Origin of the sequence: Leucothrix mucor DSM 2157 (assembly GCF_000419525.1) — a bacterium.
In the GTDB taxonomy this organism is placed as follows: domain Bacteria; phylum Pseudomonadota; class Gammaproteobacteria; order Thiotrichales; family Thiotrichaceae; genus Leucothrix; species Leucothrix mucor.
Window position 1 is genome coordinate 400,642 of record NZ_ATTE01000001.1, and the last position, 922,746, is coordinate 1,323,387.

Below are 922,746 nucleotides of genomic sequence, written 5' to 3' on the forward strand. Positions count from 1 at the left end.
GTGCCTTTGTTTTTCAGCGATTCATTGATATAGCTGCGTAGAATTGGGTGTGGGCCAATTTCGACAAATACGTTGTAACCATCGTCGATCAAGTGTTCAATGGCTTTGCCAAATAGCACAGGGTGTCGAATGTTTTTCCACCAATACTCTGCTCCCAGCTCAGTACCTGAAAGTGGGGCGCCGGTAACGGTAGAAATAAAGCTTGATGACTCTTTCAGAGGCGTCAGCGATTTTAGATTGGTTTTGACTGAGTCTTCAATCGGGTTCATTTTACGGCTATGGAAAGCATAGTTCAGGTCGAGCAGTCGGTAAAACTTTCCTTGTGAGCTGAGTAATGCGCCAAGCCTTTCTATATCATCAAGGTCGCCTGCGATGGTTAAGGCATTAGGGCTGTTTTCACCTGCAACTTCAATGGAGTCAACACCATCAATTTGTGTCAGAAGTTCAGTAAGTAACTCTCTGCTAACCCCAATGGCGGCCATGCGGCCTTGTCCTGCAGTTAGCGCTTGGGCTTGGCTACGGAAGTAAATGACGTGCGTTGCCTGTTCTAAGCTTAATGCGCCAGATGCCCAAGCCGCGGCGACTTCACCAACACTGTGTCCAAGGACAGCCTCAGGTTCAATGCCGTAAGTCTCAAGCACCGAAGCAATTGCTACTTGAATGGCAAACAGTAGCGGTTGTGCAACTTCAGTTCGCTCAAGTGATGAGTTTTCCTCGTCTTGCATCAGCGCTTCTGTGAGTGAATAGTCTGGTGCTATTGAGTTTAGTATCTGGTCGACGCTATTAAAAGCATTCTTGAATATAGCGTTATCTTGATATAGGGACTGGCCCATGCCTTGCCACTGACATCCGTTACCGGTAAACACAAATGCCAGCTTTGCATTGTTGAGATGCTCGCCGGTGGTGATGTGTTCGGATCGTCCCGAATCAGCGAAGTTCCGAAGGCTATCGATTGCTGCCTCACCAGCAAGGCCTGAAAGAGCTAGTGCATTTGAAAACTTCGACCGCTTAAATCTGGCTGAATATGCAATATCATAAAAGCGACTACTTCCTATTGCTTGTAGTTGATTAGCATAGCGAGCGGCTAGCGCCTTAAGTGCCTCGGGCGTACGGGAAGAAAGTATTAACGAAGCACTTATTTCTGGTGCTTCTGCAGTCTGGGAAGCGCTTGTAGGAGTCTTGTATTCTTCCAGCAAAATGTGGGCATTCGCCCCACCAAAGCCAAACGAATTAATCCCAATATAGTGAGGTTTAATTTGTTGGTTTAGAGGAGTATTTTCCGTTACTACCTTTAGGTTAAGTCGCTGTAAATCGATATTCGGATTGGGCGCTTTGAAGTGTAAGGATGAGGGAATCGTCTTGTTTTTTAGTGATAGCGTTGCCTTTAGAAACCCAGCCATGCCAGAGGCCGTTTCGAGGTGACCTAGGTTCGTTTTCGCTGAACCAATAAGTAATGGCTTCTCTGTATCGCGTAGTTTGCCTAGGGCATTACCCAGAGCGGTTGCTTCAAGAGGGTCCCCAACCGGAGTGCCGGTACCATGAGCTTCTACATAACTTAAGTCATCGGCAGTTACTCCAGTTCCACGGTAGACACGCTCTAATAGAGCGCTTTGCGTCTCCATGCCTGGTACTGTAATACCTGACGTATTACCGTCACAATTGACACCAGAGTTTACAATCACCGCATGGATGCGGTCACCATCTGCTTCCGCTTGGGCTAGTGGCTTTAGCAGTAGCATTCCCGCGCCTTCTGAGCGCACATAGCCATCGCCTGATGCATCAAATGCACGGCATCGACCTGTAGGAGAAAGCATCGAAGCCTTTGAAAAACCGACAAAAGGGAATGGATGAACTAACATGTTAATGCCGCCACATAGGGCGACCGGAGCCTCATCCAACCACAGCGACTTGCACGCTTCATGAATTGCAACCAATGAGGAAGAGCAGGCTGTATCAACCGAAACAGAAGGACCGCGAAGGTCAAAAGTGTAGGAAATACGGTTTGAGGCCACGCTCGCTGTATTGCCGGTCATGGTGTAAGCATCAAGCGAGGCTAAGTCGTCAGTTCTTCTGTGAGCATAGTCATTGCTGGCAATACCGACATAGACGGCACATTCGGAGCCTTTGATGCGCTCAGCGGGAACACCGGCATTTTCTAAAGTTTCCCACGCTAGCTCTAATAGCAGTCGCTGTTGTGGGTCCATTTGGTCGGCTTCTCTTGGTGAAATGCCGAAGAATGCTGGGTCAAACAAATCAATGTTATCTAAAACACCTGCCGCAAACGTGTAGCTTTTACCGGGCTCGTTCTTGTCAGGGTGAGAGTAAAAGTCGGTTCCCCAGCGGTCACTACTTACCTCAGTAACCACATCCTTGCCTTCACTCAATACGTGCCAGTAATCTTCGGGAGACTTTATGTTGCCTGGAAGTCGGCAAGCCATGCCGATAATCGCAATTCTTTTATCTTTGTTGTTCAAAGTGTTACCTACTGGTTAAGCGTCGCGGGTCTATTTTGATGCGCATTGAATATGAATTATAGTTATCCTAGGGCATATTTTACGGCAAATTGATCCTACCTTATGATGAAAGTAGGATAAAGTGTCCTGTTGATGCGGGGATTGGGTAATCGTGCAAGTTTATCGCGCGCAGTATCGCCACAGTTTATCGGTTAATCGCTGAGTGAACAATATTATTGGCTTGATACATTGACTCAGCATCTACGTTTTTCATTTGAATGATGGTGAAATGACTGCCTTGATTAAGTTTAGAAAACAATCAATTTTTTGAACTAAGGCGTTATCTTGTAGGGTTTTTGAGGGTGTGTGGTTTGTTTTTCGAAGGTGTAGCTCATCTGTCAGCCTTTCTGGTGTCGTAAACGAGCGTGATGTCCAGTCAAAGTAGCGTGGATACACAATGAGTGTTCCCGCCACCAATGCATCTAGAGTAAGTTGTCTATTACGTCTAGGGATTGTATGCTCATCTTGAGTTAGGCCCCAGCCAGCATAAAACGGTAAGCCATAGCAGTATACCGGTAGCTCTCGCATTAGTGCTTCAAAGCCCACCAAGGATGTCAACGTATGAACTTCATCAGCTTGCTTTAAGCAGTCTGTAATGCTTGTGTTGTAGACTATCTGGTCGCAATAAGATTCTATTGCGTTCCAACTCAGTTCACCTTTGCGGTTTTTACTGACTACGTCTGGGTGAGGCTTGTAAGCAATGTAAGCGTCGGGGTTGCGCTGCCGGACAAGTTTGATAAGGCCTAGGTTCTCCTTTATATCCTTGCAACCCAGTTTAATAGATGCATCATCTGCGACTTGTCCCGGAATGAGTATGACGGTTTTTCCTTCGGGGCAATGGAATAAGTTCTCTGACTGTCTTGTGCCGACATTATATTTACTTATTTCTAAGGCAGTAATCTGAGTTCTAAGGTTTTTAGCACGCGTAATTAATGCTTCATCAAACTGGTGGTAGAGCAGAATGTGTTCTAAATCTGATGGTTGGTTAGGGTCAAAGTATATCCCCCGTGAGTCAAATACTAGTGAGGAAGGCGGCGCGTAATTCGATCCCAAATTAATTGAGCGGAGAAAGCCATCTTCAATCTTAATGAGTTTGGCTGAGGTTTTGTCGACTATTTTCTTTGCAGCAGCTTCATGTCGTGAAGACCAGATCAATATTCTGCTACTTTCATCACAGCCAAGCTTCTGAGCTTGTGCTTCATTTCTAATAAAGTGGATTTCATTATCTGGACTTTTTAGATAGTAAGGTACAAACCGTTTTTTCCAGAGCGGAAAGCCAAAGCAAAAAAGTTTTCCGGTATTCTTCTGATAATGCTTGTATTGAAGTTTTACGTAGTTTAGTACTGCTTCCAGCTCACAAGGCCTTTGCGAGATTGGGTCTAAGTAGCGCGAATATTGAATATGAGTTGCATGAAATAGTGTTAGTAGGTCAGGGCGTGCTGAGCGTCGCTGAAAAACAGGAAGGTCTGTAGGTAGTCTGTCATCGGTCAATCCCCAGCCTGCATAAAATGGGGCGCCAAAGCACACGACTGGCTTATTCAGTAGTAGGGCTTCAAAGCCAGTTTGTGAGGATACAACATACACTTTCTTGACCTGCTTCATTAGCACTAAAGAGTTAATGTTGTCGCTGAGTAAGTGAACATTAGAGGGCAAGGGAGTATTGAGTGTTAAGCAACCTTTTCGTTTTCCTGCCATGACATCAGGATGTGTTTTGATCAGGATGTCTGAGTCTGGGTTTTCTGAAATTGCTGCAGCCAGCATTTGCTCAAAGTTATCTTTGCTTGCTAAGGCGTATGGTATTGAAGTGTCACCATCTACTTGGTCGATAACTAATATTGGAAGTGTGTAGCGCTGCAGTGACTCTGGTAATTGCAGTTTTGCATTGTTGTATTTGGTGATGTGATGGTCTGTAATCAGTTTTAGGCAAGTACGTGCCCGTGAGTATTGTTGCTCGCTAAGTGAGCTTGCGTTAATTAACTGCTCAAGGTCCGAGGTCTGAGTAGCATCATAAAATAAGCCTGTTTTATCGATAACTAAGGACCAAGAGCTGGCACCAAGTCGTCCTTGGCTCATGGAGTGTATGAAGCCATCTTCAACCGAAGCATATTGGATGTAATTTTGTTCCGCATACAGTTTAGCTTTCTGAGTATTCTTTTTTCGTCCCCAGCCTACAATAATATCAAGGGAACTAGCCTTTTCTTTATTAGGGACTAAAATTACATCGTTAGTTTGGAGGTGTTTTTTGATATAAGTGTTTCTAGCAAGGCCTCGGGTAAATACACCGAGGGTCATTGTTTGAGTAGTTGTAATTTTTCCTTGACGCTTGAGATCTTTGATAACTGTGCTTTCATCCTGCCAAGCATGTCGTTTAGATGCCTTATACTGGGGTGATATAATATGGTATTGCTTACTACGAGTATTGTTTTTTCCAAAGCCATAAAGTTGAATATTTTTCCCCGGCAGGCCTAAAGAAATCAGATAATTAGTCCAGAGTAGCCCTGCACTTGGTGGAGCTTTTAGTTGTTGAACTAGATTGCTCCAGCATTTTATCGGAATTGTGATGATGCGCTTTTGTTGCTTTAAGTAGTCATGGCAGCCCGACCAATTGCGAAGAGTAAAGCGAACATCTCCGCCTGAAATGATGATCCACCGGACTGACTCTGGGAGTACTAGCTGTTCATTAAGAACTTCTGGCGACGTTATCCAAATATCAATGCGTTGGCCCGTGTCTGGGGCGTGGGATGCATGTCTGGGATAACGATTGAAGCGGCAAACTATGTCTTGCTGGTCTATTTTTTTACCAAGATTGGAGTTGCGGAGGCATGCAGAGTTTCCGACGACTGCGACTATTTTTTGGTATATGAAATCAGTTAACTCCTCCCTCCACTGAGCTTGCATGTCATTTATCTCTAAAAGTTCTTTTGAGCAAGTTGGTTGAGTGCGGTTGGGGGAGGTCTTGTTTTTATTGATTACCAAACCTGTTCTTTGATGAAGCGATTCGGATATTAAAGTCTCAATTGCGTATCTTTGACTTTCAACTTGAGTCTTTATTAGCGCTGTTTGCAGTGCAGTGAGAAGTGTCTCATCAATGCTTCCGTTTATATCTCGATATAGTCTAGCGTGTGCTAAACAATAGGTAGGACAGTCTAGTATTTCATATGCTTTTCTGAAAAACGAAAGTGTAGTTTTATCGTAAGCCCCACGGCTCCGACGGAGTTGTGCTGCCCAATAGTAGACCCGAGCGATTGCTTGCATAAAACTCTCCTGAAGAATGACCATAAGTTTTGCTTGTTGATTATATGTTTTTTTAACTTCTTTGCTAAGAGTGAAATACTTCCTTCCAGACTTGTTAAGTGATGATGAAAGGTAGAGGAGCAGGACTGGAAGTCGTTAATGAAAAACTTGAGGTAAAGTATTGAAATACTAACCTTTGGTAAAAGTGGCCAAGCAACTTCTAATAGAAGTTGAATATTATAAGTTCGTAAATATCCATCGCTCTATGGAGTTCGGTTTATGGGAGAGTAACGCTGTACGATGTGCAGAACAGATTTGCCATGTGTTTGCTGTTAGTAATATGCCCGAACTCGTTTTTTATACGAAGGCTGCTTTGTAAATAAAATTTTGGGTCCAAAAATGACTCTAGATGTTGCAACCACTGTTGCTGATCTATTGCAATACTCGCAGCAGTACCACAAAACCGTATGGCATCTGACAGTGGGGAGCTTATAGTAGGAGTATTATAGGAGCCGGCTTCAATAATCTTAATGGCTGATTTGCATTGATTAAATGGCGTTGGCTCGAGGGGGAGCAAATTAACCCATGAGTTACTTGCAGCCTGTATGTAGTTAGTGAAGGGAAGCTTGGGAAGGTGTCGGATCTGTGTAGACTTAAGCTCAAGTAATCGTGAAGTGAGAGGACCAATAATCAGTAGTTGCACGTCGCTGTTTTTGTTTAAAAAATAGGCAATAATGTCTTCTATTTGCCAAAAATCCCTGTCGTGAGAACGAGTCCCTGGAAAGTAAGTTAAAACTTTACGCTTATTTGCGTTAGGTTGGACTGCTTTGTATGGCCAATCATAGTGCATATAATTTTGTAAGACGCAGATTTTGACATCAGGGAATGTAGCACGAACAAACCTCCCCAGCTCACTGGTCGACACTGTCACATTTCGGATGTGCTGCAGGGCCTCAAAATGAGACAGAAGCCGCCGTTTAATATTTCTTCTGGGCTGTACGTTGTTTAGTACAGCTGGGCTGAACTCTAAGTAGGTTGGGTCGAAAATTAGGTCATCAAAATCTGCGATTACGGTAATGCCCTGATTATCAAGTTGGCGCACAATGCGTCGAAACCGGCTTGAGTATCTTGGTCTATGAAATACGACATGGCTTAGGTCTGCGGTAGCAGTGAATGACTCGATGTGCTCCAGCCTGCTTTTGATTCCTTGTGCCCTTAGCGCATAGGCTAGGTTGTCACAGCGGTAGCGAAAAGATGGGTCGTCCAAAAAAAACTCTGGCTTAGCGCTAAATGACACAAAAGAAATAGTCATGTGTTAATCAAATGTATCTGCTTCATTTAATAACTCACCGAGTCGGTCCTTGTCTGATAGTATTGGTTGCTCGCCCCCAACTAAGGGCCAGTCAATCGCAATAGCTGGGTCGTTCCATGCAAGGCTTCTTTCGTATTCTGGAGAATAGTAGTCGGTACACTTGTAAACGAACTCCGCAGATTCACTTGTTACGTAAAAGCCATGTGCAAAGCCTGCCGGTACCCATAACATTCGTCTGTTATCTTCGGAGAGTTCATACCCCACCCACTGGCCAAAAGTAGAAGAGCTTCTTCTGAGGTCAACGGCGACATCAAACACTGAGCCCTGTGTAACACGAACCAGTTTTCCTTGAGGGTGTTTTATTTGATAGTGTAAGCCTCTCAGAATACCTTGGCTCGATTTGCTGTGATTATCTTGCACAAAAGTAACTTCTGCGACTGACTCAGTGAAGCTTTTGTGCTGCCAAGTTTCCATAAAGAACCCCCTATGATCCCCATAAACAGAGGGCTCTAAGAGTACGACGTCGGGGATGGAGGTTTGAATATATTTCATAATTATTTCATATTGATAAGGTGGTTTTCGAATAGTAGAGGATATTTGCCTTCTGGTTGCTGTTTATTTAACAGTCAGGTGCGGGAAGTAAGCTCCGGTGTAGTTATATGATTGTACCATTGGACTTTTGATGTCCATGGTGCCATGCAGCAAGAATTGGGCTAAACTACCTCCCTATCGAATACTATTATAAGGAAGTGATTATGCGCAAAGGAATTATTTTGGCCGGCGGATCAGGTACAAGACTTCATCCATCAACCTTAGCGGTTTCTAAGCAGCTATTGCCAGTCTTTGATAAGCCCATGATTTATTATCCATTAACCACGCTCATGCTGGCTGGGATCAAAGATATCCTGATTATTTCAACTCCTCAAGACACGCCTAGGTTTAAGAGTCTTCTGGGTGATGGAAGTCAGTGGGGAATAAACCTAGAGTATGTCATACAACAGTCACCAGATGGTTTGGCGCAGGCTTTTATTCTGGGCGAGTCCTTTATTGGCTCTGATGACTGTGCGCTAGTGCTAGGCGACAATATTTTTTATGGTCATGATTTCCACGAGTTGCTCGAGCATGCCTCTGATAAAGAGAGTGGTGCTTCAGTCTTTGCCTACCATGTTCATGATCCGGAGCGATACGGTATCGTGGAATTTTCCGGGGACGGTGATGTTTTGAGTCTGGAGGAAAAACCCCAAGAACCAAAATCAAGCTATGCTGTTACGGGTTTATACTTTTATGATAACCGAGTTGTTGAAATGGCTAAGAGTCTGAAGCCATCACCACGTGGTGAACTTGAAATAACGGACATAAATAAGCTTTATCTTGAGCAAGGAGATTTGTCTGTGGAAGTAATGGGTCGAGGCTATGCGTGGTTAGATACAGGGACTCATGAGTCATTGCTAGAGGCTAGTTTGTATATTTCTGTTCTTGAAAAGCGACAAGGGTTAAAAATAGCCTGTCCGGAAGAGGTGGCTTATCGATCGGGGTGGATTGATGCGTCTGCTCTGGAGTCCTTAGCTGCACCCTTGGCTAAAAGCGGTTACGGTGCTTATTTGCTTAGCTTGTTAAAACAAAAGGTTCATTAAGTCAGGCTTCAATTTAGAGTTTTATACGCTGATCGTAATGGTTAGTAATGCACATGGTAAATGGAAGTGCATTACTTGATAAAAGGTTGAATAGAAGATGAGTATTAAGCAGCACGATATGGATGATAGTAATTTTCTACCTGCCACAGTATTGCCTAAGTTAAGTGGTGAAGCTGTTGTGCAAAAAACTGCTATCGTGGTTCATTTCTATTATCAGGATTTGTGGCCTGAAGTGCGAGATAGATTGCTCCATCTCGATGTCGACTTTGATTTATTTATAACTGTTCCCTTTGAGCTCAAAGAGTTGGCGATCGAGTCGGTTCTCACGGTATTTCCTTCCGCAAAAATAAGACCTTTTAAAAACCTTGGAATGGATGTGCTGCCGTTTCTAGGGGTTATTCCTGAATTAATCAGTAAAGGTTATGAGTCTGTTTGTAAGGTGCATGCTAAGAAAGGGCATGATGCTAATGCTGCAATCTGGCGACGCTCCATGTTAGACAGTTTGATAGGCACTCATCATAATTTTACTCAAGTTGTCTCTGCTTTTGCAGCAGACACTGAACTACAATTTGCGGGTCCAGGGAGTTTTTATCAGTCAGCCAAGCTGATGATGTATGGTAATCGTACTAATTTGGAGAAAATATTTGAACGAATATATGGATATCCACTTCCGAGTGAGGATTGGGGGTTCTTTATAGGAACAATGTTTTGGGTTCGTCCAGCCCTGCTCTCTAGATTGGCCTATTATGCGAAAGGGTTGGTTGAGGAAATAGAGGACGACGTGCGAAAGGATGGGCAGGTTGCCCACGCCTTAGAGCGTATGTTTGGATTAATCCCCGTCATCAATAACGCTAAAGTAGGATTGCTTTATCCCTCTATTAAGGATGATACAGGTGTTACGACAGGTATCATAAAGGTTAGATCGCAGCAAGATATTGGATATATTTACTCACCATCGTTACTTTTAAGAAATCTGCTCGCCTTAACTCATAATAAGATCCAGCTAAAAAACGAAGATCGATTTGATGCCCAAAGTTATGATCGTAAAAATCCTGCCCTAGAGGAGGGGGGCGTAGATAGGCTTCAGCACTATCTAATACAGGGGCAGTTTGGTGACTTAGCCAGAGAGGAGTTTGTCGGGGGAGAAGTGGCGTTGTTCCGGTTAGCTACCAATGAGCAGCTCCTGAGTAGTCAGATGATAGATTGGCATCGTTTAACAATATTGAAACGGCCAGCTTCGACGTGTTCTGTGATAATTGTTTTTGATGGCAGTAAGGAAAGGCTTAATAAAAGTATTTGTTCACTCGTGAACATGCAGTCAGGTTACTTAAGTCAAGTAATTGTGGTCGCTGATGATCTCGCGATGGTAGAAGATATTTACAAAGACGTTGTAGGAGCGGCAGATGTGGCGCTCACTTTGACAATGGTTAGCGGTACCGGTCTTAATAACGCTGCGCTGGATAAAAACTTGGGCTTTAATCAGTGTGTCAGTGAATACGTTTTCTTTTTGCAGTCAGGAGTTGCTGTAATGCCTGGCTGGTCTGAGGGGTTACTAAGATCACTTTCCAGTCCGCATATCAGTTCTGTACAGGCTCGTATTAGCTCTGATTGTGATGTTGTCTCTGCTTCTCAATATCAAAGGCTTGGATGTGCTATACCAACCGTAACAGGTGCTTGTATTGGCTTTAAGTCAACAGTATTTGCAATGAGTCGTGGCTTCGATGCTGCTTTGCCGGAGCGATTAGCTGAAGTCGACTTGGGCTTGCGCCTGAATATCTATGAGGCAGATAAGACAAGTTGGTATGCTAGTGCAGTTGAGGTCTTACCTGGTGATGCCCTCCCAGTCAGGGAAGATGGGCTTTATTATGCAAAGAATACCGACCATTCTATGTTTCGAAATCGTTGGTCTGCTGTCATTGACTCTATTGCTGATAGCTTTAGATGTTTTGGTCCGCTAGCCTTTGAAATGAAACCAGTCGGTAGCTTGAAGAGGGGGGCTAGTAGCAAGCAGGGGGCTTGGCTTGCCTTAGAGGCAGATCCGTGCTTTCAGTTAATTCTAGCGCCGAAGATAAGTATGAAGCCGGGCTGGTATAGAGTTACTCTTAATCTTCAGTCGACGTTTCGAAGAGATACTGCAAAATTTTACTTTGATGTGGGGCGAGGCTTAAATGAGGTTGATACTTGGGTCACTCCCTATGTAAGAGGGGAGTCGCTCCAGCGTATTTTTTATCTTAATGAGGCTGCATTCTATACTCGCTTTGATCCTCAAGAAGGTGGGGGTGAGTTCAGTGTTAATAATTTTACTATTTCCTCAGTGGATGATGGGGCGGCGATTAATGAAATCGTTAGTCGAATCAGTGCTCAGCACCCTCGACTTGGTGGTTTCAGATCTAGGGATATTCACCGTATTGCAAAGAAGACTGCATCTGGCAACGCCAGTAACCTGCTGGATGAGCTTTTCGAGCTTTACGGAGAAACATTCTTGTTGCCAGTGACGGATTCTGCTTACGAAAATTGGATCGATACGGTTGAGTTTCCTTCGCTGCCATCGCCTGAGGACGCTAGAAGGATTGTTGCGGAGTGGGATCAAAAACCACTAATCTCAATAATAATGCCTACCTATAATACTGAAGCGCAGTATCTCAGGTTGTGTATTGACTCAGTTCTAAAGCAGTCATATTCAAATTGGGAGTTATGCATTGCGGATGATGCTTCTTCAAATTCTGAAGTGAGGCAGGTGCTTAGTGAGTATCAGAAAAACGATGATAGAGTTAAAGTTGTTTATAGGTCTGAAAATGGACATATATCGCAAGCTAGTAATAGCGCGTTAGAGTTAGCAGCTGGTGATTTCATTGCTTTGCTGGATCATGATGATGAGCTTGCAGAACATGCTCTCTTTTTTATGGTTGAGGCCATCAATGAAAACCCTAATGCAAAAATATTCTATAGTGATGAGGATAAAATAAGTGCGACAGGAGAGCGTGAAGAGCCACACTTTAAGAGTGACTGGAATCCTGATTTGTTTTTCTCTCAAAACTATGTTTCTCATCTTGGGCTTTATGATCATAGTCTAATAAGAAAAATCGATGGTTTCCGTGAAGGGGTGGAAGGTAGTCAAGATCAGGACTTGCTTCTGAGGTGTCTACCGTATGTATCGTTCGAAGAAGTAGTTCACGTGCCGAGGGTTTTGTATCACTGGAGAGTGGTTGAGGGTTCGACGGCAATGTCTGCCGATCAAAAGGACTACACAACAGATGCAGGCATCACGGCACTGAGTAACTACTTTAACAAAAACGGGCCAGAGGGGACGCACGTAAGAATGGGTAAGTTTCCTAATACCTATAAAGTGGATTATCCAATTCCTAAGCCCGAGCCACTTGTTAGTTTGTTAATTCCAACTAGGGATCGCTTGTCGCTGGTTGAAGTTGCAGTAAGAAGTATTCTTGAGAAAAGTACCTACACAAACTACGAAATTTTAATACTGGACAACGGGAGTGTTGAAAAGAAGACTCTCGACTTTTTTGCTAAAATAAAATCAGAAGATAGGCGGGTAAAAGTACTGAGATATGATCACCCATTTAATTATTCAGCTATAAACAACTTTGGTGTGCAGCATGCTAAGGGTACTATTATTGGTCTAGTAAACAATGATGTCGATGTGATTTCAGAAAACTGGTTGAGTGAGATGGTTAGTCAGTGCTGCAGGAAAGAAATAGGTTGTGTCGGTGCAAAGCTTTATTACAGTAATGAGACCTTGCAGCATGGTGGGGTAATCGTTGGGCTAGGCGGCGTTGCGGGTCATAGCCATAAGCAGTTTAGTCGGGACGCACCCGGATATTTTCGCCGGTTAATGCTGGTTCAAAGCTTATCTGCAGTGACTGCTGCGTGCCTGCTGGTTCGTAAAGAGGTTTATGAACAAGTTGGCGGTTTAGATGAGGAGAACCTTGAAATTGCATTTAATGATGTTGATTTTTGCTTGAAAGTCAGGGCTGCTGGATACAGAAATCTCTGGACTCCTTATGCTGAGCTATACCACTATGAATCTATCAGTCGTGGGACAGAGGATACGCCGGAAAAACAAGCAAGATTTTCTGGTGAAGTGAGCTATATGCAAACTAAATGGGGTAAGACACTGGCTCTCGATCCTTACTATAGCCCTAACTTGACGTTAGATCGTGAGGATTTTTCAATAACCACTCGTCCACAGCCACCCTATACAATTGTTTACTAAGGAAGACTCTAAGCAATGACTTTAGAAAATAAGCCATACGATGTTGTCCTGCATATCGGTGGACCAAAAACTGGAAGTTCCGCACTTCAGAATTTCTTCCTGAAAAATCGGGAGTCGCTTGCTAGAGCCGGATATTATTATCCTGAACATGGTTCTGACGCTAATGGTATTTCCGGAGGGCACTCTCGTTTAGGAATAAGTTTGCTTAATAAGCAGGAAGCTCTTGCTGAGCAGGTCTTCAATGAATACATTGACGAAGCAAACAGTCAAGGTCAAACGCTGTTACTATCAGCTGAGTCATTTTATAGCCTTCCTGCAGTAGTAAGGTCACTCACAAATGGTCTTAGGTGTCGGGTGATATGTTTCTTTAGGGATCCGGCAGAGTATGTTGTTTCAATTTATAATCAGTCAGTTAAACGGCATTATAATACTATCAAGCTAGAGACATTTTGTAAGCGTATTTTGAGTACCGAACAGCATCAAGCTTCGGGTCTGCTGATCTATACTTGGGCAGAGCATTTCGGGCTGGAGAATATTTCGCTTATTGAGTACCAGAAGCCGAAGTCTGCTGATGCAAGTTTAGAAAAGATATTCTTATCCGAGCTTGGCATTGACTCACGGCAGCAGGCTAAATTTGAGTATAACACGAAGCCTATTAACAGAGCTTATAACGAGTCGGTTCTTGAGTTTAAGCGGCGATTGAACTGCGTCATCGACAAAGATTCAAAGCCTCAGAACAATAAAATAGATCATGTCCTTCAATCTATCTCAGATAATCAATCAGCTGATAGAATAGAAAATGTTGCTACACAGGTGTTGAAAGATACTTATGTGTTGCTGGATGCTAAATTCAAAGATTCCAACGAGAAAATTCGAAATGACTTTTTCCAAGGTAAGAAGCTTTCAGTAGTTGATGAGCTGGTAATTGATCAAGAAAAATCATTGTTTAGTTTACTTCACTTTGCCGAATACCTAGAAACTATAAAGGCATTAGATAAAGAGCTAGATGCCTATATTCGCCAGTGTATCGAGAAAAAGCTAGGCACCGAGGATGTCGATTACTACGTGCTAAGTCTGGCTGAGGCGTATGGGATTGATGTCAGTAAGGTGGCTATGAATCCTATAAAAGCTACTGCACAGCAAAGCGGTTTTAATAATATGCTGGTAAAGCAGGTGCTAGATAATAGTCGTGATGTTGGTGTATTGCTAAAAGTCATTGCAATAGTGCTTGAGCGTCAGGGGAAGTTTAAGCAAGCATTCAATGTTATAAAAAAAGTGTCACGAACGAGCGAAACTGAGGGTGTTCCTGAGGTTTTAAATCGGATAAAAAGAAAACTAAACAAAGAATCATAAGAATAATGGATAGGAAGGTCGTTATGAAAAGCTATGAAGAACGTTATGATGTCATCTTACATATTGGTGCTCCAAAAACTGGTAGCTCTGCATTACAGCATTTTTTGTTTCTAAATAGAGAATTGTTGCTTGAAAAAGGTATTTACTACCCAAGGCACGGGTTTGATGTTAACGGGATTTCAGGAGGGCATTCAGGGATCGGCGCAAGTCTGATTGAAGGAGATGTTTCAAAGTCTCAAAGTATATTGGACCGATATGTTAGTGAGTCTCGAAAAAAAGGGCTTACGTTGCTGGTTTCTGCGGAGTCATTATTTGGTTATCCTAAGCAGGTGAAAAAATTGTGTAGTGGTCTAAATGTTGGGGTTATTTCATTTTACAGAGACCCTTTAGAGTCAATTATCTCGGGTTACAATCAATCGGTTAAACGGCACTATAATACCAGTACACTGGATAGCTACTGCCTGAAAATATTAGGCGTGGGTAGTCGAGGGGCTTCAGGAATGATGCTGTACGACTGGTCGGAGAGTTTTGGAAGAGATAATTTGATGGTGCTTGAGTATAAAAAGCCCGTAAATGCTGACTCCGTTCTGGAGAGGCAGCTTTTGGCACAGCTTGGAGTGTCAGAGTCGGAGTTTGCCGATTTTGAGTACAATAAAAAGCCTATAAATCGTGGTTATGAGCCAGTCGCGCTAGAGTTTAAGCGTCTGTTGAACGTGATTTTGAATCCTCATCATAAGCCTGATAACCAAAAAATAGATTATTTATTGCAAGAAGTCTCCGACAGTCACTCTAATGAAATACAAAATAATGCTTCCTACCTCAGTGAGGTTACTTATCAGGCGCTAACTGAGGAATTTGGGTGCATTGCTAATAAGATACGTCACGACTTTATGTCGGGAGGGGTAGCATCCAAAAATGAAGTGATATTTCAGCCTTTGGAAGCGGTAGATCAAGCCAATCTGCTGATGTACGCCAGTGCAATTATGAGCAAAGATAGCTCTAGTCACACCTATATCCTTAGATGCTTAGAGGTATCCAAGGATCTTTCTCAGGATGTTAATGTCCTTAAGGTGATTTATTCAACACTAAAATAGCGCGGATTTATGGTTTTTGGTAGATCATAGGGCTATTAGATAGTTCAACAATATCACCTTTAACACGTACTCCAATAGTGTCTCCCTGATTAATGGCTAGCCCTGTAAGGTCTAGTCTGTAAGCATAGCATCCGTCACCATGGTGGTTTTGTTTAAGGTCTTCTCTGAAGGCATCAGCCAACACTGATTTAGTTACGACATTATTAACCAACAGCTCTACTGTAACTCTCTCCGGGCTGAATGCAGACTTTGCCCATCCTACTACTGCATCATCGGTAAGTTTATCAATAAATCCTATGTTTCTATTCTTGCGCGTACTATCCAAGTAAGCAGTTCTATTTGGAGTAATAAATTGGATAGCATCATTTCTCTGCTGGGGGCTGCCAGTGCCTACAAAGTCGGCTATTGTAGTAACGGCTTCTTCTTTATTTTGTAGGACCTTCTCATTGGATAGCATAAGGCAGGGAGAATTCAGTGACTTTAAAATTTCTAGTAGCTTCAAGTGGTCCTGAATTACGTTGCCCATGTTGTGTAGTACGTCCTCCTCCATAGAGATTCGATTTCGATTGGCTATCGAAAAAATATCTTTAAAAATGGCAATGTAGTAAGGGTTTCTCAGTTTTCCTTTCGTTTGATCGAAGTACTTCAATAACCCTGGGCGTTTCCATGCCCATATCGTGTGTTTGTCGTTATATTCGGAAATAATCGCTTCCGCTTCCGTCAAGTTTCCACTTTCGAAGGCATTACTGAGATCAATGTCTTCGAAAGTGGCATCGTCGTGACGGCGGCCTACTGAAACTCCAAGTTTGTGGAGCGTGCCTGCGATCATAGACGTGCCACTCCTTGCGCAACCAAGCACTACAATCGTTTTTGGCTCATCTGATGGATTCTTCGGATTAACGATGTAGAAGCCTTTGTTGCGCATCTTATCTTGAATGGTTTTATCTCTTGTTTCGGGCATTAGTATGCGCTCTCACTGTTAGTTATCTTAATGTGGTTTCTACTTGCCAGTTGACTCAAGTTGAGCCTGAACTTTGTGTAGTTGAAGAATCAATAGCTCATTTTCAATCTCCAGCACTTCAATTCGCTCCCTCATCTTGTAGTCATAAATTTGACTGCTATCAGGTAAGCGTGCTGAAGATGGAAATACTTGTCTGGGGCGCTCGCCACGTTCTTTGCTGCGCAAGTAATGTAACAGTGGGTCAAGCCCGAGCTCTGCAACATCCGTGTTCGTCTCAAGGTAGCGTCGAGCTGAGAAGCTAGGGCCAGGGTCACGCTTAAGGCGTGCTCCAATTGTCATGAAATGTGCGAAGGGCTCAAGGCCTGAGCCTGAGGCATCTGGGTAAGTTGCCAAATACCATTCAGCATCAAAGAGGCCTGAGTTAATAATTAGGGTTTCAGTGTCGAGTGGTTTGCTTGTCATTATACCGTTTCCTTTACCGTATCATCACTTTGTGAAGGGGGGGAAGGTGGCAGCGGTAAGCGCCCCTCTTTAACACCATTGTTAATAAAGTGAATAAGTGGGTTGGCGGTAGATTGCTGAACATCAATGTACTTACTAACATACCAGTAGGTATCGAAGAGTGGGCTAGGGTTTCTATACTCCTGAGCACCTTGAAGAATAAAGTGCTCCAAAGGGTCCATTCCAGATTTTCCAACATCATCGTACTGATTGAGATACCAAATTTCATCGAAGTATTCAGACTTTTTGATAGCGTTTCGGTAGTCGTTAAGGCGGCTTTTCGCAAGCTCACGAGCAAACGCTTTAGAGCGATTATGAAGTATGGTGTTGCGTTGTTTAAGCTCTTTGAAATCACTTTCGGATTTAAGTAAGCTGCGCGTTAGAATCGCAACTTCATCAAATCGTTCGGTGATATCTTTTTCAAGACCAACGACCAGCTGGGTGAGGGACTGGTTTTCTGCTTTCAGGCCCTGTACTTGTTTTATGAGTTCGTCCTGAGCTGCCGGTTCTTCTGGCATTGCGGGTCTCCGTTAGATTATAGTTGCACTGATATAAGTATCGATAAATTAGATTTAGGTAGCTAGCATTAACATTACCTTAGTAATGAGGTTATTATAGCTATGTGAAACATCAATTGTACAGCAAGGAGCGATTCGTGATTCCAATTGTATTATCAGGCGGTTCAGGTACACGTCTATGGCCTTTTTCTCGAAAAGGGTTTCCCAAACAGTTTTTATCGTTTATTGGAGAGGACACTCTACTTCAAAGTACGCTCTTGAGGCTACCTGTTGGTTTAGAGCCTATTATAGTGTGTAATGAGCAGCATCGTTTTATAGTTGCTGAGCAATTATTGGAAAAGAATATTAAACACAAAGGGATTTTGCTTGAGCCTGTGGGTAGGAATACTGCCCCAGCAGTTGCAATTGCCGCAATGCATGCTATGGAGACGTCTCCTGATGAATTACTTTTAGTTTTAGCGGCAGATCACGCTATTGAAAATGAAGGGGCATTCCATAAGGCGCTCGACTCTGCAGTAAAGTCTGCTGAAGCAGGCAATCTCGTGACTTTCGGAGTTACCGCTACTAGTCCACATACAGGATTCGGTTATATCAAAGCAGGAAACCCTCTCGATGGTGGGTATCATGTTGATGGATTTGTGGAAAAACCAGATATTGAAACAGCTAATGATTATATCGATAGCGGCCAATATTACTGGAATAGTGGTATGTTTGTTTTTCGAGCAAGTGTTTACCTTGATGAACTGAAACGTCACAGACCTGACGTTTATGAAGCTTGTGAAAATGCTTTTGATTCTAAATCAGCAGATTTAGATTTTATCAGGTTGTCGACTACTGCGTTTGAGCTATGCCCTGACGTATCAATAGACTATGCGGTGATGGAGCGCACTGATAAAGCCGTTGTCGTACCTTTAGATGCTGGCTGGAATGATATAGGTTCTTGGAGTGCTATTTGGGATATTTCAGAGAAAGACGCGGAAGATAACGTCTGCCATGGTGACATAATTGTACAGGACTCAAAGCGCAACTTGCTTTTTTCCGAGGAACGTTTAGTGACGGTTGTTGGGGTTGATGACTTAGTGGTTGTTGAAACTAAGGATGCGGTTTTAGTGGCAAACAAAGAAAGTGTTCAAGATGTCAAGAAAATAGTTTCTCAGCTTAAAGATAGTCAAAGACCTGAAGCTGAATGGCATAGAGTAGTTTATCGACCTTGGGGTTGCTATGACTCCATTGATTCTGATGAACGATTTCAGGTAAAACGGATAACTGTCAAACCAGGAGCAACGCTATCGCTACAGAAGCACCACCATCGTGCAGAGCATTGGATTGTAGTTAGTGGTACGGCAGAGGTTACTTGCGACGACAAGGTTTTCTTGCTTACTGAAAACCAATCAACTTATATTCCTTTAGGCTCCATGCATCGATTGTCTAATCCAGGAAAGTTGCCACTACAGTTGATTGAAGTTCAGTCTGGTAGCTACCTTGGTGAGGATGATATTGTTCGCTTTGAGGATGTTTACGGGCGGTAGCCTGATTTGTGTGGACGGGCTTTTACTCTCGCTAGGACCTTAATTCGTAGTCTATTTGTGTAGTTGGGCTGATCAAATTTGCATAGGAAATATTAGTAGTGGTATCTAAAGATAGATTAGACATAGATTTTTATAAACTATTTTACAATGACTTAGCTATTATGAGTGATTCAGCGCTTAAAGAGCACTGGGTTAATCAAGGCGAAAAAGAGGGGAGATACCCATCGCTTTATGAGCTACTATCGAGTATTAATGTGGATGAAGAGAAGTTTTTTTCTTCAGTGTCTCTTAATTTCTATCTTGGGCTTTATCCAATGCTCGCCGCTAAGGGGATAGATAATAGTTTGCAAGCTGGTTATCATTTCTTTAAGCATGGAATATTTGAAGGGAAGCATGGAAGTCTGGAAAGTTGGGTGAAAGAACATGTGGCCACATTTCCATTTATTACTGAGGATCAATTTAGTAAGGCAGTTGAATGTGTATGTAATATTAACAAGGAGTCTTTGCAAGACTTCCTCTCGAATATAGTTTGTAAAGAACCGGAGCCGTTAGGTATTAGTAATGATGAAAGTGATAACTATGATTTTTACCGCTGGTTGGGCGAGGCGTATCTAAAACAAGGTCTGAAAGATGCAGGGAGAAGGTCATTACTTGTATCGCTATACTATAAGCGTGGAGTACGTACCTTAGAGTTACTTGCAAACACTTATTATGACGATGAGCAATATAAACTAGCTATTGAGTATTATTCTGCGGCCTTGAATTTAAATAAGTGTCTCTATTGGTCATATCTAAACTCAGCTCGTGCATATTTAAAGCTAGGTCGGCCACTTTTGGCGGCACGAGTATTAAGTTCGGGTATCACCGATGGCCATTTATCAAAACTTGGTAGTGAGCTTGACTTAGCTGTGGATGCTTACTGGCATCAGGAGCAAGCAAAAAATAATTTACTGGCTGTTGAGGGTAGCCGCAGTGATTTAATTAGTAATAATAAGAAATTAAGTTCTAGAATTTATGAAATGTACTTATCCACAATGGGCGGAGAGAGAGGTTTAGAGAAAAATCTTAATATGAGTAAGGTTTTGATCATAGGAGATTATCATGTTAGTCAATGCATAAGATATCGTATTAATCAAAAAATAGAACAATTTGAAAAAGCTGGGATCGAAGTCGGAGCTATTAACTGGCTGGACTTGGCCGAAAAAGGCAATGAGCTCTATAAGTACGATATAGTTATCTTCTATAGGACTCCTGCAGTACCTCATGTACTCAAAGCTATGTCAGCAATCAATGCGTCTGGAAAATTGAGTATATTTGAAATAGACGACTTGATTTTTGACGAGAGTTACCCGCCTCCTCTAGACAGTTATGGGGGGTATGTAGGTTTAGATGAGTACACCAACCTTACAAAAGGGATGGGGTTATTTAACTCTGCAGCCAGTTTTTGTCGACTAGGTATTGCATCCACGATTCCGCTTAAAGATAAGTTAAAGAAAATAGTTTTTGGAAAAGAATGTATAGTTCACAGAAATGGGTATGACTCATTAAATGAATTTCGGCTAACGAATAAAGCAGATAAAGAGTTTGTAGATATTTTCTATGGAACTGGTACAAAAGCTCATAATTCTGATTTTACCGTTCTTTTGTTACCAACATTAACGAAAATTCTTTCGGAGTTTTCAAATGTCAGGCTGATTGTAGTTGGTTATCTATCTCTTCCTAGGGGGGTTTTGGATAAATTCGGTAATCAAATCAGGCTAGTGGAGCCTGTAAAGGAAGTCCAGTTATATTGGAGTTATCTAGAGTACGCAGATATTAATATTGCGGTGCTTGAAGAAGATGATATTAACGATTGCAAAAGCGAGTTGAAGTGGTTTGAAGCAGCTTGTTATGGTATACCTTCAATAGTTAGTGGTACTAAAAACTATTTAGATGTAATTGATAATGGAGTTGACGGATTTATTGCTAGAACTCCCGATGAGTGGTATACGTCTCTGAAGACGTTGATTGAGAGCAAGGACTTACGTAGAACAGTTGGTCTGGCGTCGATGGTGCGTACTAAAGAGCTTTACGCCATTGAAATTCTGGGGCAAAAGCTTGTAAATAATTTATCTAAATACATTGATAATATAACGCCAAAGCAACAGGCGGATAAAAAAACTAAGATCGCGATTGTTAATGTCTTCTTTCGGCCACAGTCAATTGGTGGAGCAACTAGAGTTGTTGAGGATAATTTTGATGTCATGCGGTCGAAATATGCTGAAGAATATGATGTGTGCGTATTCTCTGCAGATAAAGATTTTATGAAGTCGCACCAAGTAGTTGTCAACAACATTGAGGGAAGTAGGGTATATCGAGTCTCAACACTGTGGCGTGAAAATATGGATTGGCACCCAAAGGATAACAAAATGTATAGAGTCTTTACCAATTTTCTCGATTTGGAGAAGCCAGATGTAATACATTTCCACTGCGTTCAGCGCTTAACTGCTTCTGTAGTCGAAGCTGCGAGGGATGCACAGGTACCGTATATTGTTACCGTTCATGATGCTTGGTGGATATCAGACCACCAATTTCTTGTAGACCAAAACGGTCAGGTTTACCCAAGCGGGCATCCTAGTCCTTATGAGCAAGCCATGCTACCTAGTAATGTGAGCAGACAAGAGTCCTTAGGTCGGAAGAGATATCTAAAATCCTTGCTCAGGGGGGCAAAGTCAGTGCTGACAGTGTCGAAGTCTTTTGCTGAAGTTTATGAGGCAAATGGGATTGATAATGTCATTGTTACGAAAAACGGTTTGTCATCTGCGGTTGATTGGAAGCAAAAGCAGACTAAATATACTAAGAAGGTCGTATGTGGGCATATTGGTGGTATGAGTACTCACAAAGGCTATGATCTTCTTGAGGCTGCCGTTATTAAACTCCAGCCTGAAAATATTGAGTTGCTAGTGGTCGATCATTCGAAAGAAGCTGAGTATGTGAGTATTGACTATTGGGGGGATGTAAAGGTAGTGTCTCTAGGGCGTCAGGACCAAGATAAAATAGTCGACCTGTATGGAAAAATCGACGTATTATTTGCTCCCTCTATTTGGCCCGAAAGTTTCGGGTTGGTTACGCGTGAAGCCGCAGCCTGCGGTTGTTGGGTTGTTGCTAGTAATATGGGAGGAATTGGTGAAGATGTGGTTGAAGGTAAGAGCGGACATGTTATAGAGGCAACTGAAGCCGGTTTGGTTGATGTACTTGAAAAAATCAATCATAAGCCTGAGTTATACAAAAAGCTATCCAGCTCTACAGGACTTAGGTTGGTGGACGAGCAAGTAAAAGAAATTACAGAGATTTTACAGGAAATCGTATGACTAAATTTGTCATTGGAATAGGTTCGCAGAGAGCAGGATCGACGCTATTACATAAGGTGTTGGATGAGTGCACTGATGTTTTTATGCATCCAATTAAAGAGTTGCACTATTACGACACACTCTACGGTGTTCGTGGGGCTGATATTTTAGTTGACTTTTCTCGTAGACAATTAGATAGAGAGTTAGATCGCCTAATCGAAGCAAAAGGATATGGCTACATTGATAAAAAATATAAATGTTTTTTACGAGCTAATAGGATTCTCTCTTCTAAGTTAATATCGAGCGTTGACTATTTCGATCTTTATAGGCCATGTGTCGCTGATAATGAGTACTTGGGGGAGATTACACCTGAGTACATGATACTTCCTGAGGATGGCGTCTCAAAGCTTGCTGATGACTTAGGCAGCGATACCAAGATTATTCTCATATCGAGGGATCCAACTGAACGCTTTATATCTGCATTTAAATTATTAAAAAACTACAATAATCCAAACTATGACGCGACAAATTTTGCTAGGGATTTAGAATCTACTATAAGCGATATGCCTCAATGGATAAGGCAGCAAGAAGAGTTAAATGATTATGAAGCAGCTTTGAATAGATATCAAAAATATTTTAGTTCAGTACTGTTCTTGTCGTTTGAAAAAATGATATCAGATGTAGATCTCTTTATTGTGCAGTTAGAAAATTTTCTCTCCAGTACTGTGGATAAAGAAAAGCTTGTTGATATTTTAGGGAAAAAAGTCAATATGATAGGAGAGACTGGTAATATTTCTGATGAAACAAGAGCGCAATTAGATATTAGGTTTGAAGCTAGTAAGAAATATTTAGATGAGGTCTTTTATAAATAATGAGCCAGGTTAAACAGATTGAGAATCTATTTTTGTCAGTTGGTGCAATGAAGGCCGGCACTACATGGGTATACGACAAGCTGCAGCACCATCCACAAATAAATTTTAGCCGTGAAAAGGAGGTGCACTATTTTGCTCATGTCAATCATATTTCTAAGTCGCTGGATGACGTAAAATTAAAGCGAAGGGCTAAGGCTTCAATACTAAAGGCGGGAAAATTATTCAAGGCACGCGAGATTGATTTAGCTGAGTTCCGTAGTACTGTTGATTGGTATCTGAATTACTCCGTGGATCATGTGGATGATAATTGGTACCTTAACCTATTTGGGGATCATTTGACTGCTGATAGCGACTGTTACTGTGCTGATTTTTCCAATCTAACCTGTTTTTTAGATGATAAGGGCTGGGAGCATATACATAAGCTAGCGAAAAATATAAGATCGATTTATATTCTTCGGGATCCTATTTCTAGATTATGGTCACATTATAAGTTTCATTTACAATTTATCGGCCATGAAAATCAAGATAATCCCGATAAGAATCATAAACTATTTCGTTCGTTGATAAGTAAACCTTGGTTTATTCGTAACTCTCTTTATATGGATAATATAACTAGGGTTCGGAATCATTTAGGTGAAGATAAATTGAAGGTTTTTTATCTCGAAGATATATCAGGCAATCCCTCTGTCTTTTTTAAAGAAATTCATTCGTTTCTTGAGATATCGGACTTTGATTACTCATTTATGGATATAGAGGAACGAAAGAATACCTCAATATCGAAAAAAATCCCAGATGAATGGTATGATGAAATTAAGTCAGCTCTTCAGGATGAAATTATGCAGCTGAAAGCTGCTGGACTGTTTCATGAGTCTTGGCGTTTTTAATGTTATTTTTTCTGCGCTACTATATTCCGTAATATTGCTGCTACGAGCAATACTTAAAGTGAATGGAGATTAAGTTTTTAAACTTAACCCCTCATGAGTTTAACTAGGTAGTCAAAGCATATTCAAACTATAAGGTATTTTTTGTGAATCCATCTAAAACCTATACTTGCGCAATTTTTCAAATGGAGGCTGTCCATGAGGAAGTAATTCCTTCTATAATTAAGCCTTTAAATGCCCTTGGTATTAAGCCAGTACTTTATATCAATGAAAAGTGCTTTATAAAGCGAGGTGACATATTCAGTGAAATGCCTGAGTTAAATTTTGAATGTCATTATATTGAACTAACTTCTAAAAAACATTGGTCTGATCTTGCAAATAAAGTAAAAGAATCAGGGTACTCCTTTCTCATGATGACTACTTACCAGCGTGATGCAAGAGCGGCTTGGTTAGATCAGTTTGATCTACCTGTTGTTGGCATGGTTCATAATACAAAGTTATTTCTTGACTCTACTGTATGTAGGAATGTGTTGGCTTCAGGTAAATCTAGATTACTTTGTCTTGCTCCTCATGTTGCAGCTAAATTGTGTAGTAGTATGCCTGAAATAGGTATGGAGAGTATCGGGGTTGTAGAGTCGGTTTATTGGGGGGGGGGGACAACTCTTAATATTGAGACTTCAAGAGGAGTTCCTCATATTGCGATTCCAGGTGGGGTAAATTTTAGTACACGTGAATTTGAAGGACTTATTGATGTTTTGGCGAATGATAAAGAATTAGCTAGCAAGTTGTGTATCGATATTCTAGGAGGTGGTAAAGATAGAGCAGAATTAGAAGATTTAGTTAAAAGTAATGATTTATCTGAGAGTTTTGAGTTTGCTCCAATTGGTCCGAGTGGCCAAGTACTATATAATGATTATATTTCAAAGTTACTATCTGCAGACTTTCTTCACCCGCTTCTTCCAATCTCTTATGCTCCTTACCGAGAGTCGAAAATAACTTCGGCTATTCCTACAGCCGTTGCTTTTGCATTGCCTATACTTTTAGATAGGTGGACTTCTTGGGTGTATCGCATTCCTTCCATAACTGTTGGCTCTGGTTTGAAAGAGAGCTTGATCTATGTCTCTAAAATGGAAAGAAAAGAGGTGGCTTCTCTTAGGGAAAAGCTAAAAGATTACCAAAAAGTTACTCTTGAAAGAAATGAGTCAGAATTAAGACGTATCCTCGGCGAGTTTATTTTTAAGATCTAACACTGGGTGCTACTGTTAAAAGTCGAATCGGTGATCTAAGCATAGACTTCCTGGATTTTTTAACTAGTTAAAACTGATAGACTACATGGACATCACGCAATTTAAAGTAAATATCTGTAGAGGCATAGTTATTTTGGCCACCTGATTAGAGGCATTATGATATGCCTTATACGCAAACAGGTAACACTATGACAAAACGAACCAGACCGACCTATAGTCCCGAGTTTTGACTTGAAGCGGCTCAGCTTGGTAAGTGATGAAATGGTCTCCTCCCCTTAATCGGCATCTATGTGCCAGAATTGGAAGGTACAAATCTTACCAATACAAATGAGGAGAAGACCACATGAGTAATATTAGCGTCATTGGAATGGATTTATCAAAACAGGTTTTTCATATTGTTGGCCTAAATACTCGGCATAAAGTTGTTATCAAGAAAATGCTCAAACGGAAGCAGCTGATTACTTGGTTCTCCAATCTGCAACCCTGTCAAGTGAGTATGGAAGCCTGCGCTAGCGCTCATTACTGGGGAAGAACACTGAAAAAAATGGGATTTGAGGTGTCACTGCTGCCTGCGCAACACGTCAAAGCATTTGTTCAGGGAAATAAGAACGACTACAACGATGCACTGGCCATTGCTGAGGCAACGAGTCGCCCAAAAATTCACAATGTGCCGCTAAAAACAGTGGGACAGCAAGACCAACAAGCGATTCAGCGCATGAGAAAACAAGCAGTTCAGAGCCGAACAGCACTTTGCAACCAAACTCATGGTTTAGTTGGGGAGTACGGACTGGTTATACCTAAGGGGGTTACTGCATTACGCAAAGCTATTCCTGATTTATTGGAAGACGCTGAAAATGGATTGACCGACTTATTCCGACAGCTCCTCAAGCAGCGCCTTAATCAGTTGATTGAGTTAGAAGCGCATATTCAGTTCTATACTGACCTGCTAGTGAATCAAGCTGAACGCTGTGAGGAAATCAAACGCTTACAAAGCATTCCGGGGTTTGGCCCTATTGTTGCCAGCGCCTATTACAGTTATGTGGGTAGCGGTGAAGTATTCCGTAACGGGCGGGGTGTATCCGCTTCGTTAGGCTTAGTTCCTCGTCAGCACAGTACCGGCGGTAAAAACGTCCTGTTGGGCATTAGTAAGCGAGGTGATCAGGAACTGAGGGGGTTATTGGTTCATGGTGCCCGTGCTTTTGCCAGAGTGGCGAATAAGAAAAATGACCGCTTGAGCAGTTGGGTCTGTCAACTTATTGAGAAGCGGGGGATGAATAAGGCCACCGTTGCACTCGCGAACAAGTTAGCCCGCATTGCATGGGCGGTGACAACCAATAAAGAGGCTTATATTGCTTATCCGCGCTAGCGCATTGAAGGACGACAAGGTACGCTTTTATAATTTAAGGAAGAGTGTGTAGCTTTCTTCTACCCGTTGCAAAGGAACACTAATTGTTGATGACATAACTGGTTAAACCGGCCTGGCAGAAACCTGATGTGAACAGAGGCTAAAAAAGCCGTGTAAGCGATAAGGATGCTAGGCGCGACTGCTTCATCAAGGCCCCGTGTTATAGACGCGATAAACAGGCCGGATATACGAACGCAAACCTATCTATCAATCAATGAGTATTGTTGTTTGCAAAACTGGAGGAGACCATATACGTTCACGCCCTAAACAGTGGCTTGCAGCGCTTTATCCAACGGTAATTGGCTAATCGGGTTACCCCGAAGTCCTTCGTTGCAGAGGTTTCTCAGATAATCTGAGGTGCGTATACCCAAGCACCGTGTCGTTCCAATAATACTCAAAATCATTGGTCGAAACTGGTCTCCCTGAGAGGACTGACTGGCAAAAGAGAGCTTTCGCCAAATCACATACGGTCGGATAGCACGTTCAGCCAGATTGTTAGTCAATGGAATCGACAAGTCTTTCAGAAATGTCCAGCACATCGCTTCATCTTTCAATAGGTGCCTACATTGGTTGCGGGTTCGGTCCGCAAGCTTGAGTTCAGTGCCTTGCGACAGAGTCGTGTAGAAGCTTTCTCGAAGGCGTTGAAAGCGACGTTGATATCGCTCACGATCATCAAGATTATCCAATTGTCGGTGCCGCATTCTGATCACTGCACCACTGATTAATAGTAAACGCCTCCCAATCTCTCCGGCTAATCCGTTGCGTTCGCTGATCTTGGTGAAATGGCGAATAAGATGCGCCCAGCATAATTGACGTCGCTCAACCGGCACATCGTTGTATCCACTGTAATGATCCGTCACCAGGTATCCTGTAAACTCACCCAGCAGTTCATTGGCAGCGGTTTTGCCGCGTGAGTAATGCACCATAAAAAAGCAAAGTGACTGCGTGGCTAGCGTCCAAAGCCAACGTTGTTCAGTCCCTCGGTAGTGACGGGTCTCATCCGCATGTGCAATCAGGCTCTGTCTCACCTTGTTAGCAATTTGCCGATAAGGCACCCCTAACCAGGCATTGGCTTTTCCCTGTGCCTGACTAATCGCACCAATACTGAAATCCAGATGCCAACACTCAGACAAATACGCTTGTATCTGACGAATGGATAAATGAAATTGCCCACTCAGTTGAACAATGGTACTGACTAAACCCCCATCCATTTGCCCGCTGGGGACCCAATCCGGCAAGGTGGTCGTCAGCTCGCGCTGACAATTTGCACACTGTCCTGTAAAGAGCTGATGCTCTGTTACGCGATAACGCACTTCGGGCAAATCAAACACCTGATGACGATACGTGGGCTGAGCGTTTGGCGTCACAACGCCCCCACATTGGCAGCGTGAATGAGGAAAGTAGCGATGGATGGTATCGACCTGATCTTCCGGTAGCAGAGTACGCTCGTGTTTTTTATGCCCCGGTTGTGCTCCTTTGCTTCGGGATGACTTAGGCCGTTTCTTGCGCTGATGACGTTGTTCCGGAGAATCCGTTGAGGGGGCTTTAGAACTGTTACGAGAACTTGAGCCGTGCTGTGATTGCAAAGACTCAACGGCTGCTTTTAAGGCCGCTACTTCTGTTTGCAGAGCTTGATTGATCGCCACCAACTCACGAATGAGCTGTCTGGCCTCATCCAGCGAGGTAACGCTGTCTGCAATCTCACTGAGCTCCATTAAGTAATCATCCACAGTCAGTTGAATGACTGAAAATCTATCACAATCAGGCGTAGAGCGCTAGATTAGGCGTGAACGCGTACTCCAAAGGGGCACCACTGGGTGAAGTGACACAAGATAACGCGAATAAAATTGCAGGCGAGATGAAGCAGCGTCCCAGAAAATTACTAGGTTTTAAAACACCCGAAGAGGCTTATCATGAAATGGCAAAATCCTCTTGACTTCGGGAGGTGCGCTTGTGACTAAAATCCGCGTGACTTTATACCTGCTAGCTGCCCTTGTTCATGTATGCCTGATCTTTAGTATGTAACTTGTCTTAAACCTGACACTCCTTCGCTGAGTTTTTTATACCTAAATACTAAGTCAGCTGAGTCTGGCTTTATTAGCTTTATTTTTTCTTTTTCATACCAAAGAACCCCGTCCTCCAAGCGCTCATGGAACTCACAATCCAACCCAATTGATAAAGAAAAGTCTTTCCATTTGAATGGAACATTTACTTCAGATGATGACCAGTATGCGAAAGGAATATTATAAACTGCCGCTACGATCGCACCATGCAGGGATGATGTAAAAACAAAACTTGAATTCGCAATCTGATCTATTAGTCTTTCTACTGACTCATGATTTTTTTCTATGACCGTAGGCAAAACTGAGTCACACCCTGTCAACTTTAGTAACTCATCATCAGTCCTGGTTTCATTAAAGTGAGTGACTAGCAGGACTCCGCTTCTTCCTTCTGGGCTCTCTTTTGGCTCGTATAGCATAGGAAGCATAAAGGCACTATCACCGATAGGAGTATCATCAGGTAGTCCTAATAGGGCTCTAGAAAGGGGGCCTCTCACAGAGCAAAAATAGCACTTTTGAAGAAAGTCAGGTTTTATTTTGCTTCCTCTTGCACCGCACCCAAAGTACACGATCTTTTCATACCCCTCGGATAAGTCATTATCAATAACAACATTGGCTATAACGCTACCAACATTTCTTAGTAACAACTTGGAGTTTTTTTGTCCGTATTCAACTTCTGAGAAGAAACTTGCCATGTACTCCCCCAAGTAATCACCAAAATTTTGCACCGGACTAGACTGTTTCCACCACTTTAAATCATACATATATTAAAATCCAATAAAACTAACAAAAAATCAAATACTATCATAATCTTACAGTCTTTAACAGCGCCATAAGAAACCACTCAAAAGCTTATCTATATGAATTTAAAACATGCAAAACTTTAATTGATATATATATTTTCTTAGTAGACTCAATGACAGCACGTACGGTAAAGATGAGTACCTAAATAATAATTATCAATAATTCATTTCCGGTCCGAGCTCACATTATTCTGATCAAGTTCAGGTCGTTCTCTTGCCAAACACTATTCCCATGGGTAAATGGGGACGAAACTGATCAGCTGGATTCAGCCTTATTGGTTTCAAACATACAACGCTTACACTGACAACTCACTTTCAGCACGGGGGGGCAAGCTACTCGCTCAGAGGCGGAATTGGCTGTTCCCGCTTTATCCGCAGGTCGGTCAAGCTGTGCGGGATTTTACCCGGAGCCTATTATAAAGATAAAGCAGGGATTACCACAGTAAAAGACAGCGTTAGCTATGGACTCTATCGATTGCTGCTCGTTGTTTTTTTATGGTACATTATTTACGCGGCAAAGCCGCAGCGAGTACCTCAATAGCACAGAGCAATATCATCGTCGATTCCTGCGGCTACGAAAAAGCTTTCACGCCACGCCAGTTTGGGGAGATCTGGTCAGTGCTCAGTTGCCCTTGTGTAAAGCCGGCTGCCGACCGCTAGTTAGGGCGTGAACGCGTACAATGAATAGTGCCTCGGTCAGTTTATTCATGACTAATTATGACACAAATACAATCCCGTGAATGGTTACAGTTGTTAGTTCCATGAAATTCACAGCAGGTTAAGATTATAGAGTTCGTCATTATTAATGCTTTATAGGTAAATAGTTAAGGATGGATTCAGTCACGCATGACTACCGTGTTTACACTTATATACTAGAGTAAGTGCTTTTTCTAATCTGAATCAACTCAGTGATTCGATTCAGGCAGTTATATGTGAACATGTCTTATTAGTTTTCCGATATCAATTGTGACTTCTTCAATGTCAAATGCTTGTTTTTAATGCATATGAGGCGATTTTATGGTAGTTTATTACAAAAAATTTACTATGTGGAGTTGTGGCGTGAATTCAAAGCTTATGTTATTAACGGTTTGCTCAATCCTTGTTGGTTGTGTGGGTCAGGAGGGAGAGCCCCTTAGTAGTAAGGAGTTGCCTGTATCTCAGTCGACTTTAACGGAGGACAGCTTATTAAACGCCTCCAAAAGTATCGCGGCTACTCAAGAGCTGTCCGAAGTGGTTGTCAACGATGACCTTCCTGAAGATGAAGCCGTTGCATCTGTGCATTCGCTGGCGTCGGCCCCATTGGTTGGCCTTAAATCTTCTGTTGGTGCTTACGATGTAGGTGGTTATGCCTGTAACGTGGTGAGTACTCCGGGCGAAGCTTATACTTGGTCAATCAAGTTATATAACCTAAACGATTCTCTGCAAACTGAACGCGTCATTTTTGGTGTGAACAACAACAGGAATATCCAGTCGGTAGCCTGTACGCCAGATGGCTCCCACGCCTTATTTTCTATCAGAGAGTTTGCCAGAGGAGACTATGAAGTCTACTCGATTGACTTACTTACAAATGAGGTCACTCAGCTAACCGATAATGACACCGATGATGTGGATGTCAGTATGAGTGTTGATGGATTGGTGATGGCTTGGCAAGAGCGCCTGGCAGATGGTCGCCAAGGCATTACCATGCGAACCTATAACGCGGATAAAACAGCGTTCACTCAAAAAGGTATCGCGAGTGCAGTGCCATTTGTACAGCCTTCACTGAGTCCGAATGGAGAGTGGTTGGCCCTCGTGCAATTACGACCTAGTCGATTTTTAGCGTTACGTTATGATGTTAAAAATGGTGGGTTTTCTGAGATCCGAGCCATTGCCCGTCGCAAAAAATTATATCATCCGTCTATCTCCGATGATGGAAACATCTTTAGCTGGGTTGAAAACGCAAAGCAGAATCGCTTCTTTATTAAAGACATCTCAGGAGATGTACTGACTGAATATTTCAACCATGAAGCAGGCACTGAACACCCATTCTTGTCATTTGATGGGCAATGGATTTCATACAGTATTAATTCTGATGCGGGCGCAAAGACTTACCTAACAAATATTTCAACAGGGGAAACATCGACCATTGGTACTGAGCTTGCATCGCCTGGTCGTTACCTTGCAACGTCATGGATGGGAACCATTATTATCCCTCAGGTGTTGTCGCTCGAAGTGGCAACCAATACGATGCTTGAAAGTGGCAGCGCAATGCTAGCAACAGTGACTCGTTCAGGGCCACTTGTAGAGCCACTTGTAGTTAACTTATCCAGCTCAGATAGCAGTGAATTGAAAGTCCCTGCCTCTGTAACATTCAATATAGGCGAGACATCGAAGAGTTTTTATTTGACTCCGGTTGATGACGATGATATCGACGGTACGCAGCCAGTCACTATTTCTGCATCTGCAGTTGGGGCTGATACAGTATTGGTAGAGATGAGTGTTGAGGATGATGGCGAAATTTTAGATGAGCTTTCTATAAAACTTAATCGATCTTCAATTTCTGAAACAGACGGAAGTGCAATTGCGACGGTTACTCGTTCTGGTCCGACAGATAGTGCCTTGATTGTTACTCTCTCGAGTTCAAACTCAAGCGATGCGACTGTTCCAAAGTCAGTTACTATCCCAGCAGGGGCGGCTAGTGCGACCTTTAAAGTCACGGCTATTCAAGACTTGGCGAACGACGGAAATCAAACGGTTGTTATTGAGGCGAGTGCAAGTGGTCTAACAACGGGTGTTGTGTCATTGCTCGTTAAAGATGTTCCGGTTGATGAAGTTGAGGAGACGCAGGTTTCTTTAGATGCAAATGGAAATGTGAGTGTCTTTGATATTGGTGATACTTCAACGGCTGAAGACTTTAATATTACGGTACAGACAGTTGATGGTGCTGAGTTTTTGCAGATCCAGGGTCTTAATGGCCACAATATGCAAATTAACCAAGTGGGCGATACTGCTGCGTATATTAACTCCCGAGTTCAGACAGTCGTTAGAATTCCTCTAGGCGCAGTAAACAGCCTAAAGATCGATACTAAGGGTGGCGCTGATGTCATCAATATGCGTGCAAGCTTATCCCTGAGTGGTGGTGTATCGCTGATTGCGGATACGATTAATCTGCTAGCCGCTGAGATTAGTACTGAAACGGGTAATCTTTCTTTACAGGCAGATAAAGAAATCATACTTTCTAGCAGTACGCTGAGCTCTAAGAGTGGAAAGATTGACTTAGCTGCGAATATGAATGGTGATGCGTGCCTTAGCACTAGTGGTAACAGTGTTGGTGTGAACTTGCTGAATGGTTCTGCTATCAAGAGTGTGGCTGGTGATATTTCGGTTAAAGGTTGCGGTGGAGTAGACGGAAGTAAGAATATTGGTGTTTTGCTTAGCGACTCGGGTGGTCAAATTCAGTCGTCTGGTTCAGGTAATATTACGATTGTAGGTCATGCTGGAAGTGGCGAATCGAATAATACTGGGGTACTTGTTCAGGGGGCTCAAAGTTTTATTCTTTCTGAGTCTGGTAGCCTCGATATTCAAGGTTTCGGAAGTCTCGAAAGCTCTGGCGACTTTAACCAAGGGGTGTCCTTAACTGATGGTGCTAGCATTGCTTCAAATGCTAATACGGATCAGGTAAAAGATAACAGAGTATCTATCAATGTTGTTGGTGTCGGCGGTAAGAGTACTAATAACTCAAACCATGGTATTTCCATTAGCAAGCTTAGTGGTGTTCATAGTGAATCGGCTGACTTAATGATTAATGGTGTAACGGCTGGCAAAAATATTGATTCAAATGATAGCTCGGGCGTGTATTTGAACTCTGACGGTGTGTTGAGTGCTAAAAGTGGCTCGATGACGGTTGAAGCAGACATCATTAAAGTATTGGCAACTAAAATCTCTACAGGTGATGGTGATCTGAAAGTACTTGCTAGTCGAAATGTCGTATTGTCTGGTGGTGGATTAGTCACTGAAGGTGGAGATCTGACGGTAAGTGCTAATGCTAGTATGAGCATGACTTCGGTCGACTTATCCGGCTCGAGCTGTACGGACGTTGAAGGTAACTTCATTGGTGTCGATTTGGTTAGTGCTTCTTATCTCTCATCTGACGGTGGAGATATTAGGGTCGTTGGTTGTGGTGGTATATCGGGTGATAATAACGTTGGTGTTCGCTTGGGTAGTACTGGAGGAAAGATTGTCTCTTCCGGCGCAGGAAGTGTTTCAATTGCTGGTCTTGCGGGTACCGGAGGAGAGCTGAATGTGGGCTTGTTGGTTCAGGGAGACCAGAGCTTGGTTCAGGCAGCTGCGGGTAGCATTGATGTCTACGGAGCAGGAAGTAGTCTGAGCACGGGAGACTTTAACCCTGGCGTTGCGATTCAAAACGGAGGAAGTATTGTATCTAGTGCTTCTGAGCAGCAAGTTGCGACGAATAGTGTTTATGCTAGAGTTTCTGGTGTGGGTGGTATTAGTCACAATGACGATAATCACGGTGTAATCATCAATGGTGATGGTAGTCGCATACACACTGAAGCTGCTAACTTACAGGTTAAGGGTTTCACTCGCGGGTTGAACTTTGGTTCTGCGACAAGTGTGGGTATGGATGTCAATAATAGTGGAGAGGTCAGCTCAACACAGGGCGATATCACTATTGAAGGTGGTACAGTCAATATTTTGGCAACTAACATCTCTGCGCCTACAAGTGATTTGACTATTCTGGCAACACGCAACCTATTGCTATCGGATGCTAATTTGTCAACTGATACAGGCCGTATACATCTCGCCGCTAATATTAATACAGGAGGAACGCCGGAGGATGTTACTGACGATGTTTGCCTAGGCACTAAAGGTAACTTTGTTGGTGTTGAAATGCTTGCTGGTTCATCAATCAAGTCTGATGATGGTTCTATCTTTGTAAGCGGCTGCGGTGGTACATCAGGAAATGCGAATATTGGTCTGCGCCTTGCTATTACGGGTGGCGCAATTGCTGCAACAGGTAATGGTTCAGTTTGGGCTAAAGGTATCGCTGGCACTGGAACCAATAATAATATTGGTGTAACCGTTAAAGGTGCTGATAGTGCTATAACTTCGGCGAAAGGTAGTCTAACCGTGATGGGTTATGGTAGCTCGAGTAGTACAGGAGAGTTTAACCCTGGGCTGGCGGTACAAGAGCTGGGTACTATTGCATCAACAGGAAATAACATCGTAAACCTGATCGGGGTGGGTGGCAGCAGCCCTAAAACGGATAACCACGGAATCATTGTTAGTGGTTTAGGCAGTAAAGTCGCTATTAGTAACGCGATGTTGAATATTTCAGCGAGCGGTGGTGGATCTGAATCTAACCCCGGCAGTAATGTTGGTTTTTATGTAAATGGTGGCGCGACGGTTCAGTCCACAGGCACCGGAAACATTACAATTAGTGCTAATGGTGGATTAGGGTTAGATAATAACGATGGTGTTCGAATTGGTGGTGAAACTGATGACGGCGACAGCGCAGAGATTATCTCAAGCCTTGGTAATATCACCATTCGCGGAACGGCTAGCGGCCAAACCAAGGGTGATGGTAATAAGGGTGTGCGGGTCAATGCTGGTGGTAAGGTGACTGCACTGTCCGATGCTAATATTAATATTTATGGTATGGCTGGTGCAGGAGGTTCTACAAACCAAGGTATTCAGGTAGCTGGAGATATTAAAGCAGAGAAATATGCCCAAATTAGTGCTGTGAACGGACACATCGTATTGACGGGTGATGCTAATGATAGTGGAACCGGCGACGGAAACACGGGTGTTAATATCATGAACTACGGTTTTGTTGAAACAAGTGGTGCTGGTTCTATTACAGTTACAGGAAGTGGCGGTTTTGGCGGACTAAACCATTATGGTGTTGGTCTTTATAATGGTGGTGAAATACGCACCACAGGTACTGGACAGATTGATATAGATGGTACGGGTGGTACTGGTAATTTGGGTAACTCAGGCCTACGCTTGGCAGGTCAGCTACCTGAGGAAAATCCAAATAACCTACCGTTGCTATACGCTAAAATTTCTTCTGCACACGGTGATATTAATATCAAGGCTCAGGCAGGGCCTGGTGATGGTGGGGCTGCTCCGACTACGTCTCCATGGGATAAGGAAGATCATGGTATGCAGGGGGTTTATTTAACTCATGGTGGTTGGATTGAAGCATTAGGCACTGCTTCTATTAATATCGTCGCTACCGGTGGTGATGGTTATAACGAAACCAATGGCGTGTTTATTGAGGGGGAAGATAACTTTGGCTCTGAGGAAGGGCATGAGAAAGGGCTAGAGAGTTTCATTACCTCTGTCGATGGAGACATCAATATCGAAGGTTACGGTAGTACAAAAAATGCTGTAGGTAATAGTCTCGGAGTCGCTTTGTTGTTTGCTCAAATCAATGCAACGGGTTCTGGAAATATTAAGATCAAGGGTGTTGGCGGAAGTGGTAATAAAAGGCCAACTCATGGTATCCAGATTAATCAGATTGGCTCTCAAATCAGTGCTTTCAACGGTAGTATCGACTTAGTCGGGATTGGCGGGGTAGGTATAGCCAATGGTAACGTTGGTGTGAAGTTAGTTGATGGTGGACGTGTCGTTGTTTTGGGTACTAACCCTGATGCATCAATTAATATCGATGGTGTTGGTGGGGCTGTTGGCCGTAGTGCAAACCATGGTGTCCAAGTCAGTAACGGAACGAGTAGTACTGACCTAACGAGCATAGAGGGCATTAATGGTAACGTTACTGTTGTTGGTGTTGCAGGAGGTAATGGTCTAGGCGATAGCAACTTTGGTGTAAGCCTTTCAGGAACGACGGCGGGTGGTGGTGGTCAAATCATCTCACATGGCTCTGCGAAGCTTTATGTTGTTGGAACCGGTGGAAGTGGGGTTAATAGCAACGGTGGTGTGCAGATAGCATCAGGTGAAAGTAAGATCAGTTCTACCGCCGGAAACATTGAGGTTGTTGGTGTTGCTAGTAATGATAGTGTCGGTGAAGCTAATGCAGGAGTACTTATTCAAACCGGAGGCAAGATAGAGTCCAATGGCAGTGCGAGCATCTTTGTTAGAGGTACCGGTGGTTTGGGTGCAATTAATGAAGGCGTTGTGATTATGGATGAAGGTGCTGCAATAGCATCTACTGAAGGTGAGGTGATTATTACTGCAATCGGGGGTGATCAGGCGGAGGATATTCGCTTTTATGATCCAACCCAAGATGCTGTAAATTATATCGGTGGCCCTGAAGCATCGGGTAATATTACTCTAAATATCGATACGATTAACTCGGTTCTAGGAAGCATTCAGTCCAAAGGTCAGCTGTTGATCAAGCCAAGAACGGAAGGTTTGACGATTGGTTTGGCTGCGGGCGCTGAAGACGGCATTTTGAACTTTGGTGCTTCTGAGTTGACCAGTCTGGTTAATGGCTTTTCAAAAATTACCATTGGTACTGAAAGCTCTGGCCAGATTACATTGGGAGCACTTGTTTCCAATGACCCAATGGTGTTGAAGGGAAGTAATATTCAAGGTTTAACTACATCTCCGGTACATATCGATATGCAAGATGATACGACTATGATCCTATCTGGCCAGGTATCTCCAAATCGTGATGAGTCAGGTCGTTCTGTTGGTCAGTTAGTGGTTAATGGACGACTGAAGCTTGAAAAGACGGCTAACCTGTTAATGAAGTTTAGAGGACTAAATCCGGGTAATGCCTATGATCAGATAATTGTGAATGGTTTTATCAGTTTGAATTCTGCTAACTTGGATGTTACTTTCTTTGGTGGATTTACTCCTCAGCCGGGTGATACCTTTGTGATTGTCAGTAATGATGGTACTGAGCCTGTAGCTGGAATATTTGCAGGACTTCCTGAAGGAAGTACTTTAACGGTATCAGGTATTCCGCTGACTATTAGCTATGTTGGTGGTGATGGAAACGATGTTCAGTTAAGTTATTGATCTGTTGATGTGTAAGGAATAAAAAAGCCTGTCATGAAAATGACAGGCTTTTTTATATCAGTAAATTGTAGAGTTACTTCTTTAAGCTTTAGCAGGTTGCGCTAAGTCGATAATCTTTGAAAGGATTGATTCAAACTCAGACTCATCCATTGCATAGTCAGTGGTATCCGTAGTCTGCGTCGGAAAATTAAGTTCTAGGTTGTTTAAATATTTCTGACTAAACAGCTTATTCTGCTCGCTATATCTTGCACGAATGTTGTCTGATAGGATTGTGGGGAGTATATACTTACCACTGTTATCAGCATCACTCAGCTCTCCTAGTATGCGATAAAGCTGTCTGTCATTGATCTTTAAGGATAACGAACCCTCTGAAACTTGTTTGTTCAGAAGTAGCTTAAAGGCTAGGTATCGTCGACTAAGGCTGGGGTTAGATAACCCAGTGTCTAAGTCGACTGCTTCAGTGTTAAGTATCTTTTTACAGAAATCAGAAACAATATCGTTCTGATAAAGCTGGCTTCTTTCGAAGACTCTGCACTCGAAATTAGGAAAAAACTCAGACCAACTATCTGAGAATTTCATGTAATCTCCATCAAATGCCTGATTATAAAATCTCTTGACGTCATCGTAGAAAAAATTTGCGTGCGCGCGCTGATTGTAGGCCGAGCAATAATAGCTAACTTGATCTCTGAAGTAGCAGATCACTCGCACATTAAACATTTTGGGATTGAAAACTTGTCGAATTACTTTTGGGTCGCAATTCTGAAAAGATTCGGAGCTAAATATTAGCGTTTTATTTCTATGTTTAAATCTCCGAACAATTTTCCGACGATAGTTATGCGTTAAGTCAGTAACTTCTTTGTCTGTTAATTTATCCGTAATGCTTTTTTTAAGCCTCTCACCAATCAAATGATGAGCATTAACCCGGTAAAACATACGAGGGTAAATATAGTTATCAGACATAAGTTTCTTTGAGCTTTTATCCAGATACACCTGAAGTGATGATGTACCTGTTTTATGTCTACCGATATGTAATATTACGTCAATCATTCACGTGCCTTGATTAATTAAATGACGGATAAATTCACTAATGAATTGCCTACCCGTTTCTCAAACTCTCTTACTGCTTCCTCATATAGCATTAGATCTGGCTGTAAGGCCTCAAGTAGCTGCACATAGGTTGGTATTGATAGGTTGTCTTTAACGTAAGCGAGCTTCTCACTAGTATTCATAGCTGTATTAAGGGAAAAGTTTTCATGAACACTACCCGTAAGGTCGTCATCGCTACTGGCTAGTTGTTCAAAGTGCGGTGTAAGCTGGTGCTTAATCAGCTTAAGTGACAGATCAAAATGGCTAACTAAACCAAAAGAGTAGGCATTGTTTCGTAATGCGCTAATGGCAGAGTCTACGACGTCTTTTGTAACTGAGGTTCTTAGCTTTCCGTCCATGAGGCGATTATCGCAAATGGTCGCAGTTTGGAGATTAATGACTGCGCTAATGGATGGGTTTCGAAGGCTCGAACGTGCATATTGCTCCATAGTCATATCTGGAGGGAATCGCTTTTGAACGTCCCGTTCGAAATGAAAGCAAGATTGTATGCGCTCAATCGGATGTCTAATAAAGAAAACTGGGAAAATCATCCGTGAAAAGTTAACAGGTAGAGGCATTCTGATCTGATGAGATGCTAAGCAAGATATGTTTTCATTTCTGTTTAGTATCTGATCAAGCTCATCACAATTTATCATTGCGCCTGGGTTGTCTTTGTCAAAAGTCATAAACTGATCCCCGAAACTGTCACGGAGGATTTTGTCTAGAGAGGAACCTGCATTTTTGAATATATGCAGATGAACGAGTGTTTTTTTAAGTTGTTGTTCCATGCAGTTTATTCTCTTTCTAAGCCAATAAGATTTAAGCCACGACTAAAATGTCGCCAAGCTTCTTCAGTTGATAAGGTATGACGTGCAAACGCCGTATAGTTATGGGAGCAGTCTAGCCACTGCTCATCAGACAGCGCTAGCATTTCCAATACTTGTTGGGCGAATGCTTCCGGAGTGTCTGCGGTTGGTAGCAGGTCATTAATTCCGGGGATCCCTTCAGCGGCGATGCTGGTGGCCACTAGGGGGATGCCTTTTTGTAATGCCTCCAAGGTCTTGCCTTTAACGCCGGCGCCATATTGTAAGGGGGCGACAACGAGTCTGGCGAGACGGTACTCCTCGTGCAGGTCATCTTCTGAAATACCACCCAGTAGCGTGACCGATTCATCCGCCATCGCATAGAGTGACTCTGATGGGTTGGCCCCCACTAAGCGGAAACTTGCCTGAGGTGCGGCCTTTATAACGAAGGGCCACACCTCACTTAAAAACCACGTAACTGCATCATGATTCGGGGCGTGTTGCATGCCACCGACGAACACGATGCGCTGGCCTTCGGGTGCACGCTTACGGTCCGGACAGCCTGTTTCGTTACAATACAAGGGCAGGTAGCTCACCGTTTCAATGTTATGTTCCTGTTGCAAGTAATCCGCTTCGAACTGACTTGGAGTATAACTGAAGGCTGCCTGTCGGAAAATATCAATTTCTTCCTGCTCTCTGGCTTTGACCTGTTTGGCCTTCTCGGTATCTTGTTGACGCAGGGCTTCACGGTAAGCGCGGAGATTATGCAGATCATGGCAGAAATACAAGACCGGAATTGACGCTTCCTGACAGGCTTTGGCATGCATCTGATAAATGTGAGGACGATTAATCAGCACCGCATCTAAGTAGTCTTTATGAGCAGTCAGCCAGGCACTCCAGTTTTGCTCAAAATAATAGATCCCGGGGTAGTAGGTTTCAACGCCCAGCTGTTGCAACTGAGTCGCAAACTGAATTTGCCGCTCATGATCAATAAAGCAAGCGAAGTATTTAACGACATAGCCTTTTGATAGCAGTAGCTTGATGTAGGTCAGGGTGTGGCGGGCACCGGCATGACGGTCATATTCCGGCAAATAGTAATCCAGCACCGCAATAATCTTTTTACCGACACTCCGTTCTCTGGCAAAGAGTAATTGACTGCCATCAACATGCTTGGTTTCCAGCGTAGTTTGCCACTTGTCACGAAACTTTTGTTGATTAATCACCTGATGATGTTTGATGCCACTGCCAAGGTCGGTACCGTGAGACTTGCCTTCAAAATGAACCACTAAAGAGGCCGGTTGTAGATAGACCTCCCTGTTGTGATCTCGAGCCTCAAAACACAGGTCGGTATCTTCATAGTAAGCCGGTACAAAGCGCTCATCAAAGCCGCCCAACGTAAGCCAAAAGTCATGGCGAACGGCAATGGCTGCCCCTGAAATATAATCGGATGGTTTTAGGTAGCTATACTCAGGCAGGGCCGGGTTTTGGTCACGACCATAATTAAGGCCACCGGCATTCTGCCAAACCACTCCACCCGCCTCCTGCAAAGAGCCATCAGGATACAACAGCTTCGAACCAACAACGGCTGCATTCGGGTGTGTTTCGAAGGTGTCTATTAACGAAGATAACCAGCCAGGTTGAACTTGAGTGTCGTTATTGAGCAGGACCAGAAACGTTCCCTGCGCCGTCTTTGCAGCATGATTACAGTTACCCAGAAAGCCCAGATTCTTTGGTGTACGGACCACAATAAGGTGTGGATAATGATCTGCCGCCGCTAAGGTCTCATCCGTTGAACCATCGTCCGCTAAAATAATCTCATAAGGCGTTTGCTCAGGGTCTGTAAAGTCCGCAATCGCGTTCAGACAAGCACGGGTATGCGCCCATTGGTTATACACCGGAATAATAATCGAGACTATTGGCTTCGCCGTCACGGACCAGTCGCGATGCTCAGGCATCGTCGGCGCAATCAATGGACTGAAAAACTCCATGGGTGAAGCAGGGCGGACCGCTTGATAAGTTTGCTGTTGGTGATGCGCAACGTAAAAGAATAAGCGCTCAATCACATGGGCCAGAGTGCCATTTTTCTGACTATCCTCTGCTGGGAAATCAGCCCAGTCCAAATTAGCCTCAAACAACGGCCTCAAGGCCGAGGAGCGGAACCACATCATTGAGCCCGCCGGGAACTCAAGGGGAAACGCCTCCAGTGTCGTTGCCGGAACCCCCAGACGATCCAACAGAGCCTCACCCTCCGGACGCATATTCTCCCAATGCAAATGATTGCGCAAGGTAGGTAAAGGTGGCGGGTAAATAATGCCCAGCTCAGGATTTTGTTCAAACTGATTCAGAATGGCACTCACATACAGCGGGCTATCGAGCAAGTGCGACAAGCAATAGCTAAACCAGCCATCCGTCTCACTGCCATACGGGCTCTTCTTAGAATGTAAATGCAACACATAATCATGCGCCAGACACTCTTTCGCAAAGCCCACCACCATCGGTGCAATATCACGTCCCTGATTCGGCATCACCCTAACATCTAATGTGCCCAGATTTGGTAACGAGGCTAAGCCTTCGACAATCCGTTGCTGCTGAGGCTCCGAGGGCGTCGAGATCAAAAGATCAAAGTGGAATGGAATATTAGACAGCCAGTGTTGAAACTCGGGCAACATATCGTCATAGAAGATATGCGCCATGACCGCAATAGAGAATGTTTGTGCTGGCAGCGAAGCATAGTGCTGGCCGGTAGGGAGTGCCGGACATATTCTAAGACCATCAGGAGAGGCTCTTAGATTGTTTTGTCTTCCGATAAAAATATAGTGAAGTAGCGGGTTGATGTACGAAAGCCCTTCATTGCGAAGTTGTGAAAGATAAAAATAGCTGAAAAATGATTGAGAAGGATTTCTCCCCTCTCTTGCTCCATTGCCTACATAGTGAGCTATGGGATCAATGTTTGCTTTAGCAACATCTTGATAGGTATCAAGGTACCAATCTACATCAAATAATCCCGATTCTTTTAAGAGCTTGATACTTAATCGCTCATCGGCTTTAGAGACATCGAAGCTGACAGGTAGAAAAATTCTTCCTTCGTTAATTCCGTGCTCAAGGTAATGGACTAAAGGGTTTAGGCCTGAGAGTCTAACGTCTGGATAAAGTAGATAGTAAGCTCTGGTCGAGAAAGCTGAGCTCGGGTCATTTTCGTTTATTAACCCATATTTGAGAAAGTGTTCGTAGGGAGCATCGATGAGGTTATTTTTAGTACTGTATTTTTTTTGATACCAATCAGCATCAAATAAGCCACTATCCAGTATCAGATTTTTATCATCACTTGTGTCTGGTTTGTTGCTAAGTGATGGAGGTGGAGCCTGTTCGTAAGATTTTTTTGAAAATCGTTTTCTTATACGCTGGATAAACTTCATGCTTGCTGTCATGTCCTTGTTTAGTAAAACTTAATGTAATATTTTTGATTTTAATCTGATTGGTAGGGGTTTATTGAAAAATCTTCCAAAATTCTAGTTAGGTTCTGGTTGTAAGCAGGATCTTTCTGCAAAAAATACCACCATTTATGTTTAATGTAACGCACTTCTTTGTTAGTAATCCTTTTAACTTTGGCGTTTACAGCTGTTCCTCGTGATTGAGATTCATGGTGGTATAGTAGGGCATGTGGTGTCCATATGTTGCGATAGCCAAGTTCTTTTATTTTTAGACAGAAGTCAACATCATTCATACTGATTGCTAAACGTTCCGTCAGCCCCCCGGCTTGGAGGTAGGTGTCTTTTCTAACCATCAAGCATGCAGCAGTCATGGCTGAGAAATTTTGAACTTGATTTAATCGATTAAAGTAGCCATTTGATTTCATATTTTGCCCACGATGTGCGTGCCCTGCGACTCCATTAATACCTAGGATTATTCCTGCATGTTGTATTGTATGGTCTGCATAAATCAACTTGGCTCCGACACAGCCGACATTAGGGTGTATTGCATATCGGAGAAGCTCATTTAACCAAGTGTTAGAGATTACTTCAGTATCATTATTAAGCAATAAGATAATATCACCTTTTGCTTTCTTTACTGCATAGTTGTTCATTGCTGAAAAATTAAACGGTCTTTTGTAGCTTATTACGGATATATTAGGTAATTGATCAATGCTTGATAGAAAATCTAGTGTTCTTTTTTCTTTGCTATCATTATTAACTATAATAATTTCGTAATTTTTATAGGTTGATTTTTGAATAATAGACTGTATGCATCTGTCAAGTAGCTCTACTTTATCTCTTGTAGGTATAATGATGCTTATTTTATAATTTTTTTCAGTATATGGATAAATCACATCGCTGAAATTTATTCTACTAATGTCTTCTTTTTGTTGGTCAGGCTTATGGAATAGTATTTTAGGGATATGGACTATATCAGCTCCGTCAAGTTGGCTTGTTATCTTGTAAAGCACTTGGTAAGCAGTGAGTTTCTGAAGCTCGCTATCTGAAATCGCGCTTCTGAAAAAGTCGGACCTTATAATATAACTATTACCAATATAGTTCGATGAATAAAACAGGTCTGGGTTCCAGTCGGGCTTGAAGTGTGGTGAATGACGGAAGCCTGATGAGTTCAAATAGTCATTATCTGAATATATGAGTTTGGCATTAGGGTTAGCCGAAATCATATCTGACAATACAATAAGTGCATCTTCTGCGAGAGTGGAGCCGTTCTCAATAATTATTATATAGTCAATATTTTTTGTGTTATTAAAAAGGTTGGGAAAAGTTTCTCTTTGAGTTGCATGTGAGTAAACACTGTACGCTATTATGGTGTTTGAATTATTTTTAGGTGGTTCTTGAATATCAAATTTATTGCGTGAGAAAGAGAAGCCTGTTGGTGTTAGGTGTTTGTTTTTTTTCTGTTCATTATTGCTTATCCATAGTGAATAAAGTTCAGTCTCATTGAAGTTCGGTGGGTCAACTATTTCATTATATTTTTTGTATAGAATAGCAGATATGGACTGTTTTTCTTTTATGGATGTTAAATATACTTTACCAAAAGTAATGAGTGCTTTCCTGTTGAAATAAAGAGGGTGGTTGTTTATAAGCTTTTTTAGGGTACGAGTGAGGGCAAAAAAGAAACTAACCTGAAATATAGATAAACTATCCACGTTGAAATTCTTTTCTTCACTCACTAGCGATATCTTTTGTGGATTTCCTGAGCTTAAAAAAAGTCGTTTTCTAGTGCGTTGATTATAGAATGACAAGCTAATATCTTGTTCGTTATGAAGACCTTTATTTAGTATTAAGTTAACGATTTTTTTGTTGTTATTAGTAGATGATGCTACTAGTTCAAGCATATACCAGTTGTTTTTTTTAATGCTCTGTTTATTTTTAGTTATAAAAAAATCTACACTTATTTTTCCTAGATCATTGTGTTTAGTTTTTTCTTTAAACTCTATCTCCTTACGGAAAAATTTCTTTATTTGTGAGGTGGCTGAGTTCAAAGTTAATGTATTCTTTAGGGTTATAAGTTAGCTTCTAAACCAACAAGGCTCAAGCCACGAGTAAAGTGTCGCCAAGCTTCTTCAGTTGATAAGGTATGACGTGCAAACGCCGTATAGTTATGGGAGCAGTCTAGCCACTGCTCATCAGACAGCGCTAGCATTTCCAATACTTGTTGGGCGAATGCTTCCGGAGTGTCTGCGGTTGGTAGCAGGTCATTAATTCCGGGGATCCCTTCAGCGGCGATGCTGGTGGCCACTAGGGGGATGCCTTTTTGTAATGCCTCCAAGGTCTTGCCTTTAACGCCGGCGCCATATTGTAAGGGGGCGACAACGAGTCTGGCGAGACGGTACTCCTCGTGCAGGTCATCTTCTGAAATACCACCCAGTAGCGTGACCGATTCATCCGCCATCGCATAGAGTGACTCTGATGGGTTGGCCCCCACTAAGCGGAAACTTGCCTGAGGTGCGGCCTTTATAACGAAGGGCCATACCTCACTTAAAAACCATGTAACCGCATCATGATTCGGGGCGTGATGCATGCCACCGACGAACACGATGCGCTGGCCTTCGGGTGCACGCTTACGGTCCGGACAGCCTGTTTCGTTACAATACAAGGGCAGGTAGCTCACCGTTTCAATGTTATGTTCCTGTTGCAAGTAATCCGCTTCGAACTGACTTGGAGTATAACTGAAGGCTGCCTGTCGGAAAATATCAATTTCTTCCTGCTCTCTGGCTTTGACCTGTTTGGCCTTCTCGGTATCTTGTTGACGCAGGGCTTCACGGTAAGCGCGGAGATTATGCAGATCATGGCAGAAATACAAGACCGGAATTGACGCTTCCTGACAGGCTTTGGCATGCATCTGATAAATGTGAGGACGATTAATCAGCACCGCATCTAAGTAGTCTTTATGAGCAGTCAGCCAGGCACTCCAGTTTTGCTCAAAATAATAGATCCCGGGGTAGTAGGTTTCAACGCCCAGCTGTTGCAACTGAGTCGCAAACTGAATTTGCCGCTCATGATCAATAAAGCAAGCGAAGTATTTAACGACATAGCCTTTTGATAGCAGTAGCTTGATGTAGGTCAGGGTGTGGCGGGCACCGGCATGACGGTCATATTCTGGCAAATAGTAATCCAGCACCGCAATAATCTTTTTACCGACACTCCGTTCTCTGGCAAAGAGTAATTGACTGCCATCAACATGCTTGGTTTCCAGCGTAGTTTGCCACTTGTCACGAAACTTTTGTTGATTAATCACCTGATGATGTTTGATGCCACTGCCAAGGTCGGTACCGTGAGACTTGCCTTCAAAATGAACCACTAAAGAGGCCGGTTGTAGATAGACCTCCCTGTTGTGATCTCGAGCCTCAAAACACAGGTCGGTATCTTCATAGTAAGCCGGTACAAAGCGCTCATCAAAGCCGCCCAACGTAAGCCAAAAGTCATGGCGAACGGCAATGGCTGCCCCTGAAATATAATCGGATGGTTTTAGGTAGCTATACTCAGGCAGGGCCGGGTTTTGGTCACGACCATAATTAAGGCCACCGGCATTCTGCCAAACCACTCCACCCGCCTCCTGCAAAGAGCCATCAGGATACAACAGCTTCGAACCAACAACGGCTGCATTCGGGTGTGGTTTCGAAGGTGTCTATTAACGAAGATAACCAGCCAGGTTGAACTTGAGTGTCGTTATTGAGCAGGACCAGAAACGTTCCCTGCGCCGTCTTTGCAGCATGATTACAGTTACCCAGAAAGCCCAGATTCTTTGGTGTACGGACCACAATAAGGTGTGGATAATGATCTGCCGCCGCTAAGGTCTCATCCGTTGAACCATCGTCCGCTAAAATAATCTCATAAGGCGTTTGCTCAGGGTCTGTAAAGTCCGCAATCGCGTTCAGACAAGCACGGGTATGCGCCCATTGGTTATACACCGGAATAATAATCGAGACTATTGGCCTTCGCCGTCACGGACCAGTCGCGATGCTCAGGCATCGTCGGCGCAATCAATGGACTGAAAAACTCCATGGGTGAAGCAGGGCGGACCGCTTGATAAGTTTGCTGTTGGTGATGCGCAACGTAAAAGAATAAGCGCTCAATCACATGGGCCAGAGTGCCATTTTTCTGACTATCCTCTGCTGGGAAATCAGCCCAGTCCAAATTAGCCTCAAACAACGGCCTCAAGGCCGAGGAGCGGAACCACATCCATTGAGCCCGCCGGGAACTCAAGGGGAAACGCCTCCAGTGTCGTTGCCCGGAACCCCAGACGATCCCAGAGTCTCCCAATTGCAAGCATGATTGCGCAAAGGTAGGTAAAGGTGGCGGGTAAATAATGCCCAGCTCAGGATTTTTGTTCAAACTGATTCAGAATGGCCTCACATACAGCGGGCTATCGAGCAAGTGCGACAAGCAATAGCTAAACCAGCCATCCGTCTCACTGCCATACGGGCTCTTCTTAGAATGTAAATGCATCACATAATCATGCGCCAGACACTCTTTTCGCAAAGCCCACCACCATCGGTGCAATATTCACGTCCCTGATTCGGCATCACCCTAACATCTAATGTGCCCCAGGATTTGTGGGTACGGTGGCGAGCTAAGGCTTCGACAATCCAGTTGGTGGTGGAGCTTCCGAGGGGCGTCCCGAGATCAAAAGATCCAAAGTGGAATGGAATATTTAGACAAGCCAGTGTTGAAACTCGGGCAACATATCGTCATAGAAGATATGCGCCATGACCGCAATAGAGAATGTTTGTGCTGGCAGCGAAGCATAGTGCTGGCCGGTAGGGAGTGCCGGACATATTCTAAGAGCCGATTGAAGGTTTTTGTTGTTGCTTAAAAAAGCAGGAGCAACGATACCGTCGTATGTTTGATAGAGGTAGGCATCAGGATCTACTGCTTGTTGATCAGCCTGAAGATCTATCATTTGACGTACAGTTTTAGTCTCAAGCTGGAAAAAGTCAGGATGATTCGCCTTTATCTTTTTCAATACCCGCTTATGCGCAAATTTACGACTAACTCTGAATATTCTTAATTTCTCTATTTTCAGTAACTTAGAAGAAGTGTCAATTTCCAGCTGAACAGTAGTAGGGTTTATTAAAACTTTAAAAAAACGTTTCTTTAATACGCCATCTGTATAGCGAAGAAGTATTACCTGAGCTTTGTTATTAGAGTCTCTTAAGATAACCCTCATTATGCCTTGCCGAGCCTCAGCTTGCTTTATAACAAGTTCTATCATGTACCATGACGTTGTGCACAGCTGAGACGATGCGCCCAAAAGACTCAGCTCAGGCAAAGGATGAATGATCTGATACTCATAATCTGAATTATCTAATTTTAAAATGCCCTTAAGTATTTTCTTTGAAAATAACACATACAGTCTAAAAGGCATTCTCATAATTAAAGTATGCCAACAGCACTACTTGCAGCAGCAATCTGGAAGATAATCGTGATTATATCCTTAGCGTATTGCATTGATTTAGTATCAACCCTAGGAAAAATAAGTAACTCATCCCCTGGAGCCAGAACAGCGCCTTGATCAATGATTATTTGTCCATTAGGCTTTCTAATGATAATGCGACGTGCGTCTGCTCTCTCGGTAAATCCGCCGGCTCTAGCGACATAGTCTCTAGTTGTGGCATTACTAGCAAAGACAAGCGCTTGGGGTATGTTAACTTCACCACTGATGGTTATAACGTCACTACGAAACGGAATAACAATTACATCACCATCTTCCAAGCGAATATTGGCAATTTGGCCATTCTCGCTGACAACAACTCGACCATCAGGAACTATATTCCGTGCATTTTTTATGAACTCACTTACTAGAGCCGCTTCCTGTTGTCTTATACTTGCTTCTCCATCTGATTTGGCTGGTGATGTTAAGACGCTTCTCTCCAGCCGATTAATTGACTGTTGTAAGTTGATTTTTTGTTTCTCAGCAACACTCTTGCGACGAATAAATATGTTATTAATATCTGCTTCATCAGGAGAGATGGCTATGTAGTCAAGGACTTCTTTTAAGCGAGATCCTTTCTTCGCAGCTAGGTAAGAGTTGCCTAGGTAGCTACCTTCTACGGAAATATCAATCGTGCCACTTTGAGCGTCTGACACAAAGCGTACAGTGTCTCCGTCACGTAGGGCGGTATTAGCGAATTTACCAATGGGTAAATAAACAGAAAGTGGTCTTTGATTTCTTGTTCCGCTAAGTGCGATGTTTGTTACGCTAGAGTTCGGCCGAGCAATGTTTATTAGGTCGCGACCTGAACCTTCTTGTCTTGAAAATTCGAATCGGTAGTTTCCTCGCACATCGCCTTCTACATTCACGGTGCTACTTTGTGGAGCAACTAAAATAGTATCACCGTTTTGAAAACGAATATTTGGTAGTTGGCCCCATCGTAAAAACGCATATAAATCAACGGTTCCAATGGTCTGATTCCGCCTTAAGATTCTTATGTTTCGATAGCTTCCCCGATTTGGGTCAATGCCTCCTGCCTGGTGTAAATAGGCAAGAACACTATCTGTTTGTATACCTGCATATTGGCCTGGGCTAAGAACGGGGCCCGTCACAAATACACTTACAGGTGTCGCAGTTAAGAGATTGACGTAAACATCAACGCCCTGGGTATAGACACCTTGTAGCTTTCCTTTTACAAGCGATGAGAGATCTTTTGCTGGGCTTCCGGCTACTTTTACGGCGCCTATTTCGGGAAGAAAGAGATTTCCTTGTGCATCAATCACCGACGTTTCATCAGCTTGCACAGCTCCCCAGATATGGAGTGAGACTTTATCACCGGGAACAAGTATGTAGTCAGGGTCAAGGGCATTAGATCCCTGTGCTGCAAATTTTCCGGTAAAAAGACTGGCACCAAAAGGGCGGTTAAGGCCTCTAAGGCTCTCCGTGTCTGGTATTCCTTCATCGAATGCTTCAGGTGTTAAACTGTTTTGTGGGTCTGCCGCTTGTATGCTTAAGCACAGGGAAGATAATACAACTCCAGAAATGACTTTCTGGAGTAGCTTTGGTAGGTTTTTATAGTTCACGATGTTTGCCTCATGCCTAACTAAGGTGCTCACGCACTGAAGAAATTATTAAGGATAGCACTCCCCATATCATGAAGCTTGCTAGGAAGAATGATACCGCTGAGAGAATACGGTGGGGCTTTAGCGCCTCATCTGGAAGGTGAGGAGGAACAATACGTTCCAAGTAGCGCTGCTTTTGTTTGGATTCAATTTCCGCCTGCTTTAATGCACTTAGCGCGGTAACATAAAGTTGCTCTGCAAAAGTAAGCTCTGAAGTGAGCCTAGCCGTGTTTTGTACTGCTGAGGCGACTGTTTTTCCAGCGCCAGCATCAGGGTTTGTCCAGCGACTTTGCTGCACTAGGATTTGGTTTTTAATAGAGTTGATGTCATTGATCAAGGCTCTAACCTTGAGAGAGTCTTGGCGCATATAGGCGCTTATTTTTCTATATTCAGCTTCCGCAGTAGCTAGTTTTTGTTTCAACTCCGCAACAATACCTTGCTCAGTTTGGGCATTTTGTTCCACACTGATAACCTTTTCACTTTCGCTGAAAAGTGTGATCTGATTTCTGAGATTGTCCAGTGTGAGCTTGGCATCTTTGGCCTCTTTTTGTGCAAACTCTAACGCGTCGTCCCTAGCATTGTCAGACATTGTATTAATGAAGGTTTCACTGATTTCTAAGATTTCGTTTGAAATTTTCTGGGCCATTTCTGCTTCAAATGCGGTTACCTCAAGTATGCTGATACCTGAAGCTCCATCGAATGAGATATTGACGATCGTATTCTCCCAGTAATCTAGAAGGTCTTCATTGGTTGCATCCTCTGGCAATCTGGCCCACCAATCATGAGTAGTGCTTGAGTACTCTTTACGTAAACTGATTCTCTGGTTAATCAGGCGTAAGAAGTCGTGAGAGTTTATATAGTTTTGAACTGTTAGGGAGTCTGTTCCAGATGAGGCCATCCCAGTAAGCCCCGTTACCATCCCTAATACATCAACATTGCTTTGGCTGCTTCCTTGTATAATATAGCGGGACTCAGAAACATATTGATCACTAGCATACTTATAAAAGTAGGTTGAAACTAATGCACTAGGTATTAGAACAAAGAAAAAAAATGTAAATTTATTAAAGGACATTCTAAATGGTGCCTGTGTTGTTGCGATGAAAGCGTCGGTACTTTAGAAGGCCTGCTTCAATATCATCAAAGAGGATCGCAGCCCCTTTGTGAATTACCATTGCTCTATCAGTATAGTTTCGTACAAGCTTCACAGAGTTAGATGTCAAAATGAGTGAGGCATCCTTTGTCTTTTCTGTGAATGCATCCATGCATTTTTTTTGGAACTCAGGAGAGTTCCCCGTTGGGATTGGGTTGATAACTAAATAGGTATCGAACCTCATTGCAATACTTAGTGCAAAGGCAATATTTTTACCAAACCCATCCTGATATGTTTTAGTTGGAAGCTTGAGTGCCTTATCCGCTTCCAGAAAGTCTTTTATGAAAGCGATGATAGTTTTAGGTTGCTGTCCGTAGAGCTTGCAAATAAAGCGAATATTCTCCTCGCCAGTCAGATCACCATGAAAGCTACCAGTGTCACCGATTGGAGGAGAAAATGAACCGCGTCTTATAATCTTCCCTGTTGTTGGTAATTCAGAGCCTGAAATAAGTTTTAGCACTGTTGGAACACCAGCACTTTTTACTCCTAGTAAACTAACTCGATCACCTTCATTGAAGATAAAAGAGGCATTCAGAAGAACATGTTTTTTCTTATGAGTGCCTGGTATTGGCTTTAGCTTGGTGACATTGTCAAAGGATATAATCATTCGCGGGCTTTTTCCTCGGTGAGTCTCTGCATAGCTAAACCTATAAACAATGCTGTGAGGGTAAAGCCAAGGAGGTATTTTAAGTCGACCAGACTACTTTCCCATGTACGGTAGAATGCACTGCGTGACCACTCGGTGATGTGTAATACAGGGTTATAATAAAGAATAGCCATGACTTCAGGCGGAAAGCGCTCTGACGCGACAAAAAACACTCCCGACATAATAAATAAAGGGCGCGTGAGTAGACCCCAAAACTTTGGATATAAGCTGAATCGTGCGGCAAGTGCTGAATTAATAAGCCCTATTGCAAAACCAAGAGTAATCGACACAATTATCATTAGGAGGATGTCAAGCAATGAGTCGTAGGAGTAATCCCAGTAGCCAAGCAGCCCAACACCAGTGAAAATAACGACTCCAGCAATCAAAAGTATCGAGGATTCTATTAAGAGGTTTGCAATAATTGTATCGAAGGGGGTTATAAAGGGGTGAGTCATCAGGCCTTTACTTGTTCCTTGATTATTCATCACTCTGGTTGCCATCATTATGCAAAAATTGTAAGGAATGATAGCTGTTGCTAAAAACAGTACAATACTGCCGCCTAGAGGGTTATTCCTCCCAATTACAGTGAACAGTAATGAAATAAAAAGAATCTGTGATAGCGGCTGACCGATAGCCGACAGGAAACCCATCTTATTATTACCGAGCTTTATCAGCGTCTCTCGATAAACGATGGCTTGAATAACTCGAACCTGTATGCTTAGCGCATTTAAAAATAGAGCCATTACTAGGGAGTTTGAACGACTAATATCGGTGCTGCTTCTTGCCATTTTCCATCGACAAAGCAAGCAGCCCTCGGGGTATCTAAAGACAGAGTTTGACACCTGTTGCCATTAGCTGAGTAATAGCTAAAACGACCCATAGAGCCGTTATTACCACTTGAGGTAAGCTGCAATCTACTCGCCACTGCTGTAGCCAGTGGAGCTCTTCTTGGCGCGATGAAACTGTACTTCATGGGCTTTGATGTTGTGAGTGGGTCGGCTGGTTTGAAGAAGCGCGCCTTAATAGCACTACAGCCATTGAGTGATATCACTGCTATAAGGCTGAATAGGATTTTTCTTTTATTCATAGGGGATTTCTGTTGGTAAAAGAGGTCTATCCGAATATAGCGTACCAGCTCCTTGCGGCATAGGGTTTTTGGTTTGCTACTAACGGATACAACAAATCTGTGGATAAACGGTAAAGTGATTGACTGTGGTATGTCAAGTTACTTAGGTTGCGAACAAATTTAGTCTCACTATTTTTCATTCGATAGCAGAGCATCTCAATCAGCCTTCTGCTAAAATTGCCTTCTTTATTCAAGTACCAGCTCAACAGGAGTTATTAATGTCATCTCGTAGTGTACTAGCCAATGCAATTCGTGTCCTTAGTATGGACGCTGTTCAACAAGCAAAATCCGGTCATCCGGGGGCGCCAATGGGTATGGCTGATATAGCCGAAGTACTCTACAACGACTTCATGAAACACAACCCGCAAAACCCAGCATGGCCAGACCGCGACCGTTTCGTGATGTCTAACGGTCATGCTTCAATGCTACCATACTCGGTGCTGCACCTAACGGGTTATGATTTGCCAATGTCGGAAATCCGTAACTTCCGCCAATTACACTCCAAAACACCGGGTCATCCAGAGTACGGTTACGCACCAGGCATCGAAACGACAACCGGACCACTGGGTCAAGGCCTCAGCAATGCGGTTGGTATGGCACTGGCTGAAAAAGTTATGGCGGCACAGTTCAATCGTGATAGTCACGCAATCGTAGATCATTTCACATACGTATTCTTGGGCGATGGTTGCCTTATGGAAGGTATTTCCCACGAAGTATGTTCACTAGCTGGCACATTAAAACTGGGCAAACTAATCTGCTACTACGATGACAACGGCATTTCTATCGACGGCGACGTTGTAGGCTGGTTCGCTGATGATACCCCTAAACGCTTCGAGTCTTACGGTTGGCAGGTTATTGCGAATGTTGATGGTCACGATGCGGATGCGATCAAAGCCGCAACCGAGCAGGCTCAGGCAGAAACTAACAAGCCAACACTAATCTGCTGCAAAACAGTGATTGGTAAAGGTGCTCCAAACAAGCAAGGCGGCCACAATGTACACGGCGAGCCATTAGGAGCAGACGAAATCGCAGCCACTCGCGAAGCAATGGGCTGGACACTACCTCCGTTCGAAATTCCTGATGATGTGTATGCCGGTTGGGATGCAAAAGAGCAGGGCGCTGCCGCAGAAGCTGAGTGGAATACTCGTTTCGATGCCTACAAAGCTGCATACCCTACAGAAGCCGCTGAGTTCTCACGCCGGATGGCGGGTGACTTGCCAGAGAACTGGGAGCAAGCCGCTAACGACGCAGTTAAATCCATTGCAGAGCAAGCGTTAACTCAAGCAACCCGTGCCTCGTCAAAGACTGCACTGAATGCATTTGGTCCGTTGTTGCCAGAGTTCTTGGGTGGTTCTGCCGACCTAACGCCATCTAACAACACCTTCTTCAGTGGTAGCAAATACATCAACTCAAACCATGGAACAGATAAAGATTTCACTGGAAACTACCTGTCCTACGGTGTGCGTGAGTTTGGTATGAGCGCCATTATGAATGGTGTAACACTGCATGGCGGATTGATGCCTTACGGCGCAACCTTCCTGATGTTCTCAGAATATGCACGTAATGCACTGCGCATGGCTGCACTAATGAAAATCCGTAGCATCTTTGTTTACACGCACGATTCGATCGGTTTGGGTGAAGATGGCCCAACCCACCAAGCGGTTGAGCAAATTCCAACGCTACGGATGATTCCAAATATGAATGTATGGCGTGCCTGTGATGCGGTTGAGTCAGCTGTATCCTGGAAGTCTGCGATCGAAAAGAAAGACCAACCGTCTTGTCTGATTTTCTCACGTCAAAGTCTGCCTCATGTTGAGCGCGATGCTGCGACTCTGGCGAACGTTAGCAAAGGTGGTTACATTATTAAAGATTGCGCTGGCACACCTGACGTAATTGTTATTGCTACCGGTTCAGAAGTTCAGCTTGCTTTGGAAGCAGCCGAGCAATCACCAAAGAATGTACGTGTAGTCTCCATGCCATCAACCATTGAGTTTGATCGTCAGGATGCAGCTTATAAAGAGTCTGTATTACCAGCAGCAGTCACTGCACGTGTGGCAGTCGAAGCAGCGATCATGGACGGTTGGTATAAATATGTCGGCATCAATGGCGCAATGGTCGGCATGACAGGCTTCGGCGAGTCGGCACCAGCACCAGAGTTGTTCGAGTACTTCGGTATCACGACTAAAGCCGTTCTGGAAGCCATTGAGCAAGTGACAGCCTAAGCGTCATTCTCGTGTCATGTTTAACGTTTACACTCTTAGTGTTAAAGAGGATTGATTAATGACTATTGTCAATATGACAGATCTGGAATTATCCGGAAAACGGGTGCTGATTCGTCAGGACCTGAATGTGCCGTTCAAAGACGGCAAAGTAACCTCTGCTGCGCGTATCGAGGCATCATTGCCAAGTTTACGCACGGCATTGGATGCTGGCGCTAAAGTAATGGTGATGTCTCACTTAGGGCGTCCGACCGAAGGGCAATATGAGGAGCAATACTCCTTACAGCCCGTTGCGGACTATTTAAGCGAAGCGCTAGGCAAGCCCGTAAAGCTGATTACAGACTATCTGGAAAATGCCCCTGTGCTAGAAGATGGCGAGCTGGCCTTACTGGAAAACGTACGTTTCAACAAGGGCGAAAAGTCTAACGACGAAACACTGTCTCGCCAGTACGCAAGCTTATGCGATATCTATGTCATGGATGCATTCGGTACTGCACATCGCGCGCAAGCCTCTACTTATGGCGCAGGTGAGTTTGCCCCAGTCGCGGCCGCAGGCCCATTGTTAGCCGGTGAGTTAGCGGCACTAAAGCAGGCGCTGGATAACCCAGCCCGTCCAATGGTGGCGCTGGTTGGTGGCTCAAAAGTCTCTACCAAGCTGACTGTGTTAGAATCGCTGTCTAAAGTGGTTGACCAGTTGATCGTCGGCGGTGGCATTGCCAATACCTTCATTGCCGCAGCGGGTCATAACGTTGGTAAATCACTTTATGAATCAGATTTAGTCGATACCTGCAAAGCTTTAACCAAAGCGGCTATTGCCAATGGTGGTAGCATTCCAGTACCGGTTGACGTGGTCTGCGGTAAGGAATTTTCAGAAACGGCTGAAGCAACACTCAAGCCAGTCTCTGAGATTGCAGATGACGATATGGTCTTTGATATCGGACCACGGTCGGCTGAAGAATTAGCAGAGATCATCCGCAATGCCGGAACGATTGTTTGGAACGGCCCGGTTGGCGTATTTGAATTCGACCAATTTGGCGAAGGCACCAAAGCCATTGCGATGGCGATTGCCAAATCAAAAGGCTTTTCGGTTGCAGGTGGTGGCGACACCTTGGCTGCTGTTGATAAATATGGCATCAGTGATAAGGTTTCCTACATCTCCACAGGTGGTGGCTCATTTCTGGAATTCTTAGAAGGTAAAAAACTTCCCGTCGTTTCCATGTTGGAAGCGCGAGCAAAAGGATAAAATAGACGCTATGAGACGAACGAAAATAGTAGCCACACTTGGACCCGCTACGGATACACCTGAGAGTATCGAAAAACTAATCGCTGCCGGTGTCAACGTAGTTCGATTAAACTTTTCTCACGGCTCGCCTGAAGAGCATGCGCATCGTGCGAAAATGGTACGCGATGCTGCTGCAAAGCTTGGGCGTACCGTTGGAATTTTAGGCGATTTACAAGGCCCTAAAATCCGTATTGACCGCTTTAAAGAGGGTAAGATTGAGCTGGCCACGGGCGATCAGTTCTTTCTTGACTCCGATATGGGTGTGAACGACGGCGACCAAAATGCGGTAGGTCTGACTTACAAAACACTGCCACAAGAAGTGCATGCTGGCGATGAGTTGTTGCTGGATGATGGCCGTATAGTGTTTTTGGTTAAAGGCGTCGTTGGTAACCGCATCGAGTGTGAAGTGGTTAATGGCGGCATCTTGTCTAACAACAAAGGCATTAACCGTCGTAACGGTGGTTTATCTGCAGATGCGTTGACTGAGAAAGACATTCAGGACATCAAAACTGCCGCAGCCATCGAAGTAGACTTTTTGGCTGTTTCCTTCCCACGCTCCGCAGAAGACATGCACTACGCACGTCGCTTGATGAATGAAGCGGGTGGAAATGCGGCCATGGTGTCTAAGCTGGAGCGCGCTGAAGTGATTCATCAGCCAGTGCTGGATGAGATCATTATCGCCTCTGACGTGGTGATGGTTGCTCGTGGTGATTTGGGTGTAGAAATTGGGGATGCGCACTTGCCGCTGACTCAAAAGAACATCATTAACCGCTGCCGCACATTGAATCGTATTGTTATCACTGCCACGCAGATGATGGAAACAATGATCGATAACCCGATCCCAACCCGTGCTGAAGTATTCGATGTTGCTAATGCGGTAATCGACGGTACAGATGCGGTGATGCTATCTGGTGAAACAGCCGTTGGTAAGCATCCGTATAAAGTCGTTGAGATCATGTCGGAGATTTGTGAGCAGGCAGAGCGTTCACGCGACTCTAATGTCTCTAAGCACCGTATGGACCTGCATTTTGAGCGTGTGGACGAAGGGATTGCGATGGCGACCATGTATGCTGCGAATCACATGAATATCAAAGCGATTGGTGCATTAACCGAGTCGGGCTCAACCGCACGTTGGATGTCACGCATTAGTTCAGGCATTCCAATCTTTGCACTAACGACTCACGAGAAGACTTGTCGTTTGGTTAGTCTGTATCGCGGTGTCTATCCCGTTATCCTGAAAGAGCCATTGACTGACCCACTAGTGGCCAACCGCGTGGTGGTTGATCACTTGTTGGCAGAAAAAGTGGTTGCTGAAGGCGATAACGTGATTGTGACTAAAGGTGATCTGATGGGGCGTGATGGTGGAACGAACCAGATGAAGATTATCCAGGTAGGCAACCATAAGCTTGCCTAAGTTAGAGTAATGCCGTAATTGGCAAGTCGTAAAAAAGAAACCGGCCGGTATTGAGTGAAATCAGTACCGGCCTGCTTCGTTTGGGGCAGGGAGGAATGATTAGTTAATCAGACCCATGCTCTCCAACTTCAGAAGTACTTGATGTGCGCAGTTGTCCACATCAACATTCTCAGTCTCAATCACTAGCTCAGGGTTAACCGGAACATCATAAGGATCAGAGATCCCTGTGAACTCCTTGATCTTGCCTTCGCGAGCCAGCTTGTACAGGCCTTTACGGTCACGGCGCTCACACTCTTCGATAGTCGTCGCAACGTGAACTTCAAGGAATGCACCAAACGTCTCGATATCTTCACGAACAGCACGACGAGTGGTTGCATAAGGCGCGATAGGCGCACAGATCGCAATACCGCCGTTCTTAGTGATCTCAGATGCAACATAACCAATGCGGCGAATGTTCAGGTCGCGATGCTCTTTAGAGAAGCCTAGTTCAGATGATAGGTTTTTACGAACCAAATCACCATCCAGTAATGTCACCGGACGACCACCCATCTCCATCAGTTTGACCATCAATGCGTTAGCAATAGTGGATTTTCCTGAGCCAGAGAAGCCAGTAAAGAACACAGTGAAGCCTTGCTTAGCGCGAGGTGGCTTAGAGCGACGCAGCTCTTGTACTACTGTTGGGAATGAGAACCACTCAGGAATCTCTAGGCCTTCAGCCAGACGGCGACGCAGTTCAGTACCAGAAATATTCAGTACGGTGGTGCCTTCTTCAACTTCATCAGCGGCTTCATACTGAGCGCGCTCTTGCACATAAACCATGTGCTTGAAGTCAATCATTTCGATGCCCATCTCTTCCTGATGCTTGCGGAACAGATCTTGCGCATCGTAAGGACCGTAGAAATCTTCGCCTTGAGAGTTATTGCCCGGGCCTGCGTGGTCACGACCAACAATTAGGTGAGTACAGCCATAGTTCTTGCGAATCAAACCGTGCCAAACTGCTTCTCTTGGGCCAGCCATACGCATCGCCAGGTTTAGCAGGCTCAACGTAGTGGTCGCGGATGGGTACTGATCCAAAACCGCTTCGTAGCAACGAACACGAGTAAAGTGATCGATATCGCCAGGCTTAGTCATACCCACAACTGGGTGAATCAACAAGTTAGCCTGAGCTTCTTTAGCGGCACGGAATGTCAGCTCTTGGTGTGCACGGTGCAGAGGGTTACGGGTTTGGAACGCAACCACACGACGCCAGCCCAGTTTGCGGAAATAAGCACGCAGCTCGTTTGGCGTGTCACGACGACCGCGGAAGTCATAATGAATAGGCTGCTGGATACCGGTAATAGCACCACCTAAGTAAACCGGGCCAGCCGTGTTGTGCAGGTAGTTTACTGCAGGGTGAGCGCTGTCATCTGCGCCAAATACCTTTTCAGCCTCAAGGGACTTATCTGGCGTCCAGCTATCAGAGATCGACAGAACAGCCAGAATTACGCCTTCCTGGTCGCGTAGAGCAATGTCCTGACCGGTTTCGATAGAATCTGCAAACTTTTGCGAAACATCTAACGTGATCGGCATAGGCCATAGTGAGCCATCGGCTAAGCGCATGTTTTCAACAACAGAGTCATGATCTTTTTGTGTCAAAAATCCTTTCAGAGGATTAAAGGCACCATTCATTAATAACTCAAGGTCACAAATTTGACGAGGAGTCAGATCCCATGATGGCAGGTCTGCAGCTTCCAGTTTAAGTTTTTGTGCACTTTCAGGGGAGACATACAGTTCCGTAATTGGTTGGTGGGACATTTGAGACAATCCTTTTTAAAAAAACATACCAATACACTAAATGCCCAACTTCAACAAAAGTTGAAATTGGGCTGATAAAACCATTACGACTGGCTTGGTTTACCAAATAACCAAGCAATAACCTTGTCAGCTGCTTGTTCCGGAGTTTGGTTTGTTGTATCCAAACGAATTTCCGGGTTGTTTGGAGCTTCGTAAGGGCTATCAATACCAGTGAAGTTTTTCAACTCTCCCGCACGTGCTTTTTTGTACAAGCCCTTCACATCACGCTTTTCAGCTACTTCTAGTGGCGTCTCAATGTAAATTTCAACGAACTCCGACTCAGGTAGCATCTCACGTACCATTCTGCGCTCACTACGGAAAGGTGAGATAAATGCAGTCAGCACGATAAGACCAGCATCTACCATTAGTTTAGACACCTCACCAATGCGTCGAATATTTTCAACACGATCAGCTTCGGTAAAACCTAGATCCTTATTAAGACCGTGACGCACATTGTCTCCGTCAAGCAAGAACGTATGTCTATTCATAAGGTTTAGTTTTATCTCAACCTCATTAGCAATAGTAGACTTTCCTGATCCAGATAGACCTGTAAACCACAGCACGACCGGCTTTTGGTTCTTCAGGTTAGCGTGCGCAGTACGGTCAATTTCGGTCGCCTGCCAATGAACATTGTCACTACGGCGTAAAGCGAAATTAAGCATACCAGCTGCAACAGTCGCGTTAGTCATCTTATCGATTAAGATAAAGCCACCTAGCTCATGTCCACCGCGCGCAATGTCATTGTAAGACTCAAACACCACACGCTTGTCAGTCGTTAATGAACAAACACCGATATCATTCAGTTGCAGTGTTTTTGCCGCGAGGTGCTCAATAGAGTTAACATCAACACGATACTTAGGGTGCTGAACAGTCGCATTAACCGATTGAGTACCGATCTTCATCACATAGCTGCGACCCGGTAGCATCTCGTGCTCATCCATCCAAACCAAAGTAGCTTCGAAGCTGTCAGCAGCCTCTGCAGGATCAGCTGCCGCACAAATAACATCACCGCGTGAGCAATCAATCTCATCGTTAAACGTCAGCGTAACAGATGCGCCAGCTGAAGCCTGTTCCAAGTCCCCATCCATCGTAACAATGCTTTTGATGGTTGATGTTTTACCAGAAGGCAATACTCTAATTTCGTCACCAGGCTTAACAATACCCGACGCAATTTGTCCAGAAAAGCCACGGAAATCAAGATTAGGACGGTTAACCCATTGCACAGGAAAACGTAACGGGCCGCTTTGTCTTGTATCTTCACCAACATCAACGGTTTCCAAGTGACTCATCAGTGTTTGGCCGCTATACCACGGCGTATTTTCACTGACTGAGGCAATATTATCGCCTTTAAAGCCGGAGATAGGCATAGCCGTAAACTCAGCAATACCAATAGAGTCAGCAAATACACGATAGTCTGAAACAATCTTGTCATAAGTCGCTTGGTCGTAGTCAACCAAATCCATCTTATTGACTGCCAACACAATGTTCTTGATACCCAGCAAGTTCACTAAATAACTATGGCGGCGAGTTTGCGTCAAGATGCCTTTACGTGCATCAATAAGAATCACTGCTAGCTGTGAGTCAGATGCACCAGTCACCATGTTACGCGTGTATTGCTCGTGGCCCGGTGTGTCAGCGACGATGAACTTACGCTTTTCAGTGGCAAAGAAGCGGTAGGCAACATCAATCGTGATACCTTGTTCACGTTCTGCTGCAAGACCATCAACTAATAGAGCAAAGTCAATATCTTGTCCCTGAGTACCACCCGCTTTTGATTCATCTTCTAGTGCAGCAAGCTGATCTTCAAAGATCATTTTGGAATCATAAAGCAGACGACCAATCAGTGTTGATTTACCGTCGTCAACAGAGCCGCAGGTAATAAAACGCAGCATCGTCTTTTCAAGGTGTGTATTAAGGTACTCTTCAACGTTCTCGGCGATGAGCGCGTCTGGGCGATAAGCATTATCACTCATTAGAAATATCCCTCTTGTTTTTTCTTTTCCATTGTCGCAGATGCATCTTTATCAATCGCTCGACCTTGACGCTCAGATGTTGTCGTCAGTAGCATTTCTTGAATGACTTCTGGCAATGTTTTAGCTGTTGACTCAACAGCACCTGTCAGCGGGTAACAACCCAAGGTACGGAATCGGATAGAGCGCTCAACAGGTACTTCGCCTGGCTCAAGTTGGAAGCGATCATCGTCAACCATTACTAACATGCCATCGCGCTCAACTGTCGGACGCATCTCTGAAAGGTATAGAGGAACGATCTCAATGTTTTCAAGGTAGATGTACTGCCAAATATCCAACTCAGTCCAGTTAGATAGTGGGAATACACGAATAGACTCACCTTTGTTTTTGCGAGTATTGTATAAGCTCCAAAGCTCTGGACGCTGGTTTTTAGGATCCCATCCGTGGTTCTTGCTACGGAAAGAAAAGATACGCTCTTTAGCGCGACTCTTTTCCTCATCACGGCGAGCACCACCAAAAGCAAGATCAAAGCCGTGCTTGTCTAGTGCTTGCTTAAGACCTTCTGTTTTCCACATATCTGTGTGCAGACTACCGTGATCAAATGGGTTGATGCCCTTATCTACCGCTTCTTGGTTTTTATGAACCAGTAGCTCCATGCCTGCATCTTTAGCTGCCTTGTCGCGCAGCTTATACATCTCTTGAAACTTCCAGGTAGTGTCAACGTGTAACAACGGGAAAGGTGGAGGAGAAGGGAAAAATGCCTTTTTCGCTAAGTGCAGCATAACAGCGCTGTCTTTACCTACCGAGTAGAGCATGACTGGGTTTTCCGCTTCTGCGGCAGCTTCCCGAAGAATTTGAATGCTCTCGTATTCCAGCTGTTTTAGATGGGTATGTTTCTTCATATTCACGGTTCTATTCTGTAGTTAGTTAACATTGGAGTCACTTTTATTCTGAGTAGGTCAGACTATAAATGAGACTTTGAATCTAATAAAGTAATTTGTATCTCTTAAAAAATAGCTTCGCCATTAGTTGCGGTCTTAACCGCGTGAATCTGATCAAGGATAGGGGGGGTGCTAATCCAGTCCCCAATGTTGTTTCGCACCCCTAAAGTTAAACTCTATCTGGAATCTCAGATGGTAATAATCCACTAAGGCTTCTCAGTTCAATTCGCTATCAGTAGCGAACAGAATGATGTGCTATGCAAATAGTAATTAACCTAAGAGTGTCTAGTAAAGGGCTCTTATTTTACAGTGATGTGGTTCTTGACGGTTCATCGTTGTTTTTCAGGTTTAGGTGTTTTTGTTCTACTAAGCATAGCTAGAAGATATTTTTACTTAAAAATCAGAGTGATAATTGAATTTTAAGTCTTAATGTTTCTGACTCAAAATTGTTTTTTATAAATAGCCGTTTCTAGGTTTAGTATTGACGTTGCCATTATGTATTTAATGTTCTTTATATGCGCTCTCAATGTGGTGGCTAGTATGCGTATTCCAATAGCACAGAGTTGGCCTAATTATATTTTATATTAGCAGCAATGTCATAAGTGTCATGCATGGCTTGAGTCGGTGGGCTCATCGCGCTTTTCTACTGAATTTCCTTAACCATCACCTTAGAGTTTCTCTGAGCATTATAAAGCGACTTCCGTGACCCAGGCAGTGCATCAATCGTTTCCAGCTTAAACCCCCGCTCCCTAAACCAGTCTATCGACTGCGTCGTCAAAATAATCAAACTCTTAACGCCTAATGTCTTAGCTCGTTCCGTAATATGACTAACTAAGTCCACGCCACGCTTCCCCGTCCGATAATCCTCATGCACCGCTAAACACGCCAACTCCGCCGCATCAGTCTCCTCAATCAAATACAACGCTGCACAGCCGATAATCTTCCCATCCCGCTCAATAACACTAAAATTCCCAATCTCCAGCTCCAGTTGTTCCCGCGAGCGCTTCTTTAGTGTGCCAACCGCTTCCAATGGCCGAATCAGGTCCAATATCCCCCCAACATCGTCAATCACCGCATCACGTGGCTCGTCATACAAGCCGCTACTAAACATGCTGCCAATACCGTCGCGCGTATAAAGCTCTAGTAATAAGCCACCGCGAATATCCATATCCACGACATGCGCACGTTCAACCCCTGCTTGTAGCGCATTGCTAATTTCCTGAAAGATCCGGTCTTCATACGTCGTTTTCAAAGCACTCAATTGTTTCATGTTGAGCTGCCTTGGAAGGAGAGGTAAGTCGTCGTTGTCATGCACAAAAATCAGCTTGTCGGCATTTAGCTTGCTAGCAGTGACGTTAGCGACTTCTTCAAACAGTACATTGTAAATTTGCCCGGTCGGCGAGTAGCCCAGTGGCGACAGCAGAATAATATTATCTTGTGAAATCAAAGATTCCAGTAGCTTGTGATTGACCTTGCGCACTTTGCCGGTATGCATATGGTCGATGCCATCAATTACGCCTAGTGGTCTGGCAGTGATGAAGTTACCGGAGATCACACCAAGGCTATTATTAACAATCGGTGGACGATTAAGTGCACGGTTTAGGTGGTTCTCAATTTCCAGGCGTGCCGCGCCGATGGCGGCTTTGGAATCTTCCAACGCATCGGTATCGGTAATCCGTAAGCCGTTGTGAAAGGGTGTACTGCGGTTGCGGGAGCTGAGCTGTGCATCGATTTGCGGGCGTGCGCCATGCACCAGAATAATTCTTGCGCCCAGTGTTGAGAGAATCGCGACATCACTTAGCAGCTCACCAATCGCAGGATGCAGCAATACTTCGCCGGAGAGCGCGATAACAAAGGTCTTGCCTCGGTGCATGTGGATGTAAGGCGCGGCTTCACGAAAAAAATCAACAAGGTTTTGTTCGTGCTGAAGGTCGGCGTCGGTTGTAGTCGCTGGCTGTTCTGGAGTGTCGGGCATGGGTAGTCGCATCTGAAAGTGGGTGGGGTGGTGTCCTTAAAAGCCATCAAATGCGCTGGGAAACCATTGTGGCGCATTATCGCCTTCAATCGCGATCACGTCAAAACGCATACAGCTTTTCGGATAATATTTCTGTTGATAGAAAAGTGCCGTGCGGATTGTTTTGCGTTGTTTGCTGCGAGTAACACTAGCGGCTGCTCCACCGTATTGTGCATTTTTACGGTAACGCACCTCGACAAATATCAAGCCAGTTTTATCTTGCATAATAAGATCGATTTCGCCCATGCGACAAAGGAAGTTTTGCTCGACTAACTGCAGTCCTTTACTTTGCAGAAACTCGCAGGCAATTTGCTCCTCCTGTTCCCCCTTAAGCTGTCGGCTAGTCGCCGCAGCTGAGGCTTTTGGTGTATAGTGCCGTTCGTTCATGGCATGCTTTCCTATTGTTATTATTAGCGGGAATTTTAGCACGGCCTTTTATTATTCAGCACTTTTACGGGAAACACGGTATGCAGATTGAGTCAGGCACCTTATACGTGGTGGCGACGCCGATTGGTAATCTGGGTGATATTACACATCGCGCATTGGAAGTGCTGGCAGGGGTCGATCGGATTTGCGCTGAGGATACCCGTAATAGTAAGAAGCTGCTGACGCACTTTGGTATTCAAAAGCCGCTGGTGGCATTGCATGATCACAATGAACGGGATCGTTTGCAGCAGTTAACGGAGTTTTTGCAATCGGGCGAGAGTTTGGCCTTGATTAGTGATGCCGGTACGCCTCTGATCAGTGACCCTGGTTATCATTTAGTTCAGCATTTGCGTGAAGCCGGTTTAAAGGTCGTGCCGCTACCGGGCGCTTGCGCGATTATTGCTGCTTTGTCGGTTGCAGGCTTACCAACGGATCGTTTTGTGTTTGAGGGCTTTTTGCCGGCTAAGTCCAGTGGGCGTAAGCAGGTCTTTAAGGATCGTACCCAGCAAACGTGTACCCAAGTCTATTATGAGTCGAGCCATCGTATTGAGGCTTCGGTGGCTGATTTGTGCGAAGTGATTGAAGCTGATCGGCGCGTGGTGTTGGCGCGTGAGTTGACTAAGTTGTTTGAAGAGTTGTTCTCTGGTACGGCTGCGGAGTTGCTCGCGTGGCTACAAGCAGACTCAAATCATCAACGTGGAGAGTTTGTATTGATGGTGCAGGGCGCGCTCCCCACCAGCGCGACACAAGGTATGGCATTGGAGCCTTTGCTGAAGCTATTAATGGATGAGTTGTCAGTTAAACAAAGTGCGGGATTGGCGGCTAAGATCACTGGTGAGAATAAAAATCACTGTTATAAGCTCGCAATGAGCTTGCGTGATCTATGAATCAGGATAGAAGTTTGTTACAGTGCGCGATCGAGTTGGCCAGGCAGTCGCGCAATTCAGGTTTCGACCTGCGTTGGGAGGAAAGTCCGGGCTCCATAGGGTAGGACGCCAGATAACTTCTGGGCAGTGTGAGCTGACGGCAAGTGCAGCAGAGAGAAGACCGCCACGTAAGTGGTAAGGGTGAAAGGGTGCGGTAAGAGCGCACCGCACAGCTGGTAACAGTTTGTGGCAAGGTAAACCCCGTCCGGAGCAAGACCAAATAGGGATACGATGGTGCGACCCGTACTGTATCCGGGTAGGTTGCTTGAGATATGCGGTGACGTATATACAGATGAATGACTGTCCAAGACAGAACCCGGCTTATCGGCCAACTCGAATCCTTTCATATTTGTTTGCTTAGTAAGCAGACGCAATATTTTTACACATATTTCCTGCACTTAGCGGGTTTTCATGATGTTCTTTCTTAAGTCTTTTCGACACCCATCTGTATTTCAGCAATAAACTCAGAATTATTCAGGTTTTTCTACTCGCAGTTCATCTAAGTATTTGTCTTTTCTATAAGTTTTTAGCAAAACTGTGTTGACCTATGGGTCTTCCGTAGCTATATTGGCGAAAAGTGGGGTGAAGTGGGGAATTGTGGTATTTTCCGAAAAAGTCACTCGCTCTGAATCGGAAAAAAACACATGTTTCGTGGAATATCCAATCTCAATGTTGATGTTAAGGGCCGTATCGCGGTTCCTTCACGTTACCGTGAGTCGATTCGGGAAAAAGCATCTGGTCAAATGATTGTAACGGCGGACCACACCGATTATTGCTTACTGGTTTATGCCATGGATGAGTGGCTTGAAGTTGAAAATACGCTTCGGAAGCTCCCAAACATGAAGCCTAGTGTAAGGAATCTACAACGTTTAGTGCTAGGGCACGCCGAAGAGGTGGACTTAGATTCACAGGGTCGGATTCGCATACCTGCTCCGTTACGGGAATACGCCAATATTGATAAGGCAACGGTATTGGTGGGGCAGATGAATAAGTTTGAATTATGGGATGAAGAGACTTGGTTGGCAAAACGGAAACTCTGGATTGCTGAGGCACAAGCTTCTCTCGAAACCGATGACGCACTAGATGGTATTTCATTTTAAATCAGGAAGCAGGCTACATGGCTGAAGAGTATCAACATGTAACAGTGTTGCTAGACGCTGCCGTAGAGGCATTGTCGGTTAATCCTGACGGGCTTTATATCGATGGCACATTTGGCCGTGGCGGTCATGCGCGCAAGATATTGGACCGTCTGGGGGATAACGGACGCCTGATCGTGGTCGATAAAGACCCGCAAGCGATTGCCATTGCCCGTCAACTGGCAGCAGATGATAGCAGGGTGTATGTCTTTCACGGCAGTTTTGCCGACTACCGGCAGGCACTGGAGAATTCCGGCTTCGGCAACAAGGTCGCGGGCATGTTATTAGACTTGGGTGTTTCCTCCCCACAGATCGATGATGCCGCCCGTGGTTTTAGCTTTCAGCGCAATGGCGACTTAGATATGCGAATGAATCCGGAGCAGGGTTTGTCTGCGGCGGACTGGTTAGCTGTTGCTGAGCCTGCTGAAATCGCTGCCGTGCTTTGGAAGTACGGTGAAGAGCGCTTTGCACGCCGGATTGTCGATAAGATTACCGAGCGCCGCGAAACTAAGCCACTGACTACAACATTAGAGCTGGCTAACTTAATTAGCGAAGCGGTTCCTCGTAAATTTCATGGACGCAAGCATCCTGCGACTAAAAGTTTTCAGGCGATCCGGATTTTCATCAACCAAGAGTTGGGTGATTTGGAGCGTTGTATTGCAGAAGCCGTGGATGACCTGGCGATCGATGGTCGCTTGGTAGTGATTAGTTTCCACTCCTTGGAAGACCGGATGGTAAAGCGTTTCTTTAAATTGAAATCCACACCGCCATCGATTCCACGTGGTATGCCGATTTTAGACTCAAGCATTGCTCCACCGTTTCGTACGATCGGAAAAGCACTGAAGCCGGATGAGGATGAAGTGGCGGGAAATGTGCGTTCACGTAGTTCAGTCATGCGAATTTTGGAGCGTTGGGCATGAAGCATTGGCGATTAATTTTATTAGTCTCGCTATATGTCGGTGTCGTGTTCACTGCGATTCAAGTGGTTGTTCAGCGTAACTACACGCGCGGTTTGTTTGTTGAGGCACAAAAAGTAGAGAAACAACGCAATATTTTGACGGCGGAATGGAGTCGTTTGAAATTGCAGCAAGGTACCGATTTAAACGAAGTTCGTGTTGAAGCACAGGCACGGCGGGAACTCGGAATGCATATTCCACGGGCTGTTGATATTAGGGTTATTAAAGAGTGAGTCGCAGAGCTAAACAATCCACTGTAATTCCACCGGTTTATCGGGGGCGACGCCTAACATTATTATTGGTGTTGCTGGCTGGTATGGTGGTGTTATTGCTGCGTGCCGGGTATCTGGAAGTCTTCCAGCAAACTTGGCTGCAAGAGCAGGCGGATAAACGTCAAATGCGTACGATGACCATTCCGCCATACCGCGGCATGATCTTAGATCGCAATGACGAGGCGCTGGCAATCAGTTCTCCCGTTGAGTCGGTGTGGAGTAATCCCCGTAAGTTTTTTGCAACGCGCGATTCATTGACTAAGAAAGCGGCTAGCGATGACAGAGCCGTAGCGGATGAAGCTCGCAATGCGTTGGACGAGCTAGACGTTAATATGGTCAAGCTTGAAGTCATTCTTGGCATGTCTGACGGTGAGTTGAGCAAGCTGCTGGATGACAATAAGCGTCGGAGCTTTGTGTACTTGGTGCGTCAAACGTCACCAGAGCAGGCGCAGGAAATTCAGGATTTAAATATTCCCGGCATTGGTTCCAATGACGAGTATCGTCGTTTCTATCCTATGGCGGAAGCCGTTGCTCATGTGGTTGGCTTTACCAATATTGATGATAGTGGTGTAGAAGGCATTGAGCGCTCAATGAACACTGAGCTAGCTGGTCGCGCAGGTAAAAAGCGCGTTATTCAGGATGGCGCCTCACGTTTAATTGAAGACGTTGAGCAGATTGATCGCATGGTGCCCGGTAAAGATGTGAATTTGAGCATTGATCGCCGGATTCAATATCAAGCTTATAAAGTGCTTAAAGAGCAAGTGACTCAGTTAAGCGCTAAAGCGGGCTCCGTTGTAGTGCTTGATGCGCATACCGGTGAGGTGTTAGCGATGGCCAATATGCCGGGCTTTAATCCAAATGCACGTAGCTCATTGCAGCCTGAAAATTACCGAAATCGTGCGGTAATGGATGCCTTTGAGCCAGGCTCAACTATTAAGCCTTTGACTATTGCAGCTGCTTTGGAAGCACGCGTTCTTGGACCTGATGTGCTGATTGATACAGCGCCTGGCTATCTGATGTTGGGTAAAACCAAAGTCAGCGACCCGCGTGATTATGGCGATTTGACCTTGGATATGGTGTTGGCCAAGTCCAGCAACGTAGGCGCCAGTAAAGTCGCTTTGTTGATGGATGCTAAAGAGCAGTGGAAATTTTTAAACCGGATTGGTTTTGGTTTGCGTCCAGACTCGGGTGCTCCAAGCGAGACAGATGGTTTGCTCAGTTATTACGATAGCTGGGGCAGTGTAGATAGAGCCTCACATGGTTATGGCTATGGTGTGTCGGTGAGTTTATTGCAGTTGGCACAGGCTTATACCATGTTCGCCAATGGTGGCATTATGTATCCGGCAAAACTGCTAAAGCTTGAAGGTGCTCCAGTTGGTCGTCAGATTATGCGCCCTGAAAATGCACGTGCGGTTTTGCGTATGTTGAAGGCGGTAGTTGCTGATGACGCAACCGGTAAGCGCGCAATGATTGATGGCTATACAGTGGCGGGTAAAACTGGTACAGCGTACAAGTTTTTGAATAAGCGTTATGACACACGTCGCCGCATTGTGAGCTTTATTGGTTTGGCTCCTGCCAGCAATCCACGGTTGATCGTGGCAGTGATGTTGGATGAGCCTCAGGTTGAGCGTGCAACCGGTGGCCGTTTGGTGGCTCCGATGTTCACCAAAATTATGTCTAACAGCTTACGCGTTCTGGATATTCCACCGGATGATTTACCTGCGCAAGCCGGATCTGGCGGCACTAAAAAGGGAGGTGCTTAATGACGATGTTATTAAGTGCATTGCTTGATGGTGTTTCCGGTGTACGCGATGCAGCTCCACAGTTGTCTGTTTCAGCAATGACTTTGGATAGTCGCGCAGTGAGCGAAGGTGCTGTATTTGTCGCATTGAGCGGTACACGTGAGCATGGCTTAGCCTATGCGCAGCAAGCGGTTGAGTGTGGCGCTGCGGCAGTGATTTGGGATTATGATGCGAATATTGAGGTTCCTGAATTAGCGGTTCCTCTAATTGCAATTGAAGATTTACCAGCAAGCCTAGGCGGAATTGCAGCCCGTCTTTATAACCACTCCGGTCATGACCTGCAGATTGTCGGGATTACAGGAACCGACGGAAAAACTTCTGTAAGCCACTTTCTGGCGCAGGCAATGAATGCTAGCGGCGGCTCGTGTGCAGTGATCGGTACACTCGGAATAGGTAACCCCAGCGCGCTGGAAAAGGCGACACACACTACGCCCGACGTGATCACCGTTCATCAGAATCTCCAACGTCTCAGTACGCGAGGGAGTCGCTGTGTGGCGATGGAGGTTTCTTCACATGCTTTAGATCAGCAGCGAGTAGCTGGCGTAGCATTTGATGTAGCGATATTGACTAACCTGACCCGTGATCACCTCGATTATCATGGAACGGTTGAGGCATATGCCGCTGCAAAAGCGAAATTATTTATTGAGCATGTGCCAAAGGTAGCCGTGCTTAATTTGAACGATGAATTTGGTCAGAAGCTGTTTGATACATTGGTTACTCTGCCAACGCAAACCATTGCTTATGCCATTGGCGAACTAGCAGATTATCCGGCAGATACGTTAATCGCGACCGAGCCGCATTATGACCATCAGGGTTTAAAGGCAACCATTCACTGGCAAGGGCAGGCATTGAAACTGTCAGTGGGTGTATTGGGTGACTTCAACCTCAGTAACTTACTGGCTGCCACGGGCGGACTGCTGGGGCTAGGTTACAGCGCAAGTGATGCGGTTGCGGCCCTGTCGCAAGTGACTACCGTTGCTGGCCGCATTGAGAAAATTACCATTGCAGCGTCTCAGCCGTTTTTATCGGTTGTGGATTATGCGCATACACCGGGCGCATTGTCGTCGGTGTTATCGGCGCTGCGGGTACATTGCCGTGGTCGCCTGATTTGCGTATTTGGATGCGGTGGTGACCGCGATGCAGGCAAGCGTCCTTTAATGGCAGCTGTTGCTGAAGCGAAAGCAGATGTGGTAATTGCCACGGATGACAATCCACGCAATGAAGACCCAAAGCTGATTATGCAGGATATTGTTGCAGGCTTTGAAAAGCCAGAAGCTGTGACGATTGAACATGATCGCGCTGCTGCAATTCGCTTGGCTATTCAACAAGCTAAAGCCGGTGATGTGGTGCTGGTTGCCGGTAAAGGCCATGAGCAAGAGCAATTAATTCAAGGTGTGGCACAGCACTTTGATGATCGCGAGCAGATTCGATTGGCGCTGACTGCCTTAATACAGGAGATGGCGTCATGACTTGGATGCTTTCTGATATCGCCAAAATGACTAATGGCGTGTTGCACGGTAACGATTTAAGTATCGACTCTGTCGCTACAGACTCTAGAAGCGTTACGGCGGACCAGTTATTTATCGCAATCAAAGGCGAGCGTTTTGATGCGCACGACTTTGTCGCTGATTTAGCTGGTAAAGCCGGTGCGGCACTGGTTCATCAGTATGTTGAGTGTGACCTGCCACAGGTTGTGGTGAGCGATACCCGTCAAGCGCTTGCGGATTTTGCAGCAGCATGGCGTCAGCAGTTTACTAAGCCAGTGATTGGCTTAACTGGCAGTAATGGCAAGACCACGGTTAAAGAGATGCTAAGTGCGATTTTATCGGTCAGGGGGTCGGTATTGGCAACGCTAGGTAATCTCAATAATGACTTAGGCATGCCATTAACCCTATTGCGATTACGCGAAGAACATGATTTCGCGGTAATCGAAATGGGCGCAAACCATTTTCATGAAATTGCGTTTTTGACTGCGATTTCAAAGCCGGATGTGGCGATTCTGAATAATGCAGGTGCCGCGCATCTGGAAGGTTTTGGCAGTATTGAAGGGGTTTCCCGTGCCAAAGCAGAGATTTTTCAAGGCCTGAGCGATGATGGCATTGCCATTATTAATGCAGACGATACTTACGCAGATTATTGGTATGGCTGTAATACATCGCGTCAGGTCATTAGTTTCGGCACTCAAAATGCCGCCACCGTACAAGGAAAGGCTACTCCAACAGGGATGTTGGTTCTTAATTATCAGCAGGAGCCAGTTGAAATAACGCTGAAACTGCTGGGCGAACACAACGCTCGAAATGCCTTGGCCGCTGCGGCTGCCGCACTAGCGATTGGCACGACCTTAGCGCAAATCAAGCAGGGTTTGGAGTCATTGCAACCGGTCAAAGGACGCTTAGCACCATTAGCAGGACAGCAAGACACGCTGTTGATTGATGATACCTACAATGCTAACCCATCATCAGCTAAAGCAGCGATTGATGTATTAGCGGGTTTTAGCGCTGGCGAACAGGTGTTTGTGTTAGGTGATATGGGTGAGCTTGGTGAGAATGTTGCCGAGCTTCATCAGGAAGTGGGCGCACATGCCCGTGAGCGGGACATCGACCAACTGTATTGCCTGGGTGCGCAGAGCGTACACGCAGCCAATGCCTTTGGCGCAGCGGCGAAGCACTTTGATGAGCTTGAACCGCTGTTGGATTCGTTAAAAGCAACAATGAAAAATAATATGACAATCTTAGTGAAAGGATCTCGCAGTATGCGTATGGAACGGGTGATTGAGGCCTTAAAAGCCACCGATTCAGTTAACGGGGGACGTAACTGATGCTGGTTGGTTTTTTTGAATGGTTGGCTAACCATTACAGTTTTTTTGGTGTTTTTAAATACCTGACATTACGCGGTATTTTGGCAGTTTTGACCGCGCTGGGTTTATGTCTGGCGATGGGGCCATTAATGATTCGTCGGTTAACGCTGATGAAGATTGGTCAAAGTGTGCGTGACGATGGTCCGCAAACACATTTAGTTAAAGCGGGCACCCCAACCATGGGTGGCGCGCTGATTTTATTGTCGATCGGTATCTCTACGTTACTGTGGGGCGATCTGCGCAATTACTACGTTTGGGTGACCCTGTTCGTTACTTTGGGCTCGGGTGTGGTTGGTGGTTTAGATGACTACCTAAAGCTTAAGTACCGTAACAGCAAAGGCTTGGCGGCACGTTGGAAGTATTCAGGCCTGTCATTTGTTGCGCTGATTGGCGTCATGGTGCTGTATATGAAGGCCGGCTCTGCCACTGAAACGACCTTGTTTATTCCGGTCTTCAAAGATTTGTTCTTTGAGATGGGGTGGATCTTCATTCCTTGGGCCTACTTAGTGATTGTTGGCTCCAGTAATGCGGTCAATCTGACAGATGGCTTGGATGGTTTGGCAATTATGCCGACGATTTTGGTTGCAGCGGGTTTAGGCGTATTTGCTTACTTGAGCGGTAACAGTGTATTTGCGGCATATTTGGGAATTCCATATGTGCCAGGTGTGGGTGAGATGGTTGTGTTCTGCGCCACGATTTTCGGGGCTGGCTTAGGCTTCTTGTGGTTTAACACTTACCCAGCACAAGTATTTATGGGCGATGTAGGCGCGCTGGCACTCGGTGCTGGTCTTGGCATCGTTGCAGTCATTGTCCGTCAGGAAATCGTATTGGCGATTATGGGCGGTGTGTTTGTGATGGAAGCGGTGTCCGTAATTTTGCAGGTTGGCTCATTTAAAATGACCGGCAAGCGTATTTTCCGGATGGCACCGATTCATCACCATTTTGAATTGAAGGGCTGGGCAGAGCCGAAAGTAATTGTCCGTTTTTGGATTATTACTATCGTTCTGGTTTTGGTTGGTTTAGCAACAATTAAGGTACGTTAAATCATGCAGCAAGCAACGCAGGTAAATTGGCATACACTCATTGTCGGTCTGGGAAAGACAGGCTTATCAGTGGCTCGCTATTTATCGGCTCAGGGCATCGACTTTGCTGTTATGGATTCTCGTGAAACGCCTCCATCTGCTGATGTCTTGGCTAAGGACTTTCCGGACGTACCGAGCTACTACGGTAAGTTCGATGCAGACATTATGTGTCAGGCGAAGCTGTTGGTGATCAATCCAGGTATTGCATTAGCAACGCCTGAGATTGAAAAAGCCCGTTCCTTAGGCATTGAAGTCGTTGGCGATGTGGAGTTGTTCGCGCGTGAAGCCGAGGCGCCAATCTTGGCAGTCACTGGCTCTAATGGCAAAACCACGGTAGCCAGTTTGCTGGATTGCATGGCAAAAGCGGCAGGAATACGGGTAGCGACCGGTGGAAATATTGGCTTACCCGCATTGGCTTTACTTGAGCAGAAAAATGTTGAGTTGTATGTGTTGGAGTTATCCAGTTTTCAACTAGAGACCACCAGTAATCTACATTGCCGTGCGGCCTGCATTTTGAATATCACTGAAGATCACCTGAATCGCTATGCGAACAGAATTGAGCTTTACGCAGCGGCTAAAGCAAGAATTTATGATCATTGCGATATTAAAGTAGTTAACCGTGATGATGAACGCGTGATGGCAATGGCTAAAGGTGGCGGTGTCGTTAGCTTTGGTTTTGATGCGCCAGAGCAGGGCCAATATGGCTTGATTAGCGAAGGTGATCAGCTGTTTTTAGCACGTGGCCGTGAAAAGTTATTAAAGAGCGCTGATGTTAAATTGCCGGGTCGTCATAACTTAGTGAACGCATTAGCCGCTCTGGCATTAGCCAATGCTGCGGGTATTCCGCTCAAGCCTTGTTTAGAAGTGCTAAAGACGTTTGAAGGCTTAGAACATCGCACGCAATGGGTTGGTGAGAACAATGGAATCCATTGGTACAACGACTCCAAGGGTACCAATGTCGGCGCAACTGTTGCGGCGCTCCATGGCCTGAATGGCAAAACAGTGTTGTTAGCTGGCGGGCAAGGTAAAGCGGCAGACTTCACACCACTAGCCGATGCGGTACAAAAGTATGCGCGGGCGGTAGTGTTGTTTGGTGAAGATGCTGAGCTGATTGCCTTAAGCATAAAAGGCGACATCCCTATCGTGTTTGCGACCGATATGTTGGATGCCGTAGAGCAAGCTAAGTTGTTGGCGCAGATTGGTGACAATGTATTGTTATCTCCGGCCTGTGCCAGTTTTGATATGTTTGATAGTTATGAGCATCGCGGCAGAGTGTTTGTCGAGGCGGTTAAACAGGTGGTGTTATGTTAACGCGCGTTCTTGCCGATTTTTTTCCTGAGTGGGAGCGCTATGTTGATCGTGCATTGCTGATCAATATTATGTTGTTGATGGCGTTTGGCACAGTGGTAATGACCTCTGCCTCAGTCGCAATTTCTGAAAAGAATTATGGTACGGCTTATTTCTATCTGAATCGTCAGGTGATGTTTTTGCTGATCGGCTCGGTGGTAGCTTATGTTACCTACCGAATTCGCATGTCATTTTGGCAGGGCATGGGGCCATTAATTCTGATCCCGATTTTGCTGATGCTGGTTGCTGTATTGGTCTTAGGCCGTGAGGTTAATGGTAGTACCCGTTGGTTGGGTGTGGGGCCAATGTCCATTCAGGTCTCTGAAATGGCGAAGGTCAGTGTGATTTTGTACATGGCGGGTTACTTAGTTCGTCATGGTAAGGCTCTGGCAGAATCAGCAGCCATCAAGCCATTGTTTTTACCGTTGATTGTGATTGTTTTAGTCGATGTTTTACTGATCCTGCAGCCTGACTTTGGAAGTCTGATCATGATCACGGCAACTGGCTTATCGATGCTGTTTTTAGGTGGCGTCAAATTGCATCGTTTACTGCTGTTGTTTGTGCTGGCAGTGGGTGGCATGGTCGGCATCATTATGATGGGTGGTTATCGTCTGGCGCGTGTCATTGCGTTTATGAACCCATGGGAGCATGCGCAGGATAAAGGCTACCAGACCGTACACTCGTTGATGGGTATCGGTGATGGCGGTTGGTACGGTGTTGGTTTAGGCGGCAGCGTACAAAAATTATTTTATCTACCAGAAGCGCATAATGACTATGTGTTTGCGGTGCTGGCAGAAGAGTTTGGATTTATCGGTATCGTGTTCATTCTGGCCTTGTTTGGCTGGTTTGTGCAGCGTGCATTCGTGATTGGCTTTAATGCAGATAAGGCGAAATTGCACTATGGCGCTTATGTGGCGTATGGCATTGGTTTCTGGATTGGTTTTCAGGTGCTGTTCCATATCGGTGTGAATCTTGCAGTGTTGCCACCAAAAGGTTTGACGCTGCCATTCGTAAGCTATGGTGGTAGTAGTTTGTTAAGCACCATGATTGCCATTGCTCTGTTAATGCGAGTGCATCGCGATACTCAAATTGCTTTGTTCGGCTTGTCAGATAAAGAGCTGGAGCGTGAAAAGCAGCGAAAGCAAACCGTTTCAAATCGTCGGGTTCCGGAAAAGCCGGCTCGTAAATTAAATAAGCGCCGTTCAGGAGGGTTGCTTCGTGGAAAATAAGCGTCCAGTTCTGATTACTGCTGGCGGTACCGGTGGCCATGTTTACCCTGGCCTTGCCGTGGCGCGTGCGCTGCAGGCGCAGAATATTCCAGTGGTCTGGATGGGCACGCCAAAAGGCTTTGAAGCACGTGTGATTCCTGAAGCAGGCATCGAGATGGCATTGCTGGAAGTGACTGGCTTACGCGGTAAAGGCATTACTACTTTGTTGCTGGCACCGTTTCGTTTGGTGAAAGCCTTGTACCAATCCGTTCGCATTATGCAAAAGCATAAGCCAGCTGCGGTATTGGGTATGGGTGGATTTGTAGCAGGTCCTGGTGGTTTGGTTGCCTCCTTGATGGGCATTCCCGTCATTATCCATGAGCAGAATGCAATTCCAGGTTTAACCAATCGTTTACTGAGCAAGTTTAGCCGCAAAGTATTAGAAGGCTTTCCGGGAACATTTCATCAGGCAGGCAATAAAGCTGTGCCAGTGGGAAATCCGGTGCGTCAAGATATTAGCAGTTTGCCAGCTCCAACTGAGCGCATGAAGCGGGATGACTCGCAGCTGCATTTGCTGATTATTGGTGGCAGCTTAGGTGCTCAGGCACTGAATGAAACTGTGCCACAAGCATTGGCGGAACTCGCACCAGAAATGCGCCCAGTAGTTCGCCATCAAGCTGGTAAAAATAAGGATGAATCAACCCGCGAGCAATATGCTAAGTCTGGGGTTGAGGCGACCGTCTCCCCGTTTATTGAAGACATGGGCGAAGCGTATGGCTGGGCTGATTTAGTGATTTGTCGCTCAGGGGCACTAACAGTGACCGAGCTGGCGGCAGCCGGTCTGGCGTCAATTTTGGTGCCTTATCCTTATGCAGTGGATGACCATCAAACCGCTAACGGTTTGTATCTATCAGAAAATGGCGCGGCAATTTTGGTTTCACAGTCTGATTTGACGGTTTCGTATCTGGCGCAGCATCTGCAGTCGTTGACTCAGGAGCCAGAGCGCTTATTACAGATGGGTGAAAAAGCCCGTGAATTGGCTCGTCCGAATGCGACCGAAGCAGTCGCTGCGATTGTAGCCGAAATGGCGAACTATACGTTTAACACAGAGGTTGTAGCATGAAGCCAGCAAACGAATTGGCCCGCAGACGCATCAAACAAATTCACTTTGTCGGCATCGGTGGTGCGGGCATGGGCGGTATCGCCGAAGTTATTTCTCATCTGGGTTACCGGGTGACAGGCTCTGACATTGCACAAAGCCCGATGACCGACCGCTTAAAAGATTTAGGCGTAAAAGTGTTTATTGGGCACGCGGCTGAGAATATCGAAGGCGCAAACGTGGTGGTGATTTCATCAGCGGTGAACGATAGCAACCCTGAAGTTGCAGCGGCTAAGATGAACGGCATTCCGGTAGTACCTCGTGCTGAAATGCTGGCTGAGATCATGCGCTTCAGTAACGGCATTGCCGTGGCTGGTACTCACGGTAAAACCACGACGACCAGTTTGGTAACTAGCTTATTAGCGGAGGGCGGATTAGATCCAACCTTCGTGATTGGCGGCAAGCTTAATAGTACGGCGAGTAACTCACGCTTAGGAACTGGTGAATATCTGGTTGCCGAAGCGGATGAGAGTGATGCGTCATTCTTGTTACTAAAGCCGATGATTTCGATTGTTACCAATATCGATGCGGATCACTTGTCGACCTACGGTGGTGACTTTGAAAAGCTGAAAGCCACGTTCGTTGAGTTTTTACATCACCTGCCATTCTACGGCATTGCCGTGATGTGTATTGATGACGAGCATGTCTGCGAGATTCTGCCAGAAGTGACGCGTACCGTTGTGAGCTACGGTATCCACTACGATGCCGATGTGCGTGCAGTTGATCTACGCTACGACGGCATGCAGAGCTACTTTAAGGTTGAGCGTAAAGGCTACACAACATTAGATATCGTGTTGAATATGCCGGGCGAGCACAATGTACAAAACGCACTGGCAGCGATTGCTGTTGCGACTGAGATTGGTGTCAGCGATGAAGCTATCCAGAGTGGCTTGCTACGTTTCCAAGGAGTGGGGCGTCGCTTTAACTGTTATGGCGATCTTGAGACTAAAAACGGCAAAGTGATGTTGGTTGATGATTATGGTCATCACCCAACTGAAATGGCTGCGACCATGAATGCGGTACGCACGGCATGGCCAAATCGTCGTATGGTGGTGCTGTTCCAACCGCATCGTTACACGCGTACTCGTGATTTGTTTGAAGATTTTGCAACGGTACTGTCTGAACCGGATGTATTGCTGCTAATGGATATCTATGCGGCTAGCGAAGATCCGATTCCGGGAGCCGATGGACGCTCGCTGTCTCGTGCGATTCGTAATCGCGGCAAGGTTGATCCGATCTTTATCGCGGACAATGCTGAGATTTTAGAAAACCTAAGCCACCAGCTTCAGGGTGGCGATGTATTACTGACTTTGGGTGCCGGTAGTGTCGGTACGATTTCTGCGGGTTTGCCTGAGCAACTAACCGCTTGGAGTAAAGCATAATGAAAGCCAGATTCGGTAAAGTCGCGGTTTTGATGGGTGGCTGGGGGGCTGAGCGCGAAGTATCACTAAACAGTGGTGCCGCCGTGTTAGCTGGCTTACAAGCTAAAGGTGTAGATGCTCATGGCATTGATGCTGATCGCAATGTCGTTGAGACGTTGAAAGCAGAAGGCTTTGATCGCGTATTCAATATTTTACACGGTCGTGGCGGTGAAGATGGTGTGCTGCAAGGCGCATTAGAATTGATTCAGATGCCGTATACTGGCTGTGGGGTTATGTCTTCAGCCATCAGCATGAATAAGCTGATGACTAAACGGTTTTGGCTAGGCTGCGGATTAAAAACACCTGCATTTATGATCTTGCAGGATGATACAGACTTTGATGCCGTGGTTGCTGAGTTAGGCTTGCCGCTCATTGTAAAGCCGGCCGATGAAGGTTCTAGCGTTGGGATGAGCAAGGTAACGAGTGCTGAGCAGTTGCCACTCGCGTATCAGGAAGCCCGCAAACATGATTCTGCTGTGTTTGTAGAGCAATGGGTGACTGGCAAAGAATATACGATTGCCATTGTCGGTGGTCAGGTATTGCCGGTGATTCGCGTTGAAACCGATAGCGCGTTTTACGATTACGAAGCGAAATACAAGTCAGATGATACTCGTTATTTCTGCCCTTGCGGTTTAGATCCGGAAGCCGAAGCGGAAATGCAGGCACTAGCAAAACAAGCTTTTGATGTATTGGGCACTTCTGGCTGGGGTCGGATTGATCTCATGCAGGATGAACAGGGACAGGCTTGGTTAATTGAGTTGAATACCGTTCCGGGCATGACGAGTCACTCATTAGTGCCAAAAGCAGCGAAGGCGGCGGGCATTAGTTTTGAAGACTTAGTGGTCAAAATTTTGGAGACATCAGAGTAAGCATATGGCAACTCAGGCGACAAAAAAGAAACGGCCACAGGCAACCCGAAAGCGAGGCGCTAAGCAGCCGCTATCGTCTCGTTTTAAGCCAGGCGTTTCGTTAAACCTGAATTGGGGGCGCGTTTCGGCAGTTTTATTCATGTTAGCGCCTTTATTACTGATAACTGCTGCATATATCTGGATTAATCGGCCGGAAAATCTTACGATTCGCGCAATCGAAGTCACTGGCGAATTGAAGTACCTGAAGCAGGAAGATTTGCAGCCAATTATTCAGCCGTTTGTATCCACCAATTTGTTTTTGCTGGATGCCAAGTCGCTGGAAACTGAGCTGGAATTTAGCCCTTGGGTGTACTCCGCTTCGATGACAAAACTGTGGCCAGACAAGCTACGGATAAAGATTCATGAAGAGCGGCCGATCGCGTTTTGGGGCGCAGATAGCATGCTAAATGAGTTCGGCGAGATCATTGATGCCGAACTACCTGAGAAAATAGGCCAGTTACCTGTTCTTTATAGTCCGGAAGACAAGGGGCGCGGTATGGTAGAGAACTACCTGAGAGTGCAACAGTGGACCCGGGAGTTTCCAACGCCGATAGCAGAGTTCCGCGAGGATGCGCGTGGCTCATGGCAGCTGAAACTTGAGAACGGATTGATTGTGAACATAGGGCGTGAAAAGCAGGAAAAGCGTTTGCGTCGTTTTGTCGTTGGATATCAACGTGAGTTAGCGGATCAGATCGATAAGATTCACACCGTGGACTTACGTTATACCAACGGTTTTGCAGTGAAATGGAAAAGTGACTGGCAATTGAAGCAGGAAGCCAGCAAGAAAAAGGGGTAGTACACCGCATGTCACGTAACGATGGAACAAATATGGTTGTCGCTTTGGATATTGGTACATCCAAAGTGGTCGCGCTGATTGGCGAAGTGTCTGCCAGCGGAGAGATTGAGATTGTCGGCATCGGCAAAACACCGGCACGCGGAATGAAAAAAGGCGTGGTGGTGAATATCGAGTCCACGATTGAATCAATCAACCGTGCGGTGGATGAAGCTGAGCTAATGGCTGGCGTGAACATCAACTCTGTGTTTGCCGGGATTGCAGGAAGCCACATTAGCAGCCTGAATTCACACGGTATCGTAGCGATTCGTGATAAAGAAGTGACTGATGCGGATTTAGAGCGCGTAATGGATGCGGCCCGTGCTGTTGCCATTCCAGCCGATCAGCGGATTTTGCATGTGCTGCCGCAAGAATATGTCATCGATGATCAGGATGGTATCCGTGATCCGGTGGGCATGGCTGGTGTGCGTTTAGAAGCCCGTGTGCATTTGGTGACTGGCGCTCAAAGTGCGGCACAAAATATTATTAAATGCGTTGAGCGTTGTGGTTTAGACGTAGACGATTTGATTCTGGAGCAAGTGGCATCAAGCTATGCGGTTCTGGAAGATGATGAGAAAGAATTAGGTGTGTGTCTGGTCGATATCGGCGGCGGCACCAGTGACATTGCGGTATTCCTGAATGGTGCGATTCAGCATACGGCGGTTATCCCGATTGCGGGAGATCAGGTCACCAATGATATTGCGGTTGCTGTGCGTACACCGACACAGTTCGCAGAGCAGTTAAAGATTCAGCACGGCAGCGCATTGCGTCAGCTGATTACTGAAGAAGAGATTATTGAGGTGCCGGGAGTCGGTGAGCGTGAGCCACGCACATTATCAACCCAAACTCTGGCATCTGTGATTGAACCCCGTTATGAGGAGCTGTTTTCATTGATTCTCGCGGAGCTACGTCGCAGCGGTTATGCCGAGCGTCTTGGTGGCGGTATCGTATTGACTGGTGGTTCATCAAAAATTCTGGGAGCAGTGGAGCTAGCGGAAGAGATTTTCCACATGCCAGTGCGCCTTGGATCACCCCGACGGGTGGGCGGCTTGAAAGGGGAAGTTGACAATCCAATTCATTCAACAGGTGTTGGATTGCTAATCTACGGCGCAAAACAAATGGCGGCCGGGACCGGGAGGGCTTATGTCTCGGGTACCTCTGTTAGTGTTTGGGAACGAATGAAAAATTGGTTTCAGGGAAATCTCTGATTTTTCTTGCGTTGCAATAAACCCGAATTCGATAGTTCGGGATTAATAAATTAGTCACATTGAATTGTTAGTACAAAGGATTATAAAAGGAGAATAGCATGTTTCAGATTATGGATGCAGATGGTCAAAGTGCGGTAATTAAAGTCGTTGGAGTCGGCGGCGGTGGCGGAAACGCTGTCCAGAACATGGTTGACTCCGGTATTGAAGGTGTTGAGTTTATCTGTGCCAATACAGATGCTCAGGCTCTGGAAGGCTCAGGTGTAGAGACTCTGATCCAGTTAGGACACTCACTGACTAAAGGTTTGGGTGCAGGCGCAAATCCTGATATCGGCCGTGAAGCGGCTCTGGAAGATCGCGAGCGCATTAAAGAGCTAATCGCGGGTACTGACATGCTATTCATCACTGCGGGTATGGGTGGTGGAACCGGTACTGGTGCAGCACCGGTTGTTGCTGAGCTGGCACGTGAGCTGGGTATTTTGACCGTTGCGGTTGTGACTAAGCCGTTCCCATTTGAAGGCCCACGCCGCATGAAAATGGCTGAAGCCGGAATCGCGGAACTGTCTAAGAGTGTTGACTCACTGATTACCATTCCAAATGGTAAGCTGCTGACGTCTCTAGGTAAAAACATCACGTTACTGGATGCGTTCAAAGCAGCGAATAACGTATTGTTAGGCGCGGTACAGGGTATTGCAGAACTGATTACCCGTCCTGGTCTGATCAACGTGGATTTCGCGGACGTTCGCACTGTAATGAATGGCATGGGCTTATCCATGATGGGTACTGGTTCTGCCAGCGGTGAAGAGCGTGCCACTAAGGCAGCTAAAGCGGCGATCTCTAGCCCATTGCTGGATGATATCGATCTGAATGGCGCGCGCGGTATTCTGGTTAACATCACAGCTGGCTTGGATATGGGTATCCATGAGTTTGAAGAAGTGGGTAGCGCAATCCGTGAGTTTGCTTCCGATGAAGCGACTGTGGTAGTTGGTACGGTTATTGATCCTGAGATGACTGATGAGATCCGCGTAACGATCGTGGTAACTGGTCTTGATGGTGCAAACCCAGCAACGACTAGCGATGCTCCAGCACGCCCTGCAACCACTCGCTTACGTCCTGTTCAAATCGAGCAGACACAGCGTAAAGTCGCTGGTAGCGATGTAAACCCTAGCGCCGACACTAGCAAAACTGCTAAGTCAGGCAGTGACAAGAACTACCTGGATATCCCAGCGTTCTTGCGCAATCAGGCTGACTAGTTTAATTAGCGCCTGAAGAAAAAATATCTATTCTCTGTTTCCGCTGTCGACTGGTTCGGCAGCGGTCCTTTTTCGGAGTGTTTATGCCAAGCTTTGAAGTGAGTACACAGTGGGTGGTTATTCTTGGGCTGGTGTCGCTGGCGACCTTTGTGTTGACCTTGCTACTAGTGCCATTGATTGTGATACGTATTCCGGAAGATTACTTCAGGGATAGTTATCGGCATAAAAGCCAGTGGTCGGAGTATCATCCGGTCTTACGGTTTTGCTTACTGATATTAAAGAATATGTTGGGAGTGATACTGCTAATTATGGGAATACTGATGCTGGTATTGCCGGGGCAGGGGATTCTGACGATTCTATTTGGTATTGCTTTAATGAATTTTCCCGGAAAATTCAAATTGGAGCGACGACTGATTTCTTATTCTAAGGTCCTAAGTTCGATAAACTGGATCAGAAAGAAAGCCAATCGTGCCCCAATTCAAGTTGATTAATCCAATGGGTAGTCATCTTCGAATACATCTTTAAGCTTTCTCTCTAAAGCTTTACGTTCAAGGTAGTCTTCAATATTACGGCGTAGCACATGCGGCTTCTGTGGCTCTGCGTGCTCTTTAGATTCGCCTTCGATTAGGTGAATGTTATTCTTATGCGCGACAAACATATCATCTAAGATTTTTTTGGTATTCATCATATTGTGGTACTCACTTGTTAGGAGATTATTATTTTTGTTGTGCCCTAACGCTTTAGCTGTTTGGCTTAAAGCGCTTCTTACTGGTGAATACGACCGATTATCAGGAATAGCAGCTGAATCATAACTGACTCAGCCTTACCGTTGGTCGGAAAAACTTAATGGTCTAGCGATTCAATCAATGCAGAAGCATCGTCGTGACTGAAGGTTTCCTGATCGGTATTTCTCAATGTGCCACCTAATTCTTCCGCCACCATTTGCGTCGTAGAGATCAAAATCTCAATGGCGTCAATGTCATCAATTGGGCTAGGCAGCTGCATCATGATAGATAGGCCGGGTGTCTCAGAGCCCTTTAAATCCGCTGGACTTAAGGTCCAAGGCTTGATGCCATTAGCAACGGTGAACAGGTTCGCGGGTACCCCATTATCTTCAACCGGATAGTGATATAAATCCATATCGCCAAAGCGCAATTGATACTGTGGCAACACTTCGCTGATCTTATCGCCAGACAGTGTTTTACCTTCCTCTGCCGCAATAAATAATACGACCTGACGGGGCGTAACAGCCTGCTTACGCGGTCTTGCGAGGATAGTTTCCTCAACCACAACCGGCGTTGAGCCATCGGTCGCTGGCAGATCCTGCATCACTGATGAAGTCGTCTTCCCAAAATCATCATTGATCTTAGGCACTACGCCATCACTTTGTTTTGGAAACTTATTCTGTGAAATACGTCCCATAATATACAAGGCGATCATCACGATGATCCCCGCGACGGTGATCAGAATACTAACTATGTCCATTGTGTTTTCCTTGGCAAAAACAATTGCTTACGGCTACTCATCTATCATCCGTGCCGCTTCATTTACATCGACCGCTACCATACGCGACACACCCGGTTCACGCATGGTAACCCCAACCAAATTCTCCGCCATTTCCATGGTAGATTTATTATGAGTTATAAAGATGAATTGTACCCGTTTCGACATGTGTCTTACCAGCTCGCAGAAACGCCCGACGTTCGCTTCATCCAGTGGCGCGTCCACCTCATCCAGCATACAAAACGGTGCAGGGTTTAATTCAAAGATCGCAAAGACCATCGCCACTGCCGTTAAGGCCTTCTCACCACCCGACATAAGTTGGATACTGCTCAAACGCTTTCCCGGTGGGCGAGCCATGATTGAGATGCCGGTAGTTAACAGGTCATCGCCAGTCATTTCCAGGTGTGCTTCACCGCCGCCAAACAAGCGTGGGAACATCTCCTGAATGCGCACATTCACCTTCTCAAAGGTTTCTTTGAAGCGACCGCGGGTATCCCTATCAATTTTACGAATGGCGCTCTCTAGCGTCGCCATAGCCTCTGCCAGGTCGGCATGTTGCTCGTCCAGATAGGTCTTTCGCTCATTTTGCGATTCATATTCTTCAATCGCGGCCAGATTGATCGCTCCTAAGCGCTGAATTTTCTGGCGAATATCCTGTAATTGTTCCTGATGCGATGAAATCTGAGCGCTTAGATCCATTTCATGCTGCAGCATTTGAGGATCAAATTCGGTTTCGGCCAACTGTTCCAGCAAGGTTTCTTCACGAACATTGACTGTTTGCCAGTGCAGCCTTAGTTTTTCGATTTTTTCGCGTTGAGTCTGAACAATGGCTTCAGCTTGCGCACGTGCTTGTTCATGCTCACGAATTTTCTGATCAATATCGGACAGCGCTTTGCGAGCATCCGTCAATGCAACTTCACTGACCTTACGTTGCTCAAGCGCTTGCTCTAATTGTTCTTGCAGGCTTGCGATCAGTGCATCATCCAACTGGGTATCAGTATGGCTTAGCTTACGTGCTTGCAACGACTCAATCTGGTAGTGAACTCGTTCGATCTGCGACTGACTGTTTTGGCAACCACTGCGTTGCGTTTCAATCTGAATTTGTAGCGCTTGGTATTGGTCGCGGTTCAGCTGAAATTGCTGACGGGCATCACTTAAAGCTTGTTCTAGTGGATGTTGCTGTTCTCTTAATAGCTCAAGATTTTCAGTGAGTTGCTCGATACTTGCTTGTGCCAGTGCCAGCGACTCTTCTGATTCTAATAATTGCGCGGTGTCAGCTTCTTGCTGCTGATTAAGTTCGGTCGTTTCTTCCGTTAAGCGCGCGGCAAATTGTGCCTGCTGTACTTGCTGCTGCTCCAGGCCGCGAGCACGCGCATTCACTTCACTTTCTTCGCGATGCAATTGCTGCTGTTGCTGTTGCTGTAACTTTAGCTGGCTTTGGGACTGCTCGGCCAGCTCCTGAAGTGCTTCAAGCGCCATTTCAGTGTGCTTGAGCTGTTGCTCATCTTTTGCGATGCTGGCTTGCAGCTCTTCAATGCTTTTCTGGCGAGCAATCACACCTTCTTGTTCGCGCTCAGAGCCCGGTAGGCGCACCCAGTTTGTTCCGTAGCAGCTGCCATCCGCAGTGATTAGGCGTTCACCTGCCTTGAGGTTGGATTGGCGGCTGAGCGCATCCTGATGATCTGTAGCGCAGTAAACTAATGCCAGCAGCGGCTTGAGTTGAGTAGGGGAGAGAACCTGCTGCGCCAAGCTATCTTTTGAATAGGTATGATTATCTGAGTTGGCATTGCCTGCCAGTAAAAGCTCTATTGCATGTGCCGGTGCTGTACTAATCAGGTGTTCGAGCCGCTGATCTGCGGGGAGTTGCAAAGCTTCCAGTGTTGGGCCTAATAAGCTTTCAACGGCATTTTCCCAGCCGGCATTGACTTTAATTTCTTCAGCCAGTCGTGGCAGTTGATCAAGATGGTGTTCTGTCAGCCATTGATTCAAGGCTGTTTTATCTTTACCTAAGCCCGCCTGCTGCAAGGTTTCCAGCGAGCTTAAACGCCCACGGGCGCTTTGTAATGAGCCGCGTAATTCATTCAGTTGTTGCTGTTCTTCTCGCTGCTCTTCTTGCTGTTTTTGCAGGGTGGCTTGCGTCGTACTGAGCGTGGCTTCGGTTTCTTCCAGCTTAGCGGCCAGTTGTAACTGATGCTCACGGACTAGCTCAATCTTTTCAGCTTGTTCGCTCTGATCACCTTGCTCGGCATGCTGCTGTTCAAGGCGCAGTAAGCGTTGCTGGTTACGGCTAATTTGTTGCTGTAATTGCTGAATTCGGCTGCTTTCAACACTGCTCTGGCGTGTTGGCTCAGCAAGTTGTTGCTGTCCAAGGGTCCATTGTTGTTTCCACTCATTGAGGGCTTGTTCAGCGACATCCAGCGCTTCTTGCTGAGTTTCTTGCATGGCCAGCATTTCTTCGGCCTTTGGCTCCAGCAATTCCAGCTCTGTTTGTGCTTGTAACAGCCGCTCCTCGTCATGTTGCAAGTGCATGCGGGCGTTTAACAGCTCTTGTTCGAGTTGCTCACGCTGCTGCTTGTCGCGTTGGACGATTTCGTGCTGATGACGAATTTGCTGTTCCAGCTGAGAAACCTGAGCACCGGATTCATACACACCAGCCTGTACCTGATTAAATTCGGCATTGGCTTCGGTTTGGCGGCTGCGATGAGCTTCCAGCTGTGTTTCAATCGAGCGTTGCTGTTTCAGGTGATCCTGATGCTTTTCCGCTTCGGTATTAATTTGTTCTTGCTGAGCTTGCAGCTCTTTTTGCACGGCTTGCAGTTGCAGATACAACAGTTCAGCGGCTAAGCGACGCTCAGTTTGTTTAAAGTCTTTAAAGCGTTCAGCGGCGCTGGCTTGACGTTTCAGGGTGCCGAGCTGTTTATCAATCTCTTCGCGCAGGTCATTCAGACGATCCAGATTGTCGCGGGTGCCACGAATGCGGGTCTCGGTTTCTTTACGGCGCTCTTTATATTTTGAAATACCGGCCGCTTCTTCGATATAAACGCGCAGCTCTTCAGGCTTAGCTTCGATCAGGCGGGAAATCATGCCCTGTTCGATAATGGCGTAACTGCGAGGACCTAAGCCGGTACCTAGGAAGATATCGGTAATGTCACGACGACGGCAGCGTGTACCATTTAGAAAGTATTTGGATTGTCCGTCGCGGCTCAGTAAGCGCTTGATAGCAATTTCAGAGAACTGGGAATATTCACCGCCTAGCGTGCCATCACTATTATCAAATACTAGTTCGATACTGGCTTGGCCGACTTTTTTGCGAGTGGAGGAGCCGTTGAATATGACGTCTTCCATCGAGGCGCCACGCAGGTTTTTAGCGGATGATTCGCCCATTACCCAGCGCACAGCGTCGATCGTATTGGATTTTCCGCAACCATTCGGGCCGACAATCGCGGTCAGATTGCTCCGCATTTCAATGGTCGTTGGGTCTACGAAAGATTTAAATCCAGACAGTTTGATCTTGCTAAGACGCATAAGAAAAAGGGATCGACCATTGTTGTGATTATCGTGGGGGGCCAATAATAAGTAAGGTGCAGCGTATTTGCACGAAAAAATTAAAAAACGGCATTCAACCCATGCGCTAGATACACTATCATACGCCATTCATTTCTAACGATGTAGCCAACCATGCTGATTATCCCCGGTGGCCGAGCCTTTTCCGACTTTATCCAAGCTAAGCTGTTGAAAAACTTACAGCGTGAAGTGCCAGAGGTACGAGCAGTCCATGCCCGTTATCAGCACTTTGCCGATCTTAGCCGTACTTTAACCGAACAAGAAGCTGAACGCCTTGAACACGTGTTGCGCTATGGTGAGGAGCAGGATACTGCTCAACCCGCTGGCGAGTTGTTTTTAGTGGCGCCACGCCAAGGCACTATCTCGCCTTGGTCGAGTAAAGCGACTGATATTTTGCACAACTGCGATCTAACAGCGGTGATTCGGGTAGAGCGTGCGACCGCGTACTACGTTGAATACAGTGCTTCTGTTTCTGCTGAGCAGAAAACACTGATCGCTGCACAATTGCATGATCGCATGATGGAGACGGTATTGCCGGATCTGGACAGCGTTGAAGGTTTGTTCAGCCATGCAGAACCTGCACCCTTGCGTTATGTTGAATTGGGCGCTAACCCAGTCGGCGCATTGCAGGAAGCTAATATTGAGTTGGGTCTTGCCTTATCTGCTGATGAGATTGAGTATCTGGCGGATAACTACGCGGCGCTTAAGCGTAATCCAACCGATGTTGAATTGATGATGTTTGCGCAGGCCAACTCTGAGCATTGTCGTCATAAAATCTTCAATGCCGATTGGGTGATTGATGATCAGCCGCAGACGCAAACACTGTTCGGCATGATTCGCAATACCTATAAGCATTCACCGGAAGGCGTATTAACCGCTTACAGCGATAACTCCTCAGTGATTGAAGGACCAGCGGCGAGTCGTTTCTTCCCGTCCAGCGATGGTCATGCTTACGAGCACCACAATGAAGCGGTGCACATGCTGATGAAGGTGGAAACTCATAACCACCCAACGGCCATTTCGCCATTCCCCGGTGCCGCGACTGGCTCTGGTGGTGAGATTCGTGATGAGGGCGCAACCGGTAACGGTTCGAAGCCTAAAGCGGGTCTCTGTGGTTTCTCAGTCTCTAACTTACGCATTCCTGGCCATGAAATGCCTTGGGAGCGCGACTTTGGTCGCCCTGAGCGGATTGATTCTGCGTTGAATATTATGCTGGATGGGCCAATTGGCGCGGCGGCATTTAACAATGAATTCGGACGTCCGAATTTGTGCGGCTACTTCCGTACTTTTGAAGCCGAAGTACCGGGCCCGAAAGGTCAGGAGCTTCGCGGCTACCATAAGCCCATTATGCTGGCAGGTGGTTTGGGTAATATTCGCCCTGACAATATTAAGAAAAAAGATCTACCAGAAGGCACGCCGATTGTGGTGCTAGGTGGGCCTGCAATGTTGATTGGTTTGGGTGGTGGTGCAGCCTCATCCATGGCCAGCGGTACCAGTGCTGAAAGTCTGGACTTTGCTTCGGTACAACGTGGCAATCCTGAGATGGAGCGTCGTTGTCAGGAAGTGATCGATCGCTGTGTGGCGTTAGGCCAAGACAGCCCAATCCTGTCGATTCACGACGTGGGTGCTGGTGGTATTTCCAATGCGATTCCGGAAATCATCAATGATGCCGGGCGAGGTGGACGTTTCGAGCTACGCGCAGTACCCAATGCGGAATCTGGCATGGCACCAATGGAAATTTGGTGTAACGAGGCTCAAGAGCGCTATGTGCTAGCGATTTCTGAAGAGCGTTTAGCCGAGTTTGAAGCGATTTGTGAGCGTGAGCGCGCGGTATATGCCGTGGTTGGAACTGCCACTGAAGATCGCCACTTGTTAGTACAAGATGCGCAGTTCGACAATAACCCTGTCGATATGCCAATGAATGTGCTGTTGGGTAAGCCGCCTAAAATGCTGCGCAATGTGCATCATAAAACCTTCAGCAAGCCAGAGCTTGAGCTGGATGGCATTGTATTGAGTGAAGCGATTGAGCGGGTATTGCGCTTGCCAACTGTCGCTTCAAAATCCTTCCTGATTACCATTGGCGATCGCAGCATCACCGGTATGGTGAACCGCGATCAGATGGTGGGTCCTTGGCAAGTACCGGTTGCTGATGTGGCGGTCACTGTGACAGATTACAAAGGCTACACCGGTGAAGCGATGGCAATCGGTGAGCGTACACCGCTGGCATTGGTTAATCCTGCTGCATCGGGCCGTATGGCGATCGGTGAGGCACTAACTAACTTGGCCGCCGCGAATATCGGCAAGTTATCCGATATCGTGTTATCCGCTAACTGGATGGCTGCTGCAGGTCATGACGGCGAAGATGCCGCATTGTTCGATACCGTAAAAGCGGTTGGTGAAGAGATTTGTCCGCAACTGGGCATTTGTATTCCAGTGGGTAAAGATTCGCTATCGATGAAGACAGTATGGCAACAGGGCGACGAGTCTCGCGAAATGACCTCACCATTGTCATTAATCGTGACGGGCTTTGGTGTGGTTCAGGATGTACGCAATACTCTAACGCCACAGTTACGTACCGATAAGGGTGATACTGACCTGATCGTAATTGACCTGGGTAAGCGCGAAAACCGTTTGGCAGCTTCTGCATTGGCGCAGGTTTATTCTCAGGTTGGAAAACACGCACCTGACTTTAAAGACACACATCAAATGATTTGTTTCTTTGAGACGATTCAGCGACTGAATGAAGAAGGTTTGTTATTGGCATATCACGACCGTTCAGATGGTGGTTTGCTGGCCACTTTATGCGAGATGGCATTCGCAGGCCGCACCGGTATCAATGTTGTACTGGATGATCTGGCGACTTCACCAATCGAAGCGCTGTTCAATGAAGAGCTGGGTGCCGTTATTCAGGTTAAGCATGAAGATACTGAAGAAGTGTTGGCTGCGTTCCGTGAAGCTGATCTTGGCAAACACACGCATGTTATTGGTTGCTTAACAGATGACGATGCGGTTGAGTTTAGCTGGGCAAAGGCTTCGATCTACCGCGAAAGCCGTACCACCTTGCAGACGTTCTGGAGCGATGTGAGCTACCAGATGCAGTCACTGCGTGATAATACAGAATGCGCTGATCAAGAGCTGGAGCAAATCGCTGATCCTGCGAATACAGGCTTGTTTGCTGAGCTTAGCTACGACCTTGATGAAGATATTGCCGCGCCTTATATCAAGAGTGGCGAGCGCCCATCGGTGGCGATTCTGCGCGAGCAGGGTGTAAACGGCCAGATTGAAATGGCAGCGGCGTTTGACCGTGCCGGTTTCCGCAGTGTCGATGTACACATGACGGATATTTTGAGTGGTCGTGTATCGCTGAGTGAGTTCAAAGGCTTAGTAGCTTGTGGCGGCTTCTCTTACGGTGACGTGCTAGGTGCTGGTGGCGGTTGGGCAAAGACTATTTTGTTCAATGAGCAAGCCAGTGCGACCTTCAGTGAGTTCTTTGCACGTGAGGATACTTTTGCATTAGGCGTATGTAACGGTTGTCAGATGCTGTCTCAATTGAAGCATATGATTCCGGGCGCATCGCATTGGCCATCATTCTACCGCAACTATTCTGAGCAGTTTGAAGCACGCTTAGCGATGGTTGAGGTGATGGAGTCTCCATCCATTCTGTTTAAGGATATGGTTGGCTCTAAGATGCCGATTGCCGTGGCGCATGGTGAAGGGCGTGCAGTCTTTGATGCAGGCGTTTCCCCATCAGGTTTGATCTCTGATCAGCGTGTCAGCTTGCGTTATGTTGATGCAGCAGGTCAGCCAACTGAGCACTATCCCGAGAACCCGAACGGCTCAGTGGATGGCATTACCGGTCTATGTAGTGAAGATGGTCGTGTGACGATTATGATGCCGCATCCTGAGCGAGTATTCCGCACAGTGACGAACTCATGGCATCCGGATGATTGGGATGAAGATGGAGCGTGGCTGCGGATGTTCCGCAATGCGCGTCGCTGGGTAGGCTGATAGAGCCGAAGGTGAGCAAGCCGGTTGATCGTGATTGATCAACCGGCTTTTTTTATACTAGTCAGTAAATAGATTCAACTTCTTGAAAACCATAGTAATTGGGCAGAATCCAGTAAAGGCTGACTGCATTACTAATGCGCCCACTAATACCATCAACCAGATAAAGCCGGAACTGATCATTGTCAGGATTGCTGACAGTAAAATTAGCGCTCCGGATGTCAGTCTTACTGCGTCACTCATATTCAGATTGTCTAGCATGACAAAGTCTCCTTGGTGAATCGTTTTCCATCATTAAGCCCGAAGGCTTCGAAATAAGGTCAGGTATCTTGTATCACAAATCGGGGATTGCGTGAAGCGGATTGCGGGATGACTAGAACTCAGGCTTTGGTTTACGGCTGATTAAACTACGTACGGCTTCTTGTGGTGAGAGCCCTTTATACAAAACTTGATGCACAGCATCGCAGATCGGCATTTCAACATTGGCGCGCTGCGCTAACAGGTGAATGCTTTGGGATGTTTTGGCACCTTCTACCGCTTGGCCAATGGACTTGATTGCCTCATCCAATGTTTTTCCAGCGCCTAAAGCAAGCCCTAATTGGCGATTGCGTGATTGGTTATCTGTACAGGTTAGGATTAAATCCCCCATGCCTGAGAGGCCCATCAGGGTTTCAGCATTTGCGCCTAGCGCTTGGCCTAAGCGAAGTATTTCAGCTAGTCCACGCGTAATGATCGCAGTGCGGGCATTGGCACCAAAGCCTAAGCCATCCGCAATACCTGCGGCAATTGCCAGTACATTTTTAACGGCACCGCCGAGCTCTACCCCGACAATATCGCGACTGGTATACACACGGTAATTTTCAGACTGAAAAGCAGCTGTGACTTGCTTGCCTAGTTGGTCACTACTGGCGGCAACAGTCATAGCCGTTGGTAGGCTGCGAGCTACTTCGGCGGCAAAGGTTGGCCCCGAAACTAGTCCGTATTGGGTGACTTGCGGTAGTATTTCTTCCACCAGTTCATGCAATAGCTTGCCACTGGTAAGCTCTAAACCTTTAGTTGCCCACAGTACTTTATGCTCAGCCGTTAACAGTGGCGCGAGCTGCTCCAGCAGTTGCCGAAAGCCATGGCTTGGTACCACAATCAGTTGATATAAGCTGTGTTGAGCTAAAGTGTTGAGGTCGCTGTGACAATGAAGTGTATCGGGGAAGGGGATATTGGGAAGATAGTCGGTATTTTCCCGCTGTTGTTCGTAGTGAGCGAGACGTTCCGCCCGATGACCCCAGAGATAAACCTCAAGGCCATTTCTGGCTAATTGCAGTGCCAGAGCGGTTCCCCAGGAGCCCGCTCCGTACACTGAAAAGCTGTCAGGTCGTAATGACATTAGGCCTGAGCTACACCGCCGTTTTCTTTAGCGGTTGCTTCTTCTGCCATACGCTGAGCATACAAGGCATCGAAGTTAATCGGTGACAGGTGCATCTCAGGGAAGCTACCTTTAGAGATCAGGCTAGCAATCGCTTCACGCGCATATGGGAACAGGTTGCCTGGGCAGTAGCTGGCCAATAAATGGTTCAGCTGATCAGCAGGGTAGCCAGTGATTTTGAATACACCCGCTTGAGTCACTTCGACCAAGAATGCTGTTTCATCATTACTCTTAACGGTAATGGTGAGCATCAACTCGACTTCGTAATGACCTTCAGACAGCGGTGTTACCTGCGTGTTTAACTGCAGGTTAGTGTTTGGCTCCCACTCTTTGGTGAAAATAGCCGGGCTGTTTGGCGCTTCAAACGACACATCTTTCAAATAAATGCGTTCAATAACAAACTGTGGTTCAGCTGTTTCTGTCGTAGTAGCGGCGGCTTGTTCTTCTGCCATGATAATTCCCTGTTATTGTTTGGATTCTAATAGTGGATCAAGCTTACCAAGACGGTCTAAATGTGCGATGTCATCGAAGCCACCGACAGACTGATCATTGATAAAAATTTGTGGCACTGTGTCACGGCCGCTTAGCGAGGCCATTGTTTTCCACAGTGCTGCATCGGCGCCCACGTCGATGTCTTCAAATTCTACGCCTTTACTGCTCAGCAAGCGACGTGCTCGCATGCAATAAGGGCAGAAACGGGTGCTGTACATAACGACTTTTGCGCTCATAACTTTAGTCCTGAGTTTATCGTTTAGCCAATGGTAAGCCGGCTGTTTCCCAGGCAACAATGCCGCCGCTCATATTATTAACATTCGCGAAACCGGCTTTAGTCAGTGTTTGACATGCGCCACCTGAACGGTTTCCAGTGCGGCAATACACTAGCACTGGAGAGTTTTTGTATTTTTCCAGCTCATTCAGTCGGGTGCTTAAGTTACCCAGTGGAATGTGCTTAGCGCCTTTAATCATACCATCCTGAATTTCGCGATCTTCACGGACATCCAGAACCAATGTTTTATCATCATTCATCAGTTTAACCGCGGTATTGACGGGTACCACCTGATATTTACGTGTCATACGACCGTATTCTGTCCAGATAATCAGCGCGAGTACCGCAAAAAAACCCAGAAACAATAAAGGGTTTGCGCGGGCAAATTCGATATATTCTTGCATTTTATAACCATGTGATGAATTGACAGGGCGTTAAGATACCGTTTGCGCGGCGCTTGGTAAAGTCTCACGCAAAGCTTATCGTACAAAACTGTCAGAGATTTATAATTAGGTGGTAATTTTAAGAGGAATTTAGCTGGCTAGCGAGGCTTGCAGAACACTTCTTGCATCATTTCAATCAATTTTAAGGTGCGCGAATCAGCAACGCGATAGAAGACTTTATTCGCTTCCTTGCGTGATCCGAGTACCCCTTTGTCGCGCAGGATGGCTAAGTGTTGAGAAATATTGCTTTGCGAGGTGCCAACCGACTCGACGATGTCTTGAACATTGACTTCATTGGTACCTAGTACGCACAAAATTTTCAGGCGTAGTGGGTGGGAAATGGCTTTCAGAGAGCGGGATGCTTGTTCAATGTCTTGTTCGCGACTAAGTAGGTCTTTGCTGTTAAAGGCGGGGGCGTTGCTGGTGCTTAAAGTTCCGCTAGTCATGTGTGATTACTCTGCTCATTGTCAGGGTGTTTAGTTAATTAGTATAAGCTGATACTTTAATGTAGTTTATATGTAAAGTCACTTGAATATCAAACAGCTAAAGTTATAAGCTAAAGCGATTAGAAAAATTATTTTTCAGGTAACTGCTTTGATCTATCGTCTATTTATCCTCAGCGCGCTGTGCTGCGGACTCAGTTTGTCGTCTGCTTATGCAGAAACCCAGCAACAAAAAATCAAGAATGAAATTTCAAAGGCGAGTAGCAGTTTAAATAAAGCTAAAGCTTATTCCTCCTCGTTACAGAAAGAATTGAGTAAGAACCAAGCTGAAATCAATCGTCTGTCACGCAAAGAGTATGAAACTGAGCAAAGCATTTCACGCATTACTCAGCAGCTGATCGAGTCGAATAAGAAAAAACAGGATTTGTCAGTACGCATCAAAGATGAAAAAGAGGCTTTGGCTAAGCAGCTGTTAGCGATGTACAGCTCGGGCGAAGAATCTCATTTACGCCTGTTACTTAAAGAAGATGACCCTTCAGACATCAGCCGCACCACTAAATACTTTGAATACCTTAATCGCAGTCGGGTTAAGCGGATTGAAAGAGTGCGAAAAACACTGAAAGAAGCCGAAGCGCTAGAAGCCTCGATTACTAAGGATCGTCAAGATTTGAAGCAGCTGCAGACAAGTTTAGCGCAGGATAAAAAGCAGTTAAGTGCTGAGCTGAGAAAAAATGAGGTGGCACTGGGGCGTGCTAAATCAGAAGTCGTTGATAAAAGTAAGGACTTGGCAAACCTGAAAAAGCAGGAAGCAGCACTGCAAGCAGTATTTGAAAAATTGGTTAGAGAGCAGCAAGCTAAGGCTCGTAAGGAAGAGGCGCGAATAGCTGCAAATAAGGCAGCCGCAGCGGCTAAGAGTCAGGCTTCAAGCTCAGCAGCTCAGCCTAGGCAAACGGTTGCCGCAAAGCCAGCTCCCAAACCTGCACCACCGGTGGCTGATTTGAAATTTGTTGCCAATCGACCCTTTTCTTCCCTGCGGGGACGCTTGCCTTGGCCGGTGCAGGGTACTTTGTATAAAAAGTACGGTAGTAAGCGAAACGACAAGCAAACTTGGAAAGGGGTGTTGATTAAAGCACCGGGCGGACAGCGAGTACACGCTGTTGCACGCGGGAAAGTGGAATACGCTGGCCCGCTTCGGGGTTATGGCTATGTGGTTATTTTGCAGCACGATAATAGTTACCGTACTCTCTACGCTTATAATCGTGCGGTGTATCGCAAAACCGGCGATATTGTTAAGGGCGGGGATGTGATTGGCGCAGTGGGGAATTCCGGAGAGCATAGCGAAAATGCTTTGTACTTTGAAATCCGCAAAGGGGCAACGACTAAAAACCCTTCCAGATGGTGTAAATAAAACCTTATGTGTCGCAAAGTTATTTTTGTTAGGAATTTTTCCGTGCTTTTCTGAATAAACGAAGTGCAAAGTTCCAGCTAAATGCTTAAACTCGGTGAGTCGCAACGAGCTTGACAATAATAACGAGCGAGATTCAAACATCCATCATGCATTAGCGGATGTTTCCACTGGAGAATATATGCAATTCAAGATCAATAAAAAACTAACTACAGGCCTGCTAATTGGCGCAGTAGTTGGCGGGGTAAGTACAGCTAGTTTGAACGTATTCGCGTTCAAAGATAACTCCACAGCAGTTCCTCTTGAGCAGTTAAGAAAATTTACTGAAGTATTCATGCGGATTAAGCGTGACTACGTCGAAGAAGTCGATGACAAGAAGCTGATGAGTGATGCAATCAGCGGTATGTTAACCGGACTTGATCCTCATTCCGCCTACCTTGATGAAGATGCATTCACTGAATTGCAGGTTGGAACCTCCGGTGAGTTTGGTGGCTTAGGTATCGAAGTGGGAATGGAAAATGGCTTTGTGAAAGTCATCTCACCAATCGATGATACGCCAGCAGAAAAAGCAGGCATCCAAGCGGGTGACTTGATTATTCGCCTTGATGATAAGCCGGTTAAAGGTTTGACCTTAAGCGATGCGGTTAAAATCATGCGCGGTAAGCCTGGCGAGCCGATCAATCTAATGATTGTTCGCGAAGGCAAAGATAAGCCGTTCACGATTAAAGTTGTGCGCGACATTATTAAAGTAAAAAGCGTCAAGCAGCGCATGCTGGAAGATGGCTTTGGTTACTTACGAATTTCAAGCTTCCAGTCTAAAACCACTAAGGGTGTTGCCGAAGGTATTGCCAAACTGGTTGAAGAGAATGGTGGCGAGCTGAAAGGTTTGGTTCTGGATTTACGAAACAACCCAGGTGGCGTGTTAAACGGCGCTGTTGGGGTGAGTGATCTGTTCCTTGAGTCTGGCAAGATTGTTTACACCGAAGGCCGTGTTGAAGACGCAGTAATGCGCTACGACGCTGAAGCCGGTGATATATTAGATGGCGCGCCATTGGTTGTGTTAGTGAACCAAGGTTCTGCGTCGGCTTCTGAGATCGTCGCAGGGGCGTTGCAAGATCATAAGCGTGCTTTGGTCGTCGGTGTGAAGACCTTCGGTAAAGGCTCTGTGCAAACGGTATTGCCATTGGATCAAAGCTCAGCGGTTAAGTTGACTACTGCGCGTTACTTCACGCCTGCAGGTCGCTCGATTCAGGCGACGGGTATTGAGCCGGATATTAAAGTAGAGCCACTGAAGCTGACTAATGGTAAGGATAAGACGGAAGAAGAGTTCCAGCCGTTATCTGAAGCGGATTTAGCGGGTCACTTATCTAATCCAACCGGCGAAGAAGAGAAGCCTTCTAAGTCTGCGCAGGATATTGCCAGTGAAGCGACTAAAGATGAAGAGAAGGACAGTAAAGAAGCGAATGATGCCAAGAATAAAAACTTGGTAGAGACTGACTTCCAGCTGTTTGAAGCTCAGAATGTACTGAAAAGTATGGTGCTAATTAAGCAGCTGAAATAATAAGCTGGTTTGATAAGCATAAAAAATCCCGGCAAATGACCGGGATTTTTTATGTCTGTAATTTGTGGCTTTGTTAAGGCTGTAAGCGCTGCAAATCCCAGTGATCTTCTTTTAGGCGATATTCAAAGCGATCGTGCAGACGGTTTTCACGACCCTGCCAGAACTCAATGGTCTCAGGTGATACACGGTAACCACCCCAAAACTCGGGCAGTGGAATCTCTTTGCCACTAAATTGAGTGCTCACATCAGTGAGCTTCTGCATCAGCTGCTCACGGGAGTCGATCGGGTGACTTTGATGTGAAGCCCATGCACCCAGTTGGCTGCCTTCCGGACGTGAATGAAAATATTCTGCAGACTCGCTCTCTGAAATCTTTTTAGCCGTTCCGCAAATCTCAATCTGACGCTCTACTTGTAACCATGGGAATAACAATGAGACTTGGTTGTTTTCAGCAATATCCCGCGCTTTAGCACTGGAGTAGTTGGTGAAAAACACAAAGCCATTACTGTCAAATTCCTTAAGTAATACAATGCGTGAGCTCGGTTTTCCACTGGCCGATACAGTACACAGTGTCATGGCATTGGCATCTGGATAGTCCGACTTTAGTGCTTGTGTAAACCAGCGATCAAACTGACGGAGCGGGTCTGGGTCCAGATCTGCTGCATACAAACCGCTTTGCGTGTATTCGCGCCGATAATCTGCAATATTCATGCTGTTTCATCCATTAAAGACTCCCAGCGAGCATACTTTGCTTCAAGGTCTGCTTGCAAGGATTGATACTTGTCCGTAATTTTTTTGGCTGAATCCTGATCTCGCTTGAAGAATTCTGCGGATGCCATTTCAGCTTCAATCGTAGTGATCTTGGTTTCTAAGTCTTCAATTTCCTGCGGTAATTGCTCTAATTCCCGCTGTACTTTATAGCTTAGCTTTTTAGCTGGCTTGCTCGCAGCTGCTGAATTGTCTGCAGGCTTTGAGTTTTTCGCTTTGTTCGCTTGAAGCTTAGACTCTTGCGCAGCACGTTCTTTTTGCTGTGCAGTACAGTCATCATAGCTACCCACATATTCACGAACCACACCATTGCCTTCAAAGATCAGGCAGCTGCTGACCAGATTATTGATAAAGGTACGGTCGTGGCTCACGATTAAGACGGTGCCATCGTAATTCAGCAGTAAATCTTCCAATAGCTCCAGTGTTTCCACATCCAGATCATTGGTCGGCTCATCGAGTACCAAAATATTAGCGGGCTTAATGAACAGCTTCGCGAGTAGCAGACGGTTACGCTCACCACCGGATAATGAATTAACCGGCGAGTTAGCACGCTGTGGCGTAAACAGGAAATCCTGCAAATAGCTGATAACGTGCTTGCTCTTGCCATTAATCGTGACGTTATCCGCGCCGCGATCTAAGTTGTCTTTTACTGAGCGGTCTTCATCTAGCTGATCACGTAACTGGTCAAAGTAGGCGACTTGCAAGTTGCTACCAAGATCGACAGTACCGGAGTCCGGCGCTAATTTGCCTAGCATAATGCGCAGCAGGGTGGTTTTACCGACACCATTAGGTCCGATTAAACCAATACGGTCGCCACGCTGCACCAGAATAGAGAAATCATCAACGAGTTGGCGGTCGCCGATGCTGTAGTTGACGTGTTTGATTTCGACAACCTTTTTACCGGACTTCTCGCCACTATCCATTTCCAGCTTGGCTTTGCCTTGCACATGGCGAATTGCTGCATGCTCTTTACGCATGGCTTCCAGTGCGCGGACACGGCCTTCGTTACGGGTACGACGGGCTTTGATGCCTTGGCGAATCCAGACTTCTTCTTGAGCCAGCTTCTTTTCAAAGCGTGCATTTTCAGCGCTTTCTGCTTCTAATTGCTCGGCTTTACGGCGTAGGAAGTTTTCATAATCACCCGGCCAGCTAGTGGCTTGTCCGCGATCAATCTCTACGATACGAGTCGCCAGACGGCGTAGGAAGCTACGGTCATGGGTAATGAAGACTAAAGTGGCTTTATAGCTCAGCAGGAACTCTTCCATCCATTGGATAACTTCGATATCTAAATGGTTGGTAGGCTCATCCAGTAGTAAAATATCCGGGCTCTGAACCAGTGCGCGAGCAAGCAATACACGACGCTTCACACCACCGGAGAGTTGAGTAAACTCGCTGGTCGGGTCAAGCTTGAGTAGGGAAATTGTGCTATCAATGGTATTGCCATACTGCCAGCCATCACAAGCTTCCAGCTTTTGTTGTACGGCTTCCAGTTTGTCCATCCAGCGAGGATCGTTAAAATCCGCATGCTCGTTTAGATGGTTGAATTCCTGTAATAGGTCACCGACTTCCGATAAGCCACCGGCGACCACGTCATACACGGTGCCAGCCATAGACTGGGGCACTTCCTGCTCCAGCTGAGTGATGACCGTGCCTTGCTCCAGAATACGCTCACCAGAATCAGGCTGATGAATGCCATTGATTACCTTGAGCAAGCTAGACTTACCGGCACCGTTACGGCCGATTAAGCAGATGCGTTCATTCGGCTCAATGCTGAGGTTGACGCCATCGAGCAGGGCGGGGCCACCAAAACTGAGTTGGATATTTTGTAAACGTAGTAGAGCCATATTTTATTAGCTGTGACGAAGGGTTGTTCCGCTGATTGCATCGCGGATTTCGGTGGGGTTTAGTTGGCCGCTAGTTGGGCCATCCAATACCGCATCAGGTTGATTTGCATGTTGCTGAAACTGTTCTAACACGGCCTGCGCTGTATAACAAGGCGCTTCGCCGGTGAGGTTGGCGCTGGTGGAGATGAGCGCACTACCGAGCTGGTCGCAAAGCTCACGAACCAAAGGGTGGCGAGTGACGCGTATTGCTAAGGTGTCATGATCGCCACGCAGAAGCATTGATGTCTCAGCTTTGGCAGGAAATACCCAAGTGATATTGCCAGCTTGCATTTGCTCTGCGCTGGGATTTATATCATCTGCAAGATAGCGTGAGACCTGACCAAAGTGCGAGGCAATAAGGATCAGGCCTTTTTCGACAGGGCGGCGCTTAATTTCAAGCAGTCGCTGGATCGCGTCGAGATTAGCGGGATCGCAACCCAAGCCGAAGACTGCTTCGGTTGGGTAAGCGATCACGCCGCCAGCGGTGACCTGTTGCGCAATTAATGAAATATCGTGAGTAATTAACATACTAAGTGCATATTAGTTAGTGTCTGAATCACTCGCATCACTGCTTGGCGTGGGTGTAGCCGCTTTGGTTGCGGTTGCCTTCTTAGCCGCTGGCTTTTTTGCTGGCGCTTTTTTTGCCGCAGCAGTCGTCGTGGCTTTTTTAGCAGGTGCTTTCTTGGCCGTTGTTGTTTTCTTTGCGGTAGGCTTCTTCGCAGCAGGTTTTTTGGCTGGTGCTTTTTTCTTAGCGGGAGCCTTCTTCGCTGCGGTTTCAGCTTTATCTGTCGTCTTTTTAGCAGCGGCTTTCTTACCACGGCCTTTACGCTCTGGTGCTTCCGCCAACATGCGAACACAGTCTTCCAGCGTTAATGTTTTGGCATCAACATCTTTCGGAACACGCGCATTTTTGTTTTTGTCGGTGACATAAGGTCCCCAGCGGCCATTCAATATCTGAATGCCTTCATCTGGGAAGTCCTGAATCAACTTTTCAGCATCAGCCTTTTTCTTCTGGGCGATCAGCTCAAGCGCATCTTCACGAGTGACGGTGTAAGGGTCATTGTTGTCTTTTGCCAGTGAGACAAATTTTGAACCGTACTTCACATAAGGTCCGAAGCGACCAAAGTTGGTGCTAATTTTCTCACCTTCGTCGGTTTCACCCAAATCGCGCGGTAGCTTAAACAGCTCCATCGCATCTTCATAGGTGACGCTATCCATTTTCTGGCCGGGGCGCAGACTGGCAAATAGCGGCTTTTCTTCATCATCGCGATGACCGATCTGGACAAAGGGACCGAAGCGTCCCATACGTACAGAAACTGGCTTGCCGCTTGCCTCATCGGTACCCAAAATACGGGCCTGCATGACTTCTTCGCGAGTAACAGACTCGTCTTTGTCGACGACTAGCTCATGGAACGGATTCCAGAAAGCTTCCAGAACGGGAATCCATTCTTTCTCGCCACGGGAAATCTCATCCAGCTCATTTTCCAAGTTCGCAGTAAAGTTGTAATCCACGTACTGAGTGAAATGTTGTGTCAGGAAACGATTAACGATTTTACCGATATCTGTCGGGTAAAAACGTCTGTTTTCCAGTTCCACATATTCGCGAGACTGCAGAGTTGAAATGATGCTGGCATAAGTCGATGGGCGACCGATGTCGAACTCTTCCAAAGTCTTAACCAAGCTGGCTTCCGAGAAGCGCGGTGGTGGCTCTGTGAAATGCTGATCTGCTTGTACCGCATGCAAGTTAAGCTTATCGCCTTCTTCCATGATTGGTAAAATCTTGTCGTTGCTGGAAGCTGCTGCACTCTCATTTTCACTATCTGACTTGCTGTCATCGCCTTCCTGATACACCGACATAAAGCCAGGGTCACGAACGGCAGAACCGGTTGCACGGAAGAAGTTTCCTTCGCTGCAAGATAGGTCAGCTGACACAGTATCCAGTGTGGCATGAATCATCTGACAAGCCACGGTGCGCTTCCAGATAAGGTCATACAGGCGGAACTGCTCATCAGTAAGATGCTTTTTAATTTCGTCCGGTACGTTACCAGCCGAAGTAGGGCGAATAGCCTCATGCGCTTCCTGAGCATTTTTGGACTTAGTTTTAAATGTCCGTACTTCAGGGTTAACCGCATTTTTACCGTAGCGTTGCTCAATCAAGTTGCGCAAGTCATTCACGGCATCATCAGCCAGTGCCACAGAGTCGGTACGCATATAGGAGATCAGACCAACAGCGCCATCGCCTAAGTCAATTCCTTCATACAGCTGCTGTGCAACACTCATGGTGCGACGAGTTGTAAAGCGCAGCTTTCTGGAAGCTTCTTGTTGTAGTGTAGAGGTAGTAAACGGCGCGGATGGATGACGCTTGCGCTGCTTTTTCTCTAATCGGGTAACGGTTAGCGTGCCAGGAGAAGTTGTTTCACCCTCGGCATTAACCACTAAGCCTGATTCATTAGACAGTGTTTGCTTGGCAGCATTGGCCAGCTCTGTCGTATTGATATCAAATTGTTTTAAGGCTTTACCATCTAAAGTATGTAAACGAGCATTGAATGGCTGTTCATCTTTATCGACGCTGGCATCGAGTGTCCAGTACTCCTGAGGAATGAACTTCTCGATCTCTTCCTCGCGCTCAACAATCATGCGTAGGGCAGGACTTTGTACGCGGCCAGCCGATAGGCTTGGCTTAATCTTCTTCCAGAGTAATGGAGATAGATTGAAACCTACTAAGTAGTCCAGTGCACGACGAGCCTGCTGTGCATCAACCATTGGCATGGCGAGCGAGCGAGGATTAGCAACGGCTTCCTGAACGGCTTTTTTGGTGATTTCGTAGAAGACTACTCGCGACACTTCTTTGTCTGTTAGTAGTTCTTTCTCTCTCAGGTACTCATAAAGGTGCCATGAAATAGCCTCACCCTCTCTATCGGGATCGGTTGCGAGATAGAGGTTCTTAGCGCCTTTTAATGACTTTACGATGCGATCGACATGCTTTTTATTGCGATCGATCAATTCATAGTGCATGGCGAAATTATTGTCGGTGTCAATGGCACCGCTTTTTGGAATAAGGTCACGCACATGGCCGTATGAAGCCAATACCTCAAAGTCCTTACCCAGGTACTTTTCAATAGTTTTGGCTTTTGCGGGAGATTCTACAATGACGAGATTTAGACTCATATTTCTGTCAGTCATGGTTATAAATTTGTGGCAACCATACACTGTATCCAGAAGCTGAGTAAAGTGATTGCATTAGGAATTTGCCAGCAGGGACTGTTTGAAAGTCCTGCAGCTAATGCAAAATCAGGTTGTGCTTTTAGTGGTAACTCAGTGGCTTGTCGCCCATTGCTACACTATCCATCCAAATATAAGACGCCTCAGAATCTGGCTGATTAAGCAGCAGCATTAGGATAACCCATTTCAACTTGTTTAAGTCGAGATCAACATCTTTAAGCTCTAGAATTCGATCGATCGCCCGCTCACGCATTTCATGAGTCAGTACTTTAGACTGCTCCAGAAACATCAGGTAGCTTTGGCATTCAAAGTTTAGCCAGCGAGATTCATAGCGGGAAAACACACGCAAGCTACCAGGGCTTGGCTCGCGAATATAGACTTCGCTTTTATCCGCCAGGCTCTCCAGCCAGTCAAACGCTTTGCTTATGTCGTTATTCGGGAATCCTGCTTCTTGCAGATAATGATGGAGAGCAGCTTTATTATGGGTCACGTTGTCTACTTCAGAATAATTTTCAAACAGGTAAAAAAGCACGTCCAGTGTATTTTCTTTGGTGTTCATAGTTGGGTAATTTTTCCATCCGCTGTGTTAAGCAAGGGTGAAAATTACGACCAAAAGAACACTAGCTACTCACGAATGCGCGTGTAACTACCCCGTCCATTGGCTGCAATTAAGCCCTGCAATTCCATGACTAAAAGCATGGATGAAAGTGCAGCAGGGGTCAATCCCGTTTGTACGACTAATTGGTCTATTGATACCGGATCATAGCCCATTGCGTCCAGTAGTCGGGTGTTATCGTCATTTTGGGTGGTTTCGACCACTTCGGGTGCAACTTTTTCAGGCGTGCTTTCTGTGCTTAACAGCTGGCTTAGGTCAATTTGTGCGGCGAGATCTTCCATCACGTCATGTGCTGTTTCAACCAACTTCGCGCCTTGGCGAATCAGTCGGTGGCAGCCACGGGCTAAGGGATTATGAATCGAACCCGGGATGGCAAACACCATGCGCCCCTGTTCATTAGCGTAATCAGCCGTAATTAAGGAACCGCTACGCTGGGCTGCTTCAACCACTAAAGAGCCGAGGCTTAAGCCGCTAATAATACGATTACGTCGCGGGAAGTTATTGGCATGTGGCGCGGTGCCAATAGGGTTCTCGCTGACCAAGGCACCCGTTTCGGCTATTTGATGGGCCAACTCACGGTGTTTGGCGGGATAAACCCGGTCCAATCCGGTGGCAGTGACTGCAATGGTGGCGCCGTTATCTGCCAAAGCGCCACGATGCGCCTCACCATCAATACCCATGGCCAAGCCACTGGTCACACAGAGACCCGTGTTGGCAAAGTATCGGGCAAATTCAAAGGCGTTATTCTTGCCGCCGGGAGTAGGGCTACGGCTGCCAACAATAGCAATCTGCGGATCACTCAATAGTGAAACATTGCCATGTACATATAATAGAGGTGGCGCAGCACTAATCTGCTTTAGCAATGCAGGGTATTGCGGGTCATTAATCGTAATCAGGTGATGGTTGTCTTTTTCCAGCCATAGGAGGTCTGGTTTGGATTTATCCTGATCGATCGACCGAATGGAGTCTGCTTGTTTGTCGCTTAGGCCAGCTTGTTTCAAATGATTGCTGTTAGCGGCGAGCACGGCTTCCGGATCGCCAAAGTGGCTGAGAAGTTTATGAAAGGCTTGGCAGCCAATGCCCGGAGCCCGCCAAAGCGAGATCCAGGCTGATAGCGATTGAGATGTCATCGAAGCATTTGGCCTGTAGGTCAAGGGTTACCTATTTTATACCCATTTTTCACAGCGTGTTGAGACTTTGTAATCAGCGCATAACTTAGGCGATCACTCACACTGTAAACCACGGCATGAGCAATTTTCTCAGGCGGTAGCGTCAACTTATCACCGGCGGCAACATAGCCTTTGTTCTCTTGCGGATGTGGATCGGCAATAGAACGGCCCGGTTGATAAACACCAACAACATAGCCAGGCTTGATTCCGTCACGTTTACCCTTATTAATAGTAATAATCATACTGGTGCCGCTAATGTGGGTGGCGTCGTATAGGCTCATTACGGTACCGCGGACCTTATGTCTGGGGATTTCGATTCGGGTATTAAGAATGCTGTCGTGATTGCTGATATTAAACAAGCGATCACCCACGCGAACTCCGCGCTTCATATCCATCAAGCGAGCCGTAGAAATAGGGCCGGCTTTTTCTATTTGAGCTTGAGCGCCATAGCTGACTTCATAGCCAAGGTGTTCACCGGTCTCTGGGTCACTCATTGGCTTGCCTTTGGAGAATACCGCGTATCGCTCTAAGGCTTGTCCGTTCAGGTTCTTAATGTAGATATTGGAATCAACATCCATTAGTAAATGTTCACTCTGACCATCAACAATATACGGTGCATTTTTGATGGTTGCCTCATCCAATACCCGAGGCCAAGACAAGAAAGGCGCGAGGGTTGAAATAGGCTCACCGGTGCCGTCGGTCCGTTCGATACGGATAGTCGGCGACATTCTGTCACTAATAGTGACGGTATCAGGACCGCGAACTGCTTTCGGGCCGCGATATATGTATAATACGTCGCCCGGATAAATAAGGTGTGGATTGTTGATGCGTTGGTTTTTGTCCCAAATTTCCGGCCAAAACCAAGGGTCTTTGAGGAATTTGTTGGCGATTCCCCAGAGTGTATCGCCTTTGCGAACTTTGTAGCGCAATGGTGCATCGCCTTTCAGTGTTCCTTTGGTTCGGGTCACTGTGCGCTTAACTTTAGGGTTTTGGGAATTGATTTCGGCGGCGCTTGGCGGCATGCCATAGGCGTCGTCATACTGTCCGTTATCGGAGCTAGCGCTGACTCGGGACGGTGAAGAAAGATTTTTTTTAATTGTGTCTTTGTCGCAGCCTCCTAGTAAAATGGAGCTCAGCACGATAACAGAGGTGAAAACCTGTCGTGAGATGGTGAAAGACATAATTTGCCCTCTCGTTCTTATTCGTTATTATGTTCGGGCTATAGTATCTTAGGGGATATTAAGCACGCATGAATTTCAGACTTACGGTAATTTAAATGGCAGTTTTAAAAGTATTAAGCTATCCCGATGCCCGACTACGCACAAAGGCTGTGCCTGTCGATGTGGTTGATGATGAGGTGCGCGGCATCATGGATGATATGCTCGAAACCATGTATGACGCACCAGGGATTGGCTTGGCTGCAACGCAGGTTAATGTGCATCGGCAAATTGTAGTCATCGACCTCTCTGAGGATAAAGATGAACCGTTGTATTTGGTTAACCCTAAAATCATTGCTAAATCGGGCAAAGAAGTGTCTGAAGAAGGCTGCTTATCTGTGCCTGAGTATTACGCGGAAGTTGAGCGTGCCAGTGAGGTTACGATCAGTGCATTGGGGCGCGATGGTAAGCCGTTTGAGTTGGAGGCAGAAGGCTTATTAGCTGTTTGCATTCAGCATGAAATGGATCACTTGCAGGGTAAATTATTTGTGGATTATTTGTCGCCATTAAAGCAGCAGCGAGTTCGCAAAAAGCTGGAAAAGATGGCTAAACAGGGTGCGTTATGAGTGACCGCTTGCGGCTGATCTACGCTGGAACTCCTGATTTTGCAGTGCCGGCTTTACGCGCTTTGTTAGACTCTGAGCATGAAGTCGTGGCTGTCTATACGCAGCCAGATCGCCCGGCAGGTCGTGGGCGTAAGTTGCAACCCGGCCCGGTTAAACAGGTTGCAATGGATGCGGGTATACCTGTTGAGCAGCCCCTGAATTTTAAAGAAGCAGAGGCACGTGAGCAGCTAGCAGCTTACAATGCCGACGTCATGATCGTTGCTGCTTATGGTTTGATCCTGCCACAGTCAGTATTGGATACGCCACGCTTTGGTTGCTTAAATATACATGGCTCACTATTGCCTCGTTGGCGTGGTGCTGCACCAATTCATCGCGCCATTCAAGCGGGTGATCAAGAGACTGGTGTCACGATTATGCAAATGGCCGCTGGTTTAGATACTGGCGATATGTTGTATAAAACCTTCCGCCCGATTGGTCCACAAGATACGTCGGAAACTATACACGATGGTTTAGCGGCAGATGGTGCTGAAGCGTTGCTGGTAGTATTAAATCAATTGCAAGCTGGCGAATTAAAGCCAGAAGTGCAGGACGAGTCATTGACTTGTTATGCCAGCAAGCTAACTAAGGCTGAGGCAGAGATCGATTGGTCGCAATCTGCGGTAGAAATTGATCGTACCATCCGCGCATTTAATCCGTGGCCAATGGCCTATACGCAGAAAAATGGTAAGCCATTGCGTTTGTTGATGTCATCGGTGGCTGAGGGTGAAACAGTCACTGCAGCACCGGGTACTGTATTATCAGAAGATAAAACAGGTATCAGAATTGCCACGGGTGAGGGAGTATTGCTCCTCACGCGCTTACAACTTCCCGGCGGAAAAGCATTGTCGGTTACTGAATTTCTAAATGGCCGCAGTTTGGCCGGAGAGCATTTCCCCTCATGAGTCAGAAAAACCCACGCGCAATAGCGGCTTTAATGCTGGAAAAAGTGATTTACGGCGGTACGTCTTTAAGTCAATTGCTGACAGAAGACAGTGCCAGTGATCCGATGGTTCGCGACCTGTGCTTCGGTACTCTGCGTTGGCATGAGCGGCTCACCGCTATCTTAGATATCTTGCTAACCAAATCATTAAAGTCAAAAGATAAAGACGTTGAGTGTTTATTGCGAGTTGGTCTGTATCAGGTGTTATATCAAAGTGCGCCAGAATATGCAGCGGTTAATGAAACCGTTGCAGCCGTCAAAGGCTTGAGAAAGCCATGGGCGGTGAAGTTTGTTAATGGTGTACTAAGAACATTCTTGCGTCGTAAAGAGTCTGTTCTTCACCAGATTGAAGAGATTGAAACTGCGCATTATGCCTTTCCTCAATGGCTGTTAGATTCTGTGCGCGAGGCTTGGCCTGAGCAGTGGGAGTCGGTATTAAAGCAAAGCAATGAACGTGCGCCGATGACTTTGCGAGTGAACTTATCGCAGAATACTCGGGATGAATATCAGGCGATGCTACAGGCTGAAGATATTCAAAGTACAGTCCATCCCCTAGTTCCATCGGCATTGATTTTAGAAAAACCAATGTCGGTGTTTGAGCTGCCGGGCTTCAATGAAGGCTTTGTCTCGGTGCAAGATGCCGCCGCTCAGCTAGCGGCGTTTTTATTGGAGTGTGAGCCGGGCATGCGAGTGCTGGATGCTTGTGCAGCGCCGGGTGGTAAAACCGGGCATATGCTTGAGCACACCGCCAATATCAAAGTGGTTGCAGTTGAAAACACCGAAATGCGTTTGTTGCGCATTGGTGAAAATCTGGAACGTTTAGGCTTAGAGGCTGAGATTGTACTGGCGGATGCCGGAGAGCCTGGTGAGTGGACAAAGCCTGGCTTTGATCGAATCCTGCTTGATGCACCATGCTCCGCAACTGGCGTAATTCGTCGCCATCCGGATATTAAGGTGTTACGTTGGCAAGAAGATATTGCCGAGTTACACATTCAGCAGCACAAACTTCTAAACACCATGTGGGATTTGCTGAATTCTGGCGGGCGCATCGTTTATGCGACCTGCTCAATTCTTCCTTCTGAGAATGAGGCAGTGGTTGCCGCGTTCTGTGAGTCACATCCGGATGCGCAAGTGCAGCCTATTGTTGACGTAGAATGGGGGATCGCACAGCAGTACGGACGTCAGGTTTTACCCGGTGTCGATGCCATGGATGGCTTTTATTACGCAGTCATCCAGAAAAAATAGTAGGAAGCCATGAACATCAAAAACACATTGAAACACTTTTTATTGGTGTTTTTGCTGCTTATGCCATTTGCCTCGAAATCAGAGGAGGATGGCATTTTCTTTACACGCTATGCCTTACATAGCGTGGATGCCGCGAATAATGTGTATTTGGTCAGCGCGCAGTTGGATTATCGTTTATCTAAATACTTAGAGCAGGCGCTATTGAATGGCGTGCCAATTAAAGTCAGTATTGTACTTGGTCTTGGAAAACAGCGTAGTTGGTGGTGGAATGAGGCCGATAGCCTTAGCACCATTAGCTATCAGGTAAAGTACCACGCCTTAAGCCAGCATTTTCTACTGACGCGCTATGACACCAATGAAAATTGGAACTTCCGCTCGCTCTCAGCGACCCTTCGCAAAATGGGTAGTATCGTCAATTACAAGCTCCCTCCACTTCCTGAAACAGTAAAAGAGGGTGGCTACTACATTTATATGGGTGCCCAAATGTCGCCAGCGACACTGCGCCTTCCGCTGCGTATTCAGTCGTTATTTAGCGATGATTACAGTCTAAGTAGTGAGGTCGTCTCATGGCCATTACCGTAAGAATCTTACTGTTTCAGGTTGCACCGGTGGCGATGATCGCCATACTACTAGGTGTCTCGCTCACTATCTTAAATATTTCAACACAAGACCCAGATGCCGAAGGTGATATGATTTCTTGGCTGGCGCCATTGAATATCGCCATATTAGGAATGCTGAGTTTTTTGGTGTTGTTCAACCTGTATCAGGCGATTACTCGTTTGCGAACGCAGCAGGCCGGATCGCGCTTTACTTTACGCTTGATGTTGGCTTTTTCGGTGTTGACCATTCTCCCTGTGTCGATCGTCACTTATTTCTCTATGAATTTTTTGGGTGACCGGATTGATAGTTGGTTTAATTTCAAAATTGAAGGCGCATTAGATGACTCGCTGGATCTGGCCCGTAATGCCCTTGATGTTCGGATGCGTCAGCATTTATATGATATCGAAAAGGTTGCCCGGGAGATAACCGTTAGCGACCCAATCGACTTTGATAATATTGTCGATGCTCGTATGCAGATGCTGGGTGCCTATGAGATGGTGCTGCTAGGTAAGAATAAACGGGTGTTGGTTTATAGTGGTGATAGCTCAGAAATCGGCACCATTTTCCCGCATTTTCCAGCTGATGAGATCACGCGTACACTCTCACGTCGTGGTTATATGTATCGGATGGAATATACCGATAACAGTAGTCTATACTCGAGGGTAGCGATCACTTTGAAGACAGGGCCGACGGCTGAAGCCATGATTCTGACTGCCTTGTTCCCATTCTCTGATCGAGAGCGACTATTGTCCAGTAATGTGCAAGAAGCTTACGACCAATACCAGAATATTAACTATCAGCGCAATCTGATTAAGAAGAGCTTTCGGCTGACCTTGTTTTTGATTATGGCCTTGTCAGTTTTGTTCTCGATTTGGGCCGCTTTTTTGTACTCGCGCAAGCTAACCAATCCGGTTAGGAAGCTATTGGAAGGTACCTTGGCGGTGGCCTCTGGAAACTTGCAGAAAAAACTGCCTGTTTCGGATAAAGACGACTTTAGCTTACTGGCCCGCTCCTTTAATACCATGACGACGCGACTGTCGGATGCACGTCATGAAAGTGAGCAAAGCCAGCAGCAAGTACAGCGCCAACATGACTATCTGAATGTGGTGCTGGATCACCTGACGTCTGGTGTCATCACCATTGATGATCAAGGAATCATTCAACGTATTAACCGGGCGGCAGAGCATGTGTTGCAGGTGCCATTAGCAGACTTTATCAATCGCAGCTTATCGGGTGTTGGTATTCAGCATGAGGGCTTGCAGCCTTTATTAGAAGCGATTCGTCCGCACTTGGAGCGCGAAGAGAAAGAATGGCAATGTGAAGTGAGCTTGCTATTGCCTGCTGGTCGTCAGATGCTGGTCTGTCGTGGTGCTGCATTGCCCCCTTCGGCGGATGGCTCAAAAGGATATGTGCTGGTATTGGATGATATTACCGAAGTGGTACAGGCTGAGCATGAGGCGGCTTGGAGTGAGGTTGCACGCCGTTTGGCACATGAAATTAAAAACCCGCTCACGCCAATTCGATTGTCAGCGGAGCGTTTGCAGCATCGTCTGCAACCTGAGCTGAGTGAAGACTCTGCTGACTTGTTAAAACGCATGAGTCGCACCATTGTTAACCAGGTAGATAACCTTAAAGCGATGGTGGATGCCTTTAGTGAATATGCACGAGCGCCGGCATTGAAGTTACAGTCCGTTGATCTGAATGCTTTGGTGACTGATGTTGCCGAGCTGTACAAGGTCAATGATCAGGTGATCAGTGTGCATGTTGAGCTGAGTCAAACGCCGGTGTTGTACCTTGACTCTGGGCGTATTCGCCAGCTGGTGGTGAATTTGCTGAAAAATGCATTTGAAGCCATTGATGTGGATAGTGAGGTTCGTGAGGTGCGAGTGTCTGTTCGTAGCAATACCTCGCGGGCGGGCCATCCGGAAGTTGAGCTCAGCGTTAGCGATAGTGGTCGGGGAATTCCGGCAGAGATTTTACCAAGCTTGTTTGATCCTTATGTTAGCAGTAAAAAGAAAGGCTCAGGCTTAGGCTTATCGATTGTGAAAAAAATAGTAGAGGAGCACTCAGGACGAGTGTTGGCTCGCAATAATGATGATCATGGTGCCACGTTAAGTGTGTATTTTCCGGTAGAGACTGGGCCGGAATTAACCATCAGTAAACCCATTGAGGTTAAGAATGTCACTTAAAATGACTGAAAAACATCGTATTTTAGTAGTAGATGATGAGCCTGATATTCGTCAATTAGTCAGTGAAATACTGGAAGATGAAGGCTATCAGGTAGTGGTTGCAGAAACCGCTGAACAAGCGCGTGAGCAGGTGCGAGTGAGTCGCCCTGAGCTGATCCTGTTGGATATCTGGATGCCGGGTGAGGACGGGATTTCCTTGCTCAAAAGCTGGTACGAAAGTGGCGTATTGCGTTGCCCAGTTATCATGATGTCAGGACATGGCACAATCGAGACGGCGGTAGAAGCTACTCGGTTGGGTGCTTATGACTTTATTGAAAAGCCGCTTACTATGGCAAAGTTATTGCTGTCGGTTGAGCATGGCTTGCGCTCTAGTTTATTGGAGCAGGAAAACCGTGGATTAAAGCGTCAGGTACTCGCGCCGTCTGAGCCGATTGGTTCCAGTTCAACCATGCGTGAATTACGCCTACAAGCCGAGCGCATCGCTCAGTATAAAGATGTTGTCGTTATTTTGTATGGTGAGTCAGGCGTCGGCAAAGAAGTTTTCTCGCGTTATATTCATGGTAAAAGTGAGCGTGCAAATAGCCCATTCGTGAAAGCCATTGTTTCCGCGCACAACCAGGAAAACTTCCTGAGTATGCTGTTTGGTAGTGAGCAGGATGGGCAGATTACACCCGGCTTAATGGATGAAGCACAAGGCGGTACTTTGTATCTTTGCGATATTCCTACCTTGGATGAAGCCTCACAGGAAGCACTGCTGCTGACCTTGCGCGATAAGCAATATACTCGTGTTGGTGGGCGTACTAAGGTCGACTTTAGTGCAACCTTAATCGTCTCTGCGCAGCATGATTTGCGCGATGATGTTGATGCTGGCGTATTTTCAGAAGAGCTATTCTTTCGGGTCAATGTAGTGCCATTGTTGATTCCGCCTCTCCGCGAGCACCCTGAAGATGTAACGGAGTTGTTGAATTTCTATGTGGATCGTCTGATTGCATTAGATGGTTTGCCATACCGACATTTCTCAGTGTCTGCACAGAATTACCTGCGTAACTATCGTTGGCTAGGCAATATCCGCGAGCTGCGCAATTTAGTGCAGCGCCTGTTGATTTTGGGGACTGATACTGAAATCAATCAGGAGGAAGTGGAAGAGGTACTGGGTCGCAGTATTCCGATCTTTAGTCAGGGTATTGAGCAATTGCCTATTAGCTTATTCGAGTTGCCATTGCGCCAAGCGCGTGAGCAATTTGAGCACGACTATTTAAGCTATCAGCTAGAGCAATGTAGCGGTAACGTTAGTCAACTGGCTGAACGAGTTCAGATGGAAAGAACGCATTTGTACCGTAAAATGCGCTCGTTAAATATTGATCCAAAGCAGTTCGGCAAATAAGCCCGATGAATATTGCCATTGTCGGAGCAGGACAGGTAGGAAGCTCGCTGGCTGCTAGTTTGGCGACTGAAGATAATGACGTGGTGGTGATTGATAATGATCCCGAGCGTCTGCGTCAGCTGCGTGAAAAGTTGGATATCGATACTTATCAGGGCAGCGCTTCGCACCCTGATGTGTTGGAGAATGCCAATGTCATGAATGCGGATATGTTGATTGCAGTGACCAGCAGTGACGAGGTGAACATGATCGCCTGTCAGGTCGCGTATCGCTTATTCCGCACTCCTACCAAAATTGCCCGAGTGCGCTCGCTGAGTTACTTGGAGCATCAAGAATTATTTTCCAAAGATGCCATTCCAATTGATGTGCTGATTAGCCCCGAGCGGCTAATTACCGAGCATGTCTATCGGCTAATTGCTAACCCAGGTGCCTTACAGGTTCTGGATTTTGCTGATGGACAAGTGCAGTTAGTGGCGCTTAAGGCCAAGTACGGCGGCAAACTTATCGATCATCAGATTCGTGAATTTGCCACGCATATGCCGGATGTAGATGTCCGCGTGATCGCTATTTTCCGTCATGGGAAAGCGATTCTTCCGGATGGTGATACCGTGATTGAGGTTGATGATGAAGTCTTTGTTATCGCCAGTAATCAGCATATCCGCGTGGTTATGAGTGAGCTGAGTATTGCTGAAAAGCCGTACAAGCGCATCATGATTGCCGGTGGTGGTAATGTGGGTGGCAACTTAGCGAGCATTCTGGAAGGCGAGCGCTACCAAGTAAAAATTATTGAAAAAAAGGCGGATGTCGCCGGTTACTTAGCTGAAAAGTTAGATAAAACGCTGGTGCTGGAAGGTGATGCGGCAGACGAGCACTTATTGCAGGAAGAAGATATCGGCAATATGGATGTGTTCTGTGCAGTAACCAATGATGATGAAGCCAATATTTTATCGGCTATGTTGGCAAAGCGATTGGGTGCACGTAAGGTAATGGCACTAGTTAATCGCCCTAGTTATGTAGATTTGGTGGAGAGCGGCATTATTGACTTGGCGATTTCTCCTCAGCAAATTACTTTGAGTGGCTTGTTAGCGCATGTGCGGCAGGGTGATATTGTCTCGGTTAATGCCTTACGCAAAGGTGCTGCTGAAGTACTTGAGGTGGTTGCCCATGGCGACAAGAAAACCTCGCGTGTAGTAGGGCGCACCTTAAAGCAGCTAAAGCTCCCGCCAGGTTCGACTGTATGCGCCGTAGTTAAAAAGAGTGGCGTTGTACTCTCTAATAATTCAGTGGTGATTGAAGCTGATGACCATGTAATTCTGTTCCTCTCAGACAAGCGATATATTCCTGCTATTGAGAAAATGTTCCAAGTCGGCATGGGTTTTATCTAAGCCATGCAGTATTGCGTTATTCAGCGAATTCTTGGTCTGCTATTGATGCTATTCAGCTTTACCCAGCTGGTTCCCGCATTGGTGGGGTGGGCTTATGATGGCTTGGATATCTTCCCGTTTCTGAAGTCTTTTTCAGTGCTGCTAATTGGCGGCGCGATGATCTGGTATCCGGTGCGCAAGCATAGCGATGAGATGCGGCTGCGTGATGGGTTTCTAGTCGTCATTTTATTCTGGACGGTATTGGGTGTATCAGGCTCGTTACCGCTACTAATGTCGGACCACCTAAAAATCAGCGTGCCGGATGCTATTTTTGAATCAATGTCCGCACTGACTACGACCGGTGCGACGGTGATTACCAAGCTGGATACATTGCCACATTCGATATTGTTCTACCGTCAGCAGTTACAGTGGCTGGGGGGCATGGGGATCATCGTATTGGCTGTCGCTATTCTCCCGATCTTAGGAATCGGGGGCAGTCAGCTCTATCGCGCTGAAATTCCGGGCCCTGTAAAAGACTCCAAGCTAACGCCAAGAATTAAAGAAACCGCCAAGCTATTATGGCTAATCTATTTTGGATTCACAGTAGCGTGTGCGCTCGCGTACAAGCTAGCTGGAATGAGTTGGTTTGATGCAGTCGGGCACAGTTTTTCTACTGTGGCGATTGGTGGGTTTTCTACTCACGATGCTAGTATGGGCTATTTTAATAGTCACTGGGTTGATACCGTTGCCATCGTGTTTATGCTGCTGTCCAGTGCGAATTTTAGTCTGCATTATTTGGTGTGGCGTAAGCGTAGCCCAGGCCTGTACCTTGAGAACTCAGAGTTTCGCTTCTACATGTATTGCGTGGCGGCAATTACCATTATTTGTGTGATTTATTTGCAGCTTGGGCATCACTACGGTTCTAGTAGTGAGACGATCTTTAAGTCCTTGTTTCAGGTTGTTTCGATGCTGACCACCACCGGTTTCACTACAACAGAGTATGTCTATTGGCCGCTATTTTTGCCGGTATTACTGATTTTTTCCAGCTTTATGGGAGGTTGTGCGGGCTCAACGGCGGGTGGTATTAAAGTGGTGCGCGTATTGCTGCTATTTAAGCAAGGCATGCGCGAGACGGCACGATTAATCCACCCCAGTGCCAGAATTTCGGTAAAGCTCAACCGCAAGCCAGTACCTGATAATGTGATGCAGGCAGTGTGGGGCTTCTTCTCAGTTTATATTGGTTTATTTGTCTTGATGATGTTGCTGTTGATGGCTAGCGGTCTGGATCAGGTGACGGCATTTTCGGCAGTGGCGGCCAGTTTAAATAACTTGGGCCCGGGTTTGGGGTCGGTTGCGGAAAACTATGCCGGTGTAAATGATTTCTCTAAGTGGGTGTTGTGCTTTGCGATGCTGCTCGGGCGTCTTGAAATATTCACATTATTGGTAGTACTAACCCCTGCATTTTGGCGTCAATAGCCGGTTTTTTGTGAGGCTAATAAGCCATTGATCAGCGTTTTTTGACCGAGCTTGCTGATATCTGAATGGGGCATTGCCGCTGGTCGATTGGCTTCGCGGCGTTCGTGGATATGGGGCTATAATGCCCAGTACAACCATGGACGTTTATAATAATGAAAATAAATAAACAACGCGCAGCAGGTTTTACCCTGATTGAAGCGCTTATCACTATCAGTGTCGCTGCCATTTTAGCCACACTTGCGGTTCCAAGCTTTACCCAAATGCTTGAGAATAATCGCGTCTCAGCGGCATCAAACGAATTCTTAACCACTATGATGTATGCGCGAAGTGAAGCCGTTAAGCGCAGCATCGCGGTGACTATTTGTACTAGTACTAATGGCTCAAGCTGCTCCACGGCACTAGATGACTACTCAAAAGGTTGGTTGGTATTTACTGACTGCAATGAGGATGGTCAGCTGACAACTGCGGCAACGGCCTGTGATCTAGATGGCGATGGAACGAATGATCCTGATTTACTGTTGCGGGTAAATGGGCCAACCCTTCAGGTATCGGTTACTTCAGGGCAGGCTCCAGACTCATTTACCTATTTATTTTCAGGTCGCTCACAAAGTGCTTCGTTTAGTATTGGGCCTGATGCATCAACCACGACCAAGACCATTTCAGTGGCAACCACTGGCCGTGTTCGACTGCAATAAAGCTTAGGCTTAGCGCAGCGCCTTTGGCAGTGTGAATGAAACGGTTTCAATCACGCCTTGAGTGTCTGGCAGTACATTGGCACCCATTTGGCTAAGTCTGTCAGTCACTTGCTGTACCAATACTTCCGGTGCTGAAGCGCCTGCAGTCAGGCCAATATTGATTTTGCCATCAAGCCACTCTGGTTTGATGTCTTCCGCGCCATCAATCAGGTAGGCGGGTACGCCACGTTTTTCGGCAATTTCGCGCAAGCGGTTTGAGTTAGAGCTATTCGGCGAGCCAACCACGAATACCAAGTCACATTTATCGACCAGATTTTTTAAAGCATCCTGACGGTTCTGTGTGGCATAGCAAATATCATCTTTCTTAGGTGCATGAATGCTAGGGAAGCGCTTGCGTAATGCTTCGATAATTACATTGGTATCATCGACGGATAAAGTCGTCTGTGTCACAAAGCCAATTTGATCCGGATTTTTGATATCCAGCGCCATGACTTCTTCTTCAGAGTCCACACGGTAAATAGCGCCACCGTAAGAGGTGTCGTATTGCCCCATTGTGCCTTCAACTTCCGGGTGGCCACGATGGCCAATCAAAATTGTTTCACGACCTTCGCGGCTGTAGCGCACCACTTCCATATGTACTTTAGTGACCAGCGGGCAAGTTGCATCAAACACTTGCAGGCCACGTGCTTTGGCTTCGTCCTGAACTTTGCGCGACACCCCATGAGCACTGAATATTACTGTCGCATCATCGGGGACTTCATCCAGTTCATTAACAAAGATCGCGCCTTTGTTTTTTAGATTATCGACCACGAAACGATTATGCACGACTTCATGGCGAACATAGATAGGCGCGCCCAATAGGTCGATGGCACGGTTTACAATATCAATAGCGCGGTCTACGCCGGCACAAAAACCCCGAGGGTTTGCGAGAGTCACTTGCATAATCAGATACTGGATATGTGAAAAGGAGAATTGTAGCAGCTCTTTAGCGCAAAAGATAAATCCCGAAACGGTTGTGTTTACTCTGTTGATAGGCGGTGACTTGGTTTAGTAATGGCGTCAATTCAGGTATAGTCTGCGGCATTAATTTTTGCGGATGTCTAACGAGCATGAAAGTATTATTAGTAGGTAATGGCGGGCGCGAGCATGCGCTAGCGTGGAAATTGGCCCAGTCACCAAAAGTTGATCAGGTTTTTGTTGCACCAGGTAATGCCGGAACAGCCTTAGAAGCCGGTATGGAAAACCTAGCGATTGCCGTTGATGATATCGATGGCTTACTGGCGTTTGCCAAAGAGCAGGGTGTTGAGCTCACGGTTGTTGGCCCTGAAGCGCCATTAGTTGCAGGCATTGTTGATCGATTTACTGAAGCGGGTTTGCGTTGTTTCGGTCCAACTAAAGCAGCTGCGCAACTGGAAGGCTCTAAAGCCTTTACTAAAGACTTCCTGGCTCGTCACAATATTCCAACCGCAGCCTACGGTAATTTCACTGATATTGATGAAGCGGTTGCTTACGTTAAACAAGTTGGCGCGCCGATTGTAGTGAAAGCAGATGGCTTAGCAGCCGGTAAGGGCGTGATCATTGCTCATACTGAGCAGGAAGCAATTGACGCTATTCAGGATATGTTAGCGGGCAATGCCTTTGGTGATGCCGGACATCGCGTGGTGGTTGAAGAGTTCTTGGTGGGTGAAGAAGCCAGCTTTATAGTGATTGCGGATGGCACAAACAGCTTACCAATGGCAAGCTCGCAAGATCATAAAGCGCGTGATAATGGCGACTTAGGTCCAAATACAGGTGGCATGGGGGCTTATTCTCCAGCACCAGTTGTGACACCTGAAGTTCACGATCTCATCATGAGGCAAGTGATCGAGCCAACGATTAGCGGCATGGCGGCCGAGGGTAATTCATTCACTGGCTTTTTGTATGCAGGTGTAATGGTGTCTCCGGAAGGCGAAATCAAAGTATTAGAGTTTAATGTGCGCTTTGGTGATCCTGAAACTCAGCCGATTATGATGCGCCTACGTTCAGATCTGGTTGATTTATTAGATGCCGCATTGGATGGTAAGTTGGATACAGCTAGCAGCGACTGGGACCCTCGCGCAGCATTGGGTGTTGTTCTGGCGGCTGGTGGTTATCCGATGGATTACGCTAAAGGTAAAGTCATTGCTGGTTTGCCTACTGAATCGAATGATAACGCTAAAGTATTTCATGCTGGAACCACTCTGTCGGGTGATGACGTCGTGACTTCTGGCGGTCGCGTGTTATGTGCAGTCGGCTTGGGCGATACAGTGACTGAGGCGCAGCAAAATGCATATGTATTGACTCATCAAATTAGCTGGGAAAATGTCTACTACCGTGATGATATCGGCTATCGTGCGGTTGCACGGGAAGCTAAGGCATAAGTTGGATGTTTAAGTATTGTCCGGCACATTGCTCAATCAGTGCCGGGCGATGCGAACATAGATCGCATGCATCATAATTAAAATTGCCGCAACGCTAATGCCATAGACGTGTGATTCAGTCACTACGCGCGCACCAATCAAAGCCGCATTGTCTTGTAATAGCCCAAACCAGTGATCACCTAAGACTTTACCAATCACTATCACGCTGACACCATAAGCGATGAGTCGATCATCTTTCTGGTAGGCGCCATAAGCTCCAATTAGGAATAATCCGTAGATAGCTCCGGATAAACCTGCATACCAATGAATCCTGGGGTCAAATAAATGCAGGCATAAGCCCACAAAAAATGTCAGGATAATTAAACTAATGGTAAAGGTTCTGACACGTATCGTGTTGTAGAATAGTAAGGCGAAGAGCCACAGACTGCTAATATTGAGTAAGTAGTGTGGCCAGTTCGTATGTACAAATTGACCACTTAATACCTTCCACCAAGCGCCATCATTGACCGCTTTTCGGACATATAATAAGTCCGGCTGCCAAAGCTGCAATACAGCACTCAATAATGATAAAAATGCGATCGCTATGGGGAGTTTGGATTTTATACGGTAGGCAAAGTGTGGTAGTTTTAGCACAATAGAATTTTATAAATTTTAAACAATAACAGGTTTCTAAATAAATGCGGACAGGAAATATGCGCAGGCCGTCTAAGCAAAAGGGTTTTACACTGCTAGAGATTATCGTTGTGGTGACCATCATTGCAATCATTGGGGCCATTGTCGCACCGAATATCATCAATAAATTCTCCGGTGTTCAGGTTGACGTTGCTAAGACGGAAATCAAGCGAATTAAGCAAGTATTGGGCTTCTATAAACTCAATAACTTTAATTTGCCGAGCACTGAGCAAGGTTTGGATGCCTTAGTAACAAAGCCAAGTGGAAGCCCGGAGCCAAGCAGTCGCTGGGAAAAGCAACTGGATAGCGTGCCGGTCGATCCATGGGGTAATCAATACCAATACCTGAACCCTGGCACTCATGATGACTTTGATATCTTCTCTTACGGTCCAGACGGGCGTAAAAGTGATGATGATATCGGTAGCTGGCAAATTGATAAGTAATCAAGGGACGCATAGTGCATCAATCGGCACGACCTAAAGCCGCTGCGGCGGGATATACGCTGATTGAAGTGATGGTGGTGATTGCAATCATGGCATTGCTCACCTCCATCGTCATCCCATACCTGCCCGTTGATAAAACAAAACAACTCTTAGCGACTGCCGACCGGTTTAAGTTGCAAATCTCTTACGCACAAAGTCAGTCCATCCTGCAATCTCAGGATATGGGCTTAATGTTGACCGAAGACGGTTATCAGTTTGTGCAGCGTACCCCTGAAGCTTGGCAGCCTGTTGATGATGAAGGCATACCGCCCACTAAGTTAGACGATTTCCTCGCTCAGCAACTGTTTATTGAAGATGTTGAATACCTTTCAGAAGAGCCTTTAGATGATGAGTCAGTCGCGCCTGCTGTGCTGTTCTTTTCCAGCGGAGAAACAACACCATTTGAGTACCGTCTGAGTTTATCTGAGGAAGCCTATGTTCGTTTGAAGTTTGACGCGCTGGGTGATGTGGAAGAGTTTATCAATGAATAGTCACGCACTGTCTCGCAAGTCTCCTATAAAAAATCGTGGATTTACGCTGATTGAAGTGTTGGTGGCGTTGTTGATTGTTGCTGTTGCGCTTAGTGCTGCGGCTAAGGTGATGTTAGGTGCTGCTCATAACGGTGCTCAGCGTGCTGACCGAACTGCTGCGCAGTGGGTTGCCCTGAATCAAATGTCGATTTTGAAGTTACGTCGTCAGTGGCCAGTGAATTCGGAAAGTGGTACCGAAGAGATGATGCACCGTAGCTGGGTATGGCGGCAGCGAGCGGAGTCAACCACTGATGAAAATGTCGTTCGCGTGACGATTGATGTACATCTTGAAGGCGAAGATGAAGATGATTTGTCGGCGTCAATCGTCGGGTTTGTGGCTAAGTTATGATAAATAAACGGGCCAACTCCGGATTTACGCTGATCGAACTGTTGGTATCGATTGCTATTTTCAGCTTGATGACGGTTGTCGCTTACGCCGGTATTGCAGCGGTCATGAATAATGATCAGACCTCGTTTGAGCATGAAACAGCGCTCAAACGCTTGCAACGTACCTTCGTATTTATTGAGAAAGATCTGCGCCAAATAAGCCCACGCCAACGCAATCCCGGAATATCGGATTTATTGCCCGCGTTGCGATCCGGTGAAGGTGAGGATGTAGGCTTACTCGAGTTTAGCCGCGCCGGTCATTCCAATCCGACAGAATTGACACGCAGTAGTTTACAGCGGGTTCGCTACGTTTTTGTCGACGAGGAGTTGCAGCGTTGGAGTTGGAACCTAGTCGATCACAGTGATATTGAGCCATCGAAAATGGTATTGCTGAAAGATGTGACTGCTGCTAGTGTGGCATTCTTCTCGGAAGAGGGAGAAACGGTTGATGAGTGGACATCTGATGCATTGCCGTTAGGAATTGAAATCCGATTGACCACTGAACGTTGGGGTGAGCTCAGAAGAGTGTTGCCTATCTATTACTAAACGCCATTTGTGAGCGGTTAGTTGTTGTTAAAATTGCGTAACTGAAATATTTAAAGTATCGCAGGCGACAATTGTCCGTGGTTTTGTCTATAATGGCGGCAGGACGAAATAGGATGAACCAAACCATTAGTCACAGGCGACTCATTCCCTGAATTTTGGTGGCTTCGGCGGAAACGATTAATTTCGTTCGATGCCGAGTGTGAGTCTGGAGGTTGAATTGAATCTTCGGCATTCATCTAAAGAATAAGACATAAGTTCATGGCCGTGCCCAGTTCGCGGTGCAGACTAAATTTAACTTTTAGCATGAAGGAAACGTTATGAAATCGATGCAGAAAGGTGTTCTCTCAGTTGCGGCCGCGACTGTTTTCGCTTCTGGCGCAATCTTACTTACCGACTCAGATTCTGATAAAGATATTAAGCCAGTGGCCCAGACTACGACTGAAGCTGTCACCGAAACTGCAGAGAGTGCTAAGGCGGAAGATACGGCTTCTCAGGTTGTAACTGAGGCGACGACAGACGTTGCTGAGACAACGGATGCCGCGACTAGCGAAGTTGCCGATGCGACTGACGCAGTTGAGACTGAAGCTGAAGAGGTTACTGCAGCAGTTGAAACAGCAACCGCTGAAATGGAGCCAGAAGTTCCTGCACTCGAAACGGCCGCTGTTGCGGCAGCAGCCACTGCGGTTGCAGTCGTTGCTTCTACTGACGAAGCGACTGCTGAGGTTTCAGAAACTGTTACTGAGACGGTTTCCGATGCCGGTGATGCGACTGAAGCAGTGACCGAAACGGTTGATGCTGCTGTGGCCGAAGTTGCCGCTACTACAGAAGAAGCGACAACAGAGGTTGCTGAGGCAGCATCTGAAGTAACTGAGACTGTTGCGGATGCCACTGATACGGCTGTAGAAGCTGTTGCTGAGACCGCTGATACAATAACTGAGGCTGTTACTGAAGCCGTTGCCACTGCTGAAGAAGCGGTGACAGAAGAAGTTGCTTCTACAGAAGAGGTCGTTACCGAAGAAGTCGCTGCAGTTGCTGCCGACGAAGAAATGGCTAGCGAAGAAGTCGTTGCTGAAGCAGCAGGTGATTTGCCAGCTCCACCTCCAGGTCCTTTCCAAGATGTTGCTAAAGCTGATACTGCTGAAGAAGTCGTTGTTGCAGAAGCAGTAGTAGACGCTCCTGTTGAAGCCGAAGCTGCAGTCAGTGAAGAAGCGCCGACTGAAGTAGTAGAAGAGGCTGTCGTTGCTGAAGCGCCTGCTGCAGAAGAAGTTGCAACTGCTGAAGTTGTTGAGACTCCTGTTGTGGCCGAGGCCACAGTGAGTGAAGAAGCTCCAGCTGAAGAAGTCGTTGCAGAAGCTCAGGTAGAAGCTCAGGTAGAAGCAGAGGCTCCTGCAGTAACAGAAGAAGTTGTCGCTGCGGTTGTAGCAGCTGCCGTTGTTGCCGAAGAAGTTGCGACAGTAGAAACTCCTGCTGAAACCGAAGAGGCATCTGCCGTAGCTGAGGCTGCAGTTAGTGAAGAAGCACCGGCTGAAGTAGCAGAAGAGGCCGTCGTTGCTGAAGCACCTTTAGCAGAAGAAGTTGCAACTGCTGAAGTTGCCGAAACGCCTGTTGTGGCCGAGGCTGCAGTCAGTGAGGAAGCAGTTGAAGAGGCTGTTGTTGCTGAAGCATCTGTAGCAGAAGAAGCTCCAGCTGAAGAAGTTGTCGCAGAAGCGGCTGAAGAAGTTGTCGCAGAAGCGGCTGAAGAAGCAGCGCCTGTTGAGGTTGTAGAAGAAGCTACAGCTGAGGCAGAAGTTGTAGTTGCCGAAGTCGATGGCACTGAAGAGGTTATTGTTGCTGTCGTTGAAGAAGTTCCTGCGGTTGAGGCTGAAGAAGCCCCAGCAGCAACTGAGGAAGTGGCAGTAGAAGCAGCGCCGGCAGAAGAAGTTGTAGCTGTGGTAGTTGAAGAGGCTCCAGCGGTTGTCGCAGAAGTTGTGGTACCTGAAGTTGAGGCTGAGGTAGCAGCACCTGAAGTGGCTAAAGTTGAAGAAGTTGCTCCGGTACAAGCACTCGTAGCTCCGGCACCAGTAGTGGCTTCTGCTGAGCAACAAGCCGCTGATGCAAAAATCAAAATGTACGAGCAGCAAATTCGTCAGATGGAAGCTCAATATCGTCAAGCGATGATGCAACAGCAGCGCATGATGATGAATTACTTTAATCAAATGTTGGTACAGCAAAACGCGCAACCACAAGCGACAATGGGTAAAGTGACCAAAGTGCAGCGTGTAATTATTGTACCTGTACCTGCTTATTCCTATGGAATGGGTGGTGGCGCGGCAATGATGGGTGGATATCCACATATGCCAATGATGAACTTGAATGTTCAGGGAATGATGGGTGCAAATCCAGTTCTGATGCCAGAAGATGTTAAGCCAGCGAACCAGTAATTAGGTAGAAAGAGAATAAGGAGAATATTGATGGAAATGTTACGTTGGTTAGCCACTAATAAGGTTGTTCAAACGACTTGGGGCTTAGGTATTTTAACAATGGTGATGTCTTCCGTATTTGGCGGAGGAAACAGTGATGCGAAGCACGAGCCTGTTAAGGCAGAAGCTGTAGCTGTTGAGCAGGTTGCTGAAGTTAAGGCAGTGCCTGAAGTTACAGTGGTTCAGGCTTTGGTTGCTACCGAAGTTGCCGCTACTGAAGAAGTTACAGAAGCTGATGCTGTAGAAGAAGTTGAAGTTGTTGAGACCGAAGTGGTTGAAGCTGTTGTGGAGTCATCCGAGGCCGCTGCGACTGAAGTGGCTGAAGCTGTTGTTGAGACTACAGAAGAAGCTGCAGAGGCAAGCACTGAAACAGCAGAAGCTGCTGTTGAGATGAGCGCTGAAACTACAGAGGCCACTGTTGAAGCGGCCGAAGCAGAAGTTGTCGCAGAGGCAGCAGTTGAGCCTGCGGAAGCGGAGGCAGTAACTGAAGAAGTTGCTACAGAAGCAGAAGTGGCGGCAGTAACGGAAGAAGTTGTCACTGAAGCAGAAGCTGCAGTAACCGAAGAAGTTGCTACTGAAACAGAAGTAGCTTTAGTAGCTGATGCTGACGGCTTTGCCGATAAGTCTACCGCAGACCTGCTAGTCATGGCGCGTGAAGCTTATTGGAACAATGGCCTTGAAGAGTCCGCTGAAATCTACAAAGCACTGATCGAACGTGAGCCTACTGTGATTGAGCATAAGGGCGAGCTGGGTAATGTGTTCTGGCGTCAAGGCTACCCTAAGCAAGCAGCTGAGCTGTATGCTGAGATTGCTGCGCCAATGATCGAAAAAGGTAACGGTGAGCGTGTGTCTAACATGGTTGGTTTTATTGGTTTGTTCTTCCCAGAGAAGGCGACTGAAATCCGCACATTGCTAGACGCTCAATAAGCGCAAAAGCCCTATAAAAGGCCGGACTTCTTAATAACAGGAGTCCGGCCTTTTTGCATTAATGGTTTGGCTAATTTAGTGCCATATTGGATACATAATTAGAGATTAACGTTCGATTACGGTTACATCTGTTTAATTCGGCTTATGGCTATATTGTCGTATACTATGCCATCGTCGACGAGTGGCTATGTGCGGAGTTTGCATATTTTTTGCGCTATAATAGCCAGTATCCTCCCTCAATCATTTAAATAAGGTTTGTCTGATGACTCCTGCTCAACGCATGCAGCAACGGCTGGAAAGCCTGCAAACGCACTTGAAACAAGAAAATCCGGTGTTGGTAGCGGTAGTGGATCGCTACAAAAAGCTGGATGCGATCTCTCATAAGATCGGCTTATTAACGCCGGGCGAGTCTTATGCGACCCGTATTTCTTGGTGGCCATTAATTTCCATACTGGGAACGTTTTCGGCGGGTAAATCCAGCTTCATTAACAGCTACCTTGGTCACAAACTGCAAAATACCGGTAACCAAGCGGTGGATGATCGCTTTACGGTGATCTCATACAGCAGTGATGAAGTCAGCCGCACCTTGCCAGGAATTGCCTTAGATGGTGATCCACGCTTCCCGTTTTATCAGATCAGTGAGCAAATTGAGTTGGTAACCGAAGGCGAAGGCTCAAAAATCGATAACTACCTGCAGATGAAGGTAGTGCCGAGTGAAGCCTTGCGCGGCAAGATCTTAATTGACTCCCCGGGCTTCGATGCCGATGAGCAGCGTAAATCGACACTGAAACTCACCGATCATATTATTGATTTGTCGGATCTGGTATTGGTGTTCTTTGATGCGCGTCACCCAGAGCCTGGTGCGATGCAAGACACGTTGGAGCACTTGGTTAAAGGTGCTCAGCGTCGTAATGACAGCAGTAAATTCCTGTTTATTCTGAATCAGGTCGATACCTCTGCCAAAGAAGACAACTTAGAAGCGATTGTAGCCTCATGGCACAAAGCCTTGGTTCAATGTGGTTTAAGCACTGGTCGTTTTTATGTGATGTTTAATACGGACATTGCGGTTCCGGTTGAAGATGAAGGTGTATGGAAGCGTTACCTGTCGAAGCGTGAAGTAGATTACGCTGAAATCACGCAGCGCATGGAAGCCATCAATGTTGAACGTGTGTACCGGATTATCGGTAACCTAGAGTCATTATCTAACCAAGTCGAGCAACAAGCGGTGCCGCAATTACAGGTAGCTCGTGCCCGCTGGCGCAAGCGTGTGCTGTTGCTGGATGCTGTGGTAATGGGTGCCTTTGCTTTAGGTATCGGTGCAATTGCTTGGACAACTGGCTGGCTGCCTCAGTGGTTGAGTAACCCAATGTTATTGGTTTCTGACTGGTTTAGCCTTGGTTTGCTGGCTGCATTTGTTGCGCTGCTTGTGTTTATCCATTTTGGTTTACGTCGCTGGGCGGCTAAAGGCATCGCTAAGAGCTTGAGTCAGGAAGAAACCTATGGTGACTTGTCGAATGCATTTATGAAAAGTACGCGTGCTATGACCAGTATATTCCGGACAAACCCTGTGGGTTGGAGTGGTCGTGTGAGTGGCAAGCTGTCGGGTATTCGCAACGATGTTGATCAGTTTGTTCAGCGTTTAAATGATAATTTCAGTAGCCCTTCGGGCAAGAATAAGAGCTAAGGGTAGAGTTATGAGTCAGTCAGAAACATTATTTGATCGTGCGCTGAAAGTTATTCCCGGCGGTGTGAATTCTCCGGTACGAGCGTTTAAAGGAGTGGGTGGAACGCCGCTGTTTATTGCTCGTGCAGAACAAGCGTATTTGTTTGATGCTGATGGTAAGCGCTACATTGATTACGTGGGCTCTTGGGGACCAATGATTGCGGGTCATTCAAACCCTGAGATCATTGCAGCAGTACAAGAAGCGATTGGTCGCGGGCTAAGCTACGGCGCGCCAACGGCAATTGAAGTGGATATGGCCGAGCGCATTGGCGAAATCATGCCATCCATCGAAATGGTTAGAATGGTGAACTCAGGTACTGAGGCCACTATGTCAGCGATTCGCTTGGCGCGTGGCTATACTGGTCGCGATAATATCGTCAAGTTTGAGGGTGGTTATCACGGGCATGGCGATTCACTATTGGTTAAAGCAGGTTCTGGCGCACTGACTTTTGGTGAGCCAAACTCTCCGGGTGTACCGGCGGATCTGGCTAAGCACACGCTAACACTGGATTACAATAATTCCGATCAGGTACGTGAGTTGTTTGCTGCGCAAGGTGATTCCATTGCCTGCATTATCGTAGAGCCAGTGTCTGGCAATATGAACTGCATACCGCCAGTACCGGGCTTCTTGGAAACCCTACGTGAAGTTTGTGATGAGCACGGCGCATTGCTGATTTTTGATGAAGTCATGACTGGCTTCCGTGTGGCATTTGGCGGTGCTCAGGAGGTTTACAACATCAAACCAGATCTGACGACACTGGGGAAAATCATCGGCGGTGGAATGCCGGTCGGTGCGTTTGGTGGTCGTCTTGATGTAATGGAGCGATTGGCGCCCACGGGTCCAATTTATCAAGCGGGTACTCTCTCAGGCAACCCAATTGCGATGACAGCTGGCTTAAAAACCTTAGAAATTATCAGTCGTGATGGCTTCTATGAGGATCTGGAACGCAAATCTGCACGTATGGTAGAAGGTATGCTTGAGGTTGCTAAGGCGAATGACATCGCATTGTCAAGTAATCGAGTGGGTGCGATGTTTGGTTTGTTCTTCACTGAGGAGCCAAAAGTGACCAATTATCAGCAGGTCACTGCTTGTAATATTGATCGCTTTAATCGCTTCTTCCATGGCATGTTAGATCACGGTGTGAACTTGGCACCCTCTGCTTATGAAGCAGGGTTTGTCTCAGCAGCACACACTGATCAAGACATTGATGAGACACTCGAGGCAGCGAACAAAGTGTTTGCTAGCTTATGAGGAAGGTTACCGTTTAGCCATAAAACTAGTCAATAACTTGACTTTAAATGGGAACTATCCTAAAAATTAGCACTCTCAGTATTTGAGTGCTAATAACGCACGATTTTTGGAGATTATACATATGGCAAAGTCACTGGCATTAAGTCACACCGGAATATCTGTTTCAGCAGGTAGTTTGGAGAGCTATGTCCAGTCGGTACATGAGTTGCCGGTTCTGAGCGTAGAAGAAGAAAAGGGATATGCTGTTCGCCTAGTTGAACAGGGAGATCTTGAAGCTGCGCGCAAGCTGGTCATGCACAATCTTCGATTTGTAATTAAGGTTGCTCGTGGCTATAGCGGTTATGGTTTACCGCTTGCGGATCTAATTCAGGAAGGAAATGTCGGCTTGATGAAAGCAGTCAAACGTTTCGATCCTGATGTAAATGTCCGTTTAGTGTCATTCGCAGTTCACTGGATTCGAGCTGAAATCCATGAATTCATTTTGCGTAACTGGAAAGTCGTTAAAGTGGCGACCACCAAAGCGCAGCGTAAATTATTCTTTAACCTTCGCAGCAGCAAAAAGCGTCTGGGATGGTTGAATTCGGCTGAAGTCAATGACATCGCAACAGACTTGGGTGTGACGAGTAAAGACGTCATGGAAATGGAAAAACGCATGAGTGGTCAGGACATCTCATTTGATTTGTCACCTGGTCAGGAAGATGACGATAACGCTTATACGCCAAGTCAATATTTGCTGTCGACTGAGTCTCAAGACCCTGCAGAAATGCTGGAAGCCCAAGATTGGGAAGAACATACGCAAAATCGTTTTAACACAGCATTGGCTGAGTTGGATGATCGGAGTAAAGATATTCTGAGTAGCCGTTGGTTGGGAGAAACTAAATCAACCTTGCAGGACTTGGCTGATAAGTATGGTGTATCTGCTGAGCGGATTCGTCAGCTTGAATTTGCTGCGATTAATAAATTGAAGTCTGGAGTTCAGGTTGCTGCGATGTAAATGCAGTCAATGAACAACAAAAAAGGCCGCACTGAGTGCGGCCTTTTTTGTTTGGTATTATTGGTCAGGCTAATTAGCCGAATAACACAACCGAGAAAAAGCTCAGCCATGAAACTGCAATTAACAGAACGACTAGTAGCATTGGTAGGCCGAAATCGAAATCAAACATGGAGAGTCTCCCAGAAAATATAGGTGTAATGTTAGTGTATTGCCTGATCAAGTTCAAGTTGGATCATCAGGTTTTCAAATACAGTAACTACTTGCATTTCAAGTTCTGAAAGATCAATATCGTCGACATGAGCAAAAGAGCAAAGAAAACCAGCTATGAGGCCTCCGTGGCTGAACTAGAAGCGGTCGTCGCCCGGATGGAGCAGGGGGATATGCCACTTGAGGACGCGCTTCAGGCGTTTGAAGAGGGCGTGCGCCTGAGTCGGGAGTGTCAGCAATTGTTAAAAGCCGCAGAGCAGCGGGTCACTCTGTTGACCGCCGACGGTGAGGAAGATTTTTTAGCGGATGACTAGTGTACAATTGTCAGAGTCCTACCGATTACGGTTGGAGCAGTTACTGGCGGATGCTTTATCGATAGAGGATGTTTCACCCTCGCGTTTGCATGAAGCAATGCGCTATTCGGCGCTAGCCGGAGGTAAACGTATTCGGCCAACCTTGGTGTATGCTAGTGGTGAAGCCTTGGGTGTTCCCATTGCCGCATTAGATCGGATTGCCGTGGCGGTAGAATGTATTCATGCTTATTCTTTGGTTCATGATGACCTGCCGGCAATGGATGATGATGACCTGCGCCGTGGAATTCCGACCGCCCATAAGGCCTTTGATGAAGCCACCGCGATTTTATCGGGTGATGCGCTACAAGCTTTTGCTTTTGAATGGCTGAGTGAGCCTATCGAGGGCATTAGTGCACAAAGCCAACTACGCTTAATTCAGGGTTTATCGGCAGCTGCAGGCTCTCGTGGTATGGTAGGTGGGCAAGCCATTGACTTGGCAAGTGTTGGCCAACAGCTGACTGAAAAGCAGTTGGAAGTCATGCATGCTCATAAGACGGGAGCTTTGATAGACGCCTGTATATTGCTGCCAAGTTATTGCAGTGAGTTGGTCACGGAGCAACAGCGAGACTCACTGACTCGGTACGCAACCGCCATTGGTTTGGCGTTTCAGGTTCAGGACGACATCTTGGATGTGGAAAGCGATACCGCGACGCTAGGTAAGCAGCAAGGAGCGGATATTGCGGCGAATAAGCCGACCTATCCTTCAATTTTAGGAATGGATGGGGCAAAACAAAAGTTGCGGGAATTACACCAGGAAGCGTTTAACGCACTGGATATGTTTGGTTCCGAAGCAGATTTACTGCGCGACATTGCCCGATTCATCGTACAACGTATTAAGTAATTAGCCTATGTTCGATCAGATCATCAATCCCAGTGACTTACGTAAACTGGATAAAGAACAACTGCCTCAGTTGTGTGACGAACTGCGCGAGTTTCTGCTGCAATCAGTAGCAGGTTCTGGTGGTCATTTTTCAGCGGGATTGGGTACGGTTGAACTGACCGTTGCATTACACTATGTGTTCAATACACCGGAAGATCGCCTAGTCTGGGATGTTGGGCATCAGGCCTATCCACACAAAGCACTGACCGGACGTCGTGATCGGCTATCCAGCATCCGCAAGCAAGGTGGCTTGTCCGGATTTCCAAAACGTTCAGAAAGTGAATACGACACCTTTGGTGTTGGGCATTCCAGTACGTCAATTAGTGCAGCTTTGGGCATGGCACTTGCCGCCAAGCAGCAAGGCATTGACCGACAGACGATTGCCGTCATCGGTGATGGGGCATTAACTGCCGGCATGGCTTACGAGGCACTCAATCATGCGGGTGATTTAGATGCGCGCATGTTGGTGGTTCTCAATGACAATGATATGTCGATCTCGCCAAATGTTGGTGGCTTAAGTAAGTACTTGGCTCGTTTGTTGTCAGGCGGCCTATATTCCAGTATTCGAGAGCAAGGGAAGAAGATTCTTTCCGGCACACCAAGCATGAAGAAGTTGGCGCGTCGTGCCGAAGAGCATACCAAAGGCATGTTAATGCCAGGCACTATGTTTGAAGAAATGGGCTTTGTGTATTACGGGCCGGTCGATGGCCATGATGTGCTTGAGCTGGTTTTGATGTTCGAGAATATCCGCGATATTGATGAGCCACGCTTTATTCATGTGGTTACCAAAAAAGGTAAGGGCTACGAGCCCGCTGAAAATGATCCCTGTACTTATCATGGCGTGTCAGCTTTCGACTTAAATACTGGCTTGGTTAAAAGCGCCAAACCTTCCACGCCTACTTATACGCAGGTGTTTGGCCGCTGGTTATGTGACATCGCCGAAAAGGATGATCGGGTTGTCGGAATAACGCCAGCAATGCGCGAAGGTTCTGGCTTGGTTGAGTTCTCAGAACGCTTCCCTGATCGCTATTTTGATGTGGCAATTGCTGAGCAGCATGCGGTGACGCTAGCCGCAGGTATGGCATGCGATGGTACTAAGCCGATTGTTGCGATTTACTCTACCTTTTTGCAGCGCGCTTATGATCAGTTGATTCATGATGTGGCGATTCAGAATTTACCTGTTGTGTTTGCCATTGATCGCGCTGGTTTAGTTGGGGCGGATGGTGCAACCCATGCCGGTAATTACGACCTGTCATACTTGCGATGCATTCCAAATATGATCGTTATGGCTCCGGTCGATGAAAACGAATGTCGCCAGATGCTGTATACCGCTTACCTTGAAAATGGCCCAACCGCTGTGCGTTACCCCCGAGGCAAAGGCGCTGGCGTGGAGCCATCTGCCGAAATGATTGCTTTGCCAATTGGAAAAGCACAATCGCTGCGTCAAGGAAGCCGAATTGCAATCATGCTGTTTGGATCATTACTAACAATGGCGACCGATGCCGCTGATAAATTAGATGCCACACTCATTAATATGCGCTTCGTGAAACCGATGGATGAAGCCATGATCCAGGAGATGGCAAGCACACATGACTTGATTGTAACGTTAGAAGACAATGCAATTCAGGGTGGTGCCGGCAGTGGATTGTCAGAAGTGCTGTCTCGCTTGTGTCTTTCAGTTCCTGTTTTTCATCTTGGAATCCCCGATGTTTATGTTGAGCATGCAGAACGAGAAGCACAGTTGGCTGAAATAGGACTTTCTGCAGAAAGTATTGTAGAGCAAATTTGTGAATTTGCAGACGGCCGGTTTGCACCTCAACCATTTGCCAAAGTCGCTACTTTATAGACAAGACATTGATTTTACTGCATGATAATCCGCACTCGGTGCCCAGATTCAGCGTGGGTTAGGAATTTCTTCAATAAACTGGTCCAAATTGATATCAACCATACTAATAACAAAGGTTTGATACTGGGGGCAAAAAATTATGCTGGTACAAAGAACATTAGAGCGTACTGTTAGCACGGTAGGCATAGGATTACACTCGGGACAAAAAGTCGGTTTGACTTTGCGTCCGGCCGCACCAAATACAGGTATTGTATTTAGACGCGTAGACTTGGATGAGCCAGTTGATATTGTTAGCACACCGGAAGCGGTTGGTGAAACAGTATTGAGTACAACACTGGTGCAGGATGGCGTTAAAGTCGCGACCATTGAGCACTTAATGTCGGCTCTGGCTGGTTTAGGAATTGATAACGTTTATATCGACCTGACCGCATCCGAAGTTCCAATCATGGACGGTAGCGCCGCTCCATTTATCTATTTGATTCAGTCAGCGGGGATAGAGTCTCAGCGCGCACCAAAGCAATTTGTGCGAATCAAGCAGCCAGTTCGTTTTGAGAATAACGCTGGTTGGGCTGAGTTAACTCCTTACGATGGATTTAAAGTCTCTTTTGAAATCGACTTTAATCATCCGGCGGTAAAGTCTACACAACAAACGCTGGCACTCGATTTATCCAAGTCTTCCTATAGCCGTGAAATCAGCCGCGCGAGAACCTTTGGCTTTATGCGTGATGTTGAAATGCTGCGCTCTAAGAACATGGGCTTGGGGGGCAGTCTTGGAAATGCGGTCGTATTAGACGAATATCGAGTGCTAAATAAAGACGGCTTGCGCTACCAAGATGAGTTTGTGAAACACAAAATGTTAGATGCTATTGGTGACTTGTATACTTTAGGTCATAGCATTATTGGTGCTTATCACGGCTATAAATCAGGTCACGCAATCAACAATCTATTATTGCATGCGTTAATTGCTCAACCAGATGCTTGGGAGCTGACAACGCTTGAAGCTGAGGAAGAATCCTCGGTGAGTTATGCCGGTGAATTAGGCTACGCTTAATTGACTAACGGGCTTGTGGCGTTGCAATGCGCTGCAAGCTTGCCTTAAGATCTTCATCATCCAACCCCTCCGCCATGCTCATCAGTATGGACGACACTTCCTTAGATAACTCCTTACGCGGCTTTGGCACAACCACTGGCGTCATTTGCGGGGGCACTAGCTTAATCTTTACTTCCTTAAACTGGCTCAAAAACGTGTGATTGATGTGCTTCAACACTTCTTTTTGTTGATAACGCAGTTGATTGGCGAGAATAGAGCTTTCAACCACTACAGTCACAATTTGCTGACGCGCCACCACATATAACTTGAACTGTTTCGGATCAATTCTCAAATATTGCTGCACGCACTGTGACAGCCGATCAAAGTTTTTGATGCTTTCGTATAGGTAGGTGTTTGGGAGGTGGTTAGCTTGCTTCATGCTAACGAGTGTAACCGATTTCGGGTTGGTAGCGCTATGTGCTGTAGTCAGGGTTTAAGGTGATATTTCAATTTCATAATTCCAAAAGTAAGCGTCTGGTTATGCTCGACGTTAACGTGTGGTGGCACTTTTTATTGCCAGTCTGCTGTATGGCGCTGTTGATTGTTACTTTGTCCGTCGTTATGGAAAATAGCTCACTGACATCGAATGATCGCTTCGCGCAAAGCGTATCCAAAGGTGGTGCTAGCTCTGACTTATCAAAGGTACGGAAAAGATTGGCCTACCTTGAGGGCGAGACTGCGCGACTGGAAGCGTTTGCTGAGCGCATGATTCAGTTGGCGAAACTGGATAAAACAGTCTTTTCATTTAACAAGCCACCGGCTAGAGGTGGTTTAGCGCTAAGCGCGGGTAGTGGCCGAAATCCGATTTCGGAGTTGTCCGACCTGAATCAAGAGGTTCAGGCGTTGGAAGTTCACCTGCTGCATCAAAGTCATCAATTGGAGCGCATGCAGTTAGTGCTTAAATCCAGAGTGCTCAATGAGTCCGGTCACTTTGCACAATGGCCCGTTCAAAAAGGTTATGTATCCTCACGGTTTGGGCGGCGCAAAGACCCGTTTAGTGGGCTTAGCCGATATCACGGCGGCCTAGACATTGCTGCACCGAAAGGCACGCCTGTCATGAGTATTGCAGCCGGTAAAGTGGTATTTAGTGGGCGAAAAGGTGGCTACGGGCGAGTGGTTGAATTGGAGCATGCTGATGGCGTCATGAGTCGCTATGCACATTTGAATGCTTCAGACGTTAAGCTTGGTCAGCAAGTGGCTCGTGGCGATATCATTGCCAAAGTGGGAAGTACCGGCCGCTCTACCGGGCCTCACTTGCACCTTGAAGTGATCAAAGATAATCGCCGGATTAATCCGGAGCTTTTTCTGACCGGTCGGTCATTCCTGTATTAATTAAAAACAATAAACGTCTACAGGTTGCGTTAAGCGTGAATTTATCCGACGAACTGTACTATAATCTGCGGGGATTATTCAGTGCGGGTAGCTGGGGCCAGGGCGCACAACAAATATTAGCAGCCTTGCATTCCATAGGGATGACCCCACATCTACTTACTTAAAGCACTATTCATTATTAAGTTGTTCATATCCTGGGCATGAACGTCTTTAGCTCGCTTGCGTGCAGGAACAGATAATACCGGTATCACCGGGGAGAAAATAAATATCATGATAGGATCAGTTGCCAGAAAGCTCTTCGGTAGTCGCAACGATAGATTGGTCAAGGGTTACGCCAAGCTCGTTAGTCAGGTAAATGCGCTCGAGGAGCGTTTCAGCAAGCTGAGCGATGCAGAATTACAAAATAAGACGGTTGAGTTTCGTGAGCGCCTAGCTAAAGGCGACGCACTGGATTCATTGATTCCGGAAGCGTTTGCCACAGTGCGTGAAGCGGGTAAGCGCGTAATGGGTATGCGCCATTACGATGTACAGCTAATCGGAGGTATGGTGCTGAATGATGGCCGTATCGCGGAAATGCGCACGGGTGAAGGTAAAACACTGGTAGCAACACTAACGGTTTACCTGAATGCCTTACCAGGTGAGGGTGTTCACGTTATTACTGTGAATGACTACCTAGCGAGTCGTGATGCTGAGTGGATGTCGAAACTATATGGTTTCTTAGGCATGACCACCGGTATTATTGTTAGCGGTTTGGATCAGTCTGAGCGCCAAGCGGCTTATGCTTGTGATATCACTTACGGTACTAATAACGAGTTCGGCTTCGATTATTTACGCGACAATATGGCGTTCAATAAAGAAGAGCGCGTTCAACGTCCGCTAAGCTATGCGGTAGTGGATGAGGTTGACTCAATCCTTATCGATGAAGCGCGTACTCCACTGATCATTTCCGGACCCTCCAGTGAGTCGGCGAACCTTTACGGTGCCATTGATAAAGTTGTTCCTAATCTAGTGCCACAGGCTCCGGATGATGAAGAAGGACCTGGTGATTACTTAGTTGATGAGAAGTCGAAGCAAGTATTCCTGACGGATGCGGGTAATGAGCGTGCTGAAGAGCTATTACGTGAAGCAGGCGTTTTGCCAGAAGATGAAGGTCTGTTCGACAGCGCTAGCATCTCGGTACTACACCATCTGAATGCGGGTTTGCGTGCACATACGCTGTTCCAGTTAAACGTTGACTACATTATCAGCAATGGCGAAATCGTTATTGTCGATGAGTTCACTGGCCGTACCATGCCGGGGCGTCGTTGGTCAGAAGGTCTGCATCAAGCAATCGAAGCGAAAGAAGGCGTTGAGATCAAGCCTGAAAACCAGACGATGGCATCGATTACTTTCCAGAATTACTTCCGTTTGTACAAGAAGCTGTCAGGTATGACCGGTACAGCGGACACAGAAGCCTTCGAATTACAACAGATTTACGGCCTTGAAGTGGTAGTTATTCCAACCAACAAGCCAACAGCTCGTAAAGATGAAAACGATCTGGTCTACATGTCGCAAGAAGAAAAATACAATGCGATTGTAGAAGAAATCCATGATGCTCAGAAGCGCCAGCAACCAGTGTTAGTGGGTACGGCGTCTATCGATAGCTCTGAAGTGTTGGCTGCTTTATTGACTAAAGCCGGTATCCCTCACGAAGTATTGAATGCGAAGCAGCATGAGCGCGAAGCACATATCATTGAAAATGCGGGTCTGCCTGGCGCGGTAACCATCGCAACCAATATGGCTGGTCGTGGTACAGATATCGTGCTGGGTGGCTCGTTAGAAGCTGAGCTTAAATTAGTTGGTGATGATCCGGCAGCGATTGCAGCAGCGAAAGCAGATTGGCAGAAGCGCCATGACACGGTCGTTGCAGCCGGTGGTTTGCACATTATCGGTACTGAGCGCCATGAATCGCGTCGTGTAGATAATCAGTTACGTGGTCGTGCTGGTCGTCAGGGTGATCCGGGTTCCTCACGTTTCTTCTTGTCTCTGGAAGATAGCTTGATGCGTATCTTTGCCTCTGAGCGCGTGAAAAGCATTATGCAGCGCTTGGGTATGGAAAAAGGTCAGGCGATTGAAGCTAAGATTGTTTCCAAGTCGATCGAGAACGCACAGCGTAAAGTTGAAGGGCACAACTTCGATATTCGTAAAAACCTGCTGGAATACGATGATGTTGCCAATGACCAACGTAAAGTGGTTTATCAGCAGCGTTCTGAGTTGCTGGAAGGTGAAGATGTTCAGGAGTCTATTGAGTCTATTCGCTTTGATGTGCTTGATTCGGTTATTAGCCGTTTCGTTCCACCTCAAAGCTTGGATGAGCAATGGGATATTCCGGGTCTGACTGCAACGCTGAAAGAAGAGTTCGATCTGGATTTAGAAATTCAGACATGGTTGGATAAAGATGATTCACTGCATGAAGAGCCACTACGTGAACGCATTCAGGAAGCAGCTGAGAAGGTTCTGAAGCAGAAAGAAGACCTGATTGGCAGTGAAAACATGCGCAAGCTAGAACGTGATGTCATGCTGCACGTATTGGATGAAGAGTGGAAGGAGCATTTGGCAGCGATGGATTATCTACGTCAGAGTGTTGGCCTACGTGGCTATGCTCAAAAAAATCCAAAGCAGGAATACAAGCGCGAAGCCTTCGAAATGTTCCAAGATTTGCTGGATCGTATCAAGCTGAAAGTCATCGGCTTTTTGATGAAAATTCAGATTACACAAGATGCAGGTCAGCAAGTTGCACCACCTGAGCCAGAAGCAGCGCCAATGGAATATTCCCATGCAGAAGCGTCTAGCGCTTTAGGCGGCCCTGAGTCAGAAAGTGATGTGGATTTGAGCGGCTCTAAAGTCGGTCGTAACGATCCTTGCCCATGTGGTTCTGGTAAGAAATTTAAACAATGTCATGGACGCCTGAAATAAGCGATCATCAAAAAGGATTTTAAATATGGCTGTTAACTATACACCGGTTAGCGATGTGCTACCGATCGCGGGCATTCGTTTGGCAACTCAGCAAGCGGGCATTCGTTATAAAAATCGTGAAGATTTGTTAGTCATGGAGATTGCCGAAGGCAGCTCTGTGGCAGGCGTATTTACACAAAATCTTTTTTGCGCAGCGCCAGTGCTGCTTTGCCGCGAGTTTTTGGCAAAGCAAACGCCGCGTTATGTGGTCGTAAACTCCGGTAATGCCAATGCAGGTACTGGCCAGCAGGGCTTAGATAATGCACGTAAAGTGTGTGCAGGCTTGGCAGAAATCACTGGTGTGAATGTTGAGCAAGTATTGCCATTCTCTACCGGCGTTATTGGTCAGCAATTACCAGTACAGCCGTTTTTGGATACTTTCCCTAAGGCGCTAGCTGCTTTGGACGAGAAGAGCTGGTTTGCAGCGGCGAAAGCCATTATGACCACGGATACTCTGCCGAAAGCGATCAGCAAGCAGCTAACCATTGATGGCAAGCTAGTGACGCTGACGGGTATTGCCAAGGGTGCAGGCATGATCGAGCCTAATATGGCGACCATGCTGTCTTACATTGCAACCGACGCTAAGGTTGAGCAATCTTTGCTGCAATCCATGTTGAAGCAATCCGTTGGCCTGTCATTTAACTCAATTACCGTTGATGGTGATACGTCTACCAATGACGCGTTATTGCTGATGGCAACCGGTCACTCTGGTGCAGTGGTTAATGAAGCCAATATGGGCGAACTTCAGCAAGCGTTGAATGATGTGTGTCAGTTTCTGGCTCAGGCGATTATCCGCGATGCAGAGGGCGCAACTAAGTTTGTAACTCTGCAGGTTGAATCGGCTCCTGACATGGAAACGGCGCGAGCCATTGCCTTTACTGTAGCTCGCTCGCCGTTAGTGAAGACTGCATTGTTTGCGAGTGACCCGAACTGGGGTCGTATTGTTGCGGCGATTGGTCGTAGCCCAATTAAGCGCTTAGCCGTTGAGAAACTGTCTTTATGGTTGGGCGACACTCAGTTATTGGAAGGCGGTCAGCCAGTGGATAGCTATACAGAAGCCAAAGGTCAGATCGAAATGGATAAAGAAGAAATCACCATCCGCATCGTACTGAATGATGGTGATGCATCAACTGCGGTTTGGACTTCGGATTTGTCTCATGATTATGTGACGATTAATGCGGAGTACCGTAGCTAATGGGGCGTTCAGTAGTAGGATTAATGATTTCGGGATTGTTGATGATGTTGGTATCAGTATCATCTGCACAGGCTGCCGCACCAAATTGTGCGGAAGTGCGTGCCAAGTACCAATGCCCAATGGAAAAGAAAAAGGTCACGCTAAGCTTTGATGATGGCGTGGCGGATGTCACGCCTAAAGTACTGGATGTGTTGAAGCGCGAGAATATCCAAGGGACTTTCTTTGTGCTTGGAAATAAGGTGGATTGCCGTTTATACACCAATGACTGCAAGACCAATCCTGATAGTGCTCAGTGCCAGTCTTTTCAGTTATGTCAGCAGCGTAGGCAAACTCTGGGACGTATCAAAAGCGAAGGCCATATGATTGGTTCGCACAGCTACCAGCATGACCGTCACTCCACAATACCACTGGCAAAGGCTGAGTCTTATATCAAGCGCTCACGTGAAGTGTTAGCGCCATTTTTCACCACGGAGCCTGCGATCTTTCGTCTGCCGCATGGTGATGGTTGGTTCAACCAAAAAGATAAGCCTGAGGTAATGGCTGCGCTTAAAGAGAATGGCTTTGAGCATATCGGCTGGGAAATGACGGCTTACGATTGGAATAAAGATTACCAGAAAGGCGACAAGATTCTGGATAACGTAATGACTCAAATGTGCGGTGGAAAAGGGCGCCAAGGCGTGATTTTATTCCACGATGGCGACTTTGAAAACGAGCATGTTGGCCGTACGTTTACCGCTGATAATCTTGCACGTTGGATTCCTAGCATGCGTTGCGCTGCGGACTTCGTTCCGTTGACACACTTCAAAAAGACGCTGCAGGTAAAATAAGTGGACGACAATCTGGAGATTAAGCCGATCGAGGTGGTTGCGGCGGTGATTCGCGATGCCGACGGAAAAATTCTGATTGCCAAGCGCAGCTCTGATAAGCATCAGGGCGATAAATGGGAGTTTCCAGGGGGCAAGGTTGAACAGGGCGAATCCCGCCGTTCAGCGCTATCTCGTGAACTCAATGAAGAGTTGGGGATCGAGATTGGTCGTAGCTCTCGCCTGATTAGCATTTATCATGAGTACGTGGATAAATCCATTTATCTGGATGTGTACGAAGTGACGCAATGGTTTGGTGAGGCAAGCGGGAAAGAGGGGCAACCGATTGAATGGGTGTCGCCGGATAATCTTAAGCTGTTTGAGTTTCCGGAAGCAAATGCGCCAATTATCGAAGCGGTCAGTTTGCCAAAGCTAATTAAGGTGCTAAAGCCCCAAGCCGATTTTGATGCATTCAAGCTGCAAGTTATTAATAGCTTGAAAACGGGCTATCGTTTATTGATGTACTCGCCAGCGAGTGAAGCGACTCACAAAGAGTCTGAACATCTGAGTTGGCTGCTGGATACAGTCGCTGAACATTCTGCGGAAGTGCTTTTGCAATCTCCGCCAGCCTTGGTTCGTTCTGACTACAATCTTCATTTTAGTGCTAAAGAGTTACTTCATCTAACTGAGAAGCCAGTGGCAAAACGAGTGTCTGCAAGCTGTCACAGCCCTGGTGAGTTATTTAAGGCGCAGCGTTTAGGTTTGGATTTTGTCATAATTGAGCCGGTATTAACGCGCTCGCTGGAGACTGGTATTGATGCACTAGGCTGGCCAAAGTTTCAAAGCTTAGCAAACCGAATCAATATTCCGGCTTATGGAGCGGGTGGCTTGAGTGGTAAGGATTTGGAGCTAGCCAGAGAGTATGGTGCTCAGGGGGTTGTCAGTAACAGTCTGCCAGAGTCTTAAGCAGAGTCGTTTGAACCTGCTAAAAATAAGAAAGGAGCCTGAGTTATCTCAAGGCTCCTTTTTTGTGGATTATTCTGCGGCAGAATAACCGGTCATGCCAACTGTGTTGTAGCCACTGTCCACATAAGTAATTTCAGCACTGATACCGGATGCAAGATCCGAACATAAGAAGGCTGCAACATTACCCACTTCATCAACTGTCACGTTACGACGCATTGGTGCATTTTCAGCGACGTGATCCAACATTTTACGGAAATCACCGATGCCCGCTGCCGCTAAAGTGCGGATAGGGCCGGCAGAAATACCGTTAACACGGATACCGTCTTTACCAAGATCAAACGCCATGTAACGAATAGCGGCTTCCAAACTGGCTTTTGCCATGCCCATGACATTGTAATTCGGCATGCTGGAGACTGCGCCAAGGTAGCTTAAAGAAAGCATGGCTGCTTCGCGGTTAGCCATCATTGGTTTAGCGTACTTAGCCATTGCTAGGAAGCTGTAGGCACTCACGTCGTGGGCAATTGCTGAGCCTTCACGAGTGGTGTTTTCAACGATGCTGCCGGCTAGCTGCTCTTTAGGCGCAAATGCAATCGCATGCACCAGAATATCCAGATAATCCCAGTGAGCCTTTAATGCAGTAAAGGTAGACTCAATATCCGCATCGGTAGAAACATCACAGGGGATCACGATATCGGAGCCGAATTCAGCCGCGAACTTTTCTACGCGTGGTTTGAGCTTTTCATTTTGATAGGTGAAAGCCAGTTCAGCGCCTTCGCGATGCATGGCTTTAGCGATACCGTATGCAATCGAGCGATTGCTCGCAATTCCGGTAACCAGTGCCCGTTTACCTGCTAGAAACCCCATTTTTATTCCTCAGATGAATGATATCCGGTAATGATAAGGCCTCCACAGGGGCTTTACAACAAGCCTGTGCAGGGCAGGTTCCAATAGGTAACTTTGAAACCTGCCAAAGTGACTTATTCCAGAACGAATGTGATTTTCATGCGAACTTGATAACCTACAATTTTGCCATCTTTCACGCTGACTTCCTGATCTGCAACCCAAGCACTTGTTACGTTTTTCAGTGATTCATTAGCACGTTGGATGCCAGTTTCAATGGCGTCTTCGAAACTCTTGTTTGAGCTAGATGTAATTTCAGTGACTTTTGCGATAGACATTTTGTAAACTCCTATTGTAGTTATTGTTAGGGGCGAGAACTATAACATCGGTTCAAACTAGCAGTGCAACCGAAGCCTGATGGTTGGTATGCTATTTAATCAGGTGGCCTAGAGAATGGTCGTGCCGCCGTTATGGTCTAGTTGTACGCTGGAAATGTTTTGGGCTAACAGGTTAACTCGTCCCGTTGAGCGCTCCTGACGGTCAAGACTGAGTTCAAAGTTGTAACTGCGCGCTAATTGCACACGGCCGTTTTTATCCCGGCTAACGCTCAAACGCTTCAGCGACACCGTTTGATCAAGCAATTGTGCTTGTATGGCTTGGCAAGCCCCTGAGGCTGCTTGGGTAGCGGTTTCTTTAGCTTTGGTAGAATCAAACCAAAACCAAGCAATACCTGCTAATACTAGAATCACCAACAAACTACTCATTACTTAATCTACTCAATATGTGGACAGGTCGTCACGCTAACAAATAAAACAGGACTTCACTATGTTGCCAGACATTAAACTACTAGAAACAATTATTCGTGATGTGGCGCGCCAAGAGATATTGCCACGCTTTAACCAGATTGGCTATGAGCTTAAGTCTGATGGCAGTTTGATCACTGAGGCAGACCTGAGTGCCGATCGTGAGATTCGTAAGCAATTGACGGAGCATTATCCGCACATTGCGTATATGAGTGAGGAGATGCCAGAGCATGAGCAGACTGCGTTGTTAAATGATGAGCCTGAGATTTGGTGTTTAGATCCTTTAGATGGCACCAGTAACTTTGCCGCTGGGGTTCCGCTGTTTGCTACATCCTTATGCTTGATCCGTGAAGGCCAGGTGGTATTGGCACTTACTTATGATGTTAACCGCGATGAAATGTTTACAGCAATTAAAGGTGAGGGGGCTTATTTAAATGGTAAGCGCCTACAATGCCATGTTGAGACTAAGGAATTGAGCGCTTGCGTTGCTTTGGCGGATTATAAACGATTACCCACCGCGCTAGCATTGGACTTGATTGAGTTTTCACCGTTTCGCTCGCAACGCAATTTAGGCTCTAGTGTATTGGAGTGGGCATGGATTGCCGCGAGTCGTGGGCAAATTTATCTGCATGGCGGGATTAAACTGTGGGATTGTGCCGCAGGTTCGCTGATCTTGTCAGAGGCTGGAGGCCATTCTTGTACATTAGAAGGAGGGATCGTTTTTGAGCTCAATGTGGGTATGCGTTCAGTGGTGGCCTCGCCAGACAAGGAGCTGTTTGATAAGTGGTTTAGCTACTTACATGTTAAGTTGAATTAACATACAAATCATCAGGTTACTGTTTCTGGTAATACCCGACTAAAAGGGTTACCTATTTATCATTATTCAGATTCGATACAGCTAGGGCCCTTTATGATTCGGGTCATGCTTGCTCGAAGAACGAAGAAGAGTGGGTGCTTTAGACTGATAGATGAAGAAGTTTGGTAGGTAGTAGATACGTTCTTTGGGCTCAGTCACTCATTTAAAAATAAATATAACGTTGGGGTTAGATATGATGAAGAAAGTAGCATTACTGTGCGGGTTGGCGGCAATCTCTGCAGCTATCACGGTATCAGTTGTAGCAAAAGATAAGCCTACACTGGTTAGTAGCATGCAAGCCTACTTGGTGAAAACTAACGCACAAGGCAAAGAGTATCGCCAACCGGCTAAGCAAACTGAGCCTGGTCAGGTTATCGAATATAATCTGTCTTATGTCAATCAGATGCGTAAGCCACTGCAAGGTTTAGTTGTTAGCGGACCAATTCCAGCAAACACAAGCTACGTTGCAAATAGCGCAAATACTGCGATTGCTTCTGATCTGCTGGTGAGTATTGATGGTGGGGCGACTTTCGAGAGAGAGCCAGTTCGTCGTCAAATGAAAATGCCAAATGGTCAAATGAAGACGGTTACTATCCCTGCTGAAAAATATACCAATGTACGTTGGAATGTGAAGCAGCCAATTGGACCAAATGGTAACCAGCTTTATGCATACCGTGTAAAAGTTAAGTAAGACCATCAACTTGGGTCATTCGTGCAAGACGCTAATTATAAAAATAAGTTGAGCTTGAGTGAGTGTTCCAGGGGTTAGTGGTTTGATCTATGTGTCTGCCTGAATAGCCCCAAAAGTTTCTTAAAAATTATAATCGATAAAGAGAAAATCAATGAGAAAAAATAATCAACAGAAACCTCTTGCCCGTTGGATTGCTGCATCACTGGCAGCAGGCGCAATGGCTGGATTTGGCGCGCAGGCAGTGGCTGCCACCGCAGCTGGCACGATCATCAAAAACCTTGCGACGGTTACCTATGAAGATGCAAATGGTAATAAGTACTCAGCACAATCCAACGAAGCCTTCGTAACAGTAGCAGAGGTTTATAGCGCTACGGTTGAGAACGATAAAGCGCTAGCAGCAGCTCCGGGACAGACAGTATATTTTCCACATGTTCTGACTAATACTGGTAACTCAGCGGACACTTACACCATTAATACAGATACTGTTGTCGCTGGCGTTGTTGTTTATAACGACCTGAACAGTAATGGTCAGCCTGATCCTGGTGAGCCATCAATCCCTGCGGGCGGCACCATCACTATTCCGGCCGGTGAGCAAGTTAATCTTGTGGTTGCAATGCCAATTCCTGTAACTGCAGTTAGTGGCGACGTGCTTACTGCTGATCTGGATGTGACAACTGCAAATGGTGATGTAGTTGATGTTACCACTCCAACTGATGCAACGGGAACTGTTACTGATTCTGCGACTGTTACTACTGATCCTGTTCTAGTTTTGGGTAAACAATCAGTTCATAACCCAGCAACCAATGAAATTACTTATACACTGACCGTTAAGAATAACGGTGGTAGTGCAGCAACTAACGTTAATATTCTGGATGCTTTGCCAACAGTTGATACCGATGGTGCTGGCACTCTTGCGCAGATGACTTTTGTACAAGTTGATGAAACAAACGGTTTAGTAAACACTGGCGACTCAGTTGGTACTCATGATGCAGCCTATGATGAAGCCGGTACTGACCTAAACGATAATGGTGTCGCGACAGATACGCTTGCTGCGATTGTTGCTACAGACGTTTCGCTTCCACCAAACACTACAGTCTCTGTTACGTATACTGTTAAATATACTGCAGGCTGGGTTGCAGGTGCTGATATTGATAACACCTTTGTCGCTACTCATGACAATCCTGATACAACACCAGGCGCTCCTGCAACTTTAGAAGTTTCGTCTAATACAACTCATGACGTGTTACCACAGTATTATGCTGTTGACGCAAACGATGATGGACGCGGAACTGGAACTGCTAGTACTGGCATTGATGCTAATAATGGTGTTGATGACAGCGTTGCCACTACTGATGATACACAGTATGTCGCTTCTGTCCCAACAGGTGCGGAAGTGCTTTATACTCATGTCATTTCCAACGAAGGTAATGGTGATGATGTCTTCAATCTTGAAGTTACTAATACAGACTTCCCTAGCGGCACTGTGTTTACGTTCTGGGACGCAACCGGCACAGTACAGGTAACTGATACTGACAATGACGGTATTCCGGATACTGGTGTTTTGGCTATTGGCGGAAAAGAAACCATATTAATCAAAGCTAAGCTTCCTTCAGGCGTAGCAGATGCAGATCCAGTTACTCCTCCAGCTGGTGGATACAACGCGATTTTGACAGCTACCTCTGCTAATGAGGGTAAAGATGCGATTGCTGCCGATGACAACGATGTTACAAACCTCAAGTTAGGCTCTATCACTGCAGCAGCCGTTGATATTGCGAACACTGTTGCTGATCAAGGCGCAGATCTTGCGGCTGGATTTAACGATGATGGTTCTGTGAATGCTCAGGAAGATGGTCCAGCAGTGATAGCTGATGCTGTTGTTGGTGGTACTGTTGTCTACGACTTAAAACTAGCTAATGAGTCAGGTAGCTCGGATTCTTATCTGTTATCAGCTGAGAATATTCCAGCGGGATGGAGTGTTGTTTACAAAGACAAGCTAACAGGTAATGTTATTACTACAACGCCTTTAATTCCTGGTGCGGAGGATTATGAATATCAAGCAGTTGTTACTATCTCAGCTGATCCTGCATTAGCGAAAAGCGATTCTGATCAAAAGGGTCAAGTGATTGGTGATGATGCTGTTGATGGTTATGATGACATAAATAATGGCAGTCAAGTTCTGACTGGTGGTGATGGCGATAAAGATTACTTCATTGACTTTATTGCGGCGTCAACTGGAACTCCTGGCCTTGAAGATACTGTCCGTAATGCGATTGATGTTGCCCCTATGCGTGAAGTGGTAATCACTCCAAATGGTCAGAACCAGATTCAACCAGGTGGTACGGTAGATTATACTCACCTGTTAGAAAATAATGGTAACCTCACCGAGAAAGTAGAGTTAGCAGTGGCTAATAGCGAAACCGATAGTGGTTGGACAACGGTTATTAACATTGATACAGATGGTGATGGAATTCCGGATGCAGCCTCAAATACTTTGATTGGTCAAACCATTCAAGCGCCGAACCCTGATGGCACACCAACATTTGTAGATATTCTGGTAACGGATACTGACGGCGATGGAGTTATTGAACTATTACTACCAGCCGGTGTAGATGTAGCAATGAGCACAACCGTTAATGCACCATCTAACGCGCCATTGGGCACAGTTGATCTCTCAACCATTACAGTTGCAGATGCAACTATCGACACTCCAACAGGCTTGGGTGCTACTCTGGATACCGCTGAGGATCAAACCAATGTAATTCTTGGTCAAGTTCGTCTGGAAAAAACGGCTGCAATCGATGAAGATTGTGATGGCAGCTTAGAGACTGGTTTCTCTACTAATCAAACAACGACGGTTGAACCAGGTGATTGTGTTACATGGCAGTTGCATGCAACTAATGAAGGTAACGCAACAGTTAGTAACGTTGTCATGTCGGATGCCGCACCTGCGTTTACCGACCTGATTCCTACATACTTCGTTGGTGGTGTACCAGGAACTGTAAGTGCTCTTAAGTTCTGTCACGGTAATGGCTGTGCTCCAGATGCTACAACCGCTACAAATGCAACAATGGATGTAGGCACTGGTGTTGTGCAGTTTATACCAAACGGAGGTCAGTTAGTCTCCGGTGAAACTGCAACTGGTCAGTTCACGGTTAGAGTTCAGTAACAAGTAAGATGACTTCCTCTCGCCTCTTTAGGTGAGAGGATTTCTGAATATTTCTGCAGAGCCGGGAATATTCAGAAATTCAGGAAGATACTGTCCATACGTTTATTTTAAAAATAATAATTAATCGATGGTGATGCAGTAGCCTTGGTAGCTTGTTAATAAGCTACCCACCCCCTCTGTGAAAACATTTCCCTGAGCAATAAATATAATAATAAGTGGTAGCAATAATGAGAAAATCTGAAGGTTTAGGGATTAAAGTTATCAGCTTGATAATGTTGTACTTGGTACTCAGCTCTTCTTTGGCATTTGCCAAAACAAAGGCAGGAGTTACCATTACCAATCAGGCGGAAATTAGCTGGTTTGACACTGAAGATGGTTTGGTTAAACATGCTTTCTCTAATGTTTCTACTGTTGTGGTTGCACAGCAGTTTTCTCTGTTGCTCGAAAGCGATAATATTCGTCATTCAGCTGCAGGTAAGACTGTTACCTTACCTCATCGCTTAACAAATACGGGTAATGTGGCTTCTTCCTACGAACTGCGTATCCGTGATAATACTGATGACTCCGGTAGCTTGGGTAGCCTTCGTTTATTTAAAGATAACAATGGAAATGGTGCAGCTGACCCAGGTGAGGTTGAGTGGCCGGCTGTTGCGTGCCTGCCAAGCGAAGAGGGTGTTAGTTGTTATGAGATACCAAGACTTGAGCCTGACGCGGTTGTTGAATTTGTAGCGACAGGTATTACCCCGAACAATGGCCAAGATGGCAATACATATGGCCTAAATGTTAGGGTGTTTCCTACCCAGTATGATCAGATAGTGCAGGGTGTTGATAAAGTCGATACGACAAAAGATCGTGTTGAATCAGTGCAGTTTAGTGCGGCTATCAATGAAAATGCTTTGCCTGAGGATTGGGTCAATGATGACTTGGTTGATCTGATCACTGGGGCAGTGTTAACCATTAATAAATCATCCACTCCAATCTGTGGTGTGCCAGTAAAAGCTGAGCAACCAATCAGGTACTACATCAACTTTAGTAACATCGGAAGTGCCGCGCCACAAACCCGAGAGTTTAGTATTGATGGTGAGTCAATCACTGGTGTAATGCTGGAAGATGTATTGCCACCTAATGTTTCACTCGATAAAGCAACAATCCCAGTCAACGCGCCTAACCAGAGTATCACGACGGTTCAGTTGAAAGCCGACGAAGATACTAACCGTTGGATTCGTTTTTCAACTTGGGATGGTGTTGAAGTCATTTCTAAAGTTGGTCTATATATACCGGCGGCACAAATAGAGCCGAATGAAAGTGGTCAGTTACAGTTCGAAGTGACTATTAATCCTAATGTGACCGCATCTACGGTCTACAACCAAGCCCACTTTGATCTTGATGAGGGTGGCGTTGCAGAGTTTTCTAGTAACCGGGTGTGTGCCACGATTGAGCCTGGTAATACTCGTTCAGATCAAGGCGGACAGCCTGACGTCACTAACATAGCCAAAATTCGCTTTTTGACCCCGACGCTGGATATCAAGCGCGACATTACCCAAAGTGGTGGTGAGCCTGACTTCTATAGTGATAGTGATTTTGAAGATGCTTCAATTTATCGTTTAGATAGCGATAGCTACGATGTGATACGTGATGGCGTATATATTGAGCTAAGTTCAAGTGGTTTCAATGATGATATAGATACTGCTGAGTTGATCGTAGTAACTGTATCATCAGGCACTGGCGATAAACTGCAAGTTAGCTTATTAGAGACTGGCCCTAATACTGGTATTTTCCGCAGTTTGCACCCTATTCGTTTAAGTGCGACAGAGGCAGCTAACAATCGCTTTTGCCCCAGCAGTGCAACGACTCCACAATTTAGTGCAGCTGATTCTGGCTGTGTATTAAATGGTGCTGCTGATAGCAATCTGACTGTAACGGCTGATGATCCTGGCGTTGGACGAGTTCTGGAAGATGCCGCTTTGATTGATCCGTTAGGAGTCGTCTTTGACTCGGCTTACGGAAATCCTGTTGAGGGTGCAACCGTTTGGATTCGTAATGCTGATGGAAGTATTGCAACAGATCCTTTAACTGATGCTCCTTATGAAGCACAAGTTACTGGAGATGACGGTAAGTACCAGTTCCCATATTTGGTGCCAGGGCAGTACTACTTAGATGTTAACCCACCCGCGCAATACTCATTTCCAAGTGTTGTAGCTAGCGGTAACTTTATTCAGTACACCGTCAATGAGTATTCCTACGGTAAAGATGGTTACGAGCAAGTTTTAAATAGCGGTATTTTCGACCTTGCATCACTTCTGGTTGTTGATATCCCGTTAGATCCTGAAATGAATACTGACTTGTCTGTGTATAAGACAGCTTCTCTTGCAGAAGTAAGCATTGGTGGATCGATTGCTTACACGGTAAAGATTAAGAATCATTCTGGAAATACCTTATATAACATTAAAGTACGCGATAGCTTGCCTCGTGGTTTTAACTATGTTGATGGCACTGCTGAGCTTGATGGTGTGAAGATCGATGATCCGGCTGGTGCGCCACGTCCGAACTTAGTGTTCTCTAACTTGCCATTTGTCAGCGGTGAAGCTGATGGAGTGCTGGATTCTATTGAACACACATTAACGTATCGAGTTCGTACTACAGCGGGTGCGGTCAGTAGTGATGGTATCAATGTAGTACAGGCTGATGGTCGTACTGAAACCAGCTTTCCGATCGAGTCGAATGAGTCACGTGCAAAAGTACTGATTCAGCGTGATGGTGTACTGGCTGATAACGGCATTGTGTTTGGTAAAGTGTATGTCGATGCTGACTGCAACAATGTCCAAAACGGTGGAGAGTGGCCAATCGCTGGCGTTAAGTTGTACATGGAAGATGGCACCTGGGTCATTACTGATGCCAATGGCCAGTACAGCCTGTACGGAATTGAGCCAGGTAACCACGTCATTAAGATGGATCCGTTTACGCTACCTAAGGGTATTCAGTTTAAACCGACAGACAATCGCCAGATGGCTGACCCAGAGAGTCGCTTGGTTGATCTGACTTCAGGTGAGTTCCACCGTGCAGACTTTGCCGCGATTTGCCCTAAAGAAAATAAGCAAGAAATCCATGCAGAAATTATGGCGCGTAATGCCGGTCAGACTGACTGGATGCTGCAAAATGCACAGAAATATGATCCGGATAAAGTACAAACAAATGACGACTTACGTCAAAAAAGTGATAGCAGCGGTGACATCTCGAGTGGTGTGGTTGGTGAAAGTCAGCTTACTCAGCAGTCTGCGGGCCGTAACAACACTAAGCCGACAGTTACGACAGGCTATTCTGTTCAACTGAGTCAGTTCAATACAGAGGAAGCCGCTGAGAAAGCGCTTGAGCAGTTGCCAGAAGTGACGGCTAAAGAGTCCTTTGTTTATCAGATGGGTGATTTCTTCACAGTACGCTTTGGTTTTGAGCTGGACAAGAAAGCGATGACCGCACGTCAGCGTCAGCAAAAGTTTGTTGATTCAGAGATTGTTGCAACCATTTACGAACGCTTGAGTGATGAAGTTGCTGATCAGCTGGAAACGCCTCGTGGTTTAGAAACGATGCCACTGGCTAAAAAGGTTGTTAAAACACTAACTAAGGCGCAAGCCAAAGCAGGAACATGGTTGTGGCCAACAGACAATGTGAGCCTAGATGGTCGTTTCATGGTCTCAGTGCGTAAAGGTTTAACGCCGACTCTAATGGTTAACGGCAAGCCAATGCCACAGTCACAACTGGGTGAGCAAATCGAGAATATCCGTGAGTCAGCTCAGGTTGTTGCTTGGTATGGTATCCAGCTGCAACCAGGAAAGAACAAGCTAGAAGTTGTTGCTAAAGATATGTTTGGTAACACGCGAGTACTGGCTGAGGGCGAGTTTACCCGTCCAACATCCGCAGCAAAGTTGTATATCGAAACTGATAGCGACCAGTTGCCAGCAGATGGTGGTCGCTCTTACTTACCGATCACCATTAAGTTGCTGGATGGCAATGGCTATCTGGCACGTGGCGTGAACTTCGTCACGATCGAAGCAAGTGATGGTACTTGGGTTGAGCGTGATGTACAGGATCAGTCGCAAGGGCGTCAGGTACGTGTGGTCAATGGTTTACGGACCGTGAACCTGCGTAGCTCAGAGCGTAGTGGCAAGATTCGGGTACGAATTTCTGATGGCTCAATGCGCGATGAAATGGAAGTGACTCAGATTGCACCGTTGCGCCCATTAATTGCAGTTGGTGTGGTTGAAGTAGGCGGTCATATCTTTAAGCGCGGAGAGAGTTCTCCTGACTTATTGAATGAGAATGAGCTCAATGCACGAGCAGCTTTCTTCCTGAAAGGTCGTGTTGGCGAAGATATGCACCTGACGATGTCAGTTGATACGGATAAAGAGAGCGATGCGACCTTGTTCCGTGATATCGACCCGAATAAATCTTACCCGATTCATGGTGATAGCTCACAACGTGGCTATGAAGCACAAAGCCGTAGCCCGGTTTACGCCAAGCTGGAAAAAGATAACGATAGCATTATGTGGGGTGACTTCATCACTGATGGTAGTACCTTCAATGAAGATGTAACACGTGTACAGCGCAGCTTGACGGGTGCCAACCTGATTACCAAAGGTGGTCCGAACGAATGGCAGTTCTTTGTTTCTGAATTGGATGAGAACAACATTGTTGAGCGTATTCGCGGTCGCGGTGTGGCACTGAACTACCAGTTAGCGAATGCACCAATCGTCACTAACAGCGACACCTTGGAGATCATTACAGTCTCTCGTGATAACCCTGGTGTTGTGGTGAGTACAAAGCAACTAAGCCGCTTTGGTGACTACACCTTGGATGATGTAACGGGTGAGTTGAGCTTTAATGAGGTGGTTCCAACGGTTGATGATGAGTTAAACCCAGTTTATATCCAAGCAACCTACGATGTAGAGAGCGATGGCGAAAACTACACAATCGCTGGGGCACGAGTCACTCATGAGGTTAAGCCAGGTTTCAAAGTTGGTTTGAGCTATACAGTTGATCAAAATGAAAGTGATGGTTTTGAAATTTACGGCGCGACTTTGCAGTACAAAGACGATGATGGTCTGAGTGCTCAGGGAAGTATCGCACAGCTAAGCCCACGTGAGTCTGGTTCAGAGAGTGGTATAGGTGGACGTTTACACTTGTCGAAAGACTGGAATGATAAATCAACCACATCGATTACTCTAGGTCGTGCAACCACCGGCTTTGATCATCTTGGTGCTGGTATCTCTGCAGGCCGTGAAGAGCTACGGATCAAGCATGAGCAATCGGTTTATGACGGTATAAAGGCACAGATTGAGGCGATTCACAGTAAGGACCTGGAGACTGGTGCTAAAGAACAGAGTGTTGGTTTAACTGCAGATGTCAAAGTAGAAGACTGGACATTAAAGGGCGGTTTCCGTCATATCGAACATGATAACGAGCTTGAGAGCGAGAGCTTCCAGACCTTTATCGTGGGTGCTAAGCATGCGCTGGATATTCTTGGTCGTACCGGAAGCCTTGAGGCTGAGTATGAGCAAGCAATTGGTGGAAGTGATCGTCAGCGGATCGCCTTAACTGCCGACCTGCAAGTGCACGAGAAGGTGAAGTTGTATGCACGTGGCGAGCGGATTAATAGCCTGTCAGGTGTCAGTGGCTTGTCTTCTTCAAGCGACACGCAGGATACGATTGCTATTGGTGTGAAGTCTAATATCTTGCCATCCACTGAGTTGTTCTCAGAGTACCGTGTTCGTGGCGGTATTGATGGACGCGATATGGAAACAGCATCGGGTGTTCGTGGTACTTACGAGTTAACCAAAGGCTTGTCTTTCTCACCACACTTGGAATTGGTTAATAACATTGAAGGTGGTGATAGCGATTCAATCTCAACATCAGTTGCCTTTAAAGACACGCGTAGCCCAAATCAGGTGTCATCCATTCGATTTGAAACGCGTCATGATGATAACCGTGATTACTATGGTGTGCAGGCGGACTATGCCCGACGTTTAGATCAGGACTGGAGTGTGCTGCTGAAAAACACACTACGCTTTGATGCGCCAGATGATGATGAAGACTTTGTTCAAAACACGCTGACTTTGGGTCTGGCTTACCGCCCAAGACGTGAAAATAAGCATCATGGATTATTCTTCTACCAGAATAAGGAGACTCGCGGTGATGACAATGGAGATTGCAGTACGCATATCTTATCAACTCATCAAAACTATGAGTTTAACCAAGATGTGCTGATCTCGGCGCGTGCAGGTGCTAAGCACGAAGATTGTGAGGGTAATGACAGTAACGCAGCACTACTAGATGGCCGTATTACCTGGGACATTAACCGACGTTTCGATGTCGATGTTCGCGGTGGTGTATTAGGAACTGATGGCTTTAATGAGAAGAACTACTCATTTGGTGCGGGTGTTAACTACCTGGTTAAAGAAAACCTACGCCTTGGTATTGGCTATAACTTGAACGGCTTCAATGATGACGATTTAGATCCCGAAAACTATAACGACAAAGGGTTCTACATGGGGCTGCAATATAAATTTGATGAGAAAAGCCTGAACTGGCTGACCGGAGAATAATAATGAAATATAAAAAGTTGGTTCAGCGAATCGTACCAGTTATTAGCATAATCAGTCTCTTTGGTGCGTTGGGAGGCTGTGCAACTACTGATGATCTCTATGCACAGTACGATGCTGTTTGTGAACTGCCAAAACCAGAGCAGGTTGAGCGCATCAAGATTGTTAAGGAAGTGGTTGAGAAAGAACGCATTGTAGAAAAAGAGCGCATTGTCGAGAAAATTAAAGTGGTTGAGAAAATCAAGCCAGTTGAAACGATCAAGTATGTGGATCGTGTCAAAGTGGTTGAGAAGCCAACCACTGTTTATAAGACACGCTTGGTTCAACAGCCGATGCCTGGTGTTGTTTGGGAGCCTGCGGTTTACTTCGGTTACGACCTTGCCTCATTAACGGCTAGCGAAACAGCCCGACTGGATCGTGACTTACTGGCACTGAACAAACATTCAACGCTTAAGATCAGTATTCAGGCATTTACCGATAGTAAAGGATCGGCTAAATACAACCGGGACCTTGCGCTGCGTCGTCAGGCGACTGTCCTAGAGTACTTGTTAAGCAAAGGTTTGCAGCGTGAGCGTATCCTAATGTCGCCTTTGGGTGAGGAATTACCAATTCTTGGTGAGTCGGTTCAGGAGCGTACTATCAACCGACGTGTTGAGTTGATGTTGCTAGATGCCAATGGTCGTCCGCTAAGTTTAGCGATTCAGCCGAAGTCGACAGCATTTGTAGCACCAACACCGGTTAAGTAAGTGCTTAAAGCTTGCGCAGTGTCGTTATAACGGCACTGCGTATTCGACGAATATGGGGATATTCGCAAACTGCGATATAAAAACAGGCTTGTACAATAATGATTAAAAATAAAAAAAGTCATCATCTAATTAATTATGTAATGGTTTTTCTGATGCTTGTGTCAGGCTCGGTCGCTGCAAAAGCGCCAGCTGCAGGTACCATTATCAAAAACCAGGCGACGGCAACGTATAAAGATTCCGCCGGTATACAACAAACAGCGACGTCTAACTTAGTTGAAACGGTGATCCAGCAGGTTAGTGCGTTTGAGCTGACTCAGGATCTTCAATCCCGATTTGGAATTGCTGGACAACAAACGACATTCCCACACGTGTTGACTAACACGGGTAATGGTGAAGATAGCTTTGTTTTAAGTGTTGCGAACCTTGGCGCTGATAACTTTGACTTCACCGATATCACCATATATGCTGACCAAAATCAGGATGGTATCGCGGATAATCTGACGCCGATTACGAATACAGGAACACTGGCTGCTGATGAGGCATTTTACTTTGTCGTTAAGGCAACCGCGCCATTGGCTCAAACGGAGGCTCACACAGCTAAACTCACTGTAACGGGTACTAGCGAATTTCCAGGTGGTGTAACGAAGACCAATACCGACACGGTTGTCATAACGGATAAAGCCGTTATCGAAGTGACTAAAAGCATGAGTGCTGAGAGTGGTTATGCGGATACCGACACTTATACTGTAACGCTGACTTATAACAACCCAAGCACGACTGAGGCGAAAAATGTAACGCTGATTGATGAATTGCCGGATGGCTTGGTTTATGTTGCAGGTAGTGGTGAATGGAGTGTTACTGGAGCAGGTACGCCGCTAACGGATGATGGGGTTGACTCACAGGGTACAACACAAACGGTTTCTTATTGTGCCTATGATTCAGCCTGTCCAGCAGGTGCGAGTCAGGTGACTGCGGTTGTCGCATCAGTGGTTCCAGGCGATAGCGGAACGATTAGTTTCCAAGTCAAAATTGCTGCCGGGCAGAATGCTTCTGTCTTATTAAACACGGGTCAATTCTCTTACAACAACAGTGACATCGATATTCCCGAGCAGAACACCAACCAAGTTCCATTACAAGTACTCGCTCAATCTTTGGTCATTGCTAATGCTTCAGCGACTGATAGTGCATCAGCAGATGATATTGTAGACGTTGCATCGGCTGGCTTAGGCGCGACAGTTGCATTTGAGAATGTGATTTGGAACTTAGGTAACAGCATTGATACATTTGATATTTCGATGGATGAAACTTATGTAGATGGTATGAGCTTTCCTGAAGGGACAACATTTGCCTTATATCATAGTGATGGTTTTACCCCATTGCTGGATACTGACAACTCCAGTGTTGTGGATACCGGTCCTTTGGATCCGAATACCAACTTTGTTGTGGTACTAAAAGCGACTTTGCCGATGACGGCAAGTACCGGAGATAATAGTGGTAACGGCTACAGCATCACTAAAACGGCTACATCAGCACTTGATCCTAACGTTAGTGACTCGGTCACTGACCGCTTGGGTACCATTGTAGGTAGTAGTGTAAATCTAACTAACGTAGCGCCTTTAAATGGTGATGGTGCTAAAGGTGAAGGGATTGGTCCTGAGACAGATGCACAGAGCAAGCTGATTATTGCGCCAGGTGGCTCAGGTGTATTTGTTTTATATGTAAATAATACGAGTACTATTGCTGATAGCTTTGACCTGACCTTTAGTAGCACAGTAACGCCAGCCTATGCGCCAGGCACCGTACCTGCTAACTGGAGAGTCGCATTCCATGCCGATGCTGGCGCTGGAAACTGCTCTACATTAGGCCCTGTTATCAGCAACACCGCTACGATTGCGGGTGGTGGTAACAAACTAGTCTGTGCAAAAATCACTTTGCCAACAGATACTGCTTTCAGCAATACCGAGGTTAGTATTTACTTCCGGGCGTTATCTGCTTTAACAGACGCTCAGGATATTAAGCATGACAGTGTGTACATGACTGCGGATCATCAGTTGGTTTTAGAGCCAAATCATCGTTCACAGGTAGAGCCGGGCAATAGTGTGATTTACACGCATCAACTCAATAATCCGGGTAATACCGCTTTTACTGGTATCACTTTTAATAGTGTCGACTCACTAGAGACGGAAGGCTGGACTTCAGTACTGTATGAAGATACTAATGATAATGGAAAGCTGGATGCAGACGATAAGCCAGTTGGTACTTATAGCCTTGATCCAAGCAAAAGCATGCTGATATTTGCAAAAGTCTTTGCTCCAGCTAATACGCCGTATAACACAACGAATATTACTGATATCTCTGCTTCTGGCACTACCGATGCAGGTAGCTCAGTTGTTGTGCCGGTAAGCGTTCAGGACATGACGATTGTTGCCAAAAGCAACATGAAAATTGTGAAACTGCAGGCACCAGATATCAATTGTGACGGTGCTGTTGATCCGGGAAAAAGTTATGGTCTTGATGCCTTTGGGGCTCAGCCTGGAACTTGCGTGTTATACCAGTTGACGGCGACCAATGCGAGTGCGGAAGCTTCTCACAACGTTCGGATAAACGACTCAATACCTGAATTTACTGGTCACTCCAAGGCTGGTAATTTACCTAGCATGTCTATACCTAGTGGAACTATTATTCAAGAACCAAGTGAAGGTGGTTCAGGTCTGATTATTGGTAACGCTGGGGTTGTAGAGTCTGGTGAGTCGGTAACACTGGTGTTTGGGGTTCGTATTGATTAATTAAAATTCAGATGTCAATACCGCACACGGCGCTGATAAGTTCAGCGCCGTGTGTATTTTGGCTACTGCAGATTATTTACTCAGCTGCAGCTGGCTCTTTCGCATCACTACCCATCTTTGAGTGATCCATTTTCATATCATCAGCCATCTTAGATCCGTCCATTTTGGAGTGATCCATTTTGTCATGGTCCATTGATGAGTGTTCCATCATTTTGGTAATATCGACTATGTTATATTCCACTTCAAGCTCTCCGGCCTTCTCGAAAATAACGGTGCCCTTACGCTGTTCTTCTGGCTTTAACTGTTCCATTAGGCCAATAAACATTAGGTGATAGCCACCTGGCTTCAGTTCAACCGTTTCGCCAGCCGGAATCTCCAAGCCGCCATCAACCTGACTCATCTTCATTACGCCGTCGTCCATTGACATCTGGTGAACTTCTACCAGTTGAGAGAATGCGACTTTGCCACCGATTAACTTATCGGCCTCTTTACCATTATTGGTGATAGTCATGAACCCACCTGCGACAGGTGCCATTGGTGCTGTGGCGCGGGCATAAGGGTCCTTAATAACCAGATCGCCGACGGTATAATCCGCTGAAAATGCGTTACTACTCAATAAACAAGCGCTCAGAAGTGCAGTGGTAATTAAGCCTTTCATTAAAATCATTCTCCGTATCGTTTTAAAAACAGTTAAGTACAGCGAGTTAGGGCTGTAGAGCAATAGATATGACCGCAGCCAGACTAAATCTATCCCCAGATACTCCAGAGCATGCGAATTGAGGTCAGGCCTAAGAATAAAGCGAACACCTTTTTTAGGCGTACCGGATTCATATGATGGGCCAATTTCGCACCATAAGGAGCTGTCAGTACGGTAATTGGGAAAATCAAGCAAGCCGCAATAATGCTGACATAACCAAGGCTAAATGGTGGGCGGTTTTCAACACCTAAGCCAGCCCAGATAAATCCAATAGTTGCCGGTAGGGCAATTACCAAGCCAAATGAAGAGGCCGTACCGACGGCTTTGCGCATATCATAATTAAACAATGCCATGGTCGGTACCGTTAAAGTACCACCGCCAATTCCCATTAATGCTGACAGGGTGCCGATCATAGCCCCAATGGCTCGTTGCACGCTCAGTGAATCGGGTAGTTTTGGAGCAATATTAATGGTATGAGGGCGGAACATATTGACACTAACTAGCAAGGCAACCACCCCAAATACCAGCCGTAACACATCACCATCGACGTATTTCGAGGCAATGCCACCGGTTAGCGCACCCATGGCAATTGCAGGCCCCCAAGACTTAACTAACGTCCAATCTACATTTTGGCGCTTATGGTGTGCGCGCATTGATGAGAGGGAGGTCGGGATGATAATGGCTAAGGAGGTCCCGACGGCAATGTGCATCGAGACATCAGATGGGAAGTTAAGCAAGCCAAGAATCCAGAATAAAACGGGCACTATCACAATGCCGCCGCCAACTCCCAGTAGCCCTGCCATGATTCCAGCAATAATGCCGGTAGCGAACAGGCTGAATAGTAAAATTGGCCAAATGTCGGCGATGATCTCAAATCCTGTCATTAGAGGTTCCGAGGTAGAGGGTTAGGTGAAGTCTTTCAGGTTAATAGCCGGATCTATCGCTGCCGATTTGGGTATCGAGTTGCCTGCGGCAAGAATTTTGCGAGCCATGGTATAAGCAATAGGGTCATTCATGGCATCAACGGCTAGCAATTGCTCATCTTTGTAGTACCAAATAGACTGCGAACCTTCACGCTTTCCGGGTCGGGTAACGGTGTCGGTATAGCCAAGGTTGAGGCCGGCAATTTGTAGCTTTATAGTATACTGATCTGACCAGAACCAAGGGGTTGGCTGATAAGATACTGGTTGACCGAGTATATTGAGTGCCGCATTTTCAGCTTGGTCGACTGCATTTTGAACTGACTCTAAACGAATCCGCTGGTCGTGATAGTCAAAACTGGCACAATCCCCGGCAGCATAAATATCCGGATCGCTTGTGCGGCTTTGCAAGTCGACTGCAATACCATTCTCAATGACTAAGCCAGCGTCTTTTGCTAACTGGCTATTTGGTGACACGCCGATACCGGTAATCACAAAGTCCACAGCCAATTCGCTGCCATCATTAAAAATGGCCTTACTCACACGACCATCTGACTCTTGTAGTGATGCAAGGCCGGTACTTTCCATAATGGTAACGCCGTGCTGTTGGTGTAGTGCACGGAAATAATCAGACGTCGCTGGGGAAGCAACGCGTTGCAAAATGCGCTCAGCGAGTTCCACAACGGTGACCTCTAAGCCTAAACCCGCTGCCACAGCTGCGGCTTCCAGCCCGATATAGCCACCACCGACAATCAATAGTTTACGGCCTGCCTTAAACTCAGAAGCCATTTGGTCAATATCATGCAGGCTTCGTAGTGTGTAAACGCCGGGTAAGTGGCCTCCAATGACAGCAGGTAGACGAAAGGGTGTAGAGCCGGTCGTAATCATCAGTTTGCTATAATTCAGTACAGTCCCATCATCAAGCGTGACTGCTTTGGCTTCACGATCAATTTGGGAAACGCGAACACCTGTTTTCAGCGTTATATGATTTTCCTCGTACCAACTTTGTGGCCTCAGGGCTAAGCGCTCAACGGCCATATCGCCCAACAGGTATTTTTTGGAAAGCGGAGGTCGTTGATAGGGGAGGTGTTGCTCATCTCCAATCAGAGTAATCGCGCCCTGATAATCTTCCGAACGCAGTTTTGCGATGAACGAGGCGGCGGCTTGTCCTGCGCCGATAACGATAATGGGGTCTGACATCTTAACTTCCTCTGTGTAGCAGCGGTTGGCTTGCTTTGCGGCAACCATATCAGTATTTGAGGATTTAACGGAAGGCTGTTTTGTGAGTTTTATGATGATTATTGTGTATGCGGCATTTTAGCCAAAACATAGGGGAGGGTTGAAGAGCCGCTCCTTACTTCAGATAATACACACGGCTTAATCCGGCAAGATTTTGATACGTCGGTTGAACGTATTGTTTTTGCCGCATAATTTTACAGATTTTCCGATTGTCAGTTTAACGGTACCGTAATCTGGAGGGGGGCTTGTCTCTGTCCTACATCGGCTTAAGATTGTCCAATATGAATCGTTACTGAATGATGTCAGGTATGCGGACCCTGATGGTAGTAACGTAGGACAATTAAGCCGTGAAGGAGAACGATTTGGGCTTTCATCTGGACAATCACTCGGGCGACAAAGTAGCGTATATCGCCCCTGATCCGAACTTTATCTCGGCAATTACCGCCATTACACGGGGATTCCCTTGGGCGCGGCTTGAGACTTTTTTCGAATCACGTTCACTGATTAAAGCAACGGCGGTTGATCAGGTCTTTCTAATGCGCATTTTGGCATTACAGGAAATACTCTGTTTGGATGATGAGTCAATATTGCTTTGGGTTAAACATCAAATGTACTTGTTTGCATTTATGTCTCCCGGATATAAGCCAAAGTTGCCATCTATTGCATTACTTCGAGAGTTTCGCGGACAGCTGGATGAGGCTAATATTCTGGAGCCGTTTCGGGTACGTTGCCAAAAACTCATTGTGCGTTACAGTGAGACAGTGCCAGATGCTTCCCGAGTTGAAATGGCTCCCTCAGTACCCAGTAGTGCGGAATGGCGTATCAAGTTGAAAGATAAAGACTTGCTGGCTTCAACGGATGAAAACGCCCTTAATCTGCGTATGGATGATAAATGGGTTATTTGTCCGGAATGTCATAGCCCTAAGTTAAACCGTTATATGCCACCTCACTGGGATTCATGCAAAGTGGAGCCTTGGGCGCGTTGTCGCCATTGTGGGCATAAGTTCAAAGTCTGATACCGCTATCGTTATAGCGGTGGTTCTGTCAAAATCGATGGTCAGGATTGTTACACTATGCAATCGCTAATCCGGAGAGAGGGATATGAATCAATCGACACAGCCCCTAAAAGCCAAAGTAGCCTTAATTACTGGGAGTGCCCGGCGTATTGGGGCTGAAATTGCCCGTACATTGCATACGGCTGGTGCTTGCGTAGTTATTCATTACTCGACATCTGTAACCGCTGCTGAAGACCTTATTAGCGAGCTCAATGCCATCCGTCCCGGGTCATGTTTGGGCTACCAAGCCGAGTTGGGAAGTGTGGAATCATTGCGCAATATGATTTCAGAAGTGATTCTATTAACCGGAGGTTTGGATATTTTGGTTAATAATGCCTCTAGTTTCCACCCGACACCGATGGGTAGTATCACTGAGAAAGACTGGGAACAGTTATTTGATAGTAATTTGAAAGGTCCGTTGTTTTTATCACAAGCTGCGGCCCCTTATTTGAAGGCCAGCAAGGGCTGTATTATCAATATGGTGGACATCCATGCGCAGCGCCCGCTAGCTAAGCACAGTGTGTATTGTGCTGCGAAAGCCGGATTGGTGATGTTGACGCAATCTTTAGCACAGGAGCTAGGGCCAGAAGTGCGAGTCAATGCCGTTGCACCGGGCATTATTATTTGGCCAGAAACGGACCAAAATAAAGCGACACAACAAGACTTGATTTCGCGAACGGCATTGAAGCGGGAAGGGATGCCAGTCGAAATCGCACAAACGGTTTTGTTTCTGGCACAAAGTGCGACATACATAACGGGGCAAGTAATTGCAGTGGATGGCGGGCGAACACTTAATCAATAAAATTAATGCTTGCCATTAGTGCTTTTTCGCGCCCTGTGTCGGGCTTGTCTTAGTGTCAGTGTTTTTTTGATGTTACACTACGTCAATGAGAAAATTATCAGACATCCTGCAATGATGGGATGCATACAATAACTATAGTGAAGCCGAATGAAATGTGAATTAAAGAGCTACATCGGGGGACTTAAGGGTCTAACATTAAGTCTGGCAGTGCTATTTGGGGCTAGTTCACCGGTAAGCGCTGATAGTTTTAACCTGAATTTACGCGACAGTGATCTGCAAACCTTGGTCCAGATGGTTTCAACTGTCACTGGCCGAAACTTTGTGATTGATAAACAAGTTCGCGGGCAAAAAGTGACCATTATTACTGGTCGTGAGATTGATGAGGACGAACTTTACGATTTGTTTTTGTCTGTTCTACAGATGCATGCCTTAGCCGCAATCGAAACCGGCAATATCACCAAGATTATTCCTGCTAATAAGTCAAAATACCAGCCGGTACCTGTTATCGATGAGCCGACGGGCATTCCTGAGATTGACAAAAAATACGTAGCGCCAGAACAAGACGCGTTGATTACCAAGGTAATTAAAGTGGAGCATGTTCCGGTTGCCCAGTTGGTACCTATTTTGCGGCCGATGGTTTCACCAACAGGTCACTTACAAGGCTATACGCCAAGTAACAGTATCTTGGTCACAGACCCCGCTTCCAATGTTGATAAGATCGCCATGTTGATTCGTCGCATGGATCGTCCGGATGAAGATGAGATGGATGTCGTAACCTTGCGTTATGCGTCAGCCTCTGAGTTAGTGACGACTATTAATGGCTTGCAGGGCGCAGCCGCACAAAAGGGCGTGCAGATAAAGTATAAAGTGTCTCCAGACACCCGCACCAACAGTATTTTGGTGAGTGGTAGTAAGTCCGGACGCGATAGCGTTAAAGATATTATTCGTCGCTTAGATCGTCCGAAAGTTAAGACGGCTGAAGTTGAAACCAAAGTGGTCTACTTAAAGTATGCTCTGGCTGAAGATTTATCTAAAGTGCTCTCCGCGACCACGACTAATCTGGTCAGCAGCGAAGCGACAGCTAAAGGCGGAGCAGGCACGCAAAAAGCGGATGTCTTGATCTCTGCGGATGCGTCGACCAACTCCTTGATTATTAGAGCAGAGCCTGAGATACAGAAAAATCTGTTGGATGTGGTTCGTCGCTTAGATGTGCGTCGTGCACAGGTAATGGTTGAGGCTGTGATCGCAGAGGTGTCTGAGGACCTATCTAAAGCCTTGGGTGTACAGCTAGGCCTATACAATAGTGGCGACAGCACAACACCTTTAATCTCAACCAATTATCCAAGTAGCTCTTTTTCGGTTGCTAGCGTGCTTTCTGGTACCTTGCCGGCGGGTGTAGGTATGTTGTTAGGCATTGGTGGTGGAGAAGCGGGTAGTACCCAATTTGGCGTTTTGATGAATGCTTTATCCGGAGACTCAGCTACGAATATTTTGTCGACACCAACATTGGTGACGATGGATAATGTCGAAGCAAGCATGGTGATCGGTCAAAACGTACCGTTTCTTACCGGAAGCTCGACGACGACTGACAGTGTAACTACTCCATTCCAGACGATTGAGCGTCAGGATATTGGTATCACTTTGAAAATTAAGCCGCAAATTAATGCGGGTAACAGCATGATGCTGAAAATTGACCAAGAAGTTTCCAGCTTGGCAGCCAGTAATGCGAGTGCGTCGGATTTGATTACGAACAAGCGCTCATTCTCTACTCAGGTTATGGTGGAAGATGGTCAGTTGCTAGTGTTAGGCGGCTTGATGGAAGATACCTATCGAGATACTTTGCATAAGGTTCCTATCTTAGGGGACTTGCCAATTATCGGTAAAGCATTCCGTAATACGACGACCACCAAAGCCAAGCAAAACCTGATGGTCTTTATTCATCCGGTGATTATGCGGACAGGTATGAGTGGTGATTTCTACACTCAGCAAAAGTACAGTAAGCTGATTGGTGCTCAGGGCGAAAGTAATGTGAATAGCCGCGGACTTCTAAGCCAAGGCGGCGCAGTATTCCCTAATAATCCGAATGAGTTGCTAACTAATAGCGATGGCTACTCTACGGGGCAGATTCAGGGCCGCGCGTATTCGACAGGTAAAACACAACGTCAGATTGACCTGGAGCGTCATGCTCGCAGCTCTCAACAGCAGGCGAACCCTCAAGTCCAGCGCTATACTGGGAACGCTAACACTGCTGTTCGTCCATCGCAGCCATTGACTGTTGCTCAGCGTCAGCAAATTGCCAAGCGCAATGAACAGATTCAACGTCAGAAAAATGAGCAACAACGTCAAGCTGCCAGACAAGCAGAGCAAAATGCCGTGGAAGCAAATCGACAGCGTCGACTGCAGGCTCAGGCACGTGAAAAGCAACGTTTGTTATTGCTGCAGCAACGTCAAGCTGCGCAGAACGGAAACTAAATTGCCCCATGAGTCTTAATATGGATCAGCCTGAAGTAATTGAGTTAGAAGCACCGACTTTAGTGGACTTTCCGTACATGTTCGCTAAGCGAAATGGTGTGGTATTGGAGCTGGATGAGTCTGGACAGCGAGTCGCCTACTTTCGCTCTAAGCTAACGCCGGCTGTGGCTAATGAAGTCTGCCGTTTTCTTGGTGAGAAGATTCCATTTCGACCGTTAGAAGTTGATGCCTTTGAAAGCATGGTCGCCCGTCATTATGATCGCAGTGGGGCAGGTGCACGCGCGATGATGGATGATTTGGGCGATGAATTCGATTTGAATGATATCGCTGAGTCATTACCCGAGCCGGAAGACTTGCTGGAAGCGGAAGATGATGCGCCGATTATTCGTTTAATCAATGCCTTATTAAGTCAGGCAATCAAAGAAGGCGCTTCGGATATTCATATCGAAACCTTCGAAAACCGTATGCTGGTTAGGATGCGGGTCGACGGTACTTTACGTGAAGTCTTGGAGCCACCCAGAGCGATTGCACCATTAATTGTGTCGCGCTTGAAGGTAATGGCAAAGTTAGATATTGCTGAAAAGCGGGTCCCTCAAGATGGTCGTATTTCATTGCGGCTAGCTGGCCGACCCGTTGATGTTCGTGTTTCAACACTACCGTCTGGTTACAATGAGCGCATCGTATTGCGTTTACTGGATAAGCAGGCAGGGCGTCTAAACCTGAAACATTTGGGAATGGATGCTGAAACTGAAAAGCGCCTCAAAGTCTTAATCCAAAAGCCGCATGGCATTATTCTGGTTACCGGTCCAACAGGTTCGGGTAAAACCACAACGCTGTATGCCGCGCTGACTGACTTGAATGAAACCTCCCGTAATATCCTGACTGTCGAAGACCCTATTGAATACTACCTAGATGGAATCGGGCAGACCCAAGTAAACAGCAAAGTGGATATGAGCTTTGCGCGAGGCTTACGTGCTATTTTGCGTCAAGATCCGGATGTCGTGATGGTTGGTGAGATTCGTGATGTGGAAACTGCCGAAATTGCGGTTCAGGCTTCACTGACGGGGCACTTAGTATTTTCTACCCTACATACCAATACCGCTGTCGGTGCCGTCACCCGACTACGTGATATGGGTGTAGAGCCTTATTTGTTATCCTCCAGTTTAATTGGTGTTATCGCTCAGCGATTGGTGCGCTTGCTATGTGAGAATTGTAAAGTTCCTCATCAGTCGACTGCGCAGGAAGCTGCAATTCTTGGGGTGTCCCTCGATGATGCGCCAGTGATCTACCATGGCGGTGCTTGCCAGAAGTGTAATCAATCCGGATATGTTGGTCGAAACGGTATTTATGAGCTTATTGAAGTGAGTGATGAGGCGCGCAATCTGATCCATGAAGGTGCCAGTGAAATTGCGCTGGAGCGTTTAGCACGCAAAACCAGCCCGAGTATTCGCCATGATGGTGCCCGACTGATATTAGCGGGTAAAACCTCTATGGAAGAGGTGCTGCGTGTGACTCGTGAGGAGCTGAAAGAGTAAATGCCTGCATTTGAATATAAAGCCCTGAATGCCAAGGGTCATGAAGAAACTGGTATTTTAGAGGCAGATAATGCGCGGCAAGTTCGGCAAGTGCTTCGCGAAGGTAGCCTGACTCCGCTGAGCGTTGAGCTGGTTGAAAAAAGTGAAAAGAATGATGGCGATGTGCTTAAAGTACGGCGTAGTGGAAAAGTAAAGCCTGCGGACATCGCATTAATTACCCGGCAGTTAGCCACCTTAGTGTCATCTGGTTCGCCACTTGAAGAAGCGCTGGGCATGACCTCCCGTCAAAATGAGCGCCGAAATTTACGGCACGTAATGTCGGCAGTTCGTTCGCGTGTGATGGAGGGGCATAGCCTTGCAGCGGCACTTAAGACATTCCCATCAGTATTCAACAGCATGTATACGGCGACGGTAGCTGCAGGTGAGCAGTCCGGCCATCTGGGTGCGGTGCTTGATCGCTTGGCTGATTACACCGAATCCCGACAAGAAATTCAGCAGAAGATGAGCTCTGCTTTAGTCTATCCCGTCATTCTGACGTTCTTATCGATTGCTATCGTGTCTGGCTTATTAGTATTTATCGTCCCGAAAATCGTGCGCGTTTTTGAGAGCATGAACAAGGATGTACCGCCAATGACTCAGCTGATGATCAATATCAGTGACTTTTTGACCGCCTATGGTTTGTATCTATTGGTAGCTCTGGTTATTGGTTATTACTTGCTTCAGCAGCTATTAAAACTTCCAAAATGGAAATTTCGTTGGCATCAAATAATGCTACGCCTACCATTAGTTAGAAAATTAGTGCGTAGCGCAAACACCGGTCGCTTTGCCAGAACCTTGAGTATTCTGGCTTCCAGTGGCGTACCTATCCTCGATGCCATGTCTATTTCCTCCCGAGTCGTTCAGAACTTACCGATGCGTAAAGCGGTAGAAGATGCTGCAATCAAAGTACGGGAAGGAATGCCGATCAATAAGGCGCTTGAGCAGTCAGGGTATTTTCCACCGATGACGGTGTATTTGATTGCCAGTGGTGAAAATAGCGGAAAGTTAGATGAGATGTTGGAGCGTTCGGCGGTTCAGCAAGAGCGGGAAACCGATACCTTGATTGGCTCGATGCTAAGTTTGTTTGAGCCAATTTTGATCTTGGTGATGGGTGGAATGGTGTTGTTGATTGTAATGTCTATACTATTACCCATCCTCAATTTGAACCAGTTAGGCTAATTAACATACTTACTCGTATCTTTAAAATATTAGAATCAATCCCTTACGGAGTAAACCATGAAGTCTTTTTTAGCTAGCCTGTGCATTTTGTTGTCCCTGATGGGGGCTGCGCAACCGTTGATGGCGAAAGATGCCAGTACGAGCACTGGAGCGGGAAAAGTTGATACCAAAAATGCCGTCGTCAATCTTAATAAAGCGGACGCAAATACCCTGCAGTATTATTTAAAAGGCATTGGTGCAGTACGCTCGAAAGCCATTATTGATCACCGTAACAAGAATGGCGCATTTAAAAGTGTCGATGACTTGTTACAGGTAACAGGTATTGGTAAAGCAACACTGAGCGGTATCAAATCTAATTTGTCTTTATCTCGTGGTGAGTTCACTGCGCCTAAAGTGGCTGCATCGGCTAGCAGTACGAAGAAAACTACATCCAGCGCTAGCAAAACAAGCAGCACAGATAAAGCGTCTGAGAAAGCGACTGCTAGTAAAGGCCTGAAGGATTCATCGTCAAGCACGACGGCTACGGACACAAAGTCAGCTAAATCTTCCAAAGATGATAGCAAGGCTGATACTAAGTCAGCGAAAACAGACAGCAAAGCGACTAAGACTAGTAGTAAAGAGACTAAGAGCTCAACAACGTCATCATCAAGCAAGGATAAGAAGGCGGCTAAATCTAAGAGCAAGAGTTCTGATAAGTCAAAATCTACAAAGAGCAGCGCGAAATCTAAAAAAGACAGCACGAAGAAAAAAGTGCTGGCAGCTGATAAAAAGTCATAAACAACGAATGAGTTAAATTTGACCGGCTTATTTGTCGGAAAAATGTAACTGACTAGCCAGATATTATTCCCGATATCTGGCTTTTTTGTGCCTGCCGTACTAGTCTAGAATAGTGATTCCCCAATTAAAAAAAGTAGACACTGTTTATGAAAATTCTAGTAACGGGTGGCGCGGGTTATATCGGTTCACACACATGTGTTGAGTTGGTCGAGGCCGGATACACACCGATTGTGTTTGATAACCTGTCAAACAGTTCCACCGTGGCATTAGATCGCGTTAAAACCATTACCGGTAAAACTATCGATTTCGTTGAAGGCGACATTCGTGACCCTAAAGCGCTAAAAAAAGTGATGACGGATCATGACATTGAAGCCGTTATCCACTTTGCTGGCTTAAAAGCGGTCGGTGAGTCTGTGGCTAAGCCACTGATGTATTACGATAACAATGTTGCCGGCAGTGTTACTTTGTTAGAAACAATGGAAGCCTGTGGTGTTAAAAAAGTCATTTTTAGCTCTTCAGCAACAGTTTATGGCGATCCTGCCTCAGTGCCCATTCTAGAAGACTTTCCAATTAGCGCGACTAATCCATACGGCCAGTCCAAGCTGATGGTCGAGAATATTATGCGGGATTTGTATAAGTCCGATAACAGCTGGAATATTTCCCTGCTGCGCTACTTCAATCCGGTTGGCGCACATGAAAGCGGTTTAATCGGCGAAGACCCAAGTGATATTCCAAACAACTTGATGCCTTATATTTCAGGTGTTGCAGTGGGCCGCTACGAGAAGCTGTCTGTGTTCGGTAGTGACTATGAGACGCCGGATGGTACCGGTGTGCGTGATTACATTCATGTGGTCGACTTGGCTAAAGGCCACGTTAAAGCCTTACAAGCTTTTGAAAACCCTGAAGTGGATAATCTATTTACCGTAAACTTGGGAACAGGTATCGGTTTCTCAGTACTGGAAATGATTAATGCATTTGCGGCGGCTTCAGAGAAAGAAGTGGCTTACCAGATTGTAGATCGTCGTCCTGGCGATATCGCTTGTTGCTATGCTGATCCTGCTTTGGCTGAGCGCCTATTAGGGTGGCGTGCTGAGAAGGACATTAAAGCAATGTGTGAAGATACTTGGCGCTGGCAGCAGAATAATCCTCAGGGATACCGCTAAGCCAAAAGTACCGTCAGGCAATCTGTCTGGCGGTGCTGATCAGCCCTTAAACAATAAATTAATGATAAAAATAACAAAATAAATTAGGACGGTCTTTTTATGAAACATGCATTAATCTTATGCCTGCCCGCTATTCTGCTGTTGAGTGGATGTAGCGTGTTGGGTGGTAAAGACGATAAGAAAACCACTAACGCTCAGGACGTGAGCACTATTCGGGCCTTAAATCAAGACTTCCAAACGGCTTCTTACAGGCCTGATGAGGACAGCTTTGATGTGCCGAGTGTGTCGGGACGTCGCGCTGATAAGAGTCCGGCAGCGGCCTATGCTGCACTATCAAATGCTCAAAGCACGATGATTAGTGAGCAGGATAAGTTAGATGTGACGGTCTTTAAAGTCGATGAGCTTTCCGCGCGCGACTTAACGGTTGAAACTAACGGTGCTATTTCTCTGCCGTTGCTAGGCAGTGTGGTGGTGCGTGGTTTAAGTATTACTCAGGCTGAGCAGAAAATCGCGGGCTTATTACGTCAAACCTATATGCAAGATCCTAAAGTCACCGTGACTCGTAAAGAGCAAGCATTTAAGCGAGTGACTGTTGAAGGTGCGGTTAGAACCCCGGGTGTTTTCCCAATCACTGGTCGTATGACATTCTTGCAAGCCATTGCTTTATCGCAAGGATTGACAGACTTGGCCAATGATAAAAGTGTGGTAGTGTTCCGTAACGGCCGTCAGTACGGCGTTAATCTGGACTTGATTCGTAAAGGTGAGGCACCGGATCCGATTCTTCAAAATGATGACCGTATCGTGGTCTTGAAGTCGGATAACAAGGTGCTGGAGCAGAAGGTTATTAACTACTTGCCTGCGTTATTATCACCATTTTCGTTGCTGGCTCAATAAGCAGTATTTGATATCAGGCAAGCCATTGTGAATCCATGGCTTGCCTGAATCATTGATTACTCAACGTTGATATGCACTTCGTGACGTCGAATCAATGGCACGGCCCAAGGGCTGTCATAAATCACTGAACGAGCAGCTGAGCTAGGCTTCAGGTTTTTCTGCCTGGCCCATGTTTCCAGCGCTTCTGCCTTACGCGTGATTAAGTTCTCACTGCGGTAGCCTTGAAAGTTAATGACAGCTACTTTCAAACGCGGCAGAACTTTAAAGGTAATGCTATCGTCCATTGGCTTTGGCAATGTTGCCAGCGAGTAAGCTTCGGGCAGTGCTACTGAAGTCAGCCACACACCATTCACATTCTCTTCATAGTACGGCAGTGTCAGCTCAATGCGTGGCGCTTTAGCACCATCTGCAACCGTGATCGGCGGATTGACCGAAATAGTCTGTTTAGCCTGATTATTACCAGAGACATAAGCCGTCAGCTTATTATAGCCGGCCCGGGTTGCCATTAGATAAGGGCCTTCGGTCGCGGCCTGAGCAATAATGAGTGGCTCATACATTCTGACTTCGAAATTATTTTCAATCTCTAAGGTTGCGTATAGCGCTTCTTCACCGGGACGTTGTCCCAGCAGGCTGCAGCCGGATAGAAAAATAGCGGTGAGTAAAGCGGTAGCAAGTGGCTTCATGTTGAATATCCAAATCGATAAAGGTGAGCGGAATTAGATTTCCTCTGTCTGGCTGTGGCGTTGCTGATAAGTCGCAAGCCCGCGCAGAAATTGGCGAAGTGTATTATCGTTACACTCACGGTAGTGCTTATGGTTTTCTTTACGAAACAATGAGCTGAGTTTGTGGCGGGAGAACTGAATGTTAGCCAGTCCAAAGATGTTTAACATCTCATCTTCGTAAAGCTCCATGGCAATTCTTAATTTCTTCAGAATTTTATTGTTCGTCAACGTCTCATCAGCAGCAACCGGTAGTGGGTCACCTCCACGACGATGAACAATCAAACCATTCAAAAAATGTAATAAAGCCTTATCAGAGATTATTTCTCCAATATCATCAGACTCTTTTCTCGAAAAACTCTCAATTGCATCTTCAGAACACTCGGACTGACCTGCGGTAAAAACGGCAGCAGTCGTTGGAGTGTCAAGTTCAAGTGCGTAACGAATTCTGCGAAAGGCTTCGTTATTGTGCATATAGCGTTCCAGATAATAATTTCAGGTGCAGATGCTACCACACAACCGGAGCCGCTTAACCGAGCGAATGCAGAGATTTTCAGGAATTTACACTCGTTGCTGGCAGATTAACAATTTCACAACCATAGAGGATGCTATAAACTTGTCATATCTGGGGTAATAACAGCTAAGGTAGCCGTGTGACACAAATACTCTCAATTATGCTGGGCGGAGCTTTGGGGGCGGTGTCCCGCTATGGCGTATCACATTTTATCTATGTGATCTGCGGCCGAGGCTTTCCTTATGGAACGCTGGTTGTTAATGTACTGGGTTCGCTGCTAATGGGCTACTTAAGCGTATACCTAATGGCAAAAACGAATATTGACCCCGCATTAAAAATGGCAGTATTAGTGGGCTTTTTAGGCGCATTTACGACCTTCTCCACCTTCTCCATGGATACTTTAATCTTAATTGAGGCCGGTGAAGTAGGGCGGGCACTGCTCAATATGTTCATTAGTGTCAGCTTTAGTCTGGCAGCAGTTTGGCTCGGGGTAGTACTTGCCCGTTCAATGAAATTCTGAAAATTACGGTTTAAATAGACAAACATGTTAGATATCAAACTATTAAGAAATAATGTGGATGACATTGCCGCGCAATTACTGCGCCGTGGTTTCGTTTTGGATGTGGCACAGTTCAATGAGCTGGAAGCGCAGCGTAAATCCTTGCAAACCGTAACTCAGGATCTGCAAAATGAGCGTAACACACGCTCCAAGGCGATTGGTAAGGCACGTGCTAGTGGCCAGGATATTCAGCCTTTGCTGGATGAAGTGGCACACCTTGGTGATGACCTCAAAGCTAAAGAGCAGGAGCTAAACGAGCTGCTAGCTACCATCGATGGCATTGTCACGGCTATTCCGAACCTGTTGCACGAGTCTGTACCCGCTGGTAAAGATGAAAGCGAAAATGTGGAAGTCTCTGTCTGGGGCGAGCCAACAGCCTTCGATTTTGAACCGTTAGATCACGTCGCTTTAGGTGAGCGTCATCAATGGATGGATTTTGCGGCAGCGACTAAGCTAACTGGCTCTCGTTTTATGGTGTTGCATCAGCAGATGGCACGCCTACACCGTGCCCTGATTCAGTTTATGTTGGATACACACACCGCTGAGCACGGTTATCAGGAAGTGTACGTTCCTTATATTGTGAATAAAGATAGCTTGTTTGGAACAGGGCAGTTACCTAAATTTGCGGAAGATCTGTTTAAGCTGGAAGGTGAGCAGGACTACTACCTGATCCCAACCTCTGAAGTGCCGGTCACGAACTTACTAAGAGATGAGATTATTGATGAGTCTATGTTGCCTTTACAGTTTACGGCGCATACTCCTTGTTTCCGCTCTGAGGCAGGTTCTTACGGACGTGACACACGTGGCTTAATTCGTCAGCATCAGTTCGAAAAAGTAGAAATGTTACATTTCGTGAAGCCAGATGACTCTTGGGATGCTTTAGAGCGTCTGCGCGGCCATGCAGAAGCCATTTTGCAGAAACTAAAATTACCGTATCGCGTGGTTTCATTATGTAGTGGTGATACAGGGTTCTCTGCCGCAAAAACTTACGACATGGAAGTCTGGTTACCCGGTCAGCAGGCTTATCGTGAGATTTCTTCTTGCTCAAATACGATGGATTTCCAGGCGCGCCGTATGCAGGCTCGCTACCGAAATGCTGAGACGGGTAAGCCAGAATTACTGCATACCTTGAATGGCTCTGGTTTGGCAGTAGGGCGTACACTGGTTGCGGTAGTAGAAAACTATCAACAAGCAGACGGCAGCATTCGAGTACCTGAAGTACTGAAGCCATATATGGGTGGCTTAGACTTATTGAGCTAAACAATTAAGCAATTTACACCGTGAGATGGAGCAATCTCTCACGGTGTTGGCTTAATATACAAGTATTTACTAATTTATAATAAAAACAAGTACTTAAAAAGTATTCACTGTCCCCACTGGTCGGATAGTGCTTGTTACTGATTGATCACTTTGCGGCCAGTGTTTATAGTGTTACTAATCATAAAAATAACAGTGGGAAGTTAAATAGCTTTCCGAGAGGTGTAACAATGACCCCGCAGCGTAATATCGCAAGTCAGAAAGGGTTTTCTTTAATTGAGGTAATGATCTCAGTATTAGTGATGTCTGTAGGGCTTCTAGGTTTAGGAGGACTGCAAATGGTGTCACTAAAAAGCAGTAATAATGCTCATTTTCGAACCGTAGCCAGTTTGGCTGCTACAGAACTAGCAGATCGTATGCGATCAAACCCGATGGCCATCGCGGCTGACCAGTACTCTGCATCTATGGACGTAAAAAGCTGCGAGACGGTCCCTGCAAAGCAGTGTGTAACTGGCATTAGCTGTAGTCCTGAAGAATCGGCAACCTATGATTTATATCGAGTGAATTGCGGTATAACTCAGGACACTTTTCAAACTGGCGGTATTCAATACGATTTACCTGAAGCTTTTCTTTCAGTGGGTTGTGGAGCCGTCACCTGTGATACGGGCCTTGAGCATACTATCTTGGTTCGCTGGAATGAGACCGATGACGGTGATAGTGATGATGCGGTACAGGTGCGCAGCTACGAATTGAACTTCATTCCCTAAAAAAATAATTAAAAAGGCTGGAGCAAGCTTGTTATGCACAACCAGATAAAAATAAAAAAAATGCAGGGTTTATCTCTCATTGAGCTAATGATCTCAATGGTGATTTCTTTGTTTCTGATTGGAGGATTGACCAGTGTCTATATTAGTACTCGTGCCTCAGACAAAATACGGGTTGAAGTCAGTGAGATGGAAGAAAATGCCCGAACAGCGTTGTTGGCGATTCGGAATATTGTAAGCCATGCGGGTTATCCCTCTATCTACAATCACACCATCGATGAGCCGTTTTACGCGGAAGCAGACAATATTCCTAACCCCGACTGTAGAACGGGTGGGGCGAAAGAGTCGTTGATTGCCTATAAGCCAATTCTAAAGAAGAAAACAGAGAACTCAAAAGGCGGTAAGCGCGATACTCTATTAACGGTATTTATGGCTGACAACCCGGATATGGTTGGCGCACCTCCGGGGTTACTAACGCAAGACTGTATGGCTTCGACTATTACTGCGCAGTGCAGCTCTGACCCGATGGGCGGTATGTACAATCCTACTGAAGCAAAAATTTATAACTACTTATACATAACTACTAATAGCGGACGACGTGCCTTGACGTGTATGGGGTCACTGGGTGGTGCGCAACCCATTGCTGAAAATATTGAGAATATGCAGTTTTTATATGGTGTGTCAGTTGGAAATGACATGGTCTATAAAAATGCAACTCAGGTTACCGCCGATGGTGACTGGGGTAGCGTGATTAACGTACAGGCAGGGATTCTGGTACGTTCGGAACGTGAAGTGTTAGACACGGATGAAAAGAAAGTCTTCTTATTGTTGGATCAGAAGATAACAACAGCCAAGGATCGCAGAATCTACAAGGCGTATACTACAACAGTTGTATTGCCTAATCGCATAACAAAAGAGCTTTAAGCTATGAATAATACTAAAAAATACAGTACTCAAGCAGGTATGACGCTGGTCACATCATTGATGATGTTGTTGGTCATGACAATTTTAGGTGTCACCGCGATTCGTCTATCCTCCGTTGACTTATTGATCGCTAATAACTACCAGCATCAGCTAGCGGTTTATCAGGCTGCAAAATCGGCCAATAGCGCCAATTCAAATCTCTATAATTTATATACTTGGATTACTGTGAAGCAGGATCCTGCGGATATTAGTGAGAAGGAAGTGGTTTCAAAGACAGGCGTAGCCGACCTGGATATTCAATACCCTTGCCGTGGTCGGGGTGATTTGGCGAGTAGCATTGGTCCTAATGCACCACCTTGTAATTTATATATGTTTAGTGTTGATTCTCGTATCAAAGGAACCGGAGCAAAGGACACTCACTACCAAGGAGCTGGTAAGGAAGTTCCGAATACTACAAAGTCAAGCACGCTTAAATAACGAGTCTGCTTTAAGCCCCACTCAATAAAAAAATTATAATACCGGGTACTGAATACCATGAATAAACTTACTCACAGCCTGACTGTGCGAACAATGTTGGCGGTCACCATTTTAGGTGCCAGCCATTTGTCGCAAGCCGATGATACTGAAATTTACTTTTCTGAAAACCTAACCAATGTTCGTCAAAACGTCATGTTCGTCATTGACGGCTCTGGTTCGATGAATACCACTATAGAGAAATGGGGTAGCGAAACACGTCTGGATGTTATGAAAAATGCACTGACATCCGTACTGCAAGCTGCACCTGATAATCTGAATGTTGGTCTAATGAACTTTGGTGAATTGGGTGAGCATTTAGGTGGTCATGGCGTTAAGTTTCCGGTCAGTCCTATTGATGATGAGGCATTGCCCATTGTTACATCAAAGTTTGATAGCAGTGAGTGGTGGCGCAGCAGCATCCCAGAGCCTTCCTCTACCATTACAGTGCGTGATTACCTTTCAGACATTACCGACTGGTACTGGAAAGATAACTGGTATGACAATAAGTACAATGGAAAGAGTGTCAAAGAAATGACTCGAACCGGTGCTACACCACTGGTTGATGCCTTGTATGAGGCAGGCCTGTATTTTCGTGGTGATAAGGTAACTTTTGGCTTAGGCCCTGCAAGTTATGATAATCGCTGGTCGGCACATCCTTCGACCTACGATCAGGATATTATTCAAACATCCTGCACTAATACCGAGACTCAAACTGTTGATGGACAAATTGACTTTGATGATGAGGAGTATCCGTGGTTGCAATGTGCTAATAGTGACAATACTTCAGTGTCCTATGCTAATTGTAAAGCGACTGAGTCTTGCACAACAACACAGGGTAATTTAACTTCCTCTAAAGTTTGTGGCTTTGACTATGATCAGTCTTTTTGGGATGGCTATAATGCAAATTTTGCGAAATATTGGTATAAATGGCCATATGCCTATCAGTCTAACAATAGTAGACGAAACCCGCGTTATTGTTACACAAGCTATGAAGAAGAAAGCGCAACCACTTGTAGCTACAATGTTTGTACAGCTACCGGGCCGTCAATTAAGCCAAACTATGTCAGCCCAATAACTCAAGAGTGCCAAAGTAACTATATCGTATTGCTTTCAGATGGCGAGCCAACCAGTTATCTTGATGATTACTATGACTATAATGAAACTTATAAAGGTCTGAAGGCTGGTACACACCCTACGATGACTGATAAGTCAGATGCCAGCGATACCTTTACGCATAATGATTGTGAAACAAGTAGCAGTAAATTTCCTAGTGGCTTCCATGATGGTGTGTGTGGCCCTGAAATAGCGCGTTTCCTTGCGAATACAGATAACAGTGATCTACCAGGTACTCAGTCAGTTAGAACATATACGGTTGGTTTGGGCTTGAGTGGAGATCCATCTGCGGAAAACTATCTGAAAAGTTTGGTGACCACCGATGATGACCCGTCAACTCCTGAAGTAGAAGGTTATTTCTCGGTAGAGAACGAAGAGCAGATTGCGGCTGCATTTAGCAATATCTTGACAGAGATCAGCTCAACAACTACATCATTTGCATCCCCGGGTTATACCGTTAATGCGAGAACGGGTCTTGAGAATGAAGATGTTATCTACATTCCAGTATTTGATAAGCAGCTCGCGCCACGTTGGAACGGTAACCTTAAAAAGTTCTCCCTTAAAAAGGATGTTGATGGTTCTAATAGCACAATTGTTGGTAAGACAGGTAAGGTTGCTGTATCTGAACTCGGCGTGTTCTATGACAATGCAATTGACTTGTACTCATCTTCAACGACTGGAGATGGAAATAATGTAAGCAAAGGTGGTTTGGCCAATCTGATCAATCCTAATACTCGAAAGGCGCTAACCAATATTGCCTGTACTAAGCTGCCGTGTATTTTGGATACGGTAAGTAATAGATTGTTGCCTGAAAACACCACACTATTGAATTTAGACCTAACCTCGGTATTTGGCATTTTGGACCTGTCTTTCTTAACAGACTTAACAGGTTTGTTGTCAGGTCAAAGTCAGTCTGAGGCAAGAATCGAGAAGACAAAAGGTCTGGTCAATTTTATTCGTGGAAGAACTTGGAATGAGACAACAGAGAGCTATGACCTGAATCCTCGTATGGGTGATATGTTGCACTCTGAGCCAGTAATCGTAACCTACGATAAAGACTACAAAGCATCCGCTTCAGAAGACAAATCTTACAATAAGCAGGTAATCTTTGCAGGAACCAATGAAGGTTATTTGCATGCATTTGATACAGTTTCGGGGCAAGAGTTGTTTGCCTTCATGCCTGAGTCACTGATCAAAAACATCAATGTACAATATGAAAACACAGGCTCGGGAAATCACGCCTACGGTATCGATGGAATTATCACTACGTGGACCAGTGATAAAAACAAAGATGGTGTGATTAGTGCGCAAGATGGCGACCATGTTTACCTGTACTTTGGTTTACGTCGTGGTGGTCGTGAATACTACGCAATGGATGTAACTGATCCGACTGATCCTAAATTATTGTGGGAGTTGAACTCCTCAACCAATAAGTTCGAAAATCTTGGTCAGTCCTGGTCTACACCTTATGTCACTCAAATCAGAGTGAGTGATACTGAGCTACGCGAAGTTGTGATATTCACGGGTGGTTATGATGAAAACCAGGATATTCAGGACATTGATCAGCGAGCCACGAGCGATAGCATGGGTAATGATGTGTTCATCGTTGATGCTCATACCGGTGCTTATATTTGGTCAGTGCAGGGCGGTACAACCGGTAGTGCGCCATTAAGTGGAGCGTCTGAGTTGACTCACAGTATCCCGGGCGGTGCTAGATTGCTGGATATGAACCGTGATGGTGCTATCGATCGCATGTACTTTGCAGATACTGGCGGTAAAGTATGGCGTCTGGAGTTGCCAATGGGTCCTGATTACGGACTGAGTGGTGCGAAGCTCATTGAGTTTGCCGATCTGGCGAGCGGAACGGGTGAGGATGCCCGCATGTTTTATAATGAGCCAGATGTGGCTTTGCTAAAACATAAAGGTCAAAACTGGTTAACCGTTTCATTGGGTAGTGGTTATCGTTCTCATCCTGCAGATGGCACGGTATCGGACAAGTTCTTTGTACTGTTGGATGCGGCAGTCAATACGCCACTAACGAAAAACCTTGCAGGTGACGAAGACTTCACGGCGATTGAAGTGAAGGATATGGTTGAGGTGAGTACCTCTGGCAGCGCTGTTAATCAGGGTGCAATGACTGATCAAACCATCTTTGATGTTGAGAATAAGTCAGGTTGGTATTTGGTGTTACCGGAAGATGGTGAGAAGGTCTTATCCACGAGTGTTACTTTGGAAGGTAAAGTGATGTTTACCACCTTGGTGCCAGGGTTAGGCGTAGATATGACTGATATCGATGTCTGTACCGCTCCGGCGACACAGGGACGCCTGTACTCATTGAATATTCTGACCGCCGAAGCGGGTAGTGATTTGAATGATGATGAGGATATAACAGATGCAGATCTCTTTACGTTGGTTTCCTCGAATGAGATTCCGGGTACGCCTCAGCTGGTATTTAACTCGCCATACTGTGCAGATGGAGAGTGTAAGCACCTTGTAGATATCCGGGTTGGTAAGAAAAACTCAGCGGTAACCAACTACAATTCTGACTTTCTGGAAAGTGTGTTCTGGACGAACCCAACCAAGTAACGACAATAATAAAAAGAGTACTTAGCGATGAAAAGTTCCCGATTCCATCTGACCTCAGCGGCGGCTGCATTAGGTGTATTAATAGCTGTCTCTAGTCAAATGGCTATCGGGGACGATACTGAGATTTTCTTCTCTGAGAGTATTAGTACGGTCAATCCTAACGTTATGTTTGTGATTGACGTCTCTGGCTCAATGGATGAAGAAGTGTCAGGCTCAGGTGGTTTAAGTCGTTTGGAAGTGATGCAAAGTGCCTTAAGGACGGTACTTAAAACAGCACCTGAAAACCTGAATGTTGGTTTGATGAATTATGGTGAAGTGGCTCATCGCAATGAAGGCCACGGCATCAAGTTTCCGGCAAAGGATATCACTGGAGAAGCTTTGCCGATTGTTGGCGAAAAATTTCCGGCTGATGAGTGGGGTAATCAACCTTGGTGGCAAAGCAGCATTCCAGAGCCTGCCGCGACTCTGACGGTGCGTGATTACTTATCGCAGATAACGGACTGGTACTGGAAAGATGGTTGGTACTCTGTAGCTTATGGTGGCAGTACGGCAGTTGAACTGGAGCATGTTGGAAATACTCCCATTGTTGAAGCACTGTATGAGGCAGCCCTGTATTTTCGTGGTGAAAAAGTTACGTATGGCTTAGGTGACTCAGGGAACTGGAATCGCTGGTCCGCTCACCCGTCCACTTATGAAGGTGATCCGATAACGTGGAATGGTGATATTTGTAAATCCACCTACACCGCAAGTCAAAGCACACCGATTGATTTCGCTAATAATGAATATCCTTGGTATCGATGTCCTGCTGATCCCAATAACTTAGGGCCAGACGGGACTTATGCAAACTGTAAATCACTTGAAAACTGCACGACAACCACTACAGAGGTCTGTGTAGAGTCAGTACCCAGTGTTTGCTCAGAATGGAGTACTGATGAGGGTGGTAAGAGTTATTGCTCTGGTACTTGGTCTGGTGGCGGCTGTAAAGATGGTATTACTAAGTCGGTTACCGAAACCAGTTGTAGTTATGAAATTTGCGGTGGTGGAAATTCGACTGAACCAAATTATGTGAGTCCCATAACTGAGTCTTGCCAAAGTAACTTTATTGTCCTGTTATCCGATGGTAAGCCCCAATATTCATACTCTTACGATAGCGCCGGAAACCGTGACGGAACAAATTCACCTGGGCCGACGTATTGGGGCTTCAAAGATGGCAGGTTTACACCAATGGTTGATCAAGCGGATAGTTCCAATACCTTCGGTTCTGATAATTGCGATGCTAATCCCACGCCGAGTGGATTCCGTAGTGGTGCTTGTGGGCCTGAGCTAACCAGCTTTCTGGCTAACAGTGATCACAACAGTGACTTGGTTGGTCCGCAGACGATTGATACCTATGCGATCGGTTTTGGTCTGGATGGTGAGCCTGCAGCACAAGAATACCTGAAAAGTTTGGTTTCAACCGATGACCCTTCAACAGAGGCTGTGGAAGGCTATTTTTCTGCTGAAGATGAAGTTCAGTTATCGCAAGCTTTTAGCAGCATTCTGGCTAAAATCGGCTCTACTACAACGTCGTTCGCATCGCCTTCTTACAGCGTTAATACCAAAACGGGTATTCAGAACGAGGAGTTTGTGTATATTCCGGTGTTCGATAAAGCGTTGACGCCGCGTTGGAATGGTAACCTTAAAAAGTTTAAATTAGTCAGCGATGGCACTAAGACGTCTATCGTCGGCAAGAATAACAAAGCTGCGGTATCTGACCTTGGTGTGTTTGAGGAAGATGCTAAAGACTTATGGTCGGCAACTTCAGAGGCTGATGGTCGTGATGTAACGGCTGGTGGTGTCGCCAATCTAATCAACCCAAATACCCGTAAAGCGGTGAGTGACCTTAAGTGTACGACGTACCCTTGTGCATTGATGGTGGCGGATAACCGCATTAACCCTGCAAATGCCTTTGATACGGGTGGCTTAATCACGAATGATGTCATGGGATTGCCGGATACTACGACGGTTGAAACACGTCAGGCAATGGTTAACTTCATTCTGGGTCGTAAGTTAAATACTGAAACCGGTGAGTATGAGTTGTTTCCACATATGGGAGATATGCTGCACTTTGAGCCATTGGTGATGACCTACGATAAGAACTATCGTGAAAATGCAAGCGAAGCGATTGAATACAATAAGCAGGTCATTTATGCCGCAACTAATGAAGGCTACCTACACGCCTTTGATACCACTTCTGGTAAAGAGCTGTTTGCCTTTATGCCATCATCGTTGATGAGAAATATTCAAACGCAATATTACAACACGGATACTGGGAGCCACAGTTATGGTGTGGACGGTATTTTAACCAGCTGGTTTGACGATAAGAATAAAGATGGCGTAGTGGATAGCGCCAGCGGTGACCGTGTTTATTTATACTTCGGCCTACGTCGAGGTGGGCGCGAGTATTATGCACTGGATGTCACAAATCCCAAGGAGCCTAAAGTGCTTTGGAAGGTGAGTGCAAATGTGGTTAGTGCCATAGAAAATGATAAAAAGTGTAAAGAGCATCCGGGTCTACACCTTGGCGAACTGATCAGTAATGGACTTCACTTGGGTAAGTACAAAGATGCCGCCTGCGATCCAAATATACATGCCGGAGAAGGTGACTTTGCAAACCTGGGGCAAAGTTGGTCAACGCCTTATCTAACCAAAATACGCACGAGTGGTTCCACGTTTAAAGAGGTCGTGATTTTCAGCGGTGGCTATGACATCAATCAGGATATTCAAGATCTGGATGATCGCGCAGCTGCTGACAGTATGGGAAATGATGTTTTCATTGTTGATGCACTAACCGGGCAGCGAATTTGGTCGCTGCAAAGCAGTGCGCTTGGTGGTGCTGCGTCCAACGGAACAAGTTCTGTGTCGCACAGTATTCCGGGTGGCTTACGTATCCTGGATATGAATCAGGATGGTGCGGTTGACCGTGTATATTTCACGGATACTGCCGCTCAGGTTTGGCGCTTGGAGTTTCCAGTTGGCCCAAGTTATGACTTGAAAGGTGCACGTTTAATCAAGCTAGCCGACCTTGGTGGTAGTGGCAGTAACTCGCGAATGTTCTTTAATGAGCCGGATGTTGCTTTGCTCAAGCATAAAGGGAAGCCGTGGTTGGCGATATCGGTTGGTTCTGGATACCGTGCGCATCCTGCAGATGAAACAGTAGCTGATGCTTTCTATGTGTTACTCGATGCCGCAGTCAATACACCATTGGAGTCTAGTGCCTTTGGTGATGGTGCATTTGCAACGCTTACCGAGTCTGACCTGGTGCAAGTGAGCGCTACGGCAGGCCAATCGGCTTCGGCGATCAATCAGGGTGATCTAACGGGGCAAACCATTTTTGATGTTGAAAATAAAGCGGGCTGGTTTCTCAAGCTTCCCAATGTGGGCGAGAAAGTATTGTCTACCAGTATTACCGCACAGGGTAAGGTGATGTTTACCACCTTAGTACCCAATGCGGGTGCTTCTGAAGCGGTAGTAGATTTGTGTACTTCACCACTGACACAAGGCCGTTTCTATTCGCTTGACCTGCTAACCGCAACTGCAGGGGATGATTTAAATAATGATGGTGTGGTCGGTGATGCTGATCTGTTCACGGTGATATCGGCGAATGAAATACCAGGCTCACCGCAGCAAATATTTAATGAGCCGTTTTGCAGTGATGAAAGTAGGCGCTGTACTCAGAGTATTGATGTGCGGGTTGGTAAGGCCAATAATCCGGCAGTGAGTTATGATGCATCATTCCTTGAAAATGTATTTTGGAAAAATCCTCCTAAAAATTAACATTAGGGATTGCGAAACCTAAAAACAGAGGGTAAGATCTGTCTCCTCTTTAGGCGCGTAGCTCAGTTGGTTAGAGCACTACCTTGACATGGTAGGGGTCGGTGGTTCGAATCCACTCGCGCCTACCAGATTTGATAAAGTCACTTCATAATCGTTTGTTAGTGACTACAGATCTGGTAAATGTCTAATATCCATATTACTTCCTATCTGTTTTTTTCTGTTATCCCATTTGTTTGTGGGGTAGAATACTTAGTGTATTTTATATGCAAAAAATGTCTTTTTCAGACTAATATTCAACAATAAAAATGATTAGGAGGCACCGTGAAGGGCGTTATTTTCACAGAATTTCTTGAAATGGTTGAGGATAAATTTTCTCCCGAAATTGCAGACAGAATGATTGAGGCATCCAACCTTTCAACGGGAGGCGCTTATACATCTGTCGGTACCTATCCACACAGTGAACTGGTGGAGATGGTCGGGCATTTGAGTGAAGAATCAGAGATCGATGTTGTCCCATTAATCAAAGTCTTTGGTCAGCACTTGTTTGGTCGATTTGTAGAGTTGTATCCCGAATTTTTTGGTAACGTTGACTCTTGCTTTGGCTTTCTGGCACTAATCGAAGATCATGTGCATGTCGAAGTCCGTAAATTGTACCCGGATGCCGAGTTACCAACCTTTGGTACTGAGCAGCCTGAGCCTTTAGTGCTGGAAATGACTTACCAGTCTACACGTCCATTTGCTCCGGTAGCTGAAGGTCTGATCCGTGGCTGTATTGAGCACTTTCAGGAAGACATCACATTAACGTCTGAAAATTTATCAGGTGTGGAAAACACGCATGTGCGGTTCAGGCTTGAAAAAACAGCGGCTTAACGGTGAGTGACGAATTAGAGCTATACAAACGACGTCTTCAACGTGAGCGAGCTGCCAGAAAGCAGGCGGAGTCTTTGTTGGAGCGTAAAAGCCGCGAGCTTTACGACAGCAACAATAGCTTACAAACGCTTGCAGAGTCTTTAGAAGAGCAAATCCTTCAGCGTACCAGTGAGCTTAAGCAAGCGCGTGATGTGGCATTGGCTGCCAGTGAGTCTAAAACGACGTTTCTGAGCACCATGAGCCACGAAATACGCACGCCCATGAACGGCATTATCGGTATGTCGTATTTGTTGCTTGATACTGAACTGACTCCCGAGCAGCGGCGTCAGGCTTCGGTGATTCTATCCTCATCGCAGTCCTTGCTACGTATCATCAATGACATCCTCGATTTATCGAAGCTTGAAGCTGGCAAGTTTGAAATTCTCAATGAGACGTTCGTGCTAAGCGACTTGCTGGACGATATTTTCGGTTCTATGGCAATTACAGCGGCGAATAAGCAACTTGAATTGTTATGCCAAACCGACTGCAGCGTTCCGCAAAAGTTGACCGGTGACCCGCTGCGGTTACGACAGATCTTAGTTAATCTATTGGGCAACGCACTTAAGTTTACGAGCAGCGGTTACGTCATGCTGCGTGCATTTCGCATTGCCAAAGATAATGACTCAGTTAGCATTCGTTTTGAAATTAGCGATACCGGGACTGGCTTGGATCAGGTTGCACAAGAGGGCTTGTTTACGCCGTTCTCTCAGGGCAAGTATGACCGGACCAATCCTCAGGGTACGGGTTTAGGTTTATCGATCTCTAAGCGACTGGCTTTGTTGATGAAAGGTGATATTGGCTTAGAGAGTACCTTGGACAAAGGAAGTACCTTCTGGGTTGAAATTCCATTTGGGCATACTGATGATCGCTCAGATTGTAAAACGCTAGTAGGGCGCTCGTTTGCCCTGCATGAAAACAATGCTCTAATTCTTGATATTGTGAAGCGGCAGTTTGCAGCCCTTGGAGCGAATTTAACGGTTGTGAGTTCAGTCGATGAGCTGGTTGAGCTGCATGCGTTAAAGCATGAGAATAAAATCGACCGCTTTATTGTTGATCTGGAGCACCTGAAAGACAATGATCAGTCACAATTGCTGAGCCATTTAAAGCAGTCTGATCTACCTGATTCCTGGTTATTTGTGCGAAGCATTAATGAATCAAGTTCTGCATTAACTCGCGAGATTCAGCATCAATCGATACCGAGCATGACTAAGCCGCTAAGTCAGATTAAGTTCTCACGGCACTTAGAAGCGGTGGTGGATAATGACAAGCAGCGGGATGAAGGTTCTTTGCCGCTACCTACTTCCGCTACGGATAAGCCATGGCCGCAAAAGCTGAAAAGCGTGCCACGTATTTTGTTGGTTGAGGATAATACGGTCAATCAAATGGTTGCCATGGCCATGCTGAAAAAGATGGGCTTAAAAATCGAACTGGCTAAAGATGGGATTGAAGCAGTTGAGGCATCTCAGGCCAAAGATTATGACTTTATTCTGATGGATATTCAGATGCCGCGAATGGGTGGTATCGAAGCGATGAAGCTGATTCGTGCGCAATTGGCCGAGGCAGGTCGCAAGCCCATTCCTATTGTGGCGCTGACAGCTAATGCCATGCAAGGTGCTTCAGAGGAGTATCGGGGAGAGGGGATGGATGATTACCTGACCAAGCCGATCAACCCGAAAGCGTTGGAAGCTATGTTAATGAAGTGGCTGCTACCGATACTTCAATAATCAATGACTCCTGCTTAGCGAACAACTAAGTACTCAACGAAGCTTATCAGCAAACGCTTAAAATAGATTATTGCCTCAAAGCCTAAATAAAAAAAGGGACAACATGTTTTGCATGTTGTCCCTTTTTTATTGGCAGTGCGAACTGATTAGCGGCTGGCTAATTCAGTCTGCTTTGGTTTTAGTAGCGGGCCAAGTTGCTTATACGCCAGAGTCTCAAGGATGATTCCGTTAGTATTGGCAGTCAGCGCCTTGTTTGGCTTGCCCGTTTTTTCATACAATCCAGAATACCAGCCTTTATCAGGATCATACAGCTTGCTGGCCACATCGATTAGCTTGCGGGTGTAATCTGTTTCATATAGTGCGTGCCATCCAAAAGCCGCTTTAGTACTCAGGCTCTTAAAGTCACTGGCATCATCACCGGATTCGGTAATCGTGTTCCAGGCTTTACCACCCGTAAATACCGTGTTGTAGACAAAGTAGGGCGCTACATCGATGTTATCTTCACTGACAGCAGTTAGGATGCCAGTATCTTCGTAGCGAGCCTGCTGAACCGAATACACGCGATTTGAGAACTGCTGAGAGATCTGATCAAAGCCATATTCAATGCCATCCAAAATATAAGGCTCACTTACCACATAGTTGTGTGCGGTGAACTCCTCAGGGCGGCGGCTATCGGTGGCAATGTTGATGCCATAGATATCGATGAATTTTAACCAGGATTGATAATCAATCGCTTCCGCCACGTCATAACCCATTAGTTGCATGGATTTAGCCGCATACTCTTCATAGCCTAAGCGTCCTTCTTGCAGGATTTGAGTCTTTTTACCCTCACGAAGTGCGCCATACAGGTTGCCTTTGTTGACCATGGCTGCCAAGTCCCAGCGAGCCAAAACTTTCTGAACTTCAGGGGTGAACTCCGGATAGTGCCAAACTAATGCATTGATCGGTACCATCACTCGGCCGATATCAATTGCCGACCAGCCAATACCTTGAACGGTCTCACGGTTGGTATAGTCGACCATTTTCAGGCTAATGGTGTTGTAAGACTTATTCGGTAATTTTCCTTCAAACAACGGCAGTGCTTCCAAGCTCGCAAGCAGATTGCCCATGCGATGTTTGAAGTTCTCTTCTGTAATGATCTTCAGTCGATGTGCTGAAATCAGCCCCATCATGTAAGACGAGGTATCCCAGAGCGTCGACGCGTTGTACTGATCAACCGAGTTCACCATGCCAGTATCGGCAATGGTATTATTTTCAAAGTACTTCCACGCAATTTTAGCCCACTCCATTTCCTCGGAGGAAAGGCTGCGCGAAGCAGATAGTGGGATGCTGATTTCATTTTTGATGTTGGCACGTGCAGCCACACGGTTTTCAAAGTCGATATTTTCCATGGTGATGACAATACCGAAAGCGGTCGTTAATGCCAGCATAAAAATAATATGACTGCGGGCCCGGATCAGGTTAGTTTTGAAACTCATGCGGGTTCCTCATTAAGTGAATGTTTACTAAAGTCCGGAGTGTCCGTGTCATTAGTTGCGGTCTCTGCCGCATTTTGTTCAGGATCTGGCTTCCAAGTGGCTGCGAATAAAATGCCACTTAATGCCAAAATATTGTTAAGTCCCCAGAAGGTATTAAGTAGTACGCCATCCACCGAGAAGCCAATATGGCCCATCGAGAGTTGCCACCAAGCGTAGCCAATACCAATCGCTGTTAGCACCATAATGCTCAGCTGTGGAATAATCAGATGAAGGAAAGTACCTTCCTGCCGATCTTTAGGGGTCACTGGAAAGCTAATCTTTTCGCCTTTCAGTACTGTCCAGATAGCGCGTAAATTGTTCGGGAAGAAAGCCAAATAAGAAGCTTTGGATTGGTAGCCCGCTAACCCCCAACAGCCCACCATAAAGGCCAATTCGGTCATTAACAAAAATGGTAAAATATGCGCATAAAAGTCCATGGAGTAAGCTTGTACCGGCGCGATCGCCGTAAACAAGTAAATCAATGGTGCGCATAGGAAAATCGCATTCCAGATACCGCCGATGTATGACCAGATTGTGGTGGCATACATTAGTCGCTGTGGCAGGCTCATGCCTTCACGAAACACCGGATTATCATTCTTGGCAATATCCAGTGTGCCACCCGCATACTTAAAGCGTTGAATCGTCCAGCTCAGTAAATCTTGAGGGGAGAGCATTTTCGACTCAACCTCAGGATGCATCACTGATTTCCAGTTACGCTCAGAGTCGCCATGCAATACGATAGAGGTGTAGATATCTTCAGATACATGAAAACGGTACGGTGTAAATTCGTTATCTTGTAGTACCTGATGCTTCAGTCCAGACTCGGTAATAGCATCCAGCGTTGTTTCACCAGTTAGTTTACGAATCTTCAGGCTGTTGCTGATCACTTCTTTATCAATGGATTCAGCGTAGGCCTTAAGCGCGGCTTCCATAACGGCTTCACGGCGGTGAATAGAGCCTGCGCCGCAGCAGAAAGAGGCATTACACCAGTTGCGGCGACGTTGAATCACGTCATAAAACATTTTAGGGTCATTCACGAAGGGATCTGCGCCGATGCGCACTTCACCAATCAGCTTCTCAATACCGGCACCTAACAGGCGGCCAGGGGTAGAGAGGTGTTTACCAAGTGTCGCTTCCAGTGTTTTACCTTCTGGCAAGTCAAAGAACCACTGAGGGGTTTGCACCCAGGCCACACTAGGGTCACGAAAGTAACCTAAGGTGTGTTCTAAAATAGTTGGGAAAGGGCGGGTGTCAGCATCACAGATAACAATGAAGTCGCCACTGGTTTGCTCCATGGCATTACGTAAGTTACCCGCTTTGTACCCCATGTTATTGTCACGAGTGATGTAGTTAACGCCTTCTTCTTCACTCACCTGCTGCATGGTTGCCCGCTTACCGTCATCCAACACGTGAATGCTGATATCGATATGGCTTGGGTATTGAACGCGCTTGGCATCCTGAATACTTAAGCGTACCAGTTCAGGGTCTTCATCATAAGTAGGGAAGTAAACATCGACCTTAATCGGGCGATCTTGCTGTGGTTCGTAGTCGACCACTTCACTTAAATGAGCGGGCGGTTCTTGCTTCGGTGTGTCTTTCACTTTCCACAAATTGAAGGTGAAAAAACACAAGCCAATGTAAGCCCCTGTTTCTGCAACCACCAAGGGAATCGCGTACCAGAGCGCTTCCACATTAAGGGAAGAGGTCCAGCGCCAATAGATATACCAAAGCCCTAGCGTTAGGTTGATAACCGCTAAGTACTGCCAGAGCAGCTCTCTGGTTGGAGAGTGCAGTAATGGCGGTTCGGGAACCCGGTTTTCGAATTTTTCAAAATAAAAACCCATGGTGAGCATCCTTTATAATTATTATTCTGCTTAACACATACCCAGGGTGATGAGATGTTACAGTTAAATTGTCGTCTGCTTTTTTAGGATCAATTGATTGTGATCAGTATGACGATAGTACTCAATGCTATCAGACAGTGCCTGAATCAGGCATAAACCCCAGCCGCCTTCTGGCATATCATTTATATCTGGAAGCTCTGAGCCCTCCGCGATGGCAGAGCCAGGCGCAGGAATGCCGGTGTCAGCAATCGAGATCACCGTGCTGCCGTCCTCTAGAGTCAATACAATGTTGATTGCATGGCCCGGTTTTTCCAGATACGCATGCTCAACGACATTGTTTAATGCCTCAACCAGTATTAATTCCAGCTGACCTTGCAGGTCGACTGAGATCTCATATTCAGTACAATAGTTATACAATAGTTCTGAGGCCTTACGGACCTCCGAGAAGCTACTATCAATAGTTAGTGTGAACATTATTTTTCAAAAATGCGGCAATTTAACTCACCGCACTTTCAGGTCCCCCACAGCTGTTTGGTGTTATAGATAAGATGCTGTTTCACTCAGCTGAAGTGTTGTTTAGCGCTTTCAAGGTTATCTGACAGAGTAAAAATACGATCCATACGCGTCAGCTTGAATAGTTCCAGTACTGCGCCGGATGCGCCAAGTACTACCATCTTGCCAGTGCCGCCAACTTGTTTCAGTACTGCTACCATTGCGCCCAGACTGCTACTGTCCATAAAGCTTAAGCGGCTGATATCAAGAATCAGTTGATTGTTTCCTGACTGGATAATCGCTTCCATTGCCGCCTTAAAATCGGGTGCAACTGAGGCATCCAAGCGTGTCTCGTCAAGCGTCGCAGTGGTCAGGCCATTGTCTTGTTGTAAATTGATGTTCATGGTGTAGCCTCATTTATTGTTGTTTATTTCGTCGAACTCGAAAATCAGAAAGCTGACGTCGTCAGGTAGTTTATTTAGTTGATCGTTACCGAGCCATTCAGTGGCAATGGTCTCTGTAATTTGTTTTGCGCTTTGCTCTTTAATCGCTTCAAAGTGCGAGGTCAGGTTGTCGCCCTCCAATACTTCATTGTTCAAGAGCGATGTATTCTCGCTAATGCCATCGGAGTACAGGATAAATTTATCGCCAGGTTCCATTTGCAGCACTTGGGTCTCGTAATCGGCACCTTCGAACAAGCCAACCGGAAAGCCGTTTATTTCAATCGGTGCAACGGTATTCTCTTTGTGCTTAATCCAGTAAGGGTGAGGGTGACCTGCTTGCACGTAATAGATTTTGTTTTCTTGCAGATCGACGATTCCAAAAATCATAGTCAGATAGTGATCATGTTTTTGTTCAAGCAGTCGTGCATTCAAGTTGTGTGCGAATAGGGCGGGTATTTCCTGTAAGCGATCCCGTGTAACAGCGCCACCGTACAGTCCACGTTTTAAGCCCAGTGATACCTGAAGCGACATGGATAACATGGCCGCCGAAATTCCGTGACCGGAAATATCAACGCTATAAAACACCAAACAGTCCGTCTGAGTTTGGTAATAGTCGAACGTATCACCCCCAATAAACACGGCAGGCTTGAAAAACCACTCTGTTTTTACGGACTTTAAACGAAGCGGATCGGGCAACGAACTGACCTGAGTGGCGGCGGCATCTTCAAGGTCTTTCTGGATGCGATCATGGGCCTCTCTCAGTGCAGCATTTTTTTCTGCAATGTCATTTTCCAGCGTAACAACCCGTTGCGCACCCAGTAAGCGAATGCGGATTTCTTCCAGATTAACCGGCTTGGAAGCAAAGCCGTCAGCGCCTGAGTTAATGGCGTCTAAGATGTTCTTTTTGCCACTCAGACCGGTTAACAGAATGATGTATATATAATGAGAGAAGTTGGCGGCACGAATTCGCTCGCACAGACCAATACCATCAAGGCGCGGCATTTGCCAGTCACTGATTACGGCTTCGAATCGACCTTCCTGGAGTTTCTCCCAGGCGTCTTCCCCATCGATTGCCTCAGTTACTGTGTGGCCAAGTTTTTTTACCATATGGCATATGATCATGCGCATTTCTTTGGCGTCATCTACGATTAGAATATTCATGCGGCATTAAGGTAAGTCATTGTTTTAATAATTTTTATTATTCACTTGTGTGACGAAAAATAAGTGTGACATAATGAAATCCTGCTGTAAAACAGAATTAACAAAAATTAGACAAGCTGTATTTTTTACAGACATATTCTTATCTATTCATGTCTTGTGCAGATTGGTTTAACGATAATAATAAGAAAAATAAGCGGGTAAATAATCATGCTCTACCGATCAATCAGCGTTGCGGTCATCGTGCTGTTGTCGTGGCTGACTTACATGTCAGTGCAGTCTTCTCAGAATCTCAGTCGTCAAATTCAGGGTGTTGCTGGTTTGTATCAGCAATCTTCCGAGCAGGTTGATGGCATCGTTGAGACTCAAGTGGTCATTACTGATCAGATTAAAGCAATCGAAGCATTCATTGCGAAACAAGACCAGTCGGCAAAAGAGAAAAAACAAATTCAGGCTAAGTTATCGAAAGAGCAGCAGCTGACAGAGTTATATAAAACTTATGCTGTAGTCTTGAGAGCCGATGCACTGCGCGGCGCAAAAAAATTCCCAGAAGCGGCAGCATTACTTAAAGGCACCAAGAAAGCCATTTGGAAAGCCGGTGACACCTATAAGGAACACCAAAAAAGTATGCGCGGCCTAATGCAGAAAGTTGATGCACTGGTTAACGCCTGGAACGCAAAAGACGGTAGCAAAACTGCATTTGATATCCATGAAACTATAAACAAAGTCCTGCAAGATAAAGGTAAGTAAAGATGAGTGAGCAAAATAATAATAACAACGAGAATCGCCGCAAACTTAAACGTTATCTGCCTCTTCTGCTAGGCACAGCTCTGGGAGTGGGTGTCATTGCCTGGAGTACGTCTAAGGTTGAAAACACAACGGGCGATCGTGATCCATCAGAGCTATTCGCTTCAAAATCTGCAGAAGATGAAGCAGGGATGTGTGCAGCGACTAAAGCCGTTAAGCATGCCTGCTTTAGTGCTAAGAGCTGTTTGAGCGAAGAAGATATGAAGACGGCGCGGATTGCCTGGAAGTATTACGAGAATAACTACCAGCCCAAAACAGGTCTGGTTAATGCGGCAAACAAATACCCTTCAACCACGATGTGGGATACCGGTTCTGCAATGGCAGCGACGATTGCCGCTCAGGATTTTGGGATTATCACTCAGAAAGAGTTTGATGATCGCATTGTGGCGTTGATCAAGACGTTGAGCACCATGAAGCTGTTCAATAATGAAGCTCCAAACAAGGTGTACAACACTATGTCTGGCGCAATGGTGGATTACCGAAACCAACCGACTGAGGACGGTATCGGTGTCTCTACATTGGATTTGGCGCGTTTGGTCTCTTGGATGAATACCCTAATCTGCAAATATCCCAAGTTTACCAATCACGCGAATCAGGTGTTATCACGCTGGAAATATGAGCGTTTGATTAAAAATGGCCAGATGTATGGCTTGGCACGCGATGCAGTGACTAAAAAGATCCGTGTCTTGCAGGAAGGCCGACTAGGTTATGAGCAGTATGCTGGTAAAGTATTCCAAGAAGTAGGTTTTGATCAAAGCGTTGCGGCAGATTACAACAATGACTTCCGCAGTGGTATGGATATCTATGATGTACCCATTGCTTATGATAGCCGTGACCCTCGTGTATTAGGTGCTTACAACTATGTGGTCACCGAGTCCTATGGTCTGGATGCAATGGAGCATGGTTACGATGATGTAAACATTCCACTGGTTAGAAATATTTTCGATGTTCAAAAAGAGCGTTGGAAGCGTACCGGTATTGTAAGCGCGATCTCGGAGGACAACGTTGACCAAAAGCCGTACTTTGTCTACAACACGATCTTTACTGCAGGTCTGCCATGGAATACCACAACCGACCGTGGTGTGCAGTATGACAACCTGAAGAGCGTATCCACTAAAGCGGCAATGACCATGATTGCGCTTTATCCAGATGATGAATACAGCAAGGTATTGAAAGAGCACGTTGAGAGCGCTTATCACCCTGATAAAGGCTGGTACTCCGGTGTTTACGAGAATGGTGGTGGTTACAATAAAGCGATTACTGCTAATACTAACGGCATCGTTTTGAGTACTTTGCTCTATAAAAAATACGGGTCATTGTTTGATATTTGCAACGCTTGCGATCGCAAACTTAAGCTCGACGAAAAAATCTTTGAGCTTCAACAGAAATAAATCATGAGCTCTGCACACACTCATTATTGGCTTAAGCACTCCGGACAGCAGTTAACCCTGCTGTTCGCGTGTATCTGTGCCTCAATGGGTGCGTCAGCTCAAGAGATTACAGTACCGATTCTTAAGCAAAGCAAGATACTGCAATGCGCCAGAACTGAAGCTAAGGCTAAAGTGGCTTTGGATGGCTTGTGGGAAATTCAACGAGATGAAGAAGGTATTCCGGATGAGTTACTGCTTAAAGGTCAGAAGCGAGTGCTGCATGCGGCTAGCTTAGACATTGTGCTGGATGCTTTGCTGAGTACGGCGACTAAGTTTCCTGCATTGCGTAACCAAGCTGAGCGGACCATGTTGCAATGGAACTACTGCCAGACATTTCGTGGTGGTAGTTTTTACGATATTGAAGTGGATGAGACTGGTCGACAGTCTTTTATGGTAGCAGGGGAGTCACCTCTGGGTTGGAGCAGTTTTAAACGTCTTGGCTTTTTTGGTGATAGTGAGTCTCGTTTTATTCCTGAGCTCATCAGCTCTGATGAGCAAAGCTCACGCCAGGATTTTCAGCATTTATTCCACCGAATTTATCGGGAGCAATGCTTTCCGCATCCGGATACTTCGCAGTTGTTTGAAAGTGAGTTGTTGGATACCAGTAGCAAAATTACAGCGGAGCCAGCCGGCAAAAATGAAGAGTATCCACATTATTGGGAAACTGATTGTGTGTATCCCCGTGAAGCGCCTGAGTTAGAGACTAAGGTCGAGATAGTTCCTGTACCTGTGTTGGTGCCTGAATTGCGTTCTGCCTTAGAGCTTTTACCGGTTCCTGTTCTGGTTCCTAATATTCGCAGTCAGGTAGAGATCTTACCGGTACCTGTTTTAGTACCAGGGCTTCGCAGTGAAGTAGAAATTCTTCCCGTACCGGTTGATATTCCAACGCTGGATACACAGCTGGATATCGTTCCTGTACCGGTTGAAGTCCCTTTATTGGAAACGCAGTTAGACATTGTTCCAGTAGCGATCGATATCCCTTTATTGGAAGCGACATTAGAAATTATTCCGGTGCCAGTTGAAGTGCCTGTTTTGGCTTCTCAAGTAGAAACTCTACCGGTTCCAGTTGATATCTTATTACCGAAAACGCTTGTTGAGATTGAAGAGCAATCGGTGGATATTCCAGTGTTGGCGAGTAAGGTGACGTTCGACCCTCGGCCCGCGCCTGAAAAGATTTTCAAACGTCCGGCAGCGCCAGTGGTTAAAAACGTCGGTGGTAATGGCGGTGGTTATTATGCCGGTGGTACTGGTGGAGTAGCGCCTGTCGTTACTAATTATGCACCAGTAGCTCCTCAGGTGGTTAGGCAGCCCGTTCGGGTTGCTCAACCCGTACAGCAAGTGGGTCAAGCTCAACCCGTTGTGCAAGTCGCTCAGCCAGTAATCGCTGCACGGCCTTCTTATGTGGTTGATAGCAATGCGCCATTGCTGGAGCGTTTACTGGGTCAGATCGGCAATGGGAATGTGCTGATCATTGATAAAATTCAACTGACGGTGAATGAGTACAAAGGTAACGTTCAAACGGCTATCTCAAGCTCAGATGTGGGTACGACCCAGAATGTTGAGGCGGTTGGTGCGTCAGTGGTTAAAGAGCTGGTTAAGTCACTGCCTAACTATAATGTTTCATTGGCTTCTACTTCTACGCCGGCACAGGCTCCACAGCCTGCACCAAAGCCAGCTCCGGTCATTGCTAAGGTTGCACCGGCGGTAAAAGTGCAAAAGCGTCCGGCACCAAAAAAGTATGTTGCTAAGACTGTGTCGGTGCCTTATTTGCAGCCGATGCTGGTTGTTGGTCAGCCATGGCAGCCAGCGCCGAAGCCAGTAGTTATTAGCTCTTCAAAGAAGCCACAGAAAAAATCCGTTAAAGTGCCTTCACTGGCAAGTAAAGCGAAGGTGAATCCTTCAGCCAAGAAGTCAGTTAAAAAGCAGACAAAGAAACAATATAAAGCCCCTGCGAAAAAGCAGACGCAGCCAAAGTCATCCAGTCTTTTTGTTTACAAACCTTATGACTGGAAGAAAAAGTCAGAAGGGCAGAGTGTTGAAGAGTTACTCCAGGAATATGCGGAGTACGAAGCCAAGCGAAAAGCCGCTCTGGCAGCTAAAAAAAAAATAGATAAGGCAAATGAAGAAAGACGGACGCCTGTTTGGGAAGAGATTGAAGAAAGGAAGCCACAGCCACGTGTTGAGACTCATTCCAAAGTTGAAACAAGTAAGCAACAGCCGGTTGAAGTTTCGTTAACCAAGGGCATGGCAATGCCTGAAGAGAAAGTGAGTTTTGATTTCTCAGGCGGCCGTAATGATGATGACGTTAAAGCATCAGATGTCATTCCATTAACCTTGACTGATGATGCGCCATTGCCGTATCTGATCGAAGAGCATTTTGAGCCGGGTAGTGCGACTAAAAAAACAAGCAAAAAAGCAACGGCTAAAAAGAAAGAGAAAAAGCCCATTGGATTGGCTGGAAACCTGTATCTGAAAAAGTCGCTGGGTAGCGGCAATATGGGGATCGGTGGTTCTATCAATCGCAAGTTGGTTAAAGACAGTTACTGGTTTGCGAGAGTTGGCTGGAGTTATTCGCTGGAGCAAAGTGATGACCCGTTTAGCTACTCTTGGGGTATTGGCTACAGTGATTGGCATGCCGGAACTTTTTCTGCGCAGCTAAACAACTGGGGACCGATCAAGTTAGGCGAGGGCTTAGCGCTTGATAAGGCCGTTGCCAGCTTCGGTTACTCGGTAAAGTCTGAACTACTCAAGAAGTACCGCTTAAGCGCTTCTGGCGCATTGAATATCCCAATTAAGGGTAATAGTTCTGTGGCGGCCAATTTCCGCTGGTCACCGAAGGAAAATTGGTACATCAATGCTTCGGTGAGCCAGCCACTAGAAGGTGGTGGAGAGCCTAAGTGGAGCTATGGTTTTGGTTATAGCGACTGGCGTCCTAATAAGTTTAATCTGCAGTATTCGAACTACGGTCCAAACGAATTGTTTGATACCAACTACAACAAAAACGGTACTTGGTCATTTAGCTATAACTGGAAGTTTTAATTAACGCCCTATTCAGCGTATTTGTGCCAAATTACTTATAATTAATAATAAATAGAAAAAACAGGTAGGCCATTCCCATGAGTGCATCCAGTACTATGCTTGAACAAGAAATGGCGAATAAAGAAGAGGGGACCCAAAGCTGGGTTTACACCGACACAGGAGCAACAAGAGATCTACGATTAGATTTTTTGCGTGGCTTTGTCATACCTTTATTATTTGCCAGTCACTTTGAATATTTTTCAGCATTAATGTTTGTTGGCTGGGAGCGAGCAGGCATTGTCTCGACAGCAGAAATATTTGTGATTCTGGCGGGCGTTGTCGTCGGCATGGTGTTTGGTAAAAAGCTTAAAAAAGATGGCTTGGCTGCTGTGATGCCATCCCTAATGGACCGCTCGGTTAAACTCTATCTGACTAACGTCATGCTGATTTTAATCATAGCTGGCATACGCTACTTACCTGAAATTGATAGCACGATCATTACCACCTTCCACAGTCCATTCAGTGGCAAAACTTTCCCATTATTTCCATCGATGGAGTCAGGCTTTTTCAATCTGATGAGTCAGGCATTACTGCTTAGAATCGGACCGCACCAATTCCAGATCATTGGGATGTACGTGGCGATGTTTGTACTGGTGACACCTTTTATATTCTTTATGATCAGCCGCAAGCGAGTGGCATTATTGCTTGGTATTAGTTGGGTGATTTATCTGATTAACTTTGGTGCTCACGAACCTAACTCTGGCAGTCCAGCGTTTCGTCCAACGGGCGCTCAGTTTGAGTATGCCTTCCCAATCTTAGCTTGGCAGATGATTTATGTGCATGGCGTGGTCGCTGGATATTTCAAAAAAGAGATTCTGGAGTTCTTTAGCACCCAGCAAGGCAAGCTAGTGATGTATGCCTCCTTTGCGCTAACGTTCGCTTTCTTTATTCTGACGTGGAACAATCCTCTGAAAGAGTTTGGTTCAGCGCATTTCTCAATGATTTCACCGGATACCTTTCATTCAATCTATGGTCAGTATTTTCAGAAATATAAGTTAGGGCCTGGCCGTGTGCTCAATGCCTTTGTACTCTTGATAACCATGTATGCGATTCTGACACGCTTCTGGGTGCCAATTAACAAGGCACTGGGTTGGTTCTTCATTCCACTAGGACAAGCATCCTTATACGTGTTCTTTGTACATATCTTCTTTTTGTTGATCTTGGCTAATACGCCATTACCAGCCATGAATGATTTTTGGATTAATACTGCGATTCATGCCGGTTTGCTATTTACCGCTTGGGCCATGGTCAGAACCCGTTTTCTGTTTAAGATTATTCCGAACTAAGTACGACCGAGATGCTGCTGATGATTTCATAGCGTCATTTAGCATCGATATAAAAAAGCCGCGCTCATTATGACGCGGCTTTTTTGTGTTCTAAATTAAAGCATGCTTAGTGGCCGCTGATTTTCGCGTGCAGTGGTTTAGTCTCTTCGAAGGCCTTGATCTGCTCGTCGCTGGCTTTGGCTTGGTGCTTTTCTTTCCACTCTGAAAACGGCATGCCATAGATGGCTTCACGTGCCTGATCATAGTCCATGGTTTCGCCCAGCTCAGTAGCTGCTTCCAGATACCATTTGCTCAGGCAGTTCCGGCAGAATCCGGATAGATTCATCAGGTCAATATTTTGAACATCGCTGCGTTCCTGAAGGTGGGCGACTAAACCACGAAATGCGGCGGCTTCAGCTTTAATGCGGTTCTCGTTATCCATGTAAACACTTCCTGCACAATGAAATCGGCTCAGTATGCCAGAAGTGTTAGGCATAAAAAAAGAGAACCCTTAGGTTCTCCTGGAATATTGTCGTTGCGTTGGCGGCTAAATAGTAGGGAGCTACCAACTTCCCGGAGTAAGGTGTAACGACAATTGATGTAAACATGTGACGGTTAGTTTAATGCATATACGATTTTCCTACCTCACTAGGATTAGGTAGGGCGATTAAATTGCCATTACCTAGCTATAAGAGGTATTTAACCGCAGTGATTAATCATGTACCGTGATGGCTAATTAATTATTATTACATCCAATAGTATGGAGCTTCGTCAATTACGTGCATTGATAACGCTTGTTGAGCATGATTACAATGTCAGCAAAGCCGCTGCACGCTTAAATCTGGTTCAATCCGCCGTCTCCCAGCAGATTAGTAAGCTAGAGGCTGAGCTGGGTACGCCCTTATTTTTGCGCCACGGTAAGCGACTGATTGGTTTGACCGACACCGGCCAAAAGATCATTGAATATGCTTACCGCTCATTGGCAACCATTGAAAATATTTATGAAATTGGTCGTGAGCAAATTAGTACCGGTGAGGGGATGCTCAGAATTGGTGTGACGCATATGCAGGCGCGTTATATTCTGCCATCGGTAATTAAGCAGTTTCGAGTTCAATATCCGGCGATTGAGTTACAAGTACATCAAGGAACGCCAGCACAGTTGGTGGAAAAAGCGATTCATGATGAGGTTGATTTTTCTGTGTGCACTGAAGCCTTAGCGGTGAGTCAGGATTTGTTGACGATCCCTTGTTATCGCTGGAATCGAAGCCTGATTGCACTGGTAGATAATCCGATCTTAAGTCTTGCAAAAATCAATTTAAAGGCGCTCTCAGAAGTGCCATTAGTGACTTATGTTCAAGGCTTTACGGGCTGTACAGCATTTACCGATACTTTTGAACGAGCGGGTGTTTGGCCTAAAATCGTGCTGAGCGCATCAGATACTGATGTAATCAAAACTTATGTGCGGGAGGGCTTAGGTGTTGGAATTATTGCCAGTCCAGCCTATGTGGATGATCAGGACCAAGACTTGATCAGACGTGATTTAAGTGAGCTATTTCCGTGGGGAACCACGCGGATTGCCTATCAAAAAGATAAGTTTATCCGTCGTCATCAACGCTACTTTATCGACTTATTATTAAAGACCGTGCGACAGCCAGATCGCTGGCACGGCCTTATTCCTAGCGAGTAACGACCTAGCCGGTATTACGCATACCTGCCGCTATCGCATTGATCGTTAACAACAAACCATCTAACCATGGCGAGCGCTCATCACCTTCAGGGAAGCTACGGTGACGTTTCATTAACGCAATCTGGATATGGTTTAGTGGGTCCAGATACGGCTCGCGACGCTCCAGTGAATAACGCAGTTTTGGTGCATTCTCCAGTAGGGTATCTTGCTCACAGATATTCAGTACTTCGCTAACCGTCAGCTCATACTCATTGCGAATTTTCGAGAAGATTTTCTGAGATTGTGATTGATCAGCCCACAGCTCTGAGTATTCCTTGGCAGTATTCATACGGGCTTTGGTCAGTGACATTTGCACATTACTAAATAGCGCACGGAAGAATGGCCATTCCTGATACATTTTCTTGAGTGTTTCTTCGCCCTCTGGAATCTGCTCACGGAAGGCGGACAGAGCAGAACCGATGCCGTACCAAGCAGGTAAAGTATGACGTGCTTGCGCCCAACCAAAGACCCACGGAATGGCACGGATTGAAGATTTGGAGCGAATCGCCGTCTTACGATGCGACGGGCGTGAGCCGATATTTAGCTGACCAATTTCCTGAACCGGCGTGTTCTCATAGAAATAATCTTGGAAACCATCCGTGTTATCCGTCAAATCTCGATAGCTGAATTCCCCGGCTGAGGCCAGCTGCGCCATGGTAGTTAAGAACAACTCATGATAAGGGCCATGTTTGCGGACTAAGCAGATGCTGCTCTTTAACAAGCCAGTAATACCTACCCCCAATTCATACACCGCCGTTTCCACGTTGCTGTATTTATTGGAGATGACTTCACCTTGCTCGGTGAATTTGATCTGACCTTTAACCGTATCGGGCGGCTGAGAAATAATCGCTTCGTGAGTTGGTCCGCCTCCACGTCCTACGGTACCGCCACGGCCGTGGAATAATCGGCAGTTCACACCGTATTTTTCGGTCAGTGCAATCACTTCTTTCTGGGCGTTATACAAGCTCCATTGCGAGGCCAAAATGCCGCCATCTTTATTGGAATCAGAATAGCCAAGCATAACTTCCTGTAAGTTGCCTGAGGCTTCCAGCAACGCTTTGTAGGTTGGGTTAACCAGTAACTTATCCAACACAATTGCGATACGTTGTAAGTCATCAATGGTTTCAAATAGTGGTGAAATTTGGATATTCGCGAAATACTTACCGTCCGCATCTTTACCAGCCAAACCGGCCAGACGAGCAAGGAACATCACTTCCATAATGTGGCTGGCATCGTGCGTCATTGAGATTACGTAAGTGCCGAAAATGCTATCGCCGGTTTCTTTGCGCATATCGACCATCACATCAAATACTTTCAGTACTTCGATGGTTTGATCGCTGAGTGACTCAGGGTTTGGCTTTGGTAAGGCTCTGTGCTCAATTAACTGAGAGAGTAGGGCAATACGCGCATCTTCATCCATTGAGGCATAGTCGGTATCAGGACGGAACTGCTGTAATACCTCGATAACGGCATTGGTGTGCTCGGTGGATTCTTGGCGAATATCCAGATCAAACAAACTAAAACCACAGGTCTCGGCTAAGCGAATCAAGTCTTTTAGCTCACGCGCAGCCGTGGCATGGTCATTATGGCTGTGCAGGGAGTCACGGATCAGATACAGATCATTCATGAACTCATCAATGCCTTTATAGCCATGGTGATTTGGATCAACCTGTCCATCACCCAAGCGCGCATTGACCTGCAGTAGGGTTTGCTTCAGACGGTAAGCCATGATTTGTAGCTTGCGGCGGTAAGGCTCGCTCCGCAGGTGATCCGGCTTATCTTTAAATACCGGCTTCAGCAACGTGACCTCATCAGCTTGCATAGACTGAGTGAAGGCGTCAGTCGGCGTGATATAAGCCGTGTCGTGCGACAGGATATTACGCAGGGCACGAGTGCAACGAATGTATTCATTTAAAATGCACTGCATGTGCAAGCGAACGGCTTTGCTGGTTAGGTCAGCAGTTACAAAAGGGTTACCGTCGCGGTCACCACCAATCCATGAACCAAAGCGTAATACCGATGGCACGGTGATTTCACCTGCGCCATAAACCTTACGCATGGCGCGCTCAAAGAAGCGGTACATTTCCGGAATAGCACGGAAAATACTGGTGTCGAAGTAGAACAAACCATAGCGGATTTCATCTTCTACGGTGGGTTTGTCTACACGTACTTCATTGGTACGCCAGAGCAGTTGGATTTGTGCTTTCAAGTGGCGCTTGATGGAGTCGCGCTCTTCTTCAATCAGGTAATCATTGTGTAACTGATCAAGAATCAGGAAGATGCTACGTTGCAATGTCATTGAGGTACGGCGACGGGCTTCAGTCGGGTGCGCCGTAAATACCGGAATGTAGCGCATTTGATCCAGTACAGTCTGTACTTCGCTGGCACTCAGGCCTTGCTGTTTCATATCCTCAACCGCGCCTAAGAACGACCCTTTCCATAAGCTGCGTGAGCCGGTGCGGTACAGTTTGCGGCGTTGTCTGTGTAGGAAATCCTCTTCGACGATGTTCGATACCATGTAGAAAATATTGAAGGCACGAATAACCTGTTCCAACAGATCAATATCTAATGACTCGATGTATTGCATCAATTCGGCACGTTGCTGCTCGTCGTCTTTTATACTGAGCTGAATATAGCCTTTTCGCAGATGTTCAACCGCAGTGAAAAGTTCCTCGCCGGAAATTTCGCAAAGTACTTCACCTAACAAGTCACCAACCATCCGGACTTGGTCTTTGAGTGTGGATACTGCCATCAATGTGTTATCTTGAGCGATTACGTCGGTCATGAGAATTCCTTCGGGATAGAAAGATAATCGGGGTACTACATTAATATTAACGGAAAAAAAGTTGGCGTAAATGAAATCCTTGCAATGTAAGCCGTGTACGTCAATATTTAAGACTTTATGCCTTTAAGATGATCACTTTAGCCACTTTAAATGCACGCTATATCCATACTGCGTTCGGATTACGTTACCTCTATGCAAACCTTGGTGAGCTGCAGGCACAGACGGTGATGCGTGAATTTACGATTCACGAAATGCCGCTCAATATTGCGGAAAAATTGCTAAGCGATCAACCTACAATTATTGGCATCAGTGTGTATATTTGGAACGTGCGTGAAGTCACTGAGTTGGTTGGAGTGCTCAAGCAAATTGCGCCTCAGGTGAAAATCGTGTTGGGCGGGCCGGAAGTGAGCCATCCGCCTGATTTACCTGATGTGGCTGAGTTGGCCGATTATGTGATTACAGGGCCGGGTGAGCTAAGCTTTCGTCAATTGTGTGAGCAACTGCTACAAGGCCAAAAGCCGTTGAACCGGATTATTAGTGGTGTGTCGGTGCCACTTGATCAACTGCAGTTGCCTTATCAGTTCTACTTGGAAGAGGACCTGGCTAATCGCATCACGTATGTAGAAGCCTCGCGTGGGTGCCCGTTTAAGTGCGAGTTCTGTTTGTCGGCTTTAGATAAAACAGCCAAGCCATTTGAGCTGGGAGCCTTTTTGGATGAAATGGATTCCTTGTATCAACGCGGCGCGCGCAATTTTAAGTTTATCGATCGGACGTTTAATCTGAAGGTAAAAACCTCGGTAGCGATTCTGGAATTTTTCTTAGAGCGGATGGACGAGGATTTATACCTTCATTTTGAAGTGATTCCGGATAATCTACCGGATGCTTTAAAAGACATGCTCAAGCGCTTCCCGCCTAATCGTCTGCAATTTGAAATTGGGGTACAAACTTTCGATCCACAAATTCAGGATTTGATTAGTCGCCGTCAGGATAACGACAAAACGATCAAAAATCTGCTGTGGCTACGGGAGCATACTGGCGCGCACTTACATACTGATCTGATCTTCGGTTTACCGGGCGATACACTGGAGAATTTTGGTAAAAGTTTTGATCAGTTAGCCTTGTTGCGACCACAGGAAATCCAGCTGGGCATTTTAAAACGTTTGCGTGGTGCGCCAATTAACCGCCACAGTGAAGACTACCAGCTGCGCTATAACCCGCATCCTCCCTACAATATTCTTAGCACTCGCGATATTGACTTTAGCACCATGCAGCGAGTGAATCGCTTGGCGCGCTACTGGGATATGATTGCCAATTCCGGGCGCTTTACAGTGAGTTTGCCGGTGATTTTAGGGGATCAGCCATTTGTGCGTTTTCTGGCTTTGTCTGATGCGCTCTATATCGCTTCAAACAGTACTTGGAAAATCAATTTACAGCGCTTGTTTGATTTGATTCATGTGGTTTCGACGGATGTCTTGGTGTTGGATAAGGCAGAATTAGAAGCGGCGTTACTAGAAGATTATCAGCGCTCAGGGCAGAAAGGTGAGCCGGCGTTTGTGAAGCAGAAAGCGGTGGTTACTGGTAAAAAAATGGGTAAAGGGACTGCGAATAAACGCCAGCAGTTACACAACCAGTAAATCATTGGCGATTACGGATTACGGATTACGGATTACGGATTACGGATTACGGATTACGGATTACGGATTACGGATTACGGATTACGGATTACGGATTACGGATTACGGATTACGGATTACGGATTACGGAGTGCTGAGGAATATTTTGTGACTTGGCTTGGTGCTGAAAAGCTTGGCCATTGAGATAAAGTCAGGCACAAAAAGGCTCCCATTGATTAGATCAAGTGGGAGCCTTTTTTCAGCTAAGTCTTAAACAGACATGCAGATGTATTTGGTTTCGAGGTATTCATCGATTCCATGGTGTGAGCCTTCACGGCCCAAGCCAGAGGACTTGATACCACCAAATGGTGCTACTTCAGTAGAAATCAGACCGGTGTTTACTCCCACCATGCCGTATTCCAGTGCTTCTGACACCTTCCAAACACGTGACAAGTCACGAGCGTAGAAGTAAGCCGCCAGACCAAATTCAGTATCATTCGCCTGATGAATAACATCATCAACGGTTTTGAAGCGGAATAGTGGTGCTAATGGACCAAATGTTTCTTCACGAGCAACCAGCATGGAGCTATCAACGTTAGTTACAATCGTTGGCTGGAAGAAGGTACCACCCAATTCATGCACATCACCACCGGTTAAGATGGTGGCGCCTTTATCAACCGCATCTTTCAGATGTGTTTTAACTTTAGTGATGGCGGCATCGCTGATCAGTGGTCCGGTAGTAACTCCTTCATCTAATCCGCTACCCACTTTCAGTTTGCCAACTGCAATTGCCAATTTCTCAGCGAACTGATCGTAAACTGCGTCTTGCACATAAATTCGGTTAGCGCAGACACAAGTCTGGCCAGCGTTACGGTATTTTGAAATCATGGCGCCTTCGATGGCTGCATCAATATCAGCGTCATCAAATACAATAAATGGCGCGTTTCCGCCCAGCTCCAAAGACATTTTCTTAACTGTTGGCGCACACTGAGCCATCAACTTGATACCAACACCGGTTGAACCAGTGAAGGACAGTTTACGCACGATTGGGCTGCTGGTTAGTACACCACCGATAGCTACGGCGTCACCTGTTACAATGTTCAGTACGCCAGCTGGAATGCCTGCGCGCTCTGCAAGCTCTGCCAATGCAAAGGCAGAATAAGGCGTTTCAGCCGCAGGTTTGATAACCATTGTGCAGCCAGCAGCTAGTGCCGCGCCGGCTTTACGGGTAATCATTGCCGCAGGGAAGTTCCATGGCGTAATAGCCGCAGTAACACCGATTGGTTGTTTTAATACAAGAATGCGCTTATCCGGCTGGTGGCCAGGAACGGTTTCACCGTATACACGTTTTGCTTCTTCCCCAAACCACTCAATAAAAGAGGCCGCATAAGCAATCTCGCCTTTGGCTTCTGGCAGTGGCTTACCCTGTTCCAAGGTCATGATCATGCCTAGATCATCTTGATTTTCCATCATCAGCTCAAACCAGCGACGCATTTTGTTCGCACGGTCTTTTGCCGTCAGCGCACGCCATGCAGGCAGTGCAGCATTTGCAGCATCAATGGCGCGTTGCGTTTCTTGCTCGCCCATATTCGGGACGGTGCCAAGTACGTCGCCATTCGCAGGGTTAGTCACTTCAATTGTTGAAGCGTTATCTGCGTCAAGCCACTCGCCGTTGATGTAACATTTTTGATGAAGCAGCTTGGAGTCGTTTGGTTGCATTAAAATGTCCTCTGAGATCTTGAATAGAATGGGGTAAACCGGATCGGATTTCCGGTCACGGTAACGGGTGTACTATTAGATCATAAAACCAATTAGATAGTGGTGCCAGTTTGAATTTCTTAATAAAGCCAGTACTGGGCTGAGAGGGGCGTGAGCTGAGAAGCTAAAACGGTATGGGGAGTCTAAAAAAGACTGTGGTTTTGGAGGCAGGAACTAGCGAAGTAGAGGGTGAGTAAAAGTAAAAAGCAAGGCGCAGAAGGGTATCTGGCCTTGCCATATCAGAGATATACAGCTGTTTATTCAACAGAAGATAAGTACTCTGAGATTGCTTCGATTTCTTCAGCAGTCACGGCTGCTACCAAAGGCATCATCGCTGCAGTCATACCACCGGTGCGTACGCCTTCTTTGATCATGGTAGTTTGGGCAATCAAGTACTCTTTATTCTGGCCAGCCAGCTTAGGGTACGTAGGAATAATAGGCGCTTTACCTTCAGCGCCATGACAAGTCACACATAACTTTTCTGTGTATAGCGCTTTTCCGTCAGCGGCCATTGCAGAAGATGCGCCCAAGCTTGCAATAACTGCTGCACTTAATAACAGGCCATTTACAGTGTTCGTCAGTTTCATAAGTATTTCCTTATTAATTATTAAATTCTGTTCGCGCAATGCGCTAGTAGCCAGCTAATCATTGACCTGAAGGGCTACTTAGTCAATATCACTTAGAGAATGAATTATTAAAGGATGGGTGACTTATTGTTAATCACCCATTTACCTTTAGTTGACCTAAGTCATTGACAGAATGGTTTAATTTTAAGGCTGTGACTCATTCAGTAGATTCTCTACCTGAGAGGTGTAGCGCATGGCCAGATCAAACAATAAAGTACCATCTGCTGCCGTGCCGGATGGTCCTGGCGCTGAGTCATAAACAATTGCCTGTGCGCCTGTTTGCTGAATCTTAAAAATGAGATTTTGCAGACGGATTTTGTAGTCTTCCTGAGTCACGTCATTAAAGTAATCATTGACGCTGCTATTAACCCAAACATAATTCGGTAGCTCAGGGCTAACATCTGTTTCAAAGCGTCCTAGAAGATCGCATAAGGTGTTACCACCAACGCCGCTTTGAACAATTTTGGCGTCTGGAAAACGCAGTGCTAAGCGGTCTCTAATCACACCATCAGCAAACCAGCTATCACCTAACAACACATGGGTGCCATCATTTGTAATGCTATTGGCAACACTGCGATACCCATAATCGGCAATGGCTTTGTAACCAAGCTCATTCGGGTGGCTTGGATCAAAGTAAAAGTTCCAGAGGTTTTGGCCTGCCAATACCGGGCTCACTAGAGCCGTCGCTCCGGTAAGTGTAATGGTAGTGGCATCCAGTGATGCTATTTGAGCAACATTGTAGTCTAGGTTTTCACTCAGGTAGGTAATCAGTTGATTAGGTACCAGCGCTGTTGTGGAATCAACTTTTAAGGTTGTAGCACCTGCAGGGGCATCGGCTGTGACGGTTAAGTCAAGAAACCCACCTGTTTCACCTGCCAAGGTCAGGTCGCCATTGGTATCAGCTTGGCTGATCACATAAGCCTGATTTCTCAGAAGTCCATAATGCCTTTTCACCCAAATAAATGGCTCAATGGGTTCGGCAATGGTCTCACAGCTAACCGTCGTAGCGGAGCCATCCGTATCGCCGCCATCCTCGGTTGTTTTTGGGTCATCCTTTGTATCTTCATATGAGTTAGCAGCGGTATCGTGGTAGTCGACTTTGGAGTCGCCAGCGCAGCCATGCAGGAAAAGCAGGCTACACAGTAATATCGGGGTAAGCAGTATCCTTTTCATTCGAGGTCCTTTCAAAATTTTCATTGTTATTGGATGTATGTGTTTTCAAAGGCAGTTTAGGTGGCTTGAGTCTTGGTTGCGTGTGCCAGAGGGAGGAGACGAAGCCTTTTATTGATGAGTGGGCTTGTATTCGATTTATGAAGCTAAACACAAGAATGGACTTCGGCTAACTAATAGCCATTTCGCTGCGTTTTATGTATTATTTGCCCGAAAAAAAACGATTCAAACCGTTAGCGGTTTCCGGTGATAAAAAGGCGTGAATAATTAGGAGCCTTGTGTTGCGCAAGGGGAGAGGGAGTGTATGAAGTCGTTAATTCGTAAGTGTTTAGGTTCGTTACTGCTAGTTAGCATGAGTGTGTGCGCAAATGAATCCAATGATCCGTCCGGAGAATTATTTCTCCTTAGAAAGGCAGGTGATTTGTCTAATTGCGGGCCGATTACTGCATTAATGGCTCGTCAGTATGCTGATCGAAGTTTTGATGTGGAGAGTCTGTCAGGAGAAGTCATTAAGGCCCGTAAACTATTAGCGGATTATCGCCACCGACCTTCTAGCAAAGATAATGAGGGCTGGTGGAGCTTAAAAGATATACAAGTCTATCTGCGTTTTATGGGGGTAAGTAGTCAGCGTGGTGATCTCATTCGTGGTCGAAACTACATCGAACTGAAAAAAGTGATTGATCAGAAAAAAGTAGCCATTATCAATGTAAATATGAATGACTTACCTCGCGGCAATGAGACCGGAAAGCCTTACGGCACCTTCTATGTACCATTTGGCTGGGGGCATTTTATTGCTATTGTCGGTTATCAGGAAAAAAATGGAGAGTTGTATTTTGAGACGCATGACTCTTTTTCACCTCAAGGCAAAAGTCGCCTGTATTTAGCGAAACATCTTGAGAGAGCCATAAAGCGTTATAATCCTTACTACCTTGAGGTCGCGCCTAGTTAATGGCTGTCAGTGTTCGTTCCTCGCATTTCGTCAGTTGGCTGATTAGCTTATTAGAGTTTCCTTATTGTTATGGTACTCTATTAAGCATTAATCAAAATAGCATCCGAGCTTTGAGGGCTCCGGTGTTTAATGAAATCGACTGCAGAATAATAAAAATATTATGGATATAGTGTGCAAACCAACGCAGACAGACGCTCAGGAGTTACATGACCCTGAGCATCAGCAACTCAAAAAGCAGCTCGCCTCTCAGGAACGTGAGATTGAACGACTGCGTAAAGATCTTGATATTGCCGAACAAAAATTAGCACATGGCCTGAGCGCTAAAATGGCGTTTCTGAATAATATGAATCATGAGATTCGTACGCCCATGAATGGCATTATTGGTATGTCAGCGCTATTGGCAGAGTCCGATCTCAGTCCCCGTCAGCATAGCCATAATCAAATAATTTTAGAGTCAGCCAGAGGCTTATTCCGCGTATTAGAAGATACGATGGATCTTGCAGAGCTTGAGGCTAACCAGCTCACACTTAATCCTGAGCGTTTCAACTTTCATGAAATGGCCAGCAAAGTGTTAACTACGATGGCACCGTTAGCCGCTGAGAAAAATATTGAGTTAATCGGTGCAATTGATGAGGATATGCCAGAAACACTAATTTCGGATGCTGGACGGATTAAGCAAATTCTGCAAAATCTGATTAGTATTGCGATCAAGTTCACGGAGAAAGGGCACGTCTACGCTTCGGGTAATGTTTTATCGCGACATGGTGAATTCGTTACCTTGCGATTTGAGGTGATTGATACCGGTGGCGGTTTGACTCATGATCTTATCGATGAGTTATTTTCTTTAAAGCAAAATCAAATTCAGCGGAAGGATTTCGGACACCACGGAACCGGGCTTAGTTTATCCATCAGTCGTCGCTTAGTGGGCCTGTTTAGAGGCAAAATGGGCGCAGAGCCAGATATTGGCCACGGCAGTAAGTTTTGGTTTGAGATACCTGTTTATGGGGCTGAAGGTGTTCGGGAAGTTACGACTAGGGCAGGTCATTGCGCTGTATTTCAGGCCAATCTTCCAAATGATGACTACCTAAGCCATTTATTGACTAGTTTATATGGATCGCTTCAGCAAGCTAGCTCACTGCAAGAGCTTACCCGTTGGGCTGAAGATCCCAAGCAATCATTTAGTAAATTCTTAGTAGATGTTGATGCACTAACTCCTGATGAGCAAAATTATCTGTTTGAATTTGTCGCCAACTCGCCTCTGGATAGCAAGCGTTGGGTAATGCTGTGCAACGAAAATGATGACGTGGCAAACAGGTCGTACGCTAATAAAGTCCATGGCTGGTCTGTGATCGCGCGTCCTTGGTCCCGATTCAAATTACGCATTGCCCTCACGCAAAATACTGCTCATGACTTTGATCCGCTAACGGTTCCAAGCCATCAGCCCTTGGAAAAGGGGCAAACTCAACCCAGACAGAACCCACATATTCTCTTGGTTGAAGATAACCGCGTGAATCAAATGGTTGCGAAAGCCATTTTGAATAAGCTGAATGCCAAAGTGACGATTGCCAATGATGGTATCGAAGCGATTGAGCAATATCTTGAGCATGAGTTTGATTTGGTGCTGATGGATATCAGTATGCCAAGAATGGATGGTGTGGAAGCGACATGTGAACTTAAGAATATGATGAATGCAGGTGCTAAGCGGGTGCCAGTGGTCGCGTTGACGGCTAATGCGATGTCGGATTCTAAAGAAAAATACCTCAGCCTTGGCTTAGATGATTATTTAGCAAAGCCATTTCAGGCCCCACAACTCAAACGCATATTGGATAAGTGGTTACTCCCCAAAAATCGTAATCTCTAAGGTTTAAGTACCGGATAGAAAACCTGATAGTCGATGTTAAAAAAAATTATGGTTCCGTATCGTGAGATGCTATACCATAAATTGAAATAGACATTGATTCACGATCAGGAGTGGTACATGAGTAATCGAATTCAACAGGGTGGCTTGCAAGTTGCAGCCTCATTGCATGCATTAGTTGATCAGCAAATCCTTCCGGGCACCGGTATTGACAGCGCTACTTTCTGGCAGCGTTTCGAAACGATTCTGAATGAGCTGGCACCACAGAACAAAGCACTGCTGGCCAAGCGTGATGCGATTCAGGTGAAACTGGATCAGTGGTATCAGCAAAATCAAGGTCCGATTCAGGACATGGATAGCTACAAATCTTTCCTGCGTGAAATCGAATACTTAGTTGATGAAGGTGCTGATTTTAGTATTGGTACTCAAGGCGTCGATGCTGAAATTGCTACCGTAGCGGGCCCACAATTAGTGGTTCCAGTAAACAATGCACGTTTCGCGCTGAATGCGGCCAATGCGCGCTGGGGCAGCTTGTTTGATGCCTATTATGGTACCGATGCGATTGATGATAGCGAAGGCGCTGAAAAAACAGCGGCTTATAACCCCGTTCGTGGAGAGCGTGTTGTTGCAACGGCTCAGGCCTTTTTGGATGGCGCAATCCCACTAGCTGAAGGCAAGCATGCTGATGTTGCCGCCTACGAGCTAACCGGTGACTCCACTATGTCACTCACCGTTAAACTGCAAGATGGCAGCCAAACTCAATTACAAGACTCTGCAAAATTCATTGGCTTCCAAGGTGATGCGGCTGCACCAACTTTGCTGTTGTTTGTGAACAATGGCCTGCACATCGAAGTGTGTATTGATCGCGACTCAGTGATTGGTCAATCAAACCCTGCTGGTATTAAAGATGTCGTGCTCGAATCTGCAATGAGCACCATTATGGATTGCGAAGATTCGGTCGCTGCAGTTGATGCTGAAGATAAAACCTTGGTTTACAGCAACTGGTTAGGCCTGATGAAAGGCGACCTGAGCGAAACCTTTGAGAAAGGTGGCAAGCAGTTAACTCGTCGCATGAACCCTGACCGCAGCTACACGGCATTGGATGGTAGCGATTTAAGCCTACACGGCCGCAGTCTGCTGTTGGTTCGTAACGTTGGTCATTTGATGACTAATGATGCGGTATTAGATGCTAATGGTGACGAAGTTCCAGAAGGAATGCTGGATGCCATGATCACGACAGCTTGCGCGCTGCATGACTTCAACCACACGGGTGACTTAAGCAATAGCCGCCAAAACAGCATTTACATTGTTAAGCCAAAAATGCACGGCCCTGAAGAAGTGGCATTTGCTAATACGTTGTTCTCTCGCGTTGAAACGGCATTGGGCTTAGCGCCAAACACCATGAAAATTGGTGTAATGGATGAAGAGCGCCGGACTACGGTTAACCTGAAAGCCTGTATCCGTGAAGTAAAAGACCGCATTGTATTCATTAATACTGGATTCCTGGATCGCACCGGTGATGAAATTCACACTAGTATGGAAGCGGGCCCATTCCTGCCAAAAGACAATATCAAGCAACAGCCTTGGATTGCCGCTTATGAAAACTGGAACGTCGATATTGGCTTGGAATGTGGCTTCAGTGGTCATGCGCAAATCGGTAAAGGTATGTGGGCAATGCCGGATGAAATGGCAGGTATGTTGGAAGCCAAAATTGGCCACCCAATGGCCGGTGCTAACTGCGCTTGGGTACCTTCTCCAACGGCTGCCACACTGCACGCCACGCATTATCATCAAGTGAGTGTGTTTGCTCGCCAAGCTGAACTTGCTTCGCGTGAGCGCGCTAATTTGGATGATATTCTGACCGTGCCACAATTAGGCGATATGGCACTGACGCCAGAGCTGATTCAGGCTGAGTTGGATAATAATGCGCAGGGCTTGTTGGGATATGTAGTGCGCTGGATTAATCAAGGTGTTGGTTGTTCCAAAGTGCCAGACATCAACAATGTCGGCTTAATGGAAGATCGCGCGACATTGCGTATTTCCAGTCAGCACATTGCTAACTGGTTGCGTCATGGCATTTTGAATAAAGCACAGGTCATGGAAACGCTGGAGCGTATGGCAGTGGTGGTTGATCAGCAAAACGCAGGCGATGCAGCGTACATTCCAATGACGCCAAATACCGCTGATAGCATTGCTTTCAAAGCCGCTTGCGACCTGATTTTTGATGGCACGGCTCAGCCCAATGGCTACACTGAGCCACGTTTGCATGCACGTCGTCGGGAGTTCAAGCAATCGATAGCTTAAAGCCAAGCGCTAAAAGCAAAGCAGGGGGCTCGGTTCAATCATTGGACCGGGCGTTCAATCTGCTGAGCCAATTAGCCGAGTCGGGAGCTGATCCGGGAATGAGTCTGGCTGAGCTATCAGCCGCCTCAGGCCTTGCTAACTCCACGACCCATCGCCTGTTGGTGAGTATGAAACATTTAGGTTATGTGGAATACGAAGAGTCCAAAGGCTTGTGGAGCGTGGGGATCAAGGCCTTTTCGGTCGGTAATGCCTATTTGCGCAAGCGGGATTTCATTACGCAGGCGCGTCCAATCATGCGCGAATTGGTTGCTGAGACGGGGGAGACCTCAAATCTTGCCGTGATCAAAGGCGATCGCCATGTATTCGTTGGACAGATTGAGTGCAAAGAAGTGATGCGGATGGTGGTGCAAGTTGGTAGCGGTGGTTATTTGCATGCTTCCGGTGTCGGTAAAGCCTTGTTATCTGCAATGCAGGAGGCGGATGTCCGTCAAATTATCGAACGTACCGGCTTAAAGCCCTTATCCGAGAAAACGATTGTCACGATTGATGGTTTATTGGCTGAGCTGGCTAAGATTCGCAAAACACGTTATGCCTTGGATGATGAAGAACAAACGCCAGGGCTGCGTTGCATTGCCAGTAATATCTATGATGAATATGGTGAAGCGATTGCCGCCGTGTCGATATCCGGGCCATCGGTGCGTATTTTAGATACGCGTATTGAAGCGATTGCGAACAGTGTCATTCAAAAAGCGGATGCCATTACGCACACTATTGGTGGAAGGCGTCCTCGTTCCACTGACGGTTAGCCATGGAACGAGGCACAGCTCAGGGGATTTAGTCCTGACGCTGAGTCACTTCCAGCAAGTGGTAACCGAACTGAGTCTTTACCGGACCCTGAACCGTTCCAACGTCAGCGCTGAATACAACCTTGTCAAACTCAGGAACCATCTGGCCTGGGCCAAAAGTACCTAGATCGCCACCGCGTCCGCCTGATGGGCAGCTAGAGTTAGCTTTAGCCACTGCACCAAAATCTGCACCGGCTTCAATTTCTTTTTTCAGTTCAAGGCACTTTTCTTCAGTCGCGACAAGAATGTGTCTGGCGTTTGCACTGGCCATAGTTTAATCCATACTAGTTTATAAAGGAGTGCAAGCTAACTGCTTTTTGAGTCGCTTGCAAGTTCTCCCATTCCCAAGCTTGCTATACGGCATTGATACGATATAGTTAAGCGGATAAATTCTTAACACTAAAACAACCACAGGATAATGCGTATGGCTACGATCACACTTCAAGGCAATCCAATTCATACCAATGGTGAGTTACCCGCTGTTGGCAGCACTGCGCCAGATTTCACATTGACCACTGGCGAGCTGGCTGATGTTAGCTTGGCTGAGTACGCTGGCAAGAAAAAAGTACTGAATATCGTTCCAAGTGTCGATACTGGTATCTGTGCTCTTTCAACTAAGCGTTTTAATGAAGCCGCTGCTGACCATGATGACGCGGTATTTTTGACAATCTCTGCGGATCTTCCATTTGCACAAGGCCGTTTTTGTGGCGCAGAAGGTCTGGAAGCGGTTAAAACCTTATCCATGATGCGTTCACGCAGCTTTGCAGAAGACTACGGTATTCTGATTACCGATGGCCCATTGGCAGGCTTGTCAGGCCGTGCAGTGATGGTGCTGAATGCTGAAAATGAAGTGGTTTACACCGAGCTAGTGCCTGAAATCGCTCAGGAGCCAGACTACGATGCAGCATTAGCCGCATTGTAAGATTCACTATTTACTGAACTGTTAGTCAACGATTTACGCTTGAGTTTTAACAGTAAAAGTATCAAATCTGCCCGCGAAGTTTGCGGGCAGACTTGTATGTGTTGAGTGTGTATCTAGGTGGCAGCAGCCAGTTTATACAGGCACCACATTAAACTCCGGGCCATACGGATATTTCGTAATATCCTCCGCATCCGTCTCGCCAACCACTAAAATATCATGCTCCCGATAACCACCAGCGGCCGCTTGGCCGTTTGGAATGGTGAGCATTGGCTCCATCGAAACCACCATGCCGGGAATTAGCTCGGTATCGATATCTTCACGCAACTCCAAGCCTGCCTCACGTCCGTAATAGTGCGAGAGCACACCAAAGCTATGCCCATAGCCGAAGGAACGGTATTGCAGTAAATCACGTTCAGCAAAGAACTCATTGATCTTGGCGGTGATGCCAGAGCAAGTTGCACCCGGTTTAATCAGGCTAATGCCCAGCTCATGTGCATCGATATTAGCTTGCCAGATTTGCATGCTGGCATCATCCACTTCACCCACAAACAGTGTGCGCTCAAGGGCGGTGTAATAGCCACTAATCATCGGAAACGTGTTTAAGGACAGAATATCGCCACGCTCTAATTTGCGAGCAGTGACTGGGTTGTGTGCGCCATCAGTATTGAGTCCGGACTGAAACCAAACCCAAGTATCGCGGTACTCCGCATCCGGAAAGCGTTTGGCAATTTCCAGCTCCATAGCATCGCGTCCGGCCATGGCGACATCAATTTCACGCGTCCCAATTTTAATCGACTCGCGAATTGCATAGCCGCCAACATCGGCCACGGCTGCACCGTGTTTGATCAGCTCAATTTCAGCAGGGGATTTGTGCATGCGTTGCTGCATGGTGAGGCTGTAGACATCAACCGTGTTGGCTGGCTTGAGGAAGTGCTTTAATTTGTCGAGTTGCAACAACGTGAGATGGTCGCTTTCAAAGCCAATGTTTTTGCCGCTGCCCGTTACCGACAGCACAGCGCGCCAGTAATTATCGCGGGTCCAATCGGTAAACGTAATATTATCGCCAAAGCAACGACGCCAAGGCTGTCCCGCATCAATGCCCGCGCTGATGGTGACATTCGTATCTGCGGTCACTACACAGGCGTATGGCCTGCCAAAAGCGCAATACAAAAAGCCTGAGTAATAGGCGACATTATGCATTGACGTGAGTACAACGGCATCAATACTTTGCTCACGCATAATCTGGCGTAAACCAGCTAAGCGTTGCTCATATTCGGCATTAGAAAAGGGGAGAACGGCTTGCTCACCGTTATGAAATCGTAGAAATTCAGTACGAGTAGATAATGTCATCGCGACCTCTGCATGGGGCCGTGATTGAGACCCCAGAAGATCCCGGCGTTCAGGACGAAATTGGAAATAAATCCGGTCTTTACGTGCTCAGTGCACAGAGTGACGACGCCATCGCCACGCGATAATCATAATGGGATATCGGTGGCTTGGCAATTACAAAAATGATTCGGTTTAAACGAGGCTACTTGTAATACTGCCCGCCCGCATAAATCCAGCCGCTTTCTTTACGGCCTTTAGGGTCATGATGGGTCCAATGCAATACGCCACCTCGGTTATTCCACTCATAACGGCCCTTGATTTTTATTTTATCGCCTTCTCTGACCGGTGCGCGTGGTGCGAGATCAATATTATGAGCCACTAGTAGCGTGATATCCGGAGCTAGTTTAAATAGGAATTTCTGATGCTGGCTACCTTTAGTATCATCCTTCAGGTTCTTGATCACAGTGCCTTCGGCCGTCATCCAAAACTGTGAATTCGTATCTTCTTTAGCTTTACGAATTTTAGTTAGCAGGGCATTCTGATTAGCAATTTCTGGCGCTTGGCCAGATTGCCCGTTTGATGCGCTCTGGCCATTGCCACCTAGGCTGCCAAGATCAAAGCTACCTTGAGTAAAATAGTTATAACCACCAACCGCCGCGGCAATCAGCAGGCCTGCAACTACTCGGCCAAGTTTATTCATCAGAAAGTTGTTGCCTCGCATACTACGCTTTACCTTTTTTTATAAATGTCATTATTTCTTCTTTAGCTTCTTTCATAATCGAGTCGCGATCCAAGCTATCCAGAATCTCTGCAACTGCGAGCTTAGGCCCGCTATCACCCCAAGATTTTCCTTTGGCTAAATAGCGCTCCGCAGCGCGACCGATAATTAGCGTGCTATACCAGGCAATGGCGCCCTGAGTGACCCCGGTTAAAATGGTGGATAAGCCCACCGTGGTAATTTTCAGGGTCGATGACAGTAAATTCACTGCCCAGAATGATCCGTAAAGCACTACCATTTGTGCCGCAATGTTCTTAATAAGTTCACCGGCTTCAGATTTGCTCATTGGTAAGCCGTAAATACGTGATAGATGCACGATCATACTGACATCAATTGCCACTGCAGCCACCAGATCAGCAATGGGTACAGGGTTTAGCGCCACTGCCACGCCTTTGGCTATGCAGTACAAATTGATTACGCGTGCGCCAACTTCCTGACGCACTGCTAGCATACGCTCACCAACCTGTTCACTCAGTTGACCGGCAAACAGAGAAGCATTCAGAGCGGATAAGGTTTTACCTTCGGCCTCAATAATGTCCCACAGCCGCGAGCGCAAATTGATGATATCAACGGGGCGTTGGCGCGTAGACTCATGCTCATTGCCAAACTCATCTTCGCGAATAATGATTTGCTTACCAGGCGAGGCAGCTGAGAACACAATATTTTCTGGCGCAATTATGCCTGATACACGATCGCGGATAATCCCACGCAATTGCATGATTTCGGCTTCGCTGTATTGATCGGATTTATTGACCACCAGAATGATCGGGCGCTTGGCTTCAGCCACTGTTTTCAGGGCTTTTAACTCAACATCGGTTAGGTCGCTATCCACCACAAACAGCAACATATCCGCGCGCTCAGCCACATCATGTGCCAGCGCTTCACGAGCTTCGCCGTCAATCTCGTTAATGCCAGGGGTATCGATCAGATAAACGCCGCCGGCATCGACTTCTTTCCAAGCTTCCATATCCGCTTGCTTGGTTTCACCATGTAGCAGGCTCACGCTAAACACCTCGCGGCCAATCAGCGCATTCAGCACTGATGACTTACCCACACTTACGCGACCGAATACGGCAATGTGGAGCTGTCCGTGCTCTAGCTTATCCAGCATCTGGCGAATCACCTGATAATCCGCCTGCAAGCCATTGCGCACCGACTCCGGCACCCGCTCATCATTGAGCAGTTGAGTTAGGCTCTCTTTGGCTAAGGCCAGATGGTTATCACCTGAGCGCGAGGGCTCGGCAGGATCAGCGGTCGTCGGATTTTCCGACGGATTCTTTTCGTTGTTCGAAAACCAGTCTGGCAAATAATTTTGCACGTGATTCCAGATTTTCACTCAACATCTCCTTAAACGTCAGCGCAGCAGGAGCCGCTCGTAACTGACCACGTTGTTCCAGGGTTTTACTTACAGACTTACCCAATGCATCGAAAATCATGCCATACGCGACAGCATGAACTAAACCACCTGCGACCGTGCCAATGCCCGGAAACGCTTTTAAACCATTGCCTGCCACCGCTAAAATCAGCGGCACACTTTTCTTCATCAAATCCTGACTGAAGTTTAGAAATTTGTCGATATCCAGCTGCTTGACTGGCGCATCATACAGCGCACATAAATCCTGCACCATGCGCGTTCCAAGATAGCCCTGAACCACTAAATCTGCACCGGGGCTGACTGAGGCCATGGCACCAACCACTGCTTTGCGGGTCGAGCTAGTAACAATGTCCTTGGCTTTTCGAGTGCGGAATACGGCTTTTTCTGAGTCCAGCTTTTGCTTTACCAGCACAAAGACCGACGCATCCCGTAAGGAATCCAGCAGCTCACTTTGCTCATCAATCTCCGCTTGCAGCGCTTCGGCTAGCTCATCAATGCGTGCTTTACGAGGTCGAATCAAAGTTTTCTCATTGCCATCCTTATCAATCCGAATGACTTCTTCCTCGCCACCTGATTGCACAAAGACCAAACGTGTCTTGCCCAATTCCCGCTCATCAAAGCGTTGTTTCAATAAGGCGCGCTCTCCGTTGTTATAACGGTCACTTTTATTCAGCGCCACAATCAGCGGTTTGCCAAAACTCATCAGTTCCTGAATATCATCGAACTGGGTACGTGATAAATCTGAATCCGTCACATAAATGACCAGCTGCGCACGAATCGCTTCTTCATTGGCCATTTCATCCAAGGAGCCACTGGCTTCATTGCGGCCCGGTAAATCGGTAAGAATTAGTTGATCCCCAGAGCTGGAAGACCAAGTGTATTGTGTGATGGTTTGCGTTGAACCGCCACGTACATTGATATCGATATGCGCTTCTGGCAGCAGGCTTTTAATAATTGAGCTTTTACCCGTGCTGATATTGCCAAATAACGCGACATAAATAGAGCCGGTATCTTGTCTGGCTTGTAAGTTTTCTAACTCACGGCGCAGCTCAGCGGTATCCATACCATAGGTTTCTGCTTTTTCCAGCTCTTGTAATACCGTTTCTTCAGAGACGTCTTCATGGTCACTCAATGGCAGGCTGGCAGGAGAGCGCAGTAAGCGATAAATCACCCACACCGTCCCGAGCAAAAAGGCAATGATGACACCTAGGTAGCTATAAAAAGCTGCTGGCGGCAGCAATAGCATACGGTCCCAGATATCCAGAACACTGCGGGTCGCAAAAAAGATAAACAGTAAAAACAGCAGCGCGGAGACGGCAACAACGACGGCCATGACGCGCTTAAAGGTGGTTCCGGCTTGTTTCATTGGCATGTTAAAAAACTTATTGTCAGTGGGCGCAGTTTATCACGAGCGATTAAATGCGGTCTGTAATTCTGCTATACGCGGTGATTTTTAGTAACTTGGCCGGTTGTCGGCCTATTTGCTTGCTTTGTCGGTGGTAACGAGGATAAACGGTCGATAAGCGTTAACTTGAGCTCGTTCCACAACCATTGATAAACACGCCGTAGATAAAAAGGATTTTATGAAACGCGTTATTATTTCTAGCTTATTGTCTTTCAGCGTGCCAGTTGAAACTTCCCCCAAACAACAACAGGTTTCAGCGCATCATTGATGTGGCGCAACGCTTTGTTCTGTAGCGATGATCAGGTTAACTTGCATTACATGATTAAAAACAGGATGTTAGCCGTGCCCCGAGGTTAGCAGAGCTTGGTGTTAGTTCACCATCCGCGATAAGCCCTGTTAATACACCACTCATGGATACTGGTTAACTGCTCGTTTGGCCTGATAGCACGACGCAACAATAATTTTATAATGATGTCACCGCTATTGGGCCGGACGAGATTTATCTCAAACCGGCTTACAGTCGTCCACTGCTTTTAATCGAGAGGTAGCTATTAATCAATGCCACGCCTAAGGCTTCTGGCTTCACATCTACCGCAATTACACCTTGGCTGACTAGCCCATCAAAGGCTTGCTTACGTTGTTGTAAATAATGATGGGTGGCACTAATGCGCAAGGCTTCTTTCATATCGGTCGGTGGCGTTTCCAGCACTTCATCCAACATGTTTTCACGCAAACTCGCCATTAGTACTAAATGCCGACGCTGCAATAAGCGCATTGCCGCTTGAAGCTCTGCGCTATCTTCATCGCGGACGTTGCTTAGAATAATCACCAGCGCCCGCTTTTTATGGCGAACCAGTAAGTCACTGGCTGCCTGAACATAGTCCGGCGCTTCATTGCCCGGTTGCAGGTCGTAGGTCGTATTGAGCAAGCGCTGAATGGTGTGATAGCCTTTTTTAGGTGATACCCAGCGATTTGAACCGCCAAAGCTACTCAAGCCGACCGCATCACCTTGTCGTAATGCCACATAAGAGAGCATCAACATGGCATTTAGCGTGTGATCGAAGTGCGATAAATCATTATCCATCGCGCGCATCCGGTGGCCGCAATCCAGTAGGAAAATAATCTCCTGATCACGTTCATCCTGATACTCACGGGAAATCACTTTGCGAATTCTGGAAGTGGCTTTCCAATCAATCTGCCGGATGCTATCGCCATCGCGGTATTCGCGTAGCTGATGAAAACCCTGTCCCTGTCCACGACGTGGCTTTTTGATAATACCCAGCTGACTTAAATGATTATCAGTGGCCAGCAATGCCAATTGCGGAATGGCCGCAAAGTTAGGGTAGACATGAATCTCAGAGGGTAGCAATAGGCGGTAATCCCGCTCCCAAAGCCGCCAGCGCGAGTACAAATGCAACTGTACACCCGGAAAGTAAAACTTGCCGCGCATCTTGGCGGTCACTTGATAGCGCACTTCAACCGAGCCATTAGGCGGCAAACTTAAATGTACAGGTAAGCCTTCGGCCTCTAACTGCAGTGGAAAATGATCGTAGATATCCAGTGTGCAAGGGTACTTCGACACATTGTTCAGATGTAGGCTCACATCGCGAGCGACCCCTAAAGGAATCGAGGTATTAATCTCTCGCTGAGCTTCCGGAATTGCACGTCGATACAGTAAAAACAGATCGAGCAGGGCAACCGCTGCCGAGGCCAGCAGGCTAATCTGCCAAAGCACCGTGAGCGCTGGCCAGAACCCCGCCAGCAGTGCCAATACAGCATTGGCCGCTAACAGTTTAAATAAATTAGTACCGGGAATGGGTAAACTCATCAGTTCGGCTTACTGTCGTGGTGCATCAATACTTTGCATAACCGCGTGCAAAATCTGATCTGTTGAGAAGCCTTCCAGTTCCATTTCCGGAGCCAGCGACACACGATGACGCAGCACCGGTAAGGCGACCGCTTTCACATCATCTGGCGTAATAAAATCACGTTGTTGAATCAGTGCTTCGGCACGTGCTGCGCGAATGAGAGAGATGCTACCGCGAGGGCCTGCGCCAATGCTTAAACCCTGCCAGTCACGTGTCGCGCGTACCAAGCTCACCGCATACTCAATGACTTGCTCATCGGCGCGTACATTGGCGGCCATTTGCTGCAAAGCGAGAATGGTTTCAGGTGAGGCTACGGCATTCACATTGGAAAGATTAAGCTGATCACCGGTTTGTTGATTGGTCACTGAAGAGACCATGCGACTTTCTTCAGCCTGATCTGGATAGTCGATAAACACTTTTAGCAAAAAGCGATCCAGCTGTGCTTCTGGCAGTGGGTAAGTACCTTCCTGTTCTAGCGGGTTCTGAGTAGCCAACGTCATAAACGGTAAGGGCACAGGATAAGAATGCCCCTCGATGGTGACTTGGCGCTCCTGCATGACTTCCAGTAAAGCTGACTGCGTTTTAGCCGGTGCACGGTTAATTTCATCAGCCAGCAATAAGTTGGTAAATACCGGACCACGGCGCAGATTAAATTCATTACTTTTAAGATCAACCATAGTGTGACCAGTGACATCGGCAGGCATGAGGTCCGGCGTGAACTGAATCCGTGAAAACTGTCCGTCAAAAGTCTGCGCCAAGGCACGCACCAGCAAGGTTTTACCCAAGCCCGGCACGCCTTCAATTAAGACATTGCCGCCAGCAATCAGGGCGACCAAGGTTTGATGAATGACGGTTTGCTGGCCGATGACGGCATTGCCAATCTCGGTCTGCATTGCGGTGATGAGTTCGCTAGCTTGTTCTGCGTTCATGCTGGTCATACCTTGGTCCTGATCTGTTCGAGTTGTTTGATTGTCTCAGTAAATTCGTGAGCATTGCGCGTAATATCGCCGCTGAGTAATAGCATAATATGTGACTCGCTGAGCTGAGTGCGTTTGGTCAGTAGCGTGGCTTGTGCTTTATCTGTCATCGCTTGCCAGCCCGGAATCCGTTGCTGCAAACGTTGTTGTAATGCTTGGCGACTACTATCCAATAAAATCTGTTGCTGCTGTTGTTTCCAATAATATTCACCACTGGCATCGATATGTTCTAACAGGTTGCGGCGGTCTTCACTGGCTTTTGGAATCATTGGCCCAAAACGGCGGGATACTCGGAGCACCCAAATTATAAACAATGCAGCCAGCATCAACATAACAGCCCAAAAGTGCCGCCAGATAATCGCTAGCAGATTGGGCATTTCATCTGAATGAATCAGCCACACGCCCGCAGGCTGGCTTAGCGCAGCGTGCTTGCCGTGGATGAGATGCCAGAACAACTCGGCGTGGTCATAATCCTGCAGATTGTAATTGTCGGCAAAGGCGAGATCAGATACCACGGTAATTAAACCGTCGCCTCGCTGCTGACGAATAATAAACAAATCATTCCCTATTTTTATCTGCTCCAAACCTTCTCTGGAATGGTCTTTATCCAGCGCGATGGCTTCGTAATAATTAGAGCCTATTTCCAGTGGGTGATCGACGCCAGCCAATTGGATTTTGACCGACTTCTTCTCGTGAAAGGCGATAGCCTCGCCACTGTGAATGCGCAAGACTTGCTGGATCGGATCATCTGAGGTCAGTAGTTCTTGTTCATTAGAGTCTTGGCTGGCTTGCGTGTCGTTATCATCTGCGTCGACTTCTTCGGTTTGATAATAGTACGACCAATCTGGTACTAGCGTTAAAATCAGGTGTCCGCCATTGCCAACCCAATCAATCAAGCGGCTTTGCTGTTCTTCACTTAAAGTTTCGCGCTTTGACTCGATGACTAATACTGTATTGGTATCCGGCAATTCAGTCAGGCTTTGCAAGCTATCCAGCGAGGTTGAGGGTATGCCCATGCCTTTTAAAAACAGGCGACCGGCATACAGCGGGTTTTTAGCCGCTTCGCCTTGCAGTGGTTGAATAACGGGCTCTTCCACGTATTCATGGGTCTTTAGAAAGCCATAAATCATCAGTGCAATTAGGCTGAGTACGACGATAGCAATCAGTGCCTTGCGAACGCTCTCATTCATGGCTGCACCACCTGCGTCTCCATGTTGTCCGCAAAGTCAGTGGTCCAATGATCCAATAAATACAGCATATCCGCGTCTTGTGGCGACTGATGTGCATAGGCAATACGCACCCAGTGACGAGTGAGTTGCCCGAAAAAGTCCTGCTTGGTCTCGCTGAGTTGTAACTGGCTAAGGCTCAGAATATCGCCTTCGGTATGGCTGTGCTTTAGCTCCAACTGTTCCTGATTAATCAGATGCACTAGTGCTCCACGGTATAGCAAACTCAAGGCATCACGGGCTTTGCCACTTTCCCATAATTGGCGAGCGGCACTGATTAAATCATCCGGTAAAGAGTCACTGCGCACATCCATCCCAAATAATACTTCAGGTGCTGGCGGCGGGGTGCTTTTGGGTTGACGCGTAATCACCGGAATCCAATATTCACGGTAATAATACAGCGCCAAAATAACAGCAAAAATCAACAGCCATAAGCTGAATTCGATAATCTTGGCCAGTATTACCGCCAGCGTGGTTAGCCAAGCGGGACTATCACTGGAATTCACTTCCTCTTCTTCGGTACTGAGCGAACGCCAGCGCTTAACCAGCTTTTCGCGGACCAAATTTTCATTGGTCATGACTTGCTTAACGACTTGCGCAGATTCGCTGGCAGGCTTGCGGGTCTCGAATAGCGTTTCTTCGTAGCTCACAACCTTTGCCGCTGTTTCATCTGCATAAGCAGCCTGCTCAGGCGTTCCAACTAAGGCTAAGGCCAGCACCAATAACACGCTTGCCAAAGGTGCCGCTTTTGCTTTTAAGGCCTCTAAGCGCTGTGCCATTTTTTTGAATTCTAATTCGATATCCCAAGCTTCCAGCTGGGTGCGTCGGTTGAGATACAGTGCAAAGCTAGCAGCCACATAATAGGGCTCTAAAAATACCATCACGACCACAAAGCCGGTGACCGCTAGAATTTCAAAAGAGAAACTGATGCCAGCAAGGTCATTGGTAAACAGATTGAGCAGCAAGTCGTCGGCGTAATAATCCGGAACAAATAGCCACAGCAGCATGAAAAATGAAAAGGTCAAAATCAGCTGAAAGAAGAATATCGCCACGGTGAGCCAAATGGCTTGGCTATGCACATTACCCAGTAATAGCTTTTGGCGCTTGCTGCGAGGGCTTCCACGCAGCCGTTCTAATTGCCAGACTGGTAGATTAAAACCACGGCTAAATGAAAAGCGTCGCCAAGTCAGTTCGCTGAACAATCCCGTCGTGCGCATGAGTCTGGGTAAGTCTCGTAGCGCTTGGCCCCATGTCAGCGTATCGCCAAACATTTGATGGCTGATAATGTGCAAAATCAAACGGTGATAGAGCGGCTTTAGCCACCACAAAGCAACTAAGCTCACCCAGTAATACTCATAGGGAATAAACAGCAGCAGCGCGACAATCATACCCAGCGATAAAATGGCTAGCGGCGTGTAAATAATTAACCACCAAGCGCGCACCATGGCAAAGCCCAGATCAATTGCTTCCCAAGGGTTCCGCGAGCGCACATTAACCGCAATCGTTTCAATCTGCATGATCGCTCCCTCGGCCAGCCAGCCAAAAATACGCAATCACTAAGGCCCAAAGCACGGCAGCCACGCTGTATTTTATGCCCACAGCCATCATAGTGGATGACCAAAAGGCCTCAACAAAGGCGGCCATAATAAACAAGGTCGCTGCGCCATACATAATGCGAATGCCAATACGGCCATTGTCGATGAGCGCACGTGTTCGGGATTTGCGCCCTGGTGCGATTAACGCCATGGCAAGCTTTAGTCCCGCAGCTCCTGAAATGGCAATCGCCGTTAACTCAAACGCACCGTGACCCAGTACAAAGCCCCAAAAGGTATCGATAAAGCCTAAGTGCGTTAAGTGGCCAGCCACCGCGCCAATCATCAAGCCATTAAACAGCAAAAAGAATAGGGTGCCGATGCCATATAGCATGCCGCCTGCAAATACCTGAAAGCCGATGCCGGTATTATTTTTAATGTAAAAGCCAAACATATACAGATCAGAATCGGAGCTGCGTTCGCGCCCGAGTACCGTATTGGCGGGGTTATACATGGACTCCATATCGCGTACGGAGGAGGCGTCTAATACGGTATAAATCAGCTCTGGCTGCCATTGAATTAAGGCAAGCATGGTAAAAAATGGAATATAGAACAAGCCGCTGGCAATCGCGAAAACCTTCCACTCACGGCGCATTAACGCCGGAAACTCGGCGGCAAAAAAGTGCAGGATGGATTTTAAAAAATGACTGCGACTGCTGTACAAACGCTGATGGCCGCGAATCACCATATGGTTTAAACGCTCAACCAGCACCGGACTGTACATGCGGGAATTGGCCAGCGCGTAATGCTGACAAATTTGCCGGTAAGCGGTGGGTAGGTCCAATGGCTCGGGCGCTGCCTGCTTTTTACGGGCACGACGCGATAATGCCTGATAATCCAGACATTGTTCGAAATGTTCCCAGAGGGCTTGGTGGCGCTGTGTAAATTGCTCCTGTCGACTCGAACTCATCGTTTCCCCATTATCCAGCTCCCAACGGCAGCCAGATAATCCGCGGCGGGGGATTTATCGGCGACTAATGGCCCGCTCAATCGGGCCAATTCTTCAGCGCGTTCCTCACTGATAAAAGGACGACGCTGGTAAAAGCGCATCACCGCTTGTTGCTCGGCTAGCTGCAGTGGGAAGTCAGGTGCAATCGGTGTAACGGTTTGTTGGTCGACCACTTGCGATCTCACATCCTGATGCAGTACCACAGTGCCTGCCACCATATCGCCAATACGTTGAAAGCGTTGATTGCTCAGCATGCACAGCAAGCCGAAGCCATAGGCAAAGGGCAGAAAGTCGACAAACCGCAATAAGTTACGAATTAGCGAGGCCACCGGGGTCACCGGGCTGGCATTTTCCATGGCAACAAATAAGCCAAACATGGATTTACCGGGCGTTTTTCCCTGATGGAACAATTCAAAATAAACCGGATAAAACCATTCGATAAAGAATGTCAGGATCAGATAAATCCCCATGCCGGTCTCATCCAGCGTTAGCAGCACGATGTACAGGACGATATTGATACCCACGCGAATCAGCGTATCGGTAAACCATGCATAGAAACGCAGCACGGGGCCCGCGGGTGCTAAGCGCAGCGCAATGCCTTCGGGCGTGTTGATGGAGTATAAGGTATCGATTGTTGTCATATGTCTTATATCAAACCTGTACAAATACGGCTGCTTGCCTGATCCAGCGGGCAATAAGTGGGGCAATTGTTTCAGGATGTTTCGCTAATAACAAGTCAGCAATTTCCTGCACCTCTGGCAGCAGTGCCTGATCGCGTGCTAAATCAGCAATTTTAAACTGCAATTCGCCGGTTTGACGGGTGCCGAAAACTTCACCAGGGCCACGAATTTCCAAATCAATTTGGGCAATTTCAAAGCCATCACTGCTATTGCGCAGCGCATCTAAACGCTTTCGGGCTGTTTTGGATAAGGGCGCTTGATACATAAGCACGCAGCTACTGGCCGCTGCGCCACGACCAACTCGACCGCGTAACTGATGCAATTGAGCCAAGCCTAAGCGTTCGGCATTTTCAATTACCATCAAGCTAGCATTCGGTACATCAACTCCCACTTCAATCACGGTGGTGGCGACCAGAAGAGAGATTTCAGCTGCTTTAAATTGCTGCATCACTAATTGCTTATCGGCGGCGCTCATTCGGCCATGCACTAAGCCAACCGTAACGCCGGGGAGAGACTCCTGAAGTAGCTCAAAGGTTTGCTCGGCATTTTCACATTGCAGCGCTTCAGATTCTTCGATTAGCGTGCAGACCCAATACACTTGCGCACCATCCAGACAAACCGATTGAATACGGCCAATGATTTCATCACGGCGGCCATTGGCGATTACAACGGTTTTGATTGGCGTACGGCCGGGTGGTAATTCATCAATCACCGAATAATCCATATCGGCGTAAGCGGTCATTGCCAGCGTGCGGGGAATCGGGGTGGCGGTCATAATTAATTGGTGTGGATAGCCCAGTTGATCATCACCTTTTTCGCGTAAGGCCAAGCGTTGGCCCACACCGAAGCGGTGTTGTTCATCAATAATAATCAAGCTAAGGCGTGAGAAAGCGACATCATTTTGAAATAGGGCGTGAGTACCGACCACTAAATCGCTCATGCCTAAAGCGGCACGTTCAGACTGGTCGCGACGCTCCTTCACTTTTTGCTTACCGGATAAGCTACCGACCGATAAACCTAGCGGCTCAAACCAATCTGTAAAGCATTTCAAATGTTGTTCGGCCAGAATTTCAGTCGGTGCCATGAGTGCCACCTGATAGCCTGCTTCGATAGCATGCAAGGCAGCCGCCGCAGCAACTAAGGTTTTACCTGAGCCAACATCCCCTTGCACTAGGCGCGACATGGGGTGATTCTGGGTTAAATCCCGTTGAATTTCTTTAATCACCCGCTGCTGCGCTTTGGTTAGCGAAAAGGGTAAGGATTTGAGCAGTGCGCGTAATTGCTTGCCGGCGGGTTTTAAAGCAATACCCGGTCGTTGCAGACTTTGCTGGCGAAACTGCCGCAAACTCAGCTGATGCGCTAATAACTCTTCAAATGCCAGTCGCTTCATGGCTGGGTGATGAGTGCTTAGTATGAGTTGGCTGCTTTGCGCATCGGGCTGGTGCAGGCTGCGAATGGCTTGTGCTAGCTCCGGCATGCGGTGCGATCGTCGCAATGATTCCGGTAGAAAGTCATGCAACTCAGTGAGTCGCTTTAATCCCTCGCCCATAATGCGTCGCAATGTACGTTGCTGTAAGCCTTTAGTGCTGGGGTAAATCGCGGTTAGCGTAGATTCCAGCGGCATGCTCATGCCTGAGCTGATCACCGTATATTCAGGGTGGATCATTTCCATTTGATGGCCGGATTGCCGAATTTCCCCAAAACAACGAATGCGCGTACCGGCACTGAGTACTTTTTGCTGAGCACCACTAAAATAAAAGAAGCGCAGTGTAAGGTAGCCGGTTTTATCGCTAATTCGTGACAACATCATGCGGCGGCCACGCATCACGATATCCGTGTTTTCAACGGTACCCTCGACCAATACATGGCGACCACCTTGCAAGTTACCTATTGATTGTACGCGGGTGCGATCCTGATATTGGCTGGGAAGGTGAAACAGCAAATCCTGAATACTTGAAATATCCAGTTTTTGCAGGTTTTCTGCCACCTTTGGGCCAACGCCTTTGAGGCTAGTGACCGATTCCTGAAGGGGATTTGTTAGTTGCACATTAGTCCAATTTATCAAGGTGGTGGGTTAAGCTTGGAGTATAGCCTGAACGGGGTAGGCTTGCTAATTGGGCCTAACGCAGCGGCTAAAGACTGTTGTAGACTTAGTATGAGATTCAGTCATATTTAATGCGAATTGAGGAGAGGCACCACATGAAAAATACCTATCGGGTCGTTGTGATCGGCAGCAGTTCTCTATCTATTGTCGGCAACTTGACGTCCGAATTGGCTCAGGAGCAGTGCGACTTGGTCGCAACCTCCTCATTCTGTTTGGGCGATAATTTCGTGATTATGATGATCGTCAATACGGATAATTCCGCCACAGAGCTCAGGGAATTGCTTGGGCCTGCCGCTGAACAATACAGCCTACAGCTAATCGTTGATGCGCTTGAAGGCTTCAATTACAAACATGAATCCCCCGATGTGTCGGTGCTGGTACACGGCGCGGACAGAATCGGTGTTTTCTCTTACTGCATGGCGATCTTAAATGATGCCGGTTTGGAAGTATTGAGTATGCATTCTGATTTGCTGGGAAAAGCGGCTCAGGGAGAGGAAGAAGAGTTTTTGAATATCATTAAAGGGCGTGCAAGCTTGGGTGTTGAAGAGCTCAACCGTGCCGCCGATAACCTAAGAAACAATGATATTGATGTGACGATTACTATGGTTGGGCCGGATAGCGAGTAGCAATCGCTTCTGCCCTTATTGAGCATGTCAATAACGGCAGAAGGAATGTTTGGTGCGGGTTTAAATATCTTTCACTAGGCGCAATGCATCATAAATCGCCGCATGGGTATTGCGGCCAGATACCGCGTCGCCAATCCGGAATAGTTGATATTGTCCTTCAGGGTTACGGATTACCGTTTGTTTTTCACCCGCAATCAGTTGCTCATGCGACATTTCACCATGGTTAGAGGAGGCTGCTTTTAAATCAAAATACAGTTCTTCGATTGGCAGAATACCGTGGTTAATCACTACCTGATCAACCAGTCGCTGTTGTGATACGCCGCCGTAATCGCTACCGACTTGTGCCGATAAACCTGTCTCGGTTTTCTCAAGCGACTCTAGTCGATAGGTTACTGTAAAAGTAGTATCCAACTGCTGCAAAGAGCGCATATAGGGCACTAGATTCATCGCCATGACTTCCGGCGCGAACGAGCGGTCGGGCGTCATAATTTCAACTTTAGCACCAGCTTTGGCGATCACTTCAGCGGCTTGCAGGCCAGCATGATCACCAGCATCATCAAACACCAATACGTTTTTACCGGGCTTCACATCGCCGGAAATAATATCCCAGGCAGATACTACCAGCTCGTTACCTTGCGTTAGTACATCGGTATGCGGCAAGCCACCGGTAGCAATAATCACCACATCTGGATTTTCGGCATTGACCTCTTCAGCTTCAGCCCACGTATCAAAGTGGAATTTAATGCCTAAGCGCTCACACTGTGCCATGCGCCATTCGATGATAGAAATCATCTCTTTGCGACGCTCATTTTGTGAGGTTAGGCGTACCTGACCACCTGGTTGGCTAGCGGCTTCAAAGACCACGACTTCATGACCGCGCTCACCCGCCAAGCGTGCCGCTTCCAAACCTCCGGGGCCTGCGCCAACAATCACTACCTTTTTACGTGCTTCAGCTTTAGGAATCTGATGTGGCATGGTTTCTTCACGGCCAGTGGCGGCATTGTGAATGCAGTAGGCTGAGCCACCTTGATAAATGCGGTCCAAACAATAGTTGGCACCCACGCAAGGACGAATCTCATCTTCGCGCTTTTCAATAATCTTGCGCACAATGTGTGGGTCAGCGATATGCGCGCGGGTCATGCCGATCAAGTCCACTTTACCGGAAGCAATGGCATAACGGGCCGTGGCAACATCCGGAATTTTAGCCGCATGGAATACCGGGAAATTAGTCGCCGCGCGAATTTCTCCGGCGAAATCCAAGTGCGGGCTGTTAGCCATACCTTGAATCGGGATGAGATCGGTGAGTCCGGCATCGGTATCGATATGGCCGCGCACTACGTTTAAGAAATCAATCATGCCGCTGTCTTTCAGGCGCTGTGAGATGGTTAAGCCATCTGCTGGGCTAAGTCCTCGGTCCAGCATCTCATCGCCGGTATAGCGAATGCCGACAATAAACTCTGATCCAACGCGCTTGCGAATTTCAGTTAATACATCAAAGGTGAATTTCAGGCGGTTATCCAGCGAGCCGCCATAGGGGTCATCCAATTCATTAGTCAGTGGCGACCAGAATTGATCCATTAAATGGCCATAGGCTTGCAGCTCAATACCATCCATGCCTCCCGCTTTCATGCGCTCAGCCGCATCGGCATAGTCTTTGATAATGCGATCAATATCCCAGTCTTCCATCATCTTTGGAAAGGCGCGATGTGAGGCTTCGCGGTTATGAGATGGGGAGACGACGGGTAGCCAGTTAGATTTATCCCAACGTGTGCGACGGCCCAAATGAGTCAGCTGGATCATGATGGCTGCACCTTGCTCATGAACTGAGTCGGTCAGATCTTTCATCCAAGGCACAACTTCATCTTTGTAGACCAGCAGGTTGTTGAATACTGGCGGGCTATCTTTGGAAACTGCTGCAGAGCCTGCCGTCATGGTCATCGCTATGCCACCTTTGGCGCGCTCAGTGTGATAGGCGCGGTAACGGCTTTTGGGCATGCCATCTTCAGGGTAGGCCGGCTCATGCGAGGTCATGATAATACGATTGCGCAGCGTTAAATGCTTAAGTTGGTAAGGCTGGAGTAGAGGATCGTTGGACATGGGTGATCTCCTTTAAGGGTCAGTATAAGTGTTGGCAATCGCGGTTAGCCGCGGGTGAAACTGATCGTATTTCAAAATGTACAGTAGTGTCAATTAAATTTACTAGGGTGTTTGAGCTAATTGTTATGTGTATAATCCAGCTATTAATTTAGTCATAAGGTTTTTATGAAACAGCAGATTGCCAGTGAGAGTGGCTGGCGTGGTTCGCCGGAAGTATGGCTGGATGCCGCATTTGAGTTATTGATTGAGTCAGGTGTGGAGTCGGTAAAAATAGCGACGCTGGCAAAGCGCCTAAGCTTGTCACGGACTAGTTTTTACTGGTTTTTTAGTGACCGTGAAGCCTTGTTGGATGCTTTAGTGGCGCGCTGGCGTGATAAAAACACGGGCAATTTAGTGAAGCAATGCGAGGCCTATGCTGACTCCGCCGCTGAAGCCGTGTTGAATGTATTTGATTGCTGGATAGATAAAGCCATCTTTGATCATAAGCTTGAATTTGCAATGCGTAGCTGGTCATTACAGTCGGCAGAAATATTGGCGGAAGTGCAGCTGGCAGATCAACAGCGTTTGATTGCGATTACGGAGATGTTTGAGCGATTTGATTATCCGGCAGTGTCAGCCGATGTGCATGCGCGGACCATTTATTTGGTGCAGATTGGTTATGTGTCGATGCAGGCTGAAGAAAGCCTTGAAGTACGCATGAAGCGCATTGCGGAGTATGTGAAAATCTTTACTGGTGCCGTACCGGAACAGAAAGAGCTCGCTCGTTTCTTTTCACGGCACGGTTATCAGCCAGAAGTTTAGCTTATCAATATCTTTTAAGCAGAGGTAGTGTGTTAAACCGCCACTGCACCCTTGATATGGGGATGGCATTGATAATCCACGATCTCAATATCCTCATAAGTGAAATCAAACAAATCCTTAATCTCAGGATTCAGTTTTAATGTCGGCAGTGGGTACGGCTCACGTGATAGCTGTAATTCCACCTGTTCCAGATGATTGCTATACAAATGCGCATCGCCCAATGTATGAATAAATTCACCGGGTTCAAGGTCGCAGACTTGCGCCATCATCATCGTCAGAAGGGCATAAGAGGCGATATTAAATGGCACACCTAAGAAGATATCCGCACTACGCTGATAAAGCTGGCAGGAGAGCTTGCCATCCGCTACATAGAACTGGAATAGGGCATGACAAGGTGGCAATGCCATCTGATTCACAAAGCTCACATTCCAGGCACTGACGATAATGCGTCGAGAGTCTGGTGTGTTTTTGATTTGATCAATGACTTGCTGAATTTGGTCAATTGAGCCGCCATCAGGCGTTGGCCATGAGCGCCATTGCACGCCATAAACAGGACCCAGTTCGCCATTTTCATCAGCCCACTCATCCCAGATCGATACCCCGTTTTCTTTCAGGTATTCGATATTGCTGTCACCACGTAAAAACCACAGTAGCTCATGAATAATCGAGCGCAAGTGCAGTTTTTTGGTGGTGACCATTGGGAAGCCATCCGCCAAGTCATAGCGAGATTGGTGGCCAAATACTGAAACGGTACCCGTGCCAGTGCGGTCGGTACGTACATTGCCGTTATCGCGCACATGGCGCATCAAATCTAAATACTGCTTCATGCTTAGTGGCTCGTTGCGCTGACAGGGTGCTTACGGTAGCCCCACCACATCAGGGCGACGCCAAGTAAGAACATAGGAACGGATAGAATCTGACCTTGAGTCAACCAGCCAAAGGCGATGTAGCCGAGGTGTGCATCTGGCAGCCGGTAAAACTCAACCACAATTCGTGCAATTGAATAACCAATCAGGAATAAGCCGGAGATAGCACCCATTGGGCGTGGTTTACTCGAAAATAGCCACAGAACAACGAATAGCGCTACACCTTCCAGTGCAGCTTGATACAGCTGTGAGGCATGGCGCGGAATGTCATCAACCGTTGGGAATACCATTGCCCAAGGCACATCCGTAGGACGCCCCCATAGCTCGACATTGATGAAGTTACCAATGCGGCCAGCACCTAAACCCAGTGGCACTAATGGCGCTACAAAGTCAGAGACTTTCAGTAGCGGCAAGCCAAATTTTCGGGCCAGTAAAATCGATGCAACAACGACACCAATTAAGCCGCCGTGGAAGCTCATCCCACCTTCCCAGATACGCAATACCATGGCTGGGTTCGCCAGAAAGTCAGCGAATTTGTAGAAGAAGATGTAGCCAAGTCGACCACCGAGCACGACCCCTAAGGCGCCGTAAAACAGAATATCATCTACCTGATCTGGCGTGATGACGCTACCGGGCTTGCGCGCGCGGTATTTGCCAAGCAATAAGAAGGCAACAAAGCCCACGACATACATAAGCCCGTACCAATGCACGCCAAATGTTTCGGTCACATGGATCGCGACCGGATCAAAACCAGGATGAGTTAACATGAATAATTAGTGCCTTAGAAAAACAATTTTTGTAGCTGTGTGCCGGGCTCTTCAGCGCGCATAAATGCCTCGCCAACCAGGAATGCGTTGACGTTGTTATCACGCATTAGCTTCACGTCTTCGACAGTGTGAATACCACTTTCGGTGATCACAATACGATCTTCCGGAATGCTGCTTAACAAATCCAGCGTGGTTTGCAGGGAGGTGTCAAAGGTGCGTAAATCGCGGTTATTAATACCGATCAACTCAGCTGTTAAGCCCAGTGCCGTTTCAAGCTCATCTGCATCGTGTACTTCAACCAATACATCCATGCCTAAGCTAGTGGCGGTATCGTAAAGTGAATGCAGCAGTTCAGTACCCAATGCCGCAACGATTAACAGGATGCAATCAGCTCCCATCGCGCGCGCTTCATACACTTGGTATGGGTCAATAATGAAATCTTTACGAATCACTGGCAGGGAGCAGGCATCACGAGCTTCGATTAGGTAGTCAATGTTGCCCTGAAAAAAGTGCTCATCGGTTAGTACCGATAAACACGCAGCGCCGCCGGCTTCATAGCTCTTGGCAATATCCGCGGGTCTGAAGTCTTCACGAATCAAGCCTTTGCTTGGTGACGCTTTTTTCACTTCAGCGATAACGGCCGGTTGATTGTTTGCCAGTTTTTGGCGTAGTGCCGCTGCAAATGGGCGTACCGCTGGTGCCGTTTCAATCGCTGTCGTCAGCGCTTCTAATGGCACCGCTTGGCGGGCGTTATAAACTTCCTGAACTTTATGAGTAATAATTTTTTTCAGGACATCCGACGTATGTAATAGCTCGTCTTCTAATTGGCTCATGAGTTGGTCTTCTCGCTCAATGCGGTTAATTTCTCAAGGGCTGCGCCAGAAGCAATCACTTCCTGTGCGCGTGTAATTCCAGCTTCTAGGGTATCGCTTAGGCCTGCGGCATAAATTGCAGCACCGGCATTCATTGCAACGATATCGCGGGCAGCACCGGCTTCATTGCTTAGCACGCCACGTAACATTGTCAGGCTTTGCTCGGCATTTTCTACTTTAATGCTATCCAAAGGTTGGCGGCTAAAGCCAAAGTCTTCTGGGGTAATGGTGTATTCGCGAACTTCGCCATCTTTTAGCTCAGCCACATGGGTTGGGCAAGCAATGCTGATTTCATCCAAGCCATCTTCGGCGCTAACCACTAATACATGGTTACTGCCGAGCTGCTTCAGTACTTCCGCCATCGGTCGTACCAGTTTTGGGGTAAATACGCCCAGTAACTGGTTTGGCGCGCCAGCCGGATTAGTCAGCGGGCCAAGAATATTAAAGATCGTGCGCACAGCCATTTCTTTACGTGGGCCAATCGCATGTTTCATCGCGCTGTGGTGCATTGGGGCAAACATAAAGCCAACACCTAGCTCTTCCACACAGGCTTTGACTTGCTCTGGTGAAATACCCAAATTAACCCCTGCCGCTTCCAAGACATCGGCCGCGCCAGACTTACTGGAAACCGAGCGATTACCGTGCTTGGCCACATGGCCACCCGCTGCAGCAACCACAAAGCAGCTCGCGGTAGAGATATTAAAGGTGCTGCTGCCATCGCCACCGGTACCAACAATATCAACCAGATTATCGGCTTGAATATCAACCGGCGTTGCCAGATCACGCATCACCTGAGCGGCGGCAGTGATCTCATCCACACTTTCGCTTTTTAGGCGTAATGCCACCAGAAAACCACCAATCTGAGCATCGGTTGCTTTGCCCGTCATGATTTCCTGCATGACCTGTGTCATTTCTTCAGAAGATAGATCTTTTTGCTCAATTACTTGGGCAATAGCTTGTTGAATATTCATAGGCTTATTGGTGATTATCGGTAAACAGGGAGGTATCTTAGCATGCAATATAGGCGGGAACGAACCCCAACCCTGTGATGAAAGCATTACAAGGTTGGAAGGTTCAGGGTATTAGTCGGCGGGCTTTAAAGTGCGGAAGATTAGCTCAAATGAAGGCTCAGTTTGAGTCAGAGAGTCATTGCTGACCTGATTCACTAAAAACGCCGCAAAGCGCGCAGAATCTTTACGGAAATACTCACGATAGTCGCTGGTTTGAATGCCAGCCACGCTACCGGGAACGGTTTCTACCACCCAATCATAGGTTTTGCCATTTAGATCACGGCTAATGGTCATGAACTCAATTGGCTCAATCACGGCAGGGCTATCTTCTGCCTGCGTATTATCGGTCGCCAGTGGCACGACTCGAGTTTGCTCAGAGTAGCTGTTTACAAACTGCTCTAGCGTTGGGGTGTCATCAATCGGGAAAATCTGAATAGATGACAGAGCATTTTCATCTGGGGACTCAATAAACACGTAACGCACCGCATCCTGAACCACATCTTCAACCACGTTCCAATCTTTTGGATATTCAAACGTTAAGCCGTCTTGTTCGTACTGTTTAGACTCAACGGCAGGCACAGCAATCGCGGCGACTTCAGCTGTTTTCTCTTCTGTTGGCTCCTCGACTCGCTCACAGGCGGTCAGAGTAAACGCTATCAGGCAGCTAAAAAGTAAAGGGCGCATGTTCATACAGTTACCGATTTATCCTTGTCCAGACATAATGGGATAGCAGCGATCATACCAAGCTGCAAATTCAGAGTTATGAGCTTTTGCCATCGCAATAATGCCAAGCTGATCACCGGAGCGTAAAACACCAAACACGCTGCAGTCTACAAAATCAGCCGACTCACCACCGAAGAATGACTTGCCTTGCAGGCCTTCAGTCACCCAATGGTCAATTGCACTTAAAAACTCTGCCTTTGGATCATTAATTTCGTGCTTTAGTTGCAGGCGTTTTGCCACTTTTGGCATTACCACCGAACCGCCTAAGCGCACAATGATCGCTTTGTACCACGGGTATTGTTCGGCATCGATAATCTTGCCGAAATTACGCCATGAGGTCATAAAGTTCGGGTGGATTAGTGGTGTCAGATAATGCACTAAAGTATCGTCAATCCAATCAGTCCACACTTTGCTATCAGCTTGCTGTGGGGCATGCGCGTAGTTGGCATTGATATGCTCAACAATCGCGGCAGATTCCACAATCACCTGATCGCCATCTTTTAACACCGGCACTTTTTTGTGGTCGGTAAAATCAAGCTCTTTCATGCCCATCGGGGTGACTTCAACAATCTCGTAAGGCTGTTTGGCATAGTTGAGCAGGGAGCGCACTTTCCAGCAGAAAGGGCAGGAGTTAAATTGATAGAGAGTTAGCATAAGGGGGAAATCGCTATTCAGTTGACGAAATTAGGGGCGCTCAGAGCTGACGCTGGCGCACCGCCTCGTATAGTACCACACCGGTAGCGACGGAGACATTTAAGCTGGAGACTGAGCCAGCCATTGGAATCGAAATCAGAAAATCGCAAGCTTCCTCGGTCAGGCGGCGTACACCAGCCCCTTCCGCGCCCATCACAATGGCCGATGAGCCTTTAAAATCAATGTCATAAAGGGTTTGGGTGGCTTTGTCGCTGGTACCGGTAATCCACACGCCAGCATCTTTTAACATCTGCAAGGTGCGCGAGAGATTAGTGACCTGAACGAATGGCAATGTTTCAGCCGCGCCCGAAGCCACTTTGCGAGCGGTTGGGGTGAGGCTGGCTGACTTGTCACGCGGTGCGATAACGGCATGCACACCAGCACCTTCTGCAGTACGTAAACACGCGCCCAGATTGTGAGGGTCGGTGACGCCATCCAGCACTAGCAACAGCAATGGGCCTTCGGTATTGGTGATCATATCGAACAGATCATTCTCCGAGGCCGCTTCCTGCGCTTCGTATTCGGCGGCAATGCCTTGATGCTTGCGGCTACCGGTCATGCGGTCCAGTGCTGAGGGCGTTGCGCTAGTCACAACTAACCCCAGTGCTTTGGCCTTTTCGACCAGCTTATCAATACGCGGGTTGCGTTTGTTTTCCGCAACCCACAGCTGTGTCACATTCTCGGCATCATTTTCTAGTGCGCTCTGGATCGGGTGAACGCCGCTTAAAAAAGTTTTCATGATTTGCGTTTCTTACGTTTTGGAGCCTTTTTATCCGCTTTACCAGCAGTTTTGGCTTTGGCATTTTTCGGTTTCTTTGGCTTACGCTCGCCATCATCAGCAGAGACGCCAGCCGCACCCGGCAACATAAAGTCAATCTTACGATCATCCAGATCCACACGCGCAACTTGCACAGTAATCTGATCGCCTAAGCGGAAACTACGGCCTGAGCTTTCACCGGTTAAACGATGTAGTGCTGGGTCAAAACGGTAGTAATCACTTTTCAGTGACGTTACGTGGACCAGACCTTCTACATAGATATCTGTCAGCTCTACAAACAAACCAAAACCAGTCACTGCTGTGATGTAGCCTTTGAACACTTCGCCGACTTTATCTAGCATGTATTCTGCTTTTAGCCACGCCAGTACGTCGCGGGTTGCATCATCAGCACGGCGCTCGGCCATGGAGCAATGCTCGCCCAGCTCTTTCATATCTGCAGGAGAGTAGGTGTAAGTATCTGCCTTATTGCCCTGAATCAAATGACGAATCGCACGGTGTACCAGTAAGTCAGGGTAGCGACGAATTGGAGAGGTAAAGTGCGCGTAATCCTTTTGAGCCAAGCCGAAGTGTCTTGCCGCTTCTGGCTTCTCAGGATTGACAGGCGTGTACATAGCGCGTGACAAGCTGCGCAGCAGTACCGTCTGAATCAGATCGGTATCAGCACGTTGCTGTACGCTGGCCAGCAATCTTGCATAGTCGATTGGCTCTGGCTTTAAACCGCCGCCTAAACTTAAGCCGACGCCGTTTAAGAACTCACGCAGCTTCTCTAAGCTTTCCATGTCTGGCTCGGGATGTACCCGGTGCAGTGCTGGCATTTTGTGCTTTTTCAGATAGCGAGCGGCACAGACATTGGCTGCAATCATGCACTCTTCAATGACCTTATGCGCATCGTTACGCGTCGTTGGTTTGATTGACTGAATCTTACGATCCGCACCGAACTCAATTTTGGTTTCAGTGGTTTCAAAGTCTATCGAACCGCGCTCATCACGTGCATGGCGTAAAGCTTTGTACAAAGAGTACAAGTCTTTTAGATGTGGCAGTAGTTCCGCATACTCTTCGCAAAGCGTCGGATCTTTATCCACCAGCATAGCGGCCACTTTAGTATAAGTCAGGCGCGCAGCAGAGTGCATTACCCCTTCTTTAAACTCGTAGCTTAAGATCTCGCCTTCATCATCAATGATGGCTTCACAAACCATACACAAACGATCTACGTGAGGGTTTAGCGAACACAGGCCATTAGAAATTTCTTCCGGCAGCATTGGAATGACTTGAGCAGGGAAGTAAACCGAGGTTCCGCGATTCCAGGCTTCTTGGTCCAATGCGCTGCCAACGGGTACGTAATGCGAGACATCTGCAATCGCAACAACCAGTTTCCAGTTATTACCTTTGCGTTCGCAATATACCGCGTCATCAAAGTCGCGGGAGTCTTCACCGTCGATGGTGACTAAAGGCATTTGGCGGTAATCAACACGGCCGACTTTATCTTCTTCGGCAGCTTCAGTACCGAGGCGGGCAGTCTCTGCCAGAATGTCGTCATTCCACTCGTGTGGTAGGTCATGAGAGCGCAGTGCGATGTCAATTTCCATGCCTGGCGCCATGTGCTCACCCAGAATCTCAACCACTTTACCAATCGCCAATTGGCGGGTACTTGGCTGCTCAACCAGTGCTGCACTGACGATTTGGCCATGCTTGGCTTTACCGTTGAACTCAGGTGGGATAAGCACATCAGCGGCGATGCGCTTGTTATCTGGTTCAACAAAGCCAATGCCACCGCGTACAAAATAGCGCCCGACAACTTGTTCGGTATTACGCTCGAGTACTTCGATGACTGCGCCTTCGCGGCGTCCTTTTTTATCGGTACCGGTGACGCTACACAGCGCCCGGTCTCCATGCATGAGCTTGCGCATTTGCTTGCCATGCAGGAATAAATCATCACTGCCATCATCCGGGATTAAAAAGCCGAAGCCGTCCGGGTGGCCTGATACACGTCCGGCAATCAGATCAGCTTTGCTGACTGGTAAGTATTGCTTGCGACGATTAAACAAAATCTGGCCGTCACGCTCCATAGCGCGCAGGCGGTATTTTAACGCATCCTTATCATCGGACTCAGTGAGCTCCAGATGGTCGATGAGTTCAGCAAAACCAAGAGGTGCGTTACTGTCTGCTAAAACGCTCAGAATCAGTTCACGGCTGGCGATAGGTCGCTCGTATTTTTGTGCTTCTCGGGCTTTGTGTGGGTCTTTGTATTTCAATGTAGGTATCTTTTCCTTGTTGTTAATGAGTGGCATTCTACTGCATATTATTGATCAGAGTATGAATTATCCTTTACTTCAGGTAATTCGCCAACAGTTTAGCAGCAACTTCAGCGCCATTACTGGCGGGGGGAGGTTTTTTCCAGCGGGTAGCCAGTGCTTTTTCAGCAGCTTTGGCAAAGTCGCCAGCGTTGAATTCGCTAAGTTGGATAATCTGTAGATAGCCTTGTGCTTGGACCCATTTAAACAGCGCAGGTTCCTCAGGCCAACCATTACGGGTAATACAAATTACCGGAACCTGATTCACGGTCGCTTCAACGAGCATGCCGTAACCGGTTTTGGTGAGTACTGCATGGCAGCTACTTAACAGGTCAATGAATGCCATATCAAATATATCCTGCGAGACGATATCGGTTCGGGCAGATTGAATGCCGCTGCCGACAATCCAGTAGACATTGTCCAGTACTGGCCAGTTGCTGGTATCCAAAGTATTCGGAATGCCGCCTAAGTTGACCAATACAAAGCGTGCTTGGGGATTGTTTACAACGTTACGCAAGAGCTCTGATTGGCATTGGCCACGATGTGCAATCGGCGGGATGGCCTGAGTATTGTTTAAACCAGGCATCGGCATAGAGGGTGTCACGGTTAGGAACTGCTCGGCGCTGGCATAGGCTTCACGGATTTGCCGGGTAATTGATTGAGCCTCAGGGTAGTCGCCGCAATAGTGGGAGAATATTTCAGCCCAGTTAAGCGAGCACATGGCTATGGATGGGATGTTGAGTTTGGCTGCGGCAGAGAGTGATAAATAGGGCACATTCGCCAGAATAAAATCGGGTTGTAATTTTTCCAGTTCCTCCATTTCTTGTTCTATAGCCTGTTCATAGTGTTGATGCAGTGCTTGGTAATATTGGTAAGAGGCTTCACGGTCAATTTCAACGGGGTTGTGCATTGTTAGCCCAATATCCAAGGCGTATGAAATACTATTGACAGGCAGGTTTAACCGCTCCTTGATTATCGACTCGGGAAGCTTACTTCGAATGGTAATTCGTAGCGGTAAATCGAGCCGGTGTAATGCATTTAGCACCATAGAGGTTTGTGCAAAATGGCCAAAGCCGTGAGTGGAAAGGTCCACTAATAAATGTTTGGTCTTTTTCATGGCTTTTAATAAATACTCGTTGACAAAAAAAATGGTAAATGTAGAATGCGCGTCTCCGAGATTGATCGGAGTTCTACACCACTTGCCGAAGTGGCGGAATTGGTAGACGCGCTAGCTTCAGGTGCTAGTGAGCTTATGCTCGTGGAGGTTCAAGTCCTCTCTTCGGCACCATGTTTTGAACATGATGTAGATATGAAATTTCAAAACCAGCTTTCGTAGCTGGTTTTTTTTCGCCTGCAATTTATCCATCACTATACCCCCGTATTTTTTGCGAAGCGCTCACGTTTAACCGATTATGGTTTACAATAAACGTCTGTATTTTCTATCGGACTATTGTATGAGCTTTCTATCCTCACTTAAATCCATGTTTGCCGGCTCTGGCGAATCAGCTTCTGCCTCTAAAGCCATGCCTTCAGAAGAATACGAAGGTTTCGAAATCATTCCAGCGCCTATGAAAGAGGGTGGTCAATATCGCCTTAATGGTGTGATCCGTAAAGGTGAGCGTGAGCATCAGATGATTCGTGCCGACGTGTTTACCTCCGCAGATACCTGTGCAGCCGAAATGGTCCGCAAATCCAAAGTACTGATTGATCAGATGGGCGACCGTTTATTTAATTGATCATTTGATAATCCCGACCAGTAGGTGGATACGATGGCTTTAGATAAGGATGCATTAACGCAACATATTCGACAACAGATCCCCTTGGCTGATGGAATGGATTTTTCAATTAGTCAGCTTGATGAGCAGGGGGTCACCGTGCACGCGCCACTGAGCCCGAATATCAATGTGCATGGCACGGGTTTTGCCGGGAGTTTGTATTCACTATCCGCCTTGGCGGCATGGGCTTACACGACACATTTGGTTGAGCAAAACGGAATTGATGCCGACATCGTAATGGCTCAGGCGGAGATTCGCTACCGCCGGCCGGTGGTGACTGATATCGAATGTGTCTGTCATTGTGATGCTGAAGTTGGTACCGCATTTCTTCAGCATTTAAAGCAAAAAGGGCGTGCTCGTTTGTCCTTGGTGGTTGAAATTGGCGCGGACGATGATGTGGTGTTTAGCGCCACGATGGTCGCGATTCAGCGGGCTTAGCCACTAGAATTACTACAGTTAATCTTTCTGGATTAGCCTATGATTAGGCAGTATAGTCGATTAAGCGTTCGACTTTTCTCCATGACCGATAGCCGACTGAGGTAATTTATGACTGCTGAAGTAATAATCTTAAACTCGTCAGGAGTTGCGCTGGCCGCCGATAGCGCGGTGACCATTGGCGGGACTAAAATCTACAACACGGCCATCAAATTGCTGGCCCTCTCCAAGACTGAGCCAGTCGGCATTATGATCTATGGGAATGCCGGTTTGATGGGTGTTCCGTGGGAAATTTTGATCAAGGTTTACCGCACCCAGCTAAAAGATAAAAAGATGGATAAGCTGGAAGACTACGGGGAAGACTTCCTCGATTTTCTGCGAAACCGTTCTGACTTATTCCCCAGCGAGGTAGAGCGCCAGTGGGTCGGTAGCAATGTCTATCGTTACTATAATTTCCTACGCGAAACGCTGGTTAAAAAAGTACAACCAATTATCGAAGCGGGAACGGCCATTGGCGAGCCAGAGGTGGCTAAAGCCTTTGAGGAGTTGATCGACGAAAAGCACAAGATGCTCAGCGAGCAGCCCTATATCAGCGATATGGATAAAGCATTTGAGGCCAAAGCGCGTGAGCACTATGACGAGCTATTTCGCGAGCTGTTGGAATCGACCTTCCAGAACCTCAAACCCAAACGAGGCTATGTCACCAAGCTTTATGATATTGCCATTTACTTGCACACCCGCGTTGCGTTTTCACGCGGTAGCTCGGGATTGGTAATTGCAGGTTATGGCGATACTGAAATTTACCCATCAGTACTGAGTTACGAGCTGGAAGGGATTCTTCGCGGCAAGCTCAAGTATCAGGTGCTGAAGGACAAGTCTAAAAAAATCACCAAATCCAGCGATGCAGCTATCTACCCTTATGCGCAGGAAGATATGGTGAATTTATTCATGAATGGGGTGAATTCACAGATTTTGATGTACCTGCAAACGGCCCTTGGCGGCATGGTAGAGCGTGTGCCTGATTTGATTAAGGATGAGGATTTAAATACAGAATCGCGTTCCGCCGAAGAAATAAAAGATGAGATTGGCTTAAGTTATCGGGCATTGCTGGGTACGTTTTATCAGGACTTTGGTAAGCATATTCGCGACTCGCATATTTCACCGGTCATGAGCATGGTGCGAGTATTGCCTAAAGATGAGCTGGCTGCGATGGCTGAGGCTTTGGTTAATCTAACGGCATTTAAGCGTAAAATGACCAATACGCTGGAGACGGTAGGTGGACCGATTGATGTAGCGGTAATTTCTAAAGGTGATGGTTTGGTTTGGGTGAAGCGCAAGCATTACTTCCCCAGTGAATTGAACGCTAATTTCTATCAGAATTATTTTAGAGGTATCGATGATGACAAATAAATCGACAAAAAAATTCCATTCTGTGGAGCAGCTAAGAGCGGAGCTATTTCCCAATAAGACGGAGTCTCCGGATAAAGCCCATTCAAATCAAAAGCCAGCGGAAGAGGCTGAGATTTTGGCCAATAAGCTGATTGAAGATCTGATGCGCCCATTAAAGAAAAGGGCTTAAGTATGGAAATGCAAATCCTGTATTGGCATTGGATTGTGCTGGGTATTGGCTTGATGGCGATTGAGATTGTTTTGCCATCATTTGTTGCTTTGTGGTTTGGTGCAGCAGCTGTGTTGGTTGGTATTTTAGTGCTGATTATGCCAAGTCTGCCACTGGCCTTGCAAGTGTTGTTCTGGGTACTGTTTGCAGTATTGTTCACTTGGCTCTGGTTTAAATATATGCAGCCACTAGCTAAAGATAGAACCAAGGCGGGCTTGTCGCGCGAAGCGATTGTTGGTGAAACCGGACAAGTATTAAGTGCTCCAACTAGTGATCGTCGTGGCGTATTACGTTTTTCAGCGCCGATTTTAGGTGCAGATGAGTGGCAGTTTATCTGTGATGATGCTGTAAGCCCTGGTGACCGCGTCAGAGTCATTGATATCTCAGGTAACAGTTTGATCGTTAACAAGGTTTGAGGAGTTAGAAAATGTTAGATGCAGGTTTAATTATGGCCTTGGCATTATTGTTTATTGTTGCAATGACGATCGCCAAAGGTGTGAGACTAGTGCCGCAAGGTTATAAATGGGTTGTGCAGCGTTTGGGTAAATACCATTCCACGCTCCAGCCGGGTTTGAATATTGTGATTCCGTTTGTGGATACGGTATCTCATAAGGTAACAACTAAAGATATCGTATTGGATATCCCATCGCAGGAAGTTATCACTCGTGATAATGCTGTGATCGTGGCTAATGCAGTGGCGTATATCAATATCGTCGCGCCTGAAAAAGCAGTATACGGCGTTGAGAACTACGTCGTGGCGATTCAAACGCTAGTGCAAACCTCACTGCGTTCGATTATCGGTGAAATGGATTTAGACTCGGCCTTGTCATCACGTGATCTGATTAAGTCTAAGCTGAAGGGTATGATTTCAGATGATATCTCCGACTGGGGTATTGTGCTGAAAACGGTTGAGATTCAGGATATTAATCCGTCCGGAACCATGCAGCATGCGATGGAAGAACAAGCCGCTGCCGAACGTGCCAGACGTGCCACGGTAACGCGTGCAGAAGGTGAGAAGGCTGCGCAAATATTGGAAGCTGATGGGCGATTAGAGGCATCTCGTCGTGATGCTCAGGCGCAGGTTATCTTGGCTGAGGCGAGCAAGCGGTCGATTGAGATGGTGGCCTCTGCAATTGGTGAAGAGCAATTGCCCGTTATGTACTTGCTGGGTGAAAAATATGTAGGCACCTTGGAAAGGCTAGCCTCATCACCTAATAGCAAGTCGATTGTATTCCCGGCGGATATCCCGTCAGCCATAAAGGGTATGATGGGTAAGTAGGACATTACAGTTTAAGTAAGCTTTAAATAGAAACGGCGGGCAGTCCTGAAATGGATTGCCCGCCGTTTTTGTATTCTAAATGAATGCTAGCGCTTAGCTATCATCGGATTCCTTGGCTTCTTTTTCATCTACCAGTTCATCCAGATATTTGAAGATAAGCCGTGAGGATTTAGGTGGCTTATTGTCTTTAACTTCTTTGTTGGCATTACGAATCAGTTGGCGCAGATACTGCACATCACAATTCTCAAATTCTCCAACTAGCTCGGTGAGCAGGGCGTTGTCACCGCCAATTAGCTTGTCGCGCCATTGCTCTATGCGGTGCAAACGCTCAACCGCTCGTCGCTGTGGCATCGCTAAGCGATCCATCATATCCGTCATTTCATCCGCTTCATCCTGAGTGATTTTCCCAGACATATAACGGATATGACGTTGCAGTGCGCCACGCTCAATGCGCCTGGCCAACTCAAAATCGACCCGCATGGTCTCTGACATCGGAACCAGTGGAAACTGACTTTTTGGCAGATCAATCACGCGCTTGATCACTTCCTGCAGTTTCTTAAGTTCGATTTTGATCAGTGTTTTATTCGGACGTTCAGCGTAAGTGAACTCCTGTGTTTCTTCATCCCAAGGCATTATTCACGTTCATGTTGTTAATACTAGCCCTCAAGTCTAGCACTTTTGGGCGGCGATACCAGCTTAGCGCAGATATAAAAAAGGCGGAGCCATCAGACTCCGCCTTTTTCAATCATTTGCTTAAGATTAACGAGCCCGTAGGTAGTTCATCATTGCGCGGTATTTCGCTGAGTTTGGATTCTCAGGACGTTCCAGCATCGCAAAGTAATTGCGGTTATCAATGTTAGAGATACCGTTGAAGTGCATCATCATGCCAGCACCGCTACGCTTCCAGGCTTGCAGGTACTGCTGGTATGCCTGAATCATGCGAGGGTCACGGTTTGCTTTAGAGAACAGCTCAAAGATCTTCTCGTCGCGGATAACGTGTGCGCCATCAACGCGTAGCAAATGTTGACCACCTTCATACGCCAGCAATTTAACGCCGTATTTTTTGGTCACTGCTACGTTAGGGTCGATACGGTTCTTGACTGCACGAGGAATCGCGCCACCAGGAATGCCATCATTGATCAAGTTACCTTGCAGTATTTCTCTGAACAGATTGTTCATGCCCGCTTGGCCAGAATGCGCCCACTGTGTTAACAGAGCACGGTTTTCAATGCGCGCAATGTAGTCACCAAAGTAAGGTGCGATACCGTAAGCATCGATGCGGCTGGCACAATTACCACCGGCTAATGGGCAGCTTAACGCTTCTTCAGCCATGGCAGGTGCGCCGGCATAAGCAGACAGTACGCAAACAACGCGGTGCTTTTGATTGCCGAATACTTGCTTCCAGATGTCACACATTTCAGCGGTGCGTATGGCGTTCCAGTTCAGTGCTAAGCGAAGGTTACGAGAACCTTGGTTTAGCTTTGAATAAGCCGTTGGCCAGCGCTTTAAACCTTCACGCGTTGCATAATGGGTCGCTGGGTACATGTAGTTCCAGATTTCATTGGAGTTTTCTACATACACTTTCAGACCTGGATTCAGGCGTTGCTTAACCACTTGTGCAAAGCGGTAATAGAATGTGTTGTCAGCCATATGTGGCATGGAGAACCAAGGTGCCGAACGAACAGTGTTCGACAGGTCAACCATTGTCTCAACCGGCATGCCGGCATTGCCACTGTAGAACGCATGGTTTGGTGTAGTGCGTTGTTCCCAACGGCTTACCAGCGTGTCTTTAGTGTTCTGCCAAGGCATGAAGCGAATCGAGTGGAATGGCTTCATGGTGTTGATGTAGTCAGGATTGAACGGCTGACGAGCAACAGTGTTCACAAAGCGCTTAGGAACGACCTTGATGTTGCGAATGTAGTTGCCCGGATTAATGCGGGTAATGTGCAGACGCAGGTTGCGCTTGGTCGATTTAAGGTTGAACTCAATTCGGCCAGGCTGTTGCAGTGTGATATCTATATCACCGTGCGGCTTGATATCGGCATCACCGGTATAAGTAACTACGTATTCGCCTAGCGTGAAGAACTCACCTAAATCCCAGATCGCATTGATCGAGGTATAAATTGGTGCTTCGCCAGCCGTTGGTAAGCGCATTGGCCAACCAAAGCGGTCAACTTTCACTTTCTCCGATTCACCGGTATTAAATGATTGTTTCTTGCTGCAACCAGGGTCTAATGGGCGATCATTCTGCCAGTCGTAGTTACAAGAGGTTATCCAGCCACGGGCCAGCTTAAATTTATCATTTAGTGGGTTAGAGACTGAAATCTGAGCCAGTCCACTCGTGTTGTAACCCAGACGATCGCCAGGATTGGCATTCGCGATCCCTGCGAGGGCCAGTAGTGCCACGCCGAGTCCTAGGTTGCGGAAACTTTTCATCACAAACTCCTTGTTCATCTGTCGCTGATTTCCTTGTTTTTGTATACAGACCTTATCCGTTGTCGTGATGTGGGCACGAGCGTCAAGGTTTGACTTGCGTTAATCGGAATTATTTTCATATGGCCAAGCTTGTCAGCTTGTTGGGGGAGCAAGTTAACAGAGTCGGCCATTCTAAGGTCACTCAACCATTGGTCAATCCCCGAGGATTTAAGTTCACCAATCATCGGTCGGTCACCGGACGCTGCCGAGTATGACATATTTACACACATCATCAAATAATTGCTAAATTACCCTTGCTCTCAAGCCATGCCTTACGGTCGCCCGAACGCTTTTTAGCCAAAAGCATATCCATCGTGGCATCGGCTTGTTCAGGATTATCCAAGGTTAGCTGGATTAAACGACGCGTATCCGGAGCCATTGTGGTCTCTCTAAGCTGGCCCGGATTCATCTCACCCAGACCCTTAAAGCGAGTCACAGAAATTTTGCCTTTGGTTTTCTGTGATTCGATGCGAGCCATGATGGCTTGACGCTCTTCTTCGTCCAATGCGTATTCAATTTGCTTACCGATATCAACGCGGTACAGCGGTGGCATAGCAATATAAATGTGCCCGGCGCTCACTAATGGTCGGAAATGCTTCACAAACAAAGCGCAAATTAGAGTAGCGATGTGCGCACCATCTGAGTCAGCATCAGCCAGAATGCAAATTTTACCGTAGCGCAGGCTTTCCAAGTTATCAGAGCCAGGCTCCACACCGACTGCGACTGAAATATCATGAATTTCCTGAGAGCCCAGTACCTGATCGGAGTCTACTTCCCACGTATTCAGTATTTTACCACGCAGTGGCATAATCGCCTGAAACTCACGGTCGCGCGCTTGCTTGGCAGAGCCTCCCGCTGAGTCTCCCTCTACCAGAAATAGCTCGGTCATGCTCAAATCCTGAGACGAGCAATCCGCTAATTTTCCGGGGAGTGCAGGGCCAGAAGCGACCTTTTTACGAATCACTTTTTTGCTGGCTTTCTGGCGAACCTGTGCGTTGTTGATAATGTGTTCAGCAATCTGATCACCAATATCCGGATGTTGGTTCAGATACAAACTAAAGGCATCTTTGAGCGCAGAGGAAACAAAGCTGGCGGCATTGCGTGAAGACAAGCGCTCTTTGGTTTGACCGGCAAACTGTGGCTCACTCATCTTGTAAGAAAGGATGAAACTAATACGGTCCCAAACATCATCCGGGGCAATTTTGATGCCGCGTGGTAACAAATTCCGGAATTCGCAATACTCACGCAACGCATCCGTTAAGCCGCTACGCAAACCATTAACATGCGTACCATCTTGCGTCGTTGGGATCAGGTTGACGTAACTTTCTTGTGTCAGGTCGCCACCTTCAGGTAGCCAAGCAATTGCCCATTCAGCGGCTTCTTGTTCGGTATTTAACACGCCGGTAAAAGGGTCTTCCGGAATGCTGATAAATTCTTTAATCGAGTCGATCAGGTAGTCTTTCAGACCATCTTCATAAAACCATTCAGTGGTTTCACTTTTGGCTTCTTCGACAAAGGTAATGTGTAGCCCTGGACATAGCACGGCTTTGGCGCGCAAGTTATGCTTAAGGCGAGTTACTGAGAATTTAACGCTGTCGAAATACTGGGCATTGGGCCAGAAGTGTAGGGTAGTGCCAGTATTTTTCTTGCCGACCTTACCGATCACTTCAAGGTCAGTCGCCTTGTTACCGTTTTCAAAGGTCATTTGATATTCAAGACCATCGCGGCGGATACGCACATCCAGTAGTAGCGACAGTGCATTAACGACCGAGACACCTACACCATGCAAACCACCTGAGAACTGGTAGTTTTTATCAGAGAATTTACCACCGGCGTGCAAAGTACACAGGATAACTTCGATACCCGGCAGCTTTTTGTCCGGATGAATATCCACGGGCATGCCACGACCGTTATCCGCAACTGAAAGCGAGCCATCACTATGCAAGGTCACATGGATTTTGTTGGCGTAACCGGAAACCGCTTCATCAACACTGTTATCTATAACTTCCTGAGCAAGGTGGTTGGGGCGTGAGGTGTCAGTATACATTCCAGGCCGCTTTCGCACCGGATCAAGGCCACTTAATACTTCAATTGCTGAGGCGTTATATTCGCTCGTCATAGACTTCCAGAACTGCTTGAAAAACGAAGAAAATAGCGTTTCTGTGAGGTTAGGTAAAGGCTTATCTTGACGGAATCACAAAAAAGGCCCGCAACATAAGCTGCGGGCCTTAGGTCATAAGGTATTTCTACCCTATGGATTGGGGTTAGTTAATGTTGACAGTGATGATGCTGTCTGCGGTGCCGCCGTTACCATCAGAAACCGTAATGTATATGGTATCTGAGATGGTCGCTTCTCTCGGCGTGTATTGCAGTGTTGTTCCGCTAAAGGTGATGACTCCACCGAGAGCATCAGCCACTGCTACATAGACACTGTCCCCATCTGCATCAGATAGGTAGCTTGCAATATCCATCGTTGTTGTTCCGGATGGGCTGGCGGTGAGTGTCGGAATGGCCCCAACTACAGGAGAGCTGTTGTCATTCTTAACATCAATGTCCACCCGCTCAGTTGCTACGTTGCCGTTGCCGTCTGATGCTTCGTAATAAAAAACGTCTGAGCCAATATAGCCGGCGTTTGCTGTGTAGATAACAGTGTCACCACTTATAACCGCTGTACCGTTACTTGGTGGAGTTGTGATTCCAGTAAGCGTCAGAGTATCTCCGTCAGGGTCACTATCATCTGCGAGCACGCGGATAGTCACAGGGAAGTATCCTTGAATTGCCGCGTAGTTCGGGCTCAGCGTCGGCGCTTGGTTAGTGTTTGCTGCGACAGTTACAGTTACCGTTGCTGTTGCAGTTCCACCGTCAGCATCGCACGCAGTGTAAACAAATGAATCAGTACCTGAGAAGCCGTCATATGGTGTATAGCTGATCTGTGTTCCTGAGGTCAAAATATTGACATAACCACCCGTTGGGTTAGAGGCAATACCTGTTACACAGGTAAGCGTTCCATCTGGATCAGAGTCATTGGCTGCAACATTAATCGTAACCGGTGTTTCAAAAGCAGTTTCTGCAGTATCGTCTACAGCGATTGGTGGTACATTCACGGCTGCATTTACATTAACCGTTGCATTGGCTGTCGCGGTATTACCCTCGCCATCACTAACTGTGTAAGTGTAGGTGTCAACGCCAGTGAATCCGGTGGCAGGGGTATATGTAATACTGCCACTTGTGTTTGTAGTTACCGAGCCGCCCTGTGTGGGTGAAGATACTGTTGTGATAGTTAATTTATCGTTCTCAGGGTCACTATCGTTTAGCAATACATCCATTGTGATGGCGGTGTTGAGCGGTGTTGTCACTTCATCATCGATCAGTGTCGGTGCCTTGTTCGTCGCCTCTACAGTGACCATCACGGTTGCAGTTTGAGTGCCGCCGTTACCGTCTGTAATGGTGTAGTCAAAAATGTCTGAGCCAAAGAATCCAGGCTTTGGCGTGTAAACGATGCTGTCGCCACTAATAACTGCCGTACCATTAATTGGACTATTGGTGCTCTCGATACTAATAGAGTCACCGTCTGGGTCACTGTCATTGCTCATCACATCGATTGTGATTGGCGTGTCTTGTGGTGTTGTACGAGAGTCGTTTGTTGCGATCGGTGCGGTATTGACGCTAGTAACATCCACAGTAACTGTTGCTGCGCTAGTTAGGCCATCAGGATCAGTGATTGTGTAAGTAAATGTGTCAGTGCCAACAAAGCCACTATTCGGGGTGTAGACAATGTTAGTGCCACTAATTACCGCAGTTCCACTTTTCGGAGCATCATTGCTTTCGATGCTAATGGTATCGCTATCTGGGTCGCTATCATTGCTCATTACGTCAATAGTGATAGCGGTATCTTCTGGCGTTGAGCGGCTGTCGTCTGCTGCCAGTGGAGCAGTATTAACGTTAGTAACATTGACGGTTACCAGAGCCGTTGCAGTGCTGCCATCGGGGTCGGTAATAGTATAGTTAAAACTATCAGTGCCGGTGTAGCCACTGTTTGGCGTATAGATGATGTTACTACCACTAATTACAGCGGTACCGAACTTCGGTGTATCGTTGCTTTCGATTGTAACGGCATCGCCATCTGGATCGCTATCATTACTCAATACATCAATGGTGACATCCGTATCTTCTGGGGTAGAGCGAGTGTCGCCAGTTGCCACTGGAGCAGAGTTAACGTTGCTCACCGTCACTGTTACCGTGGCAGTTGCTGTGTTGTTGCTTGAGTCTCTAACCGTGTAATCAAACGTTTCAGTACCAACAAAATCGGCTTCAGGTGTATAGATGATATTGTTACCAGAAATTATCGCCGTACCGTGTGCCGGAACGTCAACATCGGCTAGGGTCAGTGTGTCGCCATCCGGATCAGTATCATTGTTTAATGCTGTGATAGTGACGGGTGTGACTTCTGGAGTACTGGCCGTATCATTAACCGGTGTCGGAGCCAAATTCACATCGGTTACAGTAATCGTTACCGTTTCGGTAATCACTTCGCCATTACCATCGCTTACCGTGTAAGTGAAGCTATCGGTGCCAAAGTAATCTTTGGTTGGTGTGTACTGCACTTGAGTGCCAACAATCTGCACAGTTCCGTGCATGGCGCTGCCAACTTCCTGAAGCGTTAAAGTATCGCCGTCCGGGTCGGTGTCATTGGCTAATACATCAACCAATACTGCGGTATTTTCCAGTGTTGTCGCACTGTCTGGCATTGTTGTTGGGGCGTAATTTACTGTATCAGGCACAGTCACATTTACGGTCGAGGTAATCTCATTACCGTTGCGATCTGTAACCGTATAAGTGAATGAGTCTGGTCCGGAGTAACCAGGCGTTGGAATATAACGAACTTTATCGCCAACGACGGTTGCCGTTCCGTGTGCCGGTTGAGATACGCGAACTAGCATTACGCCTTCGCTATCATTTTCCAGCACGCTAATCATATTGTCGCGACTGTTAATGGTAACTTGATCGTCTTTAGTCTGCTGTGCAGAACGAGTACTGTACGTGCTGATCGTTTTGTTGTGCTTAATGGTGTTGTGCAGCGCTCGCTTAATCCAGATTGGTGCAGACGGCACAGACTCTGTTTTCCATACGAAGCGCGACGGAGTGCCCGGAGATGCAGGAATCGCCGGAATAGCAGCGCGGCCAGCTTGTCCCGCACGACCTGGTCTGGCTGGTTGCGCCGGAGTCGCTGGACGTCCTTCTTGTACTAATACATTCTTGTACTCAACTTTGCGGCCATTGGCTTGGCGAATAGAGCGCTCAGTAACATATTCCAAATCGACACGACGGTTCTTAAAGTCTTGGTCGTTGCGATCATATTTTGGACTGCCTTTACCTAAGCCACGTGCGATCAAGTGCTCAGGATTGAAGCCTTGCTCAATCAGGTAAGCGCGAACTGCATTAGCACGTTTCTCCGATAAGCGTTGATCGTATACTGGGTCGCCCATACCACAAGTATTACCGGTGATACGTACAGCGCCTAAGTAACCGTGGCCACGAATCTGCGACACAATTTTATCCAGATTGCGGGTGGCTGATTGGGTTAGAACGGCTGAGTTCAACTTAAAGAATGTTTCATTCTCCAGTTTCATGGTTGTTTTAACGAATTCGTGACCAGCTGTTTTTACTGCACGGCGCTCATATTTTGCAGGGATTGCTGCTTGTGCTGGTCTGGCTGGTTGAGCGGCGATTGCTTGGATAGCCGGAATTGCGGCAACACCAGCGCGGCCAGCACGTGGCGGAGTACCTGGGATTTCAACACGTTGACGACGAACTGATGACGCTGATTGGAAGGCACCATTGCCGCCAAACTCATAGCGATAACCTAAGCGGGCGTTGTAGTCAGTATCACTACTTGCGTTGCCACCACTGTTGTGACTGCCAGAAACATCGACCGTGATGCTGTGAGGGGAATCTTGGAAGAACTGCTCAATACCGGCAGAGATAGTGGCCTGCGCAGGACGATCTTCATCATCAGCGTAATCAGTACCAAACTCATAATCCAAGCCACCACGTACACGGGTGAGGGTGCTATCAAAGAAAGTACCTACTTCAGCGCCAACGCCATAGTCATAGGCACGAGTCGTCACATCGCCATTGACGATATCATCGCCTAAACCTTTGCTGACTTGTGCGGACCAGAACAGGTCCTCGTATTCCTGACCGTAACCGACGCTTACTTTTGCCTGATCATCATCATTGCGGTCATAAGCTCCAAAGACCTTATGTACAGTGTCTGCAGTCTGAGGATTACCATTAGTCCACTGGTGGTTGAGCTTGGCACCGCCACCTTTGAAGCCTTTATCGCCGTTATCATCATCTTTGACTTTATAGCCAAACCACGCTTCCGCGCTGGTGGCACTGCTATCATCTTCATGAACGATTTGATTGATATCGACCTGGCCCTGTAGGTGGCGGTCAACGCTCACGCCAATGCGGGTGTTAGCACCAACATAACCAAGACTTCCGGAGTCCGCCATATTGTCACGGGATTCATCTCCATTTAGCTGTACAGTGGGGCCAGCTTGAAGTTGAGTTGATAAAACAGCGATGGAGCAGAAAACCGGGGCCACCCGGCGTAATCCACGTAACGGTCGATTATTTCTCTTCATTATGTCAATGCTCATTTTTTTTATTATTAATTCGGGGGTATTTATCACTTGGGTGCCATTTAAGGGGAGTGATAAAGAAGGGGCAAGAAAAAAGAGCGTAACAGCGTTAACTTTTTGATAAGTGGAAATATCAAGGTCTGCCAGAAAGGTATAGTGTGCAGTTATTTTACGTTTATTAAGCCTGGCAGTGCCTAGTTAAATTCTCGCTGAATTAGCCAGGCAGCGGCTATTGTTGGCTAACTTTTTTCGCTGGCTTGTGTAGAATGCGCTATCTCTTTGTTTACTAACATCCGGACCTCCGTTTATGAGTCGATTATTCCGTTCAGGAATTGCCATTAGTATTATGACCTTGCTGTCACGGGTGTTAGGCTTGGTACGCGATGCGGTATACGCCAACTACTTTGTAATGGGTAGTGCGATGGATGCCTTTTTGGTCGCCTTCCGCATTCCGAATTTAATGCGTCGCTTGTCTGCTGAAGGTGCTTTCTCGCTGGCTTTTATACCGGTCCTTTCAGAGTATAAAGAGCAACGTAGCCAAGAAGAGCTTAAAGACCTGATTAATCATGTTGCGGGTATGATGGGCTTAATCCTGTTCGTGGTCTCTCTGATTGCCGTGGTAGCCGCACCATTATTAATGATGGTATTCGCGCCGGGCTTTGAAACCAAGCCCGATGCGGAACCTGAACTTGCTGCTTACTTACTTAGAATCACCGCGCCCTACATGCTGTTTATTTCACTAGCGGCATTTTTCAGTAGCATTCTAAATACCTTCGGCAATTTTGCAGTACCGGCCTTTACACCAGTATTACTCAATGTGGTGATGATCGCTGCTGCCATTTGGTGGGCACCACGTTTTGAGCAGCCTGTTGAAGCATTGGCATGGGGCGTTTTTATCGGTGGTCTTGCACAGGCAGCCTTTCAGTTGCCTTATTTGCAAAAGCTTGGCTTGGTGCCACGTTTTAGTTTTAAGCGTGGCCATGAGGGTGTTAAGCGCATTCTGAAGCTGATGGCACCGGCCTTAGTTGGCTCATCTGCCGCTCAGCTTAATATCACCATTAATACCATGATTGCCTCATTGCTAGCTGCCGGAAGTATTAGCTGGCTGTACTTCTCTGATCGCTTTGTGGAGTTCCCGCTTGCATTGATTGGGGTGGCGATTGGTACGGTGATTTTGCCCAAGTTATCGGGTGATCATGCCAATGCACAAGGCGCGGCTTTTTCCAAAACATTAGATTGGGCAATGCGCTTATCGCTGTTGGTGTCGATTCCGGCCACATTGGGCTTGATGGTATTGGCTGTGCCGATTTTAGCGACAGTAATTGATAATGGCGTTAACGGTTGGCACGATGTAGAAATGGCAAGCTTAAGCTTGATGACCTACGCACTCGGTTTGCCCGCCTTTATTATGGTGAAAGTGTTAGCGCCCGGTTTTTATTCCAGACAAGATACCCGAACTCCAGTACGTATCGGATTGATCTCCATTGGCGCAAATATTGTCTGCAATCTGGTGATCGTATTGCCTTGGTATAAGTTGGGATACATTGGCCCACATGCGGGTTTAGCCCTCTCCACCGCAATTTCTGGCTTTGTGAATGCCGGTCTATTATTTAAAGGTTTATACAGTCAGAAAATTGTAGGGCAAACAGAAGGCTGGCCAGTGTTCTTAATTAAGATCGTAGTGGCTTCGGTATTGATGGCTTTGGTCGTGCTCTACATAAATCCGAGTGATAGTTGGTGGCAAGCCTCTGGCGTATTCTTGAAGATTGGGGCGCTGGGTGGCTTAGTATTGAGTGCAATGATTGCGTATTTACTGGCGATTCTGGCCATGGGTATTCGCCCAAAACAGTTACTGAGACTATGAATCGACTACTGGCTTTTGTATTAATTATCTTCCTCACACTGGTCATGCTGTGGGGAAGTAGCAGTTGGTATTTTGCCAAGGTCACGCGTGAGGCTTTTGATGCCTACTTGCAGCAAGCCGAAGCTGTTCCTCAGTTGCTTGATATTGAATTGCTTGATTACAAAGAAACGTTAACTGGCGCTCAAGTACGCTTAACGGTGAATACTCCCGTTGCAGCAATGGCAGGGCAGGTTGGGGAGGTTCATTTAGTGGCGCGCTCGTTAAATGGGCCGGTACTAATCACTGATTCTGGCATTCGCTTTGGGACATCGCGGTGGCAAATTACCGTGGATGAAGCTGAAGATGCGGTAGTGGCTAACACGCTGCGCTCAGTATTTGACGGCGAGTTGCCACAAATTTCTGCCTATTTCGACTTTTTTGATCAGCTACATTTGGATTTCAGTGCACGGCAATTTATCGGTGCAGAATGGCAAGCCAAGGCTATTCACCTGCAAACACAGCTTGGATTATTAAGCGGCGGATATCAGGCCGAGGCCACTGCCAAAAGTGTCAATTGGCGACGGGGTGAGGTGTCGATTAGCGCACCCGACATTCGCTTTGACGTGAATCGTGTCGCACCTCAGCAGGGTCTGGGTGCAGAAGCGAATGCGGCCGTGATCGATTTTCTGTCTGAGAGCCTGAGGTTAAAACTAGCAGGTGCCTCTTCAGGAGTGCCACTAAATCTCCGCAGTCGTAGTTCATTGTGGCTTAATAATGATACATTAAGCGGGGATCTAGATTTAACGGTTAAAAATCCTACACTGAACGACGACCAAGATGGTCTGCTAAGTGTTCAATTCCGCGATTGGCGTACAGAGGGTTTGCTGGCCTATTGGCGATTACAGTCGCAGCGTGCCAGCTTATTGCAGCAGGCTGAATGGGCGCTGGAAGAAGTTGATACTCCCGAGCAACAAGACTTTTTATGGCGTCTGCTTGATAAAGCTGATCGTATTGAACAAAAGCTGGGGCAACATCTTTGGCAGTCGCTACTGGTCGCTGAGCGCAGTAGCTTGGATCTCAATGTTGGATTAAGGCAGGCAGGTTTGGCGATTGCTCAGCTCAATGTGAAAGGGGCCGCTAGAACATTTAATCAACACGCCGGCTTGCAGCTTGAAGGGGATTTTAGGGTAGATCGGCAAACACTTAGCCCTCGTTGGCAGTCGTTAATGATGCGCTGGCAGCGGCGTTTGTGGCTGCGACAATATGAGAATGAATACGAAGCGGATATCAAGTTGCGAGATCAGCAGCTACTAATCAATGCCTTTCGGGTGTCAGCCAGTCAACTAGCGGCTGAACTAAAGCGCATAGTGGCTGACCAATAAAAAATACTTTGGACAATAAAACAGATAAATAATATGGCAAATCAAAGACGAGTGAAAAATTGGCTGGCAGGATTAGTATTTCTGCTGTCAGCGACCGGCATGTCAAATGCAGTTGCAGGCGTTTGGACCGCACAAAACCAGTGGTCGCAAGCGTGGGAAGTTAAGTATCAACAATGGGTCGCACAGAATTTTAAAACGGATTTCTTTATGGATCCGAAGAAGCCGGCTTACTACCAGTTGTCTCACGATTGTGCTGATGCGATTTACTTTATGCGTCTGGCGTTTGCCTATGAGAATAAACTGCCGTTTGCCATTAACAATATTATGCGCAAAGGCGAGTTTCTAGATAACAATATGCGCACTTGGGATGGCCAATCAGAAGTTCAGCGCGTGCGCAGCTTTATGAAATATGTGGCAGATCGCGTGGGGACTCGTTCTTTGCATTTGGATACTTATCCGGTTGCCTTGGCAGACCTGAAAGCAGGGGATGTGTATGTTGAGCCGGGCTCACACTCTTATATTCTGACTGGAATTACGGAGACCGGTGTTACCTCTATTTTGAGTTCAACCACACCCGCATCACCTAAGCACATGGTTCACCTTTACGCTTTTCCATTCTTCATTCCTCAGGACAAAGCTAATATGCGGGATGGTTACCGTCGTTTTAAGTGGCCACAAATGGTGGCTAAGCCGATGCAGCAGCAGCCAGGCTTTAGCGCTGAGCAATACCAGATTGCAGAAAACGTGCAATATAACTATGTCGCATTCACCGATATTGTTGCCCAAAAATTGCGCCGTCGTCCGGAGCCACTCCAAGAAAAAGCAACGCGTGTGCTTTATGGTTTATGCGCTTTTGCTAAAGAGCGAGTGAACTATGTCAACGATGGTTTGAATCACTTGCGTAAGATCCGTTCACAAGGTCGCCAGTGTATGAATCGCACCGAGTATGATTATTACTCCACGCCATCACGTGATAAGCGCCTGAAGATGTATTTTAATGAAGTGGAAAAGATTGCTTATGCCGGTGGTGCATTGAAGCGTAATGAGATTTCTATCGAGTTATTAGCGCGTGCGATTTTCCATCCGGAAATTCCGGGCCACCTGAATGCTGAGCTGAATAAGTTCTGTGGGTTGGCGGCCTATCCAACTAATCAGAATCGTTCCATCAACTTGCGTCAATTATGGGGCAATCTGAAAGCGGGTAGGGTATCATCCGACCCCCACGCAAGTATTGAAAACCGTTGGGGTCTCAGTAGCACTCCATATCGGGCAACCTGCCCGACGTATTAGTAGGAAGTAGTATGGCAAAACGTAGGCCACCGCGCCCACCTCAGACTCCGGTTGAGGCAGTAATTGAATCCCTGAGTCTTGAAGGCAAAGGTATCACACACATTGATGGTAAAGCTGTTTTTGTAGGTGGTGCGCTGCCCGGTGAAAAGGTAGTTTTTACCTATACCGCGATTAACCGTAAGTTCGACGAAGGCTACGTATCTGAGGTGCTTGAGGCATCGCCAGAGCGCGTTGAGCCGGGGTGTCCGCATTTTCAGATCTGTGGTGGCTGTAGTATGCAGCACTTGGACGTTGAAAAGCAGATTCACCATAAGCAGCAGGCGATGCTGGATGCGCTGAAGCATATCGGTAAAGTCATTCCGGAAACGGTGTTTGACCCGATGGTGGGAGATCTGTGGGGATATCGCCGTAAAGCCCGTTTGGGTGTGCGTTATGTGCGCAAAAAAGAAAAGGTACTGGTTGGCTTCCGTGAGCGTGCTGGTCGTTTTCTGGCAGATATTGATGCTTGCCGCGTGTTGCATCCATCCGTTGGTGAAAAGCTGCCGGAGCTGCAGGCTCTGATTGTTCAGATGGATGCTAGAGAGACGATTCCACAAATTGAAGTGGCAGTTGGGGATAATGCTACGGCGCTAGTATTCCGTCATCTGGAGCCATTATCGGACAAAGATCAGCAATTGCTGTTGGAGTTTGCCAAAGTGCACGACTTCCAGATGTACTTGCAGCCTAAAGGTCCTACGACTGTTCACTGCATTTGGCCTGAAAACCCCGAGCTGTTTTACGAGCATCCGGAGTTTGAGACTAAAGTTAAGTTTGGTCCGCAGGATTTCTTCCAAGTTAATAGCAGTATTAATCGCCAGATGGTGCCACGCGCTGTGGAATTGTTGGAGCTGGATGGTACTCAGAAGGTTATGGACTTGTTCTGTGGTCTGGGTAACTTCACATTGCCGATTGCCCGTAATGCAGCCGAAGTGGTTGGGGTTGAGGGTGACTCTGTGATGGTGCAACGTGCTAAGCAAACCGCATTGGATAATGGCATTAGCAATACCAATTACTTTACCTTCGATCTTACGGCGGATGTTAAGCACGAGCCTTGGATGAAGCAGAAGTATGATCGCATTCTGCTAGATCCGCCACGTTCGGGTGCTAAAGAAGTGATTGAGCATTTTGGTAAGCTGGGTGCCAAGCGCATCGTGTATGTCTCCTGTCACCCGGGGACGCTGGCACGTGATGCCGGTGAGTTAGTGCACACACACGGTTATCGCTTGGAAGGCGCTGGTGTAATGGATATGTTCCCGCACACGGCGCATGTTGAGTCGATTGCTGTGTTTGTTCGTGACTAATATTCAGCGTGGGTTTTGATTTTATAGCCTTTAATAGGCTCGGGGCGTTATTGTATAATAACGTAGGTCACAGCAAGCGGGATGCGTTGCTGTGACAGGGGACGCCGATTTGCCATGAAGGACTAAGGCATCGGGTTTGAGCGAGCTTATTATAAAAAAATTAAAGGCCAGATATGTTTGAATATATTACTGCGGGTGGATTCTTAATGATCCCGATCGTGCTGTGCTCTGTAGCGGCAACAGCAATTGTTATTGCGTTATTTCTGAAATTAAGTAAGAAAAAAGTTATGCCAGAAGGCGTAGCGGATATGGCAGGCAAGTTAGCCCTGTCAGGCAAAATGACATCGGCACACATTAATCAGATCCGCGAAGGCTCTTTGATGGGTAGAGTGTTGGCCGCCGGTTTGGACAGTGCGGATCAACCTCGCCACATCATGAAAACCAATATCGAAGAAACCGGTCGCCATGTGATCCATGAAATGGATAAGTACATGACGACACTCGGCACCATTGCGGCAATTGCGCCGTTACTGGGTTTGCTAGGTACGGTTGTTGGTATGATTAGCGTGTTTAGTGTGATCACTAGCCAAGGTGTAGGTAATCCTACAGAATTGGCTGGCGGTATTTCACAGGCACTGATTACAACGGCTGCAGGTATTTCCGTGGCGGTTCCTGCATTGATTTTCCACCGTTTTTTCCGCGCTAAGATCACAGATCTGGCGGTTGAGATGGAAAAATCAGCGATGAAGCTGGTTGAGACTGTCGGTACTGTTGGCGCTAAGCGTCCTGCAGCGGCGGCACAGGCTGCGGCTCATAGCTCTCAAAAAGCGATGGCTGCAGTCAGAGCGGCGCAGCAAAATAAAGCGGCAGGTGGGGTAGCATGAACTTTACCCAACATGTTCCCGATGAGGTGGAGGTTAATCTAACCCCGCTTATCGACGTGGTCTTTTTGTTGCTGATCTTTTTTATGATCACAACCACCTTTGACCGTAATGCTAAGATTAAAATCGAACTGCCGACCACTCAAAGCGCTGCTGTTGAAGTGCAAAATGAGACCATGGAGCTGTTAATTGATGGCCGTGGCACTTATTATCTGGATGGACAGGAAGTGTTGAACAACAAGCCGGAGACATTATTCCAAGCTTTAAGTCAGGCACTTGATAGCCGTGGTTCTAATCCACCGTTGGTGATTAGTGCTGATGCAAATGCTAATTATCAGTCTGTCGTTACTGCAATGGATATTGCCGGACGCTTGGGGATTACTAACTTCTCAATGGCAACCGCTCAGGCAGCCAGAAAGTAGACTGAACAGAACAGGACTTCTCATTGAGTAATACAAATACAGCCCCGACCAAGCCGGGCGGGGTTGAAATTTATAAGCGCCTTGCCGGTTACTCACTGAAGCACTGGCGATATTTGTTACTGGCCCTAGTCGGCCTGATCATCAATGCGCTGACTCAGCCCATGTTTGCTGCTTACCTCCAGCCCTTGCTGGATGGCACTTTCATGGAGAAAGATCCTGAAATTATCGAATGGGCGCCTTATGCGCTACTCCTGATTTTCTTATTACGAGGCGTCTCCGGCTTCCTGTCAGGCTATTTTATGGCTTGGGTAGGGCGCAAAGTGGTGACAGAGCTTCGTGAGCAATTATTCTCCCGACTGATTCATTTGCCCGTTAGCTATTATGACCGGACAAACTCTGGTCAGATGGTGACGCGCTTAATCTATCATGTAGAGCAAGTTGCCTCTGCAGCCACTGGCGGTTTGACGGTGTTGGTGCAAGATACGGCTAGTATTATTGGTTTGTTGGCACTGATGTTTTATTACAGCTGGGAACTCACGCTGGTTGTATTGCTCACAGGCCCTTTAATTGCTCTTATCATTCGTTTTGTTTCTAAGCGCTTCCGCCGTTTCAGTCATCAGATTCAGGAATCTACTGGCGAAGTCACACAGATCAGTAGTGAAGTGATCCAAGCTACTCGCGAAGTGCGTATCTTTGGTGCGACCGACTTTGAAAAAGATCGCTTTGCTGAAGTGAATGAGCGTAATCGCCGTTCCTTTATGAAACGTATTTTAACCGAGCGTCTGAGTATGCCGCTGGTTCACTTTATTGTGGCCGTTGCATTGTCTATCGTTATTATTATCGCAACTCGCGGCGACTTGCTAGAGCGTTTTACGCCCGGTGCTTTCATGTCGTTTATGGCAGCGATGATGCTGCTATTCGATCCACTCAAGCGTTTAACCAGTGTTAGCTCAGTACTGCAAGCTGGTATTGCCGCTGGTGAGAGCATTTTTGAAGTGATTGATGCGGAGGTTGAAAAAGACACTGGTACTCATCAGGCCTCAAGAGTCCGCGGCGAGATGACTTTTGATCGTGTGTCTTTCAGTTATGAAGGTACGGAGTCGATCTTAAGAGATATTAGTTTTAACGTAAAAGCCGGTGAGAAAGTGGCACTGGTTGGAAAGTCCGGAAGTGGTAAAACGACGTTAGTTAATCTGCTGCCACGTTTCTACGACCTTCAAGGCGGTAAAATCCTGTTAGATGACGTATCGCTGCAAGACTATCAGTTAGCGAATTTACGTCAGCAGTTTGCCTATGTAGGCCAAAACATCACACTGTTTAATGATTCGGTTCGTAATAATATTGCTTATGGCGTACTGCGCAATGCAAGTGATGAGCGCATTCTTGCGGCTGCCAAAGCGGCACATGCGCTGGAGTTTATCGAGAAACTACCACAGGGTTTAGATACTGAAATCGGTGAAAACGGCACCTTATTATCTGGTGGTCAAAAACAGCGTTTAGCTATTGCGCGAGCAATTTTGGCGGATACACCTGTGCTGATTTTGGATGAAGCCACTTCGGCTTTGGATACGCAATCTGAGCGCTATATTCAGGATGCACTGAATACCTTGTTAAGTGGTCGCACGACATTCATGATCGCGCATCGCTTAAGCACCATTGAGCAAGCCGATAAAATCTTGGTCATGGATCAGGGACGAATTGTCGAAGCCGGTACTCATAAAGCGTTGCTAGAAAAGAATGGAGTGTATGCCGCACTTCAGCATTTACAGACTGATGGCCAATAACACGCACCCTTCAACTTCCACTAAACCAAGCAATACCAGCCGCTTACAACGTATCTTAGAAAGTATTTGGTACGAGGGCGCGGCGGGCGCTTGGCTGCTCTGGCCGCTAGAAGCTTTATTCCGATTGGCTGCTAAGTGGAACCGCTCTAAGCAATTATCCAAGCAAATTCCCCATCCAGTTCCTATAATTATCGTAGGTAATATCAGTGTTGGTGGGACTGGCAAAACACCGATGGTGATTTATCTGGTTGAGCTGCTGAAATCAGCAGGCTATTCGCCGGGTATTATTACGCGTGGTTACGGTGGCAAAGCGACGCAGTGGCCAGCCGAAGTGACACCTAGCGCCAATCCTGCTTTATATGGCGATGAGCCCGTGCTTATGGCGCGTCGTGCAGATGTTCCGGTTATTGCCGGCCCAGAGCGAAATGAAAGTGTTGATTTAATGCTCCAGACACATTCCGTGGATATTATTATCAGCGATGATGGCTTGCAGCATTATCGACTCAAGCGCGATATTGAAATTGTATTAATTGATGCGGTACGTGGCTTAGGTAATAAGCATTGCTTACCCGCAGGGCCATTGCGTGAACCGGCTTCCCGGCTTGATGAATGTGATTTTGTGGTGATGCATGAAGCAGAGCCACGCGCTGAATTGAGTATGCAATTGGCAACGGGTGATTTATACAACTTGAAAACTGGCGCTCAGCAACCATTATCGATTTACAAGGGAATGACGGTGCATGCGGTGACTGGCATTGGAAATCCACCACGCTTTTTCCGTATGTTGCGAGTTTTTGGTTTGACGGTTATTGAACATGCTTTTCCCGATCATCACCGGTTCAGCTTGGCTGATATAGAATTCGCCGACGAAATTCCAGTGCTGATGACCGAGAAAGATGCGGTTAAATGCAAAGCGTTTGCTACCGAAGCCCATTGGGTGGTTCCAGTGACAGCGACAGTGAGCTCTGTTTTTGGTGAACGGCTGTTGGCCAAACTTAAAGTATTGGAGTCGTAATGTTAATGAATAGCAAGCTATTAGATATACTAGTTTGCCCGGTTACTAAGGGTAAATTAAAATACGATAAAAAGAACCAAGAGCTTATTTCCCGCTCGGCACGGCTTGCCTACCCCATTATTGAGGGTAAGCCGATCATGTTGGAAAGCGAAGCTCGTGTGTTGACTCAGGATGAAATCGACAATAAATGAAAACAATACTCGTAATACCCGCACGCTATAATTCAACCCGTTTACCGGGCAAGCCATTACTCAGTATCGCCGGCAAGCCGATGATCCAGCGCGTGCATGAATGTGCGCAGCAGGCAGGCTTTGATAACATCATTATCGCGACTGATGACGAGCGCATCGCTGAAGTTTGTGCGTCGTTCTCCGCTGATGTGTGCATGACCAATGAAGCCCATGAGACGGGCAGTGATCGCTTGTCTGAAGTGGTGGCTTTACGTGGTTTTGATGATGACGACATTCTGGTGAATTTGCAGGGCGATGAGCCATTGACACCATCGGTCAATTTACATCAGGTTGCGCAGAATCTTGTAGATCACCCTGAAGCAATGATTGCCACCTTGTGTACGCCTATCGTGGATGTGGAAGACTTTACCAACCCTAACGTCGTGAAAGTGGTCACTGATAATGCGGGTATGGCGATGTATTTCTCGCGTGCCTCAATCCCTTACCAGCGTGATCCAAGCCTGGATGTCACCGATTTTGCATTCCGTCATATTGGGATTTACGCGTATCGCGCCAAATACTTACGTGATTTTGTGAAAATGGAAAGTTGTCAGCTAGAGCAGCTTGAAAAATTAGAGCAGCTGCGCGCGATGTGGTACGGCACACGTATTCACGTTGATGTGGCTAAAGAAATTCCGGGCGCGGGTGTTGATACAGCCGAAGATTTGGCTGCTGTAGAGAATGTATTCCTAAAGCGGTTAGCTTCTTAATAAGCCAACCGCTTCAGTATTTAGTCTTGTTGGTCGATAATCACTGGTTGGTCTAATACTTCACCATCCAAAAGCGCCTGATTGTTTTGATACGTCAGGCGTTTTTGTGCAAACCATGTCACTACTTCCGGATAAATCACGTGTTCGATTTTATGAACGCGCTGCTGCAACGCTTCTTCAGTATCATCCGCCAATACCGGCACACGGCCTTGTAAAATCACTGCGCCAGAATCCAACTGAGCCGTTACATAATGCACACTTGCACCGTGATGACTAACACCATCTTCTAGCGCTCGCTGGTGTGTATGCAGGCCTTTGTAGGCTGGCAGTAGAGCAGGGTGGATGTTGATCATGCGGCCAGTGTAGTGCGTGACAAACGCCGTACTCAGAATGCGCATAAAACCTGCCAGCACAATCAGATCAGGCTGATAGGGATCAATCTCCTTAATCATCGCCTGATCAAATTGCTCTCGGGAATCAAACTGCTTGTGATCAATCACCCGCGTTTCAATTCCCGCATCCGCTGCTCGCGTTAAGCCATAAGCATCAGCGCGATTACTGAGTACTAGCTCAATCTTCGCGTCCAATTTATCTTTGGTAATGCGATCCATAATCGCCTGCAGGTTACTACCGCTACCGGAGATTAATACAACAATTGACAGCATTGCTTAGACGTACTCTACATATGGCGTTTCAGTCTCAGCAGAAGCGATACGACCAATCTTCCAGCTAGTGATTTGCTGCAGTTTGAAGCTATTAATCACTTCATCTGCTTGCTCTTCACTGACGACCAATACCATGCCGATACCGCAGTTAAAGGTACGCAGCATTTCCATGTCTTCGATATTGCCGTTTTCCTGCAACCAGTTGAAGATTTCAGGACGTTCCCAGCTGCTTAGGTCGATTTCGGCTTTGCAGTTGCCCGGCAATACGCGAGGTAGGTTTTCAGTTAAACCACCACCGGTAATGTGAGCCAGTGCACGAATATCAAACTGCTTTAATGCTTGTAGCAATGGCTTCACGTAAATAGTGGTCGGAGCCAGTAATACGTCGCCTAAAGTCTCACCTGCTTCACCAAATGGCTGATCCAAGGATGCGCCACTGACTTCAATCACTTTGCGAATTAGCGAGTAGCCATTGGAGTGTGGTCCGCTAGACGCCATTCCAATCAGCACATTGCCATGAGCCACTGAGCTTTGATCAATGATCAATTCACGCTCAACGACGCCAACACTGAAGCCCGCCAGATCAAAATCACCTTCGCGATAGATGCCCGGCATTTCAGCAGTCTCGCCACCAATTAAGGCTGCACCTGCTTGCTCACAACCATCCGCGATGCCTTTGATAACATTTTCCGCATCATCATTATCCAACTTACCGGTGGCATAATAATCAAGGAAGAATAGTGGCTCGGCACCTGTCACGATAATGTCATTCACACACATCGCCACCAGATCAACACCAATGGTGTCGAAGCGCTTCATATCAATGGCCAGCTTCAGCTTAGTGCCGACGCCATCAGTACCAGAGACCAGTACGGGGTCTTTGTAGCGGTTCGGAATCGACATCAAAGCACCGAATCCACCGATATTACCGAGGACTTCAGGACGCTTTGTGCGCTTTGCATGGGGTTTAATGCGATCAATTAATGCATTGCCGGTTTCAATACTAACGCCGGCGTCCTGATACGTCAGGGAAGGTTTTTTGTCGTCCATTGGAGCGAAGATCCTTGCGAACCGTTAAAAACGTGAATTCTATCATGTTTTAATTCAATTACGATGTGCGATGTGCTTTTATTGGCAGCCTCATGGATTGGCTATAGGTTTGAATATGTCGCGCGCACTGGAAATTCTTAACACCACATTTGGTTATCCGCAGTTTCGGCATAATCAGGCGGCGATTATTGATTCAGTGATTGCGGGAGAGGATGCCTTTGTTCTAATGCCAACCGGTGGTGGTAAGTCACTGTGCTATCAGATTCCCGCATTGGTACGTGATGGCGTTGGCATTGTGGTGTCACCATTGATTGCCTTGATGCAAGATCAGGTCGATGCACTCACTCAGTTAGGTGTGCGAGCCGCATTTTTAAACTCGACATTGAGCGCAGAAGAACGCCAGCAAGTGGAATCTGCATTGCGCCGCCAAGAGCTCGATTTTCTGTATGTTGCTCCCGAGCGCTTGTGTAATGACTACACCTTGCAGATGCTTAGCCAATGCACAATTTCCTTATTTGCGGTCGATGAGGCGCATTGTGTCTCGCAATGGGGGCATGATTTCCGGCCGGAGTATCAGCAACTCTCGATGCTTGCCGAGCGCTTTCCGGATATTCCCCGCATTGCATTAACCGCCACAGCAGATCAACGAACCCGTCAGGAAATTATTGCTCAGCTGCAGTTAGAGCAAGCGGGCGTGTTTGTTAATAGTTTTGATCGACCCAATATCCGCTATGAGCTGTCCGATGCACAAAACTCACGTGACCGTTTGTGGCGCTTCATCCAGCAAAATCACCCGAAAGATGCGGGTATTGTTTACTGCCTATCCCGCAAAAAAGTGGAATCCACCGCCGAATGGCTCAGTAATAAAGGCTGTATTGCGCTGCCATATCATGCGGGACTAAGCCCTGAATTACGCCAGCACACCCAAGCGCGCTTTCTGCGTGAAGAAGGTGTGATTATTGTCGCGACCATTGCCTTTGGAATGGGCATTGATAAACCAGATGTGCGCTTTGTCGCACACTTAAGTTTGCCCAAAAACATCGAAGCCTATTATCAGGAAACCGGACGTGCCGGACGCGATGGCACACCCGCCAATGCTTGGATGAGTTATGGCTTGCAGGATGTGATTACCCTGCGCCAAATGATGGAAGAAAGTACCGGCAGTGAAGATCATAAACGCGTTACCCAGCACAAGCTCGAAGCAATGTTGGCCTTGTGTGAGACGGTCAGCTGTCGGCGTCAGGCAATTCTTGGTTACTTTGGCGAGACCATGGATCAGCCTTGTGGTAACTGTGATAACTGCCTGAATCCGCCGGAAACTTGGGATGCGACTGTTGATGCGCAAAAAGCCTTATCAGCGGTTTATCGCTCCGGCCAAAGTTTTGGCGTGGCCTATGTCACGGATATTTTGCTGGGTAAAGAGGATGACCGTATTCAACGCAATGGCCATGACAAGTTAGCTGTATTTGGCTTAGGCAAGGACCACAGTATTCCGTATTGGCGTAGCCTGTTCCGTCAGATGATTGCGCAAGGTCATTTGCACATTAATATGGAACGTTATGGCGCATTACAGCTGACAGAAAAAGCGCGGCCTTTATTGCGTGGCGAAGTCAAACTACAGGCCCGCAAACTGGCGACGCCGGTACTGGCTAAATCGGGTAGTCGCTTAAAAGATCGTGCGATTTTAAGTCCGGAAGCCGAAACCTTATTGAGCGCGCTTAAAGTCTTGCGCATGACATTAGCCAAAGAGCAGGGTGTGCCGCCATACGTTATTTTCCATGACAAGACTTTGGAGGAGATGGCTGAGCGCCGGCCGCAAACCGAAACCGAATTCCGTTATATCAGTGGTGTAGGGGAGTCCAAGCTCGATCGTTACGGGCATGATTTCATCGAGCTGATTTGCAAGCACGCAGACGATAGTCCATCCGTTGCGCCTGACTCGCCGGATGCTACCTTGGCGATGTTAAAGCAGGGAATGAATGTTGAGCAAATTGCCAAACAACGCCAAATGGTTGCCGCAACGATTTATGAAGATTTAGCCGGTGCTATTCGTGCTGGTAAAATCTCAATTGAGCAGGCAACGGATTTAGATGAAGAAGATATTGAAGAAATTCGTGAAGCGGCCAGCAAGTTACCGAACCGTTCTGAGGGTGCTGTCAAAGAGCTTTACAACAATTTAGGCGGCACTTGGAGCTTTGGTATTTTGCGATGTGTACTGGCTGGCATCTAAGCGTAAATAGCGAGCGGCCAAAATAAAAAAAAGGCCACGTTCTATCAAAAACGTGGCCTCTTCACTGCAGGGAACTTGTAATTACTTCACTTTAACCGCTTCGATATATAACGTCAGATCAACGTTCTTAGAGGCAGGGCCTAAGTTGAAGTCAATGCCATAGTCAGCCATTGCGATGCTTGTCGTACCTTTAAAACCAATACGCTCGCCGCCCCATGGATCTTTTCCAGAACCGCTTAGGGTCACATCGATAGTTACTGGCTTAGTCACGCCGTTTACTGTCAAATCACCTTCAAGCACCGCTTTACCTTCAGACGGGTCAAACTTGGTGCTTTTGAAAGTGGCTTCCGGAAACTTGTCAGCATTCAGGAAGTCGCCACCACGTAAGTGCTTATCGCGCTCTGCGTGGTTAGAATCAACGCTTTGCGTTTTAATGATTACGTTAGCGCTAGACTCTTCTGGCTTGTCCGCGTCATAGCTGATGGTGCCTTCAAATTCATTGAAGCGGCCAACAACCCAGCCGTACCCTAAATGACTCACACTGAAGTTGATAGCCGCATGAGCGCCTTCATTATCAATAGTGTAATCGGCAGCAGAAACATTTGCAGCAAATGGAAGCGCAGTGGCTAAAAGAGCCGTCGAAAGTAATTTTTTCATCATTTTTGTTACCAGGGTTTCATCTTAATTAAAGTAGAATCTTTATCAATAACGTGGTGTTTGATCGCCGCGCCAGCATGAGCCGCCGCCAATACAATCAAACCCCAAGCCAAGTAAAAATGTGCAGCACCCGCCAAGTCCGCTGTATCAGTCGACAAGGTTAGTAGTGCAGGTACCTCAAACCAGCCAAAGAACTCAATGCCTTTGCCCTCTGAGGTGGAAATTAAATAACCACTACTCGCAATCAGTAGTATAAGTAAATACAGTAAAACATGCATTTTGGATGCAATTTTTATTTCCCATGCCTTGTGGCTGGCTAATGGCGCGGGTCTTGTATTGCTCAGTCTCCAAATAACACGCAACACTAGTAGCATGATAACAACCAGGCCGATGCTCTTATGCCACCACGGTAGGATATGATATAAGCTGTCGTAATAGCCCAAATCAGTCATGTATAGGCCAACGCCAAACAGTCCAATCAGGAGCGCGGCCATAATCCAGTGCAACGATTTACTCATTACACCATAGGCTGTCTGAGTGTCCTTAATCAATGCGATTGTCCTTTGAGTTTAAAGAGAAATACTATGCGTACATCAGGCTATGATAACCGGATCGTAGAGATAGACAATTAGAAAATATTGCTGGTGAGGTTCGATGAATTCGAATTATAAAATTGATCTGGATAGTTTAAGAGTCATCGAAGCCATTGTTGATCAGGGTAGCTTCAGCGGGGCTGCTTTGGCATTGCACCGCGTACCCTCGACTATATCCTACACGGTTTCCAAACTTGAAAATTCATTTAATGTTAAATTTTTTGAACGCGAAAAACATGGCGTTAAACTAACTGAAGCTGGCCGTGAACTGGTGCGTCACAGTAAGCATATTTTGCAGATTGCGGCGGATGCTGAAAAGTCCATTGAGCGGATTGCAACCGGCTGGGAGTCGGAACTGAGTATTGCCTTGGGCGACCTGATCAACCCCAATGCACTGATGCCGTTATTAGATAATTTATTTAAGCTATCGCCCCAGATGCAAGTACGAGTGAGTACCGAAGTACTCAATGGCATGTGGGATAGTTTGGCGGCTAATCGGGCCGATTTAATTATCGGCGTGGATGACACCATTCCCTCCACCATGTCCGGAATTTCTACCGCAGAGCTTGGGTATTATGAGTTTGTTTTTGCGGTGGCAGCGAACCATCCCTTGGCTACCGCGACTGAACCATTGTCCCATGATGACATCAAACCTTATCGGGTGATTGCGGTATCCGATACCTCACGCAGTATTCCCCATCGTTCCATTGGCTTGCTGGAGGGGCAGTCAGTGCTGAGTGTGCCGACGCATCAGATGAAGCTGGAAGCGCAACGTTTGGGCTTAGGGGTTGGGACGGTGTCCCGAAAAATGGTCCAACCTTATTTGGACGATGGGCAAATGGTTGTGAAAGCCACCGAGCTTTCCGGTGACCGGCCTTATGGCGTTATTTACGCTTGGAAAAATCATCATAAAGGGGAGGGATTGAAGTGGTTGTTGCAACAACTGGCTTCTCCCGAAATTCAACAACAATTATTGGATGTAGGTTAATGAAAAAAACTCTGATTAAACTTCTATCGGGCTTGGTGATTATCGGGCTGAATTCCTTACCCGCCAGTGCTAGTGAGCCATTATCAGGCGTGTTTGTAGCAAAACAGGCTTGCCCTGCGTTTCGCTCGATCCGTAAGCAAACCAATCCGGATCAGGTCATGCTTCGTGTGGGGGAAAGTTACACGGTACGGGCTAAGAACAAAGTCGCAGCGACTCACTATTTAATTGAGATTCCCGGTGTTACGTCACCACAGCGTTGGGTTGAGGTGAGTTGCGGAAGTGTTAATGGCCAGCAAGTTGCTGTACCGGCTGCCCGTAAGCAATCCAATGATTATTTATTAGCACTTAGCTGGCAGCCCGGCTTTTGTGCCACGCATAGTGCGAAAACGGAATGTGCGCGTGCCTCAAATAATGAGTTCTCAGCATCGCACTTGGCACTACATGGCTTATGGCCTCAGCCGCGTAATAATAGTTATTGCGGGGTGAGTGAGACGCATAAAAGTATTGATCGTCGCGGCCGTTGGGACTTATTGCCAGCCTTGCCATTAACGACTGAGACCAAAAAAGAACTAAGCAAAGTAATGCCGGGTTATGCCTCGTATTTACAGCGTCATGAGTGGATTAAACACGGTACTTGCTATCACAATGATGCCAATGTCTATTATATGGACTCATTGCGGGTGACTCGCGAGTTGAATCAAAGTCCGGTATCCAAACTGTTTGCTTCTAAAGTGGGCAGCACAGTTTCCTTAAAAGAAATCCGTTCGGTATTTGCGAAAACTTATGGGGATAAAGCCGCTGCCAGAGTGGGTTTACGTTGTGGTCGTAAAAATCAAGTCACGGAAATTTGGGTAGCCTTGCGAGGTGATATCCGTGGTGGCGCAGCCGTTTCTGAGCTATTGCAAACCGGTGATTCCCCCCAATCAAACTGCCAATCCGGATCGGTGGTTGCCTATTAAAGGCCGTTTATGACTCTGGTCGGGTGGTGGTATTTTTGCACTGCCATCGATCAGGGTTTATATTGATAGAAGCTGAGCGCCCGATTAACCTACGAATCCGGATAAGGCTCCCCCTAGCGCCCAGTCTAGGTTATCGATTGTGTCCAATATTAAGGTAAAGCGTTTTTATGGATTTTTCAAAGCCCTTGAAAATTTACCCCACTGCTATGCATGCTTGCTCATATTTGCCGGGAGAAATTGCGCGTAATGCTGTGATTGACCCTGATTTCGCAATGAATATGAGCGTGTATGATTACATGATTAAATCGGGCTTTCGACGCAGTGGTAATCAGGTTTACCGACCGTATTGTCAGGACTGCAAAGCGTGTGTGACCACGCGTATCGAAGTAGAAAAGTTTACCCCAGACCGTAGCCAGCGCCGTAACTTTAAGCATAATCAGGATTTACGGGTAGGGGTCAATAATGAAGGTTTTAAACCAGAATATGCTGAGCTCTATGAGCGTTATTTAAAGTCCCGCCACGAAGATACCGAAACCGATGGCGTGCAAGATTTCCTCACAGCGACTTGGTGCGATACCTTATTTATTGAGTTTTATGACCAAGCAGAGCTGATTGGCGTTGCCGCTGTTGATAAATTGGCATCCGGCCTGTCAGCGGTGTATACCTTCTTTGATCCTGAGCAGGGTAGTCGGCGCGGTATCGGTGTATTCGCGTTAATTTGGCAAATTCACTACGCTCGTGAGATTGGCTTGCAGTATGTGTATCCGGGGTATTGGATTAAAGACTGTAATAAAATGAATTACAAAACCCGTTACCAGCCGCTAGAAGGCTTGGTGAATGGGACTTGGCAAGCACTGCCAAAAGCATAAAATAAAGCGGGCTTGCCAATTGCTGACAAGCCCGCTTTGCGTTTCAAGGCTAAGGGTATTCGCACCGCTAGTCTGTCGTTTCAGGTTTTAACAGCCCTCCTCAACCCAGCCACTCCAGCAATTATTCAGTGTTTCCTGAAAAGTGAGTGCCGCATCGTATTTGGGGGATTCTTCACGGCTGGCATTCAGCGCTTCCTTAATCCCGAAATAACCCGCACGGTTAAACGATTGTGGTGAGGTGAACAGAATAAACTGCTTGCCGCCAGCGTCCTTCCAGCCTTCGAGCAGTCGTTTATAGCGCTCACCCATCTCTGGGTTGCGGTTCACGTCGACAAATAAGCTATCTAGGTTATAGAGAATGTCATCGGTTAGCAGGCCGCTGCCACCGCCATCCGTGGTGTCGCTGTAATCGACAGTCAGGTGTTGGCCACCTTCATAGGCATACAAATCAATCGCTGGAAATGCATCGTGCAATGAGTCAGCTTGTGCTTTAACCAGTTTAATCGTTGCATCCAAGGAATTGGTGTCGCCACGCGCTTCATTGCTGCTTGCGCCGATATTGTAAATGCCGTCGATGACTTCAAACACATCCTCCTCAGTGGTGGCATCGGCTAGTACTTTAGGCACAACATCAGGATCAGAACAGCTGGCAATATCCACGATAATGTCATTGCCGTCATCATCAACACCAGTTTTGCGCTCTCTATTCCAGCAGCCATGGAAGTAAGGGCCAATAGCGACCGCATCCACTACGCTGGCAGTTCCGTCATGCTTCAGGGCATCTAAAGCAAACGATGGGAATTTATGCTGGCCACCTAAAATACGTTTAATGCGATCTGCACCACCAAACTCATCGGCAAATACGGTGAATATGGCTTTAGCACGTTTACCGATATAGCGAACGCGGTTGGAATAGTCAGCACCGCGTGTGCCGATTTCATCCATCGCGCTAATGACCGGATCATCTGCACCCATGTAGCTGGCGTAATTATGTGCCCAGAAGCCAGAGTTCCAGATTTCATTGCTGTATTCGATATGCGCTTGCAGCGAGTCATCCAACTCATTGGCCAGTTGCTTGGCATATTCTTCGACATAGTTATCATCCGCATTGTGAGGGATGTTTAGCCAAGGGTGAGCTTGCAGCAAATTACTCAGGGCAATGGTGACTTCAAGCGGAACACCAAAGCGCTCGGTAACGATGGTGCGATGTGAACCGCCCCAGCTCGCATCATCCAGAGTGGCGCGTTGGTCCCAGCTACGAGACTGAGTCACACAGCTACGGTATTCACTATCGGTCATGCCAAGGCAGGGATTGATCGAATGGTTTTCCGGCCGACGGGGTGTGGTCTCCATAAAGTTCATCATGCGCAATACCCGAAAATCTTTGTAGAAATTCAGGAAGTCAGGATTGAACAAAATGGCATTACGGTTACTCTCTAAAATATCAGCAAATGCAATGTATGGCGTATCGCAAGCAGCAGCATCAGTTTGGTAAGTAAAGGGATTTCCCTTACAAATACCACCCGTTGGAACGATGCGGATATTACGAACAGGATCAGTCGCATCGGTTTCGGTGATGCTAAGAATTAAGCCTTTTGTCCACTGAATCAGCTCAAGATCACCATCAACGGGGTTAACCACGGTGATATCGATTTGATCGTGACCCGCTTTAATTGTTTCTGTATTGCTGGCCAAGCCACTATAGCTCAGCTTTCCTTTGCCCTCATAAAAGACATGATAGCGGCCTTCTCGTAGGCTGTCGGCATTTGCAAATTGCAAAATTCTTGTGGTGGCGTATTCGCTTAATTTAGTGGTGAGGCCAGGGTAAGTTCCGGGGTCAGTTGTACAGCTCTCTGGAATTTTGATAGGCCACTTGTGCTCATTGTATTCGATGTCTTGGCAGGAGTTTTCTGCAAACGGACGCGCTAAGCGGAACAGGTCAACTGGAGCAGTGGGTTGGATAATGCCATCAGCTTCGGCTTGTGGTGTTTCAAGGTTCATACCTAATAAACGACTGGCTGGCAGGCTGTCGGGTTTGAATAATTCCTGCTCCAGATCATGCAGGCGTAAGCCGCCACTCACGGCGTAGTTGGTGCTGCCCACTGCATTTAATCCCACAATCAAGTCAGCAAGGTTTTGAATAATGGGGTTGGTATTGCCACTGACTAAGGCTTCGATACTAGTTGGCAAATCGGTATTAGCCGCTGTGCCAATATCTAAACCAGCCACGCTAAAGCTGACGGCCTTAGCGCCATCCTGCTCAAAAAAGCCATTTAGATCGGTATTGCCAGACAGTGAGCCAGAGCTATAAGCGACGCCAGAAACCGGACGGCCATTTACCGTCAACAAGGTTTTGGTCAATGGCTCAAGGTCCGCAAGGGTCACTGGCAGCTGCGTATAACTGGAGGTCGGGTCAGCCGAGGCTGCCAGTAACTCAGGTAAGAATTTTAGCTGCGGGTCGGTACTACCACTGACGAGCGACTCAATACTCACTGTGCCATCAGGCGTGAGACTTGCCGCCGTTAAAGTACCAATGGTTTTGGTGCCAATTTTAATCACGATCACACTGCCATTGGTGTATTCGAAGATACCATCCGTGTCCGTGGTGCCGGATGTGTCCTCCACGCCGCCAGTCGCGCTATAGTCTGCACCTGCCGCTGGCTTGCTATTAGCAGTGAGTGTGACCTTGTGATAAGTAATTGCTGGTGTCGATTTCCCACCACCGCCACAGCCTGCGATAAACAGTGCCAGTAGTATGGTAATCAGATGGCGCCCATAATCTCTGTATAACATGAGATTTTCCCCTGAAAGTTATTGTTGTCGTTAATTTAGTTATTTTAATTACACGTATTAGTCGAATGAATAAATATCGCGACTGCCAAAAATAGTGCATTTTGCTGTAATAATACACTGATTTCGAATAAGTCAGACTAAATGATTGATTTTGAGACGGCTTATTCAGCACTGTACTGAATTCAGTCAAGTCAGCGGTAAGTATCAGGGCCGGATTCTGGCTGGCATATGAATCGCAGGGTGTTATTCGCAGGTAATTTCGTTATGATTCGCATTTGTTTTTTATCGCAGGAAACGGGCTAAATGCAGAAGTTTCAGATTGAAGGTGGAGTGGCGCTGGAAGGCGACGTAGTTATTTCTGGTGCAAAGAACGCTGTTTTGCCCTTGCTAGCAGCAACTTTGCTGGCCGAAGGTGATATGACGATACGCAACGTGCCACGCTTGAAAGACGTTAGAACCATGGTGGCGCTAATCGAAGGGATGGGCGTAACGGTCAACACCGATGAAGATAATAATATCTCCACCAATGTAGACACGATTACCAGCCAATGTGCACCGTATGAATTAGTAAGAACCATGCGTGCTTCTATTTTGGTATTAGGCCCATTATTGGCGCGCTACGGCAAAGCGGAAGTCTCGCTGCCAGGTGGTTGTGCTATCGGAAGCCGTCCGGTCGATATTCATTTATCGGGCTTGGAAGCGATGGGCGCACAGATTACTGTTGAAGAAGGTTATATCCGAGCTGAAGCTGGGCGCTTACAAGGCGCTAATATCAGCATGGAAAAGATCACCGTAACCGGTACTGAGAACCTGTTGATGGCCGCCGTATTGGCTGAAGGTACTACGGTACTGAACAATGCCGCGCTAGAGCCTGAAGTGGTTGATCTGGCAAATTGCCTGATCGCGATGGGTGCCAAAATCGAAGGTGCAGGAACGAACACAATCACGGTTGAGGGTGTTGAAACCTTGCAAGCGGTTGATTACTCCGTACTGCCAGATCGCATTGAAACCGGTACTTACTTAGCTGCAGCAGCCATCACTGGTGGCCGTGTACGTTGTTTGAATGCTGCGCCAAAAACACTGACCGCGGTATTGAATAAATTCCGTGATGCGGGTGCCAAGATTGATAAAGGTGACGACTGGGTTGAATTGGACATGCGTGGCCGCAAATTAAAATCAGTAGATATTCATACTGAAGCGCATCCTGGTTTCCCAACCGATATGCAAGCGCAGTTTATGGCGATGAATGCCGTGGCGACCGGTATTGCCGTAGTCGTTGAGAATATCTTCGAAAACCGCATGATGCATGTGGCTGAGTTGATGCGGATGGGTAGTAATATTCGTCTGGAAGGTAACACTGCGATTGTCGCAGGTATGCCGTCTTTGAAAGGTGCACCAGTAATGGCAACGGATTTACGGGCATCGGCTTGTTTGATCCTAGCTGGATTGGCTGCGCAAGGCGTTACCATTGTTGACCGTATTTATCACACCGATCGTGGCTACGAACGGATTGAGGAAAAGCTCACCGCATTGGGTGGCAGAATCAGCCGCAACTGAGCGGATAGGACTACAGCATGACAGATACAATTACTATTGCGCTGTCCAAAGGGCGTATTTTTAAAGAGACCGTGCCGCTGTTAAAAGCGGCTGGCATCGTGCCACTGGATGATCCGGAAACCAGCCGTAAGCTGATTCTGGATACCACTCGTGACGATATCAAGCTGGTCATTATCCGTGCTACCGATGTGCCAACCTATGTTGAGTATGGCGCAGCGGACTTAGGCGTTGTGGGTAAAGACGTGCTGATGGAGCACGGCGGCGAAGGCCTGTATGAGATGCTGGATCTGAAGATTGCCTGCTGCAAGCTGATGACTGCCGGTATTGAAGGCCGCGAGTTGCCAAAGGGTGAGCTTAAAGTTGCAACAAAATTTGTGAACTGTGCACGGCGTTATTTTGCCGAGCAAGGGCGTCAAATTGAGGTGATTAAGCTATACGGTTCAATGGAGCTGGCACCGATTGTGGGTCTGGCTGATTGCATCGTGGATCTGGTGGATACCGGAAATACCTTGATCGCTAATGGCCTGATTCCGCAGGAGCATATCGCTGATATCAGCTCGCGGATGGTAGTCAATAAAGCATCAATGAAAATGAAGCATGCATCGCTTAAGCACATACTGGATAAAGTATCGGAAGCGGTCAATAGAAGCTAAGAGGCTCAATTTATGAAACACAATACAGACGATTTGCGGATTACAGGCGTGGAAGAAGTTTTATCACCGGCGACACTACTGACTGAATTTCCGCTAACGGAAACAGCTTCTAACACCGTTTTTCAGGCACGCGAAGAAGCGCACAAGATTATCAAAGGCGAAGATGATCGCTTGCTCGTGGTGGTTGGCCCTTGCTCAATTCATGACACCAAAGCGGCATTGGAATATGCGGATCGTCTGGCGGTACTGCGTGACGAGCTGAAAGCAGACCTGCAAATCGTTATGCGTGTTTACTTTGAAAAGCCTCGCACCAGCACTGGTTGGAAAGGTCTGATCAATGACCCGGATATTTCTGGTGAGTTCAATATCAATAAAGGCCTGCGCGTGGCGCGTCAATTGTTGTTGGAGCTGTCTGAAAAAGGCATTCCGGCCGCGACTGAGTTTTTGGATCTGATCTCACCTCAGTATCTGGCTGATCTGATCAGCTGGGGTGCGATTGGTGCGCGGACCACTGAAAGTCAGGGTCATCGTGAATTGTCTTCAGGGCTTTCTTGCCCGATCGGTTTCAAGAACGGTACTTACGGAAATGTGGACATTGCGATCAATGCGATTAAAGCAGCCTCTAAGCCACATCATTTCTTGTCGGTGACCAAAGAAGGTCGTTCAGCGATCTTTACGACGGCTGGAAATGAAGATTGCCACGTGATTTTACGTGGTGGTATTCGCCCGAACTATGATTCGGTGAGCATTGAAGATGCGGCAGACGAGTTGCGTAAAAACAATCTGTCGCCATCATTGATGGTTGATTTCAGTCATGCGAACAGCCGTAAGAAGCATCAAAATCAAATTAAAGTAGCGAAGAACATTGCTAACCAAATCGCTAGCGGTAGTTATGATATCAGCGGTGTGATGATTGAGAGTCACTTGGTAGAAGGCAATCAGAAAGGTGAGGGAGTGGACAAGAGTACACTCACTTATGGTCAAAGTATTACCGATGCGTGCATCAATTGGGGAGACACTGAAACAGTGTTACGCCAACTGGCAGCAGCGGTGGAGACACGGCGGAATCAGTAATGGATATAAGACGCTTATCAACTCGTGATGCAGATTTTCAGAGCACGCTAAAGCAACTGCTGGAATGGGATACCGTTTCAGATCAACAAGTCTTTGATACGGTGAACGGCATTCTGCATGACGTTCGTCAGCGTGGTGATGAAGCACTGATCGAATACACCAATCGATTTGATCGCATGCAAGCCACCTCAATGGCTGAGCTGGAAGTTCCGAAGGCGCGTTTATTGCAAGCGCTGGAAAACATTGAACCTACACAGCGTGAAGCGCTGGAGTTAGCGGCTAGCCGTGTGCGTGCTTATGCTGAGCATCAAAAACTGGAATCTTGGCAGTATACCGAGTCAGATGGCACGATTTTAGGCCAGCAGGTGACACCATTAGACCGTGTTGGGTTGTATGTGCCAGGCGGTAAAGCGGCGTACCCATCTTCTGTATTAATGAATGCGATGCCAGCCAAAGTGGCCGGTGTCGCAGAGTTAATCATGGTGGTGCCGACTCCGGATGGCGAGCTGAATGAGCTGGTACTAGCGGCCGCAGCGGTTGCTGGCGTAGATCGTGTGTTTACAGTAGGTGGCGCGCAAGCGGTTGCGGCACTGGCTTATGGCACGGAAACGGTTCCTCCGGTCGATAAGATTGTTGGCCCCGGTAATATCTTTGTAGCGACCGCTAAACGCATGGTATTTGGTACGGTTGGCATTGATATGATCGCTGGCCCATCTGAGATTCTAGTGCTGTGTGATGGCAAAACCGATCCTGATTGGATTGCGATGGATTTGTTCTCACAAGCTGAGCACGATGAAGATGCGCAAGCGATTCTAGTGACTACAGATGCGGCATTTGCCGATAAAGTGGTTGCTAGTATCGAGCGTCAGGTGCTGGAAATGCCACGCGAAGCGATTATTCGTGAGTCATTAAAAAGCCGTGGCATGATTATTGTGGCAGAAGACATGGAAGACGCTCTAAGTGTTGCCAACTATGTTGCACCAGAGCATTTAGAGCTGTCGGTTGATGATGCGATGGAAGTGGCTAAGAAAGTTCGTCATGCCGGCGCTATTTTCTTGGGTCGTTATACGTCTGAGGCACTGGGTGATTATTGCGCAGGTCCAAACCACGTATTGCCTACCTCTCGTACGGCGCGTTTCTCCTCGCCATTGGGTGTGTATGACTTCCAAAAGCGTTCTTCGCTGATCTCCTGCTCGGCAGATGCCGCGTCCCGTTTGGGTAAGACGGCTTCAGTCTTAGCGCGTGGAGAAGGTTTGGTCGCACACGCTCGCTCTGCTGAGTATCGTATAAAGGACTAAATGATGGTTGCACTGAAAACGCTGGTTCAAGCGGCTGATGAGTTATTGGACGTGGGTCGTTTTAAAGACTACGCACCCAATGGATTACAGCTTGAGGGCAAGTCGGAGGTGCAACGCATTGTGTCTGGTGTGACAGCCAGTCAGGCTTTGATCGATGCGGCCATTGCGGCCAATGCAGATGTGTTGTTGGTTCACCACGGCTGGTTTTGGCGTGGTGAAGATCAGCGTATTGTCGGCATGAAAAAGCGTCGGATTAAAGCCTTATTGGATAACGATATTAGCTTATTAGGCTATCATCTACCGCTTGATGCACACCCTGAGCTAGGCAATAACGCACAGCTGGCAAAGCGCCTAGGCTTTATTCGCGATGGTGCGATGAATGCGGAAGGGGTTGGTGATTATGGCCACCTTGAGCAAGCGCTTAGCGTGAATGAACTCGCAGAGCGTATGCAGCAGCAATTGCAGCGTACGCCGACCGTCGTTTCTGGCGGTGATCATCCGATCAAAACGATTGCTTGGTGTACCGGTGGCGCACAGTCTTATATCCAACAGGCGATTGCGTTAGGCGTCGATGCTTTTGTAAGTGGTGAGATTTCTGAGCAAACTACCCATGAAGCACGTGAAAATGGCGTGCATTATTTTGCAGCCGGTCATCACGCTACAGAACGCTATGGCGCACCGGCTTTGGGTGAGTATCTCGCCCAGCAGTTTGGGATTGAACATCAGTTTATTGATATTGATAATCCCGCTTAAGTAGGAGCTTAGTATGTCGCACGAACAGTCGCTATCAGAACACTACCGGCATGGCAGTTTACTGAGTGCTATTGAAGCGGCACTTCCTCAGCTTGGCAAAACTCGCGATACCGTTACCCTCGAAGACCTTGCGCCCGTTGATGAATTTCATATCGGTGGCCGCCTTGCAACGGATCATCTACTAAAGCAACTTCATTTCTCTGACCAAGACCAGTTGCTAGATATCGGCTGTGGCTTAGGTGGGGCTGCTCGTTATGTCGCTTCCCAATATCATACGCAGGTTACTGGCATTGATCTCACGCCCGAATACATTGAAACGGGTAATGTACTTTCCGAGTGGCTAAAGCTTGAAAGTTCGGTGACTCTCAAACAGGGAAGCGCACTGGATATGCCATTTCAGGATAATGCCTTTGATGGGGCTTACCTGCTGCATGTTGGCATGAATATCGAAGATAAAGCAGCTTTGTTCACTGAAATATTTCGTGTATTAAAATCCGGCGCGCGTTTGGGACTCTATGATGTGATGCAGCAAGTAGAGGGTGACTTGCTTTACCCGCTGCCTTGGGCGACAGAGTCTGCTAGTAGTAATCTGGCGACTGCAGAGGCTTACCGGCAAGCGCTTATTGCAGCTGGGTTTACGATTGAGATTGAAAATAATCGCCGTGAATTTGCTTTGTCACTCTTTGAAAAAATGCGGGAGAAAGCAAAGACTGGTAATGGTCCTTCGGCTTTAGGTCTGCACACCTTAATGCCCGATACTAGCGCCCAAAAAGTAAAAAATATGGTTCGCAATATCAGCAATGGCCTGATTAGTCCTGTTGAAATAATTGCTTTGAAACCCTGAGTCTATTTCCGTTTCTAGTGATAGCATGGTTTTTAGTTGAAACGAAAACCTAAAAACTCCTAATCAAGAGGTACTATCATGGATGAAATTCAATTCAGCCAAGCTGAAAAAGAGCAGATGGCACATAAGGTGAAGCGCTACTTTAGCGAAGAACTTGGTCAGGATATTGGTGGCTTTGAAGCGGAATTTCTAATCGATTTTTTTGCTAAAGAAATGGGTAGCTACTTTTACAATCGCGGTGTTTATGATGCTGAAACGGTTGTGACAGAGAAAGTGAGCGAAATCTCAGATCTGTTACTGCAGCTGGAAAAACCAACCTCAAACCCCTCTTAATTTCTAATAATATAAAAGAGACGCAATAAATGAAAATCCGCACGTTTTCGATCGCATTGGCGGCTGTGTTTATGGCAGCGCTTGGTGCTTTGGCTCTGGCTGATCGACTGCCATTGTTCGTTATCGTGACTTACGCAGCGATGAGCCTCGTGACCTTTATTGCGTATTGGCTAGATAAGCGAGCGGCGATAAGCAATACCCGCCGAACTCCTGAAAATACCTTGCATTTATTGGCCTTAGCGTGTGGCTGGCCGGGTGGGCTAGTCGCTCAGCAGTGGTTGCGACATAAAACACTGAAAGTGCCGTTTCGCTATGTGCTTTGGGCGACAGTATTGTTAAATGCTGGCGTGCTGATTTGGTTTATTAGTGCTAATTGGTAAGTGATGTGTTCCAAAGTGGAGCCTATGAGTAATGACCTCATAAACTCCATGTTAGCCATAAGGTGATCTCCATAGGCTCCAGCTTCGCCATGGCAATTCGTGAAGTAGCCGGCTCTAGCGCTCACCCGTCTGTAAGCGCCACAACATGGCATAACTTCCATTACACTTTAATAGTTCATCATGCGTGCCAGACTCGGTAATGCGACCATGCTCCAAGACATGAATGCAATGGGCATGGCGTACAGTCGATAAGCGATGCGCAATAATCAAACTGGTACGTCCAACGATTAAACGGTCCAGCGATCGCTGAATGGCGGCTTCGGTTTCATTATCAACCGCTGAAGTGGCTTCATCGAGTATTAGAATAGGTGGATTCTTTAAAATGGCACGTGCCAGTGCTAGCCGTTGTCGCTGACCACCAGAGAGTTTCATTCCACGTTCGCCGACTTGAGTGTCATAGCCTTCGGGTAACTGGCTAATAAATTCATGGGCTTCGGCGGATTTAGCCGCTTCAATTATAGCTTCGCGCGAGACATCATTGCTGCCATAGGCAATATTTTCGGCTACGGTTGCGTCAGCCAAAAAGGTATCCTGAGCAACATAGCCAATCGCACGGCGCAAATCCTGTAGCTGTATTTCATTAATGGCTTGTCCGTCGAGACAGAGACTGCCTTGTTGTGGGTCATGAAAGCGTAGTAGCAGTTTAATTAAGGTACTTTTACCGCCACCGGTACTGCCAACAAAGGCAATATTTTCACCGGCATTAATGGTCAGGTTGAGATCAGTGATAGCAGACTGTGATTGCCCCGGATAGCTAAAGCTGACGTTGTTAAAAGTAAGTTTGCCTTTCACATCAGCGGCTGATAGCGGTTTACCCTCATATTTAATTTCAATCGGAGTATGTAGCATATCCAATACGCGATCAATGGATGCCATGGAGCGCTGATAGAGATCAGTCATATCCGCTAAGCGGGTCAGAGGCCAAAGCAGTCGTTGAGTCAGAAACACTAGCGCAGAGTAACTGCCCACGCCAAGCTCGCCATTCAATGTCATAAAGCCGCCATAGAGTAGGGTGAAGATAAACCCTACCAAAATGGCCATACGAATAACCGGCGTAATGGCGGATGACCAGACAATGGCTTCTTTATTACGTTTGAGGTATTCATCCGAACCTTGACGCACTTTTTCAGCTTCGAAGTCTTCAGCGGCATAGGCTTTCACAGTGGCAATACCGCTGAGATTATTATTCAGTCGAGTTGCCAGATTACCGGCAGCGGCGCGCATGGCAGCATAACGCGGTGCTAAACGGCCTTGAAACCAGAAGGCACCCAGCAGAATAAATGGGATGGGCATTAGCGCTAAAAACGCCAGTTCACTGGTCAAGGCAAAGAACACACCACTCACCATTAGCGAGCCAACAAACACCTGAATCAGATCATTGGCGCCGCTATTTAAAAAGCGCTCCATCTGGTTGATGTCTTCATTGAGCACTGAGAGCAGGTTACCGCTGCGGTTTCGCTCAAACCAAGCCATATCCAGTTTCTGTACGTGCTGATAGGCATCCATGCGTAAGTCATGTTGCAGATTCTGAGCTAGATTACGCCATTTCAAATTGTACAAATACTGAAACAGGGATTCAGCTGCCCAGACAAAGGCGGTGAGAATCGACAATAAAATAATCTGGTGTTTAGGGTCAGCAATGCCTAGTTTAGACACAAAGGAGTCTTGGCGGTTGACGACCACATCCACCGCAACCCCGATTAGAATTTCCGGCAGCACATCAAAAAACTTATTCAAAATCGAATAAATGGTCGCTTTAATAACATCAAGCCGATATTGGCGTGAGTAATTAAACAGGCGCTTCAGAGGATGAACGGCTTGCATGCTCATCAGGACGTTCCTTTGACAGATAGGTGAGGGAAAGCAGTCTATCACAGGCTTATGGCGCTGTGATTCATCTGTTTTGATTGCCTAGATTGGCATTATCAGTCGATTTCACGGGAGAATTACAGTAAAAACTTGTTATAATGATGGCTCAATATTGAATCAAAGATTCAGGATCACTTCGATGACCGATGAAAAACCTCGTAAAAAGCTCTCCCTAAAGCGCAAGCCCGCTGCGGCTAAAGAAGACGGCGCTCTGTCGACTGAGACCAATAAAAATGGCGATGAAGTTAAGGAATTTGTACGTGGTAAAAAACGCGTATTGAAAATGCAGTCTGCGGCGGCTAAAAAAGCCGAGAAAGACAGCCTGCTATCACCTGCTGAAAGACAGTCTCGCGAACTAAAGCGAATTATGGCTGAGACCTTTTCGGTATGGCGCAGACGACGTCCGCTAGCGATTGGTATTGATGATCAGATAGCGGCTTTTGTTGCTGAAAAGAATATGGACTACAGCAAGCGCGCAATTAAAAAATTGCTGCGTCGTCATGCTAAGCACAAAAGCTATCTGCAAAATGTGGCGCGTGGTGGAGTGCGGTTTGATTTGGATGGCACAGAAGTCGGCAAGATTTCACCGGAAGAGCAAGATTATGCCCGTCGTGCGCTAGAAGAGCCTGAAAAGGAAAAAAAGAGATAAGTTAACGCGCATCAATCTCAAGATAGGGTGAACAGATGAGACCAATGCGCGTTAGTTGTAACGCGTTGCACTGAGCGATCAGTGCTGTGGAGAATGCTTGTCATTAGTCAGGTTTACATTCGCAGCAGGTTTTCCGGATAGAACATACATTTTATAAACGAACCATCCCATACCGCCGAAAATTGCGACTAAAGTAACGATGCTTAGTAAGGCTGTTTGGCTAAATAAAAATTCCATGACGCTCTTCTCCGAATAACTTTTGATTTGATGAGTTAAGTGTAGAGCGCATTCCTTCTGCCTACCTTGACTAAAATCAATTTTCAGCCTTTTTATTAATTTTTTCGCAAATCATTGATGTATTAATCCCTTAATACCTCCTCATTTTCGTTCCATGCTACCGTTAAGTCCTGTGTTTAATCAGGAGGATAGCATCATGAGTAGTAAGAAAATTCTAATGATCACCGGTGACTTCACCGAAGATTATGAGACGATGGTTCCATTCCAAACGTTGTTAGCTGTTGGTCATACTGTGCACGCCGTGTGCCCCGAGAAAAAGGCGGGCGATACGGTTGCCACCTGTATTCACGACTTTGAAGGCGATCAGACCTATACCGAAAAGCGTGGCCATAATTTCGCGCTGAATGCGACTTTCGACGATATCGACCCTGCGGATTATGATGCACTAGTGATTCCGGGTGGACGTGCGCCAGAGTATTTACGCTTGAATGCGCGCGTGCTGGAGATGGTGCGACACTTTTTTGACACCAATAAGCCAGTAGCCGCTGTGTGCCATGGTGCGCAGATTTTAACAGCAGCGGGTGTGTTAAAAGGCCGTGAAGTCTCCGCTTATCCAGCGTGTAAGCCTGAAGTTGAAATGGCTGGCGCCGCCTATTGCGAGATTCCAATCGATTCTGCAGTCACCGACGGCAATTTAGTGAGTGCGCCAGCTTGGCCAGCACATCCTGCTTGGATGCAGCAGTTTATGGCGCTATTATCGAAATAAGTCAGAGGCTTGGAGGCGGTTGTCATGTGTAAATTATTCATTAATGCGAAGTCAGAAATGTGGGCGAGCCACACCCGGTCACTCAGAATCGATGGCATGGTGACGAGTGTGCGTTTGGAAGATTATTTCTGGCGAACCATTGATGAAATCGCAGCCCGCGATGGCATGACAGCCCCACAAATGCTCACACGTTTGTATCATGAATCCATTGATGCCGGACATGACTTGGGAAATTTCACATCCTTTTTGCGAGTGTGTTGTTTGCGCTATATGCACTTACAGTTAGATGGCTATATTCCCCGAGATAAGTCAGTGGCATTAGGGGATTTGAATGCGGAAAAGATTCTGGCGGGCGAGTCCAGAATCTACCATTGAAAATGATATTCAGGATGCTGCTAAAGCACATCCTGACTTAATCTAGTAGAGATTGCTGGCCTGTTTAACACAAGCCAGCAAATCTTAGGATTGTTTCCACTCTGGCGTTTTGCGCCGGAAAAAACAGTCAATACCATGTTGGGCTTCGGGGCTTTCCCAGCGATCAGCCAAGCAAGCCGCGGTATAATCCAACTGGTCTTCATCCGAGTTTCTAGCCAAGTGCTGGCATAGAGCTTTAGCTGCGGCTACAGCGCCCGGTGCGCAGTCCAGATACGGCATTACTTCAGCTTCAACTGTGGCATCAAGCTCATCAACGCTACAGGTTTTAGCGACCAATCCTAGCGTTACAGCGCGTTCGGCATTAAAGATCTGCCCACTCATAAACACCTGTCTGGCAGCGCCTTCACCTAAGCGACGCACAACATAAGGCCCGATGGTGGCGGGAATTAACCCTAAGCGCGTTTCGGTTAGCGCAAAGCGAGCGGTATCCACACTGATCACACTGTCGCAGACGGCCATCATGCCAATGCCACCACCGAAGGCCTGCCCTTGTACCCGAGCAATCAATGGCTTCGGTAGACTATCCAAGTCGCGCAACATAAAGGCTAGCTCTGAGGACTCGGCAATTTTCCCTGCACGGTCTTTTTCAGCCTGCGATTGCATCCAGCTTAAATCGCCGCCAGCGCAAAAGCTTTTACCCAAAGCGCTCAGAATAACTACTCGTACCGCTTCATTTTCGGCTAACCAAGCGCTAGCGCGACGCAGTTCCTGAATCATTTGGGCATTCAGGGCGTTGTGTTTTTGTTCGCGCGCTAAGGTGAGAGTCGCAACCCCTCGCTGGTCAACACTTATCTGCAGGTTGTCAAAGTCCGGAGTGCTTATCATGCCGTTTTACTCAATTGTTTTTTAACGGAGAGAATGTATTCGCTAGCCGCGTGCAGTTTCATCGGGTCGATACCCGTTGTATAGCCAGAGCCTGAGAGTAGGGTGAGCACTGAACTGGTGGATACATTGCCTTTAGCGCCGGGCGCATACGGGCAGCCACCTAAGCCACCAACTGCGGCATCAAAGGTACGAATACCCATTTCTAAGCTGGTCTGAATATTTTCCAACGCTCGGTTGTTGGTATCGTGATAATGACCTGCTAACAAATGAGCTGGGATAACTTTAAGCACGGCTTCCAGCATTGTTGCTACATTCTCAGGTGTGGCTTTACCGATGGTATCGCCCAGTGAGATTTCATAGCAGCCCATTTCCAGCAGTTTCGCCGCGACCATTGCGACAGTTTCCGGAGCAACAGCGCCTTCATAAGGGCATTCCACCACGCAAGAAACGTAGCCTCTCACCGGTATACCATCCGCTTTGGCTTGCTGCATAATCGGTTTGAAGCGCTCTAAACTATCTTCGATACTGCAGTTAATATTTTTCTGGCTAAAGGTTTCCGAAGCCGCGCCAAAGATCGCGACTTCACTGACCTCGGATGCTTTCGCAGCTTCATAGCCTTTTAGATTGGGCGTGAGTGCGGTATAAGCGACTCCAGCTTTGCGATCTATGCCGGCAAGTACTTCAGCGGCATCGGCCATTTGAGGCACCCATTTGGACGACACAAAGCTGGTGGCTTCGATTTTTTGCAGGCCGGAATCGGATAATAAATTGATCAACTCAATCTTATTGGCGGCCGGAATCATTACCGACTCATTTTGCAAGCCGTCGCGCGGCCCCATTTCAAAGATGGTGACATGTTTGTCTGACATGGTTTAAGTTCCGCTTTCAAAGAGAATTAGGACACTACCACCTTCCACCTGATCACCGGCTTCCACTGTAATTTCACGAATCACTGCATCGTAAGGGGCGCACAGAGTATGTTCCATTTTCATGGCTTCCATCACCATGAGTACATCGCCGGCATTGACACTGTCACCCGTTTTGGCGCTCACCAGTTTGATTTGTCCCGGCATCGGTGACGTGATGCGATCACTGCTGCCAGCACTTGCGTCAGCAATGGTTAACGGGTCTGGCAAGTCAATTTGCCAACTGGATGATTGATAGAAAATGGTTAGTGTTTGCGCCGATTGTATCAGCTGCGCTTCAACAATGTGACCATCTAAGTCGAGTCTTACAGTATGTTTTCTTGACGATAGGATATCACCACTTAACGATTCAGTATCAGTTTTGGCACTAAAGTGCTGCCCATCTACCGTTATTGAGACCGAAATGATGTTGTCCTGCCAGTGAATCGTTTGTTGGTGAGTGGAGGCTCCCCATTGACGCCAGTGCGATAAAGTCGCCCAAGGATCATTGGATTCGCTTTTATCAAAGCATCCGGATTTAGCTAATGCAGCGATCGCCAGTACGGTGATATTCGGCGCATCGCTACGAATAAGGTTATCCAAATCGCGTTCGATTAATCCGGTATCCACACGGCCGGCTGCAAAGTCCTCATGCTGAGTCAGGCGATGTAAAAAGCCAATATTGGTGACACAGCCAGCGACCAAACTTTTACTCAAAGCCGAAGCCATGGCATTCAGCGCACTCTGGCGAGTAGGACCGTGCACTGTCAGCTTGGCAATCATTGGGTCATAAAACGGGGTGATCTCATCGCCACTGCGCACGGCAGAATCTACGCGTGCAGTCGCTTCTGGCAACGATAAATAACTGAGCGTGCCGGTGGCAGGAATAAAGCCTTTAGGCACATCTTCAGCATAGATCCGCGCTTCAAAGGCATGACCATTAATCGTGAGCTGATCTTGTGTACACGGTAGGCTTTCACCGCTAGCAACACGTAATTGCCATTCGACTAAATCTTGTCCGGTAATCGCTTCGGTAACAGGATGCTCTACCTGCAAGCGGGTATTCATTTCCATAAAATAGAAACGATCAGCCTGCAAGCCATCGGAGGCATCAACAATAAATTCCACTGTACCCGCACCGACATAGTTTACCGCCTGCGCCGCGCGGACTCCGGCAGAGCCCATTGCTTCGCGCATTTCTGTGGTCATGCCGGGGGCAGGGGCTTCTTCGATGACTTTTTGATGGCGACGCTGCAAGGAGCAGTCCCGCTCAAACAGGTGCACGACATTGCCATGGCTATCCCCAAATACTTGCACTTCGATATGGCGTGGGGAGGTGATGTATTTTTCAATCAGTACATGGCCATCGCCAAAGCTGGATTCGCCTTCGCGACGAGCTGAGTCGAGTAGTGCCAGAAAATCCTCCGCACGTTCAACCAAACGCATGCCTTTTCCACCACCACCAGCACGCGCTTTGATTAATACGGGATAGCCAATTTCAGCGGCTTTTTCAGCAAGTAAGGCAGGGGTTTGGTCATCCGCATGATAGCCGGGAACCACCTTTACGCCGGCTTCAATCATTAGCTTTTTAGCGGCATCTTTTAAGCCCATGGCGCGAATCGCGGAGGCAGATGGGCCAATAAAGATAATTCCCGCTGCTTCACAGGCTTCTACAAATTCAGGGTTTTCCGAGAGAAAGCCGTAACCCGGATGGATCGCTTCAGCGCCGCTGGCTTTGGCGGCTGCAATAATGGCATCGGCTTTGAGGTAACTTTCATTTACTGGCGCAGGGCCTAGGCGATAAGCCTCATCGGCCATGGCAACGTGTTTGGCATTGCGGTCAGCATCGGAGTAAACCGCAATGCAGCGCACGCCTAAGGCTTGTGCAGTCTGCATAACACGGCAGGCAATTTCACCACGATTGGCAATCAGTATGGTCTTAAACAAGGCTGGTTTTCTCCTCTAGTATCGTGGTGTGCATCACATGCGGAACACGCCGAAACGTGTGTCAGCGATCGGTTGATTGAGTGCGGCGGATAACGACAGCGCAATAATATCGCGGGTTTTTCGCGGGTCGATAATGCCATCATCCCAGAGTCGGGCGGAGGCGTAGAGCGGGTGACCTTGTGCTTCAAATTGATCGACGATTGGCTGCTTGAAGCTGGCCTCTTCATCGCTTGACCAGTTGCCGCCATTGCGCTCAATACCATCTCGTTTTACGGTGGCTAATACGCCAGCGGCTTGCTCGCCACCCATTACCGAGATGCGGCTATTGGGCCAAGTCCATAAGAAACGTGGATCGTAAGCACGGCCACACATGCCATAGTTACCGGCACCAAAGCTGCCGCCGACTAATAAAGTCTGTTTTGGCACTTGAGCATTGGCCACTGCCATCACTAGCTTAGCGCCGTCTTTGGCGATACCGCCCGCTTCGTACTTTTGCCCAACCATAAAGCCGGTAATATTTTGCAAGAATACCAACGGAATTTTGCGTTGGCAGCACAGCTCAACAAAGTGCGCGCCTTTTACTGCAGACTCGGAAAACAGCACGCCGTTATTGGCAATAATGCCGACCGGAATGCCTTGTACATGCGCAAAGCCACACAATAACGTCGTGCCATAACGCGCTTTAAACTCATCAAACCGTGAGCCATCCACCGTGCGAGCGATAACTTCACGAATATCGTAAGGTGTGCGCAGACTTGCCGGTACTACACCGAGAATTTCTTCAGGGTCATACAGTGGCGCTTCCGGAGTAGCTAGTTCGATATTATCAACGCATTTTGGGCGATTCAGATTAGCGACTACGCGACGGGCAATTGCCAGCGCGTGAGCATCATCCTGAGCAAAATGATCGGCGACGCCAGAGAGGCGAGTGTGCACATCGGCACCACCCAAATCTTCAGCGCTGACCACTTCACCTGTGGCAGCTTTGACCAATGGAGGTCCCGCTAGAAAGATAGTACCTTGCTCTCGAACGATAATGGTTTCATCCGACATCGCAGGCACATAAGCACCTCCCGCCGTACAGGAGCCCATGACCACGGCAATCTGTGGAATGCCTTTGGCTGACATGGTGGCTTGATTGAAGAAGATGCGCCCGAAATTATCGCGATCAGGGAATACTTCATCTTGGTTCGGCAGGTTAGCACCACCAGAATCCACCAGATAAATACACGGCAGATTGTTTTGCACCGCAATTTCTTGCGCGCGCAAATGCTTTTTAACCGACATCGGGTAGTAAGTGCCGCCTTTAACCGTGGCATCGTTACACACGATCATGCACTCGCGACCAGAGACCCGACCCACGCCACAAATCACGCCAGCGCTGGGTGCTGCGCCATCGTATAAACCGTGTGCGGCAAATAGTCCGACTTCTAAAAACGGCGAATTAGGATCGAGCAGGGTGGCAATACGGTCACGTGGCAACAGTTTTCCACGATCTAAATGGCGTTGACGCGATTTTTCACCACCGCCATTTTGGGCCAGATCAGCGGCCTCTTTCACCACTGACATGGCTTCGAGCATGGCCGCCTGATTGTCTTTAAACGCCTGCGAACGCGTGGAGATGGATGAGCCGAGTACTGACATTAGGCAGTCTCCGCAAACAGTTCCCGACCGATTAGCATGCGGCGGATTTCACTGGTGCCAGCGCCGATTTCATACAGCTTGGCATCGCGCAATAAACGACCCGTTGCATAATCATTAATATAGCCATTACCACCAAGCGTTTGGATGGCTTCGAGTGCTACTTGTGTCGCCTTTTCTGCAGAATACAGAATGCACCCAGCGGCATCTTTACGAGTGGTTTCACCGCGATCACAAGCCGCCGCGACAGCATAGACATAGGCACGGCAGGCATTCATGGTGGTATACATATCCGCCAATTTGCCCTGCATTAACTGGAAAGTACCGATGGCTTGGCCAAACTGTTTACGCTCATGCACATACGGCATCACGATATCCATGCAGGCCATCATAATGCCGGTTGGGCCACCGGACAGTACGACGCGCTCATAATCCAAGCCGGACATTAAAACATTTACGCCACGGCCTAAGCCGCCCAGAATATTTTCTTCGGGCACTTCGCAATCTTCAAACACTAACTCGCACGTATTGGAGCCACGCATGCCGAGTTTATCGAGCTTTTGTGCGGTGCTGAATCCGGGCATGCCTTTTTCAATCAGAAACGCAGTAATGCCGCGAGGGCCAGCGTCCATATCGGTTTTGGCGTAGACCACTAATACATCGGCATTAGGGCCGTTGGTGATCCACATTTTATTGCCATTTAAGATGTAGTGATCACCTTTTTTATCGGCGCGTAACTTCATGGAAACGACATCCGAACCGGAACCGGGCTCAGACATGGCCAGCGAGCCAACGTAGTCACCCGAGATTAGTTTTGGCAGGTATTTTTCTTTTTGGGCCGTGGTGCCGTTTTTGTTGATTTGGTTAACGCATAAGTTTGAATGCGCGCCGAAGGAAAGGCCAATCGAGGCAGATGCACGGCTGATTTCTTCTACTGCCACTACATGTGCTAAATAGCCCATGCCGCTGCCGCCATATTCAGGGTCGGCAGTAATACCTAGTAAACCCAAGTCGCCAAACTCTTTCCAGAGGTGGGCAGGGAAGTCATTACTGCGGTCGGTTTCTTCGGCAATCGGGGCGATTTTGTCCTGAGAAAAACGGTAGGTCATTTCGCGCAATGCTTCGATTTCTTCGCCCAGCGCAAAGTTCATGGCGGTTGTAAACATGATGGCTCCTCAGACAACTATGATTTGATGCAATAATCCTAGAGCATTGCAGTTCGCAATGTCCAAGCATCTGTGTTTGAGAATTGTAAATGCGGTGTAAAAGAGTGGATTCTGGTTAAACGGGGGTGTTAAAGAGTGAAAAGCTGCAGGTGACGGAGGAATTGCTTTGCAGGCTGAGTTCGTCACCCTAAAGCTAAACTTATTGCTGGAAGCCCTTTGATTTTGGAAAGTCCTGAGTCTTTGCGCTTTACCAGACTGGATTTGTTAGCCAAGTATTACGAGATATTGCCGTTTTTTGAATACTCAGACCAATCCGTAACAAGCTTCTGAACGGCTGAATTTGATCGAGCATAACTTACAATGGCGACATCCAAATCGGCCTGCTGATACCGATCTAAAGCGCGGCGAATCGCTCTAAATATCCAATCATTTTCATTCCCAAACGCGCCGCCACCGAGTAATGTCAAATAAACCGTGTTATTACCATTTTTATGGCTATTCAAGATGCCCGCGCATAGCGTTGCTTCGTAGGCAGCTTCTAATACCAATTGTGCAAAGTCGCGCCACAGCTCGCTGGAGTGCTCGGAATAAGCCACCGGTAGTGCTGAGCAATAAACCTGCGTCACTAGCGGTTTATCATCCGAGATTGTCACTTCAGTATTCCACTGTATACCAATTCTTAAACGCTGCCTTAGCGTATCTCTATCGGTTTCGGAAAGCCCCGATAGCTGGGTGTTGATGGCATGCAAACCTTGCTCCGTTGCTAGCACATAGCCATTCACCATTTTCCAATATTGACCAGTATTCCCCAGCGCAGCGCCCAGATCCGACAAGCAATCTAGCTGGCGATGTTCGGTTTGACCCATCTGCCCATCAAGTTCTACACAGTAATTTCGGTAAATCGTGCCTGCACCGGCGGCAATGGCACAGGCAGGCCCTTGCGTATGATCGTATTCATATCTTGTGACTCCTTGCTCAGGAGTATTCTCAGGGGATACCATTTCCAGCAGGTTAAATTGCGAAGCTACTTGAAAGAGTGCATTGGTGTTTTCGGTGTCGGCATGCAGCTTTTGTACATCACCAATGACTTCGCGCACAGTGAGTTTGTTTTGGGGGAGTGATAGGGAGTGCACGCGCTCACGTAATTCACCTAAGCTGGGCGTTTCCAAAAAGCCGTGAGTATATTCCTTACCGTTGACTTTAGAGCGGAGCACGCCATTGTTGATGGATAGGTTGCTTCTGACTTGCTCGGGTGTTTCTTCGCGAAACCCCATTAACGTTTCAAACCACATAGGTTGCTCCTTTTGTTTGGTGAATCACTCTCTCAAGTTTACAGAATAGTCACTTCCGGTCGTATATCAACAGGGTTTTATGGGGTGCTAAGCCCGTTGTTGAACCAAACGACTCAACAGCACCAAACACACCGAAACAATCCCAGCCCCAAGCAACAAATACAAACTAACCCCAGCCCAACCAAGACTACCAATCAACAAAGTCAGCACTGGTGGCCCAATAAAATTACCCAAATTCCCAAACTGCACCAAGCCACCATTCACCAACGGAATATCAGGGTCATTAGCCTCAAGCACATCAGGCAGGGAGCCGATAATTCCGGCAGGCAGTAAGCCCAGCATTAGAAAGATCACCATCGTAATCACAATGCGAGCATTGACATCATCACTCATCAGCAGTAAAGCTAGCGCGGCCAGTGTAATCACGGCAATGGCCACCCGTACAAGCTTCCAAGGTTTGATGCCGCGCTTAAGGGTAAATAGTGCAATCAATGTGCCCACCAAGGCGCAGCCGGGCAGCCAAAAGCCCAGCCGATACTGAGTCTCAGTTACCGCCGATAGCATCTTAGGCAGCAGGCTCACTAATGAAACAAATAATAAAGTGTAGCCAATAAAAGTTAGTGGGATGATCAGCAGTCTTCGATGACTTAACAGCCGCCACTGTGCGCCAAGTAGCGCATTAGCAGCGGGTGGTGTGGTATTGGGCTGGCTAGGTTGCGCGTTTTGCTCAGATATAAACTGCATTATCCCACCCAATGCGAGTGCCAGTAGCAAAGCATGGAGTACTGGAAAACTTTGCCAGCCCGCAAAAGCAATTAGCGTCGGTGCGATGGATGCGACACTCATAAAGGTCAGCGTAAAATAGCAGCTCCAGAACGCCATAATTCTTGCTCTATCTTGCGGTGCGGCGAGCATTAGCATCAGAGTTGGTGCTGTCACTACAATCGCCATGTGTGCGGTACTTTCCACGACGCGTGCAATTAATAAAGGGAAATAGTTGGCACTAATTAATGGCAGTAAGGCGCCAATAATCGCAATCGCTAATCCCGCAATCAGTGAGCGCCTAAGGCCAATGCGCTGGCATAAAGCACCTGCGAATGTCCCAAATAAGGCACCGATAATTCCGATCGTTGAAAGTAGTATCGCTTGTTGGAAACCGCTGAACTCAGCTTGCACTAACAAGTCTTTCAGCATCCACGGCATTTTTGCGTATTGGAAAGCGGCGAGCGCTCCGGCAAGGTATAAGGCAATAATCTGATACCAGTTGGTGGAAGCTTGCATGCTGATGTACCGAGTGGGGATAAAAAGTGGCGGGATGCCGGAAGCCGCCGATGATAACAGCTGAGTTTATACATGAATACCCATTGCCCATAACAGGGAGCTTGGCCTTGTGAGTGGATGCTTTATACTTCGCCAATCAGGATTTTACGAGGTGTGGGTTGATGATTAGAGTGGCTTTAAATGTAAGCGTATTGGTGCTGAGTGCGCAGTTGTTAGTAGGCTGTGTGGCTAATAGCGCGCAGGGTGAAATGCGTCAGTCGATAAGCGCTAAAGCGGGTGCTTCCAATCCATCACTGCCAACGCTCTATGATGTACAGATTCAGGACCCATTGACTAATAAAACGGTTTCGATCGATCAGCTGGCGCAGGCGCTGAAAGATGCCGATGTCGTGTTTATCGGTGAGTACCACGGCAGTCACGGATCGCATTGGCTACAAGCACAATTGCAGGCGGCACTACACAAGCAGCGTCCGGTGCAGGTTTTGTCGATGGAGCAATTTACCCGTGATAAGCAGTCGGTATTGGATCAATATCTAAAAGGTGAGATTGGTGAGGTTGCGCTTATAAAGCAGGGGGAAGCTTGGCCTAATTATAAAGCATCGTATCGACCATTAGTGGAGTTTTCAAAGCAGCACCAGTTGCCAGTGATCGCGGCTAATGCTCCTGCTGATGTGGTTCGCTGTATCGGGCGAGAAGGGCGTGATTATCTTGCAAAGTTGAATAAGGCAGAGCGCCAGCAAATTGCTTCGCAGCCGTTTTTAAATAGTGCGCAATATCAAACTGCATTTCAGGCGGTTATGCATGGACCAGCGCAGCCTGCAAAGTCATCAAGCAAGGCAAGCAGTGCGTTGAGTAATAGCTATCTAGCGCAACTAAGCCGCGATAACACCATGGCTGAATCTATTTTAAATGCTCATCAGCGCTACCCAAAACATCAAATCATTCACGTGAATGGCGCGTTTCATAGTGATAATCACCTTGGTACAGTGGCTTTATTAAAGCAGCGTAGTCCATCACTGAATATCAAAGTGGTCAGCCCGGTTCAAACGCCCGATATCGAGGCTAAATATCAGGGGAAGATTCCCAAAAAGCTGGGCGACTATCTGTATTTTGTTCAACCATTGCCAGAGCAATATGCTAATGAGGCTGAGCGCGATGCGGCATTTAAGAGCATGTTCTCAGGTGCGGCTAGGAAAGCCTGCAAATGATAATTTTAAGGTTTCTTGAAAAGCAGCTAAGCCGCCGCCATTATCTGCAAACACACAGATAAAATACAGGAATTAGCATGGCCAAGTACGCCACTGAATCAGTTATTGATGTAAAGCACTGGAATGATACCTTATTCAGCTTCAAAACCACGCGGGACGATGGCCTGCGGTTTCGCAATGGCGAATTTATTATGATAGGGCTGGAGGATGAGCCGCGTCCGTTGATGCGTGCTTACAGTATTGCCAGTGCCAATTATGATGAGTATCTGGAGTTTTACAGCATTAAAGCCCCGAACGGCGCGCTGACTTCACGGCTGCAGCATTTAAAGCCAGGCGATCATGTGCTGATTGGTAGCAAGCCAACCGGTACTTTGGTGGCAGATGACTTGAAGCCCGGCAAAAACTTGTTTTTGTTTGGAACTGGCACTGGCTTAGCGCCATTTCTAAGTATTATCAAAGACCCCGAGATCTACGAGAAATTTGAGAAAGTCGTGCTGTTCCATGGCGTGCGTTTCTTAAGTGAGTTGGGTTACTACGATTGGCTGTCGGAAGGTTTGAAAAGTCACGAATACTTAGGGGAAGTGATTAGCGAAAAGCTGATTTATTACCCTGCGGTCACCCGTGAGCCATTCCGCAACCAAGGCCGTTTAACTGACTTGATTCACTCCGGAAAGCTATGTGAAGACTTAGGTTTGCCGCAACTTAACCCGGAAACCGATCGCGCGATGGTGTGTGGTAGCCCAGCAATGTTGAAAGACATCTGCGATATGCTGGATGGTTTGGATTTTAAAATCAGCCCTAAAACCGGCGTTCAGGGCGATTATGTGATTGAGCGCTCCTTTGTAGAGCGCTAATCCGGCTTTCTCAGTGCGTGGTCAAACCATGTAAAACATCAACATGGATGCAATGGTCATGGCGATTCCGTATTGCCAGTGCGCACTGAGAATCTCTTGCAAGCTTAGTTGATAGTGGCCGCGGAACATTAATGCCAGCCCCGAAAATGGGCTAACGATGGACGCAATCGACCACGCCGAGAGATAGCATAAACCCAGTAATGTGATTGATGGATCAGTGCTCAGAACTACCGGAGCACTGATCGATATTCCCACCAGTACATGCGCGCCCAACAGGGCGGTGCCAATCAATATCAGTAGCAGTACGCAAGCCACCGTCGCGGTGAATGTCTCGAACGGTAAAAGCGGTGGGTACTGCATGAACAAAGCGCTGCCACCGCTGCCGAGTATGCCCGCGCTGATAAACAGCAAAAACTCCCCGCGTAAATTCCCCAATTTGTGAGCGATATGCTGACGGACACTAGTCAGTGCATTGCGTGGCCCTTGTCGTTTGAGTAGCAACACGCAAGGAATAACCAAAGACGCGATGGAGACTAATAACACCATGGCTACATCTGGCCAGATCAGCCGCGCAATAAATACGCTGGCCAATAAGCTCATCGGTAGCAATAAGGATTCGACACTGATCGGATAGCCTTTAAAGGTTTGCAGATGATTTGGTGATAAGGCCCGAGCTTCCCAAATGGTTAGCGCCAAGCCGAGTAAGGTCAGCGGTATGCTGTAAATCCAAAGCTCCGACAAACTCAATTCTGGAAGGTAGTGCAATACCGTTGCCATCGCCGCAAAGAAAGGAGACCAGTAAGCCGCAACACACACTGCGCGCATCACCATCGTGGTGAGAGTGTGTTCCGGCTTATCGCCTTTTTTCAAGTAATCCGCAACCACGACCGCAGCGCTCATATTGATCACGGCTGATAGGGCATGAGTCCCCAAAAAGGTTTGGATATAGCCTTTAAGGCCGTTATTTTGGTGCTCTGCCTTTGCAGGCGCGATGGGTAGCACTCGCAAAAAGCTCACCGCTGAAAACAGAATCAACAGCGGGATATTGCTATTGAGTGGCTCGTACCACGGAATATCTGCACCGACCATGCTCATCCAGATTAATAAGCCCAAGCCAATGGCCATCATCACGCCACATTGCCAGAGAAGCGCCGGCGATAACCGTGTCGGCAAAATCATGATAGCAATCAATGCCAATAAGCCGGTAAATTGCGGAAGCTGGTGGTTAATTTCTCCCGCTAAAGCAATCAGTACAAAGATGAGAATAAGCCCGCCACCAATGGGTGCGCGGTATTGGGCAATCAGGCTGGGTGAGTGAGTTGAGACTGGCACGGAGGAATCCAATTAGTCATTAGGAGCGGGCCAGTGTAGTGCTTGTTTATGGTTGCGTAAAGCGATCAGAGATTGACATTAATAGACGATCGGTCTATAAATAAAGTCATGACTACAGAATCTGACAATTTAGCCCTTGAAAAACCGCGTCGCGGACGTCCACCCAAGCAAAGCAGCGGGGTGGAAGCCACTCGTGAGCGCTTAATTGAGCGAGGCATTCAGATTTTTACTGAGAAGGGATTTAATAACACGGGCTTGGATGAGATTCTAAAATCTGAGAATGTCCCCAAGGGCTCGTTTTATCACTACTTCAAAAATAAAGCGCAGTATGGCGAGGTGGTGGTTGAAGCTTATGCCGTTTACTTTGGCAAGAAGTTAGCTCGTAATTTTACTAATACTTCGCTAGCGCCATTGCAGCGTTTACAGGCTTTTATCGACGAAGCTTGTCACGGTATTGAAAAGTACTCGTTTAAGCGTGGTTGCTTGGTTGGCAATTTAGGGCAGGAGTTGGGTGCTTTAGATGCAACCTTCCGTACGCAGCTAGAAGGCGTATTTCAGGAATGGCAACAGCAACTGGCCGAGCTATTGGATGAGGCTAAACAGCAAGGTGAGTTAGCCACGCAAGCTAGTACCTCTGAGCTAGCAGAATTTTTCTGGATTGGTTGGGAAGGTGCGATTTTGCGTGCCAAGTTAGTGCAATCTGATCAACCAATTCGTGCATTCGCAAAACAGTTTTTTGTTATTTGTAAGGTTGGGCTGTAAGTCTCGACCTTTTTTTGGATTTTAAATAGACGATCGGTCTAAATGATTCAGCCGATCACAATGGGAGATGGAAATGTTTAAAGCATTAGTGATTGATAAGCAGGATGATGTTCAGACGGTAGCAATTAGCGAGTTGGATGAGTCGCAGTTGCCAGAAGGCGAAGTGCGGGTAAAAGTACAGTACTCCACGCTCAACTATAAAGATGGCTTGGCAATTACCGGCAAAGCGCCAGTTGTACGTAAATTTCCAATGGTGCCAGGTATCGACTTTGCGGGTGAAGTGATTGAAAGCAGCGATGAGCGTTGGAAAGCCGGTGATCAGGTTATCCTGAATGGCTGGGGTGTTGGTGAAAGTCATTGGGGCGGGCTAGCAGGTTGCGCACAAGTGAAAGCGGACTGGTTAGTTGCACTGCCAGAAGGCTTAAGCGCTAAGCAGGCTATGTCAGTTGGAACAGCAGGTTACACGGCGATGTTGTGCGTGATGGCATTGCAGCAGCAAGGCGTGAAACCAGAAGATGGCGAAATATTGGTAACGGGTGCTAACGGCGGCGTTGGCACTATTTCTATTACTTTGCTGGCAACGTTAGGCTACACCGTCGTGGCATCGACTGGCCGCATGGAAGAAGCGGATTACCTGAAATCCTTAGGTGCAAGTGAAGTCATTCACCGTGATACGTTCTCATCAGCAGGTCGTCCATTGGCTAAAGAGCGCTGGGCTGGTGCTGTTGATAGTGTTGGTAGTCATACTTTGGCTAATGTTTGTGCCTCGATGCGTTATGGTGGCGCGGTTGCAGCCTGTGGTTTGGCGCAGGGTATGGATTTGCCAGCGACAGTGGCTCCCTTTATTTTACGTGGCGTTGCACTGATCGGAGTCGATAGTGTGAATGCACCATACGCTAAGCGTGTTGCAGCATGGGAACAGCTAACCAAACTATTGGATCTTGATAAGCTGGCAGCCAATACGCAGGATCTGACTCTGGAAGACTGTGTCGAAGTGGCTAGTGACTTGTTAGCCGGTAAAGTACGTGGTCGTGTTGTGGTTGATTGCACCGCTTTACGCTTCGTTGATAATCTCGCCTAGGTTCGGCTTTAAACACCGGACTTAGGTGCAATCAAAGTCTGTTATCCGAAACGGTCACTTGCTAGACTGCGCCTACTAGTTACCCAAGGACAACTGAGTATGAACGCATTAGCAGGAAAAACCGCACTCGTCACAGGCTCAACCAGCGGTATCGGTTTAGGCATTGCCAAGCGATTGGCTGCACAAGGTGCCAATATTGCTTTAAATGGCTTTGGTGATAAAGATGCCATTGAAGCTGAACGTGCCGAGCTTGAGTCAGCCCATGGCATTACCGCTCGTTACTATGGCGCAGACCTTACCAAAGTCGATGAAATAGAAGCGATGATGACCGCGATTGAGTCTGATATCGGCGTGATTGATATTTTGGTGAATAATGCGGGCATGCAATTTGTTGCGCCTATTGATGAGTTTCCGGTTGAGCGCTGGGATATGATTATTGCGCTTAACTTAAGCGCTGCATTCCACACCACTCGCTTAGTATTGCCGGGTATGAAAAAGAAAAATTGGGGCCGTATTATCAATATTGCTTCTGCCCATGCACTCATCGCTTCCCCCTATAAATCCGCTTATGTTGCTGCCAAGCACGGTATTGCCGGTCTCACTAAAACAGTAGCACTGGAAGTCGCCGAGCAGGGCATTACCGCGAATGCAATTTGTCCGGGTTATGTTTGGACGCCATTGGTTGAGCAGCAAGTTCCGGCAACCGCCAAAGCACGTAATATGACTGAAGAAGAAGTGATTAACGACGTCATGCTTGCGGGCCAGCCTACCAAAGAGTTTGTCACCATTGAGCAAGTTGCAGCTTATGCCGACTTCCTGTGTGGCGATGATGCGCGCGCTATTACTGGTTCGCTGCAGTCTATTGATGGCGGTTGGGTCGCGCGCTAAATATGCGGGCTTATTACTGCGATACCTTTGTGTTGCCCCTGCCTGAGGGGCATCGCTTTCCTATGGATAAATACCGTTTATTGCGGGAGCGGCTGGAGAGCTTGGTTGCTGATGATCCATTGCTTGGAATTGATTTTCACCTGCCACCAGCGGCTACCAATGAGCAGCTGCTAAGCGCTCATGGTGTTGATTACGTTAACAGTGTAATCACCGGAGAGCTGACTCCAAAAGAGCAGCGAGCATTAGGATTTCCTTGGTCTGAAGCTATGGTGGAGCGTTCCCGACGTTCGTCCGGTGCTACGTTGGCAGCTTGTCGTACGGCCTTTGAAGAAGGCATTGCGGTTAATTTGGCGGGTGGTACCCACCACGCTATGGCGCATGAGGCGCAGGGCTTTTGCGTGTTTAATGATAGTGTAATCGCTGCCAGAGGTTTACAAGCGGAAGGTTTGGCAAAGCGCCCAATTGTGATTGATTTGGATGTGCATCAGGGTAATGGCACGGCTTCAGTTCTTGAGCATGATTCGAGTATTTTCACGCTTTCTGTGCATGGCGAGCGCAATTTTCCATTTACCAAAGCGACTAGCGATTTAGATGTCGCCTTGCCGGATGGCACTCAGGATGCAGAATATCTGGATGCTTTAGATTTAGCCTTAGCAGCGGCTAGCCAGCGCTTTACACCAGACTGCGTGATTTACATTGCCGGTGCAGACCCGTTTGAAAAGGATAAATTAGGTAAGTTGAGCTTGAGCAAGCAGGGACTGGCAGCACGCGATGAGCGAGTCTTTGAATATTGCCGGCATAATCAGCTACCGGTTGCCGTGAGCATGGCTGGCGGCTATGCCAGAGAAATTGACGATATCGTCGACATCCATGCCCAGACGGTTTTGCTCGCGGCTAACTACTGGAAGCAATTAGCGCTTCTCTGATTCTATCTCGCTAAAAATCCAATCAACAAAGGTATTCACCGTCGTGAGTTCCTGCTTGTCTTTATCAATGACCAGATAATAGTTGTAGTCGAGCGGCAAACTCAGTTGAAATGGCGCAATCAGCCGGCCTTGAGAGATATCTTTAGAGGCCAGTGCGCCAATGGTGAGCACCACGCCATGTCCTGCAACAGCTGCTTCTAAGGCCAATGACACATGATTAAAGCGTGAGCCGCGAGAGGTATCCATTGCACTAACACCCGCTGCTTCTAGCCAGGTATCCCAATCTTGCTGGCCACCATGCAAGGTATCATCATGAATTAACGTATAATGACGTAGGTTTTCCGGATCATCCAATGGGAATTCTCCATCCAGCAAGGTAGGGCTGCACAATGGTGTCACGGAGACAGAAAACATCTTTTTGACTTCGCAATCCGGGTACGAGCCTTTACCGAAGCGAATTGATACATCCGTGCCATCTCGTCCGTGCTTAGCGCCTTTATAAGACTCCAGATAGTCAGAGCTTGAGATAATTCGCAGATCAATATCCGGAAACATCTCAGTAAACTGATTCATGCGTGGAATAAACCACTTGGAGGCAAAAGAGGGGGCCATGCCCACGGTAAGCTGTCGGCGATTGGTGCGTTGACGGATTTCTGCAACTGCATCGGCTAGTGTTGCAAAGCCAGTGCTGAGTTTTGGATAGCAGTGAAGTGCGACTTCAGTAAGTTCCAGTCCCTGATTACCCCGTATAAATAAGGTAACGTCCAAGTACTCTTCCAGTACTTTAATATGGCGGCTAACAGCGGCAGGCGTGACAAATAGCTCTGCAGCGGCCTTGGTGAGGTTTAAATGACGTGCGGCGACCTCAAATGCTTTAAGTGCATTTAGCGGAGGTAAAGGTGCTCTTGCGGTGTAAGTCATGATTCCTCGCTTAAATAACAATACGGTAATGTTGTGGCTTGATTTATCGCGATTGGCTAACTCAATTTACAAGTCCATGAATTTATGAATTATTTTGCATAAAATCGATAGTCGTTAAAATTAACTGATAATTGCATTGAGTTTTTGTCGATTGAAGGCTGGAGAATCGGGCTCTATTATTCAAAGCGTAAGATGATTTCCTCCTCCTTTGCGAAGAGACCTAGTATTTGAAGCCACTTTAGGTATTAGGTTCTCTTCGACCTCTTTTTCCATTGTATCACCCCCCACCAAACTTTCTTCAAAATATATTTGTCCAATTATGTGTGTTAAGTGTACATTCATTAATGGTCTGCGATACTTGTGTACAACATCAGACCTAAAGCGACACTTTAGTCAGGTTGGTTTTCGGGATAGCAGCTCGGGATCAGCAGAAGAACGACTAAGAAAGAATAGATCAGGTGTTCATGATTCCTCCTCCTCGACCATGGGGTTAGATCGCAAGACTATCCCCCTCTGGTTTTTAAGCAAAGCTTGAGGGCAGTACTGAAAGTTGGTGGTGTTGGGAATTAGATCCAGCTAGAGAGATTAGCTATTATGAAAAGCAGAGATGCTTTAAAAGAATTTGATATTTAAATTGATGCGGTGCAACAATTTGATATAAGATAGAAATGTAAGATGATTTCCTCCTCCTCGACCACGGGGATAATGAGCTAGGCCACTTGACTCATTATCCCCCCCTGGTTTTTTACTTCCTCATCTCCTCATGATTCTGTTCGCAAGGACTAGGCTTAGCCATGTCTGCGATGTGGTAAATTCTATTGGTCTTTTGCTTATGTGGCAATCTTTTAATGGATAGAAATGACTGTAATTAGGATTAAATTCATTTAAAACGAGACACTAAAGCTGGTGTTTATCCATTCTTCTAAATTTTTTATGAAAGATGGTTTAGAATTGTTGCGAGTAGGGTCAAATTATTATAAATTGGTGCGGCGCAGCATTTTTGTTTTTCGCTTATCAAATTCCCTCGCTTATTTCGTCTCCATATCTAAGTCACCTGCATTAGCTGCTTCCAAATAAATGTAATCCACATAGCGATCAATCAAGTGATCTTCAAAATGATCAATCGAACGATTTTTCAAGCCGCTGATAAATCCATTCCAGGCATCTTTCCTGCGTTCAATCAAATTGAGTTGTTTTAGCCGTCCATTGGCATTCAGATAGTGCTCCTGACCGGTATGTCGGTAACCCAACCAAGCCGGTGGAACGCGCGTAACGATATCGTTATTGTTAACCCAGCGAATATGATCCACTTTAACGAAGTTAATGTAGCGCTTGTTGCCAACTCTTGGGCTGCCAAAGGTATAGATTTGTGCAGGGTTAGACTTTATATGTGACAACATGCAGCGTCCGGCACAAATGGTGGCCATCGCTCCGCCGAGTGAGTGTCCGGTAAACCAAAGTGTTTTGTCATTACTCAGTAAGCTGCCTTCCAGCACAGGCCAGATGTCGTCTACCTCACGCTTAAATCCACGATGAACACGTCCGATAGTTTCAGCGACAGCCGTTGCGGCATCTAAATCTGCACGCAAATCATTCCACTCAGAAGGCTCGGTTCCACGACAGGCGATAACATGGTCATACTCATTAATAAAGGAGTAGGCCTGAGAGCCATCAAAGTCGTAATACAAGACCGTATGGAAATTGAGTTGTTCAGCGGCTTTTCTGACTTCATCTTCAGGCAGGTAGGCAATCATCGATAGCTCAGCAAAGAGTAGCGAGCGGGCTAAAGGCTTCAGGCTGGTGATCGATGCGGTGTTTTTAGAGCGGATTAACAGATCATCAACTGTCTGCATCCCTTTTTTTACCGCTGGCGCGACATCCGTTAAAGTGGCTTTGCTCATTGTTATCTGAATGGATACTATAAAAGTCATAAGTCTACAGTATCCGGTATTTTTTAGACTAATTTTTCAGTTCGAACGCGTGCATGTAATAGTTAGCTACTCAGGTGTTCATTAGTAAGTAATTTATTTAAAGAGGCAAGTATGGCTGTGGTCAGTTGTGATGATCCAAAGTTTGGAGCGAGACTAATTCCGGTTGATGAGGCTTTGCAGCGTCTAAGCGAACAAGTTAAGTCAGTTACCGAAGCTGAGTGGGTGAGTGTCTCAGATAGTCTACTTAGAGTATTAGCTGAGCCTGTATTCTCAACAATTAACGTGCCACCACTTGCCAATAGCTCCATGGATGGTTACGCACTTCGGGCTGCAGATTTAATTACTGAGCCGACTAAGTCGTTTAGAGTCAGTCAGCGTATTCCTGCGGGTAGTGTGGGGGAATATTTGGAAGTTCGAACCGTTGCGAGGATTTTTACTGGTGCACCGCTGCCGGATGGTGCGGATGCGGTGGTGATGCAGGAGGTCTGTACGGTCCATGAAGTAGATTCGGAGGTGTCCATTACTATCAGCGGTACCGTCAAAGTCGGTGAGAATGTACGCGATGCTGGCGAAGATATTCGAGAGAACGATGAAATCTTGAGTGTTGGGCATCGCCTTGCTCCGCAAGATTTGGGTTTATTAGCATCTGTTGGTGTTACTAAAGTAAAAGTTTTTAAGAAGTTACGGGTTGCTGTGTTCTTCACTGGCGATGAACTTCGTGAGCCGGGCGAGCCTTTAGGAGTAGGTCAGATTTATAACTCTAATCGCTTTACCTTGGTTGCTATGTTGCAGCGGATGGGTTGTGAGGTAATTAATTTAGGAATTGTGACCGATACATTAGAAGGTACTATCGAGGCATTATCGCAGGCGGCATCGCAAGCTGACTTGGTAATGACTAGCGGTGGCGTATCAGTTGGTGAGGAAGATCATGTTAAAGCGGCCGTTGAATCGCTCGGCCAGTTGGACCTTTGGAGCATTAGCATTAAACCAGGGAAGCCATTAGCATTTGGCCAGATTAATTCTGCAGGACGCAGCGTACCTTTTCTGGGAATGCCAGGAAATCCGGTTTCGGTGTTTGCAACGACATGTATTTTGGGTCGCCCGTTTATTCAGGCAATGCAAGGCATGCCATTTAAGTGCATTCAGGGCTTTAAAGTGCCAGCAGCATTCGATTTGAACTACACCGTAAGGCGTCAGGAATACCTTCGTGTAAGGCTTCAACATGATGATGTGGGTGGTTTAGCACTGCAATCTTTCCCAAATCAAAGTTCAGGAGTACTGACTTCAGCAAGTTGGGGTGACGGGTTTGCGATTGCGCGGGAAGGGTCAGCGGTAAAAAAAGGGGATATATTAGAATATTTGCCGTTTAGCTTTTTCGATCTTTAATAAGTTGATCAAGAGAAAGGAGGCTTAAGGTGTAAAAATATGAAAATAGTCCTGAGTAATTGGCAGGGCTTTTTTTGTGGGGTGTAGAAACAGGTGAGATTCTATTTATTACAGACATGAAAAAGGGAGTCCGAAGACTCCCTAAATCATTGAATAAGTGGCGCACTGGGAGAGATTCGAACTCCCGACCCTCTGGTTCGTAGCCAGATACTCTATCCAACTGAGCTACCAGTGCGTGCTTTCAAGGCGGCGAATAATGAAGGTTTTGAAAGATCATGTCAACAACTAATTTTCAAAAACTTTATTAATCATTTCAAGGAACATTGCAATGGCGGAGAAGGAGGGATTCGAACCCTCGATACGGGATAAACCATATACTCCCTTAGCAGGGGAGCGCCTTCAGCCACTCGGCCACTTCTCCAACTGCAAGATTTCTTGAAGGGCCGTAGAATACTCACAAACTTTATTTTCGTAAAGTCTTTTTTTAATTTTTTTTGATTATTTTAAAAAAACAGTTTTTGAGCGAATTCAGCTGGAAATATTTGATTTATCGTGTCAGTCAGTTTAACCTTCCGCGATTGTGTTAAACGTGGCACTTCAACAGGAGCAGCTAATGCGTAAGACATTGATTGCAGGTAATTGGAAGTTGAATGGCTCTGGTGAGAGTATCACTGAGTTACTTAAAGGTATTGTTGCTGGTTTGCCGGAAACAGAGTCTTTATCCGTTGCAGTATGTCCTCCTTATATATACATACCGATGGTTGCTGATATTTTAAGTGATCAACGCGTTATGGTTGGCTCACAAAATGTAGCTGCCCATGCAAAGGGAGCATATACCGGAGAGATCAGTGCCAGTATGTTGAGTGAATTCGGTTGCCAGTATGGCTTAGTCGGTCACTCGGAGCGTCGTAGTCTATATAATGAGGCGGATGCCGATGTTGCGGTCAAGTTTAAAGTGCTAAGCGACTCGGGTATTATTCCGGTGCTATGTGTTGGTGAAACACTAGAAGAGCGTGATCAGGGTGTGACCGAGTCCGTAGTGTCTCGTCAGATTCAGGCAGTAATTGATCAGCACGGTATTGCTGCGTTTGCAGCGGCCGTGATTGCGTATGAGCCGGTTTGGGCAATTGGTACCGGAAGAACGGCTACGCCAGAGCAGGCACAAGATGTGCATGCGGCTATTAGAGCGCTGCTGGCGACATACGATAAGGCAATCGCGGATACTGTTCAGATTGTTTACGGTGGTAGTATGAATCCCGGTAATGCCGCTGAACTGCTGGCAATGTCGGATATTGATGGCGGCCTGATTGGTGGCGCATCATTGAATGCAGATGACTTCCTGGCGATTTGCCGGGCGGCTTAACTTAGAAAAACTTAATTATTATGCTCTATAACATTTTATTGATCGTGCAGTTAGTTGTCTCCCTTGGAATTATTGGCTTGGTGCTAATGCAGCACGGTAAAGGAGCTGATGCTGGTGCCGCATTTGGCGGAGGCGGCGGAGGTGGCGCTTCCGGGTCTGTATTCGGTTCTCAAGGTTCGGGTAATTTCCTGAGTCGTTCAACAGCTATCTTAGCGACTGTGTTCTTTGTTAACTCTTTGTTACTGGCTTGGTTGGTTGCTCATCCAGAAGGTGGTACTCAAAGTGTTGTAGAATCTGTCGTAACAAGTACTAGTCAAGCACCAGAAAAAGCAGTACCATCTGCGCCTTCTGATGTACCGGTGCCAGCGGCGGCCTCAACGCCAGCAGAAACAGCTTCGGATGTTCCTGTCGCACCAAAAGAGTAAGTTTTTATCAGTGCCGATGTGGTGGAATTGGTAGACACGCCATCTTGAGGGGGTGGTGGCCCTAGGCTGTGCCGGTTCGAGTCCGGCCATCGGCACCAAGTATTATGCAAACCGTTAGTCACACTAATGAGTGTTGTAACAAGAGGCCTGATTTTTATCAGGCCTTTTTTGTATGTTATTCAGGCTGGGTTTTGCTGAATTCTATATCCTCTGCTCCACGACATAATCCTAATAATAGTGTGTACCTCAGAGGGGCCGGTATCGCAATGTTAAGAAGGTTGCCCATTTGTCGGGGATGGATTATGCTTTGTCGGCAATCTATAAAGGGGTGTCGTAGTCGCCTGACTATGAATACAGAAAATAATCACAGGGACCGTCGAGTTCCATTTAAGTGCCCAACTCAGTCACTACATATTAAATGGTAGTATATTTTAGGAGTTCCAAATGCTGAACAAGAGTTATGCCTCAGCGGCTATTCTATCTTTATTAATCCCAATGTCTTACGCAGCTGAGGCAGACCGTGTCGATGCAACTGATACTTTACCTGATGCTAAGCCTGGCGAATGTTATTCAAAGGTTATCGTACCGGCTGTTTTCGAAACAGTATCTGAAGAAGTGCTGGTAAAGCCTGAGACTAATACTGTTGAAATTGTTCCTGCAGTGTTCGATGTTCAAGAAAAAGAAGTACTGGTTAAAGAGGCGTTCACTCGCTTGAAAGCAGTACCTGCAAAATACCGTACTGAAACGGAAGAAGTTGAAGTTTCTCCAGCACGTTCTGAGTGGGTTACCCGTTTAGATCGTCGTGGTATTCCTGCGAGCCCTGCATTATTGGCAGCGGCTGTGACTAATGGTGTTGACCTTGAGTCTGCTAAGCCTAGTCAGTGTTTCAGCGAGTACTATGTTCCTGCTAAGTTTGAAACAACTGAAAAAGAAGTGCTGGTTAAGGAAGAAGCAGAGCAGATCAATATCGCTGATGCTCAGTACGAGCAGACAGAAGAGACTGTAATGGTTAAGGCATCCAGCAAGGATAAAGTCCTGGTGGAAGCTGAGTACGAAGTAATCGAAGAGCAGGTAATGGTAGAGCCAGCTAAGGCCGTTTGGAAAAAAGGAACTGGCCCAATTACTCGTATTGATAACGCAACAGGCGATATCATGTGTCTGGTTCAGATCCCTGCTGTTTATAAGACCATTAAGAAGACTGTCTTGAAGGCGCCTTCAACAGTTGAAGAAGTTGAAGTACCTGCAGAGTCTATCGTTGTACCCGTTAGCCGTTTGGTTAGTGATTCAGCGGCAGATCGTGAAAAACTACCAGCAGAATTCAGTACAGTTAAAGTAACGACTAAAGTTGCTGATGCTGCGTTTATCTGGAGAGATTCCGAAGTATCTGGTGAAGGTACTGCGACGGGTAACAGAATTTGCTTGAAAGAAATTCCAGCAGAGTTCACAACAATTAAGAAGCAAGTGATCGAAGAGCCTGCAACAATTGTTGAAGAGAAAGTACCTGCTGAGTACAAGACTGTTAAAGTTAAGAATGTTTCTGCAGAAGCTGAAGAGCGTCGCACAATCGTTCCAGCGGTTTATAACACCATCGAAAAGCGTGTTAAGAAATCTAGCGAGCGTTTGGAGTGGCAGCGTGTGTTGTGTGAAACAAACATGACTCGTGATACTAACAAGCAAATTCAGCAAGTGCTGAAAGATGCGGGTTACTATAATGGTCCTATCGATGGCAGCATCGGTCGCGGAACATTGCTATCTGTAGAGCGTTACCAGAAAGACAACAATCTTCCAACAGGTGGTCTGACTATTCAGATGCTTGAGAAGATGGGTATCATGTAACACGTCATGTGTTCTTGATATAAAAAAGGCCACTCAGAGATGAGTGGCCTTTTTGTTTGTGTAAATCAATCAGCTTTTCGTACTTAGTGTTCCAAAGGGTCGCCTTTTTCACGAAGCGCATAAAACTCGCTGCGGAATTCTTCAAAGCGGTCCTCATCTAATGATTTGCGAATGCCTTGCATCAGTTCCTGATAGTAGTGCAGGTTGTGGATGGTATTCAGTTGCGCACCTAAAATCTCTTTGCATTTATCCAGATGGCGTAAGTATGAGCGTGAGAAATTCTGACAGGTATAGCAGTTACAGTCTGGATCAATCGGCGCGGTTGATAGCTTGTGCTTTTCGTTGCGGACTTTCAGGGTGCCAAAGCGTGTAAATAGGAAGCCGTTACGTGCATTACGGGTTGGGATAACGCAGTCAAACATATCAACGCCACGTAATACGGATTCAATAATGTCTTCAGGCTTACCAACGCCCATTAAGTAGCGTGGTTTGTCAGTAGGAAGTAATGGTGTTGTTGCTTCCAGTACGGCATTGCGCTCGTCCATTGGCTCACCCACCGATAAGCCACCAATTGCATAGCCATCAAAGCCTATTTCTTTAAGGCCTTCCGCAGAGGTTTGGCGTAGTTCGCCATACATGCCGCCTTGTACGATACCAAAGAGTGCTGACTCATTGCCTGCGTGAGCGATTTTGCTGCGGGCTGCCCAACGTAGTGATAATGACATGGATTGCTCTGCTTCGTCGAAGGTAGCAGGGTAGGGTGTACACTCATCAAAGATCATTACAATGTCTGATCCGAGGTCTCGCTGGATCTGCATTGAGTACTCAGGGGTGAGTAACACCTTGTCGCCATTAACCGGTGAGCGAAAGTGAGCGCCTTCCTCGGTGATCTTGCGCATCTTTGCCAGTGAGAAGACTTGGAATCCACCGGAGTCGGTCAGGATAGGCTTATCCCACTGCATAAAGTCATGGAGGTCGCCGTGCGCACGAATGATTTCAGTGCCGGGTCGTGACATTAAGTGAAAGGTGTTGCCAAGAATAATCTCGGCGCCAGTGTCTTTAACTTGTGCCGGTGTCATGGCTTTTACCGTGCCATAAGTGCCAACTGGCATAAAGGCGGGGGTTTCTACAGTGCCGCGTGGAAATGTCAGGCGGCCGCGACGACTTTGCTTATCAGTTTTAAGCAAGTTGAACTTCAAATGAGACATGAAAAATTCTGTGAGTACTAAATGAGTAATGCATGTTACAGGTATTTCCTTAAAATTCAAAAAGCTATATAGGTTGCGGCGAGGGTGGTAAAAGTTTTGAAGACTTTTTTTAAAAATCCGCTTGACGGAAATAATTAAGGCACGTATTATTCGCGCTTCTTCGGGGTTACAGCGATATGTTGACACTCTGAAGGGACTTGGAAAACGGGGTATAGCGCAGTCTGGTAGCGCGCCTGCTTTGGGTGCAGGATGTCGGGAGTTCGAATCTCTCTACCCCGACCACGTTTTTTTCGAGCATGCGTCCGTAGCTCATCTGGATAGAGCATCGGCCTTCTAAGCCGAGGGTAGCAGGTTCGAGTCCTGCCGGACGCGCCATTGTTCGGTTAGGAAATACTCTTTCAGTGGTGGGTGTAGCTCAGTTGGTAGAGCCCCGGATTGTGATTCCGGTGGTCGTGGGTTCGAGCCCCATCATCCACCCCATTGAGTAGTTAGCTTGAATAAACCATATTCATGATTTATTCTAAAATTTCTCTAAGTGATTATACACAAGCGGCTTATAGCCATGTATAATCCCCGCTCCTAGCTCATTGGCAGTAGCGGTGTAAGTCAAATGCGAAAGTGGCGGAATTGGTAGACGCGCTGGATTTAGGTTCCAGTGTCGCAAGGCGTGAGAGTTCGAGTCTCTCCTTTCGCACCATTTGACTTCTCCAAACCTGTCTCCGGGTAAATTTACGACTAACAGATTATATCTTCTCGCCGCATTGACGCGGTGGTTTATGAGGTTTTGTGCATGCAAGTTTCAGTTGAATCCACTGGTAATATCGAACGTAAACTGACGATTACTATCCCAGCCGACCAAATTGACGGAGAAGTTGAATCCCGTCTGAAATCCTTGCGTGGACGCGTGAAGATAGATGGCTTCCGCCCAGGTAAAGTACCTTTGAGCGTTGTTAGCCAGCAATATGGCGATTCCGTATACCAAGAAGTGCTGGGTGAAACATTCCAACGCACTTTCAGCGAAGCAGTCGCTCAAGAAAACTTGCGTGTTGCTGGTCAGCCTGAAATCGCACCAGAGACTCTGGAGCGTGGTAAAGACCTGACTTACGTTGCAACGGTTGATATCTACCCTGAGTTTGAAATTGCTTCAATGGCTGAGCTGGAAGTTAAGCGCCCAGTGGTTGCTATTAAAGACGAAGATGTTGATCAGATGATCGAAAACCTGCGTCAACAGCAGAAAGAGTGGGAAACCATTGACCGCGCTTGTGAGAATGGCGATACCGTAAACATCGATTTTGAAGGCTCATTGGACGGTGAGTTGTTCGATGGTGGTAGTGCTCAGGACTTTAATGTTGAGCTTGGTGCTGGCCGCATGCTGAAAGACTTTGAAGAAGGTCTGGTTGGTATGTCTAAGGGCGAAGAGAAGACAATCACTGTTGCCTTCCCTGATGAATACCCTGCAGAAAACCTGAAAGGCAAGAGCGCAGAATTCAAGCTGACTGTAAATGACGTGAAGGCAGCTAAGTTGCCTGAAGTTGATGAAGCATTCATTGCTAAGTTTGGTGTTGATGCTGGCGATATGGAATCATTCCGCGCTGAAATCCGTCAAAACATGCAGCGTGAATTGGATAATGCCATTAAGAACCGCGTAAAGCAGTCTGTCATGGAAGGTTTGTCTTCACTGCACGAAATTGACCTGCCTAAGGCATTGGTTAAGCAGGAAGTGACTTACGTTCGCAATGAAATGTCTGAGAACGCAAATGGCGCTGATATGTCTTCATTGCCAGATGAGTTGTTCGAAGAGCAGGCATCACGTCGTGTTAAGTTAGGTCTGATCGTTGGCGAAATCGTTACTAAAAACGAAATGAAGAGCGATGAGACAAAGATTGATGAAATGCTGAATAACTTGGCTTCTACATATGAAGAGCCACAGCAGTTGATCGAGTATTACAAAAACAACCCACAAGCAATGCAGACTATCCAAGCAGCTGTTATGGAAGAGATGATTGTTGATTGGGTTGTGGCTCAAGCCAAAGTAGTTGATGAAGAAATGGCATTCACTGAGCTGATGAATCCTCAGCAGCAACAGGCTGCTGCATAATTATAAAGGAGTCAATGCTATGTCAAATGCATTAGACACAAAAGCCTTGGGTTTAATCCCGATGGTTGTAGAGCAAACGTCAAGAGGTGAGCGTTCATACGACATCTATTCTCGTTTGTTAAAAGAGCGCGTGATTTTTGTTGTGGGTCCTGTTGAGGACCATATGGCAAATTTGATCGTTGCTCAGCTATTATTCCTTGAGTCTGAGAATCCTGAGAAAGATATTCACTTATATATCAATTCTCCAGGTGGCGTAGTAACGGCTGGTATGGCAATTTACGATACCATGCAGTTCATCAAGCCTGATATCAGCACAATCTGTATTGGCCAAGCGGCTAGTATGGGTGCGGTATTGTTGGCTGGCGGCACCAAAGGTAAGCGTTATGTATTGCCACATTCACGGGTGATGATTCATCAGCCGCTGGGTGGTTTTCAGGGACAAGCGACGGATATTGATATCCATGCTCGCGAAATCCTGAAAATTCGTGATGAGTTAAACCGTGTTCTGGCCCACCACACCGGGCAAACATTGGAGACCATTGCGAAAGATACTGATCGTGATAACTTTATGGATGCAGAAACAGCGGTATCTTACGGTCTGGTTGATGAGGTTCTCACTCAACGTTAATCGTATTCAATGCTCTATGCTTCCGAGGCCTGTCGTTTGACAGGCCTTTTTGCCTTTAGCGATGTAATAATTGAAAGTGCTGGGTTAAATAGAGGCAGTTTAAACCCTTGTAACCTTGTATTTAGTTGATTCCGTATCCATATAGGAAGTATATTCATAAATGAAGCATCGAAAGGGCATTGGTATTAAGCTTCCATTTGCCATTAATGTGCTTTGATTGAGCAGCTAATAGAGATTCATATGCTGTCTCTTCGATAAAAGAAAATGAGGAATTCTCTGGAATGAGTAAAGACAAAAAAGACGATCAGGATAATGGGAAACTGCTGTATTGCTCGTTTTGTGGCAAGAGTCAGCATGAAGTTAGAAAACTGATCGCCGGGCCGTCTGTTTTTGTTTGTGATGAGTGTGTTGATTTATGTAACGACATCATCCGTGAAGAAATGCAGGAAAAAGACGATGGCGAGCAGGAAAAACTGCCGACGCCGCGTGAAATTAATAAATTCCTCGATGATTATGTCATTGGACAGGATGCTGCCAAAAAAGTACTGTCGGTCGCGGTGTATAACCACTATAAGCGTCTACAGCACACTGGCGGTAAAGATGGCGTTGAGCTATCGAAAAGTAATATTTTGTTGGTTGGGCCTACCGGTAGCGGTAAGACTTTACTGGCTGAGACATTGGCGCGCATGTTGAATGTGCCGTTTACGATGGCAGATGCTACCACGCTAACTGAAGCGGGTTATGTGGGTGAGGATGTTGAAAACATCATTCAGAAGCTGCTGCAGAAATGCGACTACGATGTAGAGAAGGCCGAGACTGGTATTGTTTACATCGATGAGATCGACAAGATTTCCCGTAAATCAGACAATCCATCGATTACTCGTGATGTGTCTGGTGAAGGTGTACAGCAAGCCCTGCTGAAATTGATCGAAGGTACGGTTGCATCGGTTCCGCCGCAAGGTGGACGTAAGCACCCGCAGCAGGAGTTTTTGCAGGTTGATACCAAAAATATTCTGTTTATCTGTGGTGGTGCATTCTCCGGATTGGATAAAGTCATTCTGGATCGTACAGAGAAAGGCAGTATCGGTTTCTCGGCAAAAGTTAAAGAAGCAGATGGTAAAAAGTCATTTGGTGACGTGATTCAGGCGATTGAAGCAGAAGATTTGGTTCGTTACGGACTGATTCCTGAGTTTGTTGGACGTTTACCGGTTATCGCAACGCTGCTTGAGCTTGATGAAGAGTCATTAGTACGTATTCTGACTGAGCCTAAAAATGCACTGACCAAGCAGTATAAAAAGCTGTTTGATATGGAAGGCAGCGAGCTGGACTTCCGTGATGATGCATTGCACGCGATTGCTCGTAAGGCAATGGAGCGTAAGACTGGTGCTCGTGGATTGCGTAGTATCATGGAACGTATTCTGTTGGAGACAATGTATGACTTGCCTTCAGAAGAGGATGTAACCAAAGTGGTTGTGGATGAGTCGGTTGTCTCGGGGGAGACGAAGCCTTATCTGATTTATGAAAGCCAGGACGCCGAGCCTGAGCGCAGAGTTTCTTCTGCAGATTAATCTGATCCAAATCAAGCCCCGCGCGTCCTGCTCGGGGCTTTTTTATAAGAATAAAAATCCCCTGTCAGTTGAGATTGATGTCTCCTATCCCAATATCCATTAAATGCCCGTCAGGTATGCATTTAGGCAAAAGAGGTTTATATGGCAAGAGCAAAAATGATAAAGAACGTTCCCGTCCTCACACTGCGCGATGTCGTTGTGTATCCACACATGGTTATTCCGTTATTCGTTGGCCGGGAAAAATCGATCCTTGCCCTCGATGAGGCAATGGAAAGTGATAAACAAGTATTGCTAGTTGCCCAACGCAGTGCTGAGGTTGATGACCCAAGCGCCAAAGATATTTACGAAGTCGGTACTTTAGCGACCATCCTTCAATTACTGAAGCTGCCGGATGGCACGTTAAAAGTTTTAGTAGAAGGTGGCGATCGCGCGCTGATTAAGAAAGTGAATGCGGATGACAAGCATTTCACTGCAGACATCGCTGTAATTCCAGTGGATGAAGACTTCGACGAGCGTAAAGTCGAACTGCTATCTCGCATGCTACTTAATCTGTTTGATAAGTACGTCAAACTCAATAAGAAGATTCCACCTGAGATTCTATCTTCGCTAAGTGGTATTGATGAGCCTGCGCGTTTGGCTGATACCGTTGCCGCACATCTGGGCTTGAAAGTTGCAGCCAAGCAAGAAATTCTGGAAACAATCGAAGTTAAAGCACGCTTAGAGCAGCTCATTGAGCTGGTTGAAGGCGAAATTGACTTGTTACAGGTTGAAAAGCGTATCCGTGGTCGCGTTAAGCAGCAGATGGAGCGTAGCCAGCGCGAGTACTATTTGAATGAGCAGATGAAGGCCATTCAAAAAGAACTGGGCGATTTGGACGATGCACCGAATGAAAATGAAGAGCTAACCAATAAGATTCATAAGGCCGGAATGCCTAAAGAAGCGTTGGATAAGACGCTCAATGAAATGAATAAGCTGAAGATGATGTCTCCGATGTCAGCGGAAGCAACGGTTGTCCGTAATTATATCGACTGGATGGTTGGTCTGCCGTGGAAGAAAAAGTCACGGATTGTGTCTGACTTGAGCAAAGCGCAGGAAACTTTAGATATTGATCATTATGGTCTGGAAAAAGTTAAAGAGCGTATCGTTGAATATTTAGCGGTTCAGCAGCGTGTTAAGAAACTGAAAGGTCCGATTATGTGCTTGGTAGGGCCTCCAGGTGTGGGTAAAACTTCACTGGGTCGTTCGATTGCTAAAGCAACAGGCCGTAAATATACCCGCATGGCATTAGGTGGTGTACGTGATGAAGCGGAGATCCGTGGTCATCGCCGTACTTACATCGGTGCACTGCCGGGTAAGATTGTACAGAACCTGACGCGTGTTGGTACCCGAAACCCATTATTCTTGTTAGATGAAATCGACAAGATGGCAATGGATTTCCGTGGTGACCCCGCTTCAGCGATGTTGGAAGTGCTTGATCCTGAGCAAAACCACACCTTTGCGGATCATTATCTGGAAGTGGACTTCGATTTATCTGATGTCATGTTTGTTGCGACCTCAAACAGTATGAATATTCCGGGTCCATTATTGGATCGGATGGAAGTTATTCGTATTCCGGGTTACACCGAAGATGAAAAACTGAATATTGCGCGCAATTATTTAGTGCCTAAGCAAATTAAAGTGAATGGCCTTGAGAAGGGTGAGTTGACGATTAGCGATGCAGCACTGATGGCAATGATTCGTCATTACACGCGTGAAGCGGGTGTGCGTAACCTTGAGCGTGAGATTTCTAAGGTGTGCCGTAAGGTTGTTCGTGAGCATTTGCTGGAGAAAAAAGACAAAACATCGTTGAGTCAGCGAAATATTGAAAAATATTTGGGTGTTCAGCGCTTTGATTTTGGCCGGGCAGATAAAGAAAACCAGATCGGGCAGGTCACTGGACTGGCTTGGACATCGGTTGGTGGTGAGTTATTGACTATCGAAAGTGTGAAATTACCAGGTACTGGCAACATAAAAAGTACCGGAAGTTTGGGTAAGGTCATGCAAGAGTCGATTCAGGCAGCTGAAACGGTAGTGAAGAGCAGGGCGCGTATCTTGGGAATTACACAAAAATTCATCAAGTCGCACAATGTTCATATTCACGTGCCAGAAGGTGCGACACCAAAAGATGGCCCTAGTGCGGGTGTGGGTATGGTTACGGCGATTGTTTCGTCAATGACTAAGATACCGGTTCGTGCAGAAGTAGCAATGACGGGTGAAATTACTTTACGTGGTGAAGTATTGCCGATTGGTGGTTTGAAAGAGAAGCTACTGGCAGCACATCGCGGAGGGATTACCACTGTCATTATTCCTAAAGAGAATGAAAAAGACCTGGCCGATGTTCCTGAGAACGTCACCAAGGGACTCACGATCAAACCGGTTAAATGGATTGATGAAGTGCTTGAGATTGCGCTTGAGAGTGTTCCTAAGTCCATCTCTATGGAAGAGTATGAAGAGGCTTCTGATGAGAAGTTGGAGCAAAAATCCTCTGAGGCTGATGCCGATGAGGAGATTCGCGCTCACTAATGCATAGGCTAATTCTACTTGGTTTTGGGCAGTAAAAACCTGTAGGACAGCGTGAGAGTGGCTAATTTACTGTAGTCACGCTTCGCTGTCCTAAATTTTGTTGAACAATTACTGAGTGGCTGGTATAACTGTGCGGCGTACTTCGGCACGTCTCTTGAGGTAAGGGGATTGGGGCTGGTATATATGAAATGGGTACAACCATCATCACACCATTTAAAAGGATAACAATCTATGAATAAGACAGATTTAGTTGCAGCGATGGCGGAAGCTTCCGGTCTGAGTCGTGCAGATGCGGACAAGGCTTACCAGGCATTCGTTGAGACTGTAACAGCTGCCCTAAATAAAGATGACACTGTGACTCTGATTGGCTTCGGAACCTTCACTGTGCGCGAGCGTGCAGCACGTACTGGCCGTAATCCACGTACTGGCGAAGAGATCCAAATTAAAGCTTCAAAAAATCCTGTATTTAAAGCTGGTAAAGCTTTAAAAGATGCAGTAAACTAGCGCGCTTTCTACTGGAGGGTGATTAGCTCAGTTGGTAGAGCGCTGCCCTTACAAGGCAGATGTCGGGAGTTCAAGTCTCTCATCACCCACCAATTTTTTAGAGTATGGAGCGGTAGTTCAGCTGGTTAGAATGCTTGCCTGTCACGCAGGAGGTCGCGGGTTCGAGTCCCGTCCGCTCCGCCACTTTGAAAGATTTTAGTAGTAGAAAAAAAGTTTAAAAAAACCTTGCAGTATCGAGTGAAACGTATATACTACGCCAACTCAAACCAAGGGTGATTAGCTCAGTTGGTAGAGCGCTGCCCTTACAAGGCAGATGTCGGGAGTTCAAGTCTCTCATCACCCACCACGGAGCGGTAGTTCAGCTGGTTAGAATGCTTGCCTGTCACGCAGGAGGTCGCGGGTTCGAGTCCCGTCCGCTCCGCCATATATAGAAAGAAAAGGATACCTAGTGTGTCCTTTTTTTTCGTCTGCAGTTTGTGCAATGCCTAGCACACAGATTGTTTTTATTGGTATGGCTTCGCTCAATCGGGTATCATCCCCTTCGATAAAAACATTAACGAATAATAGAGATATCATGCTTCAAACAATCAATGATAAAGCGAAGGGATGGGTTGCATACGCAATCGTTATATTCATCAGTATACCGTTCATGCTATTTGGTATTGGCTCCTATCTGGATGGCAATGAGAAGGTCGTTGCTGCGACTGTTAACGGTGAAGATATAGAGATCGCATCGGTTACCACTGCAGCACTGCAGCAGAAGCAACGCCTGACCTCTATTTACGGCTCTCTGCCTCCACAGCTTGATGATAAAACTATCAAAGAGCAGGTGTTGAATGACTTAGTAAACCGTGAGCTGTTAAAGCAATCGGTAGAAGAGTACGGCTACCGCGCCAGCAGCCAGGAAGTTGCTGATATGATTCGTGGCATGCCAAGCTTTCAAAAAGATGGCCAGTTTGACGAGACGACTTACCAGCAATTGCTACAAGCGAATCGCTTGAGTCCTACACTGTTTGAACAGCAGACTCGCGATGACCTTACGTTGCAGCAAATGACTTCTTCAATTGCCGATACAAGCTTTGTACCAAAGCAGCAAGCTGAGCTTTACCAGTCACTGCTTAATCAAGAGCGTAGCGGTAAGGTTTATAGTCTACGAGTAGAGAATTACACGGACCAGGTCACGCCTGATGCAGACAAAGTAAAAGCATTTTACGAAAGCAACCCAGCCTTATTTGAAAGCGCTGAGCGTGTAAAACTGCGTTACTTATTGGTTGATCGCGCTCAGTTAGCTTCTAACTTAGAAGTTGATGATGAGAAGCTGGCAGCTTATTTCGAAGAGAATGCTAATCTTTACCGTCAAGCAGAGCAGCGTAAGATTTCACACATTTTGATTCGTACTGCGGCTGAAGATGATGCAGCGGCTAAAGCACGCGCTGAAGAGCTTCATGCACGTATCATTTCTGGAGAAAAGACGTTTGAAGAGCTTGCTACAACCGACTCTGATGACACGATCGCTGCTGAAAAAGCAGGTGATATGGGGTTCATGCAGCTTAATCAAATGTCTGCTGCTCAGGCAACGGCTGCCGCAGCACTGAAGGTCGGTGAAGTATCTGAGCCTGTGTTAACGGATGCTGGTTACGAAATCATTAAGTTGTTTGATGTGAAGGAAGAAGTTATTCCTGAGTATGAGGCAGTAAAAGCAAAAGTTGATGCGGATTACCGTAACTCACAAGCAGAAAAAGTATTTATTGATCATGTTGAGAAGCTGCAAACATTGAGCTTTGAGAACGACAGCAGTCTAGAGCCAGCGGCAGATGCGCTGGGTGCAGAAGTGACTACTTCTGAGTGGATTACTCGCAGTGGTGGTGCAGGTCTTGGTCAGCAAGCTGCTGTTCGTGAAGCCGCTTTCTCTGATGATGTGATGAACAATCGTCGTAACTCTTCACTGATTGAAATTAGCCCAACTGAAGCAGTTGTGGTCCGTCTTGAAGTTCATGAAGATGCGTCGGTGAAGCCATTTGCTGAAGTTGAGAAGCAAGCGACTGATGCGTATATCGATTCAGAGTCTCGCAAGTTAACTCGTGAAAGTGGTGAAGCACTGTTGGCTGAGCTACAAAAGACGGCTGATTGGAGTGCGTTAGAAGGTATTGCTGAATTAAATCCAGCAGATATCGAAACTTTCGAGCAGCTTAAGCGTAATGATCGCAAGCTATCTCCACAAGTCGTGTCTGAAATATTCAAGCTAAGCCCAGCCGATGCTGAGGGTAAAGTAAGCTTTGCCAGCACCATTTTGCCGAATGGCGATTTTTCTCTGATTGGTTTAGATAAAGTCGTTGATGGCGATACTGAAGTCAGTAACGGCGGCTTAAATAGCTTTAAAGAAGAGTTATCTCGTCGTGAGCAAGATGCTTTGATTAAGGCGATGCGTGAGCAGGCTGAAGTTATTGTGAATGACTCCGCTCTCGAATAAGTTTTAACCGTTATCTATCGGGCCTCTTTGGTGTTAATCCACCACAGGGGCCTTTTTGTATTAAGCAGGAACGTATTATGAAAGTGCATTTGAAAGCCTTGGGCTGTCGTCTTAATGAAGCAGAATTGGAGCAATGGTCACATGCATTTCGTGCTGAAGGGCACTCGATGGTTACCGATCATCAGGATGCTGATGTGGTTGTCGTTAATACCTGTGCAGTTACTGCTGATGCTGGAAAAAAATCGCGCAAACTGATGAATCGCTTATACCGCGAAAATCCGGAATCAAAGCTAGTAGTCAGTGGCTGCTATGCGACTTTGGAAGCGGATAAGGTTGCAGATCATTTGGGTGTTGACTTGGTAGTGCCAAACCCTCAGAAAGATCAGCTGCCGCAAATGGTTATGGACAAATTTGAAGCCAATACCATGCCATTAATTGCGATGGAGCCTGGTGAAAGTAATTTATTTCAACGTGGTCGCCAGCGTGCTTTCATTAAAATTCAGGATGGCTGTCGTTATCGTTGTACTTTTTGCATCGTTACCGTGGCTCGTGGTGATGAGCGTAGTCGTACAATTGCGGATATTTTGGATGAAGTTCAGCGATTGCAGACTCAAGGTATTAATGAGATCGTACTGACCGGTGTGCATGTTGGTGGTTACGGCAGTGATTTAGATACTTCTTTGTTTGATTTGGTTAAAGCCATTTTGAGTGAGACTGATATTCAACGCATTCGTTTTGCATCGGTTGAGCCTTGGGATTTACCCGATGAGTTTTTTGGCTTGTTTGAAGACCCACGCTTGATGCCACATATGCACCTTCCATTACAAAGTGGTTCTGATACTGTTTTACGACGCATGTCACGCCGCTGTAAGACTGACTCATTCCGCCATTTGGTAGAGCAAGCTCGCCAAAGTGTTCCAGGTTTTAATGTCACTAGCGACATCATTGTAGGCTTCCCCGGCGAAACTGAAGCTGAGTGGCAGCAAACTATGGAATATGTGGAATCCGTTGGTTTTGGTCATTTGCATATTTTCTCTTATTCGCCGCGAGAAGGCACCAAAGCTTCACGTCTACCTAATCCGGTTGATGAGTTAATTAAGAAAGAGCGTAGTCTAGAAATGCACGCGTTGGCTGAGCGTCTTAAACAGGATTTCGCCATGCAGCATGTCGGTCAGACAGTTCCAGTGTTATGGGAGCGTCAAAAGTTGCAGGGTACGACGGCGATCTACGCAGGCTACACGCCTAACTTTATGAAAGTTGAAACTTCTGTCACTAACGCGGTCTTACTAGAGAACCGCATCGTTAATACTCAATTGATTGGGTATGACGAGCAAAACCAAACGCTGACAGGTAAGGTAGGATGAAAATAAAGAACTGGGGATGGATATTAGCAAGCTTGCTGTTTGCGGCTGTGCTGAGTGGCTGTAATAGCAAGGAACAAACCCCGGAAGCTGTTGCTGGTGAGTTCTGGCAAGCAGTAATCGATCAGGATATGGAGAAAGCCAAGTCTTTAGCCAGCTGGGATACGGTGGATTACCTCAAATATATTCGGTCAGGGCAATTAAAGCCTGAGCGCTATGAGTTGGGTGAGGTAATGAAGGGCGAGAAAAGTGCCTCGATTGATACTTTCTTATATTCTCAAAAGCTGGGTCAAACCAGCGTTAAGATCCCCGGTAAAACAGTTCTGATTAGTACCGAGCATGGTTGGCGGGTCGATCTTGCCGAGACTATCGGTAGTACGGTACAAGAAACCATGGGAACTGTTTTCGATCAGCTGAATAATCTGATGCAGCAAGGTATTCAAGGTTTAGATAAGCAATTATCCGAATCTCTCAATGAAGTAGAGAAAGCCTTACAGCAAGGCGCAGAAGAGCTACGTAATGAACTCTCCAAGCCACCGTTTAATACTCAGCCATCACAACCCGCCATTCCACCTAATAGCCAGCGGATTTAATTCGCAAGAAGCTGCTTTGTGTCGCAATCGCCTCAGCCGGGACATCCCATGGCTGGGGCGTTTGTGTTTCTATCATTTGGAAGTCATAAGCAAATGCGATGAGCTGGGGCAGTTGCGGTGCATTGTCTTGATGTTTGAATGCAAAAGTTCGATCGTAATAGCCACCACCCATACCGATGCGATTTCCTAATGGATCAATCGCTACTAATGGCATGATCACAGCATCCAGCTTTGTAGCATCTTCCAATATTTCCGTCTGGCTTAAATCCGGCTCCAAAATCCCAAAGCGATTAATGATCATGGCTGAATCAGGTTTGTAGGCCGCAAACGTCAGTTTCGCCTGTTTATCTTCCGGTAAAATAGGCACATAAAAAGTTCTATCGGGATGGTTTTTCGCTAGCTGAGCTTGCAGGGTAGTGGGGTCTGCTTCGCCACGGATCGGCAGGTAAAAAGCAATATGCTGCGCTGATTCCAGACAACCGCTATCCAAAATATTTTGGCAAATCTGTGCTGAGAAACTCGTTTGGTCTTCAACACTTAAGGCAGCCCGCTGCGCACAGACCTGGTGACGAATACGTTGCTGATTTTCCTGCATAGTGATCACTCCGATAAGCTAAGACGCTAGGTTCAAAGTGTGATAATGCGATAGCTGTTTTGCAGATTCCAACAATAAAAACGACCCCATACCAGAGCTGCTGGCAGGGGTCGTATTATTCAAGCATAAGCCTTGAGATTAGCGACTAATTATCAGATCACTTTCAGACGTGCGCCAGCATTGATGCGGCTTGAGCGTAGGCCATTCAAACGCTTCAACTTGTTTACTGTCATACCGTGGCGCATGGCAATCTTATAGATCGTCTCGCCGCGCTTAACCCGATAAGTTCTCGCCTTACTGCGCTTTTTGCTATAACGCTTAGTGCGTTTCTTGCTAGCTTTTGCAACACGAGTTCGTGAAATACTCACTGGTCTTTCAGCAGGCAATTGATGAATAACGTGCGCTAAACGACCCGCTTGGTTGCGAGGCAATAAAATCCGCTTACTAACCCGTGGTGTGGTAACACCTTTCAGGAAGTTAGGGTTTAAGTCAGTCAGGGTATCGGCCTGAAGACCCGCATGCATCGCTGCTTTACGCAGATTTACTGGCTTGTTGACGTGAATCTCGACCAGTTTCGGCATGTTTGGTGTTTTGTTCAAACGGAAACCATAAGACGCAGGGCGAGCAATGATCTCTTTATAGGCCAACAAACGTGGGACATATTCACGAGTCTCGCGTGGTAGCTTGATGCTCCAGTAGTCCGTTTTGCGGCCACGAGCACGATTGTATTTAATGGCGCGTGAAACTCGACCTTCACCGGCATTGTAAGCCGCGAGTGCCAGGAACCAATCACCATTAAATTGGCGGTGCAATTTCTGTAAATAATCCAAAGCAGCACGGGTCGACTCTAGCGTATCCATCCGACCATCAAAGCCTTTGTTTTGCTTAAGTCCGTACATGCGACCTGTTGACGGAATAAACTGCCACATTCCGGCAGCACCGGCGTGAGAGTAAGCCGTATTTACATAGGCGCTTTCTACAAATGGCAATAAAGCCAGTTCAGTTGGCATGCCGCGACGTTTTAATTCAGTCACTACAATGTGCAGATAGCCCGTTGCGCGGTTGGCAATACGCTGCAAACGCTCAGGCTTCTGGCCATAAACGCGTGCAAAATGTTGTACTACGCGGCGATTTCCATGGTTGCCCATGCCGTAACCATTTTTAACGTGGTCCCACATGTCTTCACCAGGTACATCGAACATGTTCGAGCTTGCAACTTGTGGTTGGTTTTTACTTGGCGCTGCGCGTGCAGGAGTCGGGCGCTGAACTTGTTTTGGAGCTGGGGCTTGATAAGCCTGTTGAACCGGATCTGGTGCCATGCCTGCTAATTGCAGCAATACTTGACGGTAAGCCGGATCATCTAAAATTGACTGATTACTCGCAACCCGATAAGTTTGTGGCTGCGCTTTTTTAGGTGCACGATATACTTTACGCGCTGCTTGTGGGGCAGGGTAGCTAAGCGTTTTTGGTCGTGCTGCAGGACGGGCTTGAGGGCGTGCTGCTGGCTGGTTTAATAAAACCTGTGCCGCATAAAGCAGGTCAACATCACCGTTTGATTGCTGATAGGCCGGATGATTATGAGTCGCAGCCTGTGGCTGTGGTGCATAGCTAGTCTGCGGAGCTCGTGAGCGGGTCGCACTTAAGTAGGCAACCTTCTCATGAACAATTGTTGGAGAGCTGGCGGAGGCTTGATCAGGAATAGCTTTGATTCTGCTGGAACCGATACTGCTGCATCCTGTAATCGCGGACATCGAAAGTGCCGCCGCAATCGCGAGCGAGAGATTTCTTGGCTTTCCCATATTTTTTACCCTTTTCATTCGACCAGCAAAGCCTGAATGAATTATTGTTGTTTTTAGCGGTTTGTTCTTGTGGAGCGTGTCATTGCATTATATTTCAAGCAGACTTAGCATAGCCTGAACAAGGCAAGTAATTGTTTAGCCAAACTTTAATAAGCATGGGATGCTGAACATTCACTATTATACACCGTCAGTTTGCGGTAGCATTCTATCTATATAGAGAGAGGTTGATCATGCAAATTCACGACTCTAATCTGCAAATTTGCCAGAAATGGTATAAAACACTGGCCGGCCAACAGGCTCTAGCTCAGTTGGATACCTTGTGCCAAACGTATATGGAAGATGTCTACGGCTACTATGCGGTGGAAATCGGTGCACTGAGTGGGCATACCAACTTTCTGCGACATAGCCGTATCGCGTTTAATGCAACGCTGGGTGAAGACAAACTCGTCAACGACATCATTGCCACTCCGGAGAATATACCGTTAACACCTGATGATATTGATTTGGTATTGGCGACACACGTTCTGGAGACTTGCCAAGACCCGCATAAAGTCCTGCGAGAAATTGATCGTATTCTAAATCCGCATGGCGAGGTGATTATGATTGGTTTTAATCCATGGTCATTGATGCGTTCGGCTGGGGCTTTAAAAAACACGGTTGATCTGCCGGGGCCTGCACGTGTACGTGACTGGTTCTCTTTACTGGGTTTTGAAGTCAAAGATATGCAATACCTTGGCTTTCGTCCGGGCCTTCAAAGTGAAAAACTGTACCGGCGCCTGTCTTGGTTAGAGCCTCTTGGAAAGCTGGCTTGGCCATTATTTAGTAATCTGTATGTGATTCATGCCAAGAAGCAAGTGATTGCAAGACGACCTTATAAAAAGGTTTGGCAGTCGCCAATCTTGCTCACGGGTGGTAAAGTTGCGCTCAATCGCACCGCTCAGCGCGTGCGTAGAGAAAACTATTCCGGCTAAGTAAAAAATTCATTATGACAGATAAAAAAACAGTAGAACTGTTTACGGATGGCGGCTGCCGTGGCAACCCGGGTCCTGGCGGTTGGGGCACCTTATTGCGCTTCGGTAACCATGAAAAAGAGCTTTATGGCTATGAAGCGGAAACAACGAACAACCGCATGGAGTTGATGGCTGCAATTTGTGGTTTAGAGACTTTGTCTGAGCCGTGCAAAGTCACGTTAACCACCGACTCTCAATATGTACGGCAAGGCATTACCAATTGGATTAAAGGCTGGAAAGCAAAAAACTGGAAAACGGCCGCCAATAAACCCGTTAAAAATAAAGACCTTTGGCAGCGTTTAGATGCGGCTAGCGCAATGCACGATATCGAATGGTGCTGGGTGAAAGGGCATAGCGGCCACGCTGAAAACGAACGCGTTGATGAGCTGGCTAATCTGGCCATGGATAAAAAAGCCGGCAGCGAATAGTCAGGTAATCCTTAAACACCTGGCAACAAAATACTTAAAGCAGCCATCATCGGCTGCTGAACTTTCTCAGGAAATACACTGTGCGACAAATTGTACTGGATACTGAAACCACGGGTCTTGAGACGCGTGATGGTCACCGCATCATCGAGATCGGTTGTGTTGAGATGATCGACCGCAAAATGACCGGCAACAACTATCACCAATACTTACAGCCCGATCGCCTGATCGACGAAGAAGCCTTGGCAGTCCACGGGATTACACCCGAATTTTTGTCTGATAAGCCGCGTTTTAACGAAGTGGCCAGAGACTTTCTGGAATACATTCAGGGCGCAGAGCTAATCATTCACAATGCGCCGTTTGATATTGGATTCTTAAATTACGAGCTAAGTTTACTGGGGCCGGACTGGGGCAATATTGAGTCTCGTTGCAAAATTACCGACTCGCTGGTGATGGCGCGTGAAATGTATCCGGGGCAGCGTAACTCACTGGATGCCTTATGTAAGCGTTTGGATATCAATAACTCGCATCGTGAGCTTCACGGCGCACTGCTTGACTCCGAGATTTTGGGTGATGTGTATCTGGGAATGACCGGTGGACAGGTCACCATGACACTGGAAACCAGTAATACTCGCAAGAATACCGAAGAGGAAGATGAGGGCGGCGAAGCCGGTATCCTCAGTGCTGCCTCTCTGAAACTGCGAGTAGTTCGTGCGAATGACGATGAGCTTGCCGCGCATAATGCACGGATGGAAGCCATTGAAAAAGCCGCCGGCAAGCCCGTCTGGCACTAGTTCTTATTTAGATGAATGAGTTCGGTGAGTTTGCGTACGCTGTAAGCAATCACAAATAAAGCGGCGGCGGTATTTAACCACTGTGCATCAGGGTACGGGGTTTTAGCTATCACGGCGTAAATTCCGATAAACAACGTCAAACCATAAAGTGCCATCTGAGTTTTATCGGGAATGATTGCGGGCAGGTAAGTGCAAATTTTCACTGCCGCCCAGCCACCAAACCAGCCTAGTACCGCACCAAAGGCCACATCCGCTGGCCAGTGTGCACCAACGGCAATGCGACTTAGCGCAATGAGTGTCGCTACGACAAACACCAACACGCTTAGATTCCGATGCTGATACCAAGCGCTAATCAAGCCTGCCATTAAAAATACCGTCAAGGTATGGCCAGATGGAAAACTAAAACTTGTCAGAGCAGGGCCAATCTTATTAAACGCCGCTGAAACTAAAACCGCTTCAGGCCGTGGTACTGCAAAAGCATTTTTCAGGCCGTAGTTCAACGCCATGCCAATCAATATCGCAATGAATAAGGCGCGAAGAAAGGTAGGGTGTCGATAGAACAAACTAAAGGTAATCAGTGGCGCAATCAACGGGTCTGATAGTGAAGTAACCACCTGCCAAAAGCTTGCAGGCAGACTGGCAAAGGCGCTGTTCAATGCTAAGAACAGACTTTCATTAAACCCACCCAGCAAAAAAATAAATACAGCATCAATCAAAATAAAGCTGACAATCAATGGGAATTTTGGTGATCTTGTCATCATTAGGCGTGCTTCCAGGCGGCGATAAACAGTAAGACCCAAGCGACGATGAAAAATACACCTCCGATCGGCGTGAACATAACGACCCATTTCGTGCCGCTCAGTACATAGATATACAAGCTGCCGGAAAACAGCAAGATACCCGCAATCATACTGCGGCCACTCCACTGTAATAAGCGAGAAGCTAAACCTTGTTTTGCTAACAGGAATACTAAGATTAAACCCAGTGCATGATAGAATTGATAACGTACCGCGGTTTCGAATCGGTCCAGCATGCGCAGGTCGGTGATGACTTTTTCCAAACCATGCGCTGCAAAGGCACCGAGTAGCACGCCAAGCGCTGCTAAAGCCGCTCCTATCAGCAGAAACTTTTTATATTCAGGCACTGTGATCCCTCATGACCGATAAACGATTATTGTACCGCGTGATACTCAAAGTGCTCACGGCAATTGGCATTATTGCACTCCTATTTGTGTTTTTAAACGCGACCTTCAATAGCCGGGATGCGGTGTTTGCCCCGCCACCACCGCCAGAAACGGTGGAGTTAATGCTGGAAGATACGCTATATGGCAGTATCGTGCCGATTGGTTGGGATAATCAGCGGGTCAGAGTGTTAAAGCGTGACCCTTCTCAGCAGGCCAGCTTACTGAAATTAACTGAACAAGCCCCTGTCTTAAGTAATGATAATGCCTTTGGAAATCAAGCTGCAGCGCTTGATGCGCACCCATGGCGCTCGCTAGATGTCAGTTACTTTGTGTATTTTGATCAGGGGGATTCGGCGCGTTGCCCACTTTACTACAATGGGCAAGGCTACAAGGATACGTGTACCAGCAACCGCTTTGATCAAACAGGGCGCTCACTAAGCGACGGTATTGCGCCAATCTTAATACCGCCTCATTATTTCAAAGCGAAAGATCAGCTAGTGATTGGGCGCTGGGCTGCGAAGTGACGGCAACCTAAATACACATCGTAACGAATGGCCTTGCCGCGAATATCGAAATCCGGCTTGCGCTCATTTAAGGTTGGCGCGCGTAACGGGCGCTTGACCACAATGCGTTCGGTGGCTCGCTGCAGTGCAATGGCTAATAGCTCGCCACTGTCAGGGTCTTCACCTACCACTTCATGAAAGAAGCGCATTTCCTTTTTGACTTGCGCTTGCTTATCGCGCTCCGGAAACATAGGGTCGAGATAAATCAGTTGCGGATAATCTTCTGGCTCCAGCGCTTCCAAGTAATCAACAGAAGCTGATTGCACTAAGCGCATTCGAGCTGAAATCGCTTGTACATCTGTATCACCAGAGGCATCGGCGCGAGCTAGCGCATCGCTTAATAGCAACTGCACAACCGGATTGCGTTCCAGCAAAGTGACATGACAGCCCAGTGTCGCCATGACAAAGGCATCGCTGCCTAAGCCAGCGGTGGCATCAATCACGGTGGCATTCGGGAATTTTTGTAAGCCTAAAGCCTTAGACATATCCTGACCTTTGCCGCCGCCATACAGGCGTCGGTGTCGGGTTTTGCCTTCCACAAAGTCAGCAAAGATGGCTTTAGTATTGGGTTCGCGAGGATTATAAAGCTCCAGCCGGCCAGGGCTTTGATGCAGGACAAACTGCGCATCGGGCTGGGCGTCAAACAGCGGGCAGCGCAATAAGCGCGCCCGTTGTTCAATCTCGCTGGCAGGGCAGTCAGGGTGACCGCTAACTGCCAGAGTGACCGGAATCGACATCAGTAATGTGGTGGCGGCGTTTCTTCTTGCTCGCTCGCCATATCGCCGCCACTGGTGTTGGTCAGTTTGGTTTCAAGCCGTGATAGCTTTACCTGCATCTGCTCAAGCACCAGCCGCTGCTGATGTACAATTCGGCTCAGCGTTTCCACTACGTCATCCTGCTGTGTTAGCAGGATTTCGAGGTTAGTTAGCCGGTTTTCGTGGTCATTACTCATCATTTATTTCGACTTGCGACCTGCACCAATACGTAAACGCAGCGCATTCAACTTAATGAAACCTTCTGCATCCGCTTGGTTGTAAGAGCCTTCGTCATCTTCAAAGGTGGCGATCTTCTCATCAAACAAGCTATCGGTTTCAGAAGCACGGCCAACAGCGCTAACGCTACCTTTGTACAACTTCAGGCGAACCTTACCATTCACGTGCTCTTGTGATGCATCGATCATTTTCTGCATCATTTCACGCTCAGGGCTCCACCAGTAGCCGTTGTAAATCATCTCGGCATACTTTGGCATCAGGCTATCTTTCAGATGAGCGACTTCGCGGTCCAGAGTCAGTGACTCAATGGCGCGATGTGCTTTCATCATAATGGTGCCGCCCGGTGTTTCGTAACAGCCGCGAGACTTCATGCCCACGTAGCGGTTTTCAACGATATCCAAGCGACCAACGCCGTTATCACCACCGATTTTGTTCAGTGTTTCCAGCATAGTTGCCGGAGACAGACGCTCACCATCCAATGCAACCGGGTCGCCGTTCTCGTAAGTCAGCTCGATGTAAGTCGGTACATCCGGAGCGTTCTCAGGAGAGACTGACCAGCGCCACATTTCATCTTCCGCTTCTGCCCAAGGGTCTTCCAGAATGCCGCCTTCATAAGAAATGTGCAGCAAGTTAGCATCCATTGAATAAGGAGACTTAGTCTTGGCCTTTTGGTAATCAATCGGAATGTTGTGCTCTTTTGCGTAGTTCATTAACGACTCACGCGAGCTCAAATCCCACTCACGCCATGGCGCAATCACTTGTACGCCAGGCTTCAGTGCATAAGCACCCAGCTCAAAACGAACCTGATCATTACCTTTACCGGTCGCACCGTGAGAAATCGCATCGGCACCCGTCTCATTCGCAATCTCAATCAGGCGCTTAGCAATCAATGGACGCGCAATTGACGTACCGAGTAAGTATTCACCTTCGTAAATCGCATTAGCGCGGAACATTGGGAATACGTAATCGCGGACAAACTCTTCACGTAAGTCTTCGATGTAAATTTCTTTAATGCCCATCGCCTGTGCTTTAGCGCGGGCTGGCTCAACTTCTTCACCTTGTCCGATATCCGCAGTGAAGGTCACAACTTCACAGGAATAGGTCTCAGAAAGCCATTTGGCAATAATGGAGGTATCCAGTCCGCCGGAATAGGCGAGTACAACTTTGTTTACAGCGTGTGACATATTTATGGGGCCTGAAAGGTTCAAAAGAGGGATATTATACCCCGATTTCTGTAAAATGCGCGCCATGCAAATACAAGAAAATTACGCGTTAACCGCACATAACAGTTTTGGCGTGGCCTGCGTGGCTCGTTACTTCACTGAACTTCGTGATTCTAAGGATTGCGATGCATTAGTCCTATGGCGCACACAAACGCCGGAAACCCCGTTATTACTCATCGGCGGCGGCAGTAATATGCTGTTTCAGGATGATTTTAAGGGGCTTGCCGTGGCGGTACAGCTGCTAGGGCGTCAATGCATTCGTGAAGATGATGAAGCCTTCTATGTACAAGCTTCTGGCGGTGAAAACTGGCATGAGTTTGTGCGTTGGACGATTGATCAGGGTTATGCCGGTTTGGAAAACTTATCGCTGATTCCGGGTACGGTGGGCGCTGCGCCCATGCAAAACATCGGAGCCTATGGCGTTGAACTAGCGGATCGCTTTCATTGTTTACAAGCACTTGACCTACATACGGGTGAGCGCCGAGAGTTTAATCAGGTCGATTGCCAGTTTGGCTACCGCGATAGCTTTTTCAAAAGCCAGCAGCCAGACCGCTGGCTAATTGAGTCGGTGACCTTCCGTTTAGCCAGGCAGCCGCAATGGGTAATTGCCTACGCCGGCGTTGAGGATGTATTAAAGGGCCAAACGCTAACCTCACGGGGTATTAGTGATGCGATTATTGCCTTGCGCCAAAGTAAATTGCCAGACCCCGCTGTGATCGGTAATGCCGGCAGTTTCTTTAAAAACCCAATCATCTCCGTAGAACAGTGGGATGAGTTAAAAGCGGAATACCCCAATTTACCGGGCTATGCCATCGCTAATAATGATTTAGAAAAGAAAACCTCTGCCGCTTGGTTGATCGAGCAATGCAATTGGAAGGGTTATCGTTTGGATGATGCGGGTGTTTATGAGAAGCATGCACTGGTGTTGGTGAATCATGGGTCTGCAAGCGGTAACGAGCTATGGGCGCTGGCGCAGCAGATTATTAGCTCGGTTGAAGCGAAGTTTAGAATTACGCTGGAAGCGGAGCCGCGAGTCATTGTATAGAATTGATTTACAAATTATTAACAAATTACTATACTAATGGCTCAGCACTGTTAGATACACAAGGAGCGAATGAAATCATCGGACACTAAATTACCGCAGAGCGACTCGCTGCTGCTCAGGGATACCACGTTGGCAGACCGTGTGTATGAACAGCTATTGTCTATGATTGTGCAGGGAGAAATCGGCGTGGGCGAAAAGCTTCCGACCGAACACGCACTCAGTGAACGCATGAATGTGTCGAGGCCGATACTGCGTCAGGCATTAAAACAATTACGTGCGGATGATGTGATCGTCTCCCGCCAAGGCTCCGGCTCTTTTGTAAAGCGACGTCCCGATGAGGAAGTGCTCGACTTTGCGCCGGTTGGCTCGATTGCCGATATTCAACGGACTTTTGAGTTTCGCGCGGCTATCGAAGGCGAGGCGGCCTACCTTGCGGCCAAGCGCAGTGCGGATGCTGATATCGGACAAATGCGCGCGGCCTTAGCGGAACTGGATCGCTGCATTAAAGAAAACGAATTGGGCGTGGATGCCGACGAAGTGTTTCATGCGGCCATTTGCCGGGCCTCGGATAATCATTATTTCGCCTCTGCTCGCAGCTCGATGAAATCCAATATCCTGACGGGTATGAATCTGACGCGTAATTTGTCATTGATGAAGCCGCGCGTGCGCTTGGAAACGGTTCAGCAGGAACACCGTGAAATTTTAAATGCCATTGAAGCAGGTGATGCGGTTGCAGCACGTGCGGCAATGCGTCGACATATTGAAAATGCCCGAACTCGGGTATTTGAAGGTGCTGGCTCGTCTGACTAAGTCAACGTTGCACCATTAATAAAGTCTCCAACGTTTGAGGACGTTAACTATGAAGTCATTACTGGGTATTGGCGAGTGCATGATTGAGCTTTCATCTGAGAGTGATAACTTGTGGCGTGAAGGGTTTGCAGGCGATGTATTTAACTCGCTGTGGTATGCCAAAGCACTGGCGACGCCAGATACAAAAATCAGCTTTTTCAGCGCAGTTGGCGATGATCCAACCTCCGACAAAATGTTGAGCTTTATACAAGCCGCTGGCGTTGATGTGGATTCGGTCACACGCATTGCCGGTGCAGTGCCTGGCTTATACAAAATTCATCTGGATGGCGGCGAGCGTAGCTTTAGTTACTGGCGCGATGCTTCAGCGGCCAGAAGAATGCTGCAAAACCCACAAGCTTTATGGGATGCGGTTAGCCAAGCAGACATTGTCTATTTATCCGGAATCACCATGGCAATTTTGCCAGATGCGGATGCCGAGTTGTTAATTAGCAATCTACGCTCAGCCTTAAAGCCGGGTGCGATGGTTGTGTTTGATCAGAACTTGCGTCCGCGTCTTTGGAAAACGGAAGATCGGATGCGCGACATCATTACACGCACTTCGGCAATTTCCGATATCGTGCTACCAAGCTTTGAAGATGAGCAAATTTTCTTTGGCGATGACACTCCGGAAGATACGGCACAGCGTTATCTGGCGCTGGGCGTGAATGAAGTCATCGTTAAAAATGGTGGTGAGCCAACACTTTGGGCACAAGGTAATGAGCGCCGTAGTTTTGCCGTTAACCCAGTCGATGGCGTGGTAGATACCACTGCAGCCGGTGACTCCTTTAATGGTGCCTACTTAGCCGAGTTATTACGTTCGGGTGATATCGAAAAAGCCATCAAAGCAGGGCAGTCCTGTGCGGCCATTGTCATTTGCAATAAAGGTGCCTTGGTACCATTTAGCGTTGTACAGGCGTAAGCTAACTCTTAATTCAAGCGGGACATTATATTATGAAACAAACATGGCGTTGGTTCGGGGCAAATGATCCTATTACCCTGAAGAGTATTCGACAGGCAGGCGCACAGGGTATTGTGAGCGCACTGCATGGCTATGCACCGGGAAGAGTTTGGGCTAAGGAAGATATCCAGCAGCAGAAGCAGGCGATCGAAGCAGCCGGCTTAACGTGGGATGTGTGTGAATCCATCTGGATGAGCGATGAGATCAAACTGAAAGGCGCAGCGGCGCATGAGGAAGTGGCGGCCTGGAAAGAAACACTGGCTAACCTGGGTGAAGCAGGTGTTAAAACAGTGTGTTACAACTTTATGCCCGTGGTGGATTGGACGCGTACAGACCTGAATTATGCGTTGGATGGCCAAGGCATCGCGCTGCGTTTTGATATGGTCGACTTTGTTGCATACGATGTATTCGTGTTAAAGCGCGCCAATGCCGCTGATGATTACGATGCAGAGATGGTTGCGTCAGCTAAGCAGCGTTTGACTGAGAAAACACCAGAAGCCATTGCGCTGCTGGAAAAGAATATTATTGCCGGATTACCGGGCGGTGCAGAGAGCTATGGTAGCGAGCCAATTGCTAACCGTATTGCCAAGTTTGACGACATTAGTAATGACGATATGCGCGATAATTTAGTGTCGTTCTTAAATGAAGTGACGCCAACGGCTGAGCAGTACGGCATGACTTTGGCCATCCATCCGGATGATCCACCGTTCCCACTGTTTGGTTTACCACGCATTGTGTCTACCGAAGCGGACTTGGATTATTTGTTTGATGCAGTCAAAAGCCCTGCCAATGGTTTAACCTTCTGTGTGGGTTCGTTTGGTTCGCGTCAGGATAATGATTTGGTGAATATGGCACGTAAATACGCCGACCGTATTTACTTCACGCACTTAAGAAATGTGAGCCGTGCAACCGATGGTTCATTTTATGAATCAGAGCACTTGAATGGCGACATCAATATGATCGCCTTGATTCAGGTGTTATTGGAAGCTGAAAAAGAAGCATCAGATGGCCGCAAGCGCGCTGAAATATTCATGCGTCCTGATCACGGTCACTTGCTGGACTTTGAAGAAAATGTTCGTTCTAACCCCGGCTATTCGTATTTAGGTCGCCTAAAGGGAATGGCAGAGCTGCGAGGCGTTATTCAAACGCTTGAAGCGCTGCATTAATTCGCTGCATGATTTGCTGGGGTGTGCCGTCAATGTCGATGGCGCAACTCAGCTCATCGGCATCCGGACGTTCGAGTGTCGCAAACTGCGAATCCAGCAAACTTCCCGGCATAAAATGGCCTTGGCGGGCATTAATGCGCTGCTGTAGTAAGGTCTTGCTACCATCCAAAAAGATAAATAGCACCGGCTCTTTAGCCGATTCAGTGATTAATTCCCGATATTGCTTGCGCAAGGCCGAACAAGCGCCGACATAGCGACCTTGCTCCGCAGCTAGCTTTTCCCCAAATAGCCGCAACCACGGATACCTGTCTTCATCGGTGAGTGGCTCGCCACGGCTCATTTTCCCGATATTCTGAGCGCTGTGATAATCATCCGCATCCATAAATGAAGCAGTTAATGATTGAGCCAGAGCATTGGCAATGGTGGATTTTCCACAGGCGGAGACGCCCATCACCACCATTAAGCGGGGCAATCGGGCCAATGTTTCACTCGATAGTGGCGCTGCTGCGGTGTCGGGCGTAGACAAGATTTCAGACATGATCAATAAAGCCGTATTGCGTTAAACCATTAAGTATCGCGCTGATGATTCATCAAGCGAGTGCGGGCACTTTGAATGTGATAACGCATGGCAAGGTCTGCCGCCGTTACATCACCCAATGAAATTGCATCATAAATGGTTCGATGCTCTTCCTGAACCTTTTTTACGCGCTCACGTGAGCCGCCTTTGGTAATATTGAGCGCGACGCGCATACCGGAGCGCATGGCAGTGTGCAGTGTGCCTAAGATCGACATGTAAAAGTCATTGCCAGTCGCGGTGGCAATCGCCATGTGAAAGTCGAAGTCTGCTTTATCCGCGATCTCGCCATTATTCATAGCATCTTCCATCGCGACCAATGCTGCTTCAATGGCTTGTAAATCCTCTTCCGTAGCACGCTGAGCGGCTAGTGCGGCTGCGGCACCTTCCAGTGGTAAGCGCGCTTCAAAGCAGCGCAGTAAACCCGGAATATCAGAAGGGGCGGTAAACTTGATCAAACCCTCTGGCGGGCGAGCTTTTACAAACGAGCCAGCCCCTTGGCGTGAATAAATTAAGCCATCGGCTTGTAAGCGCAGTAAGGCTTCACGAATGACAGGGCGGGATACTTGAAAGGCGCGTGAAATTTCGTTTTCAGAGGGCAATTTAAAGCCTTCTTTTAACTCACCGGAAACAATTTTTTCCAGCAATTGCCCGTAGAGTTGATCTGAGAGTTTTTCGCGTTTATTGATTTGAAAATTTAAATCCATTGCGTCATCCGGGCATAAGGTTTGTCGGGGTAATGAGAATGATATCAAACTGAATCGGGCGTATGCCGATTGATTGTGCGACGGATGAGAATGCAGGAGGCACTAAAGGTGGGTACGGTATTGGTCACTTGATTTCCTTCCTCTGAGAAACGGTTGCGTAAGTGTTTCTGAAAACGTAAGTTAGCCGTAGTCAACTTGTAATACAAGATTACATAAATAGTTTGACCTGTCAAAAGATATTAACTATTGTAATGGCCGAACACAGGAGGGAGCGGATACACGCCTGTCATTGTGACGTTATAGCCAGAAATCATTATTACACTTAGGAGTTAGGCATGAATTTTTCAGGAAAAACAGCAATCGTTACCGGTGGCGGACGTGACATTGGACGCGCTTGTGTAATGCGTTTGGCACAGGCTGGCGCTAATGTCGTAATCAACTACCACAGCAGCAGCGCAGGCGCTGACTCAGCGGTAGAAGAGATTGTGGCCGCAGGTGGTAAAGCCGTTGCAGTGCAAGGCGACATGACCAACCCAGAAGACGTAAGCGCACTGGTATCAAAAGCATTAGAGACTTTCGGCAGCATCGATACATTGATCCACGTAACCGGTGGTTTGGTGGCGCGTAAAACCACTGCTGAAAGCACGTTAGAGCATTGGAATACGGTAATGTCTCTGAACCTAACGTCATTGTATATGATGGTTCAGGCGTGTTTGCCACACATGGGTGAGGGTAGCTCCATTGTGACTTTTGCATCGCAAGCCGGTCGCGATGGTGGTGGTCCGGGCGCTACAGCTTATGCTGCGTCTAAAGGTGCAGTAATGACTTATACCCGTGGTTTGGCGAAAGAGCTTGGCCCTAAAATCCGTGTTAACTCTTTGTGCCCAGGCATGATCGACACTGATTTCCATAACACATTCACGAAAGATGAAGTCCGTGCACACGTTGCCAGCATTACACCATTAAAGCGTGAAGGGACTCCGGAAGATGTTGCCAATCTAGCGGTTTACTTGGCATCTGACGAAGCGGCCTTTATCACAGGAACTAACGTTGATATCAATGGTGGTTTGCTGTTCTCGTAAGACTGTTTTAATAAAGCACTGAGCATAGAGTACAAGCTTATCAATTGATGGCTGTGTGCTTTCAGTGCTCAAAAAGAAGCCCCGTTTCTCGGGGCTTCTTTCGTTTCATCATTTGTTGAGCGTGTCTTCAATTTTTGGCAGTAAGCCTTCTAAAAACATGCTCATTTCCGGAAATTCTAATTCCGCTTCACGCTGCTTAGCACCCCACATTGGTTCAGGGTAGTAGCTGTCTTCTGCAAAGCGTGCCATCACATGCCAATGCACCTGCGGTTTGTAATTACCAAAGGAGGCAATATTGATTTTCTCCGGTTTGAAATACGCCAACATTTCTCGCTCAATTAAGCCCAGTAACTGCCAAATCTGCTGTCGGGTAGTGTCATCACATTCGGTAAACTCTTTACAGCTTTGCTGCGAATAGATCTTCAACCACGGAATTTCACTGCTGTGGACTTTGATATAAATATGGTCGTTCGAGTAAATAACAGACATGAGATTCTCATTGCGCTTTAATTGGCTATTAGATTATCACTAATCGTTATCGACTAAACGCCTTTTCCAGCGGCCGCTGTACATGCGCAAGTGAAAGGGAACGCCTTTAATTAGCTCTTCCAGTAAGGTCAGCCCAAACACCCATACGGCGGGCAACTCCAGATACAACACAAACAATACCGAGAGCGGCACCGTCACTAACCACTGCGTATAGGCATGAATTTTAAAAACATGAGTCGCATCGCCGCCAGCGCGCAGCACATGGCCGCAAATGGTGTTAGATGAACGTATAAAAGGTGTCACCACTAAGATCGGCATAAACTGCCATAAGGTATCAATGGTTTCCTGTTGCAGCTCGGGATAAAGCCATTCAAACATAAAGAACATGCCGAGATAGCAAAAGGATACGATTAGCCCCAGTCCAAACGCAGCGCGCCAGGCACGGCTAATAAAGTGATCTAGATTTTCTCCAATCCCTCTCCCCAGTAACTGGCCGACCAGAATGCCGGTCGCTTGTGCCCAAGCCATGACCATATGGCCCGCCACCTTTATCCAAGGCGATAGCAGCGTGATCGCGGCAAACTCACTAATGCTCAGTCGCGCATAAATCATCAGGCAAACGCTATTAGAGAGAATCATCGTGACAAAGGTCGCAGCGATTGGCAGTGCTTTGCTGAAGTGATTGCGGATATGAGCAAACGAGACTTCACTTAATTGCAGCTGTTTAAAAGGCGAACTAGGCTGACGAACCAGAAAGCCAATGAGAAATAAGGTACGGGATAAGACAGCAATCGCAGTCCCCCAAGCGGCACCGGCCAAGCCCAGCTCCGGAAATCCCCACAAGCCATGAATTAATGCCATACTCGCGGCGACATTAATGGGTAGCTCAAAAATATTGGCGTAGAAGGGGAGTCGGCTATTGCCAGTGGCGTTAAAGAACACCGTGATATTCTGGCAAATCGAAATACCAAAAATCACCACTGAAAAAATACTTAAGTAGGTATAAGCGAGGTCGGCTAACGCTTCCGTTTCCGCAATAAAGCCAACAAAGGCTCGGCCAAAACCCAGAATAAACACAATGCCGGACAGGGCAATCAACCAGTTAATGATTAGGCCTGCATTAAAACCCGTGCGGATGGCGGCGGTGCGTTTGGCACCATAGGCTTGGGCGAGTAATAGCTGTGTGCCGTTTGAAAAAGCGTGTAATAAACCCAAGATAATGCCGGCAATACTGGCCGCCAAGCCCATCGCTGCAAGGGATTGCTCACCAAGCGGCGTGACCATGACGGTATCGATTACTAAAATCAGCTGCAATAAAACGGCATTCATGGCGATTGGCCACGACAAATTAAAGACATCCCGATTAGTCGGGGTGGTAGTGCTCATGATGACTCCGCCAGGCTGTTTTACAGGGGGTTATACAAGTCTTACAACGCTTTGGTACCCAAACGAATGTTTTTGCTTCAAAATAGGGCGTTGTATAACTGATGCAAAATTATAGCATCTAATATGTTAATATATTTTTTAATATACCAGATTGTTTTTGAAAGTTTTATAGGATGAGTAGATGGCTGATTTAAAAGACAATACCGTATCGGAGCTGCTAGACGGCGTATGGCTAGACCCTAAAGAGAGTCTGGTTCAGCAAATCTACACCATTCTGATGGATTGTATCGTCAACATTCGCCTGAAACCTGGCCAAGCGATGTCAGAGAAAGAAATTTCCGACTCCTTAAAAGCCAGCAAAACACCCGTCCGCGAAGCGCTGATTAAGCTGGAAGATACCGGACTGGTGCGGGTTGTCCCTAAAAGTGGTACTTATGTATCGCCGATTAGTCTGGACCGTTACATTGAAGCTTGCTTTATCCGGCTGCAATTGGAAATTGGTGCGGTCAGGCGCGCAGCGGAGCGTAATAATGATTTGCGCGGCGTGCTCAATCTGGAAACCACCATCTCCCGACAAGTGAAAGCGCTGGCTGATGGCGATGATCAATTATTTTTCAAATTCGATGAAGCACTGCATCAGTCATTTTTTGAAATGGCAGGCATTTCCGGTGTTTGGCAAGTGGTTAAAAAATCACAGTCGGATGTGTACCGAATTCGTCATTTAAAGCGTCATTATAATATTCGTCGCGAAATGCAGGTCATTGACGAGCACAAAGCGATTGTGTCGGCTATTCGTGCAGGATCAGCGGATGATGCCGAGGCGGCCTTGATTCAGCATATTGGCTCATTGGAAGCAGAAATTGATAGTTTATCGTCCAATCCTGAATTATTAGACTACATTGAGCTCCTAAATTCCTCGGGTAAGCGTCCCGGTCAGTTGCGTTAAAATCCCCCACTTTTCTTCGATCAAAGACTAGTATCTTAGTTTTTTCACCACTCTTAAGACGCCTACACTCAGAACCTGTCACCCGCGACGGGTTCTGAATCGCTTGTTTTTAATGATTTTTTTAATTGGTATTAAAAACAATCACTAAGTCTTGTGTTAATAAATATTAAATAATAAAAACAATAGCTTAACTATTTATTCCTGCCGTAATTTCCCTGACCAATCCTTAATTATTTGTTAGTTTCTTGTCTTTTATTTGTAATTTAAGTTGTAAACATTTGCTTTTTCAAAAAACTCAATCTAAGATACTAGTTAGTTATTTAAGATATTTACTCGCACATCAGTGTGCGACTACAGAGGAGAGGGAACCGATGCCAGAACTTGAGCAGTCACTGCCAGTTTCGGACTTATTGAAAAATAAGCCGCTTGAAGCCGCAGGCTCATTGGCCTCTCAAGTATTTACCCTCCTCAAAGAATTAATCATTTCGCTGCAACTCCGTCCGGGACAAATGATCTCGGAGAAAGAAGTGGCCGAAGCACTCAATGCCAGCAAAACCCCCGTCCGTGAAGCGATGATTCGCTTACAGGGTATCGGCTTAGTGAAAATCGTTCCTAAAAGTGGCACCTACGTCACTCCCATCCAGGTTAATCGTTATATCGAGGCATGCTTTGCCCGCCAGCAACTTGAAATCGGCGCAGTCAGACGTGCCGCCGTCCAGCAAAACTGGAGCACCAGCCTGAAAATGCAAAGCATTTTGCAAAAGCAGGTACAGGCGCTTGAAGCCGGGCAGGATGAGGAATTTTTCCAGTTAGATCAGGCATTGCACCAAACCTTTTTCGATGCCGCCGGCGTCTCCGGTGTCAGCACGCTGATCCGCGACTCGCAGGCAGAAGTTAACCGCATGCGTTATTTAAAGCGCCTTCACAACATTCGACGTGAAGGCGCTGTGATTGAAGAACACCAGGCTATTGTGGCGGCAATCCGCAGTGGCTCGGCCGATGAAGCTGAGGCAGCAATGATCAGACACATCGGACCACTGGAGCGCGAAGTCGAAACACTGGCCTCACACGCCGGCTTGTTGGACTTTATCGAAGGACTTAATTCAGGGCGATATAAACATCGTGCTTAATGACTAGACCGGTGCTTACAGGCACGGTTGAATTGGAGGAAAGATGTCAGGGGTAAAGCTTGAAAAGATAGTTAAACGTTATGGCGACATTGAAGTCGTACATGGCATTGATCTGGAGGTAGCATCGCAGGAGTTTGTGGTGCTAGTTGGACCGTCCGGATGTGGTAAGTCGACCACCTTGCGTATGATTGCCGGTCTGGAAGAAATCTCCGGCGGTAAGCTCACGATTGATGATCGGGAAGTGAATAATGTCGCTCCGAAAGATCGTGATGTTGCCATGGTATTTCAGAACTACGCGCTATACCCGCATCTCAATGTTGCCGAGAACATGGCCTTTGGTTTGCGCATTCGTAAAGTCCCTAAAGACGAGATCGACCGCCAGGTTAAAGAAGTTGCCGAGATTCTTGGCTTAACTGAATACCTAGAGCGTCGTCCGGCAGATTTATCCGGTGGACAGCGCCAGCGTGTGGCCATGGGCCGCGCCATTGTTCGTCATCCTAAAGTGTTCCTGTTTGATGAGCCACTATCCAATCTGGATGCCAAATTGCGGACGCAAATGCGCGCTGAAATCAAACGCCTGCACAAGCGTTTGGGTGTAACCAGTGTGTACGTAACCCACGATCAGGTTGAAGCGATGACCTTGGCCGATCGCATTGTGGTGATGTGTAACGGTCGCATTGAGCAAATCGGTACACCGATGGAATTGTTCAATCATCCTAAGAATGTATTCGTTGCCAGCTTTATTGGTTCACCGCCAATGAATCAGCTGGAAGCCGTGCTCGAAATCAAAGATGACAAACTGTTTGCCAATATTGGTGATGACAGTCTGCAACTGCCACCGATCAGAGAGCTGAGCCATGATGACAATGGCCGCAAAGTGATTTTGGGTATTCGCCCTGAACACATCATGATCGAAGCCGACGCTGATACCAGCTCTATCTCGGTTGAATTAGATTTGATCGAGACTTTAGGCTCCGAAGCGCTGTTACACACGCAGGTAGAAGGTAAGCCATTTGTGGTGAAAACCGAAACCCATGGCGACATCGCGCACTTAGACAACGTCAATGCCTTCCACTTCAAGCCTGGCATGATCAAGGTCTTCGATTTTGATACCGGAGACGCTTTCGATCATCCGGGTCGGGCATAAGGAGGAATGATTTTATGTCAAACTTTCAAGACAAAGTAGCCTGGTTTCTCCGGCACCTACGGAGGGAGTGGCAGATTTACTTAATGCTCGCACCCACCATCATCTGGTTTATTCTGTTTTTATATAAGCCGATGTACGGCCTGCAGATTGCGTTTAAAGACTACAGTGTATTTCGTGGTATTGAGGGCAGTGCCTGGGTTGGTTTTGAGCATTTCGAAACACTCTTTGGCAATGACCAATTTTTGCGGGCGATTAAGAACACCTTAATCATCAGCTTCCTGAGTCTGATCTTCGGTTTCCCGATTCCGATTTTGCTGGCATTGATGTTTAACGAGGTACTTAACCAGAAGTTCAAGCGTACCGCGCAAACCATCGTGTATCTGCCGCATTTTATATCCACGGTAATTATCGCGGGTATCGTAATAACCGCCTTCTCGCCCTCATCGGGGATCGTGAATTTGCTGCTCAGTAAGTTCGGTGTCGACCCCATCTACTTCTTAACCAAGCCGGAATGGTTCAGGCCAATCTTTATCGGCTCGGGAATTTGGCAAGAAGCAGGTTTTAGTTCGATCGTGTTCCTCGCGGCCATGGCAGGTATTAATCCTTCCTTGTATGAGTCCGCGGTAGTAGATGGCGCGTCACGCTGGCAGATGATGTGGAAGATCACCATTCCCTGTATTTTGCCAACCATTTTGATCATGTTGATCATCCGGATCGGGAACCTGTTAGAGGTCGGCTTTGAGCTTATTATCCTGCTCTACCAACCCGCCACTTACGAGACCGCAGACGTTATCAGTACCTTTATTTACCGACAAGGTTTGGTGGGTGCTCAATACGATCTCGCCGCCGCCGCCGGACTGTTCAACGCTGTAGTTGCCTTTATTCTGGTAATGACTGCGAACACGATCAGTAAACGCTACTCCAGAACGTCATTGTGGTAAGGAGAACGATACGATGAATATGAACATGAATCTCTACTCACGCGGTGACAAGGTCTTCGTCTGGATCAATATGTTTCTGATCACGATGTTTACGATCAGTACCTTGTACCCCTTTATCTACATCGCGTCGGTCTCCTTTAGTAGTGGAGCCGCCGCAACCGCAGGACAAGTATTACTAACGCCGGTCGATATGACACTGGCGGCGTATAAACAAGTGTTATCCGAGCCCATGTTTTGGATCTCGTATAAGAACACCTTTATTTATACGATTGGCGGAACCATCGTCAGCCTGATCATTATTATACCGGGCGCTTATGCGCTATCACGCCCACAGTTGGTAGGCCGTCGTTTCTGGAATATGACGATTGCATTCACCATGTGGTTTAACGCCGGCATGATCCCATTCTTCCTGAATATGCGGGACCTGGGACTGCTTGATAGCTATATCGGTATTATTATCGGCTTTGCCTGTAACGCCTTTAATATCATCCTGCTACGTAACTTTTTCGAGAGCTTACCCAGCTCCTTTGAAGAAGCGGCGCGCATGGATGGCGCTAATGAATTTCAGGTACTGTGGAAGGTGTTTGTCCCACTGTCAAAGCCAGCGATTGCTACCATCACGCTATTTTGTATCGTAGCGCGTTGGAACGGCTTCTTCTGGGCGATGATCTTGCTGCGCGATGAAGACAAGATCCCACTACAGGTGTACCTGCGCCAAACAATTATTCAGCTGACCAATGATGATGATTTCGCCAGCAGCTTGCTGGAAGCAACCTACTCATTTGAAACCGTCAGCGCCGCGATTATGGTGTGCTCCATTATCCCGGTACTCGTGTTTTATCCATTCATCCAGAAATATTTCAACAAAGGAATAATGATGGGTGGGGTGAAAGAATGATCTCGCATAAATCTATCGGAGGAATATCATGCGATTAAAAACTCTTACAGCCGCGATTATGATGACAACGGCAATCTCAGCGGCAACCCCTGCATTTGCAGCCAGCCACAGTGAAATGGTGACTGACAAGCCACTAGAGCTGACCATCCATTTTCATACTAAAAAGTATGTGTATGACGAGAACTGGGACGTGGAAAAAGAAGCCGCCAAGCGTACTGGCGTCAGCCTGAAAAACGTGGCGTCAATGGCGACCACGAACAGTCAGGAAGCGTTTAATCTATTGATTGCCGGTGGCGATCTACCAGACATCGTGGGTGGCTCCAGTCTGAAAGAAAACGTAAACCAGTACGGCCCTGAAGGCGCATTCCTTCCACTGAATGACCTGATTGAAGAGCATGCACCGAACCTGAAAGCGTACTTTGATGCGAATCCGGATGTGCGCTCAGCGATTACGGCTGCCGATGGCAACTTCTATTACATTCCGTATCTGCCAGATGGCAAATATGCCCGTGCTTACTTCATCCGTATGGACTGGCTGGAAAAGTTAGGCCTTGAAGTGCCACAAAACGTGGATGAGCTATACGAAGTACTGGTTGCCTTCCGGGATAAAGACCCGAATGGCAACGGTAAGCAGGATGAAATCCCATTCTTCGATCGTGACTGGGAAGAAATGCTGCGACTGGTCACCTTATGGGATGGCCGTACCTCAGGCTCAGACACCCGTCACGACTTTTATGTAGATGGCAAAACCGTTAAGCATGGCTACGTGGGCGAGGGCTACAAAAACGGGATTCATAATCTGGCTAAGTGGTATAAAGAAAAGCTGATCGACCCTGAAATCTTCACCCGTGGCAGCCGCTCACGTGAGTTTCTATTGTCAGAAAACTTAGGCGGCATGACGCACGACTGGTTTGCATCGACAGCTGGCTACAACGACTCAATGGCCGACAAAGTGCCAGGCTTTAGCTTTAAAGCCTTTGCGCCACCAGCCTCTGTTTCCGGCAAGCGCATTGAAGAAAATCGCCGCACCAAAGTGAAGCCGGAAGGCTGGGCGATCTCTTATACCAACAAGCATCCGGTCGAGACCATTAAGTACTTTGACTTTTTCTTTAGTGAAGAAGGCCGCCGCCTGGCCAACTTCGGTATCGAAGGCAAGCACTACGACATGATCGATGGCAAGCCAATCTTTAAACCAGAAGTGCTGAACGCCGATAAGCCAATCAACGCTCAGCTATGGTCAGTTGGTGCGCAAGTACCGCGTGGCTTCCACATGGATTACAGCTATGAAATGCAGTGGAGCAACAAACACGCACTGGAAGGAATCGCCCTGTACGACGAAGGTGACTATCTGGTTCCTGAGTTCTTTGGTGTTGCACTAAACAAGAAAGAAAAGTCTGTTTATGACAAGTACTGGATGAGCATCCAAAACTACATGTTAGAAAAGCAGCAAGCCTGGATCTTAGGCACACGCGATGTTGACGCCGACTGGGATGACTACATGTCACAAGTTGAAAGAATGGGCTACTCTAAAGTCATGGAAGTGATGCAGTCTGCCTACGACCGTCAGTACAATACTAAATAAACCGATCTCCTCGTTTGGCATGCCTGTCTTCACGTAAGCGGGCATGCCTCTTTTTACTCACAATTTTATAAGGATGAGTTTTTAATGTCTTCAAGCATGAACCCTCACTCGCAGGCTAGTTATCTTGACGAGCCAAAAGCCGGACGGTTGAATATCCAGTATTCTCCTGCGTCGGGTACATCAGTCATTGAAAATCCACCTCGTTTTATGTGGCTGCCCGTGGTGGAAGATGAGGCGCAGTATGTACTGCAAGTCTCTGACAATGCCGATTTCAGCGGCGCGAACACACACTCATTTAGTAACATCGAAGTTAACTTTTTAACGCCGGATGTCACCTTTAAGCCCGGCGAATACAGCTGGCGTTATGCCGTTTGCGATGCCAAAACCGGCAAGCCACAAAGTGCCTGGAGCACGGTGCGCAGTTTTAGTATTCCGGAAACAGCGATTGCTGGGCCGATTCCTAATCGCGCGAAGCGTTACCAGTCAGTTAGTACCGCTCACCCACGCTTATGGCTCAATCCGGAAAGCGTTGCGGCCTTTAGCGAGTCGCTAAAAGAAAACCCCGATTATTGCAGCTGGGAGACCTTTTTTGAGAAGTCAGTCCAGCCATGGCTTGAGCGTCCTGTGATGGATGAGCCAAAGCCATACCCGAACAACACCCGAGTCGCGAACATTTGGCGACAAACCTATATTGATTGTCAGGAGTTGGTCTACGCGATCCGCCATCTGGCCGTCGCAGGGCATGTATTAAAAGATCAGCAGATGCTCGATCAGGCCAAAGCGTGGTTACTCTCCTCAGCCGCATGGGACCCGGATGGCCCAACCTCTCGCGCTTATACCGATGAGTGGGCATTCCGCGTGGCCGTTGCATTAGCCTGGGGCTATGACTGGTTATATGAAGAAATGACACAGGATGAGCGCGATTTAGTGCGTGCCTCCTTGTTAGCCCGTACCCGCCAAGTTGCCGATCACGTCATCAAAAACGCCAACATTCAATTGTTCCCATACGACAGCCACGCGGTACGCTCAGTGTCTGCGGTATTGGTTCCGGCCTGTATTGCAATGTGGGATGAAGAGCCGGAAGCGCGCGAATGGCTGGACTACTCCATTGAGTTCCTCGCCACGGTTTACACGCCATGGGGCGATGAGCAGGGTGGCTGGGCAGAAGGCCCGCACTACTGGATGACGGGAATGGCGTATCTGATTGAAGCGGCCAACTTGCTGAAAAACTATTTCGCAATTGATTTGTATCAGCGTCCGTTTTTCCAGAAAACCGGCGACTTCCCGCTCTACACCAAAGCACCTGACACCCGTCGCGGCACCTTTGGTGATGACTCCACCATGGGTGATTTAGTCTGCCTGAAAGTCGGTTATAACCTGCGCCAATTCGCCGGCGTGACGGGCAATCAGGCTTACCAGTGGTATTACGAAGAAGTAAAGCGTAATGACCCCGGCACTGAAATGGCCTTCTACAACTACGGCTGGTGGGATCTTAACTTTGACGAGCTGATGTATCAGCACGACTACCCCATCATCGAAGAAGCAGCCCCAGCAGATGATGACAAACTGCGCTGGTTTAAAGGCGTCGGTTGGGCCGCCATCCAGCATAAAATGGATGACCCCGATCAGCATATTCACTTTGTAATGAAAGCCAGTAAGTTCGGCTCGATTAGCCACAGTCACGGCGACCAAGGTGCCTTCTGTATGTCGGCCTTTGGTGAAGATTTAGCGATTCAATCTGGCTATTACGTGGCGTTTAGCAGTGATATGCACATGAACTGGCGACGTCAAACGCGTTCTAAAAATGCCATTTTAATTAATGGTAAAGGGCAGTATGCGGACCATGATAAATCCTTAACCATGCGCTCAACTGGTCAGATATTGGCGGCTGAAACGCGTGATGATCATATTTATATTAAAAGTGAAGCCACAGCGGCCTATCAGCACTTTAATCCACAAGTCACTCGGGTGGAGCGTGAAGTTTACTTTGTGCAAAACAACTACTTTGTGATCGTGGACAGTGTGGATGCCGATGAGCCGGTTGAAATTGATTGGCTGCTACACGCTAACAGTGATTTCAGTCTGGGCGAAAGCTCATTCCGTTACAGCGGCGAAAAAGCGGGCTTCTACGGTCAAGTACTTTGGTCGGAAGGTGGCGCGGCAACATTGACTCAAGCCAAAGATTTTGAAGGGATTAATCCTGAAGAATACGCAGGCTTGCCAGTGAGCACGCACTTGAATGCTAAATTTCCAGCGGCAAAGCGCCACCGGATTGCGACTTTGCTAGTGCCGTATAAATTGGATGAGCCAAAGCGGATTTTCCAATTTTTGGATGATCAGGGTTATGACTGCAACTTGTACTTTACGGACTCTGAAGAGCGCTCGTTTAAGTTGGTGATTGAGAAGCTGGCCACTGTGTTCAAATATGGCTAATGGCGCTTAACCGCGACCAGTAGCGATTGGGGGTAGAGCAAGTGAGTGTGATAACTCACTTGCTCTTTTGCTTTCTGAGGACTGCGCTGACGTAACCTTGCACGCTGGCTATTGGCTATTGGCTATTGGCTATTGGCTACTGATTGATGAGCTTGCGCGCTAATTGCATAGCATTGAGCTGGCAATTACAAAATAGGATCAAATAAACGCGCCAAGCGCACCGCCCAACGAAATAGTAAGCCACGCGAATATAAATCGGCACTTGATACCTGCCGGCTATGAGTAAAATCATCTTTCAGCATATCGGATACTTGCGCGGCGAAGTGCTTATCCACCACCAAAGCCGTGACTTCAAAATTTAAGTACAGCGAGCGATTATCCAGATTGGCCGTGCCTACGCTGGCGACCTCGTCATCCACCAAAATCACCTTTTGATGTAGAAAGCCGCGTTGATAACGATAGAGTTTAATGCCCGCGCGCTCGGCCGCTTTTAAAAAGGTAAACGAGGCCAGATACACCACTTTATGGTCCGGCTTTTCGGGCAGCAAAATGCGCACATCCACGCCACGTAAAGCCGCCAGTTGCAACACTTCAAACACGGCATGGCTTGGTACAAAGTAGGGGCTGGTAATCCACAAGCGCCGCTTGGCTCCAATAATCGCTTGATGAAACATCATCGAGCAGGCATCAAACTTATCCGTCGGGCCGGTGGCATGGATTAGCACGGCCTGATCACCCACCGCTTTCGGTTTGTTATTCAGCGTGATGAGCTTGCGCGAAGCCCAATACCAATCCGACTGAAAGCTACATTGCAGCGCTTGCACTGAGGGGCCTTCGAGCTTTAAAAAGGTATCGCGCCAATAGCCCAGCTTGCCAAGGCCAAGGTACTCATCACCCACATTTAAGCCGCCGGTTAGCGCGATATGGCCATCTGCAATCACCATCTTTCGATGATTGCGGAAGTTAAGTTGGAAGCGATTGCGCCAGCCGCGCGTGGTGTTAAACGAGCGTACTGCTACGCCACCGGCGCGCAGCCGTTGTAAATAATAACGGCTCAGCGCATGGCAGCCGATTTCATCATATAGCAGGTAAACCTTCACGCCTTGGGCTGCTTTTGCCAGCAGTGCCGCGTGAAATTTCCGACCCAGCTCATCGTCGTGGATAATGAAAAACTGGATGAGCACATAGTGCTGCGCTTGCTCAATGGTTTCAAACAGCGTATCGAAGGTTTGCTGACCATTGATCAACAATTCCAAACGATTGCCTCGGGTGTAAACCGTATCGTGCAGCTTGGCCAGCAAGCCAAAATTATGCTCCAGCTCAGCGGGCAACGTGGCGCGAAACGACTTGATCGACTGCATCGGGTGATGATGGTCGGCCTGCTCAGTGACTTGGCGCAATACCTCCACATAACCGCGAAAACGATTGCGGCCAAACACCCAATACAGCGGCAGCATGACATAAGGCACCAGCAGCAAACCCATCGCCCAGGCAATCGCCCCTTGCGAAGTTCTCACTTTAACCGCTGCGTGAATCGCCGACCAAATGCCCAGCAGGTGAACGCCGGAAAGTAAGGCCGAAGCGAGCCACAGGCTCAAAACATAACCGCCTTCGCGGGATAACTGAAATGCTTGATCATAAACCGGGAATATTACAAGTAACGTAATAGTGTAGCGGGATTGTGGCTTAGCGGCTAGCGGCTCACCAGTTCTTAGTATGTTGTGACTTGATTAGCAGCTGTATGGTGAAATTGTTGAGACTCAACCTCGGTAAAAAGATAGCGGGATAAAGGTGTAATTATGAAAATACACCCCTAAAATCATAATCTGATATACTGATTGTTACGAGAAATAGTTATGGTCTAAGGTAATGTATCGTCAGCAGCTTGATTTTCTGAAGAAGTGGTTACAAAACAGCAAACGTAAACCTCTGATAATTAGAGGGCGCGGCAAGTGGGTAAGTCCACTTTGGTCGAGCTATTTGCACGTGAGCAATCACTTTCGTTGATGAGTGTAAATCTTGAGCGTTATCCTGAGCTGGAAAGCGTCTTTACCAGTAATGACCCCCAGCAAATACTTAATGCCATTGAAGTACTGCCTAGAATGCCCGAATATCAGGACGCTTCATTATTATTTCTGGATGAGATTCAGGCGACTCCGCAAGCAATTCCTGCCTTGCGTTATTTCTACGAGGATCTGCCCAGTTTACCTTTGATTAGTGCGGGCTCCTTGCTGGAATTTACGTTATCTGACCATAAGTTTTCCATGCCTGTCGGCAGAGTTCAGTACCTACACATGGGGCCAATGGTGTTCTCTGAGTTTCTGGCGGCACTCGGTGAAGATAAATTACATCAAATAATCACTCAATATTCATTGCATGACACCATCCCTGAGGTGGCCCATAAGCGTTTATTACAATTATTGCGTCAGTATTATTTTGTAGGAGGAATGCCGGAAGCAGTGGCCGCTTATGTGGAAAACCGAAGTTTTCAGGCAGTGAGCGAAGTGCATAACTCGATCATTGACACCTACCGTGAAGATTTTCCAAAGTATGGAAATCGACGTGATCTTAATCGTATGTTGAATGTGTTTAACTTTGCTGCACGTAATGCCGGAGTAAAAGTCAAATACAGCAATATTTCTCGAGAAGAGCAAAGTGCCACACTGAAAAAAGATTTGGAGTTGCTATGTATGGCACGAGTAGTTAGCAAGGTGGTACATAGCCATTGCTCAGGGTTACCATTACAAGCAAGTCTGGATGAAAAGACTTACAAGTTATTGTTTTTAGATGTTGGATTAATGAATGCAATATGCGGACTTAATGGTCAGACCCTCTCACAAATGGATGACCACAAACTCATCAATGAAGGCGCGATTGCCGAGCAATTTATTGGTCAGCACTTGCAGGCATTGTTGTCTGAAAGCCCTAACCGAGAGCTAACCTATTGGCTGCGGGAGGGACGCTCCTCCAATGCTGAAGTGGATTATGTGGTTGCCTTATCTGGTGAGATAGTGCCGATTGAAATCAAATCAGGGACCAGCGGTAGCATGAGATCGCTGCATCAATTTATGGGAGAGAAACAATCGCGAATGGCAGTGCGTTTTGATGCGTCTTTACCGTCAGCGACTACTGTAGAGACAACGATCTCGCAGGGTAAGCAGTCTAAAGCGGTTAGTTACCCGCTGTATTCATTGCCATTATATTTGGTTGAAAGGCTACATGAGGTGATTGACGCAGTGGATTAATTGCCTGAGCTTTAGTGGTAGTGTTTCGGTAGCGGCGTGCCGCTAATCGTCATGCCATCTGGCCACAGGGCTTCACCCCAGGCATACCACTGCGGGCGCTGGGGCAGCGGATACATGCGCACATCATCCGCTTTTTGATCAACCAGCACTTCTATTGCGGCGGTTAACTCCTCGCGGTCGGCCTCGTTTAACACGGCAATAAACACCGACTTTTGCATGGCAATGGCTTGGCTTTTGTTTACCCCCCTGAAAACACTGATTGTATACCTGCTAGTTTAGGCAGAAGCGGGTAGACACATCTGTTTTTTACAAGCTTGCGGTGCGCATTACTAGAAAAGGAAGCGGCTTACCCGCTTGAAGAAGTACAGGATGATTTAACCGAGTAGCCCATCGTCTTATAACTTTTTTCTCGCTTTTTAAACATTCGTTCAAGCATAGGTATATTTATATCAACATAGTCGAAAATCGTGACTTCATCCTTACCTTCAGATTCTCGATGAATCCTACCAGCATATTGGGCCAGTGAACCTTTCCAAGCTATAGGCATCGCGAGAAATAGAGTATCGAGCCTTGGTAAATCAAAGCCTTCACCCACATACTTCCCAGTCGCTACGACCACACTTGCGGTGTGTAGGCATTCTTCTACTTTCCTTCGTTCTACAGCTCGCATGGAGCCTTTTAAAATGACAGAGTTCACTCCGTTTTCTATGAGCAGCTTGTGGATTCTCTCTGCATGTGCTCTTCGCTCAGTTAGCACGAGTGGGTGTTTCGATGAGACAACATGCTTAAGTACGTCGTCAATAATCCTTTGGGTGCGATTATCATTTTCTAAAATCCATTGGTAGACATCACTGATTTTGGGTCGCTCGGCTGGATTAACCAATTTTTCAGGAGGTTGGTCGTCTATTTGGGTAACGATAACCTCTTGTTTAAACTGAGCACCATGGTTCGGCTTCATTTTGTGACGAATGGGGCCTACTGTCATAAAGATGATTTTCTGATGTCCATCTTGTCTGTCTGGTGTTGCTGTCAGTCCTAGCACAAACTTAGCCCTAGCTTCATTTAATACCATTTCGAACCGTGGCGCTGAGACATGGTGGCACTCATCAACGATAACCTGGCCATAATTCTGCACTATTGAGTCGACTGTATTGTCTCTTTTATTAATCAAGCTTTGGTAGGTCGCGATATCGATGAGCCCAGTTGGTTTTTTCTTCCCGCCACCAATCACTCCTACCTCAACACCAGGTAAAAAAGTTTGAAGTCTCTCCTGCCACTGGCTCAGCAACTGTCGGCTATGAGTCAAAATAAGTGTGTTCGTTTTTCGTTTAGCAATAATGCCAATGGCTGTTACTGTTTTACCGAAAGCAGTTGGCGCATACAAAATTCCTGTGTCGTGTTTGCTCATTATTTTGACCGCTAAGGATTGATTTTCTCTCAGTTTAACCAGTAACTTCAGCCCCTTTAACTCTATTCCTTCCTGTCGTTTGTCATTGATATCGATGCTTATGTTTTGCTCTTTAAGTAAGTCAATAGCTTCATCAGCGCAACCACGCGGTAATGCTAGGTAACCCTGTTCTATTTTGGCACAAGTGATAAATCTTGGAATACCGTGGGTTGAGAACCTTAACGCTTGGGTTTTAAAAAATACCGGGTTTGAGAAACTGGCTAGCTTTCGTAATTGGGCAATGAGCAATGCCGGAGTTTCACTAAGCTTGAGGTAAAAGTGATTTGCCAACGTTACGGTTATTCGTTTCGGAGGATTTTCAATGAATAACGGTTTTATCTTAGCTGTTTGTTCCCACGGCAGGCTTCTATCGGCAAGATCTTGTTCTTGCGGTTGTATCAGGCTGGGAGATATTTGAGAAAGCAACTTCGATAGTGTTTGTTGAGACACGGTTTTAATTTGCGCCAGATGATCCCACTGATCAGAGTAGGGTAGTAAGGACTGGCCTACGAAGCAGCTATAACCAGATTTACGTGCCTCTTTCTGTAGTGGTAGCGCAATGAGATTTCCAAATCCTCCTTCTGGCATGATGTCTTGACTTGGAAATAAGCGATCGTAGGCGTCGAACGATAGGCTGGGATAAATCTCCATTGCTTTATCAAGTAAGGAGAACCCAAGCAATCGAACCTCTTTAGCCTGGACAGGTTCGGAGAAAAATATCCAGAGGTGAGCTCCATTTCCAGAGCGTGAGACTTCAATGGTGTGCGGAATGTCAAATTGAGAACAGGCTTCTGACATCGCTTTTACAGCATCTTGCCAGCCTGCTTTATCAAAGTCTGCGGCAAGTAGGTAGCAGGAATTATCGGGAAGCAGAGGGTAAAGCCCAACGACTTGCCTTCCCGATAGGTGATCATAAAGTACTTGTTGATTGAGTAATGTATATTTTCGATTAACGCACTCGCTGCACTTTATTCGGGGTTTTTCACAAAGACCCTTTACCCATTCATTGTCACAAGCTACAGAGTATCCACTTCGACCTTTAGTACTTTGCCAACGGGTAGCAAAAATATCTGTTCTACCTTTGAAAAGGCTTTCGAATACAGATATCTTTTGCTGGATTGTTAGTTTTGATTGCGTTTGACTATTTTGCTGTTGAATCAGACTTTGGCGTTTGTGCAACAGCTGCTGCTTCTCAGCTTCCAGCTCAAGAATACGCTGATCAATGATTTTTATTTCATCGACCCAGTCAGCCATTAAATATTGATGAAGTGCTAGTTTGTAGCTGCTTGTATTGCATCAAATAACTCGTCGACGCTTGGATTTCCCAAAAGCGTATGGCGCTCCTCAGTATAATTACCATGTCCTTGCTCATACTGTTGTATGAATCGAATAAAGCCAGTAGAGCCTAATTGCTTATGCAAAGCTTGATAGGCTATTGTCTGGATTTCTCTTTCTGTGGGGTAGCTAATTATGGCGCTCATTATAAAATCTCCTGTACCCAAGCAAGTGGGTTGCTAGCTGTGAGCTTAACATCCGGTAGTTGCTTGATCTTCTTCAATAAACGGTCATCTGTGGTCAAAAACACGTCTGCGTGTGCCTCTGCACATGCTAAATGTAAAGCATCAAACGCTTTAATTCCTGACTGCTCAAAGTATCTGGCACGCTCTCTAAAGGAAGGTTGCAATCTAATATTGAGTTGTGCCGAACTTAATATCAATTCTAGGTATTGACGCTTGTCAGGTGCTGTAATCTTTTGAACTTCATAGCTTAGTACATCACTCGTTAACAGGGCCCACCCATCTTGTTCGCACAGGGACAGAATCGTTTTAACCGCTTCAGCTTCTAAATGAATTCTGGGGTAAGACTGATCATCGAATGGACGATTCAAACAGCAATTATCAAGGTAAATGTTCATTAGTTACTAGTCCGATAGCCCATGCTTCAGATAAATACTAGCATAATAGCCTTTGTCATAATGAATATCTTTATAGCCACAAAAAGCAATCAGGGCGCAATTCTCACTGTCAAAACCAAAATACTGTAATAGTACCGTCTGCGATGCCATAAACCAGAGATCCAGCAATAGCCTTTGCAAGCCTTTGCAAGCCATTGCCTGATCTTTAGTGGTAGTGTTTTGGTAGCGGCGTGCCGCTAATCGTCATGCCATCTGGCCACAGCGCCTCACCCCAGGCATACCACTGCGGGCGCTGGGGCAGCGGATACATGCGCACATCATCCGCTTTTTGATCAATCAGCGCTTCTATTGCCGCAGTTAGCTCCTCGCGGTCGGCCTCGTTTAACACGGCAATAAACACCGACTTTTGCATGGCAATGGCTTGGCTTTTGAGCAAGCGATGCACCCGCTGCAAGCGTCGGGAATCACTAATGTCGTAGGCGATTAGATAGGGCTTTTGTTTAGTTCGGCTCATGTTCAATCTCATAAAAACGGTGCCACAGGCTATCGACCCAAGCGCGCGTTTTGCGCTCCAGTACAGGGCTGTGCTGTTGAAAATAATGAATCAGCTGGTTGCGGCGCTTGCCCGTGGGTAACTGCCCGTTGGCAGCCAGCGCCCAAAGCTCCCACTCCAGCAGTTCAATAAATTGCTGTAATAATCCCCGCGTAGCCGGAGCGGGGCGCAACACCTCGCTATCAAAGCCAAAGTGTTTTAGTAGCACGGTTTGTTGCGCCGCCAGCATAGGCAGTAAACGCTTCAAGCAATCGGCCCAGTAATAAAACTGGTGATCCAGACAAATCAGCTCGTTTAAACGGGCTTTGATAAACGCCGGCTCGTACTGTGAACGCGGCAACCGGAAGCGCTTTTGCAAGTGCAGAATCTGCCGCCGATGCTGTGCCTGAAACCAGTGATCCAGCAAGTACAATTGCGAGCGGGACTCGTGCAGCTCTAATACATGTGACTGCAAAGTTTGCTGGCGGTAGTCGGTGCCAAAACAAATGCCGACATACTCACCGCCGGAGCCTGCAATCACCACCGGAATATTGTTTGAAAGGCAGGCCGCCAGCAGCGTTGAAGAAAGCTCCAGATGGCCATTGATAATGACGCGTGAAATGCGCTGTAGTGGAAACCAGACATCGGCCAGCTGCTGAGAAGTGACACGAATGGCATTGTGCTCCAGCTTAGCCCGCAGCACCTGATTGCCATCCAGATATAAAGGCTTCATGTGGTTTGCTCCTGTGAATATCGCTGATTGTATGTGCGCTAGTGTAGCCAGAGGCAGGGGCATAATTCAGCCTTTACAAGCTTGCGGGAAGTGACAGGCAGCTGATTTGGGTGGATAATGCAAACTCACCGCTGGACTGTTTATTAAATTCACGTAGTTGGTTAAAGAATGTTCAAACCTAACTTTTTGAAAACTGAAAATCCTGACAAGGGCCCTTGCAAGTTATTGAAAGTAAAGGTCGAAAAAGGTGCCCGCGGTGAAAACGATGCCCTGATGAAGAAGGGATTAAGACCGATCTGTTACAGCCTGACTACGTTCTGACAGAGCGTGAAAACGATGCCCTGATGAAGAAGGGATTAAGACATACTTCATTGCTCATCGTTTGTACCACTCATCAGTGAAAACGGTGCCCTGATGAAGAAGGGATTAAACAAAAACACCCACAATCGCACTACAGATACATAATGCGCTTGTGGGTGTTTGTTCTAAGTAAGCTGCTATTTTAAGCGGGCAGATCCTGCTGAAATGCCTCCAGCCTTTTCCGCAAATGCCGAATCTGCCAACGCATGGCCCGCATAATCGGTTTTAACTGCGCCTCATACGCCATATAAAAACGATAGCGTCCGGCTTTGGCGAGCAGGCAGCCGTTCTGATCGGTGGTAAAATCGTCCGCGCGCAATTCCCGCTCATTAAACAAGCGCCAAACAAACTCATCCACATGCGGTCGCCAGGGCTCGATGAGGTCGGCGGCGAGCGAGTCGCGACTGTATTTCGGCTCATGTAAAAAGCCCAACATCGGGTCCAAACCCTGAGCGTAAGCCAGCTGTACGGCGCGCGAATGCAGCAAGGTGTAAGCCAGCGATAAACAGGCATTCACCGGATCGGGTGGCGGGCGACGTTTGCGACCGGTAAAGCTCAGTGACTCGGCAAAAAACAACTGATACGCCCCAAACCCAATCCGCGCCGCATTGCCTTCAATGCCTCGCAAGCGCACCACGTCGACCGGTGTTTGCAGGCTTGCCACCGTATCTGATAATTGATCGATAGCTTTGGTTAGCGGATAGCGTAAATCGGCTCGGGCCTCCAGCTGGCGTTGTAAAAATCGGCGTTGGTTGCGGACTTTAGCCATCAATTTTGAGTTGGGTATTTTTGCGGTCGAGGTAGAGTGTTGTCATGGTTTATCCCACATAAAAGCAATTGCCATCATCTGGCGAGAGGGCGCGCCCGAGTGTAATCACTTGTTGGCGCGGATCGAGTCGGATGCAGATTAAGCTATCCACGGCATCGTCGATGATCATAGATAAGGTGGCTAATAAATCGCCACGCTCAGCATCGGATAGCCAGCACTCATGCACCGACTGCTGCCCGCCGGTTGCAAAGCCGCGTGTGGCCTTGAGCGCGGCCCGTCGCCGTTTTGTCTGGCGAATGTCGTAGGCAATAAGGTAAAGGTTTCGATTTTTCATGGGGTGAGTTTAAGCATAAGGCGCGTGTGGATTCAGCGCTTACAAGCTTGTGGGAAGTGCTACTGACATAATCAGGATAGTAACTGCATCTTTGTGCTAATATTATGCATCTTTATTGATCAAAGTAATCAGTGGCTGGCGTTATGGAAAATGAACTCACCGCAAAGAGCACAGACAAGTATGAGATCTTTGCTTTCAGCTATTGGTATTACCTCGTCTTTCTCCTGCTCTATATTCCGCCCATTATTTTGTATTTTGTTTACTCCGATTCGGTCAGTTTAGCCATGGGTGAGACCGGCGCTACAATTGGCTTTCTGGTAATAATGCTATTGCCGTATTTCATTGCGGGGTATGTCGCCAACCGATTAACTCGCCGTCCCGTTAGAGTGAGCTTCGATGATTGGCAGATTACGGTGGAATATTTTTCACGAAATTTAGAGTATGTGAAGAAAACCGAGAGCTGCCAGCTTAAGTATATTGAGAGTTTTAACGACTACAATTTGACCAGCAATAGTTTCCGTTTGAAGCTTATGAATGGCGATACTTTTTCACTCCATCCAAGCGGGCATCAGAAGAAAGACAGTGATTACGAGCGCTTGGTCAAAGATTTTAAGCAGCACGTCCATACGCTGAACCCACACAATGCTAAAGGAGCAGTGAAGTACGATGATTTTCTGAGTAGCTTTTGGGGAAAGGCGCTTTACCAGATCTGCTTGGTTGCTGTTTGGGGGAGCGTGCCATTATTTATCTATGTCATTTTCATCCGTGATCCGTTTGAGTGGAGCTTGTTAAAGTTGCCTGTTGGGCTATTGTTTGGCGGCCTTGCGTACATTTCAAAGTATTTAAAGTGGGATGATGAAGAGTAAACAAGCTTGTGGGAAGTGACAGATGGTTGGCTTGGGTGGATAATGCAAACTCACCGCTGGACTGTTTGTTAAATTCACGTAGTTGGTTAAATAATGTTCAAACCTAACTTTTTTAAAACTGAAAATCCTGGCAAGGGCCTCTGCAAGTCATTGAAAGGAAAGGCCGAAAAAGGTGCCCGCGGTGAAAACGGTGCCCTGATGAAGAAGGGATTAAGACGATGGTGGCGCTGACCAATCGCTCAATTGATTTGCGTGAAAACGGTGCCCTGATGAAGAAGGGATTAAGACACTTTCCATCGGCTTATCTCGCCGTCGTCTAAACGTGAAAACGGTGCCCTGATGAAGAAGGGATTAAGACCGCTACATGGTGATGCATCAAGAAAGAAAAAGCGTGAAAACGGTGCCCTGATGAAGAAGGGATTAAGACTTTGCAAAGTAGGTGCAGCATTTGATCTGCTTATAGTGAAAACGGTGCCCTGATGAAGAAGGGATTAAGACGGTCTCGCCGGGACCATTGGATGATTCAAGAATGTGAAAACGGTGCCCTGATGAAGAAGGGATTAAGACGCAATTTTGAATTGCACGGTGTAAGAGCCTTTGGTGAAAACGACGCCCTGATGAAGAAGGGATTAAGACCATCTGCAACAAGCGTGTCCAGAATCTGCTTACGGTGAAAACGATGCCCTGATGAAGAAGGGATTAAACTCACTCACCAAACTGTCCGATAACTTGAGCTTTGTCCGATAATGTCCGATAATTAAATTTATGGACAAAAACCTACAATCACTCCTCGAGAAGCTAGCAAAACAGGGCGGTTCAGCCGTTTCAATCGCTGCATTATCGGACAAATCGGACAAATCGGACGTATCCCCGCGTACGATTCGCCGTCGCTTGCACCAGTTAATCGAGCTTGGCTTGGTCGCCTCACACGGTAAAAATCGCGGTGTTCGTTACGCGCTGGCAGCGGTGCAGGCTGCACCGGATAGCCCCCCAACGGCGATTGCCGAGCCCGCCGAAAGCTATGCCAGTTTTGGTTTTAGCGCAGCCAATCAGGCCTTGATTAACCAGATTCAGCAGCCATTGATTTGTCGGCAATATTGCAGTTATCGCCCCGAATGGCTGGCGGCGTATCAGCCAAATCGCAGCTTTTATTTATCCGCCGCACAACGCGACACGCTTCGCCAAGCCGGTCAGCCGCTGGCACAAGGGCTGCCTGCCGGTACTTATGCGCGGCAGATTTTCAATCATCTTTTGATCAACCTGTCGTATAACTCCTCGCGTTTGGAAGGCAATACTTACTCGCTGGCGGATACTGAAAAACTGCTGCTGTCTGGCAAAGCGGCGGATGGCAAGTTGGATATGGAAACCCTGATGCTGATCAATCACAAAGAGGCGATTCGCTTTTTGGTGGATGGCATTAATCGCATGGAAATCAGCATTGATAACATCCGCTCCCTGCATTATTTGCTGGCGGATGGCTTGGTGCAGCCGGAGGATGCGGGGCAGGTGAGAACTGGTGGCGTGCGGATCTCCTCATCGGTGTATCTGCCATGGGAAGGCGAGGCGCGGTTAATGGCGCAGCTTTCGGCGATTGTGGACACTGCCGACGCCATTCACGACCCGTATGAACAGAGCTTTTTTCTGCTGGTGCATCTGGCGTATTTGCAGGCTTTTATTGATGTGAATAAGCGCACCGCGCGGCTAGCGGCTAACTTGCCATTGGTGCGTCATAATTGTGTGCCGGTGTCGTTTAGCGATATTAGTGTCGAGGCTTATGTGTCGTCGATGCTGGTGTGTTATGAACTGAATGAAACCGGGCCATTGGCCGAGCTGTATACCTGGTCGTATTTGCGCAGTTGCGAACATTACACCGCGCGGGCGGACTCCTTGGGGATTGACTTATTGCGGGTGCAATACCGTGCGCCGCGTCGGGCTTTGATTGCCGACATTGTGCGGGAAAATCTACACGGCGAAGCGCAGTTGGCCGCGATTGAGGCCTTTGTGCAAAGCCAGATCGAAGATGCGCATCGGGAAAAGTTCTTAAGCGATCTGCAGTTTGATCTTGATGCACTGGCACCGCATCGCATAGCAGGCATGGGGATTACGCAGGCTGAGTTGGCGCATTGGCAAGCTTGTGGGAAGTGACAGTTGGTGGTTTTGAGTGGATAATGAAAACTCACTGTTGGTGAAGCGATGCCCTGATGTCGAAGGGATTAAGACCGGCAATCGTAAGTGTACATGTTCCAGTAGAACGGTAGAAAGATGCCCTGATGAAGAAGGGATTACCAAACTACTGCTAAAGTAATAACAGATGGAGTCTGTGCCTTTTTTAATCTAAAAAATTAAGATACTATCGGGTTGATATCTCATTTTGAGTAACATCAATGCAGTCACCACTCCTCGATTTACCCTTTTCCGAATACCGATTTCTTTTTCAGGCTGATGAGAAAATCAGTTTTCCTGAATACACGGGCTCCATGTGGCGAGGCGCATTCGGTCATGCCTTAATGGAGCTTGCGTGCTGTGGTTCAAAGCCACACCTTCCATGGTGCCCATACAGCCAGCTATTCGAAGCAGAGCAACATAACTTTGTTGATAACGAGCTAACTCTTACCTATAAAACACTCCCTGTTCCCTATGTATTTAAGGTACAGCGACAGCCAGCTAGAGAGGCCTCAAAAGGTGATTGGTTTTCAGTTGATCTATTGTTAATTGCTCAGGCTAATCAGCATCTGGTATTGGTGATTGATGCCATGCAACGTATAGCTAAAGTCGGGATCGGCAAGGGCAAAGGTCGGGCTCAGCTTAAAGAGGTTGTTCAGCAAAATGCATTTGGAAATCAAAGCTTAATTTATGCAGATGGGCTGCATTTTAAACCCGATTGCTTAACCACGATTCCAGTGGTCACTCCCAGTACTGCGGCACGCATACATATTGAGACACCTCTGAATATTAGAAATGATGAAAAAGAGTTCTCTACCGAGCGTTTTCTCATGGGCGTTGTCCGGCGGATTTCATTGCTACAACGCATTTATGGCAATACGCTGGCAGATGTGGACTATGTCTGGCTAAAGCATCAATCAGCCTTGGTTGAAAGTAAGGCGAGTGTTTGGGTCGATGGGTGGAAAAAGCACTCTTCCCGGCAAGGAGCTTATCAGCCTGTACGTGGCTGGATGGGGGACGTGTTTTTGCAGGGTGAGGCCTTACAGAGCTTTTGGCCATATTTGTATCTTGGGCAATGGGTACATACCGGAAAGATGACAAATATCGGACTAGGGCGGTATCAGTTACAACGTGTAACAGTCAGCTAATCGTACTAAAAATATATACATGGAGGTTGGAGTGCCACAAAATTACTTGTTGCGCGCTGAAGGCGTTAATTTAAGCGCTGTGCTTGAGGATACGAATCAGCTTAGTGTTATCCGGGGGAGTAGTCTCATGCTGAGCGACTCCGTGAAATGCTTATTGCCTCATTTGAGTGCACGGTTTAAAGATATCTTGTTTTCAGAAATATCCCGCGATGCTTCCGCAGTCATTATCAAATTCAGCTCGCTTGAGACAATCGCTACCTTGGTTGTGAAGGAAGCGATTCAATTCTTTTGTGATCAGTATAAAGATTTTACGTATGTAGTTGACTCTATAAGTGCGACGGATGATTTTATTGAGGATCAGCATCGGCTACTGGCAAAGAATCGTCTACGGCAACTACAACAACCAACGCTCGCTGTACCAGAGTGGAATACGACTAATACGACTGTGGCCGTGTGTGAGGTCGATGGTATTCGACCAAGTGGTTCTAATAAAATTACCGGTAGCACGATTACTTCAGATTCTGTTTTCAGGCGCTTTAGCGTTGGTAGAGATAAGCGGTCTGCATTTTACAAAGATGAATTAGGTGATGTGGTTGACTTCGACACCCTGATGTTTACCAGTGATCTGCAAGCATTGGCGAAAAGCCATCAGCATGGAAATCTGAATAATAAAATTGCAGTCATTTATTGGGATGGTAATGGCTTTGGGTCGATGCAATCACGGCTGGTAAAAACAGCAGAAGAAAAAACAGCCTTTGATGATGAGATTACTCAAAAGCATCGTGCTTTTCTGAAACAGCAGATTTTGGACTCACTTAAAAATAAAGATTATCTGACTCATAACGGAGAGCTGCGTTTAGAGACTTTGCTGTGGGGAGGGGATGAGATTTTAATGGTGGTTCCGGCCTGCTGTGGCTTTGATACCTTGTTACGGTTTTATCAAGCGATTGAAAACTGGACGTATCGAGGCGAAAAAATGACTTATTCGTGCGGTCTGGTTTTCTCTCAGGCCAATACGCCAATTTATCGGCTGACTAAATTAGCCAAAGATTTAGCAGAAACGAATAAACAAGACCCACAGTTAAAAACTCATAACCGACTAGATTATCTGGTGCTGGAATCAATGGATTTTCCATCTGAGCCATTGGATGTGCTTCGCCAACGCCAGTACCAACTAGTCGCTGAGAGCCGTCAAAACTTACAACCTCTGGATGCGACAGGTTTGTCAACGCTCGCTCATGCACTGATCGAGTCCGATTTTCCAAAGAGCAAGCTTGTCGAGCTTGTAAAAACGTATGTTGCAGACGGAGAGGAGGCGGCTCAAGTTGTTGAAAACCGGATTGCACATGTTATTGGGGAGGCGCAAATGACAAGAGTGACGCGGCATATTGCACAACTTTTCCAGCAGGATGACCCTTTCTGGAACTGGCTGCACTTGGCTGAGTTATGGGACTACTTGCTACCTTGGGGAGATCGCAATGACTAAGCCAGTAAATGATTATAGGTTTGAAGTCGTTCTGACGCTGCGTTCTCCGGTTATGTCTGCTGGCGTGGATGCGGCTTCCTTAGGTATTGATGCGAGTCCTCTGCTAACTGATAAAGCAGGGCAGCGATATCCCATACTACCAGGTAGTTTGATTAAGGGGAACTTAAAACACAGCTGGAAAAAATTGTGCGAGATCAGCTCATCCGGTTCTTGGATGAGTGATCAGCAAATTCAGTATTGGCTGGGTAGTGAAGCCGATCAAAAAAACAATGCTCCATCCCGCGCAAAACTGAGAGAGTCAGATCAGTGGATTGCTGAGATTCCGGCTATGGCAGGGCAGACGCGTTACCGGATTAAGCTTGAGGAAGAGACCGGTAAGGTGGAGCGTGGTGCACTTCAGCAAATTGAAATTCCTCATCCGGTTGGTAAAGAAGTCAATTATGTCGGCTGGTTTGAATGTACCTGTACCGAAACTGTCGCACAGCAGTTATATGGATACCTTAAGCAGGGATTAGCGTTTGTGCCTTCACTGGGTGCATTCAAAGGTATCGGCTTTGGCGTGATAAAAAAGGTAGAAATTACGCCACCTCAGTTGGTGGAACATCGCCATCAGATCACTGACTGTGGTGGTGATGTATTTGGTATGAGTTTAATGCTGGATCGTCCTCTTTCGCTCAATCATGCACTGAACCAAGTGGGTAATCGCTTTGAGCCAATCGACTTTATTCCGGGTGCTGCAATCAAAGGAGCCATTGCTAGCCGTATCGCTCAATTTGATGATCAATCACGATGGCCAAGCTTGTTGGGCCAACTTGATAAGATTCGATTTACTCACGCTAAAACAGAGTTAAGACGAGAGGTAACGCGCAGGAGTGTTCCTGTGCCTATGAATCTGTACGTTCACAAGCAGCAAGCAGTGGTCAGCGCGGGGCTTATCACACCGGAAGTATCGTTGCCTGAGAGTGGTCATATTGCCTTTCAGCCGGATTGGAAAAGCACAGAATGGAGCGCAGTGAATAATCTGTTTCAAAGCGATTTTGAACAGCCACCGGTTCACACGTTGCGAGTTAGGACAGCTATAAAAGAAGGTGCGGGTATTGCTGATGATGGGCGGCTTTTTTCAAGTGAGGTGATTGAGGCTGATCAGCACCAATGGCTGTGTGATGTCAGCCTCACTGCCGTGCCTGGTATGGAAAGGGATCAAGTCCGGCGAGAGTTAATCGATCTATTGAGCTACGGCATTAATAGCTTGGGCAAACTGGATGCCTGCACTGTTGATATTCGATTGAAGGCTGGGCGTTGGCCAACTACGATTCCTGAGAGTCCTGTTAATAAGACGCGGGTGTGCTTATTGCTCATGAGCGATGCAAGGCTGTTTCCCGATAAGGGTTTAGATCTGAGTGGAACTAACGGTGGGGACGAATTACATCGCTATTATTTTGAGTGTTGGAGTTCTCTCTCTGGCGGATTGTTAGAGCTGGATGAGTTTTATGCCCGTCAGAAACTAGTGGGCGGCGAGTATTATCGCAGACGTTTTAAGCAGTTGGAGAAAGCGTATAACCCATGGTTGGTTACTGCCGCTGGTAGCATTTTCTATTTTCAAACATCTGATGTTGATGCCTGTGCGAAGTTGTTGGAGACGTGGGGACACTCAGGGGTGAGAGTCCTGCCAGAGCTTTCAGATAAGTGGGATGAAAACCCAATGGTACCTGCCAATGGTTACGGTGAAATATCGGTTAATCCTATTTTTGATACTCAGGCAATAGAGGAGGCACTGAACCATGGTTGAGCAAGTGAACTATCAACGACTACGGATACATGCTGATTTAACCTTGATATCGGAACTCCACGTGGGAAGTGGAAAGAGCGCTGAAATTGGCGAACGCACTAGTGATAGAAACGGAGAGACTAGTACAGCGCTGTACGACGCTATTTGTTTGGATGATCAACAGAAACCTTATTTGCCGGGTAGTACTTTGAGGGGTGTTTTACGCGGTTTGGCGCTTTCATGCATTGATGACTCTGATTGGGTAAACCAACTCTTCGGGCAACAGCAAAGCTCTGACAACGCAGGTTGCCGATTGCGTGTGCATGATGCATTTATTCAATCGATGCCTGAGACTAAAAACTACTCCAATAGCCGGATGACTGAGTCTGACAAGCATCTACCTTCCCGTATTGCTCACGGTATTGCGATTGATCCTGTTCGGCAAGTGGTTGATGAGCACAAGCTATTTCAATTTGAAGTGATTCCGGAGGGCACGGTTTTCAGTGTGATCGTTGAAGGGGATGATCTTGACCGAAATACAGTGCTGTTATTGTGCCAACTGTTAAAGCACTGGCAAAAGCAACGTGTTGCGATGGGGCGAAACCATTTAAAAGGCAATGGGCTTGTTGAGTGTCTAACTACCCGCATAGAGGTAGCTGATCAACATAGTATCAATGCTTGGTTGGCAGGGGAGGCAGATGATTTCTATAAAGAGTGGGTTGTTCCTTCTGAAGTAGATTCTTTTGCGCCTCGTTATCAGGCGGCTCTCTCATACCAGTTTGAGAGTATCGGTATGATGTTGGTGAATGACCCAGATAGAGTTAAGAAAAAGAGTGATGATCATACTCCACAGCAGGTTTTTGCTCAGCTGGAAAATGGGCAAGCAGTCGTGCCGGGTAAAGCGATTAAAGGATTGCTTCGATCACATGCCCGTAAAATCATGGCGACGCTGCTGGTTAATAAGGGAGTCTCTTTAAAGGAAGCTAGTAACGTGGCTGATCAGGCTTTGAATAGCGTGTTTGGTTCAAGCGAAGAAGCTTCCATGTTGAGCTTTACAAATGCACTTTCTGCCTCGAAATCACCGCGAGTAAAAAAACAAGCCTTTATCGCAGTTGATCGTTTTACGGGAGGAGTTAAAGAGGGTGCTTTGTTTCATGTAGAGGGGACTTTGAATGAAGCTTTTACAGGCGATATTGTTTTTATAGATAGAACCAAGTCAGGATCTGGAAAGGATGACGTGACTAAAAACTGGTGGAAGGGCCTACTCAGCTATGTAGTTCGAGACATGATGGAAGGTGATGGTTATCTGGGATGGGGGAAGAACCGTGGCTATGGTCGATTTAAGCTTTCTCAATTCACGGTCAATGGCAAGACAATCCAGTGCTGGGAGGAGGTAACAACCCTAGCTCCGGAAGCCGAATTGAAACACTGGCTAGCAGCACTCCAACATTTCATTGAGCAGCAAGTTGAAGCAAATATTAAAGGGAGGAAGATGTCATGACTACTTTTTATCACCCCTATCAGTTCATTCCTGCAACGGGGAAAATCAATAATAAATCGTCTGCAAGAACCAGCTTTCAAGCGGTTAAAGAAGGTCGCTCGCCTGTTCGTCATGACTTATGGTATCCCGGTGGTTTATCTGGTGAGATTGTTTGCAGGTTAAGCACTGTCTCACCCATTTTTGTTGGAGCACAACATGATGGTGTCAGCTCTGAGACAGTCGCGAAGACAGTGCCGCATTTCAAGTTGCCAGTGAATGGGAAGGATTATCCTGCGATACCGGCGAACAGTCTGCGGGGAATGATTTCTCAATGCATTGAAACACTCAGTCAATCTACATTGAGGGTTTTGGAAGATAAGACATTATCAGTGCGCAAGTCGATGCCTAAGAAGGGCGCTGCTCAGGAGGATAATGACTTGCTGTATGGTTTAGGCTTAATCAGAGAAATGCCTGCTACAGAGCACGACGATTCAGGGTTTGGTGTACTGCCTTTGGCCGTAAGCACTGAGCTTGAAATGGGTGATGGAAATGATGGGGCAGCAGGCGTTAGTTGTAACAAGAAGTTGCCATGGATGAGTCTGTTTAACGGGCGTAAATTAGGTGACTGTTTGCCAGTTTATGTCGATGGTTATAATGAAAAAAATGGTCTTACCGATACATTGTATGTTTATAAACCAGAAGCTTATCCCAGTCCTAATCCAGAGACATTTTACTATGCAAAGCTCAGTGACACGCTAAAGCAAGTTCGGGTAGGCGATAAGTTTAACTGGACGAATGAAATGAGGCAGTCTGTTCATCCTGTTGGGAAACGCTTGTTAGCTCAGAAGCATTATGGTTTTTTGTCGGGCACTGAGTATCAGGCCTTGGCTGAAGATCAAAAAAGGCTCTATACCCGTGGTGTAATGCGTGTGCTTGATATGGATAAGTATAAATCTGAGATTCCGTACACTAAAAACAAAGAGTTATTTCTTCCATTTCCTGAGTACTTGGAAGAGGAGACTTCATTACTACCAATCCCTAAAAGCGTTTCAGATACTTTTAATGCGTTAGCTGCTGAATCTGCCGCGCGAGGGAAAGATAAAGATTTGCCAGTGAGACTTAAAGGGTATGACGATGCTGGTTTGGCAGAAAACAGATTGTTTTATTTTGCCTGTGATTGTGAAGTTTTAAAGCCTGACCCTGTAGAAGAGCCTCAAGAGTCAAAAACAGCACCTCCCGGAGGATTGCTAAGTATGATTCAGTCTAGAATTAAGAATCATGAATCTGCTGAGCCCGAAGAGGAGCCAGAAGAGCAAAGAGTTTATACGGTATCCGAGATCAGTATGACAGCGCTCTGGCGTAAGCGTATTCCAGAAAGTTTGTACGCATTTTTCAATAATCATTCTGAGCGTGCGCACCTTACACCTTGGCGTGATGAGGAGCAGCAAGTTAGGCCGCGTGATTTAACACCTGCGGAAACGTTACTAGGCTTTGTGAGTGACGGCACACTAGAAGGGAGCAAAGTTGCTAGTGCGTTGGCTTCCAGAGTTCGGTTCTCAGATGGATTACTGACAAATGCTGATCAAGAGCCTGATTACTACAGGTCGAAGAAAGATTGTGTATTAAAGATTTTAGACTCACCTAAACCGCCATCACCGAGTATGTATTTCAGTGACATAGATGATGAAGGTAGGTTTATCAGTAAAACGGCTTTAACCCCGGAAAAACATAGAGCCAATGGGTTTAAGTATTACCTGCATCATCCAAAGGCTTGCCAACAAAATTCAATTCATACTCCATGGGAAACGGCGAATGCTAAAGATCGCTTGAAGCAAAAAGTTAACATCCGACCTGTAAGGCAGGGAATAGATTTTAGCTTCACTGTTTCATTTGAAAATCTGGATAATGCTGAACTTGAATTACTATTGACTGGCTTGAGTCCGGGTCCAAACACGACTCACCATCTTGGAATGGGTAAGCCTCTTGGCTTAGGTAGTGCCAGTATTGATGTGGCAGGTGTTTATTTTATTGATAGATCTCATCGTTATGAGACGGATAATTTATTTGCACCACGATTCCATAAGGGTTGGGTGAGCTCACAGGACAACCCGGTTAACCAAAGTATCAACGCGAACTTCATTCGACAAACCGCTGAAGTTATTCCTTTGGAAGATGCGCTTGAGAATCAGAAAAACTCAGATCACGATAAGCTGATTGACCGAGTTACTCATCAACTATTAAGTATATTGATGCAGACTGACGCTGTCCCGCATGACTCGGCGATTCATTATCCATTGACTGAGGGTCAGGAAGAAGAATCAGAGGGTTTTAACTGGTTTGTGAAAAATGACAAAGTTACTGAAAAAAAGCAAATGCTAGGTACTGTAACCAGTGATGGAATACCTGTTTTAACGAGACATTCTGATTAAAAGGAATAGAAGATAATGAATGATGGAATAACAGTGCTTGCTAAGCAGAATGAAGCAGAGAGTTTAGAGCTTCTGGCAGCCATGCGGCAAAACTATATTTATCAAAAACGGGTGCTGGCTTTACTGTTTATCCTAAATATTGTTGTGGTGATTGTTCTTGCTGTACTGGCTTCATTGCTAAGTAGTCAGATTTTTAATGAGTGGGTGGCTGTTTATGGTGTGTTTTTAACGTTTATAGATGTGGTCATTCTTACGCCTCGAATGAAGGGTTTTGGTGTGAGGGCAGCCGCCATACAGGAACTTTTTGATTGCTATGTGCTGGGACTATCAAAGCATATTGTTAAGCAGCCGGACTGTGTCGATCGGTATGATATTTCGACAGCGGCAAAGGCTTATAAAGAAGTGCCTGAAGCTCCATTGAGGGGGTGGTATAGTGAGGTAACAGCAGAAATGACAGCTTCTGAAGCGGTTTATAATGCTCAGCTTATGAATGTTTGGTGGGATAAAAAGCAAAAAGAAATCTTCCAAAAGTGGGCGATTATTGTCTTGGTCGTGCTGAGCTTTATTGTGCTACTAACCGCCTATATGCAGGACTTGGGTTTCAGAAGTTTGTTGGCGTATGTGATGCCTCTGATTCTGCCAGCTGTAATCTTTTGGTATAATTTTCATTCTGGCTTGGCTGGTGATATCACCCGGTTGCAGAAGTTAGAAGCATTGGTTAGCGGGAGTAGTGCCAACTCTTATGGTAGTGATAAGGCAAGACAAATTCAGGATGCTATCTACGAACATCGTAGGTCTAACACGCCTGTTTTTGACTGGATCTTTAAGCGGCTTCGTCCTGCATTTGAAAAAGCCTGAAATGATCCAACTTAATGCTGATTCGAGGCTTGTTTAGGGTGAGAGTGAAGGCAAAGTTATGTAGCTGTTTAGGAATAATATTCAGTGAAAACCAGACAAAAAAACACTAAGTGCTATATATCTCTTTTGATATATATGACAGAGGCTTGTAAGTTTCTGAAAGCAGGGGTATTTTGGGAAGTGGCAGGGTCTGGATGGTTACCTGATAAATAAGGTATTAAGACTGAGTCCAGCTGTCCTGTTTCCGTAGACCGCCGTCTGGATGGTTACCTGATGAATAAGATAGTAAGACATCATACAGGCCTCATCCCTTTGTTCTCACGCCCGCAGGGTGAAGTGCGTTTGGAGTTTTCAACGCCACTTCGCATGCGCCTGAAAAACCGCGAAGTGACCGCGGCCAGCTTTGATTTTTATGCCTTGCTGAGTGTGCTAATGCGGCGTATTTCGATATTGCAGCAGTTTCATACCGATCAGCCATTGGACTTGGACTTTAAGGCGTTATCAGCACAGGCGCGAACGGTTGGTCTATTGTGCAATGCGCTGTTCTGGCAGGATTGGACGCGTTACTCCTCACGCCAGAAAACGCCAGTAAAAATGGGCGGGTTAATGGGTGAGGTGGTGTTGGATGGCAAGGCCTTGCAGGATTTCTGGCCGCTGTTATGGCTTGGTCAGTATGTCCATGCAGGCAAAGGCACATCAATGGGCTTGGGTGCTTATCAACTCAGTTGAGTTTAATGAGTTCTCTTTTTGTTTCATAGTTTGCTATATTGATAGCGGGGCTAATGAAACAAAAGGTGATCTATGACTGCCATCAATCCAACAATAAGCAGCAATCAAGCGCTGACACTACACGACAATCCAAGCATTTTGGCGGTGCCGTTATACGCCAGTCGCATTTCTGCGGGCTTTGCATCGCCTGCCGATGATCATTTAGAAAACAAGCTGGATCTCAATCAATTGCTGGTGCCCAGGCCTTCAGCCACCTTTATGCTCAAAGTCGCGGGGGATTCGATGATTGGCGCGGGCATTTACGATGGGGATCTGTTGATTGTCGATCGTTCAGAAACGGCGGTAAATGGCTCCATTGTGATTGCGGTGGTGCATGGGGATTTGACGGTTAAGCGCCTAAAGCAGGATGCCACCGGCTTGTGGCTAATGCCTGAAAACCCAAAATACCAGCCGATTGCCATTGGTGAAAACAGCGACTTTCTGATCTGGGGATGTGTCACGCATGCCATACACAACTTCTGAAACGCCCACGCGCTTTGCGATTGTCGATTGCAATAATTTCTATGCCAGCTGTGAGCGCTTATTTCGGCCGGAGCTGGTTGGCAAGCCGGTGGTGGTGTTATCCAATAATGATGGCTGCATTATCGCCCGTAGCAATGAGGCGAAGGCCTTAGGCATTCCCATGGGTGCGGCTTATTTCAAATCCAAACCGTTGCTTAAACAGCACGATGTCGCGGTCTTTTCATCCAACTATGCCTTATATGGTGACTTGTCGCAGCGGGTGATGGATGTGTTGTCGCGCTTTGCACCGCGCATTGAGGTGTATTCTATTGATGAGGCGTTTCTGGACTTTGAGGGCTTTGATGAGTGGGATTTAAACCGCTATGGCCATGAGATTTGCCGCACGGTTCAGCAGTGGACGGGGATTCCGGTCTCCATTGGCTTTGGCTCTACTAAAACGCTGGCCAAGTTGGCGAATCGGGTTTCGAAAAAGCAGGCGGACTTGAATGGCGTGTTTAACTTTGCCGATGCGCAAGATCAGGACGCGGTGCTCTCTCAAGTCGCGGTCGGGGAGGTTTGGGGAGTAGGCAGGCGCTGGGCGCAGAAGTTAGAGCAGCAGGGAATCTATACGGCCTTGGACCTTAAGCGTTGCGATGCTGGCATGATTAGAAAGCGCTTTAATGTGGTGCTGGCGCGTACGGTGCAGGAGCTACAGAGCGTGTCTTGTATTGAGCTGGAGGAAGTCCGTGCCGATCGCCAACAGGTGTTGTGTTCACGTTCGTTTGGGGTGCGGGTGACTGAGTTTCAGGATATGCGTTCAGCGATCACGCATTTTGTGACCCGAGCCGCTGAAAAGCTACGTGCACAGTCCTTGTTAGCCAGTGCGATTAGTGTGCACCTCAGTACTAGCCCTTTCGATGAGCGCGGTGAGTTTTACAGCAATGCGGCGACCCAGCGATTGACCACTCCCTGCGACGCGACTCACGAATTAACTGCTGTCGCGCAAGAGTTGCTAAAGCGTATTTATGTGTCTGGTCATAGTTATCAGCGGGCAGGAGTGCTGTTAATGAATTTGGTCTCGCCGCGTTTTGCGCAAGCGGATTTATTTGCAGAGACGGCGCAAGCTCAGCACTCGGCGGCACTAATGAAAACGCTGGATGCGATCAATTCTAAAATGGGAAAAGGAGCATTGAGGTTTGCAGGGGAAGGGGTTGACGAGAAAGCCGGTTGGCGTATGAAGCAGCAATTACGTTCACCCCGATATACCACGCAGTATTCGGAGTTAAGGGTTGTTCGGTAGTTTAAAATCAGTAATGAGACAAGGTTGTCATTTTTTGCTTAACGAGCAAGCTCTAATTCAACCTCAGATTTACTCTTATTTGAAGCGGCCAACTCAGCGCATAAGGCTCTGGCGCGAGTCGATGCTTCCGTGCCACTCCAGCGTACAGTACTTTGTTGGTTTTGTTTGGCGGCATACATAGCAACGTCGACTTGCTCCATTAGCATGGCAGGGCAGTAAGCAGCTCCTGAGGCGGGTGCTGCGCCCGCGCTAAGTTTCAGCTGGATGAGTTCATGGCCAATGGGGTAGGGCGTCTCTAGTTGTTTCAGCAGCTTCTGGTGCAAGCGTTCGATGCTGTGCTTATCGGTTGCATCACAAATCCATAAAAACTCATCACCACCGATACGGCCAACGAGGTTGGTGCTGTCTGGGTCTTTAAGTGCAATTTTAAATTGCTTGGCTAGGTGAGCAAGCAGCAGGTCGCCAGCATGGTGGCCGTATGTATCATTCACGCGTTTAAATTTGTTCAAATCAAAAGAGATCAAGCTGAAGTCTTGCTGCTTTTGGCAGTAGTTATTGATCGTATGCATGGTGAAGTCACGGCTGGCGAGGCCAGTGAGCGAGTCATGTTTTAACAGATGTTGGTTGCTCTGGTATTCGTTCCAAAGAATTCTGATCAGGAAGCCAAGATACACAACAAAGCCAGTTACAAAAACACCCAGTACGAACAGGGCGTCCAGTAATTTTCCAGAGGTAAAGTGCGAGTAAGCGGTATCGTCATCCATAATGCTTTTGGAAACAAAGTGGGTGAAGTTAGACGATGAGTCTAAAATATCGTCCAGCCATGAATGCAGGAAAGCCGCGTTGGGCTCATCGCTTTTGATGGTGCTATCAGCTAGCTTGAACAGATCAAATACGGCTTCTACCGCCTCTAAGTCGGTAGTCGTTTCCATCAGGCTTTTGTTGTATAGCAAGACAGGGAAGCGACTCCAGGTCAGGTCGTATTGTTGCCTGAGTGCTTTGAGCGAGGTGTGACCATTCAGAAACGTTTCACCGGCGTAGAGTATATGACCGATTTCTTTGTTGAGCTGTACGATTTGCCACATCACTTCACGCTCAGCGCGTTCGGTGTCGCCATAGGTTTTGATTAAGTTCTGGACGCTTAACGAGATGCACACAAGTAACAATGGAGCCGTGAGAATCATCGAAATGAGCTTTAATCGTTTTATCAGGTATCGCTGTGCCATGGTATAAATTATCCACTCACGAACTTCATGAATGGTGTCTCCAAATCAGATTTATTATTGTTATTTTGTGTGTTGTTATTACGGTGGTTCTTGCTACCCGTTTGGCACCAGTTGATGCCAGACAACTTTTGTTGCTTAGCTTCGTACATCGCGGCGTCAATCTGCTCTAGCAGGCGGTTAAGATTAAAATCATAATCTGCCGCCAAGCCACCCCCGGCACTTAGGTGGAGTTTGATATATTTGCGGTTCATACGATAAGGCTTTTCTAATGACTGCAAAAAGATAGCGTATTGTTTCTCGATATAGCGTCGGTCGGTATTTGGGGAAATCCAAAGAAATTCATCGCCGCCCATACGTCCGACAATATTATCGGCATCGCACAGGGCATTTTCAAATTTTGCCGCTAAGTGAATGAGTACGCTATCACCCACATGGTGACCGAAAGTGTCGTTGATCGCTTTAAACTTGTTCAGGTCGAAAGTCACAACGGTGAAGTCTTGTTTGCTCGCGATATTCTTTTCGAGTGCCTTCATGGTGAACTCGCGACTGGCTAGTCCGGTCAGAGTATCGTGCTGCATGAGGTATTGAATATTTTGATATTCCTGCCAGAGCGTACGGACCAGTAAGGCGATATAACAGAAGAAAAGCAGAATGGTGACGCCGACCCAAAGCAGGGCATTCAGAAGTGCTTCTGAGATGGCATCTGAGTAGTCACTATTATCATCGATAATGTTGTGCATGGTGTTTTTGGTGACATTGTCGGCGGCAATATTCAGCTGAGCCAACCAACTACTTACATAGTCGGGCTCGGGTGTTGGTGAGAGGATTGCTGTTTCGGCAGATCTCACCAGATCAAACATTTGAGTGATGGCCAACACTGGGGCAAGGCCTTCTTGAGCGACAATGTCACTGCCACTATTTGTCTCTTCGTTTTCTAGGTGGACGAGTGCAACCGGAATACGGCTCCATAGCACTTGATACTGAGTCTGGAATTGTTTAACCGTGCGGCTATCTTTGAGGTAAATATTGCCATCGTAGAGGGTTTTACGGGCTTCTTTGCTGATTTGTACCAAGCTCCAAATTGTCCGGCGCTCGGTACGTTCTGTTTTTTCGTAGGTAATGAGCAAGTTATTAATGGCGAGCAAAATGCTAAAGACCAATGTGGGTCCTATTAATATAACTACCAGCAATTTAATTTTGCGTATTAGTGGTACTTGCAGCAGCATTAAGAGAGATTTCCATTACAACAAAGGTCTTCATGGACTGCGATACCGCTCCCTCCCAGAGAGTAGATATTGCTTAAATCCAATGAAGGTATTTATGCTTAAGCATAGCTTTTTTTTCCTTGCTCATAACTTAACCAAGCATGAATTTTGAGCATCGGAGGGATTAACCTCCGACAAGTGGCATGCCTGCGAAATAGCGATGTGTCATAAATAACACTAAATAAGCCACGATCGTTGCCACCACTAAAATGCCTTCGCGGGCGAAGCTGGCGATTTCTGTTGGCTTTTGCCATTGGCCATCACGGCGATTAATAGCGATTTGAGAGATGATTGCCCAGACCGTCATGCCGCCAAATAAAATTAGTGATCGGATATCACCATTTGCGAACAAGTGGCCAACACTCCAGATCAGCACACCGGTAAGCATCGGGTGGCGAATGTATTGCTTAATACGAGATTTGCCCTTGGGGCTACCTGCGCCGAGCAATAAAATCGCAAACAGCATGGCGGTCATATTGAGATGACGGCCCCAAAGCGGAGCCTGATAAACCGGCTCGGGTACAGTTGCTCGCCAGCCGATCACGATTAGCAAGATGCTAAAGGCAATACAGGCTGCAAAGATGCCATCATAAGATTTACCCAGGCGCTCTTTAACGGCATTGCGTCGCTCGCTAAAGAGGCTGGGGTAAAGATGTACCACACTCCACAGTAATACACCGATAATAAGTAATGCCATGTCAGAGCTCCCTTGCTGTACTTAAGGTTTCATGAAGTAAAGGATCATTGAGGTTGCCAATAACACGGCGACCCACATAACCATACTTGCACTTGGCCAGGTGCGGCCAAGAATGCCTTGCGGCCCGTGCACATGAAACAGGTGGTCGTAGCGTCGCTGACCGAAATCGCGGATGGCTTGTAAAGCTGGCCCACCGTGAATTTTATTGTGTGCACTTAACCAACTTATCATACCCGGCACCAATTTTCGGTAAATCCAGTCAAAATCGAGGCTGACGGTCATCATCGGTTTGATCATTGGTAACAACATAAAGAAGGCCAAACCTGCAAATGCGATCAACTGCAGCTGGGTGACAATGTGGTCAGCCGTGTACGGTTTGTAATCAATCGGGTAGGGCAGAATATTGTAAATCAGTGCCGGAAATACGCCGATTAATATACACAGACCCGAGGTCAGCCACATGGCCAGTCGCATATTCCATGGTGGATCAGGCGGGCGCATGCCGGAGTCTTTCTGGAAGAATACAAACCACGGGAATTTAAGGCCCGCATATAAGAAGGTACCGGCAGAAGCGGCGATTAGCAGGAACCAGACTAAGCTTAATCCTTCATAAGCTGCAGCGCTGGTTTCCAGTGATTTGGTGACAAAGCCAGAGGTTAGCGGCACCGCAGAAATGGCCAAGGCACCGATAATGCCGTTAATGGCCGTGACTGGCATGGACTGGAATAAACCGCCTAAATCAGTACATTTGCGCTTGCCCGTCATTAGCAATACGCTGCCGGCAGACATTAGCAGTACGCCTTTGTACAGGATGTGAGCGAAGGCATGCGCGGTTGCGCCATTTAGCGCCAGCTCGCTACCAATCCCGATGGCCGTCACCATAAAGCCAACCTGACTCACGATACTGTAAGCCAGAATGCGGCGAATATCGTTTTCCAGCAGTGCGTAAACAATGCCGTAAAACACCATGTATAGGCCGATATAAATCAGAATGGTTTCACCGGGGAAGCCAACCAGCAATGCAAAGACAGCCGTTTTAGTGGTGAATGAGGATAAGAAGATCATGCCGCTTGGGCTGGCTTCAGGGTAGGCGTCGGCAATCCATGAAGACAATGGCGGCGCACCGGCATTCACTAGGAAGCCAATTAGAATAAGTATGGTGCCAAAGCTATCAGCGCGCATGGCGGTGAATTCAATGCTGCCAGTGGTCGCAACGTGGGCTGCGATTCCGGCCATTAAAATCACACCACCTAAGAGATGGATTAGCAGGTAGCGGATGCTGGCGGAATAGGCGCGTGCATTGGCATTACTGTTAGCCCATAGCACCAGCGTGGAGCCGATTGCCATGATTTCCCAGAAGACAAACAAGCTAATCAGGTCGCCCGAAAATGTGACGCCAATAGCTGAGCCGGCATACACAAAGGCAGCACTCAACTCTAACGGGCGAGCCACTTTTAGCGCATACAGCCCACCGAGCCCTGCCATAATCGCAAATACGGTGGCGAATACCTTACCGACTGGCGTCACATTCAGCAGCTGCACGGTGTGGTCTAAAAAGCCGATATTTAAGCTGGCATCCGGACTAATCGTCCAAATCAATAACAAGACAAGGGCAGGCAAACCGATCACGGCAACCGGACGCAAGCGCTCCGATAACCAAGGTAGCAGCAGGCCGCCGAATATCAGGATCAGGCCGGGTGGCAGCGCCAGACTACTCATCATAATAATCATCCTTGCGTTTTAATACATAGCCTAACAGCTTGGCGACTAGCACCATGACGGCGCAGGTGGCAAAGCCATACCACGGGTAAAAACCAGCACGTCCATCCAGATCAATGCCTTGGGCTTCAAAGCTTTTATGGTGGTGCATAAACAGTTCAGGCAATGAGACGAGTACCAACACAGCGGCTAGGATGTACCAGAGGGTGCGGCGATTCTCTTCGCGGTATAACCAGTGTTTTTGTTTTTCCGGGGTCATGGGCTGATCACTCCGACGGCTTGAGCCAGCGCTAAGGGCACGCTAGGGAACAGGAAGATAGCAATGGTGGCCGTGGCGGTAAGGCATAAGGCAACCACCATCGGCAGCGGCGCTTCTTTGTGGTCACGCTTCTGTACCGGATCTTCGCGCTTGAAGAAAGCGGCATAGATAATGGGCACAAAGTAGGCCGCATTTAACAAGGTGGATGCCATGATCACGCCAACCGCAATGTACTGCTGGGATTGGGCTGCGCCTTGCAATATGTACCACTTTGAGAGAAAGCCTGCGGTCATTGGTAGGGCAATCATGGATAGCGCGCCGATGCTAAAGGCGGTCATGGTCCAAGGCATACGCCAGCCGATGCCATTGAGCTGGCTGATATCTGTTTTCTTGCTGGCGGTGTAAATTGCACCTGCCGCAAAGAACAGGGTAATTTTACCAAAAGCGTGCGCCAGAATATGCAGCGAAGCACCAACCAATGACAGTGGCGCTAACACCATCGCACCCAATACCACATAGGATAATTGGCTAATAGTGGAGTAAGCCAAGCGGCGCTTCAGGTTATCTTGCTGTAGCGCAATCAGTGAAGCCAGTATCACGGTGAATCCTGCGATATACAGCAGCCACTCGATACCGGGTGCAGTCTGTAAAATCTCCAGCCCAAATATATAGGCAACGACTTTTACTACACTAAATACACCCGCTTTTACAACGGCGACTGCATGCAACAGGGCGCTAACCGGCGTTGGTGCCACCATAGCGGCAGGCAGCCAGCGGTGAACGGGCATCACACCCGCTTTACCAATACCGAAGAGGAATAGTGCCGCCAGTATGGTGATTAGCCCACCGCTGAGATGGCCTTCTAAGATACCGCCAGCCCTGAAGTCGGTTGTACCCGTGGCATACCAAACCCAGATAATTGCAGGCAGTAGCAGACCAATCGAGGTGCTGATTAAAATCCCTAAATACACACGTCCGGCATCACGCGCTTTAACATGTCCTGCATGTGTTACCAGTGGATAGGTGGAGAGCGTGAGCGCTTCATAAAATACGAATAAAGTCATCAGGTTACCCGCAAATGCGATTCCCATAACTGAGGAAAGCGCAATGGCAAAAAATACGTAGAAGCGGGTTTGATTGGATTCGTGGTTACCACGCATATAGCCGATTGAGTACAGCGAGTTAATTGGCCATAAGGTGGAAGCCACGCAGGCAAATAGCATCCCTAGTGGTTCAAGCTCAAACTTTAGCTCTAGCCCCGGCATTAGCTCGGTGAGGATCAGCTCCGGACGCTCGCCAGCCAATACATGCGGCAGCAAGCTCATTACGGTAATAAACAGCAGTACCGAGCCGACTAGGGTGACGCCTTCCCGGATATTGGGCCATGGGCCAGCGAGTAAGATTCCACCCATTGTGAATAGCGGAATCACTATCGCCAATAACATCAGACTCTCAGGTGTGAACATCATGGCTTTACCCCGAATAGCATTTCAGCGGCGGAGGTGGCGAGCTCAACACTGTATTCCGATTGGATACCGAAATACAGATTAGCGAAGATCAGCACCCAGGTAGGAATGAGTAAACTTAACGGTGCCTCCTTAACATTGGGCATACCCGCAGCTCGCGGCTGGAAATAAGCATGTTCAATGATGCGCCAAGTGTAAATCACCGCTAGTAAAGAAGAGATTAGGATTACGACGGTGAGTGGCCAGTAACCACGCTCCATGGTTGCCAAAATCAGATACCATTTAGAGATAAAGCCGACAGTGAGCGGTACACCAATTAGGCTTAACGCACCGATTACAAATGCGGCCATGGTGTACGGCATTTGTTTACCGAGCCCGGCGATATGCTCTAAGCGGGTTCCTCCGGCGCGGTAGGCAATTGCCCCCAGTACCAGAAACAGTCCACCTTTCATAAGAGCATGATTAAACAAGTGGAGCAGGGCAGCGGTAAGGCCGGTCACGCTGACCAGTGAAATACCCAGCAGCATATAACCGATTTGAGCAACCGAGGAATAAGCCAGCAGGCGCTTCATGCCATCCTGAAACACGGCAACCATCGAGACGAATAGAATCGCGACCAGCGCTAACGGCATTAACAGCCATTGCACCTGCATGGTTTCAAAGCTGAACTTGACCCCGAAGACGGTGAATAGGAATCGCAGCAGTGCATAGACAGCGACCTTAGTTGCGGTAGCGCCAATAAAGGCTGAGACCACTGAGGGCGCAAAGGCGTATGCGTTCGGTAGCCACAAATGCAGCGGAAACATGGCTAGCTTCAAACCAAAGCCAACCAGAATAAAGGCAAAGGCTACCTGCAGCGTTCGCGAGTCATCAATCGAGGCGATGCGATTGGTCAGATCGGTCATGTTCAGGGTGCCGGTTAAGGCATACAGGTAACCAATCCCGATTAGGATAAAGGTGGCACCGATGGTACCCATAATCAGGTATTGGAAAGAGGCGGCCAGTGCGCGCCGGTCACGTCCAAGACTGATTAAGGTGTAAGTCGATAGCGAAGAGATTTCCAGCAGTACAAACAAATTGAACGCATCGCCGGTAATGGTGATTCCCAGCAGGCCAGCCAAACACAGCAACATGGCGGTGAAGAATAGCCCGTGATGGCTCTTGGCCACTTCCTTTTGAATGCTAGTCCAGCTGTAAGGAAAGATCACCGCAGCGATACCACTCACAATCAGTAGCACATAAGCATTTAGTCGGTCGACCCGGTAGTCAATGCCCCAAGGCGGTTGGAAGCCGCCAAAAGCATAGTGCAATACATCGCCGCCGCTGGTTTGAATCACCAGCAGTATCGAAATGGCTAAACACACCCAGCTGACTAGGGTTGAAAACAACCAAGCTAGGCGGGTATGACTAATTAAATAACAAATTGGTGCAGCCAGTAATGGCAATACGACTTGCAGGGCGGGCAGGTGTCCGGTAAGCGTCATCGGGCGCGGGCCTCATCGTCTATGGTGTCCATTTCCAAAATCTCATCTTCCTGTATGGTGCCGTAGGCTTCTTTGATGCGAATCACTAAGGACAGTGCCAATGAGGTGGTGGCAATACCGACCACAATTGCGGTCAGAATCAATACGTGTGTCAGCGGGTTTGAATAGACGTCAATGCCTTCTGCAGCAATTGGTGCAGTACCTCCGGAGACTTTACCCAAGGAGATGTAAAGCATGAAGACCGAGGTTTGGAAAATGTTGAGTCCGACTATCTTTTTGATCAGATTGTTACTGGCAATCAGAATGTAAAAGCCAGCCATCATCAGAAAGATAACGACCCAGTAGTTGTAGTGACCTAAGAAATTCATGGGTTTTTGTTCCCCCGGCTGATAAAGGCAAAAAACAGCAGCATCATAACGGCAGCCACGGTGAGACCAACGCCAAACTCGATGATTAAAATACCTAAATGTTGACCTGCAACAGCGTCGGAAGCGAGGACGCTATAGTTTAAAAACACGCCGCCTTCCAGCATGGTCCAGATACCCACACCGCCATAGATTAAAACGCCGAGTGCCGCCAAGCGCTTGAGCAACACCGGTGGGACAAGGCGCATGCCATCGTATTGGCTAAAGGTGAGTGAGTACAAAATAATCGCGACCGCAAAGATAACACCGGCCTGAAAACCGCCGCCGGGCCCAAAGTCGCCATGAAATTGCACGTACAGGGCAAACAGGACAATAAATGGCACCATGAATTTCGCCATCACTTGCAGAATCGGGCGTGGAGGTGGTTCGCTGTAATTGGGTGGAATCACCTGTTCGCGAATACCGATGAGCGATAGCACGCCGATCAGCGCGGTGAACACCACAATGACTTCGCCCATAGTGTCATAACCACGGTAGCTGGCGAGTACTGAGGTCACCATATTTGGAATGCCGATCTCGGTCGGTGAGTCGATGATATAACGCGGCGCGACATGATTATGCACTGGCGCCAGTGGATCACCAACGACGGGCATATCCAAGGTGCCATAGATCAGCACAACGCCGGTGATAACGACCACAATAAGCGGCACGATGGCGCTACCTTTGGCGCGTTTTTTCTGCTCTTGACCAGTGATCCCAAGGGTTGCCAGCATCAGTACGGTAGAAATACCAGCACCCACTGCTGCCTCGGTAAAGGCCACGTCGACGGCGTCCAGAATAATAAAGATATTCGCCGATAACAGACTAAATATGCCGGAGAGCATGATAATGGCAAACAGACTGCGGATACGCACCATCGCCACGGTCGTGAACACCAGCATGGTGAGTAGAACAACGTTAATTAACTCATTGATCACGATTTATCCCCTTTAGCTTTAGACGCTGAACGGGAGGTTTTGAGCTCTGGCTTTAAGCCCGTTTCATAGGCTGAGCGGATTAGAGCATGAGTGGCTACCGGGCTGGTAAGCCATAACAGCAGTACCACAAAGACCAGTTTGACCGAGACGATGGTAAAGCCTTCCTGCAGGATTAAGCCGAGCACAATAAAGAAGACGCACAAGGTATCGGTAACACTGGCAGCGTGCAGTCGGCCGTAGAATTCTTTAAAGCGGAAAATACCCACGGCACCACTGATGCCAAGTATTGAGCCCGTCATTAGGAACACCCAGCTGAGCACATCGAGTAGTAAATTCATCGGGCTTAGTCCTCGCTTTGAGCGCTGGCGGGAGGGAAGCGCTCAACAAACTTGAGCACCGCGATAACGCCGATAAAGTTAATCAGGGCATAGACCAAGGCGATATCCAGAAACTCCGGGCGCTCAGTCATAAAGCCATAGGCTGCAATGAACAGTACGGTTTTGGTGCCAAACATATTCACGGCCAGAATCCGGTCATACACGGTTGGGCCAAGAAAGGCGCGGGCCAGTGCGATGCCCATGACGACGAGTATGGCTAAGCAGGTTACAACAAACATCATTTTGAGGGGCCTTCTAATACGTGGATTCGACGACCCATTTCACCCTCTTCAAGGCTTTCCATGGCACTTTCCAGCAATGAGTAGACAAGTACTTCATTGTTGCGTACTTCAATAGCAACGGTGCCGGGGGTCAGGGTAATGGAGTTGGCGTACATGGTGCGGGCAATGCGTGACTCTGGTTGCATTTTCAGCTGTTTGATAATCGGGCTGATGGGGTAACGCTTAGGCATCCAGATGCATTTCAGCACATCAAGATTGGACCAGATCAGTTCTTTAAACAGCCAAGGCCAGAAGGTGAATTGGCGCATTAGGATGGATAAACCTTTATCCTTAAAAGCGTAATCACGCTCCATGCGCATGGCTATCCAAGTCGCTAAGGCAACAGAAGCCGCGCCTAAGCCTAGAATCAGTGGGTTGTCCCAGAGCCCGGAGAGCAGTAACCAGAACAGTGTCAAACTAATAATCAGAAGATAACGGTATGGCATTGTCGCAACGATTCCCCTTACCACAGGCGACTGTGGTTTAACTGTAGGATGAAATGATGGATCAGATTGTAGCTTTCTATGGTAATGGATTGAGGGAAATCACACAATCATTCCCGCAGTACCATGAAGCCCGCAGAGGCTGTTTTGGCGCGGATGTCAGCCCTATTTGAACTGACTCATGCCGGCAGAAATACGCAAAAAAGTGGTGATGATACATATTAATGCGAAGCCGTAGGCGAACACCCCGAACCAGCTCGGAAATAAACACATCAAAGCGAACACAAAAATTGTTTCAGTCGCCTCTGATAAACCGCCCAAATAATAAAAACTCTTATCCGGAAACGCCAAACTGCTTAAATTTCGTTTTGCGGCAATGGTGGCGAAGGCAAGGAAGCTACAGCCAGTGCCAATAAACGCATAAATTAGCACGGCAGCAGGCAAGGCGTTTAGCTCTGGATTGCCCAGTGCAAAGCCCAATGGAATGGCTGAATAAAACAGAAAATCCAGCACGATATCCAAAAAACCACCACGATCAGTAGGCTCAGTGAGGCGCGCTAAGGTGCCGTCAAGGCCATCGAACAAGCGGTTGAGTAAAATGCAAACCAGTGCCAGTAATGGGTGGTTAAAGGCCAGTAACGGGAGCGCCATCATGCCGACCACAAAGCCTGCGACCGTAACTTGATTGGCCCCAATGCCACGGGCTAATAGTGACTTGGCAATGGTTTGCAGCGTACTGCGGGTGGCATCGAGGACGCGTTTATCAAACATTGGCTGGCTCCGGTGAGCTGAGTTCTAGTACGCGCCCACCGGCGGGAACGTCTTCAGCATCGTGGGTGACGAGTAAGGTAGGGATTTTGCGCTCGGTAACCCGGTCGTACACAAACTGCCGGAATTGCTGGCGAAGTTCGGCGTCGAGTTTGGAAAAGGGCTCATCCATTAGCAGCGCCTGAGGCTCGGCTAGCAAAGTACGTAGCAGGCTCACACGGGCGCGTTGGCCGCCGGATAGTGTGGCAGGGTCGCGATCATGGAATGCACCCAACTGGACGCTATCCAGCACCTCCTCAACCGCTGCACGGCGCGCTTTGCGGCCTTTAATGTGCGCGGGTAGGGCATAAGCCAAATTGTCGCCTACGCTGAAGTGCGGGAATAATAAATCTTCCTGAAACAAGATGCCGACCCGACGTTGCTCGGTGGGCAGCTGGTCGATGTTTTTGCCATCCAGCCATGCTTCGCCGCTAATGGTAAACATTGGCTGGCGTGCGCCAATCAACCAGTTAAGCACGGTTGATTTACCCACACCGGATGCGCCCATTAGCGTCATGACTTCACCGGCGGCGATGTCAAAATTCAACGGGCCGATTAGGATTTCGCCTTCATTGCGCCGGATAATGAGTTGTTTAACACTGAGCATATTCATGATCGGATTATTTCAGTCCTTGTCGGTTTCTGGCCTGCCAGTTGGCGAGCATAATGGCGAGTATAAAGGCGCATAATGGCAATGCGGTTTGCAGCAAACTTTGCACAGCCAGCACCCGACGATTACCGCCAGCACTCAGCGCGACCGCTTCGGTGGTTACAGTGGCAAAGCGCCCGCCACCAGAGAATAGCGTCGGTAGATATTGCGCAACGCTCACCGCAAAGCCGACTGCCATCGCTGCCATAATGGGCCGTAATAGCATTGGCCATTTAATGCGTAAGCAGCCTTGCAGATGAGTGTGACCAAGTGCTTGGGCGGTACACAGATAGCGGTTGTCGAAAGTGTGATAGGGGCCAACCAGTACCAAGACCATATAGGGGAAGGTCCACGTCAGATGGCTCCAGATCACGGCAACGGCCGTGCTGTCTAAGTTCAGGTGTAGTAGGATATTGTATTGCGCAGCGGCCAGCGGTAAGGAGGGCAAAATCAGTGGCGCATATAGCCAGCCATGATGCTTACGCGAACCCCATTCCAGCCAAGCTAAAGTCAGTGGCAAAGCAATCATAACGGTTGCTGCGGCAATCCAAAAGGCGGTAAATAGCGGGCCAAAATCAGCTTGCTGCCAGCTCGCTAGACTGAGTTTCCCTGGCCATAGCTTTGGGAAAAACCATCCGCCAGCGACTGACCATAGTCCCAGTATGGCTAGCGATAACCAGCCCGGAATAAAGCTGAGCACGCCATAAATGGCTTTATTTTGCAGCTGCTTGCCGGGTTTACGCAGGCCAGTAGGGTTGCGATAGAGGCGTTTGATTAAAGACCATGCGCCGCGCCCTAATAGAATCAATACACCCAAAATTAGCATTAAGCTAAGTGCCGCTGCGCTACCTTTGGACTGTGTCATGGAGTCTGGATCAGTAAGCCATTGCCAGCACAGTACTGCGAGCGTTGGTGGCGTCGATGGCCCTAAAATCACAGCCATATCCACGACTGATAGGCTATAGGCTAATACGGCTACCAGTGGCCAACCCATACGAGGGAGCACTTGCGGCAGAATCACGCCTAACCAGACCTGTCGGCGGGAATAGCCCATGCTATTGGCAATGGTAATTTGGCGGGAAATGGTCTGTTCGCCCAGCAACGTCGCCAAAATCCATAACAGAAACCACGTTTCCTTGATCGCCATGGTGATGGTTAAACTAATCGCGTAGGGGTCTTTAATGCTGACCCATTGCGGCGGGCTGCCCCAGCTAAAGACATTAGCCAAGGCTCTAGCCAACCAGCCAGACGGCGCAACCAAAAAGGCTACGCCGATCGCAAAAGCAATGTGCGGGAACGCCAAAAATAGCGGCAACTGGCGGGTTGTTTGCGTCCAGCCCTTGCCAGGGTATAGCCACATGGCCAGCAGACTGGCACATAATAGCGCCAAAAAGCTGGAGCCAACCGAGGAGGTTAGGGTGCTCATTAGCGCCGGTGGCAGCTGTGGGTCAGAAACAAAGGCCTGCCAAGTCGCCAACTCAAACGTTGGCCATAGCACCCAGAGCAAACCGGGTACTAGTGGCAATAACGTAAGCGAAACGCCGGCTAATGCAACCAGCGAGCCCGTCGAATAGCGACGTTTAGGCATTAGCGAGCGTTCCAAAGGACGCTGAGCATCTGTGTTTATTGTGTTCCGTATCGCTTCAGCCATTCTGCTTCCAGTGCCTCAACCCAAGTTGCGTGTGGCTCTGGCAGCGTTACAACAACGTCGCTTAAACCGCCAGGGGCGCGTTTATTAAAAATGGCTTGTTGTGCTTCGCTTAACTTGCTGGCATCTAATACCGAGGGGTCGCCCCAGATGCTGATATCGGCTTTACGCACTTGCGCTTCAGGTGACATCAGGAAGTTAGTGACAACTTGCGCGCCTTGCTTGGCCTTGGCGTTAAATGGAATTGCCAGAAAGTGCACATTACCGATGGTGCCTTTATCAAAGCCAAAGCTATAGGTGCTTGGTGGAAGCTGTTCGGTAGCGACTAGGTTTGCGCCTTCATTTGGATTAAATGTCAGTGAGATTTTTATCTCGCCATCGGCTAGCTTCTGGTGCATTTCAGCATTGGTTGCCGGAAAGGCTTTACCTTCGCGCCATGCAACTGGGTGTAGCTTATCCAGATAATCCCATAGCGGTTGGCTGAGCGTGGCGAATTCATTGGCCTCAACGGGCTCTAGCAGTCTGCTTGGGTCTTCGATTAACTCAGACAGCAGCTGTTTTACAAAGGTTGTGCCATGAAAATTAGGTGGCTTCGGGTAGCTGACGCGCCCCGGATTTTTGGTAGCAAAGGCCAGTAATTCTTCAGCAGATTTAGGTGGCGTTTCCACACTGTTTTTATCCGCGATAAAGGTTAACTGTGCCGTACCCCAAGGGGCTTCAAGGCCGTCGGTGGCTTCGGAGAAATCTTGTCTTACAGGTTTGTTGGTATCGACAAATTGCCAGTTAGGCACTGACTCAGCCCATGGTCCGTAAAGCAGGCCGTTGGACTTTAGCGCGCGGAAATTCTCGCCATTCACCCACATCAAATCAACTGAGCCGCCTTCATCACGACCGGCTTTTTTCTCCGTATTAATGCGTTTAACCATTTCGGAAGCATCGGTAATTTTGACATGCTCAACGGTAATGCCGTAGCGTTTTTGAACTTCTTCACTGGCCCACTTCACATAGGCATTCACATTTTCACTGCCGCCCCATGCATTGAAGTAGACAGTTTGACCTTTGGCTTGTTCGGTGATGTTGTCCCAAGATTCGTCGGCGAAAGCGTTGGTGGAGAAGCTACCAACGATGGCCATGATGGCCGCCCCAATTAAACGTTTTTTCATAAGTAGTACCATGATTTCTTCAATAGATTATCGGGATACGCAATCCGACTTTATATTTATTTCAATACGTGAATATTGCCATTTCAGATGCGTAGGCTTTTTAATTATTACTATGATTAGTCGCACATAATTGATGATTATAACTCGATTTAATCGGGTTTTGCCGGAATAATATGCAAAGTCATCGCGCACGATACAATTATTTACGTGTGCTTAACTTGAATAATTGTTGCTAAATCGCGACAATGAGGGGTTTGATTAAGTCCATCGTTTTTATCAGACTTTCATTTAATATTCGCTAGTCCGCAGAGGGTTTCACATGCAACGCAACAGCACTGCCGAAGTGCGGCAACAATTTCAGGATTTTTTCGCCGCAAAGGGCCATGAAATTGTTCCGTCCAGTTCATTGATTCCGGGTAACGACAAGACTTTGTTGTTTACCAATGCGGGAATGGTTCAGTTTAAAGACGTATTCACCGGTGCCGAAACGCGCCCTTACACTCGTGCTGTAACATCCCAGCGCTGTGTACGTGCGGGTGGTAAGCATAATGACCTTGAAAACGTGGGTTACACCGCGCGCCATCATACGTTCTTCGAAATGCTGGGTAACTTCAGCTTTGGCGATTACTTCAAGCGTGAAGCGATTGGCTATGCGTGGGAGTTTTTGACCGAAGTCGTTAAGCTGCCAAAAGAGAAGCTGTGGGTCACGGTGTATGCCGATGATGAGGAAGCTGCCAACATCTGGATTAATGAGATGGGTTTTCCTGCTGATCGCATCAGCCGAATTGGTGATAAGCCGGGCAAGCCATATGAAAGTGATAACTTCTGGGCGATGGGCGACACAGGGCCTTGCGGGCCTTGCTCTGAGATCTTCTATGATCACGGTGAAGAGATCTGGGGTGGCCCTCCGGGGACGCCGGAAGAAGATGGCGACCGCTTTATCGAGATCTGGAACATCGTATTTATGCAATACGAGCGCTCTGCGGATGGCACAATGAATCCACTGCCCAAGCCTTCCATTGATACCGGTATGGGTCTTGAGCGTTTGTGTGCGATTTTACAAGACGGTCACAGCAACTACGATATCGACCTGTTTCAGGCACTGATCAAAACAATTGCAGAAATGACGGGCACTGAGGACTTAAATGAAGCCTCTTTGAAAGTTATTGCTGATCATATTCGCTCCTGTTCGTTCCTGATTTTGGATGGTGTAGTACCATCAAATGAGGGACGTGGTTATGTGTTGCGCCGGATTATTCGCCGCGCAGCCCGTCATGGTCATAAGCTTGGATTTGAAGGCGCGTTCTTCTACCGCTTAGTTGGGCCATTGGTTGAGCAAATGGGCGCAGCATATCCGGATTTGGCCGCGGCTGAATCACAAATCGCTGAGACCCTGAAAAAAGAAGAAATTCGCTTTGGCGAAACGCTGGATAAAGGCATGAAGTTGCTGGATGCGGCGATGGAAGACGTCAGCGATGGCGTACTGCCAGGCGAAGTGATCTTCAAACTGTATGACACTTACGGATTCCCTGTTGACTTAACTAGCGATATTGCGCGTGAGCGTGGCTTGTCGGTGGATGAGGATGGCTTTGAAGTCGCGATGAATGCACAGCGTGAACAAGCACGTGCCGCCGGAAAGTTTGGCGTGGACTATACTGATAAATTAGATGTTGACGGTGAGACTGATTTCACTGGCTACGATAACGTTGAAAGCGACCAAAGCAAAGTGATGTCGATCTTTGTTGATGGCGAAGCCGTTGATGCCATTAGTGCTGATCAAACTGCGCGCATTGTGCTGGATATTACACCGTTTTATGCCGAGTCCGGTGGACAGATTGGAGATAGCGGCCAGCTGGTTGCGGGTGATGCCGTATTTGCCGTGAGCGACACGCAAAAGCAGGGCACTGTATTCCTACATCAGGGAAGCTTGAAGTCTGGCAGCCTGAAAGTGGGTGATTCGGTACAAGCCTTGGTTGATGCTGAGCGTCGTCAGGCGATTGTGTTAAACCACTCTGGCACGCATTTGATGCACAAAGCGTTGCAGCAAGTATTGGGCAATCATGTGGAGCAAAAAGGCTCGCTGGTCACCGCTGAGCGTTTGCGTTTTGACTTCTCTCATCCTGAGGGCGTTAGTGCGGCTCAGATTGCTGAAGTTGAAGCGATTGTGAATCGCGAGATTCGTGCCAATGCGGCAACGGAAGCTGAGCTGACTACCATGGAGCGTGCGCTGGAAAAAGGTGCAATGGCTTTATTTGGTGAGAAGTATGGCGAAGAAGTTCGGGTACTGACTATTGGTTTCTCTACTGAGCTTTGTGGTGGTGTACACGTTAAGCGCACGGGTGATATTGGCTTATTCAAAATTGTGAGCGAAGGTGGTGTTGCCGCTGGCGTACGTCGTATCGAAGCGGTGACGGGGGCGAATGCACTGGCATGGATCGATGCACGTGAAGCGCAATTGTCGCAAATCGCACAAGCGGTTAAATCCAATGTGCAGGATGCGCCTGACAAAGTCATGCAGCTGGTTGACAAGTCTAAGCAATTGGAAAAAGAGCTGGATCAACTAAAGCTACGTTTGGCCTCTCAAGCTGGTAATGATCTGGTTTCACAAGCGGTTGATGTGAATGGTATTAAGGTATTGGCTGCTCACCTTGAGGGTGCTGATCCTAAGTCATTACGCGATACGGTTGATCAGTTGAAAAACAAACTGGGTCGTGCGGCAGTGATTGTGGCGACGGTTCAGGGTGGCAAAGTCAGTTTGGTTGCGGGCGTCACTAAGGCAGAAAGTGAGACGATTAAAGCCGGTGCGTTGTTGTCGCACGTTGCGGCGCAAATTGATGGTAAAGGTGGTGGACGTGCTGATATGGCACAGGGCGGCGGTAATAATCCGGATGCCTTGCCACAGGCTTTAGAATCTGTCGTTAATTGGGTTAAGGAACACGTTTAAATGGCTCTTATTGTTCAAAAGTACGGAGGGACTTCGGTTGGAAGTCCTGAGCGGATCATCGAAGTAGCTAAGCGGGTTATCCGCTGGCGAGAACGTGGTAATGATGTGGTGGTTGTGGTCTCGGCAATGTCGGGCGAAACCAATCGCCTGGTCGGCCTGATTAATGCTTTAAATCCGCAAGGGCCAGCACGCGAGAAAGACGTTGTGCTATCCACGGGTGAGCAGGTCACAATTGGTCTATTGTCATTGGCACTGGACTCTCTAGGTTGCCCGGCAAAATCATACACTGGCCAGCAAGCGCGAGTGATTACGGATAGCGCCTTTAGTAAAGCGCGAATTCGTCAAATTGATGACACCAAAATGCGTGAAGACTTGGCTGAGGGCAAAGTCGTTGTTGTGGCAGGTTTCCAGGGTGTGGATGCTGGTGGCAATATTACGACTCTAGGCCGTGGTGGTTCAGATACGACGGCAGTGGCTTTAGCGGTTGCGCTAAAAGCTGATGAGTGCCAGATCTACACTGATGTGGATGGTGTGTATACCACTGACCCACGCATGGTGCCAAGCGCTCGCCATATACCGATGCTGGCTTTAGAAGAGATGCTGGAAATGGCCAGCCAAGGTTCTAAAGTACTGCAAATTCGGGCGGTTGAGTTCGCTTACAAATATAATATGCCGATTCGGGTGCTATCTAGTTTCGATGAAGGTGATGACGGTAAAAGTACGCTAGTGACGCGTGAGGAAGACATTATGGAAGAAGTATTAGTTCGTGGCGTAGCATTTAACAAAGATGAGTCGCAGTTAACCATTAAAGGCGTGCCGGATAAGCCAGGCGTTGCTTATGAGATTTTAGGTCCGATTTCGGATGCTAACATCGAAGTGGATATGATCCTGCAAAATGTCGGCACTGATGGCACAACGGACTTCACTTTCACCATTCACCGTAATGACTACGCTGAAGCGATGAAGATCCTGCAAGCAACTGGTGAGCGTTTGGGCGCGGCTGAGTGCAGAGGTGATGACAAGATCGCTAAGGTATCGATTGTGGGCGGCGGTATGCGCTCTCATGCGGGTGTTGCGAGCGGTATGTTCAAAGCATTGTCAAAAGAAGGGATCAATATCCGTATGATTTCTACCTCAGAGATTAAGATCTCTGTTGTTGTGGATGAGAAGTACCTTGAGTTGGCGGTAAGAACTTTACACGACACCTTTCAACTGACTGAAAAAGGGGCTTAAGCGCTAACATTAAAGGTTAGTAATTAAGTGTAAGTTCAGCTGAAATGTGAGAATGTTAGCGCGTCCGTATTTATGTTGTTTTAAAGCCACAATTAAAATTATAAGCGAAGTGCCTAATCTGCTTTAACACCGGCCTTGATCCTGAGGCCACTGAATACTGGACGTAGATTAGAGCCGTATTGGCACAGGGTAGTATAACAATTATTAAACGGAGAATTAGGGATGTTGATTCTAACACGGAGAGTGGGCGAGACACTCATGATAGGGGATGATGTGAGTGTGACTGTCCTAGGCGTTAAAGGAAACCAAGTTCGAATTGGTATCGATGCGCCGAAAGATGTAGCAGTACATCGTGAAGAAATCTACGACCGCATTAGAGACGAAGAGTCTGGGGCTGTTAAGTTTGAAGAAGACCCCACACACAGCTGATTACCACTGATTTTTCCAATAACCGGGACGGGGCAATGTTCCGGTTATTGGAAAATAAGACACCCCGTATTATTTTCTGCACGATACCCCTCTCTATATATTCTATGTTCCAAGCTTTGCTGATACCCTCGTTATCCTTAATTTAGGTGTAACGTTGTTTAGTGGCAGCGACACAAGCACTCAAGGAATAAGATATGGCAGCTATTTGGCAGACGATTGCCGATAAACTCACCGCACAAACGCGAATTTCCTCAAAAACACTGATTTCCGCCATTCTGTTTACACTGGCTGGCGCGTATATGGTGACCCAGACGCCCACCATTGCGGTGAGTTGGGTTGTGGTGATTTTGCTATTTACCATCTACCTGTTTGTGTTTGAAGTGGTGGATGTGGATGTAGCTGCTGTACTCATCATGGTGTTACTAGGCTTATCCTCGCTGCTTGGACCGTATATTGGCTTGGATGAGAAAGGTCTGGTTGATAACCAACAACTATTCAATGGCTTCTCCAGTAATGCGGTGATGTCGATTATTGCCGTGATGATCATTGGTGCAGGCTTGGATAAAACCGGTGTGATGAGCAAGGTCGCAACCTTTATTCTGAGAGTCGGTGGCACCAACGAAAATCGAATCATTCCAATCGTTTCAAGCACTGTTGCGTTTATCTCCTCGTTTATGCAAAACGTGGGCGCTGCTGCCTTATTCTTGCCAGTGGTTGCGCGGATATCCTCGCGCTCTGGTTTGCCGATGTCACGCTTGCTAATGCCAATGGGCTTTTGTGCCATTTTGGGCGGCACAGTGACCATGGTTGGCTCTTCACCGCTAATTTTGCTGAACGATCTAATTCATACTTCAAACCAGTCCTTACCCGCTGACAAGCAGATGGATTTGTTTGGTTTGTTCGCCGTAACACCGATTGGTGCGGTGTTGGTATTGACCGGTATTTTCTATTTCGTGGTTGCCGGGCGCTATGTGTTGCCAGTATCAAATCAGGAAACTAGCGGCTCGAAAAGCGGCGGCATGCAGTATTTTCAGGATGTGTACGGCATCAACTACGATGTATTCGAAGTGGTTATCCCGCCAAACTGCGAGCTACTGAATAAGCATTTGGATGATGTGGAAACCGAGTACCGAGTCAGAATTGTTGCGTCAAAACACGGCGGAACAATCAAAATCGGGCCGGGCGCACATGACCGGGATACCGATTTTAAAAGCAATATGGTGATTGGTATCGTTGCCTCGCCAGATGACTTGGATCACTTTGTTGAGAAGTATCACCTGTGGAAACACAAAGAGATCAAGGTGTTTGGTGATGCCTTGTCATCCGCAAAATCGGGTATGGCTGAAGTGGTCATTCCACCACGCTCGCAGTTGGTAGGCAAAAGTGCCCGCGATGTGTGGATGCGTAAGGTGTACGGAATTGCCATGGTTGGTTTGCACCGTGCTGGCGCGACAATGCGCGAAGGTGAAGATATTCGCAGCATTCCCTTGCAGGCAGGTGACACGCTGGTGGTTCATACCACATGGTCCACGCTGGCGCGTTTAGAGCAGGATAGTGACTTCTTAGTGGTATCCACTGAGTTCCCGCATGAAGAGCTAAGACCGCAAAAAGTCGGTTGGGCAGGCTTGTTCTTTAGTATTGCTTTGTTCTTGGTGTTGTTCACTGATATTCGCTTATCGATTGCGCTGCTAACCGGCGCTTTGGGCATGGTGTTGAGCGGCGTATTGCGCATGGATGAGGCTTACCGTGCGGTATCGTGGAAGACAGTGTTTTTGCTCGCCAGTTTGATCCCCTTGGGGATGGCGGTTGAGACTTCGGGTACGGCGGCGTGGATTGCGACGCTGACGCTTAGCGTGGTGGGCGATATGCATCCTATCGTGATTCAAAGCTCGATTATGATATTGGCGACCTTCTTTACCTTGGTGATGTCGAATGTTGGCGCGACGGTGCTATTGGTGCCGCTGGCAATTAATATTGCGCATGGCGTCGGGGCTGATCCTGCTGTGTATGCTTTGACGGTGGCGATTGGAACCTCTAACTCATTCCTAATTCCAACGCATCAGGTGAATGCGCTGATTATGGGACCTGCAGGCTATCGGGTGGTGGACTTTATTCGAGCGGGTAGTGTGATGACGATTCTGTTCCTGATCGTTTCAATGACAATGATGTGGCTGTTGTTCTGACCTAAGGAATTGGCCCTGAGTATGATTCTACTTAGGGCTTTAGTGAGGCAGGATTAACTGTTGGTGCTGGGGTTAACTTTTAGAATATGACATTAGTCCAACAGTGTGGGCTGTTTAAATGGCGATGAGAATCTTAACCCGATTCTCATCGCCTCAAAACTTTACCTGTAATAACTAACTGTCGTACTTCAGGTTTCGTGTCGCAAACATCAGAATCATGATAATAAACATCATCGTTCCGGCACCGGCCAGCAAGGCATAATCTTCCATTTGCAGAATAAAATACAACACGGCATACAAGCTGCTCAGGAAGATCAAAATCAGCATAACCCGTGAGAAACTTTTCAAGATAGCAATCGTATACAGCGTGATCATACTCACCGTCGCCGTGGCGGCATACAGATAGGCCATGCGGAATGGAATCTGCTCAGATAGCGACAGCAAGATAATATAAAATAGACTCAGCGCAATGCCGATTAGCCCATATTGAATCACATGAAAGCGCGTATTCTGAGTGATTTCAAAAATCAAAAAGGTCAGGAATGTCAGGCCAATAAACAGCACGCCATACTTTACCGCACGCTCAATTTTGGCGTAAAGCGACACGGGGCTAAACAGTTTAACGCCTGATTTTAGCGCATAGAGATCATGCTTTTCCTCACCCAATAACCAATTCTGAGGATAGTTGCGAGCGATATTGGGCACTTGCCACTGTGCATCAAAGCCTTTGCTAGTGACAATAGAGCGAACTGGTGGAATATCGCCAATAAAGCTAGGGTGTGGCCATCCGGATTTGATATTGGCCGTGGTGCTTTCTCCAACTGGGGCAAAGCTTAGGCCTTCACTGCCATTCACGCTGAATTTGATCTTAAATTCCGGCAGAATCAAATCCCGCTCCAGATCCTTCATGCTGGCATGAAAACCTTGCGGTAGCAGGTTTGGCAGTAGCGTACCGGGGCGCAGTGGCGCAGTGGTATTGCTATCCCAACGCAGTGGCAGCGTTTCATCAATGGCTTTGGTATCACTCATACCGACGGCTAGCCATGCATCTTTCCAGCGTACTCGCTTTTGCTTGGAGTCGATATCAGGCAGGGCATTCATATCAAAATGCCCACTCATTTCAATGTCAGCCGTGTAGACTAGCGCATCGTAAATGCCGCGCTTGCGGTGCTTTTCCAGTATTTGAGTGTCGATGCGCAAATCTTTGGGTAGCAGCACAATGGTTTTTTCATTGAAAATATCGCGGGTAACCGTACGGGTTTCACCTTTATCATCCGTTACCGTGTCTATACTGATAATATGCTCGGTATAAGGCACGACCAGAATAGGGCCGGCAATCACTTGCTGAGTGCCCCAGGTATCGGCAATGCTGGAGATCGCGGTGCGGTAGTAATAGGTGCGGTCGCTGACCACTTGTTTTGCAAGAAATAAAGGGATTAGCATCGCCGCTGCGATAAAACCGATCAAAATACTGCGAAAACCAAGTGAATAGCGAATCGATTGCAGTTTACCCGCAGGCGTTTCTTTTGTAGATTGTTGGTCCATAAATAGTGTCAGACGCGTTCAACGCAACAAGAGTGATAATCTGGCAGAGCATACAGGATTGAAGGGGTACATTAAAGCTGATGAAAGTATTAGGGATTGAGTCATCCTGTGATGAGACAGGTGTTGCGGTTTACGACACTGAGGCCGGATTATTATCGGAGCGATTATATAGTCAGGTTGCGATGCATGCCGAGTACGGTGGCGTAGTGCCGGAGCTGGCGTCCCGCGATCATATTCGCAAGCTGGTGCCGCTAGTGCGTGAAGCGCTCAGCGATGCAGGCTTGACCCTGAATGATTTGGATGGCATTGCCTATACCTCAGGGCCGGGCTTAATTGGCGCGTTGATGGTCGGTGCATCAGTCGGGCGGACCATGGCTTGGAGTCTGAATATTCCCGCTTTGGCCGTGCATCATATGGAAGGGCATTTATTAGCCCCAATGCTGGAAGATTCAGCACCTGAATTTCCCTTTGTGGCACTGCTGGTCTCTGGCGGTCACACCATGTTGGTTCAGGTGAAAGCTGTCGGCGATTATGTGATTCTGGGTGAGTCGGTGGATGATGCAGTCGGTGAAGCGTTTGATAAGACCGCCAAAATGCTGGGCTTATCCTACCCCGGTGGACCAGAGCTGGCGAAACTCGCCGAGCAGGGTGTACCTGGTGAATATAAATTCCCACGGCCAATGGTGAATCGCCCTGGATTAGATTTTAGTTTCAGCGGATTGAAAACGGCTGCGCTACAAGCGTGGAATCAATCGGCACAGACTCCGGAAGATAAAGCCAATATCGCCCATGCTTTTCAGGAAGCGGTAGTGGATACTTTAGCGATTAAATGCGATCGGGCATTAAAGCAAACAGGCTATCAGCGCATGGTAGTGGCTGGTGGAGTGGGCGCAAATAAGCGCTTGCGCGCAAAATTAGATGAGTTAAGGGCGGAAGTGTTCTTCCCAAGACAAGCATTCTGTACGGATAATGGTGCGATGATTGCTTATGCCGGTGCCTTACGGTTGGCAGCGGGCCAGTTTGAACCCGCTACCATCTCACCAAAACCGCGCTGGTCCTTAGAGACGCTGACCGTCTTGCCCGACGCCGTGTAACATATTGCCATCCGGATCATTGGCATTCGCCGCCGGAATCCAAGGGCTTAGGCACTGACGACTCTTCACGCAAGGGTCGGTCAGTGTTTTCATAAACGCCACCAAGTCATCAATATCTTGCTTACTACTATTAGCGACCGGCTTAATGTCGATACCTGCTTTTAAGCTGCCTTGGCGGCTACGCTCCAGGCTTTTCTGGCGAATACCCGTTTGCTGTAACTGTTTCGGGTCATATTGCTTAAGCGCCTTTTGAGGGTTAAGCATGTGAGCAGTGACTGCTTCCAGTGATGTGTACGCACCGTTATGCCCCCAAGGGCCGGTGACTTCCACATTCAGCAAACTAGGCGTGCGGAAACGGTAGCGATCATCTTCCTTGCCGGAAATAATAAAGCAGCCTTGGTCATCATGACTGGTATCGCCAGCGTGTAACGGCTTACCCTCGCCAATCTGTGGCATGCCTGTATTGTAGAACTCTTCGTTCGTGAAAAAATCACCGCTATGACAGCTGGCACAGTCTGCGCCGCCTTGGCTTTGCGGCTTAAAGAACAGATTAGCCCCACGCTTGGCAGATTCAGAAATCGCCTGTTGATCACCTGCAATATAGGCTTTCCACGGATTATCAATAAACAATTGCGAGCGCTCATAATCAGCAAGCGCTTCAGATACATTCTGCTCCGTAATCAAATCGCCAATCGGCGTGCTCTTATCATTAAAGGCTTTGCGAAATGAGCTTTCCCAGTTTTGCTTTAGGCGATCAGTTAATGAGCGGCGTAAGGTTTGAGTTAAGGCGTCCGACATAAAACCACCACGCATTTCTTCTATGGAGGTGATCGGGAAGCGGGCTTGGGCTTGAACCAGATTTTCGCCACCCAGTGCATCGGCTTTGTTAAAACCGGTATCTGGTGTTTCAATCGAGTATTGATCCAAACGCTTGACGCGTCCATCGTGGAACATGTGCTTTTTCCAAAGCGCCACATTGAAGGTCGTTGGTGCGTTTCGCGGTACATTAATAAAGTCCGCTTCACTGAGTTGTCGGCCTGGGCCCAGCAAATTAACTTGGGTACTGCCAACGCCAACAGGCAACGAAAGATTATCACCGCCACCTAACATCGGATGATGGCAGGTCACGCAGGCCGAGTCCTGCTCGCCACCGAGGCTTTTGCTGTAAAACAACTGCATGCCAAGCTGCGCTTTTGGGGATTTAATATCCGGAATCGTCATGCCACGGCTTGGGTCGCCAGTTAAACCTAGTACCTGAATCAATTGCGTTAGCTCAGCATCCAGTGACGAGTTATCAGTGGATTTTGCAAAGCTCTGGCCACTTGCCATAACTAAGGCTGCCAGTAAAAGATGTACTGAGCGCATCGGAAATCTCATAACCAAACTCATTATTTTATATTGGGGATAATGATATTGGAGTGGTCAACAAAGTGGCAGCCACAGCCGCCTCGACGGGCCAGTTCCAGAGATAAGCTGCAAAAACTTGATGGAAGTCATTTCATTCAATATCAGTTGTTACTAATATTTGCGGTCACTAGTGTTAAGAGGCTGGCTATGTCAAAATGCGCGCCATCGTTGATAAAGCCTGAAATATCGTAATGAGTGAATACCTGCTGATCATTGTTGGCACCGTCTGGGTGAACAATATTGTGCTGTCTCAATTTTTGGGGCTGTGTCCGTTTATGGGCGTTTCGCGTAAGCTGGAAACCGCCATGGGTATGGGGCTGGCGACGACTTTTGTGCTGACCTTATCCTCCATCACCAGCTATTTAGTGAATGATTATTTGCTAGCGCCGTTTGGTCTGGAATACCTGCGAACCATTAGTTTTATACTGGTAATCGCCGCCATCGTCGGCTTTACCGAGCTGGTCGTGCACAAATCAAGCCCGATGCTTTATAACGTATTAGGCATCTATCTGCCGCTAATTACCACTAACTGCGCCGTTCTCGGGGTGGCATTGCTCAATGTGCAGCAAAGTCACGGATTCTTAGAGTCGGCTTTATATGGTTTTGGTGCTTCAATTGGCTTCACCTTAGTATTGGTGCTATTTGCGGCCATGCGCGAGCGAATTGCGGTCTCTGATGTGCCGCAAGCCTTTAAAGGCAACGCCATTGGCATGATCACGGCAGGCTTAATGGCACTGGCGTTTATGGGTTTCACCGGTTTAATCAAGGCGCAGTAATTCACAATGGTTATGGCAATTCTAGTAATGGTGGGTTTGGCAGCGTTTTTTGGCGCACTGCTAGGCTATGCGGCGCTTAAATTTAAAGTTGAAGGCGATCCGATTACCGATCAAATTGATCAGTTACTGCCACAAACGCAGTGCGGTCAATGTGGTTACCCCGGCTGTCGGCCTTATGCCGAAGCCATCGCCAAAGAAGAGGTGGGAATTAATCATTGCCCGCCAGGTGGTGAAGCCACGATTCAGGCATTGGCCGATCTGCTGGATGTAGAAGCCGTTCCGCTAGATGCTGAAATTGGCGAGCATCCTCCCGAGCCATTAGTGGCGATTATCCGCGAAGACACTTGCATCGGTTGCACCTTGTGCATTCAAGCCTGTCCGGTGGATGCGATTGTCGGTGCGGCGAAACAAATGCACACGATTATTGCAGATGAATGTACCGGCTGTGAGCTGTGCTTGCCGCCATGTCCCGTGGATTGCATTGATATGATTCCGGTACCTAAAACGCCGGAAACTTGGGTGTTTCCTGAGCCAAAGGGGCTGCGGAATATTCCGGTAAAAGTGGAGTACAGCGCATGAGCGGCATCGTCCAACAACTTTGGCGCATGAGCGGTGGGGTGCATCCTGAGTTTCATAAAGCGATTTCCACGCATTCGCCAATTGAAACCTCCGCCATTCCAAACGAATTAATTGTGCCATTGCAGCAGCATGTGGGGCATTTGCCTGATTTGCAGGTTAGCGTTGGTGAACCCGTTTATAAAGGGCAGGTGCTGGCGACCTCCAGTCATGCAGGCGTCAGTGCGGCGGTTCATGCGCCAAGCTCTGGCACGGTCAGCAAAATTGATAATCACGCCTTGCCACATCCTTCAGCCTTGCCGGGCTTATGCGTCACGATTAAAACCGATGGCAAAGATGATTGGGGCAGTGAGCGCATGGCTCCGCTGGCCAATTACACTGAGCAGTCGCCGGAAGAGTTACTGGCCCGTATTGATGCGGCAGGCGTAGTGGGCTTAGGCGGCGCAGTATTTCCCTGTGAAGTGAAGCTGGCTTCAGCCGGTCAAAGTCGGGTCGATACGCTCATTATTAATGGGGCAGAGTGCGAGCCATACATCAGCTGCGATGACATGCTAATGCGCGAGCGGGCGGCAGAAGTATTGCAAGGCATCGATATAGTCATGTATTTGCTGAAAGCCAAGCGCTGCCTGATTGGCATTGAAGACAATAAACCGGAAGCCGTTGCGGCGCTCAAGCAAGCACTTGCAGATCAAAGCAACTTAGCCAATGCCACCAATATCGAAGTCATTGCCGTACCAACCATGTACCCCAGCGGTGATGCGCGCCAGCTAACCAAAATTCTGACCGGCCTTGAAATCCCTCGCAATGTGCGCTCTCCTACACTGGGTTCGCTTTGCCACAATGTGGGCACGGTTTACAGTATTTATTGCGCCGTGGTGCGTGGCGAGCCGTTGCTCTCGCGCATTGTGACCGTCACGGGGGATGGCATTCAGCAGCCTAAAAACTTCGATGCCTTGTTGGGTACGCCGTTTAGTTTTTTGGTCGAGCAGGCTGGCGGCTACACCAAGCGCGCTGAACGCCTGATTATGGGCGGCCCGATGATGGGATTCGCATTGCCTAGCGATGAGTTCCCCGTGGTTAAAGCCACCAACTGCATTTTGGTTAGCTCCAAATCCGAGTTGCGGCTAAATCAGCAGCAAGAGGCACCTAGTGAACGCTTGGTGATGCCGTGCATTCGTTGCGGTAAGTGTATGCAAGCCTGTCCAGTGGAATTACTGCCGCAACAGCTGTACTGGCATGCCCGTGCTAAGGATTTTGAAAAAGCCGCCGAGCATAAGTTGGCTGACTGCATTGAGTGTGGTGCTTGCAGCTATGTTTGCCCCAGTCATATACCGCTGGTGGATTATTTCCGCTTTGCTAAAACTGAAATCAAAGCGCAAGAACTGGCGACCCTAAAAGCCAATCAATCCCGCGAACGACACGAGTTTAACGAATACCGCAAAGTGCGCGATAAAGCGGAGCGAGAAGCCAAACGCCAAAAACAAAAAGAAGCCCTGCAACAAAAGAAAGCCGGTGCTGCGGGTGGCGGCGATAATAAGCAGGATGTGATCAAAGCGGCGATGGAACGCGCCAAAGCCAAAAAAGCCGCACTCAAAGCGCAGGCTGAAACACAACAGGATGATTCTGATCATGCAGTTTGATACGCAAACCGCCAGCTTAGTCAACGACGCGCCGGATATCTCCGGCCTGATGAAGCAGGTTTTATACGCGCTGGTGCCGGGCGTACTTACGCTGCTGTACTTCTACGGCTGGGGCGTACTGATTAACGTGTTATTGGCGGTGGCATTCGCGTTATCGCTGGAAGCCTTAGCGCTGTGGGTACGTAAGCGGCCCATTAAAGCCTTTCTCAACGATTACAGTGCGGTGGTTACCGCTTGCTTATTTGCGCTGACTTTGCCGCCACTGGTTAGCTGGTGGATGATATTGGTCGGGCTGTTTTTCGCCATTATCGTCGCTAAGCATTTATACGGCGGCATCGGCTACAACCCCTTTAATCCGGCCATGATTGGTTATGCGGTGTTGATCATTTCATTCCCGCTTCAAATGAGCCAGTGGCCGGGCGCTTCGACGATTACCGGTGAATGGTTAGGGCTGGGCGACTCGCTCTCGATTGTATTCGGGATGATGGATGCCGACTGGGATGCCATTACCCGCGCCACGCCCCTAGATGCGGTACGCACCGGATTAATTACCGGTCGGGAATATCAGGAAATTGTGGCCGATGACAGCTTTGGCTGGCTATCGGGCAGCGCTTGGCAATGGACTTCGCTGGCGTATATGGCAGGTGGTTTATGGCTACTGAAAAAGCAAGTCATCAGCTGGCAAATCCCAAGCGGTGTGCTGGGGGGCTTGGTGGTGGTTTCCTTAGCTATGTGGATGTTTGATTCAACCGTCTTTGCGTCACCGGTATTTCACCTGTTTAGCGGCGCGACGATGTTGGGTGCATTTTTTATCGCGACCGACCCCGTGTCTGCCAGCACGACGCCATTAGGGCAGCTATTTTACGGCGCGAGTATTGGATTCTTTATCTACGTGATCCGTACCTGGGGTGTGTATCCGGACTCGGTCGCCTTCGCCGTATTGATTATGAATATGGCCGTGCCAATGATCGATTATTACACGCAGCCAACCGTCTTCGGGCAATACAGCAAAGGTAAAACTAAGCATGTCCGTTAATAATGTAAAAGCCATGTGGCGCTCAGGCATTACGCTGGGCTTCTTTGCCTTAGTTGGCGTTGTGTTGTTGATTGGCGCGCAGTGGCTCACCAAAGATCAGATCGCCGAAAACGATCGCCAAATGCGCCTGCAACGTTTAAACGAAATTGTGTCTGCTGCGGAGTATGACAATGACTTGCTGAGTACGGCCCAGCAGCTGGATGTGGGCATTAAAGGCCTCGCCAATACCATTAAAGTATTTACCGCAAAGCAGGGTGCTAATAGCGTTGCTCGCATCTATGAAGTCACTAGCTTACAAGGCTATAGCGGCCCGATTAGCCTGCTGATTGGGGTCGATGCGCTGGATAATAGTCTGCGTGGCGTGCGGGTTATCTCGCATAAAGAAACACCGGGCTTAGGCGATAAAATCGAAACCAATAAAGCCGATTGGATTTTGCAATTCTCGGGGAAATCCTTAAGCGATCCCGATGAAAGCCAGTGGAAAGTGCGCAAAGATGGCGGCGAATTTGATCAGTTTACCGGAGCCACCATTACGCCGCGCGCGGTGGTCAATGCGGTACGCGAAACCTTAAAGCTGGCCACCTCACAACCTTTGGAACAAGCGCATGAGTGAGCTGAGTTACAAAAAAATTATTCAGGACGGTTTGTGGCATAACAACGCCGGTCTGGTGCAATTACTGGGTTTATGCCCGCTATTAGCTGTCACCAACAACGCGGTGAATGGCTTAGGGCTAGGGCTGGCAACGCTGGTGACCTTGGTGATTTCCAATGTCTCGGTGTCGTTTAGCCGGCATTGGGTCAGCCGTGAAATCCGCATTCCGTTTTACGTAATGGTAATCGCTGCCAATGTGACGGTGGTGGACTTGCTGATGAATGCCTACCTGCATAATTTGCACAATGTACTGGGCATCTTCATTCCGTTGATTGTAACCAACTGCGCGATCATTGCCCGCGCTGAAGCCTTCGCTTCTAAAAACGCCATGTTGCCATCGTTTGTGGATGGCTTGATGATGGGCTTAGGTTTCTTAGCCGTACTGGTATTGCTGGGCGGAATGCGGGAAGTGATCGGCAGCGGCACCTTATTTGCCGATGCTTCGGTGATGTTTGGCGAGTCCGCACGCGGCTTGACCTTGCAGCTATTTGATAAAGATTATCCCGGCTTCTTGCTGGCAGTATTGCCACCCGGTGCCTTTCTGGGCTTGGGGCTGATTATCGCCATTAAAAACATGATCGATGCGCATTTAGAAAAAGGGCGCGCGGCAAAACGCTTGGAAGAAAAACAAGCGGCAGAAGCGGCGAGCCGCGTGATCGGAGGCGTGCCACAAAGTGAATAAAGAAAAGCGCTATGAAATCTTCCGACGCTGGCGAGAAGCCAATCCGCACCCGACCACTGAGCTGAACTTTGCCAACCCGTTTGAGCTGTTGGTGGCGGTCACCTTATCCGCGCAATCCACTGATAAGGGCGTGAATAAAGCCACCGACAAACTGTTTAAAGTCGCCAATACGCCGCAAGCCATTTTAGATCTCGGGCTGGAAGGCCTGCGCGATTACATCAAAACCATCGGCCTGTATAACAACAAAGCCAAGAATGTGTACGCAACCTGCGAGATTTTGGTGGAGAAGCATGGTGGCGAAGTGCCGGATGATCGTGAAGCGTTGGAAGCCTTACCGGGCGTTGGGCGCAAGACGGCAAATGTAGTGCTGAATACGGCCTTTGGCCATCCTACAATGGCGGTAGACACGCATATATTCCGGCTGGCTAATCGTACGGGGATTGCTAAAGGTAAGAATGTGGTGGAAGTCGAGAAGGGCTTGCTGCGACATATCCCTAAAGAGTTTATGGTCGATGCGCATCATTGGTTGATCTTGCATGGGCGGTATATTTGTGTGGCTAGGAAGCCTAGGTGTGCTGCGTGTTTGATTAGTGATTTGTGTGATTTTAAAGAGAAAGAGCTTTAGAGTATCAGTATCAAGAGTTAACGAGCCTATAGTAACATAGATAAAGCCAAATTTAGGGTTTATAATAATATGCAGCTATTCATTTATTAAGATAGTAAATAAATATTCCATATGAGCAAATGTAAAAATAGTGTTTCTTATTATATTCATAGAATCATCCCAAGAAGCAAGGGTGATCAGCCGAATATTTATGTAGATCAGCAAAATTATTTATCTCGACTTGCGAATTTAAAATCAAAGTATATAGGTGTTGAGCATAGAAAAGAACAGTGGGATTTCTATACTTCTAGTCACTTAAAGGAAATAAATGCAAAGACGTTTTATAGCTTAAAACCTTCGAGTTTATCTGAGTTACCAGAAGGCTCCGTTGTGACAAGAAGCTTTAAATATAGAGATATTAGACTGGAAAATGAATTCCAAGCGATCATATACTCAATTAGCAGTGCGCTCTCGGCACTAACTTATGTGATAACGTCCTTTGTAAAAGGTAGTCAGAGCTTGCATAGCCATACTAAACTAATAAAAATCCTGCTAAAGACGTCAGACAACTCTATCCTTTCTAGGTTAATAATTGAAAGCGGAGAAAGTTGGTATGATGAACTTAAAGTCCGCAGGGATACAGGAACATATTACGTTTCTTTGTTACTAAAGTCTACCTTAGAACATACAATTCTTGATGGTGAAGAGTTTTTCGAAACTAAGAGCATATTAAGTTTAATGAAGTATCCAGTAAAAAAGAATTTTTTGTTATTGGATGATATACCACTTCTTGATGGTTCAGAAATGAAAAGTAAGTCCAGCGTAATTAATGGTAAAGTTGAGCTTGAAGAACAAGTACTAGATATAAATAAACAGGTTGTCTATCAAAGTAACTCACAAAAAATTGATCCAATTGATCCAATTGATCCAATTGAGTTGATTGACGGGATTTCTTATATAAACAATATTTGTTTTGAGCTAGAGTCTTATGTTATAAAGGTATTGGAAGAACTAAATAAAAAAATAATCTAAAAATTATTTTTCGATAAGGCTTTAAAGAAAATAGGTGTGTCACTCTTAAGTTCATAGGGAGACTTTTTTTCAGTTTTTTGTTTTCTCAATTTTAGCCTGCTCAGTTTGAATTATAATGAGATTAATTAATAAGGAGCTAGCTTTGAAGTTATACAGATATAGGTCTGCTAACATTAATACGTTTTCTGAGATTTTAAATCGTTGTGCTTGGCACTCACGGTTAGATAAGTTAAATGACCCTTTCGAAGGTATATATGTCAATCGCTCAAATCTAACCGATATTGATAACCTAATAGAACAACTAAAAGTATGTTGCTTTAGTACAGACCACGAAAACCTCCTGCTTTGGGCTCACTACTCAGATAATCATGAAGGTGTTTGTTTAGAGTATGATTTGACCGACGATGAGTTTAGGGGGCAGTTCTTTAAGGTCAAATATAGTAACCATCAACCAGTTTTAAATGATATTAAGTATTTCCCCAAGGGACACCCCTCAGAAGGTTTTTTACATATCAATATTAATGATAAAAGTGCCAGTGTTTTTTTAACAAAAAGTTTGGACTGGGAGTATGAGCAAGAATGGAGAAAGTTCAGAATATCTGACAACAACGCTGTAGGTGAGATCGCAGAAGTTCCTGGTCGATTAAGTGCCGTGTATTTTGGTCTAAGGGCATCTAAGGCTACAAAGCAAATTATACATAAGCTATTGCCAAAACCTATAGACATTGATTTGTGGGAGTCATCTCTGGAAGCGGGCAGTTACAAACTAACTTTTAGTAAGTACTCGATTGACTAAGGAAAGCAATTAAATAATTTACTACACCAAAATATATAGTGATGCATTAGATAACAATGTATAGATATTGATTGTATTAATGTCATGGGATGGAGTAAAATCTTCGGTCATTATTCTGTGTGATGTTAAAGTTTAGGAAGGAATTAGCGTTTAGAATAGTGAAGTGTCGTATATTCGACTAGTCAGAGATTTATAACCTACAGCATTCAGCGTGCTGCTGTGTGTAGGATGTTTCACTTGAGATTTGAAGTGAATTTAATCATCACACAGTCTGCGCATAAATATCCAGTCTCATTAAGTTTGACAAGCCACGTAAATACCAGCTGACCTCAAAGGGTTAGCCTTTCTGTTAGGTCTTAACTGCTTATTCCAATATGTTCAACATACTCTATATGTTTCTTACTGTAAGCTAGACTTGTTTAATACTAGGCTACAGTAGTTATGCGCACAGTTTCTTTACAGAATCCCGAAATAGCCTGAAATCTGTTCTTGATGGCGTGGTTAATGATGCAAAGCGTTGACCATTTGAAGGTACTTATAAGCCTGAGCCATTGAAGGAAAACTTAACTGGTTTTTAGTAACGTAAGATCGATGATACCAATCGATTGTTCTACGCCGTTAATGACACACATTTGACGATAATTTTCTGTCGTTATCATTACTAGCTTGAAATGCAGTTAGCAATTCAAACTACGAATCAGATATGGTGGGCGAGTTTGATGTCTTCGCTTGTGGTTGTGGTGGCCACAACAAAAAATTGAAGGGCCATTGCAAAACACAAATAAACTACCTTGATTTCATTTGCTGATAAACACTAACCAGCTCCTGCGCTCTTTGTGAAACCTCTTCGGCTGTACTCCCCGGCTTATACAAAGAGCCACCAATACCAAAGCCATCAATACCCGCATCACACCAGTGTTGTAAATTATCGGAGGCGACTCCACCGACTGCAAATAGCTCGATTGTATCGGGCAAAACTGCTCGAATGGCAGACACACCAGAGTAGCCAAGTGCAGAGGCAGGAAAAAGCTTAAGTCCATCAGCTCCCCAGTCCAGAGCCGAAAAGCATTCTGTTGGCGTGAGTACGCCGGGGTACGACTGCATTTCAAGCGCTTTGGTTTCCCTGATAATCGCTTCATTACAATTTGGCGATACGACAAAAGAGCCACCGGCACGCTTTACTTGCGATACATCCGCCAGCTTTACAACGGTTCCGGCACCGATATTTACCTGATCGCCAAACCGGTTAGCCATCACTTCAATCGATTTAAGTGCATTTGGAGAATTTAATGGCACCTCGATCCACGTGATACCACTATCAACCAAAGCGGCTGTGATGCTTTCGGCTTCATTAGGTTTTATACCACGTAATATAGCGATTAATTTTAGGGTCATTTTAATTTCCTTGAGAATCAGAAAGGCTTTGGTACGCTTTAATCAGGCCTGCTAGTGTCATTGCCTTCGGGTCGTAAGTTTTTGAATCAACATCCAACAACGCTAATGCATTGGCATAAAGTGTTGTCAGAAACGGGTCACCTATAATGGCGACCCGTTGTGATTGCCAATAGCGCTTAGAGCCGGAGAGTTCAGCGCCAATCAATAAGCCAGATAAATGAGAGCGGGCCATCTCGGGAGGGAAGTCATTGAGTAAGTAGCGAGCCCTTAATCTGAAGCAATTGGATATCAAGTTTTCAGGGTGCTCTATGCCAGACTTTGCGCCTTCTAAAAATGCATTGTCATTCCAACCGCCTTTAGATGTGCTGTGGCGCAAGATAGACTGTTCAGATAGCAGGGAAAACATTTCTCCCGTCATGCTCGTGGTGAAATGGTCAACCGTTCCATCTTTCAGTGATACCCACTTGCTATGCGTACCAGGCAGGCACACAGCGCTAAAAGCATCTGACTCGATAGCTATCAATCCTGCAATTTGGGTTTCCTCTCCACGCATAACGTCAGCGGGTTCAGCCTGACTAATACCCGGCAAAATATGAACCTTGATGCGTGCATTGTGGGTGTCGACCTGAATGCTATGTTGTATTGAAAAAGGTTCACAAGGAGCTGAACGATAAGGTGCTTCAGCCCACCCCTGACGTGCTCCGACCATCCCGCAGGCTAGCACTGGAATAATGCGAGCTTCCGGCAGCCAGCTTTGGATAAGCTCCATTAAAGCGGGTTCAAATGCATCCGGTGTGAGCACTCCCATGCCGTTGCTTGAGCTGGCTTCATCGATCACCTGATTATCTTCACTCATTGCGTAGGCACGTAAATGTGTCGTACCCCAATCAACTGCAATCCATGTAATCATCAGTTTAAGACCCCTCCAGTGGTTTTAATTAATGCGGAATTTTTTGATAAAATCTCGATCAGGTTCAACACCTAAGCCTGGACCGTCGGGAATGCTTACATACCCTGAATTGGTGGCGACTTGTGCTTGAATATTGAGTGGCTCTAGTAAAAGCTCGTCTCTAAACAGATTGTGTGTGGTATCAAATTCCAACATCGGCTCGCGTGGGAATAAACCTCCCGGCATCGGTGGCATTGCTGCCAGTAGGTGTAGATTTGTGGCGATAGCAACTGCCGAGCCCCAAACGTGATTAACCACTGGGGTAAAATGTGCGTGTGCTAAAGCCAGCACTTTTAGGTACTCCGATATTCCGCCCACCGCGCAGACTTCAGGTTGAGCGATATCGACGCAACGACCTTCTAGTAAATGACGCCAGCCCCAGCGAGTAAACTCAGCTTCACCGCCAGCAATGTTAGTTTTTAGCTTGTTACGTAATTCGCGGTAACCCTCGTAATCTTCAGGTGCGATTGGCTCTTCGAACCAATAAGCATTCAGCTCATCAAGTGCATAACCGACGTGCAGGGCATCACTGGTGGTATAGCAGTGGTTAGCATCGACCATAAAAGGGAAGTCATCACCAACCGCCTCACGGACTGCTTCGGCGAGGCGGATATCATCTTTCACACCAAGTCCGACCTTCATTTTGGTCGCGGCAAATCCCGCGTCTTTAATCGCGGCAGCCTCATCTTTAAAGCGGGCGACATGTGAATTGGTATCTTCCCGACATAGCATCATGCCGTAACCATAAACCGGCACCTTGTCCCTAAAGTGTCCACCAACCAGTTTAGACAGTGGCAGATTGGCTATTTTCCCAAATAGATCCCAGAGCGCTATATCAACGCCAGACAATGCCTGAAGTGGCATACCTTTCTGGCCATGATCGCGTAGTAGGTTATAGACGTGATGCCAGATGGCTTCCCGATCGAGGGGGTCTTTGCCAAGAATCATGGGTTGAATAACTTGCTCGACGATGGTTTTATTTGCAATTGCCACATTGCCCGGACCAAAACATTCACCCCAGCCGGTTAGACCTTCATCGGTTGTTATCTCAACGAGATGCGTTGAACGTTTCGCGTAATATTGTTGGGAATATCCCAGTTCTTTGGGTAAGTCGTATTGCAATATATGGCTTTTAATGGATGTGATTTTCATTAGGATTTATTCAAACCTCGGCTGATGCGTTTCAGGATAAGGTAGTCGTGTAAGGCAAGGGTTGAGCAGTCATGGCCAATGCCCGATTGACCGATTCCACCATGCGGTAAATCGATATCATATTTAACACCGTTGATTTGTATCTCTCCGTACCGCAAGTCTGCAGCCCACTGCTCAGCTAAGTCGAGATTACGGGTAAAGACGTAAGCCGTTAAGCCGCCTTCGCCACAGTCATTGGCCATACGCTTAAGGTCGGTATCGTCGTCAAAGGGGATAATGCTGAGGATAGGGCCAAAGTTCTCTTGTCGGTACAGAGCCATGCTTTCCGTGACATCGGTCAGTACTGTTGGCGCTAAAAAGTGTCCTTGTTTTAGTTCGGTAGGGCGATCTCCTCCGATGAGGCACTTTGCACCTTCTGTTACAGCGCCATCGATGAGCCCTTTGAGCCGAAGCCAGGCACGGCCATCAACCACGGGGCCAGTCAGGATGTCAGCATGTTTGTCCCAGCCGACCTTAGTCGCTGCTGCTCTGGCGACGATCTTGTCGGTGACTTCATCGAGTACTTTACGATGAACAAACACGCGATTGGGAGAAACACAAATCTGCCCCGCATTGCTGAACTTGACGCCGCAGGCAATATCCGCAGCCAAATCCGTATCGGCGTCGGGGAAGATAAGCATCGGTGCATTGCCACCAAGCTCCATGGAGTAGCGCTTAATGGTGCTAGAGCCCGTTCGCATGATGTGCTTGCCGGTATTGGTTGATCCAATCAAGGTGATCAGTGATGGAATAGGTGAGGCAGACAGGTGATCCGCGACATCATAGCCATCAGTAGAAAGAATCTGAACCACGCCCGCTGGTAAACCGATCTGGTGGCAAAGTTCTCCCACCGCATAGGCAGAAATAGGTGTCAATTCGGATGGCCTGATGATGATAGGACAGCCTGCTGCCATTGCCGGGCCAATTTTGAAAGCAAGATTGAGCAGCGGGAAATTCCAGGCAATAAAAGCCAGTGCGACTCCGGTTGATTCATGTACCAAGCGATGCGTGTGCGTACCGGTACGGTCAGGAAGTATCGTGTCTTGGACTCGGGCGATTTCCTCGGCATAAAATGCTAAAGAATTCTTGAGACTGTCGAAATCCTCCTGCGTGCTTGCCCAAGGTTTCCCCATCTCATGGTGGATACAGTCGCGTAGATGCTCTTCGTTTTCGATAACGGCATCGCGTAATTTGCTCATCCACTGTTGCCGCTCTGCAATACTAGTGCGTGACCAGCTTGGCAAAGCATCGCTTGCTGCTTTTAGTGCGCGGTCTGCATCTGCTATCCCAGCTGAGGGAACGGTAGCAACCTTTTCGTCATTGGCTGGGTTGAATACGTCAATCGTGCCCGTACCGTCAACCAACTCTCCGGCGATGTACATTTTCTTAGAAAAACTCATTCTAAGCTGCTCCTATAAAAATCAGATTTTAGTTGTGCGAGTGTCACAAAGGACTTTGGTCAATTGGGTGTGTTTTACCAGTTAGTCACTGAGCCATCTGGCCTGACGAGGTGAGGGCATTCAGCAGGTGTCGGAATGGAAGCGCGCAAAGCATCTTCATCAACCTCAATCCCAAGTCCCGGAGAGTCAGGTACAACATAAACAGCGCCTTCCAGCTCAAGCTGTACCGGGAAAATACTCTTATCATGAAAGCCAAGGTTTTCAACGGGGGACTGCCTTGTCTCCAACCAGGATAGGTTGGGGACCGCAGCAGACATATGTACGCTAGCTGCTGTACAAATAGGACCGAGTGGATTATGGGGCATCAAGTCAATGTAGTGCTGTTCACTCCAGCCGGCTACCTTCATGGCTTCGGTGAAGCCTCCAACATTCGATATATCAAACCGCATGTATTGGGTGAGTCCCTGCTCTATAAACGGAGCAGCCTGCCACTTCGAGGAGAACTCCTCACCAACTGCAAACGGAATATTTGTTAGTTTTCTAAGGGCAGCATAAGCTTCAGGGCTTTCAGATCGAATGGGTTCCTCAAGAAAATCCAGCGTTCCCGCGGGCATCATATTGGAAAAGCTTGCGATCTCAGCAGGCGTGTAACGGTGATGTAGATCGATACCGATACAAAGGTTGTGTCCAAACTCTTCACGCATGGCAATCAGATGTTGGGCGGTACCGGCAAGCGTTGAGCGAGGGTTGAAAACGGTATTATCAAAGCCACTGGGGTAGATACGAACGCAATCCCAACCTGCCTCAATGAGCGTTCTGGTGTCGTTCAGTGTCTGTTCGATGTTGTCAGCCATGAAGCTGGCAAAGGTAGGGATGACATCTCTCTGTTTACCGCCCAAAAGCTGGTAAACCGGCACGCCTAAGCGTTTACCAAGTAGGTCATATAACGCGATGTCGATTGCGGATATCGCGGCGGTAATGACGCGTCCACCTTCAAAGTACTGACTCCGGTAGCACTCTTGCCATATACGGCCGATTTGTCGTGAATCCTGTCCGATAAGAAATGTAGTGAAATGATCGACCATAGCAACCACTGCATTTTCTCTGGTCGAGAGCCCGGACTCTCCCCATCCGACAAGACCGTCTCTGGTTTCAATACGAATCACTAGCTGGTTACGAAGACCGACTTTAGCTGGGATGGCTTCAATAGAAGTGATTTCAGCGGATCGCGATTGCTTCAGCGGCGGTAGCTCCTCTGCTTGAGTTTGGTAAGTTTTAGTATGATTTCCTGACACGGCGACACTCCCAAATTTTAGTATTTTGACGCTGCGGTTGTCACAGCACAGCCATAATAGTACACTATTATTTTAAAATAATGTATGGTTTTATTCTTGATGGAGTTAACCTTAAGAATTTAGCACTTAAAATTTAGCTTAGGAGATTGAGATGAATACCCGCAAAAACATGCTGCTCTTTGTTACGGATCAATGGCGATGGGATACGCTTAATCTTCCGGGCCATCCGGCAAAGCTGCCAAACCTGCACGCTTTTGCCAGTGAAGCGACACAATTCACTAACGCATTTACCACTGTGCCGTTGTGTACTCCAGCACGTGGAAGCCTGTTTACGGGTAAGCTTCCTCACCAACATGGCTCTACAGATAATGTTCAAGGCAAGTCTTTTTACCCTTTTGGAAAACTACACCCTTCTCAGGTCACTTACCTTGAGCGGTTGGCTGCTGAAGGTTATGACGTTGCCTTTATTGGTAAATGGCACCTTGGTGATGGGACGGTAATCGAAAGAGGAATTAGCGATGTGACGCTGAGTGATGGGGGAGAGGTTCCTTTAATGGATACTGCCGATGTTACGTTTGATGGGCCCAGAAAGTCGCCTTATTACGGCACCATTGTCGAAGGTAAAACCTTAGATGATCAACGGGTCGATAAGGCGATTGAAAAACTAGCGGGGCTCGCTGCCTCCGAGCGTCCCTTTTGCCTGGTCGTCTGCTTGCACGGTCCACACTTTCCGCATCATGTGCCCAAGGAGTTTGTGGATCTCTACGATGATCTTCCCGAAGATTATGTGCCGGAGAATTGGTGCGAGCAGTTTTCAGAAAGCGGCAAACCACTTGCGCAAAGTGCCTTTTATTGGCCATGTCAGGACACCTCCCACATGAGCCAACAGGACTGGCGACGCACTGCACAGCATTATTGGGGGTTCTGTTCGCATATTGACAGTATGTTTGGTCGTTTGAGAAACGCTATGACCACTTACGGGCTCGATGATAATACGGTGTTAACTTTCACGGCTGATCATGGAGAAATGCTGGGTTCTCACGGCTGGTTCGATAAGGGGCCATTCTTCTACGAAGAGGTGATGCGTATTCCAATGTTAGTGCGTGATCCTGGCAATAGTCACGGTGAGTCTTGTGAGACTTATGTCAACCTTCGCGATCTCTTTCCAACGGTTATAGAGCGAGCTGGCGGGGTGGATATGCTGGATGATGACGAGTTGGGGCGAAGCTATTGGAAGTCCGACGCAAACTATGCTTTCTATGTTTATGATGCTTACCAAGGGCGACAATTTCGTTTTAGAGGCATACGAGGAGAGCGCTATAAATATGCTTGGAGTCCACACGATATTGAGGAGCTGTATGACCTTGAAGCGGATCCGGGGGAACGTGTAAATCGTGCGGGTGATCCTGAGCTTAGAGCGATACAGAGCGATTTAAAGGCGCGACTTTTCCAATGGATGGAAGCGGAAGGCGATTGGCTGGCTGGCCCTGGTCATCATCAGCCGGTCGGTAGTTATATTGATGGTCGCGACCGCAGCGAGCAACATGTCCACCCAGCCTGATGTTTTGAATTTCCTGCGGCTGTTATGGTTGCAGCCGCACGGAGTTATTAGTGCGATTCAATAGCCGCTGACTATGTTCGGGACGCTCGTGCTTGCTTAATTTTTAGTTGATCTGCAAGGTGACTTCCAGCATCGCCGATATGTTCTCTTAATACTTTAAGCGCGAGCTCCACGTCCTGTGAACGTATAGCCTCTATTAGTTTCCGATGCTCTTTTAAGATTGCTTCCTGTCGTCCAAGTGCAATCGGAATACGGGCACTAATTGAACCAATGATTTCACGATGCTGCTTCCATAGTCCAAACGCAACTTGGTTGTAATGCCGCTCATACATAAATTCGTGGAAGGCATGGTTTAGTTTGGTGTGTTGACGAGCATCTTTAAAGTTTAGTGCCTCGATTTCATCCTGTATCGCTTCGAGGGCATCGATATCTTCAGTGCTTGCCGTTTCGATAAACAAGCGCATCAAGTAGGGCTCTAATTGATAACCAACTTCTGCGACATCGCGCACATAATCCGTGTCTATGGGGCGAACCCGCGCACCTTGGTTTTGCGTGAATAAAACCAGCCCTTCACCACGCAGCTGCTGCAATGCCTCGCGTACCGGATTGGTTGAGGTTTCATATCGTCTGGCCAGTTCGGAAATTTTTAGGCGTACATTGGCTTCGAGAGCATCGGACAAAATGTCATGTCTGATACGCTCGTAGATCGAGCCTGATGGGGAAACGGGATTATTAATATTCATATAGGAATTGTCCTGCTTTTTTGTGCTCCGATCAAGTCTATTATCGTGCACTTGATACTCTATATTGTTAAAATAGCACATTATATAAGGGCGGAGTACAACTTATGAAAAAACCAGTGTGTGTCGATACTGCTAAAGCGGGTTGTGGAGAAGGGCTAGTTTGGGATGTAAGACGTGCTTGTCTTTGGTGGGTCGATATTTCAGGAGAGGTTTTGCACCGATTTGATCCGTCAACGGGACAAGGAACTCGGATTAAAATGCCATACCTGATCAGTGCCGTGGCGCTGCATCATGACGGTCGCTTGATCATCGCAACGGCCGAGGGGCTTGGGATTGTTGATGAGAGCAACGGAGTCATTAAGATCATCATGCATCCCGAACGTTATCTTTCTGGCAACCGTCTGAATGATATCGTTGCAGCTCCAGATGGTAACCTATGGGCAGGAACCATGTCTGAAGGTGCTAAAGCGGCCACTGGAGCCTTGTATCGTATCGGTTTGGGAGGCGTCGATAAGATGATGGAAAATACCACCATTTCAAACGGCATGGACTGGAGCCCTGATGGCACTAAGCTGTATTTCATCGACAGCGTGCCGGGCGTCCTTTATGTCTTTTCCGATAATGAATGGCGGGTTTTATTTCGCTTTGATGAAACAGTTGGTCGGCCTGATGGCTTATGTGTTGATTCTGCGGGAATGCTCTGGGTTGCCATTTGTGATAGGGGGCAGGTTATTGGAATGACGCCTGATGGAAAGATTACCGAGCAGATTGAGCTTCCGTGTGAGATCGTGACCAATTGTGCTTTTGGTGGATCTGATCTTAAAACGCTTTATGTAACAACTGGGACATTCAGTATGAGCGAGGCTGAGAAGCTTGAAAACCCATTGGCAGGTGGTTTGTTTGCGGTGGAAATGGGTGTGGCTGGTAAAGCTGCGTATTTCCTTGAGTGGCCTGCAAGCTGATCATGATTAATTCAAAGTGCAGTGCGGTAGTATTAACCGCACTGCACTTGAGCTAGCGGATACGGAGGCCAGACTCTGTATCAAACAATAATAGTGAAGCAGTGTCGACGCCTACGGTTATATTCTTACCTTCAACCGGGGGGATCTTATTTCGCCATTCCACCACTACCGGCAGCTCCTCCTCAGCTACGGTCGTATAGACATAGGAAACGCCACCCAAGTTTTCAACCACATCAACGGGCAGTTCTGCCTTGATTTCACTGTCAGGGTCAAAGTGCTCAGGGCGGATACCAACCGTCACGGATGAGCCAACAGCGGGGGTAGACGCTATTGCGAACTGAACCTCAATGCCGCTCAAGCCAGGTAAGGTCACACCGACTTTTCCCTCATCCACTCGGCTAACATTGCCTTTAAAAAAGTTCATCCTTGGACTGCCGATAAAGCCTGCGACGAATAGATTATCAGGGTCTTCATACAGCGTTATCGGTGGCCCTACTTGCTCAATGATGCCATCTCGCAGTACGACTATTTTATCTGCCATGGTCATCGCTTCGACCTGATCATGAGTCACATAAATCATGGTAGCTTTGAGCTTTTTGTGTAAGCGCGCAATCTCCACCCGCATTTCCACACGCAGCTCGGCGTCGAGATTTGAGAGTGGTTCGTCGAATAAAAACACCTCTGGCTGGCGTACGATCGCCCGACCGATAGCCACTCGCTGACGCTGTCCGCCCGACAGTGCTTTAGGCTTTCGATCCATTAAGGCATTAAGCTTCAGAATATTGGCGGCAGCGTTAACTTTCTCCTCGATCACTGATTTTTCTGCGCCGCTAATCTTTAGTCCAAAGCTCATATTTTCGCGGACGGTCATGTGGGGGTAGAGCGCATAAGTTTGGAACACCATCGATACCCCGCGCTTAGCGGGGTCAGTGTGGGTCACGTCACGGTCTCCGATGGCTATGCGACCCTCGGTGGTTACTTCAAGGCCTGCGATCATACGTAATAAGGTGGACTTGCCACAGCCGGAAGGTCCGACAAAAACACAGAACTCCCCATCATCAACGGTCAAGTCTACGCCTTTGATGACCTCGATCTGACCGAAGCGCTTAACGACATTGTTGATTACCAGCTTAGCCATTTTGTTTTCTCCTCGTATCATTTACACCCAATAGGTTTGACATTGCCCGGTCTGCCACCAGATCAGCTCCGTTCATTGCACTGGAAGCCGCTGATAGCAGGAAAACTGCGGCATCGCCGATTTCTTCAACAGTGCTAACCTCATTATCGGCTGCCCATGAGCGGAAGTTTGCAGCATTGGCTGGGTCTTTCATGGCCTCAATAACGACTTCTGTTTGAGTCATTCCCGGGCTTAATGAATTCACACGAATTCCATAGGGCGCAAGAGACCAAGCCATGGCTCGTGTCATTGAGACAATAGCCCCCTTTGTTCCGGCGTAGCCTTCATGACCAGGGTTTGTTGCCGAGGCATGGTTTGAGGCAATGTTTACAATCACTCCACTGCCTGCTTCAGCCATGATTCGTCCAGCCACCTGGGAGCCGAAAAGTACTGAGCGTTGGTTGACGTTCCAAAGTGTTTCCATCTGCTTTCTGGTCATTTCAAGAAAGGGGACCTTGATGGTGACGCCGGCATTATTCACCAGTCCGTCAAGCTGACCGAAGTGCTCATGAGCGTCAAGAATGGCTGCTTCAAAGGCATCCAAGTCGCTGACATCAGCCTGAGTAAACCGAGCACCCATCCCCAGCAGTTTCGCTTCACCGACGGCGTTCACATCAATGCCCGTTACATCGGCTCCCGCTGCCCGACATTGTCGGGCGATGCCGAGGCCAATGCCAGCACCAGCACCGGTTACAACAATATGTTTTCCAGTTAGGTTCATTTAACGGCTCCTGCTGTCGCGCCAGCCATAATTTTACGTTGAAAAGCTGCAAACATTAGCAGTAGTGGCAATGAGCCTAGTACTGCGGCTGGGAAGAGCTTGGTTGGATCGATGCCGGTATTGCCGACGAATTTGTAGACTGCGATCATGACAGTGAGCTTGTCCTTATCGGTTAGAAGCAGTAGTGGATAGATGAAGTCGTTCCAGACCATAATCATGATGAACAATGATAGCGTTGCTGTGACCGGAGCCAGAAGGGGTCGAATAACGTGCCAGAAAACCTGTAGGTTAGTACAGCCATCAAGCCGTGCAGCTTCTTCTAGTTCGATCGGAATGGCAGCAATGAAACTGGTGTAAAAGAATACGGCTAAAGGTAGCTTCAATGCAGCAAACGCGAGTATGACGCCGAGGTAGCTATCCAGCAGGCCAATGTCACGAAAGATGACGTAGATCGGAGTGATGGTTACAAAGCCGGGGGTAGCCAGCCCTAGCGCCATGATCATGACTATGGTTCTACTGAGTCTGTTTTGAATCCGTGCTAGCGGATAGGCCGCCATGGCACCTGCAAACACTACAATAACAATGACCGAGACGGTGATGCCAAGCGAGTTCAACACGGAGCGCACATAGCCCATGGATGACAGCGTGGCCATGTAATTTCCCCAATACAAACTTGTGGGCAAACCCAGCGGATCCTGAGCAATCTCTGTTGCGGTCTTGAAGGACATCATGACCATATAGAACAAAGGCAGCAGCATGATCATCACAAGCAGCAGCACGATGCTATGTGCAAAGACTGATTTTCCTTGTCGCCTGATTCGATCCCAATCAGGTGACGGTCTGCGAGAGGCATCTTGAACGGTGGAAGTACTCATGTGTTGTTCTCCCGATTACGTAGTATTTTGTTCTGAACGAAGGCAACCAACAGTACAAGAATCAACATAATGATCGACAATGCCGAGGCAAAACCAAATTTGTACTGACCAAACAGGTTGTCAATAATCTCTAGTGACAACATGCGTGTGGCGCCATCTGGCCCTCCATTGGTGAGAATGAATGGCAGTTCAAAGGTTTGCAGTGTTCCGATGGTCGTTAATACCACGGAAACTGTGATCGAGGGCGCGAGCAGTGGTAACTCGATATCGCGGAATATTTGCCAGGATGAGGCACCCTCCAATTTAGCAGCCTCTCCAATTTCTTCAGAAATTCCTGCAAAACCTGCCAGAAAAATGGCGCAGGTAAAGCCCGTGAACATCCATATTTGAGTGAAGGCAACGGAGTAGAGTGCAAGTGATGGATCGCCTAACCAATTCTGTTCCCAACTACTCAGACCGATATCCCGCAGGGCGGTATTAATCCCGCCATTGATAGGAGAGTAGAGAAATTGCCAAACGTACCCGACGACAACGAATGACATCATGGCAGGGGTGTATAGTGCAGCACGACTGAAATTTCGAATCAGCGGCATGCGGTGTAACACGGCGGCAAAAAACAGTCCGGATATGGTCAGGGACGATACTACTACCACAGTATACCAGAGGGTGATCCAGAGTTCTCTTAGGTAGCGGTCTCTTGAGAAAATTCGTTCATAGTTCCGCCAGCCAACCTCTTTGGCTTCACCAATACCTTGAAAGCTGGTGAAGCTCATGTCGATAGTCAGAAAAATGGGGTGAATGAAAAAGATCCCAAGCACCAAGAGGGCGGGTATTGTAAAAATATATAAGGAAAATCTCGTTTGCATTGTCGGTTTCTCCAAGCAACGATGGATTTGAGAATCAGAACCCGGCGCCAGCACGCCGGGTCTTTAGGTCAGATGCTATCTTCAACCGTTTCGTCCCAACGTATCAGCGTCTTCTCGTTGGGTGCATCCAAGTTGAGCAGGAAACCAGTCAGGCTATTTTCCCATTCGGATTGCAGTGGTTTAGGGAACTCCATGGTTGAGAACGGCCATAATATGAGGCTGTTCTTATCACGTGCTTGCGTGTAGGGCTTAGCAAGATCAGGCATATTGTTTCCAGCATTCTCGTAAGGGCTGTAAGCACCTTCAGCTTTCAGGAATACATTTAAATTTTCCTTATCGGCAAAGAAGTTGATCCACTTAGTGGCTGCCTCAGCGTTCTTGGATTCAGTTGGAATCGCCCAACCTGGTCCAATGAGGTCAAGTGCTAAGCCATCTTCAGTATAAGCCGATGGCATGGGGGCAAACTGGAAGTTCAGACCTTGTACCGCAGAAAATCCACCGATGTTCCAGGCTCCCTGTGGCAAGATTGCGACATTACCTGCGCGGAATTCTTGTGGTGCGGTTGCCCAAGGATCAAGCCCTGCCTGCAGTTTAGGGTCGAAGCAATTAGCCTTTACTAGGTCTCGGACGCTGTCTAGCGATGCGTTGAAGTTCTTATCATCCTCAAATTTACGCTCACCAGAACCGTATTCTGCGGGTGAAATACCCTTTGGGTCGATGCCGTTTGCCCCAACGTATAGCATGGCAGAGAAACCACCGGAGAAAATCATTGGTGAAATATCTTTGGCCGCCAGTGCCTGGCAGGCTGTCTTGAGCTCGTCTAGCGTCACCGGTGCTTTGTCAATGCCCACTTTTGCAAGCAGGTCCATATTGACGAAATTCCCCATACCGATCACTTCTAGTGGGAAGATCACGATCTTGTCATCTTTAGTCATGAGGTCACGTACTGCCGGAACCATCTCTTTATACCAAGAGCTGTCAGTACCAAGGTCGGATAAAAGTCCGGCCCCACCCCAGAGCTCAACCAATGAGCTATCGACCATAGTGACATCAGGTGGGTTTCCACCCTGGAGGCGGGGCGGAATAACCTTATCGACATCTTTACGTGCGACATAGGTCAACTCGACATCAATATCAGGGTTTTCGGCTTCGAATTTTTTAATCAGTTGAGGGAGTCCGGCTGGCTCGGCGTCGTTACCTTTCCAGGCTACGACGTCCAGAACGACTTGAGCTTGCGCCACTGTTGCCAGACTGAGTGAAATAGCGGTTACTACAAAAAGTTTACGTATCATGGGTGATTTCTCCTCTGAAACAGAGGAAATCGTACATTATATTTTTAATGTTGTACACGATTTATTTGTATTGCATACTTGTTCTCAGTTCAACCACAGCAAACGTTTCATTAAAAAGGGACAAACGATGAATATGAAAAAAAAGCCGAATGTCATCCTGATCTCAACCGATCAGCATCGCGGAGACTGCATTGGTCCAGAGGGACGGGGGGTATTTACACCAAATATAGATCGCATTGGTGAAAAGGGCGTTCGATTTACGACGTGTATCACGCCAAACCCGATGTGTCAGCCTGCTCGTGCATCAATCTTGACCGGAAAGCTGCCGTACAGTCATGGCGTACGCGATAATGGGCGTGATTTAGAAGAGGCATTAGGTGAGTCTGGCCTGGGTGGTTCGTTTTCAAAAGCAGGTTATGACACTTATTTTATCGGGAAAGCGCACCTTTCCAGTCAACAGACTTTTGAGCCTTCGGGACGTCCGGAGTGTTATAAGAGTGCGAAGGACTACCCACCAGAATGGCGTGGTAAGTATATGGGTTTTGATGATGTTCAGATCATGCTTCGTCCCCATCATCATACTCAGTGGAGTGAGCCCCCTGAAGCACTCAACTACGAATACTGGCTTAATCAGAATGGCCAAGGCCAAGCGCGTTGGGATCTTGCCAAAGTTCACTTGGATCCCGAGACTGCACATTTTCAAACCTGGCGATCAGCACTGGATGAGGAGTGGCACTCATCCCCTTGGATCGGCAACCGTGCCGTTGAAATGATCGAGAACAAGGGTGAAGAACCCTTAATGGCCTGGCTCTCATTTCCCGATCCGCACCCACCGTTTCTTGCGCCTAAACCTTGGTGTGATATGTATTCTAGAGATGATGTGGCCATTGCTAAGCACTCAGAGTTGGATCTCGATAAACGCCCTTGGTGGCATAAAGCCTTCGTAGAAGATCGTGCTAAACCGATCAAGCAGGGTGCTGAACATAATGCGGGCGGGGTTGATTGGGGTCAGAAGGGGGACTTAAACGAGAGCGCCTTGCGCGACATTACTGCGATTTACTTCGGCATGATTTCTGCTGTCGATCATCAGGTTGGACGAATTCTTGATGCGCTTGAGGCTAAAGGTGAGCTGGACAATACCTATATTATCTTCACCAGCGACCATGGTGAATGGCTTGGTGATCATGGCCTGCTATTGAAAGGACCAATGCTCTATGACGGCTTGTTACGAGTCCCTTGTTTAATTCAGGGGCCGGGCATTCCTGCCGGGCAAGTGATTCAGGACCCGATCAGTACTGTTGATGTGTTAGCGACGGCGGCTGATCTTGCGGGTATTGAGCTGCCAGAGTCTCATGGACAATCGTGGCGTGGGCTTTGGGATGGCTCAGAGATCCGCGACTTCGCGCTTGCGGAGTATGAAGTGGACTCCATTCGCTCGGCGGTCGATATGGACTTGATGACGGTTCGAAGTAAGCGTTATCGGATGTCGGTCGATCTGCGCACGAACACCGGTGAGTTGTATGATATGCAGGAAGACCCTGAAGAAATGATCAACCTGTTCGATGATCCGGGTTATCGATCAATACGGTCTGAGCACATGGATATGATACGTTCCAGGCCTGACGATATGATTCCAGTTTCGCCGCGCGTTGGATGGCACTAAACGGTATTTGCCTTTAGATGGAGGGATTGGTTTCATCCTTTCCTCTCCCCCTAGTGCCTCTACCGTCTGCAACTAGTCGAGCTATTGCAGTAGGTTTCACCGCCCATTGCACACGCTTTTTTGTCATGCTGCTTAGCTAACTTCTCTGTAAAAAGGCTGCCACGACCATGGCTGTAGAGCAGTAATCTCTTACAAAAAAGCTTACTCCCTAGAGACTTTTTAAAAAATACTACATATTATTTAATAAATAATGTACGATATTGAAATTATCGTGCAATATGTAAGATGACTCACATGAACAAAACAGATCGTTCAGTCATTAACTAATGGCAATGATAATTGACGAAATAGGACGGAGGATAAAAGGAAATGAAAAATATGATACATCCAAGTAAAAAATGGATTGTAAGCCTTGCGGTCATTGGTTCCGTAGCCCTAGGTGTGGCATCAGCCTATGCACAGGACTATCAGCAAGCTCCCATGCTAGACCCATTAGTTAAATCCGGCGATTTACCACCCTTGAGTGAGCGCCTACCAAACAATCCACTGGTTTTCGAAACACTTGATTCAATTGGTGAATATGGCGGCACCATGCGTCGTGCGATTCTAGGGGGTGGAGATCAACATAATATCGTGCGTACGATTGGGCATGAAAACCTGGTTCGCTGGAGTGCAGACTGGACAGAAATAAAGCCGAACATTGCTGAAAGTTGGACCGTATCCGAGGATGCAACGACGTTTACCTTTAAATTGCGATCGGGTATGAAATGGTCGGATGGTGCACCGTTTAGTGCTGATGACGTGATGTTCTGGTATGAAGTCTTTTCAGACAAGCGTTTGACCCCATCAAAACACGCAATTTACGTTGGTCCAAATGGCCCGGTAAAAGTATCGAAAATTGATGATCTAACTGTTGAATTTAAATTTGATACACCGAACGGTCTGTTCATTCCTAATATAGCCTACGGCTTTGGTTATTACCCTGTTAACTATCCAAAACATTACCTCAGTCAGTTTCACGAAAAATACAACCCTGATGGGATTCAAAAGCTCGTTGATGCAGAGCCTGCAGCAGCAGACTGGGTGTCATTATTTACTTTGAAAGCTGCTCCGATGCATACCCCATCGTTTTGGCAAAATGTAGATCGGCCAACGCTACATCCCTGGAAGCTACAGAATGCCTATGGTTCTTCAGACCGAGTGGTTGCCGAGCGTAATCCGTACTTCTGGAAGGTCGATGGTGAGGGCAATCAATTGCCGTACTTTGACCGCATTACCTGGGATCAGGTAGAAGATCCGGAGACGATTCTGTTAAAAGCCTTTAATGGTGAAATCGACTACATGAACCGCCACTTGGGTCGCCCTGCGAACCGTGCAGTTCTGACCGATAATATGGAACGTGGAAAGTTTCACTTTTTCGACACCAATGACCTGCCTTCTAATGGGGCGATCCTGATGTTGAACCTAAATAATCCTGATCCAATCAAAAACAAGATTGTTAATAACAAAGACTTCAGGATAGGCCTTAGTCATGCGGTCAATCGACAGGAGATTATCGATCTTATCTATTTCGGTTCAGGCCGTCCTGCCCAGACTGCACCACAACCTGTGTCACCGCTCTATAACAAGCGAATGGCGACTCAATTCACTGAGTACAATCCGAAACTGGCCAATGAATATTTGGATAAAGCGGGCTTAACTGAGCGTGATAGTGAAGGTTTTCGTAAAGACCCTACTGGAAAACGCTTCACACTGGTCTTCTTAACAGCCGATGTTTTTGGTGCTCAATTTCCGGATGTCTTGGAGCTGGTTGCAGAATATGCCCGCAAGGTCGGGTTAGATCTACAGGTTCGCATGAGTGACCGTGCACGTTTACAAGAAATAGCCGCTTCATCACAGCATGATGCCTATATCTGGAATTGTGCGGGTGGTCAGTCAGATGCTTATACCTCTCCTGAGTGTTACCTGCCTTTTGGCTCAGCAGTTTACTGGGCACCTGAGTGGACAAAGTGGGGGAGTGATCCTGAAACCGGTATTGAGCCACCAGAGGCGATCAAAGCCTTGTTTACTCAATACAATTTAGTAAAGGCTGCGCCGACTACCGAGCAGCGTAAGAAAATGATGGAAAAGCTGCTTGAGATGTCTGCCGATCAACTGCTTACGATTGGTCTGGTTCAGAGTGATCCGGCGTTTGGTGTCGCGCGCAACAACGTGATGAATGCCCCTGATCCTTTGCCCATGTCTGGACAGCTTTGGTACCCATCTCCATACGTTAGTCAGATGTACTACAAAGGTGGCAAGTCTTTGCCATAAAAACCCTTTCGGCAGAGGGATAGTGCCTCTGCCGTATTTTGCTTTTAGGTCTAACTAGGAAAGACGATGCTTGGATTTATCTATCGCCGTATTCTCTACATGATCCCGACCGTTATTATGGTTTCGATCGTGACCTTTATAATCATCCAGCTTCCGCCTGGTGATTATTTGGATACACTCGCTGCGGAATTAAGTGACTCAGGAGGCTTGGACTCTGGCACGATGCAGTCGCTTCGCGACCAATACGGTCTCGGTCAACCGATATACGTACAGTACTGGAAGTGGATCACTGGCATTGTGTTTGAAGGTGACTTTGGCCTTTCATTCGAGAAAAATCTTCCTGTGGGTGACTTGATTTGGGACCGCTTAGGCTGGACGTTCGGAATCTCGTTGCTAACACTGTTGTTTATTTGGATTACCGCATTACCTATCGGTATTTATTCGGCGGTACGCAAATATTCCTTTGGTGACTATGCCGCTACTTTTTTTGGCTTTTTGGGGCTTGCCGTTCCCAATTTCTTGCTTGCCTTAGTGATGATGTACGTCACCTTCAAGTATTTCGGTCAGAGTGTTGGTGGCTTGGTCAGCCCTGAATATATCGGTGAACCGTGGACGTTTGATAAGTTCATCGATCTGTTAAAACATATCTGGATGCCTATCGTAGTCGTCGGTACCTCAGGCGCAGCGGCGCTCATTCGTATTATGCGTGCCAATCTGCTAGATGAGCTATATCGCCCCTATGTGGTTACGGCTCGTGCCAAAGGTATGTCGGAATTTCAGTTGCTAATGAGATACCCAGTTCGTGTTGCACTGAATCCGTTTATTTCAACGATTGGTTGGATACTCCCGACACTGGTATCGGGCGAAATTATTGTAGCCGTCGTTATGAACCTTCCCACCACAGGCCCCATGCTGCTGCGCGCGCTACTGGTGCAGGACATGTATTTGGCAGGCTCGCTTATTTTAATTGTGAGCTTACTGACAGTGCTCGGCACACTGATCTCAGACCTGCTTCTAGCCTGGATTGATCCAAGGATTCGTTACCAATGAACCTATCTAACGCAAGTACAAATGGCGCTGCGAATAGCCCGAAAGAGGCCGCGGAAAACGATGTGGCTATGCCCGAATTATTGGGCCCACGGTCTCTGATGTGGCGTAAATTTAAACGACACCGGATTGGCTATATCAGTCTTTGGATTATCGGACTGGTCTATTTGATGGCACTGTTCGGTGAGTTCGTAACCACTAGCAACATTGGCGAAACCAATAGGAAGGCACCTTTTGCCCCTCCAATGGGAATTCATCTTTTTGTAGAAAACGAGACGGGTGAGTCTAGATTCCAACTGCATGCCAAGGGACTGACACTAAAGCTAAACCGTGAAGAAAGACGTCGTACCTTTGTGGAAGACCCCGATAAAATTATTCCGCTTGGTTTTTTCGTAGAGGGATATGAGTACAAATTACTTGGGTTAATTCCCATGAATCGGCACTTATTTGGCCCGGTGAATGCGGAAGATCGTGTGTATTTCTTTGGTGCTGACCGCTTAGGGCGGGATATTTTTAGCCGTATCGTTATGGGGACACGCATCTCCATGTCTATTGGACTTATCGGCGTCATTGTGTCTTTGTTTATCGGCGTTTCTCTGGGTGGTATATCAGGCTTCTATGGGGGCTGGATAGATAATTCCATTCAAAGACTGATTGAGTTTATTCGCTCGATTCCAACAATACCGTTGTGGATGGGATTGGCCGCTGCAATACCTCTAGGGTGGCCGCCGTTACGAACCTACTTTGTAGTCACGCTTATTGTTTCAATGATTGGCTGGACAAGTCTTGCCAGAGAAGTCAGAGGGAAGTTTCTGTCGTTACGCAACGAGGATTATATTATCGCAGCACGGCTGGATGGTCTGACCGACTGGGAAGTAATTTGGAAGCACATGGTGCCGTCCTTTTCGAGTCATATTATTGCCTCACTCACCTTAGCCGTGCCACTGATGATTCTGGCTGAAACCTCCTTATCATTTTTGGGGATTGGCTTACAGCCACCGACAGTTTCTTGGGGAACCTTGCTCAAAGAAGCCCAAAACATCCGAACGATTATTCAAGCGCCGTGGCTGCTAATCGCACCAGGATCAATGATTGTAATGACAGTCCTCGCACTCAACTTTTTAGGAGATGGAATTCGTGATGCAGCAGACCCATCAACACACTGACCCACTGGTCGAGATTCGCAATCTTAAAACGCACTTTTTCACTGATGACGGGGTGGTCAAGGCAGTCGACGGTGTTGATCTTGATGTCTATGCCAACCGTACCTTATGTGTTCTTGGTGAAAGCGGTTGTGGCAAATCCATCATGGCTCGATCGATATTGCGGATTCTGGATTCCCCAGGGAAAATAGTGGACGGCAATATCATCTACCACAACGATCATGGCCAGAGTATTGATCTGGCCACCGTCCAACATGGTTCTAAAGAGCTTCGAAGTATTCGGGGCCAGGATATTGCCATGATATTTCAGGAGCCGATGACGTCGCTTGGCCCTATTCAGAAGGTTGGTAAGCAAATTACCGAGACGATTCTCCTCCACCGAAAAATGTCTAAGGCAGAGGCCAAAGAAACGGCCATTGAAATGCTTGACCGTGTTGGTATTCCAAAGCCGGCAGAACGGTATAACGCTTACCCATTCGAGTTATCTGGCGGTATGCGACAGCGGGTTATGATTGCCATGGCACTATCGTGTCAGCCGCGTTTATTAATCGCAGACGAGCCGACAACAGCACTCGATGTGACTACGCAAGCTCAAATTCTAGATCTCATTGCGGAATTGAAAGATGAGTTTAAGATGGGGGTGATGCTAATTACGCATGACCTTGGTGTGGTTGCGGAAGTGGCCGAGGATGTAGCGGTTATGTATATGGGTAAAGTGGTTGAGAAAGGGGATGTCTACTCCATTTTTGAAAACCCTCAGCACCCATACACGCAGGCTCTTTTGGAGTCTGTACCACGCATAGGTTCTGCCCGGCGAAAACGCCTTCCCGCTATTCGAGGTATGGTTCCTCACCCTCTAGCGCGACCTTCAGGTTGCACCTTTCGGACACGCTGTGACAAATTCATGCCCGGAGTCTGTGATCAAGGTGAGCCACCGATGGTTTCTGTCGGTAACAGTGAGAGCGCCTGCTTTATTCACACGCTGGGGGTAGCACATGGCTAAGACTATTCTTGAAATTCGTGAGCTGGATATGCACTTTTCCATCGGTGGAGGCTTCTTTAAAAAGTCTACTGATGTGGTACGAGCAGTAGATAATATCTCTTTCGATGTTTATCGGGGGGAGACTTTCGGTGTAGTTGGTGAGAGTGGAAGTGGCAAGACGACGCTTGGGCGCTGCATTATGCAGATTCTGAGCCCGACCAGTGGATCCATTCATTTTAAGGCAGCTGATCAGCCCGAAGTGCAGTTGGTTGGTGCGGAACAACATGTTCTTCGCGATATGTGGAAAAAAATACGCATGGTGTTTCAGGACCCACAGTCATCCTTAAACCCTAAGCTTAGGGTAATTGATTTGGTCGGCCAATGCTTACGCAAATCTGAAGGGCTTTCCGGGCAGGAACTCGCCGATAGAGTATCGGTGCTGCTGGAGCAAGTAGGTCTGCGTAAAGAGTTTCTACTTCGATACCCTAATGCATTTTCCGGTGGCCAAAGACAACGGCTTGGTATTGCGCGTGCTCTCGCCACAAATCCTGAATTGATTATTGCTGATGAAGCAGTTTCAGCGCTGGATGTTTCGATACAAGCGCAGACTCTAAACTTACTACAAGACTTACAAGATAAACTGGGATTGACCTATGTCTTCATTACTCACGATTTAGCCGTAGTCGAGCACGTTTGCGACCGTATTGCAGTCATGTATCTCGGCCAAATAGTGGAGCTATCAACAACAGAGGAGCTATTTAGAGCACCTAAGCACCCTTACACCCGGGCGTTACTTGATGCTGTACCCATGCCTGACCCACGGAAACGGCGGGGTAAACGAAAACCCGTTGTTATAAGTGATGGCTCAACATCGAAAAATGCTTGTCATTTTGCTTCGCGTTGCCCTCATGTCACAGCTGTATGCCGGGAAACAAAACCGCCGAAGCGGACTATTAATGGCGCAGACGTGTTGTGTCATTTTGCAGGAGAGATTTGATAGCTGCTGTTGTGAAGTTTATTTAGTGAGTTGTCCCCAATTTGTTGGGGGCGCTTCATGTACGCTTTACAGGGAAGCATTGCTTACAGCGTTGTGTTAGATTCATTGTTGTTGATATTTTTGCGTAATGAGACTGAATAATGGCGCTAGATTTTCACATAGGAAATAATCAAGAAGAAGCATCCTATAACCATTCAGATGCTTCATTTGACTTACAGTCCCATAGACTAATCTTCAACCGCCTAGCTCTAGCTAATGACAAATTTCCCTTATTCAAGAAGCTAGAGAATTACTACGAAGACACAAACTACAGTGCTGAGGAATTAGCCAACCTTATCGATGAAGTACGCCAAATTAAAGAACTGCTCTCTGAGAACAAAGAATTAGCCAGTCAACTAAATGAGCTATTGATTACTTGCGATAAGGCTTTAAAGAGGGGCTTAGTATCTGGGTGTTTTGTGACTGAGCTACGATGACTAATTAGCTTCATCATAAAAACTGCTCACTTGCTCGCGCATTTCTTCTCAGACTAAATAAACCATCGGAAATTAAAAATGAGTATAATAATTTTCAGTCTGCTTATACTGGCCTTAGTGGCGTTTTTCTTCTACAAAGCTAAAAGCTTACTTCCTGCAAGTAAAAATACTTTAAAGAAGGGGAGTCATCCGGCTAAAGTGACTCAGCTCGCTAAAAAAGGCGATGATACCATTCTGATCAGAAGTACGAAGTTTAAGCTGGATGAGTTGCAAAGTGGCTACACTAAGCTTTCTGGATTATTAATTCATAGCTGCTCTGTTGAAACTGTAGATGGGTTGTTTTCCTCGATTTCAGAGGTTAAATCTAAAGAGATAAAGCCTTCTGATCAAGGGCTTCATTATTTACTTGAGTTATTAAATCTGGATATGAAAGGCGAGTGCTTCTATTTCTTTAGCTTGGACTGGAAAGCTGGAGTAGATGATTTGCATCACCACATACAGAAGCGTTTATCCCTAAATGGGATTAATGCTAGCTTACCTAACGTAACAAATTATCCTGACAGTGCCACGGTTAGCCATAAGGATGTCTTTAAGGACTACACTTACGCATTGAACCAGGCTGGGCTGGGCTTAGGGTTTGTTAGAAACCCAACCGATACGTATATTCTGTTTATATACCGCCTTGATGAGTCTGACTCGGTCTACTGGGCGCTAAGCCATGTAGGGTTAAACATAGAGCCCTACAGGGTTGAGTGGGATGACTAAGACCTACCAAGGCGATTAAAGTGGTCGTCAGAGTTCCGGTATTGCCGGCAAATTCGAGGCAACTGTCCGTCTATCTGTGCAGTATCTTTTACCCGATTCTCCAATCAAGCAGTCTGTACTTTCTTCTGCTACCAAGCCTGTATGCCACTGGTGATAAGCACTTCCGATGTTTTCTATAATGGTGTTGCCCGTATCATCAGAAACCGTCGTTTCAGACGTGTCGAATTTCAATACTGAGTTAAAGCTTTTGCCTTGGAGGCTAACTTGGCTTAATGGGCCAACCAGTTCAGTGACCGTCGTTGTGGTGAGGTTTGCGTAACCTAAAAACTCAGGCGCACCGTCAACACATTGATAGGCAGGGGAGTGTATATCCCAAGCGACAGTGAGTTTATCGCCAGGCTGCCAGTATCCATTTGATATATAGCGGGAGAACTCGCCCAAAGAGCTGCGATTCTCAGAGCATGGATCAGCGTAATGTAGTTAAGCGGTAGCGTTCTACCGTCCGGAGGTGTACTAATTCCTCCGGACTAGGTGAGAGGCCAGATGCAGGGCTCTGAACGCCTCCAATATTTAATATTTACGCATCAACGGTGATAACCTGACCGGTAATAAATCCGTCAACAGAGCGCGCAAATGCCTTACCCACCATGCTTCCCGGAACAGGATGAAAGCCTGACATCATCTCACCATACACATCCCATGCTTCTTCAATGACGGTTGGATTAATCGAATTGATGCGGATTCCTCTTGGAAGTTCATAGGCCACGCATTTAACAAAAGTATCAATTGCGCCGCTTGTTGTTGCATCAGCAATGGCCATTGGAATTGCTTTTGAACTAAGGATGCCGGTAATCAGAGAGAATGACCCACGCTCATTGATATATTCCTGACCGATACGAACCAAATTGATCTGCCCCATCATTTTACTGAGTACGGTCGTCATCCATTGACTCTCGGTCATATCGACAAAATCCGCATATTCACACAGGCCCACGGTATTGACGACGGCATCAAACGAGCCGACTGTCTCGAAGAGCTGCCTAATAGAAGACTCACTACCAATGTCTACTTGATGATCGCATCCCTTGCCTGAATAGCTGGCGGTGACCACTTCATGATGTTGCAATCCGCTTAATGCCGCTTGGCCAATTTTTCCTGATGCTCCAATTACAATAACCTTCTTCATACCTACCTCTTTAGTTTAAGTTGCTTTGTTACTTGAGTAGTTATGGTAGTTATCGAGTGATACAATTGGAAACAGTTACACCTTGTAAGAGATACAATTATGAAAGGTATTGATCGGCTGGAAATAAAACAGTTAAGGATATTTCAAGCCTTACTCAGGGAGAGAAATGTCTCTCGGGTTGCTGAGCAGGTTGGCTTAACACAGCAAGCCGTCAGCGGCCAATTGAGTAAGCTAAGAGAGGCTTTTAATGATCGGCTGTTCGTTAGAAAAAGCAACGGGCTGGTACCGACACCTTATGCTGAGAGTTTAAGTGGAAAGGTTGATCAGGTTCTACAAGGTTTCGAGCAACTACTGGAGCCTGATTCATTTGAACCTAAGCTGGTAGAGGGCACCTATGTGATCGCGGCAACGGACTATGCCCAGCAAGTCGTATTACCTGAAGTTATCGCTAAAATTCGGCAACAAGCACCAAACTTAAAAATTATTATTCAAGATTTGGATATTGATAATTTAAGAGATGCACTGACCACTGGCCAAATAAACTTAGTGATAGCCTTTCCAGACTTTGTTCCAGGTAACTTTCCCAGTAAGACGTTGTTTTCTGAGTACCATGTTTGCGTGGCAGCTAAGGGCTCTCCGTTAGCCAACAAGAAATTACGTATCCATGATATAGCGGATTATCCTCAGATTGTTGCCTCACCTTCCAGACCTAATTTTCGGGGGTCTATCGATACTTGGTTCGAAGAGCATGGTTTAAAGCGAAATACTGTAATTTCTGCACCTTGTTTCTCTATCGTTCCCCTTTATCTGGAAACAACGGAAACCATTGCCTTTCTGCCATCTAGGGCACTAAGAGGCGATAACTTAATTACCCTTGATCTATCAGATAGTCCTTTGAGTTTTGAGGTGATTGCGGCTTGGCACCCCCGTTCCAGTAAAGATGCATTACATAACTGGGTTGTTGATTTTTTATAATTGATCAACCGTCTGGTTCTAGCGGATGAAAATTTCAGCATGTTGAATGTTGCCAATATTTAATATCAAGATAAGGCGATTACCTCGTGATTTAAGGCTTTTTATCTTAATGTGCTTACTTTGATGTAACATCTTTGCCAGTAGATAGAATCCAATTTTTGACCAACTCACAGAGACATAAACCTTATGACCCTGCATCCGGCCAACCAATCTCCCGACTCATCTCAGCCCGCCACTGTTGTCGATCTCCGGCAGTTAAGCTTTTCTTACACCATGCAAGACTCCACGCTGGACGTGTTGATCGACGTTGATCTAACGCTGCAGCAAGGCGAAACTGTGGCGATATTAGGTCCGTCGGGCTCTGGTAAAACCTCGCTGTTATTGTTGCTTGCCGGTTTGGAGCAGCCCACTAGCGGCTCGATTCTATTGGATAATAAAGACCTCGCCAGCTTGGATTCGGATGCATTGGCAGATCTTCGCCGCGATAGTCTGGGGGTTGTATTTCAGTCATTCCATCTGGTCCCGAGTTTAACGGCTTTGGGGAATGTTATGTTGCCGCTGGAAATTGCAGAACGTGACAATGCCCGCCAAACCGCAACGGCGATGCTGGAGCGGGTCGGGCTGGCCGAGCGGGCAGGGCATTATCCAACACAGTTATCAGGGGGCGAGCAGCAACGAGTGGCCCTTGCGCGTGCTTTAGTCCACCAGCCACGCTTATTATTGGCCGATGAGCCAACCGGTAACCTCGATGCCAAAACCGGTGAGCGTATTATCGAATTACTGTTTGGCTTAAACCGGGAAAGTGGCTCGACCATGATTTTGGTGACGCATGATGAAGACATCGCAGCGCAGTGCCAGCGGGTGTTTCGTCTACAGCAAGGTAAATTAGTGGAGGATGCCCCCAATGCGCTTCCTGCTTAGTTTAGCTTGGCGTGACTTGCGAGCCAGCGGTCGTTCGCTGTGGATTTTTTGTGCCTGTTTGGTGTTGGGCGTTACTTTAGTCTCAGCCAGTGGCAGCTTGTATCGCTTGGTCAGTGATGGTTTATTGTCGGATACACGCCAGTTATTAGGTGGAGACTTACAGGTAAGTTCCAATCAGCCACGACCACTACCCGATGAGGCGCTGGATTGGATGAGGCAAAACGGCAAGGTCTCGCAACTTATCGAACTGCGTACTATGCTCGGAACGCCACAAGATGATTTTGTGCTGATCGAGCTGCAAAGTGTTGACGATTTGTATCCGCTGTATGGCAGTCTGCAACTCGAACCCGAGGAGCCGTTATCCGAGCTGATCAGTAATCAGGAAGGGCGCTGGGGCGTGGCTATCGACAATTCGCTAGCGGTGCGTTACGACCTAAATGTCGGCGACTCGGTGTCGATCGGTAGCCTGCAAATGGACGTGCGCGCACTCATCAAAAAACAGCCGGATCGTAATCTAACAGCGGATTGGCGCGGTTCTCCGGTACTAATTTCCCCGCAAGCAATCAGCGATGCGCAGTTACTCCAGCCCGGATCACGGGTTGAGTACGATTACCGAGTGGCGACCGAAATGCCAGCGGCAACTTGGAAGACACTTTTCTATCAGCAATTCCCCGATCGCGGTTGGGAAGTGCGAACCTTTGAAGACCGCAGTGAGCGCATTTCTGAAAGACTAGGGCAGATTGCATCAGGTTTATTGGTGATAGGCTTTAGCACGCTATTTATTGGCGGCTTGGGCGTGTTTAGCAGTATTCAATCCTATTTGCAGAGTAAGCTAAAAACTATTGCCACCTTACGCTCGCTAGGTTTGCGTAACCGACGTATTGCAGCGGTTTATTTGCTGCAGGTTGGAATAATGGGCGGCGGCGCAAGTCTCGTAGGCTGCTTGATTGGGGTGTCACTTGCCTTATTAGGCGGCACTGTCGTAGCTGCTGAAATTCCAATCAGTACGACTTTTGCGGCTTTGCCAGCACCATTTCTAAGTGCCTTTATCTTTGGCTTGCTGACGGCATTTTGTTTTGCTTTGCCTGCCATTGGTTCTGCTTTATCCGTGTCACCGGCTAGCCTGTTTCGGGATTCTGCCGGCGGAGCGCTTAATATCCCCCGTAACTGGGCGATAGCCACAGCGGTATGTGCTGGCGGTATTATCAGCTTAATCCTAATCAGTGTACCGTCGCTGCTGTTTGGTGCTGGGTTTATCTTGGTCGTAGCGCTATTGCTAGGGTTATTAGAAATCACCCTACGCTTAATCCGACGCGGTGCGCAGCGTATCGAGGGTATGCAGGGATTACGTACCGGGCTGGCGTTTCGTTTAGCACTGGCGAATTTATACCGCCCAGCCACGCCACTGCGCAGCTCTTTATTATCATTGGGATCAGCGCTGACTTTACTGGTGGTTTGTACCCTGGTAGTGGTTTCTTTACAGCGCACCATCCAAGCAACCATTCCGGAAGAAGCTCCTGCATTGGTGCTCTATGATATTAGCCCCAATCAAGTTGAAGATGTCAAAAAAGCCATACAAGAAACCTCGACTGAAGCACGAGCAGAGTTAGCTCCTTTGGTGCAAGGCCGTATCGTGGCAGTGAATGGCGAGACAGTCGCTAGCTTACTCGCCGATGGCGCAGGTGACTCCGAAAGGGCTGAAGACCTTCGCGATACGCTAAACGACGACCATAAGCTCAGTTATCGAGGCGGTAATGTGGATGGTATTGAGCTAGTTGACGGCAGTTGGTGGGCTGACGATCAGGACCAATCAATCCCAAGCATGTCACTTGAAGATAGAGAGGCTCGGCGCATTGGCGTGAGTGTAGGTGATCGCATTAGCTATGCAGTTGCGGGTAACACGCTGGAATTCAAAATAGCCGCTATCCACCGCCAAAAAGGCGTGCAAACTCGCTTTTGGTTTGAGGGGATTGTCGCTGAAGATGTGCTGGAGGGCTCAGTCGGGCGTTATGTCGGCGCGGCTTGGATGAATGATGACCTAGCCTTGCAAGCACAAAAGCGCATTGCGGCGGTCGCTCCAAATGTGGTGACAGTACGCACAGCGCGCATTCTGGCCAGTGCCCGTGAGTTACTCGGTCAAGCAACTAGTGGCTTGTTGGTGGTTGCGGTGATTAGCTTTCTCGCCAGTTTGTTGGTGTTATTCAGTGTGATTGCCGCGAGTCGGGTGCGTCAAGTTTACGATGCATCTGTATTGCATGCGTTGGGCGTGCGTTTATCCGTGATCCGTAAAAGCCTGTATCTGGAGTTTCTACTGATCGCTTTGGTGACGGCATTGTTTGCCGTCGTGCTCGGCTCAGCGATTGCCATACCGCTGTTAGAGTGGCGAATGAAATTACCTTCATTTGATCTGATTTGGGTGGGCTTAGTTACGGCATTGCTGGTGAGTGTATCGACGCTAGTGATTGGTGCGCAGTATTTAAACCGGCGAATGAATGTGCGGCCGGCCATTTTATTGCGCAATACGGGGTAGGGCGTTAACGCCTTATTGACCAGGCTCTGAAAAGCTACCGGTATCCAAAAAGTTGCCCACTAGATGGGCGATTTTTTGTGAAAAGATCATGCCGGTATGTGACACATCCAGAATGATATGTTCTTTAAGCATTGGGTGTTGAGTTTCGCTAAGCAGCACTGTGCCATCGCTTTTGCCCGGTAAGCCACCAATGACTAAGCCTAAGCCTGCATTGCTACTGCCAGCGATCATGCCAACGTCACGACCAAGTGAGTTCGGTGGTAATGATTGCCCATCCAAGCCATCCGCCATACTGTTTTCCAGTAAGCGATTGACCAACGGCCAGTTCATCAGGCGCTTGGCAATATAGCTACCATTTAAAGGCGTACCCAGCATAACCACGCGGCCACTGGGTAGGTCAGGGTATTGCTGTAGTAACCGCATCGCCATAATGCCACCCAAACTGTGCGCGACAATGTGTAGCTCAGGCAAATTCAGCGAAGCAACTTTCTGGTGCAGAAGGCGGGTATTTTCAGCGATATTTCGTCGTACAGACGCGTAATGCATACTGTGAACGGTAAAGCCCTGATGGCTTAGTTGCCGCTCCAGATAAAGCATCTCCACGGTATTCATTAAAACACCGTGGAGTAGCAAAACGTCCGGTTTAGTCTTCGACACTATAAGGCAGTTCGAGCAGACTAACCGCCGGGCCTTCTGGTGAGTCCAGAAATAGCGGGTTTTCAGTATCAGCAATTTTCAAGACTGCCAGACACTCAATCACATCATCCGGATTCAGCACTGCGTTGAGTACTTTACCGGCTTCGGTGCCATCTGCCGTAACAATACTGGCATTGCAGGCCGGAACCTTGTCAGTCTCGAATTGCAGGTGGAACATGCGGCGCTTGCTCTTGCCTAAATACTTCAGGCGGGCAACCACTTCCTGTCCGGGGTAGCAGCCTTTTTTGAAGTCGACGCCATCAACATAAGTCAGATTCAGCATTTGCGGAATCCAAGCTTCAGTGCTTTCAGCGGTCACCACCGGGCGACCAGCACGAATGTTCATGAAGTCCCACGCTTGGCTACTCACCGGCGCGGCACGCACATTGCACTTCGACCACAGATCACTACAGGAGCTAATATCGCCAAACACTTCAAAGCGCGGGGTTTCACCCGGCAATCTTAAAATGCTCAGGTTACCCAACTGCAGTGTTTCATTGGGTGCGGTCGGCACATAATCCAGAATGCGGGTTAAATCCTGCTCCGCATTCTCACCGGCATAACCAAAGTGCACCAGCATATCGGTGGCATCAGTAATGGTGACCTTCGACATCATCACGTAGCGGCTAAGCTTAGGCAGCACCGTTTCAATCAGATCCTTTGATAAAATCAGAAAGATACTTTCGCCACGCATAAATGCCCGGAAATTCGCAATGACACGGCCTTTGGGATTGCACCATGCAGTGAGCTGATGTGTCTTCGGGTCAATTTTAGTGATGTCATTAGTCAGTTGGTTTTGCAGAAAACTCACTGCATCAGCCCCACTGACTTCCAGCAAACCGCGATCTGACAGGTTCGACAACACAGCACCTTGCGGCGAAATGCGACGTTCCATATTCGGGTTGCCAAAGGAGACTAGGCGGTCGTTTTCAAACTCGGCCCCCTGATCTACAAGAAACGCTTTCCAGGCAGATTTCATAGGCTTATTCCGTTTTCCCAGCTTCAGTAGTGTCCGCTGCTGCATCGGCTGCCGGCGCTTTTACTTCTGGCAGCATGACTTTAATGTCAGCGGTCTCTTTCATTGTTTCCATGTATTCCATCATCTTCTGCTGCGCGATCATACGCTTCAGCTGTGGCTTCAGAGAATCCATTGGTGGCAGTTTAGCCGGACGCATATCTTCCAGCTTAATGACGTGCCAGCCGAAATCAGTCTTCACTGGCTCGGCAGAGACATCGCCTTTCTTCATGCCTTTAACCGCATCGGAGAATGGCTTAACCATCGACGCGGATTTAAACCAACCCAAGTCACCGCCGTTAGAAGCAGAAGGGCCAGTGGATTTAGCGGCTGCAACTTTAGCGAAATCGCCACCGTCGGCCAGCTCTTTAATCACGGCTTTCGCATCGTCTTCAGTTTTCAGCAGAATGTGACGGGCTTTAAATTCGTCATCGGCATCTTTCTTCACACGCTCATCATAAAGCGTCTGGATTTCAGCATCCGGAATATCAAAGCCTTCAACTTTTTCTTTGGTCCAAGTGGTTAGCAAGATATTGCGAGTGAAATCTTCAATGCGTTGCTTTACATCATCGCGCGATAAAATATCGGTTTTTCCTGCTTCTTGCAGGGCCAACTCAGTCGCAATCAAATCATCCAGCGCGGCGCGAGGATCATTTTTAGCCGGATTCTCGGAGCGCTGAACCACACCTAAGTAGTTCGACAGCAAATCCTGAGTAATGTTCTTGCCATTAACGACTGCAACCACCGCGTCTTTAGCGTCTGGTTTTGCTTCCGCGTGAGAATCTGCAAATGCAGCCTGAGAGATTGATAAAGCTAATCCAAGACTAATGCCCGCAACGAGTATTTTTTTATTAATGGTCATGTTTTTCATGGTCCTGATTTTATTAGGGTAATACTTTTTTGAATGGTTTAACGGTAACGCTTTCGTAAACGCCAGCTGGCACATAAGGGTCTGCATCAGCCCATGCTTGTGCCGCTTCCAGCGAGTCAAATTCCGCAACGATCAAACTGCCTGTGAAGCCTGCAGCGCCAGGGTCCTGGCTATCGATGGCTGGGTGTGGGCCTGCTAATACTAAGCGGCCAGCGTCTTTTAATGCCTGTAAACGGTCAAGATGAGCAGGGCGCGCCTGAGCTCTTTTTGAGGTGCTGTCAGCTACATCCTGAGAAATTACCGCGTATAGCATAAATGATCTCCACATTAATCATACAATCATAAAAATTCCTAGTGTAGAATAACTGATTTTCACGCACTTGGCAGTTTAATGAGCGAGTATTTTCTTATTCATCCGGACAATCCACAGCATCGCTTAATCGCGAAAGCCGTCGAAATAGTACACAAGGGTGGTGTAATCGTCTATCCAACGGATTCGAGCTACGCCATAGGCTGTTTATTGGGTAACAAGCGTGGAGCAGAGCGTATTCGCCGTATCCGCCAGCTCGATAAAGACCACAACTTCACCCTGATGTGCCGTGATTTATCTGATATTTCGCAGTATTCTAGAGTAGATAATATTAACTACAGATTACTCAAAGCCCAAACACCTGGGGCATATACCTTTATTTTACCCGCTACGGGCGAGGTGCCGCGCCGCTTGCAAAACCCGCGCCGGCGTACCATTGGCTTGCGAATCCCCGATAATCTCATCGCACAGGCGTTATTAGCGGAACTTGGCGAGCCATTGATGTCTAGTACCCTGATTATGCCAGATGAAGACTTTCCAATGACCGATCCGTATCAAATTCGGTTACAATTAGAACACCATGTCGATTTAATTATTGATGGCGGTTACAGCGGCCACCAGCCAACCACGGTGATAGATCTCACCGATGATGAGCCTGTGTTGCTGCGTGAAGGTAAGGGTGACGTCGACTGGTTAGTCCGTCACTAAGCCATATTTTACGATACCGAACTATTTAAAAAACTAAGAGAGCAATTCCTTGAGTACCAATTCTACGCAAAATGAACGTGTCGTTTCCGGCATGCGTCCTACCGGTCGTTTACACCTTGGGCATTACCACGGTGTTATTAAGAACTGGGTAGAAATGCAGCTGAACTATGAGTGTTTCTTTTTTGTGGCTGACTGGCACGCGCTGACGACCCATTATGAAGACCCAAGTCGGACGCCAGACCATGTAGAAGAAATGGTGATTGACTGGTTGGCCGCGGGTATTAGCCCCAGTTCAGCGACCATCTTCTTGCAATCAATGGTACCGGAGCATGCTGAATTGCACTTGCTGCTGTCGATGATCACTCCGCTAGGCTGGCTTGAGCGGGTGCCAACATACAAAGATCAGCAGGAAAAATTGCGTGAGAAAGATTTGGCGACTTACGGATTTTTGGGCTATCCATTGCTCCAGTCCGCTGACATTCTGATGTACAAAGCGGACTTTGTGCCGGTTGGTGAAGATCAGATTTCGCACATCGAATTAACGCGTGAAGTGGCGCGTCGTTTTAACTACTTATACGGCCGTGAGCCTGATTTTGAAAAGCGTGCTGAAGAAGCTGTGGCCAAAATGGGTAAGAAGAACGCTAAGGCTTATCGCAACTACCGCAAAGCTTATCAAGAGCAGGGCGATTCTGAAGCCTTGACCGTGGCGCAGGCGCTGCTTAACTCTCAGCAAAATATTTCACTGGGTGATAAAGAGCGTTTGTTTGGCTACTTGGAAGGCATTAGTAAGATCATTCTGCCAGAGCCTCAGGCACGCTTGACGCCAGCCTCTAAAATGCCAGGATTAGACGGCCAGAAAATGTCTAAGTCCTACGGCAACACCATTGCGCTACGTGAAGAGCCTGATGATGTGGTTCAGAAGTTGCGTAAAATGCCAACTGATCCAGCGCGTGTTCGCAGAACTGATCCCGGCGATCCGGCGAAATGTCCGGTCTGGCAGTTGCACGAAGTGTATTCTAATGACTCGACCAAAGAGTGGGTTATCGAAGGCTGTAAATCAGCGGGTATTGGTTGCTTGGATTGCAAACAACCAGTGATCGATGGCGTATTAGCGGAGTTAGCTCCAATGCGTGCGCGTGGACTGGAGTTTGAAAAAGATCGCCAGTTAGTTCGCGATATTATTACCGATGGTAGCGAGGCGGCACGCAATGTGGCGCGCGAAACCTTGGACGATGTGGTTGAAGCCATGCGTTTTTCACGCTAATCATTGCGTGAATTTTAATGCCTGAAACCGCAGAGTTAACCGGTGCATTGCCGGTTCAGCAGGAGCTGCCCCTTGCCATTGTGCAAGGTGAAAAAGTCACCGCGTTTCCGGAGGATTTATACATTCCTCCGGATGCGTTGGAAGTTATTCTGGAGAGCTTCGAAGGCCCGCTGGATTTACTCCTCTACCTGATTCGACGTCAAAACCTCAATATTCTCGATATTCCAATTGCTGAAATTACCAAGCAATACATGGCGTATGTTGAGGTAATGCATCATCACAACCTCGATTTGGCGGCAGAATATTTGGTGATGGCGGCGCTGCTGGCTGAGATCAAATCCCGAATGCTATTACCGCAACGCGCCAGTGCTGAAGAGGATGCGGATGATCCGCGTGCTGATTTGGTCAGGCGTTTGCAAGAGTACGAGCGCTTTAAGCAAGCGGCGGAAGATGTCGATAACTTGCCACGCTGCGAACGCGATTTACAAGTTAGCCAAGTGACGCCGATACGCGCTGATAAAACCGTGACGCATCCAGAGATTAGCTTGCAAGAGCTGCTGAATGTATTTAACGAAGTGTTGCAGCGGGTTGATCTTAAAACACATCACCAGATTCGTCGGGAAACAATTTCCGTTCGCGCCAGAATGACGCAGGTCTTGAGTGCCTTAAAAGCAGGACGCTTTGTCTCCTTTGAAACCTTGTTGTTAGACGGTCAGGGGCGATTAGGCGTGGTGGTAACCTTTTTGGCGGTGTTGGAATTGCTCAAAAGCCGGGTGATTGATTTAACCCAAACCGACCCGTTCGGGCCAATCTTTGTGAAGCCGGTTGGCGCATCGGAAGAGAGTGAAAATGGAACAGAAGAAACTACTCTGCATACTTGAAGCAATCCTGATTAGTGCTGAAAAGCCTTTATCGGTTGAACGCCTGATGCAATATTTCCCGCCGGAGCAGGAGATCAATAAAGGCCGCTTACGCGATGCCTTGTCGGAGCTGGCGGGTCGTTGCTATGAGCGGGGCTTTGAACTGCGGCAAGTGGCTGGCGGCTATCGCTTCCAAACGCGCGAAGAATATAAAGAGTGGGTTTCCCGCCATTGGGATGAGCGCCCACCGCGTTATTCCCGTGCCTTGTTGGAAATTTTAGCGCTGATTATGTATCGCCAGCCGATTACTCGTGCCGAGATTGAAGAGGTTCGTGGGGTGGCGGTGAGCTCTAATATCATTCGCACCTTGCAAGAGCGTGATTGGATTAAAGTGATTGGCCATAAAGAAGTACCGGGGCGTCCTGAGATGTTTGGAACCACGCCGGAATTGCTGAATTACTTTAATCTCAGCTCACTGGATGAGTTGCCGGATTTGGCGGCAATCAGGAATCTGGATGAGATTTATCCGGACTTGCCCGCAATGACCAAAGCGAAAATTACACCGGAAGCAGGCACTGAAGATGATGCGGACGCTGAGGCCAAAACAGGCACTACTGACGACGAAGATGCTGACTTATACGCCTGAGCCATGGTGCTCTGATAAGAAATTTATTCAATGTTCATAGAAAACATCAAATAGCGATTTGTAAACTTTGCGGTTAACTTGAAGTCTAATTTTTAGTTGTAATTGGCTTTGAGTCAATAATGACCAATTGGTCAGCGTTTTAAGGAAGAAACGCTGCGACCGATTGTAGGACCACAATTTTGTTTGCAACAGTGACAAGGATGACACTATGAAAACAGTAATGCTGATGACCTTACTCGCAGCCGTTGGAATTAACAGTGCTAGCGCCGACTTGGTCAATACCCGCTTAAATCCGAATGATGTTAAGGACCGCTACTTTATCCCCGTGAACACTGAGGTGATCGCTGGCCGTAACATGCGAGTCAATGGCACCAACTCCTGCCGTATTACACTCACTGGTCGTTGGACTAGCAATAGCGAAAATGCCACGGCGGTGATTATGTTACCGAATGGCGCACGCTTGCTAAATGTCCGCATTATCGAGTCGACCCCGGTGGTGGGGCGCTGTGCTAAGACCTATTCGGCAAGTGCTGAAAATGCGGTACAATGCCAATTGTCCGGCATTGTCCGTAACCAAAAAATAACCCTGCAAGCCCGCTATCATCAGGCGATTCCTAATGATGGGGAGTGCTCGGCTTATCTGGGTGGAGGCCGCTGACACCAATATAATAAAATAGGTGGGTTTATGAGTCTGGAACAAGAACAGCAACGCATCAGTAATTTATCCAACCTGTTATATCAGGCATCCAAACCCCTTCGATTGCTAACGCATATTGGCTGGGATCATTCGATTAAGGATCGCTTTTTTGCGAATAAAGCCAAAGAGCTTCCGGTCGTTAGTTATCCCAAACATGATCCCAGCCAAACCTTAGCAATATTAGAAACGGTGCGCTCCCAGCTCAAACGCGGCACGCGCATTGATAACTGGCTACTGGATACCGCTCAGGATCTGGAAACCACCGCCAAATTGCTGCAGCACTGCGGCACATCTGATTTCTTCAAATACTCCCAAGATCTGTACGGCTCACCCACCAGCACGCTCATTGATGAAAACAATACCTCCTTTGGCTTGGCGACTCAGTTAACGGACTTATTCGGCAGCTTTAACTCCATTGATTTAGGTGTGGCTGAGGCGGCCGATATCAGTGCAGATACTGTGGCTGATCGAATGCGCCGCGCCTCTCGCCAGATGTTTGGTACTGATGCCCCTGAAGTCATGGTTGTAGATAATCTCTCGGCCAATGCTTTAGCGGGTGCCAGCCGCATCCGAATTCGTCGCGGTGCGCGCTTTAGCAGTAACGATATCCAGCAATTAATTCATCACGAAGCCTATATTCATGTGGCAACAGCGCTGAATGGGCGCGAACAAAAGCATTTACGAATCCTCGGAGCTAGTCATCCCGGTACCACCAAAACGCAGGAAGGATTGGCGGTATTCGCCGAGTTTATTACCGGCTCCATGGATATTGACCGCATGCACCGCTTGGCTGATCGGGTTATCGCTATTCAAATGGCAGTGGAGGGCGCGGACTTTCTGCAAGTGTATGATTACTTCCTGCAACGCATCGGTAACGAAGGCCAAGCCTTTGAAAATACCCGTCGCGTATTTCGGGGCGGTACACTCACGGGCGGCGCACCGTTTACCAAAGACATTGTGTATTTAGATGGCTTGCTGCGGGTGCATAATTTCTTGCGCTCAATTGTGGCCAGCAAGCGCACCGATGTTTTACGGATGCTATTTTGCGGCAAGCTGGATATTGAAGACATTCCGGTACTTTGCGAATTGGCGAGTTTAGGCTTGTGCCAACCTGCGCATTATTTACCGCCTTGGGCTTCTGATTTGCGCTTTTTACTGGCCTATCTCACGTACTCCAGCTTCCTCAATAAAATTGACCTCACGCAAGTGAATGCGCATTACCGCAAGCTGCTGCACGATGCGCCGCACGTGACGATTCCCGGAGTGCGCGAGCGCTAATCGCCTTAGCCAAGGTAATCACGCAGACATCGAAAATATTTAGAGTGGCGCGGTGAGTTACAGTTAAAAGCGTTATACAATGGCGGGCTTCGAACCACAGAAATCAGGGTCTTCCATTATGTCATCAGCGAACAACTCCCTCCTCTGGACGCCTTCTCCCGAGACTATTGCCAATACCAATATGCAGCATTTCATCGAGTGGGTGAATCAGCAGTACGGTTTGGCGCTGGAAGATTACGCGGCGCTGCATCAGTGGTCGGTGACGCAGACGGCTGATTTTTGGAATGCGATTTGGGATTTCTGTGGGGTGATTGCCAGCGAGCGTGGTGAGATTACGCTGGAACATGCAACGCCAATGATCGAGGCACAATTTTTCCCACAAGCTCGCCTGAACTTTGCAGAAAACCTATTGCGTCGTAATGATGATAGCGAAGCCGTGGTGTTTCGTGGCGAAGACAAGTTGGAATATCGCCTGAGCTGGGCGGATTTGCATGCGCAGACTTCTTCACTGGCGCAGTGTTTACAAGCCAGTGGTGTAGGTGAGGGCGACCGTGTTGCGGCGATGATTCCAAATATGCCGGAAGCGATTATCGGCATGTTAGCGACTAGCTCGATCGGTGGCGTGTGGGCTTCTTGCTCACCGGAGTTTGGCGCACAAGGATTGCTGGATCGTTTTGGCCAGATTGAGCCAACCGTATTGATCGTTTGTGATGGCTATTACTACAACGGCAAAGTGATTGATGTGCGCGAGAAAGCGGCAGAGTTAGCCGCTGCCATGCCATCAGTTAAACAGGTTATCTATGTGCCTTATGTCAAGCTGGAAGCCTTGCCTGCGATGGGTATTAGCTGGTCAGAGATATTAGAAAAGTATCCTGCCAAGCCGCTTAGTTTTGCGCAGCTGCCATTTAATCACCCGCTGTATATTCTGTTTTCTAGTGGTACGACCGGCAAGCCAAAGTGCATTGTGCATGGCGCGGGTGGCACCTTATTGCAGCACTTAAAAGAGCATAAATTACACAGCGATGCCAAGCCCGGCGATCGCGTTTTCTACTTCACGACCTGTACGTGGATGATGTGGAATTGGTTAGTTTCTGCATTGGCAGCAGAAGCCACGGTATTGCTTTATGATGGCTCGCCCTTTGCGCCTGAAAAAACAGCGGTGCTGGACTATCTTCAAGCTGAAAAAGCGACATTCTTTGGTACTTCAGCTAAGTATATTGATGAGCTGAAAAAATCTGGCCTTAGCCCTAAAGACACGCATGATTTAAGTACGGTTCGCACCATTGCCTCTACCGGCTCGCCGCTAATGCCAGATAGTTTTGATTATGTGTATGACCATATCAAATCTGATGTGTGTTTGGCTTCGATTGCAGGTGGTACGGATATCGTATCGTGCTTTGTATTGGGTAATCCAACAGGGCCGGTTTATCGCGGTGAGATTCAATGTCGTGGTTTGGGTATGGCGGTTGAAGTCTGGGATGACGATGGCAAGCCAGCTGCTGATAATAAAGGCGAGTTAGTGTGCTCCGTGGCATTCCCTTGTATGCCCGTTGGCTTTTGGAATGATGATGACAATTCACGTTATCAAGCAGCGTATTTTGATAAATTTCCGGGCTTTTGGGCACATGGCGATTTAGCTGAAATTACTGAAACCGGCGGCGTGATTATTCATGGCCGTTCAGATGCGACATTAAATCCTGGTGGCGTGCGCATCGGTACTGCTGAGATTTACCGTCAGGTAGAGGTATTTCCTGAAGTTAAAGAGGCAATGGCAATTGGCCAGCAGTTCGATGGTGATGTGCGGGTGATTTTGTTTGTGGTGCTGACTAATGATGGCACTTTGAACGATGACTTTGTGAAAACCCTGAAAACAGCCATCCGCACCGGTGCAAGCCCTCGCCATGTGCCGGCTAAAATTATTCAAGTTGCCGAATTACCGCGGACTGCAAGTGGTAAAATCGTGGAACTGGCGGTGCGCGATGTTGTGCATGGCCGCGAAGTGAAAAACAAAACTGCGCTGGCTAATCCAGAAGCGCTCGATTTATTTAAAGACCTACCGGAGCTACAAGCTTAGATGGAAATTCTACAGTCGCCATTTGGTGATGCGCAACTCATACGCTGGCCTATTCGTAAGCAAGAAACCTTAAGAGCCTGGGACGCCGCAGATGAATATCTGCTGCAACATTTGTCTGAAAAACCGGAGTTGTTTGAAGGCAAATCCCCTCGCATTTTATTGGTGAATGACGCGTTTGGTGCTTTAAGCGTATCCCTGCGCGAGTACCAACCGGTGAGCTGGTCGGACTCCAGCCTGAGCCATTTGGCGGCTGAGGAAAATCTGCGCCAGAATGAAGCAGCGCATCCTTTGCAGGTATTATGCTCGACGGAAGAACCTGAAGGCACCTTTGATATTGTGCTGATTAAGATTCCGAAAACCACGGCATTATTGGATGACCAGCTGGCGCATTTACGCGCACACATTACAGCGGAGACTGTGATTGTTGGTGCGGGTATGGTCAAGCATTTGCAACGCTCTGCCTTCCAGAGCTTTGAAAAATTTATCGGTCCACTGACTACTTCATTGGCTCAGAAAAAGGCGCGTTTGATTTTCTGCCAGCTTGATCCGGCGTTAAAGGCACCTAAATCGCCGTATCCCTCGACTTATACCGATCCTGAAATAGCGATGCCGCTAATCAATCACGCCAATTTGTTCTCTCGTGAGCATTTGGACCTGGGTGCGCGCTTTTTCTTGTCTCAGCTTTCATCTATTCCAGCCGCGCAGCAGATTATCGATCTGGCCTGTGGTAATGGCGTGTTAGGGCTCAAGCTACAACAGCAACAGCCAAACGCACAGCTGCGTTTTTTAGATGAGTCGTATATGGCGATTGCCTCAGCCGAGACGAATTATCTGAAAGCCTTCCCTGAGAATTTGAATGACGCGAGCTTTGAAGTCGCAGATGGTTTGAAAACCACGGCTGAAAAATCGGCGGATTTAATTGTGTGTAATCCACCGTTTCATCAGCAGCATGTGATTGGTGATCAGATCGCGTTGGAGATGTTTCAGGATAGTCGCAATTGTTTGGTTAAAGGCGGCCAGCTTTGGATTGTGGCGAATCGTCATCTGGACTATGTCGACAAGCTTAAGCGCATTTTTGGTAACTGCCGAACGGTGACCTCTAATAAGAAATTCCTGATCTTAAGTGCAGTTCGTCGTTAATTATCTGACAAACTATTAGAAGATCCGGTGCTTTTCGTAGGCTTTGCTATACTGATGGTGTAGAGACTTATCCCAATCAAGTGGTTAATAAATGACAATATTAGGTGTTGACCTGGGTACCACAAACAGTGCCTGCGGTGTCTGGCGAAACGAAAAAGCAGAACTAATCCCCAATGCACTTGGGGATTTTTTAACCCCTTCAGTCGTGTATATCGACCCTGACAATCAGGTGCATGTTGGTAAGGTGGCACAAGAGCGCTCGATTACCGAGCCGCAAGCCACTGCCAGCGTGTTTAAGCGATATATGGGCACCCACAAGTCGCTCACCCTGCGTGGTAAGGATTACACGGCGGTTGAGCTATCTGCGTTTATTTTATCGAGGCTCAAGGAAGACGCTGAAAAATTCCTAGGTGAAACGGTGACTCAGGCAGTGATTAGCGTGCCGGCGTATTTTAACGATACGCAGCGCAAAGCCACCAAGCAAGCTGGTGAAATGGCAGGCTTGACCGTAGAGCGTTTGGTGAATGAGCCGACAGCGGCAGCGATTGCCTATGGCTTGCACGAAAAGCCGGAACACGCGCAGTTTATGGTGCTGGATTTGGGCGGCGGCACCTTCGATGTCTCGATCATGGAATATTTCTCCGGCGTGCTGGAAGTGCATGCCTCCTCCGGTGATAATTTCCTGGGTGGAGAGGACTTTCTGGAAGTGCTGGTTAACCATTACCTAGAGGCTGCCAGTCTTAATCGTAAACAATTAAGCCATAGTGAATTGCAGAAAATTCGCAGCAAACTGGAACAGGTAAAACGCCAGTTTAATACCGTGGAATCCGTCACCATTGAGCCTATTCTGCACTCGCAAACGGATAAGGTCACGGTGAGTCGTGAGCAATTTACTAAGCTTAGCGAGCATTTACTGCACCGAATTCAGCAGCCGATCGAAACCACTTTGCGTGATGCAAATTTACGCCCGTCAGACTTAGATGATGTGATTCTGGTTGGTGGCGCAACCCGTATGCAAAGCCTGCGCTCGGCTGTGGCGAAAATGTTTAGACGTTTGCCGATGGCGAATATTGATCCTGACTTGGTTGTCGCTATGGGCGCTGCCATTCAGGCCGGTTTAAAAGCGCGCGATCAAGCGCTGGATGATGTGGTACTGACCGATGTCTGTCCGTATACCTTGGGCACTGGCGTATTAAATGAAGCGGATACTGCCGGACTTCAGGGCGATTTATTTAGCCCGATTTTGGAGCGTAACTCCGTGGTGCCAGCCAGTCGGGTAGCGAGCTATTTTACCGTTTATGACAAGCAGCAAGAGCTGGAATTTACCATTTACCAAGGTGAAAGCCGGCTTGTAAAAAACAATATTTCACTGGGCTCAATCACCGTAAAAGTCCCCAAAAGTAAGAAGGGCCATGAAGGCGCTGAAGTACGCTTTAGCTATGATATGAATGGCTTGCTGGAAGTGGATATTAAGGTATTAAGCACGGGCGAAACCTATTACAAAATGATTCAAAATGCGCCGGGTGAGCTTTCTGAAAAAGAGCTGGCCGCCTCGCGTGAAAAACTCTCTAAACTAAAATTTCATCCGCGTGAAGAAGAGACCAATCAACTCTTGATTGCACGGGCTGAGCGCTTGTTTGAAAGCCGTCTATCAGAACAGCGGCAGATGATTCAGAGTAGCCTGAAATGGTTTGAAGGCGTGCTGGAAAAGCAAAATGCTCGGGATATTAGCAATGCGCAGGATGAGTTTTGTGTGTTTTTGGATGATCTTGAACAAGACCGATTGTTCTAATGGATTGCTGGAAAATACTCGGCATTGAGCCGAACTCAGATAAGAAAACCATTAAAATCGCTTATGCGAAGCAGTTAAAAACGACCCGGCCAGATGATGATGCTGAGGCGTTTCAACGACTGCATCAGGCTTATAAAACCGCATTGATTTGGGTGCCAGTTGAGTATCGTGATGATGCTGAAAATGACTGGATGATCTCGCCACAAGCTCAACTGCGTGAAGCGTATGAGCGAGATATTGAGCCGCTGCAGGAAGATATTGAGCCGCTGCAGGAAGATATTGAACCGCTGAAGGAAGATAGTCGCTTACTGCAGCAAGATGCTGATTTGGCGGAAAGTGTTACTGCCGTTGAGTCAACGCCCGAAGACAGCATTGATACATCTCATCCAAATCCACAAACAGAGCGGCAGGCGGAATCTCAAATTGCGCCTCGCTCAGAGCTTGCAGATACAGCAACCCAGCCTAAAGCTTTGCCTGATTCTGATTCTGATTCTGATTCTGATTCTGATTCTGAGTTAATTAATGAACGCGCTCAGCTTGCGGCGATGCTTCAATCAGTTATGTCGGATAGGTCGGATGACTCTGAAGACGCGCTAAAGCACTTCCCAAATCCTGCTCCCAGCGCCAATGACTTTAGCCCTGAAGAGCTACAATTGCTCGAAGATATTCGTAATCAAGAGCATCACCTATCAGAAGATTGGGCGGTATTCTGCGAGAAGCTTGAAGAGATCATTGCATCACCTAAGCAAAGTGCGGAGCTTCAAAGCTGGAAGTTCATTGAGGAGCTATCATCATTTCGCGATCTGGAGTTTCGTAAAGCGATCTCTGATAAAGCCTTTGAGGCAGTGGCAGAGGCCAATGATGTTTCCTTACAAAAGAAGCATTTATACATAAAACGACCCGTTTTAAATTACCTGAATGAGCTATTTGGCTGGGATAAAAAGTGGCAGGAATATGAGTATCATTACAGCCGCAGCCAGCTAAACGCGATTTTTCCGTATTTGGAGGAAGCTGAGCGGGTTAATAAGCGCAGTAAAATCAAACGTGAACTGTTTTACTATCGTCGCGGGGCGGCGTTTGCGATTGATATGGTCATCATGTTTCTTCCGCTGTTATTTATTAATCCCTTGGCCGAGCTGCTGGGGATGAAAGACATGGTCGGAGAGATGCTAGTGTGGTGGTTTGCGGCTTATGTTTTGTTGGCGATTCCACTGCAAGAGTCTTCAATTGCACAAGCGACCGTTGGCAAGCGAGTGATGGGGTTGATAGTGATTGACCGACGGGGTGATAGGATTAGTTTTATCCATGCTTTATCACGCAGTATTGTGACGGCTTTTTGCGTGGTGATCTTTAAGCTAGTGGTGTTTATCAATCTGATTCTGGCATGGTGGCGTTCGGAGATCTTGCAGGATCTGTTGACTCGCTCCTATGTTGTGCAAAGGCCTAAGTAGATTGCAGCTATACAATAGTGCAGCTTGGTACGGTTTTTTTGAAATTCTGTAGAATCATTTTTTCGACATTTTTTGTTAGACTCTTGTGTATGAGTTGTCTTGATTTTTGATTTACCTTGTTTTTATAAGTAACTCGTGAAATTTCAAAGCAAAGTTCGGAGTCATCTCGTCTTTTAAGGTCTTTCCCAAGTTCGCTGAAGAGAAAGCTAATCCTGCATGTCCCTTGATTAGCGTTATGGGTATAGCTGTAATTTATTTCCATTTTAAGAATATAGTAATAATCATAGTAGCTGTGATCATTGATTAAAATATATCATTAATTCTGTCACCATCTATTTGAACTCTGCTGACCGTATTTTTCATCCAGGCAATCTGTGGTGTATCTGGAAGCTCAATACCATCTTTATTCAAGCTAACTTCTATAGTGTTAACGTCGCCCAGAACTAGGTTTTTACCAAGACCGCCTGTCAGTCTTTTAAAGAACAAAATTCGCTGACTGTTGGTGAATAGGCCAAACGTAATCTTTGCAGGCTCTGAGTTGCTTACAATGCCGCAGCTTTTTAGCTCTTTTGATAAGTGAGAAATAATTCGGCTGTTAATGATGCCCGTTTCCACTGAGGTATGTTCCGATGAGACATAAAGTTTAAGGTTTTTGCCTGTTTTTTCAACTATTACCTCTCCATGAAATATCAAATCACGTTTAACCAAGTCTTGACTGATATCCCTACGGTGAACTGTGTATTTTATAGTTGCTTTGCTTGGGCTGTTTACAACAAACCTTGGAAAGCTTTTGAAGTCTACATGCTCCATATCCACACATGGATCGAACTTATCCGGGTCAAAGGCTGACTTCAGCGGAGTTGTCCAATCGGAGTCGTTTTTACATAGGTCAAGGCTAGAAAATTTGTTTTTTGGCTTAGATTCGCGGTCAAGTGATTTATCCAGTAGCTTTCTAAATTCAGTGTCAGTGATTAGGGTTGATGAAAGCAAGGGTACAGTGATGCTTTTACTTGAGTTGCCTACATAGATTCCTTTGTCCTTTAGGGCTGAGTTGATCTCTCCATGAGAAATATGTGAACTGTTTAGTAAAGTACGAAGTTCTGAGCCAGTGGGTATGGTGTTACTAATGTCTAGATTATTAGGCATGATGGTTACTCTTGGACAAGGTCTAAAATAGATCTTCTTAGTGAAAAGGGGGTTACCGATTCATTTCTATCTTGAAATGCTAGACGAATTCTAGTTGCATCCTCCATGTCCTTAGTGGGATTGAAATTTGATATGCCTATTTTGATTGTGTCAATTAGGCCTCTTGAGAAGCTTAAACCATAGCCTATAAGCTTTTTATAGGAGTCATCACTGAACGGATCATTAGAGTAAAGGAACATCTCTTTTGTTTTGTCTTTTTGTACTATGGCGACTACTAAGTCTGATGCAATCATTCCTAGAGGTAGGTATGAGCCCTTCGGCTCAGTGTCTACTGAAACAGCAGTTCCTAAGTTTGGATAGTAAAATTCATATTTTCCGGTTGTACTGCACTCTTTATCAAGGTGGTCAATTACTTGTAGAAGAAATGATGCACGAGCATTATCTATTAAATAGATAGGGGTACTGCTCGAGTTGTTCAGTCTCATGTTGGCAAGCGAGGGGCGAAGACTAGTCTCCAATTCATCAATGTGGTTACTCAAAAAAACTAATAAGCCTGAGTGTTTTTTGTATTTTTTGGGGTTTACCTGATCCTCTATGATGGAGAGTTCCTCACTGTACCTTGCACACTCAATAATTTCATGAAGTTCGTCCATATCCTCCTTAACTTTTTTCTTAATTGCATCTTGGGTTGCTGGATAAGGGTTTTTTGTATTCTTGACTGAAACATGAACAAATTCAGTTACTTCATCATGAAAAGGATCGTCATAGACAAAAATCTGGTCTTCTCCGTGGCTTTTTTTCTGGTTGTTGGATTCGTTCAAGTGGGTAGATGTATTGCATCGAATCGACACATTGTGCATTGATAATTTCCAGCCAATTTTATCAAGTAACTTCGATGCTATTTTTTCACCAATTTCGCCTGAGCTTTTAGATCCCTCACCACTCATTTGTCAAATCCCATAATCATTAGATATTCAATTAGCCTTGTATTCTACGATATTTTAATGTTATTTAGGTTGAAATATTTACAAAATAGCCTTCACTCCTTAGTGCAGATCATTATCAAATGAATCATACGAGTCTTGCGATTTTTCCGAATATTTGCATACATTCACAGATCCCAATAAGCTGGCATCGTTAGGGGATCTATTCAGGATAGGTCCTATGAGTGGCGTGCGATTATTTCCTGTTCAATGGCACCAAGTGCTTTGCCTAATAAGTGGGGAAGTGTGCCACCACAGTTAATATCAGGGGCTAGTAACATTCTTGCTGAACTGTAAGGAATGAAAGCTATGACTGTTCGGTTGCTGCTATGGTGCTTTGCCGTGCAGCAATCGCGGTTGCTTTTTGTCGGTAAAAGTCCAAGAAAAAATAAACTATCATTACGCCTAAATACTACGGTGGAAATCTATCTATGTTCCAACATGCAAGCCTGTTAGCCGAGCTGAAAAAATGGTCGCTCACCAAACCTATTCGTAGCTCAGCAGTGTTTGTGTTGTTGGCGGTTATGATCATCGGTGGTTGCACAACAATCAATCGGGAATATAAGGACCGTGAGCCTGCTTGTACAACTGAGCTAAAATGCATAGGCCAGAAAATCTATAAAAACGAAACCGGTGGCAAGCTTGAGAATTTAATCTTCTGGAGTCCAAGCGAGGCCTTTCCATCGCTTGGAATTGGTCACTTTATTTGGTATCCGGCAGCAGAAAAGCAGGGCTTTAAAGAGGCGTTTCCCGATCTAGTTCGCCATCTTCAGGCTAATGGTGCGCAAGTGCCTCTTTGGTTGTCTCGCCAGATTCAAATCGGCTCATTGTGGAATAGCAGAGAGCAGATGGAGCAGGACAGAGGCGGTCGAAGATTCCGGGAATTACAGCAGTTATTGTTGGATACCACCGACTTACAGACGACCTTCTTATTTGAACGCTTGGATAAGGCGCTGCCGACAATGCTCAGCGCAGTCAACCCTGAAAGCCGCGCTTTAATCACTAATCGCTTTAATACCATGAAGGCCAGCTCTGGTGGGCTGTATCCCTTAGTGGACTATGTGAATTTTAAGGGCGAAGGTACGGTAATGGCCGAGCGTTACAATGGCCAAGGCTGGGGCTTGCTGCAAGTGTTGGAAAATATGCAAGCAGTTCCGGCGGGGCAGCAGGCTTTGCAAGAGTTTTCCCGAGCTGCTGATTATGTTTTAAGTCGACGTGTGGAAAATGCAGCACCTGAGAAAAATGAGCAGCGTTGGTTACCCGGCTGGCGGGTGCGTTTGAATACATATCATGTCGCTCCGGATAAGCCTAAGTGGCTATAGCTGGAAGCCCTAAAATAAGCCTAAGTGGTTATTTATAACTGGAAGTCATAAAGACAAACCGCTGCAACATTGAGGGCTGGTATTAGTCAATCAACCCAATGGCCCGATCAATTGCATTCATATCGCAATGGGTTTCCAAGTGCAGCGCCAGTGTATTCAACGCGGCATCAACCTGATCACTCCACTCGCCACTTTCAGCCTCTACACCTAAGCGAGATAAAAAGGCCTGTCGATACACGCCATTATCAAATAGCCCATGCGCATACATTCCGGCAATATTGCCTTGCACATAGCCAATGACATCACCTTGCTGATTACGCAAATAGGGCTTAGTACCCGCGTCGGCAGTGGTTTTGCCATGATGGATTTCATAGCCGGTAACTTGCGCGCCGGATTCAATCAAAGTCGCGCGAGTTTGTTGCGTGGTTTTAATGGCTTCCAGTGTGGTGCTTATGGCCAGTAACCCTAATCCATCACTCGTATAACCACCTTCCAAACCATGCGGATCAAGTAAGGTTTTTCCAAGCATTTGCATGCCGCCACAAACCCCTAAAATCTGAGTACCTTGTGCCGCTAGCTGATGAATTTTTGCAGCAAAGCCTTGTTGCTTTAGAAAGTTTAAGTCATGGCTAACGTGCTTGGAGCCAGGCAGAATAACCGCCGCCACTTGGTTCAAATCACTCACTTCACGCACAAAATTAACCTGTACCGCAGGCTCATTCACTAACGCATCAAACTCATCGAAATTCGACATATAGGGCGTAATAATGATCGCAATTTCAGGTTTGGTATTGTGGCTAACCACCGTTTTATGAGAATAGGCATCCTCATCCGGCAGCGGCAGATTGAGCATGGGCACAATGCCGAGTGTGGGAATCTGCGTTTTCTCTTCCAGCCACTCCATCGCATTGCCTAGTAAGCTGGCGTCGCCACGGAATTTATTCAGGATAAAACCAATCAGCTTAGCGCGCTCATTCTCCGCTAAGCAATGCCAGGTGCCTAATAGGTGGGCAAATGCGCCGCCACGGTCAATATCAGAGGCTAGCAGCACTTTAGCTTGTGCCTGCAGAGCGACGCTCATATTTACAATATCGCCTGCTCGCAGATTAATCTCGGCAGGACTGCCTGCGCCTTCGATAATCAGCAGATCGTAGCGGTCTTGCGTGAGTGCCAAGCTATCTTTAACCGTTTCCCAGAGATGCATTTTTCGCGATTGCCAAGGGATGGCTTGCAGCTTGGGGTTAGACTTGCCCAATACAATCACTTGCGAACGTGAATCGGCTTCCGGCTTTAACAGCACCGGATTCATATGCACATCTGGCGCAATGCGAGCGGCTTGTGCCTGTAACAATTGCGCGCGGCCAATTTCGCCACCCTCTGGCGTCACACCGGCATTATTACTCATATTCTGCGCTTTAAATGGCGCAACGCGAATGCCACGGTTGGCGTACAAACGACAGAAGCCGGCAACCAAATAGGATTTTCCGGCATCTGACGTACAGCCCTGAATCATCAGGGGAGAGAGGATTTTTGAACTAGGCATGCGCAGACAATACTGTGTGATGAGTTAGTGCCTGAGTGTGGGTGTTACTCCCAAATGAGTCAATAGTCAGTGCTCTTCGGTGCAGATCTCATGATGTGAAATGGCTAACAAAGTGCGCAGGGAGAGCAAGCCGACCAAACTACTTAATAAAATCAGCAAGCCACCGGCTATCCACACAAACATGACTTTCTCTGTTTGCTCATACATTGCAAAACTGGCAATCGTAATCGCTGAAATCGGGAAGGAGTATGCCCACCACGCCAGCGAGAAGGGCAGTTTGATAAAGTGACGCAACTGAGTCAGTAGTAACAAGGTTAGAAATAAGCCGCCGTAATACAGAATTCTGGCGAATGAATCCAAACCGCCAGTGAGTTTCAGGTACGCCACAAAGCCAACCGCTGGTGGTGCGATCAAAATAAATAAGGTTGGCAGCAAGCGGGCTGGAATCGGGTCATGAAACAAAATCCGGTAAAACACGATGGTGAGTAAGATCACCCAGAACAGCATGCCGATACTGAAGAAGAACCACGAGATCTCCACATAGCCCAGCGACATGCCCGTAATGGGTACGATCACATTGCCCACGGCCGGAATAAACCACGCGGGGCTCATGTGCTGGATCTGAAACTGGCTTTGATGCATCCAAGTGCTAATCACATAGAGCACCATAATCAAATGCAACAAAGAACCTACCATCCACAATACTTGGGAAATACCAATATTAATGGGGATAAGCGCAATTGATAGTAGCAACAGACTTATTGATATCGTCGGGAAAAAACTTAATTTAACCGGATGCTGTAATTCAGCCATTACTGCCGTTTTATACTTAATGAATTTCTGTGAATACATCACAATTAAAATAACAAATACTAAGCTGGCAATACCTAGCAATATTTCTGATAGATAACCGAGGTGGACGCCCGACACCTGTTGCGCCTTCTCCCATGCAATGGTTGTCCCAGCTAGTCCCATCACCACCGAGAAAAATGAAATCGGCATGTTCTTAAGTGAGGATTGCGCTTCCGACGGGGTGTTCATAGTGATTACTCAATTAGATTAAAGCTGGATGATACCGCGTGCTCCAAATGCGAAAATTGCGACAAATCAAAAACCGGAAAAAATTAGATAAATAATATTTAATCAAAAAATTCTCAACCGTGGACCATGCTTTATCTGTTTTTGGCACTTCTATATTTAATTAATTGGCGTAGACTAATCCAGCTTTACCGCCAAGCAATTACAATAATCATGAACGCCTTGTTGCACTTCCTTTTTCCGTTCGCTTTATGGTTGCCGATTATTAATCGCAATACCTTAAAAGCAGACATCATGGCCGGCATTACTGGTGCCGTTATCGTCCTCCCGCAGGGGGTCGCGTTTGCAACCATCGCAGGCTTACCGCCTGAGTATGGTCTGTATACGGCGATGGTAACGCCGATTATTGCGGCATTGTTTGGCTCATCCTTGCATCTGATTTCAGGGCCGACCACCGCTATCTCGATTGTTATTTTCTCCACTTTGAGTGCCAATGGGGTTGAGCCTGGCTCGCCGTTATACATTCAAAATGCGCTAACCATCACCTTCTTGGCGGGGGTATATCAGCTGGCGTTTGCACTGGCGCGAATGGGTGTACTGGTTAACTTTGTCTCGCACACGGTCGTGGTTGGCTTTACGGCAGGTGCGGCGATTTTGATTGCCAGTAGCCAGATGAAATACGTGCTGGGGCTGGATTTGGCGCGTGGCGAGTCCTTTGTTTATACCTGGTTTGAGATCATTCACAAGCTGCCAGAGAGCAATCCCTATATTTTTGCGGTGAGTATGCTAACGCTGGTGGTGGCAGTATTGCTGAAGTACTTTGTGCCCAGACTGCCGAATATGTTGATTGCGCTGGTGATCGGTTCGCTGGCGGCCATTGCGATTGGCGGCGAGAGTGTGGGCATTAACTTTGTGGCTGAAATTCCGGCGCAATTACCGCCGCTATCATCTCCTGATTTATCACTCAGTAGTCTTAAAACACTAGCTCCACAAGCCTTTGCTGTGGCACTGCTGGGCTTGATTGAGGCGGTATCAATCAGCCGCGCGATTGCTTCAAAATCGCATCAGCGTATTGACGGAAACCAAGAGTTTTTTGGACAAGGTTTATCGAATGTTGTCGGTAGTTTCTTCTCCAGTTATGCAGGTTCCGGCTCTTTCACGCGTTCAGGGCTTAACTACGCTGCGGGCGCTAAAACTCCGCTGTCTGCGATTTTTGCAGCGGTTTTTCTGGCATTGATTATTCTGCTGGTTGCGCCTTTGACGGGTTATTTACCCACCGCTGCGATGGGCGGCATTATCTTGGTGGTGGCTTACAATCTGGTAAATATCGCGACCATTCGCAAGATCTTTGAAACCAGCCGCTCAGAAACCAGCATTTTACTAACGACCTTCTTTGCCACGTTGTTTCTGGAATTGGAGTTCGCGATTTATCTAGGTGTTTTACTCTCACTACTGATCTTCCTCGCCCGTACTTCCATTCCTGATGTAGTCAGCATGGCTCCAGATCGTGACCCAGATACTGGCAAGCGCACACTGGTACGTGACTCGCGTGCCAATCAATTGCAGGAATGCCCACAGCTAAAAGTGTTGCGTATTGACATGTCGGTCTACTTTGGCTCGGCCAATCACATTCAAAACCGTTTCCACTACATCAGTGAAAAGCAGGGCATTAAGCATATTTTGGTCATCGGAACCGGTATCAATTTTATCGATATGACTGGCGCGGAGATGATTGAGCAGGAATCCGACCGCTTACAAGAAAAGGGAGGCGGGCTGTATTTTGCTGAGCTAAAGCCAAAGGTAAATAACTTTATTCATCGTGGCCATTTCGATGAGCATATTGGTGGTCAGTACTTCTTTGATGAGAAAAAGACCGCCATTCAAAAGATTACGACCGTGGCATTGGATCATGAAATTTGTCAGAACTGTCAGTTCCGGGTCTTTGATGAGTGTGAGTTGCCACCACTGAAGGGTGGTACGCCGCCGGTTGAAATTCCGCTGGAAGACTACAATAAGGAAGATTGATTACTGAGGCGACATCCCTCATTGATAAGGTATGAATCAGCGAATTGTTTGACGAATATCAGTACGCGGGCTGCGAGTTTAACCTACACTAAACTCGTTGCCTGTTTAAATGCAGTGGAGATGTAGCATGTCAGAATCAAAACATTTGGTTTGCCCCGCCTGTGGTGCAACCAATCGGGTTCCAAACGCACGGTTATCCCAACAGCCCGTGTGTGGCAAGTGCAAGCAGCCTTTGTTTGCCGCCAAGCCACCAGAGCTTACTGAGCAATCCTTTGCCAAATTTATTGGAAATAATGATCTGCCGGTGGTTGTCGACTTTTGGGCAGACTGGTGTGGCCCGTGTAAAAGCATGGCGCCCGCATTCACCGAAGCGGCCAAGTCCTTACACCCCAATGCGATTCTCGCCAAACTAAATACCGAAACCGCGCAAAGCGTGGCGGGTAATTATGCCATTCGTAGCATACCGACCATGATCATGTTTAAGGGCGGTCGCGAGGTTGCCCGGCAATCCGGTGCCATGTCCTCATCTCAAATTGTCAATTGGGTTAATTCCCACGCTCATTAGTAAGCCTGTCACAGGCTATGGAATCACACGATTAATCGTCAAGGAGTGAAGCAATGTTTCAGTTTATACCCGTCAGAGAAGACAATATTTTCGCAGTCCGAGTATCTGGTCGCCTCACGCATAAGGAATATCAGGAATTTTTGCCAGAGCTGGAAAACCTTATCAAGCGCTATGGCAGTATTTCAGTGCTGATCGAGTTGGATAATTTTGAAGGTGCTGAACTGGTCGCGATGAAAGACGACTTCAATTTCGGCATGGAGAATCAGGAAAAATTTGAAAAGATTGCCGTGGTCGGCGATAAAGCTTGGGAGCGCTGGGCGGTAGCCTTAGGTAAGCCCTTCGTTGAAGCTCAGGTCAAGTACTACGATAAGCGCGATATGAATGAGGCGTGGGATTGGTTGCGCAGTGATCAGTTGCTGGATACGGCCATTGAGCAGGCTGAAACAGAAGGCTATCAGAGTGTTCTGGTGGCGGTCGATTTCTCAAAGAATGCCCGTTTTGCCGCGCACCGAGCCAAAGCCATCGCCGATAAATTTGGTGCGGATTTGCGCTTGCTGCATATCGTCAATGAGGCAGTACTGAACGACTATTACTACCAGCCTATGGGGCTAGGCATTCAGGTGCCCGATGCTAATGAGCTACAAGTCAGTATGATTGAAAGTGGCGAGCAGCAAATGAAGACGCTATTAGATGAGTTAGAGCTGCCGGCAACCCAAGGTGAAGTCATTATGGGTACACCAATGTCTGGTATTGTAAGCTATGCGCAGGCGCAGAACGTGGACTTAATTGTGATTGGAACCCGTAGCCGTCGAGGTATTGGTTCATTTATTGGCTCTACCACTAACTATGTTTCTTCTCACTCTAAGTGTGATGTGTTGGCCGTGCCAATGAATATTGCGGCTGAGTAAATACCGCTTCTTACAACACCCGGAGCTGAGCTTATTTAGCATTTAGGCGTGATCTGAAAAGAGTTATCCGTTTTGATAAAGGCATTAAATCCTGTAATCAAAACAGCAGGGTAGCTCTTTTTTAGTTTCTGCTGCCAACCCAATGATCCAAGTACGCCGCCCATCGATAAGCAGACAGGCGGCAACAGTCGTTAACCCAAGGTTCACGCGCTTACTTCTACTGTACCCACCTGTGAAACATTGAAGAACACCCACCCCCAGGCGTTCTTCGAGCCGCATATCCAGTTAATTCACTTTAGACAAACAAAGCACAAAAATAAGCATCTAAACTCGCTTTGCACCTTGTTGTATGAATGTTATGCGCGTTAATCATTAAATAATAAAGCCCAGCTCTAATGAGGTAAATCGTTGAATATCGATAACAATCCCCCAGTCGTTGCAGACCCGATGCAACTTCCTGAAATGCCATCCCGTCGCGCTTTTTTCGGTGGAAAATCTACCGCTGCGTTAGCTGCAACATCAGCCGTAATTGCCCCTGTAGTATCACAAGCTGCCGTGTCTGAGTCCGAAACTGATGACCTGTTACATGTCATTAGTCGCTTAACGATGGGCGTTACGCCTGAGCTGCAGGATGAAGTCAGTACGATAGGGGTTGATGCCTTTATTGAGCAGCAGCTAGCTCCTTCTTTGCTGGATGACTCGGCAACCGATGAGATGATCAGCCTGTTTCCTACCGTGAACATGACCAGCGCCGAGTTATTAGTCCATAAAAAGCGGAATATCATTCGACGTGATCTGAATGGGGCAACCATTGTGCGTGCGGTTAAGAGTAAGCGGCAACTGCAAGAGGTAATGGTTGATTTTTGGAGTAACCACTTCAATGTGGATGTTGTAAAGAAAAAAACGGCCATGTTTAAAGCCGAGCAGGATAGAGGCTTCCGTGAGCTGGCATTGGGTAACTTCAGTGATCTGCTGATGTACTCGACTAAAAGCCCCGCAATGCTTGAGTACTTAGATAATCGCACCAGTCGTGCCGATCGAAATCGAGTACCTAATGAAAACTACGCCCGTGAATTAATGGAGCTGCATACCTTGGGTGTGGATGGCGGTTACAACGAAGATGATGTCATCGCGGTATCTTACTTACTGAGTGGCTGGAGTATTCAGTATGACCAGTTTGCATTTAATGCGAGCCGCAATCGCTTAGGCCCTTTAGCCGACGGTGGCGATGTAATGGGCTGGGTGCCGTTTGCCGCGGAAGGCTCGATTGAAAATGGTGAGTCGTTTATTAACTTCCTTGCCTATCAACCCGCTACTGCGCAGTTTATTTGTTGGAAGTTATGCCGCCACTTTATCAGCGATGATATTGCCATGACGGATTCCATTGTCCAGCGGGTCGCACAAGTGTTTATGGATAACGGCACTGAGATTGTTCCAACCTTAAGAGCGATTTTTGCATCAGATGCGTTTTACCAGTCCAAAGGGCAGAAGGTTAAGCGTAGCAATGAGCTGCTTTACTCAATCCTGAGATCTGCCAATGTGACATTCGATTTCGACCAGATCGGTCGCATAGGTGCTGTACTTCACCAGAAGCTGACTGACATGGATCACGCACTGTTTGAGTGTGAGCCGCCGACGGGTTACCCGAGCGCAGCAGCAGAGTACCTGAACACTAATATTATGGTGAATCGCTGGAATTTTGGATTTTCCTGTGCCGCCAATAAATTGGGTCAGTCTATTCGCGTTAGCTCAATGAGCTGGGTGAATAACCCCGAGACGATTGAGTCGTTATTGGATCAGCTGGCAATAACCTTGATGGGTCGCAAACTTGATGAGTCTAGTAAACAAGCGCTCTATACACACCTTGGAAAAGGGCCGGAAAGTGCGGTTGCGCGCAGGGACTTGAAACAAATCAAGACGCTGGCTGGTTTAATCTTCTCATCACCTGCTTATCAGATCCGTTAAGGGAGTCACCTATTATGTTTAATTCTAAATTTTCCCGCCGACAGTTTCTGAAAAGTGTTGCCGCCGCATCTGCTTTAACTGGCCTAGGTGGTTTGAGCAATATTGCTTTTGCCTCAAGTGGTCAAGCGAATCACACGGTTATCAATGTGTCGTTACGAGGCGGAATGGATAGCCTGAGCGCCATTGTTCCTTACACAGAACAAGCCTATTTTGATTCGCGCCCAACGATTGCCATTCCGGAGGCTGGACGCACGCCGTTAAATGAACAATTTGCACTGCATACAGCCTTATCACCGCTGCTGCCTTTGTATAATCAGGGTGACTTAGCATTGGTGGTTGCAACCGGTCTTGGCGAAGCATCAAGCACGCGCAGTCACTTTGCCGCACGCCGCCGTATGGCAGCAGGGACTGATAACAAAGCGCAAGCCGATGGCTGGTTAGGTCGATATCTATCTGCGGATACCCATTCCAGCGCAATCTTTCGTGGCGTCGGCATGCCGGGCGTTCAGAAGTCACTGCAAGGCTATGACACGGCATTAGGGTTTTCTAGCCTGAACGCCTTTAACATTGTAAATACAAACAGCCTCAATACGGATCGGGTACCGGAGACATTGAGAAACCTGTATCAAGGTCAGGGTCATCCATTATTGGAAAGTGGCGCTACGCAAACTTTCTCTGCCTTGGATGTTGCCGCATCAAATGCACTGGGAACTACTGTTAAACCGGATGCGTATGGTAATTCAAAGTTTGGAGCGACCATGCATCAACTGGCTGAGATCTTAAAAGCAGATATTGGTCTGGAAGCGGTTAATGTTGACTTGAATGGCTGGGATTTTCATCGTGAGATGGGGGCGTGGAATGATGGTGAGCAAAGCCTGAAATTTGACGAGCTAGCGACCGGCTTAGCCTCATTTTATAACGATATCGCCGGCTTGCAGAGCAAAGTCACTATCGTTGTTATGAGTGAGTTTGGCCGCCGGGTTCAGGAAAACCATAGTGGCGGTGCTGACCACGGTAAAGGCGGAGCCATGATGATTCTTGGTAGCGGCGTTGCCGGTGGGCAAATCTATGGCGAGTGGCCAGGGCTGTCGCCAGAGAATTTAAGTCGTGGCGATTTAGAGATCACCACAGACTACCGTCAAGTACTGACCGAGTTGCTCGATAAGCGTTTAGGGCGTGTTGATTTGCTAAGCAATACATTCCCTGACTATGCAGCTGATGAGTACTTAGGAGTCTTTGCTTAAGCTTCCAGCTGCAGTCTGGCCGCCAGTTGCTTGGCATCAACCCTTTGCTCTGTATTGATAGTGCAGCGCGCTGCAGCTTCATCATCAGCCAAGGGTTGCCACTGAGTCAGCTGGTACTCCAGAATGCTTAAATCAGCATCCGATACTCCTTTGGCTCGGGTTTGAATACGCCGGCGTAGCGTGTCTGCGCTGGCTTCAAACTCTAATATGCTAAAGCGGTATTGGTGTTGGTTAGCTAGTTCCTGAAAAGGTTTACGTTGTTCTTCCTTCAAAAATACCGCATCAATAATCACATCAAAACCCGCAGCTAATACTGTTTCAGCAAGCGTTAGCAAATGCTGATAAGTCGCCTCAGAGGCTGCTGCCGTATACAAACCCGCCTCCGGTAAATCACTCGCCGATTGATCAGCACTCAGTTGATACAAACGCTTACGCTCAACATCAGAACGAATACGAATTGCCCCCAGCTCGGCAGCTAAGGGTTTGCTAATGGTACTTTTCCCCGAAGCCGACAAACCACGGGTAATCATCAAGTGTGGCGTACGTGGTTCGCTGTAGGCGCTGGCCAATTCCAGATAAGCATGCAACTCGCGATCGGTTTCTGCAGTTTCTTGTGCATCTAATCCTGATTGATCATGACGCAGAGCATCCACTTTAGCGCGCACCAATGCCCGATAGGCTAAGTAATAGGGCAACAAGCGCAAGCCTGCATAGTCGCCAGTTTGCTGTAAATACTGATTCAGGCAACGATAGGCCAATGCAGATTGCTGACGGCTTTGTAAATCCATAATCAGAAACGCGATTTCACACATGACATCGGTCCAGCGTAAATCGGCTTCAAACTCCAGACAGTCAAATGCCAGCGGCAGATCATCCATCCAAATCATATTGCGTAAATGCAAATCGCCATGACACTCACGGATAAAGCCTGCTTGTTTGCGCTGAATAAAAGTGTCATTTAAGGCTTGGTTTTGTTGTTCGTTCCAGCGTTCTAGCGTGTTTAAAGTGTCTAGGCTAGCTGAGTCATCAGGATTATTACTGTGTTCAAAGAAATGATGCAGTACTTGAAAATTATCAGCATCTGGCTGGGTAACATGCACCACATCGCCGTAATGCATTGAAGCATCGGCAGGTGGCAATGACTCATGAAAATCCGCCAGCATGGCGCCAATGGCATCCATATTTTCAGGTGTTAGTAGGCCTGCCTCAAGTCGCTCATCCAACTGTGCCGATTGCGGAAAACGGCGCATGCAGATGGCATAGTCAAGAATCTCTAAATCCGGTGGAATGCGAGCATTGCCATGATCTTCCGATGATTCAAGTGGGACCAATTCCGGAGAATTTATAGAGCCACAAATCGCGAACAAGCCAAGGTATAAATGCGCGGCTAACCGGCGATTCAGCCGTAATTCCTCTTCGCAAAACTGTTTGCGTTTAGCCAGCGTACTAAAGTCCAAAAAACCAAAGTCGACCGGTTTTTTAATCTTATAAGCATGCTCATCAGTCAGTAAAACCCAAGAGATATGGGTTTCTACTAGCTTAATAGCATCTGCTTGAATGGCTGGGCAATGTCCCGCAAGCAAGGCATTAACCAGGTCGGAATCAGTACTGGGAGGCTGTGTATTCATACCACTAATTATACGCCGTTTATGGCAAAATCGCAGTGAGAGTCATAAGATTTTCTAAGCCTAAAGGAGGGATTTAAAGGATTGACACCTCGGAGGTGGGTAAGCATCATTAGCCGCATCTTTTTACATACTCTCGCAGGAGAAATCGACCATGAGCAAATTGATAGATGGGAAGGCATTTGCCGACCGTCTCTGTGACACATTGTCCTCAGAAATCGCATCGCTAAAACAAGCGCACCAGTTGTCACCCTGTATCGCGGTTGTGTTAGTGGGTGAAGATCCAGCTAGTGCGACGTATGTTGGCGCTAAAGTGCGACGCTGTGAGCAGCTCGGAATCGATTCACGTTCACACCATTTGCCAGCGACCACCAGTGAAGCGGATTTGTTGGCCTTGATCGAGCAATTAAATACTGATCCTGAAGTACACGGTATTTTAGTGCAGCTGCCAGTGCCTAAGCATATCGACAGCAATTCGGTGATCAATGCGATTAATCCAGATAAAGATGTTGATGGCTTCCACATCAGCAATGCCGGTGCATTAGCGGTTGGCCAGAACAATATGGTGCCTTGTACGCCACTGGGTTCATTGATGTTGCTACAGGATGAGCTGGGTGATTTAAGTGGTCTGAACGCTGTAGTGGTTGGTCGTTCTAATATCGTTGGAAAGCCAATGGCAGCGCTGTTATTGCAGCAAAGCTGCACCGTTACTGTTGCACATTCCCGGACTAAGGATTTGCCAGCGGTTTGCCGTGAAGCGGATATCTTAGTGGCGGCGGTTGGTATTCCTCACTTTATTCAAGGTGACTGGATTAAGCCTGGCGCGACGGTAATTGATGTGGGTATTAACCGCATTCAAGACTCTGAGACAGGTAAGAATCGTTTGGTGGGTGATGTTGATTTCGCTGCGGCGAAAGATGTTGCGGGTGCCATTACACCAGTACCGGGTGGCGTTGGTCCAATGACGATTGCTTGCTTGATGTACAATACAGTACGTGCAGCAAAAAATCAGGCCGGTATTAAAGATTAATGAGTGCAGGGTGGGGAATGGCTGATTGAGTCATTCTCGACTTAGTACTTTTAAGGCTAGTTAGTGCGTTGAATTAATGTATCTGACGGCCACAAAAAAGCGGGCTAGCTGTTAAAGGCTAAGCCCGCTTTTTTATGCAACTGCATTGTTTAGAACAATGCAGCGCTTAACAAAACAAGTTGCGCTTATTCTGCTTTTGCTGCGCTTGGGATAAATAACTGCTTATCGTTGATCTTAAAGTCAGCAATCATTTTTTGGCCAGCATCCGAGACAATCCAATCAATAAATGCTTGTGCACCTTTATTGTTAATGTCTGGGTAGCGTTTAGGGCTGACCGCGATAATGCCATATGGGTTAAACATCACTTCATCGCCTTCCAGCACGACTTTAAGTGGTGATTTAGACTCATAAGCCAACCAAGTGCCACGGTCTGCCATGGTGTAACCGCCCAACTCGCCCGCCATTTGCAGTACTTTGCCCATGCCTTGGCCTGCTTCGCGATACCATTTACCTTCAGGTGTCACTTCCGCCGCTGCCCACAATTGCTTCTCTTTTTTGTGAGTACCGGAGTCATCACCGCGAGAGACAAAGTCCGCTTCTGCTTCAGCCACTTTCTTTAGCGCTTCGGCGGCTGTTTTAACGGTTTTAACGCCTGCTGGGTCGGCTTCTGGACCCACTAAGACAAAGTCGTTATACATCACATCGTAACGCTTATCGCCATAGCCTTCGGCAACAAACTTATCTTCGGCAGCGCGGGCGTGAACTAAAACTACATCCACATCGCCATCCATACCCATTTTCAGAGCTTTACCGGTACCCACTGCAATGACTTGCACTTCGTAGCCTGACTCTTCCTGAAAGCTTGGCAGAATGGCTTTTAGCAAACCGGAATTATCCGTGCTGGTCGTGGTTGCCATCTTTAATATTGGGTTTTCAGGAGCAGGGGTAGCCGCCTGTGCTGTGCCAAATAAAGCAGCAGATAATAACAGTGTAGAGAATAGCTTTTTCACGGTGATTTTTCCTCGGGTTTAGTTACGTAACCGTTTGTCAGCAAAATTGATGCCAGAGGAATAATGTCTAGAAAAAACAGTAAATTAAACCATTGTTAAGTGGGTAAAAAAGCAATTTCGGTCTATAATGACTCATAATTCTGTGAGTCGATGAGACAATTTGTCCATGAAGTCAATATTAGTACTAGATGATGAACCGGGCATTTTGTCCTTTTTACAACGAGGCTTGGGTCATCATTATGGAATGGTCGAAACGGCGGGCGATTTATCGCAAGCTGATGAATTAATTGATCGCTGCCATTTTGATTTAATTATCTCCGATATTCGTCTGCCGGATGGCTCGGGCGTGGAGTGGCTGACCAAAATCCGCGAGCAAGGTCATCAAACCCCCGTTATCTTTATGACGGCTTATGCTGATTTGCAAACGGCCATCGAAGCGCTGCGGGTTGGGGCGGTTGATTTCTTAATGAAGCCATTTCGCTTGGAGCAAATGCAGACGGCGGTTGACCGTTGCTTGCAATACGAGCAACTGCGCCGAGAAAATTATGTATTTCGCCGCCAGTTAGAGCAGGAATTTAATGGCTCAATCATGATCGGCGAGTGCAAAGAAATTCTGAATGTGTGCCAGATTATCAAGCATGTTGCACCGATGCCATCCACCGTGCTGATCGAAGGCGAATCGGGTACTGGTAAAGAGCTAGCCGCACGTGCAGTTCACGAACTCAGTCACCGCAAAGGTAATTTTGTCTCAATTAACTGCGGCGCGATGACGGCTGAATTGTTGGAAAGTGAGCTATTCGGTCATGTCAAAGGCGCTTTTACCGGCGCACATCAGGCACGGGAAGGACTGTTTGCCTTTGCCAATGAAGGCACATTGTTCCTTGATGAGATTGGTGAAATGCCGATGTCGATGCAGGTGCACTTGCTGCGGGTATTAGAAGAGCACAGCATTCGACCGGTCGGCTCTAATGCCGAAATTAAAGTGAATGTACGCGTGCTGGCTGCGACTAATCGTAATTTAGCCGATGAGGTTAAAAAAGGGCATTTCCGCGAAGATTTGTATTACCGCCTGAATGTATTGAGCTTGCGGATGCCACCACTACGTGAACGAATGGGCGACATACAACTACTAGGTAAACACTTTGTTGAGCAACTTTCTATTGAGTTGGGCGTACCCAAACAAGTGATTGATGCCTCCGAAGTGGCGCGCTTAAGCCAATACCGTTGGCCGGGTAATGTACGCGAGCTGAAAAATGTGATTGAGCGTTCTTTGCTATTAGGCGTGTCGCCCAGCCAGTGTATTGCAGGCTTTGTGAGTGTTAGTCAGCCTGAAAGTGTGGTTGAAGAATCTGAGTCTTTGCAGCTGGAAGTCGTGGAAAAGCAGCACATTTTAAAAGTGCTGGATACCGAGGATGGCAACAAATCGGCAGCGGCGCGTATTTTAGGCGTTTCGCGCAAAACCCTAGAGCGTAAGCTAAAGGCTTGGGGCTTGTTTGACTAATGAGCGGCACTTGTTTCACAGCATAAAGGCAGGCAATGGACACACTCTCGCAATTTTTCTCGCAGTACTTAACCGACTTTTCAATGCTGGAATACATTCTGTTGGTTGTTTGTATTTTGCTGATTTTATTCTCTCGCCAAATTCTGGTTCACATTTTTCATATTCAGCTGGATAACGCTGGCAACCTGAGCAAGCTTAAGCTGTTTCGGGCGGGTGCGTTGCTTACGGTGGTCGCGCTACTGCTCAACCACTTTATTTTTATTGGTGGCGACAGCAATATCGCGACCAAGATGCTGGGTATTATTATGGTGGTGTTCTGCGCATTTTGGGGTAGCCAGATTGTGCAGTTCTTCATCCGCCGGCAATATGGCCGGGTGCGTGAAGTCGCTGGTGAAAAAGTCATTTCCGACAGTTACAACAGCCGCTTGCTGAGTGTGGTGGTGACCGCTTTTGTAACTGTGTTTGCCATGATTGGCATTATACAGGTGTTGGGCTTTGATAGCTTACTGGAAGCGGGTGGCGTGCTCGGCGTGATTGGCGTCATGCTGGCATTAACGCAAGGCTCATGGGCACCAGATATTATTAGCGGCCTCATCATTATGAACAGTGATTTCTTGGATGAGGGCGATGTGGTCTCATTAAATAATGGCGAGCTGGTCGCGCAAGTGTTTCGCACCAAACTGTTTCATACCGAGCTGCTAAATCTGGTGAATAACAACCGGATTTTATTAAACAATGCCAATCTGCGCAGCAAGACCATTCAAAACCTCTCTAAGTTTGCCTCAGCCAAGGGCTATCGCGAAAAGCTGAGCTTTAAAATCGGCTATGATGACAAGCCGGCCGATGTGCGAGCTATGTTCCAACGGGCCATGGATGCGGCACTAAAAGACGATGCAATTGGCATTGAAGAGAATCATGATATGGAAGTCCGCGTACTGGAAACTGGCGACTACGCGATAGAGTGGGGCGTGTTTTACTACACCAAAGACATGAAAAAAATGATTCGCACCCGTCAGTTATTCTGCGAACTTATCTTGCAGGAATCACTGGCTTGCGGCATTAGTTTAGCCACGCCAGACTTGTATCAGCGGGTTTCTGACGCACCAGCCATTGCGCCAGCGTTCAAAATTAACGACAATCCGTCCAACTTTTTAGAAAATACCTGATCATGGCCAGTAAAAAACGCGACATCCCGATTTTTGAGCACCCGATTATAGAGACCCATTGTCATCTGGATTACCTTGAAGACTCGGCTTTAGCAGACACGATTGCCGCGGCACAAGCGGTGAATATCGAACGCATTATCACCATTGCCGTCTCGCCGGATAATCTGGAAACGGTCATGGGCATTACCCGCCAGCATGAGCTAGTGTGGGGCACGCAGGGCATTCACCCGCATGATGCCAGTGAATACAGCGATGCAGTCGATGCCCAGATTCGTGAGAATGCGCTAGCGCCAAAAATCGTTGCGATTGGTGAGATTGGTCTGGATTATTACTATGAGCATTCCGATCGCAGCAAACAGCGCGATGCCTTTGAGCGTCAGTTGCAAATTGCTATCGATCTGTCCATGCCGATTGTGGTGCATACCCGCGAAGCGGATGACGATATGCAGGCAATTTTGCAGAACTTTGTCGGCCAGATGCCCAAACGAGGCGTGATCCACAGCTTTACGTCAGGCAAATCGCTGGCCGAGTATTGCTTAGGGGAAGGTTTCCATCTGGGCTTTAATGGCATTAGTACCTTTAAAACTGCTGAGAATGTGCGCGAGATTGTAGAGTTGACGCCGGTTGAAAAGATTTTGTTTGAAACCGATGCGCCATACTTAACACCCGTGCCGTATCGTGGTCGCCCGAATGAACCGAAATATTTACCCTTTATTGCTGAGCACTTGGCGGCAGTAAAAAATATTGAGCTGGAAGCCCTGCTGCCGCAAGTTTGGCAGAACAGTATGTCACTGTTTTTTGAGCAGGATGCTTAAGTCATTACTCTGTTAATTAGGGTTAGTCGTAAAAATAAATAAACAACATGGGTGCAAACTGTACCTTTAAAGTTGGAGAAAATATGAAAATCACTGTCGCTGGAACAGGCTATGTTGGCCTCTCAAATGCCGTACTGTTATCACAGAATCATGAAGTGGTTTGTCTGGACATTGATCCGGCCAAAATCGAGCTACTGAACGCCGGTAAAGCACCGATTGAAGATGTTGAAATCGAAGAGTACCTCACGAGTGGCAACTTAAATTTAACGGCGACGCTGGATAAAAACCAAGCTTATGACGGTGCGAGATTTGTTATTATTGCGACACCAACGGATTATGACCCTGAGACCAATACCTTTAATACAAAGTCGGTCGAATCGGTTATCCGCGATGTGATTAGCATCAATCCAGACGCGGTGATGGTCATTAAGTCGACCGTACCCGTGGGCTATACGCGGCAGCTTCGGGAGAAGATGGATTGTCAGAATATTATCTTCAGCCCTGAGTTCCTGCGGGAAGGTAAGGCGCTTTACGACAACCTGCACCCATCACGCATTATCGTCGGCGAAGACTCTGATCGTGCACGTGAATTTGCGGATTTATTGCTGGAAGGCGCGAAGAAGAAAGCGGTTGAAGTGCTGTTTACCAACTCAACTGAAGCCGAAGCCGTTAAGCTGTTTTCCAATACTTATCTTGCGATGCGCGTTGCCTACTTTAATGAATTAGACACTTATTGCCAGACGCATAATCTCAGTGCCAGACAGGTAATTGAAGGCGTTGGGCTCGACCCTCGCATTGGTAATCACTACAACAACCCGTCTTTTGGATACGGTGGTTACTGCTTGCCGAAAGATACCAAACAATTGCTGGCGAACTACAATCAGGTGCCTAATAACCTGATCAGAGCGATTGTAGATGCCAACCAAACGCGTAAAGACTTTATCGCGGACACGGTACTAAAACGGAATCCGGAAGTGGTTGGTATTTATCGCCTGACGATGAAAACAGGATCGGATAATTTCAGAGCCTCCTCCATCCAGGACGTGATGAAACGCATTCGTGCGGAAGGCGTGGAAGTGGTTATTTATGAGCCGGAGCTGGATGAAGAAGAGTTCAATGGTTTTGCAGTAATTTCAGATTTCGATGCTTTTACTCAGATGTCTGATGTCATCGTGGCAAACCGTATGACCGATGAAATTCGTGAGTTGAAAGATAAGGTTTATACGCGGGATTTGTTTAGCCGGGATTGATAGTCGCAAGGGCGATATCAATTATTGCTACAGCGCTAATGCAATCGGGGGCTGTGAATGCACAAGTCCCCGATTGTTTTTAACTGATCAGTTCAGCTGCTGATTATTCGCTAATCAGCAGCCAGCTGTTGCCAATTACTCTGGCGTCCAGCCACTCACGGCTTTTACTTCTAAGAAGTCTTCCAAGCCCCAAACGCCGCCTTCGCGACCGTTTCCAGACTGCTTGTAACCACCAAATGGTGAGCCGGCAGAACGGCTTTGGCCATTCATTTCGACCATGCCAGAGCGCAAGCGACGTGCAACGCGATTTGCCTTTGCGCCATCTTGGGTTTGCACATAGTTAGTCAAGCCGTAGACCGTGTCATTCGCGATTTTGATAGCTTCTTCTTCAGTATCAAACGGCATCATGATCAGTACTGGGCCAAAGACCTCTTCACTGGCCAGGCGCATTTCCTGAGAGACATCAGCAAACACTGTTGGGCGTACAAAGTAGCCCTTATCCAAACCTTCCGGAAGCCCTAAGCCGCCAGCAATCAAGCGACCGCCTTGATCAATACCGACTTTGATCAGCTCCTGAATCTTATCGAACTGCATTTTGGAAACAACAGGCCCGATATGATGACCTTCTTTAGACGCGATATCGACGGTGCAGGCTTCAGCCACTTCAGCGGCGGTAATCACGGCTTGCTCATAAATCGAGCGCTCAACCAACATGCGGGTTGGCGCGTTGCAAGACTGACCGGTATTCTGCATGCAATGCAATACGCCGCGCTTCACTGCATTCTCATCCGCATCGGCGAAGATAATGTTTGCACCTTTGCCGCCGAGCTCCAAGCTCACGCGCTTAATCGTATCTGCTGCGTTTTTGCTGATTGCCGTACCTGCACGGGTAGAGCCAGTGAAGGAAATCATGTCGACATCTGGGTGGCCAGACAGCTGCGAACCAACGCCCATGCCATCGCCATTCACCAGATTGAACACGCCAGCTGGGAAACCTGCATCGTGCATCATTTCAGCAAACAACATGGAAGACAGCGGGGCGATTTCAGAAGGCTTTAGTACCACGGTACAACCTACGGCAATCGCTGGAATCACCTTTAGCGTGACCTGATTCATTGGCCAGTTCCATGGCGTGATCAGACCGCAAACACCTATTGGCTCGTACAAAATACGATCGTTTGGTGTGTGATCGTTTAATGGACGATCAAACTCAAAATCCTTAAGCGCAGTAATGAAATTACGGATATGCCAGCTACCGGAGCCTGCCTGTGAGCCGCAAGCTAAGGTCATTGGTGCGCCCATTTCTACGGAGATGGCTTCGCCCATTTCAGCCGCGCGCTCATCGTAAATATCGGCTAAACGCTCAACCAATGCTAAACGCTCTGCTTTTGGTGTTTGGCTCCAGCCATCAAACGCGGCGCGTGCTGCAGCGACGGCGGCATCGGTATCGGCTTGATCGCCGATGGAAATCACGGCACTGACGCTTTCATCAGAAGGGTTGATCACGTCCATATCGTGATCCTTAGCAGGCTTTACCCAATGGCCATTAATGTAGAAGTCGCGTTTTTGAAGCATGGTGAATTCCTGTGATTACTCGGTTATCGATGGCAAATATCATAGGACTTCCGCGGGAGGATGGGAAACTATTTTTGTGATCACCTTTTGGTTTTTTGGTAAGAAGAGATGGTTTTGATGACAGAGAAGCGAGACTAGGGGATTGTTTACTCTCCATTAAAGGGTTTTTTAGAGTCGATATGACAAAGTGATTGGCGAGTACATTCAAAGACGCTTCTTTCAATAGGTGTGATACATGGCCAAATAATGAATGAGTTATTTTTTTGCAAATGAGTTAACAGCCGCACTCAGCAAAATAAATACAATGCTAACAACCACAACACCCGGCCACTGATACAGGTCAAATGCCTGCACTCCAGCAACAGAGCCAATCGCACCCCCAATGTAATATCCCAACATATAAATCCCATTGATGCGACTTTGAGCCGCCGGATCGATACTAAACACACGCACCTGATTGGCGACCTGCGCACTAAAAATAGCAAAGTCGATTAAGATAATGCCCACAATGAGTGATGCCAGACTGCCTGAAAACAGCCCTGTGATAGCAAAGCCAACAGCCCCTAGTGCCAGTGCAATCAGCACTAATTTTTTGGAGCCTAAGGTATTAACCCATTTACCCGAGGCCTTTGCCCCAATGACGCCTGCCAGTGCAATCACGCCAAATAATCCGGCTTCCTGCGCGTTGTAATTAAACGGTTCATCGCTAACATAAATAGCGAGTGTTGCCCAAAGTGCGTTAAAAGAGGCAAACCAAAGTGCGCCAGACAGCGTGAATACTTGCAGTGATTTGTGCTGAATAAATAAAGACAGCGTGCTCTTAATCAGCGGCCAGTAGCGTAAGTTAGTTTGTGGCTTATTGGTCGGTAAAAACCTATGAAGCAATGCCCCAAATATTGCAGCAAAAAGCGCCGACATGATAAACACACTGCGCCATCCAAAGTGCTCACCCACAAATCCGCTTAGGGTTCTTGAGAGTAAAATACCAATGGTTAAGCCCATCATGAGCGTACCGAGGGTTGCACCTTTGTTTTCAGGAGATACCAGTGAGGCTGCGAACGGAATTAGTTGTTGCGTGATATTAGCGCTCACCCCGATTAAAAACACGGCAATCAGTAATGCCGGTAAGTTCGGTGCGATTACTGCAAACCCACAGGAAACCACTAACAAGCACGATAAAATACCGATTAAACGACGTCGTGCAATAGAGTCACCCAAAGGAGAAATAAATAGCAGCGCAAAGGCGTAACCAAATTGCGTTAAGGCGGGGATGCTACCGAGCTGCGAGTTTGTTAAATTAAACTCATCGGCTATGAGTGGTAAAATAGGCTGGCTGTAATACAGGTTTGCAGCGGTGGCACCAATTGCGGTGGTCATCAATAACAAAATAAATCGACTTAACGATTGGCTCTGTTCTGGGGTATTCATCTTTTTATCTCAGGTGAAGAAGTCATGAGCGGATGATAGGGTTTAGCCTGATATAACAAAAATGTTAATATATGATCGAATCTATGCGATTAGTGTATAGATGGTGTTTCAGGTTTTAACGTGAGCAGGTAATGTAGGAAAGCGATGGATATCAAAACGCTAAAAAGCTTTATCACGGTGGCTAAGCATAAGAGCTTTTCGGAGGCTGCGCGTGAGTTGCATACCGTACAACCTGCGATCAGCCGTCACATTTCTTCGCTAGAAACTGAGCTGGGAGTGAGTTTGTTTAACCGTAACTCCCGCGATGTTGCCATTACGCCAGCAGGGGAGCAGTTACTCAAAGACGCCACTGCGATTTTAGCGCTCACTGCGCAAGCGAAAACGCAGGTTAAGCGGGCGCATAATGGCCAAGTGGGTACGCTCAATATTGCCTATTTAAGCTCAGCGTGTTTAAGCTTTATGGCGACTTTGGTTCGTGCTTATAAATCGCAGTTTCCGCAGGTGCATGTCACATTGTTTGAAATGACTGCGACCGAGCAGATTGAAGCGCTGAAAAATGAGCGGGTCGATATTGCGTTCTCAAGGCCATTGCCCAGCTCAATAGCCGATGAATTTACTAGCCACTGTATTTATACCGATACGCTGGTTGCCATCGTTAGCCAAAGCCATCAACTCGCCGATCAATCAGTCATTAATTTGGCGCAGTTAAAAGATGAGCTATTCATTATTTTTTAATCGCGATGAGGCACTGGGGCTTTTTGATGAGACGATTTTACTGTGTAAACAGGCGGGATTTTCGCCCAATATCACGAGCCAACCCAGACACATGCAAACATTGGTGACTGAGGTGGCTGCAGATTTAGGCGTCGCGATTGCGCCGTTCTGTGTCAGTAAATTATATAGCGAGGGCTGCCAGTTTATTGTGTTGGATAATGTGAGTACGCAAATCCCGCTGCAGATTCAGTATAAGCAAAATAACAACAGCGCAACGGTCGATGCGTTTGTGAATATCGCACTTAATGCCAAGGCTGATATACAGCACAGCATGGCAATTTGATCATTGGCTGTTGTGTCAAATTGGAGAGACTGAGGCCTTAGCTTTGGTCTCGTATACCAGTCAGTATTTCATTGTAATACGGCATGTTTTTCAAGCGCCTCTTGGTTGTCTCTTCTGCCAGCTGAGTTTGGTAATGGCCAGCCTTGTCCTAAAAGTAGCAGCGGCTTTGCCATGTGCTATGCTTCCTTACTGCTCAGTGGCTCAATTGGCCTGTTGTTTTGATACTCGAAACGACAAGCTTCTCCATCAAATAAGCAATCACCATAGGACGTTTAGACATGAAAAAAACCTCAATTTTTAAAGTCGCCGATCTACAGGATAGAAAGCCGGAACATGCTTTGATTGCCAATGTTGATCTGGTCATTGTGAAGTTTGATGAGGATATCTCGGTACTTTATGGCCGCTGTCTCCACCGTGGCGCGTTAATGTCAGATGGTCATGTTCGCGGTAATAGTTTGATTTGTGGCGTTCATAACTGGGACTATCGAATGGATTCTGGCATTTCAGAATATGATCATTCAGAAGCCTTGCAGAAGTTTACCGCTTGGGTGGAGGGTGAGGAGCTGCTGGTCGATGAAGATGAAATTGCCGCATGGGCAGAAAAGAATCCTCAGCCATACAACCGCAATGCTTATCTCGGCCAATACGCGGACCTTGGGCACGCAACCGAAGAAGAGCCTTTTAATAAACTGATCCAGAAATATTCCAAAGAAGGCTTGTCTAAAACAGGTCATCACGGCGTAGTTGAGTCAATGGGCGTTCCTCGCATCCAACTCCCCGATTGGGATGATATTCAATTAATTACCGCACAATTATACAAGCCACCGCTACTTGATGATCATGAAGTCGGTACTGGTGTGATCATTGGTCCAAATGCTAAAAAACCGTTAAAGCTGGATATTCCATTGTTCGTTTCCGACATGAGCTATGGCGCACTCTCCGAGCCAGCTAAAGTCGCTCTTGCGATGGGGGCGGAGAATGCGGGTACAGGGATTTGCTCTGGCGAAGGCGGTATGTTGCCAGAAGAACAAGCGGCGAATTCACGCTACTTCTATGAGTTAGCCTCCGCTCGTTTCGGCTTTAGCTGGGATAAGCTGGACCATGTACAGGCCTTTCATTTTAAAGGCGGCCAAGGCGCTAAAACAGGCACGGGAGGGCATCTTCCTGGTTCGAAAGTAAAAGGTAAAATTGCTGAAGTTCGTGGTCTGGAGGAAGGGCAAGACGCGATCTCCCCATCGCGTTTCCCTGATTGGGACAGCGTTGAACAAATCAAAGAATTCGCGGATAAGGTGCGTGGGTATACCGGTGGCATTCACATTGGTTACAAGCTTTCTGCGCAAAATATTGAGAAGGACATTGATGCCGCATTAGAGATTGGCGTTGATTACATTATTTTAGATGGTCGTGGCGGTGGTACTGGCGCAGCACCGGTTATTTTCAGAGACAATATCTCAGTTCCAACCATTCCTGCGCTGGCACGGGCACGTAAACACCTTGATGCTGCGGATAAGAATGTAACGTTAGTGATAACCGGTGGCCTCAGAAAGCCTGCCGACTTTATTAAAGCGATGGCATTAGGTACCGATGCGATTGCCGTTTCAAACTCGGCTATGCAAGCCATTGGCTGTATCGCGATGCGGGCCTGTAGCACGAATAACTGTCCGGTTGGAATTGCCACTCAAAAGCCGCACCTTGTTTCACGGATTGTTGTTGAGAAATCCGCGCAGCAGCTGACTAATTTCTTTGATGCATCGGTTGAGTTAATGCAAGTGATGGCGCGTGCTTGTGGGCATGATCATCTATCAAAGTTTTGCCATGATGATCTGACGACATGGAAGAAAGATATGAGTGAGATTTCAGGTGTTCGTTTTGGTGGGGTTGGGTAATTTATTCAAGTGGGGCTACAGATATTGCCAAGCCTATGTAGCAACTATGCGCGGCGTAATCTGGCGTTGACTCCAGCGAGTTTGCGTGATGCCATGCGTGAGACTGTTCATGTGCTTGCTACACGTTATGGGCAGGATAACAACTGAAAACCCTCGCTTTCAAGCGGTGCTTCGAAGAATGTGGTGATGTGCTTAAACACTGCTTCAGTGTTGAACTGTGCTCGCTCCGGTTGTTCCTTGCGGCGTTTGGCAATCTGAGATAAACATTGCTCGTTACTTACGTTTATAAAAACAAGCTCATGTTCACACGCAATCTCATCACAAAGTTGCTTAAACCATTTTCTTTGTCTGACTGTATTCGCGGGGAAGTCCATAACCACGTTGGTGCCTGTTTTTAGGATACTTTGAACATGCGATTTCACTAGCGGCTTGATTATCGCAGAGTACTTTAGGTAATCTTCAAAGGTGTTAATTTGCTTGGGATAGAGTGCTGAAAGCCAATCATCCTCGGATAACAGAACGGCATTTTTCTCAGCTGATAAGGCTTTCGATTTTGTGGACTTTCCTGCGCCCATTTTTCCGCAAAAGAAGGTCAATGTTCCTAAGTTGCTCATGATTTGTTCTCGTGTAATAGCCAACTTCAGAGGGCTAGTTGATTAGGTTACCTGCACAAACTGCTCAATACCAAGACTGAAATACAGCTCAGCCGAGCAATTTGATGATTGGTCATCGGCTGCATGCACTGCGTTCAAATTCGTTTATACTCGCACGCCTGTAACTGCCGTTGCTTGCATCAGCAAGCCTTATGTGTCGGCATCAATTTAATAATTAACATAAGCCATTAACAATGAAAGAAAACATTTCCAACTTCATCAAGGGCCTGGCCATGGGCGCGGCGAACGTAATCCCTGGCGTTTCAGGTGGCACAGTGGCGCTTGTCACCGGTATCTACGAGCGCTTAATCAACGCACTCAAATCCTGTGATCTGACAGCTTTAAAACTGTTATTCGCCAGAGATTTTAAGGGTGCATGGAAGCATGTTGATGGTGCTTTCTTATCGGCAATACTTGGCGGCGTGGCGGTCAGTATTATTAGTTTAGCCAAAGTGCTTGAATACCTGCTAGGAAATTTCGAAGTGCTGACCATGGCATTTTTCTTTGGACTCATCGCGGTGTCTGTCGTTAGTGTTGGTCGCACAGTCAAGCGCTGGGGTGCAGTCTCTTTACTCGCGCTAGTGGTCGGAACGATATTAGCCGCAAGTGTTGCGATGCTGGCACCAGCTGGTGAAAATGCTAACGCTGGCTATCTTTTTGTCTGTGGCGTTGTGGCCATTTGCTCAATGATCTTACCCGGCTTATCCGGTTCCTTCGTGCTGATTATTATGGGTAACTACGCGCTGGTACTGGGTGCGATAGGGCGCTTTGATATGGGTATTTTATTGCCGATGGCATTGGGCTGTGGCTTGGGTCTGCTTGCCTTTGCGCATCTTTTGGGCTGGGTTTATGAGAAGTTTCATGATCAAACCGTTGCATTGATGACTGGGTTTATCCTTGGCTCTCTCGCCATTGTTTGGCCATGGAAGCAGGCATTAACCGAAGTGGTGGTTCGCGAAGGTAAGGCAGACAAAATCATTACGACCGGTTATGAATGGTTTGGTCCCACGCTGAGCGATAACTCAACGCTAATGGCGCTGGGTTTGATGGTCGTTGGTGGCGTGATGGTGTGGGGTATGGAGAAGGTCTCAAAGTAGGTTGCGGATGCCGTGGCTAATATAAAGGCTGTGTGATTTCACTTTGGATGAAATCTAGCCTAATGGTTGTTACACAGTAATACGGCATTTAGTTGGGCCATTGCGCGACCTGAGCTAGAATGGCGGCATCATCGCCGCCATTTTGGTTATAACAATGTCAATAATCACCAAGCTCCGCAAAAATGTCCGCTACAAGCTGCTATTTCTCGTCTTAACGCCCATCGTTTTGGTGATTCCGCTGGCCGTCGGCAGTGCGATTTATTGGGGTCACAATCTCACTTACGAGCAGCTTTACATCAAGGTCAACACCGACCTCAGCGTCTCGAAAAATGTTTTCCAGCGCTTGCAAAGTGATTATCAACGCCAGCTGGAGCGCTTTGCCGAGTCCTATGCCTTTCGCGAAGCGTGGGATAAAGGCAACAAAGCCAGCATTCAGGCGCAGCTTGATGAGCTCAAATCCAGCGGCGACTTTGCCTATCTCTTATTTAACGAAGCTTATCGCTATACCGAAACCGATTCACAGATAAAAGTGAATCTCGGGCGGCCCTCAAAACTGCGCGATCAGGCATTGCTGGGGCAGGCCGGAACCAGTATCGAAGTGTTTTCGCCAGAGGATTTGCAAGCCTTAGATCCTGAGCTGGCCGACAGTATTCATTTGCCTCTACTTGATACGCCATACGCCGCTCCCTCAGAGCGCACTTTTGAAGATCGCGCGATGATCATTCGCATTGCCTATCCGGTCAAAGATACCGACGGCAAAGTACGTGCAGTGCTGGATGCGGGCGTGCTACTCAATGGCAACTTTGGTCTGGTGGATGCCATTCGCGATCTGGTTTACGGGCCGGGTAGTTTGCCTAAAGACAGCCTTGGTACCGTGACGATTTTTCTGGATGATGTGCGCATTTCCACCAATGTGCCGCTGCGCCCCGGTGAGCGTGCGCTGGGTACGCGGGTATCCGAAGTGGTTCGCGACCATGTATTGAGCCGTGGTGATAATTGGATTAACCGTGCTTTTGTGGTGAATGACTGGTATATCTCCGGTTACACCCCGATTTTGGATACCGATGGCCAGCGTATCGGCATCCTTTATGCGGGCTATTTGGAAGCGCCATTTCGCAATGATTTATGGAAAGCTATTTTTGCGCTGATTCTGTTGTTGTTTATTCTGCTTACGCTCTCCATGCTGCTGTCGTTTTACAGCGCTAAATCGATTTTCAAACCCTTGGAGCGCCTGACCGGTGTGATGAATGTGATCCGTAGCGGAAAGCAAGCACGGGTCGGAGCCGTAGCGTCGCAAGATGAGATTGCCGAGCTGGCACGTGAGTTTGATTCGATGCTGGATCTGCTGCAGCAACGTAATCAGGAAGTGCAAAGCTGGGCGGCGGAGCTGGAAAGTAAAGTCGACCGCCGCACCAATGAACTCACCCGTAAAAATGAAGATTTAAGCCGAACCATTCAGGTGCTTAGCCAAACCCGTCGCAAACTCGTAGTCGCTGAAAAGCTGGCCGCATTGGGTGAGCTAACGGCGGGCGTGGCGCATGAAATCAATAATCCTGCTGCGGTGATTCTAGGCAATATGGACATCCTCAGCGCGATACTCGGTGATCAGGCCAAGCCGGTTCAGCATGAAATTGATCTGGTGATTGAACAGATTTACCGGATTCGGGAGATCTTAAATAACCTGCTGCAATACGCTCGCCCCGGGACTTATTCCGCGCAATTAGAATCGGTCGATGCCAATCAGGTGGTGAAGCAAACCTTCCAGCTGGTTGAGCATTTACGCACCCAAAAGCGCTTCGAACTAAAGGCTGACTATAACGCCACACGCCTGATTGAAATTAATCCTCATGAGCTGCAGCAAGTGCTGGTAAACCTGATTCGTAATGCAGTGCATGCGGTAGAGGCGAGCGATGGCTTAATCGAAGTGAGCACCCGCGATTGGCAGGATAAAGGCATCGCGATTGAGGTTAAGGATAATGGCGCGGGCATTCCTGATGAGCAGCTGGATAAGATTTTTAATCCGTTTTTTACCACGAAACAGCAAGCGGAGAATCAGGGGACAGGGCTGGGGCTGTCACTCAGTTATAGCCTGATGCATCGCTATGGCGGGAGTATTAGCGTGTCTTCAAAGCAGGGTGTGGAGACGGTGTTTACCATCTGGCTATTGTGCAAGCCGAAAATGATTGAGGATGAGCAGGAGCTTATCGAGCAGCTGGTGGAGATCGAGCAATCACAAGGTAAATAGGCATTGCAGCTAGTTGGAATTGAGCAGTTGCAGGGTAAATAAGGTCAAGTAGGGATTACTGCTGAACAGGTGATGTTGTTAAGTGATGTAGCGATGGCAAAGAATACGATGCTAAGAAAGTAAGTCCCTGATTGGTAGGCCATCTCGCGTCGGTCTGGTACTCTAGCGCCTCTGAATAATCGGGCTATTAACGGCTCGATTCAACTGCGAGCGGCAAGCGAAACTGATATGGCTATTAAACCAACAATATACAAAGCGAGAATTTCACTCTCTGATCTTGAGCGTGATTATTATGATTCGGTCAGCCTGACCATTGCACAACATCCTTCTGAGACGCTGGAGCGCATGATGGTGCGGGTGCTGGCGTACTGCATCAATGCGCAGGAAGATTTGGAATTCACCAAAGGGCTGGAGGAAGTGGAAGAGCCAGACCTTTGGGTGCGCACTATGGACGAGCAAACGGCGCTGTGGATTGATGTCGGTGAGCCATCGTTTGATCGTATCAAAAAAGCCACCAACCGTGCCCGTGCGGTGAAAGTGTACAGCTTTAATACCAAGTCCGATGTTTGGTGGTCGCAGGGCGAAGCCAAATTCAGCCGCTTAAATGCCTCTTTCTACCGTTTCCCATGGGCCAGTATTGAAGCATTGGCTGCCTTAGTTCAGCGCACCATGGATTTGTCGGTGACCATCACTGGCGATTCAGCCTATATCGCAGCAGATGGCGGCGAGGTAGAAGTGTCGTGGGAAGTACTACAGACTAAATAACTCCGCTTAAAAATTCAAGGATTGAGACCCATGCAAGATTACAAACAAAAGCCTCTAATCGAAAATTTGTACAATCGGGTGACCGGCGATGAAGATGCCCGGGTTTGTAAGGATATCCCTGAGTCGGCCTGTAATGATCAGCCGCGCAATTTCTTCGCCTATCTGATCGCCAATGCGCTGAGTAAGGTGGCGGATGAAATTGCCAGCGCCAAACTCATCATCCCGTGGGTATTTGGGATGCTGAGTGTGCCGGCGATTTTTACCGGATTTCTGGTGCCGATTCGTGAGGGTGGGGTGCTCATTCCGCAGCTGCTGATTGCGGCGCTGGTGCGTAAAATGCCAGTCCGCAAATATGTCTGGTTGCTGGGGGCCTTGCTCTCCGCGCTCAGCTTATTTGGCATGGCCTATGCGGCGGTCGCGTTTGAAGGGACCGCTGCGGGTTTTGCGATTCTCTCAATGTTGGTGGTGTTTAGTTTATCGCGCGGCTTGTGCTCAGTGTCGGCCAAAGATGTGCTGGGTAAAACGGTATCGAAAAGCCGCCGTGGCGCGCTAATGGGTTGGAGTACCAGTATTTCCGGCATTGCGGTGCTATTGCTGGGCTTGTGGATGGGCACTGTTGATCTCGCCAATTCTGGCATGTCGATCTTCGCAGGTTTTCTCATCGCTGGCGGGGTGTTTTGGATTATCGCCACGCTGGTTTTTGCCACCATTATCGAGCAGCCGGGCGCTACCGAAGGCGGTGGCAATGCCATTAGTGTAGCCGTCAAACAGCTCCAATTACTTAAAACCGATATTCCTTTTCGCAAGTTTGTCACGGCTCGTGCTTTGCTGTTATCCGTGGCTTTAGCTCAGCCATTTTATGTGTTGATCGTGCATGACAATGTCGATGGCAATTTGCTGGGCTTAGGTGCGCTGATTATTGCTAATGGTTTGGCCAGTAGTTTATCTGCGCCGTTTTGGGGCTATATGGGCGATAAATCCAGTAAGCGGGTAATGGCAATTGCTACGGTTGGCAGCGGTTTGCTGGGGATTTTTACCTATATCGCGCTGCTGGGTGAGTGGCAATGGGTGATCAATGAGTATGGCTTTGCGATGATTTTCCTCGTGCTGAATGTGATGCATGGCGGTGCGCGCTTGGGCCGTAAAGTGTATTTGGTGGATATGGCCACTGGCGAAAATCGGGCGGCTTATGTGGCGGTATCCAATACGGTGATTGGGTTGTTGATGCTGGTGGGCGGCTTAGTGGGCTTGATTAGTGATTGGTTTGGGCCTGGGTTTACGGTGCTGATGCTGGCGCTGGTTTCTTTGTATGCGGCGTTTTATGTGAAGTATTTGCCGGATGTGAGTGAGCCGTCATAGTGGTGTCGCTCCAAGCTCAGTATTAAATTCTCTTCGCCGACTCGCTACGCTCGTAAGGACTGCGATAATTTAATACTGAGCTTGGGACTCGTTGGGTGGGAGGATCGGTGGTGCTTCTGATTTTGTGTGGGCGGAGGTGCGATTACTCTAGCAGTAGGTAGATGTCTGTTATTTGATCTTGTTCTGGGGCTTCGGAGGATAGGGTGACGTATTGGAAGAAGGCTGGGAAGTCTCTTGGTAGTTCGCCGCTTTCGGGTAGCCATGTGCTGTAGAGGTAGCGAATTTTGTCGTCTAGTTTGCTGTGTGGGCCGATGTGTCGATGTTTGGCGCAGCGTCCGCCGGGGATGGTTTTGTTGATGATGCCGTGGTCGTTTTCGGCGACGATTGCTTGTACTTCACCGCAGATGTCGAAGCGGAATTTGGCGGGGTCGGTGGTGGCTGGGTCATCGTAGGCGATGCCGAAGCTTTTGCTGCTGGCGATGGGGGATAGGCCGGTTGCTTTGCGCCATGCGATGAATTTGTTGACGGAATTGTTCACGAGGTCTGCAGGGCCACGGTGTTCTAGTACGGCGACTTTGGTTGGTTCGAGACGGGTGATTTCTATGTCGATGGTCATGGTTATTCCTTTGTGGGGAAAGTGCTTGTGTTTGGGGCAGGCTCGTTAGTCTGTGCCTTTTTGAATACGGAGTATTGTGCCTTGTTCGGAAGGGTAGGTCTTGGCCGTTATTGTGATTTTTGCGGTTCCAAGCATCGGTCTTAAACTTTCTTCGTCGACTCACCTTGCTCGTAAGGCTTGGGGTAACTTAAGACCGATGCTTTGTGCTGTTTAGGTAGGACGATTGAGTATGCTTAAGGCTGTGGTTTGCCGTTTTGCCATTGACCTGAGTACTGACCCCCTGAGGCTAAAGTGATTGTGCCTTGGCCATGCGGCACACCGTCATTTATCTGGCCGGTATAGACATCACCATTGCTGAATTGAATCGTTCCCTGACCATGTGGCTGGCCATTTTTTAGCGGGCCTTGATAGCGATAGCCGTCGGGTGAGGTAATAGTGACCTGGCCATGAGGCTCGCCTTTTAAGTAGTTTGCCTGAATGACGGTGCCATCTGCTTTTACTGTTCTACCTTGGCCATGGCGTTCGCCCATGTGAAATGTGCCGGTGAAGACGGCTCCACTCTCAAATTCATAGCGACCTTGCCCATGCTTTTTTCCCCTATTAAAGCCGCCAATGTAGCGTTCTTTTTTAGTGATAACGAGCGTGCCTTTTCCATGAAATTGGCCATTTGAAAAGCTTCCGACATACACCATGCCATCATTGGTGGTTAGTTTGCCTTGGCCATGTTTTTCACCGTTATGGAAGCTACCGTTATAGGTATAACTTGTAGTAATCAACTGGCCTTTGCCTTGCATCGTGCCATTGACGAACTGGCCTGAGTATTTAAATTTTCCATCGGCAGATTGTGCCAGCCCGTAGCCGTGAGGGCCGTGCTCGTTGCAGCCGCCTTTGAAGCTTATCTTTTCGCCTTGGATATTGACGTAGCAATTATTGGCTGCCGTTGCTGTGATGGGCTGAAAGTAGGTGAGTGCCGCGATGAGGGACGTTAGCAAGAGTTTGGACATGGTTGGCATGAGCATTTCCTTTAGTAGAAAAGTAATTTTGAATCTATTGTTGGGAGTAAGTCCTGTATGTATGGGATTCCTACATTCTAACGTTAAAGAATTACTAATTTGATAGTAATTTAAGTTTTATGTCTACTTTAAGAGCATTAAAAGCTATTAAATATCCTTTTTATCTCATTACTAATGCCGTTCTTAGTTTTTTAGACGTGAACAATTACTGTAATTACGCTAACTATTTATTCGGTGTGAGTGCGATTAATAACGGTGTTTGTCAATACTCAGAGTCCTGAAGAGGCTTAAGGAATTTATGCTCTCTAGCAATCAATACTTTCATTGCTTCCCCCATTCCCCTTGTAGTAGCATTCGCTCATTCTCAGGGCGGGGTGCAATTCCCCACCGGCGGTAAGTACCCTCGTACAAGCCCGCGAGCGCCAAGGTTTCCTTGGGTCAGCAGATCCGGTTAAATTCCGGAGCCGACGGTCATAGTCCGGATGAAAGAGAATCCTTCCAGCGGTAGCTTGCGTCTGTCATAAGACGTAAGGCTCGTTCCGTTGTGTTGTTCTGCCCTGTTTTTTCACCCCAAGGATCTGAACACATGACGATTAAACACAGTAAAATTGCATTCATCCGCGCGCGCTGGCATTCAGAGATTGTCGATCAGGCATTTGAGGGCTTTAAGGCTCAGGCGGATGAGTTGGGTTTCTCAGCAGAAAACATTGTGGTATTTGATGCGCCAGGTGCGTTTGAGATTCCTTTTCTGGCTAAAGTACTTGCCGAAAATCAAGAATTCGATGCGATTGTAGGCGCTGCGTGGGTAGTCGATGGCGGCATTTACCGTCACGATTTTGTGGCATCTGCGGTGGTTGATGGCTTGATGCAAGTTCAGTTATCGACTGGCGTGCCAGTGTTCTCAGTGTCGCTAACCCCTCACCAATATCAGGAAACCGAGTTTCATAACGAGACTTACATTCGCCATATGTACGCTAAAGGCCAAGAGGCGGCAAAAGCAGTTACCGCCCAGTTGCAGGTGTTAGCGAGTATTCAAGGGGCTTAATTGTGCTGGGCATTTAATGCAAGCGGCAGTTATTCCAATGCCTAGTGCGCCGCTGGCCTATTCCACTAATAGCGAATAGGCCAGCAGCAAGAAAACTCCGTCACGTCAGCGCCTTTAGGCTTAGCTCATCCACTGGCCGCCATCGACGTTGTAGGTCTGCGCGACAATGTAGTCTGCATCGCTGCTGGCAAGGAACACTGCCATCCCCGTTAAGTCTTCGGCCACGCCCATACGGCCATGTGGCACGCCTTTAGCGACTTGCTTTTTCTTCTCGCCTGGCTGTAGGTTTTCATATTTAGCAAAGAAGGCATCCACGATATCCCAATGCTCACCATCGACCACGCCCGGTGAAATCGCATTCACATTAATGCCGTGCTTGATAAGATCCAGACCCAGCGATTGAGTCAGGCTGATAATGGCCGCTTTGGTCGAGCAGTAAACGGCGACTAATGGCTCACCACGACGACCGGCTTGGCTGGCCATATTAATGATTTTGCCGCCTTCGCCGCGCTCAATCATGTGCTTAGCAACGGCTTGGGCAGTGAACAAGGAGCCAGCCACATTCACAGCGTAGAGTTTGTCGAAGTCTTTGCGCTCAATTTCAACCGTTGGAGCGGCGCTAAATAGGGCGGCATTATTGATCAGAATATCGATCTTACCCATGCGCGCGATGGACTCTGTCACGCAGGTATCAATGCTGTCTTGTTTCGTGACGTCTAAGCTCAGCGCGATGCAGTTTTCGCCCAGTTCTTTGGCGGTTTCTTCAGCGCGTTCGATATTCACATCGCCAATAACGACTTTGGCACCTTCAGCAATATAGCGCTCTGCAAAGCTACGGCCAATGCCGCGCGCTGCGCCGGTGATTAATGCAACACGACCTTCTAAGCGTTTATAGTTCATGATAATTTCCTCTGTTTTGGGCGGGTTCAATTTGGGTTTTACAATCGGTATTTAAGCGCGGCTTACTCCGAATTTCGAAGCTGCAACTGTACTGGAAATAGCGGTTTAACAGCTATATTTTTTCGTGCCTGCAGGGCTGTGTTTTGATGTCAATACAGTCAGACGTGACGACTCAATTGCTTGAGGCACGTTCAGTTATAAAGGGTCCCTGGATGCGGTGTAACAGCAAGTCATAAGGACCAAGCTTTCCAACATTAACTTATAGAAATTTTTAAATTATTTTCTTGAAAAGCACTGGATCGACCTTAGATTTGTATTACCGACGCTTCGACTCTCTGAGTGTTTTGTCGGTAAACCAATCATTTAATTCGTATAGCTTCTATTGGAGAATATGTTATGAACACAATCGATTTATCACCACTTTACCGTAACAGCATTGGCTTTGATCGCATGGCAACCCTGTTGGATAATGCGCTAAGAACAGAGTCTGCTAGCCCCGGTTATCCCCCTTATAACATTGAGGTGCTGGAAGAAAACCGCTACGCAATTTCACTTGCGATTGCCGGATTTGCTGAAAGCGATCTTGATATCAGCGTTGAAAAAGGAGTGCTCACCGTTCGCGGTAAGAAGTCTGATGAGGTAGAGCGTAAGTACCTGCATCAAGGCATTGCCAACCGTGCATTTGAGCGTAAATTTAACTTGGCTGACCACATTGAAGTGACCGCAGCGGATCTGTCAAACGGACTGCTGACCATTAGCTTGGTGAAAGAAATTCCGGAAGCCATGAAGCCAAAAAGCATCGCGATTAACTCAGGATCAGCCAAAGCTAACCTTGAGCAGAAAGCGGATGCTACGGTTAGAGCCGCGTAAATGAAAGAAGCCTGAAAGTAGTGCTGGAGTGCTACTTAAGGGTTAGTTGTAACGACGGTGGCGTGGATGGGAAACTGTCCACGCCATTTTTATTTTCTAAACAGCATCTGTTTGGCGGCAATTAACGCGCCAGCCGTAATAAAAGCGCAAGCCAATCCAATCGCCCACGTGTATTCCGCAAAGCCCACCGCAATTAATGCCAGCGATGAAAACAGCGGCGCTAAATACGAAGCTGCGCCCAGCACCTGAATATCGCCATGCTTCATTCCATAATCCCACACGTAAAATGCGAAGCCTACTGGACCGAGCCCTAAGCATAAAACTGCTCCCCATTCCATCGCGTCAGCTGGCCAAACTGTTTGCTCTAACAAGCTATGTGCGATGACGGCGCAGATTGAAGTCGCCAGACAAAAGCCTGTCACTACATCGGTTGAGACCTCGGAAAAACGTCGTAAAATCACCGAATAACTGGACCATATCAGCGCGCAGAGTAAGGCCATCGAATAGCCAAATAAATATTCTGAGCGAAACTCAACCGCACTGCCGCCAGTCACAATCAAACCTGCACCCACTAAGCCTAACGAGCCGCCCACTAAATGATTCCAGCGCAGCCGTTCACCCGGTAACAACGCCGAAAATAAGATAATCAGCAACGGCCATAAGTAGGCGATCAAACCCGCTTCAATGGGTGGTGCATTTTTTAGCGCGGTGAAATAGGCAAAGTGATAACCAAATAGTGCGCCCACGCCAATCACCCATACCTTCACCGGCTGACGTAATGCGCGAATGGCATGCGGGCGGAATATCCAGCTAACTAAACCAATCATGCCACCTAAGGCAAAGGTCATTGCCATGAGTTGAAACGGCGGCACATTGCCACTGGCTGCAGTAAATAAGGCCAGTAACGACCATAGCAAAATAGCGATAAAGCCGATAAGGGTTGAAGCGGAACGGGTCATTGGGTCGGTGCTCGTTGGTTAAAGTGATCAAGTAAATCAGGCAGAGTCATAAAACGCTGCCACAATTGAGGGGGATAACTTTAACTGAAAACGAATGAGTCAATTGTGCTGAAAAGCCGATTTACAGATTCACGACGCCGAAGTTTTAACAGGTCATGAGGCGAAAAGGGATATGAGTCATTGATGAGCCAGTAAACGCTACAAGATTTTAGCGTGCCATCACGCTGCGTGGCGTTTGCCCAAAGTAAGCCGTGAAGCGGCGGCTAAATGCTGATTGATCCTGATAGCCGACTTTCTCCGCAACCAATTGTGCTGGAAAGTCAGTATTCGCCAGCAGTGCACGGGCTTTTTCCATGCGCTTCATTAATAGGTATTGTCCGCAGGTTTTGCCGGTTTGTTTTTTAAATAGCATTTTTAACTGACTTACGCTGAGGTTGGCGTGGCTAGCCAGTTCATCCAGCGAGGGGGATTCAGCAAGGTCTGCCGTTAAGCGCTCGAGTACGCGGGCAATGCGTGGATCAATTCGGGGGAGAAAGTCCTCTGTTTCCAACAGCTGCTTAAACAGCGTCATCATCGAGTCTTCCAGCGCCACATTTAAATGATGTTCCAGTTGAGCTTCGGCAAATTTACAAAAGTGCTGCAGGGCATTGGAAGTGGCAACGAATGGCGTGTTGATGCTGAGAAGGTTGGCCGGAAGCTTGCGAAGGTCTGCGACTAGAAAACGTGCTTGTTCTAGTGCCTTAAAGCTGTGGGTGACGCTGGCTTTAATAATGGCGCAATGACCAATGCCAACCGCATAGCACTTATCTCCTACCGTCATTTCAATAATGCCATGCAGCGGCAACACCAGTTGATGATAGTCGTGCTGATGAGAGTCTAGCGTGGGGTGATAGCGGCGGATTGAGAGTTTATCTGTCATGCCATCAAAAGTACCATAAATGATACTTCATTCCATGATTACATCGAGGGCAAAAACCGCAAGACCTTCTCTCAGTATCAACTGAAAGAAGAGGCAAAAGTTTAAGGCTTAATCATCCAAGCTATGCAAGATGAATTCCAAAAGGTTTCCACCAAGCGCTGGCAAGCACTTTCATACTTGATCAATAAAGGATGAAACATCGCTGGCCAGCGCTCTATGTCTTTCACAAACTTTCCGGTTAGCGTCTGCGGCTCAAAATGCTGCAATACTTCTGTCGACTCCATCACTTCCACATAGGTTTGTGGTACGCAATCCATCTGGCGATAAGCCACGGTGATATAACCTAAATATTGCTCGGTCGGTTTCAGATTTTCAGCGGTGACTCTGGCGCGGTAGTAGTAAAAGGGCAAACCTTGATAATCTCTGGTGATCTTGTCATGCGCCTTTAAAAAGGGCACCCCTTCATAATAATCCATGCGCAGGGCATCGCTTTGCCTGATGAGGTACATCTTGCCATAAACCCGTTCGCCGGGCGCGTGATCCGCCGAGGCAAAGCCGTGATCTTTGTAAAAACCACTTTGGGTAAAGCACAGGGCGGCATCTTCCAATACGTAGTCGAATGACTCGTAAATGGTCATGCAGCGCTCCTGTAAAATATCAGGGCTCAGGTTTGCGCCAAAGGCAAAATAATAGATTTTACGGTCATCTTGCGGGCGTAATAGTCGCAAGAGATTGGCCCATTCAAAACCTAGCTTCCACAAAAGAATACGTAGCAAAATGGCTGTCCTGATTTGGTTAAAAACGGAATCATAGCAGAGGTGTTCGTTGATTGGATAAAACACTCCTTTTGTCAGTCATATCACACCCCTCATGGCGACGGCTCTGAAGCTTCTGAGGGGATTCAACTAGTGTCTTATTATTAATTATTTGTTTTCTAATATTCAATAATAAAGGCATTAAAAAATGAGATTTAAACGACGTTTGATCGGCCTGGCACTGCTTGCGGTGCCTTACGGGCAGGCCATGGCTAGCCCTTGGCCAGAAGCCAATCCTGATAATGTGGCCACGGCCCTGGATCAGCCATTAACCATTGGCGTATTGAGTAACGACGTTGGCACTGGTTTAGAGCTGGTTGCCGTGAATACCATCACCACCGCTGGTGGCAGCGTAGTACTGAATAGCAATAAGCAAACGGTTAACTATCAACCGCCGTCAGGCTTTAAAGGCAATGATGAGTTTTGGTATGACTTTGAAGATGCAGAAGGGCGTGCCAATGCCGCGAAAGTGACTGTGAATGTGGGCGCTGAAACCGACATTGGTGAACGCCCTGAAGCATGGCCGGTGGCGGTGACCGATACTGCGAGCCTTGCCGAAATGGCAGCCATTATGATTCCGGTACTGGATAACGATATTGGTGTCGGTTTAACGCTCAAGTCAGTGAATGAGTGGAGCTTAAATGGCGGCAGAATCAGAATGACAGCTGACCGTAAAACCCTCAGTTATGAACCCCTGATCCCCACCAGCGAATGGCCTGCTACTGATGAGTTTTGGTATGTGTTTGAGGATGCTTGGGGCCGTACCAATTCCGCGAAAGTTACCGTGCTGTTGGGCTATGCTGACAAGCCTGAGGCCTGGCCAGATGCTATTGCTGATTCGGTGACCGTCAATAAAAACACTCCAACTAAAATTAATGTATTGGTGAATGACGTGGGTGAAGGCTTATCGCTTAAATCCGTCAATACCAGCTCAGTGAACTGGGGAACCATTAGCATTAATGGCGATAAAGCCTTGTACACGCCACGCTATGACTTCACCGGAGAAGATGAGTTTTGGTATGTATTCGAAGATGCCTGGGGCCGCACTAACAGCGCTAAGGTGAGCATTATGGTGAAAGCACCGAATGCCGTTTCCCTAAACGATACCGGCGCGCGCACCTGTGGCGACTATGCCTATGACACGGGCGAAGCTCACAATAATGACATCGCAGACTGCACCACACTCACCGATACTGATGGCGACCCAATCCCCGCAATCCAAGATGCGATGACCGGTCGAGATGTCACGCACAATGATGATAGCGATGGCATTGCAGGCTTCAGTTTTACCAAGCTCGATAATGATGGACAGCCATTACCCGCCGAGGCTGAAGACTGGGCATGTGTGAAAGACAATACCACTGGCTATATCTGGGAAAGTAAAAAGGGGAACGGCTTAGGTCGAAGCGCAGCCGGTTTGCACAGTGCTGATGACACCTACTTCTCGATTCAAAGTAACGGCGGGCCGTTTGCCAGCAATGTTTGCTACGGGCATAACGCGGATGACGTTAACACCCACTGCCATACTGATAAATTTGTGGATCGCGTGAATGCAGAAGCCTTGTGCGGTATCACTAATTGGCGCATGCCGATTCTGCCGGAGCTTGAATCATTAGTTAATTATGGCGATAGCGTGTCAGCGATTGATGGCACATTCTTCCCTGAAACAAAGATCGGCCGTTACGACTTGTACCTTAGCTCGACAGGCTCGGCAGAGGATTCACTGGTTCGGCGACGGGTTTCCTTCCATCACGGCGGCATGAGCAATACCCCGTATTACATCGGCAGCTTCGTGCGCTTAGTGAGCGATATCTCCCGTCCGGCACAGCCATAACCGCAAGGAAACAATCATGAATTATTTAACACAATCAGTCGCGGCGTTAGTGCTTGGCCTGAGTGCAAGCGTCAGCTTTGCTCAAACCTGTATCAGTGGCGCGACTCCCATCACGCCCACCAGCCGCTTTAGCCTTGAAGAAGACTTGGTGGTTGACAAACAAACGGGCCTGACCTGGCAGCGATGCGTTGTTGGGCAAAGTTGGAATGCTGCCACCCAAAATTGCGACGGGCTGCCATTGGCTAAAAACTGGAAAAGTGCCATGCAGGATGCACCGGAAGGTTGGCGCGTTCCTAATATTCGGGAGCTTAACAGCATTACTGAGTTTACCTGTGTGCGTCCCACCATCAACCTCACGGTTTTCCCGAATGCGCCCACGGATTTTTTCTGGAGCTCAACGCCGATGGTCAATGTTACTGATCCGGCGCAAGCAGGGATGAGTGCTTGGGGTATGTTTTACCTCAATGGTATTCCCGGTGGTTTAAAAAAGGATTCTGCGATTTATGTGCGGCTTGTGAGAAGTCCTGCAGAATAGGCTAGAACCTCAGCATTCGCTGAAACTATGGCGTGAATGGGAAACTGTTCACGCCATTTTTGTATCTGTACTTGGGCTAACACGCTGCTCGATTAGCGCTGTAAATGGCTTACCTGATTGATGATTCAGCGACTTTATTATCGTGAATAATTACATTTAGTGCATTAATAATACATTTTACGTGTCCTGTTTTTATTGTACCCTGCCTATTACTTAAACAATAAATGGCATTGCAGCATAATGTCTAAGGACAGACTGATGAAAAAAATCATTATCACGATGGTATTTTTAAGCTTTTGGAGCCTGTGGTTTATGCTCGGTCAGGGGCCTTCTGGTGAATGGGTCAGTGATCGGGAGCAGGCTATTGAGCACCTGCAATATAACGGTAGGCACCTCAAATATGTGAATGATGAACTAAAGAAAGATGAGCAAGTTGTGCTAACAGCGATTGGTAGTGATGCCAGTGCATTTAATTATGCGGATGAAGCACTGAAGAAGGAGGAGTCATTCTTATTATCTGCACTTTTGTATAATGGCGAGACTTTTGAGTACCTTGATGAGTCCTTTAAAACGGACAGGGACTTCGTGCTTGAGGCTGTTGATTACAATGGTCTGGTACTTGAGTATTTGTCTGAGCCGTTCAAATCCGATCGGGAAATTGTACTGATTTCCGTTAAAGATGACGGTTTGGCTTTGGAGTATGCACCGGAACCACACAAGTCCGATAAAGAGATCGTACTCGCCGCTATCGGGGATGATGGCCTGGCGCTTGAGTTTGCTCCCGAGTCTTATGCTAAAGATAAGGCTGCGGTCGTGAAAGCGTTGAAAAGTAATGGCCTTGCATTAGGCCTTGTTGATGAGCCTTTTAAGCAGGACCGTGAGCTTGTGCTAATGGCCGTTAACAGCCGAGGGTTAGCATTGGAGCGGGTTGACTCCAAATTTCAAACAGATAAAACCATTGTGATGGCGGCAATCAAGAATGATATCGATGCCACAGAATTTGCGGATACTTCATTATTAAAGGACCGTGCTTTCGTTCTGACAATCGTTGCGCTTAATGGGGATGCCTTGGCTTATGTTGACTCCTCTTTTTATAACGATGAGCAAGTCGTGCTGGCCGCCATTGATAGTAGTGGGGTGGGAGAAGCGCTACGTTATGCGGATGATAAATTTAAAAAAGATAGAAGCGTAGTACTCAGGGCGGTGGCCCAAAGCGGCTATGCTTTGGAGTATGCCGCTCCTCGTTTTCAAAAGGATCGAGAAATTGCGCTGCTAGCTTTAAAAGGGGACTCCTGGGCACCGTATGATTATATATTGGACTTTGTTGATGACGGTTTAAAACAAGATCGGAGCTTCATTCTTGCGGCAGCCGCACAAAACGGCGCAATACTTAAGCATGTTGATGCACAATTTAAGCGAGACAAAGCGATTGTGCTCGCCGCTCTAAAGCAATCTCCGGATGCGATTGAATTCATGGCTGAGTCTCTAAAGCGCGATGCCGATTTTTATCTGCAGCTGCTTGATAATGACGTATTGAGTACTTATGAGTTGCCCGAAGCGCTATACAATGAGCGGCGCATTATTCGCCGAATGGTGAAAGACTCTGATTACTCGTTTACAAATGCGGGTAATGACCTTAAAAAAGATAGAGCATTTGTATTATCACTGATGAAGGAAGATGGCGCGAATATCTTTGATTACATTGATGAGTCTTTAAAGTCCGATCAGGAGCTTGTGCGGCTTGCACTTGAGCATCACGCAAGTGCGCTTGAGTATGCTGATGAGTCGCTTCAAAAAGACCGGTCAGTCGTTCTGCAAGCAGTGGCTCAAAGCGGGATGGCGCTTGAGTTTGCCGATGAGTCGCTTAAAAAAGACCGGTCATTGGTTCTGCAGGCAGTAACTCAATGGGGGATGGCGATTCAGTTTGCGGATGAGTCGTTAAAACGCGACCGGCTCATTGTTTTACGGGCATTGTCTAATCAAGGGACGGCGCTTGAATTCTTAGATGATGACTTTAAGTCTGACCCTACCATCGTGCGGTTAGCGCTTATGAACGACGGCATTGCACTTAAGTCTGCAGCGCCTAACTTTCAACAAGATAGGGCAATCGTAAAGCAAGCTATCGCACGAAATGGTTTTTTGTTTCCATATTTGGATAAGCGCTTTAAGCAGGATAAAGAGATTGCATTGCTCGCGATTGACTTTAAGTGGGAGATGCTTAGAGAGATCGATAAGTCTTTATTAAACGATCGGGATATTATACTGCTTGCCTTGGAAAGGAATGCCAGAGCGCTGAATTTTGCCAGCGAGTCATTAAAAAATGATGAAGCTATAGTACTAGCATCTATGAGTAGCTATGAGTCGGAGTCCGTTATTTTTGACAAAAAATGGACGACTAACCCAGACTTTATGCGTAAGGCCATTAAGCATAACCCCGCTAATTTTGCCTTTGTTGATACAGCCCTCAAAGCTGATCGGAACTTTGTGCAGTCTGCCATTGAACTGGGCGCATCAATTGATGAGGATGTATCTGATGAGCTAAAGCAGGATCGGGAGTTAGTGCTTGCCTCGGTCAAAAATAATGGCTCTTCGCTTGAGTATGCCGACGAGTCATTTATGGAGGATAAAGACATAGTACTTGAAGCCATTCAGCAGACTGGTGAGGCGCTAGAGTATGCCGATGTGTCGTTTAGAAAAGACCGGGAACTGGTACTGATAGCTGCTAAAAATGATGGAAAAGGGCTGGCTTATGCGGACAAAACCATACAGGCAGACCGTGAACTGATGTTAGCGGCAGTTAATCAGTACAGTGGGGCACTTGCTTATGCGGATCAATCGCTTAAGAGCGATCGGGCAATTGTGTTGGCTGCGCTTGCTAATGATTCTTTAAAAAGTTATGAGGCTACCTCTCTGGAGTATGCTGATGCAGCCTTTCGCGCCGATAAAGATATGGTACTAGCGGCCATCCAAACTAAGCCTAACGCGCTAAAGTTTGCAGATCCGGCGCTTCAGGCGGATAAGGCCCTGGTTCTTGCCGCTGTTTCAAGGGATGGGACCACGCTTCAGTATGCCAGCAGCGCATTGAAAAAAGATCCGGAAGTTGTCTTTAGAGCCATTTCAAATTCAGGTGTTGCCTTGGAGTATGCCGATGAAAGCCTGCGCAATAACAAAGACATTGTGCTGCGCGCGGTCACTGATCTAGGAAACTCCCTTGAATATGCCAGCGATGCTTTGAGGGCAGATAAAGACCTCGCGTTGGTGGCTGTTAAAAATGATCCACGTGCTTATCAGTTCATCGGTGATTCACTGCTGGAGGATGAAGATATAAGGCAGGCTTATTTAAAGCGCTTTCACTAACGATTTTTATATTGCTTTGGGGTTGACGTTTTTGCCATTCCAGCCGTTCGGTGACTTGAGTGGCCGTGACTGGCTGGTTAAACAGATACCCCTGAGCATATTTGCAGTTACGGTGAGCTAGAAACTCTAATTGCATGGTGGTCTCGACCCCTTCAGCCACGATTTCAAGGCCAAGTGCGTGCCCCATGGCAATGATGGCAGTTACTAGTTCACGGCTCGCAGCGCTAACGGCAGTATCTTTGATAAAACTCCGATCGATTTTCAAAGTATCAAACGAGTAGCGGCGTAGGTAGCTTAATGAGGAATAGCCGGTTCCAAAGTCATCCATCGCCAAGCGAATGCCGAGATTACTTAAATCTCTGAGGGCGTCATCGATAAAGCTATGGCCGCTCATGAGTACCCCTTCGGTGATTTCCAGCTCCAGGGTGTTTGCCGACACACCACTAATCTGTAAGGCTTCGGTTATAAAATCAATCAGGTTTGGATCGCGGAATTGACGAGGGGAGAGGTTAACCGCGATGCGGAACTCACTGCCATAGATGGCTTGCCAATGGGTCACCATGCGCAGGGATTCTGTCAAAATAAATTGCCCTAGCGGAATGATCAAACCAGTGTGTTCGGCAATTGGAATAAATTCTTCGGGAGAAACGTCACCCAGTAGATGATTATTCCATCTAACCAGCGCCTCCGCCCCGATAATTTTGCCACTTTGAACATCCACCTGAAGTTGATACACCAGTCGGAATTCTTGTCGTTTCAACGCGCCATGTAGTTGTTCTTCCAGCGCCAGCTCACGTGAGACGCCACGGTTCATCGACTCAGTAAAGAAGGTGTAGGTATTACGTCCGGTTTTTTTGGAGCTATACATCGCTGAATCGGCTTTACGCAATAACTCAGAAGTACTGTCGCCATCCTCCGGAAACGCGGAGATACCGACACTGGAGGTCAACATCAGCTCACGGTCATCAACCTTGAAAGGGGTTCTGAATTGCTCAAGTAATTTTTCAACGGTGGGGATTGCATCATCGCTGCAGGTTAACTTTGGAAGAATAACAATAAACTCATCGCCACCTAATCGCGCTACAGTCCCTCCGTCACTCACAACGGTTTGCAATCTTTTTCCTGCTTCAATCAGTAGTTTGTCGCCTGTTTCATGGCCTAAGGTGTCATTAATCTTTTTGAAACCATCCAAATCCAAGAAAAATACGGCTAAAACTTCACGCTGGTTGTAGGCGTCTCTTAAGCCACTTTCTAACAGGTCGAGCGCTAGAAAACGGTTTGGTAAGTTGGTTAAGGCATCATAATGCGCCTTGTGGAATATTTCATTCTCTGCCTGTATGCGGTTGGTGACATCGGTAATGGCAAAGGTCATCACGCTTTCATTATTGGCCAAGGTTAGTTTGGCCACAGCCGCTTCAACGTAAAATTCCTCGCCATTTTTCTTGAGTGCAGTGACTGGTTTGCTGAGCATCCTCTGAAGCGATTTATCGTCTAACTTCTGAACCTCTTTAAAGTGATCCGTATGGTTTTTTCGGGCGTGTTCCGGGGCTAACGTTGTCATTGGCTGGCCAAGTATTTCCAGACTGGAGTAACCATAGATTGCTTCGGCCGCTTTATTAAATAGCACAATTTTACCAGTATCGCTGATGGCAATAATCGCGGCAGGAATGCGATTTAACAGATTATAGTAATGCTCTTTACTGCTAGTCAGCTCGCCGATGGTTTGGTTGAGCCTATCTTGTTGCTCTTCATTTTTTTCCAGGCTGCGTTTGAAGGCATGCACCGCATTGTATAGCTGGTGCATATTGTTATTTTTATTACATTGCTTTGGGAGCTTAACGTTCTTCTCTCCATTTGAAAGCCCAATCAATGAGTGATTGATCAGGTTAATTTCAGCGGACATTTTACGCGAAAAGAATAGGGCAGAAAGGATCATGACCCCCAGTAGTAAGGAGGTGAGAATAGTCAGTGAGGATTTATCATACAGCGAGCTTTCGATTAAGCCAGATTTCTCATTGAGATTTTTGATGTGATAATCAGACAAGGTCATGAAGTAACTATTGAGTTTCCACATCACTTCAACCGCATCATGCATTCGATCTTCTGCTAAGCCAGGCTTTACCGTCGAGAGCTCAATGGCATTAATGGTCTCATCTCGGTAGTACTTAAAATGAACCTTAATCTGCTCAAATACATCGATATTATCAATGGTCTGAGAGCTAGACCCAAGCGTCTTATTGAGCTGCTCTTCCAGTATATGTAGCTCATCCAGAATGACTCTTCCTTCCAGATAAATTCTCTCTTCGTCCGGATCGTCTTCAACGGTGTGCAGTAGTCGTTCAAGCTTTTCATGATTGAGCGATAGCAAAATAACCGTTCGGCTAATTTCACCAATTTGAGGGAGGTTAGACCCATCGATGTCTTTGAGTATATCGCTATGGCTTTGGATGGTTGCATTACTGCTGTAAAAAATAATTAGCGTGAGCACAACACCAACCAACGGTGCGACCAGAAAGCGACTGCGTAATGAAAGAGAGTCAAAAAGATGCATAAATTACTTCTCGCTCAACTGTAGTTCGAGGCTTTCTTTCCACTCATCCGGCTTGATCATTCCTTTAAAAATAAGCTCACCGTCGTGCTTTTTAAAGATGGCAATGACACCTTCCGGCTTTGGCCAGACGCCAAGTCCATCTTTAAGGTTGGCTGTGTGGCCGACAAACACTTGATTGTCTGTGCTCTCCTCTGTATTCAGCATCATGAAATAGAGTTGCTTGCCCAAGCGAGCGGCTTCCTCTTTACTCTTACTGATAGAGAACTGCAGATTAGACTCTACTGTAAATTCGCCAAAGGTTAATTCTGCGGACTCTTTTGTCCGGCAGTAAGGGCTTGATAGCACTTTGCCAATGGGGATCTTAAGGTCATGAATAATGCCGCCAATACTTTTTAGCTTCTCGCGGCCTTGCTTGGTCAGATTTCTTTGATTCTTACAGTTTTTGAACGTCTCCAGATGGTCATCTTTTTGGGTGACATCGGTTTCGCCATGGCGCATATACATAATATGACCGCCAGACTGTAGCGCGCTTATTAGTTCAGGCGTTGATAAAGGCTCTGGTGTGTCTGCCGTTACAAAGAGTATCGGCAGGCAGAAGCAGGTGGCAATGAGTGTTCTTAAGGCAGGATAAAAATATTGTTTCAATTTTTAAGTCCTCTCGCTAAATTTTAATAAATAGATGACGACAGTGGGCGAATGGTTTTTATTGTTATAGGCATGATGTCGCTGTTAATGAAATCTGATATGGGGGTATGAGCTTCATTAGCGGCAACAGTTCGCTTCGCACTGCTTGATCTTAACTGTGTTGCGGTTTGGTGATTATTATATGACTTAGCCATCTGAACGTAGGGTTTATGGGTGGTAAGAACAGACCGTAAACATCAATATGTGGACAGTTTTCAGACGTATAGTAGGAGTTGCTCTTAGTGAAAATCATTGGAGGCTACTTAATTATAATGTTATGATTTGGTCATAACTTAATTTTAGAGTTGGGCTATGGAAGGACTTGATGTTTTACTCAGCATGCATGGTGAGTAGGGAATTAATATGAAAGCAAGAATCGGAATAATGCCTGAAGCGCTGATTCGTATGAGACTGTTGGCTATTGCTAAGGGCGAATATACGCCTAAACCTAATGAGCCAAAAGTTTGGTACACATCATTAAATGCAGTCTCTCAAATTTTGAGACCAGAGAATATTGAACTATTACGCTTAATTGATGCCGAGCGGCCAGAGAGCCTAACCCAGCTGGCTGAGTTAACAGGTAGAGCTAAATCTAATTTATCCACCACTCTTAAAAGCTTAGCTGGAAAAGGCTTCGTTCGCATGGAGCAGGGGAAAGGGAAATCGCTTAAGCCTGTGGCATTGTTTACAGACTTTGAAATTGTGACAAACTCAGAGCTTGAGCATTATTTGTTACAACTTGAGCTAGACAAAGCGGCCTGACATGCCGTTACTTTTATTGAGATGGGTATGAGTTGTTTAAGGCTCATAAATCCAAAGAGAAGCACGCAGCCACAACGACTGCGTGCTCTATTACACTTTGCTATGGCTACAACATCAATGGATCTGTGACGCCTAACACATGAATAGCGAACAGAAGAATCAAACCAGCGGCCACGATATAGTAGATAGTCGGAATAATAGTCAGTCGCAAGGTTTGACCTTCCCGACCCAGCAAGCCCACTGTCGCAGAAGCCGCAACCACATTATGGATCGCGATCATATTACCCGCTGCCGCACCGACAGCTTGCCCTGCTACCATCATGGCACCAGAGACACCAATCAACCCAGCCGTATCGAACTGGAACTGTGACATCATCAGGTTTGACACGGTATTTGAGCCGGCAATGAAAGCGCCAAGTGCACCCACTGTCGGTGCAAACACGGGATAAATATCGCCAACACTACTGGCGACTAACTCCGCCATTGCTCTAGGCATGGATGGCAAATCGCCCATATTTACGCCGGAATTGATCAGGATACGTACCATCGGGATGGTGAATACTAAAACAAAGCCCGCACCGATCAAGGTTTTTGAAGACTCACTAACTGCTGCTGTTAGCTCAGAAAACTTCATACGATGCAGTAGGAAGGTAATCAATACTACCAAGGCCATAATACCGCCGGGCAGATACAGGAATTGAATACTTCCGGAGACGCCGGCCTCGCCCAAAATATCTTTCCAACCCAGCACTAAATTATCGGTGAAGAATGCCTTCACAGTTGGGTTAACACGAGATAGCACTAAAATTGCCGCTAATAAAATATACGGTGTCCACGCCAGACCAATAGCCATTGGCTTTTTCGCCGTTAGGCTATCCAGTTTGATTTCGATGCTACCCATCCAGTCCACCGGCCACTCTTTGGCATCTGCAAAGTCCCATTGTTTTTTAGGCACTAAGAAACCCGCTTTAGCCGCAGGTACAACAATCAACAGGCCAACCAGCGCACCAATCATCGACGGAAATTCAGGGCCCAGAAAGATGCCGGCTAGCGCATAAGGAATAACAAATGCCAGTCCAGCGAAAATAGCAAACGGAGCAATCGCTAAACCTTCCAGCCAAGACTTATTACGCCCAAAAAAGCGAGTCAGCATGACACACATAAACAGAGGCATCAGCACACCGATGACCGCATGGATGATGGCAACTTCTGAGGTGATTAAATGGTAGAAAGCATCCCAACTAGAGCCGTTGGCAACCAGCTGATCAGTTAAGCCAGCTTTATCAAGACCACCAGAAACACCGACTACAATCGGTGTACCGACTGCGCCAAATGAAACAGGCGTCGACTGGATCATCATACCGATCATGACCGCTGCCAAGGCAGGGAAGCCCAGCGCAACTAATAGGGGAGCGGCAACCGCAGCGGGTGTACCAAAGCCGGAAGCACCTTCAATAAAGCAGCCAAATAACCAAGCAACGATGATTGCTTGTATACGTCGGTCTGGGCTGATATTGGAAAAACCACCCCGAATCGCGGTAATCGCGCCAGAGTGTTTTAGGGTATTAAGTAGAAGAATGGCACCAAAAATGATCCAGAGAATCGCGCCAGTCAGTACCAAGCCTTGCAGTGTTGAAGCCAGTACACGGTTGAAAGTCATATCCCAAGCGAATAGACCAATTAGAGCAGTAACAATAAAAACAACCGGCATCGCCCGACGGGCAGGCCAATTTAAGCCAACTAACAAAATAGCAGCCAACACCAACGGTGCAAAGGCCAGCAATGACAACAAGGTTTGATTCATGACATCCTCCTAATGATTATTTGGTAATACCAATTATTTAAATTCGTCGATTGGTATTACCGAAGGAGTCTCTATGAAGCCTCTTTTTTTGTCAACAGAGTAGTGAAGAATTAATATTAATATTCTAAGTAATAGATTGAAGCCTTGTTACCGCTAACTATCAACAGATTAGCACTGATTTTGGGGCTGAGGCTTGCAAACTGTTCTCATCTATTTTAGTATCGCCTAATTGGTAAGACCAAATTTTCGATTGTAAAAAGCATAGGTTGTGAAATAGATTGTCTGACAACCGCTTGCCGTATCAAAACAGAGGAGAAATCATGAGTGTAATTTGTGAACTGGAAGACCTACGCCGACTTTATCACCGTCGGGTTCCTAAGATGTTTCAAGGCTACTGTGAGTCCGGCTCCTGGACACAGCAAACACTGGCTGAGAACACGAGTGATTTTAAAGATATTCGTTTCCGGCAGCGGGTCGCCCGCGACTTAACCCCACGCACGCTGAAAACCACGATGGTAGGCCATGATGTCAATATGCCATTAGCGATTGCTCCGGTTGGTTTATTAGGCATGCAGCATGCGGACGGCGAGATTCATGCCGCCCGGGCTGCTGAAAAATTCGGTGTACCTTTCACGCTTTCCACCATGAGTATTTGCTCGATGGAAGTGGTCGCTGAAGCAACCCAGTCGCCATTCTGGTTTCAGCTGTATGTGCAGCGCGATCGAGACTTCACCAAACAGCTGGTTGAGCGCGCTAAAGCGGTCGAATGCTCTGCCTTAGTGGTCACACTCGATTTACAAATTATTGGTAAGCGCCATGCCGATCATCGCAATGGGATGACGGCACCACCTCGCTTAACGATTCCGAATATCCTCGATATTGCCCGCCGTCCGCGTTGGGCGCTGAATATGCTGAAAACAAAAAATCGTGAGTTCGGCAATATCCAAGGCTGTACTACCGGCGTTGACGATATGGGCGATCTAATGAAATGGACCGCCAACAGCTTTGATCACAAATTAAACTGGGATGACATTAAGCGCTTCCGTGATATGTGGGATGGCCCGTTAATCATTAAGGGCATCATGGAAAGTAGTGATGCTGAAGAATGTGTGAAGCTGGGCGCAGAGGCGATGGTGGTTTCTAACCATGGCGGGCGGCAATTAGATGGCGCACGTTCATCGATTTCGGTACTGCCGGAAATTGTCGAGAAAGTCGGGAATGATATTGAAGTCTGGATGGATGGTGGTATTCGTTCCGGACAAGATATTATCCGCGCACGCGCGCTGGGTGCCAGAGGTGTGATGGTTGGCCGCCCGATGGTTTATGGCTTGGGTGCGATGGGTGAGGCGGGTGTGCAGCGCATGTTGGAAATATTCCATGAAGAAGCTGAGCTGACGATGGCCTTTATCGGGCACCGGGATATTGAATCAGTCTGTGCTGATGATATTGTAATGGGGCGTTAAGCCGCTCTGTAGTCCTGATTTTGTATTAGGCGGAGCATTATAAGCAGGGGTGATGTCAGTCTGCCGAGTAGGAAATACTTGGCGGACTGATTTTCCTTCTGGATAATTAATATTATGTTAAAAGATGGTGCCATCGACTACTCATGTCTAAGGTGCACCGCTTTTGCTGAGAATTTAAATTAATGCTCTCTATCTTCATCAAATCCTTTAAAAACTGGTTTAGTAACGACCCATTTATGCACAGCGCTGCAGCGGCTTATTACGCCATTTTCTCTTTCCCCGGCTTACTGATTATCACTACCGCCGTTGCGGCATTTGCCTTTGACCAGCAGCAGGTGGAAACCGAGGTCATGGGCAAAATCAGTCAGATGTTAGGCGCTGAAACGGCGCAAAATATCGGTGAAATAGTCGAGGAAACGCAACGTGAAAATAGGGATGTCTGGGCTTTCGTGATCGGGCTGTTAACGCTATTTTTTGGCGCGACAGGTTTATTTGCTCAAATACAAACCTCGCTAAATCATATTTTTGAAGTCGAGGTAAAAGAAACGGCCGGTGTTTGGAGCTTTATCAAAACCAGACTCATCTCGTTTGGCATCATTCTGATCTTGGGGCTTTTGTTGTTGATGTCACTATCGTTAACGGCGCTGATTACTTTGTTGAATGATTGGATTTCCTTGAGCTTTTCGGCGGTGTTTTCGGCGCTTATTTTTGTGGTCAATATTCTGATTTCATTTTCTATTGTCACTGTGCTATTTACCTTGATCTACAAGATTTTGCCGGATGCTAAGCTGGCATGGCGCTCTGCATTGATGGGTGGTGTGGTTGCGACTATTTTCTTTAAAATCGGTGAGCAGGTACTGAATTTATACTTTGAGATGGCAGAGCCTGAGTCCAGTTTTGGCGCGGCGGGGTCGTTGGTATTGCTCATGTTGTGGGTCTCTTATTCCTGCATGATTCTGTTTATGGGGGCTGAGTTTTGTAAGGAATACGAGCAGGATAAATACGGCCATGCCATTACGCCGAGCGAGATCGCTGAGCACAGTGAATAGATAGCAAAAAGGCGAAGACCATGCCGATCCTCGCCTTTTTTTAATGGTACTTAAATCAGGCTTACCACTTCATTTCGCCCATGTGTACTTTCGCACCAATATCTAGCGAAAGCGGGGCTTCTGGCGCAGGGTAGGCTGCCATCATTTTCTCGATTAGCTCTGCGCTATTGCTGCTGGATTTCTTGGCTTCATTAAACGTTTTCAGGTAGTCCTGAGTGTGTGTAATGGTTGCGGCAGTCAGCTCAGTGCCGGCTTTCATGTGGCCAGGCACCACGATTTCAGGGTTCAGCGCCAGCATTTCATCCAGTTGTGCAGTCCATGCATTCAGCGACTCATCGGTTTGACTGTCAGCGGTCCAAACGTGCATATCGCCGTAGATGGCAACATTACCCAATATCGCTTTGCTGTCGGCAATCCATAGGTAAGGGCGGTCGGCCAATTCGCCGGTGGTGCCGCGAATGTCGATCGTGTGGCCATCCAGCGTGATTTGGTCTTTGTTATAAGCCGATGGCACGACGGGATTGACCGGTGCATTTGCGCCCATTTTTGGCCCCCAAAATGCAATCTTACCTGCCAGCTTTTTCTCAATTTCTGCTTTCACTGCTGGTGTGGCGATAATCTGTGCTTTTGGAAATAACTCGTGCAACACTTCAGCGCCGAAGTAGTAGTCAGGATCGGCTTGGCTGATAAAAATCGTTTTCAGTTCTTTGCCAGAGTCCATGACTTTTGCGGCAATTCTCAGCGCATCGGCTTTGGTAAATCCAGCATCCACCACCATGGCTTCGGTATCGCCATACACAACGGTGGAGTTCACATTGAAGCTATTGTCATCGGCGTTGTACACATCAAATTTCAGAGTGGATGGCGCGGCAAATGCGGTGTTGGCGGCTAATAATGCGGTCGTAGCTATCAGGCTTAATGTTTTCATTGTCTGTTTCCTTTCAGGGGAGTGATTCGATGGAGTGAATCATAGTGAATTGTTATGCTCAGAAAAATGCCTGATAATGTGCTTCATTGTTTCTTAAATCGTGCAAATAAATGGATAGATTAATCGCCGCTAAAGTGTTTGTGGATGTGGCTTACACGCGAAGTTTCACCAATACTGCTGAACGCTTAGAGGTGTCGCGCCCCATGGTGACGCGCTATATCGAAGCCATGGAGGATTGGTTGCAGACACGCTTGCTACACCGAACTACGCGCAAGATTTCATTAACGACCACAGGCGAGGCTTGCTTAAAACAAGTTGAGATTTGGCTGGAGCAGGCTGAGGACTTGAGTACCTTTGCTAGGCCGAGCGATGAGCTATCCGGCAGTATTCGCCTCGCGGTGAGTATGTCATTCGGCTTTTCGCAATTAATGCCAGCGGTGCATGAGTATATGCAGCGGCATCCCAAGGTGAGCATTGATATTGACTTGCAGGACTCGGTCACGGATTTAGTCGAACAGCGCATCGATCTGGCGATTCGCATTGCCTCGGCTCCAGACCCTTCGCTCATCGGCAAACCCATCGCCGTGTGTGAGTCGGTGCTGGTGGCATCGCCTGATTATTTGGCGGGTAAACCAGCCGTTCGGGTACCGAGTGACCTGGTGGGTCATGACTGCTTGGGCTATAAAAACTTCGGACGCCATGTGTGGCACTTATCTAAAAAAGAGCAGTTTGAATCGGTGGATATTGAATGCCGCTTAACGGCGAATGAGGCGACGGCTTTGCTACATGCCGCCCTGTGTGGTGCGGGGATTTCATTACAGCCAACCTATCTGGTGAATGGCTATATTAAAGCAGGGCAGTTGGAGGCATTACTGCCTGATTGGAAGCCGAATGATATGAAGGTGTACGCCTTGTACTCCTCGCGCAAGCATTTGCTGCCTACCGTGCGGGCTTTAATTGACTTCCTTGAGGATTACTTTCGGCGCAATGCTTGGTAGTTTTGTGCTTCACTCACGGCCAAACAAACAGGCTTCGCCACTTTCCAGCCACAGGGGATATTTAAGCATGGCCCGCGCAAATAAGCGGCTTTGTAAGTGATGATCCAGCCAACGCTGTAAGTTGGTATACGGCTCATCCCGAAACAGTTGCCGATTCACTTTGGAGAACTGACGCACAAAGGGCAGCAGGGCGTAATCCAGCAAACTTGGCGTTGGTCCCATCAAAAATTCATGCTCCGCTAAGCGACTTTCCAAGCGTTGAATAAATGGCTCACAGGCTAATCGGTCAGCCGCTTCAGCCTCATTATGAAATCGCTTGGAGCGTTTGTATTTTTCTAAGCTGGGCTTAAATTCATCATCATTTTCGGTGATGACTTGAAGCATTTCAGCTAAGGCGTCAGGCTGGTCGGAATACAGCAAGTTTTGCGGATCATTCCGTTTGAGCGCCCAGAGCATAATATCCAAACTTTCATCGACGATGGTATCAGCATCGACCACTAACACCGGCACAGTGCCTTTCGGCGAGTCGATTAACATCTCTTCCGGTTTATTGTTCATGGTGATTGCACGAATCATCACCGCCTGCTCAGACAGCAAAATCCCCAATCTCGCACGCATCGCATAAGGGCAATATTGCAGGGAGTACAAGATCGGTAATGCTGTGTCTGGAGCAGTCGTATCTGTCATAAATGAGTGACTCAATAATCCGTTGTTAAGTAGGCCAAACGCATCAGCCGTTAAAGCCCTTGGCTGTACTGCGCGTTAGTCGAGACGGTAATCATTTTGCTTAAGTGCTGCTGTGCCAGCATCGGGTCGCTGTCATCACGTTGGCTAATAAATTGCTCAAAGTATTTAATCAATTGCGCCTTATCCGGCTCCGCTTTTGAGCCTGCACCTATATTGGTGAGGTCAATAAAGAACTCATCAAATAAGCCCGCTAAATCATTCACGATGTCGAAATTTAAGAACTGCTCATCGTTGTAAATACTTGGGTAGCCGCCGCGTTGTTTATCAACCGCAAACGACACGCCTTTCACATTGGTGATGGTGGTCGCCTTTTTGCACTTCAACATGCAGCCATCTTCAATGCTTGGCTTGTTGCAGCCCACGGTTTGCTGGAAGAAGCACTGGCGGCTAGTCATCATCAAAATCGGATGATAGATGCTGTAGAGCAATTTGAAATTATCAGGGCGTGCAATATTGCGAATCTGCAGTTGATTAATCTCATTAGAAATAAAGGCACCGGCGCAGTTTAATTCTTCTTTTAAGGTCAGCAGCGCGTAGGAGTTGGTGGTGTTGAGGAATGGTCCGGCAATCCACTCAATGCCCATTTCATAAGCTTTATAAGCAACCCCGGTGTTATTACTGACAATGCGCTCAGGGCGAACGCGCTCCAGCAAGCGCACAGATTCATCGTAGTCCTTGCCGATTAATACTGCGGGGAACCATGGGATCAAACGCGGATTTTCTAAAAAGATATCGATGTGTTTATCGCAGTCTTTTTTCCAGCTTTCAGGCAGCTTGAAATACACATCGGCTTCGGTGAGATCGCATAAAAGAATGTCTTTTACATCCGCAATCAAAATCGACATGGATGGCGTTGCAGAAGCGGCGGCTTTTACTTCAAGCTTAGGCACTTCGACATTTGGAATCAGCGCCACCGAGTTATTGAGTAGGGTAGCGGCTTCATTTTTCAGTGCGGTTAACTCTTTTAGTGGCAGGCTTAGATCGGCGGCTAAATCAGTGCAATCAAATTCCTCAAGCGCATAGTCACTAGTGGCGAAGTTCTTGAAGCTTTTCTCCAGAACGGCTTGAGTGATCGACAGTTTGTTCGCCACGCTGAGGGTGGATTCGGTGTGCAGGGTGTAAGTTTTATTAGTCTCACCGCTATCCATGCTATCCATGTTATCGCCACCATCGCCAATGGTCATGGTTAAGCATAGAGGCTCATCCAGCTTGCCAGAGAAGCGTAGCGTTAGCGCGAGTTTGGCAATGCTCAGGTATTTGATCTTTTCAGTAAGCTCATCGCCCAACGCATTCTTTTTGGAATACAGGTCTTTTTTGACTTCATCGATGTGCTTAATGGAGGTTGCTGAATGAATCTTAACCGCATGCTGAACACTGTAGTCACGAGGGCTATCAATGAACATATCCTTGGTCAGGTCGCCCTTTAAAAATGAGTTGGTAAAGTCACGGTTAAACACGCGATGCAGGTTGGAGTCATCTGACAATAACTTACCCGTTGCCACAAATTGATCGACCTGCTTGCGCCAGGTATCGGTCACGGTATACACGTAATGTGCGCCCTTAATGCGACCTTCAATTTTCAAGGAATCGACCTTTGCATCCACCAATTCCGGCAGATCAAAGTAGGCGGAGTTGTCTTTTAAATTCAGCGGGAAGCGATGCCCTTCAGCGGTGATCTCATATTCATCACGACAGGCTTGGCTGCAACGTCCGCGATTACCGGAGTTACCCACGCTCACCGAGCTGGAGTAGCATTGACCGGAAAATGCAATACACAGTGCGCCATGTACAAACACTTCGGTCAGCATATTGTGATCATGGGCCAAGGCCGTTAATGATTTTATCTCGGGAAGGTTCAGCTCACGCGATAAGTTCAAACGGGATGCGCCAATTTTGGCCAAGAACAAAATCTGGCCTTCATTGTGCGTGGTCATTTGAGTGGAGGCATGGATGTCGAGTGTCGGGAAGTACTTCTTAACTAAGTTAAAAATCCCCAAATCCTGAACAATGATGCCATCAATACCGGAGTTAACCAGCTTATTTAACAGCTTGATCAGCTGGGGTAACTCCTGCTCTAAGATCACCACGTTTAAGGTTAAGAATACTTCGCAATCGTATTTGTGTGCTAAGCGTAAAACGCCAATCAACTCATCGTAGGAAAGGTTGGAGGCACGGTTGCGCGCGTTGAACGCATCTAAACCGCAGTACACCGCATTCGCGCCGGCAATTACAGCGGCTTTAATGGCTTCAACATCGCCACCGGGCGCTAATAACTCAATCTTTCTACTCATTGTGACAACTCGCTTAATTCAGGGTACTGACTGTGCAGTCTATTTGGAGCTGAAGTTTAGCGGGAAGCTCGCGGTATTGCTATGTGGCAAAGTTATAACTCCGTAATGATGACGCGATGCGGCTAGATTTCTTTAGCAAAATCCTCACAAGCAAAACTTGAGTTGCTTAATTTTACGGCTATCGACAGTTTGCTGCCAATCGTCCTTAGATGGATTCAAATTGCTCAAGCGACCCGTTAAACAACGTATACAGTAAAACTTTTACTGATTACATGGGTTCAGAAATTGCGGGGAGCATGCTCTATTCCTAAGCTTCGTTATCTCAACTAAGGATAGTTAAACATGGATTTAATACGTCAAAATGTCATAAAAGAAATGATCGAAAGCGTCGGCCAAGCGACTTGGAATGAGAACATGTTGTTTGTGGGTGAGCTGGTTGATTTGGTTAAAAATCACAGTATTAAACAGCACCCGATTGTGGCTGATTTGGGGGATAGCCAGTTCACATTGCAGCAGATGCAAACGATGCACATGGAGTATCGTGAAATCGTGCACATCTTCACCGATGCTTTATTAATGGCACAGTTCCAATCGAGCCGTGTTGAAAATGTTATGAAGCCAGGCAGCAAGGCTTATGCTCGATTTTTACTAACACTGAACACACTGGATGAGTTTGGGTTTCATTACAAAATCGGCGAGCCATGCCATTTCCAAGGCACGCCTCAAATGTCTCATTTGATCCTGTTTGAAAACTTGATGACAGATCTGGGGATTACCGATGAAGACAGACAGGTATTTGAACCATCAGCGATGACGATGAAGCTTAAGCAGTGCTTCTTGGCGGCTTATGATGACTATCCATTACTGCTGACCTTACTGGCCATTGCTGAGGAGATTGTGATGATCTTTAGCCCTGTGATGCGCTTAAATACTGGTGCGCTGGGGATTCCGGTTGAGAAGGGCTACTACCAAGTACATGGGGTGTCTGATGATGAGGAGAATAATGCTTGTGATGACTTCCACCAGAATGATCTGTGGTTGATTTTGGCGCAAGGGGCCGGTGGCTTTGATAAGGAATCGTTGAAGGCTAATACCCAAGAGTTTATCGATCTTTGGGAAGATTTTTGGTCGCAGAGCTTTTCGGTGAATGAGATCGCGTCGATGCGTCGTCCAATATCGCAGATTGGTGAAGTGAATCAGGCTGGGGCTGCGGCGCATTGATTTAGGCGTTTTTGGCTTTGAGTGAGTCGTTTTAGTGGCCGGTGAGTTTGTTTAGGGCTCATCGGTTTTTTGGAGTAACTCTTCTACGTCACCGTTTTTAACCTGCTCATAGATGGCTTGCACTGACAGGCTTAGGCCCACTGATTCAAGCTCCACAATATCATCCCAATAGTAATAGGAAGGCTGCCAGCCTTGGCTACGGCGGAATACTTCAACCTCAACGCGCTCTTGTTCAATCAATACATATTCCTGCAAGCTGGGGAGCTTAATGTATTCGAGGCGTTTGATTTGGCGGTCTAATTGATGGGTGCCTTTCGATAAGACTTCAACCAGTAAAACAGGCGAGTCCGTTGAGTAGTCATCGAGAAATTGGTCGTCACACACTACGGTGACATCAGGGTAGCGATAGTGATCTTTGCCAGTTCTGACCAGTAAATCGCTACTAAATGGTCGGCAGCTTGTGCCTCTTAAGTGGATAGCTAGGTTAGTTAGTAAATTTGCAGTGATCTGGTTGTGGTTGATACTTGCGCCAGCCATTGCATACACGAAACCGTCAGCGAACTCATGGCGGATTTCGCTCTGCCGTTCTCCTTCAAGGTAGTCTTCAACGCTGAGCTGATTTTGTTGTTTGACTAAGGGCATGTCAGGCCTCGTGATTGGGTAATATTTATATTAGAGGTCAATCGCGGAAAAATAGCAACTTCGCGACGTATGTCTGAGGGCCTAACTTAGGCATATAAACGAGTCGTTACCCTTGCTCTACGTCAAATCCCACAATATTACGATCTACTTTGCTAAACTCCACGCCGGTTAAATGGATCGGCTGATTTAGACCGCGTATGGCCTTTGAATCGTTTGCCCTTCAAGGGATATCTATCCATAGTTAGATTTATATCCTAGTTGTTAACGAATAAGTACAACGTCACAATCGGTAGATACTTTTGCCCATGCTTTGTCCGCGGTATAAACAGGATGCTGTGCCTCTATACCTAAGGCTAAGCAGGCTCTATCACCCAATGATAAACCAAAGGCTTTGCTGACTAATCTCAGCTCACCGCTGATAAATGCCTGCTCCTCAGAAAGTGCGATGCATTCCATCTCCAGACTATCCATCGTTTCTTGAATAGCTGCTGATGGCATCTTTAGGTCAAATAATTTACTAACTGTCTCTGCATAATTTGCACTAGAAATCACAGCAGCACCAGAGTCCAGAATAGGTGCAACTTTATCGGCACCAGTCTCATCAAATAGATAAGCCAGTACTGCGGAAGTATCCAGCACAATTTTATTCATGTTCAGCAGCCTCATGCCTTTCGGCTATCAGCTCATCAACAACTGATCCGTTAGGTTTTGCAAACTGCTTGATTAAGTCTTTAGCTCTTTTCAGGCGTTGTTTACGTGTTGCAATAACGAGTTCCTGAGTTTCTTCTGACCAGGAAAGTAATACTTGGTCACCGATGCCGATGCCCATTTTCTTTCTCACTTCAGTGGGGATAACGATTCTGCCACCTTGAGAGACTTGTGCAGTTATAGTTGTCATATTATTTCCCATGTCCTTAATTTGACTTAGTGTCACTTTTATAAATAATGACACAAAATCGTTAATTTGGAAAATTAAGATTAAGAAAGCTAATTGCATTGAGATGGTTAGCTCAAATGGATTATGGAATTTTTGTTCATTTTAAGCATCCGAAACCCACTTCTTAACCAACCGCGCATTCCCCCCATGAATCCGCGTAGGCGAGCACATCAGCGCATACCCATACCCCTCCAGCACCTCCAAAAACGGCTGAATCAACAGTCCATTATTCAACTCATTCCGCATCAAATCATCCGCTATAATCAGGCCCTGCCCATCAACCGCTGCTTGCACCCGCACATTCGCATCACTAATCACCCGACGCGGATTTTCAAGCCTGACAGGCTCCGGCGCTCCCACCTCAAACCACTCTTGCCAAGTATCCTGCGACCTATCCTCACACAATAAAGTCATACTCTTAAACGGTTCTTGTTGCAGTTGGATGGCACTCAGCGGCTTTGATGTATCCACCCCATAACGCCTCAACAATTCAGGACTAGCCACCGGAAACAACCCCATCGGAATTTCCCCAAACCGATTACGATCAGCCCGCTGCTTACAGGGCCCCCAACGTATCGCCAGATCCACATCACCCAATTTAAAGTCCGCTGAATTAACCGAGTGTTGTAGTAAAATTGTCACATCAGGATGCTGTTCGTTAAACTGACTGATCCGCGATGACAACCACCGCGCCGCCACATACGTTGTTGCGGCAATGCTCACTCCGGCTTGCTGATTTTCACCACTGAGTTGCGATAGCGTCTTGCTCAGCTCTTGAAAAAACTGCTGCGTGGTTTTCAACAAAGCTTGACCAGCATCGGTCAAATACACCTGCCGCACCGCGCGTTTAAACAAGCTGCATTGGAGGTGCTCTTCCAGCTTACGAATCTGATAACTCACTGCACCTTTGGTAATACACAGTTCATCAGCCGCCAGACTAAAACTCAAATGACGGGCAGCGGCTTCAAAGGCTTTCAGGCTGTCTAGTGGCGGAAGTGGGTGTTTCATAGTGATCAGTTTATAGTTCAGTAATTTTAAACCATAAAGCAGAAAATTAGGTTTGTCACCTCCTGCATTAGGCTTGATGATTGAAACTATAAAATTCAGGAGTTGTTATGGCAGAAGTAATCAAATCACATGCGCGGGTTGTCATCATTGGTGGTGGCATTGCAGGTTGTTCAGCGCTGTATCATTTAACCCGCGAGGGCTGGACGGATGTGGTGTTAGTCGAGCGAGACGAGCTAACATCAGGTTCAACCTGGCATGCAGCTGCGCAAGTTACTCAGTTTGGTGGCAATCAAACCATGTTTGCCTTGAAGCGTCATAGTATTGATCTATATCGCGAATTAGCCAAAGATACCGAATTCCCATTTTCCTACCACATCACCGGCGGCATGCGTACGGCCTACACACAAGATCAAGTCGATATATACAAATACCATATCGGTATGGCGCGTGGCATGGGTATAGAAATGGAGTTTATCGACCCACAAGAAGTGCATAAGCGTCATCCTCTCATGCAGCCCGAAGGCATGTTAGGTGCTTGGTGGGACCCACTGGATGGTTATATCGACCCATCAGGCATTACCTTAGCCATGGCGCGTGCGGCGAAGAAAGCCGGTGCGGAAATCTACCGGTTTAATCCCGTGGAAAACATCACCCGCAAGGCCAATGGTGAGTTCATCGTTCATACCAAAAAGGGCGATATCACCTGTGAAAAGGTGGTGAATGCCAGCGGTTATCGCGTGAATGAAGTGGGTAATATGTTGGGCGTCACGCATCCTGTGACCTCGATGGAGCACATGTATTTCCTCACTGATAGTATGCCTGAGATCGAAGCGCTGGATTATCAAGTGCCAGTCGTGCGTGATCCCTTTGATGATTTTTACAGTCGTCAGGAAAAGAATGGTTTACTGGTCGGCGTGTATGAGCAGGGTTGTAAAACCTTCGGCATGAATGGCATTGATCCGAACTTCACTAAGGATTTGTGCCCGTCTGATTTGGACCGTTGTCTGGAGAATATGGAGGGTATCTTTGAACGGATGCCTGCGTTGCAAACGGTTGGTATTCATTCCGTTATCAATGGCCCCATTACCTACACGATTGACGGTTTGCCGCTGGTTGGACAGATTCCAGACGTTGAAAATGCTTACTGCATTATCGGGCTACGCGCGGGAATCGGTGAAGGTGGCGGGCATGGAAAAATCCTTGCTGAGCTGATCGTGCATGGTGAATCTGAGTGGGATGCCTGGAGTCTTGATCCGCGTCGTTTTACGCAATATGCCAATACTGAACATACCTGCATCAAGGCGATTGAAGATTATCAAAACGAATTCCATTACCACATGCCACATGAGCATCGTCCGGGGGCGCGTTTAGCGCGTACTACACCATTGTATCCTGTGCTGGATAATGAGAATGCGATTTGGGGTGTGGTGAATGGTTGGGAGCGTGCGCTGTGCTTTAAACCGGCTGATCAACCAGATTTTGTTGATGAGCATAGTTTCCGCTTTACCCCAACCAAAGAACTTGTTGCTAATGAAATCAAAGCACTGACGACTAATGTTGGTTTGATGGAAGTCTCTGGTTTTAACCGTTATGAAATTCGTGGCGAAGGTGCCGGTGAGTTCTTAGATTATTTGGTGTGTGGAAAGATACCGACTGTCATTGGCCGTGTGAGTTTGTGTTATTTGCTCAATGAACATGGGCATGTCTTGGCTGAAGCGACGATTGCCAAGCTGGGTGACGAGCATTATTGGTATGGCTCCGCCGCAGCCGCAGAATGGCATGATCGCGATTGGCTGAACCGCTTTAAACCAGCAGGTGTTACGTTAACCGAAATGGCGGCTAGCCATACGATTCTAGTGGTGGCTGGGCCAAAGGCACGCGATTTATTGCAGTCCTTATCGCCTCGTTGCGATTGGTCAAAAGCCGCTTTCCCATGGATGCGTGTGAAGCAAATGACGCTGGCTCATGCCGAAGTGACCGCGATGAGTGTGAGTTTCTCTGGTGAACACGCCTATGAGTTACACATCCCCAATGAGCAGTTGTATTTGGTGTGGAAGCTGCTGAATGAGGCGGGTGAAAAATTCAATTTATCGTACTTTGGTTTATACGCGACCGAGTCGATGCGTATGGAAAAAGGCTATCGTCATTGGAAGGCTGATTTGATTTATGAGCACAACCCAATGGAGTCTACGATAGACCGTTTTGTGAATTTGGATAAGCCTGATTTTGTGGGTAGAGCGGCGTTGCTAAAAGAGATTGAACGCGGCCCTAAGAAGCTATTTGTCTCGCTGATTGTTGATTGTGATATTGCTGCTGCACATGGTGGTGACTCGATTTATAGTGGTGATGATTTGATTGGGTCGGTGACCTCTGGTGGTTATGGGCATCGTGTTGAGAAGAATATTGCAATGGCCTTTGTGAACCCTGAGTTTGTTGAGATTGGGACTAAACTTGAAATTGGTATTTTGGGTGAGCGTTATCCTGCAGTGGTCTGTGAGCCCGGTTTGTATGACCCAACAATGGCGCTGGTGAGAGGCTAGGGTCGGTGATAATACTGAAGAGTCGTTCTCTGGGTCGTTACCCGTATTTCCATACCCGCTTGTTGGAGGGTTAGGTTGATCAGCGGTGCTTGGCCTGAATCGTTCTAGCCTGATTCTCTGGCAAGCGTATGGGCATCAATCCTGCCTGTTAATCCAAGGCTGGCCAGTCAAGGGCCAGCCTTGCCAATGAACGAGGATTAAATCTTATGATTGCAAATAGAGTAATGAGGGAATGTGATGTCTACTAAACCACGCCGCAAACGTAAGATGAGTCCTCGCGAGGCAATGCATGCCAAGCGCGCCAAAGCACCGGAAGTTAATCCCTGTCCCCCAGGGCCTTCTGGTGGTCAGTACAAACCCTTGTCCGATAATGAGATCCAACAAATCTACGACAATGCCTTACGGATTTTGTCAGAAATCGGCATGGGTGAAGTACCGGATGCCTTGATGGAAAAGGCGCTGGAGTGCGGTGCGCATCAAAACGAGCAGGGGAGATTGTGTTATTCCAAAGCGATGATCGAGGATATTCTGGCGGGTGCGTGCCGTAAGTTTACCTACTATGGCCGCAACCCAAAACATGACTTTGAAGTGGGCGGTGATAAAGTCCATTTCGGCACGGGTGGTGCAGCGGTTCAAACCATGGATTTGGATACGCACAACTACCGCTCTGCGACCTTGCGTGATTTGTACGATTTCACACGACTGGCCGACTCGCTGACCAATGTAAGTTGGTTTACTCGTTGCTGCGTGGCGACCGATGTTGAAGGTATCAAAGACTTAGACGTCAACACGGCCTACGCTTTGCTCAAGGGAACCACTAAGCCCGTCGGCACCAGTTTTACTGTTGCTGAAACCGTCGATCCCATTATTGATATGTTCGATATTGCCATGGGTGGCGAGGGTAAGTTTCGTGAGCGCCCATTCTGTAAAGCGCATATTAGCCCTGTGATTTCACCGTTGCGTTATGGTGAGGATGCCTTTGACGTGGCGATGGCTTGCATCAAACGTGGCGTGCCACTGAATAATATTGTCGCTGCACAGTCCGGCGCAACTGCTCCCGCGACACTGGCCGGTATGCTCTCATCAACGCTTGCAGAAACCTTGGCGGCGCTGGTAATGGTGAATGTGTTTGCACCGGGCTACCCGATGATTTTCTCAAACTGGCCGTTGGTGATCGATTTACGTACCGGTTCCTTTTGTGGTGGTGGCGGGGAAATTACCTTGCTTAATGCCGCCTCTGCGCAGATTTCTAATTGGTTAGGCTTACCCTCTGGAGCCGCTGCCAGTATGAGTGACTCCAAAGCGGTGGATGCGCAAATGGGGTTGGAAAAAGCCATGACATCGTTGGGTGTGGGCTTGGCTGGCTGCAATATGGTGTATGAGTCATCAGGAATGACGGCGAGTTTGCTGGGTGCATCATTTGAGGCGATGCTGATTGATGATGAGATGTTATCGCAGGTGTATCGAACGTTGCGCGGGATTGAAGTGACCGAGGAAACCTTGGGCTTTGAGGCAATCAAAGAGGCAGTGTATGGGGAAGGGCATTTTCTCGGCGGGCAACACACAATGGATGCCATGCAGCGGGATTATTTCTGGCCAAGTAAACTGACCGATCGGCAGCAACCTGCGGTCTGGGAAGAGCAGGGGTCTTTGGATATGTGGCAGCGGGCGAATGTGCGGGTTAAGGAGATATTGGAAGAGCACCAGCCGGAGTATTTGAGTCCTGAGGCAGATGTGGAGATTCGCAGGAAATATAAAATTTTATTGGATGTTTAATGTCGTTTTGATAATGACTACCCATAATATTCTTGTGCTTGATCCTATTATTTTGTTTCTTAACAGCTAAGGACTTTAGAGCGCGGTAGCCCGTGCTATTAGCAAGAATCAGTCATTCGGATACATCAGGTGCAAATACGCAGTAAGCGACCCACCAATCTAAGGTATCATTCTCGCTGCCTAAAACTCACCTACCTAAAAAGATACCCAATAAATGACTGATATAACGATAGCCACACACGACGGTAATTTTCATGCTGACGACGTATTCAGCGTAGCCGCTCTCAAAAGCATATTGCCACCGTTTACACTGATTCGCACCCGTGATTTAGAGAAGATCGCCAAGGCTGATATCGTGATCGATGTGGGTGGCGAGTATGACGCCGATGCAGGCCGTTTTGATCACCACCAACGTGGCGGCGCAGGTGCGCGTGACAATGGCATCCCATATTCATCATTTGGTTTGATCTGGAAAAAATACGGTGTAGAGATCTGCGATGGCAATGAAGATCTCGCGAAGTCGGTCGATAGACGCCTGGTCTCGCACATAGATGCACTCGATTGCGGTCATGTCGAAGGGGTTTATGATGGCATCAGCCTTAGCCATGCTATCGGTATGTTCAACCCCACATGGCAAGAAGATAGCCACTTTGATGAGTGTTTTGACGAAGCGGTCGAGTATGCTGGACTGCTACTAAAGCGCTTTATTGCAGCGGCTAATGGCGGCATTAGTGCCAAAGCGATCGTCGCAAAAGCCATTGAAGACGCTGAAGACCCAAGAGTCATTGTCTTAGAGAAATACACGCCATGGAAACGAACCGTTCATGAGCACTCGAAAGCCGCGCTATATGTGGTTTACCCTTCACAAACCGGCCAATGGAGAATCCAAACCGTACCCGTAGAACCAGGTTCGTTTGAAGATAGAAAACCATTACCCCAAGCGTGGGCGGGCTTATCGGATAAAGCACTGCAAGAGGTCACGGGTATTGACGATGTAACCCTTCACGGGGGGCTTACGCTGATATAGCGTGCTGACCTAAGGGTAGCCGTACGGTAATAGCCTCACCACACAGGCCTTGTTCACAGACTTTTCTCAATAGTCCATAAACGCCTAAGCCCAACCGCTTACAGGTTTCAGTCAGAGTCAGAATCACCGGACGGAACTGATCTCCTCTGGCAGACTGACTGAAGAAACTGGTTTTACGCCAGATCACATAAGGACGTATCGCACGTTCTGCTTCATTGTTGGTCATGGGAATCGCGCGATCCTGCAAAAACGTCCAGAGCATCGATTCATCCGCCAGCAGTCGTTTGCACTGATTGGCTGTTTTGCTGGCTTTTTTTAACGGGTCAGCGGGCGCGGTCTCACACCCCAGGCACAGTAGCGTATGGATCGCCTGTTTGAATCGTCGCATTCGTGTGTGGTAGCCAGCATCAGAATAGCCGCCCGATCGCCAACGATTACGACAGTGTACAATCAAGCGGGATAATCGCCAGAGTTGTTTCCCCAGCACCCCGGCCCGTCCCACACGTTCTGATATTTTCCGAAACTTACGGATAATATGCGCCCAGCAAAGCTGGCGCTTTTCGACCGGATAATCGTTGTAGCCGCCATGTTGGTCAGTGACCAGTATACCCTCAAAATTATCCAGTAAACCCTTCGCGGCACCTTTACCCCGAGAATGATGCGTTAGAAAGTAGACGACTTGCGAGGAACACAGCACCCAAAGCCAACGCTGCTCATTATTGCGGTAATGACTGGTTTCATCCGCATGAGCAACGGGTAAATTCCGTACCGCCTGACCCACTTGCTGATACAGCGGCAGCAACCATCCCGTGACCGAGCGGGTGGCCTGGCTCACGGCACCGGTACTGAAGGCGAGTTGCCAGTGATCTTTCAGTAAGCGTTGAATGTTTGACACCGATAAGGCATAAGCGCCATTCATCAGCGTAATCCAGCTGACCAGTCCCGGCCCCATTTGCCCACAGGGAACCGTGTCTGGCAAGCGAGCCACCTGACGCTTGCGGCAACCCGGACAGATTGCCTCATAAAGACAATGTTCAGTGACTTGACTGCGAACCTCAGGCAGGTCAAAGACCTGATGTCGCTGATAAGGCTCCTGAGCGACATCACACACCGCACCACAGGTGCATTGAGTGCCTGGGTAGTAATGAACTTGCTCATCCGTCGCAGACAGCTCTACCCGAACGCGTTGATGACCCTGATGACCCGGCTGGGCTCCTTGCTTGCGAGGACTCTTAGGCTTCTTCTCGCGCTTAGCCCGTTGTTCCGGTGAATCCTGGGACGGTGGTCTGGAGGAGTTTCTGGAAGAACTCCCGCTGCCTGCGATGTCTTCCAGCTCAGCGACACGCTGTTCCAGTTGGGTCACTAAATCCAATAACTGACGATTGAGACGCTGCGACGCCGCCAGATCCGCGGGCAGTTGGTGATTGAAAAGCGCCTCAGTTAGTTTGTTCATTGTTTAATCATAACGAATTGTGGCCTAAATGCAACCCCGTGAAGGGTTACATTGACGATGCGATGTTCTGCCATAACGGTTTATTTATTGCAGGTGCGGAATCGTTTGAAAGCACTATGAAAATGGCGCGAATGGCGCTTGAGTAATAAATGATAGGTATACCAGCATGGCAGTGATCGATGTGGTTCGTCAGTCTTGCGGCAGCGTGAGTGTTTAACGGCATGGTAAAGCGTCCACTGGTGAACAGCGATACCGATGGCAGGATTGTCATCATTGATTTCAACAACGCTGGCTATAGTACGCCTGGTCTCCTCAGCTTAAGCGTGTGTTTGCTTACCTGTTTGGGGACTGTACCGATGAGATACTCAAGCGCTTATTAGCCTTGTTGGAGCCTGTCAAGTTTAGTGTTTACTGCACCGATGATTGGGTGCTTACCGCCGATTATTACCTTGGGAAAAGCATCTTATTAGTAAGCGGTATAACCAAAATATTGAACGTCAGAACCTAAATTTTCGAGTCCATATCAAGCGATTAGCGAGGCTTACAATTTGTTACTCTAAATCGGTTGAACTTCATAACAAGGTGATTGGTGAGTATATTCGAAGGCACTCTTTTCTACTGGCCTGATACATTACCTATTATTGGAACCTTGGCGCACTCAATAATCAAACGGGTAAAAATAAAAAATGCCAGCAAGTACTGGTTACAAGCTTATGATATTTACAATGAATTAGGAAATGAACCTAAGAAAAAATTTGGCAAAGGTTTCATTGATAAGAATTGTAAATCTTGATGGCAAGTCAACCTACCAACAGGCCAGGCAATTAAGCTCGTTTCGCCCGCTTATTTTCTAGCAACCAAGTTGTCCGCTTTTTACGGTCGGGGGCGAGGTGATTTTCTGATGAGGCATGATATTGAAGATATTATTGCGGTACTGGATGGCAGGCTAGGAATTGTGGCGGATATTCAGGGTGCGGATAACAAAGTCAGACACTATCTTTCAGAGCAGTTTACGGCTTTGTTAAACAGTCGTGACTTTGTTGAGGCTATTACTGGGCATTTGCCTGCTGATTCAGCCAGCCAGAAAAGAGTCACGCTGCTGGTTGAGCAAATCAGGTAGTTAAAATAGGAGCATCAAGCTACTCTTGAATCTCCAAATTTCCCTGGTCTTAGAACTTAGGACAGTTTATTAAAGGCAATGTTGAGTTCGTTTATAGCCCGGCAAGTTTCCGTAAAATCGATTCCATCATCTTTAAATTTCAAGTAATCGGTTAGCTCTAAAATCGCCATACTGTTTGCACCGATGAGGCGCTTACCTTTGCCACCAACAATCTTAAACTTTACTCCAATACCGTCATAGATGGGCCTTAGGTTATTTATTAAGTCCTCTCTGAGTTTCTTTTTATCAGTTGTTGAATCTTTGATATGAGTTTTAATAACTAGACGCCCAGTGTGAAATTCCAAAGAGACATTACTTCCCTCTGCGCCATAATTCCTTAACCAAGTTAGTACTAGCCAATAAGGGCTACCAGAGTGATGCGCAGCAAACTTTCCATAACCTAGCTTTTTTCTTAGCGCATGTAGAAAGCCGTACCACGTATCACGGTACCAAGCATCAGGTGCAAGATTAGTATAGCTTTGGTAACGATCGCGACGGGTTAAGATACTGAGGCGAAAATCTTGGTAGAAGTCATTTGCCACAGTCCCATGTGGTTCAACGAAATCTGCAAAGTCATAGATATCAAAAACTTGGTAACCTTCCTTGTCGACATAATCTCTTTCACTCCCCCAAACCAAGTAGCTTTTTACATAATGCTTTTTAATTACCCATTGTGGTGGTTTGTACCTTTTCGCGACTTTGTCAGCATATTTTTGGAGTTGTCCGCTGTGGAATGTTGTTTTGACTTTGTCTTCGATCAGAATCAGGTATTGATCATTTACCTCGGCTAAAATGTCAATGTTGTCTTTTTGTCTCAATATTCTGATTTTATCTATAGAAAAGTTCTCAGAATCAGGTATTTCCAGAAGCTTTTTTACGAATGCCAGCGAGATGATATTAAGTTCAAGATTGTGGGCTTTATTAGACTCCTTCGACCATTCCAGAAACCAACATAAGAAGGCATCTTGTGCAAGCTCACCTGTTGCATAAGAAAAAATATTCGGTTTGATTGAAACGATACTCAAAAGGTTATTCCCCAAATAAAACTAGCCAGCAGCGCAGAATAGCACGTTGTTTGTATAATTTACATTCAATGTGTTCTTAAGATCCTAGCCGTTTCTCAAAAAACATATGAAAGCTACTATTTAAAAATCTGAAAAGTGACCGTATTTGCCTATTGGCTTGATTTGTCATGGAAAATAAGCCGCCGAAACAAGAAAGAGACAAGAGATAAGGTCATGATCGTTTGGTGAGTCGCTTGTAGGTGATTCGTGTCCGATCAGCACCAGATTAATTCGTTAAGTTACTGATTAATTTGCATCTAAAAGGTAATATTATCCCGTCGCTATTTCATAAAGCCTGCCCAAAATGGATTTAAAAACCAAAGAACTATTAACACTCTTTACTATTGACCCCCAAGAATTGTTGAACACCTATGGCCAAGCGACCTTGGTGCGTGGTTTGGACTACTTCAATAAAGAGCGCGTGCAGGATATTGAACAAGCATTACCGACGGCTGATGATGGGGTGGTGATTGTTGGCAGGGTCAGTAATGGTCGTGGAAAAACCTACGTCGTTCGACTGGAGTTATATCCTGGTAAGCGTGGTTTTGGTTTGGCTGCAAGGTCTGATTGCAATTGTCCGGTGGGTGATGAGTGTAAGCATGGTGTGGCACTATTATTTACTTTCCTATCACAGCTAAAAGCGCTTGATTCTGATCCTGAGCAAGAACAAATTAGCGCTGAAAGTCAGCAAGTAGTGCGGTGGCTGGCAGGCATCGAAGGGGCTGAGGATACACTGAATGTTAGCGCGATGACCGATGAAAGGTATCAGCCTGAATTTCATATGATACACCTTATGAGTATTCGCTCATTCCATGGAAAGCCTGTTTTATGGATCGAGTCTGTTAAATCCAGAGTGTTGAAGAAAGGGGGGTTACGGCAAGCCAGCCCAATTGCAATATCATCACCTTAGGGAAAGCGAAATCCTTTATGGGAATAAAATGTTCTGTACGGATGATGAGGTATTGGTTTGTAAGTCGTTATCCGGCAGCAGTTATGGGAGTTACGTCAGTGGTCAATTGCCGAATAGCACGCTAGGGGAATCCTTTCTCAGCTTATTATTAAAAACAGGGCGTTGTTTCTGGGGGGAGGACAGTCATAAATTATCGCACCCATTAACAGAAGGCGTGAGTAGAGACGTTACGATGGAGTGGGTTGAGCATGATGAGCTAATGGTGCCGGAACTGCGGTGCAATGAGCCTTATGACGAACTGTTTCGTCTCAGCCACTATCATTATATTGATCTAAAAAACCATCAGTGCGGACAGTTTACGCATGATGGATTAACGTCGGATCAAATGTCGCATTTGCTGGATGCTCCACCCGTCCCCAAAGTGGTTGCTGAGCAGGTGAGTGAAAAGCTATTGGAGCTATTTCCGACGGCCAATATGCCGCTACCCAAGCCTATAGTGATTGAAGACTTGTTAATTCAGGGTGTTACGCCTAAAGTTTGTCTTTACCTTCATGCAGAACAAATCTCTCAAGCACAAAGAATACACGTGGCCAGTCTGGGGTTTGACTATGGCGAGCTGACCATACAGCCCCCCACTCCAGAAGCGTTTAGTCAGGAGGTAATGTTAATATCAAAGAAGACTCAGGGGCAGCACAAGCGGTTCAAGCTTTACCGGGATCTGGTGGCGGAGCAGAAAGCGTTGGATCGTATGACAGCGTTCGGCTTTACTTCTTTGGGGCCTGAAGTAAAGCCGTTCGGCCCATTAGATATGGTCGTGCTTGCGGAAAATGGACTGTCTGTGGCGATCGAGCTATGGGATCAATTTATTAATGTACTCATTCCATTGCTTCGTGGGCGGGGTTGGAAAATTGAAATCGCCGATGACTTTCAACTGTCTATTGATACGGTTGATGATTGGTTGGGGGATATTGAAGAAAGCGAGGGCGGTGAATGGTTTGAAATGAGCCTTGGCTTTGAGCTAAATGGTGAGCGAGTTAACTTATTACCGCTGCTGATTGATCTGTTGAAGCGCTACCCAGATACCATGACGCTACAGCAAAAGCTGAAAGCAGAGGAGTATCAATTATTCCAGTTGGCCCCAGGGCAATGGATAAAGTTGCCATCACATCGTGTGTTGCACGTGCTCGATGTTTTGGTGGAGTTGTATGACACCGATGCGTTAAACGCGGACGGTAATCTGGAATTCTCCAAGCAGCTTGCTTCTCATTATGGTGAGCTACTGAATGATCCCAATCTGCGCTGGAAAGGTGCGGATGAAATCAAGGCATTGAGCAACAGGCTGAAGCAATTCACGGGGGTTGAATCGACCGATCTGCCGAAGGGCTTGCAGGCGGAGTTGAGAAAGTATCAACATGCGGGGTATGACTGGTTACAATTTCTTCGGCGTTTTCAGTTCAATGGCATTTTGGCTGATGACATGGGCTTGGGGAAAACGATTCAGACGCTAGCGTGTTTGCTCAAGGAAAAAGAAGCGGGGCGTGTGAATGCACCTTGCATGGTGATTGCCCCTACGAGTCTGATGAGTAACTGGCGACGTGAAGTTGAGCGCTTCACACCGGATTTGAGTGTATTGACACTGCAAGGTCATGATCGTCATGAAAAGTTTGATCAGATAGCGGATTACGACTTGGTCTTGACTACCTACCCACTGATTTTACGTGATGCGCATCATTATGAAGATCAACAGTTTTACTACCTGATTTTGGATGAAGCGCAGCTTATAAAAAATGCACGTTCGAAAACCACGGTGAAGATTCGGGAGTTGAAAGCCACTCATCGCTTGTGTTTGAGTGGTACACCGATTGAGAACCACTTGGGTGAGTTGTGGTCAATGTATCATTTCTTGATGCCCGGTTATCTTGGTACCGAAGAGCGCTTTAACCGTTTATTCAGAAAGCCAATCGAGCGTGAGGGCAATGGTGATCGAGGGAAGCAGTTACGTCGACGCGTTCAGCCCTTTATGTTGCGACGTACTAAAGATCTGGTCACACAGGAGCTACCGAAGAAAACAGAGATTATTCGATCGGTGTCTTTGGTGGGTAAGCAGCGCGATCTTTATGAGACCGTTAGGCTGGCTATGGATAAAAAGGTCCGAGACGAGATCAGTAAGAAGGGCTTAGCTAGAAGCCATATCATGATATTGGATGCGTTACTGAAACTGAGGCAAGTGTGCTGTGATCCTAGCTTGGTCAAGCTGGAAAAGGCGACCAAAGTTAAGGAGTCTGCAAAGCTTGGATTGTTGATGAGTATGCTGCCTGAGATGGTGGAGTCTGGGCGTAAAATATTGGTATTTTCTCAGTTTACAAAGATGTTGGCGGTGATTGAGTCAGAGCTGAAAAAGCACAATATTGGATACAGCAAACTCACGGGGCAGACGCGCAAGCGTGAAGAGGCGATTGACCATTTTCAGGAGGGTAATGCCAAAGTGTTTCTGATCAGCTTGAAAGCAGGAGGAGCGGGGTTAAACCTGACGGCTGCTGATGTGGTGATTCATTATGATCCTTGGTGGAATCCTGCCGTGGAGCGGCAAGCAACCGATCGGGCTTATCGTATCGGTCAAGATAAACCTGTTTTTGTCTATAAGTTGCTAACTGAAGATACTGTTGAAGAAAAAATCATCAAGCTACAGGAGAAAAAGCAGGCACTGGCCGATTCGGTGTATGGCGGTAAGCAGCAGGAAGGCGCGGCATTTGGCCAGAATGATCTTATGGAGCTGTTGAAGCCTTTGGAGTGAATAGTGGGCCTTAATTTTAAGTGTATTAGTTCCGACTTCATCTGACACTTCAGCTTGATCTGAGGAGAGTTACCCGTTTTGATAAAGGTGTCGAATCTTTAAATCAAAACGGGTAACTCTCCATGATTCATACTAACAATCCCATCATCAAACACAAAGCCGGTTTATTAAATCTGGCAGAAGCGCTGGGCAATGTATCCAGAGCCTGCAAAGTGATGGGAGTATCGCGAGATACGTTCTATCGTTATCAGGAACTCGTCGAAACCGGCGGCATTGATGCGCTCATTGACAAAACACGGCGCAAAGCGAATGTCAAAAACAGAGTCGATGAGGCAACAGAGCAAGCGGTTATTGCGTCTGCAATAGACCAGCCAGCCTTTGGTCAGCATCGCACGAGCAATGAGCTTCGTAAGCAGGGCATCTTCGTCTCAGGCAGTGGTGTGCGCTCCATTTGGGTCCGTCATAACCTGGAGAACTTTAAAAAACGCCTCAAAGCGCTGGAAGCAAAAGTCGCACAGGAAGGGATTCTTTTAAATGATGCTCAGGTCGCTGCCTTGGAAAAGAAACAGCACGATGATGAGGCCTGTGGTGAGATAGAAACGGCTCATCCCGGCTACCTGGGATCGCAAGATACCTTTTATGTTGGCAACCTCAAGGGCGTTGGTCGTATTTACCAGCAGACGTTCGTGGACACGTATAGCAAAGTCGCCTTTGCAAAGCTGTATACAACGAAAACGCCGATCACGGCGGCCGATATGCTCAATGATAAAGTCTTACCGTTCTTCGAACAGTATGAGTTGCCCATGCTAAGAATACTGACCGACAGAGGGACTGAGTATTGTGGTCGCATCGACCAGCATGACTATCAGTTGTATCTGGCGATCAACGACATCGATCACACCAAAACTAAGGCGATGTCGCCGCAGACCAATGGTATTTGTGAACGCTTCCACAAAACGATTCTGAATGAGTTTTACCAGATCACTTTCAGGAAAAAGCTGTATGATTCGATAGAGGCGCTCCAAAAAGATCTGGACGAATGGATCAGCTACTATAACAATGACCGAACCCATCAGGGTAAAAATTTGCTTAGGGCGAACACCCATAGAGACATTGCTTGATGGAAAAACGATTTGGGTTGAAAAAAACTTAGCTCAAATCTAACCTGACAGACACCGGTAAAAGACGGGTAACTGTCAGATCAAGTCTGAGCGAGCCTGTAAATCTAACTGTGTAAATGCCATTTCGGGTTTACAGGTAATTCGTTAGTCTATCTTCAAATTCAATAATAAATCGATTTAATGCCGATTTCCAATTACGAATCGGCATGCTCCACTTTTTAGAGGCTTCTTGGATGGCTAAATAAACGACTTTCTTTGCGGAGTCGTCATTTGGAAAGCGCTTTCTATGCTTGGTTGATTTTCGAATCACGCTATTCAGCGACTCAATCGCGTTGGTTGTATAAATCGCTTTTCGGATGTCGCTTGGGTAAAGAAACAAGGTATTTAAGTTTGCCCAGTGTGACCGCCATGCACGGCTAATTAAAGGGTATTTTTCATCCCATTTTGTGGCAAAACTTTCCAACTCAAGCAGCCCTTCTTCTTCAGTCGCAGACTGGTAAATTCGTTTCAGATCTGTCGTTACTTCGCGGTAGTCTTTCCAGGGAACAAACTTCAGTGAGTTTCGTACCATGTGGACAATACAGAGCTGTATTTGAGTCTTTGGAAAGACGGTGTTAATGGCGTCAGGAAAGCCTTTCAGCCCGTCCACACACGCGATCAGGACGTCATTCACGCCCCGGTTGTTGAGTTCAGTGAGTACGCCCAGCCAGAACTTAGCCCCTTCATTCTCTGTGATCCAGAGTCCTAACAGTTCTTTATGACCCTCCATAGTCACGCCTAACGCAAGGTACATCGCCTTATTGATCACCTGTTTGTCTTGGCGAATTTTGAGCACGATACAGTCCAAATAGACAATGGGATACACCTCATCCAGTGGTCGTGATTGCCATTCGGTAACCAGGTCTAGAACACCCTCGGTGACTTTAGAAATCAGCGTCGGCGAGACGTCTGTATCGTAAAATTCACTGAGGGTATCAACGATGGTTCGTGTGGTCATTCCTTTTGCATACAAACTCAGAATTTTACTGTCCAAAGCGGGTGTGCGCGTTTGGCGCTTCTTGATAATTTGCGGTTCAAACTCACTTTGACGATCACGGGGTGTGTTAATTTCTAACTCACCCTCATCCGTTTTCACTGTCTTTTTAGTGTAACCATTACGGCTATTCGTGCTGGGCTTTGTATCATGACGATCATAACCAAGGTGGTCATCTAGCTCAGCATCAAGCGCTTTTTCATAGAATGATTGGCGCAGCAGTTTGGTTAATGCAGCAATATCTTCTTCCGAGTTGAGGCCTTGAGCGGCCTCTTTAGCCAGGGCTTTTAATTGTTTCTTATTCATGTGATCTACTCTAACAGGTTAGGATTAGGCAGATACACAGTTCAATTTACAGCCTCGTCTGAGCTAGTACATTTTAAGGTTCCCGCAAACTACATAATCTCCCTCCTAGCCCACTAGAGTTCTAAATAACGAAAAACTCTAAAGCCCTTTTGCTCGGTGACCTTGAGGTAGAGGTGTTCAAGGAAAACTCAATCCGCCTCTTTAATATCCTCATACCATCGCTTCATCAAGAGCGCTCTTTGTTTTGTCACTGGCACCATGAGATCTGAGACGTGTCCGGCCCTTATAGCCGTGTAAATTTCCCCCTCTTTGTCCGCATAGATCTTGTCCATCAGTGCAGAGTTGAAGGCCCGCGCTTCATCTCTACTTTTTATCCAAGCCAGTTGGGCCGTTTTTAACGTGTCCTTCTCTGCAGCATTGAGCACTGAGCGCAAGCGGCCATAGTAATAATTGAGTTCTTCATCCCACTCTTGGTAATACCTGACAAAACACGCAACGGCTCCGGACCCTCCGCCGGAAGCATCAAGGCATAATTGTCGCTGAGCGATTATAGACTCCTCAAACATGGTGGCCTTTTCAAAGCTGCGAAGACTAAGATTATCATCACCGGCAAATAGGTCGCCTGAAAATAATAGAAAAATCACAAAACACATTCGCTTCATTGTAATATCCTTATTTTTATGACTTAAAGTTATTGCATAGTAGCAAGTGATTAACACCTTTAGAACACTTTAGGTCAAGTATTAACGTTCACCTTTTTGGTTGGATGATACTGGTTAGAAACTAAGATTGATAAGTTAGCGGGACAGTAAAGAGGTCTTACGCTATCTAATAGCTGCACGATAATGATCGTCTACAGAGAAGGTTTTATTAGAGGCTTGATACTGCAGTACTGGGCGGTTTGACCTTCTTAACCTCGTACATTTTTTGGTCTGCAATATTGATCAAATCTTCAATATTATCACCATGCTTTGGGTAAATGGCCACACCAATACTCGCGCCGACTTTCAACGCTTTGCCTTCAATATTCATCGGTTGACCAATAATTTTTGCATATTTATTGGCGATACCTTCAACCTTGGTGATATCTTTTTTGTCTAGAATAAGCCCCATGAGATATTCATCACCGCCTAAGCGTGACAAATGGTCACCTCTGCGTATGGCTAACTCAAGACGCTTTGCGATGATTGTCAGGGTTTCATCGCCTGCGTTATGGCCGTATACATCATTGATTTGTTTAAAGCCGTTGAGGTCGATGAATAGAATAACTAAGATCTTTTCTTGAATGCGGGCTTTATCAAGCGACTCATTCAGTAGCTTCATCATGTAGCGACGGTTTGGGAGTTCGGTCAATGCATCATGGTTCGCCAGATATTGGTTGTCATGTGCTTCTGCTGACTTTTGCTCATAGGCAAGCTTTAGCGACTGCTGGAGTAAAAAGTTTTCTTTTAGGTATTGATCACGAACGTACTGGGTTACAAATCCAATAACGGATGCGCACACCAGGAAAAAACAGTTAGATAGAACCGTCGGCAAAAAAGAATTTGGCTCCCCAGCATGTTTATAAAACTCTACATAGACATACAGTCCTATGATCGTAAAAGCACTGAGCGACACCGATAACAGGTTTAAGTAAGCCCATGAAAAAATGGCCATAATGACTAGTATAAGACCTGCAAAATAGATATCGGATGCCTCATCTGTGGGACTGGATATGAGAATCATTAGGTTTATACTGACACCGGCCAAAAAGTAAGGCGTTGCTTGTACAAGGTGATAGTATTTGGAAAATTTGCTGGTAAATGAAAAGACAATAGCAAAACCTAAACTCGCTATAACAAACAGTCTTATGACGAAAGCTTCGTATACAACCGATGGTAGTGCATAAATATCTATCACAATAAAGGCTGAATACAAGAGTAGCGCCAATACAGACATTACCCGCGTAGATCTTATCTTTTCAGGGGTAAGATACGACTGATAATCCTTTTCCATCGAACTGGGGATATGGGTGGTTTTAAGGGTCATTATATTTTTTATTATTGGGTTTTGAGCAGTATAAAACCCATAGGTACATTCTTCAGGAATTTCAGATAAAAGGGGAGCAGTGTTTGCGCCATATTATCTTTGCCCAAGCTAGCTAATTAATGCTCGAATGGCGAAGCGCTCTCGAGGCGCAGTTAAAGGTGGGAAGTTTGGGCTGGTTTAATAAGTGATTACCGTGGCAATTGCTTGATCAGCTCCGCAACTTCCAGAGTCTTGATATCATCATCACCAAAGGTCAGCTTGCTGGCCGCTAAGGCTTTTTCATAATAGTCTTTGGCAATGGCGTATTCTTTTTTCATAACGTGCAGCGCGCCTAATTGCTTAAAAGTGGCAATAGTCCCCGCATGGTTTAATCGTTTGTATTCCACTTGGGCATTTTGCATGCCTTCGAAGAAACCTTCCTCATCGTCTGGCTTTATGTCAACCAGCTTGGTCGATAATGACTGCTCATAATAGTGTTGAGCCTGATCGTATTGCTGCTCTGCTTCAGCGATGGTTCCGAGTTTGAAGTAGGTGTGTGCAAGGCTATACGGGCTAACTTTTTTTAGTTGCTTCTTAATGTCTAATGACTTCAGGTAGTGGGCTTTTTCTTCAGCTTTATTACCAGCAAGCGCGTGTAAGCTTGCCATTGCCTCATACATATTGGCGGTTCCAATGGTGAATTCATTGCTATCGCTGATTCTCTGATCTACCAGTGTTTGATAGATGCTTAGCGCTTTGTTGTGATTACCTTGGACGACGGCTTCTTTGATGGCGAGCTCTTCCTTACTCTTTGACATGTCACCAAAAAAATCGGGATATAAATTACTGACGATGAGTCCGCAAATGACCGTGGCGATAACACCATAAAAGATTATGTTTGATTGGCGGTTTGTCATTTAATCACTACTTCGTTGATATCAGTTGGTGTTCTTCGAGGCTAAATCTTTAGCGAACGGCTTAGTCATACTTTAGGCACAGCATGTGCAAGCACTAAAATAATCGACCAGTATAAATACTTTGCTCTGACTTCACACCTGATAAAAGCGCATCAGCTGTACATCAACATTAGAAAGGTGATGAGGGGGTAAAAGGGGATTTGGGAGGAGCATCAGCCCGAGTACTTAAGTCCTCAGACTGATGCGGAGATATGCATGCGATATAAGATTTTACTGGATTAGTTGGCCCGAGCTCTAGCCATCTCTTGCTGACGCATTCGCTGCTTTTCCCAGTGTGCCTCTCTGGCGCGTTTCTGTTCAATCACTCGTTGACGTTGACGCTCTTGGTTCTGTGCAATTTGCAGCTGGCGTTGTTTAGCATAGGCTTCTTGCAAACGTATCTGTTGAAGCTTTGCTTGTTTGCGAAGTTGAATCTGCTGGCGCTGCTGCTGCGTCGCTTGGTGTTTTGCTTGAGCTGCCGCTTGAGTATTAGCAACTTGTGGTGCAGGTCTTGCAGCTTGCCTTGGTGCCGGAGTTGCTCGTGAAGGCACATCATCTAACCACAGCGCGGCATAAGCTTCCTGAGAAATCTCCATGGTCGTCTGTGGCGGGCTTACCGGAGGTCGCTGGGAAATAACAACGGGAGCAGGGGGCGGAGTACTTGGCCTTGCCGCTACTTGAGGCGCAGCTTGCGGCTTTTTCGCGACCTGAAATGAGTTGTATCCATGCTTTTGCTTTTTAATCAGATTAAAGCGGCTACCGATAAAGCTGATCATTTCACGGTTGTTACGGTTATTGATATGCGGTGCGCAAGCCGAAGCGCTACCCATGTAATTAACGCGGGAGTTGAGCTTCGCTTCCAAGTCCTGGCAGTCAGTTTTACACGTGCCATAACTGGTTAATAAATCTTGAGCGGTCTGTACATCCTGCGTCAGTGCAGCGGCGTGGCTCCACTCGCAGCTAGTATTGTTAGCCTTGGCGGCCACCGAAAACACTAAGCAGGCAGACACGATAAATAGGCGTTTTATCTGATGTTTCATTACGAAACCCCCTTCAGAAAATCAGAATTTTAGAACAAGCTTGGGGATTATACGTTCCCCTTAGCCTTAGATTATGCCATCGGCCTTGAGCTTAGCAATTATATCAGACGAGTAGCCAAGCCCTTCCAGCACAGAGTCGGTGTGTTCGCCAAGCTCTGGCCCTAACCAACGCGTGCCGCCCGGCGTTACACTCATCTTTGGAACCACACCCGGAATATCAATCGGCGAGCCATCGGGCATGGCATGGCGCTCAATCATCTCTCGGGCGCGGTAGTGCGGGTCTTCATAGATATCTTTAGCGGTGTAGATCTTGCTGGCAGGCACTTCGGCTTGCTCCAGCGCATCCAATACGCTGTCGATATCAAACAGCATGGTCCACTCGCTAATGGCCTGATCAATGGCATCGGTATGAATCACGCGGCCATCGTTTTGCTCCATTTCAGGGTTATCTGCCATATCATCACGACCCATTAAGCGCATCAGTCGTTTAAAAATACTGTCGCCATTGGCAGCAATAATCACGTATTCGCCATCCTTGCAGGGATAGGTACTAGAGGGCACGATGCCGGGTAAGCTGGCCCCGCTGCGCTCGCGAATAAAGCCCGCTTGCGCATATTCCGGAATCAAGCTTTCCATCACGCCAAACACTGATTCATATAGCGCTACATCAATAAACTGACCTTGGCCGGGATGACTTTGCAGGTGATGCATTGCCATCAATGCGCCGATCACGCCATACAGAGAGGAGAGGGTGTCACCAATACTAATACCGGTACGCACCGGCGGGCGGTCGGGAAAGCCTGCCAGATAACGCATACCACCAATCGATTCAGCAATCGCCGCAAATCCCGGACGGCTACTGTAAGGGCCGGTCTGGCCATAACCTGAAACACGCACCATAACGAGTGATGGCTTAATCGCGGATAAGGTTTCCCAGCCTAATCCCCATTTTTCCAGCGTGCCGGGGCGGAAATTTTCAATCACGATATCCGCATCTTTCACCAGATCGCGCACTACTTGTTGGCCTTGTTCGCTGCGTAAATTGAGGGTGATGGATTTCTTATTGCGGCTGTGAGCGTACCACCAAAGTGAAGTGTCTTTGTGCAGCTTGCGCCATTTACGCAGCGGGTCGCCAGCCTCAGGGGATTCGATTTTGATAACTTCTGCGCCGAATTGCGCGAGGATGGAGGCAGCATAAGGCCCCGCGATCAGCGCACCAAGTTCGAGAACTTTGATATTGCTGAGGGGGCCGTTTGTGCTTGTCTTGCTGTCTGTCATGGGGAATCTCAACGATTGATCATCCCCAGACAATACCTTGTCAGAACCGGTTTGTCATGCCTCGACTGAGGGCATAGCGAGCCGGTAACTGTGTCACATTAGCTAGCTGTTTTAGGGCTCTCGCCAGCAGCGACTTGATCCGCTGTCGGCTCCAGTTGTTCAACCGGAACCACGACGCCTTGCTCAACTAACTCTTCATACCAAAGGTCATGATGCTCTTTCGCCCAGTTCGCATCACAAGAGCCGGTCTGCATCGCTTCAAAGGCACCTTCCATGGCAATCGTACCCATGTAAATATGGCCTAATGAACCGGCCATAATACCAACCGCTGAGATGCTGTGTACCCAATGCGCAAAGGTAATATTATTGCGGGTGCGTCCATAGCTGGTGAAGTCCAGAATCTGTGTGAAATCCAGTACTAAACCACTGGTAACCACAATGATTCCAACCAGCACGGCGATCCAATACCAGCCCTTTTCACCGGCATTGTAACGACCTGCCGGAGCATGTCCGCCCAGCAGTCCACCGCCTTTAACGATCCACTTGAGATCGACCCATTTCGGGAAGTTTCCCTTCATAAAGGTGAAGGCAAGCACCACTAAAGCAACCGCAAAAGCAGGGCCGGCAAAGTCATGAATGCGCTTCATCAGCAGCGTCAGCGGTCCGCCAATTTCAGGGCCAATGTAGGGAATAATCACAAAGCGCCCAAACATCAGCACGGCACCGGTAATTCCCAGCGCCACAAATAAGATGGCGGTGGTCCAATGCACATAGCGTTGAAAGCGGGTAAAACGTTTAATTTTCTGTGTCGAGCGACCAGCTTTGATTTTAATTTTTCCGCGAACTAAGCGGAACAGTAAAATCGCAATAATCGTGAATCCCAACACTTTAGCCGCCAAGGGGATTAACTCACCCATGCGGAAGTGTCGCCAATCATCCCCGTCTTTATTGACCAGCACGGTGCTGTCAATGCCTTTGACCTGTGAGCGTACATCGCCATGGTCTGCGCCTTCACGGCCGCGCACGGCATTCCAAAGCTCAGCGCCGGGGTCTTGCTGGATTACTGAAGGGCCAGCTGCCTGAGTGATGGCTGGCAGTGTTAGCAACAGCATCAGGCTTAATAAAAGTATTCGCATACGTATCGCGCTCCTCGCCAGTGTGTATCCAAAATACGAAAAGCCCCCTTGTGCATAACACGCAAGGGGGCCATAGCTTGCCGCTTAGTTGCTTGCGTCAGGCTTCCATTGCTGCACGCCATCCACACCGGTTGCCCGTCCACTTAGGGAAGGGTTGGGTTGGAAGTTAGCTTTTTGCTGCAAACGGGTCTGGCTAAAGGCTGCCGCACCGCGATTGATTACGCGATCACGGTACACATCAGCGACCATGTTAGCGTCACCGGCCAGTAGTGCTTTAGTGGCACACATCTCAGCACACAGTGGCAATTTACCTTCTGCGATACGGTTGCTGCCGTACTTAGTGTACTCAGCAGGGCTCATGTCTTCCTCTTCAGGGCCACCGGCGCAGAAAGTACATTTGTCCATCTTACCGCGCGACGAGAAAGCGCCGTCGGTAGGGAACTGCGGTGCGCCAAATGGGCAGGCGTAGAAGCAGTAGCCACAACCAATGCAGGTATCTTTATTGTGTAAAACGATACCTTCGTCGGTGATTTCAAAACAATCAACCGGGCAAACTGCTGCGCAAGGTGCATCGGAACAATGCATGCAGGCAACGGATAAGGAGCGCTCGCCAGGCTCACCATCTTTAATGGTCACCACGCGGCGACGGTTTACACCGACCGGAATCTCGTGCTCATTCTTACAAGCCGTTACACAGGCGTTACATTCAATGCAGCGTTCAGCATCGCAATAAAACTTCATTCTTGCCATGATTTATTCTCCTAAGCTTTGCTAATACGACACAGGCTACACTTGGTTTCCTGCATTTGAGTGACTGAGTCATAACCATAGGTCATGGCCGTATTGACCGCCTCACCCAAGGCATAAGGGTCGGAACCGGCAGGGTATTTGCTGCGCAGGTCTTCACCTTGGAAGTGTCCACCAAAGTGGAATGGAGAGAACGCGACGCCCGCTGCCACACGACGAGTCACCATCGCTTTTACTTTGATCTTGCCGCCTTCCGGACTTTCAATCCACACATCGTCGCCTTCACGAATGCCATTGTTGTTCGCATCACGTGGGTTGATTTCAACGAACATGTCTGGCTGTAGTTCTGCCAGCCAAGGGTTGGAACGGGTCTCATCACCACCCCCTTCATATTCCACCAATCGACCTGAGGTCATAATGATTGGGAAATCTTTCGAGTAGTCTTTACTCTGGATGGAGTTGTAACGAGTCGGCAAACGCCAGAACGATTTACGATCTTCGTAGGTTGGGTATTGCTCAACCAAGTCACGGCGTGAGGTGTAAAGCGGCTCACGGTGAATCGGCACTGGGTCTGGGAAAGTCCATACTTTTACGCGAGCTTTCGCGTTTCCGTAAGGTGCGCAGCCGTGCTTAATCGCAACACGCTGAATACCACCGGACAAGTCAGTCTTCCAGTTAACGCCGGCTACTTTGTCATCAAAGTCAGATGGGAATCCAGCCTGAGAGGCTTCGCCAACTTCTTTGCCTTCATCACTAAGGATGTTAGCAACTTTACCGATTGAACGCTTTTCTTCATTCGTCAGGTCATCCGCCCAACCAAGGCTCACCAGCATCTTGTAGGTGAACTCAGGGTAGCCGTCTTGGATATCTGAGCCAGCGGACCAGGAGTCTTCTGCCAGAATGTTAGTGCCTTCGTATTCCACACCAAAGCGCGCACGGAATGGCATTCCACCTTCAGCGACTGTTTTACTGGTGTCGTACAAGTTACCAGAACCAGGGTGATTCATTTCTGGCGTGCCCCAACAAGGCCATGGCAAACCATAAGTATCGCCATCACAAGCGCCACCTTCGGCTTTTAGTGAATCGTAATCAAACGTACCCCAGTTTTGCTGGTGCTTCTTCAAACGCTCAGGGCTTTGGCCGGTGTAACCAATCGTCCACATACCTTTGTTGAATTCGCGGGTAACGTCTTCGATGACGGGCTCATTGCCTTTTACTTCAATGTTCTTAAACAGCTCTTTTTCAAAGCCTAACTTCTTAGCCAGCAGGTACATGATTTCATGATCTGGCTTAGACTCAAACAGTGGCTCAATGACTTTATCGCGCCATTGGATTGAACGGTTTGAAGCCGTCACCGAACCCGTGGTTTCAAACTGAGTGGTTGCTGGTAATAGATACACACCATCTTTACGATCGTGCATAACCGCCGTCACCGTTGGGTAAGGATCAACCACGACTAATAAGTCCAGTTTCTCCATTGCGGCTTTCATTTCCACACCACGGGTCTGACTGTTTGGTGCGTGACCCCAGAAGAACATGGCTCGCAGCGCGTCTTTTTGCGCCGTGTTTGCTTTGTCTTCTAAGACACCATCAATCCAGCGTGAAACCGGAATACCTTTGGTGAACATGACTGGCTCAGCCTTGTCCGGTAGGTTTCCATCTTCATCCGCGTAGAACTCATTTCCACTCTTATCATAAGCCGTGTTGTCGAAACGGTCTTTGATCCAATCGAAATCCAGATCCCAAACTCTTGCCCAATGCTTCCAAGAGCCTTCAGCCAAGCCATAGTAGCCCGGCAGCGTGTCAGCTAGTACACCAAGGTCAGTTGCACCCTGAACGTTATCGTGGCCACGGAAGATATTGGTACCACCACCAGATACACCCATATTACCGAGTGCCAGCTGGAAGGCGCAGTACGCGCGAGTATTGTTGTTACCAATCGTGTGCTGAGTACCACCCATGCACCAGATAAAGGTACCAGGACGGTTACGTGCCATGGCTTTTGCTGCGCCATACACTTTAGCTTCTGGTACGCCGGTTACGCGCTCAACTTCTTCCGGCGTCCATTTCATGACTTCGGCTTTGACATCTTCCATTCCGTACACGCGCTGGCGGATAAATTCTTTATCTTCCCAGCCGTTTTTGAAGATGTGGTACATCATGCCCCAGATAATGGGCACGTCTGTTCCAGGGCGAATTTGCAGGAAGTGATCCGCATGCGCTGCAGTACGGGTAAAGCGAGGGTCGATCACGATTACAGGAGCATTGTTCTCTTCTTTGGCTTTGAAGATATGCTGCATAGAAACCGGATGCGCTTCAGTTGGGTTAGAGCCGATGAGCAGAATCGCTTTGGAGTGATGAATATCATTGTAGGAGTTGGTCATCGCCCCATAACCCCAGGTATTCGCTACCCCGGCAACCGTGGTGGAGTGACAAATACGCGCCTGATGGTCGACGTTGTTGGTGCCCCACATGGCGGCCATTTTACGGAACAGGTAAGCCTGCTCGTTGTTGTGCTTCGCTGAACCTAGCAGGTAAACCGAATCAGGGCCGGACTCTTCACGAATCTTTAACAGCTTGTCACCGATTTCGGAGATCGCTTCTTCCCAGGATACTTTTTTCCACTTACCATCAACTAGCTTAGTTGGGTATTTCAGGCGGCGCTCACCGTGACCGTGTTCACGCAGCGTTGCACCTTTAGCGCAATGCGCGCCTTGGTTAAACGGGTGATCAAAGGCAGGTTCTTGACCAGTCCATACGCCACTTTTTACTTCAGCGATAACACCACAACCTACCGAGCAGTGAGTACAAATAGTACGTACTTCTTTGGCTGCGCTGCTAGCGCCTGGAGTGGTTGCTGCTTCTGCTTTACGCATCATGCCGGCGCTCAGCCCGGTACCCAAAATGGCACCACCGGCAGCAGTCAGACTAGAGTTGCGTAAAAATTCGCGGCGATTAAGCATCCAGCCACTACCGGGTATTTTGCACTGCGTGTCCGCATTGGCGTCCTGTTTGGCCGCACTTATTTTTTCTAATTTCATCAGATAATTCCTCGTGGTCGGCTTAGCTGGACAGTGTCCGGTAATAGGCTGCAACGTGATCGGTTACCCGGTAGCCTTTACGTGCTGGCTTTTCCTCTTTGGTCACTTCAATGGTTGGCTCTGGTGAAGCAGTCGCGGTACCGGTGGCGACTAAAGTGGCACCGGCTCCGGCGGCCACACTGCCGCGAAGGAATGCTCTGCGTTTGCTGTCGTGTGCTTCTGGTTTACTCATTAGCTTACTCCTGAATGTCCAGCCCAAAATACTGCTGTTCGAAATTGAAAAAGGCTGCGCCAAAGCGCGCCACTGCCTGATAAAACGATGCGGAATCGGCAGCACTCAGGTCGTCGAAAAAACGACCCAGCCATTTCAGCATATGTTGGGAGAAAAATTGTTGCTGCACATCGGTCGAACGACCTTCCTGTATCAACATGCCCATAACTTCACACAGTGCTGCCACGTGATCTTCCGGTTCTTTCACCGAAGGGTCGCGCTGATAGCCCAATGCGCTTAAGTGCTCACGTAACTCACCAAGTGGCTTTTCCATCAGGAAGCCAGTGAGATACCACGAGCCATAAGGCACTACTTCACCGCGCCCCAAGCCGATAAACAAGTCGTGATATTCATCGTCCACCGCGTCCAGATCCGTATGTTCCGCTGCCAGTCCCAGCATCGACATGGCAATGCCTAAGTCGTCGCTTTTCGTGGCCGCATCTTTCAGGGTGGTCGTGTGAGCAAGTAGCTCAGCCGTTGGCACGTTCCTTAGCAATGCGCCAAGCAAGGCATAGGTGCCCGCCCGGTACTGTTGTTCCGGTGCTTGTAGTGCAGTTTCATTAATAATGGGAATGGCCACGCTGTGCTCGGCGTTGGCGTCTTCTTGTTGTGCGTTTGTCAAAGTCATTCATTCTCCTCAACTCTCAAATTACTATGCAATCTGAGTGCCAGTATTTTCAGGAAAAAAGTCAGTAATACGGATGATAAGTCGGTAGATTTTCTCCAATCAATGACGATTTGTCGCAGTCGATGGGTCCGTTATGCCAGGTTGACCCATTGCTTCCTCATCTTGAACCACATCAATCACGCGGCAGTCTTCGCACATTTTCAGTCGATTCTTCGCGCGCTCGGTCTGGAACATGGCATGGCCTTGTAATTTACCCAGCATGTTCAGAATCATGCTTTGGCTAGCGAATGGTTTGCGACAAGTAATGCAGTGGAATGGCTTCTCTTCGTTAAGCAGTACCGGACGATTACGCTTTTCGCGATTGCTGATATACAACGGCTCCAGTGTAATGGCTTTTTCCGGACAACCGGTTTCGCACAAGCCACATTGCACGCAATTGGCCGTGTGTAATTTTAGTACGGGCGAGTCGCTACCGCCGCTCAAGGCTTGAGCAGGGCAGACCGTGGCGCAAGCCATGCATAAGGTGCAGCTGTCTTTATCGACTTTCAGACGACCAAATGGCGCGCCAGAGGGCAGTGGAATTTCATCTTCTGGCTGCGGCGCATACTTATATAAGTGATCCAGTGCCAAAATCCATTGCTGACGTTTATTGTTCAGGCCGCCTTGCGTGGCGGGCGGGAAGTAGGGCATGGACTCGCCGCTATCCAGCAATTCCTGAAAATCATGAGGCTGTGAATCGCTAGCCACGGGAATCAAGCGAACCGCGCTATCCGGATAACCCAAACCTGCTATCTGCGTATTGAGAATGCTCAGCTGATGGCGTAGCGCCTGACGCGAAACCTTTGGCGTGATGGCATCATCCAAAAGCAATATCTGCGAAGCACCAAAACTCAGTGCCACCGACCATAAATCAGCACCGGCACTGGCTAATTCTTCCAGCGCAATCGGCAGAATGTTTTCTGGCAGTGTGTTGATGTCTACTGCCGTATCATTGGCATGGAATAGAATGACTGGCTGCTCACCACCGGCATCCCGATAGCTTTTTAGCAAGCGACGTAACTGATCAACATAATGCGCAGGGGAAGGGTAGTTATAGCGAATCGCGCCAGTCGGGCAGACCGTTGCACAAGTACCGCCACCTTGGCATAACTGCGGCTCAACCTTGATGCGCTCACCAATTGAAATAATAGCCTCGGTTGGGCAGGCGTCGATACACAGCGTGCAACCATCCAGGCCACTGCGACTGTGCGCGCAAATATCGGCGTTGTATTCAAAGAATTTGGGCTTAGCAAAGCGACCTTCCAATCCACTGATATCTTCCAGCGCTTCGGCAAGCTCTGTTTTAGCGGTACTGAAATAACCTGGTGGTGGTACTTCGACCGTGAGTAGTGGCGCTTCGCTTAAATCCAGAATCACATCAGCGCTGAGTACTTCTGGCGCGGCGTCTGGGTTTTGTGGGTCGCTCAGGCTTAGGCTAAATTGGCCGAGCCAACCTTTAAGGCTGATATCGCGACCTTGCTGCAAGGTGACGATGGATTTACCTGCGGCAATATCCACGGCTTCAGTCAGTAGAATAGTGGGGTGCAGGCTATCCGGCAATTGCGTGGCAATCTGCAAGGCTTGCTGGCCACCGACAATTAGCACGCGACCTTGAGAATAGTACTCCACTTGGCTAGTTGGTGCGGAGTTGAAGTCTTGCAGGGTCTGCATGGCTGTGTCGCGGGCGGTGGCTGGCGTCATATTATTACCTTCGTTTGAGAGAGTTTTTTCTAATGCACGGCGAGCTTCAACCCCCGCCATGTGTTTCATATCACTGGTGACCAGATCGCCACGCGGCACGAAGCTGGTGTAGTCATCATCATAATCATCCAGCCCATCGCGCACATTAAATACGCTGGCTTTAAACATTTTGCGCAAGGCTAGTTTACGTATCTCGGCGCTCACGCCTGAGGACATAAAGCCGGTGAAGTCGGAGTTTTCGTCCAAGCTTTCGATGGGAGGCATATCCGCATCGGTGAGTGGCGGGGGTGTGGCTGTTTCACTGGTGCTTGATTCGTCGGGTGATGCTTGGTCGGAGGCTTGTGGGTTAGCTGCAGCGCTCTGATCTGCGGAGTGAGGTGCCTGATCTGCTGTTGGACTACCTTCTTCCGCCGGTGTTGCCGAACCTGCAGTTGTAGCGCCTTGCGACTTCTTATCAATCGGCGAAGTGCTATCAGCATTGTCAGCAGCATTTGTTTTATCTACGGATTGATCTTCCGCGTCATTATCTTCCGGCTTTGCCTCTGTTTTTTTGAGGCGTGCCCAGCGGCTTAAAAAGTTTTCATCATCAGTCTTTTTCATGAGGCTGGTTTCTCGCTGCCATGTTTCCAGTCTTTCAGTTTGCGCTTGAATCGTTTTTCTGGAAAGTAGTTATCAATCATATAACTTTCCATCCACTCATACAGCTCAGCAGGGATTTCAACGGAGTAGGCCTGATCCTCATTTTCCTGATACGCATGGGCTTCATCGAAGCTCATGCTCACTAAAAACGGTTTGGGAATGCCATCTTCCGCCGTGCGCGCAACGATGTAACAGCTGGGATTGGGAGACATCATATTGTGGTAATAGCTCTCGCACTCGTCACGGTGCAGGCTCACAGTCAGATTGGGATACAGATATTGCTCGATATCGCCATCGGTGTGTAGCAAGGTCATTTCAGTGGCTGCTTGCTTGCCGACAATTAAGCCAACAGCGGCCCAGTAAGCGTCTGCCCATCGGCTTACTGAGGGTCGTTTTTCCATAATGACAGAGATCGGAAATTGGGTTTTACTCACCTTACTATCCTCCTGATTGCTGTGTTCTTTGTTCTTGATTTATTCCTGTGCTCAGGAAGCCCTGAGCAAGTAACGTGCCAGCCACTAGTAGCGCGCTATGCGGTGATAACGCTGTTATCAGTATAGGCTTGATGGTTCATTTTGTCCCAACAGAATAAATAAAGTGTGTCATTCTGATCCGTTAGGCCGATTTTCTCGGAGTGATTCTGGTGTCGATTCCAATAGCACCGCTAAAATTCAGTCCGGCACGATAATTGCTGCACAAACTGAAAAAGACGCAGCCATCAGGAGAAGCGAAATGTCGATAGAAGTTCACGAGCCGTACATGAGTGTGCGTCAGGTTGCTGAATATTTGCATCTGAATGAAAAAAAGGTGTACGAGATGCTCAAAGAAGAGCAGATCCCCGCGACCAAAGTGACCGGAAAATGGCTGTTTCCACGCAATCTGGTGGATCGCTGGCTGATCGAGTCGGCACACGGTGGTACCTTAACCGATCGCTTGAATATTGCTGGCAGCGATGATCCCTTATTGTATCGCTTAGTGCTGGCCCACACCCATGAAATCAATTCACGCGGCATGGTGAACTACACGCCAACCGGCACGCGCATGGGCTTGCGCTTATTGCAGTCGCGTCGCATTGACGCCTGTTGCATGCATTGGGGGCCAAGTGAGGAAAGTAGTCTGCGCCATCCGGCCTTACTCAAGCAACATAAGCAATATCGGCAATGGGTGTTGCTACACTTATTCAAACGCGAACAAGGGATTATGGTGCATCCTGAAGTGATGGTGCAGATTACCGATACCGTGCAGTTATTTGAAGGCGAATGGCAATGGGTGCAGCGCCAGTCTGGCTCTGGTTCGCAGCGGTTTTTAATGGAAGTGCTGGGCAAATCCGGCAAAAATATTGATGATCTCAATGCCGTGGTCAATGCGCATTCTGAGCATGAAGCGGCCAGCTTAATTGTTATGCGCCAAGCCGATGCCGCACCGGGGCCACGAGCTGCCGCCACAGAAGCAGGGCTGGGCTTTATTAGCTTGGGCTGGGAGTCGTTTGATGTGGCGATGACACGGGGAATCTGGTTTCGTCATTTATTTCAGGCACTACTTAAACGCTTGCAATCGGATGAAGCACAGCGCATGGCGATGTTGCTGCAAGGCTATGATTTGTCAGCCTGCGGGAAGTTAGTTTGGGGCGATGAATAGTTTTGTGAAGCGGCGCTGAACCCGTTATAATCGCGCGATGAATACTCAAGCTCGCGATATCTTCTCGCACCGTAAATACTGGCCGCACAAGTTTGGCCCTGCCACAGAACTACCCATGACTCGTGAAGAGATGGATATTCTGGGATGGGATTCCTGTGACATCATCATTCTCACCGGCGATGCCTATGTCGATCACCCTAGTTTTGGTATGGCTATTATTGGCCGCCTGCTGGAATCGCAAGGCTTTCGCGTGGGCATTATCGCGCAACCGAATTGGCATAACGTTGACGATTTTCAGCGCTTAGGCAAACCTAACCTGTTCTTCGGGGTTGCCTCGGGCAATATGGATTCGATGGTGAATCACTACACCTCCGACCGTAAACGCCGCTCGGATGATGCCTACACGCCTAATGGTGAAGGCTTTAAACGCCCTGATCGTGCGACGATTGTTTACTCGCAGCGCGCCAAAGAAGCCTATAAAGGTGTGCCGGTTGTTATCGGTGGGATTGAAGCCAGCTTACGCCGTATCGCGCAGTATGATTATTGGTCTGAGAAAGTCCGTCGTTCTATTTTGCCAGACTCCAAAGCCGATTTATTGGTATATGGAAATGCTGAGCGAGCGATTGTTGAAGTTGCGCATCGTTTAGCCGGCGGTGACAAGATTACGGACATTACCGATATTCGCGGCACCGCGTTTATGCGCCAAGGCATTCCGGAAGGCTGGACCGTAATCGACTCCACCAGCATCGACGAGCCGGTCACACTGGAGCATCCTGAAGCCAATCCTTATATCGACACGACCAAGCAAAATGATTGCGAAAAAAGCAATACTGATGCGGTAGCCAAGATCGAAAAGGAAAATGAAGGCGCGGCGCAGGTGGTGTTCTTTGACCATCGCCCAAAAAATATTGATCGCGATACCAGTGTTATTCGTCTGCCATCCTATGATCAGGTAGTCGAAGATAAATACCTTTATGCGCATACCTCGCGCGTGTTCCACTTGGAAACCAATCCGGGTAATGCGCGGGCGTTGATTCAGCGTCACGGTAAGCGTGATGTGTGGCTAAACCCACCGCCGATTCCGTTGAGTATGTCGGAATTCGATAAAGTATTTGAAATGCCGTATACCCGTAAGCCGCACAGCTCGTATGGCGATGCGACCAACCCCGCTTACAATATGATCCGTTTCTCGGTGAATATTATGCGTGGTTGTTTTGGTGGCTGTACGTTCTGCTCGATCACCGAGCATGAAGGGCGGATTATCCAAAGCCGTTCGGAAGATTCCGTTATTCGTGAAGTGGAAACCATCCGCGATACGGTGCCGGGCTTTACGGGTAATATTTCTGACTTGGGTGGCCCGACGGCGAACATGTATCGTCTGGCTTGTAAGAGCCCGAAGATTGAAGCCTCTTGCCGTCGCTTGTCCTGCGTGTTCCCTGGTATTTGTAGCAATCTGAATACCAATCACAAGCCGCTGATTAATCTGTATCGCCGTGCGCGTGCGTTGCCGGGTATTAAGAAGATCTTTATTGCCTCTGGTTTGCGTTATGACTTGGCGGTGGAAGATCCGGAATACGTAAAAGAGTTAGTCACGCATCATGTGGGAGGCTATCTGAAGATCGCTCCAGAGCATACCGAAGCACAGCCGCTGTCTAAAATGATGAAGCCGGGAATTGGCACTTATGATCGCTTTAAGCAGCTGTTTGATAAGTACTCGACTGAAGCGGACAAAGAGCAGTATTTGATTCCGTACTTTATCTCGGCGCATCCGGGAACTACGGATGAAGATATGTTGAATCTGGCGCTGTGGCTGAAGAAAAGTAACTTCCGACCTGATCAGGTACAGGCATTCTTGCCAACACCGATGGCACTGGCCTCGGCGATGTACCACACGGAGTTGAATCCACTTAAGAAAGTTGACCGTAACTCTGAACGTGTAGGCAGTGTGCGTGATTCAGGGCAACGTCGTTTGCATAAAGCCTTGCTGCGCTACCATGCACCAGAAAACTGGCCGATTATTCGCCAAGCACTGAAAAAGATGGGCCGCGCTGAGTTGATCGGAAACGGCAAGCACCATTTAGTACCTGCCTGGGACCCAGCAACGCCACGGGCGAAATCAGATGGCGGAAGCGGTAGCGACTTGCACCACCGGATACGCGGTAAAGCAGGCAAAGGCGCTGCACCCTTTAAGGGAAAAGCAGGGCGCGGCGGTCGCGGTAAAGGCGGCGGTGCACCGGCTGGAAAACGTTAGGTAATTCGCATTCAAACAGCTAAAACCTTATTGCTGGAGTAAATGAAATGGCTTTAATCTCTGCAACGACACAGTTATATCGCAAGTGCTTATTCGCATGTTTGTTGATAGGTAGTGCAGGGATTAGCTTTTTAGAACCGGCCTACGCGATTGTCGCAGGCGGGGTTCGCTCGGAGCCGGTGATCGTCTTTTTTGGTATACCTGCACCGCTGTTGATAGGCTTTATTGTTATCAGTTTGGCGCTGCTGGCAATCTGGCTGATTACCCGTTCGATGATTTTTGCAGTGTTGTTTGCCATCATCGAAATCGGTGGACTTTCGGCAATGGCGAAAAGCGTTGGCTGGGATGTTGTAGAGGCTGATGTGGTTTGCCATATGTATGGGACACTGCCGACGTTTGAGGTAGTTGGTTCGATTTAGTTAGTTTGAATGAGTGATTTAAAAAGCCCCTGCATTGGTTTGTAGGGGCTTTTTTATGCCTGCTATTTTTCAATTAGTGCTCAGCGCTCCAAGTACTCAAACCTCATAGCACCCACCCAGCAAGGCCAATTATTCCATTAAACAAGCGCCTTACGACGTAGGAGTTGAAGCGTTTTCATGGAACAATTGGCCGCCCCCAAAAACCTTATGATTTGCTAACTGTCCTAAAACACTTAAAATATAGCAACACTAAACCCCCGTCTCATTGACAACCAACCGACATCACACAGGAAGTACCCAATCATGAACATCAAACGTGCTTTTGCCGCTGCTAGTATCAGTTTTGCACTCACCGGCGTCGCGCAGGCCGACATTGTGGTCTCGTCCAAGATCGACACCGAAGGCGGCTTGCTTGGCAATGTCATCGCGCTTGCCTTAGAGGATGCCGGCTTACCCGTAGAGCGTCGCTTGCAGCTGGGCGGCACACAGGTTGTGCGTGAAGCTTTGCTGGCTGACCAGATTGACATTTATCCTGAATACACTGGCAATGCGGCGTTCTTCTTTAATGAAGCCGATAGCCCAATCTGGAAAGACGCCAAAGCCGCTTATGAGCGCGCTGCGGAGTTGGACGCTGAGAAAAACAAACTGACATGGCTGCAATCTGCGCCTGCTAATAACACGTGGGCCATTGCCCTGACTGGTAAAGTCGCTGAAGAAAACAAGCTGACCACCATGTCCGAATTTGGTGCTTGGGTTGCGGGCGGTGGTGAAGTGAAGCTGGCCGCATCCACTGAATTTGTTTCCTCGCCAGCGGTACTGCCAGCGATGCAGGAAGCTTATCAGTTTAAGCTAACACCAGACCAAACCGTCGTGCTTTCAGGTGGCGATACGGCGGCAACGATTCAGGCAGCAGCGCGCGGAACTTCCGGCGTGAACGCGGCAATGGCTTATGGTACTGACGGTGGCGTTGGGGCAACGGGCTTAGTGGTGATGGCAGATGACAAGGGTGTGCAGCCGGTTTACGAGCCTGCGCCAGTGGTTCGCGATGCGGTATTAAAAGAATACCCTTCAATTGCTGAAGTGCTGAATCCGATTTTCGCTGAGCTGGATATGGCGACGCTGCAAAAGCTGAATGGCCGCATCCAAGTCGGTGGCGAACCCGCTGAAGCCGTGGCTCGCGATTACCTCACTCAAACTGGCGTGCTGGACTAATCGCGGCGCTAATGCCGGTGCGCGCCGCAGGTCCTCGTGTATCCGCGCCGGGCCTGTTGCTCGCACTGCTTGGATTTGCGGCGCTGCTTGCGCCGTTTATGACGCTGGCAGCCAATCGCATCGTTGCGGGTGAGGGCATCACCGCTTGGCAACTTGCAGGGCCGGAGGTGACATTACCTGGCTTGACTGCGATTGTGGCCGGTTTGGTTCTTGGGATCTTTGCTGCATGGCCGCGTGTGCGGTTGGTGGGTGCAGCCTTGGGGTTGGCTGGTTTGGTTTGGCTGCTTTCCCAGAGCGCGCCGCAGCTATTGGAGGGAGCAGGGAGTTATGCTCGGGTTTCTCCAGGCTTAGGCTTTTGGTGCCTGTTAGCCGTTCTGATTTTGCTGATGGCTGATGCTTTGACTAGCTTGTCACCGGGGCCATTTGCACGGATTGGTTTATTGCTGGCGATGCTGAGTTTGCTCGCCATTGTGCTTGGCTCTGGTCTGCTTTCCGATCTTTCAATCATGCAGGAATATGCCAGTCGCAAAGCCGCTTTTGGTGATGCTGCGCTGCGCCACCTTAGTCTTGCCTTCGGCTCTTTAGCGGCGGCAACTGTTATTGGTATTCCGCTTGGCATTCTCTGTTACCACGGCGAGAGGCTGCGCAAAATAGCACTTCCCGTGCTGAGCTTCCTGCAAACCATTCCATCGCTGGCGATGTTCGGCATTATGATTCCTTTGCTGGGTTGGGTTGCAAATACTTATACGGCGGCCAAGGCGATGGGAATTGCTGGAGTAGGTTTTGCCCCAGCCTTTCTAGCTTTATTGCTCTATTCACTGTTACCCGTTGTGGCGAATATGGTGGCCGGATTACAAAGCGCGCCTGAGAAAGCTCGCGATGCCGCGCGCGGAATGGGAATGACTGTATGGCAGCGGCTGATCCATGTTGAATTGCCGCTGGGTTTGCCGATGATTCTTGCTGGATTGCGCATCGCCTTGGTGCAAAATATCGGGCTGGTGGTGATCGCCGGATTAATTGGTGGTGGCGGCTTTGGCTCCTTTGTGTTTCAAGGGCTCAACCAGACAGCCACCGACCTGATACTACTGGGCGCATTGCCCACCGTAGCGCTGGCTCTAACCGCCGCAATTCTTATGGATGTACTGGTCGAACTGACCAAACCGACATCAAGGAAAGCCTCATGATCGAGATCGACAAGATAAGCAAACTCTATGATGGCAAGCCAGCGGTAGATGCGGTGTCGATGACGGTAGAGACGGCTTCCATTACCGTGATTGTGGGAACGTCTGGCTCAGGTAAAACGACGTTGCTACGGATGATCAATCGCTTAGTCGAGCCAAGCTCCGGCGACGTACGCATTAATGGCGAATCAATCCATGCAGTATCAAAAACGGCTTTGCGGCGGCGCATCGGCTATGCCATTCAAGGGCATGGCTTGTTTCCGCATTACACTGTCGGGCGCAATATCGGGACTGTGCCAACATTGCTAGGCTGGCCTCAGGACAAAATCAATGCACGCGTAGATGAGTTATTAGATCTGTTTTCAATGGAGCCCAGTCAATTTCGTGATCGCTATCCCGCCGAGTTATCGGGTGGTCAGCAACAACGGGTAGGAGTGGCGCGCGCACTTGCTTCGCGACCGGATCTGTTATTGATGGATGAACCCTTCGGCGCACTCGACCCCATCATTCGGGCAAGGGCGCAGGAGGACTTACGACGCATACAACGCGCGCTCGGCTCAACCATTATGCTAGTCACACATGATATGGAAGAAGCCATTCAACTTGGCGATCGGGTAGCGGTAATGGATGCCGGGAAGCTAGTGCAATACGGCACACCCGCCGAAATTATCCAGCAGCCAGCAACCGAATTTGTAGCGAATATGGTGGGCGGCGTAGAGCGACCATTACGGCTTTTATCGTTATATCCAGTCTCTGATATTGTCGAGGAAGGAGCGGCAGACGGTGAGCCGCTGGAGGCAAATACCAGCCTGCGTGATGCGCTGTCAATTTGCTTGTGGACGGGTAGGGAAGCACTGCCTGTGGTAAAAGAAGGCGTACTTTTAGGTCGGGTAACCTTAGATGCTATCCGCGCCTGCGCTGAAGGTCCAAAATGAAGTTGGCGACAATATTTCGGGCAGCGCTGGTTGCACTGCTATTAGCACTGGTACTCAAACCGACGTGGTTTACCTGGGTTTTTGCACCCTTTGCGCCAGTTAATGGCCCGATTATTTATGAACGGGCATCGCTGCTCTCGTTGTCGCTCAGCCATTTGGGCTTGGTAGCGCTGGCTTCCAGCGTGGCAACATTAGTCGCGGTCGCCTTAGCCATTTTAGTCACCCGTCCAGCGGGCGCGGCATTTTTACCCTTATCGCGCACCATTACGAATATGGGGCAAACCTTTCCGCCGGTTGCCGTACTGGCATTGGCTGTACCCGCACTAGGCTTTGGCGCAGGTCCAACTTTAGTGGCACTGTTTCTCTACGGCCTGTTGCCGATCTTCGAAAACGCAATCACCGGATTCTCAACCCTACCACCTGCAACCATGGAAGCCGCCCGAGGGCTCGGCCTAAGCCGCTGGCAACGACTTACCCGAGTCGAACTACCACTCGCCATGCCCGTTATCCTAACCGGCATCCGCCTATCCGTAGTCATCGCACTTGGCACCGCCACCATCGGCTCGACCGTCGCCGCCAGAACCTTAGGTGAAGTCATCATCGCCGGATTACTCACAAATAACACCGCCTACGTACTACAAGGCGGCCTAATCGTAGGCCTCTTCGCCGTACTCATCTACGACAGCCTAGTCCAACTAGAAGCCAAATTAGTCCAAAAATACTCCAACTCAAATCCTCACTCAAAAACATAGAACCACCTAACCACCTAACCACCCGCCATCCACATCACAAGGTCAATGATTCCATTAAACAAGCGCCTTACGACGAAGGAGTCGAAGCGTTTTCATGGAAACATTGGCCGCCCCAATAACTACCGATCAATCACAACCTGATAACTCACAATCCCCTGCTGCCCACCCAGTAACGTCCCACTAAACTGCCACTGAATCCCCGCCCCACTAACCACCGGATTACAACTCAAACTAGTCGGCGTACTCACACAAGCCGCCGAGCCACTGCTCAACTCCGTCATCACCGGCACTGAGTCATTAATCACCAAATCGTTAATCGCCCCACGGCCCGTATTTCGATAATGAATACGATAGCGCAAAGTCTCACCCGGCAGGGCAGTATTCAGTGTTTCCGTTTCAGGTGATCCCTGAGTCAAATTCTGTACCTTCTTCACCAGTTTAAGACGCGATGCACCAACACTATTATCCGCAACCGCCGCTTGTTGCGCAGTGGTTATATCACGCACGGTCAACATTTGACTGCCAGATAAACTATTCCCAGCATCAAACATCGCTGTCAGCGTTTGCAGGTATTGATCACCCGCTGGCGTATTGGCAGGCGCGAACACTTTATTAATCACGCAGACCGGAACACCACCACTCACGGCGATTGGATTACTCAACGCCACACTGACTTCATTATCATTCAAAGTCCCACTACAATCGGCATCGAGATACAGCAAGCTCGACCATGCCGTATTGGTATTGCTTTGGGTAATACTGACATTGCCACTTAATGCGCTGCTAAAGCGGTGCGCATAAAAGGCCACATTGCCTGGCAGTATTTGCCCCTGATGGTCTGGCTCAAAGCGTACCGGACTAATATCACCAAAGTTTTGATTGGCAATTGATTCGCCGGCACTAAGTGTGAAAATAGTCCCAGCATTGAGGCTGGTTGAGCGATAGTTTGCAGGGTCTCTGGCAAATTCCACACCACAGTTTTTCGGGACAGGAGCTGTTTCATTGGCCGCTTCATAGACTTGGTAGGAGCCAGCGTCTAACCCACTAAATCGGTATTCACCGCTACCGGTTGTTTGGGTGCTGACACAGGCGAGCGTATCGGTATTTAGTAGCACGACGGTCACGCTGCCGATTCCCGACTCACCGGAGTCATAGCTCGCGTTGCTATTATCGTCATGATAAACGCGGCCGCTCACGCTCATTTTTCCGCTAATGGTAATCGGATAATCCTCAACTTCACCGTCACGTTTTTCACCGCTAGGCTCTTCATTGCTTAAGCCTTTGCTGGTCAGTCGTAAGCGCAGGTGAGTATTGCCGGACTGGCTATCCAATGGAATATCTGACCATTGCAAGGTGAGGTTAGCGCTATTAGTGCCATTGGCAATTTGCCTAATCGCCGCTTCATCGGGTTCGAAAATGCCGTTTTGGTCGAAGTCGATCCAGCCAATTAATGTAGCCGCCGTGCCGCTTAAATTGGTGACATTGCTTGTTACACGGTATATGCGATCGGTTTCTTTCAGTGGCGAAAAGCTGCTGATACTGTCTTCGTCGTCGGTACCGGAGTTGTCATCGCCATCGCTATCGGGGCTGTATTGGCTGGCGGCTTCCTCATCAATGCTAGCGCCAAGTCGTAAGCTGGGAATGAGTGGGCCAACGTGGTGAGCGATGCCGTAACTGGCAGGCGCATCACCGAAGTCATTGAGAAAATCACAGTCTCTAACGGTCATATTATCAATGTAATAATCATTCCCTGTTTTCTCGTTGTTTACCGATGAAAGCACGATATCGGCACTGCTTGATGCGCCATTGGTAAAGGTAAATGAGTGAAGCTGCCAAGGCAGTGCCGAATTATCAGCGAGCAGCGGGCCAGTGGTGTACAGGATGTTGCCATCAACGGAGACGGTAATCTCATTGGGATTGCCCGCGCGCTCAGAGTTAGCCGCCCAGAAGGAGTATTCGTATTGCGCAAAGGGCGTAAGCCCACTGAGTGTGAGGCTGATCTTCGTGGGATTGCCATCCGGATCAGCAACAAAAAAGCGTCCGGTCATGCCATATACAGGATCAACTACCGGCTCATGTTGTGAGGTATTTCTGGCGATGACTACATTGGAGACATAGGCGAATTGCCCGTGTAGGGGCGCGCCATCTGGGTTGTTGGTACTGCGCGACTGATATTGCCCATAAGTGCTGCCCGTCACCGCGCCAAGGTACGGATCGGTAGCAGGAGATTGCCCCGGATTGCCGTTTTCGGTGCCGAAGCTACCGGCATCAAACTGTGTGATTAAGTTATCGCTGCCTATCGCGCCACCTTCAGCAACACAGGCGCCGTTCGGTGGCTCGCTCATGGTTTGCTTGGCAATGCTCAGGATATAATCTTCAACTTCACCGTCGATTGCCGAGCCGGTAGCCGATGCGACTTCATTGGCATCGCTGGCGGTTCTTACGCGTACATAAGTCAGCGAAGGCATTAGCCCGATTAGGTTTGACCATTCCAGCGTGGCAACCCCGGCACCACAAGTGATGGGGTGATTATTGTTTTGTTCTGAGTCATCAAAAATGCCGTTATTATTAAAGTCGATCCAAGCGGTAACTGTACTGCTGACGCCTGAGCAGCTGACATCGACACTGTATTCTGTGCTGCTATCGAGTAGAACAGGGAAGTCAGCGACTCCATCTTCATCGTCGCTGCCGAGTGAGTCATCACCGTCGGCATTAATCTCTGACGGGCTGCTGGTTTCGGCATCGGGTGGCGTGCTGCCTAGGTAGACACTGCCGCCAATGGCGTGGCGGGCATGTCCGTAGCCGGTGTTTGCGGTTGGCGCATCGCCCCAATCTTCCTCTTGGCATAAGGCTGCTGAAATCGCGTAGTCATTTTCGAAGCGGTCACTGTTTGTGGTGGAAATTCGCAATTGGCTAGCCGCTTGCTGTGATTGCCAGATAAAGGCTTGGCTTTGGACGCTCGCAGCAGGGCCAGCTTCGACGTGGTAATCCAGTTGTCCGGTAGCCTGAACGGCTCCATAAAAATAGCCACTCGGTGCGGTGTTTATTGGGCTGTAGAGCGAGCCATCTAAAGCGCTAAAGCCATCAATCTTGCCATCGCCGCTCAGCGTTGCCGCGTGTTCTACTCGTAAGTAGAGAGGGTAGTTTGGACTGCTAAATGTCCAGTCAGCGGCTTGCGATTGTGAGGTGGTAAAGCGATTGCTGCGAATAGCCGCATTGCTCAAATTTAGACTGATCACGCCGTTTGATAAGCCAAATAAGCTGCTGACGTCATAGCTGCCAGAGATATTATTTTGGCTGGCAGTATCGGACAGGCCTAAGTCTGCCGGTCGGATATCGATATAGCTGACCGCGCTACAACCGGGGAATTCAGCTTGGTCATTATTGTTAAAGGTACAGCTGACGTTGTCGCCATCGCTTAAGGTAAGTTGATCGCCAACTAAGGTGCCGCCGGTGCAACTGATACTGGTGCGCAAGTAATCGCTAGGGCCAAGCTCCGATAAGGTGTAAGTGCCGGTGCTAACCACCGCATTGGTGATGCTGTCATCGCCAGTAATGCCACTGTAGGTTTGGTTGGTGCCAATGGCGCGTAGTGTCCAGTCTGAGGGTAGGGCATTGCCGCCATTATCATTGCTGACGTTTTTAATCAGCGTTAAGAATACGGGTGGAAAAACAGTCACCAGATAATCTTCGGCTTCACCATCGCTAGCCTCGCCAGTTTGAGCGACATTGCGGTCAGTCGACCATCGAAAGCGAGCGCTGGTTTGAGTGGTTTGTGCGGTTTCAGGTACGGTGATGGCAAGCTCTATCGTGCCATTGTTATCGGTATCCTGAATATTGCTGGCGATGCGCTCGGCGGTATCAAATACGCCATTGGCATTCCAATCTATCCATGCTTGCAGGTATCCAGAAGCGCCATTAACGGTCACGCTAATAGTAGCCGCTTGGCCTCGAACTAAGGTCGGAAAGCTAACACCATCTTCATCATCGCCACCATCATTATCATCGCCCAAGCCATCAACGCTGCCGTTATTAGAGTTCTTGGGTGAGCTATCGATATCCGGCTTGGTAGTCCCTAAATAGACAGTGGGAATGGCGGCAACGCGGTGTGGTGAGTCGCCATAGCTGGGCGCGGCATCACCATAATCCAGTAGCGGTAATAGGGCCGGGCCACGGCAGCTCAAACCATCATTGGTGCCGCCTTCATCGATCGGGCTGGTGGCGATATAAGTGGCTTCACCGGTGCCTGAGCCAAGCACGCCCGCATCGATAATAAATAGGTTATTAGTACCATTATCGTAGGCGTAAAAATAACCATCTTCATCGAACCATTGAGCACCATAGCTGCCGGTGAGGTTTGAACCGCCAAAGTAGGTGGTGGCTCCGGTATCGACATCAAAGTAAAAGACCCGATCAGTTCTTGAGTCAACGGCATACATTTTGCCATCAACAGGATTGAGGGCCATATCGACATAAGAGGCATTAGATGCAGGGCCGGTCAGATTAAAGGATGAGTTGATGGTATAAGGCTCGCTGGTGAGATCCAGCGTCATAATGGTGCCTTTGTTGTTCTTAAAGATCATCGTACCATCGGGCAAAATATCGCCCGCGTTACTGCCTTTGGTATTGCCCATTCCGGCTACCGTACCTAGGTTGGTAAAGGTGCCGTCACCATCGACTACAAATAAATCTTGAGTACCGCTACGGATACCATAGCCTAAGCTATCAATGACGTTATAACCCCAGCCGCCATTAATTTTCATACCGGCACTGGAGCCAACATCAATAAATTCGGCGGTAGTGCCCGTGACACTAATCCGAATGAGTTGGGAGTCTTGGCGAGCAATTTGATAGACCGGAGACTCGCACACAAATGCCTTAGCATTAGCCGGAGGCCCTGCCAAACTAGCGGTTGAGAGGAGGACTAGCAGTAAGCCAAGCCAGCAAATCAGAGCGCGACGAAGCCTTGAGAGTTCTATTATTGTTATTTGCATATCACTCTTATCGTTGGTGAGTCGTGATTATTTTGTAGGCCTAAGCCATTTTAACCAAGCATGACTACGTTGACATTTTATGAGCAAGATTTTCTAGCAAGGCTCCTCTGACCCTAACACGGCAGGAATGAATGCTTGTTGAATGCCAATTATCACGCACTAGTCCTTAAATATTTTCAGTGTAAATTTCCGACTAAAGCGTTATAAATGATTTACGTACTTCGAAAATGCTACCTCATCATCCAACAAGGCTAATTATTCCATTAAACAAGCGCCTTACGACGAAGGAGTTGAAGCGTTTTCATGGAATAATTAGCCGACCCACCAACTTAAGAGGAGCCGGAAAACATGAATCAAAAAACCTTCAACTGGGGCATTATCGCGCCAGGCAGAATAGCCAGAACATTTGCCAAAGGCCTAAGCGTTATCGACGATGCAACCCTGTATGCCGTGGCCAGCTCAGACCACTCACGGGCTAAAGTTTTTGCTGATGAATTTGGCGGCGCAGAGCAGGTGTATGGCAGTTACGATGAGTTAATTGCCGACCCTAATGTCGATGGTATTTACATCGCTAATCCTCACCGCTATCACTACGATTGCGTGGAGCGCTGCCTAAATGCAGGCAAGCCGGTATTATGTGAAAAACCACTCACAGTGACCGCTGCTGAAAGTGAGCGTTTATTTGAGCTGGCAGAGTCAAACGGCGTATTTTTGATGGAAGCTTTGTGGTCTCGTTTCTTGCCGGTTTGGCAGCAGGTTAAGCAGTGGTTAGAGGCGGGCTTGATTGGTGATGTGCGCGTCATTAACTGCACTTTTGGTTTTAATATTCCACGCAATACTGGCGATCGTTTATTAAATCTGGAGCTTGCGGGTGGCGTCTTGCTGGATATGGGCGTCTATTGTGTAGCGATGTCGCAGTTTGTGATGGGGCGTGATCCTGAGCGTATTCTGGCGGATGGCATTGTGGGGGAAACCGGCGTTGATGAGCGCAGTTCTGCACTGCTAAATTATGGCGGCCCGGTGAGTATGATGACCTCAAACTTTCAGGCGCAAACGGCGAATAATTTCGTTATTTCTGGTACTCATGGCTCGATTACGGTCGATGCTGAGTTTTGGGCGGCTAAGCGCGCAACGTTGACGGTTGATGGTGAGGTGACGGTATTTGAAGGGCCATTCAGAGCATCAGGTTTTGAGTATCAAACGGAAGAGGCGATGCGCTGTATTCGAGCTGGGAAGCTACAAAGTGAGGTGATTCCATGGCGCGATACTTTGGGTAATATGCGCACCATGGATGAAATGTTGACTCAGATTGGCGTGGAGTATCCGTTTAGCCCCAGATCTTAGTGAAAGCTTTGGGGCAGGTAATCGACCTCATTTACTGAGTCTGGTTTTGCTAGTTGTCTTTTTCTAACTTAGAGGTCTGTTAAGTGGCCCGTTTTGATCCAGACCTTAGCGCCATCAGCACCTGCCTGAAAGCTTGCTTTATCGCCTGCTTTATAATTTAAGGGTAGGCGCAACCATGAGTTTTTGACCAGCTCATCGCCGGACTCATTAAAGCTGCCGTTAAGTACAAATAACTCAGCACCACCATCGGTGATTAGCTCAATGGTTGCGCCGGCATCCCAGTACTCGACACGCACATTTTCGTACTGATCTTTGTAGAGGGGAGTGACCCAAACACCAACGCGATTGCTGTCAGGCACGCTATCAATTTTGTTAGTATCGATATGTACAAAGGTGCGGTCATCGGCTTGGAACTGGCCTAGCTTAACCATAATCACACAGCCGGGCTCTGAGCCTGGTTGATGGCGCGAGGTTGGGGGATTGCGTACATAGGAGCCAGCTGGCCAGTGGCCGTAATCATCTTGAAATACACCGTCGAGCACCACAAATTCTTCGCCGGTATCATGCGTGTGAGGCGAAAAATGGCTACCCGGCGCATAGCGAACCACGGTTGTGACGCGCTCATCATTAGCGCCCACGCGATCTAAACGGCGACGGTCGACTCCGGCCATTGGCGAGCTTTCCCAAGCCAGCGTGTCGGAGTGTACAAGGACACGTTTTGAAAAATCGTCGTTTACGTTCATGAGCGGACCTTAATTATCGTTAAATTTGTGTGTATGAGACGCATGATATTCCAATTCAGTGCGATACTCTAAATCCGGCGGAATCTATGCCGGTAATTATTTCGATGGTTGGATAAGCGTTTGACTGTGTGCGGCCATTTCCACCGGAACTTAATCTATTTAATGGAGTGTTAATCATGAATGTTAGCGGCAAAAAAGCCATTGTATTTGGCGGTACCTCGGGTATTGGTTTGGCAGCGGTTCAACAGTTGGCTGCGAAGGGTGCAGAGGTTATCGCGGTCAGCCGTAATCCGGATAAAGCTGGCGAGATGCCAGCAAATGTCACTCTGAGACAGTGTGATGTACTGGATCGCGAAGCGCTGCAAGCACTGTTTAGTGAAGTGGCTCCATTTGATATTTTGGTGAGCGCTGCAACCGGTGGCGGACGCGTATTTGGTCCATTTGCAGAGATGGATATGGATGGGTATAAAGCGTCGTTTGATAAGCTTTGGGGCTATACCAATGTCGTGCGTTTTGGTCTGGAGCACTTGAATGAGACAGGCGTGATCGTAGTGGTTAGTGGTACGCCAGCACGTTATTGCAACCCAGGGCAAATTGCGTTGTCATCGGTTGGTGGCGCGGTTGAGGCTATGGTGCGTGGTGTGGCGAAAGAGATTAAACCGAAGCGAATCAATGCAATGTCGCCGGGCTTAATCGATACACCGATGGTGAGTTTAGAAGGCGAGGCGCGTGAGGCACATTACAATAAACTGACTGCTAAGAATCTGATTCCGCGCGCGGGTACGTCAGATGAAGCCGCGCATGGCATCATGTTCCTGATTGAGAATGACTTTGTGACCGGCTCGGTTGTGGATGTTGATGGCGGCTTGCTGTTGTCATGAGCGCTATGTAAAACATGGAGCGTGTTGCTGTCGTTACTAACACCATCTTAGGGATGGGCCGTTTAGTCAGCAGCACGCTCGGTTTGGCAATTCCAGCAGCTTTCAAATGCTGCGCCGTTGGGTTCTTGGCAGTGGCTGCATATCCAGTCCGGACCGCTGATTTTCTCGGTTAATACCTGCAAAATACTAGCCGCTTCATCGTAGTGTGCTTCATCTAAAACCCAAAGCTCCGGCCACGTTTCTGCTGGGACTAAATCGCCTGCGGCACCTGACGCGAATTCATTTTTTAGAACCGTTTCGATGTTTTTGAGAGAAAGCATGTTTCTTGCGTTTTCAACGAGCACTTTGTTTTCGTGGGTGTAGACGAGTTTCATGGTGGGTGATTACCGAGGTTGGGGAAAGTTATTTTAGCACTGTTGGGGAGGAGTGTGGATTGGTGGGATATTGTTGGTGGGGAATTACTTAATAGATTTGAATATTAAGAGTGATTAAATTCGTAGTAAATATGTTATGTTAAATAATAGGGTCAAATCATTTCTATCTGCAACAAGTGCTTCGGTTGAATAGGGCGATGCACTGTAAGTGTGTTTAATGTTCAATGCCCAGCTTTCCGGAATATTGACGTATACGACTAAAAAAGCCACCCCAAAAAACAGGGTGGCTTGATTCAGCATTTGATTAAATACTGCCTATCGCAATTTACTCACCGCGAACTGGCAATTTCAACTCGCCCAAGCTATTCAGGTAAGTGGCATCAAAGTTTTCACGGTCGTACACCGGGAAATCAACTGGACGGTCACGGAAGCTTTTCATTGGCTGACCCATATTACGCAGACCACGCTCACGCTGACGACGCACCTTCTTAAAGTCAACTTCAATCGGAATCAGTTCTTCTTCAACCGACGCCTGATGTAGAATGCGTCCACTCGGGCTAACCACCAACGAACGACCATTTCCGCCAGCACCCAAACCATTGATATGGAACATATAAGTCTGGAACATCGCCGCATTGGCTTGGGCAATCACCAGATCCATATCGCGATCAATAAAGTGTGCCAGTACCGGGCTAATAATCACCTCAGCACCCATGGTCGTTAGGGTACGGTTGATCTCCGGGAACCACACGTCATAGCAAATGTTCAGGCCGATACGACCGACATCAGGCACATCAAATACGCAGAACTCAGTACCCGGAGTAACGCCTTTTTCATACGGCGTAAATGGGAACATTTTACGGTAGCGCGTAACGATCTCACCGGCTGGATTAATGACTGGCGCTGTGTTGTAAACCAGCTCTCCTTGCTTCTCAAAGTAAGAACCCGGAATCAGCCAAACGCCATGCTTCAGCGCGATTTCCTGACAAGCCGTTTCATAAGGGCCACCCATTTCTTCAGCCGTGGCATGGATTGGGCCAGAAGCCGCCAGCTCACTGAACACCACCATCTGAGTCCAAGGGTAGATGTACATCAGCAGCTCTACTTTTTGCTTCAAATGCTCAATGTTGTTTTGAGTAGTGATGTGCGTTTGGATTCCTGCAATAGCTAAATTTGACATATAAAGCTTACTCCAATGATTGTCTTAAAGTTAGTTGTGCCACGAGGTTGCAAACCCGCGCCAACTTCTTTTTATTAATTGCACCACCTCTGGCGTGAGATAACTTTCAGCGCCCCAGAGGTTCTCTTCGGATAAATTCTCATCGTTCGCTGGCGCTACCTGAGGGGCTGCCGCGACGGCTGCAGCGTGTTGCTCACCATAGTGCTCACCGACGATGCTGGTGTTGCTATATTTGACCAGTTGGCTGCGGGCGGTGAAATGCTCGAAACTCTGCGTCAGGGGTTGATGACCTGGCCACAACAGCTCCATGTTGCCGGTCATCGGGCGGTACAGTGCGGTAAACACGGTACCAAATCCTTTATCGTAGCCACGTCGAAATACGGGCTCACTTAAAAAGCGTTGCTTTAAGCTATCTTCATTCTGCGGAAGCCCCAAAAAGTGCTTTAGAATGTCAGCACGCTCCAGCGTCTGAGACATTCGCGCATGTGCTGGCCACTCATTCCCTAACTGATGGTTGGTAGTAAATGGTTTGCGGTCAATGATTACCGGGCGATCTGGCGACATAAATACGGTTGCTAAGGTGCCGGCTTTATCCACCAACGTCAGGTTGTAGGACATGTGCGAGGGGATATTGCGTAAAATCTCCAGCGCATCCTGCGTATCCCGTGCCATTTCCAACACATAGCGCATAATTAGCGGAATACCAAAGCCTTTACCCGCCGCTGCTCGACCGCCAAAGGTCAGTGAGATAGCCAGTCCGGCATCATTCATGCCATCGGATAAACCCGACATGCCTTCGACCATACCCATTACTCGCCGGTTACCGGTCCAGTTTGTTGAGTAAAGGGTTGCTTCGTTTAATCTTGGGTCAAGGTCGTAGTTGCGAATCAGTAAAGGGCCGCTATTAGCATCGTTTAGCACTGCTTGTGAACAGTTCACCAAATAACGCGGTGGCGTCCAGAAGCTTAAGAAACGAGCCGTTAAGGGGTCACCGTTTATCAGTTCTAGCTGTTTTTCCCAGATCGGGTGATACTCTGGCACGTGGCGTTTCAGTGCTCGCTCACAGAGCGTCAGATCGGGAGTCGCTTCACCAATCCGCTCAAGAAACCATTGCCGCCAACCCGGCGCACCGTGATTGAACACCGTTTTCCAGGCTTCACCGGGTTCATTTTCTTTTAACGATCGGAATGCAAGTTGCATGGTGGCTCCTTGAGTATTTGTATGATGCGGTATGGAAGTTCAATGACAAACTATACATCATGGGTCATAATGTATTCCTGAAATCCTCAGTTGTCTACTAAACGGAGTGAAATAATTTATGGCACCTCTACCTTTGTACACAGAAAACGGTGTTTTTGTGCGTCAATCCGATCTCGCTGAGTTACGGGCGCAGTATCGAATAGCTGAATATCCCATTGTGTGGCGCATTCCAAGAATGACGCAGGGTGGCGGCTTTGGGGATTACAGCAAACACCCGCATGCATGGGGTGTAAAATTTAAGGTAGACGGACAGTGGGCGACAGTGATTAGTGCCCGGGGGTTGACCCGCGAGTGGTCGTGTTTGGATAAGCTGGAGCGCTGGTTTAGAGTGCAAGGATTTCAGAGTTTCTGGCTCGAAAATAATTTAGACCCGGTGGGTGAAGCGGCGTCAGGTAATAATGGCCTGACGCCCGACATATCACTTAAGTAGTTGGTTTAGAACCACTTAGTTGAGGTATAGCCGTCTGGAATCACCGTGGTGTCATCTGGCTCAAGTGGCACAATTTTAAACTGTGACTTGATGCCCGCATTCCACGCTTTAGCCCGTGGGAATAGCTCACGGTCAGCCGTTTGCATACGACCACGCGCAATCAATACGCCCAAATCAGCACCGTGATAGCTGTAATCACCTTCGGCATACACGCGCATATAGAACGCTTCATCTTCATGAGTCACACTGGTGACCTGTTGTGCGCGACGACCGAACTCAATGTGTCCGTCCTCATGCATGGTCCAGATACCAGACGCAGGTGCTTGTGTGATCAGTCCAACTTCATCCTCAGTTTGCTTAAGGATTAACTGGCTCCAGTTGTCATAGTCGCGCCAGCGGGCTTGCACATTGTGCAGGCTCAAGTCGTAGTCGACATCCAGGAATTCCAATAGATGGAACAGGAATAATGGCAATCCACCATAGGTCGTAGTGATCAGATTGGTCATTGGCGATGCGCCACTGATGCGTGGGTTTACTTCACCCAAGTACACATCATTGGTGTCGGTATCGACCAAAAAGTCAAAACAGAACACGCCTTTATAGCCTTCCTGCCACAAACGATCACCCAATTTGCGGGCCATCTTCTGTACTTTGTTAACGATTTTGCGATCCAGCAAATTGTGTGACACATCGTTTCCACACCAGCCGCCTTTATAAGGAGTAATTTCCTCAAAGCCGGTAATGTCGGTCATCACTGGGCCAACCAGTGTGCCGTGGCGGGTTGCACAGGCTTCTACAGTACCCGGCAAATGGTTGATGCGCTTCATGATCTTCAGATCTTGCCCACGCATTTTCGACGCGTAGCGATCCCAGTCTTCTTCACTGCTGATAAAGAAAGTGGTGCGGCCAGAGTCGCCATAAGGGGTTTGAACCACCAAATCGCTGCCTAGCTCAGCGTCTTCTGCTAGCTTGCACAGTGTTTCATAGTCATCAGCTTCGGCTAAGATGTTTGGAGCACTGGCAACGCCGGCTTCATTACCTAAACGCGTGGTTTCCATTTTGGAGTCGATACGCGTGCGAAGGGATTCCGGAGGCAGGGCAATCTCTAAGCCTAGCTTAGCTGCCAGCTCTTCGGTTTCCTCGTCAAACATCACGAACAGGGCTTTACCGCCGCCGCCATTGGCTTCGACGCGTGCTTTAAACTCTGGGTGTCCCAATAAGTAATTGGCCACATCTTCCATCGATTTAAAGTCTTGATAGCCTTGGTCTGATGGCACAAGTACATCACGGTGTCCGCCGGCAAAGGTATCAAAGTAGTTTATATATTCGAAATTACCAACCCATTGCTCAATACCCAATAAACTAAACGGGGTTGGGGAGATGAAGTAGATCGGTGTGGTGTTCTTTCTGAGATATTCAAGAATTTCAGATATATTTTTGAGTTTAACTTTCGCTTTTTCACTCATCGAGTGTAATCCTCCAATGATCAATTTCTAGGTCGCATCAGCTCGCCATAGCGCAATCTCTGGAAATGCCACCACCAGCGCCGGGCCGATCATCTGCAGAATATTAGGGGTATACATGGGAAGCGACAATCCGAACTGTTGCCAATGCCTCCGGTTACGATCTTTCATTAACGATAATGAATGAAAGCAGGCCAGTAATCAACGGGCGCGCGGGATTCTGTCAGTTTATTAGCGCAAAGCCGATTTAGATCAGTCGGAAGAGGGATGAAAAAAGCCCTGAGTTGAGTGTCAGGGCTTGATCGTTGGATGCGTGAGTAAACGAGCGGTTTAGGAAGCAGCTCTTCGGGCAAGCCGCTCTGCCAGTAGCTGCCTTACACCACCGATATTCAGTAAATACCCCGCTGCGCCATAAGCCGCTAAACCAAGCATTAATTGCAGGAATAGCCAATGCCAACCGCGTAGATCTTTCACCCAGTACAGGCAAGCGCCCATAATCAGCGTCGCGATAACAATTTTGATTACATCCCGACTTGGAAATGGAATTGGGAAGACTTTTTTCCCAAGATAGAAGCCTAATCCACTACTAATCATAAATGACAACAGCGTGGCGATGGCCGCGCCAAACATGCCCATACGTGGGATTAAAATCAAATTCAGAATAATATTAACAACTGCAGTAAAGGCCGCAATCTTGAAAATGCCGAAGTTACTGTTACCCAATTGGAACGGTAAATGAGCATAGAATGCACCCAGTCCCATAAAGAAAATCGCGCTGGCGACCCATGGCAATAGCATCTTAACGGACGCCTGATACTCCTCGCCGATCAACAGATCAACCAAGCCCGGTCCAACTAAGGACAAGCCCATCACTGCAGGAATCGAGATCCCCAAGAGTAGAATGACGTAGGTATTGAAGTATTCCAGCGCCGCTTGCTTGCCCTTGGTATCCAGCAGTTTCACAATCATTGGATAGGCCGCAAGGTTTACCGCATTCATAATCATTAGGATGGAGTTACCGGCTAAATCATAGCCTACCGCGTATTTACCCGCTTCGGCTTCACCCGACATCCACGCCAACATATAGCGGTCAGATACATTGGCGATCTCATCCATAAAAAAGGATGCAGCTAGCGGTGTGCCGTACATTAATAGCTTGCCAGTAAGCTCAGGAGAGTAGGTGGAGCGGTCAAACAAGGCCCAACTTTTAGCACTAATCAATAATGCCGGAGCCAACATGCCGCAAGCCACACCAAGTACCACACCAACAGGGCCAAAGCCCAAATAAGCCATTAAGCCGCCAATGGAAAGTGCGAGTATCGAATAACTAATAGTCATTAGCGCATAGCTATTGGGCCGCATTTGCGCTGAGAGCATCTGTTGCCCGACGGTGAGTGTGGCAAATCCGGTTAGTAATAATAAGCCTGCCAAGATGGGTAAGGCCCACTCCATACCCGCGATGGCAATGGCCAGTGCGGTACAAATCAGCACCGGTATGCTTAGCCGGAAATAGAGTACGCCGAGGGTCGATACAAAGCTAGTATCGGTATACGTGCCGCCCGGCCAAAACCGCATCAGGCCAACGGGTAGCCAGTTATAAATAGCACTGTGCAGGAATAATGCCGCTGAGAAAATCAGCGTGTAAATTCCGTATTCTGAGGGGGTAAGCAAATGCGTATAGACAGCCAGTGCGCTAAATGCCATCAAGCCGGGTATCGTTTTGGCTAGTATGTAGATACCACTATTTTTTAATAACATGCAGAGTTCTCGTTGGGTACTTGCGACGATCTATAATAATGAGTGTCAGAATGCCTTGAGTATCGGCTGAATTTTAATTGTTGTGATGACTCAATTTACTAGCATTTAACCTAGCCAGTTTAGCCGGAATTTGCGATTTATTAGACAAACTCAGGATAGAGGCGGGTATATACCCGAAGGATGGTCTAAGCTAAAGATCGTGACTATTTAACAGGAAGCTCCATTATGCGAATACTCTCACGCTATTGTTTGTCGTTTTTGCTGCTACTGGCTTGCCAGTTGTCGTTGGCGGCTCCGGCAATTATCGAGGCCAGCGGCCAGAAAATTATGACAGCCTCAGCGGTTAGGGTGCGCATTGCGCCGGATACTCGTGCGGATGAAGTCGGCAAGCTGGATCTTGGAACCTTGGTCTCGCTAAAGCAGCAAACTAAGGATAAACAAAAGATCGGCAGCCTGTTTAATTATTGGTTTAAGGTCAATTCAGGCGAATTATCAGGTTGGGTGTTTGGGGATTTTCTGATCGACTTTAAAGCCGCTGATCAAGACAAAATCTGGGCTGATATCGCTCAAGACCGGCTTAGCAAAAAAGAAATGCTATTCACCGATTGGACCGATCTTTATAACTTTGCTGACCAGTCCTTAGCACAAGCCAAAAACAAAACGACTATCGGCTGGCTAGAGCTGGCTCGCCTCAGTGCTTTACAAGGCAGCTTTGCCCAAATCAATTTTGAGAACGAAAAAGAAAGCCCGTATATGGAGTGGCTAGCGGAGCATAAAGACAAAGTCTATAACGATGAAATCTCTGCGATGTGGTTACTCTCTGCGGAGAAGCTCTGGAAACTGGCAGACAGGCACGCCTATAGCAAGCTGGGTGATGAGATTGCCTGGGCTGCAGCTTCGGCGCAATTAGGCGGTGAGTGCGAAGGTGATGTGGAATGTAATCTGCGCCGCGAAGGCATGACAACCATTGATTACTTACAGCGTTATCCAACTGGCGATCACATTGCCGAGGCGCTAACCGGGCTGGAAGAGGTGCTGGTTTATCTGGTCGCTGAGCTTAAAAGAGAGCCTGACTATTTTCGAGTGATGCCTGAAATGTTAGACAGAATAAAACGCTATATTTACACCGTTGAAAAAACTTGTGGCGATCAGGCGGTAAAGCGCGGCTCGGTCATCACTCAGCTAAAAGTCATCGAATCCTATATTCCTTAAGGGCTGAGCAGGGGGATTAATCGTCCCCCAGCATGTCCTGCAAATTATTGATGTAACTCTTCGCCGTTTGCTGTTGTTGCTCGGGTGAGACTTTTATCCGGTCTTCCCATTCGATATGTTCTTCTGGCAACTCATCTAAAAAGCGGCTTGGCTCACAAGTGATTTTTTCACCGAAGCGATTACGGGTTTTGGCGTAGCTAATGGTCAAGTGCTTTTGGGCACGAGTGATGCCCACATAAGCCAAACGTCGCTCCTCTTCCAAGCCATCTTCTTCCAATGAGTTGGCATGCGGCAGAATATCTTCTTCCACGCCGACCATAAACACATAGGGAAACTCTAGCCCTTTCGCGGTGTGCAGGGTCATCAAGCTTACAGAGTCCTGATCATCTTCTTCCTGATTGCGCTCCAGAATATCCATCAAGCTCATGTGTGCCGCCATATCGGCTAAATCCTGCTGCTTACCATCGCCGTCATCATACAAGCGCTTAATCCAGTCGATCACTTCCTGCACGTTTTCCATGCGGCGCTCGGCCATTTTTGGCGAGTTACTGGTGACTTGCAGCCATTCGCCATAGGAAATATCAGTGATTAATTTCTCAACGATTTTATGCGGCTCAGTCTCGCGGCTGGCATAGGATAAGTCCGTCACCCATTTTGCAAATCCGGCTAAGCGCTGGCGGGCACGTTCACCCAACTGCTGTGCCAATCCCATTTCGGTAGAGGCCGCGAATAAACTGATCTCCCGTTGATTGGCATAGTCACCCAGCTTTTCCATCGTGGTTGCGCCAATTTCGCGCTTCGGTGTGTTAATGACCCGTAAAAAGGCGGCATCGTCGGCGGGATTGCTAATTAGGCGAATGTAAGCAAGGGTATCCTTAACCTCAGCGCGCGAGAAAAAAGAGGTGCCGCCACTGATTTTATAGGGAATGTTGTTTTGCCGTAAGTAGCGCTCAAATAAGCGACTTTGGTGGTTACTTCGGTACAAAATCGCAAAGTCACGGTATTCCACGCGATCACGGAAGTTGTATTTCATGATCTCGCCAATCACTTTTTCAATTTCGTGCTCGGCAGTACGGCAAGGCATAATTCGAATCTTGTCACCTGCGCCCAAGGCACTCCACAGCGTCTTTTCATACAAGTGAGGGTTATTGGCGATCAGGAAGTTAGCGCTATCCAAAATACTGGAGGTAGAGCGGTAGTTTTGCTCCAGCTTGATCAGCTTTAGGGTGGGGTAATCCTTTTGCAGCTCACCGATATTCTCAGGCCGCGCACCACGCCAAGCATAGATCGACTGGTCATCATCACCCACCACGGTAAGTTCAGCACGCACACCGGCTAACTGACGCACCATATTGTACTGACAGTTATTAGTATCCTGATACTCATCCACCAGCAGGTAACGTAGCTTGTTTTGCCATTTGGCCAAAATCTCAGGATGGTCATTAAACAGCTGCACCGGCAGTACAATCAAGTCATCGAAATCCAGCGCATTATAGGCTTTGAGCTGGCGCTGATAGCGTTGGTAAACCTTGGCAGCCAGTAAATCCTTAGGCGTCATGGCTTGTTCAAAAGCTTTGGTTGGCGAGATAAAGTCATTCTTCCAGCGGGAAATAATCCAACGGAAGTCGTCATCCGGTTCAGGGCTGTCTTCATCGCGTAGCATCAGGTCTTTGATTATGGTGCTGGTGTCTTGTGCATCCAAAATACTGAAGCCCGGCTTATAGCCCAGAGCTTTGTACTCGCGGCGAATAATATTCAGGCCAAGGTTGTGGAAGGTAGCCACGGTCAGGCCGCGCGCTTCTTCTTTACTCAATAGCTGCGACGCACGTTCCTTCATCTCTCGGGAGGCTTTATTGGTAAAAGTGATCGCGGCGATGTTTTTGGCGCTGATATTAGCATTGCGGATAAGCCAGGCAATTTTCTGGGTAATTACCCGCGTTTTACCACTGCCGGCACCCGCTAACACGAGTAACGGGGAGCCGATATGTTCGACAGCTGCTTGTTGTTCTGGATTTAAACCTGACATCAAAAATCTATCCGTAATGACTGCCGCAAGGGCGCTTGCGAAGAGCGCGATAATAGCAGATGCCAAAGGGCTAATCTAATGAACTCATGGCTAGTTTTAGGGGATATTCTTGTTGTGAAGTGCGCCGCTTCGTTTTATTGTTCTAAGTCATTAACCTTTATCAATTTATCAGCGTGGTTACCCCTCATGCAGCTTACTCAGGCCACACCCGCGCAGTTGCGCGAATTTGAACAAACCCTTTCACAGCAATATGCCGAGTTACAGGCACAAGGTCTGAAGCTGGATTTAACGCGAGGTAAACCCTCCGCTGAGCAGCTGAATTTGGCCGATGCGCTGGACGGGATTTTAGCCGGCGACTATCAGGCACCCGATGCCGATACCCGTAACTATGGCGGCTTGCGTGGGATTTTAAGCGCCCGTGAATTAGGCGCTGAATTACTGGGCACGGATGTTAAAAACACACTGGCTGGCGGCAGTAGCAGTTTAACGTTGATGTTTATGGTACTGCTCAATCAGTATCAGTTTGGCTGCCGCGATGAAGCAAGCGCTTGGCGTCATCTGAAAGCACCTAAGATGCTGTGCCCAGTACCGGGTTATGACCGCCACTTTACCATTACTGAAAAGCTTGGCATTGAAATGATTAATGTCACGATGAATGACGATGGTCCTGATATGGATCAGGTCGAAGCGTTGATCAAAGCGGATGATGAAATCATCGGTATGTGGTGTGTGCCTAAATACTCTAATCCGACGGGTACGGTTTACTCCGATGCTGTCGTTGATCGCATTGCTAAATTGGGCTTGATTGCCAATCCAAGTTTTCGTGTGATGTGGGATAACGCCTATGCGGTGCATGATCTGGTTGAGAATCCACCAGAGTTAAGCAATATCACCGAACGGTGTGCTGCGCATGGCACACAAGACAGCGTTTGGCAGTTTGCCTCGACCTCTAAAATCACTTTTGCCAGTGCTGGCATTAGCTTCTTTGCAAGCTCTGAAGCCAATGTGCTGAACTTTGAAAAGCTGTACGGCGTAAGCACCATTGGCCCTGATAAGGTCAATCAGCTGCGTACCATCAAACTGCTACCTGATCTGGCCAGTATGAAAGCCCATATGCAGAAACACAGCGCCATTCTAAAGCCGCGCTTTGATGCGGTGTTAGAAGCACTGGACAATGAGTTGGGCGAAGAATTTGGTACCTGGACGCGCCCGCAAGGTGGCTATTTTGTTTCCTTAGATACCAAGCCAGGCCTAGCTAAAACCGTGGTTGAACTAGCCGATGCCGCAGGCGTAAAACTCACAGCTGCCGGCGCGCCATTCCCTTATGGTAAAGACCCTGATAACTGCAATATCCGCATTTCACCCAGTTTCCCGCCACTGCATGAGCTGGAAACAGCCATGAAAGTACTGGTGACATGCGTTAAACTCGCCACCATTCGACAACAGTTAGCAGGTTAAACATGAAAATTATTGATGTATTTAATGGCGATGCCGATGGTATTTGCGCCTTAATCCAACTGCGCAATGCGAAGCCATTGGATAGCGAGCTAGTCACCGGCGTAAAGCGTGATATCAAACTTTTATCACGTGTTGACGCGTCCGTTGGCGATAACGTGACCGTGCTGGATATTTCTTTAGACAGCAACCGTGAAGGCCTGACGAAACTGTTAGAGCAGGGCGCGAAAGTACAATATTTCGATCACCACTTCGCCGGTGACGAAATGATGGAGCATCCTAATCTTGAAACGTTTATCAATACCGCCGCGGATTGCTGTACCAGTACGCTAGTGAACTTGCAGCTGGAAGGCGCGTATCAGCATTGGGCGATTGTCGGTGCTTACGGTGATAACTTATTCAAAGTGGGTGAAGCGCTGAGTAAAGCGTCTGGCCTGAGCGAAAGCCAGCGTGAGCAGTTGGAAAAGCTAGGTACTTACATTAATTACAATGGCTATGGCGCGACCGTGGAAGATCTTCATTTCCCACCGGCTGAACTGTATTTGGCAATGAAAGACTTTGCGACGCCGTTCGATTTCTTCGAGCAAGGCAAAGCGACCTTTGAAAAGCTGGAAAATGGCTATCTGGAAGACATGGAAAGCGCGGCGAAAACACCAGCGATGCACGAGACCGCTGCTAGTGCGGCCTTCTTATTGCCAAATGCCGCTTGGGCGCGTCGGGTCAGTGGTGTGTATGGCAATGCCTTGGCTAATGACTTCCCATCACGTGCACATGCGGTAATCACCGAGCGCGAGCAGGGTGGTTATTTAGTGAGTGTACGTGCGCCACTGAATAATAAAACCGGTGCTGATGAAATCTGTCGCCAGTTCCCATCCGGTGGCGGGCGTGAAGCCGCCGCAGGGATTAATGAATTACCTGAAGATCAGTTGCAGGCATTTATTGATACGCTTGATGCGTTTTATGCAGCCTAATCAGGCGATCATGATGCGCCGGAGTTCGCAATGAACTATCTGGCGCATCTGTATTTATCCCAAGATAATGGCCTGTCGATGGCTGGCAATCTGATGGCTGACTTTTTAAAACATGTCGAGCTTTCAGAGCTGCCACCGGCGGTGCTTAATGGCATTGAAAACCATCGTGCGACCGATAAATTTACCGATCACCATCCTGTGGTGCTTGGCTTAAAAGAAGACTTCCATCCTGACTTCAGACGCTTTGTGCCGATCATGCTGGATGTGACTTTTGACCATATGCTGGCAAAATCCTGGAATGATTATCACGATTTGGAGCTTACTGAATTTACCCGCCACGCCTACGCGCAACTGGCCGAAGCCGAAGCGCACATGCCAGAGGTAATGCGCAAACGGCTGCAAGGCATGGCCAAGCGCGATTGGTTGGCTCGTTATATCGAAACCGATACCGTTGAAAAGACGCTGCAGGCCATTAGCGATCGGATTCGTTTTGAAAATTCCTTAGATCAATCCTTTAGTGAAGTCATGCGCCAGTATGAGCTGATTGAGCGCAGCTTTAAGGTGTTTTTCCCTGAGCTGGTCACTCATATCCAAAGCTTGAAGCTAGAGCAATAAGCCAACAACTCTCCCGCCTTACCCGTCAGTAAGTCATTACTCCGCCCTTATCGCTTTGCTCAAAAGTACAGTTTATAACCTCAATAGCGATGTATTTTTTCTAATTGCAATTGGTTAAATGATGTAGTTTCTGGAAAAAATGTTCATTTACTGTACCTAGGTGATAGCATTCAAGCGAATCTAAACAGATCTATCCTGTACAAAAACTCACATTTCTCTAGAGATAATTTTATGGCTGATTCGAGAGCATATTGGTTTGTTGGTGCATCTTATGGTGGTAGCAATGATCAGACAGATCGCTTCATAGCAGAGGGGATCTGGCAGAACGGTTATGAAAATAAGTATCTCGATGTGGTTCGCTCGATCAAGTCGGGCGACAAGATTGCCATCAAATCCTCCTATGTAAGAAAATACCACCTGCCATTTGATGCGAAAGGTCAGTCGGTGTCGGTGATGTGCATTAAGGCGATTGGAATAGTGACCCGAAACCTCGGTGATGGGCAAACTTTAGAAGTTGACTGGGACGCCAGAATGGAGCCTGCAAAGGAATGGTATTTCTATACTAACCGAAGCACGATATGGCGAGTAACTGCCAATGACTGGTTGACTGAAGGTCTGATCGATTTTGCATTTAACAATGCTGAACAAGATATTAGTCGTTTTCGCAATGCACCCTATTGGAGTGAGCGATATGGAGATGCGGAGACAGAAAAGCAGCGCTTTAAGTGGACATCATTCTACGAAGCCATTGCAGATAAATTAGTCACCTATAAAAATGACCGAGCGTCATTAATGAAGATGATTCATGAGCTGCCAAATAAAATAGAAAGCATCTCTGTATTATTGGATCAGCCTGAAAAGGGTGTGAAAGAACCACTTCAGGATATTTGTCCTTTTACGGTGTTTGCCTTGTTTAACCGGGGCATTACCGATGCCAATAGAAAAGCTATTGCTCGTGAGTTGGCTGATTTTCTGGATGTTGATGTTCCTGTGCCTGAGTCTTTTGAAGGAATTCCGCTAGCTAATAATCAGAGTACTTGGTTTTTTGGTTACAAATACAGAAGAGGTGAAGATGACATTGATACCTTGTGGGAGCTTTTCACTACAGCAATTGAATACTCAAATAACAAGGAAACTGACTCGGTTGAGGAGCTTGCCAGAGCCTACGAAAAGGCGTCTAACTGCCATGGCGTCGGCTGGAATGCCACAATGGGCTTGTATTGGATTCGACCATGGACCTTTCTAACACTTGATGGACAATCCAGAACTTATATTACGCAAAAGCTAGATTTAGACATCGGGTTAAGTGGCGTAAAAGGGCGTGCCAGCGCTGCCGACTACTTTAAATTGTCGCGTGAGTTGGAAGCTAGATTTCAAGAGGATGCCTATCCAGTTCACTCGTTTCCGGATTTGTCGCAGGCTGCATGGCTTTACGAGGATAGTGAGAAGCCTAAGCTCACATATGATTTGAATATAGACTCTGATGATGAAGACTTTGTTGAAGATGAGTCAGCAACAGTAACCAAAGATGTTATCCCTAAATTTGATGAATTAGCAGTACCTTTGCTTCAAGCCGTTAAGGACGGTGAAACCCATCTGAGTAGATCCGTATTTGAGATAATCAAGCATGATTTGGATATGGAAAAATATGACACCATTACTTTGGAGTCCACGGGAAAACCTCTATTCGACAATCGTATTGCATGGGCCAAGTCTTACCTGAAACGAGCTGGCTTACTTGAGTTTCCGTTGCGAGCGCACATGCGTATTACAGAAAAGGGGCTGCAGTTTCTAGACCAACCAGAGGATGTATTAGCTAGCTATAAAGTGGCAGCAGATTTGATTGATCAGGCATTGGAACCGGTAGAGGAGGAGGCCGTTTTTGACCCATACTCTCTTGATGATATTATGAATGACGGCTGTTTCATCAGCCATGAATCACTTGAGAATATGCTGGAGCGTCTCCGAGTTAAGAAAAATCTCATTCTACAAGGCCCTCCGGGTACCGGAAAAACATGGCTAGCCAAGAAATTAGCCTTTGCCCTGATGGGGGAGAAAAACGATAGCAAGTTACGTGCGGTACAGTTTCATCCTAACTTATCCTATGAAGACTTTGTACGGGGCTGGAGGCCGTCGGGCGATGGCAAGCTAAGTTTGTGTGATGGTCCATTTTTGGAGATGATCAATTCGGCCAAAAAGAATGCCAAGACTCAATATGTATTGGTTATTGAAGAAATTAATCGGGGTAACCCCGCTCAAATTTTCGGTGAAATGCTGACATTATTAGAGGCAGATAAACGAACACCGAATGAGGCGCTGGAACTGAGCTATCGACGAGCCGTTGGTGAGCGAGTTTATATTCCCGCTAATTTATTTGTGATTGGCACTATGAATATTGCGGATCGGTCTCTGGCAATGGTCGACTTAGCTTTACGTCGTCGTTTTGCATTTATTGATCTGAAGCCAGTTTTTGGAGAGGCATGGCGTAACTGGGTTCATCGAGAGGCCAAGATCGATATGGTACTGCTAGAGGAAATAGAGTCGCGAATGAAGGCATTAAATAATGACATTACTAACGACCGCAACCTTGGCTCGCAGTTTATGGTTGGTCATAGTTATGTAACGCCTGCACTTAAGAATACGTTCAGTGATGGTGCTAAGTGGTTTAAAAGTGTCGTTGAGACTGAGATTGGCCCGTTGCTTGATGAATATTGGTTTGATGATTTGGATCGCGCCAGAAAAGCACGCGAATCACTGGTCGAAGGTCTCTGATGAATGTCGTGCAGGGACCTGCCTCATTCAACGAGGATGGTGTTCGACTACTAGGAAAAATACCAGTCAGAAATTTATGGCTGCTCATGCTATATGCATCCGACCTGTATCGGCAGCTGGGCTCTGCCAAAATTGCAGTAGAAGATAATCCTGAAGATATCGCCGATTTGGTCGCAGAGATCTTATGCCATCAAGCCGAGCAGCGGTTAATGAGAAATCTAAGTTTTGGCTATGAAGATAGAGTGGCCGTATTGGGGCGAGTTCGGGGGCGCATTGACTCACTGTATACCGAGCGACATCGTTTACTTGAAAAAGGGAAAGTCCGTTGTCGTTTTGAAGCGCTCACGGTGGATACACCAAGAAACCGATATGTGCGTGCCGCTTTAGAAAAACTAACCTCGATACTGAGCAATACGTCATTGATTCGGCGCTGTCGTGCTTTAGTTGCTAGCTTGGAGCGTTTAGGAGTTAGTCAAGGAAAGCCTATTGCCTACAATGGAAAGAGTGAGCGCTTTGGTCGGCATGATTCTGCAGATCAAAAAATGGTGGCTGCGGCAGACTTAGCATTCTCATTGGCATTACCGACTGAGTTTGTTGGACAGCACCATCTAACAATGCCGGATAAACAAGTTCATTGGCTCAGAAATCTATTTGAAAAAGCGATTGCTGGATTTTACTCAGTTGCACTTGATCCATCTGAGTGGAAAGTGTCAGCTGGTCGTCAATTTCGTTGGAAAATCTCAGATAAAACGGCTGGTATTGATGCGATTCTACCAATCATGAAAACAGATATTATGATTGATCGCTTGTCATCTGGAGAGCGCTTAGTGATTGATACCAAATTTAATTCGGTGACTGTGAAAGGGCAGTACCGAGATGAATCCATCAGAAGCGGCTATATTTATCAAATGTATGCGTACTTGCGCAGTCAGGAAGAGTCTGATCAGTCATTATCACTGGTGACCTCTGGAATGCTGCTGCATCCATCGATTGACCTTGAAGTGAATGAGCGTGTGACTATTCAGGGACACTCTATTGCGTTTTGTACGGTTAACCTTGGAAACGGTGCGACAAAAGTTCGTGAGCAATTGTTGAGCTTGATATGAATGCGATGGTGGTTCATCAATTGGTACAGCAGCATTAGCTGCTTAGCGCTTTCACAAAATGCTTAGAGCGTAATAATAAGGAGAGTAGATTATGGGACGTATAACACTTGGTGGGTTGCTTCTGACTATTTTGATGTCACTACATGGCCCAGCTAACGCCGTAGAATTCAAAGAATGCGCAAAATTCATCAATAAAAATGAGCAAAAATACCTCCAGTGTACCGAGTACAGCTTCATCGAAGCGACCAAAAAAGGCGACTACCAGAAAGCTAGCCAATGGTTGAACGAAGGCGGAGAAGACGAAAAACAAAACTACAATAAACTGCTGTCCATTTTTATGTGCGAAAGTTATGAGCATAGAGGGAGCAGACCCTTTAAAGGCAATAGAGAAGATGTTATTCGCTTAATCGATGATCTGTTGGACCGTGGAGCGTCGTTTCATTCAATGCCGACCGATATTGTCACCCCGTTATATTGCCTTACTAACCGCAAAGATAGTGTCATTCTGGAGCATGTCATAACTCGCACTAATATAACGAGCGAAAGGCTGAATATTAGCCAGTATGAAGGCACTGACCCAAATTATTTACCGTTGCATAGAGCAATTATGAATGATGACCTGGAGTCAGCAAAAGTACTGGTTAAATATGGCGCCTCGCCGGATACCAGTAGCATGTTCAATGAAACGGCGCTAAAGAAGGCGCTAGAGCTGCACAATGTTAGAATGGCTAACTGGTTACTTGATACCAATTCCTCAGTCCATAAGCGGGATGATGAAAGAGGCTGTTCTGGTAAGTCTGCACTGGATTACGCTTTGGAAATTCCACCTAATGTTGAGGGTAGAGATCAACTCGTTGAACGTATCGAAGCGCTAATGCAGATACCTGCAACGAAACCGTGCAGATAATAGCCACGTTGTTATATGGCTCAGAAGTCTACAGTTTTTTAGCCAGCCTGAGGTGCTTGATGCATCAAAGATTCATTGCCAACATAAACACCAGCTTGTCGTAAAAGGCTTTTGATTGGTAAAAGTGCATGTAACAATAGCCGCAGTTCCCCCCAATAATTTATAAAAATAAAATGGCCATAGTTAATAAAAAAAGGCTGCCTACTCGTTGTATTGCGAACAATTACGGCGCGTTGACTGCGCTGCAGGTATTCTTTTTTCCGAATAACAGACTGAATAAAGCCGAGTACAATCTGCAAGGACGCGCACATTGATGTGTCGTAGCAGAAGGCGAACCCATGCCTATTCGTTCTTATTCATTGCACTGCTGAGCTTATTTACTTGCTTTCAGCATGCCGTTGCGGCCCAAAAGTCTGCAGCGATGCACTGGATCGAGGATAAGTCTGGCTCGCTGACCTTTGAAGAGGTGCGCGATAAAGATTTATCGACACAGTGGAACCTTGCCTTAAAACCTTCCCCCAACTTTGGTTTCACTGAAAGTATTTATTGGCTGAGCCTGCCATTTGAAAATGATAGCGATACTTCAGCGTCGATGTTGTTGGAGATGGGTTTTCCCTTGCATGACAAGATTGATGTGTATCTGTTAGACGGCAAGGAGGTGGTTAAAAGCTTCCATACGGGGGACCAGATTCCCTTTTCCCAACGGCCATTAGATCACCGCAATTTTATGTTTCCGCAGACTGTTGCGCCCGAGCAAAAGCTTCGGGCGATCGTGCGTGTTCAGAGTACGGATACCATGTACTTTCCGGTCAGGGTGTGGGAAAGCAATGACTTTTTAACCATGGACCAGCATCACATATTGGTATTGGGGGTCTTTTTCGGCTTTTTGCTGATCATGATGGTTTATAACCTGTTCTTGTACTTCTCAACCCGTGATAAAAACTATCTGTATTACGTGTGGTGCACGGCAACGATTATTCATTTGCAACTGACTCAAAAGGGCTTGGGATTTCAGTTTCTATGGTCTGATAGCATTCTCTTCAATCATCTGAGTGTGCCAATGGCCAGTTTTGTAACCATGGTCAGTGGTGCGTTTTTCATTCTGAATTTTCTGGAATTGGACGAGCAGCATAAGAAAACCATTTGGGTATTCAAAGGGTTAATTACGTTATCCCTGATCGGCTTAATATGGACTTGCTCGATTTTTTATACGCAGACATACCTTATTTCTTATACCAGCCTGCTGGTCATCTCGGCAGTATTTGGCATCATTATCACTCTAGTGGTGATGGGGCTACTGCTTAAGTTGTCAATTAAAGGCAGTACCACCGCACAGATTCTATCGGTTGCTTGGTTGTTCTTACTCATGGGCACGGTCTTATTTGCGCTCGGACGATTAGGTGCGCCATTGCCAATGATGCTGACTGAAAATGCGATGCTGATTGGTTCTAGTTTTGAAGCCGTGATGATCTCGTTTGCCTTGGCCAGACACATTAAGACTGAGCGCGATGCACGCATGGCCGCTCAGGAGTTAGCCTTAAGCAATGAACGCGAAACGCATAAGGTGCAGAAATCACTCTTAACACTTCAGGAGCGAACCACTCAGCAATTGGAGCAGGAAGTTAAAGAGCGCACATTAAAGCTTGAAACCGCGATGAAAAAGCTCACGTTTGCCAATGAAAAGTTAGATAGCTTGGCGCGTTTGGATAGCCTGACTGGGCTCTCAAATCGCCGTAATTTCGACCAGGCCTTTGATATTGCTTGGCGCGAGACGCTGCAACAACGCCAACCCATGTCGATGATGATGGCGGATATCGATCACTTCAAGAAGATCAATGATACTTATGGTCACTTGTTTGGTGATCAGTGCTTGATGAAAGTTGCCAATATTCTGAAAAAATGTGTCACCAATCCCAGTGATCTGGCTGCACGTTTTGGTGGGGAGGAGTTCATTATTATGCTGCCCGATACCGACAGTAAAGTTGCAACTTCCATTGCCGAGCTGATCAGAAAGAATATTGAAAAGTTGCGTATGAATTATGAAGGTGAGCAGATCAAATTCACCATCAGTATTGGCGTTGCGACTATCGTGCCGACACGGGTTATCAATAGCTCAGACTTAAACGAGCGTGCCGACCAAGCGCTTTATCTGGCGAAAGAGGAAGGTCGAAATCGGGTGGTTGCGACTGATGGCGAGTCGGCTTTAACGCCGTCATAGCGTTCAGAGTTCCAATTTACTAAGGGTCACTTATCGTTATTCAGTGCCCTTAGTAGGGAGATGTTTGAAAGTCTTCCAACGCAAAATCAATCAACGCACGCACTTTACGGGGTAGTACATTGCCTTCCAAATACATGGCTGCAATCGGGTAGCTTTGCGTATCAAAGTCTTCCAGCAGGCTTACTAAGCGCCCATCAGCCAGATGTTGACTCAAGACAAAATCGGGGCAATATGCAATGCCACGGCCTTCCGTAGCCCAGTCCCGGGTAACTCTGGCGCTATTCACCATAAATTGGCGCGATACAACGGCAGTGAACTCCTCTCCATCCTTTTTAAATACCCAGCGATTAATATCGGGATGGTTGGTATCAGCAATGCATTGATGCTTTTCCAGTTCCTCTGGCGTGCTTGGTGTGCCATGCTCGGCAAGGTATTCAGGCGAGGCAACCACCACACTTTTCATAATGCCAAGTTTGCGCATTTTAAGCGATGAAGCTTCTGGTATGCCGATGCGAAAAGCCAGATCAAAGCCATTTGCCGCAAGATCAACAAAGGCATCATTCAGGCGTAAGTCAATCGATAAGTTCGGGTGCATGTTGGTAAATCGATCCAATAAATCTTTGATATAGACCTCACCAAAGGTCACTGGCGCAGAGATACGAATGGTGCCTGAAAAGCCCTTTGATTCCTCAGTAATCGAGCCGAGCATATCATCCAGCTCATCCAGTAAAGCGGGGGCGCGAGCTAACAAATCTTGGCCAGTCGAGGTAAGGCCAACTTTACGGGTTGTGCGCTGTAATAAGCGTGCGCCAATTCGAGTTTCCAGCTCTGCAACGTACTTGGAGGTCAGGCGATTGGATACGCCCATGCGCTCAGCCGCTTCGGTAAACGAGCCAGTTTGAGCGGTGGCAACAAATGCACGTAAGCCATCAATTAGATCCATATTGCTATTCTCTGATTAGGAATAAATCGTTGATAGTCATTCTATATAATCTCCATTGTGTTGATAAGCGATAAAGCGCATATTTCTCCCCATCGAAACTTATAAATCTTAGGAGAACACAATGATTGATCAAAAAACGGCACCATACGCGGCACTAGTACTTCGCTTATCACTGGGCGTTATGTTTATTGCACACGGCTTAATGAAAGTACTGATCTTTACCCCAGCGGGCACGGTTGGCTATTTTGAGTCGATTGGTTTACCGGGCGTATTGGCTTACGCCACCATCTTTGCAGAACTAGCCGGTGGCGCTGCGTTGATACTCGGCTTCGCAACCCGTTGGGTGGCTTTGGCCTTAGTTCCGGTATTACTCGGCGCGCTGATCTTTGGTCATGCCGCTAATGGCTGGGCATTTACTAATGCAGGCGGCGGCTGGGAATACCCATTATTTTTAGCGATGGCAGCACTGGTACAAGTGTTGTTGGGCGATGGTGCTTATGCACTGAACCCGTTTAAAGCTAAACAGGCTTCAGCGACAGCTTAACTTGCCTGAAAATGCAGTCTGCTAGATTCGCAAACTGAGCCTCAGACTTGAAGGCACATTGGGCTCTACTTTGAGCTCAATGTCAGTTAAGCATTAGGTCATGTATCAGGTTCAGGGTTTGAAAAAAACATAGCAAGGAGACACATAATGAACACGAAACAACCGACGTTATTTATCTCTCATGGTTCGCCCATGATGGCGCTTGATGATAGCCCAACATCGCGCTTTTTAAAGCAATTGGGCAACACACTCAGTAAGCCAAAAGCGATCGTAGTGTTTTCGGCGCATTTTGATGTCCCCGGCGATATTGTGATTACAGCTGGTGAGCGACCTGAAACCATTCACGACTTTGGCGGGTTTCCGCAAGAGTTATATGAGGTCGAGTACCCAGCACCTGGCGCGCCAGAGTTGGCTAAAGGCATTGCAACTCGCTTCGAGCAAGCTGGTTTACAGCCAATCCTTGATAAGACCCAGGGCTGGGATCATGGCGTGTGGGTACCATTGCGCCTGATGTTTCCGGAAGCTGATATTCCGGTGGTTGCAGTATCGATTAATAGCCGATTAGGGGCAGAAGCTAATTACGCATTTGGCAAACTGCTGGCGTCATTAAAAGATGAGAATATTCTGATTATTGGTTCTGGGAGTATCACCCACAATTTGCGTGAAATATACACGGGTGCGAGAACGCCTAAGCGCCTTGAAATGTCAGAAGCGTTCACTAGCTGGATTTATGAAAAGCTGATGGCGAAAGAGACTGATGCCTTGCTGGATTATAGGGAGCAAGCGCCATTTGTACGCTTTAATCATCCTTCACAGGAGCATTTCTTGCCACTGATTGCAGCGATGGGGAGTAGTGATTTACAAACGGTTGAGCGACTACATCAAGGATTTGAGGCTGAGATCTTGGGCATGGATGCTTATCGGTTTAACTAAACTAGATAGCCCAGATAAACAAAAGCACATTCACCAACGAGCGGTGAGTGTGCTTTTTTTGGTTTATGGCGAGAGCAGTTATTCGTTTACAGCATCTTCCTGTTTAATGGCTTTGTGCTGATCTTCCGTATTGCCTTTTTTCCAGTAGCTTGAGATATAAAGATGCGAGCGTTCCACACCACGTATCACTTTAAGATACTGGCGAATCTTCTTCATCGTACCAAACTCACAAGCGGCCCAAACAGCAACTTGTCCACTTTCCCAAGCAGCTTGTTCAATCGCATGAAACAGTGGCGACTCATCAGAGCCAGGTTCCGCATTAACCACCCAAACCAGCTCCACACTCTCAGGCTTTTGCAAGTCTTGCTTATCCGCTTCCGCCAGAATTTCGATATAAGCTTTGCCGCGCGCATCGGCTGGCAGTAATTTTAAATTAGCCGTCAATGCGGGCAGGGCAGTCATATCTGCGGCCAGCAAAAAGTAGTCAGCATCGGTATTGATAAACTTGGCAGGGCCGGGGCCCATTAATGCCAAGGTATCGCCAGCTTTAGCATTCATTGACCAGGGTGCGGCAACGTCATATTCCGAGCCGTCGTTACTGGTGTGCAGCATAAAATCCACATCGATTTCATTTTGCTCCGAGCGCTGTTCAGACACGGTGTAAGTACGCATGACCGGTTTGCCATTTGCGCCTTCACCAAATACTAACTTGATATACGCGCCTTCTGAATTAGCAGGGAAGTTTGCTAAATCATCACCATGCAAGGTCACGCGGCGCATATTGGCCGTGAGATTAGTCGCTGATTTCACCGTTAACTGACGGGCAACGCGACGTGCTTTAATATTTTTTACTTTATCGATAATGCTCATTTTATTCCTTATGGTTAATGGTTGTGTGGCACTGCGCTATACTGCGACTTCAATGCTATTTTTATAACGAGTGCTGCCTGCGATGCCAAAGATCAATTACCTTAGTCTGGACCTCAGGGTGTTACATACGTTTCTGATCATTATGGAAACCAACTCCATTACGGCCAGCGCTAATCAACTCAATATTACGCAATCTGCCGTCAGCCATAGCCTCGACAAACTGCGGGAGATTTTTCAAGATCCCTTATTTATCCGCTCCGGTCGTGGCATTACGCCAACCCCGCGAGCGACTGAGGTGGCCAATGAACTGCGGCCCTTACTCAAACAAATCGAAGCACTCACCACACCATCCCACTTTAATCCGGCAGAAGCTGAATTAAAGTGGGTGGTTGCTGCGAATGACTTTCAGCGTGACTTGTTATTGCCTGCTTTTTATCAGCGGGTAAGTACACAAGTTGCTGATTTTTCCTTACACATCGAGCCTTCTGAAATTCCAACCGTTGAATCCTTGCGCGATGGTGACTTCGATCTGATTCTCAGTCCGATGGCACCCGACGCGCCGGATGTTATGCAAAAGCGCTTATTTGTTTCTGGTGGCAGCTGTTTTTACGATGCTAATGTCCGCGAAGCGCCAAGCTCCGAAGCCGATTATAAAAATGCCCGCTATATCAGCCTTACCTTTATGGCTGGTAAAAATGGCAAGGGTGATATTCATCCCGTGGTTACGGCGGTTGATCACAATGTTAAAGTTCGGGTATCCAATTTTGCAGGGCTGGCAGAGTTTCTAAAAGGATCGGATCTGCTGGCTGTTGTGCCTTCGCTTATGAAAAATAGTCAGCTAAAAGGCTTTGCCTCGGTTCCATTTCCCTATCAGGCTGAAAACCTCTCGATGTATATGCTATGGCACCAACGCAATCAATTGGATGCCGCTCACACTTGGCTACGACAGCAACTGATTGAAACCAATAAACTGCTGGGGCTGCCAGAAATGGTGAGTTAAGCGACACCTTTAGTGACATGCATTAAAACCACCTGCAGCACTAGTTACTATGAAGCGATTATTGACTGTTTAAAGCATGAGATAAACCATGCCTTACTCATAGATACCATGAGTCAGACTATGGGAGTCTGAGATACTGAAACAATGATTTGGCACCGTTTGCACTATAGAACGGGGATTCACCTTTCACCATGACGTGTTTGATGTGCTCCTTGTCTGAAAAACGTTGACCATTTTAATGGCACGCCACTACCATAGGTCATTATGAAACACTACTTACTCATCGGCTTGCTATTACTCTCCTTCAATGCGAATGCCATTGATGGGGTGCTAATGATGGTCCAAAAAAGCTTGATGCCTGCGGGTATGATGATGGGTGAGTCGGTGATGGCGATGCAGACTGAGGCAGCGGCTACTGCAAGCTCTATGCATCAGGAAATGACTGCTGATAGGCAGCTCCCCAATAAAAAACATAACCACGAACACAAAGATGGCCATGAGGACAATAATGGCTGTGAGCAGTGTAGTTCCTGTTTGGCACATTGCATGGGCGCAATCATAAGCAGTGTTAGCGCTATCAACTTTTCTTCCCGATTCACCTTTGAGTCGGAATATTTACTGTGGACATCACTCCGCACAGTCTCCCGCCTTTTAAGACCTCCGCAGTCGCTTTTTATCGTTGTTTAAACTTTAAGATCATCCGTTATTTTTGCCATCATTCAGAGGCACAGCAAACAATGAAAAAGCTACATAATGAAGTGCGCCTCACGACGCTCATGTCTTGTCCGGGTTGTAAACATAAAACACCGGTCGCAATGGCAATCGGCCTACGCGAAGAGTTTTATCAATGTCCGAAGTGCAATACTTTGCATAATGCCAAGCTAGGAGATTGTTGCGTGTATTGCTCTTATGGCGATGTGGAGTGTCCGACCATTCAGGATATTTCACACCGGATGAGGGATACTTGTTTTAATTAAAATTACGGAAATCCGCAAAGATAAACGACAGGATTTTCGTAGAGAGTTTGTAAAAAGAGCCAGCCATAGCCGGTCTATCGCTGGCTCTTTTTATTGCCGTAAATGAGGCAGTGCTTCAGGCCTTAACGCTGCACCTTCAATTGCTTTTGTAGTGCGGCTTTGCGCGTTTCGTAGCTGCGCATATTGGCTTCTTTAACATGCCCGAAGCCACGCACTTGTTCCGGTAGCTTAGCCAGCGTCAATGCAGTGTCTGCTTGCTCACCTTTAGCGTGAGGCAAAATCGCCTCAATCAAATCCATATATTCCTGAATCATCCGGCGCTCCGCTTTGCGCTCGTCAGTATAGCCAAACACATCCAATGGCGTACCGCGCAGCGATTTAAACTTTTGTAGCGTGTTAAAGCCTTTCATCATCCACGAGCCATATTCACGTTTCATTAAATGGCCAGTTTGCGGATGGCGCTTGGAGAAGAGTGGTGGCGCAAGGTTAAATTTCAGCTCGGCTTCATCGCCAAAGGTTTTGCGTAACGAAGCTTGGAACTCCGGCAAGCTATACAGCCGCGCGACTTCGTATTCGTCTTTATAGGTCATTAACTTGGCAAGGTTATTGACTACGGCGCGAGTAAATTCGCTATCGCCAGTTTGTTGCTGAACCTTGGTGATGATATCTGAATAGCGCTTTGCCCAGCGGCGACTTTGGAAGTCAGTCAGGCGCTGGGTGTGAAAGGCGATCAACTCGTCCAACGTATCGGGTGCGGCGACTTTTTTAGCCGGGCGCAGATCATCTAAAAGCGATTCATCGTGTGCCAGAATACGCCCGAGTAGCAGGGCATTTTTATTAAACGGCACGGCCACGCCATTGTGTTCGATCGCTTGGTCTAGCGCTTCAGCAGAAACCGGCAACAGACCTTTTTGCAGCGCATAGCCGACCAGCATAAAGTTAACCGCAATGGTATCGCCGCACAGCTCCATGGCTTGAGTCGTGGCATCAATAAAGTCGCTATTGCCTTCGCCGGTCGCATCAATCAGCTTTTGATTCACGATGTGTTGATTAGGTCGGCCAGCATCGGTGCGATCCATCTGGAAAAATGAAGTCACGGCGATATCGGCATTACCTACCAACTTAGTATGGCCATGGTGAATAGCGCTGGAAACATCGCCTTGCAAGGATGCCAGTAAATCAAACGCCAAGACTAAATCCGCTTCGCCTGCGCCAACCCGTTGTGGGCCTAATTCACTTTTATCCGGTGCAATGCGTAAATGACTAAATACTGCGCCGTTTTTCTGCGCCAGTCCTGTCATATCATAAGTGGATGAAACCAATCCATCCAGATACGCCGCACGTGCTAGAACTGCGCCAACGGTAATGACGCCTGTACCACCAATCCCTGCAATCATGGTGGCATGTGCACCGGTTTGTTGCGTGGGTATGGGGAGTTGTTTGGCTAATGCGCTAAAGTCGCTGCCTTTAGGCTTTGCCGGTTCTGCGTTAAGCACGAATACAAACGAGGGGCAGAAACCTTCCATGCAGGAGAAGTCTTTATTACAGGCTGATTGGTCGATCTGGCGCTTGGTGCCGAGCGCCGTATCTTTTGGCAAGATAGACACGCAAGTCGAGACGGTCGAGCAATCACCACAACCTTCGCAAACTGCATCATAAATAAAGGCACGTTTAGCCGGATTGGGAAATTCGCCTTTTTTGCGACGACGGCGCTTTTCAGCGGCGCAGGTTTGATCATAAATAATAATGGTACAGCCTGCGACTTCACGCAGTTCTTGCTGCACCAATTCCATTTCATTGCGCGGGCGCATCGTGACGCCTTTGCCTAACACACTGCCATTGCCATAACGTTCCGGCGTCTCGCTAATCACAATGATTTGCTTTACGCCTTCGGCAGCGACTTGATGGCTAATGGCTTCTACCGTGAGCGGGCCATCGTGAGTCTGGCCGCCAGTCATAGCGACCGCATCATTGTAGAGAATCTTAAAGGTGATATTAGTGCCAGCCGCCACTGCTGCACGAATCGAGAGAATGCCCGAGTGCATATAAGTGCCATCACCCAGATTCTGGAAAGCGTGCTTGGTATCGACAAACTTGGATAACCCAATCCAGTTAGAGCCTTCGCCGCCCATTTGTGTAGGAGGCAGGGTGTCGCCGGGTTTGCGCATAATGGCCATGGTATGGCAGCCAATTCCGCCAAACGCGACCGAGCCTTCCGGTACTTGAGTGGAGCGCCCATGTGGGCAGCCGCTGCAAAAGTAGGGGGCGCGTTGCAGTTCCGGCGTTAAGGCATTGAGATTAGCAGCAGGCTTATTAAAGCGTTCGGCATGTTTGAGGATATCGTCGCTAGTGAGTCTCGCAGCGGATAAGGCTTTTGTAATTGCTTGCGCTAATTGTACTGGCTCCAGCTGTACATCCGATGGCAATAGGTAATCGCCTTCTGGTGTGTTTTTACCAAAAATCTTCGGATGAATGGGGGAGGAATACAGAATATCTTTGGCTTGCGCTTCAATGAATGATTTCTTTTCCTCGGCAAATAATAGGGTATCGGCATTGGCTGCAAACTCCAGCAAACCCTCTGGCTCTAATGGCCAAATACAGCCCACTTTATACAGACCAAGCCCCATGGCGTTGGCCACTTCATTGCTAATCCCCAATAAACTCAGCGACTGCAAAACATCATGATAAGCCTTACCTGCCGCGATAATACCAAAGCGAGGTTGAGCCGCACCAAAGGCCACGCGGTCAATGTGATTGGCGCGCACAAAGCGTTTGATTAATGGCAAACGATAGCGGGTAACGATCGACTCCAAGCCTTGCGGGTTAAACACATTCGGGCGAATATGCAGGCCTTCCGGCGGTACATCGCCTTCTTGCAGCTCGGGAATCACAATCTCCAGCTGATCAAAATCCAAATCAACCGTGGTGGTTTGCTCAACCGTTTCGTTAATCGCTTTAAAGCCGACCCAACTGCCCGTAAAGCGGGACATAGCCCAGCCCAGCAATCCAAATCGAATAAAATCCTGCACATCCGCAGGGTAGAGGCTGGGGATGGAAACGCCCGCCAGCGCCTGCTCAGATTGGTGCGCCGTGGTGGAGGATTTACCGGGATGGTCATCCCCAAATAATACCAGTACACCACCATTAGGATGGCTACCCGCCGTATTACCATGGCGCAATGCATCGGTGGCGCGCTCCACACCAGGGCCTTTGCCATACCAAATAGAGTACACGCCGTCGACATTTTTGCCGGGGACTGCATCCAGTTGTTGGGTCCCCCAAACGGCCGTGGCTGCCAGCTCTTCATTAATGGCTGGGAGGAATTCAATATGTGCTTCGGTGAGGGCGGCGCGGTTTTTATAGATCATAGAATCGTAACCACCGAGCGGTGAGCCACGATAGCCAGAGATAAAGCCCGCCGTATTGAGTCCCTGATTTTTATCCCGCATGCGTTGGATCATCGGCAGACGCACCAGCGCCTGATTGCCGGTCATCATGGCAGGGCCATCCAGTTTGTACAGCCACTCCTGAACAGGCAGCATTTTTTTGGGGGATAAATCAGACATACGTAACTCCGGGACAATAATGTGTGTGCATTGTTTTAGATTGAGGGCAGGAGTTTTGTGGCGGGGTGTGGTACCAGTGTGTTTCCTCCTATGTTAGCCATTGGTGTTGGCCAGTGCCTGAATCTTAGAGCCATGAGCCGCGAATTACTAGTTAATATAAATCGTATATTAAAAGATGCTTATTTAGCTCCTTGTGCTAAAATTACCGCACAAAGTGTCGTCAATACAGAGGAATAGCATGGATATCAAATCACTTACCGACAATCTCTCGGTTTCCGGACAAATTGCGCTGGCCGAGTTAGTTGCAATTAAAGAGCAGGGGTTCCGCTCCATAATCTGTAACCGTCCCGATGGCGAAGGGTCGGATCAACCCACTTTCGAAGAGATTTCAGCCGTTGCCAAAGCGCAGGGCTTAGAAGTGATTTATCAACCAGTCACTATGGTGACCGATGCCGATGCTGAAGCTTTCTCAAAATCACTGACTGCACTGCCAAGCCCTACATTGGCGTATTGTCGCAGTGGTACACGTTGTTCCACGCTGTGGGCCTTAGGCCAGGCGGCTAATGGCACGATGGCAACGGATAAGATTCTGGCAACCACCAGCGCTGCAGGTTATGACTTAAGTGGAATGGCCGATCGACTGGCGACAAATGTAAAGCCCGCCGCTGAAGCCCCAAAAGCAGAGCCCGCTGCGCAAACCTCAAAAACACAAGCTGCTGCACAAGCGCCAACACAGGAAAAATCCATGACTAAATCCCACGAAGTAGTCATTGTTGGAGCAGGTGCTGCCGGTATTTCTCTGGCTGCCAGTTTAAAGTCCCGTCAGGCCGATCTTGAAGTTGTAGTTATTGACCCGGCAGACACGCATTATTACCAGCCTGGTTGGACCATGGTCGGCGGCGGTATTTTTGAAGCCAAGCAAACTGCTCACTCCATGACGTCGGTTATTCCTAAAGGCGTTGAGTGGATTAAGGCCAGCGTTGAAACGTTTAACCCAGCAGACAATGCTGTGGTGTTAAGCGATGGCCAAGTGGTGACTTACAAACGTTTGATCGTTTGCCCCGGTTTGAAGCTGGATTGGGATAAAGTCGAAGGCTTAGCTGAGACTATTGGTAAGCATGGCGTTACGTCAAACTATCGCTACGACTTGGCTCCATACACATGGGAGCTAGTACAGGCTATGAAATCAGGGCGCGCTATTTTCACGCAGCCGCCAATGCCCATTAAGTGTGCCGGTGCGCCACAAAAAGCCATGTACTTATCGGGCGATGCTTGGTCGCGCAGTGGTGTGCTAAAAGATATCGATATCCAGTTCAACAATGCCGGTGGTGTGTTGTTCGGGGTAGCGGACTATGTTCCAGCGTTGATGGAATACGTGAAAAAGTACGATGCTTCACTTAACTTCTTCCATAATTTAGTGGCCGTTGATGGCGCCGCGAAAAAAGCATGGTTCGATGTGGCAAAGCCAGATACGCCAGTTGAGCGCATCGAAATGGAATTTGACATGATGCACGTGTGCCCGCCGCAGACTGCACCAGACTTTATCCGTAACTCGCCATTGGTCGATGCTGCTGGTTGGGTTGATGTTGATCAGGCGACCTTGCGCCATAAAACCTATGAGAACATTTGGTCTTTAGGCGATGTCATGAATGCACCGAATGCCAAAACCGCAGCGGCGGCACGCGTTCAGGCACCTATTGTTGCTGAGAATGTGTTGGCGGATATTCGCTCCAGCTCACCGGTTGCGCAGTACAATGGTTACGGCTCCTGTCCGCTAACGGTTGAGCGCGGTAAAATCGTACTGGCTGAATTTGGTTATGGTGGCGCGTTGTTACCAAGCTTTCCAAAGTTCTTGCTGGATGGCACCAAGCCAACGCGCTTGGCATGGATTCTGAAAGAGAAAATCCTGCCACCGTTGTACTGGAATGCGATGCTGAAAGGCCGTGAGTGGTTAGTAAAGCCAGAGACTAAAGCAGATAGTTAATCGCTAAGCCTGATTAACCTCAGCAAGCAATACCAAAAAGGCCTCATAGTGTGAGGCCTTTTTGTATTCTTGATTTCTAGCCAGATACCACCGCTAATGACCGTCACATATAACAGTCACTAGCAGCTAGCTCAGTTTAGAGATCAATCGCTCTGCCAGACTTCAGCGACTCAACTGCCGCATCAGCCAAAGCCAATGCTTTCAGTCCATCATTCGCCGTAGTCGGTGGTGGGGTTTTATTCTGCAGCGCTTCCACAAAGCGAGTCAGCTCAATGCGGTAAGCATCGGCATAGCGCTCTAAAAAGAAGTACTGCGGTTTAGCCCCTGTTACACCGGTCTCACCGGAATAGACCAAGCCATTTTCCAGATTATTTTTAACCTGCAGCATGCCTTTCTCACCAAAGGCTTCCACCCGCTGATCATAACCATACGCTGCACGGCGATTATTGGTAATCACTACAATCGCACCGCTGGCAGTATTCAAGGTCACACTCGCGGTATCGACATCGCCGGCTTCACCAATCGCCGGATCAACCATCACGCTGCCGGTGGCATAAAGTCGCGTTGGCTCCTCACCGAGTAACCAGCGTGCCATATCAAAATCATGAATCATCATGTCACGAAACAAACCGCCAGATACGCCAATATATTCAATCGGTGGGGGGGAAGGATCACGGCTAGTTATAACAATAGTTTCAAGCTGGCCAATCACGCCAGCCTCAATCTGCGCCTTCAGCGCTGAGAACTGCGGATCAAAGCGACGGTTAAAGCCAAGCATGCAAGTAATGCCCGCTGCATTCACTGCCTCAACGCATTTGGTCGCTTTGGCAAAGTCTAGATCAATCGGCTTTTCGCAGAATACCGGTTTGCCAACCGCAGCGCAGCGTTCCATTAAAGGGGAGTGGGTATCGGTAGAGCTGGCAACGATAAAGGCATGAATCTCATCATTGGCAAAAGCTTCATCTAAAGAGGTCACTTGTGCGCCATGCGTTTTGGCCACTTCTGCCGCTCCTTCAGGATAAGGGTCAACAACATGGCTAATACGCGCGCCGGGGACTTTCTCGACCGCTAGCGCATGGACTTTACCAATGCGACCTGCGCCGATTAAACAGATATTTAACATGTATTCCTCTCCATTGGGGTATTCATTATGTGTGATGGAAAAGGTATTCCAAGGGCGATCAAAAATCAATTTAATTTGTAATAATTATTCCATTTTTAAAAATTATAGAATAATATGTTCTAAAAAATGTAGTTCTGAAGTTTTTTTGGGTAGGTCCGACAAGCTGGAAAGTTTGGAATATTTACCATTTTTGTTATGTAAATCTAGGAGGATTAATCATGAAGAAAGTATTAAGTATGGCTGCTTTAGCTGTGTCTGTAGCATTAGGTGGCTCTACTGCGTTCGCGGCATCTCATAGCGAATCAGAAATCAATATCACGGTCGTTTCCCACGGTCAGGCCAATGACGCGTTTTGGTCAGTGGTCAAAAATGGGGTTGAAGCAGCCGGTAAAGATATGGGCGTGAATGTGGATTATCGCTCACCAGAAACCTTCAATATGGTAGCCATGTCATCGCTAATCGATGCCGCAGTTAACCAAGAACCAGATGGCTTAGTGGTTTCGATTCCAGATGGCGATGCACTGGCAACAGCGATTCAAAAAGCCGTTGCAGCGGGTATTCCAGTGGTTTCTATGAACTCCGGTTCTAGCGTATCTGCCAAGTTGGGCGCACTGCTTCATGTTGGTCAGGAAGAGTTTGATGCGGGTAAAAAAGCCGGTGCAAAACTCAAAGAACTCGGCGGAACTAAAGCGCTCTGCGTTAACCACGAAGTGGGAAATGTCTCGCTAGATCAACGTTGTGCAGGTTTTGCTGAAGGCTTCGGCGCTTCAGAAGTACTGCCTACCACCAATGATCCAGGGGATATCAAATCCAAGCTGAAAGCCGCAATGTCTAAAGATGAAGATGTTGATACGGTTCTGACGTTGGGTGCTAGCACCGCAGGTGAGCCAGCACTAGCCGCGATTGAAGAGATGGGCCAAACCGGCGACATCAAAATCGGTACATTCGATATGTCAGCTAACTTCCTGCAAGCCGTTGCAGATGGTAAAGCGGCATTCTGTATTGATCAGCAGCAGTACCTACAAGGCTATCTGCCAGTGTCGTTCTTAGCACTGCATGCACGCTTTGGTTTAATGCCGGGGGGCGATGTGGCTTCAGGTCCAAACCTGATCACTAAAGACAAAGCCGCTCAGGTTGTTGAGCTAGCAGCAAAAGGTATTCGTTAATCCCACCTAAAGTGGATTAGTTCGACTGACAGGCCAAGGCCTTTGGCCTGTCAGGCTACCCTTAGATGTCATCCATGACGCTCTGGATGGGTTTATTCCTGATTTCTAAATTATTTGTGCAGAGAGTAAGTACTTATGAGTACATCTGAATCCAATTCATCAGCAGAAACCCCAAAAACTGATGAACGAATAGCTAAAGTCAGCTTAACAAAAAGTCTCTTGCAACGGCCCGAAGTGGGCGCAATTGTAGGCTTAATCGCTGTCGTTATCTTTTTCTCAATTTATGCCGATAGCCGCATGTTTACGTTGTCGGGCATTATGAATTTTATGGAGCCTGCCGCCCAGCTGGGTATTTTAGCCATTGCGGCTGCGCTGCTTATGGTCGGTGGTGAGTTCGACTTATCCATCGGCTCGATGATCGCCTTTGCCGGTATTGCGCTGGGGATTCCACTGGTGCTGTGGGGCTGGCCGCTGTCATTAAGTTTGTTATTTGCGCTGGCCGTTGCGATCGGTGTTGGTGCGCTCAATGGCTTTATCGTACTGCGCTCCGGGTTGCCATCCTTTATCGTGACCTTGGCTTTCTTGTTTATTTTACGCGGCTTAACGCTGGTATCACTGAAAGAAGCAACCGGTACCACTCAGCTGCGGGGTGTTAAAGAAGCCGCAGGTGATAGCTGGTTGATGGAGCTGTTTTCCGGCGATGCCTTGGAAGGCTTATTTGCCTGGCTTGCCAAAATGGACATGATCGATACCTTCAAAAACGGAACCCCAAAAGTGCAGGGCGTACCGGTTGAGATTGTCTGGTTTGTCGTGTTGGCAATTGGTGCGAGCATCCTGCTAACTAAAACACGCTTTGGTAACTGGATCTTTGCCGTTGGTGGTGACCCGATCGCAGCCCGCAATGTGGGTGTGCCGGTTAACTTTGTAAAAATCACTTTATTCGTGTTTACCGCCGTGGCTGCAACCTTGGTTGCAACCATCACCGTACTGGAGTTTGGGACGGCCGATGCCAGCCGTGGATTACTCAAAGAGTTTCACGCCATTATCGCCGCAGTCATCGGTGGTTGTTTGCTAACAGGTGGTTACGGCTCCGCAATTGGTGCCATGGTGGGTGCGATTATTTTCGGCATGGTGCAGATCGGAATTACCTACACCAATATCAATCTGGATTGGTTCCAGGTGTTTATGGGTGCGATTTTGTTGATTGCTGTTGTACTGAATAACTGGGTCCGTCAAAAGGCGATGTCCTCACGCTAAGGGAGCTGAAAATGAGTAATACAGATGTAAAGCCAGTCATTGAATTGGTGAATATCGAAAAGCATTTTGGTGCAGTGATCGCCTTGGCCGGAGTCTCTTTATCGGTGTATCCCGGTGAGTGTCATTGCTTGCTAGGGGATAACGGGGCCGGTAAGTCGACCTTTATCAAAACCATGTCAGGCGTTCATCAGCCCACCAAGGGCGAGATTAGAATGAATGGTAAGGCGGTGCGCTTTGATAGCCCACGCGCCGGTATGGAAGGTGGTATTGCCACGGTGTATCAGGATCTTGCGATGATCCCGCTGATGTCGGTAACTCGTAATTTCTGGATGGGCCGTGAGCCACAAAAGCGCGTTGGTCCGTTTAAGTTTTTCGACTTTGAAAAAGCCAATGAAGTGACCATGTCCGAAATGGCAAAAATGGGGATTAACCTACGTGAGCCTGATCAGGCGGTGGGTACCTTATCCGGTGGTGAGCGCCAAACTGTGGCCATTGCCCGCGCCGTTTACTTCGGGGCCAAGGTATTGATACTCGATGAGCCGACTTCGGCCTTGGGTGTAAGACAAACCTCCAACGTGCTGGCAACCGTCGATAAGGTGCGCAAAGCCGGTGTTGGTGTGGTGTTTATCACCCACAACGTACGTCATGCCATGGCCGTTGGAGACCGCTTTACCGTACTAAATCGCGGTAAAACCTTAGGTACAGCAGTACGTGGTGAGATTACCCCCGATGAGCTTCAGGACTTAATGGCCGGTGGACAAGAGCTGGCTTCATTAGAGGGGTCTTTAGGAGGAACGGTTTAAGCCGTTTCACTGATGATTCGTTATACTACGCCGCTTAAGTATTTTTAGAGAGCACTCATGTATGGCCAAAAATAATTCAGATGTTGTTGCGCCAGTTCTGCCTCAGTCAGTCGAGGAAATGAATGCCTTAATTGTCGAGAAGAACGATAAATTAAGCGCACGCCTCAAAGTGATTGCTGCCTGGTTGTTGGAAAACCCGCAGCAAGTGGCATTGAACACGCTGGCAGAAATTGCCAAAACGGCAGGGGTGCATGCCTCGACCTTGGTGCGCTTCGCGAACTATTTTGGCTTTGATGGCTTCTCCGATTTGCAGAGACTGTACAAGGCTCAGATTATCGATCATCAGAGTAATTATTTAGAACGTATCCGTCAGTTAAAGGGTGGCAATACCGAGCCATCCGAAACGCAAGCCAGCGCATTGCTTGATGAATTTGCCGAAGGCAATGTGCTGGCCTTGCAGCTACTGCAACAAACGATTAAGCCAGAGGTGTTATCAGCTACGGTTGATAGCTTAAATCAGGCTAACGAAATTTTCTTATGTGGTTTACGCCGGATGTATCCGGTGGCCACCTATTTACATTACACGCTATGCCATATGAATGTGCGCTGTCATCTGGTGGATGGCACTGCGGCGATGGAGCAAGAGCAAATGCGCTGGGCCACGCCCGAGTCGGTCTTGATTGCCATTACCGTGAGCACTTATGCCAATGTGACCGCAGAAGTGGTGCGGGCGGCATCGCGCTTGGGCTGCAAAGTGGTGTTAATTACCGATAGCGAGCTGTGCCCTGTGGCGCATTTAGCCGATCATTTATTAGTGGTGCGGGAGGCCGAAGTCCGGTCATTCCGCTCCTTGAATTCGACATTATGCCTGGCACAAACGTTGTGCGTTGCGCTGGGCTACCAACGTCAGGAGGAGAAATTATGAGCTTATTACGTAAGCCGGAAACCCAGGAAAACGGACGTTATCAGCATATCACGCCAGAAAATGCCGGCTGGAAATACGTTGGTTTTGAGGCCTATGATATCGCTGAAGGCGCATCCGTTAGCTTAGCGGCGACTGATCAGGAACGTTGCTTAGTACTGCTCGCGGGTAAGGCCAATATTCAAGCCGGAGATCAATTGCTGGAAGGCGTTGGCGATCGCATGGATGTGTTTGAAGACAAAGCGCCGCATGCTGTATACGTACCTAATGGCGTGGCGATTACCATTACGGCGACGACTGCATTGGATATCGCGGTTTGCGAAGCGCCGGGCCATGGCAATCATCCGGTGCGTTGGATTAAGCCAGAGGAACTTAACCAAGAGATCCGTGGTGAAGGCAGCAATACCCGCTACATTCGCAATATCTTGCCCGATACCGACCCCTCAGCCGATAGCTTATTAGTGGTGGAAGTGAAAACCCCTTCTGGCAACTGGTCAAGCTATCCGCCGCATAAGCACGACTCCGACAATATTCCCAGCGAAACGCATCTGGAAGAAACCTATTACCACCGCTTGAATCCGAAGCAGGGCTTTGTGTTCCAGCGCGTTTTTACCGATGAGTTGGATTTGGATGAAACGGTTTCCGCAGGGGATCGCAGTGTGGTGATGGTGCCGCGCGGTTATCATCCGGTGGGCGTGCCGCATGGCTATGAATCCTACTATCTGAATGTGATGGCAGGCCCCACGCGTAAGTGGATTTTCAAAAATCATCCTGACCATGAGTGGATTGTAAAATGAGCGTAGAAAAGACACTGGAGGTAATCTGCCTCGGGCGCTGTGCGGTTGATTTCTATGGTGATCAAATCGGCAGCCGCTTAGAAGACATGGGCAGCTTCTCCAAATATTTGGGTGGCTCCTCGGCCAATATCGCTTACGGCAGCTCGCGCCTCGGGCTGAAATCAGCCATGCTAACGCGCGTTGGTGATGAGCACATGGGCCGCTTCTTGCGTGAAGAATTAGCGCGGGTTGGTGTCGATACCTCCCACGTGATTACCGACAAAGAACGGCTGACCGGTTTAGTGGTTCTTGGCATCAAAGATCAGGAAACCTTTCCTTTAATCTTTTACCGACATGATTGCGCTGACATGGCGATTAGCCCGGATGACTTTGAGCCTGAGTTTATTGCGTCCTCCAAAGCACTACTGATTACAGGAACCCATTTCTCCACCGAAGGAACCTACAAGGCCAGCTTAAAGGCCATTGAATATGCCAAAGCGGCAGGCACCAAAGTGGTGGTCGATATTGATTACCGTCCCGTACTTTGGGGGCTAACGAGTTTAGGTGATGGCGAGACGCGCTTTATCTCCTCCGAAGACGTCTCTAGTCACTTACAAAGTATTTTGCCGCATTGTGATTTGATTGTCGGCACCGAAGAAGAAGTGCACATTGCCGGTGGCAGCACCGATACCATGACCGCATTGCGCGCTATTCGTGAACTCACCGATGCGACCATCGTATTAAAGCTTGGCCCACTAGGCTGCACCGTATTGCACGATGCGATTCCGGCGAGCCCGGATGACTTTGTGGTTTACCAAGGCGTGCGCGTTGAAGTGCTGAATGTGCTTGGCGCGGGCGATGCCTTTATGTCGGGCTTCTTGCGTGGCTGGTTGCGTGGCGAAGATGATGCAACCTGTACGGCCTATGCTAATGCCTGTGGCGCGCTGGTGGTTTCACGTCATGGCTGTGCACCAGCGATTCCAAGCGAGGAAGAGCTGTTTTATTACTTAGAACATGCAGCCGATATTCCAAAGCCGGATAAGAGCGCCGTGCTTAATCAACTGCATCGGGTGACCACCACCCGCGTACCGGCTTCCCGCCCGCAAGTGTGCGTACTGGCCTTTGATCACCGTCGTCAACTGACCGATATGGCGAAGGAAACCGGCGTTAGTAATGACTGCATTAAAGTGCTGAAGCGCTTGCTGGTAAAATCGGTCGAGCGCGGGATTCAAACCACAGGCTTGTCAGAATCCGTCGCGGGTGTATTGATTGACGATACCTTCGGGCAAGATGCCTTAAATGATATTACCGGTCGCGGCTGGTGGATTGGACGTCCGGTTGAATTGCCATCCTCACGCCCGATTGAATTGGAAGGCGGGCGCTCAATTGGCTCACGCCTGAAAACCTGGCCGCTTGAGCACATTGTGAAATGTCTGGTGTTTTACCATCCGGATGATTCGGTGGAAATGCGCTTGCAGCAGGAGCGTCAGGCACAGGAGCTATTTGCAGCCTGTCAGGTCAGTGGTCACCAGTTCTTACTGGAACTGATTCCTCCGGCTGATAGTGTGGTCGATGACACCACCGCTTCGCGAGCCGTTCAGCGTTTTTACAATGTTGGCGTCAGACCGGATTGGTGGAAACTGCCACCACAGTCAGCAGCGAGCTGGGAATCGCTCACGCAGTTGATTGAGCAACGTGATCCGCATTGCCAAGGCGTGGTGCTGTTAGGACTGGCTGCCAGTATGGAAACCGTCAAACAAGGTTTTCAAGTCGCCGCTCAATACCCACTATGCAAAGGCTTTACCGTGGGGCGTACTTTATTCGCTGAACCATCGCGCCAATGGATGTTGGGACATATCAATGATGAGCAACTGATACAAGCTGTGGCCGACAATTACATAGAACTGATTAACGCATGGCAGGAGCTAAAATGAACACCGTTCGTTTAACCATGGCGCAAGCTTTAGTGCGCTATCTCACCGCGCAAAAGGTTGAGATTGATGGGCAAATTAAACCGCTATTTGCCGGTGTATTTGCCATCTTTGGGCATGGCAATGTGGCTGGGTTGGGTGAAGCTTTATACCACCAGCAAGCCGCGCTGCCGACCTATCGCGCGCACAATGAACAAGCCATGGCCCATGCGGCGATTGCTTATGCCAAGGCCAATAATCGCCAGCAAATAATGGCTTGCACCACCTCGATTGGCCCCGGTGCCACCAATATGGTGACGGCGGCGGCATTGGCCCATGTAAACCGGATTCCGGTCTTGCTATTGCCTGGCGATACCTTTGCGGCGCGCACGCCAGACCCTGTATTACAGCAGGTCGAGTGCGCTTCTGATCCAACCATTAGCGCGAATGATTGCTTCCGTCCCGTGAGCCGTTACTTTGACCGCATTAGCCGCCCTGAGCAGCTAATTACCAGTTTACCAGCGGCCATTAGTACGCTGGTGGATGCCGAGTTAGCAGGGCCGGTAACACTCTCATTACCGCAGGATGTGCAAGCCGAAGCTTATGATTACCCTGAAAGCTTCTTCGCTGAAACCGTGCATTATCAACGCCAACAAGCGCCGGATACGCGTGAGTTAGCTGCAGCGATTGAAGCCTTAAAAAATGCGAAAAAGCCATTACTGATTGCCGGTGGCGGGGTGCATTACGCGCAAGCCATTGAGCCGCTCAAAGCGCTGATCGAAAGCTATGGCATTCCGGTTGCTGAAACGCAGGCAGGTAAGGGCGCATTAGCTTGGGACCATCCTAACTATGTCGGCGCCATTGGCGTGACCGGTTGCGATGCGGCCAATAAGCTGGCGGAAGAAGCCGATCTGGTATTGGCCGTGGGCACTCGCTTGCAAGACTTTACCACTGCTTCACGCACCTTATTCCGCAACCCTGATGTGACTTTGATTCAACTGAATGTCGCGCGCATGGATGCGATTAAGCACAATGCCAAAGCGCTGGTGTGTGATGCCAAAATTGGTTTGGAGCAGCTAAAATCAGGCTTATCTGGCTGGCAAGTTCCGGCTGAATGGCAAGCGCTTGGCAAAGCAGAAATTGCCCGCTGGAATGGCTATTATGATCAGGTCACGTCGATTGCCGAAGCGCCAAAAACCGAGACCGGTTTACCCTCCGATGCGCAAGTACTCGGCTCAGTAAAACGCACTGGTGAAGCTTCCGATATTATTGTGTGTGCAGCCGGTGGCTTACCCGGTGATTTGCACAAACTCTGGCGTACCGAGCAGCCCAATGGCTATCATTTGGAATACGGCTTTTCCTGCATGGGCTACGAGATTGCCGGTGGCTTAGGTGTGAAAATGGCCAAGCCCGATCGCGAAGTGATTGTGGTGGTTGGCGATGGCTCCTACCTGATGATGAACTCCGAAATTGCCACCACGGTAATGCTCAATAAAAAGGTCATTATTGTGGTGCTGGATAACCGTGGCTTTGGCTGCATTAACCGCTTGCAGCGCGGAACCGGTGGCGCGTCATTTAACAACTTGTTGGATGAGGGCACCTTTACCGAAACCGGCGCACCCAAAATTGATTTTGCGGCACACGCTAAAGCCTTGGGCGCAGAGTCTGAATCGGTCAGTAGTCTGGAAGCATTAGAGGAAGCATTGGGACGTGCTCGCGCAGCCAGCCAAAGCTATGTGATTGCCATTGATACCGACCCGTATTTAACCGCCGAGGGTGGTAGCTGGTGGGAGGTGGGTGTGCCTGAAGTCTCCGAGCGTGAGACGGTGACGCAAGCCTACCGCGAACAGCAGATCGCTAAACAAAAACAACCGTATTAATTTTTCTGAGACACGATTATGAGCGTAAGAATTGGCATTAATCCACTGACCTGGACCAATGATGACCTGCCGGCGCTGGGCGCAGAAACCCCGCTCAGCACCTGCCTGAGCGAAGGTAAGCAAGCGGGCTATTCCGGCTTTGAATTGGGAAATAAATTCCCACGCGATGCGGCTGTTTTGGGGCCGATTTTAGCGGAGTATGATTTAAAGCTGGTCTCCGGTTGGTACAGCGGCAAGCTGCTGGAACACGATCTGGACGCTGAGATTGCGGCCATCCAGGATCACCTGAATTTGCTAAAAACACTCGGCGCGACCGAGATGGTTTACTGCGAAGTGACCGGCTGTATTCATGGTGATCAGGAAGCGCCATTGAGTGATCGGCCTGTAATAAATGACCCTGCCGTGTGGGCAAGCTGGGGTGCAGCGCTGACCAAGCTTGCAGAATACACACAATCGCAAGGGGTGCGCTTGGCCTATCACCATCACATGGGCACCGTGGTTCAAAGTGAAGCCGATGTGGATAAGCTCATGGAAAACACGGACGATGCGCTCGGCTTATTGCTGGATACTGGCCACTTAACCTGCGCTGGTGGCGACCCGATTGCGGTACAAAAACGCTATGCCAATCGCATTAATCACGTGCACTGCAAAGACGTGCGTCGGGTCGTGTTGGATGAGGTAAACAATCGCGGCAAGAGCTTCTTAAATGGCGTATTGGATGGATTGTTTACCGTGCCGGGCGATGGCTGTATTGACTACGCCACGCTGTTTAAAGGCCTGAAAGAGTCTAACTATTCAGGTTGGTTAGTGGTGGAAGCGGAGCAAGACCCCGCAGTCGCGAATCCTCTGAAATACGCCACAATGGGTTATGAAAATCTGCGCAAACTGTGTGCCGATGCCGGCATTGAAGTGGTGGTTTAAGTTACAAAATAGCGAATCAAGGTATGAGGCTTATGCTTGGCTTCACCCTTGATTAGCAAGGCTTGCGATAAGAGGAGGTCGATTGATGGGAATGCAACATGCCGCATTAAATATTGATGCCTTTGACCGGCTTTGTCAGCAGACGCCGCAGCCGGAAGACTATCCGCTGGCTGCGGCAATCGTAAAGCGCGTTGTGTGCTATGACGGCGAGGACTTAAGAGCGGCCTTAGCCGATGACGCTCGCCGAAGTCGCTACCAACAAGAGCTAGCGCGGGTGCTAAGCGACGGCCCCGGCGTGTTTGTGATCAAGCACTTCTTTGCCGATACCGCTGTCATTGATCGTCATAATCAGGTGGTTGAACAGATCTTTGAGCTACAAGCCAACCAACCTTCAGCCGATCACTTTGCTAAAGCCGGAGCCAATGGTCGCATCTGGAATGTGATTCAAAAAGCGGCCTTGCTGGATGCGCCAAGTTATGTGGCGTATTACAAAAATCCTTTATTTGGGCTGGTGTCAGAGGCATGGCTTGGCCCGCATTATCAACTGACTGCGCAGATCAATGTAGTGAGGCCCGATGGACAAGCACAAGCGCCACATCGCGATTACCATCTGGGCTTTCAGGAAAATAGCATACTGAAGCAGTACCCACCGCATGTGCATCACATGTCGGCGATGCTGACTTTACAGGGTGCCGTTGCCCACACCGATATGCCGCTGGCCAGTGGCCCGACGCTGTTATTACCCAACTCGCAGCGCTATCCCGAAGGCTATCTGGCTTGGCGCGATGCGGAGTTTAAAGCTTACTTTGAAGCCCATGCCGTGCAGCTGGCATTAGAGCAGGGCGATGCCCTATTTTTTAATCCCGCATTGTTTCATGCGGCGGGCAGCAACTACACGGCAGATTTTCATCGTATGGCGAATTTGCTGCAAGTTTCCTCGGCCTTTGGGCGCGCGATGGAAGCGGTGGATCGTGAAGCCATGTGCCTGGCGATTTATCCCGAGCTATTGCGGATTAAAAACGCGTTGACCGAGAATGAATTGGCAGCAGTACTGGATAATACCTGCGAGGGCTATTCCTTCCCGACCAATTTGGATACCGACCCGCCAAGCGCTGGTATGGCTCCGCAAACGCAAAAAGCCTTAATGCGAGAGTCGCTAAATAAGGCGCGTGATTTTGATACGTTTAAAGCCGCCTTGTTAGCACAGTCTTGCAAGCGGCGCGCTTAAAAAACTAATACTGGAGTAACTCTTGATGTCCCGCACTACTAGCTATGGAAATGACTTTGGGCAGCAACTCGCTGGCCGCAACTTTTTAATTACCGGCGGCACTCAAGGCTTGGGTGAAGCCACCGCCCGCCTGTTTATCGAGCGCGGTGCCAGCGGCATTGCCTTAATTGGCCGCAGTGCTGAGCGTGGCAATGCGCTGGCTGCGGAACTCTCCAGCGAAGCCTGCAAGGTCATTTTTGTACCGGCAGATCTGATGGATAAACGCGCGACGCGCAATTGTGTGGCAGAAACCATCCGCCAATTCGGTGAGCTACATGGCGTGGTCAACTGCGCAGGCTGCACTGATCGTGGCACGATACTGGATACCGATGATGCCACCTATGACCGTTTATTTGCCGTGAATACGCAGGCTCCGTTTCTGATTATGCAGGAAGCTTCACGACACATGGTGGAGCGTGGTATCGAAGGTACGATGGTAAATATTTGCTCGGTATCGGCCTACGGTGGGCAATCCTTTCTGACCTGCTATACGGCCTCCAAAGCTGCGCTGGTGGTAATGACCAAAAACGTGGCTTACTCGCTCATGCGCAATAAAATCCGCGCCAATGTTCTGAATATCGGCTGGATGGACTCTCCCGGTGAACATGCCATTCAGCAAAATTTCCACAATGCACCCAGTGATTGGCTGGAGAAGGCAACGGCGAATGAGCCATATGGCCGCTTGGTGGTACCCGAAGAAGTGGCTCGAGCAAGTGCGTATTTATCTTCTGCAGAGTCTGGCTTAATGAGTGGTGCGGTGATTGACTTGGATGAAGGTGTGCAGGGCTGTGGTGATGGACGCGTGCCACAACCCGATAAAGCCATGGTTTGGCCGCAGTAAGCGGACGCCGCTTTAGATAGGAGCTTCGCCGCTGAGCCCGATGGCCCAGTGGCTGCTTAATGCGACGGCTTTATTATTTAACCGCGTTAGTTGCCTTTTTACCGATATCGCGAATGGCTTCGCCAGTATCGGTAACAATCTGCCCGGCACCCTTTGGATTCGCAACCGTCGCACCGGCTGCGCCTATAGCCAAAGCCGTACAGCCCGATAAAAAACTAGTCGCCACTAAGACTAAAAAAATACTTTTCATTGCTATTACCTAAAACGTTTGATTATGGATCAAGTCGATCGAGGGGCGAGTTTAATGCATGAGCTGTGTTTTAACTACCTACCTGAAAAAGGCATGGCTTAGCCGTAGTCATAGCGCTTGGTGAACAGCACACAGAATGGCGTTAATTTATTCAAGTGTGCTGCTTTAATCCCTATAGTTTGGCATACTGGCCGGAATACCTCCTAAAAATGCATAAAGCCTATGCCACACTCCATTTTTATTAGCTATAGCCATGACTCCGATGCACACCGTGAATTCGTTCGCGGTATTGCCGACCGGCTGCGCGCGGATGGTTTGAATTGCCAGATCGACCAATACATTAATGGCTTTCCACCCGAAGGCTGGCAGCGCTGGATGGAAACACAGGTCGAGCAAGCGGACTTTGTATTGTTGGTGTGTACTGAAACTTATCTGAAGCGTTATCGAGGTCAAGATGCTGATGGTGGGCGTGGGGTGAATTTTGAAGGCGTGGTGATCTCGCAAACCTTGTACGACCACTATTATCGGAACACTAAATTTATTCCAGTGATACCGGAGACGGGCAGTTTGGAGAATGTGCCATTGCCGTTAAAAGGGTTTAGTACCTATGTGTTGCCGCGAGATTATACGCCACTGTATCGGGTGTTGACGGATCAGCCGGCGACGCCTGCGCCGGAGATTGGGGCGGTAAAATACCTGCCTCCGGAGAAATCAGGTGGTTTGGCGCTGCGCATTGATTTTGAAAACGAAACCATTGAAGCGGCCTCTTACACCACGCTGCCAGTGGCTGCGGTAAAAGCCAAACTCAATGAACTGCAGGCCGAGCTTCATAATGAAAAACGCACCAATAACAATTTGAATGACCTGATCAATCGCTATCAGGATGAAATTCAGGAATGGAAAGAAAAATACGAAGAAGCTCTAGATCAGAATACGGAAGACCTGCACAAAGAACCGGATAATCCTTTACTGTTGGCCGAGCGTGAAGCTTTGGAAGACGGTGATTTTGAGCTGACAGCACAGCTTCGGGAGCGCTATTACCGCAAGCAATTGAAAGATAAGCGGGCGGACCAACAAGCGCGCCTACAAGCATTCGAGCAGCAGCTTGCCGATGAAAATCGGGTGCTCTCTCATGAAGCTTTGATTGCTGGTGAGCGTTGGGAAAGTGCGAATAAGATAAGCAGGGCGTTACCGCTGTATCAGGAGGCGGTGGAGATTGATCCGGCTAATCGTGAGGCATGGCGTCAAATCACGTTAACAGCTAAGAAGCTGGGTAAAACTCAATTAGCTCTGCAAGTTGCGCGTAGTTTGCAAAAGCATTTAGATCCGGAAGTGGATATAAGGTGGTTGTCCATTTCATTAGATGACGAAGGTGGTTTACTCACAAGCATCGGCGATAACAAGTCTGCTTTGGATCGATACCGACAATCCATGCAGCTAACCCAGAAACTCGTTGAAGCTGAACCAGAAAACATCGAATGGCAGCGCGATTTGTCGGTGAGCTTTGAGAGAGTAGGTGATATGCACAAGGTCAACGGTGACGGGGTGTCAGCGCTAAAGATGTATGAAGCCAGCTTGGCCATCGCCAAGGCACTAGCGGAACTCGACCCGAAGCACACGGAATGGCAGCGCGACCTGTCGGTTAGCTTTGAGCGAGTTGGCGATATGCACCAGGCCAAAGGTGACGGGGTGTCGGCGCTGAAGGCGTATGAAGAATCGCTGGCGATATGCAAGACACTGGCGGAGCTCGACCCGAAGCACACCGGCTGGCAGCGAGACCTGTCGATAAGCTATAACAAGATTGGCGATATGCACAAGGCTAACGGTAACGGTCTGTCGGCGCTGAAGGCGTATGAGGAATCGCTGGCGATTCGCAAGACACTGGCGGAGCTCGACTCGAAGCACACCGACTGGCAGCGAGACCTGTCGGTGTGCCATAACAAGGTTGGCGATATGCACTGGGCTAACGGTAACGGGGTGTCGGCGCTGAATGCGTATGAGGATGGCTTGGCCATCGCCAAAACACTGGCGGAACTCGATCCGAAGCACACGGAATGGCAGCGAGACCTGTTGATGAGCTATATGAAGGTTGGCGATATGCACCAGGCTAACGGTGACGGGGTGTCGGCGCTGAATGCGTATGAGGATGGCCTTGCCATCGCTAAGAGACTGGCGGAACTCGACCCAAAGCACACCGGCTGGCAGCGCGACCTGTCGGTGAGCTACGATAAAATTGGCGATATGCACCAAGCCAACGGTGACGGGGTGTCTGCGCTGAAAGCGTATGAGGATGGTTTGGCAATTGCCAAGGCGTTGGCGGAACTCAATCCTGAAAATGTTGAGTGGCAAACGGATTTGGTGGTGAGTTATGTCAAACAGGCTCAGGTTCAACCTGAGAAAGCAAAGGAGCTACTTAGTGACGCGCTGGCAATCCTAATCCGCCTAAACAGTGAAAACCGCCTTGATCATGAAAAACAAGGCTGGATACCAATCCTTGAAGATGCACTAATCCAATTACAGCTAGCACAGAAAAACTAAAAAAATCCACCCCAGATCTGACAACCAAAACCACCGATTGCCAGATCTAGTTCTAAGCGTTACGCTTCCGGCTCGATCATATCAACCGCACGATCATGCTCAATTTGCTTATGGCTTTCGATTTGCTTTAACAAAGCCACTTTGCATTCACGAATGCATTTGTAGAGATTTTCGCCTTCTCTTTCTGCGCGAATATCCTGATGCTTCGGAAGGCGCAATTCCATGGTCACTTTTTCGAGTGAGACACCGGCACTATTGGCTGAGTTAATAATCTGAAAGTGCACAACCAGCGTGGTTGCGGTCGGTGCATGCATGAATATTTTCTTAGATTTCTCATGAATTTCTTTTTCTACTGCTTCACTTCTACCGAGATTACCCCATTCAATTTGTACTGTGCTCATACATTCCATCTCCATGATTGTAAAATTAAATCGTGCATGCCCAGCATAGCAAAGAAGCGGCGGTTTACCTAAATCACCGTAAGGGTTTTTGATTACATAAATGACATATTCTTATGCAACTTCAGGCTGTCCAGGTGCAACTGAGTATTAGTTTGGTTAAAAATAAAATACTTTGCATTGCATAGTATTCTGTGAATATAATACAAACGTCGACAGGAAGAACGAAATGTAATTAATGACTATGCATAACATAGTATTAGGTGAGTGAATTCTCTATGGAAAACACGACGTATCAAAAATGGTTAGCGCAGCTGCGCAAAGGGTATCTGGAGCTTTGCGTGCTGGTGGTGTTAGACAAGCAGGACTCGTCCTACGGTTTGGAAATGCTGCAAACATTGGAGCAAGCGGGTCTGTCGGTTAACGAGGGAACGCTGTATCCGCTCCTCAACAGAATGTTTAAAAATGGCTGGTTAGATTCACACTGGGTGACTCCCTCAGAAGGAGGGCATCCGAGACGCCATTATCAGTTAAGTGACGAAGGCAGAGCATTGCTGCCAACGATGTTAGGGATGTTTCAAGATAACCAGCAATCGCTGGATAAGCTGAGGGATTTAAAATGACCAACAATCAATACATTACCGCGCTGAAAAAAGCATTGGCGGGTTTGGATCGTGCTTCACGTGACGACATTATTCAGGAAATTCAAAGCCATGCCGCAGAGTCTGGTAAGCCATTACTGGAGCGCTTTGGTTCGCCGGATGAGTTGGCTAAGCAGTATTTAGATGGCGAGATTATCGCAAACCCCGTTGGTAAAAAGATTCTGGGCATTGGCAAAAAGCTGTTTGCCTGGATTGGAATTGGCTTTGTGGTACTGATCGCTGCGGTTGCTTTATTTATCTGGTATATGTCGGGTGATGACTTTAACTATGCCGATGAAAATGCCGCTGAGTTAAAAAGCCAGAGTGCCGATTGGGTGAGTAAAGAGTGGGATGCGCCGTTGACGATTAAGTTGGATCAGGCCGCTACCGTGTTCTACTGGCATGATGCAAAGAGCATTCGCTGGAGCTGTTTGGGCGATATGCAGCCTCGTATTGGTGATGATGCAGTGATGAGTATCCGTCATTCTAAGTGCTTGGTGTTTTTACCCAAAACGGCGGTCACGATGAATGCGACGCAGTCTGAAACAGTTATCGTGCGTCCTCAGGTATCGCTGGATATCAACATGGAGCAGGCAAGTTTGCGAGTGGCTGAGAATGGTGTGAAGTACCGGTATGTGACCGATGCCAGCCGCTCAAAGATTGACGGTTTGCAGTCGCATGATGATGCGGAGTACACAATTTCGATTAAATCGCATGAGTCGATGGTGGCACCGTATCAGGAAGATTGATACTTGATGGTAGGAAGGGGCTCTTTTTAGAGTCCCTTTTTTTATGCAAGCGAGATAAGCATTTAGGTAGAAGGGGCTTTAGTCTTTCGTCTGATGCTTTTTCAAAAAGTCTCGAATAAAATGACGCACTTCCCGAGCCGCACTGGTATCCAGCGCTTCGCACAGGCTCACAAACTGATCCCGCTCTTCCGATTTAATCCGGATAATGAGCTGGCTGTCTTTCTTATGTTGCTTCTCTCGTTTTTCTGATTTCTGCATGCGCTTGTCCTGTTGCGGGGTTATGATGACTGGCCAATTATAGCAGATAGGCAATGTATATCGTTATGCATGCTGTGGCTAATCATTAAAGTCGCGCATGGCACGTTTGAGTTGGTCATAGCCTTTGTACTTCCACAGTCGCATTTGCCGGTATTTATTGGCACCCCAAAGCTCATTATCTTTCAAAATCGCACAGGCTTGCTGCTGAAAAGCTTTGTTTGCCGCGCTATCCGAAATAAAGTCGCTACCACCAAAGCAACAGGTTTCATACAGATCGGTGGTGTCAGGATAAATACTGGAATGCTCATGCCCCAGCCAATGAATCATTTCATGAAACATCAACGCCGCGCGGTTTTGATAGCGGTGCATACCGGCTAATTGCAGCGGCTTACCTTTGCGAATAACGGCTAGCTGCCCGCTATCCAATTGGTAAAACTCGCGATAGGTGGCCTCATCCAGCTTTTTAGAAATCGAGCCGCTTAAGCGAAAGGTATCAATCAAAATGCCGGGAAAGGGCAATCCCTCGGTCATTTTATCTTGCGGGTGTGGTTTGTGGCCGGGCGTGATCGGAGAGTTGGCGACCGCATAGGCAAAGATCTCATCAGCGACGCAGCGTACGGTTTTAGGCTGATCGCTTTCTAATAAGAGCATCAACTGGAGTGCTTGGGTTTCATGGTAGGGGTGAAGCTTGCCCATTCGGCTGTTGCCAGCGAGGCAACTGAGGCCTTGTTTTAGTCCGTGTTTAATATCGTTCGTGAGTGTGGTGTGACTGATGGTGGTGCTATTAGCGTTGTGGTACGGGTAGTTTTGACAGCCTTGATAGTGCAGTTTGGCGCTGGGTAGGGTGACGGTGTTGCTGGGTGGTTCTGGGAAATTAAGCGGTTGGTTTAGCTGGCTGAGGAAGGTGTCGAGTCGTTGTTCGAAGTCTGGCGCACTGGCAGCGCTTGCGGTGGTTATCGCGGCAAGCAGTAGAATTGTTTGTAACAGTGTTGCGCTGGTTTTTTTAATTAATCCATACACTTGATCACTCCCGCAATGGCTTGCAAGTCCGGTGAGTCAAAAATCGTTATTGCTTTATATATCTAATGTATATACAAAATTGCGTGTAATTGTCAAGCAAAGTCAGACGGTTGAATCACGCCAGTGCGGAATTTAAGCTTTGGATGTGGATGTGGATGTGGATGTGGATGTGGATGTGGATGTGGATGTGGATGTGGGGGACGTTCGGCTGGCCAGTGATTGATGCCAGCCGAACATTAGCGGTATTAATAACTCAAGCGATGCCCTGAATAAACAGAATCGAGTAAAGCCATTACTCAGTCAGTAGTAATTCACCAAACAACTGAGGGTTTTTCCAAGCGGTATCAGAAGTGGCATTCCAGGAGACTTTGGCATCGCGTTGATTGCCATTGTCATCGTCATTCACCTGTACTTCAAAGCCCATGCGCATGCCGGCTTTTGGCGTTACATTCAGAACGCTCCACGGAATGGTGGCTTCCACTCGGTAGCCATTGGCGGTTTTCACCATGCGATGCGTCAGTGCACTGAGGTCACGTTTTGGCGAGCTGCCACCGACAGAGACGGCCTTATCTTTCATGCGGAAACTCAGCTGGAAGTCATTCTCGCCATCGTAAGTTTCGCCACGGCTGCCATCGGCATCAATATAAATCTCAACCGAGTCATCGGCCCAAGGTTGGTCGGAGTCATTCACCAGCTTGTCATCCTGAATACCAACCCAGAGCATTAAGCCTTTGTCGTTCCATGCTGCGCGCCACATGGCCGTTAAATCCTGCGGGCCATTCATGGTGCCTTTAATTAGCTTGGACAAGCGCTGAGCCGTGGCTTTGTGCAGGCCTTCGTTCTTTTTGAGGCTCACCGAGAGTGGCGCGAGGTTTACTGGCGCTTTGCCGGTGACCAAGTAACTTGGGATCGAGGTAGGCTTAGGCAAGCGCACTTGCTGAGAGGTTTCACAAGCTGGCCACCAGCAGCGTTCGCCGCGGTTAAAGGCGAGCAAAGCGCGGTATTTCGGTGCGTCATCCATCGTTTGATTGATGAATTCTTTAATGCCCCAGCTACCGTGCCAAGTGTGCGGGCGCGGTGCCGAGAAGGCGACAAACAGATTACCACCGGCTTTTTTCCACTCACTTAAAAAGCGATAGTATTCACGTGCCATGCGCGGATCGCGGTTTGCGGCTACTAAGTAGGGCGTCGCGCCTTCAGTCATCTTATGCGTTTTGTGATCGACCAAATGCTGGCCGCCTTCATAGGCCACCAAGTCCACACCATAGGCTTGTGCAATTTCGGCTTGCTGGCGGATTTTTTTCATCAGGTTATTGATGGAGTAAATATTGTCCGGCGCTGAGAGCAGGGTGAACACATCATCCACGCTTTTAATTTTGGGCAGTTCTTTTTGGTCGATATAGAAGTAGGGCCCAATCGCCAGTGCATCGGTGTGTTGATACGCTTTGCGATAGCCCAGAATAATTTCACTCATCGCAAGGTCGGTGGTCATGCCACCCATCACGCGCACTAAGCGGCTTTTGCCTTTAAAGGCTTGTTCCCAGAGCTTAAAAATGTGCACGCTTTGCTTGGAGTAATATTTAAAGCCAGCAATCCGGCGATCTTTATCCAGCTTTTGAATCACACCTTGCTGCTTCATGTGCTCGGCTTGCGGCACAAAGACGGCATTCCAGGCTTCATTGGTGTATTCGATATAGACTTTTAGCGTGGGCTTCAGGTGTTTTTCAACATAGCTGGCAAAGTTGGTGACAAAGTCATCGGTAGCCGCGTGCGGAATATTAAACCATGGATTGATGTTGAGCTGGTTGGCCAACTCGACCATGATCTCAATCGGAATCCCGCGCATGCCTTCCGGGCCGCCCCAGGTGGCGCGGTTGAGGCTTGGGCGGTCTTTCCAGTAGCGCAGCGGGTTACGGGTGATGCCGGCCATATTCATAAAGCGCACGACTTTGAAGTCCTTCATGAAGTTCAGGTAGTCGGGGTTGAACATGATTTGATCGTGGTGATCGGCAAAGCTTAAGTAGGGCGTGCTGCCACAGCTGCTGGCATTATCCACGCGCTTAAAAGGATTGTCTAAGCAAATGCCGCCTGGCAGCAGCACGCGGATATCGCGCACATAGTCTTTAGGATTGCTTTTATCAATGAATAAGGTCGCGGTAATGGTGCCATCTTTGAGCGGCTCCATGCGAATCAAGTCCATACCGGGTTGGCTTTTAACGATTTTTACGCTGCCGCCATAGCGCAATTTACCTTCACCATCGTAGCGCACGGTGTACTCGCCTTTAGGTAGTGCATCCGCGGGGATATGGCTTAGAAAGCGGGTGCCGACTTGGCCGCCATTGAGTGACTTGGGCCAGCCATTGGCATCGTAATCGATCTTGCCTTTGGTGAGCCAGGGTCTGGCGGATTCGAAGGGGAGTGACTGACGAAACAAGTCCACGAAGGGCAGACTGGCATCAATCTCGACCGCTTCATTGGTATTGATCCCGAGCGGTGAGCTTTGGTTAACGAAGACGGGCGCGTCGATTGGCGCATCTTCTGCGATACTGGCAAGGCTTGAAAGTAACAAGCCACATACTAGCAATGGTCGGAATAGTCCTTTACTCGGTATTCTAGTAGTCATACACCTTGGTCTTATTCTGTTTCTACGGGTGCCATTAAGACCGGGCGGACTTTTACAAGTTCCGCCCGGTCTGTTTAATGCCTATCCGCGCTTGATTTAGTTTGCCAACACCAGCTCCCCAAACATTTGTGGGTTCTTCCAGGCTTGGTCCACTTTGGCATTCCAGGCTAGTTTTGCATCGCGCTGGTTGCCAGTATCATCATCATTAACTTGAATGTCAAAGCCAATGCGATGTCCATTTTTTGGTCGTACTTTCAACGTGGTCCACGGGATAGTGGTTTCTAATTGGTAGCCATTTGCCAGCTTGATCATGCGGTGCTTAACCGTATTGATCAGGCCTTTTGGCGTGCTGCCACCCATTGTTAGTTTCTGATCATACAAGCGATACGTTAACTGAAAGTCATTCCAACCATCGTAGCGGGTTTTACGGCTGCCATCGGCATCAATATAGATTTCAATGGAGTCATCGGCCCAAGGCTTCGGTGAATCTTTCACATGACGGTCATCAGTAATATTCACTTTGACATACAGGTTCTGGTCGTCCCAGCTTGAGCGCCAGTTACCAGCTAAGTCGTTACCACCATGAACGGTACCGCTGATTACGCTGCGCATGCTGTTGGGTGTGGCAATTTGCAAGCCATTACGGGCACGGGTTTCCTTGCGGATTCTGACCGATAGCGGCTTGGGTGCAAATTCATCATTGCTTACGTACTTAGGCTGTACCACATTGTTTGGCTTAGGCAAGCGTTTAATGCTCGCTGAGCGACAGGCAGCCCACCAGCAGGCATTGCCACGTGCAAAGCCCATAAGTGCACGATACTTCGGTGTTTGGTTCATTGGCTGGTTGATATATTCTTTAATTCCCCAGCTACCGTGCCAAGTGTATGAGCGTGGTGCTGAGAAGGCGACGAATAACTTACCGCCTGCTTGCTTCCAACCATTCAACAAACGCTGGTACAAAGTTGCCATGTGTGGGTGACGGTTCGCCTGAATAAGGAACGGTGTCGCACCCTCGGTAACCGAGTGAGTCTTGCTGTGTACAAAGTGCTGACCACCTTCATAAGCGACCAAATCAACGCCATAAGTCTTGGCGATTTCAGCTTGCTGCTTGACGTACTTAAGCGTGTTGTTAATGGAGTAACGGTTATCCGCCGCTTCTAAATGCTGGAATACTTGACCAACGCTACGAACACGCGGCATACGCTCCTGACCAATGTAGAAGTAGGGTGCGACCGCTAGTGCATCGACTTCTTTATAGGCATTGCGGTAGCCCAAAATAGTGTTAGACAGATTCGCATCCGTGGTTAAACCACCCATTACACGGACTAAACGCTGCTTGCCACCAAACATTTGCTCCCACATCTTAAAGATGCGCACACTTTGCATGGAGTAGTACTTTGCACCGGCCACACGACGGTCGCTGTCTAGCTTATAGCGTAGACCCGTTTGCTTCATGTGCTCGGCTTGTGGGACGAATACGTCGTTCCAAGTCTCGTTGCTGTACTCTAAGTATACTTTCAAGTGTGGCTTCAAGTTGGCTTTTACATACTGCGCATAGCGACGAATAAAGTCGTTATCTGCTTTGTGAGGAATGTTGAACCATGGGTCAGCATTCAGCAGGTTAGCCAGCTTAACCATGATTTCAATCGGTACACCGCGACGGCCTTCGCTACCACCCCAAGTGGCTTGCTTTGGCACGGGGCGCTTGCTCCAATGTTGCAGGTTGTTACGGGTAATGCCCGCCATGTTCATAAAGCGCAGTACCTTAAAATCTTTCATGAAGTTCAGGTAGTCTGGGTTAAACGTAATGCGCTCGTGGTGATCTGCAAATGACATAAAGTTGCCACGGCAATGATTCTTGGCTGAGACGGTGCGGAACGGATTGTTTGCACAAATTCCACCCGGCATAAGAATGCGGATATTACGCACGTGGTTGCCAGGCTGTGTTTCGTCGATAAACAAGGTAGCCGTGATTTTGTTATCTGTCATCGGCTGAAATTTAATCAGATCCATGCCGCGCATACGCTTTACTAATTTAGCGCTCGCGCCGTAGCGAATCTTACCGTTACCGTCATACTTAACCGTGTATAAGCCTTGTGGCAGCGCTTGCGGGTTAATCTGGTTCAAAAAGCGAGTGCCGGCGGTGCCGCGATTTAAACGCGAAGGCCAACCGAATTGGTCAAATTGAACGTGTCCTTTAGTGAACCAAGGCTTGGCTTCATCAAATGGCATGGAGAGTTTGAACAGATCCACAAACGGGACACTGGTATCAGTTTCCATCGCTTCATTGGTATTGATGCCCACGGGGGAGGCTTGGTTGACAGCTGCCGCAGTCGCAACCGTATTCAATGTTAAGGCCAGTAAGCCGGCCAGTGTTCTGCTGATTATTTTTCTTCTCACTTGGTGGAATCCTTTTCTTGTTATCGTTATAAATGCCTAACACTTTTCCGCCTAAAAAAGCGCTTCGTACAAGTGGATCGAGCTAACTCGTTCCGTCCCTTAATATTTTTTATTATGGGGAGGATTCTAGACAATCGAGTCTAAATGCAAGATGAATGGTGGTATTTAGTCGGGATTAAAGCGTTTAATGCAGTGGATTATTTTAGTTTTTGGAGTGCTTACCCTGATGAGCGGCAGTTGAGCTTGGTGAGCATAGACGATACGGGAACGGTGACTGACAGCATAGTAGTGGTCATAAGGTCATCCCAGCGGATTTGCCGACAGTTTTCCAGCCGCCATCATCGTTTGAATTTCTACCGGTACCAAATCCCGCATCACTTTCGCGGCTGGCGATAATGCTAAGCTCGGCAACCAACATAAAGAATGCACTCGTGAAATGCTCGGATTAATTAATGGACGTATCATAATCTTGCCCGAAGCGATCTGGCTCAACCAGAAAGTGGCAGGTAAAATACTGTAGGCCAGACCTTCCTCTATCATTTTTCCAATCACATTAATACTGGAAGTTTCGTACTTAATATTCAGCGAAATACCACTATTGCGGGCGGCTTCCTCAATACGGCGGCGTAGATCATGTCCATGAAAGGTACTCACTAATGGCATATCAGCAAGACTACCTAATGAAACTGAACCCTGACGCGGGCCCGGCTCACCACGGCTTAATAAGTAAAAGTCTTCCTGAAACAGCGGCAACGATTCGGCCTGTGGCAAATCCACTGCGGCATTGGGTACGATCGCAAAATCAGCTTCCTGATTCATGAGTGCAGTACAGGCGCGGTCGGAGCGGTAATCAATAATACGCAGCCGGATTTTCGGATAGTCCTGCTCAATGCGCTTATACAACTCTACAGCAATGGCTGGTGCTAGTGAGGTTATTAAAGCCAGAGTGACATCACCGCTTATCTCTACATCACCTTGTCTGACCGAGGTTTTTAACGATTCGATACGACGGATTAACTCGGCAGCTTCTTCACGTAGGCGGCTGCCAGCACGGGTAAGCGTAATCCCGCGCGAATGCCGGATAAATAATGAAGTCTGTAACTCATGCTCCAGCTGGGCAATTTGTTTGCTGAGTGCCGGCTGCGCAATGTTCAACGATTTGGCCGCGGATGACATGGAGCCATGCTGGCAGATGGCTAGAAACTGAGCGAGCTGCTTTGGATGCATATGTAAAGCCTTGCTATAACTTTTTGGTTATATCAACTATAGGGAACTGATATTTCAAAGTCTAGCTCGGCTGGACTAATATAATAGTCCTGCGAATGCAGCATGTAATGGAGGAAACATCATGAAAATTGCTTCGGCTCTTATCGGGCTTGCCTTGCTTAGTACTAGCGTTCAGGCGGACTGGACACCTTCTGGACCAATCAAAACTTATATTGGATTTAAAGCCGGTGGTGGAGCGGACACTATGTCGCGGCTGATTGCTGAGGATATCCAAACTGAATTTGGTTGGACCATGCTACCGCAAAACCTCACCGGAGCCGGTGGCGCCGTCATGGCTCGTGAACTCAAATCCCAACCTGCTGATGGTACTGCGATCGGTATCGGCATTACCGACACCTTTGCTTATGGTCGTCTGGCAGCCCGTGATCCTGGCTATAAGCTTGAGGACTTTGACTACCTTAGCACCTTGGCGGGGACTCAGATGGGCATTGTGGCAAAAACTGGCAAGGGCTGGAAAAATTTCTCCGATGTAATAAAAGCAGCTAAGTCTGGCACCAAGATTTCCTTTGGCTCGATGACACCGCGCTTGGCCGATGGTGCTTACTACATCGGAAAAGTAAATGATGTGGATTTTAATATTGTCTCCAGCTACAAAGGCGGAAAGGATGTCCTGAATGCCATTAATGCCGATGATATTGATCTGGGTTGGGTAGCCGGGCCACAAAAATCGGGTGTTGAATCCGGTGACCTGGTGAATCTGGCTAATGGTGAAGATGCTCCGCTATTCATGTCTCCAGACGCGCAGCCACTTTCAGAGCTGGGTGTGGATTTCTCGTTTGGCGCGACGTTTTTAGCAATGGCACCGGCAGGTTTACCGGATGATGCGAAGGAGGCGTTGGTCAATGCAATTTCTACGGTGCTAAAGAAAGAGGGTACTCAATCTAATACCTTTATAACCAAGGTGTTCTCGCTAAAGGTGAAGTCTGGCGATGATGCGATGGCTTATATCAAAGCAGAGAGTGATGCAGCAGCCACTCTGTTGGCAGCGACAGCGGAGTAAGTTCACCACCTAAAAAAGAGGTCGTCGACAATGACGAATCCCGGAAAAAATCATGACCTGCTAGTGGGCGTGTTGGGGATAATATTATCCCTGATTTGCTTATTTGTCTGGATACCGACCGATATCGATTCGGGGATTCTGGATGTGTGGCGCAGAAATGTTCGTATCGGTGATGCGATGTTGCCCACTTTTACTACCATTGGACTCTTGCTGGCAAGTATCACGATTACCATCAGAGGCTGGCTGAACCGGGCTTCGCGACCTGCTTCACCCGAATCGATAATCGGTGCTATGCCTTATGTGGTGGCTGTTACGCTGATTATGGCGATCTCATTAGTTCTGATGTATTACGCCGGGCCGCTGCTGGTGTGGTTCTGGTTTGAAGGCGAAGTAACTTACCGGCAGATGCTGGGCACGGCACCTTGGAAATATGCCGGCACAATGACGGGTGGTACCTTTTTAGTGTTTGCCTATATTTCATTGGTGTCGCAGCAGTTGCGCATACGAAATTTGCTGATTGCGGTGGTTAGCACTGCAGCCATTATTGCGCTTTACGATTTGCCATTCGATAAGCTGATGTTGCCACCAAACGGAGATTACTGATGGGTGTTCTGGAGTACATTCTGGCGGGTATGCACGAAGCAATTTTCGGCAATCCGGCACTTACGCTTGGCGTGTTGGTAATATCCTGGCCAGTGATTATGGTCATCAGTGGCTTTTTTGCCGGGATTCTGATTGGTGCCACGCCAGGGCTGTCTGGTCCATTTGTAATGGCAATGGCATTACCGATACTGATTTCTGCGTTTGGCTTTACGCCTGACGCCTTGCTACCGGTTATGGGATTTTTGGTTGGCGTGATGAAGGGAGCGACCGTGGGTGGTGCGGTACCTGCGATTTTGTTTAATACGCCAGGTACACCCGATGCCTTTATGACTTCGCTAGATGGCTACCCCATGGCTCGCAAGGGGGAGGGCAGTAAAGCACTACGCGTATCGCATTTTGCCTCAGTGACCGGAGATTCATTTTCTGATTTGGTATTGTTTATTGGCGCACCGTTTTTAGCTTTATCCATTGAGTCTTTTCTGGGGCTTCCGGAGAAAGCGGCGCTAATGATTTTGTCCTTATCATTTATCGCAGCGGTGGTTGGTAAAGATACGTTTAAAGGTTTGCTGGCAGCTTGCTTTGGTCTATTTATCGCATCGGTCGGTACCGGTACGGATTCTTATCCAAGGCTGTCCCTAGGCAGTGATGTGTTGGCAACCGGCTTGCCTACTATGTCGGTTGTGATTGGAGTTTTGGTCATTGGTGAGATTTTTCACAGTTTGCAGGAGATTTGGGCAACGGCTCGCGATCAGAAGCCTGTGATTCATTCCACTGATCCGGGTGATAGTCGCTTAAGCATGGCAGAGCGTATTCATTTGCTGCCTTATATTGGTGTTTCGATGAGTATCGGCACTTTGATAGGTATGTTACCTGGTATCGGCACCACGCTAGCCGCAGCGCTAGGTTATTCCGCAGGTAATAAAATGCATCGGGGTGAAACCAAGTTTGGTGAGGGCGCACCGGAGGGAATAGCGTCCACCGAAGCGGCTAACTCTGCGGTATCCGGTGCAAATTTGATTCCGGCGCTATCGCTGGGAATTCCGGGCAATGTGGCGGCGGTCTTTATCATTCTGGCAGCCGATACAATTGGTGGATTTAATCCAGGGCCGGCAGTGTTTCGCTTTACTTCCGATACGGTAAACCCTGAGCTGATTGTAGCATTTGGATTATTCACGCTCATGGTGGTCGCTAATATCATGAACTGGTTTACCGGTGCTTGGTTTATGCAGCTGCTGAGTGGCCTGATTCGGATTCCCAAGCAAGTGTTATTACCCATCGTATTGTTGCTAACAATTACTTCAACCTACGTCCAAGGAAACAGCATGGTCGATATCTATGTGCTGCTGGGCTTTGGAGTGGTTGGTTATTTTATGAAAGTTTCAGGCATCCCCATTTTGCCACTGGTGATCGCCTATATTTTGGCAGGGCCGCTGGAGACCGCGATTCGCACTGCTTTTGAGGCCTCGGGCTCTGATCCGATGTTCCTGTTCCATGGATATACTGCACCGCTGTTTTTGCTAATGGCTCTGGTCATTGTTGTGATGTCCGGCTGGATGCGAAGAAAACGTTAAAACCAAATTCATCAGTCGAGGGGATTGTGTTGCCCTCGCTATCTCACAAGGAGTAAAACCATGTCAGACAAACAGTCTAAACCGAATATTTTATTTATTACCTCCGACCAGCAGCGCAGGGATTGTTATGGTTTTCGCGGGCGTAAGGTGCAGACGCCGCATCTGGATTTACTGGCCAGCGAAGGCACGAGTCTGGAAACGGTGATTACGCCGTGTCTGGTCTGTCAGCCGGCGCGTGCATCGATTCTGACCGGACTTTTGCCACGTACCCATGGGGTGCATGATAACGGGATTGACCTTGATCCTGAGCTAGGTGAGAAAGGCTTTGCAGCGTCGTTGTCAGCAGCGGGTTATCACACAGCGATGATTGGAAAGGCGCACTTTGCGACCTATCACACCTTTGATTACACTGGGCAAGTTGAGAGCATTACTGGATCTGCGGAGGTACCTGAAGGCTGGCGTGGACCTTACATGGGCTTTGATCATGCTGAGTTGATTCTGATCGGACATAACTGGTGGCTGCCTGAAAAACCACCCGGTGGTCTGGCTTATGAGGAGTGGTATTACTCTGATGGCCGTGGCGATATGAAAAACAAGTTGCTATGGGAAACGACCCGTGAACATAAAGGGGCGCCACAGGTTTGGTCATCCAAGCTGCCAGTTGCCTGGCATAACTCTACCTGGCTTGCTGACCGTACGATTGATTATATTAAACAAGAGCGCGATCAGCCATTCTGCTGCTGGGTTTCATTCCCCGATCCGCATCACCCCTTTGATGCGCCGGAGCCTTGGGCATCGCTGCATCGCCCTGAGGACGTGGATATTCCGGAGCACCGCACTCGGAATTTGGAAGGGAAACCTTGGTGGCATAAGGCAGCGCTGGAAAGTGATATTCCGCCGGAGCATTTTGAGTTGCGTGCCAAGTACTCGCGCATGGGTCAGCTTTCCGATGAGCATCTACGGGAAGTGACTGCCAACTATTATGGCCAGATTGCACTGATTGACCATTCGGTTGGACGCATCCTCACGGCACTCGAAGAGGAAGGTCTGGCCGATAACACTTACATCGTTTACACCACCGATCACGGCGATTGGTTAGGCGATCATGGTCTGGTTCTGAAAGGCCCGATGGCCTATGAAGGCTTATTAAATATCGGTGCGATTGTGAAAGGGCCGGATGTGCCGAAAGGTAAAGTCAGCTACGAGCCACTTTCGACGCTGGATCTTGGGGCAACCTTTATGGATTGGGCGGGTGCGGAAAGCCTGATGGAAACTCATGGCCGCTCAATGCGCGATGTGATTTCCGGTGACGGAACCCGTGAGTCTGCTTTGAGTGAATGGGAGCTGCTGCCGGGTCGTGTTGGGGTTGGTTTAAGCCTGCGCACTGTACGCTCTAAAACAGCTAAGCTGACAATTGATCTTACTTCGCAAGCAGGTGAAATGTACGACTTAGAGAAAGACCCGCATGAGCTGACCAATGTGTTTGATGATCCTGCATATAGCGAACTGCGCGAGCAATTAACCGAGATGTTAATGGCGCGTCCGGACGATATTCAGCCTAATAGCACACCGGTTGGACTGGCATAAGTCGACCCCACTCAGACTTCGCTCAGCGCGACTTTTTTGCGCTGGCGAAGTCATAATCTGATGCGAATTGATTTTTAAGGATGCTCCCATGCCAATAATTACCTGTGTTGATGATCTTCGACGGCTGTATAAACGTCGGGTTCCCAAGATGTTTTATGACTATGCGGAATCTGGTTCTTATACGGAATCCACCTTCCGGCAAAATGAGTAGGACTTTCAGCAGGTACGCATTCGCCAGCGTGTCGGCGTGGACATCAGTAGCATCAATACAGCAACCACCATGGCCGGTGAGTCGGCGGCCATTCCGGTAGCCTTTGCGCCGGTTGGCATGTTGGGTATTCAGCATGCTGGAGGGGAGATTAAAGTGGCGCAGGCGGCTAAGGCATTTGGGGTGCCATTTACCTTATCCACTATGTCGATTTGCTCTATGGAGCAGGTTGCGGAAGCTACGGGTACGCCGTTTTGGTTTCAGTTGTATGTGGTAAAAGACCGTGGCTTTGTGAAGGACCTGATTGCGCGGGCTAAAGCGGTGAACTGCTCGGCGCTGATGGTGACCATGGACTTGTCGATGCTTGGGCAGCGCCATAAGGACATTAAAAACCGTTTGTCGATTAAACCGGATTTGCGCAATTTACTGAACATTGCCACTAAACCAGCTTGGGCATTGAGCATGGCAACAACGCCGTATCGTAGCTTTGGCAATGTTATCGGCCATGCCAAAGGCGTGGATGATATGAGCAGTCTGCTGACATGGGCCAAGGAAGATGTGGATCCCTCTTTGGATTGGGATGATATCGAATGGATCAAAAAAGAATGGGGTGGTCGTCTTATTATTAAAGGCATTATGGATATTGAAGATGCCAAAATTGCAGCGGATATGGGGATAGAAACGATTGTCGTTTCAAACCATGGCGGGCGGCAGTTAGACGGGGCTGGTAGTAGTATTTCCTGGTTGCCGAAAATTGCTGAAGCCTTAGATGGTCGGACGGAATTGATGCTGGACTCGGGTGTTCGTACGGGTATTGATATTTTCCGGGCCAGAGCCTTGGGGGCTTCGGGTGTGTTATGTGGTCGGGCGATGGTGTATGCGTTGGGTGCTATGGGCCAGGATGGGGTGAGCTTGCTGTTGGATATTTTTCAGAAGGAGCTTAAAACGACATTGGGTTTGGCGGGGAAAATAGATATTGAGACGTTGGTCTCTGGGGATGTTTATTGGCGGAAAAGTTAAATATGCGGCAAATTATTTAACCGCGTAAGTCAATCGGTGTTTACAAACCGGCAACTGTGTTCGTTGCCGGTTTGTATAAGTCATTCTGCGCTGCATACACCGCTTAGTCGGGATTAAAGTGTTTAATGCAGTGGATTATTTTAGTTTTATGAGAGTTGGTCCGGATGAGCGGTGTGCTTTCTTTGAGAGTGAAGGCTTACGGGTGACTATGCTATGATGTTGGCAACCATTTAATAAGCATCGACTAACTCATATGAATAAGATTCTTACTGATAAATTTCAGGAAATCGAACGCCTGTGTCAGCGGTATCATGTGCGCAAGCTGGAGGTGTTTGGTTCAGTTACTGGCGTGAACTTCGACCCTGAAACCAGTGATATTGATTTGCTGGTTGATTTCGATGATGTTAGCGTTGACGAGTACGCGGATAATTACTTTGGTTTTCAATCGGCCCTTCAAGAGCTCTTAGGCCTACCCATAGAGCTTGTGGTAACCGCAACGCTAAAGAACCCTTATTTCTTAGAAAGTATCGAGGCGGACCGCCGATTTTTATATGCAGCTTAAAAGTAAAAATACCTTTACGATATTTCCATTGCCGCCGACAAGGTATCTACTTTTTTAAATGGTAAGCAGTGGGAGGATTATGTTGAAGACGACCTACTGCGAGCGGGTGTTGAGCGTCAATTTGAAATAATAGGTGAAGCACTGAATCAGCTTTCAAAAATCGACCCGGAAACCGTTGCACAAATTAGTGACTACAAGCAGATCATATCCTTTAGAAACCTACTCATTCACGGTTATGCGGATATCGACGATCGTTTGGTTTGGAGTATTGTGCAAACAAAACTTCCGGGCCTAAGGCTAGAAGTCAGCAATCAGTTAGCCTGACTCCGAGCATAATCCCCAACCACTGGCCCCATATACGCATCAATATCCGCATCATTGAGTTCGCGTTCGCCTTCATGCCACCACGCTGCAATCGCAGTCACTTCGCCCAGCGTCACATTCATCGCTTCACTGAATATATACATAATATCGACTTGGTCGGTCATGGCTAATTCAACTGTCATGAATTTTAGTAGGTCGGAGGGTTTGCTCTGGTTTACTGCCATGCTGCGCAAATGTTCAATAATTGCTTGTCGTTCCATGAGGCGTTTTTCCTGCATCGTTGAATAATAGTGGCGAATTCTATTATCCAACGAGGGCGATGGCCAGCTAAGGATTGTTAACTAGCGAATTGGCGCATAAATTACAGCGCGCTTTCCAATCCTTTTTGGACCGCTTCACGCGCCTGAATCGCTTCAGCCCAGCGAATCACATTGGTGTAAGAGGCGGTATCTAAGAATTCGGCAGCGCCATATAACTCGCCCATCGCCAAACGACCATACCAAGGCCAGATCGCAATATCCGCAATCGAGTAGCCGCTAGCACACATGTATTCACGGTCGGCTAAGAGGCGATCTAATACATCCAGCTGGCGCTTGGTTTCCATGGCGTAACGATTGATCGGGTACTCCATTGGGTAGGGTGCGTAGCTGTAGAAATGCCCAAATCCACCGCCTAAGAATGAGGCGCTGCTTTCCTGCCAGAACAACCACGAAATACATTCTGTGCGATCGGCTACCGACTCGGGTAAGAAGGCACCGTATTTTTCAGCGAGATAATTGAGAATTGCGCAAGACTCAAACACCGCCTGCGATGGCGTCTTTGATTGGTCCAGCAGTGTTGGAATTTTTGAGTTCGGGTTGAGCTTGACGAAATCAGAACCGAATTGCTCGCCTTCGCCAATATTGATGATGTGTAAGTCGTAAGCCGCATCGGTTTTACCCAGTGCTAACAGCTCTTCCAGCATCACGGTAATCTTTACGCCGTTTGGGGTGCCGAGTGAGTAGAGTTGCAGTGGCTTATCACCAACCGGCAATACTTTCTCATGCGTCGGGCCAGCGATCGGGCGGTTAACACTCGCCCATTTGCCGCCGCTTTCCTTGTCCCATGTCCAGACTTTAGGTGGCGTGTATTCGTTATTGCTCATTGGAATGTCCTCAGGTTTTATCGCCATACGGCAGCTGCAGGATAGCGAAGAAATGGTTAATCCGAATGATTGTGCTCTTTTAGACCGGTCAGTACAAATGGTGTGGTTTATTCAAAAGGAGTGCCAATAAACCTGTGACTACAAGTCCTTAAATGTCGACTTCACATGCTGCCAGGCGATATCCAAATGCTCACGAATTTTCGCCTCAGCCTCATCTGGATCACGATTTAAAATCGCAGTGAAAATTTCTTCATGCGCGTCGAAATTCATCTGATTACGGTCTGGCATACGTGGCATTTTTTTCCAATATTCAGCCAGCCAACTGGTGTAAGCCTTGTGTACTGCGGGAAAGACCGGATTGCCCGATATTTTATACAGCACGGCATGAAACGCGACATCGGTGGAGTAAAACTGCTTCGAGTCATTGATCGCTTCTTTGTTGGCTTGCAGCGCTTCACGCAGCGCACGAATATCATCTTTATCGGCCTTTAGCGCCGCTTCGCGAGCCAGTGCGACTTCCAGCAAAATGCGTGTATCAAAGAGGTTTTTAATACCGCCCGGTTGATTAAGCAGGTGACTTACAATACCGCCAACCACATCCACTGCGGCTTCATAATCCGGCTTGCGAACCACTGGCCGAAAGCGTGGCTTGGCTTCGATCAATCCTTTGCTGGCAAGGATGGCAACCGCTTCGCGAACAACCGTGCGGCTCATGCCATACTGGCCCATCATTTCTCGCTCGGCAGGCAGATTTTCACCGTCTTTAAGGTCGCCCGATAAAATGCGGGCTTCAATCTGGCTAACCATAAAGTCGGCAGCACGGCCGGATTTTTTAAGATCCGGCTTGCTGGCAGAGGTGGCTGATAATGATGTTTGTTTAGTATCCATCGAATGAGTTAATCAAACTGTTAAGTGTTTGGCAATGCTTTTTAAGTAACTAAAAAGGCGTTGGATGAATTGTATTATCTATTTGTTATAGCGCATTGAAACACGAGCTTGCAACAGAATGACTAGCAATAAGAATAAGCCGCGAATCACCATTTGCCAGTACGCACTCAGGTTGATGGTGCCAAGGCCATTTTCAAAGTTCAGCATATTAAAGACTAAGCCCAGTACCAATGCACCGGCAACCGTGGCAAATATTGAACCGACGCCGCCCGTTAGTAAGGTGCCGCCAACCACGACCGAGGCAATTGCGGTAAGCTCCCAGCCTATACCCTCCAGTGGCTGACCAGCACCAAATCCAGAGGCTAAAAACACACCGGCTAATCCGGCACAACCACCGCTAACCACATACACAAATACCTTGGCACGGGTGACTTTTAGGCCCATTAATTTAGAGGCATCCTCACTGCCACCAACGGCGAGCACAGTGCGCCCGATCTGGGTGTATTGCAGCACGACCCAAAAGGCAATCGCCACGATAATCACGATGAGCATGGTCCAGGGGAGGATATTGTAGATCTTATCCATACCCAATTGGGTAAAGTTGGAGTCCCAATCAACCGATACGGTTTGCGCATCACTAATCACCAGTGCGCCACCTTTTGCGCCTAGCATGGTCGAGAGCGTGGCAATGAAGGGTGGAATGCGCATGCCGGTAATCAAAAAGGCATTAATCGCACCAAATGCCATGCCAGCTAAAATGCCACCTGGTAGGGCGATCAGTAGTCCGTAGGGGCTAAGATAAGCGGCGATCACCGAGCTAAAGGCCGCCACGGAGCCGACTGATAAATCAATCCCGCCAGTCATAATCACAAAGCACATACCTAGCGCGATAATGATAAACATGGCGTTGTAGTTTAAAAACGATGAAATATTGTAAGCGCCACCAAAGTTCTCATAGCGCATCACGCCAAACAGGATGAGTAGTCCAAAAGCCAGCCACACGCCCAGCGTATTGCTGTTATTGCCGAGGTACTTGCGTAAGTCGAAACTTGATTCGTTAAACATGAGTTACCCCTTGTGCGGATTTTGAATGTAAACAGCCAGCACGATAATAAGTGCCTTGGCGATCAGTGCCACTTCATCTTCAATGCCATTGGCGAGTAGGGTGTATTTCACCAGTTGGATAATCACCGCGCCGAGTATGGCGCCGAAGATGGGCGCTTTACCGCCTTGGAGTAAGGTTCCTCCAACTACCGCCGCCGCGATGGCATCCAGCTCCATTAGGTTTCCGTTTTTAGCCGCATCGGAAGCTGAGTTAATGGCAACGACGACTAAGCCCGCAATCCCCGCCAGAAACGCGCAAATCATATACACACGGGTTTTCACTCGGCGCACGGGAATGCCAGAAAGCTGCGCCGCGGTTTCATTGCCACCCACTGCCAGAATTTGTCGGCCAAACACCGTGCGCGTCATCATTAAGTACACAATGATCGCCAGTATAATCGCCAGCCAACCCTGAAACGGCAGTCCTAAAATCTTGCCAGTGCCGATATAACTAAAATAGGGATTAGAGAAGGTTTGCAGATTGCCATTGGTGAGTACCTGCGCAATACCACGTCCTGAAATAAACAAAATCAAGGTGGCTATAATCGGTTGGATCTTTAGCTGGCTAATCAATAAGCCATTAAAGGCACCACACACTACCGCCACAATCAGCGGCACGGTAAAGGCCAGAATCAATCCTATAATCGGATAGCTTTGACCAAATTCAGATAGGAATATGAGTGGTGCAATGGCTCCGGCTAATGCCATGACCGCGCCGACCGACAAGTCAATACCGCCTGTGGCAATCACCAGCGTAATACCAATCGCCACAATCGCGATGGTGGCTACTTGAGAGATATTCACGAATAGGGTTTGCAGTTGCAGGAAGTTTGGCGTGACCAGAATATTGAAAATAATCAGAATGGCCAATGCCATTAATCCACCGTGTTTACGGGCGAGCGTGAGCATCATTATGCGGCCTCCGGTGCAGTTTGCGGGGTGTCGTGGCTGTGAGCAATGGCTTTCACTAAAGTCTGTTCGGTAATGCCTGGATTCTTTAACTCAGTCACCGACTTGCCATCTTGCATCACCACAATGCGGTCCGCACCTTCTACTAATTCATCAAACTCAGAGCTGATTAACAGGAGCCCGCCGCCGCTATCCACATACTCGCGAATAATCGCCTGTATCTCGAATTTTGCACCGACATCTACGCCACGGGTTGGCTCATCTAAAATCAGGAAGTCCGGCTTGATCGCCAACCAACGTGCCAGCAATACCTTTTGTTGATTACCGCCGGACAGCTCTTTAATTGGCTGATCCATGTGCGCAATTTTAATACCCAGCGCATCCACGTAATATTGAACAATTTCCTTTTCTTTTTTGCGATCAATTTGTCCGTTGACGGTAAGTGAGGGGAGTATTGCCAGCGTCAGGTTTTCGCGAACTGACATGTCGGGAATAATACCTTCGATTTTGCGATCTTCAGTTAGAAAGCCAATTCCCAGATTGATCGAGTCGCGTGCTTTAGTGGGGTGAAAGGCGGCCCCTTTGAAAGTCATGTTGCCGTTTTTAAGGCGATCCATGCCGAAGATGGCGCGGCCGGTTTCAGTTCGTCCTGAGCCTAGCAGCCCACCTAATCCAACGATTTCACCACGTCTTACGCTTAAGCTGCTGGCGTGTAAATGTTGGCTGGTCGATAGGTTCTCAGCTTCAAACAGTACCTCACCAAGGGTGTTTTCACCGCCGCCGAGTTCAGTTGAGCCAGCGGCTTCAATTTCAGCGGCATCACGCCCAAGCATACTGGCAATCAGCTCTAATTTGGTAGACTCGGCAATGGTTTTCACATCGACGGTTTGGCCATCGCGCATAATGGTCACGCGGTCACAAATCGCAAATAACTCATCCAGAAAATGAGAGACATACAACACCGATACGCCCGCTGCTTTCAGTGAGCGCACCACGCCAAATAACATGTCGACTTCTTTGTCATCTAACGAGCTAGTCGGCTCATCCATAATCACCAGCTTGGCATTTAAGGAGACTGCGCGTGCAATCGCGACTAACTGCTGGATGGCCGTGGAGTAACTGCCAAGTGCTTGGGTGACATCAATGTTTAGCCCGAAGCCATTTAAGATCTCACGAGATTTTTTATGTGCGGCTTTCCAGTCGATTAAGCCACCGAAGCCCCGTGGCTCGTAGCCCAAGACAATGTTTTCAGTCACGGTGCGCAGTGGCACTAGGTTTAGCTCTTGATAAATGGTCGCAATGCCGTGCTTCTGAGCATCGCGTGGCCCGGTAATGGTGAGCTGTTGATTATCAATGGTTACATCACCGCCGTCTTTGGTATAAACGCCGGTTAAAATTTTGATTAGGGTCGATTTTCCCGCGCCATTCTGGCCGATCAAGGCATGAACTTCGCCGGGAGTGATTTCCAAGGCAGCTTCATTAAGGGCAATCACGCCGGAGAAGCTCTTGGTAATCCGATTCATTTGAATGAGAGGGTGCATGCTAAGTGCTCATCGTGAAGAAAGGGGCCGGGCAGTGAGCTACCCGGCAATTTAGGAGGAAATCTTAGTAAGCTTCTGCAATGTGATCTTTGGCATTAGCGCTGGTGAATACGCGGTCTTTAACCTGTACCCAAGGCTCGATTGTTTCGCCAGCGGCATAGCGCTTCATCACATCGCAAGCCAGTGGGCCAAAGAAGGGTGAGCTTTCAACGGTCACGCCCATTTTGCCATCGATGATTGCTTGTAGTGCGTCGCGGGTACCATCAACGGACACAATCATCACGTCTTTACCTGGCTTGCGTCCGGCAATTTCTAATGCTTGAATCGCGCCAATCGCCATCTCATCATTATGTGCATACACCACATTCACATCCGGGTGTGCTTGCAGTAGGGTTTCCATCACCTGGCGGCCAGTGTCGCGGGCAAAGTCACCAGATTGAGAGGCGACAATGGTCATGTTGTCATGCTTAGCAATCACATCATCAAAGCCTTTTTTGCGGTCATTAGCAGGGGATGATCCGGTGGTGCCTTCCAGCTCAATAATCACGGCTTTATCGCCTTTGAAATTATCGACCAGCCATTGACCGGCAATGCCACCTTGCTGAATAAAGTCAGAGCCTAAGAAGGCGACGAAGTCTTTACCCGCGACTGCATTTTTAGGGTCAACCGAGCGGTCAACCAAGAAGGTAGGAATCCCCGCAGCGAAGGCTTTTTTAACCGCTGGAATCAGTGGCTTTTCTTCGCGGGGAGGTAAGAATAAAACGTCAATACCCTGAGCGATCATGCTATCCACATCGGCTACTTGCTTGGCCGCAGAGCCTGCCGCATCGGTTGAAATTAAGTCCCAGCCACAGGACTCTGCCGTATCTTCAAACGATTTTGACTCAGCAATACGCCATGGGTTATTACTTTCCATTTGCGCGAAACCCACTTTGTAACGATCTTTTACTTCTAGCTTTGGCAGATCCTTTGCGATAACAGAGGTTGTGGCAAATAATGCTCCAAGCACCAGAGCGGTTCCGGCAATCATCGGTGTTTTCATTGTTCCTTCTCCATTGGGTTACATTGGTTAAATCAGGTGGGTGTTAGTCCCAGCTGAGGTATACGGTTTGTTTATGTAGATAACCGTCAAATCCATACTTTCCATCTTCACCACCTAAGCCGGAGTGTCCCCAGCCGGAGTGGAAGCCTTGTACTTGTTCGCCATTGGCGCGATTGAAATAAATCTCGCCAAACTTTAAGTCTTGCGGCAAGCGCATTAGTCGTGAAATGTCTTTAGTAAACAGGTAAGCCGAGAGGCCAAATTTGCTGTCGTTAGCCATGGCAATCGCTTGCTCAAAATCATCAATTCGTAAGATCGGCGCGATAGGTCCAAACACCTCGTTTTGAATGAGCGGGGATTGGTTGTCTTTGACTTCCAGTACCGTGGGCGCATACCAATGGCCTTTTTCATATTGGCCGTCATTCAAAGAGCCACCTTTGAGTAATACCTCCGCACCTGCATCTATACCGGCTTGCAGCATTTCATCCAGCTTTTGCACTTCAAGGCCACTGACCTTGGGGCCCATATCCGGATTTAGCATTGGGTCGCCAATCGATAGCGCGGCTGACTTGGCGATGAATTTTTCAGTGAATTCGTCTGCGATCGCGCGGTGTAGGTACATGCGCTCATTACAGGTGCAGATCTGTCCGCAGTTGGTGTAGCGAGCGATCACTGCCGCGTCGACAGCTTTATCGATATCGGCATCTTCCATCACTATAAAGGGCGCTTTGCCGCCAAGCTCAAGGTGCAATACTTTGAGCTCCTCAGCGCCAGCGGCGAATATCTTCTTACCGGCCAGCGTGCTTCCGGTCATGGTGACCAGATTAGTAATCGGATGCTCAACCATGGCTTGGCCAATGACTGCGCCACGGCCGGTGACTACATTAAATAATCCCTTCGGCAAGCCAACCTGATCGGCTAAACGCGCTAAGAATAATCCGGAGAGTGGGGTGTTTTCATGCGCTAATAATACAAAGGCATTACCCGCAACCAAGGCAGGCCCCAGCTTGCGTGCTACTAATGCAGCAGGGTAGTTCCAGGCGGTGAGCCCAACCACAACACCACGAGGCACACGGCGAATGTGAATTTCTTCATTGGGATTATCAGAGGGGATAATGTCGCCTTCAATACGACGCGCATTCTCTGCGGCATAACGCAGGAAGTTTTCAACGGCACCGACTTCGCCATAGGCTTGGTTCAGTGGCTTTCCCTGCTCCAGAGTAATTAAGCGGGCGTATTCATCTTTATGCGCGATAACAGCGCGGGCCAGTGCTAAGACCATTTTTCCACGCTCAATAGCGGGTTGGCGAGCCCAGGCAACCTGAGCTTGTTTAGCTGCGTTTAGCGCTTGGTCGGCATCATCTGGTGTTCCTTCAGGAATGGTTGCGATGATTTGTTCATTGGCAGGGTTCTCGACGTCAATCGTCTGATGCTTTCCTGCGTCGAGCCACTGGCCGTTGATAAACATACTCGCAGCCAGCCGGCCTGATCCAATATCTTCGAAATTCATCTCACTCCTCGTAACGCTGTTTCAATATGGTCGTACCAAAAGTAATTAACAAAATCACCAAAGTCAAATTATTTTTATTTGGTCATATCAAATTGACAGGTCGAAAATAATATTCAACTATCCATTGGGATTGGTTTCAGCGCTGGCTGAAATCTAAAAACAGAGGAGAGAGTCGTATGCAAAAGTTTGATTATATTGTGGTGGGTGGTGGCTCATCGGGCTGTGTGGCGGCGGCGAAATTGGTATCCGAAGGTGGCGCGAGTGTATTGATTTTGGAAGCAGGGCATTCCAATAAGCATCCTTTGTTGGATATGCCACCGGGGATTTTCAAAATGATCAATGGCTCAAAATTTATGCGCTACCACAAAACGAACCCACAGGCGCATTTGGGTGGGCGAGTGCATGATATTCCGCAAGGGCATGTGCTGGGCGGTGGCTCCTCGGTGAATGCGCAAGTGTATATGCGTGGTCGCCCCGATGATTATAACGAGTGGGATGATATTCTGGCTGGCAATGCCGATAAGGTCGGCTGGCATTGGGAGGACGTGCTGCCGCACTTTCGCGGCATGGAAAATAACAACCGACTCAATAATGATTTACACAATACCGATGGCGAGATGTTGGTTTCCGACCCTGGTCACGTAAATGAATTTTCCCGCTGGTTTATGCAAGCCGTGCAGGCAAAAGGCGAGCCTTACAATACTGACTTTAATGGCTCGCAGCAGCGAGGCGTCGGGCTGTATCAGTTTATGAATCGCCACGGAAAACGCAGCTCCTCGGCGTATGCTTTTATCACGCCGCTGGCGAATAATTCTAAGCTTGAAGTGCGTCTGCAATGTGAGGCTACAAGGGTGCTGTTGGAAGATGGTCGAGCGATTGGCGTGGAATATCGCAATGCGTCGGGCGAGCTGGTTTCGGTATTCGCGGAGAAAGAAGTAATTCTCAGTGCGGGAGCCATTATCACGCCCAAGCTCTTGATGTTGTCAGGTATTGGTCCTGCTGATCACTTGGTTTCACATGGTATTGAATGCCAAGTTAATTTGCCGGGCGTTGGGCAAAACTTCATTGATCATCCTGAGGTGCCGATCACGGCATTGGCTAATGGCCCTTATGGTTATTTTAAGCAGGGCGAGGGTTGGCGAATGCTTAAAAATGGATTGCAATTTAAGTTGTTCGGCTCTGGCCCAATCACCTCGGCAGGGGTGGAAGCGGGTGCGTTTGTTAATCCGCTCAAGCCTGCGGAGTTGCCAACGATTCAGGCATTCTGCGTGCCCATTGTGTATCTCGATCGCGATACGGTTAATGAAATTCCAAATGATTATGGGCTAACCATTACCACTGTAGTGATAAAGCCTAAGTCGCGTGGGACTGTCGAATTGGCCTCCGCCGATCCTGCGGCTATGCCGCTACTCTCCCCGAACTTGTTAAAAGATGAAGCTGATATGCAAGCCATGATGGCGGGGCAGCGATTCTTTATTGATGCCTTTGAGCAGACTCCGTTAAGGCGTCGAATTAAGCAGGTTGTATTGCCAAAGCAGGGTAAGGCTGTCACTGATGAGGCGCTGCGAGAGCACTGCAAGCGCTTTGTAAAAACCAATTATCACCCCGCAGGTACGGCAAAAATGGGCGCGGATAATGACCCGATGGCAGTGCTGGATTCGCAGCTTAGAGTGCGCGGCTGCACCGGTTTGCGCGTCTGCGATATGTCGGCGGTGCCTAATATTAATGCAGGAAATACTAATGCGCCGGCCATGATGTTGGGGAGTCGCTGCGCCCAGTTTATCCTGGAAAATCGTGACTAATGGGTCTCGCTGGTAATTGCCTTAAGCGATTGTTCTGGCTGCGATTGATGGGTTTTCATCAAGGTCTAGTGAGGCGATTTACAGCTTAAAGCTGAGCGCAGCTGCCAGGTTCTAATTTCAAATGAATTATGAATTCTAATTGACTTGTTAAATTATATGGTTTTTAATTTATCAAAATTTGGTCGTACCAAAATAAGGAGGAAGTTTGTGCAAATACACAAGATCAATACGCGTCGGTTCAATTTACCACTCGCGGAAGTGCTTACTGATGCCAAACACGGTAACCATACCCATTTTGAATTAATCACCACCACCGTCACTTTGGACGATGGTTCGACCGGCACGGGCTACACTTACACCGGCGGTCGTGGTGGCCATGCCATCAAAGCGATGATCGATCACGACCTTACTCCTTTCTTAATTGGCAAAGATGCTAGCGATGTCAAAGCCTTATATGATGCCATGCAGTGGCATATTCATTATGTCGGACGCGGTGGCATTGCTTCTTTTGCGATTTCAGCGCTCGATATTGCCTTGTGGGACCTTCGCGGCAAGCGCAATGAACAGGCGCTGTGGCAAATGGCCGGTGGCGTAAGTGATCGCTGTAAAGCCTATTGCGGCGGTATTGATCTCAACTTTCCGTTACCAAAGCTGCTGAGCAGCATCCAATCCTATTTAGATCGCGGCTTTAATGGCGTCAAAATTAAAATTGGCCAGCCAACGTTGGCGGAAGATGTGGAGCGGGTAGCGGCGGTGCGCGAACTGATTGGTGATGATATTGCGCTAATGGTTGATGCCAACTACTCGCTGAGTGTGGAGCAGTCAATTGCCATGGCCAATGCACTCAAGCCATACAACCTACTATGGTTTGAAGAGCCGACTGTGCCCGATGACTATCACGGTTTTAAGGCGATTGCCGACGCTACGGGAATGCCATTGGCAATGGGGGAGAACCTGCACACCATTCATGAGTTTGGTTATGCCTTTGACGATGCCAGCTTATCCTTTATTCAACCAGACGCTTCAAACTGCGGTGGCATTACGGGTTGGTTAGAAGTTGCCAGCCTCTCTCAAAAATACGGCATTCCCGTGTGCAGCCATGGCATGCAGGAGTTACATGTCAGCTTAGTCTCAGGGCGTGAAAATGCCGGTTGGATTGAAGTACACAGTTTTCCGATTGATGAATACACCTTACGGCCACTCGTGGTTAGCGATCATTTGGCGATTGCGCCATCGGTTCCCGGTGTCGGCGTCAGTTTCGATTGGGACAAGTTGGAGGCCTGTCATGTCTAACAAAGACTTCAAGCTAGTCATCATTAATTACTGTTAAGCACGCTTTTAAACCCTAAACGTAAACCCTCAATGTAAATGTCGGGCGCTTGGTGCGCCCATATAAACGGAACACAGATATGAGCACATCAGAAATTTCAGCCGCTTATTACAAAGGCAATAAAGAGTTTAAAGTCGAAAAGATTATGGCTGCTGGCCCACAAGCCAATGAAGTCCAAATTGAAGTGGCCTATTGCGGTATTTGCGGCACCGATCTGCACGCCTTTCATGGCAGTATGGATGCGCGCATTGGCCTCAACCGTATTATCGGGCATGAAATGTCGGGCGTGATTGCAGCGATCGGTGATGAGGTGACGGATTTAAAAGTAGGGCAGCATGTGGTTGTGCGTCCACTGGACCATTGCGGCGATTGTCCTGCCTGCAATGCGGGTCATATTCATATCTGTCATAACTTGAAATTTTTAGGGCTGGATACCGATGGCGCATTCCAGCAGTTGTGGAGCGTGCCTGCGCATACCGTGCATGTATTACCGGATAGCTTATCGTTGGCGCATGCGGCTTTAGTCGAGCCGGTCTCCGTGGCTTGTCATGATGTGCGCCGTAGCCGCGTACAGCCGGGTGAAGATGTCTTGGTTATCGGTGGCGGCCCAATCGGTATGCTGGTTGGAATGGTGGCACAGCAAGCGGGCGGCAAAGTGGTGATCTCTGAAGTCAGCCCTGCGCGCTTGGCCATTGCCAAAAAGCTTGGCTTTGAAACCATCAATCCTAGAGAGGAAACGCTGGGCGAACGCATTATGGAAATCACTGCTGATAAAGGGGCGGATGTGATTTTCGAAGTCTCAGGTACTCAAGCCGGTGTCGATGCGATGACCGATGCAGCAGCTTGTCGGGCGCGTATCGTTATGGTCGCGATCCATGCGCAAAAGCCAGTCGTTGATATGTTCCGCTTTTTCTGGCGCGAGCTGGAGCTGCTGGGTGCGCGAGTTTATGCCCCGGAAGACTACGAAAAAGCGATCGAGTTAGTCACTTCCGGCGGGATTGATGCCGAGACCATGATTACGCATATTGGTACACTGGAAACAATCCAGTCCTCCTTCGAAGCGCTGGAGAACAATCCAACGGCAATGAAAAGCCTGATTAAACTTAAAGCGGACTAAATTCATGAGTACTGTATATGATTTAAGCGGCCAGACAGCTCTGGTTACCGGTTGCAAACGCGGAATAGGCAAAGCCATGGCGGTGGCGCTGGCAGAGGCTGGCGCAGACATTATCGGCGTGAGTGCCTCGCTGGAAAGTGAGGGTAGCGATGTTGAAAAAGCGGTAACCGCAATGGGTCGTAAATTCACGGCGTATCGCTGCGATTTTTCTGACCGCGCTGCACTCAGAGCCTTTACTGCGCAGCTTGAAGCCGATGGCCACAAGCCAGACATTCTCATCAATAACGCGGGCACTATTAAGCGCGCACCGGCTGCCGAGCATGCCGATGAACTGTGGGATGAAGTGATCGAAGTTAATCTGTCTTCGCAGTTTGTGCTGAGCCGTGAAATCGGTCGCGGCATGGTTGAGCGCGGGCGTGGCAAGATTGTTTTTACTGCCTCGCTACTTACCTTCCAAGGTGGCATTACGGTGCCAGGCTATGCCGCTTCTAAAGGCGGCATCGGCCAGTTGACCAAAGCACTAGCTAATGAGTGGGCGTCTAAAGGCGTAAATGTGAACGCCATTGCGCCGGGTTATATCGAAACCGATAACACCCAAGCCTTGCAGGAAGATAAAGCGCGCTATACGTCTATCTTAGAGCGCATTCCCGCAGGCCGTTGGGGTAAGCCGGAAGACTTTGCAGGGCCGGTATTGTTCTTATCATCTTCCGCCTCTGACTATGTGCACGGTACTGTGCTCACCGTCGATGGCGGTTGGATGGGGCGCTAATCTTGCGCTGGTATTAGCTAACTAAGTTACACCGCTTTGCGGGCTGATTCCCAGCTCGCAGGGTTTTGATCGAAAGTGGTTATGGAGGAAAATCAGATGAAACCATTAAAACTGTTACAGGGTATTGCTGTGTCTGTCGTGGCATTTGGCTTTGCAGCCTCAGTTCAGGCAGCCGATGTGTTTAAGTTTGCCCATGTTTATGAGATCGACCATCCGCTACATAAAAGCGCCGTGATGGCGGCTGAAGAAATTGCCAAGCTGACCGATGGGCGCGTTGAAATCAAAGTGTATCCATCCTCATCGCTTGGTAAAGAAACGGCGCTAAACGAAGGTTTGTCACTGGGGACTGTCGACATTATTTTCACCGGTGGTGGCTTCGCGGGGTCGACTTACGGACCCATTTCAATGTCGGATTATCCTTTCACACTTCGCGGCGTGGAGCATTGGAAAAGCTACCGGGACTCTGACTTATTTAAAGAAATGGCCGCAGGCTATAAAGATGCCACGGGTGATATGGCCGAAGTAGCAGCCTTTAGTTATTACGGCGCACGCCATGTGACGGCGAATAAGGCGATCCTAAAGCCGGAAGATATGAAAAATCTTAAAATTCGCGTACCCAATGCCCCATCGTATGTGCTGTTCCCGAAAGCTGTGGGTGCTAATCCAACACCAATGGCATTTTCAGAAGTGTATCTAGCGCTGCAACAAGGTGTGGTGGATGCGCAGGAAAACCCTCTGACCACAATTCAGGCGAAGAAGTTTTACGAAGTACAGTCCGATATTAGCCTGACCGGCCACATCAGCAACTCAATACTGACACTGGTTTCGAGCATGAAACTGAAAAAGCTGAGCGATGAAGATCGCGCCGCGCTGTTGGGTGTATTGAAGTCTACCGCTGCTTGGTCATCTGATCAGATCATTCAAGCTGAGCAAGAGCTGGCCGAGTGGTTCCGTGAGAAAGGCATTACCGTTAGCGAAGTTGACCGTGCCCCATTTATGGCTATGGTAAAGCCCGCGCTAACTGAAAAAGGTATGCCATTCACACCAGAAATGTACGAGCGCTTACAGGCACTTCCTGGTAACTAAGCAATGCCTTGAAACACGGCCCTTTCTGTACTGTGGTGCGGGAAGGGCTTGATTACCAGTGCTTGATTGTTAGTACTTGATTAGGTGTAAACACTTCCACTTCATGAGGGCACACCATGTCCAATAATCCCGACACGCATGAGCAGCAGTTAGCCGCTGAGATTGAAGAAGTCACCGATGATATTTCAGACTTCAGATGGTTTGATGTGCCGATCCTCATTATTTTCTGGGTATTGTTTGGGATTGTCGCCTTGCAGTTTTTTACCCGTTACGTACTCAACGATAGCTTGGGTTGGACTGAGGAGATTGCCCGTTATTTCCTGATCTTTTTAGGCTTTGTTGGCTCGGTGGGGTGTGTACGTAAAGGCAAACACATTTTCTTAGAATTCTTTTATCGCTACTTGCCAGACTCTTTTATTAAACCGATTGCACTGCTGGTTGAGCTAATCGTTGCCGGATTTTTTGGCTACACCGCTTACCTGTGCGTCGAGCTGGCGCAGCGCACCTCGCAAAACATGGTGTCGGTTCCACTGCCTAAAAGCCTGATCTATTACACCGTGATGTTGGCTTGCGCTTTTATGGCCTTCTTTGCCGTACTCAATTTCATCCGCATGGCGAAAACCTCAGCCGATGCCGTGTATGCCGAAAAGCTCGGCGCTAACAGCGAATCCATTTAAGAGAACTCATCATGGCATTAAGCATACTATTTATACTGCTGGTTCTGTTCCTGATTATGGGCGTACCGGTTGCGGTTTCCTTGGCCTTGTCATCACTGGTTTATATTCTGATTGATGGCCTGCCAAGCGTGGTGCTGATTCATAATATGATCAATGGCATCGACAGCTTTCCGTTATTGGCGATTCCATTTTTTATACTGGCCGGTCACCTGATGAACACGGCGGGAATCACTAACAAGATCTTCGCCTTTGCCCGCGCTTTAGTCGGTTGGATGCATGGCGGACTCGGTCATGTGAATGTGGGCGCCAGCGTCATCTTTGCGGGGATGTCGGGCGCAGCCGTGGCCGATGCCGGTGGCTTGGGCAATATCGAAATCAAAGCCATGCGCGATGCCGGATACGATACCGATTTCTCTGTGGGCATTACCGCCGCATCCTCAACCATTGGCCCGATTATTCCACCCTCATTACCCTTGGTGATTTATGGCGTGATGGCGTCGGTTTCGATTGGTGAGCTATTTGCGGCTGGCTTAATTCCGGGGCTGCTCATGGCGGTTTCGCTAATGATTATGGTGGCGTGGTTTGCTAAAAAGCGTAACTACCCACGCGATAATCGCTTTGAAATCGTGCGCCTTTGGGTCACCTTTAAGCAGGCATTTTTTCCATTACTCACGCCGGCCATAATCATCGGTGGCATTACCACGGGCGTGTTTACACCCACAGAATCCGCCGTGGCTGCGGTGACTTATGCCTTGTTTTTAGGGCTGGTGGTGTATCGCACACTGAGCTGGAAGCATATCGTGCGGGTGTCTTTAGATACCATTGAAACCAGTGCCGCGATTTTGATGATTGTCTCCAGTGCTGCGATCTTCGCCTGGATACTGACAGCCAATCAAGTCGCGACGCATTTGGGGACTTTCCTGCTGGGCTTATCCGACAATAAATACGTACTGCTGATGATCATTATGGTGCTGGTGTTATTGATCGGCATGTTTATGGAAACCATTGCGGCGATTACCATTTTGGTTCCGGTACTAGTGCCGATTGCTAATACCGTGGGCATTGATCTGGTGCACTTGGGAATCATCATCATACTGAATTTGATGTTGGGGCTACTCACGCCACCGGTGGGGATGGTGCTGTATGTGCTCTCGGAGGTTTCTGGCGTCAAGTTTGAACGCTGCGTCACTGCCACCATGCCATTTTTGATTCCACTGGTGATTGTGTTATTGCTGATCACTTTTATACCGGCCATTGCCTTATGGTTGCCGGAAATGATCTATCGCTAAACGGTGCGTTTTGATTATCAATAAATCGAGGAAAGTGATTCCCGTTATCCTGTATTGTGTTGTGTGCTGAAGGGAATATGATACGCCCCATACCAATGATCCAGCTGTGAGATGTCCGGCTGGATTAACGTGAAATCACACACTAAAACAATATTCCTATAAGCAGGACGGTTACAAAATGAATTTAACAGAAATGGCAAACTTTCGTTATTCTACAAAAGAATTTATCGCGGATAAGAAAGTCTCTGATGAAGACTTCCAGCAGATCAAAAACCTGATGCGCATGAGTGCTTCTAGTGTAAACGGTCAGCCATGGCACTTCATTATTGCTAATACTGATGAAGGCAAAAGCCGCATCAGCAAAGGCACGCAGGGCATGTTTATTTTCAATGAAGCTAAAGTATTAAATGCCTCTCACGTGATTCTGTTTTGCGTAAAAACGGACCTGACGGATGACTACTTAGAGCACCTGTTGGACGTTGAAGACCAAGACGGTCGTTATGCGGCACAAGAGCATAAAGACATGATGGCTGGCGGCCGTAAGATGTTTGCTGACATCCACCGCAATGACTTAAATGACGTGCGCCATTGGAATGAAAAGCAGTTATACCTGAACATGGGTACTGTACTGTTGGGCGCTGCTTCACTGGGTATCGATGCGGTTCCTATGGAAGGTATTGATGCAGCGGCGTTGGACGCCGAGTTTGGCCTATGTGAGAAAGGTTTGGCTGCCTCTGCGATTATTTCGCTGGGCTACCGCACTGAGACAGACTTCAATGCAAACCTGCCAAAATCAAGACTGCCTGAAGATGAGATCTTCACAGTATTGTAAGGATGAGATCGGACAGCTGCGGCTTGGATAGCGCGCTGTTTTGAGATAGAAAAGGAGGCTCTTCGGGGTCTCCTTTTTTTTGTCTGTGATTTGCCGAAGGATGGTTGATAGACTGGCGTTTTCCCAATTTAGGTGAGCTGCAGTGCTTAAAGGTAGTTTGGTGAGATTCAGTTCTTTTTACTTCATCGTATTTGTTATGTTTTTCTTTATCGAGGTACTGATCGCGCTGTTTGTCAGAGATGCTTTTGTTCGCCCGTATCTGGGTGACACCTTTGTTGTTATTGTGATTTATTGCTTCGTCTTGTCGTTCTTAAACACGCCGGTGTACCCCACCATCATCGCGGTACTATTGTTTTCATATGGTGTTGAGATCATGCAATATTTCAAACTGGTCGAGTTGCTGGGCTTGTCTGAGTATCCACTTGCCCGAACCGTTATCGGCACTTCCTTTGCATGGGGTGATATGGTTGCTTACACGGCGGGTGCGCTGCTTATTGGATTATTTGAGCGCTATCGCTTAGGCAAATCACTTTCTTAAGACCGACATAACAGGGTAAGGGTTAGCGTTTAATGATATTAGCTGTAGATGTAGATTATCGTGAAAATAAGGCTGTAGTCGCCGGCGTGTGCTTTGAACATTGGAGCGATGAAAGCCCGTTGCTTGTGGTTCGCACCGACGTCGCTGACGTTGAGCCTTATGAGCCAGGCTTCTTTTATAAAAGGGAGCTGCCTTGCATTCTTAAGCTGATTGAAGCGCATGAGCTGAGCCCGGATCTAATCGTGGTAGATGGTTTCGTTGTGCTTGGCGATGACTCGAAGCCGGGCTTAGGCATGCACTTGTACAATGCGCTCAAAGGCAAAATCCCAATTTTAGGTGTCGCGAAACGGCGATTTAAAGATACTGAAACCACCGCAGAAGTCTTCAGAGGGGAAAGTAAAAATCCGCTCTACGTCACCACTGCCGGAATCGATGACGAGATCGCAAGAGGTTTTATCCAGACAATGCACGGCCAGCACAGAATACCAACGCTGTTAAAGCTGGTCGATTCTGAATGCAGAGCAATGTAACAGGGCGTTATCGCCGATGAGGTTTCCATGAAATTTGCAGTACTGTCTGATATTCATAGCAATGTGTTTGCACTGGAGGTTGTGATCGCGGATGCACAAAAGCACTCCGTTGATTTGATGGTGAACCTTGGCGATATTCTTTATGGGCCTATCGCACCGAAAGCAACTTATGACCTCTTAATGCAATATGAAATGGTCACCATTTGCGGGAACCAAGACCGTCAAATATTTGAAGCGGATGCCGAGGAAATCGCCTCAAATCCAACCATGAAATTTATCATCGACGACCTTGGCGATGAGCCAATTGCATGGATGAAATCATTGCCGTTTGATGTTCAGCTAAGCCCTGATGTGTATCTGTGTCATGGCACGCCTGACAGTGACTTAATCTATCTGCTTGAAAATGTGGAGCTTGGCTATGCTTGTTTACGCGCTGATAGCGACATAATAAAACTGCTAAAGGGTCAACGTTCTCAGCTTATCTGTTGTGGTCATACGCATACTCCCCGAACGGTTTCTTTAACGACAGGGCAGACAATTATCAATCCCGGAAGTGTCGGCTTGCAGGCATATACTGATGACGAGCCAACTGTTCATTCAATGGAAAATTACACGTCGATGGCGTCGTATTCTATCGTTGAGAAAGCTGGGGATGATTGGAATATTGAGCAGGTAAGAGTTCCTTATGATGTGGAGCCTGCGGTTGCGGAGTGTGAAAAGCGGGATAGGCTGGACTGGGTACATTTTCTTAGGACTGGGCGAGGGGTGTAGAGCGCAGTTTTGATAAGGAAAGGGAGACTTTTTTGGAGCTCTTTTTTGTCTGTGATTTGGTGGAAAATGGTTGATTATGTTTAAGCTTTGGCTATTCTGACTTCAGATTATATATGACTTTTTAGGTTAACGAACATGGACTTTTGTTTAACACACTACGATATCGGGTACACGGCTTTGGTGAAATATGAGTAAAACTATCGATTTTGAGATACAGGATAATAGCTTACTCTTAGTTTACCGCCCGCGCGATGGGACTGATTGGTTAAAAGAAAAACTCACTGGTACACATACATACACTATTAAAAAGACGTTCACGGTACGTCGGAAAAATATTTCAGAACCATTAAAAAAACAGGATGGCAGGGCTCTTTTAGAATCCAGTGAATTTTTGATTAAATTCAGGCTTGCTAAGCTAGTTGGAAATTATTGGAATTTCGACAAAGAGGTTCTTGGTATACCTCTTGAGCTTCGAATTCATAGCTCACTGAATTTAAATGTTAAATATTTTATAGCGGTTAACGATATATCAGTGTTTTATCGAATTTCTGAGCTGGTCGAAAGTAAGTCTTTGACTATTGGTGGTGAGACTGGGGATGAAGAATGGTTGTCTGAGGATGATTTTAATCACTTGGTTTCAACATTTCCTAATAGCTATGAGCTTAAGAAGTATGCAAATGCGCGCATGTCATCAGTTTTACGAGAACGTTTTCAGATGAAGCGAGATGATGAGGCGTTGTATCATAAGTATATTAACAATAAGACTGCCGCGCGTCGTAGGTCTAATGCTTTTTTCGGGATAGAAAAATACGAATATGAGAAATATAAAGATCTACACTCTCATTTAATAAAAATGCTTGAGGACGAAAATCAATATAGCGAAAGAGAGTGGCAAAATGAGATAGTACAATTCATCCTTCTTCTTTTCCCTAAATACCTATATGCCTTTACAGAAGCACCGGTACTAGATGGTCAGTATGAAAAAGTAAGATCCTTGGACTTTCTCTTGATCGATTTCTCTGGAAATACAGATATTGTTGAGATTAAAAAGCCTTTCGAGAAAGGTCTCGTCACTCAATCAGGCTATCGTGACAACTACATACCTCGTCGAGAGCTCTCTGGTACAGTCATGCAGATTGAAAAATATATCTTTCACCTCATGAAGTCGGGAAGGGCTGGGGAGAAAAAGTTGAATGATAAGTATGGCAATGACGTTCACGATGGATTTAAAATAAGAATAACTAATCCTAAAGGTATGATTATTTCTGGGCGAACAAATAACCTTTCAGAAAATCAAATGAATGATTTCGAAGTGGTAAAGAGGAAGTACAATAATATTGTGGATATTCTTTCATATGATGATTTACTCAATCGTCTTGAGCATATCATTAACCGTCTAAGCCAAAAAATGTAACAAAGCTCGCTCTCGACTGTATATCCGCTGTGAATCAAGTGGACGCTCCTATTTATAGAATCTCAGTGCACGCTTGTAAATGGTTAGAGCGGGCTCTCCGAGCCTGAAGAAGTTAGCCAAACCACGGAGAAACCATGGGCTACGACCTACACATAACCCGCAAAAAATATTGGGCAGACGAAGAGGATGAAGGATCAATCTCGCTCTCCGAATGGAGCGCTCAAGTAGAAAACGACCCCGAACTCATCCAAGACCCAGACAACCCCGGAGAAAACAATTATCTATACCTAAGAGAATCTGGAAATTGGCCACTATGGTATAGCCCCGAGTCGGGAGAAATTAACACCAAAAATCCAGACACTGATGTCATCCAAAAGCTAGTTTGCATTGCCAATTCATTGGGTGCCAAAGTTCAGGGCGACGACGGTGAGTTATACGACCTAAACGGCAATATAATCTCCGATCAACCCAGCAAACCAACATCGCCAAATGCCTCAGCCAAAAAGCCGTGGTGGAAAATTTGGTGATGGCTGATAAAGCCGCCGCCGTATCCGCTCACACCGTCAATTCCACCACCACAGCCCCATACTCCAGCTCAACCACCATCACACGCCCAGCGTCAGAATGCAGCAGCAAAAATTCACCATCACCGCGACAGGTCAATTCCTCACCTTTCGGGTAAGGAATCTTTAACAAAAGGGTGGGAACATTCGCCTCAGTATAAGCATAAACACTCAAGTGATTACTCGTCTCCGATTCAGACCCGATGACCAGCCAATCCGCAAATACCCGCAGCTGTTGGCAGCTTCCTTCATTGATAGGGTGATATTCATTTTCATTACTTGGATAGAATACAAACGAGGTCATGTCGGTCGATACCAGCAGCAGTTTTCCGGAGCTACTCATATCAGCAGGAATGTCGCTGAGTGTGGCTTGCCCCAAAGGCGTGCGCTCTTTTAAGAATAAATCAGGGAGTCGGTATTTCCATAATTCATTATTGGTGTCGCTTTGCACCAAAAAGCTAAAGCAGGCTGGGTCACGACGTATAAGGGTGACGTCACCTTTTAAATCGCCGAGTGACCATAACGAGACCATCGAGGGTTGTTGCAAATCCAATACCCAGAGGCGGTCTGCCTTGGCGACAATCCAGCTCAAACCATCATAATTATCAGCCCAGGTATCGAGCTTGGTTTGCTGCCAGTAGGTTGTTGAACGTGTCACCAAATCAAACACAGCGACAACTTGGAAGCCTTCATGCATTGCCACCAGCAATGCCTGATAACCCTGATCCGACATCACAATATCATGGCAAATATCCGCATAGCTAGCCAGTAATTCTCCCTGCGCTGAGCGATGCTCCACACCGGCCTCACCAAACGCAAGCAATAACGATCCATCCGCTAAGCGCTGACAGTCCAATATCTGACGACCAAAACAGGCGGATAGCGCATATTTGACTGGCTGTGTCTGGGTGCGCAGAGGCTGTTTTGAGTTGGATTCGCTAATGTTTATACGCGACACATCGGTCCGTAATACGTGATCATCGGCTAAGGTGATCAGTCGATTCCAGCGGCTATTGTCATGATGTATCCAGCCTTTTGCCACATCGCGTAGATAAGGGCGCACGGCCATTGACGCTAAGGATTTGGCGACTGAATTCGTTGGGTACTGGTTGAGTTCGTCAATGAGTTGTAGACGCTGCGCCGCGCTGCTACTGCTGTCATCGCGAAACAGCTGTTGAATGGCGGGTATGTACTCATCTTCGCCGTCTTGATCATAGAGTGCGAGCTTCAACTGGTGTCGAGTCCCCAAGCTGCCACCTAGCGCGGCACTCTCTTTTAACCACGCCAAAACGGCGGGGCGTTTCTCCATCACGGGCCAGCCAATTTCCACCGCCGTTTCCAGATTACCCGATGCATAGTGCATGTCTGCGAGCATCCAGCGGAGTTGATCGGCTTCTGCTTTATGCGAGGCTGAGAGTAGGGTGATCGCTTCTTCATAGCGGTTGGAGATGCGTGCTATCTGTATGGCACGCTTCCAATCATCGGCCAGTATCCATTGGCGAATGATACGCGCAGGCTCGACCTGATGACCTTCGGCAATTTGAGCGGCCATTAAGTACTTTTTGTGCTTTTCAAGATAGCTAATCGCTTGATCAATTTCTTGCAGCAAGTCGACTAACACAAAGGCCGCTTCTTCGATTCGGCCTTCTGCATCGAGTTTATCAAAGGCTTTTTGATAGGTGTGTTTGAGCATGTTGAGGACTTGCTCATCCAGAGAAATAGATTGGCCACCCTGACTTTGTTGCAGGCTAATACTCAACTCAGAACGCGGCATAAATCGCCCGGTAAAAGGATGATCGATGCTATCCAGTGCATCCTTCATGCTGCCTATTGGAATCGCGCGTTTTAAGGCTTCTTCGAGATTGCCATCTTGAAATTTTTGGAGGGTATCTTCGATGAATTTTGCCTGAGCCTTGCCAATGGCATCCGCTAAAGGGCTGCGCATGAGGAGTCTCGATAAGCCCGCTTTGAGCTTATTGAGTACACTGCCGCCAGTTTTAGCAGTGCCATAATCGGAATATTTTGACGGCTTAGCATCTCTGGCGGCAGTCGTTTTCTGCTTTAAATCCTCCAGCACTTGTTGTAATTCGGCGCTGGGTTTTAGGTCTTCTTTATCAACGATTTCGCTGGTGCTGGTCTTCTTACCAAAGCTGATAGACTTAGGCTTGTCGGGGATCACAGGGGCGTGTGCCGCTAAAACAACGCACTCATAGTCACCGGCTTCAAACCATTGGGCCGGGTCATATTGGTTTTGGTTGTTTAGGGCCGTGTGATGCCATTCACCACGATAGAGTAATCGCAGTTGCTTCGCCGCGCTTTTGCTAGCAGTTGCTGCTGAGGTGTTGTTTCGAAGGCGATTGGATAAGGTCGAGCCTTGTTTTATCAGCGCCGCGCCAGTGGTTTGGCTGACTTGCTGAAAGCGGGCGGTGGGTTGAACCAGCACATAGCCAATTTCAAGTTGATACAGCGCTGAGCCATCCTCCCAAAGCGTCAGAATCCGTTGGCGAATATCTGCCTCTTTAAGAAAGTCATTCGCAAAAAAGTAGCCATGTACTTCATAAAATCCTGACAGCGCTGAGCGATCTAATTCGTCACTCTTTTGTTCAATGCTTGCGGTCATGCGTTTAAGTCCCACGAAGTCATTTCCTTTCGGGTGCTTATCTCAATGGTCTTTAACAGACCTTTTTCCGTTTGATAATGCAAATAGGGCCTTTGAGGGTTTAGCTCAGCCCTAACACACGGTTCTGGTAGGACGTAGATGACCTCATTGTAGTCATCCCCAATCAGGGTGAAGGTTTGCCGATCTTGTTTGTTCATGCACACCAGTGCTGATTGATGAACCACGGCTTTTGGATCAGTCAAACGATGCAGTCCTATGACTTGGAGTTCGGGCGAGACGATTACCGAAATAAAGTCCTCGACACCTGGGTAGCGAATATTCCATTCCGTCTCAGAGACTCTGAACGCCACTCGTCCCCCATCCTTCAGGTTCCAACTGGTTTGGTCGATGAATACTTCAGGTTTACTGCGTTGTACCTGAGTTTGCAGGGGGGCGTGCTTTATCCATTTAAAGTTAGATTGACCTTCAGCGCCCCAATGCAGGCTGAGCGTTCTTTGCTTGGGGTCTAAATCAATGTAGTAGAAATAATTCCCGTTATAGCCAAAGGCATAGACTGACTTGGCGACGGTTTCCACGCTGCAGATATCCTCTGAAAACCGCAGGCATCGCAGATTGCGTTTAGCATCGACCAACAAGATCAGCTCCGTTTTGATGATTACGGCCATGCTTGGCAGCTGGTCATTCAATTGAATATCGTGGGATTTTTTATAGCGCTTGTGTTTAAACTGAGGGGGAAACCCTTGTAAAAAATACTCGTCACTGGTCGCCGATAAAATATAGGTGCCTCGCTTATTAACGTACACGCCCAGTATGGTGGTTTGCTTTGCAATTGGCAGCTGCGTACTGGGGTTGCGCGTGAGTATTTTGAAGCTTTTCAGATAACGGCTTGCATTAAACAGCACCAGAATCGTGCCGGTTTGATTCAACAGCCAAGATTTTGATTGGTTAACCTGAACAGTTTCCTGCTTAAAAGGGTTATTCAATATCTGATTGCACAGCTTATCTTCGGGTAATAATAGCGTCTGTAATTGTTGGCGATGAGCGCGTCCTACCCGGACGGTAATTTTGCGTTGCTCGTCCGCCGCAGCCTGCCTATCGCCCTGAATATTTACCTGCATGAGCTGGGGAAAATCATCTAAGGGCTCGGGGGTGACGCACCACACCCGTCCATTAGCGAGTAGTGTTTGATCTAAGCCATCAAGTCGCTGTGTGAGTACCGATTTGTCGAGCAAGTCGGCTGAGCACATCTGTAACCAGTTTTCGATCAGCGCTGGAGTAATGCCTTCAAACCATTGCTGTTTAGAATCTTGGATGACGCCCCAGTGCAGTTTTGCCTGCATAGCTTCGGCGTAACGCAGTAATAAAATTAGCACCGCCAATTGCACCACACGTGGCCGACCTAACTGCTCAGGCCCACAGTCCAGCAGCACATACACCGCCTCATCATTGGTGCGTTCTCGGTGCGCTAACTTATAAAACTGATGTTCTTTAAAGGCGGCACGGCGAATGAATTCTTCCGGGAAGTCATGGTATATCGCCCATTCACTGGTGAGTAGGCGCTCGTAATTGACTAAGGAATGAATGCCTTCAATGCCGTCAGGTTCATCTTGTCCTGCCATTTCCTGAAGCGGTAAGACTTTAATGACCTTGGATAACACATTCCCCATTTGCTCTAACGGCATGCGCAAATCAGGTAGAAATGCGTGTAGCAAACTAGCCCATGAACTGATTTCATCGGGCAGTTGATGGCTTTTTTGTTGGTCACTTTCAACGGCGAACGTCGGGGCTTTTGTAGTGGTCGCTGCCAGATTGTTTTGTGTCATGGCAACGTCTCGGGGTCGATACGGCTCAGTGGTAAGGCCGCAGAGATATTGAAGCACTGGTGATGCTTGGGATCAATCGCATACTGGCCCGTGCCAAATAGCGTTGCGACCGCACTGGCAATCAAGGCTATCGGTAAGGAGGGCGATAAGGTTGTCGGCAGGTAGAGATTAGTGACGCCACTTGCCTGACCTAAATACAGTGCACCGGGAATCCAAGGGAGATCCTGATTAGCGCCCAGCAGTACAGCCACATCGCTTCCATGCGCTAGCTTCAAGCGAGCTTTTTGCTCTGGTGTAAAGCTTGCGAGCTTTGCTTTAAATAGAGGGTACTCTGCGGCATAAATCAGTAAGCCACTGGCGGGCAAAGGCTGCTGGGAGGGTTTCCACACAATATCCGACAGCTTCACGCAACCGTTCCTAACGCCACCAATAAGGCTTCTCTTGCCTGCTTTAAGCCTTCGGGTAAGGTCTCCAGAGAGAACTGTGTGTCGATCTCACGGCCCAGTGCTTCCAGCGCTAAGGTGTCTCTTTCTCCCACGGGTTGCGCTAGTAGTGCGTTGACCGCAGTTTGCAATTGCTGCGAGCGCGCCAGTGGGCCTTTGGAGGCATGTTCAGCGGCGGCGGTTAATGTTTCATTTTGCGAGGTGGCGAAGGTGTCTTTTAATAAATCACGTGCTGTTTGCTGAGCGTGTTCATCACCCACCACATACAACAACGGCCATAAATCTTGTGTCGTCGGATTATCGCGTCCATCTAATATGGCAGCGGCGGCAATCAAGCGCTGGGCTTTAATAATGCGGCGGTCAGATAGCAGAATATTGGCTTTACGCAATAGGCGAATGCAGTCAGCGAGTGGTCTGATAATCCCGCTCATATCCGCTTGGCGACAAGCAGCCGTGAGTTGATCCAGATGGCTAAGTTCGATTTTTTCAATGGCCGTTTTATACTGATACTGCCAACCGTTTTCCAGCAAGCTTTCCAACTGTGAGTCTGGCACATTATCGACAAAATAGTGTACGAGGAAGCGATCTGCAAATGCCGCCAATGAATCATCTTGTGGTAAATGGTTAGACGCTGCCACGCAAATTCGCAGCGGGCATTTCAATTGCGTTTGGCCACGCCTGAAAGTTCTTTCGTTGAGAATCCCTAGCAGCGCATTCAAGATTGCGGTTGAGCCCAGAAACACTTCGTCCAAAAAGACAATGTCAGCTTCTGGCAGCATGTTTTTGGTGGAGGTTTCGACGATGCCATCTTTCAGTTTTTGTAGGTCAATTGGCCCGAATAACTCGCTGGGCTCAGTGAAGCGGCCCAGCAAGTATTCAAAGTATTGGCTATCAAACATGTCAGAGACGGCACGGACCACCGCGCTCTTTCCCGTACCTGGTGGGCCGATGATAAGTAGATGCTCTTCTGCAACACAAGAAAGGAGAATGAGATCGACTAAGGTTTCACGGTCCACTAAGCCTGCGGAGGCTTGTTGTGCGGAGTGCTTGATATGCTGAGCAGTTTCTTTTAAAGATGGCATGGGTGCCTCTATGGCTTATTTTTTGCTGTATTTTACACGCAGGCCATCTCATTACCAGATAACTTATCTTAACTCCCTCAGCATTGTCTCTCTGAACAGCAAAGTACCGGCATAACGCGCGCCGGGTTCGGTTAAGTGCCAACCGTCGTAGGAGATCAATTCGTGGTTGTTGGTAAAGACTTCACAATGCTTATCGGAACCATCGCACAAGACTTTTTGCTGATCGATAAAGCGCGCACGGGTGCCGGTGAGTCCTTCTTTTAAGATCGCATTAACACGACGAATGTGGCGAGGCACATCGTTGGAGAGCTCCAGTAACTTGTCTGGCGACATGCGTAAGTAATTGCGGATGCTAATTTTACCGAAGTTTTTATTGCCCAAAACAATCACCCGTTGGTTCGGGCGTAGCTTCAAATACTTCAGGGTATGCGGCAATGCGCGGGCTGCTTTTTGCTTCCAACGTGCGGCGAAAATGACGACGTCGGCATTTTTTATTTGCTCAGCGGCCAATCTCAAATTATCGACGCGTGCTTCCTGAGCACAAAGCGGCCGGTCTTTCGGGGCGATGACATTGTGATCAAAGGTTGGCTGGCAGCTATAGGGAATGTAGCGCAAGCTGACTTGGTAGTTCTTGAGGTTTCCCGTTTCAACCGCGCCATTATAAAAATCACAGGCTTGACTATCGCCGATGATCAGCACCTTGCGCTTGCTGGCTTTCAGGTCGAAAGGTTGTTTGGTAATCGCTTTGCAATGGCGAAAGGTGTACTCGCCACTGTAGTCAGTGTTGGAGTATTTAATTAGTTGTTGGCGCAGTCCGGCTGCATTAGCCGCGACCATTCCCGAGGTCAGCAATACGATGCTGGTTAATACAGCCCCGGATACGCGTGCTCTGAATCCATTCATCATCACATCCGTTATTTTATGATTTAATTAAGTGGGTAGCATAGCAGGTACACAAAATAATTAGTGTACGACCAGTGACCACTTGCAGCGTGATAGCTGAAGGCGGGGCATAGGTATTCTGAGGCGCGGTTGACACCACGCAAAGCGTTGACTGAGCAATGACTTAGCACTTAGGATGACATTAGCACTTTAAAAATAATTGGAATTATTGATGTTCGATCAAATAAAAGACTCCATCAATCCCGGTAAGAATCCTGACCTGATTCACGCGCACCAGTTTCAGCGAGACAACTTGCCGACCTTATGGCTGGTAGGCAAAACCGGTGCAGGCAAATCGACCTTTATTCAAGCCATCACCGGGCTTTCATCGGTTGAGGTCGGAAATGGCTTTGCGCCCTGTACCAAGACCGCGCAGGCTTATGATTTTCCGGAAGATAAGCCGCTGGTGCGTTTTTTAGATACGCGAGGGCTGGGTGAGGCGGACTATGACCCCGAGGCCGATCTGGACGAAATTGGTCAATTAGGCCATGCGCTCGTGGTGGTTATGAAAGCTGATGAGCCAGAGCAGTCTGCGGTGTTGAGCGCGCTTAAAAAGATTAAACAGAAAAAGAAGATTAAACACTTATTACTGATCCACAGTGCTGTGCTGCTGTCGGATGAAAAAGATCGCGAGCGCCAAGTTACTTTTAATACGCAACAGGTAAAAGCAGTCTGGGGCGATGATTTTAAATCGGTGGCTGTTGATTTTGAAACTGAGGATGGCTCGGTTTACAACTACGATACGCTGGTGGAGGCGCTGGAGGAAATGCTGCCCGTGGTCGGAATCATCGCCGATGTTAAAGGCCATTCAACCATTGAAGAAGCGAATTTCGATCTGGTCAAAAAAGAAGTGCTTTGGTATGCAGGGACTGCCGCGGCCAGTGATTTGATTCCCGCCGTAGGCTTAGTGTCCGTGCCAGTCATTCAAGCGAAATTGCTGTACAGCTTGGCGAATCAATACGGCGTTGAGTGGAATAAGCGCACCTTCAACGAACTCATTGGCACATTGGGCAGCAGCTTTGCTGTGCAATACGGGGTGAAGCTAGGAGTTCGGCAGTTGATTAAATTTGTTCCCGTATATGGGCAAACGGTGGGTGCAGTGACCGCTGCGGCAATGAGTTTTGGGACGACCTACGGCCTCGGTCGGGCGGCGTGCTATTACTTCTATCACAAGAGTAAAGGCGTTGAAGTCTCACCAGAGACAATGCAGGACTTATATAAAGATGCCCTTAAAAAAGGCAAGGCGGCGTCGGGTTATGAAGAAAATTAAAGGCTTATACCGTCTGCTATCGGATTTATCAGGCAGCCGTTGGTTGATTTTTATGATATCAGCGTTGCTTCCGGTGCTGACCATTATGGGCTTTGGTATCGTTTTAGCGATTAAATACGATTACCTACTGATGTTGTCGATCGCGATTACGATCAGTACTTTGTTGGTCACGGTGCCCTTGTTTTTTATCAGCCGAATGGCCAAGCAAGAAGAGGCGGAGATTCATCAGGAAGTACTGACTCAGATCAAAGATGGTCTGGTGAAAACTTCCAGCGATTGGTCTCAAGCAGAATTAGTGATTTGGAATACCTCAAGAGCTTACACACGGGAGCAATTGAAAGCAGGCATTGAGTGGGCCAACCTGCATCAAGCAGGCTTTGAGATTTTAGAATTGGTCGCCCAGCAATTCGGTAAAAAGACCTTAGGGTTTTCAATCCCCGAAGGCTTAAAGCTCTTTGAAGAGGTAAGCCGGCGCTACAAATTAGTGGTGAAAAAAAATATCCCAGGCATTGAGTACATTAAAATTTCTCACATTAAAGCGGGATACAAGGCTTATGAGAAATACGGCGCAGTCGGCCAAAAAGTGGTGACTGCAGCTATCTGGGCCAATCATGCCAAAAACCTCTACTACAATCCCTTAAAAGTCGTGTCCGACCTCACTAAAGAGCAGGCCACCGCTTCCATGACCAAGGGCTTTGTGGATGATATGCAGCTCATGGCGAAAGAGGCCTTGCTGGATGAGGTCGCGGCCGTGGCGATTGATTTATACAGCGGGCGATTTAGCTTAGAGGATGCGGACCTGCAAGTCTCGAATGCCTCTGGGGTGGATGAGGAGCATTTTGCGCCAGCCTTAGAACCAATTCGCATTGTTACCGTGGGTCAAACTGGGGCTGGAAAATCTTCGATTGTGAACCTGCTAAAAGATGAGTTGGCTGCAGAGGTTGATGTTTTACCCTCGACACAGGGCTCAATGGTGTATGACGTCATCGTTAATGATATTGATGTGAGGGTGGTTGATTTACAGGGTTTAGATGGCGATACGAGTACTGAAAAGCAGATGCTCAAAGAGATGACTCAGGCGGATTTGATTCTGTGGGTACTCAAAGCGAATCAATCGGCGCGTGATCTTGATAAGCAACTCAATGACAAGCTGGCTTTGTTTTATGCTGATCCTAAAAATATCTCGTATAAAAAGCCGGTGGTGATTGCAGTGGTGAATCAGGTTGATAAGTTAAAACCAATCGCCGAGTGGGAGCCGCCGTATGACTTGGAGAACCCAGCTAGCGCAAAAGCGAAGATTATCGCTCAGGCGGTTGCTTATAATCGGGAGCTGATGCATTCGGATATTGCTTTGCCGTTATCGATCTCAACCACTAAAACGCATTTTGGTGTGGAGACGCTTAAGCAAACTTTGGTTGATGGCATTGTTGAGGCGAATAATGTGCAGAGAAACCGGCAGCGAGTAGAGGCGATGAAGCGGGGCGTGTCATTTAAAAAGCAATTTGATAAGACGGTGAATGTCGGCAAGAAGATTGTTCGCCATACCTATAAGGATTAGTGCTTCGCAATGAAGCCAAGAGCTGGCGTATGAGGCCAGCTCTTGTTACAAACAGCTATCTTAAAACGGCGCGTAGTTATCCTGCACCACTGTTGACTCAACCCAGCGCTTACTGGCATCAACCTCAACACGCTGAGCGCCTTGCATTGGCAGTTGCCCACGGTCGCCAAACAACCACAGTACAAAGTTAGTCCGCTCGCCACTGGTGATTGGCTGAGCGGCATGTGCAATGTTGCCACGGTGCAGCATGGCGGTGCCGGGCTTAAAGTTTAGCGCGATCTTGCGTCCCATTGTCTGGTCGTAAAAGTCGACAGCAGACCCGGTAAAGTCTTCGCTTGGCAGATTCAGATTGATGTTCAGTGTCACTGAAGACGCATCGGTATGTGGGCGAATCGAGTTGTCGGTATTTGGCTCGTAATAGATCGAAAAGCCGAACGCCTGCGAGTCATATCCCATTATTTCCGGAAACAGCAGTCGTGAGATCGGGCGCATATACCGATCAACTATCTCTTGGTAAAACGCTTGGAAACTTGGCGCAGCAAGGTAGCCTTCTGAGCGACGATCAAGCATCGCACCACGACGATTCAGTACGATTCCATACGGCGGACGCAGTGGAATTTGTGCATTCCAAACGCCTTCCAAATAGCCACGTAAATCGGCAAGACGCTCCGGATCAAAGAACTGGAACTGGAAAACATCAGGCGCAACTTCTTGCAACAAATCCTTAATCGCCAATTCTTTGCTTGGATCTTCCCATGCTTGCATCACGGCATCGCGTAGCTTCTTATCCAGCAGTGAACTGTCCAGAGGAGGGAGGCTATCTTTCTGGTTCTCTTCCCATTCTTTCCACGCATTGCTGAGTAAGTTGCTATTGCTATCCCAAAACTGTTGCACTGACGGATCACGGCTAAGCATTGCATCCCGTGAAGGTAGGTCTAAAGCGCGTGCGAGCTGTAATTGATTAAGTGACATGATCGGTTTAATTCCTGATTTATTCATGGGTAAATGCTTCTACCCGAGTGAGGCGTGTAATTTATTACACCTATGTTCGTAGATAAACAGGGCCATTGTGGAAACAGTATAAAGATTTTGAATATAATCGCGCTTAAATAAACATCCCACCTGAAGCTTCAATCCTTTGTGCGGTAATCCAAGCAGTCTCATCACTGAGTAGGGAGGCAACGATGCCGCCAATGTCATCGGGTAAGCCGACTCGGCCTAGTGCGGTTAGGCTAGCGATCTGTTTGTTAATGGCTAAATTGTCTCTGACTGCGCCGCCGCGAAAATCGGTTTCAATGGCTCCGGGGGCGAGTGTGTTTACTCGAATTTGTCGCGCACTGAGCTCTTTCGCTAAGTAGCGCGTCATGACTTCAACACCGCCTTTCATCATTGCATAGGCGCAGTAGCCCGGCAGGCTGAACCGTGTCAGGCCGGATGAGATATTGATAATCCTTCCTCCATCCTGAATGACGGGCAGCAGGGATTGGGTGAAAAAGAAGGTTCCTTTTAAATGCACATTCATTAAGGCATCAAATTGCGCCTCAGTGGTTTCTGCAAAGGATACGTTATCTCCGGGACCTGCATTGTTGACCAGATAATCAATGCGGTCGCGTCCAAAGTTGTTCTCTAGTGTCGACTTTAGACTCTCTACAAAAGTCGGGAAGCTGCTGAGATCGCCGACATCTAGTTGTAATGCCGCGGCTTTTCCGCCTTTACTCTCAATCGCATCGACGACTGCTTGTGCCGCACTTTGGTTGCTGTGATAGGTAAAGACCACATCAATTCCTTTATCGGCGAGTGTTAAGGCGCTGTTCTTGCCTAAGCCACGGCTGCCACCTGTGATTAGTGCGAGTTTATTCATTGTTTTCTCCTGTCGGGGTTGTGTGTGAAGCAAAGAATAAGGTGAGCATTGTTAATAATAAACAATGTAAAACTGCTAACATTGTTCGTTATTGGCAAACAATAAGTGGGAGTGTGAGATGGATAGGTTTGAGGCGATGCAGCGGTTTTTACTGGTTGCGCAATATGGAAGTTTCACCCGAGCGTCTGAGGCCTTGGATCTGCCTAAATCCAGTATTTCCAGTTCGGTGCAGTTTTTGGAAAGGAAGCTGGGGACCTGGGGACACGGTTATTTCATCGCAGCACCCGTCGAGTCACGTTAACGAATGACGGTGAGGCTTATTTGATTAAATCCCGCGCAATTTTGATGGAGCTTGATGCTGTGGAAAGCCAATTCCAGCAACAGGGTGATGAAATCAGCGGGGTTATTAAGGTGGATATGCCAAGCCGTTTTGCCAGCACGGTGGTGCTTCCACATTTGAGAGACTGGCTGGATAGCTATCCTAACGTGCAGATTAAGATCAGCAGCGCAGACTACACTATCGATCTGGTAAAAGAGGGCATTGACTGCGTGGTGAGGGTGGGTGACTTAAACGATAGTGCTTTGATCGCGAGACCGTTGGCAATGTATCAACCCTTCAATTGTGTCAGCCCTGAGTACCTGGAAAAGTTTGGTGAACCAAAGACGCTTGCCAGTCTGCAGGATCACTTGTTAATTGATTACTCACCGAAGATGGGCAATAGCCAAGCGACGTTTGAGTATGTGGAGAAAGGTAAGACTCAGCAGCTACCCATGCCTAGTGTATTAGCTTTTAATGGTACGGATGCTTATCTGAGTGCCTGCTTGTCTGGCTTGGGGGTTGCGCAGATTCCAGCGCTTGGGATAAGAGAGCATTTGGAAGCCGGTCGCTTAATCCGCATACTTCCGAAGCATGAGGCCGCAGCGATGCCGGTATCGTTGCTTTATCTTTCACGCAGGCAAGTCCCCAGACGTTTATCGCTATTTATGGATTGGTTAGAAGCGCTAGTTAAGCGAGTAACAAGCACAAGTGGTTAAGCTACTCATCTCAAGGTTATTTATTTGATGTTATACGGCAGTTACGCTGCCGGCTTAAAAAGGGGATGAGCAATGAAAAATAAAATAAGCTATATGATGTTAGCGATTGCGCCGGTTTTACTGGCAGGGTGCGCGAGTGTGCAGTCTGCGGACTCTGCAAAGCGTGCTGTAAACCTTGAGCGCGGCCAAGCGTCGTTCTATGCCGATCGCTACCAGTCACGCAAGACGGCCAGTGGTGAGCGCTATGATCATGGTAAACGTACGGCGGCTCATAAAACTCTGCCATTTGGCACTCGGGTTAAAGTGACCAATACCAAGAACAACAAAACCGTTGTGGTGAAAATCAATGACCGTGGGCCATTTGTGAGGGGGCGAATTATTGATTTATCCAAGTCCGCCTTTAGTCGTATTGGCAATACCTCAGCAGGGATTCTTCCGGTGACGTTGGAAGTCATCGAGTAGCGCGTTTAAGTGAAGTGTCTACGTTTTATGTGATGCTCCACTTTAGCCAGCTACCAGTTTGATACCACACGCTAGTCCGTGCCCGCGTTTTATGGGTAACTCCATTTATAACCAACGCCATACACCGCAGCAATTGGGTTTACGCCGGCTTCAATCTCATTGATTTTTTTGCGAATGTTTTTGATGTGCGTGTCGATATTGCGGTCCGACATATCAACCGTTTCGTTGTATACCTGATTGATAATATCTTCGCGGGTAAACACACGGCCAGCGTGATTCATAAATAGCATAAATATTTTGAATTCGACTGCGGTAAAGCCAATATCGTTGCCATTAAGTAGGGCGACATAGTTCTCTTTTTGCAGCTCGAAACCGGTCTGGTTAATGATCGCGGCTGGAGGCTGGCTAGTCCTTCTGAGTACGGCTTTAATTCGGGCAATGACTTCTTTTGGGCTAAAGGGCTTGCAGATGTAGTCATCGGCACCGAGCTCTAAACCTAGCAGGCGGTCTACTTCTTCGCGCTTGGCCGTTAGCATAATGATAGGCACCGCTGAGAAGTTTCGAATTTGCTTACACACTGTGATGCCATCCACTTCCGGTAGCATTAAATCGAGCAGAATTAAGTCGACGGGGTTTTGCTTGACGAAGTCGACTACGCCTTTGCCGCTATTAAAATGCGTTGTCTCATAGCCTTGTTGGTGGCTGTAGGCAATCAGTACCTCGGCAATGCTTTCTTCGTCTTCAACAATCAGTATTTTAGGTGTAGTCATCATTATTAACCTGCAAGGGGAAGGACTATTTTAACTTCAAGCCCGCCTAATGGTGAGTTTTGTAATGAGATGGTGCCGCCATGCGCTTCGACAATTTGTTTGCACAGCGCCAAGCCAAGCCCTGAGCCGCCATGTTCTCTGCTACGTGATTTCTCCACGCGATAAAAACGCTCGAATAATTGTCGTTGATCCTCGGGTAATACGCCCGGAGCAGAGTCTTGTAAAACCAATTCAATTTTATTCGCAACCGTGTGTGCGCTGATATTTACCTGCCCACCTTGGTGAGTGTATCGACAGGTGTTTTCGAGTAGGTTGGCAAATAGCTGCTGGAGCCGGTCTTTATCGCTACTGACGATGCAGTCGCCTGCCTTGTTTAAGGCCTCGCTATTCACGGTTAGCTCGTGCTCGTTAAATCGCGCGGTATAGCTTTCCAGTGTTTGCTTAAATACCTCGACCACGTCAATTTTAACCGCCTGATAAGTTAAATTGGCGGTGTCGCTGTGGGCTAGTTGGGCGAGGTCATCCACGATATGGTTTAAGTTATCGACCTGTTTAATCAGTAATTCAATACGCTTTTCGTCAGCGACAAAAACGCCATCTTGCACCGCTAATAAATGTGAACGTAATACGGTTAGTGGCGTTCTTAATTCATGCGAGGTATCGGATACCCACTGAAAGCGCATTTGTTGGTTTTGCTCAAGGGTATAAGCCAGCTCGTTAAAGTTGTGGGAGAGGGTGCCCAGCTCATCTTTAGTCAGCGGGGCTATTCTACTGGCAAAGTTGCCTTTATTGAGCTCGCTGGTGCCTGCGACGATTTGCTTGATGGGCTTAATTAAATGTCGGGATAAAACGATTGCCATAATAAAAGCCAGCAAGATAACCAATAAAGTAATCATAAAATAGTTATAAAGCTGCGCGGTTAAGAAAGCTTTGGCGGGGCTGTTTTCAACTAAGCGAGAGGGGACTAGACCTATCCAGCCGATCACCTTGTTTTGCAAGATGATGGGGCCGATATGGGAGTTATCATTTAGGTTGGGTTTACCGACGACGACCTGTTTATTTTGATCGTAGAGGCTGATGCGTTGGCCGGTTTTGAGTAAATCCTCGGGAAGGTTGATCCATTGCAGCGAAGCGGGGAGTTGCTTTGGTTTTGGCTCCAAGTCGTTGGGAATGTCATTTTGTTTGGCTTGTGGCGGTGCGCCATTGGCATTATCACGTTGCTGGTCGTCTTTCGGCTTGATTGGCTTTCTATTGGGCTCGACGATCGCACGCCATAAGCGAGTGTTTTCGGTGATTGACTGCCAGCTACCCACTTCGGAGTAAATCGCAATAAGCTGTTGTCTAACGCGGGCGACGTGCTTCTTTTCTTCCTGCTCCACAAAGTCATTAAACTCGGTCGCAAAGTTCATATAGATAAACACGAACATCATCCCTACCAGGCTAATGTTCGTGATGAAAAATGCTAAAAAGAATTTATGGATTAACTTCACAGGCTCTCTGGTTCTAAGTGTTGGTATTAGGCAAGTTAGTAGAGGTCAGGCTTGCCAAAAATTCCTTTTCAGTAAGCCTGCTTCCATCATTTAAAGGCAACGTTCGCACTTTCGCCAGCACTGAGCAACTTATACTGCGGTTTCACAAAACTTGCATGCACGGGGCCTAAGATTTTATGAAACGCAATTGAGAGAGCCGTCACTTCAGGAAACGTGTGCTTGGCCTGAAACACAATTTCGCTGCTGTGTGTCAATGCGTTCTTGGTAAGACTAACCCGTTCAAAGCTGATCGTTTGCTGGTTGACCGTTAAGCGCGTTTTCTGTTGGAGCGCATTTTTAATAAAGGCCTCCTGTTCGCTAGCGCTTAAGTCGTCCGGCATTACCGCATCAATGTCACCCAGTAGCCAAGCTTGGTCATTTTGTAAAGCCGAGACCAAATGATCAATCCCAGTGGTTACTCTGACTTCAACTTGACCATCTCGTAAAATGACCTGTGCGGTGGTTTCGTTCAGTAAGTGTGCGCTTAGCGGGGCACTGAAGCCTGCTAAGGCGCACACTAAAACAGCCCAGCGTAAGCGTTTGAATAAAGCCATCATCATTACCTATCTAGTGCAATTATTGCGGTTGCTCAATCGTGGTTCGGCAGATCAAGGTATTGTCTTGCTCCAGATCCTCACCCCAGATAATGCGCGCGTTTTCATCCCAGTTGATTTCAGTGTAACCATCTTTTGGCCCTACAGATGCGGCGCTATGCTCGGTTGCATTGGCCCAAGCGGAGTCATCAAAGCTGCTTTGTAACCAATCGCTCGGCGCGGCTTTTGAGGTAAAGGTACAAGCGCCCTCGCCAGCTACTGGGTTGGACGATGCCTCACAGGCTTTATCCAGTGGTGCTTTGTGCAATACTTCACATTTCCAGCTTTTGTTACTGACCGCGACGACCTCGTTGGTGTCGGTATCGGTGACTTGCAAGATAAAGCCGCCATCACCCATTTGCTGATTGTGAGCGCCGATATATTCCAAGCCGGTGTCGTTTTGCTTAAAGTCTTTAATGATGAGATTAAGCTGGATAGGGTAGCTTGCTCCAAATGTGATGCTTTCAGCGTTAAACGAGCGCTCCGTTGTAATGGATACTGAATCTTCAATCAGCAAATCTTCACCGAGGTAGGCGGCAAACCAGTTATCTGCCCACGCTTCTAGCTTTAGATTGTGCTTGTCTTTCGTGCCAGGTGCATATTTGCCGGTTGCGACTTTGGGTGTCAGTTTAGCCACTGCATTTGGCTTAGGTCTCGCTTCAGCGCTTGGCGCTTCTTCCATTGGCTGCGAGCCTCGGCAGAAGGTGCCCGACTCAACTTTACCGCCGTTACTAATCGTTCTTTGTTTGAAGTCGTAGCAGTTTTCGCCTTCGGCAGATGGGCTATAGGTGGTGAAATACGCTTCGCCTTGGTAGGAGTAGGTCATGGTACGGCTGCCATCTTCTGAGGCAATGTGCTTTAAGTTTTCAACGCCACCTTGTGGTGGTCTCAGGTCGGCCCGAATTTTTTGGATATCACCACTTAGCGGCGACACTCTGGGCAATTTGCTGGTATCCACTTCGCCGACTAAGCATTGGATAATATATGGCGGCGTGGCGGATGTTTGGTAGCGGTAACCAAATTGATCATCGGCTTGGCTATTGCAGGCATCCAATGCGCCGGCTGCGATTTCAGTGCCATCGGGGTTTTTATCGCCATACAGCGGGTAGCCATCGTATCCCCAACCAATAATCGCATCGTCGCCTTTGTTTTTCATGGCATCTATCATGCAGGTAGGCGCCACATGGTAGTGATAGTCATCGCCGCGACCGGAGTGCCCACCGCAAATATCTAACTGACCAAGGACTAAAGTGTCGTGCTTGGCATCGTAAGTGCTGACATCCAGCTCGCCTTGCGATGAGTAATCGTAGATAGGCACGCCATTGACCGCAACGCCAACAGCTGCATCAATCGTAGTTACCGTGTCCGCCTTTTTAGGCGCGAGTTTAATCGGTGCAGCATAGCCAATTGCAGGCACTGGAATTTGCTCGTTAGTGCCAGTAATCCCCGTCATGACTTCATGATCTGGATAGGTTGAAGAGGCCACATAGGCATACTCTTCATTGCAGGTGACGGTAACGCTTTTATTAAATCCCGCATCGCTTATGGAGCCTCGAATGGCATCGCAGCGAGGAGAGTCAATATTAATGCTTAAATCAGGCTGTATGAATGGCGCGGGCTTTGGTCTGGTTTCTTCATTGGCATCGCGGGGTGGCTTGCCATCGGTACGAGGCGGCTTTCCAGCGTCACGATCTGCACCTGCACCACTGCGCTCATAGTTCACGCTCATTTTTGCTGAGCCTAGAGTGATGTCTTTGATGGCGGCGAGCAGGGTGTCTCTGTCGACCTTGGTGTTGTCACTTAAGGCGACGGGCGCGGATAAGGCATAAACGATATAGGTATAGCTTTTCTTGCCGGGGCCTTTAGAGCACGGTGGCGCGTATTCGGGTTGTTTGTTGACGCTGTTAGTGCCGATTTGGCCGAGTGTTTCGCCCGTTTTAATCTGCGTTTTGTCTGCATCGATATTGTATAGAGTCCAATACCAATGAACGCCATCGGGTGCATTGTGATCCATAATCAGTGCGAAGTATTTGGTGCCTTCTGGTGCGCCACTCCAGCTTAGTGGTGGGTTCGTGCTCTCGCCATCACAGGTATAGAGCGTTGGTAAGTCGCCACCATTGGCCATTTGTGTGCTGCTTAATACAAACTCATTGAGCTTGGGTTGCGCCGTTTCGCTATGTGCGGTGTTGAGTGTGAAGCAACACATCGCGCCGAATAATAGTGCCGTTGTATTTTTTATCATTGAAAACTCCAGTTGGTTAAGAGTAATTATAAAGAATGGATGATGCGTAGCTTAACCAGCAAATGTAGGGCAATTATGTAGTTGTCAGTTTTTTAATGCATGGGGCAATCACTCTCGTAAAATCTCAAGCGCTTTGAGCAATGATGCGCGGTTTGATTTTCGCTATCGCGCCACACTACAATGCTAGTAGAGTAAGCGTGACAGATGCTGTGCGTAATCCTTTGGCTTTACTCAAAGCGCAGTCACCTTAAAAACTAATCTAAGCGGGAACCAATTATGGTCATTTATGCTTTAGTCGCGTTAAATGTTTTGTGTGTTGTGATTTGTCATTACATCGCGAAATATCGGGGAGCAAAGCCTACATTTTGGGGTGTGATGGGGGCAGTCTTTGGGCCGCTAGCGATTCCTTTTGCCTTGATCTCTAAGCCCCAATGAAAAATCCCGACATTGGGTTTACACGGTTAATTATCGAGGCTTGGATAAATGTACGAAGATAGAGATACCATCGCGCGCTTGCGTGAACGCATTCCGTCATTTGAGTGCGTAGAAGGATGCCATGATTGCTGCGGGCCGGTAACGACGTCTTCAGAAGAAATGTCGCGCCTGCCAGTGAAAACAGATGCTGAACACGAAGCGGCATTGGGCGAGTTGACCTGCGTACACCTTGGGCCTCAGGGCTGCACAGTATATGGAGAGCGCCCGCTGATATGTCGATTATTTGGCACCACACCGCGAATGCTTTGCCCCAATGGGCGTCGCCCTGAGGAGATGGTGGATGAGGTGATTGAACATGAAGTACATTTTTATATTGCGAATACACGGCAGGTGTTGGTTTAGCTGCTGGGAAGAACTCGCTAAATCTAGCTTTGTTGCCATCTCTGAGCCTAAAAATCTGCACTGATAAAGTGGATGCCTGACTGGCTGAGAAAGCTTGACGGTAGGTCATCACTTTCATATCCTGAAATTCAAAATAATAAAAAGGATCTATTATGAAATACTCTTCAGTATTTGGCGTTCTGCTGCTGATTGCCTCTGTCATGAGTCACGCTGCGGAAGGTGATTGGCATGTGAAAAAGCAAGCCGGTGGCATTACCATTAGTCAGCAAGCGACGGACTCAGGGTTTGCGATTACCCGTGGGTCGTTGGTTGTTGACTCATCCGCCGATGCCTTGATTACCCTTATTCGTGATAATGCGGTGTGTAAGCGCTGGTTGTTTTCCTGCAAGAAAAGCCAATTGATTAAGCAGTACGATACGGATAAACGCTTGGATTATCTCGTCTTCGATTCGCCATTGCTGTTCTCTGATCGTGATATGTATGTGCATACGGATTTCAGCTTTGACCCTGCCACGCAAACGGCAATGCTTAGAATGTCGGGTCGGCAAGCGCATGATAAGGGCCAGGCGGGTAGGGTGCGAATTAAGGATTTGGCAGGCTTCTGGCGCTTGCAGAAGCTGCCAAATAATAAGACTTCAGTGCTGTATCAGGTTTATACCAATCCTCAGTTAACGCCATCGCGATTCTTGAATAATCACTTTGCGGATTCGGTGTTTCATTCTTTGAAGAATTTGGCGGTGGTTTCTAAGGAAGCGAAGTATAGCAATGTGCAGATGGTGGAGATGAAGTAGTCGGTACTGGCTATCGTGCTCTGAATGTTTGATAAACAGAGCATGCCAGTCAAGCATTCTCCCTTTTGATCTAAGCATATCGTGTACAGTTGCAGCGGTTTGGTTATACTGGCAGATCAGCAGAACGACAACTCTGAGTCTTATGACCAAATCTTCAGTAACTTCAACCGATGTTGCCAGGCTTGCGGATGTATCGCAGTCAGCAGTCAGCCGGACGTTTACGCCCGGCGCCAGTGTTTCCGAGAAAACCCGTGAGCGGGTATTAGCTGCGGCACGTGAGCTAGGCTACCGGCCAAATGCATTGGCTCGCTCGCTTATTAGTGGTCGCTCCAGAATTATTGGCTTAGTGGTGGCTTATCTGGAGAACCATTTTTATCCGATCGTTATCGAGAAGTTATCACGCTCTTTGCAGGCTGAGGGCTATCACGTCTTGTTGTTTATGACCGAGACCGGTCAGCAGGATGAAGTGATTAAGGAAATTCTGCAATATCAGGTTGATGGTGTAGTGATGGCTTCGGTGACGCTCTCTTCACACATCGCGCAGGAATGCGCAGGCCTTGGTGTGCCGGTGGTTCTGTTTAATCGTTACATTCCTGATTCGCAGGCCAGTGCGGTGGTTTCCGATAACATCAGGGGTGGCCGTTTGTTGGCTGAGTTATTGGTGAGTGAAGGGCATAAAGATATCGCATTTATTGCCGGTCAGGAAAACTCATCAACCAACGTTGAGCGTGAGAAAGGCTTTAATGAGGGGCTAGCGGCAGCGGGTTTGCACGTTAGTCGCCGCGCGTTAGGAAATTATACCTTTGAAGATGCGGCGATTGCAGCCAGAGCCATTTTATCTGACGGTACACCGGATGCCATCTTTGTTGCGAATGATCATATGGCCTTTGCCGTTATGGATGTGATTCGTGGAGAGTTTGGTCTAAAGATTCCGGAGGATATTTCAGTTGTTGGCTATGACAACGTTCCCGAAGCTGGCTGGCCGTCGTATAACCTGACGACCGTAGAGCAGTCAGTTGATGAGATGATTGCTGCGACGGTAGAAATCTTGCTGGAACAAATGGAGCACAAGCAAGTCACCGCAACCAAGCGGGTTACGGCGGCGAGCCTGATTGTGCGAGGTTCTACGCGAACGACTATTGAGGGTTCATGATTCCTGCCGTACGTTCCAGAACATCTAATCCTTGTTGTTTCAACCAATAGGGCAGGTCAATGAAAATCCAGTTTTCTTCCAGCTTATCTCCCTCTCGGCGATAGACATCGACCACTTGCATGGTGGCATTGACTTTGCCACCGGGCAATCCCAGCCAGCCCCCAATCGGGGTGTTAGAGAGATTAGGCCAGCCAAAGAAACAGGCATAATCTCCTTCTGCAAAGCGGCAGACATGGCCATTGAATTGTTTATCGGCAAGGCTTTGGCGAAAGGGCAATTGATGCTGCTCCTGATAGCGTGGAATGGTGTATGTCGCGCCAATTCCAGCCGGTCCGTACCACACCATATCTTTTGACCAGGTGCGTTCTAGTATTTCAGGCGGGCAGGTCATTGAGCCGCTTTTATTGAGTTCGGTCAGGTCATCCACCATGCGCCCAACCAGCGCTAATGTTTGCTCGCCTGCTTCGGGGTCGGCGTCCTCAAACAACAGGCCATCATGGGTACGAGGGCCGGGGTAATTATAATGAACACCGGTAGATGGTGGCAGCGGATAAACACCCGCTTGTGCCATTAAACCAATCACATCAACGAATAAACCGGCCTTTGTAATTTTCCCGTTTTCGACACAATTAAACTCAGCATAGCGTAAGTTAACGATTTTTCGGGTATGGGGTATGCCTAACCAATCGGCATCGAACAGCCCCATAAAGTTACCCATGCTCATCACCCATTGCTCATCGGCGTAGGCATTCGTGCCACCGATAAAGATATCCTGACGTCGCTGCATGCGAGTGAGTGAGCGCAATAGGGGAATCCAAAAACTGTTAGCCGCAGCCTCAGCACCGGCTTGTTCCCGAAACGGGTAGACCCCTCGCCACAGATAATCGTCGCTGGTGTATTGCTTTAAGATTTTCGTGACTGTGTCAGGAGTTGCTTGCTCCATGTCAGCGAAGTAGTCACGCACGAGTTGTTTGGCAGCTTGAAATTGACTCAATTGAAACTCCTGTTTATTGATCTAAAAAATATTTTGCATTCGTATGCAAGATATGGCAAGTTAAATAACAACTCAGTCGGCACATTGCCCCATTCAACGGAGGTCAGACACGTCTATGGCTAGTATTACATTATCAAATTTGTCAAAACGCTGGGGCAAGGTCTATGGCGCTCGCAATATCAATCTGGATATTGCAGATCGTGAATTCATTGTCTTTTTAGGGCCATCCGGCTGCGGTAAAACTACAACGATGCGGATGATTGCTGGTTTGGAAGATCCTTCCGAAGGTGAAATTCGAATTGGGGATCGGGTTGTCAATAAGTTGGAACCCAAAGATCGCGATGTGGCGATGGTGTTCCAGAGTTACGGCCTATATCCCAACCTGACTGTTTACGAAAATATCCGATTCCCGCTTAAAGTCCGTAAAGTTGACCCCGCCACCCACGATGAACGCGTTAACCGCGCCGCAGCAATGGTTGAGCTGGGTGATTTACTGAAGCGTTTTCCCCGTGAATTATCCGGTGGACAACGTCAACGGGTAGCACTGGCGCGGGCCGTCGTGCGTGAGCCTACTGTATTCCTGATGGATGAGCCACTTTCCAATCTCGATGCTAAGCTCCGTGTATCCACCAGAGCCCAGTTGAAAAATCTACAACACGAACTTCAAGTGACCACAATTTATGTGACACATGATCAGATTGAAGCGATGACATTAGCCGACCGCGTGGTGGTTATGGAGTCTGGCGAAATCCAGCAAGTCGGAACGCCAACGGATATTTACAACAACCCAGCAAATACCTTTGTAGCAAGCTTCATTGGCTCTCCCGCGATGAACCTAATGCAGGGTGAGATTGAGGGTGGTGTATTTACAGCGCCGAATGTCGTTATCAAAGGATTAAACCCTGCAATATCGGGCGCCGTAACCTTGGGGTTCCGTGCGGAGGATGCGCAGGTCAGTGAGGTTGCAGATCAATCCAATGCTGAGATTCAGGCACCTGTCTACAGCATGGAATTACTGGGCGATGCCACGATGGTGGCGGTCCGGGTCGGTGAGGCAATGGTGTCAGTCAAAGCAGACAAGGAATATCGAATCGAGATTGGTGAGCCGATAGGCCTTAACGTAGCCGCGGAAGTGTGTCATCTGTTTGATAAAAACAGTGGTGAGCGCTTGCAGGCAGTCTAATTTTTACCAGAGGTTTAGCAAATGAAAAAGCGAATATTAGCAGTAGCATTGGGTATGGCCCTATTAGGTTCTGGCCCGGTATTGGCAAAGTGTGCCTTTGAAAATAAAACCGAAGTTAAGTCGCTAACAGCCAGCTTTGAAGCCTGGAAAGCAGTGACTGCCGCTATGGAAGAATGTGGCAATGTTAAGGCAGAGCTTGATCAGGAGTTCAGAACCAAGCAGCCTGAAGCACTGAAAGCGAAGCCAGCGCTGTATCATATTGGTGGTGTTGCCAATGCGACGTTGATCCCACTGTTATCGGATAATCTGGTGCGGCCTTTGGATGATTTGGTTGAGAAGTACGGACAAAACCTGACCCCGAATCAACTGATCAAAATCGATGGTAAAACCATGGCCGTCGCTATGATGGTGAATACTCAGCACTTGATGTACCGCGAAGATATCCTGAAGGATTTGGGTATCGATGTGCCGACCTCTTATGATGAAGTATTAGCTGCAGCGAAGAAAATCAAAGAAGCCGGAGTGGTTGAGTATCCGTTGGGTGCTACCTTTAAAACAGGTTGGAACCTAGGGGAAGACTTCATCAATATGTACCTAGGGTTTGGTGGTGAGTTTTTTAGTGAAGGCAACCAAGCTTCGATCAATAACGAAGCCGGCGTTAAGACACTGGAAATGATGAAAGCCCTGACCGAATACATGGACCCTGAATATCTGGTATCCGACTCTACCTACGTACAGCAGCAGTTCCAGCAGGGCAAAATCGCCATGGCCAACCTCTGGTCATCCCGCGCGGGCGCTATGGATGATGAGAAAGAATCCAAAGTAGTGGGTAAGGTTGCTATGGCCGCTGCGCCTGTTGCAATGGAAGGTGGAAAGCCTGCAACAACCATCTGGTGGGATGGTATTACCATTGCCGCGAACATCTCCGACGAAGAAGCTGCAAATGCCTTTAGAGTCGCGATGGAAGGGATGGATGAAGAAATGGTGAAGGCCAATAATGATGTGGCGGTTTGGTTAATCAAAGGTTATAGCCCAACCCGTATTGCAGCAGGTGCTGTGGCCACGGCGGAGGCGGGCGCACCGGCTTATCCTGCATCCAAAGCACACGGCATGATGCACTCTGCACTGGGTAATGGTGTGGCTGCATTCTTAAACGGTGACAAAGATGCCAAAACGACGTTAGCCGATATCGAAAGTGAATACACCAAAGCGGCAAAAGAGGGTGGTTTGCTCTAACAAGAGCATCAACCGACTCCGCGTTATGTAACACCCCGCTTTGTGCTGCTTCGTCAGATAAAGCGGGTAATTTCAAACTTTCACACAGCCGGACTCAGGAGCTGACTATGCCCTTACGCCTTTGTATCAGGGAGGTTCCCAATTATGAAATTTAAAACCTTCGTTGCCTTTGTAGGGCCGTCGATTCTGATGATGCTGCTGTTTATTGCTGCGCCATTGGTCAGCGTGTTCGTACAAAGCTTTTATCATACGCAGCCGGTTTATGAAACGGTGACAGAAGAAGTCTGTACACCTGGTTTCTTAACCCAGACCTGCACCACTAAAGAAAAGTCGCGAGCCATGCTTGATGAGAATGGCGATATCCTGATGCAGACAAAGTATGTCGGTTTTCAGAGTTATCGGGATATTCTCGATGTTGATAAGCTCGGGCAAATTATGGACAGTGGCAACTGGTCTGAGATCCTGAATATTGATTTCTGGAAAGCGCTGCGCTTTACGCTCACCTTTACCTTAATGACATTACCGCTGGTGATTATTATCGGGCTTTCCTTGGCCATCGCGGTAAACAACGTGACCAAGTACATACGTGGGCCGGTCATCTTTATCACCTTGTTACCGTTTATTATTACCCCCGTGATTGGCGCGTTGGCGATTCGTTGGCTGTTTATCGGGGATGGCATTATGACGGCCATGCTGGAGAATCTCTTAGAGCGTGATATCGCCATGTTTGCTCAAGCCTGGACCATTGAAATACTTATGTTGTTCTATCGGGTATGGCATGTTGCCCCGTTTGCTTTTGTGATCTTCTATGCAGGCTTGCAAACCATGAATCAGGATACGCTGGAAAGTGCGATCGTGGATGGCGCGAGCCGTTGGGAGCGCATTCGCTATGTAGTCGTGCCACACTTGATGCCATTGATTGTGTTCATTGCGCTGATTCACCTGATGGATTGTTACCGTGTGTTTGAGGAAATTGTGGGCTTCTCTAGTCAGGCGCATGTGATCTCGCTGCAATGGCTAACTTATGACTTCTTAACACCGGATGACAGCGGTAACCGTTCGATTTCAAGAGCGTCAGCCAGCGCGATGCTGACGATGATTGGTATTGTTTTCTTACTGATTCCACTACTAAAACGTACCTGGAATGACCACAAACGGGGGAGCCACTAATGAGTACACCTAGAGCCTTACGTCAACCGATATCCCTGCGGTTGTTCTCCGGTGGCTTCTTAGCCATCTGGTGTGTGGTTGCAGCATTCCCGATCTTCTGGATCGGTGTGATGAGCTTTAAAGTACCGGTTGATGCCTTTGCCTCAAACCCACTTTCAGTGATCTACGGGCCGGAAACCTTGGCGGCTGGCAAAGGCTTATCCATTCCGGATATTGTGATGGGTCTGCTGGTTATTTTTCTGACCATGCGGCTTGCTTCTAAATGGCTACCGGGTCAGGTACGTCGCTATGCGCCCTGGAATCAGAGCTGGCTGGGTTGGATTATTGGCTCACTGGTACTGGCATTGGGCTTTGTGTTGGTCTTCTTCGGAGTCTTGCCATCGCTGATGAGTGCGATTAATGGAGCGCTTGGCTCACTTGGCGATCCGGTACTGGGGCTAACGACAGAGCACTACCGTGCGGTATGGGTTGATAATGAGTTCTATCGCAACTTCGTTAACTCGTTGCTGGTTACGGCAGGCGTGGTGCTGTTGTCGCTCACGGTGGGTACTTTGGCAGGTTATGGCTTGGCTCGCTCCGGCTCTAATCTGGCATTCTGGTTATTGATCATTGCCTTGATTTTCCGTGCCTTACCGCACTCCGTTTTAGTGGCGGGTTTTTTACCGGTATTTATCAGCTCTTCTGAGTGGCTGGCACCGATTTTTGGCGATGCAGCCCCAACACTTTATGGTCAGCCCTGGGCGGTAATTGCGGTATTGGTTGCGATCAATCAACCATTCACCATCTGGATGCTGCGCAGCTTTTTCCAAAGTATTCCGAATGAGTTGGATGAGGCCGCACGGGTTGATGGCTGTACCCATTTCCAAGCTTTCCGACGCGTCATTATGCCGGTGATGTGGCCGGGTGTAATTACCACCGGTTTATTTAGTTTCCTCTTGGCATATAACGATTTCTTGGTGACATCTTTACTACTGGATGCGCAGAACCAAACTATGGTGCCGGCCATTGCAGGCTACTTTAATCGCGAAACCACGACGACCGATCAGGTTGAAGCGGTTGCTGCAGCAGTCTCCATTATCGCGCCATTGTTCTTACTCGTGATGGTGTTCCAAAAGCAGATCGTGAGTGGGTTAACAGCGGGCGCGGTAAAGGGTTAATTGATAACTGAATCAACAAATAAACACAGGTGAATTATGAAAGGTAGCAGACCAGAGCAGGCCGTTTTAAGCAAAGATACCGACCTGTCTAAAACCGATGAAACGCGTGCCGTGATTGAGGGCATGGTCGATGGTTTAAACGACCATCGTATTACTGATATCGGTGAGTTTTTTACCGAAGGTTTCCGTTGGATGGGCAATACCGGTTGCGGCACTAAAAACGGTTTACAGGAGTTTCAGGATAACTGGCAGAAGCCGTTTCAGGCAGCCTTCTCCGATAAGGTGTGTGTGGATGAAGCACGCTTGTATATGGGGGAGTGGGCAGCAGCATTCGGACGTCAGGAAGCCACCCACTCCGGTGAGTTTATGGGCATTGTCGCCACGGGTAAGCGCGTTGAAATCCGTTATATGGATTTCTGGAAAGTGGTGGATAAAAAGATTGTTGATAACTGGGTGATGGTGGATTTTCCCCATGTTATGGCGCAGTTAGGCAAAGACTGCTTCGAAGGCGAAGGCTGGGAAGCATTTGATCGGGGTGAAAAGACCCCGCCAACAGTTTAGAGCGGAGAGAGAGAAATGATCAGACATTTAAAGACAGCGAAGAGTGCTGCAGAGCGCGGTGAAGATGACGCGAAAGTGCGGGCAATTGTTGAAACCACACTGGCCGAGATCGAAGCGCAGGGTGATAGCAAGGTTCGCGAGTTATCGGTGAAATTCGATAAGTTGGACCGGGAAAATTACCGCTTAAGTGAGGCTGAAATTGCGCAGGCGATGTCTGAGGTATCAGCTCGCGATTTGGAAGATATTAAATTTGCCCAAACCCAGATTCGTAACTTCGCCCAGCACCAGCGTGATTCGATGAAGGATGTCGAAGTTGAAACCTTGCCAGGCGTCATCCTTGGGCATAAAAACATTCCGGTGAATTCGGTGGGTTGCTATGTACCGGGTGGAAAATTCCCAATGGTGGCCTCTGCGCACATGAGTGTGCTCACTGCGAAAGTGGCCGGCGTTAAGCGCGTGGTTGCGGCAGCGCCTCCGTATCAGGGAAAGCCACATCCTGCGATTGTAACCGCGATGCATTTGGCGGGCGCAGATGAAATTTATGTGCTCGGTGGCATGCAGGCGGTTGGCGCAATGGCGCTGGGCACTGAAACAATGGAGCCGGTGGATATGCTGGTTGGCCCTGGAAATGCCTTTGTAGCAGAGGCTAAGCGCCAGCTGTTTGGGCGGGTAGGGATCGATCTGTTTGCCGGCCCAACTGAAACCATGGTGATTGCTGATGATACGGTAGATGGCGAACTGTGCGCGACGGACTTATTAGGGCAAGCCGAGCATGGTTATAACTCGCCAGCAGTGTTGTTAACCAATTCGGAAAAATTAGCGCAGGACACCATGAGCGAGATTGAGCGCTTATTGAAAATCCTGCCAACCGCTGATACAGCAGCCAAATCATGGGAAGACTATGGTGAAGTGATCGTCTGTGATACCTATGAGGAAATGCTGGAGCAAGCAGATTTTTATGCGTCGGAACACGTGCAGGTGATGACTGATCGGGATGATTGGTTTCTGGAGAATATGACCAGCTACGGTGCTCTATTTCTTGGCCCACGCACGAACGTGTCTTATGGCGATAAAGTCATTGGCACAAACCACACCTTGCCGACTAAAAAAGCCGGTCGTTATACCGGTGGTTTGTGGGTGGGTAAATTCATTAAGACTCACAGCTACCAGCGGATTACCACGGATGAGGCTTCAGCATTAGTGGGCGAATACTGTTCGCGCCTGTGCGCATTGGAGCACTTTGCCGGACATGGCGAGCAAGCCAATATCCGCGTGCGTCGCTATGGTGGTAAAGATGTGCCATATGCCGGTGCTGCGGAGTAATCATGATGGCCAGCGATATTCACTCCCATCACAAGGCCTTGCTTAAGCCGTTACGTGATGCGCTTTATGATTACGATGCCGGGCATGTGAAGGCAACACTGGCGGCGCTATTTGCCAGTGATGCCAACATTCACTTGAGCTATCCATTTGAAACCATGGATGGGGCGGAGGTGCTGTTTACAAAGGTGTTTGAGCCTTTACAGCAGGCCATTCCTGATTTGGAGCGTCGCGATACGATTGTGATAGCAGGTAGCACAGAACAAGGCGCTCACTGGGTTGGCTGTTGCGGGTTTTACACGGGCAGCTTTGTGCAGCCGTGGTTGGATATCCCGCCCACGGGGCATCAGGTGGGCATGCGCTTTCATGAGTTTTATCGCTTTGAAAATGGTCAGGTCGTGGAGGTGCAGGCGCTTTGGGATATTCCTGAGTTGATGATGCAGGCAAATGCCTGGCCAATGGCTCCGAGCTTGGGTCGTGAGTGGTTGGTTCCGGCGCCGGCCACCATGGATGGCATTGTCACCAGTGCTTATGACGCTGAGCGCTCGGCAGCATCGTGTCAACATGTGGTTGAGATGCTGGAGTATCTGGTCAAGCATCCCGCGCAAGGTGGCCCTGAAGTGATGCAAATGGAACGCTTTTGGCACCCGAAAATGAGTTGGTATGGCCCAGCAGGTATTGGTACTGCCCGAGGTGCATCCGGTTTTCGAAACTGGCATCAGATTCCGTTTTTAAATGCGATGCCGGATCGTGGTCAGCATGAAGATGAAATCACTCATCACTTCTTTGGGGATAGCCAGTATGTAGCCGTGACAGGTTGGCCCAATATGGCGCAGACCTTGAGTGCTGATGGCTGGCTGGGGATTGCACCGACCGGCAAGAAAATCACTCTACGCTCGCTCGACTTCTGGCGGATTGAAAATGGCTTGATTCGGGAGAACTGGGTATTGGTTGATTTACTGAGTCTGTATGCACAGCTTGGTGTGGATGTGTTTGCACGCTTGCGGGAGTTTAATAAGGCGCGGAATATGGGCGGCATTCATTTCCCGATTCCAGAGGTTTAATCATGCAATTACCAAAAACACCTTCATTTCGTTTAGATGGTCGCCGCGCCTTTGTTGCTGGTGCTTCATCTGGTATTGGCTTGGCTTGTGCGGTTGCGTTGGCTGAGGCAGGTGCATCGGTCACGCTGGCGGCGCGCCGGGTTGATGCCTTAGATGAGCTGGTCGATGCCTTGCTGGCACAAGGTTATCACGCTGAAGCGGTTGCATTGGATATTACCGATCTTGATGCGGTTAGGACCACTTTGGCACAGCGTGATGCCTTTGATGTCTTAGTGAACAGTGCGGGCTTGGCGCGTCATTCGGCAGCGTTGGATACCACTCCAGCTAACTACGATGCGGTGATGGATATCAATGTGCGCGCTGCTTATTTTCTGAGTACAGAAGTTGCCCGCGGTATGAAAGCGGCGGGCAAAGGCGGCAGCATTATTAATATCTCCAGCCAGATGGCGCATGTGGGTGGCGTTGATCGCGCGGTGTATTGCGCCAGTAAGCATGCAGTGGAAGGCATGACCAAATCCATGGCGATTGAATGGGGGCCTGACCAGATTCGCATTAACACCATTTGCCCGACCTTTATTCGAACGGCATTGGCTGCGCCGACGTTGGCAGACCCTGAGCGACGTGCCTGGATTGAGTCAAAAATCAAGCTCGGGCGTGTGGGGGAAGTTGAAGACATTATGGGTGGCGTGGTGTTTTTAGCATCCGACGCGGCGGCATTAATTACCGGCACATCACTGTTAATTGATGGTGGTTGGACGGCGGGTTAGTTATCTACATAAATACTGCCAGCGCTGCGATCAGTCGCTGCAGTTTCGAGGAATAGTTATGAGTATGAAAGGCTTTGATCCGAAGTGGAAAGATTTCCCGGATTACATTATCGGCATTACCAAAGAGATCTGGGAAGACCGTGGTATTGCGACGCTGCACCATTATTATTCGCCGGATATTCCGGTGCGCTCGCCGGGGGCTGTGGTCAAAGGAAACCAAGGGGTTATCGGCGCGACAATGGCCACACTTGCGGAGTTTCCGGATCGGACCTTGCTGGGTGAGGATGTCATTTGGTCGGGCACGCCAGAGACTGGGATGCTGTCTTCCCATCGCCTGATTACCACGGCCACGCATTTGCATGACGGTATGTATGGCAAAGCCACGGGTAAAAAACTCACGTATCGCATCATTGCGGATTGCCATGCCATCAATAACCAAATCAATGATGAGTGGCTGATTCGCGACCAGACTGCAATCGTTAAACAAATGGGCTGGGAGCCAAAAGCTTTCGCGATGGATTTGATTAATCGTGAAGGGGGCGCAGCCAAATGCGTCAAACCATTCACGCCGGATATTGATATCGAAGGACCATATAAAGGGCGTGGCAACGACAATGAATGGGGCGAGAAGTATGCCGCCACATTAACGGCGATGATGAATGCTGATATGGCCGCGATCGAGCGGGATTATGATCGGGCTTGCCAGCTGGAATATCCCGGTGGTGAAACCAGTCATTCTTATCCGGCAGTCGATCAATTCTGGATGGGGCTGCGTGCATCGTTCCCCAATGCCAAGTTTGAAATTCACCACCAGATTGGGCGCGATGATCCGATGATGCCACCACGGGCGGCGATTCGTTGGTCCCTGCACGGTAAGCACGATGGCTGGGGGAGATTTGGTACGCCGACCAATACCGAGGTATACATTATGGGCATTTGTCATGTGGAATATGGCCCCTGGGGCATTCGCCGTGAGTTTGCCATCTTTGATGAAACGGCTATCTGGAAGCAGATCTTGTTACAAACCGGAGAAGGAATCTCAGCATGACGCAAGTACCCCTAAGTGCTCAGGACATGGAGCAACGGATTGTTCGCTATGGCGATTTAGTACCATGCAAAACAGCCTTTATCGATGCGCACACACCGGGCAGTGATCAGAAGGAAAACTTCACGATTATTGGCGGTGGCGTATCGGAAAGCCCGGATCAACACGTCCATATCAAAGAGACACCGGGCTTTAATATTGGCGCAGCCGGACAACCGCCAAACTGCTTTAATAGCCTGCATACCCATCGCACAGCGGAGGCTTTCTTTGTCCTCAAGGGACGCTGGCGCTTTTTCTGGGGACGCCATGGCGACACCGGCGAGGTGATTCTGGAAGAGGGGGATATTTTTAATATTCCGACTGCGGTATTTCGCGGCTTTGAAAACATCGGCACTGACTACGGCATGATTATGTCGATCTTGGGTGGTGATGATGCTGGTGGTGGCGTTATCTGGGCACCCGAAGTGATTCAGCGGGCCAACGATCATGGCCTGATTCTGGCGGAAAGCGGGCGTCTGTATGACAGCGCCAAAGGTGAAATACTGCCTGACGGCGTGAGCCCGATGCCACTGATGACCGAAGAAGAACTGGCTGAGCTGGCTGACCCTGCGGTGAGTGAAATAGTGCCGCGCTTTGTTGCTCGCTATCAGGACATGATGGCATTAGCCGCCGGACAACCAGCCAATGTGATCAGCGAAAACGGGTTGATTAAAGACCGCCCGGGCTTTGCCATCGATTTTATAAAACGTGGCTCGATTGCGGAAACGCAGTATACCAGCGAGCGTCATGAAATTCTGATGGTGATGCGTGGACATTGGCAATTGAGTTGGGAGGGTGGCAACGCCACATTGGCCCCCGGTGATGTCTGCGCGGTACCACCTCAACTAGCGCATAGCCTTAAACCTGCGATGACCGGCGAAGCTAGCTTGTTTCGGGTGAGCAATACGGATGACCCGGCAGGGCCAACGACGTGGGTGTAAAGGAGGTTTAGCGATGGCATTACCGTTAGTGCTATTACCCGGAATGATGTGCGATGAACGCTTGTTTGCGCCGCAGATCGCGGCGTTTTCAGCTGAGCGCAATGTTCAAGTATTGCCATTAACTGCCCATGACACAGTCGGTAAATTGGCCAGCGAGATACTAGAGCAGGCGCCACCGATTTTTGCACTAGCGGGCTTATCGATGGGCGGTATTGTGGCGATGGAAGTGGTGCGCCAAATGACGCATCGAGTCGCGAAGTTGGCACTACTGGATACTAATCCACTGGCGGAGAAGCCGGAAGTCAGTGCTAACCGCGAGCCACAGATTGCGAAGGTGCGGGAAGGTCGATTGGCTCAAGTGATGAGCGAGGAGATGATCCCGAACTACCTTAGCGATGGCGCTGATACTGGCGAGATTTCTGACTTGTGTTTGGAGATGGCTGAGGTGCTTGGGCCGCAAGTTTTTGAGCGACAGTCCCGTGCCTTGCAGTCGCGACCGGACCAGCAAGCGACGCTGCGTAAACTCACGGTACCAACCCTGATCTTGTGTGGCGAGCATGACAAACTGTGTCCGTTGGAGCGCCATGAGCTGATGCACCAATTGATCCCGCAGTCGACCCTGACCATTATTCCTGCCGCTGGGCATTTGCCCACCTTGGAGCAGGCTGAACTCACAACCAGAGCATTACAACAATGGCTGAATACTTAATTGACCCAGCACTGCTGGAATTATTGCAAAGCGTTGATACCCCGACCGTTTGCAATGCCATCGAAGTCGCACAAGGCAAGCGTGGCTTTAACAATTACACACACGGCAGCATGCTGAGATCAGCACCAGAAGACCCTGCGGTAGTAGGCTTTGCCCGAACCGCCAAAATTGCTGGATTGGCACCACCAACGATCCCTGCGGATGAAGTTCGAAAGCGGCGCATGGATTATTTTCGATCGATGTCCGACGGCCCACGCCCCGGACTGGCGGTGATTGAGGATGTGGATTTTCCAGATTGTGTGAGTGCTTGGTGGGGGGAGGTACACACAACCGTGCATAAAGGCCTTGGCTTATCCGGCGCGGTAACCAATGGCGTGATGCGGGATTTGGGTGATCTGGAGCCAAATTTTCCAGTGCTGGCAGGCTCTATTGGTCCGAGTCATGCCTTTGTGCATGTGCGTGAGATCGGCACACCGGTAACGGTGTTTGGCATGACGGTGAATGAAGGTGATTTGGTACATGCTGACCGACACGGTGCTCTGGTCATCCCGCCGGAGGTGATTCCTGATTTGAAAGCGGCAATTGAAAAGCTGTTGGAAACCGAGCAATTGATCCTTGGGCCCGCCAGAGAGCCAGGTTTTAATTTTGAGAAGCTGGAAGCGGCTTGGACAGCTTTTGAGAAGTCCCGCACGTAGTGGTGTTTGATCTTGCAGTCACCCTCACGGGCTCAGTGAGGGTGATTTGTTCCCACCTATTTAGTTTGTAGCTGTATGATCTGGCGTAGTAACTTCGGTAACGACGCTGGGAGTCGGTATGGGCAATATTCTAAACATTACAAATGGCGATTGCGCGGTTGAGATAATGCAGCAGGCGGGTATTGCTGGCGAGTTTCTTCCGTGGCGGGATGTGTTACATGAAGGCCCCGTCCCTGAAACGTCATCTCTGGAATCGCTCTCCAAAATACGCGCAAGCTTTATTGCTGAAAAGGGCTGGGGTGAGCTTGAGGCGGTCAGCCAATTGTTTATCGAGCGAGATGAGCTGCTTGCATCCCATATTCATTATGACAAAGTCATTTTATGGTTTGAGCATGATCTTTATGACCAGTTACAACTATTGCAAATCTTAGATTGGTTTCAGAAATACAAGACTGAGAAAGTCAGCTTATCGCTAATCTGCACTGAGCAGTATTTGGGGTTGTTAACGCCTGATGAAATGGCCTCACTCTTTAAATATGAAACTCCTGTTGATCATGCTCAGCTTAAATTAGCCCAACAGGCTTGGGCTGCCTTTCGAGATAAAACACCAGAAAATTGGAATGCTTTACTACTGCAAGATACTAGCGCCCTGCCATTCTTAAAAGGTGCAATTGTTCGAATGCTCAAAGAGTTTCCAAGCCGATTTAATGGCTTGTCCAGAACCGAGCAACAGGCCTTGAGCATTATCGCTGCTGGCAAGCAACGCCCCGAAAAAGTGTTTGCTAGTAATCAAGCACTTGAAGAGCGCGTGTTTATGGGCGACACCGGCTTCTGGGATATTCTTCGGTCATTTCTGACCTCATCGCCTCCATTGATTACTCTGCCAGCAGGCAAGCAATTAACTTTACCCAGCAGTCCAGACCAAGCGCTCACGATAACTCCCGAAGGTAAGGCTGTGTTATCAGGCAAACGAAACTGGCTTGAGATTAAAGCGCCAGACCGATGGATTGGCGGCGTGCACCTGACCCGCGATAATGTCTGGACTTGGGATAGTGCTGATGGGGTTGAGTATTTACCATTGCTGGGCGCATAGGTAAATGGCGCGCTATTTGGGCCTAATCTGCTATTGTTAGGGCTCGCAAGTCAGTGTGCCGTTTTGCACGGCCTACTTTAATTTTTCAGGAGTTTACGATGGCATCAAATAGACCAAAAGCGGTAGCGGTTCATCAGTTAGAAAATGAGCGTGTGATTGTGACCGAGTGGCGCTTTGCGCCGGGCGCTGAGACGGGTCAGCATACGCATGGCTATGACTACATTGTGGTGCCTGGGTTGAAAGGGAAGTTGCTTCTGGAGACGAGCGAAGGGGATAAGATTTCAGAGCTTGAGGCGGGGCAATCATACTTTAAATCGGCCGGTGTTGAGCACAATGTGGTGAACGCGAATGACTATGATTTTTCATTCGTGGAAATCGAGTTGAAATAAAGGCGGAAACTGTTTTAGGGCAGTATGTGCTCCTTCACGTAATCCTGAATTGCTTCTCTGAACCAGCGGTGTGGCGGGTCAGCATGATTGCGGCGATGCCAGACTAAATACATCGGAATGGGGCGAGTCTTAAATGGCAAGTCTGCGAACTGTAGGTCGTAGCAACTCAGCTTGGCCATTGAGCTCACCCCCACCGAGATCATATTGCTATTTTTCAGAAATAAATAAACGGCATTAAAGTTGTTGACGGCGACTTTAGGTTTCTTTGGCTTTACTTTGAGGAAGGTGCTTAACTCCTTGGTCGAGGAGTGATTATCCTCAAAGATCACATCTACAAAATCGCATGCCAGAAATTCGTTTACAGTTTTTGGGGCACGCCTTTTTGCTGCATCATAAAAACAGACCATCCGGTCTTCAAATAATCGCACCTGATAAATGTCAGGACCTTCCGGCGGATACGGGGTTAGCAGAAATTGGCAGCGATCCTCCCGTAGCATTTCTGCAGTCGGGAGGCCGGCTGAAATAAATCGGGCGGAAATCCCGATATGCTTATCACTCAGCGTTTGCAATAAGCCGGGGAAAACCAAGTCTCTCTGATAGTCATTGGCGGCGATCACATAGTCGAGTTGGCCAACCGTGGGATCAAATAGGTGCTGATTCGTGAGTCCTCTCAGACCATCCAGAACCTTTTGCACCGGTTCACGTAGCGCAATCGCTCGCTCGGTCGCTGCAATGTGCCTTCCCGAACGGACAAACAAGGGGTCTCCCATGGCAATACGCAGTTTATCCAGCGTATGGCTGACCGCCGATTGCGTGACGTTTAGCCGCTCGGCCGCTTTTGAAATAGAGGACTCATCCAGTACCGTTAGAAAGGTTTTGAGTGTGCGGCCATCCAAGGCTAAGAAATCGATTTTCTTCATAATGTTAATGATTAAAGCACTGTTTTTCGAATCATCAAGCATCGCATAATCAGCCAATAGGCTAATGAGCAAAGCCATGTTTACGAGGCGTAAACAACCGTTTTATTTAAGCATTTTATACAGGAAGAATCCCTCATGAGTGAGATACCATTGAATTATCAAACCGCTTACGAATGGACCGGTGAAAACGGAAAAGGCGAGGTGAAAATTGGTGAACTGTTAACACTGCCTGTCGGCTCTCCTCATGACAGTGATCGTTTCTGTCCGGAGCACGTGCTGGTCATTGCGGTTGAGTCTTGTCTGGCGAACTATGTGTTGCTGCTTTCCAAGATCTCCAAATTAGAGGTGAAGGCTTATAAATCGACTGCTGATGGTGAAATAGTCAAAGAAGGTAAAGCAGGGTATCGGTTTAAACGCATTGTGGTGCGTCCGGTGATGACGGTGGAAGCCGGTAAAGAGAGCGCTGCAGAAAAGATTATTCACAAATCGCATGACCTTTGCATGATTTCCCGCTCCCTGAATTGCCCGGTCGATATCGAGCCAACCATACTGACTGAATAGGGGTCTGCGCCTTACAAAGCAGTGTGGGTGTTAGATGACTTAGATCATCTTTCTACCCGCCTTGCTGGGCTAGCATGCGATTAGTAGTACTTCATGAAATTGAGGCGCTGACATTAGCATTACTTGGGGAACGTGGGCGCTGGCCGCGTTGTTGCCCGGATTAGTGTGTATTGCACTGGTGCCATTAGTGGTCTATGCCGTATACCCCCCAGAGATCAAGAGCACGCCGGATGCCAGAACCTATGCGCAGTCTAAATTAGCTGAGATGGGGCCGATGTCTTACGGTGAAAAAGTCATGGTTACGGTGTTCGCGCTACTGCTGACTTTATGGGCGGGCGTACCGGCCATGATCCTCGGTGCTGACTATGCGGTGAACACCACGGCGGTGGCTTTTTTAGGATTGTCTGTCTTGTTAATTAGTGGCGTTCTAACTTGGGACGATGTGCTCAAAGAAAAGTCGGCTTGGGATACTGTTGTCTGGTTCTCGGCGCTGGTGATGATGGCAACCTTCCTGAATCAGTTGGGCTTGGTCGCTTGGTTCTCTAACGTGGTCGAGGGCAATATCGAGCAGTTAGGCTATGGTTGGATTGCATCGACCATCATCTTAGTGGCCGTTTACTTTTACGCGCATTACTTTTTTGCCAGCACCACCGCTCACATTACAGCAATGTTTGCAGCGTTTTATGTGGCCGGTTTAGCGCTCGGCGCACCACCGTTATACCTTGGTTTACTGCTGGCCGGTGCATCGTCTTTAATGATGTCGCTCACGCATTATGCAACTGGCACATCGCCGATTGTGTTTGGTTCCGGCTATGTGTCCATGGAAAACTGGTGGGTCATGGGTTTGATTATGAGTATCGTTAACCTGCTGGTTTGGGGTGTAGTTGGCGGGCTCTGGTGGAAAGTGCTTGGGTACTGGTAAAGGAGTATTTTTATAGAAAAACAGGCCCATCAAACCCTGTAGTCGTCCGGTCTTAATGAGATTGATCGTTATGCAGTTTACTGAAAGTACCCAGCTGCTCGATAGCTTGCCACTGCTTGCAAACAAGCTGGTGTTAGTCATTTTCAGCTCTTAAGTTCGGTTGGCGTGAGTTCATCATCTTCCTCATTTTATCTGAAGACTAAGGGTGAGCTTGAAGACGGTTTAAAGCTCTGAGGTTTGAGCGCCTGAGCCTGTTTCATCCTTCAATGATTATGACGCCAACTAATCGTTATGGATTATCACAAGGCATTACGCTGGCGGTCATGCCATTTATTGATCCATTTCTCGTATAACTTGGCGATTTTTCCGTAATTAACTAAATATTTACGGACTTATTGTTTTTTTAGCGCTTAAGTCTGTAATCTATAGACTGAAGGCTCTTTTCATTGGTTCTGTTGATTCCCCACAACATGCTGCTCGTTTAGTCAGATAAGGCCATTTTTTAGGATCGTATTGTTATGCAAGAGAAGATTGCCTTAGTGGTTGAGTATTTAAATGAAGTAAAGACGCGCTGCACCTATAACGCAGCAGCCAAAGCGTTGGGTATAACGCCGCACGAGTTAAAAAAGTTGGCTGGCGACCGCAGACCAGAGATTTCTTGGTTAGTGAGTTCGGGTACTGAAGAGCCGACTGGTTATACTGATCTGGAAAAGCATCCGGAGTTGCTGCGCACCAAGCGTGTGATTACGTCGGCTGAGGTGTTGAAGCGGAATCTGACGCTGTAAGTACCGCTAATAAGCTGTGGTGGACCATACCTAAGGCCTCACAGCAAATGAAGAATGCAACGCTCCCCACCTTGATCATTATCCAGATCGGCATGAGCTGGCTAGAATCGGGTGTCCGCAATAATCCTCAAGCTGAATTACGGATAGCAGAGCTGCTTTCTGTCTGGCGCAATGCTCAAGCTCGCGTGGTACATGTCTGACACTTGAGGGTGAATATGCAAAGGTCATGCCTACCAACTAGCTATTGAATGGCCTGTAGAGCGTAACCAAATGCCACGATCTATGGCTTAACCGATATAAGAACGCCACCTACCTGAGATGCAAACGATGAACTCAAACCAGAAGCGATCCATAATAACGCTCAGTGACCTCGCCAATTTGGCAGACTACTCGCTCATGGATACGCTCACCCCTGATCCTGACGCAGAGGCAAGCGGAGCCGACCACGCGCCACGTCAGGTCTTCTCAGGCCATTACGTACCGGTTACGCCCACCCCGATAGAAAGCCCCGAATACGTCACGCACAGTACACGTTTTTTTCACGAACTGGGTTTCGCTGACGATTTGGCGCAATCAACCGATTTCATCAAATTGTTCTCCGGTGATCTCTCAGGTGTTCCGGAACCGATGCGTAAGGTGGGCTGGGTGACCGGGTACGCACTGTCGATGTATGGTAGAGAATACATCCAGCAATGTCCTTTCAAAACCGGTAACGGTTATGGCGATGGTCGGGCAATATCGGTTCTTGAGGTGCTTATCAATGGTCAGCGTTGGGAAATGCAACTCAAAGGTAGCGGACGCACTCCTTATTCCCGTGGAGCCGATGGGCGTGCCGTGTTGCGATCAAGCGTGCGTGAGTTTTTAGCACAGGAACACATGCATGTACTGGGTGTTCCAACCTCACGATCACTAAGTTTGTACGTATCGAACACTGAAACGGTCAAGCGCCCATGGTACTCAGAAGGGTCGCGCGCTCAAGATCCGGACATTCTTGTTGCTGACCCTGTCGCCATCTCGACACGCGTTGCTCCCTCATTTATCAGGGTTGGTCAACTCGAACTTTTCGGTCGTCGCGCACGTTGGGAATCTCACCCACAGGCGATGGCAGAGCTTGAACAAATTGTATTGCACCTGATCGACCGTGAGTACGCTGACGTTATCGACCCGCAGCTCAGCATGACACAAGAAGTTGTGCAGCTAGCGCGTGAGTTTCGCAGTCGCCTGACGTCATTGATCGCAAACTGGATACGGGTCGGCTTTTGCCAAGGTAACTTCAACAGTGATAATTGCGCTGCCGGTGGCTTCACTCTCGACTACGGTCCATTTGGATTCTGCGATGTGTTTGATCCGTATTTTCAACCCTGGACAGGGGGTGGAAAACATTATTCCTTCCTGAATCAACCGGTAGCCGCGGAACGTAATTTCGCGAGTTTTTGTAGCGCGCTGAAGCCCTTACTAGGCTCGGACACAGAGGCTTTGCAACAACTCGAAGCAATTCAGCGTGACTTTCCAAATGTGATGCAAACTCAAATGCATGAAATGTGGGCAGCCAAGCTGGGGCTGGAAACGTTTAATGAAGCGTTACTCCATGAACTGCTTACGCTTATGGTGCAAACGTCTGTCGATTACACGATTTTCTTCCGCGAACTCTCAGCGATACCTGACGACATCACGCCGCTTAAAAAGAGTTTCTATACAGACTCGACGGCGCTGGATGAGCGTTGGTCAGCGTGGTTTACGCAGTGGAAGGTGCTAATTTACAATGCCGCGACTTCCCAATCACATGAGACGCTATCCAGACAGATGAAGCGCGTCAATCCAAAATATGTTTTGCGGGAGTGGTTTGTTGTACCAGCTTATAAAGCCGCGGCAGCGGGGGATTACACGTTGGTGCGTGAGCTACAGGACATCATGACGCAGCCTTATGATGAGCAGTCGCAGGCGGTTGATGGGAAATATAATAGGCTGAAGCCGGCTCAGTTTTTTGAGGCTGGTGGCACGTCGCATTATAGTTGCTCGTCGTAGTTTTATGATGAGAGTACTAATAGTTAGTGCTCTCATTTCTAAGTGTGGCTAACTCATCATCGTGACAATGATCGCCGGTTTCTTTAATCAGGTTTCTGGCTGCATTGAGGTGATGGGAAACAGATGTTATTTCTTCAGCAGCAGCCACAATAACTTGGCCGGTGATATGAGCTTACCTTGCTGGATAATCGGAGCGGCGTAGCTCTCAAATACTGCTTTATCCATAAACACCAGCTTGGCCGATTGCATTACAAAGAAGTGCCCGTTCAGGCTTAGCAGGTGGCTGGTGTAGAAAATATCTGATGGTTGAATTTCCTTGGTCGTTCCGTTTTTCATCGCTACGATAATGGTGTCATTGATAACACCTATCTTTTTTTCACTTAGCTGACTTGTGATTCTGAGCATCATCCTGCTCATGATAATCAGGGTGGCACTCATTAGAATTAATCCGATAAAAAGTGACAGAGGAGGGAGCTTAGGTGATCCGTCTTTGGTATAGATGAGGTAGGAGGTATACGCGATTACGAGTGCAAATAATGCGGGATACGCGATGCCGATTATTTTTAGGTATTTTCTCTGTTTGATCAGCTTTTTTATATTGTCCTCGTGTGGCTTCATCCACACCAGTTGCTGTTTCCCATCATCGCTGGCAGCAGGATAATCAGGCTCGCTGATTCTTATATGGCCAGCAGGCAGTCGGAGAAATGTAATAAGGCTTGTCGGTTTCGATTTTCGTATCGCGAACACCAGCAAACCAATTCCAAGCGCCAAGATAGCCGCTATCATTCCCCAAGCGCGATACGTTGTGGCGGTGACTTGCTCCCCTAGTCGTGCGGTTTGTTTGGCGAAAAGCGCTGAATTAACGTCAGTGACTTTGCCTGTGTTCGGATCAATCCGTTTGATTGTCTGAGTGTTATAATCTGCGAGAAACAAGGTCGCACCATCGAAATAAAAAGCACTGGCATCCTGAATGCTCGCACCATAGCGGCTTGCATCGTCGCTTATTCGATATAAACCCGGCTGAGCCATATTATGGTCATTGGATAAAAGCCACCAGCCACTTCCATCCTGCTGAAAGTGTGACGGGTATCGATGGTGACTTTCAATGCCTTCAATATCGGTGAAGTTGATGATTTCATCGGTGCGGCTCAGCTGGTCATCGTCAGGTTTGATTCCAACCAACTGATTGTTATTCGTATCCAGTACCCAGTATTTATCCCGCACGCGCTGGATTTCATTGGGGAAGGCAAAGCCGCCAAGCGAGTCCAATACCTTGCCTTCTGCACCGACCAGATAGACTTTATGTCTGGATGGATCATTAATCAGAGACTGCCCGTTTTGCAGTGCCAGCCCACCCCAAGGCTGGTCAAAACTGAGAATGGAATCTCCCCACGGTTGGCAGTCAATTAACCTCGCATCGCACTTTAACAGACTGCTTTGACCGCTTTTATTCTCGTCCTCAGTCATACGAAGTAGCCGTTTCACGTTATCCAGAACGGTTGCTTGCTGGCCGCCTTTGTTTATTAACCAGCCGCCATTTTTCAGAGGAATGACTTCTCCACTAACCCGTTGAATGCCGTAAGGTGCCAGCGATAAGCTCTGCTCGGTAAACGGTTTATTGTCAGTGGGTAACCGGATGAGTTGGTCGCCATAAAGTGCCCAGACTTTGCCGTCAACGTCAGAGGTTATTTGCGAAACAGGTGTCTGCGTAATCCCAAGCACATTGTGCATGTAGACGAAAATAGCCAGAATTAAACAGCCAATGAAAGCCGTAGCAGGTAAGACAGGAAGATCGCGATCCATATTATTTTCTTTTTATTATGTTAGGGCCAGTTACCAAAGCCATTGTCATGACAGTTATAACAAGCGATGACTGAGTCGCGGGTGAATCTGATAAAGCTAACCAAGCCCATACTGCCACGGTGATTGGGGCTGTGGCCTTAAGGTTGAGTGTTAAGCTGTTTAAAAAAGTAGGTTTGGCCACTATGGCTGGTAGGTTTTAAATTGTTGAGACAGGCTATCCTTTATATGGTTGAACATCCGTTTAGTCACCTAAGCATCAGGAGATAACTCATGAAAATCTGGGATCAGGACAAATACCAACAAGCATGGAATTTCGCCTCAGAAATCCATAATGACCAGACGCTACCCGCCAGCGACATTCCCTACATTAACCACCTTGGATTGGTTGCCATGGAAGCGACTGCCACGGTAGCGCATGAGGCGATTGATAGCCCAAACCTGCTTGTCCTCTGCGCATTGCTGCATGATGCCATTGAAGATACCGACGCCACTTACGAGGATATCGCAAACCGCTTTGGTCGCGATATTGCCGATGGGGTTCTAGCGCTGACCAAAAACACGCAGTTCCCGTCAAAACCAGAACAAATGAAGGACAGCCTTCGCCGGATAAAACTACAGCCGAAAGAGGTTTGGATGGTCAAGCTATGCGACCGCATTACAAATCTACAGTCGCCACCATCCCATTGGAGTAAAACCAAAATCTCCGATTACCAGAGTGAAGCGCGGCTGATATTGGAAGCACTTGGCGAAGCTAGTCCGTTTCTGGCACAGCGACTGGCGGCAAAAATCTCAAACTATGATCAATACTTATGAAGCGGGTTGTTGGTCAGTTGTAATCAGCCAATGTAAATATAGTGTTAGAAATACCGTTGAATTTTCAATCGTGGCTGGGGTCTACTAAGCTTAGTGCAAAAATAGACCAAACACTCGATTAATAACACTTAAACGAAGGTGTTGAAAATGAAACCGATTCTACCGTTACTACTCGTGCTTCTATCCTCAAACATTGCTCAGGCGGACAACCCAAATGTTTGTGCCACTCTGGAAGGTTCTGATCTCACCCGCAATATCGACCTTGATCTTGGTAGCGAACCAACCTCGGACCTATCAAAGGTGATTGCCTTTTCATCCAATGTTGCGTTTAGTCGCGATGGGCAAAAGATCGCGCTTTACCAGGTGTCCGATTCCAAAAAACTGGCCACGTTTAAATTATTTGAGAGCAAAACGGGCAAGCTACTACAGAGCCAAACGCTGGACAACTACGAAGAGCGCAGCCATCAAACGGAGCTACAATTTTCACCGCAAGAAGGGATTGTTTATCTGAGAGGGATGAGCTATCCCGCTGAGAGCAGCAACACGAGTGGCGCGATTCCATTCTGGAATTTGGCGAGCAATGAGCTTGTTTTCTCGCCTTGTATCACTGGAATGGGCGTCTCGACGGTGCAGTTCAGCGATGATGAAACCGTAGCTTTCAGCACCACGGTCGATAGTTTCAATAGCCTGTGTAGCACTCAGGAAGCCAAGGTATTAGAGACAAAAGATCAAGGTGGTGAATACACCTTTGACCCTAAAACCAAACGCTTGCAGGCGGGTAAGTCTGGTGAGGATGAAGCACGCTTCGACATTGACGATGGCTCATTGGATGGCTATAAATTCTCCTCTAAAATCTTTCGTTTAGAGGGTAAGGATTATCGAGTCGTTGGTCCTAAGTGGCAGGGTGAAGCTGGCGATAAGCAAACCAGTATTCAGCTGTATGATGTGGAAAACCAGCAAACGCGTCCGCTTCAGACGGCGGATTTGTTTTTGCATCATGAGTTAGTTGAGCCAGCGGGTGAGTCGCCGGAATATCAGACGGTTTCTTATGATGAGCAGGCAAAGCAGGCTTCATTTTGTCGGCTGCCGTTGGTGCACTAGTGAAAGAGCATTATGCCTCGTAACAAACGGGGTTAAACGGAGCAGGGCTTATCAGAGTCGGGTATTTTCAGGGCTGAAAAGTACAGGGTTAGTGACAGTTGAGCGAGGTTATCAGGTTGCCACATTTGCTCTTTGAGTTAAGCCTTGTTTTTTTCTATCAAATTGAGTGCTATTTTAGTAACAAGACATTCTGAGGAGAAAAATATGCTACCAGCAGAAGTATTACATGATTATGAAGCATTACCCAGTGAGGCACAGCGGCAGGTTATAGACTTCATTGAGTTTATGAAAGCACGCTACCAAAAAACTCAATCAGATAATGACACCTCAAGTATTGAAGGCTCTTTTGGCCTATTGAAAGCTAATAGAACGGTCACATTGGCTGAGATGGATAAAGCCATTGAAGCAGAAGGTGGAGCACTTTGATTGCGGTAGATACTAACGTATTGGTCCGCATTCTGGTACAGGATAACGAGCAACAGAAGCAGACTGAATTAGCGCAGGAGCTAGTTAAAAAAGCCGGAATTGTTTTTGTGCCTCAGATGGTGCAGGTCGAGTTGGTTTGGGTGCTAGAAGCAGCATATAAGTTTGCAAAAATTGATGTAGTGACTGCGTTGCAATATTTGCTTGAAAGTAGTTTTTATCGGCTGCAGCGAGAAGAGAGTTTCAAAGCTGCACTCGAAAGATTTAAATCTGGCAATGCTGGTTTTTCTGATTCACTGATAGCAGTTGAAAGCCAATTTGAAAATGTCCAGTTATGGACATTTGATCGTAAGCTTAGTAATCAAAGTGGTGTGATTAAATTGACCGAGCAGGCTTTGGCTGAATTATCATAGCCAAACCACCAAACCCAACCAAGTAGCACGGGGTTTTTACGCAAAAAATGTTCCCATCGAAGATGGTATTTTTGGAGTAAATGCCCCGTGATACGCCCTACAAAGTACCTCTACTACGGAGCCCGATAATCCAAATACTTCCGCTGCGTTTCAATATGCCCAGCCACATGCTTAGCATCGTGCCAAACACCCCAGATAAACGACGACCCACGCCGCGATAACCAAGGCAGCCCCACAAAATAAACCCCGGGCTCGCTAGACACGCCGCGCTGATGCTTAGGCTTACCCTTCTCATCAAACGCATTCACCTCCAACCAGCTGTAATCCTGCACAAAGCCCGTCGCCCAAATAATGGACGTAATGCCCGCTTCCGCCAGATCAAGCTCCAACACAGGATGCGTTACACACTCCGGATCTTTCGGCAGAATTCGCGCTTCCGGTTCCTCCGGCAAATCAAGCCCATTACGCTCGACATAGGCATCTGCTGCATCCAGCAAGTCTAAATAATTCTGGTCGCCATCATTCAGGTTTTTTGCAAGGTCGGGTTGGAAGCTTACTGTGCCATCACCAAATGCTTTAGTCATGCCGACCAGCGTAACGCCGTCATGTGCCAGCTTTCTAAAATCAATCGTCTGGCCGCCATGAGCGCCACTGACCGCAATCGTGACATGTTCTTTGCCGGGCTCCATGGTTTCCAAATCCCAAAGCCCTAGTACACCAAGCCACCAGCAAAAGTCGCGATTTCGATAGCTGCGAGGAGGGCGGTCGTGCGCACCGACGGAGAGATAAACTTGCTTGCCTGAGCGCTGTAATTCATCAGCGATTTGCGTACCTGAAGAGCCTGCACCAACCACCAAAACCGCACCCTCTGGCAATTGCTCAGGGTTGCGATATTGCGCGGAGTGAATCTGTACCAAAGCATCATTGACTGGCGCAATGGGCGGAATCACTGGCTTCTGAAATGGTCCCGTTGCCGCCACGACATGATTCGCTTCAATCGTGCCTTGTGAAGTCTCAATGGTGAAGCCCGGGCGACCTGCATTGCGGGTCACTTTTTCCACTTCAACGCCGTTACGAATCGGTGAGTCAAACTGTTTCGCGTAAGCCACAAAGTAATCCGCAACTTGCTCCTTTGCCGGAAACGCATCTGGCGCGACGCCTTCAAATTCCATATTCGGAAAGCGGTCGTGCCAAGCAGGGCCATTGGCGACTAGCGAGTCCCAACGCTGACTGCGCCAGCGCTCGGCGATGCGGTCACGCTCTAACACAATGTGTGGAATTCCAAGTTTGGTTAAGTGCTCACTGGTGGCAACACCGGCTTGTCCTGCGCCAATGACTAGCGTATCTGTTGTTTCAATTGTCATAATTTTGCCTTGCTTTAAGCGTCCGGAATAACCGCGGTAACATCCACTTCAACCAACCACTCGGGGCGCGCTAATGCACTAATCACGATGCCGGTTGATACAGGAAACACGCCTTTTAAATGACGCCCGATTTCACGATACACATCCTCTCGATACTTCGGGTCGACGATGTAAATCACGATCTTGCAAATATGCCCAAGTTCGCTGCCGGCTTCATCCAGCAACATGGCGATATTCTTCATTGCCTGATTGGTTTGCTCGGTGACATCACCCACACCGACGTTCTCAGCGGTATCTAAGTTTTGGCCGATCTGGCCGCGCACAAACACCATCGTGCCTTTGGCCACGACCACTTGGCAGAGGTCATTATCGAGCTTCTGCTCGGGGTAAGTGTCCTTGGTGTTGAACATGCGAATACGTTTATGAATGGGCATTTTCAGTCTCCTGTGTGTTGGCGGGTGTGTGCTGAAGCCGCCTGGCTAAATAGCTGTAAATATCGCGAATGGTGCCTTCGAAATCGTCGGGCGCTAATGGCCCCGATACGGCCGAACGGGAATGCAATGCGTGCTGCACTTTGGCTAGTTTGATCTGATCTTCTGCGTTAATCGCTTGCCATAATTCAACCCGCGACTGTATTTCTTCGTCTGACATATCCTTGTCATACACCGACAGCCCCCAGCGTATCCGCACCTGATCGACACCCGCTGGTTGCAGCGTCATATAAGCCAGTACGTCGGAGGATTGCGAGGCGACCATGGCGGGAAAAATGCTGAATAGCGTGGAGCAGCTTTTCTCTTTTTCAGTCAGGTCGGGATGGCAGTCTCCGCGAAACGGGGCGGTTGGCGGGTAGTTGGCGCGGTAGCCGGTGTAGCCTTCGCCGCTTTCAAATTTTTCACAAAGCTTAGTTGGCGTGCGGCCACCTAAAGTTTGCGGGTGAACGCGTGATAGGTGATAGCCTTCCATGAAGTTTTCTAACAAACACTTCCAGTTTGCATCCCAAATTTCTTCGGTTGCGAAGACATGGTGCATTTCATCGGTGTGATAGTTTTTCAGAATGTCATCCAAACCCGTTAAGCGCGGAGCCAGTGGTGTGGCTTTGCCATCCAGATTAACGAATAAAAAGCCCTGCCAGACTTCACTTTGAAACTCTGGTAAACCGCAGTTGCTGCGATCCACTTCTGGCATCAATGGGGCTTGCAATAAACCGCCATCGAGTTTGTAGCTCCAGGCATGGTAAGGGCAAACAAAGCTGCGCGCCCGACCTTGGCCTTCTGCGACTTGCATATTGCGATGGCGGCAGACATTGGATAACACGCGCACGGCGTCGTCTTTGCCACGCACGATGAGCAACGGCTCGCCCAATACATCCAGTGTAAAATAGTCACCGGCATTGGGCACTTCGCCAACGCGCCCTAAGCAAATCCATTCGCGGCGCAGTAGGTGTTTGGTTTCATACGCCAACCAGCTTTTGGAGGTATATAAACCGGTGGGCAATGAGTAACGATAATTGCTATCGGAATAGGCGCTTAGGGCCGCCCGAAAGCTATCGATTTTAGCTTTGCTCATATTGCCGCCTCCCCTCACCATTAATGCGCTCAGACAGGTAACGAGCGAAGTCGTAATTCGGGCGCTCCAACCAGCACAAATGACCGGGCTTTGAGAGATCAGATTGCGCGCCTTTAAATACCGCTTCTGTGCCGCTGCGGTCTTCGACATTCACCTCATCCAGCAGAATTTTGAGCTTCTCAATGGCTTTAATGCCTTCCGGATCATCAATGAACTCTGGTGACAGGCCGCCGCCATATATAATTTGTACTTTATCGACCGCCAGTGGCTGCAAGCTTAAATACCAGAAATAACCGGGCGTTAGTGTAATCAAATGGCCGGGGTAAATGGCAATCAGCGCGGTGGTATAACGCCAATCACCTTCTAGGCGTGTGTTATCTGGGTGCGCATTGCCGATGGCGAGTGACGCCTCTTTGCGAATCCAGTGATAATTATAAGCAGGTTCGCCAGCAGGGCAGTCCATATCTTCGAGTTTGGAGTGAGGCCCGACGGTCTTTTTATGCAATACCGGTAGGTGATAGCTCTCCATAAAGTTCTCGGCGAGTATCTTCCAATTGGTATCCCAGACATGGGTTTCGCTAAAGGTTTGCGTGTAGTTTTCCATGCCGTACTGGCTGATCTTGTCAGTCAGTGTGCTGAGTTTATTAGCGACTGGTTCGGCATTATCATTCAGCGTTAGATAGACCCAGCCTTGCCAGATTTCCAAACGCACTTCGGGGAGTTGATAGTCTTGTTTATTGAAGTCTGGCGAGTGCTGCATTTGCGGCGCACCGATCAGTTTTCCGGTGAGGTTATAAGCCCAGCCATGATAGGGGCAAACCAGCGTTGCGCAGTTACCTTGCCCTGTTTTTAGCGTGGATAGACGATGCAGGCAGACATTGGAAAAAGCCCGCAACTGTTGCTCCTTATCTCGTATGACGACGATGGGCTCACCGGCAATTTCGCAGGTAAAAAAATCTCCCGGCTTGCTGGCCGCATCCTGCCTGCCGACGCAAATCCATTCTTGCTTGAAGATGTGCGTTTGCTCTTGCTCAAGAAACTCGCGGTGGGTGTAAACGCCTTTGGGCATGGCACGCGCTTTCTCAAACGGTAGGGCGGCGTTTTCTTGTAACTGGCTAAGTAGTGCGTCGATGGTTTGCTGCATAATGTTTCCTACGGTGGTCGGGTGGGAAATGCGTAACAAAATTCGTAGTGCGGTAAGCTATGAACGAGTGTGCAGCAAAGCAGTGTTTAAATAAAACTGATTGTAATTAGCTTTTAGATTAGTTTTTGTTATGTTTGGTAGTGCTTGTCAGTGGCTAAATAACTAAAACCAATCTTCAATAGTAATTAAATTGGTTTTACTTTTGATATAGCCTATTTCAGACTGAACCTCCATTCCTATCACTGCGAGATACCTATGACTTTTTCTATCGCCGCACGCTGCCCTGAAACCGGTCAGTTTGGAGTTGCCATCAGTTCATCATCCCCTTGTGTTGCCAGCCGCTGTGCGTTTACTCGTGCGGGCGTCGGTGCAGCACTGAGCCAAAATATCACCGATCCGCGATTGGGCGATGCGATGTTGGATGCCTTAGCCATCGGGCGAAACGCTGCCGAGGCTGTGGCTGGTGCAGTGGGTGGAACTCGTCATGGCGATTGGCGACAGCTATTATTGGTTGGCAAAGTCGGCGATCCTGTGATTTTTACTGGCACTCAGGCTTTGGGTGTGTGTGGGCAACAGCTTGGAACAGATTGTGCGGCTGCAGGAAATTTATTGGCGAATGAGTCTGTCCCCGCTGCGATGGTTGAAGCCTTCGAGGCGAGCTCTGGGTCATTAGCCGAGCGTCTTCTCGTTGCATTGCAAGCTGCAGTGGCGGCAGGGGGCGAAGCGGGGCCAGTACATTCGATGGGCGTGAAGGTAGTGGGTGATGTGTCTTGGCCAATTATCGACTTGCGAGTCGATTGGAGTGAAGATCCAATGGCCGATATGTTGACGCTTTGGGAGGTGTATAAACCGCAAGTCGAGGCTTATGTGACGCGTGGTTTAAACCCCGATAACTCGCCATCCTACGGTGTGTCGGGAGATCTGTAATGACGCAGCCTAAGCCCAATATGAGCAGCCGCGAACTGCTGGAGCGCTTGGTGAGTTTTGATACTACCAGCGCTTTATCCAATTTAGCACTCATTCATTTTATCCAAGACTATCTTGCGCAGTACGGTGTCGAGTCACAGTGTATTAGTGATGAAACAGGTGGCAAGGCTAACCTCTACGCCACCATCGGGCCACAGGATAAAGGCGGTGTAATGTTATCGGGGCATACCGATGTGGTACCGGTCAAAGGCCAGACTTGGAGTAGTGATCCTTTCACGCTGACCGAGCGCGATGATCGTTTGTATGCGCGTGGTAGTTGCGATATGAAAGGCTTTATTGCCAGCGCCTTGGCGATTGTGCCGCAGCTCACCAGCCAAACCTTGCACACGCCTGTTAACTTTGCTTTTTCATACGATGAGGAGGTCGGCTGTCTTGGTGTTAGGCGCATGATTGATGTGATGGAAGGCTTACCCGTTCGCCCTGCAATGGCAATTATCGGCGAGCCGACATCGATGAAAGTCATGATTGGCCACAAGGGTAAACGTTCGGTAAGAGTCACGGTTACGGGACAAAGCGGTCACTCTGCTTATCCTACCGAAGCAGTGAATGCGATTGAATATGCGGCTGAGCTGGTCGCAGAAATTCGTAGGATTCATGCCGAGTTTAAAGTGAATGGCCCATTTGATGATGACTACCGAGTGCCACATTCCACTTTGCATGTGGGTGTGTTTAATGGCGGAACCGCGCTGAATATCGTGCCGAATCAGTGTGTGTTTGATTTTGAAATTCGCCACTTGCCGCAAGATGATCCTGAGGCGCTGTTGCAACGGATTCAGGGCTATGCCGAGCAGCAATTACTGCCACAGATGAAAGCAGTGTCGGAAAAAGTAGGTTTTGAGTTTACGACATTGTCTGGCTACCCAGGCTTATATACTTCGCCAGATGAAGTGGTTGTGGCGTTTGCACGTGGCTTGCTGAGTGAAGATACTGGGGTGAGCAAAATTAGCTTTGGTACGGAAGGTGGCTTATTTAGTGAGCGGTTGGGAATTCCTGCGGTAGTGTGTGGGCCGGGGAGTATTCAGCAGGCGCATAAGGCGGATGAGTATGTGAGTTTGGAGCAGCTGGCGGCTTGTGATGCGATGATGGGAAGGTTGGTTGAGCGACTGGTTAGCTCTGGAGACTGAATAAAATATACCGAGTTATTGGTTTAGTGATTGGTCACGCTTGATCAGGCACTCGCTCAATGTGATTGAGTAGGGTGCTTTGTTTTGTAATATCCTCAACGATTTAGCGTAAGCTTCATTAAAATCAAATAGAGGAAATAGCAGATGCAAGATCACTATTTAGCGCAATTAAATATCGCGCAGGCCATCGACACAATGGACTCGGCGACCATGAAAGGTTTTGTAGATCGCCTCGATGAGATCAATGCGCTGGCTGATAACTCTCCGGGCTTTGTTTGGCGTTTACAAACAGAAGAGGGGGATGCGACAACGATTCAAGCCTTTGATGACCCGATGCTGATTGTCAATATGAGTGTCTGGACGGATTTGGATGCCTTAAAGAACTACGTGTATAAATCAATACATGTGGAGTTAATCCGCGATAGAAGCGCATGGTTTAATAAGTTGGTGACGGCTCATCAAGTGCTTTGGTGGGTGCCAGTAGGCCATATTCCGACGGTTGAAGAGGCTAAGGCTAAGTTGCAACACCTTGAAGACAATGGCCCCAGCGAACAGGCATTTACCTTTGCCAAGCCGTTTTAAGTAATGGTTTTATGCCGACAGCCGACTATGGCCCAGTAAGCGATCAAAACTCTTAGTGACTGCGATTACCCAATCCAAGTAGGTAACTCGCACTTGTGGGTCTGTATAGATTGCAATCGCGCTTCTCAGTGGGAAATGGAGACAACCATTCTCTACCGAGCCAAAGTACGGAAGCTCACTGGGGTTTACGCCAGCCAAGTGTAAGTTTGACCAAAGCAACTTGGTACCCTCTTCAACACTCGTGCCTTGAAAATCGGCATTGGCTTTTTCTGGTGGTAAGGCTGTGTCACCAATGAGGCGCTCTATGTCGCCAATGGTGCAGGTTTTCTTTGTGCAGCGATACCGAGCCACTGGCTTACCGTTCCAGATGACATCCAGGACTAAGGCGTTTGGGTGCTGCTGATTAAATACGTTCAGTAAACCGGCACACACAAAATCATCGTTGGTGAAGTGGACTGAGGCTTTTTTGTAGCGACCTGAGCTGGATTTGGTGTCGTGAGTGCTGAGCATTTTAATGAGCTTATTCCGGATACATAAAATTAAATCGAAGATTAGTGTAGCAGAATCATACACTGACTTGGGCTTTTCATCTTTGCGATGCGACGAACTGCTATAAACCGTGTACTTTAAATAGCTGGGTCTCGCCTGAACCTTAAAAAGGTAGAGTGCAATCATTTTGATAAATACAGGAGGGTTATAAAGTTGATCGCATTTTATCGAGTGATAATGTGTTGCGGTTTGATATTTTTCTCGGCAACTGCTCAAGCTGCGGAGAGTAGCTGGCAGCTTAAAAAAGCTGAGGATGGCATTACGGTAACTCAGCAAGCCACCGACTCTGGCTATCCCCTTACTCGCGGATCAGTAGAAATTGCGGCATCGGCAGATGCGATCATTACGCTAATGCGTGATCATGCAGCCTGCTATCGTTGGTTCTATGCTTGTAAGCAAAGCCGTTTAATCCAGCAATATGATGCCAGAAGACGGCTGGACTATGCCGTGCTTAAGTCGCCATATTTCTTTGCAGATCGCGACATGTATATCTACACCGACTTCACCTATGACCGAGCGACACAAACCGTATTGATTAGAATATCGGGTAGGCAAGAGCACGATAAAGGGCAGCCAGGCAGGGTGCGTATTAAAGACTTGCAAGGGTTTTGGCGCATACAAAAGCTAGCAAATAATAAAACGGCGGTGCTTTACCAAGTGTATAACAATCCTCAGATAGCTCCCTCGGGTTATTTGAATAACCACTTAGTCTGGTCGGTGTTTCAAACCTTAAAAAATTTGGCTGCCATTTCAACGGAAGCAAAGTATCGCAATGCTCAGCTTGAGGAGCTTAAGTAGTAAATATTATTGTTAGCTATCTCATTCTCTGAAGTGAATTTATTATCGATATTTCCATCGACTTTGGTGTATCTGAGATGATTAAAGCTCTGAAAAATTCACCATGGATCATGCTGTTCCTTGTGGATGCTTCGATTGCTGATACACTCGATCCATAAGCTTATAAAAACGTTTAAATATGGGGAGACCATGAAAGCCACGCATTGGATTCAAAACGCCGACCACAGCTTGGAAGAGCTGGGTGAAGCCCATCAGTTAGTGATCATCGAACTCCTGCGCGCGCCAACATGGCTAGGAGGGCTTGAGAAGCTCAACGGCCACACTGTTATCGCCAGAAAAGAGGGCTCTTGTACGCCAGGGCTTGGAATCGTGGCAGATAGCGGCGATATTCTTCACTTTTGTCCGGATGGTGACGGGGAATGGATGGTGCATTATCACTATGATGAGAAGCCAAAAGTGCTCGGGGTTTACCCTGCGGTTAAACGGCACTCAGAGACGGTAATGGAAGTGACCACGGAGCGAGCGGAACAGATGGTTCTGGAGTTCTTTTCCGGAGAGCGCGTAAGCCTGATTTAAATAGGAGGGAGTGCATTTATGAACAAGCATGAAAAACTGAATTACGTTGAATTTTCCGCTAACGATCTTGAAGCAACTAAAGCCTTTTTTAGCGCCACTTTTGGGTGGGAATTTGTTGATTACGGGCCGGAGTACACGGCGTTTTCAAATGAAGGTTTAGATGGCGGTTTCTTCAAATCGGATACTTGCAGCACGACGTCAAGCGGTGGTGCGTTGCTAGTTTTTTTCAGCGATGATATTGAAGCGACTCAAGCAAAGGTAATCGCCAATGGTGGTTCGGTGATTCAGGACATTTTCCAGTTTCCCGGAGGTTTTCGGTTTCACTTCACTGAACCCAGCGGTAATGAATTTGCGGTATGGTCTGAAAAGCATACCTAAAAGGCTGCACTCACTGCGGCTTTCTTAATCAGTTTAACTAACAAATTTTTCTAATCCACCGAAGGCTTGGAATAGTTATTCATCTAGCTAAAAAGTTCTGTTTTAATGGGGCTTTACCATCCAACTAAGAGAGAAATCATGCCGTTCAATCAACCGTTAGGTGGCAATGATATGCCGCGTTTTGCAGGCCCCGGTACCATGATGCGCCTTCCAACTCAGGAAACGGCAGAAGAGCTGGATGTGTGTTTTGTGGGTGTACCATTTGATTTAGGAACATCGAATCGCAGCGGCACACGCTTTGGCCCAAAAGGGATTCGCAGCGAGTCCACCATGATACGTCCTTACAGCATGTGGCTTGGCTTTTCCCCATTTGATGCTTTACAGGTTGCTGATATCGGCGACGTGGCGATCAATACCTTCAATCTTGCCAAGTCGATGGATATTATCGAGAAGGCTTACGACGACATTATGGCTCACGGTGCAATACCACTGACCATGGGTGGGGATCACACGATTGTATTGCCGATCTTGCGCGCGCTGCACAAAAAGCATGGTCCAATCGGGGTTGTCCATGTTGATGCGCATGCAGATATTAATGACTCCATGTTTGGCGAGAAAATTGCGCATGGCACACCCTTTCGCCGCTTAGTTGAAGAAGGCATTCTGGATACAAAACGGGTAGTGCAGATTGGTTTGAGAACCACGGGTTACTCGGCAGATGATTTTAACTGGTCGCGTGATCAGGGAATGCGCGTGGTGCAGGCCGAAGAGTGCTGGCATAAGTCGCTGGCTCCGCTAATGGAAGAAGTGCGCGAGCAAATGGGTGATGGGCCGGTTTATATTTCGTTTGATATTGATGGCCTTGACCCGACCGTAGCGCCGGGAACCGGTACGATGGAGCCGGGCGGTCTGACATCAATTCAGGGTTTTGAGATTGTGCGCGGTTGTCATGGTATGAATATTATTGGAGGGGACTTGGTTGAAGTGTCGCCGCCTTACGATAACTCTGGTGTGACCTCAATGATGGCAGCGAATCTGCTGTATGAAATGTTGTGTGCTATCCCTGGTGCAAATGCAAAAAAGGATGAAGCCTGAGTAGTTATCGATCCCGGAGAAAGCATATGAATCATTGGCTGTTATTGCTGGTAGCCATTGTGGGTGAAGTGGTTGCCACGTCTGCACTCAAGTCCAGCGAGGGTTTTACTAAGCTGTTCCCCTCGATGATTGTGGTAGTGGGTTACGGTCTCGCTTTCTACTTTCTGTCGGTTGCGCTGAAAACGATTCCGGTAGGCATTGCTTACGCCGTTTGGGCAGGCTTGGGCATTGTTTTAGTCGCCTTTATTGCCTACATCATGCATGGCCAAAAGTTAGATTTCTGGGCTTTTGTAGGGATTAGCCTGATCGTAAGTGGCGTGGCGGTGCTTAACTTGCTATCCAAAACAAGTACTCATCAAGTAACTGATGACTAAATTCAAAGAGGAGAGAAATACATGACAACTTTTTCTGCCAACCTAGGTTTTCTCTGGAATGACTTAAGCCTGCCGGATGCTATTCGTGCAGCCAAGGCAGCAGGCTTTGCTGCCGTCGAATGCCACTGGCCTTACAGCACACCAACTCAGGATGTAAAAGCGGCACTGGATGAAACGGGCTTGGTGATGCTGGGGCTTAATACCTCCAGAGGTAATGTGGCTGTAGGTGATAATGGCTTAACAGCAATTCCCGGTCGTGAAGTCGAAGCACGTGCAGCCATTGATCAAGCACTGGAATATGCCGCCGCTATTGCGACCCCCAATGTGCATGTCATGGCTGGGTTTGCCGGTGGGCCCAAAGCGCATGCGACGTTCGTGGCAAATTTAAAATATGCCTGTGAAGCTGCCGCCAAGTATGGCATTACGGTGTTGATTGAACCGCTTAATCATTACGATGCGCCTAATTATTTTCTAAGTACTACCGAGCAAGCGAAGGCGATTATTCTTGAAGTTGGCCTGCCGAATATTAAGCTGATGTTTGATTGCTATCATGTGCAATTGATGGAAGGAAATATCGTGCGTCGGCTTGAGGCTTTGCTGCCTTACATCGGGCATATTCAGTTTGCCTCGGTGCCTGATCGCGGTACGCCTGATCATGGTGAGCTTAACTATGCATTTGTCTTTGAGCGGATTAAAGCATTGGGGTGGGATGTGCCCTTGGGTGCTGAGTATAAAACAACGCAAGCAACCTCAGAAACCTTGAGCTGGATGACATAATTATTCGGCATTACTCTGTAGGAACAATATTAGGTGCGGCTCAGTTCGGCCGCACCCTTCTCAGATCAGGGCTTGAGGCAAATAAGCCATGTTCAAATTAATAAAGCTCAACCTGATCAACTCGCGCTTTTAGCATAAACATAATCTGCAGTTGCTCTAAATCCAGCTGCGGATTAGCAATATCAATGCGCTCAAGTTGGCCACGGTAGCTAAATCCGTCGCCATTACCGGTTAGCAGTTTGCTATTCACCGAGTCCTGTAAATCCGCATATTGCTCTGAAAAATCATAAACGAGCGATGACTGCAATTGCTCCAAAAGCTGCTTATGAAGCAAGCTAGTTGCCGCACTCCAAAAAGTACTCTCCAGCTTACGGCTAAAAGCGACATTATCCATTTTAAGCTGCTGTCGTGCGGCATCAATCACTGGCACGCCGGAAATATAAATCTCCCCATCGCTAGACATCATATTCCCAAAGCTACCTAAGCTCACTTTAGCGGCCATTACCAAACGATCATTATTGGGGTACAAGCTAACCTCATTCACCGTTAGCGTCGTGCCACCTTGCTTCAGTTTAATGGGTCGCTTTTGTAGTTGCTTATGCAATAGCTCAGCTAGGTGTTCATAGCTCACCGTGAGCGGCAAATTGATATTCAGTGCAGAGGCTTGTGGCGCTAGTCTTTCCAGCTCGGGCAGGGCAGTGGTTACGGTGCTTAAGCCACTTTGCTCTGAAGCCGTTTGCAACATAGTGCGCAGCGAAAGGTCAAGCTGCAACGCATTATTACGAATCGCCAGATTGGATAAGGAAAGCCCTTGAGGTTGTGCCCGAATCCATAATGGCAGTTTGCCTTTCAGCGCTCGCGGTTGTTGAATGCGTTCCCAGAAATCACTGGCACGTTCGCGGATGCGATCATCGCTTGCCAGCTTCTGTTCAAACTTAGCCGCCGCTATTTGAAGGGCTTTATTGAGTGGCTTATCAATCTGACCGGTAATGCTGATATCGACGCCCAGCACTTCAATAACGGGCTTTTCATTCCAGTGGATTTGAGTATGACTGCTTAGTTGTAAAGTCCAGTCACGGTTAAGATCAGGCTTTAGATCAACAACGACGGTAAATGCCGCCGGCTTCACATCCACACCCCTAAGCAGTTCACGCACAATACTGCCATCGGCGCGTACTTTTACCTGATAGCGTAGCGGCAGTGCGATGCGTAAATAGCCATTGTCCAGGGCTTGTAACTGCAGTGGGCCATTGCGCTGTACCCAGCCGCTGACTTCAAAGTCTTCACACAGTTTTTTACCAAAGATTCGCACGCACTTTTTATGGACCTTGCCGGGCTCTTCAAATAGTACTTGCGGCAAATCCGCTTCCAAGCGTTGGCTAAGGTTATCCAGCGGCAGCACCAATCGGGTGCGCACGACGGATTCTGGCAATAAGGTCTGGTAAGGAATAACAGAGATAGGTGGTTTTTCTGACAAGGTATCGACCCCTGAATCAGAGCAGGCAGTGAGCACGGTTGCTGCGAACAGCATGAGCAATGTCATCCGGCACTGGTGAGATATTACGAAAAAGGGAGCCGCGATGGACTCCCTTAGCTTGATGAAAATACGCATCAATTAGTTGGTAAAACGTGTCCAGAAGTACTTAGGGTCATCTTTCGTCATTTCCCAGTACAATTCCCCGGAGTCTCTCCAAGGATCTAACAGCATACCTTCTTTCACGCCTTTGCCTTTTGCCGCAACAACCAATGAGTTGTGCTCGTTAAAGCGACGACGGTTAGCCGTAGCGTGGAAAAAGTCGAAACTCTTCCAGTTACGCGCTTGGATATGCTTCGCCATGTCGCGAGTCCACTGCCAGCATAAACCGTTCTCACGGTAGCCGTAGTTTACTAGCACGTTTTGCCAGTAAGGTGGGCTAACCAGATTGTATTGGTTGGCCAATACGCGAGGATAAGCCACGGCTTCATGGGCCAATAACTGCGCTTCTTGCGGATCAATGTTTGGGCCAAGCGTCATTAGCTTTTTGGCAACGGCATTGATTTCGTTTTGAGTGGCAGCGTCCATATTTTTAACAATAGTGCGCTTACTGACTGGGTCAAACGCAACATTATCGTACTTTACGGCACAGCCTGAGAGACCGATTATTGAAATCAGTCCAATGGTGATTGCTAACCTTTTGCTCAGGTTTCTAATCATGACAAGTCTTCCTTGGTGAAGTGCATCAGGTAGTTAACGTCTACGTCAGTACCTAGTTTGTAACTCTGGAAAATCGGGTTATAAGTCATCCCGGTAACATTTTCCAACTTTAATCCGCTGTTGCGGGCCCAGCCTTCTAATTCAGATGGACGTATGAATTTCGCATACTCATGGGTACCCTTCGGTAACATTCGTAGCAAATACTCAGCACCAATCACCGCCAGCGCGAACGCCTTTGGGTTTCGGTTGATGGTCGAGAAAAACACATGACCACCGGGTTTTACCAATGCCGCACAGGCCTCAATAATGGAGCTTGGGTCGGGTACATGTTCCAGCATTTCAAGGCAGGTCACAATGTCGTACTGGCCAGGAGATTCGGCTGCAATGGCCTCAGCGGTGGTCTGCTGATAGTCAATTTCAACACCGGACTCTAGGCTGTGCAACTGAGCAACTGACAGTGGGGTTTCGCCCATATCAATGCCCGTAACCTGTGCTTTGCGTAACGCCATGCTTTCAGAAAGAATGCCACCGCCACAGCCAATATCAATGACCTTTTTATCGGCCAGACCACCAGCGCGCTGCTCAACATAGTTCAGGCGTAATGGGTTGATTTGGTGAAGCGGTTTGAATTCGCTCTGTGTATCCCACCAGCGATGAGCGAGGTCTTCAAACTTTTTAATTTCGTGCGGGTCAACGTTCTGCATTAGGAGAATAATCCCTACATCCAATGTTCAATACGGTATGATAACCCTTATTGGATACATGATCAGCTAAATAGGTTCATTTTATGCTGCGTTACTTGCCCGGAATTCTGCTTTTACAGCTGGCTACGGTGGGAATTACATTACTGCTTGAAGCGCCAAATGACGCGAAAACCTGGCTGATATTGTTAATTCCTGTGCTTTTGCTGGGCGTTTTCAGTGCTTTTTGGTTTGCTTCGATTTCTAAAAATAAAACTCAGGACGAGATTACAAAAGTGTCACTTTCCTTTGCCAAGGAGCGTGAGAGCCTGCGGGTTAATGCAGAGCGCGCCAAGACGCGTTTGGTTGAGAAAACCCATAAGCAGATTGCCAGCGAAGCCCGTAAAACACACGGCAAAGCCAACTTTAAAGTGGGTGCAGCATTTGCCGCTGCAGTCGGTGCGGGCGTGGTGATGATTGCTATCGAGGTAATGACCTTGGGCCTGATGACGCTGACTACCGCTGGTGGCGCATTGGGTGGCTATATCGCCAGAGCGCGTAAGGAAAATAATGAGTTGGCTGAGAAAATCACGCATAAACCGACTGATGAAACCGTCGCTAGCACTGTCGCTCCGGAACCTACAGGCAACGCCTTAACCAAACGATTAAAATTACCCAAGCCATCCATTTTAAATCGAGGTGCGAACGCCCCTTTAAAGTGAGTGGTTATGCCCCAAGATAATGATTAAATAACTATCCGCACATTTAAGAGAGCCAGAGTTTATGAAACAAGGACAAGCGCAAGTCATTCGGCTGGAAGAGTACCAGGTTCCTAATTATCAGGCTGACTGGATTAAGCTGAATGTTGATCTTGGCGATGAGTCGACGATCGTGACTTCGACCGTAAAATATCAACGTCATACTGATAAGCCAGAAGCGACTACATTAGCGTTACATGGTGAGTCACAAGAGTTATTGAGTGTTGAGCTGGATGGCAAAGCATTGAGCGACGCGGATTATGAGCTGGATGAGCAATATCTTAGCCTGCGTGATCTGCCACAAACCTTTGAGCTAACGGTAAGCAGCCGTATTTACCCGCAAAAAAATACCTCGCTCGAAGGCTTATTCCAGTCTAGCGGCAATTATTGCACGCAGTGTGAGGCTGAAGGCTTCCGCAAAATTACCTATTTCCTTGATCGTCCGGATGCGATGTCGATCTTTACCACGCGTATCACGGCGGACAAAGCAACGAATCCAGTGCTGCTTTCAAATGGTAACTGCATTGAGAAGGGTGATCTGGAAGATGGTCGTCACTTTGCCGTCTGGCATGACCCGTTCATTAAACCGGCTTATTTGTTTGCGCTGGTTGCGGGTAATTTGTCGCATGTAAGCGATGAGTTCATTACGTGCTCAGGCCGCAAAGTTACCTTAGAAATTTACACCGAAGCGCATAACATCACCCGTTGCGATCACGCGATGCAGTCATTAAAGCGTGCCATGAAGTGGGATGAAGAGCGCTTTGGACTGGAGTACGATTTAGATATTTACATGGTCGTTGCCGTTGATGACTTTAATATGGGTGCGATGGAGAATAAGGGTTTGAATGTATTCAACTCTAAATTGGTATTCGCCAGCCCGGATACGGCAACCGATATGGATTATATCAATATCGAAGCGGTTATCGGTCATGAGTACTTCCATAACTGGACGGGTAATCGCGTGACTTGTCGTGACTGGTTCCAGCTGAGTTTGAAAGAAGGTTTGACGGTATTCCGCGATCAGGAATTCACTGCAGATTTACACTCACGTCCGGTAAAGCGAATTGAAGATGTGCGCATGTTACGGACCAATCAATTCTCTGAAGATGCGGGCCCAATGGCGCACCCGATTCGTCCATCCTCGTTCATTGAGATTAATAACTTTTACACAATGACTGTGTATGAGAAGGGCGCTGAAGTTGTACGTTTGTATCAAACCCTGCTAGGTCGCGAAGGCTTCCGTAAGGGCATGGATTTGTACTTTGAGCGTCATGATGGCCAAGCGGTTACCACGGAAGATTTTCTGGCGGCCATGGCAGATGCGAATGGCAGAGACTTGTCGCAAATGCAGAACTGGTATAACCAAGCCGGTACGCCTGAAGTCGCTGTTACCATGGATTACAATGCCGCAGCCAAAACCTGCACACTTAACTTCAAGCAAAGCTGCCCGCCAACGCCGGAGTCTAGCGACAAAAAGCCTTTCCTGATTCCGTTTGCAGTGTCTCTGTTGGCACCTTCTGGGGACGCGGTTGAACTGCATCCTGATAGTGAGAGTGATGCACAAGGCACACGTTATGTAGTGCAGTTAAGTGAGCGTGAGCAGAGTGTGCGCTTTGATAATGTTGCTGAAAAGCCATTACCATCCTTGCTAGGTGATTTCTCTGCGCCAGTAAAATACAGCTTTGACTACTCGGTTGATGACTACATTTTCCTAATGCAGCACGACACGGATGATTTTAATCGTTGGGAAGCGAGTCAGCGTTTAGCGCAATTATTGATGCTGCAAATGTTGGATGATCGTGCGGCTGGCCGGGCGTTAGGTGTTGCACCTGAAGTGGTCGATGCTTATCAGCAAGTGCTGGAAAATGAAGCCTTAGACCCTGCCTTGCGCGCTGAAGCATTGAGTTTGCCGGGTGAGTCTGATCTGGTTGATGCGATCACCAATGCTGATCCTGAAGCGATTCACGAAGTGCGTGAGTACCTGATTAGTACGCTGGCGAATGGCTTACGTTTGCCACTGGAAGCTTGCTACGAGCAGTTAAATCAAGCGGAAGAGTATCGGGTGGATGCGGTGAGTATCGGGCGTCGTAGCCTGAAAAATACTTGTCTGTCTTATCTGGCACGCATTAATGATGAAGGCGTTCACGCTTTGTGTTTTGCGCAATTTGAAAACGCGAACAATATGACGGATCGCTTAGCGGCGCTGTCGGCACTGGCGAATATCGATTGCCCAGAGCGTGAGCAAGCGCTTAAAGCCTTTGAAACACAGTGGCGTGATAATCCATTAGTAATGGATAAGTGGTTTATGATTCAGGCGGGTTCCAGCTTGCCGGATACGTTGGATCAAGTGAAGCTGCTGCAGAAGCATCCTGCGTTTGATGGCAATAATCCCAATAAAATTCGCTCGCTGATTGGTCGTTTTGCGATGGGTAATCCGGTGAACTTCCACCGAGCTGATGGTGAAGGCTACCGCTTCCTGACTGATTTTGTCATTGAGTTGGATAAGCGCAACCCGCAGGTTGCTTCGCGCATGGCACGTGCTTTAGCCAAGTGGCGTCAGTTTGAACCAGCACGTGCTGATTTGATGAAAGCATCATTGGAGCGTATCCATCAGCAGTCTGGTATTTCTAACGATATGTTTGAAATCGTAGACAAAAGTTTGTCTTAACTAATCGCGCCAGATGCGCCGTTTCCTAGTCCTTAGGAGCGGCGCAATGCGGTGCACTCAAGAGATTTATAATTGACCGTCATAGTACGTTTATTAATGATGACGTGTTAAGCTCATCCTATGACTAATTCAACACATTTATCAGACGTTCGCTTTAGCGAGCTAGGGCTGCTGCCAGTGATTCAACAGGCAGTTGAGAAAACAGGCTTCGAGTTTTGTACGCCCATTCAGGCGGAGAGCTTGCCCTTAAGTTTGGCAGGCAAAGACGTTGCCGGCCAAGCCCAGACCGGAACCGGTAAAACCGCAGCTTTCATGTTGGCAGTAATTCAGTATTTGCTGAGTAATCCGCAGGAAGATCGCCGACCGGAGCAGGTCCGAACGCTGATTATGGTACCAACCCGCGAGCTGGCCATTCAGGTCGCGAAAGATGCCGAAGTATTCACCAATGAAAGCGGTCTGAAAGTAGCATTGGCTTACGGTGGAACCGGCTATGATTCTCAGAAAAAAGCGATTGCCGATGGTGCCGATATTCTGATTGGTACGCCGGGTCGCTTAATCGACTTCTTCAATCAAAAATTATTCAACCTGCGTCGCTGCCAGTGCTTAGTGCTGGATGAAGCGGATCGCATGTTTGATTTAGGCTTTATTAAGGATATTCGTTTCTTAATGCGCCGTTTACCTGCGCCCGAAAAACGCCTGAATATGTTGTTCTCTGCAACGTTGTCTCCACGCGTGCTGGAAATGGCTTATGAGCACATGAACAATCCGGTCAAAGTAGAAATTGAGGCTGATACGCGCGGTGCTGATCGTGTTGAGCAGTGGGTTTATTATCCTGCGAACGATGAGAAAGTGCCGTTATTGGTAGGGCTGCTTCAAAAGTTTAAACCTGAGCGCAGTATTGTTTTTGTGAATACCAAGCGTAATGCCGAGATGATCGATGATTATTTCCGCAGTAATGGTATTGATGCGGTGATGATTTCGGGTGATGTGCGCCAGAATAAACGTCAGCGTTTTCTGGAAGAATTTGAGCAGGGTAAGCATCAGGTATTGATTGCCACCGATGTGGCGGCGCGTGGATTACACATTGATGATGTGACCCATGTATTCAACTTTGACTTGCCACAATCCCAAGAAGATTATGTTCACCGTATTGGCCGTACTGCACGTGCTGGTGCTTCAGGTGAGTCGCACAGCTTTGCTTGTGAAGATACCGCATTTTACCTGCCGGATATTGAGCAATATATCGGCTCTAAAATTCCAATGGCGGATGTGACGGCTGATCTGCTGCCAACCTTGAATAAGCGTCAGCGCATTGAGCGAGATCGGGTGCAAGGTCATGCGACTAAGCGCGGCGGTCCAAAGCCTTCCGGCAATGCGGCTAGTCGCGGACGTCGTAAGCCGGCGGCTAAAAAGCCTGCTGATGTGGAGGGGGGTAGCTCACAGCCAAAGCCTGCCGTCAGTGCTGAGCCAGTGGCAAATAAAGCGCCCGCGCCAACGAGTGCTGAAGCTGATGGTGCACCGAAAAAACGTCGTGTACGTCGCCGTCGTAAGCCCGCATCAACTGAACCTAAATCTGAAAGCTAAGGATTGCCCGAACCTATGATCCATTCAGAAGGTACATTTAGTGGTTATAAAGGCCTCCAGATTTATCATCAATCATGGGTTCCGGACACTGAGCCACATGCATTAATCCTATTAGTGCATGGCTTGGGTGAGCATAGCAGTCGCTATGGCAATGTCGTTGACCGGCTGGTGCCTAAAGGCTATGCGATATACGCCTTGGATCATATCGGGCATGGTCGATCAGAAGGTGCTCGTAAATATGCGGATAGCTTTTCTGTATTTACCGATACGCTCACTGAGTATCTAACCAAAATCAAAGCGTGGCACCCTGATTTACCAATCTATTTACTTGGGCATAGTTTAGGTGGCTTGATTGGTTCGACCTATCTACTGGAGCACCAGGCAGATTTCGCAGGCGCTGTTTTATCGGCACCCGCGTTCAAAGTCGTCGGCCCTGTGCCTCCTTTATTATTGATGACCGGTAAAGTGCTTTCAGTGCTTTGGCCAACGGCTGGAATTATTGCCTTAAATAGCGAAGCCGCGAGTCGCGATCCTGCAGTGATCGAAGCCAATATCAATGATCCTTTGATGGGGCGTAATAAAACCACCGCGCGACTTGGCTTGGAAATGTACTACGCCATGCATCGGATTGATGAGGAAGCTGCAACATTGACGTTACCCATGTTGGTCCTGCAAGGTACTGGCGATATGATTGTAGATCCTAATGGTGCGCAGACGTTTTATGACAAAATCTCATCGCGGCAAAAAACACTGAAGCTTTATGATGGCCTTTATCATGAAGTCTTTAATGAGCCTGAGCGGGATGAGGTGTTAAGCGATTTGGAAGCCTGGTTGGAGGAGGTGAGCCAATAGCGCCTGATAGGTCTTTGGTTTGAAGGTTTCTTTTAAGCTTCGATGTGATTTCAGTTTATTGCAGATATAAAAAAGGCAGCTCCTAAGAGCTGCCTTTTTGCGTTTAGCTTAATGCCAGTCGCTTACTCAGGTAGTTTCACCTGAATGCTCAATTCACGCAGTTGTGCACGAGAGACTTCTGCAGGCGCATTAGTCAGTGGGCAAGCCGCAGTTTGAGTTTTAGGGAATGCAATCACGTCACGGATGTTTTCCGTGCCAGTAATCAGCATCACCAAACGGTCCAGACCAAATGCCAATCCACCCAGAGGAGGGCAGCCAAACTTCAATGCGTCAAGTAGGAAGCCAAACTTGTTACGCGCTTCTTCTTCCTCGATACCCAGTGCATCAAACACCTTAGACTGCATCACTGGATCATGAATACGAATCGAGCCACCGCCCACTTCGTAACCATTGATAACCATGTCGTAAGCATCAGATAGCGCTTCGCCAGGATTTGCAATCAACTCTTCGACTGAACAGCTTGGTGCAGTGAATGGATGATGCAGAGCTTGGTAACGTTCATTTTTCTCATCCCATTCAAACATTGGGAATTTAACAATCCACAATGGAGCCCAGTCACCAACGAGCAGGCCACGGTCTTGCGCTAATTTCTCACGCAATGCGCCTAATGCATCGTTAACCACTTTCGCTTTATCAGCCCCGAAGAAGACTAAGTCGCCATCTTCTGCGCCAACGCGCTCCATAATGTTCAATGCGACTTCATCCGGCAAGAACTTCAGGATTGGAGATTGTAAGCCTGCTACGCCATCAGCGATTGCGTTGACTTTAATGTAAGCCAAACCACGTGCGCCGTAACGGCTGACGAATTTGGTGTACTCATCAATTTCTTTACGGCTTAGTTCGCCACCTTTAGGCAAGCGAAGTGCAGCAACACGGCTTTTTGGATCGTTAGCCGGTGCAGAGAAGACTTTGAATTCAACGTCTTTCATCAAGTCTGCAACGTCAATCAGTTCCAGCGGGTTACGCATGTCTGGCTTATCAGAACCAAAACGGCGCATTGCTTCTGCGTAATCCATCTGTGGCAACTTCTCTGGGAAGTCAACATCCAGAATTTCTTTGAACATTTTGCGAATCATGGATTCCATCATGTTCATAACGTCGTGAGTTTCAACAAACGACATCTCGACATCCACCTGAGTGAATTCAGGCTGGCGGTCTGCACGTAAATCTTCATCGCGGAAGCAGCGTACGATCTGGTAATAACGATCCATGCCGCCCATCATCAACAATTGCTTAAACAACTGTGGAGACTGTGGCAGCGCAAAGAAGTTACCCGGATGAGTACGGCTTGGTACTAAGTAGTCACGCGCACCTTCTGGCGTCGCTTTAGTCAGCATCGGTGTTTCAATTTCCAGGAAGTCATTGTCTTCCAGGTAGTGACGCATGATCGAAGTCATTTTTGCGCGGGTACGCATGCGGTTCTGCATTTCCGGACGGCGCAGGTCGACATAGCGGTACTTCAGGCGTACATCTTCACCGACCGTGTCATCCAACTGGAACGGTGGGGTATCAGAAGCGCTAAGCACAGTCAGTGACTCAGTGACGATTTCGATCTTACCGCTGTGTAACTTAGTGTTAACGGTTCCTTCCAGACGTGGGCGAACTTTTCCGGTAACCTGCAAGATGTGCTCGTTACGGGTCTTTTCCGCTTTAGCGAAGATGTCAGCAGTGTCTGGGTTGACAACGACCTGAACCAGACCTTTGCCGTCGCGCAAGTCGATAAAGATCACGCCGCCATGGTCGCGGCGACTATTCACCCAACCGCAAACGGTTACGCTTTGTTCTAACAGTGTTTCGTCAACGAGTCCGCAATGATGGCTACGCATAATTATTATCCAATTTTAAGGCTATACTAAAGAGCGGGAATGTTAAGCGTTACCGTTGATTGACGCAAGTGCTGCAGTGGTGTAGAAAGCCGTTCACACTGATTTTGTTGCCTTGCGTTTTTGATGAGCTTGCAATATCGCTGTGTTATTATAGAGAATCGCATGGTATCGGTCGGATCTCAGGGAAACTGGAATATTTAATGAGTAAAGTGATTGCGGTTGCAAATCAAAAAGGTGGTGTGGGTAAGACCACCACAAGTGTCAATCTTGCGGCATCGCTGCACGCGGTAAAGCGCAGTGTGTTGCTGGTGGATATGGATCCACAGGGAAATGCGAGTACGGGAATTGGTCTGGATAAGCATAATCCGCCGGTTGCGTTGAGTGATGTCTTAATCGGCAATGCGGATGTGCACGCGGCTATTCAGAAAATTCCTGATACGCGTATTAGTGCGATTGGTGGCGGACCTGACTTAACGGTCGCGGAAGTCACGCTAATGGGGCTGGATGAGCGAGAGTATCGCTTGGAAGGTGCTTTGGCTAAAGTCCGTAATCAATTTGATTATGTGATTATTGATTGCCCGCCGTCATTGAATATGTTGACGGTTAACGCGTTGGTTGCCGCCGACTCAGTGCTGATTCCTATGCAGTGCGAATATTATGCGATGGAAGGTTTGTCGGCATTAATTCGGACTATTGAGACCATTCGTAGTGCGGCGAATCCGGATTTACACATCTGTGGTCTGTTACGCACCATGTATGATCCACGTAGTAATCTGGCGCGTGATGTCTCGCGTGAGCTGCTGGAAGTGTTTAAAGACAAGGTTTATAACACCGCCATTCCACGTAATGTGCGATTGGCTGAGGCGCCGAGTCATGGTTTGCCTGCATTAATGTATGATCAGAAGTCACGCGGAGCCTTGGCTTATTTGGCGTTGGCCGCTGAGATGATTCGCAAGGATGCGTCCCGCAAGGTTGCGGCTTGATGGAGGAGCAAAAAGTGATGAGAAAATCAGGATTAGGTGATCGCGGTCTGAATATGCTGCTGAGTTCCGGAAGGGATGTTCAGGAGCCCGCTAAAGATGGTGAGTTAAAGCAGCTGCCGGTAGAGCGAATCTGCCGCGGTGAGTACCAGCCACGTATTACGATGGAGCCTGCAGGCTTGCAAGAGCTGGCTGAGTCAATTAAATCACAGGGCTTGATTCAGCCAGTGATTGTACGTCGCTTGGATGATGGTCGCTATGAGCTGATTGCCGGTGAGCGTCGCTGGCGTGCTGCGCAAATTGCGGGTATTCACGAAATTCCGGCACTGATTCGCCGTATTCCTGATCAGGCTGTGGCTGCAATGTCGCTGATCGAGAATATTCAGCGTGAAGATTTAAAGCCGCTTGAAGAAGCTCAGGCGCTAAGCCGTTTAATTGGCGAATTCGGTCTGACCCATCAGCAAACATCCGAGTCGGTAGGGCGCTCACGTTCTGCGATTACCAATATGTTGCGCTTGTTGGATCTGGAACCAGATACCAAGGCCATGCTGGATGCTCGTGAGATGAATATGGGGCATGCCAGAGCGTTGCTAATGCTCAAGGGTGCAGTGCAGGTTGAAGTGGCTGAGAAGGTTGTTAAGCGCCAGATGTCGGTACGTGATACTGAGCAGCTAGTGCGTCAGATGCTGGAAGAGCAGTCTGGTAAGGCTAAAGAGAAGCCTAAGAAGGCCGTAGAGGTGCTTAAGCTGGAGCAAAACCTCTCTGAGCGCTTAGGTGCAGGTGTTGCCATTCAGTACAATAGTCGCGGTAAAGGCAAGTTAGTGATCGAGTATAATAACCTAGATGAACTCGACGGGATTTTGCAGCATATTCAGTGATTTTTATTTTATTTGCTTTGCGTTGGTGCGCCACTATCTAATTGCTTGTTTTATAAAATATATTGTATACCCAATATAGTGCAATGGCTGTTTAACTAAGGTTTTAGGAAGAAAACCATAATAAATCAGTTGCTTTATGGTCTCGGATGGTATTCAATCAGGTCTCTAGTCCGCCGCAGACGCGGCATTTTTTTTAAGAGAAGTAATATGTCAAATCAAGTACAAGGTACCGTTAAGTGGTTCAACGATGAGAAAGGTTTTGGTTTCATCGAGCAAGAAGGTGGCAAGGATGTATTCGTACATTTTTCCGCAATTAACGGTGACGGCCGCAAGACTCTGCACGATGGCCAGCGTGTGACAATGGAAGTAACACAGGGTCAGAAAGGCCCACAAGCAGAAAACGTTACACCATTGTAATTCGAATTCTGTTAGTAAAAAGGGGAGCTTCGGCTCCCCTTTTTTTATGTCCGTTATTCCTGATTGTTGCGAATAACTGGGTGTAAGCGTTGTACCATTTCTTTAAAGACTTTCGGGCTAGCGGCAACCAGATTGCCAGTTTCCATATGCGTATTGCCACCTTGCATATCACTCACCAGTCCGCCAGCTTCCTGAATCAATAAGATACCCGCAGCCATATCCCATGGCTTCAGACCAAATTCCCAGAATCCATCGAAACGACCCGCAGCGACATACGCCAGATCCAACGCAGCAGAACCTGGGCGGCGAATACCTGCCGTGCCCGGAATCAGTGCTTTCAAAGTATCCAGATACATATCCAGATGCGCTTCACTGCCTTCACGGAATGGGATGCCGGTAGAGAGTAGGGCACCAGTCATAGAGCGACGCTGGCTAACACGGATACGACGATTGTTAAGACGAGAGCCTTCACCGCGACCTGCCGTGAATAATTCGTCTTTAATCGGATCGTAAATCACAGCCTGTTCGAGTCTGCCGCGATACTTCAAGGCAATTGAAACGGCAAAATGTGGCACGCCATAGAGAAAATTAGTGGTACCATCCAGTGGGTCGATTATCCATTGATAATCAGCACCAGGGTTGATAGAACTGCCTTCTTCTCCGATAATGCCGTGATCTGGATACGCGCGCTTTAAAGCGTTAACGATTTCAGCTTCAGCAGCACGATCAACATCGGAAACAAAATCATTCGCTTCCTTTTGTTCGATATTGATCTGATCAAGACGCTGTGTTTGATGACTTATAAGTTTTCCTGCTTTTAAGGCAGCCGCAGTAGCGGTATTGAGCATAGGATGCATGATAATGACTTTTTTTAACAACAATGATTGGCGCGCAGGATAGCAGATAATGAGCTTGAGCAATATCCGAATCGTATTAATTCAAACATCTCACCCCGGAAACATCGGTGCGGCTGCCCGTGCGATGAAAACGATGGGGCTGAGTGATCTATATTTAGTCAACCCAGTAAGTTTCCCCGACCCTCAGGCGACCGCCATGGCTTCCGGTGCGGATGATGTACTAAATGCTGCACAAGTAGTATCCAGTCTATCGGAGGCAGTCGCCGATTGTCATCATATTATTGGTACCAGTGCCCGCTCACAGCGTACCTTGCGCTGGAGCTTGTTATCACCTCGTGAATGTGGCGAAAAAGCGGCTGAACGGAGTACGCATGAGAAGGTAGCGATTGTATTTGGTAGAGAGCGTACCGGACTGACTAATGAAGAGCTGGAGTTGTGCCATCAGCTGGTACATATCCCAAGTAATCCAGACTATAGCTCGTTGAATGTAGCGTCTGCGGTTCAGATCTTATCTTATGAGTGCCGCGTGGCCAGTCTAGAGGCAACCGCTTCGGTTAATGAATCGCCTGAAGCTTTACCAGAATCAGGCCTTGGTGAAGCCGTGGTTAGTGCTGAGGATATGGATGGATTTTATAATCAGCTTGAAGCTTTAATGATCGAAACCGATTTCTTAAACCCAGATAACCCTCGTTATATGATGAGACGCATGCGCCGTTTGTATGGGCGTATTCAGGTCACGCGTAGTGAGTTAAATTTACTGCGTGGGTCGTTGTCGGCCTTTCAGGGGCGTAAATTTCAGCGTCGCGAGAAAGAGTGAAAACACGAATTTAGACTTGTAACATGCTAAGCTTTAGGTAGTATGCGGCAAGTAACTAGTGCCCGATGGCTTAAACGTGAAAGGAATGCTTAATGGCAGAACAAAAAACCGTCCTGATTACTGGTGCAGCAGGGCAATTAGGATATGAATTACAACGTACATGCCCACCTAATATTACTGTGATTGCGGCAACCCATGAGGCGCTGGATATTAGTGATGCGGATGCAGTTAATGCATTTGTAGATAAGCATCAACCCAGCGCCATTATCAATGCAGCAGCGTATACCGCCGTTGATAAGGCCGAGCAGGAGCAAGAGCAGGCAACGGCAATCAATGCCACTGGCGCAAGAAATTTAGCGCAAGCTGCTTTAGCTCATAATATCCCTTTATTACAAGTCTCAACCGACTTTGTCTTCGGTGGTGATGCACATTCACCCATTCCTGCAGATGCCGCGACTAATCCCCAAGGCTTCTATGGTTCATCCAAATTAGCCGGTGAGCAAGCGATTCAGAAAGTGCTGGGCGATCAGGCGTTTATCGTAAGAACCGCTTGGCTCTATTCAGCACATGGCAATAACTTTGTAAAAACCATGCTGCGTTTGATGGCTGGCCGTGATGAGTTAGGTGTCATTGCTGATCAGGTTGGGTCGCCAACTTGGGCGCATGGCTTGGCTGTTGCTCTTTGGCAGGCACTGGAAGTCGGCGCGACGGGTATGCATCACTGGAGTGATGCCGGAGTTGCAAGTTGGTATGACTTTGCTCAAGCAATTATGGAAGAGGGTGTAGCGCTAGGTTTGTTGGAAAAACCTATTCGAATTAAGCCGCTAACTACTGCCGATTACCCAACGCCGGCGAGTCGGCCTGCCTATAGCGTGCTGGATAAAACCAAAACCTGGCAAGCATTAGAATTAAATGGCGAGCACTGGCGTGTGGCGCTAAGAAAAATGATGAATGAATTAACTCAGGAAAACAAACAATGAGTAAACTTTTAGTAACAGGTGGTGCTGGTTTTATCGGTGCTAATTTTGTCCATTATTGGCTAAAGACTTACCCGCAAGATACGGTAGTTGTATTAGATGCCTTAACGTATGCCGGCAATCAGTCTAGTCTTGATAGTGTTGTTGGCAACGACAAGTATCACTTTGTTAAAGGTGATATCGGCGATCAGGCATTGGTTGAGTCATTATTAGTCGAACACGACTTGGATACGATTGTTAATTTCGCGGCAGAAAGCCACGTTGACCGCTCAATCTCCGGCCCTGATGTGTTCATTGAGACCAATATTGTTGGTACGCATAACTTATTGAAAGCAGCGCGTCAGGTTTGGATTGCTAACCCTGAAACGGCTAAGCCGGATCATCGTTTTCATCACGTTTCCACAGATGAAGTCTACGGGACACTAGGCGATAACGACCCTGCGTTTACCGAAGATCACAGCTACGCGCCAAACTCTCCGTATTCGGCGAGTAAAGCGGCTTCTGATCACATTGTGCGTGCTTATCACCATACTTTCGGTTTGAAGGTAACGACCAGCAACTGCTCAAACAACTATGGCCCTTATCAGTTCCCTGAGAAATTGATTCCATTATGCTTGAGTAATATTTTGGCAAATAAAGCGCTGCCAATTTACGGCACCGGTAAAAATATCCGTGATTGGTTGTATGTTGAAGATCATGCGCGCGGCATTGATTTGATCCTGAAGCAGGACAAGTTGGGTGAGGTATACAATATTGGTGGTCACAATGAGTGGACTAATATTGATATTGTGAAATTGCTGTGTGAAGTGATGGACAAGCGTTTCGCGGAGCGTCCTGAGTTAAGCGAGAAATACCCCGATGCAGCACCAGCTAATGGTAAAGCTTCTTTGGATTTAATCACCTATGTGACTGACCGTGCTGGGCACGATTGGCGCTATGCGATTGATGCAGGTAAGAGTCAGCGTGAGTTAGGTTATGTGCCTGCTGAAACCTTTGAGACTGGTATTGTGAAGACCATCGATTGGTATCTGGATAATCCAGAGTGGTGGCAGCCACTGCTTAAGTCATAAGCACTAAAAAGGCCGCTCTAGTTGAGCGGCCTTTTTTATATCAGGTATAACGTTTTAAGCGATTTTCTTAAGCTCTGCCTTTACTTCTGCAGTGATAGCATCGATTTCGCCCACACCTTGTACACTCAGTAATTTACCTTGCTCGCGGAAAAACTCGATCAATGGTGCTGTTTCTTGTGTGTAAGTAGTCAAGCGCTTACCAATGGTTTCTTCATTGTCATCGGCGCGGTGATATAGCTCGTTCTGGCACTTATCACAAGTATTCTCAACCGCTGGAGGTGAAGTGTAACGATTGAAAACCGCACCGCAATTTTTGCAAGATAGACGACCCGTCAGGCGTTTCATCAATACTTCAAAATCAACGTCAATTAGTAGCGCTGCTTGTAATGGCTTGCCCGCTTTGTCCAGCAATGCATCAAGTGAAGCTGCTTGGCTTAGATTGCGTGGGTAACCATCTAAGATAAAGCCCGCTTCAGTATCGGCTTGCTGTAGGCGCTCTTCAATCATGCCTAGCACGATATCATCGGAAACCAATTGGCCCGTATCCATCGCTGCTTTGGCTTTCTGGCCAAGTTCGCTACCTGCGCTTACTGCGGCACGTAACAAGTCTCCAGTGGAGATTTGAGGAATTCCATACTCAGAAATGAGTTTTTGAGCTTGTGTGCCCTTACCTGAACCTGGGGCGCCTAACAAAACGATACGCATAAGAAAATCTCCGCTGAATGGTACAAATAATTCTCTTCTACCGTATTTTACAAACGTGCGCAAGCGGGTTCATTTTCACGGTTTATCAAAAAGCAGAAAATATTGTAAATTAATGATTTAAGTCAAATACTTAGATTTAATGTTTATAGTGATCATTGAGTATTTCAATGAACTTTTGTGCAGGGGCTGAAAGCACTTTTCCAGCTCTGGAAACCACGCCATATTTACGGGCAGGGAAGTACTCATCCAAGTTAATAATATCGAATCGTTGCTTGTCAGATTCGGTAATGCAGATATTGGTAACGATAGAAATACCGAGTCCGATATCAACATAGCGTTTCACCACTTCCCAGCCGCCAGCTTCCAATACTACGCGATAACTCGTGCCATTCAGAGCAAATACCATTTTCACCAAGCGCCAGCTACTAAAGTGCGATGGCGGTAAGATCATGCCGTATTGACCAATGTCGGCCAGCGTGACTTTATCAAGCTTAGAGAGCGGGTGACCCTTTGGCATAATCAATACCGGCGGGTAGGAAACGAATGGGGTGTAGTCCAGATTTTCAGGGACATCCAGCATCGAGCTAACAGCAAAATCAACCTCATCGGCCAACAGCATGTCGCGACCATCGCGGCCGGTTACATTCGCCAACTTTAAGCGAATGCCGGGGTGTAGTTCGACAAATTTGCGGATAGGTTCTGGCAGTGTGTAAAGAATCGTTGATTCTTCAGCGGCGATGGTGAGTTCGCCAGTGGTTAAGTCACCGTAATGCGCTGCAAAGCTTTCTTTTATGTGATCAATGCCCTGGACAAGAGGGCTAACCAAATCGTACAGAATTTCACCTTCGGTAGTGAGCTTAAGGCGGGGGCCGCGTCGCTCAAATAGCTTAACTTCAAGCTCTTGTTCTAGGGTTTTAATCTGGAGAGAAATAGTTGGCTGACTCGCATAAAGTACTTCAGAAGCTTTGCTCATACTGCCTTCTTGACGGGTAATGCAGAAGGCGCGCAATTCTTTCAGGAGATTGCAAGTCGTTAAGTGCTTCATAGGCTCCCTTAATAATTAAGTTTGGTGATAGTTATAATACCAAATATCAGCGGTTCGTATACTAAAATTGTGACACCGGTGCTGCTTTTAGGCGGAAGTATTAGCTTAATCAATACTTAAAGTGGTGATTAATGGGATATTAATGAAAAGTATTGGGAGATTTTAGTGTTTATATGAGGGTTGATGCAGTATTATTTCCGGCTATTGTGCACATGCAGCAATGTGTTCTACACAACTCGTTTTAATATTTCGGTGAGGTAACTTGGTTGGCACAGCAATCACAGGTTAATAGCACAGCGATGGTAAATAGCTCAATGCTCTGGAACTTATATCAGGAAGCCATTGCAAACGATGAAATGCTGGCAGACCCACATCAGGCTACCTTAATTGAGGCATTATGCCCAGTTTATGATGCCCTGTCCGCCTCCGCACACCAACCCCGCGTCAAAGAAAAGAAAAAGCGTTCTGCATTCAGTCGCTTATTGTCGATCGTTGGGCAAAAGGAAGAAGCCCCCAAGCTACAACTCATCAAAGGTGTTTACATCTGGGGTGGCGTTGGTCGCGGTAAAACGCACATTGTTGACTTCTTTTTCAAACACTTACCGATTGAAAATAAAGAACGGACACACTTCCACTCCTTTATGAAATCGGTACACGACCAGATTCGTCAATTAGGTCATATCGAAGATCCCCTAGAGCAAGTTGCTCGTCAAATTGCCGCTAAAACCCGAGTGCTCTGCTTAGATGAAATGCACGTCAACGACATCACCGATGCGATGTTGCTGGGTGGATTATTTAAGTATTTGTTTGAGGATGGGGTAACGCTCATCACCACGTCCAACATCCCACCATCTGGTCTGTACAAAGATGGCTTACAGCGTAAGCGTTTCTTGCCTGCGATTGCCTTGCTAGAGCAGCACACTGACGTTGTGAATGCTGATGGTGAAGTGGATTATCGGATGCGTACGCTTGAGCAAGCGGATGTTTATCAGATCGGCACAGATGACTTGGTTGAAAAGCGCCTTGATAATTACTTTATCGGTTTGGCCGGTAATGATGCCCTGATTGAAACTACGGCTATAGAGATAAATGGGCGAAAACTTGATACAAAGAAGCATGCAAAGGGTATCGCGTGGTTTAGTTTCGACACTTTGTGTGTGAGTGCACGTTCAACCTTAGACTATATTGATTTAGCGACTCAATATAATACCGTTCTGATTTCCGGCGTTCCGGTGATGTCGACCATGCAGGATGACGCAGCGCGTCGTTTTGTAAATATGATCGATGAATTTTACGACCGTCGGGTAAATGTTGTAATATCTGCAGCCGCTGCGCCGCAGGGTCTATATACCGGTAAACGTCTAAGCTTTGAGTTTGATCGCACCATTAGCCGTTTAATCGAAATGCAGTCACGAGATTACCTATTTAGTAAACACGACGAACACTAGAGGTAGTCTGGTAAAATGAGTGAGCACAAGTCAGAAGTATCAAAGCAGCCTGAATCCAAAACGAAAGTAGGGATTGAGCCTGCCGCATCAACAGTTCCCACAACTGGTAAGCAAGAAGAGTCCGCTCCGGCACCCGCCGAGATCGGAGGACGTAAAGGCCCGGAACCCACCCGTTATGGAGATTGGGAGAAGAATGGCCGTTGTATCGATTTTTAACACAGGTGAAACACATGTCCAAGAATGATAGTCGACCATTGTCGCCCCATTTGCAGATCTACGATCTGCCCATGACCGCCAAGCTTTCCGTCCTGCACCGTGGTACGGGTGCTGCCTTAACTGCTGGTCTTATTTTGTTGGTGCTGGCACTGGTTGCCGCCGCTAACGGCGAAAGCAGTTGGAACAGCATGCAGGGCTTCTTATCAAGTTGGTTTGGCTACTTAGTGTTATTCGGCTTCACAGCGACCTTGTTCTACCACTTCTGCAATGGTATTCGCCATCTGATGTGGGATATGGGTAAAGGTCTGGAAAAGCACGAGGTAAATAAATCAGGCCCTGTCGTGTTAGCAGCAGCTGGCGTATTGACTGTTCTTACCTGGCTTATTGCCCTGCTATAAGGAGTTAGATCATGAGTTACTTAAGAAGTCCGTTATCAGTTGCCAAAGGGCACGGATCAGCTAAAGACGGAACACACCATTTCTGGTTACAGCGCGTTACAGCAATTGCTCTGATTCCATTGATTGTTTGGTTTTGCCTAAGCTTGGCGATGATGCCAACAGCAACCTATGCCACCGTAGTGGATTGGATGCAGTCACCGTTTAATTCGGTCATGTTGATCCTTAGCATCTTTGCAGCATTCTACCATCTAGCACTGGGTTTACAGGTAATACTGGAAGACTACATTGCTAATACAAATATTCGTATGTTCAGTATTCTCGGAATGAAGCTTTTGTGTTTCTTCTTCGCAGCGCTGGGTATCTTTTCAGTTATAAAAATTGCGGTCGGAGGTTAATTCGATGGGTGTGGGCAATTACAAGATTATTGATCATCACTATGACGTGGTGATTGTTGGAGCCGGTGGTGCAGGTTTACGTGCAACATTGGGTATGGCAGCGGCTGGCTTAAGCACCGCTTGTATTACAAAAGTATTCCCAACCCGTAGCCACACGGTTGCGGCGCAGGGCGGTATGTCTGCAGCACTGGGTAACATGGGGCCAGATAATTGGAAATGGCACATGTACGACACGGTAAAAGGTTCAGACTGGTTGGGAGACCAGGATGCGATCGAATACATGTGTCGTGAAGCGATTCCAGCCGTGATTGAGCTAGAGCACTACGGTGTTCCGTTCTCACGAACTGAAGAAGGTAAAATCTACCAGCGTCCTTTCGGTGGTATGACGACTAACTTTGGTGAAGGTATTGCACAGCGTACTTGTGCTGCAGCTGACCGTACGGGTCACGCGATTTTGCACGCACTGTACCAGCAGTCTCTAAAGCACAAAGCAGAGTTTTACATTGAGTACTTTGCAACTGACTTGATTATGGATGACGGCGTTTGCCGCGGTGTAATCGCTTGGGATTTGGCAACGGGTGAAATTCACCGTTTCCGTGCTCACGAAGTTGTATTGGCAACTGGTGGTGTTGGCCGTGCATACCAATCTGCAACCTCTGCTCATACCTGTACGGGTGATGGTAGCGCGATGGTATTGCGTGCTGGTCTTCCGCTGCAGGATATGGAATTCATTCAGTTCCACCCAACGGGTATTTACGGCGCGGGTGTACTGATCACTGAAGGGGTACGTGGTGAAGGTGGATACCTAACCAACTCCGAAGGTGAGCGTTTCATGGAGCGTTATGCGCCGAATGCTAAAGATTTGGCATCTCGCGACGTGGTATCACGTTCTATGACTATCGAGATTAATGAAGGTCGTGGTGTGGGTCCTGATAAGGATCATATCTACCTGAACCTACAGCATCTGGGTGCGGACGTAATCAATGAGCGTCTGCCGGGTATCGCAGAGAGTGCACGCGTATTCGCGGGTGTTGATGTAGCGAAAGACCCAATTCCGGTTCTGCCAACGGTTCACTACAACATGGGTGGTATTCCAACGAACTACCACGGTGAAGTGGTTACGTTGAGAGACGGCGATCCTGATGCAGTAGTTCCAGGCCTGATGGCTATCGGTGAAGCAGCTTGTGTATCTGTACACGGCGCAAACCGTCTGGGTTCTAACTCACTGTTGGATATCGTGGTATTCGGTCGTGCAGCGGCATTACGTGCAGCTGAATTGGTTGAGAAGGGCACTCCACACAAACTGCTGGATGAGTCTATCACTGACACCATCATGGCGCGCTTTGACAAGATGCGTAATGCCAAAGGCAAAAACACAACTGCGTCTATCCGCGACAATATGCAGCGTACTATGCAGAAACGTGCAGCGGTTTTCCGCACCGGTGAGAGCATGGACGAAGGTGTTGCTGAGATGCAGGAAATCTTCGACAGCTTCGCCGATGTAGGCGTTAGCGATCGCGGCATGCAGTGGAACACTGACTTGGTTGAGACGCTGGAGCTGGAGAACCTGTTACTGCAGGCACAATCCATTATGTGTGGTGCAGCGAACCGTGACGAAAGTCGTGGTGGTCATGCACGTGATGATATGCCAGATCGCGATGATGAGAACTGGATGAAGCACACACTGGCTTGGGTTGACCCTGAGACAGGTAAGGTATCTATCGACTATCGTCCAGTTCACATGTACACACTGACTGACGACTGCGAAGTTATTCCACCTAAGAAACGCGTTTACTAGGAGCGAGACATGGCTGAATTTAAATTGCCCGCTAATTCCATCGTACGGAATGGCAAGACCTACAAAGCCGCTGCGGGTGCGACTAACATTAAACTGTTCAAGGTTTACCGTTATGATCCTTCGTCGGGTGAGAACCCTTCACTGGATACCTACGAAGTGGATCTGGATACTTGCGGCCCGATGATTTTGGACGCACTGCTGAAAATCAAGAATGAGATGGACTCTACGCTGTCACTGCGTCGTTCATGTCGTGAAGGGATTTGTGGTTCGTGCTCAATGAATATCGACGGTAGAAACACATTGGCTTGTACTAAAGCAATTGCTGAAGTAGAAGGCGATGTAAATGTTTACCCACTGCCACACCAGCCGATCGTTAAGGATTTGGTGTCTGACTTAACTAACTTCTACGCGCAGTATGCGTCTGTAGAGCCTTGGTTGAAATCAGACACACCAGCACCACCAGATCGCGAGCGCTTCCAGTCTGTTGAAGACCGTAAGCAACTGGATGGGCTGTATGAGTGTATCTTGTGTGCATGTTGCTCAACCAGCTGCCCAAGCTACTGGTGGAACAGTGATCGTTACCTCGGCCCTGCAGCGCTGCTAAATGCTCATCGTTGGATCAAGGATTCACGTGATGATGCGACTGGCGAGCGTCTAGATGCTCTGGAAGATCCGTTCAAGCTATACCGTTGCCACACCATCATGAACTGTACCGATGTGTGCCCGAAGGATTTGAATCCTGCTAAGGCTATCGCTGAGATTAAGCAAATGATGGTTGAGCGTAAGATCTAAAGATCGCGCTTAATTGTGATAAAAGACTCCGGCAAGGCCAGTTTCATGACTGATCTACCGGAGTTTTTTATTGCCCGAAATTTTATCTAAAGGAGAGGCGAGATGAGTGAATTAACCCGTCTGCGCTGGCGTTGTCGTCGCGGAGCTAAAGAGCTGGATATTGTGATGAATCGCTATCTGGAGCAAAAGTACGAAACGGCTGAAGCGTCACAACAGCAGGCATTTAACGAATTGCTGGCGGTTGAAGACCCAACCATTTTCGACTTACTGCTTGAACGCATTGACGCTCAGAATGACGAGCAGCAAAAACTTTTAGTCACGCTTCGGAGTATAATGGCGCTCTGATTAACGCCAATACGCCCGTTGCGCTAACCGACATCCAATGAATTAACCGACCAGGAGACATAATGACCATTATCAAACAGGCAGACCTGATTGACAGCGTCGCTGATGCCCTACAGTACATTTCCTACTACCACCCGAAAGACTTTGTTGACGCGATGTATGACGCATGGAAACGCGAAGAGTCTGAAGCGGCTAAAGATGCGATTGCGCAGATTCTGGTGAACTCTCGCATGTGTGCAGAAGGGCATCGCCCGATCTGTCAGGATACGGGGATCGTCACCGTATTTGTACGCATCGGTATGCAAGTGCAGTGGGAAAGCGAGCTGAGTGTTGAAGAGATGATCAATGAAGGTGTGCGCCGCGCGTATACGCACCCTGATAATGTGCTGCGTGCGTCGATTTTGGCAGACCCTGCGGGCAAGCGTATCAACACCAAAGACAACACACCGGCTGTGATTCACATGTCGGTCGTGCCGGGTGATAAGGTTGAGATCGAGCTGGCTGCGAAAGGTGGCGGGTCTGAGAATAAATCCAAAATGGCCATGTTGAATCCTAGTGATAGCATTGTTGATTGGGTTTTGAAAACAGTGCCTACTATGGGTGCTGGCTGGTGTCCGCCGGGTATGCTGGGTATCGGTATCGGTGGTACGGCTGAGAAAGCGGCATTGATGGCGAAAGAGTCGCTGATGGAGTCGATTGATATTCAGGAGCTGCGTGAGCGTGGCCCACAGAACCGCATTGAAGAGCTACGCCTTGAGATCATGGATAAAGTGAATGATCTGGGTATTGGTGCGCAGGGTCTTGGTGGTTTAACCACTGTTCTTGATATCAAGATTAAGGACTACCCAACACACGCGGCCTCATTGCCTATATGCATGATTCCTAACTGTGCGGCGACTCGTCATGCACACTTCATGCTAGTTGGTAGCGGCCCATCGCTACAGACGCCACCTGACTTGTCAGCATGGCCAGACATCAGCTATGAAGCCGGTGATAACTCTCGTCGTGTTGATTTAAACACCGTGACTGCTGAAGACGTTGCAACGTGGAAGCCGGGCGAAGTGATTCTGTTATCAGGCAAAATGTTGACCGGTCGTGATGCGGCGCATAAGAAAATCGTTGGTATTTTGGATAGCGGTGAAGAGTTGCCCGTTTCACTAAAAGGCCGCTTTATTTATTACGTTGGCCCGGTTGACCCGGTTCGCGACGAAGCAGTTGGCCCCGCTGGCCCGACCACGGCAACCCGTATGGATAAGTTTACCGATCAGGTACTTGAGCAGACAGGTCTGCTGGGTATGATTGGTAAAGCGGAACGTGGTCCGGTGGCGATTGAGAGTATTAAGAAGCACAAGTCTGTTTACCTGATGGCAGTCGGTGGCGCAGCTTACTTAGTATCAAAAGCGATTGTGAACTCTGAAGTGTTGGCATTCCCAGAGCTGGGTATGGAAGCGATCTATGAGTTTGATGTGCGTGATATGCCAGTGACGGTTGCGGTTGATTCGCAAGGCACGTCGGTTCACACGACAGGGCCTGAGCATTGGAAGCAGGTTATTTTTGATAAGAAAGCATAAATTCTGAAGAAGCGCTTAGTTTTGGCGCTTTGGGTGATTTATAGTGGGGTTAGGCCTTTTAGGTCTAACCCCGTTTTTGTTGGGTCTTTGCATTAGATCATCAGTTTATTCTGTAAGCCAGTGGGCATAGGCTTCAACATCAATCATTGGAACCGTACCGCAGAGCTGGAGTTGTGAGATAAGTCGGAAAAGGAATGCTGTCGCGGGTTTTCGTTCTGTATCTACTATGTAGGTTTTATTTTTTTGGTTAAAGTGAAAAAATCCGTGTGAAGCTACGCAACCCAAGTCTAGATTGCCGTTGCCATCTAACGACACTGCTTTATGAAAAGCGTCACCAAATGGTGGCTTCCATTCTGATTCAAACGTTAACATCCCGCCTAGAATATGGAATGGAGTTTTTGCAGGATACTCACCACCTGCATGAGGTATAGGTAGGCTAGTTCTTTTCAGTCGACGAACACTTGCAACCTTTTTTTGTGCATAAGATACGAGACTTGCATCCATAGTTTGCTTTGCTTCGAAGACAGCATAGACGCTTTCAGCTGGAACAACTGTTGACCCTTTAAAATTGTGTATGAATGGTGAATACTGCCTATCGAAGATTACAACATCAATCTGGTCACTGAAGGTACCTTCACTATCAACTACATGAGCTTTTATCGCGTGATAGCGCTCTGGGAGGTACTGCTGGAAAAGCTCCAACCAGACATCTTCGCTCGCATCTCCTTTTTCAGATGGATGACCGATGTTACGAGCACGGCGGAGTTGTTCTTGAATATCATGGTGTAAGTCACCTAATATTGTTCTAAGATTCCAGTCTGACATGTTTAGCTATTTCTCATTTGTTTCGATATAGAGTTCACATTCTAGTACATGATTGGATGCAAGAAAGCTGGTTCCGGTTAATTCAATATCGCAGTTTTCATTAATTCGGAGAATTATTAACACTAAAAAGTTTGCCCCTGTAGTTGGATCAGAAACTAAGTTCTTCATAGTTTCACGATCAATCTTACTAGGAGCAGCAGAAGCATTAGGATGAGAATGCCATTCACCAAGATAATTAAATCGAGTGTAGTCATTTCCATAATTAGTACTCAAGCGCTTCAATGACTCTCTTGCCTCACCAGCGTGCCTTTGAAATGAAATGGCATCCCCATACCGTTTCTGCTGTGTGAACTCTATGATTCGAAATTGATCCTCATTTACATGCTCCCCGAATAGAACACCGCCAATTTCCCTCTCCTTTGCATTGAGAAGAACTGTTCTCCAAGCTTCAAGTGTTTTCTGATTGATCCGCAATTTCATCTAACTTCTTCTTTATTAACTTCTCAACGAATTTATCTTGTGCCTCACTCTTAGTGTCAAGCGTATGGGTCTGACGTGCTGGAGCATCCACATTAATTGGCTGGACATGGAAAGCTGAATCAAAAATCCAAGCTTGTTTGAAGCCTAGTAGATAGAGAGGTGCATCAAACTGAGATGGTTCGCTCCTTAAAAGGGTATCTAATGCAAAATTGCTAAGGTGAGCTGCCATCAATGAGACCTCTGGGTCTGAGGCGATGAAAATTTCATCTGAGATTGCTCCATCATAGCCCCAATCAATTATTACAGGTGGTTCCTCTTCAATTCCCTCATAATATTTATTTAGCGCTTGCCGAATTATAAGCGGTGCTGGTTCATGCTCTGGACGTGATCTTGCCATGTAACCGCCGATTCCTCCTGCATAAATACTTCCCCAAACCACTGAATTTCCTGACTGGGCACTTATTGCGCTCAGATGGTTCAGAACTTCGGGGTTTGCTGATGCATCAATGATAATGTCACATTCATTTAACGCTCCATTCACTGCTGCCATCTCTGTGGCTGATACTTGGGCACCAATTGATACACGTCGAGCAGACACTTCCGCTGAAGCAGAGACTAGTTTGATGCGGCGAGACGCTGAATCTACTTTATGCAAACCAATGTCTCGCCAATCTGCATCATGCCGTTCAAGATTACCAGTATGCAGGATATCATCATCAATAAGGTCAAACCGCCTGACTCCAGCACGTGCCAAGGATACGGCAACCTTTGAACCAAGAGATCCTAAACCAACAATAGCAATGCGTACTTTAGCTAGCTCCTCGTGAATATTTCCAGTTCGAGAATCAGTTTCTCTTGGTCCTAGTATTGTCCGATACCTTATTAGACTTTCCTTGGTCTTAAGCTGCTGGAATAAAGTGGGAACGCCTTCAGCTGGGCAAATGAGACAACTAAATGCCGATTCTTGTAAACTAAAATCGGTTTCGAGAGTAGTGAAGAGTTGCTCTTTTGTTGTGACTCCAGAAAACATGCTCTCAGGCTTAACAGTTTTCAAAACTATGCAGGGAAGTGTTGAGGCTTCCATTCCTAACACAGCCGGAAGTGACTCATCTTTCCACGACCAATCACCATGTGAAGCTTCTGCTAAGTGGGTTACGATATGACTGATACCCGCCCATTGCTGCCATAGCTTTCCATCAAAAGACTCCAGAGCATTATTACGAAGCATGGCGGACTGATCAGGTGATAAATAAAGCCGAAACGGATAATGTCGAGATTCAATATTTTCCGAAACATTGTGCGCCGAAGGTGCTGCTTTCACCATTCCATTTTTATCAGGGTGCTCTGTGTAAAGGAGGTCACATGCGCTTTGTATCATGTCAGCACCCGTAAACTCTGATAGCCAATTATCCGAACGGATTTCGAGGCAAAGGTCAGTTGTTCCGTATTGATGACTAGATAAGTGAACCCCACTCAAAGGTTGCACACTTGGGCATGTATTCGGAAATGTATTGTGATAAGTGAGCTTTAGCGGAAATACACCGTGTCTTAGCCGGATCTCGAAAGTGACTTGCATTTGCAATTGGTTGTCGAAAGACCAATCGATGTCATGAAGCCAGTCCGAATTTTCTGAAAGATTAGAGATTGCAGTTCGTTCAGTCTCTAGTCGATTATGATTTGTTGACCACCAAACGTTCAAGCAAAGTCAGCCGGTTTGTTTGGAGGTGTAGATGCTTTTGCAGGAAAGGTTAGGGATGACATAGTCACGGCGGATTGTAATCCTACTGCATTAGATGATTTTTCTGTTTTCGGGGATGGAAAACGAGATCCTAAAATTTGTCGCCAGTGTTTAGTTGCTACATCTTGATCGTCAGTAGCCAGAGCTTTGGCAGCCTCATCTCGAAAATATTTTATTTTATCATAGAAGGCTGAAAACGCCTCACCAGAAACGCCCGATAGTAAATTCCCACCATCAATTGCTGGATCATCCAATTCAGGACACATACCAATAAGCCGTAAGAATGAATAGCTGTTTATGATGTCATCAAATGTGTCGTGCAAAAGCTGACCATAATGGGTTTCGGTGGAGCTCATGTGCTTTGCTACAAGTGCCTCTAGGGCTATACTTTTTGGATGCTTATTTTTCGTGGGGTACTCGCGCCGACTCCATTTCACCATTTTAACCATTGGGTTGAAGCGCATACCTGCATCGGAATTGGCTTTGGCCGACCAAGTAGTATGCTCCTCAGGATCGGTTAGATACCATTCACCAGTATTGCGGTTTCCGATTCGATAATACCCGTCGCTGTTACGTTCCAATAAAGGTGATACGTCCATCTCTGCTTTATCTGTAGAGATAGCTATTGAGCAGCGGTTACGTTTGATTTTAGTGATCTTCAGCTCAGTACAATTGCGATTTAATGCAGAAAATAGAGTGTTGATCAGATCTTCAGGAGACTCTGACCAGTCACTTCCTTTTACAACTACATAGATATCCACATCGGGACGATCAGTCTTGCCATTCTTTGAAACAGGACGAATTGCTGTTTTTCGTTTGTAAGAACCTCCAAGAAATGTGCGAATCACATTATCTTTGTATTTAGAGTCAGATTCCAAAGAATTGCGGATAGATGTATGTGCCGATATTGACCGAGAGTTTGTTGTGGCACTGGGAGTTATATCTGTAATTAATTCATTGAAGCGTGTGTTTGGAGTCATATCAGCCTTGTTTTAACTGCTAGGTAGTTGATTATTGTTCAAATCTATAAAGAATAATATGGGGAGCGACACCAAGAAATCAACTCTAAAGCATTTAAATAATTTATTATTAATAGCTAACTACTCTTCGACTTTAGCGTGTATTGCGTCTGGCAAAACGAGTCGTAGTGATATTGAGTCGTAGTTGGAGGTATCGGTTGGGCCGTATCTTCATGGGTTAGAGGGTGAGTTTGATATTATGCAGCGTATGCAGTCTGTGCTTTCTACGCCTAAGTCTCGTCAGGTGAAATACCGTATTCAAGCTGCGTTTTTGAGCTTTTGGTTTCGTTTTGTCTATCGTTATCGTAGTGCGGTTGAGATTGGTAACGTTGAGTTTTTACAACAAGTGATTCAGCGCGACTTTGCTACGTACAGCGGTGAGTGGTTGGAGCGTTTGTTCCATGAGCAATTGGCGGCGAGTGGCAAGTACAGTGTGATTGGTCACTACTGGGAGTCGGGAAACAAAAACGAGATTGATATTGTGGCGCTTAATGAGTTGGATAAAACGGCGTTGATTGCTGAGGTTAAGCGTAACCCTAAGAATATTCGTTTGAGTAAGTTGAAGGGATATGAGATTAAATATCGTGGCTTGTCGTTGGATGACCTTGCAGCGTTACCTAGCTTTACAAGTGACCCAGTAGAGAACTGACGTGGTTAATGATATAGTGTTATCATTAGGTGATAATGTTAGGTTGCAAGGTACGAATGAACGATGAAATAGATATAGGGCTAGAAGTACTACTCGAACTTGATAGTGAAATTTTTCCTATGGACAATGGTTATTGGACGAAGCTTGAAGCTAAGGTCGTTATTGCTAATGAGCATATCCCTCATGGCATAAAATACTCACTCACTTTGCATAACCAAAATAACGTCAGAATCTTAGGTTACGACAATGCTCATGGCATCAAGCCTAAGCGAAAAAAGTATGGTGCTAAAAGAGTAGTTTGGGACCATCGACACGAGAGAAAAGTTGTGGAGCCATACGAGTTTGAAAGTGCTGCTCAACTATTAGAAGATTTTTGGAATGATGTAGAAAAAATCCTTACTGAAGAAAGAGGTGACTCATGAAGGTAATGAATGTTGGTATTATCTCACGGGAAGAGTACGTGAAAAGAACCATCGCTATAGCAAAAGGCGCTTATAAGCCAAAGCCTAACGAGCCAAAAGTGTGGTTTGAGTCTGTTAAGTCTTTGTCGCAAGTGTTAAGCAACGAGAATCAAGCGTTGTTGAAATTAATTATTGAGAAGAAACCTCAGTCATTGGCAGAGCTTGAGAAAATCAGCCACCGTAAAAAATCAAATCTATCAAGAACGCTAAAAACGCTGGAGAATTATGGCATCGTATCTTTGAGCAAAGAAAGCGGGAAGGTAGTTCCAACGGTTCAGGCAACCGATTTTGAAGTTAAGTTTGGCTTGAATGCAGCAGTATACTAGTACCGTCGCCAGCGGACAGGTACTGGGGTATATATTCGTCGATTGGGGCGAAGTGTTTCGCACAAAACACAGCCTTGCTTTTCCGGATGCGCCGAGTAACTGGAATTGGAGACTATGATGCAAGAATCAGACTACTTCGAGATGAACCGATTCGGCTGGGATAAACGCGCAGCAGCACATTTCGATTCCAGGTTTTATGACTTGCCGGGCTTCCTCGCGGGTCAAACCTCGCTTCGTGAAATCGAATTGGCAGAGCTAGAGGATGTAAGCGGTAAATCACTGTTACACCTTCAGTGTCACTTCGGCATGGACACGCTGTCTTGGGCTCGTCAGGGGGCGGTTTGTACGGGCGTTGATATATCGCCGGTTGCCATCCATAAAGCGAAGGAGCTTGCCCAAACACTCACGTTGGATGCTGAATTTGTGTGTACGGATGTTTACTCTTTCCAGCGTTCGGGCGCATCCCTATACGACATTGTGTTGACATCCTACGGCGCTATTTGCTGGCTGCCAGATCTCAACCGATGGGCTGAGATTATTGCGTCTAACCTTGCCGTCGGTGGTCGCTTTTATATCGTGGACTTCCATCCAATTTATGACCTTCTCGCGGGGTATTCATGCTTTACTCAAGTACAACCGGATGTGGAGGAAGAGGGTACGTACACCGAAAACGGCGCGAATGTGACTGCCAAGCTGGCAACGTGGGCACACCCAATGTCCAGTGTCATCAACGCATTGATTAACGTCGGTATTCAGATTGAGCGTGTCAGCGAGTTTCCATTTAGCCCATACAACTGCTTCGACGGCATGGTTGAGCGGGAGCCGGGCCGCTTTTATCTTGACCATAAGGGAAATGATGTGCCGATTGTCTACAGCATCACCGGGCGAAAAGTTGCATAGCATCCAGCAAAGGTCGCAAGGCTTTTTAGTATGGTGGTTATGGGTGGGTAATTGTGAAATAATGGTTAAAGTTAAAACATAACTTGAGTTATACAGACGCTGTCTGTTTCTGGTGATAACGGAGTTGGGTTCTTTTAGTTTTTTAAATCAGTGGTATAGGGTGGTAGTTTACGGCTATCTATCGCTGGATATACAGCGTTCTGGGGATTTATGGCTGTATAGCATACTGTACACCTTAAAGGAAACTTCACTTGTCGAATCTAACAAATATAGAGAAAAGAAAGCTTGAAAGGTTACTTGGCATGGGCTCTGGCTATGTACTTAACTTTTCAAACAAGACTTTCGATGAGTTTGTGCATGATAGTACGGGCAAAGAAATTTATGATGAAAAATATAACTTAAACTCTGGTTCTAAAGCAAATAGGCTTCGAGCATTTTGGGATATTGAATCTAATTATACAGTTGGAAAATTGTTATCAGATTTATTCAATGATTGGACTGAATACAAAAGTTTTAATGATCCTGAACAACCCACAGATGAGTGCTTAAAGATTGCTCAACGGTTAACTCTGAGTGCTCCTGTTCCAGACATTGACGCTGTTACGCCAAATGCTGAAGACAAAGACTTTGATACCTTAGCAAAGGCAGTTCGAGCTTCAATCGACAATAATGAGCCTGAAGCAGGCTTGGATAGGTTGCATACTTTTCTAGTTAAGTACTTTCGTGTTCTATGTGAAAAATATGGAATCGATACCAATAAGAAAAAACCTCTACATGGTTTGGTTGGTGAATACATCAAAAAAATGAAAGTCAGCGGCGCGATTGAGTCAGAAATGACGGAGCGTATTCTGAAATCAAGCATTGCAAACATGGAAGCTTTCAATCATGTAAGAAACAATCAGAGCTTTGCTCATGATAATAAAGTTCTCAAATACACAGAAGCGATGCTGATTTTTAGCCACGTAACCAGCTCTATCAAGTTTATTGAAGATCTTGAGAAAAGTGTGGAGAAACCGAAAATGGCCGAATCGGGCTTCGAAGGTATAAAGTTTTAGGGTGTAACAAACCAAGTAAGCGAGACAATAACACGTTGGTATGGTCTGGGGCCAATCTCAGTGCTTCCTGAGAATCAGAGTAGCGGTATTGGCTCGATGCTTATGGATGCAGCCATTCAAGAGTTAAAGAATATAAATGCCAACGGTTGTGTCTTGCTCGGAGACCCAAACTACTATCATCGTTTTGGCTTCAAGCCTGTAGAGGGCTTGGTGCTTCCCGGTGTGCCGCCGGAGTATTTTCAAGCCTTGTTATTTCAAGGCGATTTACCTCAAGGCTCCGTTACTTATTACGAATCCTTTTCTGCAAATGGTTAACCAGTCAAAGCACGCGGTCTTGGGATCTGTAAAAATCAGGTGATCTCGAATAGGGTGGTCGGCAGCTGCCCTTGGCAAATGCCGACCCACATATCCTTTGAACATATTAGCGTAATGCCAATTTGCTTATGCCTGAGCTTCTTTAGCACCAGCAATACGGTGATGAATCAGCACAATGATGTAACCCAGAGCAAGCCCAAACACACCTGCAAAGGCTGCATTCACTATCCATGTAACGGCTGCGCCAGCAACGGGTAACCAGCTTCCTACAGTATCCGCAATTCCGTGAATTAGGTGGGGTAACCAACCTAGCCCAAACACTTCCATGCCGTGTAAAATTATCTGACCACCTACCCATAGCATTGCGGCTGTCCCTACAACAGATAAGGTTGCCAGTAACACCGGCATAGCACGCACTAGAAAATTACCGATCCCACTGATAAGTCCTCTGCTACTTTTTGCCAGATGCAGTCCGACATCATCCATCTTTACAATCACGGCGACAGCACCGTACACACAAATTGTGATGACGACACCGACTATCAGCAGTACCACTGCCTGCGTGAAGATATTGCTATCACTAATCTCACCCAGTGCAATGGCCATTATTTCGGCGGATAAAATCAAATCGGTGCGAACCGCTCCGGCAACCTTTTCGTCTTCCAGTTCCTTTGGGTCTTCGTACGGTAGATGGTCAAGCTCACCGTTGGCTTCGCCGTCTTTGTGGCGGCTGAATTTCTCTACGACTTTTTCAGCGCCTTCGTAACATAAGTAGGCACCACCAAGCATCAGTATTGGCGTAATCAGGAAGGGGAGAAAAGCACTCAGTAACAAGGCGAGCGGGAGCAGTATGATAACTTTGTTAAACAACGAGCCTTTCGCGATACGCCAGATAATCGGTAGCTCACGTGCTGGCTTAAGCCCGGTAACGTAGGCGGGTGTTACCGCTGCGTCATCGATCACGACGCCAGCAGACTTTGATCCGGCCCGCATGGCCGCAACGCCAATGTCATCGAGAGAGGCGGTAGCCAGCTTGGCTATCGCTGCTACATCATCAAGTAATGCTAAAATTCCACTTGCCATTTCTATTGACCCGTCCTTTAATTATTCTGTGTACGGGCAGATAGTGACTGCCCTGAGTGCATGATTTGGAGTTGTAAAGTTGCGTTACGCTAAGTAGCCGCCGGAACGAAGTTAACCAGATTAGAACAGCGCTTACAATTATTCTGTGCCAATTTAACACCAGTAGTTCCAGCTGAACTGATTTGGCCAGTCTAATTTTAGCGCCTGAGAACGGAGAAGTTGGAGAGCTGGTTCGTCACCGCATATAACAAATGACGTTAGTTCAAAACATGTATTAACAAAGGCAAGGTAACAACCGATACCACCGTCGTTAACAGCACGGCAGTAGATGCTTGATGTGAGAGCGTTTTGTATTCCTCAGCCATAACCCCCAATACCGCAGCACATGGCATAGCAGAGCCTAGCGTCGCAGCCAAAACCCACTTCGGGTCTACTTGGAAAAGCGTCATTATTAGAAAGACGACAAACGGCATAATGGCTAATTTGATTGTCGAGATGTAGATGGCTGGAAAAGAGTCTTGAGTAACGCTTCGACCAAATAGGGCGGTTCCAACGATAAACATAGCACAAGGCCCTGCCGCACTGCCTAAGAGTTCGAGTCCTCCAATAAGGCTAGCAGGTAAGGTAATATTCCAGGCCGATATGATTAAGCCGACAATAATAGAAATAATCAGTGGATTCAGTAAGGAACGCTGTAGTGCTTTGAAAGGGGTGAAATTATTGTCTTGCTGATCAATATCGTTGTTATTGGTATTGCTTAATTGCAGCAAAAAAGACGAGAAGGGTAAGAGAATCAGTAAGTCTAATGTCAGCATCAGCGCAAGTGGCACCGACGTCCATTCACCAACCGTAGCGGCTAGCACCGGTATCGCCAGAAAGCCAATATTGCCATAAACCCCACCTAAACCTAGCATCACGCCATGGTTGGCCTGTTTCTCAAATAGAAAATAACCAACAGCCCCCGAAAGTAACATCACACTGAGAAGAGAGGCTAAGTAGGCACTTAAAAAGGGAACATCAATCAAGGTTTCAAAATTAGTGGTCGCAAGCTTGCCTAGCAGTACGGCAGGCAAAGAGAGATACATCACAAAACGTGTCAGGTATTTAAGGCTGGTAGCGCCAACGATTGCGTACTTTTTACAGAAATAGCCCAGACCAACTAACCCAAATAATGGGATGATTTTGATAAATGTTTCTAACATGTAAGTCCTAAAGCCTTGAGTGAGTAGGGTAAGGGGTTCTAGAGGTGTAAAACAGAGAAAATAAAATATACGTTAATAAATACATAGCCACAATACTTTACTTAAGTGGCTGCTGTTTGAGGCTTTTTTGGATTTTTACATAAAAAAAGCAGACACTAAAAAATCAGTGTCTGCTTCTATTCAATCAGTTAAGCAATAATTACTTTTGAGGGGTAATCAAGTACTTCTCACCGGTCGCTTGCTTGGAGTAGCCCGCGATTGATTGTAATTTTAACACCTCTGCCAAGGTCACTTCATGTGTGTAGTGGCTGGCAAATGTGGTGGTGATTTCATCTGCAACACGCTGACGCATTTTCATCACAGTTTGAGTGCCCAGCTTGCCTAAAGCATTGAATAATAAGAATCCATTCACGCCCCATGCAAAGCCAAAGTTACGGTTTAAGGTAATAGGGCCGCGATCTAGTGCACCATAAATATAAACTTGCTTGAACGTATCAGAGCCATAAATGGTGTGCTCTTTCATATCGCGAGCTGCAGCAACTTCCATACAGTTCAGAATGTCACTGGTTAGCTGGCCGCCACCGATTGGATCAAAGGCAATCGTTGCACCGGTTTCAATAATCGCGGCGGTTAAGTCAGCAATGAAGGTGTCATTGCTTGAGTTAACGACGTATTTTGCGCCCATCTCACGTAGCAGTGTTTCTTGTTCTTCCTTACGCACAATGTTGATTAAATCAACGCCATCGGCAATACAAATGCGGTTTAACATTTGTCCAAGGTTAGAGGCCGCTGCGGCATGAATAATGGCTTTGTGGCCTTCAGCACGCATGGTCTCAACCATTGCTAATGCAGTCAGCGGGTTAACAAAAGACGAGGCGCCTTCTTTAGCCGTTGTGCCTTCTTTTAACTCTAAGCAGCTTTGCACATTGGCGCAGTGATATTGACGGTACGTTCCACCACCAATCACGGCAACGGTCTTACCCATTAATGCTTGTGCCGCTGGCGATGAGCCCGCTGCAACAACGGTTCCTGCACCTTCATTACCCACCGGCGTTGCGACACCCACACGGGTTTTCAACGATGGCATAAACTGAGCAGGGATGTCAGCCGTAATCACTGGGCTTTGCTCTGTGCCAGATTGCTTCGCGGTGGACATATCCGCAGCGCTAAACAGCACGCCTAGATCAGATGGGTTTAAGGGCGCGGCTTCAATGCGAATTACAACTTCATCGGCACCCGGTTGTGGCATGTCGATTGCTTGCAAAGCCAGTGTTAATTTGTTGTCTTCGCTAACGGTTGAAGTCAGTTGGATATTTGTATCAGTCATTTGAATGTTCTCCTGCAAATGATTATATTTTTGAACCAATCACATTATTGTGTTGGCCATGTTGTGTTCGTAATAATGCTAGTCTTGGTTTTTATCGCTAGGTGCTATTTAGCATTCGCTGCTTGCATCTGAGCGGTGACCTTTTGGATAAACTCGGGCCAGTTTGCTTGGCGGTCTGCCTCTACTGTTTGGGCAATGGCAGATTGACTCATGGACTCGTTCCATTCCTTCATTCCGGGGATCTCTGCGAGCACATCCCAGTCCAGCTGGCTAGCGCCAAACTTGCTGACAATGGTGTTGACGTAATACACATAGATGTCGGCCATCGTGAACTGCTCACCGGCAATCCAAGGTGAAAACTGGCACAAGCGATTTAAGGCAGTTACTCCAACGCTTAATACTTGACGCACTTCAGCCTTAACCGAGTCCGGCGCTTCAGTCCCTGAAAAGGCATAAGGGATAAACCGTCTGCTGGGTAGCTCAAAATAAAGCTCTGACATTTTCATGATTTGGCGCACAACCGCACGTTCCCCGGCATTTTCAGGGTATAGCGGAATGTCTGGATACGTCTCTTCAAGAAAGTCACAAATGACACTTGACTCTGAAATATTCAGGCCTTCAGCCGTCGTGATAACCGGTACTTTGCCCGCTGGGCTGATGGCCAGTAACTCTTCGCTACCACCGTAGAGAAGGTCTTCCTGAAACGGCACTGCTTTGTAGAGCAGTACATGTTTCACTAGGTTGTAATAGTTGCTAGCCGCAAAACCGTGCAAAGTGATCATATTCAGTGTTCCATCATTATCGAGAGGTTTAGCCCCTGTGTTTAACACACTGCAGCAGGGTCAAGCTTGCAGTGCTTAAGATGGGTGCATTATTACTGGTTTTAATTGGGTTATATATAGGGGTGAATGCGAATCACTATTGCTTTTAAAGCAATAATAGGGCGAGAATACTTGGACGTTCAGTGAATGGAGAAGTGAGTGGATCAACTACGGGCCATACGGTATTTCAGTAAAGTCGTCGAAACGGGGAGTTTTACCAAAGCGGCGAGTGCGTTTAATGTGCCGCCATCATCGTTGTCGCGGCGCGTTGCTGATTTGGAAAAGAGTTTAGGCGCGACCTTGTTAAAGCGTTCGACCCGAGTGGTTAAACTGACTGAAGTCGGGCAGATTTATTATAACGACGTACAACAAATACTGAATCAACTAGAGCAAAGCAGTGAAACGGTGCGTAGTTATCAAACAACGCCAATGGGGCGTTTACGGATCAGTTCGATGGTGGGCTTTGGTGAGAAGATTTTGTTGCCCTTATTGGATGAATTCAGCGCGCTGTATCCTCAAATTGTGTTGGATGTCAGCTTAAGTGACGAGCTATCAACGCTGGGGCGTGATGATGTGGATATTGCCATTCGCGGTGGTTATGCGCCCAATGAACGTGTGCTGGCGATACGGCTGATGGATAATGGTTTTATTCCTGTCGCATCACCCAGCTATTTAGAGCAGCACGGCGTACCTAGCACTGCAATGGAGTTGAAGGATCATAAAGGCCTGTATTTTAAAGCGCCAACCGGGCCGACGCCTTGGTTATGCAATATGGATGGGCAATGGCATGACGTTTCAGGGCCAGCGGTGGCGATCTCCAATAGCGGCCCATGGCTGGCTAAAAAAGCTTGTGCTGGGGAGGGCATTTTAATGTCAACGCGATGGGCTTTGGCGTCATACCTTGAGTCTGGGGTGCTGCAAGAGCTTAAGTTTGAGCATGAGTTAGCGATCACTCAGCATTCTGAGATGGCGGTGTACTTGTTGTATCAAAAGCAGCGCTATTTAGTACCCAAAGTTAAAGCGGCAGTCGACTTTCTAGTTGAAAAAATAAAAAAGTAACACTCATTAATCACTCAGGCACTTTCTTAAGTTGAAGTGCCCGATCAAAAGGTATGAGTACTTTGCGAGAGTGATACTCAACGCTGAGGTATGGCAGATCGAAAGCATTAAGCCGGTGCAGATTCTTTACAGGCTAAGCTCAACAACAAAGTGCTTATGCAGATAAGCGCCAGAGCGGGTGACATTATATTCTTTAGCAAAGCTTGCTTGCTTCGCCACGATGTCAGTCAACGCCGCGTAGAGCGCATCCACATCTTCGCGAGTGTTGTACAGGCTAAAGCTCGCTCTCACCATGCCACGTTTGCGATTGATCAGCGCTTCTTGCTCGTCTTCTGGCACCTCATCAAGGTCTAACTCCCAAAGGGCTTCTTTAATCATTGAGCTGACATAGGGGTGAGCACAAAAGCATTCATTACGCACGGCAATACCAAAATAGTCACTTAAAATTGAGGCAACTAAGCCATGATCAATGCCATCAATATTAAATGATAGCGCGCCTAAGCGAGTTTGCTCACTCTGCCCATAAATGAATAAACCTTGAACAGTGCTTAACTTTTCAGCGGCGTATTGCCATAACTCGGCTCCATGTGCACTGACCTTATCTAAACCATAATCACGTAGTGCGGCCATGACTTTGGCGAGTGAATAGAGCCCTAAAATGTCTTTAGTGCCTGCTTGCTCTCGTTCTGGGTAAGTCTTGAGGTAGTCGGCGCTTTGGTAGTCAACGCGTTCAACCACGCCACCACCAACTTCATCGCTGGGGTATTGCGCTAAATACTCTGACTTGGCGATGAGTATGCCCGGAGAGCCCGCGCAGTAGACCTTATGGCCAGAGAACGCCACAAAATCAATATCGTATTCGGCGATATTCAAGCGCATGTGGGGCGCACTTTGCGCAGCATCGAGTATCGCAAGGGCATTGTATTGGTGGGCTAGTGCCACAATGTCAGCCACGGGATTAACAATGCCGGTGACATTGCTTACACCTGAGAAAGAGACGTAATTTACTTTCCCAGCGTGTTCTTTAAGCAGGGCTTCTAAAGCGCTAAGGTCAATTTCACCTTGTCGGGCTGACTCACCACGCAATGGGATATGAATCACCTGCGCACCGACCGATGCTGACTGCTCACGATGCGGCAGGTCATTGGCATGATGTTCCATCGCTGAAACCAGTACGATCGGTTTTTCAGCGGAGCGAGGCTTTAAGCGACGCGCGAGATTATTCATTACTGCAGTCGTGCCATTGCCTAAGGAGACTAAGCTGTAGCGCTCATCAGCCCCACACACATCCAAAATCGTTTGCTTGGCCCAGGTATGCGCTTGCCCACAGATATGCGCGGAGGCGTGTGAGAAGCTATGGCTATTGGAGTAATGCGGTAATAGCGCATTTCTGGCATCAATGGCTGTTTGCATGACCAAGGGGGAGGCCGCACCATCTAAGTGTAGGCGACGTTTCGTTGTGCCGTCGGCCAGCTTATATTCGGTGTTTAAGCCGATAAAATGGTTAGTCAAATCAGACATTGAGTTGGATTCCTGCAGTGGTTGTGGTGTCGATTTTTTAGGATGGCAGCGTAAAAATATTGCTGCTCATTTGATCACTGATTTTTAAAGCTGGTCACAATACATCAAGCTCCCTGTAAAGTTTAGTGAACGTTAAAACTGTAAGGTATCAATCAGTAAGATATCGTGAAATGAGAGTGACGGTAGCAGTGGATTCTGTTGGGGTATCAGTTCACAATATAGAAACTGCCAGATGGAAGCAGATTACTTCCGATCACTATAATTCTTAACTTAGAAGCCCAACGCAAGTCGCGGGCGGTATTCTTAAGGACGTTAAATGAAAATTGCAATACTGTCTCGTAACCCACGTTTGTACTCGACTCGCCGCTTGATTGAAGCCGCTGAGGCCCGTGGCCATACTGTTGAGGTCATCGACGTACTTCGTGCTTACATGAATATCAGTAGCGGTAGCCCTGAGATTCATTATAAAGGCCGTGTGCTGACTGGTTTTGATGCGGTCATTCCGCGGATTGGTGCCTCGGTAACGTTTTACGGTACGGCGGTACTGCGCCAATTTGAAATGATGGGTGTGTACCCTGTGAATGAATCGGTGGCGATCAGCCGCTCGCGTGACAAGCTGCGCTCACTGCAGTTGCTGTCTCGTAAAAATGTCGGTATGCCAGTCACTGGCTTCTCACATTCGCCAGATGACACCGATGATTTGTTGAATTTCATTGGCAAGCCACCGTATGTAATTAAGTTGTTGGAAGGGACTCAAGGTATCGGCGTGGTACTGGCTGAAACCCGCAAAGCGGCAGAGAGTGTAATCGAAGCCTTCCGTGGGCTGAAAGCACAGATCTTAGTTCAGGAGTTTATTGCTGAAGCAGGCGGTGCGGACATTCGTTGTTTTGTAGTTGCTGGTAAAGTGGTTGCGGCGATGAAGCGTCAGGCAAAAGAGGGCGAGTTCCGCTCTAACTTGCATCGCGGTGGTACAGCGATGTTGGTGAAACTGACTAAAGAAGAGCGTGCAACCGCGATCAATGCGGCTAAGATCATGGGCTTGAATGTGGCGGGTGTTGACTTGCTGCGCTCAGACCGTGGTCCATTGGTGATGGAAGTGAACTCATCGCCTGGTTTGGAAGGGATTGAGACAGCCTCTGAAAAAGATGTAGCTGGCATGATCATTGAGCACATTGAGCAAAATGCACGCCCTGGTCGTACTCAGACTAAAATGACGCGTTAATGCTCAGACGTCTTTAAAGCGTTCGAAATATGAAGCGGGTGGCGGCGGATATACGCTGCCATCCTGCTCGCAAATCTCTGAAAAATAGAGATCGGCGGCGGGCTGTAGGATTTTATACAGTTGGCCCGTTACCTTTCTGGCTCGACGACTCACTGCATCACTGGGCAATAACTCATCCGGTAAATCAGGTTCTTTCAGTAGAATATGTCGGTAGCGGTGCATAAGCAGTGTTTTGATTAAAAAGCACAACTTTGGCTCTAGTGTTGCCACATCACCACAGCTATCCAACAGCGGTTGAAAGTCATCAATCAATAGGCTGTATTGCTGGCTGCTATCACTCAAATCAAAGCATTGGCTGATGAGCGTATTGGCTAATGGCACGTGCTCCGTATCGCAGGCACTGGCTTGCAGCATCACGATGTTATCTTCCATACCCAAATCTTGAACCAGCTTTTTGACATCCTCCATGTCCGCCACTGGGTGCCCATAAACGCCCACGGTAATGCGGTTGAACCCCAGCCAGTATAATTCTTTGCGGATAATCTCCCGCTGTTCCATCGTAATATCATTGAGTGAGGTGAATACCAGTCGCCATTGCTGATCCCATTGCGCAGGCTTTGAGGCATAGATCCGTTTTGAGGAGCTGACAAACTGGCGATAAGCGCGGTTGGTGAGCGAGTAATAACTGCGGCGGCCAGACTGCATCGACTGCAAAATGCCTTTCTCTGACAAGCGAAAGACCGAGGTACGCACTAAGCGTTGGCTGATGCCCACTGGCGCGACCAGTTTGATCAAGCTCCCTAGCCAAATATTCTCACTGCGCGGGCTGATGGTATCGCCATAAATACTCAGCAATAAGGAGTTGGCGTGCATGGGGCGAGTTTGCGAAAAGCGCTCAATCAGCTCAGAGGCTTTATCATTAAATGAATTATTATTGGTCAATTTTAGGGTCTCAATTCCACACAGTGGGCGCTTAAAATCATTCTTATGGCAACATCCTGAGATGGCGCAAAGAGTGATCAGCACTTAGTTTGATACGTAAAAATAACAGTAAATAATAATAATGTATCTCAATTAATGAGTCAGGTATATTAATCGCACTTCAAATCCCAAATAGAACCGCAGTAGGAGGCATCATGAGCTACAACAGCATTGAATTTACGATCGAATCTGGCATCGCGCGACTGACATTTAACCGGCCCGACCGCTTAAACAGTTTTAACACAGAGATGCAGGAAGAGATTCAGGCTGCTTTGACTGAAATCAGAAATGATTCCTCAGTGCGTTGTTTGCTGTTAACTGGCAATGGCCGTGGCTTTTGTGCAGGACAAGACTTAGCTGACCCTGCAGTACGTGGTGAGAATGGCCCTGAGCTGGGTCATGCACTGGAAAACTATTACAACCCATTTGTGCATGCGCTAATGACCTTTGAGTTTCCGGTTGTGTGTGCGGTGAATGGCGTGGCGGCGGGCGCGGGCGCTAATGTAGCGTTGGCGTGTGACATTGTGCTGGCTGCGCGCTCTGCATCCTTTGTGCAGGCATTCTGCCGCTTAGGCTTAATTCCGGATGCGGGTGGAACGTGGTTATTACCACGCGTGGTCGGGCGTGCTCGTGCCATGGCATTGAGTATGTTGGGTGATAAAATTAGCGCCGAGAAAGCTGAGCAGTGGGGCATGATCTGGCAATGTGTGGATGATGATCAGCTAATGGAGGAAGCCAATAAGCTGGTTGAACATTTAGCCAAGCAGCCTACTAAAGGCATGGGCTTTATCAAGCGCGCATTGAATGCATCCAGTGAAAATGACCTGCAAACTCAGTTGGATTTAGAGCGCGATTTGCAGGATGAAGCCGGTAATAGTTATGACTTTAAAGAAGGGGTGAGTGCCTTTACTGAAAAGCGTGCGCCTGATTTTAAAGGTTACTAAGCACTAATTAATTATCGAATAAGGTGGTAACAGTGACAATTCCGCAAGTCATGCAAGGTATCTATCTGACCGGTCACGGTGGTTTTGAGAAGTTGGAGTTCTCTGCGGACATTCCTGTGCCAATACCCAAAGCCGGCGAAGTGTTAATTCATGTCAGAGGTGCTGGCGTGAATAACACGGATATCAATACCCGCACTGCGTGGTACTCCAAAGCTGTCACCAGTGCGACGGATGCTGGGGCGGAAAGTGGCTTTGATGCCTCTGCAGATAATGATGGCAGTTGGTCCGGTGAGCCGCTCATATTCCCGATGATTCAAGGGGCGGACTGTTGCGGTTATGTGGTGGCAGTGGGTGAGGGCGTGTCGGAGTCTCGTATTGGTGAGCGCGTATTAGTGCGCACTATGCAGGCAGATACCGCGACGGATGAAAACTACAAGTGCATCACCTTGGGTTCTGAGCGTAATGGCGCTTTTGCACAATACATGACGGCTGCTTCGCATCACTCACTCAAGGTTGACTGTGATTGGAGCGATGCGGAGCTGGCTTCGATTCCTTGTGCTTATTCAACGGCTGAGGGTATGTTACATCGTGCTGCGGTTGGTCAGGAAACGGTACTGATTACAGGCGCTTCCGGTGGTGTGGGGTCGGCGGCTATTCAATTGGCTAAGCGGCGCGGTGCGACCGTGATTGCGGTCTCTGGCGCGGCCAAGGCGGATGAAGTTAAAGCGCTGGGCGCTGATCAGGTGGTGGACCGCAATTGTGATTTGGTTGCTACTTTGGGTAAAAACGCTGTCGATGTGGTGGTGGATCTGGTCGCGGGTGCGGCATGGCCAAGTTTGCTGGAGATACTCAAAGGTGGTGGGCGATATGTTGCCTCCGGTGCGATTGCCGGGCCTATTGTTGAGTTGGATGTGAGAACCTTGTACCTGAAAGATCTTAGCTTGCTTGGCTCAACTTATCAGAGTGATGTGGTGTTTGAAAATCTGATTGGCTATATCGAGCGAGGAGAGATTCGTCCGGTGGTGGCGAAGACTTATCCGCTTAAAAATATTGTTGAAGCGCAGACTGACTTTTTAGCGAAAAAGCATACTGGCAAATTGGTATTGATTCCAGAGTAGTAAGCTATTGGCTAATAGCGAGTGGCTGGATTACCAGTTAAATTGAGCGGTTGTGCTATAAGTATTTATGTGGCGAGGGAAAACACACTGATACCGTAGGCAAGACAGGAGGTTTGGCATGCTAATTCAGACGACTACACAACCGGCCAAGAGAAAGCACAATAAGTTACTGGTTCAGTACGAGGGTGATGAGCCTATCTCCGTAAAAGTTGGGCTGGAAGCAGTGGATGAATCCAAGGCTGATAGCGCTGATACGAAGGCTGAAGAATCAAAACCATTGGTAAGTAGCTTACTGAGAAATGGAGCGACCTTAAACTCCGTTTACAGTGGCGGTAATTATGTTATTTCCGGCGTAGCTAGCGCCAAGGCTTCCGATCTGGCGCCGGTACTTCAGCGACTTAATTTGGTTAATGATCCCTCGCTGGCGGTGGATAAGAGTCAGCAAATTTTGGATGCGGTTCAGTCGAAGGCTGGTGCATCGGTATTGATTGGTGCGCAGGCTGGCGCGCTGACGTTTACCTTGGTTGAAATTGCCGTGCCGACATGGCCAATGCGCAAGAAATTGGCGTTGTCGTTGTTTATTGCGGTGGTGGTTGGGGTTGCGGCTTATTGGGTTTCAGAGGAGGAGGTTGCGCCGGTGACTGCGCCAGTAACTTTGGAGGTTACTCCGGTTAATTAGTTCTTAGCGATTAAGTCTTGCCACTACTAGCAAGATCTATAAGCTCAATTTTCTTAGCTTGCGGTAAAGGTAAAAGGCCTCTTGGCATTTCTGGTAAATATCGCTGTAGCCCGCCGATTCAAAAATCAGACATCGGCGGGCTTAAATCGACCGTTTACTTGAGCAAATTCACAATGGATATTTCCTTATGTGCTCTTATCTCTGCAGCTTATAAACGAAGCCTTACCAAGGGATGGTGCTGCCATCGATATCCATAAAACGGCCGCTATCTTCATCCGTCATTGAAGCCAAATTACGGCGCAAAGCACTGGCAGATTCCTCAACCGATAGCTCGCCATTTTCGCCGCCCATATCCGTACGCACCCAACCCGGATGCAGCACTGCGACTTTAATTCCACGTGGCGCAAGATTCTTCGCAGCACTCACGCAGACCGCGTTTAAAGCCGCTTTACTGGAGCGATAAATATAACTGCCACCAGAGCCATTATCATGCATGCTACCCATTTTACTACTCATATTGGCGATGAGCTTTTGCTCGCTGGCCGCTACATTATCGGCAAAGGTTTCCATCATTTGCATCGGTGCAATTACATTGGCATCCAGTGTGTTTAGCCATTCGTTGCGGTCGCTGCTGCCGAAGCTTTGATAATCCCAATTGCCATACATGCCTGCATTGTTAAATAGAATATCAATGGGTATGCCAGCAAGTTCGGTAGCCAGATTGCGGCGTTGCTCGTCGTTGCAGGTGTCTAGTTGATGGACGGTGACCTTGCCATCGGACTCAGCGGCCAGTGCGTTTAGATCATCGGCTTTTTCAGGGTTGCGGCAGCAGGCGTAAATCCGCCAGCCATCGGCGGCATATTGTTGAGTTAGCTCCAGTCCGATTCCTCGGTTGGTGCCGGTGATTAAAATGGTAGGCATAAGAGTCTCCGCGTTGGTGAATTAGGTGGCTAATGCTAGCAGGATTTTTATCTGGTGGTACTTGTTATGGGTACTTTTCGTGTGTAGTTTTGGCTCGGATAATCAAGCTATTAAGCAGCCGCACTTTATGTTTTCTGATGTAACTCTCGGAATTCAAGAGCCTGTGCCTTAATAGCTGCAATATCTTCACCTGATTTAGCCTCTAAGTTTTTCATCATAAATCCCATGCGCGGATTAGCCTGCAAGCGCTCACGATGCGTATCCAAAAAATCCCAATACAGTGTGGTAATAGGGCATGCCTTTTCACCCACCGCCAAGGCCGGATTAAACTTGCACTGCTTACAATAATTACTCATCCGGTTGATATATTGACCGCTGGCCGCATAGGGTTTAGAGGCCATAATGCCATTATCCGCATACTGGCTCATGCCCAGCGTATTAGGCAGCTCGACCCACTCGACCGCATCCACATAAACCGCTAAATACCACTCATGAACTTGCTTCGGCTCCACGCCATAGAGTAGGGCAAACAAACCAGTCACCATTAGCCGTTGTATGTGATGAGCATAGCCATGCTTCAAGGTTTGGCCAATGCTTTCACTCAGACAAGTCATTGAGGTGTCACCCGTCCAATAAAACGCGGGTAAATCCTGATGGGCATCCAGCGCATTCATCTCTAACCATTCCGGCATATGCAGCCAGTACAGCCCACGAACATATTCCCGCCAACCAAGAATTTGTCGGATAAAGCCCTCAACTGCAGCCAGTGGGGCGGCTTCATCACGGTAACGCTGCTCGGCTTGTTGGATAACGTGTAGAGGGTGCAGCAACTTCAGGTTTAAAGAGGAGGCAATTAGTGAATGATTTAGAAACGGCTCATCAGTCCACATGGCATCTTGAAAGTCGCCGAACTGCGGCAGCGCCTTATCTAAAAAGCGATTGAGTGCTTGCTCCGCTTGCTCTGGGGTAACGGGCCATTGCAATTGCTCTAACTCGCCAGGATGTTTAGGAAATCGTTCGTTTACCAATGCAATCACTTGTTCGGTAATGCCATCGGCAGGCCACTCAATCGGCTCTGGAATGTCTTGCGGGCCATTTTTGCCAAAGGACTTCCGGTTGGATTGATCATAGTTCCATTTGCCACCTTCTGGCGTTTTCTCATCCTGCATGAGCACCTGATATTGCTTGCGCAGTTGCCGGTACCAATACTCCAGCCGCAGCTGTTTTTTATTCCCCGCCCATGTTTTAAACTCGGCTGGTGTTGAGAGAAAGTGCTGATCGTGTAATTGCTTAATAGGCGTGTCATATTGCTTGCAAGTATCGGCGAGTTGCTTAAATACGCGGTAATTACCGGGTTTCACCAGCCACACTTCCTCGGGTTTATGGCTTGCTAAAAAGTCACTAAGCGCTTCACCCAAGGATGCAAACTCATGCTCGTCTAGCGGCAAGTAAGTCAGGGGGTAGTCCTTGGCTTGTAGCTCATCAGCAAAGTGCCGCATCGCCGATAGAAACAGCGCAATGCGTTGTTTATGTGACCAGACATGAGTCGATTCCTCCGCCACTTCTGCCATCCAAAAGTGGTCAGTTGCTAAATCAGCATGCTTAAAAATCAGCGATTCGCGATCCAGTTGATCACCCAAAACAATAAATAATCTACGCATGATCAGACCCGATTTCAGTAGTTGCTTGTTTGCGATGACGGCGGCATTTTTCAGAACAATACTTCACGTCATCCCAACACCTTTCCCATTTTTTACGCCAGCTAAATGGCCGATTGCAGACTAGGCAGGTTTTCTCCGACAGTGTGGTTTTGTGATGTGCCATTGCTTTTTGGTACTCCGGTCTCGGCTCATAATTCCCTTTCAAAAATTATTATATATAAGTTGCTTACCGAAACGCGTGCTAAAGTTTGCTTGACTTCTTTAGGTGATAAAACGTTATGAAAGACATGAGCTTTAGCGAGCCGGATATCGGCCGTATTATTGAGATGGCATGGGAAGACCGGACGCCATTTGAAGTAATTAAAACACAATATGGCCTTTCTGAAAGTCAGGTTATCCGCCTGATGAGAAAGAATATGAAAGCGTCGAGCTTCAAAATGTGGCGTGAGCGAGTGAGTGGTCGAAAGACTAAGCACCTCAGCAAGCGAGGCTTTACGGTCGGGCGTTTTGTCTGCCCAACTCAGCGCCTTCGATAAAGGCGATGGTTTGATCTAACTCGATTGGTTAAGAGGTTGTCAGTATGAAAAATGGACTGTTTAAACGTGGTTACTTAAGTCGATTTATCTTCGCTTTGTCCATGCTGCTGACACTTGGCTTTAGCTCTGGCGCTTTTGCTAATGAGTCGCAACTCTGGTCCAAGATTAAATCCGGTGGGCATATTGTGTTGATGCGTCATGCGCTGGCTCCAGGCTTTGGTGATCCGGATGGTTTCACTTTGGGTGACTGTTCCACCCAGCGGGTGCTATCTGACGTAGGGCGTCAACAGGCTACACAGATTGGCGAGCGTTTTCGTGCTAACGGCATTACCGAAGCAAGTGTGTACTCGAGCCCTTGGTGTCGCTGCGTTGATACGGCGGAGCTACTTAAACTGGGTAAGGTGACTCAATCACTTAACTTTGCCTCTACCTTTCAGCAAAATCTCGATGGCAATCCTGCTAGAAATGTTGCCGCTGTTAAACAATGGATTGCAGATTTAGATACCAGCAAGCCAACGGTGATTGTTACGCATCAAGTTAATATCACCGCATTAACGGGGCAATATTCAAGCTCTGGAGAAATGGTCGTGGCGCGTGTTAATGGCGATTCGCTGGTACCTGTTGGAACGATCGAAACAGCACCCTAATAATCACAACTCCATCAATCTAAACCCCAGAAATCTAAGCTAATATGGCTAGCATAGGAGAAAGTGCTGGCGATATCCTCTATGATCTGTGTGAGCTTTCATCAAGTAAAACCAAGGGTGAAAACCCAGTAATCAGAGGAACATTGAACAATGAGCACACCATTGACAATCATAGCAAGAATTGAAGCGGTAGCCGGTCAAACTGACGTCGTTAAAAAAGCACTGCAAGGCTTGATTGAGCCGACGCTGAAAGAGGCGGGTTGTATCCAGTACGACTTGCATCAGGATAATAATGATCCATCCGTATTCTTATTCTATGAGATCTGGGAGACGCGTGAGCTGTGGCAGCAGCATGGCGAAAGTGCGCATATTTCAGCACACCGCATTGCCACTCAAGAGACGATTGCGTCGACGGTTATCAATGAGATGACGAAGATCTAAGTCGCTGCGAAAACTCAGTGGTATCAAGGCAGTTTGCGATGCACTTGATACCACTTGGCTTTAGAGAAAACATACAAAATACACCTGTAAGACACCTCTAAAATACAATGGTCATTTGCAGTTAGCTATGCCGCGATCTACTCTGCAGAACAGTAAACCTTACCTCTCTCAAGTTCAAAAAGGCGACCCATGTCTAATCCTATACCCGCAAAAAACCAAGCCGAACAAGTGGTGTGCTTCCATGATGGCGACTGCCCAATCTGTGAACTGGAAATCAATTTTATGAAGAAAATTGATAAGCGAAAAGCGATTCAATGGGTGGATATCAATAAAGATAAAGCCGCGCTAGATCAGGCAGGAATCACCTATCAGCAAGCGATGGATCAAATCCATGTGATGGATGCTAATGGTATGAAGCAGGGCGTGGATGGCTTTGTATTGATCTGGCAAGAGCTGCCTTACTTTCGACGCTTGGTACCGCTGGTGAAGCTGCCGGTGATTGGCTCTATCATGAAATTTGGCTATCGACTCTTTGCAAAATATCGCTTGGCGCTTACTGGCAGAAAAGCCTCCAGAGAAGGCTAGTTGCTGAATAGTCTGGGTAATAGGCCAATCCAGCGCACAAGGTGAGATGCGCCAGTCGATAAGCACTAATCGGTGGAGATTAACTCGCCAGTGCAGGTAAGGGAGTACGGCCCGCATTAAACTGCTGAACAGTGTGTATAAACTGGCATTCGGGCAGTGCTTTTGACCACAAAAACCCTTGCGCAAAATCACACTTCAGATCAGTCAGTATTTTGCTCACTGCTTGAGATTCGACCCCTTCCGCCACCACCTTCAGATTCAAAATTTGTGCCATTTGTATCACCGCTTTAACCACCGCCAAATGATCTGGAGAGGTATTCACTTTGAAAATAAATGACTTATCCAGCTTGATGGTATCGACCTTAAAGTTGATCAAATAGCTTAGATTTGAATAACCGGTACCAAAGTCATCAATCGCCAACTGAATGCCTAAATCCTTCAAGGATTTCAACTGGCTTTTTACTGTTTCATTGTGCTGAATTAACACATGCTCAGTCAGCTCAATCTCTAAAAACTGCGGCTCTAAACCACTGTCTTGCAAGGCTTGAAATACCACGCTATTAAAGTTGCTACGCATAAACTGCACTGACGACACATTGACGGCAATCGTCATCGTATTAAAACCGACATCATGCCATTTTTTACAAATTCGACAAGCTTCCTCAATGCACCATTGACCAATCTCATGAATCAGCTCAGTCGACTCAATCACGGGGATAAATTCATCTGGCGCGAAGTGATAGGGATTACCCCGGTTCCAACGCAGCAGCGCCTCACCGCTGTCCATTTTTCCAGTGGCTAAATTGACTTTTGGCTGAACATGGAGATCCAACAAATTGTTCTCCAAAGCATCTTCCAGTCCTTTCAGAATCGCAGCTTTTCTTATCGCTTCCTGGTGCAAATGCGCGGAGTAATAGCTAAAGGTATTTTTACCCGATTGCTTCGATTGGTACATGGCGATATCCGCTTTCTGGCGAATTTCATCAAATTCCTTTCCATCCTCCGGCGAGATGGCGATGCCTACCGAGCCGGTCATTCTCATGCTGGTGTCTGCAATGATGTAAGGGGTCGTAATCACCTTCATAATGTCATTGGCCAGCTGATCAATGTCGAAGGTGTCATCCCGTTTGATGATTACTACAAACTCATCGCCGCCAATTCGGCAGGCTGCATCAGCAGGCAGCAGGAGCTTTTTAAGCCCACTTGAGATCGCCACTAAGATCTCATCACCGGCTTTATGGCCGAAGGAATCATTCAGATTTTTGAAGTTATCCAAGTCCACGAAAAATAAAATAATCCGTTCGTTGCTGTCACTGAGCTGGCTCAGCACCTTTTTATAATGCAACTCACAAGCATGGCGATTGAGCAGTCCGGTAAGAGAGTCCTGTTCAGCCATCAGTTGTATCATCTCGTGGGATTTGATGACTTTTTTGTTTTCAAGGCTTAGGTTCTTGAGGGTGGTGTTCATGTCGGTGTTGACAGTCCATGCAACATAAGCCGCAAATAATGTGATCAGGACCGCATTGAATACTTGCTCAAGCGAGATCGGTTGCAATGGGGCGGGGTACCAACCATAGACGCTATTGGTACCTAAAAAGGTCACTGCAATGACCATATAACACAGGATTGAGATAAAAACCCTAAAGCTCCCGAGTAGGGCAGAGTAGACGATTAAGATCGGAAAACTGAGTGTTGTGGAGTCGCGCAAGCCGCCATTTCGCCAGACGACATAGGTCAGGCAAATAGCCAGGCACCACAAAAACATGCCTCTGGCGAGCCTCTCTCTTCCCGTTTTGATCATGAAGAAAGTGAATGATGTCAGGGTGATTATCCCAATAACCACCGTAATATTGGCCGATCTTGCCTCGCTGGAGCCAAGAAAAATATTTCCAATGCTCAGCAGCGATAGCAACAGCATGCCCCAAAGGAGTTGCCGAAAACGTTTAACGACAAACTCATTCCGATCTGCTGAATGGTGATGGCTTATCTTCATAAGGTTAGGGTTTTTAGTTGTTAGGTATTCGCTCAAGTGCCAATACATTTATTATTTTGGTTATTATTTCACCGCTTCATTGGCAGATCAATGCTTTTAAGACAAAGTGCTTATGCGGGTAATGCAGTACGACCTGCATTAAATTGCCGAACTGTTTGTATAAACTGGCACTCGGGTAGTGCTTTTGACCACAAAAATCCTTGCGCAAAATCACATTTCAGGCCCGTCAGTATCTTTCTCACTGAGTCCGATTCCACACCTTCTGCGACGACACTCAGGTTTAAGATTTGCGCCATTTGAATTACGGCCTTCACTATAGCCAAGTGATCGGAGGAGGTATTCACTTTGTCGATAAATGACTTATCCAGCTTGATAGTATCTACCTTAAAATTGATCAAATAGCTCAGATTTGAATAGCCGGTGCCAAAGTCATCAATCGACAACTGAATGCCTAGATCCTTTAACGACTTCAGCTGATTTTTGACTGTTTCATTGTGCTGGATCAACACATGCTCGGTCAGCTCAATCTCTAAGAACTGCGGGTCCAAACCGCTATCTTGTAAGGCTCTGAACACCACGCTATTAAAGTTGCTGCGCATAAACTGCACCGACGACACATTCACCGCAATCGACATATCGGTAAAGCCTGCATCGTGCCATTTCTTACAAAGCCTGCAAGCCTCTTCAATACACCAGCGACCAATCTCATGAATCAGTTCGGTCGATTCAATAATTGGAATGAATTCATCCGGTCTTAAACTGTAGGGATTACCACGGCTCCAGCGCAGCAAAGCCTCAGCACTTTCCATTTTGCCGGTGGCTAAATTAACCTTGGGCTGAATGTGCAGGTCTAACAGGTTCTTCTCTAAGGCATCTTCCAAGCCATTAAGAATGGAGAGCTTTCGCAAGGTTTCCTCATGCAAATTAGTGGAGTAATAGCTGTAGGTGTTTTTACCCATTTGCTTGGACTTATACATGGCGATATCCGCTTTTTTGCGAACCTCGTCAAACTCTGTCCCGTCATCTGGCGTGACTGCGATACCTACCGAGCCCGTCATGCGGATCGTTGTGTCGTAGATGGAATAAGGCGTGGTAATAATCTTTAAAATATCATCAGCGAAATGGTCAATATCAAACATATCAGTGCGCTTGATGATTAAGACAAATTCATCGCCACCCAGCCTGCAAGCAACATCCGTGGAGAGCAGTAATTTTTGCAACCCATTGGCGATGGAAATGAGTAGTTCATCACCGGCATTATGTCCAAAAGAGTCGTTGATGTTTTTGAAATTATCCAGATCAAGGAAGAATAAAATCACGCGCTCGTGTTCGTCTTTTAACTGAACCATAGCGGCTTTATAGTGCATTTCGCACGCAGGGCGATTGAGCAGTCCGGTTAAAGAGTCGCGCTCTACCATTAGCTGAATGGTTTCCCGAGACTTAACGACTTCTTCGTTTTCATTGCTTAAATGTTTCAGCGTCGTGTTCATGTCCACGCTAACCGTCCATGCGACATAGGCGGCTAATAAGGTAATAAACACACTGTCATAGACCTGCTCCCAGCCCAGAGAAGGCAAAGGATAGGGCACCCAGCCGTTGATGGTATTGGCCCCTAACAGCACAACGGAGACAAGCATAAAGCAGAGTATGGATAGGAAAACCCGAAAGCCACCCAGCAATGCGGAATACACAATCAAGATCGGGTAACTCATTGCCGTAGAGTCACGCAGGCCACCATTGACCCAGGAGATGTAGACGATACTAAACGCGATTGACCAGAGGAAAATGGTTCGGCCGAGGTCTTCTTTATCTTTTTTTATGAGGTAAAAGGTCACTGCAATAGAGCCGATCATGCCGCTAATGGCCATAATTGAGGACGACATTGCTTGGCTTGACCCTAAAGAGATATTCACTATACACGCGACGGATAAGAGGAGAACGCCCCACAGCAAATGGCGAAACCGTCTGACTATAAACGTATTTTTTATCTCGGGGTTATGGTGACTTATCTTCATAATTTTCTAATTTTTTAAGCGCAGGGGGGGGTATTTGTTGCGCATGTGCATATATTTTTTTAATTATTGTATATAACTTTTGCACTTTATTGTCTGTAACTCAATGTATTTAAGACAAAGCGTCGATGTAAGCGGTTTGCTGTCTCAGTGGATACTGAATAAGGTATAAGAATGATGGCGCTAACAAGTGCACACCCAAGCCAGGATGTGCACACAGTGCGTTTGCTACGGACTAATTGTCCAGGTATAACTTTCATCCCGAGGGCTTTTGGGGCTCAAACTAACGTTATAACCGCCCGGAAGATTGGTTAAATTGATATAACCATTGTTGCTGAAATCAAAACGCTGAGGTGCGCCACCAGCTACTGATGGCATAACCTCGAACTTTCCCTGCTTGCCATCGCAGCCATGACCTTGAACGCGAGCAACTTTGATGGTGACTCGTTGACCAAGATTCACTGGCCCCATCATGCTACCGAGTCCCGGCTGTCCTTCATAGCAGTTATGCCAGCCGGTACCGATAACGAAAAATACGGGTTGATTGAAACCATTGACCAAATGTAGGTTAAAAATTCGGTTGGCGGCGGTTGCTGTGGAGGTCATTAAGACCATTGTTAGCAGTAGAGCTGCCGAACTGAAAATTCGGGTCCATAGTTGTTGTTTTTTCATGATATCTCTCCCTTGTAGTCATGAAACAGTGCTGTTTCATGTGAGTTTTTTATGCTCATTTATAACTATAGTATATGAGGGGATAAACACTGGTTTTATTGGGTGTTTTGGAATTATGGCTTGCAGTGGGTGGCGGGTAGTCCGGTATTTACTGTGCTTCGCCCCTCGATGCTCTCGGAAGGACTACGCAAAGCAAATACCGGACTACCCTTGGAGGCTTCGGTGGATGCATATAGGTAATTCAAAATTTGCTTGTGACTAGGTATGTCAGAAATTTCATCAGGTACTTTTGTATGGCTTATTGTTTCTGGTTTTGTTGTTTCAAGAAGGAAACAAAGCCCTGATTAGCCACCGACAACTGCCGCTTCTTTGACCAAGCCATACTTAACGACAGCGTCCGAGCTTTCTCAAACGGAATCCCCACCACCCCAGGTTCAGCATCCACCGCCACTTTCAGCGCGAGCGTCACCCCTTCACCTTCACGCACTAGCTGAATAATCATCCCCAGCAAGTCGGTCTCCACTGCAATATCCGGTGTGCGCTGATGCTCGGCATGTAGCTGCATGGTCAGTTGTCGCAGGTAATAATTCTGCTGATATAAAATCAGTCGCTGCTGGCAGTATTCCGCTTCGCTGATCGTCACCTTTTTTGCGAGCGGATGATGCTCGGCCACACACACGACTATCGGCTCATCGCACAGTTTTAACGATTCATGCGTTTGGTTCACACCTTGCGAGTTCACCACGCCCATATCAATGTCGCCGTTATCAATGCGATTCAGCACGCTCTCGGTGCCTTCGGTGATGATCCTGAAATCAATGTCGGGGTATTGCTGTTTAAAGCGGCGTATCAGCGGTGGGAAAAAATAGCTGCCGGTCATGGCGGTGGTGCTAAACGACACCAATCCGCTGCTTAAATTACTGAGTGCCGCCATATCCTGCTGCGCTTCACTGAGCTGGCGCAGAATGATACCAGCATGGCGATACAGCCGTTCACCTTCAACCGTCAGGCGAATTTGCCGTTCGCGTCGGTCAATCAGCAGCAGGCCTAACTCATCCTCCAGCTTACGAATGGCGACGCTAACGGCGGATTGAGCGATGTGCAGGTGCTCGGCGGCTTGGCTAAAGCTCTTTAGCTGACCCACACAGTGGAATATTTCCAGTTTTCTGCTATCCATTAAAGAGATCGTTTCCATATAAAGTATATATTTTATTTATGTAATCATCTGGCGTACAGTAAGTCAATACAAGCAACCCACCACACACTGGAGATACCATGAGCGCGAATTGGGGTAAATTTAACTGGCAAGACCCGTTTCTGCTGACAGAGCAGTTGAATGAAGAAGAAGTGATGGTGATGGACACCGCGCATTCTTATTCTCAGGAAAAGCTGAAGCCACGAGTGCGTGAAGCATTCCGCAACGAGACAACTGATCGCGAAATCTTTAATGAGATGGGCGAGCTGGGTTTGTTAGGTCCAATGATCGAAGGCTACGGTTGCTCGGGTGTGAGCACGGTGTCTTACGGTTTGATCGCACGTGAAGTTGAGCGTGTGGATTCTGGCTATCGCTCAATGATGAGTGTGCAGTCTAGTTTGGTTATGTACCCAATTTACACCTACGGTAGCGAAGCGCAGCGTGAAAAATACCTGCCGAAATTGGCTAGCGGTGAGTGGGTTGGTTGCTTTGGTTTGACTGAGCCGGATCACGGTTCTGATCCGGGTGGCATGAAGTCTCGCGCTAAAGCGGTTGATGGCGGTTACATCCTAAACGGCGCAAAGATGTGGATTACCAATTCACCAATTGCTGACGTATTTGTTGTCTGGGCGAAGACTGAAGATGGCGTGATTCGCGGCTTCATTCTCGACAAAGGCATGAAAGGTTTAAGCGCACCTAAGATCGAAGGCAAACTGGCTTTACGTGCATCGGTTACCGGTGAAATCGTCATGCAGGATGTGTTCGTTCCTGAAGAAAATATACTGCCAAATGCACACGGTCTGAAGGGTCCATTTGGTTGTTTGAACAGTGCGCGTTTGGGTATTGCTTGGGGTGCATTAGGTTCGGCGGAAGATTGCTGGTTGTCTGCGCGCTCTTACACCATGGAGCGTACGCAGTTCGGTCGTCCTTTGGCACAGAACCAGTTAATCCAGTTCAAACTGGCGCAAATGCAAACTGACATTAGCTTGGGTTTACAGGGTGTTTTGCAGGCATCACGCTTAAAAGATAAAGGCCAGTTAGCGCCTGAATTGATTTCGATGATGAAGCGTAACAACTGTACTAAGGCATTGGATATCGCTCGCATGGCACGTGATATGCACGGCGGAAACGGTATCTCCGATGAGTATCCGATCATGCGTCATATGATGAATCTGGAAGTGGTGAACACCTATGAAGGAACTGCTGACATTCATGCGCTGATTTTAGGCCGCGCACAAACCGGCTTACAGGCATTTTTCTGATGAAACCCATGAGTCCGCTGTCGGGGGTTAAGGTTGTTGATATGAGCCGCATTTTGGCTGGTCCTTGGGCTGGTCAGGTGTTGGCGGATTTGGGTGCGACGGTGCTTAAAATCGAGCGCCCGAAAGTCGGTGATGATACCCGTCACTGGGGGCCTCCTTATCTCAAAGATCGTGATGGTAATGATACTAAGGATGCGGCGTATTTCTTCAGTGCTAACCGTGGCAAGCAGTCGGTGTGTATTGATATCACGCAGCCGGAAGGTCAGGCGCAGATTCGTGAGTTAATTGCTTCGGCCGATGTGGTGATTGAGAACTATAAAGTCGGTGGATTGGCTAAATACGGGCTGGATTATGAGTCGTTAAAAGAGGCTAATCCCGCGCTGGTGTATTGCTCGATTACAGGCTTTGGACAGACTGGGCCTTACGCGCAACGCGCTGGTTATGATTTTATGATTCAGGCTATGGGTGGCTTGATGAGTATTACCGGTGAGCCGGATAGTGCCGGTGGCCAACCGACGAAAGTGGGCGTTGCGGTTACTGATATTTTTACCGGTTTGTATTCGGTAATTGGTATTCAGGCGGCTTTACATGAGCGCCAGCGTACTGGTTTAGGCAAGCATGTGGATATGGCGTTGTTTGACTGCTCGGCGGCGATTTTAGCGAATCAGGCCAGTAACTATTTGATTGGCGGTGTAGTGCCTAGTCGTATGGGTAATGCGCATCCAAATATTGTGCCGTATCAGGTGTTTGCCAGTGCTGATGGGCATTTGATTATTGCGGTGGGTAATGACGGGCAGTTTGCGAATTTATGCAAAGTGTTGGATTTGCCTGAGTTGGCGGAGCATGCCAATTCTAAAACCAATGCGGCCAGAGTTGGCAATCGTGAAGTGCTGTGTGCCTTGCTTCAGGTGGAGTTGGCTAAGCGCACGACTGCGGAATGGCTTGAAGCGTTGGAAGCGGTGAATGTACCGTGCGGGCCGATTAATACGGTGGATCAGGTGTTTAATGATCCGCAGATTTTGGCGCGAGATATGGTACAGACCGTTGAGCATCCGGTGGGTGGTGAGATTAAGCTGGCTGCCAGTCCTATTCGCTTTGTGGGGGAGGCTAAGGCTGAGGTTTGTGCGCCGCCGGTTTTGAGTGAGTAATATAGGGTGTGCAAAAGTTGATAGATTGTTCGTATTGTATGGAGTATTGTTGATATTAGACGGAATTTTGCTGATATCAGGTTCGTTGCTCAAGATCTGGAATTGACTTTTTTCTAATAGCGCTAAGTGGTTTTTTAGACACAAAAGGAATCCCAACAATGGCAATGGCTCCAAGAGAAAATTTGGCTGCCTTACACATAACCAGCTTCCCAATAGATGATGATTGCGTTGGGTCCAAGTGGACTGTAGCTAATGAGGATCAGCTCGCGCGGTTAATCGCTACGGTTGTTATGGGTCAGGCAATACATGCAGAGTATATTATCGATGAACTCTTACCAGCGGCACCTGCATTTTCGAACGAAGCCCTCAAGCAAGAAGCTGTAATAAAATTCACCGTACAGGAAGAAAACCAAACTCCACGCATCGGGTACCCACGATTTCAAAGGGATGGATTGATCTTTGAGCTTATTTCTTGGATAGCTGCGAAGCAGGCCTCCGGAGAAAGATGCTATCTTAAAGATCCTCATACTAGCGCCACATCCCAAGGTTTAGATGGGATTATGATAGAACTAAATGATGACAGTACTGAAATACTAAAATCGACGATCTTTGAAGATAAATGCACCACTTCACCTAGAGATACATTTACTCAGAAGGTAATCCCCGGCTTCTTAGATAGGCACAGCAATACTAGGAATACAGAGCTTATTGCTGCGGCTGCAAGCTTAATAAGAGTCAGTGGGGCACCTATGTCGCAAGTTGTAACAATGGCCAGTAAAGTTCTGGATAATAAATGTAGGCAGTATCGCGCTGGTTTTGCTTTAACCCAAGACTTCGAAGCTGATGAAGCACAAAAAGGCCTTTTTAAAAATTACAATAAAATACAGGGTATCAACCAAAGCCAAAGAATAGGGGCAAGTTTAATTGTTGATGACGAATTGAGAGATTGGTTTGACTCATTGGCAGACAAGATTATTGACTACATTCAAAACTTAGAGGTGGCATGAGTGTACGATCCTGAAACTGCGGCTTTGCTTCGTTCAGCCCCTGAGTTGCCTAATCTTATTCCAGACAATCTACCTCAGCTATTGACTCAACACTATGCTCAGATTGTTTCGATTAGGCTTGGAGGTGAGGATTTCCCCGAAGCTCACGAAGGTTGGGGGCTTGATAAAATAGCTGATGCTTATGAACTTATTGTGTCTGTAAGTGAGGATCCATCTATTAGGCGTCCTGCTGCATTTGTGGCTGCAAGTGCGCAGCTTATTATTGCCAGAAGACAAAAGCTTCTTGATGATGGTAGCGAAGCGCCAGAGAATATTAACCGAGATCGTTTATCTCCTGAATTAGCGGCAGTACTTTTATTTTTATCCTCAGAGCAATACGCTGATGCACATGAAGCTGCTTCTCAAGTTTCTAGTCAGAAAGAGAATCAAGACAGCATAGGTTCTATTATCACTGACCATATTGTTGACTTAGCCAAGGGAAGTCTCTCTACAATCATTTCACGAGGTAGTCGAAGGCATGAGGTGGTGGCAATACCTAGGGTGCCAAATGAAGAAACTGCGACATTAGCAATGTTAAACTCACTCGCTGAGGGCATTGAATTAATGGCTCAGGGCATCTTAGGTGGGTTAGAGCTCAATAATGCAGAACGGTCTCCAAGGTCTATATTTGAAAAAATAAAATCTCTTTCTGCAGGTTTAATTGAAAGTGAAACTTTTCATCGAATTGAATGCAGTTACCCTGGTAGTTATCACTTGGCAAGTCTTCTTATTGCAGCTTATGACGGGATATCAGAATCATCATTAACTAGGTTACCAGTCCCGAATGGTTCCGATCCAAAGTTTTGGAGAAAATGGATATCCTTCAGGGCAAATAAGTTTCCTTATGTTTGGCCGAATCACCGTAGAGCATTAGATGACGGATTTCATCAAAATGGAGTTTCTGCGGTAATGGTATTACCAACTGGTGCGGGAAAAACAACGATATCATCTATTAAGATTGCCAGTGTTCTTGGCCTAGGAAAGAAAGTAATATTTCTTGCCCCAACACACGCTCTAGTTGAGCAGCTTACTGCTGACCTACAAGGTATGTTTCCTCAGGAAATATTGGGCTCCTCTGTGTCGAGTGATTTTGATCTGCTATTTCAGGTGGGTGCAGTCCTTCCAGAAATAGAGGTTATGACGCCAGAAAGATGTTTGGCAATGCTTTCCTTCTCTCCATCCTCTTTTGAGGATGGAGGACTTTTAGTATTTGATGAGTGCCACTTGTTAAGCCCAGAATCTGGGAGAATTAGACGTTCATTAGACAGTATGCTGTGTGTGTTAGCTTTTAATAAAATTGCATCTAGTGCAGACATGCTATTTTTATCCGCAATGGTTGAAAATGGAAAGGAGTTTGCTTCATGGATTACTCATCTAACAGGAAGAAATTGCATCGGCATAGACCTTTTATGGAAGCCAAGCAGGCAAGCTAGAGGTCTTGTCATTTACAAGCAGGAGAGTATAGATACGATTAAAGATCGAGCTATAGAAGTGCAAACCCGGTTGAATCAAGAGGCAGGATCTATTGCAAATAATTTACGTGCGGCGGCAAAAAGAGAGTTGCTGATAACACCTTATGCCATTTGGGGACTTCAACATAACTGGTTGGACCAGGCCAATAAACGTGCGACTTGTAGTTATACCAAGTTAATTGATGGTCTTGTCAATCTTGGTGGAGGGCTGAGTAGGTATGGAGTAGCAGTACAGCCAAATGTAAATTATGTTTCCTCGAAAATAGCAGAGCTTAGTGCCAGAAATAGCCTAAAAACCATAGTATTTGTTAATCAGAAATCACACGCAATCTCAACATCCAAAAATATATCTAATGCTTTAGAAATCAAGATTGAACCCACTAGTGATGAACTTTTTATGTGGGAAGCTCTTGAGCTAGAGCTTGGCGGTTTAAAACATTCATTGCTTACTAAAGGTAATGCTGCGGTACCCCATAATGCTTCTATGCTTCGCCTAGAGAGGGACCTTTCTGAACGTATGTATAAACGAGACGGAGGAGCTATGGTTATAGTTGCTACGCCTACTTTAGCACAAGGCCTTAATTTACCTGCTCAACTAGCAATATTAGCAGGAGATAAACGTGCTGAAGTTGAAAGTGGTGGCCGAGAATCATTGGCAGCCCATGAACTATTGAACGCAGCTGCTCGAGCGGGCCGTGCTGGCCATTTAGCAAATGGTATTGTTCTACTCGTCCCTGAACCCGTTCTTTCATTTCCGGAAAATAAACAATTAAGTCCTGATGTTGTTCAGAAGCTTCAAGCCTTAATTCCAGAAGATGATCGTTGTGTTGAAATTTCTGACCCATTGGGAGTGATTTTGGATCGGATATCAGAAGGGAATACTATCGATAATGATGTTATTTATATGGTCAACCGCTTAGCGACTTTAGAGGATACTGAAAGTGATGGGAAGGTGCTTTTCAACCTTAGTCGGTCTTTTGCTGCTTATAGACTAAGAGAGAGTGGCCAGGAGGAAAAGCTCAATAATCAATTAGCTGAATTAGTACGCTTGGTTGCAGCTGAAGCGAATGATGATATTGATCAATCTCTTCTAATTCTGGCATCGCAAAGTGGGTTGCCTCCAATTGTTCTGTTGCGATTGAAGCAAAAAATTGAGCAAGATGTTGGTAGTCTTCCTTGCTCTATTCCAGATTGGATTGAATGGTTAATTAATTGGCTTATTTTAGACTTGGATGCAAGAAACCTGTTATTAGCTGATGTAAGACCATCTATTCTTGGAGCCATAGGTGAAAGGAAAGATGGAGAAATTACTGATGATGTGTTGCGCCGTTTATTGCCTGGAATAAACTCATGGATTTTGGGGATGCCTTTGAGAGATGTTGAATTGGCTTTAGGAGGCGTGCCCGACTCAAGTAATCAAACTGTAAAATCCTGTCCTAGGGTGAGAGAGTTAGTGGGTGCAGTCTTACCCCGAGGCCTCACATTTATAATAGGATTGGTAACACGAGTAGTAACTGAAGTTGACCCGTACGATACACAAGAAAATTTATTACCTGATGTTGTAGATTCTCTGAGCATGGCTATTCGGCTTGGCTATGATACTCCTGAAAAACTGAAGTATTCGATTTCTAACCCTTCGATTCTCTCTCGAGTTGCAGTGCATCAAGCTTACTTTCAAGAAATTAATTAGATGAATATTCTTTAGGGTTAAATATGAAACCTGATAGATGCAGAGCTTAGAAGTGTTCTGGTCAAGTCCAACCGGACACTTTAGTTTGAGATAGTTCAAATTCGACTGGCAAAGGTAGTGATATAGCATCAGCTTTTTGCTCAGTTTGAGTGTACGCTTGTGTTTAGTGGCTGGCTTAGCCTTTTCTATAGCCATGCTTAGTATGAATGAGTTTATACTCAATATGCCATACAGTAGGGACTGGGAAAGGTATTTGAACTCTCCGCTAATAATAAGCATAGATCCATTTTCTCTGGATTGATTGCTGGCAGTTTAATGGTCTAGGGCATCGAGGAAGTTTCGACAGAGATGAGGTTGTCACTGCTGACCTCCACGTAGTGGACTACAGATCTTGATGGGGTATATATGCATAATCTAACTGATACCAGACATGCGATAGAGGAGACATGGCCTGCAATAAAAGCAGAATGCCTGTCTGTCCTCGACTCAGAGCTGCATTATCAAGCAATGATTTATCATTTACTGCGAGAGTTTGGAAAAGTACCTGTCGCTCAACTTGGTATGAATGTGAAGATGTGGATAAGCAACCCAGTATCGTCACTGTTCCAAAAGTTAGACCAGTCCAAGCATCACGATTACCAGGGCGGTTTTGAACCGATACCCGACATTGTTATATTTAAACCATCAATAAGTGGGGATTGGCGAAGACGTAACAACGAGGCTACTTTGCTAAATATGTTGATTGCGATTGAAGTTAAAGCTTCAGAAAGAGCCAAAGGTCGCTTGAGACCGTCAGAAATCAATCTTGATATTCAAAAATTGGCTGCTCATCGGGAGGAGGTCGAAGCAAGAGGAGCGAGTATATTGCCGATCATGTTGATAGTAGATTCTGCTCCGATTGAGAGGGAGCGAATGACGGAGCAAGCACTCGATGAGTGTCAACGCTTAGCGATGAAGCTCAAAGTTGGCTTTTTATATGTCTCTCCCACAAATGAAATATACTGCATCGAAGATTGTTACTAATAAAGGTACGCATGTCACGTGTAGTTATAGTCTTTACAAACAGCTAGAAGTGAGGGGCAATTTTGGTAAAAAATAATATAGACTTGAGTAAAAAAATTTAATATTCAAGGCATATCTCTCTTTAGGCAACTTGGAGACTCAAAATATAATAGCGCTTTGAGTATTGAAGAGATTAACGAGCGAATTTTAAATTCCTGTATGTTTTCCGGTAAAATCTCAGTAGAGCAAGACCAAGGTTTCCAATGTGGCTTAGTAAGAGCTTCAATAGCTGAGCTAGTTTCTATCGAGGAGTTACCTGTAGTCAAGTTGCATAATGCAGGCAAGCCATTCCGGTTAAATACAACGGAGCATCCTTTGCTTTGTATAGTTAAAGAATTAAGAAACCTGCAGATGCATTTGTCCTCAGTTCAGTTAAGTGAATTTAGTAAAGATCTTCTTTGTGGGAGGCCTGATAAACCAGAGAATGCAATCCCCGTTACTAGAGAGCTTTTTTTTATTAATAATCTTAAAATTTCCGATTTTGAATCACTAAGAAACTATAACAATTATGACGTGTCTCAGTTCAAAGAAGCACTAACTTGGTTTAATGCTGAACAAAAAGAGTGGGGAATCTCTGAGTTACTTGAACAAGCATCTTATGTTTATGCTGAGAGTCTATCAAATATGATTGAAAATCACGTGGCGCTAACCCTCGATAGAAAAGTTATTTCATGACTTCGGCTAAACTGACCATTCTACTAAGCGCAGCTGTATTCTTTATCTACGGCGTTGGTTTTACCGTAGCTCCGACCCACTTCTCTCAACTGGTTACGGGCTCAGTTCCTTCTTCGGGCTCTGGTCTAATTGATATGCGGGCTACTTATGGCGGTATGTCGATTGCTACTGGCATCCTGCTTTATATTTTATCTCGCTCAGAAGTGCGTCTGGGGCTTATCGGCGTTGTGATCTTCCTATCGAGCATGGCGCTTACACGAGCCTATGGCATGGTTGTTGATGGTGAAGCGAACACGTACATGTATGTTTATCTTGCTCTGGAAGTTGTCGTTGCAGTAGTCGCTGCTATACTTTTGAAGAAGACTTAGCGTAAACACTTTTTAGTAGTTTACACGGCTTAGGGAAGGGCGGCTCAGCTATCCAGCCGCTATCACGACCTTGCAATATGAAGCATTGCTCTTGATTCAGATTCGCCCATGCATAATGGCACTTTATAAAATAGTTTCGCTTCGGAGGGTTAAGCCTGATTTGTTGCTACATTTATTTATAGGTAGTAACATAAGCCAAAAGCTGCGGAGAAATACCATGCAAATGACTAGTAGAGAATTTAATCAAGACCTAGGTCGCGCCAAGCGTGAAAGCCTGCGGGAGCCCATCATCATCACAGACCGAGGCGCTCCAAAGCATGTGTTAATGAGTTATGAAGAGTACCAGCTCATAATCCAAAAAAAGCCCCAAAGCGCTTATGAGTGGCTTTGCAGCTTAGAGCATGCTGACGTTTCTGATATTGAATTGGACATACCTCCACGAAGTACTGCTCAACGTTCCGCTGTAGAGTTTGATTAATGTATCTGCTTGATACAAATATAGTTTCAGAAATCCGGAAGATAGGACGAAACAAAGCGGACAAAAATGTCGTTGCATGGTTAAGCAATGTATCAAAGGAGTCCTTTTATACCAATGCTGTCGTGGTTATGGAAATTGAGAGAGGCATATTGCGCATGTCACGCAAAGATCAACAGCAAGCTGCTAGTCTAAAGGACTGGTATCAAACCGTTGTGAAGAGTATGTTTCATGAACGTGTTTTGCCAATCGATGAAGCTACTGCAAATATTTGTGCAACGTTACACATCCCGGACCTTGCTCCTGAAAATGACGCGTGGATCGCCTCAAGTGCTATACAGTACGACTTAACATTAGTTACACGTAATACTAAAGATTTTCAACACCCTAACTTACGGGTACTTAACCCATTTGAAGTTTGATAGCCTGTAAGTCGAATAGCTAAGATTAATCCTTACCGCATGCTGAGCATTAGGCGCTCAAATCAGCGTCTAAACTACAATAGTCTTTGACTATCGAGCTGCCCACTGTGCACCTCAATTGTTAACAGTGACCAACACCAAAAGGTAGCCTATGAAACTCAACAGCAACAAACTTCCATTCCTCGCCATCACGATCGCTCTATCAGCCGTTTCAATGTCTGCTGGGGCAGCCCCAGATAAATACGATGCCATTTATGATAAGTGCGTGACCGACGCAGGCACCATGAATAATAGCGTCGTCCATGGTTGCAGCACTGCCGTGTCTGATGCAGTCAAAAAAGACATGAACAGGCTGTACGATGTTATTTATAAAAACATCTCAGAAAATTCAGCGGACGATGCAAAGAAGTTTGAGCAGTCTCAACGCACATGGCTCAAATACAGAAAGTCTCATTGCGAGTTAATGGGGTCTTATGTTGGCTCACCCATGTACAGCTTTTGCCCGATGCAACTCAATAAAATCAGAGTTCAGGAACTCGCTGAATTAGCCGGGGAGTAAGTAAACCATGCCGATTTCAAATTACAGATCGGCATGGCCTAAGTTGGCTAAATAGGTAAGCGCAATGATAAGCAAGACATCCCACCGTCAATTTTTGCGCACTCCGTATTATTAATCTCACGTACCTCAAAGCCTTCATCGCGCAGCATTGCTGCTGTTTTTGGAAAGCCAGCAGGCATGATCACGAACTGATTAAAACGAATACTGTTCGCGGCCGCTTCTTCGCTTTCTGCCGTATAAAGCACGCGATAGCCTTCAAAACAACCAGAGGCTGCCAATCGCTTGGTCGATAAAATGGTGTCAGCGTCTAACAAAGAGCAGTCCGTTTTAAAGTGCAACACGCCTTCCGGTGTCATTACTTCACGTACTTGATAGCCCCAATCTTTTGCCAATTTACGTAGCTCAGTTACACCTGTCGCATCGGTTCGTTCGGAACGTCCGACAAGGATTTCTCGCCCGGTAATTAGAATATCGCCGCCTTCAATAAAGCCATTTTCAATGCTGCGAACATCTGAATATAAGGCGCGCAAGGTGCTTTCCATGTGTGCCACTTCACCTTGACGAGAGGGCGCACCTGGTCGCATCAAAATAGCCCCTTGCACAAGGCACAGCGCGGTATCTTCAACAAACGTGGAGTCAGGGTATTCATCCAGTGCTGGCAATTCATGTACCTCAGCGCCAGCCTCGCGCAATGTTGCGATATAAGCATTATGGTCTTGCAGCATTTGCTCAAAATCAGGAGTACCGGTGTCAACTGCACGTAAGCCATCGATCACACTGCGGCTTGGTTGACGGGTAATAGCGTGCGTGAATTGATACGACGAATCAGACATAGTGGCTTCCTTATTAAACGCTTATTTCAATCATAATAGGTTGTTTGCGATCACTTGCTTGAATCACTTTTTTGCCTTCGCCTAAGGCGACTTCCAATGACTCACGCTCAGCGCTGCAAGCGAGATAAGGCATCGCACAAGCCTTCGCTAAATACTCAAAGCTCGGAGGAATGGGGTCACAGCCAACCGCCACAATATCGACTTCAAGCATGGCGTTTTCAATTTCCAGATAGCCTTGGTTATTCCACACGATAAAGATAATCGGCAACTGTTCCTGAACCGCGACCATTAGTTCTGCAAAGGAGAATTGCGCCCCACCGTCGCCGGTTATACAAATGACTTGCCGCTCCGGAGCTGCCAATGCCGCACCAATTGCAGCCGGAATGCCATAGCCCAGCGCACCATAACCTGTTGCAGCATGGAACCAGCCACCCGCACAATCATGGTCGTAATACATACTTCCGGCATACACTAACTGCGTAGAGTCGCCAACCAAGATGGCGTTTGGATACGTATCCCGCATCAAATTGAGCAGCTGGATATGTTGTCGGTAGTTTTCAGGTAACTCGGCAAAAGCATCGGCTCGAGTTTGCTCGGCGCGTTGGTGGCTTTGTGATTTATTGAATGACGCAGGCGGTGTTGGCGAGAGCGTCTGCAAGCGCTGCAGCAAACTTTCCAGCACGGATTTAGTATCGCCTTGCAAGCAAATACCCGCCGGATGCTTTGCCAACTGCTGCGGGCAAATATCAACACGAATCAGCGCTTTTAGCGGCGGGAATTCATTATTGCGATACATATCGTAATCGGTCGAACCCATCTCAGTGCCTAGCGCTAACACACAATCAGCTTCCGCAATTAACTCTCGCACTGCCTGCAAACTCGGGCTGGCAGGCACACACAATGGGTGCTGATGCATTAAGCCGCGTGCATTGCTGGTTAGCACCACCGGCGCGGATAAATACTCGGCTAACTGAGTTAAAGAAGCTTCGGCATGACGGGTGCCACCACCGGCAAGAATGACAATCTTATTGGATTGTGCCAGTTGCTTAGCGGCGCTCTCCACTGAAGGAATGGCAGATTCTGTACTATGTCCCGCTTCATGAATCTGATCAGTCAATAGCTCAAAATCAAGACCCATTACATCAATCGGAATTTGAATATGCACAGGCCCCGGTCGCTTATTGGAAAAACCCTCAAAGGCTTGATCAAGGGTAGGTAACAACGCTTCTTGCTGACTGACCTGCGTTGAGGTCATGGCAACCTGTGCACACAGGGCGTGCTGGTTGGGTAGCTCATGCAAGTGCCCAAGACCTAAGCCTAAACTGGCTCGCTCATTCACTCCTGAAACCACTAACATTGGTACACTGTCAGCACGTGCTTGTGCCATGGGCGTTAAGATATTGGTCATGCCGGGGCCGGTAATCACAAAGCAGACACCGGGTCGCCCCGAGACTCGTGCATAGCCATCGGCCATAAAGCCAATGCCTTGTTCGTGTCTGGCGGTGATGTGTCGTATACCGGACTGAGCCAGACCACGATAAAGCTCAATGGTATGAACACCCGGAATACCAAAAATCACCTCAACACCCGAGGCTTCAAGGTATTGAACTAAGGCTTCTCCAATACTTGTCGTCATCGATTTATGCTCCATGATGTTGTTGCGCATTCGCGTGTTTGACCATTCGCTCACAGCCCTCAGCAAACAGCGTATCTTCAGTGGTTAAGGCTATGCGTACCCAGTCGCTCAATGTCTCGCCAAAGGCGGAGCCTGGCATGACTGCAACGCCTGCATTCTCTAATAGGTCAACGGCATAGTCATAGCCAGACAGCCCGGTGGCCGCGACATTCACCAGCGCAAACATTCCCGCTTTGGGCAGGCTCACGGTTAGCTGGCTGTCGCGTTGAAGTGTCTCCGCTAGTAGATTAGCGCGGGCTTCAAAGCGTGCCATCATGCCTTCAGCGATGGGAGAGGGTTGGGACACTGCCAATGCGGTCATATCTGCAATAAACGGTTGGTTACCAAATAACATGGTTTCTGAGAGCGGCAAAATGCGATGACAGAATTCCTCTGGCCCCACACACCAACCACTGCGAAAACCCGGTGCCGCATGGGATTTTGAGATAGAGCTCACCACTACCACCCGATCCGCAATGGCTTCAAAAGCCAAAGGTGAAACGAACGTGGTATCGCTAAATACTAATTCTTCATACACTTCATCGACCACTAACCACAGGTCATGCTCGACAGCTAAGGCGGCGATCGCTTCAATATCTTCAGTGGTTAAAACGGCACCGGTGGGGTTGTGGGGCGTATTGAGTAGAATGGCTTGTGTGCGCTCGGTGATGCGCGCCTTCAAGTCCGCAGCGCTTAAGCGAAAGCCATTTTCAGGGCGCAGTGGCACGGGAACGACGGTCGCACCGGATGAGGCAATTACCCCTTCGTAGGTAGCGTACATGGGGTCGCCAACCAGCACTTCATCACCCGCCTCAACGAGGCCATTCATCACGGTATATAAAGCAGTTTGGGTACCGGGAAAGCAGAGAACTTGCTGCTGAGAAATGGTTCGTTTTAAGCGCTGGCTATAGCGTTGGGCCAAGGCTTTACACAGGTTATCTTCACCTCTGCCACTGGAATAAGCGGTGCGCCCTTGTTGCATGGCGGTATAGGCCGCTTCAATTAGATAGTTTGGTATCGCCACATCGGGCTCACCAATGGTTAGCTCAATAATATCTTTACCTTCCGCAATCATCTGGCGGGCGCGATCATGGATGACCCATTTCTCACTCCCCAGCGTGGCTAATCGTTGTGTTACGGATGCATATTTCATAAGGTTTCCAATTGTTTAGTCAGGTCCATACCCAATATTCCACTGACAGATTTCAAACCAATCTCAGCCAGCTCTCCTTCAGCAAACATTTCCGCCAAGGCGCCGCCTTCCAGCCATAAGCCATCAATCACCGCATTACAGGCAATCGCGTACTGGCGTAACTGAGCGTCATCTACCGGACGACCCAGCTCACTCAGGGCGTCCGCGATCAATGCCTGCATGCGGTCCCGATACTGCAGATAGGTTCTCTCATGTGTCGCGCGCATCTGTGGATGCTGCTGCACAAACTGAAAAAATCCTGCCCACAATGAAATACCCTGAGGGTCGACTACCGGCGGGCTCAATGACGTCACCACCATACTTGCCAGACGCTCTAAAGCAGAGGTCGAATCAGCTTCTGCCGACTTGGCACTAAGCTCGGTCATTCGCTGCATATGGTATTCATAGGCGGCAATAATCAGCTCGTCTTTGCTCGAAAAGTAATGCCGGATCAAGCCTTGCGTTACGCTAGCCTCAAGCGCAATGGCTCGTACTGTGGCGGCTCTCACACCTTTTACCGCGATAAGCCGCAGGGTTGCCAAAATGAGCTCTTCTTTACGGTGATCCGCAGACTCCCGGCTAAAACGACGCGTTTGTTCTGGTGCTTGGCCCATTATTTCCTCCTGCCATTGGCTCGATCGTGTTGCGATATTTCCTACTGTATCAGAGATTTTTATTAATTATACAAATGTATAGTAATTTTTAAAAACCCTAATTATACACTTGCGTAATTACTGAAAATAAGAGTTAATGGAATGAAACTTAGGAGACACATTATGATTTCCCCGCCTGCTGAGGAAGACTCGACAGACGTTTCAGGTTCACTTGTCGAAGCGATTCGTATTGAAAATCTACACAAATCTTTTGGTGACTTAAAAGTACTGAAAGGCGTTTCCCTGACGGCTAATCAAGGCGATGTGATCGCGATTATTGGCGGCAGCGGCTCGGGCAAGTCAACACTGCTGCGTTGTATTAATTTCCTCGAAAATCCCTCCGCCGGCAACATCGTGATTGCGGGTGAATCGGTCAAAATGAAAGCCGATGGCACGCCCGCTAACCGCCGTCAAATCGAACGCATCCGTTCACGCTTGGGCATGGTGTTTCAAAGCTTCAACCTTTGGACGCACCGCACGCTTCTTGAAAACATTATTGAAATTCCGGTGCATGTATTGGGTGTACCGAAAGCCCAAGCTATCGAGACTGCCAAAGCCCTGTTAGCGCGGGTTGGCCTGAGCGATAAAGCCGATGTGTATCCTGCATTTTTATCCGGTGGACAACAGCAGCGAGCAGCCATCGCACGGGTACTCGCTGTCGACCCCAGCTCAATGCTATTTGATGAGCCCACCAGCGCACTTGATCCCGAGCTTGTTGGCGAAGTCTTAAATGTGATTCGCGATTTAGCCGCCGAAGGGCGCACCATGATTTTGGTGACGCATGAAATGAAATTTGCACGTGAGGTAGCGACCCAAGTTATCTACCTTTATCAAGGACGGATCGAAGAACAAGGGCCACCAGAGCAAGTCTTTGGCGCGCCCAAATCGGAACGATTAAAACAGTTTCTACAATCTGTTGGGTAAACCCCAGCCCCACACTGAAAAGGAAAGAAAAATGAAATTAAACATGATTCTGAGTACTGCCTTCATCACCCTGGCTATGGCACACACAGCCGCTGCTGAAACGGTTAAAGTGGGAATTGCTGCTGAGCCGTATCCTCCATTTGCATCGATGGATTCTGCTGGTAAGTGGACGGGGTGGGAAGTTGAAATCATTGATGCCATTTGTGACGCAGCCAAGCTGGAATGTGAAGTTACTCCAACCGCATGGGATGGCATTATTCCATCACTTCTTGGAAAGCAGATTGATGTGATTATGGCGTCGATGTCGATTACGGAAGAGCGCAGCAAAACAATTGATTTCACCAATAAATATTACAACTCACCTGCCGTGATTGTGGCGGATAAGTCCATGGAAATCACACCGGATAATGCCGGCTTAAAAGGTAAGATTCTGGGAATTCAGGCATCCACCACACATGCAACGTATGCTCAGGAGCACTTTGCGGATGATGCTGAGTTAAAGTCTTACCAAACACAGGATGAGGCGAATCAGGATCTTATTGCCGGTCGTATTGATGCTACCCAAGCCGATGCGATTGCGATGGCTGATTTTGTAAATAGCGATGCTGGAAAATGCTGCGAAATTAAAGGCGCAGTTGCGGATGATGAGGCGATCTTAGGTAAAGGTATTGGTGCCGGTGTGCGCAAAGGCGATGATGAGCTGCGTGAAAAGCTGAATGCAGGCATTGCCGCCATTGTTGAAAATGGCACGCACAAGAAAATCACGGATAAGTACTTCACTGTTGATATCTATTGATCGCTGATTGATGGAATCCCTTGAACTACTCTCATTGTCTCCTCCGGGGTGGGGAGGCAACTTACTTCGCGGCCTGCTAAATTCATTACAAATTGCGCTGGGTGCATTTGGCTTTGGCTTAATCATCGGTTTATTTGGTGCTTACGGTAAACTCAACGGCGGGCCAATACTCAGAGATGTGCTGTCGATCTACACGACGGTGGTCAGAGCGGTACCGGAGCTGGTACTTATCCTGATTCTCTATTATGTCGGTACCGATCTTATTAATCAGGCCTCCAGTGCGCTTGGTTATGGGCGTATTGAAATCAATGGGGTTGCGGCAGGCATTTGGGTGTTAGGTATTGTGCAGGGCGCTTATGCTACGGAAGTATTGCGCGGTGCCATTCTGGCCGTACCCGCAGGCCAAACTGAATCGGCACGTGCCTTTGGCATGCCACCTTTAATGCTGATGCGCCGTATTACAATCCCTGCAATGTTGTCATTTGCGCTACCCGGTTTAGCCAATTTATGGTTGATTGCCACCAAAGACACGGCGCTCCTAGCAGTCGTCGGCTTTAGTGAGCTGACATTAGAAACCCGTCAGGCAGCCACCAGTACTCGCTCATATTTTACGTTCTTCCTCGCAGCCGGCGCGCTGTATTTGATGGTGACATTACTCTCTGGCGTGGTGTTTAAACGACTTGAAAATCACGCGCGACGTGGACAGGTTGATTTAAAAGGCAGCGGCTCATGAGTGGGTTAAAAGCGTGGTTCCTGCCACACCGTATCGTCATGCTGCTACTAGCTGTTGCACTGGTGATCTGGTGTGCCATGAGCTTGCGCTGGGATTGGATACCGAAATACACGCCACTGGCGATTGAAGGCATCTGGCGGACTATTTGGCTGCTGGTGGTTTCTATCGTGTTCGGCTTTATGCTGGCAGTGCCCTTGGGTTTTGCGCAGGCGGTGGGGCCTTGGTATCTGGCAGCTCCGGCTAAAACCTTCTGCACGGTGATCAGAGGCACGCCTTTATTACTTCAGATCTGGCTGCTGTACTATGGCTTGGGCTCTGTGTTCCCTCAGTTCCCGGAAATTCGAAACAGTGAGCTCTGGCCGTATTTAAGACAGGCTTGGCCGTATGCGGTGCTGGCCTTGACCTTGTCCTATGCCGGCTATGAAGGGGAAATCATGCGCGGCGCGTTTCGTGGGGTTGCAAAGGGCCAATTGGAAACCGCTAAAGCCTTCGGCATGAGCCGCTTTACGGTGTTCCGACGCATCTGGTTGCCGCAGGCGATCCGTAGTGTATTGCCGACCTTGGGTGGTGAAACTATCCTGCAGTTAAAGGCCACACCACTGGTTGCTACCATTACAATTATGGATATTTATGCGGTGTCATCGCGGGTTCGGCAGGATACCTTTATTATTTATGAGCCATTGTTATTACTGGCAGTGATTTATTTGATTATCGCAGGGCTGATTACCTTAGGCTTTAAATGGCTGGAGAATAGGGGGCCTCAAAAGCGCTGAGATCTTGGAAAGGCTATTGCTTTAAGGCAAAAAAAATCCCGCAACCAAATGGTGCGGGATTTTTTTATGCGATCAATTCAATGAATTAACCGGACACTGGCTCTAAGTGCCAAATGTCTTGGTTGTACTCGTGCATGGTACGGTCAGTCGAGAAGAATCCGCTGCTAGCCGAGTTCAGGATACTCATGGTTACCCACTTTTCCTGATCCTGCCATGTCTCAGAAACTTTAGCTTGCTCATCCACATAGCTGCGGAAATCGGCCAAAGTCATCCAAGGATCATGCGGGTTCATCAAACTGTTAATGATGTTGTTGAAAATGCCCGGCTCATTGGAGTTGAAGTGTCCGCAGCGCAGCAAATTCAGTACTGCTTGCAGATCCTGATCGTGCTCAATGAACTCTTCAGGGCGGTAGTGCGAACGCATCGCTTCCACTTCATTTTCACGCAGACCAAACAGGAAGAAGTTCTCTTCACCAACGGCTTCTAAGATCTCGATGTTAGCGCCATCGTAAGTACCGATAGTGAGTGCGCCGTTCATCATGAACTTCATGTTACCGGTACCAGAGGCTTCTTTACCCGCGGTTGAAATCTGCTCGGATAAGTCAGCACCCGGTGCAATGATCTCCATGGAGGAAACATTGTAGTTCGGGAAGAACGCCAGCTTCAGCTTATCGCCCACTTCGCTGTCATTATTAATGACTTCAGCAACACAGTTGATCAGTTTGATAATGTCTTTTGCCAACAAGTAACCCGGTGCTGCTTTACCACCAATCAGTACGCAGCGTGGGCTCCAGTCTTTGATATCGCCATTCTTCACTTGGTTGTACAGGTGAATCACGTGCAACACATTCAGCAGTTGACGCTTGTACTCGTGAATACGTTTTACCTGAACGTCAAACATCGCGTCAGTATTAAACTCGACATCGCAGCGCTCTTTAACAAGCTCTGCAAGGCGGGCCTTATTGGCTTGCTTAACCGCTTTCCAGTTTTGACGGAATTCAGTGTTCTCAAGCTGCGCCAATGGCTTCACTTGTTCCAGTTGTGATAAGTCACGAATCCAGTCTTCGCCGATTTGGCTGCTGATCAGTTCGGTCATCAGTGGGTTAGATTGTGCAACCCAACGACGTGGTGTAACACCATTGGTTTTGTTGTTGAACTTCTCTGGCCACAACTCATAGAAATCACGGAACAAGCCTTTTTTCAGTAGCTCGGAGTGCAGGGCAGCCACACCGTTAATTGAGAAGCTACCAACAATCGCCAAATGCGCCATGCGCACGTGCTTAACCGGGCCTTCTTCAATAATCGACATACGAGACTGGCGCTCAGTGTTACCCGGCCAGCGCTGCGAGACGGCTCTCAGGAAGCGGCTGTTGATCTCATAAATGATATCCAGCAGACGTGGCAGCAGGCATTCAAACAAGCTGACAGGCCATTTTTCCAGCGCTTCAGGAAGTAGTGTATGGTTGGTGTAAGCCAATGACTTGGTGACGATGCTCCACGCATCTTTCCACTCGAGTCCTTTCTCATCCAGTAGAATGCGCATCAGCTCGGCCACACAAATGGTCGGGTGCGTGTCATTCATCTGGAAAACGTTGTCATGCGCAAACTGGGAGTAGTCCGGCTCGCCATCGAAACGTTTCTCCCACTGGCGAATCACGTCTTGAATACTGGCAGAGGCGAGGAAGTACTGCTGCTTTAAGCGCAGCTCCTTACCGTTTTCAGTGGCGTCATTCGGGTACAGCACCATTGAGATATTCTCAGCGCTGTTTTTAGCCGCAACAGAGTCAGAATAGCTACCGGCATTAAACTCATCCAGATTGAACTCGTCAGTGGCTGTTGAGTGCCATAAGCGCAGGGTGTTGACGGTGTTATTACGGTAGCCAGTGACCGGCATATCGTAAGGAATCGCGATAACATCACGAGTGTCTACCCACTTGGCAACTAGCTTACCGCTGTCGTCATGACGGTACTCTGTGTAGCCACCAAATTTGATACGTTGTGAATACTCAGGGCGTTCGATTTCCCATGGGTTGCCATCGCGCAGCCAGTGATCCGGCTCTTCATCCTGGAATCCATTGATGATTTCCTGGCGGAACATACCGTACTGGTAGCGGATACCGTAGCCCGTTACTGGAAGCTCCAGCGTGGCGCAGCTATCTAAGAAACAAGCCGCCAGACGACCTAAGCCGCCATTACCCAAACCGGCATCGGCTTCAGCTTCCTGAATATCTTCCAGCTCAAAACACATGGTCTGCAGTGCCGCATCCGTTTGCTTGGAGATGCCCATGTTCAACAGATGATTACCCAGTGCGCGGCCAATCAAAAATTCGAGGGAGAGGTAATACGTGCGGCGTACGCCGACTTGTTTTTGTGCCAAGCTCGTGTTGCGCCAATCCGCCATAATGCGGTCGCGCAGGGTCAGGCTCATCGCGTTGTATGCGTATACAGGGGTGGTACCACTGCTACGACCTAAGTTGTACGTTAGGTAGTGCTTGAAGCTATCGCTCAGAGCCTCTTCAGTGGTCTCTAAGCGGGCGAGTGGCTCGCGTCGCTTATGGTTACTATCGTTACCCATGCTTGGGAATCCTTCTTTAAGAATGATAAAAATTAATTTTATTAGTGTGTTGGTTTACTGATAAATACTTAGGTACTTTGCCGCGCTGTGCTCCCAGCCAAAGTCCTGACGCATTGCTTTTTGTTGAATCTGCTGCCACATCTTAGGATGTTGGTAGAGATGCAATGCATGTTGCAGTGTGGATATCAGCGCATTAGTGTCCGCTGAATACATCACGAACCCTGTTGCACTGCCATCCTCAATCGCATCAATCGAGGCGTTAACCACGGTATCTGCTAAGCCGCCAGTATAATTCACCACCGGTAGTGTGCCGTATTGCAGGCTGTACATTTGGTTCAGGCCGCAAGGCTCAAAGCGCGATGGCATCAGGAACAAGTCGCTGCCGGCTTCCACCAAATGCGCCATCGGTTCGGAGTAACCAATAAAGGTAAATACCCGATCCGGATGCAGTTCGCTAAGCTCCAGTAAAATGCGTTCGTAATACGGGCTACCAGATCCCATCAACATAAAGTTGGCGTTGGTTTCTGCCAGTAGTATCGGTATTGCGCGGGTGATCAGATCCACGCCTTTTTGTTCAACCAGTCGTGTCACCATGCCCATTAGCGGTGCGTCTAACATCGCTTCGGTTACGGTGTCAGTGACTTGCTCCAGCAGCGCACGTTTGTTGTCGCGCTTGCCGGGTTGTACCTTATCCGCCGAGTAGTGATGCGGTAGGTAAGGATCCGTTTCAGTGTTCCAGATTTCGGTGTCGATGCCGTTGAGTATTCCGGTCAGCTTGTAACGGCGGGACGATAGAATACCTTCCATACCTTGTCCAAACTGCGGCGTACAAATCTCTTCGGCATAAGTTGGGCTTACAGTGCTAATGGCATCAGAGTAAATCAGTCCGGCCTTTAGCATTGAGAAGCCACCGTAAAACTCAGCCCCTTCTGGCGACCACCAATGTTCTGGTAAGCCCAGTGCCCGAAATTGCTCCTCAGAAAAGTGCCCGCCATAAGCCAGATTATGAATGGTGAATACGCGCCTGGGGCGTCTCGCTTCCTGATCCAAAAAGGCTGGAATCAGGCCGCATTGCCAGTCATTGGCGTGTACCACATCGGCCCGCCAGTCTTTTATAACATTGCCGGTTGCGATTTGTGATACGGCCCATGCAAATTGCGTGTAGCGCTCTGCATTGTCCGCCCAGTCGTGGCCATCTGGCCCCAAATACGGATTGCCAGGCCGGTCATACAGGCCCGGACAATCAATCAGCCACAGCGTGACATCAATCTTTTCATGCTTTGCTTCCAGCAGACGCAATGTGGGTTGTTCACCATACGGTGAGTCGAGCCAACCCAATATGCGCAGATTTGTACACTGCTGCAGTACCTCTCGGTAGGCAGGCATGATCAGATGTACATTATGTCCGGTGGCTTTGAGGGCGTGTGGCAAACTATACGACACATCACCTAAACCGCCGGTTTTGACCAAAGGCCAAACTTCACTACTGGCAAACAATATATTCATGGGATTACCTTCAAAAACAGAGCCGCCAATGGTGGCAGGGTTAGTGAGAGTGATTGTTCAAATCCCATCCAAGGCTTATCTTCCGCTTCGATAATACTGCTATTCCCACAGTTACTACCAGTGTAATAGGCCGAATCTGTGTTTAGTATTTCTGTATATGAACTTGATTCAGGTATACCGATGCGATAGCCGATGCGTGGAATCGGAGTGAAATTGAACAAGCAAACGATGTGATTGCCTTCGCGGTCAAAGCGCAATGCAGAGAGCACCGACTGGTCTGAATCGTTGCAATCAATCCAGCTAAAGCCTTCTCCGGAGAAGTCCAGATCGTGCAACGCTGTCTCTTCGCAGTACAGTTTGTTCAGGTCTTTAATTAGCAAGCTAATGCCGGCGCGATCAGGTTCGGAGGCGGCTTGCCAGTTCAACTCAGCTAACTCATTCCATTCTTCAGGCTGGGCAATTTCGCCACCCATAAACATCAGCTTCTTACCCGGATGCGCATACTGCCAAGAGTAGAACAGGCGCATATTGGCCAGCTTCTGCCAACGGTCGCCCGGCATTTTTTCATACAGGCTACGCTTGCCGTGAACCACTTCGTCGTGGGATAGCGGCAGTACAAAGTTCTCGCTGTAAGAGTAGATCTGGCTAAAGGTCAGCTTGTTCTGATGGTACTTACGGTGAACCGGATCTTGCTCAATGTAATCGAGGTTGTCATTCATCCAACCCATATTCCACTTCATGGTGAAGCCAAGTCCGCCGAGCTCAATCGGACGTGAAACCATTGGCCAGGAGGTAGATTCCTCAGCCATAGTTAAGGCCCCAGGTACTTCATGATGCACGATTTGGTTCATTTCACGCAGGAAGGCAACCGCTTCTAAGTTTTCACGACCACCAAATTCATTTGGTATCCATTCGCCTGCATTACGCGAGTAATCCAAGTACAACATAGAGGCAACCGCATCGACGCGCAGGCCATCGATATGGAATTCTTCCAGCCAGTACAGTGCATTGGCCAGTAAGAAGTTACGCACTTCATTGCGGCCATAGTTGAAGATCAACGTGCCCCAATCTTTGTGCTCGCCTTTGCGGGTGTCCGCGTGCTCATACAGTGCATCGCCATTAAAGCGAGCCAGTGCAAAGCTGTCTTTCGGGAAGTGGGCAGGAACCCAATCCAAAATCACACCAATGCCATTACGGTGACAGCGATCAACGAATTTACGTAGCTGATCCGGTGTACCAAAGCGGGCAGAGGGTGCATAGAAGCCAGTCACCTGATAGCCCCAAGACTGATCCAGAGGATGCTCGGAAATCGGCATTAGCTCGATGTGTGTGTAGCCCATCTCTTTAACGTAGGGAATTAGGCGCTCGCCCAATTCATCCCAGTCATAAAACTCATCCGCTGCGGGGCGCTGCCAAGAGCCTGCATGAATTTCATAGATAGAGATGGGTTTGTGCTGCCAGTCAAATTTTGCTTTAGCCGTTTGCCAAGCCTCATCCTGCCAATCGTAAGTGTCATCAGCCACGATACGTGAAGTGGTATCCGGGCGTAGCGCCATGTGGCGAGCATAAGGATCAGTTTTCACCAATAAGTGATCATCGGCGCTCAGCATTTCATACTTGTAGTGATCGGTCGCTTGCAAGCCGGGCACAAATAATTCCCAGATACCAGAGCCGCCTAGTGTGCGCATTGGATGACGTCGGCCATCCCAGCCGTTAAAGTCGCCAACTACACTCACGCGCTTAATTGCCGGTGCCCATAGCACAAACAAGCAGCCTTCTACGCCATCAATCGTTTTGAGGTGTGCACCCATAAAGCGATAGGCATGGTGATGCTTACCTTCATTGAACAGGTGGATATCCAGCTCGCCAACTTGTGGCAAAAAGGAGTAGGGCGAATGGCTTTCGTGCCATTCTTCACTGCCTTTTTCTTGCCAGCGCAGGGTGTAATGGTCACCGATGGTGTCTGCTTTTTTAAGCTTAATCTCAAAAAAATCAGTTCCCTCAAGGCGTTGCATTGGACGGTCATGCTGAAAGAAAACCGTTTCAGCACTGGGCATAAATGCACGGACTAAGGCTTGTCCCTTAGGCGTCGTCTGATAACCGAGTGCGAGGAATGGATCGTGGAGTGCGCCTTGTTGCAAGGCCTTCATATGCTCATTCACTTGTATCGATCTCCGTTCTCGTGTTTTGTCTAATTTGCTGATGGATTTGCTCCGCCAGCGCCTCTGGCATGTCGTGCCAGTCAAATCTCCATCGCCAGTTGTTGTCGATGGTGCCAGGTGTATTCATTCGCGCTGAGCTGTCGAGCTTCAGGAAATCCTGCAGCGGAACGATGGCCAGACAGGCTGGTGTTTCCAGCGCTGCATTAATTAGGATGTTGCAGATATCATCGTTTGCTTCGACATCTAAGCTTTCAAACACAAAGGCTTGTTCATGGGCTTCTAAGCTTTCGAACCAGCCCAAGGTCGTATCATTGTCATGGGTGCCGGTGTAAACGATGCGGTTCTCATGAATGTTCTTTGGCTTATGAGGGTTGTCCTCAAACGAGTCAAAGGCAAACTGCAGGACCGACATACCGGGTAGATCAAACTGATCGCGTAGGGCATTCACTTCGGGTGTAATCACTCCCAAGTCTTCAGCAACAATGGGCACATCACCAAGGCGTGCTTTAAGCGCATTCAGCAGTGCTTCGCCAGGGACTTCTTCCCACTTGCCTTCAATAGCCGTCGGGCAGCTGGCATCAATCATCCAAACCGCTTGTAAGCCACGGAAGTGATCAATCCGCACAATGTCATACAAGCGGTAGTGGTGTTCCATGCGCTGCATCCACCACTCAAAACCATCCTTTGCAAGATTTTCCCAGTGGTAATGTGGGTTGCCCCAGCGTTGACCGGTTTCAGAGAAGTAATCAGGTGGTACGCCGGCAACCACTTCGGGTTGGCCTTCATCATTGAGCATAAAGCAGTCGCGATGCGCCCAAACGTCTGCACTGTCGTGCGCCACGAAAATAGGCATATCACCAAAAATAGCAATGTCCCGTTCATGGGCAGCGGCTTTGACTTCCTGCCAACGTCTATCCAGCAAGTACTGCTGCCAGCGCAAGGCTTGCATGGCGTCTTGCTGGGTTTCATTCAACCAGTCGAACATTTCCGGATGGCGGTATTTTTGAGCGTCGGGCCAGTCGTACCATGGAAGTTGCTGATTGAGTTCACGCAGTACGTAATACTGGGCGTAGTCATTCAACCAATAGCTTTGCTGTTCGCACCAGCGCAGGTAATCCGGATTTTCCGGTTCAATCTCGGACGTGTCATCCAGCAGGGCGGGATTCATGGCAAACGCGGAGTTACACAAATAAGGTGACAGGCTTTGCTGCGGTACACCGAGTGGCAGTACTTGCCAAACCCGTAAGCCGGCTTGTTGCATAAAGTCCAACCAGTGCATTGCATCGGCATCTAATTTCCCAGAGGGTAGGGAAGTCGGGTGCAGCAATACGCCAGCGCGGCGTTGATGAAGTGGGTTATTCAATCAGGAGTCTCCTCGGCACATTTTCAGGGCGCCGTTATCTCGGTGTAATCTTTCAATTGTGCAGATAATGCTTGGGCTAATCAGTTGCTCAAGCGTTATCTGCACAGTAGCGTGGTTGTTAATAGCGGCTCAGAACCAAGCTTAGTTCTTTTCGCGCCATCTTGTGCTTCCATCAAATGGGAAACTGTATTGTCCCATCATTTCCGGAGTCACTAGCACGATGCCCTCTTCAGAGACGTGGAAGCGCTTGCGATCTTCCTCGATATCTTCTCCGATGATCGTACCATCTGGGATTTCTGTTTCTTTATCAATAATGGCGCGGGTGATGCGGCAGTTTTTACCAATGGTTACCTTTGGCAAAATCACGCTGTCTTTGATGAAGCTGTGACTGTCGACGGTGACGGCAAATGACACAACGGAGCGCTTCACTTTAGCGCCGGACAGAATGCAGCCTGCTGAGATCAGCGAGTCAATCGCTTCACCACGACGGCCATCTTCGTCAAACACGAATTTAGCGGGTGGGTTCTGGGTCTGGTAAGTCCAGATCGTCCATGCGCGATTATACAAGTTCAGCTCTGGCTCAACGTCGCACAGCTCCATATTGGCACGCCAATATGATTCCAAGGTGCCGACATCACGCCAGTAAGCAGGGAGGCCCGTTTTCTCATCTCGGAAAGCATAAGCCATTGCCATGGAGTCTTTAATGCGCGCTGGGATAATGTCTTTACCAAAGTCGTGCGATGAGCTGCCATCACCGGCATCTTTACTGAGTGTTTCGTATAGGAAGCGGGTTGAGAAGACGTAAATGCCCATGGAGGCAAGTGCCATATCAGGCTTGCCGGGGATCGGCTGTGGGACAGCCGGCTTCTCGTCAAAACGCGTAATCTTCATGTCGTCATCAACGGCCAGTACACCAAAGCCTGTGGCTTCTTCCAGCGGAACTTCGATGGCACCAACGGTAAAGTCAGCCCCAGAGTTCACATGCTGAACCAGCATCTTTGCATAGTCCATGGTATAGATATGATCGCCACCCAATACGATGACGTATTCGGTGTTATGGCGCTGCATGATATCCATATTCTGGAATAGGGCATCAGCGGTGCCTTTGTACCACGCCTTCTCTTCGGTACGTTGTTGTGCGGGTAGCAACTCGACGAACTCACCAATTTCTGCACGCATAAATCCCCAGCCACGTTGCAGGTGGCGAAGTAAGGAGTGGGATTTGTACTGCGTGAGGACGCCAATTTTGCGTAAGCCTGAATTGACACAGTTGGATAGAGCAAAGTCGATGATTCGATACTTTCCGCCAAACGGCACGGCGGGTTTAGCGCGCCATTTAGTTAAATCTTTTAGCCGAGAACCTTCACCACCCGCCAGAATCAACACCAGTGTGTTACGGGTTAATGCGGTGATCATGTTTGGTTCAACATAATATTTTTTTAAATCTACCTGATCCTTAGGACCTCGCGCCATATTCCTTCCCTCATGGTTTAATATCGATAAGTAGCAGTTTCGATTGCCCCTTGTAGGTTAATGCCGGGGTTCGTTACCAGATATATCGGAGTCTGTTTCACAATGTTGCTCATGCGACCTTTCTTCAGGCACGTATTCAAGAAATGTTCTGATTGCATCCACTGTTTTAAGGCGACTGCTACATGCCCGCCAATGTAGATTCCACCCATTGGTTGATATAGCAATGCCAGATTACCTACGTAAGCGCCATAGGTGGTGACGAACAGCTTAATTGCACGTTCTGCAGCTGCGTCATCGGGTGTACGTTGAGTAATCTGTTGTACCGTTAAGCGTGCATCTGAACCAGGTTCTTCTTGTTTACAGTAAGCATATAATTCCCGTAATCCCTCATCAGATAGGATACGCTCATATGAAACATGATTAAAGCGTTTCATTAGATACTCTAATACCGCAACCTGCTCCTCATTTACCGGTGCGAAGTCTACATGACCGCCTTTGCTCTGGTGGCGCTCCATTGCATTGTGTGGATGATCCATCCAAGTCATGCCCAGTCCATGCCCGGCACCAGTGACCACTCGGATGCCACGTTCGCGTTCAGCACCCTCATTTAGGACAACGATATCTTCAGAAGAGGTGACTGCCACACCACGGGCAGCAGCATCAAAATCACTGATCAACGAAACTTCACTGATGTAAAAATGCTCTGCCAGTTTGGCGGCATCAAAGTCCCAATCCAGCTCGCTCAAGTGGCAGTGATTGCCATCAACTTTTCCGGCTAGTGAGAGGCAAAAGCGCTCGATTAAAGCAGCCTTGGCATCGGCGTCATGCAAAAACTGTTCAATCAAGCGGCGTGGCGATGAGAATTTCTTGGGTTGGTAAACAGCGTTGAACAGGGGTTCCCGCTCACCGTTGTGTGAGATTCTTAATAACGTGAGTTCAGCACGTTCGGCATGGATATCTGCAGCCAGAATTTTCATCGTATGGATCCCTTATCTTTATTATTATTGAGTCGCTGACGGTCGATGGCAGTCGCTCTTTGTCTACTTAAGACTTAACATTAAGTTTAGCTTATAACGTCTTTCCAGAACGGTTGATTAACGGGAGGGTTTTCGTATTATTTTTATTAAATTAGCTGAATGGCGCGGAGGGGGCGGAACAAACTACGGTGCTCAGCTGACTGAACACCGCAGTTTTGCTGGAATAGCTGGCTTAGTTGCTACCTAACCAAGCAGCATGGTCGCAGTATACGGCCGCGTTATGCTTGGAGGTAATGCCACTAACCGGCATCGGCTTTCCACTAATCCAGTCGATCACTCTTGGGTGCTTAGACTGGCCAGTAATTAAGATTAATAATTGCACATTGTTGCTCAGGCAAGCTGAACTGAGGCTGACCCGTTCAGGTGGTGGCTTGGGCGCGTTCAGCACCGGATGCACCAGCTGGGCTTCGTCATGAATATGCCCTGGAAATAGACTGGCAGTATGGCCATCTTCACCCATGCCAAGTAACACCATATCGAAGCATTCAACGTTGCTGATGGTATTTTGGTATTGAGTCGCGGCCTCATGCGGACCAAGTTCTGAAGGCATGAAATGCACTTGCTCAGAAGGGATGGCGACTGACGATAATAAGCACTCTTCAACCATTACGCTGTTACGCTCTGCATCATCCACTGGCAGGCAACGCTCATCACCTAAATATAAATGCCAGTGCTGCCAATCGCTGTTTGCTTTGGCTAGCAGGCGGTAGATCACTTTTGGCGTAGTGCCACCAGCTAATACAATGTGAAACGCACCACGTTTTTCAATCGCATCAGCAGCGGCTTTAAGAATATCGTCGGTTGCTTGTTGAGCGAGCTGTTCGGCATCCGCAAATAGCTGCCAGTCCGGAGTGTGTGCAGCAGGCGTGGTCTGTTCAGTCATGATTGATCTCAGGTAATTAGCAGAACCCGAAGTTTCTCACTTGTCCCAAACAGATGCCAGTACCCTAGCGGCAGGATCTGATATTTACGGTTGCAGTGGCTCGCCGCGTACCAGTCTGACAGAGAGGTAGTCAGTACGCTCAAGATTGTTCAGAGGTGTCTCGTCCGCAAAAATACCGATGATGCTACCGGCTGCACTCAGTGTATTGGTCCAGTAAACAAAGCGGCGATTGAATGGGAAAAAGTCGGTATCGATGGAGGGAAGGTATTCATTGCCAGAGAGTTGCGGGTCGACCAGGCTCAGCAGCTCCTGATCGCTAGGCAAGCGCCAGTCATTATAGCCGCAGTACTGGCTTTGGTTGATGCGACGGCTGTAAGCACTGGTGTTGCAATAGCTTGAAGGATCGCTGGTGCGGTAGCCATAGCAGGTGTTGTCCAAGGCGAATAGCTCTGGGTTAGCGCGTGGTTGGCCTGGTTCATTGCTCAGTGCTGCTTGCTCTGGCTGGTACCAGATAAAAGTGTCTTGGCCGCGTAAGGCACTGCTTGGGTCTTTTTTTTCCCAGACTAAACCGGTCTGCTCGTCCCTAACACAATCCCACTCTTGCGCACTAGGTGGAAGAAGCTCGCCATGGCTTCCTAGTTTGGATAGCTGAGGCGCAGAGTTGTGGGCAATGGCTGGGGTTAACAGGTGGCAGTATGCGCACGTCAAAGCAGTTAGCAGACGTAGGTTTACAGTTTTTGCAGGCATTGAAAGAAGTCCTTTTGTTTCGGGCCGCTGGTATTGTGGATTTATCATACTAAATTAAAGGTTAACATCGACTTTGGGGGGAAGTATGGTGATGTTAGGTGGTAACTAAGTGACAAATGGTTGGCGAGCGTTCATCCTTTCTTAACAGTCGTGCGGTTAGCTTGTTTATTTGTTTTCTGAGTCGGGTGATAGCGATAGTGGCCAGTAATTTCAAAGTCAAATAAGATGTCATCAATCTCCGGGCCATTGCCAATATTGTGGGCAATTAAATAACGTCGGGGATCATCACGACTCACCATTTCAAGCACGACGCCAATATGGGGAAGCTTAGGCCCAACTTGCCAGGTTACGAGATCGCCCGGCTGGTAATCTTCCGGGTTGTTAGTAATTGGCAGGGCTTCTCCATGGCGGCTAAAGAAAGCCTGAAGGTTATAAACGCGACGATGGTCGATATTCGTGTCGGGCTTGCGTAAACCCCAGCGTTTACGGCTAGGGTAGCGGTTGAAGTTTTTACGAATGTCTTCATGGACCACTTGTTGTAGATCAACACCCAACTCCCGATAGGAGCGAATCACAACGTCGGTACACACGCCAATATCGGCGGGGACATCGCCCATTGGATAGGCAATTTTTAAATAACGCCCGTCATAACGAACGCGATGCTGCGTACGGCCCAAAGCGGCTTGCGCTAATTCCTGAGCAAAGGTGAGTGGTACAGGCTCTGGCAAGGGCACTGGTTTTATGGGGATGACTTCAGGCAGCGATGGCTCGTAGTAGGGGTCTTCAGTTAATGGCATCTCAGACATCCAGCCATTTTCCAAAAGCGTGAGGTCCGGTAGCTCGGTATGCCCGGTGTTGATGGTCGGCTGCTTAAGCACCAGTGGCTCCTGCTCGGAGTCTGTGGTTTTGGGGTCACATGCAGCGAGCAGGGTGGCGGTGATCAGCAGTGCCGATAGATGTGCCCTTGATATAGTCATATCACTATATTTAATGGGATTCTGAGAATATAACAAGTAGGCAGCATTACCATTCGTACAGAATGCATCGAAAGCGTGTGATTCTCGTGGTTGACGTATACGTCAACTAGTTCTATCATTGGTTATATGGAGAAGAAAATCGACCAGTTATATACTATTTCTGAGCTTGCAGATGCATTTGGCATAAGTACCCGAACGATTCGGTTTTATGAAACCAAAGCGCTGTTAAACCCCGGGCGAGTCGGCGGCAACCGGGTATACAGCTATCGTGACAGAGCGCGCTTAGGGCTTGTGTTACGCGCCAAACGTTTGGGGTTCTCTCTGACGGATATTCGCGACTATATCGAACTCTATGAAGCTGATCCTGATCATAAGGAACAGTTGCAGCTGCTATTAAGCAAAGTCCGGCATCGAATGCAGGAATTGCAGCAACAACAGGAAGATCTGTTAACCACACTGGGCGAGTTAGAAGATATTCAGACACTGTGTGTTGATCATTTAATTCGCATTGACGAGTCAGCACAGGTCGATTAGTCTGATCTTAATGAATTGATAATAAAGTAAAGATTGGCAACCGAACTGGTTTGTCATGATGAGGAAATCAAATGGAAAAAATCTGGCTTAAGAGCTATCCCGAAGGCGTTGATCCTGAGATCGATGTGAATGAATACACGTCGATTAATGATGTGCTCAATCGAAGCGTAAAGAAATTCGCAGACAAACCTGCTTATGAAAACTTGGGAAAGAAGCTAAGTTATGCTGAGCTGGATGAGCTGACTGCACAGTTTGCCTCCTACCTGACGCATGTCGCCAAGCTTGAGAAGGGCGATCGCATTGCGATTATGTTGCCTAACTTGCTGCAATATCCCGTTGCCTTATTTGGTGCCTTGCGTGCGGGCTTAACCGTGGTTAATACCAATCCGCTTTATACCGATCGCGAGCTTGAGCATCAGCTAAAGGATTCGGGCGCTAAAGCCATTGTTATTCTGGAAAACTTTGCACACACTTTGGCAGATGTCATTGAGCAGACACCGATTCAAACGGTGATTACGACTCAGATTGCTGATCTGGTTGGTTTTCCAAAATCAATGCTGATCAATGGCATTGTAAAATACGTCAAGAAAATGGTTCCGCCATTTCAATTGCCGGGCGCAATTAAGTTTAACCACACGCTGGCAGAAGGCAAAAAGTACCCTTATAAAGAAGTTACTCTTGGTCACGAAGACGTGGCATTTCTGCAATACACGGGCGGAACGACCGGTGTGGCAAAAGGGGCTGCGTTATCGCATCGCAATATGATTGCGAACCTGCTGCAAGCACATAGTTGGGCTGGCGCAGATTTGGTCGATGGTGAAGAGTTAGTGGTTACGGCATTGCCGCTTTATCACATCTTCGCACTGACGGCGAATGCGCTCTTCTGTATGAAGATCGGTGCCAATAGTTTGCTGATTACCAATCCTCGCGATATGCCGGGTTTTGTGAAAAGTTTACGTGGTAGAAAGTTCTCATACATCACGGGTGTGAATACTTTATTCAATGGTTTGATCCATGCTAAAGGCTTTGACGAGCTGGATTTCTCTGGTCTGAAGTTATCACTTGGCGGCGGTATGGCCGTGCAGCGCTTTGTGGCTGAAGAGTGGAAGCGCATTACAGGTTGTACTTTGGTTGAAGCCTATGGCTTGACCGAGAGCTCGCCAGCGGTATGTATTAACCCAGTTCACCTGCCAGACTTTAACGGTGCGATCGGCTTACCGCTGCCATCAACGAATGTCAGTATTCGCGATGTGAATGGTAATGAGCTTGGCATTGATGAGCCTGGTGAGTTATGTGTTCAAGGGCCGCAAGTGATGCAGTGCTACTGGCAACGTCCGGATGAGACCGCCAATGTACTCAGTGCTGATGGCTGGTTGCGTACGGGGGATGTGGCGACAATTGATGAGCAGGGCTTTGTTAAAATCGTTGATCGCTTAAAAGACCTGATCATTGTGTCTGGCTTTAATGTGTATCCGAATGAGATTGAGGACGTGGTTGCTACGCATCCGAAAGTGCTTGAAGCGGGTGTGGTTGGCGTCGTCGATGATAAGTCTGGCGAAGCGGTTAAACTGTTTGTGGTGCGTGGCGATAGCAGCTTGACGGAGGAAGAGTTGCGTAAATATTGCAAGGAAGAGCTTACCGGCTATAAGCGTCCTAAGCACATTGTATTTACCGATGAGCTACCCAAAAGCAATGTGGGTAAGATTCTTCGCCGAGAGCTTCGAGATAAGAAGTCTTAAAACAAAAATCCCCGCTCTGGTAGCGGGGATTTTTTGTGCAGCTAATAAAGCGTTAGCGGATTAAATTAGACTTGTGGTCCAGCTTTAACCAACTGTTTTCCTGCTTCATTATCCGTGTATTTATCGAAGTTAACGATAAACAACTTAGCGAGTTCATGGGCGCGTTTGTCCCAGACTGCAGGGTCTTCATAAGTGTCGCGTGGGTCCAGAATGTTGCTATCAACATCCGGTAACGCTTTTGGTACTTCCAGATTGAAGTAAGGCACGACTTCTGTCTCTGCTGTTTCAATGCTGCCATCCAGAATTGCGTTAATAATACCGCGCGTATCTTTGATAGAAATCCGCTTGCCTGTGCCGTTCCAGCCCGTATTAACCAAGTAAGCCGTCGCGCCAGAGTCTTGCATACGCTTAACTAAGGTCTCTGCATACTGAGTTGGGTGCAAGCATAGGAATGCTGCGCCAAAACACGCTGAGAAAGTTGGGGTAGGCTCAGTAATACCGCGCTCAGTACCGGCAAGTTTAGCGGTGAAGCCAGACAGGAAGTGGTATTGAGTTTGCTCTGGCGTCAGCTTGGAAACCGGTGGCAATACGCCAAAAGCATCAGCCGATAAGAAGATAACCTTCTTCGCCGGGCCGCCACGGGAGTGTGGCTTAACAATGTTTTCAATGTGCTCAATCGGGTAGGAAACACGGGTGTTTTCAGTGATTGAACCATCGTTGAAGTCGATTGAACCATCGTCACGTACTGTGACGTTTTCCAGCAGCGCATCACGACGGATGGCAGCATAGATTTCTGGTTCTGCTTTGGCACTCAAGTTGATGGTTTTGGCGTAGCAGCCACCTTCAAAATTGAATACACCGTCATTATCCCAACCGTGCTCGTCATCACCAATCAGTGCGCGCTCAGGGTCAGTGGATAGGGTGGTTTTACCAGTGCCAGACAGGCCGAAGAAAATCGCGGTATCGCCGTTTTTTCCAACGTTGGCCGAGCAGTGCATTGACGCAATGCCGCGCAGCGGTAAAAAGTAGTTCATCATTGAGAACAAACCTTTTTTCATCTCGCCGCCGTACCAAGTTCCACCAATTAATTGGATTCCTTTGGTCAGGTCGAAGGCTACAAAGTTCTCAGAGTTCAGGCCTTGTGCTTCCCAGTTCGGGTTGCTGGTTTTCGCGCCGTTCATCACAACAAAGTCAGGTTCAAAATCAACTAACTCGGCATCGCTCGGGCGAATAAACATGTTCTTAACAAAATGTGCCTGCCAAGCTACTTCCGTAATGAAGCGTACTTTAAGGCGGGAGCTTTCGTTAGCGCCACAAAAGGCATCAACGATAAACAGGCGCTTGCCTGATAGCTCATCACAGACCAACTTCTGTAACGAGTCAAATACTTCTGGCGTCATGGGCTTATTATCGTTCTTTCCCTGATCTGACCACCAAATCGTGTCGCGCGTCATATCATCCCGGACGATATATTTGTCCTTCGGAGAACGACCGGTAAAAATACCAGTGTTGACGTTTATTGCACCGGTATCTGTGAGAATTCCGCGCTCATAACCTTCAAGGTCATCACGGGTTTCCTCAGCAAATAAGGTATCGTAAGAGGGGTTATAAATAACCTCGCTCACGTTCTCAATGCCGTACTTAGAGACGTTAATTGTTGTCATCGTATCTAGAGTCCTGTGGTTAAAAGTAAAACGCCCCGCTTGGCTGGGCGGGGCGTCGTAAAAAGCAGGTTATTAAGCCGCTTGGATCGGTATCACGGTTTGGGCCGCTTGCTGGTAACTTTCAATCTCGTTGAAGTTCAGGTAACGGTAAACATCATCGGCCATGGTGTCAAGATCAGCGGCGTACTCCATATACTCCTCAACGGTTGGGATACGGCCCAGGATGGCAGCAACTGACGCTAGCTCAGCAGATGACAAGTAGACAAACGCACCATCACCTAAACGGTTAGGGAAGTTACGAGTTGAAGTTGATACAACCGTACTCTTAGCCGCTACTCGTGCCTGGTTACCCATGCATAATGAACAGCCTGGCATCTCAGTACGAGCGCCTGCACGGCCGAAGATACCGTAGTAACCTTCTTCAACCAGCTGAGCCTCATCCATCTTAGTTGGTGGAGAGATCCACAAACGTGTTGGAACAGGGCCAGACAACTTGTCTAACAACTTACCAGCTGCACGGAAGTGACCGATGTTTGTCATACAAGAACCGAGGAATACTTCATCAATGTGCGTGCCTGCAACATCTGATAATTTTTTCACATCATCAGGGTCATTCGGGCAAGCCAGCAGTGGTTCCTTAACTTCGTTCAGGTCAATCTCGATAACTGCTGCGTATTCTGCATCAGGATCTGCTTCCAGAAGCTCTGGGTTTGCAATCCAATCTTCCATCGCTTTGATACGACGTTCGATTGTGCGCACATCACCGTAACCACAAGAAATCATCCACTTCAGCATGACAATGTTTGACTGCAGGTATTCGATGATTGGCTCTTTGTCCAACTTGATGCTGCAACCAGAGGCTGAACGCTCAGCAGATGCGTCAGACAATTCGAACGCTTGCTCAACTTTCAGCTGTGGCAAACCTTCAATTTCCAGAACGCGGCCAGAGAAGAAGTTCTTCTTACCTTCTTTAGCAACAGTCAGCAGACCATTTTGGATAGCGGCATAAGGGATTGCGTTAACCAAGTCACGTAACGTGATACCAGGCTGCATTTCACCTTTAAAGCGAACCAATACTGATTCAGGCATATCCACTGGCATAACGCCGGTCGCTGCAGCAAATGCTACCAGACCAGAACCTGCAGGGAAGGAGATACCAATTGGGAAACGGGTGTGAGAGTCACCACCAGTACCAACGGTGTCAGGCATCAGCATGCGGTTCAACCAAGAGTGGATGATTCCATCACCTGGGCGCAGAGAAACACCACCGCGATTCATCATGAAATCAGGCAGGCTGTGGTGAGTCGTTACGTCAACTGGCTTAGGGTAAGCCGCTGTGTGACAGAAAGACTGCATCGTCAGGTCAGCAGAGAAGCCAAGGCAAGCCAGATCTTTCAGCTCGTCACGAGTCATTGGGCCAGTCGTATCCTGAGAACCAACAGTCGTCATGCGTGGCTCGCAGTACATGCCAGGGCGTACGCCAGGCAGGCCACAGGCTTTACCAACCATCTTCTGTGCCAGTGTGTAACCTTTGCCAGTATCGACAGGCTCAACAGGCTTCAGGAATAAGTCTGAAGGTGGCAGGCCTAGTGCTTCACGAGCACGAGTCGTCAGACCACGACCGATGATTAGAGGGATACGACCACCAGCTTGAACTTCATCCATCAGTACTGGAGTTTTCAGTTCGAAAGTCGCCAGTACTTCATCAGTACCGCTTTTCTTTACAACGCCTTCGTATGGGAACAGGTCAACTAAATCGCCCATTTCCATTTTAGAAACGTCCATTTCCAGAGGCAGTGCGCCGCCATCTTCCATGGTGTTGAAGAAGATTGGAGCAATCTTGCCACCGAAGCAGAAACCACCGTCACGCTTGTTAGGGATGAAAGGAATATCATCGCCCATGTACCACATAACAGAGTTAGCCGCAGACTTACGTGAAGAACCGGTACCAACAACGTCACCAACATAAACCAGTGGCGTGCCATCTTCTTCCATTTCAGCGATCAGCTTAACCGGACCAACAGCGCCTGGCTCATCAGGAACGATACCTTCGCGCTCCATCTTCAGCATTGCACGCGCGTGTAATGGGATATCAGGACGAGACCAGGCATCCGGTGCCGGAGACAAGTCATCCGTATTGGTTTCGCCAGGGACCATGAAAACTTTCAGGGTGATTTTCTCAGCCAGCTTTGGCTTAGAAGTGAACCATTCGCCATCAGCCCAAGACTGTAAAACCTGCTTAGCGTATGCATTACCTGCATCCGCTTTTTCCTGAACATCATGGAATGCATCAAACATCAATAATGTGTGAGACAGTGCAGTTGCCGCTTCAGAAGCCAGTGCGTCATCATCTAAGCAATCAATCAGCGGCTGAATGTTGTAACCACCCAGCATGGTGCCCAGCAACTTAACTGCATGGGTCTTATCGATCAGTGGAGAGCTTGCTTCTCCTTTAGTGATTGCGGCTAAGAAGCCTGCTTTCACATAGGCTGCTTCATCAACACCCGCTGGTACGCGATTAGTGATCAGATCAAGAATAGTTTCTTCTTCGCCTGCCGGAGGGGTCTTCAGTAGCTCAATCAGCTCAGCTGTTTGTGCTGCATCTAAAGGTTTTGGAACGATGCCGATTTCAGCACGCTCTGCAATATGCTTTCTGTAATTCTCTAACATAGTTTTCTCCGATCTAAGTATTTGGCTTATCGTTTGTCGATGTCGATGTAACTGCGAGTCGCTTCACCGGTGTAAAGCTGACGTGGGCGGCCAATCCGTGACTCATCATCGCCCATCATTTCATTCCATTGTGAAATCCAGCCGATGGTACGAGCCATGGCGAACATCACTGTGAACATGTTGAGAGGGATGTTCATTGCAAGGAAGATTACGCCGGAGTAGAAGTCTACGTTCGGGTACAAGTTGCGAGACTTGAAGTAGTCATCACTCAGAGCGATTTCTTCCAACTTCATTGCGGTATCTAGCAAAGTCTTGTGTGGGGAGTTTTCTGGCAGCTCACGCAAGATGTCATGACAGATTTCGCGGATGATACGAGCCCGTGGGTCATACGCTTTATAGACGCGGTGACCGAAGCCCATCAGGCGGAAACGATCGTCAGGATCTTTAGCGCGCTCTACAAACTCTTCCAGTGACTTACCGGATGCGATGATGTCTTTCAGCATGCGGATAACGGCTTCGTTAGCACCACCGTGAGCAGGGCCCCAAAGGGTTGCAACACCGGCTGAAACAGCCGCAAACGGATTCGCTTCAGAGCTTCCTGATAAGCGAACTGTTGAGGTTGAAGCGTTTTGCTCGTGATCAGCATGCAGGATCAGAATCAGATCCAGTGCCTTAACGTGAACGGGGTTAGCCACGTAAGGACGTGTTGGTACACCAAACATCATGTACAGGAAGTTTTCACTGTAGCTCAATGAGGAGTCTGGGTAGATGAATGGTAAACCTTTAGCATGACGGAAGCTCCACGCGGCGATGGTTGGCATTTTTGCCACCAAACGCAACATCGCGCGCTCACGATCAGATGGGTTGTGAACATTCATATGGTCGTGATAGAACGCAGACAATGCGCCGGACACGCCCATCATGATCGCCATCGGATGCGCATCGCGACGGAAACCGTTATAAAAATTCTTTAGTGCTTCATGCACCATATTGTGATTGCTGATGTTTTCTTCAAAATCAGCCAGCTGCGTATCTGTTGGTAATTCGCCGTGGAATAACAGGTAGCAGGTTTCTAGATAAGAACTGTGTTTGGCAAGCTCTTCGATAGGGTAGCCGCGGTATTCCAAAATACCATTCTCGCCATCCATATACGTGATGTCACTAGAGCAGCTTGCTGTTGAGATGTAGCCGGGGTCAAACGTGAAAAAGCCCATTTTCTTGTACAAAGGACGGATATCGATGGTAGGTGGCCCCATTGTTGGCTCTAACACATTCAGTGTCAGCTTCTCGCCAGTCTCATCGTTAATAAGGGTCATCGTTTTAGTTGTCATCTGGTACTCCGTTTTGTGTGATATCTACCCGGTAAAACTCGCCAACCTGACCCCGTCATACAGCGGAGTCAGGTTGAGAGTCACTTCTATCTATCTGGAACAGCGAGGTATCGCTTTAGTGCTTACCAACCAGTGTGAGCTTTAACGCCCTGACCCAGTTGAGCTGGAGAACGAACAGTGTAAACACCTGCCGCTTCCAATGCTGCGAACTTGTCATTCGCTGTACCTTTACCGCCGGCGATGATCGCGCCAGCATGACCCATACGCTTACCAGCAGGTGCAGTAACACCAGCGATGTAAGCAATAACAGGCTTAGTCACGTTGCTTTTGATGAATTCAGCCGCTTCTTCTTCAGCAGAACCACCGATCTCACCAACCATCAGGATTGCTTCGGTCTGTGGATCAGCTTCGAACAATGCTAGTGCATCAATGAAGCTTGTGCCCGGAATAGGGTCACCACCGATTCCGATACAAGTACTTTGGCCGAAACCAAGGTCAGAAGTTTGCTTAACGCACTCATACGTCAATGTACCAGAGCGAGAAACAACACCGACTTTACCAGCCATGTGCATAGCGCCAGGCATGATGCCGATCTTACACTCGTCAGGAGTGATGATACCTGGGCAGTTAGGGCCGATCAGGCGTACGCCTAAGCTGTCAACGATGTACTTAGCATCCAGCATATCTAGCGCAGGAATACCTTCAGTAATACAAACAACCAACTGAACGCCAGACTCGGCTGCTTCGATGATTGAATCCTTACAGAAAGGAGCTGGTACATAGATAACACTTGCGTTAGCGCCAGTTTGCTCAACCGCTTCACGAGCTGTGTTGAATACTGGTAGGTCTAAGTGAGTTGTTCCACCTTTACCAGGAGTTACACCACCAACCATTTGCGTACCGTATTCGATCGCTTGCTGAGAGTGGAAAGTACCTTGCTTACCAGTGAAACCCTGGCAGATTACTTTAGTATCTTTATTAACTAAAACACTCATTACTTCGCTCCTACCGCAGCAACAATGGCGTCTGCAGCTTCTGTTAGATCGTTTTTACTGATTAAGTCAAGACCACTAGCTTCTAGTAGTGCAGCACCTTCTACGGCACGAGTACCCTGAAGACGAACAACCAATGGAACCTGGATGTTAACTTCTTTAACTGCGGCGATAATACCTTCAGCAATCAAGTCACATTTTACGATTCCGCCGAAGATATTAACTAAGATACCTTCAACTTTGTCATCAGACAGGATGATTTTTAGTGCTTCTGCAACGCGCTCTGCAGTTGCTCCGCCACCAACGTCCAGGAAGTTAGCTGGCTCACCACCTTGTAGCTTGATGATGTCCATAGTGGCCATTGCAAGACCCGCACCGTTAACCATGCAGCCGATGTTTCCATCTAGTGCAACATAGTTAAGCTCCCATGCTTCAGCTTGTGCTTCACGCGCATCTTCTTGAGACTCATCGCGCAGCGCAACCAACTCAGGGTGACGGTATAAAGCACTACCATCAACGCCGATCTTGCCATCAAGGCAAAGCAGGTCGCCACCAGTAGTAACAACCAATGGGTTAACTTCAACCATTGCCAAATCTTTTTCTTTAAACAGGTTACCAAGACCGATTAAGATCTTAGAGAACTGCTTAATCTGAGCGCCATCAAGACCTAGCTGGAAGCCAAGGTCGCGGCACTGGTAAGGCATAACGCCAGCAATTGGGTCAACTTCAGCAGTCAGGATCTTCTCAGGCGTTGCTTCTGCAACTTCTTCGATATCCATACCACCTTCAGTAGACGCCATGATCACGATGCGACGTGAAGAACGGTCAAGAACCGCACTCAGGTACAATTCACGAGCAATGTCGCTAGTCTCTTCAACATAGATAGTGTTGATTGGCTGGCCTTTCGCATCCGTTTGGAATGTTACAAGGTTAGTGCCTAACAAGCTTTCAGCGAATGTTGCTGCTTCATCAGCAGTGTCAAATAGCTTAACGCCACCTGCTTTACCGCGACCACCCGCATGAACCTGGGCTTTAACTACAACCTTAGATGTAGTGATCTTCTCAGCGGCTGCTTTAACTTCTGCAGGAGTCTTTCCGATATAACCAACAGGTGTTGGAATGCCGTACTCGCGGAACAGCGCTTTAGCTTGATATTCGTGTAAATTCATTCGTATTTCCTTTCAGGAGGTCCTGTTATCTACGTCGGTTTATGCCATGAATAGCACGGCCATCTGCGGCAAATGCTGCTTCATGTATACATTCAGAGAGAGAAGGGTGAGCAAACACAGTGCGTGCAAGGTCTTCAGTCGTATTCTGACTTTCCATTGCAATCACGGCCTGACCAACCAGCTCGGAAGCCATTGGGCCAACAAAGTGCATCCCTAAGATGCGATCTGTTGTTTCATCAGCTAATACTTTAACCAAGCCGCTGGCTTGTTCCATAGCTTTAGCACGGCCATTCACAGCGAACGAGAAAGTACCTGACTTGTATGTCACGCCTTCTTCTTTCAGCTGCTCTTCCGTCTTGCCAGCCCATGCAATTTCAGGGTTGGTATAGATAACCCATGGAATCGCATCGTAGTGCATTTTAGACTGTTGTCCGGCAATGCGCTCAGCAGTTACAACGCCTTCTTCTTCAGCTTTGTGTGCCAGCATTGGGCCACGAACCACATCACCAATGGCGTATACGCCCGGAATGTTAGTTTCCAGATAGTCGTTAACGTTTACACGTCCGCGATCATCCATAGCCAAGCCAACTGATTCATCAGCGATGTTGTCGGTGTTAGGGCGACGGCCAACTGCAACAATTAAGCGATCAACAGTCACTGTCTGGTCGCCATCTTTGTCGCTGTACTCAAGGGTCAACTCGTTATCACCAACAACAGTGTTGTTGAGGCGTGCGCCTAACTTGATATCCAAACCTTGCTGTTTGAATTGCTTGTGAGCCTGCTTAGCAACCTGCTGATCAACCGCACCTAAGAAAGTATCCATCGCTTCCAGTACGACCACTTCGGAGCCAAGACGTCTCCAAACACTGCCCATCTCCAGACCGATAACACCGGCACCGATAACGCCTAAGCGCGCAGGAACAGTTTCCCAGTTCAGTGCACCTTCGTTATCCACAATGCGGTCATCCAGTAACTGCGCAGAAGGGATATTGATTGGGTTTGAACCCGTTGCAATGATTACGTTCTTAGCTGCGAATACTGACTCAGTACCATCGTGAGCGGTAACGCTAACTTTGTTTTCTGCCAGCAGCTTGCCGTGACCTTGCAGCCACTCAATCTTGTTCGCTTTAAACAGCTGAGCGATTCCGCCAGTCAGATCCGACACAATTTTATCTTTGCGTTGAATCATCTTCGGAAGATCCATGCTGACACCAGCAACATTGATTCCGTGGACATCTAAATGATGGCCAGCTTCTTCGTACTTCTCAGAGCTTTCCAGCAGTGCTTTGGATGGGATACAACCAACGTTCAAACAAGTACCACCCAGAGCAGGTGCGCCTTCTTTGTTGATCCACTTATCCACGCAGGCTGTTTTCAAGCCTAGCTGTGCGCAGCGGATGGCAGCAACATAGCCACCAGGTCCACCACCGATCACGATTACATCATAATTATCAGACATGCTTCGTTACCTTTAAACTTCCAACAGAATGCGGTTTGGATCTTCAACCAACTCTTTGATCGTCTTAAGGAACAATACTGCGCCTTTACCATCAATGATTCTATGATCATAAGAAAGAGCGATGTACATCATTGGACGGATAACCATCTCGTCATTCTCTACAACAACACGCTTAACGATGTTGTGCATACCCAGAATCGCACTTTGCGGTGGGTTAATGATTGGCGTAGACAGTAATGAGCCAAATGTTCCACCGTTAGTGATCGTGAATGTTCCACCACTTAGGTCGCTCATTTCCAGCTTGTTATCGCGTGCTTTGTTAGCGTATTCAACGATTGTGGACTCAACGCCCGCCATGCTCATCTTTTCAGTGTTACGCAGGATTGGAACGACCAAGCCACGTGGTGCTGAAACCGCGATTCCAATGTCACAGTAGCTGTGATAAACGATGTCGTCGCCGTCGATAGAGGCATTTACCTCAGGGAAGCGCTGCAGTGCAATACTCGCTGCTTTAACGAACAAAGACATGAAGCCCAGACGTGCGTCGTGAGTCTTTTCAAATTGATCTTTGTACTTAGTACGCATTTCCATCAGCGGCTGCATGTTGACTTCGTTGAAAGTCGTTAGCATGGCTGTAGATTGTGTCGCTTCCAACAGACGCTCTGCAATACGCTTACGCAGACGAGTCATTGGTACACGCTCTTCTACGCGCTCACCAACCGGTGCAGCAGTAGCAGCAGGAGTGGATGCTTTAGATGCGCCAGCAGCGGCAACGTCTTCTTTAAGAACACGGCCGTTTTTGCCGCTTCCGGATACGTCACCAGCAGACAGACCTTTTTCGTCCAGTGCTTTGCGTACCGCAGGGCTAGTTTGGCCAGCGCCAGATGCAGCAGCAGGCTCAGCCGCCGCAGGCGTTGCTTCGGTCGGTGCCGGTGCAGCTTCAGGAGCCGCAGCAACTGCGCCCGCCTTAATTGTTCCCAGTAACTGATCGCTGACAACAGTTGAATCTTCTGCTTCGACAATCGATTCCAGTACACCACTGCTAGGGGCTGGTACTTCCAGAACCACTTTGTCCGTTTCGATCTCTACGAGTGGTTCATCCTGTTCAACAGCATCCCCCGCCTGTTTAAACCATTTCACAACCAGTGCATCAGCAACTGATTCCGGCAATTGTGGGGTTTTGATCTCAACACTCATTTAAGTATATGCTCCTTGAGTAAAGGTAGGATGTTCTATCTCAGTTTCGGATAGTGATTTCAGCAATAGGCCACCAGTAAGCAGGTCGTGAAACTTGTGCTGACGCAGAATAATGGCACGTGATTTCAACGGTCAAAATTATACGCCGGCAAGTTTTGATAACTCACATTTAATCTCAATACTGTGTATCAAACACACTTATGCTTCTGTAATTAACGGTATTATTACTATACTTAATCATCACTATGATTGTTGCTTTTAACGCCGCGAGATATTATCACAGCTACCTAATAATGTGATAGTTTTCGGTATCTGTTTCATAACGGACCGGATTATTTTTAAGCCGGCAATAACGACGCGACGAGGTTTACTTGGAATCAACGCAGAGTCAGAGTGTGAACGTAAAGGAAATCGCCCAGGTCATCCTGGATGCGTTTAACAAGCACTATCGGATTTTTCTGGAGATTACCAAAGGGGCCAGACAGCGTTTTATTGATCAGGATTGGCAAGCCGACCGGGCCGCTTCTCAGCAGCGCATTAATCTATATTCACAACGTGTTGATGAAGCCTGTGATCAGTTAATGCAGCGTTTTAAGCTTGAGCAAATTGATAAGTCACTTTGGAAAGACGTCAAGCTCGCTTATGTCGCATTACTCTATGAGCACCGTCAGCCTGAACTGGCTGAAACCTTCTATAATTCTGTGTTCACTTGGTCTTTTACGCGCCGCTACTACAACAACGATAATATCTTCGTCCGTCCTTCTATTTCCACTCGCTATCTGACCGGTAGTCGACCCGCTTACACCAGCTACTATCCGACTAAAGCCAACCTTCAGGAGACCATCGAGGAGCTACTTGAATGCTTTGATATTGGTCTGCCTTTTGAGGACTTTAAACGGGACTCTTCGAGGCTTGCGGATCAGTTCAAGCATATTCTTAAAACTACTCGTAAGTACTCTGATTCATATCAGATTCAGGTACTGCGTCCTTTGTTGTATCGCAATAAAGCGGCCTACATTGTCGGGCGTGTTTTAACCGGTAGCCGCTACCGCCCATTCGTGATTCCGCTACTGCATAATGAGGATGGTAAAGTCTACGCTGATGCCTTGGTCTCGCATAACCGCGATATCACTAATCTGTTTAGTTTTGCTCGTGCTTATTTTATGGTGGATACGGGAGTACCGTCGGCAATTGTGAATTTCCTACAGCAGATTTTGCCGCATAAGACAGCTGCCGATCTTTACACCTCGATCGGTTTGCAAAAGCAGGGTAAATCAGAGTTTTACCGAGACTTCCTCGATCACCTCCAGCATTCCTCGGATCAATTGGTAATAACCAAGGGAACGCTCGGGATGGTTATGACGGTATTCACATTGCCTTCGTATCCCTTTGTTTTTAAAGTGATCAATGACCGCTTTGCGCCGCCCAAGCAGGTCACTACACGCATCGTAAAAGAGAAATACCAGCTGGTAAAAATGCATGATCGGGTAGGGCGATTGGCCGATACGCTAGAATTTTCCCATGTGGCTTTGCCATTAGATCGCTTTGCACCTGAATTAATTGAGCACCTTAAAGAGCGCATTCCTTCCAGTATTAAAATTGAAGGGAATCAGCTGATTATTCGTCACTTATATATTGAGCGCCGCTTACAGCCACTCAACTTATTTGTAGATGATGCCGGCAAAGAAAAGCTCGAAACCGCCTTTATTGAATACGGTAACGCCATCAAAGATTTGGCAGAAGCGAATATCTTCCCCGGTGACTTATTGCTGAAAAACTTCGGTGTCACCAATAACTGTCGTGTGATTTTTTACGATTACGATGAAATCGAACTCATGGTTGATTGTAACTTCCGTAAAATTCCAAAACCACAAAATGCCCAGCAGATGATGGCTTCTGAGCCTTGGTATTCGATTAGCGATAAAGATGTATTTCCGGAAGAATTCCTGCTGTTTGTATCTTCACGGCCTGAGCGCCGGGCGCTGTTTATGAAGCATCACAAAGAGCTGCTGGATGTTGAATACTGGAAGGCCGTTCAGGAGCGTATTCGGGTAGGTACCTATGGCGATGTGTTCCCCTATGGGCAGGAAATTCGCTTCAAAAATATTTATGAAGATGCCGCGGTATTGACTGAAGAAAACCCTACAAATGCCACTCTTACTAATAACCCCCTTAGAGATAATCAATTATGACCTTTAAGACAGCTGATCTCTGTGACGATCACTTTGACTCTGGAACACTCCAGATTTGCGAGCCAATTTTTGGCGACTTTGGAGGTCGAAACAAGTTTTATGGTGAAGTACACACCATTCATTGTTTCGAAGATAACTCCATGGTTCGCGAGGCTGTCGCCTTAGATGGCAAAGGTAAAGTGTTGGTTATCGACGCCGGTGCCTCATTTCGGTGCGCAATGTTAGGTGATTTATTGGCGGCCAAAGCTGTGTCCAATGGTTGGGAAGGTGTTATTATGCACGGCCTTATCCGAGACTCGGCGGATATAGAAACCATGGATCTGGGTGTGAAGGCACTTGGAACCTACCCGCTGAAAAGCGTAAAAAACAACAAGGGTGTGCACAACATTGAAGTCGCATTCGCCGGCGTTCGTTTTAATCCGGGAAATTTCGTTTATGCAGATGAAGATGGCATCATCCTGAGTCCGACTGCACTTATTTAGGCAAGCAATACAATTATGGCTACCACACAACAAAGTTTATTTTCTAAGATGCGACAAGAATCATTGCTGGACGGCAGTAGTGCAATCTATCTGGAGTCGCTATATGAAGCATATTTAGACGACCCAACTTCAGTTTCTGAAAACTGGCGTCGTTATTTTGATGAATTACCAGATGACATTGCAACCAATGGTAATGGCGAAGCTCGTCACTCTGAAGTTCGTGACCAGTTCCGTAATCTGGGTATGCGCTTACAGCCTGCGGCTGCAGTCTCTGAAGATGCAGCGCACCGTGAGAAGCAAGTTAAGGTATTGCAGCTGATCAATGCTTACCGCTTCTTAGGTCACATGAAGGCCAATACTAATCCTCTGGAAGAGGGTGAAGTTAAAGTCATTCCTGAATTGACGCTGGCTTACCACTCACTGACCAATGATGATTTGGATACTGTATTTAACAGTGGCTCAATGGCAGAAACTGGTGATGTGAAGCTGCGCGAGATCATCGCACTGCTGGAAGCGATCTACTGCAAGACCACCGGTATTCAGTACATGTACATTTCAAGTACTGAAGAGAAGCGTTGGATTCAACAGACGCTGATGTCTACGCACTTGCGCCCGACGTTTACAGACAAGCGTCGCAAGTACTTATTAAAGCAGTTGGTTGCAGCAGAAACACTTGAGCGTTACTTACACTCTAAATACGTTGGACAAAAGCGTTTCTCACTGGAAGGTGGCGATAGCTTAATCCCAATGTTGGATGAGTTGATTCAGCACACAGGTGAGTTAGGCACACGTGAAGTCGTTATTGGAATGGCTCACCGTGGCCGTCTGAATGTATTGATCAACATTATGGGTAAATCACCTGCGATGTTGTTTAACGAATTCGCCGGTAGTGTGGACAATGGCGGTCGCTCAGGCGACGTTAAATACCACATGGGTTACTCTTCAGACATGCAAACACCGGGTGGCCCGGTGCATTTGGCGATGGCATTTAACCCGTCGCATCTGGAAATCGTTGGTCCGGTTGTGGTCGGTGCCTCTCGTGCTCGTCAAGATCGCCGCGATGAAGTTTCTGCCCGTCGTGCAGTATTACCGATTGTTATCCACGGTGACGCGGCATTAGCCGGTCAGGGTGTGAACATGGAAATGCTGAACATGTCAGGCACTCGTGGATACCATACTTCTGGTACGATCCATATCGTTGTAAACAACCAAATTGGTTTCACCACCAGTGCACAGCGCGATGCGCGTTCTACAGAATACTGTACTGACCTGGCTAAAATGGTTGGTGCACCGGTATTCCACGTGAATTCTGATGATCCGGAAGCGGTTGTCAATGTGACCCGTATGGCGGTTGATTACCGTTTGAAATTCCGCAAAGACGTATTCATTGACTTGGTTTGCTACCGTCGTCACGGACACAATGAAGCGGATGAGCCTTCCGCAACACAGCCATTGATGTATAAAAAGATCAAGGCACTGGCAACCGCTCAACAGCGTTACGCTGAAAAGCTAGTTCAGGAAAATGTTGTTTCTAAGGAAGAAGTCAGCCAATACATTGCTGAGTACCGTCAGGCACTGGAGCAGGGCGTGGAAACCGTTCCGCACCTAATCCCACCAGGGCAGCACCAGCAAGATTTCCCAATTAACTGGGAGCGCTTCAAGAACACCAGCTGGGATGATGAAGTCGACACAACTATCACACCTGAGCAGTTCAAGCGTTTAGGTCTGAAACTGTCTGATTCTCCGGAAGACTTCAAACTGAATGCCCGTGTTAAAGCAATTGTTGGCAAGCGCATCCAAATGGCGAATGGCGAGATTGCAACCGATTGGGGCTTTGGTGAGAACTTGGCGTACGCGTCGATTCTGGAAGAAGGCAACCCAATCCGTATCTCTGGTGAAGACGTTGGTCGTGGAACATTCTTCCATCGCCATGCGGTATTCCATGAGCAAACGGACGGCTCTCTACATATTCCATTGCAGCACGTAACGGATAACCCTAAATCATTCGCAATTATCGATTCTTTGCTTTCAGAAGAAGCGGTACTGGCCTTTGAATATGGCTATGCAACGACTGAAGCAGACAAGTTGGTTATCTGGGAAGCACAGTTTGGTGACTTCGCCAACGGCGCGCAGATGGTAATCGATCAGTTCATTAGTTCAGCACACCAGAAATGGGCACTGCACTGTGGTTTGGTTATGTTGCTGCCACACGGCTATGAAGGTATGGGTCCTGAGCACTCCTCAGCACGCCTTGAGCGATTCATGCAGTTGTGTGCACAAGAAAATATGCAGGTTTGTGTACCGAGTACACCGGCTCAGGTATTCCACATGTTGCGTCGTCAAATTCGCCGTGAATACCGCACTCCGCTGATCGTAATGACGCCTAAGAGCTTGTTACGTCACCCAATGGCCGTTAACGAAATGGCTGACTACACTGAGCATGGCTTCCGCAATGTGATTGACGAAGTCGATGCAGTGGATGCGAGCAAAGTCACTGAGTTGGTTATGTGTAGCGGTAAGGTCTACTACGAGCTGTTGGATCGTCGTCGTAGCGAGTCTCTGGATCATATCGTACTGATTCGTTTAGAGCAGCTGTACCCGTTCCCAGCGAAAGACCTGCAAGTTGTATTAGATAAGTACCCGAATGTAACGCGTTATACCTGGTGTCAGGAAGAGCCATTCAACCAAGGCGCTTGGTTGAGTATCCAGCCAAATATCCGTGAGGTATTGGGTGAAGATGCGAAACTGGTTCCAGTGACTCGTGCATCCATGGCCGCACCTGCAGAAGGTAGCCATAAGGCGCACGTTGTAGCTCAGGAAAAAATCATCGTTACAGCATTGGGTTTGGCGTAATCCGTTAATTCGGTAGCGTGATGTTTTTGTCGCTCTGTTCCTCAGTGAACGGAGCGATTACAACTGCCTGCAACAACGGCAGTGATACCTCTTTAGTAATTTCTGGCGATTTAATACCATGATAGATAAACATGTAGATGTGCTTCTGGTAGGCGCAGGTGCGATGAGTAGCACCCTGGCAACCTTGCTTAATCAGCTTGATCCGAATCTTTCCATGATGATGGTTGAGCGATTAGATAAGGTCGCAGAAGAAAGCACCAGCGGTTGGAATAATGCCGGTACTGGCCATGCAGCGTATTGCGAGCTTAACTATACGTCATTGAAGTCGGATGGCAGTATGGATACGGGTAAACCTGAGTTTATTAACCCGGCCTTCGAGTTCAGCTTACAGTTCTGGTCTTATCTGGTTGGAAAAGAGGTGTTGCCTGAGCCGACATCATTTATTAACCCAGCACCACATATGAGTTTTGTATGGGGTGAAGGTAATGTCAACTTCCTACGCAAGCGCTATGAGGCGATGAAACCTCATCACTTGTTTAAGGATATGGAATACTCCGAAGATCACGAAGTACTGCGTGAGTGGATGCCTTTAGTGATGGAAGGCCGCAGCCCAACGCAGCAAGTTGCAGCGACTCGTGTGCGTTACGGAAGCGACGTTGATTTTGGTGCGGTATCCCGCTACATGGTCAAGAACCTCCAAAAGCAGGATGATTTTGATCTGTTGCTAAGTCACAACGTAGTGGATTTATATCAGCGTGAAGATGGCGAGTGGCAGGTTCACTTGCGTCATACCACAACTGATATTCAAAAAATTGTCCGCGCCAAGTTTGTATTCCTTGGTGGTGGCGGTGGTGCATTGCCATTGCTGCAAAAGTCTGGCATTCCGGAAGCGAAAGGTTACGGCGGATTCCCGGTGAGTGGTCAATGGCTGGTCTGCCATAAGCCTGAAGTGGTCGAAAGACATCATGCGAAGGTTTACGGTAAAGCATCGATCGGTGCGCCACCAATGTCAGTTCCACACTTGGATACACGGATTATTGATGGCAAAAAAGCGCTGTTGTTCGGTCCATTTGCGGGCTTCACCACTAAGTTCTTAAAGCAGGGTTCATTCCTTGATTTGATCAAGTCGGTACGTCCGGATAACTTGGTGCCGATGCTGTCGGTGGCTCGTGACAATATGGATCTGACGCGCTACCTGATCAAAGAAGTGAAGCAGTCTTTTGAAGATCGCATGGACACTTTGCGCTTGTTCTACAAAGAAGCCAAAGACGAAGATTGGGAATTATCAATTGCCGGTCAGCGTGTGCAGATCATCAAGCGCGACCCCGTCAAAGGCGGCAAGCTGGAGTTCGGAACCGAAGTGGTTTCATCTGCAGATGGCAGTTTAGTCGCGCTATTGGGTGCTTCACCAGGTGCTTCAACCGCGGTGCAAACCATGGTTAAAGTCTTAGAGAAAAGCTTCCCTGAGCAAATGACTGATGACAACTGGGTACCACGGTTACAAGAGATGGTGCCTTCTTATGGTGGCTCATTAGATAAAGACGCTGAGTTGTTGCATCGTGTGCGCAAGTACACACTGACAACGCTAAAATTGGATGATCATTACGAGAATTAAGTTACATTTCGTTACAATTGACTTAAGCCCTGATAACAATAAATCATTGATTATCAGGCTAATTAATAGTCTATATTGATCCTTCGATAAAAGAGGCCGAATTACGTTTTTATTAACGTTTCGGCCTTTTTTAGTTCTTGGGAAACGCTTCTCGCGGGTGCTAGTATGTTTACGTTAACGCAAAGGACAGGTCTGTAAGTCACGTTTATTTGTAACACTCTGAGGGGAGTTTTTCATGTCAAAGTATCAAGAAGTTCATCAACAATCACTTAGCAATCCGGAGCAATTTTGGGGCGAAGCCGCTTCTGGAATTTCCTGGACCAAACCTTGGGATAAGGTTCTGGATTATGATGCAAAGCCGATTCCCCGCTGGTTTGTAGGTGCTGAATTAAACACGTGCTACAACTGTCTGGACCGTCACGTCGAAGCAGGGCGTGGTGATCAGGATGCCTTAATTTATGATTCACCCGTTAGTAACACCAAGCGTCGTTACACCTATTCTGAGCTGACAGACGCCGTTGCAAAATTTGCCGGCGTAATGAAAGCCAATGGCGTGGAAAAGGGCGACCGCGTTATTATTTATATGCCAATGATTCCGGAAGCCGCGATTGCCATGTTGGCTTGCTCGCGCTTAGGTGCGGTTCATTCGGTAGTATTCGGTGGCTTTGCAGCCAACGAGCTGGCAACCCGTATTAATGATGCGAAGCCAAAAATGATCGTCAGCGCCTCTTGCGGTATCGAGCCTAGCCGCGTGGTTAAGTACAAGCCGCTACTCGATGATGCGATTGAACTGGCAACTCATAAGGTTGGCAGCGTTGTAATCAAAGCACGTCCTGAAGCCGAAGCCACACTCATTGAGGGTCGTGATCTGGATTGGGATACTGCAGTTGCTTCAGCAGAAGCGGCTGACTGTGTACCCGTTGCTGCGACTGATCCGCTTTATATTCTTTACACCTCAGGCACCACCGGTCAGCCAAAAGGCGTTATCCGTGATAATGGCGGCCATGCCGTTGCCATGAACTGGTCAATGGGCAACATCTACAATGTGAAGGCGGGCGATGTGTTTTGGGCCGCTTCGGATGTGGGCTGGGTCGTTGGTCACTCTTACATTGTCTATGCACCGTTACTGAAAGGCTGCACCACAATCGTTTATGAAGGTAAGCCGGTTGGCACACCGGATGCCGGCGCATTCTGGCGCATGATTGAAGAGTATCAAGTCAAAGTATTATTCACCGCACCAACCGCTTTCCGTGCGATCAAGAAAGAAGATGCCAATGCGGATGAGTTGAAAAAATACAAAATCGATTGCCTGCAATCCTTATTCTTAGCCGGTGAGCGTTGCGATCCTGATACCTTATTCTGGGCTCGCGACACACTCGGTATTTCGGTGGTCGATCTATGGATTATGAGCCGTACCGATGACGTGATTAACGTTGCCGGTCATCGCTTATCAACCGGTGCAATTGAAGAAGTGCTGGCCGGTCATCCCGACGTTGCTGAGTGCGCCGTATTTGGTGTGAGCGATAGCTTTAAAGGTCAGTTACCATTGGGCTTGGTGGTATTAAAAGACGGTACTGATCGTCATCAAAATGACATCGTGCCAGAGTTAGTAAAGCGGGTGCGTGACCAGATTGGCCCGGTGGCTGCATTTAAAATCGCTGCCGTGGTACAACGCTTACCAAAAACCCGTTCCGGTAAGATTCTGCGCGCCTCCATGGTGAAAATCGCAGACGGAACAGAATGGACTATGCCGGCGACTATCGATGATCCAACCATTATGGCTGAGATCGAGAAAGCCTTGCAGGGCTTGGGTTACGCTAAATCCTAAGTCATTATTAATTTTTACAAGCGTCATTAAAGACGTCAGGCCTGGCTGCAATCCAGTCAGGCCATTTCCAGGAGCATACAAAAATGAGTATTGAATCAGCAGGCGCAAAATTCCGCGCAGCCGTAAAAGCCGAGAAACCATTACAATGTGTGGGCGCAACCACGGCGTATCATGCACGACTGGCTGAGGCTAGCGGCTACAAATCCCTGTATATCTCAGGTGGCGGAGTAGCAGCAGGTTCTTGTGGTATCCCGGATTTGGGTATCACCACGATGGAAGATGTACTAATTGATTTGCGTCGTATAACAGACGTTACCACTCTACCGGTTTTAGTGGATATTGACACTGGCTGGGGCGGCGCATTTAACATTGCTCGTGCCGTTCGTGCGTTCACAAAAGCAGGCGCAGCAGCGGTGCATATTGAAGATCAGGTGCAGCAGAAGCGTTGCGGACACCGTCCTAATAAAGCCATCGTGTCCCAGATCGAAATGGTTGACCGGATTAAAGCGGCAGTTGATGCCAAAATTGACCCTGATTTCGTGATCATGGCACGTACCGATGCGCTGGCCGTTGAAGGCCTGAACTCTGCAATCGACCGTGCGTGTGCCTGTGTTGAAGCAGGCGCAGATATGATTTTCCCAGAAGCGATCACTGATCTGGAAATGTACAAGCAGTTTGCTGATGCTGTTGGTGTACCGATTCTGGCGAACATCACTGAGTTTGGTTCAACACCATTGTTTACCACTGAAGAGCTGGCCTCTGCGGATGTGAGCATTGCACTGTACCCACTTTCAGCGTTCCGTGCGGCGAACTTGGCAGCACTGAATGTATACACCAATTTGCGCGAAACCGGCACTCAAAAAGGCGTACTGGATACCATGCAAACGCGTATGGATCTTTACGACTACCTGGGCTACCACGATTTCGAGCAGAAGTTAGACGCATTATTTAAAGACGAGGCGTAATTCATGACAGAACAAACAACTCCAGCATTTAAGCCAAAAAAGTCGGTTGCGCTCTCAGGCACAGCTGCAGGTAACACCGCGGTTTGCACCGTAGGCCGCACCGGTAATGACTTGCACTACCGTGGTTACGACATTCTGGAATTTGCTGAACAAGCAGAGTTTGAAGAAATTGCTCACCTAATCGTACACGGCTCACTGCCAACTATGGCTGAGTTAAAGGCTTACAAAGCCAAGCTAAAATCACTGCGCGGTTTACCGGCTGCGGTTAAAGCAACCTTGGAGCAGATTCCACCATCCGCACACCCAATGGATGTGATGCGTACTGGCTGTTCAATTTTGGGTACTTGCCTGACTGAAAAGGACTCTCATCCTGAAGCAGAAGCGCGCGATATCTTAGATCGTTTAATGGCAAGCTTCGGCTCCATGTTGCTGTACTGGTACCACTACAGCATCAATGGCAAACGCATCGACGTTGAGACGGATGACGACTCCATCGGTGGCCACTTCCTGCACCTGCTGCATGGCGAGAAGCCATCGGAAGAGTGGGTTAAGGCAATGCACGTTTCCTTGATTCTGTATGCAGAGCATGAGTTCAATGCATCCACCTTTACTGGCCGTGTAATCGCCGGAACTGAGTCGGATATGCACTCTTGCATCACTGGTGCAATTGGCGCATTGCGTGGCCCTAAGCACGGTGGCGCTAACGAAGTGGCTTCTGAAATCCAGAAGCGCTACGCCAATGCGGATGAAGCTGAAGCCGATATCCGTGAGCGCATGGCACGTAAAGAAATCGTGATTGGGTTTGGTCATCCGGTATATACCGTGGCCGATCCGCGTAACGAAGTCATTAAGCGCGTGGCGAAGCAGCTGTCTGATTCTAACGGCGACTCAAAAATGTTCGACATTGCCGAGCGTCTGGAAACCGTTATGTGGGAAGAGAAGAAAATGTTCCCGAACTTGGATTGGTTCTCTGCGGTTTCTTATGAGCAGATGGGCATTCCGACCGCCATGTTTACGCCGATTTTCGTTATCGCGCGTACTTCAGGCTGGGGCGCACACGTGATCGAGCAACGCCAGGATGGCAAAATTATTCGCCCTTCTGCAAACTATATCGGCCCTGAAGACAAGCAATTTGTCCCATTAGCTGATCGGGGATAAGTATGAATACTAATTACCGTAAAAAATTAGCAGGCACGGATTTAGATTACTTCGACACGCGTGAAGCGGTTGATGCAATCAAGCCCGGTGCTTATGCAACTCTGCCATACACTTCGCGTGTGTTGGCAGAGCAGTTAGTTCGTCGCTGCAAGCCAGAGGCGTTAACTGACTCATTGAATCAGTTGATCGAAAACAAGCAGGATTTGGATTTCCCTTGGTATCCGGCGCGCGTAGTTTGCCATGATATTTTGGGCCAAACGGCACTGGTTGATTTAGCCGGTTTGCGTGATGCGATCGCAGAGCAGGGTGGTGACCCTTCAAAGGTTAACCCTGTTGTTCCGACTCAGTTGATCGTGGATCACTCGCTGGCTGTTGAAGCGCCGGGTTTTGATCCGGATGCTTTCGAGAAAAACCGTGCGATCGAAGACCGTCGTAACCAAGGCCGTTTTGATTTCATCGAATGGTGCAAAACTTCTTTCAAAAATGTGGATGTGATTCCTGCTGGTAACGGCATCATGCATCAGATCAATTTGGAAAAGATGTCACCGGTGATTCAGGCGCGTGAAGGCGTTGCGTTCCCGGATACTTGTGTGGGAACTGACTCACACACACCACACGTTGATGCACTGGGTGTCATGGCGATTGGTGTCGGTGGTCTGGAAGCTGAAACGGTAATGTTAGGTCTGCCATCCATGATGCGCGTACCGAATATTATTGGTGTTGAGCTAACCGGTAAGCGTCAGCCTGGTATTACGGCAACGGATATCGTACTGGCAATCACTGAGTTCCTGCGTAATGAGAAAGTCGTTTCTTCTTACCTTGAGTTCTTTGGTGAAGGGACTAAGAGCCTGACTATTGGAGACCGTGCAACGATCTCTAATATGACGCCTGAGTATGGCGCGTCAGCAGGCTTGTTCTATATCGATGAGCAAACGATTGACTACCTGAAACTCACCGGTCGTGAGCCTAAGCAAGTCGCGTTAGTTGAGCAGTACGCTAAAGAAACTGGCCTGTGGGCGGATGATCTGGTGACGGCTAAATACGAGCGCGTACTGACGTTTGATCTGTCATCGGTTGGTCGTAACCTTGCTGGCCCATCAAATCCTCATCGTCGTTTAGCGACAGCTGATTTGGCTTCCAGCGGCATCGCCAAAGACATGGACAAAGTCTTAGAGGAAGAAGCAGAAGGCAAAATGCCAGATGGCGCAGTGATTATCGCTGCAATCACCTCGTGCACTAATACGTCAAACCCTCGCAATGTGGTTGCTGCTGGCTTAATCGCGCGCAACGCTAACAAGCTGGGTTTGCTGCGTAAGCCTTGGGTGAAAACCTCGTTCGCACCGGGCTCTAAAGTGGCTGAGCTGTATCTGAAAGATGCAGGTTTACTGAGCGAGCTTGAGAAGCTGGGCTTTGGTATCGTTGGCTTTGCGTGTACGACCTGTAACGGTATGTCGGGCGCATTGGACCCCGTGATCCGTGATGAGATCATCGAGCGTGATTTGTACGCGACAGCGGTACTCTCCGGTAATCGTAACTTCGATGGCCGTATTCACCCATACGCCAAGCAAGCATTCCTGGCGTCACCGCCATTGGTTGTTGCTTATGCGATCGCCGGAACCATTCGTTTCGATATCGAAAAAGACAGCTTGGGTAATGACCAAAACGGCAACCCAATCACATTGAAAGACATCTGGCCAACCGATGAAGAAATCGATGCGATTGTAGAGTCTAGCGTTAAACCTGAAATGTTCCAGCAGATCTACAACCCAATGTTTGATCTGGGTGTGATTACTGAAGCGAAAAGTCCGTTATACGATTGGGACCCACAGAGCACTTACATCCGTCGTCCTCCTTATTGGGAAGGCGCATTGGCTGGTGAGCGCACGATGAAGGGCATGCGTCCTTTAGCGGTACTGGGTGACAACATCACGACTGATCACTTATCGCCATCTAACGCGATTATGCTGGACAGCGCCGCCGGTGCTTACCTGCACAAAATGGGCTTGCCGGAAGAGGATTTTAACTCTTACGCGACCCACCGTGGTGATCACCTGACGGCACAGCGCGCAACCTTCGCCAACCCTAAGTTGTTGAATGAGATGTGTCGCAATGCCGATGGCAGCATCAAGCAAGGCTCTTTGGCCCGTATCGAGCCGGAAGGCACTGAAAGCCGCATGTGGGAAGCGATTGAAACCTACATGGAACGTAAGCAACCGTTGATTATTATCGCGGGCGCAGACTACGGCCAAGGCTCCTCACGTGACTGGGCGGCCAAAGGTGTTCGTTTAGCCGGTGTTGAAACGATTGTTGCCGAAGGCTTCGAACGTATTCACCGCACCAATTTGGTGGGCATGGGCGTACTACCGCTTGAGTTCACCAATGGCGAAACCCGTGAAACCTACACTATCGACGGGACTGAAACCTACGATGTTGAAGGTGAGATTTCACCGGGTGCCGCATTGACTGTGAAAATGACACGTGCCAATGGCGAAGTGGTTAGCATTCCAGTTAAGTGTCGCTTAGATACTGCAGAAGAAGTACACGTTTATGCTGCTGGTGGAGTGTTACAACGCTTCGCACAAGACTTCCTGGAGTCAACTGCTGCTTAAACGCTGATGGAGCCGGTGCTATTCTTGCATCGGTTCCTTTTGTTTGCGTTGCTTTGGTATATCTTGACCTTCACCGACTCGCTTTGCTCGTAAGGACTCAGTTCAAGATATACCAAAGCAACTTTTATGGGAGTGAGCCCAATCCTCGCACACCACCCATCTACCAGAACATTGTCTTGTGATTTGTTTTTTCGAAGTCCTTGCGAGCTCGCGAGTCGGCGTAGAAAACACAAATCACAAATCACAAGGCAATGTTTAATACCAATACCCCGGAGGTTTTCTTATGTCATTTGTTCCTCAGATCAAAATCCCAGCCACTTACATTCGTGGCGGAACCAGTAAAGGCGTTTTCTTTAACCTGACTGATCTACCGGAGGCGGCTCAGGTGCCGGGCGAGGCACGCGATAAGATTTTACTGCGCGTGATTGGTAGTCCCGATCCTTATGGCAAGCAAACCGATGGCATGGGCGGCGCGACCTCCAGCACCAGCAAGACGGTAATCTTATCCAAAAGCGAGCAAGCTGATCACGATGTGGATTACCTGTTTGGCCAAGTCTCGATTGATAAGCCGTTTGTAGACTGGAGCGGTAACTGCGGTAACTTAACCGCAGCCGTCGGTTCGTTTGCGATTAGCAATGGCTTGGTCGCGGCTGATCGCATTCCTGAAAACGGCATTGCTGTGGTGCGTATCTGGCAGAAGAATATCCAGAAAACCATTATCGCCAATGTGCCGATTACCAATGGCGAAGTACAGGAAACGGGCGACTTTGAACTGGATGGCGTGACCTTCCCAGCGGCGGAAGTGCAGGTCGCGTTTGTGAATCCGGTTGATGCCAGCGAAGCCATGTTCCCAACGGGTAACTTGGTGGATGATCTGGAAGTACCGGGTGTTGGCACCTTTAAAGCGACCATGATTAATGCTGGTATCCCGACCATATTCCTAAATGCCGATGCGATTGATTACACCGGCTGTGAGCTGCAGGAAGTGATTAATGGCGATGACAAAGCCTTGGCCATGTTTGAAACGATTCGTGCTTATGGTGCGGTAAAAATGGGGCTAATTAGCGATATTAGCGAGGCGGCAGCACGCCAGCATACGCCGAAAGTTGCCTTTGTGGGTAAGCCGAAAAGCTATGTGTCATCCAGTGGCAAGCAGATTAATGACAGTGATATTGATTTGAATGTGCGCGCTTTGTCGATGGGTAAATTACACCATGCGATGATGGGCACAGCCGCGGTAGCGATTGGAACCGCAGCGACGATTCCGGGAACCTTGGTGAACTTGGCAGCCGGTGGCGGCGAGCGCGATGCGGTGACCTTTGGACATCCATCCGGGACCTTGAAAGTCGGTGCAGAAGCCACAGAAGGCGAGAATGGCTGGACGGTGAATAAGGTCGTGATGAGCCGTAGCGCCAGAGTCTTGATGGAGGGCTGGGTGCGGATTCCCGGAGATGCATTTTGAGCTACGTAGAGAAGCATAAACCCAGTTCGTCGTTTAATACGCGCGAAGAGTACTTAGAACACGAACTGCAAATTATGGAGCCGAAACGCTGGCGTCCGAATTTACCGTTTAGAGATTATCGCTTTGAGATAGAAGACACGATACCAGCCATGGCGGGAACCATCGGTAAAGTCGTTATGGTGGGGGCAATCGCTGCCACCTTTGCCGGTCCGCTGGGGCTTAGCGATAGTTTTGTCTTAGAAAACGTGCGCTATGAACTGCTGATCGTATCCATCTTTATCATTCTGTTTTCAGGCTTTTTACTGCCGACGGCCAACTTGGCCGGTACCCATGGCCCGTTAATTCCATTGATCCCGATCGTGGTTGCCGCCGGTGGTCACCCGATGGCATTTGGATTGCTGATTGGTGCTTTTGGTTTGCTCCTCGCCATTACCAAGGGCGGGAGTATGCTGGCCAATCTCACCAGTAAGGGCGTGTGTGGTGGCTTGTTGCTCTACTTAGGCTTTATGGGCACGACCTCGCAGATTACCAAGCTGTTCGCGTGGGCAGAAGGCATCGGCATGACGCACATTGCCTTTGTCGTCATCCTTTGCACCATCGTGCTTTACGCGCTGCTTGAGCACTGGAAAAAGCGCTGGTTAGCCGTGCCACTGAGTTGCTTAATGGGTGGTACGCTGGCCTTTGCCATGGGCGCGCCTTTCGAGTTTAAAACAGGGCCGGGCTTCCCGAATATGAACCCTGCGTATTGGTGGGGTGACAATACCGGTTGGATGCTTGGCTTGCCGACGGTAGAAAGCTTTGTCGTGGTACTGCCGTTCGCGATTTTAGCCGTGGCCATGTGGTCGCCTGATTTCTTAGGGCATCAGGTTTTCCAAAAAATCAGCTACCCAGAGCGCACTGAAAAAGTACAGATGAACATCGACGACACCATGACCAGTGCATCGATTCGTCAAACCTTTGGCTCGCTATTAGGTGGCGCTAACTTTACCTCGTCATGGGGAACTTACATCGTCCCAGCGGCGATCGCTAAGCGTCCTATCCCTGCGGGGGCGTTACTCACAGCCTTATTTTGTATCATCGCTGGCCTGTGGGGTTACCCTATGGACTTGGCAATCTGGCAGCCTGTGCTGTGCGTCGCATTAGTGGTGGGTGTGTTTATCCCGTTGCTTGAAGCCGGAATGGAAATGACCCGCGTCGGTAAAACAACGCAGTCAGCGGCTATTGTGGTGTTTGCTTCGGCACTGGTTAATCCCGCTTTTGGTTGGTCGCTAACCATGCTGCTGGACAACCTTGGCTTGGTTGGCTGTAAAGAGCGTAGCTCGGAACTCAGCCATATGAGCCGCTGGATTATCCCGCTGGTTATGTTTGTTGTATTGACTAGCGTAATGGCTGCGGTGGGAATGTTGCCTGGTATACCGGCGCTGATTACTAGTTTTCGTCATTAGTAGAAGCTAGGGCGTTCAATGAAAAGCAGGTCAATGACGGTGTTGTTGATCTGCTTTTTTTGTTAAGACTAATGCTATCGCCAATCATATTTCTCAGTGCTATAGTGACTGGGTGTTACCTTTTAGTAAATGAGGCGTTTTCATGGCAACAACCTCCGTAAAATTGAATGATGAATTGGCAGATCGTCTTAAGCATCTGGCAGATCTAAAGCGCCGGACACCTCATTGGTTAATGGTTGAAGCTATCAATCGTTATATTGATCAAGAAGAAAAGCGTACAGCTTTGTATTCCGATGCAATGGAGTCCTGGCATGACTATGAGGAAACGGGTGAGCATGTTACCTGGGATGAAGCCCGAAGTTGGTTGCAAAGCTGGGGTACTGAGGATGAGCAGGAGCCGCCTAAGTGCCATCAATAAGATTATCAAAACAGGCGAGGGCTGATCTGCTTCGCTTGCGGCTATTTATTGCAGAGAAGAATCCGAGAGCGGCCCAAAGAGCCGCTGACAAAATTGTATCGGGTATCGACCAGCTTCTTACATTTCCGCTGCTTGGCCGTCCTTGTCCACCTGACTCGATGCCATCGGGGTTTCGGGAGCTGATTGTGGATTTTGGTAGCGATGGGTACATTATATTGTACCGAGTTGAGTTGGATGAAATTACCATCGTTGCAATGCGTCACCAGAGGGAGTCGGGTTTTGATCTACCTCAGGATTGATAGACTGGCTTTGTACTAACTCTATAGTTGCTACATTTTTTCATTATGTAGTAACTCTGATGCAGATAAAGGAGAAGCTTATGCAAATGACTAGCAGAGAATTTAATCAAGACCTGAGCCGCGCTAAGCGAAAAAGCCTGCTTGAGCCCATTATTATTACCGATCGTGGCGCGCCAAAGCACGTACTGATGAGCTACGAGGAATACCAATTAATAACTGCTAAAAAACCGCAAAGTGCATACGATTGGCTGTGTAGTTTAGAGCATGCTGATGTGGCTGATATTGATTTAGATATACCTGCCAGAAGCACAGCACAACGACCAGAAGTTGAGCTTGATTGATGTACTTACTAGATACCAATGTAATTTCTGAGATCAGAAAAGTCAGACAAAATAAAGCTGATAAGCGCGTCGTTGCATGGCTCAGTCGTGTGCAAAAAGAATCGCTATATACCAATGCCCGTGGTATTGATGGAGATTGAACGCGGTATATTGCGTATGGAGCACAAAGACCCGCAGCAAGCGGATCGTTTAAAAAATTGGTATCACGCGCGGCTGGACCCTGTAACAGCCAGTTAGTTAATATGCTTCTCGAGGCGTTCCTCGAACTCGATCATAAAACGACTCATCGCCTGACGCCAGTTCTGAATCGGCATGGTCCATTTCTTACTGGCGTCTTTGATCGCAAGATAGACCATTTTTCTGGCGGCATCATCGTTGGGGAATATTTTGCGTTTCTTAATCGCTTTGCGAATGACGCTGTTAAGTGACTCAATCGCATTGGTCGTGTAAATGGCTCTGCGGATATCCTCCGGGTAGATAAATAGCGTATTCAGATTCTGCCAATGAGCATGCCATGACTTGGTAATTTGTGGGTACTGGCTGTCCCAGACTTCCCCAAAGCGATCTAACTCTAACAAAGCTTCATCTTCTGTCGCAGCGCGATAGACACGCTTTAGATCCGCAGTCACCGCCTTGTAGTCTTTCCAGGAAACGTATCTCAGCGAGTTGCGCACCATGTGCACGATACAGAGTTGGATCTGGGTCTGCGGGAAGACCGTATTAATGGCATCGGGAAAGCCTTTAAGCCCGTCAACACAGGCGATGAGAATGTCTTCCACTCCGCGTTGCTGCAGTTCGGTGAGGACGCTTAACCAGAACTTGGCGCCTTCATTCTCAGCAATCCACAGGCCCATCAGTTCTTTCTGACCCTCAAGGTTAATGCCCAATGCGAGGAAAATGGATTTATTGATGACCCGTTTATCCTGGCGGATTTTCACCACCATACAGTCGAGATAGACAATCGGGTAAACCGCATCAAGCGGACGAGACTGCCACTCGATCACTTGCTCCATCACGCGGGAAACCAGCGTAGGCGAGATCTCAGCCCCGTACCACTCATCGAAGGCATTGACGATATCTCGCGTGCTCATGCCCTAACCAGGCATTGGCTTTTCCCTGTGCCTGACTAATCGCACCAATACTGAAATCCAGATGCCAACACTCAGACAAATACGCTTGTATCTGACGAATGGATAAATGAAATTGCCCACTCAGTTGAACAATGGTACTGACTAAACCCCCATCCATTTGCCCGCTGGGGACCCAATCCGGCAAGGTGGTCGTCAGCTCGCGCTGACAATTTGCACACTGTCCTGTAAAGAGCTGATGCTCTGTTACGCGATAACGCACTTCGGGCAAATCAAACACCTGATGACGATACGTGGGCTGAGCGTTTGGCGTCACAACGCCCCCACATTGGCAGCGTGAATGAGGAAAGTAGCGATGGATGGTATCGACCTGATCTTCCGGTAGCAGAGTACGCTCGTGTTTTTTATGCCCCGGTTGTGCTCCTTTGCTTCGGGATGACTTAGGCCGTTTCTTGCGCTGATGACGTTGTTCCGGAGAATCCGTTGAGGGGGCTTTAGAACTGTTACGAGAACTTGAGCCGTGCTGTGATTGCAAAGACTCAACGGCTGCTTTTAAGGCCGCTACTTCTGTTTGCAGAGCTTGATTGATCGCCACCAACTCACGAATGAGCTGTCTGGCCTCATCCAGCGAGGTAACGCTGTCTGCAATCTCACTGAGCTCCATTAAGTAATCATCCACAGTCAATTGAATGACTGAAAATCTATCACAATCAGGCGTAGAGCGCTAGTTTAGGCGTGAACGTGTACCTGCGCACGTTGTACCACCTGACTGGACTGATCTTTTACTAAAGCACTGAGCAAAGTGTCGTTGAGGCTCTGTCGTACCTCGTGGTTGGGATACCCCAAGGTATAAAAGTAATCGCCGCCTAGATTCTCGCGGTGTTTTATTGTCAAATAACCGGTTTGAAACAACAAGGCTTCAATCGTCATCTCATCCACATCAAAACTGGATAACATTGAACCGCTGCTAAACAAACTGTACAGCTTCAGACTGACGATTTGTCGCTGCATGAGTTGTTGAATTAAAAAGGTCGGTGTGCCGGTTTCAAACCAATACGCCCGGAACTCACGATTTTTGAACAGTTGCAGGATATCGAAGGGGTTATAGACGCCTTCACCCAGCCAGTTATAGCCGTTATACCAGTTGCGTATTTCCTGACGATCTAAGTCAAAGAGTTCTGCCGCAAACACGGTATCAATATCATGATCGGTGTAGCCACACAGCGTGGCAAAGCCCGGTGCAAGTGTCAGGTCGTAGAGATTGTTCAACCCCGAAAACAAACTGACTTTCGAGAACTTACTGACACCCGTTAAAAAGCTGAATTTGATATGGGCATCATAGTCTTTAATGGTGCTATAAAAGCCCCGCAAGAAATCCCGGTTATCGCGGGCAATCTCGGGCTTAGTCAATGCATCTAAAATGGGCTTGTCGTATTCGTCGATGAGGATCACCACCGACTGCTTGGTCTTGGCGGTCACTTTCTCAATCAAATCCGCAAACCGACTCCCAACATCTTCAAATTGTTGTTTAACAGAAAATGTTGCTTCCAGTGTCGTCAGTTGTTGGTGTAAGGATTGTTGGAGTGCATTGGTGTCGGCATAGTTCTTACGTCCAAAACTAAAGCGTATGACCGGATATTGAACCGACCAGTCCCATTGATCATGCACTGCTAATCCCTGAAAGAGTGCTTCATTGCCTTCAAACAGTTCTTTTAGGGTGTCCAGAAACAGGCTTTTCCCAAAGCGGCGGGGTCGGGAAAGGAAGTAATGCGTACCACCCTCAATGAGATTTACTGCGAGCTGTGTTTTGTCCACATAGTAATAGCCTCCTTCACGGATCTTTCGGAAAGTTTGTACACCAATGGGGAGCTTTTTACGTGGATTCATGATGTGCTTGTAAGCGCCTTTGCTGATTGACTCTGGATAAATCAAAGGATAACACAGCTGTGCTCAAGTCGGTCTGTTCAAGCGCTTAGTACTCTCACAAGAAAATCCATAGCGATTGATAGATTACTGTACTAAACTTTTTGTCATCACAATAATCTCATTGTTGCGAATATTAGTTAAGTTTTTATGACTATTTCAGGAGTGCATCATGTGCCACAGCGCTTATAGATCATACCGTTTTTCTAAGTATAAACCGTCCTACACTACCTTTCTCGTCACGTTTTGTTTAATGCTTGCGTTTGCAATGACAACAACCGATGAAGCCAAGGCCAGTGAGTCACTATCAAACTATCCTTCAACAGAGACGCGTGGGGAAACCTCTCATACACCGCTCGATGCAGCTCTTCAGCGTTCGTTAGCGCTGTTATCTGAAGGCAACAAGCAAACAATCGAGTTACCGGACATCAATAGCAACGTTGCGTTTATTGCTTATCGACCCGATGGAAAACTCATTGTCATCAAAGACAATAACATTGTGTACTTACTGGACCCTAAGTCGAAAAAAATCATTCACCAAAAGCGATATCAGCAGGCTATAAACCAATTTGCCGTAAATTCTGATCGTACCTTACTCGCGCTGGGATTGAGTGGCGGAAGTATTCGTCTAATCGATACCGGCTCATGGAAAGAAACCGCGACCATTCAGAAGCAAGATCACGTGGAGGAGGTCACGGCGCTGGCCTTTAATCACGATTCTAGCATCCTTGCGATTGGGCAAAAGATGGACTTTTTCCGGTATTACAGGGTAGCGCTCTGGAATACTGCCTCGGGTGAAGCAATCACTACCGCGAGATTAGGCAGTAGGGTCGAGACGATGGCCTTTCGGAAGGACAGCCGTTTTTTGGCACTTGGCTTAGAAAGGTGGGAGGCAGAGGGTATGTGGGATATGGTGACGCATGGTTCTACCATTGAATTATGGGATACCCGCGAGCCAGAGGCCAATCTCAAGAGTGAATACGTCATGACCTTAGGCGTAAAAAAGATCCTTGTGACTCCAGACGGGCAAGATCTGGTCGTGGGTGTTAGGGGCTTATCTGATAGCGACTTCTCCAGTGAGATTGCCCGGTGGACGCTTAACGGTGAAAATCTCCAGCGAAAGTTGTTAAGCAATGAGTACAAAGGCCTTATTCGTGATATGCATTACTCTCCGAATAAACAGTTCATCGCTGTGGCCTACAGTGATCAAAACATTCGTCTATTGATAAGCCACACGCTACAAGAATTGTTCTCGTTTAATATAGGCACTGATATCCGTTCACTTGCTTACAGTCCTGACGGAAATTACATCGCGATTAATGACGAAAAAGGCAGTGTGGCTATTTGGGATGTTCCTTCGTTTGATTAGTGACGAGGCAGGTCCGCGCCGTTATGATGGGGAAGCCTATTGAAATAAAATCCGGCGCTACTTAAGAATTGAAGCAGGGCATTTTTACCTGTTTCATGTAAAATCGTAGTTATAACGGTAATTAGGAGATGATCATGGAATGGCAGCAAGTCGTAGAGAATCCTTTTCTAAAAGACCTACCCTTCAAAATAGAACTGAATAAGTGGGGGAAAATTCTCATGAGTCCCGCGAGCAATAATCACGGGAACCTTCAGTATGAAGTTGCAAAAAAGCTTGATAATGGTAAGCAGTCTGGAAAGCTTATTATGGAGTGCTCAATCAAAACACCTGAGGGTGTAAAGGTTGCGGATGTAGCGTGGGCTTCTGATGCATTTATAGCAGAGTATGGATTTAAAACGCCTTATAATGTTGCGCCAGAAATCTGTGTAGAGGTCGTTATTCCTTCTAACTCTGATGGGGAAATGCAAGAAAAAATCAAACTATACCTTGAGCAAGGCGCTAAAGAAGTATGGTTGTGTGATCAGGATGGCGACCTATCATTCTATTCTTTAGAAGGGAAACTGAATCAGTCTAAAGAAATTAGTTTATAAAAATCGAGCACTGGTTATAGGATTGACACAGAATTCTGAACACTACCCTTTTTATACCCAATTCTCCAGCTTAAGCCCATTTACTCGCTCAAACTCTTTCGTGTTATTAGTAACGAGAGTAATGCCGCGACGCTTTGTCTGTCCAGCTATTTGCAAATCATAAGGCCCAATTATTCGTCCTTCTTTCGCTAGATCTGCACGTATATAGCCAGCAACTAAAGCATCCTGATTATCGAATGTCAGCGTCTCGTAGAGCGAGAAGAAATCAATCGCGGTTTGAGCGTTGCGCTCCGGAAATTGACTCTTAGCTGCGCCATACATCATTTCAAAAAATGCGATGGAAGATAAGCAAATATCCGTTGGGGGAAGTGCCTCAAGTCGTTGAATCACAGATTCAGGCTTTCTTTTAATTAAATAAATACAGATATTGGTATCTAGCAGATATTTCACTCGAAGGCGTCCTCACGCTTTTGCTGAGGTGGTTGCTCGCGTCCATCAGACATAAAGTCGTCGCTGAATCCAGCCAGAATAGCGCGTAACTCCTTTTTCTCATTACGTTTTTCTGACAATTGTACAGGAAATGGCAAACCGTTTTTTTCCACAATCATGCAAGTGAACATATTGACGGCTTCAGAAAAATTCATGCCGAGACGAGATAAAATTTGCTTTGCTTCATTGAGTGATTCTTCCTCAATGCGAAGGCTGGTTTGTATTTTTGACATTGGATCATCTCCTTTTTTTTGTATATTCATAGTATACCATTTGGTATTCAAAATAGAAGATAATTGATAATGATGCCTAGGGGTGGCTGTCAGCGCCATTCAGTACGATCTAGCATTGGTCACATCTAATATTAAAGATTTTGACCATACCAATTTATGTGTTTTTAATCTCTTTGAAGCTTTATGATGTTCCCTATTTTTAAGGCCATATGTTAAGATAAAAAGAGACGAATAGTCTTTAAAATATTCTCTTTAACAATGAGAGTACCCATCATGAGTGTCCTGAAAAGCTCCAAAGAAGCCGCTTAAACCGAGAGTATTAACGATGACTGATGTCAAAACCTCTAAAGACTCTATGAAGAGCTTCGCTGACATATGGGACCAGCAAGTGCGTCACTTATGGCCAGAATCGTACCCAGAGTCACTATCCAATGAGTTTAAGAAACTCAACGTTAGCAGCATTTTGGACTGCGCTGGTGGTACAGGCTACCCAGCCATTGAGCTTAAACAGATGGGGTGGGATGTCAGCTATTCAGATGGCTCTGAAGTACTAACTTCACTCTTCAAGAAGCGTATTGAAGCGAGTGATATAGACATCCCAAACTACCTGTCTCGCTGGGAAAGTCTGACTCAACACATACCAAAAACCTACGATGCACTTATGTGTTCAGGCAACTCATTTATCACCATTAACACTTATGATAATGATCTCCCCTTCAATAATATTGAAATAGAGCGAAACATGCAGCAGGCGGTGAATGAGTTTTATAAAATGCTAAACACCAATGGCGTTTTATATATCGACCTGTTCAACGAAAGTTATGCATTTCCTAAGGAGACTCTTAACGTTAGCTCAAAGAGTGATACGCACCAAATAGTAACGACAGTTGACTATGACCCTGTTAAGAACCTTCGTACTAGTCTCACAACAACCACTTCGATTCTCAATGGTTCAGAGGAAAAGCTGGCGTCTAAATTTATCCCTATTCATTCCAAAGAGTTGATTCGACTTCTCAAAGAGGCTGGCTTTTCAAGGGTAGAGTACGCAGCAACTGATGACGCTGATTATGTTGACAGCTTTTTTGCATTTAAAGACTAAACACACCTAATATCAATATTAAATGGCGCTAGATGAGCTGCGGTTGAAGTAGCTCATTAGCCATCCGAGGAGTCTATGAAAAAGATCGCTTTGTTACTACTTTTAAACCTTGTTATGCAGCCTGCAATGGCTGCAAGTATTTATGGCTTGGAGCTCGCGCCTCAATCTAAGCGTGAGAACCATCTGGAACACATGTTTTCCTTATTTGAGCAGTTCTGTTTAGGTCAGCCTTCGCAAGACGTTGCCAGAAAAAATCTTGAGGATAGTGGGCGCTTTGAACTGGCGAAAGAGTATGCGGATGTATATGAGGAGCATTATGAAAGTCTAAGCTATGCGGTGAGCCCAGACTCAGATAATTGCACCGTCGATGTCAAACTAGAATATGAAGAGGGAAGACTTCTATTGTCGGATGAAGATGTGCAGCGTGGTATGAGCCAGTTAGCACAATACCGATTATTCAAGAAGGAGATAACAACGAGAGCAGGGGATAACGCAAAGCAGGTGCTTATTGCTGAATCTACGTATTACTCGGATAATAAAGAGAAAAATAAAATCGAGCTGGATTATCCCTTAGATAATCAAGATTCTTACTTTATGACGCTGGCTTATTTTTACGAGTAACCATGATCTTCTACTTACAATTTAACGTCGGTAAGGGCTTCAATCTAAGCACCAGCTTTAGTTTATAAAAACCGAACACTGGTTTAGATATAGTCATACGTTGCCACCGCATCAACATGAGACCATTAGCCCACGTCATTCTAAGTTAAAGAGAGCAGAGCTATGGAACACCACACAAGTCAGGAAGATTGGATTGCGATCCTGATAGGCACATTCCTAACCGCTCAGGGGGTGTATTTTTTACAGTCGGCGGAGCTATTGATCGGTGGTGTTGCAGGGCTAACTTTGATACTGGCGAAGGTCACTTCGATTTCCTTTGGTACCTTGTTCTTTTTGATCAATTGTCCTTTCTATTTCATGGCGTGGAAGCGCTTCGGTAAACAGTTCGCCATTCGCAGCATTGTCTCTGGCGCGTTGGTATCGATCTTCACCGATAATATTGGCAAGTTTGTTCAGATCAGCACGGTCTATGATGCTTACTCTGCCATTCTCGGAGGTCTGCTGATTGGGCTAGGTATGTTGATCCTATTCAGGCATCGCTCCAGCCTCGGCGGCTTCAATATATTGTGCCTGATCATTCAGGATAAAACCGGAATCTCGGTTGGTAAAACTCAGCTGGCAATTGACAGCGCGATTCTAATCCTCTCGCTGTTCTTTGTGACGCCAGGGGTCATTCTGTATTCAATCCTTGGCGCGATGGTGCTTAATTTAATACTGGCGATGAACCATAAGCCGAATCGTTACATCGTCACTTACGGCTAGCAGGGGGCCGGCTGATAGTCGGCTCACCCTCCGTCATACTTAGTAGGCTAAACCTCATATTGCACCGACCAATCATTAGCTATTGGTCGGTTCTCCACGCGACACACCCACATCAATTCCCACAATTTTCCCTTCTGACTGGCCTACAGATCTAGTGGTTTCTTTATTGCCAATACTGTTTGTTCTAAAGTTTCAATAATTTCTGAAACTTTAGGCGACTACATAAAATGAAAATGACTGAGATGACTCAAAGCTTTGTTCTGCACTTTGGTGAAATGGGTAACCGCTGGGGGTTTAACCGCACTGTCGGGCAAATTCTCGGGCTGCTTATCGTCAATGAGGAGCTGTTAAATGCGGAGAATATCGCAGAGGCGCTGAGTATCTCGCGCGGCAATGTGAGCATGGGGCTTAAAGAGTTGCAGTCTTGGCGCTTGATCAAACCCGTCCATATCCAGGGTGATCGCAAGGAGTATTACAAGCCGATGGCGGATATCTGGACGATGGCCTTAACCGTGATGGAAGAACGCCGTAAGCGTGAGATTGACCCAACGCTGACGGTGTTGCGCAGTGCCTTATTGGAAGAGCCTAGCAGCACTAAAGATGAATATGCGCAGACGCGAATCAGAGAGTTGCATGACTTACTGGAGCAGGCAACCACATGGTCCAACGAATTTCAAAATATGTCACCCGAAAACCTTGAGCGCTTAGTCAAGCTCGGTACGGGGGTCGGCAAAGTGTTAGATATCAAAGATAAGTTACTCAAGAAGTAACCACAGAATTCAATTACTAATAGGAAGCTTACGTTATGGAACTCGATACACTGATGCTATCGCGGATACAGTTTGCGGCTAATATCAGCTTTCACATTCTGTTTCCCACCATCACCATTGCCATGTGTTGGTTTTTGGTTTATTTCAAAGTTCGCCATGAAATCTCCGGCGAACCGGTCTGGATGCGGGTTTATCGCTTCTGGGTCAAAGTGTTTGCGCTCACCTTCGCACTGGGTGTGGTGAGTGGTATTACCATGTCGTTTCAGTTTGGTACTAACTGGCCGGGCTTTATGGAAACGGTCGGTAATATTGCAGGGCCGCTACTGGGTTATGAGGTGTTAACCGCCTTCTTCCTTGAGGCGACGTTCCTCGGTGTCATGCTGTTTGGAATGGATCGCATCTCTAGTAAGTTGCACACCTTCTCGACCATTATGGTGGCGATTGGAACCACATTCTCCGCATTTTGGATCTTGGCACTTAACTCATGGATGCATACGCCAACGGGCTTTGAAATGCGCGATGGCGTGGCATTTCCGGTGGATTGGTGGGCGATCATTTTTAATCCATCATTCCCGTACCGTTTGAGTCACATGCTGCTGGCATCTGCGTTAACCGCGTCATTCTTTATCGCGGGGACTTCAGCGTATCGTTTGCTCAAAGGCGATACCAAGCGTGCGCCTAGAGTGGCTTTAAAAACCGGTCTGCTCACCGCGGCGTTGATCATTCCACTGCAAATCTTTGTGGGTGATATGCACGGCTTAAATACGCTGGAACATCAGCCTCAGAAAGTCGCAGCCATGGAAGGGCATTGGGAAACTAAGAAGGGTGTACCACTTGTACTGTTTGGGATTCCAAATGAAGAAACCCGCAGTAACGACTATGAGGTGTCTATTCCCAAGCTGACCAGCTTAATTCTGACGCATGATTTGAATGGTGAGGTACAAGGCTTAAATGAGTTTGAAGGCAACCACCCGCCGGTAAAGCCTGTGTTCTTTAGCTTTAGAGTCATGATCGGAACCGGTTTGCTGATGCTTCTTGTTTCGTGGGCCGGGGTCTATACCTTGCGCAAGAAAAAGGAGTTACCACGCTGGATGCTCCGTGTGGTCTTAGCGATGACCTTCTCGGGTTGGGTCGCCACCTTAGCCGGTTGGTATGTGACCGAAACCGGCCGTCAGCCTTGGTTAGTCACGGGGATTTTAATGACAGCGGATGCTGTCACGCCCATTGCGGCGAGTCATGTTGGCTTTACCTTGGCGATGTATTGCACGGTGTATGTGGTGCTGATGTGGGCTTATATCCATACCTTAATTTCGATGGCTAAACGCGCTGTTGAAGTCAAAGAGTATGCGGCGAATGAAAGCCCACGCTGGTCTAAAATTGATAATACAAATGCAGGCAAAAACGAAGGAGTAGCACAATGAGTGAGATGACTTATGCAGAGTGGCTCCCAGTCATTTTTGTGGGGCTAATGGGCTTTTCGGTTTTAGTCTATGCCATTTTAGATGGCTACGATCTTGGAGTCGGTTTGCTACTGCCTCAAGGCAAAGCGCACGAGGCGCAGCGGGATGTAATGATCTCGTCTATTGGTCCGTTTTGGGATGCTAATGAGACGTGGCTAGTATTGGCGATTGGTTTGTTGCTAATCGCCTTTCCGGCAGCTCACAGTATCGTGCTCTTTGAGTTGTATATTCCCGCCTCATTAATGCTGGTGGGCTTGATTATGCGAGGGGTTGCGTTCGACTTTAGAGCCAAAGCGGCAGTCAGTCATAAAGCCGCTTGGGATAAGGTGTTTATGCTGGGATCTTTGGCGACCACGCTGACTCAAGGCTATATGCTAGGGCAGTATGTGCTGGGCTTTGATGAGAGCACGGCGGCGATTCTATTTAGCCTGCTGAGTGGCGTGTGTGTGACGGCGGCTTATTCGTATATCGGCGCGGCATGGCTGATTATGAAAACAGACGGTGAACTACAGAAGCGTTCGATACGGTTGGCACGTTACTCTGGCTGGGCGACTTTTATGGGGGTTATTTCAGTATCGCTGGTGAATGCGTGGATCAATCCCGATGTGTTTGACCGTTGGTTTGATTTCCCGTTGGTGATGTTTTCATTATTAATACCTATGTTAACGATCTTAAGCTTTGTGTTTAACGACATGCTGCTGAAGCGCTTACCGAAAGCCAATGATCGCCACTGTTGGGTGCCATTTGTGTTTGTGGTGCTGATTTTTATACTGAGCTTTAGTGGGTTGGCGTTTAGCTTCTTTCCGGAGATTGTTCCGGGTCGTTTGGATATTTGGGAAGCGGCGAGTGCGACTGAGTCGTTAGGCTTTATTTTGTATGGCGCGGTGATTGTTATCCCAGTGATCTTGTTCTACACGATATTCTCGTATCGGGTGTTTCATGGGAAGGCGACTACGCTTAAGTATTATTAGTGTTTTGGGTTTGGGTGTAGCGCTCTTTGTTGATGCTAACGAAGGGCGCTGTACTGTAATATTTATTACTGTAAGAATTGTTACACTAATTAAATGGAACGCTATAAAGGCTAGCTACACTTAGCCAAGCTAAGTACAGGGATATTAAGCGCGCCTGTGTGCAATAGTCCGTGGTAAACTGAGCCTACTAAGTTTAAGGCTTCACTGCAGATATGGTACAACGAAAACAGCTCCCGATTGGCATCCAAACGTTCTCTAAAATACGTCAGGGCCAGTATTATTATGTTGATAAAACGGCACTGGCTTTGTCGTTAATCAATAACGGGACGCATTACTTTTTATCGCGTCCTCGGCGGTTTGGTAAGAGCTTGTTTCTGGATACCCTCAAGGAGTTGTTTGAGGGTAATGAGGCATTATTTCAGGGGCTGGACATCCATCCGAACTGGGATTGGTCAATCAAATATCCAGTTCTGCGTCTAACCTTCGGCAGTGGCAATTTCACCCTTGAGGAAAGCCTGCAACAACAAGTTGAAGAGCAGCTGAGTAGTCTGGAGAAAGCGGCGAATTTCAAGCCGGATAGCATCTCCTGCGCTGGCCGGTTTAAAGAGTTGATCAGTCATGTTGAGCAGCGGGCTGGCCAATCGGTTGTGATACTGATTGATGAGTACGACAAGCCTATTTTAGATGCGATTAATCAGCCAGAGGTTGCTCGTAAAAATCGTGATTTCTTGCGTGGCTTTTACAGTACGATTAAAGATTACGATGCGCATATCAAGTTTAGTTTTTTGACTGGGGTCAGTAAGTTTTCCAAAGTGAGCCTGTTTTCGGGCTTAAATAACTTGAATGATATCACTTTAGATTCTCGCTATTCGACCATTTGTGGGTATACGGATCATGATATTGATACGGTATTTTCAACGGAAATAGAGGGCTTGGACCGTCAGGAAATCAAGGAGTGGTATAACGGTTATAACTGGCTGGGAGAGGGGGTTTATAATCCGTTTGATATTTTAAAGTTATTCGATAATCGCGCTTTCAGGAACTACTGGTTTGAAACCGGAACACCGACCTTTTTGGTCGACCTGATTAGCCAGCAGCAAGTTGCCACGCCAAACCTTGCAACCCGCTTTAGCGATGACACTTTGCTGTCCAGCTTTGATCTGGAACACATGCCGATTGAAGCGGTAATGTTTCAAACCGGTTACCTGACCATCAAAAGCACACAAAACCTGGGCGGTAGTTACTTCTATCAATTGGGCTACCCGAATAAAGAGGTGTACCAGAGCTTAAACAATAGCTTGCTACAGTATCTCACTCAAAACTCCGATGCCCAAGTCACTCAGCGAATGAGTCTTTACGCATTACTAATGGCGAATGATTTCGATGGGCTCAAGCGGCTTTTCCATAGCTTCTTCGCCAGCATTCCTTACCAATGGTATTCAAAGAATGAGATTCAGAATTATGAAGGCTACTACGCCAGCGTGTTCTATTCCTACTTTGCCGCGCTGGGCTTGGATGTCACGGTAGAAGACAGCACCAATTTAGGTCGTATTGATATGACGCTTAAATTCAACCAGCAGGTGTATATTTTTGAGTTTAAGGTGGTTGAACTGGTGCCTGAAGGCAATGCCTTGCAACAAATTAAAGACAAGGCATATGCCGATAAATACCACCACTTAGGTCAAGCAATTCATATGATTGGCGTGGAGTTTAGTAAGGACAATCGGAATATCGTCGGGTTTGAGGTGGAGAGGGCGGGCTGCTAATAAGCAACCATCACCTCATTACGACGAAATAGCGGTATAGTCCAAGGTGGGTCATAACGCGATAACTCCGGTTTTCCTGTCGGCGTGATGTTCTTAGTCGCCAACCACTTCTCCAAACTTGCCGTCATATTCGCCACTTTTTGTGGCCCTGCAAGCCCTGAAAAACGAATCACCGCATAGTTCTGCTTCGGTATTTCCCTAAGCGTCACCTCTGAGTTATTTGGCTTAGGCAGCGTTGCCATGGTGTATTTGCTCGGCATCACAAAGTGAACACGCCATTGGCTATCGCCTTGCTGCATCATGACGGGTGCAGTCATGCTGATTTTCTCCGAGCCACTGGGTTCCATCGTCACCGGCGTCGTCATACTGATCTTTTCAGCATCACCTTGCTGAGAGGTATTCCCACCAAAGATATAGCCAGCAATCATTTTAAATCCCTTATTGGACGCCTGTTTCATACTGCCTGAAACGGTCACCTCAGCGATGATTTTCGGCTCGTAGGCGCGCAACTCAAATGCGCCAGATTTTTCAATAACAGAATAAGTTGGTTCTTCGATGGCAGCCATAGATGCTCCGGTGTAAAGGATGGATATCAGCCCCAGAAGCAACCCTGATTTAACTTTTGCGAATAATTTTTTCATGTGCGTAGCTCCTGATAAGACTAAATACAATTGTTGTATGTCGAGAAGCTTTGCATAGGGGGTGTGAAAGAAACGTGAAGGCGACTAATTTTTTTATCGCTGACTATTTAAGACCATTGAGCACTGTTGCGGTGCATCAATTCAGTAGAAAGTGTTGGATGTGTTATTTAAGTCATTGAATAGCGGTATAAAAATATTATCTGAGGTGGCATGTATTTTGCATTGAATAATATACAGGGCGACGAACGGCGTGTAGCCCCAACATTTTAATTCACAAAAGGAATACCCCAATGTCAGAAGAAAATAAATCCTCCGGTCTGGTGTATCAACTCGATGATGTGCCAGCACCTGGCCCCAGTATGTTGGCAGCCACTCAGCATATTTTGGCGGCCATCGTCGGCATCGTAACACCAACACTGATCATTGGTGGCGTACTTGGTCTGGGGGAACACGTTCCTTACCTGATCGCTATGGCCTTATTCGTCTCCGGAGTCGCAACCTTCATTCAGTGCAAAACCATCGGTCCGGTTGGCTCGGGCTTGCTCAGTTTGCAGGGTACCAGTTTTGCCTTTCTTGGTTCATTGCTGGCCGCCGGTTTTGAGGTGAAGGCGCGTGGAGGAACCCCCGAAGACATATTAGCCATGCTATTCGGTCTGTCGCTGTTTGGTTGTCTGGTCGAAATCATATTGAGCCAGTTTGTTCATAAGCTCCGTAAGGTCATTACCCCTGTGGTTACCGGTATTGTCATCACGGTAATCGGGCTGAGTTTAATCAAGGTGGGCTTCACGGATTTTGCCGGTGGTGCACAGGCCGGTGAGACGCTGGGCGCATTGCCGAATCTGTTTTTGGGCTTTTTGGTGGTTGTTTCGATTCTGGTATTAAGCTTCTCTCGTAGCCCGATGGTTAGAATTTCTGCGATCATGATTGGTCTAGTCATTGGCTTTGTCGTGGCTGCCATGATGGGTAAAGTTGACTTTTCATCCGTGGGCAATGCACAGCTGTTGGCAATCCCTGTGCCATTCAAGTTCGGCATCGATTTTGATTTCTTCCTGTTTATCCCGGTTGCATTTATCTACCTGGTAACCGCGATTGAAACCAGTGGTGACTTAACGGCAAACTCGGTTATTTCCGGGCAGCCGGTTGAAGGGGATCTCTACCTGAAGCGCATTAAAGGCGGCATCTTAGGTGATGGTATCAACTCCGGTATCGCGGCAATCTTCAATACCTTCCCCAACACGACCTTTTCACAAAACAATGGTGTGATTCAAATGACCGGCGTTGCCAGCCGTCACGTTGGTTTATATATCGCCGGAATTTTGGTGGTTATGGGCTTCTTCCCCATCATCGGATCTTTGTTTATGTTGATTCCTAAGCCAGTGTTGGGCGGGGCAACGGTTGTGTTGTTCGGTACCATTGCAGTAGCCGGAATCAGGATATTGGCGACTCAGCATATCGGCCGTCGCAGTGCTTATATTATGGCGATTTCGTTTGGCTTAGGCTTGGGCGTCACGCTGGTGCCAAATGCGACTCAGCATCTGCCGGACTTTATTAAGCAGGTTGTTGCTACTCCAATTACCTTGGCAGGGTTGTCAGCCATTATTCTTTCATTAGTATTGCCGGAAGAAACGCCTGCGGCAGTGCCAGCCGTTGAAACGGTTGATACAGTTGATGTAGGAGAGAAGCTCTCTAGTGTTAATTAAGGGCTTTTTACGGTGTTAAGCCCTATGCCAGGCGGGCACATTCAGGCATAGTCATTCCTTGTAGATGAATCAATCCCAAGGAATGTTTACCAATGTCATTTGGCGCTTTAGGCTTGTGCGATGAGCTGTTAAAAACCGTGACCGAGCAAGGCTACACAACGCCATCTCCCATACAGGCGGAAGCGATTCCGGCAGTGCTTAGCCAGCGTGATGTGATGGCAATTGCCCGCACCGGCACGGGCAAAACTGCGGGCTTTACGCTGCCGATGTTGCAGTTGTTATCCGCTGGCCCAAGTGCGCAACCTTCGCAGGTGCGTGCCTTGGTCATTGCGCCGACCCGCGAGCTGGCGGCTCAAGTTGCAAGCAATGTTCAAACTTACAGCCGCCATTTAACACTGCGCTCTGCGGTGGTGTATGGCGGAGTAAGAATTGAGGAACAGATCGCTCAGTTGCAAGGCGGTTTGGATGTGCTGGTTGCCACGCCTGGCCGCTTGCTGGACCTTTATGATCGAGAGGCGATTAACTTCGATAATCTCGAGGTCTTGGTATTGGATGAAGCCGATCGCATGTTGGATTTGGGCTTTATTGACGATATCCGCCGCATCCAAACGCTACTGCCAGCCAAGCGTCAAACTTTGATGTTTTCAGCGACGCTCTCCAAAGCCATCAAAGCGCTGGTTAAAGGCATGTTAAAGGATCCGCTGGTGATTGAAGTGACTGCTGCAAACAGCACCGGCGACACAATCAAGCAGACCCTGCATCCGGTCGATAAAGTGCGCAAGACTGAGGCGCTGATTCATCTAATCAAAAAGAATAAATGGCATCAAGTGTTGGTGTTTACCCGTACCCGTCGTGGTGCCGATGAATTGTCGCAGCAGCTGATTGATGCGGATATTAGTGCCGAGTCAATCCATTCAAACCGAAGCCAGCATGCGCGTACTGCCGCGTTAGAAGGCTTTAGAAATGGTGAGATTGCCGTGCTGGTTGCTACGGATATTGCTGCTCGCGGCCTTGATGTAAGCCAACTCCCTTATGTGATTAACGTGGATCTTCCCTATGTGCCGGAGGATTATGTGCACCGTATTGGCCGTACCGGTCGGGCGGGTACGTCTGGTTTGGCCGTTTCATTGGTCAGTTTGGATGAGTCGAAGCAATTACAGTCGATTGAGCGGATGCTTGGCCGTCAGTTTAAGCGGGAGATTATTCCGGGCTTTGAGCCGACTGAGAAACCACCGGAAGTGCCATCGGATGATGAATGGGGTAATTTTGAAGCCGGCCCTAAACCCACCAAAGGCCGAGGGCGTGGACGTGGTCGCGAAAGAGCCAAAGGACGACCCAAAGCCCGCAAGTGAAACACTCTAAACTCAAGGCACACCGAACACCCAAATGAATACTCCAAGCAACGACTCAAAAAACCTATTAGCACTCAATAAACCGAAGGGCTATGTAGTCACGCGCTCAGATGAACTCGGGCGAAAAACAGTTTATGACCTGCTGCCCGATTGGGTATTTGATAATAGCTGGATGCCGATCGGACGCCTTGATCTGGAGTCTAAAGGTCTACTGCTATTTACCCATGACGGCCAGTTTGGCAATGCGCTCACCCAGCCCGGAAAATGCATTAAGGTGTACGAGATCTGGGTGAGGGGGCATGTCACTGACGAACACATTGCCATGGCGATGAGCGGCGTTGAGAATAAAGGTGAATTGCTCAAAGCGCTTAGCGTCGAGGTGAAAGGTTTTGGCGGTGCGAAAACCAAGCTTCAGGTGAGGATTGATGAAGGAAAAAATCGGCATATCCGCCGTCTGTTTGGCTCGCTGAAAGACCCCAAGTTTGGAACGCCATTAAAGGTGTTGGATTTGAAGCGAATCAGCATTGGCAGTTTTGATCTGGACCTTGAGTCCGGCAAGTGGCGCTATCTGTCACAGGCAGAAGAATCGCTATTGATGAAAAATCTTGCTTAGAAAGCTGCCATAAATCCGTCGGCGATTTCACTCAGGTTGTTCGAAAGTGAAGATATTTTCAGACCTCACGCTGTTTTGATATATATCAATGAGTTCCCAGTCGTTCAACGTAAACTCTACTCCACACAAACAACAACTGAGAAATGCAATCATGAGTATTCGTATTAACGATATCGCACCTGACTTCACTGTAGATTCAACGGCAGGCGAACTAAACCTCCACACATGGATTGGCGAGAGCTATGCCATTCTGTTTTCACACCCAAAAGACTTCACACCAGTGTGTACCACTGAGTTCGGTGCAGTTGCACAGCTAGTGCCTGAGTTTGCTAAGCGCAACACCAAGGTCATGGGCGTTTCAGTAGATAACGTTGAAGAGCACATGAAGTGGAAGCGCGACATTGAGTCTTTCTCTGGTGCGCCAGCGGATTTCCCAATCATCGACGATACGTCTTTGTTGGTTTCTAAACTGTACGATATGCTGCCTGCTGATGCGTATCTTGAGAGTGGCCGCACACCAGCTGATAGCGCAACTGTGCGTACTGTGTTCATCATTGGTCCAGATAAGAAAGTGCGTTTGACCATGTCTTATCCGATGGCGGTTGGTCGTAACTTTGCTGAGATTTTACGTGCTTTGGATGCGATTCAAATCACTGATGGTGCGTCCATTGCGACACCAGCAAACTGGGTACCTGGTCAGGATGTGATCGTTGGTCTGGGCTTGAACGATGAGCAGGCGAAAGAGAAGTTCGGCGAAGTAAATATCGAACTGCCTTACCTGCGTTTTGTTAAAGCGCCTAAGTAATCAAGCGTCAGCTCGATTAACTTGATCCGGCACCGCCTTGGTTGTATTCAATCAAGGCGGTGTTTTTGTTTCCGATCTACCTTCGTTGCTCCAATCCCCATAATGATAGGCAAGCTCCCCAAAGGGCGTTAAAATCAGCCTAAATAACCGGGACGTAAAAAATTGGACAATGAAAAGACCAGCTGGGCGGCCTGTCCGGCATGTCAGGGGCGCGGCAAAAAAAGTAAAAAACTCCGCAAGAAAGTACGGCTTAGCTACCAACGAGCGCTAGAAGCCTTTGCCCAATCTAATAGTGAAGGAGAGCCTCCGGTTCGTCCTATCGGTCATCTTGATTCCTGTTTGAATTGCGCCGGTTCCGGTTTAATTCCAGCGACTAATCCTCCTGTTGTCGATACTGAAAACTATCCACATGTGGCCATTATTGGTGGCGGTATTGGTGGTGTAGCGCTGGCAGTAGCCTGCTTACATCGCGGTATTCCTTTTACTTTGTATGAGCGTGATAGCGGCTTTAATGCGCGCTCGCAGGGCTATGGCCTTACCTTGCAGCAAGCCAGTAAAGCGATCGAAGGATTAGGTGTTTTCTCGCTGGCAGATGGCGTGGTTTCAACCCGGCATGTGGTACACACAACCGATGGGAAAGTGATTGGTGAGTGGGGTATCCGCAAGTGGGTGGAGTCCGATATAAAAGCCTCGGTAAAGCGCACCAATGTGCATATCTCACGACAGGCTCTGCGCTTAGCATTGCTTGAGCAGCTTGGCGGTGATGATGCGGTGCAGTGGGGGCATCAGTTAGTTGATTTTAAAGAGAGCCAATCTGAAGGTAATGGCCAAGCCGTTGATCTGAGCTTTCAGGTAAATGGTGAGCTAAAGCATGCCAAGGCGGATTTGGTGGTGGGTGCGGATGGCATTCGCAGCTCAGTACGGCGCTTGCTAATCGATGAGGAAGTTAGCCCCTTACGTTACTTAGGCTGCATTGTGATCTTGGGTATTTGCCCGCTAGCGGCGCTGGATGGGCTTGAAAGTGAGCTGCTGGACTCGGCCACCGTTTTTCAAACTGCCAATGGCCATGAACGTATTTATATGATGCCTTATGACGCGGATTCAGTCATGTGGCAGCTGAGCTTTCCAATGCCTGAAGACGAGGCGAAAGCATTGAGTGCGCAAGGCGTTAAAGCATTAAAGGCGGAGGCCTGCCGTAGAACGCAATGGCATGATCCCATTCCTCAGATTATGGCGGCAACCTCGGAAGCGCAAGTCTCTGGCTATCCCGTGTATGACCGCGAGTTGCTGAAGGCTGAGTTATTGGAGCAGGGTTCTAAAGTCACGTTAATCGGCGATGCAGCACACCCCATGAGTCCGTTTAAAGGGCAAGGCGCGAATCAGGCCTTGTTAGATGCGCTGGCACTGGCGCGTAGCATCTCTAAAAATTGCGGCCCGTTCTCAAAATGGAAAGAGCAGGGCATCAGGGCGAGCGTATTAACTGAGTTTGAATCCGAAATGTTAGCGCGCAGTGCGACGAAGGTTAAGGATTCCGCCGAGGCCGCGCAGTTCCTTCATTCTGAAATTGTGTTATATGAAGGGGATGAGCCACGAGGGCGCTGTCTTAAGGATATCGTCTAAGGTCAGATGATCATGAGTTGGCCTGTTTAAGTGTCGACTCCCAAAGGAGCACAGTATCTATGGAAGCGATCGCATGGACTAATTACGGCAGCCCTGAGGTGCTTAAGCTGATCGAGCTTGAAAAGCCTGCTCCCAAAAAAGACGAAGTGCTTATAAAAATACACGCCTCCAGCGTAACCGCCGGTGATTGTCGGCTGCGCGCGTTTAAGGTGCCAATCGGTTTTTGGCTACCGACTCGTTTGGTCTTTGGTTTGACCAAGCCAAGAAACAAAATCTCAGGGATGGATGTATCGGGCGAGATCGAATCCGTTGGGAGTGAGGTGACGTTGTTTAAACCCGGTGACCTGGTCTACGGCACTACGGGTATGAAGCTAGGCGCGAATGCGGAATATACCTGTTTATCCGAAAGCGCCGCGCTGGTCGCCAAGCCAAGTAACAGCAACCACCAACAAGCCGCCGCCGTGATTTTTGGCGGCATGACTGCAATCCATTTCCTTAAAGAAAAAGCCAATCTTCAGTGTGGTCAAAAGGTGCTAATTAACGGAGCATCGGGTGCGGTTGGCACGGCGGCCATCCAGCTGGCCAACTACCTTGGTGCAGAAGTCACCACGGTGTGTAGCACAGCCAATATTGACTTAGTTAAATCCTTAGGTGCAACAACCGTTATCGACTACACCCAAGATGACGTGACCCAGCAAAATGAAACTTACGATGTGATTCTCGATACGGTCGGCAATCTCAGCTTTGATCAGTGTAAACAGCAGCTAACAGAGCAGGGGAAAGCCATTCTAATCAATACTGGGTTGCTTACTAACTTATCCTCTTTATTCAGAGGCAACCTGATTTGCGGTGTGGCTGCGGAAACCAAAGAAAATCTTAACTTTTTGCGTGCGCTCGTTGAAGCTGGAGATATTAAAGCGGTGATCGACAGAAGTTATCCTTTGGAACAAACGGCAGAGGCGCATCGTTATGTCGATACGGGCCGTAAAAAGGGAAACGTTGTCATCGATTGCACGGCTTAATCAAGGGTGAGGTACGTATTGCATCAGGGGGATATCGGTCTATATACTGTCTCGCCCAATGTGCCGAGTCTGACGACCCGACCCCAGATTGAGTAATATTGTCATGAGCACGCTGCCCAAATCCCGTTTCTTACACCAGAACACGCCACCCTCAATTGGCACGATGGTTGCGCTGGTTGCCGTCGCCTCCATTCCGTTGAATATCTTCCTACCGTCATTGCCTGCTATGGCGAAATACTTTGAGACGCCGTACTCGGTGATGCAGTTTGCGGTGACGGGCTTTCTGGTGCTCACTGGTTTGCTGCAATTGGTGATCGGGCCATTATCCGACCGCTTTGGTCGACGTCCTGTGTTATTGGTTGCCTTGCTGATTTTCATTCTGGCCTCGGCGGGGGCCTCCATTGCCACCAGCTTTAATGAGTTTATGTTTTACCGCTTGATACAGTCGGTGGTGGTAGCAGGCACGGCAATCTCGCGAGCCTCAGTACGCGATATGGTCGGGCGCGATAAAGCCGCCAGTATGATCGGATATATCACCATGGGCATGGCGCTGGCGCCTATGCTCACGCCGCCATTGGGTGGCTACCTCGGTGCAACCTTTGGCTGGCAGTCCAATTTTTATGTGTTAACCGGCTGCGGCATTTTGGTGTTCGCCTTGACCTTTTTTGACTACGGCGAAACCAATCTGAAGCGCACGGCCAATTTTACGCAGCAGTTTAAAGCCTATCCTGCGCTGCTCATGTCGCGGCGCTTTTGGGGCTATTCCTTAACGACGGCATTTTCCGCCGCTTGCTACTTTGCTTATCTTGGCGGTGCGCCTTATGTGGGGTCGGTGGTGTATCACTTAGGGCCGGAGCAGATTGGTTTGTACCTGGTGTTTACTCCAATGGGTTACATCATGGGGAACTTTATTAGTGGTCGTTATTCCCGCGTGCTGGGGCTGGAGAAGATGCTGATTATCGGCTGCTCGCTGGTGCTGGTACCAATGCTCACGTGTTTGGCTGTGATCCTGTCGGGTGTTTCTCATCCGCTTGGATTTTACCTGTTTACCTTCTCCATTGGTTTGGGCAATGGCATGGTGCTGCCCAATGCTACGGCGGGGTTACTGGATGTAAACCCCAGCTTGGCAGGCTCAGCCTCTGGCTTAGGTGGGGCGATATTAACCTTTGGTGGGGCGGCATTTTCAGCAACGGCTGGGTTCTTGCTGACTGAAACGTCGGGTGCTTTGCCATTGGTGTTGTGCATTGTAGTGGCAAGTGCGTGTGCCTTATCGGTAGCATTATTTACGGTGCGAGTGGAGCGACAGGTTAGGGCAGAAGAAGAGCTGACTAGTCAGTAACTGCTACTATTAAAATAGGCCATTATTTAGTAACAGGTTCCTAAGTAATTCATGCAATGTATTGATTAGAGGTTGGCTTTGGCTCACAGAGCGCAACCTCTAATTAATCAGAATTTGAAGCTATAAAAACCGCCGCACAAATAAAATCCCCAGGGCTACACTTGGTCCCACGCCAAAGGCAAATAGCAACGTACCAACGCCCACCACGCCGCCAAGGTACCAACCAATAGACACCACAGTCACTTCGATACCAATTCGAATATTAGCAATTGGAAAGCCGGTTTTAGCCTGCAATCCTTTCATTAACCAATCTCTGGGGCCAGCGCCAAGGTTGGCCGTGAGGTAAATTCCCGAGGCAATTCCAATAATTCCAACGCCAATCACCGATTGAAGCAGCTGCCAGAAAAGCGTTTCAGGGTGCGGCAGAAAGTCAATGGAGAAGTCGATCATAAAGGCTATAATCAGCGCATTTAAAATGGTGCCCATGCCTGGCTTTTGCTTTAGCGGTATCCACAAGGCAAGCACGGTAAAGCTGACTAGCATGGTGACGAAGCCAATACTCCAGTCAGTTTTTCCGGCGATGCCTTGAGCCAGCACGGTCCAAGGGCTAACGCCGGCGTTGCTGGTAATCAGCAAGGCTTCACCCAAACCAAATAACACCAATCCCAAGTTTAAGTAAAAGAAGCTCAGTAGCGTTGGTCGCAAGTTATAAGGCGAGGGTGAACTCCAGCTCAGGGTTGGGATTTCTTTAACGGAGAATATTTTCAATGTAGCGGCCAGCGTGAGGGATGGTTGGGAATCGTATGGTTAAACGTGTAGGGCTGTCAATCAAGTCGCCGGTGCTATGTATTCAAGCTGATCGGCCAGTGTGTTCGTGCGCTATCTTGGCAGTGGCTTAAAGACTGGCTTGCTTACTTTCGCTTAAAGTAGATAAACTCGGGCAACAAGCTTAAAATTAAGAAATAGGTTCACAATAAATTGTCCACTTTGAGATGAGAGTAGGCAGGTTTTATATATAAAAAGGTAATAACAAGTGATTCACTTAATCTACATAAGTACCGCAACAAGCTGGCCATCTGAAGAGGATTTAAAGGCATTATTGGAACACGCTCGCACTAATAATACCCGACGGAATATTACCGGTATGCTGTTGTATGACAATGCGGTTTACATCCAAGTGTTAGAGGGGGATAAGGAGGCGGTTGAGGAGGTTTACAATATCATTGTTAAAGACCCAAGAAATAACGGCCATGTGAAGCTTATCGAAGAAGAAATTACCGAGCGCGACTTTCCGGATTGGAGTATGGGCTTTAAGAATTTGGAGAGCTGCTCGCCAGATGAGCTGGAAGGATTTCATGATGCTTTTGGTGGAAGGTTGGATAAAGATTTCGCCGTTCAAAATACCTCGGCTGCGGTTAAGCTGTTAAAGCGCTTTTCACGAGGCGGCCAATAAAAGGAAGCTTTAATGCTTGATTCTAGAGAGCCAGTTCACAGCATCATTGATGATTTTCTGGCTCCGGTTTGTGATGGGTTTGTCGAGATTCTGTATCAGGATGATGACATCCTGTTGATCAATAAACCCAGTGGACTGCTGAGCTTGTCAGGTAAGAACCCACTCAATTGGGACTCAGTACATTACCGCTTAGTGCATGGCCAAGCGGGTGTGACGCCAGCATTCCCCGAGGCAAAATTACCCCACCGCCTGGATTTTGGTACTTCCGGTATTATGGTGGTGGGCTTGCACGCAGCGGCTTCAAAACACCTCAATCAACAGTTTCAGGCACGCAGCATTCAAAAGCGCTATACCGCCATGTTAGCGGGTTGGGTGGCTGACGATCAGGGGCAGATTAGCGCGCCAATTGCCAAGGATAGACTGCTATTTCCTCGGGTGAAGATTTGCCATGAGACAGGTAAAGCTGCGCTGAGTGACTACACGGTGTTAAGGCGGCTGGAACACCCGCGTCGGAGCTTGGTGCAATTTACGCCGCTCACCGGACGCACACATCAGCTACGCATTCACAGTTTGGAAATGGGTCACCCGATTTTAGGTTGCGATTTGTATCACAATGACATCAGCGAGCAGATGGCAGATCGCTTGTTATTGCATGCCAGTGATTTGTATTTTCAGCATCCTGCTAGCGATAAGCGAATTCATTGGCAATGTCCTTCCTCGGCTTAGCCGCGCAGCTTCGGTGATTTATCTTCGGGTATTACGAATTATTCATTCTGTTTAAGCGAATTTTTCGAGGCTTTGAATTGTCGTAAACTAATAATGATTTGAGAGTTTTTTATTTATTTTTGGAGCGTATGACCATGGTTGATGTAAACAAGCTGTTAGGTGCTTTTCTAAGTAGTGGCGCGGCAAGTGGTATGGCCGGAGGGCTGGCAGGTGGATTAGCGAGCAAGATGATCAGCAAAAAGTCGGCTAAAAAACTGGGCTCAAACGCGCTGAAACTTGGTGGCGTTGCCGCGATTGGAGCGTTGGCTTACACCGCTTACCGTCAGTACAACAATAATCAAGGCGCTGCTCAGCCGAATTCCCCGACGCCACCGCTTGCGCCCACACCCACGGCAACGCCTATTTCAGTCACGCCGGCTACCTTATCAGCAGCGCCCGCAGGCTCGGCCTTTATGCCAGCCATTGATGATCAGGCAGCGAATAATGAATTAGGCTTGCTATTAGTGCGCTCAATGATTGCCGTTGCCCGCGCCGATGGACGACTGGATGCTCAAGAGAGCCAAGCTATTTTCCAGAAGATTGAGTCGTTAGGTTTGGACAGTGAGAGCCAGAATTTGCTGGTGCAGGAAATGGGTCACCCGGTCGATATGGATGCGATTATTAATAGCGCCACCACACCCGAAGTCGCGGCAGAAATTTACATTGCCTCGTTATTGGCGGTCGATGTGGATACCGCCGCTGAGAAATCCTATCTGGCGATGCTCGCCGCGCGTTTGCAGTTACCACCAGCACTGGTCGCTGAGTTAGAAAATCAGGTGAATACACACAAGACGGTTGCTCAATGAGCGCCGTTCCTACGGTCGGTATTATCGGCGGAAGTGGCGCGCTAGGTAGTGCTATTGCGAAAGGATTACTGCGCAATGGCTACCTAACCCCCGAGCAACTGTGGATCTCTAACCGCTCGGGTAATGCCGCCGGATTTGATGAGAGTCCCGGTATTCACTTTACGAGTAGCAATCAAACGCTAGTCGATGCTTGCGATATTGTGATAGTCTCCGTGCCGCCGCACCTTGCGCCATCCATTGGTATCCATGCAGAGAACCGCTTGATTATTTCAGTGATGGCGGGTGTGTCTATCGAGCAGCTACAGCAGTTTAGTGGCTCTGACAGAGTTGTGCGTGCCATATCAAACCCCGCTGCTGATATTGGATTGGCTTACTCGCCTTGGTGCGTGAGTGCCGGCGTCACTGACCAAGACCGTGAATGGACGCGTAGTGTGTTTGGTGCTTTTGGGCAGACTGATGAAGTCCCCAATGAAGACCAGATTGACCATTTCACCGCACTGATCGGGCCAGTACCGGGCTTTGTGGCTTACTTTGCCGATTGCATGGTGGGCTATGCCGTGAAAAATGAGATCGACCCCAAGGTTGCAGAGCGGGCGATTCGTCAATTGTTTCATTCCAGTGGCGTGGTGCTTGCTGAGTCGGAGGCATCACCGACAGAACATGTTAATGCTATGATTGATTACGCTGGGACCACGGCAGCAGGACTTGAGGCGATGAAGGCATCACCGCTTGCGGACTTTGTCGAGCAAGGGCTGAAAGCGGCATACCTGAAAGCGAAAGATATTGGGTGATCAACACTCATTAACAGGAAAACAACATTATGATGAGTGAGCTGAAAAGCATCGGTTATAGCGAGTGGTTTGCAAGCCGAGTCGATGATCAAAAATTGGCTACTCATGCGGTTGCTCGGGTTATGTCTGTGCATAAAGATAGCTTCACCGTTACCAAGGGCGGGGACGAGGTATTCGCCGAGCTCTCTGGCAATCTGCTCTACAGCACTGACTCTGCCAGTGAGCTGCCGACCACGGGCGACTGGGTGTATGCCGATTTTTACGATGATGATACTCATGCCATTATCTATGGCGTGTTTCCCAGAAAGACACTGCTAAAGCGTAAGGCTGTCGGAAAGCTGGTTGATTATCAGTTGATTGCGGCAAATATTGATGTTGCCTTCATTATCCAATCCTTGAACGATAATTTTAATCTACGAAGATTGGAGCGCTATTTAGTGATGGCCAATGAAGCTGGTATCGAGCCGGTCATTCTATTGAGCAAATGCGATCTGATGCCAGAGGATGAGATCAGCGACATTAAGAACAAGGTGTTGGCAGTTGCGCCTAATGCAACCGTGATGGCATTTAGCAACTTAAACCAAGCGAGTATTGATTCAATTATCCAATCCTTAAAAAGCGAACTCACTTATTGCTTGCTGGGCTCTTCAGGCGTTGGGAAAACCACTTTGCTTAACAGCATTGTCGGCAAGGATGAGTTTGAAACCAAGGCAGTCAGTAAAATACAAAGCAAGGGCCGACACACCACCACTAGCCGTCAATTGGTGCGCTTAGAAAGTGGTGCGATGATTATAGATACTCCGGGAATGAGAGAGCTTGGGAGTGTGTCTGCCGATGAGGGCTTGGATGAAACCTTCTCAGAAATAGCGCCACTTTCACAGCAGTGCAAGTTTGCGAACTGTTCACACAGTAATGAAAAAGGCTGCGCGATGTTGGTGGCGATCAATGCGGGTGAGCTATCAGAGGAGCGCTATCAAAACTACTTAAAGATTAAAAGAGAGTCTGATTTTAACCAAATGTCCTACTCGGAAAAGCGCAAGAAGGACAAAGATTTTGGCAAGCTGATTAAATCAACGCTGAAAAACAAACAACGTTAAATTAGGTTAGTTCGCTGTTTAAGGCGCTAATTTCACGATGCTAGTGAAGCTTTGGGCGCTTATGCCCGACGCTTTTTAAACGCGTAGAAACCCGCTCCCAGCAGTGTTTTCGCAACTACGCTCCAAGCACTCAAATTGGCTTTCGGGTCTTTGCCGTTGGCAATCCGCGCAAGCTGCTGTTCGTACCAAGTAATACCAATCATAGCCATGGCATCCATTGCACGGCTACCCGTAGAGGGATTACTTAATGTCATGCTGTAGCGGTCATCGGCGAGTAGCTTATTCGGGAATTCAGTATCAATGGCAACGGTTCTGGCCAAGCCAACAAAATCAGTCGCGCCACTTTGCAGGGCTTCTAACATGGCTGGGCCACTTCGAAATCCGCCGGTCACCACTAATGGAGTATCCACCAGCTTGCGCACTTTTTCCATATAATCAAGGAAGTAGGCTTCACGATCGATCGTGCTTTGTTTCGCGCCTTTTCCCATCATGGAGGGGCTTTCATAGGTGCCGCCGGAGATCTCAATCAAGTTGATACCGGCATTCGCCAATGCCTGCACCACTTCCATCGAGTCATCTTCGCTGAAGCCGCCTTTCATAAAGTCAGCACTGTTTAGCTTGATGCCGATAGGGAAGTCGTCGCCCACTTGTTCACGAATGGCTTCATACACGGATAGCACAAAACGCATACGATTTTGCAGCGAGCCACCCCATTGATCATCCCGCGTATTATGGCGAGGTGATAAAAACTGACTGACCAGATAGCCATGCGCACCATGAATCTGCACGCCGGTAAATCCTGCATCTTTAGAGAGTCTGGCGCTGGTGGCAAATTGCTGGATGATCTCTAAAATCTCAGCTTCCAATAGCGCTCTTGGCGTATTGAAGCCTTTTTCAAGCCCTTTGCCCAGTGCAATAGCCGATGGCGAGACGGGTGTTTTGTTGAGAAAGCTCGGAATTTGTTTACCGGGGTGGTTGAGTTGCGTCCAGATCTGCGCGCCGTTTTGTTTTCCAGCTTCAGCCCAGCGTTTGAATATTTCAAGATCGCTGTGCTCATCCAATACCACATTTTTTGGCTCACCAAGTGCGGTGCGGCTAATCATGATATTGCCAGTCATCGACAAACCAATGCCACCGTTTGCCCAGCGTCCGTAAAGCGTCACCAATCCGTCTGTGGGGTGGTGGCCTTTAGTGCCGAGCTGCTCGCTCATGGCGGATTTGAATAGGCGGTTTTTGATGATTTGTCCGTTGCTCAGCGTGAAGCTGCTGGCTAAGGATAATGACGGCTGAGTCATGCGGGGGTACCTGGATTTTCGATGATCTTTCATGATCTTCTTTTTAAAATCCGTGCCGGAGGTTCTCTGGCACGAACTGATTACTTCGCTAAGTTTCTGATTTGCTCAGATAACTCTTTAATCTCTTTTTGCAGGGTGAGCACTGATACTTTAGAAATCTGTGCGCTACCAATTGACTGGGACTTACGAGTTTTCCAACCCTCAGTGCCTCGGCTTGAGCTTGCCAACTGGTTCTTCTTTTCCTGAATCAATCTCAGTAAATCGTCTTTCTGACTCATGGTATTACCTGATTAGTTTTCTTTTACCAAGCTGAAAAGTCATGATTTTTCTAACTTTTTATCTTGGGTTTACCCATTTAAAGAGCGCCGCAATCATACCACATCGTTGGTTTTTAAAATCACTTATTGTTTTTCAGTACGCGCCCGTTTTATGACAAACTAGGCGGCTTGTTTGCGCGCTAATCATTGGATGATTACTTGCAACACTTAACTCCCGTTTTCAATGGTTGATTCGATGTCCAAATCAGTTGCTAGCGCCTCACACAATTCAAGCCAGAGCCATGCAGACAATATCCTCGATGCGTGGACGGCGCTTGAAGCGCTCTCGCCACAAACCTACAAAGCACCCAAGGATTTACTGACTGCTGGTGGTTCGATTGTTTCCTTGGATACCGATCAAGAGCCATGGTTTCAACGTCAGGAGGCGCGCCCCAATACCGAGCTGTATTACATCGTTTACCTTGGCAGTGTCGACTTGGGGCGCGCCACTGAAAAGCTATTGTCTGTCTATCAGGATGATCGAATTGAGGGATCACGCAGCAGTGGTCAATCGGTACTGGGTTTGATCATACTCGATCAGTATGGCATTCCCGTGCCTGAAATGGGCTTGGCGCTGTCCAGTTTTGGCTGGGCTTATGGCCGAGCCTTGCACGGGAATTTGCATGAACTGAAGTCATGGGAAGCCTCAGAAGAAACGCTTAAAGAGGGGCTGGAGCAATTCATCTACCAGCAGGATGAGGAGGGCAATGCTTTACCGCTTACAGTGCTGGAAATCGAAGAGGCCTATGACTGGCTAGTTAAATATTGTGAGATTCCACTGGATGACTGCACCCCGCCAAGCTTTGCTATTCAGCAATATCAATCATCCAAAAAAGGTGCGCCGAGCCCTGCGATTATTAATAGCTTCTTGTTAGAGGATATCCAGCGAGCCAAGCACAGCATTCAATCTGGCACTGCCAATCCAGCCTTATGCGCGTATTTGGGCATTACCAAGCCCAAGCGCCAGCATGATTTGCTAAAGAGTAAAGCTCAGGTCGAGCGCGCCTTGCAGCCACAAAATATGCCACCGGGGCGCTGGCCTGGAAAAGGGCGTCATGCCTTGGTATTGCTCCAACAAGTCGCCGTCAACCTTGCCAGACAAGAGTTAAAAGACGGAGGCTTATTCTCGGTCAATGGCCCACCGGGCACCGGAAAAACAACGCTATTACGCGACATAGTTGCCTCGGTATTGGTTGATCGGGCGCTTGCACTGTCTGCCTTTGAAAATACCGATGATGCCTTCGAACATGCCGGAGAAATGAAGCTGGGTAATGGCTTTGTGCATCTCTATCGCCTCGATGAATCGCTGCGAGGACATGAAATCGTGGTGGCTTCCAGCAATAACAAAGCCGTTGAAAATATCAGTAAAGAGCTGCCACTGCGTGATCAAATTGCGGAAGATATTAAGGGCCTGAACTACTTTAAAACCATCAGTAATTCGCTGAGTGATGATAATCAAACCTGGGGAAATATTGCCGCTGCACTGGGCAATTCCACCAATCGAAATAACTTCACACAAAAAGCGTGGTGGGATGATGAGAGCGGGTTAAAAGCCTATTTTTACTCCATTACCAAACAGCTTGAGCTGGATCTTGGCGAGAGTGGCAAAAAGGTCGTGCCTAAAATTGTCGCAGAGTGCGATCCGCCTGCAAGTGATGAGGAGGCCAAGCAGCGCTGGGAGCGGGCACGTAAACGTTTTGCTACATCGATTAAAAAGTCGGAAGAAATCAGAGACAAGGCGCAAGCCGCTTATAAGGTGTACCAAAAAACAGGGACCTTACAAAAGAAAATAAACAAGCTACAAGCTCGGTGCGATGATCAAGCAATCCCCGTGGCTGAGGCGCAAGAAGTGAAGCAAACGCTCACTGCTGAGCTGCGTAAAATCAAAAGTCGTTACGATAAGGCTAGCAATCAAAAGCAGCAGTTTGAAGCACAAAAGCCAAATATTTTAAAACGTATCTTTGCGCGGGCGACTTGGTTGGAGTGGAAAGCTCAGCATCAGTTATTTGTCGATCATTTACAGGGTGTTCAAACGATTGCGCAGCGTGCCAAGGCGAAACGCGATGCCGCCGTTGAGGTTTATAAGCAGCAAGTGAGGCTACTGAGCGACTTACACAAAGCGTTGGAAGAGGCGAGAACTACCCAGCAAAACACACAGGTCGCTCAGCAAGGCGAAGAGGCTATTTGTGGTGGTAAGCTGGTCACTGCCGAGTTGTGGGCGCAAAGCCATAAGGCGCAGCAAACCTTTACCCCAAACTACACAGCCGAAGCCCAACGCATTCGCGATGATGTGTTCATTGCTGCTATCAAGCTGCATAAAGCATTTATCGATGCTTCCGCCAAGCAAGTGCGTCAAAATCTGAGTGCGTATTTTTACTGCCTTGGAAGTGGACGTTTGCCGGAGGATAAAAAGGAATTGCTGCCTCACCTCTGGTCAACCGCGTTTCTGCTTACGCCGGTTATCTCAACGGCCTTTGCTTCGGTTGGGCGTATGTTTAAAGACTTGCCGGATGAAAGTATTGGCTGGTTGCTGATTGATGAGGCGGGTCAAGCCACACCACAGGCGGCAGTAGGTGCCATCGCCAGAGCAAAGCGTGTGATGTCAGTTGGTGACCCGTTACAGATCGAGCCAGTTTCTCCCTTGCCAGCTGCTTTGGTTGAGAGCTTATCCAAACACTTAGGCGTCGAGTCTAATCAGTGGATGGCTCCCAATGCGTCGGTGCAAACACTCTCTGATAATGCCAATCCTTATGGTGCGGCCATCGCGCGTGATCTCAGTAAAATCCGCATTGGCGCGCCGCTCTTGGTACACCGGCGCTGTGAAGATCCTATGTTTAGTATCGTTAACCGCATGGCCTATAACGGCCTGATGGTGCATGCCACGCCGCCTAAAGAGTCCGCGATGACCTCATTTTTTAATGCAAAGGCGAAGTGGTTCGATATACGGGGCAGCGTTGAGGATAAATGGTGTGAGGCAGAGGGTGAGCAGGTTACTACCATGCTGCTGAGCGCCTTTGAAACCTTTGGCGCTGAGGCCGATATTTTCGTGATTTCACCCTTTCGAATCGTGGCGGAGCGTATGCGCGGGCTAATCCGGCAACAAAAAAAGCGTTTAACCGCTTATGGCATTAATGACCCTGAGTCCTGGATTCAGCAGAATATCGGCACCGTACACACCTTTCAGGGCAAGGAAGCGCAAACGGTGATTCTGTTGTTAGGCGCGCCAAGTCCCGAGCAACAGGGCGCAAGAGCTTGGGCGACGGCGAGTGTCAATTTATTGAATGTGGCAGTCTCCCGAGCCAAGCAAAATTTCTATGTGGTTGGCAATCGGGAGCGCTGGGCTGAGTTAGGCCATATGAAGATTATCGCTGAATTCGCCAAATGATATTGCCGACATCATCAGCCACTAAAACGCCACCTCGCCTATCAACAGATACCCCAACCGGACGGCCCAGTGCTTTATCATCAGCACTGATAAAGCCGGTTAAAATATCCTGCGGTAAGCCTTGCGGTTTGCCATTCACAAACGGCACAAACACGACTTTATAACCACTGCGCGGCTGGCGATTCCATGAGCCATGTAAACCAATAAAGGCCCCATTTTTATACTTCTCTGGCAATAGCGAGCCGGTATAAAACGCTAAGCCCAATGCCGCAGTGTGGGCACCTAAGGCATAGTCCGGTGCTTTGGCTTTAGCCACTAAATTGGGGCGCTGTGGAGTAACTCGGGTATCGACGCGCTGACCGTAATAGCTGTATGGCCAGCCATAAAAGTCTCCGTCATTCACCGAGGTCATATAGTCCGGCACCAGATCATTCCCCAGCTCATCGCGCTCATTCACCGTGGTCCATAGCTCACCACTTTGAGGCTGCCATGCCAAGCCATTGGGATTACGCAGGCCCGAGGCGAACACGCGAGTCTGGCCGCTGGCCGTATCAACTTCCAGTACCGCTGCGCGCTTCACTTCGTTCTCCATGCCATTTTCAGCAATATTGCTATTGGAGCCGATGGTGACGTATAGCTTTTTATCGGTGCCATCACGACTGGCGATGACGTTTTTAGTCCAGTGATGATTGATTGGGCCAGCGGGTAAATCAGCGACTTTAACCGCGGGCGCGGTGATTTTAGTATCGCCACGTTGATAGGGGAAACGCACCAGCGCATCGGTATTGGCGACATATAGTGTGTTGCCTACTAACTCCATACCAAAGGGTGAATTCAGGCCTTCCAGAAAGGCGGTGCGCGTTTCAGCGACGCCATCCCCATCGGCATCGCGCAATAAGCTAATGCGGTTGGCACTCGGTACACCAGCGCCAGCGGTTTTCATCGCCTGACCCATCGCCCAGCCTCTAAAGCTGAACTTGCCTTTGGGCTTAGCCGGCTTATTACTCTCCGCCACCAACACATCGCCATTGGGTAATACATACATCCAGCGCGGGTGATCGAGTCCACTGGCAAAGGCTTGTACGGTTAAACCCTCAGCGGCAATCGGTTTGAGGTCGCCAGCCCAGCCTTTGGCAGGGGCTATATTCACGGTTGGGATTATCGAGGTGCGTGGTGCGGGGAGTGTGGGGTCGGTTCCCATCCCTGCGCTGCTCATGAGTGCGGGACCGCTGCAGCCCCATAAGGTTGCCAGCGATACGCTGCAAATTAGGGATGTGCGTAATCTCATTGTCATAGTCGATTTACTCAGTGAGTTGTTTTAGGCCCTGCGCCTTAGTGATCGACTGTAACACGATAGCTGACATAGCCCATTAAGCCCCCAGCGAATTTACCGGTAAAGTGCCAGTGTAGTTGCTGTTGATTGGTTGCTATATTTTCATCGCAAATCATATCCAACGGCGTGACATCACAACTCATGCTACTGGCATCCAGCTCGGTGTAATCGGGCACCATGTCATCCAGTGAGAGATCTGTGATTGGGCCGGTGCCGGTATTTTTATAGTAAATTCTATATTCCAGAATATTGCCGGGAGCCGCTTGGTTGATGGTTTCTGTTTCGCTGGTGCCTTGTGTGATATTTTGCACTGTTTTGCGAAGCTCTAAGCGTGAAGCCCCAACCGCCGGAGTGACAGGCGTCGCCGCGACGGCTTCTTGTGCGGGTGTGGGTTCAGTTGCGGGAGTATAGGGCGTTGTGGGTGTGGCCGCTTGTTCGGGCTGGCTTTCAGTGGCATCTGTTGCCTCGACTTCAGGAGTCGCTGGCAGCGCAGGTGCCTGTACTTGCGTGGCAGTGGTGAGGTCGCGGACTTTGGATTCCTGTACACCAGCGAAGGCATTCCCATAGTCCAGCGTGGAAGTAATAGACTGTTGATAACGATCATTGGCCGCAACATTAGCTGGCGCATACACTTTATTGATAAAACACAGCGCACCTTCAGCTTCAAGACTCACCGGATCACTCACCCAAATCAAGCGATTACTTCGGGAACCACTCATGGGAACAGCGCCTTCAGTGCCATTTAGCTTGCCATCACAGTTGCTATCCGGATACAGCAGACTGCTCCAGCCAGTGCTTACACTATTACTAAACTGGCTGGTCAAAGTCACCACGCCTTTAGCGGGCGTCGTAAATTTGTGAGCATAAAACACCACATTACCGGGGAGGATCTGGCCAGTGTTATTGGGGGTTAATCTGGGTGGTTTAATTTCACCAAAGTCTTGCCCACTAATATCGCTATCAGCCTCATTTAAAATGGGGCGTACATTATCCGTGGTCGACAGATAGCCACCGGGGTTTTTGGCAAAATCAGGGCCGCATTGTTTGGGAGTGGGTACGGTTTCTTTAGAGGCTTGGTAGAGCTGATAACTACCCGCAGCCACTTTATCAAATTGATAATAGCCATCCCCATTGGTTTTGGTGCTCACGCATTGCTGAGTTTGTGTGTCATACAGCACGATGGGCAGCTGCGTTACGCCGACTTCACCGTTGTCATTGCCGTCATTGCTGGCATTCACATTGATATCGCGAAACACCCGACCACTAACGCTCACGCCTGCGCTTACAATGCTAATCGGGTAGCTCTCTACCTCACCATCGCTCGCCGAGCCAGTCGCTTGTTGATTGCTGATTGGGTCAGTGGTCAGTCTTACTTGCAGGTAGCTATCACCGATCTGACTACCTTGCGGAATATTGGACCACGTTAGCGTCACTGAGCCATTATTGGTACCGGTTGGCACAGGGCTCATGGCGGCTTCATCTGGGTCAAAAATGCCATTGCCATCAAAGTCGATCCAAGCAATAAGGTTGGCGGTGTCACCCGTGTTATTGGTGGCTGTGACATCAATGCTGTAGTTACGGTCCTGACTCGTTAGCACGGGTAGCGTGGCAACCCCATTATCATCTGCGTCATCGGCGGGCGTTGAGTTTTCTGCATCAGGCACTGCCGAGCCTAAATATAAGTTATCTGAAATGCCGTGTGAGGCTTCCCCATAGCTGGTGGGACAACTGCCAAAATCACAGCGCCCTCCGGCAGAGATGACGGTGACATCCGCTTCACCAATGCCTATGCCGAGTAGGCGCAATAGTGGGTCGACCAGCTGGGTGAGCACGGTATGCAGAATTGGTGATAGGGCGTCATTAACAATCGTGGTCAGGCTGCTCGTGACGGTATCCAGCAGTCCTGAAACTAAGGTATCCAACAGGCCCAAATTACTGCTGAATGAGATAGTCAGATCATTAACCAGATCGCTGATCAGCACATTGGCAAAGTCGGCACTGCTGTCGACCGTTTTGGTTTGTGGATAAGGGCCGGAAAATACCAGCAAATCGGCAAAGGGCGCTTCACCTTTGGCGGCAGCGCGCGCCAGAATATCCGTTTGAATATTGGCGAGTGGAATGGCGACCGCGCTAAGCGGTAAAGTTTGCTTTATTTGTAAGTCGAGCGTACCAATCACTCCCGGCAGCACATCAACGTCGGGGTCGATAATATGGGTGCGGTTGAAGAACAGGTTATCCGCAATGCTACCTAGGTAGATATCTACCAAGCCTGGTGTTGCCTGAACGGTAACAGTGTTTGCGATCGCATCAATGGCCATCAAAGTGCCTTCTGCACGGGCGACTTCAACGTATAAATCGATATCGGCCAGCTTAATATCAGCTGTTACATCCAAGCCTGCAAGACTACTTAGCTGACCAGTAATCGCGCTCACCATGGCGCTACTGTCTGGCGATAAATCGATAAGATCTAAATTCAATTTGGAGCGTATAACTGCAGTATGGAATGTAGTGCCCACCGGGCCACAGGTGTAAATGGGTGGCTCTACGATTTGCAAATACAGCTCGACGCCATTCACAATGCCATCTAAACCCAGCGGGCTCAGTGCACTGGTATCCAATGCAACGGGCGCGGGCGTGGTGAGCACATTCTTGTAGTTATACAGTTGAATCAAGCCGGTCAGCAAATTCAAAGCGTTTAAATCGGTGTCGGCTAGAGTGCCTTGTTGGAGGTCTATCTTGAGTAAATCGCCAAGCTTAATGGTATCGCTAAGGCCGGCGAGTGGGAGTAAACCTAAGGCGGTGACTAAGTCATTATTCCCATCGGATTGCGCCACATTTTTAGCGGCACTAATCAGCTGCATCAAGCTGGCATCTGCAAATAAGACCTGATCCGTGCCGGAAACGGTTAAGTCAGACTCCAGAATGCTCAAGTACTTCAGCAGGTTGATGTCGCCACCGGCCAAGGCTTTCCAGTCCATCATATCCAACGCAATATTGGAGCCTAACAACCCCGAAAACAGGGGATTGAGTAGGGCGCTTTGCTGGGTATCTAAGCTGGCCAGCCGTGGGCCTACTTGCAGACAGGCACCCGCTTCACAGCCTGCAGCGATCGCATTTCCTGACCATGTAAACATCACCACGCTAATAAATGCCAGCAATGGGAGCGTGAGAATGGCAGCGGTTATCCTTTTTATATTAAGCATATTAACGACGATTCACCCTTTTATTTAAATGAATTTTTTTATGTGATTAGGACGATTTTCGTTTCTTTCTTATTGACCATATTATCAGTGTAAAAGTGACATGAAACTGAATGAGAGTTGTTCTCATTCATATTTAATAATTGCCGCTTGCATAGCCTCGTAGCGGGTTTATTAAGCTGAATGGTAGGGCGCGATTAAGCTAGCGATTCACAATGAGCAGTTTGTGTGGAGATTGCGTAAATCGGGTAAAGCCAGCTGCTGTTACTCCTCCTGAAATGATATAAATCACTCATTAATTCAACGCATGAATATTCAATGACAGGAGATTGTTCAGTGAACAAAAATGATAAAGCACGTTGCATGAAAAGCGCCTTGGCACTTGCACTGGTTGCGACTTTTGGTAGCGCTCAGGCGGCGGTCGATACCAGCCTCATCAGTAAAGATGCCTTGGTAAAAGCCCCAGAAACCGTTGATTGCGAATTGGAAAATGGCGACGCTGCGCAATGTGCCAAACTGGTCGTGAAGTACTTGCCGGATAATTTAAAGATCGGCCCATTTTGTCCGGATACGGTCAAAGAAGCAGGCGGTATTTGGCAGTGGGATGGTGACAAGCCCGGCCTTTACCGTTTGAATGAAGAATTCCTGACCATGCTGCATGATCAGGGTTATGAGTTTTACGATGCCGATGGCAAAGTCAGCATTACCGATGTGCGCACCAGTAGACCTCAAGGCAAAAACTCTTGCCTGTCGGCCTCGGTTGATACCTCTGTTGAAATGACGGTACTGCTGCCACTTAATCCTGTGAAAGCAGAAAAAGCTAGCAGCTTGGGTACGGTGGCTAAAGTGGGTTTAGCGCTGGATGGCGTGCCGATCTTTGCGGATGCTCCTTCTGTGCTGCAAACCGGTCACATGCCCGCATTGGATGTGTGCGGCGGTCATATTGATCCCGGCGGTTGGTATCACTGGCACGCCACCGCAACAGATATCAATAATATATTTGGCGCGAAACAAGTTGATGCCAACTGTGCGCTAGCGCAAAAGGCCGATGCGTTGTTTGCCTATGCTTTTGATGGCTTCCCTATGTATGGCAGTGTGGATAACGATGGCAAAGTGCCCACTGATCTGGATGAGTGTAATGGCCATGTCGGCCCGACCGCTCACAGCAGCGAAGCCACTTACCACTACCACGCTTCGTTGAACTTCCCGAACTTGCCGGGTTGCCTAAGTGGCGTCACGGTGAAAAACAACTTCTCCACCAATGCCAAGCAGGGAATTGGTACGGCGGGTGGCCCCAGTGGTCCAAATGCGGCACCAGGTGGGCATAATCAAGGCTTGCCACCGGGCTTTGATAAAGCGGCTGAAGTACTCGGCGTATCATACGAAGACTTAAGCGCTGCAATTATCAACAATGGTGGTCGTGATCTGGACCTAGCCGCTGCCGCTAAAGCATTAGGTGTAACTGAGGCTGCACTAAAAGCGGCACTACCTCGCCCTCCAGGGCATTAATCGTATCGTTTGAAAGCTGGAGTGAGTGATGCGCAGGGTTATTGTAGCGTTAGTAATCGCGCGCACTCGCTTCATTGAAATCACTTGGATTCAACGGCAATCGGTGCGACTATCTGCAAGCTAAAGGTTGCTGAGGGAGTAGCCTCTCACAGGCCTTCTTTATGCAGAACAACAACGCACGTCTCGGCATCATCCTGATGCTCTCCGCCACGCTTGTCTTTGCAATACAAGACGGCCTCTCGCGGCAATTAGCCGACAAATACAATGTCATGACCGTGGTGGTGATTCGCTACTGGTTCTTTGCGGCCTTTGTGGTGGCTTGGAGTTATTTCCAGGGCCACGGTGTTCGCAAAGTCGCGCAGACCGCGCATCCTATCTTACAAGCCCTGCGCGGCATGCTACTAGTAGCTGAAATCTGTGTTGCGATCACTGCCTACACCGTGATTGGGCTTATCGAAACACATGCAGTATTTGCCTGTTACCCTCTTATCGTGATTGCCCTATCGGGACCACTATTGGGTGAGTCAGTTGGCTGGCGGCGCTGGTTGGCCGTCGCGGTTGGCTTCATTGGCGTGGTGATCATCCTCCGGCCGGGTAGTGATGTGTTTAGCCTGCAAGCGTTGGTACCACTGCTTGCCGCCGTGATGTTTGCGATTTACAGTTTGCTCACGCGCTACGTTGCCCGCAAAGATCGCGCGATGACCAGTTTGTTTTGGACTGGTATTAGCGGGGTGGTCGGCATCTCCCTTATCGCACCCTTTTATTGGACGCCGATGGTGGGCACGGATTGGTGGTGGATGGCGGCGCTGTGCATCACAGGCGTGTTAGGGCATTTCTTATTGATCAAAGCGTTGGAAGTTGCCGATGCAGGGTCCACCCAGCCGTTCGCCTATTTTCACTTGGTATTCGTGTCAGTGATTGGTTTGTTTATATTTGGTGAGTCGCTGGATCTAATGATTGTAGTCGGTGCATCCATTATCGTTGCATCCGGCTTGTTCACCATTTGGCGGGCCCACGTGAACCGCCATGCACAGAAGTCTTAAATATCACTAGAATGATGACATTAAACTAGCTAAGGGCTAATCCGAAATGAGTAGTAATGATATGAAAACCACCGAAGCAGACGGTGATGTAGCAGCAGAAGTCGAGCTAGTCCCGTATTCCGATTCGTTTCTAAAAGCGTTGGTGAGATTGTGGCGTGATAGCTTTGAAGAAGCGGTTGGCATTATTGACCCGCATCCGATTGAAGATCAGAAGCAGTATTTCATTGATGAAATCTTACCAAATACCGATGTGTTGGTCGCAGTGATCGGTCGAAAAGTGGTGGGTTTCATTGCTGCATCGCGTGACTCGATTGATGAGATTTATGTACATACCGAGCACCAAGGGCAGGGTATCGGCTCGAAATTACTGAGTTGGGCGCAAGAGAAATCCAACGGTAAGCTTGAGCTGTACACTTTTGAGCGTAATAAAAAATCACAGCAATTTTACGAGAGCAAAGGCTTTAAAGTCACTGAAAGAAATAAGACTGAGGCTTGGATGCTGGATGATATTAAGTATGAGTGGGTACGTGCTTAATTGGAGTGAGTGAGGCTAATTGCTGCGCAATGCAACAAAACGCGTTAAGCTCACTCCGTTTCCCATCTACTGAACGGTTAACACATGATCCCATGGACTTTACTAGGCACCGCCGAAATCCCCAATAACGGCGGTGAGCTTCGACTCACGCAGCGCGACAATGAGTTTTCAATTCACCTAAAAGGTGTGCGCGGCGAGTTGATGAATAGTCGGGTTCGTAGCTCCGAACAAGCGCTGGCCGACCTAGGCTGTGCGCCAATCAAAAAGCTGGAGAATGCCAAGGTGTTAGTCGGCGGCTTAGGTATGGGCTTTACGCTGGAAGCAGCGCTTAAGGCAACGACCGCGAGCTCCCAAGTGATTGTCGCAGAGCTAGTGCCTGAAGTGGTGGAGTGGAATAAAGGCCCATTAGGTGAGTGTGCCAATATGCCGCTGAATAACCCGCGTACCAAAGTGCATGTGGGTGATGTGGCGGTGCTGTTTAAAGCGCGCAAGCCAACTTACCATGCGGTGTTATTGGATGTGGACAATGGGCCGGAAGGCTTTACCCATGCGGATAATGACAGCCTGTATTCGATTAAAAGTTTGCGGGCTATTCGCGATACCCTACACCCCGGTGGAATTTTGGCGATTTGGTCAGCTTGGGATGATCCTAAGTTTTCTAATCAGCTGAAAAAAGCGGGTTATAAAGTGCGGACTGAAATGGTTCGGGCGCACAAGGGGAAGGGGAGTCGTCATACTATTTATTTGGGGGGTAAGTGAGAGGCTGCTAGCGAATAGAGCTTCAAAACTCGAACTTACAAACACATTTTAGACGACTAGCCCCGTGGACAATTTGTGACTTCAAAGGGTCAATCATCAATTGTTATCTGATAACTGACTGAGCTTTTGGCCCCACCAATGAGTGGGCCAGTAAATACCCATTCTATAAATTGACTGCCACCGGATAGATTGATGCTGCAGCCCATTCCACTAAGTGTTACTCCACAGCTGGGGCTACCCTTCAAGCTGGTATAGTCTGGTACTGTATCGTTAATGACCAAGTCTGTGACAGGGCCGGTGCCTGAGTTACTGTAATACACTCGGTACTCCAGTGTATTACCGGGCTCTGCCGAGTTGACTGTGCTGGTTTCAGCGGTTCCCTGAGTAATATTCTTAACCGTTTTGCGCAGCTCTAAACGTGAAGGGCCAACCGCCGGAGTCACTGGCGTGGCAGCCACTGGCGCTTGTGCCGGTGCTTCCGGAATTTCGGGAATGTAGGGTGTGGTTGGTGTGGCTGCTACAGGTGCTTGCACGGGTGTAACCGGCTCGGCAACGACCTCTGGGGTGGCTGATAGGGCAGGTGCCTGAACTTGTTTGGCAGTGGTCGCATCGCGTACTTTCAGCGCCAAATCACCCGCAATCGCGTTGCCATAGTCAAAGTCAGCGGTGATATTTTGGATGTACTGGTCATTGGCAGCCACATTAGACGGCGCATAGACTTTATTGATCAGACAAACGGTATCATTCGCGTTAACTGCCAGCGAACTGGTTCCTAACGGCAAACTCCCATCACTTTGATTAAGGGTACCATCGCAGTTTGCATCGCGGTAAATAATGGATGACCAACCGCTGCTGCGATTCGTACTGGATACGCTGGTAACGCTCACACTACCGGTTGCGGGAGTAGAGAACTTATGCGCATAAAACAACACATTGCCCGGTAAAATCTGACCGCTGTTATCCGGCTCAAATACCGGTAACTTCACATCCCCAAAGTCTTGTCCGGTAATGTCACTTGTAGTCACGGTAAACTCATCGCGAGCATTGTTGGTTGTAGAGCGATAGCTACTCGGGTCTTTAGCATTGGCAGGGCCACATTGGCCAGGAGTCGGCACACTTTCCCGTGAGGCTTCATACACCTGATAAGTACCAGGGGCCACATCCTTAAACGCATAGTTGCCCGAGCCATCAGTTCGGGTACTTACACACACGTTATTTGCTTTGTCATAAAGCACAACTGGCAGCTGAGTGACTCCGATTTCGCCACTATCATTGATCGCATCGACATTCGCATCATTAAATACCCGACCACTGACACTAACACCCGCGGTCGTAATGTTGATGAGATAATCCTCAATCTCACCATCCCGTTTAGCACCGCCAGGTTCCCGATTGCTCAAGCTGTCGGTGGTTAAACGCAAGCGTAAATAGCTAGTACCGGTTTGAATGTCGACCGGAATATTAGACCAGTTGAGGGTATAGCTGGCGTTGCTACTACCGGCAGCAATAGTTCGGATGGCTGCTTCATCAGCATCCAGCGTGCCGTTTTTATCAAAGTCAATCCAACCGACCAAGGTCGCAGGGTTAGCGGTGTCATTGCTGGCACTCACAGTCGTACTAAAGCTGCGGTCGGAGCTGGTGAGGGTAGGTAGGCTACTAATGCCGTCTTCATCAGCGCCATCGCCGTTGGCATCAGCTGAAGGCTGGCCATCGCTGTCAGTATCCGGTGTATTTGTTCCAAGGTGGACACCATTAATAATGCCGTGCTGCGGGCCTGTCGCGGCCTTCGTGGTCAAATAGGTGTTGGGTGCATCGCCATAGTCTTGTGGAATACAGCTTACAAAGCCCACATTCGCCGAGCCTGCATAGGTTTGGTAAGTAACTCGAATATCCGTTAACCCCGCAACTGGCCAAACATAAGCTTCTTGATCATTATTCGGGCCGTCCGACAGTGTCACCAGTTGCTGACCGGCAGCATCCCAGGCAGCAAACAGACTTGGGTTATTCCAGGCAACATCATTTGCATTCAGCTCGGTGGTACTCTGAGTTTCCCAGAGACTAGGAGCTGGCAAAGATCCCAAGCTATTATTGGAGAAGGTGATTGACTCATTGGTCGCATCAATATCTCGCACCACCATGTAGGTGTTAGCCGGTAATGGGGTATCAAATCCAATATTAGCGATGGTTGAACCTGTGCCACTTAGGTCATCTGGATGATTTAAGCCCAGCGCATAACCCGGAGAGCCGAAGCGATTAATGAAATTGCTTTCGGTAAAAACGCTTGCTGAGGTCGAGGTCCACTTGTCATTGCTACCGGTCATTGTGGTGCTAAAGCCCAGAGTGGCATTAAGACCTCGATCGGCCCAATTGACATTCCAGTTCGCCGCTGGATAAGCCGGTTGGCCCGCCAGATTTAGCCAATTCAACTCGCCATTACAAGCGCCCGGTGCGGTACCCGGTGCTTGCAGTACGATTGGGTAGTCTTCCACTTCACCATCGCTTGCGGTACCGGTGGCGGTTGACACTTCATCGGTATCCGAACCTATCCGTAGGCGAGCATAGGTGCTGCCGGTACTTAAGCCGGAGAGGCCCGTCCAATTGAGTGTCACATTGCCGGAGCTGTTACATTGGGTTGGATAGTCGGTATTTCGCTCACCGGCATCAAACTGATTATTTTGATTGAAGTCTACCCAGCCAGCGACGTAAGCCCCCTGATCGCTACAGGCTAACTTCAAGCGATAGCTCGACTGACTAGTCCAGACTGCGGGTAGTTTTTCATAAGCATCTTCGTCATCACTACCATTCAGGTCATCCCCCGCACCATCGCTACCACCGTTAGCCGCATGTTGAATCTGTGGCTCGTGATCGGGTGCCACATCGCCTAAGTAGACGACGGGAGTGTCGGGAATTTTATGAGCGGCTTCGCCATAGCTGGCAGGTGCATCGCCGTAATCATAAGGCTCGGCGCAGATGACAAATTCAATGCCATCGGCACCCGCTCCCTCAACGCCCACACCATTAAGGTCAAGGCTGAGGCTATTAAAGGTGCCATTAACTTGTACTGACCCCATCGCGGTATAGAGCGTGCTATCAGTACCTGAGGCACCAGTCACACCCGTATCCTGCATGGTCTCGTTAGGTGTGCGCTGAATGCTATTGCTGGTCACTTCAAAGTGCGTGGTCCCTGCCAAACGGGTAAAGCTGGCGCTGGCATTCGCCGCATTGGGCGTAATAATCGAGGAGTTACTCAAGCCCTGAGGGCTGGCTGCGGTACTGGAGCCGTATCCCCCTTGGCGATCAATATGCAGAATCGGATTTTTTACCGGAACAGCAAAGCTAAACGTTAAGGTGCCCGTTGCATCATCATCCGCCGCATTGGCTAAGCGGCCATCTTCGGGTGCCGTATCCCAGGTGAAGACGGTGCTTAAGGAGGGTGAACCATTGAGCGCTGCAAAGCTAAAATTACCGGAGGTATTTAACGCATCATTGGGCGCAAATGACCAAGCAGCTCCGGCCTCCGCGGTGGTGCTGGCAGAAATCGCAACGCCTTGACTGGTTGTGGTGTTATAAACGCCACCATCTAAGGTCCAGGTATTACTACAATACGCAATTGCGGGTGCAGTCGGGGTCGTTGCGGTATTGGCAATGGTGACTTGGTAGTCTTCGACTTCACCGTCACTCGCCGCCCCCGTTGGCTCGGTTAATGCTGCATCACTACTAAAGCGGAAGCGGGCATAAGTGGTACCAAGGTTGGCGGCTATCGGTATGCGGGCGCTGACTATCAGGGTTTCATCAGTGCCGGCGACACCATTGGCAATCAGCTCATTGCTGTTATTACCAAACACGCCATTGGCATCCCAATCGATCCATGCATACAGCTTACCGCTGCCTGTAACGGGAATGTATAAGGTAGTGCTGTCTTCAGGTTTCAGACTGGTGCCCTGAAGGCCTGTGGTTAATGCCGCATCGGTAAACACACCATCGTCATTGGCATCATCACTGGCATCGCCATTAGTGGTTTTTGAAGCCGTTTCAACATCGGGTGCCGTCCCAAGATAGGTTACTCCATCCGTCCCATGATAAGCATCCCCATAACCTGGCGCATCGCCATAATCATTAGCGAGAATGGTCACTACATAATCTTCAACCTCACCATTCGAAGCAGACCCTGCAGAGCGCTCATCGATTGTTGTTGTGCCAGTATCATCAGTCAAGGTGTCGGAGGTAAAACGGAACCGGGCAAAGGTTGTCCCTGCCGTCATGGTACCTAATGTTGTCCAACTGAGCTTAGTGGCGGGGTCATTGGCTATGGTTGTGCTGGTATATTCAATGCTGGCATATTCTGTACTTTCAAACGCACCATTTTTATTAAAGTCAATCCACCCATGCAATGTACCTGTGCCTGAAGTCGTAATATTACTACCAGGTAATTCATAGCTCGTCGCCCCAACAGATAATATCGGGAAGGCGGAGATACCATCTTCATCATCGGTACCGGCAAGGTCATCGCCAGTGGCCGCTGCTCCGCTGTAAGAGGATGGCTCAGCATCTGCACGCGTCGAACCCAGGTAAGTTTCGTCACCGTAGGTTATGGTCGCTAAGGTTAAGTCAGCGGCTACGGTCGCGGTCGTTGGTTGCGAGCCTCCTGTCGCACTCGGTCGTAGGTAGTGCGAAGCCGTTGTAGAGATTGGGCTATCACCATAATCGAAAGGCAGCATCACCCCAAACCCAGTCGCACTAATCCCCCGTGCGCCAATATCAATATTAATAGTTGTCGCCCCTCGTGACATCGCAACGACCGTACCACCACCTGGATGATCCGGGTCACTTAAAGTGAGCGTATGAGCACCAGTCCCGCCTCCAAACGCTGCTTTAATAGAGCCACTGGCGTCCAGAGTCTGAAATGAATCACCATTGGCGGTGATTGTAGTGACCTCTTGGGCATCAAGGTCTTCCATATCTGCGATCACGATATCAGATGGAATCGTTACCCCATTGAGCGTGGTCGTGAAGCTAACATCAAAGTTCGCATCGATACGTAATTGATTAGCTAAACCAACCGGGTTCACACCGCCGTAGTAATCATCGAAGAAATCACCAGACCAATCTCCGGAGTTATAAGGACTAATGTCTTGTGTAATATTTGAAACCGTTGCAGTGACCGTTAGGCCATTGCCAACCTCCCAACTCTTAGTGATGGTATCCCCTGCCAGGAACTTCGTCTCTCCCCCACAAGACCAGTCAAGCCAGAAAATCTCATTGAGATACAAGCCAGCGCCGGAGGTCGCATAGCCTGAGCCGCCAGCAGAGCCAACTTCCGTACCACAGTTAATAGATTCAGGGGCCCGTGCCACAGTCACGGCATAATCTTCAACCTCACCGTTGCTCGCTAAACCAGTACTGGCAACATCACTCTCACTAGACCAGCGGAAACGGGCGTAAGTGGTACCAGTAAATCCACCTAGCGCCGGGGTGACTGTAAAGGCAATCTTACCCGGTGTTAGATCAATATCTCCAAGGCCATTATCTGTTACGTTTGTTAATAGCTGCTCGACAGGGTCATTAAAATCGCCATCGCCGTTCCAATCGATCCAGCCCTGTAACTTGCCACCAGTGCCAGCTACTGTCACTTCAATGATATTAGCTACTCCCAGAGTCAGCGGGGGAATGACCACGCCATCTTCATCATCAGAGTCAGCCAGATCATCTCCATCTGCGGTAGCTGTTGCCTGATTTGAAAGCTCTGCATCCGGTTCACCGGCACCTAGATACATACCTGAAACGATGGTATGGCTGGCTTCACCATAAGTATTGCTATCTGTCCCATTAGGTGCGGTACCACTGATTGGTGCATCTGAAAAATCAATGGGCGGTGCTAAGCTGCCACATAAAACGATCTCAATGCCATCAGCCCCTCCACCTTCCGTACCTATTCCGGTTAGTGAAAAGTCCAACTGCGAATGGATGCCTTCTACCATCACAGAGCCAGCAGCCGTTCCAGCGGCCGGGTCAAGGCTTGATTCAAAAGAGCTTGCTGAGTTCAGAGCAGAAGTGGTATCTCGAAAAATCCGATTACCGACAGTACGAAAATGTGGTGCACCTGCCAGTCGGGTGATACTGGCTCCAGGGGTTGTTAACAGCCACTCCGATGAGTTTGCTGCGGGTAAACTAATCAGGCCTCCGGTGCCACCAAATCGATCGAAATGAATAACAGGATTGAGTATGGGGCCAGATGTAAAGTCAAGCCTTACCGTGCCATTAGCCGCATTTGCACCGGCGGCATCTGAAGCGCTTGTGGTTGAAGTATCCCAATAGTAAGCCGTGCTGAATGAGGTTTGCCCCCGGGCGCTACTTTCACTAAATGTGTTAATCGTATTCAATGCACCATTCGTTGATCCAGACCAGCTCGCACCACTGCTGGCCCCAAGTGTGATTGTCGCATTCATTCCACCACTGGTCGAGGCACTCCAAACGTTACCCGAACCACTCCAGCTTCCGGTAAAAGCGGTACATGACTGCGTGCCCGTTGGTGCTTCAGTATGCGATGTTGCTGGGAATGTGAAGCTGCTATTCCCGCCAGATAAATGGGTTCCGTTACCCACTTCAACCCCGTCGGATATCACAGTAACTGATGGTCTGGCAGTGCCTCCTCCGTCTATCGGGGCACTACCCCATCCATTATTAGCACTATCATTCATTCTCACGACGTAATTTTGACCGTCATTGAGTGTTATCGGGCCTACTGTTGTGTTGTAAGCGGTCCCGCCTCCAGAGGTAAAAGGCCCGGCTACGAAGCCCCCTGAGGTTGTTTCAATTGTGATTGTGTTTTGATTAGCATCAGCAGGCCAGTAGACTACAAGTTCGACTTCAGCTGCGAGCACAGAGGAGGATGCGCTGAATGCCAATAGAGCTACGAGAATTTTCAGAAGTAAGGTACTTGAGTACCCCACGAGTTGATGGGGGCGACACATGTTTCTAGTTTTCATTGTAGTTTCCGGGACGAGGTGTTTAGGTGTTTAGGTATTTTTGTATTTAGCAGCAAATACGAAACCTTGACGTCTGCTATGAAAACTATCGCCACGGAAAAAATCACCTTTCAGGACAACCTAACAGATTAAAACTTGACCAGAGCTTAATTTTTATTGACTTATTCTTGTTTGCATGTTTTTAGTCGCGAGTATGAAGCTAGAAGCGCGTGCTTTTTATTCATTCAGAACTCAAATCAGATGACTTTCTTTGAATTCCATTATCTGGAAAGATTTTATGTGTGTCTGAACAGCGTTCTTATAAAGTGTTGAGGATAACGGCATTTTAATTCTAATTATCGAGCTCAGTTAGAGTCTTACACTCTTCTCCCCCTTCTCACCTATAGCATATGATAAAGGACGTTATCATATGCTATAGAGGTTAAACCCAGATCGGCTGTGTGACGCAAGGTTTACACAACAAGGAGTCATCATGAAAAAATGGATCATTTCAATACTGCTGGTGTTGTTAGCCGGTGGCGGCGCTTTCTGGGCAACTGCCGATAAAGATATGCGCAGGCTCATTCTGAATTTCCCAACTAATACCGATGTGCTCTTCTGGTCAACGGCGCAGCGGGATGCTGCTTTTCGCGCGCTGGACCGGATGACTGTCCTGGCAGACTCTCGTGTTATCCCCGCTGGTGAAAAAGTCTACCCATTGCCGCAAGGCGAACCGCTTGATGTAGGTGTAGATGTCGATGCCTTTATGCAAGATCAGCGCGCAGCCGCTTTAGTCGTCGTGCAAGATGGCAAAATTCGCCTGGAAAAATATGGGCTTGATTTTACCGCAGCGGGTCGCTGGACCAGTTTCTCGGTGGCAAAGTCAATCACGTCAACTTTGCTTGGTGCGGCGATTCAGGATGGTTATATCAACAGTGTTGATGAGATGGTGTCGGACTATATTCCTGACCTTAAAGGATCAGTTTATGACACGGTCACGATTCAACAGCTAATGACCATGACCTCCGGCGTGCAATGGAATGAAGACTACGCCGACCCTAATTCAGATGTTGCACGGTTTAATGCGCACAAGGCTGAGCAGGGCGTCGATGTGACGGTGAGCTATATGCGCCAGCTAACACGCGAGGCACCTCCCGGAACCAAGTGGGTGTATAAAACGGGGGAAACGAATTTAATTGGCGTGCTGGTAAGTTCAGCAACTCAGAAAAATCTGTCGGAATACCTCTCAGAAAAGATCTGTCAGCCGTTTGGCATGGAACAGGATGCAAGCTGGATACTTGGCACCTCAGGGCATGAAATCAGCGGATGTTGTGTGCAGGCTGCGACTCGTGATTTTGCGCGATTCGGTTTGTTTATCCTGAATGATGGCATAGCGGATGGTCAACGGGTCTTGCCGGAAGGCTGGGTTGCAGAAGCCACCATGAACCACATTGATTCGTCTGAAGCGGGCTATGGTTACGGCTATCAGTGGTGGAATCTGGGTGATGGTGCCTATATGGCCAGAGGCATTTTTGGGCAGGGGATTTTTATTGATCCTTCGCGGAATCTGGTGATTGCCTCAAATAGTAACTGGCCGCAGGCCACTGATACTCAAGGGGGTGATCAGGAGCAGCAGCGGTTGGCTTTTTATCGGCAAGTGCAGTTAGCTACCACACCATCTCCAACACATTAAAAAACGCATCCACCACCGGATCTTTTTGATGGGCTTTTAAGGTCACTGCACACAAAGCCGTCGGAATACTCACCGAGTTTGCGATCGAAATAGCGCCCGACTGCTGCTCATGCAAAGCAATCGACTCGCGGCATAAACTCAGCCCGATACCCGATTGCACCATGGCCATCATCGACGATTCCTGATCGACCCGTGCAACCACATTTTGGGTGCAATCACGCTCGTGAAAAATAGTGTCTAATAAGCGTGAATGCACCGAGTTTTCCGGCGTTCCAATCCATGGCATTGCCGCCAGCTCATCCCACTGCGCATGCTTAATCTGATATTCCCAGCCCGCTGGCCCGATCACCCGATAATTAAACTCGGTCAGTTTACGGGTGTAAAAGTCATCGAGTGACTCATTGGGATGGTTCACATGGGTTTGTGCGTAGTCTTCAATCGCCCCTAAAAAGAAGCCGACATCCACTTTGCCACGACGCAGGCCGGTGAGTACTTCGCCGCTAATGCCGTGGGTGAGTGAGGTCTGTACTTCAGGGTAGGCATCAATCAGCCCTGCCAGTAGTTGCCCTAAGCGAATAAAGCTGGGGTCAACAATGGTACCAATGCGCAGTTTGCCCTGAACCCGACCGGTCATGCGTTTGGCCGTTAGGTTGAACTCAGTCAGCGAGGAGAGTACGCGATTGGCTTTCGCCAGCATCACCACGCCTTCGGTGGTTAGGCCAAGGCCTTTGGAGGCTCGGTGAAACAGGGTTAAGCCGGTATCTTCGGAGAGGCGCTTTAGCTGCAAGCTTACGGCGGGCTGCGTTAAATTGAGTATTTCAGCGGCGCGCGACACGCTGCCTTCTTGAGCGACAATCACGAAGGCTTGCAGGGTGCGAATTTCAGGTGTTCTAGTCATATTAAAATTATTTATATCACATCCTATTCATCGTCATTGGATTATTTTCAGGCGACTGCTTACTCTAGCGGTCATTCACACATCACAGTCGAGGAGAGAGAAAATGAGCATCAATGAAATTGGTCACTACATCAATGGTCAGCGTGTTAGCGGTGAGCGTACTAAGGTTCAGGATGTCTATAACCCAGCCACCGGTGACGTGACTGGCAGCGTTGCGCTAGCCTCAACCGCTGAAGTGGATATGGCCGTTGCCGCCGCTCAAGCTGCTTTCCCAGCCTGGGCTGACATGCCACCAATTCGCCGTGCACGATTGATGAATCGCTTCCTTAATCTGTTGAATGAAAACAAAGATGAGCTGGCTCGTGCGATTACTTTAGAGCATGGCAAAGTGTTTACCGATGCCCGCGGTGAAGTGGAGCGCGGTATCGATATCGTTGAGTTTGCTTGTGGCATGCCTCAGCTATTAAAAGGCGATTACACTGAGCAAGTGTCTACCAGCATTGATAACTGGACCATGCGCCAGCCGCTAGGTGTGGTTGCCGGTATCACGCCATTCAACTTCCCGGTCATGGTGCCCATGTGGATGTTCCCGGTCGCGATTGCGGCGGGTAACACCTTTGTCCTGAAGCCATCACCGACTGATCCAACCGCCTCGCTGATGATGGCGGATCTGATGAAAGAAGCAGGCTTCCCCGATGGCGTATTTAATGTCGTGCAGGGTGACAAGGTGGCAGTTGATGCCTTGCTGGAGCATCCCGATGTTCACGCGCTGTCTTTCGTTGGCTCGACGCCGGTGGCTAACTACATTTACGAAACTGGCGCACATCACGGCAAGCGTGTGCAAGCCCTTGGTGGTGCGAAAAACCACATGCTAGTCATGCCGGATGCGGATCTTGATAAGACGGTTGATGCTTTACTCGGTGCTGCCTTTGGCTCGGCGGGTGAGCGTTGTATGGCAATTTCCGTAGCGGTCTTAGTTGGCGATGTGGCCGATAAAATCATGCCCGCTTTGGCAGAGCGTACACGTGCGCTAAAGGTCAAAAATGGCTTGGAGATGGATGCTGAAATGGGGCCAATCGTCACCGAGGCATCACACAGCCGTATCCTGTCGTATATCGACAAGGGTATTGAAGAGGGCGCGGATCTGATTGTCGATGGTCGCGATCTCTCTGTAGAAGGTCATGAGAATGGCTTCTTTATGGGTGGCACTTTGTTTGACAATGTCACTAAGGATATGACGATTTACCGTGAAGAGATTTTTGGTCCGGTACTGGCTTGTGTCCGCGTCGAAAGCTTCTCCGAAGGCGTTGAGCTAATCAATGCACATGAGTTTGGTAACGGGGTGAGCTTGTTCACCCGCGATGGTAACTTGGCGCGTGAGTTTGGCCGCCGCATTCAAGTGGGGATGGTGGGGATCAATGTGCCGATTCCGGTGCCCATGGCTTGGCATGGTTTTGGTGGTTGGAAGAAGAGTTTGTTCGGCGATGCGCACGCGTATGGCGAAGAAGGTGTACGCTTCTACACGAAACAAAAATCCATTATGCAGCGCTGGCCTGAAAGTATTTCAAAAGGTGCTGAGTTCTCCATGCCCGTTGCCCGTTGATTGAGGATCATCTCTTATGTCGCAGTCATTTGATTACATTGTAGTGGGGGCCGGCTCTGCCGGCTGCCTGCTAGCCAACCGCCTAAGCAAAGACCCATCAAAACAGGTTTTGCTATTAGAGGCCGGTAAAGCCGATCGCTATCCGTGGATTCATATACCCGTCGGTTACCTGTATTGCATCGGTAATCCGCGTACCGATTGGCTCTACCAAACCGAGCCGGACAAGGGGCTCAATGGCCGAACCCTGCGTTACCCGCGCGGCAAAACGCTGGGCGGTTGCTCATCCATCAATGGCATGATTTACATGCGTGGTCAGGCTCGGGATTATGATAACTGGGCCACGCTCACCAAGGATGAGGACTGGACCTGGGATAAGGCGCTGCCGTATTTCAAAGTGCATGAGAACCACTACAAGCTCGATAATAACGAGAACCCACCCAGCAAAGCCGGTGGTAAATTCTCCGATTTACACGGGCATAATGGGGAGTGGCGGGTTGAAAAACAGCGCTTGCGCTGGGATGTTTTAGACTCTTTTGCTGAAGCGGCGACGCAAACTGGTATCGAAAAAACGGATGATTTTAATACCGGCGATAATGCGGGCGTTGGCTACTTTGATGTGAACCAAAAGTCCGGCTGGCGCTGGAATACCTCAAAAGCCTTTTTGCGACCGGCTAAACAGCGCAGCAATTTAACCATCTGGACCGAAGCGCAAGTTGAGCGGCTGACCTTTGAAAAAGACAGCGATGGCAAGCTTCGTTGCAGCGGTGCTGTGGTTAATAAAGCAGGGCAGTCGGTTACGGTCAATGCGACGGGTGAGGTGGTGCTATCGGCTGGTGCCATTGGCTCGCCACAGATCTTGCAGTTATCCGGTATCGGCCCGGCAGAGCTATTAAAAAGCCATGGTATTGAGGTGCAGTTAGATGCGCCGGGCGTGGGTGAAAACCTGCAAGATCATCTGCAAATTCGCGCTGTGTTTAAGGTGAAAAACACCAAAACGCTGAATACCATGGCTAACTCTTTGCTGGGTAAAGCGGCTATTGGTTTGGAGTATGCACTTAAGCGTAGCGGCCCAATGAGTATGTCGCCTAGCCAGCTTGGCGCTTTTACCAAGTCTGACCCAAGCCGCCCACATGCGAATCTGGAGTACCATGTGCAGCCTTTAAGCTTGGAAGCCTTTGGGGAGGATTTGCATGCGTTTCCGGCGATCACGGTGAGTGTGTGTAATCTCAACCCGACCAGCCGTGGTCACGTGCGCATTCGCTCCAATAACTTTAAAGATGCACCGATGATTTCGCCAAACTATCTGGCGACTGCGGATGATCGCAAAGTGGCGGCCGATAGCTTGCGCCAAGTGCGTGAGATCGTCGCGCAACCGGCAATGGGTGAGTATCAAGCAGAAGAGTTTAAGCCCGGCGTGCAGTTCCAAACGGACGAGGAGTTGGCAAAACTGGCGGGTGATATCGCTAACACAATCTTCCACCCAGTCGGCACGGTGAAGATGGGGCACGACGATGATCCAATGGCGGTCGTGGATTCACATCTGCGAGTGAGAGGCGTGCAAGGCTTGCGCGTGGTCGATGCCAGCATTATGCCTGAGATTACCAGCGGCAATACCAATTCGCCGACCTTGATGATCGCAGAAAAAGCCGCCGCCTGGATGGTGAATGGCGATTAGCCATAAATAATATATTGGAGCATAAGATGATGCGCAGTAAAGCTTCTGAGTTGCCGCTTAAGGGCGTGAAAGTCGTTGATTTTGGTCAGTACATTGCTGGCCCCGCCGTGGGTATGATGTTGGCGGATTTGGGTGCAACGGTGGTGCATATCGACCCACCGGATGGGCCGTTTTGGGATAACCCCGCCAATGCCACACTCAACCGCAATAAACTCATTCTTAATCTGGACCTTAAAACTGAATCCGGTCTGGAGCAGGCTAAAGCCTTGATCGCGGCCAGTGATATCGTGATTGAAGGATTCCGCCCCGGAAAAATGGCCAAGCTAGGGTTGGACTTTGCAGCGCTGCGCGCAGAGCGGCCTCAGCTGATTACCTTATCGATTCCGGGCTTTGCTTCTAACGATGAGCAACGTCGTGAGCTGCGGGCGTATGAGAGTGTAATTTCCGCCAGCTCCGGTGTGTTTACCGATATGGGCTTAAACCGGGTATTGATGGGCATTAATCCCTCGTTTTCACCGCTGCCATTGCCATCGGCTTATGGTGCGATGTTGGCAGCTTCATCCGTCGTGATGGCTTTGCAGGCGCGCGAAGAAAATGGCTTGGGCGATTCTATTGAAGTGCCACTGGCGGCTGCGGCAATGGAAGGCTTATGCTACAACTCAATCGATATCGAAGGCATCCCAGAGCGGTACGTTACACAACGGGAAGCGGAGATCACGCGCCGCCGGGTTGAAGGCTTGCCGATGAACTTGGTGTATGACGAGCTTCAGGAGTTGCTCGACCCATTCTATCGCAGCTATATGTGCAAAGACGGGCGCATGTTCTACGTGGTTTGCCCCAGCCATAAGCACCATGCTAAGCGCTGCCTTGAAGTACTGGATATCTACGATGAGCTGGTCGAAGAGGGCTTAAGCGAAGAGGACGATACCTATTTACCGAGCTCCGAGTGGTCATCTGATACCTCGCTGGGTGTGTACCCCATGCCGAAGTTCTGGGCGGATAAAATCGCGGAAAAAATGAAAGAGGTGTTTCTAACCCGTACTTCCAAAGAGTGGCAAAAGCTATTCGGGAAAGATGGCATTCCCGGAGCGCCGCAGCGTTGGCTGCAGGAGTGGATTCACGATGACTTTGCCGAAACAGCAGGCTTGATGATTGAAGTGCCTGACCCAGAGTACGGCATGATGATTCAACCCGGCCCGATTGTGTGGTTGGAGGAGAGTGGTGAGGAAATGCTAACACCACAGCCTCGGCAGTGGGTCGATTTTGATACCGCACTGAGTGCATTCAAAAGCATTAAAACCAAGCTGCCTGCCATCACCAATCCGGATGATCGCAGCGGCTGGTTGGAAGGCGTGAAAATATTGGACTTATGCAATGTCATTGCCGGACCACATTCGGCCTGCTATCTGGCGCGCTTTGGTGCCGAGGTGATTAAGCTCGACCCTGCCACGCCAATGTACGACAGCTGGAACACGGTCATTTATGGCATGTCGCAAATGCAGGGCAAGCGCTCGATTCTGGCGGACATTCGTTCTGAAAAGGGCCGTGAGGTTTTTGAGAAATTAGTGAAGTCGGTGGATGTGATTATCTGGAATGCGCCGGATAGCCAAATCAAAAAAATGGGTCTAGATACGGAGGGCTTGCGGGGCATTAATCCCGAGGCAATCTTCTGCAAACTGGATTGCTTTAGTGGTGTGCGCAGTGGGCCGTGCAGCAACTTTGTTGGTTACGATGATCTGGTTCAGGCATCTACCGGCATTATGCTGCGCTTCGGTGGCGCGATGGATACTCCCGAAGAGCACGCACATGTCGGTACTATTGACGTGATGTGTGGCTTTGGCGGAGCCATGACAGTCGCTACTGCGTTGTATCAAAAATATAAAACCGGACGCATTGGCCGCGGGCGCACCTCATTAACTGCCAATAGCGCTTTACTGCAAATTCCGTTTTGCTTTGATTACCGCAAGCGTGGTCTGTTTGATGAGCCTTCGGGCCGCGAAGCCAGTGGCTACGACGCACTCACGCGATTTTATTACACCGCCTCTGGTGAATACGTCTTGCTGAGCGCGTATGAGTCGGATATTCACCGGCTGGAACAAGTGGAAGGCTTACAAGGTTTTACCGAGCTGGGTGCTGATGAGCGCGCGCTATTTTTAGCGACTGCCTTTTTGGGGGCCAGTGGTTCGGATTGGGTGGAGCGACTGCAAGCGGCGGATGTGGGGGCGGTTGTCTGTGAAAATATTGACTCCTTGCGGGTGAATTATAGCCGCATTGCCGATGGCACCTCAGGCATTGATCGGGGCAGCTATTCCTTCTCGATCTTTGAAGATCACCCCAGCGGCCACAAAGTCACTCAGCTCGACCCTTATGCCGTGCGCCCGACTCGCAGCAGTGTATTTGCCTTATCGCGCCCTGAGAAATTCGGACGCTCAACGCGTGAAGTATTGGCTGAGCTAGCCTATAGCGAGGCTGAAATTGATGGATTAATTAACAGTGGAGATTTAAGTGAAAGCTGGAGCAAGGAATACTTGCCCAGTTAGGTGTAATAGCGTACTAGTCAGCGCGTAGTGGCCGCCGGGCCTTGTGTTTGCCCGGATGCGCGCTGACATTCACACGTTCGTAAACAAAAAAGGAGAGATCTATGGCGCATAAGCCACCATTAATGGATTTGCCCATCAAAGTCGCCGACGGCGGTTTTTATGATGGGTTTAATAAGGATGTAACGATTACCGCCAAAATATTATTGGGTACCTTAATCATTTGGGCAATCGCATTTCCAGATAACGCTTCTAGTGTCTTAAATGGCATTAGCGGCTTTTTGCTAGCTCACTTCGCGACCTGGTACATCGGGGTCGTTGCGTTCTTTATTATCGCCTGTGTGTTATTGGCGGTTATTCCTAAGTCGGGAAAGCTGATTTTAGGCTTACCGGGCGATAAGCCCGAGTTCTCCAACTTCTCATGGTTTTCGATGATGTTTGGGGCGGGTATTGGTATCGGTATGTTGACCTTTGCCACAGCTGAGCCAATGTATCACTTTGCGAATAATCCTGAAGTCATTCAAGGGATCAGCGACCCCTCGGCAGCTAACAATGTGACCTTCGCCTACAAGTGGTCGTTCTTGCATTGGGGATTCTCTGCGTGGGCTTGCTATGCCTTGGTTGGTCTGTCTTTGGGCTACTTTTCATTCCGTCGTAACTTGCCGTTAACCATTCGTGCCGGGCTTACGCCGTTGTTTGGTCGGAGCTTATCTGGCCCACTTGGTCATGCGGTGGATATTGTTGCGGTGGTCGCAACGGTACTGGGTGTTGCGCAAACGCTGGGCTTTGGTGTCGAGCAGTTTGTCGCTGGTTTGTATCGCATTGGTGTGGGTGATTGGCTGGTCGATGCAGATGGTAAAGCAACCACTAGCGCGATTATCTTTGCTTTGGTTGTGATCATGGGCGCGTCGACCTTATCCGCACTGTCGGGCGTTGGTAAAGGTATTAAGTGGTTGTCTAATATCAATATGGTCTTAAGCTTCTTCCTGTTGATATTCTTCCTGATCTTCGGCTCGACCTTCTTTGGTCTGCAAGCGCTGTACATGGGAATCTTCGAATACATCGTTAGCTTACCGGACCTGCTATTCACCGTTTGGAGTGCTGATGGCACCGAAACCGGCGATGCCTTAGCGGGTTGGCAAGGTGGCTGGTCGGTATTTTACTGGGCTTGGTGGATTGCGTTCGCGCCGTTTGTTGGTGTGTTTTTAGCGCGTATTTCCAGAGGCCGTAGCGTGCGTGAATACGTGCTTGGCGCGATGATAATCCCATCCGTTATGTGCTTTATCTGGTTCACGACCGTAGGTGGTACCGCAATTGATCTTACTCTGAACGGTGGTGCAGGTGATGCGATATCTGGCGCAGGGCAAGAGTCGCAATTGTTTGCCATGTTGGATGTGATGCTGTCTGATTCCCTTTCATGGATTATGGCGATCGTAGTCGTTGTGCTGTTGTTGACTTACCTTGTCACCACCGCTGACTCGGCAATCCTAATCGTAAACACCATTAACTCTGGTGGCGATGAAGGGCCAAAAGCCCGTCCGCACATTATCTTCTGGGGATTGGTGTTGGCGTTTGTAGTTGGTGCGCTATTGGTAATCGGCGGGCTGGGTGCCATTAAAACGGCGATGGTGATTGGTGCGTTGCCGTTTAGTTTGGTGATGGTGCTGATGGGTATTGCCTTGATTAAGGGCATTATTAAAGATGGCTTCCGTAAGCAGAATGGCGTGCCGAGTACTGATCCTAATGCTAGTAATGTTTGATTAATTAGATCGACGTTAGACAAGCGGGGCTGCAATGGCTCCGCTTTTTTTACCATCAAAGAACCTGTCCAGAGCATTCAATCTAGGATGCATTTTAGTATCAACCATTTTCTGGGGTTGGCAAGAACTTCCGGTCAGGATTAAGCCTAAATTAAGTTAAATAATGCATTATGTGCTGTAGCATAATTTTTTTACACAATGCTTATTTCAAACAACTTTTCACCTCATCCAGATGCTATGAAGAATCAGAAATTTTTTAGGAATATTCAGACCGATAGTGTCATGGATACGGTTTCACTGCGAGAAATACAGTCAGAAATAACCAAGCTAAAAAACAAACTTACTCCAAAAATAATCAACTATCTCGCTATCCTGTCGGTGTTGTCATTCCCTATTTCGTTGTACAGGACAGTTGAGACCGAGTGGTTTGAGCTTACAACCTTGCTGCATTACTCCGTTTTCTTTTTGGCTGGGGTATTATTTTTAAGTCGACATCACGTTGATCACAAGGTCGTTATTTACTATTTAGCGTACTCAGGTTTGATCTTCAGCAGTACAGAGTTTCTGGCCTTTGGGTTTATGGGGATTGGCGAGTTGAGCGCTGCCTTTACCGTTATGGTGTCCTTCTTCTATCTTGATAAGCGCATCACCATTCTGGTCACTATAATCGCTTCGTCATTTTATTTTATTTCGATGAATAACTTTGTCATTCAGCAGCAAGCGTTGCCCGTTCCTGCCGCCGACTTTCTGAAGTCACCAGTGAACTGGTTGGCTATTTATTTCAATGCAGCCGTGTTCTTTTTCTTTATCGGTATCTGTACTGAGTGCGTGCATAAAAAGATGATTAATCTGGGAAAGGCGCTCAGAGAGAAGAGTATTAAAATCGAAGAGCAAAATAAGAGAATCGAGTATTTAGCGAACCATGATCAACTCACCGGGCTTCCTTCTCACCGCATTGTCGGCGATAAATTGCAACAAGCGATGGATGCGGCAAAGCAAAATGGACATCGGTCCGCGCTACTGTTTTTGGATTTAGACGGTTTTAAAGCGGTCAATGATACGCATGGTCATGAGGCAGGTGATGTTCTCCTGAAAAAAATTGCGAGTCGTATAAAGCATACAGTATCTGATGGAGACAATGCATGCCGAATCGGCGGGGACGAGTTTTTAATCATCATTAGTCAGATCACGAATGAGGATTGTCTTAAAAAAATCTGTACAGACTTAATTGATTCAATCGCAAAGCCAGTACACTTTAAAGACACGTCGCTGACTGTGGGGGCCAGTATCGGTGCGGCTGTTTACCCGAGCTGTGCCAATAATGCTAAAGATCTGCGTGCTAAAGCTGATGAACTTATGTATCAGGTAAAAAGGAGCGGCAAAAACAATTACCGGATTGCTCGCATCGCGACTTCGAGTCAGCCCCAATTGATTTGTAGTTGATTATGAAATATAGATTATCCCATATTGATGAGGAGTTGGCGCAGTTCAAAAACAATGCGGCACCGAAACTTATTCTATTTCTGGCGATAGCGAGTGTGTTTTCGCTGCCCATTTCAATCTACCGTATGGTTCTGACAGAAACGTACAACTTCAGCTCATTGCTGCACTTTACGATTTATATAGCCGTTGCGGTTGTCTATCTGTTTCGTCACAAGGCTACCTACCAAACCTTTGTCTATTTGCTTTTATACTGCTGCCTGATGCTGTGCTACACCGAGTTAAATGACTACGGATTTATGGGGGTTGGTGAGTTGACTGCAATGCTAACGGTTTTGTTCGCATTGTTTCATCTGGGAAGGCGAATGACCATTTTGGTTGTCGTGTTGGTTTCTGTTATTTATTTTTCCGCGATGCTCCAGTTTACCTACCTGGACAAGGTACTACCGCTATCGGCTGAGCAGCTTAAAGGGTCTGGCGTATTCTGGGCTGCAATTTATATGAATGCGTTGATTTTTTTCTTTCTGATTGGTGTCTGTACAACGACTATTCACAAGAAAATGATAGCGCTAGGTGCGTATCTCAACGAACAAAATAATCAAATAGAAGCGCAAAATAGGCGTATTGAATTTTTGGCAAACCATGATTCACTGACCGGCTTACCTTCCTTAAGGCTTGCCAGTGAAAGATTGGAGCAAGCCATTTCTGATGCAGATAAAGGGAATCATAAAGCAGCCCTGTTGTTTTTGGATTTGGATGGCTTTAAATATGTGAACGATACTTATGGTCATGAAGCCGGAGATAGATTGCTTCAGATCGTTTCTGAGCGACTCAATAAAACCACCTCCACGAGTGATACCGCCTGCAGGATCGGTGGTGATGAGTTTTGGGTGATTGTCCGTCGCGTGGAAAGTTATGAGCAGATCGAGAAGATCTGCTCTGATTTAGTGGATGTTATTGGCCAACCAATTGACCACGAGCAAGAGCAGCTATCTGTTGGTGCGAGTATTGGTGCTGCTACTTACCCGTGTTGTGCCAAAGATTCCAAAGGCTTAAAATCCAAAGCAGACGAGCTGATGTACGAAGTAAAGCGGTCTGGGAAGAATAGCTACCGCATTGCAACGAGCACAGCTTAATCATGCTCCACTTCCAGATTGATTAGACTCTTGCAGCTGCGGTCGCTGTAGTCTGGTTTCTATTATCCAAAGCGCCGCTGTAACGGGTTAAGGCTAATGCCAGCAGTACAATCACTGCGCCAACCCATGGGGTATGCATCAGGCCCGCATTTACCACAATCAAACCACCACCCCAGGCACCTAAAGCGATACCTACGTTAAACGCGGCAATGTTCAGACCTGAGGCCACATCGACGGCATCGGGAGTGTACTTTTCAGCAAGGGTAACCACGTAAACTTGCAGGCCAGGTACGTTACCAAAGGCAAAAGCTCCCCAGATTAGAATGGTGATTACCGCAGCAATCGGGTTAACCGCAGTGACGTTAAATACAATCAGAATCGCGGCCAGTCCACCAAAAATAATCGTCAGGGCTTTGATCGGGCCAAACTTATCAGCCAGTTTGCCACCCCAGATATTGCCAATGGCTACTGACACACCGTAGACCAGCATGATCAGCGCAATTACGTTTGATTCAAAGCCGGTCACTTCCTGCAAAATAGGCGCTAAATAGGTGAAGGCAACAAAGGTACCGCCATAGCCCAGCGTGGTAATTGCATAGACGAGTAATAAGCGTGGTTGAGTCAGTACTTTTAGCTGTGATGACAATTTTGCTGCAGCTGGCTGGCTCAGGTTGTTTGGCACCAAAATACTGCTGCCGATTAAGGCGATAAAGCCCAGAATAGCCACGGTTAAAAAGGTAGACTGCCAGCCGAACGTTTGGCCTATGTATGTACCTAATGGAACGCCTGTCACCAGTGCAACGGTCAGGCCGGTAAACATAATCGCAATGGCGCTGGCGGCTTTTTCTTTAGATACCAAGCCAGTGGCGATGGTAGAGCCAATCGAGAAGAACACCCCATGAGCCAGTCCGGTAATCACGCGGGCGGCGATCAGGGTTTCATAACCCGGTGCTTGCCAGGCGATTAGGTTACCGATAACGAATAGACTCATTACGGCGATTAATACGTGTTTACGGTTCCATTTGCCAGTGAGGGCGGTGAGTACCGGCGCACCAATCGCTACGCCGATGGCGTATAAGCTGACCAGTAATCCGGCGGAGGGTAGTGAAACATTCAGATCGGCCGCCATGGTAGGTAGTAGGCCAACGATGACGAACTCGGTGGTTCCGATGGCAAAAGCGCTGAGCGCCAGTGCGAGTAGAGCTAAAGGCATAATAGGTTCCTTGCTGATGTAGCAGTTAATACAGTGGGTTTGTTTGAACAAGGACTGCATTATCAGTGGAATAGTTTTTGTGAAAAACAGTAGCTTTAGCAAATTACCTTTGTTAAAAATGCAGGTAATTATCAATGACGCAGTAGGTAACGATCAGTAATGAACGCTAAGGTGATGAGTGTATGTTAACGCGGTCGGATGATTTGGATATCCTGCTCATGGTGGTGGATAGCGGTGGCTTTTCTGCCGCAGCGGAGGCGATGGATATTCAGGTGGCGCGGGTCTCGCGAGCAGTGAATAAGATTGAGCAGCAGCTGGGGGTGACGATACTAAATCGTACCACCCGACGCGTGGCGCTGACCGATGAAGGCCGTCAGTTTGTGGAGTCGGTACGTGCTGGTTTGTTACAGCTGCAGCGGGCAGAGGATGAGCTGGTCAGTCGCGGGGAGTTGCCACAAGGGCGCTTACGGATTGATGCGGCGAGTCCTTTTTTATTCCACCAGCTGGTGCCACTGGTGAAGGAGTTTCGTACAGCGTATCCCGATATCCAGCTAGAGCTAACTTCCAATGAGGGCTATGTCGATCTATTGGAAAAACGTACCGATGTAGCGATTCGCATTGGTAAGCTGGAAGACTCCACGCTGCATGTCAGGCCGCTCGGTAAAAGCTTGTTGAATGTGGTGGCCGCGCCGGATTATCTGGCGAGTAGAGGCACCCCGCAGACTGTGAGCGAGTTAGCGCAGCATGAGCTACTGGGCTTTATTGATATGAAAGTGTTGAACCATTGGCCGTTAAAAGGTTGTGAGCCCATTACGCCAACGATCGGTGTTTCCAATGGTGAAAGCTTGCGGCAGCTGGCATTGACAGGAAATGGCATTGCCTGTTTATCGGGCTTTATGGTGAATGAGGATTTGGCAGCGGGGCGCTTGGTGAAGCTGCTGGAAGCTGAGCGCATTACCCTGGCCGAACGAGAGCAGATTAATGCGGTGTACTACAAATCATCGACTGTCGCGCGTCGGATTTCAGCGTTCATTGAGTTTATTCAGCCTCGGCTGAGTTTGTAGCTGGTTTTTTGCTCAGGGATCATGTCGAGGGTTCTCTCTTCTTAATTATGGCCATATTTATTATGATTATGGCTACAAAATTAAGAAAGGAGCCCGCAAATGACAGAGTCAGCGATTTCAACACTCAAGAATCATCTTCCTGAAATGGTGCTCCTGGTGGAAGCCGGTCAGGATATTCATATCACTCGCCATGGTAAACCGGTTGCAGTAATGGTTTCTCTGGAGCGTTATCAGCAAGCATTTGCTGCGGGAAAAGGTATCTTCAGCAGTGGCCAACGCTGGCGAACGCAATACCCACATGCTGAGGGGGTTACCGATAAGGACGCCGAACAATTACGAGCGCGCACACGAAAGCCTTTTTCTAAAAGTGATTCGGTATGGGAATGAAGTAAGCAATGCGCTATTTGCTCGATACTAATATTATCTCAGAACAAACTAAGCGTATGCCTGATCAAGGCGTGATGAAACGTCTGGAACTGGACAGCATATTCGCAGTGACATCAGCAACGGTATGGCATGAATTATGGCATGGTGTGCACTTATATCCGGATGGCGAAAGGAAGCAACAACTAACGCGCTATCTCACGGTACTGGCTGAGGATGGGTTGGTGGTATTGCCGTTTTGCAAAGATGCAGCGGAGTGGTTAGCGGCAGAGCGGGCGCGACTGAGAACGATTGGGTTAACGCCATTACAGTACGATTGCGAAATTGCTGCGGTTGCGGTGGTAAACAACCTTATCCTTGTGACACGCAATATTGATGACTTTACGATGTTTGAGGGATTGCGGTTGGAGAATTGGTTTTAGATTGGGCGGGCGTACCCACCTCCCGAAAGTGGATTGCCGGTTTTTTAGACTCGTTCCCATCTAATGCCTCAAAGCATGACCTAAATCAAATCAATTCAATCAATCCGAGCCCAAAATAAGCTGTGATTTAAAATCCCTGCTTATCAATTAAGCAGGGGCACCAATGACACCGATTAGGCTTGGAGAGGTTTGATGTTTCAAATATTTACTGATTTTGCGACGTGGTTAAGCTATTCGATTTTTGGGCTATCGCCGGATACCAAGCTCGGCGATGCAGTGCATTTCTTTATTGAAGATGTCAGTAAGATCTTCGTCTTGCTAGTGGTGATGATCTACGTCATTGCATTACTTCGCGCCTCACTCAATGTTGAAAGCGTCCGCGACTATCTCGCCAAGAAAAACCGTGGCATTGGCTATCTCATGGGTTCTGCCTTTGGTGCGATAACGCCGTTTTGCTCCTGCTCAAGTATTCCGGTGTTTCTCGGCTTCACCTCGGCAGGTATTCCAGTTGGCATCACCATGTCATTTCTCCTTACCTCCCCACTCATTAATGAAGTCGCCGTGCTGCTGTTGATGAGCTTGTTAGGTTGGAAGTTCACCGTGCTGTATGTGGTGATCGGCATGGCCGTTGGCATCTTGGGCGGCTTATTTTTGGATACAATCCATGCGGAACGCTGGCTACAGTCGTTTGCCGCTGAAGCCTTAAAGCGTGGCCAATCTCAGTCGGTCGAGACCACAGATGGAACCACTGAAAAGCCCCAAACTCTCAGCTTTAAAGAGCGCCATGAGTTTGCCAAAACTGAAGCACTGGAAATCTTTGGTCGCGTCTGGAAGTGGGTAATTGTCGGCGTTGGGCTCGGCGCAGCCTTACACGGCTTCGTGCCTGATGGCTGGATTACAGAACACTTGGGTGATGGACAATGGTGGTCAGTGCCTGCAGCAGTATTACTGGGAATTCCTTTGTACTCCAATGCTACCGGCGTCATTCCGGTCATGGAAAGTTTAATCACTAATGGCTTACCAATTGGTACCACGCTGGCGTTTTGCATGAGCACGGTAGCCGCCAGCTTTCCTGAATTTATCCTGCTCAAACAAGTGATGCAGTGGCGCTTATTAGCGACCGTGTTCGGTATGTTATTGGTGTCATTCACGACGGTTGGGTGGTTATTTAACGCGCTTTCTTCTTTTATATGAGGGTTTATTGATGAAACAAATTAAAGTATTGGGTAGTGGCTGCGCCAAGTGCGTCAAAACAGCCGAGTTAATTGAAACTGTGGCAAGTGAAGCGGGCGTGCCGGTTTCCGTGTCTAAAGAGACCGACCCGCAAACCATTATGGCTTATGGCGTAATGAGTACACCAGCAGTGGTGGTCGATGAAAAAGTCGTTCATAAAGGCTCAGTGCCACAAGCGGCGCAAATCAAAACTTGGTTGGAGTAAACGCTCCCACATTCCAATAGTCATCCTTTTGCTAGAACGGGGCGTATCGCAGTTTGATTCTGCTGCGCCCCGTCTAGCTGCCAAAATAGCCAATAGCCAAGCATACTTCCGACGGAGTAGGCCGCCATCATGCTTAGCCGTGGAATCTAACGATTCCTATCATTTATAAGTTTCCATCACTTTTATAAATCATGACCTATACTTAAAAAGTGCTAATCTGTTTTAACAGATCGCCAAAATAGAGAGCAGAGGAAATGATCTTGAGATGAAAAATACTAACGCCCCAAACGTTCGACAATGGATCACCTATTGCATCGCTTTTATGGGATTGCTGTTTGTGTCACTCACTCATGCGCAAAGTACGCAGGGCACGCCCGCTGAAGTTGCCAAAGCCTATGCGCCTCGAATATTTATGCATCCACAGGAAGAGTGGTTTCCTTCGTCAGTGTCATTTTTCTTGCAGCACGTGACAAAGCAAGGCAATCGTTATGTCACCAACGATCCGCTAGAGAGTCCTTCCTCATGGGATTGGAAGGGTGCGTTTGGGCAGAAGTCAAACCTGAGATCCGTACCGGTCTACGCCTTTGTGATGGATAATAAACGCGAAGGTGGCCAAGCCTTTACCGATATCGCGTATTTCACGTTTTACCCCTACAACCGTGGCAAGGAAGTCATCAAGACAATGTGGGGCAACCATGTCGGAGACTGGGAACATGTCACGATCCGCTTCCGTCAAGAGGGTAATACTTACACGCCGATCAAAGTCAGTTTTTCACTGCATGATACTAACAAGGTACTCAACTGGGGTGATGACGCGATACAAATGCAAGGCAATCATCTGGTTGCTTATGAAGCCCACGGCTCGCACGGCATGTACCCAACCGCAGGGCATCACATCTATAAAACCGTCAATGCCGTCATCAAAAAAATAGAGCTTGCGGATGACACCGGAGCGGGTGCGGCATGGGATACATGGAACAATGTCGTCACGGTGACGCAAGACGGCTCAGGCACATTCAGCTGTGTGGGTCACAACGGCACGCCAAACGCTGAAAACTGCGCGACGTGGTTGAATTACGATCCACAATTTCGCTGGGGCAATGCTAAAAGCGGTAAATGTGGCTTCGGCGAATGTCAGTTGAACAGTGGCCCGACTGGTCCTCGCGACAAACCAGCCGTATCCAATCCCAATAAATTTGATTAGCTGTTAGCGGGTGGCGATTGTCTCTTCAATCGCTGCCGCAATCTCTAGCAAACGCTCATCGTCCCCGTGCACGCTACTCACCATTAAACCCACCGGCGCTTCACCCTCTGCATGGCATGGCAAAGTAATCGCGCAGCCATCAAAGTAGTTCACGGTTGAGGTATTGCGCAGGCAGCGTAAGTTAATTGGGCCAAGCTTTTCAGGGTCTTGCGTGTCTTTAACCAATGGCGGAATGCACGGCACGGTCGGGTAAATCATGGCATCCACTTCCAACTCGGCCAGCTCCTGCTTGACCTGCTCAATCAGCGCAGCTTTCTCGGCATAGCGAGCGGCTTGCTCTTCCTCGCTCACGCTACGGCCACTTTCAATGCGGCTACGTACATAAGCACCAAACTCATTGCCATGCGACTCGATCAGCTCGCGGTGCAATTCCCACGCTTCGTAAATGACCGTATTGCGATTCATAAACATGTCGATGCATTGGTCTAGCGCAGGCAGGGGCGCACGGATGATTTCAGCGCCTAAGGTTTCCAACTGATCCACTGCGCGCTTGAAGGCCACTTCCACTTCAGGGTCTAAGGCTTCGATCACCAGGCCCTTTGGCACCAGTAAGCGCAGCTTTTGAATATTGGCCGGAGCCAGCTCGGGTAGCTCATCGAAGGTCTTGCCTTGCATTAGCTGATCAAGCAGGAAGCAGCTATCCACATCCACCGCCAATGGCCCCGGTGCATCGCAGCTGTGCGATAGGGGATACACACCTTTTAGTGATAAGCGACCATGGCTTGGCTTCATCCCGACAATGCCATTAAACGCCGCCGGAATCCGGCAAGAGCCCGTCGTGTCGGAGCCCAGCGTACCGGGAACAATCCCCAGCGCCACGCTCACGGCACTACCGGATGAGGAGCCACCGGCAATGCGCAAGCCATACTGATCCCACACCGAGTGCAGTGGTGGGAAGTGATCATTCAGCCCCATGCCGCTAAAGGCAAATTCGCTCATATTGGTGCGCCCGAAACACAACATGCCCGCCTTACGCAAGCTGGCAACCACCTCGGCATCTTCGGTTTCAACGGGGGCTTTATCGGCCAGCACCACCGATGCGGCTAAGGTTTTCTGACCTTTCACATTAAACAAATCTTTCAGGCTAATCGGCACACCGGCCAGTGGCTTTGCAGTGCCGGCGGCGCGCTGCTGATCCACTTTGCGAGCTTGTGCTAATAAATTTTTATCATCCAGCGCGATAAATACCGAGTCGGTTTCATGAGCCAGCTCCAAGCGCTCGGTGATGAGCTGTTCACAGCTGATGTCACCGGCGCGTAGCTTGGCGGCCAGTCTTCGGATATTAGCTTGGTGAGTCATAAGCGTGGGTCTTATAAAATTGGGGGGAAGGGGGCTAATACTATGAGCTATCGCCCAGAAACTAAACCCTTAAAGCGAGCTTTAGCTTCAATAAAAAAAGGAGCTAACATAGCTCCTTTCTTATAGCGGGCAAACCAATCGTGAGGCTAATTTTAAGATCTTTTTCCCAAACTGAACCGCTCCTTTCCAGATCAAGCAAATCTTTTCAAATACGCCATTTTTGGCATAAACATTAACAAGCCATTCATCAAAAAAGCGGAGAATACTATTCATCTTTTAACGAAACGAATAACGATAAGAATTTATAACAAGAATAAAAACAGCCACATAACACGTTGTTAATGGCTACAAACCAAAAATAATTATAATAAAAAAACAACTGTGCCACCGCATTCAAAGATCTAAGACAAACCCGTATCCACAAGGCTTAATCTTAGTATGCGATGCAGTTGAAGCTAGTTAGGGGACTAGCATCACATGTACAAAACTTTCATTTTTACGTTACTCCTGAGTGTCACGTTCAGCGGATCTACCGTATCTGCTGCCAATAAAACAGCTTCTATCGGCATTAATACCAATGAAGCGATGGACCTTGGAACCAGCATTCCATTTGTTGACCTCTTTAAATTATCCTTACCGTTTGAAGAAGCTCGACCTTGGTTAACCAAGGGAAGAATTACTTATGACGCTAACGGCTGGCCAAAGGCGCTGAATAATGGAAAAGCGGGCACACGATTCGCTAGCCATATTCCGGCAAAGGCGTTGCCTAAGGGTGACTATACGGTTCTCTACGATGGTGAGGGCGTGCTTCAATACGGTGTCAGTGCAAAATTAGTTAGTCGCTCCAAAGGCAAAGACATTATTCGTCTGGTACCTACCAAGAAAGGCGACATCAGTGCAACCATCAGTATTGTGAAGAGTGATCCAAGTAATTACCTACGCAATATTAAAATCCTGATGCCGGGCGGTGTGTGTCATAGAAATGTATTTAAGCGCGTGAATAACGCTAATCAATGTGGCGGTAAGCAGTACCTGTCATTTGCTAAGTACCACAAAGAGCTAACGTTCAATCCTGATTACCTGACCTTTATGAAAGACTTTAAGGTGCTGCGATTTATGAATATGTCAGGGATCACCAGAAACCTGATGAGTTCATGGAATGAACGCGCAAAGCCTGAGGATGCAACCTGGGCTGGCGTTGAAGGCGTACGTGGTGTGCCTTTAGAAACGATGGTCGAGTTGGCTAATGTATTGAAAAGCGATGCATGGTTTACCTTGCCTCACAAAGCGGATAACTACTTTATTCATAAATACGCCCAATACGTGCACGAGAACCTGAAGCCTGGCCTTAAAGCTTACGTGGAGTACACCAATGAAGCGTGGAATGGTATTTTTCCGCAGGCGCATTACATGAAAGACAAGGGACAAGCCATGAGACTAGACCCTAACCGTGACTATGCGGGGTATAAGTTTTACTCGAAACGCAGCGTTGAAATTTTCAAGATTTGGGAGAAGATCTATGGCAGTACAGACCGTCTGGTCCGCGTCATGGGTGGTATGACGGGTAATCTACGTTTGACAAAAATGATGTTGAATCACCAAGAGGCTTATCTGCATACGGATGCCTTGGCAATCGCTCCTTATTTTTACGCGTCACAACCGGATACGAAGCGCTTAAGAAGTGTGGATTCGGTGTTTAAAATACTCGAAGATCCTAAAAACCCTTATTCCATCAAAAGCATTCTGAGTTCTGTGAAGAATCAAGCCGAGCTATCTAAACGTTATGGTGTCGACTTGGTTGCCTATGAGGGTGGACAACATTTGGTGGCTTACAAAACGCATACGATGACAGAGGGGCCAAATCGTTACTTGATTGAGGCTAATCGCGATCCTCGAATGGCTCAGCTGTACTATCAATTTTTGCGCGGCTGGAAGCAAGCAGGTGGAAAGTTATTCATCGCATTTTCAGCACCTCGGCAACACTCATGGTTTGGTAGCTGGGGAATCAAAGAATACATTACCCAACCAAGCCATGAGGCGCCAAAATATCAAGCCTTGATGCAGTTCTCTAAATTGAATCGTTGCTGGTGGAAAGGGTGCTCAAACTATGGGCCGATTGTCAGACACGGCAAACCAATCCAGGTGGCTTCTCAATAGTGGTAACTATGCTTGATCTCATTATCTACCCACATTGTGCAAAATGTGGCAAGATTCTGCCTCGCATTACTATCAAGCAATAGCTCAACACGTGTGTCTAGCATCCGATATTTTGGAGGGACTTCTTCTGAGACTTCGGTAGCATAAACACCAAATAAGAGAAGTTAGTATTATGTTTCAGGGGCTTGCCTTACGGCATTTTGTATCCGGCTTTATCGCGGTGTTAGTGGGTTTCACCAGCTCGGTGGCCATTATTTTTCAAGCGGCGAATGCCGCTGGCGCGACACCTTCACAAATCACCTCGTGGATACTCGCGCTCGGCTTAGGCATGGGCCTGACCAGTATCGGATTATCGCTGTACTATCGCCTGCCACTGCTCACCGCGTGGTCCACCCCCGGCGCGGCGCTACTGGCAACGGGGCTGGTTGGGCTGCCCATGTCCGAGGCGATTGGCATCTTTATGTTCTCATCGGTGCTGATTATTTTAAGTGGCGTGACCGGCTGGTTTGAGCGCCTCACCGACATTATTCCCGTGCCGATCGCCTCTGCCATGCTGGCTGGCGTGCTATTTCGCTTTGGCGTCGATGTGTTTGTCTCGATGCAAACCGAGTTGGTCATGGTGTCACTCATGTTCGCCACCTACTTGCTGGGCAAACGCTTCCTGCCGCGCTACGCCATTATGCTGGTGTTGGCGGTCGGCTTGGGCTACGCGGCACTGCAGGGCAGCATTCGCTACGAAGCCTTAAGCCTCACGCTGGCAACTCCTGAATTTGTATTCCCCTCGTTTAACTGGGTGTCGCTACTTAGTGTCGGCATACCGCTGTTTGTGGTGACCATGACCTCGCAAAACCTGCCGGGCATCGCCATTTTAAAAGCGCATAACTACAAAGCGCCGCTCTCATCGGTGATCAGCTGGACCGGAATCGCCTCATTAATCCTCGCGCCATTTGGTGGATTTGCCTTTAACCTCGCGGCCATCACTGCCGCTATTTGCATGGGTGAAGACGCCGACCCTGATCCTAAAAAGCGCTATCTGGCCGCCTTTGCAGCGGGCGTGTTTTACGTGATTATTGGACTGCTTGGCGCGGCGGTGGTGGTGTTCTTTGCCTCGATTCCTCAGGAGTTGGTATTAGCGATTGCAGGGATTGCATTGCTCGCGACCATTGGCAATGGGCTTAGCGCTGCCTTGGCGGATGTGGCTGAAAGAGAGCCTGCGTTGATCACGTTTTTGGTGACGGCTTCGGGGATTGTGCTGGGTGGGATTGGTGCGGCGTTCTGGGGGCTGATTGCAGGGTTGTTGGCGCGTTGGGTTTATGGGTTTAGGCGGTAGTTGTTTTTGGTAAAATAAAGGGAAAATTTTTGTTATAGATCAACATTTTTTGCTATGTTACTTTCAGGGGTTATCTTGTGATAGCGTAGGTAATATTTAGACTATGCCGCTTGATGAAAATGGTTTCTCTAAAACAGCCTGTTAGGCTGATCAACAGTATAAGCATCTACAGGATTTGGAATTATAAGAATGGAAAATAGTGGCGTTTTTATTGAGCAAGCTGAATACATTGCTCCTGATGACTTTATTGAGTGGTCAAGTGATCATCCAAATGAAGATGTTATTATAAAAAAACTGACGCAAGCGGGGGCTAAGTTGTTAACGGGCCCTAGAGGTTGTGGAAAAACAACGCTTATGCTTAAAGCATACAATAAGCTCTCTAGGCGAGGCTCTAATGGTGCTTTTCCAATTTATGTAAATTTTAAATCTTCATTAAAATTAGAGCCTGTTTATAAAAGTAAAGCAAATGGTGGTTTTTGGTTCTCCCAGTGGATGTATTTGAAAATTTACCAAGGAATTTATAGTAGTCTTTCTGATTTAGATTCTTCAATCGATGCTGATCTAAGTATTAAACTAGATAGCGTAAAAAAAATTCTAGGTTTATTAGAACTGGGTGAGATAAATAAAGCTGAAAGAGAGGAGCTAGATCTAACGACATATGGTTTAGAGGAAGATATAAATCGTGTGATGATTTTAACAAAAAAACCTAGGTGTGTGATTTTTCTTGACGATGCTGCACACGCATTCTCGCCAGAGCAGCAACATGATTTTTTTGAATTTTTTAGGAAAATAAAAAATCGTAAAATATCACCTAAAGCAGCGATATACCCAGGAGTAACTAATTTCCCTCCAACTTTTAACGTTGGGCATGATGCTGAAGAAATTAATGCATGGGTTAATCCTGAAGGAGATAACTATATGTGGTTTATGACCATGATGTTATCTCGGAGACTGCCGCAAGAAGTTTATGAAAAGCTTTCGAAAGAAGACTCATTGTTAATAATCATGTGTTATGCAGCATTTGGAATTCCACGAATTTTATTAAATATGGTTAGGAGCTTTTATTCAGAAGAGGAGGAGTTGAATGGAGTTGTAAAATATAATATATCATTCAATAGAACTAAGTTGCTTTCTCAAGTTAAAGAAAGTAATAAAAGTGCCGTATCTGTGTATTCTTCCCTTGAGAAAAAACTGCCAACATACAGTAACTATGTAAAAGAAGGTGATGTTGTATATAATAAGATAGTTGAGTTAATAAAAACATATAATAAAGATAAAGATGTCAAGAGAAAGAGCATCTCCATTGCTATAAAAAAAGAATTAAGCTCTGACTTAAAGAAAATATTAGGCTTTTTCCAATATGCTGGTCTAGCCAGTCACAAAGGGCAGATTAGCAAGGGTGAAAAAGGCGTTTTTGATATTTATTTAATAAACTTAGCAACTCTTATTGATAATAATGCAATTCTTGCTTCTAAAGCAGCAAAAACTGATGATATTGCTACTTCCTTAAAAAATCGGAGTGCACATGAGTTCACTAGAACTAGGTCCGATTATTTACTAACAGAGGGAGGGCCTTCGTTAAAATTGAAAATGCCTGCATGCCAGAACTGTGGGGAAGAAAGAAGTAGCGAAGAAGCTAGGTTCTGCTCAAGTTGCGGTGCACCTTTAAAAACAGCCTCTATTTATGAAGAACTGGTCAATGAAGAGATTGATGTTCTTCCTTTGACTCCGACTAGGATTAAAGCAATTAAATCTAAATCCGGAATCAAGGTTGTAAGGGATATTTTGCACGATATTGGGCACAAAGAACTCCTCTCAGTTCCGCAAGTTGGAAAATATTGGGCGGCAAAAATTTACTATTTAGCAGAGGAGTACATTTCATAATGCCTGATTGGAAGAAGTCGGTAAGTGCTTGTGCTACTACCGTCACAATTAGAAATATATCTGATTATGTTGATATCAGAGATGGAGCTAATTCACCTATTGATAGTTTTTATATCGAAAGAAATAAGCTATTGACGTCGGTAAATCCTGATTATGCTAATTCACATCCTTCAATACCTCCTTTAGTTCTAGTTGGTCTAATTTCTCTCACAGAAAATTATTTTCGTGAAATATTGGCTGGTGTTATTACTATTTGTCCTAAGGCAAAAGAAAAAAGTGCAAACAGAAGCCTGAATTTAGCAACTGCTTGGTTTGGTTCTGATGAAATGGAAAAAGGAGCTTTTGAAAATACATCTTTCTCTGATCCTAAAGTCGTAAAAAAAAACCTGAATGATTTAGTCGGAGTAAATGTAACAAATAATAATCAGATCTCTACTCCCTTAGAGGAGTTTGGGAAGCTTTGTGAGCTTAGACATGCCATTGTTCATAGCGCTGGTTTGCTTGCTGGAAAAAATGCTGTCAAACTTGAACTTCCTAACTCACGAAATTCAGTAAAAATAAATATTGGATTTTCTGAGCTTCAAGAGGCTGCAGATGTTTGTACCTCGCTTGTCTGTGCTGTGAATATTGAATTGTTTATCAATATATCAACCAAGTGGCTTAATGAGTGGCCAAGAACCCCTGCTTATAGAAATGAGAATGTAAATAATCTGTTCAAAAAAATATGGTCATTATTTTATTCAGAGTTTGATGCTAGGAATAGCCTTATAAGTGATCCGCTTACTAGGATTAAAGTTAGAAATAAAATTATAAGAACTAATGCCACATAGGTGGTATATATGAATACTTCTCGTAGACGTATTTTTGATTTTAGTCAATTACTAAAATAACGTTCGATCTATGTAGTATTTTACTAAAAATTATCATCGGTAGGGTTTAATGATGAAAGTTTCTCTTACTTTGCAATTAAGTGGTGCCGTCAGGAAAATAAAGCATGAGGCACTTAATCATGATCTAAAAAAAGGAATAGACTCGTTAAATCGAGGAGAAGGTACGCCACTCGATATGAAAGCTATCAAAGCCAAAGCGCGAGTCATTAAGGAGCGTAGGCATAGCTACATGCGGTCATCAAGCCTCTGAACAGGAACGAAACTAATCAACCTCTCCAAGCAAGACAGGCAAAAAATGAGAGCATCCCTAAGATCAAAAATAATCACCGTCTGCGACCAAAAAATTGCCGCAAAAGGTGAGGGCGTCGGCCTGTCATTCTACGCGTTCTTCGCCAACAAAAATGATGATCCTGAGCTACTGATGGAAGCGGCTACCTGGTGGATTCAAACCCATAAACTGGATCACTTTGAAAAGGCAGTCAAAGTTAAAAACATGGTTGAATCAGGTAGCTAATCCTCGCCTAGAGCGCAGCGCTTTATGCATACTCAGCTTTTATACTGCACATAGATAGCTATAATTATGAAACTAGAAACTAATAGAACGCTAAAGCTCAATGGTATGAAGGTTATTCTTCGTAGTCATCAAGCAAAGTCTACACAGAAAGCTGGCGTTACTACTCAAATTGATCAAATGCCAACGCAGAATATTCAAGATTTCGTAATAGAATTAGCTAAGCATCACAACGTCTCTTATAACTATAACTCGATGGATCAGTTTGCTGACTCTGTAACCTCGTTAGCGGGTGATGACGTAAAGCATGATCATGTTGAAGACCTTCTCGTCGCTTTAAAACGTGCAGGTAAACTTTCAATGCAGCAGGTGGCTAGATTATCAGTTAGTTACTTAAGAGAGCGACATGGCCATGTTTGAACTCCGCTGAAACCATCCAGCAATCACTCCCAACTCACCGTTGGAAATGATTGCCGGTTACGGTCAATCCAAATATTGCTTGGCAGCCCCGACTTATTCCGCAGCCGTAAAGCTGACATTGAATTTGCTGGTTTCTCCCGCTTTTAACTCAAAGGGTGTTTTCTGTGTTTCTCTCTCATATTTGGTTTCAACCACGTACTTCCCGAGTGGAATTCGAACTTTGCACGGTTTGCCTTTATAGGAGCTGCAGTCAGTCACACGGTCACCGCGCTCATCTTCATCGCCGCTATCCTTGTAAATATAATGCCTCGCTTTAATCGACTTTCCAGTCTCTCCTGCGCTGGCAGTGAGCTCCACTTTGCCTGTTTGCCCGGTAATAACCTCTACGTCGCTGGTTTCATCAAACCTAACTTCAACCGGCGTTTTTAGGTGAAATTTATTGTAGCTGGACTCAATAATGTAACTGCCCACTGGAATGCTTGCTTTGCAGGCTTTGTCCTTCGTTGAGTAGCAGTTAGTGACATGATCGCCACGCACATCTTCATCGCCGCTATCAGTAAAAATGGAGTAACTTGCTTTAATCCATGGCCCGCCTTCAACTTCGACGGCGACAATTTTTAAGTTGTTTTCAGGCTTTTTAACGACGGATTTTGGTGCTTCTTTTGTCTGTACCTTTTCAATTACTTTTCCCATCGCATCATTTAGTGCAGATGCATTTTCTGCTGAGAAATATTCTCCGCCAGTGGCGTCAGCGATGCACCGGAGTTCTTCTCCAGTCTGCTTGTCGACATCAAAGCCAATCACATGGGCAACAAAATCGATGCCTTCGCTTTCCAGCGCTTTTGCAGTGCCGCAGGGGTCAGCGTCGCAGTTTTCTTTACCGTCGCTAATTAGAATGACGGTGGCTTTTTCTTCGGTATAGCGTAATTCCTCAGCCGCCATTTTGATGGCACGGCTGATCGGGGTTTTTCCTTTTGGTTGGATTTTTCGTACGGTGGATAGCATGCCTTGCTTATCCACGGGGCCAACCGGGAGCAGGGTTTCTATATCGTTGCAGTCGCCTTTTTTACGATGACCATAAGCGATCAAACCGAGGTGGGTGTTTTCGTCCCACTGCGAAACGACATTGCTCAGTGCTTCTTTTGCAATGTCAATTTTAGCGGCGCCATCAATTTGGCCCCACATACTGCCTGAGGCATCAAACACGTAACCCTTCACGGGGGGCTTACGCTGATATAGCGTGCTGACCTAAGGGTAGCCGTACGGTAATAGCCTCACCACACAGGCCTTGTTCACAGACTTTTCTCAATAGTCCATAAACGCCTAAGCCCAACCGCTTACAGGTTTCAGTCAGAGTCAGAATCACCGGACGGAACTGATCTCCTCTGGCAGACTGACTGAAGAAACTGGTTTTACGCCAGATCACATAAGGACGTATCGCACGTTCTGCTTCATTGTTGGTCATGGGAATCGCGCGATCCTGCAAAAACGTCCAGAGCATCGATTCATCCGCCAGCAGTCGTTTGCACTGATTGGCTGTTTTGCTGGCTTTTTTTAACGGGTCAGCGGGCGCGGTCTCACACCCCAGGCACAGTAGCGTATGGATCGCCTGTTTGAATCGTCGCATTCGTGTGTGGTAGCCAGCATCAGAATAGCCGCCCGATCGCCAACGATTACGACAGTGTACAATCAAGCGGGATAATCGCCAGAGTTGTTTCCCCAGCACCCCGGCCCGTCCCACACGTTCTGATATTTTCCGAAACTTACGGATAATATGCGCCCAGCAAAGCTGGCGCTTTTCGACCGGATAATCGTTGTAGCCGCCATGTTGGTCAGTGACCAGTATACCCTCAAAATTATCCAGTAAACCCTTCGCGGCACCTTTACCCCGAGAATGATGCGTTAGAAAGTAGACGACTTGCGAGGAACACAGCACCCAAAGCCAACGCTGCTCATTATTGCGGTAATGACTGGTTTCATCCGCATGAGCAACGGGTAAATTCCGTACCGCCTGACCCACTTGCTGATACAGCGGCAGCAACCATCCCGTGACCGAGCGGGTGGCCTGGCTCACGGCACCGGTACTGAAGGCGAGTTGCCAGTGATCTTTCAGTAAGCGTTGAATGTTTGACACCGATAAGGCATAAGCGCCATTCATCAGCGTAATCCAGCTGACCAGTCCCGGCCCCATTTGCCCACAGGGAACCGTGTCTGGCAAGCGAGCCACCTGACGCTTGCGGCAACCCGGACAGATTGCCTCATAAAGACAATGTTCAGTGACTTGACTGCGAACCTCAGGCAGGTCAAAGACCTGATGTCGCTGATAAGGCTCCTGAGCGACATCACACACCGCACCACAGGTGCATTGAGTGCCTGGGTAGTAATGAACTTGCTCATCCGTCGCAGACAGCTCTACCCGAACGCGTTGATGACCCTGATGACCCGGCTGGGCTCCTTGCTTGCGAGGACTCTTAGGCTTCTTCTCGCGCTTAGCCCGTTGTTCCGGTGAATCCTGGGACGGTGGTCTGGAGGAGTTTCTGGAAGAACTCCCGCTGCCTGCGATGTCTTCCAGCTCAGCGACACGCTGTTCCAGTTGGGTCACTAAATCCAATAACTGACGATTGAGACGCTGCGACGCCGCCAGATCCGCGGGCAGTTGGTGATTGAAAAGCGCCTCAGTTAGTTTGTTCATTGTTTAATCATAACGAATTGTGGCCTAAATGCAACCCCGTGAAGGGTTACTCAAACACAACCATGGCCTGAGGGTTGCCCTCGGCATAGCTGCTCGTTAGGGATATCAGTGACACCAGTAATCCCAGAAAAATAATCCTTCTCATTTTTGTCTCCCTTCATAAAATGACCCTTAGATACTTATGATCATAGTCAGTTATGAGGGCTGGGATTACGCGTTCTTTGGAAGTCTTGAGCTACATCAAGAAGTGATGAAAAATAATGAATAACTGATATTTATCATTGAGTTGGGAGCGATTTAGTGTTGGTAAAGCGCTATGTTTTTAATCGCTCGAATCAGCACTAACGACAGTTTAATGCTTCAGTCGCGCTCGCTTTGCCAGTATAAGGCCCAATATCTTCACTAAGCAGTTGGCCATTCTTAAAGCGGGTTTTGATCAGTCGCGACCAATTAGCATCAACCGTAATCATGGCAGCATCTTTCCCGCATTGCTGCACGCCACCGGTAATGTAGTTATGCCCAATATTGTGATTGGTTAAGCCTTGCACCTGTGCGATTTGTTGCAAGCCACCATCGCGATAGCTCCAGACTCTGAGGATTCTGGCTAAGTGTGGGCGGTCAATATAGGCAATATCTATCGCGCCATCATTATTAAAATCGGCGACTCCAACAGGCGCTAACCAGCGGTAGGCTTGCCCGATATAAGGCGTGCTGGCGATTAATGACAGGGTATTGGGTGCGCTTTGTGTGACGCCATAAACTGCGATTTGGCCACCTTTTTGATTGTGACTGCGAATGGTGATGATTTCATTGCGGCCATCGCCATCAAGGTCAGCTAAGCGGGGTTGGATGTCTTCGAAGACTTGGGCGGTTTCAAGGGTGACTGAGAGTGTTCGCCCGTCGGCGGTTTTAGCGTGAAGCGATCCGGCTTCGATGGCATCGCCCAGTACGCCGTGAGCGTAGCGGGTGGTTGCGTTGTCGTACCACGCGGATTTGATGCCGTTGGTGGTGTTTGAGCTTATGAATGACTCTGGAAAGTCGGTGGCAGGTGGTGTTTCAGCGGCGAGTAGTTGAGTGCTTAGCGAGCAGATAGTTACGGCGAATAGGATTTGGGGAGCGAAAGGCTTAGTCATGGTTTTATTTATTACTTATTGGTAGCGTTACTTTTTATTACGTGGATTTTCTGGTTTTAGATGTATCAACTGATTTTTACCTACTCGGGTGGCGTCGATAGTTTGAGCGAGTCAGCTTGTAGCACGAAGGGACAAGCTGACCATCAAGGTCATGATTAAATCAGATCTCTAGCTAACGCTAATCATCCTGACTAGCTCGACCAGAAGCCCGCTGTTTAATATTCGTCAACCAGCTTAATCGTTTCTTCGCCGTCTCCGAAACCGTCGATAGCTCTTCACCCATGTGCTGAACCCCACGCGAAATCGCCTTTAACTGCTCGGCCACTTCCGCCTGATTCGCACTCTCATCGCCACTTCCTTTCAGCTGCTCAAGCTGATTAGAAATCGTACTCAATTGCGGAAGCAGGGCGGCTTCAATTCGTGGCTGCGCCAGCGTGCTGGTAAGCTCTTGACTCAAGCTGCCCAAGCCTTGTGATATCCGCTCCATTTGCTGAGTCAGCGCGGTATTTTTGCCACCTTCGGAAATCGATGTGCCGATTTGATGCAGCTGCTTCACGACATGTTTAATCACAGTTTGCAGCTCTGCCTGACCATTGGCGAGCACCTGATCTGAGTGTTGGAATGCGGTGCTGATTTCACCCAACCGATCAGCGATGCGCAAGCCAATTTCAACCTCGGCATTCTTCGCCATATTGGCGGTTTGAAACACGGCTTTAACGTCGGCCCAACGTTGCTTTTCAGCGTCGGTCATATTGCCGCGCAGCTCGGCCAGTTTCAGCAGGTTTTCTTCTGCGCCACCAGTAAGCAATTGCGCCTCACCCTGATAATGGTCCTCGATCATTTGCATCAGTTCATTATCATTCATCGCCGCTGAAACCTTCTCGGCCATCTTGTTCATATTGCGATAACTACCTTGCAACTTAAATGGTGGTTCGGTTCGGTATTCATCATTTTGCGCCGCAGAGGTTATGTATTGCTGATTCACTCTCAGCACAACTTCCTGCACGGTCAGCAGCTTCTTAAACACGTCGACGATCTCATTGAGTTCTGCACTGCCGTAGCTATGGCTCAGGTCGCTGGTGCTCACCTCACGGCCTTTGGCCATATCGATCAGGGTATAAATGTCGCTCATTTCGCGGGTTGCCAGCGGTGCGAGTACATTGTTTGAGGTTAAGCTGTTTTCCAGATAACTGAGCGCGAAGATGTCTTGTTTGTCTCCCAGCACTTCACCCAAGTTATAGATATCAGCACGGTTGGCCAACATATCCGGAATCTTAAACACTTCGCCAGACTCAGTGTAAGGGTTACCCGCCATGATGATGCAGAAGCGTTTGCCGCGCATATCATAGGTTTTGGTTTCGCCTTTCCAGACGCCGTCAATGCGCCGCGTGCCATCGGTGAGTGAAATGAATTTCTGCAAAAACTCGGCATTGGTGTGTTGGATATCATCCAGATACAGCATCACGTTGTTATTCATTTCCAGCGCCAGATTGATTTTATCCAGCTCTTGCGCAGCGGTGGAGTCGGGCGCTTGGGTTGGGTCCAGCGACACCACATGATGCCCCAGCGATGGGCAGTTGATCTTCATAAATATCATGCCCAAGCGACTGGCAACGTATTCGATCAAGGTGGTTTTACCGTAGCCCGGTGGGGAGATAAGCATTAACAAGCCCATCAAGTCGGTGCGCTTATCATCGCCTGCGGTGCCCATTTGTTTTGCCAGATTGTCGCCAATCAGCGGTAAATAGGATTCATTGAGCAGCTTGTTACGCACAAAGGAAGCCAGCGGGCGTGGTTTGAAAGACTCCAGTCGGAATGCCTTGCGCTGGGTATCTATAATGCCATTACGCAGCTGTAAATAACGCTGATAGCGGGTGACTACGGTTTGTTTGTGATAGTCGTAGCGCGATAGAAATTGATCGAATGACAAGCTTAAGAAGCGTTCGTTGTGTTCACTCTGAATCAGCGGGTGGTCGCCCAATAATTCGGTAATACGCATTTCCAGCGGCACATTCAATACCGTCAACAGCAAGCTACTTTCCAAGCTAATTAAGGCGATGGCCTCGGGAATGTAGTGCTTTAAGGCATTACTTTTAGTCTCAACCAGAGCCTGAAGCCAGGCATTGATAAACTGCCAGCGCTGTCCGGTATTGGCTTTCAAGCTGGCGAGAGCGGCTTCAAAGCTGTCTTTAGAGTGGACCGCTTCAAGGTTGCGCATTAGCTCCTGAACCAGCTCCTGCCCGTAGTGGCTCACTGAGAAGTTAAGTGTGGTTTGCGATAGCTCTTCGACCAGATAATTGGCTGCCTGATCAAGTACCACCTCAGACTCAAGTTGTGCGCTTAGCTTGGTTGATTCTGCAAAGTCTACTAAGTGAGTTTTAATCTCCTGTGTCAGTTGCTTCAGCGCGGTATTATCTTGAAATACTCGACGCATTTCCGTCGCCGATAATGCGCGATTAGCCCATGAGGCTGCTTGCTCCTGTGCTTGGGTTTCTGCCCAAAATAACAGAGCAATACTTCGCGCCATGGGATTAAATCGCAGCAAGCCAGCCTTGGCTTTTATTACCAATAATTGCTTCAGGATAAGGGCAGCATCATGATCATGAATGCCTTTCTCATAGCCTTCTTTATAGCGTGGCGCGGCAAATTCACGAACGGTTTTTAATAGGTCTTCACCGACCTCAACCTCATGGTTTTCGATCGCTTCAAATAGCTGACCAGCCAGATATTCCGCGCGATAAAACGCCGGCGTTTCAGACTCTAAATTCTGCTCCCAATAGTCGCGTAAACTCTCAAGCTCCGGCGCATCGACGCGTTCAAAAAAGTCGGTGCCGCTTAGGTGAATATATTGATGATCACCTCTGGGTAATAGGGTGAGGTCCAGCTCCTGAGTGGTCACACTAAAGCGGTGCTTGGGGCCTAATTTGATAACGTTGCCGCCATCTTCATAAATATCCTGCTTATCGCGTAGGCCACGAATCGCTTGTTCTTTGTGCCCCTTCAAGCTGCCTTCAAGGTCATCCGCTTTAACGCTGTCATCCAGCTCCCGTAACTGGTCGGATATATCGCGTACTTTGATGACGAGTGGGTCGGAGGCGTAGAAGGTATTGAGTTCATCCATTTCGGTGAACTTGGCCGTACGACGTTGGATTGAGGTAATAATCCGGCTAGCCGCATCCATCAGGTTTTGCGCGCGTCGTTGTCGCTCATTCACCAGCGTTTGCTTATGCGCCTCAAACGACTCATAAACCTCTTCACGCTTGCCAATAATGTCAGTTAGGAATTCATCATGATCGCTAAACTGACTTTCTAATTCTTCAATTTGCACCAGCAAGCGGCTGAGTTGTTCATCACATTTATTGGGCGTGGTGGCTAGGCTTAGTGCATTGGTCACGCTTTGGCTAAATAGCTTAAACTGCACCCCGAACTGCGCGGTTGCCTCGCTTTTGCCAATGTCTTTTTGCTTGTGCTGGGTACGGGCGCGGGATTGGTTGAGCTTGGCGTAGATCTCTGAAATATCATCCACCACCCGAATGCGCACGGTGGCATCATCGACTTTCAAGCTAGACATCAACTCAGAGAGTAAGTCCAAGTCAGCCGCCATTTTCTCCTGCGTTTCAAGCGCCGCTTCCAGCTTCATGAGCGTGTCGGCTTGCTCCAGCTCCTCACCAATTTCAGCGAGCTTTTCCCGGTAGGGGATCAGGGCGGTTTCACCGGCTAGGAAGTGGACGGTTTCAGAGCCTAAGGATTCCTGCGTTGCCAGTAGCTCGGCTTCCAGTGCGGCAATGCGCTCCTGATCGATATAGCGATATTCACGGATCGTCATCAGGTGGCCGCGTTGATGGCGAATGCGGTTTAAGGCTTCAACAAATTCCTGAGTTTGAGTCCAGGAGTCAGCGCGAATCGATTTAAGAATGGTTTTTTGCTCGGCCTCGGCTCCCTGCATTGCGCTATCTGCTTGCAGGCGAATGTTTTCGACTTTCTCAAACTCATCTAATACCTTGTCGGAGGTGCTGCTGATCTCGCTGACCACGTGTTTGATGTCAGCCAGCTCCGGGCTTTCGAACCAGTAGTACGCTTCAAACAGGCGGTTGCTGGCTTTGATGAGTTGATTGTAGTGCGTCATCGAGACGTCAGGCTGCTGCACGCTGCGAATCACGCTGTACAGGTCGGAGATGCCGCGTACCAGTTCGGCATTACCAATGCGCGCGTAGAAGCTATCGCCGGGCGGCTGTCGGCTGGCGTATTCATCGGATACAAAGGGCGTTTGCCAAATCTGCATCGGGTGGATGCGGGTAGCTTCCTCACTTTCTGAGCTAAACAGCACCATCTGGCCATTTTCAGCAATCGCATAACCATGCCCAAAAATTGGCGTGGCTAAGCGCTTTTCAATCAGGTTATAAGAGAACAGGGCGGACATACCCGCGACCGGCTCATAGAACACATACAGCACATCCTCACCATTGGGCGAGCGGATCATTCGCTTAAAGCGCATGTCGCTCACATCACTATCAAAGCGGTGAATTTCACCGTTTTGCAGATAGGTTCCGCCGGGGAAAATGACGCCGTGATCTTCCGGTAGTTGAATGCAGGATTGCCCAATTTCATCAATGCGGTCGACCCGCTGAGTGAGTCGGTTAAACACCAGATAGCGCCAATCGTCTTCGCGATACGGCAGTATTTTTAGCAAGATCAGCTGGCCGACTTCGGCAAAGAATATCTTGGCATCGTCCAGCGCTTGGGTTTTATCGCTGACCTCTTCATCGTAAATACCTAAGCCGGTATCGGTGTTGTTTTCAATCTTGACGGTAAGATCGCCGCCAATGGTTTCGACAAATAAGGTATCGAGGATATTGAGGTGAGGGTGCGGGCCTTGCACGGCAAAATCACGACCTGCTTGCAGCCATTCAAAGTCGGTAGCGGCAGGCAGTGCAATGTCGCGCTCACCGCGATTATCAATATAGGTTAGCTCGCCGGAGGGCATGATCTCCCAGCGAAATACCCGCAAATCGCTGATGCGCTCGCCAATCTGAAACGAGGCTAACAGCTTACCGTTTCTGACCAGCAATTGAATCAGGCGAGCGTGTTTGTAGTAGGCGTATAGCTCCCTAAAATCAGCCGCAAAGGCGCGGTCTGTAAGGAAAGTATTTTCCAGCGGAACAGGTTTTAGCTCAAACTGATTGTTGTCCTCAATCAGCGTGTACAGCGTAAACACATCATCGATTCGGGTTTCTTTTTTCAGCCCGATAAACACGTTATAGCCAAACAGTAACTGGTCGCCGACCTGCACAATGTCTCTGGCTACGCAGTTGTTTTCGGTGCGCACTCGCAGCCGACCGGTGACTTCCATTGCCGCGCTTTGAAACTCTTTTAAGCGCTCAGCGTTGAGCGACGCGGTCAGCGATTCGAGCGATTTACCCTGTTTTTCCAGGCGATTGCGAATAATCTCGTAAGCATTACTTTCAGCAATCGCCCGATCTGTGATTGAGCTTTCTTCTTGTTCCGGCATCGTCGAGCCCTGTCAGTTGGTTAGGAGTCAGCTGAAGTGCTGCTGTCAATTGTCGGCTTATTGGCGCTCAGAAACTTCTGAATTAACGCATCCGCCGTTGGGCTTTTGCCGACGACACCTTCAATGGATTTACCTAGTGACAAGGAGCGCGCGAATGACTTAAAGAAGTCACCATCACCGCCCACAATATCGATTTTAGCTTTAGCCAGCGCGGTTGCCATAGCATGAGCTTGCTCGATGGAGACTTTCTCATTGGCGCTGATTTCTGCCATTGCACGTTCAAATTCTTTCTCGATTTTGAGGCGGAACTCTTCATGGTCGCGCGCCGAGTCAGACATATTGGCGAGGGCTTCCATTTTATCGGTCAAGCCATCGGCTTCTGCTTTAAAGCGTGCACTAATTACTTTCGCTTCGGCAAAACCTTTCTTCTCCATTGCATCCGCTTCTGCTTCCTGAACTTGTACATCGGCCAGTCCTTCAGCGGCCAGCTCAGCTTGCACACCTTCTGCCAAGGTCTTCTTGGCTTGAGCTTGCTTGGCGGAGGCTTCTAACTCAGCGACAGCCAGTGTATGAATCTCTCTGGCCTTATGGCTGGCTTTGGTCTCATCGGCTTCTGCTTGTTTAACCTGCTTAACCAACTCTTCCTGAGCGTTGGCTTCGGCTTGTAAAATAGAGACTTGCTTCATGCGCTCAGCTTCAGACACCACGCGCACTTCATTGATTTTCTCTTCTTCCTGAGCCACTGTTTTCTCGACTACAATGCGCTCGCGAATAGTATCAGCGATTTCGGTTTTCTTAATTTCCAGCGCCTTTTCTTTATCAATGCGCTGCAGCTCAACATCGCGCTCGCGGGAGACTTGCTCTAGCTCTCTGGCGCGGGTGACTTTTTCTTCTTCAATTGCGACCGCGCGCTGGCGGTTATTGGAGGCCACTTCAACTTCACGCTGGCGGTTTTGTTCGAGGATATCAAGCTGCTCATCGGTGGCGATTCTGGCGCGCTCAGAGCGTAAACGTTCTTCTGAGGTAATCTTGGCAGTCTCGGCTTCTTCGCGTGCCTGAATGCTTTCGATTTCACGTTTTTGGCGGGCGACTGCATCAGCTTCCTGGCGCTCTAATGCCAACATCGCTTCACGGGTTTCAACATCCTTCTTCTTCATCGCCATTTGCTGGTCGCGTTCCAGCTCATTGGTTTTGATATTGTGGGTCGCAGTCAGCTCGGTGATTTTGCGAATACCTTCCGCATCCAAAATATTACTGGAATCCAGCGCCGACTTTGGCGTTTGCTCTAGATAATCAATGGCCACATCTTCCAGCGCATAACCGTTCAGATCGTCACCAATCACTTCAACGATTTTATCTCGGAAGCCAATTCGGTCATCAAATAGCTCAACAAAGTCCATTTGCTTACCCACCGTTTTTAAGGCTTCGGCAAACTTTGCGTTAAACAACTCATTCACTGCGGCTTTATCAGAAGCGCGATCAACACCGATGGCTTTGGCCACCTTCAGCACATCGTCCTGTGTTTCATTCACCCGCAGGTAAAACGCGACGCTAATATCAGCACGGATATTATCTTTACAGATCAAACCATCTTTGTTTTTGCGGTCGATTTCCAGCGTGATCAGAGAGACTTTCATTAACTCTTTTTTGTTGATCACCGGCCAAACGATGCCACCCGTAAACTTAACTTTCGGGGTGCTGCTCATGTCATTCACGATGAGCGCCCAGCCTTGCGGCACTTTGACGTAGAGTTTAGTAACTGCGAATAAAATACCGATGATTATTAGTGCGATTATTCCCACTAACACCAGCGTCATAATTGAAAGTGTACCCATCGTGATGCCTCTGCAAGATTTAAATTATTGGTGTGTTATTTTGAAAAATTATTGCGGCTTAACTTGGTAAAAGCCTGTTGTGTAGTCGTAGCTGTAGAGTTTTACAGAATCGCCGCGAGTGATGTCATTCGGCTCTGCACAGCGTATTTTTAAGATTAAGCCTGCACCACCATCATGCAGTGATGCCTCGCCAGTTGTGGCGCTGACTTTACCGCTGCGAACCGTGACGTACTGCCCGATAAAATCTTTAGACTGTTTGGCGGCTTGCTTTTTAAAGAGTGGTTTTAACGGCTGTAAACAAGGAGAAATTAGAGTGGCGCCAACAATCGGCGCGATTAATAAAATCCACACCCCAATGGCGATTTGCACCCAACCGGTGGGCAGCATGGGATAGATGAAATACACCGCCAGAAAGCTGAGCGCCCAAGAGGCTAATATAATGAATGACAGGCTAATGGTGATCGGGATGCCATCCAGCCGGAATTTAGCGAGCAGGCCGCTAATACTGAGGGACGAGTCTGCGACATCAAGATCTGCATCCATCGCGACATCGCCATCAGAGCCTTCAAAATCGCCAAAGCCAAAGCTTGCGACTAACCAATAAAAGACGACCAGAATCAACAGGCCGCTGTAAAACACGGTGGGGAACGTAAATATCCCTGAGATAAACCCACTCACAATTGCTCCTTATTATTTTTTTATGTAAGCATTTTATACTAACAGCTAATGGTTAAAGTTTCATTTAATGTGGGCGGTCAGTTTACAAACGATCGGAGTGATCCGCGAGGAAGCGAACGAAGATTAGCGCAAGGCTCTCACGTCGTGAGCGATCCGGCCACATGGCATACAACCCGAGCGAGGGCAGGGACCATTCTGGCAGGACATGAACTAACTCCCCACGGCTGATGCCGCGATTCGCAAGATTCTCCGGAATGGCAGTGATACCCAAGCCGCGAATAGCAAATTCATACAGCGCCTGAGCGGAGTCGACTTCGATTTGATACGTGCAGTTAATATGAGTGCTTTTGCCGCTTTTTGAAATCATTTCAGCGCGTTCGGGGCGCATGGAAAAGTGTATCCACTTCCACGCTTCAAGGTCTCTGGGATGCGTTGGGGTTGGATGGTTGGCCACATAATCCGGGCTGGCCACCAGCAATTTAGCCGATTGCCCAATGGTGCGCGACATTAGTTCGCTATCGTCTAAAAAGCCCGCGCGAATGCCGACATCAAAGCCTTCTTTAATCAAATCGCGAGGGCGATCGGAGAAGTTGATCTTCAGGTCAACGCCGGGATTGGCCGTTGAAAACTCGGCCATCAAATCAATCATGCCGGTTTGGGCGATAAAGGCGGGCGCGGTTACCCGTAATTCGCCAGTGGGCTGTTTGGATAACACGTTGATCGAGTCTAGCCCGGTTTCGGCTGCTTGCAACATTTCACTGACTTTGGCGTAGAGGATTTGGCCTTCGCTGGTCATTGAGAGCTGGCGGGTGGAGCGATACAGCAGGGTGACGCTAAGCTCTTTTTCAAGATTAGACACTGTCTGGCTAATACGCGATGGCGCGAGTCCTAAGTGGCTGGCCGCTGCCCGAAACGAGCCTTGGTCGACGACAGTGGCAAAGATCGCCATGCTGCGGAGTTTTTCTATCATTGTTTACCTCAGCGGAACAATCTCTTCTTAAAACGGCATCTTACCGATGAATATGCAGAACAATATAATACAAGTGCATTGCTTAACCGAGCCATAACTTGGCGAATTGCAATTCAGCATGAATTTTCATAAATAAGGACAATTATATGAACAGACGCACACTTATTAAGTCGGTAATCGGCGCTGCTCTGGCGCTTAAAGTTGGACAAGCAGTTGCCGCGACAGAGGAAGAGCCCAAAATGGATGAGACCAGCAAGGCTTCATTCGATACGGTCATGGGATTTATGGGCGCAATGGGCGGCGGCGATATGGAAGCCATGTCTAAGCTGATGGCGGATGATATGGTTTGGCACAACGAAGGGGATAGCAGCTTACCTTGGATTGGTGTTGCTGAAGGCAAAGAAGCCATTTTCGAGTTTTTGGGTGTGTTCTCTGCCAACCTAAAAACCACGCTGTGGGAAAATACTGATGCCTTTGCCTCAGGCGATACGGTTGCAGTATTCGGTAAGATGAATGCGATTGCCACTAAGACGGGCAAAGAGACTGGCGAATTCACCTTTGCACTGCGCGCTAAAGTGCGTGATGGGCAGGTTGTGTTATGGCACTGGTTTGAAGATTCTTTTGCGGTAAGTCAGGCGTATCACAATAAGTAAGTTGAGTACCAGTAGAGAGGTGATGTTGTGTCACCTCTCTATTGTTTTAGCGGTTTGAGTAAGGCAGCCGTTTTAGAAGTTTACCCGCACACCTAAAGCCAGTTCATGGCTCGTAATATCATCAATCTTAAAGCCATCGGTGAAGGAATCTTGCCCGGTTTTTACATCGCCGAAATTAGCATACTGGTATTCACCGTAGATCGCTGTCTTTTTAGAGATCGCGTAGCTTCCACCTACGCCAACGTTCCATGAAAGCTCAGTCGAGTCGCCATCGGAATAGTTGTCGTAATAGCCATCTGCCGCGCCATCAAAGGCATCGAATGCCGCAACACCTGCGCCACCTAGTCGAGCGGAGTAGTCATTATTGGCAACGCCCAAACCTGCTTTTACATACGGGGTGAATTTTGAGGCATTTGGGAAATCGTAAAAGCCTTCAACCGTTAATGTGGTGGTTTTCACATCGCCATTAAGAATGTATTCCTCACCCGCGCGAGCACCGGTTCCGGTTTGTGCATCGTTAAAGCTGCCTTCGCGATAGCCTAAGCGACCTTCAACGCGGAAGCGCTCATTGAATTGATAACCCAGACCGAGTGCGCCAAACGTGCCATCGCCCGCGTCGAATTCGCCAGGGAAGTCAGCGTCTACTGCAACATTATTTCCATAAGGCTCAGAGTCGGTTGCTTGTTGGCTAGTGCCTAGTTGAGCCGAGCCGTAAAAGCCTTGGGCTAATGCTAATGAAGGTGTGGCAAAGGCCACGGCGATTGCTAATGCGATTTTCTTGCCAGAGTAGCTCATCTTGTTTCCTGCTAAGTGTGTGTAAATGATGAGGCTAATGTAGCGCTTGGCGATTATTCTGAATAGATAGGGTAAATGTAATGCATTGTTCTGAAAATCAGAACAGTACCCACCTACTGGATAATGCTAAATTTTTCCGCATGAACCTAGGATTTATACTCATTCCTGATTGAATTACATATTTTTTGGTTTATTTTTAAACTAATTGGTGTAAAATTTTAAGTGCTAGTTAAGAGTACATAATTGACATAATACTGCTATAAATTTAATAGGTGGGGCATGGATTACATACTAAGTCATACAAGCGAGATTGGGTTCTCCTTATTCCTGTTTATTTGTATTTATTTCTTATTCAGGATTGGCATTCGTCTTGTTGAAGATGATTTGGGCGATTATACATTCTGGGCATGGATTCTATTAATCATTGGAATTTTTTGGGGAATGAACTTTCTCAACCAGAAAAACCCTCTTGGATTCCTTGGATTTATTCCTGCTCTAACTTATATATTATTAAAAATACTGAGAGGAATAAACTTTGACTATAAAACACAAAGTAAGGTTAAAGGGGTTGTGTTTTCCGGCATCGCATCTTCGATTACCTATGCCGTAACACACACAGTATTTGGGTTTGGAATACCTGAAGCATCAATAACCGCTTTGCTGGCTGCTGGGATTCTTGGTGCAGTTGGATATACAGCCTGATGGTGTGACTTGGCTTTTAGCTTGTTAATCACTAAATCAACTAGCAAATATTATCAGGGGATAAATGAAAATTAAGTTGCTCGCCATTCTCGACAAAAAGCATGAGCAATATAATATTTGGTCACCCGTGAACCCTGCTTTCATAATCGTATCATGTGATAGAGAAGAAGGGTTGAAGAGGTTATCTGAGTTCTTAGAGGGATACCTAGCTAGGATCTTAGGTCAGTGGATAAAATACAGCAATTCTGGATCGACAGGTAGTAAGTGTAATTGTCCTGAAGGCTATGTCGAGCTACCACAAGATATTTGGAAGTGTAAGCTGAATAAGTCTATTTGTACTTTGCAGTCGGAGATAGATCTTACTAATACACAGAGATTTTTTTCAGGTTGTACGGCACCAATAGAAAAAAGAAAGGGTATTTTATCCGCTATAGAGTCAGGCAGGTACTCCGAGTTTCATCATGTGGTAGGTCGGAATCTATGCGTTCTGTGTGAAGGGCGAAAAGGGAAGAAAATTTATTATGAATATCATTATGAAATTGAAATGCAATTGATTTCAGAGGTTATCGATATTTCAGAAAAAGTGTTGCAGTTAGAAATAGCTAAGCATAATTACCCTGAGAGTATAAAGTATTGTAAGGTTTGTACAGAATGCTGTTTAGAATTTATAAGAAATATTCACCCAACTGAAGCGTTTAATTTTTCAATAGTTGAGCTGGATTATTTTGGTAGATAAGTTGAAGCAATGTATCACCTCATTGACAGGCATCTTCTTGGCTTTCAGGGCGCGCCAAGTCGAAGGCTTCGAGTTCCAGGCAGCGTTGCTCAATCTCGGTGAGTCGCTTAAAAGGCGTTAGATCACAGCCCCAGCGATACGCATTGTAAAGCTGCGGCACTAGGCAGATATCCGCTAAGTTTGGCGTGTCGCCAAAGCAAAAGGGCGTATCCGGCCGGATCAGTTGTTCAAATGCTTCAAAGCCACGGGTCATCCAATCATTCATCCAAGCCACGGCTTCTTCTTGGCTATGGCCCATCGACTTTAGCTTGGCAACCACGCGTAAATTATTGACTGGGTGAATATCGGTGGCAATCGTCAGGGCGGCGGCGCGAATTTTGGCTCGGTCGATTGCCCCTTTTGGCAATAGTGGAGGGGTAGGGTAGGCCTCATCCAACCAATCCAAAATCGCCATGGATTGAGTGAGTACGGTGCTGTCATCGAACACCAGCGTTGGCACGCTGTGGCTGGGGTTTAGCGCGACATAGTCTGGTGCGTTTTCTTCACCCTTGAGTAAGTCTACTGGCACAATCGTGTAGTTGAGTTCTTTCAGGTTTAGCGCGATCCGCACACGGTAGGCGGTAGTTGATCGCCAGTAGCTATAAAGTTTCATTCCTTCCCCTCGTGGTTTTCTAAATTAGGCGTTAGCCCATCACGGTAACAACAATATTGCGGTTAAAGCGGCTGGTGCGGTGCTCATAGAGGTAAATACCTTGCCAAGTTCCAAGCGTGGCTCGTCCATTAGCCACGGGCACCATTAGGCTGTCATTGGTGAGAATGCAGCGGATATGGGCCGACAGAGCCAAGTATACTGGCCTTCAAGTGAGCAGGGAGGTCATCAGGCCCTTCAAGTGTATGCTTGTAGTAAGGCTCGTTTTCTGTAAATTGGCAGAGAACTTCATCTGTGATGATATGAAACCCTCTAGACCTAGGCTCAAGGTCAATCTCTTTCTGTATCCACATATGACGACCATTAGCGTGACGTTAGTGGAGTAACATTATCATAGTTAGTCCTGAATTTATCTGAGGAAATCCGTTCATTGTTTTGCAGGTAATTATCAAAAAATAATTGATACTGATTCAGTGGTCAGTCGGTTTATCATTTAATGTGTGAGTATTATTGTGCACTCATACCCAACTACTAAGAGATCAAGTAATGAAAGCTGTAGGTTATTTAGAATCCAAAACGATCGATCAAGCAGATGCTTTATTAGATATAGAAATACCAACACCTGAAGCATCTGGTCGTGATCTACTAGTTAATGTCGCAGCGATTTCCGTCAACCCAGTTGATACTAAAGTGCGTATGCGTGCCGCTGGTGAAAATGGCCAGCACAAAATCCTAGGCTGGGATGCTGTCGGCGAAGTCGTTGCTGTCGGTGGTGACGTGGAAAACTTCAAGGTTGGTGATCAAGTTTGGTATGCCGGCGACATAACACGCTCAGGCTCTAATGCTGAATTTCAGTTAGTAGATGAGCGTATTGTTGGACTGAAGCCAACTTCATTATCTAACACTGAAGCAGCCGCGATGCCTTTGACTGCGATCACTGCATGGGAGCTATTATTTGCGCGTTTAGGGTTTAACCCACAGTTACCAGCGGATATGACACAAGACAGTACAGCGCAAGCAATTGATCCAGCAGCACCAGCGCCTTCTATTTTGATTATGGCAGCGGCAGGTGGTGTAGGTTCTATCCTGACTCAACTTGCGAAGCAGCTAACTAACGCAACCGTGATCGGTACGGCATCGCGTCCAGAAAGTCAGGAGTGGGTGAAAGAGCTAGGTGCTGATCATGTGATTAATCACCATGAGCCACTATTGCCGCAGTTACAAGCACAGGGCATTGAAAACGTGAGTCACGTGATTAGTCTGACGCATACCGACCAGCATTATGAACAGCTGATAGAAGTGTTAGCACCACAAGGTAAGCTGGCATTGATTGATGATCCTGAGCAACCATTGGATGTGATGAAGCTAAAAGGTAAGTCGTTATCATTGCACTGGGAGCTGATGTTTACGCGCTCTATGTTCCAAACATGGGACATGCAAAAGCAGCATGACTTGTTAACGAATGTGGCGCAGTTGGTGGACAAAGGTGTTCTGAAAACGACATTGGGTAAAAGCTACGGCAGCATCAATGCAGAAAACCTTAAGCAGGCACATGCACATATTGAAACGAACCAAGCGGTAGGTAAGGTTGTTTTGGAAGGCTTTGCTTAAGCGTTTGCTTGAACTGGCGATATAATGCAGGGGGATTCTAATCCCCTGCATCTAGTACATCTTTCTGCAAAACCCCTTTCTCTATCAACGCCCGTAGCGTCTCACCACATTTTTCCTTTAACGCATCTCGCAACAGCCTTGCCGCAGGTGTAATTGACTGCCTACTCGGGAATACCAACCACAACTCGGTCGCTGTTGGTTTGTACGCTGGCAACAGGTTCACCACATTACCCTTGAGTAAATCGACAGACATATCCAGGCACGACTTCATTGCAACTCCTTTTCCTGCCACGCACCAACGCCTCACCAAATCACCGTCATTAGATGCGCGATTCCCTTTCATTCTGATCTTATGGTGCTCATCATCTTTGGTAAATTCCCAAGCATCATGGACGATGTCATGTAATTGATAAAACAGTCCATTGTGCGATAATAAATCATCGGGGTGTTCAGGAGTGCCATGCTTGTTTAGATAGGATTTTGTTGCGCACAATAAACGCGGCGCATTACAAATTTTGAAGCCGTAAACACCTGACTCACTGGGTGCGTCGTAGCGCAACGCCATATCTACTGCATCACGGTAAAAGTCGATATTGCTATCGCTGATATTGGTACGTAGTGTGAGGTCAGGGTGAGTGTCCATAAACTCATCTAGCCACGGTATTACTAAATTACGTCCAAAGTCGGAAGACACCGCCAGGCGTAATTCACCTCCAATAGTATCGAGTCCATCTCGGATGTTGTGTTTAGCCTGATCTAGCATGACAACCGCTTGTTCACATTGAGGAATATAGCGTTCGCCTGCGCTGGAAAGGCGCAATTGGCGTGTAGTGCGGACAAATAGGTCTGCGCCCAAGGACTTTTCGGTTCGCTTAATAGCGGCACTTGCGGTAGAGGTGCTCATATTCAAATGCCTTGCAGCAGCGGTAATGCTTCTAAACTCTGCAACTTTCAGCACGATTTTAAGATCTTCTACTAGCATATTGTCCAATTTATTTTGATAATGATTCCAATATTATGCTGTTTATCGGGAGTAAAACAAGGGCTAATATACTTCCACTGATTCATTACTAACACCCATCTCGGAGATGAGAAAATGGCTAAATTAACAATTGTTGCAAACATCAAAGCAAATGAAGATAAAATTGATCTAGTAAAGGCTGAGCTACTAAAGTTGATTGATATTACGCGCGCTGAAGAAGGTTGCATTAACTACGACCTACATCAGGATAATGAAAACCCTGCACACTTCATGTTTTATGAAAACTGGGAGTCTCGTGAACTTTGGCAGACTCACATGGGTAATCAGCATTTGGCTGACTACATGGCTGCGACAGAAGGTTCAGTAGCTGAGTTTATCTTGAATGAGATGACAGTAATCGCTTAATCTCTGCACTCACGCAAAGATAGAATCACATAGGCCGCTCTTGTTTAAAGCAAACAAGCGCGGCTTTTTTCTAAATGAAGGTTAGATAGTATGAATACTCGATTTGATCACATATCTTTAAGTGCGAAAGACCCGGAAGGTATGCGGGATTTTCTGTGCGCTTTGCTGGATCTGCGTGCGGGAGACCGCCCCGGATTCTCCTTTGATGGTTATTTCTTATTTTCCGGTGATGAGGATCTGATTCATATTTTTGGTCGCTCAGACGATGATAAAATATCAGATAAACTAGGTTTGGCTGAGCAGAACATTGTGCATCATGTCAGTTTTTACAGTGATGATTATACTGAAACCAAGAAACGTATTGATAAATTAGGTCTACAACATGTGACTTATGATGTTCCGGGATCTGATGTAAAACAGCTGTTTGTGCGTGCTCCGGAAAACCTATTAATCGAAATTCAGGCAACACCTAAAACGCTATGAATACTACAACATCACCGTTTTACATTGCTGCCCGTGAATCCGGTAGTACATCCAGTGACCTGCCACTATGGGCAAGTCGTACCGAAAACCCTTTGCCACTACATGCACAAGCCCAAAAATCTGTTGAGCGGGTTGAGGTGGAAAATGTTCCGGGGGCGTTTCAGTTGTTGGATGTGTTAAGTGCTGATGAGTCAGCTGCATTTCTGAGTGCGACTGATGAGATGGGATATACCGAAGATGCTGCGGTGTCTCTGGGGCGTCATATCCGCCACAACAATAACTTGAACTGGATTATCGACACGACGACTGAACGGATGATATGGCAGCGAATCCAGCCGGTGTTTGATCGTGCTGATCCCAATTTTGGAGGATATACGCCTCTAGGCTTGAATCAACGTTTTCGTTTCTATCGTTATGGTGTCGGTGACTTCTTTAGTTTCCATACCGATGGTTCTTGGCCGGGGAGTCAGGTTATTGATGGCAAGCTTGTTGCCGATGCGTTTGGTGATCGTTATAGCTTGTATACCTTGTTGGTCTTTTTAAATGATGATTTTGAAGGAGGGGAGACACAGTTTTTGATTGATCCTGATGATTCGGGTAAACCGGCACGGAATCCGAATCAGGCTAATATTTCTAATGTGAGAACACCCGCTGGTAGTGTTTTGTGTTTTCCGCATGGTACGCATCCGCTTCATTGTCTGCATGGTTCGGCGAAGATTACTGCGGGTGTTAAGGATATTATCCGGACGGATGTTTTGTTTAGCCTTTGATGATGTGCCAGCCTTCCTAGCTAGTTCTCCTGTTACTGATTAGCTAGCAGGAGAGTTTTATGCTTGCGAGATGTAATTGCTACATCCCGCAACTTTTCATGCATCTGCTGGATGAGTTGCGTTTAAGTTTGGCGTAGAATGCGCCTCATGAATCAACAAATACCTTTAACCCGCGACGTGGTTTTAATCGGCGGCGGACATACGCATGCATTAGTATTGCGCAAATGGGGCATGTCTCCTTTGCCGGGCGCACGGCTGACCGTGATTAATCCGGGGCCAACAGCGCCTTACAGCGGCATGTTGCCGGGCTTTGTTGCCGGGCATTATTCGCGCGATGAGCTGGATATTGATCTGGTGCGACTGGCACGTTTTGCCGGTGCGCGGGTGATCATGGCGAAGGCCACCGGTATTGACCGCGAAGCCAAGCTGATTCATGTCAGCGGTCGTGAGTCGATTGCGTATGACATTGCTTCGGTGGATGTGGGTATTCATTCTGAGATGGGCGAGATTCCAGGTTTTAATGAGCACGCAGTTGCCGTGAAGCCATTGGATGTACTGAGTGAACACTGGCCGCGTTATTTAAATCAAGTACAAGGCACAACTGACTTAGCCGTGATCGGTGGCGGTGTGGCCGGTGTTGAAGTGACGCTGGCGATGATGCATGCGCTACGCACTCGCAATGTGACGGCCAATATGAGCCTGATTGATTCGGGTGAGATTTTGGGTGGCGTTGCGCCTCGCGCCAAGGCGAAGTTACTGGAGCGACTGGCTGACTATAAGGTGACTTTACTCCCCGATAGCAAAGTGGTTGAGATCACCGCTGATAGCATCAAGCTGGAAAGTGGCAAGTCGATTGCCTCTGAGTTTACATTGGGCGCTGCCGGTGCTCGCCCTTATGGCTGGCTCGCGAAGCTCGGGCTTGAGCTGCATGATGGCTATATTGTGGTGGATGAGGTGTTACGCTCCAGTGATCATGCGATTTTTGCGGCAGGGGACTGTGCGCATTTGCTCGGTCATCCCCGACCCAAAGCCGGCGTGTTTGCCGTGCGTGAAGCGCCAGTGCTGTGGCATAACCTGAAAGCGGTGCTGAGTGGCAAGCAGCTACAACCATTCCGTCCCCAAAAGGATTATCTGAAACTGATTTCGTTAGGCAGCCAGACTGCCTTGGCGGAGAAGTTTGGCTATGTCATTTCGGGCAATGCGCTATGGCGCTGGAAAAATATTATCGATCAGAAATTCATGGCGAAGTTCTATGAATATCCTGCGATGAAGGTTGAGAAGCTCCCCACAGAGCTGGCCTTAGGTGTGATGGATGTGCTGGCCGATGGCAAGCCCATGTGTGGTGGTTGCGGTGCGAAAGTCGGGCGTGATGTGCTGTCGGCGGTATTGAAACGCTTGCCACATGCCGAGCGTGATGATGTGTTATCCCGACCCGGTGATGATGCTGCGATTATGTGTTATGGCGATCAGTATCAGGTGATTACCACCGACCATTTACGTGCCTTTACTGAAGATGTTGCACTACAGGCGCGGATTGCTGCGGTTCATGCCTTGGGCGATATCTGGGCAATGGGCGCACAGGCTCAAACGGTTCTCTCAACCATTATCCTGCCACGCATGTCGGCGGATATGCAGGAACGTTATCTGACTGAAATCATGACAGCGGCGTCGGAAGTGTTTATGGCGCAAGGTGCAGAGATTGTCGGCGGGCATACCTCACTAGGCACTGAGCTGACGATTGGATTTACCATTACCGGCATCTGTGAGCGTGAGCCGATTCAATTATCGGGTGGTCAAGCGGGTGACGTGTTGATCCTGACTAAACCGATCGGTACTGGTACCTTATTGGCCGCTGAAATGACTATGAAAGCGCGCGGTGAAGATGCGGTTTCGGCGTTAAATGGTATGAAGATGGATCAGGCGGCGGCTGCGGCGATTTTGCAAGATGCGCACGCAATGACCGATGTCACGGGCTTTGGTTTGGCGGGGCACTTGATGGGTATTTGTGAAGCATCGGGCTGTGGGGCTGAGCTGGACTTAGCGGCGATTCCGGTATTGGATGGCGCTGAAGAATTGGCGGAGCAGGGCGTGCGTTCGACGTTGTATCCGGATAATTTTAGAGTGTCTGTGCAGATGGATATTGCTGAACCTGAGAGTGCCAAAGTGACCTTGTTATTTGATCCGCAAACGGCGGGTGGCTTGCTGGCGGCGGTGAGTGCGACTAGTGCGGATGAGAAACTGGCGCAGTTGCAGGCAGCGGGTTATCAGGCGCGGAAGATTGGCGTGTTGGTTAAGGGTGAGCCATTGATCGTGGTGTAGCTTCAGCCTTAAAGCGAGTCAACGCTTAAAACGGTTTATCAAAAGCCCGCGCTTAGCAATTAAGGCGGGCTGTTTTATGACCTGAAAAATTAGCTCTTAGGGCATTGAGCCTTAGGCAGTTCACTGAGTACCGTTCAAATTGTCGCATATTGCAATACTCAATTTTCAATCATCTTTACAATACCTTTGCAGCCCCTTTTCACTACCTTATCCCTTTTAGGAGGAAGATAAACGCTACCAATAACACTAGCGATATACGAAAAGGGTGCAACAATGAAAACAAAAAGACCAGTGAATCACCGCATTGTCGGGGTCTCGGTCAGTATTATGCTACTGACTGGGTGTACCTCACTCTCTACGATGCAGGACAACTTACCGTGGAAGGCTGGCAGTAGCAATGGCGCGAGTGCCATCACCTCAGCCAATGCGGCCACTCCGGTAATCAACGTCAATCGCCCAGCCATAAGTGCAGAGTGGTGGCAGCGTTTTAACGACCCGCAGATGACCTCGCTCATTCAGATTGCGTTGCAAGCCCACCCCAATATTCGCAGTGCGCAAGCCAGCTTACAAAGCGCCCGCGCTAAAAATAGCATTGCCGGTGCTAGTTTATTACCGACCGTGAATAGCTCCGCCTCAGCTTCCAGAAATAATTCCGGTGATAGCTACAGTTTGGGCATAGGCGCAAGTTGGGAAGCAGATATTTTTGGTGCGAATGGCATGGAGCGCGATGCGACCGGCTATGAAATGCAGTCAGCACAAGCCAATCTCGAAGATGTGAAAGCGGCTTTGGCAGCAGAGGTAGCAACCACTTATGTATTGCTGCGCTCAGGGCAGGCCAGCTTGGCAATTTCTCAGCAGGGCTTAAGCAAGCAAGAAGAAACCTTCAAATTGGTCTCACTCAAACAGCAAGCAGGCTTAGCCACTGGCCTTGCGGTCGACCAGGCAAGCCTGAGTTTGGGGCAAACCAAAGCCAAAATTCCAGCGCAGCAAAACAGTATTAATCAATCACAAGCCGCTCTGGTTGCCTTGACTGGGTTAAGTGCTGAGGAGATTACTAAGCGTGTTTCGGGCGGTGGCTCAATCCCAAGTGTTTCCTTTAGCCTGCTCAATAATATTCCTGCGGACATGATTCGCCAGCGTCCGGATATTCGGATGGCGGAGTATGGCGTGTTGGCGTCTAGCTTGCGGGTCAGTATCTCGCAAACAGCGCTGTACCCGAGCTTATCGCTAAGTGGTTCTTTGGGGCTGAGTAGCCTGTCGTTGTCCGACTTAATCGATCCGGCTGAGATTGCTAAATCGCTGATCGCATCGATCACTGCACCGCTATTTAACGGCGGTAAATTACGCCAGCAAGTGGTAATTCAGCAGTCCTCTGAGCAGGTGGCATTGGCCAATTATGATAAGGCGATTCGAAGCGCGATTAATGATATTGCTGATGCCTTATCCGACCTGCAATCACTGCGCCAGCAAGAGCCTATTCTGGTGAATAACCTGCAACTGGCGCGTAGCAATGAAAAGCTAAGCCAGCTGAGTTACGAGTCGGGTGAAGATGATTTTACCAGTGTGTTAACCGCACAAAGCACGACATTGAGTGCAGAACAGAGCTTGTCAGCCGCTAAAGCGGAATTCGCACAAGCAGTGATTAGCGTTTACAAAGCCATCGGCGGCGCGTGGTAAGGGGACTATTATGACGGATTCAATTGATAATTCAGCCGCTTCGGTTACCGAAGTCTTAAACCAAGGTGGCGAGCATAAAAAGGGCAGCGGTAAAGCAAAGTGGTGGTTGCTGCTGGTTATTCTCATTGCGGCGGGCTCGTATTACTGGTTCTTTATGGGCACGGGCAGCGCGCAGGGTAATAAGGATGTGAGCTATACCACCCAGCCTGTGAGCCGTGCGGATATTAGCGTCACAGTGCTGGCCACCGGAAACCTGGAGCCATTAAACGATGTTCAGATTGGTACTGAGCTTTCCGGAACGGTGGCCGAGGTGCTGGTTGAGGCCAATGATCAGGTGACTAAAGGGCAGGTATTAGCGCGTTTAAATACCGATCAACTTGAAGATACCATTACCAAAGCTAAGGCGGCGCTCGTCTCAGCAGAATCTGAGATTACACAGGCCAAAGCCAAGATTACGCAAGCGGATGCGGGCATCAGGCAGTCTCAATCCAGTATTCAAAAATCACAGGCATCGATTCTGCAAGTGCAAGCCAGCCAAGCGCAGGCCACGGCTCAGATATTGCAGGCCCGTAGCACGACCGATGAGGCACGTGCTAACTACGACCGTTTACAGCAGTTGTATCAAAAAAGTGGCGGGAAGATTCCTTCACGTAGCGATTTGGATGCAGCCAAAGCAAGCTGGGAGCGGGCACAAGCGGCGTTATCCTCTGCTATGGCGAGTGCCGATAGTGCAACGGCGGGAGTCTCCTCTGCGCGCGCTGACCTTGACGGAACACGTGCGAATGATAGTTCAATGACTGCGGCCAAAATCACCGCAGAGGCTGCGCTGAAATCAGCTGAAGCGAATGTGATTCAGGCAAAAGCAACTTTGCGTTCGGCAGAGACTAATCTGAGCAAAGCCATTATCAAGGCACCGATTGATGGCGTTGTGTTGTCACGTTCGATTGAGGCGGGGCAAACGGTGGCTTCCTCATTATCCGCGCCAACCTTGTTTACCATTGCGGAAGATCTTTCGAAGATGGAGCTGCAGGTGAGTGTTGATGAGGCGGATGTGGGGCAGGTGAAAGCCGGCCTTGCGGCGACCTTTACCGTCGATGCATGGCCTGGTCGCAAATATGACGCCAATACCACGCGAGTGAGTTTAGCGGCGGATACGTCTGAGAATGTTATCTCCTACCTCACCTTTTTGGCGGTGGATAATAAGGACTTATCGCTGCGCTTGGGCATGACGGCTACCGCGAGCATTGAAACACAGTCCAGAAAAGACAGCTTACGCGTTCCCAATACGGCGCTGCGCTTCACCCCTCCGAATGCCGGTGGTGGCACAAGAGCAGGCGGAGGCAATCGTCCAGCGGGTGCTGAAAGAGGCAATAGAGATGCCAGTAGTCGAGAGGCAGCCAGTAAAGACAGTGGCAGTTTTCTCTCTAAGCTGATGCCAAGCCCACGCGGCGGCAACCGTACACCAAGAAAGCAACAAACTAATAACACACCAACGCCAGCGACCTCGGGTGAGCAACGGATTTGGGTATTGGAAGATGGCGAGCCACGCCCGATTAGAGTGGTCACGGGTATTACCGACGGCAAGTACACCGAAATTGTCTCGGGCGATTTGACCGAAGGCATGGAAGTCATCACCCAAAGTACAGGTGGTGCATCATGACCCGACTGATTGAATTCACCAATGTCACCAAAGCTTATGGTAAAGGGACGGCACGGTTTCAGGCACTGAAGGGCGTCGACCTGCGCATTGACGAAGGCGACTTTTTAGCAGTGATGGGGCCAAGTGGCTCCGGTAAATCGACCGTGATGAATATCATTGGTTGTTTGGATCAGGCGACTACGGGGAACTATATGTTTCGCGATGCAGTGGTTGAATCCTTAGACCGTAACCAACGGGCCTTGCTGCGCCGTTATTACATGGGCTTTGTGTTTCAGGGCTTCAATTTATTGGCACGGACCAGCGCTCAGGAAAATGTGGAATTGCCGCTGCTGTATCGGGGCGAAAGTGCCAGCAAGCGCCGCATTGCCGCGCAGGAAGCCTTGAAGTTGGTTGGTTTGGCGGAGTGGGGGCATCATACCTCGGCAGAGCTGTCCGGAGGGCAGCAACAACGGGTCGCGATTGCGCGTGCCATTGTTACTAACCCAACCATTTTGCTGGCCGATGAGCCGACCGGTAACTTAGACACTCAACGTAGTATCGAGATTATGGAATTGCTGAATCGATTAAATACCGAGCGTGGGATCACCGTCATGATGGTGACCCACGAGCCGGATATGGCGGAATTCGCCAAGCGCATCATTCACTTTGTGGATGGTAAGGTCGATAGCGACAAACGGCTACGGGAGATTTAACCATGTTATGGAATAGCTTTTTACTGGCCTTTGGCGAAATCAGACGGAATTTACTGCGCTCATTTTTAACCATTATTGGCATCGTAATTGGAGTGTCGGCGGTGATTACCATGGTCACCGTGGGTAATGGGGCCACACAGGCGGTTAAGAATCAGGTCGCGAGCTTAGGGAGCAACTTGCTGATGCTGCGCCCCGGTCAAAGTCGTCGAGGCCCAGGTAGTGGTCGCAGCAGTTCGCCATCATTTACGGTAACGGACTCGGAAGCGATTAGCGAGTTGATCACCGGGCTCTCCGCCGTTGCGCCCCAGGTCTCTACCAGTGCGACAGTGGTTGCGGGGGCCAATAACTGGTCCACCAGCATTGTGGGCGCCACCAATGATTACTTTGTGGCTGGCAGCTGGACTTTAGCCAGTGGCCGCCAATTTACCGACGAGGAAGTGAGTACCGGTGCGTCGGTCTGCATGTTGGGCGAGACGATTCGTCGCGAGCTGTATGGCACCTCGCAGCCACTGGGCGAAAGCCTGCGGGTAAAGAACTTTACCTGTGAAATTATTGGCTGGCTGGACAGCAAAGGGCAATCTTCCATGGGCGGTGATCAGGATGATACCGTCGTCATGCCACTGAGAACGGTGCAACGTCGGTTGACCGGAAGTCAGGACGTTAGCTCTATTCAAATCTCGGTGACTGAAGAGGACGATATCAGCCGAGTTCAAAGCGAACTGACCTCACTCATGCGTGAGCGCAGACGCTTAACCAACGAGGAAGAAGACAATTTTAATGTGCTCGATACGCGGCAAATTGCCGATGCCATGTCGGGGACGACCGAAGTGATGACCATGCTGCTGGCGGCAGTGGCCTCGGTGAGCTTGCTGGTAGGCGGTATCGGGATTATGAATATTATGCTGGTCTCGGTGACCGAGCGGATTCGTGAGATTGGTATTCGTTTGGCGATTGGCGCGCTGGAGCGGGAAGTGCTGTTGCAGTTTTTGATTGAGGCCGTGGCGCTATCGACCTTGGGCGGTGTGATCGGGATTATTCTGGCGACGATTGCCTCTATCGTACTGTCGAATGTGATGGGCTTGCCTTATGAGTTTAATCTGCAAATTAACCTGCTGTCGTTTATATTTTCGGCGGGCATTGGGGTGGTCTTTGGGTATGTACCGGCGAGTAGGGCGGCACGCTTAGATCCGATTGAGGCGTTGCGGCATGAGTAATTAAAAGCCCCAATTTCTTATGAAATTGGGGCTTTTTTGACTGAGTTGCTTATCGAACTTCGTTGATATAGTGATAATTATCAGATAATGCACGATGGCTGGCAGTCAGTAATGCTTGGTTTTTACTATCAAAACAAATGTCGTTGATAACCAATACTGCGGTCGGTATGTCTGCATCGCTTAGGTTCAATAAGGCGATGTCTTCTGTGTTGGCAATGTCCGCTTTTAATGTTTCGCGTACTGCGCTAATGCGTAAACGATATTCGTCACGTAAGTTGTTCAATAGTAAGGCTGGAACCTCATCTGGCGTAGTTGGAAAATTCGGAACAAGGTGTTCGGGGATAGCGATATGGTCAATCATAACGGGTGAATGGTTGTGTAAGCGCACCCGAAGCAAGGAAATAACATTGCTTTTCTCATCGAGACGCAAGTGGTGCCTCTCGTCATCTGTTGCTGGCCGTACTTCTACGGATTTAGTAATGGTCTGGGTGTTGATTAATTCGTTGTTGATATTATGCAGTCGGTAGTATTTGTAAAAACGATCGAGTGTGTGGAGGGGGGTGCGGCCTGTCACAACAGTACCAATGCGAGGCTTTCGTAGCAGTACACCTTGCTTCGTGAGGATCTGTAAGGCCTGACGAGCCGTTCCATAAGAAACACCCAACTGTCGAGCTAGTTCTGTCTCTGCGGGAAGAATATGCCCCTCAGGCCACGTGCCATCTAGGATAAGCTGCATTACCCGATCCTTAACCTGTTCGTACAATGGCGTTGTAGCTAATGTGCGTCCAATGCTGTCACTCATCTTAAGACCTACCTTTGATATCATATTTTTTAAACATCCTCGTTTAATTATATAGTTAATTTTAAAAATGTGTCGTAACAATATTTGTTACATTTCAAAAAATGAAAAATAAAAAATATTAATCATTATAAATCAATAGTTTATTTTGTATTTTTCTGTGTATCAAAAAATATGGCTTGCAAAAAACATGATATTTCATTCTTATATAGGAATGAAAAGACTAAACATAAATCTTGATGAAGATGCTTTGCTGAACATGCTAAGTGAGCTTGTTGCGTTAGATAGTTCTTTTCCTCCGGGATCGAGTTATCCAGAAATGGCGACACTGCTTGAACAGATGACAGCGCAATTTGGTGGAACTCAAACCCGAGTTGATGTTCCTGAAGCCTTGTGGAAAGTACCCGGCAGCCATGGTGCGCGAACGAATTTAATTGTGCGTCCAGATTTAGCCCCGGCGGGCTCCCCTGAAGTCACTATTTACTTCCATGTGGACACCGCACCTGTTGGCGATGGTTGGACAAAACCCGCTTTTCAAATGACGTGCGAAGGTAACAAAGTATATGCACGCGGTGCTGCCGATATGAAAGGTGCAATCGCAGCAGCTTTAGCAGGTCTTGAAGCATTACGTGCAGCGGGTCATTCATTTAAATATCAACCGGTACTGGCATTTTGCACTGACGAAGAAGGCGGTGTTTATCCGGGGATTCGCTACCTAGCCGAACAAAATCTTGTCAGTGATACCATTATCAACCTAAACGGCTCTGCGACCCCGCGTATATGGGCTGGTAGCTTTGGATCCTTAGACTTCTCATTTGAATTTGAAGGTAAAGCGGCGCACTCAGGTCGCCCCGAACTAGGCATCAATGCTATTGAACAAGCTTTACCCGTCTTGAATGCCCTCACGAAGCTGAAATCGACCGTCGAACAACGCACGTCTGCTATGCCAGCGCCGCCGGGAGCAACCGAGCCGTTGCATGCTTTGCTCAATATCACAGCCATTCATGGCGGAGAGAAAGGATCTGCACTTCCCGGTACTTGTCAGGTAGTCATCAATCGGCGCTATGCACCGGAAGAAAATGTCATAGCCGTTCGCTCGGAGATAGAAGCTTGCGTAGCGGCTGCGGTTAAGGATTCAAATCTTATTGGGTGGACTATGTCTGAAGTAGGGCATTTACCTCCTGTAGAAAACACACAGGGTGTCCTGTCCCCCCGTTGGACTGCGGCCATGTCTGCTGGTTATAACGTGCCACTGGATGAGTTCGTGGCGTTTGGATCAACAACATCATCAGACTTCGGTTGGATACAGCAAGCGGGTGGTAAGTATCGTGAAATCATGCTGGGTGGTCTATCGCGACCAGACCGCAATGTTCATGCTGCTGATGAGTTTACGACGAAAGAAGACCTACTGGGTTTAGCACTATCGATCGCATTGTTTTTCAGTGCGGATTTTGGTTAAAAATCAATGAAATAAGACCAACTTTGACAGATCAGGAGCATCAAAAGCCATGAAACATCAACTAAATAGACGACAAATGCTTAAACTATCAGCGGCTAGCGCAGCTGTTGCTTTAACTTGCGGCATATCGGGTGTATCAGTAGCAGCAATGAGAGCGGATAACACACTGAGATTAAGTGTGAATATTACCCCTGGGGTTTTGAACCCGATGTTGGCGCGTGCAGCCGCAGAATATATGATGTCTGAAATGCTTTATTCTGGCCTGACATCACTAGGCACTGATATGACGGCACAGCCAGATTTGGCAACAGACTGGTCATCTAATGATGATGCGACGCAATGGCGTTTTACCTTGCGCCAAGGTGTAAAATTCTCCAACGGTCAAGCATTGACATCAAAAGATGTGGTTGCCTCACTTCAGAAACTACTTGATCCAAAAACCGGTGCACCCGGTCGACGTAACCTTGGACCTATCAAGCTAGTCGAGGCGGACGGCGATTACACCGTGATTATCACCACTGAAACGCCTTTTGCTGACTTACCTGTTGCGCTGACTTACCCAACGGCCAAGGTGGTTCCTGCTGACATTATCGCAACGGATTTTGACAGCCTTGCGCAAGTACCTGTTGGCTCTGGCCCATTTAGATTAAAAGAGTTTCGAGTCGATGAAATTGCGATTTTGGTGAAGAATCCTGAGTATTTTGTTGAGGGCTTACCGTATTTGAATCAAGTCGAAGTCAAAACATTCCCTGATGCAGCAGGCTCTACGGCGGCACTATTGGCAGGCGAAATCGACATGATTCATGACGTGCAGTCTACTGACTTTGCACGCATTGATGGCTCTGCTGGCGTGAGCGGACTGCGCACACCGTCAGGACGTTTCCTTGATGTGGTGATGGACACAACCGTTGCGCC

At 47.7% G+C, this 922,746-nt stretch carries 786 protein-coding genes, 13 tRNA genes, 1 other RNA gene, 6 pseudogenes, 1 CRISPR repeat array and 1 riboswitch (2 of these 808 cut by a window edge); of the genes and pseudogenes, 484 read left to right on the forward strand and 322 right to left on the reverse strand.

Annotated elements, in window-relative coordinates; translation table 11 throughout:
* The 4 genes from LEUMU_RS0101825 to rfbC all read right to left on the reverse strand — a co-directional run.
* Positions 1 to 2,474, reverse strand: partial view of a type I polyketide synthase gene (locus LEUMU_RS0101825; protein WP_022950575.1) — the beginning only. 5,071 nt of this gene lie to the left of the window's left edge; 2,474 of the gene's 7,545 nt are visible here — the first part of the coding sequence; it begins with the start codon at positions 2,472 to 2,474; its stop codon lies beyond the left edge, outside the window.
* A 249-nt stretch (positions 2,475 to 2,723) separates the two neighbouring features.
* On the reverse strand, positions 2,724 to 5,768 hold the full coding sequence (locus tag LEUMU_RS27655) for a glycosyltransferase family 29 protein (RefSeq protein WP_022950576.1): 3,045 nt from the start codon (positions 5,766 to 5,768) through the stop codon (positions 2,724 to 2,726).
* A gap of 256 nt (positions 5,769 to 6,024) precedes the next feature.
* Positions 6,025 to 7,059: a glycosyltransferase family protein gene (locus tag LEUMU_RS0101835; protein ID WP_022950577.1), complete on the reverse strand. Its 1,035-nt coding sequence runs from the start codon at positions 7,057 to 7,059 to the stop codon at positions 6,025 to 6,027.
* Positions 7,060 to 7,062: 3 nt separating this feature from the next.
* Positions 7,063 to 7,611 (reverse strand): dTDP-4-dehydrorhamnose 3,5-epimerase, encoded by a 549-nt coding sequence (gene rfbC, locus LEUMU_RS0101840; protein ID WP_022950578.1) that lies wholly within the window; start codon positions 7,609 to 7,611, stop codon positions 7,063 to 7,065.
* Positions 7,612 to 7,814: 203 nt separating this feature from the next.
* Between rfbC and rfbA the strand changes: the two genes are divergently transcribed.
* The 4 genes from rfbA (at position 7,815) to LEUMU_RS0101860 (ending at position 15,371) form a co-directional block, all read left to right on the forward strand.
* Positions 7,815 to 8,693, forward strand: a complete 879-nt coding sequence (gene rfbA / locus LEUMU_RS0101845; RefSeq protein WP_022950579.1) for a glucose-1-phosphate thymidylyltransferase RfbA — start codon at positions 7,815 to 7,817, stop codon at positions 8,691 to 8,693.
* 97 nt (positions 8,694 to 8,790) lie between these two features.
* Positions 8,791 to 12,924 carry a glycosyltransferase gene (locus tag LEUMU_RS28470; protein ID WP_022950580.1) on the forward strand — a complete coding sequence of 1,378 codons (4,134 nt, stop codon included), beginning with the start codon at positions 8,791 to 8,793 and terminating at the stop codon, positions 12,922 to 12,924.
* Between the two features lie 15 nt (positions 12,925 to 12,939).
* Positions 12,940 to 14,277, forward strand: coding sequence for a sulfotransferase family protein (locus LEUMU_RS27660; RefSeq protein ID WP_022950581.1), 1,338 nt, complete (start codon positions 12,940 to 12,942; stop codon positions 14,275 to 14,277).
* 23 nt (positions 14,278 to 14,300) lie between these two features.
* The gene (locus tag LEUMU_RS0101860; RefSeq protein ID WP_022950582.1) at positions 14,301 to 15,371 is read left to right on the forward strand and encodes a hypothetical protein; all 1,071 of its coding nucleotides are present in this window, start codon (positions 14,301 to 14,303) and stop codon (positions 15,369 to 15,371) included.
* 7 nt (positions 15,372 to 15,378) lie between these two features.
* Here LEUMU_RS0101860 and LEUMU_RS0101865 read toward each other — a convergent pair whose 3' ends face one another.
* From LEUMU_RS0101865 to LEUMU_RS0101875, 3 genes are read right to left on the reverse strand one after another with little or no spacing between them, the layout of a single operon-like run.
* Positions 15,379 to 16,332, reverse strand: a complete 954-nt coding sequence (locus LEUMU_RS0101865) for a sulfotransferase family protein (protein WP_022950583.1) — start codon at positions 16,330 to 16,332, stop codon at positions 15,379 to 15,381.
* Between the two features lie 39 nt (positions 16,333 to 16,371).
* Positions 16,372 to 16,794, reverse strand: coding sequence for a hypothetical protein (locus LEUMU_RS27665; RefSeq protein ID WP_022950584.1), 423 nt, complete (start codon positions 16,792 to 16,794; stop codon positions 16,372 to 16,374).
* Complete coding sequence (locus LEUMU_RS0101875) at positions 16,794 to 17,351, reverse strand: hypothetical protein (RefSeq protein ID WP_022950585.1); 558 nt, start codon at positions 17,349 to 17,351, stop codon at positions 16,794 to 16,796. Before LEUMU_RS0101875 ends, LEUMU_RS27665 begins: the two co-directional genes overlap by 1 nt.
* A gap of 137 nt (positions 17,352 to 17,488) precedes the next feature.
* Between LEUMU_RS0101875 and LEUMU_RS0101880 the strand changes: the two genes are divergently transcribed.
* The 6 genes from LEUMU_RS0101880 to LEUMU_RS0101905 all read left to right on the forward strand — a co-directional run bounded on the left by LEUMU_RS0101880 (position 17,489) and on the right by LEUMU_RS0101905 (position 26,575).
* Positions 17,489 to 18,880, forward strand: coding sequence for a mannose-1-phosphate guanylyltransferase/mannose-6-phosphate isomerase (locus tag LEUMU_RS0101880; RefSeq protein ID WP_022950586.1), 1,392 nt, complete (start codon positions 17,489 to 17,491; stop codon positions 18,878 to 18,880).
* A gap of 98 nt (positions 18,881 to 18,978) precedes the next feature.
* Complete coding sequence (locus tag LEUMU_RS24185; protein ID WP_022950587.1) at positions 18,979 to 22,230, forward strand: glycosyltransferase; 3,252 nt, start codon at positions 18,979 to 18,981, stop codon at positions 22,228 to 22,230.
* The gene (locus tag LEUMU_RS0101890; RefSeq protein WP_022950588.1) at positions 22,227 to 23,081 is read left to right on the forward strand and encodes a sulfotransferase; all 855 of its coding nucleotides are present in this window, start codon (positions 22,227 to 22,229) and stop codon (positions 23,079 to 23,081) included. The genes LEUMU_RS24185 and LEUMU_RS0101890 overlap by 4 nt, the downstream gene beginning before the upstream one ends.
* Positions 23,081 to 23,965, forward strand: coding sequence for a sulfotransferase domain-containing protein (locus LEUMU_RS27670; RefSeq protein WP_022950589.1), 885 nt, complete (start codon positions 23,081 to 23,083; stop codon positions 23,963 to 23,965). Before LEUMU_RS0101890 ends, LEUMU_RS27670 begins: the two co-directional genes overlap by 1 nt.
* Before the next feature lie 143 nt (positions 23,966 to 24,108).
* On the forward strand, positions 24,109 to 25,209 hold the full coding sequence (locus tag LEUMU_RS0101900) for a hypothetical protein (protein WP_022950590.1): 1,101 nt from the start codon (positions 24,109 to 24,111) through the stop codon (positions 25,207 to 25,209).
* A gap of 343 nt (positions 25,210 to 25,552) precedes the next feature.
* Positions 25,553 to 26,575, forward strand: a complete 1,023-nt coding sequence (locus LEUMU_RS0101905) for an IS110 family RNA-guided transposase (protein ID WP_022950591.1) — start codon at positions 25,553 to 25,555, stop codon at positions 26,573 to 26,575.
* 302 nt (positions 26,576 to 26,877) lie between these two features.
* On the opposite strand, the gene tnpC (LEUMU_RS0101910) is transcribed toward LEUMU_RS0101905, so the two are convergent.
* Both tnpC (LEUMU_RS0101910) and LEUMU_RS0101920 read right to left on the reverse strand, forming a co-directional pair.
* Positions 26,878 to 28,329 carry an IS66 family transposase gene (gene tnpC / locus LEUMU_RS0101910; protein WP_022950592.1) on the reverse strand — a complete coding sequence of 484 codons (1,452 nt, stop codon included), beginning with the start codon at positions 28,327 to 28,329 and terminating at the stop codon, positions 26,878 to 26,880.
* A gap of 299 nt (positions 28,330 to 28,628) precedes the next feature.
* Entirely contained in the window at positions 28,629 to 29,438 is an 810-nt protein-coding gene (locus LEUMU_RS0101920; protein ID WP_022950594.1) for a polysaccharide pyruvyl transferase family protein, read from the reverse strand.
* Between the two features lie 1,098 nt (positions 29,439 to 30,536).
* Between LEUMU_RS0101920 and LEUMU_RS0101925 the strand changes: the two genes are divergently transcribed.
* Entirely contained in the window at positions 30,537 to 37,463 is a 6,927-nt protein-coding gene (locus LEUMU_RS0101925) for a hypothetical protein (RefSeq protein WP_157474226.1), read from the forward strand.
* 81 nt (positions 37,464 to 37,544) lie between these two features.
* Here LEUMU_RS0101925 and LEUMU_RS0101930 read toward each other — a convergent pair whose 3' ends face one another.
* From LEUMU_RS0101930 to LEUMU_RS27690, 12 genes are all read right to left on the reverse strand, one after another.
* Positions 37,545 to 38,510 (reverse strand): hypothetical protein, encoded by a 966-nt coding sequence (locus tag LEUMU_RS0101930; RefSeq protein ID WP_022950596.1) that lies wholly within the window; start codon positions 38,508 to 38,510, stop codon positions 37,545 to 37,547.
* Positions 38,511 to 38,527: 17 nt separating this feature from the next.
* The gene (locus LEUMU_RS0101935; RefSeq protein WP_022950597.1) at positions 38,528 to 39,337 is read right to left on the reverse strand and encodes a sulfotransferase family 2 domain-containing protein; all 810 of its coding nucleotides are present in this window, start codon (positions 39,335 to 39,337) and stop codon (positions 38,528 to 38,530) included.
* Between the two features lie 5 nt (positions 39,338 to 39,342).
* Entirely contained in the window at positions 39,343 to 42,780 is a 3,438-nt protein-coding gene (locus LEUMU_RS27675; RefSeq protein ID WP_084708007.1) for a rhamnan synthesis F family protein, read from the reverse strand.
* Positions 42,781 to 42,818: 38 nt separating this feature from the next.
* Positions 42,819 to 44,831 carry a glycosyltransferase family 2 protein gene (locus LEUMU_RS27680; RefSeq protein ID WP_051155948.1) on the reverse strand — a complete coding sequence of 671 codons (2,013 nt, stop codon included), beginning with the start codon at positions 44,829 to 44,831 and terminating at the stop codon, positions 42,819 to 42,821.
* Positions 44,832 to 44,851: 20 nt separating this feature from the next.
* Positions 44,852 to 46,393 (reverse strand): glycosyltransferase, encoded by a 1,542-nt coding sequence (locus LEUMU_RS24205; RefSeq protein WP_051155950.1) that lies wholly within the window; start codon positions 46,391 to 46,393, stop codon positions 44,852 to 44,854.
* A gap of 25 nt (positions 46,394 to 46,418) precedes the next feature.
* Positions 46,419 to 46,760: a glycosyltransferase family 2 protein gene (locus tag LEUMU_RS27685; protein WP_051155951.1), complete on the reverse strand. Its 342-nt coding sequence runs from the start codon at positions 46,758 to 46,760 to the stop codon at positions 46,419 to 46,421.
* Positions 46,753 to 47,055, reverse strand: a complete 303-nt coding sequence (locus LEUMU_RS0101955; protein ID WP_157474228.1) for a rhamnan synthesis F family protein — start codon at positions 47,053 to 47,055, stop codon at positions 46,753 to 46,755. The genes LEUMU_RS27685 and LEUMU_RS0101955 overlap by 8 nt, the downstream gene beginning before the upstream one ends.
* Positions 47,056 to 47,503: 448 nt before the next feature.
* Entirely contained in the window at positions 47,504 to 48,223 is a 720-nt protein-coding gene (locus tag LEUMU_RS0101960; protein ID WP_026744399.1) for a hypothetical protein, read from the reverse strand.
* Between the two features lie 2 nt (positions 48,224 to 48,225).
* Complete coding sequence (locus LEUMU_RS0101965; RefSeq protein ID WP_022950600.1) at positions 48,226 to 49,866, reverse strand: polysaccharide biosynthesis/export family protein; 1,641 nt, start codon at positions 49,864 to 49,866, stop codon at positions 48,226 to 48,228.
* 16 nt (positions 49,867 to 49,882) lie between these two features.
* Positions 49,883 to 50,977 (reverse strand): KpsE/RkpR family capsule polysaccharide export protein, encoded by a 1,095-nt coding sequence (locus tag LEUMU_RS0101970; RefSeq protein WP_022950601.1) that lies wholly within the window; start codon positions 50,975 to 50,977, stop codon positions 49,883 to 49,885.
* A 1-nt stretch (position 50,978) separates the two neighbouring features.
* Positions 50,979 to 51,662 (reverse strand): ABC transporter ATP-binding protein, encoded by a 684-nt coding sequence (locus LEUMU_RS24210; RefSeq protein ID WP_022950602.1) that lies wholly within the window; start codon positions 51,660 to 51,662, stop codon positions 50,979 to 50,981.
* Complete coding sequence (locus LEUMU_RS27690) at positions 51,659 to 52,489, reverse strand: ABC transporter permease (RefSeq protein ID WP_084708009.1); 831 nt, start codon at positions 52,487 to 52,489, stop codon at positions 51,659 to 51,661. The genes LEUMU_RS24210 and LEUMU_RS27690 overlap by 4 nt, the downstream gene beginning before the upstream one ends.
* Before the next feature lie 556 nt (positions 52,490 to 53,045).
* On the opposite strand from LEUMU_RS27690, the gene tkt reads away from it, so the two are divergent.
* From tkt to pyk, 3 genes are read left to right on the forward strand one after another with little or no spacing between them, the layout of a single operon-like run.
* Positions 53,046 to 55,049, forward strand: coding sequence for a transketolase (tkt, locus tag LEUMU_RS0101990; RefSeq protein ID WP_022950605.1), 2,004 nt, complete (start codon positions 53,046 to 53,048; stop codon positions 55,047 to 55,049).
* Between the two features lie 58 nt (positions 55,050 to 55,107).
* Positions 55,108 to 56,289 (forward strand): phosphoglycerate kinase, encoded by a 1,182-nt coding sequence (locus LEUMU_RS0101995; protein WP_022950606.1) that lies wholly within the window; start codon positions 55,108 to 55,110, stop codon positions 56,287 to 56,289.
* Positions 56,290 to 56,299: 10 nt separating this feature from the next.
* Complete coding sequence (pyk, locus tag LEUMU_RS0102000; protein ID WP_022950607.1) at positions 56,300 to 57,742, forward strand: pyruvate kinase; 1,443 nt, start codon at positions 56,300 to 56,302, stop codon at positions 57,740 to 57,742.
* A 99-nt stretch (positions 57,743 to 57,841) separates the two neighbouring features.
* On the opposite strand, the gene LEUMU_RS0102005 is transcribed toward pyk, so the two are convergent.
* The 5 genes from LEUMU_RS0102005 to LEUMU_RS24230 all read right to left on the reverse strand — a co-directional run bounded on the left by LEUMU_RS0102005 (position 57,842) and on the right by LEUMU_RS24230 (position 64,887).
* Complete coding sequence (locus LEUMU_RS0102005; RefSeq protein ID WP_022950608.1) at positions 57,842 to 59,536, reverse strand: bifunctional sulfate adenylyltransferase/adenylylsulfate kinase; 1,695 nt, start codon at positions 59,534 to 59,536, stop codon at positions 57,842 to 57,844.
* 83 nt (positions 59,537 to 59,619) lie between these two features.
* The gene (gene cysN / locus LEUMU_RS0102010) at positions 59,620 to 61,548 is read right to left on the reverse strand and encodes a sulfate adenylyltransferase subunit CysN (RefSeq protein ID WP_022950609.1); all 1,929 of its coding nucleotides are present in this window, start codon (positions 61,546 to 61,548) and stop codon (positions 59,620 to 59,622) included.
* On the reverse strand, positions 61,548 to 62,447 hold the full coding sequence (gene cysD / locus LEUMU_RS0102015) for a sulfate adenylyltransferase subunit CysD (protein ID WP_022950610.1): 900 nt from the start codon (positions 62,445 to 62,447) through the stop codon (positions 61,548 to 61,550). Before cysD ends, cysN begins: the two co-directional genes overlap by 1 nt.
* Before the next feature lie 682 nt (positions 62,448 to 63,129).
* Positions 63,130 to 64,461, reverse strand: coding sequence for an amino-acid N-acetyltransferase (gene argA / locus LEUMU_RS24225; RefSeq protein ID WP_022950611.1), 1,332 nt, complete (start codon positions 64,459 to 64,461; stop codon positions 63,130 to 63,132).
* 36 nt (positions 64,462 to 64,497) lie between these two features.
* Positions 64,498 to 64,887: a YraN family protein gene (locus LEUMU_RS24230; protein ID WP_022950612.1), complete on the reverse strand. Its 390-nt coding sequence runs from the start codon at positions 64,885 to 64,887 to the stop codon at positions 64,498 to 64,500.
* Between the two features lie 80 nt (positions 64,888 to 64,967).
* Here LEUMU_RS24230 and rsmI point away from each other — a divergent pair, with 80 nt between their 5' ends.
* The 14 genes from rsmI to LEUMU_RS0102090 all read left to right on the forward strand — a co-directional run bounded on the left by rsmI (position 64,968) and on the right by LEUMU_RS0102090 (position 79,961).
* A complete protein-coding gene (gene rsmI, locus LEUMU_RS0102030; protein WP_022950613.1) occupies positions 64,968 to 65,813 on the forward strand; it encodes a 16S rRNA (cytidine(1402)-2'-O)-methyltransferase in 846 nt (281 codons plus the stop codon).
* A 31-nt stretch (positions 65,814 to 65,844) separates the two neighbouring features.
* Positions 65,845 to 66,192: RNase P RNA component class A (gene rnpB / locus LEUMU_RS28430), an RNA gene on the forward strand.
* Between the two features lie 304 nt (positions 66,193 to 66,496).
* Positions 66,497 to 66,952 carry a division/cell wall cluster transcriptional repressor MraZ gene (gene mraZ, locus LEUMU_RS0102035; RefSeq protein ID WP_022950614.1) on the forward strand — a complete coding sequence of 152 codons (456 nt, stop codon included), beginning with the start codon at positions 66,497 to 66,499 and terminating at the stop codon, positions 66,950 to 66,952.
* 17 nt (positions 66,953 to 66,969) lie between these two features.
* Complete coding sequence (gene rsmH, locus LEUMU_RS0102040; protein WP_022950615.1) at positions 66,970 to 67,908, forward strand: 16S rRNA (cytosine(1402)-N(4))-methyltransferase RsmH; 939 nt, start codon at positions 66,970 to 66,972, stop codon at positions 67,906 to 67,908.
* Positions 67,905 to 68,177, forward strand: a complete 273-nt coding sequence (gene ftsL / locus LEUMU_RS0102045; protein ID WP_022950616.1) for a cell division protein FtsL — start codon at positions 67,905 to 67,907, stop codon at positions 68,175 to 68,177. The genes rsmH and ftsL overlap by 4 nt, the downstream gene beginning before the upstream one ends.
* Positions 68,174 to 69,979 (forward strand): peptidoglycan D,D-transpeptidase FtsI family protein, encoded by a 1,806-nt coding sequence (locus tag LEUMU_RS24235; protein ID WP_022950617.1) that lies wholly within the window; start codon positions 68,174 to 68,176, stop codon positions 69,977 to 69,979. Before ftsL ends, LEUMU_RS24235 begins: the two co-directional genes overlap by 4 nt.
* Complete coding sequence (locus LEUMU_RS0102055; protein WP_022950618.1) at positions 69,979 to 71,487, forward strand: UDP-N-acetylmuramoyl-L-alanyl-D-glutamate--2,6-diaminopimelate ligase; 1,509 nt, start codon at positions 69,979 to 69,981, stop codon at positions 71,485 to 71,487. Before LEUMU_RS24235 ends, LEUMU_RS0102055 begins: the two co-directional genes overlap by 1 nt.
* Entirely contained in the window at positions 71,484 to 72,836 is a 1,353-nt protein-coding gene (locus LEUMU_RS0102060; protein WP_022950619.1) for a UDP-N-acetylmuramoyl-tripeptide--D-alanyl-D-alanine ligase, read from the forward strand. The genes LEUMU_RS0102055 and LEUMU_RS0102060 overlap by 4 nt, the downstream gene beginning before the upstream one ends.
* Complete coding sequence (mraY, locus tag LEUMU_RS0102065; RefSeq protein ID WP_022950620.1) at positions 72,836 to 73,918, forward strand: phospho-N-acetylmuramoyl-pentapeptide-transferase; 1,083 nt, start codon at positions 72,836 to 72,838, stop codon at positions 73,916 to 73,918. Before LEUMU_RS0102060 ends, mraY begins: the two co-directional genes overlap by 1 nt.
* 3 nt (positions 73,919 to 73,921) lie before the next feature.
* Complete coding sequence (murD, locus tag LEUMU_RS0102070; RefSeq protein WP_022950621.1) at positions 73,922 to 75,268, forward strand: UDP-N-acetylmuramoyl-L-alanine--D-glutamate ligase; 1,347 nt, start codon at positions 73,922 to 73,924, stop codon at positions 75,266 to 75,268.
* Complete coding sequence (gene ftsW, locus LEUMU_RS24240; protein WP_022950622.1) at positions 75,262 to 76,533, forward strand: putative lipid II flippase FtsW; 1,272 nt, start codon at positions 75,262 to 75,264, stop codon at positions 76,531 to 76,533. The genes murD and ftsW overlap by 7 nt, the downstream gene beginning before the upstream one ends.
* Positions 76,523 to 77,635, forward strand: coding sequence for an undecaprenyldiphospho-muramoylpentapeptide beta-N-acetylglucosaminyltransferase (gene murG / locus LEUMU_RS0102080; RefSeq protein ID WP_022950623.1), 1,113 nt, complete (start codon positions 76,523 to 76,525; stop codon positions 77,633 to 77,635). The genes ftsW and murG overlap by 11 nt, the downstream gene beginning before the upstream one ends.
* Positions 77,632 to 79,053 (forward strand): UDP-N-acetylmuramate--L-alanine ligase, encoded by a 1,422-nt coding sequence (gene murC / locus LEUMU_RS0102085; protein ID WP_022950624.1) that lies wholly within the window; start codon positions 77,632 to 77,634, stop codon positions 79,051 to 79,053. Before murG ends, murC begins: the two co-directional genes overlap by 4 nt.
* Positions 79,053 to 79,961 carry a D-alanine--D-alanine ligase gene (locus LEUMU_RS0102090; RefSeq protein WP_022950625.1) on the forward strand — a complete coding sequence of 303 codons (909 nt, stop codon included), beginning with the start codon at positions 79,053 to 79,055 and terminating at the stop codon, positions 79,959 to 79,961. Before murC ends, LEUMU_RS0102090 begins: the two co-directional genes overlap by 1 nt.
* A 12-nt stretch (positions 79,962 to 79,973) precedes the next feature.
* On the opposite strand, the gene LEUMU_RS29275 is transcribed toward LEUMU_RS0102090, so the two are convergent.
* Positions 79,974 to 80,102: a hypothetical protein gene (locus tag LEUMU_RS29275; protein WP_281169909.1), complete on the reverse strand. Its 129-nt coding sequence runs from the start codon at positions 80,100 to 80,102 to the stop codon at positions 79,974 to 79,976.
* Here LEUMU_RS29275 and LEUMU_RS24245 point away from each other — a divergent pair.
* The 4 genes from LEUMU_RS24245 to LEUMU_RS0102110 all read left to right on the forward strand — a co-directional run bounded on the left by LEUMU_RS24245 (position 80,101) and on the right by LEUMU_RS0102110 (position 83,781).
* On the forward strand, positions 80,101 to 80,796 hold the full coding sequence (locus LEUMU_RS24245; RefSeq protein ID WP_169446345.1) for a cell division protein FtsQ/DivIB: 696 nt from the start codon (positions 80,101 to 80,103) through the stop codon (positions 80,794 to 80,796). The genes LEUMU_RS29275 and LEUMU_RS24245 overlap by 2 nt on opposite strands.
* An 8-nt stretch (positions 80,797 to 80,804) precedes the next feature.
* A complete protein-coding gene (gene ftsA, locus LEUMU_RS0102100; RefSeq protein ID WP_026744403.1) occupies positions 80,805 to 82,040 on the forward strand; it encodes a cell division protein FtsA in 1,236 nt (411 codons plus the stop codon).
* Positions 82,041 to 82,138: 98 nt separating this feature from the next.
* Positions 82,139 to 83,290: a cell division protein FtsZ gene (ftsZ, locus tag LEUMU_RS0102105; protein ID WP_022950628.1), complete on the forward strand. Its 1,152-nt coding sequence runs from the start codon at positions 82,139 to 82,141 to the stop codon at positions 83,288 to 83,290.
* A gap of 83 nt (positions 83,291 to 83,373) precedes the next feature.
* A complete protein-coding gene (locus tag LEUMU_RS0102110) occupies positions 83,374 to 83,781 on the forward strand; it encodes a PGPGW domain-containing protein (RefSeq protein ID WP_022950629.1) in 408 nt (135 codons plus the stop codon).
* On the opposite strand, the gene LEUMU_RS0102115 is transcribed toward LEUMU_RS0102110, so the two are convergent.
* The 3 genes from LEUMU_RS0102115 to smc form a co-directional block, all read right to left on the reverse strand.
* On the reverse strand, positions 83,778 to 83,978 hold the full coding sequence (locus LEUMU_RS0102115; RefSeq protein ID WP_022950630.1) for a PA3496 family putative envelope integrity protein: 201 nt from the start codon (positions 83,976 to 83,978) through the stop codon (positions 83,778 to 83,780). The two genes, LEUMU_RS0102110 and LEUMU_RS0102115, sit on opposite strands and share 4 nt — an antisense overlap.
* 155 nt (positions 83,979 to 84,133) lie before the next feature.
* Positions 84,134 to 84,775 carry a cell division protein ZipA C-terminal FtsZ-binding domain-containing protein gene (locus tag LEUMU_RS0102120; RefSeq protein ID WP_022950631.1) on the reverse strand — a complete coding sequence of 214 codons (642 nt, stop codon included), beginning with the start codon at positions 84,773 to 84,775 and terminating at the stop codon, positions 84,134 to 84,136.
* A 33-nt stretch (positions 84,776 to 84,808) separates the two neighbouring features.
* Positions 84,809 to 88,318 (reverse strand): chromosome segregation protein SMC, encoded by a 3,510-nt coding sequence (smc, locus tag LEUMU_RS0102125; protein WP_022950632.1) that lies wholly within the window; start codon positions 88,316 to 88,318, stop codon positions 84,809 to 84,811.
* A 153-nt stretch (positions 88,319 to 88,471) separates the two neighbouring features.
* On the opposite strand from smc, the gene purL reads away from it, so the two are divergent.
* The gene (purL, locus tag LEUMU_RS0102130) at positions 88,472 to 92,365 is read left to right on the forward strand and encodes a phosphoribosylformylglycinamidine synthase (protein WP_022950633.1); all 3,894 of its coding nucleotides are present in this window, start codon (positions 88,472 to 88,474) and stop codon (positions 92,363 to 92,365) included.
* Positions 92,366 to 92,422: 57 nt separating this feature from the next.
* Here purL and LEUMU_RS0102135 read toward each other — a convergent pair whose 3' ends face one another.
* The 6 genes from LEUMU_RS0102135 to LEUMU_RS24250 form a co-directional block, all read right to left on the reverse strand.
* Positions 92,423 to 92,623, reverse strand: coding sequence for a YgaP family membrane protein (locus LEUMU_RS0102135; protein WP_022950634.1), 201 nt, complete (start codon positions 92,621 to 92,623; stop codon positions 92,423 to 92,425).
* Between the two features lie 112 nt (positions 92,624 to 92,735).
* Positions 92,736 to 93,743 (reverse strand): NAD(P)H-dependent glycerol-3-phosphate dehydrogenase, encoded by a 1,008-nt coding sequence (locus LEUMU_RS0102140; protein WP_022950635.1) that lies wholly within the window; start codon positions 93,741 to 93,743, stop codon positions 92,736 to 92,738.
* Positions 93,743 to 94,234, reverse strand: a complete 492-nt coding sequence (secB, locus tag LEUMU_RS0102145; protein WP_022950636.1) for a protein-export chaperone SecB — start codon at positions 94,232 to 94,234, stop codon at positions 93,743 to 93,745. The genes LEUMU_RS0102140 and secB overlap by 1 nt, the downstream gene beginning before the upstream one ends.
* 12 nt (positions 94,235 to 94,246) lie before the next feature.
* Positions 94,247 to 94,510 (reverse strand): glutaredoxin 3, encoded by a 264-nt coding sequence (grxC, locus tag LEUMU_RS0102150; RefSeq protein WP_022950637.1) that lies wholly within the window; start codon positions 94,508 to 94,510, stop codon positions 94,247 to 94,249.
* Positions 94,511 to 94,526: 16 nt separating this feature from the next.
* Entirely contained in the window at positions 94,527 to 94,952 is a 426-nt protein-coding gene (locus tag LEUMU_RS0102155) for a rhodanese-like domain-containing protein (RefSeq protein WP_022950638.1), read from the reverse strand.
* 137 nt (positions 94,953 to 95,089) lie between these two features.
* Entirely contained in the window at positions 95,090 to 95,437 is a 348-nt protein-coding gene (locus LEUMU_RS24250; protein WP_022950639.1) for an ArsR/SmtB family transcription factor, read from the reverse strand.
* 148 nt (positions 95,438 to 95,585) lie between these two features.
* On the opposite strand from LEUMU_RS24250, the gene LEUMU_RS0102165 reads away from it, so the two are divergent.
* A complete protein-coding gene (locus LEUMU_RS0102165; RefSeq protein WP_022950640.1) occupies positions 95,586 to 96,842 on the forward strand; it encodes a murein hydrolase activator EnvC family protein in 1,257 nt (418 codons plus the stop codon).
* Between the two features lie 178 nt (positions 96,843 to 97,020).
* Positions 97,021 to 98,400, forward strand: a complete 1,380-nt coding sequence (locus LEUMU_RS0102170; RefSeq protein ID WP_022950641.1) for a S41 family peptidase — start codon at positions 97,021 to 97,023, stop codon at positions 98,398 to 98,400.
* Between the two features lie 73 nt (positions 98,401 to 98,473).
* On the opposite strand, the gene pdxH is transcribed toward LEUMU_RS0102170, so the two are convergent.
* The 7 genes from pdxH to LEUMU_RS0102205 all read right to left on the reverse strand — a co-directional run bounded on the left by pdxH (position 98,474) and on the right by LEUMU_RS0102205 (position 107,237).
* Positions 98,474 to 99,109, reverse strand: coding sequence for a pyridoxamine 5'-phosphate oxidase (gene pdxH, locus LEUMU_RS0102175; protein ID WP_022950642.1), 636 nt, complete (start codon positions 99,107 to 99,109; stop codon positions 98,474 to 98,476).
* The gene (locus LEUMU_RS0102180) at positions 99,106 to 101,010 is read right to left on the reverse strand and encodes an ATP-binding cassette domain-containing protein (RefSeq protein ID WP_022950643.1); all 1,905 of its coding nucleotides are present in this window, start codon (positions 101,008 to 101,010) and stop codon (positions 99,106 to 99,108) included. The genes pdxH and LEUMU_RS0102180 overlap by 4 nt, the downstream gene beginning before the upstream one ends.
* 6 nt (positions 101,011 to 101,016) lie before the next feature.
* The gene (gene tsaC, locus LEUMU_RS0102185; protein WP_022950644.1) at positions 101,017 to 101,577 is read right to left on the reverse strand and encodes an L-threonylcarbamoyladenylate synthase type 1 TsaC; all 561 of its coding nucleotides are present in this window, start codon (positions 101,575 to 101,577) and stop codon (positions 101,017 to 101,019) included.
* 12 nt (positions 101,578 to 101,589) lie between these two features.
* Positions 101,590 to 104,217 (reverse strand): DNA topoisomerase I, encoded by a 2,628-nt coding sequence (locus tag LEUMU_RS24255; RefSeq protein ID WP_022950645.1) that lies wholly within the window; start codon positions 104,215 to 104,217, stop codon positions 101,590 to 101,592.
* A gap of 136 nt (positions 104,218 to 104,353) precedes the next feature.
* Positions 104,354 to 104,830 carry a Smg family protein gene (locus LEUMU_RS0102195; protein ID WP_022950646.1) on the reverse strand — a complete coding sequence of 159 codons (477 nt, stop codon included), beginning with the start codon at positions 104,828 to 104,830 and terminating at the stop codon, positions 104,354 to 104,356.
* Positions 104,831 to 104,895: 65 nt separating this feature from the next.
* Positions 104,896 to 106,017, reverse strand: coding sequence for a DNA-processing protein DprA (gene dprA / locus LEUMU_RS0102200; RefSeq protein ID WP_022950647.1), 1,122 nt, complete (start codon positions 106,015 to 106,017; stop codon positions 104,896 to 104,898).
* A 20-nt stretch (positions 106,018 to 106,037) separates the two neighbouring features.
* Complete coding sequence (locus tag LEUMU_RS0102205) at positions 106,038 to 107,237, reverse strand: LysM peptidoglycan-binding domain-containing protein (RefSeq protein ID WP_022950648.1); 1,200 nt, start codon at positions 107,235 to 107,237, stop codon at positions 106,038 to 106,040.
* A gap of 95 nt (positions 107,238 to 107,332) precedes the next feature.
* Between LEUMU_RS0102205 and def the strand changes: the two genes are divergently transcribed.
* From def to LEUMU_RS27695, 9 genes are all read left to right on the forward strand, one after another.
* Positions 107,333 to 107,839, forward strand: a complete 507-nt coding sequence (def, locus tag LEUMU_RS0102210) for a peptide deformylase (RefSeq protein WP_022950649.1) — start codon at positions 107,333 to 107,335, stop codon at positions 107,837 to 107,839.
* Positions 107,836 to 108,780 carry a methionyl-tRNA formyltransferase gene (fmt, locus tag LEUMU_RS0102215; protein WP_026744407.1) on the forward strand — a complete coding sequence of 315 codons (945 nt, stop codon included), beginning with the start codon at positions 107,836 to 107,838 and terminating at the stop codon, positions 108,778 to 108,780. Before def ends, fmt begins: the two co-directional genes overlap by 4 nt.
* Entirely contained in the window at positions 108,777 to 110,063 is a 1,287-nt protein-coding gene (gene rsmB / locus LEUMU_RS0102220) for a 16S rRNA (cytosine(967)-C(5))-methyltransferase RsmB (RefSeq protein WP_026744408.1), read from the forward strand. Before fmt ends, rsmB begins: the two co-directional genes overlap by 4 nt.
* Positions 110,064 to 110,072: 9 nt before the next feature.
* The gene (locus LEUMU_RS0102225; protein ID WP_022950651.1) at positions 110,073 to 110,645 is read left to right on the forward strand and encodes a DUF4390 domain-containing protein; all 573 of its coding nucleotides are present in this window, start codon (positions 110,073 to 110,075) and stop codon (positions 110,643 to 110,645) included.
* Entirely contained in the window at positions 110,630 to 112,852 is a 2,223-nt protein-coding gene (locus LEUMU_RS24260) for a sensor histidine kinase (RefSeq protein WP_022950652.1), read from the forward strand. The genes LEUMU_RS0102225 and LEUMU_RS24260 overlap by 16 nt, the downstream gene beginning before the upstream one ends.
* 1 nt (position 112,853) lies before the next feature.
* A complete protein-coding gene (locus tag LEUMU_RS0102235; protein ID WP_026744409.1) occupies positions 112,854 to 114,236 on the forward strand; it encodes a sigma-54-dependent transcriptional regulator in 1,383 nt (460 codons plus the stop codon).
* A gap of 5 nt (positions 114,237 to 114,241) precedes the next feature.
* Positions 114,242 to 115,618, forward strand: a complete 1,377-nt coding sequence (trkA, locus tag LEUMU_RS0102240; protein ID WP_022950654.1) for a Trk system potassium transporter TrkA — start codon at positions 114,242 to 114,244, stop codon at positions 115,616 to 115,618.
* 3 nt (positions 115,619 to 115,621) lie between these two features.
* Positions 115,622 to 117,073: a TrkH family potassium uptake protein gene (locus LEUMU_RS0102245; protein ID WP_022950655.1), complete on the forward strand. Its 1,452-nt coding sequence runs from the start codon at positions 115,622 to 115,624 to the stop codon at positions 117,071 to 117,073.
* Between the two features lie 152 nt (positions 117,074 to 117,225).
* Positions 117,226 to 117,768: a GspH/FimT family pseudopilin gene (locus LEUMU_RS27695; protein ID WP_022950656.1), complete on the forward strand. Its 543-nt coding sequence runs from the start codon at positions 117,226 to 117,228 to the stop codon at positions 117,766 to 117,768.
* Between the two features lie 9 nt (positions 117,769 to 117,777).
* Here LEUMU_RS27695 and ispH read toward each other — a convergent pair whose 3' ends face one another.
* Complete coding sequence (gene ispH / locus LEUMU_RS0102260) at positions 117,778 to 118,710, reverse strand: 4-hydroxy-3-methylbut-2-enyl diphosphate reductase (protein WP_022950657.1); 933 nt, start codon at positions 118,708 to 118,710, stop codon at positions 117,778 to 117,780.
* A 167-nt stretch (positions 118,711 to 118,877) separates the two neighbouring features.
* Between ispH and purD the strand changes: the two genes are divergently transcribed.
* Positions 118,878 to 120,167, forward strand: coding sequence for a phosphoribosylamine--glycine ligase (gene purD / locus LEUMU_RS0102265; protein ID WP_022950658.1), 1,290 nt, complete (start codon positions 118,878 to 118,880; stop codon positions 120,165 to 120,167).
* Between the two features lie 36 nt (positions 120,168 to 120,203).
* Here the strand turns inward: purD and rrtA are convergent, their stop codons facing one another.
* Positions 120,204 to 120,716, reverse strand: a complete 513-nt coding sequence (rrtA, locus tag LEUMU_RS0102270) for a rhombosortase (RefSeq protein ID WP_022950659.1) — start codon at positions 120,714 to 120,716, stop codon at positions 120,204 to 120,206.
* Between the two features lie 143 nt (positions 120,717 to 120,859).
* On the opposite strand from rrtA, the gene gspG reads away from it, so the two are divergent.
* The 13 genes from gspG to lpxC all read left to right on the forward strand — a co-directional run bounded on the left by gspG (position 120,860) and on the right by lpxC (position 134,476).
* Complete coding sequence (gspG, locus tag LEUMU_RS0102275) at positions 120,860 to 121,282, forward strand: type II secretion system major pseudopilin GspG (RefSeq protein WP_022950660.1); 423 nt, start codon at positions 120,860 to 120,862, stop codon at positions 121,280 to 121,282.
* Between the two features lie 14 nt (positions 121,283 to 121,296).
* Positions 121,297 to 121,812, forward strand: coding sequence for a type II secretion system minor pseudopilin GspH (gene gspH / locus LEUMU_RS0102280; protein ID WP_022950661.1), 516 nt, complete (start codon positions 121,297 to 121,299; stop codon positions 121,810 to 121,812).
* Positions 121,805 to 122,200, forward strand: a complete 396-nt coding sequence (gene gspI / locus LEUMU_RS27700; protein ID WP_022950662.1) for a type II secretion system minor pseudopilin GspI — start codon at positions 121,805 to 121,807, stop codon at positions 122,198 to 122,200. The genes gspH and gspI overlap by 8 nt, the downstream gene beginning before the upstream one ends.
* Positions 122,197 to 122,784, forward strand: a complete 588-nt coding sequence (gspJ, locus tag LEUMU_RS0102290) for a type II secretion system minor pseudopilin GspJ (protein ID WP_022950663.1) — start codon at positions 122,197 to 122,199, stop codon at positions 122,782 to 122,784. The genes gspI and gspJ overlap by 4 nt, the downstream gene beginning before the upstream one ends.
* Before the next feature lie 317 nt (positions 122,785 to 123,101).
* The gene (locus tag LEUMU_RS27705) at positions 123,102 to 125,204 is read left to right on the forward strand and encodes a hypothetical protein (protein ID WP_022950664.1); all 2,103 of its coding nucleotides are present in this window, start codon (positions 123,102 to 123,104) and stop codon (positions 125,202 to 125,204) included.
* A gap of 30 nt (positions 125,205 to 125,234) precedes the next feature.
* Entirely contained in the window at positions 125,235 to 126,170 is a 936-nt protein-coding gene (locus LEUMU_RS27710) for a translation initiation factor 3 (RefSeq protein ID WP_022950665.1), read from the forward strand.
* Positions 126,171 to 126,432: 262 nt separating this feature from the next.
* Positions 126,433 to 127,854 carry a dynamin family protein gene (locus LEUMU_RS0102305; protein ID WP_022950666.1) on the forward strand — a complete coding sequence of 474 codons (1,422 nt, stop codon included), beginning with the start codon at positions 126,433 to 126,435 and terminating at the stop codon, positions 127,852 to 127,854.
* 10 nt (positions 127,855 to 127,864) lie between these two features.
* Complete coding sequence (gene hemL / locus LEUMU_RS0102310; protein WP_022950667.1) at positions 127,865 to 129,145, forward strand: glutamate-1-semialdehyde 2,1-aminomutase; 1,281 nt, start codon at positions 127,865 to 127,867, stop codon at positions 129,143 to 129,145.
* Positions 129,146 to 129,266: 121 nt separating this feature from the next.
* Positions 129,267 to 130,139 (forward strand): RNA polymerase sigma factor RpoH, encoded by an 873-nt coding sequence (rpoH, locus tag LEUMU_RS0102315; RefSeq protein WP_022950668.1) that lies wholly within the window; start codon positions 129,267 to 129,269, stop codon positions 130,137 to 130,139.
* 296 nt (positions 130,140 to 130,435) lie between these two features.
* Positions 130,436 to 130,660 (forward strand): exodeoxyribonuclease VII small subunit, encoded by a 225-nt coding sequence (locus tag LEUMU_RS0102325; protein ID WP_022950670.1) that lies wholly within the window; start codon positions 130,436 to 130,438, stop codon positions 130,658 to 130,660.
* Positions 130,653 to 131,540 carry a polyprenyl synthetase family protein gene (locus LEUMU_RS0102330; RefSeq protein WP_022950671.1) on the forward strand — a complete coding sequence of 296 codons (888 nt, stop codon included), beginning with the start codon at positions 130,653 to 130,655 and terminating at the stop codon, positions 131,538 to 131,540. Before LEUMU_RS0102325 ends, LEUMU_RS0102330 begins: the two co-directional genes overlap by 8 nt.
* A gap of 7 nt (positions 131,541 to 131,547) precedes the next feature.
* Positions 131,548 to 133,425 carry a 1-deoxy-D-xylulose-5-phosphate synthase gene (dxs, locus tag LEUMU_RS24290; protein WP_022950672.1) on the forward strand — a complete coding sequence of 626 codons (1,878 nt, stop codon included), beginning with the start codon at positions 131,548 to 131,550 and terminating at the stop codon, positions 133,423 to 133,425.
* 139 nt (positions 133,426 to 133,564) lie between these two features.
* On the forward strand, positions 133,565 to 134,476 hold the full coding sequence (lpxC, locus tag LEUMU_RS0102340) for a UDP-3-O-acyl-N-acetylglucosamine deacetylase (protein ID WP_022950673.1): 912 nt from the start codon (positions 133,565 to 133,567) through the stop codon (positions 134,474 to 134,476).
* Positions 134,477 to 134,480: 4 nt separating this feature from the next.
* Here lpxC and LEUMU_RS0102345 read toward each other — a convergent pair whose 3' ends face one another.
* A complete protein-coding gene (locus LEUMU_RS0102345; protein ID WP_022950674.1) occupies positions 134,481 to 134,894 on the reverse strand; it encodes a DciA family protein in 414 nt (137 codons plus the stop codon).
* Between the two features lie 101 nt (positions 134,895 to 134,995).
* On the opposite strand from LEUMU_RS0102345, the gene LEUMU_RS24295 reads away from it, so the two are divergent.
* The 5 genes from LEUMU_RS24295 to LEUMU_RS0102370 all read left to right on the forward strand — a co-directional run bounded on the left by LEUMU_RS24295 (position 134,996) and on the right by LEUMU_RS0102370 (position 141,805).
* Complete coding sequence (locus tag LEUMU_RS24295) at positions 134,996 to 135,847, forward strand: M23 family metallopeptidase (protein WP_084708012.1); 852 nt, start codon at positions 134,996 to 134,998, stop codon at positions 135,845 to 135,847.
* 270 nt (positions 135,848 to 136,117) lie between these two features.
* On the forward strand, positions 136,118 to 138,802 hold the full coding sequence (gene secA / locus LEUMU_RS0102355; protein ID WP_022950676.1) for a preprotein translocase subunit SecA: 2,685 nt from the start codon (positions 136,118 to 136,120) through the stop codon (positions 138,800 to 138,802).
* Positions 138,803 to 138,827: 25 nt separating this feature from the next.
* On the forward strand, positions 138,828 to 140,036 hold the full coding sequence (gene argJ, locus LEUMU_RS0102360) for a bifunctional glutamate N-acetyltransferase/amino-acid acetyltransferase ArgJ (protein WP_022950677.1): 1,209 nt from the start codon (positions 138,828 to 138,830) through the stop codon (positions 140,034 to 140,036).
* Positions 140,036 to 140,863: a polysaccharide deacetylase family protein gene (locus tag LEUMU_RS0102365; protein WP_022950678.1), complete on the forward strand. Its 828-nt coding sequence runs from the start codon at positions 140,036 to 140,038 to the stop codon at positions 140,861 to 140,863. Before argJ ends, LEUMU_RS0102365 begins: the two co-directional genes overlap by 1 nt.
* Positions 140,864 to 141,805 carry a Nudix family hydrolase gene (locus tag LEUMU_RS0102370; RefSeq protein ID WP_022950679.1) on the forward strand — a complete coding sequence of 314 codons (942 nt, stop codon included), beginning with the start codon at positions 140,864 to 140,866 and terminating at the stop codon, positions 141,803 to 141,805.
* Between the two features lie 69 nt (positions 141,806 to 141,874).
* Here the strand turns inward: LEUMU_RS0102370 and LEUMU_RS0102375 are convergent, their stop codons facing one another.
* From LEUMU_RS0102375 to LEUMU_RS0102385, 3 genes are all read right to left on the reverse strand, one after another.
* Positions 141,875 to 142,669, reverse strand: a complete 795-nt coding sequence (locus LEUMU_RS0102375) for an enoyl-ACP reductase FabI (protein ID WP_022950680.1) — start codon at positions 142,667 to 142,669, stop codon at positions 141,875 to 141,877.
* Between the two features lie 113 nt (positions 142,670 to 142,782).
* The gene (locus LEUMU_RS0102380; RefSeq protein ID WP_022950681.1) at positions 142,783 to 142,983 is read right to left on the reverse strand and encodes a dodecin family protein; all 201 of its coding nucleotides are present in this window, start codon (positions 142,981 to 142,983) and stop codon (positions 142,783 to 142,785) included.
* Between the two features lie 108 nt (positions 142,984 to 143,091).
* Positions 143,092 to 143,409 carry a DUF3301 domain-containing protein gene (locus LEUMU_RS0102385; RefSeq protein ID WP_022950682.1) on the reverse strand — a complete coding sequence of 106 codons (318 nt, stop codon included), beginning with the start codon at positions 143,407 to 143,409 and terminating at the stop codon, positions 143,092 to 143,094.
* Between the two features lie 61 nt (positions 143,410 to 143,470).
* Between LEUMU_RS0102385 and LEUMU_RS0102390 the strand changes: the two genes are divergently transcribed.
* The 6 genes from LEUMU_RS0102390 to LEUMU_RS0102415 all read left to right on the forward strand — a co-directional run bounded on the left by LEUMU_RS0102390 (position 143,471) and on the right by LEUMU_RS0102415 (position 158,286).
* Positions 143,471 to 144,265, forward strand: a complete 795-nt coding sequence (locus LEUMU_RS0102390) for an inositol monophosphatase family protein (protein ID WP_022950683.1) — start codon at positions 143,471 to 143,473, stop codon at positions 144,263 to 144,265.
* A gap of 232 nt (positions 144,266 to 144,497) precedes the next feature.
* The gene (locus LEUMU_RS0102395; RefSeq protein ID WP_022950684.1) at positions 144,498 to 144,995 is read left to right on the forward strand and encodes a DUF11 domain-containing protein; all 498 of its coding nucleotides are present in this window, start codon (positions 144,498 to 144,500) and stop codon (positions 144,993 to 144,995) included.
* A 151-nt stretch (positions 144,996 to 145,146) separates the two neighbouring features.
* Positions 145,147 to 148,161: a beta strand repeat-containing protein gene (locus LEUMU_RS0102400; protein ID WP_022950685.1), complete on the forward strand. Its 3,015-nt coding sequence runs from the start codon at positions 145,147 to 145,149 to the stop codon at positions 148,159 to 148,161.
* 227 nt (positions 148,162 to 148,388) lie between these two features.
* A complete protein-coding gene (locus tag LEUMU_RS27715) occupies positions 148,389 to 154,757 on the forward strand; it encodes a DUF11 domain-containing protein (RefSeq protein ID WP_022950686.1) in 6,369 nt (2,122 codons plus the stop codon).
* A gap of 2 nt (positions 154,758 to 154,759) precedes the next feature.
* Complete coding sequence (locus tag LEUMU_RS27720) at positions 154,760 to 155,500, forward strand: OmpA family protein (protein ID WP_022950687.1); 741 nt, start codon at positions 154,760 to 154,762, stop codon at positions 155,498 to 155,500.
* A 152-nt stretch (positions 155,501 to 155,652) separates the two neighbouring features.
* The gene (locus LEUMU_RS0102415; protein ID WP_169446348.1) at positions 155,653 to 158,286 is read left to right on the forward strand and encodes a COG1361 family protein; all 2,634 of its coding nucleotides are present in this window, start codon (positions 155,653 to 155,655) and stop codon (positions 158,284 to 158,286) included.
* A 76-nt stretch (positions 158,287 to 158,362) separates the two neighbouring features.
* Here the strand turns inward: LEUMU_RS0102415 and LEUMU_RS24310 are convergent, their stop codons facing one another.
* The 3 genes from LEUMU_RS24310 to LEUMU_RS0102430 all read right to left on the reverse strand — a co-directional run bounded on the left by LEUMU_RS24310 (position 158,363) and on the right by LEUMU_RS0102430 (position 161,103).
* Entirely contained in the window at positions 158,363 to 158,944 is a 582-nt protein-coding gene (locus LEUMU_RS24310) for a copper chaperone PCu(A)C (RefSeq protein WP_084708013.1), read from the reverse strand.
* An 89-nt stretch (positions 158,945 to 159,033) separates the two neighbouring features.
* Complete coding sequence (locus LEUMU_RS0102425) at positions 159,034 to 159,867, reverse strand: sulfite exporter TauE/SafE family protein (RefSeq protein WP_022950690.1); 834 nt, start codon at positions 159,865 to 159,867, stop codon at positions 159,034 to 159,036.
* A 21-nt stretch (positions 159,868 to 159,888) separates the two neighbouring features.
* Positions 159,889 to 161,103, reverse strand: coding sequence for an NAD(P)/FAD-dependent oxidoreductase (locus LEUMU_RS0102430; RefSeq protein WP_022950691.1), 1,215 nt, complete (start codon positions 161,101 to 161,103; stop codon positions 159,889 to 159,891).
* A gap of 386 nt (positions 161,104 to 161,489) precedes the next feature.
* On the opposite strand from LEUMU_RS0102430, the gene LEUMU_RS0102435 reads away from it, so the two are divergent.
* The 8 genes from LEUMU_RS0102435 (at position 161,490) to LEUMU_RS24325 (ending at position 171,058) form a co-directional block, all read left to right on the forward strand.
* A complete protein-coding gene (locus tag LEUMU_RS0102435; protein ID WP_157474232.1) occupies positions 161,490 to 162,158 on the forward strand; it encodes a hypothetical protein in 669 nt (222 codons plus the stop codon).
* A gap of 85 nt (positions 162,159 to 162,243) precedes the next feature.
* On the forward strand, positions 162,244 to 162,999 hold the full coding sequence (locus tag LEUMU_RS0102440) for a pteridine reductase (protein ID WP_022950693.1): 756 nt from the start codon (positions 162,244 to 162,246) through the stop codon (positions 162,997 to 162,999).
* Between the two features lie 147 nt (positions 163,000 to 163,146).
* A complete protein-coding gene (gene gspD / locus LEUMU_RS24315; protein WP_022950694.1) occupies positions 163,147 to 165,471 on the forward strand; it encodes a type II secretion system secretin GspD in 2,325 nt (774 codons plus the stop codon).
* A gap of 8 nt (positions 165,472 to 165,479) precedes the next feature.
* Complete coding sequence (gspE, locus tag LEUMU_RS0102450; protein ID WP_026744416.1) at positions 165,480 to 167,006, forward strand: type II secretion system ATPase GspE; 1,527 nt, start codon at positions 165,480 to 165,482, stop codon at positions 167,004 to 167,006.
* Positions 167,007 to 168,224, forward strand: a complete 1,218-nt coding sequence (gene gspF, locus LEUMU_RS0102455; RefSeq protein WP_022950696.1) for a type II secretion system inner membrane protein GspF — start codon at positions 167,007 to 167,009, stop codon at positions 168,222 to 168,224. It abuts the gene before it with no gap.
* A 57-nt stretch (positions 168,225 to 168,281) separates the two neighbouring features.
* On the forward strand, positions 168,282 to 169,001 hold the full coding sequence (locus tag LEUMU_RS24320) for a ComEA family DNA-binding protein (RefSeq protein ID WP_022950697.1): 720 nt from the start codon (positions 168,282 to 168,284) through the stop codon (positions 168,999 to 169,001).
* 140 nt (positions 169,002 to 169,141) lie between these two features.
* A complete protein-coding gene (galE, locus tag LEUMU_RS0102465; protein WP_211223061.1) occupies positions 169,142 to 170,164 on the forward strand; it encodes a UDP-glucose 4-epimerase GalE in 1,023 nt (340 codons plus the stop codon).
* A gap of 99 nt (positions 170,165 to 170,263) precedes the next feature.
* Entirely contained in the window at positions 170,264 to 171,058 is a 795-nt protein-coding gene (locus LEUMU_RS24325) for a polysaccharide biosynthesis/export family protein (RefSeq protein WP_022950699.1), read from the forward strand.
* A 56-nt stretch (positions 171,059 to 171,114) separates the two neighbouring features.
* On the opposite strand, the gene LEUMU_RS0102475 is transcribed toward LEUMU_RS24325, so the two are convergent.
* The gene (locus LEUMU_RS0102475) at positions 171,115 to 171,741 is read right to left on the reverse strand and encodes an SOUL family heme-binding protein (RefSeq protein ID WP_022950700.1); all 627 of its coding nucleotides are present in this window, start codon (positions 171,739 to 171,741) and stop codon (positions 171,115 to 171,117) included.
* Positions 171,742 to 171,774: 33 nt separating this feature from the next.
* Entirely contained in the window at positions 171,775 to 172,251 is a 477-nt protein-coding gene (locus LEUMU_RS0102480; RefSeq protein WP_022950701.1) for a YehS family protein, read from the reverse strand.
* Between the two features lie 179 nt (positions 172,252 to 172,430).
* Between LEUMU_RS0102480 and crcB the strand changes: the two genes are divergently transcribed.
* The 10 genes from crcB to LEUMU_RS0102530 all read left to right on the forward strand — a co-directional run bounded on the left by crcB (position 172,431) and on the right by LEUMU_RS0102530 (position 186,459).
* The gene (gene crcB, locus LEUMU_RS0102485; RefSeq protein ID WP_022950702.1) at positions 172,431 to 172,811 is read left to right on the forward strand and encodes a fluoride efflux transporter CrcB; all 381 of its coding nucleotides are present in this window, start codon (positions 172,431 to 172,433) and stop codon (positions 172,809 to 172,811) included.
* A 24-nt stretch (positions 172,812 to 172,835) separates the two neighbouring features.
* Positions 172,836 to 174,110 carry a serine--tRNA ligase gene (gene serS, locus LEUMU_RS0102490; RefSeq protein WP_022950703.1) on the forward strand — a complete coding sequence of 425 codons (1,275 nt, stop codon included), beginning with the start codon at positions 172,836 to 172,838 and terminating at the stop codon, positions 174,108 to 174,110.
* 131 nt (positions 174,111 to 174,241) lie between these two features.
* The gene (gene pilV / locus LEUMU_RS27725; protein WP_022950704.1) at positions 174,242 to 174,874 is read left to right on the forward strand and encodes a type IV pilus modification protein PilV; all 633 of its coding nucleotides are present in this window, start codon (positions 174,242 to 174,244) and stop codon (positions 174,872 to 174,874) included.
* A gap of 33 nt (positions 174,875 to 174,907) precedes the next feature.
* Complete coding sequence (locus LEUMU_RS0102500; protein ID WP_022950705.1) at positions 174,908 to 175,795, forward strand: PilW family protein; 888 nt, start codon at positions 174,908 to 174,910, stop codon at positions 175,793 to 175,795.
* Between the two features lie 3 nt (positions 175,796 to 175,798).
* Positions 175,799 to 176,272, forward strand: a complete 474-nt coding sequence (locus LEUMU_RS0102505; RefSeq protein ID WP_022950706.1) for a pilus assembly PilX family protein — start codon at positions 175,799 to 175,801, stop codon at positions 176,270 to 176,272.
* Positions 176,273 to 176,329: 57 nt separating this feature from the next.
* Positions 176,330 to 180,010: a PilC/PilY family type IV pilus protein gene (locus LEUMU_RS0102510; RefSeq protein ID WP_084708014.1), complete on the forward strand. Its 3,681-nt coding sequence runs from the start codon at positions 176,330 to 176,332 to the stop codon at positions 180,008 to 180,010.
* A 27-nt stretch (positions 180,011 to 180,037) separates the two neighbouring features.
* Positions 180,038 to 183,826, forward strand: coding sequence for a VWA domain-containing protein (locus LEUMU_RS0102515; RefSeq protein ID WP_022950708.1), 3,789 nt, complete (start codon positions 180,038 to 180,040; stop codon positions 183,824 to 183,826).
* 51 nt (positions 183,827 to 183,877) lie between these two features.
* Positions 183,878 to 183,954: transfer RNA gene (locus tag LEUMU_RS0102520), tRNA-Val, on the forward strand.
* Positions 183,955 to 184,147: 193 nt separating this feature from the next.
* Complete coding sequence (locus LEUMU_RS0102525) at positions 184,148 to 184,696, forward strand: heme NO-binding domain-containing protein (RefSeq protein WP_022950709.1); 549 nt, start codon at positions 184,148 to 184,150, stop codon at positions 184,694 to 184,696.
* A 2-nt stretch (positions 184,697 to 184,698) separates the two neighbouring features.
* Positions 184,699 to 186,459: a response regulator gene (locus LEUMU_RS0102530; RefSeq protein WP_157474234.1), complete on the forward strand. Its 1,761-nt coding sequence runs from the start codon at positions 184,699 to 184,701 to the stop codon at positions 186,457 to 186,459.
* Positions 186,460 to 186,605: 146 nt separating this feature from the next.
* On the opposite strand, the gene LEUMU_RS0102535 is transcribed toward LEUMU_RS0102530, so the two are convergent.
* The 5 genes from LEUMU_RS0102535 to LEUMU_RS24345 form a co-directional block, all read right to left on the reverse strand.
* On the reverse strand, positions 186,606 to 187,937 hold the full coding sequence (locus tag LEUMU_RS0102535) for a DUF3131 domain-containing protein (protein ID WP_022950711.1): 1,332 nt from the start codon (positions 187,935 to 187,937) through the stop codon (positions 186,606 to 186,608).
* Complete coding sequence (locus LEUMU_RS24335) at positions 187,934 to 189,820, reverse strand: glycosyltransferase family 2 protein (RefSeq protein ID WP_022950712.1); 1,887 nt, start codon at positions 189,818 to 189,820, stop codon at positions 187,934 to 187,936. Before LEUMU_RS24335 ends, LEUMU_RS0102535 begins: the two co-directional genes overlap by 4 nt.
* Before the next feature lie 63 nt (positions 189,821 to 189,883).
* Positions 189,884 to 190,294, reverse strand: coding sequence for an ATP-binding protein (locus LEUMU_RS24340; protein ID WP_022950713.1), 411 nt, complete (start codon positions 190,292 to 190,294; stop codon positions 189,884 to 189,886).
* A gap of 86 nt (positions 190,295 to 190,380) precedes the next feature.
* On the reverse strand, positions 190,381 to 190,716 hold the full coding sequence (locus tag LEUMU_RS0102550) for an STAS domain-containing protein (RefSeq protein ID WP_022950714.1): 336 nt from the start codon (positions 190,714 to 190,716) through the stop codon (positions 190,381 to 190,383).
* Between the two features lie 9 nt (positions 190,717 to 190,725).
* On the reverse strand, positions 190,726 to 191,916 hold the full coding sequence (locus LEUMU_RS24345; RefSeq protein ID WP_022950715.1) for a PP2C family protein-serine/threonine phosphatase: 1,191 nt from the start codon (positions 191,914 to 191,916) through the stop codon (positions 190,726 to 190,728).
* Between the two features lie 207 nt (positions 191,917 to 192,123).
* Here LEUMU_RS24345 and LEUMU_RS0102560 point away from each other — a divergent pair, with 207 nt between their 5' ends.
* The 4 genes from LEUMU_RS0102560 (at position 192,124) to opgC (ending at position 198,514) form a co-directional block, all read left to right on the forward strand.
* On the forward strand, positions 192,124 to 192,663 hold the full coding sequence (locus LEUMU_RS0102560; RefSeq protein WP_022950716.1) for a hypothetical protein: 540 nt from the start codon (positions 192,124 to 192,126) through the stop codon (positions 192,661 to 192,663).
* A 2-nt stretch (positions 192,664 to 192,665) separates the two neighbouring features.
* On the forward strand, positions 192,666 to 194,111 hold the full coding sequence (locus LEUMU_RS24350; RefSeq protein ID WP_022950717.1) for a DUF3131 domain-containing protein: 1,446 nt from the start codon (positions 192,666 to 192,668) through the stop codon (positions 194,109 to 194,111).
* Between the two features lie 3 nt (positions 194,112 to 194,114).
* Positions 194,115 to 197,189: a hypothetical protein gene (locus tag LEUMU_RS0102570; protein ID WP_022950718.1), complete on the forward strand. Its 3,075-nt coding sequence runs from the start codon at positions 194,115 to 194,117 to the stop codon at positions 197,187 to 197,189.
* A gap of 77 nt (positions 197,190 to 197,266) precedes the next feature.
* Entirely contained in the window at positions 197,267 to 198,514 is a 1,248-nt protein-coding gene (gene opgC / locus LEUMU_RS0102575) for an OpgC domain-containing protein (protein WP_026744419.1), read from the forward strand.
* 106 nt (positions 198,515 to 198,620) lie between these two features.
* On the opposite strand, the gene LEUMU_RS0102580 is transcribed toward opgC, so the two are convergent.
* A complete protein-coding gene (locus LEUMU_RS0102580) occupies positions 198,621 to 198,935 on the reverse strand; it encodes a DUF1244 domain-containing protein (protein ID WP_022950720.1) in 315 nt (104 codons plus the stop codon).
* A 318-nt stretch (positions 198,936 to 199,253) separates the two neighbouring features.
* Here LEUMU_RS0102580 and LEUMU_RS24355 point away from each other — a divergent pair, with 318 nt between their 5' ends.
* The gene (locus tag LEUMU_RS24355) at positions 199,254 to 200,180 is read left to right on the forward strand and encodes a LysR substrate-binding domain-containing protein (protein WP_022950721.1); all 927 of its coding nucleotides are present in this window, start codon (positions 199,254 to 199,256) and stop codon (positions 200,178 to 200,180) included.
* A 4-nt stretch (positions 200,181 to 200,184) separates the two neighbouring features.
* On the opposite strand, the gene ppc is transcribed toward LEUMU_RS24355, so the two are convergent.
* Entirely contained in the window at positions 200,185 to 203,004 is a 2,820-nt protein-coding gene (gene ppc, locus LEUMU_RS0102590) for a phosphoenolpyruvate carboxylase (RefSeq protein ID WP_022950722.1), read from the reverse strand.
* Between the two features lie 128 nt (positions 203,005 to 203,132).
* Here ppc and LEUMU_RS0102595 point away from each other — a divergent pair, with 128 nt between their 5' ends.
* Positions 203,133 to 204,638: a B12-binding domain-containing radical SAM protein gene (locus LEUMU_RS0102595; protein WP_022950723.1), complete on the forward strand. Its 1,506-nt coding sequence runs from the start codon at positions 203,133 to 203,135 to the stop codon at positions 204,636 to 204,638.
* A 249-nt stretch (positions 204,639 to 204,887) separates the two neighbouring features.
* Here the strand turns inward: LEUMU_RS0102595 and gabD are convergent, their stop codons facing one another.
* The 3 genes from gabD to LEUMU_RS0102610 form a co-directional block, all read right to left on the reverse strand.
* Positions 204,888 to 206,336, reverse strand: coding sequence for an NADP-dependent succinate-semialdehyde dehydrogenase (gabD, locus tag LEUMU_RS0102600; RefSeq protein ID WP_022950724.1), 1,449 nt, complete (start codon positions 206,334 to 206,336; stop codon positions 204,888 to 204,890).
* Positions 206,337 to 206,632: 296 nt separating this feature from the next.
* Positions 206,633 to 206,962 carry a c-type cytochrome gene (locus LEUMU_RS0102605; protein ID WP_022950725.1) on the reverse strand — a complete coding sequence of 110 codons (330 nt, stop codon included), beginning with the start codon at positions 206,960 to 206,962 and terminating at the stop codon, positions 206,633 to 206,635.
* A 183-nt stretch (positions 206,963 to 207,145) separates the two neighbouring features.
* Positions 207,146 to 208,174, reverse strand: coding sequence for a GDSL-type esterase/lipase family protein (locus tag LEUMU_RS0102610; protein WP_022950726.1), 1,029 nt, complete (start codon positions 208,172 to 208,174; stop codon positions 207,146 to 207,148).
* Between the two features lie 301 nt (positions 208,175 to 208,475).
* Between LEUMU_RS0102610 and LEUMU_RS0102615 the strand changes: the two genes are divergently transcribed.
* The 4 genes from LEUMU_RS0102615 to LEUMU_RS0102630 all read left to right on the forward strand — a co-directional run bounded on the left by LEUMU_RS0102615 (position 208,476) and on the right by LEUMU_RS0102630 (position 214,088).
* Positions 208,476 to 209,120, forward strand: coding sequence for a cysteine peptidase family C39 domain-containing protein (locus LEUMU_RS0102615; protein WP_022950727.1), 645 nt, complete (start codon positions 208,476 to 208,478; stop codon positions 209,118 to 209,120).
* A gap of 160 nt (positions 209,121 to 209,280) precedes the next feature.
* Positions 209,281 to 210,981: a response regulator gene (locus LEUMU_RS0102620; protein WP_022950728.1), complete on the forward strand. Its 1,701-nt coding sequence runs from the start codon at positions 209,281 to 209,283 to the stop codon at positions 210,979 to 210,981.
* 117 nt (positions 210,982 to 211,098) lie between these two features.
* Positions 211,099 to 213,282 (forward strand): malate synthase G, encoded by a 2,184-nt coding sequence (locus tag LEUMU_RS0102625; RefSeq protein WP_022950729.1) that lies wholly within the window; start codon positions 211,099 to 211,101, stop codon positions 213,280 to 213,282.
* 41 nt (positions 213,283 to 213,323) lie between these two features.
* Entirely contained in the window at positions 213,324 to 214,088 is a 765-nt protein-coding gene (locus LEUMU_RS0102630) for an IclR family transcriptional regulator (protein ID WP_022950730.1), read from the forward strand.
* A 28-nt stretch (positions 214,089 to 214,116) separates the two neighbouring features.
* Here LEUMU_RS0102630 and LEUMU_RS0102635 read toward each other — a convergent pair whose 3' ends face one another.
* Positions 214,117 to 214,398, reverse strand: coding sequence for a peptidylprolyl isomerase (locus LEUMU_RS0102635; protein ID WP_022950731.1), 282 nt, complete (start codon positions 214,396 to 214,398; stop codon positions 214,117 to 214,119).
* 153 nt (positions 214,399 to 214,551) lie between these two features.
* Between LEUMU_RS0102635 and tpx the strand changes: the two genes are divergently transcribed.
* A complete protein-coding gene (gene tpx, locus LEUMU_RS0102640; RefSeq protein ID WP_022950732.1) occupies positions 214,552 to 215,049 on the forward strand; it encodes a thiol peroxidase in 498 nt (165 codons plus the stop codon).
* Positions 215,050 to 215,181: 132 nt separating this feature from the next.
* Here tpx and LEUMU_RS0102645 read toward each other — a convergent pair whose 3' ends face one another.
* On the reverse strand, positions 215,182 to 216,399 hold the full coding sequence (locus LEUMU_RS0102645; RefSeq protein WP_022950733.1) for an aminopeptidase P family protein: 1,218 nt from the start codon (positions 216,397 to 216,399) through the stop codon (positions 215,182 to 215,184).
* On the opposite strand from LEUMU_RS0102645, the gene LEUMU_RS29280 reads away from it, so the two are divergent.
* Positions 216,393 to 216,524: a hypothetical protein gene (locus LEUMU_RS29280; RefSeq protein ID WP_281169910.1), complete on the forward strand. Its 132-nt coding sequence runs from the start codon at positions 216,393 to 216,395 to the stop codon at positions 216,522 to 216,524. The genes LEUMU_RS0102645 and LEUMU_RS29280 overlap by 7 nt on opposite strands.
* A gap of 56 nt (positions 216,525 to 216,580) precedes the next feature.
* Here LEUMU_RS29280 and LEUMU_RS24360 read toward each other — a convergent pair whose 3' ends face one another.
* The 10 genes from LEUMU_RS24360 to recG all read right to left on the reverse strand — a co-directional run bounded on the left by LEUMU_RS24360 (position 216,581) and on the right by recG (position 229,275).
* Positions 216,581 to 217,078 (reverse strand): DUF3465 domain-containing protein, encoded by a 498-nt coding sequence (locus LEUMU_RS24360; protein WP_040504094.1) that lies wholly within the window; start codon positions 217,076 to 217,078, stop codon positions 216,581 to 216,583.
* 22 nt (positions 217,079 to 217,100) lie between these two features.
* Positions 217,101 to 218,492 carry a YcjF family protein gene (locus tag LEUMU_RS24365; RefSeq protein WP_245570678.1) on the reverse strand — a complete coding sequence of 464 codons (1,392 nt, stop codon included), beginning with the start codon at positions 218,490 to 218,492 and terminating at the stop codon, positions 217,101 to 217,103.
* Complete coding sequence (locus LEUMU_RS0102660; RefSeq protein ID WP_026744424.1) at positions 218,404 to 219,903, reverse strand: GTPase; 1,500 nt, start codon at positions 219,901 to 219,903, stop codon at positions 218,404 to 218,406. The genes LEUMU_RS24365 and LEUMU_RS0102660 overlap by 89 nt, the downstream gene beginning before the upstream one ends.
* Before the next feature lie 547 nt (positions 219,904 to 220,450).
* Positions 220,451 to 221,764 carry a DUF58 domain-containing protein gene (locus LEUMU_RS0102665; protein WP_022950737.1) on the reverse strand — a complete coding sequence of 438 codons (1,314 nt, stop codon included), beginning with the start codon at positions 221,762 to 221,764 and terminating at the stop codon, positions 220,451 to 220,453.
* A gap of 9 nt (positions 221,765 to 221,773) precedes the next feature.
* Positions 221,774 to 222,742: an AAA family ATPase gene (locus LEUMU_RS0102670; RefSeq protein ID WP_022950738.1), complete on the reverse strand. Its 969-nt coding sequence runs from the start codon at positions 222,740 to 222,742 to the stop codon at positions 221,774 to 221,776.
* Entirely contained in the window at positions 222,739 to 223,971 is a 1,233-nt protein-coding gene (locus LEUMU_RS0102675; protein ID WP_022950739.1) for a DUF4350 domain-containing protein, read from the reverse strand. The genes LEUMU_RS0102670 and LEUMU_RS0102675 overlap by 4 nt, the downstream gene beginning before the upstream one ends.
* Complete coding sequence (locus LEUMU_RS0102680) at positions 223,968 to 225,524, reverse strand: hypothetical protein (protein WP_022950740.1); 1,557 nt, start codon at positions 225,522 to 225,524, stop codon at positions 223,968 to 223,970. The genes LEUMU_RS0102675 and LEUMU_RS0102680 overlap by 4 nt, the downstream gene beginning before the upstream one ends.
* Positions 225,514 to 226,509 (reverse strand): stage II sporulation protein M, encoded by a 996-nt coding sequence (locus LEUMU_RS0102685; RefSeq protein ID WP_040503941.1) that lies wholly within the window; start codon positions 226,507 to 226,509, stop codon positions 225,514 to 225,516. Before LEUMU_RS0102685 ends, LEUMU_RS0102680 begins: the two co-directional genes overlap by 11 nt.
* Positions 226,506 to 227,189 carry an RDD family protein gene (locus LEUMU_RS0102690; RefSeq protein ID WP_040503942.1) on the reverse strand — a complete coding sequence of 228 codons (684 nt, stop codon included), beginning with the start codon at positions 227,187 to 227,189 and terminating at the stop codon, positions 226,506 to 226,508. Before LEUMU_RS0102690 ends, LEUMU_RS0102685 begins: the two co-directional genes overlap by 4 nt.
* 10 nt (positions 227,190 to 227,199) lie before the next feature.
* A complete protein-coding gene (gene recG, locus LEUMU_RS0102695; RefSeq protein WP_022950741.1) occupies positions 227,200 to 229,275 on the reverse strand; it encodes an ATP-dependent DNA helicase RecG in 2,076 nt (691 codons plus the stop codon).
* Positions 229,276 to 229,427: 152 nt separating this feature from the next.
* On the opposite strand from recG, the gene LEUMU_RS0102700 reads away from it, so the two are divergent.
* Entirely contained in the window at positions 229,428 to 229,958 is a 531-nt protein-coding gene (locus LEUMU_RS0102700) for an ACT domain-containing protein (protein WP_022950742.1), read from the forward strand.
* A 60-nt stretch (positions 229,959 to 230,018) separates the two neighbouring features.
* Here the strand turns inward: LEUMU_RS0102700 and LEUMU_RS0102705 are convergent, their stop codons facing one another.
* Positions 230,019 to 232,055: an NADH:flavin oxidoreductase gene (locus LEUMU_RS0102705; RefSeq protein ID WP_022950743.1), complete on the reverse strand. Its 2,037-nt coding sequence runs from the start codon at positions 232,053 to 232,055 to the stop codon at positions 230,019 to 230,021.
* A 165-nt stretch (positions 232,056 to 232,220) separates the two neighbouring features.
* Here LEUMU_RS0102705 and LEUMU_RS0102710 point away from each other — a divergent pair, with 165 nt between their 5' ends.
* Complete coding sequence (locus LEUMU_RS0102710; protein ID WP_022950744.1) at positions 232,221 to 232,856, forward strand: TetR/AcrR family transcriptional regulator; 636 nt, start codon at positions 232,221 to 232,223, stop codon at positions 232,854 to 232,856.
* Positions 232,857 to 232,888: 32 nt separating this feature from the next.
* Here the strand turns inward: LEUMU_RS0102710 and LEUMU_RS0102715 are convergent, their stop codons facing one another.
* From LEUMU_RS0102715 to LEUMU_RS0102755, 9 genes are all read right to left on the reverse strand, one after another.
* Positions 232,889 to 233,683, reverse strand: coding sequence for a thymidylate synthase (locus tag LEUMU_RS0102715; protein WP_022950745.1), 795 nt, complete (start codon positions 233,681 to 233,683; stop codon positions 232,889 to 232,891).
* A 2-nt stretch (positions 233,684 to 233,685) separates the two neighbouring features.
* Positions 233,686 to 234,489 (reverse strand): prolipoprotein diacylglyceryl transferase, encoded by an 804-nt coding sequence (gene lgt / locus LEUMU_RS0102720; protein ID WP_022950746.1) that lies wholly within the window; start codon positions 234,487 to 234,489, stop codon positions 233,686 to 233,688.
* 14 nt (positions 234,490 to 234,503) lie between these two features.
* A complete protein-coding gene (gene trpC / locus LEUMU_RS0102725; RefSeq protein ID WP_022950747.1) occupies positions 234,504 to 235,322 on the reverse strand; it encodes an indole-3-glycerol phosphate synthase TrpC in 819 nt (272 codons plus the stop codon).
* Positions 235,319 to 236,332, reverse strand: coding sequence for an anthranilate phosphoribosyltransferase (trpD, locus tag LEUMU_RS0102730; RefSeq protein WP_022950748.1), 1,014 nt, complete (start codon positions 236,330 to 236,332; stop codon positions 235,319 to 235,321). The genes trpC and trpD overlap by 4 nt, the downstream gene beginning before the upstream one ends.
* A gap of 111 nt (positions 236,333 to 236,443) precedes the next feature.
* Positions 236,444 to 237,055 (reverse strand): hypothetical protein, encoded by a 612-nt coding sequence (locus LEUMU_RS0102735; protein ID WP_157474236.1) that lies wholly within the window; start codon positions 237,053 to 237,055, stop codon positions 236,444 to 236,446.
* An 18-nt stretch (positions 237,056 to 237,073) separates the two neighbouring features.
* Positions 237,074 to 237,748, reverse strand: coding sequence for a glutathione S-transferase family protein (locus tag LEUMU_RS0102740; protein ID WP_084708016.1), 675 nt, complete (start codon positions 237,746 to 237,748; stop codon positions 237,074 to 237,076).
* A 40-nt stretch (positions 237,749 to 237,788) separates the two neighbouring features.
* Positions 237,789 to 238,526 carry a 23S rRNA (guanosine(2251)-2'-O)-methyltransferase RlmB gene (rlmB, locus tag LEUMU_RS0102745; protein ID WP_022950751.1) on the reverse strand — a complete coding sequence of 246 codons (738 nt, stop codon included), beginning with the start codon at positions 238,524 to 238,526 and terminating at the stop codon, positions 237,789 to 237,791.
* Complete coding sequence (rnr, locus tag LEUMU_RS24370) at positions 238,523 to 240,817, reverse strand: ribonuclease R (RefSeq protein ID WP_245570679.1); 2,295 nt, start codon at positions 240,815 to 240,817, stop codon at positions 238,523 to 238,525. Before rnr ends, rlmB begins: the two co-directional genes overlap by 4 nt.
* A gap of 73 nt (positions 240,818 to 240,890) precedes the next feature.
* Positions 240,891 to 241,973, reverse strand: a complete 1,083-nt coding sequence (locus LEUMU_RS0102755; RefSeq protein ID WP_022950753.1) for a hypothetical protein — start codon at positions 241,971 to 241,973, stop codon at positions 240,891 to 240,893.
* A gap of 84 nt (positions 241,974 to 242,057) precedes the next feature.
* Between LEUMU_RS0102755 and LEUMU_RS0102760 the strand changes: the two genes are divergently transcribed.
* From LEUMU_RS0102760 to LEUMU_RS0102790, 7 genes are all read left to right on the forward strand, one after another.
* Positions 242,058 to 242,144: transfer RNA gene (locus tag LEUMU_RS0102760), tRNA-Leu, on the forward strand.
* A 166-nt stretch (positions 242,145 to 242,310) separates the two neighbouring features.
* Positions 242,311 to 242,592 carry an HlyU family transcriptional regulator gene (locus LEUMU_RS0102765; protein ID WP_022950754.1) on the forward strand — a complete coding sequence of 94 codons (282 nt, stop codon included), beginning with the start codon at positions 242,311 to 242,313 and terminating at the stop codon, positions 242,590 to 242,592.
* Positions 242,593 to 242,625: 33 nt separating this feature from the next.
* Positions 242,626 to 243,069: a YiiD C-terminal domain-containing protein gene (locus LEUMU_RS0102770; protein ID WP_022950755.1), complete on the forward strand. Its 444-nt coding sequence runs from the start codon at positions 242,626 to 242,628 to the stop codon at positions 243,067 to 243,069.
* A 108-nt stretch (positions 243,070 to 243,177) separates the two neighbouring features.
* Positions 243,178 to 244,476 carry a hypothetical protein gene (locus tag LEUMU_RS0102775; protein ID WP_022950756.1) on the forward strand — a complete coding sequence of 433 codons (1,299 nt, stop codon included), beginning with the start codon at positions 243,178 to 243,180 and terminating at the stop codon, positions 244,474 to 244,476.
* On the forward strand, positions 244,463 to 244,645 hold the full coding sequence (locus LEUMU_RS0102780) for a hypothetical protein (RefSeq protein ID WP_157474238.1): 183 nt from the start codon (positions 244,463 to 244,465) through the stop codon (positions 244,643 to 244,645). Before LEUMU_RS0102775 ends, LEUMU_RS0102780 begins: the two co-directional genes overlap by 14 nt.
* A gap of 2 nt (positions 244,646 to 244,647) precedes the next feature.
* Entirely contained in the window at positions 244,648 to 245,100 is a 453-nt protein-coding gene (locus LEUMU_RS0102785; RefSeq protein ID WP_022950758.1) for an NfeD family protein, read from the forward strand.
* An 11-nt stretch (positions 245,101 to 245,111) separates the two neighbouring features.
* Positions 245,112 to 245,963 carry an SPFH domain-containing protein gene (locus tag LEUMU_RS0102790; RefSeq protein WP_022950759.1) on the forward strand — a complete coding sequence of 284 codons (852 nt, stop codon included), beginning with the start codon at positions 245,112 to 245,114 and terminating at the stop codon, positions 245,961 to 245,963.
* Between the two features lie 93 nt (positions 245,964 to 246,056).
* Here LEUMU_RS0102790 and yjgA read toward each other — a convergent pair whose 3' ends face one another.
* The 4 genes from yjgA to LEUMU_RS27730 form a co-directional block, all read right to left on the reverse strand.
* Complete coding sequence (gene yjgA / locus LEUMU_RS0102795) at positions 246,057 to 246,596, reverse strand: ribosome biogenesis factor YjgA (protein WP_022950760.1); 540 nt, start codon at positions 246,594 to 246,596, stop codon at positions 246,057 to 246,059.
* A 126-nt stretch (positions 246,597 to 246,722) separates the two neighbouring features.
* The gene (locus tag LEUMU_RS0102800) at positions 246,723 to 248,399 is read right to left on the reverse strand and encodes a hypothetical protein (RefSeq protein ID WP_157474240.1); all 1,677 of its coding nucleotides are present in this window, start codon (positions 248,397 to 248,399) and stop codon (positions 246,723 to 246,725) included.
* A gap of 271 nt (positions 248,400 to 248,670) precedes the next feature.
* Entirely contained in the window at positions 248,671 to 250,557 is a 1,887-nt protein-coding gene (gene parE, locus LEUMU_RS0102810; RefSeq protein WP_022950763.1) for a DNA topoisomerase IV subunit B, read from the reverse strand.
* A gap of 145 nt (positions 250,558 to 250,702) precedes the next feature.
* On the reverse strand, positions 250,703 to 255,088 hold the full coding sequence (locus LEUMU_RS27730; RefSeq protein WP_022950764.1) for an Ig-like domain-containing protein: 4,386 nt from the start codon (positions 255,086 to 255,088) through the stop codon (positions 250,703 to 250,705).
* Between the two features lie 304 nt (positions 255,089 to 255,392).
* On the opposite strand from LEUMU_RS27730, the gene murJ reads away from it, so the two are divergent.
* The 10 genes from murJ (at position 255,393) to kdsB (ending at position 265,982) form a co-directional block, all read left to right on the forward strand.
* Positions 255,393 to 256,949 carry a murein biosynthesis integral membrane protein MurJ gene (gene murJ, locus LEUMU_RS0102820; protein ID WP_026744429.1) on the forward strand — a complete coding sequence of 519 codons (1,557 nt, stop codon included), beginning with the start codon at positions 255,393 to 255,395 and terminating at the stop codon, positions 256,947 to 256,949.
* Positions 256,946 to 258,310 carry a DUF945 family protein gene (locus tag LEUMU_RS0102825; protein ID WP_022950766.1) on the forward strand — a complete coding sequence of 455 codons (1,365 nt, stop codon included), beginning with the start codon at positions 256,946 to 256,948 and terminating at the stop codon, positions 258,308 to 258,310. The genes murJ and LEUMU_RS0102825 overlap by 4 nt, the downstream gene beginning before the upstream one ends.
* Positions 258,311 to 258,343: 33 nt before the next feature.
* Positions 258,344 to 259,600: a hypothetical protein gene (locus tag LEUMU_RS0102830; RefSeq protein ID WP_022950767.1), complete on the forward strand. Its 1,257-nt coding sequence runs from the start codon at positions 258,344 to 258,346 to the stop codon at positions 259,598 to 259,600.
* An 11-nt stretch (positions 259,601 to 259,611) separates the two neighbouring features.
* Complete coding sequence (gene rlmD / locus LEUMU_RS0102835; RefSeq protein ID WP_022950768.1) at positions 259,612 to 260,940, forward strand: 23S rRNA (uracil(1939)-C(5))-methyltransferase RlmD; 1,329 nt, start codon at positions 259,612 to 259,614, stop codon at positions 260,938 to 260,940.
* A gap of 173 nt (positions 260,941 to 261,113) precedes the next feature.
* On the forward strand, positions 261,114 to 261,824 hold the full coding sequence (locus LEUMU_RS0102840; protein WP_022950769.1) for a MotA/TolQ/ExbB proton channel family protein: 711 nt from the start codon (positions 261,114 to 261,116) through the stop codon (positions 261,822 to 261,824).
* Positions 261,821 to 262,243 carry an ExbD/TolR family protein gene (locus LEUMU_RS0102845; protein ID WP_022950770.1) on the forward strand — a complete coding sequence of 141 codons (423 nt, stop codon included), beginning with the start codon at positions 261,821 to 261,823 and terminating at the stop codon, positions 262,241 to 262,243. The genes LEUMU_RS0102840 and LEUMU_RS0102845 overlap by 4 nt, the downstream gene beginning before the upstream one ends.
* 23 nt (positions 262,244 to 262,266) lie before the next feature.
* On the forward strand, positions 262,267 to 264,027 hold the full coding sequence (msbA, locus tag LEUMU_RS0102850) for a lipid A export permease/ATP-binding protein MsbA (protein ID WP_022950771.1): 1,761 nt from the start codon (positions 262,267 to 262,269) through the stop codon (positions 264,025 to 264,027).
* Positions 264,017 to 265,042: a tetraacyldisaccharide 4'-kinase gene (gene lpxK / locus LEUMU_RS0102855; protein WP_022950772.1), complete on the forward strand. Its 1,026-nt coding sequence runs from the start codon at positions 264,017 to 264,019 to the stop codon at positions 265,040 to 265,042. Before msbA ends, lpxK begins: the two co-directional genes overlap by 11 nt.
* A 5-nt stretch (positions 265,043 to 265,047) precedes the next feature.
* Positions 265,048 to 265,233, forward strand: coding sequence for a Trm112 family protein (locus LEUMU_RS0102860; RefSeq protein ID WP_026744432.1), 186 nt, complete (start codon positions 265,048 to 265,050; stop codon positions 265,231 to 265,233).
* Entirely contained in the window at positions 265,230 to 265,982 is a 753-nt protein-coding gene (gene kdsB, locus LEUMU_RS0102865) for a 3-deoxy-manno-octulosonate cytidylyltransferase (RefSeq protein ID WP_022950774.1), read from the forward strand. The genes LEUMU_RS0102860 and kdsB overlap by 4 nt, the downstream gene beginning before the upstream one ends.
* Positions 265,983 to 266,002: 20 nt before the next feature.
* Here the strand turns inward: kdsB and purN are convergent, their stop codons facing one another.
* The gene (purN, locus tag LEUMU_RS0102870) at positions 266,003 to 266,647 is read right to left on the reverse strand and encodes a phosphoribosylglycinamide formyltransferase (RefSeq protein WP_022950775.1); all 645 of its coding nucleotides are present in this window, start codon (positions 266,645 to 266,647) and stop codon (positions 266,003 to 266,005) included.
* 3 nt (positions 266,648 to 266,650) lie between these two features.
* Positions 266,651 to 267,697: a phosphoribosylformylglycinamidine cyclo-ligase gene (gene purM / locus LEUMU_RS0102875; RefSeq protein ID WP_022950776.1), complete on the reverse strand. Its 1,047-nt coding sequence runs from the start codon at positions 267,695 to 267,697 to the stop codon at positions 266,651 to 266,653.
* Between the two features lie 115 nt (positions 267,698 to 267,812).
* Here purM and recQ point away from each other — a divergent pair, with 115 nt between their 5' ends.
* Positions 267,813 to 269,927 (forward strand): DNA helicase RecQ, encoded by a 2,115-nt coding sequence (gene recQ, locus LEUMU_RS0102880; RefSeq protein WP_022950777.1) that lies wholly within the window; start codon positions 267,813 to 267,815, stop codon positions 269,925 to 269,927.
* Between the two features lie 81 nt (positions 269,928 to 270,008).
* On the opposite strand, the gene LEUMU_RS0102885 is transcribed toward recQ, so the two are convergent.
* Together LEUMU_RS0102885 and LEUMU_RS0102890 are read right to left on the reverse strand one after the other, a co-directional pair.
* Positions 270,009 to 270,587, reverse strand: a complete 579-nt coding sequence (locus LEUMU_RS0102885) for a YceI family protein (protein WP_022950778.1) — start codon at positions 270,585 to 270,587, stop codon at positions 270,009 to 270,011.
* 5 nt (positions 270,588 to 270,592) lie between these two features.
* Positions 270,593 to 271,102 (reverse strand): cytochrome b, encoded by a 510-nt coding sequence (locus LEUMU_RS0102890; RefSeq protein WP_211223007.1) that lies wholly within the window; start codon positions 271,100 to 271,102, stop codon positions 270,593 to 270,595.
* Positions 271,103 to 271,238: 136 nt separating this feature from the next.
* Here LEUMU_RS0102890 and LEUMU_RS0102895 point away from each other — a divergent pair, with 136 nt between their 5' ends.
* From LEUMU_RS0102895 to LEUMU_RS0102905, 3 genes are all read left to right on the forward strand, one after another.
* Positions 271,239 to 272,165 (forward strand): LysR family transcriptional regulator, encoded by a 927-nt coding sequence (locus LEUMU_RS0102895; RefSeq protein ID WP_022950780.1) that lies wholly within the window; start codon positions 271,239 to 271,241, stop codon positions 272,163 to 272,165.
* Positions 272,165 to 273,124 (forward strand): ribonuclease T2 family protein, encoded by a 960-nt coding sequence (locus LEUMU_RS0102900; protein WP_022950781.1) that lies wholly within the window; start codon positions 272,165 to 272,167, stop codon positions 273,122 to 273,124. The genes LEUMU_RS0102895 and LEUMU_RS0102900 overlap by 1 nt, the downstream gene beginning before the upstream one ends.
* Positions 273,125 to 273,291: 167 nt before the next feature.
* A complete protein-coding gene (locus tag LEUMU_RS0102905; RefSeq protein ID WP_022950782.1) occupies positions 273,292 to 273,993 on the forward strand; it encodes an arginyltransferase in 702 nt (233 codons plus the stop codon).
* Positions 273,994 to 274,080: 87 nt separating this feature from the next.
* Here LEUMU_RS0102905 and LEUMU_RS0102910 read toward each other — a convergent pair whose 3' ends face one another.
* Positions 274,081 to 276,786, reverse strand: coding sequence for a hypothetical protein (locus tag LEUMU_RS0102910; protein WP_022950783.1), 2,706 nt, complete (start codon positions 276,784 to 276,786; stop codon positions 274,081 to 274,083).
* 303 nt (positions 276,787 to 277,089) lie between these two features.
* On the opposite strand from LEUMU_RS0102910, the gene murA reads away from it, so the two are divergent.
* The 8 genes from murA to LEUMU_RS0102950 all read left to right on the forward strand — a co-directional run bounded on the left by murA (position 277,090) and on the right by LEUMU_RS0102950 (position 283,678).
* Complete coding sequence (gene murA / locus LEUMU_RS0102915) at positions 277,090 to 278,343, forward strand: UDP-N-acetylglucosamine 1-carboxyvinyltransferase (RefSeq protein ID WP_022950784.1); 1,254 nt, start codon at positions 277,090 to 277,092, stop codon at positions 278,341 to 278,343.
* Positions 278,344 to 278,360: 17 nt separating this feature from the next.
* On the forward strand, positions 278,361 to 278,996 hold the full coding sequence (hisG, locus tag LEUMU_RS0102920; RefSeq protein WP_022950785.1) for an ATP phosphoribosyltransferase: 636 nt from the start codon (positions 278,361 to 278,363) through the stop codon (positions 278,994 to 278,996).
* 12 nt (positions 278,997 to 279,008) lie between these two features.
* Positions 279,009 to 280,070 (forward strand): 3-deoxy-7-phosphoheptulonate synthase, encoded by a 1,062-nt coding sequence (locus LEUMU_RS0102925; protein WP_022950786.1) that lies wholly within the window; start codon positions 279,009 to 279,011, stop codon positions 280,068 to 280,070.
* Complete coding sequence (gene hisD, locus LEUMU_RS0102930; RefSeq protein ID WP_022950787.1) at positions 280,070 to 281,368, forward strand: histidinol dehydrogenase; 1,299 nt, start codon at positions 280,070 to 280,072, stop codon at positions 281,366 to 281,368. Before LEUMU_RS0102925 ends, hisD (LEUMU_RS0102930) begins: the two co-directional genes overlap by 1 nt.
* Positions 281,369 to 281,371: 3 nt before the next feature.
* Positions 281,372 to 282,121, forward strand: coding sequence for a Nif3-like dinuclear metal center hexameric protein (locus tag LEUMU_RS0102935; RefSeq protein ID WP_026744435.1), 750 nt, complete (start codon positions 281,372 to 281,374; stop codon positions 282,119 to 282,121).
* Between the two features lie 13 nt (positions 282,122 to 282,134).
* Positions 282,135 to 282,965, forward strand: a complete 831-nt coding sequence (locus LEUMU_RS0102940; RefSeq protein WP_022950789.1) for a class I SAM-dependent methyltransferase — start codon at positions 282,135 to 282,137, stop codon at positions 282,963 to 282,965.
* 78 nt (positions 282,966 to 283,043) lie between these two features.
* A complete protein-coding gene (locus tag LEUMU_RS0102945) occupies positions 283,044 to 283,298 on the forward strand; it encodes a DUF2164 domain-containing protein (RefSeq protein ID WP_022950790.1) in 255 nt (84 codons plus the stop codon).
* A 29-nt stretch (positions 283,299 to 283,327) separates the two neighbouring features.
* Positions 283,328 to 283,678 (forward strand): DUF1294 domain-containing protein, encoded by a 351-nt coding sequence (locus LEUMU_RS0102950; protein WP_022950791.1) that lies wholly within the window; start codon positions 283,328 to 283,330, stop codon positions 283,676 to 283,678.
* A 114-nt stretch (positions 283,679 to 283,792) separates the two neighbouring features.
* Here the strand turns inward: LEUMU_RS0102950 and LEUMU_RS0102955 are convergent, their stop codons facing one another.
* Complete coding sequence (locus LEUMU_RS0102955) at positions 283,793 to 285,568, reverse strand: ABC transporter ATP-binding protein (RefSeq protein WP_022950792.1); 1,776 nt, start codon at positions 285,566 to 285,568, stop codon at positions 283,793 to 283,795.
* Between the two features lie 178 nt (positions 285,569 to 285,746).
* Here LEUMU_RS0102955 and LEUMU_RS27735 point away from each other — a divergent pair, with 178 nt between their 5' ends.
* The gene (locus tag LEUMU_RS27735; RefSeq protein WP_022950793.1) at positions 285,747 to 286,256 is read left to right on the forward strand and encodes a ProQ/FINO family protein; all 510 of its coding nucleotides are present in this window, start codon (positions 285,747 to 285,749) and stop codon (positions 286,254 to 286,256) included.
* Between the two features lie 78 nt (positions 286,257 to 286,334).
* Here the strand turns inward: LEUMU_RS27735 and LEUMU_RS28715 are convergent, their stop codons facing one another.
* Complete coding sequence (locus LEUMU_RS28715; RefSeq protein WP_022950794.1) at positions 286,335 to 286,493, reverse strand: hypothetical protein; 159 nt, start codon at positions 286,491 to 286,493, stop codon at positions 286,335 to 286,337.
* Between the two features lie 196 nt (positions 286,494 to 286,689).
* Between LEUMU_RS28715 and LEUMU_RS0102970 the strand changes: the two genes are divergently transcribed.
* Both LEUMU_RS0102970 and LEUMU_RS0102975 read left to right on the forward strand, forming a co-directional pair.
* Positions 286,690 to 287,259 (forward strand): DJ-1/PfpI family protein, encoded by a 570-nt coding sequence (locus LEUMU_RS0102970; RefSeq protein WP_022950795.1) that lies wholly within the window; start codon positions 286,690 to 286,692, stop codon positions 287,257 to 287,259.
* A gap of 24 nt (positions 287,260 to 287,283) precedes the next feature.
* Entirely contained in the window at positions 287,284 to 287,634 is a 351-nt protein-coding gene (locus LEUMU_RS0102975; RefSeq protein ID WP_022950796.1) for a ribbon-helix-helix domain-containing protein, read from the forward strand.
* A gap of 84 nt (positions 287,635 to 287,718) precedes the next feature.
* On the opposite strand, the gene LEUMU_RS0102980 is transcribed toward LEUMU_RS0102975, so the two are convergent.
* The 7 genes from LEUMU_RS0102980 to LEUMU_RS0103010 form a co-directional block, all read right to left on the reverse strand.
* Positions 287,719 to 288,519, reverse strand: coding sequence for a crotonase/enoyl-CoA hydratase family protein (locus tag LEUMU_RS0102980; protein WP_022950797.1), 801 nt, complete (start codon positions 288,517 to 288,519; stop codon positions 287,719 to 287,721).
* Positions 288,516 to 289,388 (reverse strand): hydroxymethylglutaryl-CoA lyase, encoded by an 873-nt coding sequence (locus LEUMU_RS0102985; RefSeq protein WP_022950798.1) that lies wholly within the window; start codon positions 289,386 to 289,388, stop codon positions 288,516 to 288,518. Before LEUMU_RS0102985 ends, LEUMU_RS0102980 begins: the two co-directional genes overlap by 4 nt.
* Positions 289,389 to 289,391: 3 nt before the next feature.
* Positions 289,392 to 291,371 (reverse strand): acetyl-CoA carboxylase biotin carboxylase subunit, encoded by a 1,980-nt coding sequence (locus tag LEUMU_RS0102990; RefSeq protein ID WP_022950799.1) that lies wholly within the window; start codon positions 291,369 to 291,371, stop codon positions 289,392 to 289,394.
* A 33-nt stretch (positions 291,372 to 291,404) separates the two neighbouring features.
* A complete protein-coding gene (locus LEUMU_RS0102995; protein ID WP_022950800.1) occupies positions 291,405 to 293,015 on the reverse strand; it encodes a carboxyl transferase domain-containing protein in 1,611 nt (536 codons plus the stop codon).
* Complete coding sequence (locus LEUMU_RS0103000) at positions 293,015 to 294,178, reverse strand: isovaleryl-CoA dehydrogenase (protein WP_022950801.1); 1,164 nt, start codon at positions 294,176 to 294,178, stop codon at positions 293,015 to 293,017. Before LEUMU_RS0103000 ends, LEUMU_RS0102995 begins: the two co-directional genes overlap by 1 nt.
* Before the next feature lie 275 nt (positions 294,179 to 294,453).
* Positions 294,454 to 295,470 (reverse strand): hypothetical protein, encoded by a 1,017-nt coding sequence (locus LEUMU_RS0103005; RefSeq protein WP_022950802.1) that lies wholly within the window; start codon positions 295,468 to 295,470, stop codon positions 294,454 to 294,456.
* 87 nt (positions 295,471 to 295,557) lie between these two features.
* Positions 295,558 to 296,751, reverse strand: a complete 1,194-nt coding sequence (locus LEUMU_RS0103010; protein ID WP_022950803.1) for an MFS transporter — start codon at positions 296,749 to 296,751, stop codon at positions 295,558 to 295,560.
* Positions 296,752 to 296,912: 161 nt separating this feature from the next.
* Between LEUMU_RS0103010 and LEUMU_RS0103015 the strand changes: the two genes are divergently transcribed.
* On the forward strand, positions 296,913 to 297,959 hold the full coding sequence (locus LEUMU_RS0103015) for a ChaN family lipoprotein (RefSeq protein ID WP_022950804.1): 1,047 nt from the start codon (positions 296,913 to 296,915) through the stop codon (positions 297,957 to 297,959).
* 77 nt (positions 297,960 to 298,036) lie between these two features.
* On the forward strand, positions 298,037 to 298,813 hold the full coding sequence (locus LEUMU_RS0103020; protein ID WP_022950805.1) for a ferredoxin--NADP reductase: 777 nt from the start codon (positions 298,037 to 298,039) through the stop codon (positions 298,811 to 298,813).
* A 21-nt stretch (positions 298,814 to 298,834) separates the two neighbouring features.
* Here the strand turns inward: LEUMU_RS0103020 and LEUMU_RS0103025 are convergent, their stop codons facing one another.
* Complete coding sequence (locus tag LEUMU_RS0103025; RefSeq protein ID WP_022950806.1) at positions 298,835 to 300,145, reverse strand: hypothetical protein; 1,311 nt, start codon at positions 300,143 to 300,145, stop codon at positions 298,835 to 298,837.
* A gap of 108 nt (positions 300,146 to 300,253) precedes the next feature.
* Between LEUMU_RS0103025 and acuR the strand changes: the two genes are divergently transcribed.
* The 4 genes from acuR to LEUMU_RS0103045 all read left to right on the forward strand — a co-directional run bounded on the left by acuR (position 300,254) and on the right by LEUMU_RS0103045 (position 303,802).
* On the forward strand, positions 300,254 to 300,907 hold the full coding sequence (gene acuR / locus LEUMU_RS0103030) for an acrylate utilization transcriptional regulator AcuR (protein WP_022950807.1): 654 nt from the start codon (positions 300,254 to 300,256) through the stop codon (positions 300,905 to 300,907).
* A gap of 73 nt (positions 300,908 to 300,980) precedes the next feature.
* Entirely contained in the window at positions 300,981 to 301,988 is a 1,008-nt protein-coding gene (acuI, locus tag LEUMU_RS24385; protein WP_022950808.1) for an acrylyl-CoA reductase (NADPH), read from the forward strand.
* Between the two features lie 99 nt (positions 301,989 to 302,087).
* A complete protein-coding gene (locus tag LEUMU_RS0103040; RefSeq protein WP_022950809.1) occupies positions 302,088 to 302,876 on the forward strand; it encodes a 3-hydroxybutyrate dehydrogenase in 789 nt (262 codons plus the stop codon).
* A gap of 62 nt (positions 302,877 to 302,938) precedes the next feature.
* Positions 302,939 to 303,802 (forward strand): histone deacetylase family protein, encoded by an 864-nt coding sequence (locus tag LEUMU_RS0103045; RefSeq protein WP_245570680.1) that lies wholly within the window; start codon positions 302,939 to 302,941, stop codon positions 303,800 to 303,802.
* Here LEUMU_RS0103045 and gcvA read toward each other — a convergent pair.
* Together gcvA and LEUMU_RS24390 are read right to left on the reverse strand one after the other, a co-directional pair.
* Entirely contained in the window at positions 303,788 to 304,723 is a 936-nt protein-coding gene (gcvA, locus tag LEUMU_RS0103050) for a transcriptional regulator GcvA (RefSeq protein WP_040503943.1), read from the reverse strand. The two genes, LEUMU_RS0103045 and gcvA, sit on opposite strands and share 15 nt — an antisense overlap.
* Positions 304,724 to 305,751: 1,028 nt before the next feature.
* On the reverse strand, positions 305,752 to 306,654 hold the full coding sequence (locus LEUMU_RS24390) for a lipase family protein (protein ID WP_157474244.1): 903 nt from the start codon (positions 306,652 to 306,654) through the stop codon (positions 305,752 to 305,754).
* A 111-nt stretch (positions 306,655 to 306,765) separates the two neighbouring features.
* On the opposite strand from LEUMU_RS24390, the gene LEUMU_RS0103060 reads away from it, so the two are divergent.
* Entirely contained in the window at positions 306,766 to 308,040 is a 1,275-nt protein-coding gene (locus LEUMU_RS0103060; RefSeq protein ID WP_022950812.1) for a molybdopterin molybdotransferase MoeA, read from the forward strand.
* A gap of 158 nt (positions 308,041 to 308,198) precedes the next feature.
* Here the strand turns inward: LEUMU_RS0103060 and LEUMU_RS0103065 are convergent.
* Together LEUMU_RS0103065 and LEUMU_RS0103070 are read right to left on the reverse strand one after the other, a co-directional pair.
* Positions 308,199 to 308,275, reverse strand: a tRNA-Arg gene (locus LEUMU_RS0103065).
* Positions 308,276 to 308,369: 94 nt separating this feature from the next.
* Positions 308,370 to 308,461: transfer RNA gene (locus LEUMU_RS0103070), tRNA-Ser, on the reverse strand.
* A 192-nt stretch (positions 308,462 to 308,653) separates the two neighbouring features.
* On the opposite strand from LEUMU_RS0103070, the gene tpiA reads away from it, so the two are divergent.
* From tpiA to LEUMU_RS24395, 4 genes are all read left to right on the forward strand, one after another.
* Positions 308,654 to 309,403, forward strand: a complete 750-nt coding sequence (gene tpiA, locus LEUMU_RS0103075) for a triose-phosphate isomerase (RefSeq protein WP_022950813.1) — start codon at positions 308,654 to 308,656, stop codon at positions 309,401 to 309,403.
* 20 nt (positions 309,404 to 309,423) lie between these two features.
* A complete protein-coding gene (gene secG / locus LEUMU_RS0103080) occupies positions 309,424 to 309,828 on the forward strand; it encodes a preprotein translocase subunit SecG (protein ID WP_022950814.1) in 405 nt (134 codons plus the stop codon).
* Between the two features lie 12 nt (positions 309,829 to 309,840).
* A tRNA-Leu gene (locus LEUMU_RS0103085) sits at positions 309,841 to 309,926 on the forward strand.
* 346 nt (positions 309,927 to 310,272) lie between these two features.
* On the forward strand, positions 310,273 to 311,664 hold the full coding sequence (locus LEUMU_RS24395; protein ID WP_022950815.1) for a peptidoglycan-binding domain-containing protein: 1,392 nt from the start codon (positions 310,273 to 310,275) through the stop codon (positions 311,662 to 311,664).
* A gap of 83 nt (positions 311,665 to 311,747) precedes the next feature.
* Here LEUMU_RS24395 and tgt read toward each other — a convergent pair whose 3' ends face one another.
* Positions 311,748 to 312,863 (reverse strand): tRNA guanosine(34) transglycosylase Tgt, encoded by a 1,116-nt coding sequence (tgt, locus tag LEUMU_RS0103095; protein WP_026744443.1) that lies wholly within the window; start codon positions 312,861 to 312,863, stop codon positions 311,748 to 311,750.
* Positions 312,864 to 313,077: 214 nt separating this feature from the next.
* On the opposite strand from tgt, the gene LEUMU_RS0103100 reads away from it, so the two are divergent.
* The 16 genes from LEUMU_RS0103100 to LEUMU_RS0103175 all read left to right on the forward strand — a co-directional run bounded on the left by LEUMU_RS0103100 (position 313,078) and on the right by LEUMU_RS0103175 (position 324,656).
* Positions 313,078 to 313,154 (forward strand) — tRNA-Pro (locus LEUMU_RS0103100).
* Positions 313,155 to 313,170: 16 nt separating this feature from the next.
* Positions 313,171 to 313,247, forward strand: a tRNA-Arg gene (locus LEUMU_RS0103105).
* 29 nt (positions 313,248 to 313,276) lie between these two features.
* Positions 313,277 to 313,352: transfer RNA gene (locus LEUMU_RS0103110), tRNA-His, on the forward strand.
* Between the two features lie 132 nt (positions 313,353 to 313,484).
* Positions 313,485 to 313,569: transfer RNA gene (locus tag LEUMU_RS0103115), tRNA-Leu, on the forward strand.
* 93 nt (positions 313,570 to 313,662) lie between these two features.
* Positions 313,663 to 314,970, forward strand: coding sequence for a trigger factor (gene tig / locus LEUMU_RS0103120; protein ID WP_022950817.1), 1,308 nt, complete (start codon positions 313,663 to 313,665; stop codon positions 314,968 to 314,970).
* Positions 314,971 to 314,989: 19 nt separating this feature from the next.
* Positions 314,990 to 315,598 carry an ATP-dependent Clp endopeptidase proteolytic subunit ClpP gene (gene clpP / locus LEUMU_RS0103125; RefSeq protein ID WP_022950818.1) on the forward strand — a complete coding sequence of 203 codons (609 nt, stop codon included), beginning with the start codon at positions 314,990 to 314,992 and terminating at the stop codon, positions 315,596 to 315,598.
* A gap of 281 nt (positions 315,599 to 315,879) precedes the next feature.
* The gene (gene clpX, locus LEUMU_RS0103130) at positions 315,880 to 317,166 is read left to right on the forward strand and encodes an ATP-dependent Clp protease ATP-binding subunit ClpX (protein ID WP_022950819.1); all 1,287 of its coding nucleotides are present in this window, start codon (positions 315,880 to 315,882) and stop codon (positions 317,164 to 317,166) included.
* Positions 317,167 to 317,322: 156 nt separating this feature from the next.
* Entirely contained in the window at positions 317,323 to 319,728 is a 2,406-nt protein-coding gene (lon, locus tag LEUMU_RS0103135) for an endopeptidase La (RefSeq protein ID WP_084708181.1), read from the forward strand.
* Positions 319,729 to 319,959: 231 nt separating this feature from the next.
* Complete coding sequence (locus LEUMU_RS0103140; protein ID WP_022950821.1) at positions 319,960 to 320,232, forward strand: HU family DNA-binding protein; 273 nt, start codon at positions 319,960 to 319,962, stop codon at positions 320,230 to 320,232.
* Positions 320,233 to 320,248: 16 nt separating this feature from the next.
* Positions 320,249 to 320,324: transfer RNA gene (locus LEUMU_RS0103145), tRNA-Val, on the forward strand.
* Between the two features lie 14 nt (positions 320,325 to 320,338).
* A tRNA-Asp gene (locus LEUMU_RS0103150) sits at positions 320,339 to 320,415 on the forward strand.
* Between the two features lie 87 nt (positions 320,416 to 320,502).
* Positions 320,503 to 320,578: transfer RNA gene (locus LEUMU_RS0103155), tRNA-Val, on the forward strand.
* A gap of 1 nt (position 320,579) precedes the next feature.
* A tRNA-Asp gene (locus LEUMU_RS0103160) sits at positions 320,580 to 320,656 on the forward strand.
* A gap of 150 nt (positions 320,657 to 320,806) precedes the next feature.
* Positions 320,807 to 322,702 (forward strand): SurA N-terminal domain-containing protein, encoded by a 1,896-nt coding sequence (locus LEUMU_RS0103165; RefSeq protein ID WP_022950822.1) that lies wholly within the window; start codon positions 320,807 to 320,809, stop codon positions 322,700 to 322,702.
* 77 nt (positions 322,703 to 322,779) lie between these two features.
* Positions 322,780 to 324,066 (forward strand): tRNA (N(6)-L-threonylcarbamoyladenosine(37)-C(2))-methylthiotransferase MtaB, encoded by a 1,287-nt coding sequence (gene mtaB, locus LEUMU_RS0103170; RefSeq protein ID WP_022950823.1) that lies wholly within the window; start codon positions 322,780 to 322,782, stop codon positions 324,064 to 324,066.
* Positions 324,063 to 324,656, forward strand: coding sequence for a hypothetical protein (locus tag LEUMU_RS0103175; protein ID WP_022950824.1), 594 nt, complete (start codon positions 324,063 to 324,065; stop codon positions 324,654 to 324,656). Before mtaB ends, LEUMU_RS0103175 begins: the two co-directional genes overlap by 4 nt.
* Here the strand turns inward: LEUMU_RS0103175 and LEUMU_RS24400 are convergent.
* Together LEUMU_RS24400 and LEUMU_RS27740 are read right to left on the reverse strand one after the other, a co-directional pair.
* Complete coding sequence (locus tag LEUMU_RS24400; RefSeq protein ID WP_022950825.1) at positions 324,637 to 325,251, reverse strand: 5-formyltetrahydrofolate cyclo-ligase; 615 nt, start codon at positions 325,249 to 325,251, stop codon at positions 324,637 to 324,639. The two genes, LEUMU_RS0103175 and LEUMU_RS24400, sit on opposite strands and share 20 nt — an antisense overlap.
* Positions 325,252 to 325,403: 152 nt before the next feature.
* Positions 325,404 to 327,050 (reverse strand): transglycosylase SLT domain-containing protein, encoded by a 1,647-nt coding sequence (locus tag LEUMU_RS27740; protein ID WP_022950826.1) that lies wholly within the window; start codon positions 327,048 to 327,050, stop codon positions 325,404 to 325,406.
* A 230-nt stretch (positions 327,051 to 327,280) separates the two neighbouring features.
* On the opposite strand from LEUMU_RS27740, the gene LEUMU_RS24410 reads away from it, so the two are divergent.
* The 3 genes from LEUMU_RS24410 to dnaQ all read left to right on the forward strand — a co-directional run bounded on the left by LEUMU_RS24410 (position 327,281) and on the right by dnaQ (position 329,279).
* Positions 327,281 to 328,021: a class I SAM-dependent methyltransferase gene (locus tag LEUMU_RS24410; protein WP_022950827.1), complete on the forward strand. Its 741-nt coding sequence runs from the start codon at positions 327,281 to 327,283 to the stop codon at positions 328,019 to 328,021.
* A gap of 14 nt (positions 328,022 to 328,035) precedes the next feature.
* On the forward strand, positions 328,036 to 328,488 hold the full coding sequence (gene rnhA / locus LEUMU_RS0103195) for a ribonuclease HI (protein ID WP_022950828.1): 453 nt from the start codon (positions 328,036 to 328,038) through the stop codon (positions 328,486 to 328,488).
* Positions 328,489 to 328,568: 80 nt separating this feature from the next.
* Positions 328,569 to 329,279 (forward strand): DNA polymerase III subunit epsilon, encoded by a 711-nt coding sequence (gene dnaQ / locus LEUMU_RS0103200; protein ID WP_022950829.1) that lies wholly within the window; start codon positions 328,569 to 328,571, stop codon positions 329,277 to 329,279.
* Here dnaQ and LEUMU_RS27745 read toward each other — a convergent pair.
* A complete protein-coding gene (locus LEUMU_RS27745; protein WP_022950830.1) occupies positions 329,276 to 330,040 on the reverse strand; it encodes a phosphatase PAP2 family protein in 765 nt (254 codons plus the stop codon). The genes dnaQ and LEUMU_RS27745 overlap by 4 nt on opposite strands.
* Complete coding sequence (locus LEUMU_RS0103210) at positions 330,040 to 330,423, reverse strand: DUF423 domain-containing protein (RefSeq protein WP_022950831.1); 384 nt, start codon at positions 330,421 to 330,423, stop codon at positions 330,040 to 330,042. Before LEUMU_RS0103210 ends, LEUMU_RS27745 begins: the two co-directional genes overlap by 1 nt.
* A gap of 11 nt (positions 330,424 to 330,434) precedes the next feature.
* Here LEUMU_RS0103210 and LEUMU_RS0103215 point away from each other — a divergent pair, with 11 nt between their 5' ends.
* A complete protein-coding gene (locus LEUMU_RS0103215; RefSeq protein WP_022950832.1) occupies positions 330,435 to 330,986 on the forward strand; it encodes a hypothetical protein in 552 nt (183 codons plus the stop codon).
* Here LEUMU_RS0103215 and LEUMU_RS24420 read toward each other — a convergent pair.
* The 3 genes from LEUMU_RS24420 to LEUMU_RS0103230 are packed head-to-tail and all read right to left on the reverse strand — an operon-like array spanning position 330,953 to position 333,201.
* Positions 330,953 to 331,762, reverse strand: a complete 810-nt coding sequence (locus LEUMU_RS24420) for a class I SAM-dependent methyltransferase (protein ID WP_022950833.1) — start codon at positions 331,760 to 331,762, stop codon at positions 330,953 to 330,955. The genes LEUMU_RS0103215 and LEUMU_RS24420 overlap by 34 nt on opposite strands.
* Positions 331,762 to 331,980, reverse strand: coding sequence for a SlyX family protein (locus LEUMU_RS24425; RefSeq protein ID WP_022950834.1), 219 nt, complete (start codon positions 331,978 to 331,980; stop codon positions 331,762 to 331,764). The genes LEUMU_RS24420 and LEUMU_RS24425 overlap by 1 nt, the downstream gene beginning before the upstream one ends.
* Positions 331,981 to 333,201 carry an argininosuccinate synthase gene (locus LEUMU_RS0103230; RefSeq protein WP_022950835.1) on the reverse strand — a complete coding sequence of 407 codons (1,221 nt, stop codon included), beginning with the start codon at positions 333,199 to 333,201 and terminating at the stop codon, positions 331,981 to 331,983.
* Positions 333,202 to 333,265: 64 nt separating this feature from the next.
* Here LEUMU_RS0103230 and murB point away from each other — a divergent pair, with 64 nt between their 5' ends.
* The 4 genes from murB (at position 333,266) to uxuA (ending at position 337,258) form a co-directional block, all read left to right on the forward strand.
* Complete coding sequence (murB, locus tag LEUMU_RS0103235) at positions 333,266 to 334,285, forward strand: UDP-N-acetylmuramate dehydrogenase (RefSeq protein ID WP_026744445.1); 1,020 nt, start codon at positions 333,266 to 333,268, stop codon at positions 334,283 to 334,285.
* Between the two features lie 69 nt (positions 334,286 to 334,354).
* Complete coding sequence (locus LEUMU_RS0103240; protein ID WP_022950837.1) at positions 334,355 to 335,095, forward strand: FadR/GntR family transcriptional regulator; 741 nt, start codon at positions 334,355 to 334,357, stop codon at positions 335,093 to 335,095.
* A gap of 49 nt (positions 335,096 to 335,144) precedes the next feature.
* Positions 335,145 to 336,053: a sugar kinase gene (locus tag LEUMU_RS0103245; RefSeq protein WP_022950838.1), complete on the forward strand. Its 909-nt coding sequence runs from the start codon at positions 335,145 to 335,147 to the stop codon at positions 336,051 to 336,053.
* 32 nt (positions 336,054 to 336,085) lie between these two features.
* Positions 336,086 to 337,258 (forward strand): mannonate dehydratase, encoded by a 1,173-nt coding sequence (gene uxuA / locus LEUMU_RS0103250; RefSeq protein ID WP_022950839.1) that lies wholly within the window; start codon positions 336,086 to 336,088, stop codon positions 337,256 to 337,258.
* Here uxuA and LEUMU_RS0103255 read toward each other — a convergent pair.
* Both LEUMU_RS0103255 and LEUMU_RS0103260 read right to left on the reverse strand, forming a co-directional pair.
* Complete coding sequence (locus tag LEUMU_RS0103255) at positions 337,230 to 337,796, reverse strand: gluconokinase (protein ID WP_022950840.1); 567 nt, start codon at positions 337,794 to 337,796, stop codon at positions 337,230 to 337,232. The two genes, uxuA and LEUMU_RS0103255, sit on opposite strands and share 29 nt — an antisense overlap.
* A gap of 29 nt (positions 337,797 to 337,825) precedes the next feature.
* Complete coding sequence (locus tag LEUMU_RS0103260; protein WP_022950841.1) at positions 337,826 to 338,539, reverse strand: FadR/GntR family transcriptional regulator; 714 nt, start codon at positions 338,537 to 338,539, stop codon at positions 337,826 to 337,828.
* 335 nt (positions 338,540 to 338,874) lie between these two features.
* Here LEUMU_RS0103260 and LEUMU_RS0103265 point away from each other — a divergent pair, with 335 nt between their 5' ends.
* Complete coding sequence (locus LEUMU_RS0103265; RefSeq protein ID WP_022950842.1) at positions 338,875 to 339,621, forward strand: SDR family NAD(P)-dependent oxidoreductase; 747 nt, start codon at positions 338,875 to 338,877, stop codon at positions 339,619 to 339,621.
* A 108-nt stretch (positions 339,622 to 339,729) separates the two neighbouring features.
* Here LEUMU_RS0103265 and LEUMU_RS0103270 read toward each other — a convergent pair whose 3' ends face one another.
* Together LEUMU_RS0103270 and LEUMU_RS0103275 are read right to left on the reverse strand one after the other, a co-directional pair.
* A complete protein-coding gene (locus LEUMU_RS0103270; protein ID WP_022950843.1) occupies positions 339,730 to 340,110 on the reverse strand; it encodes an HIT family protein in 381 nt (126 codons plus the stop codon).
* A gap of 39 nt (positions 340,111 to 340,149) precedes the next feature.
* Entirely contained in the window at positions 340,150 to 341,496 is a 1,347-nt protein-coding gene (locus LEUMU_RS0103275) for an MATE family efflux transporter (RefSeq protein WP_022950844.1), read from the reverse strand.
* A 181-nt stretch (positions 341,497 to 341,677) separates the two neighbouring features.
* On the opposite strand from LEUMU_RS0103275, the gene LEUMU_RS0103280 reads away from it, so the two are divergent.
* From LEUMU_RS0103280 to LEUMU_RS0103310, 7 genes are all read left to right on the forward strand, one after another.
* Positions 341,678 to 342,442, forward strand: coding sequence for a GntR family transcriptional regulator (locus tag LEUMU_RS0103280; protein WP_022950845.1), 765 nt, complete (start codon positions 341,678 to 341,680; stop codon positions 342,440 to 342,442).
* 371 nt (positions 342,443 to 342,813) lie between these two features.
* Positions 342,814 to 343,572, forward strand: coding sequence for a GntR family transcriptional regulator (locus LEUMU_RS0103285; protein ID WP_022950846.1), 759 nt, complete (start codon positions 342,814 to 342,816; stop codon positions 343,570 to 343,572).
* Between the two features lie 43 nt (positions 343,573 to 343,615).
* Positions 343,616 to 344,719 carry an ABC transporter ATP-binding protein gene (locus LEUMU_RS0103290; RefSeq protein ID WP_022950847.1) on the forward strand — a complete coding sequence of 368 codons (1,104 nt, stop codon included), beginning with the start codon at positions 343,616 to 343,618 and terminating at the stop codon, positions 344,717 to 344,719.
* A gap of 14 nt (positions 344,720 to 344,733) precedes the next feature.
* Positions 344,734 to 345,660, forward strand: a complete 927-nt coding sequence (locus LEUMU_RS0103295) for an ABC transporter permease (protein WP_022950848.1) — start codon at positions 344,734 to 344,736, stop codon at positions 345,658 to 345,660.
* A gap of 13 nt (positions 345,661 to 345,673) precedes the next feature.
* Positions 345,674 to 346,558, forward strand: coding sequence for a carbohydrate ABC transporter permease (locus LEUMU_RS0103300; RefSeq protein ID WP_022950849.1), 885 nt, complete (start codon positions 345,674 to 345,676; stop codon positions 346,556 to 346,558).
* A 28-nt stretch (positions 346,559 to 346,586) separates the two neighbouring features.
* Positions 346,587 to 348,140 carry an extracellular solute-binding protein gene (locus LEUMU_RS0103305; RefSeq protein WP_022950850.1) on the forward strand — a complete coding sequence of 518 codons (1,554 nt, stop codon included), beginning with the start codon at positions 346,587 to 346,589 and terminating at the stop codon, positions 348,138 to 348,140.
* Positions 348,141 to 348,224: 84 nt separating this feature from the next.
* Positions 348,225 to 350,573, forward strand: coding sequence for a DUF4962 domain-containing protein (locus LEUMU_RS0103310; protein WP_022950851.1), 2,349 nt, complete (start codon positions 348,225 to 348,227; stop codon positions 350,571 to 350,573).
* A 185-nt stretch (positions 350,574 to 350,758) separates the two neighbouring features.
* Here LEUMU_RS0103310 and cls read toward each other — a convergent pair whose 3' ends face one another.
* The gene (gene cls / locus LEUMU_RS0103315) at positions 350,759 to 352,171 is read right to left on the reverse strand and encodes a cardiolipin synthase (protein ID WP_022950852.1); all 1,413 of its coding nucleotides are present in this window, start codon (positions 352,169 to 352,171) and stop codon (positions 350,759 to 350,761) included.
* A gap of 354 nt (positions 352,172 to 352,525) precedes the next feature.
* Between cls and LEUMU_RS24430 the strand changes: the two genes are divergently transcribed.
* A complete protein-coding gene (locus LEUMU_RS24430) occupies positions 352,526 to 353,818 on the forward strand; it encodes an ATP-binding protein (protein ID WP_211223008.1) in 1,293 nt (430 codons plus the stop codon).
* Between the two features lie 11 nt (positions 353,819 to 353,829).
* Here LEUMU_RS24430 and LEUMU_RS0103325 read toward each other — a convergent pair whose 3' ends face one another.
* From LEUMU_RS0103325 to cas2 (LEUMU_RS0103370), 8 genes are all read right to left on the reverse strand, one after another.
* Positions 353,830 to 354,036 (reverse strand): CRISPR-associated endonuclease Cas2, encoded by a 207-nt coding sequence (locus LEUMU_RS0103325; protein ID WP_022950853.1) that lies wholly within the window; start codon positions 354,034 to 354,036, stop codon positions 353,830 to 353,832.
* Between the two features lie 128 nt (positions 354,037 to 354,164).
* Positions 354,165 to 356,519 (reverse strand): TOTE conflict system archaeo-eukaryotic primase domain-containing protein, encoded by a 2,355-nt coding sequence (locus LEUMU_RS0103330; protein WP_022950854.1) that lies wholly within the window; start codon positions 356,517 to 356,519, stop codon positions 354,165 to 354,167.
* 17 nt (positions 356,520 to 356,536) lie between these two features.
* On the reverse strand, positions 356,537 to 356,746 hold the full coding sequence (locus LEUMU_RS0103335) for a hypothetical protein (RefSeq protein WP_022950855.1): 210 nt from the start codon (positions 356,744 to 356,746) through the stop codon (positions 356,537 to 356,539).
* Complete coding sequence (locus LEUMU_RS0103340) at positions 356,746 to 357,180, reverse strand: PIN domain-containing protein (RefSeq protein ID WP_022950856.1); 435 nt, start codon at positions 357,178 to 357,180, stop codon at positions 356,746 to 356,748. The genes LEUMU_RS0103335 and LEUMU_RS0103340 overlap by 1 nt, the downstream gene beginning before the upstream one ends.
* A gap of 205 nt (positions 357,181 to 357,385) precedes the next feature.
* Positions 357,386 to 357,694 (reverse strand): CRISPR-associated endonuclease Cas2, encoded by a 309-nt coding sequence (gene cas2, locus LEUMU_RS0103350; RefSeq protein ID WP_022950858.1) that lies wholly within the window; start codon positions 357,692 to 357,694, stop codon positions 357,386 to 357,388.
* Positions 357,681 to 358,445, reverse strand: a complete 765-nt coding sequence (locus tag LEUMU_RS0103355) for a CRISPR-associated endonuclease Cas1 (protein ID WP_022950859.1) — start codon at positions 358,443 to 358,445, stop codon at positions 357,681 to 357,683. Before LEUMU_RS0103355 ends, cas2 (LEUMU_RS0103350) begins: the two co-directional genes overlap by 14 nt.
* Positions 358,446 to 358,947: 502 nt before the next feature.
* Positions 358,948 to 359,592 (reverse strand): CRISPR-associated endonuclease Cas1, encoded by a 645-nt coding sequence (gene cas1 / locus LEUMU_RS24435; RefSeq protein WP_281169945.1) that lies wholly within the window; start codon positions 359,590 to 359,592, stop codon positions 358,948 to 358,950.
* A gap of 31 nt (positions 359,593 to 359,623) precedes the next feature.
* Positions 359,624 to 359,908 (reverse strand): CRISPR-associated endonuclease Cas2, encoded by a 285-nt coding sequence (gene cas2, locus LEUMU_RS0103370; protein ID WP_022950862.1) that lies wholly within the window; start codon positions 359,906 to 359,908, stop codon positions 359,624 to 359,626.
* A gap of 131 nt (positions 359,909 to 360,039) precedes the next feature.
* On the opposite strand from cas2 (LEUMU_RS0103370), the gene LEUMU_RS0103375 reads away from it, so the two are divergent.
* The 11 genes from LEUMU_RS0103375 to LEUMU_RS0103425 all read left to right on the forward strand — a co-directional run bounded on the left by LEUMU_RS0103375 (position 360,040) and on the right by LEUMU_RS0103425 (position 374,636).
* Entirely contained in the window at positions 360,040 to 360,774 is a 735-nt protein-coding gene (locus LEUMU_RS0103375) for a hypothetical protein (RefSeq protein ID WP_169446350.1), read from the forward strand.
* A 181-nt stretch (positions 360,775 to 360,955) separates the two neighbouring features.
* Positions 360,956 to 361,480: direct repeats of the CRISPR family, unit length 36 nt; unit sequence GTGAAAACGGTGCCCTGATGAAGAAGGGATTAAGAC.
* A 59-nt stretch (positions 361,481 to 361,539) separates the two neighbouring features.
* Entirely contained in the window at positions 361,540 to 362,919 is a 1,380-nt protein-coding gene (locus LEUMU_RS24440; RefSeq protein ID WP_022950864.1) for a Fic family protein, read from the forward strand.
* 239 nt (positions 362,920 to 363,158) lie between these two features.
* On the forward strand, positions 363,159 to 364,085 hold the full coding sequence (gene cas6 / locus LEUMU_RS0103385) for a CRISPR system precrRNA processing endoribonuclease RAMP protein Cas6 (RefSeq protein ID WP_022950865.1): 927 nt from the start codon (positions 363,159 to 363,161) through the stop codon (positions 364,083 to 364,085).
* A gap of 127 nt (positions 364,086 to 364,212) precedes the next feature.
* A complete protein-coding gene (locus LEUMU_RS0103390; protein ID WP_157474246.1) occupies positions 364,213 to 365,571 on the forward strand; it encodes a Cas10/Cmr2 second palm domain-containing protein in 1,359 nt (452 codons plus the stop codon).
* On the forward strand, positions 365,564 to 367,360 hold the full coding sequence (locus LEUMU_RS0103395) for an RAMP superfamily CRISPR-associated protein (RefSeq protein ID WP_022950867.1): 1,797 nt from the start codon (positions 365,564 to 365,566) through the stop codon (positions 367,358 to 367,360). The genes LEUMU_RS0103390 and LEUMU_RS0103395 overlap by 8 nt, the downstream gene beginning before the upstream one ends.
* Entirely contained in the window at positions 367,353 to 368,840 is a 1,488-nt protein-coding gene (locus tag LEUMU_RS0103400) for an RAMP superfamily CRISPR-associated protein (RefSeq protein WP_022950868.1), read from the forward strand. Before LEUMU_RS0103395 ends, LEUMU_RS0103400 begins: the two co-directional genes overlap by 8 nt.
* Complete coding sequence (locus LEUMU_RS0103405) at positions 368,837 to 371,248, forward strand: TIGR03986 family type III CRISPR-associated RAMP protein (protein ID WP_022950869.1); 2,412 nt, start codon at positions 368,837 to 368,839, stop codon at positions 371,246 to 371,248. The genes LEUMU_RS0103400 and LEUMU_RS0103405 overlap by 4 nt, the downstream gene beginning before the upstream one ends.
* Before the next feature lie 15 nt (positions 371,249 to 371,263).
* Positions 371,264 to 372,106: an S-4TM family putative pore-forming effector gene (locus LEUMU_RS0103410; RefSeq protein ID WP_022950870.1), complete on the forward strand. Its 843-nt coding sequence runs from the start codon at positions 371,264 to 371,266 to the stop codon at positions 372,104 to 372,106.
* A 273-nt stretch (positions 372,107 to 372,379) separates the two neighbouring features.
* A complete protein-coding gene (gene cas6, locus LEUMU_RS24445) occupies positions 372,380 to 372,835 on the forward strand; it encodes a CRISPR system precrRNA processing endoribonuclease RAMP protein Cas6 (protein ID WP_022950871.1) in 456 nt (151 codons plus the stop codon).
* Positions 372,836 to 372,907: 72 nt separating this feature from the next.
* The gene (locus LEUMU_RS0103420; protein WP_022950872.1) at positions 372,908 to 373,357 is read left to right on the forward strand and encodes a LexA family protein; all 450 of its coding nucleotides are present in this window, start codon (positions 372,908 to 372,910) and stop codon (positions 373,355 to 373,357) included.
* Positions 373,338 to 374,636: a Y-family DNA polymerase gene (locus LEUMU_RS0103425; protein ID WP_022950873.1), complete on the forward strand. Its 1,299-nt coding sequence runs from the start codon at positions 373,338 to 373,340 to the stop codon at positions 374,634 to 374,636. Before LEUMU_RS0103420 ends, LEUMU_RS0103425 begins: the two co-directional genes overlap by 20 nt.
* Positions 374,637 to 374,674: 38 nt before the next feature.
* Here the strand turns inward: LEUMU_RS0103425 and LEUMU_RS0103430 are convergent, their stop codons facing one another.
* The 16 genes from LEUMU_RS0103430 to LEUMU_RS0103510 form a co-directional block, all read right to left on the reverse strand.
* Positions 374,675 to 375,862: a GGDEF domain-containing protein gene (locus LEUMU_RS0103430; RefSeq protein ID WP_022950874.1), complete on the reverse strand. Its 1,188-nt coding sequence runs from the start codon at positions 375,860 to 375,862 to the stop codon at positions 374,675 to 374,677.
* A gap of 8 nt (positions 375,863 to 375,870) precedes the next feature.
* Positions 375,871 to 377,022 carry a GGDEF domain-containing protein gene (locus LEUMU_RS0103435; RefSeq protein ID WP_169446353.1) on the reverse strand — a complete coding sequence of 384 codons (1,152 nt, stop codon included), beginning with the start codon at positions 377,020 to 377,022 and terminating at the stop codon, positions 375,871 to 375,873.
* 229 nt (positions 377,023 to 377,251) lie between these two features.
* The gene (locus tag LEUMU_RS0103440; protein ID WP_022950876.1) at positions 377,252 to 377,824 is read right to left on the reverse strand and encodes an NnrU family protein; all 573 of its coding nucleotides are present in this window, start codon (positions 377,822 to 377,824) and stop codon (positions 377,252 to 377,254) included.
* 21 nt (positions 377,825 to 377,845) lie between these two features.
* Positions 377,846 to 379,546 carry a Na(+)/H(+) antiporter subunit D gene (locus LEUMU_RS0103445; RefSeq protein ID WP_022950877.1) on the reverse strand — a complete coding sequence of 567 codons (1,701 nt, stop codon included), beginning with the start codon at positions 379,544 to 379,546 and terminating at the stop codon, positions 377,846 to 377,848.
* Positions 379,536 to 379,802: a hypothetical protein gene (locus tag LEUMU_RS0103450; protein WP_022950878.1), complete on the reverse strand. Its 267-nt coding sequence runs from the start codon at positions 379,800 to 379,802 to the stop codon at positions 379,536 to 379,538. The genes LEUMU_RS0103445 and LEUMU_RS0103450 overlap by 11 nt, the downstream gene beginning before the upstream one ends.
* Complete coding sequence (locus LEUMU_RS0103455) at positions 379,799 to 381,271, reverse strand: monovalent cation/H+ antiporter subunit D family protein (protein ID WP_022950879.1); 1,473 nt, start codon at positions 381,269 to 381,271, stop codon at positions 379,799 to 379,801. The genes LEUMU_RS0103450 and LEUMU_RS0103455 overlap by 4 nt, the downstream gene beginning before the upstream one ends.
* Positions 381,268 to 382,752, reverse strand: coding sequence for a monovalent cation/H+ antiporter subunit D family protein (locus LEUMU_RS0103460; protein ID WP_022950880.1), 1,485 nt, complete (start codon positions 382,750 to 382,752; stop codon positions 381,268 to 381,270). Before LEUMU_RS0103460 ends, LEUMU_RS0103455 begins: the two co-directional genes overlap by 4 nt.
* Positions 382,749 to 383,120, reverse strand: a complete 372-nt coding sequence (locus LEUMU_RS0103465; RefSeq protein WP_022950881.1) for a cation:proton antiporter subunit C — start codon at positions 383,118 to 383,120, stop codon at positions 382,749 to 382,751. Before LEUMU_RS0103465 ends, LEUMU_RS0103460 begins: the two co-directional genes overlap by 4 nt.
* On the reverse strand, positions 383,117 to 384,094 hold the full coding sequence (locus LEUMU_RS24450; protein ID WP_022950882.1) for a DUF4040 domain-containing protein: 978 nt from the start codon (positions 384,092 to 384,094) through the stop codon (positions 383,117 to 383,119). Before LEUMU_RS24450 ends, LEUMU_RS0103465 begins: the two co-directional genes overlap by 4 nt.
* On the reverse strand, positions 384,091 to 384,432 hold the full coding sequence (mnhG, locus tag LEUMU_RS0103475; protein ID WP_022950883.1) for a monovalent cation/H(+) antiporter subunit G: 342 nt from the start codon (positions 384,430 to 384,432) through the stop codon (positions 384,091 to 384,093). The genes LEUMU_RS24450 and mnhG overlap by 4 nt, the downstream gene beginning before the upstream one ends.
* A gap of 5 nt (positions 384,433 to 384,437) precedes the next feature.
* Entirely contained in the window at positions 384,438 to 384,713 is a 276-nt protein-coding gene (locus LEUMU_RS0103480) for an MrpF/PhaF family protein (RefSeq protein WP_022950884.1), read from the reverse strand.
* Complete coding sequence (locus LEUMU_RS0103485) at positions 384,710 to 385,198, reverse strand: Na+/H+ antiporter subunit E (protein ID WP_022950885.1); 489 nt, start codon at positions 385,196 to 385,198, stop codon at positions 384,710 to 384,712. Before LEUMU_RS0103485 ends, LEUMU_RS0103480 begins: the two co-directional genes overlap by 4 nt.
* 162 nt (positions 385,199 to 385,360) lie before the next feature.
* Positions 385,361 to 385,966 (reverse strand): CDP-alcohol phosphatidyltransferase family protein, encoded by a 606-nt coding sequence (locus tag LEUMU_RS0103495; RefSeq protein WP_022950887.1) that lies wholly within the window; start codon positions 385,964 to 385,966, stop codon positions 385,361 to 385,363.
* Entirely contained in the window at positions 385,959 to 386,615 is a 657-nt protein-coding gene (locus LEUMU_RS0103500) for an ATP-binding cassette domain-containing protein (RefSeq protein WP_022950888.1), read from the reverse strand. The genes LEUMU_RS0103495 and LEUMU_RS0103500 overlap by 8 nt, the downstream gene beginning before the upstream one ends.
* Before the next feature lie 7 nt (positions 386,616 to 386,622).
* Entirely contained in the window at positions 386,623 to 388,302 is a 1,680-nt protein-coding gene (locus tag LEUMU_RS0103505) for an ABC transporter permease (protein WP_157474248.1), read from the reverse strand.
* Complete coding sequence (locus tag LEUMU_RS0103510) at positions 388,275 to 389,462, reverse strand: ABC transporter substrate-binding protein (protein ID WP_051156096.1); 1,188 nt, start codon at positions 389,460 to 389,462, stop codon at positions 388,275 to 388,277. The genes LEUMU_RS0103505 and LEUMU_RS0103510 overlap by 28 nt, the downstream gene beginning before the upstream one ends.
* Positions 389,463 to 389,781: 319 nt before the next feature.
* Between LEUMU_RS0103510 and alaS the strand changes: the two genes are divergently transcribed.
* From alaS to LEUMU_RS0103530, 4 genes are all read left to right on the forward strand, one after another.
* A complete protein-coding gene (gene alaS, locus LEUMU_RS0103515) occupies positions 389,782 to 392,406 on the forward strand; it encodes an alanine--tRNA ligase (protein WP_022950891.1) in 2,625 nt (874 codons plus the stop codon).
* Positions 392,407 to 393,639: an aspartate kinase gene (locus tag LEUMU_RS0103520; protein ID WP_022950892.1), complete on the forward strand. Its 1,233-nt coding sequence runs from the start codon at positions 392,407 to 392,409 to the stop codon at positions 393,637 to 393,639.
* 222 nt (positions 393,640 to 393,861) lie between these two features.
* Positions 393,862 to 394,068 carry a carbon storage regulator CsrA gene (csrA, locus tag LEUMU_RS0103525; RefSeq protein ID WP_022950893.1) on the forward strand — a complete coding sequence of 69 codons (207 nt, stop codon included), beginning with the start codon at positions 393,862 to 393,864 and terminating at the stop codon, positions 394,066 to 394,068.
* A gap of 194 nt (positions 394,069 to 394,262) precedes the next feature.
* Positions 394,263 to 396,251, forward strand: coding sequence for an SLC13 family permease (locus LEUMU_RS0103530; RefSeq protein WP_022950894.1), 1,989 nt, complete (start codon positions 394,263 to 394,265; stop codon positions 396,249 to 396,251).
* A 174-nt stretch (positions 396,252 to 396,425) separates the two neighbouring features.
* Here LEUMU_RS0103530 and creD read toward each other — a convergent pair whose 3' ends face one another.
* Entirely contained in the window at positions 396,426 to 397,796 is a 1,371-nt protein-coding gene (gene creD / locus LEUMU_RS0103535) for a cell envelope integrity protein CreD (RefSeq protein WP_022950895.1), read from the reverse strand.
* 80 nt (positions 397,797 to 397,876) lie between these two features.
* Between creD and tsaD the strand changes: the two genes are divergently transcribed.
* Positions 397,877 to 398,890, forward strand: a complete 1,014-nt coding sequence (gene tsaD, locus LEUMU_RS0103540) for a tRNA (adenosine(37)-N6)-threonylcarbamoyltransferase complex transferase subunit TsaD (RefSeq protein WP_022950896.1) — start codon at positions 397,877 to 397,879, stop codon at positions 398,888 to 398,890.
* On the opposite strand, the gene LEUMU_RS0103545 is transcribed toward tsaD, so the two are convergent.
* Positions 398,855 to 400,267: a cytochrome-c peroxidase gene (locus LEUMU_RS0103545; RefSeq protein ID WP_169446355.1), complete on the reverse strand. Its 1,413-nt coding sequence runs from the start codon at positions 400,265 to 400,267 to the stop codon at positions 398,855 to 398,857. The genes tsaD and LEUMU_RS0103545 overlap by 36 nt on opposite strands.
* A 221-nt stretch (positions 400,268 to 400,488) precedes the next feature.
* Here LEUMU_RS0103545 and rsxA point away from each other — a divergent pair, with 221 nt between their 5' ends.
* The 10 genes from rsxA to LEUMU_RS29125 all read left to right on the forward strand — a co-directional run bounded on the left by rsxA (position 400,489) and on the right by LEUMU_RS29125 (position 408,756).
* Positions 400,489 to 401,073, forward strand: a complete 585-nt coding sequence (gene rsxA / locus LEUMU_RS0103550; RefSeq protein ID WP_022950898.1) for an electron transport complex subunit RsxA — start codon at positions 400,489 to 400,491, stop codon at positions 401,071 to 401,073.
* A gap of 6 nt (positions 401,074 to 401,079) precedes the next feature.
* Positions 401,080 to 401,652: an electron transport complex subunit RsxB gene (gene rsxB / locus LEUMU_RS24455; RefSeq protein WP_022950899.1), complete on the forward strand. Its 573-nt coding sequence runs from the start codon at positions 401,080 to 401,082 to the stop codon at positions 401,650 to 401,652.
* Positions 401,649 to 403,289 carry an electron transport complex subunit RsxC gene (rsxC, locus tag LEUMU_RS0103560; RefSeq protein WP_026744458.1) on the forward strand — a complete coding sequence of 547 codons (1,641 nt, stop codon included), beginning with the start codon at positions 401,649 to 401,651 and terminating at the stop codon, positions 403,287 to 403,289. The genes rsxB and rsxC overlap by 4 nt, the downstream gene beginning before the upstream one ends.
* The gene (gene rsxD / locus LEUMU_RS0103565) at positions 403,279 to 404,325 is read left to right on the forward strand and encodes an electron transport complex subunit RsxD (RefSeq protein ID WP_022950900.1); all 1,047 of its coding nucleotides are present in this window, start codon (positions 403,279 to 403,281) and stop codon (positions 404,323 to 404,325) included. Before rsxC ends, rsxD begins: the two co-directional genes overlap by 11 nt.
* Complete coding sequence (gene rsxG / locus LEUMU_RS24460) at positions 404,315 to 404,938, forward strand: electron transport complex subunit RsxG (RefSeq protein WP_022950901.1); 624 nt, start codon at positions 404,315 to 404,317, stop codon at positions 404,936 to 404,938. The genes rsxD and rsxG overlap by 11 nt, the downstream gene beginning before the upstream one ends.
* Positions 404,931 to 405,659 carry an electron transport complex subunit E gene (locus LEUMU_RS24465; protein WP_022950902.1) on the forward strand — a complete coding sequence of 243 codons (729 nt, stop codon included), beginning with the start codon at positions 404,931 to 404,933 and terminating at the stop codon, positions 405,657 to 405,659. Before rsxG ends, LEUMU_RS24465 begins: the two co-directional genes overlap by 8 nt.
* Positions 405,652 to 406,284, forward strand: a complete 633-nt coding sequence (gene nth, locus LEUMU_RS0103580; protein ID WP_022950903.1) for an endonuclease III — start codon at positions 405,652 to 405,654, stop codon at positions 406,282 to 406,284. Before LEUMU_RS24465 ends, nth begins: the two co-directional genes overlap by 8 nt.
* A 111-nt stretch (positions 406,285 to 406,395) precedes the next feature.
* Entirely contained in the window at positions 406,396 to 407,295 is a 900-nt protein-coding gene (locus tag LEUMU_RS0103585; protein WP_022950904.1) for a hypothetical protein, read from the forward strand.
* 142 nt (positions 407,296 to 407,437) lie between these two features.
* Entirely contained in the window at positions 407,438 to 408,091 is a 654-nt protein-coding gene (locus LEUMU_RS0103590) for a DUF2971 domain-containing protein (RefSeq protein ID WP_169446357.1), read from the forward strand.
* A 587-nt stretch (positions 408,092 to 408,678) separates the two neighbouring features.
* On the forward strand, positions 408,679 to 408,756 hold the full coding sequence (locus LEUMU_RS29125; protein ID WP_281169946.1) for a type II toxin-antitoxin system YoeB family toxin: 78 nt from the start codon (positions 408,679 to 408,681) through the stop codon (positions 408,754 to 408,756).
* 121 nt (positions 408,757 to 408,877) lie between these two features.
* Here LEUMU_RS29125 and LEUMU_RS0103595 read toward each other — a convergent pair whose 3' ends face one another.
* The 5 genes from LEUMU_RS0103595 to LEUMU_RS0103615 form a co-directional block, all read right to left on the reverse strand.
* Complete coding sequence (locus LEUMU_RS0103595) at positions 408,878 to 409,486, reverse strand: 2-dehydro-3-deoxy-6-phosphogalactonate aldolase (RefSeq protein WP_022950906.1); 609 nt, start codon at positions 409,484 to 409,486, stop codon at positions 408,878 to 408,880.
* Between the two features lies 1 nt (position 409,487).
* Complete coding sequence (locus LEUMU_RS0103600; protein WP_022950907.1) at positions 409,488 to 410,396, reverse strand: 2-dehydro-3-deoxygalactonokinase; 909 nt, start codon at positions 410,394 to 410,396, stop codon at positions 409,488 to 409,490.
* Positions 410,397 to 410,420: 24 nt separating this feature from the next.
* A complete protein-coding gene (locus tag LEUMU_RS0103605) occupies positions 410,421 to 411,587 on the reverse strand; it encodes a mandelate racemase/muconate lactonizing enzyme family protein (protein ID WP_022950908.1) in 1,167 nt (388 codons plus the stop codon).
* Positions 411,587 to 413,026: an NAD-dependent succinate-semialdehyde dehydrogenase gene (locus LEUMU_RS0103610; RefSeq protein ID WP_022950909.1), complete on the reverse strand. Its 1,440-nt coding sequence runs from the start codon at positions 413,024 to 413,026 to the stop codon at positions 411,587 to 411,589. Before LEUMU_RS0103610 ends, LEUMU_RS0103605 begins: the two co-directional genes overlap by 1 nt.
* A gap of 74 nt (positions 413,027 to 413,100) precedes the next feature.
* Positions 413,101 to 414,321, reverse strand: coding sequence for a mandelate racemase/muconate lactonizing enzyme family protein (locus tag LEUMU_RS0103615; protein WP_022950910.1), 1,221 nt, complete (start codon positions 414,319 to 414,321; stop codon positions 413,101 to 413,103).
* Positions 414,322 to 414,472: 151 nt separating this feature from the next.
* Here LEUMU_RS0103615 and LEUMU_RS0103620 point away from each other — a divergent pair, with 151 nt between their 5' ends.
* On the forward strand, positions 414,473 to 415,882 hold the full coding sequence (locus LEUMU_RS0103620; RefSeq protein WP_022950911.1) for a sulfatase-like hydrolase/transferase: 1,410 nt from the start codon (positions 414,473 to 414,475) through the stop codon (positions 415,880 to 415,882).
* 71 nt (positions 415,883 to 415,953) lie between these two features.
* On the opposite strand, the gene LEUMU_RS24470 is transcribed toward LEUMU_RS0103620, so the two are convergent.
* Positions 415,954 to 416,625 carry a GntR family transcriptional regulator gene (locus LEUMU_RS24470; RefSeq protein WP_022950912.1) on the reverse strand — a complete coding sequence of 224 codons (672 nt, stop codon included), beginning with the start codon at positions 416,623 to 416,625 and terminating at the stop codon, positions 415,954 to 415,956.
* A gap of 104 nt (positions 416,626 to 416,729) precedes the next feature.
* Here LEUMU_RS24470 and LEUMU_RS0103630 point away from each other — a divergent pair, with 104 nt between their 5' ends.
* Positions 416,730 to 417,587 carry an SMP-30/gluconolactonase/LRE family protein gene (locus tag LEUMU_RS0103630; protein WP_084708023.1) on the forward strand — a complete coding sequence of 286 codons (858 nt, stop codon included), beginning with the start codon at positions 416,730 to 416,732 and terminating at the stop codon, positions 417,585 to 417,587.
* Between the two features lie 52 nt (positions 417,588 to 417,639).
* Here the strand turns inward: LEUMU_RS0103630 and LEUMU_RS0103635 are convergent, their stop codons facing one another.
* The 5 genes from LEUMU_RS0103635 to LEUMU_RS0103655 all read right to left on the reverse strand — a co-directional run bounded on the left by LEUMU_RS0103635 (position 417,640) and on the right by LEUMU_RS0103655 (position 422,518).
* Positions 417,640 to 418,725, reverse strand: a complete 1,086-nt coding sequence (locus LEUMU_RS0103635) for an ABC transporter ATP-binding protein (RefSeq protein WP_022950914.1) — start codon at positions 418,723 to 418,725, stop codon at positions 417,640 to 417,642.
* Positions 418,718 to 419,485 (reverse strand): SDR family NAD(P)-dependent oxidoreductase, encoded by a 768-nt coding sequence (locus LEUMU_RS0103640; RefSeq protein ID WP_022950915.1) that lies wholly within the window; start codon positions 419,483 to 419,485, stop codon positions 418,718 to 418,720. The genes LEUMU_RS0103635 and LEUMU_RS0103640 overlap by 8 nt, the downstream gene beginning before the upstream one ends.
* Positions 419,482 to 420,360: a carbohydrate ABC transporter permease gene (locus LEUMU_RS0103645; RefSeq protein ID WP_022950916.1), complete on the reverse strand. Its 879-nt coding sequence runs from the start codon at positions 420,358 to 420,360 to the stop codon at positions 419,482 to 419,484. Before LEUMU_RS0103645 ends, LEUMU_RS0103640 begins: the two co-directional genes overlap by 4 nt.
* Positions 420,357 to 421,226 carry a carbohydrate ABC transporter permease gene (locus tag LEUMU_RS0103650; protein WP_022950917.1) on the reverse strand — a complete coding sequence of 290 codons (870 nt, stop codon included), beginning with the start codon at positions 421,224 to 421,226 and terminating at the stop codon, positions 420,357 to 420,359. The genes LEUMU_RS0103645 and LEUMU_RS0103650 overlap by 4 nt, the downstream gene beginning before the upstream one ends.
* A gap of 68 nt (positions 421,227 to 421,294) precedes the next feature.
* Complete coding sequence (locus LEUMU_RS0103655; protein ID WP_022950918.1) at positions 421,295 to 422,518, reverse strand: ABC transporter substrate-binding protein; 1,224 nt, start codon at positions 422,516 to 422,518, stop codon at positions 421,295 to 421,297.
* A gap of 127 nt (positions 422,519 to 422,645) precedes the next feature.
* Here LEUMU_RS0103655 and LEUMU_RS0103660 point away from each other — a divergent pair, with 127 nt between their 5' ends.
* The 8 genes from LEUMU_RS0103660 (at position 422,646) to LEUMU_RS0103695 (ending at position 431,924) form a co-directional block, all read left to right on the forward strand.
* Entirely contained in the window at positions 422,646 to 424,181 is a 1,536-nt protein-coding gene (locus LEUMU_RS0103660) for a sulfatase family protein (RefSeq protein WP_169446359.1), read from the forward strand.
* Between the two features lie 369 nt (positions 424,182 to 424,550).
* Complete coding sequence (locus tag LEUMU_RS24475; RefSeq protein ID WP_022950920.1) at positions 424,551 to 426,494, forward strand: ABC transporter substrate-binding protein; 1,944 nt, start codon at positions 424,551 to 424,553, stop codon at positions 426,492 to 426,494.
* A 66-nt stretch (positions 426,495 to 426,560) separates the two neighbouring features.
* Positions 426,561 to 427,544 (forward strand): ABC transporter permease, encoded by a 984-nt coding sequence (locus LEUMU_RS0103670; RefSeq protein WP_022950921.1) that lies wholly within the window; start codon positions 426,561 to 426,563, stop codon positions 427,542 to 427,544.
* Positions 427,541 to 428,707, forward strand: a complete 1,167-nt coding sequence (locus LEUMU_RS0103675; RefSeq protein WP_022950922.1) for an ABC transporter permease — start codon at positions 427,541 to 427,543, stop codon at positions 428,705 to 428,707. The genes LEUMU_RS0103670 and LEUMU_RS0103675 overlap by 4 nt, the downstream gene beginning before the upstream one ends.
* Complete coding sequence (locus LEUMU_RS0103680; RefSeq protein WP_022950923.1) at positions 428,682 to 429,707, forward strand: ABC transporter ATP-binding protein; 1,026 nt, start codon at positions 428,682 to 428,684, stop codon at positions 429,705 to 429,707. Before LEUMU_RS0103675 ends, LEUMU_RS0103680 begins: the two co-directional genes overlap by 26 nt.
* Entirely contained in the window at positions 429,700 to 430,683 is a 984-nt protein-coding gene (locus tag LEUMU_RS0103685; RefSeq protein ID WP_022950924.1) for an ABC transporter ATP-binding protein, read from the forward strand. The genes LEUMU_RS0103680 and LEUMU_RS0103685 overlap by 8 nt, the downstream gene beginning before the upstream one ends.
* Positions 430,684 to 430,823: 140 nt before the next feature.
* Positions 430,824 to 431,159 (forward strand): hypothetical protein, encoded by a 336-nt coding sequence (locus LEUMU_RS0103690; protein ID WP_022950925.1) that lies wholly within the window; start codon positions 430,824 to 430,826, stop codon positions 431,157 to 431,159.
* A gap of 78 nt (positions 431,160 to 431,237) precedes the next feature.
* Positions 431,238 to 431,924, forward strand: a complete 687-nt coding sequence (locus LEUMU_RS0103695) for a DUF6630 family protein (protein ID WP_022950926.1) — start codon at positions 431,238 to 431,240, stop codon at positions 431,922 to 431,924.
* 27 nt (positions 431,925 to 431,951) lie between these two features.
* Here LEUMU_RS0103695 and LEUMU_RS28720 read toward each other — a convergent pair whose 3' ends face one another.
* Both LEUMU_RS28720 and LEUMU_RS0103700 read right to left on the reverse strand, forming a co-directional pair.
* The gene (locus LEUMU_RS28720; RefSeq protein ID WP_157474250.1) at positions 431,952 to 432,365 is read right to left on the reverse strand and encodes a hypothetical protein; all 414 of its coding nucleotides are present in this window, start codon (positions 432,363 to 432,365) and stop codon (positions 431,952 to 431,954) included.
* A gap of 136 nt (positions 432,366 to 432,501) precedes the next feature.
* Positions 432,502 to 433,110 (reverse strand): short chain dehydrogenase, encoded by a 609-nt coding sequence (locus LEUMU_RS0103700; protein ID WP_022950927.1) that lies wholly within the window; start codon positions 433,108 to 433,110, stop codon positions 432,502 to 432,504.
* 99 nt (positions 433,111 to 433,209) lie between these two features.
* Between LEUMU_RS0103700 and LEUMU_RS0103705 the strand changes: the two genes are divergently transcribed.
* From LEUMU_RS0103705 to LEUMU_RS0103715, 3 genes are all read left to right on the forward strand, one after another.
* Complete coding sequence (locus tag LEUMU_RS0103705) at positions 433,210 to 434,085, forward strand: LysR family transcriptional regulator (RefSeq protein WP_022950928.1); 876 nt, start codon at positions 433,210 to 433,212, stop codon at positions 434,083 to 434,085.
* Positions 434,086 to 434,271: 186 nt separating this feature from the next.
* Entirely contained in the window at positions 434,272 to 435,006 is a 735-nt protein-coding gene (locus LEUMU_RS0103710; RefSeq protein WP_022950929.1) for an ABC transporter ATP-binding protein, read from the forward strand.
* Entirely contained in the window at positions 434,990 to 437,536 is a 2,547-nt protein-coding gene (locus LEUMU_RS0103715; RefSeq protein ID WP_022950930.1) for an ABC transporter permease, read from the forward strand. Before LEUMU_RS0103710 ends, LEUMU_RS0103715 begins: the two co-directional genes overlap by 17 nt.
* Positions 437,537 to 437,548: 12 nt before the next feature.
* Here the strand turns inward: LEUMU_RS0103715 and LEUMU_RS0103720 are convergent, their stop codons facing one another.
* From LEUMU_RS0103720 to LEUMU_RS0103735, 4 genes are read right to left on the reverse strand one after another with little or no spacing between them, the layout of a single operon-like run.
* Positions 437,549 to 438,148, reverse strand: coding sequence for an esterase/lipase family protein (locus LEUMU_RS0103720; RefSeq protein WP_051155957.1), 600 nt, complete (start codon positions 438,146 to 438,148; stop codon positions 437,549 to 437,551).
* A gap of 31 nt (positions 438,149 to 438,179) precedes the next feature.
* Positions 438,180 to 439,211, reverse strand: a complete 1,032-nt coding sequence (gene ygfZ / locus LEUMU_RS0103725; RefSeq protein WP_022950932.1) for a CAF17-like 4Fe-4S cluster assembly/insertion protein YgfZ — start codon at positions 439,209 to 439,211, stop codon at positions 438,180 to 438,182.
* 4 nt (positions 439,212 to 439,215) lie between these two features.
* Complete coding sequence (locus LEUMU_RS0103730; RefSeq protein WP_022950933.1) at positions 439,216 to 440,109, reverse strand: peptidylprolyl isomerase; 894 nt, start codon at positions 440,107 to 440,109, stop codon at positions 439,216 to 439,218.
* A 22-nt stretch (positions 440,110 to 440,131) separates the two neighbouring features.
* Entirely contained in the window at positions 440,132 to 440,431 is a 300-nt protein-coding gene (locus LEUMU_RS0103735; RefSeq protein WP_026744468.1) for a YciI family protein, read from the reverse strand.
* A gap of 78 nt (positions 440,432 to 440,509) precedes the next feature.
* Here LEUMU_RS0103735 and LEUMU_RS0103740 point away from each other — a divergent pair, with 78 nt between their 5' ends.
* The 10 genes from LEUMU_RS0103740 (at position 440,510) to LEUMU_RS0103785 (ending at position 452,338) form a co-directional block, all read left to right on the forward strand.
* Complete coding sequence (locus LEUMU_RS0103740; protein WP_022950935.1) at positions 440,510 to 441,136, forward strand: L-threonylcarbamoyladenylate synthase; 627 nt, start codon at positions 440,510 to 440,512, stop codon at positions 441,134 to 441,136.
* 49 nt (positions 441,137 to 441,185) lie between these two features.
* Complete coding sequence (locus LEUMU_RS0103745) at positions 441,186 to 442,400, forward strand: tryptophan--tRNA ligase (RefSeq protein ID WP_026744469.1); 1,215 nt, start codon at positions 441,186 to 441,188, stop codon at positions 442,398 to 442,400.
* 17 nt (positions 442,401 to 442,417) lie between these two features.
* On the forward strand, positions 442,418 to 443,281 hold the full coding sequence (locus LEUMU_RS24480; RefSeq protein ID WP_022950937.1) for a segregation and condensation protein A: 864 nt from the start codon (positions 442,418 to 442,420) through the stop codon (positions 443,279 to 443,281).
* Positions 443,250 to 443,906, forward strand: coding sequence for an SMC-Scp complex subunit ScpB (gene scpB, locus LEUMU_RS24485; RefSeq protein ID WP_022950938.1), 657 nt, complete (start codon positions 443,250 to 443,252; stop codon positions 443,904 to 443,906). Before LEUMU_RS24480 ends, scpB begins: the two co-directional genes overlap by 32 nt.
* A 208-nt stretch (positions 443,907 to 444,114) precedes the next feature.
* Positions 444,115 to 444,564 (forward strand): hypothetical protein, encoded by a 450-nt coding sequence (locus LEUMU_RS0103760; RefSeq protein ID WP_022950939.1) that lies wholly within the window; start codon positions 444,115 to 444,117, stop codon positions 444,562 to 444,564.
* Positions 444,565 to 444,591: 27 nt separating this feature from the next.
* Complete coding sequence (locus LEUMU_RS0103765; RefSeq protein WP_022950940.1) at positions 444,592 to 445,881, forward strand: peptidase MATCAP family protein; 1,290 nt, start codon at positions 444,592 to 444,594, stop codon at positions 445,879 to 445,881.
* Positions 445,882 to 445,999: 118 nt separating this feature from the next.
* Positions 446,000 to 447,955 (forward strand): acetoacetate--CoA ligase, encoded by a 1,956-nt coding sequence (locus tag LEUMU_RS0103770; RefSeq protein WP_040504125.1) that lies wholly within the window; start codon positions 446,000 to 446,002, stop codon positions 447,953 to 447,955.
* Positions 447,956 to 449,095 carry a methyltransferase gene (locus LEUMU_RS0103775; RefSeq protein WP_022950942.1) on the forward strand — a complete coding sequence of 380 codons (1,140 nt, stop codon included), beginning with the start codon at positions 447,956 to 447,958 and terminating at the stop codon, positions 449,093 to 449,095.
* Positions 449,096 to 449,186: 91 nt separating this feature from the next.
* Positions 449,187 to 450,887, forward strand: coding sequence for a molecular chaperone HscC (locus LEUMU_RS0103780; protein WP_022950943.1), 1,701 nt, complete (start codon positions 449,187 to 449,189; stop codon positions 450,885 to 450,887).
* Positions 450,887 to 452,338, forward strand: coding sequence for an RDD family protein (locus LEUMU_RS0103785; protein ID WP_022950944.1), 1,452 nt, complete (start codon positions 450,887 to 450,889; stop codon positions 452,336 to 452,338). The genes LEUMU_RS0103780 and LEUMU_RS0103785 overlap by 1 nt, the downstream gene beginning before the upstream one ends.
* Positions 452,339 to 452,641: 303 nt before the next feature.
* Here LEUMU_RS0103785 and LEUMU_RS0103790 read toward each other — a convergent pair whose 3' ends face one another.
* Together LEUMU_RS0103790 and gapS4a are read right to left on the reverse strand one after the other, a co-directional pair.
* Positions 452,642 to 453,484, reverse strand: coding sequence for a hypothetical protein (locus LEUMU_RS0103790; RefSeq protein ID WP_022950945.1), 843 nt, complete (start codon positions 453,482 to 453,484; stop codon positions 452,642 to 452,644).
* Between the two features lie 5 nt (positions 453,485 to 453,489).
* Positions 453,490 to 454,431, reverse strand: a complete 942-nt coding sequence (gapS4a, locus tag LEUMU_RS0103795) for a GapS4a family protein (protein WP_022950946.1) — start codon at positions 454,429 to 454,431, stop codon at positions 453,490 to 453,492.
* A gap of 467 nt (positions 454,432 to 454,898) precedes the next feature.
* On the opposite strand from gapS4a, the gene LEUMU_RS24490 reads away from it, so the two are divergent.
* Entirely contained in the window at positions 454,899 to 455,789 is an 891-nt protein-coding gene (locus LEUMU_RS24490) for a hypothetical protein (RefSeq protein ID WP_022950947.1), read from the forward strand.
* A gap of 82 nt (positions 455,790 to 455,871) precedes the next feature.
* Here the strand turns inward: LEUMU_RS24490 and LEUMU_RS0103805 are convergent, their stop codons facing one another.
* Both LEUMU_RS0103805 and LEUMU_RS0103810 read right to left on the reverse strand, forming a co-directional pair.
* Entirely contained in the window at positions 455,872 to 457,332 is a 1,461-nt protein-coding gene (locus LEUMU_RS0103805) for a cobyric acid synthase (RefSeq protein ID WP_040503944.1), read from the reverse strand.
* A 66-nt stretch (positions 457,333 to 457,398) separates the two neighbouring features.
* On the reverse strand, positions 457,399 to 458,373 hold the full coding sequence (locus LEUMU_RS0103810; RefSeq protein ID WP_022950949.1) for an SLAC1 anion channel family protein: 975 nt from the start codon (positions 458,371 to 458,373) through the stop codon (positions 457,399 to 457,401).
* 210 nt (positions 458,374 to 458,583) lie between these two features.
* Here LEUMU_RS0103810 and LEUMU_RS24495 point away from each other — a divergent pair, with 210 nt between their 5' ends.
* The 5 genes from LEUMU_RS24495 (at position 458,584) to LEUMU_RS0103835 (ending at position 465,077) form a co-directional block, all read left to right on the forward strand.
* Positions 458,584 to 460,395: a SulP family inorganic anion transporter gene (locus LEUMU_RS24495; RefSeq protein ID WP_022950950.1), complete on the forward strand. Its 1,812-nt coding sequence runs from the start codon at positions 458,584 to 458,586 to the stop codon at positions 460,393 to 460,395.
* A 127-nt stretch (positions 460,396 to 460,522) separates the two neighbouring features.
* The gene (gene trxC / locus LEUMU_RS0103820; RefSeq protein ID WP_022950951.1) at positions 460,523 to 460,960 is read left to right on the forward strand and encodes a thioredoxin TrxC; all 438 of its coding nucleotides are present in this window, start codon (positions 460,523 to 460,525) and stop codon (positions 460,958 to 460,960) included.
* Positions 460,961 to 461,013: 53 nt separating this feature from the next.
* On the forward strand, positions 461,014 to 461,868 hold the full coding sequence (locus LEUMU_RS27750) for an STAS/SEC14 domain-containing protein (protein ID WP_022950952.1): 855 nt from the start codon (positions 461,014 to 461,016) through the stop codon (positions 461,866 to 461,868).
* Between the two features lie 408 nt (positions 461,869 to 462,276).
* Positions 462,277 to 463,833 carry a DUF1800 domain-containing protein gene (locus LEUMU_RS0103830; RefSeq protein WP_022950953.1) on the forward strand — a complete coding sequence of 519 codons (1,557 nt, stop codon included), beginning with the start codon at positions 462,277 to 462,279 and terminating at the stop codon, positions 463,831 to 463,833.
* Positions 463,834 to 463,847: 14 nt separating this feature from the next.
* Entirely contained in the window at positions 463,848 to 465,077 is a 1,230-nt protein-coding gene (locus LEUMU_RS0103835) for a DUF1501 domain-containing protein (RefSeq protein ID WP_022950954.1), read from the forward strand.
* On the opposite strand, the gene LEUMU_RS0103840 is transcribed toward LEUMU_RS0103835, so the two are convergent.
* Entirely contained in the window at positions 465,074 to 466,705 is a 1,632-nt protein-coding gene (locus tag LEUMU_RS0103840; protein ID WP_022950955.1) for a bifunctional aminoglycoside phosphotransferase/ATP-binding protein, read from the reverse strand. The genes LEUMU_RS0103835 and LEUMU_RS0103840 overlap by 4 nt on opposite strands.
* A 151-nt stretch (positions 466,706 to 466,856) precedes the next feature.
* On the opposite strand from LEUMU_RS0103840, the gene folD reads away from it, so the two are divergent.
* A complete protein-coding gene (gene folD / locus LEUMU_RS0103845; protein ID WP_022950956.1) occupies positions 466,857 to 467,732 on the forward strand; it encodes a bifunctional methylenetetrahydrofolate dehydrogenase/methenyltetrahydrofolate cyclohydrolase FolD in 876 nt (291 codons plus the stop codon).
* 185 nt (positions 467,733 to 467,917) lie between these two features.
* Here folD and LEUMU_RS0103850 read toward each other — a convergent pair whose 3' ends face one another.
* Positions 467,918 to 468,742, reverse strand: a complete 825-nt coding sequence (locus tag LEUMU_RS0103850) for an ABC transporter substrate-binding protein (protein ID WP_022950957.1) — start codon at positions 468,740 to 468,742, stop codon at positions 467,918 to 467,920.
* Between the two features lie 166 nt (positions 468,743 to 468,908).
* Between LEUMU_RS0103850 and LEUMU_RS0103855 the strand changes: the two genes are divergently transcribed.
* From LEUMU_RS0103855 to LEUMU_RS0103870, 4 genes are all read left to right on the forward strand, one after another.
* Complete coding sequence (locus LEUMU_RS0103855; protein WP_022950958.1) at positions 468,909 to 470,243, forward strand: sigma-54-dependent transcriptional regulator; 1,335 nt, start codon at positions 468,909 to 468,911, stop codon at positions 470,241 to 470,243.
* A gap of 35 nt (positions 470,244 to 470,278) precedes the next feature.
* Positions 470,279 to 471,409, forward strand: a complete 1,131-nt coding sequence (locus LEUMU_RS24505) for a mechanosensitive ion channel family protein (RefSeq protein ID WP_022950959.1) — start codon at positions 470,279 to 470,281, stop codon at positions 471,407 to 471,409.
* A 2-nt stretch (positions 471,410 to 471,411) separates the two neighbouring features.
* Positions 471,412 to 472,224 (forward strand): TatD family hydrolase, encoded by an 813-nt coding sequence (locus LEUMU_RS0103865; protein WP_022950960.1) that lies wholly within the window; start codon positions 471,412 to 471,414, stop codon positions 472,222 to 472,224.
* Between the two features lie 83 nt (positions 472,225 to 472,307).
* Positions 472,308 to 473,474, forward strand: coding sequence for a nucleotide sugar dehydrogenase (locus tag LEUMU_RS0103870; protein WP_022950961.1), 1,167 nt, complete (start codon positions 472,308 to 472,310; stop codon positions 473,472 to 473,474).
* Between the two features lie 135 nt (positions 473,475 to 473,609).
* Here the strand turns inward: LEUMU_RS0103870 and LEUMU_RS0103875 are convergent, their stop codons facing one another.
* Entirely contained in the window at positions 473,610 to 475,049 is a 1,440-nt protein-coding gene (locus LEUMU_RS0103875) for an aldehyde dehydrogenase family protein (RefSeq protein WP_022950962.1), read from the reverse strand.
* A gap of 255 nt (positions 475,050 to 475,304) precedes the next feature.
* Positions 475,305 to 476,477, reverse strand: coding sequence for an MFS transporter (locus LEUMU_RS0103880; protein WP_022950963.1), 1,173 nt, complete (start codon positions 476,475 to 476,477; stop codon positions 475,305 to 475,307).
* A gap of 144 nt (positions 476,478 to 476,621) precedes the next feature.
* On the opposite strand from LEUMU_RS0103880, the gene LEUMU_RS29285 reads away from it, so the two are divergent.
* The 3 genes from LEUMU_RS29285 to LEUMU_RS0103895 all read left to right on the forward strand — a co-directional run bounded on the left by LEUMU_RS29285 (position 476,622) and on the right by LEUMU_RS0103895 (position 479,420).
* Positions 476,622 to 477,212 (forward strand): LysR family transcriptional regulator, encoded by a 591-nt coding sequence (locus LEUMU_RS29285; protein ID WP_281169911.1) that lies wholly within the window; start codon positions 476,622 to 476,624, stop codon positions 477,210 to 477,212.
* On the forward strand, positions 477,190 to 477,534 hold the full coding sequence (locus tag LEUMU_RS29290; RefSeq protein ID WP_281169913.1) for a LysR substrate-binding domain-containing protein: 345 nt from the start codon (positions 477,190 to 477,192) through the stop codon (positions 477,532 to 477,534). Before LEUMU_RS29285 ends, LEUMU_RS29290 begins: the two co-directional genes overlap by 23 nt.
* Before the next feature lie 278 nt (positions 477,535 to 477,812).
* Complete coding sequence (locus LEUMU_RS0103895) at positions 477,813 to 479,420, forward strand: glutamate synthase-related protein (RefSeq protein ID WP_022950965.1); 1,608 nt, start codon at positions 477,813 to 477,815, stop codon at positions 479,418 to 479,420.
* Positions 479,421 to 479,545: 125 nt separating this feature from the next.
* Here the strand turns inward: LEUMU_RS0103895 and LEUMU_RS0103900 are convergent, their stop codons facing one another.
* Positions 479,546 to 480,034, reverse strand: a complete 489-nt coding sequence (locus LEUMU_RS0103900; RefSeq protein ID WP_022950966.1) for a P-loop nucleotide/nucleoside kinase family protein — start codon at positions 480,032 to 480,034, stop codon at positions 479,546 to 479,548.
* Positions 480,035 to 480,267: 233 nt separating this feature from the next.
* Between LEUMU_RS0103900 and LEUMU_RS0103905 the strand changes: the two genes are divergently transcribed.
* From LEUMU_RS0103905 to LEUMU_RS24520, 4 genes are all read left to right on the forward strand, one after another.
* On the forward strand, positions 480,268 to 481,170 hold the full coding sequence (locus LEUMU_RS0103905; protein ID WP_022950967.1) for a DUF368 domain-containing protein: 903 nt from the start codon (positions 480,268 to 480,270) through the stop codon (positions 481,168 to 481,170).
* A 154-nt stretch (positions 481,171 to 481,324) separates the two neighbouring features.
* Positions 481,325 to 483,415 carry a sensor histidine kinase gene (locus LEUMU_RS24515; protein ID WP_022950968.1) on the forward strand — a complete coding sequence of 697 codons (2,091 nt, stop codon included), beginning with the start codon at positions 481,325 to 481,327 and terminating at the stop codon, positions 483,413 to 483,415.
* A 228-nt stretch (positions 483,416 to 483,643) separates the two neighbouring features.
* Complete coding sequence (locus LEUMU_RS0103915; protein WP_022950969.1) at positions 483,644 to 484,180, forward strand: YaeQ family protein; 537 nt, start codon at positions 483,644 to 483,646, stop codon at positions 484,178 to 484,180.
* Between the two features lie 30 nt (positions 484,181 to 484,210).
* Positions 484,211 to 485,539, forward strand: a complete 1,329-nt coding sequence (locus LEUMU_RS24520) for an MFS transporter (protein ID WP_022950970.1) — start codon at positions 484,211 to 484,213, stop codon at positions 485,537 to 485,539.
* 142 nt (positions 485,540 to 485,681) lie between these two features.
* On the opposite strand, the gene LEUMU_RS24525 is transcribed toward LEUMU_RS24520, so the two are convergent.
* The gene (locus LEUMU_RS24525) at positions 485,682 to 486,155 is read right to left on the reverse strand and encodes an AraC family transcriptional regulator (RefSeq protein ID WP_022950971.1); all 474 of its coding nucleotides are present in this window, start codon (positions 486,153 to 486,155) and stop codon (positions 485,682 to 485,684) included.
* Positions 486,156 to 486,388: 233 nt separating this feature from the next.
* Complete coding sequence (locus LEUMU_RS24530; RefSeq protein ID WP_022950972.1) at positions 486,389 to 487,168, reverse strand: MORN repeat-containing protein; 780 nt, start codon at positions 487,166 to 487,168, stop codon at positions 486,389 to 486,391.
* A gap of 356 nt (positions 487,169 to 487,524) precedes the next feature.
* Positions 487,525 to 487,666: riboswitch (FMN riboswitch) on the forward strand.
* Positions 487,667 to 487,754: 88 nt separating this feature from the next.
* Between LEUMU_RS24530 and LEUMU_RS0103935 the strand changes: the two genes are divergently transcribed.
* A complete protein-coding gene (locus LEUMU_RS0103935; protein ID WP_022950973.1) occupies positions 487,755 to 488,213 on the forward strand; it encodes a 6,7-dimethyl-8-ribityllumazine synthase in 459 nt (152 codons plus the stop codon).
* 120 nt (positions 488,214 to 488,333) lie between these two features.
* Here LEUMU_RS0103935 and LEUMU_RS0103940 read toward each other — a convergent pair whose 3' ends face one another.
* The gene (locus tag LEUMU_RS0103940) at positions 488,334 to 489,113 is read right to left on the reverse strand and encodes an L-iditol 2-dehydrogenase (protein WP_022950974.1); all 780 of its coding nucleotides are present in this window, start codon (positions 489,111 to 489,113) and stop codon (positions 488,334 to 488,336) included.
* Positions 489,114 to 489,509: 396 nt separating this feature from the next.
* On the opposite strand from LEUMU_RS0103940, the gene LEUMU_RS0103945 reads away from it, so the two are divergent.
* Positions 489,510 to 489,983, forward strand: a complete 474-nt coding sequence (locus tag LEUMU_RS0103945) for an Hsp20 family protein (RefSeq protein WP_022950975.1) — start codon at positions 489,510 to 489,512, stop codon at positions 489,981 to 489,983.
* A gap of 89 nt (positions 489,984 to 490,072) precedes the next feature.
* On the opposite strand, the gene yddG is transcribed toward LEUMU_RS0103945, so the two are convergent.
* The 3 genes from yddG to LEUMU_RS0103960 form a co-directional block, all read right to left on the reverse strand.
* Positions 490,073 to 490,942: an aromatic amino acid exporter YddG gene (gene yddG / locus LEUMU_RS0103950; protein WP_022950976.1), complete on the reverse strand. Its 870-nt coding sequence runs from the start codon at positions 490,940 to 490,942 to the stop codon at positions 490,073 to 490,075.
* A 208-nt stretch (positions 490,943 to 491,150) separates the two neighbouring features.
* Entirely contained in the window at positions 491,151 to 491,861 is a 711-nt protein-coding gene (locus LEUMU_RS0103955) for an AraC family transcriptional regulator (RefSeq protein ID WP_022950977.1), read from the reverse strand.
* 101 nt (positions 491,862 to 491,962) lie between these two features.
* Positions 491,963 to 492,637: a gamma-glutamylcyclotransferase family protein gene (locus LEUMU_RS0103960; protein ID WP_022950978.1), complete on the reverse strand. Its 675-nt coding sequence runs from the start codon at positions 492,635 to 492,637 to the stop codon at positions 491,963 to 491,965.
* 187 nt (positions 492,638 to 492,824) lie between these two features.
* On the opposite strand from LEUMU_RS0103960, the gene LEUMU_RS27755 reads away from it, so the two are divergent.
* The 3 genes from LEUMU_RS27755 (at position 492,825) to LEUMU_RS0103975 (ending at position 498,402) form a co-directional block, all read left to right on the forward strand.
* Positions 492,825 to 494,510 carry an Ig-like domain-containing protein gene (locus LEUMU_RS27755; RefSeq protein ID WP_022950979.1) on the forward strand — a complete coding sequence of 562 codons (1,686 nt, stop codon included), beginning with the start codon at positions 492,825 to 492,827 and terminating at the stop codon, positions 494,508 to 494,510.
* A gap of 16 nt (positions 494,511 to 494,526) precedes the next feature.
* On the forward strand, positions 494,527 to 495,045 hold the full coding sequence (locus LEUMU_RS0103970; protein ID WP_022950980.1) for an Lcl C-terminal domain-containing protein: 519 nt from the start codon (positions 494,527 to 494,529) through the stop codon (positions 495,043 to 495,045).
* Between the two features lie 258 nt (positions 495,046 to 495,303).
* On the forward strand, positions 495,304 to 498,402 hold the full coding sequence (locus LEUMU_RS0103975) for a DUF4116 domain-containing protein (RefSeq protein ID WP_022950981.1): 3,099 nt from the start codon (positions 495,304 to 495,306) through the stop codon (positions 498,400 to 498,402).
* On the opposite strand, the gene LEUMU_RS27760 is transcribed toward LEUMU_RS0103975, so the two are convergent.
* Together LEUMU_RS27760 and LEUMU_RS0103985 are read right to left on the reverse strand one after the other, a co-directional pair.
* Entirely contained in the window at positions 498,338 to 500,953 is a 2,616-nt protein-coding gene (locus tag LEUMU_RS27760) for a sensor domain-containing protein (protein ID WP_022950982.1), read from the reverse strand. The genes LEUMU_RS0103975 and LEUMU_RS27760 overlap by 65 nt on opposite strands.
* A 3-nt stretch (positions 500,954 to 500,956) precedes the next feature.
* Complete coding sequence (locus LEUMU_RS0103985; protein WP_157474256.1) at positions 500,957 to 501,598, reverse strand: histidine phosphatase family protein; 642 nt, start codon at positions 501,596 to 501,598, stop codon at positions 500,957 to 500,959.
* A gap of 402 nt (positions 501,599 to 502,000) precedes the next feature.
* Between LEUMU_RS0103985 and LEUMU_RS0103990 the strand changes: the two genes are divergently transcribed.
* A complete protein-coding gene (locus tag LEUMU_RS0103990) occupies positions 502,001 to 502,399 on the forward strand; it encodes an HVO_A0114 family putative DNA-binding protein (protein ID WP_022950984.1) in 399 nt (132 codons plus the stop codon).
* 106 nt (positions 502,400 to 502,505) lie between these two features.
* On the opposite strand, the gene LEUMU_RS0103995 is transcribed toward LEUMU_RS0103990, so the two are convergent.
* Positions 502,506 to 504,203: an L-lactate permease gene (locus tag LEUMU_RS0103995; RefSeq protein ID WP_022950985.1), complete on the reverse strand. Its 1,698-nt coding sequence runs from the start codon at positions 504,201 to 504,203 to the stop codon at positions 502,506 to 502,508.
* A gap of 320 nt (positions 504,204 to 504,523) precedes the next feature.
* On the opposite strand from LEUMU_RS0103995, the gene LEUMU_RS0104000 reads away from it, so the two are divergent.
* The gene (locus LEUMU_RS0104000; RefSeq protein ID WP_022950986.1) at positions 504,524 to 505,666 is read left to right on the forward strand and encodes an alpha-hydroxy acid oxidase; all 1,143 of its coding nucleotides are present in this window, start codon (positions 504,524 to 504,526) and stop codon (positions 505,664 to 505,666) included.
* Between the two features lie 182 nt (positions 505,667 to 505,848).
* Complete coding sequence (locus LEUMU_RS24545) at positions 505,849 to 506,715, forward strand: YihY/virulence factor BrkB family protein (RefSeq protein ID WP_022950988.1); 867 nt, start codon at positions 505,849 to 505,851, stop codon at positions 506,713 to 506,715.
* Between the two features lie 61 nt (positions 506,716 to 506,776).
* Here the strand turns inward: LEUMU_RS24545 and LEUMU_RS0104015 are convergent, their stop codons facing one another.
* On the reverse strand, positions 506,777 to 507,643 hold the full coding sequence (locus LEUMU_RS0104015) for an MBL fold metallo-hydrolase (RefSeq protein WP_022950989.1): 867 nt from the start codon (positions 507,641 to 507,643) through the stop codon (positions 506,777 to 506,779).
* Between the two features lie 110 nt (positions 507,644 to 507,753).
* Here LEUMU_RS0104015 and LEUMU_RS0104020 point away from each other — a divergent pair, with 110 nt between their 5' ends.
* The gene (locus LEUMU_RS0104020; RefSeq protein ID WP_022950990.1) at positions 507,754 to 508,641 is read left to right on the forward strand and encodes a LysR family transcriptional regulator; all 888 of its coding nucleotides are present in this window, start codon (positions 507,754 to 507,756) and stop codon (positions 508,639 to 508,641) included.
* Positions 508,642 to 508,650: 9 nt separating this feature from the next.
* Here LEUMU_RS0104020 and LEUMU_RS0104025 read toward each other — a convergent pair whose 3' ends face one another.
* Entirely contained in the window at positions 508,651 to 509,328 is a 678-nt protein-coding gene (locus LEUMU_RS0104025) for a glutathione S-transferase (protein ID WP_022950991.1), read from the reverse strand.
* 50 nt (positions 509,329 to 509,378) lie between these two features.
* The gene (locus LEUMU_RS0104030; RefSeq protein WP_022950992.1) at positions 509,379 to 511,679 is read right to left on the reverse strand and encodes a peptidase U32 family protein; all 2,301 of its coding nucleotides are present in this window, start codon (positions 511,677 to 511,679) and stop codon (positions 509,379 to 509,381) included.
* A 342-nt stretch (positions 511,680 to 512,021) separates the two neighbouring features.
* Between LEUMU_RS0104030 and LEUMU_RS24550 the strand changes: the two genes are divergently transcribed.
* Positions 512,022 to 512,900, forward strand: a complete 879-nt coding sequence (locus LEUMU_RS24550) for a hypothetical protein (protein ID WP_022950993.1) — start codon at positions 512,022 to 512,024, stop codon at positions 512,898 to 512,900.
* A gap of 51 nt (positions 512,901 to 512,951) precedes the next feature.
* Here the strand turns inward: LEUMU_RS24550 and LEUMU_RS0104040 are convergent, their stop codons facing one another.
* The 4 genes from LEUMU_RS0104040 to LEUMU_RS0104055 form a co-directional block, all read right to left on the reverse strand.
* Positions 512,952 to 513,542: a Uma2 family endonuclease gene (locus LEUMU_RS0104040; protein ID WP_022950994.1), complete on the reverse strand. Its 591-nt coding sequence runs from the start codon at positions 513,540 to 513,542 to the stop codon at positions 512,952 to 512,954.
* 261 nt (positions 513,543 to 513,803) lie between these two features.
* On the reverse strand, positions 513,804 to 514,193 hold the full coding sequence (locus LEUMU_RS0104045) for a type II toxin-antitoxin system VapC family toxin (protein WP_022950995.1): 390 nt from the start codon (positions 514,191 to 514,193) through the stop codon (positions 513,804 to 513,806).
* Positions 514,186 to 514,539, reverse strand: a complete 354-nt coding sequence (locus LEUMU_RS0104050; protein WP_022950996.1) for an AbrB/MazE/SpoVT family DNA-binding domain-containing protein — start codon at positions 514,537 to 514,539, stop codon at positions 514,186 to 514,188. Before LEUMU_RS0104050 ends, LEUMU_RS0104045 begins: the two co-directional genes overlap by 8 nt.
* Before the next feature lie 42 nt (positions 514,540 to 514,581).
* Entirely contained in the window at positions 514,582 to 515,487 is a 906-nt protein-coding gene (locus tag LEUMU_RS0104055) for a LysR family transcriptional regulator (protein ID WP_022950997.1), read from the reverse strand.
* A gap of 107 nt (positions 515,488 to 515,594) precedes the next feature.
* Here LEUMU_RS0104055 and LEUMU_RS0104060 point away from each other — a divergent pair, with 107 nt between their 5' ends.
* The 3 genes from LEUMU_RS0104060 (at position 515,595) to LEUMU_RS24555 (ending at position 520,830) form a co-directional block, all read left to right on the forward strand.
* Positions 515,595 to 518,027 (forward strand): FAD-dependent oxidoreductase, encoded by a 2,433-nt coding sequence (locus LEUMU_RS0104060; protein ID WP_022950998.1) that lies wholly within the window; start codon positions 515,595 to 515,597, stop codon positions 518,025 to 518,027.
* Between the two features lie 237 nt (positions 518,028 to 518,264).
* Positions 518,265 to 519,803 carry a trimethylamine methyltransferase family protein gene (locus LEUMU_RS0104065; RefSeq protein WP_022950999.1) on the forward strand — a complete coding sequence of 513 codons (1,539 nt, stop codon included), beginning with the start codon at positions 518,265 to 518,267 and terminating at the stop codon, positions 519,801 to 519,803.
* Positions 519,804 to 520,017: 214 nt separating this feature from the next.
* On the forward strand, positions 520,018 to 520,830 hold the full coding sequence (locus LEUMU_RS24555) for an MYG1 family protein (protein ID WP_022951000.1): 813 nt from the start codon (positions 520,018 to 520,020) through the stop codon (positions 520,828 to 520,830).
* Here LEUMU_RS24555 and tnpC (LEUMU_RS24560) read toward each other — a convergent pair.
* A complete protein-coding gene (gene tnpC, locus LEUMU_RS24560; RefSeq protein WP_022950222.1) occupies positions 520,817 to 522,283 on the reverse strand; it encodes an IS66 family transposase in 1,467 nt (488 codons plus the stop codon). The genes LEUMU_RS24555 and tnpC (LEUMU_RS24560) overlap by 14 nt on opposite strands.
* A gap of 38 nt (positions 522,284 to 522,321) precedes the next feature.
* Here tnpC (LEUMU_RS24560) and LEUMU_RS28725 point away from each other — a divergent pair, with 38 nt between their 5' ends.
* The 4 genes and pseudogenes from LEUMU_RS28725 (at position 522,322) to LEUMU_RS24565 (ending at position 523,403) form a co-directional block, all read left to right on the forward strand.
* Positions 522,322 to 522,429 carry an MYG1 family protein gene (locus LEUMU_RS28725; protein WP_211223009.1) on the forward strand — a complete coding sequence of 36 codons (108 nt, stop codon included), beginning with the start codon at positions 522,322 to 522,324 and terminating at the stop codon, positions 522,427 to 522,429.
* A gap of 179 nt (positions 522,430 to 522,608) precedes the next feature.
* Positions 522,609 to 522,910: pseudogene (locus tag LEUMU_RS29400) on the forward strand (IS1 family transposase).
* Positions 522,873 to 523,076: a hypothetical protein gene (locus LEUMU_RS28940; protein ID WP_022951001.1), complete on the forward strand. Its 204-nt coding sequence runs from the start codon at positions 522,873 to 522,875 to the stop codon at positions 523,074 to 523,076. The pseudogene LEUMU_RS29400 and the gene LEUMU_RS28940 overlap by 38 nt, the downstream one beginning before the upstream one ends.
* A 108-nt stretch (positions 523,077 to 523,184) precedes the next feature.
* Positions 523,185 to 523,403, forward strand: coding sequence for a hypothetical protein (locus LEUMU_RS24565; protein WP_022951002.1), 219 nt, complete (start codon positions 523,185 to 523,187; stop codon positions 523,401 to 523,403).
* 56 nt (positions 523,404 to 523,459) lie between these two features.
* Here LEUMU_RS24565 and LEUMU_RS0104090 read toward each other — a convergent pair whose 3' ends face one another.
* Positions 523,460 to 524,467 (reverse strand): PD-(D/E)XK nuclease family protein, encoded by a 1,008-nt coding sequence (locus LEUMU_RS0104090; protein WP_026744478.1) that lies wholly within the window; start codon positions 524,465 to 524,467, stop codon positions 523,460 to 523,462.
* Positions 524,468 to 524,810: 343 nt separating this feature from the next.
* Between LEUMU_RS0104090 and LEUMU_RS24570 the strand changes: the two genes are divergently transcribed.
* The 3 genes and pseudogenes from LEUMU_RS24570 (at position 524,811) to LEUMU_RS24580 (ending at position 529,374) form a co-directional block, all read left to right on the forward strand.
* The gene (locus LEUMU_RS24570) at positions 524,811 to 525,416 is read left to right on the forward strand and encodes an SWIM zinc finger family protein (protein WP_040503945.1); all 606 of its coding nucleotides are present in this window, start codon (positions 524,811 to 524,813) and stop codon (positions 525,414 to 525,416) included.
* Between the two features lie 28 nt (positions 525,417 to 525,444).
* On the forward strand, positions 525,445 to 528,210 hold the full coding sequence (locus tag LEUMU_RS24575; protein ID WP_084708028.1) for a DEAD/DEAH box helicase: 2,766 nt from the start codon (positions 525,445 to 525,447) through the stop codon (positions 528,208 to 528,210).
* 122 nt (positions 528,211 to 528,332) lie between these two features.
* Positions 528,333 to 529,374: pseudogene (locus LEUMU_RS24580) on the forward strand (IS481 family transposase).
* Positions 529,375 to 529,461: 87 nt separating this feature from the next.
* Here the strand turns inward: LEUMU_RS24580 and LEUMU_RS0104105 are convergent.
* From LEUMU_RS0104105 to LEUMU_RS27770, 13 genes are all read right to left on the reverse strand, one after another.
* Complete coding sequence (locus LEUMU_RS0104105) at positions 529,462 to 530,670, reverse strand: IS256 family transposase (RefSeq protein ID WP_022951004.1); 1,209 nt, start codon at positions 530,668 to 530,670, stop codon at positions 529,462 to 529,464.
* Between the two features lie 188 nt (positions 530,671 to 530,858).
* The gene (locus LEUMU_RS24585; protein WP_022951005.1) at positions 530,859 to 531,332 is read right to left on the reverse strand and encodes a lysozyme inhibitor LprI family protein; all 474 of its coding nucleotides are present in this window, start codon (positions 531,330 to 531,332) and stop codon (positions 530,859 to 530,861) included.
* Positions 531,333 to 531,540: 208 nt separating this feature from the next.
* Positions 531,541 to 532,698, reverse strand: coding sequence for a GGDEF domain-containing protein (locus LEUMU_RS27765; protein ID WP_084708029.1), 1,158 nt, complete (start codon positions 532,696 to 532,698; stop codon positions 531,541 to 531,543).
* A gap of 188 nt (positions 532,699 to 532,886) precedes the next feature.
* Positions 532,887 to 533,594 (reverse strand): tetratricopeptide repeat protein, encoded by a 708-nt coding sequence (locus LEUMU_RS0104120; protein WP_022951007.1) that lies wholly within the window; start codon positions 533,592 to 533,594, stop codon positions 532,887 to 532,889.
* 278 nt (positions 533,595 to 533,872) lie between these two features.
* The gene (locus LEUMU_RS0104125; protein WP_022951008.1) at positions 533,873 to 534,673 is read right to left on the reverse strand and encodes a hypothetical protein; all 801 of its coding nucleotides are present in this window, start codon (positions 534,671 to 534,673) and stop codon (positions 533,873 to 533,875) included.
* Between the two features lie 66 nt (positions 534,674 to 534,739).
* A complete protein-coding gene (locus LEUMU_RS0104130; protein WP_022951009.1) occupies positions 534,740 to 535,951 on the reverse strand; it encodes a CaiB/BaiF CoA transferase family protein in 1,212 nt (403 codons plus the stop codon).
* 98 nt (positions 535,952 to 536,049) lie between these two features.
* Positions 536,050 to 537,087: a formate dehydrogenase subunit gamma gene (locus tag LEUMU_RS24595; protein WP_022951010.1), complete on the reverse strand. Its 1,038-nt coding sequence runs from the start codon at positions 537,085 to 537,087 to the stop codon at positions 536,050 to 536,052.
* Between the two features lie 84 nt (positions 537,088 to 537,171).
* Positions 537,172 to 537,837, reverse strand: coding sequence for a formate dehydrogenase FDH3 subunit beta (gene fdh3B, locus LEUMU_RS24600; protein WP_022951011.1), 666 nt, complete (start codon positions 537,835 to 537,837; stop codon positions 537,172 to 537,174).
* Between the two features lie 11 nt (positions 537,838 to 537,848).
* Positions 537,849 to 540,875: a formate dehydrogenase subunit alpha gene (locus tag LEUMU_RS0104145; RefSeq protein WP_022951012.1), complete on the reverse strand. Its 3,027-nt coding sequence runs from the start codon at positions 540,873 to 540,875 to the stop codon at positions 537,849 to 537,851.
* A gap of 22 nt (positions 540,876 to 540,897) precedes the next feature.
* Positions 540,898 to 541,107: a hypothetical protein gene (locus LEUMU_RS24605; RefSeq protein WP_022951013.1), complete on the reverse strand. Its 210-nt coding sequence runs from the start codon at positions 541,105 to 541,107 to the stop codon at positions 540,898 to 540,900.
* Between the two features lie 4 nt (positions 541,108 to 541,111).
* A complete protein-coding gene (locus tag LEUMU_RS24610) occupies positions 541,112 to 541,774 on the reverse strand; it encodes a TorD/DmsD family molecular chaperone (protein ID WP_022951014.1) in 663 nt (220 codons plus the stop codon).
* Between the two features lie 99 nt (positions 541,775 to 541,873).
* Positions 541,874 to 544,114, reverse strand: coding sequence for a DUF3306 domain-containing protein (locus LEUMU_RS0104160; protein ID WP_022951015.1), 2,241 nt, complete (start codon positions 544,112 to 544,114; stop codon positions 541,874 to 541,876).
* Entirely contained in the window at positions 544,111 to 544,587 is a 477-nt protein-coding gene (locus LEUMU_RS27770) for a DUF3305 domain-containing protein (protein ID WP_022951016.1), read from the reverse strand. Before LEUMU_RS27770 ends, LEUMU_RS0104160 begins: the two co-directional genes overlap by 4 nt.
* A 298-nt stretch (positions 544,588 to 544,885) precedes the next feature.
* On the opposite strand from LEUMU_RS27770, the gene LEUMU_RS0104170 reads away from it, so the two are divergent.
* The 7 genes from LEUMU_RS0104170 to LEUMU_RS0104200 all read left to right on the forward strand — a co-directional run bounded on the left by LEUMU_RS0104170 (position 544,886) and on the right by LEUMU_RS0104200 (position 552,541).
* Positions 544,886 to 545,791 carry a helix-turn-helix transcriptional regulator gene (locus LEUMU_RS0104170; RefSeq protein ID WP_022951017.1) on the forward strand — a complete coding sequence of 302 codons (906 nt, stop codon included), beginning with the start codon at positions 544,886 to 544,888 and terminating at the stop codon, positions 545,789 to 545,791.
* A 37-nt stretch (positions 545,792 to 545,828) separates the two neighbouring features.
* Positions 545,829 to 548,042, forward strand: coding sequence for a YgiQ family radical SAM protein (locus LEUMU_RS24620; protein ID WP_022951018.1), 2,214 nt, complete (start codon positions 545,829 to 545,831; stop codon positions 548,040 to 548,042).
* Positions 548,043 to 548,089: 47 nt separating this feature from the next.
* The gene (locus LEUMU_RS0104180) at positions 548,090 to 548,461 is read left to right on the forward strand and encodes a hypothetical protein (protein WP_022951019.1); all 372 of its coding nucleotides are present in this window, start codon (positions 548,090 to 548,092) and stop codon (positions 548,459 to 548,461) included.
* Between the two features lie 303 nt (positions 548,462 to 548,764).
* Entirely contained in the window at positions 548,765 to 549,673 is a 909-nt protein-coding gene (gene osmF / locus LEUMU_RS0104185; protein WP_022951020.1) for a glycine betaine ABC transporter substrate-binding protein OsmF, read from the forward strand.
* Positions 549,674 to 549,684: 11 nt separating this feature from the next.
* The gene (locus LEUMU_RS0104190; protein WP_022951021.1) at positions 549,685 to 550,857 is read left to right on the forward strand and encodes an ABC transporter permease; all 1,173 of its coding nucleotides are present in this window, start codon (positions 549,685 to 549,687) and stop codon (positions 550,855 to 550,857) included.
* Positions 550,854 to 551,789 (forward strand): ABC transporter ATP-binding protein, encoded by a 936-nt coding sequence (locus tag LEUMU_RS0104195; RefSeq protein ID WP_022951022.1) that lies wholly within the window; start codon positions 550,854 to 550,856, stop codon positions 551,787 to 551,789. Before LEUMU_RS0104190 ends, LEUMU_RS0104195 begins: the two co-directional genes overlap by 4 nt.
* Complete coding sequence (locus LEUMU_RS0104200; protein ID WP_022951023.1) at positions 551,786 to 552,541, forward strand: ABC transporter permease; 756 nt, start codon at positions 551,786 to 551,788, stop codon at positions 552,539 to 552,541. Before LEUMU_RS0104195 ends, LEUMU_RS0104200 begins: the two co-directional genes overlap by 4 nt.
* A 119-nt stretch (positions 552,542 to 552,660) precedes the next feature.
* On the opposite strand, the gene LEUMU_RS0104205 is transcribed toward LEUMU_RS0104200, so the two are convergent.
* Positions 552,661 to 557,535, reverse strand: coding sequence for a GEVED domain-containing protein (locus LEUMU_RS0104205; protein WP_084708030.1), 4,875 nt, complete (start codon positions 557,533 to 557,535; stop codon positions 552,661 to 552,663).
* Positions 557,536 to 557,883: 348 nt separating this feature from the next.
* Between LEUMU_RS0104205 and LEUMU_RS0104210 the strand changes: the two genes are divergently transcribed.
* Positions 557,884 to 558,879, forward strand: a complete 996-nt coding sequence (locus LEUMU_RS0104210; RefSeq protein WP_022951025.1) for a Gfo/Idh/MocA family protein — start codon at positions 557,884 to 557,886, stop codon at positions 558,877 to 558,879.
* Between the two features lie 68 nt (positions 558,880 to 558,947).
* On the opposite strand, the gene LEUMU_RS0104215 is transcribed toward LEUMU_RS0104210, so the two are convergent.
* Positions 558,948 to 559,622, reverse strand: coding sequence for a cupin domain-containing protein (locus LEUMU_RS0104215; protein WP_022951026.1), 675 nt, complete (start codon positions 559,620 to 559,622; stop codon positions 558,948 to 558,950).
* A gap of 176 nt (positions 559,623 to 559,798) precedes the next feature.
* Here LEUMU_RS0104215 and LEUMU_RS0104220 point away from each other — a divergent pair, with 176 nt between their 5' ends.
* Positions 559,799 to 560,503: an SDR family oxidoreductase gene (locus LEUMU_RS0104220; RefSeq protein ID WP_022951027.1), complete on the forward strand. Its 705-nt coding sequence runs from the start codon at positions 559,799 to 559,801 to the stop codon at positions 560,501 to 560,503.
* A 62-nt stretch (positions 560,504 to 560,565) separates the two neighbouring features.
* Here the strand turns inward: LEUMU_RS0104220 and LEUMU_RS0104225 are convergent, their stop codons facing one another.
* The 3 genes from LEUMU_RS0104225 to LEUMU_RS24625 all read right to left on the reverse strand — a co-directional run bounded on the left by LEUMU_RS0104225 (position 560,566) and on the right by LEUMU_RS24625 (position 563,257).
* Complete coding sequence (locus tag LEUMU_RS0104225; protein ID WP_022951028.1) at positions 560,566 to 560,877, reverse strand: putative signal transducing protein; 312 nt, start codon at positions 560,875 to 560,877, stop codon at positions 560,566 to 560,568.
* Between the two features lie 325 nt (positions 560,878 to 561,202).
* Positions 561,203 to 562,057, reverse strand: a complete 855-nt coding sequence (locus tag LEUMU_RS0104230) for a carbon-nitrogen hydrolase family protein (protein ID WP_022951029.1) — start codon at positions 562,055 to 562,057, stop codon at positions 561,203 to 561,205.
* A gap of 30 nt (positions 562,058 to 562,087) precedes the next feature.
* Entirely contained in the window at positions 562,088 to 563,257 is a 1,170-nt protein-coding gene (locus LEUMU_RS24625) for a C45 family autoproteolytic acyltransferase/hydrolase (protein WP_022951030.1), read from the reverse strand.
* A 118-nt stretch (positions 563,258 to 563,375) separates the two neighbouring features.
* On the opposite strand from LEUMU_RS24625, the gene LEUMU_RS24630 reads away from it, so the two are divergent.
* Positions 563,376 to 563,747, forward strand: a complete 372-nt coding sequence (locus LEUMU_RS24630; RefSeq protein WP_022951031.1) for a hypothetical protein — start codon at positions 563,376 to 563,378, stop codon at positions 563,745 to 563,747.
* A 5-nt stretch (positions 563,748 to 563,752) separates the two neighbouring features.
* Here LEUMU_RS24630 and LEUMU_RS0104245 read toward each other — a convergent pair whose 3' ends face one another.
* Both LEUMU_RS0104245 and LEUMU_RS0104255 read right to left on the reverse strand, forming a co-directional pair.
* Complete coding sequence (locus LEUMU_RS0104245) at positions 563,753 to 565,213, reverse strand: biotin carboxylase (protein WP_022951032.1); 1,461 nt, start codon at positions 565,211 to 565,213, stop codon at positions 563,753 to 563,755.
* Positions 565,214 to 565,540: 327 nt separating this feature from the next.
* Positions 565,541 to 566,968: a lipopolysaccharide biosynthesis protein gene (locus LEUMU_RS0104255; RefSeq protein ID WP_022951034.1), complete on the reverse strand. Its 1,428-nt coding sequence runs from the start codon at positions 566,966 to 566,968 to the stop codon at positions 565,541 to 565,543.
* A gap of 225 nt (positions 566,969 to 567,193) precedes the next feature.
* Here LEUMU_RS0104255 and LEUMU_RS0104260 point away from each other — a divergent pair, with 225 nt between their 5' ends.
* The gene (locus tag LEUMU_RS0104260; protein WP_022951035.1) at positions 567,194 to 568,180 is read left to right on the forward strand and encodes an SH3 domain-containing protein; all 987 of its coding nucleotides are present in this window, start codon (positions 567,194 to 567,196) and stop codon (positions 568,178 to 568,180) included.
* A gap of 16 nt (positions 568,181 to 568,196) precedes the next feature.
* On the opposite strand, the gene rep is transcribed toward LEUMU_RS0104260, so the two are convergent.
* Complete coding sequence (rep, locus tag LEUMU_RS0104265) at positions 568,197 to 570,206, reverse strand: DNA helicase Rep (protein ID WP_022951036.1); 2,010 nt, start codon at positions 570,204 to 570,206, stop codon at positions 568,197 to 568,199.
* 186 nt (positions 570,207 to 570,392) lie between these two features.
* Between rep and LEUMU_RS0104270 the strand changes: the two genes are divergently transcribed.
* From LEUMU_RS0104270 to LEUMU_RS27775, 7 genes are all read left to right on the forward strand, one after another.
* Positions 570,393 to 571,664 carry an aspartate aminotransferase type Ic gene (locus LEUMU_RS0104270; protein WP_022951037.1) on the forward strand — a complete coding sequence of 424 codons (1,272 nt, stop codon included), beginning with the start codon at positions 570,393 to 570,395 and terminating at the stop codon, positions 571,662 to 571,664.
* 2 nt (positions 571,665 to 571,666) lie between these two features.
* Entirely contained in the window at positions 571,667 to 572,632 is a 966-nt protein-coding gene (locus tag LEUMU_RS0104275; RefSeq protein ID WP_022951038.1) for a DHH family phosphoesterase, read from the forward strand.
* A gap of 30 nt (positions 572,633 to 572,662) precedes the next feature.
* Positions 572,663 to 573,247, forward strand: coding sequence for an acyl carrier protein phosphodiesterase (locus tag LEUMU_RS0104280; RefSeq protein WP_022951039.1), 585 nt, complete (start codon positions 572,663 to 572,665; stop codon positions 573,245 to 573,247).
* A 231-nt stretch (positions 573,248 to 573,478) separates the two neighbouring features.
* Positions 573,479 to 576,019 carry an AAA family ATPase gene (locus tag LEUMU_RS24635; RefSeq protein ID WP_022951040.1) on the forward strand — a complete coding sequence of 847 codons (2,541 nt, stop codon included), beginning with the start codon at positions 573,479 to 573,481 and terminating at the stop codon, positions 576,017 to 576,019.
* Positions 576,019 to 577,125: a 5-methylcytosine-specific restriction endonuclease system specificity protein McrC gene (mcrC, locus tag LEUMU_RS0104290; RefSeq protein ID WP_022951041.1), complete on the forward strand. Its 1,107-nt coding sequence runs from the start codon at positions 576,019 to 576,021 to the stop codon at positions 577,123 to 577,125. Before LEUMU_RS24635 ends, mcrC begins: the two co-directional genes overlap by 1 nt.
* Before the next feature lie 91 nt (positions 577,126 to 577,216).
* Complete coding sequence (locus tag LEUMU_RS0104295; protein WP_022951042.1) at positions 577,217 to 578,032, forward strand: ankyrin repeat domain-containing protein; 816 nt, start codon at positions 577,217 to 577,219, stop codon at positions 578,030 to 578,032.
* 313 nt (positions 578,033 to 578,345) lie between these two features.
* Complete coding sequence (locus tag LEUMU_RS27775) at positions 578,346 to 580,250, forward strand: sensor domain-containing diguanylate cyclase (protein ID WP_022951044.1); 1,905 nt, start codon at positions 578,346 to 578,348, stop codon at positions 580,248 to 580,250.
* A gap of 49 nt (positions 580,251 to 580,299) precedes the next feature.
* On the opposite strand, the gene LEUMU_RS0104310 is transcribed toward LEUMU_RS27775, so the two are convergent.
* Positions 580,300 to 581,193, reverse strand: a complete 894-nt coding sequence (locus LEUMU_RS0104310) for a LysR family transcriptional regulator (protein WP_022951045.1) — start codon at positions 581,191 to 581,193, stop codon at positions 580,300 to 580,302.
* A gap of 121 nt (positions 581,194 to 581,314) precedes the next feature.
* Here LEUMU_RS0104310 and LEUMU_RS0104315 point away from each other — a divergent pair, with 121 nt between their 5' ends.
* Both LEUMU_RS0104315 and LEUMU_RS0104320 read left to right on the forward strand, forming a co-directional pair.
* Positions 581,315 to 581,737, forward strand: a complete 423-nt coding sequence (locus LEUMU_RS0104315; RefSeq protein ID WP_022951046.1) for a DoxX family protein — start codon at positions 581,315 to 581,317, stop codon at positions 581,735 to 581,737.
* 147 nt (positions 581,738 to 581,884) lie between these two features.
* The gene (locus LEUMU_RS0104320) at positions 581,885 to 582,670 is read left to right on the forward strand and encodes a DODA-type extradiol aromatic ring-opening family dioxygenase (RefSeq protein ID WP_022951047.1); all 786 of its coding nucleotides are present in this window, start codon (positions 581,885 to 581,887) and stop codon (positions 582,668 to 582,670) included.
* Between the two features lie 78 nt (positions 582,671 to 582,748).
* Here the strand turns inward: LEUMU_RS0104320 and LEUMU_RS0104325 are convergent, their stop codons facing one another.
* Positions 582,749 to 583,540 (reverse strand): siderophore-interacting protein, encoded by a 792-nt coding sequence (locus LEUMU_RS0104325; RefSeq protein ID WP_022951048.1) that lies wholly within the window; start codon positions 583,538 to 583,540, stop codon positions 582,749 to 582,751.
* A 118-nt stretch (positions 583,541 to 583,658) separates the two neighbouring features.
* On the opposite strand from LEUMU_RS0104325, the gene LEUMU_RS0104330 reads away from it, so the two are divergent.
* The 3 genes from LEUMU_RS0104330 (at position 583,659) to LEUMU_RS28495 (ending at position 585,517) form a co-directional block, all read left to right on the forward strand.
* Complete coding sequence (locus tag LEUMU_RS0104330; RefSeq protein ID WP_169446365.1) at positions 583,659 to 584,540, forward strand: LysR family transcriptional regulator; 882 nt, start codon at positions 583,659 to 583,661, stop codon at positions 584,538 to 584,540.
* A 264-nt stretch (positions 584,541 to 584,804) separates the two neighbouring features.
* A complete protein-coding gene (locus LEUMU_RS0104335; protein WP_022951050.1) occupies positions 584,805 to 585,227 on the forward strand; it encodes a hypothetical protein in 423 nt (140 codons plus the stop codon).
* A 50-nt stretch (positions 585,228 to 585,277) separates the two neighbouring features.
* The gene (locus tag LEUMU_RS28495; protein WP_084708031.1) at positions 585,278 to 585,517 is read left to right on the forward strand and encodes a GDCCVxC domain-containing (seleno)protein; all 240 of its coding nucleotides are present in this window, start codon (positions 585,278 to 585,280) and stop codon (positions 585,515 to 585,517) included.
* A gap of 122 nt (positions 585,518 to 585,639) precedes the next feature.
* Here the strand turns inward: LEUMU_RS28495 and LEUMU_RS0104340 are convergent, their stop codons facing one another.
* A complete protein-coding gene (locus LEUMU_RS0104340) occupies positions 585,640 to 589,083 on the reverse strand; it encodes an indolepyruvate ferredoxin oxidoreductase family protein (RefSeq protein ID WP_022951051.1) in 3,444 nt (1,147 codons plus the stop codon).
* Positions 589,084 to 589,321: 238 nt separating this feature from the next.
* On the opposite strand from LEUMU_RS0104340, the gene LEUMU_RS0104345 reads away from it, so the two are divergent.
* Positions 589,322 to 591,067: a bifunctional protein tyrosine phosphatase family protein/NAD(P)/FAD-dependent oxidoreductase gene (locus LEUMU_RS0104345; RefSeq protein ID WP_022951052.1), complete on the forward strand. Its 1,746-nt coding sequence runs from the start codon at positions 589,322 to 589,324 to the stop codon at positions 591,065 to 591,067.
* Positions 591,068 to 591,203: 136 nt separating this feature from the next.
* On the opposite strand, the gene iolG is transcribed toward LEUMU_RS0104345, so the two are convergent.
* Positions 591,204 to 592,190 carry an inositol 2-dehydrogenase gene (gene iolG / locus LEUMU_RS0104350; protein ID WP_022951053.1) on the reverse strand — a complete coding sequence of 329 codons (987 nt, stop codon included), beginning with the start codon at positions 592,188 to 592,190 and terminating at the stop codon, positions 591,204 to 591,206.
* 218 nt (positions 592,191 to 592,408) lie between these two features.
* Between iolG and LEUMU_RS0104355 the strand changes: the two genes are divergently transcribed.
* The 10 genes from LEUMU_RS0104355 to LEUMU_RS0104400 all read left to right on the forward strand — a co-directional run bounded on the left by LEUMU_RS0104355 (position 592,409) and on the right by LEUMU_RS0104400 (position 603,933).
* Positions 592,409 to 593,356: a sugar ABC transporter substrate-binding protein gene (locus LEUMU_RS0104355; protein WP_022951054.1), complete on the forward strand. Its 948-nt coding sequence runs from the start codon at positions 592,409 to 592,411 to the stop codon at positions 593,354 to 593,356.
* A 135-nt stretch (positions 593,357 to 593,491) separates the two neighbouring features.
* Complete coding sequence (locus LEUMU_RS0104360) at positions 593,492 to 594,613, forward strand: ABC transporter permease (RefSeq protein WP_022951055.1); 1,122 nt, start codon at positions 593,492 to 593,494, stop codon at positions 594,611 to 594,613.
* Positions 594,614 to 594,624: 11 nt separating this feature from the next.
* Positions 594,625 to 595,416 (forward strand): ATP-binding cassette domain-containing protein, encoded by a 792-nt coding sequence (locus LEUMU_RS0104365; RefSeq protein ID WP_022951056.1) that lies wholly within the window; start codon positions 594,625 to 594,627, stop codon positions 595,414 to 595,416.
* 61 nt (positions 595,417 to 595,477) lie between these two features.
* Complete coding sequence (locus LEUMU_RS0104370; protein WP_022951057.1) at positions 595,478 to 596,341, forward strand: MurR/RpiR family transcriptional regulator; 864 nt, start codon at positions 595,478 to 595,480, stop codon at positions 596,339 to 596,341.
* Entirely contained in the window at positions 596,338 to 597,135 is a 798-nt protein-coding gene (gene iolB / locus LEUMU_RS0104375; protein ID WP_022951058.1) for a 5-deoxy-glucuronate isomerase, read from the forward strand. The genes LEUMU_RS0104370 and iolB overlap by 4 nt, the downstream gene beginning before the upstream one ends.
* Complete coding sequence (locus tag LEUMU_RS0104380; protein ID WP_022951059.1) at positions 597,132 to 599,048, forward strand: bifunctional 5-dehydro-2-deoxygluconokinase/5-dehydro-2-deoxyphosphogluconate aldolase; 1,917 nt, start codon at positions 597,132 to 597,134, stop codon at positions 599,046 to 599,048. Before iolB ends, LEUMU_RS0104380 begins: the two co-directional genes overlap by 4 nt.
* Complete coding sequence (iolD, locus tag LEUMU_RS0104385) at positions 599,045 to 600,904, forward strand: 3D-(3,5/4)-trihydroxycyclohexane-1,2-dione acylhydrolase (decyclizing) (RefSeq protein ID WP_022951060.1); 1,860 nt, start codon at positions 599,045 to 599,047, stop codon at positions 600,902 to 600,904. The genes LEUMU_RS0104380 and iolD overlap by 4 nt, the downstream gene beginning before the upstream one ends.
* Before the next feature lie 18 nt (positions 600,905 to 600,922).
* Positions 600,923 to 601,825, forward strand: a complete 903-nt coding sequence (iolE, locus tag LEUMU_RS0104390; RefSeq protein ID WP_022951061.1) for a myo-inosose-2 dehydratase — start codon at positions 600,923 to 600,925, stop codon at positions 601,823 to 601,825.
* 85 nt (positions 601,826 to 601,910) lie between these two features.
* Positions 601,911 to 603,053: a phytanoyl-CoA dioxygenase family protein gene (locus LEUMU_RS0104395; protein ID WP_022951062.1), complete on the forward strand. Its 1,143-nt coding sequence runs from the start codon at positions 601,911 to 601,913 to the stop codon at positions 603,051 to 603,053.
* Positions 603,054 to 603,078: 25 nt separating this feature from the next.
* Entirely contained in the window at positions 603,079 to 603,933 is an 855-nt protein-coding gene (locus LEUMU_RS0104400; RefSeq protein ID WP_022951063.1) for an SDR family oxidoreductase, read from the forward strand.
* A 73-nt stretch (positions 603,934 to 604,006) separates the two neighbouring features.
* Here LEUMU_RS0104400 and LEUMU_RS28730 read toward each other — a convergent pair whose 3' ends face one another.
* On the reverse strand, positions 604,007 to 604,183 hold the full coding sequence (locus tag LEUMU_RS28730; protein ID WP_022951064.1) for a hypothetical protein: 177 nt from the start codon (positions 604,181 to 604,183) through the stop codon (positions 604,007 to 604,009).
* Between the two features lie 222 nt (positions 604,184 to 604,405).
* Between LEUMU_RS28730 and LEUMU_RS0104410 the strand changes: the two genes are divergently transcribed.
* The gene (locus LEUMU_RS0104410; protein WP_022951065.1) at positions 604,406 to 606,721 is read left to right on the forward strand and encodes a toll/interleukin-1 receptor domain-containing protein; all 2,316 of its coding nucleotides are present in this window, start codon (positions 604,406 to 604,408) and stop codon (positions 606,719 to 606,721) included.
* Between the two features lie 59 nt (positions 606,722 to 606,780).
* On the opposite strand, the gene LEUMU_RS0104415 is transcribed toward LEUMU_RS0104410, so the two are convergent.
* Positions 606,781 to 607,122, reverse strand: a complete 342-nt coding sequence (locus tag LEUMU_RS0104415; RefSeq protein WP_022951066.1) for an HPF/RaiA family ribosome-associated protein — start codon at positions 607,120 to 607,122, stop codon at positions 606,781 to 606,783.
* Positions 607,123 to 607,397: 275 nt separating this feature from the next.
* On the opposite strand from LEUMU_RS0104415, the gene LEUMU_RS0104420 reads away from it, so the two are divergent.
* Together LEUMU_RS0104420 and LEUMU_RS0104425 are read left to right on the forward strand one after the other, a co-directional pair.
* The gene (locus LEUMU_RS0104420; RefSeq protein WP_022951067.1) at positions 607,398 to 607,742 is read left to right on the forward strand and encodes a PadR family transcriptional regulator; all 345 of its coding nucleotides are present in this window, start codon (positions 607,398 to 607,400) and stop codon (positions 607,740 to 607,742) included.
* The gene (locus LEUMU_RS0104425; protein WP_022951068.1) at positions 607,739 to 608,509 is read left to right on the forward strand and encodes an HAAS signaling domain-containing protein; all 771 of its coding nucleotides are present in this window, start codon (positions 607,739 to 607,741) and stop codon (positions 608,507 to 608,509) included. Before LEUMU_RS0104420 ends, LEUMU_RS0104425 begins: the two co-directional genes overlap by 4 nt.
* A 78-nt stretch (positions 608,510 to 608,587) precedes the next feature.
* On the opposite strand, the gene LEUMU_RS0104430 is transcribed toward LEUMU_RS0104425, so the two are convergent.
* Together LEUMU_RS0104430 and LEUMU_RS0104435 are read right to left on the reverse strand one after the other, a co-directional pair.
* The gene (locus LEUMU_RS0104430; protein WP_022951069.1) at positions 608,588 to 608,767 is read right to left on the reverse strand and encodes a hypothetical protein; all 180 of its coding nucleotides are present in this window, start codon (positions 608,765 to 608,767) and stop codon (positions 608,588 to 608,590) included.
* Positions 608,768 to 608,845: 78 nt separating this feature from the next.
* Complete coding sequence (locus LEUMU_RS0104435; RefSeq protein WP_022951070.1) at positions 608,846 to 609,787, reverse strand: hypothetical protein; 942 nt, start codon at positions 609,785 to 609,787, stop codon at positions 608,846 to 608,848.
* 89 nt (positions 609,788 to 609,876) lie between these two features.
* Here LEUMU_RS0104435 and LEUMU_RS28735 point away from each other — a divergent pair, with 89 nt between their 5' ends.
* Positions 609,877 to 610,056, forward strand: a complete 180-nt coding sequence (locus tag LEUMU_RS28735) for a hypothetical protein (protein ID WP_157474260.1) — start codon at positions 609,877 to 609,879, stop codon at positions 610,054 to 610,056.
* A gap of 23 nt (positions 610,057 to 610,079) precedes the next feature.
* On the opposite strand, the gene LEUMU_RS0104445 is transcribed toward LEUMU_RS28735, so the two are convergent.
* The 3 genes from LEUMU_RS0104445 to LEUMU_RS27780 all read right to left on the reverse strand — a co-directional run bounded on the left by LEUMU_RS0104445 (position 610,080) and on the right by LEUMU_RS27780 (position 616,037).
* Positions 610,080 to 612,410, reverse strand: a complete 2,331-nt coding sequence (locus LEUMU_RS0104445) for a sugar-binding protein (protein ID WP_026744485.1) — start codon at positions 612,408 to 612,410, stop codon at positions 610,080 to 610,082.
* A 96-nt stretch (positions 612,411 to 612,506) separates the two neighbouring features.
* The gene (locus tag LEUMU_RS24645; RefSeq protein ID WP_022951072.1) at positions 612,507 to 614,810 is read right to left on the reverse strand and encodes a CBM9 family sugar-binding protein; all 2,304 of its coding nucleotides are present in this window, start codon (positions 614,808 to 614,810) and stop codon (positions 612,507 to 612,509) included.
* Positions 614,811 to 615,110: 300 nt separating this feature from the next.
* Positions 615,111 to 616,037 (reverse strand): LysR family transcriptional regulator, encoded by a 927-nt coding sequence (locus LEUMU_RS27780; protein WP_022951073.1) that lies wholly within the window; start codon positions 616,035 to 616,037, stop codon positions 615,111 to 615,113.
* A 121-nt stretch (positions 616,038 to 616,158) separates the two neighbouring features.
* Between LEUMU_RS27780 and LEUMU_RS0104460 the strand changes: the two genes are divergently transcribed.
* From LEUMU_RS0104460 to LEUMU_RS29405, 8 genes and pseudogenes are all read left to right on the forward strand, one after another.
* Entirely contained in the window at positions 616,159 to 617,097 is a 939-nt protein-coding gene (locus LEUMU_RS0104460; RefSeq protein ID WP_022951074.1) for a Bug family tripartite tricarboxylate transporter substrate binding protein, read from the forward strand.
* 30 nt (positions 617,098 to 617,127) lie between these two features.
* On the forward strand, positions 617,128 to 617,700 hold the full coding sequence (locus LEUMU_RS0104465) for a hypothetical protein (protein WP_022951075.1): 573 nt from the start codon (positions 617,128 to 617,130) through the stop codon (positions 617,698 to 617,700).
* Positions 617,700 to 619,271 (forward strand): tripartite tricarboxylate transporter permease, encoded by a 1,572-nt coding sequence (locus LEUMU_RS0104470; protein ID WP_022951076.1) that lies wholly within the window; start codon positions 617,700 to 617,702, stop codon positions 619,269 to 619,271. The genes LEUMU_RS0104465 and LEUMU_RS0104470 overlap by 1 nt, the downstream gene beginning before the upstream one ends.
* A gap of 60 nt (positions 619,272 to 619,331) precedes the next feature.
* The gene (locus LEUMU_RS0104475) at positions 619,332 to 620,858 is read left to right on the forward strand and encodes a sulfatase-like hydrolase/transferase (RefSeq protein ID WP_022951077.1); all 1,527 of its coding nucleotides are present in this window, start codon (positions 619,332 to 619,334) and stop codon (positions 620,856 to 620,858) included.
* 88 nt (positions 620,859 to 620,946) lie between these two features.
* Positions 620,947 to 621,069, forward strand: a complete 123-nt coding sequence (locus tag LEUMU_RS29295) for a hypothetical protein (protein ID WP_281169914.1) — start codon at positions 620,947 to 620,949, stop codon at positions 621,067 to 621,069.
* Positions 621,070 to 621,081: 12 nt separating this feature from the next.
* Positions 621,082 to 622,086 (forward strand): annotated as a pseudogene (locus tag LEUMU_RS24655) (alpha-hydroxy acid oxidase); the annotation flags it as partial.
* 253 nt (positions 622,087 to 622,339) lie between these two features.
* Positions 622,340 to 622,648 carry a nucleotidyltransferase family protein gene (locus LEUMU_RS0104485; RefSeq protein ID WP_022951078.1) on the forward strand — a complete coding sequence of 103 codons (309 nt, stop codon included), beginning with the start codon at positions 622,340 to 622,342 and terminating at the stop codon, positions 622,646 to 622,648.
* A gap of 27 nt (positions 622,649 to 622,675) precedes the next feature.
* Positions 622,676 to 622,972, forward strand: a complete 297-nt coding sequence (locus LEUMU_RS29405) for a HepT-like ribonuclease domain-containing protein (RefSeq protein WP_425411604.1) — start codon at positions 622,676 to 622,678, stop codon at positions 622,970 to 622,972.
* Here LEUMU_RS29405 and LEUMU_RS0104490 read toward each other — a convergent pair.
* The 8 genes from LEUMU_RS0104490 to LEUMU_RS0104525 all read right to left on the reverse strand — a co-directional run bounded on the left by LEUMU_RS0104490 (position 622,960) and on the right by LEUMU_RS0104525 (position 631,110).
* On the reverse strand, positions 622,960 to 623,232 hold the full coding sequence (locus tag LEUMU_RS0104490) for a hypothetical protein (RefSeq protein WP_022951079.1): 273 nt from the start codon (positions 623,230 to 623,232) through the stop codon (positions 622,960 to 622,962). The two genes, LEUMU_RS29405 and LEUMU_RS0104490, sit on opposite strands and share 13 nt — an antisense overlap.
* A gap of 101 nt (positions 623,233 to 623,333) precedes the next feature.
* Positions 623,334 to 624,116 (reverse strand): glutathione-dependent disulfide-bond oxidoreductase, encoded by a 783-nt coding sequence (gene yghU / locus LEUMU_RS24660; RefSeq protein ID WP_022951080.1) that lies wholly within the window; start codon positions 624,114 to 624,116, stop codon positions 623,334 to 623,336.
* Positions 624,117 to 624,254: 138 nt separating this feature from the next.
* Positions 624,255 to 625,004, reverse strand: coding sequence for an FCD domain-containing protein (locus LEUMU_RS24665; protein ID WP_022951081.1), 750 nt, complete (start codon positions 625,002 to 625,004; stop codon positions 624,255 to 624,257).
* A gap of 78 nt (positions 625,005 to 625,082) precedes the next feature.
* On the reverse strand, positions 625,083 to 626,069 hold the full coding sequence (locus LEUMU_RS0104505) for an ABC transporter permease (protein ID WP_022951082.1): 987 nt from the start codon (positions 626,067 to 626,069) through the stop codon (positions 625,083 to 625,085).
* 3 nt (positions 626,070 to 626,072) lie between these two features.
* Entirely contained in the window at positions 626,073 to 627,020 is a 948-nt protein-coding gene (locus tag LEUMU_RS24670) for an ABC transporter permease (protein ID WP_022951083.1), read from the reverse strand.
* A complete protein-coding gene (locus LEUMU_RS0104515; protein WP_022951084.1) occupies positions 627,020 to 628,558 on the reverse strand; it encodes a sugar ABC transporter ATP-binding protein in 1,539 nt (512 codons plus the stop codon). Before LEUMU_RS0104515 ends, LEUMU_RS24670 begins: the two co-directional genes overlap by 1 nt.
* Before the next feature lie 64 nt (positions 628,559 to 628,622).
* A complete protein-coding gene (locus LEUMU_RS0104520) occupies positions 628,623 to 629,600 on the reverse strand; it encodes an ABC transporter substrate-binding protein (RefSeq protein WP_022951085.1) in 978 nt (325 codons plus the stop codon).
* A 43-nt stretch (positions 629,601 to 629,643) separates the two neighbouring features.
* Positions 629,644 to 631,110, reverse strand: coding sequence for an aldehyde dehydrogenase (locus LEUMU_RS0104525; RefSeq protein ID WP_022951086.1), 1,467 nt, complete (start codon positions 631,108 to 631,110; stop codon positions 629,644 to 629,646).
* Positions 631,111 to 631,286: 176 nt separating this feature from the next.
* On the opposite strand from LEUMU_RS0104525, the gene LEUMU_RS0104530 reads away from it, so the two are divergent.
* The 13 genes from LEUMU_RS0104530 (at position 631,287) to LEUMU_RS0104590 (ending at position 643,792) form a co-directional block, all read left to right on the forward strand.
* Positions 631,287 to 632,912 (forward strand): GMC family oxidoreductase, encoded by a 1,626-nt coding sequence (locus LEUMU_RS0104530; protein WP_022951087.1) that lies wholly within the window; start codon positions 631,287 to 631,289, stop codon positions 632,910 to 632,912.
* A 207-nt stretch (positions 632,913 to 633,119) separates the two neighbouring features.
* Positions 633,120 to 634,205: a mandelate racemase/muconate lactonizing enzyme family protein gene (locus LEUMU_RS0104535; RefSeq protein ID WP_022951088.1), complete on the forward strand. Its 1,086-nt coding sequence runs from the start codon at positions 633,120 to 633,122 to the stop codon at positions 634,203 to 634,205.
* Positions 634,206 to 634,321: 116 nt separating this feature from the next.
* On the forward strand, positions 634,322 to 635,359 hold the full coding sequence (locus LEUMU_RS0104540; protein ID WP_022951089.1) for a (R,R)-butanediol dehydrogenase: 1,038 nt from the start codon (positions 634,322 to 634,324) through the stop codon (positions 635,357 to 635,359).
* Positions 635,360 to 635,363: 4 nt separating this feature from the next.
* The gene (locus tag LEUMU_RS0104545; protein WP_022951090.1) at positions 635,364 to 636,128 is read left to right on the forward strand and encodes an SDR family oxidoreductase; all 765 of its coding nucleotides are present in this window, start codon (positions 635,364 to 635,366) and stop codon (positions 636,126 to 636,128) included.
* A 96-nt stretch (positions 636,129 to 636,224) separates the two neighbouring features.
* Entirely contained in the window at positions 636,225 to 637,214 is a 990-nt protein-coding gene (locus tag LEUMU_RS0104550) for a sialic acid TRAP transporter substrate-binding protein SiaP (protein WP_022951091.1), read from the forward strand.
* A gap of 116 nt (positions 637,215 to 637,330) precedes the next feature.
* Positions 637,331 to 637,891: a TRAP transporter small permease gene (locus LEUMU_RS24675; RefSeq protein WP_022951092.1), complete on the forward strand. Its 561-nt coding sequence runs from the start codon at positions 637,331 to 637,333 to the stop codon at positions 637,889 to 637,891.
* An 11-nt stretch (positions 637,892 to 637,902) separates the two neighbouring features.
* Entirely contained in the window at positions 637,903 to 639,180 is a 1,278-nt protein-coding gene (locus tag LEUMU_RS0104560) for a TRAP transporter large permease (protein WP_022951093.1), read from the forward strand.
* A gap of 178 nt (positions 639,181 to 639,358) precedes the next feature.
* Positions 639,359 to 640,012, forward strand: a complete 654-nt coding sequence (gene nfsB, locus LEUMU_RS0104565) for an oxygen-insensitive NAD(P)H nitroreductase (RefSeq protein ID WP_022951094.1) — start codon at positions 639,359 to 639,361, stop codon at positions 640,010 to 640,012.
* Positions 640,013 to 640,172: 160 nt separating this feature from the next.
* Positions 640,173 to 640,550 carry a ribosomal maturation YjgA family protein gene (locus LEUMU_RS0104570; protein WP_084708184.1) on the forward strand — a complete coding sequence of 126 codons (378 nt, stop codon included), beginning with the start codon at positions 640,173 to 640,175 and terminating at the stop codon, positions 640,548 to 640,550.
* A gap of 32 nt (positions 640,551 to 640,582) precedes the next feature.
* Positions 640,583 to 641,080 carry an endonuclease V gene (locus tag LEUMU_RS0104575; protein ID WP_022951096.1) on the forward strand — a complete coding sequence of 166 codons (498 nt, stop codon included), beginning with the start codon at positions 640,583 to 640,585 and terminating at the stop codon, positions 641,078 to 641,080.
* A 27-nt stretch (positions 641,081 to 641,107) separates the two neighbouring features.
* On the forward strand, positions 641,108 to 641,851 hold the full coding sequence (locus tag LEUMU_RS0104580; protein ID WP_022951097.1) for a metallophosphoesterase family protein: 744 nt from the start codon (positions 641,108 to 641,110) through the stop codon (positions 641,849 to 641,851).
* Positions 641,852 to 642,038: 187 nt separating this feature from the next.
* Positions 642,039 to 643,265, forward strand: coding sequence for a Shedu immune nuclease family protein (locus LEUMU_RS0104585; protein ID WP_022951098.1), 1,227 nt, complete (start codon positions 642,039 to 642,041; stop codon positions 643,263 to 643,265).
* A gap of 134 nt (positions 643,266 to 643,399) precedes the next feature.
* The gene (locus tag LEUMU_RS0104590; RefSeq protein ID WP_022951099.1) at positions 643,400 to 643,792 is read left to right on the forward strand and encodes a hypothetical protein; all 393 of its coding nucleotides are present in this window, start codon (positions 643,400 to 643,402) and stop codon (positions 643,790 to 643,792) included.
* Positions 643,793 to 643,820: 28 nt separating this feature from the next.
* On the opposite strand, the gene LEUMU_RS0104595 is transcribed toward LEUMU_RS0104590, so the two are convergent.
* The 5 genes from LEUMU_RS0104595 to LEUMU_RS0104615 form a co-directional block, all read right to left on the reverse strand.
* On the reverse strand, positions 643,821 to 646,448 hold the full coding sequence (locus tag LEUMU_RS0104595; RefSeq protein WP_022951100.1) for a bpX6 domain-containing protein: 2,628 nt from the start codon (positions 646,446 to 646,448) through the stop codon (positions 643,821 to 643,823).
* Positions 646,445 to 648,271, reverse strand: coding sequence for a hypothetical protein (locus LEUMU_RS0104600; RefSeq protein ID WP_022951101.1), 1,827 nt, complete (start codon positions 648,269 to 648,271; stop codon positions 646,445 to 646,447). The genes LEUMU_RS0104595 and LEUMU_RS0104600 overlap by 4 nt, the downstream gene beginning before the upstream one ends.
* Entirely contained in the window at positions 648,268 to 648,678 is a 411-nt protein-coding gene (locus tag LEUMU_RS0104605; RefSeq protein WP_022951102.1) for a bpX5 domain-containing protein, read from the reverse strand. The genes LEUMU_RS0104600 and LEUMU_RS0104605 overlap by 4 nt, the downstream gene beginning before the upstream one ends.
* Positions 648,675 to 649,796 carry an AAA family ATPase gene (locus LEUMU_RS0104610; RefSeq protein WP_022951103.1) on the reverse strand — a complete coding sequence of 374 codons (1,122 nt, stop codon included), beginning with the start codon at positions 649,794 to 649,796 and terminating at the stop codon, positions 648,675 to 648,677. The genes LEUMU_RS0104605 and LEUMU_RS0104610 overlap by 4 nt, the downstream gene beginning before the upstream one ends.
* 63 nt (positions 649,797 to 649,859) lie before the next feature.
* Positions 649,860 to 650,699 carry an SGNH hydrolase domain-containing protein gene (locus LEUMU_RS0104615; protein ID WP_022951104.1) on the reverse strand — a complete coding sequence of 280 codons (840 nt, stop codon included), beginning with the start codon at positions 650,697 to 650,699 and terminating at the stop codon, positions 649,860 to 649,862.
* 211 nt (positions 650,700 to 650,910) lie between these two features.
* Here LEUMU_RS0104615 and LEUMU_RS0104620 point away from each other — a divergent pair, with 211 nt between their 5' ends.
* Positions 650,911 to 652,008, forward strand: coding sequence for a YcjF family protein (locus LEUMU_RS0104620; RefSeq protein WP_022951105.1), 1,098 nt, complete (start codon positions 650,911 to 650,913; stop codon positions 652,006 to 652,008).
* Positions 651,995 to 653,566 (forward strand): GTPase family protein, encoded by a 1,572-nt coding sequence (locus tag LEUMU_RS24680; protein WP_022951106.1) that lies wholly within the window; start codon positions 651,995 to 651,997, stop codon positions 653,564 to 653,566. Before LEUMU_RS0104620 ends, LEUMU_RS24680 begins: the two co-directional genes overlap by 14 nt.
* Before the next feature lie 60 nt (positions 653,567 to 653,626).
* On the opposite strand, the gene LEUMU_RS0104630 is transcribed toward LEUMU_RS24680, so the two are convergent.
* Positions 653,627 to 654,538: a 2OG-Fe(II) oxygenase family protein gene (locus tag LEUMU_RS0104630; protein ID WP_022951107.1), complete on the reverse strand. Its 912-nt coding sequence runs from the start codon at positions 654,536 to 654,538 to the stop codon at positions 653,627 to 653,629.
* A gap of 133 nt (positions 654,539 to 654,671) precedes the next feature.
* Positions 654,672 to 655,427: an SDR family NAD(P)-dependent oxidoreductase gene (locus LEUMU_RS0104635; protein WP_022951108.1), complete on the reverse strand. Its 756-nt coding sequence runs from the start codon at positions 655,425 to 655,427 to the stop codon at positions 654,672 to 654,674.
* 118 nt (positions 655,428 to 655,545) lie between these two features.
* Here LEUMU_RS0104635 and LEUMU_RS29010 point away from each other — a divergent pair, with 118 nt between their 5' ends.
* From LEUMU_RS29010 to LEUMU_RS0104645, 3 genes are all read left to right on the forward strand, one after another.
* Positions 655,546 to 655,728 carry a LysR family transcriptional regulator gene (locus LEUMU_RS29010; RefSeq protein ID WP_211223011.1) on the forward strand — a complete coding sequence of 61 codons (183 nt, stop codon included), beginning with the start codon at positions 655,546 to 655,548 and terminating at the stop codon, positions 655,726 to 655,728.
* A 20-nt stretch (positions 655,729 to 655,748) separates the two neighbouring features.
* Positions 655,749 to 656,462, forward strand: a complete 714-nt coding sequence (locus LEUMU_RS24685; RefSeq protein WP_211223012.1) for a LysR substrate-binding domain-containing protein — start codon at positions 655,749 to 655,751, stop codon at positions 656,460 to 656,462.
* 72 nt (positions 656,463 to 656,534) lie between these two features.
* Entirely contained in the window at positions 656,535 to 656,924 is a 390-nt protein-coding gene (locus LEUMU_RS0104645) for a septal ring lytic transglycosylase RlpA family protein (RefSeq protein ID WP_022951109.1), read from the forward strand.
* 89 nt (positions 656,925 to 657,013) lie between these two features.
* Here LEUMU_RS0104645 and LEUMU_RS0104650 read toward each other — a convergent pair whose 3' ends face one another.
* The 4 genes from LEUMU_RS0104650 to LEUMU_RS0104665 all read right to left on the reverse strand — a co-directional run bounded on the left by LEUMU_RS0104650 (position 657,014) and on the right by LEUMU_RS0104665 (position 662,058).
* Complete coding sequence (locus LEUMU_RS0104650) at positions 657,014 to 657,697, reverse strand: response regulator (protein ID WP_245570682.1); 684 nt, start codon at positions 657,695 to 657,697, stop codon at positions 657,014 to 657,016.
* 2 nt (positions 657,698 to 657,699) lie between these two features.
* Positions 657,700 to 659,115 carry an ATP-binding protein gene (locus LEUMU_RS0104655; RefSeq protein WP_211223013.1) on the reverse strand — a complete coding sequence of 472 codons (1,416 nt, stop codon included), beginning with the start codon at positions 659,113 to 659,115 and terminating at the stop codon, positions 657,700 to 657,702.
* A 155-nt stretch (positions 659,116 to 659,270) separates the two neighbouring features.
* Positions 659,271 to 659,777 carry a hypothetical protein gene (locus LEUMU_RS0104660; RefSeq protein WP_022951112.1) on the reverse strand — a complete coding sequence of 169 codons (507 nt, stop codon included), beginning with the start codon at positions 659,775 to 659,777 and terminating at the stop codon, positions 659,271 to 659,273.
* A 22-nt stretch (positions 659,778 to 659,799) separates the two neighbouring features.
* On the reverse strand, positions 659,800 to 662,058 hold the full coding sequence (locus LEUMU_RS0104665) for a YHYH protein (protein ID WP_022951113.1): 2,259 nt from the start codon (positions 662,056 to 662,058) through the stop codon (positions 659,800 to 659,802).
* A gap of 483 nt (positions 662,059 to 662,541) precedes the next feature.
* Here LEUMU_RS0104665 and LEUMU_RS0104670 point away from each other — a divergent pair, with 483 nt between their 5' ends.
* The 3 genes from LEUMU_RS0104670 (at position 662,542) to LEUMU_RS0104680 (ending at position 664,839) form a co-directional block, all read left to right on the forward strand.
* The gene (locus LEUMU_RS0104670; RefSeq protein ID WP_022951114.1) at positions 662,542 to 662,895 is read left to right on the forward strand and encodes a YkgJ family cysteine cluster protein; all 354 of its coding nucleotides are present in this window, start codon (positions 662,542 to 662,544) and stop codon (positions 662,893 to 662,895) included.
* A 152-nt stretch (positions 662,896 to 663,047) separates the two neighbouring features.
* Positions 663,048 to 663,686, forward strand: a complete 639-nt coding sequence (locus LEUMU_RS27785) for an SRPBCC family protein (protein WP_022951115.1) — start codon at positions 663,048 to 663,050, stop codon at positions 663,684 to 663,686.
* A gap of 142 nt (positions 663,687 to 663,828) precedes the next feature.
* Positions 663,829 to 664,839: a LacI family DNA-binding transcriptional regulator gene (locus tag LEUMU_RS0104680; RefSeq protein ID WP_022951116.1), complete on the forward strand. Its 1,011-nt coding sequence runs from the start codon at positions 663,829 to 663,831 to the stop codon at positions 664,837 to 664,839.
* On the opposite strand, the gene LEUMU_RS0104685 is transcribed toward LEUMU_RS0104680, so the two are convergent.
* Positions 664,823 to 665,833: a nuclear transport factor 2 family protein gene (locus tag LEUMU_RS0104685; RefSeq protein WP_022951117.1), complete on the reverse strand. Its 1,011-nt coding sequence runs from the start codon at positions 665,831 to 665,833 to the stop codon at positions 664,823 to 664,825. The genes LEUMU_RS0104680 and LEUMU_RS0104685 overlap by 17 nt on opposite strands.
* Positions 665,834 to 665,948: 115 nt before the next feature.
* On the opposite strand from LEUMU_RS0104685, the gene LEUMU_RS0104690 reads away from it, so the two are divergent.
* From LEUMU_RS0104690 to LEUMU_RS0104755, 14 genes and pseudogenes are all read left to right on the forward strand, one after another.
* On the forward strand, positions 665,949 to 667,016 hold the full coding sequence (locus tag LEUMU_RS0104690; protein ID WP_022951118.1) for an ABC transporter ATP-binding protein: 1,068 nt from the start codon (positions 665,949 to 665,951) through the stop codon (positions 667,014 to 667,016).
* A gap of 21 nt (positions 667,017 to 667,037) precedes the next feature.
* Positions 667,038 to 668,252 carry an ABC transporter substrate-binding protein gene (locus LEUMU_RS0104695; protein ID WP_022951119.1) on the forward strand — a complete coding sequence of 405 codons (1,215 nt, stop codon included), beginning with the start codon at positions 667,038 to 667,040 and terminating at the stop codon, positions 668,250 to 668,252.
* Positions 668,253 to 668,396: 144 nt separating this feature from the next.
* A complete protein-coding gene (locus tag LEUMU_RS0104700) occupies positions 668,397 to 669,422 on the forward strand; it encodes a carbohydrate ABC transporter permease (protein WP_022951120.1) in 1,026 nt (341 codons plus the stop codon).
* Positions 669,422 to 670,579 (forward strand): carbohydrate ABC transporter permease, encoded by a 1,158-nt coding sequence (locus LEUMU_RS0104705; protein WP_022951121.1) that lies wholly within the window; start codon positions 669,422 to 669,424, stop codon positions 670,577 to 670,579. Before LEUMU_RS0104700 ends, LEUMU_RS0104705 begins: the two co-directional genes overlap by 1 nt.
* Positions 670,580 to 670,615: 36 nt before the next feature.
* Entirely contained in the window at positions 670,616 to 671,140 is a 525-nt protein-coding gene (locus LEUMU_RS0104710) for an ester cyclase (RefSeq protein WP_022951122.1), read from the forward strand.
* Between the two features lie 15 nt (positions 671,141 to 671,155).
* Positions 671,156 to 672,355 (forward strand): annotated as a pseudogene (gene hisD / locus LEUMU_RS0104715) (histidinol dehydrogenase); the annotation flags it as partial.
* Positions 672,356 to 672,465: 110 nt separating this feature from the next.
* Positions 672,466 to 673,524, forward strand: a complete 1,059-nt coding sequence (locus tag LEUMU_RS0104720; protein ID WP_022951124.1) for an ester cyclase — start codon at positions 672,466 to 672,468, stop codon at positions 673,522 to 673,524.
* Between the two features lie 2 nt (positions 673,525 to 673,526).
* Positions 673,527 to 674,291 carry an SDR family NAD(P)-dependent oxidoreductase gene (locus LEUMU_RS0104725; RefSeq protein WP_022951125.1) on the forward strand — a complete coding sequence of 255 codons (765 nt, stop codon included), beginning with the start codon at positions 673,527 to 673,529 and terminating at the stop codon, positions 674,289 to 674,291.
* 58 nt (positions 674,292 to 674,349) lie between these two features.
* Entirely contained in the window at positions 674,350 to 675,339 is a 990-nt protein-coding gene (locus LEUMU_RS0104730) for a nuclear transport factor 2 family protein (RefSeq protein ID WP_022951126.1), read from the forward strand.
* Positions 675,336 to 676,316: a cupin domain-containing protein gene (locus tag LEUMU_RS0104735; protein ID WP_022951127.1), complete on the forward strand. Its 981-nt coding sequence runs from the start codon at positions 675,336 to 675,338 to the stop codon at positions 676,314 to 676,316. Before LEUMU_RS0104730 ends, LEUMU_RS0104735 begins: the two co-directional genes overlap by 4 nt.
* Positions 676,317 to 676,329: 13 nt before the next feature.
* On the forward strand, positions 676,330 to 677,025 hold the full coding sequence (locus LEUMU_RS0104740; RefSeq protein WP_022951128.1) for an alpha/beta fold hydrolase: 696 nt from the start codon (positions 676,330 to 676,332) through the stop codon (positions 677,023 to 677,025).
* The gene (locus LEUMU_RS0104745; protein ID WP_022951129.1) at positions 677,010 to 677,720 is read left to right on the forward strand and encodes an RraA family protein; all 711 of its coding nucleotides are present in this window, start codon (positions 677,010 to 677,012) and stop codon (positions 677,718 to 677,720) included. The genes LEUMU_RS0104740 and LEUMU_RS0104745 overlap by 16 nt, the downstream gene beginning before the upstream one ends.
* A 118-nt stretch (positions 677,721 to 677,838) precedes the next feature.
* Positions 677,839 to 678,813 (forward strand): hypothetical protein, encoded by a 975-nt coding sequence (locus tag LEUMU_RS24695; RefSeq protein WP_022951130.1) that lies wholly within the window; start codon positions 677,839 to 677,841, stop codon positions 678,811 to 678,813.
* Positions 678,814 to 678,911: 98 nt separating this feature from the next.
* Complete coding sequence (locus LEUMU_RS0104755) at positions 678,912 to 679,202, forward strand: cupin domain-containing protein (protein WP_022951131.1); 291 nt, start codon at positions 678,912 to 678,914, stop codon at positions 679,200 to 679,202.
* Positions 679,203 to 679,216: 14 nt separating this feature from the next.
* Here the strand turns inward: LEUMU_RS0104755 and LEUMU_RS0104760 are convergent, their stop codons facing one another.
* Positions 679,217 to 680,122 carry a LysR family transcriptional regulator gene (locus LEUMU_RS0104760; protein ID WP_026744497.1) on the reverse strand — a complete coding sequence of 302 codons (906 nt, stop codon included), beginning with the start codon at positions 680,120 to 680,122 and terminating at the stop codon, positions 679,217 to 679,219.
* Positions 680,123 to 680,257: 135 nt separating this feature from the next.
* Here LEUMU_RS0104760 and LEUMU_RS0104765 point away from each other — a divergent pair, with 135 nt between their 5' ends.
* From LEUMU_RS0104765 to LEUMU_RS0104790, 5 genes are all read left to right on the forward strand, one after another.
* Complete coding sequence (locus LEUMU_RS0104765) at positions 680,258 to 680,683, forward strand: OsmC family protein (protein ID WP_022951133.1); 426 nt, start codon at positions 680,258 to 680,260, stop codon at positions 680,681 to 680,683.
* A gap of 118 nt (positions 680,684 to 680,801) precedes the next feature.
* Entirely contained in the window at positions 680,802 to 681,605 is an 804-nt protein-coding gene (locus LEUMU_RS24700) for a DASS family sodium-coupled anion symporter (protein WP_281169947.1), read from the forward strand.
* 518 nt (positions 681,606 to 682,123) lie between these two features.
* A complete protein-coding gene (locus LEUMU_RS0104780) occupies positions 682,124 to 682,390 on the forward strand; it encodes a hypothetical protein (RefSeq protein ID WP_022951135.1) in 267 nt (88 codons plus the stop codon).
* A 47-nt stretch (positions 682,391 to 682,437) separates the two neighbouring features.
* Complete coding sequence (locus LEUMU_RS28740) at positions 682,438 to 682,590, forward strand: cysteine hydrolase family protein (RefSeq protein ID WP_022951136.1); 153 nt, start codon at positions 682,438 to 682,440, stop codon at positions 682,588 to 682,590.
* Positions 682,591 to 682,717: 127 nt separating this feature from the next.
* Complete coding sequence (locus tag LEUMU_RS0104790) at positions 682,718 to 684,415, forward strand: protein adenylyltransferase SelO (RefSeq protein WP_022951137.1); 1,698 nt, start codon at positions 682,718 to 682,720, stop codon at positions 684,413 to 684,415.
* Positions 684,416 to 684,541: 126 nt separating this feature from the next.
* Here the strand turns inward: LEUMU_RS0104790 and LEUMU_RS0104795 are convergent, their stop codons facing one another.
* The gene (locus LEUMU_RS0104795; RefSeq protein WP_022951138.1) at positions 684,542 to 686,218 is read right to left on the reverse strand and encodes a hypothetical protein; all 1,677 of its coding nucleotides are present in this window, start codon (positions 686,216 to 686,218) and stop codon (positions 684,542 to 684,544) included.
* Positions 686,219 to 686,488: 270 nt separating this feature from the next.
* Between LEUMU_RS0104795 and LEUMU_RS0104800 the strand changes: the two genes are divergently transcribed.
* From LEUMU_RS0104800 to LEUMU_RS0104815, 4 genes are all read left to right on the forward strand, one after another.
* On the forward strand, positions 686,489 to 687,031 hold the full coding sequence (locus LEUMU_RS0104800; protein WP_022951139.1) for an HD domain-containing protein: 543 nt from the start codon (positions 686,489 to 686,491) through the stop codon (positions 687,029 to 687,031).
* Between the two features lie 147 nt (positions 687,032 to 687,178).
* The gene (locus LEUMU_RS0104805) at positions 687,179 to 688,132 is read left to right on the forward strand and encodes a WD40 repeat domain-containing protein (RefSeq protein WP_022951140.1); all 954 of its coding nucleotides are present in this window, start codon (positions 687,179 to 687,181) and stop codon (positions 688,130 to 688,132) included.
* A gap of 204 nt (positions 688,133 to 688,336) precedes the next feature.
* On the forward strand, positions 688,337 to 688,558 hold the full coding sequence (locus LEUMU_RS0104810) for a hypothetical protein (RefSeq protein ID WP_022951141.1): 222 nt from the start codon (positions 688,337 to 688,339) through the stop codon (positions 688,556 to 688,558).
* Entirely contained in the window at positions 688,555 to 688,968 is a 414-nt protein-coding gene (locus LEUMU_RS0104815; protein ID WP_022951142.1) for a type II toxin-antitoxin system VapC family toxin, read from the forward strand. The genes LEUMU_RS0104810 and LEUMU_RS0104815 overlap by 4 nt, the downstream gene beginning before the upstream one ends.
* A 113-nt stretch (positions 688,969 to 689,081) precedes the next feature.
* On the opposite strand, the gene LEUMU_RS24705 is transcribed toward LEUMU_RS0104815, so the two are convergent.
* From LEUMU_RS24705 to LEUMU_RS24710, 4 genes are read right to left on the reverse strand one after another with little or no spacing between them, the layout of a single operon-like run.
* Entirely contained in the window at positions 689,082 to 690,332 is a 1,251-nt protein-coding gene (locus LEUMU_RS24705) for a flavin-containing monooxygenase (RefSeq protein ID WP_022951143.1), read from the reverse strand.
* 14 nt (positions 690,333 to 690,346) lie between these two features.
* A complete protein-coding gene (locus tag LEUMU_RS0104825; RefSeq protein WP_022951144.1) occupies positions 690,347 to 690,766 on the reverse strand; it encodes a RidA family protein in 420 nt (139 codons plus the stop codon).
* Positions 690,753 to 691,898, reverse strand: a complete 1,146-nt coding sequence (locus LEUMU_RS0104830; RefSeq protein ID WP_022951145.1) for an aromatic ring-hydroxylating oxygenase subunit alpha — start codon at positions 691,896 to 691,898, stop codon at positions 690,753 to 690,755. The genes LEUMU_RS0104825 and LEUMU_RS0104830 overlap by 14 nt, the downstream gene beginning before the upstream one ends.
* Positions 691,885 to 693,042 (reverse strand): Rieske 2Fe-2S domain-containing protein, encoded by a 1,158-nt coding sequence (locus LEUMU_RS24710; RefSeq protein ID WP_022951146.1) that lies wholly within the window; start codon positions 693,040 to 693,042, stop codon positions 691,885 to 691,887. The genes LEUMU_RS0104830 and LEUMU_RS24710 overlap by 14 nt, the downstream gene beginning before the upstream one ends.
* A gap of 255 nt (positions 693,043 to 693,297) precedes the next feature.
* Between LEUMU_RS24710 and LEUMU_RS0104840 the strand changes: the two genes are divergently transcribed.
* From LEUMU_RS0104840 to LEUMU_RS0104850, 3 genes are all read left to right on the forward strand, one after another.
* Positions 693,298 to 693,969, forward strand: a complete 672-nt coding sequence (locus tag LEUMU_RS0104840; RefSeq protein WP_022951147.1) for a DUF1028 domain-containing protein — start codon at positions 693,298 to 693,300, stop codon at positions 693,967 to 693,969.
* Positions 693,969 to 695,153, forward strand: coding sequence for an acetylornithine deacetylase (argE, locus tag LEUMU_RS0104845; RefSeq protein WP_022951148.1), 1,185 nt, complete (start codon positions 693,969 to 693,971; stop codon positions 695,151 to 695,153). Before LEUMU_RS0104840 ends, argE begins: the two co-directional genes overlap by 1 nt.
* A gap of 144 nt (positions 695,154 to 695,297) precedes the next feature.
* Positions 695,298 to 695,735: a DUF3291 domain-containing protein gene (locus LEUMU_RS0104850; protein ID WP_022951149.1), complete on the forward strand. Its 438-nt coding sequence runs from the start codon at positions 695,298 to 695,300 to the stop codon at positions 695,733 to 695,735.
* 9 nt (positions 695,736 to 695,744) lie between these two features.
* Here the strand turns inward: LEUMU_RS0104850 and LEUMU_RS0104855 are convergent, their stop codons facing one another.
* Positions 695,745 to 696,245 (reverse strand): hypothetical protein, encoded by a 501-nt coding sequence (locus LEUMU_RS0104855; RefSeq protein ID WP_157474262.1) that lies wholly within the window; start codon positions 696,243 to 696,245, stop codon positions 695,745 to 695,747.
* A gap of 228 nt (positions 696,246 to 696,473) precedes the next feature.
* Here LEUMU_RS0104855 and LEUMU_RS0104860 point away from each other — a divergent pair, with 228 nt between their 5' ends.
* The 6 genes from LEUMU_RS0104860 to LEUMU_RS0104885 all read left to right on the forward strand — a co-directional run bounded on the left by LEUMU_RS0104860 (position 696,474) and on the right by LEUMU_RS0104885 (position 700,282).
* A complete protein-coding gene (locus LEUMU_RS0104860) occupies positions 696,474 to 697,082 on the forward strand; it encodes an SRPBCC family protein (RefSeq protein ID WP_157474264.1) in 609 nt (202 codons plus the stop codon).
* A 189-nt stretch (positions 697,083 to 697,271) separates the two neighbouring features.
* Positions 697,272 to 697,658: a hypothetical protein gene (locus LEUMU_RS0104865; protein ID WP_040503946.1), complete on the forward strand. Its 387-nt coding sequence runs from the start codon at positions 697,272 to 697,274 to the stop codon at positions 697,656 to 697,658.
* 18 nt (positions 697,659 to 697,676) lie between these two features.
* Entirely contained in the window at positions 697,677 to 698,036 is a 360-nt protein-coding gene (locus tag LEUMU_RS0104870; protein WP_022951153.1) for a VOC family protein, read from the forward strand.
* A gap of 138 nt (positions 698,037 to 698,174) precedes the next feature.
* The gene (gene speB / locus LEUMU_RS0104875; RefSeq protein ID WP_026744499.1) at positions 698,175 to 699,131 is read left to right on the forward strand and encodes an agmatinase; all 957 of its coding nucleotides are present in this window, start codon (positions 698,175 to 698,177) and stop codon (positions 699,129 to 699,131) included.
* 26 nt (positions 699,132 to 699,157) lie between these two features.
* On the forward strand, positions 699,158 to 699,505 hold the full coding sequence (locus tag LEUMU_RS0104880; protein WP_022951155.1) for a Qac family quaternary ammonium compound efflux SMR transporter: 348 nt from the start codon (positions 699,158 to 699,160) through the stop codon (positions 699,503 to 699,505).
* A gap of 21 nt (positions 699,506 to 699,526) precedes the next feature.
* The gene (locus LEUMU_RS0104885) at positions 699,527 to 700,282 is read left to right on the forward strand and encodes a hydroxypyruvate isomerase family protein (protein WP_022951156.1); all 756 of its coding nucleotides are present in this window, start codon (positions 699,527 to 699,529) and stop codon (positions 700,280 to 700,282) included.
* A gap of 97 nt (positions 700,283 to 700,379) precedes the next feature.
* On the opposite strand, the gene LEUMU_RS0104890 is transcribed toward LEUMU_RS0104885, so the two are convergent.
* From LEUMU_RS0104890 to ubiG, 3 genes are all read right to left on the reverse strand, one after another.
* A complete protein-coding gene (locus LEUMU_RS0104890; protein ID WP_022951157.1) occupies positions 700,380 to 701,813 on the reverse strand; it encodes a DUF4403 family protein in 1,434 nt (477 codons plus the stop codon).
* An 84-nt stretch (positions 701,814 to 701,897) separates the two neighbouring features.
* Positions 701,898 to 702,476 carry a hypothetical protein gene (locus tag LEUMU_RS24715; RefSeq protein ID WP_022951158.1) on the reverse strand — a complete coding sequence of 193 codons (579 nt, stop codon included), beginning with the start codon at positions 702,474 to 702,476 and terminating at the stop codon, positions 701,898 to 701,900.
* Positions 702,473 to 703,180 carry a bifunctional 2-polyprenyl-6-hydroxyphenol methylase/3-demethylubiquinol 3-O-methyltransferase UbiG gene (gene ubiG, locus LEUMU_RS0104900; protein WP_022951159.1) on the reverse strand — a complete coding sequence of 236 codons (708 nt, stop codon included), beginning with the start codon at positions 703,178 to 703,180 and terminating at the stop codon, positions 702,473 to 702,475. The genes LEUMU_RS24715 and ubiG overlap by 4 nt, the downstream gene beginning before the upstream one ends.
* An 83-nt stretch (positions 703,181 to 703,263) precedes the next feature.
* On the opposite strand from ubiG, the gene LEUMU_RS24720 reads away from it, so the two are divergent.
* The 4 genes from LEUMU_RS24720 to LEUMU_RS0104920 all read left to right on the forward strand — a co-directional run bounded on the left by LEUMU_RS24720 (position 703,264) and on the right by LEUMU_RS0104920 (position 709,018).
* Entirely contained in the window at positions 703,264 to 703,878 is a 615-nt protein-coding gene (locus tag LEUMU_RS24720; protein WP_022951160.1) for a hypothetical protein, read from the forward strand.
* Positions 703,879 to 703,939: 61 nt separating this feature from the next.
* Positions 703,940 to 706,582: an aminopeptidase N gene (gene pepN / locus LEUMU_RS0104910; RefSeq protein WP_022951161.1), complete on the forward strand. Its 2,643-nt coding sequence runs from the start codon at positions 703,940 to 703,942 to the stop codon at positions 706,580 to 706,582.
* A 120-nt stretch (positions 706,583 to 706,702) separates the two neighbouring features.
* A complete protein-coding gene (locus LEUMU_RS0104915; protein ID WP_022951162.1) occupies positions 706,703 to 708,166 on the forward strand; it encodes a DEAD/DEAH box helicase in 1,464 nt (487 codons plus the stop codon).
* Between the two features lie 15 nt (positions 708,167 to 708,181).
* Complete coding sequence (locus LEUMU_RS0104920; protein WP_022951163.1) at positions 708,182 to 709,018, forward strand: alpha/beta hydrolase; 837 nt, start codon at positions 708,182 to 708,184, stop codon at positions 709,016 to 709,018.
* 122 nt (positions 709,019 to 709,140) lie between these two features.
* Here LEUMU_RS0104920 and aspS read toward each other — a convergent pair whose 3' ends face one another.
* Positions 709,141 to 710,904 (reverse strand): aspartate--tRNA ligase, encoded by a 1,764-nt coding sequence (aspS, locus tag LEUMU_RS0104925; RefSeq protein WP_022951164.1) that lies wholly within the window; start codon positions 710,902 to 710,904, stop codon positions 709,141 to 709,143.
* A gap of 200 nt (positions 710,905 to 711,104) precedes the next feature.
* Between aspS and LEUMU_RS0104930 the strand changes: the two genes are divergently transcribed.
* The 3 genes from LEUMU_RS0104930 to LEUMU_RS0104940 all read left to right on the forward strand — a co-directional run bounded on the left by LEUMU_RS0104930 (position 711,105) and on the right by LEUMU_RS0104940 (position 713,179).
* Positions 711,105 to 711,887, forward strand: coding sequence for a ParA family protein (locus LEUMU_RS0104930; RefSeq protein WP_022951165.1), 783 nt, complete (start codon positions 711,105 to 711,107; stop codon positions 711,885 to 711,887).
* Between the two features lie 17 nt (positions 711,888 to 711,904).
* Positions 711,905 to 712,762: a ParB/RepB/Spo0J family partition protein gene (locus LEUMU_RS0104935; RefSeq protein WP_084708186.1), complete on the forward strand. Its 858-nt coding sequence runs from the start codon at positions 711,905 to 711,907 to the stop codon at positions 712,760 to 712,762.
* Positions 712,763 to 712,969: 207 nt separating this feature from the next.
* Positions 712,970 to 713,179 (forward strand): cold-shock protein, encoded by a 210-nt coding sequence (locus tag LEUMU_RS0104940; protein ID WP_026744501.1) that lies wholly within the window; start codon positions 712,970 to 712,972, stop codon positions 713,177 to 713,179.
* A 53-nt stretch (positions 713,180 to 713,232) separates the two neighbouring features.
* On the opposite strand, the gene LEUMU_RS0104945 is transcribed toward LEUMU_RS0104940, so the two are convergent.
* Positions 713,233 to 714,036 (reverse strand): inositol monophosphatase family protein, encoded by an 804-nt coding sequence (locus LEUMU_RS0104945; RefSeq protein ID WP_026744502.1) that lies wholly within the window; start codon positions 714,034 to 714,036, stop codon positions 713,233 to 713,235.
* Between the two features lie 49 nt (positions 714,037 to 714,085).
* Between LEUMU_RS0104945 and trmJ the strand changes: the two genes are divergently transcribed.
* The 3 genes from trmJ to rfbB all read left to right on the forward strand — a co-directional run bounded on the left by trmJ (position 714,086) and on the right by rfbB (position 716,900).
* The gene (trmJ, locus tag LEUMU_RS0104950) at positions 714,086 to 714,853 is read left to right on the forward strand and encodes a tRNA (cytosine(32)/uridine(32)-2'-O)-methyltransferase TrmJ (RefSeq protein WP_022951168.1); all 768 of its coding nucleotides are present in this window, start codon (positions 714,086 to 714,088) and stop codon (positions 714,851 to 714,853) included.
* A 92-nt stretch (positions 714,854 to 714,945) separates the two neighbouring features.
* Positions 714,946 to 715,833: a dTDP-4-dehydrorhamnose reductase gene (gene rfbD / locus LEUMU_RS0104955; RefSeq protein WP_022951169.1), complete on the forward strand. Its 888-nt coding sequence runs from the start codon at positions 714,946 to 714,948 to the stop codon at positions 715,831 to 715,833.
* Entirely contained in the window at positions 715,830 to 716,900 is a 1,071-nt protein-coding gene (rfbB, locus tag LEUMU_RS0104960) for a dTDP-glucose 4,6-dehydratase (protein WP_022951170.1), read from the forward strand. The genes rfbD and rfbB overlap by 4 nt, the downstream gene beginning before the upstream one ends.
* 54 nt (positions 716,901 to 716,954) lie before the next feature.
* Here the strand turns inward: rfbB and LEUMU_RS0104965 are convergent, their stop codons facing one another.
* Entirely contained in the window at positions 716,955 to 717,605 is a 651-nt protein-coding gene (locus tag LEUMU_RS0104965; protein WP_022951171.1) for an adenylate kinase, read from the reverse strand.
* Between the two features lie 136 nt (positions 717,606 to 717,741).
* On the reverse strand, positions 717,742 to 718,650 hold the full coding sequence (locus LEUMU_RS0104970; protein ID WP_022951172.1) for a LysR family transcriptional regulator: 909 nt from the start codon (positions 718,648 to 718,650) through the stop codon (positions 717,742 to 717,744).
* A gap of 266 nt (positions 718,651 to 718,916) precedes the next feature.
* Between LEUMU_RS0104970 and zapE the strand changes: the two genes are divergently transcribed.
* The 8 genes from zapE to LEUMU_RS0105010 all read left to right on the forward strand — a co-directional run bounded on the left by zapE (position 718,917) and on the right by LEUMU_RS0105010 (position 725,613).
* A complete protein-coding gene (gene zapE, locus LEUMU_RS0104975; RefSeq protein ID WP_022951173.1) occupies positions 718,917 to 720,098 on the forward strand; it encodes a cell division protein ZapE in 1,182 nt (393 codons plus the stop codon).
* Between the two features lie 15 nt (positions 720,099 to 720,113).
* Positions 720,114 to 720,314, forward strand: coding sequence for a DUF1674 domain-containing protein (locus LEUMU_RS0104980; protein WP_022951174.1), 201 nt, complete (start codon positions 720,114 to 720,116; stop codon positions 720,312 to 720,314).
* A 14-nt stretch (positions 720,315 to 720,328) separates the two neighbouring features.
* The gene (sdhC, locus tag LEUMU_RS0104985; protein ID WP_022951175.1) at positions 720,329 to 720,712 is read left to right on the forward strand and encodes a succinate dehydrogenase, cytochrome b556 subunit; all 384 of its coding nucleotides are present in this window, start codon (positions 720,329 to 720,331) and stop codon (positions 720,710 to 720,712) included.
* Positions 720,713 to 720,723: 11 nt separating this feature from the next.
* Complete coding sequence (gene sdhD / locus LEUMU_RS0104990) at positions 720,724 to 721,107, forward strand: succinate dehydrogenase, hydrophobic membrane anchor protein (protein WP_022951176.1); 384 nt, start codon at positions 720,724 to 720,726, stop codon at positions 721,105 to 721,107.
* 4 nt (positions 721,108 to 721,111) lie between these two features.
* Positions 721,112 to 722,905: a succinate dehydrogenase flavoprotein subunit gene (sdhA, locus tag LEUMU_RS0104995; protein WP_022951177.1), complete on the forward strand. Its 1,794-nt coding sequence runs from the start codon at positions 721,112 to 721,114 to the stop codon at positions 722,903 to 722,905.
* 9 nt (positions 722,906 to 722,914) lie between these two features.
* Positions 722,915 to 723,697, forward strand: a complete 783-nt coding sequence (locus LEUMU_RS0105000) for a succinate dehydrogenase iron-sulfur subunit (RefSeq protein ID WP_022951178.1) — start codon at positions 722,915 to 722,917, stop codon at positions 723,695 to 723,697.
* Positions 723,698 to 723,799: 102 nt separating this feature from the next.
* Entirely contained in the window at positions 723,800 to 724,042 is a 243-nt protein-coding gene (locus LEUMU_RS0105005) for an FAD assembly factor SdhE (RefSeq protein WP_022951179.1), read from the forward strand.
* A gap of 62 nt (positions 724,043 to 724,104) precedes the next feature.
* Positions 724,105 to 725,613 (forward strand): fumarate hydratase, encoded by a 1,509-nt coding sequence (locus LEUMU_RS0105010; RefSeq protein WP_022951180.1) that lies wholly within the window; start codon positions 724,105 to 724,107, stop codon positions 725,611 to 725,613.
* 105 nt (positions 725,614 to 725,718) lie between these two features.
* On the opposite strand, the gene LEUMU_RS0105015 is transcribed toward LEUMU_RS0105010, so the two are convergent.
* From LEUMU_RS0105015 to LEUMU_RS0105030, 4 genes are all read right to left on the reverse strand, one after another.
* A complete protein-coding gene (locus LEUMU_RS0105015; protein ID WP_022951181.1) occupies positions 725,719 to 726,438 on the reverse strand; it encodes a DUF6602 domain-containing protein in 720 nt (239 codons plus the stop codon).
* A 6-nt stretch (positions 726,439 to 726,444) separates the two neighbouring features.
* The gene (locus LEUMU_RS0105020) at positions 726,445 to 726,918 is read right to left on the reverse strand and encodes a Mov34/MPN/PAD-1 family protein (protein ID WP_022951182.1); all 474 of its coding nucleotides are present in this window, start codon (positions 726,916 to 726,918) and stop codon (positions 726,445 to 726,447) included.
* Positions 726,887 to 728,296 (reverse strand): ThiF family adenylyltransferase, encoded by a 1,410-nt coding sequence (locus tag LEUMU_RS0105025; protein WP_022951183.1) that lies wholly within the window; start codon positions 728,294 to 728,296, stop codon positions 726,887 to 726,889. The genes LEUMU_RS0105020 and LEUMU_RS0105025 overlap by 32 nt, the downstream gene beginning before the upstream one ends.
* Positions 728,297 to 728,613: 317 nt before the next feature.
* Positions 728,614 to 729,636: an SMODS domain-containing nucleotidyltransferase gene (locus LEUMU_RS0105030; protein WP_022951184.1), complete on the reverse strand. Its 1,023-nt coding sequence runs from the start codon at positions 729,634 to 729,636 to the stop codon at positions 728,614 to 728,616.
* A 184-nt stretch (positions 729,637 to 729,820) separates the two neighbouring features.
* Between LEUMU_RS0105030 and LEUMU_RS24725 the strand changes: the two genes are divergently transcribed.
* From LEUMU_RS24725 to LEUMU_RS24730, 6 genes are all read left to right on the forward strand, one after another.
* Positions 729,821 to 730,324 (forward strand): DUF234 domain-containing protein, encoded by a 504-nt coding sequence (locus LEUMU_RS24725; protein WP_051155967.1) that lies wholly within the window; start codon positions 729,821 to 729,823, stop codon positions 730,322 to 730,324.
* Between the two features lie 56 nt (positions 730,325 to 730,380).
* The gene (locus LEUMU_RS0105040) at positions 730,381 to 730,746 is read left to right on the forward strand and encodes a toxin-antitoxin system TumE family protein (RefSeq protein WP_022951185.1); all 366 of its coding nucleotides are present in this window, start codon (positions 730,381 to 730,383) and stop codon (positions 730,744 to 730,746) included.
* Entirely contained in the window at positions 730,743 to 731,111 is a 369-nt protein-coding gene (locus tag LEUMU_RS0105045; RefSeq protein WP_022951186.1) for an HVO_A0114 family putative DNA-binding protein, read from the forward strand. Before LEUMU_RS0105040 ends, LEUMU_RS0105045 begins: the two co-directional genes overlap by 4 nt.
* A 114-nt stretch (positions 731,112 to 731,225) precedes the next feature.
* A complete protein-coding gene (locus LEUMU_RS0105050; protein WP_211223014.1) occupies positions 731,226 to 732,011 on the forward strand; it encodes a class I SAM-dependent methyltransferase in 786 nt (261 codons plus the stop codon).
* 251 nt (positions 732,012 to 732,262) lie between these two features.
* Positions 732,263 to 733,066: an abortive infection family protein gene (locus LEUMU_RS0105055; RefSeq protein WP_026744507.1), complete on the forward strand. Its 804-nt coding sequence runs from the start codon at positions 732,263 to 732,265 to the stop codon at positions 733,064 to 733,066.
* Positions 733,067 to 733,111: 45 nt separating this feature from the next.
* Positions 733,112 to 733,381, forward strand: coding sequence for a GNAT family N-acetyltransferase (locus LEUMU_RS24730; protein ID WP_281169948.1), 270 nt, complete (start codon positions 733,112 to 733,114; stop codon positions 733,379 to 733,381).
* A gap of 126 nt (positions 733,382 to 733,507) precedes the next feature.
* Here the strand turns inward: LEUMU_RS24730 and LEUMU_RS0105065 are convergent, their stop codons facing one another.
* From LEUMU_RS0105065 to LEUMU_RS0105080, 4 genes are all read right to left on the reverse strand, one after another.
* Positions 733,508 to 734,464: a DUF808 domain-containing protein gene (locus tag LEUMU_RS0105065; RefSeq protein ID WP_022951188.1), complete on the reverse strand. Its 957-nt coding sequence runs from the start codon at positions 734,462 to 734,464 to the stop codon at positions 733,508 to 733,510.
* 257 nt (positions 734,465 to 734,721) lie between these two features.
* Positions 734,722 to 735,666 carry an AEC family transporter gene (locus LEUMU_RS0105070; RefSeq protein ID WP_022951189.1) on the reverse strand — a complete coding sequence of 315 codons (945 nt, stop codon included), beginning with the start codon at positions 735,664 to 735,666 and terminating at the stop codon, positions 734,722 to 734,724.
* Between the two features lie 199 nt (positions 735,667 to 735,865).
* On the reverse strand, positions 735,866 to 736,993 hold the full coding sequence (locus LEUMU_RS0105075) for a zinc-binding dehydrogenase (protein ID WP_022951190.1): 1,128 nt from the start codon (positions 736,991 to 736,993) through the stop codon (positions 735,866 to 735,868).
* Positions 736,994 to 737,097: 104 nt separating this feature from the next.
* The gene (locus tag LEUMU_RS0105080; RefSeq protein WP_022951191.1) at positions 737,098 to 737,775 is read right to left on the reverse strand and encodes a glutathione S-transferase family protein; all 678 of its coding nucleotides are present in this window, start codon (positions 737,773 to 737,775) and stop codon (positions 737,098 to 737,100) included.
* A gap of 198 nt (positions 737,776 to 737,973) precedes the next feature.
* On the opposite strand from LEUMU_RS0105080, the gene LEUMU_RS0105085 reads away from it, so the two are divergent.
* On the forward strand, positions 737,974 to 738,873 hold the full coding sequence (locus LEUMU_RS0105085) for a LysR family transcriptional regulator (RefSeq protein ID WP_022951192.1): 900 nt from the start codon (positions 737,974 to 737,976) through the stop codon (positions 738,871 to 738,873).
* A gap of 126 nt (positions 738,874 to 738,999) precedes the next feature.
* Here LEUMU_RS0105085 and LEUMU_RS24735 read toward each other — a convergent pair whose 3' ends face one another.
* The gene (locus tag LEUMU_RS24735; protein WP_022951193.1) at positions 739,000 to 740,394 is read right to left on the reverse strand and encodes an aminotransferase class V-fold PLP-dependent enzyme; all 1,395 of its coding nucleotides are present in this window, start codon (positions 740,392 to 740,394) and stop codon (positions 739,000 to 739,002) included.
* 316 nt (positions 740,395 to 740,710) lie between these two features.
* Here LEUMU_RS24735 and rimK point away from each other — a divergent pair, with 316 nt between their 5' ends.
* Positions 740,711 to 741,616 (forward strand): 30S ribosomal protein S6--L-glutamate ligase, encoded by a 906-nt coding sequence (rimK, locus tag LEUMU_RS0105095; protein ID WP_022951194.1) that lies wholly within the window; start codon positions 740,711 to 740,713, stop codon positions 741,614 to 741,616.
* Positions 741,617 to 741,619: 3 nt separating this feature from the next.
* Here rimK and LEUMU_RS24740 read toward each other — a convergent pair whose 3' ends face one another.
* On the reverse strand, positions 741,620 to 742,558 hold the full coding sequence (locus tag LEUMU_RS24740; protein ID WP_022951195.1) for a PaaX family transcriptional regulator: 939 nt from the start codon (positions 742,556 to 742,558) through the stop codon (positions 741,620 to 741,622).
* 194 nt (positions 742,559 to 742,752) lie between these two features.
* Between LEUMU_RS24740 and paaG the strand changes: the two genes are divergently transcribed.
* From paaG to LEUMU_RS0105115, 3 genes are all read left to right on the forward strand, one after another.
* Positions 742,753 to 743,541, forward strand: a complete 789-nt coding sequence (gene paaG, locus LEUMU_RS0105105; protein ID WP_022951196.1) for a 2-(1,2-epoxy-1,2-dihydrophenyl)acetyl-CoA isomerase PaaG — start codon at positions 742,753 to 742,755, stop codon at positions 743,539 to 743,541.
* 32 nt (positions 743,542 to 743,573) lie between these two features.
* Positions 743,574 to 744,659: an alcohol dehydrogenase family protein gene (locus LEUMU_RS0105110; RefSeq protein ID WP_022951197.1), complete on the forward strand. Its 1,086-nt coding sequence runs from the start codon at positions 743,574 to 743,576 to the stop codon at positions 744,657 to 744,659.
* 118 nt (positions 744,660 to 744,777) lie between these two features.
* The gene (locus tag LEUMU_RS0105115) at positions 744,778 to 745,338 is read left to right on the forward strand and encodes a hypothetical protein (RefSeq protein ID WP_022951198.1); all 561 of its coding nucleotides are present in this window, start codon (positions 744,778 to 744,780) and stop codon (positions 745,336 to 745,338) included.
* A 222-nt stretch (positions 745,339 to 745,560) separates the two neighbouring features.
* Here LEUMU_RS0105115 and LEUMU_RS0105120 read toward each other — a convergent pair whose 3' ends face one another.
* The 3 genes from LEUMU_RS0105120 to LEUMU_RS28505 form a co-directional block, all read right to left on the reverse strand.
* A complete protein-coding gene (locus tag LEUMU_RS0105120) occupies positions 745,561 to 746,259 on the reverse strand; it encodes an SDR family oxidoreductase (RefSeq protein WP_022951199.1) in 699 nt (232 codons plus the stop codon).
* A gap of 125 nt (positions 746,260 to 746,384) precedes the next feature.
* Entirely contained in the window at positions 746,385 to 747,920 is a 1,536-nt protein-coding gene (locus tag LEUMU_RS0105125; RefSeq protein ID WP_022951200.1) for a cryptochrome/photolyase family protein, read from the reverse strand.
* The gene (locus tag LEUMU_RS28505; RefSeq protein ID WP_084708036.1) at positions 747,913 to 748,083 is read right to left on the reverse strand and encodes a DUF2256 domain-containing protein; all 171 of its coding nucleotides are present in this window, start codon (positions 748,081 to 748,083) and stop codon (positions 747,913 to 747,915) included. Before LEUMU_RS28505 ends, LEUMU_RS0105125 begins: the two co-directional genes overlap by 8 nt.
* A gap of 124 nt (positions 748,084 to 748,207) precedes the next feature.
* Between LEUMU_RS28505 and LEUMU_RS24745 the strand changes: the two genes are divergently transcribed.
* From LEUMU_RS24745 to LEUMU_RS24750, 4 genes are all read left to right on the forward strand, one after another.
* Positions 748,208 to 748,456 (forward strand): TIGR03643 family protein, encoded by a 249-nt coding sequence (locus tag LEUMU_RS24745; RefSeq protein ID WP_040504172.1) that lies wholly within the window; start codon positions 748,208 to 748,210, stop codon positions 748,454 to 748,456.
* A 44-nt stretch (positions 748,457 to 748,500) separates the two neighbouring features.
* On the forward strand, positions 748,501 to 749,103 hold the full coding sequence (locus LEUMU_RS0105135) for a histidine phosphatase family protein (protein ID WP_022951202.1): 603 nt from the start codon (positions 748,501 to 748,503) through the stop codon (positions 749,101 to 749,103).
* A gap of 150 nt (positions 749,104 to 749,253) precedes the next feature.
* Positions 749,254 to 749,544: a putative quinol monooxygenase gene (locus LEUMU_RS0105140; protein ID WP_022951203.1), complete on the forward strand. Its 291-nt coding sequence runs from the start codon at positions 749,254 to 749,256 to the stop codon at positions 749,542 to 749,544.
* A 189-nt stretch (positions 749,545 to 749,733) separates the two neighbouring features.
* Positions 749,734 to 750,129: a thiol-disulfide oxidoreductase DCC family protein gene (locus LEUMU_RS24750; protein ID WP_022951204.1), complete on the forward strand. Its 396-nt coding sequence runs from the start codon at positions 749,734 to 749,736 to the stop codon at positions 750,127 to 750,129.
* Between the two features lie 79 nt (positions 750,130 to 750,208).
* Here LEUMU_RS24750 and LEUMU_RS24755 read toward each other — a convergent pair whose 3' ends face one another.
* The 4 genes from LEUMU_RS24755 to LEUMU_RS0105165 all read right to left on the reverse strand — a co-directional run bounded on the left by LEUMU_RS24755 (position 750,209) and on the right by LEUMU_RS0105165 (position 755,983).
* Positions 750,209 to 752,122, reverse strand: a complete 1,914-nt coding sequence (locus LEUMU_RS24755; protein ID WP_169446367.1) for a putative bifunctional diguanylate cyclase/phosphodiesterase — start codon at positions 752,120 to 752,122, stop codon at positions 750,209 to 750,211.
* Between the two features lie 110 nt (positions 752,123 to 752,232).
* Positions 752,233 to 754,005, reverse strand: a complete 1,773-nt coding sequence (locus LEUMU_RS24760) for a putative bifunctional diguanylate cyclase/phosphodiesterase (protein WP_169446369.1) — start codon at positions 754,003 to 754,005, stop codon at positions 752,233 to 752,235.
* 357 nt (positions 754,006 to 754,362) lie between these two features.
* Positions 754,363 to 754,806, reverse strand: coding sequence for a hypothetical protein (locus LEUMU_RS0105160; protein ID WP_022951207.1), 444 nt, complete (start codon positions 754,804 to 754,806; stop codon positions 754,363 to 754,365).
* 298 nt (positions 754,807 to 755,104) lie between these two features.
* Positions 755,105 to 755,983, reverse strand: coding sequence for a LysR family transcriptional regulator (locus tag LEUMU_RS0105165; protein ID WP_022951208.1), 879 nt, complete (start codon positions 755,981 to 755,983; stop codon positions 755,105 to 755,107).
* Positions 755,984 to 756,081: 98 nt separating this feature from the next.
* Here LEUMU_RS0105165 and LEUMU_RS0105170 point away from each other — a divergent pair, with 98 nt between their 5' ends.
* From LEUMU_RS0105170 to LEUMU_RS0105215, 10 genes are all read left to right on the forward strand, one after another.
* Entirely contained in the window at positions 756,082 to 757,263 is a 1,182-nt protein-coding gene (locus LEUMU_RS0105170; protein WP_022951209.1) for an acyl-CoA dehydrogenase, read from the forward strand.
* Complete coding sequence (locus tag LEUMU_RS24765) at positions 757,263 to 758,411, forward strand: CaiB/BaiF CoA transferase family protein (protein WP_022951210.1); 1,149 nt, start codon at positions 757,263 to 757,265, stop codon at positions 758,409 to 758,411. The genes LEUMU_RS0105170 and LEUMU_RS24765 overlap by 1 nt, the downstream gene beginning before the upstream one ends.
* Positions 758,412 to 758,569: 158 nt before the next feature.
* Positions 758,570 to 759,418, forward strand: coding sequence for a hypothetical protein (locus tag LEUMU_RS0105180; protein ID WP_022951211.1), 849 nt, complete (start codon positions 758,570 to 758,572; stop codon positions 759,416 to 759,418).
* Positions 759,419 to 762,619: a DEAD/DEAH box helicase gene (locus LEUMU_RS0105185; protein WP_022951212.1), complete on the forward strand. Its 3,201-nt coding sequence runs from the start codon at positions 759,419 to 759,421 to the stop codon at positions 762,617 to 762,619. It begins immediately after the preceding gene.
* A gap of 405 nt (positions 762,620 to 763,024) precedes the next feature.
* The gene (locus LEUMU_RS0105190) at positions 763,025 to 763,642 is read left to right on the forward strand and encodes a hypothetical protein (protein WP_022951213.1); all 618 of its coding nucleotides are present in this window, start codon (positions 763,025 to 763,027) and stop codon (positions 763,640 to 763,642) included.
* Positions 763,643 to 763,798: 156 nt separating this feature from the next.
* Positions 763,799 to 764,356 (forward strand): hypothetical protein, encoded by a 558-nt coding sequence (locus LEUMU_RS0105195; protein ID WP_157474266.1) that lies wholly within the window; start codon positions 763,799 to 763,801, stop codon positions 764,354 to 764,356.
* Complete coding sequence (locus LEUMU_RS0105200; protein WP_022951215.1) at positions 764,353 to 764,724, forward strand: DUF4345 family protein; 372 nt, start codon at positions 764,353 to 764,355, stop codon at positions 764,722 to 764,724. Before LEUMU_RS0105195 ends, LEUMU_RS0105200 begins: the two co-directional genes overlap by 4 nt.
* A 217-nt stretch (positions 764,725 to 764,941) precedes the next feature.
* The gene (locus LEUMU_RS0105205; protein WP_022951216.1) at positions 764,942 to 765,202 is read left to right on the forward strand and encodes a type II toxin-antitoxin system Phd/YefM family antitoxin; all 261 of its coding nucleotides are present in this window, start codon (positions 764,942 to 764,944) and stop codon (positions 765,200 to 765,202) included.
* Positions 765,202 to 765,621, forward strand: coding sequence for a type II toxin-antitoxin system VapC family toxin (locus LEUMU_RS0105210; protein ID WP_022951217.1), 420 nt, complete (start codon positions 765,202 to 765,204; stop codon positions 765,619 to 765,621). Before LEUMU_RS0105205 ends, LEUMU_RS0105210 begins: the two co-directional genes overlap by 1 nt.
* A 151-nt stretch (positions 765,622 to 765,772) precedes the next feature.
* On the forward strand, positions 765,773 to 766,180 hold the full coding sequence (locus LEUMU_RS0105215) for a lysozyme inhibitor LprI family protein (RefSeq protein ID WP_022951218.1): 408 nt from the start codon (positions 765,773 to 765,775) through the stop codon (positions 766,178 to 766,180).
* A 47-nt stretch (positions 766,181 to 766,227) separates the two neighbouring features.
* Here the strand turns inward: LEUMU_RS0105215 and LEUMU_RS0105220 are convergent, their stop codons facing one another.
* Genes LEUMU_RS0105220 through LEUMU_RS0105235 form a run of 4 tightly spaced genes read right to left on the reverse strand, consistent with a single transcriptional unit; the run spans position 766,228 to position 770,494 of the window.
* Positions 766,228 to 767,013, reverse strand: coding sequence for a dimethylarginine dimethylaminohydrolase family protein (locus tag LEUMU_RS0105220; RefSeq protein WP_022951219.1), 786 nt, complete (start codon positions 767,011 to 767,013; stop codon positions 766,228 to 766,230).
* A gap of 13 nt (positions 767,014 to 767,026) precedes the next feature.
* On the reverse strand, positions 767,027 to 768,649 hold the full coding sequence (locus LEUMU_RS24770) for a 5-guanidino-2-oxopentanoate decarboxylase (RefSeq protein WP_022951220.1): 1,623 nt from the start codon (positions 768,647 to 768,649) through the stop codon (positions 767,027 to 767,029).
* A 4-nt stretch (positions 768,650 to 768,653) separates the two neighbouring features.
* Entirely contained in the window at positions 768,654 to 769,841 is a 1,188-nt protein-coding gene (locus tag LEUMU_RS0105230) for a pyridoxal phosphate-dependent aminotransferase (protein WP_022951221.1), read from the reverse strand.
* Complete coding sequence (locus LEUMU_RS0105235) at positions 769,838 to 770,494, reverse strand: TetR/AcrR family transcriptional regulator (protein ID WP_022951222.1); 657 nt, start codon at positions 770,492 to 770,494, stop codon at positions 769,838 to 769,840. The genes LEUMU_RS0105230 and LEUMU_RS0105235 overlap by 4 nt, the downstream gene beginning before the upstream one ends.
* Before the next feature lie 162 nt (positions 770,495 to 770,656).
* On the opposite strand from LEUMU_RS0105235, the gene LEUMU_RS0105240 reads away from it, so the two are divergent.
* From LEUMU_RS0105240 to LEUMU_RS0105255, 4 genes are read left to right on the forward strand one after another with little or no spacing between them, the layout of a single operon-like run.
* Complete coding sequence (locus tag LEUMU_RS0105240; RefSeq protein WP_022951223.1) at positions 770,657 to 771,457, forward strand: ABC transporter ATP-binding protein; 801 nt, start codon at positions 770,657 to 770,659, stop codon at positions 771,455 to 771,457.
* Between the two features lie 31 nt (positions 771,458 to 771,488).
* Positions 771,489 to 772,253: a transporter substrate-binding domain-containing protein gene (locus tag LEUMU_RS0105245; RefSeq protein WP_022951224.1), complete on the forward strand. Its 765-nt coding sequence runs from the start codon at positions 771,489 to 771,491 to the stop codon at positions 772,251 to 772,253.
* A gap of 10 nt (positions 772,254 to 772,263) precedes the next feature.
* Complete coding sequence (locus LEUMU_RS0105250) at positions 772,264 to 772,986, forward strand: ABC transporter permease (protein ID WP_022951225.1); 723 nt, start codon at positions 772,264 to 772,266, stop codon at positions 772,984 to 772,986.
* Entirely contained in the window at positions 772,983 to 773,759 is a 777-nt protein-coding gene (locus LEUMU_RS0105255) for an ABC transporter permease (RefSeq protein ID WP_022951226.1), read from the forward strand. The genes LEUMU_RS0105250 and LEUMU_RS0105255 overlap by 4 nt, the downstream gene beginning before the upstream one ends.
* A gap of 85 nt (positions 773,760 to 773,844) precedes the next feature.
* On the opposite strand, the gene LEUMU_RS0105260 is transcribed toward LEUMU_RS0105255, so the two are convergent.
* The 9 genes from LEUMU_RS0105260 to LEUMU_RS24785 form a co-directional block, all read right to left on the reverse strand.
* Complete coding sequence (locus LEUMU_RS0105260) at positions 773,845 to 776,334, reverse strand: glycogen/starch/alpha-glucan phosphorylase (protein ID WP_022951227.1); 2,490 nt, start codon at positions 776,332 to 776,334, stop codon at positions 773,845 to 773,847.
* Positions 776,335 to 776,388: 54 nt separating this feature from the next.
* A complete protein-coding gene (gene glgA / locus LEUMU_RS0105265; RefSeq protein WP_022951228.1) occupies positions 776,389 to 777,840 on the reverse strand; it encodes a glycogen synthase GlgA in 1,452 nt (483 codons plus the stop codon).
* A complete protein-coding gene (gene glgB / locus LEUMU_RS0105270) occupies positions 777,837 to 780,002 on the reverse strand; it encodes a 1,4-alpha-glucan branching protein GlgB (RefSeq protein WP_022951229.1) in 2,166 nt (721 codons plus the stop codon). The genes glgA and glgB overlap by 4 nt, the downstream gene beginning before the upstream one ends.
* On the reverse strand, positions 779,995 to 781,365 hold the full coding sequence (malQ, locus tag LEUMU_RS0105275) for a 4-alpha-glucanotransferase (RefSeq protein WP_022951230.1): 1,371 nt from the start codon (positions 781,363 to 781,365) through the stop codon (positions 779,995 to 779,997). The genes glgB and malQ overlap by 8 nt, the downstream gene beginning before the upstream one ends.
* A gap of 141 nt (positions 781,366 to 781,506) precedes the next feature.
* The gene (gene glgC / locus LEUMU_RS24775; RefSeq protein ID WP_051156105.1) at positions 781,507 to 782,781 is read right to left on the reverse strand and encodes a glucose-1-phosphate adenylyltransferase; all 1,275 of its coding nucleotides are present in this window, start codon (positions 782,779 to 782,781) and stop codon (positions 781,507 to 781,509) included.
* Positions 782,782 to 782,855: 74 nt separating this feature from the next.
* Positions 782,856 to 783,815, reverse strand: coding sequence for a glucokinase (locus LEUMU_RS0105285; RefSeq protein ID WP_022951232.1), 960 nt, complete (start codon positions 783,813 to 783,815; stop codon positions 782,856 to 782,858).
* A gap of 232 nt (positions 783,816 to 784,047) precedes the next feature.
* Positions 784,048 to 784,758 carry a 6-phosphogluconolactonase gene (gene pgl, locus LEUMU_RS24780; RefSeq protein WP_022951233.1) on the reverse strand — a complete coding sequence of 237 codons (711 nt, stop codon included), beginning with the start codon at positions 784,756 to 784,758 and terminating at the stop codon, positions 784,048 to 784,050.
* 84 nt (positions 784,759 to 784,842) lie between these two features.
* Entirely contained in the window at positions 784,843 to 785,505 is a 663-nt protein-coding gene (locus LEUMU_RS0105295; protein ID WP_022951234.1) for an Lcl C-terminal domain-containing protein, read from the reverse strand.
* 131 nt (positions 785,506 to 785,636) lie between these two features.
* The gene (locus LEUMU_RS24785) at positions 785,637 to 786,482 is read right to left on the reverse strand and encodes a DUF1287 domain-containing protein (RefSeq protein WP_211223016.1); all 846 of its coding nucleotides are present in this window, start codon (positions 786,480 to 786,482) and stop codon (positions 785,637 to 785,639) included.
* Between the two features lie 126 nt (positions 786,483 to 786,608).
* Here LEUMU_RS24785 and LEUMU_RS0105305 point away from each other — a divergent pair, with 126 nt between their 5' ends.
* Together LEUMU_RS0105305 and LEUMU_RS0105310 are read left to right on the forward strand one after the other, a co-directional pair.
* A complete protein-coding gene (locus tag LEUMU_RS0105305; RefSeq protein ID WP_022951236.1) occupies positions 786,609 to 787,016 on the forward strand; it encodes a MerR family transcriptional regulator in 408 nt (135 codons plus the stop codon).
* Between the two features lie 71 nt (positions 787,017 to 787,087).
* A complete protein-coding gene (locus LEUMU_RS0105310) occupies positions 787,088 to 788,755 on the forward strand; it encodes an AMP-binding protein (protein ID WP_022951237.1) in 1,668 nt (555 codons plus the stop codon).
* Positions 788,756 to 788,820: 65 nt separating this feature from the next.
* Here the strand turns inward: LEUMU_RS0105310 and pckA are convergent, their stop codons facing one another.
* The 7 genes from pckA to odhB form a co-directional block, all read right to left on the reverse strand.
* A complete protein-coding gene (gene pckA / locus LEUMU_RS0105315; RefSeq protein WP_022951238.1) occupies positions 788,821 to 790,419 on the reverse strand; it encodes a phosphoenolpyruvate carboxykinase (ATP) in 1,599 nt (532 codons plus the stop codon).
* Positions 790,420 to 790,491: 72 nt separating this feature from the next.
* Positions 790,492 to 793,089 (reverse strand): bifunctional aconitate hydratase 2/2-methylisocitrate dehydratase, encoded by a 2,598-nt coding sequence (gene acnB / locus LEUMU_RS0105320; protein ID WP_022951239.1) that lies wholly within the window; start codon positions 793,087 to 793,089, stop codon positions 790,492 to 790,494.
* A gap of 26 nt (positions 793,090 to 793,115) precedes the next feature.
* Complete coding sequence (locus tag LEUMU_RS0105325) at positions 793,116 to 794,420, reverse strand: citrate synthase (protein WP_022951240.1); 1,305 nt, start codon at positions 794,418 to 794,420, stop codon at positions 793,116 to 793,118.
* A gap of 122 nt (positions 794,421 to 794,542) precedes the next feature.
* Positions 794,543 to 795,415, reverse strand: a complete 873-nt coding sequence (gene sucD / locus LEUMU_RS0105330; RefSeq protein ID WP_022951241.1) for a succinate--CoA ligase subunit alpha — start codon at positions 795,413 to 795,415, stop codon at positions 794,543 to 794,545.
* Positions 795,415 to 796,581, reverse strand: a complete 1,167-nt coding sequence (sucC, locus tag LEUMU_RS0105335; protein WP_022951242.1) for an ADP-forming succinate--CoA ligase subunit beta — start codon at positions 796,579 to 796,581, stop codon at positions 795,415 to 795,417. The genes sucD and sucC overlap by 1 nt, the downstream gene beginning before the upstream one ends.
* 25 nt (positions 796,582 to 796,606) lie before the next feature.
* Complete coding sequence (gene lpdA, locus LEUMU_RS0105340; protein ID WP_022951243.1) at positions 796,607 to 798,040, reverse strand: dihydrolipoyl dehydrogenase; 1,434 nt, start codon at positions 798,038 to 798,040, stop codon at positions 796,607 to 796,609.
* 12 nt (positions 798,041 to 798,052) lie between these two features.
* A complete protein-coding gene (gene odhB / locus LEUMU_RS0105345; protein ID WP_022951244.1) occupies positions 798,053 to 799,237 on the reverse strand; it encodes a 2-oxoglutarate dehydrogenase complex dihydrolipoyllysine-residue succinyltransferase in 1,185 nt (394 codons plus the stop codon).
* Between the two features lie 395 nt (positions 799,238 to 799,632).
* On the opposite strand from odhB, the gene aceK reads away from it, so the two are divergent.
* The 13 genes from aceK to LEUMU_RS0105415 all read left to right on the forward strand — a co-directional run bounded on the left by aceK (position 799,633) and on the right by LEUMU_RS0105415 (position 816,904).
* Positions 799,633 to 801,429, forward strand: a complete 1,797-nt coding sequence (aceK, locus tag LEUMU_RS24790; RefSeq protein ID WP_022951245.1) for a bifunctional isocitrate dehydrogenase kinase/phosphatase — start codon at positions 799,633 to 799,635, stop codon at positions 801,427 to 801,429.
* Positions 801,426 to 801,911, forward strand: a complete 486-nt coding sequence (gene rraA, locus LEUMU_RS0105355) for a ribonuclease E activity regulator RraA (RefSeq protein ID WP_022951246.1) — start codon at positions 801,426 to 801,428, stop codon at positions 801,909 to 801,911. Before aceK ends, rraA begins: the two co-directional genes overlap by 4 nt.
* A 15-nt stretch (positions 801,912 to 801,926) precedes the next feature.
* A complete protein-coding gene (locus tag LEUMU_RS0105360) occupies positions 801,927 to 804,764 on the forward strand; it encodes a 2-oxoglutarate dehydrogenase E1 component (protein WP_022951247.1) in 2,838 nt (945 codons plus the stop codon).
* Positions 804,765 to 804,882: 118 nt separating this feature from the next.
* Positions 804,883 to 806,379 (forward strand): malate dehydrogenase (quinone), encoded by a 1,497-nt coding sequence (gene mqo / locus LEUMU_RS0105370; RefSeq protein WP_022951248.1) that lies wholly within the window; start codon positions 804,883 to 804,885, stop codon positions 806,377 to 806,379.
* A gap of 235 nt (positions 806,380 to 806,614) precedes the next feature.
* Entirely contained in the window at positions 806,615 to 808,207 is a 1,593-nt protein-coding gene (locus tag LEUMU_RS0105375) for an AMP-binding protein (RefSeq protein WP_022951249.1), read from the forward strand.
* A gap of 83 nt (positions 808,208 to 808,290) precedes the next feature.
* On the forward strand, positions 808,291 to 809,172 hold the full coding sequence (prpB, locus tag LEUMU_RS0105380) for a methylisocitrate lyase (RefSeq protein WP_022951250.1): 882 nt from the start codon (positions 808,291 to 808,293) through the stop codon (positions 809,170 to 809,172).
* A 3-nt stretch (positions 809,173 to 809,175) separates the two neighbouring features.
* Positions 809,176 to 810,330 carry a bifunctional 2-methylcitrate synthase/citrate synthase gene (gene prpC / locus LEUMU_RS0105385; RefSeq protein WP_022951251.1) on the forward strand — a complete coding sequence of 385 codons (1,155 nt, stop codon included), beginning with the start codon at positions 809,176 to 809,178 and terminating at the stop codon, positions 810,328 to 810,330.
* A gap of 2 nt (positions 810,331 to 810,332) precedes the next feature.
* On the forward strand, positions 810,333 to 812,939 hold the full coding sequence (gene acnD, locus LEUMU_RS0105390) for a Fe/S-dependent 2-methylisocitrate dehydratase AcnD (RefSeq protein ID WP_022951252.1): 2,607 nt from the start codon (positions 810,333 to 810,335) through the stop codon (positions 812,937 to 812,939).
* 283 nt (positions 812,940 to 813,222) lie between these two features.
* On the forward strand, positions 813,223 to 814,401 hold the full coding sequence (gene prpF / locus LEUMU_RS0105395) for a 2-methylaconitate cis-trans isomerase PrpF (RefSeq protein ID WP_022951253.1): 1,179 nt from the start codon (positions 813,223 to 813,225) through the stop codon (positions 814,399 to 814,401).
* Complete coding sequence (locus tag LEUMU_RS0105400) at positions 814,398 to 815,846, forward strand: DUF3360 family protein (RefSeq protein WP_022951254.1); 1,449 nt, start codon at positions 814,398 to 814,400, stop codon at positions 815,844 to 815,846. Before prpF ends, LEUMU_RS0105400 begins: the two co-directional genes overlap by 4 nt.
* Positions 815,847 to 815,988: 142 nt before the next feature.
* Entirely contained in the window at positions 815,989 to 816,264 is a 276-nt protein-coding gene (locus tag LEUMU_RS0105405) for a CopG family ribbon-helix-helix protein (protein ID WP_022951255.1), read from the forward strand.
* Complete coding sequence (locus tag LEUMU_RS0105410; protein WP_022951256.1) at positions 816,252 to 816,563, forward strand: type II toxin-antitoxin system RelE/ParE family toxin; 312 nt, start codon at positions 816,252 to 816,254, stop codon at positions 816,561 to 816,563. Before LEUMU_RS0105405 ends, LEUMU_RS0105410 begins: the two co-directional genes overlap by 13 nt.
* A gap of 80 nt (positions 816,564 to 816,643) precedes the next feature.
* Positions 816,644 to 816,904, forward strand: a complete 261-nt coding sequence (locus LEUMU_RS0105415) for a type II toxin-antitoxin system prevent-host-death family antitoxin (protein ID WP_022951257.1) — start codon at positions 816,644 to 816,646, stop codon at positions 816,902 to 816,904.
* 233 nt (positions 816,905 to 817,137) lie between these two features.
* On the opposite strand, the pseudogene LEUMU_RS24800 reads toward LEUMU_RS0105415, so the two are convergent.
* The 3 genes and pseudogenes from LEUMU_RS24800 to LEUMU_RS24810 form a co-directional block, all read right to left on the reverse strand.
* Positions 817,138 to 817,998 (reverse strand): annotated as a pseudogene (locus LEUMU_RS24800) (IS256 family transposase); the annotation flags it as partial.
* Positions 817,961 to 818,656: a DUF6444 domain-containing protein gene (locus LEUMU_RS24805; protein ID WP_022951261.1), complete on the reverse strand. Its 696-nt coding sequence runs from the start codon at positions 818,654 to 818,656 to the stop codon at positions 817,961 to 817,963. The pseudogene LEUMU_RS24800 and the gene LEUMU_RS24805, both read right to left, overlap by 38 nt.
* A 77-nt stretch (positions 818,657 to 818,733) precedes the next feature.
* Positions 818,734 to 819,879, reverse strand: a pseudogene (locus LEUMU_RS24810) (ATP-binding protein); the annotation flags it as partial.
* A 304-nt stretch (positions 819,880 to 820,183) separates the two neighbouring features.
* Between LEUMU_RS24810 and LEUMU_RS0105445 the strand changes: the two are divergent.
* A complete protein-coding gene (locus tag LEUMU_RS0105445; protein ID WP_169446373.1) occupies positions 820,184 to 821,284 on the forward strand; it encodes a WD40 repeat domain-containing protein in 1,101 nt (366 codons plus the stop codon).
* A 134-nt stretch (positions 821,285 to 821,418) separates the two neighbouring features.
* Positions 821,419 to 821,874 (forward strand): Uma2 family endonuclease, encoded by a 456-nt coding sequence (locus LEUMU_RS0105450; protein WP_022951264.1) that lies wholly within the window; start codon positions 821,419 to 821,421, stop codon positions 821,872 to 821,874.
* A 51-nt stretch (positions 821,875 to 821,925) separates the two neighbouring features.
* On the opposite strand, the gene vapC is transcribed toward LEUMU_RS0105450, so the two are convergent.
* Both vapC and LEUMU_RS27790 read right to left on the reverse strand, forming a co-directional pair.
* Positions 821,926 to 822,324: a type II toxin-antitoxin system tRNA(fMet)-specific endonuclease VapC gene (vapC, locus tag LEUMU_RS0105455; RefSeq protein ID WP_022951265.1), complete on the reverse strand. Its 399-nt coding sequence runs from the start codon at positions 822,322 to 822,324 to the stop codon at positions 821,926 to 821,928.
* Positions 822,321 to 822,596, reverse strand: a complete 276-nt coding sequence (locus LEUMU_RS27790; RefSeq protein ID WP_022951266.1) for a type II toxin-antitoxin system RelB/DinJ family antitoxin — start codon at positions 822,594 to 822,596, stop codon at positions 822,321 to 822,323. The genes vapC and LEUMU_RS27790 overlap by 4 nt, the downstream gene beginning before the upstream one ends.
* 325 nt (positions 822,597 to 822,921) lie before the next feature.
* Between LEUMU_RS27790 and LEUMU_RS0105465 the strand changes: the two genes are divergently transcribed.
* From LEUMU_RS0105465 to LEUMU_RS0105495, 7 genes are all read left to right on the forward strand, one after another.
* A complete protein-coding gene (locus LEUMU_RS0105465) occupies positions 822,922 to 823,695 on the forward strand; it encodes a class I SAM-dependent methyltransferase (protein ID WP_022951267.1) in 774 nt (257 codons plus the stop codon).
* Positions 823,696 to 823,770: 75 nt separating this feature from the next.
* Positions 823,771 to 824,316 carry a hypothetical protein gene (locus tag LEUMU_RS0105470; RefSeq protein ID WP_022951268.1) on the forward strand — a complete coding sequence of 182 codons (546 nt, stop codon included), beginning with the start codon at positions 823,771 to 823,773 and terminating at the stop codon, positions 824,314 to 824,316.
* Between the two features lie 162 nt (positions 824,317 to 824,478).
* Complete coding sequence (locus tag LEUMU_RS0105475; RefSeq protein ID WP_022951269.1) at positions 824,479 to 825,078, forward strand: YitT family protein; 600 nt, start codon at positions 824,479 to 824,481, stop codon at positions 825,076 to 825,078.
* A 227-nt stretch (positions 825,079 to 825,305) separates the two neighbouring features.
* Positions 825,306 to 825,848, forward strand: coding sequence for a GbsR/MarR family transcriptional regulator (locus tag LEUMU_RS0105480; RefSeq protein ID WP_022951270.1), 543 nt, complete (start codon positions 825,306 to 825,308; stop codon positions 825,846 to 825,848).
* Positions 825,849 to 825,883: 35 nt separating this feature from the next.
* Positions 825,884 to 827,269 carry a cytochrome ubiquinol oxidase subunit I gene (locus LEUMU_RS0105485; RefSeq protein ID WP_022951271.1) on the forward strand — a complete coding sequence of 462 codons (1,386 nt, stop codon included), beginning with the start codon at positions 825,884 to 825,886 and terminating at the stop codon, positions 827,267 to 827,269.
* A complete protein-coding gene (gene cydB / locus LEUMU_RS0105490) occupies positions 827,266 to 828,279 on the forward strand; it encodes a cytochrome d ubiquinol oxidase subunit II (RefSeq protein ID WP_022951272.1) in 1,014 nt (337 codons plus the stop codon). The genes LEUMU_RS0105485 and cydB overlap by 4 nt, the downstream gene beginning before the upstream one ends.
* A gap of 212 nt (positions 828,280 to 828,491) precedes the next feature.
* Complete coding sequence (locus LEUMU_RS0105495) at positions 828,492 to 830,045, forward strand: ATP-binding protein (protein WP_022951273.1); 1,554 nt, start codon at positions 828,492 to 828,494, stop codon at positions 830,043 to 830,045.
* Here LEUMU_RS0105495 and LEUMU_RS0105500 read toward each other — a convergent pair.
* Positions 830,042 to 830,686 (reverse strand): SOUL family heme-binding protein, encoded by a 645-nt coding sequence (locus LEUMU_RS0105500; protein WP_022951274.1) that lies wholly within the window; start codon positions 830,684 to 830,686, stop codon positions 830,042 to 830,044. The genes LEUMU_RS0105495 and LEUMU_RS0105500 overlap by 4 nt on opposite strands.
* A 290-nt stretch (positions 830,687 to 830,976) precedes the next feature.
* On the opposite strand from LEUMU_RS0105500, the gene LEUMU_RS0105505 reads away from it, so the two are divergent.
* The 7 genes from LEUMU_RS0105505 to LEUMU_RS0105535 all read left to right on the forward strand — a co-directional run bounded on the left by LEUMU_RS0105505 (position 830,977) and on the right by LEUMU_RS0105535 (position 839,137).
* Positions 830,977 to 832,386 carry a uracil-xanthine permease family protein gene (locus LEUMU_RS0105505; protein ID WP_022951275.1) on the forward strand — a complete coding sequence of 470 codons (1,410 nt, stop codon included), beginning with the start codon at positions 830,977 to 830,979 and terminating at the stop codon, positions 832,384 to 832,386.
* Positions 832,387 to 832,478: 92 nt separating this feature from the next.
* Positions 832,479 to 833,738, forward strand: a complete 1,260-nt coding sequence (locus tag LEUMU_RS0105510) for a DEAD/DEAH box helicase (protein ID WP_022951276.1) — start codon at positions 832,479 to 832,481, stop codon at positions 833,736 to 833,738.
* A gap of 34 nt (positions 833,739 to 833,772) precedes the next feature.
* Positions 833,773 to 834,351 carry a pseudouridine synthase gene (locus LEUMU_RS0105515; RefSeq protein ID WP_022951277.1) on the forward strand — a complete coding sequence of 193 codons (579 nt, stop codon included), beginning with the start codon at positions 833,773 to 833,775 and terminating at the stop codon, positions 834,349 to 834,351.
* A 151-nt stretch (positions 834,352 to 834,502) separates the two neighbouring features.
* Positions 834,503 to 835,156: a peroxiredoxin gene (locus LEUMU_RS0105520; protein ID WP_022951278.1), complete on the forward strand. Its 654-nt coding sequence runs from the start codon at positions 834,503 to 834,505 to the stop codon at positions 835,154 to 835,156.
* Between the two features lie 162 nt (positions 835,157 to 835,318).
* Complete coding sequence (locus LEUMU_RS0105525) at positions 835,319 to 836,776, forward strand: FAD-dependent oxidoreductase (RefSeq protein WP_022951279.1); 1,458 nt, start codon at positions 835,319 to 835,321, stop codon at positions 836,774 to 836,776.
* Between the two features lie 59 nt (positions 836,777 to 836,835).
* Complete coding sequence (locus tag LEUMU_RS0105530; protein WP_022951280.1) at positions 836,836 to 837,798, forward strand: NAD(P)-dependent alcohol dehydrogenase; 963 nt, start codon at positions 836,836 to 836,838, stop codon at positions 837,796 to 837,798.
* A gap of 103 nt (positions 837,799 to 837,901) precedes the next feature.
* Positions 837,902 to 839,137 (forward strand): multidrug effflux MFS transporter, encoded by a 1,236-nt coding sequence (locus LEUMU_RS0105535; protein ID WP_022951281.1) that lies wholly within the window; start codon positions 837,902 to 837,904, stop codon positions 839,135 to 839,137.
* Positions 839,138 to 839,257: 120 nt separating this feature from the next.
* Here the strand turns inward: LEUMU_RS0105535 and yczE are convergent, their stop codons facing one another.
* Entirely contained in the window at positions 839,258 to 839,905 is a 648-nt protein-coding gene (gene yczE, locus LEUMU_RS0105540; protein WP_022951282.1) for a membrane protein YczE, read from the reverse strand.
* A 265-nt stretch (positions 839,906 to 840,170) separates the two neighbouring features.
* Here yczE and LEUMU_RS0105545 point away from each other — a divergent pair, with 265 nt between their 5' ends.
* From LEUMU_RS0105545 to rsgA, 5 genes are all read left to right on the forward strand, one after another.
* The gene (locus tag LEUMU_RS0105545) at positions 840,171 to 840,590 is read left to right on the forward strand and encodes a BLUF domain-containing protein (RefSeq protein ID WP_022951283.1); all 420 of its coding nucleotides are present in this window, start codon (positions 840,171 to 840,173) and stop codon (positions 840,588 to 840,590) included.
* Positions 840,591 to 840,602: 12 nt separating this feature from the next.
* Positions 840,603 to 841,316: an RluA family pseudouridine synthase gene (locus LEUMU_RS0105550; RefSeq protein WP_022951284.1), complete on the forward strand. Its 714-nt coding sequence runs from the start codon at positions 840,603 to 840,605 to the stop codon at positions 841,314 to 841,316.
* A gap of 134 nt (positions 841,317 to 841,450) precedes the next feature.
* Positions 841,451 to 842,161, forward strand: a complete 711-nt coding sequence (locus tag LEUMU_RS24820; RefSeq protein WP_022951285.1) for a tellurite resistance TerB family protein — start codon at positions 841,451 to 841,453, stop codon at positions 842,159 to 842,161.
* Positions 842,158 to 842,952: a pyrroline-5-carboxylate reductase family protein gene (locus tag LEUMU_RS0105560; RefSeq protein ID WP_022951286.1), complete on the forward strand. Its 795-nt coding sequence runs from the start codon at positions 842,158 to 842,160 to the stop codon at positions 842,950 to 842,952. Before LEUMU_RS24820 ends, LEUMU_RS0105560 begins: the two co-directional genes overlap by 4 nt.
* Positions 842,953 to 842,981: 29 nt before the next feature.
* Positions 842,982 to 844,049: a ribosome small subunit-dependent GTPase A gene (rsgA, locus tag LEUMU_RS0105565; protein ID WP_022951287.1), complete on the forward strand. Its 1,068-nt coding sequence runs from the start codon at positions 842,982 to 842,984 to the stop codon at positions 844,047 to 844,049.
* Positions 844,050 to 844,108: 59 nt separating this feature from the next.
* Here rsgA and LEUMU_RS0105570 read toward each other — a convergent pair whose 3' ends face one another.
* Positions 844,109 to 845,344: an NADH:flavin oxidoreductase/NADH oxidase family protein gene (locus tag LEUMU_RS0105570; RefSeq protein ID WP_022951288.1), complete on the reverse strand. Its 1,236-nt coding sequence runs from the start codon at positions 845,342 to 845,344 to the stop codon at positions 844,109 to 844,111.
* Between the two features lie 80 nt (positions 845,345 to 845,424).
* Positions 845,425 to 845,622, reverse strand: coding sequence for a hypothetical protein (locus tag LEUMU_RS0105575; RefSeq protein WP_022951289.1), 198 nt, complete (start codon positions 845,620 to 845,622; stop codon positions 845,425 to 845,427).
* Positions 845,623 to 845,857: 235 nt separating this feature from the next.
* Here LEUMU_RS0105575 and LEUMU_RS24825 point away from each other — a divergent pair, with 235 nt between their 5' ends.
* Positions 845,858 to 849,046 (forward strand): DEAD/DEAH box helicase, encoded by a 3,189-nt coding sequence (locus tag LEUMU_RS24825; RefSeq protein WP_169446376.1) that lies wholly within the window; start codon positions 845,858 to 845,860, stop codon positions 849,044 to 849,046.
* On the opposite strand, the gene LEUMU_RS0105585 is transcribed toward LEUMU_RS24825, so the two are convergent.
* Both LEUMU_RS0105585 and LEUMU_RS0105590 read right to left on the reverse strand, forming a co-directional pair.
* A complete protein-coding gene (locus tag LEUMU_RS0105585) occupies positions 849,024 to 850,262 on the reverse strand; it encodes a PQQ-dependent sugar dehydrogenase (protein ID WP_245570685.1) in 1,239 nt (412 codons plus the stop codon). The two genes, LEUMU_RS24825 and LEUMU_RS0105585, sit on opposite strands and share 23 nt — an antisense overlap.
* Before the next feature lie 116 nt (positions 850,263 to 850,378).
* Complete coding sequence (locus tag LEUMU_RS0105590; RefSeq protein ID WP_157474271.1) at positions 850,379 to 853,582, reverse strand: GEVED domain-containing protein; 3,204 nt, start codon at positions 853,580 to 853,582, stop codon at positions 850,379 to 850,381.
* A 333-nt stretch (positions 853,583 to 853,915) separates the two neighbouring features.
* Between LEUMU_RS0105590 and LEUMU_RS24830 the strand changes: the two genes are divergently transcribed.
* From LEUMU_RS24830 to LEUMU_RS0105610, 4 genes are all read left to right on the forward strand, one after another.
* Positions 853,916 to 855,088 (forward strand): YHYH protein, encoded by a 1,173-nt coding sequence (locus tag LEUMU_RS24830; RefSeq protein WP_022951293.1) that lies wholly within the window; start codon positions 853,916 to 853,918, stop codon positions 855,086 to 855,088.
* Between the two features lie 161 nt (positions 855,089 to 855,249).
* On the forward strand, positions 855,250 to 856,131 hold the full coding sequence (locus LEUMU_RS0105600; protein ID WP_022951294.1) for a DMT family transporter: 882 nt from the start codon (positions 855,250 to 855,252) through the stop codon (positions 856,129 to 856,131).
* A gap of 46 nt (positions 856,132 to 856,177) precedes the next feature.
* Positions 856,178 to 856,666 (forward strand): GNAT family N-acetyltransferase, encoded by a 489-nt coding sequence (locus tag LEUMU_RS24835; RefSeq protein ID WP_084708045.1) that lies wholly within the window; start codon positions 856,178 to 856,180, stop codon positions 856,664 to 856,666.
* 84 nt (positions 856,667 to 856,750) lie between these two features.
* Positions 856,751 to 857,425, forward strand: a complete 675-nt coding sequence (locus LEUMU_RS0105610; RefSeq protein ID WP_022951296.1) for a spermine/spermidine synthase domain-containing protein — start codon at positions 856,751 to 856,753, stop codon at positions 857,423 to 857,425.
* 89 nt (positions 857,426 to 857,514) lie between these two features.
* Here the strand turns inward: LEUMU_RS0105610 and LEUMU_RS0105615 are convergent, their stop codons facing one another.
* Positions 857,515 to 864,027, reverse strand: coding sequence for a CshA/CshB family fibrillar adhesin-related protein (locus LEUMU_RS0105615; protein ID WP_169446379.1), 6,513 nt, complete (start codon positions 864,025 to 864,027; stop codon positions 857,515 to 857,517).
* 856 nt (positions 864,028 to 864,883) lie between these two features.
* On the opposite strand from LEUMU_RS0105615, the gene LEUMU_RS0105620 reads away from it, so the two are divergent.
* Entirely contained in the window at positions 864,884 to 866,083 is a 1,200-nt protein-coding gene (locus LEUMU_RS0105620) for a serine hydrolase domain-containing protein (protein ID WP_022951298.1), read from the forward strand.
* Here the strand turns inward: LEUMU_RS0105620 and LEUMU_RS0105625 are convergent.
* A complete protein-coding gene (locus LEUMU_RS0105625; protein WP_022951299.1) occupies positions 866,058 to 866,981 on the reverse strand; it encodes a LysR family transcriptional regulator in 924 nt (307 codons plus the stop codon). The genes LEUMU_RS0105620 and LEUMU_RS0105625 overlap by 26 nt on opposite strands.
* 103 nt (positions 866,982 to 867,084) lie before the next feature.
* Here LEUMU_RS0105625 and LEUMU_RS0105630 point away from each other — a divergent pair, with 103 nt between their 5' ends.
* From LEUMU_RS0105630 to LEUMU_RS0105655, 6 genes are all read left to right on the forward strand, one after another.
* On the forward strand, positions 867,085 to 868,584 hold the full coding sequence (locus LEUMU_RS0105630; protein WP_022951300.1) for a CoA-acylating methylmalonate-semialdehyde dehydrogenase: 1,500 nt from the start codon (positions 867,085 to 867,087) through the stop codon (positions 868,582 to 868,584).
* 16 nt (positions 868,585 to 868,600) lie between these two features.
* Positions 868,601 to 870,259: a GMC family oxidoreductase gene (locus LEUMU_RS0105635; RefSeq protein ID WP_022951301.1), complete on the forward strand. Its 1,659-nt coding sequence runs from the start codon at positions 868,601 to 868,603 to the stop codon at positions 870,257 to 870,259.
* Positions 870,260 to 870,285: 26 nt separating this feature from the next.
* Positions 870,286 to 872,799, forward strand: a complete 2,514-nt coding sequence (locus tag LEUMU_RS0105640) for a CoA transferase (protein WP_022951302.1) — start codon at positions 870,286 to 870,288, stop codon at positions 872,797 to 872,799.
* A gap of 101 nt (positions 872,800 to 872,900) precedes the next feature.
* A complete protein-coding gene (locus tag LEUMU_RS0105645; RefSeq protein ID WP_022951303.1) occupies positions 872,901 to 874,556 on the forward strand; it encodes a BCCT family transporter in 1,656 nt (551 codons plus the stop codon).
* Positions 874,557 to 874,838: 282 nt separating this feature from the next.
* Complete coding sequence (locus LEUMU_RS27795; RefSeq protein WP_169446382.1) at positions 874,839 to 875,999, forward strand: GGDEF domain-containing protein; 1,161 nt, start codon at positions 874,839 to 874,841, stop codon at positions 875,997 to 875,999.
* A 2-nt stretch (positions 876,000 to 876,001) separates the two neighbouring features.
* Positions 876,002 to 877,132, forward strand: coding sequence for a GGDEF domain-containing protein (locus LEUMU_RS0105655; RefSeq protein ID WP_040503948.1), 1,131 nt, complete (start codon positions 876,002 to 876,004; stop codon positions 877,130 to 877,132).
* A gap of 22 nt (positions 877,133 to 877,154) precedes the next feature.
* On the opposite strand, the gene LEUMU_RS0105660 is transcribed toward LEUMU_RS0105655, so the two are convergent.
* Positions 877,155 to 878,345 (reverse strand): MFS transporter, encoded by a 1,191-nt coding sequence (locus LEUMU_RS0105660; protein WP_022951306.1) that lies wholly within the window; start codon positions 878,343 to 878,345, stop codon positions 877,155 to 877,157.
* A gap of 182 nt (positions 878,346 to 878,527) precedes the next feature.
* On the opposite strand from LEUMU_RS0105660, the gene LEUMU_RS0105665 reads away from it, so the two are divergent.
* The 6 genes from LEUMU_RS0105665 (at position 878,528) to LEUMU_RS24850 (ending at position 882,857) form a co-directional block, all read left to right on the forward strand.
* Entirely contained in the window at positions 878,528 to 879,409 is an 882-nt protein-coding gene (locus tag LEUMU_RS0105665) for a LysR family transcriptional regulator (protein ID WP_022951307.1), read from the forward strand.
* Positions 879,410 to 879,508: 99 nt separating this feature from the next.
* Complete coding sequence (locus LEUMU_RS24845; protein ID WP_022951308.1) at positions 879,509 to 879,796, forward strand: type II toxin-antitoxin system Phd/YefM family antitoxin; 288 nt, start codon at positions 879,509 to 879,511, stop codon at positions 879,794 to 879,796.
* Positions 879,797 to 879,804: 8 nt separating this feature from the next.
* Positions 879,805 to 880,215: a type II toxin-antitoxin system VapC family toxin gene (locus LEUMU_RS0105675; RefSeq protein WP_022951309.1), complete on the forward strand. Its 411-nt coding sequence runs from the start codon at positions 879,805 to 879,807 to the stop codon at positions 880,213 to 880,215.
* Positions 880,216 to 880,407: 192 nt separating this feature from the next.
* Complete coding sequence (locus tag LEUMU_RS0105680) at positions 880,408 to 881,409, forward strand: permease (RefSeq protein ID WP_022951310.1); 1,002 nt, start codon at positions 880,408 to 880,410, stop codon at positions 881,407 to 881,409.
* Positions 881,410 to 881,419: 10 nt separating this feature from the next.
* The gene (locus LEUMU_RS0105685) at positions 881,420 to 881,653 is read left to right on the forward strand and encodes a thioredoxin family protein (RefSeq protein ID WP_022951311.1); all 234 of its coding nucleotides are present in this window, start codon (positions 881,420 to 881,422) and stop codon (positions 881,651 to 881,653) included.
* 265 nt (positions 881,654 to 881,918) lie between these two features.
* Entirely contained in the window at positions 881,919 to 882,857 is a 939-nt protein-coding gene (locus tag LEUMU_RS24850; protein ID WP_022951313.1) for a Vps62-related protein, read from the forward strand.
* 3 nt (positions 882,858 to 882,860) lie between these two features.
* On the opposite strand, the gene LEUMU_RS0105700 is transcribed toward LEUMU_RS24850, so the two are convergent.
* Positions 882,861 to 884,216, reverse strand: a complete 1,356-nt coding sequence (locus tag LEUMU_RS0105700; RefSeq protein ID WP_022951314.1) for an amidase family protein — start codon at positions 884,214 to 884,216, stop codon at positions 882,861 to 882,863.
* Positions 884,217 to 884,693: 477 nt separating this feature from the next.
* Here LEUMU_RS0105700 and LEUMU_RS24855 point away from each other — a divergent pair, with 477 nt between their 5' ends.
* The 6 genes from LEUMU_RS24855 (at position 884,694) to LEUMU_RS0105740 (ending at position 891,408) form a co-directional block, all read left to right on the forward strand.
* Complete coding sequence (locus LEUMU_RS24855; protein WP_022951316.1) at positions 884,694 to 886,373, forward strand: hypothetical protein; 1,680 nt, start codon at positions 884,694 to 884,696, stop codon at positions 886,371 to 886,373.
* 154 nt (positions 886,374 to 886,527) lie between these two features.
* Positions 886,528 to 887,703, forward strand: coding sequence for a benzoate/H(+) symporter BenE family transporter (locus tag LEUMU_RS0105715; RefSeq protein ID WP_425411605.1), 1,176 nt, complete (start codon positions 886,528 to 886,530; stop codon positions 887,701 to 887,703).
* A gap of 189 nt (positions 887,704 to 887,892) precedes the next feature.
* Positions 887,893 to 889,587 (forward strand): zinc-ribbon domain-containing protein, encoded by a 1,695-nt coding sequence (locus LEUMU_RS0105720; RefSeq protein WP_022951318.1) that lies wholly within the window; start codon positions 887,893 to 887,895, stop codon positions 889,585 to 889,587.
* Complete coding sequence (locus tag LEUMU_RS0105725; RefSeq protein WP_022951319.1) at positions 889,587 to 890,417, forward strand: hypothetical protein; 831 nt, start codon at positions 889,587 to 889,589, stop codon at positions 890,415 to 890,417. Before LEUMU_RS0105720 ends, LEUMU_RS0105725 begins: the two co-directional genes overlap by 1 nt.
* Positions 890,418 to 890,772: 355 nt before the next feature.
* Entirely contained in the window at positions 890,773 to 890,991 is a 219-nt protein-coding gene (locus tag LEUMU_RS0105735) for a DUF6500 family protein (RefSeq protein WP_022951321.1), read from the forward strand.
* Positions 890,992 to 891,057: 66 nt separating this feature from the next.
* Complete coding sequence (locus tag LEUMU_RS0105740) at positions 891,058 to 891,408, forward strand: hypothetical protein (RefSeq protein WP_022951322.1); 351 nt, start codon at positions 891,058 to 891,060, stop codon at positions 891,406 to 891,408.
* A gap of 93 nt (positions 891,409 to 891,501) precedes the next feature.
* Here the strand turns inward: LEUMU_RS0105740 and LEUMU_RS27800 are convergent, their stop codons facing one another.
* The 7 genes from LEUMU_RS27800 to LEUMU_RS0105775 all read right to left on the reverse strand — a co-directional run bounded on the left by LEUMU_RS27800 (position 891,502) and on the right by LEUMU_RS0105775 (position 904,225).
* Positions 891,502 to 892,614, reverse strand: coding sequence for a vWA domain-containing protein (locus LEUMU_RS27800; RefSeq protein WP_022951323.1), 1,113 nt, complete (start codon positions 892,612 to 892,614; stop codon positions 891,502 to 891,504).
* 19 nt (positions 892,615 to 892,633) lie between these two features.
* Complete coding sequence (gene tnpC, locus LEUMU_RS24865) at positions 892,634 to 894,100, reverse strand: IS66 family transposase (protein ID WP_022950222.1); 1,467 nt, start codon at positions 894,098 to 894,100, stop codon at positions 892,634 to 892,636.
* A 341-nt stretch (positions 894,101 to 894,441) separates the two neighbouring features.
* Complete coding sequence (locus LEUMU_RS24870) at positions 894,442 to 895,233, reverse strand: FG-GAP repeat domain-containing protein (protein WP_022951324.1); 792 nt, start codon at positions 895,231 to 895,233, stop codon at positions 894,442 to 894,444.
* A gap of 178 nt (positions 895,234 to 895,411) precedes the next feature.
* On the reverse strand, positions 895,412 to 900,742 hold the full coding sequence (locus LEUMU_RS24875) for a DNA repair ATPase (RefSeq protein ID WP_022951325.1): 5,331 nt from the start codon (positions 900,740 to 900,742) through the stop codon (positions 895,412 to 895,414).
* Between the two features lie 20 nt (positions 900,743 to 900,762).
* Positions 900,763 to 902,577, reverse strand: coding sequence for a flotillin family protein (locus LEUMU_RS0105765; protein ID WP_022951326.1), 1,815 nt, complete (start codon positions 902,575 to 902,577; stop codon positions 900,763 to 900,765).
* Positions 902,578 to 902,625: 48 nt separating this feature from the next.
* On the reverse strand, positions 902,626 to 903,255 hold the full coding sequence (locus LEUMU_RS24880) for a hypothetical protein (protein WP_022951327.1): 630 nt from the start codon (positions 903,253 to 903,255) through the stop codon (positions 902,626 to 902,628).
* Positions 903,256 to 903,337: 82 nt separating this feature from the next.
* Complete coding sequence (locus LEUMU_RS0105775) at positions 903,338 to 904,225, reverse strand: LysR family transcriptional regulator (protein ID WP_022951328.1); 888 nt, start codon at positions 904,223 to 904,225, stop codon at positions 903,338 to 903,340.
* A 146-nt stretch (positions 904,226 to 904,371) separates the two neighbouring features.
* On the opposite strand from LEUMU_RS0105775, the gene LEUMU_RS24885 reads away from it, so the two are divergent.
* The gene (locus tag LEUMU_RS24885; RefSeq protein ID WP_022951329.1) at positions 904,372 to 904,878 is read left to right on the forward strand and encodes a nuclear transport factor 2 family protein; all 507 of its coding nucleotides are present in this window, start codon (positions 904,372 to 904,374) and stop codon (positions 904,876 to 904,878) included.
* A 72-nt stretch (positions 904,879 to 904,950) separates the two neighbouring features.
* Here LEUMU_RS24885 and LEUMU_RS0105785 read toward each other — a convergent pair whose 3' ends face one another.
* Positions 904,951 to 905,673, reverse strand: coding sequence for an outer membrane protein (locus LEUMU_RS0105785; RefSeq protein ID WP_022951330.1), 723 nt, complete (start codon positions 905,671 to 905,673; stop codon positions 904,951 to 904,953).
* A 279-nt stretch (positions 905,674 to 905,952) separates the two neighbouring features.
* Here LEUMU_RS0105785 and LEUMU_RS0105790 point away from each other — a divergent pair, with 279 nt between their 5' ends.
* Together LEUMU_RS0105790 and LEUMU_RS0105795 are read left to right on the forward strand one after the other, a co-directional pair.
* Complete coding sequence (locus tag LEUMU_RS0105790) at positions 905,953 to 906,375, forward strand: hypothetical protein (RefSeq protein ID WP_022951331.1); 423 nt, start codon at positions 905,953 to 905,955, stop codon at positions 906,373 to 906,375.
* Positions 906,376 to 906,439: 64 nt separating this feature from the next.
* Positions 906,440 to 907,111: a hypothetical protein gene (locus LEUMU_RS0105795; protein WP_022951332.1), complete on the forward strand. Its 672-nt coding sequence runs from the start codon at positions 906,440 to 906,442 to the stop codon at positions 907,109 to 907,111.
* Positions 907,112 to 907,130: 19 nt separating this feature from the next.
* On the opposite strand, the gene maiA is transcribed toward LEUMU_RS0105795, so the two are convergent.
* Positions 907,131 to 907,763 carry a maleylacetoacetate isomerase gene (maiA, locus tag LEUMU_RS0105800; RefSeq protein WP_022951333.1) on the reverse strand — a complete coding sequence of 211 codons (633 nt, stop codon included), beginning with the start codon at positions 907,761 to 907,763 and terminating at the stop codon, positions 907,131 to 907,133.
* A 31-nt stretch (positions 907,764 to 907,794) separates the two neighbouring features.
* Positions 907,795 to 907,956, reverse strand: coding sequence for a YjbQ family protein (locus tag LEUMU_RS29130; RefSeq protein ID WP_245570686.1), 162 nt, complete (start codon positions 907,954 to 907,956; stop codon positions 907,795 to 907,797).
* A gap of 350 nt (positions 907,957 to 908,306) precedes the next feature.
* On the opposite strand from LEUMU_RS29130, the gene LEUMU_RS0105815 reads away from it, so the two are divergent.
* Positions 908,307 to 909,371 carry a zinc-binding alcohol dehydrogenase family protein gene (locus tag LEUMU_RS0105815; RefSeq protein ID WP_022951336.1) on the forward strand — a complete coding sequence of 355 codons (1,065 nt, stop codon included), beginning with the start codon at positions 908,307 to 908,309 and terminating at the stop codon, positions 909,369 to 909,371.
* 37 nt (positions 909,372 to 909,408) lie between these two features.
* Here the strand turns inward: LEUMU_RS0105815 and LEUMU_RS0105820 are convergent, their stop codons facing one another.
* On the reverse strand, positions 909,409 to 910,353 hold the full coding sequence (locus LEUMU_RS0105820) for a LysR family transcriptional regulator (RefSeq protein ID WP_022951337.1): 945 nt from the start codon (positions 910,351 to 910,353) through the stop codon (positions 909,409 to 909,411).
* Positions 910,354 to 910,467: 114 nt separating this feature from the next.
* On the opposite strand from LEUMU_RS0105820, the gene LEUMU_RS0105825 reads away from it, so the two are divergent.
* From LEUMU_RS0105825 to LEUMU_RS0105860, 8 genes are all read left to right on the forward strand, one after another.
* On the forward strand, positions 910,468 to 910,758 hold the full coding sequence (locus LEUMU_RS0105825) for a putative quinol monooxygenase (RefSeq protein ID WP_022951338.1): 291 nt from the start codon (positions 910,468 to 910,470) through the stop codon (positions 910,756 to 910,758).
* A gap of 90 nt (positions 910,759 to 910,848) precedes the next feature.
* Positions 910,849 to 911,241: a VOC family protein gene (locus LEUMU_RS24895; RefSeq protein ID WP_022951339.1), complete on the forward strand. Its 393-nt coding sequence runs from the start codon at positions 910,849 to 910,851 to the stop codon at positions 911,239 to 911,241.
* Complete coding sequence (locus LEUMU_RS0105835) at positions 911,238 to 912,011, forward strand: 2OG-Fe(II) oxygenase family protein (RefSeq protein ID WP_022951340.1); 774 nt, start codon at positions 911,238 to 911,240, stop codon at positions 912,009 to 912,011. The genes LEUMU_RS24895 and LEUMU_RS0105835 overlap by 4 nt, the downstream gene beginning before the upstream one ends.
* 147 nt (positions 912,012 to 912,158) lie before the next feature.
* Positions 912,159 to 914,330, forward strand: a complete 2,172-nt coding sequence (selD, locus tag LEUMU_RS0105840; RefSeq protein WP_022951341.1) for a selenide, water dikinase SelD — start codon at positions 912,159 to 912,161, stop codon at positions 914,328 to 914,330.
* Positions 914,331 to 914,603: 273 nt separating this feature from the next.
* A complete protein-coding gene (locus LEUMU_RS0105845) occupies positions 914,604 to 916,007 on the forward strand; it encodes an efflux transporter outer membrane subunit (protein WP_022951342.1) in 1,404 nt (467 codons plus the stop codon).
* Positions 916,008 to 916,017: 10 nt separating this feature from the next.
* Complete coding sequence (locus LEUMU_RS0105850; RefSeq protein WP_022951343.1) at positions 916,018 to 917,667, forward strand: efflux RND transporter periplasmic adaptor subunit; 1,650 nt, start codon at positions 916,018 to 916,020, stop codon at positions 917,665 to 917,667.
* On the forward strand, positions 917,664 to 918,359 hold the full coding sequence (locus LEUMU_RS0105855; protein ID WP_022951344.1) for an ABC transporter ATP-binding protein: 696 nt from the start codon (positions 917,664 to 917,666) through the stop codon (positions 918,357 to 918,359). The genes LEUMU_RS0105850 and LEUMU_RS0105855 overlap by 4 nt, the downstream gene beginning before the upstream one ends.
* A gap of 2 nt (positions 918,360 to 918,361) precedes the next feature.
* Entirely contained in the window at positions 918,362 to 919,573 is a 1,212-nt protein-coding gene (locus tag LEUMU_RS0105860) for an ABC transporter permease (protein ID WP_022951345.1), read from the forward strand.
* A gap of 49 nt (positions 919,574 to 919,622) precedes the next feature.
* Here the strand turns inward: LEUMU_RS0105860 and LEUMU_RS0105865 are convergent, their stop codons facing one another.
* The gene (locus LEUMU_RS0105865) at positions 919,623 to 920,375 is read right to left on the reverse strand and encodes a GntR family transcriptional regulator (RefSeq protein ID WP_022951346.1); all 753 of its coding nucleotides are present in this window, start codon (positions 920,373 to 920,375) and stop codon (positions 919,623 to 919,625) included.
* Between the two features lie 316 nt (positions 920,376 to 920,691).
* Between LEUMU_RS0105865 and LEUMU_RS0105870 the strand changes: the two genes are divergently transcribed.
* Entirely contained in the window at positions 920,692 to 921,831 is a 1,140-nt protein-coding gene (locus LEUMU_RS0105870) for a M20 family metallopeptidase (protein ID WP_211223017.1), read from the forward strand.
* 49 nt (positions 921,832 to 921,880) lie between these two features.
* Positions 921,881 to 922,746: the 5' portion of an ABC transporter substrate-binding protein gene (locus tag LEUMU_RS0105875; RefSeq protein WP_022951348.1), read on the forward strand. Its footprint extends 697 nt past the window's final position; only the first 866 of its 1,563 coding nucleotides appear in the window; its start codon is at positions 921,881 to 921,883; its stop codon lies beyond the right edge, outside the window.

Excerpts from the sequence above, each read along its gene's own strand:
- LEUMU_RS0104470 (WP_022951076.1), top strand. The coding sequence starts at position 617,700 with ATGGGTGTTCTGGAGTACATTCTGGCGGGTATGCACGAAGCAATTTTC.
- LEUMU_RS0103730 (WP_022950933.1), bottom strand. The coding sequence starts at position 440,109 with ATGACCATTAATAAAAAAATACTCGTTGCGGGCATTAGTCTTGGATTA.
- LEUMU_RS0105845 (WP_022951342.1), top strand. The coding sequence starts at position 914,604 with ATGAAAACAAAAAGACCAGTGAATCACCGCATTGTCGGGGTCTCGGTC.
- LEUMU_RS0105720 (WP_022951318.1), top strand. The coding sequence starts at position 887,893 with ATGGAAAATAGTGGCGTTTTTATTGAGCAAGCTGAATACATTGCTCCT.
- acuR (WP_022950807.1), top strand. The coding sequence starts at position 300,254 with ATGACTACAGAATCTGACAATTTAGCCCTTGAAAAACCGCGTCGCGGA.
- LEUMU_RS0103265 (WP_022950842.1), top strand. The coding sequence starts at position 338,875 with ATGAATTTTTCAGGAAAAACAGCAATCGTTACCGGTGGCGGACGTGAC.
- rsxA (WP_022950898.1), top strand. The coding sequence starts at position 400,489 with ATGAGTGAATACCTGCTGATCATTGTTGGCACCGTCTGGGTGAACAAT.
- LEUMU_RS0104105 (WP_022951004.1), bottom strand. The coding sequence starts at position 530,670 with ATGAATAAGAAACAATTAAAAGCCCTGGCTAAAGAGGCCGCTCAAGGC.
- LEUMU_RS28740 (WP_022951136.1), top strand. The coding sequence starts at position 682,438 with ATGAAGAATGCAACGCTCCCCACCTTGATCATTATCCAGATCGGCATG.
- LEUMU_RS0105825 (WP_022951338.1), top strand. The coding sequence starts at position 910,468 with ATGGCTAAATTAACAATTGTTGCAAACATCAAAGCAAATGAAGATAAA.
- LEUMU_RS0105450 (WP_022951264.1), top strand. The coding sequence starts at position 821,419 with ATGGAATGGCAGCAAGTCGTAGAGAATCCTTTTCTAAAAGACCTACCC.
- LEUMU_RS0102115 (WP_022950630.1), bottom strand. The coding sequence starts at position 83,978 with ATGATGAATACCAAAAAAATCTTAGATGATATGTTTGTCGCGCATAAG.
- gspG (WP_022950660.1), top strand. The coding sequence starts at position 120,860 with ATGCGCAGGCCGTCTAAGCAAAAGGGTTTTACACTGCTAGAGATTATC.
- LEUMU_RS0103870 (WP_022950961.1), top strand. The coding sequence starts at position 472,308 with ATGAAAATCACTGTCGCTGGAACAGGCTATGTTGGCCTCTCAAATGCC.
- LEUMU_RS0105865 (WP_022951346.1), bottom strand. The coding sequence starts at position 920,375 with ATGAGTGACAGCATTGGACGCACATTAGCTACAACGCCATTGTACGAA.
- LEUMU_RS0105310 (WP_022951237.1), top strand. The coding sequence starts at position 787,088 with ATGGAAAAAATCTGGCTTAAGAGCTATCCCGAAGGCGTTGATCCTGAG.
- LEUMU_RS0104795 (WP_022951138.1), bottom strand. The coding sequence starts at position 686,218 with ATGGATCGCGATCTTCCTGTCTTACCTGCTACGGCTTTCATTGGCTGT.
- acuI (WP_022950808.1), top strand. The coding sequence starts at position 300,981 with ATGTTTAAAGCATTAGTGATTGATAAGCAGGATGATGTTCAGACGGTA.
- purM (WP_022950776.1), bottom strand. The coding sequence starts at position 267,697 with ATGGACGACAAAAAACCTTCCCTGACGTATCAGGACGCCGGCGTTAGT.
- LEUMU_RS0104460 (WP_022951074.1), top strand. The coding sequence starts at position 616,159 with ATGAAAATTGCTTCGGCTCTTATCGGGCTTGCCTTGCTTAGTACTAGC.
- LEUMU_RS0103040 (WP_022950809.1), top strand. The coding sequence starts at position 302,088 with ATGAACGCATTAGCAGGAAAAACCGCACTCGTCACAGGCTCAACCAGC.
- LEUMU_RS0102645 (WP_022950733.1), bottom strand. The coding sequence starts at position 216,399 with ATGACATTATCTACTCGTACTGAATTTCTACGATTTCATAACGGTGAG.
- LEUMU_RS24210 (WP_022950602.1), bottom strand. The coding sequence starts at position 51,662 with ATGATTATATCCTTTGACAATGTCACCAAGCTAAAGCCAATACCAGGC.
- LEUMU_RS0102690 (WP_040503942.1), bottom strand. The coding sequence starts at position 227,189 with ATGACAACAATCGATACCTTATACTCCATCAACACGCCCGAAGGCATT.
- LEUMU_RS0105480 (WP_022951270.1), top strand. The coding sequence starts at position 825,306 with ATGAAAATGACTGAGATGACTCAAAGCTTTGTTCTGCACTTTGGTGAA.
- LEUMU_RS0104620 (WP_022951105.1), top strand. The coding sequence starts at position 650,911 with ATGTTCGATCAAATAAAAGACTCCATCAATCCCGGTAAGAATCCTGAC.
- LEUMU_RS0104595 (WP_022951100.1), bottom strand. The coding sequence starts at position 646,448 with ATGACCGCAAGCATTGAACAAAAGAGTGACGAATTAGATCGCTCAGCG.
- LEUMU_RS0102135 (WP_022950634.1), bottom strand. The coding sequence starts at position 92,623 with ATGCTAGACAATCTGAATATGAGTGACGCAGTAAGACTGACATCCGGA.
- LEUMU_RS0103955 (WP_022950977.1), bottom strand. The coding sequence starts at position 491,861 with ATGACAGATAAACTCTCAATCCGCCGCTATCACCCCACGCTAGACTCT.
- murC (WP_022950624.1), top strand. The coding sequence starts at position 77,632 with ATGAAGCCAGCAAACGAATTGGCCCGCAGACGCATCAAACAAATTCAC.
- LEUMU_RS27745 (WP_022950830.1), bottom strand. The coding sequence starts at position 330,040 with ATGATGACAAGATCACCAAAATTCCCATTGATTGTCAGCTTTATTTTG.
- LEUMU_RS0104015 (WP_022950989.1), bottom strand. The coding sequence starts at position 507,643 with ATGAAAACATTAAGCCTGATAGCTACGACCGCATTATTAGCCGCCAAC.
- LEUMU_RS0103285 (WP_022950846.1), top strand. The coding sequence starts at position 342,814 with ATGCCAGAACTTGAGCAGTCACTGCCAGTTTCGGACTTATTGAAAAAT.
- LEUMU_RS0103000 (WP_022950801.1), bottom strand. The coding sequence starts at position 294,178 with ATGTTTACAACCGCCATGAACTTTGCGCTGGGCGAAGAAATCGAAGCA.
- LEUMU_RS0104120 (WP_022951007.1), bottom strand. The coding sequence starts at position 533,594 with ATGACAAACCGCCAATCAAACATAATCTTTTATGGTGTTATCGCCACG.
- LEUMU_RS0102620 (WP_022950728.1), top strand. The coding sequence starts at position 209,281 with ATGGATATAGTGTGCAAACCAACGCAGACAGACGCTCAGGAGTTACAT.
- yjgA (WP_022950760.1), bottom strand. The coding sequence starts at position 246,596 with ATGCCTTGGGATGAAGAAACACAGGAGTTCACTTACGCTGAACGTCCG.
- LEUMU_RS0105870 (WP_211223017.1), top strand. The coding sequence starts at position 920,692 with ATGGCGACACTGCTTGAACAGATGACAGCGCAATTTGGTGGAACTCAA.
- LEUMU_RS0105235 (WP_022951222.1), bottom strand. The coding sequence starts at position 770,494 with ATGGGCCAAGCACCAGAACAAACGCGTCGTTTTAGCCGGGAGTCTGCG.
- LEUMU_RS0101835 (WP_022950577.1), bottom strand. The coding sequence starts at position 7,059 with ATGACTATTTCTTTTGTGTCATTTAGCGCTAAGCCAGAGTTTTTTTTG.
- rsxG (WP_022950901.1), top strand. The coding sequence starts at position 404,315 with ATGTCCGTTAATAATGTAAAAGCCATGTGGCGCTCAGGCATTACGCTG.
- LEUMU_RS0102635 (WP_022950731.1), bottom strand. The coding sequence starts at position 214,398 with ATGGCCAGTGCAAACGCCAGACACATTCTTGTCGCGACTGAAGAAAAG.
- LEUMU_RS24715 (WP_022951158.1), bottom strand. The coding sequence starts at position 702,476 with ATGATTAGAAACCTGAGCAAAAGGTTAGCAATCACCATTGGACTGATT.
- LEUMU_RS0104885 (WP_022951156.1), top strand. The coding sequence starts at position 699,527 with ATGACAACTTTTTCTGCCAACCTAGGTTTTCTCTGGAATGACTTAAGC.
- LEUMU_RS24495 (WP_022950950.1), top strand. The coding sequence starts at position 458,584 with ATGAACGCCTTGTTGCACTTCCTTTTTCCGTTCGCTTTATGGTTGCCG.
- trxC (WP_022950951.1), top strand. The coding sequence starts at position 460,523 with ATGTCAGAATCAAAACATTTGGTTTGCCCCGCCTGTGGTGCAACCAAT.
- LEUMU_RS0105795 (WP_022951332.1), top strand. The coding sequence starts at position 906,440 with ATGAAAATTAAGTTGCTCGCCATTCTCGACAAAAAGCATGAGCAATAT.
- LEUMU_RS24515 (WP_022950968.1), top strand. The coding sequence starts at position 481,325 with ATGTCAATAATCACCAAGCTCCGCAAAAATGTCCGCTACAAGCTGCTA.
- LEUMU_RS24855 (WP_022951316.1), top strand. The coding sequence starts at position 884,694 with ATGTACAAAACTTTCATTTTTACGTTACTCCTGAGTGTCACGTTCAGC.
- LEUMU_RS24390 (WP_157474244.1), bottom strand. The coding sequence starts at position 306,654 with ATGACTTTTATAGTATCCATTCAGATAACAATGAGCAAAGCCACTTTA.
- LEUMU_RS0103695 (WP_022950926.1), top strand. The coding sequence starts at position 431,238 with ATGAGTATAATAATTTTCAGTCTGCTTATACTGGCCTTAGTGGCGTTT.
- secA (WP_022950676.1), top strand. The coding sequence starts at position 136,118 with ATGATAGGATCAGTTGCCAGAAAGCTCTTCGGTAGTCGCAACGATAGA.
- yddG (WP_022950976.1), bottom strand. The coding sequence starts at position 490,942 with ATGACCCGTTCCGCTTCAACCCTTATCGGCTTTATCGCTATTTTGCTA.
- LEUMU_RS0102885 (WP_022950778.1), bottom strand. The coding sequence starts at position 270,587 with ATGATGAAAAAATTACTTTCGACGGCTCTTTTAGCCACTGCGCTTCCA.
- LEUMU_RS0102935 (WP_026744435.1), top strand. The coding sequence starts at position 281,372 with ATGGTTGCACTGAAAACGCTGGTTCAAGCGGCTGATGAGTTATTGGAC.
- LEUMU_RS0102390 (WP_022950683.1), top strand. The coding sequence starts at position 143,471 with ATGTTGCCAGACATTAAACTACTAGAAACAATTATTCGTGATGTGGCG.
- LEUMU_RS24750 (WP_022951204.1), top strand. The coding sequence starts at position 749,734 with ATGTCTAATCCTATACCCGCAAAAAACCAAGCCGAACAAGTGGTGTGC.
- LEUMU_RS0103260 (WP_022950841.1), bottom strand. The coding sequence starts at position 338,539 with ATGGATTTAAATTTTCAAATCAATAAACGCGAAAAACTCTCAGATCAA.
- LEUMU_RS0103015 (WP_022950804.1), top strand. The coding sequence starts at position 296,913 with ATGATTAGAGTGGCTTTAAATGTAAGCGTATTGGTGCTGAGTGCGCAG.
- LEUMU_RS24595 (WP_022951010.1), bottom strand. The coding sequence starts at position 537,087 with ATGCGAATACTTTTATTAAGCCTGATGCTGTTGCTAACACTGCCAGCC.
- LEUMU_RS0103675 (WP_022950922.1), top strand. The coding sequence starts at position 427,541 with ATGAACCTATCTAACGCAAGTACAAATGGCGCTGCGAATAGCCCGAAA.
- LEUMU_RS0103045 (WP_245570680.1), top strand. The coding sequence starts at position 302,939 with ATGGATAAATACCGTTTATTGCGGGAGCGGCTGGAGAGCTTGGTTGCT.
- LEUMU_RS0104825 (WP_022951144.1), bottom strand. The coding sequence starts at position 690,766 with ATGCCCATTCATAAACGTATTCGCATGTTCAACACCAAGGACACTTAC.
- LEUMU_RS24850 (WP_022951313.1), top strand. The coding sequence starts at position 881,919 with ATGAAAAATACTAACGCCCCAAACGTTCGACAATGGATCACCTATTGC.
- rlmD (WP_022950768.1), top strand. The coding sequence starts at position 259,612 with ATGGCAAAACGTAGGCCACCGCGCCCACCTCAGACTCCGGTTGAGGCA.
- LEUMU_RS0104445 (WP_026744485.1), bottom strand. The coding sequence starts at position 612,410 with ATGACTACTAGAATACCGAGTAAAGGACTATTCCGACCATTGCTAGTA.
- recQ (WP_022950777.1), top strand. The coding sequence starts at position 267,813 with ATGTCGCGCGCACTGGAAATTCTTAACACCACATTTGGTTATCCGCAG.
- gcvA (WP_040503943.1), bottom strand. The coding sequence starts at position 304,723 with ATGACTTACACCGCAAGAGCACCTTTACCTCCGCTAAATGCACTTAAA.
- LEUMU_RS0105520 (WP_022951278.1), top strand. The coding sequence starts at position 834,503 with ATGAGTATTCGTATTAACGATATCGCACCTGACTTCACTGTAGATTCA.
- LEUMU_RS0105165 (WP_022951208.1), bottom strand. The coding sequence starts at position 755,983 with ATGGATAGCAGAAAACTGGAAATATTCCACTGTGTGGGTCAGCTAAAG.
- LEUMU_RS0103680 (WP_022950923.1), top strand. The coding sequence starts at position 428,682 with ATGCAGCAGACCCATCAACACACTGACCCACTGGTCGAGATTCGCAAT.
- LEUMU_RS0103405 (WP_022950869.1), top strand. The coding sequence starts at position 368,837 with ATGACTACTTTTTATCACCCCTATCAGTTCATTCCTGCAACGGGGAAA.
- LEUMU_RS24705 (WP_022951143.1), bottom strand. The coding sequence starts at position 690,332 with ATGACAATTGAAACAACAGATACGCTAGTCATTGGCGCAGGACAAGCC.
- LEUMU_RS0102480 (WP_022950701.1), bottom strand. The coding sequence starts at position 172,251 with ATGCACAATAACGAAGCCTTTCGCAGAATTCGTTACGCACTTGAACTT.
- LEUMU_RS0104410 (WP_022951065.1), top strand. The coding sequence starts at position 604,406 with ATGCCACACTCCATTTTTATTAGCTATAGCCATGACTCCGATGCACAC.
- LEUMU_RS0104690 (WP_022951118.1), top strand. The coding sequence starts at position 665,949 with ATGGCTAGTATTACATTATCAAATTTGTCAAAACGCTGGGGCAAGGTC.
- purD (WP_022950658.1), top strand. The coding sequence starts at position 118,878 with ATGAAAGTATTATTAGTAGGTAATGGCGGGCGCGAGCATGCGCTAGCG.
- LEUMU_RS0103465 (WP_022950881.1), bottom strand. The coding sequence starts at position 383,120 with ATGAATTTCTTAGGTCACTACAACTACTGGGTCGTTATCTTTCTGATG.
- rfbB (WP_022951170.1), top strand. The coding sequence starts at position 715,830 with ATGAGTAAACTTTTAGTAACAGGTGGTGCTGGTTTTATCGGTGCTAAT.
- LEUMU_RS0103765 (WP_022950940.1), top strand. The coding sequence starts at position 444,592 with ATGAGTCTGGAACAAGAACAGCAACGCATCAGTAATTTATCCAACCTG.
- LEUMU_RS0104465 (WP_022951075.1), top strand. The coding sequence starts at position 617,128 with ATGACGAATCCCGGAAAAAATCATGACCTGCTAGTGGGCGTGTTGGGG.
- LEUMU_RS0103510 (WP_051156096.1), bottom strand. The coding sequence starts at position 389,462 with ATGAAAAAACGTTTAATTGGGGCGGCCATCATGGCCATCGTTGGTAGC.
- LEUMU_RS24895 (WP_022951339.1), top strand. The coding sequence starts at position 910,849 with ATGAATACTCGATTTGATCACATATCTTTAAGTGCGAAAGACCCGGAA.
- LEUMU_RS0103270 (WP_022950843.1), bottom strand. The coding sequence starts at position 340,110 with ATGTCTGTTATTTACTCGAACGACCATATTTATATCAAAGTCCACAGC.
- LEUMU_RS0104945 (WP_026744502.1), bottom strand. The coding sequence starts at position 714,036 with ATGCATCCTATGCTCAATACCGCTACTGCGGCTGCCTTAAAAGCAGGA.
- smc (WP_022950632.1), bottom strand. The coding sequence starts at position 88,318 with ATGCGTCTTAGCAAGATCAAACTGTCTGGATTTAAATCTTTCGTAGAC.
- LEUMU_RS0105725 (WP_022951319.1), top strand. The coding sequence starts at position 889,587 with ATGCCTGATTGGAAGAAGTCGGTAAGTGCTTGTGCTACTACCGTCACA.
- LEUMU_RS0101860 (WP_022950582.1), top strand. The coding sequence starts at position 14,301 with ATGAAAAGCTATGAAGAACGTTATGATGTCATCTTACATATTGGTGCT.
- trpD (WP_022950748.1), bottom strand. The coding sequence starts at position 236,332 with ATGAATATTCAACAAGCTATTGCCCAAGTAATTGAGCAAAAAGATCTA.
- LEUMU_RS0103970 (WP_022950980.1), top strand. The coding sequence starts at position 494,527 with ATGAATTATTTAACACAATCAGTCGCGGCGTTAGTGCTTGGCCTGAGT.
- LEUMU_RS0104230 (WP_022951029.1), bottom strand. The coding sequence starts at position 562,057 with ATGTCAAATTTAGCTATTGCAGGAATCCAAACGCACATCACTACTCAA.
- parE (WP_022950763.1), bottom strand. The coding sequence starts at position 250,557 with ATGACGAGCGAATATAACGCCTCAGCAATTGAAGTATTAAGTGGCCTT.
- lpxK (WP_022950772.1), top strand. The coding sequence starts at position 264,017 with ATGGCCAATAACACGCACCCTTCAACTTCCACTAAACCAAGCAATACC.
- LEUMU_RS0102325 (WP_022950670.1), top strand. The coding sequence starts at position 130,436 with ATGAGCAAAAGAGCAAAGAAAACCAGCTATGAGGCCTCCGTGGCTGAA.
- cydB (WP_022951272.1), top strand. The coding sequence starts at position 827,266 with ATGAGTGAGATGACTTATGCAGAGTGGCTCCCAGTCATTTTTGTGGGG.
- LEUMU_RS0105475 (WP_022951269.1), top strand. The coding sequence starts at position 824,479 with ATGGAACACCACACAAGTCAGGAAGATTGGATTGCGATCCTGATAGGC.
- LEUMU_RS0102425 (WP_022950690.1), bottom strand. The coding sequence starts at position 159,867 with ATGACAGGATTTGAGATCATCGCCGACATTTGGCCAATTTTACTATTC.
- LEUMU_RS0102140 (WP_022950635.1), bottom strand. The coding sequence starts at position 93,743 with ATGTCATTACGACCTGACAGCTTTTCAGTGTACGGAGCGGGCTCCTGG.
- rsgA (WP_022951287.1), top strand. The coding sequence starts at position 842,982 with ATGATGAGTGAGCTGAAAAGCATCGGTTATAGCGAGTGGTTTGCAAGC.
- murA (WP_022950784.1), top strand. The coding sequence starts at position 277,090 with ATGCAGAAGTTTCAGATTGAAGGTGGAGTGGCGCTGGAAGGCGACGTA.
- LEUMU_RS0105850 (WP_022951343.1), top strand. The coding sequence starts at position 916,018 with ATGACGGATTCAATTGATAATTCAGCCGCTTCGGTTACCGAAGTCTTA.
- LEUMU_RS24295 (WP_084708012.1), top strand. The coding sequence starts at position 134,996 with ATGCTCGACGTTAACGTGTGGTGGCACTTTTTATTGCCAGTCTGCTGT.
- LEUMU_RS0104915 (WP_022951162.1), top strand. The coding sequence starts at position 706,703 with ATGACTAATTCAACACATTTATCAGACGTTCGCTTTAGCGAGCTAGGG.
- LEUMU_RS27670 (WP_022950589.1), top strand. The coding sequence starts at position 23,081 with ATGAGCCAGGTTAAACAGATTGAGAATCTATTTTTGTCAGTTGGTGCA.
- mraZ (WP_022950614.1), top strand. The coding sequence starts at position 66,497 with ATGTTTCGTGGAATATCCAATCTCAATGTTGATGTTAAGGGCCGTATC.
- tsaD (WP_022950896.1), top strand. The coding sequence starts at position 397,877 with ATGAAAGTATTAGGGATTGAGTCATCCTGTGATGAGACAGGTGTTGCG.
- LEUMU_RS0103505 (WP_157474248.1), bottom strand. The coding sequence starts at position 388,302 with ATGGCTGAAGCGATACGGAACACAATAAACACAGATGCTCAGCGTCCT.
- LEUMU_RS0104700 (WP_022951120.1), top strand. The coding sequence starts at position 668,397 with ATGAAATTTAAAACCTTCGTTGCCTTTGTAGGGCCGTCGATTCTGATG.
- LEUMU_RS0105405 (WP_022951255.1), top strand. The coding sequence starts at position 815,989 with ATGGCAACAACCTCCGTAAAATTGAATGATGAATTGGCAGATCGTCTT.
- LEUMU_RS24545 (WP_022950988.1), top strand. The coding sequence starts at position 505,849 with ATGCTCTCTATCTTCATCAAATCCTTTAAAAACTGGTTTAGTAACGAC.
- LEUMU_RS0102330 (WP_022950671.1), top strand. The coding sequence starts at position 130,653 with ATGACTAGTGTACAATTGTCAGAGTCCTACCGATTACGGTTGGAGCAG.
- LEUMU_RS0103545 (WP_169446355.1), bottom strand. The coding sequence starts at position 400,267 with ATGAGATTTCCGATGCGCTCAGTACATCTTTTACTGGCAGCCTTAGTT.
- LEUMU_RS0103485 (WP_022950885.1), bottom strand. The coding sequence starts at position 385,198 with ATGCCATACCGTTATCTTCTGATTATTAGTTTGACACTGTTCTGGTTA.
- LEUMU_RS0105040 (WP_022951185.1), top strand. The coding sequence starts at position 730,381 with ATGAACGATGAAATAGATATAGGGCTAGAAGTACTACTCGAACTTGAT.
- LEUMU_RS0104880 (WP_022951155.1), top strand. The coding sequence starts at position 699,158 with ATGAATCATTGGCTGTTATTGCTGGTAGCCATTGTGGGTGAAGTGGTT.
- LEUMU_RS0102155 (WP_022950638.1), bottom strand. The coding sequence starts at position 94,952 with ATGCAAGAATATATCGAATTTGCCCGCGCAAACCCTTTATTGTTTCTG.
- LEUMU_RS0102970 (WP_022950795.1), top strand. The coding sequence starts at position 286,690 with ATGAGTAGTAAGAAAATTCTAATGATCACCGGTGACTTCACCGAAGAT.
- LEUMU_RS0105070 (WP_022951189.1), bottom strand. The coding sequence starts at position 735,666 with ATGTTAGAAACATTTATCAAAATCATCCCATTATTTGGGTTAGTTGGT.
- LEUMU_RS27695 (WP_022950656.1), top strand. The coding sequence starts at position 117,226 with ATGAAAATAAATAAACAACGCGCAGCAGGTTTTACCCTGATTGAAGCG.
- LEUMU_RS0103710 (WP_022950929.1), top strand. The coding sequence starts at position 434,272 with ATGACCCTGCATCCGGCCAACCAATCTCCCGACTCATCTCAGCCCGCC.
- LEUMU_RS0103940 (WP_022950974.1), bottom strand. The coding sequence starts at position 489,113 with ATGAACTATAAACGCTTAGAAGGTCGTGTTGCATTAATCACCGGCGCA.
- LEUMU_RS0103440 (WP_022950876.1), bottom strand. The coding sequence starts at position 377,824 with ATGGCATTACTTATTATCGGTGTATTACTGTGGAGTGTGGTACATCTT.
- LEUMU_RS0102770 (WP_022950755.1), top strand. The coding sequence starts at position 242,626 with ATGGCTTTAGATAAGGATGCATTAACGCAACATATTCGACAACAGATC.
- LEUMU_RS0105295 (WP_022951234.1), bottom strand. The coding sequence starts at position 785,505 with ATGCCTGCAAAAACTGTAAACCTACGTCTGCTAACTGCTTTGACGTGC.
- maiA (WP_022951333.1), bottom strand. The coding sequence starts at position 907,763 with ATGAAACTTTATAGCTACTGGCGATCAACTACCGCCTACCGTGTGCGG.
- LEUMU_RS0104630 (WP_022951107.1), bottom strand. The coding sequence starts at position 654,538 with ATGTCACTTAATCAATTACAGCTCGCACGCGCTTTAGACCTACCTTCA.
- LEUMU_RS24665 (WP_022951081.1), bottom strand. The coding sequence starts at position 625,004 with ATGGATACTAAACAAACATCATTATCAGCCACCTCTGCCAGCAAGCCG.
- LEUMU_RS0104550 (WP_022951091.1), top strand. The coding sequence starts at position 636,225 with ATGAAACCATTAAAACTGTTACAGGGTATTGCTGTGTCTGTCGTGGCA.
- rfbC (WP_022950578.1), bottom strand. The coding sequence starts at position 7,611 with ATGAAATATATTCAAACCTCCATCCCCGACGTCGTACTCTTAGAGCCC.
- LEUMU_RS29280 (WP_281169910.1), top strand. The coding sequence starts at position 216,393 with ATGTCATCGCGACCTCTGCATGGGGCCGTGATTGAGACCCCAGAAGAT.
- LEUMU_RS0102580 (WP_022950720.1), bottom strand. The coding sequence starts at position 198,935 with ATGGATAACGAGAACCGCATTAAAGCTGAAGCCGCCGCATTTCGTGGT.
- prpC (WP_022951251.1), top strand. The coding sequence starts at position 809,176 with ATGACAGAACAAACAACTCCAGCATTTAAGCCAAAAAAGTCGGTTGCG.
- LEUMU_RS0102785 (WP_022950758.1), top strand. The coding sequence starts at position 244,648 with ATGGAAATGCAAATCCTGTATTGGCATTGGATTGTGCTGGGTATTGGC.
- iolG (WP_022951053.1), bottom strand. The coding sequence starts at position 592,190 with ATGTTAAATATCTGTTTAATCGGCGCAGGTCGCATTGGTAAAGTCCAT.
- pepN (WP_022951161.1), top strand. The coding sequence starts at position 703,940 with ATGAAACAAGGACAAGCGCAAGTCATTCGGCTGGAAGAGTACCAGGTT.
- LEUMU_RS0105610 (WP_022951296.1), top strand. The coding sequence starts at position 856,751 with ATGATCCCATGGACTTTACTAGGCACCGCCGAAATCCCCAATAACGGC.
- LEUMU_RS0102780 (WP_157474238.1), top strand. The coding sequence starts at position 244,463 with ATGATGACAAATAAATCGACAAAAAAATTCCATTCTGTGGAGCAGCTA.
- LEUMU_RS0104610 (WP_022951103.1), bottom strand. The coding sequence starts at position 649,796 with ATGCCATCTTTAAAAGAAACTGCTCAGCATATCAAGCACTCCGCACAA.
- LEUMU_RS0103245 (WP_022950838.1), top strand. The coding sequence starts at position 335,145 with ATGAAGTCATTACTGGGTATTGGCGAGTGCATGATTGAGCTTTCATCT.
- LEUMU_RS0102950 (WP_022950791.1), top strand. The coding sequence starts at position 283,328 with ATGAAAATCCGCACGTTTTCGATCGCATTGGCGGCTGTGTTTATGGCA.
- LEUMU_RS0105445 (WP_169446373.1), top strand. The coding sequence starts at position 820,184 with ATGACAACAACCGATGAAGCCAAGGCCAGTGAGTCACTATCAAACTAT.
- LEUMU_RS0105080 (WP_022951191.1), bottom strand. The coding sequence starts at position 737,775 with ATGATCACTTTGCACGGTTTTGCGGCTAGCAACTATTACAACCTAGTG.
- LEUMU_RS0102005 (WP_022950608.1), bottom strand. The coding sequence starts at position 59,536 with ATGTCCCACCAACCAATTACGGAACTGTATGTCTCCCCTGAAAGTGCA.
- LEUMU_RS0102245 (WP_022950655.1), top strand. The coding sequence starts at position 115,622 with ATGCAGTATTGCGTTATTCAGCGAATTCTTGGTCTGCTATTGATGCTA.
- LEUMU_RS24340 (WP_022950713.1), bottom strand. The coding sequence starts at position 190,294 with ATGTTCACACTAACTATTGATAGTAGCTTCTCGGAGGTCCGTAAGGCC.
- LEUMU_RS0102660 (WP_026744424.1), bottom strand. The coding sequence starts at position 219,903 with ATGCCAATGAAACAAGCCGGAACCACCTTTAAGCGCGTCATGGCCGTC.
- LEUMU_RS0103240 (WP_022950837.1), top strand. The coding sequence starts at position 334,355 with ATGAAATCATCGGACACTAAATTACCGCAGAGCGACTCGCTGCTGCTC.
- LEUMU_RS0105205 (WP_022951216.1), top strand. The coding sequence starts at position 764,942 with ATGCAAATGACTAGTAGAGAATTTAATCAAGACCTAGGTCGCGCCAAG.
- LEUMU_RS24475 (WP_022950920.1), top strand. The coding sequence starts at position 424,551 with ATGAAAAATATGATACATCCAAGTAAAAAATGGATTGTAAGCCTTGCG.
- LEUMU_RS0105005 (WP_022951179.1), top strand. The coding sequence starts at position 723,800 with ATGAGTGAATTAACCCGTCTGCGCTGGCGTTGTCGTCGCGGAGCTAAA.
- gspI (WP_022950662.1), top strand. The coding sequence starts at position 121,805 with ATGAATAGTCACGCACTGTCTCGCAAGTCTCCTATAAAAAATCGTGGA.
- LEUMU_RS0105740 (WP_022951322.1), top strand. The coding sequence starts at position 891,058 with ATGAAACTAGAAACTAATAGAACGCTAAAGCTCAATGGTATGAAGGTT.
- speB (WP_026744499.1), top strand. The coding sequence starts at position 698,175 with ATGCCGTTCAATCAACCGTTAGGTGGCAATGATATGCCGCGTTTTGCA.
- LEUMU_RS0104855 (WP_157474262.1), bottom strand. The coding sequence starts at position 696,245 with ATGCTCAGCACTCACGACACCAAATCCAGCTCAGGTCGCTACAAAAAA.
- LEUMU_RS0103280 (WP_022950845.1), top strand. The coding sequence starts at position 341,678 with ATGGCTGATTTAAAAGACAATACCGTATCGGAGCTGCTAGACGGCGTA.
- LEUMU_RS0105550 (WP_022951284.1), top strand. The coding sequence starts at position 840,603 with ATGCTTGATTCTAGAGAGCCAGTTCACAGCATCATTGATGATTTTCTG.
- LEUMU_RS0102385 (WP_022950682.1), bottom strand. The coding sequence starts at position 143,409 with ATGAGTAGTTTGTTGGTGATTCTAGTATTAGCAGGTATTGCTTGGTTT.
- rlmB (WP_022950751.1), bottom strand. The coding sequence starts at position 238,526 with ATGAAAACTTTTTTAAGCGGCGTTCACCCGATCCAGAGCGCACTAGAA.
- LEUMU_RS27740 (WP_022950826.1), bottom strand. The coding sequence starts at position 327,050 with ATGGGAAAGCCAAGAAATCTCTCGCTCGCGATTGCGGCGGCACTTTCG.
- LEUMU_RS0102605 (WP_022950725.1), bottom strand. The coding sequence starts at position 206,962 with ATGAAACTGACGAACACTGTAAATGGCCTGTTATTAAGTGCAGCAGTT.
- LEUMU_RS0103705 (WP_022950928.1), top strand. The coding sequence starts at position 433,210 with ATGAAAGGTATTGATCGGCTGGAAATAAAACAGTTAAGGATATTTCAA.
- LEUMU_RS0105535 (WP_022951281.1), top strand. The coding sequence starts at position 837,902 with ATGAGCACGCTGCCCAAATCCCGTTTCTTACACCAGAACACGCCACCC.
- pckA (WP_022951238.1), bottom strand. The coding sequence starts at position 790,419 with ATGACAACAATTAACGTCTCTAAGTACGGCATTGAGAACGTGAGCGAG.
- LEUMU_RS0105665 (WP_022951307.1), top strand. The coding sequence starts at position 878,528 with ATGTTAACGCGGTCGGATGATTTGGATATCCTGCTCATGGTGGTGGAT.
- LEUMU_RS0102430 (WP_022950691.1), bottom strand. The coding sequence starts at position 161,103 with ATGTCAGACCCCATTATCGTTATCGGCGCAGGACAAGCCGCCGCCTCG.
- odhB (WP_022951244.1), bottom strand. The coding sequence starts at position 799,237 with ATGAGTGTTGAGATCAAAACCCCACAATTGCCGGAATCAGTTGCTGAT.
- ftsL (WP_022950616.1), top strand. The coding sequence starts at position 67,905 with ATGAAGCATTGGCGATTAATTTTATTAGTCTCGCTATATGTCGGTGTC.
- LEUMU_RS0105140 (WP_022951203.1), top strand. The coding sequence starts at position 749,254 with ATGAGCACACCATTGACAATCATAGCAAGAATTGAAGCGGTAGCCGGT.
- ygfZ (WP_022950932.1), bottom strand. The coding sequence starts at position 439,211 with ATGAAATCTGCCTGGAAAGCGTTTCTTGTAGATCAGGGGGCCGAGTTT.
- LEUMU_RS0105020 (WP_022951182.1), bottom strand. The coding sequence starts at position 726,918 with ATGAAATTGCGGATCAATCAGAAAACACTTGAAGCTTGGAGAACAGTT.
- LEUMU_RS0105215 (WP_022951218.1), top strand. The coding sequence starts at position 765,773 with ATGAAACTCAACAGCAACAAACTTCCATTCCTCGCCATCACGATCGCT.
- LEUMU_RS0103865 (WP_022950960.1), top strand. The coding sequence starts at position 471,412 with ATGGCCAGTAAAAAACGCGACATCCCGATTTTTGAGCACCCGATTATA.
- LEUMU_RS24710 (WP_022951146.1), bottom strand. The coding sequence starts at position 693,042 with ATGCAGCAAACCATCGACGCACTACTTAGCCAGTTACAAGAAAACGCC.
- LEUMU_RS0104940 (WP_026744501.1), top strand. The coding sequence starts at position 712,970 with ATGTCAAATCAAGTACAAGGTACCGTTAAGTGGTTCAACGATGAGAAA.
- LEUMU_RS24585 (WP_022951005.1), bottom strand. The coding sequence starts at position 531,332 with ATGAAGCGAATGTGTTTTGTGATTTTTCTATTATTTTCAGGCGACCTA.
- rep (WP_022951036.1), bottom strand. The coding sequence starts at position 570,206 with ATGTCAGGTTTAAATCCAGAACAACAAGCAGCTGTCGAACATATCGGC.
- prpB (WP_022951250.1), top strand. The coding sequence starts at position 808,291 with ATGAGTATTGAATCAGCAGGCGCAAAATTCCGCGCAGCCGTAAAAGCC.
- LEUMU_RS24625 (WP_022951030.1), bottom strand. The coding sequence starts at position 563,257 with ATGCAACTTGCATTCCGATCGTTAAAAGAAAATGAACCCGGTGAAGCC.
- LEUMU_RS0102615 (WP_022950727.1), top strand. The coding sequence starts at position 208,476 with ATGAAGTCGTTAATTCGTAAGTGTTTAGGTTCGTTACTGCTAGTTAGC.
- LEUMU_RS0102395 (WP_022950684.1), top strand. The coding sequence starts at position 144,498 with ATGATGAAGAAAGTAGCATTACTGTGCGGGTTGGCGGCAATCTCTGCA.
- LEUMU_RS0104800 (WP_022951139.1), top strand. The coding sequence starts at position 686,489 with ATGAAAATCTGGGATCAGGACAAATACCAACAAGCATGGAATTTCGCC.
- LEUMU_RS0105600 (WP_022951294.1), top strand. The coding sequence starts at position 855,250 with ATGCAGAACAACAACGCACGTCTCGGCATCATCCTGATGCTCTCCGCC.
- LEUMU_RS0104930 (WP_022951165.1), top strand. The coding sequence starts at position 711,105 with ATGAGTAAAGTGATTGCGGTTGCAAATCAAAAAGGTGGTGTGGGTAAG.
- LEUMU_RS0103410 (WP_022950870.1), top strand. The coding sequence starts at position 371,264 with ATGAATGATGGAATAACAGTGCTTGCTAAGCAGAATGAAGCAGAGAGT.
- ubiG (WP_022951159.1), bottom strand. The coding sequence starts at position 703,180 with ATGCAGAACGTTGACCCGCACGAAATTAAAAAGTTTGAAGACCTCGCT.
- LEUMU_RS24785 (WP_211223016.1), bottom strand. The coding sequence starts at position 786,482 with ATGACTATATCAAGGGCACATCTATCGGCACTGCTGATCACCGCCACC.
- LEUMU_RS0104805 (WP_022951140.1), top strand. The coding sequence starts at position 687,179 with ATGAAACCGATTCTACCGTTACTACTCGTGCTTCTATCCTCAAACATT.
- LEUMU_RS0104580 (WP_022951097.1), top strand. The coding sequence starts at position 641,108 with ATGAAATTTGCAGTACTGTCTGATATTCATAGCAATGTGTTTGCACTG.
- LEUMU_RS0101865 (WP_022950583.1), bottom strand. The coding sequence starts at position 16,332 with ATGCCCGAAACAAGAGATAAAACCATTCAAGATAAGATGCGCAACAAA.
- LEUMU_RS0104585 (WP_022951098.1), top strand. The coding sequence starts at position 642,039 with ATGAGTAAAACTATCGATTTTGAGATACAGGATAATAGCTTACTCTTA.
- LEUMU_RS24565 (WP_022951002.1), top strand. The coding sequence starts at position 523,185 with ATGAGGCATGATATTGAAGATATTATTGCGGTACTGGATGGCAGGCTA.
- LEUMU_RS0104145 (WP_022951012.1), bottom strand. The coding sequence starts at position 540,875 with ATGAAATTAGAAAAAATAAGTGCGGCCAAACAGGACGCCAATGCGGAC.
- LEUMU_RS27765 (WP_084708029.1), bottom strand. The coding sequence starts at position 532,698 with ATGACCCTTAAAACCACCCATATCCCCAGTTCGATGGAAAAGGATTAT.
- LEUMU_RS0104400 (WP_022951063.1), top strand. The coding sequence starts at position 603,079 with ATGTCCCGCACTACTAGCTATGGAAATGACTTTGGGCAGCAACTCGCT.
- LEUMU_RS0102765 (WP_022950754.1), top strand. The coding sequence starts at position 242,311 with ATGAGCTTTCTATCCTCACTTAAATCCATGTTTGCCGGCTCTGGCGAA.
- LEUMU_RS24610 (WP_022951014.1), bottom strand. The coding sequence starts at position 541,774 with ATGACTTTGACAAACGCACAACAAGAAGACGCCAACGCCGAGCACAGC.
- iolE (WP_022951061.1), top strand. The coding sequence starts at position 600,923 with ATGAGCGTAAGAATTGGCATTAATCCACTGACCTGGACCAATGATGAC.
- LEUMU_RS0104170 (WP_022951017.1), top strand. The coding sequence starts at position 544,886 with ATGTCGATAGAAGTTCACGAGCCGTACATGAGTGTGCGTCAGGTTGCT.
- LEUMU_RS0103655 (WP_022950918.1), bottom strand. The coding sequence starts at position 422,518 with ATGATACGTAAACTTTTTGTAGTAACCGCTATTTCACTCAGTCTGGCA.
- iolB (WP_022951058.1), top strand. The coding sequence starts at position 596,338 with ATGAGCTTATTACGTAAGCCGGAAACCCAGGAAAACGGACGTTATCAG.
- LEUMU_RS0102500 (WP_022950705.1), top strand. The coding sequence starts at position 174,908 with ATGCACAACCAGATAAAAATAAAAAAAATGCAGGGTTTATCTCTCATT.
- LEUMU_RS0104780 (WP_022951135.1), top strand. The coding sequence starts at position 682,124 with ATGCAAGAGAAGATTGCCTTAGTGGTTGAGTATTTAAATGAAGTAAAG.
- LEUMU_RS0103905 (WP_022950967.1), top strand. The coding sequence starts at position 480,268 with ATGAAAGAAAACATTTCCAACTTCATCAAGGGCCTGGCCATGGGCGCG.
- cas2 (WP_022950862.1), bottom strand. The coding sequence starts at position 359,908 with ATGAAAAATCGAAACCTTTACCTTATTGCCTACGACATTCGCCAGACA.
- cysN (WP_022950609.1), bottom strand. The coding sequence starts at position 61,548 with ATGAGTGATAATGCTTATCGCCCAGACGCGCTCATCGCCGAGAACGTT.
- lpxC (WP_022950673.1), top strand. The coding sequence starts at position 133,565 with ATGCTGGTACAAAGAACATTAGAGCGTACTGTTAGCACGGTAGGCATA.
- ispH (WP_022950657.1), bottom strand. The coding sequence starts at position 118,710 with ATGCAAGTGACTCTCGCAAACCCTCGGGGTTTTTGTGCCGGCGTAGAC.
- LEUMU_RS0105000 (WP_022951178.1), top strand. The coding sequence starts at position 722,915 with ATGGCTGAATTTAAATTGCCCGCTAATTCCATCGTACGGAATGGCAAG.
- LEUMU_RS0102120 (WP_022950631.1), bottom strand. The coding sequence starts at position 84,775 with ATGGACATAGTTAGTATTCTGATCACCGTCGCGGGGATCATCGTGATG.
- LEUMU_RS0105170 (WP_022951209.1), top strand. The coding sequence starts at position 756,082 with ATGAGCGCGAATTGGGGTAAATTTAACTGGCAAGACCCGTTTCTGCTG.
- LEUMU_RS0102675 (WP_022950739.1), bottom strand. The coding sequence starts at position 223,971 with ATGAATGAGAGCGTTCGCAAGGCACTGATTGCTATCGTCGTACTCAGC.
- LEUMU_RS0104360 (WP_022951055.1), top strand. The coding sequence starts at position 593,492 with ATGAGTACATCTGAATCCAATTCATCAGCAGAAACCCCAAAAACTGAT.
- LEUMU_RS0102830 (WP_022950767.1), top strand. The coding sequence starts at position 258,344 with ATGGCAAATCAAAGACGAGTGAAAAATTGGCTGGCAGGATTAGTATTT.
- LEUMU_RS27705 (WP_022950664.1), top strand. The coding sequence starts at position 123,102 with ATGAAATCGATGCAGAAAGGTGTTCTCTCAGTTGCGGCCGCGACTGTT.
- LEUMU_RS0104890 (WP_022951157.1), bottom strand. The coding sequence starts at position 701,813 with ATGCTGTTCGCAGCAACCGTGCTCACTGCCTGCTCTGATTCAGGGGTC.
- LEUMU_RS0104870 (WP_022951153.1), top strand. The coding sequence starts at position 697,677 with ATGAACAAGCATGAAAAACTGAATTACGTTGAATTTTCCGCTAACGAT.
- LEUMU_RS0103500 (WP_022950888.1), bottom strand. The coding sequence starts at position 386,615 with ATGAATATGCTCAGTGTTAAACAACTCATTATCCGGCGCAATGAAGGC.
- LEUMU_RS0105645 (WP_022951303.1), top strand. The coding sequence starts at position 872,901 with ATGGCGCATAAGCCACCATTAATGGATTTGCCCATCAAAGTCGCCGAC.
- LEUMU_RS0103735 (WP_026744468.1), bottom strand. The coding sequence starts at position 440,431 with ATGCTATACGCGGTAATTTCTCAGGATGTAGCTGACAGCACCTCAAAA.
- LEUMU_RS0102710 (WP_022950744.1), top strand. The coding sequence starts at position 232,221 with ATGAAACAGCAGATTGCCAGTGAGAGTGGCTGGCGTGGTTCGCCGGAA.
- fmt (WP_026744407.1), top strand. The coding sequence starts at position 107,836 with ATGAGTGACCGCTTGCGGCTGATCTACGCTGGAACTCCTGATTTTGCA.
- LEUMU_RS0102955 (WP_022950792.1), bottom strand. The coding sequence starts at position 285,568 with ATGAGCATGCAAGCCGTTCATCCTCTGAAGCGCCTGTTTAATTACTCA.
- LEUMU_RS0105515 (WP_022951277.1), top strand. The coding sequence starts at position 833,773 with ATGAATACTCCAAGCAACGACTCAAAAAACCTATTAGCACTCAATAAA.
- LEUMU_RS27655 (WP_022950576.1), bottom strand. The coding sequence starts at position 5,768 with ATGCAAGCAATCGCTCGGGTCTACTATTGGGCAGCACAACTCCGTCGG.
- csrA (WP_022950893.1), top strand. The coding sequence starts at position 393,862 with ATGTTGATTCTAACACGGAGAGTGGGCGAGACACTCATGATAGGGGAT.
- LEUMU_RS0102400 (WP_022950685.1), top strand. The coding sequence starts at position 145,147 with ATGAGAAAAAATAATCAACAGAAACCTCTTGCCCGTTGGATTGCTGCA.
- LEUMU_RS0104790 (WP_022951137.1), top strand. The coding sequence starts at position 682,718 with ATGAACTCAAACCAGAAGCGATCCATAATAACGCTCAGTGACCTCGCC.
- LEUMU_RS0102550 (WP_022950714.1), bottom strand. The coding sequence starts at position 190,716 with ATGAACATCAATTTACAACAAGACAATGGCCTGACCACTGCGACGCTT.
- LEUMU_RS0103875 (WP_022950962.1), bottom strand. The coding sequence starts at position 475,049 with ATGCTTCAAAAACGCGACTTCTACATTAATGGCCATTGGGTAAAGCCT.
- LEUMU_RS0105255 (WP_022951226.1), top strand. The coding sequence starts at position 772,983 with ATGAGTGGGTTAAAAGCGTGGTTCCTGCCACACCGTATCGTCATGCTG.
- rnhA (WP_022950828.1), top strand. The coding sequence starts at position 328,036 with ATGACAGATAAAAAAACAGTAGAACTGTTTACGGATGGCGGCTGCCGT.
- rsmB (WP_026744408.1), top strand. The coding sequence starts at position 108,777 with ATGAGTCAGAAAAACCCACGCGCAATAGCGGCTTTAATGCTGGAAAAA.
- pdxH (WP_022950642.1), bottom strand. The coding sequence starts at position 99,109 with ATGAATATTGCAGATTATCGGCGCGAATACACGCAAAGCGGTTTGTAT.
- LEUMU_RS0102705 (WP_022950743.1), bottom strand. The coding sequence starts at position 232,055 with ATGTCCAACGATCCTCTACTCCAGCCTTACCAACTTAAGCATTTAACG.
- LEUMU_RS0104520 (WP_022951085.1), bottom strand. The coding sequence starts at position 629,600 with ATGAAAACACCGATGATTGCCGGAACCGCTCTGGTGCTTGGAGCATTA.
- LEUMU_RS0103720 (WP_051155957.1), bottom strand. The coding sequence starts at position 438,148 with ATGAATACCGTGGAGATGCTTTATCTGGAGCGGCAACTAAGCCATCAG.
- LEUMU_RS0105655 (WP_040503948.1), top strand. The coding sequence starts at position 876,002 with ATGAAATATAGATTATCCCATATTGATGAGGAGTTGGCGCAGTTCAAA.
- LEUMU_RS0105075 (WP_022951190.1), bottom strand. The coding sequence starts at position 736,993 with ATGACTGATACAAATATCCAACTGACTTCAACCGTTAGCGAAGACAAC.
- LEUMU_RS0103670 (WP_022950921.1), top strand. The coding sequence starts at position 426,561 with ATGCTTGGATTTATCTATCGCCGTATTCTCTACATGATCCCGACCGTT.
- LEUMU_RS0105640 (WP_022951302.1), top strand. The coding sequence starts at position 870,286 with ATGATGCGCAGTAAAGCTTCTGAGTTGCCGCTTAAGGGCGTGAAAGTC.
- tnpC (WP_022950222.1), bottom strand. The coding sequence starts at position 894,100 with ATGAACAAACTAACTGAGGCGCTTTTCAATCACCAACTGCCCGCGGAT.
- LEUMU_RS24570 (WP_040503945.1), top strand. The coding sequence starts at position 524,811 with ATGGATTTAAAAACCAAAGAACTATTAACACTCTTTACTATTGACCCC.
- scpB (WP_022950938.1), top strand. The coding sequence starts at position 443,250 with ATGGAACAGAAGAAACTACTCTGCATACTTGAAGCAATCCTGATTAGT.
- rsxC (WP_026744458.1), top strand. The coding sequence starts at position 401,649 with ATGAGCGGCATCGTCCAACAACTTTGGCGCATGAGCGGTGGGGTGCAT.
- LEUMU_RS0103605 (WP_022950908.1), bottom strand. The coding sequence starts at position 411,587 with ATGAAAATCACATCCATTAAAAGCCATATATTGCAATACGACTTACCC.
- LEUMU_RS27665 (WP_022950584.1), bottom strand. The coding sequence starts at position 16,794 with ATGACAAGCAAACCACTCGACACTGAAACCCTAATTATTAACTCAGGC.
- LEUMU_RS24760 (WP_169446369.1), bottom strand. The coding sequence starts at position 754,005 with ATGTCGTCCTCAATTATGGCCATTAGCGGCATGATCGGCTCTATTGCA.
- LEUMU_RS0104730 (WP_022951126.1), top strand. The coding sequence starts at position 674,350 with ATGAGTATGAAAGGCTTTGATCCGAAGTGGAAAGATTTCCCGGATTAC.
- LEUMU_RS0102055 (WP_022950618.1), top strand. The coding sequence starts at position 69,979 with ATGACGATGTTATTAAGTGCATTGCTTGATGGTGTTTCCGGTGTACGC.
- LEUMU_RS0102900 (WP_022950781.1), top strand. The coding sequence starts at position 272,165 with ATGAAAAAAACTCTGATTAAACTTCTATCGGGCTTGGTGATTATCGGG.
- LEUMU_RS24360 (WP_040504094.1), bottom strand. The coding sequence starts at position 217,078 with ATGAATAAACTTGGCCGAGTAGTTGCAGGCCTGCTGATTGCCGCGGCG.
- LEUMU_RS0103700 (WP_022950927.1), bottom strand. The coding sequence starts at position 433,110 with ATGAAGAAGGTTATTGTAATTGGAGCATCAGGAAAAATTGGCCAAGCG.
- LEUMU_RS27720 (WP_022950687.1), top strand. The coding sequence starts at position 154,760 with ATGAAATATAAAAAGTTGGTTCAGCGAATCGTACCAGTTATTAGCATA.
- LEUMU_RS0102755 (WP_022950753.1), bottom strand. The coding sequence starts at position 241,973 with ATGAAAAAGACCAAACATTTATTAGTGGACCTTTCCACTCACGGCTTT.
- LEUMU_RS24675 (WP_022951092.1), top strand. The coding sequence starts at position 637,331 with ATGTCCAATAATCCCGACACGCATGAGCAGCAGTTAGCCGCTGAGATT.
- LEUMU_RS0104665 (WP_022951113.1), bottom strand. The coding sequence starts at position 662,058 with ATGATAAAAAATACAACGGCACTATTATTCGGCGCGATGTGTTGCTTC.
- LEUMU_RS0105505 (WP_022951275.1), top strand. The coding sequence starts at position 830,977 with ATGTCAGAAGAAAATAAATCCTCCGGTCTGGTGTATCAACTCGATGAT.
- LEUMU_RS0102535 (WP_022950711.1), bottom strand. The coding sequence starts at position 187,937 with ATGAGTTTCAAAACTAACCTGATCCGGGCCCGCAGTCATATTATTTTT.
- LEUMU_RS0103635 (WP_022950914.1), bottom strand. The coding sequence starts at position 418,725 with ATGGCTAAGCTGGTAATCAACAATGTCGTTAAGCGCTTCGGTCAGATC.
- LEUMU_RS0102610 (WP_022950726.1), bottom strand. The coding sequence starts at position 208,174 with ATGAAAAGGATACTGCTTACCCCGATATTACTGTGTAGCCTGCTTTTC.
- LEUMU_RS24420 (WP_022950833.1), bottom strand. The coding sequence starts at position 331,762 with ATGTCGATTCCGGTCACTCTGGCAGTTAGCGGTCACCCTGACTGCCCT.
- LEUMU_RS24345 (WP_022950715.1), bottom strand. The coding sequence starts at position 191,916 with ATGAATATTCTAATCGTAGATGACGCCAAAGAAATGCGCATGATCATA.
- LEUMU_RS0104635 (WP_022951108.1), bottom strand. The coding sequence starts at position 655,427 with ATGAATAAACTCGCACTAATCACAGGTGGCAGCCGTGGCTTAGGCAAG.
- LEUMU_RS0103595 (WP_022950906.1), bottom strand. The coding sequence starts at position 409,486 with ATGACCCTAAAATTAATCGCTATATTACGTGGTATAAAACCTAATGAA.
- LEUMU_RS0103740 (WP_022950935.1), top strand. The coding sequence starts at position 440,510 with ATGAGCGAGTATTTTCTTATTCATCCGGACAATCCACAGCATCGCTTA.
- LEUMU_RS0105860 (WP_022951345.1), top strand. The coding sequence starts at position 918,362 with ATGTTATGGAATAGCTTTTTACTGGCCTTTGGCGAAATCAGACGGAAT.
- rsmI (WP_022950613.1), top strand. The coding sequence starts at position 64,968 with ATGCAGATTGAGTCAGGCACCTTATACGTGGTGGCGACGCCGATTGGT.
- LEUMU_RS24875 (WP_022951325.1), bottom strand. The coding sequence starts at position 900,742 with ATGCCGGAACAAGAAGAAAGCTCAATCACAGATCGGGCGATTGCTGAA.
- LEUMU_RS0103175 (WP_022950824.1), top strand. The coding sequence starts at position 324,063 with ATGAAAATAAAGAACTGGGGATGGATATTAGCAAGCTTGCTGTTTGCG.
- LEUMU_RS28730 (WP_022951064.1), bottom strand. The coding sequence starts at position 604,183 with ATGAAAAGTATTTTTTTAGTCTTAGTGGCGACTAGTTTTTTATCGGGC.
- LEUMU_RS0101970 (WP_022950601.1), bottom strand. The coding sequence starts at position 50,977 with ATGTCCTTTAATAAATTTACATTTTTTTTCTTTGTTCTAATACCTAGT.
- LEUMU_RS0104735 (WP_022951127.1), top strand. The coding sequence starts at position 675,336 with ATGACGCAAGTACCCCTAAGTGCTCAGGACATGGAGCAACGGATTGTT.
- LEUMU_RS0104160 (WP_022951015.1), bottom strand. The coding sequence starts at position 544,114 with ATGAAAAAGACTGATGATGAAAACTTTTTAAGCCGCTGGGCACGCCTC.
- LEUMU_RS0102910 (WP_022950783.1), bottom strand. The coding sequence starts at position 276,786 with ATGTTATACAGAGATTATGGGCGCCATCTGATTACCATACTACTGGCA.
- LEUMU_RS0104255 (WP_022951034.1), bottom strand. The coding sequence starts at position 566,968 with ATGTTATTAAAAAATAGTGGTATCTACATACTAGCCAAAACGATACCC.
- tpiA (WP_022950813.1), top strand. The coding sequence starts at position 308,654 with ATGCGTAAGACATTGATTGCAGGTAATTGGAAGTTGAATGGCTCTGGT.
- LEUMU_RS0104710 (WP_022951122.1), top strand. The coding sequence starts at position 670,616 with ATGAAAGGTAGCAGACCAGAGCAGGCCGTTTTAAGCAAAGATACCGAC.
- LEUMU_RS24635 (WP_022951040.1), top strand. The coding sequence starts at position 573,479 with ATGGCTGATTCGAGAGCATATTGGTTTGTTGGTGCATCTTATGGTGGT.
- LEUMU_RS0103685 (WP_022950924.1), top strand. The coding sequence starts at position 429,700 with ATGGCTAAGACTATTCTTGAAATTCGTGAGCTGGATATGCACTTTTCC.
- LEUMU_RS0104270 (WP_022951037.1), top strand. The coding sequence starts at position 570,393 with ATGCAGCTTACTCAGGCCACACCCGCGCAGTTGCGCGAATTTGAACAA.
- LEUMU_RS0105815 (WP_022951336.1), top strand. The coding sequence starts at position 908,307 with ATGAAAGCTGTAGGTTATTTAGAATCCAAAACGATCGATCAAGCAGAT.
- LEUMU_RS0102195 (WP_022950646.1), bottom strand. The coding sequence starts at position 104,830 with ATGAACACCAAAGAAAATACACTGGACGTGCTTTTTTACCTGTTTGAA.
- LEUMU_RS0104615 (WP_022951104.1), bottom strand. The coding sequence starts at position 650,699 with ATGAATGGATTCAGAGCACGCGTATCCGGGGCTGTATTAACCAGCATC.
- LEUMU_RS29295 (WP_281169914.1), top strand. The coding sequence starts at position 620,947 with ATGCCAATAATTACCTGTGTTGATGATCTTCGACGGCTGTATAAACGT.
- LEUMU_RS28505 (WP_084708036.1), bottom strand. The coding sequence starts at position 748,083 with ATGGCACATCACAAAACCACACTGTCGGAGAAAACCTGCCTAGTCTGC.
- LEUMU_RS0105530 (WP_022951280.1), top strand. The coding sequence starts at position 836,836 with ATGGAAGCGATCGCATGGACTAATTACGGCAGCCCTGAGGTGCTTAAG.
- LEUMU_RS24440 (WP_022950864.1), top strand. The coding sequence starts at position 361,540 with ATGGACAAAAACCTACAATCACTCCTCGAGAAGCTAGCAAAACAGGGC.
- LEUMU_RS0103305 (WP_022950850.1), top strand. The coding sequence starts at position 346,587 with ATGCGATTAAAAACTCTTACAGCCGCGATTATGATGACAACGGCAATC.
- LEUMU_RS24885 (WP_022951329.1), top strand. The coding sequence starts at position 904,372 with ATGAACAGACGCACACTTATTAAGTCGGTAATCGGCGCTGCTCTGGCG.
- LEUMU_RS24680 (WP_022951106.1), top strand. The coding sequence starts at position 651,995 with ATGAAGAAAATTAAAGGCTTATACCGTCTGCTATCGGATTTATCAGGC.
- nfsB (WP_022951094.1), top strand. The coding sequence starts at position 639,359 with ATGAATTTAACAGAAATGGCAAACTTTCGTTATTCTACAAAAGAATTT.
- LEUMU_RS24820 (WP_022951285.1), top strand. The coding sequence starts at position 841,451 with ATGGTTGATGTAAACAAGCTGTTAGGTGCTTTTCTAAGTAGTGGCGCG.
- LEUMU_RS0102170 (WP_022950641.1), top strand. The coding sequence starts at position 97,021 with ATGCAATTCAAGATCAATAAAAAACTAACTACAGGCCTGCTAATTGGC.
- LEUMU_RS0103840 (WP_022950955.1), bottom strand. The coding sequence starts at position 466,705 with ATGAATACACAGCCTCCCAGTACTGATTCCGACCTGGTTAATGCCTTG.
- LEUMU_RS0102440 (WP_022950693.1), top strand. The coding sequence starts at position 162,244 with ATGAATCAATCGACACAGCCCCTAAAAGCCAAAGTAGCCTTAATTACT.
- LEUMU_RS0104980 (WP_022951174.1), top strand. The coding sequence starts at position 720,114 with ATGAGTGAGCACAAGTCAGAAGTATCAAAGCAGCCTGAATCCAAAACG.
- LEUMU_RS0103610 (WP_022950909.1), bottom strand. The coding sequence starts at position 413,026 with ATGAGTTTTTCTAAGAAAATGTACATCGCCGGAGAGTTGGTTGACGGT.
- lon (WP_084708181.1), top strand. The coding sequence starts at position 317,323 with ATGATAAAGAACGTTCCCGTCCTCACACTGCGCGATGTCGTTGTGTAT.
- LEUMU_RS0103620 (WP_022950911.1), top strand. The coding sequence starts at position 414,473 with ATGAATACCCGCAAAAACATGCTGCTCTTTGTTACGGATCAATGGCGA.
- LEUMU_RS0103945 (WP_022950975.1), top strand. The coding sequence starts at position 489,510 with ATGAACACAATCGATTTATCACCACTTTACCGTAACAGCATTGGCTTT.
- LEUMU_RS0102415 (WP_169446348.1), top strand. The coding sequence starts at position 155,653 with ATGCTTGTGTCAGGCTCGGTCGCTGCAAAAGCGCCAGCTGCAGGTACC.
- LEUMU_RS0103715 (WP_022950930.1), top strand. The coding sequence starts at position 434,990 with ATGCGCTTCCTGCTTAGTTTAGCTTGGCGTGACTTGCGAGCCAGCGGT.
- LEUMU_RS0102740 (WP_084708016.1), bottom strand. The coding sequence starts at position 237,748 with ATGCTAACTCTCTATCAATTTAACTCCTGCCCTTTCTGCTGGAAAGTG.
- LEUMU_RS24525 (WP_022950971.1), bottom strand. The coding sequence starts at position 486,155 with ATGACCATCGACATAGAAATCACCCGTCTCGAACCAACCAAAGTCGCC.
- rsxD (WP_022950900.1), top strand. The coding sequence starts at position 403,279 with ATGCAGTTTGATACGCAAACCGCCAGCTTAGTCAACGACGCGCCGGAT.
- LEUMU_RS27715 (WP_022950686.1), top strand. The coding sequence starts at position 148,389 with ATGAGAAAATCTGAAGGTTTAGGGATTAAAGTTATCAGCTTGATAATG.
- LEUMU_RS0103010 (WP_022950803.1), bottom strand. The coding sequence starts at position 296,751 with ATGCAAGCTTCCACCAACTGGTATCAGATTATTGCCTTATACCTTGCC.
- LEUMU_RS0104065 (WP_022950999.1), top strand. The coding sequence starts at position 518,265 with ATGTCTACTAAACCACGCCGCAAACGTAAGATGAGTCCTCGCGAGGCA.
- serS (WP_022950703.1), top strand. The coding sequence starts at position 172,836 with ATGTTAGATATCAAACTATTAAGAAATAATGTGGATGACATTGCCGCG.
- LEUMU_RS0104430 (WP_022951069.1), bottom strand. The coding sequence starts at position 608,767 with ATGCAGAAATCAGAAAAACGAGAGAAGCAACATAAGAAAGACAGCCAG.
- LEUMU_RS0104740 (WP_022951128.1), top strand. The coding sequence starts at position 676,330 with ATGGCATTACCGTTAGTGCTATTACCCGGAATGATGTGCGATGAACGC.
- LEUMU_RS0105470 (WP_022951268.1), top strand. The coding sequence starts at position 823,771 with ATGAAAAAGATCGCTTTGTTACTACTTTTAAACCTTGTTATGCAGCCT.
- alaS (WP_022950891.1), top strand. The coding sequence starts at position 389,782 with ATGCAACGCAACAGCACTGCCGAAGTGCGGCAACAATTTCAGGATTTT.
- LEUMU_RS0105495 (WP_022951273.1), top strand. The coding sequence starts at position 828,492 with ATGGTACAACGAAAACAGCTCCCGATTGGCATCCAAACGTTCTCTAAA.
- LEUMU_RS0103780 (WP_022950943.1), top strand. The coding sequence starts at position 449,187 with ATGACAATATTAGGTGTTGACCTGGGTACCACAAACAGTGCCTGCGGT.
- LEUMU_RS24350 (WP_022950717.1), top strand. The coding sequence starts at position 192,666 with ATGAGTGAGCAAAATAATAATAACAACGAGAATCGCCGCAAACTTAAA.
- LEUMU_RS0105590 (WP_157474271.1), bottom strand. The coding sequence starts at position 853,582 with ATGCTTAATATAAAAAGGATAACCGCTGCCATTCTCACGCTCCCATTG.
- LEUMU_RS0104050 (WP_022950996.1), bottom strand. The coding sequence starts at position 514,539 with ATGCAATTAGCTTTCTTAATCTTAATTTTCCAAATTAACGATTTTGTG.
- cas2 (WP_022950858.1), bottom strand. The coding sequence starts at position 357,694 with ATGAGCCGAACTAAACAAAAGCCCTATCTAATCGCCTACGACATTAGT.
- LEUMU_RS0104340 (WP_022951051.1), bottom strand. The coding sequence starts at position 589,083 with ATGTCTGATTTATCCCCCAAAAAAATGCTGCCTGTTCAGGAGTGGCTG.
- LEUMU_RS24765 (WP_022951210.1), top strand. The coding sequence starts at position 757,263 with ATGAAACCCATGAGTCCGCTGTCGGGGGTTAAGGTTGTTGATATGAGC.
- LEUMU_RS0104830 (WP_022951145.1), bottom strand. The coding sequence starts at position 691,898 with ATGAGCAAAGCTAAAATCGATAGCTTTCGGGCGGCCCTAAGCGCCTAT.
- LEUMU_RS0104025 (WP_022950991.1), bottom strand. The coding sequence starts at position 509,328 with ATGACAGATACGACTGCTCCAGACACAGCATTACCGATCTTGTACTCC.
- LEUMU_RS0105200 (WP_022951215.1), top strand. The coding sequence starts at position 764,353 with ATGACTTCGGCTAAACTGACCATTCTACTAAGCGCAGCTGTATTCTTT.
- LEUMU_RS0104600 (WP_022951101.1), bottom strand. The coding sequence starts at position 648,271 with ATGACACAAAACAATCTGGCAGCGACCACTACAAAAGCCCCGACGTTC.
- LEUMU_RS0102570 (WP_022950718.1), top strand. The coding sequence starts at position 194,115 with ATGAGCTCTGCACACACTCATTATTGGCTTAAGCACTCCGGACAGCAG.
- lgt (WP_022950746.1), bottom strand. The coding sequence starts at position 234,489 with ATGTTAACTCATCCTGGTTTTGATCCGGTCGCGATCCATGTGACCGAA.
- LEUMU_RS0105500 (WP_022951274.1), bottom strand. The coding sequence starts at position 830,686 with ATGAAAAAATTATTCGCAAAAGTTAAATCAGGGTTGCTTCTGGGGCTG.
- LEUMU_RS0104575 (WP_022951096.1), top strand. The coding sequence starts at position 640,583 with ATGATATTAGCTGTAGATGTAGATTATCGTGAAAATAAGGCTGTAGTC.
- LEUMU_RS24805 (WP_022951261.1), bottom strand. The coding sequence starts at position 818,656 with ATGGAGCTCAGTGAGATTGCAGACAGCGTTACCTCGCTGGATGAGGCC.
- LEUMU_RS24505 (WP_022950959.1), top strand. The coding sequence starts at position 470,279 with ATGGACACACTCTCGCAATTTTTCTCGCAGTACTTAACCGACTTTTCA.
- secB (WP_022950636.1), bottom strand. The coding sequence starts at position 94,234 with ATGGCAGAAGAACAAGCCGCCGCTACTACGACAGAAACAGCTGAACCA.
- LEUMU_RS0103165 (WP_022950822.1), top strand. The coding sequence starts at position 320,807 with ATGCTTCAAACAATCAATGATAAAGCGAAGGGATGGGTTGCATACGCA.
- LEUMU_RS0105285 (WP_022951232.1), bottom strand. The coding sequence starts at position 783,815 with ATGAAAATTCTGGCTGCAGATATCCATGCCGAACGTGCTGAACTCACG.
- LEUMU_RS0103355 (WP_022950859.1), bottom strand. The coding sequence starts at position 358,445 with ATGAAGCCTTTATATCTGGATGGCAATCAGGTGCTGCGGGCTAAGCTG.
- LEUMU_RS0103990 (WP_022950984.1), top strand. The coding sequence starts at position 502,001 with ATGAAAGCAAGAATCGGAATAATGCCTGAAGCGCTGATTCGTATGAGA.
- LEUMU_RS0104560 (WP_022951093.1), top strand. The coding sequence starts at position 637,903 with ATGGCATTAAGCATACTATTTATACTGCTGGTTCTGTTCCTGATTATG.
- LEUMU_RS0105230 (WP_022951221.1), bottom strand. The coding sequence starts at position 769,841 with ATGAAATATGCATCCGTAACACAACGATTAGCCACGCTGGGGAGTGAG.
- LEUMU_RS0102890 (WP_211223007.1), bottom strand. The coding sequence starts at position 271,102 with ATGAGTAAATCGTTGCACTGGATTATGGCCGCGCTCCTGATTGGACTG.
- LEUMU_RS0105785 (WP_022951330.1), bottom strand. The coding sequence starts at position 905,673 with ATGAGCTACTCTGGCAAGAAAATCGCATTAGCAATCGCCGTGGCCTTT.
- rraA (WP_022951246.1), top strand. The coding sequence starts at position 801,426 with ATGACCTTTAAGACAGCTGATCTCTGTGACGATCACTTTGACTCTGGA.
- LEUMU_RS0105660 (WP_022951306.1), bottom strand. The coding sequence starts at position 878,345 with ATGCCTTTAGCTCTACTCGCACTGGCGCTCAGCGCTTTTGCCATCGGA.
- LEUMU_RS0103020 (WP_022950805.1), top strand. The coding sequence starts at position 298,037 with ATGGCCAAGTACGCCACTGAATCAGTTATTGATGTAAAGCACTGGAAT.
- trmJ (WP_022951168.1), top strand. The coding sequence starts at position 714,086 with ATGAGCTTGAGCAATATCCGAATCGTATTAATTCAAACATCTCACCCC.
- aspS (WP_022951164.1), bottom strand. The coding sequence starts at position 710,904 with ATGCGTAGCCATCATTGCGGACTCGTTGACGAAACACTGTTAGAACAA.
- glgA (WP_022951228.1), bottom strand. The coding sequence starts at position 777,840 with ATGAATATATTGTTTGCCAGTAGTGAAGTTTGGCCTTTGGTCAAAACC.
- def (WP_022950649.1), top strand. The coding sequence starts at position 107,333 with ATGGCAGTTTTAAAAGTATTAAGCTATCCCGATGCCCGACTACGCACA.
- LEUMU_RS27735 (WP_022950793.1), top strand. The coding sequence starts at position 285,747 with ATGACCGATGAAAAACCTCGTAAAAAGCTCTCCCTAAAGCGCAAGCCC.
- LEUMU_RS24395 (WP_022950815.1), top strand. The coding sequence starts at position 310,273 with ATGCTGAACAAGAGTTATGCCTCAGCGGCTATTCTATCTTTATTAATC.
- sdhD (WP_022951176.1), top strand. The coding sequence starts at position 720,724 with ATGAGTTACTTAAGAAGTCCGTTATCAGTTGCCAAAGGGCACGGATCA.
- purL (WP_022950633.1), top strand. The coding sequence starts at position 88,472 with ATGCTGATTATCCCCGGTGGCCGAGCCTTTTCCGACTTTATCCAAGCT.
- LEUMU_RS0103495 (WP_022950887.1), bottom strand. The coding sequence starts at position 385,966 with ATGTTTGATAAACGCGTCCTCGATGCCACCCGCAGTACGCTGCAAACC.
- LEUMU_RS0103645 (WP_022950916.1), bottom strand. The coding sequence starts at position 420,360 with ATGAGTACTTCCACCGTTCAAGATGCCTCTCGCAGACCGTCACCTGAT.
- murD (WP_022950621.1), top strand. The coding sequence starts at position 73,922 with ATGCAGCAAGCAACGCAGGTAAATTGGCATACACTCATTGTCGGTCTG.
- LEUMU_RS0103760 (WP_022950939.1), top strand. The coding sequence starts at position 444,115 with ATGAAAACAGTAATGCTGATGACCTTACTCGCAGCCGTTGGAATTAAC.
- mqo (WP_022951248.1), top strand. The coding sequence starts at position 804,883 with ATGATAGATAAACATGTAGATGTGCTTCTGGTAGGCGCAGGTGCGATG.
- LEUMU_RS24530 (WP_022950972.1), bottom strand. The coding sequence starts at position 487,168 with ATGCCAACCATGTCCAAACTCTTGCTAACGTCCCTCATCGCGGCACTC.
- ftsW (WP_022950622.1), top strand. The coding sequence starts at position 75,262 with ATGTTAACGCGCGTTCTTGCCGATTTTTTTCCTGAGTGGGAGCGCTAT.
- LEUMU_RS0104720 (WP_022951124.1), top strand. The coding sequence starts at position 672,466 with ATGATGGCCAGCGATATTCACTCCCATCACAAGGCCTTGCTTAAGCCG.
- LEUMU_RS0104590 (WP_022951099.1), top strand. The coding sequence starts at position 643,400 with ATGGGCTACGACCTACACATAACCCGCAAAAAATATTGGGCAGACGAA.
- mcrC (WP_022951041.1), top strand. The coding sequence starts at position 576,019 with ATGAATGTCGTGCAGGGACCTGCCTCATTCAACGAGGATGGTGTTCGA.
- LEUMU_RS0105790 (WP_022951331.1), top strand. The coding sequence starts at position 905,953 with ATGGATTACATACTAAGTCATACAAGCGAGATTGGGTTCTCCTTATTC.
- sucC (WP_022951242.1), bottom strand. The coding sequence starts at position 796,581 with ATGAATTTACACGAATATCAAGCTAAAGCGCTGTTCCGCGAGTACGGC.
- LEUMU_RS0105675 (WP_022951309.1), top strand. The coding sequence starts at position 879,805 with ATGCGCTATTTGCTCGATACTAATATTATCTCAGAACAAACTAAGCGT.
- mraY (WP_022950620.1), top strand. The coding sequence starts at position 72,836 with ATGCTGGTTGGTTTTTTTGAATGGTTGGCTAACCATTACAGTTTTTTT.
- cas6 (WP_022950865.1), top strand. The coding sequence starts at position 363,159 with ATGCAGTCACCACTCCTCGATTTACCCTTTTCCGAATACCGATTTCTT.
- rimK (WP_022951194.1), top strand. The coding sequence starts at position 740,711 with ATGAAAATTGCAATACTGTCTCGTAACCCACGTTTGTACTCGACTCGC.
- LEUMU_RS0102685 (WP_040503941.1), bottom strand. The coding sequence starts at position 226,509 with ATGAGTTCGAGTCGACAGGAGCAATTTACACAGCGCCACCAAGCCCTC.
- LEUMU_RS24310 (WP_084708013.1), bottom strand. The coding sequence starts at position 158,944 with ATGAAAGGCTTAATTACCACTGCACTTCTGAGCGCTTGTTTATTGAGT.
- LEUMU_RS0103640 (WP_022950915.1), bottom strand. The coding sequence starts at position 419,485 with ATGAACCTAACTGGAAAACATATTGTTGTAACCGGTGCTGGTGCTGGC.
- LEUMU_RS0103060 (WP_022950812.1), top strand. The coding sequence starts at position 306,766 with ATGGCTGTGGTCAGTTGTGATGATCCAAAGTTTGGAGCGAGACTAATT.
- LEUMU_RS0104705 (WP_022951121.1), top strand. The coding sequence starts at position 669,422 with ATGAGTACACCTAGAGCCTTACGTCAACCGATATCCCTGCGGTTGTTC.
- LEUMU_RS24520 (WP_022950970.1), top strand. The coding sequence starts at position 484,211 with ATGCAAGATTACAAACAAAAGCCTCTAATCGAAAATTTGTACAATCGG.
- gabD (WP_022950724.1), bottom strand. The coding sequence starts at position 206,336 with ATGCAACCAAACGACTCCAAGCTGCTTCATCAAAAATGTTACATCAAC.
- LEUMU_RS0104420 (WP_022951067.1), top strand. The coding sequence starts at position 607,398 with ATGGAAAACACGACGTATCAAAAATGGTTAGCGCAGCTGCGCAAAGGG.
- LEUMU_RS29275 (WP_281169909.1), bottom strand. The coding sequence starts at position 80,102 with ATGAATAAAACTGCCGAAACGCGCCCCCAATTCAGGTTTAACGAAACG.
- LEUMU_RS0104650 (WP_245570682.1), bottom strand. The coding sequence starts at position 657,697 with ATGATGACTACACCTAAAATACTGATTGTTGAAGACGAAGAAAGCATT.
- LEUMU_RS0104225 (WP_022951028.1), bottom strand. The coding sequence starts at position 560,877 with ATGAAACTCGTCTACACCCACGAAAACAAAGTGCTCGTTGAAAACGCA.
- LEUMU_RS0103770 (WP_040504125.1), top strand. The coding sequence starts at position 446,000 with ATGTCATCAGCGAACAACTCCCTCCTCTGGACGCCTTCTCCCGAGACT.
- LEUMU_RS0102680 (WP_022950740.1), bottom strand. The coding sequence starts at position 225,524 with ATGCAGATTGAAACGATTGCGGTTAATGTGCGCTCGCGGAACCCTTGG.
- LEUMU_RS0102800 (WP_157474240.1), bottom strand. The coding sequence starts at position 248,399 with ATGAAAAGTTTCCGCAACCTAGGACTCGGCGTGGCACTACTGGCCCTC.
- LEUMU_RS0104850 (WP_022951149.1), top strand. The coding sequence starts at position 695,298 with ATGCAAGATCACTATTTAGCGCAATTAAATATCGCGCAGGCCATCGAC.
- LEUMU_RS0103255 (WP_022950840.1), bottom strand. The coding sequence starts at position 337,796 with ATGTCTGAAATCTTGTCTACGCCCGACACCGCAGCAGCGCCACTATCG.
- LEUMU_RS24245 (WP_169446345.1), top strand. The coding sequence starts at position 80,101 with ATGTTAGCGCCTTTATTACTGATAACTGCTGCATATATCTGGATTAAT.
- LEUMU_RS0104505 (WP_022951082.1), bottom strand. The coding sequence starts at position 626,069 with ATGTTTAACGAATCAAGTTTCGACTTACGCAAGTACCTCGGCAATAAC.
- LEUMU_RS0104660 (WP_022951112.1), bottom strand. The coding sequence starts at position 659,777 with ATGGCTTTATTCAAACGCTTACGCTGGGCTGTTTTAGTGTGCGCCTTA.
- paaG (WP_022951196.1), top strand. The coding sequence starts at position 742,753 with ATGAGCTACAACAGCATTGAATTTACGATCGAATCTGGCATCGCGCGA.
- LEUMU_RS0104000 (WP_022950986.1), top strand. The coding sequence starts at position 504,524 with ATGAGTGTAATTTGTGAACTGGAAGACCTACGCCGACTTTATCACCGT.
- LEUMU_RS0105010 (WP_022951180.1), top strand. The coding sequence starts at position 724,105 with ATGACCATTATCAAACAGGCAGACCTGATTGACAGCGTCGCTGATGCC.
- LEUMU_RS24255 (WP_022950645.1), bottom strand. The coding sequence starts at position 104,217 with ATGAGTCTAAATCTCGTCATTGTAGAATCTCCCGCAAAAGCCAAAACT.
- LEUMU_RS0104395 (WP_022951062.1), top strand. The coding sequence starts at position 601,911 with ATGGGAATGCAACATGCCGCATTAAATATTGATGCCTTTGACCGGCTT.
- hemL (WP_022950667.1), top strand. The coding sequence starts at position 127,865 with ATGAGTCAGTCAGAAACATTATTTGATCGTGCGCTGAAAGTTATTCCC.
- LEUMU_RS0103450 (WP_022950878.1), bottom strand. The coding sequence starts at position 379,802 with ATGACCCCGGAAAAACAAAAACACTGGTTATACCGCGAAGAGAATCGC.
- LEUMU_RS0102180 (WP_022950643.1), bottom strand. The coding sequence starts at position 101,010 with ATGGCTCTACTACGTTTACAAAATATCCAACTCAGTTTTGGTGGCCCC.
- purN (WP_022950775.1), bottom strand. The coding sequence starts at position 266,647 with ATGCTGTCAATTGTTGTATTAATCTCCGGTAGCGGTAGTAACCTGCAG.
- LEUMU_RS24670 (WP_022951083.1), bottom strand. The coding sequence starts at position 627,020 with ATGATGCTCACGCTCGCCCGTAAACACGGTGGATTAATGGCATTGGCC.
- LEUMU_RS0102995 (WP_022950800.1), bottom strand. The coding sequence starts at position 293,015 with ATGTCAGTACTCGGCTCATCCATCTCCACGCGTTCGCAGGCGTTTAAA.
- LEUMU_RS0101905 (WP_022950591.1), top strand. The coding sequence starts at position 25,553 with ATGAGTAATATTAGCGTCATTGGAATGGATTTATCAAAACAGGTTTTT.
- LEUMU_RS0103805 (WP_040503944.1), bottom strand. The coding sequence starts at position 457,332 with ATGCCTAGTTCAAAAATCCTCTCTCCCCTGATGATTCAGGGCTGTACG.
- LEUMU_RS24325 (WP_022950699.1), top strand. The coding sequence starts at position 170,264 with ATGAAACATGCATTAATCTTATGCCTGCCCGCTATTCTGCTGTTGAGT.
- LEUMU_RS0105120 (WP_022951199.1), bottom strand. The coding sequence starts at position 746,259 with ATGCCTACCATTTTAATCACCGGCACCAACCGAGGAATCGGACTGGAG.
- LEUMU_RS0102985 (WP_022950798.1), bottom strand. The coding sequence starts at position 289,388 with ATGTCAGACAAACATGTCACCATCTTTGAAATGGGGCCGCGCGACGGC.
- LEUMU_RS29010 (WP_211223011.1), top strand. The coding sequence starts at position 655,546 with ATGGATAGGTTTGAGGCGATGCAGCGGTTTTTACTGGTTGCGCAATAT.
- LEUMU_RS0102905 (WP_022950782.1), top strand. The coding sequence starts at position 273,292 with ATGGATTTTTCAAAGCCCTTGAAAATTTACCCCACTGCTATGCATGCT.
- LEUMU_RS0103290 (WP_022950847.1), top strand. The coding sequence starts at position 343,616 with ATGTCAGGGGTAAAGCTTGAAAAGATAGTTAAACGTTATGGCGACATT.
- LEUMU_RS24425 (WP_022950834.1), bottom strand. The coding sequence starts at position 331,980 with ATGATGAGTAATGACCACGAAAACCGGCTAACTAACCTCGAAATCCTG.
- LEUMU_RS0102775 (WP_022950756.1), top strand. The coding sequence starts at position 243,178 with ATGACTGCTGAAGTAATAATCTTAAACTCGTCAGGAGTTGCGCTGGCC.
- LEUMU_RS24745 (WP_040504172.1), top strand. The coding sequence starts at position 748,208 with ATGAGCTTTAGCGAGCCGGATATCGGCCGTATTATTGAGATGGCATGG.
- LEUMU_RS24410 (WP_022950827.1), top strand. The coding sequence starts at position 327,281 with ATGCAAATTCACGACTCTAATCTGCAAATTTGCCAGAAATGGTATAAA.
- LEUMU_RS0104260 (WP_022951035.1), top strand. The coding sequence starts at position 567,194 with ATGCGAATACTCTCACGCTATTGTTTGTCGTTTTTGCTGCTACTGGCT.
- LEUMU_RS0104365 (WP_022951056.1), top strand. The coding sequence starts at position 594,625 with ATGAGTAATACAGATGTAAAGCCAGTCATTGAATTGGTGAATATCGAA.
- LEUMU_RS0105045 (WP_022951186.1), top strand. The coding sequence starts at position 730,743 with ATGAAGGTAATGAATGTTGGTATTATCTCACGGGAAGAGTACGTGAAA.
- LEUMU_RS0102475 (WP_022950700.1), bottom strand. The coding sequence starts at position 171,741 with ATGAAGCCACTTGCTACCGCTTTACTCACCGCTATTTTTCTATCCGGC.
- LEUMU_RS0102305 (WP_022950666.1), top strand. The coding sequence starts at position 126,433 with ATGACTCCTGCTCAACGCATGCAGCAACGGCTGGAAAGCCTGCAAACG.
- LEUMU_RS0102715 (WP_022950745.1), bottom strand. The coding sequence starts at position 233,683 with ATGAAGCAGTATTTAGATTTGATGCGCCATGTGCGCGATAACGGCAAT.
- LEUMU_RS0104525 (WP_022951086.1), bottom strand. The coding sequence starts at position 631,110 with ATGAATTTCGAAGATATTGGATCAGGCCGGCTGGCTGCGAGTATGTTT.
- LEUMU_RS0102225 (WP_022950651.1), top strand. The coding sequence starts at position 110,073 with ATGAACATCAAAAACACATTGAAACACTTTTTATTGGTGTTTTTGCTG.
- rfbD (WP_022951169.1), top strand. The coding sequence starts at position 714,946 with ATGGCAGAACAAAAAACCGTCCTGATTACTGGTGCAGCAGGGCAATTA.
- LEUMU_RS0105305 (WP_022951236.1), top strand. The coding sequence starts at position 786,609 with ATGGAGAAGAAAATCGACCAGTTATATACTATTTCTGAGCTTGCAGAT.
- LEUMU_RS0103460 (WP_022950880.1), bottom strand. The coding sequence starts at position 382,752 with ATGACGCTTACCGGACACCTGCCCGCCCTGCAAGTCGTATTGCCATTA.
- gspD (WP_022950694.1), top strand. The coding sequence starts at position 163,147 with ATGAAATGTGAATTAAAGAGCTACATCGGGGGACTTAAGGGTCTAACA.
- LEUMU_RS0102845 (WP_022950770.1), top strand. The coding sequence starts at position 261,821 with ATGAACTTTACCCAACATGTTCCCGATGAGGTGGAGGTTAATCTAACC.
- LEUMU_RS0103325 (WP_022950853.1), bottom strand. The coding sequence starts at position 354,036 with ATGCAAAAGTCGGTGTTTATTGCCGTGTTAAACGAGGCCGACCGCGAG.
- folD (WP_022950956.1), top strand. The coding sequence starts at position 466,857 with ATGAGCAAATTGATAGATGGGAAGGCATTTGCCGACCGTCTCTGTGAC.
- pyk (WP_022950607.1), top strand. The coding sequence starts at position 56,300 with ATGAGACGAACGAAAATAGTAGCCACACTTGGACCCGCTACGGATACA.
- LEUMU_RS0103420 (WP_022950872.1), top strand. The coding sequence starts at position 372,908 with ATGACTGCCATCAATCCAACAATAAGCAGCAATCAAGCGCTGACACTA.
- LEUMU_RS0105585 (WP_245570685.1), bottom strand. The coding sequence starts at position 850,262 with ATGAGCAGCGCAGGGATGGGAACCGACCCCACACTCCCCGCACCACGC.
- LEUMU_RS0105125 (WP_022951200.1), bottom strand. The coding sequence starts at position 747,920 with ATGCGTAGATTATTTATTGTTTTGGGTGATCAACTGGATCGCGAATCG.
- LEUMU_RS0104515 (WP_022951084.1), bottom strand. The coding sequence starts at position 628,558 with ATGCACCCTCTCATTCAAATGAATCGGATTACCAAGAGCTTCTCCGGC.
- LEUMU_RS24735 (WP_022951193.1), bottom strand. The coding sequence starts at position 740,394 with ATGTCTGATTTGACTAACCATTTTATCGGCTTAAACACCGAATATAAG.
- LEUMU_RS0105115 (WP_022951198.1), top strand. The coding sequence starts at position 744,778 with ATGCTAATTCAGACGACTACACAACCGGCCAAGAGAAAGCACAATAAG.
- LEUMU_RS24465 (WP_022950902.1), top strand. The coding sequence starts at position 404,931 with ATGAGTGAGCTGAGTTACAAAAAAATTATTCAGGACGGTTTGTGGCAT.
- lpdA (WP_022951243.1), bottom strand. The coding sequence starts at position 798,040 with ATGTCTGATAATTATGATGTAATCGTGATCGGTGGTGGACCTGGTGGC.
- LEUMU_RS0104425 (WP_022951068.1), top strand. The coding sequence starts at position 607,739 with ATGACCAACAATCAATACATTACCGCGCTGAAAAAAGCATTGGCGGGT.
- LEUMU_RS0104755 (WP_022951131.1), top strand. The coding sequence starts at position 678,912 with ATGGCATCAAATAGACCAAAAGCGGTAGCGGTTCATCAGTTAGAAAAT.
- tnpC (WP_022950222.1), bottom strand. The coding sequence starts at position 522,283 with ATGAACAAACTAACTGAGGCGCTTTTCAATCACCAACTGCCCGCGGAT.
- LEUMU_RS0102505 (WP_022950706.1), top strand. The coding sequence starts at position 175,799 with ATGAATAATACTAAAAAATACAGTACTCAAGCAGGTATGACGCTGGTC.
- LEUMU_RS0104765 (WP_022951133.1), top strand. The coding sequence starts at position 680,258 with ATGAGTGAGATACCATTGAATTATCAAACCGCTTACGAATGGACCGGT.
- LEUMU_RS0104335 (WP_022951050.1), top strand. The coding sequence starts at position 584,805 with ATGAAACACTACTTACTCATCGGCTTGCTATTACTCTCCTTCAATGCG.
- LEUMU_RS0102365 (WP_022950678.1), top strand. The coding sequence starts at position 140,036 with ATGGGGCGTTCAGTAGTAGGATTAATGATTTCGGGATTGTTGATGATG.
- LEUMU_RS0103915 (WP_022950969.1), top strand. The coding sequence starts at position 483,644 with ATGGCTATTAAACCAACAATATACAAAGCGAGAATTTCACTCTCTGAT.
- LEUMU_RS24400 (WP_022950825.1), bottom strand. The coding sequence starts at position 325,251 with ATGCAGGAAAATCAGCAACGTATTCGTCACCAGGTCTGTGCGCAGCGG.
- LEUMU_RS0104920 (WP_022951163.1), top strand. The coding sequence starts at position 708,182 with ATGATCCATTCAGAAGGTACATTTAGTGGTTATAAAGGCCTCCAGATT.
- grxC (WP_022950637.1), bottom strand. The coding sequence starts at position 94,510 with ATGAGCGCAAAAGTCGTTATGTACAGCACCCGTTTCTGCCCTTATTGC.
- LEUMU_RS0103400 (WP_022950868.1), top strand. The coding sequence starts at position 367,353 with ATGGTTGAGCAAGTGAACTATCAACGACTACGGATACATGCTGATTTA.
- LEUMU_RS24825 (WP_169446376.1), top strand. The coding sequence starts at position 845,858 with ATGTCCAAATCAGTTGCTAGCGCCTCACACAATTCAAGCCAGAGCCAT.
- LEUMU_RS0103340 (WP_022950856.1), bottom strand. The coding sequence starts at position 357,180 with ATGAACATTTACCTTGATAATTGCTGTTTGAATCGTCCATTCGATGAT.
- dxs (WP_022950672.1), top strand. The coding sequence starts at position 131,548 with ATGTTCGATCAGATCATCAATCCCAGTGACTTACGTAAACTGGATAAA.
- LEUMU_RS0104205 (WP_084708030.1), bottom strand. The coding sequence starts at position 557,535 with ATGCAAATAACAATAATAGAACTCTCAAGGCTTCGTCGCGCTCTGATT.
- cysD (WP_022950610.1), bottom strand. The coding sequence starts at position 62,447 with ATGAAGAAACATACCCATCTAAAACAGCTGGAATACGAGAGCATTCAA.
- LEUMU_RS0102060 (WP_022950619.1), top strand. The coding sequence starts at position 71,484 with ATGACTTGGATGCTTTCTGATATCGCCAAAATGACTAATGGCGTGTTG.
- LEUMU_RS0101875 (WP_022950585.1), bottom strand. The coding sequence starts at position 17,351 with ATGCCAGAAGAACCGGCAGCTCAGGACGAACTCATAAAACAAGTACAG.
- gspF (WP_022950696.1), top strand. The coding sequence starts at position 167,007 with ATGCCTGCATTTGAATATAAAGCCCTGAATGCCAAGGGTCATGAAGAA.
- sucD (WP_022951241.1), bottom strand. The coding sequence starts at position 795,415 with ATGAGTGTTTTAGTTAATAAAGATACTAAAGTAATCTGCCAGGGTTTC.
- LEUMU_RS28715 (WP_022950794.1), bottom strand. The coding sequence starts at position 286,493 with ATGGAATTTTTATTTAGCCAAACAGCCTTACTAAGCATCGTTACTTTA.
- LEUMU_RS0103005 (WP_022950802.1), bottom strand. The coding sequence starts at position 295,470 with ATGTGGTTTGAAACGTTAATGGGGTTTCGCGAAGAAACACCCGAGCAA.
- LEUMU_RS0102595 (WP_022950723.1), top strand. The coding sequence starts at position 203,133 with ATGATCACTTTAGCCACTTTAAATGCACGCTATATCCATACTGCGTTC.
- LEUMU_RS24695 (WP_022951130.1), top strand. The coding sequence starts at position 677,839 with ATGGGCAATATTCTAAACATTACAAATGGCGATTGCGCGGTTGAGATA.
- hisG (WP_022950785.1), top strand. The coding sequence starts at position 278,361 with ATGACAGATACAATTACTATTGCGCTGTCCAAAGGGCGTATTTTTAAA.
- LEUMU_RS0105560 (WP_022951286.1), top strand. The coding sequence starts at position 842,158 with ATGAGCGCCGTTCCTACGGTCGGTATTATCGGCGGAAGTGGCGCGCTA.
- LEUMU_RS0104380 (WP_022951059.1), top strand. The coding sequence starts at position 597,132 with ATGAGCGTAGAAAAGACACTGGAGGTAATCTGCCTCGGGCGCTGTGCG.
- LEUMU_RS0102700 (WP_022950742.1), top strand. The coding sequence starts at position 229,428 with ATGAAAAATACCTATCGGGTCGTTGTGATCGGCAGCAGTTCTCTATCT.
- LEUMU_RS24870 (WP_022951324.1), bottom strand. The coding sequence starts at position 895,233 with ATGACTAAGCCTTTCGCTCCCCAAATCCTATTCGCCGTAACTATCTGC.
- LEUMU_RS0104245 (WP_022951032.1), bottom strand. The coding sequence starts at position 565,213 with ATGAGTGAAAAAGCGAAAGTTAAACTCAAAAATATATCTGAAATTCTT.
- iolD (WP_022951060.1), top strand. The coding sequence starts at position 599,045 with ATGAACACCGTTCGTTTAACCATGGCGCAAGCTTTAGTGCGCTATCTC.
- LEUMU_RS0104055 (WP_022950997.1), bottom strand. The coding sequence starts at position 515,487 with ATGAAACACCCACTTCCGCCACTAGACAGCCTGAAAGCCTTTGAAGCC.
- LEUMU_RS0103330 (WP_022950854.1), bottom strand. The coding sequence starts at position 356,519 with ATGGCTGACTGGGTCGATGAAATAAAAATCATTGATCAGCGTATTCTT.
- LEUMU_RS0101935 (WP_022950597.1), bottom strand. The coding sequence starts at position 39,337 with ATGGAACAACAACTTAAAAAAACACTCGTTCATCTGCATATATTCAAA.
- LEUMU_RS0104020 (WP_022950990.1), top strand. The coding sequence starts at position 507,754 with ATGGATAGATTAATCGCCGCTAAAGTGTTTGTGGATGTGGCTTACACG.
- kdsB (WP_022950774.1), top strand. The coding sequence starts at position 265,230 with ATGAAAACAATACTCGTAATACCCGCACGCTATAATTCAACCCGTTTA.
- LEUMU_RS0102515 (WP_022950708.1), top strand. The coding sequence starts at position 180,038 with ATGAAAAGTTCCCGATTCCATCTGACCTCAGCGGCGGCTGCATTAGGT.
- gspJ (WP_022950663.1), top strand. The coding sequence starts at position 122,197 with ATGATAAATAAACGGGCCAACTCCGGATTTACGCTGATCGAACTGTTG.
- LEUMU_RS24720 (WP_022951160.1), top strand. The coding sequence starts at position 703,264 with ATGCTGCGTTACTTGCCCGGAATTCTGCTTTTACAGCTGGCTACGGTG.
- LEUMU_RS27760 (WP_022950982.1), bottom strand. The coding sequence starts at position 500,953 with ATGCATCTTTTTGACTCTCTTTCATTACGCAGTCGCTTTCTGGTCGCA.
- LEUMU_RS0105835 (WP_022951340.1), top strand. The coding sequence starts at position 911,238 with ATGAATACTACAACATCACCGTTTTACATTGCTGCCCGTGAATCCGGT.
- LEUMU_RS0104180 (WP_022951019.1), top strand. The coding sequence starts at position 548,090 with ATGGCTTTAATCTCTGCAACGACACAGTTATATCGCAAGTGCTTATTC.
- LEUMU_RS0104760 (WP_026744497.1), bottom strand. The coding sequence starts at position 680,122 with ATGAAGAAAATCGATTTCTTAGCCTTGGATGGCCGCACACTCAAAACC.
- LEUMU_RS0105635 (WP_022951301.1), top strand. The coding sequence starts at position 868,601 with ATGTCGCAGTCATTTGATTACATTGTAGTGGGGGCCGGCTCTGCCGGC.
- LEUMU_RS0104325 (WP_022951048.1), bottom strand. The coding sequence starts at position 583,540 with ATGAGCATTATCGATAAAGTAAAAAATATTAAAGCACGTCGCGTTGCC.
- LEUMU_RS0104310 (WP_022951045.1), bottom strand. The coding sequence starts at position 581,193 with ATGGATCTAATTGATGGCTTACGTGCATTTGTTGCCACCGCTCAAACT.
- LEUMU_RS0101890 (WP_022950588.1), top strand. The coding sequence starts at position 22,227 with ATGACTAAATTTGTCATTGGAATAGGTTCGCAGAGAGCAGGATCGACG.
- LEUMU_RS0103855 (WP_022950958.1), top strand. The coding sequence starts at position 468,909 with ATGAAGTCAATATTAGTACTAGATGATGAACCGGGCATTTTGTCCTTT.
- pgl (WP_022951233.1), bottom strand. The coding sequence starts at position 784,758 with ATGACTGAACAGACCACGCCTGCTGCACACACTCCGGACTGGCAGCTA.
- LEUMU_RS0103445 (WP_022950877.1), bottom strand. The coding sequence starts at position 379,546 with ATGATGAGTAGTCTGGCGCTGCCACCCGGCCTGATCCTGATATTCGGC.
- LEUMU_RS0103895 (WP_022950965.1), top strand. The coding sequence starts at position 477,813 with ATGAAAAAAACCTCAATTTTTAAAGTCGCCGATCTACAGGATAGAAAG.
- LEUMU_RS29285 (WP_281169911.1), top strand. The coding sequence starts at position 476,622 with ATGGATATCAAAACGCTAAAAAGCTTTATCACGGTGGCTAAGCATAAG.
- clpP (WP_022950818.1), top strand. The coding sequence starts at position 314,990 with ATGTCAAATGCATTAGACACAAAAGCCTTGGGTTTAATCCCGATGGTT.
- sdhA (WP_022951177.1), top strand. The coding sequence starts at position 721,112 with ATGGGTGTGGGCAATTACAAGATTATTGATCATCACTATGACGTGGTG.
- LEUMU_RS0105575 (WP_022951289.1), bottom strand. The coding sequence starts at position 845,622 with ATGAGTCAGAAAGACGATTTACTGAGATTGATTCAGGAAAAGAAGAAC.
- LEUMU_RS0105030 (WP_022951184.1), bottom strand. The coding sequence starts at position 729,636 with ATGACTCCAAACACACGCTTCAATGAATTAATTACAGATATAACTCCC.
- LEUMU_RS24605 (WP_022951013.1), bottom strand. The coding sequence starts at position 541,107 with ATGAGTAAACCAGAAGCACACGACAGCAAACGCAGAGCATTCCTTCGC.
- LEUMU_RS24250 (WP_022950639.1), bottom strand. The coding sequence starts at position 95,437 with ATGACTAGCGGAACTTTAAGCACCAGCAACGCCCCCGCCTTTAACAGC.
- creD (WP_022950895.1), bottom strand. The coding sequence starts at position 397,796 with ATGGACCAACAATCTACAAAAGAAACGCCTGCGGGTAAACTGCAATCG.
- LEUMU_RS0104040 (WP_022950994.1), bottom strand. The coding sequence starts at position 513,542 with ATGCCCTTAGTCAAACAACAAAATCAGCTCAGCGTTGAAGACTACCTT.
- trpC (WP_022950747.1), bottom strand. The coding sequence starts at position 235,322 with ATGAGCCAATTAGAAGACGAGCTATTACATACGTCGGATGTCCTGAAA.
- LEUMU_RS0104865 (WP_040503946.1), top strand. The coding sequence starts at position 697,272 with ATGAAAGCCACGCATTGGATTCAAAACGCCGACCACAGCTTGGAAGAG.
- LEUMU_RS0103295 (WP_022950848.1), top strand. The coding sequence starts at position 344,734 with ATGTCAAACTTTCAAGACAAAGTAGCCTGGTTTCTCCGGCACCTACGG.
- gapS4a (WP_022950946.1), bottom strand. The coding sequence starts at position 454,431 with ATGAGTGGTGAGGGATCTAAAAGCTCAGGCGAAATTGGTGAAAAAATA.
- LEUMU_RS0104670 (WP_022951114.1), top strand. The coding sequence starts at position 662,542 with ATGTACGAAGATAGAGATACCATCGCGCGCTTGCGTGAACGCATTCCG.
- LEUMU_RS0104490 (WP_022951079.1), bottom strand. The coding sequence starts at position 623,232 with ATGGAACGACAAGCAATTATTGAACATTTGCGCAGCATGGCAGTAAAC.
- LEUMU_RS0104195 (WP_022951022.1), top strand. The coding sequence starts at position 550,854 with ATGATCGAGATCGACAAGATAAGCAAACTCTATGATGGCAAGCCAGCG.
- LEUMU_RS0102345 (WP_022950674.1), bottom strand. The coding sequence starts at position 134,894 with ATGAAGCAAGCTAACCACCTCCCAAACACCTACCTATACGAAAGCATC.
- LEUMU_RS0103520 (WP_022950892.1), top strand. The coding sequence starts at position 392,407 with ATGGCTCTTATTGTTCAAAAGTACGGAGGGACTTCGGTTGGAAGTCCT.
- LEUMU_RS0103660 (WP_169446359.1), top strand. The coding sequence starts at position 422,646 with ATGAATATGAAAAAAAAGCCGAATGTCATCCTGATCTCAACCGATCAG.
- LEUMU_RS0104275 (WP_022951038.1), top strand. The coding sequence starts at position 571,667 with ATGAAAATTATTGATGTATTTAATGGCGATGCCGATGGTATTTGCGCC.
- LEUMU_RS27690 (WP_084708009.1), bottom strand. The coding sequence starts at position 52,489 with ATGGCAAGAAGCAGCACCGATATTAGTCGTTCAAACTCCCTAGTAATG.
- LEUMU_RS0103310 (WP_022950851.1), top strand. The coding sequence starts at position 348,225 with ATGTCTTCAAGCATGAACCCTCACTCGCAGGCTAGTTATCTTGACGAG.
- opgC (WP_026744419.1), top strand. The coding sequence starts at position 197,267 with ATGAGTGCATCCAGTACTATGCTTGAACAAGAAATGGCGAATAAAGAA.
- LEUMU_RS24620 (WP_022951018.1), top strand. The coding sequence starts at position 545,829 with ATGAATACTCAAGCTCGCGATATCTTCTCGCACCGTAAATACTGGCCG.
- rfbA (WP_022950579.1), top strand. The coding sequence starts at position 7,815 with ATGCGCAAAGGAATTATTTTGGCCGGCGGATCAGGTACAAGACTTCAT.
- tpx (WP_022950732.1), top strand. The coding sequence starts at position 214,552 with ATGGCTACGATCACACTTCAAGGCAATCCAATTCATACCAATGGTGAG.
- LEUMU_RS0103790 (WP_022950945.1), bottom strand. The coding sequence starts at position 453,484 with ATGCCTAATAATCTAGACATTAGTAACACCATACCCACTGGCTCAGAA.
- LEUMU_RS0102110 (WP_022950629.1), top strand. The coding sequence starts at position 83,374 with ATGCCAAGCTTTGAAGTGAGTACACAGTGGGTGGTTATTCTTGGGCTG.
- LEUMU_RS0105735 (WP_022951321.1), top strand. The coding sequence starts at position 890,773 with ATGAGAGCATCCCTAAGATCAAAAATAATCACCGTCTGCGACCAAAAA.
- LEUMU_RS27755 (WP_022950979.1), top strand. The coding sequence starts at position 492,825 with ATGAGATTTAAACGACGTTTGATCGGCCTGGCACTGCTTGCGGTGCCT.
- LEUMU_RS27785 (WP_022951115.1), top strand. The coding sequence starts at position 663,048 with ATGAAATACTCTTCAGTATTTGGCGTTCTGCTGCTGATTGCCTCTGTC.
- LEUMU_RS0103335 (WP_022950855.1), bottom strand. The coding sequence starts at position 356,746 with ATGAGCGCCATAATTAGCTACCCCACAGAAAGAGAAATCCAGACAATA.
- LEUMU_RS27775 (WP_022951044.1), top strand. The coding sequence starts at position 578,346 with ATGTGTCGTAGCAGAAGGCGAACCCATGCCTATTCGTTCTTATTCATT.
- LEUMU_RS28495 (WP_084708031.1), top strand. The coding sequence starts at position 585,278 with ATGAAAAAGCTACATAATGAAGTGCGCCTCACGACGCTCATGTCTTGT.
- tsaC (WP_022950644.1), bottom strand. The coding sequence starts at position 101,577 with ATGTTAATTACTCACGATATTTCATTAATTGCGCAACAGGTCACCGCT.
- LEUMU_RS0101920 (WP_022950594.1), bottom strand. The coding sequence starts at position 29,438 with ATGTATGATTTAAAGTGGTGGAAACAGTCTAGTCCGGTGCAAAATTTT.
- LEUMU_RS0103230 (WP_022950835.1), bottom strand. The coding sequence starts at position 333,201 with ATGTCACACGCTGTAAACAAAGTTGTACTCGCCTATTCCGGCGGACTG.
- LEUMU_RS0103995 (WP_022950985.1), bottom strand. The coding sequence starts at position 504,203 with ATGAATCAAACCTTGTTGTCATTGCTGGCCTTTGCACCGTTGGTGTTG.
- LEUMU_RS27675 (WP_084708007.1), bottom strand. The coding sequence starts at position 42,780 with ATGACAGCAAGCATGAAGTTTATCCAGCGTATAAGAAAACGATTTTCA.
- LEUMU_RS0104935 (WP_084708186.1), top strand. The coding sequence starts at position 711,905 with ATGAGAAAATCAGGATTAGGTGATCGCGGTCTGAATATGCTGCTGAGT.
- LEUMU_RS0101960 (WP_026744399.1), bottom strand. The coding sequence starts at position 48,223 with ATGAGAATGCCTTTTAGACTGTATGTGTTATTTTCAAAGAAAATACTT.
- mnhG (WP_022950883.1), bottom strand. The coding sequence starts at position 384,432 with ATGAATTTACTACTCGATGTGCTCAGCTGGGTGTTCCTAATGACGGGC.
- LEUMU_RS24575 (WP_084708028.1), top strand. The coding sequence starts at position 525,445 with ATGTTCTGTACGGATGATGAGGTATTGGTTTGTAAGTCGTTATCCGGC.
- LEUMU_RS0104280 (WP_022951039.1), top strand. The coding sequence starts at position 572,663 with ATGAACTATCTGGCGCATCTGTATTTATCCCAAGATAATGGCCTGTCG.
- mtaB (WP_022950823.1), top strand. The coding sequence starts at position 322,780 with ATGAAAGTGCATTTGAAAGCCTTGGGCTGTCGTCTTAATGAAGCAGAA.
- LEUMU_RS0102560 (WP_022950716.1), top strand. The coding sequence starts at position 192,124 with ATGCTCTACCGATCAATCAGCGTTGCGGTCATCGTGCTGTTGTCGTGG.
- LEUMU_RS0105630 (WP_022951300.1), top strand. The coding sequence starts at position 867,085 with ATGAGCATCAATGAAATTGGTCACTACATCAATGGTCAGCGTGTTAGC.
- LEUMU_RS24260 (WP_022950652.1), top strand. The coding sequence starts at position 110,630 with ATGGCCATTACCGTAAGAATCTTACTGTTTCAGGTTGCACCGGTGGCG.
- LEUMU_RS0104030 (WP_022950992.1), bottom strand. The coding sequence starts at position 511,679 with ATGAGTAGAAAGATTGAGTTATTAGCGCCCGGTGGCGATGTTGAAGCC.
- LEUMU_RS0105510 (WP_022951276.1), top strand. The coding sequence starts at position 832,479 with ATGTCATTTGGCGCTTTAGGCTTGTGCGATGAGCTGTTAAAAACCGTG.
- dprA (WP_022950647.1), bottom strand. The coding sequence starts at position 106,017 with ATGACATCTCAATCGCTATCAGCCTGGATCTCGCTTTGGCGGGCTCCG.
- LEUMU_RS0104810 (WP_022951141.1), top strand. The coding sequence starts at position 688,337 with ATGCTACCAGCAGAAGTATTACATGATTATGAAGCATTACCCAGTGAG.
- LEUMU_RS0104355 (WP_022951054.1), top strand. The coding sequence starts at position 592,409 with ATGAAGAAAGTATTAAGTATGGCTGCTTTAGCTGTGTCTGTAGCATTA.
- LEUMU_RS0104125 (WP_022951008.1), bottom strand. The coding sequence starts at position 534,673 with ATGAAACATCAGATAAAACGCCTATTTATCGTGTCTGCCTGCTTAGTG.
- LEUMU_RS0102665 (WP_022950737.1), bottom strand. The coding sequence starts at position 221,764 with ATGAGTTTACCCATTCCCGGTACTAATTTATTTAAACTGTTAGCGGCC.
- LEUMU_RS0102940 (WP_022950789.1), top strand. The coding sequence starts at position 282,135 with ATGTCGCACGAACAGTCGCTATCAGAACACTACCGGCATGGCAGTTTA.
- LEUMU_RS0104645 (WP_022951109.1), top strand. The coding sequence starts at position 656,535 with ATGAAAAATAAAATAAGCTATATGATGTTAGCGATTGCGCCGGTTTTA.
- LEUMU_RS0105465 (WP_022951267.1), top strand. The coding sequence starts at position 822,922 with ATGACTGATGTCAAAACCTCTAAAGACTCTATGAAGAGCTTCGCTGAC.
- uxuA (WP_022950839.1), top strand. The coding sequence starts at position 336,086 with ATGAAACAAACATGGCGTTGGTTCGGGGCAAATGATCCTATTACCCTG.
- LEUMU_RS24490 (WP_022950947.1), top strand. The coding sequence starts at position 454,899 with ATGTTCCAACATGCAAGCCTGTTAGCCGAGCTGAAAAAATGGTCGCTC.
- LEUMU_RS0105775 (WP_022951328.1), bottom strand. The coding sequence starts at position 904,225 with ATGATAGAAAAACTCCGCAGCATGGCGATCTTTGCCACTGTCGTCGAC.
- gspE (WP_026744416.1), top strand. The coding sequence starts at position 165,480 with ATGAGTCTTAATATGGATCAGCCTGAAGTAATTGAGTTAGAAGCACCG.
- clpX (WP_022950819.1), top strand. The coding sequence starts at position 315,880 with ATGAGTAAAGACAAAAAAGACGATCAGGATAATGGGAAACTGCTGTAT.
- LEUMU_RS24230 (WP_022950612.1), bottom strand. The coding sequence starts at position 64,887 with ATGAACGAACGGCACTATACACCAAAAGCCTCAGCTGCGGCGACTAGC.
- LEUMU_RS0103630 (WP_084708023.1), top strand. The coding sequence starts at position 416,730 with ATGAAAAAACCAGTGTGTGTCGATACTGCTAAAGCGGGTTGTGGAGAA.
- argJ (WP_022950677.1), top strand. The coding sequence starts at position 138,828 with ATGGCTGTTAACTATACACCGGTTAGCGATGTGCTACCGATCGCGGGC.
- LEUMU_RS0102860 (WP_026744432.1), top strand. The coding sequence starts at position 265,048 with ATGAATAGCAAGCTATTAGATATACTAGTTTGCCCGGTTACTAAGGGT.
- LEUMU_RS0103785 (WP_022950944.1), top strand. The coding sequence starts at position 450,887 with ATGGATTGCTGGAAAATACTCGGCATTGAGCCGAACTCAGATAAGAAA.
- LEUMU_RS0104540 (WP_022951089.1), top strand. The coding sequence starts at position 634,322 with ATGAGCACATCAGAAATTTCAGCCGCTTATTACAAAGGCAATAAAGAG.
- LEUMU_RS0104320 (WP_022951047.1), top strand. The coding sequence starts at position 581,885 with ATGAACACGAAACAACCGACGTTATTTATCTCTCATGGTTCGCCCATG.
- LEUMU_RS0103810 (WP_022950949.1), bottom strand. The coding sequence starts at position 458,373 with ATGAACACCCCGTCGGAAGCGCAATCCTCACTTAAGAACATGCCGATT.
- LEUMU_RS0102235 (WP_026744409.1), top strand. The coding sequence starts at position 112,854 with ATGACTGAAAAACATCGTATTTTAGTAGTAGATGATGAGCCTGATATT.
- LEUMU_RS0104345 (WP_022951052.1), top strand. The coding sequence starts at position 589,322 with ATGGATATCAAATCACTTACCGACAATCTCTCGGTTTCCGGACAAATT.
- LEUMU_RS27780 (WP_022951073.1), bottom strand. The coding sequence starts at position 616,037 with ATGCATCCAAAGCAGCTCGCTCAGTTTCTAGCCATCTGCCAGCATGGC.
- LEUMU_RS27660 (WP_022950581.1), top strand. The coding sequence starts at position 12,940 with ATGACTTTAGAAAATAAGCCATACGATGTTGTCCTGCATATCGGTGGA.
- LEUMU_RS24630 (WP_022951031.1), top strand. The coding sequence starts at position 563,376 with ATGGCACCTCTACCTTTGTACACAGAAAACGGTGTTTTTGTGCGTCAA.
- LEUMU_RS0103275 (WP_022950844.1), bottom strand. The coding sequence starts at position 341,496 with ATGAGCACTACCACCCCGACTAATCGGGATGTCTTTAATTTGTCGTGG.
- LEUMU_RS0103585 (WP_022950904.1), top strand. The coding sequence starts at position 406,396 with ATGAGCAAATGTAAAAATAGTGTTTCTTATTATATTCATAGAATCATC.
- LEUMU_RS0104295 (WP_022951042.1), top strand. The coding sequence starts at position 577,217 with ATGGGACGTATAACACTTGGTGGGTTGCTTCTGACTATTTTGATGTCA.
- LEUMU_RS0104130 (WP_022951009.1), bottom strand. The coding sequence starts at position 535,951 with ATGACAGACAGCAAGACAAGCACAAACGGCCCCCTCAGCAATATCAAA.
- argE (WP_022951148.1), top strand. The coding sequence starts at position 693,969 with ATGACGCAGCCTAAGCCCAATATGAGCAGCCGCGAACTGCTGGAGCGC.
- LEUMU_RS24480 (WP_022950937.1), top strand. The coding sequence starts at position 442,418 with ATGCCTGAAACCGCAGAGTTAACCGGTGCATTGCCGGTTCAGCAGGAG.
- LEUMU_RS0105375 (WP_022951249.1), top strand. The coding sequence starts at position 806,615 with ATGTCAAAGTATCAAGAAGTTCATCAACAATCACTTAGCAATCCGGAG.
- LEUMU_RS0103935 (WP_022950973.1), top strand. The coding sequence starts at position 487,755 with ATGACGATTAAACACAGTAAAATTGCATTCATCCGCGCGCGCTGGCAT.
- LEUMU_RS0102670 (WP_022950738.1), bottom strand. The coding sequence starts at position 222,742 with ATGACCAGCATGAACGCAGAACAAGCTAGCGAACTCATCACCGCAATG.
- LEUMU_RS0103395 (WP_022950867.1), top strand. The coding sequence starts at position 365,564 with ATGACTAAGCCAGTAAATGATTATAGGTTTGAAGTCGTTCTGACGCTG.
- LEUMU_RS0105135 (WP_022951202.1), top strand. The coding sequence starts at position 748,501 with ATGAAAAATGGACTGTTTAAACGTGGTTACTTAAGTCGATTTATCTTC.
- LEUMU_RS0104680 (WP_022951116.1), top strand. The coding sequence starts at position 663,829 with ATGACCAAATCTTCAGTAACTTCAACCGATGTTGCCAGGCTTGCGGAT.
- LEUMU_RS0102840 (WP_022950769.1), top strand. The coding sequence starts at position 261,114 with ATGTTTGAATATATTACTGCGGGTGGATTCTTAATGATCCCGATCGTG.
- LEUMU_RS0105325 (WP_022951240.1), bottom strand. The coding sequence starts at position 794,420 with ATGACAACTAAAACGATGACCCTTATTAACGATGAGACTGGCGAGAAG.
- LEUMU_RS0103140 (WP_022950821.1), top strand. The coding sequence starts at position 319,960 with ATGAATAAGACAGATTTAGTTGCAGCGATGGCGGAAGCTTCCGGTCTG.
- fdh3B (WP_022951011.1), bottom strand. The coding sequence starts at position 537,837 with ATGGCAAGAATGAAGTTTTATTGCGATGCTGAACGCTGCATTGAATGT.
- LEUMU_RS24550 (WP_022950993.1), top strand. The coding sequence starts at position 512,022 with ATGGATTTAATACGTCAAAATGTCATAAAAGAAATGATCGAAAGCGTC.
- yghU (WP_022951080.1), bottom strand. The coding sequence starts at position 624,116 with ATGAGCAATAACGAATACACGCCACCTAAAGTCTGGACATGGGACAAG.
- LEUMU_RS28470 (WP_022950580.1), top strand. The coding sequence starts at position 8,791 with ATGAGTATTAAGCAGCACGATATGGATGATAGTAATTTTCTACCTGCC.
- LEUMU_RS0105625 (WP_022951299.1), bottom strand. The coding sequence starts at position 866,981 with ATGACTAGAACACCTGAAATTCGCACCCTGCAAGCCTTCGTGATTGTC.
- LEUMU_RS0102790 (WP_022950759.1), top strand. The coding sequence starts at position 245,112 with ATGTTAGATGCAGGTTTAATTATGGCCTTGGCATTATTGTTTATTGTT.
- LEUMU_RS24845 (WP_022951308.1), top strand. The coding sequence starts at position 879,509 with ATGACAGAGTCAGCGATTTCAACACTCAAGAATCATCTTCCTGAAATG.
- LEUMU_RS0105160 (WP_022951207.1), bottom strand. The coding sequence starts at position 754,806 with ATGAAAAAACAACAACTATGGACCCGAATTTTCAGTTCGGCAGCTCTA.
- LEUMU_RS27730 (WP_022950764.1), bottom strand. The coding sequence starts at position 255,088 with ATGAAGAGAAATAATCGACCGTTACGTGGATTACGCCGGGTGGCCCCG.
- LEUMU_RS0105680 (WP_022951310.1), top strand. The coding sequence starts at position 880,408 with ATGTTTCAAATATTTACTGATTTTGCGACGTGGTTAAGCTATTCGATT.
- LEUMU_RS0103690 (WP_022950925.1), top strand. The coding sequence starts at position 430,824 with ATGGCGCTAGATTTTCACATAGGAAATAATCAAGAAGAAGCATCCTAT.
- LEUMU_RS0104045 (WP_022950995.1), bottom strand. The coding sequence starts at position 514,193 with ATGAATAAAATTGTGCTGGATACTTCCGCAGTACTGGCTTATCTATTT.
- LEUMU_RS0102895 (WP_022950780.1), top strand. The coding sequence starts at position 271,239 with ATGAATTCGAATTATAAAATTGATCTGGATAGTTTAAGAGTCATCGAA.
- LEUMU_RS27795 (WP_169446382.1), top strand. The coding sequence starts at position 874,839 with ATGGATACGGTTTCACTGCGAGAAATACAGTCAGAAATAACCAAGCTA.
- LEUMU_RS0103975 (WP_022950981.1), top strand. The coding sequence starts at position 495,304 with ATGAAAAAAATCATTATCACGATGGTATTTTTAAGCTTTTGGAGCCTG.
- LEUMU_RS0105415 (WP_022951257.1), top strand. The coding sequence starts at position 816,644 with ATGCAAATGACTAGCAGAGAATTTAATCAAGACCTGAGCCGCGCTAAG.
- LEUMU_RS0105685 (WP_022951311.1), top strand. The coding sequence starts at position 881,420 with ATGAAACAAATTAAAGTATTGGGTAGTGGCTGCGCCAAGTGCGTCAAA.
- LEUMU_RS0105065 (WP_022951188.1), bottom strand. The coding sequence starts at position 734,464 with ATGGCAAGTGGAATTTTAGCATTACTTGATGATGTAGCAGCGATAGCC.
- LEUMU_RS0103880 (WP_022950963.1), bottom strand. The coding sequence starts at position 476,477 with ATGAATACCCCAGAACAGAGCCAATCGTTAAGTCGATTTATTTTGTTA.
- murJ (WP_026744429.1), top strand. The coding sequence starts at position 255,393 with ATGAGTCGATTATTCCGTTCAGGAATTGCCATTAGTATTATGACCTTG.
- LEUMU_RS0104840 (WP_022951147.1), top strand. The coding sequence starts at position 693,298 with ATGACTTTTTCTATCGCCGCACGCTGCCCTGAAACCGGTCAGTTTGGA.
- LEUMU_RS0102975 (WP_022950796.1), top strand. The coding sequence starts at position 287,284 with ATGTGTAAATTATTCATTAATGCGAAGTCAGAAATGTGGGCGAGCCAC.
- hisD (WP_022950787.1), top strand. The coding sequence starts at position 280,070 with ATGGATATAAGACGCTTATCAACTCGTGATGCAGATTTTCAGAGCACG.
- LEUMU_RS0105190 (WP_022951213.1), top strand. The coding sequence starts at position 763,025 with ATGCATAATCTAACTGATACCAGACATGCGATAGAGGAGACATGGCCT.
- LEUMU_RS24770 (WP_022951220.1), bottom strand. The coding sequence starts at position 768,649 with ATGACGACAAGTATTGGAGAAGCCTTAGTTCAATACCTTGAAGCCTCG.
- LEUMU_RS0104315 (WP_022951046.1), top strand. The coding sequence starts at position 581,315 with ATGATTGATCAAAAAACGGCACCATACGCGGCACTAGTACTTCGCTTA.
- LEUMU_RS0103480 (WP_022950884.1), bottom strand. The coding sequence starts at position 384,713 with ATGATGTTTGTTGTAACCTGCTTAGCCATACTCGTCGTCATGGGCATC.
- LEUMU_RS0105050 (WP_211223014.1), top strand. The coding sequence starts at position 731,226 with ATGATGCAAGAATCAGACTACTTCGAGATGAACCGATTCGGCTGGGAT.
- LEUMU_RS0105765 (WP_022951326.1), bottom strand. The coding sequence starts at position 902,577 with ATGGGTACACTTTCAATTATGACGCTGGTGTTAGTGGGAATAATCGCA.
- LEUMU_RS0105025 (WP_022951183.1), bottom strand. The coding sequence starts at position 728,296 with ATGATACAAAGCGCATGTGACCTCCTTTACACAGAGCACCCTGATAAA.
- LEUMU_RS0105485 (WP_022951271.1), top strand. The coding sequence starts at position 825,884 with ATGGAACTCGATACACTGATGCTATCGCGGATACAGTTTGCGGCTAAT.
- LEUMU_RS0104695 (WP_022951119.1), top strand. The coding sequence starts at position 667,038 with ATGAAAAAGCGAATATTAGCAGTAGCATTGGGTATGGCCCTATTAGGT.
- sdhC (WP_022951175.1), top strand. The coding sequence starts at position 720,329 with ATGTCCAAGAATGATAGTCGACCATTGTCGCCCCATTTGCAGATCTAC.
- LEUMU_RS0105260 (WP_022951227.1), bottom strand. The coding sequence starts at position 776,334 with ATGGGTAACGATAGTAACCATAAGCGACGCGAGCCACTCGCCCGCTTA.
- LEUMU_RS0105820 (WP_022951337.1), bottom strand. The coding sequence starts at position 910,353 with ATGCTAGTAGAAGATCTTAAAATCGTGCTGAAAGTTGCAGAGTTTAGA.
- LEUMU_RS24755 (WP_169446367.1), bottom strand. The coding sequence starts at position 752,122 with ATGAAGATAAGCCATCACCATTCAGCAGATCGGAATGAGTTTGTCGTT.
- LEUMU_RS0104965 (WP_022951171.1), bottom strand. The coding sequence starts at position 717,605 with ATGCGTATCGTTTTGTTAGGCGCCCCAGGTTCAGGTAAGGGCACACAA.
- LEUMU_RS0104745 (WP_022951129.1), top strand. The coding sequence starts at position 677,010 with ATGGCTGAATACTTAATTGACCCAGCACTGCTGGAATTATTGCAAAGC.
- murB (WP_026744445.1), top strand. The coding sequence starts at position 333,266 with ATGCAAATACAAGAAAATTACGCGTTAACCGCACATAACAGTTTTGGC.
- secG (WP_022950814.1), top strand. The coding sequence starts at position 309,424 with ATGCTCTATAACATTTTATTGATCGTGCAGTTAGTTGTCTCCCTTGGA.
- LEUMU_RS0105015 (WP_022951181.1), bottom strand. The coding sequence starts at position 726,438 with ATGTCAGACTGGAATCTTAGAACAATATTAGGTGACTTACACCATGAT.
- LEUMU_RS0104530 (WP_022951087.1), top strand. The coding sequence starts at position 631,287 with ATGCAAAAGTTTGATTATATTGTGGTGGGTGGTGGCTCATCGGGCTGT.
- LEUMU_RS0105250 (WP_022951225.1), top strand. The coding sequence starts at position 772,264 with ATGGAATCCCTTGAACTACTCTCATTGTCTCCTCCGGGGTGGGGAGGC.
- LEUMU_RS0104210 (WP_022951025.1), top strand. The coding sequence starts at position 557,884 with ATGAATCAAAAAACCTTCAACTGGGGCATTATCGCGCCAGGCAGAATA.
- LEUMU_RS0105210 (WP_022951217.1), top strand. The coding sequence starts at position 765,202 with ATGTATCTGCTTGATACAAATATAGTTTCAGAAATCCGGAAGATAGGA.
- trkA (WP_022950654.1), top strand. The coding sequence starts at position 114,242 with ATGAATATTGCCATTGTCGGAGCAGGACAGGTAGGAAGCTCGCTGGCT.
- LEUMU_RS0103215 (WP_022950832.1), top strand. The coding sequence starts at position 330,435 with ATGACCGATAAACGATTATTGTACCGCGTGATACTCAAAGTGCTCACG.
- LEUMU_RS0103300 (WP_022950849.1), top strand. The coding sequence starts at position 345,674 with ATGAATATGAACATGAATCTCTACTCACGCGGTGACAAGGTCTTCGTC.
- LEUMU_RS0104970 (WP_022951172.1), bottom strand. The coding sequence starts at position 718,650 with ATGAAGCACTTAACGACTTGCAATCTCCTGAAAGAATTGCGCGCCTTC.
- LEUMU_RS0102825 (WP_022950766.1), top strand. The coding sequence starts at position 256,946 with ATGAATCGACTACTGGCTTTTGTATTAATTATCTTCCTCACACTGGTC.
- LEUMU_RS0102380 (WP_022950681.1), bottom strand. The coding sequence starts at position 142,983 with ATGTCTATCGCAAAAGTCACTGAAATTACATCTAGCTCAAACAAGAGT.
- LEUMU_RS0103650 (WP_022950917.1), bottom strand. The coding sequence starts at position 421,226 with ATGCAAACGAGATTTTCCTTATATATTTTTACAATACCCGCCCTCTTG.
- LEUMU_RS24335 (WP_022950712.1), bottom strand. The coding sequence starts at position 189,820 with ATGGGTTTTTATTTTGAAAAATTCGAAAACCGGGTTCCCGAACCGCCA.
- rpoH (WP_022950668.1), top strand. The coding sequence starts at position 129,267 with ATGGCAAAGTCACTGGCATTAAGTCACACCGGAATATCTGTTTCAGCA.
- LEUMU_RS0103455 (WP_022950879.1), bottom strand. The coding sequence starts at position 381,271 with ATGATGTTCACACCTGAGAGTCTGATGTTATTGGCGATAGTGATTCCG.
- LEUMU_RS0103600 (WP_022950907.1), bottom strand. The coding sequence starts at position 410,396 with ATGATTACATGGATTGCAGTTGATTGGGGTACGACACATTTACGTGCC.
- rsxB (WP_022950899.1), top strand. The coding sequence starts at position 401,080 with ATGGTTATGGCAATTCTAGTAATGGTGGGTTTGGCAGCGTTTTTTGGC.
- LEUMU_RS0102735 (WP_157474236.1), bottom strand. The coding sequence starts at position 237,055 with ATGCGCCCTTTACTTTTTAGCTGCCTGATAGCGTTTACTCTGACCGCC.
- LEUMU_RS24835 (WP_084708045.1), top strand. The coding sequence starts at position 856,178 with ATGAGTAGTAATGATATGAAAACCACCGAAGCAGACGGTGATGTAGCA.
- LEUMU_RS0104485 (WP_022951078.1), top strand. The coding sequence starts at position 622,340 with ATGAATAAGATTCTTACTGATAAATTTCAGGAAATCGAACGCCTGTGT.
- ftsZ (WP_022950628.1), top strand. The coding sequence starts at position 82,139 with ATGTTTCAGATTATGGATGCAGATGGTCAAAGTGCGGTAATTAAAGTC.
- LEUMU_RS0102510 (WP_084708014.1), top strand. The coding sequence starts at position 176,330 with ATGAATAAACTTACTCACAGCCTGACTGTGCGAACAATGTTGGCGGTC.
- LEUMU_RS0102980 (WP_022950797.1), bottom strand. The coding sequence starts at position 288,519 with ATGATAAGCACTCCGGACTTTGACAACCTGCAGATAAGTGTTGACCAG.
- LEUMU_RS0102205 (WP_022950648.1), bottom strand. The coding sequence starts at position 107,237 with ATGTCTTTCACCATCTCACGACAGGTTTTCACCTCTGTTATCGTGCTG.
- LEUMU_RS27790 (WP_022951266.1), bottom strand. The coding sequence starts at position 822,596 with ATGTCAAAAATACAAACCAGCCTTCGCATTGAGGAAGAATCACTCAAT.
- LEUMU_RS0103390 (WP_157474246.1), top strand. The coding sequence starts at position 364,213 with ATGCTGAGCGACTCCGTGAAATGCTTATTGCCTCATTTGAGTGCACGG.
- glgC (WP_051156105.1), bottom strand. The coding sequence starts at position 782,781 with ATGATCACCGCATTAACCCGTAACACACTGGTGTTGATTCTGGCGGGT.
- LEUMU_RS0104545 (WP_022951090.1), top strand. The coding sequence starts at position 635,364 with ATGAGTACTGTATATGATTTAAGCGGCCAGACAGCTCTGGTTACCGGT.
- LEUMU_RS29290 (WP_281169913.1), top strand. The coding sequence starts at position 477,190 with ATGAGCTATTCATTATTTTTTAATCGCGATGAGGCACTGGGGCTTTTT.
- LEUMU_RS0101995 (WP_022950606.1), top strand. The coding sequence starts at position 55,108 with ATGACTATTGTCAATATGACAGATCTGGAATTATCCGGAAAACGGGTG.
- LEUMU_RS0105245 (WP_022951224.1), top strand. The coding sequence starts at position 771,489 with ATGAAATTAAACATGATTCTGAGTACTGCCTTCATCACCCTGGCTATG.
- LEUMU_RS0105240 (WP_022951223.1), top strand. The coding sequence starts at position 770,657 with ATGATTTCCCCGCCTGCTGAGGAAGACTCGACAGACGTTTCAGGTTCA.
- LEUMU_RS0103425 (WP_022950873.1), top strand. The coding sequence starts at position 373,338 with ATGCCATACACAACTTCTGAAACGCCCACGCGCTTTGCGATTGTCGAT.
- LEUMU_RS24470 (WP_022950912.1), bottom strand. The coding sequence starts at position 416,625 with ATGAATATTAATAATCCCGTTTCCCCATCAGGCTCGATCTACGAGCGT.
- cas6 (WP_022950871.1), top strand. The coding sequence starts at position 372,380 with ATGAATAAGATAGTAAGACATCATACAGGCCTCATCCCTTTGTTCTCA.
- LEUMU_RS0102375 (WP_022950680.1), bottom strand. The coding sequence starts at position 142,669 with ATGGGGTTTCTAGCAGGTAAACGGGCACTGGTTACCGGAATTGCGAGC.
- LEUMU_RS0105180 (WP_022951211.1), top strand. The coding sequence starts at position 758,570 with ATGGCAATGGCTCCAAGAGAAAATTTGGCTGCCTTACACATAACCAGC.
- LEUMU_RS24355 (WP_022950721.1), top strand. The coding sequence starts at position 199,254 with ATGGAGCTTCGTCAATTACGTGCATTGATAACGCTTGTTGAGCATGAT.
- LEUMU_RS0105220 (WP_022951219.1), bottom strand. The coding sequence starts at position 767,013 with ATGTCTGATTCGTCGTATCAATTCACGCACGCTATTACCCGTCAACCA.
- LEUMU_RS0104725 (WP_022951125.1), top strand. The coding sequence starts at position 673,527 with ATGCAATTACCAAAAACACCTTCATTTCGTTTAGATGGTCGCCGCGCC.
- tnpC (WP_022950592.1), bottom strand. The coding sequence starts at position 28,329 with ATGGAGCTCAGTGAGATTGCAGACAGCGTTACCTCGCTGGATGAGGCC.
- LEUMU_RS0103530 (WP_022950894.1), top strand. The coding sequence starts at position 394,263 with ATGGCAGCTATTTGGCAGACGATTGCCGATAAACTCACCGCACAAACG.
- LEUMU_RS0102925 (WP_022950786.1), top strand. The coding sequence starts at position 279,009 with ATGAAACACAATACAGACGATTTGCGGATTACAGGCGTGGAAGAAGTT.
- osmF (WP_022951020.1), top strand. The coding sequence starts at position 548,765 with ATGAACATCAAACGTGCTTTTGCCGCTGCTAGTATCAGTTTTGCACTC.
- ppc (WP_022950722.1), bottom strand. The coding sequence starts at position 203,004 with ATGACCGACGTAATCGCTCAAGATAACACATTGATGGCAGTATCCACA.
- LEUMU_RS0103430 (WP_022950874.1), bottom strand. The coding sequence starts at position 375,862 with ATGGCACAGCGATACCTGATAAAACGATTAAAGCTCATTTCGATGATT.
- ftsA (WP_026744403.1), top strand. The coding sequence starts at position 80,805 with ATGTCACGTAACGATGGAACAAATATGGTTGTCGCTTTGGATATTGGT.
- LEUMU_RS27710 (WP_022950665.1), top strand. The coding sequence starts at position 125,235 with ATGGAAATGTTACGTTGGTTAGCCACTAATAAGGTTGTTCAAACGACT.
- LEUMU_RS0104475 (WP_022951077.1), top strand. The coding sequence starts at position 619,332 with ATGTCAGACAAACAGTCTAAACCGAATATTTTATTTATTACCTCCGAC.
- LEUMU_RS0104220 (WP_022951027.1), top strand. The coding sequence starts at position 559,799 with ATGAATGTTAGCGGCAAAAAAGCCATTGTATTTGGCGGTACCTCGGGT.
- LEUMU_RS0104060 (WP_022950998.1), top strand. The coding sequence starts at position 515,595 with ATGGCAGAAGTAATCAAATCACATGCGCGGGTTGTCATCATTGGTGGT.
- LEUMU_RS0104215 (WP_022951026.1), bottom strand. The coding sequence starts at position 559,622 with ATGAACGTAAACGACGATTTTTCAAAACGTGTCCTTGTACACTCCGAC.
- tkt (WP_022950605.1), top strand. The coding sequence starts at position 53,046 with ATGTCATCTCGTAGTGTACTAGCCAATGCAATTCGTGTCCTTAGTATG.
- LEUMU_RS0104415 (WP_022951066.1), bottom strand. The coding sequence starts at position 607,122 with ATGAGCACAGTACAAATTGAATGGGGTAATCTCGGTAGAAGTGAAGCA.
- LEUMU_RS24320 (WP_022950697.1), top strand. The coding sequence starts at position 168,282 with ATGAAGTCTTTTTTAGCTAGCCTGTGCATTTTGTTGTCCCTGATGGGG.
- LEUMU_RS0103775 (WP_022950942.1), top strand. The coding sequence starts at position 447,956 with ATGGAAATTCTACAGTCGCCATTTGGTGATGCGCAACTCATACGCTGG.
- tig (WP_022950817.1), top strand. The coding sequence starts at position 313,663 with ATGCAAGTTTCAGTTGAATCCACTGGTAATATCGAACGTAAACTGACG.
- LEUMU_RS0103835 (WP_022950954.1), top strand. The coding sequence starts at position 463,848 with ATGTTTAATTCTAAATTTTCCCGCCGACAGTTTCTGAAAAGTGTTGCC.
- acnD (WP_022951252.1), top strand. The coding sequence starts at position 810,333 with ATGAATACTAATTACCGTAAAAAATTAGCAGGCACGGATTTAGATTAC.
- LEUMU_RS0102090 (WP_022950625.1), top strand. The coding sequence starts at position 79,053 with ATGAAAGCCAGATTCGGTAAAGTCGCGGTTTTGATGGGTGGCTGGGGG.
- acnB (WP_022951239.1), bottom strand. The coding sequence starts at position 793,089 with ATGTTAGAGAATTACAGAAAGCATATTGCAGAGCGTGCTGAAATCGGC.
- LEUMU_RS0101930 (WP_022950596.1), bottom strand. The coding sequence starts at position 38,510 with ATGATTGACGTAATATTACATATCGGTAGACATAAAACAGGTACATCA.
- LEUMU_RS0104200 (WP_022951023.1), top strand. The coding sequence starts at position 551,786 with ATGAAGTTGGCGACAATATTTCGGGCAGCGCTGGTTGCACTGCTATTA.
- LEUMU_RS0105855 (WP_022951344.1), top strand. The coding sequence starts at position 917,664 with ATGACCCGACTGATTGAATTCACCAATGTCACCAAAGCTTATGGTAAA.
- LEUMU_RS0104370 (WP_022951057.1), top strand. The coding sequence starts at position 595,478 with ATGGCCAAAAATAATTCAGATGTTGTTGCGCCAGTTCTGCCTCAGTCA.
- LEUMU_RS0105570 (WP_022951288.1), bottom strand. The coding sequence starts at position 845,344 with ATGACTCAGCCGTCATTATCCTTAGCCAGCAGCTTCACGCTGAGCAAC.
- prpF (WP_022951253.1), top strand. The coding sequence starts at position 813,223 with ATGTCATTTGTTCCTCAGATCAAAATCCCAGCCACTTACATTCGTGGC.
- LEUMU_RS0103900 (WP_022950966.1), bottom strand. The coding sequence starts at position 480,034 with ATGAGCAACTTAGGAACATTGACCTTCTTTTGCGGAAAAATGGGCGCA.
- LEUMU_RS0104190 (WP_022951021.1), top strand. The coding sequence starts at position 549,685 with ATGCCGGTGCGCGCCGCAGGTCCTCGTGTATCCGCGCCGGGCCTGTTG.
- argA (WP_022950611.1), bottom strand. The coding sequence starts at position 64,461 with ATGCCCGACACTCCAGAACAGCCAGCGACTACAACCGACGCCGACCTT.
- LEUMU_RS0105360 (WP_022951247.1), top strand. The coding sequence starts at position 801,927 with ATGGCTACCACACAACAAAGTTTATTTTCTAAGATGCGACAAGAATCA.
- LEUMU_RS0105620 (WP_022951298.1), top strand. The coding sequence starts at position 864,884 with ATGAAAAAATGGATCATTTCAATACTGCTGGTGTTGTTAGCCGGTGGC.
- LEUMU_RS27750 (WP_022950952.1), top strand. The coding sequence starts at position 461,014 with ATGTTTCAGTTTATACCCGTCAGAGAAGACAATATTTTCGCAGTCCGA.
- rsmH (WP_022950615.1), top strand. The coding sequence starts at position 66,970 with ATGGCTGAAGAGTATCAACATGTAACAGTGTTGCTAGACGCTGCCGTA.
- LEUMU_RS0102945 (WP_022950790.1), top strand. The coding sequence starts at position 283,044 with ATGGATGAAATTCAATTCAGCCAAGCTGAAAAAGAGCAGATGGCACAT.
- selD (WP_022951341.1), top strand. The coding sequence starts at position 912,159 with ATGAATCAACAAATACCTTTAACCCGCGACGTGGTTTTAATCGGCGGC.
- LEUMU_RS0102625 (WP_022950729.1), top strand. The coding sequence starts at position 211,099 with ATGAGTAATCGAATTCAACAGGGTGGCTTGCAAGTTGCAGCCTCATTG.
- LEUMU_RS24555 (WP_022951000.1), top strand. The coding sequence starts at position 520,018 with ATGACTGATATAACGATAGCCACACACGACGGTAATTTTCATGCTGAC.
- LEUMU_RS0105700 (WP_022951314.1), bottom strand. The coding sequence starts at position 884,216 with ATGACTCACCAAGCTAATATCCGAAGACTGGCCGCCAAGCTACGCGCC.